The sequence below is a fragment of the Micromonospora sp. WMMD967 genome (assembly GCF_029626165.1).
Classification (GTDB): Bacteria; Actinomycetota; Actinomycetes; order Mycobacteriales; family Micromonosporaceae; genus Micromonospora; species Micromonospora taraxaci.
Genome location: NZ_JARUBK010000001.1, coordinates 1,775,399 through 2,694,688, shown reverse-complemented (window position 1 = coordinate 2,694,688; position 919,290 = coordinate 1,775,399). Strand labels below are relative to the sequence as shown.

The following is a 919,290-nucleotide window of genomic DNA, read 5'->3' as shown; positions in this document are numbered from 1 at the left end:
CGAGCACCGCCCGCCCCCGCAGCAACGCCGCCCGCATCCTCACCATCGTGGGCTTCGTCTTCGCCGTCCTCGCGCTGCTGCTCAACCCGATCATCTTCGGCGTGCTCGGCGTCATCGCGGGCGTCGTCGGCGCGGTGCTCGGCGACAAGCCCCTGGGCTGGTACGCCGCCGCGGCCAGCGTCGTCGCCGCGATCATCAGCCTGGTGATCATCGGTGCCCTGATCAGCAACTGACACAACTTCTTCGACACGGGCCCGCCGGATACCGGCGGGCCCGTCGCGTGTCCAGGGTCGACCGGTGTCAGTCCCCGTCGCCGCGGAGACCGACCAGGACCTCGTCCAGCTCGTCCGGCTTGACCAGCACGTCGCGTGCCTTCGACCCCTCGGACGGCCCGACCACGCCGCGGGTCTCCATCAGGTCCATCAGGCGGCCGGCCTTCGCGAAACCGACCCGCAGCTTGCGCTGGAGCATCGAGGTCGAGCCGAACTGTGAGGTGACCACCAGCTCCACCGCCTGCACCAGCAGGTCGAGGTCGTCGCCGATGTCCTCGTCGATCTTCTTCTTGTTGTCCTGTGCCGGCGCCAGCACGTCCTTGCGGAACTCCGGCTCGCGCTGGTCCTTACAGAACTTCACCACGTCGGTGATCTCGCGCTCGGTGACCCAGGCACCCTGGATGCGGACCGGCTTCGACGCCCCCATCGGCAGGAAGAGCCCGTCACCACGGCCGAGCAGCTTCTCCGCGCCCGGCTGGTCGAGGATGACCCGCGAGTCCGCGAGCGAGGAGGTGGCGAACGCCAACCGGGACGGCACGTTCGCCTTGATCAGACCGGTCACCACGTCGACCGAGGGACGCTGGGTGGCCAGGACCAGGTGGATGCCGGCGGCCCGGGCCAGCTGGGTGATCCGGACGACCGAGTCCTCCACGTCACGGGGGGCCACCATCATCAGGTCGGCCAGCTCGTCCACGATCACCAACAGGTACGGGTACGGGCGCATCTCCCGTTCGCTGCCCGGCGGGGCCTTGATCTCGCCGTTGCGGACCTTCCGGTTGAAGTCGTCGATGTGCCGGACCCCGTTGGCGGCGAGGTCGTCGTAGCGCATGTCCATCTCGCGGACCACCCAGTCCAGCGAGTCGGCTGCCTTCTTCGCGTTGGTCACGATCGGGGTGACCAGGTGCGGGATCCCCTCGTAGCCGGTCATCTCGACCCGCTTCGGGTCGATCAGCAGCAGCCGCACCTCGTCCGGGGTGGCCCGGGTGAGGATCGACACCAGCAGTGTGTTGAGGCAGCTCGACTTGCCCGCGCCGGTGGCGCCGGCGATGAGGATGTGCGGCATCTTGGCGAGGTTGGCCACCACGTAGCCACCCTCGATGTCCTTGCCGAGCGCCACCACCATCGGGTGGTGGTCGCTGGTCGCCGCACGCGAACGCAGCACGTCACCGAGGGCGACGTTCTCCGGGTCGGTGTTCGGGATCTCCACGCCGACCGCGCTCTTGCCCGGGATCGGGCTGAGGATCCGCACGTCCGGCGACTTCACCGCGTACGCGATGTTGCGGGACAGCTGCGTGATGCGTTCGACCTTGACGCCGTGACCCAACTCCACCTCGTAGCGGGTGACGGTCGGGCCCCGGGTGAAGCCGGTGACGGCGGCGTCCACGTCGAACTGGTCGAACACGCCGGTCAGGGCGGCGATCACCTCGTCGTTGGCCTTGCTGCGGGTCTTGGGCGCCGCGCCGCTGCTGAGCATGTTGGCCGGCGGCAGGGTGTAGTCCCCGGCCAGCCCGGTCAACGCGAGCTGCTCGGCGCGGGTCGGCGCGGGCGAGTGCTCCGGCGGCTCGACCGGCGGCTTTCGGCTCGCCGGCACCTTCGCCGGCGACTTGCGCGGCAGCACCATGGTCTCCTGGAGGTCCGCGCCGTCCAGGTCCTCGAAGTCGTCCGGGTCGATCGGCGGGGGCATCCGCTTCGCCGGCCGCCTGCGCGCGGGCCGCGTCGCCTCCTCGTCGGCCTCCTCGGCCGCCTCCGGGGCGGCGACCAGCCCTCCGGCGAGCAGACCCAGCCGCTCCGGGATCTTGTTGATCGGCGTCGCGGTGACCACGAGCAGGCCGAAGAGCAACAGCAGGACCAGCAGAGGTACGGCGACCCAGGCGGTGACCGCGCGTTCCAGCATCCCGCCCACACCAGCGCCGACCAGGCCTCCGGCGTAGTCCCGCTGCACGGTGTCCACCGGGTCCTGACCGATCTGGAGCAGCGCGGCGGTCGACACCAGTAGCGAACCCCACCCGATCAGCCCGCGACCCCGATGCTCCGGGTCGGCCGGCTGACGCATCAGCCGCCACGCGCCGATCATCAGCAGCACCGGCACGACCACCGAGATCGCGCCCAGGAACAGTCGGATCGTGTCGGCCAGTCGTGCGCCCACCGGGCCGGCACCGGAGAACCAGAGCGCCACGGCGGAGAGCAGGGCGAGACCGAACAACAGCAGCCCGGCGCCGTCGCGACGGTGCTCCGGGTCGAGGTCACGGGCCGAGGCGGCCTGTCGACCGGCGGCCCGCACCGCCCAACCCATGCCGTGTGCGAGACCCATCCACAGTGCGCCGACCGCGCGGCCCACGTAGACGGCCGGGCCGGGCCGGGCCGGCGTGGTGCGACGCCGGACCGGCGCCCGGGTCTTCTTGGCCGGTTGACGGGCACGACTGTTGGTGCCACCGCGCGGCGACGCGCCGCGTCGCCGGCTCGCCTGAGAGGTACGGCCCGCCATAGAGTCACGGTAACGGTGTGGCCGGGCAGATCCCCGCTTTTCCGGGTCGTGTCCGCGCGTCGCAACACGGGCCCCACCGCCGGTCGTGATATCCGACTCAGAAGGGATGCCCTCATGGCGTCGCCGGAAATCGCGAGCGATCCGGACGATCCGCTGGCCGGGCACCCCGGTGCGCTGCGTCCACTGAGCGGTGAACTGGTCGCCGCGGTGCTCGCCGCCCGGGGCCGGTCCGTCGGCCTGAGCGTGGACGGCGAACTGGTGGGCCGCTTCGACGACAACCTGATCTGGTTCCTCCTGCTCGGCGACGACGGGGAGCTGCTCCAGGTCCGCACCATGGTCACCACCACGTTCGGGATCGAGCAGGTGCCCGCCCTGTACGCCTTCTGCAACTCGTGGAACCACGACCGGCTCTGGCCCAAGGCGTTCACCCACGTCGACGACGACGGTCGGGCCCGCGTCTACGGCGAGGTGATCACCGACCTGGAACGCGGGGTGACCCCGCACCAGCTCGACCGACTGCTCGACTGTGGCATCACCACCGGCTGCCAGCTCGCCGTGGCGGTCCGCCGACTGCCCGGTGCGGTGCCGTCGTGACCGGGCGGGACGAGTTCACCGGCCACCGCCCCGGCACACCGCCCACCGGTGCGGACGACCGCCCCGCGCCGGGCCGCCTACCGGCGTTGGAGGCCGCGCTCGCCGACGCCCGGGACCTGCCCGACGGTCCACCCCGGCAGGTGGCCCTGGAACGGCTCGCCGAGCGGGCCGACGCCGCCGGGGACGTCCGTTCCGGTGTGGACGCCCGGTTCGCGCTGATCGAGGCGTACCTGCTCGACGGAGAACGGTGGCGCCTGGTCGAGCCGGTCCGACGGTGTCGGGCCGCCGCCGACCACCGGCCCGGGCTGCTCACCGACGTCGAGACCGGGCTGTTGCTGCGCTACCAGCGGTACGCGGTCGAGGCGCTGCTCGGCACGCCCCGGGTCGGGTTGGACCAGACCCGGTCCCTGCTGCACGACCTGGCCCACCGGGTCGGTGTGGACGGTCCGGACACGCCCACCGTCGCGGAGCTGCACTGCCGGATCGCCGACCACCTGGGCGACGAGCCCACCGCCCGCCACTGGTACGAGCGGTGGTCCGGCAAACGGCCCGGTCCGTCCGGCGGCTGCCCGGGCTGCGCCTCCGCCCGACGCGCCGAGCTGCTGACCGGCTGGGGCGAGTGGCGGGCCGCGCTCGACGAGCTACGCGATTCCGACGGTGACCCGGCGGCCTGCACCGACCAACCCGAACGGGACCTGGTCGCCGTTCTGCTACCCGCGCTGCGCGGGGGCGAGCCGGAGCGGGCCGCGGCGGCACACGTGCGGGCGTACCGCCGGCATCGGCGCGAACGTGCCGCGTTCCCCCACCTCGCCGCGCACCTGCGGTTCTGTGCGCTCGGCGGGCACCTGGAACGCGGGCTGACCATCCTGACCGAGCAGCTGCCCCGATTGGACCGGCCCACCGACGACCTCGCCGCGATGGAGTTCGCCGCCGCCGGCGCACTGGTCTGCGCGCTGGCCGAGGAGGCCGGTCTGGGCGGACGGACCGTGCCCCGCCCGGCGTACGGCGAACGACCCGCCACCGAGCCGGACGTGTCCACTCTCGGCGCCCTGCTGGTCGGGGTGGCCGGTGACCTGGCCGGCAGCTTCGACGCCCGCAACGGCACCGGCCACCACTCCGGTCGGATGGCCGCCTGGCTCGCCGAGCGCCCGCTCGCGGCACCGGTCCCGCTGCCCCCCGACGACGAGCCGAGCGGGTACGACGAGCCGGACGCCGGCGGGTCCGCCGAGGAGACCCGGCCCGACGAGCTGATGGCGCTGACCCTCGACATGATCACTGAGGTGCTGGACGAGCGCGGCGACCAGTACCTGGTGGAGTCGGGCGACACCGTGGTCGGCCGCTGGGGTTCCGTGGTGATCCAGTTCCGGCGGGCCGGTGAACGTGGCGAGGTGCTGCACGCCCGGTCCATGGCCGCTCGGCGGCTGCCGGCGACCCGCCGCGCCGAGGCGTACGCCTTCTGCAACGCGTGGAACCACGACCGGCTGCTGCCCAAGGCGTACGCGCACGACCTCGGTGCGGAGTTGGTGCTGGCCGGTGACGTGGCCACCGACCTCACCCACGGGGTCGCTCCGGCGCAGCTCACGGTGCTGGTGGACGCCGCCGTCGCCACCGGCGTCGCCTATGCCGAGGCGGTCGCCGCGCTCCCCTGACGTCTCCGGACGCGCCGACGCCGGCCCACCCGTCGGAGGTGGACCGGCGTCGTCATACGTTGCTCAGACCTCGACCACTGTCGGCACGATCATCGGGCGACGACGGTACGCGTCGTTGACCCACCGGCCCACCGTCCGCCGGACGATCTGCTGAAGCTGGTGCGGGTCGGTGATGCCGTCCGCCGCGGCCCGGTTGAGGGCTTCGGTGACCAGCGGGATCACCGGGTTGAACGCCTCCGGGTCCTCGGAGAAGCCCTTCGCGGAGAGCGTCGGACCGGCGACGACCTTGCCGGTGACGGAGTCGACGACAACTGTGGTGGCGATGAAGCCGCCGTCACCGAGGATCCGCCGTTCGGTGAGCAGTGACTCGCTGACGTCGCCGACGGCGAGGCCGTCGACGTAGACGTACCGGCTCTTCACGTGCCCGACCAGGCTGGCGCGGCCCTCGACGAGGTCGACCACGTCGCCGTCCTCGCAGATCACCACGCGGTCGGCGGCGACCCCGGACTCGATTCCGAGCCGGGCGTGGGCCCGCAGGTGACGCCATTCGCCGTGGACGGGCATCAGGTTGCTCGGTCGGACGACGTTGAGCAGGTAGAGCAGCTCCCCGGCGGGGGCGTGCCCGGAGACGTGCACCTTCGCCACGTCCTTGTGCACGACCACCGCACCGGCCCGGGCCAGCCGGTTGATCACCCGGTAGACCGAGGTCTCGTTGCCGGGCACCAGCGAGGACGCCAGCACGACGGTGTCGCCGGGGGCGATGGTGATGTGCCGGTGGTCGCCGCTGGCCATCCGGCCCAGGGCACTCATCGGCTCACCCTGCGAACCGGTGGACATCAGCACGATCTGGTCCGGAGGCAGGGTGGTCGCCTCCTCGATCCCGATGACCAGGCCGGCCGGGATGTTGAGCAGGCCGAGGTCCCGGGCGATGCCCATGTTGCGGACCATGGACCGGCCGATCAGCGCGACCTTGCGGCCGTGCTCGACGGCGGAGTCGAAGACCTGCTGAACCCGGTGCACGTGCGAGGCGAACGAGGCCACGATGATCCGGCCCTTCGCCTTCGCGAAGATCGAGTCGAGCACCGGCCCGATCTCCCGCTCCGGGGTGACGAAGCCGGGGATCTCCGCGTTGGTGGAGTCGGACAGCAGCAGGTCCACACCCTCCGCACCCAGCCGGGCGAAGCCGGCCAGGTCGGTGATCCGGCCGTCCAACGGAAGCTGGTCCATCTTGAAGTCGCCGGTGTGCAGCACCAGGCCGGCGGGGGTGCGGATGGCCACGGCGAGGGCGTCCGGGATCGAGTGGTTGACGGCGAAGAACTCACACTCGAACGGGCCGAGTCGCTCGCGGCCCCCCTCCCGCACGGTCAGCGTGTACGGCTGGATCCGCCGCTCGGCGAGCTTCGCCTCGACCAGGGCGAGGGTGAACTGGGAGCCGACCAGCGGGATGTCGGGCTTGTGGGCGAGCAGGTAGGGCACCGCGCCGATGTGGTCCTCGTGCCCGTGCGTCAGCACGATCGCCTGGACGTCGGCCAGCCGGTCCAGGATCGGGCCGAAGTCCGGCAGGATCAGGTCCACACCCGGCTGCTCGACGTCGGGGAACAGGACCCCGCAGTCGACGATCAGCAACTTGCCGTCGTACTCGAAGACGGTCATGTTCCGACCGATGGCGCCGAGCCCGCCGAGCGGAATGATCCGCAGGCCGCCTTCCGGCAGTGGCGGGGGTAGCTCCGCCTCGATGTGCGCCTCGGTCACGCGTCCACCTCAATCTGCGACGCCGTCACTCGGCGTCCGTCGTGTCGTTTGGTCATTCGGGCAGCTCCAGGCCCGCTGCCGCGAAGTCCGCGCGCAGCTGGGCGATCTCGTCGTCGGTGGCGTCCACCAGCGGGGGTCGCACCGGGCCGGCCGGCAGGTCCAGCGCTGCCAGGCCCGCCTTCACCAGGATCGTGCCCTGGGTGCGGAAGATGCCGGTGAACAGCGGCAGCAGCCGCCGGTGCAGCGCCAGCGCGGTCGGCATGTCCCCCGCGTCGTACGCATCGATCAGTTGTGCGGTCAGCGCCCCGGTGAAGTGCGTGGAGGTGCCGACCACGCCCACCGAACCGACGGCCAGCGCCGGCAGGGTGAGGGCATCCTCGCCACTGTAGAAGGCGAGGGCGCTCCGGCTGGTCACCCAGCTGGTGGCGGTCAGGTCGCCCTTGGCGTCCTTGACCGCGACGATCCTGCCGTGCTCGGCGAGCCGGACCAGCGTCTCGGTCTCGATCGGCACACCGGAGCGGTGCGGGATGTCGTACAGCATCACCGGCAGGCCGGTGGCGTCGGCGACGGCCGTGAAGTGCCGGACCAACCCCGCCTGCGGCGGCTTGTTGTAGTACGGGGTGACCACCAGCAGGCCGTGCGCACCCGCCTTCTCGGCGGCTGCGGCCAGCTCGATGGTGTGCCGGGTGTCGTTGGTGCCGACGCCCGCGACCACCTTCGCGCGGTCACCGACGGCCTCCACCACGGCCCGGATCAGCTGCTCCTTCTCCGTGTCGGTGGTGGTCGGCGACTCGCCGGTGGTGCCGTTGACCACCAGCGCGTCGTTGCCCTGCTCGTCGACCAGGTAGCTCGCCACTTTGGCGACGCCGTCGAGGTCGAGGGAACCGTCGGGGGTGAACGGGGTCACCATGGCTGTGATCAGCCGGCCGAAGGGGCGGGACGCCGGTCGGGCCGCGGCATCGAGGTGGTCGTGCGTCATACCCTCCAACCTAGCGGACGACCAGCCGGAGCCCGCCGGGGAAGGGCTCAGGACGCCTCGTGCGGGCTGGCCGCCACCTCGGTGCCGTCCGGCAGCGTCGAGATCACGAAGTCGGCGAACACGTTGGGCGCGACACCCTGCAGCTGGCGCAGGCACTCGACGGCCAGCTCACGGATCTCCACGTCGGCGTGCTCGGTGGCCCGCATCGCGACGAAGTGCCGCCACGCCCGGTAGTTGCCGGTGACCACGATCCGCGTCTCGGTGGCGTTGGGCAGCACCGCCCGAGCCGCCTGCCGAGCCTGCTTGCGGCGCAGCGTCGGGTTCGGCTCGTCGGAGAAGCGCTGTTCCAGGCCCTCCAACAACTCGGTGTACGCCCGGACGCTCGCCTCGGCGGCCTCGGTGAACTTCTTGTGCAGCTCCGGGTCGTCGGCGATGACCGCCGGCTCGACCATGGCCGCGTCGCGCTCGGGAACGTACCGCTGCGACAGCTGGGAGTACGAGAAGTGCCGGTGCCGGATCAGCTCGTGGGTGAAGGAACGCGACACCCCGGTGAAGTAGAAGGTGACCGACCCGTGCTCCAGCACCGACAGGTGCCCGACCTCGAGGATGTGCGCCAGGTAGCCGGCGTTCGTGGCGGTGGCCGGGTTCGGCTTCTTCCAGGACTGGTAGCAGGCCCGGCCGGCGAACTCGGCGAGCGCCTGACCACCCTCGGCGTCGGTCGACCACGGCACATCGTCCGGGGCCGCGAACTGGGTCCACGCGATCAACTTGACCTGGGGCTGCACCATCTCCGGCATTCCTGGGACTGTAGTGGCCTGCGGCCTCGTTCCGAATCACCGGGGGCCGTAGGTGTTCAAGATCTCGACCACTTCGCGCGGGCCACGTCGGCCTCTTGGACCTTCCCGCCTGCCTGTAGAGCTGCCCCAAATGTGGGGCAAACATTCCCAGGTCGGAGCTCCGTCAGCGTGCCCCACCTTCCGGGCAGCTCGACACCGGCGACAGCCGCCGTCCTGGACACCCCACACGGCCCTGGCGATGATGGGCCCACAGGTCCGGACCAACCCTCGCCCCACATATGGGGCAGCTCTACAGGGGCGCGGCAAGGTCCTACCTCGCCGTTGAGAACCTGCCCCAGGGTGCCGGCAGACGTCGGACGGCGGCGCGCTCAGACGTAGAGCGAGGTGAACGGCGCCCAGGGCAGGTTGCGCAGCACCGAGAAGGCCAGCCACACGCCCAGGAACCCACCGATGACCTTCGAGCTGATCCGCAGCTCGGGCAGCCGCCAACCGAACGCCTGGTTGCCCGCCCAGGCCACGAAGAGGTACGCCAGGAACGGCAGCGCGAAGACGAACAGGAAGTGGTGCCGGGCGGCGGCCGGCAGGTCGGCGTGCAGCACGTACCAGAGCGCGCGGGTGCCGCCGCAGCCCGGGCAGTCCAGCCCCGTGGTCAACTTGAGCAGACAGGTGGGTGCGGCGTCCGGGGCGGCGTGGGTCGGATTGCTGAGCAACGCGTAGCCCATCCCGATGGCGACACAGCCGACCGCGGCCAGCGGCACGACCCAGCGCGGCGAGCGTTCGTAGAGCCGCAGCACGAACCGGGTGAGCCGGTCCGGCTCGGGTGCCGGGTAGCCACCCGGCGGGGGCGGCGGCCAACCGGCGGGACCCGCCTCGGCCGAAATCGCGTCGGTCGGCACCGCACCGGTCGTCTCGGCCGGCACCGTGTGCACGGCCCCGGGGGCGGGCTGCGGCTCGTGGACCGGTCCGGAAGGGCTCGTCACGCGCTCACGGTACACCGGCCACGCCGGCCAGCGCGGCGGTCAGCGGGCCGGCGAGGTCGCCGGCCACCGGCGGGGCCACCGCGTCCAGGCCGAGCCAGCCGGCGAGCCGGTACAACTCGGCGGCGAGCGCCACAGCGGTCTCCCCCGGGTCGACGCCGGGCTCGACCCAGGCGGCCGGCACCAGCAGCACCCCCGCCTTGCGGTCGGCCTTCAGGTCGACCCTTGCGGTGAACCGGTCGCCCTGCAGGAACGGCAGCACGTAGTAGCCGTAGACCCGCTGCGGCGCCGGGACGTAGATCTCGATCCGGTAGGTGAAGTCGAACAGCCGCTCGGTGCGGGCCCGCTCCCAGATCAGCGGGTCGAACGGGCTGACCAGCGTGTTGCCCCGGATCCAACGCGGCAACCGTGCGGACGCGTGCAGCCAGGCCGGTTGACGCCAGCCCGCCACCGTGACCGGCACCAGCTCACCGGACTCGGCCAGCTCCGCGACGGCCTGTCGGGCACCGGCCAGCGGCAGCCGGAAGTAGTCGCGCAACTCCGGCTCGGCGGCCACCCCGAGCGACCGCGCGGCGAGTGCCACCAGCGTGCGGTACGCCTCGGCGTCGGTCGGGGTGGGCGCGGCCAGGACCGCCGTGGGCAGCACCCGCTCGGGCAGGTCGTAGCGGCGGGCGAAGGACGTGGTGCGCTCCGCGGCGACCACCTCGCCGGCCCAGAAGAGAAACTCCAAAGCCCGCTTCACCGCCGACCAGTTCCACCCCCAGTTGCCGGTCTCCCGGGGCGCGTCGTGTTCGATCTCGGCGGCCGTCAACGGCCCCCGGGCGGCCACCTCGTCGCGGACCCAGGCGACCAGCTCCGGTTGCTCCTCGGCGACCCGCCGCATGCCGCCCCAGGATTCGCTGTGCGCGCGGGCCATCCGCCAGCGCAGCATCGGGTGCAACTCCACCGGGACCAGCGACGCCTCGTGGCCCCAGTATTCGAACAACTCGCGCGGGCGGCGGTATGCGGCCTGGTCGAGGAGCGTCGTCGGGTAGGGCCCGAGCCGGCTGTAGAGCGGCAGGTAGTGCGCGCGTTGCAGCACGTTGACCGAGTCCATCTGGATCAGCCCGACCCGGCCCAGCACCCGCCGCAGGTGTCGACGGGTGGGCGCGCCGGTCGGCGCCGGGTCGGCGAAGCCCTGGGCGGCGAGGGCCACGCGGCGGGCCTGGGCGAGGGAGAGTGATTCCGGTGCGGTCATCGTCGGCGACCCTAATTCATTGGTACGACGCCGGTGCGGGAAGCTGGACGTGACGACCAACGGGGCATAGAACGGTGCAATGCTGACCATCCGCCGGGAGGAGCCGGACGACGCCGACGCTGTCGCCCGGGTGCACGTGCACGGCTGGCAGGCGGGCTACGCCGGCTTCATGCCCGACGAGGTGCTTCGGCGGCTGAACGTGGCCGCCTGGGCGCAACGCCGACGCGACGTCGGCACCGCCGACCCCGAGCACCCGTTCACCACCCTCCTCGGCGAGGTGGACGGGTTGGTCGTCGGGTTCACCACCTTCGGGCCGTACCGCCGCAACCAGGACCGGGACGACCTGGACCCGACGGTCGGCGAGGTGGTGGCGATCTACGTGGAGCCGGCGTACTGGGGTGACGGGACGGCCGCCGCGCTGCTGTCCGCCGCCCGGGCCGGGCTCACCGAGCGGGGCTGGTCCGGCTATCGGGCGTGGGTGCTGGCGGACAACCGACGAGCCCGCCGGTTCTGCGAGCGCGCCGGCCTGTCACCGGACGGTGAGCGGTCGACCTACCAGGTGCCGCTGGCCGGCGGGGTCCCGCCGGTCGGGCTGGTCGAGCTGCGGTACGCCGGACGCCTCGACGGCTGACCCGTCCGGGGTGAGCCAGCGGCGGATGGGCAGGAAGGCCACCAGCGCCAGGCTGATCCACACGTAGGCGTTGCTGCCCACGAAGCCGTCGACGCCGGTGAAGTCCTTCTCCCAGAACCACACGGTGCGGCTGATCAGCAACGCGTACCCGATGATCGCCGCGATCAGCAGGAACCGCCGTCGGCGGCCGGCCGGCGCGGCCATCGCGTTGTCGACGAGCAGGATCAGCGCGGGCAGCAGCCAGACCAGGTGGTGCACCCAGGTGACGGGACTGACCAGGCACATCACCGCACCGGTCAGCGCCAGACCGGTCGCCTCGTCGCCGACCGCGACGGCGGCCCGGGACCGCCAGGCCCAGAGCGCAAGGGTGCCGAGCACCAGCAGCAGCCAGAGCACCGTGCTCGGGTGCTGCGGGTCGAGTCGGGCGACCACCCCGCGCAGTGACTGGTTGGAGACGAAGGCCAGCTCACCCACCCGACCGGTGTTCCACAGCGCCTCGGTCCAGAACTCCCGGGACGCGTCCGGGAAGAGCGCACCGGCCAGCAGCGACACGCCGGCGGCGGTGCCGGAGGCGGTGAGAGCCGCCCGCCAACGGCCGGTCACCAACAGGTAGACGATGAAGACACCGGGGGTCAGTTTGATCGCGGTCGCGAGCCCGATGCCCACCCCGGCCCACCGGTTGCCGGTCGGCAGCAGCCGCAGCAGGTCCACCGCCACCAGGAAGAGCAGCAGTGTGTTGACCTGGCCGAAGTTGACCGTCTCGCGCATCGGTTCGAACGCGGCGGCAAGGCAGAGCGCCACGGCGAGCGCGAACCACCGGGTCCAGCCGGCGCGGCGGGCGATCGGGTCGACCAGCCACCAGATCAGCACCGTCGTGGTGACCACGCTGGCGAGCACGCTCACCACGATCGCGGCCGTCCACGGCAGGTACGCCATCGGCAGCATGACCAGTGCGGCGAACGGCGGGTAGGTGAAGCCGTACTGGGTGTTCGGTTTGAGGTAGTCGTAGATCTCCCCGCCGTCGTGCACCCACCACGTCAACGCGCCGTAGTAGACCTTCAGGTCGAAGAAGCCGTGTCGGACGGCCGCGACGGCGAGGAACGCGGCGACCGCCGCCGCGAGCACCACCACCCCGACGACCTGCGCGGTCGTCCGTTTGGCACCCTGCGCCACCGTCGCCTCCCTCGCCCTGCGTAGGCTTCCGTCCCATGGCTCTCGGGTACGTCCGCCCGGCGCGTCCCGAGGACGCCGGCGAGATCGCACGCATCCAACTCGCGACCTGGCGGGTCGCGTACCGCCGGATCCTGCCTCGGCACGTGCTCGACAACCTGGACGAGGCGTTCCTCGCCCGGCGGTGGAGCGCTGCGGTGCTGGAACCGCCCTCCGGCGCGCACCGGGTGCTGGTCGCCGTCGAACAGGCCGAGCAATCGTATCTGGTGGGGTTCGCCGCCTCCGGCCCGGCCGACAGCGAGGCCCTGGCCCCGGGTGAGCCGGCCGACTCGCTCGGCCCGGACGTGGCGGCGGTGACCGATCTGCTGGTCGAGCCGCGGTGGGGTCGGCGTGGGCACGGCAGCAGGCTGCTCTCCGCGACCGTCGACCTGTGGCGGGAGGACGGGATGGGTCGGGCGGTGGCCTGGGCGTTCGACGGTGACGAGGCGACCCGGAAGTTCCTCACCAGCACCGGCTGGGAGCCCGACGGTGCGGCTCGCGCGCTGGACGTCGACGACATGCTGGTGCCGCAGGTGCGCCTGCACGTGGCGGTGCCGACCGAGCCACTCGCCGAGGACCGCCCCGGCGAGTGACAGGGCCGGGTCAGCCTTTGTCCGAGCCGTCGTTGGCGTCGCGGACGAAGTACCGCTGGAACACCACGAAGATGATCGCCACCGGGATGGTGGCCAGCAACGCCGCGCCCAGTTTCAGCGGGTACTGGGTGCCCTTGCCGAGCGAGCCGCTGACCAGGTCGGCCAACCCGCGCGGCAGGGTGAACAGGTCCGGGTCCTGCACCGACACGAGGCTGTGCGGGAACTCGTTCCAGGAGCCCTGGAACGACAGGATGGTCAGCGTGATCAGCGCCGGTTTCGCCATCGGCAGCACCACGGACCAGAAGGTCCGGAAGATGCTCGCGCCGTCGATGCGGGCGGCCTCCTCGACGCTCACCGGGATCGACTCGAAGAACTGCTTCATGATGAACACGCCCGCCGCGTCGGCCAGCAACGGCACCACCAGCCCGGCGTAACTGTTGTAGATGCCGAGTTGGTTGAGCACCAGGAACTTCGGGATCAGCAGCACCACGCCGGGCACCGCCATGACCGCGATGACCGCGGCGAACAGCCCGCCGCGACCGGCGAACCGCAACCGGGCGAGCGCGTACCCGGCGAGCGAGTCGAAGAACACCCGCCCGACGGTGACCAGCACCGTCACCAGCAGCGAGTTGCCCAGCCACAGTGGGAAGTTGGTGCCGGCGAAGATCCGTTCGAAGCCGGCGAGGGTGAGCGGGTCCGGGAACGGCGACAGGGGGTTCGCCGCCGCGTCGGGCTCGGTCTTGAGAGCGTTGCCGATCTGGATGACGAACGGGTAGAGGAACACCAGCCCGAAGAAGACGAGCGTCGCGTACCCCAGGAAACGGGTGGCCAGGGTGCGGGCCGCGCGGTGGTCGGGCCGCGCGGGCGCCGCCGGGCGGTCGGTGAGCACGGCCATCTCAGGACCTCTCCGGTACGCGCCGACGCCGCCAGCCCCGTCGCGGCCGGTCGGTGTCCCGCTCGGCCAGCACCCGGCGCTGGATCAGCGTGAGCACGATGATGATCAGGAACAGGACGAAGGAGATCGCCGCCCCGGAGCCGTACTCGAATTCCCGAAAGGCGGTCCGGTACGACAGGTAGGCCGGGGTGAGCGTGGTCTTGGCCGGGTCGCCCTGGCTCATGACGTACACCTGGTCGAAGACCTGCCAGGAGCCGATCATGCCGAGGGTGAGCACCAGGAAGGTGGTGGGCCGGATCAGCGGCAGCGTGACGTGCCGGAACCGCTGCCACCGGGACGCCCCGTCGAGGGTGCTGGCCTCGTCCAACGCGACGGGCACGTTCTGCAACCCGGCCAGGAACATCAGCATGAACGTGCCGGACGTGGTCCAGACGACAAGCGTGATGATCGAGATCATCGCCACGCTGGGGCCGGACAACCAGTCCCACCAGGTCAGCCCGAACGGGCCGCCGTCGGTGAGTGCCGCCGGCGGCGAGTCGACGCCGACTGCGCCGAACAGCAGGTGCAGCACACCCCGGGAGTCGGCGAACCACTCCGGCCCGTCGATCCCGAAGAAGCCGAGCAGCGCGTTCACCGCACCGGAGTTGGCGAAGAGGAACAGGAACACCACGCTGATCGCCACCGAGCTGGTGACCGAGGGGAAGTAGAAGGCGCTGCGGAAGAAGCTCTTGCCCTTCAGCATCCGGTTGTTGACGATCAGGGCCAGCCCGAGCGCGAGCACGGTCTGCGCCGGCACCACGATCGCCACGTAGTAGATGTTGTTGCGGATGCTCGTCATGAAGTCGCGGCGGGCCAGCCCGTCCTCGGTGAACAGACGGGTGTAGTTGTCCGTGCCGACGAACGGGACGTCGCCGGTGAAGGGGCTGCCCTGCCCGTTCCAGTCGGTCAGACTGACCCAGAGCGCCATCAGGATCGGCAGCAGCAGGAACAGCCCCAGGATGACGATCACCGGCGCGACGAAGAGCCAGCCGGCGAGTGTCTCGTTGCTCCGGATGCCGCCTCGGCGTCGGCGCGGCCCCGCGTCGGGCGTGGTCGCCGCGGCGGTCAGTGTCTCGGTTGCCATCGTTCCTCCCTCCCTCTCTCGGGCCGACGTGCGGCAGGGCCCCGGCGTTCGGCCGGGGCCCCGCCCACACCTCAGCTGCCGCCGAGCGCCGCCTTGGCGTTCTTGTCGAAGTTCTGCAGGACGGTCTTCGGGTCGCCGTTGGCCAACCCCTGCAGACCGGTGTCGAGGTCCTTGAGGACGCTGTCCATCTTCGGGGCGTTCACCGGGCCCTGGGCGTACGCGGCGCCGTCGATGAACGGCTTGTCGGCCGGGAAGGCGCTGGTGTACTGCTCGCCCGCGGACTGTCGGGACGGCATGACGCCGAACGCCTTTGCGAAGGCCATCTGCTGCTCGCCGCTGGTCATCGCCTCGACGAACTTGATCGCCTGGTCCTTGTACTTGCTCTTGGCGGCGACACCCCAGCACTGGGTGAAGGACAGGGTGCCCTGCCCCTTGGGGCCGGCCGGCAGCGCCACCACCTTGTACTTCACGTTCGGGAAGTCGTTCTGCAGGGCACCCTTGATCCAGTTGCCCTCGATGGTCATCACGGCCTTGCCCTTGCCGAACGCCTCACCGGACCAGCCGGCGTCGAGCTGCTTCGGGTACTTCGCCAGGCCGGTGGTGAGCATGGTCTTGACGTACTGGAGGGCGGCCAGGTTCTCCGGGGTGTCGGCTGTGGGCTGCTTGCCGTCCTTGCTGGTCAGCCAGCCACCGTTCTGCACCATGAAGGCGCCGATCCGGTCCCGGGTGTCGCCGAGGGCGAGCGGGACCTGCCCCTTCGCCTTGATCTTCTGGGCGACGGTGGTGAGCTGGTCCCAGGTCGTCGGCACGTCGGCGTCGGTCAGCCCGGCCTTGGCCCACAGGTCGGTGTTGATCTGCAGGGCCAGCGTGGAGAAGTCCTTGGGCGCGCAGTAGAGCTTGCCGTCGTACGTGAAGGTGGTGCGCAGACTCTCGTAGAAGTCGCCGGAGTTGCTGATCTTGTCGCCGTACGGTTCCAGGGCGCCGACGCTGGCGTAGTCGGCGAACTGGGCCGCGTCCACGTAGAAGACGTCCGGCGGGGTGCCGCCGGCCAGAGCCTGACCGAGCTGCTGCGTGAGGTCCTGCGCCGGCGTGACAGTCGCGGTGTTGCCCGAGCCGCCGGCCCACTTCGCCGCGGCCTCCTGCACCGCAGTGGTCTCGGCGTCGCCGGACGAGCCGATCAGGATCTGCAGGTTGGCCGGGCCGCTGGACTGGGCGGTGTCGCCGGAGGAGTCGTCGAAGCCGCTGCCGCAGGCCGCGGAGCCGAGGAGCGCGACGGCGGCGAGGCCGGCCACCGCCGCCCGGGTGATGGTTCGAGGTGCCATGGGTTTCTCCTGGTGGGGGGGTGGGACTATGCGGTGTGCCGCAGCGCCAGCGCGGGCTGGAGCAGCACGGGGGTGGGGGTCTGGTGGTCGTCGTCGAGGACCCCGGTGAGCAGGTCCACGCAGCGGGCGGCGGCCTCGCCGAGCGGTTGGCTGACGCTGGTCAGCCCGACCGCGGCGGCGACCGGTGTGTCGTCGAAGCCGATCACCGACACCGGCGGGTCGATGCCGCGGATCGCCTGGAGCGCGCCGAGGGCGAGTGAGTCGCTGGCGCAGACCACCGCTGTCGGTGCCACGGCGTCGAGCAGGTCGCGCATCAGTCGTTCGCCCTCGGCGATGCCGTCCTCGGTCTCCCGATGCAGTCCGGTCGGGTCGACGTCGGCCGCGCGCAGTGTGTCCTGCCAGCCGGCACGCCGGTCGTCACCGACGCCGGAGCCGACCGGCCAGCCGACGAAGGCGATCCGGCGGTGGCCAGCGTCCAGCAGGTGCCGGGTGGCCCGGGCGGTGCCGGCGGCGCCGTCCACGTCCACCCAGGGGTGCGCGTCGAGCGCGTCCCACGGGCGCCCGAAGGTCACGAACGGCACGTTCCGGTCGGCGAGCCAGGCGGTACGCGGGTCGCCGTGCGTGGTGCCGACCAGCACGAAGGCGTCCAGCTCGTACGTGCCGAGCAGGTCGTCGTAGGTGGCGATCTCCCGGTCGTGGTCGGTGGCGGTGTAGAGAAGCACCCGGTAGCCGGCAGCGTCGGCGGTCTCGGTGAGACCGTGCAGGAAGCGGTCGAGCACGGAACCGTTGATGCCGTCGCGGGTCGGTTCGATCCGTGCGGCGATGAGTCGGGACCGACCGGTGCGCATCTGTCGGGCGGCCTGGTTGGCCCGGTAGCCGAGCGCGTTGATCGCGTCCTGGACCCGCTGACGGGTCTCCTGCCGCACGATGTGCGGGCTGTTGAGGACGTTGGACACCGTCTGCCGGCTGACTCGGGCGTGCCGGGCCACCGTCGCTATGGTCACCTTTTCGGCCACTTAATCCCTCTCGCCATCTTGAACGATCCAATCTGGATAAGGCAGGATTAGATCGTTCAAGTTTCTGGAATGTTTCGCACTTTGCACGGCCAGGGTCGCGATGTCAAGACGTCCGCCCCGCACCCCGAGGATCTGGAGCCACACCGTGATCGAACGCCAGCTGCAACCCCTCCTGCACGAATTGGTCGGGGTGGTCCACGCCCCGACCAGCGCGCTGGGGGACGCGACCGGGCAGATCCGCCCGACCGGCGTCCAGGGCGTCTTCCACGCCGACGCCCGGGTGCTCTCGCGGGCCGAGTTGCGCGTCGACGAGCGGGAACTCGAAGGGCTGACCCGTGGCGACGACGGCCCGCACGGCGCACGGTTCGTCGGCCTGGCCCGCTGGCTCGGCGACCCCACGCCCGACCCGACCGTCCGCGTCGAGCGGCTCCGCCGGGCCACCGGCAACGGTCTCACCGAGGAGCTGCGGATCGTCTCCACCGCCACTGTCGGCGTACGGGCCACCGTCACCGTCGACCTCGGCTGCGACCTCGCACCCATCGAGGCCGTCAAATCCGGTGGCACCACGACCGCCTTGGAGGCCAAGACCGGTCAGCCGGGCCTGCTCACCTGGTCGGCAGCCGGGATCACCGTCACCGTCAGCGCACCGGGCGCGGAGGTGCTGGCCACCGCCGAACACGCCACCGCGCCCCGGCTGACCTGGCCGGTCGACCTGCCCCCCGCCGGCGAGACGACGCTGAGCTGGAAGCTGACCGTCGAGGACCCACGCGCCGTCGTCGTCGGCCCGGCCGGCGGCCCCGAGTGGTCCCGGCCCGCTGTGACCGCCGACGACCGCCGCCTGGTCCGCCTGCTGAACCGAAGCCTGGACGACCTGCGCGGCCTACGGCTGGCCGAGCCCGGCGCGCCGACCGACGTGTTTCTCGCCGCCGGGGTGCCCTGGTTCCTCACCCTGTTCGGCCGGGACAGCCTCTGGGCCGCCCGGATGATGCTGCCGCTCGGCACCGACCTCGCCGCCGGCACCCTGCGCGTGCTCGCCCGACGTCAGGGCACCCGGGTCGACCCGGCGACCGGCGAGGCCCCCGGCAAGATCCTGCACGAGCTGCGCCGGCACGAGTTCACGGTGCCCGGCAACGGTCTGCGCCTCCCACCCGCGTACTACGGCACCGTCGACGCCACGATGCTCTGGGTCAACCTGCTGCACGACGCGTGGCGCTGGGGTCTGCCCGCCGAGCAGATCGAGCCGCTGTTGCCGCACCTGGAAGCGGCCCTGGGCTGGCTCGGCGAGCACGCCGACCCGGACGGCGACGGCCTGGTCGAGTACGTCGACACCACCGGGCACGGACTGTCCAACCAGGGCTGGAAGGACTCCGGCGACGCCGTCCGCTTCCACGACGGCACCCTGGCCAGCGCGCCGATCGTACTGGCCGAGGTGCAGGGGTACGCACACGAGGCGGCGGTGAACGGCGCCGCCCTGCTGGACGCCTTCGGCCGACCGGGCGCGGACCGCTGGCGCGAACACGCCGCCGGACTGGTCCGCCGGTTCCGGGACAGCTTCTGGGTCGACGGTCGGTACGGCCCCCAGCCCGCCCTCGCCCTCGACCGGGACAAGCGCCCCGTCGACTCGTTGACGAGCAACATCGGTCACCTGCTCGGCACCGGTCTGCTCGACCGCGAGGAGGAGGCGCAAATCGCCAGGCTGCTCACCACCGACGCCCTCGCCGGAGGATTCGGGCTACGGACCATGGCCACCGACGACACCGGCTTCAGCCCGCTGTCGTACCACTGCGGTTCGATCTGGACGCACGACACCGCGATCGTGCTCGGCGGTCTGGCCCGCGCCGGGCACCGCGAGGCCGCGCTCGGCCTGGCCGAAGGGCTGCTCAGCGCGGCCGAGGCGTTCGACTACCGGCTGCCGGAGTTGTACGGCGGCGACGACCGGTCACTGCTGCACCGCCCGGTGCCGTACCCGGCCGCGTGCCGCCCACAGGCGTGGGCCGCGGCCGGGGCGGTGCTGCTGCTCCAGGCGGCGACCGGCCTCTACCCGGACGTGCCCGGCGGCACGGTCCGGTTGGCCCCGCTGGCCGGGCCCGAACTGGGCGCGTTGCACGTCGACGGCCTGCGCGTCGGCGACGCCTCAGTGGCCGTGACGGTCGACCACACGGGCGACGCCACGGTCACCGGCCTCCCCACCCCACTGACCCCGACCGTCCCCACCCAACGCCGCCCCACCACCCCAGCCCATCCCCGCTAACCCCAACCCGTCCCACCCCGTCGCCTCCCCACCCCGCTCACCCGCCCCCGCCCTCGCCCCCGTCGATCATGGAGTTGTGGTGGGCTTTAACTCCGCAAATGCCCCTTATGGGGAGCACCACAACTCCATGATCGACGCGGGAGAGGATGGGACGGGGGGTGGGGTGGGGTGGGGCCGCGCCGGGTTAGCGGCGGAGCTCGGTGATCAGTTCTTCGTCGTCCACCTGGCCCGTGGGGTGGAAGCCCAGGGAGGTGTAGAGGGTGGCAGCCTGGGTGTTGTCGGGGTGGTAGGAGAGACGGACCGGGGGGTTGCCCTCCCGGGTGGACAGCCAGTCGGCCAAGGTCCGCACCGTTGCCCTGCCCACGCCGCGGTTCTGCTCGGCGGCGTTGATCAGCATGCCACCGATCCAGTGCGAGCCGTCGTCGTCCACACCCCACATGACGTGCCCGACGACGGTCTCGTCGGCGTAGACGGCCAGGGAGTTCCACACCTCGGAACGGGTGCTCAGCAGCAGGTAACGCGCGCCCAGCGCGGCCACGAAGCGGCGTTGGTCGTTGTGCGGGGCGACATCGGCCACCGCCCGCCAGTTGTCGTCGTCGACCGGGCGGAGCGTGATTCGCCGCCCCTGCCGGTCCAGGTGTCCACCATTGATCATCGGCGGATGCTACCCAACAGGCGACCTGAGATCTTGGACAGTTTCCGTCAGCGCGTGACGGAAACTGTCCAAGATCTGCGCCAGCAACGAGGGAGGACCCCGTCCAGGCTCAGTCGAGCAGGGCGTCCAGGCCGACGGTCAGACCGGGACGGTTGCGCACCGCGCGGACGGCCAGCAACACACCGGGCATGAACGACACCCGATCGTACGAGTCGTGCCGAATGGTCAGCGTCTCCCCGGTGCCACCGAAGAGCACCTCCTGGTGGGCGACGAGCCCGGTGGCGCGTACGGCGTGGACGCGTACCCCGTCGATGTCGGCGCCGCGCGCACCCGCAACCTCGTCCTTGGTGGCGTCCGGCACCGGGCCGAGGCCGGCCTCGGCCCGGGCCCGGGCGATCTGCCGGGCGGTGTGCGTGGCGGTGCCACTCGGTGCGTCCAGCTTGCGCGGGTGGTGCTGCTCGATGATCTCGACGGACTCGAAGTGCCGGGCGGCCCGCGCGGCGAACTGCATCATCAGCACCGCGCCGATGCCGAAGTTCGGGGCGATCACCACGCCCACCTCGGGCTTGTCGGCGAGCCAGCCGCGCACCTGCTCCAACCGCTGCTCGGTGAAGCCGGTCGTGCCGACCACCAAGCTGATGCCCTGGTCGATGCACCACTTCAGGTTGTCCATGACGACGTCCGGCGTGGTGAAGTCGACGACCACCTCGGCGGTGGCGACGGCGGCACGGTCGTCACCCTGGTCGATCGACGCCACCAGGGCGAGGTCGTCGGCGGTGTCGACCGCCTTGCAGACCTCGACGCCCATCCGCCCGCGGGCACCAAACACGCCGACCCGTACCAGCCCGGCGGGGGTCTTCTCCTGCTCGTCAGTCACGGGGCACAACCTATCCCAATCGGGACGTGCCCCTCGGGCCGGATCCGGTCGGCTCCACCGCCCGGGACGACCGGGAGCGAAAGGGCTCCGCGCGCACCGCACGCCCGCGCCACGGACGACCAGACCGGAAGAGCTCCGCGCGCACCGCACGCCCGCGCCGCGGACGACCGGACCGAAAGGCGCCCGCGACGACCAGGCCGCACCGCGAGCTCAGACCGCGAAGTCGCCCTCGCCGAAGGGGCCGACGACGGCAAGCGACATCGGTCGGCTGAGCAACTCGGCGGCCAGGACGTTCACGTCCTCCACCGTCACCTCGTCGACCCGCCGGAGCAGCTCGTCGACCGGCATCAGGTCGCCGTAGAGCAGCTCGCCCTTGGCCAGCCGACTCATCCGGGACCCGGTGTCCTCCAGGCCGAGCACGAACGAGCCCTTGCTCATCCCCTTGCCCCGGGCCACCTCGGCCTCGGTCAACCCTTCGGCGGCGACCCGGGCCAGTTCGGCGCGGGTCAGGGCCAGCACCTCGTCCACCTTGCCCGGCGCGCAGCCGGCGTAGACGGCGAACAGGCCGGTGTCGGCGTACTGGCTCGCGTAGGAGTAGACCGAGTACGCCAGGCCGCGCTGTTCACGGATCTCCTGGAACAGGCGGCTGGACATGCCGCCGCCGAGGACGTTGTTGAGCACCCCGAGAGCGAAGCGCCGCTCGTCGAGGCGGTCGATGCCGGGGCAACCGAGGATGACGTGCGCCTGCTCGGTCTCCTTCGGCTCCACGACGGTGGTCGCCGGCCTGGTGCGTACCGCAGGGGTCGCCGGACGGTACGGCGCCGGGGTGGCGGGGTCGCTGTCCAGAGGGGTGCCTCGCACCGCCTGGCGGACCAGCTTGACCACCGTGGCGTGGTCGAGGTTGCCGGCGGCGGCGATGACGATCTGCGGCGCCGTGTAGCGGCCCCGGTAGAAGTTCTGGATCTGCCGTCGGGTCATCGGCGTGACGGTCTCCGCGGTGCCGGAGATCAGCCGGCCCAGCGGGTGGTCGCCGTAGACCGCCTGGACGAAGAGGTCGTGCACCTCGTCACCGGGCTCGTCGTCGTGCATGGCGATCTCTTCGAGGATCACGCCACGTTCGGTCTCGACGTCGGCCGGTTCCAACAGCGAGTCGGCGACCAGGTCGCACATCACGTCGATCGCCAGCGGCAGGTCCTCGTCCAGCACGCGGGCGTAGTAGCAGGTGTATTCCTTCGTGGTGAAGGCGTTGGTCTCACCGCCCACCGCCTCGATCTGCGAGGAGATCTCCAGGGCGTTGCGCTTGTTGGTGCCCTTGAAGAGCAGGTGTTCGAGGAAGTGCGCGGCGCCGGCCTGCGGGCCGGTCTCGTCGCGGGAGCCGACCGCCACCCAGATGCCGAACGAGACGCTGCGCATCGCGGGGATCGCCTCGGTGAGCACGCGCAGGCCGCTGGGCAGCACGGTACGTCGTACCGTGCCGCCCAGCGGGTCGTCGCTGAGCGTCCGGGTCACCGCGCGGGTGGTGCCGCCGGAGCGACCCACCCCGGCGGCCCGAGACGCAGCCACCCCCCGTCGATCCGGCGGAAACGGCGCGCTGAAGGCCCGACTCACGTGTTGCTCCCGGTTCGACGAGGGGTGGGTGTCGCAGGTGCTGCTGGTCAGCTGTGCCGGGTCCGGCGGCGCGGACGCTCGCCGCCCTCGCCACCCTCGCCGCCGCCGCCCTCGCCGCCGCGCTCCGGGCCACGCCCGCCCCGGTCGCCGCCACGCTCGCGGTCACCGCGGTCACGCGGAGCCCGGTCGCCACGGTCACGACCAGCGGGGCGGTCGCCACCGGCAGCCTCACCGGCGGCCGGCGCCTCGGCGCCCTCCGGACGGACCTTGTCCAGGTAGATCTTGCCGCGGGCGTCGATGTCCGCGATCTCGACCTCGACCCGGTCGCCGACGTTGAGGAAGTCCTCGACGCGCTCGACCCGCTTGCCGTCGCCCACCTTGGAGATGTGCAGCAGGCCGTCGCGGCCCGGCAGCAGCGAGATGAACGCACCGAACGCGGCGGTCTTGACCACCGTGCCGAGGAACCGCTCGCCCTGCTTCGGCAGCGTCGGGTTGGCGATCCCGTTGATCCGGTCGACGGCCGCCTGGGCCGACGGGCCGTTGGTGGCACCGACGTAGATCGTGCCGTCGTCCTCGATGGAGATCTCGGCGCCGGTCTCGTCCTGGATCGCGTTGATGGTCTGACCCTTCGGGCCGATCACCATGCCGATCTTGTCCACCGGGATCTTGACGGTGGTGACGCGCGGGGCGTAGTCCGACATCTCGGCCGGAGCCTCGATCGCCGCCTTCATGACACCGAGGATGACCTGCCGGGCCTCGTTCGCCTGCTGCAGCGCGGCGGCCAGCACGTCCGACGGGATGCCGTTGAGCTTGGTGTCGAGCTGGAGAGCGGTGACGAACTCCGGGGTGCCGGCGACCTTGAAGTCCATGTCACCGAACGCGTCCTCGGCACCGAGGATGTCGGTCAGCGTCACGTACTGGGTCTTGCCGTCGACCTCGTCGGAGATGAGACCCATCGCGATGCCGGCGACCGGCGCCTTCAGCGGGACACCCGCGGAGAGCAGGCCCAGCGTCGACGCGCAGACCGAACCCATCGAGGTGGAACCGTTGGAGCCGAGGGCCTCGGACACCTGGCGGATGGCGTACGGGAACTCCTCGCGCGTCGGCAGCACCGGGATCAGCGCGCGCTCGGCGAGAGCGCCGTGGCCGATCTCGCGACGCTTCGGCGAGCCGACCCGGCCGGTCTCACCGGTCGAGTACGGCGGGAAGTTGTAGTTGTGCATGTAGCGCTTGCGGTTCTCCGGGGACAGGGTGTCCACCATCTGCTCCATGCGGAGCATGTTCAGCGTGGTGACGCCCAGGATCTGGGTCTCGCCCCGCTCGAACAGCGCCGAACCGTGCACCCGGGGCAGCACGCCGACCTCGGCGGTCAGCGCCCGGATGTCGCGCGGGCCACGGCCGTCCATGCGGACCTGCTCGCGCAGCACGCGGTTGCGCACCTCGGACTTGGTCAGCGAGCGGAAGGCGGCGGACAGCTCCTTCTCCCGACCCTCGAACCGAGCGCCCAACTCCTCGGCGACCCGGGCCTTGACCCGGTCCAGGGCCTCCTCGCGGTCGGCCTTGCCGGCGATGGTGATCGCCTCGGCCACGTCGCCACGGGCGAACTCGGCGACGGCGTCGTACACGTCGTCCTGGTAGTCCAGGAACACCGGGAACTCGGTGACCGGCTTGGCGGCGACCTCGGCCAGCTCGCTCTGCGCGCGGCACAGCTCACGGATCGCCGGCTTGGCGGCCTCCAGGCCGCTGGCGACGATCTCCTCGGTCGGGGCGGTGGCACCGGCCGAGATCAGGGCGACGGCGTTCGGCGTGGCCTCGGCCTCCACCATCATGATCGCGACGTCGCCGTCCTCGAGGGTGCGGCCGGCCACGACCATGTCGAAGGTGGCCCGGGCCAGCTCCTCCAGGGTCGGGAAGGCGACCCACTGGCCGTCGATGTGGGCGACGCGGGTCGCACCGATCGGGCCGGAGAACGGGAGGCCGGAGAGCTTGGTCGACATCGAGGCGGCGTTGATCGCCACGACGTCGTACGGGTGCTGCGGGTCGAGCGCGAGGACGGTCTCGACGACCTGGACCTCGTTGCGCAGGCCCTTGACGAAGGACGGGCGCAGCGGCCGGTCGATCAGGCGGCAGGTGAGGATCGCGTCCTCGCTGGGCCGACCCTCGCGGCGGAAGAACGAGCCGGGGATGCGGCCCGCGGCGTACATCCGCTCCTCGACGTCGACGGTCAGCGGGAAGAAGTCGAACTGCTCCTTCGGGTGCTTACCGGCGGTCGTGGCGGAGAGAACGACCGTCTCGCCCAGTTGGGCGATGACGGAACCGGCGGCCTGGCGAGCCAGCCGGCCGGTGGAGAAGGTGATCTCACGGGTGCCGAAGGACCCGTTGTCGATCACGGCGGTGCGGGATTCGGTGCCGAGTTTGGTCTCGGTCATGTGCTGTCGTGCTCCTTCGCGTCGTGGGCCCACGACATCGGGGAGCTGCTCAGCCGGCCGGTCTTCGATCGAAGCGCCCGGGGTGGCCGGCATCATGCCGGGGTTCCCGGGGGCCACTACCGGAGACCGGTACGCTGACCGGCTCCCTCTCGGGTGGTCGCGCGGCCCATGGTTCTTCTGGTGGGGACGCGGTACGGGGGAGCGACCGGTCGGTCACTCCCCCGTCACGTCACCGGCGCAGGCCGAGCCGCTCGATGAGCGACCGGTAGCGGGCAATGTCCTTCTTCTGGACGTAGTTGAGCAGCCGACGGCGACGGCCGACCAGCAGCAGCAGCCCACGGCGGCTGTGGTGGTCGTGCTTGTGCACCTTCAGGTGCTCGGTCAGCTCGGCGATCCGCTTGGTGAGGACCGCGACCTGGACCTCCGGCGAACCGGTGTCGCCCTCGGCGGTCGCGTACTCCGCGCGGATGCTGGCCTTGGCTTCCTGGTCGAGCGCCATGTTCTCCCTGTTTCGATGGGTTGATCAAGTAGGTCGTCCGTCGTCCCGATGGACCGGGAACGGACCGGTACCTCGCACCCGCGGCGTCGAGCAGGCACGCGAGGCCCCACGCCGGTCACCCGACGTCCCGGCAAGACTACCAGCACTCGCCGGTAACACCCGGCCAAGGGCCGCCGCCGGGCCCGCCGATCAGGCCAGAGCGTGCCGGGTACGGGTGACGTCCTGCTCCATCTGGGCGATCAGCGGCTCGATCGAGTCGTACCGGACCTGGCCGCGCAGGTGCGCCACGAAGTCCAGGGCCAGGCGCTCGCCGTACAGGTCACCGGAGAAGTCGAGCGCGTACGCCTCGACCCGCCGCTCCCGGCCGGAGAAGGTCGGGTTGGTGCCCACGGACACCGCCGCCATCAGGGCCTCGCGTTGCCCGCGGCGGATCAGTCGGGCCGCGTACACCCCGTCGGCGGGCACCGCCGCGTACCGGTGGCAGAGCAGGTTGGCGGTGGGGAAGCCCAGCTCCCGACCCCGCTGGTCGCCGCGGACCACCACGCCTTCCAGGCGATGGGGGCGGCCCAGCGCGGCGGCGGCCGCGCCCACGTCACCCGCGTCGACGCAGGAGCGGATGTACGTGGAGGAGAAGACGGTGCCGTCCTCGGCGACCAGCGGGCCGCCCTCCACGCCGAAGCCGAAGGTACGGCCCAACTGCTCCAGCAGCGCCACGTCGCCGGCCGCCCGGTGCCCGAAGCGGAAGTTGGCGCCGACCACCACCAACGCCGCGTGCAGGTGCTCGACCAGGACATCGTGCACGAACTGTTCAGCCGGCAGCCGGGAGAACTCCGGCGTAAACGGCACCACGCAGAGCACGTCCACGCCGAGTGCCTCGATCAACTCGGCCTTGCGGGCCGGTTCGGTGAGCACCGCCGGGTGCGAGCCGGGCCGGACCACCTCGGCCGGATGCGGGTCGAAGGTCACCACCACCGACTGCACGCCCAACTCCCGGGCTCGGGCCACGGTGTGCCCGATTGTCGCCTGGTGCCCCTTGTGCACGCCGTCGAAGACCCCGATGGTGACGACCGAGCGTCCCCACCCGCCGGGCGCCGCGTCGTACCCCCGCCACCGCTGCATGCCGTTCCTCCCCTGTCGCCCGGCCTCAGGCCGGGGCGAGCACGATCTCCGCGCGGGCCCGCCCGTCCCGCTCGCTGACGATAGCGATCAGACCGCCGGCGGGTCCGAAGACGGCGTACGGCCCGGTGCGGCCGGTCGGGTCCAGCGGCCCACCGTGGGCGAGCACCCGAGCCTCCTCGGGCGTGGCCTCCCGACGCGCGAAGAAGCGGTCGGCTGCCGCGTCCAGCGGCAGGTTCACCACCTCCGGGGCGCGCTGCTCCAGGTCGTCGAGGGTGGCCGCCTCGGCGACGGTGAAACCCCCCACCGCAGTCCGGCGCAGCGCGGTCAGGTGCCCGCCGACACCGAGCGCGAGGCCCGCGTCCCGGGCGATGGCCCGGATGTACGTGCCGGAGGAGCAGGTGACGTCCACGTCCACGTCCACCAGGTCCGGTTCGGTACGGCGGATCGCCAGCACCTCCAGGCGGGAGATGGTGACCCGCCGCGACGGCAGTTCGACGCTCTCCCCCTCGCGAACCCGCTTGTACGCGCGCTGACCGTTGATCTTGATGGCGCTGACCGCGCTCGGCACCTGGTCGACCTCACCGCGCAGCGGGGCCAACGCCGAGCGGATCGCGTCGTCGGTGAGATGACCGGCCGGCGTGCTGGCGATCACGTCGCCCTCGGCGTCGTCGGTGACGGTGGCCTGGCCGAGCCGGATGGTGCCGGTATAGCTCTTGCCCGCGCCGATCACGTAGGTCAGCAGGCGGGTGGCCCGGCCCACACCGATCACCAGCACACCGGTGGCCATCGGGTCGAGGGTGCCGCCGTGGCCGACGCGTCGGGTCCTGGCCAGCCGGCGGATCCGCGCCACCACGTCGTGCGACGTCATGCCGCCGGGCTTGTCGACCACGATCAGACCATCGGTGCTCACGTCGGCCAAGCCTGCCAGATGACCGCTGTCGGAGAATGCGTGGGCAGGCCCCGCGTGAGCCGGACGACCGGCGGGGGTGCTCAGCGGACCGCGCCGACCACCGCCCAGTTGCCGTTGCGCAGGCGCAGCAGCAGGGCGACCAGCCGGATCACCACGAACAGTGTGAGCCCGGCCCAGATGCCGCCCAGCCCGAGGTCGAGGGCGTACGCCAGCCAGATGGCGGGCAGGAAGCCACCGAGCGCCGCCACGATGGTGAGGTTGCGCAGGTAACGCACGTCTCCCGCGCCGATCAGCACGCCGTCGAGGGCGAACACCACACCGGCCAGCGGCAGCATCACGACGAACCACGGCCACGCGACCATGGCCTGCTCGCGTACCCCCGGGTCGGAGCTGAACCACGTCGGCACCACGCCGGCGCCGGCGGCGACGAACAGCGCGAAGCCGACGCCGCAGATTCCGCCGAGCAGCCCGATCCGGCGGGCGAGCGCCCGCGCGCCCGCGTCGTCGCCGGCACCGAGCGCGGCACCCACCAGCGACTGCGCGGCGATGGCAAGGGCGTCGAGCACCAGCGCGGTGAAGAACCAGAGTTGCAGGGCGATCTGGTGGGCGCCGACGGCGGCGGCGCCGAAGCGGGCGGCGACGGCGGTCGCGGAGAGGAAGCTCGCCTGGAACGCCAGCCCTCGGATCAGCAGGTCCCGGCTGAGCACCAACTGCTGGCGGATCACGTGGGGCCGAGGTCGCAGCGACACCCGTTCGGCGACCAGCGCGGCGGCGAAGAGCGCACCGCAGAGGGTCTGCGCCACGACGTTGGCCACCGCCGAGCCGACCAGGCCCAGCCCGCCGGGGTAGACCAGCAGCGGGCAGAGCAGCGCGGAGAGCAGGTTGGGGCCGAGCACGAAGTACAGCGGGCGGCGGGTGTCCTGCACGCCGCGTAGCCAGCCGTTGCCGGCCGCGGCGAGAAGCAGGCCGGGGGCGCCGAGGGCCGCGATGCGCAGCCAGTGCGCGGCGGCGTCGGCCACGTCGCCACCACCACCGGCGAGGGTACGCGCCAACGCGCCTCCGCCGAACTGCATGCCGATCGCGATCAGCAGACCGACAGCGAACGCCAACCAGGACGACTGGACGCCCTCGGCCACCGCGGCGGCCCGGTCTCCCGCGCCGAAGCGGCGGGCCGCACGCCCGGTGGTGCCGTACGCGACAACGGTGCCGACCCAGGCGGTGAGCGTCATCACCGTGCCGCCGACGGCGAGCGCGGCGAGCGGCACCCGGCCGAGGTGACCGACCACCGCCGTGTCGACAAGCACGTAGAGCGGCTCGGCGGCGAGCACCACGAGGGCCGGCAGGGCGAGGCTGGCGATCCGGCGCGGTGAGACGGATCGGTCGGTGGTGACGGTCTGGCTCATCGCCGCCGATCCTGGCACGACCCTGGTAAGGATCGCAATCCCACCGACTGCTTACCTCGCCGGCAGGCTCCCCCAACGGGTGGCGGCCAGGGTCGTGGCACTCCCCCGTGCGGAACCTGCGGGCAGGCAGTCGGGGTGTCGGCCTCTCTGGTCAGAGGCTTTGGAGCTGATGCCGTAGACGAATCACACCGGCCGGGAAACCCGGAACAGGCCCCGGGCGTGATGCCGCAGACGATTCAGCTCCACAGGCGCACCAGGGAGCGTCCGACCCGCTCCGACCGCACGACCAGCGGGGTCAGCGCCGGCCCGGTCGGGTCACTGGCGGGTGTCCATCGACGTCTGCAGCGCGCGGCGAGCCTGCTCACGGGCGTCGTCGGTGGTGGTCTCGGGCTTGGGCTTGTTCGGCATGGTGGTGGTCCTTCCAGGGAGCGAGCCACCGACACACGGTGGCCCTCGCGGGCGGTCCTGCTGAGCGCCCCACGGCGGTCCGGGGTTACCGGAGCAGCCGCCTGGGCAGCGTGAGCCCGGGTCGGTCCGACCCTGGAGGGAGGCGGCACGAGGTGTGGCACCACCACCCATGACCTGCACCGCCACGCGGCGCCGGCCCTCTCCCAAGTTATCGTTCAGGTCCACATGCTGCTCACGGTTCCCGCCATCTGGACGGTCGGCAACCCGGCTCAACGGGCCAGGAAGTGCCATCCCAGCCACCACCAGAACCCGAACAGACCGATCCGGCCCACCGGCACCAGACCGACCTCGTAGCGCATCACGTACGCGCAGACCTCGCCCAGGGTGGGGATCCGGGAGCCCTCCCGCCGGGCCATCCACTCGACCACGGCGAAGAGCACCAGCGCGGCCAGGAAGCCGCCGATCGCAAGCGCCCGCATCATCGCCGCACCAACCCCCAGAAGGCCGCCAGCCAGGCGAACCAGGCCGCCGAACGGGTCAGCTGATCTTCCAGGAGAGGGTCGGCGAGCCGGGAGAAGGTGGGAAAGTCGTCACCGGCGGCCAGCACGAAGGTCGCACCCTCGAAGACGCCGAAGACCACCACCGGCACCGCCCACCAGACGGCTCCCGCGCCCAGGCGGCGCGGTGCCGGTCGCCGGGGCACGCGGTTGCTCAGACCGAGCCAGATCAGCACCCCGCCGGTGCCGAGGGTGAACAAATTCGCCTCGGTGGAGAAGGAGGCGAACCGACCACCGACCAGCGACAGGCAGACCAGGACGGGAACGGAGACGGCGGGCCGGTCCCAGGCGCGGGGGGCCTCCACGGTGAGGTCGTGCGGCTGCTCCATCCCGCAATTCTTCCCGGTCTCACGGAGCGCGGGAAGACCGACACTCCCCGGAGCTAACCCTGATCTTCGAGATGGCGGATCGATGATGGTGAGCGTCGCGTCAGCTCGTGGGCTGGACCAGCGCCCCGTCCAGTTGGTCACGGATCGACTCGACCACCTGCTCGACGGTGCCCCGGCCGGTGAAACCGGCCGCGAACGTGTGACCACCACCGCCCAGCGCGACCGCGACCCGGCTGACGTCCACAGCGCCCTTGCTGCGCATCGACACCGCCCACTCGCCCGACGTGGTCTGCTTCAACACACAGCCCACGTCCGCCTCGGCGGTGCAGCGCACCGAGTCGATCAACGCCTCCAGCACGTACGGCCGCTGGTCGTGGCGGGCCAGGTCGTCCAGGGTCGCGTAGGTCCAAACGAACCCTCGGCCAGCTGCGGCGGTCGGCTCCAACTGGGCCCGACCGAGCACCTCACCGAAGAGACGGACCGCGCCGAAGGGCCGGGTGTCGAACACCCGCCGCGAGATGTCGCCCGGCGAGATGCCGGTGGCCAGCAACCGGGCGGCCATCTCGTGCACCGCCGGGGTGGTCGCCGCGAACCGGAACGAACCGGTGTCAGTGGTCAGTGCCACGTAGAAGCATTCGGCGATCTCCCGATCGACCACGACCCCGAGCCGGGCCAGCAACCGCTCGGCCACCACCGACGTCGCCGCTGCTCCCGGATCGACAAGGTTGACGGTGCCGAAGCCCGGGTTCGAGGCATGGTGGTCGAGCACCAACGCCGCACCCGCCGACGACAGACGCCCGGCCAACTCGCCGAGGCGCGACTCGCTCGCCGCGTCGAAACAGATCACCAGATCGGGTGCCGGGTCCGCCGTGTCGGGCGGGACCAGCAGCTCCAGCCCGGGCAGCCCGTGCAACGGCTCCGGCACCTCCGGCGGCCCGGGGAAGGTCGCCTGCACCTCGCGTACGCCGAGCTGCCGCAGGCCCAGAGCGAAGCCGAGCATGCTGCCCAGGGCATCGCCGTCCGGGTTGACGTGACAGATCAACAGCACCCGGGCGCCCACCGGGAGATCCCGCAGCAGCGCCTCGGCCGCAGCCCAGTCCGCCTCGGTGGGGACAACCCCGGCGGCCCCGGCCAGCGGGGCGCTGGTGGCGCTGGTCACCGCGTTTCCCCACCCCGCGGGGTCTCCTTGACGTCGGTGGCCTCGTCGGCCTCGTCCGTCTCGTCGTCCTCGTCGTCCACCCGGTAGGGCTGGGCCTCTCCCGCGTACTTCGCCTGGGCGGCGAGCCGCTGCACCTCGGCGTCGGCGTTACGGGCGGCGGCGAGCAGGTCGTCGATGTGCTTGACCTGGTCCTGCACGTCGTCGAGGACGAACGCCAGGGTCGGCGAGTGCCGAAGCCCGAGGGCCTTGCCGACAGTGCTGCGCAGCATCCCCTTGGCGCTCTCCAGGGCGGCGGCGGTGTCCGCCTGGGCCACCGAGTCGCCGAGCACCGTGTAGAAGACCGTCGCGTCGCGCAGGTCCGCGGTGATCCGGGCGTCGGTGATGGTGATCATCCCGAGCCGCGGGTCCTTGATCTGGCTCCGCACCACCGACGCGACCAGCTCACGCACCCGCTCGGCGTGCCGGCGTACCTTGGCCGGATCAGACATCTCGCCACCTCCACGGCGTCCTGCTCCCGGTCGACCCGGCGACCCGCAGGCCGCCGGCCGACCGGCCAACATCTCGAACACTACCTTCGCGGCCGCACCGGTCGCCCGGCACAGCCGGCACCGTGGTCAGTCGTCGTCCACGCCGAACAGCCGGCGTCGAACCGACAACAGCTCGACCTCGGGACGGCCGGCCACCAGGCGCTCACAGGAGTCGAGCACCTCGCGGACGTGCCCTGTCTCGGCGGCCACCACGGCCACCGCAATCTGCGCCCGACCGTGCAGGTCGAGCGCTCCCACCTCGGCGGCCGACACCTCGAAGCGGCGCAGCGCCGCCACGATCGGCCGTACATATGATCTCTTGGCTTTGAGCGACCGGGAGTCGCCCGGCAGCAGCAGGTCGAAGACCGCGGTTCCGGTGAACATCGCCCCGGACGATACCGCCAACCCGCCCCGCATGATCAAGGGGTTTACGCCTTGCGGCGTAAACCCCTTGATCAGCGTGTCACTGCCGGATCAGGCGCGAACCTTCTCCCGCATCTCGAAGGTCTCGATGACGTCGCCGACCTGGACGTTGTTGTAACCACCCAGGGTCAGACCACACTCGAAGCCCTCGCGGACCTCGGTGGCGTCGTCCTTGAACCGCTTCAGTGAGGTGATCGTGAGGTTGTCCGCCACGACCGTCCCGTCCCGAAGCAGCCGAGCCTTCGCGTTGCGCCGGATGATGCCCGACCGGACGATGCAACCGGAGATGTTGCCGATCTTGGACGAGCGGAAGACGTCGCGGATCTCCGCGGTGCCCAGCTCGGCCTCCTCGTACTCCGGCTTGAGCAGGCCCTTGAGCGCTGCCTCGATCTCCTCGATGGCCTGGTAGATGACGGTGTAGTACCGGATCTCCACGCCCTCGCGGTCGGCCATCTCACGGACCTTGTTGGAGGCCCGCACGTTGAAGCCGATGATCGTGACCGGCTCGGACGACGCGCTCGCGAGCATGACGTTGCTCTCGGTGATCGCGCCGACGCCCCGGTCGAGGACCTTGAGCTGGACCTCCTCGGGGATGTCGAGGTTGAACAGCGCGTCCTCCAGGGCCTCCACCGAACCGGAGACATCGCCCTTGAGGATGAGGTTGAGCGAGGTCTTCTCGCCCTCCTTGAGCTGCTCCATGAGCGTCTCGAGGGTGGCCCGACCACGGGAGTTGGCGAATGCCGCCGCCCGCCGCCGCGCCTGCCGCTGCTCGGCGATCTGCCGCACGGTGCGGTCGTCCGCCGCCGCGAGGAAGGTGTCGCCCGCGCCGGGCGGCGCGGTCAGACCCAGAACCATGACCGGACGCGCCGGCCCAGCCTCGGAGAGCTGGTTGCCGTTCTCGTCGAGCATGGCCCGGACCCGGCCGTGCGCCCCACCGGCGACGATCGAGTCGCCCGCCCGCAGGGTGCCCTTCTGCACCAGCACCGTAGCCACCGCACCGCGGCCCTTGTCCAGGTGCGCCTCGATGGCCACACCCTGCGCCGGCCCGTCGATCGGAGCGGTCAGCTCCAGCGACGCGTCGGCGGTCAGCAGGACGGCCTCGAGCAGCTCCTCGATGCCGATGCCCGGCTTGGCCGCCACGTTGACGAACATGGTCTCGCCGCCGTACTCCTCGGCGACCAGGCCGTACTCGGTCAACTGCTGGCGGACCTTGTCCGGGTTGGCATCCGGCTTGTCGACCTTGTTGACCGCGACCACGATCGGCACGTCGGCCGCCTTGGCGTGGTTCAACGCCTCGATGGTCTGCGGCATCACGCCGTCGTCGGCCGCGACGACCAGGATCACGATGTCCGTCACCTGGGCACCACGGGCACGCATGGCGGTGAACGCCTCGTGACCCGGGGTGTCGATGAAGGTCACCGCGCGGTCCACACCCTCGTGCGGAACGTGCACCTGGTACGCACCGATGTGCTGGGTGATGCCACCCGCCTCACCGGCCACGACGTTCGCCTTGCGGATCGCGTCGAGCAGCTTGGTCTTACCGTGGTCGACGTGACCCATGACGGTCACCACCGGCGCACGGCTGACCAGACGCTCCTCGGCCACCTCCGCGTCGAGGTCGATGTTGAACTGCGCGAGCAGCTCGCGGTCCTCGTCCTCCGGGCTGACGATCTGGATGTCGAAGCCCAGGTGCTCACCCAGCAGCTGCAGGGTGTCGTCAGAGCAGGACTGGGTCGCGGTGACCATCTCGCCCAGGTTGAACATCTCCTGGACCAGCGAACCAGGGTTGGCGTTGATCTTGTCCGCGAAGTCGGACAGCGAGGCGCCGCGGGACAGCCGGACGACCTGACCCTGACCCCGGGGAGCACCCGAGCTCATGGTCGGAGCCGACAGGTTGTCGAACTCCTGTCTGCGCTGCTTCTTGGACTTGCGACCGCGCGTCGGCCGACCACCCGGACGCCCGAAGGCACCCGCGGCGCCGCCGCCACGGCCACGACCGCCCGCACCCGGACGACCGCCGCCACCGGCCGGACCACCCGGACGGAAACCGCCACCGGGAGCACCGCCACCGCCACCGGGACCGCCACGGTAGCCACCGCCACCGCCGGCACCCGCGCCGCCACCGGGGCCGCCGCGGTAACCGCCACCGCCACCGGCGCCACCGCCGGGACCGCCACGGAAACCACCGCCACCGCCACCGGGACGACCAGCGCCGCCACCGGGACGACCAGCGCCACCGGGACCGGGACGACCGGCGGCCGGACGCTGACTCGGCATGGACGCCGGGCTGGGCCGCGGCGGCATCGAGTTCGGGCTCGGCCGCGGCGGCATACCCGCCGGGGTGTTGGGCCGGGGACCACCCGCACCAGCGGCCGGGGGCCGCTGCTGCTGGCCGCCCTGGATGCCGAACGGGTTGTTACCGGCGCCGCGCGCCGGCGGGCGACCGCCCGGTCGGGCACCCGGACCCGGAGCAGGCGCGCTCGGGCGAGCTGCCGGCGAACCGGGACGGGGCGGCATCGCGGCCGGACCCGGCCGAGGGCCGGGACGGTTGCCGCCGTCTGCCGGGGGCTCCCGGCGAACGGGGTTCTCCCGCTGCTGCTGGCGGGCGGCCTGCGCGGCCTTGACCGCGGCCTCCTGCTCAGCCTTCAGCGCGGCGGCACGCGCCTCCGCGGCCGCCACCTCGATGTCGTGGGCGCTCGCCGGCTTGGCGACCGGAGCCGCGGGCTGCGGCGCTGCGGGCACCGGACCCTTCGGCTTCGGGCCGGGAACCGGCGCGGCCGGCCGCCGAGGCGGCATCGGCTTGGCCGAGACCCGGGGCGCGCCCGGGGTCGGGGACGTCGTCGGGGTCGGGTTGGAAGCCGGCGTCGACGCGGGCGCCGACGGGGCAGCCGCTGCCGGCGCACCGGCGGACGCGACGAATGCGTTACGCAGCCGCCGGGCGACGGGCGCCTCGACGGTGCTCGACGCGGACTTCACGAACTCGCCCATTTCCTTCAGCTTGGCGAGAACGGTCTTACTCTCGACCCCGAGCTCTTTTGCAAGCTCGTGTACGCGGGCCTTGCCTGCCACTGCACTCCTCACTCCGAGGTCGTGCGGGCAGCACCCGCAGCGACCTCACTCGTGCACTTGAAGCCTGGTCATTTCAGGGACTTCATCGTGTGCTCATGTCGGTCGTCCTACCCTGCTAGCGACCCTCGCCCGGTCGGGCTGACCGGACGTAGTGGTTGGCGCATCGACGTGCTCCGCCAGCACACCGTGGTCGAGGACCTCGGTGATGCGCAGCGCACGCCCGAAGGCGCGGCGCCGCACCGCCAGCGCGAAGCAGGCCGGATCCGGGTGCATGTTCGCTCCCCGACCCGGCAGCCTGCGAAGCGGGTCAGGCCGGAGGCTGTGACCAGCCTCGTCCCTGACCGCGACTATCCGCAGCAATTCGCTGGCCGGCGCACGTTGCCGGCAACCCACACAGGTGCGCTCCGGCTGCGCGCGTCGTACCACTGGAAGAAGTCTACCCCTAGCCGCCGGAGATCGCTCCGCCCGGCTCCCGCACGTGATCAGCTCCCGCACGCGCGGCCGGGGCGCTCTGCTCCGCATCGGAGCGGATGTCGATCCGCCAACCGGTCAGACGGGCCGCGAGTCGGGCATTCTGCCCCTCCCGGCCGATGGCGAGCGAAAGCTGGAAGTCGGGAACTGTCACCCGGGCGGCCCGACCAGCCAGGTCGACCACCTCGACCCGCAGCGCCTTGGCCGGCGACAACGCGTTACCGACGAAGGTGGCGGGGTCGTCCGACCAGTCAATAATGTCGATCTTCTCGCCGTGCAACTCGCTCATCACGGCGCGCACCCGCTGGCCCATCGGCCCGATGCAGGCACCCTTGGCGTTGACGCCGGGGGTCGTGGAGCGCACCGCGATCTTCGTACGGTGACCTGCCTCACGGGCGATCGCGCCGATCTCGACAGTGCCGTCGGCGATCTCCGGGACCTCCAGCGCGAACAACTTCTTGACCAGCGCCGGGTGCGACCGGGACAGGGTGATCTGCGGCCCGCGCATGCCCTTGGCCACGTGCACCACGACGCAGCGGACCCGCTCACCGTGGGCGTACCGCTCGCCGGGCACCTGCTCGGACTGCGGCAGCACGCCCTCCAGCTTGCCCAGGTCGACGCTGACGATGCCCTTCTCGGTACGCGTCTCGTGCGCCTGCACCACGCCGGTGACCAGGTCACCCTCGCGGCCGACGTACTCGCCGAAGTGCACCTCGTCGGTGGCCTCCCGCAGACGCTGGAGGATCACCTGCTTGGCGGTCATGGCGGCGATTCGGCCGAAGTCGTGCGGGGTGTCGTCCCACTCCCGCACCAGGCTGCCGTCGGAGTCCATCTCCTGCGCGTACACCAGGGCTGCGCCGGACTTGCGGTCGATCTCCACCCGGGCGTGCGGCTCGGCACCGTCGGTGTGCCGGTAGGCGGTCAGCAACGCGGTCTCGATCGCCGCGAGAATCGTGTCGAACGGGATCTCCCGCTCGCGCTCGAGTGCGCGCAGCGCCGCGAGGTCGATGTTCACCTCTCCTCGTCCTCCACATCATCTTCGTCGTCGATGTCGTCTGAATCGTCGAACTCGTCTGAATCGTCCGCGTCGTCGAACTCGTCGTCCGGCTCGCCGAGCTCGGCCAGGCGGGTGAACTCGACCTGCACGCGACCCGGGCCCAGCTGGTCGTACGCCCAGGACGTCCGGCCGTCCTCAGTCTCCAGCTGCACGCCCTCGTCGTCGGCCGCGACCACCCGGCCGGTCAGCTGGCGGTCGCCGGCGGCCTGCTCGCCGCGCTGGCCGGGCAGCGCGGTCGCGCCCCGAACGGTGACCTTGACGAGTCGACTCACGTTGCGCCGCCAGTGCCGGGGCAGGGTGAGCGGCCGGTCGACGCCCGGCGAACTGACCTCGAGCTGGTATTCCCCGGCCACGATGTCGCCACCGGTCTCCTCCGCGGCGTCCAGCGCGGCCGAGACCGCCCGGGAGACGTCCGCGACGGCGTCCAGGTCGATCCCGCCGTCGGCGTCCACCATCACCCGCACCACGTGCCGACGACCGGCCCGGGAGACCGACAGGTCCTCCAGGTCGTAGCCGGCGTCGTTGACGACGGGCTCGATCACGGCTCGCAACCGGGCACGTCGCCCGGCGAGGTCACCACCGCGGGGACCCGCGGCAACGCGGGGCCGACCGGTCGGCCTGGTGGCACGGCCACGCTGCGTCATCTCCGCACCCTTTCCCTGGTCGACGGTGGTGGGTCTTCCCGCCATGCCGGCACGCCACCGGAGCGGACACGCCGGTGGCTGCGCAGAGCGTAACGCGCCTGCCCGGCGGCGGGCCGAGCGGCGCACCGACGCCGATGACCCCTGGACCGGCCCCCATGGTGTTGACTTGCCCGGTGGGGATCGGCAGAACGACACAGCGCGACCAGGCATCCGGGCATTCCCGGCGAAAGCTCCTGCGTGGCGGGGCACTGCTGGTGCTCGGCGGTGCCGCCGCACCGCTGACCGGCTGTGATCTTTTCGACCGTGACGACAAGCCGGCACCGCCGCCCGACCCGCTGCGGCCGATGGTGGACGAGGCGCTCGCGCTGGCCGAGGCGTACCGGAGCAGCGCCGCCGCGCACCCCGACCTGGCCGGCCGCCTCGGCCCGATCGGCGAGGCGCACACCGCGCATGCCACCGAGCTGGCCCGGGTGATCGGCGTCGCCCTGCCCTCGGCGGCGGCCACCACCCCCACCACCGCTCCGGCAGCCGACCCGGCCGGCGCGCTCGCCGCACTGCGCGCGCTGGAAAAGACCGCCCAACAGTCAGCATCCACCGCCTGCGCCGCAGCGCCCGCCGAGCGGGCCGCGCTGCTCGGGTCGATCGTCGCCGCCCGCGCCACCCACCAGGAGGCACTGAAGTGAGGCAGCCGTCCGCCGGGGAGGCTCTCGCCTCCGCCCTGTCCGCCGAGTACGCGGCCATCTACGCCTACGGGCGGATCGGTGTCCGGCTCACCGGCGCGGCACGGGAGGCGGCACACCAGGCGGAGGCCGCGCATCGACGTCGGCGCGACACACTGGTGGTGCAGCTCACCACCGCCGGCGGCGTCGTACCGCCGGACCGGGCCGGCTACGCGCTGCCGTTCCCCGTCACCGACCGGGCGAGCGCCCTGCGACTCGCCGCCGAGGTGGAGGAACGCACAGCCGCGCACTGGCGGGCGGCATTGGCGTCGACCACCGGCGCCGACCGGGACCAGGCCCTCGCCGCCCTGGTGGAGTACGCGGTACGCGCCACCCGGTGGCGCAAGACGGCCGGGTCGACCCCGCTGACCGTCCCGTTTCCCGGTCGACCAGCCTGAACGGTCCCCCTTCGGTTGCGGAGCGCATACCAGGTATGCATACTCCGTTGCCATGTCCATCCGTCACGGGTTGCTCGCCCTGCTCGAACGCGGCCAGATGTACGGCTACCAGCTGCGCGCCGCGTTCGAGGAGTCGACCGGCTCGACCTGGCCGCTGAACATCGGGCAGGTCTACACCACGCTGTCCCGGCTGGAACGGGACGGTCTGGTGCGCCCGCTGCCGGAGAGCGAGGCCGGGCAGCGCCCGTACGAGATCACCGATGCCGGCCGGGCGGACCTGGCGTTGTGGTTCGCCACCCCGATCAGCCGCACCGATCGCCCCCGCGACGAGTTGGCCATCAAGCTGGCGTTGGCGCTGACCACACCCGGGGTGGACGTCCGCTCGGTGGTGCAGGCCCAGCGCAGCGCGACGATGCGTGCCCTTCAGGAGCTGACCCGGCTGAAGTACGGCAGCAACCGGCCGGAGGACCTCCCCTGGCGCCTCGTACTGGACTCCATGGTGTTCCAGGCCGAGGCGGAGGTGCGCTGGCTGGACCACTGCGAGAGCAGTCTGGTGCGGCACCAACCCACCGGCCCGGCACCTCCCGTGCCTCGAGTGGGGGACCCCGACGCGCAGGACTCAGCGAGGTGGGCCGGCGAGGAGGCCCGACGGTGAGCGGGTCGGACGACGCGGTCTTGGAGCTCCGCGCCGTCCACCGCACCCACGGCTCCGGACCGGCGGCGGTGCACGCGCTGCGCGGCGTCAGCCTGGCCGTCCGGCCCGGCGAACTGGTCGCCGTGATGGGACCGTCCGGATCCGGCAAGTCCACGCTGTTGGCGCTGGCCGGAGGGCTGGACCGTCCGACCGGCGGCGAGGTCCGGGTCGAGGGGCAACCGCTCGGGGCCCTGGACCGTCGCGGGCTGGCCCAACTGCGTCGACGCCGGATCGGCTACATCTTCCAGCAGCTCAATCTGCTGGGCAGTCTGAGCGCGCTGGAGAACGTGGCCCTCCCGCTGGAGCTCGACGGCACCAGCGGACGCCGCGCCCGCGCGCTGGCCCGGGCCGCGCTCACCGAGGTGGGCCTGCCCGGGTTGGGCGACCGCTTCCCCGACCAGCTCTCCGGCGGGCAGCAGCAGCGGGTGGCCATCGCCCGCGCGCTGGTGGGTGAGCGGCGACTGGTACTCGCCGACGAGCCCACCGGCGCACTGGACTCGCAGACCGGCGAGGCGGTGCTGCACCTGCTACGCCGCCGGATCGACGCGGGCGCCGCCGGGGTGCTGGTCACCCACGAGGCACGACACGCCGGCTGGGCGGACCGGGTGGTGTTCCTCCGCGACGGCGTGCTCGTCGACACGACGGCACCGCTGGGCAGCGTCGAGCAACTGCTGTCCGGTAGCGAGCGGTGACCATCCGCCGTCCGCAGCAGGCCCCGGACCGGGCCGACCCCGTGCCGGCGTCGCCGGTCCAGCCACCCGCCCTCGTCGGCCGGCGACGGATCGCCGAGCTGACCGGCTCCTGGCGGACCGCGCTGCGGATCGCGCGGCGCGAGTCCCGCCGGGCCCGGGGGCGGACCGCCCTGGTCCTCGCGATGATCGCCCTGCCGGTGGCCGTGCTGGCCTTCCTCGCGGCGAGCTACGACATGGCCGAGCTGACCTCGCAGGAACGTGTCGACCGTCGACTCGGCGTCGCCGACGCGGAGTTGCAGTGGGTCGCCAACGGCCCGGTGGGACAGGACGAGTGGGGTGAGGGCTGGAACACGCAGGACGGCAAGCCCCCTCCGAGGGTCACCGCAGCCCAGATGACCGCGCTGCTGGGGCCGGGCAGTCGGGTCACCGAGGTGCGCCCGTACACCCCGCTGACCCTGCGCGGCCCGGACCGCGACGAGAACGTGTCCGGTCGGGTGCTGGACCTCGGCGACCCGTTGGCCAGGGGGCTGGTGCGGTTCCTGGCCGGGCGGGCACCACAGCAGCCCTTTGAGGTCGCGGTCAGCCCGGCGGCACTGCGCCGCCTGGACCTGCGCCTCGGAGACGCCGTCACGGTCGCAGACGGGAGCAGGGCGTACACAGTGGTGGGGGTGGTCGAGTTCCCCGACGACCTCGGTCCGGTCGTGGCGCTGCACCCGGGAGCCGTACCGAAGACCGGTCCCGGGCCGGACAGCGTCTGGTTGGCGGACGTAGCCGGGACCGTCGACGCCGCGCTGGTGTCCCGGCTCAACGACCGGGGCGTGGTGGTCACCGCACGCCACTCGGACGGCGCGGGGGGCGGATCGAACCGGACCCGGTTCGGGTTCATCGGGGCGAGCGACGCCAACGACCTGAGCACCGGCGTCCTGATCGCCGGCCTCGGGCTGCTGGAGGTCGTCCTGCTGGTCGGGCCGGCCTTCGCCGTCGGCGTCCGTCGCCGACGGCGGGATCTGGCGCTGGTCGCGGTGGCCGGTGGGGACGCCGCCCAACTGCGCCGGGTCGTGCTGGCCGACGGTGTGGTGCTGGGCGTGCTGGGCGCCGCCGTCGGTCTGGTCGTCGGCGTCGGCGCGGCGTTCGCCGGCCGCCCGCTGATGGAGGAGTACGTCTTCGGTGTGCGCTTCGGCGGCTACCGCTGCTGGCCGGCCGCCCTGGTGCTGCTTGGTGCGGTAGCGGTGCTGACCGGGGTGCTCGCCGCGCTGGCACCGGCGTGGACGGCCGCCCGGCAGGATGTCAGCGCCGGGCTCGCCGGGCGACGTACCCCACCGGTGGCCCCGGGCCGGTGGCTGGTCGTCGGCCTCGCACTGGTCGTGGGCGGGGCAGGGCTGGCGGCGTACGGGTCCGCCCAAACCTCCCCCGCAGTGATCCTCACCGGTCTGATCCTCGGCGAGCTGGGGCTGGTGTCCTGCACGCCGACGTTGATCACGACGCTCGCCCGTCTCGGCCGGCTGTTGCCGTTGGCGCCCCGGATCGCGTTGCGCGACGCCAGCCGCAACCGAGCCGCCGCGGTGCCGGCCATCTGCGCCGTGATGGCCGCCGTCGCCAGCAGCGTGGCGCTCGGCGGGTACCTGACCAGTGACGGCGTCCGCGACGCACGCGCCTATCAGCCGATGCTGCCGACCGGTCACATGCTGGTCTACCAGAACGGGTCGGGCCAGCAACCCACGCTGGCCCAGGTGGTCGACGCCGCCCAGGATCAGTTGGGGGTCGGGGCCGTGGCCACCGTCCACACGCCGGACTGCGACGCGGCGGGCGCTGTCTACTGCGACATCGCGCCGGTGCTCCCCCCGGGCCGGGAATGCCCCTGGCAGATCGATGACGACCTTCCCGCGTCGCACCGCCAGCAGGCGCGGTCCGACCCACGCTGCGCGGCGGACCCCTCCGAGGGCTACCTGCAACCCGAGGTGGACGACGGCAGCGCGCTACCACTTCTCACCGGCGCGGACCCGACGACGACAGCGGCGGCCTCGGCGGTGCTACGCGCCGGCGGCGTGGTGGTGACCGACCCGCGCTACCTGCACGACAACCTGGTGACGGTACGCGTCAGCCGGGTGGACACCGGGCCGGATCAGCTGACCGCGCTCCGTGATCTGCCCGGGTACGCGCTGCCCCGGGCGGTCGGCTATCCCCGTCTGCTGCTGTCCACCGGCGCGGCCCGACAACTCGGCGTGAACTGGTCCTCGGCCGGCTGGGTGATCGGCACCACGATCCCGCCCGACGAGGAGCAGCAGGCACGGTTCGCCGCCGCCCTGGCGTCGTTCGGGACCTTCGCGCTGAACGTGGAGCAGGGTTCCGCGCCCCGGGACGTCTCACCGCTGCTCCTGCTCATCGCGGCGGCGGCCGGCCTGATCACGGTGGGAGCGGCCGGTATCGCCACGGCGCTCGCCGCCGCCGAGGGACGCGCCGAACTGACCACCCTGGCGGCCGTCGGCGCGGCACCGGCGTTGCGCCGGTCGCTGGCGATCTGCCAGGCCGGGGTCATCGCCGGGCTCGGTTCGGTGCTCGGCATCGTGGCCGGGCTGGGCACCGCGGCGATCGTGCTGTTCTCGGTCAACCGGCAGTACGCCAGCGCCTGGCCGGTACCCGATCCGTACCCGATCCTGGTGCCGTGGCCCACCCTCGGGGTGCTCGTGCTGGTGCCGGTGGTGACGATGCTCGGGGCCGGTCTGTTCACCCGCGCCCGGCTGCCGATCGAGCGGCGACTGGACTGACTGTTGGCACCCCGCCCGCCGGTCGGCGATCGGGGCGCGTGCGGGGGTGCCGCGCGGGCCGGGCAACCGGCAGACTGATCCGCGTGTCAGTGCTGGGAAATCTCACCCGCCGAGTTGGTCACCACCGGTGGTTCGGCGCCACCGCGCGTCTGCTGGTTCCCGCCGACCGGATGATCGGTCGGCTCACCCGGGGCCGGGTGGTCGCGCTCGGCCTGATGCCGTCCCTGGTGATCACCACGACCGGCCGCCGTTCCGGCAAGCCCCGCAGCAACCCGCTGCTGTACGTGCGAGACGACGACGCCTACGTGGTGATCGGCTCCAACTGGGGGCAGACGCACCACCCCGGCTGGGCGATGAACGTGCTCGCCGACCCCGCCGCCACGGTGGACGTGAAGGGTCGGCGGATCCCGGTGCGCGCCGACCTGGCGTCCGGCGCCGAGCGGGACCGGCTGTGGCAGTTGCTGGTCACCGAGTGGCCCGCGTACCACACGTACGTGCAGCGGGCCGGCGGCCGGGAGATCCACATCTTCCGGCTGGTGCCGACCGGGCGCGGCGCGCCCGCCGACCCACCGCCCGCTGGCTAAACTGCGACGGCAGCCCAGTAGCGGAAGGTGACCCCGTGAGCGCGAGCGGCGGGCAGACCGGTGTCGATCGGGGTCTCGACGATGGACGCTGGGCGGTCGCGGAGCGGGTCGCCGAGGCGGTCCGGCGGCGTTTCCCGGCCGACGTGCTCGCGGTAGCCGTCCACGGGCCCCTGGCGCACGGCGACGACGACGGCGGTGGGGACCGCGAGGCGGGGATGTTGGTGGTCACCTACCGGTCCGGTGCCGGCCCACCGCCGGCGACCCGTCGGGTGGACGGGGTGCTCGTCGATCTGACCGTGGCCGGTGCGGAGGACTACCTGGCGCAGGCCCGGGTGATCTCGGCGTTGTGGCCGCTGACCGCCGACCGGTACGTCACCACGCAGGCGTTGCACGACCCGACGGGTTGGTTGCGAACGCTGCGCGACGAGCATCTGGGCCGGTTGGCCCGGGCTCGACCGGCGGAGTTCAGCACCGCGGCCCGGCAGGCCTGGTACCGGGGCAGCGCGGCGCACGCCCGGGCGGCCCGGCTCGCCGAGTGGTACGAGACCGACCAGGCCCTGTTGATGCTCGGTGAGGCCCGGCTGGCGGCGGCCACGGTGACGGGTCTGCTGAGCCGCACCTACTTCCGGGACCCGGGGGACGCGGTTCGGCGCACCGGGTTGGCCGGCGCGGACATGACCGAGGTGGGTGCGGTGCTGGCCCGGCAGGCCGAGGAGTTGGCCGCCCGTGGTCGTGCGGTCGACGGGACGATCGACGACCTGCTCACGGGTTGACCGGCGTCACAGCCCGCCGCTCACCCCGATCAGCGTGCCGATGAGATAGGTCGCGCCGGCCGCGGCGGCACCGAGCAGCAGTTGGCGGAGGCCGCCGGTCCACCACGGCCGGTTGGTGAAGCGGGCCACCACCGCGCCGGCGGCGAACAGGCCGAGCCCGCCGACCGCGAGTGCCAACCACAGCTCGGTCGCGCCGACCAGGTAGGGCAGCAGCGGGATCAGGGCACCCAGCGAGAAGAACAGGAACGACGACGTCGCCGCCGCCCACGGGCTGGGCTGGTCGTCGGGGTCGACGCCCAACTCCTCGCGGACGTGCACCCGCAGGGCTTCCTCCGGGTCGCGGCGTACCGCTTCGGCGACCTGGGTGGCGAGGTCCCGGGGTAGGCCGCGGGCCACCCAGGCGTCGGCGAGTTCGCGGGCCTCCGCCTCGGGATGGCGTTCCAGCTCCCGACGTTCCTTGGCCACCTCGGCGGCCACCTGCTCGTTGGCGGACCGGACGCTCGTGTACTCACCGAGGCCCATGGAGATCGCCCCGGCGACCAGGCCGGCGGTGCCGGTGAGCACGATGCTGTGCGACGACACCCCGCCGCCGCCGACGCCGGCGATCAGGGCGATGTTGGTGACCAGGCCGTCCATCGCGCCGAAGACGGCCGGACGCAGCCAGCCGCCGGAGACGTCGGCGTGGTGCGCCTCGCGCAGAGCTGCTGGGGCGTCGGTCACGGTGCCTGCCCTTCGATCGCGACTGCGGGACTCCGCTTCGCTGCGTTCCTCGCGCTCACGGTGTTTGCCATTCGATCGCGACTGCGGGACTCCGCTTCGCTGCGTTCCTCGCGCTCACGGCAGGGTGAGGATCTCGTGGCCATCGTCGGTCACCACGATGGTGTGCTCGAACTGGGCCGTCCACTTCCGGTCCTTGGTGACGACGGTCCACCCGTCGTCCCACATGTCGTACTGGTAGGTGCCGAGAGTGATCATCGGCTCGATGGTGAACGTCATCCCCGGTTCCATGATGTCGGTGGGACGCGGGCTGTCGTAGTGCGGCACGTAGAGCCCGCTGTGGAAGGCCTCGCCGATGCCGTGGCCGGTGAAGTCGCGAACCACCCCGTAGCCGAACCGCTTGGCGTACGACTCGATGACCCGGCCCACCACGTTGATCTGCCGGCCCGGGGCGACCGCGCGGATGCCGCGCATCATCGCCTCGTGGGTGCGCTCGACCAGCAGTCGGGCTTCCTCGCTGACCTCACCGACGCAGAAGGTCGCGTCGGTGTCACCGTGCACCCCACCGATGTACGCGGTCACGTCGACGTTGATGATGTCGCCGTCCTGGATGACCGTGGAGTCCGGGATGCCGTGGCAGATGACCTCGTTGATGCTGGTGCAGCACGACTTCGGGAAGCCCTTGTAGCCCAGCGTCGACGGGTAGGCGCCGTGGTCGCAGAGGAACTCGTGCACCACCTTGTCGATCTCGTCGGTGGTCACGCCGGGCTTGCAGTGCTCGCCGGCGAGTTGGGTCGCCTGGGCGGCGAGCCGGCTGGCCACCCGCATCTTCTCGATGGTCTCCGCCGTCTGCACGTGCGAGCCACGCCACTCCTGCGGACGCTTCTTGCCCACGTACTCCGGTCGGGCGATCTGGGCCGGCACCGGTCGCAGCGGGGAGAGCGTGCCGGGTGTCAGCGGAGGGCGGACGGTCATGCCGCAAGCCTATCGCCGGCAGCGCTGGTGACCCGCGCCACGGCTGCCGTGAGGTGGTTGTTGCCCTGCAAGTGTCGCTGTGCCATGGTGTCTGCGTGGATCAAGGGGGAGCACCACCTGTCTTCTCCGCCAGCGCGGAGATCGACGGTGACCACCTCCGCGTGGTGGTGGCCGGTGAGGTCGACATGGCGACCGCGGACACGATGCTCCAGACCGCGCTGCGCGAGCCCGCCGAGCGGATCACCCTCGACCTGCGCACTGTCACCTTCTTCGACTCGGCCGCCATCCACGCCCTGGTCCGGCTCGCCCAGCAGTTCCCGGGCACGCTCACCGTCCTGCCGTCCCGGCAGGTCCGTCGGGTGTTGGACATCTCCGGCCTGGGCGAGCAGAGCTGGCTCAGCCCGACCTGAACGGTCGTGCCGGGCGCGTGGTCAGTCCCGTAGCTGCCGGCGCAGCGTCACCTCGGTGCCCTCGTCGGTGCGCCGCACCGACAGGTCACCCAACGCCCTGATCAGCGCCAGACCACGCCCCCGGAACCCGGAACCGGTCGACTCACGCCACTGCCCGCTGTCCCGCACGGTCGCCGTCACCGTCCGGTTCTCGATCGCCACCTCCACGCTGATCGTGGCCTCGGCGGGGTGGACCGGGTGTTCGATGGCGTTCGCGGCGGCCTCGGAGACCGCGACGGTCAGGTCGAACACGTCGGTCTCGCCGACCTCGTGTGCGATCAGGAAATCCTCCAGACGCTTACGCAGCACGCTCAGCCGGGTCGGGTCCGCCGGCAGCCGCAACGCGAAGCGGTTCAGCTCCGCCGCCTGCAGGGCGAGGACGGCCACGTCGTCACGGCGGGGCCGCCCGTCGACCCGCTCGACCACGGCGTCGATCAGGTCGGTCACGTGCTCGCTGGGGGTGGCGGCGTCCAGGCACAGCTGGCCCAGCGCGCCGTCGATGTCGAGCTGCCGATCCTCGATCAGCCCGTCGGTGTAGAGCAACAGCCGACTGCCCGGCGTCAACTCGCCCTCGACCGCCTCGTACGTGGCGTCGGGGACGGCGCCGACCGGCGGGCCGAGCGCGCGCACGTGCAGGAACGCCACGTCGCCTCCTCTGATCAGCAGTGGGGACGGGTGACCGGCACTGGCGTACCGCAGGCGGCTGGTACGCGGGTCGAACAACAAACAGACCACCGTCGCGAAGGAACGGCGCTCGGTGGACCCGACCAGCCGGTTGAGCCGGGTCAGCGCCTCACCCGGCCCGTAGCCCTCCAGCAGGTACGCCCGCAGCGCGTTGCGCAGTTGCCCCATCGCGGCGGCGGCCTGGACGCCCTTACCGACCACGTCGCCGATGACCAGCACCAGGTCGCCGTTGTCGAGGGCGATGGCGTCGTACCAGTCACCGCCGACCTCGACGTCGGCGGTGCCGGGCAGGTAACGGCTGGCCAGCACCGCCCCGGGCAGCTGCGGCAGCGCTCGCGGCAGCAGGCTGTGTTGCAGGGTGGTGGCGATGCGGTGTTCGGCCTCGTAGAGCTGGGCGTTCTCCAACCGCGCCCCGACCAGCCGGGCCAGCTGGGTCAGCGCGGCGTCGGCCTGCGCGTCGTCGCCGTCGGGCCGCCAGACCCGCAGCTCACCAAGCACGTCGCCGGCGGTGCCGGTCAGCTCGGTGGCGAAGGACGGGTCCGTGGCGGTGGTGCCACCGCCGTCCGCCTCGGCGCGGGCCCCGGCCGCGGTGACCACCACTCGGGTGGCCTCGGCGAGGCTGAGCGCGTGCCGGGCGGCGACCTGGAGCACGTCCCCGGTGGACCGGGCGGTGTTGACCGCCACCGCCGCGTCGGCCAGCGCCCGGAGCCGTCGGATGATCTGCCCACGGAGCTGGCCCAGCTCGACGTTGGCCCGGACCCGGGCGATCAACTCCTGGCTGGCGAAAGGCTTGGTGAGGTAGTCGTCCGCGCCGGCGGAGAGACCGGCGACGGCCTCCGCGGCGCCGGCCCGGGCGGAGAGCAGCACGATCGGAACATGCCGGGTACGCGGATCCGCGCGCAGCGCGCTCACCAGCCCGAACCCGTCGAGTCGGGGCATCATCACGTCACTGAGCACCAGGTCGAACCCACCGTCGCGAGCCAGTGACAGCGCGGCCAGCCCGTCGTTCGCGGTGACCACCTCCCAGGTCGGGGAGAGCAGCCGCGTGACGTGCTCGCGCAGGTCCGCGTTGTCGTCGACGACCAGGATCCGGCCGGCCGGGGTGCCGTCGGTCGGGCGGCTGTCGTAATCGGGTGCCGGGCCGGTGCCGCTCCACAACGCGGTCTCCGCCACGTAGAGGCGGGCCTGCTCGGGCTCCGCCGTGGGCAGGTGACCGAACGTGACGACCCGGTCCGCCGGCAGGTGGTCCGCACCGATCGGGATGGCGACCGTGAAGGTGCTGCCCTCGTCGACCCGACTGGTCAGCCCCACCTCGCCGCCGTGCATCTCGACCAGCTCCCGGACCAGCGCCAGGCCGATCCCGGTGCCCTCGTGGGTGCGCGCACGCGCCCCGGGCACCCGGTGGAAGCGCTCGAAGACGTGCGGAATCTCGTCCGGCACGATGCCGATGCCGGTGTCGCTCACCTCCAGCCGGGCCGCGCCGTCCACCGCCCGGACCTGCACCCGGATCTCGCCGTCGAAGGTGAACTTGACAGCGTTGGACACCAGGTTGAGGACGATCTTCTCCCACATGTCGCGGTCGACGAAGACCGGCGCCGGCAGTGGCGGGCAATCCACCACCAGCCGCAATCCGGCCCGGTCGGTGGCCGACCGAAAGGTGCTGGCCAGCCGGGCCGTGTAGCCGGCGAGGTCGGTGGGCTGGTAGCGGGCGGCGAGCCGCCCGGATTCCAGTCGGGAGAAGTCCAGCACCGTGTTGACCAACTTGAGCAGGCGCAACGCGTTGCGGTGCATGGTGGTGAGCCGCTCGGTCCCGGAGGCGGGTAGCGCCGGGTCGGCCAGCATGTCCTCCAGTGGGCCGAGCACCAGGGTCAACGGGGTACGGAACTCGTGGCTGACGTTGGCGAAGAAGTTGGTCTTCGCGCGGTCCAGTGCGGCCAACTCGGCGGCCCGGGCCCGCTCCTGCTCGTACGCCCGCTGCGTGCCGACCGCACGGGAGATCTGCGCGGCGACCAGGTCGAGGAAGTTCCGGTAGTCGTCGCCGAGCGGTAGCTGACGGCCCACGCCGACGATCAGCGCGCCCACGGTCTCGTTGGTGGCCGTGAGCGGCAGAACGAGGGCCTGGTCGGCGGCGGCGACCGGCGGCGAATCGACCAGGTCGGCCACCTCGACAGTGGCGGGCGTGCCATCGGCGGTCACCCGGGCCAGCACCTGCGCGACGGCGTCGAGCGGCGGCGGGACGCTACCCGTGGAACCGGCCAGGGCGAGCTGACCACTGTCGTCGGTCAGGTAGAGCAGGGCGAACGGCACGTCCGCCCGGTGCCGGCCGAGCACCTCGGCCGCGGTTCGACCGAGTTCGGCGGCGCTGCCGATGTCGTTCAGCTCGGCGCCCAGTTCGGCCAGTGCCCGCAGCCGACGCTCGCCGAGCACCCGTCCGGTGGTCTCGCTGACGATGCAGTAGACGCCACCGACCGCACCGTCGGCGCTGCGGATCGGGTCGTACGAGACGTTGAAGTAGGTCTGCTCGACGAAGCCGTGCCGGTCCAGCAGGAAGGGGTGGTCCTCGCCCCGGTAGGAGCGGCCTGTGGTCCGGACACCGTCGAGCAGCGGGCCGAGCACCGGCCAGGTCTCCGCCCAGTACGAGCGGGCCGGCTGGCCGATGGCGTGCGGGTGCTTGGCACCGATGGTCGGCCGGTACGCGTCGTTGTAGAAGGCGCGCTGGTCGTCGCCCCAGAACATGACGATCGGCGCGCTGGAGGCGAGCATCATGCCGACCGCGTTGGACAGCGCGACAGGCCACTGACCGGGTGTGCCCAGCGGGCCGGAGGACCAGTCGAAGTTCGCCAGACGCTCGCCCAACTCACCACCCGCCGCGAACGCCGCTGCCAGCATCGGGGAGGTGTCACCGCCGGACGCGGCAGGATGCCGTTCGTCCGCTCCCCCCTGGGCCGAGCTCATGCAGCCTCCCGCTCCGGCCGTACCCCTCGACCGTTGATCTTCTCCCGCCGTGCTCGGACTTGTACCCCAGCGGACCAGCAACGTAACGCATCACGACAGGTGGACGCTGTTGACGTTCACGCGAGACGTCGGACATTGGACAGCCCGGGTACGCGGCGGCGTGCGACAGCGGTGGTCGAAGCGCCCCGACCAGTCAGAAGACCGGCAGCCCGTCGATGCTTGCCGCGTTCTTGGTGGCCCGGTAGGCCACCAGATCCTCGGCCGTACGACGGGAGTGTGACGTGAGCAACAAATCACGCTCGGTGCGGAAGTCCATCAGAGGGACGGCGTAGCCACAGGAGTCGCTGACCCGCTCCACCTCCACGATGATCACCGCCCGGACGGCGTGCACGTCCGGAGGCGCCGGAAACTCGGCGAGCCGGTCGGCGAAGGTCTCCTCGGTCACGGCGACGCTGGTGCCCCGGCCGTGCAACCGGACGATCTTCGGCGGCCCGTCGAAGGCACAGAACATCAGCGTGATCCGGCCGTTGTCCCGCAGGTGGGCGATGGTCTCCGCCCCGCTGCCGTGATAGTCGAGGTACGCCACCCGGTGCGGCCCGAGGATGACGAAGGTGCCCCGCATGCCCTTCGGCGAGACGTTGACGTGCCCCTCCGCGCCGGACGGCGCGGTGGCCACGAAGAAGACCGGCTGAGCCGTGATGAAGTCACCCAGTCGACCGTCGATCTCCGGATAGACCTTGCCCATCCGTCGATCCTCCCACCGGTGACGCCAACGCACGGGGGCGACGAGCGTCACACGCGCTGTCGACCGGCCGCCCGGCGGCCCGCACCAGCGCGGTGATCGGTCGCGGGTCCGGATCGTTCTCCGGATGCCACTGCACACCGAGCACGAACGGCAGGGCCGGATCCTCCACCGCCTCCACCACACCGTCCTCCGCCCAACCGGTGACCGACAGCCGGCCCGGGTCGGCGACCGCCTGGTGGTGGTAGGAGTTGACCCGGTCCACCCCGGCCAGCACCGTCGCCGCCAGACTTCCCGGCGCGAACCGCACCGGGTGGCTGCCGTAGACACCGGGCGCCGGACGGTGCGCGTCATGACCGACCACGTCGGGCAGGTGCTGGTGCAGGGTTCCGCCGTATGCCACGGCGAGCAACTGCATGCCCCGGCACACGCCCAGCACCGGCAGGCCGGCGGCGAGCGCGGCGGCCAACAGTGTCAACTCGCCGGCGTCCCGATCCGGCCGGTCCTCGGTACGCGGGTCGGGCCGCTGCCCGTACCGCCCCGGACCGACGTCGGCGCCACCGGCCAGCAGCAGCCCGTCCAGAACCGCCACCACGTCACCGTCCACGTCGTCCGGCGGCAGGACCACGGCCCGGCCGCCGGCGGCCGTCACCGCCCGCGCGTACGCCTCCGGCACCAGCACCGCCGGTACGTCCCGCCACACCGCCCAGCCAGCCGGCTCGACGTACGCGCTGATCCCGATCACCGGCCTCCGCGGCGAACTCACGCTCATAGAGGCGTGACGTAGGCGCCGGTGATGCCTCCGTCGACCACGAACTGCGCGGCGGTCATGAACGAGGCGTCGTCGCTGGCCAGGAACGCCACCGCGGCGGCGATCTCCTCCGGTTGCCCGAACCGGCCCATCGGCACGTGCACGAGGCGGCGGGCGGCCCGCTCCGGGTCGGCGGCGAACAACTCCAACAGCAGTGGGGTGGCCACCGGGCCGGGACAGAGCGCGTTGACCCGGATGCCCTCGCGGGCGAACTGCACACCCAACTCCCGGGTCATCGCCAGCACCCCGCCCTTGCTCGCGGTGTACGCGATCTGCGACGTCGCCGCGCCCATCAGCGCCACGAAGGAGGCGGTGTTGATGATCGAGCCTTTGCCCTGGCGACGCATGTGCGGGATCGCGTACTTGCAGCACAGGTAGACGCTCGTCGTGTTGACCCGCAGCACCCGCTCCCACGCGTCGAGGCCGGTGTCGAGGATGGAGTCGTCGTCGGGCGGGGAGATACCGGCGTTGTTGAACGCGATGTCCACCCGGCCGTGCCGGTCGGCCACCCCGTCGAACAGGTCGCGTACCGCCGACTCGTCGGCCACGTCGGTGTGGACGAACTCGCCACCGCACTCCTCGGCGGCCTTCGCGCCGGCCGTCGTGTCGATGTCGACGCACACCACCCGGGCTCCCTCGGCGGCGAACCGCCGGACGGTGGCCAACCCGATACCGCTGCCCGCGCCGGTGACCACTGCCACCCGGTCCTGCAATCGACCCTGCACCCGCATCACTCCTCTGTCGCGATGAACACGTTCTTGACGTCGGTGAACGAGTGCAGCGCGTCCGGGCCCAGCTCACGGCCGAGCCCGGAACGCTTCATCCCACCGAACGGGGTCCAGTAGCGCACCGAGGAGTGCGAGTTGACGCTGAGGTTGCCCGCCTCGACGGCGCGGGCCAGGCGCAGCGCCCGACCCACGTCCCGGGTCCAGATGGAGCCGGACAGGCCGTACTCGGTGTCGTTGGCGAGCCGGACCGCGTCGGCCTCGTCGTCGAACGGCAGCACCGAGACCACCGGCCCGAAGATCTCCTCCCGCCAGTGCCGGTCGGCAGGTGAGTCGGCCAACAGCACGGTGGGCGCGTGCCAGAACCCGGGGCCGTCGGGGCAGGACCCGGTGAACGCGACGGTCGCGTCGGTCAGGTAACCGGCGACCCGGTCCCGCTGGGTCGCGGAGATCAGCGGGCCCATCTCGGCGGTGTCCCGGGACGGGTCCTCGACCCGCACCGCGCGTACCGCTGGTTCGAGGAGCGCCAGGAACCGGTCGTACACCGGCCGTTGGACGAGGATCCGCGACCGTGCGCAGCAGTCCTGGCCGGCGTTGTCGAAGACCGCGCCCGGCGCGGTCGCCGCGGCGCGTTCCAGGTCCGCGTCGGCGAACACGATGTTCGCGCTCTTGCCGCCCAACTCCAGGGTGAGCCGCTTCACCTGGGCGGCGCACCCGGCCATGATCCGGGTGCCGACCTCGGTGGAGCCGGTGAAGCAGATCTTGCGGACCGCCGGGTGGCTGACGAAGCGCTCCCCCACCACCGCCCCCTCGCCCGGTACGACGGTGAACACGTCGTCGGGCAGGCCGGCCTCGCGGGCCAACTCGGCCAGCCGCAGAGCGGTGAGCGGGGTCAGCTCGGCGGGTTTGAGCACCACTGTGTTGCCGGCGGCGAGGGCCGGCACGAATCCCCAGGCGGCGATCGGCATCGGGAAGTTCCACGGCACGATCACGCCGACCACGCCCAGCGGTTCGTGGAAGGTGACGTCCAGTCCTCCCGGCACCGGGATCTGCCGCCCGGTCAACCGCTCGGGCGCCCCGGCGTAGTAGTCCAGGACGTCCCGCACGTTGCCGGCCTCCCATCGGGCGTTGCCGATGGTGTGCCCGGAGTTGCGGACCTCCAGCGCGGCCAACTCGTCCAGATGCGCGTCGACGACGGAGGCGAACCGCCGCAGCAACCGGGCCCGATCCCCCGGCCCGACCTTCCGCCACCCCTCGAATGCGGCAGCCGCCCGCGCAACAGCCGCGTCCACCTCCCCCACCGAGGCACCGGAGACCTCCCGAATCCCCACCCCGGAAGAGGGGTCAACCACAAGCGTCACCACCCCCACCCCGCCCCTGCCTCGTCGATCACCCGCGGGTCACAGGCGTTCGAAGCCACGGGTCAGCTCCCAGTCCGTCACCGCGGCGTCGAAGGCGGCCAGCTCGACCCGCGCCTGGTTGGCGTAGTGGGCCACCACCTCCTCGCCGAAGGCTTCGCGGGCTACCTCCGAGCTTTCCCAGAGGGCCAGGGCGTCGCGCAGCGTGCCGGGCACCCGCTCGGCCTCCGGGTCGTCGTACGCGTTGCCGGTGCACTCGTCGCCCAGTTCCAACTCCTGCTCGATGCCGTGCAGCGCGCCGGCGACCAGCCCGGCGATCGCCAGGTACGGGTTGACGTCGGCCCCGGGCACCCGGTTCTCCACGCGCATCCCCTGCCCGTGGCCGACCACCCGCAGCGCGCACGTGCGGTTGTCCACCCCCCACCGCAGCGCCGTCGGGGCGAACGACCCCGGCTGGTAACGCTTGTAGGAGTTGATGTTCGGGGCGAAGAGCAGGCTGAATTCCCGCATGGTGGCCAACAGCCCGGCGAGCACCCGCTGCCCGGTCGGCGACAGGTGGGCGGGCCCGTCGCCGAGCATCGCCGAACGACCACTGCTGTCCCGCAGCGAGAAGTGGATGTGGCAGGAGTTGCCCTCCCGCTCGTTCGGCTTGGCCATGAAGGTGATCGCCATGCCCTCCTGGGCGGCGATCTCCTTGGCGCCGTTCTTGTAGATGACGTGGTGGTCGGCGCAGGCCACCGCCTCGTCGTAGCGGAACGCGATCTCGTGCTGGCCGAGGTTGCACTCACCCTTGGCGCTCTCCGGCGTCAGCCCGGCGGCGGCCATCTCGGTGCGGATCCGGCGCAGCAGCGGCTCCACCCGGGCGGTGCCGAGCAGCGAGTAGTCGACGTTGTACTGATTCGCCGGGGTGAGGTCCCGGTAGCCCCGCCGCCAGGCGTCCTCGTACGAGTCGCGGAACAGCACGAACTCCAGCTCGGTGCCGGCGTACGCGGTCAGCCCGTGCTCGGCCAGCCGGTCCAGCTGGCGGCGCAGGATCTGCCGGGGCGAGGCGACCACGTCACCGGAGCCGTCGAGCCAGGTCAGGTCGGCCAGCAGCATCGCGGAGCCGGGCTGCCAGGGGACCCGGCGCAGCGTGCCGAAGTCCGGCACCATCGCGAAGTCGCCGTAGCCGCGCTCCCAGCTCGACATCGCGTACCCGTCGACGGTGTTCATGTCGACGTCCACGGCGAGCAGGTAGTTGCACCCCTCGCTGCCGTTCTCGGCCACCTGGTCGAGGAAGAACGGCGCGTGGAACCGCTTGCCCTGCAACCGGCCCTGCATGTCGACCAGGGCCAACACCACGGTGTCTATCTCGCCGGCGTCGACGGCGACCCGCAACTCTTCCAGCGTCAATGGCGTTCTGCTCATCAGCGGGCCTCCATCACCAAGGTCTACTGGCAATCCGGATCACCGTCAATGCCCCCGCAGTGGTCGGCGGCAAACCAGGCGAGGAGTTGGCATGCGTCTTCGAGCAGTCCTGACCGTCGTCACCGCCGTCATCGCGCTCGTGAGCACGGTGAGCGCGGAGGCGGGCGTACAGCCGGCACCGGCGCCCGTGATCGCGTCTCAGGCCGGCGGTTTCGACTTCGCCGACCCGGACGTCGTCGCGACCGGGCTGGATGTTCCGTGGGGGTTGGACTTCCTTCCCGACGGCAGCGCCCTCGTCGGCCAGCGCGACCGGGGCACCGTGGTGCGGATACGACCGGGTCGGTCGCCCGTACCGGTCGCCCGGATCCCCGGCGTGGTCGCCGGCGGCGAGGGAGGGCTGCTCGGCCTGGCCGTCTCGCCCCGCTACCGACAGGACCGCTGGGTGTACGTCTGCTTCACCACCGCCTCCGACATCCGCATCACGCGGTTCCGCCTGAGCGCCCCGCAGCACCAGCAGGTGATCCTCAGCGGCCTTCAGCGGGCGTCGGTGCACAACGGCGGCCGGATCGCCTTCGGCCCGGACGGGCTGCTCTACGCCGGCATCGGTGACGCCGGCATGCCCGCCAACGCGCAGAACCTGGCCAGCCGCAACGGCAAGATCCTGCGGATCCGGCCGAACGGCGGCATCCCGGCGGACAACCCGTTCCCCGGCTCGCCGGTCTTCAGCTACGGCCACCGCAATGTGCAGGGATTGGCCTGGGATCCGCACGGTCGCCTGTTCGCCTCCGAGTTTGGCCAGGCCACCTGGGACGAGGTCAACGTCATCGTGCGGGGCGGCAACTACGGTTGGCCGGTCGTGGAGGGTCCGAGCGTCGACAGTCGGTTTCGCGCCCCGGTCGTCGTCTGGCCTCCGGCGCAGGCGTCGCCGAGTGGCGTCGCCTTCGCGGGCGGCACGCTGTTCGTCGCCGCTCTGCGGGGCACCCGGTTGTGGACGGTGCCGGTGAGCGCCGCCGGGCAGGTCGGCACCCCGGTCGCCGAACTGGTGGGCGTCCACGGCCGCCTGCGTACCGTCGTCGCGGCACCGGACGGCTCGCTGTGGGTGACCACCAGCAACCGCGACGACAACGGCACGCCGATGCCGCTGGACGATCGCGTCCTGCGCTTCACGACCGGCGAGCGGCAACCGCCGCCCGCCGGTCGTGCCGGCACGGCCCGGTAGTGACCGGGTGCGCGGCCGGGGTCACTCCGACCCGTCGACCACCGCCGGCTGAGATCTGGTGGCAGGTTCCTCGACGGTACGCACCGGACCGGTGAACCACGTACGCGCCGACGCGTACCACCAGACGGCGACCACCAACAACACCCCGCCGACGGCGAGCGGCGCGTAGTTCACCGCCGACCAGGTGAACCCGTCGTTGCCGGGCACCCCGGCGGGCACGATCGGAAGCACGAAGTAGACAGCGATGACCACGATCTCGATCACCGCGATCCAGCCGAGCAGCTTGTACTTGCGCCCCAGCGTCCAGGGGCCGGGGACGAACCGGTCGCCCATCCGCAGCCGCAGGGCGATCGGGATGAGGAAGGACAGGTAGAGCCCGAGCACCGCGACCGAGACCACCGCGTAGAACGCGACCGGAATGCCCGCCGAACTCTCGTAGAGCGCCGGCAGGGTCAGCACCAGACCGGCCACTGTGGCGCCGATGATGGCGTTGACCGGGGTGCCGTTGCGGTCGACAGTTGACCAGAGCCGCCAACCGGGCACCGCACGGTCCCGGCTGAACGCGTAGGCCATCCGGCTCATCGAGGTCACGCAACTCATGCCGCAGAAGAACTGGCCGATGGTCGAGATGATGATGACGATCTTGAAGAAGACCGGGGTCAGCGCGGATTCGAAGATCGCGCCGGAGAAGCCGCCCGCGGCATTGACCGCCTCCACGTCGGTGGCCGCGAAGAGGAACGCCAGCAGCAGGATCCAACCGCCGACCGCCGAATAGAAGATCGACTGCCAGAGCCCGCGCGCGGCGGCCTGCGAAGCGCCACGGGTCTCCTCGGAGACGTGCGCGCAGGCGTCGAAACCGGTGATCGTGTACTGGGTCAGCAGGAAGCCCAGCGGCAGCACGTAGAACCAGAACGTCAACCCGCCGACGTCCCCGTCACCGAAGCCGGAGTTGTTGAAGCGCTCGGTGAACACGAACTGGAAGCTCTGGTGGTTGTCCGGGACGAAGACCAGGATGGCCACCACGACGGCCGCGCCGGCCACGTGCCACCAGACCGAGACGTTCTGGAGTACGTCGATGATCCGGTGCCCGAAGATGTTGATCAGACCGTGCAGCACCAGGATGATCACGAACAGGATGAACGCCTGACGCAGCGTCCCGGCCCAACCGTCGAAGAGCGCCGACAGGGTGAGGTTGAGGAACGTCGCGCAGCCGTAGTCCACCGAGGCGGTGACCGCCACCAGGCCGATCAGGTTCAACCAACCGGTGAACCAGCCGTGCACCGGGCGACCCATGGTGGCCGCCCACCAGTAGATCCCGCCCGCCGTCGGGTACGCCGACACCAGCTCCGCCATGCAGAAGCCGATGATGAGGATGAACAGCGAGATCAGCGGCCAGCCCCAGGAGATGGCGACCGGCCCGCCGTTGTTCCACGCCTGGCCGAAGGTGGTGAAGCAGCCGGCCAGGATGGAGATGATCGAGAACGAGATGGCGAAGTTGGAGAAGCCGCTCCACTTGCGGCGCAACTCCTGTTTGTAGCCGAGTTCGGCGAGCCGTCGGGCATCGTCGTCCATCGGTTGCTCGGCGGTCGGCACGGGGGTCGTTGCCACTGCACACCTCCCTGAGGTGGTTCCGCGTGCGAGTGGGCAAAGTGTGATCCCGGCCGATCAAGACGGTCAATACATGGTCGGTGGGAATGTCACCGCCATCGGGCTAAATGCGTTGCCGTCCAGCCACCCCGACGCGCATCCTTGACCCCGTGACCAGGCCCGATCAGGGCCGACCCCGGGCACTCGGACCGCCCGGACCCCGGAGGCGCGGGGCACACCTCTCTCTCACGTACGGCGTCCCGCCGTACCCGAAAAGTGCCCCGCGCCCTCCCCTCTTTCCGGCGTGATCAAGAGGTTTGCGTCAGATTTCGGCTCCTGCCTGACGCAAACCTCTTGATCAACACGGTGAAGGGGGGTCAGGTCAGGAGGAGACCGGCCACCCAGACGGCGGCGATGATCACGCCGGCCAGGAACTCCACGAGCATCGAGAGGCCGGCGGCCTTGAGCGCCTGCACCGTGGACGGCCAGGCGAGGCGGTTGCTGCCCAGTCGGAGGCGTTCCGCCGCCCACACCCCGCCGACGAAGCCGAGCACCAACCCGACAACCGGCACCACGAAGAACCCGATGATGCCGAGCACCCCGCCGGCGAGCAACGTGGACGTCGGCACACCGGCGTGTTTCAGGTTCCGACCGGGCCACACGTACTTGATCACGACGCCACCGGCGGCGACCACCGTGGCGGCGGCGAACACCGCCCAACCAGCCATGCCCGCGCCACCGAAGATCGCCCAGACCAGCACGCCACCCCAACACAACGGCAGCGCCGGCAGACCGGGCACCACCACACCGGCCAACCCGGCCAGGATGGCCAACCCGGCCACCACGGTCACCGCCGTCTGCGAGTCGGTCAGGTCCACGCAGCCACCTTGCCCTGCCGCCGGTCAGCCCGCAACGTTCACCCGCCACGCTCGCTCACACCAGCACTCCGCTCCGCTCCGTGCCGCTGCTTCACGCCACGCTGCTGCACCACCGGTTCAACCGCGACGCTCGCTCACACCACCACATCGCCACGCAGCCGGGCGGTGATCGCACCCGCCGGGGCCGGGGCGCCGAAGAACCGGCCCTGCCCGGTGTCGCAGCGCAGCGCCCGCAACCGTTCCGCCTGCTCCCCGGTCTCGACCGCCTCGGCGGTCACCCACAACTCCAACGCGTGCGCCAACCGGACCAGCGCGTCGACGATCCGTTCGTCGCGGTGGTCGGCAGCACTGTCGGCGCGGATGCCCTCGACGAACGGCCCGGCGAGCTTCAGGCAGTGGATCGGCAGCCGCCGCAGGTACGCGAGGTTGGAGTACCCGGTGCCGAAGTCGTCGACGGCCAGCCGGACACCCAGCGCGGCGAGCCGGTACAGGCTGCGCAACGGCTCGTCGGCGCTGCCCATCACCGCGCTCTCGGTCAGTTCCAGTTGGAGCAGGTCCGCGGGCAGCCCACTGGTGTGCAGGGCGTCCGCCACGGTCTCCACGATCGTCGGGTCGTCGGCCTGCCGCGCGGCCAGGTTGACGCTGACCACCAGCCGGGCGTCGGGGAACTCCCGCCACCACCGCTCGGCGTCGTGACAGGCCTGCCGGAGCACCCACTCCCCGAGTCGGACGATCAGGCCGGTCTCCTCGGCCAGGCCGATGAACCGGTCCGGTCCGATCAGGCCCAGCTCCGGGTGCTCCCACCGGACCAGCGCCTCCACCGCGAGCATGCTGCCCTCCAGCAGCGACACGATCGGTTGGTAGTGCAGGACGAACTCGCCCCGGTCCAGCGCGGCGGGCAGCCCGGCGACAAGCGCCGACCGGGCGATGTCCCGGGCGCTGCGCTCCGGGTCGTAGACCGCCCACTGGCCCCGGCCCGCCGCCTTCGCCCAGTAGAGCGTGGTGTCCGCGGCCTTCATCAGCTCCGACGGGCTGGTCTCCTCCGCCGGGCACTGCACGATGCCCACGCTGGCGGAGACGGCCAACTGGTGGTCGCCGACGTGCACCGGGGCCGCGACGGCCGCCAGCGCCGCCTCCGCGACGGCCACCGCGTCGTCGACGTCGTCCCCTCCGTCGACGAGGATCACGAACTCGTCGCCACCCATCCGGGCGACGAGATGGCCGTGGTCGGCCACGCACGCGTTCAGCCGCCGGCCGATCATCACCAGCAACTGGTCACCGAGGTCGTGGCCGAGGCTGTCGTTGATCGCCTTGAAGCCGTCCAGGTCGAGGAAGCACACCCCGACCCGCTGCCCGGTGCCCGCGCCGTCGAGGACCCGACCCAGCGTCTCGAAGAACAACGTCCGGTTGGGCAACCCGGTCAGTGGGTCGTGCAGCGCCTGGAAGCGCAGCCGCTGCTGGAGTTCGTACCGCTGGGTGATGTCCTCGATCATCGCCACGGTGTAGCGGGGCCGACCGTCGTCGTGGCGGATCAGCGAGACGGCCAGGTCGGTCCAGACCATGCTGCCGTCCTTACGGTGGTAACGCTTCTCCACCCGGGCGGACTCATGCTTGCCCTCGACCAGCTCCTGGTACAGCTCCCACATGCCGACGGCGTCGTCGGCGTGGAACAACGCCGCCACGTTGGTCTCGCACAGCTCCTCGATCGAGTAGCCGAGCATGTCGGCGAACGCCTGGTTGACATCGACGATCCGACCGTCGACGTCGGCGATGCCGATCCCGATCGCGGCACCGGTGAAGACGGCCCGAAACCGCGCCTCGCTGTCGCGCAGCGCCTGCTCGACCTCGTCACGGGCCTGCCAGGCCGAACGGGCGATCCGCTCCTGCTGGCTGAACGTGCGGTCGCGGAGCGCCCGGGCGAATCCGGCGGCCAGCCCGCCCTGCAACGCCGCCATCCGGTCGGCGAGGTCCGCCGGCCGGTCGCTGGCCACCAGCACCCGGTGCGGGAAGTCCGCACCGAGGGCGTGCACCGTCCAGTCCAGGGCCTGCGGCTCGGTCAGGTGCGCCTCCACCAGTGCCGCGCCGACCTCTTCGGCGGGACGGGCGGTGAACGGCTCCGCCCGTACCGCCTGCGCCAGCCGGATCGTGTGCACCAGCAGCAGCCGCTCGGTCTCGGCCGCGCTGAGCGGCACGAAACCGAGGCGGCGTACCGCACGGGCCCAGTTGGCGGCGTACCCCTGGGCGTCGGCCCGGCCGGTATCGATCCCGGCGGGATCCGGGACGGCGGCCATGGGATCAGCCGGCGGGCTGGTCGTACCGGGCGACGCCGCCGAAGGCGCCGAACCGCTCCGGATGCTCGTCCACGTCGGACGGTGAGTCGGGACGCCAGAGCGGCATGTGCACCACGCCCGGCTCCAGGACGGTCCAGTCGCCGAAGAAGCCGGTCACCTGGGCACGGGAGCGCAGGGTGATCTCGGTGTCCGTTCGGGCGGAGAGTCGCTGGGCGTCCAGCATCTCCTGTGGCTGGTCCTCGAACGTGGAGTGCGAGAGGACCAGGAAGCTGCCCGGTGCGGCGGCGGCCCGCAGGGCGGTCAGGATCTCCTCGGGCCCGTCGCCGTCGGGGATGAAGTGCACCACCCCGGCCAGCAGGATCCCCATCGGTCGACTGAAGTCGATCAACCCGAGCCGCCGGGTCTCGGCGAGGATGCGCTCCGGCTCGCGCAGGTCGGCGTGGATGACCCCGGTCAGCTCGTTGCCCGCGAGCAACTCCCGGCTGTGGGCGACCGCGACCGGGTCGATGTCGACGTACACCACCCGGGCCTTGGGGTTGACCCCCTGGGCCACCTCGTGCACGTTGCCGACGGTGGGAATTCCGGAGCCGATGTCGAGGAACTGGTCGATGCCGGCGTCGAGCAGCACCCGGACGGCCCGGCGCAGGAACTCACGGCCGGACCGCATGGTGGCGGCGAGGTTGGGGGTCATGCTCGCGATCTGTTCGGCCAACTGCCGGTCGATCTCGAAGTTGTGCGCCCCGCCAAGGAAGTAGTCGTACACCCGGGCCGCACTCGGCCTGGTCAGATCGATCTCGGTCGGCAGTCCGTCGGGCATCGGTGTGCTCCCCAGTTCGTCGCCGCGGCGCGGGACACCACCGGCGTCGACGGACGTGCGCGACCACCGGCGGACCCGCGGGTCGTGTGGTGTGGACCACTCTAGGCGGCTGACTCCAGCAACAGCGAGATGCCTTGACCGACGCCGATGCACATGGTGGCCAGAGCCCTGCGACCGCCGCGACGACGCAACTCCAGGGCGGCGGTCAGCGCCAGACGCGCGCCGCTGGCACCGAGCGGGTGCCCCAGTGCGATCGCGCCGCCGTTCGGGTTGACGTGTTCGGCGTCCACGGGCAGCCCCAGCTCCCGCAGCACCGCCACGGACTGCGCGGCGAACGCCTCGTTCAGCTCCACCACGTCCACCGCGCCCAGCTCGACGCCGACCCGGTCGAGCAGCTTGCGGGTCGCCGGCACCGGGCCGATGCCCATGATGCGGGGCGGTACGCCGGCCGCCGCCGCGCCGCTGACCCGGGCCAGCGGCGTCAGGCCGTACCGTCGCACCGCCGCCTCGCTGGCGACCAGCAGGGCGACAGCTCCGTCGTTGACACCCGACGAGTTGCCGGCGGTCACCGTGCCGCCGTCGCGGAACGGGGTCGGCAGCGTCGCGAGCTTGTCCAGCGAGGTCTCGCGGGGGTGCTCGTCGACATCGACCAGCCGGGTCTCCCGACGGCCGGCGGGGACCGACACCGCCACGATCTCCTCGGCGAACCGGCCGTCGGCCTGCGCCTTGGCGGCGCGCTGCTGCGAGCGGTACGCGAAGGCGTCCTGCTCGGCCCGGCTGACGCCGTACTCGGCGGCAACGTTCTCCGCCGTCTCCGGCATCGAGTCGACGCCCCACCCGTCGCGCATGAGCGGGTTCACGAACCGCCAGCCCAGTGTGGTGTCATACACCTCCGCCGACCGGGAGTACGCCGACGTCGCCTTCGGCATGACGAACGGCGCACGGCTCATGCTCTCCACCCCGCCGGCGATCACCAGCTCGGCGTCGCCGGCGACGATGGACCGGGCGGCGGTGGCGAGGGCGTCCAGGCCGGAGCCGCAGAGCCGGTTGACGGTGCTGCCCGGCACCTCCTCGGGCAGGCCGGCCAGCAGCGCCGCCATCCGGGCGACGTTGCGGTTGTCCTCTCCGGCCTGGTTGGCGCAGCCGAGCACGACGTCGTCCACCCGGGCCCAGTCCACCGAGGGGTGCCGGGCGACCAGTTCGCGGATCACGTGCGCGGCCAGGTCGTCGGGGCGGACGCCGGCCAGCGCGCCGGCGTACCGGCCGATCGGGGTACGAACACCGGCCACCAGGTATGCCACTGTCATCGCGTGTCCTTCGGGGGTGCAGACGGCGGGGGTGGGGGCACGCCCACCGGGTCGCGGGGGCTACCGGCCGCCAGGATATCCGCGCCGCCAGCGGATAGGTTGACGGCATGGCCCGGGCCCAGTTCAGCGCAGAGACCAGCGGCGGCGGCGCGTTCGTGCGTCAACCCAACCGGTTCACCGGGCGGGTCACCGCCGACTCGACATCGCCGCCGGGCGGCGGCCCGGACGAGCAGGACCGCTGGCCGCTGGAGGCCGGCCGGTACCGGTTGATCTGGTGTCGGGCCTGCCCGTGGGCGCACCGGGCGAGAATCGTGCGTGGCCTGCTCGGGCTGGACGACGCGATCTCGCTGGGCACCGTCGACCCGATCCGGGACGAGCGGGGTTGGGCGTTCGCCCTGGACCCGGACGGCTTCGACCCGGTCCTCGGCGTGAGCTTCCTGTCCGAGGCGTACCTGGCCACCGACCCGGACTACACCGGCCGGGTGACGGTGCCGGCGCTGGTGGACACTCTGACCGGCCGGGTGGTCACCAACGACTATCCGCAGCTCACCCTCGACTTCTCCACGGAGTGGCGGTCGCTGCACGCGCCAAACGCACCGGACCTGTACCCGGTCGAGATGCGTCCCGAGATGGACGCGCTGATGGCCGAGATCCACACCGACGTCAACAACGGCGTCTACCGGTGCGGGTTCGCCACCTCCCAGGAGGCGTACGACGAGGCGTTCCGGGCTCTCTTCGCCCGACTGGACGTCCTCTCCGAACGCCTCGCCGGGCAGCGTTACCTGATGGGCGACGCGATCACCGAGGCCGACGTGCGGCTGTTCACCACGCTGGTCCGCTTCGACGCCGCGTACCACGGGCACTTCAAGTGCAACCGCAGCAAGCTGACCGAGATGCCGGTGCTGTGGGCGTACGCCCGGGACCTGTTCCAGACCCCGGGCTTCGGCGAGACGGTCGACTTCGATCACATCAAGCGGCACTACTACGCCACCCATCGGGAGATCAACCCGACCGGGATCGTGCCGCTCGGGCCGGACGAGTCCGGCTGGGGCACGCCGCACGGGCGTGGTTGAGCCGGGTCGACCCGGCACCACGACCGCGGCGAAGGTCCGTGCCGACGTCGCCCGCCGGGTCGCCGGGTCCGCCGCCGCAGGGTGCGCGGTGGCCGGTGCGGCGGCGGTGGCGGTCGCCGTGGTCGCCGGGCCCGGTCCCGGGTTCACCGGGTACGTCAGCGAGGCGGGCATCGCCGGCAGCGCGCACGCCCTGACGTACCGGATCGGGATCCTCGCTCTTGCCGCCGCGCTGCTGCTGATCGGTGCGGCGCTGCCCCCCGGGGTCTGGGCGGCGCCGGCGCTGCTCGCCACCGGCGCGGTCTTCACCGCCGTGTCCGGGGCGGTGACCTGCTCCGCCGGCTGCCCGTTGCCGCCGTTCGAGCGTGCGACGGTGGCGGATCTGGTGCACGGCGGCGCGAGCATCGCGGCGACCGCGGCGGTGGTCTTCGCCATGGTCACGCTCGCGGTGTCCGGGCCGGCGGGCCCGGCGGTACGCCGACTGGCCGGCCCGGCCGCCGCGCTGGCCCTGCCGCTCTGCGCCGCGGTGGGGCTGGCGATGCTCGTCCTCGGTCGGGGCACGTTCGTGGGTGTGCTGGAGCGGCTGATCCTCGGACTCGCCGTGTTGTGGGGTGTGGCCACCGCCACCGCACTGGCCCTGGCAGCGGAAAGTTCAACCGCTGTAAGGAGCCTCACGCCGACCACTCCTTCCGACGGGCGGAAATCGGCGTAGCGTCGGCGAACGATGACCAATGTCTGGGGCCTCACTGTCCGCCTGTATGTCGATCTCCGACTACAGGCCAGTGGCATCTGTCCGGGCTAGCCGCGCTTTCACGCCTGCCCTGAATCAGACCGGACAAATGGATAGAACATGCCCTTCAGCCTGCGCAAGATTCCCTTCTCGGTGCAGATCCTGCTCGGCCTCGTGCTCGGCGTCGCGCTGGGCTTCCTGGCCCGCACCAACGACCTGAGCTGGCTGACCAGCACCCTGCACACCGTCGGCAGTCTCTTCGTCCAGCTCCTCAAGCTGGCCGTGCCGCCGTTGGTCTTCACCGCCATCGTGGTCAGCGTGGTCAGCCTGCGCGGTGTCGCCAACGCCGCCCGGCTCGCCCTCAAGACGCTGATGTGGTTCGGCATCACCGCCCTGATCGCGGTGAGCATCGGCATCGGGCTCGGCCTGCTCACCAACCCCGGCCGGGGCGTGAGCCTCGACCTGGGTGGCGCTGCCGCACCGAAGAAGACCGGCTCGTGGACCGACTTCCTCACCGGCATCGTGCCCACCAACCCGATCGGCGCGTTCGTCGAGGGCAACGTCCTCCAGATCGTCTTCCTCGCCGTCGTCGTCGGCGCCGCCGCCCTGCTGGTCGGCGAAGCCGCCGAGCCGTTCGTCGCGTTGAACCGCTCCCTGCTGGAGATCGTCCAGAAGGCGCTCTGGTGGGTCATCCGCCTCGCCCCGATCGGCACCCTCGGCCTGATCGGCAACGCCGTCGCCTCGTACGGCTGGGACCTGCTGGCCCCCCTCGCCAAGTTCACCACCGCCGTCTACGTCGGCTGCGCCATCGTGCTGTTCGTGGTCTACCCGCTGGTGCTGATCCTCGCCGGCCGGCTCAACCCGCTGCGCTTCTTCGCCGGCGCCTGGCCGGCCATCGAGCTGGCGTTCGTGTCCCGTTCCTCGGTCGGCACCATGCCGGTGACCCAGCGTTCCGTCGAGCGGCTCGGCGTGCCCCGCGAGTACGCCTCGTTCGCGGTGCCGTTCGGCGCGACCACGAAGATGGACGGTTGCGCCGCCATCTACCCGGCGCTCGCCGCGATCTTCGTGGCCCAGGTGTTCGGCGTGCAACTCGGCCTGACCGACTACCTGCTGATCGCCTTCGTCTCGGTGGTCGGCTCGGCAGCCACCGCCGGCCTGACCGGCGCGATCGTGATGCTGACCCTGACCCTCAGCACGCTGGGCCTGCCGCTCGCCGGCGCCGGCCTGCTGCTGGCCATCGATCCGATCCTGGACATGATCCGCACCGCCACCAACGTGGCCGGGCAGGCTCTGGTGCCGACCGTCGTCGCCGCCCGCGAGGGCACCCTCGACCGGGCAGCGTACGAGTCCGCCGGTCGACGCGACCTGACCGAGCCGGAGCCGGCCGCGGAGACCCGGCCCGACCTGACCCCTGTTCCTGCCTGACCACGTCACCCGGTACGGCGACGGGCCCCTCTCCCCGGGGGCCCGTCGCCTTTGCCGTTTCGAGAGGATGTCCCCCATGAGCTCCCTGTTCACCCCCCTGGCCCTGCGCGGCGTCACACTGCCCAACCGGATCGCCATGGCCCCGATGTGCCAGTACTCGTCCGGCCCCGACGGTCTGCCCACCGACTGGCACCTCACCCACCTCGGCAGTCGCGCGGTCGGCGGCGCCGGCCTGGTGATGACCGAGGCGACGGCCGTACTCCCCGAGGGCCGGATCAGCCCTCAGGACACCGGGCTGTGGTCCGGGGCCCACGTCGACGCCTGGCGACCGGTGACCGCGTTCGTCGCCGCCCACGGCGCGGTGCCGGCCGTGCAGCTCGCGCACGCCGGGTTCAAGGCCTCCACGTACCGGCCGTGGGCACCGGAACGCGGCGGAGTGCCGGACGCCGAGGGCGGATGGACGCCCGTCGCGCCCGGCCCCGAGGCGTTCACCGCCGGCTACCGGACGCCGACCAGCCTCGACGAGGCCGGCATCGCCGGTGTGGTCGAGGCGTTCGCGACCGCCGCCGAGCGGTCGCTGGACGCCGGCTTCACCGCCGTGGAGATCCACGCCGCGCACGGCTACCTGCTCAACGAGTTCCTGTCGCCGCTGACCAACCACCGCACCGACTCGTACGGCGGCGACCGGACCGCCCGCATGCGGCTCACCCTTGAGGTGGCCCGCGCGGTACGCGCCGCGGTCGGTGAGGACGTGCCGGTGCTGACCCGGATCTCCGCCACCGACTGGGTCGAGGGCGGCTGGACGATCGAGGACAGCGTGGTGCTGGCCGGCGAGTTGGCCAGCGTCGGCGTCGACCTGGTCGACGCGTCGTCCGGGGGCGTCAGCGTCGAGCAGCGCATCCCCCTCGGTCCCGGCTACCAGGTGCCGCTGGCCGCCCAGATCCGCCGCGAGGCCGGCGTGCCGACCGGCGCGGTGGGCCTGATCGTCGAGCCCGAGCACGCCGAGCAGATCGTCGCCGGCGGCGAAGCCGACCTGGTGCTGCTCGGGCGGGAGCTGCTGCGCGACCCGTACTGGCCGCGCCGGGCCGCCGCGAAGCTCGGCGTCACGTACAGCGGGCCTGACCAGTACGCCCGCGCCTACTGACACCTGACGTGGTCGGGCGGCTGCCGTACCCCGGCAACCGCCCGACCGTCAGCCGGCCAGGTGCGACCAGTCGCCCTCCAGCTCCTGCCAGGTGCCCTGGGCGGCGACCGCGCCGCCGAGCAGCACCACCACGTGGTCGGCCCGGACCAGCGCCGCCCGCTTCGCGGTCGAGCCGACCACTGTCACCCCGTGATCGCGCAACGCCTGCCACAGCGCCAGCTCCGTGGTGACGTCCAGCGCCGACGACACGTCGTCCGCGACCAACAGTTCGGTACGCGGTGCCAGCGCGCGGGCCAACGCCAACCGCTGCAACTGCCCCCCGGAGAGCCGGGTGCCCTTGTGCCCGATGAGCAGACCGAGCCCACCGCCGGCTGCGACCAGGTCATGGTCGAGCTGGGCGGTGCTGACCGCGCCGGCCGCGTCGACCTGGTGCCCGAGCGCGATGTTCTCGGCGACCGTGCCGGAGAGCACCCGGGGCAACTGGCCGACGTAGCCGACCTGGTTGGGGCGCAGGAACAACTCCGGCTCGGTGACCGGGTCACCGTTCCAGGCCAACTCACCGGTGTGGTGGACGATCCCGGCCAGCGCCCGCAGCAACGAGGACTTGCCCGACCCGACCGGCCCGACCACCAGCACCAACTGCCCCCGCTGCACGGTCAGGTCGACGTTCCGGACGGCCACCGTACCGTCGGAGTGCACCACCCCGAAGTCGCGCAGCTCCAGGCGGCGCAGCGGATGCCGGGGTGGCGGCGTCGGCGCCGGCGCCGTCCCGGCGGCCAGGTCGACTGCCGGAACCCCCGCGGAGTACGCGCTCACTCCGGTCATCGCCGCCGTGCGCCGGGTCCAGACCCGCGCCGACGGCAGCTGCGAGATCAACGACGCGGTGGTCCAGGCGAACCAGCGGGCCGCGCCCAGCGTGGAGACGGCCACCAGCACCGCCCCGGCGGAGAGTCCACCGCCCAGGTAGAGCGCCCACGCGCCGATCGGCAACAGTCCGCTGGCCATCGAGGGCGTGGAACGAGCCCACACCTGCACCGAGATCTCCCGCCGCTGCCGATCGCTGCGCACCACGTCCAGGCTGGCCAAATGGCGGAGCACCGCCGTGGTCGCACCGGCGAGCTTCACCGTTCGCGCTGCGGACAGCGCGGAGACCAGCGCCGTGGCGAAGGCCGCCCGCGCCGCCACAGTGGCCCGGGCGGCACGTTCGAGCTTCGGCCCGAACAGCGTCGCCGCCAGCCCGGAGACGACCATCGTGCCGAGGAAGAACAGCCCCGGCACGACACTGCCGGTGACCGCGGTCATGGCGACGACCAGGACCAGCGCGACCGCCTGGTCCAGCACGTTGTCGGCGAGCTGAACCACCCGCTCGGTGTCGCCGCCCTGCGCCACGACCTCCGCCGGGGTGTGCGAGCTGACCCGGCGCGGCCCGGTCTGACCGTGCACCAGGCGCAGACCGATCCGCAGCATCTGCCGCACCCACCAGCCCGGGAACCAGACGTGGGTGTAGTACGGCAGCGGCATGGTGACCAGCAACCCGGCCACGATCCCGAACGCCGGCAGGTACGGGCTGCCGGTGCCGTCGACCAGATCGGCCCAGAGCCAGGGCAGCACCGGCCCGTCGAGCCCCAGCAGGCTGAGCCCGAGGAACAGCCCGATCGCGGCCATCCCGTACCGGGGGTCGTTGAGGCAGAGCCGGAAGATCTCCCGCAACGTCCGGGCCGGCGGCACGGGCGGCAGTGGCGGCGGGTCGGCGCGGGTCACCCCGGACGTCGCGGGTGTCGGCTCGGCCAGCTCAGCCCGCGTGGTCGTGGGCTCGATCCACTTGTCCGGCGCGGTGCTGTCCGGCTCGGTCTTGCCCGGCACGGTGCTGCCCGGCACGGTCTTGCCCGGCACGGTGCTGCCCGGCACGGTCTTGCCCGGCACGGTGCTGCCCGGCACGGTCTTGCCCGGCACGGTGCTGCCCGGCACGGTCTTGCCCGGCACGGCCCGCACGGTCGGGTTGTCCGGCTCGATCCACGCGCTCGTCGGGTCGGCCGGCCACTCACGGGCCGGATCGGGACCGACCAGCAGGTCGGTGCCGCCGCCGGGGCGGCCGGCCGTTGCCGCCGTCGCGTAGGCGGCAGCGTGACTGGTGGCCAGCAGTTCGGCGAAGCGCGTCGACGTCTCCAACGGGCCGGCCTCCACCACCGCACCGTCGGCCAGCACCACCACCTCGTCGCAGCGGCGCACCGAGGAGAGCCGGTGCGCGATGACGATCCCGATCCGGTCGCGCAGCAGCCGCTCGGTGGCCCGCTGCACCCGCGCCTCGGTCACCGGGTCGAGGCGTGCGGTGGCCTCGTCGAGGATCACCACATGGGGGTCACGGACCAGGATGCGGGCGAACGCCACCAGCTGCTCCTGACCGGCGGAGAGCACGTGCCCGCCCTCCCCCAGCCGCGTCGCCAAACCGTCCGGCAGCTCGGCGATCCAGCCCGCCAAGCCCAACTCGTCGAGCGCCCGGGCTGCGGCGTCGAGCAGGTCCCTGTCGAAGAGCGCGACGTTCTCGGCGAGCGTGCCGGCGAGGATCTCCGTACGCTGCGGCACGAGCGCCACCCAGCGGCGCAGTTGCTCGACGTCGAGGTCACCCAGGTCGGTGTCGCCGAGGAAGACCGTTCCCGGTGGCACGTCGACAGCTCTGGTGAGCACCTTCGCCAGTGTCGACTTACCCGAACCGGTCCGCCCGATCAGCGCGTACGAGCGACCGCGCGCGAAGGTCAGGCTGAGCCCGCGCAACGCCGCCCCCCGACCGCCCTCCTGGTACGTGAACGTCAGGTCCTCGATGCGCAGGTCACCCTCGGTCGGGCTGGCGCCGCCGACGGGTTCCTGCCGAGCCCGCTGGAGCAACTGCACCCGGGCCCATGCGCCGAGAGCCTCCTGGATTTCCGGCACCATCCGACTGACATGCTCCGCGGTGGCCCCGAAGGCCAACGCCAACAGCCAGATGGCGGTGAGGCGTGCGGCGTCGACCCGGCCGGTGGCCAGCGCCCACGCCCCGCCGAGCACCACCACGCCGATGCCGGCCCGGATCGTCGCGGTGGCGGCCGACGCCACCTTGGCGGACAGCACCCAGACCAGGCGACCCCGGGACAGCACGGCCGCGGCCCGCCGTGCGTACAGCCGCAGCACGTACGGCCGGGCCAGACTGGTCCGGACGTCGTCCTGGCCGTGCACCGCCTCCTCCATGACCGCCGCCAGGTCGGACCACGCCTCCTCCTCGGCCATCCGGGCCGGGCCGATCCGGGCCGTGGGCCGGCGCAGGCTGACGGCGAGCACCACCGTGAGCAGCAGCATCGCCACCCCGGCCGGCCACCACACGACCAGCGCCACGACCATCGACAACAGACCGACGCAGAGGCCTTGGGCGAGCCGCGTGCCCTGGTTACGGATCGCCGACGCCACCTGGTAGACGTCCCCGTCGATCCGGTCGAGCAACTCGCCCACCGGGGTGGTCTCCAAGGTCGGCAGGTCCTGCCCGAGTGCGACCCGGCAGAGCCGGCGACGCACGTCGGCGGACCAGTCCGCGGTCAGGCCGGCCATCAGCAGGCTCACCGCGAGGTCGCTGAGGACCACGGCGACCAGCGCCGCAGCCAACACGGCGAAGAAACCGGCCGATCGGTGCACCAGCACCGCGCCGGCCAACGCCGAGGCGCCGGCCTGACCGGCGGCGCCGAGCACGATCAGGATGGCCACCATCGTCATGCGACGTGTCGAGGTGCCCCACAGATCTCGGAGCAGGCGCATGGAAAGTCCTCCGGACGTGGGGTGGCGGAGACTTCAGCCTGCCGGCGTCGACACGTCGTCTCAACCGATTTTTCGGTCTCTGAGCAGGTCATCGACGGTCTCCCTCATCCGACGCGCCGCGCCCCTGGCACCTCCATGACGCCATCCGGCGATGCCGCCCAGAGGGCCGGCGCGCTCGCCGCTTCTCAGGGACCATCCCCGCAGCGCCGACCGAACCCCCGACCCTCGCTGCCGCAAGACCCCGCCAAAACCCCGATTGCGCAACGCCACCCGACGCACGACCCCGAGGGCGCGAAACCGCCCAAACCCCGCATGGCGCAGCACCACCCGAACGGCGCTGCCGCAACGCCACCCGAAGCACGACCCCCTGAAAGCGCAAGGGCGCCCAAACCCCCGCCTGCGCGGTCGGGCTGGCCCAGGCGGCCCTGGCACCCGGTCTGCGTGTCTACGGCCAGGACACCCCGCGTGAGGGCGCAACACAGCCCAAACCTCCCGAATGGGGATGATCGACTCCGTTTCGGTGCAGTCGCGGTATCAGACCGCCAGGGATACCGCGACATCGGCGAAGTCGAGTGGATCATGCGCGGGCTGGGGTGTTCTGCCCGCCAGCCTGGGTGGTCTGGCACCTGAGGTCGGCGTCTGACGTGTGTTTTGTTCCGTGTGGGTGGTATTGGCGTGTGGTCGGGGGCACGTGTCGGCCGGAATCATGGCCGGGTCGGGGTCGTTACACACCCTGACGATCGCAGGACCACGCCCCTGCCGGGCGCGATGGTCCGCCCCGGGAATGACCCCCGACCCCGGGTCGTTACACCTGGACCCCGCCCGACCGGCACCCTGCTTCACCGGGTGTCAGCGGATGGGCCGACCCCGGGAATGACCTGGGCCTCCGGGTCGTTGTACACGGACCCTGGCCCGACCGGCACCCCGCTCCACCGGGTGCCAACGGATGGGCCGACCCCGGGAATGACCCCGGCCCCCGGGTCGTTACACACGGACCCGGCGCCGCGAGCCTCCGCTCGCAGGCCGCCGACCCCGGTGCGACACGCCCCCCGGCCTGTCGGTCACCGAATCCCCCTCAAGACTTTCCCCCTTATTGCAGCGCCGGACGAGGTGCTCACACCCGCGCGATCTGGGCGGGTGTCTTTACCCCCGAAGGAGCTTCCCCCATGAACACGATCATGCGTAAGAGTGTGCTGTCTGTTGCTGGTCTGGCGTTCGCCGGTGGTGTGTTCGCCGGTCCGATCGCCGCCCACGCCGCTACTGCGACCGTGGACGCCAAGCCCGTTGCCGCCGCGGTGCAGACGGCGCCGAAGCCGCAGGGCGAGCAGTCGCACATCACCCTCAACGACGAGCAGACCGGCAACGTGAAGGCGATCATCGCCGCCACGAAGAAGGCCGGCCTGCCCGAGCGCGCCGCGGTGATCTCGATCGCGACGAGCCTGCAGGAGTCGAAGCTGGAGAACCTCGGCCACCTCGGCGACGCCAACGACCACGACTCGCTGGGCCTGTTCCAGCAGCGGCCGTCCTCGGGTTGGGGCACGCCGGAGCAGATCACCGACCCGGCCTACTCGACCACCGCGTTCCTCAAGGGCCTCAAGCAGGTCGACGGGTGGCAGGACATGCCGCTGACCGAGGCCGCGCAGACCGTGCAGGTCTCCGCCTACCCCGACGCGTACGCCCAGTGGGAGCAGCAGGCCACCGACCTCGTCACCCAGCACTGGAACAGCTGACCCACACCGAAACCATCCGACCGCTGGCCGGCACCCACACCCGGGTGCCGGCCAGCGGCATATCCACCACCGAACACCGCCAACACGCAAAGGCGGTGGCACCGGCACCAGCGAGCACCGCCACCACCACGCACCGCCAACGCCGCGCACCGCCAACGCCGAGCACCGCCACCGCGGCGCGAAGGCGGTGGCGGTGGCGGTGGCGGCACATCAACTCCGAGATCTTGGACAGTTTCCGTTCTCGCCGAACGGAAACTGTCCAAGATCTATGGGCATGCACGCGACCTGAACGTCGGGAGAGCCAACAGGGGGGCAACTAGACCCACGAACAGCCACCTGAACGGCGAGCCGACCTACCGCCACGGGCACAACTAGCCGGCAACCGCCACCGATACAGCGAGCCGGCGACCGACACGACGAGCCGCCCCACCGCCACGGGCACGACTCGGGCGTGTGTCAAAGCCCCTGGCCGGCCTGCGGCGGGCCCAGACGACGGCCGGCGGCGTTGGAGATGGGCTCGGATACAACACCGGTATCCGAGCCCATCTCCGCCTTGCCGGACCGCCGCCTGGACTCCACCTCGGCTCGACCGAGGACTTTGACACACGCCCTAGCGGGCAACCACCACGAGCACGGCGAACCGGCGACCGACACAACGAGCCGCCCCACCGCCACGGGCCAGCTCGACCCGCAGCGCCTACCAACACCAAGGACGGCCAGGCACCCAACGGGTCAGAACAGGACCGTCGCGAGGGTGCCGATCGGTTGGAAGCCGCAGCGTTCGTAGACCCGGCGGGCTGGGAGGTTGAAGTCGTTGACGTACAAACTGACAGTGGGGGCGACCCGCAGCAGCGCGTCGCGGACCACTGCTGCCATGGCGGCGGTGGCGATACCGCGGCCCCGCCACTCGGGTGCCACCCAGACGCCCTGGACCTGCGCGGTCCGCTTGGTCACCACGGCCAGCTCGGCCTTGAAGACGACAGTGCCGTCGACGAAGCGGGCGTACGCGCGACCGGAGCGGACCAGGTCGTTGACCCGCCTGCGGTAGCTGCGTCCGCCGTCTTCGGCCAGCGGGGATACGCCGACCTCCTCGGTGTACATGGCTACCGCCGCCGGGAAGAGTCGGTCGACCTCGCCGGGGCGGACCTGGCGTACCTCCGGGTCGGCGGGTACGGATGGCAGGGTGTCGGCGGCCAGCAGTGGCTGGTTGGGGCGGACGTCTCGCGCTGGCCCCCATGCGTCGGAGAGTCGGTCCCAGAGTCCGAGCACGGCGTCAGCCCGCCCGACGATGGAGGAGCACAGCCGTTCCTCGCCGGCGAGCAGGTCGGCGAATGCTGCCACCGCGGCGTCGCTCGCCAGCACCGGCGTCAGGTTGCCGCCGAGCCAGCACAGCGATTCCAGGTTGCGGCGTGCGCCGTACCCCAGAATTCTGCCTTCGGCCCGCCACCACGAGAGGCCGCGCGCGGCGATGCGCTCGGCGACCTGCGCGCCCGCGAACGGGTCATGGTCGAGTAGTCGCTCGACCGCGCGGCGCTCCGATTCCCCCAGTTGCCGTACCGGCACCGTCAGCACGACTACCAGCCTGCCAGATCGACCCCCTGCTCCGCCGGTCGAGTGACAAGGCCGGCACCGGCTCGGCCGGCTCGCTGGTGGGACGGGTCCGCTCGGCCCACCGGACGACGGGTGGTACGAGGGCTCCGAGCAGGAGGAACAGCGCACCGAGCACCAGCCAGCCTGGTACGCCCCAACCGAGGGCGAGGGTGGTCACCACGACGGGGGCGAGCATCTTGCCCAGTTCGTAGCCCATGCCGTAGGCCCCCTGGTACTGCCCCTGGGCGTTCGTCGGCGCGAGCCCGAAGGAGATCGCCCAGCCGGCGGCGGAGTGCCACAGTTCCCCGATCACGTGGGCGAGCGACCCGACGCCGAGCAGGCCCACCGCGCCGGCGGTGGGGAGCGCGCCGCTGGCGGCGAAGAGTACGCAGGCCAGGGCGATGGCGACGCCGGCTCGGCGGGCGGCGCGGGCGGCTGCGGGCACTGTGGCGGCGGCGCCCGCGGCGCGTACCTGGAGGAGGACCACGAGCGCGGTGTTGACCAACGTCAACGCGGAGATCATCCAGATGGGTGCCTTGGTGTGCCCGGCGATCCACAGCGGCAGGGCGATGGTGAGCAGGCTGAAGTGCATGGACATCAGTCCGTCGACAAGGGTGAAGGCCAGGAACGGGCGGTCCCGTAGGGCGATCAGTCGGGGGCCGTGCGTCGGGGCGGCGACCGGGGCGATGCGGGGCAGTCGGAGGAAGACCAGTGCGGCGGCGAGGGACGCCGCTGCGGTGGTCAGGATCAGTGCGACGTACCCGGTCCGGGTGTCGGCGGCGATGGCGAAGCCGCCGAGGACCGCTCCGACGGAGATTCCGACGTTGGTGGTGGCGCGCAGGTAGGCGCGGGTGCGGACCCGCTGGTCGGCCGGGATCGCTCCGGCGATCAACGCGCCCCGGGCGCCGCGTTCGACCGCGTCGGCGAGTGCGGTGGCGGCACCCACCAGTACGAAGGCGGGGAAGGACCGGACGGCGATCAGGCCGACGGTGAGGGTGCCGGCGACGAACAGCGCGCCGACCTGTACGCCGCGCGGGCCGACGCGGTCGGCCAGGTAGCCACTCGGCGCGCTGGCCAGGACCCCGACGAGCGCCGAGATGGTCAACCCGATGCCGACCTGGGTCGCCGACAGGCCTACCGATCGGGTGAGGAAGAGGGCGCTCGCGACGAGCCAGAGGCCACGCCCGACGGTCTTGACCAGGGTTCCGAGGGTGAGGATCCGGGCCGGGCCGGGTGGGGGAAGCAGGCGCATGGTCGGACGCTAGCAAGACGTACGTACGGTTTGCAAGACCGAGGGTTGTCGACGATGCATTGCCGATATATCGTTGATGCATCAGCGACAGTACGAAGAGAGGGAGAACCTGATGAGGTTCCATCGACACAACCACCCCCTGCACGAGGCGCGGATGCGAGGCTTCGGCTTCCCGCCGGTGCCGCCCGGCCACGGGCAGGAACACGGACACGGCGGCCCCTGGGGCGGCCGAGGTCGCGGCAGAGGTCGAGGTCGACGCCCCAACGTCCGGGCCGCTGTGCTGGCTCTGCTCACCGAGCGGCCGATGCACGGCTACGAGATGATCCAGGAAATCGACTCCCGCACCGGCGGTGCGTGGCGGCCGAGCCCCGGGTCGATCTACCCCACCCTCCAGCTACTGGAGGACGAGGGCGTGATCGTCGCCAGCACGGAGGAGTCCGGCGGCGGGCGCAAACGGTTCACGGTCACCGAGGCCGGGCAGGCGGAGGCCGCCGAGGCCGCGCAGACCCCGGCCTGGGCGGACGTCGCCCAGACCACGGTGACCAGTTGGCACGACATCCGCGACTCCGGCGCGCAGGCGATGAACGCCCTGCGCCAGGTCATGATGAACGGCACCGACGACCAACGCGAGCGGGCCGCGCAGGTGCTCGACGAGACGCGCCGCAAGCTGTACGCGATCCTCGCCGAATCCGAGTGACCCGCACGCCCGAACGCCGACACCGACCCGCACGTCACCGTCGACCCGAACGCCGACACCGACCCGAATCGACGCCGACCCGCACGTCACCGTCCACCCGCACGCCAACGCCGGCCCCGAACGTCAACGCCCGCACGGCCAGCGCGACAAACGCCGACGCCCGCACGACGCGGGCCGGCACGCGCGACCCGCGCCGCGCACGGCAGCAGGACCGCATCGGGTACGACGACAGCGGCCGTTCCCCGCACGGGGAACGGCCGCTTTTCCAGGTGGAGAATCAGTGCACGGTGACCGTCGGGCCGGTGACCAGCCCGCGCAGCTCCTCGGGAAGCTCGGCGCCCATCTCGTCGGCGATCCGCAGCGCCTCCTCGATCAGCGTCTCCACGATCTGCGCCTCGGGCACCGTCTTGACGACCTGCCCCTTGACGAAGATCTGGCCCTTGCCGTTGCCGGAGGCGACACCGAGGTCGGCCTCGCGGGCCTCGCCGGGACCGTTGACGACGCAGCCCATGACGGCGACCCGCAGCGGCACCGGCAGCCCTTCCAGGCCGGCGGTGACCTCTTCGGCGAGCTTGTAGACGTCGACCTGGGCCCGCCCGCAGGACGGGCAGGAGACGATTTCCAGGCCCCGCTCGCGCAGACCGAGGGATTCCAGGATCTGGTTGCCGACCTTGATCTCCTCGACCGGCGGCGCGGACAGTGACACCCGGATGGTGTCGCCGATCCCCTCGGCCAACAGCGCACCGAAGGCGACCGCCGACTTGATGGTGCCCTGGAACGCCGGCCCGGCCTCGGTGACGCCGAGGTGCAGCGGGTAGTCACACTGCTCGGCGAGCTGCCGGTACGCGCGGATCATCACGACCGGGTCGTTGTGCTTGACCGAGATCTTGATGTCCCGGAAGCCGTGCTCCTCGAACAGCGAGCACTCCCACAGCGCCGACTCGACGAGCGCCTCGGCGGTGGCCTTGCCGTACTTGGACAGCAGCCGCTTGTCCAGCGAACCGGCGTTGACGCCGATCCGGATCGGCACCCCCGCGTCCCCGGCGGCGCGGGCGATCTCCTTGACCTTGTCGTCGAACTGGCGGATGTTGCCCGGGTTCACCCGGACCGCGGCGCAGCCGGCGTCGATCGCGGCGAAGACGTACTTGGGCTGGAAGTGGATGTCGGCGATCACCGGGATCTGCGACTTCTTGGCGATCGCGGGCAGCGCCTCGACGTCGTCCTGGGACGGCACGGCCACCCGGACGATCTGGCAGCCGGACGCGGTCAGCTCAGCGATCTGCTGGAGGGTCGCGTTGACGTCGGAGGTGAGGGTCGTGGTCATCGACTGCACGGACACCGGCGCACCGCCACCGACCGGGACCGAACCGACCATGATCTGGCGGCTGGCCCGACGGGGAGCGAGCGGCGGAGGCGGCACGGCTGGCATACCGAGACTGATAGCTGTCACTTCAGGCACTCACCTTGAGAAGAGCGTGATCGGGTTGACGACGTCAGCGGCGATGGTCAGCAGCGTGAACGCGCCACCGATAAGGATCACCGCGTACGTGAAGGGCATCAGTTTGAGGTAGTCCACCCGGCCGGGGTCTGCGCGGCCGACCTTGCTGTAGATCCAGGAGCGGGCGCGTTCGAACCAGGCGATGGCGATGTGGCCGCCGTCCACCGGGAGCAGCGGCAGCAGGTTGAACACGCCGATGAAGAAGTTCAGCGACACGAAGAGCATGAAGAAGACCAGCCAGGCGTTGTTCTCCACCGCTTCGCCGCCGAGTCGGCTGGCGCCGACGACGCTGATCGGGGTGTCCACGTCGCGCTCGCCGCCGGTGAGGGCGGTCCACAGGGCGGGGACCTTCTGCGGGAGACGCTGCAACGCCTGGGCGGTGCCGACGGCCAACTGGCCGGTGAAGTCGGCGGTGGCGCCGAAGGCGCCGACCGGGCCGTACGTCACGCGGGTGGGGGTGCTGGGGACGAGCCCGACGCCGAGGGCGGCCACTGGCGCGACGGTGCCGCTCGGGTCGTCCAGCGGCGGACGCTGGGTCTGCGCGAGCACGGTGCTGGTGGTGGCCGGCTGCCCGTCGCGGACGTACGCGATCTGCGTGGTGTCGCCGGGCTTGAGCCCTCGCAGTGTGGTGAGCAGGTCGCCGTAGGAGTTGACCGGCGTGCCGTTGATCGCTGTGATCCGGTCGCCGTTCTTCAGCTGCGCCTGGGCGGCCGGGCTGGCGGCGTCGCCAGGGGCGCACGCGCGCAGCGAGTTCTCCGCCACCACGCAGTCACTGAGCCGGATGACGGCCGGCTCCTGGCGGGCCTGCGCGTCGGTGGTCGGGAAGTCCGGGTTGGGCAGGCCGGCGGAGACAGCCAGGATCCAGATCGTGACCAGGGCCAACGCGAAGTGCGTGATCGACCCGGCGGCCATGACGATCGTCCGCTTCCAGACCGGGTAGCGCCACATCACCCGCGACTCGTCGCCCGGCTCGACATCGTCGTCCTGCGGGGTCATCCCGACGATCTTGCAGAAGCCACCGAGGGGGATGCCCTTGAGCCCGTACTCGGTCTCACCCCGCTGGAACGACCAGATCGTGGGGCCGAAGCCGACGAAGTACTTCGTGACCTTCATCCCGAACGCCTTGGCGGTGAGCAGGTGCCCCGCCTCGTGCAGGCTCACCGAGATGAGAATGGCCAGGGCGAAGAGGACCACCCCGAGCAGGTACGACATCAAGCTCCTTCCACCGAACCCGCGATGATCTCCTGCGCGTGCGCGCGTGCCCACGACTCGGCAGCGAGCACGTCCTCGACGGTACCTGGTTCGCCGAAGTCCGGAGCCTCCTCCAACACGCGTTCGAGGGTGTCGACGATGCCGAGGAACGGCAGCCGTCCCGCCGCGAACGCCTCGACGCACTCCTCGTTCGCCGCGTTGTAGATCGCCGGGCGGCTGCGCCCGGCCTCTCCGGCGGCCTTGGCCAGCGCGACAGCCGGGAACGCCTCGTCGTCGAGCGGCGCGAACTCCCAGGTGTGCGAGGTCGTCCAGTCGACAGCGGCGGCAGCGCCGGGGACCCGGTCGGGCCAGCCCAGCGCGACAGCGATCGGCAGCCGCATGTCCGGTGGGCTGGCCTGGGCGATGGTCGAGCCGTCGACGAACTCGACCATGGAGTGGATCACCGACGTCGGGTGCACCATCACCGTGATGTCGGCGTAGGGCACGTCGAACAACTCGTGCGCCTCGATCACCTCGAGCGCCTTGTTGACCATGGTGGCCGAGTTGATCGTGATGACCTTCCCCATGTTCCAGGTGGGGTGCGCGAGCGCCTGCTCGGGTGTGACCTGCGTCAACTCCTCGCGGCTCCGGCCCCGGAACGGGCCACCGCTGGCGGTGACGATCAACCGTCGTACCTCCGGGCGCGACCCGGACCGCAGGCACTGCGCCAACGCCGTGTGCTCCGAGTCGACCGGCACGATCTGCCCCGGCCGCGTCATCGCGGCCCGGACCAGCGGGCCGCCGGCCACGAGCGACTCCTTGTTGGCAAGCGCGAGGGTACGACCAGCCTTCAGCGCGGCCAGCGTAGGAGCGAGGCCCAGCGAGCCGACCACCCCGTTGAGCACGATGTCGCACGGCCACTGGGCCAGCTCGGCCATGGCGTCCGGGCCGGCCACGATCTTGGGAAGCTTGAAGTCACCGGTGGCCCACCCGCGCCGGCTCGCCTCGGCGTAGAACGCGAGCTGGAGATCCTGCGCGGCGGACGCCCTCGCCACCCCGACCGCGTCGACGCCCAGTTCGAGGGCCTGCGCGGCGAGCAGCTCGACGTTGCCACCGCCCGCGCCCACGGCGACCACCCGGAACCGGTCCGGGTTACGCCGGACGATGTCGATGGCCTGCGTACCGATCGAACCTGTGGACCCGAGCAGAACAAGATCGCGGGGTGAAGTCACAGGGCCATTCTTCCCCACGGCCGCTGCAAGCCCGCTGGGAGCCTCAGCCCACCCCGCTGCCGGCTGCCGGCTGCCGGCTGCCGGCTGCCGGCTGCCGGCTGCCGGGCGATGATCGACTCGGGTGCAAGGAAGTCGCGGCATCTCAAGCACCCGGCACCCCGACTTCCAGGAAACCGTGTCGATCAAGCCTCTTCGTCGGCCGACTCGGGCCCCGGCCCGGTCGGTGCCGCCTCCTCGCCGAGCAGATCGCCCGGATCGATGGAGAACTCGAACGGCTCTCGCATGACGAAGCGCGTTCCGGCAGCCGCAGCGGCCACCGGCCGGTACTCCCCCTCGATCAACTCGTACAGCGCGAGGGTGGGCACCCGGTTGCGCAGGTCGACGCGGAGGAAGAAGGGCACGCCGACCGCGGCGTACTCGCGCGGCCGGTCGATGATGTCCTTGCGTCGGTTGCCCGGAGAGACGATCTCGCCCAGCAGCACCGCGTGCCCGATGTCCATCGTCGTCCGGCCGCCGCCCGGCGCGTCGAGGATGACGATGTCGGGGATGAAGAGATCTTCACCAGAGACGACGTTCGTCTCCAGATAGAGCCACATTTTCGCGCGACGCGCCGCCTGCTTGAGGTGGTACGCGAGGTCCAACTCCGCGTCCTGATGGTCGTACCCGGCATGTGGTGTCACGATCACGCTTCCGCTCAGGACCTCAACCTTGGGGCCGTTGGTCTCCGGCAACAGGTCGAGGGCGAGCTGCGCGGTCCACGGCTCGTCGTGCCACCGCAGCACGTCGAACGACAGCTCGGTGTGCTGCGGCGCCGGCTCCGGCGCGAATGCGGCCTGGGCCATCCGGGCTCACCCCCTCAGCGGACCATCCTGCTCAGGTCAGCCTAGTCACCGCAGCCCGCGATGCGCGGGATCGCACACCCAGTCCGTCATCGAGATCTACACATCCCGAGGCCCTTGGCACCGGCGATGATGTCGGAGGTGCAGCGGCCCACTCGGCCTGTTGTTGCGCTACGGCTGCCTCAGCTTCGAACGTCAGCCGCACTGGTCCTGATCGATGAGCCGGGGTGGTGGTACGACCCCGTCGCCGTAGTTCGTGGCCAGGGTTGCGGCCCACACGTCCGGAACGGTCTGGCCACGGAAGGCCAGCGGCAGGTACGACTGCAGCGCGCCGAGTGCGTCCAGCATCGGCGCGAACTGCTCCTGCCATTCACGGCGAGCGGCCACGGTGGGGAACCCCCGGAAGACCGCTACTTCGGGATCCCGCTCACCCCAGCATCCCCACCTACGCGAAGGTCCAGTCACCGCAATGACGTTCGCCGAGATCGCGATCGAACCGAAGATGTCCCTGGCGGCCTCGTGCCCGATGAGCGCCCAGTAATCGTCCTCGCTGGCGTCGACGGACAACGACAGGGCCGGATACGACTGGTACTCCGACAGGTAGTACGTATCGCAATCCGGTTCAAGGACCAGCAGCTCGACGTGCTCGTCGCCATGCAGGCGCGCCATCGCGGAGAGGGCCGGCCACAGCTCCGGGGCGAGGACAGCGTCGAACTCGCAGAAGAGTGACTCACCCTCGATCTCCCGGAAGACCTGGGCAGGCAATCTGGCTGACAGATCGAAGGTCGCTCCGCAGCCGGAGTGGATGTTCAGGTAGGTGTGGCGATCAATCACGACAGGCCCCTCCCCGGAGATACCCCGGGCATGCTGCCCTACGGGCACCGAGAAGCACGAGTGGTTTGTGTAGATCGGGCGGCAGCGAGTGGCCTGCCTTGATCGACACCACATCGCCGACCTGGCGGTATCCCCCGCTCCCCGACACCCCCACCTCGCCGACCTTGTGTCGATCAAGGGTCTCGTAGCGTGCCGGTCCGCTAGTCACAAGGGTTCGTCGCCCCTAGACCCCATCGGTAGAACGTCACGCGCAACGTCGTCGACCAGGACGGGGTGGCGCACGACGGCCAGCCGGACCGCTGCGCCGACGCAGAGGACGGCCAGCAGGGACAGCAGCACCAGAGCTGGGTTGACCCAGGCGGGCACCAGGTCGTGGGTGGCGTTGCATCGGTCGTGGAGAGGGAACCATTGCGACGACTCACGCCAGTGGGCTGCGCGGTAGGCGCTGTCGTAGCTGACGCCGGCCTGTCGACAGGACTCCTCCGAGTTCATGGAGGAACCAGCGAACGCGCCGACGAACCAGGTGACGGCGGTGGCGACGATCGAGAGCCCGGCCGTCGCGACGAACCAGCCCGGAGTCTTCCAGCGGCCGGTGAGCAGAGGTCGGCCCCAGAACCAGAGCACGAACAGAGCGGGTACGACGAGACAGAGCGCGGTCATCGTGTGGGCTGGCTGACCACCGTGAACGTGACGAAGGCGGTCCAGGCCGAGGGGGTGAAGGTCAGCACCGGCCCCTGCCGGTCCTTGCTGTCGCGTACGCCGACCGTCTCGGCGAAGCCCGCCACCTCGACGCAGTCGCCCTCTCCGCCGGACCGGGTCGACGTGCGCCAGACTCCGTCACGCTCCATCGGTCATCTCCTTCGCTATGGCCGCGATCAGCTCACGGGACTCGTCGGCGCTGAGCGCTCGCTCACTGAGCGAGCGCCACGCGTCGTCGTAGATCTCGATTTCGTGGGTCTTGTCAAGGTAGACCGCGCCGCACGGCCCGTCCATGTAGATGGTGGTCGGCTCCGGCTGGCGCACCTCGGACGGGAAGTCGAGCATGGTGAAGGTGCCGGCCTGCGCCCAGCGCACCAGCCCCGCGTCGAACGGCAGCACCCGGATGCCGATGGTGGGCTGCCGCGACGACACCACAAGTGACTCCAGTTGCCGGACCATGGCCGACCGGTCGCGCAGCGGGCGGCGCAGCACCGCCTCGTTCAGGATGACGTCGAGGCGCGGGGCGCGGGGCACCGCCCGAGCCAGCAGCCGTTGACGGCGAAGCCGCACGTCGACCTTCGCCTGGCGATCCGCCTCGGCCATCTGCGGGTGGTCGGTGGCGATCACCTCGGTCATGTACTCGACCGTCTGCAACAGCCCGGGAACGAGGTCCGCCTCGTACTTGCGGATGCGGGTTGCGGCGGCTTCCAGGCCGACGTACAGCTTGAACCAGTCCTTGATCGCCTCGCCGTAGCTGTGCCACCACCCGTGCGCCTTGGTCTCCCTGGCCAGCGCCCGCATCGTCTCGATCGTCTCCGGCGACGCGTTGTAGACCCGGCACATGGCCGCCACGTCGTTCGGGTGCATGGGGACCTGGCCGGTTTCGTAGCGCCAGATTCGCGGTGCCGACCATTCCAATTCCTTGGCCGCCGCCGTGACCGTCACATAGGCATTTTCGCGAAGCTCTCTCAGATATCTGCCGAGCTGCCTCCGTGGGACTGTGCTGCCGGAGTCGTCCACGTCATCTCCCTGACTGTCGTCGTGTAAGACACCTCGCCCCTTGGTCTGGATTCTGCCGCGAAAGATTGCGTTCGGCCAGCAGTCAAAACGACCATCGTGGACAGCCGGACAACAGATCGGGCCGGTCACCGCCGAGAGCGTTATACCTCAGAGTCATATTTATGACTCTGAGGTATAACGCTCGTCGGGAGGTCGCCGCCCGGACGGGAGAACCATGGGCTCTGTCGACGATCTACCGCTGCCGCCCCACGTCACCATGGAGGACGTCGTGGTGGCGCTGAGGACGGTCACCGTGCACACCCCCGAGCAGTCCGACGGTGCGCGCTGCCGCAAGGACGAGGCAGCACACCCGTGCCGGCTGCACCGCTGGGGCCGTCGCGTCCTGGAGCAGCGCGGCCTGACCGATGAGCAGGTGCGGACGTTGATCGCTGGAGGAACGGTGGCGTTGCCGTGAGCCAGTCACCGGGGGCGGGGCGCACCCGACAACCGACGGCCGCGATGAGCCAGCCACCGAGGTCGGGGAGCGCCCGACAGCGGAGGCCGCGATGACCGCGCCGAGGTGGATCATCCACCTGCCGACCACGCTGACCAGCCTCGACAAGGTGACCGCGCTGGCCGTGGCGCTTCGCGACTCGCTCGGTCACCTGACCGTCGTCGACTTCGGTGAGATCACGCTCAGCGAGGAGGACGCGCAGTTCCTGCGTACCCGAGTGTTCTGTGACGCCCGGCTCGACGGCGCCGGTCGTTGCCGGCGGCGCGATGCCCACGACGGACCCTGCGCTGCGGCGATCGACTCGGCTTCATGAAAGTCGGGGTGTCCGCAGTCCGCGGACACCCCGACTTCAGTGAAACGGTGATGATCAAGCGGCGGACTAGCCGCCGTTGATGACGAACTGCGAGCCCGGCTGGACGACGATGTTGCCGTCGGCCGAGTTGGTGATTGTCACGTTCGTCAGGTTGGCGTTGCCGCGCGCGCCGCTCATCGCGAGGATGCCGGCGCCGTTGTTGGACTTGTCGATCCGCACGTTGGTGATGGCGACGTTCGGCATGTTGCCGCCGCCGTTCTTGAACTGAATGCCGTCGAACGTGGAGTCGATGATGTCGGTGTCGCGGATGGTCACCCCGACGATGTCCCGGGTGGACGGGAATAGGGTGATGGCACCGAACTCCTGGTCCTCGTTCCAGAATGCGCCACCGGTGCGGTAGAGCCCGTTGTTGGCAATCAGCGTCGTGCCGGAGAACGGCAGCGGGTCGTGGTCGGTCGCCAGCATGATGCCCGGGTAGTTGGCGGTGTCGTAGATCAGGTTGTTCTCGATCGAGTTGTCGTAGCCGCCGTAGATGGCGATGCCGTTCGCCCGCCAGGGCAACTGGATGGTGTTGTTGACGAAGTGGTTGTCGTGGGCGATGTCGACGTTGCGGTCCTTGACGTACGGGTTGGCCCAGACGGCGAGCGCGTCGTCACCGGTGGTGCGGAACGACGAGTTGAACACCCGCGAGTTGCGCGTGCCGTTGCTGAAGTTGATGCCGTCGGCGTACGTGTTGCGGATCCGCATGCCGCTGAACTCCAGCCCGTCGGCCGGCCCCCACAGGTCGGGGATGTTGTCGTAGTCGCGGCCGACCCAGACACCCACGTTGGCGTGCTCGATCCACACGTTGCTGATCTTCGTGCCGGTGCCGAAGCGACCGTTCAGACCCACGCCACCCTCGGCGTTGCCGTCACCACCACGAATCCGGCCGGAGCCGAAGATGGCGATGTCGGAGATCTGGGTGTTCTTGTCGATGTCGAAGCCGAAGTTGCCCTCGTGCGGGTGGTTGATGCCGCCCACCACGTTCTGCGGTTCGGTCAGCGTGTACAGCTGTGAGTGCCACATGCCGGCGCCCCGGATCGTGACGTTGCTGATGCCGACCTGGTTGTGCGTACCCCGGTTCAGCGGGTCGTCGGTCAGGATCTTCTGCTCCTGCCGCCACTGGCCGGCGGGGATCCAGACGCAGCCGATGACACCGTTCTGGTCGTCGGTCACCGCCCGCTGGATGGCTGCGGTGTCGTCGAGCCCGTCGTTCGGAATCGCACCGTACGACGTGATCGAGGTGCAGCCGGCCGGCTGGCTCGCCGGGCCTGCCACCTGCTCCAGGTCGATCATGTCGATGACGTAGAACGAGGCGGTGTCACCCGAGTCGCGCTGCAACTTGAAGCGGGTGCCCGCCGGGTACGACTGCGCCAGCAGCGCGTTCGACTCGTCGAAGAGCCGCCGCGCGTCGGCCTGCGGGGTGTTCGTCAGCGCCTCCGGCCCGTCGGTGTTGCCGTAGAGCCAGCTGTGCTTGGACGACAGGGTCAGCTTCCGGGTGAAGACGTCGTTGACGTAGAGGCTGATGGTCGCCTCGATGCCACCGCCACCTGGCGCGTCCGGGATGGAGTTGCGCACCACGATGGCGTTGGCCTGGTTGGCCGAGGTGAACTCGACGAACTGACCGGTGCTGTTGAGCCGCACCGACTTGCGGCCCGAGGACTCGCTCGCGAAGTTGGTGTGGCCGAAGGTCCGCAGCGCGTCGGTCTCCAGCAGCGTGCCCGAGTAGCGACCGGCCTCCGCCTCGTAGGAGACGTACGGGACGGCCGCGCCCCGACCCACCACGATGGACTGGCTGAACGCGTTGTTGGTCTCGTTGGTCTCGGCGACCACGTTGGTGGCGTCAGCGGTGGCGGTGAGGGTGGCACCGCCGCTGGTGGCGGTCCAACTGCCGCTGACGGCCACGGTGACGGTCGCGCCGGCCGCGATCGAGGCGGTGTTGGTGTTGAGCGTGGTGCTGCCCGCCACCAACCGGGTGACAGTTGTCGCGCCGGTCGCTGTGGTGCCCCGGTTGCGGACCGCCACGGTGAAGGTGACGGACGCCCCGACCGCCGGGTTCGGCGGGTTCGAGGCGATGCTGAGCACCTGGAGGTCCGGGCCCGGCGCCTGCGTCACCACAAGTGGCGACGCCGCGGTGAAGCTGTTGTTGCCGTTGTTCTGCTCGACGATCGTGTTCGTCGGGTCGACCACCGCCGAGACGGCGTAACTGCCCATCGGCCGCGTACCGGCGTTGAACGACACGGTGGTCGAGGCGCCCGCGGCGAGTGCGCCCACCGGGGCGCTGCCGACGACCGCGCCGGCCAGGCTGAAGTTGACGGTGGTGGCCCCCGCGGCGGCGGATCCGATGTTCTGCACGACCGCCGACAGGGTTACCGCGCTGGCCTCACTGGGCGACGACGGTGACCAGGTCACCGAGCTGACCACCAGGTCCGGGTTGGGTGCCGGCGTACCGCACACCTCAAGCTCCGCGACCTGCCCGGACGGCGCGCCGGTGTTGCCGGTGAACCGCAACTGCACGTCCGCCGTGGTCGCGCTGACCGGGATGGTCACCACGTTGGCGCCCTGCACGAACTGGTAGGCCGCCGCCGACACCAGACTGGTGTACGACGACGACGCCTGGTCGCGACCGAGGACCTGGATGGTCTGGGTACGGGTGCCCCAGGACGAATCGGGGTTGAGCTTGACGGTGACGGCGGAGATCGAGTGGTTAGCGCCCAGCGCCACCGTCAGGTTCTGCGGGTAGCTGGCCGCGCCCTCCCAGTAGGTGCCGAGCTGCCCGTCGTTCGCCTTGTCCGGGGTGAAGCTGAAGGTGGAGCCGCTCGCGGTCATGCTCTTGCCCTGCGCCACGTTGGTGCAGGCCGGCGGATTGCTGCCGGTCCGGGTGACGGTGTTGCTGGTGCCGGACAGGTTGCCCGCGCCGTCGCGGGCGCGAACGTAGTACGACACGGTGGCCGTGGCCGGCTGGGTGTCCTGGTACGTGAGGACGGTGCCCACTGTCGCGATCAGGTTGCCGCCCCGGTAGACGTTGTAGCCGGCCAGGCCACTGCCACCGGAGTCGGTGGAGGCACCCCAGTTCAGCGTGATCGTGCTGCCCGACGTGCTCTGCGACAGCGTCCCCGGGACGCTCGGCGCGGTGGTGTCCGGGGTGGTGCCGCCGCTGCCGTACACCTCCAGCTCGGAGAGCTGCCCCGCCGGCCAGCCACTGTTCGCGGTGACGGTGATCCGCACGTAGCGGGTGGAGGTCGAACTGAAGTTGATCGTGACTGTGCTGGCGCTCGCCGGGTTGAAGGTGTACGTCTGCGACCCGACCAGATCGGTGAAGGACGTACCGTTCGTGCTGCCCCGCACGCTCAAGGTCTGCGTCCGGGTCGCCCAGCCGTTGGTCGGCAGCTTCAGCACGACCTGGTTGACGCTCTGCGCTGCGCCGAGGTCGACCTGTATCCACTGCGGGAACGCGTTGTTGACGCTCTCCCAGTAGCTGCCGGCGTCGCCGTCGACGACCTTCGACGAGTCGTAGACGTCGGCGTGGCCGCTCTCCTGGGTGGGACGGCCCTGGGCGAGGTTGGTGGCGGCCGGGGCGAAGCCACTGCTCGGCGCTGCCGCCGTGTCGGCGGGGCGGGCGGCGCCGGCTGGGTTCGCGACAGCTGTCGCTCCCGCAGTGGCGATCAGCGTGGCCGCGGCTGTCGCCGCGACCATTCTGAACAGATTCGTTCGTCTCATGACTGTCCTGTCGTCGGGGGACGGTTGCCGCGGGCGGGGGTGACCACGGGTGGGGGTGAGCGGCGGTGCGTCGCCGGCCGGTGAGGTGGGCCGGCGCCGAGGGGGTACCGAGCATCAACGGGCCTCCCCAGGAGGCCCGTTGAATCTTCCGCGTACATGCACAGAACCGTGCATGCCTTTGTCGAAATCTTGCGTTACTTTGACCAAAGGTTACTGACGTGCTACGGGAGCGTCAACACTTCGACCGCTGTAACTATTGACGGAGTTGCCCACTCTCGACTGTCGACAACGCGAAGGAAGGTGCCACCTCCGACGACTGGAGGCGACACCTTCCCCGAACCTGCACGGATCTTGCGTTAGGCCGTAGCGGAACGATCACGCATCTGGCGCCCGCAACACGAACGTCTCCAACAGCTCGCCTCCGTACCAGTCGGTGCGCTGGCCCACGTGCGCCATCCCGAGTCGCCGGCAGACCGCCATCGACGCCTCGTTGCCCGGCGACACCAGGGCGTGGACCTCCGGACCGCCCGCGGCGAACTCCCGAGCCAAGACCGCGGAGGCCGCCTCGGTGGCGTACCCGTGACCCCACGAGTCCGGGTGCAGGTGCCAACCCGTCTCGATCTGCTCGGTGAGCACCGCCTCGTCGATGCCCGGCAGCGGCTTGAGCAGCACCGTGCCCGCCACCTGGCCGGTCTCGCGTACCTCGATCGCCCACGTGCCGTACCGGCCGTCGTCGGCCGCGTGCCGGTCCCGCCAGATCTGCAGCCGCTCGGCCGCCTGGGCCGGGTCGGTCATCGGCAGGCCGGGCGACACGGCCAGCCAGCGGGTGATGTCCGGACGGGAGTAGATGTCGTAGATCCGGGCCAGGTCCGCCGGATCATCGGTCCAATCGCGCAGGATGAGGCGTTCGGTCGTGACAACAGTCATGACCGGCGATCTTAAGGAGTGAGGGCCCGGACGGCGGGGAAGGAGACGGCGATGGGCAACGGATGGCAGCGGGCGAAGCGGATCACCAGCGCCGCGTTCCGCCCGGTGCGCGGGCGGGACCTGTCGCTGCACGCCGCCGCGATCACCTTCTACGGGGCGATCGCCGTGGTGCCGGTCGCCCTCCTGGCGATCTGGCTCACCTCGCTGATGGCCGGGGCCGATCGGGTACGCCGACTCACCTCGCACGCCGTGGAGGCGCTGCCCACCGCCATCGGCGCGCCCCGGGCGGTGGACGCTCTGGTCAACGCCGGAGTGGAGCTGACCCCGCTGCTGGCGCTGGCCTCACTGCTGCCCGCGTCGCTCTACGGCGAGGGTCTGCGCCGGGCCTTCGTGTCGGTCGCCGCGCCCCGTACCGACGAGCACCTGGTCGGCTGGCGGGGCCGGCTGCTGCTGCTGCCGCTGCTCGCGCCGGCCCCCGCGCTGCTGCTGTCGATCCTGCTGGCGCTCCCGCTCACCACCGGCCTCGTACGCCAGGGGGGTTGGCTCGGTGTCCTCGGCGTGGTGCTGTCGTTCCTGGCGGTCTGGCTGGTGCTAACGCCGGTGCTGATGTGGGTGTTCCGGGTGGTCGGGCCGGCCTCACCGGACTGGCTCTCCACGCTCGCGATCGGGTCGTTCACGGCGGCCAACCTCTCCGGCTTCCTGCACGGCTTCGTACTCTTCGCCTCGCTCCCCCTGGACCTGGGGGTGCCGTTCGGTGGCTTCGACGAGATCGGCGCGGGAGTCGCTGTGCTCCTCTGGCTGTACCTGTTCCATGTGATCGTCCTGGCCGGCTACTCCGCCACCCTGGCCCTCTCCCGCTGGCGCACCAACCGCACCGCCCGCACCCCCCAGTCGGGTTGATCAAGAGGTTTGCGTCAGTTTCGCGCCGTCTGCTGACGCAAACCTCTTGATCACCGGGGCGGGGTGGGGGGTGGGGGTGGGGCGGGGTCAGCGGCGGAAGGGGCCGTGGATCTCGTAGGTGATGCCGTTGGCGCCGGCCGACGCACCGGAGGTGCCGCGCTGGGACGAGAAGTACAGGCGGGAGCCGTCCGGCGAGAACGCCGGGCCGGTGATCTCCGACGACGACTGCCCAACGATCCTGAGGAAAGGCGTGACAACGGCGTCCGGACTGATCAAAACGATTTCCATGTTGCCGCCGTCCTCGGCGACGTAGAGGTCACCGGAGGCGGTGCCCGTGATGTTGTCCACCCCGGTCAGCGGTGCCGCGCCCGCCGGCACCAGCGAGTCGTCGTACGCCAGGTCGAGACGCTGGCCGACCGCGTCGTACGCCCAGACCCGGTTGTCGCCCTTCGTGGTGAACCAGCAGGTACCCCTGTCGTACCAGCAACCCTCGCCACCGTCGAAGTGCTTCGCCGCGCCCACCTGGAGCCGAGTGGGGATCGGGAAGCCGTCCCGGTCCGGCACGTCCCGCCAGGTGACCGGCCCGGCGACCTGGTCGGCCGGCGCGCAGAGCACCTGCACCCGACCGGTACGCAGGTCACCCCAGGTGTCCGGCACGAAGCGGTAGAAGCAGCCGTCCTCCTCGTCCTCGGTCAGGTAGACCACCCGGCGGTCCGGGTCGCACGCTGCGGCCTCGTGGGTGAACCGGCCCATCCGGGTCCGCTCCTCGGCCGACCGGCTGCCGTCCGGCCACGTCTCGAAGACCCGACCGAGGGGCACCTCCTCGCACGACAGCCAGGTGCCCCACGGGGTCGCCCCACCGGCGCAGTTGACGTTCGTGCCGCCGAGGATCCGGTACGCCGAGACGACCGAGCCATCGGCGGCGAAGCGGACCGCCGACGCGCCCCCGACGAACGGCACCTCGGAGTTCGACACGTAGATCCAGCCGTCGCCGGCGGGAAAACAGGCGCCGCCGTCCGGAGCCCAGTGCCAGAGGTACGAGGTGCCGGCGACCCGTTGACCGGACCGGGCGACCACCCGGCTGGTGAAACCGGCCGGCAACTGGATGCCGTTGACGTCGGCCGCCAGCAGGTCCCCGTACGGGCCGGGGCCGGGCTGGGCGGGGGCGGCCAGGGCGGCGCCGGCCCAGAGGCTGCCGGAGAAGGCGGCCGCGCCGGCGACGGCGGAGCGCAGGACGGTACGACGGTCCATCGGTGAACCTCCCGGAGTGGTCGATGCCCCATCGACGGTAGGACCGCAGCGGCATCGATCACAGCCGCTGCCCGGTGAACGAGGGGTGACGGCTGGGCGGGCGTTGGGCTGCCCGGGGCCGGCGGAGCGGACTAGGCTGCCCCGGCATGAGCAGTGAGATTCCGGCCCGCGCCGACGTCGTGATCGTCGGTGCCGGGCACAACGGCCTGGTCTCCGCAGTCCTGCTGGCCCGCGCCGGACTGGACGTCCTGGTGCTGGAGGCCGCTGACGTGCTCGGCGGCGCGACCCGCACCGAGAACCCGTTCCCGAAGGTGCCGGGGCTGCGCCACTCCACCGGCTCGTACCTGCTCGGGCTGATGCCCCCGGAACTGCTCACCACCCTCGACGTGCGGATCCCGGTGCTGCGCCGCGACCCGCACTACTTCCTGCCCACGCCGGGCGGCATCGGCTCGCCGTACCTGCTGTTCGGCAGTGACACCGCCGCGACCCGGGCCCAGCTCACCGAGTTCTTCTCCCCCGCCGACGTGGCCGCCGACGACGCCATGCAGGCCGAGCTGGCGGCGCTGCGGGAGGACCTCGCCCCGGCCTGGCTGGCCGAGCCGCTGAGCGCCCAGGAGACCGCCGAGCGGCACGTCCGACCGGCCCTGCGGCAGGTCTTCGTCGACCTCGTCCAGGGTTCGGTAGCCGACTACCTGGCCCGGTTCGAGTTCCGCTCCGAGCTGCTGGTCAGCATGTACGCGGTCACCGACGGGCTGTCCGGCCTCAACGCCGGCCCGGACGACCCCGGCACCGGCCACAACTTCCTCGTGCACAACATGTGCCGACTTCCCGGCTCGGGCGGCACCTGGATGATCGCCGAGGGCGGGATGGGCACCGTCTCGCGGACGTTCGCCGAGGCCGCCCGCGCCGCAGGGGCGACCATCCTGACCGGTACGCCGGTGAGCGCGGTGACGGTGGACGGCGGCGCGGCCAGCGGTGTCGTACTGGCCGACGGCCGACAGGTCGCCGCCCCTGTGGTGCTCGGCGCGTGCGACCCGTACCGGCTGATGGACCTGCTGCCCGACGGCGCGCTCCCGGCGCCACTCGGCGAACGGATGGCGGCGGTCCGCCGCCCCGGCACCACCCTCAAGCTCAACCTGGCGCTCACCGGACTGCCCCGGTTCTCCTGCCTGCCGGCCGGCACGCCGAGCCCGTTCGGCTCGACCATCCACCTGCTCCCCGGCTCCGCCTCGCTGGTCGGCGGGGAGGCCACCTCACCGATGACCGCGCTGCGGGCGATGTGGGCGGACGTGCAGGCCGGACGACTGCCGGCCGAGCCGACCATCGAGTGGTACCTGCACACCACCGTCGACCCGTCGCTCTCCGACGCCGCCGGGCACCACTCGTCGGCGCTGTTCGTCCAGTCGGTCCCCTACCAGCTGGCCGGCACGACCTGGGACGCGGAACTGCCCGGCTACGTCGACCGGCTGGTCGATATCGTCGAGCGGTACGCCCCGGGCACCGGTGCCCTGATCGCCGACGCCGTGCCCCTGCCCCCGCCCGGCATCGAGGAGCACTTCGGCATCACCGGTGGGCACATCCACCACGTCGACAACACTGTCTCGTTCACCGACCGGATGCCCTACGCCACCGGGATCGACGGCGTGTACGCGGGCAGCGCGGGCTGCCACCCGGCCGGCAGCGTCATCGGCGCCGCCGGCCACAACGCCGCCCGCCGGATCCTCGCGGACCTAGGGCCTGTTTCATAAGAACTGGCCGGCCTGCGGCGGGCCCGGACGACGCCCGGCGGCGTTGCGGTTTCGTCCGGATACAACACCGGTATCCGGACGAAACCGCGCCTTGCCGGATCGCCGCCCGGACTCCGCCTCGGCTCGACCGCCCTTATGAAACAGGCCCTAGGGCATTGAGGCCTCTTCGGTCCGGTACGCGTACGGCCGTAGGTCACCGGGGCCACCGATGAGGTAGAAGGCGACCAACAGGAGGTACGCGCAGAGGCTCAGGATCGGGTTGACGAAGACGGTGGCGAACGCGACCAGGTAGAGCAGGGGCTTCAGCCGGACCCGCCGGGCGATCGCCCGCGCCAGCCGGGGATCCAGGTCGGCGTGCAGCAGCCCGGCGCGGCGGGCCCACCACCAGCTCAGGTTGACGAAGATCGCCTCACCGAGCACGGTGCCGAGGTAGAGGGCGGCGGTCAGCCGCTGCTCGGTGGCGCTGCCCCGCAGATTGTCCGACAACAGGTCGGCGGTGAACGGGATGGTGGCGATGAAGAGCAGCACGAGCAGGTTGAGCACCAACAGCATCTGGTCGACCCGGACCACGTACCGCCAGATGTTGTGGTGGGCGATCCAGACCTGACCGGCGATCCCGAAGGTGATCACGTACGCCAGGTAGGACGGCCAGGCGTCGGCGAGGGCCTCGGGGAGCTCCCTCCCGCCCACCCGGGCCGGGCCGGTCTGGAGCAGCTCGACGGCCATCACCGTCAGGACGACCCCGAAGACCCCGTCGCTGAACGTCTCCACCCGCGCCGCGTCCCGGGCCATCTCCCGGCCGCGCCCGTACCGGTACGAACCCTGTCGCGCGTCCGCGCCCGCCACGCCGCCCCACTCTCAATGGTGTCCGGTAGCTACCGGACTGCGGCTTTCACCGCCCTCCACTGCATCGTGGCGTATCGGGGGGTCGGGCGGACGCGGATCGGCTGGGCGCCACCTCAGGCGCCCGGCTGGCAGGTCAGCTGAGCGCCTCCCCGGCCGGGGCCGGGGTCTCCGCGTCCACCCGGTGGGCGCGCACCTTGTGGCCGACGCTGGTCAGGCAGCGGCCGGACGGCAGGTCGAAGCGCCAACCATGCAGCTGGCAGGTGAGCTGGTCACCCTCGACGATGCCGAAGCGGGTCAGGTCGGCCTTCAGGTGCGGGCAGCGCCGCTGCACCACCCAGTCGCCCAGCGTGATGTCCTCGGCGTCGGTGGTGCGCTCGTGCTCGTCGTACCAGCCCTCGGCGTACTGGAGACGCTCCTCCGAAAGGCACTTGAAGAACGCGTAGACGAACTCGTTGTACTGACCGATCCGCGCCGCCGAGAACCGGCAGGACAGGAAGAGAGAGTTGACCCAGTCCACCTCGTCGATGAAGAGCAGGTGCTCGATCAACGACCGCTCGGTCCGGAACCGGTAGCGGACCTTCTCGTCGGCGTATGGCCGGACCTCCTTGCCGGGGAAGTCCACCACGATCGACTCGACGCTCTCGCCGTCGTACCCGACCAGGTCGAAACGGACCGGACCACCCACGCCCTTGGCCAGGTAGATCGACTCGTCGAGCAGCGGCTCGATCCGACGCTTCATCTCGCCGAGCACGTCCACCTCGGGGTGCCGCCAGGACGCCTTCTCCGCCTCGATGACCGGGCGCTTACGCTCGCGCATCTCCTCCAGGTGGGCGACCTTGTTCGCGAAGAACTCCTCCACCGGCACCGGGTGGGTGGTGCTCGCGCCCTCGGTGGTGACCTCGGCGACGCTGCCCGGCAGCAGCACGATCCCGTTGGTGCCGCCGACCTTCGCGTACTCGCTGAGGAAGACCGACTGGTCGGGGAAGATGTTGCCCTCGTCGCCGTGGATGTCGTTGAACTGCCACAGCTCGTCGTCGAGGAAGCAGGGCGGGCCGGCGATCGGGAAGACGTGGTCGGCCTTCAGGTCGTCGATGTAGCGCCACGTCCGGTCGAACTGCCGGTCACGCTTCTGCTTGCCGAACGCGGTCTTCGCCGCCTGCGGCAGCTCGTAGACCATCGGGTACCAGATCGCGCCGGAGAACTGGAGCAGGTGCGCGTGCACGTGCCCCAGCTCGGCGAAGACGCTCAGGTCGGTCGGACGGGCGTCGTTCTGGTTGAGCAGCCGCACCCCGTCGTACTCGACCCAGAGCGACGAGTCGCCGATCGGACCGTCGGTCGGGCTGGTCAACGCCTGGATCATGATCTTCAGGCCGCCGGGCAGCTCCACGACCTGCTCGTTGGGCGCCTTCAGGAACTTGGTGAAGCCCAGCGCCCGGAACTCGTCCTCCATCTCCGAGGTGGGGAACTCGGGCAGCAGGACGGTGGCGTCCTTCGAGACGAAGTCCCGTAGGTGCTTCGCGTCGAAGTGGTCCCGGTGCAGGTGGGAGACGTACAGGTAGTCGACCTGGCCCAGGCTCTCCCAGTCGAGCAGGGAATTGTCCGGGAAGGGGAACCACGAGGCGAAGTACGCCGGATTGACCCACGGGTCGCACAGGATGCTGCCCGCGGCCGTGTCGATCCGCATGCTGGCGTGCCCGGTTCCGGTCACTCGCACCGCACAGTCCCCCTCAAACAGACAATCAGGTGTACGCCAAACGCTACCGGAGTGAGTCTGACCGTCGCCCCGCGACGCCGGTAGTGCCGTCCGGCCCTGGCAGACAGAGCCTGATGGCCAGGAAACCCCCACCTCGCCGCCCCGAGCGGGAGGCGTGCCAGACTAACCAAAGATCCGATCGCGAGGGAAGGACCGACAGTGGCAGGAAGCGAGCCGGTAACGTCGCCAGACCAGCACAAGCCCGGGCACCGCAAAGCCGGGCAGATCGGCGCGGTGCTGTCGGCGCTGGCGCTGCTGGCGATGATCTGCGGCAACCACGAGGGCAGGGTCGAGGACCTCTGGCTGATCGGCCTGGCCGCACTGCTGCTGATCATCGTGATCGGCGACATCGTGCTGCGCCGCAGCGGTCTGCGCTCCTGACCCGACCGTCCGCCGGACGACCGGCCGACGTACGCCGAGGGCCCGCCCCCACCCGGGGACGGGCCCTCGTCCGTACGCGTCGGGTCAGCGCCCGAAGAGAATGTCCTGCACGTCCTTGAGCGCGGCGTCCACCTCGGCCTCGAAGTAGCCGCCCGGAACCAGCCCGAACCGCAGCGTGTCGAGGTCCTTCGGGTCGACCGGCATCGGATTGCGGCGCTGCATCCCACCCAGCAGGGTTTCGAAGAACCGGTCCACCTGGTCGGGGTCGTACCCGCTGCCGAACCGACGGACCTGGAAGCTACGGCGGATCTGGTCGACCCGGTACAGGTCGCTGCCGGGAGGACCGGCCATCGGCGGACCGACCATCGGGGGGCCGCCCATCGGAGGGCCGGCGACAGCGGGCGGACCGGCCATCGGCGGGCCACCCATGCCCTGCTGGGGCAGCTGAGGCGGACCAGCCGGGCCCCGGCGCATGTCACGCAGGTCCCGCTCCGGCATCCGGATCTCGGCGGTCATGTCGGTGCGGCCGTGGCGACCGGCCTCGAAGCCGTCGAAACGCGGCTCGTCCGGCGGGCCGTACCCCCCGGGGGCGCGCTGGTCGTCCTGGCCGTAACCACCCGGGGCGCGCTGGTCGTCCTGGCCGTAACCACCCGGCGCGCGCTGGTCGTCCTGGCCGTAGCCGGACGGGCCGGCGGGGAGACCGCGTGGCGGAGCGCCGTGGCCACCCATCGGACCGGGCCCCATCGGACCGCCAGGGCCCATCGGACCACCGGGGCCCATCGGGCCGGGACCGGCCGGGCCACGCTGGGCGTCGTAACCGCCGCGAGGGCCGTCGTACCCACCCGCGAAGGCGCCGGTCGGCTCGTCGTAGCGGCCGTAACGGTCGGCGGGCGGGCCAGCCTGCGCGGGCATCGGACGCGGCGGCATCGGCGGAGCCATGCCCCGCTCGTCGCGCATCGGCGGCCCCATCCGGTCCGGTGGGCCCAACCGGTCAGCCATCCGGGGGTCGCCACCGCGCCCGCTGTTGCGCTCCTCCAACTCGGCCAGCTGCCGCTCCACCCGGTCCAGGTGAAGGTCGACCTGCCACTCGTCGTAGCCGTTGAAGCGGACCCGGAAGACGACGTCGTGGACCTCCTGGGAGGCCACCGGCGCACCGACCTGTCGGCCGTCGAGCGTCGCCTCGACCCGGTCGAGGAAGGCATCCACCTCGTCGACCTTGTATCCCCGGCGGAGCGCCTTGCGCCGGAAACGCTGACCCTGACTCGCCACTATGTCTCCTGGTCTCGTTCGCCACGCCCGGTCACGCCGGTGCCTCTCCGGCGCGGTCGGTGTTGGTGTCGTTGTCCTCGGCGGCGGCGAGCTGGCCACACGCGCCGTCGATCTCGCGACCTCGGGTGTCCCGTACGGTGGTGGACACCCCGGCGTCGCGCAACCGCCGGACGAACTCCCGCTCGACCGGCTTCGGGCTCGCGTCCCAGCGACTGCCCGGCGTCGGATTGAGCGGAATGAGGTTCACGTGGGTCAATTTGCCGGCCAGCAGCCGTCCGAGGAGGTCGGCCCGCCAGGGCTGGTCGTTCACGTCCTTGATCATCGCGTACTCGATCGACACGCGACGGCCCGTCCGGGCGGCGTAGTCCCACGCTGCGTCCAGCACCTCGGCTACCTTCCAGCGCTGGTTTACCGGCACGAGTTCGTCGCGCAGATCATCATCGGGCGCGTGCAACGACAGCGCAAGGGTCACAGAGAGGTCTTCGCTGGCCAGTCGGCGGATGGCCGGAACCAGGCCGACCGTGGAAACGGTGATGTGCCGCTGGGACAGGCCGAGCCCTTCCGGAGCAGGGCTGACCAGGCGACGGATCGCCGCGATGACCCGGTTGTAGTTGGCCAGCGGCTCGCCCATGCCCATGAAGACGACACGCGACAGCCGCGGCGGTGACCCGGCGACCACGCCGGAGGCGGCCACCCCGGCCATGTACACCGCCTGGTCGACGATCTCCGCCGTGGACAGGTTGCGGGTCAACCCGGCCTGGCCGGTGGCGCAGAACGGGCACGCCATGCCACAACCCGCCTGGCTGGAGATGCAGACGGTGACCCGGTCCGGGTAACCCATCAGCACGCTCTCCACCAGCGCACCGTCGTGCAGCCGCCAGAGCGCCTTGCGGGTCGCGCCGTCGTCACAGGCGAGCTCGCGCACCGGGGTGAGCAGCCTGGGCATCAACTGCTCGGACAGCCGCTCCCGGGTCGCCGCCGGCAGGTCGGTCATGGCCTGCGGGTCGCGGACCAGCCGCCCGAAGTAGTGGTTCGACACCTGCTTCGCGCGGAACGCAGGCTCACCCAACTCGGTGACCAGCGCCTGGCGACCGGCCAGGTCCAGATCGGCGAGGTGCTTCGGCGGCATGGAGGCCCGGCGCGCGGCGGGGGCATCCGAGATGGCGGGGATCAACGGCAGGCTCGTCATGGCTGGTCCAGTGTGTCACGCCGTCGGCGGCAGGTGCCGATCCGGAGGTGCCGAACGGGCCGCGACCCCCGCAGCCGGATGACCGGAACGCCGTGATCCATGCCTCAGTTCACCACCGGCACCAGGACGGCCAGCAACAGGTAGGCGGTCGGCACCGCGAAGAGGATCGAGTCCAGTCGGTCCATCAGACCACCGTGGCCGGGCAGCAGGTTGCTCATGTCCTTGACGCCGAGATCCCGCTTGATCATCGACTCGGCCAGGTCACCGAGGACCGCCGCGCAGGACACCGCCACCCCGAACAGCGCACCCCACCAGGGAGCCACCTCGAACATCAGCCACAGCAGCAACGCGCTGCCCAGGGCCGCCGCGGTGACCGAGCCGGCGAAGCCCTCCCAGGACTTCTTCGGGCTGATCGACGGGGCCATCGGGTGCTTGCCGAACGAGACGCCGGCCGCGTACCCGCCGGTGTCGGAGAGGACCACCGCGACCAGGGTGGCCAGGATCCGCATCCAACCGTCGTCGGGAGCCGCCGCCAGCAACGCCGCGAAACCGGCGAGGAACGGCACGTAGACGGCGATCAGGGTGGCCGCCGTGAGGTCCCGCTGGAAACCGGTCGGACCGTCACCGAGCCGCCAGATCATCGTGCCCAGCACGGTGACGAGCAGCCCCAGGCTGAGCGCGTCCGGGCCGGCGAACCAGGCCAGGCCGACGGTCAGCACCCCGCCGGCGATCAACGGCACCAAGGGTGGATGGGCGCCGCTGCGTCGGACCGCGCGGGCCATCTCCCAGATGCCCACGGCGACGGCACCGGCGATCACCGGCAGGAACGCCAACGGGTAGAACACCAGCGGCACCACGATCAACGCGCCGAGCCCCAGCCCGACCCCGATCGCCGCCGGAAGATTACGGCCGGCCCGTCCGTTGCCGACCTGCTGCGTGGGCGGTCGATCGAGGCTGGCCCGACGCCGACCCTTCGTCCGTCGACCGGCCGGCGGCTCCGGCTCGTCCACCGGCTCCGGGTCCGGCAACAGCTCGGCACCGATCGGCGCGAGCTGCGCGGTCGGGTACGTGTCGTCGTCGAAGCGGACCGGAGCGTCGAACGGCTCGGGCTCGTCGTACCGGGCGGGCTCGTCGTACCGGGCGGGCTCGTCGTACCGGGCGGGCTCGTCGTACCGCTCCGGGCGGGTGGGGGCGCCGTCCGGGCCGACGGGCGCACGATCACCGGGCCAGCCGGAGCGGCCCCTGTCGTCGTACCGGTCGGGTTGGTTTCGGTCGTCGTCGCGCCGGTCCCGGTCGTCGAAGCGATCGCGCCGGTCACGGTCGTCGAAACGGTCCCGGTCGTCCGGGCGGACCGCACGGCCGCGCTCGTCGTACGGGCCCGTCGGATGTGGCTCGGCGTACGGCCGGGTGGGCGGGTCGGCGTACAGCTCGGGGCCGGCGGTCGGACCGCGGCTCCACTGGCCGGCGTCCAACTCCTGGTCGGGCCAGGGCAGCGCCACCGGGCGCTCCGGGCGGTCCCAGCCGCGAGGCTCGCTGCCGTAGGGGTCGGGGCGGGACATCACGCACCGCGACGGGGCGCGAGAACCACCACATGACGCACGACCACAAGCATCCCCTACACGCGCGATGTTCTCCGGTTGACCGCCTCGACGGTCGGTCGACTCCCCTGGTTCACCACCCGGTGGCCGGGAATCCTGCCGAGCCTACTGCACTCGCCGGATCGGCACGGCGGACGAGGCACGCCGACGGACCCCGCCCTGGTCGGCGGACCGCGGGACGGCGGCGCCCACCCAGCCGGTACGGCATCGCCAACGGAATCCGCAGCCGGACGCCCTCGGCGTACGACACGAGGCCCGCTCCCACGTCGGGAACGGGCCTCGGAACAGCACACCCGCCAGCGGGCGGACCGTCACACCTCGAGCAGCTCGGTTTCCTTGTGCTTCACGAGGTCGTCGACGCTGGCGACGTAGCGCTGGGTCAGGTCGTCGAGTTCCTTCTCGGCGCGGCGGCCCTCGTCCTCGCCGGCCTCACCGTCCTTGACGATGCGGTCCAGCTCCTCCTTGCCACGGCGGCGGACGTTACGGATCGCCACCTTGGCCTCCTCGCCCTTGTGCCGAGCCACCTTGATCATGTCGCGGCGGCGTTCCTCGGTCATCTGGGGAAGCAGGATGCGTAGCTGGCTGCCCTCGTTGTTCGGGTTCACCCCGAGGTCCGAGTCGCGGATCGCCTTCTCCATGGCGTTGATCTGCGAGTTGTCGTACGGCTTGATGATCGCCATCCGCGGCTCGGGGATCGCGATGGACGCCATCTGGGTCAACGGCGTGGGAGTGCCGTAGTAGTCGATGATGACCTTGGAGAACATGGCGGGGTTGGCGCGACCGGTGCGGATGGCGCCGAACTCCTCCTTGGCGTGCTCCACCGCACGCTCCATCTTTTCCTCGGCCTCGAGGAGGGTGTCGTCGATCACCGGTCTCCTCGCCTCCTTCTGTGCTCGTCGTGGGCTCTGCTGAAAGTCGTCAGACCGCCGCCGCCGCGATCGGCGGGGCTCAGGCGGTGATCAGGGTGCCGATCTTGTCGCCACCCACCGCGCGGATGATGGTGTCGTCACCCTGCGCGCCGAAGACCAACATCGGCAGGCCGTTCTCCATGCAGAGGCTGAACGCCGCCGCGTCGGCCACCCGCAGGTTGCGGCGCAGCACCTCGGAGAAGGTGATCGAGTCGAGCTTGCTGGCGGTGGGGTCGATCCGGGGGTCGGCGGTGTAGACGCCGTCCACGCCGTTCTTGCTCATCAGCACCACATCGGCCCGAATCTCCAGAGCCCGCTGGGCGGCCACCGTGTCGGTGGAGAAGTACGGCATGCCGGCGCCGGCGCCGAAGATGACCACGCGGCCCTTCTCCAGGTGCCGGATCGCCCGCAACGGGATGTACGGCTCGGCGACCTGGGCCATCGTGATGGCGCTCTGCACCCGGGTCTCGATGCCCTCCTTCTCCAGGAAGTCCTGGAGCGCGAGGCAGTTCATCACGGTGCCGAGCATGCCCATGTAGTCGGCGCGGGCCCGGTCCATCCCGCGCTTCTGCAACTCCGCGCCGCGGAAGAAGTTGCCGCCGCCGACCACCACGGAGACCTGCACACCGCGGCGGACCACTGTGGCGATCTGCCGGGCGATGGCTTGGACGACGTCCGGGTCGACGCCGATCGCGCCACCACCGAAGACCTCACCGGAAAGCTTCAGCACCACCCGGCGGGCCCGCCCCGGCGGCGGTGCCGTCGGATCGTCCAGCTCCAGCGTCCGGTCACTCACAACCTGCGTCATCCGCCCCGCCCTTCACCACGCGCACGCCCCGTGCGGCGCGTACCGCGAACCTGCCGCTGCCGACCCTATGTGACGAGGAGGCCGCGGTGCCTGTCACGTACACCGGCGGCCTCCTCGTCGACGTCTCCTGCCCACGGACGCCCAGGGCGCCCGGTGACGGCTCAGGCCTGGCCGACCTCGAACCGCACGAAGCGGGTGACCTCGATGCCGGCCTCGGCCAGCACCTGCTTCACCGACTTCTTGTTGTCAGCGACGGACGACTGCTCGATCAGGACGTAGTCCTTGAAGAACGAGTTCACCCGACCCTCGACGATCTTCGGCAGGGCCGCCTCGGGCTTGTTCTCCTCGCGGGCGGTCTGCTCGGCGATGCGCCGCTCGGACTCGACGATCTCGGCCGGAACCTCGTCCCGGGTGAGGTACTTCGGTCGCATCGCGGCGATCTGCATGGCCACACCACGGGCGTCGGCGTCGCCGGCCTCGTCGGTCTTACCGGTGTACGACACCAGCACGCCGACGGCCGGCGGCAGGTCCTGGGCCTTGCGGTGCAGGTAGACGGCGGTGGTGCCCTCGACCTTGGCGAACCGGTTGAGGACCAGCTTCTCGCCGATCTTGGCCGACTGCTCCTGGATCAGGTCGGCGACAACCTTGCCGTCGAGCTCGCTGGCGAGCAGCTCCTCGGCGGTGTTCACGCCGGAGCGCTCACCGTGCTCGACCAACTGCTGGGCCAGCGCGATGAACGACTCGGTCTTGGCGACGAAGTCGGTCTCGCAGTTGAGCTCCAACAGGGCCTTGCCGGAGTGGGCGACCAAGCCGTTGGCGGCCGTACGACCGGCCCGCTTGCCGACGTCCTTGGCGCCCTTGACGCGCAGGATCTCGACGGCCTTGTCGAAGTCGCCCTCGGCCTCGGTCAGCGCCTTCTTGCTGTCCATCATGCCGGCGCCGGTGAGGTCGCGGAGCTTCTTGACGTCCGCGGCGGTGATTTGGGACATGGCTCTCTCTTCGGTGTTGAGACGGCGTGTGGATGGTCAGAGGTGCCGGTTACCCGGATCCGGGCGGATCGTGCCCGGCGTACCGCCGCTGCCCGCCGTTCGCGAAAACGGACGGCGGGGCAGCGACGGTGCGATCACTCCGCGGTAGCGGCCGCCGGCTGCTCGGTGGCGGCCTGCGCCGGCTGCTCCGGGGTGGCGGGCTGCTCGGCGGCAGCGGCGGTCGACTCGTCAGCCTTCTTCGGCTCGAGCAGCTCGCGCTCCCACTCGGTCAGCGGCTCGTCGCTGGCGACACCCTCGGGCTTCTCGTCGTTGCCCCGGCGACGGCCGGAACGCGCGATCAGACCATCCGCGACGGCGGCGGCGACGACCTTGGTCAGCAGCTCGGCCGAGCGGATCGCGTCGTCGTTGCCCGGGATCGGGAAGTCGACCTCGTCCGGGTCGCAGTTGGTGTCCAGCACCGCGATCACCGGGATGCCCAGCTTGCGGGCCTCGTCGACGGCGATGTGCTCCTTCTTGGTGTCGACGATCCAGACCGCGGCGGGAAGCTTTTGCATGTCCCGCAGACCACCGAGGGTGCGGGTCAGCTTGATCTTCTCGCGGGAGAGCTGCAGGGTCTCCTTCTTGGTGTAACCGGCGGCGGTGCCGCTGAGGTCACCCAGACCCTCCAGCTCCTTCATCCGCTGGAGCCGCTTGTACACCGTCTGGAAGTTGGTCAGCATGCCACCGAGCCAGCGGTGGTTGACGTACGGCTGGCCGACCCGGGTCGCCTGCTCGGCGATCGCTTCCTGGGCCTGCTTCTTGGTGCCGACGAACAGGATGCTGCCGCCCTCGGCGACGGTTCCACGCACGAACTCGTACGCCTTCTCGATGTAGTCGAGGGTCTGGCGCAGGTCGATGATGTAGATGCCGTTGCGCTCGGTCATGATGAAGCGCTTCATCTTCGGGTTCCAGCGCCGGGTCTGGTGCCCGAAGTGGACACCGCTCTCCAGCAGCTGGCGCATGGTCACGACGGCCATGGTTGGGGTACTCCTCTAGATCCCTGGTTGTCACGCCCGGCCGGTGGCCGGGCGTCCTGGCGCCTGGTCGCCGGCCCATGGTGGGCCCGATCAGGATCGGGACCAGGGAGGCCGTCGCTCCACGACGATTCGTGAAGAGGGCACGCGAGGTCGACCGCACGAGGCGGTCGCCAGTTGGCCAGTGTACGCCCCTCACCCGTTCAGCCGCCCCGGGGTGCGCCGCTCCGCCACCGCGTACCTCGCCGACGCGCCCCATGATCGACTCCACATCGGCGAGGTGGGGCCATCCCCCGGCCCTGACACCCCCACATCGCCGACCTGGTGTCGATCACGCCCGCGGCGAGCGCGGCGGATCAGCCGGCGGCGAGCGCGGCGGATCAGCCGGCGGCGAGCGCGGCGGCGATGAAGAGCACCAGACCGACGGTCAGGTAGGCCGTCGGTGGGCGCAACCAGCCACGACCCGTGTCGGAAAGCGCCAGACCTCCGGTTCGGAGCCCGTAGAGCCCGATCGCGAAGATCGGCAGCCCGGCGACCAGGGCGATGCCCACCACGACGTTCCCGGCGTCCACCGGATCGCCGGTGACGCCCGCGAGCAGCACCCGCAGCGCGGGCACCTCGAAGATCAACACCAACAGGGCGAAGAGTACGGCCAACACCGGCCGACGGGTCCGGTAGACGCCGTCGGCGGCCGGCGGATACACCGACGGCTCGGTTGTGGGCAGGTCGGGACGGGGGCCGATCCCCGGCATCGGACCGGTCGGCATCTCCAGCGGATGCGGAGTCTCGCCACCGCCACGGGTGGGCTCGATGATCGGGTAACCGCCGAGCGGGGCGGGACGAGCCTGGTCGGCGACAGCGCCGGCCGGGGTCTCGCCGGCCGGCGTCGACGAACGGCCGGCCTGCTCGCGGCCGACGGTCAGTGGTGCGTCAGTCGCGGCCGACTCCCGGGCGGCCCGACGACCAGGCAACTCCCCCGAGGTCTCCGAAGGATCCCGGACGGTGAGCGGCGCGCCCGCCCCGGTCGGCTCCGGGGCCGCCCAACGACCGGGCAGTTCCCCGGAGATCTCCGAAGGATCGCGGTCGGCACGCCGTGACCGGGTCGCCCGGTATCCGTCGACTTCCGGCCGAACGTCCCCCAACGGGTCGACCGCGCCGAACCGTCCCGAGTCGGGCTCACCAGCCCCGAACCGACCGGACTGGGCATCGACAGCGCCGAAGCGACCCGGGTTCGACTCCGGCGAACTGCCGAACCGGCCGGTGTCCACGGCGCTCAGCCGACCCGAATCCGACTCCGCCGCACCACCGAACCGGCCCGCGTCCACGGCGCCGAAGCGGCCGGAGTCCGGCTCGCGGCGCCGGCCGACGCCGGTGTCCTCGACGGAGTGGCTCTCGTCGGGGCCACGCTGCTCGGGGACGTCGCTGTCCCGGTACCGCGGTTCGCCCGCGCCGCGCCACTCCGACTCGCCGTAACCGCGACCCCGCTCATCGGCGTACCAGCGCGGCGGCTCCTGATCTTCCGGAAAACTCCGTCGTCCGTCCACGTCAGGCACCGTATGCGACCGGCCACGCCCGCGCCATTTCGGCCCGACCCACGCTGTCGACAGCACGGCGGTCAGCGGCAGCCAGCACGGCAGCCAGCACGGCAGCCAGCGCGAGCGGACGGAAGCCGGCGGAGACGCGCCGGGCCACCCTCGCGCCCACCACCAGCGTTGATCAAGTGATGAAAAGTAGGTCCACAGCCGTCCTGGGACCTACTTTCCATCACCTGATCATGGTGCGGCCGACAGCGGTGAATTCGGGAGGTCGCCCCTCGGGCCTGTTTCATAAGAACTGGCCGCCCTTATGAAACAGGCCCTAGCACGGCGCGAGCTTGATCGTCCGGTTGTCCACAGGTCACTGGTTGTCCACAGATCCGCTGTTGGCGAGGTCGCGGCGCGCGCACTTCGGCGGGCACCGTGCCTCCATGACGAAGCGGAACCAGGCGGTCGGCGCGTACGGGGAGCGGTGCGCCGTCCGACACCTCACTGAGGCAGGGCTGCGGCCGATCGCCCGCAACTGGCGCTGCCCGGCCGGAGAGATCGACATCATCGCCTGGGACGGGCCGGTGCTCGCCTTCTGCGAGGTGAAGACCCGCCGGGGCGACGCCTTCGGCACCCCCGCCGAGGCTGTCGTGCCGGCCAAGGCCCGCCGCTTGCGAGGGTTGGCCGCGCGCTGGCTGACCGAGACCGGCACGACCGCCGAGGAGGTGCGGTTCGACGTGCTGTCGGTGCGGCTCCCCGAGGCCGGCCCGGCGCGGGTGGACCACCTCAAGGGCGCGTTCTGAGATGCGTACTCCGAAGGCGGCGTCATGAGCTACGCGAAGGTGCTCTGTGTGGGTCTGGTCGGGGTGACCGGCCACCTGGTCGAGGTGGAGGCCGACCTGGCCGCCGGGCTGCCGGCGGTGGTGATCTCCGGCCTACCGGACACCGCCCTGCACGAGGCCCGCGACCGCGTCCGCGCCGCCGTGGTCAACTCCGGTCAGCGTTGGCCCAACCGGCGCATCACCCTCAACCTGCTGCCCGCCGCTCTGCCGAAGTTCGGCTCGGCCTTCGACCTGGCCATCGCCGCAGCTCTGTTGGGTGGCTCGGGTGAGCTGCCGCTGCTCCCCCTGGAGGGTGTGGTGGTCCTCGGCGAGTTGGGGCTCGACGGCACGGTCCGACCGGTACGCGGCGTGCTCCCGATGGTCGCCGCCGCGGCCCAGGCCGGCGTCGAGCGGGTGATCGTCCCGATCGGCAACGCCGCCGAGGCCGCGGTCATCCCCGGGGTACGCGTGCGAGCGGTCGACCATCTGCACCGGCTGGTCGCCTTCGTCCGCGACGGCACCCCGCTGATCGAGCCACCGGCGGCCACGCCGACACCCGTCGTCGGTGGGCCGGATCTCGCCGACGTCGCCGGGCAGCAGGTCGGCCGGCGCGCGTTGGAGGTGGCCGCCGCCGGTGGGCACCACATCGCCCTGCTCGGCCCTCCGGGTGCCGGCAAGACGATGCTCGCCGAACGGTTGCCGTCGCTCCTGCCCGAGTTGGACGACGAAGCGGCGCTGGAGGTGACGGCTCTGCACTCGGTGGCAGGGCTGCTGCCGCCGGGCGGCCGGTTGCTGCGCCGCCCGCCGTTCCAGGCGCCGCACCACACGGCGACCGTGCCGTCGCTGGTCGGCGGTGGCTCGGGGCTGGCGAGGCCCGGCGCGGTGTCGTTGGCCCACCGTGGGGTCCTGTTCCTGGATGAGGCGCCCGAGTTCAGCAAGGGCGCGTTGGAGGCGCTGCGCCAACCCCTGGAGCACGGTCGCATCCAACTGAGCCGCAGCGGGGGCGGCATGGTGTACCCGGCCCGGACCCAGTTGGTGTTGGCTGCCAACCCTTGTCCCTGCGCGAAACCGGCCGGCGACTCGCACTGCGAGTGCACCGCGCTGGTCCGCCGCCGCTACCTGGGCCGACTGTCCGGGCCGCTGCTCGACCGGATCGACGTGCAGGTGCGGCTGATGCCCGTGCGGGCGGCGGAGTTGATGGCACCCGACGGCGATGTCGAGCCGTCGGCGACGGTCGCCGCGCGGGTAGCGGCGGCCCGGCAGGCGGCAGCTACCCGCTGGGCCGGCCTCGGCCGAAGACTCAACGCCGAGGTGGACGGCCCGCACCTGCGTCGACCGCCTTGGCGGCTACCCGCCCGGGTCACCGCCGAACTGCGTGGTCGGCTCGACTCCGGCTCGCTGTCGGCGCGCGGCTTCGACCGCGTGATCCGGATGGCCTGGACCATCACCGACCTGGACGGCCGAGATCGACCGGACCGGGACGACGTGCGGGAAGCGATCCAACTCCGGACGGGAGAAGCGATGTGAGCGCCGACGAAGAGCGCAGGTTGGCCCGGGTCGCGCTGACCTGGCTGGCCGAGCCGGGCACCCGCGTGGTGTACCGCCTGGTGCAACGGCTCGGCCCGGTGGCGACCCTGGATCTGCTGCTGGACGGGGGCAGTCCGGACGGCTGGCTGCACAGCACGGTGGCGGCCCGGTTGGCGGGCGGTGACGCCCGGGCGGTGGCGGCCGAGGCGTTGGAGCGCGCGGACCGGCTCGGTGCCCGACTGGTCACGCCGGACGACGAGGAGTGGCCGGCGCGGGTTGCCGACCTGGCCACGCTGCGCCTGCCGGACGTCACCCGCCGGGTGGACGGTGAGACCGCGCCACCGCTCTGTTTCTGGGTACGCGGAGGTTGGCCGCTGGGCGAGGCCCTGGATCGTTCGGTGGCTGTGGTCGGTGCGCGGGCGTCCACCGGTTACGGGCAGCACGTCGCCACTGAACTGGGGTACGGGCTGGCCGAACGGGACTGGACAGTCGTGTCGGGTGGCGCCTTCGGCATCGACGCCGCCGCTCACCGGGGTGCCCTGAACGCGGGCGGTCTGACCGTTGCGGTGCTCGCCTGTGGACTGGACCGGCCGTACCCGATGGGCAACGCCGCTCTCTTCGACCGGATCGCCGACACCGGGCTACTGGTCAGTGAGTGGCCGCCCGGCGCCGAGCCGCTACGGCCCCGGTTCCTGATCCGCAACCGGGTGATCGCCGCAGGCACCCTGGGCACCGTCCTGGTGGAGGCGTCGGCGCGCAGTGGCGCGACCCAGACCGCGCGACGAGCCGTCTACACCAACCGGATGGCGATGGTGGTGCCCGGGCCGGTGACCTCGGCGATGTCCGTCGGCGCGCACGAGTTCCTCCGCGACAACCCCAAGACCCGCCTGGTCACCGGCGTCGCCCACGTGCTCGAGGAGGTGGGCCGGATCGGCGCGGACCTGGCGCCGCCGGCGCGGGGCCCGCAGCGGGCCGCCGACTCACTCGACGACGACGCGCGTTCACTGCTGGAGGCGCTGCCCCGTCGCGGTGCCCGCGGTGTGGACGCCCTCGCGACCCGGGCCGGCCTCGACGTCCGCACCGCGATGCGCAAGCTGTCCCTGTTGGAGGAACTGTCCATGGTGGTCCGTCGCGACGACGGCTACGCGCTCGTGGCACCGGTCGCGTCCAGACGCGGCAGCACGACAGTCACGGCAGGGTGAGTGCTGGGGCATCCCGACAGTCGGTGTTACCGGTACGGTGCGCAGTCATGGGTGCAATCAAGCCGTGGCACGTCTCCATCCTGTGCCTTCTCGTCACGACCGCCGTAGTCGTCGTGGGCCTCCTGGTGTTCCTGGCCAAGAGGAACAACCGCCGATAGCCGAGGTCCGAGAATCGGCGTCACCGTGACCGGTGAGGCGCAGCCATCGGTCGTAGGCTGACGGGTGTGCCAGCAGCCAGTGAGGGCGCCGGGGTCGACAGGCCGGCCGACGGATCCGCGCGTCCGCGATGAGCCGCGGTGACCGGAGCACCCGGGCCATGCACCAGGCACTGCCGCCAGCCCTGCGCGAAGCGGTCGACAACTTCGCCGAGCACCTGTCCCGGGTGCGGAACCGGTCGACGCACACCGTCCGCGCGTACGTCACCGATCTGGTCTCGCTGTTCGACCATGCCGTGCGGATGGGCTGCGTCGACCTGGCCGAGCTGGACCTGTCGGTGCTGCGTAGTTGGCTGGCGCGGCAACGCACCACCGGCGCGGCGCGTACGTCGTTGGCGCGGCGGGCCGCGTCGGCGCGAGCGTTCAGCGCCTGGGCGCACCGGGCCGGGTTGCTTCCCTCCGACGTCGGTGCGGCGCTGGCCAGCCCTCGTGCGCACCGGGAGTTGCCCGGTGTGCTCCGCGCCGACCAGGCCGCCGCTCTGGTCGACGGCCCGACCCGGCGGGTAACGCCCACCGACCCGCCACCCACTGACCTGCCGGACACGCACCGGGCACCCACGCATCACCCAGGCACAGGCCCGGCGGCCGGGCCGACGCCGGGCGAAGCCGCGGTGCCGCTGCGCGACCGGGTGCTGCTGGAGCTGCTCTACGCCACCGGCGTACGGGTCAGTGAGGCCTGCGGGCTGGACGTCGCTGACGTCGACCACGGCCGACGGGTGATCCGGGTGTTCGGCAAGGGCGGACGGGAGCGCTCGGTGCCCTACGGGGTGCCCGCGCAGCGGGCGTTGGACGATTGGTTGCGTCAGGGCCGGCCGGCGATGGTGGGCGCCCACTCCGGGGACGCGCTGCTGCTGGGTGCCCGGGGTGGTCGGCTCAATCCGACGACCGCCCGTCAGATCGTCGGAGCGTACGCCGAGGCCGCCGGCCTGCCCCGGACGAGCCCGCACGGCCTCCGGCACTCGGCGGCCACCCACCTGCTGGAGGGTGGTGCGGACCTGCGCGCCGTGCAGGAGTTGCTGGGCCACTCGTCACTGGCCAGCACGCAGATCTACACGCACGTCTCGGTGGAGCGGCTGCGAGCCGCCTACCGCCAGGCCCATCCCCGCGCCTGATCAAGGGGCGGAGGGCGGGGATCCCCGGCGGTTACGATCATCGGGTGAGCGTCCCGCAGCCCCCTGAGCCGATCCCGGGCGCACGCCTGCTCTTCTCCCTGGACCCGGCGGTCAGTCACCTCAACCACGGCTCGTTCGGCGCGGTCCCGATCGGCGTGCAGCGAGCCCAGCAGCGGCTGCGCGACGAGATGGAGGCCAACCCGCTGCGCTTCTTCACCCAGGGGTTGGTCGACCGGATCGCGCACACCCGCCGGCACCTCGCCGGTTTCCTGGGTGCCGACCCGGACGGCAGCGCCCTGGTGGGCAACACCACGACCGGCGTCGCCGTTGTGCTCCAGTCGATGGGCCTGCGACCGGGCGACGAGATCCTCAGCACCGACCACGGGTACGGGGCGGTGAGCCTGGCCATCCACCGTGAGTGCCGCCGTACCGGGGCGGTCAGCCGGGTCCTGCCGATTCCGCTGGCGGCCACCGACGAGCAGCTCGTGCAGATCGTCCGCGACGGACTGCGCCCCGGTCGGACCCGGCTGCTCGTCGTCGACCAGCTCACCTCGGCCACCGCCAAGCTCTTCCCGACCGCCGCGATCGTCGGGGTGGCCCGGGAACACGACGTGCCGGTGCTGGTGGACGCCGCACATGCCCCGGGGATGCTGCCCACCACGGTGGCCAGCATCGGTGCCGACTTCTGGGTGGGCAACCTGCACAAATGGGCGTACGCCCCGCGAGGGACCGCCCTGCTGGCGGTGGCACCGCCGTGGCGGGACCGGATCGAGCCGCTGGTGGTCTCCTGGGAGCAGGAGTCGGGCTTCCCGGCCCGGCTCGAGTGGCAGGCGACCCTCGACTACACGCCCTGGCTGGCCGCCCCGGCAGGTCTGTTCACGATGCGCAGTCTCGGTGTGGACCGGGTGCGGGCGCACAACGCGGCGCTCGCCGCGTACGGCCAGCGGGTGGTGGGGGACGCCCTGGGGGTGCCGCCCGCCGACCTGCCCGACCCCGGCGGACCGGGGGTGTCGCTGCGTCTCATCCCGCTGCCGGACGGGACGGGCACCACGATCGACGCCGCACGGGCGTTGCAGGCGCGGATCGGCGAGCGGCTCGCCGCCGAGGTGGCGGTGATGAGCTGGAACAGCCGGGGGTGGCTGCGGCTCACCGGTCAGGTCTACAACACCGCCGACGAGTACGAACGGCTGGCCATACGGTTGCCGCCGCTGCTCGCCCAGCGCTGACCGCACCCACCGGCCCAAGGCCGACCGACCGAACGAACGACACCGGCAGAAGGCCCGGCGACCGCACGCACCGGCCAAGGCCCGCCTACCGAACGACACCGGCGGAGGGCCCGCCGGCCGGCAGCAGTCGCACCGGCCCGAGGCCGAGCAGGGCGAGCGGGTCGAGGTATTCCTCGCCCCGGCGCAGGCCCCAGTGCAGGCAGGCGTCCGCCGGGCAACCCGGATGGCCGGGCAGCAGTTCGCCCAGCGGCGCGCCGGTGGCGACCGCCTGACCGGGGCGTACCCCGGGTTGCAGGGGCTCGTGGGTGGTTCGCAGCCCGCCGGCATGCCCCACGGTGACCACCGGTCGGCCGGCCACCAGACCGGCGAAGAGCACGGTGCCCGGCCCGGCACTGCGGACCACAGCTCCGGGCGGGGCGGCCAGGTCGACGCCCCGGTGGCCGGGCAGCCACGGCCGGGGTGGCGGGTCGAAGCGGCGCACCAGTCGCGGTGGCCCGTCGAGCGGCCAGCGGAAGCGCTCCGACCCGACGCCCGCCACGGCGGCGACAGGCACCGGCACGGTCGGCGTCGGTGGCTGGCCGGGCACCGCCGCGACGAGCACCGCCAGACCGCAGAGCTGCACGGTCAGCGCGAGGGGCACGGCGGCGCAGAGCAGCACGGTACGGCGGATCGAGCGGATCCATGGCTGTCGCATGACGGCAGCCTCCGGCCACGGTCGGGTGGTACGCCAGCCCGGCCGGTGAACCTGTGGACAACCGACGGCGCTGTGGACGACCACCCGACGCCCTCGATGATCTGCTATGCGCGACACCTAGCGGCCCAGGTCACCACCACTGTTCATTGGATCCGGTCTCGTAGTCGTACTCCTCGACGTGCTCCCACTCCCTGCCGGTCGCCTTCTGGTAGGCGTTGGAGGGAACGTCGAGGATGGAGTCCGCGTGGGCGGCCTCGACGGTGGTGAAACGCGCGAACGCCGCCGGATCGGCCAGCACGGCGTCGAACGCCGTCGGACCCGCCACCACCACCGCGCAGCGCGCGTACAGGAAGCCGTCGTCGGACAGGTGGTCCGCGCCCGGCGGGACAGCCTGAGCGAGCGCCCGACGGTCCAGTTGGTAGAGCTTCCACGCGAGCGTCTCGGCGAAGCCGACGATCCGTTCCACCGGCTCTTCCGACAGTACGGCGGTCAACCGCTCGTACGGCCGGTCGTCCTGGATCTCGGGCCGACCGCCGAGCAGCGCGACGAACCGCCAGAAGTCCTCATCAGTGAGCATCACAGCCCCCGATGATCGCGCGGCCGAACGGATCCAACAACGGTATCCGTCGGACGACACCGCGCCCTGCCGGGATCGCCGCCCGGACTCCGCCTCGGCTCGACCGCCCTCGTGAAACAGGCCCTAAGCTGGGCCGCGTACGGCGGGGTGCCGCCGTCTGTACCGGGGAGGCCCGCATGACCACTCTCGACGACCGGACGACGTCCCGCGCGGACGGCGCCGAAGGTTCCGGCCCGACGGTGGCGGACGTGAGCGACCCGTCCCGGCTCGCGGCGCCGGACGAGGCGATCAGCGCCGAGGAGTTGCAGCTCGCCGCGCGTAACCACGGCATCCCGTTGGAGGCGTTGCGCTACGACGTCACCCCGGCCGGGCTGCACTACCTGCTGATCCACTACGACATCCCGGAGGTCGACGCGGCGACGCACGCGCTGACCGTCGGCGGCGCGGTGGACCGGCCGCTGACGGTCAGCCTCGCGGACCTGCGTGAGCGGCCACGGGTCACCCGGCAGGTGACCCTGGAGTGCGCCGGCAACGGCCGGGCCCTGTTGCATCCCCGACCGGTCAGCCAGCCGTGGCTGGTCGAGGCGGTCGGCAACGCCGAGTGGACCGGCACTCCCCTCGCTCCGCTGCTGCGGGAGGCGGGGCTCGGGCCGGACGCGGTGGACGTGGTCTTCACCGGCGCCGATCACGGCGTCGAGCGCGGGGTGGAGCAGGACTACCAGCGGGCGCTGCCGGTCGCCGACGCGCTGCGCGAGGAGGTGCTGCTGGCGTACGAGATGAACGGCGCTCCCCTGCTGCCGCAGCACGGCGCGCCGCTGCGGCTGATCGTGCCGGGCTGGTACGGCATGGCACACGTGAAGTGGCTGCACTCGATCGACGTGCGGACCGAACCGTTCGAGGGGTACCAGAACGCGGTGGCCTACCGGGTACGCCAGGACGCCGACGACCCGGGCGTGCCGGTCACCCGGATCGAGCCGCGTGCGCTGGTCCGCCCGCCCGGCTTCCCGGACTTCATGTCCCGCCGCCGTGTGCTGCGCCCCGGGCGTTGCACCGTCGACGGTCGGGCCTGGTCCGGGCACGCCCCGGTGGTGTCGGTGGAGGTGACGACCGACGGTGGGGAGAGCTGGGCGCCGGCCGAGCTGGACCCGCCGGCCTCCGGGGACTTCGCCTGGCGGCGCTGGCGGTACGAGTGGAGCGCCACCCCGGGCCACTACGTGCTGGGTGCCCGGGCGACCGACGCGTCCGGGCGGACCCAGCCGGTCGAGCAGCCGTGGAACCGTGGCGGTTTCGCCAACAACCTGGTGCAGCGGGTAGAGGTCGTGGTGCCGGCCGAGTGATCGGCGGCAGGTGCTACGCCACGGGTGGGGGGCCCGTGGTGTGGCGGGGTGCGGTCAGCCGCCGAAGCCGGAGTCGGCGGGCAGCGAGATGTCGGGCTTCTCCAGCTCCTCGACGTTGACGTCCTTGAAGGTCATCACCCGGACGTTCTTCACGAAGCGGGCGGGACGGTACATGTCCCACACCCAGGCGTCGTGCATCTCGACCTCGAAGTAGACCTCGCCGTCGGAGTTGCGCACGTGCAGGTCGACCTGGTTGGCCAGGTAGAACCGGCGTTCCGTCTCCACCACGTACGAGAATTGGCGGACGATGTCGCGGTACTCCCGGTAGAGCTGCAGCTCCATCTCGGTCTCGTACTTCTCGAGATCTTCCGCGCTCATCGCACTCCGCCTTCCATGGCCACATCTTCCCCCACCGGCGCCGGAGGCCGAGGCTGCTCGCCCAACGCCACGCCGACGGTACCCCCTGACGCCCAGGAGCGCTCCATCGGCTCTTCCGAGGCGTGGCCGCCGGGCCGTCGGGCACGCGGCGGCCGACCGTCGCGGCCGGAGACCGCCGCGACATTGACGTACGAGAACCGGTGCTCCCGGCACGGCCCGTGCTCCCGCAGCGCCGCCGAGTGCTCCGGGGTGATGTAACCCTTGTGTTCGGCGAAGCCGTACGCCGGGAACACCCCGTCCAGCTCCACCATGATCCGGTCCCGGGTGACCTTCGCGAGCACGCTGGCCGCCGCCACGCACGCGGCCACCCGGTCACCCTTCCACACCGCCAGCCCGGGCACGCCCAGGCCGTCCACGCCGAAGCCGTCGGTCAGCACGTACTCCGGGCGTGTGGTGAGCGAGGCGAGCGCCCGGCGCATCGCCGCCAGATTGCACACGTGCAGCCCCCGGGCGTCGACCTCGTCGGCGGGGATGACCACCACTGCGTACGCGAGGGCACGGTCCACGACCTCCGCGTACACCCGTTCCCGGCTGGCCGGGGTGAGCAGCTTCGAGTCGGCCAGCCCCTCGATCTCGCCGCGCCGCCCCTCGGGCAACACCGCGGCGGCCGCGACCAGCGGACCGGCACACGCTCCCCGGCCCGCCTCGTCAGCGCCGGCGACGTGCCGAAACCCGCGCCGCTGCAGTGCCCGTTCCAGGGCGTAGAGGCCGGCCTCCCGGCGCACGACGGTGCGCGGCGGGGTCAGCACGGAGCCTCGCCCGGACCCGCGGCGGTCGACCGGCCCAGCCTGGTCAGCAGGGCAGGCAACTCGGGCGGGTAGAACCGCTCACCGCTGGCCACCAACTCGTCGGGGAGCCACCAGCGGTGGTCGGCGATGCTGCGCTGCTCGATGTCGTTGAAGCCGGTGGTGTCGACCTGCCAGGACTGCACCCGAAGGAGGAAGAAGTCCTGCTCCTGGCGGTACCAGTTGCCGTCGAAGGTGAACTCGGTCGTGTCGGAGAAGACCGCCTCCCCCAACGCCGTCGGGTCGAGCCGCAGCCCGGTCTCCTCGGCCAACTCCCGTGCCGCGCCGGCCGCCGGGGCCTCCGCCGGATCGAGCCCACCACCGGGGGTGAACCAGTATCGATGCCCTGGTCGGGCCGGGTCGAAGCCCTCGAACAGCAGGACCCGACCGGCCGCGTCGACGAGCAGCACGCGGGCCGCGCGTCGAGGGGTGTAGACACGGCTGCTGCTGTTCGCGACTGCGGAGCTCGCACGCTCACTCCTCGCGCTCACGTTCACCGCACCAGCCTGCCAGACCGACGGCGGATCGCCCACGCCCCGGTGGTCTACGGCTTGGGAATGCCGTCGAACGAGTCGGGCACGGTGAGCCAGGTGGCCCGGTTGACCGGCCAGAAGACGGTGAACGCCCGCCCGACCACGTCGTCCTCGGGGATCGTGGCCTCGGTGATGTTCTGCCCGGACTGCTGCCAGTGCTCCAGCGAGTCACCGGAGGCCGAGCGGTGGTCACCCATCACCCACAGCCGCCCCTCCGGCACGGTGATGTCGAACTCCTGGTCGGCGGGCTTGTCGCGCACCCCGTCCAGGGAGAAGATGTACGGCTCGTCCAGCGACTTGCCGTTGATCATCAGCCGTTCCTGCGGGTCGCAGCAGACCACGTGGTCACCCGGGACGCCGATCACCCGCTTGATGAAGTCCTCACCGTCGGGGTTGCCGCTCCACGTGGTGGGTGCCTTGAACACGATCACCTCACCGCGGTGCGGCGACCGGAAGTCGTAGACCAGCTTGTTGACCAACACCCGGTCATCGATCTTGAGTGTGTTCTCCATGGACGGAGAGGGGATGAAGAAGGTCTGCAGCACGAAGGCGCGGACCAGAACCGCGACCAGGATCGCCACACCCAGCAGGATCGGCAGCTCCTTCCAGAAGGAGCTGCGGGGCTTGTCGGTCTGCTCGTCAATCACGCCAAGGAGCCTACGTTGCCGAGCTGGACGTCACCGTCCGGAACGCGCGGGAACCACGCAGCGCGGCTACCAACGCCGGGACCATCAGCACCACGTCGCCCTGCGGGGTCGGCCGCACCGGTGGTGCTCCGGGGGAGGCCGTGACCGGCCCGGACACGTCGTCGAACGTCGACGGCACCGACAACGAGGTCCACCGTGACGAGGGCCAGACCACCATGAAGGCCCGACCGACGACGTTGTCGATCGGCACCGGGCCCTGGCAACGGGCGTCCTGGGAGACCTCGCGGTGGTCACCCATCACGAAGAGCTGACCCGGCGGTACGACGACCTCGTCGAAGCGCCGGGAACGGCACTCCTGCGGGTTGGGCGGAAGGTCCAGCGGGGAGTCCCGCAGCACGTACGGCTCGTTGAGGGGCGTGCCGTTGACCGTCACCCGCCCCTGGCTGTCGCAGCAGGCGACCCGGTCGCCGGGAAGGCCGATCACCCGCTTGATGAAGTCCTTCTCACCGGGGCGGCTCACGCCGACGAGGTCGCCCACGGTGCGGGCGAGCCGACCCGCGACGCCCGGCTTCGGCTGCTCGTCGACCTGCGGCGCCCAACGGTCGGTGCCCCGGAAGACCACCACCTCACCGCGTACCGGGTCACGGACGTCGTAGACGACCTTGTTGACCAGCACCCGGTCCCCGACGAGGAGGGTGTCCTCCATCGAGCCGGAAGGGATGAAGAACGCCTGGAGCAGGAAGGTGCGGATCAGCACGGCGAGGCAGAACGCGACCACCAGCAGCAGCGGAAGCTCCTGCCAGAGGGGCATCTGCCGGCGGGTACGGCGAGCCCGCCGGCGCCACGGATCGACGGTGCCGTCCTCGTCAAGCGTCTGCACCACGCCACTCCCCGGTCCACAGAAGCACTACCGCCCGGGAGCCTCGACGAGGCTCCACGGGCGGTAGTGAACGGCTGTCCGCCGCGTGGGCGGACCCGCCGCTTCGCTGCGCCCGTACGACCAGGGTAGTGCGGTCTGGTCGGTACGGCATACGCGCAGCTCAGGCGGCGTGGCGAGCGGGAAGTCAGCTGGGCTGCTTCTCCCGCTTCTCCTTGATCTTGGCCTTCTTGCCGCGCAGCTCGCGCAGGTAGTAGAGCTTGGCGCGGCGCACGGCACCACGGGTCACGACCTCGATCCGGTCGATGCCCGGGCCGTTGAGCGGGTAGGTCCGCTCGACACCGACACCGAAGCTGACCTTGCGGACCGAGAAGGTCTCGCGCAGACCGTCACCCTGGCGACGGATCACGACGCCCTGGAAGATCTGGACACGGGACCGGTTGCCCTCGACGACGCGGGCGTGCACCTTGACGGTGTCACCGGCCCGGAAGTCGGGAAGGTCGGTGCGCTTCGACTGGGCGTCAAGGGCGTCCAGGATGTTCATCGCTGCGTCCTCGTAAGGCTCACGGCGCACCGTCACTCGGTGCGCGGGTGGGTGATTCTGATCCCCGGGTGGTGGTCGGCGGGCCGACCCCGGTCGAGGATCCTCGCAGCCGCCCGCGGGCGCGGACGGATACGGCAACCTCCCTACTTTGCCACATCCCCCGGCGGCACCTGAAATCCGGCCTGGTCCAGGGCCGCGATGTCCCGTTTGTCGAGCCGATCGGCGGGCAGTGCGGCCAGCAGGTCGGGGCGGCGGGCGGCGGTGCGCAGCAGGCCCTCCTCGCGTCGCCAACGGGCGATCCTGCCGTGGTCTCCGGAGCGGAGCACCTCCGGCACGTCGTGCCCGCGCCAGCTCGGCGGCTTGGTGTAGATCGGCGCCTCCAGCAACCCGTGCGCGTGCGACTCCTCGTCGAGCGAACCCGCGTTGCCCAGCACCCCCGGCAGCAACCGGGTGACCGCCTCCACCATCACCAGCACCGCGACCTCGCCGCCGAAGAGCACGTAGTCACCGAGCGAGACCTCGGTCACCGGCATCCGGGTGGCCGCGTGCTCCAGGACGCGCTGGTCGATGCCCTCGTACCGGCCGCAGGCGAAGAGCAGATGCGACTCGGCGGCCAACTCGTACGCCATGGCCTGGGTGAACGGGACACCGGCCGGCGACGGCACCAGCAACCGGGGCGGCGGTGCCTCGGCCGGCGCCAGGGCGTCCAACGCCGCACCCCACGGTTCCGGACGCATCACCATCCCCGGCCCGCCGCCGTAGGGGGTGTCGTCGACGGTGCGGTGCACGTCGTGGGTCCAGGTCCGCAGGTCGTGCACGGCGAGTTGGAGTACGCCGTTGGCCCGCGCCCTCCCGATCAACGACAGATCCAGCGGGGCGAAGTACTCCGGGAAGATCGACACGACGTCGACGCGCATGCGGGGTGGTCCTAAAGGTCGAGCAGGCCGGCCGGCGGGTCGACGATGACACGTCCACCGGCCAGGTCGACCTCGGGGACGATCGCCCGCACGAACGGAATCAACGCGGTACGCCCCTCGGGGCGCCGCAGCACCAGCAGGTCCGAGGAGGGGGCGTGGTCGATCCGGGCGACCTCGCCCAGACGCTCACCGGCCGGGGTGACCACGGCCAGACCCACCAACTGGTGGTCGTGGAACTCCTCCGGATCGTCCGGCGGGTCCACGTCGGCGCTGTCCACCACGAGCAGGGTGCCGCGCAGCGCCTCGGCGGTGTTGCGGTCCAGAATGCCGTCGAACGCGACGAGCATGCGGCCCTGATGGAAACGGGCTTCCTCGATGGTCAGCTCCGCCGGAACCCGGAACGGCACGCCCGGCTCATCGCTGGCTGGCGGGGGCGTCGCCCCCGGCTCAGTGCGCAGCACTGAGCCGGGGGCGAACCGTGCTTCGGGCTCGTCGGTCCGCACTTCCACGGTGACCTCACCGCGGACACCGTGCGGCTTGCCGATCCTGCCGACGACGAGCTGCATCAGTACGAGTCGACGATGTCGACGCGCACGCCGCGCCCGCCGATGGAGCCGATCACCTGACGCAGCGCCTTGGCGGTCCGGCCGGACCGCCCGATCACCGTGCCGAGGTCCTCGGGGTGCACGCGGACTTCGAGCCGCTTGCCCCGACGGGAATCGACCATCCGCACCCGGACGTCGTCCGGGTGGTCGACGATGCCCTTGACCAGGTGCTCCAACGCCGGACGCAGAGGCATGTCAGGCCTGCTCACCGGCGTCGGCAGCGGCAGCCGGGGCCTCGGCCGGAGCCTCGGTCTTCGGCGCCTCGGCCGGAGCCTCGGCAGCCTTGGCGGCCTTCTTGGCCGGCTTGGCCGGGGTCTCCGGGGCGAGCCCGGCGGCGGCCTTCGCCTCAGCCTCGTACGCGGCCTTACGGTCGGCCCGCTCGGCGGCGACCTTCAGCGGCGGCGGGGCCGGCAGGCCCTTGTACTTCTGCCAGTCACCGGTCAGCTCCAGCAGCCGCTGCACCGCCTCGCTCGGCTGAGCGCCGACGGACAGCCAGTACTGGACCCGCTCCGACTTGACCTCGATGATCGAAGGGTCTTCCTTCGGCTGGTACACCCCGACAAACTCGATCGCCCGACCGTCACGCTTGGTGCGCGAGTCGGCGATGACGATGCGGTACTGCGGGTTGCGGATCTTGCCCATCCGCAGGAGCCGGATCTTTACGGCCACAGTTGTTTCGCTCCTGTTGCGATCTCACCGGCCCGTACGGGCGGTGTGCATGGGTGAGCGCCGACGGCACAGTGGGGTTGGGCCGGAGACTACTCGGTGGACTGGCGACGCGCCCGGGTTAGAGGGCGCCGGACGCGCGCCGGATACCAGCGACCCATTCTGCCAGATCCGATGCCGATCTCCCGCATCGGACCCGGACACCGTGTCACCGGTGACCGGAGACACCCCTCAGCGCACCGGCGGACGGTCCCATCCGGGCGGCAGTTCGTCCGGTACGTCCCAGTCTGCCGGTGGGGTGAAGTCGCACCAGGTGCCGTCGAACGGGAACTCACCGGCCTCGGCGAGGGCGATCACCCGCTCCCCCTCGGCCCGGACCGCCTTCTCGTCGGTCACCCAGTAGTCGTCGCCGAAGGCGAGCCGCTCGACGAACTCGTCCTCGTCCTTCCACTCCCAGCTCAGGTCCGGGCGCACCACCACGTCGAGGTCCTGGTCCACCACGTCGACGCCGGCCACCGGGCCGTCGTCCCAGCGGACACCGTGCTCCTCCAGGTTGACGTACCAGTGGGCGAACCGACCCTGGGCGTCGCGGAACCACCAGACGGAGTGCGCAGCGCCAGCCGGCAGGAACTTCAGCAGCGGCGGGCCGTTCCAGCGACCGTGCGCCAACCGGTACGACGACGAGACCCACTGGGCAAAGGGCATCGCCCGCATGCCCAGGCCCGCCTCGGTCACCTCGTGGGCCACCGGCGAGTCCCGGGCGATCCACACCAGCAGACCCCGCTCGTCGTCGCTGACCACGCGGCCCGGCCGGACCCATCCGATCCGACCGTGCCGCACGTTCCGGTGCATGATCAACCGACCCGGCGCGAAGTGGTCCACCGGCCCGCCCGACGGCACCTCAGTAGGCGCGGGCGAGGATGGCGACCAGGTCGGGCTCGTCCTCGGAGTCCGGCACCGAGCCGTCGGCGCGCACCAGGCAGCGCACCGTGACGCCCTGGCCGTTCGCCTCGGCCTCGCCGGCCACACCGACCGCTGACCACGGCACCCGGGCCCAGCCCGTCGCGGCGGCCTCGATCGCCTCGGCCAGGGTCGCGACCTCCACCGTGCGCGACTCGCGGTTGGCCAGCGCCTGGTCGTGCAGCACCTGCTGGTCGGTCTCCAGCGCCGCCAGCACCGCGGCGACGACGTCGGCCACCGGCGTCGGGGACTTCGACCCGTCGGTGCGGCGCACCACCGTCGCGTTGCCCACGGCCAGGTCGCGGGGGCCGACCTCGACGCGTACCGGATAGCCACGCAGCTCGGCGTCGACGGCCCGGCGGCCGAACGCGGTGTCGGTCCGGTCGTCCAGCGCGACCCGGACACCGGCGTCACGCAGGCCGTCGTGCAGCTTGGCCGCCGCCTCCGCGACGCCCTCACCATCCTTGACGATCATGATGTACGCCTGAATCGGCGCCAGCTTCGGCGGCACGCGCAGACCGTTGTCGTCGCCGTGCGCCATGATCAGACCACCGAGCATCCGGGTGGACGTGCCCCAGGAGGTGGTCCAGGCGTGCTCCCGCCCGCCCTCCTTGGAGGAGTAGGTGATGTCGAACGCCTTCGCGAAGTTCTGCCCCAACTCGTGGCTGGTGCCCAGCTGGAGCGCCTTGGCGTCGCCCATCATGCCTTCGCAGGTGTACGTGGCCGTCGCGCCGGCGAACCGCTCGCGGGCCGTCTTCAGGCCCACCACCACCGGAATGCCGATCACGTTGACCATCAGGTCCTCGTACGCCTCGTGCAGGATCCGCCGCGCGTACGCCCGGGCGTCCTCGCGGGTGGCGTGCGCGGTGTGCCCCTCCTGCCAGAGGAACTCGCTGGTACGCAGGAAGATGCGCGGACGAAGCTCCCACCGGACCACGTTCGCCCACTGGTTGAGCAGCAGCGGCAGGTCCCGGTACGAGTCGATCCACTTGGCCATGAACTCGCCGATGACCGTCTCGCTGGTCGGGCGCACCACCACCGGCTCGGCCAGGGGCTTGCCGCCACCGTGGGTGACCACCGCCAGCTCCGGCGAGAAGCCCTCGACGTGCTCGGCCTCACGCTTGAGGTAGTTCTCCGGGATGAAGAGCGGGAAGTACGCGTTCTCCGCACCCGCCGCCTTGATCCGGGCGTCCATCTCGGCCTGCATACGCTCCCAGATGGCGTAGCCGGCCGGTCGGATGACCATGGTGCCGCGGACCGGGCCGTTGTCGGCCAGCTTTGCCTTGGCGATCAGGTCCTGGTACCAGCGGGGAAAATCCTCCGCACGGGGAGTGAGCACGCGTGCCATGACCGCACATCCTATGCGCCGCTCGTCGGGGCAGTGCGGTCGGGCGCGGCATCGTTAGCATCTGCCGTCATGACCCCCCTCGATCCACACCCCGGCGCGGCCTTCAACCCGACGCCCGACCCCGTCGAGCTGGCACACCTCGCGAGCCGATGGGTGCGCTGGGTGGCCCGGCACCGGCAACCCGCCAATCCGATCGGCGACGGGTCCGGCCGGCACGCCGGGCACCACCAACCCACCGACGTGTGGTTCCTCGCGGGTACGTTCGGTGGCTCTGCGCGACGTCAATGCGTGGTTCCCGCCGGACGGCCGCTGTTCTTCCCGACGTTCTGCTACTGGCAGGTCGGTCGCACCGACGAACCGGCGGAGGCCATGGACAACGCGACCGGTCACGCCCAGTTCGACGGGGTGGCCGTCGCCCTACGCGAAGCCGGTTCGGCCCAGTCGTTCCCGGTCAGCGGCTTCTTCAACAACGTCGTCACCGTGTGGCCGTGGCCCAGGCCGGTCTCCTGCTGGGGTCTGTGGGCACTGGTGCCGCCGCCCGCCCCCGGTCAGCACGAACTGAGCTTCGGTGGTAGCGACGGTGGGCGGTTCTGGGTCGAGGCGCAGTACCAGATCGACGTACGCTGAACCGCCTACACTTCGACCACCATGATTGGACAGAGCGGCACCACCCCGGTGCGGGACAGCATCGTCGACGCCGCCCGGGCCCTGACCGTGGCGACCGGCTGGGACGGCGTCCGGATGGGTGCCGTCGCGAGTGCCGCCGGGGTGAGCCGCCAAACCGTCTACAACGAGTTCGGCAGCAAGGCCGGGCTGGCCGAGGCGCTGGCCCGGCGAGAAGTGGACACCTTCGTCGGCGACGTCCGTGCCGCCCTGCTCGCGCACGGCGCCGACGTCCGTGCCGGCGCGTACGCGGCGATCGCACACACGCTCACCACAGCGGCGGAGAACCCCCTGGTCAAGGCCATCCTGAGCAGCGCCCGAGGCGGCTCGGACGAGCTGCTTCCGTACCTCACCACGCGGGCCGAGGTGGTGCTCACCGAGGCATCCGGCGCGCTGATCGACTGGGCCGGCGACCACCTGCCCGGAGCGGACCAGGCCGCGTTGGCCTTCGCCGCCGACACGACCGTCCGGCTCGTGGTGAGCCACATCGTGCTCCCCCGCGCCCCGATCGACCAGACCGCGACAACCCTCGCCGACCTGGCCGTACACCTCTTCAGCGCCGCCGTCCGCCCACCCCACTGACCCGTCGCGCCCCGCGCCCCGCGCCCAAGATCCGCGCAACATCGGGGAAAGTGCTGGCTCGCCGCACGCTGAGGCAGCAACTTCACCGAAGTTGCGCGGATCTTGGGCGCGGCGCAGGGCACGAGGCACGCGGTGCACAGCACCCCGCGCGGGGGGGCGCGTGAGGTCAGCGGACGACGTGGCCGCGGAGGATCGTGCGGGACGGGGCGCGGACGACGCGCAGGTCGAGGCGGGGGTCCTCGGGGTAGACGGTCAGGTCGGCGAGGCCGCCCTCCACCAGGCCGGGAAAGCCGAGCCACTCCCGGGCGCCCCAGGAGGCGGCAGCGAGCACGTCGATCGGGGCCATGCCCGCCCGTTCGTGCAGCAGCAGCATCTCCTCGGCGGCCAGCCCGTGGTCGATGCCACCGCCGGCGTCGGTGCCCACGTAGATCGGTACACCCGCCTCGTGCGCGGCACGCACCACCTCGGGGAAGCCGTCGCGCAGCGCGAGCATGTGCTCGGCGTACCCAGGGAACTTGCCGCGCGCCTGTTCGGCGATGCCTCCGAAGGTGGCGATATTGATCATTGTGGGGACGAGCGCGGTGCCCTGCCGGGCCATCTCGTCGATCAGGTCGAGGCTGAGCCCGGTTCCGTGCTCCACCGAGTCCACTCCGGCCCGCACCATGATCTCGACGGCGGACTCGGAGAAGGTGTGCACCGCGGCGCGTACCCCGGCGTCGTGGGCCGCCCGCACGGCGGCGGTGAGGGTGTCCGCGTCCCAGGCCGGGGCCAGGTCACCCACACCACGGTCGATCCAGTCGCCGACCAGCTTCACCCACCCGTTGCCGGCCCTCGCCTGGGCGGCCACCGTCGCGGCGACCTCGGTGGCGTCGACCTCCACGCCGATGTCGCGCAGGTAGCGCTTCGGCGGGGCGACGTGCCGGCCCGCGCGGGCCAGTCGCGGCAGGTCCGGCTCGTCGTCAAGCTCGGGGTACGGGTACGGCGAGCCGGCGTCGCGGATCGCCAGTACGCCGGCGTCCCGGTCGAGGCGGGCCAGCTCGCGGGCCTGGTCGAGTGAGGTGATCGGGGCGCCGCCTCGGGCGATGCCGATGTGGCAGTGCGCGTCGACCAGCCCCGGCAACACGAAGCCGCCGTCGACGACGGTCTCCGCGTCGGGCACCGGGGTGAAGGTCACCCGGTCGCCGACCATCCAGAGGTCCCGGACCTCGTCGTCGGGGAGCAGTACGCCACGCACATGAAGGGCCATGCGCACAGTCCTACCCGATCACTCCTCGTCGGGGGCGAGCAGGTCGTTCTTGCGGGCGGTCAGAGCCGGCAGGTCGACGGAGACCTTCCACGGCCGCTCGGTGACGAACAGGTCCTCGGTGTGCGCGACCTGCTCGTACTCGCGGTTCGACCCGAGGGCGTACTCGGTGAGCGTGACGCGTTCCTGCGACGGGTCCACCACCCAGTAGGACCGGATCCCGGCGTGTGCGTAGACCTTCGCCTTGTCGTACATGTCGCGGAAGCTGGAGGTCGGGGAGACGACCTCGACGGCGAGCAGAGCGTCCTCGACCGGTACGGGCGACCGGTTGGCGTGCGTGCGGCGGATGACCACCACGTCGGGGCGCGGCTCGTTGCGCCGGTCGACCCGCATCGACAGGTCGATGCTGACCAGGTATTCCGGCGGACAGTTGACGCGAAGCGTGAGCAGCAGCTCGACGCAGAACTCTTGGTGCACGGCAGTCGGCGACGGCACGATCAACCTTCCGTTGATCAGTTCGTACGGAAGGTCCTTCGGTAGGTCACCGAGGTCGTCGACCGTCCACTCGTGCCGTTCGGGCAGGATCGGGGCCGCGGTCATGACATCTCCTTCCAGGGGGCGACATCACCCTAAGCGCCGGATCAGTCGCCCGCCGTCACCGACACGCGTCAGCGCGGGCCCTTGTCGCCGCCCTTGCCGAGCTTGTTGAAGTCGATCTTCGGCAGCTTGAAGCCGGGCGGGAGGCCCTGGCCGCCGGCGAGGTCGTTCGGATCCATCCCCGGCGGGAGCTGCGGCATGCCACCCGGGAAGCCGCCCGGCATCCCGGCGCCGGCGCCCGTGCGCGGGCGACCGCCGCCCTTGGTGCCCTTGCGCTTGTTCTTCGGAGACTTGGTCGCCTTGCGCCGGCCACCGCCGGGCAGACCCATCATGCCGCCCATCTGCTTCATCATCTTCTGCGCGTCGGCGAAGCGGTTGAGCAGCTGGTTGACGTCCATCACGGTGACGCCGGAGCCGTTGGCGATGCGCGCCCGGCGGGAGCCGTTGATGATCTTCGGGTTGGTCCGCTCGCCCGGGGTCATCGACCGGATGATCGCGGTGACCCGGTCGAAGTGGCTGTCGTCCAGCTCGGAGAGCTGGTCCTTCATCTGCCCCATGCCGGGCATCATGGCCAGCACGTTGGCGATCGGGCCCATCCGTCGCACCGCGATGAGCTGGTCGAGGAAGTCGTCCAGGGTGAACTGCTCGCCGCCCATGAGCTTGGCGGTCATCTTCTCCTTCTGATCCGAGTCGAAGGCCTGTTCGGCCTGCTCGATCAGAGTGAGGACGTCGCCCATGCCGAGGATGCGGCTGGCCATCCGGTCGGGGTGGAAGACGTCGAAGTCCTCCAACTTCTCGCCGGTGGAGGCGAACAGGATCGGCTGCCCGGTGACCTCGCGCACCGACAGCGCGGCACCACCACGGGCGTCGCCGTCGAGCTTGGAGAGGACCACACCGGTGATGCCCACGCCGTCGCGGAACGCCTCGGCGGTGCGGACGGCGTCCTGACCCACCATCGCGTCGATGACGAAGATGACCTCGTCCGGCGAGACGGCGTCGCGGATGTCGGCGGCCTGCTGCATCATCTCGGCGTCGATGCCGAGGCGGCCGGCGGTGTCGACGATGACGATGTCGCGGGCGGCGCGCTTGGCGTGCTCGATCGACGCGCGCGCCACCTGCACCGGGTCACCGGTGCCGTTGCCGGGCTCCGGGGCGTACACCTCGACACCGGCCCGACCACCGAGCACCTGGAGCTGCCCGACGGCGTTGGGGCGCTGGAGGTCGGCGGCGACCAGCAGCGGCTGATGCCCCTGGCCCTTGAGCCAACGGGCCAGCTTGCCGGCCAGGGTGGTCTTACCCGAACCCTGGAGGCCGGCCAGCATGATCACCGTCGGCGGCTGCTTGGCGAACTGGAGCCGCCGGCCCTCGCCGCCGAGCACGTTGATCAGCTCTTCGTTGACGATCTTGATGATCTGCTGGGCCGGGTTCAGCGCCTGGGAGACCTCCGCGCTGCGAGCCCGCTCCTTCACGGCCGCGATGAAGCCCTTGACCACCGGCAGCGCGACATCCGCCTCCAGCAGCGCGAGGCGGATCTCGCGCGCGGTGGCGTCGATGTCGGCGTCGGTGAGCCGCCCCTTGCCGCGGAGCTTGGTGAAGATCCCGGACAGGCGGTCACTCAAGGTGTCAAACACGCGAACATCCCGTTTGTCAGTGTTCCGGCGGGCACAACGCGGCCGGCACTGCGGAGTCCGGCCCCCGCTAGGGTAACCGCCCGCCCGCAAGGCCGCTGGCGGCCCGGGGCTCACCCCGAAACCAACCCCGACTGGTACGCGAAGACGACGAGCTGGGCCCGGTCCCGGGCTCCCAGCTTGCCCATCGCGCGGCTGACGTGGGTCCGCGCTGTCGCCGGGCTGACCACCAACCGGACGGCGATCTCCTCATTGTTCAGGCCCTCACCGACGAGGCCGACGACCTGGCGCTCCCGGTCGGTGAGCGCGTCCAGCCGGGGGTGCGGGCGAAGCACCCGGGACGGCCGGGTGGCGAACTCCCGCACCACCCGGCGGGTCACCGACGGCGACAGCAGCGCCTCCCCCTCGGCGACCAGCCGGATCGCGCGCAGCAGATCGGCCGGACGGGTGTCCTTGGTGAGGAACCCGCTCGCGCCGTGCCGCAACGCGTCGAAGACGTACTCGTCCAGCTCGAAGGTGGTGAGCACCACCACCCGGGTGCCGGCCAGGTCGGGATCGGCGACGATCCGCCGGGTCGCCTCGATGCCGTCGATGCCGGGCATCCGAATGTCCATCAGCACCACGTCCGGCCGTTCCCGGCGGGCCAGCTCGACAGCCCGCAGCCCGTCGGCGGCCTCACCGGCGAGCGCCAGGTCGTCCTCGCTCTCCACCAGCGCGCGCAGACCGAGCCGGACCAGATCCTGGTCGTCGGCGACCAGCACCCGGATCACCTGGTCGACTCCGCGGGCAGCCGGGCGTACACCCGGAACCCGCCGCCGGAGCGCGGCCCGGTGTCCAACCGCCCGCCCAGCGCCTCGACCCGCTCCCGCATCCCGGCCAGACCGTGCCCGTCCCCACCGTCCGACACCGCGGTCCCGGTGCCCGTACCCCGGTCGGTCACCTCGACTGTCACCTCGTCGGCGCGGTAGTCGACGGTCACCTCGGCGCTGGTCACCCCCGCGTGCCGCAGCACGTTGGTCAATGCCTCCTGCACCACCCGGTACGCGGTCAGGTCCACCAGTGCGCTCAACTCCCGAGGCTCGCCGGTCACCCGCGTCTCGACGGCGAGCCCGGCACCGGCGAGCCGGTCGCGCAGCGCCGGGAGCCGGGCCAGGCCGGGCACCGGCCCGCGCTCGGCACCCTGCCGTACGGCGCCGAGGGTGACCCGGAGCTCGTCTAGTGCCTCCCGGCTGGTCCGACTGATCGCCGTCAACGCGGTCTCCGCCTGTTCCGGCCGTTTCGGCAACAGGTGCAGGGCGATCTCCGCCTGCATGCTGATCGCGGCCAACCCGTGCCCCACCACGTCATGCACCTCCTGCGCGATGCGCAGCCGCTCCTCGTCGGCCTGCCGCCGAGCCTGCTCGGCACGGGTGCGGGCCTCCTCTGCGCGGGTACGCGCTGCCGACTCACGGCTGACCCGCACCACCACGCCCACCGCGAACGGTACGACCACCCAGGCCGACGCGGGCAGCACTCCCGCCCAGCCCGGCGCCGGACCTCGGGTGACGAAGACGTGCGGCACCAACAGGGCGAACGCGCCGCCCGCCGCGAGCACCGCCGACCGCACCGGCAGTCGCGCCGCCACCGTGTACACCGCGAGCAGGAACGCGAGCAGGATCGGTCCGTACGGGTAGCCGAGCACCAGGTACGTCGAGGTGGCCACGGTGACCGCGGCGAGGGTGGCCACCGGGGCGCGCCGCCGGGCCGTCAGGGCGAGCGCGGCGACCGCGATCAGCACCCGGCAGAGCGAGTCCACCGGCCTGGACCCGGGCTGGTTGTCTCCGGCCAGCCCGGTGGCGAGCAGCCCGAACGCGAGCAGCACCAGGGCCGGCACCGCATCCGGCCATCCCCACCGCCCACCTGGTCGCATGGCCGTCATTCTGCCCGCGCCGGAGGCACCCGTCGTGCGTCCAGCGGCGGCACCGTCGCTACGTCCGCCGACGTATCGGCCGCCACCAGCGGGGCCCGCCGCTTCTCCGCGCGCCGGGTCACGGCGGCGAGCCCGGCGGCGGACACTCCGATGAGCGATATGACTCTCAGGTATGAATATGACTCCGAGGTATATCGCCCATCGAGGTAGCCAGCTCGCACGGGCGACCGCGCCCTCGTCCAGCGGGCGGCCGTGCCGTCGTCAGACGCGCGGCCGGTCGCCGCCGGAACCGCCCGGTGCGCGGCCCGCGCGGCCGGCGACGGCAACGACCGCGGTCAGACGGCGGCGAGGACCGCGGCCTCCAGGCGGGCCCGGGTGGCATCGTCCGGCCAGCCGCCGACCAGGTAGAACGCGTCGACCACGTCGGCGCCGAGAGTGGAGATCCGGGCCGCGCGGACCAGTGCGCCCGCCTCGTCGAGCGCACACGTCACCCGGTAGAGCAGCCCGGCGGCGTCGGCGGCGCGCAACTCGAGCAGCACCGCGTCGGTGGCCGCCTCGCGGTGCCAGACGACCCGGGGAGCAGCCCCGCTGCCCCGGGCGGCGAGCGCCCGGCCGCGCAGCCGCTGGGTCACCGACACGTCGCCGGCGACGGCCCGACGCAGGTCCGCGCGGAGCGGGACCGGGTCCGGCGGAAGGCCGTAGCGGGGTTGCACCCGACACTCGACCAGGGCCCGGCCGTCCACCACCGAGGCGTCCGCGGAGATCACTTCCAACCGGTGCAGGGCCAGGCAGCCCGCCACCGTGGCGAGCAGGCCCCGCCGGTCGGCCGCGGCGACCGACACCTGGTCGCCGGTCAGGTGGACGACCGGCAGCGGCCCGGCCAGCAGCGCCGGGTCCGGGGTGGGCGGCTCCGGGAGTACGCCGGTGTCCAGCGCGGTGCGGACCCGGGCGACCAGTTCGGCGACGAGCCGACCCTTCCAGTCCGACCAGGCTGCCGGCCCGGTCGCCGCCGCGTCGGCGCGGACCAGCGCGTGCAGCAGGTCGAGGGTGCTGGTGTCCCCCACCGCCTCGGCCACCGAGGCGATGGTGACCGGGTCGGCCAGATCCCGGCGGGTGGCCACGTCGGGCAGCAGCAGGTGCAACCGGACCAGCATGCCGATCAGCTCGACCTCGGCGGGAGGCAGACCGATCCGGGTCGCCACCGCCTGGGCCAGTGGCACACCGACGGTGCTGTGGTCACCGGTGAGTCCCTTGCCGATGTCGTGCAGGAGCGCGCCGAGGAGCAGCAGGTCAGGGCGCTCCACGTCACGGGCGTGCCGGCTGGCCTCGTGGGCGGTCTGCACGAGGTGCCGGTCGAGGGTGTAGCGGTGCACCGGGTTGTGCTGCGGCAGGCTGCGCAACCGGGTCCACTCGGGCAGCCAGTTGTCGATCAGCCCGTACCTGTCGCAGGTCTCCCAGGCGGGCACCAGACCGGGACCCGCACCGAGGAGGGTGGTCAGGGCGGCCCGGGCATCAGCCGGCCAGGGCGCGGGCAGCGGGGGGCAGTACGCCGCCAGCCACTCACAGGTGGCTCGGGCGATCGGCAGGCGGGTCGTGGCAGCCGCGGCGGCCACCCGCAGGGAGAGGCTCGGGTCGGGCCGTGCCCCGATCGCCGTCCGGGCCAGCACCAGCTCACCGTCGTGCTCCACCACGTCGCGGGCCACCGGGCGGCGAACGGGGCGCGCACCACCGTTGCGGGAGCGCCCAGAGCGCAACCGGTCGGCGGCGCGGAACGCGTCGTCCAACGCGTGGCTGATCGTGCGGGCGTCACCGGCGACCCGGCGCAGCAGCGCGTCACCGTCTTCCACCACGGCGCCAGGCTGCCGCGCGGCGTCAGACACACCGGGCTGGAGTTGTCGCAGCCCGAGCAGGCGTGCCACTCCGTCGCGTTCCTGGGCGACCAGCCGGTCGACCCGGCGGCCGACCTGCTGGTGCAGGGCGTCGCGGGTGTCCAGCAGGCGCAGGTGGGCCGCGCGCACCGCGGGGCGCAACGCGTCGGTGATGCCGGCGGCGGAGATCGCCCGCAGCAGCCCCACGTCGCGCAGACCGCCGGCGGCCTCCTTGAGGTCACCCTCCAACAGGAAGGCCAACTCGCCGTGGGCCTGCCAGCGGGCCTCGGTCACCTCCCGCAGGCCCGGCAGGTGCCGGACGGCGGTGCGCCGCCAGTGATCGGCGGCGGTGCGGATCAGCGAGTCGGCCAGCGCCTGGTCGCCCACCACCAGGCGGGCGTCGAGCAGCCCGAGGGCGACCTTGACGTCGTCCTGGGCCACGGACAGCGCCTCGGAGACGGTACGCACCGAGTGGTCGAGCCGCAGGCCCGCGTCCCAGATCGGGTACCAGACGGAGGCGGCCACCTCGTCGATGCCGGGCACCCCGGCGTGCAGCAGGACGAGGTCGAGGTCGCCGTAGGGGGCACACTGTCGCCGACCCAACCCACCGACGGCGAGCAGCGCCACCCCGTCCCGCTCCGGGAGCAGGCCGCGCAGGAACACGTCGTACGCCGCCGCCCGGGAGAGTCGAGCAGCCTCTCCGATCCCCCCGGTAACGCCGACGACCTCGTTGACCAAGAGGTTCGCGTCACCATCGGCGGCGTGCCCTGACGCGTTCTTCCTGATCAACGAGGTCATGTCGTCGTCAGAGCGCGTCTAGGCCGCGCTCGCCGGTACGCACCCGGACGACCTCCTCGACACCGGTGACCCAGACCTTGCCGTCACCGATCTTGCCCGTACGGGCTGCCCCGACGATGGCGTCCACCACCTTGTCGACGTCGATCTCGTCGGTGAGCACCTCGACCCGGATCTTGGGCAGGAACTCGACCGTGTACTCGGCACCCCGGTAGACCTCGGTGTGCCCCTTCTGCCGCCCGTACCCCTGAACCTCGCTGACGGTCAGCCCGGCCACCCCGAGGGCGTGCAGGGCCTCCTTCACCGCGTCCAGTTGGTACGGCTTGATGACCGCGGTCACCAGCTTCATGTCCAACCCCTCCATCCCAGGAACGTTAACCGGCGACCTTTTCGCTGACCGGCTCGGCGGGCTCCGCCTCCGGCTTGGCACCACTCGTCGAACCGCCACCGGTGGTTCCGATGCCGGCCATCGCGAACGCGCCGCCCGTGCCGCCACCGGCCGGGGACAGGTCGTAGCTGCTCTCGGCGTGCTCGCCGATGTCGATGCCCTCGACCTCGGCCTCGGCCTTGACCCGGAAGCCGATCGTCTTCTCGATGACGAAGGCGAGCACCCAGGCGATGCCGAACGACCAGACGGTGACGATCAGGCCGGCGAGCGCCTGCCGCCCGAGCTGGGTCACGCCGCCGCCGTAGATGAGCCCGTCGGAGGCGCCCACCACGTCGCTGATGGCGGCGTTGACCGAGTTGGTGGCGAACAGGCCGAGCCAGAGCGACCCGATCCAGCCACCGACGAAGTGCACGCCGACGACGTCGAGCGAGTCGTCGTAGCCGAGCTTGTACTTGAGGCTGATGGCCAGCGCGCAGACGGCACCGGCGACGATGCCGAGCAGGACGGCGGCCCACGGCGCGATGAAACCACAGGCCGGGGTGATGGCGACCAGGCCGGCGACGGCGCCGGACGAGGCACCGACCATCGTCGGCTTACGGTCCTTGATCCACTCGACGGCGATCCAGCCGAGCACCGCGGCGGCCGTGGCGAGCTGGGTGTTAATGAAGGCGAGGCCGGCGACCGAGTCGACGGTCAGCTCGGAGCCGGCGTTGAACCCGAACCAGCCGAACCACAGCAGACCCGCACCGAGCGCGACCAGCGGAATGTTGTGCGGCTTCATGCCCTCGCGCGGCCAACCGAGCCGCTTGCCGAGCACCAGCGCCACGGCCAGGGCCGCCGCACCGGCGTTGATGTGCACCGCGGTGCCACCGGCGAAGTCCAGCGCGTGGATGTCGCCGCCGATGATGCCGCCGCCCCACACCCAGTGGGCGACCGGGAAGTAGACCAGGGTGGCCCAGCCGAAGGCGAACAGCAGCCAGCCGGCGAACTTGGCCCGGTCGGCGATGGCGCCGCTGATCAGTGCCACGGTGATGACCGCGAAGACCATCTGGAAGGCCATGAACACGTAGAGCGGGACCCCGATGCCGCTGGGGTTCTCCGCGGTGGCACCCCACAGGTCGGTCTCGGCGAGGAAGGTCTTGGTGCCGAGGTACGCGCCCGGGTCGCCCCAGAAGCCGTTCACGTCGGTCCCGAAGGCGACGCTGAATCCGTAGAACCACCACAGAATCGAGATGAGCCCGATGGCGGAGAAGCTCATCATCATCATGTTGAGTACGCCCTTGGCCCGGTTGAGGCCGCCGTAGAACAGCGCCAGTCCGGGGGTCATGAGCAGCACGAGCGCGGTCGAAACCAGCAGCCACGTGGTATTGGCGCCGTCGATCGTCGGTGCTTCAGGCACGCTGGCCTCCTAAAGGGTGAAGTCCTCCTTCGCGGCTTTCCGGGGCAGCGTCGCCCGTAGGCCGGTTGCGCGGAAGCTTTGTTGCCGGCTGTTTCACCCAGGGTCCCGCGCGGGTTTCCGGTTCGTGACAGGTTGTTTCGTACGTGTCACGAAGTCCGCACACTCAGCGGCATGGACGGTGGTGGATCGCCCGGACGGTGGACGTCGATGGCCGACCGGCCCGACCCATCGACCGGATCGCCCGACGGGACCGCCCGAGCATCGACCGGTCGCCCCTCAGCGGAGGGCGTTCTCCAGCGCGTGCCGCTCGTAGTCGAGCAGCCGGAGATCGCGCATCGGTCGGCGCAGGTGGCCCTTGTGCACGATCCGGACGAACGCCGGCTCACCGGCGGCGGCCATCCGGCGGATGCCCTCGACGTGGTCCACGATCCGCTTGCGGATTGTCCGGATCAGCCGGTGCCGGTCCCGGGGGATCAGCCCGTACGCGTCGGCGAAGAGTCGGAGCCGGCGGGGCCGGTCCGGGTGCTTCCAGCCCAGCGTGATCGAGTCCCGGTCCGCGAAGATCGGCACCCAGGTCCAGGCCGCGTACGCCACGTCGTAGATCCGTGCGCCGGGCGAGGCGAGGTCGAAGTCGATCAGCCCGAGGGTGCCGTCCGGCCGCCAGATCACGTTGTGCGGCGCGGCGTCGTGGTGGCAGATCACCTCGGTGTCCGGTGGCGGGGGGCCGAACGAGCGCCAGACCGCGTTCGGTGGCGGGGTGAAGCCGTACTGCGCGTCGTGGAACATCCGCAGCATCGTGGCGACGGTGACCAGCGCCTCGTCGGTCACCCAGTGCGGGGCGAGCGGGTACTCTCCGCACTCCCCCTCCAGGTACGACAGCACCTCACGGTTGCGCTCGTCCATGCCGAGCGCTCGCGGGGCGCCGGTGAAGCCCACGTACTCCAGGTGCCGCAGCAGGGCGTGCACCGACGGTGTCCACGGCCCGGCGTTGCGGCGGACCGTGTCACCGACGCGTACGACGGTGCTCACGTTGCCGCCGTGCAGCGGGATCTCCTGCGAAGTCACGTACGGTCTCCCGAGGCGCTGCGAAGGGTGGCCGGGTTCGCGCCAGCCCGCGTATGCGCGGTTGTCACTGGACACCCGAGACTACGCGTCCCGTCCGGCGGCCTCGGTCCCCAGCAACGCGTCCACGAACTGCGCCGGGTCGAACGGGGCCAGATCGTCCTTGCCCTCGCCGAGGCCGACCAGCTTCACGGGGATGCCGAGTTTGCGCTGCACCGCGATCACGATGCCGCCCTTCGCGGTGCCGTCGAGCTTGGTCAGCACCACACCTGTCACGTTGACCACCTCGGTGAAGACCCGGGCCTGCTCCAGGCCGTTCTGGCCCGTGGTGGCGTCCAGGATGAGCAGCGTCTCGTCGATGGGGCCCTGCTTCTCCACCACACGCTTGACCTTGCCCAGCTCGTCCATCAGGCCGACCTTGTTCTGCAGTCGGCCGGCGGTGTCGATGAGCACGGTGTCCACGCCGGTGTCGATGCCGCGCTTGACCGCGTCGAAGGCGACACTGGCCGGGTCTGCGGCCTCGGGCCCCCGCACCGTCTCCGCTCCGACGCGCGAGCCCCAGGTCTCCAACTGGTCGGCGGCGGCGGCCCGGAAGGTGTCCGCGGCGCCGAGCAGCACGCTGCGACCGTCGGCGACGAGCACCCGGGCGATCTTGCCGCAGGTGGTGGTCTTGCCGGCGCCGTTGACGCCGACGACCAGGACCACCGCCGGCACACCGTCCTTCGGAGCGGTCCGCAACGACCGGTCCATGCTCGGGTCGAGGGCGTTGACCAACTCGGCGGCGAGCAGTGCCCGCAGCTCGGAGGCCGAGCGGGTGCCGAGCACACGGGTGCGCTCGCGGAGGCGGTCGACGATGTCGCGGGTGGCGTCGACGCCGACGTCGGCGGTGATCAGGCTGTCCTCGATCTCCTCCCAGACGTCCTCGTCGAGGTGGTCGCGGGCGAGCAGGCCGAGCAGGCCCTTGCCGAAGACGTTCTGCGAGCGGGACAGCCGCGAGCGGAGCCGGACCAGCCGCCCGGCGGTCGGCTCGGGCACCTCGACGGGCGCCTCGACGACCGGCGGCGGCTCGACCAGGACGCCGGTGGACAGATCGGACTCCGGTGCCTCGACCGGCGGGCCGGCGAGATCCTCCTCTGCCCTGGTGTCGACCTCCGTGCGCGGCAACGGGGGCTCGGGTCGCCGCCGCAGTCGCGGGACGACCAGCCCGACTGTGCCGGCGATCAGCACACCGAGCAGGACCAGAGCGAGGACGAGATATTCGGCCATGCCGGAATCCTGTCAGATGCGGGCGGCCGCGTCCCAGCCACCGCACCCCGAGCGGTGCCCGTGGTCTCCGCCACCGCCCCCCGAGCGGTGCCCGGGGTCTCCGTCACCGCGCCCCGAGCGATGTCCGGGGTCTCCGTCACCGCGTCCCGAGCGATGCCTGGGGTCTCAGCCACCGCATCCGGCCGGTGCTGGAAACCGGCGGTAGGCTCGGCCGCATGCCCGCCGCACACCTCCTCATCGGCCCACTCCTGCGGCGAGTGGTGGACACCCGAGCGACCATCTGGGTGGAGACCGCCGCGCCCGCCGTGGTCACCGTCCGCACCGCGGGCGGCGCCACCGGCAGCGCGCCCACCTTCTCGGCGTACGACCACCACTACGCGCTCGTGGTGGTGGAGGGGCTCACCCCGGACAGCGAGACCACCTACGAGGTGCTGGTCGACGACGAGCTGGTCTGGCCGGTGTCGAGCAGCGGCTTCCCGCCGAGCGTGATCCGCACCCGGGCCGCCGACGACCGCGACCAGCCGGTCAGCCTGATCTTCGGCTCGTGCCGGGAGACCACCCAGCACGCCACCACCCGTAAGTTGCCGCCGGACGCGCTGGACGCGTACGCCCGAAGGCGGATGGCCGACCCGGAGTCGAACCCGCTGCCGGATCTGCTGGTGCTGCTCGGCGACCAGGTCTACGCCGACGTCACCTCGCCCACGGTGCGCCGGTTGCTGCGTCGGCGGCGTCGGCGTCCGAAGGGCGCCCCGGCCGACCAGGTGGTGAGCTTCGACGAGTACACCAAGCTCTATCTGGAGTCCTGGCGTGACCCGGAGATCCGTTGGCTGCTCTCCACGGTGCCGAGCGTGATGATCTTCGACGATCACGAGATCATCGACGACTGGAACACCTCGGCGGCCTGGCGGGCGGACGTCCGCGAGCAGCCGTGGTGGCAGGAGCGGATCGGCAGCGGGCTGGCCTCGTACTGGGTCTACCAGCACCTGGGCAACCTCTCCCCCGACGAGATCACCGCCGACCCGGTCTTCGCGAAGGTGATCGCCGCCGAGGACGCGACGGGCGTGCTGCGCGAGTTCGGGCACCGGGTCGACCAGGAGTCGGACGTGGCGCACGACACGGAGCGCTGGCGCGCGGTGCAGTACCAGTGGAGTTACGCACTGGACCTGGGGCGTACCCGCCTGGTCATGCTCGACAACCGGTGCAGTCGGGTGCTCGACCCGGGCAGCCGGGCGATGCTGCCACCGGGCGAGTGGTCCTGGTTCCTGGACCAGGCGCACGGGGTCTACGACCACCTCGTGGTCGGCGCCTCGCTGCCCTGGCTGCTGCCGCAGGGCATCCACCACATCGAGGCGTGGAACGAGAAGCTGGCGGAGTCGCGTCGCCCGTGGGTGGCGCGCGGGGCGGAGAAGCTGCGTCGCGCACTGGACCTGGAGCACTGGGCGGCGTTCCGGCGGTCCTTCGAGGGGCTCGCGGAGACCTTCGCCAGGATCGGCACCGGCACTCCGAGGGAGTCCGGCGCGCGGATCGGCGCCGGTCCGGCGTACGCCCCACCTGCGTCGATCAGTGTGCTCTCCGGGGACGTGCACCACTCGTACGTGGCCCGGGCCCGGTTCGGCGACCCGGCGGTGGTCACGCCTGTGCACCAACTCACCTGTTCACCGATCCACAACCAGGTGCCGGCCGGTATCCGTCCGCTGATGAAGATGGGGTGGTCGGCTGGTCCGGCCGGTGCCACCCGGGCGCTCGCGCGTTCCGCCGGTGTGCGCCGACCGAGCGTGCGGTGGCGCAAGCTGGCGGGGCCGTACTTCGGCAACGCGGTCGCGACCCTGACGCATCGGGGGCGTGGGGCGGACGTGGTCATCGAGGGCACCACGAAGGACGGGCACCTACGCACCGTGATGCGGCGTCGGCTGTCGGCCGCCTCGCCACCGACCTCGCCGTAGTCTCTACGGCGTGGAAGAGCACCTGCCGGAACCGATCAGGGCGGTCGAGCACGAGTTGACCGCCCTCCTGCGTCGTGGGCGGGCGGTCTCCTGGGAGATCGCCCGCGAGGTGCACCCGAACCTGGAGCCGAACACCTACGGGCTGCTGCTCTGGCTGCGTCGCAGCGGTTCGATCCGGTTGACCGAGTTGGCGGCGCGCCTCGGTGTGGGCAAGGGGACGTTGAGCCGACAGATCAACGCCCTGGAGGTCCTCGGCCTGGTCCACCGCGATCCGGATCCGAGTGATCGTCGGGCCGCGCAGATCAGCCTCACCGAGGAGGGGCAGCATCGGTTCGACGTCGCCAGGGCTGCCCGGCTGGGCGAGTTCGTGCGTGCGCTGGACGGCTGGCCGGAGCGGGACATCGAGGAGCTCGCCCGGCTGCTCGGTCGGCTCAACGATTCCTGGTCCTGAACCCGGGGTGACGGGGAATACGCCACCTGCTCCCCCGGTTGTTGCCTGAGGCAACCAAGCATACGGTTGCCCCAGGCAACTCTCAGGCGGCCCGCATGTCAGCCCGCCGCCGTTCCACATCGACTCCACTCGGAGGCACCAACGATGAGCCAGGCGACAGCGCCCACCAAGGCGACCGCCGTCGACATGACCCATCGGCAGATCCTGGAGGCACTCTCCGGCCTGCTGCTGGGCCTGTTCGTCGCGATTCTCTCTTCCACGGTCATCTCGAACGCGCTGCCGCGGATCATCACCGAACTGCACGGCGGCCAGTCCGCGTACACCTGGGTGGTCACCTCAGCCCTGCTCGCGACCACCGCAACCACCCCAATCTGGGGCAAACTGGCCGACCTGACCAGTAAGAAGACACTCGTTCAGCTCGCCCTGGGCATCTATGTGCTGGGCTCGGTCCTGGCCGGCCTCGCCCAGGGCACCGGCGAACTGATCGCCTGCCGCGTGCTTCAGGGCATCGGCGCCGGCGGGCTCACCGCACTGGCCCAGGTGATCATGGCCACGATGATCGCGCCTCGCGAGCGGGGCCGCTACAGCGGCTACCTCGGGGCCGTGATGGCCGTCGGCACCATCGGCGGCCCGCTGATCGGCGGCGTGATCGTGGACACCTCCTGGCTCGGCTGGCGCTGGTGCTTCTACGTCGGGGTGCCGTTCGCCATCGTGGCGCTGATCGTGCTGCAGAAGACCCTGAACCTGCCCGTGGTCAAGCGGAAGGCCCAGATCGACTGGTGGGGCGCCACGCTGATCACCGCGGCCGTGTCGCTGCTGCTGATCTGGGTCTCGCTCGCCGGTGACCAGTTCGCCTGGGCGTCCTGGCAGACCGCCGCCATGGTCCTCGGCGCGCTGGTTCTCGGCGCCCTGGCGATCCGGGTCGAGACCCGGGCCGCCGAGCCGATGATCCCGCCGCGCCTGTTCCGCAACCGCACCATCACCCTCGCCGTCGTCGCCAGCATCGCGGTCGGCGTGGGGATGTTCGGCGCGTCGATCTTCCTGGGCCAGTACTTCCAGATCAGCCGCGGTCAGAGCCCGACCATGTCCGGCCTGATGACCCTGCCGATGATCCTCGGCCTGCTGGTCGCCTCCACCGTGATCGGACGGGTCATCACGAAGACCGGCCGCTGGAAGCGGTACCTGGTGATCGGCTCGGCGCTGCTCACCGTCGGCTTCGCGCTGATGGGCACGCTGCGCGCGGACACCAGCTTCGCCCTGCTCAGCGTCTACATGGCAGTCATCGGTGTCGGCCTGGGCATGACCATGCAGAACCTGGTCCTCGCCGTCCAGAACACCGTCGGCCCGCACGAGCTCGGCGCCGCCAGCTCGGTGGTCGCGTTCTTCCGCAGCCTCGGTGGCGCGATCGGTGTCTCCGCCCTCGGCGCGGTCCTCGCCCACAAGGTCAAGGACTACACCGCCGACGGCCTGGCCCAGCTCGGTATCCCCGCGTCCAGCTCCGGCTCCGGCGGCGCCCTGCCCGACGTGCACACCCTGCCCGCTCCGCTGCGGGCGGTCGTGGAGAGCGCGTACGGCCACGGTGCCGGCGACATCTTCCTGACCGCCGCGCCCTTCGCGCTGATCGCGTTGATCGCTGTGGCCTTCATCAAGGAGGTGCCGCTGCGGCAGCACAACGGCGACCCGGTTTCGGCGGAGGTCGAGCGGGAATCGACAATCGCTGCCGGCGCCGGCGCGGTCGTTGTCCGTACCGGTGAGCAGAGGTGAGGTAGAGCCATGAGCGTGGGAGCACCGGACCGCGAGGAGTACGGCCCCCGGACCCGACCGCTGCCCTTCGAACGGGGCACGGACGGCCCTCGGGTGATCATGGTGGGCGTCGACGGCACCCGCACCTCCGAGCGGGCCGGCTCCTACGCCGCAGGCCTGGCCCGCCGGCAGGGCGCCTCCCTGGTCGTGGTCTTCGTCAGCTCGGCGAGCGGCCTGACCGCCCTGGTGCCCGGGATGGACGCCGGCGCGGTCCAGCGCACCCACGACGAGCTGGCCGACGAGCTGCGCCGCGAGTGCCGGCGCGGGGCCGAGCAGTGGGGCATCCCGGTGACCTTCGTCTGCCGGCGCGGCGACGCGTACGGGGAGTTGTGCGCCGCGGCCGACGAGTTCCAGGCCGACATGCTGCTGGTGGGCGCGTCCGAGCAGGCCGGTCACCGGCTGGTCGGCTCGGTCGCCACCCGCCTGGTGCGGGCCGGTCGCTGGCCCGTCGTCGTGGTGCCCTGATAACCCGTCGCGGGATGTCGGGCGTGCCGGGCAGGATGCGCGTCATGACGTGGACCGCACCGGAGATCACCCGGACCCCCGAACCGTACGTCGGCGACGAGCGCACCATGCTCGACGGCTGGCTCGACTACCACCGCCAGACCCTGCTGCTCAAGTGCTCCGGGTTGACCGAGGAGCAGTTGCGGACGCCGAGCGTGCAACCCTCCGGGCTGACCCTGCTCGGCTTGGTCCGACACCTGGCCGAGGTGGAGGCCTGGTGGTTCCGGGAGAACTTCGCCGCCCAGCCTGTCGACTACCCGTACTTCACCCCGGAGACGCCGGACGCCGACCACGACGTCAGCGAGGCCGACGCCGAGGCGGACTTCGCCGTCTTCCACCGGGAGGTGGCACTGGCCCGCGAGGCCGCCGCCGGTCACTCGCTCGACGAGACGTTCACCGAGGTCGGCCCGAAGAAGCGCACCTTCAACCTGCGCTGGGTGTACGTGCACATGATCGAGGAGTACGCCCGGCACAACGGCCACGCCGACCTGATCCGGGAACGCATCGACGGCGTCACCGGCGAGTGACCGGCGCTCAGTAGTCCAGGGCCGCCCGCAGGTAGCGCAGGTCGGCGTGACCGCCCCAGCGGTGCGCCGACAGCCCGGCGGCGCGGGCGCCCCGGACGGCCCAGTCCTCGTCGTCGACGAAGAGGACGCGGGCCGGCGCGGTAGCCAGCGCCACGCAGGCGCCCTGGAAGTACTCCGGGGCGGGCTTGTGCACACCGAGCGTCGACGAGTTGACCACCACGTCGAACTCACCGACCAGGCCGAGGTCCGCCAGGTCGGCGTCGAGCAGGTCGGTGGCGTTGGTGGCGAGGCCGACGGTGATGCCGGCGGCGCGCACCTCCCGGACGAAGTCGAGCACCTCGGTGTCCACCTCGCCCCGGTAGCGCTGCCACTGCTCCACCGCCGCCCGGGCACGGTCCGGGCCGCCGGCCGGCTCGGCCAGCGCATCGGCCACGCTGTCCACCCACTGGGCGTGACTGACCTGGCCGGTGAGCACCGGCCGGAGCCGGCCCCACTGCATGGCGATCTCGAGGAGAACCCCGTCGGCGAGGCCGTACTCCCGCTCCACTCCGGCGGCCACCGCCGGGTCGAACCGGCGCAGGACGCCATCCAGATCCAGCAGGAGCGCCGTCGCGCGTTCCCGAGCCACTACCCGTTCTCCTCGCCGCGGCCCTGCCGCTCGTCGTCCTCGTCGGCCCTGTTGAGCCGTTGGCTGATCACCTGGGTGACACCGCTGCGCATGGTGACCCCGTAGAGCGCGTCGGCGATCTCCATCGTCCGCTTCTGGTGGGTGATGACGATCAGCTGACTCTTCTCCCGCAACTGTGCCATCAACGTGATCAACCGGCCCAGGTTCACGTCGTCCAGGGCCGCCTCCACCTCGTCCATGATGTAGAACGGGCTGGGCCGGGCACGGAAGATCGCCACCAACATGGCCACCGCGGTCAGCGACCGCTCGCCACCGGAGAGCAGCGACAGCCGTTTGATCTTCTTGCCCGGTGGTCGGGCCTCCACCTCGACGCCGGTGGTGAGCAGGTCGTCGGGCTCGGTGAGGATCAGCCGGCCCTCGCCGCCGGGGAAGAGCACGTTGAACACCTGCTCGAACTCCCGGGCGGTGTCCTCGAACGCGCTGGCGAAGACCTCCAGGATCCGCTCGTCCACGTCCTTCACCACGGTGAGCAGGTCCCGGCGGGTGGCCTTGAGGTCCTCCAACTGCTCGGAGAGGAACTTGAAACGCTCCTCCAGCGCGGCGAACTCCTCCAGCGCGAGCGGATTGACCTTGCCGAGCAGGGTCAGCTCCCGTTCCGCCTTGGCGGCCCGCTTCTCCTGCACCGGCCGCTCGTAGCGGACCGGCTCGGGCACCGGCAGGCCGTCACGTTCGGCAGTGGCGATGTCGACAGGGGTCGGCGGGACCGGCTGCGTCGGGCCGTACTCGGCGACGAGCGTCTCGACGTCCAGCCCGAAGTCCTCGGCGGCCTTCGCCTCCAACTGCTCGATGCGCAGCCGTTGCTCCGCGCGGGCGACCTCGTCGCGGTGGACCTGGCTGGTCAACCGTTCCAGCTCCGCGCCGAGCCGCTTGGCCGCGCCGCGTACCTCCTGGAGCTCCGCCTCGCGGGCGGCGCGCTCCCGGGCGACCTCGTCGCGGTGGTCCTCGGCCGTCGCGATCGAGGTGGTGAGCCGGGTCAGCGCCTCCCGGGCGCCGCCGGCGACGGCCCGGGCGATGCCGGCGCCCCGGGTGCGCGCGGCCCGCCGGGCCGCGGCGCGTTCGCGGGCGGCCCGCTCGGCGGTGGCCTGCCGCGCGAGGGAGTCGGCCCGGCCGGCGATCGAGGAGACCCGCTCCTCTGCGGTACGCACCGCGAGCCGGACCTCCATCTCGTTCTGCCGGGCCTGCGGCACCATGGCCGCGAGTTGATCCCGTTCCTCGGTGGAGGGCTCCGCGTCGACAGGGGTCTCCTCGGCCAGCCGCAGCCGCTCCTCCAGCTCGTCGAGCGCGGTGAGGTCCCGTTGCCGGGCGGCCTCGGCCCGGGACCGGGACTCGCCGAGCCGGTCGGTCTCCGCCTTCGCCGAGCGGGCCGCGGCGCCCAGCTCGGCCAGCCGGCGGGCGGCGGCGTTGCGGTGGCTCTCCGCCTCCCTCTTCTCGGCGGCGGCGTGTTGCACGGCCTCCTTGGCGGCGGCCACCTCGGCACGGGCCTCGACGAGCTGGTCCCGCAGCTCCGCGCCGGCGCGTTCGGCGGTCAGTCGGTTGGCGCGAGCCTCCTCGACGGCCGCCTGCACCTCGATGAAGCTGGGCGCCTTGGCCGACCCGCCCGCCGCCGCGTACGCCCCGACCACATCGCCGTCGGGGGTGACCGCCCGCAGCTCGGGGTTGCTGGCGACCAGGTCGGCGGCGGCGGCGAGGTCGTCGACGAGCGCCACGTCCCGCAGGGCCCGGTGCACCGCCGGACGCAGTTCCGCGCTGCACTCCACCAGATCGGGGGCCCACCGGGCCTCGTCCGGCAGCTTCGGGCGCAGCGCGTCGGCGGAGCCGGTCATGCCCGGGCCCGCCGGGCTGCCGACGAGCAGGCCGGCCCGGCCGGCGTCGGAGATCTTGAGCAGGCGCATGGCCTCGACGGCCTCGTCCACCCCGCTGACGGCGACGGCGTCGGCGAGACCGCCGAGCGCGGCGGCCAGCGCGGCCTCGTGGCCCGGCGCGACGGTGAGCAGTCCGGCGAGGCTGCCGAGCAGGCCGGGTACGTCGTCCGCGCGGGAGAGCAACGCCCCCGCGCCGTCCTTGCGCCGCAGCCCCAGCGCCAGCGCCTCCTCACGGGCCTTCCAGGTCGCGGCGTCCTTCTCGGCCGCCCGCTCCGAGTCGGCCAGCGATCGTACGGTCGCCTGTGCCTGTTCCTGCGCGGCGACCGCCTCGGCGTGCCGGGCGTCCAGGTCCGCGTTGTCCCGGTCGGCCTCGGTGGACTGTGCGGCCACCGCGTCCAGCTCGGCCTGTGCCTGCTCGGCGCGGCCCAGCGCGTCGGCGTGCGCGACCGCGAGTCGTTCGATCTCCTCGCTGGAGCTGGTGGTGCGGGCGCGGGCCGAGTTGACCTGACCGGTCAGCTTGGCCATCCCCTCCCGCCGGTCGGCGATGGCCTTGGCGGCGGCGACTAGTTCCCGTTCGGCGGCGGCGAGCTGCCGTTCCAGCTCCTGCCGGTATTCGACGGCCTCGGCCAGCCGGATCTGGTCGTCGGTGAGCGCCGCGCGCAGCTCCTCCTCCTGCTCGCGGACCCGCTCCGCCTCCGCCTCCAGCTGGTCCGGGTCGCGGCCGGGCCGCTCGTCGTCGCCGGTGGCGCTGAGGTGCCGCAGCCGTTCCCGGGCCAGCTGTTCGATCGAGCGGAAGCGTTCCTGCAGGGCCGACAGCTTGTACCAGGTGTCCTGTGCGGCGGCGAGCAACGGCGCGTCCTCGGCCAGTGCGGCCTCCAGCTCACCGAGCCGGCCCTGCACCTCGACGTGCTCGCCCTCGATCTGTTCGCGCCGCTCCCGCAGCGCGGTCTCGTCGGCGATCTCCCGGTCCAGTGTGGTGCGCAGGGTGGCCAGGTCGTCGGCGAGCAGGCGGAGTCGGGCGTCGCGCAGGTTGGCCTGGATGGCCGCGGCGCGGCGGGCCACCTCGGCCTGCCGGCCCAGTGGCTTGAGCTGGCGGCGCAGCTCGGCGGTGAGGTCGGTGAGGCGGTTGAGGTTGGTTTGCATCGCGTCGAGCTTGCGCAGGGCCTTTTCCTTGCGCTTGCGGTGCTTGAGGACGCCGGCCGCCTCCTCGATGAACGCCCGGCGGTCCTCCGGCTTGGCGTGCAGCATGCCGTCGAGTCGGCCCTGCCCGACGATGATGTGCATCTCCCGGCCGATGCCGGAGTCGGACAGCAGCTCCTGGATGTCGAGCAACCGGCAGGAGTTGCCGTTGATCTCGTACTCGCTCTCACCCGAGCGGAACATCCGGCGGGTGATGGAGACCTCGGTGTACTCGATCGGCAGCGCGCCGTCGGTGTTGTCGATGGTGAGGGTGACCTCGGCGCGACCCAGCGGCGCCCGACCGGCGGTGCCGGCGAAGATGACGTCCTCCATCTTGCCGCCGCGCAGCGCCTTGGCGCCCTGCTCGCCGAGGACCCAGGCGATGGCGTCGACGACGTTGGACTTGCCGGAGCCGTTCGGGCCCACCACACAGGTGATCCCGGGCTCCAGCTTCAACGTCGTCGCGGAGGCGAAGGACTTGAACCCCTTCACCGTCAGACTCTTGAGATACACCTTCTCGATCCTCGTCCGGTGGCCGCCCCGGCTCTGGGGACCTGGGTGAACTCGCAGACTAACCCGGTGGTGGAAGCGGGCCGGCACGCGACCCGCCCCGGCTCGGCCACATCAAGGGCGTGAGGCGCGCACGCACTGTTGTTCCGGCGGTCGCGATAATGGCGAGAGCAGTTCATGATCGGCTTATCCGCCGGTGCGTTATTCGGATGCGGCGGGGATGGTTCCCGCCGCATCCGATCGCAAGATCACAAATCGTCGACCCCGAAAAGAACCGGACAGTGTTGCGCGCCGGCACAGGACGTGTCGGCGCGCTTTTCTGCGATGGTGCGATTCAGTTTTGTCGACCTGGAGATCAGGTCAGCGCCGGCTCGGCCAGACGGAGCAGATCGTCCGCCTCCGCCGCAGCCGCCGCGAGCCGATCATTGTCGGCACGCAGACGCGTGATCTCGAACTCCAGTGCCTGCACCCTGGCACGCAGCCGGGTGACCTCGTCGAGCAGACGCCGATCGGGCGCTGCACCTACGTGGCCGTAGAGGGCCTTCGCCATGCTGACTCCTTGATATGCGCTGCCGGAAAGGCCGGCCAACGCGCGCCCATTTGTACGCGGCTGTCATTCCAGGCTGTATCTGGGCATGACCGGGCGCGACTGGCGACACCTATATATTGAGCCGCAAACCCCTCCTTCGTCAAGTTCTCGCAGGCCGTAGATCATCTCTACGTCGACCTGTCCACTTGTCGGGGGGCTGCCTTCACGGCACGGACACGCTCTGTCCGGACACCTTTACTGTACGCCCGGATTCCCGGAAGTCCGCCCCCTGTCGTCCTACTTCCCCTTAACTCTTCCTTAGCCACGTTGCCGCAGGTCGCGGGCGCGCCGTAGCGTCACCCCGGCCCGCAACCGACCTCTGGAGGCATAGGCGTGTACGGCTGGACCGACCCGATGGACCCGAACGGCGCACCCCGGCGCGCTGAACGGCCGACCGACGAGCCGGCCTGGCTGCACGACCGCCCGGAGCCCCGCTCGGCCTACCTCTTCGGTGACGACACCGACCAGCCCGGCGACGAGTGGCACCCGCAGCAGCCCGCCGACGACTGGCAGGCGGGCCGGTCGACGCCCGCCGCCCCGGCCGACGCCCCCACCGCCGCCTGGCCGGCCCACCGCCCGGGCGGCGACAGCGGCCACTGGGGCGGCAGCCACCCGGTCGAGGACACCACCGGCGGGTGGCACACCGACAGTGACCCCGCGACCACCGGCGAATGGCGTACCCGGGACGGGGCGACCGGCCGTTCCGGCGAGGGACGGCACCGCTCCCCGCGCCGCTGGCGCAAGCCGATGATGATCGGCGGTGCCGCTGCCGCGGCCACCCTCGTGGTGACCTTCGGCGTCGGCGCGCTCGCGATGCCCGGCGGTGGCGACGGGGCCGACCAGCCGACCGCCGTCGACGACACCTTCGCCGCGTCGCAGGCCCCGACCGAACCGCCGGTCCTCGACACCCTGGCCGCGCCCTCCCCGTCCACCGCGCCCAGCTCGGCGCAGCCGAGCCCCTCGCCGACCAAGGTCGTCAAGCCGACCCCCGCGGCGTCGCGGACCACCGCCGCGTCGCGCCGCGCCCGCAGCACCGCGCCGAGCACGACCAACGGTTCGGGTGCCAGCGGCACCGTCAGCTCGCAGGCCCGCGAGGTGGTGGACCTGGTCAACGCCGAGCGGGCCAAGGCCGGCTGCAAGGCGCTGACCATCAACGACAAGCTGATGACCGCCGCGCAGAAGCACAGCCAGGACCAGGCCGACCACCAGAACATGTCGCACACGGGCAGCGACGGCAGCAACGCCGGCGTCCGGCTGGACCGGGTCGGCTATGCCTGGCGCACGTACGGCGAGAACGTGGCCTGGAACCAGAAGACCCCGACCTCGGTCATGGACGCCTGGATGAACAGCTCCGGACACAAGGCCAACATCCTGAACTGCGCGTTCACCGAGATCGGCGTCGGCATCGCCAACAGCAACGGGCCGTACTGGACGCAGGTCTTCGCCGCACCGCGCTGACCGCGCGTCGTCCGCGCCCCCGCGCTCGTTTGACCCGATGAGGTACGTCGGGCCGAGCGTGGGGCCGGCGTACCGGTGAGGGCGGCGACGGGCCGCCCCGGCCCCGGGAGCTGCCGATGCGGATCCGGCCACGGCTACGGCGACGCGCCGCCGCACGCCCACTGCACCGCGTCGCGTCGGCCGGCGTCGCGCTGCTCCTGGCCGTACCGGCGTACGGGTGCCGTCCGGCGCTGACCCCGCCCGGCGCGCCCACCGCCTGGCCCACCGGGCAGTCCCGTCACTGGCAGTGGCAGTGGCAGCTCAGCGGGCCGCTCGACCCGACGGTGCAGGCGGACGTCTTCCTGCTCGACCCGGTGGCCACCACCGCCGCAGAGACCGCCGAGCTGCGCTCCCGGGACCGCCGGTTGATCTGCCAGGTGTACGTCGGGTCGGTCCGCTCCACCGACCCGGACGCCAGCCGGTTCCCGCACGTCGTCCAGGGCTCGACCGGGCCCCGGCCGGACAGCCGGTGGCTGGACGTGCGGGGCTGGGACGCGCTCGAACCGGTGCTGGCCGACCGGTTCCGGCTGTGCCGGGGCAAGGGGTTCGGCGCGGTCGCGCTCGCCGACGCCGACGGGTACGCGTTCCGCACCGGCTTCCCGCTCGACTTCGACGACCAACTGCTGTTCAACCGCCGGCTGGCCGAGCTGGCCCGCTCGCTGAGCCTCTCCCCCGGGCTGGTCAACGACGTGCCGCAGCTCGCCGCGCTGGCCCCGGATTTCGACTTCGTGGTCAACGAGGAGTGCGTCCGGCTGGCCCAGTGCGCCAAGCTGCTGCCGTTCGCCGACGCCGGCAAGCCGGTCTTCCACGTGGAGTACGCCGGCTCGACCGACGACTTCTGTGTGACCACCGTCGGATACGGCTTCGCGTCCATCCGGAAGGACCGCGCGTTGGACGCGTCCCGGGAAGCCTGCCCGCTGCCCTGAGCCGGTGTCGGGCCGGGTCGCTCGGTCGCGACCCGGCCCGACGCTCTCGACGTCAGGGCACCGGCACCAGCTCCGGGGTGGGCGCCGGCGGGTCGGCCGGCGTGGCGGCCGGGCGAGGGCGCAGGAAGCGCGGGGCCCACCAGTTGGCGTCGCCCAACATGGTCATCAGGGCCGGCAACACCACCCCCCGGATGATCGTGGCGTCCAGCAGGATCGCCGCCGCGAGGCCGATGCCGAGCTGCTTCATGTCGATCGTGCTCAGCGTGGCGAAGATCGAGAACACGCCGACCATCACGATCGCCGCGCTGGTCACCACCCCGGCGGACGAGGTGATCCCGTACGACACGGCATCGCGGTTGGGCATGCCGGCCCGTACCCCCTCGCGGATCCGGCTGACCACGAAGACGTGGTAGTCCATCGAGAGGCCGAAGAGCACCACGAAGAGGAACAGCGGCAACCAGGACACGATGGCGCCCATGGACGTGAAGCCAAGCAACCCCTCGGCCCACTCCCCCTGGAAGACCAGCACCAGCAGCCCGTACGCGGCGCCGGCGGAGAGCAGGTTCAACGCGATGGAGCTCGCCGCGACCACCACCGACCGGAAGGTGAACACCATGACCAGGAAGGTCAGCACCAGCACGAAGCCCATGACCAACGGCAACTTGTCCCGCACGTGGGCCGCGTAGTCCTCGCTGTCGGCGACACTGCCGCCGACCGCGTACTCGATGCCGGGGATGCCCCGCAATCCGGCCGGGACCAGGTCCTCGCGCAGCTTCTCCAACGACTGCACCGACCGGTCGTCCCGGCTGGCGTACGGGGTGGCGACGTCCAGCACCGACACCCGCCGGTCGGCCGACACCTCGATCTTCGGGCCGTCCGCCTCGACCGGGGCGAACAGCGGATCGCCGGCCGCCCGGGTGGACAGGTCGGTGAGGGCGGCGCGTACCCGGTCGGCCTGGTCGGCCGGCGCCCGCACCGCGACCACGTGGTTGGTGCCGGTGCTCGGGAACGCGGCGGTGAGCCTGTCGTACGCCTGCATCGCCGGCGTGGTGCGGGGCAGGTCCTCCATGCCGGGGAACTTCAGCTTCATGCCGAGCGCGGGTGCGGCCAACGCGAGCAGCAGTCCGACCGAGACGACCAGCGTCACCACCGGCGCGCGCAGCGCCGGGCGGAGCACAGCGGGCCAGAGCCGGGGCGCGCGGGGCTGACCGTGCCGGCCGGTGCGCGGCGCGGTCAGCCGCCAGAGCAGCGGCACCCGAGGCCGGTCGACCCAGCGGCCGAGCCGGGCCAGCAGGGCGGGCAGCACTGTCAGCGAGCCCGTCACCGCGACGGCGACCACCAGGATCGAGCCGACCGCGAGGGACGAGAAGACCACGTCGCCGGCGAGCAGCAGCCCGGCCATCGAGATCATCACCGCGAGGCCGGAGACCACCACCGCGTGACCGGACGTCTCCGCCGCGATCTCCACGGCGTCGAGGCCGGAGCGGCCCTTGGCGCGTTCCTCCCGCTCGCGACGGATGTAGAACAACGAGTAGTCGACCCCGACCGCCATACCGATCAGCAGGATCACCGGGGCCGTGGTGTCGGTCGCCGGCACCAGGTGCGAGGCGAGGGTGGACAGACCCATCGCGGCGGCGACCGACGAGAGCGCCAGGAGCACCGGCACGCTGGCCGCGATCAGCGCCCCGAACGCGATGATCAGGATCGCCAGGGTGACCGGCAGGCTGAGCAGCTCGGCACGCTCGAAGTCCTTGCCCAGGGTGTCGTCGAGGGCCTGGCCGATCGACGGTCCACCGACCTGTTCCACCCGCACCTGCGGATGTGCGGCCTGCACGGCGGCGGTCGCGTCGCGCAACGGCTGCACCCGCTCCGAGGCCGTCTCCGGGTCACCGGACATGGTGATCGGCACCAGTAACGCCGAGCCGTCCCGAGCGGTGACCGGCTGGCCCACCGCGGCCACCCCGACGACGGTACGCAGCCGGGCCGCCGCGTCGTCGGCCGCTGCCGTCGCCGTCGCCCGGTCCAGCGCACCGCCCCGAGAGGTGATCAGGACGTTGTCCACGGCCGGGTCGTCGAAGTTGGCGGCGTCCACGATCAGGCCGGCCCGTCCCGCCTCCCCGATGGCCTGGTCACCGCTCGTGGCCTCGTTGAGACCAGCGGCGTTGCCGCCGACGAAGCACACCGCGACGAACACCGCCCACAGCGCGATCGCCCGCCACGGGTGCTCGGCGCTCCACCGCGCCAGCCGCACCGTCACCGGTCTTTTCCGCATCTCGAATCCCCCTGTCACGTCCGCCCCCCAGTCAACGGAGCTGACGTTAGGAGCGTGACGAGGCGGTCACATCGGGGATCGGCCCCGGCCCGCCCCGGAAACCCGGGGCTGGTCGGCGGGGGTCGGCGCGGCGGGCATCAGCCACGAATCGGACGTACACCGGGGTCCAGCCCGGAGCGACAGGCCGCGACCCGCCGACGCCGTCCCGGAGTCGACTCCGGGTCATCCCCGAAGGGAACCCCGGGGACGCGGTTGGCAGCGCGGGCAACTGTACGAGGACCGGTTCATGAACGCCTCGCGGCGAATCGGCGCGCCGCACCGACGGCACGGCTCGCCCTCGCGGCCGTACGCGTTCAGCGCCCGGTCGAAGTAACCGCTCTCGCCGTTGACGTTGACGTAGAGGGCGTCGAAGCTGGTGCCGCCCTGACTGATCGCCTCGCCGAGCACGTCACGGACGTGGCCGAGCAGGCGCTGCGCCGCCGGGGCGGTCAACACGTCGGTCGGTCGGCCGCCGTGCAGCCGGGCACGCCAGAGCGCCTCGTCGGCGTAGATGTTGCCCACCCCGGAGATCAGGGTCTGGTCGAGGAGCGCCCGCTTCACCTCGGTGTGTCGGCGGCGCAGCCCGGCGACGAAATCCGCGTCGGAGAACTCCGGGTCGATCGGGTCACGGGCGATGTGCGCGATCTCGTCGGGCAGTTCGGCGCCGCCCTCGCTCACCGAGAGGCCGCCGAACGTGCGTTGGTCGACGAAACGCAGCTCCGGCCCGTCGTCGGCGAACCGGAACCGGACCCGCAGATGGGTCTCGTCGGTGGTGCCGGTCGGCTGGAGCAGCATCTGGCCGGACATGCCGAGGTGACCGATGATCGCGTCGCCGCTGTCCAGTGGCAGCCACAGGTACTTGCCCCGGCGGCGGGCGTCGAGCACCGTCCGACCGGCGAGCACGTCGGCGAAGTGCACGTCACCGGGCACGTGCCGACGGACCGCACGTGGGTGACGGACCTCGACCGAGACGATCCGGCGGCCGACCACCCACTGGGCCAGCCCCTGCCGGACGGTCTCGACCTCGGGCAGTTCAGGCACGCCGTGACCCCGTCTCGTGGCCGTCGGCGCCCCCGGCCGGCAGGGCCTGCGCCAGGTGGTCGGCCTGCTCGGCCTCGGCCGCCCGCTCGGCGCTTTCCAGAAGCCCGCCCCGGCCGTTCCGACTGGCCTCGCCGCTCTGGCCGGCCTCGCCGTTCTGGCCGCCACCGCTCGTCTGGCTGTCGTCGCCAGTCTGGCCGTTCTGCTCGGCGAGCGTCCGCCAGGCGGCCTCGGCGGCGCGCTGCTCGGCCTCCTTCTTGCTGCGCCCCTCGGCGCCGCCGTACCGGTTGCCGGCCACCACCACCCACGCGGTGAACGTCTTCAGATGGTCCGGGCCGGTGCCCTCGATCCGGTACTCCGGAACGCCGAGCCCGAGCGCCGCCGTCAACTCCTGCAGGCTGGTCTTCCAGTCCAGGGCGGCACCCCGACCAGCCGACTCGGCCATCAACGGGTCGAAGAGTCGGTGGATGACGATGCCCGTGGTGTCCAGGCCGTACTGGAGGTAGATCGCGCCCAGCAGCGCCTCCAGCGTGTCGGCGAGGATGCTCGCCTTGTCCCGACCGCCGGTGGTCTCCTCACCCTTGCCGAGCAGCAGGTACGCGCCGAGGCCGTCCGGGCCCAGACCACGGGCCACGTCGGCGAGCGCCCTCATGTTGACCACGCTGGCGCGCAGCTTCGCCAGCTGCCCCTCGGGCAGGTCCGGGTGGTTGTGGAACAACGCTGTGGTGATCACCACGCCGAGCACCGAGTCGCCGAGGAACTCCAGCCGCTCGTTGGTGGGCAGCCCACCGTTCTCGTACGCGTACGAGCGGTGGGTCAGCGCCCGCTGAAGCAGCTCGGGTTCGAGACTCACGCCGAAGGCGGCTTCCAGGTGACCGACGGATACCCGCCGCCTCTTGTCGTTGCTCATGATGTGCGTACCTCGGTGTCGGTGGAACGGTTGGCGCGGTCCGTCGCGGCGTCGCCGTCGAGCAACGCGGAGACCAGATCGGTGGCGCGCCGTCGCCACAGGTGAGCGGCGAGGGCGATGCCGGAGGCGACGTCGCCGGCGCGGGCGGAACCGTGGCAGACGACCACCGTCCCCGCCACGCCCAGCAGGGCGGCAGCGCGGGGAGCGCCACCTTCGGCGGGAGGGCCGCCGGCCATGGCGTACGCGCCCTCGATGGCCTTGAGCAGCACGTTACCGGTGAACCCGTCGGTGACGACCACATCGGCGCGCGCGCCGAGGGTCACGTCGTACCCCTCGACCAGGCCGACGTAGCGCGCCCCGGCGGGGAGTTGTTCGGCGGCGAGCAGCGGGTCGGTGGCCCGGCGGACCCGGTCGCCCTTGCCGGCCTCGGTGCCGACCGACAGCAGCCCGACCCGGGGCGCGGAGATCGAGTGGGCCACCGCGGCGTACGCGGCGCCGAGGACGGCGTGGCGGGCGAGGGTGGCCGGGCGGGGTTCCAGGGAGCCACCGACGTCGAGCAGGACCACCGGCCCGGCCACGGCGGGCAGGGTGGCGACCAGGGCGGGTTGGCGGATCTCCGGCCAACGGCCGAGGCCGAGAACGGCGGCGGTGACGGTGGCGCCGGTGGCGCCGGCGGACACCAGCGCATCGGCGGTGCCGTCGCGCACGGCGGTGACCGCGGCGCGGACGGTGCTCTCCTTGCGGGCCGCACTGGGGTGGTCGGCCATGCCGACGACGTCGCGCACGGGCCGCACCGCGACCCGGACGCGCTGCGCCGGATCGAGCTCAGCGATCAACTCGTCGGCGACCTCGGTCGGACCGACGAGGAGCAGGTGCAGGTCAGGGTCGGCACGCATGGCCCGCAGAGCGCCGTCAACCACGACGGCGGGAGCGTCGTCCCCGCCGAGGAGGTCAACGGCGATCCGCGCGGTGCCCGGCTCCACGGGAACGCCGGCCGGAGTCGGCCGGGCATCGGGAGCCGGGGCACCGGGCGAATGCCAGGATGCGCGCGCCGCCCGACCTGGGGTCGGGGGCGTCACTGGGCGTCCAGGTCAGACCTCGAGAACCTGGCGGCCGTTGTAGGTGCCGCAGACGGAGCAGGCGGCGTGCGGCAGCTTCGGGGACTTGCACTGCGGGCACGCAACGGTCGCGACCACCGTCGCCTTCCAGTTCGCCCGGCGGGACCGGGTGTTGCTGCGCGACATCTTGCGCTTCGGGACGGCCACGGTTCTTACTCCTCTGTAACGGTCAGTTGCGACAGGCCCGCCCAACGCGGGTCGATCTGCTGGTGACTGTGGTCGGCCGGCAGATCGTCCCAGTGCGCCCCGCATTCGGGGCACAGTCCTGGGCAGTCCTCCCGGCAGAGCGGGTTGGTCGGCAGCGTGAGCACCAACGCGTCCCGCAGCGCCGGCTCCAGGTCGATCAGATCGCCCTGCATCCGGCCCACCTCGTCCTCGTCGGTCGTGGCGTCCGTGGTGCTGTCCTCGTACGCGTACAGCTCCTGGATCGTCACGCCCATCGAGTCGTTGATCTCGCGCAGGCAACGGCCGCACTCGCCCTTGACGGGACCGGTGATGGTCCCGGAGACGAGCACGCCCTCGGACACGGACTGCAACCTCAGATCGAGGTCGAGATCCGCACCCTCCGGCACGCCGATCAACTCCACACCGAGGTCCGCCGGTGCCGGCACGACCCGCTTGACCTCACGCAACGCGCCAGGGCGGCGCGGCAGGTCCCTCGTGTCGAGGACCAGCGGCGACCTGGGGTTGAGTGTCGATGGCGAGTGCTTGGGCATAGTTAGACTCCGGCCGGTGAGAGGCCGACAAAAAAGGTTACCTGGACGACCGCCGGACCGTCGAACCGGGGGCGACGCCTTCGGCGAGAATGTCGGCTGGTGAGGTGCCGCTCAGAAGGGTAGCGGGCGTTCCGCCTCGTCCCCAGCGAACGTGCCGATCTCCCGCAGGGCGTGCATCTTGTCCCGGCCGCGCTCTATCGAGGCCAGCGCCCGGGTGAGGAACTGTTCGAAGTTGGCCAGCGCGGTGTCGACGTAGTCGTCGACCTCCTCACGCAGGCGCTGCGCCTCGGCTCGGGCCTCCGCGATGATCCGGGCACCCTCGTGCTCGGCCGACACGGTGATCTCGTTCACCGAAACCAGGCGGGCGTGTTCTGCCTCACCCTCGCTGATGATCCGGTCCGCCTCACGCTTGCCGGCCTCCATGATCTTGTCCCGCTCCTCGAGGAGCGCGGCGGCGCGACGCAGGTCGGCGGGGAGGTCCGCACGTATCTCGTCGAGGGCCGCGATCGTCTCACCCCGGTCGACCATGCAGTTGTTGCGCGACATCGGGACGGAGCGGGCCTGCTCCACCATGGCGATCAGTTCGTCGATGCGATCGAGCGGGTCCACCGGTACCTCACTCCTGTCGTTCTTCGGCCGACCTCCATGATGCGGGCTACGGCCGTTCCCCGCGCCACCAATCATGGCGTGCCCGCCCCACCCGCGCCCCATCCGCCCCAACCCGGCGCGTCGCGACATCGTCACCCGGCGCCCACCGTGCCCGCACTCTTGCCTCGATTTCTGGCAAAAGGGGCGCTGCGTGGCGGAGGGCGGATCAGCTACGGGGGCCGAGACGGGCCTGGAGAGCCTTACGGACCGGGTCGGGAACATGCGCGGAGATGTCGCCACCCCACTTGGCCACGTCCTTGACCAAGCTCGACGAGAGGAACGAGTAGAGCGGGTTGGTCGGCATGAAGAGCGTCTCGACACCCGCCAGCCCGATGTTCATCTGGGCCATCTGCAACTCGTAGTCGAAGTCGCTGACCGCGCGCAGACCCTTGATCAGCACGCTTGCCTGCTGGGCCCGGCAGAAGTCGACCAGCAGCCCGCGGAACGACTCGACCCGCACGTTCCCGTACGACGAGGTGACCTCGCGGAGCATGTCGATCCGCTCCTCGACGGTGAAGAGACCACTCTTCGACTGGTTCACCAGCACACCGACGATCACCTCGTCGAAGAGCCGACTGGCCCGCCCGATGATGTCGAGGTGTCCGTTGGTGACCGGATCGAACGAACCGGGGCACACCGCACGTCTCATGATCGGCGACCGTACCAAAGTGTGGTCTCGCCGTAACGGCGACTGCGGTCCGAGGTGATGCCGTCCACCCAGTCGAACTGCCTGGTGCGACTGGACCGCTCCACCACCACCAGCGCGTCGGGCGCCAGCCACCCGCCGCCGACCAGCGCCGCCAACAGAGCGGTGATCTCCTCGTCCGGCACCGCGTAGGGAGGGTCGGCGAAGACCACGTCGTACGGGCCGCCGTCCGGGCCGGCGGCCAGCGCCGTCGCCACCTTGCCGGCGACCAGGCGGGCTGCCGGGCCGACCCCGAGGGTCGCGACGTTCTCCCGGATCACTCGGGCCGCGCGGGGGTCGGACTCGACCAGCAGTACGTGCCGAGCACCGCGGGAGAGCGCCTCCAGCCCGACCGCGCCGGAGCCGGCGTACAGGTCGGCGAAGCGGGCGCCGTCGAGGTCGACCTCGGCTTCGACGGCGCTGAACAGTGCCTCCCGAACCCGGTCGGACGTGGGTCGGGTGCCGGCACCGGGAGGCGCGGCGATCCGCCGGCCACCGAGCGCGCCGGCCACGATCCGGGTCATGGTCTCCACCTGCTCATGCCCGCGACGCTACGCGACTCTTCGGACCTGCCGGCCGACACGGTCGGTACCGCCACGAAGATCACGTGATCACTTCTCGTATACCAATGATCTCAAGTTCATAACATCCGTCTTAGTAAATCCTCAACGCTGTCTCATGTGAGGCGATCTCGCTAGGGTCTGCCGGGTGCCGGCGGCAACCCACCGGCCCACGGCTCGGGAGGGCGCCTCTCCGATCGGACGTGCAGCGACCGTCCACAGTCACTCCCGTGCCACACCCCTGACGCTTCAGCACTCCAGGAGTACCCGTGATCCGTCCCAAGCTGTCGCTACAGCGACCGCTGGCCATCCTGGGAGCCGCCCTCATCGGCCTCACCGGGGCAGTCGCGGTGGCCGGCCCGGCCAGCGCGCACCACACCACGATCACCGCCGTAGCCGACTGTGACCGGCTCACCGGTGAGCGAGTGATCACCTGGAAGGTGGAGAACAGCGAGCGCGACAAGGCTGTCACCCTCAAGAAGGTGACCGCGGACCCGTCGACCGAGGTCACCGTGCCGGTCGAGGGTGCCAAGGCCGTCCCGCTGGAGGGTTCCGTCATCCGCAAGGGCGGCAGCGTGCTGGCCGTCCAGCGCGTGCCGGGCGACACCAAGAGCGCCAAGCTCACCGTGTTCGGCAAGTGGAAGAAGAACGGGCAGGAAGCCACCAACGACGGCAGCATCAACCTGGCCGCCGACAGCTCCTGCGCGCCGGCCCCGAAGTGCGTCGACGCCGACAAGGCCAAGTACAGCCACACGTTCGACGGCCCGAAGGGCACCGCCACCGTCAAACTCGACGGTGACCTGCCGCTCTGCGGCGAGGGCAAGCAGTGGTTCACGCTGGTGTCGTACTTCGCGCCCCGGCCGCAGTTCGCCACCCCGCAGTACGTCTACGGCACGCCGGACAGCAACTGGATCGGCGGCACCCAGACCGAGATCACCCTGAACGTCGAGATCCCGGACTGCCACACGCAGGTCGACCTGATCTGGGGCGCCAAGGACGAGGTCATCGACGAGCTGGTCGAGGGTGGCAAGCGCTACGACAACAAGAAGCTCGGCTCCCCGGGTGCTCCGGGCAACCGCTCGAAGGGCCCGCAGGGCTGGTACAACGGCGGCAACAAGAGCTGCACCACCCCGGCCTCGACCTTCGCGTCCAACTGCGACGGTTCGGTCGCCGTGTCGCTGAGCAACGACGGCAAGATCAGCAAGTACGCCGTCGAGTTCGAGGTCAAGGGCGAGAACGGCTTCACCAAGAAGGTCTCCGTCCCGGCTGGCAAGGCCGACACCAGCGTTGTCGTGCCCGCCGCTGACGCCGGCAAGATCGAGGTGCTGGTCGACGGCAAGGTGGTCGAGAACGGCACGTACGCGTGGGAGCGCCCCGAGGACTGCCCGCTGCCGGTCGTCACCACCAAGGCCGACTGCAAGGACTTCGCCCTCACCGTGACCAACCCCGAGGGTGGTCTTCCGGTCAAGGCGACGTTCACCTACGGCGACAAGAACGAGACCCGCACGGTCGCCGCCGGCAAGTCGGAGACGGTGACCTTCAAGGCCAGCAAGGCCGAGTCGGCTCTCGTCGCGCTGCCTGACCTCGACCTGGAGATGGAAGCGGTCTACACGCCGGAGGGCAACTGCGGTGGCGGTGGCGCCGGCGGCGAGGAGCCGGGCCTCCCGGTCACCGGTGCGGCGGCGGGCGGCATCGCCGCCGGCGCGATCGCGCTGCTGATCGCTGGCGCGGTGCTCTTCGTCATCGCTCGGCGTCGTCGGGTGACCTTCACCGCCTGACCTGGCCAACCCCGCGGGCGCGTCGACCATTGGTCGGCGCGCCCGCGGCGTTCCAGCGTCCGGTGTGGATCCACTGCCGCGAGGCTTTCCGTGAGGAGATGACCACCAGCGGTTCAGCAAGATCACAAAATGATTACATTGCCCGGTGGCAATGATCTGAGCTCCCCTCATTCATGCCCCCTCAGTACAGTCACCCTCTGTTTCCGCCTCGCGCGGGAGCAGACTCCCGCTGCGCGACGTCGAGTCGGCAGGCGACCCCAGGTCACCCAGCCCTCCGGCCTCCCGCACGTGATCCGTACCCCCTCACCAGGAGCCTGCGTGAACCCTCCCAAGACTCCGCTCCGGCGCATCGCGGCCATCGCCGCCGGCGCGCTGATCGGCCTCACCGGTGTAGCGACCGTCGCCTCCCCGGCGCTCGCGCACCACACCACCATCTCCGGGACCGCCTGCAAGACGGACACCAAGGGCGTGTACCGCGTCGAGTGGACCGTGGTGAACAGCGAGCGCGACCTCGCCGGCACGATCACCAAGGTGTGGACCCCGTCCGGCACCGCCGTCGTCGGCATCCCGGCGGGCCGCGACCTGCCGAAGCCCTCCGAGGGCAAGGTGTTCGGCGTGCAGTACACCACCAAGGGCGCCGCGCTCGAGCTGAAGATCACCGCCGAGTGGACGCGCAACGGCAAGCTGCACACCAACACCGCCAGCGGCACCGCTCGGATCGTCAAGAACTGCGCCCCCACGCCGCCGACCGCCACCCCCACGCCGACGAAGCCGACGCCGCCGGTGACGCCGAGCGCGACCCCCTCCAGCCCGGCGCCGACGACCCCGGCTCCGACCACCCCGGTCCCGACCACCCCGGTCCCGACCAGCCCGGTGCCGACCCCGCAGCCGAGCGAGCCGACCGGCCCGCTGGTGCCGGAGGAGCCGAACGCCCCGGTGTTCGAGATCGTCTTCGACTGCAAGGCGCTGGTCATCACCGCCGACAACCCGGCGGACGGTGTCACCGAGACCGTCGTGCTGACCTCTGAGAAGAACGTGGTCAAGAAGCTCGAGCTGGTCCCGGGCAAGAAGACCGAGGTCTCCTTCGAGGCGTACGAGGGGCTGACCGTCACCCCGAGCGTCGACGGTGAGGAGGCCGACCCGGCCGACGCCGTCAAGTGGGTCCAGCCGGCCGACTGCGCCCCGGGCCAGGGTGGCGGCAAGGACGAGCCGGCCCTGCCGCTGACCGGCGCCGCGACCGGCGGCATCATCGCCGGTGCCGCCGTGCTGCTCGCCGCTGGTGCGGGCCTGTTCGTGATGGCGCGTCGTCGTCGGGTGCGCTTCACCGCCTGACACAACCCGCGCTGACAACTGAGGGCGCGTCGACCATCCGGTCGACGCGCCCTCAGCCATGTGCGGTGTGTGCTCGGATCGAGGTCACCGAAGGCGGGCCGGTCTCAGCCCTTCTCCAGGTACTCCGCGCGGTCCTCGTCCACCAGCGCGGCCACCGAGGCGGCCAGCGCCGGGTTGCGGGTCAGCTCGGGGTCGGCCTCGATCAGGGTGATCGCCTCGGCGCGGGCGTCGCGGATGAGATCCGTGTCCCGTCGCAGCGACAGCAGCCGCAGGTGTGAACGGTGACCGGACTGGGTGGCGCCCAGCACGTCACCCTCGCGGCGCTGCTCCAGATCCAGCTCGGCGAGCTTGAAACCGTCGCTCGTGGACGCCACCGCATCCAGCCGCTCCCGTGCCGAGGAGCCCTCGGCCGCCTCGCTGACCAGCAGACAGAGCCCGGCGGCGGCACCCCGCCCGACCCGGCCCCGCAACTGATGCAGCTGGGAGACACCGAAACGGTCGGCGTCGAGGACGATCATCACGGTCGCGTTCGGCACGTCCACGCCGACCTCGATCACCGTGGTCGCCACCAGCACGTCCAGGTCGCCGGTCGCGAAGGAGCGCATCACCGCGTCCTTCTCGTCGGCCGGCAGGCGACCGTGCAGCACCCCGATCCGCAGCCCGTGCAGCGGCCCCTCGGCCAGCAGCGGGGCCACCTCGGTCACCGCCAGCGGCGGCCGGCGGCCGTTGTCGTCCTCGGGTGGCGGCTCCTCGTCGGACACCGGCCCGTCCCCGATCCGGGGACAGACCACGTACGCCTGGTGGCCGGCGTTCACCTCCTCGCGCAGCCGACGCCAGGCCCGGTCCAGGTACGCCGGCTTCTCGGCGGCCGGCACGACGTGCGAGGCGATCGGCGACCGCCCGCGGGGCAGCTGGGAGAGGGTGGAGACCTCCAGGTCGCCGTAGACGGTCATCGCCACCGTGCGCGGGATCGGGGTGGCCGTCATCACCAGCACGTGCGGCGGCTGGTCGGCCTTGGCCCGCAGGGCGTCGCGCTGCTCCACGCCGAAGCGGTGCTGCTCGTCGACGACCACCAGGCCGAGATCGGCGAAGTCGACCCCCTCGTACAGCAGGGCGTGGGTGCCGAGCACGATGCCGGCGGCACCGCTGGCGACCTCGCCGAGCGCCCGCCGTCGCGCCGCCGCGCCCAACGAACCGGTGACCAGCTCGACCCGGGTGGCGTGCTCGGCCGAGCCCAGCTCACCGGCCCTGCCGAGCGGCCCCAGCAGGTCGAGCATGCCGCGGTGGTGCTGGGCCGCCAGCACCTCGGTGGGCGCCAGCAGCGCGGCCTGGCCGCCCGCGTCGACCACCTGGAGCATCGCCCGCAACGCCACTACCGTCTTGCCCGAGCCCACCTCGCCCTGCAACAAGCGGTGCATCGGGTGGGGTGCGGCCAGATCCTCGGCGATCTCCACGCCCACGTCGCGCTGGCCTTCGGTCAGCTCGTACGGCAGACGGGCGTCGAAGGCCTCCAGCAGCCCACCCGGGCGGGCCGGGCGGGGTCGGGCCGGCCAGTCGGCTGCCCGGTGCTTGCGCTGCACCAGTGTCAGCTGGACGGCGAACGCCTCGTCCCACTTGAGCCGCCGCCGTGCCCGGTGCAGCGCCTCCTTGCTGGACGGCCGGTGGATCTCCTTCAGTGCGGTGCCCAGCCCGACCAGCTTGCGGCTGGCGCGCACGTCGGCGGGCAGCGGGTCGTCCGGCGGGGTGAACGTGTCCAGCACGACCCGTACGCACCGCGCGATCACCCAGGTCGGCAGGGCCGCGGCGGCCGGGTAGACGGGGATCAGCGCGCCGGCGAACTCCTCGATCTCGTCGCTGACCGCCGCCTCGCCTTCCCCACCCTCGCCGAGCAGCACGTACTCCGGGCCGTTGAGCTGTCGCTTGCCCCTGAACTCGGTGACCTTGCCGGCGAACAGCCCCCACCGCCCGGGACGCAGCTCGCGCTCCCGCCACGCCTGGTTGCCGAAGAACGTCAACGTCAGCACCCCGCCGGAGCCGTCGCCGACAGTCACCTCCAGCAGGTTGCCCCGCCGCTGCCGCATCGGACGCACCGCGGTGCGCTGCACCTGGGCCAGCACTGTGACCTGCTCGCCGACGTCCAGCGAACGAATGTCGGTGTGCTCGCCGCGCTCGTCGTAGCGGCGCGGGAAGTGGTAGACCAGGTCACCCGCCGTGTGCAGGTCGAGGTGCGCGGCCAGCGCCTTGGCTGTCTTGTCCCCGACCAGCTTCTTCAACGGAGTGTCCACGGTGGCTGGTTCGCTCATTCGATCCCTACCAGGAGCGGATAAAACGGCTGGCCGCCCGGGTACGCGTGCACCTCGACGAACGGCCAGCGACTCTCGACGTGGGCGCGGACGGCGTCGGTGAGCCCGGCCGGCGCGTCCAGCCCGGCCAGCAGGGTGACCATCTCGCCACCGCCGCCGAGCATCCGGTCGACCACCGCGGCGCAGGTGTCGGTGAGGTCGGTGCCGATCAGGTGCACCTCCCCCTCGACCAGCGCCAGCACGTCCCCGGGCCGGCACGGGCCGGCCACTGTCAGCGCCTCCCGGCTGGCATGGCAGACCTCGGCGTAACGGCACGCGCCGGCCGCCTCGGCCATCGCGATCACGTCGTCCTCGAAGCGGCGGTCGCCGTCGCGGACCGCGAGGGCGGCGAGCGCCTGCACCGGCGAGCGGGTCGGCACCACGCTCACCCTGATGCCGTGCCGGCGGGCCTCGCGTGCCGCCGCGCTGGCCACAGCCTCCGTGTTGGCGTCGTTGGGCAGCACCACCACCCGGGCCGCGCCGGTGCTGCGGACGGCGTCCAGCAACTCACCCGTGGACGGGTTGCCCGGCACCACCGTCGCGCCCTCCGCGGCGAACAGCTCCGCGATGCCGCCCCCGGTGGCGACCACCACCGCGGCCCGACCGGTCGCCACCGGCCCGGGGAGCGGCTCCGACTGGTCGGCGAAACGGGTCACCGAGATCCGGTACGGGCGACCCGCGGCGACCCCCGCCTCGACCGCCGCGCCCACGTCGTTGACGTGCACGTGCACGTTCCAGGTGCCCTCCGGCTCCCGCCCGTCGCCGACGACGACCAGGGAGTCACCCAACGCGTCCAACGCCCGGCGCAACCCGTCGACCGCCTCCGCCCGGGCGTCGAGCAGGAACTGCACCTCGTACGCGTACTCCTCGGAACCGGTCTCCCGGGCGGCGGTGGCCGCCGGACGGGCGGAGCGCGGCGTCGGCGCGGGGTGGGTTGCGGTCTCGCCGGTGAGCACCGCGACCAGGGCGTCGAGCAGCACACAGAGCCCTCGGCCGCCGGCGTCCACGACACCCGCGCGGGCCAGGGCCGGCAGTTGCTCCGGTGTCCGGGCGAGCGCCTCGGTCGCGGCTCGGGCCGCCGCGCGGGCCACCGCCGGCAGATCGTCGGTGTCCGCCTGGTCGGCTGCCGTGGCGGCCGCCGCGACCACGGTGAGCAGAGTGCCCTCGACCGGCCGGGCGACAGCTGTGTACGCGGCCGCGGTGCCGGAGCGCAGCGCGGCGGCCAGCTCCCGGCCCCGCACCACCGGTGCCACGGCGACCTCGTCGGCGAACCCCCGCAGGATCTGCGAGAGGATCACGCCGGAGTTGCCCCGCGCGCCGAGCAGCGCGCCCTGCGCCATCAACCGCAGCGCGTGCCCGTGTGCGGTCGGCCCGCTGTGGGGCAGAGTGTCCAGGTCCATCGCCAGTGCCTGCTGGGCCGAGGTGAGGGTGAGCACCAGGTTGGTGCCGGTGTCGCCGTCGGGCACCGGATAGACGTTGAGCTGGTCGATCTCGCCCTGGTGGCGCTTGAGCGCGGCCAACCCGCTCGCGCACCAGCGGCGGACCGTGGCGGCGTCGAGGGTGTCCAGCACGGGCAGAAGCCTACTGGCGCGCACCGACACGCGCCGGAGTCGTCCGGCGTGTCCCCCGCGTCCCGGTCCGGCGGTCACCGCAACGCGGCCCGGGCCCTCCGGTAACCTTGCCGCCGGGCCGGCCCACTCTCGGGCGGACGGGCCCGCGACCAGGTGAGAGCCGGAGCACAACCGAGCGCCGGACCGGGCCGGTTGGCCGGGTCGGCGAGTCATCGGGTAACCTGACCAGGTTGCCCGGGCAGCACCTGCCGGCGACCCCGTGAACGTATCAATCCCAGGAGTATCCCGTGGCTAGCGTGTGCGACGTCTGTGGCAAGGGACCGGGCTTCGGCCACAACGTGTCCCACTCGCACCGGCGGACCAACCGCCGCTGGAACCCGAACATCCAGTCGGTGCGTACCCCGGCCGGTGGCGGCAACACCAAGAAGTTGAAGGTCTGCACCTCGTGCATCAAGGCCGGCAAGGTCACCCGCGCCTGACGCGGTAGCACCCACTTTCTCGTACGGCTCAGCCGGCGGACCCTGAGGTCCGCCGGCTGAGTCGTGTGGTGGGGGCCGCTCGCGGTCAAAGGGTGCGGCCGAAGGAGACGCAGCCCTCCGCGTCCTTGTAGAAGCCGAAGTTCGGGATCCGCTCGTATCCGGCGGAGCTGTACATGGCGATCGCCTCGGGCTGCTTGTCCCCGCACTCCAGGACCACCCGCTTGCGGCCCTGCTCACGCGCCGAGCGCTCGACGGCGGCCAGGACCGTGCGGGCCACGCCCCGGCCCCGCGCCGCCGGCGCCGTGTACATCCGCTTCAGCTCCGCGGTGTCCGCACCGTGGCTGCGCCAGCCACCGCAGCCGACCGGCTCACCCGCCAGGTAGGCGACCAGGAACGCGCCGTCCGGCGGCTCGAACTCGGTGGCGTCCACCGGGGTCTCGTCGCCGGAGCCGCCGTAGCGGGCACCGAGGTCGGCCAGTGCGGCTTTGATCAACTGCTGCGCCACCGGTGCGTCGAACCGCACCACCCGGATCTCGATCTCACTCACGGTATCCAGGGTACGGCGGGCGTCGGACCCTAACGGAAGTGGTCCCAGCCGGTCGGGCCGTCGTAGGGCGCCCCGTCGACCGTCACACCGGCACCGTGCGTGACCACGCCGATCGGCCGCCACTCAGGCGGCAACGCCACCGCCGGGGGAAAGGTCGCGGCCAGCGCGTGGTCCTCGCCACCGGCCAGGATCCAGGTGTACGGGTCGACGCCGAGCGCCTGCGCGGCGTCGGCCATCTGCCGGAGCACCTCGAAGGCGTCCCGGCGTACGTCGATGGCCACCCCGCTCGCCGTCGCCACGTGCCCGAGGTCGGCGAGCAGCCCGTCCGACACGTCGATCATCGAGGTGGCGCCGAGTTTGGCGGCCTGCGGACCGGCCGGGTAGGGCACCTGCGGCCGCCGGTACGCCTCGACCAGCACCCGGGGCGTGCGGAAACCCCGGGTGAGCACGGTCAGCCCGGCTGCCGCGTACCCGGTGCGCCCGGCCAGGGCGAGCACGTCCCCGGGACGGGCGCCCGACCGCAGCACCGGCGGACGCCCCTCCAGGTCGCCGAGGGCGGTGACCGCGACGGTCAGCGTGGGGCTGGAGGACATGTCCCCGCCGACGACGCTCGCGCCGACCGACGACGCCTCCGCGGACAGCCCGTCGGCCAACCCTTCCGCCCAGCCGGTCTCCAGGTCCGCCGGCATGCACAGGGCGACCAGCAGGGCCGTCGGCGTCGCGCCCATCGCCGCGATGTCCGCCAGGTTGGCCGCCGCCGCCTTGTGCCCCACGTCGAGGGCCGAGCACCAGTCCCGCCGGAAGTGTCGCCCGTCCACGAGCACGTCGGTGGAGGCCGCGACCCGGCCGTCCGGCGCGGTCACCACCGCCGCGTCGTCACCTGGCCCGAGCAGTGTCGTCGGCCCGTACGACAGTCGAGCGGTGATCTTCCCGATCAGCCCGAACTCCCCGATCCCGGACACGCTGACGCCACCATCGGCGTTCCGCCCGTGCCGCCCGGCCCCGCCCTGCTCGCTCACCGCTGCTCCTTGACCACCGATAGGGATCAGACCTGGTCCGTAAGGTAGTTTCACCCTTCGGGCCGCTCCCGGGCGGCGACGGACGGAGGTCGAGTCGTGGTACAGGCGTACATCCTCATCCAGACCGAGGTCGGCCGCGCACGTGACGTGGCGGGTCTCATCGCGGACATCCCCGGCGTCGTACGGGTCGACGCCGTGACCGGGCCGTACGACGTGGTCGTCCTCACCGAGGCGAACACCGTCGACGAGCTCGGCAAACTCATCGTCAGCAAGGTGCAGATGGTGCCCGGCATCACCCGCACCCTCACGTGTTCGGTGGTGCGGCTGTAAGTGGACGAGATGACGACCTCCTCCTCCGCTCTGGACGACGACGGCAAGCGCGAGACGGCCGACGGCACGCGCGAGACGGCTGACGGCACGCGCGAGACGGCTGACGGCACGGGTGGGCCGGCTGACGGTAACCGCGAACCGGTCGACCCGGCCGCCGCCGCGCCGGCCGGTCGGGACCGGACCATCCGCGGCGCCGCCCTGCTGGCCACGGTGATCGCGCTGCCCATCACGTTGCTGGTGGCCGTGCTGGCCTTCACCAAACTCGCCCCGGACACCCCGGCCGCCGCGCCGAGCCCGTCCGCCAGCAGCGCCCGGGTGCAGTCCACCACTCCGGTGCAGATGGCCGCCCCGGCGCTGGCCGCCCGCCCGGCCACCGTCTGCCGGGCTCTGCTCTCCCAGCTTCCGGCGAGCATCCGCGATCTGGCCCAGCGGCCGGTGACCGCCGGCCCCGAGCAGAACGCCGCCTACGGCGACCCGGCGCTCACGGTGGCCTGCGGCGGCGCCGAGCCGACGTTCCCCGACACCGACGAGGTCTGGACGGTCAACCGGGTCTGCTGGCACCTGGCCGAGCAGGCCGACGCGGCAGTGCTCAGCACCGTCGACCGGGAAACACTGATCACCGTGCGGGTCCCACGCTCGTACGAGCAGCCGTTGCAGTGGGTGCCGACCATCTCCAGCACGATCGTGGCGACGGTGCCGTCCGGCGGCGCCATCCCGTCCGGCTGCCAGCGCTGACGCTGAGCGGGCCCCGCACCGGCTGACGTACGCGGGCGGGGCCGGCCGGCTCAGTGCAGGCCGATGCCGCGCCGCTGGGCGGTACGGATCAGTCGGTTGACCAGCTTCGGGTATTCCAGGCCGGAAGCCGCCCACATCCGCGGGAACATCGACGTCGGGGTGAACCCGGGCATCGTGTTGATCTCGTTGAGGTAGACGTCCAGCTCGGGCGTGACGAAGAAGTCCGCCCGGGCCAGGCCGGCGCAGTCCAGCGCGGTGAACGCGCGGACGGCGTACTCCTGCACCTGACGGGTCACCCGCTCCGGCAGGTTGGCCGGGATGTCGTACTCGCACGAGTCGTCGAGGTACTTCGCCTCGAAGTCGTAGAAGTCGTGGTCGGTGACGACCCGCACCTCGGCCAGCACGGACGCCTCCGGCGCGCCGCCGGCCTCGCCCTCCAGGACCCCGCACTCGATCTCGCGGCCGATGATCGCGGCCTCGATGATGACCTTCGGGTCGAACTTCCGGGCGGCGGCGACCGCGTCGTCCAGTTGCGCCCAGTCGCTGACCTTGCTGACACCGAAGGACGAGCCGGCCCGGGACGGCTTGACGAAGACCGGCAGGCCGAGCCGCTCCTTGTCCTGCTCGCTGAGGGTCATCCCGTTGCGCAGCACCGCGTACGTGCCGACCGGGATGCCCTCGACGGCACACAGCTTCTTGGTGAACTCCTTGTCCATCGCGGCGGCCGAGGCGAACACGTTCGCCCCGACGTAGGGGATGCCGGCCATCTCCAGCATTCCCTGGATGGTGCCGTCCTCGCCGTACGCGCCGTGCAGCACCGGGAAGACCACGTCCACGTCGGCCAGCACCCGCGGACCCTCGGTGGGGTCGAGCACCATCAGCCCGTTGCCGGTGGGGTCGGCGCGCAGCACGATGTCGTCGCCGGATTCGGCGGTGATCTCCGGCAGCTGGCGGGCGTTGATCGCGAGCTGGGCGGGATCTCCGTCGGTCAGCACCCACTGGCCGGCCCGGGTGATGCCGACGGGCACCACCTCGAACTCGTCCGGGTCGAGCGCGCCGAACACGCTGCCGGCGCTGACGCAGGAGATGCCGTGCTCCGGGCTGCGGCCGCCGAACACGATCGCCACGCGGGTCTTGCCTGGGGTGGTCACTCCGGTCACCTCTTCGTACGCGACTGCGGCTGGTCGTGCTCGCCGGTGGCGCTCACCCGGTTGACCTTACTGTGCGTGGCGGCAGAGCGAGGCGATACCCGGCGAGCCGCAGCACGACACGGCAATCGGTCAACAAGAGATATACGGTGCGTGACGGGACAGTGGCTGTCTCGTAGGCCGCTGACCTGGGCCTATTCAGTCCCGGGAGTGCCGCCGACCGACGGCTATCACCTTGACCCGCTGTCGGCCGGCCCGCACCATGCCCAACGCCATGAACGCTCCGGCGATCCGGTCGGCGGCCTCCCGACTGTTGGCGCCGACCACCTGACGACGCCGCTCCGGCGCGACCCGCTCGTTGCGCTCGATGCCTTCGACCGGGCGTACGTCGGTGAGCACCACGAGGAAGCGGGTCATCGAAAGCCGCCCGCGTCGCACACGGCGGGGGGCTGCGGGCAGGTTCCCACGTCGTCTCCTTCCGGCGGGCCGGGATGGAGGGGCGGCACGCGACGATCGGGTACGGGGGAGAAACCCGATCGCCGCGCGCCCCATCCCCTCCGGTCGCTCACCACCACCGTCGCCACGACAACCGGCGGTGAGGACGCGATAACAGATTGACACGTGTACAGCCGTGAATGCAACTCTCATCGGCGTTCTCTCATGCAGACGTTCCCGCAAATGTGTGCGACCATCGATGTATGGCCCCCAAGACCGCCCGCGCCCGCCGGCTCGGCATCGCCCTGCGCCAACACCGGGAAGCCGCCGGGCTGACGCTGGAGACCGCGGCGGATGAGATCAACAGCACCCGCAGCACCCTCTCCCGGTACGAGAACGCCCAGACCCTGATCACCCCGGCCACCGTGCGCGCCCTGCTCACGTCGTACGGGGTGAGTGCCGAGGAGGTGGCCGCAGCGGTGCTACTCGCCAAAGACGCCCGCAAGCCGGGATGGTGGGTGTCGTACTCGTACCTGCTGGATCCACGCACGATCGACTTCATCGCGTTGGAGGCCGAGGCGACCGCCATCGCCAACTTCGAGCCCTCGGTGGTGCCCGGCCTGCTGCAGACCGCCGACTACGTCCGTGGCGTGATGCGCGGCGGGCCGCACACCCTCGGCGACGACCTGGTCGAACAGCGGGTCAAGATCCGGCTCGACCGGCAACAGCGCCTCACCGGCGAGAACCCGCCCATCTTCGACGCGATCATCGATGAGGGCGCGCTGCTACGCCCCGTCGGCGACCAGTCGGTGATGGACGGGCAACTGCGACACCTGGTCAAGATGGCCGAGCTGCCGAACATCAGCGTCCAGGTGATCCCCCTGTCGGCCGGTTACCACCGGGGCACGCGGGGCTCACTGCACATCCTCGAGTTCGCCGACCCGGAGGATCCGATCATCGCCTCGGTGGAGACCGTGGCAGGTCAGATGATCCTCGACCGGGCCGGCGAGACGCGTACCTGCACCAAGATCATGGAGCATCTCCGAAGCGTGGCGCTCAGCCCGGCGGACAGCCGCGAGATGCTCCTGTCAGCCCTGAAGGGACGGTAGGACCGATGACACCGACAATCACAGCGGCCTTGGCCGCGGCGGCGTGGCGCAAGAGCAGCCGCAGCGGCGACGAGGGCGCCTGCGTCGAGGTTGCCGCGCTGCCACGGCTGGTGGCCGTCCGCGACTCCAAGGACCCGGCCGGCCCGGCCCTGCTGTTCGCAACGGCCGCGTGGGCGGCCTTCGCCCAGGCGCCACCGCGCCCCTGACCAGACCCCCACACACCACTCACCGAACCGGACAACCCACCTGCCGACCGCCCGCCGCGCCGCCTGTCAGGCGCGGCGGGCCGGGTCGGGACGCGACGTACCCAGACGCGGCCCGGGACCACGCCCCCGGGCCAATGGCACCAACGACAAGGCAGGCTGCTGGCGCGGCAGATGCGGGCAGGCTCAGGCCACCAGCGGGCGAGGCTCCGGGGCCGCGCGCAGCCTCTCCAGAGCGGCGATCGCCACACCCCGGGCACCGGCCATGTCCCGGTCCGGCACCAGCGCGAAGGTGGCCACGGCCGCCTGCTCCTCGCGCAGCACCGTGTGCTCGCGGACCGTCGCCAGGAACCAGTCACGGAACTCCGGTGCCGCCTCGACCACCCCACCACCGACGAAGTACGCGTGCGGGTCGGTGAAGTTCGCCGCCACCGTGAACAGCCGCCCCAGCGCCATCGCCTGCTGGGTGAACAGATCCCGCGCGAGGGCGTCGCCCCGTTCGCCGTACCCGCGCACCAGCTTCGCCGCCCGAGCCACCGGTTCGGCGGCGAGCGGATGGTCCGGGTACCGGGTCAGCCAGTACGGCAGCAGGTTGCGCTCGATGCCGGTCAGCGAGGCGACGCTCTCGACGTCACCGGTGAAGCCGCAGGCACAGGTGGGCTCCGGCTGGCCCGGGCCGAGCAGCCCGGTCAGCGGGACGTGCACGTGACCGAGCTCCCCGGCCATGCCGGCCGCACCGGCGATCACCCGGCCACTCTCCACCACGCCGCCACCAAGGCCGGTGCCGACGATCGCGGAGACCGACGACCGGGTCATCGCCTCGGCACCGAAGTGCACGTGGTGGGCGTAGAGCGCCGCCGCGTTGCCGTCGTTGTGGTAGATCACCGGCAGGCCGAGCCGTCGTTCCAGCGCTCCGCGCACGTCGAAGCCCCGCCAGGCCGGCTGGGAGAAGTTGGTGGAACCCCGGGACGAGATGACCCCGTCGGCGCTGGCCGGGCCGGGAGTGTCCAACCCGACCGCCTGGACCAGCTCGCGCGGCACCCCGGTCTGCGCCAGGGCCCCGTCCAGCGCCCGGGCCAGCGCCTCGATCGCCGCGTCCGGGCCGGCCTGCACCTCGCTGGGGATCTCCAGCAGCCCGTCGACCAGGAACCGGCCGTCCACCGTCAGCACTGTGGCGTTGTTGCTCGTGCCGCCGTTGTCCAACCCGACGACCACCGGCACCCCTGCGCTGCCCACCGAAACCGCCTCCCGCCGTCATGAGTGTGAGCCGAGGCTAGTGCCAAGCTCTCTCCCCCGCCACGCCCGGCCACCGAGCCCAGCCCTTCCCCGTCGATCATGGAGTTCTGGTGGGGGACAAACACCGTGCTGTGGTGCCAACTGGACACCAGAACTCCATGATCGACCGGTTCGACCCGGGCCGGGGGTCAGGTGGGGTTTTGGGCTACCACTGCTGTGGCGTCCAGGTCTTCGTCGTGGCGCACTCCGGGGATCAGGCCGGCGGCGCTGAACGCGGCGCAGAGCGCGTCCACCTGGGTGGTGCCGGCCTCGACCACCAGGTGCCCTCCCGGGGTCAACCATTCGGCGGCGTCCACGCCCACCCGGCGCAGCACGGAGAGACCGTCCGGCCCACCGTCGAGCGCCACCGGGGCCTCGTGCAGCCGCGCCTCGGGAGGCATCAGCGCCACCGCCCCGGTCGGCACGTACGGGGCGTTGCAGACGACGAGGTCCAGCCGACCCCGCCACCGCGGCGGCAGCGGCGCGAAGAGGTCGCCCTCGTACACCTCGACGTTCAGCCCGCCCACGTTGCGCCGCGCACACGCCACCGCCGCCGGGTCGATGTCGGCGGCGGCCAGCCAGCGTGGCGTGAGTCGGTGTGCCAGCGCGACGGTGGTGGCCCCGGACCCGCAGCAGAGGTCCACGACGGCCGGGGCCGGGACGGTGACCTCGGCCGCCACCTGGACCAGCAGGGCGGTCCGGGCACGTGGCACGAAGACGCCGGCGTCGACGGCGATCCGGAGGCCGGCGAACTCGGCCCACCCGAGCAGATACTCCAGCGGTTCACCGGCCACCCGACGGTCGGTCAGGTCGACCAACGTGGCCGGGGAGTCGGCCGCGGCCAGTAACAACTCGGCCTCGTCCTCGGCGTAGACGCAACCGGCGGCGCGCAGCCGGCCCACGAGAGCGGCCCGGTCGGTCGGGGACGGTGGTGGCACCGGCGGCCTCAGACCGGCCCGGCCACGTCCAGGGCGGCGGCGATGTCGGCCACCAGGTCCGCGGTGTCCTCGGCCCCACAGGAGAGCCGGACGAAGCCCGGCGCGGTGTCGTCGCCCCACTGCTCCCGGCGGTCCGCCGTGGTGTGCAGGCCACCGAAGGAGGTCGCCGCCGCCACCAGCCGGGCGGCCTCGATGAACCGGCCCACCCGTTCGGCGCTGCCCAGGTCGAACGAGAGCACCCCCGGTATCCGGCGCATCTGGGTCGAGGCCACCGGGTAGGCCGGGTCGTCCGGCCGCCCCGGCCAGCGCAGGCCCGTCACATCCGAACGGTTGGCGAGCAGGTCGACGACGGCTGCGGCGTTCGCGCTCTGCCGGGCCAGCCGAAGGTCGAGGGTGGCCAACGACCGGTGCGCCAGCCAGGCGTCGAACGCCCCCGGAACCGAACCGGTGGTCGTCCGCCAGGTCGTCACCGCGGTGATCAGCTCTTCGGACCTGCTGACCAGGTAACCCAGCAGCAGGTCGGAGTGGCCGGTGAGCGCCTTCGTGCCGGAGGCGACCACCAGGTCGGCGCCGAGGTCGAGTGGCCGCTGCCCGAGCGGGGTGGCCGTGGTGTTGTCCACCGCGAGCAGCGCGCCGGCGGCGTGCGCCCTCTCGGCCAGGGCGGCCACGTCGACCACGTCCAGGCCCGGGTTGGCCGGCGTCTCCACCAGCACCAGCCGGACCCCCTCGAACGACGGGTACGGCCCGACGGTCGGCACGAAGAGCACCCGGACGCCGATCGCCTCCAGCACGTCGGTGGCGAACGCCCGGACCGGGAAGTAGCCGTCGGTGGGCAGCACCACGGTGTCCCCGGGGCGCAGCACTGTCAGCAGCAGGCCGGTGATGGCCGCCTGACCGGTGGCGAAGACGCGACACTCACCGCCCTCCAACTCGCCCACGGCGGCCTCCAGCAACCGCCGGGTCGGGTTGTCCGGGCGACCGTAGCCGTTCGGCGACGCGCCAGGGCCCTGGAACGGGTCGAGGTGGTACGGCGCGGCGAAGACCGGCCCCGGCAGGAACGGGTCGCCCGGTTTCGCCTCCGGCAGGCCGGCGCGTACGCAGCGGGTGCCGTCTCCCAGCTCGCTCATCGGATCCTCACTCGTACGACTCGGGCTTGGCGGTGCGGCTCATCAGGGTCTCCACGGCGAGGCGCGGGTCCATCCCCTCGTGGCAGATCCGCTCGACGTGCTCGGTGATCGGCATCTCCACGCCGTGCGCGCGGGCCAGGTCACGGATCGCCAGGCAGCTCTTCACGCCCTCGGCGGTCTGCCGGGTGGCGGTCTGGGCCTGCTCCAGCGTCTCGCCCCGGCCCAGGTGCTCCCCGAAGGTCCGGTTGCGGGCCAACGGGGAGGAGCAGGAGGCGACCAGGTCACCCATGCCCGCCAGGCCGGCGAAGGTGATCGGGTCCGCGCCGAGCGCCACGCCCAGTCGGGCCGTCTCGGCCAGCCCTCGGGTCATCAGCATGGCCCGGGTGTTGTCGCCGAAACCCATCGCCGTGGCGATGCCGTACGACAGGGCGATCACGTTCTTGACCGCACCGCCCAGCTCACAGCCGATCACGTCGTCGTTGGTGTACGGGCGCAGGTACGGCGTCCGGATCGACGCCTGCACGAGCGCCGTACGGTGACCGTTCGTTCCGGCGACCACTGTCGCGGCGGGCTGCTCGGCGGCGATCTCCGGGGCCAGGTTCGGACCGGACACCACGACGACCCGGTCGGCGGCGACGCCGGCGGTCTCCACGATGACCTCGCTCATCCGCTTGGTGGTGCCCAGCTCGATGCCCTTCATCAGAGACACCAGGGTGGAGTCCGGGTGCAGGTGCCCGGCCCACTCGGCGAGGTTGCCCCGCAGGGTCTGCGACGGCACCGCGAGGACCACCAGCTCGGCGCCGGTGATCGCCTCGGCGGCGTCGGCGGTGGCGGTGACCCGGGCCGGCAGCAGCAGGTCCGGCAGGTACTCCGGGTTGCGGCGCTCGGCCCGGATGCTCTCGGCGACCGGCGCACGACGGGCCCACACGGTCACGTCCCGGCCCGCGTCGGCCAGGATCTTGGCGAAGGCGGTGCCCCAGGAACCGGCGCCGAGCACCGCGACGTGCCCGCTGCCTCGCTCGCTCATGCCGCTTCGCCCTGCTGCTCACGGCCGGCGGAGGACCGGGCCGGTCGCTCCCACAGCGGCGGCGGTGTGCCGCCACGGATCTCGGCGAGCATGTCCCGCAGCCGCAACATGATGGTGTCCGTCATCTCTTCGAGGGTGGCCCGGGTCGGTGGGGAGTCCGCCCACCGGCTCAGGTCGATCGGTTCCCCGGCGACGACGGTCACCGGGATCCGGGGGCGCAGGCTCACCCGGCTGGTCCGTGGGTCGAAGATCCGCTCCGGCCCCCACATCACCACCGGCACGACGGGCGCGCCGGTGGCCAGGGCGAGCCGGGCCGCGCCGGTCTTGGCCTTCATCGGCCACAGCTCCGGCTGCCGGGTGGTGGTGCCCTCCGGGTAGATCACCACGGCACCGCCCCTGTCGAGCGCGCCGACCAACGCGTCCAGCGACCGGACCGCGTCGACGCTGCCCCGCTCGACCGGGATCTGCAGGCACCGGTGCAGGATCCAGCCGACCACCGGCACCCGGAACACGCTGGCCTTGCCCAGGTACTGCGGCCAGCGCCCGGAGTCGTAGATGAAGTGCGCGGAGACCAGCGGATCGGCGTGCGAGAGGTGGTTCGCCACAATGATCACGCCACCGTCGCCGCCGAGGTGTTCCTGGCCACTCCAGGTCCGGCGGGTCCACACGGTCATCACGGGCTTGACCAGCCCCACGGCGAACCGTTGCCAGAATCCCAGCCTTCGCCGTGCCACTGTGCCTCCTCGTCGCGCCCCAACCCCGCCGCGAAACCCCGCCCGCGACACCCGCAGCGGAAATCATGCCTGCTCGCCCCCGGTACGGCCAGCGAGGGTCCCGTCGTCCGGCTGGCAGGATTGCGGACGTGAGTCAGCCGAGGTGGGCCGTGGTGGTGCCGGTGAAGCATCTGGGCGCGGCCAAGAGCCGGCTGCGGGGCGCGCTGTCCGGCGTACCCCACGAGGATCTGGCGCTGGCCCTGGCGGCCGACACCCTCCGGGCGGTGCTGGCCTGCCCGGCGGTCGCCGAGGCCCTGGTGGTCACCGACGACGCCCGGGTGACGGCGGCGGCGCGGGCGGCGGGCGCGCGGGTACTGCCCGACGGGCCGGACGCCGGCCTGAACGCGGCGTTCCGGCATGGCGCCGCCGGGGCCACCGCCGGGTGGGTGGCCGGGCTCACCGCGGACCTGCCGGCGCTGCGCCCGGCCGAGCTGGCCGGCGCGCTGCTCGCGGCGCAGAACGGTCGACCGGGGGTACGCCGTTTCGTGCCGGACGCGCCCGGCAGCGGCACGGTCCTGCTCACCGCCCCTCCCGGAGTTCCGCTGGCCCCCCGTTTCGGGGTGGGCTCGGCGGTCGCGCACGCGGCAAGCGGGGCGCTGCCCCTGACCGGGGACTGGCCCAGCCTGCGCCGGGACGTGGACACTCCCACGGACCTGGCCACCGCCATCAGGCTCGGGCTGGGGCCGCACACCGCGGCACTCGTCGCCGCCGGTCATCCCGCACGCTCCGCGGGCTGAGCCGCCCGGCCCGCACCGCGGGCTGAGCCGCCCGGCCCGCACCGCGGGCTGACCCGGCGGGTGTACGGTGCCAGCATGCAGGGCACGGTGGCCAGCTACGACGCGGCGACGCGCAGCGGTGTCCTGCTGCTCGACGACGGCACCGAGATGCGCTTCCCCGCGCGGGCCTTCGACGCCTCCGGGCTGCGGCTTCTCCGGCTCGGCCAGCGGGTGCACATCGACACGGATACCGACGGCACGGTCGTCCGGGTGACATTGCCGACGATGATCTGAACCGTCGAGCCCAAGTTCATTTTGCGTTCACCGTAATCGGGTGATTATGAGCGGGTGAGCACCCCTCGCGAGAACCCGGCCCGCCAGCCCTCCTCCGATCTCCGCAACGGTTCCCGCGCGCGCGGCACCGACGGCCGCTTCCGCCCGTCCCGCGCCGAACGGGCGGGCGCCGCCCGCGCCGACACCCTCGCCGACGACCCCGGGGCCGCCTCCTCCGGGCTGGACGAGGTCATCGAACCCGCGCCGACCAGCGACGAGGTGGACTCCCCCGCCGTCGCCGGCGCCCACCAGGTCCTGCCGGACGACCTCCCGACCGCCGCCGCGGCGCAGGACGACGAACCGCCCGCGCCGCTGCCCGAGGACCGGTTCCTCAACCGGGAACTCTCCTGGCTCGACTTCAACGCCCGGGTGCTCACCCTGGCCGAGGACCAGAGCACCCCACTGCTGGAAAGGGCCAAGTTCCTGGCGATCTTCGCCAGCAACCTGGACGAGTTCTTCATGGTGCGGATCGCCGGGCTGAAGCGGCGGCTCTCCGCCGGCCTGCCGGTGCGCGGCGGGGACCGGCTGCCCCTGCGTACCCAGTTGGAGCTGATCGCGGAGCGCACGGCAGCGCTGGTCGCCCGGCACGCCGCCTGCTTCGTGGACGACGTGCTGCCGAAGCTGGCGGCCGAGGACATCCGCATCCTGCGCTGGGGCGAACTGGGGGACCCGGAGCGGGAGCGGCTACGGACCTACTTCCGGGAGCACATCTTCCCGGTGCTGACCCCACTCGCGGTGGACCCCGCGCACCCGTTCCCGTACATCTCGGGGCGGTCGCTGAACCTGGCGGTGGCGGTTCGTGACCCCGACGGCGGCTCCGAGCTGTTCGCCCGGGTGAAGGTGCCCAACAACGTCCCCCGTTTCGTCCGGGTGGACCGGGACCAGCCGGGCGTACGGATGTTGCCGGTGGAGGACCTGATCTCGGTGCACCTGGGGCAGCTGTTCAGTGGCATGCAGGTGGTCGAGTGCCACCTGTTCCGGGTCACCCGTAACGCCGAGGTGGAGGTCGACGAGGACCGCGACGAGGACCTGTTGCAGGCCCTGGAACGGGAACTGGCCCGGCGGCGGTTCGGCCCGCCGGTCCGGCTGGAGGTGGCCGCCTCCATCTCCGACCACATGTTGGAGCTTCTCGTCCGCGAGCTGGACATGGACGACCAGGACGTGCTGCGGGTGCCCGGGTTGCTGGACCTGTCCGCGCTGTGGCAGGTCTACGGCGAGGCCGACCGGCCGGACCTCAAGGACCCGCCGTTCGTGCCGGCCACCCACCCCCGGCTCGCCGAGGGCGAGGTGCCGCGCAGCGTCTTCGCCACCCTGCGCGACGGGGACATCCTGGTGCACCACCCGTACCACTCGTTCGCGACGAGCGTGCAGCGCTTCATCGAGCAGGCCGCCGCCGACCCGAACGTGCTGGCCATCAAGCAGACCCTCTACCGCACCAGCGGCGACTCCCCGATCGTCGACGCGCTTGTCGACGCGGCCGCCGCCGGCAAGCAGGTGGTGGTGCTGGTGGAGGTGAAGGCCCGCTTCGACGAGGTGGCCAACATCGGCTGGGCGCGCACGTTGGAACGGGCCGGCTGTCACGTGGTGTACGGCCTGGTCGGCCTCAAGACGCACTGCAAGACCGCGCTGGTGGTGCGCCAGGAGGGCAACCAGATCCGCCGCTACTGCCACATCGGCACGGGCAACTACCACCCGAAGACCGCCCGCCTGTACGAGGACTTCGGGATGCTCACCGCCGACCCGGAGATCGGCGCGGACCTCACCGACCTGTTCAACGTGCTCACCGGCTACAGCCGGCAGACCGCGTACCGACGGTTGCTGGTCGCTCCGCAGGGCATCCGTACCGGCCTCATCGAGCGCATCGAGCGGGAGATCTCGCATGTCCGCCTGGGCATGCCCGGTCTGGTCCAGTTCAAGGTCAATTCGCTGGTCGACGAGGGGGTGACCGACGCGCTGTACCGCGCCTCCCAGGCTGGCGTCCACGTCGACCTGCTCATCCGGGGAATGTGCACGCTGCGGCCCGGGGTGCCCGGGCTGTCGGAGAACATCCGCGTGCGCTCGATCCTCGGCCGATTCCTGGAGCACTCCCGGGTCTTCCGGTTCGGCAACAACGGCGAGGCCGAGTTCTGGATGGGGTCGGCGGACCTGATGCACCGCAACCTCGACCGTCGGGTGGAGGCACTGGTGCAGGTCAGCGATCCGATCGCCCGCGCCGAACTGGACCAGGTGCTGACCGCCGCCATGAGCCCCGACGTGGACGCGTTCGAGCTGTCCAGCGACGGTAGCTGGACCCGGCACACCGGCGCCGACGACAACACCCGCGAGCATCTACAGGAAGTGTTGTTGCGCCGCGTCGGTGGCACGGCCGGCTGACCGATCACCGCATAGGCTGGGTTGATGGTCGAGGAGGAGCAGAAGTACGAGGTGGACGACGCCTACGTGCTGCCGGACCTGGCCGCCACGGCACCGTCCGGGGGCCGCGTTCGGGCGCTGCCACCGGTGACGCTCGTCGCCCGCTACCTCGACACCGTCGACCTCAGGCTGGCCCGCGCCGGTGCCTCGCTACGCCACCGCCGGGGCGACGAGCTGCCCTGGACGGTGAAACTGCCGACCGGCACACCAGGCGTCCGGCACGAGGTCTCCCGCCCGGGGCCGAAGGGGCAGCCGCCGCCGGAGCTGGTGGAGCTGGTCACCGTCCTGCACCGGGGGGCATCGCTGGCCCCGGTGACGGTGGTCCGGACGGTCCGGCACGCGTACGAGGTGTGCGACAAGGCGGGCACGGTTCTCGCCGAGGTGGTGGACGACCGGGTGACGGTGCTGGACGACTCCGGCGCCACCACCGACACGTTCCGCGAGCTGGAGGTCGAGCGCAAGGACGGCGACCGGGCGCTGCTCGACCGGATCGGCTCCGTGCTGCGCGAGGCCGGCGCCCAGGGTGGGTCGTTCACGCCGAAGCACGTACGGGCGCTGGGCGAGGCGGCACAGGCCGATCCGGACCTGGTCGCGCCGGACGGGCTGCCCGTCGAGCCGACAGCGGGTGACGTGGTGACCGAGGCGCTCCGTAAGGAGATCCGCCGGCTGCTGGCGCACGACCCGCTGGTCCGACTACGCGCCCCGGGCGCCGGCGGCGACACCGGTGTGCACCAGATGCGGGTGGCCTGCCGACGCCTCCGCAGTGACCTGCGCACCTTCAAGGCCCTGGTCCGCACGACCTGGTCCCGGCCACTGCGCACCGAGTTGCGGTGGCTGGCCGGTGTCCTCGGCGCGGCCCGCGACGCCGAGGTGTTGCGCGCCCGGCTGCGCACCACCGCCGAGGCGGATCCGCTCAGCCCGCTCGACGGGGACGCGGTGGACCGGCTGGACGAGGTGCTCGCCGCACGGCAGCGATCGGCGCTGGCCGCCATCGACGAGGCGTTGCGCAGCCCCCGCTACCTGGCCCTGGTGGACTCCCTGGTGCTGGCCTCCGCCTCGCCCCGGCTCACCCGCCGGGCAACCGCGCCGGCGGCGGAGGCGCTGCCCGCGTTGGTTGCCCGCCCCTGGGCTCGGCTCACCGGCCCGGACGGCGTCGACGGGCTCGACGCCCGGTCGCCGGACGACAGGTGGCACGCCGTTCGCAAGGAGGCCAAGCAGGCCCGGTACGCGGTCAACGCGGTGGCACCGACGGTCGGCAAGGGCGCGCGCCGGCTGGCCCGTGCCCTGGCCGGGGTGCAGGACGTGCTCGGCGAGCACCAGGACGCGGCGGTCGCGGCGGACACCTGGCTGGAGATCGCCGCCGAGCTGCCGGACGACCACGAGCTGGCCGTCACCGCCGGTCGGCTCGCCGAGCGGGAACGCGCCTCCGTACACCGGATGCGGTCGTCCTTCCCGGCGGCCTGGCACCGGGCCACCCGGCGGCGGCGCACGAGTTGGCTGCCGTGACCGGCATCCGCGCGGCGGGTGGGGTGGCCTGGCGGCCGACCGCCGACGGCGTCCGCGTCTGCGTGGTGCACCGCCCCCGCTACGGCGACTGGACGCTGCCGAAGGGCAAGCTGGAGCCGGGCGAGCACGCCCTGGCGGCGGCCGTCCGCGAGGTGGCCGAGGAGGCCGACGTGCGGGGTGTGCCGCAGGTCCGGCTGCCGTCGGTGCGGTACCGCAGCGAGGGGCAGCCCAAGCTGGTCGACTACTGGTCGATGCTCGCTGTCGCGAGCGGGGGTTTCCAACCGGGCACCGAGGTGGACGACATCCGCTGGCTCGCCGTGGACGACGCGATCCGCCTGGTCAGCTACCCCCACGACGCCGAGGTGCTGGCGGCGTTCGCCGCGCTGCCGCCGGTGACCGCCACCGTCGCGCTGGTCCGGCACGCGCACGCCGGTAAGCGGGCCACCTGGTCCGGCCCGGACGTCGGGCGCCCCCTGGACGCCGAGGGATGGGCCCAGGCGACCGCGCTGGGCGGGCTGGTGGCCCTGATCCGGCCGTCCCGGTTGGTGTCGGCGTCACCGCGACGGTGTGTACAGACCCTGGACCCGGCCGCCGCGCTGCTCGACCTGCCGATCGAGGTCTGCGGCGACCTCGACGAGCCTCAGCCCGGCCAGCAGAGCGACGAGCAGATCCTGGCCACCGCCGCCCGGCTGCTGGAGTTGGCCACCGCCGGCGGCCAGGCCGCGGTGTGCAGCCAGGGCAAGGTGCTGCCGGGTGCCCTGGAGCAGCTGACCGGCCGCGCCGACGAGGACTTCAGCACGCCCAAGGGCGGCGGATGGCTGCTCGCCTTCACCGCCGACCGTCTGTTGGCCGCCGACCGCTTGTAGAGCCCCTCAGCGGGGCGGGAGGGCCACTGTCACCGCGACCGGCAGGTGGTCGCTGGCGGTGCTGCGGGGCGCGACCGGGTCGCCGGGGGTCAGACCGGGCGAGACGAAGATGTGGTCGATCTGTTCGCGGGGGTCGTCGGCGGGGCTGGTCGCCAACGGTCGGGCGGCAGCCAACGCGTCGACCAGACCAGCGGCCGTGAACTCCCCGAACGCCTCGTCCCCCGGCTCGGTGTTCAGGTCGCCCGCCACCACCAGCGGTCGACCGGCGGCGTACCGGACGGCGAAGTCGGCGACCGCGCGGGCCTGGACCACCGGGCCCTGCCCGGGCGGCGGTTGCAGGTGGGTACTGACCACCGCGACACGGACCCCGTCGCTCAGGTCCAGCGTCACGCCGAGGGCCTGCGCCCCGGTGGGCGCACCGACGGCGGGCAGCGGGATGCTCCGCGCGTCGTCCATCGGCCAACGGCTGAGCACGGCGTCACCCCACACGGGGTCAGCGGCCGGCCCGAAGACGTACGGCATGCCGAGCCGGTCGGCCACCACGTCGAGGGTGTCGTGCCCGCCGTTGAGCAGCCAGGCGCGGTCCACCTCGCTGAGCAGCACCACGTCGGGGCGTTGCCGCTCCACCACCTCGGTGAGCCCGGTCAGGTCGAACCGACCGTCCAACCCGAAGCCCATCCGGATGTTGTACGCCACCACGGTGAGCCGCTCCGGTGGGCCGTCCCGGTTGCTGGCCACCGGAACCTCGTCGGCGACCACCGGTGCCAGCAGCGCCAGCGCGGTGACCGCAGCGGCAGCCCGTAGCGGCGGAAACGGCCCTGGGAGCCACTGGACGACGGGTTGGGCGGTGAACGCCACGACCGCGACCAGACCGGCCACCACGACGGGCACCGCCGCGTTGGGGTACCCGAGGTCGTAGGCGGAGTAGTACCCGACCGCCCCCAGCGCGAAGACCAACATGCCGACGGCCACCGCGTACCCCCGGCGGGCCGCCGTCGCGTCAGCGCCGTCCCTCGCGGTCACCCTGCCCGTCGGCCCGGTCTCCGCCGTCTCGTCCGGGCGGTCGGCGTCGTCGGTCAGCGCGAGGCAGGCACCGAGACCGACGGCGGCCAGCAGGACGGCCGGGACGAGCAAATCGCCCCGGTCGCTGGCGAACAGCAGCGCGCCCACCAGCAACGCCACCGGCCCGTACGCGCGGCCCCACCCCCGGGGTGGCCGGGTCGACGCGGTGAACAGGAATGCGGCGACCGCCACCGGCACCGGCGCCAGGCCGCACAACGGCGAGCCCGCCACACCGTCGCCGGCGAACAGATACGACATCCCGGTCCGGGCCAGCGCCGGGGAGAGTGCCACCATTCCGGCCAGCAGCAGCGCCGGACCGGCCAACAGCCAGGCCCGCGCGCCACCTGCACCGACCCGCCCGCCACCGTCGTCAACACCGCCGCCGGCCCGCGCTGCCCGCTGTGCCGTGCCGAGCAGGAACAGCAGCACCGCGACGGAGCTGACCAACCACGCCACCCAGGTGTCCCACCAGACCACGTCGACGGTGTCCCACACCGCGTGCAGGGCCGCGTTGACCGCGAAACCCAACGCCAGCCCCGGAACCGGACGGTCGGTGTCGGCGGCGACGCCGACCAGCCAGACCAGCCCGGCGAGCAGACCGGCGGTGGCCAACCAGAGTTGCGTACGCCCACCCGGCGCGGCGGTGAGTGCGAGCCGGGCGACGGCGAGGGCAACGGCGGCGACCACCACGACCGGCCGGGCACCGACCCGGCGGACCACCGCGGGCGCGCCCAACGCGAGCACGAACCAGCCGAGAGCGAACGCGCCCATCAACTCGGCCGGGGTGGACGCCGCCTGGCCGAAGATGGTGATGATGCCGGGCAACCAGACCCGCAGCACGTCGATGAGGAGGACGACGCCCAGCGCGAGCGTCCCGGTGGTGAGCTGGCGGTAGCGCACCGGCGCCCCACTTCCCGTCGACGGGCCGGCGGAGGGGGCCGGCACGGCGATTCTGCGCGAGGGGACCGGACGGGTCAACGGTCCGCGTACGCTGAAAGGGCGCCCACCAACGGGTGGACGCCCTTTCGTAGTGGGTCGGTCAGCGCTTGCTGGCCGCCTTCTTGGCCGGAGCCTTCTTCGCCGGCGCCTTCTTTGCCGCCGTGCTCTTGCTCGCCGCCGCCGTGGTCTTCTTCGCCGCGGTCGACTTGGTCGCCGCGGTGGTCTTCTTCGCCGCGGTCGTCTTCTTGCTGGCGGCCGTCTTGGTCGCCGTGGTGCTCTTGCTCGCCTTGGCCGGGGCGGTCTTCTTGTTGGCGACCGTCTTGGTCGCCGTGGCGGTCTTGCTCGCCTTGGCCGGGGCGGTCTTCTTGCTGGCAGCCGTCTTGGCCGCGGTCGCCTTGGTGCCCGCCGCCTTCGTGCCGGTCGCCTTGGCTCCCGCCGCCTTGGTGCCGGCCGCCTTGGCCGTGGCGGTGCTCGTGGTGGCCTTCTTCGTCGCCACCGTGGCCTTCGGCACCTTGCCGCTGGCCACCATCTCCTTGAACCCGGCGCCGGGGCGGAAGGTCGGGACTGACGTCTTCTTGACCTTCACCGCCTCGCCGGTACGCGGGTTGCGCGCTGTTCGCGCACCACGCACACGCTTTTCGAATGCTCCGAATCCGGTGATCGCCACCTTCTCGCCCTTGGTGACCGCCGCCTGGACCTCGGTGAGGACCGCGTCGAGCGCGGCCGTCGCCATCTTCCGGTCCCCCAGGCGAACGGCGAGCGCCTCGATGAGCTCGGCCTTGTTCACGACTTCCTCCCGATTGTGCAACTGACTCGACGCGAGCCATTCTGCGCGCACGTTATGCCCTGTGCTGCCTAGACACAAACATTCGGTAGAAAAAAGCCCTTGTGTCGCAACGGATTCACCCCCACCGGTTGGACCGATGGGGGTGAAATTCGCTGTGTGAGCGGCCGTACGGCTATGCCACGGAGGGCAGGAACGGCAGTCGGCGCGCCTCGTACGAGTCGATGTCAGCGGCGTGCCGGAGGGTTAGTCCAATGTCATCGAGACCCTCCAGCAAGCGCCACCGGCTGAAGTCGTCCAGCGGGAACGACCAGCTGGCCTCCCCCGCCCGGAGCTGCCGGGCGGTCAGGTCGACGGTCACCGGAGTGGTCGGATCCGACTCGACCAGATCCCACAACTCTTCGACGGCTTTCAATTCCAACTCGACCGGCAACAGGCCCTCCTTGAGGGCGTTGCCCCGGAAGATGTCGCCGAAGCGGGGCGCCACCACCGCGCGGAAGCCCCAGTCCCGCAGTGCCCACACGGCGTGTTCCCGGGAGGAGCCGGTGCCGAACTCCGGGCCGGTGATGAGGATCGACGCCCCGGAATAGCGTTGATCGTTGAGCACGAATGCCGGGTCTTCCCGCCAGGCGCTGAACAGCCCGTCGGCGAAGCCCGTCCGGGTCACCCGCTTGAGGTACACCGCGGGGATGATCTGGTCGGTATCCACGTTGGACCGGCGCAGCGGCACGGCGGTGCCGGTGTGGGTGGTGAACTTGTCCATCTCCTGGAGTCCCTTCTACAGGTCGGCGGGGGCGGCCAGCCGGCCGGCCACGGCGGTGGCGGCGGCGACCGGCGGGGAAACCAGATGGGTACGCCCACCCCGGCCCTGACGGCCCTCGAAGTTGCGGTTCGAGGTGGAGGCGGAACGCTCGCCCGGCTTCAGCGTGTCCGGGTTCATCCCCAGACACATGGAGCAGCCGGCGAACCGCCACTCCGCCCCGGCGTCGGCGAAGACCTTGTCCAGACCCTCGGCCTCGGCGGCCTCCCGCACGGCGGCGGAACCCGGCACCACGAGCATCCGCACACCGTCGGCGACCCGGTGACCACGGAGCACGTCGGCGGCGGCCCGCAGGTCCTCCAGACGACCGTTGGTGCAGGAGCCGACGAACACCACGTCGATCGGCAGCTCCCGCAGCGGGGTGCCGGGACGCAGGTCCATGTACTCCAGGGCGCGGCGCGCGGCGGCACGCTCCGAGTCGGTGACGAACTCCTCCGGGTCCGGCACCGGCGCGCTCAGCGGCGCACCCTGCCCCGGGTTGGTGCCCCAGGTCACGAACGGGGTGACCCGACTGGCGTCCAGGGTCACCTCGGCGTCGAAGCGCGCGCCCTCGTCGGTGGGCAGCGTCCGCCACCACGCCAGCGCCGCGTCCCAGTCCGCGCCCTGGGGCGCGTTCGGGCGACCCTTGAGGTACGCGAAGGTCGTCTCGTCCGGCGCGATCATGCCGGCCTTGGCGCCCCACTCGATGGACATGTTGGCGATGGTCATCCGCCCCTCCATGGAGAGGGCCCGGATCGCCTCGCCGCGGTACTCGACGATGTGCCCACGCCCCCCACCGGTGCCGACCTGGGTGATCAGCGCGAGCACCAGGTCCTTGGCGGTGACGCCGGGAGCGAGGCGGCCGGTGACGTTCACGGCCATCGTCTTCGGCCGGCTCTGCGGCAGCGTCTGGGTGGCCAGCACGTGCTCCACCTCGCTGGTGCCGATGCCGAAGGCGAGCGCGCCGAACGCGCCGTGGGTGGCGGTGTGCGAGTCGCCGCACACGATCGTCATGCCCGGCTGGGTGACACCGAGCTGCGGGCCGATCACGTGCACGATGCCCTGGTTGTCATCACCGAGCGGGTGCAGCCGCACCCCGAACTCGGCGCAGTTACGGCGCAGCGTCTCGATCTGCGTACGCGACGTGGGGTCCGCGATGGTGAGCAGGTCACCACGGCGGAGGCGGAACGCCGGGTCGGCGTACCCGGTCGGGGTGTTGTGGTCCTCGGTCGCGAGGGTCAGGTCGGTACGACGCACCCGGCGCCCGGCGAGCCGCAGCCCGTCGAACGCCTGCGGGCTGGTCACCTCGTGCAGCAGGTGCAGGTCGATGAAGAGCAGGTCCGGCTCACCAGCGGCGGACCGTACGACGTGCGCGTCCCAGACCTTCTCGGCCAGGGTCCTCGGCTCAGGAGTGACTCCCACCATCTGGACATCCTAAATTCTGGGAGGTAAGTTTCGGCTTGTGGGACACAGTATGAGCGGTGTCGGCGTTCTCGACAAGGCGGTGGTCATCCTGGCCGCCTGTGTCGACGGCGCCAGCCTGGCCGAACTCGTTGAACGCACCAAGCTGCCCCGAGCCACCGCACACCGGCTGGCGCAGGCTCTGGAGATCCACCGGATGCTGGTCCGGGACACCCAGGGCCGATGGCGGCCCGGCCCCCGGCTGGGCGAGCTGGCCAACGCGGCGCCGGACGTCCTGCTGACCGCCGCCGAGCCGCTGCTCGCCGCGCTGCGCGACGCCACCGGCGAGAGCGCACAGCTCTACCTGCGCCGCGCGGACGAGCGGATCTGCGTGGCGGCGGCAGAGCGGGCCAGCGGCCTGCGGGACACGGTTCCGGTCGGCTCGGTTCTACCGATGACGGCCGGCTCCGCCGCCCAGATCCTGCTCGCCTGGGAGCCGCCGGAAGCGGTGATGCCGTTGCTGCCGCGCAGCAAGTTCACCGGCCGGACCCTCGCCGAGGTACGCCGCCGTGGCTGGGCGCAGAGCGTCGCCGAACGGGAGGCCGGTGTGGCGAGCGTCTCCGCCCCGATCCGCGACCGCACCGGCCGCGTGATCGCCTCGGTCAGCATCTCCGGCCCGATCGAGCGCCTGGGCCGCCGCCCCGGCGAACGCCACGCCATGGCCGTCGTCCGAGCAGGCCAACGCCTGTCCGGCCTCTAGTCCCGCACCCGCCGCACACCGCACGCCGCACACCGCCCGCCGCACACCGCCCGCCGCACACCGCCCGCCGCCCGCCGCCCGCCGCCCGCCGCCCGCCGCCCGCCGCCCGCCGCACCAAGATCCGCGCAACTTCCCCGATGTTGCTGCCTCCGACGCGCGGGAAGCAGCAACTTCCCCGATGTTGCTGCCTCCGACGCGCGCAAGGCCGCACCATCCCCGATGGTGCGGCCCTCAGCGGTGGGACCTCCGCCGCCTCCGGTGATCAAGAGGTTTGCGTCAGCGCTTACGGCGTGTCGTGACGCAAACCTCTTGATCACCGGGAGCCAGGGGCCGGGGGCGGGGCGCCGGGGGCGGGGGCGGGGCGCCGGGGGCGGGGGCGGGGCGCCGGGGGCGGGGCGGGCCGGGGGCGGGGGCCAAAAGGCCGGGCGCCACGGGAACGGGAAAGGCTCGCCTCGCGACAGCGAGACGAGCCTTTTCGTTGTAGCCCCGACCGGATTCGAACCGGCGCTACCGCCTTGAGAGGGCGGCGTCCTGGGCCGCTAGACGACGGGGCCAGAACTTCTTCCGTTCACCACCCTCGCGGGCGGTGCGGCAGTAGTCTAGCGGCACCGCCCGCGAGGGTGAGCACGGGGTGGGTGCCACCTCGGCGCGCCCTCAGCAGACACGAAACAGCCCGCCTCACCAGGTGAGACGGGCTGTGCACAATGTAGCCCCGACCGGATTCGAACCGGCGCTACCGCCTTGAGAGGGCGGCGTCCTGGGCCGCTAGACGACGGGGCCAGAACAACTTTCGCTCCCCCACCCTACGCGGGCGGAGGAGCTGCACTCCACCGGAGGCGACTCCACCCCCGGAGGAGCGGAGTCGAACTCCGTCAGAATCCAGCGTCTGAAATTCTTACGAATTCCAGCAGCGCTGGGGTACCAGGACTCGAACCTAGACTAACTGAACCAGAATCAGTCGGGCTGCCAATTACCCCATACCCCATTGGCCCCTTGCGGCGCCGGGAGTGAACTTTACCCTCCCGGTGCCGGCAGGCCAAATCCGATCCCCCCGAACCACCCGTGAGCTGCGGAAACAGGGGCATCAGACGAATCAGGCGACGGGAACCACCGGGTTGGTGAGCTCGCCGATGCCCTCGATCCGCACGCTGACCGTATCCCCCTCGACGAGCGGGCTAACCCCGGCCGGAGTGCCGGTGAGAACGACATCGCCGGGCAGCAGGGTCATCACGTGCGAGATGTACGACACCAGGCCCGGTACGTCGAAGACCATGTCCTTCGTCCGGCCGAGCTGGCGTACCTCCATCTCCTCCGGGTTGCGACCCACCTCACAGCGGATCTCCAGGTCGGAGACGTCCAGACCGGTGGTGATCCACGGACCGATCGGGCAGAACGAGTCGAAGCCCTTGGCCCGGGTCCACTGCCCGTCCGAGCGCTGGAGGTCCCGCGCGGTGACGTCGTTGGCGCAGGTGTAGCCGAAGATCGCACGTTCGGCGGCGGCCCGGTCGGCGCGGCGCGCGCCCGGCGCCCCGATGACGACGGCGAGTTCCGCCTCGTGCTCGACCTGCTTGGAGAAGATCGGCAGTCGGATGGCGTCCCGGGGGCCGATCACCGAGGTGGACGGCTTGAGGAAGAGCAGCGGCTCCTTGGGCACGTCGTTGCCGAGCTCGGCGGCGTGGTCGGCATAGTTGCGGCCGACGCAGACGACCTTGCTGGGCAGGATCGGCGAGAGCAGCCGAACGTCGGAGAGGGCCCAACGGGCCCCACTGAAGGTCAGATTGCCGAACGGGTGGCCCTCGATCTCGGCGATGGTCAGGCCCTGCGGCCCGGCCTCCGGTTCGCCTTCGACGGCACCGAACGACATTCCCTTGGCATGGGCGAAACGAGCGATACGCACCCCGCCAATCTAGCCCCGCCCGCACCCCGACCGACCAGGACCGGCCGCCGGGTGTGCTCAACCCGTCACCGCGCGGCACCCTATCGGAGCAGGAGGTGAGCGGGGCGGTCTTCCGGACTTCGTACCCGCACGGAGGCGACTCGCCCCTACCGTCGGCTCCGGAGGTTCGTTCGTATGCCTGCATCGACACGACACCACAGAGCCCTCGCAGTGTTCGTACACTGCCTCGGCATCCTCGCCGCCGTGCCGGCCCTGCCGGCGGCGGCACCGGAGGCGGCGGCCACGCCACGACCACCGGCCGCCACGCCACAACCGACGGCTGCGGCGCCGCGTTCGACGGCCGCGCCCCCGGCCGGCCCCGCGACGCCACGACCGAGCGTGGCGGCGTCCACGACGGGGACACCCGGGCCGGCCGTCACCCGACCGCCGGTGGCGATGGTCGCGCGGGTGACCGAGCCCACCCCGCCGTCGGCGCCGCCGGCGATGGCACCACCGTCGCGGGCACCGGCGTCGGCGCCGCCGCAACAGGTCACCGTCGCGGTCGCGCCGGAGAACAGCCCGGCACCGAGGTACCGGATCCAGGTCCGCAACGTGGGCAACGCGCCCGTGGAGACCACTGTGCGCCAGGAACTGCCGCCCGGCTCGTCGCCGACAGCGATCAGCGGCGGCGGCCGGTCCACCCGGGCCGGCGGTTCCGCCACCGAGGTGACCTGGCGGTTGAGGCTGCCGGCGCACAGCTCCACCACGCTGGGAACGGCACTCGCCGCGACCGCGCCCGGCCAACCACTGACCGCCCCGGCGTGTGCGTTCACCAGCGACGGCACCCGGCCGTACGACTGCGCCACGGCCACCTGGAAGGCGGCTGCGGCACCGGCGGCCGAGGTCACCGAGGCGCCGCCCTGGCGGCGGTACCCGGTGCTGCTCGCCGGGTTGGCGGTGCTCCTGCTGATCAGCGCGGCAGTGGTGTGGGTGTGGCGACGTCGGCGTGGGCGTCGGGTGACGGCCGCCGCGCTGGCCGACGGCGGTGGGCCGGGCGCTGGACGGGGGACGATCTACCCGCGGCCGGCGACTCCGAAGCCGACGCGGCGTCGGCGTACCCCACCGGTCTGGTTGTTGGTGGGCGCCGCCGTCGCGGTGCTGGCGGGCGTCGTCGGCACCGCCGGGTGGACGGCGACCCGGCAGGTCTCGCAGATCGACACGCAGAAGCAGCCGACCAGCGGCGCGTGGATGGGCACCGGGGTCGCCGGGCCGGTGGGCGTGCCGCTGCGGGAGTCGGCGTTCGAGTTCACCGTGTACCGGATGGCGTGTGGCGCGCCCGGCTCCGCCGGGGGGACCGACGGCGGTGCGGCACCGGCCAACGGCCGACGCTGCCAGGCCACCGTGGGCGTGCGCAACGTCACCGGCGACCACCAGCCCTGGCACGGTCAGCTGCAACGGGCGTACCTGCCCGGCGGGCGTTGGGTGAGCACCGACGAGCCGGCCACCAGGGCGGCCAACCTGGGTCGGGACGTCTTCGCCGACCCGATGGCGGCGGGTACCCGGATGGTGCTCCCGCTGGTCTTCACCGTCGACGGCCGGGACCCGCCCCAGCAGTTGGAGTTGCGCAGCGGAGTGTTCTCCGCCGGGGTTCGGGTGCAGATGCCCTGACCGGGCGCGCGGGCGGCGGTCGTACCCTGGGATGCGTGACCGCCGTCCTCGCCCCCGCCGTGCTCGACGCGGCGGAGTGGCAGGCCCGTCGGCGGGCCCACGAGGAGCGGATGGACGTCTGGCTGGCGCCGCACCTGGCCCGCCGCCGGCGCGGCGAGCGGCATCCGGTGGCCGACTTCCTGTTCACCTACTACTCGCACCGCCCGGCCCAGCTCCGTCGCTGGCATCCGGGGGCCGGGGTCGAGCTGCACGGCGCCGATCCGGCCGAGTTCGGCCGGGACTACCGCGCCACCGCCGCCGGGGTCACCCTCGACACCGATGGGGTACGCGCACGGCGCGGCGAGTCGATCGCCTGGATCCGCTCCCTGCTGGCGGCCACCAGCGGGCGGGCGCCACACCTGGGCTGCTTCGGGATGCACGAGTGGGCGATGGTCTACCGGCAGACCCAGGCGGAGCTGCGGCACAACGCCTGGCCACTGCGACTGAGCCCGGAGCGGACCGCCGCTGTCGTCGAGGAGCGGGGCGTGCGGTGCAGCCACTTCGACGCCTTCCGGTTCTTCACGGCGCCGGCCCGACCGCTGAACCTGCTCACCCCGACCCGGGAGACGCAGCACGCCCTCGAACAGCCGGGGTGCCTGCACGCCAACATGGACCTGTACAAGTGGGCGTACAAGCTGTCCCCGCTGGTCGGTTCGGAGCTGGTGGCCGACGCGTTCGAGCTGGCCACGGAGATCCGCACACTGGACATGCGGGCCAGCCCGTACGACCTGGCGGCACTCGGCTACCCGCCGGTGCGGGTGGAGACGCCGGAGGGTCGGGCGGAGTACGCGGCGGCACAACGCGCCTTCGCGGACCGGGGCGCTGTGCTGCGCGCCCGGCTGCTCGCCGCCGTCCCGGCCGACTAGCGCGCCACTTGTCCGGTTGCCCGTCGACCAGCGCGGCTGCCGCCCTCGATCGCGTCGACCCGAGCCTGGAACGTGCGCTCCGTGGGCGGCGCAGGGGTCAGTCGCTGTCGGCGCGGCGGTCGCGCTTGCGCTGGGACTGGCGTTTCTTCTCGGCCAGCCGGCGTTCCTTGGCCCCACGGGACGGACGGGTCGCCCGACGGGCCGGCGGTGGGGGCGCGGCGGCCTCCCGCAGCAGGGCGGTCATCCGTTCCCGGGCCGCCTCCCGGTTGGCCAGTTGGGCCCGGTGCTCGCTGGCGGCGATGGTCAACACCCCGTCGACCAGTCGGTTGGCCAGGCGCGCCAACGCCCGCGACCGCAGCGACTCGGGCACGGCCGGCGAGTTGGCCAGGTCGTAGCTCAGCTCGACCCGGGAGTCCGCGGTGTTGACTCCCTGCCCTCCCGGCCCCGAGGAACGGGAGAAGCGCTCCCGCAGTTCCCCGGCGGGGACGACCCACCGGTCGGTCACCCGCAGTCCGTCGTCCACGCCCTGAGGCTATACGGCGAGGCCGGGCACCCGTCCCCAAGATCCGCACAACATCGGGGATGGTGGTGCCTCCCGCCTGGCGGACGCAGCACCATCGGGGACGTTGTGCGGATCGTGGCCGGCACGGCGCGCCGCGGATCGTGGCTGGCGCGGGACGCCTGCCTAGCGGCGCGGAGGTTCACTCTGCGTCGGTGACTGGCCGGGTGCCGGCCCGGCGGTTTCCTCGTCCGAGCCGACGGCCGCGTACGCCACCGCGCCGAAGAGGAGCAGGGCGATCACCCCGGCCTTGACGGCGACACCACGGATCAGCAACCAGGCGCCTCGACGGGCGCCCGGCACCGATTTCTTGACGGTCTGGTAATCGTTCCACCCGCGTCGTGCCCGGGCGTACGCCGACCCCACTGCACATCCGATGAACAGGCCCACCAGCAGGAGGACCGCGAGAAGAGGACGCTCCACCTCCGCCAGTATCCATACCGACCGTAATATTTCCATGGCCCGATGCTGTCCGGCCGGATATCTGACACTGGAGGCCGTCCGGGCAGCTCAGCCGCCCTTGCCGATGATCGTGTCGGCGGTCTGCTGCACCTGGTCGATCGGGATGGCGAACCCGATGCCGATCGACCCGTTGCCGTCGATGGTGGCGATGGCGGTGTTCACCCCGACCACTTCACCGCGGGCGTTGACGAGGGGCCCACCGGAGTTGCCGGGGTTGATGGACGCGTCGGTCTGCACGGCGGTGTGCCGGTTGTTGCCCAGTCGCACCTGACGGTCCAGGGCGCTGACGATGCCCGCGGTGACCGTACCGGCGAGACCGAGCGGCGAACCCACCGCGAGGACCGGCTCGCCGACCCGGGTCGCACCCGGTTTGGCCAGGGGCAACGGGGTCAGACCGGCCGATGCCGGGACCTTCAACACCGCCAGGTCGCTGCGGGGCTCCCGTCCGACCACCTCGGCGGCGAAGCGGCGGCCGTCGGGCAGCTCCACAGTCACCGGCCCGCCACCGCCCTTGGCCAGGATGTGGTCGTTGGTGATCAGGTGCTGCTGGTCGTCGACGGCGAATCCGGAGCCGGTGGCGGAACCGCCGTTGACGGATCCAGCGCTCGCGGAACCGGCCGTCGTACCGCCGGCCAACACCGACACCACCCCGGGTACGGTCCGTTCGGCCGCCGTGACCAGTTCGGCCGGCACCGGGGCGGCGGACGCGGCGGAGGCACCGGGATCCCCGTACTGTCCGGCGACCACGCCACCGGCGACGGCACCCGACACCGTGGAGATCGCCACCACGGCCAGCGCGGCGAGCAGCCGTCGGGATCGCCGCCCGCCCGGTTCCCGCTCGGGCGGCTCCCACCAGCCGCGCCCGTCCGGGCCGAGTTCCGGTGAGATGAACCAGGGGCCGCGCGCTTCGCCCAGTCCGGTCTGCACTGCCATGCGTACTCCTCACGGTCGACGTCGGTGGTGCGGCGATCAGGGCAGTCGGGAGAACCAGCGCATCGAGCCGGCGGCGGCACCCATGGCGAACACCAGTCCGAGGCCGATGAACCGGGCCGAGACGTCCTGCCGTTCGGTGCGGTAGCCGACCGAGCTGCCGATGTCGTCGTACACGGCGCGTAGCTCGTCGGAGGTGCTGGCCTCGTGGAACATGCCGCCGGTCTCCTCGGCGACCGCCTTGAGGGTCTGCCCGTCGACCGGCACCTGGATGGGGCGTCCGCCGCGGTCCACGAACCCGGACGGTGTGCCGAACGAGATGGCGTGCACCGGCACCTCCGCCGTCACCGCCTCCGCGGCCGCCTCCATCGGATCCATTCCGGAGGTGTTGGCGCCGTCGGAGAGCAGGATGATCCGTGCCGGTGGCGGTTCCTTCGCGGCTTCGCTGTCCAGGCTCTTGACCGCACCGAGGGACGTGTTGATCGCCTCGCCGATCGCGGTGCCCTGCACACCTGTGATGCCCTCGGCGAGCCGCCCGATCCCCTCGTCGAGGGCATCCCGGTCGGTGCTCGGCGGCACCAGCACCGCCGCGCTGCCCGCGAACGCGACAAGGCCCACGTTGAACTCGTCGGGCAGGCCCTCCACGAAGCGCCGGGCCGCCTGTTTGGCGGCGGCCAACCGGTCCGGGTCCACGTCGGTGGCGAGCATCGAGGTGGAGACGTCCACCGCCACCATCACCGTGGCGCGTTCCCGCGGCACCCGGACCTCCGCGCTGGGTCGGGCGAACCCGACCACGAGCAGCGCCAGCATGGCCAGGAAGAGCCCGGCCGGTACGTGTCGACGCCAGGCGGGTCGCTCCGGCGCCACCCGGTCCAGCAACCGCAGGTTGGTGAAACGGACGGCGTACCGGCTCCGTCGCCGCTGCACCACCAGGTACGCGACGACCAGGGCGAGCACACCGAGCAGCAGCCAGAGCCGCAGCGGCGACTCCCAGATCACGAGGCACCTCCCCGTCGTTGGCCGGCCGGCGCGGCGGCGAGCCGACGCTGGGCGTGCACGTGCCGGACGATGTCCGCGCTCCAGTCACCGTCGGTGCGCAGCGGCAGGTGCGTCGCCCCACTGCGACGCAACGCCTTCTGGACCTGCTCGCGCTGCGCGGCGGCGGCCTGGGCGTACCGCTCACGCAGCCGACGATCCGATGTGGACACCTCTCGGCGGCGGCCGGTCTCCGGGTCGACGAGCGTGATCAGGCCGACGTCCGGTAACTCCAGCTCACGTGGGTCGGTCACCTCGATCGCCAGCACCTGGTGCCGGGCGGCCAACCGGCGCAGCGTCCGCTCCCAGGGCGCCTGCTGGTCGGGGTCGTCGGGCAGCCCGTCGAGGAAGTCGGAGACCACCACGACCAGGCCGCGCCGGTTGGCGATCCGGTGCAGGGCGTCGAGTCCGTCGGCCAGGTCCGGCAGTCCCACCGCCAGCTCGCGCCCCGCCCGGTCGGCGGGTGCGGTGGCACGCGGGGCGGCGAGCAGCGTGCGGAGCAGAGCAAGCAGATGGGTACGTCCGCTGCGGGCCGGGAAGCGGCGTACCCCGTCGGCACGCAGCACCTGGGCTCCGAGGCGGTTGCCGACGCCCGCGGTCAGGAAACCGACCGCCGCGACGGCGGCCACCGCGAGCTCCCGCTTGTCCAACTCGGCGGTGCCGAACTCCATGCTGGCGCTGCCGTCGACGAGCAGCCAGGTGGTGAGTTCACGGTCGGCGTCGACCTGCCGGACGTGTGGCACGGTCGTCCGTGCGGTCACCGCCCAGTCCATCCGGCGTACCTCGTCCTCGCCCGGCCGGTACTCACGGCTGCCGGCGGGTTCGCTGCCGGGGCCGGGCAGGAGGCCCCGGTACTGGCCGTGCAGCAGACCGTTCAGTCGGCGGGTGACGGTCAGTTCCAGGCGACGCAACCGCTGGTCGGGGGCCAGCTCGGCCAGGCCGGGGTCGGCCTGCGCGACGTGCGCTCGTCTCATGCCGCCGCCAGGTCCGGCGCCTGCTGTGGCTGCCCGTGGGCCAGCCGAGGTGGTGGCACCGCCTCGATCAGCCGGCGCACCACGCTCTCGGCCGACACTCCGTCGGCGACCGCGTCGAAGGAGAGCACCAGCCGGTGGGCGAGGACGTCGACGGCGAGTTCCCGGATGTCCTCGGGCAGCACGTACTCCCGTCCGCGCAGCAGGGCCTGCGCTCGGGCGGCCGCGACCAGGCCCAGGGTGGCCCGAGGGCTGGCCCCGTACGCCAGCAGCGGGGCGATCTCCGGTAGCCCGAACCGGCCCGGGTCGCGGGTGGCGAGGATCAGCCGTACCACGTACTCGGCCAGGGCGTGGTGGACGAAGACCCTCTCCGCGTGGGCCTGGAGGTCCCGCAGCCGTTCGGCGTCGAGCACCTGGCGCGGGGTCGGCCGGTCGGTGCTCATCCGGTAGAGGATGGCGAGTTCGTCGGCGTCGCTCGGGTAGTCGACCACCACCTTCATCAGGAACCGGTCGCGCTGTGCCTCCGGGAGCTGGTACACCCCCTCGGACTCGATCGGGTTCTGGGTGGCCAGGACCAGGAACGGCGCCGGGACGGGCCAACTTCGTCCGCCGATCGAGACCTGCCGTTCGGCCATCGCCTCCAGCAGTGCCGACTGGACCTTTGCCGGGGCGCGGTTGATCTCGTCGGCCAGTACCAGGTTGGCCATGATCGGGCCCAGCTCGATGTCGAAGGTCTCCTTGGAGGCCCGGTAGATCCGGGTGCCGACGATGTCGGAGGGGACCAGGTCCGGAGTGAACTGGATCCGCGAGAAGGTGCCACCAACCACTGTGGCGAGGGTCTGCGCGGCCAGTGTCTTGGCCACGCCGGGGACCCCCTCCAGGAGGCAGTGCCCGTTGGCGACCAGTGCGGTGAGCAGGCGTTCGACGAGGCGATCCTGCCCGACGATCACGCGTTTGACCTCGAAGAGGGTCTGTTCCAGCTCGACGCCGGTCGGCTCGGGTTCGACCGCGCTGGGCATGCTGGCCAGGGTGTCCGAGATGTCCGTCACGGTGCTTGCTTCCCGGGCAGGTGCCCGGCAAACGTCGGATTGTGCGGCCCGGGAGGGCCCGGGGTGACCCGAACGGGGATGAACTGCGCGGAAGGGTGACGACCGGCGCGAGCCGGGCGAGAACGCCCGATCGACTCGGCTTCACGACGGGGACGCCCCTGAGCGGGACACCCCGGAGTCCGGGACGCCGAGTCGACCAGAACCAGCCCGGCCCCCACGCACGAGGCGTGGGGGCCGGATGCCGGTTCGGTTCGTCAGGGAGTGTGGGTGAGGAGAGTGAAGCCCAGGTCAGCCGGGGTGCCGGCCGAGTTGCGGGTCTGGATGAAGACCCCGTTGGGCGTGCCCAGCCGCGGGGCGACCGAGATCTCGCCGGCCGGCGGGATGCAGCAGGAGTCGGAGCGCGAAATGGTGGCCAGGAACGCGCCGGCCGAGACGTTGTAGCCGAACTGCACCTCGTACTGACCGGCGCCGTACTTGATCACGGTTCCGGTGCCGCGCGCCTTGGTGCCGTTGGAGTTGACGACGGTGTACCAGTTGGCGGCTGCCAACGTAGTGACCCCACCCGCCGCCAGCGCGGCCTTCGCCGACCGTGCGGACTCGGCCGTGACCGGCGGCTGGTTGCTTGTGCCGCGCGCCGCCGGCTGGACGGCCTCCTGCGGCGCCTTCGCCGACGGTTGGGCGACAGCGATGCCCCCACCAGCCAGGCTGAGCGCCAGGACAGCGAATGTGACCGCTGCCGCCTTACGTCGGAAGAATGAGCTCATGACAGGTCCCCCTTGTGTGACCGGGTGAATTCGGCCGACCCGCGGGGCGGGACGGATGACTGCCCACTAATAGGCGAGGCGACGGCGGCAGGGCGAAGGAAAGCTTTTCACCTACCCTCGATGAGGTCTAATCCTCACCAATTTTTACCCCCTCTGAGCTGGTATTACTACTCAGAGTTGCGTCGTTTGAGCCAGATGGAACGTAGCACCGAAAAAAGCCGGGAGTCAATAGTTGATCTCACTTTGTCAAGCTGTCAATCAGCCGTCAGGAAATTGTGAAAAGTGAGCGCTGCGCCATTCACAAAATAGCGCTCACGGCGTCGCCGCTATGATCACCACCATGATCGTGGACGCTGAGCCCGTACCCGCACCGATGTCGGGGCGGCACCGCGGCGCTCCGCTCGGCACGGTGCTCTGCTGGCTGGTCGTCGTTCCGCCCGCCCTCTGGGCCGCCCTCCGGCTGATCGGCCTGGACCGCGGGCCGCTGGTGCAGGCGCTCGCCTTCACGCCGTACGTCGCGGGCTTCAGCGTGCTCGCCCTGGGCCTCGCGCTCGCCCTGCGGCGCTGGTGGCCGGCGGCTCTCGCGGCCCTGGCGGCGGTGGCACTACTCGGCGTCGTCACGCCACGGGCGCTGGCCTCGCCGCAGCCGGAGGCGGGTGGGCCGACAGTGCGGCTGCTCACCGCCAACCTGCTCGCCGGCGCCGGTGACGCGCGGACACTCGTCGAGCTGGTCCGACGGCACGAGGTGGACGTGCTCACCGTGCAGGAGTTCACACCGCAGGCGCAGGCGTCTCTGGATCAGCTCGGCCTCGACCGGCTGCTACCGCATCGGCAGCTCAACGCGGAGATCGGCACACCCGGCTCGGGGCTCTACTCGCGGTGGCCGCTGACCGACGTCGGACTCCGGCACAACCGCAACGGCTGGGGCTTCACCCAGGCGTACGGCACGGTTGCCGTCCCCGGCGCACCCCCGGTACGTGTCGAGTCGGCCCACCCGTCGGCGCCGTACGCGGTGGACCAGGTCGGCGCGTGGCGTGCCGACCTGAAGGCTCAACCACCGGCAACCCCGGACGGCGGCCTGCAGATTCTCGCCGGTGACTTCAACGCCACCCTCGACCACGGCCCGCTGCGGGCCCTACTGAGCACCGGTTACGTCGACGCCGCCGACGCCACCGGGGAGGGCCTGACCGGCACGTGGGGCCCGTACGACGGCGACCTCATCCCACCGGTCGCCATCGACCACGTGCTCGTCGACAGGCGCATAGCGGTCCGCGCCGTGAAGGTGCTCACCCTGCCCGGCAGCGACCACCGCCCCGTCCTGACCACCCTCACCCTCCCCCACCCCTAACCCACCCCACGCCCCTCTTGCTCTCGCCCCGCCCCTCTTGCTCTCGTCGATCAAGGAGTTGTGGTGGGTGCCTTGCAGGTATAAGACCCTTTTGTGCACCACCACAACTCCATGATCGACGGAACGAGGAGGGCGGGGAGCGAGGGGGCAGGGAGCGAGGGGGGTGGGGTTGGGTTAGACGGAAGTGGGGGCTAGGCCGTAGGTGAGGGCGTCCACCAGGGCGTGCCAGCTGGCCTCGACCACGTTCGGGTGCACACCCACTGTGGTCCAGTCCCGGCCGGCGCCGTTGGCGGTCTCCAGCAGCACCCGGGTCACCGCGCCGGTGCCGTGGCTGCCCTCCAGGATGCGCACCTTGTAGTCGGCCAGCTCGAAGTCGCGCAGCTGGGGGTAGTGCCGGGCCAACCCCACCCGCAGCGCCTCGTCGAGGGCGTTGACCGGGCCGTTGCCCTCGGCGGTGGCGATCACCCGCTCACCGCGTACCCGGATCTTGACGGTCGCCTCGGAGACCACCGCGCCGTCCTCGCGGTGCTCGACCAGCACCCGGTACGACTCCAGTGTGAACGGTCGGGCCGGGCCGCCCTCCGGCAACTCGGAGCGGACCAGCAGCTCGAAGGAGGCGTCCGCGGCCTCGAAGGACCAACCACCCGCCTCCAACTCCTTGACCCGCTTGGTGACCCGGGTCAGCGCCTCCGGGCTGCCGGCCAGGTCCAGGCCGAGCTCACGACTCTTGAGCTCGACGCTGGCCCGGCCGGCCATCTCGGTGATCAGGATCCGCATGTCGTTGCCCACCACCGACGGGTCGACGTGGTTGTAGAGCAACGGGTCGACCTTGATCGCGCTCGCGTGCAGCCCCGCCTTGTGGGCGAAGGCGGCAGCCCCGACGTATGCCTGGTGGGTGTCGGGGGCGATGTTGGCGATCTCGGCGATGGCGTGCGAGACCCGCACCATCTGCGCCAGGCAGCCGTCCGGTAGGACGGGCATACCCAGCTTGAGTTGGAGGTTGGCGACGACCGCGAAGATGTCGGCGTTGCCGGGGCGTTCGCCGTACCCGTTGGCGGTGCCCTGGACGTGGCGGACGCCCGCCTCCACTGCGGCGATCGTGTTGGCGACCGCGCAGGAGGTGTCGTTCTGGGCGTGCATGCCGAGCAGCCCGGCGTCGATGCCCAGCCGGTCGGTCAGGTCGGCGATCACGGCGGTCACCTGGGACGGCAGCATGCCGCCGTTGGTGTCGCAGAGCACCATCCGCTCGGCGCCCGCGGCGAGCGCGGTCTGCACCACCGCCGCGCCGTACGCGGGGTCGTGCCGGTAACCGTCGAAGAAGTGTTCACCGTCGACGAAGACCCGCCGGCCCTCGCGGACCAGGTGGCTGACGGTGTCGTGGATCATCGCGAGGTTCTCCGCGCCGGTGGTGCGCAGCGCGCGCTCGACGTGCCGGGTGTCGGCCTTGGCGACCAGCGCCACCGCCGGGGTCTGCGCGTCGAGCAGGGCCTGCACCTGGGGGTCGTCGGTGACGGCGACGCCTGCCTTGCGGGTGGCGCCGAACGCGACGAGCACGGCGTGCCGCAGATCCAGCTCGGTACGCGCCCGGCGGAAGAACTCGGTGTCCTTCGGCACCGCGCCCGGCCAGCCGCCCTCGATGAAGCCGACACCGAACTCGTCGAGCAGCCGGGCCACCGCCAGCTTGTCGACCACCGAGTAGGTGAGCCCCTCGCGCTGGGCGCCGTCGCGCAACGTCGTGTCGTAGACCTGGAACGTCATCAGGATCCTTTCTCGGAGCAACAAAAAGACCCCCCGCGGATGCGGGAGGTCTGCGCGCTCGGCGGAGGGGGGCCGGCGCGCTAGGTCGCAATAATCAGGTGGGTGCTGGTCACGACCGCAACTCTGCCACCCCGCCCCGGATTTGGGAGGAACAATCCACATGGCGGGATGATTACTGAGCGTTCGTTCAGTGCGAACGGTCGCTCGTGATCGGCTTCACAAGCCACCAGGCCGCTCACCGGCGTGAACAGCGGTGGGGAAGCATCGGTAACGGATCCGATGATGGCCACCGAGCCATCGGCAAGGAGGACCTGTGCTCACCGTCAGTAACCGCTTACCTGAGCACAGCCTCACCGCCTGGGTATCGCTGGACGTCACCAACGCGTCCACGACGATCAACCACGCGTCCCACGAGGGCAAGTGGCGTGTGGTCTCCGTTGGGTCGGTCGACGTCACAGTCGTCGGCCCGACGGAGATCACCGGAGTCTGACCGTGGGCCTGGACGCGATCAGGGCGGCCCTCCCCGAGTACGCCCGGGACATCGCGCTCAACCTGGACGCCACCATCGGCACCTCGCTGTTGACCCCGGCCCAGGCCTGGGGTGCCGCAATGGCGTGCGCGGTCACGGCCCGGAACCCGGTGGTGCTGCGGGAGGTCGCGGCCGACGCGCTCGGGCACCTCGGGCCGGAGGGTGTCGAGGCAGCCAAGGCCGCCGCCGCGATCATGGCGATGACCAACGTCTACTACCGGGCCACGCACCTCATCGGTGACGAGGGGTACGCCTCGATGCCGGCCCGGCTGCGGATGCGGGTCGTCGCCCGACCCGGCGTGGACAAGGGCGACTTCAAGCTGTGGTGCCTCGCCGTGTCGGCCATCGCCGGCTGCGGGGTGTGCCTGGAGTTGCACGAGAAGTCGCTGCGCGACCGGGGCTTCACCGGAGAACAGGTGCACGAGGCACTGCGGATCTCCGCCGTGGTGCACGCCGCGGCGGTCACCCTGGACGCCGAGGCCGCCCTGGCCTGAAAAGCCGCACGCTTCGCCCGAGCATCGCGGCCCTGCGCCTGAGCACCGCCACGCTCCCGCCGTTTCCATCCCCCGACAGCCGGGTAGCTCCCGTGGGGGAACGCACCCACCGACGCCGCGACGATCGGCGACAGTCAGGAGTGAACGGCATGGACAGGATCGATCCGCACGCCACCCACGCCGGGCCGGACCCGCTGCACGGCGGCGACCAGGGCGCGGTGCCCGGCGGTGCGCCCGCCGGCACCTTCGACCCCTGGCGCTACCGGGATCACGCCGGGGTGGCCGACGCCGACCTGGTCGGCTACAAGGTCGAGGCCACCGACGGCGGAGTCGGCAAGATCGATAGCGCCAGCCACGAGGTGGACGGCAGCTACCTGGTCGTGGACACCGGGCCGTGGATCTTCGGCAAGAAGGTGATGCTGCCGGCCGGCACCGTCAACCAGGTCGACCACGACCAGCGCACCGTCTCCGTCGACCGCACCCGGGACCAGATCAAGGCCGCCCCGGAGTACGACGAGACCAGCCACAGCGACCCGAGCTACCGGGATCGGCTGGGTGGCTACTACGACGAGACGTACGGCGCCCTTCCGCCGGGCACGGCACGCTGACGGCTCGACTCGACGGCCGGTGGGGCACTGACCCACCGGCCGTTACCGTGTGAGCGTGGACGCCATCGACGACAGCCGCCAGATCTCCCTCCCGGCCACCTTCAACTTCCGCGACGTCGGTGGCTACCTCGGCCACGGCGACCGGTCCGTACGCCGGGGCCGCCTCTACCGCTCCGACTCGCTGCACCGCCTCACCGAACAAGACCGCGACGCGTTCGCCGCGATCGGCGTCCGCACCGTGATCGACCTGCGCCGCCCCAGCGAGGTGGAGCGCGACGGCCGGGTGCCGGCCTACCAGGGGCTGACCTACCGGCACATCCACCCGGAGCACGACGACTGGTCGGGTACGCCGCACGAGGAGGGCGCCAGCCTCGCCCGGTACCTCGCCGACCGCTACGCCGCCCTGGCCCAGACCGGCACCGCCGGGCTGGCCGAGGCGGTCGGGCTGATCGCCGACTCCGCCAACGCCCCGGTCGTGGTGCACTGCGTCGCGGGCAAGGACCGCACCGGCATCGTCTGCGCGTTGACCCTCGCCGTGCTCGGCGTCGACGACGCGGACATCACCGCCGACTACGCGCTCAGCACCGAGGCGTCGGCCCGGTACAGCGCCTGGCTGGCCACCGTCACCCCGGGCGGGGTGGACGTGCCGGCGCCGTTCCTGGCCTCCCCCGCCGAGGCGATGCAGATCTTCCTGGACGAGCTGCGGGCCGGGCACGGGTCGATCGAGGCGTACCTGCGCCACGCCGGGGTGACCGACGAGCAGCTCGCCGCCCTCCGCGACCACCTGCTCGACGAGGCCTAGACCCAGCGAGGTTGGCCCGTCCCGCTCGGACGGGCCAACCTCGCAACGAGCGTCAGAGGACCCGGTGCACCCAACCGTGCGCGTCGGCGGTCTTGCCGCGCTGGATGTCGACCAACTGCTGGCGCAGCGACATCGTGACCCGGCCGGGCTCGCCGCCACCGATCAGGAACTCGCCGTCCGGGAAGCGGACCCCACCGATCGGGGTGACCACCGCGGCGGTGCCGCAGGCGAACACCTCCCGCAGGTGCCCGCTGGCCGCGTCGGCCTGCCAGTCGGCGAAGCTGACCGGCCGCTCCTCGACCTGGTGACCGGCCGTCGCCGCCAACGTCATGATCGCGTCGCGGGTGATGCCGGGCAGGATCGTGCCGGTCAGCGGCGGGGTGACCACCGTGTTGTCGTCGTAGACGAAGAAGACGTTCATGCCGCCCAACTCGTCGACGAACCGGCGCTCCACGGCGTCCAGGAAGACGACCTGGTCGCAGCCGGCTTCGATGGCCTCCGCCTGGGCCGCCAGCGACGCCGCGTAGTTGCCACCGCACTTGGCAGCGCCGGTGCCACCGGGGGCGGCCCGGGTGTAGTCCGGGGAGACCCAGACGGTCACCGGCTTGACCCCACCGCTGAAGTACGACCCGGCCGGTGAGGCGATCACCAGGTAGAGGTATTCGTTGGCCGGGCGGACGCCGAGGAACACCTCGCTGGCGAACATGAACGGTCGCAGGTAGAGGCTGGCGTCCTCGTCGGTGGGGATCCAGTCCTGGTCGATCTCGATCAGCTTGTGCAGCGAGTCGATGAACACCTCGGGCGGCAGCTCCGGCATCGCCATCCGCTGCGCCGACGCGACGAACCGGGAGGCGTTGGCGTCCGGCCGGAACATCGTCACGCCGCCGTCGGCCGTCCGGTACGCCTTCAGACCTTCGAAGATCTCCTGCGCGTAGTGCAGGACGGCGCTCGCCGGGTCCATCGGGATCGGCCCCCGCGCCTCGACCCGGGCGTCGTACCAACCCTTGCCCTCGGCGTAGCGGATGGTGACCATGTGATCGGTGTGGACGCGGCCGAACCCGGGGTTGGCCAGCAGGGCGGCCCGGTCGGCGGCGGATACCGGCGCGGGATTCGGACGGATCTCGAAGTCGAGCTTGTCACCACCGCTCATCGCGCTGACCTCCCTGCGGGACAACGGCATGCGGGACCGCACACCGAGTTGGCTGTGCCAGAAACTTACCCCGAACGGTCGTTCAGCGGGTAGCGCCGTCCGGCCGGGACGGCGTGCCCGGGCAGGCCGACGCCGGGGTGGTCAGGCTACGGCGTGGGCGGCGAGCCGGTCGCCGACCTCTTCGGTCCGCAGCACCGTACCCGGGGTGCGGGTGGCCAGCTCGGCGGCGACCGCCGCGTTGACGCGGGCAGCGGCCTCGGCGTGCCCGAGCTGCTCCAGGAGCAGAGCGGCGGAGAGCACCGCCGCGACCGGGTCGGCGACGCCCTGACCGGCGATGTCCGGCGCCGAGCCGTGTACCGGCTCGAACATCGAGGGGTACGCCCCCTCGGGGTTGATGCAGCCGCTCGCGGCCAGCCCGATCCCGCCGGTGACGGCGGCGGCGATGTCGGTGAGGATGTCGCCGAAGAGGTTGTCGGTGACCACCACGTCGTAGCGCTGCGGCTGGGTGACCAGGAACATCGCGGCAGCGTCGACGTGCTGGTATTCGGTGGCGACGTCCGGGTGCTCGGCGGCGACCGCGTCGAAGGCACGCGCCCAGAGCGACCCGGCGTGGGTGAGCACGTTGGTCTTGTGCACCAGGGTGACCTTGCGCCGCTCCCGGCGGCCGGCGCGGGCGAACGCGTCGCGGATCACCCGCTCCACGCCGTGCCGGGTGTTCAGGCTCTCCTCGGTGGCGACCTCGGCGGGGGTGTCCCGGTGCAGCGAGCCACCGGCCCCGGCGTAGAGACCCTCGGTGCCCTCACGCACCACCACCAGGTCGACCTCGCCCGGCTTCACGCTGCCCAGCGGGCCGGCGACCCCGGGCCACAGCCGGGACGGGCGCAGGTTGACGTACTGGTCGAAGGCGAAGCGGAGCTTGAGCAGCAGACCTCGCTCCAGCACACCCGGCGGAACCGTGGGGTCACCGACCGCGCCGAGCAGGATCGCGTCGTGCCCGGCCAACTCGGCCAGCACGGAGTCGGGCAACACCTCTCCGGTACGGTGCCAGCGGGCCGCGCCGAGGTCGTACTCGGTGGCCTGAACGCCGGGCAACACCGCGTCGAGGACCTTACGGGCCTGCGCGACCACCTCGGGCCCGATGCCATCCCCGGCCACCACAGCGATCCGCGCCACGACCGCACTCCTCTGCTCAACGGTTCCGTACCGGGCAACGGTACGTCGCCGTCCCGCCTCCCGGTACACGCCTTCCAGCATTCGGGATGCTCCGATGCACAGCACCCTCTCAGCTGAGATTCATGAGGCGATCATCTCCGCTGCCTACCGTGGTGGTCAGTGGGTCACGGGGGCCTGCTGACCACCGGGGTCGCGGCGACGCGACACCAAGCGCGAGGGGACGAATGCGATGCGCGTCGACGAGCAGCCACGGACCCGCTGGCCGGACCCGTCCGCGTTCCGCAGCCGCCGGCCCGACCTTCGACTCGGCAGCCGCCGGCAGCGGATCGACTCGGCCGCCGCCACCGACGGCCGGATCGCCGTGCAGCACACCGTCCGCACCGCGACCGCCGAATACACCCTCATCCTCAACGCCCCCGCCTGGCTCGGCCGCCAGGGCGTCGGTGAGGCACTACGGGACAGCGTGGCGGAGCTTCGCGCCATCGACCTCACCTACGGCCCCAACCGTCCGGAGAGCCTGGTCTCCCGCCTGCGTCGAGGCGAGATCAGCCCCGACTCGTACCCACCTCTCGCCGATCTGGTGGACCGCTGCACGGCCATGCGCGCCGCCACCGACGGGTGGTTCGACGCCTGGGCGGTGCCCGGCGGCTTCGACCCGGGCGGCCTGCTCGGCGGCTGGGCTGTCGAGCGCGCCGCCGAGAGGCTGCGCGCCGCAGGCGTCCACGACTACGCCGTACTCGCCGGCGCGGACCTCGTCGTCCGGGGGCACGCGCCGCACGGTGGGCCCTGGCGGGTCGCCGTGCACCACCCGACCGCCCCCGAGCGCGCGCCGCTGGTGTTGGAGATGACCGCCGGCGCGGTCGGCACCTCCGGGGTGACGGGGCGGCAGGGACATGTGGTGGATCCGCACACGGGAGAGCCGGCCGACCATCTCGTCGCCGCCACCGTCGTGGGCCCCGACCTGGCGATCGCCGACGCCTACGCCACAGCGCTGTACGCGGCCGGGCCCACCGGCCTGGCCTGGTTCCGTGGCGACTCCGACTATCGCGCGCTCTTCGCACACCGACGCTGAAGAGGCACACCGAAACGCAACAGCAGGTCGTTGCAGCGAGCCCGTCTCCCCGCGGTGCTCCGGCCCGATTCGCACCTCGGCCGCCCACAACCGGTGAACCGGTGATGGTTCCGCTGCCGGCGAACCCCGTCGCCGGCGCTGGTCGGCCGGTCGGGCCTTGCGATCGGCCCCCACGATCTCGGCAACGACCGTGGGGGCCGGTCAGCGACGAGTGCGCGTGGCTCGCACAATCGAGGGGTGCGGACCGGTCGGGCCGGACGTCGACCGCGCCACCCGAAGACGGGCCGGCGCCTCGACTCGGCCAGTGACCGCAGCACGTACGCTAGCGAATCGACGCAACTCGACGCAAGAGTCTCCACACCGGACCGTCGTGACCGGAGCCTGCGGAATTCGGCGGTTGGGCTGGCGGCGAGGCAGTTTCGACATGGTGAACGCCGGATGGCACGCTGTCCGCCGTGAGTTTCGATCTGAGTGTGTGGGCCCTGGAGGACGGGGCGACGCCCGAGGACGTACGGACAGCGGTCGACGGTTGCCGTCAGGGGCGACACGTGGACCGTTACCCGGACCCGAGGGTGGTCAGCTTCTACCGGGCCATCACCGCCTCCTATCCGGACCGCCATCCCGGCCCGAACAGCCCGTGGGCGGTGGCGCCACTGCACGCCGCGCACGACCACGTCGAGCTGAACCTGCACCCGACCTGCGCGGACCAGGTGCTGCTGGACATCGAGCGGCTGGCCGGCGAGCACGGGCTCATGCTGTTCGACCCGCAGGACGGCTCGGTCTACCCGCCCCCGGCCCGGATGCCCGGCTGACCCGGGTCACCTCACCCCGGACACGACAAGGGGCCCAGCGGATCGCCGGGCCCCCATGGTGCTGTGTCGTCGACTACTCGTCGCGCAGGTCGGCGGCGCTGGCCGCCGTGGCACCGATCGAGTCGGCGGCGGAGGTGAGCAGCTCCGCGCCGAGCGCCTGGTCGACGGTGAGCGTCATCAGCGTCTCGCCACCCGCCTCGCGACGCGCCACCTGCATGGCCGCGATGTTGATGCCCGACTCGCCGAGCAGCGTGCCGACGGTGCCGACGACGCCGGGGCGGTCCGCGTAGCGCAGGAAGAGCAGGATGCCCTCCGCGCCGATCTCCACGTCGAAGCCGTCCACCTCGGTCAGCTTGAGGACGTCCCGAGCGCCGGAGTGGGTGACCGTGCCGGAGACGCTGACCGTACGACCATCCGGCAGCGCGCCACGCACCGTGACCAGGGTGGACTGGTCGGCCGTCTCGGCCAGGGTCGCCAGGGTGACCTCGACACCGCGCTCCGCCGCCAGGTGCGGGGCGTTGACGTAGGTGACCTGCTCCTCGACGACCGAGCTGAACAGGCCCTTGGTCGCGGCGAGCTTGAGCACCGACACGTCGTGGCTGACGATCTCGCCGCGCACCTCGACGGTGACGCTGGCGGCGATCCCACCGGCGACAGCGGTGAACGCCCGACCCAGCTTCTCGGCCAGCGGCAGCAGCGGCCGGACGTCTTCGGCGACCACGCCACCGGCCTGCACGTTCACCGCGTCCGGGACGAACTCGCCCTGCAACGCCAGCTTGACGCTCTTGGCCACGGCGAGACCGGCCTTGTCCTGCGCCTCGTGGGTGGAGGCGCCCAGGTGCGGGGTGGCCACCACGTTGTCGAAGGCGAACAGCGGCGAGGAGGTGCACGGCTCCTTGCTGTACACGTCGACGCCGGCGCCGGCGACCCGGCCCTCGGCGATCGCGTCGGCGAGCGCCTGCTCGTCGACGAGCCCGCCACGGGCGGCGTTGACGATGCGGACGCCGGGCTTGACGATCGCCAGCTCCTTCTCACCGATCAGCCCCACCGTCTCCGGCGTCTTCGGCAGGTGGATGGAGATGAAGTCGCTCTCCCGCAGCAGCTCCTCCAACCCGACCAGGCGTACGCCGAGCTGCGCCGCACGGGCCGGCTGGATGTACGGGTCGTACGCGATCAGCCGGGTGCCGAAGGCGGCGATGCGCTGCGCGAAGAGCACCCCGATGCGACCGAGCCCGACCACGCCGACGGTCTTGCCCTGGACCTCGACGCCCGTGTACTTCGACCGCTTCCACTCCCCCGCCTTCAGGGCGGAGCTGGCGCTCGCGGTGTTGCGGGCGACGGCGAGCAGCAGTGCGACGGCCTGCTCGGCGGCGGAGACGATGTTGGAGGTGGGCGCGTTGACGACCATGACGCCCCGGGCGGTGGCTGCCGGCACCTCGACGTTGTCCAGTCCGACGCCGGCCCGGGCGACCACCTTGAGTCGCGGCGCGGCGGCGACCGCCTCGGCGTCGATCTGGGTCGCGCTGCGCACGATGACGGCGTCGGCCTCGGAGAGCGCCGAGAGCAGGGCCGGTCGGTCGGTGCCGTCGACGTGACGGACGTCGAAGTCGTGGGCGAGCACCTCGATGGCGGCGGGGGCGAGTTCTTCGGCGATCAGTACGACAGGATTCATCGGTCCTCGTAGAGGTCGTGTTTGCGATCGGCCCGGGCGGCGGGGCGCCGCACTGCGCCCTGCGCTGATCCGTGCCGTGGCCGTCAGGTGCCGGCTGCTGCACCTACAGGCGATCGTAGGGGCCGCGCTGCCCGGCATGTTCCGGTCTGCGGGGTGAGGGCCCTCACACGCCCGGTCGAGCGACGGACATCAGCGGTTCACCTGACCGAAACGGTTGCGTCGGCCCGCTACAAACGGATCCAGGAGCCCCGCCGAAGGAGGCCGCCGTGCCGCTCGCCGTACGCGTTGTGCTGCTGCGGCAGCTCAGCCGCGTCGATCTCGCGCGGTTCGGGCCGAAGCTGGCTGAGGCGTTGGTCACCCGATCCCAGCAGGTGAGGATCCGACGCAGCTTCGTGCGCCGGCGGACGGCCGCCGCCGACGAGGCGGTCGCGCTCTACCGGCGGCTGGTCCACGACCGGCCGGGCCGGCACCAGGTGGGGCTGGCCCGGGCGCTCGTCGCGCAGGCGTCGGTCCCCGACGACCGGGCCATGACATCCGCGCTCGCACAGGGCCGGGAGGCGATCGGGTACGTCGAGGACACCACCGACCGGGACGGCCTGGCCGTCCTGGCCGCCGCGCAGCTGATGATGGCGATGCACCTCCAGGCCGAGGCTCCCGACGACGCCCTGACACTCGCCGAGCGGGCTCACCGGACGCTCTCACTGTGCACGCCGTTGACCACCCGGGAGCGGGTGGACCTGGCCCGGTCCCGGACCGTTGTCGGCTACTGCCGGGCGACGCTGGGCGAACCGGCCGAGGCCCTCGCCGCCCGGGAGGAGGCGGTCGAGATTTTCCGGCGGCTTCCCCTCTGGGCACGGCTGAAGTACATGCCCGCCCGGCTCGAGGCGATAAGCGGGCTAGCGGACTCCCTCGCCTCCCATCGTCGGTGGGCCGAAGCGCTGACGCTGGCCACGGGTGCCCGCGAGGACCTGACCTTCATGAGCCGATTGGAGCCACTGCGGTTCCGGCCGACGCTCGGCAATCTGTTGTTCGTGATTGCCAGGTCCCACCTGGGGCTTCGCGAACAGGATGCGGCCGTGGCGGCGGCCGAGGAGGCCGTCGGACACTACCGCTGGCTGGCCGAGCACGACCCCGTTCGGTATCAGCCCCGGCTGGTCATCGCGCTACGCACGCTTGCCGGCGCTCTCAACGCTCTCGGGCTGCATGAGAAGGCCGCCTGGGCAGCCGGTGAGGCCGAGACGATCGAGAGCCGCTGAAACAGGGCCGGCGGCCGGCGACCCGCGCTGGGGAGAGCGCGTGATCGCCGGCCGCCGGTGCACCGGTGCGGGTCGAACCTGTCAGGCGGTCTCGGTGATCGGGCGGTCGACCCAGCTCATCATGCCGCGCAGCTTCTTGCCGGTCTCCTCGATCGGGTGCGCCGCACCCTCGGCCTGCCACTTCTTGAAGTTGGGCCGGCCAGCCTCGTCCTCGGCGACCCACTCGCGGGCGAACTCGCCGGACTGGATCTCGCCGAGGATCTTGCGCATCTCGTCCTTGACCCGGGAGTCGATGATGCGCGAGCCACGGGACAGGTCGCCGTACTCGGCGGTGTCGGAGATGCTGTAACGCATCTTCGCGATGCCGCCCTCGTACATGAGGTCGACGATCAGCTTCAGCTCGTGCAGGCACTCGAAGTACGCGACCTCCGGGGCGTAGCCCGCCTCGGTGAGCACCTCGAAACCGGTCTGCACCAGTGCCGAGGCACCGCCGCAGAGCACCGCCTGCTCGCCGAAGAGGTCGGTCTCGGTCTCCTCGGTGAAGGTGGTCTTGATCGCGCCGGCACGGGTGCCGCCGATCCCCTTGGCGTACGCGAGGGCGAGCGCGAACGCGTTGCCGCTGGCGTCCTGCTCGACGGCGACGAGGCAGGGCACGCCCTTGCCGTCGGCGTACTGGCGGCGGACCAGGTGACCCGGGCCCTTCGGCGCGACCATCGCCACGTCCACCTCGGCCGGCGGCTTGATCAGGCCGTACCGGATGTTGAAGCCGTGGCCGAAGAAGAGCGCCTTGCCCGCTGCGAGGTTCGGCTCGATCGACTCGGTGTAGAGCTTGCGCTGGGCGGTGTCCGGCGCGAGCACCATGATCACGTCGGCCTCGGCGGCGGCCTGCGCCGGCGTGAGCACCCGCAGGCCCTGCTCCTCGGCCTTGGGACGGCTCTTCGAGCCCTCCGGCAGACCGATCACCACGTCGACGCCCGAGTCGCGCAGCGACAGCGCGTGGGCGTGACCCTGGCTGCCGTAGCCGATCACCGCGACCTTCCGAGCCTGGATCAGGCCGAGGTCGGCGTTGTCGTCGTAGTACACCTCAACGCTCATGAGAACTTCCCTTTCGTACGACGGCCGGGGCGGCCCGTCGTGGTTTCTGTGGTTGGGTCCGGGAGGCCCGCCGGGGCCGACCGGTGGCGGTCAGGCGGCCCGTAGCGCGGGACCCGCGGTGATCGAGCGCGAGCCGCGTCCGATCGCCACCAGCCCGGACTGGACCATCTCCTTGATGCCGAAGGCCTCGAGGTCGCGGAGCAGCGCATCGAGTTTGTCGGGGGTGCCGGTGGCCTCGATGGTGAGCGTGTCCGGTGCGACGTCGACCACCCGGGCGCGGAACAGGTTGACGGTCTCCAGCACCTGGGATCTCGCGGCGCGGTCGGCGCGGACCTTCACCAGCAGCAGCTCCCGGGCAACCGACACCTGAGGATCCAGCTCGACGATCTTCAGCACGTTGACCAGCTTGTTCAGCTGCTTGGTGACCTGCTCCAACGGGGACGACTCGGCGTTGACCACGATGGTGATCCGAGAGACGTCCGGGTTCTCGGTCTCGCCGACGGCGAGGCTGTCGATGTTGAACCCACGGCGGGAGAACAGGCCGGAGACGCGGGCGAGCACGCCGGGCTTGTTCTCCACGAGCACGGACAGCGTGTGCATGGTCATTGCGTCTCCTTCTTCATGCCCTCACGGCCCTCGCTGCGCTCGGTGCATTCGTTCATGACTAGATGTCGTCCTCGTCGAAGACCGGGCGGACGCCGCGGGCGAACATGATCTCGTCATTGCTGGTGCCGGCGGCGACCATCGGCCAGACCATCGCGTCCTTGCCGACCACGAAGTCGATCACCACCGGGGCGTCGTTGATCTCCATGGCGGCGGCGATGGTCTTGTCGACGTCGGCCGCGTTCTCGCACCGCAGGCCGACGCAGCCCAACGCCTCGGCGAGTTTCACGAAGTCGGGAATGCGGTGCTTGTGCGTGCCCAGCTCGGTGTTGGAGTAGCGCTCGTTGTAGAAGAGCGTCTGCCACTGCCGGACCATGCCGAGGTTGCCGTTGTTGATCACCGCGATCTTGACCGGGATGCCCTCCAGGGCGCAGGTGGCCAACTCCTGGTTGGTCATCTGGAAGCAGCCGTCACCGTCCACCGCCCAGACCACGGTGTCCGGCTTGCCGACCTTCGCGCCCATCGCCGCCGGCACCGCGTAGCCCATCGTGCCGAGACCACCGGAGTTCAACCAGGTGTGCGGCTTCTCGTAGGAGATGAACTGGGAGGCCCACATCTGGTGCTGGCCCACCCCGGCCACGAAGATCGTGTCAGGGCCGGCGATCTCACCCAGGCGCTTGATCACGTACTGCGGGGAGAGCGTGCCGTCGGACGGCTCGTCGTAGCCCAGCGGGTAGCGGTCGCGCAGGTCGTCCAGTTGCGTCCACCAGTCGCCCAGATCGGTGGTGCGCCCCGCCGACCGCTCGACCGTCACCGCGGCGATCAGCTCGTCGATGACGTGCTTGGCGTCACCGACGATCGGCACGTCCACGTGCCGGTTCTTGCCGATCTCCGCCGGGTCGATGTCCGCGTGCACCACAGTCGCGTCCGGGGCGAACGAGTCCAGCTTGCCGGTGACCCGGTCGTCGAACCGCGCGCCCAGCGCCACGATCAGGTCAGACTTCTGCAGGCCGTAGACCGCGGCGACAGTGCCGTGCATGCCGGGCATCCCCAGGTGCTGCCGGTGCGAGTCGGGGAACGCGCCCAGCGCCATCAGCGTGGTGACCACCGGGATGCCGGTCAACTCGGCCAGCCGGCGCAGCCCGTCGGTGGCGCCGGCCTTGAGCACCCCGCCACCGACGTAGAGCACCGGTCGACGGGCACCGGCCATCAGCCGCGCTGCCTCGCGGATCTGCTTGCCGTGCGGGTGCAGGGTGGGCCGGTAGCCGGGGAGGTCCAGGGTGGGCGGCCAGGCGAAGGTGGTCGGCGCCTGGAGCACGTCCTTGGGGATGTCCACCAGCACCGGGCCGGGGCGCCCGCTGCTGGCCAGGTGGAACGCCTCGGCCAGCACCCGCGGGATCTCCTCGGCGGTCTGGACGAGGAAGTTGTGCTTGGTGATCGGCAGGGTGATGCCCTGGATGTCCGCCTCCTGGAAGGCGTCGGTGCCGATCGACGGGCGGGCCACCTGCCCGGTGATCGCGACCATCGCCACCGAGTCCATGTACGCGTCGGCGATCGGGGTGACCAGGTTCGTCGCGCCCGGGCCGGAGGTGGCGATGCAGACGCCGACCTTGCCGGTGGCCTGCGCGTACCCCGTCGCCGCATGCCCGGCGCCCTGCTCGTGGCGCACCAGGATGTGCCGGACCGTGGAGTCGTAGAGCGGGTCGTACGCCGGCAGGATCGCGCCGCCCGGGATGCCGAAGACGACGTCGACGCCGAGCGCCTCGAGGGACCGCACGAGCGAGCCGGCCCCGGAGACCTGGGAGGGGGCGGAGGGCCGTACCGCCGGAACGGCCGGGGTCGCCGCGCTGCGGGCGGCGGCCGGGTCGACGTCGACGGTCGGGTCGGCGGCCGCGCGGGCCCGGCGGGCGGTGTGGGCGAGGGTCTCGGGCGTGGGTCTCGTCATGACGGTTCTGGCCTTCGGCTGGAGTGGCTGGTGGCTAGTCAAGCGTTGCGACACGGGCGGGGCCCGCCTCGCCAGGTTCCGATGGCAATAAAAACGGCCCTCGTGCAGATGCACGGGGCCAGCGCACTCTCATCAGGGAGAGTGCGCTCAGGTAAGTACTCGCAGCGACCGGTACGACGACATGGGGCTAAGCCTGACGCATCTCACGCGATGAGTCAACTGATCCCACATGTTGGTTAACGGACGTCGGCGCGTCGGCCGGCGACGCGCCATCGGCAGCCGGGCTGAGCTGCGCCGACCCACCCGGATTCCGACGTGGCGCGGGCACCTGGGCAGGCCGCGCACCCGGTGAGGTCGCCGCCTCCAGCATCGCCTCCAGATGCTCGGCCGGCACCCCCCAGCCGAACAGCGCGCCCTGGCCGAACCGGCAGCCGGCGGCCACCACGGCGGCCAACTCGGTCGGCGTGGTGACTCCCTCCGCGATCACCTCCAGCCCCAACTGGTGACCCAGCCGCATGACGATGTCGACCATCGGCGCGAACGCCGGACCGTCCTGGTCGACCGGGCGGACCGGCTCGTGCTCGGCGACCAGACTGTGGTCGATCTTCAGGATGTCGATCGGGAGGCGACGCAACTGACCCAGCGACGAGTAGCCGGCCCCGAAGTCGTCCAGCGCGATCCGGACACCCGTCAACCGCAGCGCGGTCAGCCGCCGGATCAGCTCGTCCAGGTCGGTGGCGACCGCGTGCTCGGTGACCTCCAGCACCAGCCGCTGCGGCGGCACGTGGTGGGCGCGCAGCGCCTCGGCGACCTGGACCACGTACTCCGGGGCGTGCAACTCACGCGGGGACACGTTGACCGACACCCAGACGTCGTGCCCGTCCGCCAACCACCGGGAGAGCTGGTAGCAGGCCTGGTGAAGCACCCAGGCACCCAGCGGGGCGATCATCCCGCACTCCTCGGCGAGCGGGATGAACTCGTCCGGACGGACATTGCCCAGCTCGGGATGGTGCCAGCGGAGGAGCGCCTCCGCGCCGACCGGACGCACCGACGGCAGTGACGCCACCGGCTGGAAGACCAGACTCAGCTCGTCGCGGTCGACGGCACCGCGCAGCTCGTGCTCCACCGTCGTGCGCCGCCGCAACAGCTGGTCGTACGCGGCGTCGTAGCGCTCGATGCGGTTCTTGCCACGCTGCTTCGCGTAGCGCAGGGCCAGGTCGGCGTGGCGCAGCAGCAACTCCACGTCCGGTTCGCCGGCCCAACCGGCCACCCCGATGCTGACCGACAGGAAGACCGGCCCCTCCGGCTCGTCGTACGGCCGGTTGAGCACGCCGAGCAACCGCTCGGCGACCCGGTCCGCCTCGGCCGGCCGGCCCTGCATGAGTACGGCGAACTCGTCGCCGCCCAGCCGGGCCGCCACGTCGCCGGGGCGCAGGTTGCCACGCAGCCGCCGGCCCACCTCGGCCAGCACCGCGTCGCCCACGTCGTGGCCACGCATGTCGTTGACGTTCTTGAAGCCGTCCAGGTCGAGACCGAGCAGGACGCGGGGAGTGCCCGCCGCGGCACTGTCGTGCAGAGCGCGGAGCAGGCCGCGCCGGTTGGCCAACGACGTCAACGGGTCGGTGTGCGCCAGCTCACGGAAGTGCGCCTCCCGCTCGGCCAGGCGGTCCGCGTACCCCCGGACGTCGCGGAGGGTGAGGTACTGGCGTGCCACCAGGGCGAAGCCCTCCACGCTGCCGGCCACGATGCCCGCCGCGGTGAACCGGCCGTCCTGGGCGAGGTGGTACATCGCCGAGCCGGCCATCGCCAGCATCGGGGCGACGGCGTACTCGCCGTCGCGGCCGATCAGGTCCAGATCGACCTGCCCCGGCCGGTCGGCCCGGTACACCGCGAAGGCGACGGTCGCCAGGCCGGCGGCGAGCACCGCCGCGCCGGCCAGCGCCATCGTCGGCCCGGCCTGGCAGAGCCCGGCACTGAGGCCCAGCCCGCCGCAGGTCACCGCCGTGATGCCGGCACTGAGCGCGGCGAGTCGCCGACGCGGGCTCGCGGCGCGGAAGACCACGATCACGGCGAGGCCGGCGGCGAGCGCCGCGCTCACCGTGGTGACGAGTATCGCCGGGCAGGCCATCGGGGTGGCGGCGCCGAGCAGCCGGGTGGGCTCGGAGAAGAGCACCCAGCCGACGAACCACAGCGCGGCGGCCATGACCAACCCGTCCAGGGCGAGCCGGGCCGTTCCCGTCGCGGTCGCGGCCACCCCCGGCAGCCGCAGCAGACCGGCGGCGAAGAGCAGGCCGCTCACCGCCGTGCCGATCGCCACCACCGTCGCCCAGCCCGTGCGCTGCCCCTGCTCGTGGGCCCAGTGCTCGTTCGCGGTGAGCGCGGCGAGGACCCCGAGCAGCAGGCTGACCAGCGCTCCCCCGGCAGCGGCGGCGAGCAGCACGTGTGCCGGCCGGCGCGACCCGGTGCGCCGCCCGGCGACCACCGTCAGCAGCCCGGCGGCCGCAGCGGCGACGAGCCCACTGAGCACCGCGACAGCGACCATGCCCGGGGGGAAATGCACGCCCCCAAGAGTGCCGGATGCGCGCACGCCGTGGGGGGCTGGGTGTGCATCTGTTGGGACACAGGGCCTACCGGGGAGGTTCGACGCGGCGGCGGTGTCATGCTGGTATGCATGCCTGAGCTGCGATCGAGGACGTCCACACACGGTCGGACGATGGCCGGCGCCCGGGCCCTCTGGCGGGCCACCGGGATGACCGACGACGATTTCGGCAAGCCGATCGTCGCCATCGCCAACAGTTTCACCCAGTTCGTGCCTGGTCACGTACACCTCAAGGACATGGGTGGCCTGGTCGCCGACGCGGTCGCCGAGGCCGGCGGAGTGGGTCGGGAGTTCAACACCATCGCTGTCGACGACGGCATCGCGATGGGTCACGGCGGCATGCTCTACTCGCTGCCCAGCCGTGAGTTGATCGCCGACGCGGTGGAGTACATGGTCAACGCGCACTGCGCGGACGCCCTGGTCTGCATCTCCAACTGCGACAAGATCACCCCGGGGATGCTGCTGGCCGCGCTGCGGCTCAACATCCCGACCGTCTTCGTCTCCGGCGGCCCGATGGAGGCCGGCAAGACGATGGCGATCGAGGGCGTGGTGCACAGCAAGATCGACCTGATCGACGCGATGATCGCCTCGTCGAACGAGACGGTCACCGACGAGCAGCTCGGCGAGATCGAACGCTCCGCCTGCCCGACCTGCGGCTCGTGCTCCGGCATGTTCACCGCCAACTCGATGAACTGCCTCACCGAGGCGATCGGGCTGGCGCTGCCCGGCAACGGCTCGACGTTGGCCACCCATGCCGCGCGAAAGTCGCTCTTCGTCGAGGCCGGCCGCACCGTCGTGGACATCGCCAAGCGGTGGTACGACGGCAACGACGAATCGGTGCTGCCGCGCGTGGTCGCCTCCAAGGCCGCCTTCGAGAACGCGGTCGCCCTGGACGTGGCGATGGGCGGCTCCACCAACACGGTGCTGCACCTGCTCGCCGCCGCCCGGGAGGCGGAGATGGACTTCGGAGTCGCCGACATCGACGCGATCTCCCGGCGGGTGCCGTGCCTGGCCAAGGTCGCGCCCAACTCCCCGAACTACCACATGGAGGACGTGCACCGGGCCGGCGGCATCCCCGCGATCCTCGGCGAACTGGACCGGGCCGGGCAGCTCAACCGGGACGTCCACGCCGTGCACTCCCCCTCGCTGGCGCAGTGGCTGACCGACTGGGACGTCCGCGGCGGCTCCCCGAAGCCGGAGGCGGTCGAGCTGTTCCACGCCGCGCCGGGTGGCGTGCGTACCGTCGAACCGTTCTCCACCACCAACCGGTGGTCGTCGCTGGACACCGACGCGGCCGGTGGCTGCATCCGGGACCGCGAACACGCCTACTCCGCCGACGGCGGGCTGGCCATCCTGCACGGCAACCTGGCACCGGCCGGCAGCGTGGTGAAGACCGCCGGCGTGCCGGACGACTGCCTGACCTTCCGCGGCCCGGCGAAGGTGTACGAGTCGCAGGACGACGCGGTGACGGCGATCCTCGCCAAGGAGGTCGTCGCCGGGGACGTCGTGGTGATCCGGTACGAGGGCCCCAAGGGCGGCCCCGGCATGCAGGAGATGCTCTACCCCACCTCGTTCCTCAAGGGACGCGGGCTGGGCCGCTCCTGTGCGCTGCTCACCGACGGCCGTTTCTCCGGCGGCACCTCCGGCCTGTCCATCGGGCACGTCTCCCCCGAGGCCGCCTCGGGAGGGCTGATCGCCCTGGTCCACGACGGCGACGAGATCGTCATCGACATCCCGAGCCGGTCGATCTCCCTCAACGTGCCGGAGGACGAGCTGGAGGCCCGACGCGTGGCGGAGGAGAAGCGCGACAAGCCGTACACCCCGACCGACCGGCAGCGCCCGGTTTCGGCGGCGCTGCGCGCGTACGCCTCGATGGCCACCTCGGCCAGCGACGGCGCCTACCGCCGCGTCCCGGAGTGACAGTCGCCCGCTGATGTCGGGGTGTCCCACTGGCTCGGACACCCCGACATCGACGAAACGCGGTCCCCGGATGTCGGTGGTGTGGGCTAGCGTGTCGTCGATCAATTCGGGGGAAGCCCGGATTCCTGCGGGGAAGAGGCGTGTACGTGGCATTTGGCAAGAAGTCCGTGGCGGTGGCGGTCTCGGCGCTCACCGCGCTCGCTGTCTCCGCGTGCGGCACGACGTCCGGCAAGTCCGACGGGTCCGACGCCGCCAAGCAGCCCAGCGTTCTGGAGCTGATGGCCAGCGACCTGAAGGGGTCGCTGCAGAAGACCGCCGAGGCCACCACCAAGAGTGACTCGGTGACCGTGAGCATGACGGGCACGGCCGGCGGCGAGAAGGTCGACATGCGCGGCGTCATCGACCTCGGCGACCCGGTCAAGGCCGAGATGACGGTGCAGGACCCGAAGGGCGAGCCGACCGTCGTCCGGATGGTCGGCACGGCCGTCTACGTCGAGATCCCCGCGGCGGACCGCGCGGAGATGGACGGCAAGCGCTGGATGAAGATGGACCTGGGTGCCGCCGGTGAGCAGGCCGGGATGAACTTCGGCAAGCAGTTCGAGGACATCGACCCGACCAAGCAGGTCAAGACGCTGCTCTCCACCGAGGGCACGAAGGTGGTCGGGCAGGAGACGGTGAACGGGGCGGCCACCGTCCACTACACCGTCACCGTCCCGATGGCGACCTACCTTCAGCAGATGGACGCGAAGCTGCGGGCGGGCGTCGAGCAGCAGATGACCAAGATGGGCGTCAAGGAGATCACCACGGACCTGTGGGTCGACGAGGAGTACCGGCCCCGCCGGGCGGCCATGAAGATGGGCCCGTTGGGCGATCTGCTGATGGACTACACCGACTACGGCAAGGCGGTGACGGTTGAGGCGCCGCCGACGGCGGAGACCCTCGACTTCGCCGAGATGCTCAAGGGTCTGCAGGGTCTGACCACTGGCTGACCAGTAATAACGGACTGCCCGGCCGGCGCGGAGACGCGCCCGGCCGGGCAGTGCCGTTTCCGGGAGCGAGCGGACAGCCTAAATCCCCGAAACCGAGTCCAACACTGGGTAGATCTACGCCTATCGCTCCATAGCGCACTGACCCGGGTCGAACATCGGATCCTCGATCGCCTTCAGTAGCGGTCGGGATGCCACGTGCTCCGGCCTGACGTGCCGTCCGAGCACCACAACCGCCACCGACGACGCGCCAGCGCTCTTCAACGCGTACGCCAGCGACTGCGCCCGCGAACCGGTCGTCCAAGTGTCGTCGAGTACCAGCGGCCGAACGCTGACGCTCTCGACCGGAAGCTGGACCGTGAACCAGTCGCGCTGGAACGTCCGTGTCTCAGATCCGTGGCGGGGATTGGACAGCGCCGCGAGCCACGGCAGTCCAAGACGGTCGCCGATCAGATCCTGCAGGGGGTGCGGATGGGCCTGGCCCCGGGTGCTCGGCACGACCACCACGTGGGTCGGAGTACCGCCCATCCGATCAGCGACGCAGTCGAGGTGCCGCTGCAGGAACAGCAGCAGCAGTGCGAGCAGATTCCACCTAGCCTGGGCCGACCCCGGCTTGGACTTGTACAAGCGCAGGTGGTGGTGATGTTGACCGGTACGCGGCGAGTAAGCGATGGGAACGACCACGTCGGCGAGCAGGCCACCAGACGCCGTCTGGTGTTCCTGACAGGGATAGCAGTAGTCGAACCCGGGAGTGCGGACACCGCGACACGTCGGGCAGATCCAGGGGAGGGCGGGCAGGGGATTTCGAAGGAAGTTCCGCTGGGTCTCGACGTACTCCCGGACCCTGGCCCACGGGTCAGAGGCTGGCGAAGTCAGGAAAGCCCTCCAACTCGGCCGCAGCCGGTGAACGGTCGAGAATGGCGTCGACCGCCTCCACCAGGTCCATGGTCCCGTGCGCGACGTGGACGCCGGGCCGCGCGGCGAAGGCGCGTGCCCAGTCGTGCCGCATCACCTGACTGGTGAGCACCACGGGCCGACCGTGCTGAAGAGCTAGCCGCGCCTGAATCCGGGCTCCACTGCGTTCGCCGGCTTCGATGACCACGGTGGCCGCGGCGTAGCCGCTCATCACCGCGTTTCGCATTGGGAAGCTCTGCTTTGTCGGGGCGGCATCGGGCCAGAACTGGCTGAGCACCAATCCGACCTTTGCGATGTGCTCCTGGAGCGCGCGGTTGACCGTCGGGTAGTGGTGACGAATCCCGGTCCCGATGACCGCGACGGTGCGTCCCCCTGCCGCGAGTGCCGCCAGGTGGGCTGCGGTGTCGATCCCTTTCGCCAGACCGCTGACGACCGTCACACCACGGCGGGCAAGTGATTCTGATACCGAGCTGGCGATCTCGACGCCTCGATCGCTCGCCTCGCGGCTGCCGACCACTGCGATGGCCCGAGCGTCGGGGCGCGACTCACCTCGGGCGAAGAGCACTGGTGGCATCTCGCGGATGTCACGCAGCTGGGCGGGGTAGTCGTCGTCGAAGAAGGCTCGCACTGTAATGCCTTCAGCCCGCCAGCCGGCGAGTTCGCCGGCCGCGGTCTCGATCAGCGAGTCGACGGAGCGGGTGTCGGGAAAGAGCGTGTCGGTCTGCCCGACGACCCGGCGCAGGACTGCCAGCGCGGTGCCGACCTCCTGAATGTCGTGCACGGCATCAGACCAGCCGAGGTCCGGCTGCCGCAGCAGCGCAATCAGCGCCGCCCGCTCCACCGTCACCCGGTCCATGCCCCTGATCGTAGAGGCAACTCCCGGCCGCCCGGCCCACCGGCCACGCGGAGCCGGCAGAGAAGCCCGGCGGACATCACTTCGCCCCACACGATCGAACATATGTTCCCTCAGCCCTCAGGTCAACCGAAGATCGCGCAGGTCGAGGGCTTGGGCGAGGAGGCGTACGCCGTCGTCGTCGTGTCGATGCACGGCGCAGCCGGCGCGGGTGAAGCGCACGGTGACCACCTGCCCGGCGTGCCGGGAGGCGAGCCGCAGGAGGTCCGGCTCGGGGTTGGCGACGAGATCGCGCGGCCCCGACCACGGCACCGGGATCGATGTCGCCGGGTCGGTCGGGGCGGCGCTGGCGACGGCGTCGGTCAGGCACTCCTGGCACCAGGCGAGCGCGGCGGCCAGGCTCGGCCGGTAGGGCAGATCGTCAGGGCGGACGGGCGCGTCACGCGGCTTCATCTTGACCGACCAGCTCAGGCCGTCGGCGAGCAGCGGGGCGTCGGTGTCGCACACGCCCACCACGAGGGCCAAATCGAGGCCGAGGGTGAGCCGCAGCAGCTCGGGCAGCGGTGGCGCGGCGGGAGGTGCCGCCACCACGATCAGCCGACCGGCGGCCGTGCCATGACTGGCGTCGCGCACGTACTCCGCAACCGGGTCAGTTCCGGCCCACGGCAGCGTGACGTACCCGTCGCGCAGTTCCTTGCCGATCTGCTGCCCGCCGTCGGCGTCGGCCAGGTCGTCGGGCCGCGCGCCGAGCACGGCCGCCCAGGAGCCGAGTCGGTAGCGGGCCGGAAGCTGCACGACGGGTTTGCCGCCGGGTTGGGTGGCGACCAGCGGGGCGACATCCGGCGTACCGGCCTCCCAGGCGAGGTGCACCACCCGGTGCCGCAGGTCGCTGACGGTGACCGACACGGTCTGGTGGAGGCGGTGGGTGTCCCCGCAGGTGACGCAGCGCAGCGCGGACGGGCGCAGGCCGGCGCCACAGCAGTGCGGGCAGTCGGGGTCGGCGGGGCGATCACCGAGTCGGCAGTCGCAGAGGCGCAGCCGGCCGGGTGGCCGGCAGTCCGGGCAGGGCAGCCAGTCCACGGGGTCACCCAGCCACTGCGGATCGGGTGGCTCGTAACCACGGGTCACCGGCACCCGCACCCGGCGCACCACCTGGCCGGTGGGCTGCTCCGTGAAGGTCTCCACCGGTGCGCCGGCGCGCAGCGTCGTGTGCCACCACCGGCCGTCGCGCCAGAGTGCCTGCGCGCCGGGTAGCTCGTCCCCGCCGGCCGGGTCGACGCAGTCGGCGAGTACACGGCGTTCGAGCTGGTCGACGTCCACGGCCGGGTCGGCGGGTGGACGCGGCGAGTCGGGGCGCAGCAGTCGGGCGGCGGCGGCCAGGCCGCGCTCGGCAAGGCCGGTGAGCGCGTCGGCCATGTCGGTGCTGGTCAGCGCTTCCGGGAGGTCTCGACACCAGCCGGGCAAGCCGGGGGGCATAGGGCTGCCGGGCACCTCGTACCGGATGGCCCAGCCGAACCCTGAGCCCTGCCGGCGGGCCTCGACGACCAGGTCGAGCAGCAACAGGTCGGCCACGGTGCAGAGCCGAACCAGCCGAGCGGCCGGGTCGACAGCGGGAACGGCGGTGGATCGGCCCAGCACCAACCGCCAGGCTGCGTGGTCGGCCCGCAGGATGGCCTGCGCCTCCAGCTCGTGTCGTCGCGTCGCGGGCAGGTCGGGTCGCCACTCATTGGTCAGCCACAGCGACGGCGCGTCGGCTTCGGCCACGACCGCGCCGACAGTGGCGGCCAGTTCGCGTACCCGGTAAGCAAGGTCGACCACCCAACGGCCCGCCGGGTCGCGGTGGGGGTGCAGGCCGCCGGGCACCACCTGATGGGACGCGACAGCGCCGGTGTCCAGGTTGGCGACGGAGACCACGAGCTGCGCCCGCCGCCGGCCGCGCCGGCCGCAGCGGTAACAGGGGTACGCGACGCGGCCCGTGCCGCGGCACTGCTCGCAGCTTCGGTACGCCTCCCGGCGCGGCCCGAGCACGTCGGTGTCGGCATCGGCGAGAAACCGGTCGCCGTAGCCGGTGCACCGGCACGGGTCCAGGGTGAAGGTCAGCCCGTCGCAGTCGGGGCAGGTCACGACGGGTGCGGCGGTCACCGACACCGCCGGGAGGCGCAGTCACCGTCGTGCTCGACCCGCCGCACGCACCGCCGGCCGCCGTCGAGCGGCAGGTCGCAGAACACCCGATGGCGTACGCCCTGCGCGTCCTCGGCGGACACCGTGGTTTCCCCAGCGTCCACCTCGGACAGGAAGCTCAACGAGCGGGCCAAGGTGCCGGCGAAGTGCCGGGCGGCCGGCAGATCGGCGGCGGTGAACGGCAGGTGCGCCACCCAGCGGGCGCTCACCGGCGGGCCGCCAGATCCTCGCGGGCCCGCCGGGACTGCCAGCACTTCAACGCGTCCTTGATCCGCTCGGTCTCCCTCCGGCTGCTGCCCAACGCCGCGTACACCTCGGCCAGATCATCGGCGACGCGGTCGAGGAACTCGGCCACCTCCACGGCGTCCACCCCACGGCGGCCACGTCGGGTGAAGCTGCGGTCGCGGACCTGCCAGGGCTTCAGGGGTACGTAGTTGGCCGCCCGGTAGAACGCCGGCCGGGGTGGCTCGGCCCGGAGTTGACGGAGAAACGCGCGCACGAAGCAGCACCACCCTTCCTCGCAATTGTTCGACGTCCATTGGCGTGGGAATTGCGCGTCCATCGCCGTTGTCGGGACCATCTTGTAAGGTCAGAGACACCATTGCAATGAATGTCCAATCACACTGTTCCGGTATTTGTGCGCAACATTTCCCTGTTGCACAACGGCTGTCGGGATGTTGCAAAACTCAACAGGAAGGAGAGCCGGGTGGCCGATGACATGGGCTCGACGGTGCCCCGACGCCAGCTCGGCAGGGCGCTACGTGACCTGCGCACCGAGGCCGGCGCGACCCTCGACGCAGTCGCCGAAGCGCTGGAGTGCAGCCGCCAGAAGGTGTGGCGGATTGAGAGCGGGCTCGGCTCGGTGCGCGGCGTCGACGTCCGAGCGATGTGCGAGCTGTACGGCGCGACGGGCGAGCTGACCCGGGCGCTGACCTCACTGGCTGGCGAGACGAAAGCGAAGGGGTGGTGGCACGCGTACGGCGATGCCGTCCCCGAATGGTTCGAGCTGTACGTCGGCCTCGAATCCGCAGCGTCCAGGCTCCGCTTCTACAAGAACAGTCTCGTGCCCGGCATCCTCCAGAGCCGCGACTACGCCCGGGGCATCTACCACATCGACCAGCCCGACATGAACGACGACGACCGGGAGCGCGCGGTCGAGCTTCGCCTGCAACGGCAGTCCCTGCTGACTCGCCGCCTGCCCCGGGCTCCGCAGGTGCAGGTGGTGCTCTGCGAGTCGGTGCTCCTCCGGCCGGTAGGCGACGCGGAGACGATGGCCAGGCAACTCCATCACCTACTGGTGATGACCCGGCTGCCGAACGTGTCGATTCGCGTGTTACCGCTAATCGCAGGGCCGCACCACGGCACCGTTGCGGGCGAATTCGTCCTCCTTGACTTTCCGCTCGGGAACCGAACCACCCCTGAGCCTCCGTTGGTCTACAGCGAGGCGATCACCGGTGCCCTCTACCTCGACCGTCCTCACGAGTTCGCGACCTACGAGAAGGTCTGGTCGAACCTGCTGTCACTCACCCTCGATGAGGGACAATCGTTCCAACTGATCAACAAGATCATCGGGGAGGTTCACCATGGTTGACCTGACGGGCGCGTCCTGGCGCAAGAGCACCCGCAGCGCAGGCAATGGGGGCGAGTGCGTCGAGGTTGCAAGCAACCTGCCCGGCATCGTCGCCGTGCGCGACAGCAAGGACCCACACGGTCCGGCCCTCACCTTTACTCCCGCCGCCTGGGCCACCTTCGTCCAAGCGACCGACACCATCCGCTGAGGCTTCGGTGGGTGCCCCGGGAGTCACCCGGACACCCACCCGCCTTCGGGGCTGCGCTACGTGGCGGGGTTCGCTAACGTGCGGCAGTGACCATCGGCAATGTTAAGGTGACGATCCGGAAGGGCGATCAAGCGCTCGACAAAGCTCGGATGAGCATCGAGAAGGCCAACGCCAAGCTCGCCGACGCGACCGCTTTGGCAATCGCAGCCCTGCACGACAGCGAACGCGGCGAGGCGAGGCAGTCCCGGAAGGCCCTCCGTGAGGCTGCCGACGAGGTCGAGTTGGTGCTTCGCCGAATCAAGGCTGCAAAGGACCATGCTGCCGCCTACCTCGCCATCATCGGATGAGCGAAAGCATCGGCGAAGTTGTCGCCCAGCTGAGAAGCGCCATCGACACCCTCCACAGCGCTGCCGTTGTCGCGCGACGCGCTCAGGCTGACGCGGAACAGGCCAATACGCACTACACCCATGCAGCACAGGGCAGCACGCATCCCGAAATCACCGGCGCTGTGACCGAGAGCAAGACCGCTGGCGAGAAGGCCGGCAAACTCGCCCGCCTGATCAGCGAGGCGGCCGACAGCGTAGGCGCCTACTCCAATGCAGTCGCTCCTGGCTCTGCTCCGACCACGCAACCGTCCGACTCAGCCACACCGTCCGGCGAGGATCTGCTCGCCGAGACCGTCGAGCGCGATTCCGCACGAAGGAACGTCGCCTCCTTCCTGAGTACGATGACCAGGAAGGTCGAGGACGTCCAGGAGAACACCCAAAAGTCGGTGGCGGCGGCCAGGGAAGCGTTCACGATCATTCGGGGTCCGCAGGGCCCACCAGGGGCTCAACAAGCCGGCACAACAACCCCGACGGTCGGCCCTACGGTAGGGCAGCGTCTCCTCAACGAAGCACCGGATGCGGCGGGTCACCTCGTCGTGGTGGGGTTGGTGGCGAGCATCGCCGTCCACCGCTCCGTTCAATCAATCCGCAAGGGAATAGCGAGGTTACGAGATCGTGAGCGTACGGACCGAGTTCAGCGACCTGATTCGCGCGATGGCACGGCGTGACTGGGGCACCGTGGACCAACTCCTGGACGGGTTGGAGGCCTCCGGATGGCGCGGCGGGAACCAGGTAATCGGCGCAGCGTTCGCCATCGCGGTCAACGACCGCTTCGGCACCGCCCACTCCCCCACCGACGTCGCTCGCTTCGTCGCCGACACGCGCACCCAGTTTCCGGGCGCGGAGTCGCTGCCCACCCTGGAGATGGAAGGGCTTGTCCGCGCGGCCCTCGGTGAGGTCGAACTGATCGACAATCTCAGCCCGGAGACCGCCCTTCAGATGCAGATCGTGTTCCTCGGCAAGCTGCTGCAAGACCGCGACCCCAACGAGGCGCAGTTGGAGGAGTTCATCGCCGACGTGGAGCAGACGGCTGCCGAGTACATGTAATCGGCAGGGCTGCAAGCCACCTTTATCTCCGATAGTGTCCGTCCGACCACGCAAACGTGAACTCGTTAGCGCGATCATCAGACGGAGGGCGGCATGGCCAGCATTGATGAAGTCAAGGCGGCGTTGATGCAGGCCGCCGAGCAGGGCAACTCCACGATCAGCCAGATCCGGGCCGCCGCCGAGAACACTGAGCAGATGTTGACGCGGCTACGGGCAATCTCCGCCGGCACCGGGCACCCGACGATCGCCGAAGCCATCGCCCGGGGCGAGCAGAGCAAGCAGCGTCTCGCCGAGGCCATGGCCCTCGTGCAGGGCAGTTCGGAGGCGGCACGCCGCTACATCAGCGTCCTCGGCTGAAGCGCATACCCCCTGCGCGAAGGCGTCAGTAGTACTCGCGGATGTAGCCGAGGGCACGGTCGTACACGTCGTTGTCGCGGATCTTGAATTTGGTCCAGAGCGTCTTGCGGAGGGACTGCTGGACCAGGCGGTCCCCCTCGCGGGTGTCCTGCCAACCGGTGAACCGCACCGCACGAACGACCTCGTCAACCTCGTCGACGATCTTCTCGGCGATGATCGGGGTTCCGTTGCCCTTGAGTGACTGGAACAGCTCCGTCAGCGCCGCTCTGCCTTGGTCTTCGCGGGGCACCTCGGCGGCGGCCTTCTCCGCGGCCACGGTGTCCCGGGCGAGGGCGAACAGCTCCTTGAGGAAGTCCAGGCTCGCCTGCTGGGAGTGGGCGTACTTCTCCCGCAGGGCAGTGAGCCGCTTGCCGAGTTCGATGAAGACAGGATTACCGATGTGCCTCCCGATACGGGCGGTAATCCACTTTTCGACCTCGATCGGGTCGACGTCCTTCCGCCGGCCTGACATGAGGTCTTCGATAACCTGGGCGTCCAGGACGATCATGTCAAGGTCGCTGCGCGGCACCTCGACGGTGACGTGTTCGTTGATGAGTTCCAACGTCTTGGCACCGAGGGCATGCCACACCAGCCGACCGGCGATGTCTGACGGCCGCACCGACTCGTACACATCGGTGAGCCACCGGTAGTCGGCCGCATGAGTCGAGAGAATCGGGTCCGGGCTGAAGGTCTCCCAAAGTTGAGCGACAACGCTGAAGGCCTCGCCGAAGTGGTCACGGGCCTCGTCGCTGCTGATCGCGGTCTGCGCGGCAATGAGCCCCTCATAGCCGCCCACGGTCCGGTCGACGCCGGGAAAGAAGGCCAGCGCGCCCTCGATGGCCGGGCGGAGTTGGTTCCGCAGCACGTCGATGTTGCTGATGACTTGCTGGACGCTCTTTTCGTCGAAGGCGAACGCCTTGGCGACATCGTCGAAGATGCCCAGGTAGTCGACGATCAGGCCGTGCGTCTTGGTGGGCGGGTAGACGCGGTTGGTTCGCGTGATCGCCTGGAGCAGGTTGTGCTCCTTGAGCGGCTTGTCGAGGTACTGCGCATACAGGATCGGGGCGTCAAAGCCGGTGAGCAGCTTGGCCGTCACAATGATGATCTTCAAAGGGTCGGCGGGGTCGTTGAAGCGGGTGGTGATCCGCTCCAGCTCGTCCCGGCCGGGGGTGTATTCCTTCCACTCCTTCGAATCACCGGCGCTCATCACGATGGTCGACGCGTCCGGTCCGAGGATCTTGTCGAGTTCCGCCTTGTATGCGACACAGGTCGCCTTGTCGTAGACGACCACCTGCGCCTTGAGCCCTTGCGGCTCGACCTTGGTGCGGAAGTGTTCGGCGATGTCCGCGGCAATCCTGCGGACACGCTCGTCGGCCTTGATCAGCACCTCCAGAGAGGCGGCCCGCTTCGAGAGCGTGGTCTTGTCGGCCTCGGTGAGTCGGTGCTGCTCGGCCAACTCGGCGAAGGCGGCATCGATCGCAGCGGCGTCGAGGTGGATCTCCGACAGGCGCGGCTCGAAGTGCAACGGCAGCGTCGCCCCATCCCGAATCGAATCCTGGAACGAGTACCGCGAGAGATAGCCACCTTCATCCGCAGTGGATCCGAACCACATGAAGGTGTTGCGGTCTCGCCTGTTGATGGGCGTACCTGTCAGGCCGAAGATGAAGGCGTTCGGCAGAGCCTCCCGCATCTTGCGCCCGTAGTCACCCTCCTGAGACCGGTGGGCCTCGTCAACCATGACGATGACATTGTCGCGGTCGTCCAGTACCCCGGGCGCCTCGCCGAACTTGTGGACTGTGGTGATGATGACCTTCCGAGCGCCCGCTTTGAGGAGAACTTGAAGCTCCTTGCGGCTGTCGGTCGAGACGAGATTCGGCACATCTGAGGCGTTGAAGGTGCCGGTAATCTGGGTGTCCAGATCGATCCGGTCCACCACGATGATCACCGTGGGGTTCGCCAGACCGGCCGTCGCGCGCAACTTCTGCGCAGTGAACACCATGAGCAGCGACTTGCCCGAACCCTGAAAGTGCCAGATCAGGCCCTGCTTGATCTCGCCGTGCAAGGCCCGGTCGACGATGAGGTTCGTCGCCTGGAACTGCTGGAAGCGCGCGATGATCTTGATTTTCCGGTGCTTCTTGTCGGTGGCGAACACAGTGAAGAACCGCAGGAAGTCCAGTACCGCCGCCGGTGACAGCACGCCTTCGACGGCCTCGCGCACCACCGCGAGGCCGGTCCGCGCCGGGACGTCTTCGTCGGTCTCCTCCCGCCACGGGCCCCACAGGTCGACCGGCATACCGACCGAGCCGTACCGGAAGTCCTTGCCTTCGGTGGCGAAGTTGAAGACGTTGGGCACGAAGAACGCCGGGACGTTGACCTCGTAGTCCTCATTGATCTGAGCGGCCGCGTCGATCCAGGAGAATGCGGGACGGACCGGCGACTTCGCCTCGCCGACGACCAGCGGGAAACCGTTGCACCAGAGCACCAGGTCGAAGCGTCGCTCGACCTGGCCTACCCGATACGTCACCTCCGTGGAGACCATCCACTGGTTGGCGCTCGGCTCGGGGTTGTCGAAGTCGATGAGCCGGATGGTGACGTGCTCTCCGGCCGGGCCGAACGGCATCGACTTCTGCCCGGTCAGCCACGCTGCGAACTGCTCGTTTGCCACCACCGGGTTCGGCGTACGCCGAGCGGGCAAGATGAGCGCCCGCAGGTGATAGATCACCTCGTCGGCGAGCCGTGGGTCGGCCTCGATTGCCGGGTTCAGCCGGATCAGGGCCGCCTTGACCAGCCCCTCCAGCAGCACCTCATCCTCCCGGCGCGGCAGCTCTTTGCCGGGCGCGAACTGAATGTGAGGCGACGAAACGAGGTCCCGCACGAAATCCCGGACCGTGTTGGCCTCATTGAAAATCATCGTCAGCCTCCAAAAATCTCTGCGGAAAGACTGCTATTCAGAGCTCGAACCTCGGCCAGCAAGCTGTCCAGCGATGCCACCCCCCTGCCGAATCCCGAGAGCTTCGCAAGCAACCGTTCCTGCCTGTCAATCGACACGATCGGAAAGCTAAGTCTTGCAAGGGACTTTCTATTAATCTTCACCATGCTCGTCGCGCTGCCCGCTGCGGTACGTCGCATATGCGCACGGCCATGCGAACTCGAAAGAACCGCTTCAGCGAATTTGGGTCTAACGTCGTTAATTAGTCGGAGCCGCATCATGGTGTCCGGGAAGGAGACGTCTTCTCGCCGCTCGTCGAAGATCCCAGCTCGTCCCACGGCCTCCACAGTATTCGCTCTTGAGACCAGAAGATCGCCGGCAGTCAGAGTGGCGGATCGCGACTCTGGGCTATCCGGGACGTTCTTCAGCTGACCCCTTCGATAGCCGTCGGGCCCCAAGGCCGCCAAGGACAACACGTAACGCCCTGTCACGTTGTCCACCGGCGAGGCGGACCATCCACTTTCAGGCGAAGCAGCCCAAGTAGCTTCGAATGGAGCGACCCTCTCCGCAAGCAGCCCATCAATCGCCGTTGAAAGCCAACGCTTTCGCGCGACCTGCACGGCCTCCTGCTGAAACGCCACCGACAATCGGTGGCGTTCGATAGCCGAGAGGAGATCGGCCAGGCGCTCCTGCTCATCAGGTGGTGGCAGCTCAAGCTCATAGCGCTGCATCGGCCCCCACAGCAACCGGGGGTTCATAGAACCAGTCGCTTGAGAAATTGCGAAATCGACAAACGGCTCTGACGAAAGCAAGAATGGCAGGAACTCCTGGAGCAACCCGTTCTCGGGAATAGCATCCAGGACATAGGTTTTGTCAGCCACAACGCCAGAGAAGTCGGGCACCCCGACCTTTCGCAGGTAAGGCCGAGCCGACACAAAAAGCACCTGTCCCGGCTTGAAGGCGTACCGGAAGGTGGAACCCATCTGACCGTCGCCGACCTGACCCCAGCGCTCGATCGTCACGCCTTCAGTGTCGACGTGGCCTCCAGCGACGTAGCGCTCCACACCACTACTCACCGGGTCGAGCTGCGTCCGCGAGCGACGGATCACGTCACCCAGCCGCACCCGCTTCCAGCTGCTCTTGTCGAGGTTGAGACTCACTGGCTCACCTCCTGACGCAGGAGCGCCAACACATCATCGACGGCAGTGTCGGCGGCTGCTGCGGCATCGCGCCAGGTAGCGACCTTGGCCCCGACTTGGTCGCTCGTGGTCGCTCCCCGTCCACCGCGCGGCGGTTTGACGTATAGCGGAATGGCAAGGTTGTAGCCGTTGTCAGCAATCTGCTCGATGCTTGCGACCGCCGCGAAGCCTTCTTCGTCCTCGAATCCTTGGTACCAATCGAGGATTCGCTGCTGGTGCCGGTCGCTCAAAAAGGACTGCGCCTGCAAGCGGGTGAACTCGCGCACAGCGTTGATGAACAGGACCCGACCACGACGCTCAGCGGACTTGCGGGATCGCAGGACGAGCACGACCGCCTCCATCCCCGAGTTGTAGAACAGGCCCGGCGCCAAGCCGATGACCGCCTCGACGAGATCCGAGCGAACCATCGCCTGACGGACCGCGGCCTCAGATACCCGGGTCAGGATGCCGTGTGGCAGCAGAATCGCCGCCCTGCCCGATCCAGGATCGAGGCTCTTGGCGATGTGTTGCAGGAACGCATAGTCGGCGGCGTTTTGCGGCGGAACTCCCCACATGTTGCGACCGTACGGATCATTGGTGAACGCGCTTCGGTTCCACGCCTTGATCGAGTACGGCGGGTTGGCGAGCACCACGTCAAACGTGCGCAGCCGGGCACCGTCGAGGAATGCCGGCTTGGTAAGCGTGTCGCCGTGCGCAATATCTCCGTCGGCGACGCCGTGCAGGAACAGGTTCATCCGGGCGATGGCTGACGTCCCATAGTTCAGTTCCTGCCCGTAGAGTTGGAGGTTCCGCCACTCCTTGCCCTGTCTGCGCAACTCGGCGGCGGTGGAGATAAGCATGCCGCCGGTGCCGCAGGTCGGGTCGTAGATCGACTCCCCCGGTTCGGGCTTGAGCATCATCGTCATCAGGTGGACGAGGGTGCGGTTGGTGTAGAACTCCTGGGCAGTGTGACCCGAGTCGTCGGCGAACTTCTTGATCAGGTACTCGTACCCCTGACCGAGTTCGTCCTCGGGCAAGTTCGCCACCGAGAGCGTCTTGGCCGAGAAGTGCTCGATGAGTTCCTTGAGGGTCCGGTCGGGCAACAGATTCTTGTTGCCCCAGTCGCCGTCACCGAACACCCCCGTCAACGTGTCCGGGTTGGCCGACTCGATCGCCCGCATGGCGGCGAGGATCACCGCACCGACATTGCTGCCGGCCTCGCGGACATCCTGCCAATGAGCGCCGTCGGGGATGGCGAAGCGGTGATTCTCCGGCAGGTCGGCCAGCTCGTCTTCACCGTAGACGGCCAATGCTGCGGCGTGTTCCTCGTCGTACACGTCAGAGAGACGCTTGAGGAAGACCAGCGGGAAGATGTACTGCTTGTAGTCCCCGGCATCGATGAGGCCGCGTAGCACGACGGCTGCGCCCCACAGGTAGGACTCCAGTTCGCGCTGTGTGATGCGGGCGTTCACGCCGTCACCTCGCTCGGGCTGAGGCCCCACTTGGCCAGTTCTGCATCCAACGCGGCGCGAGTCTCGCGGGCTGCGGCGTGGGCCGCTTCGAGGTCGGTCAGGGCCTGCTCCAGCGTCCGGTGTTCGCCGTCGTCGGCAGGTGCGACGTACAGCGGGATGTTGAGGTTGAAGATGTTGTCTTTGATGTCGTCGAGTGTGGCGACCGCCGCCAGACCGGGCGCGTCTTCAAACGCCTGGACGGTGCTAAGCAGGGTGTCCGCGTGCTCGGGTTCCAGACTGTTCTGGTTACGGCCGCGCTTGAACAGCGTCTCGCCGTTGACGAACAGCACTCTGCCCTTACGGGCGTCCGCCTTGTGCCGGCGCAGGATCAGCACGCACGCGGCCAGGCCCGTGCCGTAGAAGAGGTTCGGGGCGAGGCCGATCACGGCTTCGACCAGGTCAGCCTTCAGCACGAACTCGCGGATGCGCCCTTCAGCGCCCTGACGGAACAGCGCACCCTGCGGGAGCACGACAGCGACTCGGCCCGTGCCGGGTGCCGCAGAGGTGATCATGTGCTGGACCCAGGCCCAGTCTGCGTACCCCTTGGGCGGCACGCCTCCGAGCCGGTTACGTCCCCACTGGTCGGTGCCCCACGCCACCTCGCCCCAGTTCTTGAGCGAGAACGGCGGGTTCGCGATTACGCAATCGAACTGAGTGAGGCGCGGGCCGTCGAAGAACGTCGGCGTGCGCAGGGTGTCCTCATGCGCGATGTCGAAGTCCTCGACGCCGTGCAGCAGCAGGTTCATCTTGGCGAGGCCGGAGGTGGCGAGCACCTTCTCCTGGCCGTAGAGCTTGCCCCAGAGGGTTTGCGGTCGGCCGCCCTGGCGCTTCACATGCTCAATGACCTCAATGAGCATGCCGCCCGTGCCGCAGGCCGGGTCGTAGACCGTCTCGCCCTCCTGCGGGTCGAGGATGTCGACGAGCAGTCGCACCACCGACCTGGGGGTGTAGTACTCGCCGGCCTTCCTGTTGGACTGGTCCGCGAACCGCTTGATGAGGTACTCGTATGCCTGCCCGAACACATCTGGCGGGACGGCCGCGTTGCTCAGCGTCCTGGTCGAGAAGTGCTCGACGAGGTCGCGCAGCCTGGCGTCGGGCAGCTTGTCCTTGTTCGTCCAGGCGGCGCTGCCGAAGATTCCGTACAGCACGTCCGGGTTTACCTTCTCTATTGCCCGGAAGGCGGTCACCAGAGCCTGGCCGACATTCTCGGTGCGAGCGCGTACGTCTTCCCAGAGACTGCCGGTGGGGATGCCGAAACGGTGGTTCTCGGCGAACGACGCGTACTCGTGGTCGCCGCCTGACTCCGCCAGCGCGCGCTGGTATTCCTCGGTATAGACGTCGCTGATCCGCTTGAAGAACATCAACGGGAAGATGTAAGCCTTGAAGTCCGCCTGGTCGATGCTCCCGCGCAGCAGATCCGCTGCCCTGGCGAGATACTGCTGCAACTCCGGCAGGGTGAGCGGGATGGGAAGCGTGTCATGGGTGGCGGCGGACGCCCGTGCATAACGATCAGTCATGCGCCGGTCCGGTCATAGGTCATGCTTGGTGCTGTCTCCTCGTGCTCGGCGGCCAGGTATCCGTACCGCATCACCGTAGTCGCCACTTGCCGCACCACGGATTCCCGGCATCAGGCGATTTCGGTCTGGCGTAGGGCGTCGGCGCGCCACCACCTGATCCCACAGAACGAGCGGCAGCAGTCAGCTACCGGACAGAACCATCCACCAGGGGCCGAACCGGTGATGGCGGTGTCTGCGTCAGACAGCCCGGCTCAAACCCGGCGGGTGCCCCCGACAACCGACAGGCCAACTCCTTGGGTCGTGCGTACCGCCGTCGATCAGCCACCAGGGCAGGTCCGAGTTTGATGCCCTCTGGCAAGGCCAGCAGGTCCGACGGTTGACCGCCACCGAGAGAGATGTCCCCTGGCGAGCCCGGCGTCTCAGGCCGTTCCGCGTGGTTTGCTCGCAGGGAACGGCCGTAAGGCCCGGAAACCAGAGGGCACAGCTATGTTGTTGAGTTTTCGCTTCGCCAACCACCGGTCGTTCCGCGACGAGCAACAACTCAACCTCACGCCAGCCTACCGCAGTGACGAACACGAGCAGGCGGTCCGGGTGGTCGGCGTCTTCGGTGCCAACGCCTCCGGTAAGTCCAACTGCCTGGACGCTCTGGGGTTCATGCGCCGCAAACCCGTCAACCGCGGTGTGGCGGTTGGCACTGACGCTACGCGGGTAGCAGCCCTGCTTGATCAACACGAGTTCGCCGACGTGGCGGTGTCCGGGCGGCGCGGATACCGCTACATCGGCGAAATGGCGTCGATCATGGATGCGCGGACACCACGTGGTCGATGACCAGGTGGGCGGCGCCGGTGATGCCGACGTCCTGACTGGTGACGACGCGCTCGATGAGCAGGGTCTGGGTGGCCAGCGGTAGGCACCGCTCGTAGAGGGTGGCCCGCATGCTGGCCAGCAGTGGTTCGCAGTCGGCGAGTCGACCGCCGATGGCGACCACCTGCGGGTTGAAGAAGTTGACCACGACGGCCAGGATCTCGCCGATGGCCCGTCCCGCCTGCCGGGCGAGCGCCGTGGCGTGCCGGTCGCCGTCGTCGATCAGGCGGAGCACGCCGGTCAGGTCGGAGACCGGTACGCCCTGCTCGCGTAGCGCGGTGACCAGGGCGGCGCCGCTGGCCACCGCCTCGAGGCAGCCGGCGTTGCCGCAGCTGCACAGCGGCGCGGGATCCGCCACCACCCGGCAGTGGCTGATGTCCCCGGCGGATCCCTGGGCGCCCCGGTGCAACTGTCCACTGGAGATCACCCCGGAGCCGATTCCGGTGCCGGCCTTGATGTAGACGGCGTGGTCCATCTCGGCGTGTGCCGTGCGGTGCGCGCCGAGCGCCATCAGGTTGGCGTCGTTGTCCACGATGACCGGCACGTCGACGCGGTCGGCGCAGAAGGCCGCGACGTCGAAACCGTTCCAGCCGGGCATCCGCGACGGGCTGACGATCCGTCCGGTGGAGTGCTGCACCGGACCGGGTATGCCGATGCCGATTCCCCGCAGCGCGCCCGCCGCCGCACCGCCAGAGGCCGGCGACCCGCCGGAAACCGCGCCGCCGGTCACCGTCGCCCCGCCGCCGGAGGCCAACGACGCACCGGAAGCACCGCCGGAAGCCGCCGCCCCGCCGGAAGCTACTGACGCAGCACCGCCGGCCAGAGCGGTGACCTCGGCCAGCAGCGTGCCGAGCACGGTTTCCGGGCCGTCCTCGATGCGGACCGGCAGGGTGCGGCCCTGGACCACCCGCCCGGACAGGTCCAGTGTGCCGATGCGCGCGTGGTGGGCGCCGAGGTCGATGGCACCGACCACGGCACCGCCGGTGGGTACGGCGAGTTGGCGCGGTCGCCGTCCGCCCCGGGACTGCCCGGCGCCGGTCTCCTCCAGCAACCCCTGGTTGATCAACGCCTCGACCCGCTGAGAGACCGTCGAGGGCGAGAGCCCGGAGAGCCGGGACAGGTCGGCGCGACTGACGGCGGCTCCGGTGGCCACCCACCGCAGCAGCTCCCGGGGACCACCCCGGAGGGCTTCGCGCGGCGCGTCGTCAATCGTCACGTCAGGTTCTTAGCATCCGCAGTTTGTTCAAGCAACCGGTTGACTTAGTTTGTTGGCTACCTTTAGATGGCGCTGTTGGTTCGATATGAAGCTTACTTAGTTCGAATGTCGAAGAAAGTAGGGCCGTCTGGTGGCACCGGAGACGACGGGCACGGACCGACCCATGGTGTCGGTACGCGGCCTGCACAAGTGGTTCGGCCCGCTGCACGTGCTCAAGGACATCGACCTCACGGTGGCCGCCGGTGAGGTGGTCGTCGTGGTGGGGCCGTCCGGCTCCGGCAAGTCGACACTGTGCCGCTGCCTGAACCGGTTGGAGACGGCCGGGCAGGGCAGCATCGAGATCGACGGTGAGCCGCTGCCGGCCGAAGGGCGGGCGCTGGCCCGGCTCCGCGCCGACGTCGGCATGGTCTTCCAGTCCTTCAACCTCTTCGGGCACAAGACGGTGCTGGACAACGTCACCCTCGGCCCCACCCGGGTCCGCAGGATCGCCCGACCCGAGGCGCGTCAGCAGGCGATGGCCCTGCTGGAACGTGTCGGAATCGCCGACAAGGCGAACCACCACCCGGCCCAACTCTCCGGTGGACAGCAGCAACGGGCGGCGATCGCCCGGGCACTGGCCATGCAACCGAAGGTGCTGCTCTTCGACGAGCCGACCTCGGCGCTCGACCCGGAGATGGTCAACGAGGTGCTCGACGTGATGGTCTCCCTCGCCAGCGAGGGGATGACCATGATCGTGGTCACCCACGAGATGGGCTTCGCCCGCCGCGCCGCCGACCGGGTCGTCTTCATGGACGACGGCCGCATCGTCGAATCCGGCGCCCCCGACGAATTCTTCGCAGCTCCGCGCACCGAGCGGGCCCGCGACTTCCTTTCCAAGATCCTCCAGCACTAGCCCCCAACGGGAGGGTGTCATGTCAATCCTCAAGATGAGCTTCACCGGGCGGCGCTCGCTCGCCCTCACCGCCACCGCCGTGGCGGTGGCCCTCGCCGCCACCGGCTGCGGCGGGGACAGCGGCAGCAGCGCACCGAAGCTGCCGGGCAACCCCGGCCTCGGTGGCGACGGCGTGGTCGCCCAGTCGGTGTACGACGCCGCGCCGGTCGCCACCGACGCGGACATCCCGGCCGGCTCGACCATGGACGCGATCCGCAAGCGCGGCTACCTGAACATCGGTGGGTCCCTGGACGCGCCACTGCTCGCCCAGCAGAACCCGGTGAGCGGCACCATCGAGGGCTTCGACGCCGACATGGCGAAGCTCCTGGCGAAGTACATCATCGGCAAGCCCGAGGTGAAGACCACGACCATCGGCACCCAGACCCGGGAGGCCATGCTCCAGGCCAAGTCGGTCGACGCGGTCTTCCAGACCTACACGATCACCCCGCAGCGGGCCACCCAGGTCGCGTTCGCCGGGCCGTACCTCACCTCCGGCCTCGCGGTCGGGGTCCGCAAGGACGACACCTCGATCAAGAGCGTCAAGGACCTCGCCGGCAAGACCGTCATCGTCGGGGCGAACACCCCCGCGGTCACCGCGCTGCCGTCGGCCGCTCCCGGCTCGAAGCAGATCGCCTTCGGCACCGACCCGCAGGCGTTGCAGGCGCTGCTGCAGAAGCGCGGCGACGCGTACGTGCAGGACTTCACGCTGCTCGCCTCGGGCGCCAAGGCCAACCCGGGGATGAAGGTGGTCGGCGAGCCGTTCACCACCGAGGCGTACGGCATCGGCCTCAACCGGGAGGACGCGCAGTTCAAGGAGTTCGTCAACAACTGGCTGAAGAAGATCCAGGCCGACGGAACCTGGGCGAAGGTCTGGGAAGGCACCCTCGGCTCGGTGGTGGAGGGCGGCGCGCCCACCCCGCCCGCCCTCGGCTCCGCCGACGGATCCTGAGAATCCTCCCGTACCGATGGACGCCCTCACCGCCCACCTGAGCGAGCTCGGCCACGGCCTGGTCACGACTGTCGAACTGACAGTCGTGACCACCGTCGGCGCGATGCTGCTGGGCATCGTCGTCGCCACCCTGCGGATCGCACCCGTCCCGCTGTTGCGCGCCATCGGCACGGCGTACGTCGAGGTGTTCCAGAACCTGCCGCTGTTGGCTCTGCTGGTGCTCTTCGTCTTCGCCCTGCCGACCATCGGCATCACGTTCCCGCTGTTCACGTCCGCCGCGATCGTCATCGCCGTGTACGAGGGGGCGTACCTGGCCGAGGCGATCCGCGCCGGGATCAACACGGTCGGCGTCGGCCAGGCCGAGGCGGCCCGCGCCATCGGGTTGACCTTCGGGCAGTCCCTGCGGCACGTGATCCTGCCGCAGGGACTGCGGGCGGTCATCCAGCCGATCGGCAACATCTGCATCGCGCTGCTGATGAACACCTCGCTGGCCGCCGCCGTCGGCGTGGTCGAGCTGACCCAGGCGGCCAACAACGTGAACCTGGTCGAGGCCCAACCGATCGCCGTCTTCACCGGCGCGGGCCTCGCCTACATGCTGCTTGCGCTGATCATCGGTCAGGTCACCGGCCTGCTCGAAAGAAGGCTGGCGATCGTCCGATGAACAAGACGCAACAGATCCTCTTCGACGAGCCCGGGCCGCGCGCCCAACGGCGGATCAGGATCGCCACAGTGGTGGGCGCCGTCCTCCTGGTCGGCGCCGCAGTGGCAGCGGTCCACCAGTTCGCCAGTCACGGCGAGTTGACCGCCGCCCGGTGGGAGCCGTTCACCACCTGGCCGATCTGGCGATACCTGCTCAACGGCCTCTGGGCCACCGTCCGGGCCGCCGCCGCGACCGCCGTGCTCAGCGCCGTACTCGGACTGCTGCTGGCGCTCGGACGCCTCTCCACGCACCGACCGCTGCGCTGGCTGGCCGGCGCGTACGTGGAGATCTTCCGGACCGTTCCCACCCTGCTGCTGATCTACGTGACGCTCTTCGCCCTGCCGCAGTACGGGATGAACTTCCCGCTCTTCTGGAAGCTCGTGGTGCCGCTGGTGGTGTCCAACTCGGCGGCGTTCGCCGAGATCTTCCGGTCCGGCATCCTGGCCCTGGACCGGGGGCAGACCGAGGCCGGCCTCGCCGTCGGGCTACGCCGCGGACAGGTGATGGCGCTGGTGGTCCTGCCCCAGGCGCTGCTCCAACTCACCCCGTCCCTGGTCAGCCAACTGGTCGGGCTGCTCAAGGACACCTCGCTCGGCTTCGTGGTCAGCTACACCGAACTGCTCTACAGCGGGCAGGTGCTCTCGTCGTACACCCATCTGTTGATCCAGACGTTCCTGGTGGTGGCGCTGATCTACCTCGTGGTCAACGCCTCGCTGTCGAAGTTCGCCCGCGTACTCCAGGCGCGGAACGGCCGCTTCGGCGGCCGGCGTGGAGGACGCAACGTCGACCTGCCCCCACCGCTCATCGAAGGGACCACCCCCCGGTGACCATCTTCCGTTACGCCGAACTGGCTCGGGTCGTCCGCAACGGCTTCGTCGAGAGCCGGCACTACGGCAGCGTCGTGGTGCTCGCACCGGACGGCGCTGTCGTCCTCGCCGCCGGCGTACCCGACGAGCCGGTGCTTCCCCGGTCCACCCTCAAGCCGGTGCAGGCCCTGGCCTGCCGGGTCGCGGCGGGTGACGAGCTGACCGGCCCGGCGCTGGCGCTCGCGGCCGGCAGCCACACCGGCGACGACCGGCACGTCGAGGTGGTCCGGGCGATGCTGGCCGGCGCCGGCCTGACCGAAGACGCCCTCGGCTGCCCGGTCGACTGGCCGGAGGACGAGTCGACCCGGGAGCGGCTGATCCGCGTCGGCGGGCAGCGCGACCGGATCCGGATGAACTGCTCCGGCAAGCACGCAGCGATGCTCGTCGCCAGCGCCGCCCGGTCCTGGAGCACCCACGACTACCTCGACCCGGAGCACCCGTTGCAGCGGGAGACCGCCGCCGCCGTCGCCCGGCTGGCCGGAACGCCTGTCGCGCACCACGCCGTCGACGGTTGCGGCGCACCCCTGTTCGGCCTGCCGCTGACCGGCCTGGCCCGCACGTTCCAGGCGTTGGTCACCGCACCCGACGGCAGCGACGAGGCGCTGGTCGCGCAGGCCATGCGCCAATACCCGGAGTACGTGGGCGGCTGGCACGGGCACCCGAACACCGACCTGATGCGGGCGCTGCCCGGCGTCCTGGCCAAGGGTGGGGCCGAGGGCGTGCTCGGGGTGGCCGCCCCGGACGGTCACGCCGTCGCGGTCAAGGTGGTCGACGGTTCACCCCGGGCCACCACCGCCATCGCGCTCGCCGCACTCGACGCCGTCGGCGTACCGGTGGGCGGAGCCGACGCGCTGCGCCAGGTGCCGGTGCTCGGCGGCGGCGAACCGGTCGGCGCCGTCACGGCCGTCATCGATTGGACCGCGGCACCGTCTCGCACCGAAGCGGCCTCGTCTCGCACACAGGCGGCCTCCTCTCCCACTCAGGCGGCGTCGTCCCGCACTCAAGCGGCGTCGTCTCGCACGCAGGCGGCCTCCTCTCGCACCGAAAAGGAAGAGTCATGAGCACATTCGAGATCTGCATCGACAGCGTCGAGGGGGCGGTCGCCGCCGAGGAGGCCGGCGCCGACCGGGTGGAGCTGTGCTCCGCGCTCTTCGACGGTGGACTGACCCCCAGCCTGGGCACCATCGAGACGACACTGCGCGCCGTCACCCGGATCCGGGTGCACGTGATCGTCCGGCCCCGCGCCGGTGACTTCATCTACTCGCCGTTCGAGATCGAGGCCATGGAGCGGGACGTACGGGCGGCTGTCGCAGCCGGCGCGCACGGCATCGTGATCGGTGCGCTGACCGCCGAGGGCGACGTCGACGTGCCGACCACCCGCCGGTTGATCGCCGCCGCCGGTGACGCCAGCATCACCTTCCACCGCGCGTTCGACATGACCCGCGACCCGCACGCGGCGCTGGAGCAGCTGATCGAGCTGGGCGTGCACCGGGTGCTCACCTCGGGTCAGGAGGTCAGCGTGCTGGAAGGTGCCCCGCTCATCGCCGAGTTGGTACGCCGTGCCGCCGGCCGGATCGTCGTCATGCCCGGTGGTGGCATCACCCCGCGCAACATCACCCGGATCGTCGAGGCGACGGGCGCCGACGAGTACCACTTCGCGGCCCTGGTCAGCTCGGACAGCCCGGCCGTGCACCGCAACCCGGCGCCGCTGATGGGCGGCAGCCTCAACCGGCCCGAGTACGAGCGCTCCGGCACCTCCGGTGCCCTGGTCGGCCAGGTGCTCGCCGCCGCCCGCGCCTGACCCCGCCCCGAGCGTCGCCGAGCGGTGGGCGTGCCCGAGGCTCCTCGTCCCCGGTCACGCCAACCGCCGGGAGGCGCACAGCGTCCACCCGCTAGATCAACACGAGGTCGGCGAAGTCGCGGTATCCCGAACGCGTGGATACCGCGATTTCGGCGAAATGGTGATGATCAAGGCCGCCAGCGCGGTCGCCGTGCCGCGCGGACGGCTCAGGCGTTGCGGATGTCGTTGACGCAGCGCAGCACCGGCCGGGCGGGCAGCGCAGCGGTGTCCAACGGACCAGAAGCCCCGACCGTGAACGTCGTCGACTCTCCCGGCAGCAGGGTGACCAGGGCTCGGTCCACAGTGGCCGACGGGTCCAGCCGGTCCGGGAACAGCGTCAGGTCGCGGAGCACGGTGCGGGCCGTGACGTGGACCCGCTGCCCTCCGTCGAACGGCTCGACAGTCGCGTCCCACTCCGCCGCCGGCCAGTCCACGTCCCGGTCCTCGGCGAAGAACCACAGGGCGCGTTCGGCGGTGTCGCCGGCCTCCGCGACCAGCAACTCGCGGCGGCCGTCGTCCGGCCGGACCAGGTCCGCCGGCAGCGCCAACACCACGGCGGAGTACGCCGGGACATCGAGATCGAACGAGTTCTTCGCCCGGGCCTCACCGCTGACCGTCACCCGGGTCACCGACGACGACGCCCGCCAGGGCGTGCCACTGTCGTTGACCGCCACCAGGGCGAGGCCACCGTCGCGCGGTTGCACGGTGAGGAGCCGGTCGGCGTACGCGTGGCGCAGCGCGTACCACAGGGGTTTGCGTCGGCCGTCGCCGTCAACGGCCGACCAGGAGGTCACCGGCCAGCAGTCGTTGAGCTGCCACACGATGGTGCCGGCGCAGACGTCCCGGTGGGAGCGGAAGTGCTCCACCCCGAGCTGGATCGCGCGGGCCTGGTTGAGCTGCGTCAGGTAGTGCCAGTCGTCGAAGTCCGCCGGGGCGGGCAGGTGCGCGTCCAGGCCGCGTTGGAGCTTGGCGTCACCGTCGGCCGCCTTCTGGTGGTGTGCCATACCGGGTGAGTCGTGGGCGAGGGGTTCGTCGCTCAGCGCCCGGCGCAGCGTCGCGTACGCGGATGGGGCCTGGTAGCCGAACTCGGCGACGAAGCGCGGCACGTACTCCCGGTACTTGGTGTAGTCGTCGGTGTTCCACACGTCCCAGATGTGGGTGGTGCCGTGCGCCGGGTCGTTGGGGTGGATGGTCTCGGTGCCCGACCAGGGGCTACCCGGCCAGTACGGGCGGGTCGGGTCCAGGTCGCCGACGATCCGGGGAAGCACGTCGAGGTAGTAGCCGCGCCCCCAGGTGCGCCCGGCGAGAGGCCGTTGCCAGTCCCAGTCGTGCCAGCCCCAGATGTTCTCGTTGTTGCCGGTCCAGAGCACCAGCGACGGGTACGGCGTCAGCCTGGTCACCTGCTCGGCTGCCTCGGCGGCGACCTCGGTGCCGAAGGGTTCCTCCTCCGGGTACGCGGCACAGGCGAAGAGGAAGTCCTGCTGGACGAGCAGTCCACGCTCGTCGGCGAGGTCGTAGAAGTCCGCCGACTCGTACCGGCCGCCGCCCCAGACCCGCAGCAGGTTGACGTTGGCCCCGGCCGCCTGGTCGAACCGTTCGGCCAACCGGTCGCGGGTGACCCGGTTGGGGAACGCGTCGTCGGGGATCCAGTTGACCCCTCGGACGAAGACCGGGACGTCGTTGACCGACAGGGCGAACGGGGTGCCGTGCTCGTCGGGCGTGGTGTCCAGCCGCACCGAGCGGAACCCGATCCGGTGCGACCAGGTGTCCACTGTGTCGCCGTCCGGCCCGTGCAGTGTCACATCGATCGGGTGGCGCGCCTGGTCGCCGTACCCCCGGGGCCACCAGAGCGCGGGTTCGCGGACGGTGAGGGTCAGCACGGCCGTGCGGTGGCCGGCGGGGACGACCACGTCGGCGCTGACGCCGGCGACGGCGGCCCGGACGGTCAGGGGGACGTCCGCGGCCCGCTCGACCTCGACGTGCACCCCGACCCGACCGTCACGGCCGTCCATGGTGACCAGTGGGCGGACGCTGGCCAGCCTTGCGGTGGACCAGGCGTGCAGGCCGATCTCCTGCCAGATGCCGGCGGTGACCAGGGTGGGCCCCCAGTCCCAGCCGAAGTTGCAGGCCATCTTGCGGATGAAGTGGAACGGCTCCGGGTAGGCGTTGGGCCGGTCGCCGAGCCGCTCCTGCTGCCCCTCGGCGTAGCGGTACGCGGAGTCGAACCTGACGACCAGGTCGTTGTCGCCGTCGCGCAGCAGCGATCGGACGTCGAACCGGTAGCCCCGGTGCATGTTCGCGGTGCGGCCCACCTCGACCCCGTTGACGGTGATGGTGGCGACGGTGTCCAGGCCGGCGCAGACCAGGTCGACCCGGTCGTGGTCGCCGGGTGGCGGCCGGAAGGCCGTCTGGTACGTCCAGTCGGTGCGCCCGATCCAGGCCAGCGCCAACTCGTTGTCGTCGAGGTAGGGGTCGGGGATCAGCCCGGCGTCGAGCAGGTCGGTGTGCACGCAGCCGGGTACTGTCGCCGGCACGGCCCGTCCGGCGATCTCGGCCGGCACCTCCGCTCCGTGGGCCGCGCGCAGCGTCCAACCGTCGTAGAGTGCCTGTCGGCTCACGACTTCACCGCACCTTCTGCATCGAAAGACGTTTACTGAACCGGATAAGCTGAGAAACCGTACGGTCCGGAATTGGGGCTGTCAACGGCCGGAAAGCGAAGGAGCACACCGGTGAAGCGGCCGACAATCGCCGACGTCGCCCGACGCGCCGGGGTGTCCAAGGGGGCGGTGTCGTACGCGCTCAACGGCCAGCCCGGCGTCTCCGAAGCCACCCGGCAGCGGATCCTGACCATCGCCACGGAGATCGGGTTCAGCCCCAGCAGCGCCGCCCGCGCCCTCTCCGCCGCCACCGCCGGGGCGGTCGGTCTGGCCCTGTGCCGACCAGCGCGGACACTCGGGGTTGAGCCGTTCTTCATGGCGCTGATCAGCGGCGTCGAGGCCGAACTCTCCGCCCGCTCGTACGCGCTGACCCTCCAGGTGGTCACCGACCACGACGCCGAGATCGCGGTCTACCGACGCTGGTGGGGCGAACGTCGGGTGGACGGGGTGCTCGTCTGCGACCTGCGGAGCCACGACCGCCGCATCCCCGCGCTGGAGCACCTGCAACTGCCGGCGGTGGTGATCGGCGGCCCCGGCGGCACGGGTGCGCTGGCCAGCATCTGGTCCGACGACGCCGCCGCGCTGACCGAGGCGGTGGAGTACCTCGTCGCGCTCGGGCACCGGCGGATCGCCCGGGTCGGCGGCCTGCCCGACCTGCGGCACACCGAGATCCGCACGGAGGCCTTCACGGCGGTCTGCCGGCGACTCGGCCTGGCCGACGCCGTCACCGTCTCGTCCGACTACACCGGCGAGGAGGGCGGCCGGGCCACCCGCCGGTTGCTCAGCTCCGCCCAGCGGCCGACGGCGGTCATCTACGACAACGACGTGATGGCCGTCGCCGGGCTCTCCGTGGCCCAGGAGATGGGGCTCACCGTGCCCACCGATCTGTCCATCGTGGCCTGGGACGACTCGCCGCTGTGCCGCCTGGTGCACCCACCGCTGACCGCGCTGGGCCGGGACATCGCCGCGTACGGGGCGCACGCGGCACGCCACCTTCTCGCCGTCGTCGGCGGAGAGCCGGCCGGCCGGGTGGAGGACGAGACGCCCCACCTCACGCCGCGCGGCAGCACCGCACCACCCCGGGAGAGATGAACCGGTTCAGCGAGACGCTGAGGGGAACTCCTCGAAATACGCCTCGACCCGCTCGGCCGTCGCCGGTCGGGCCAGTGCGAACCCCTGCCCGAAACGGCAGCCACCCCGGCGGGCCCCCTCCACCTGGGTCGGCGACTCCAACTCCTCCGCGACGATCTCCACGCCCAGCCGCTCGCCGACGTTGACCACCACGTCGATCAACGGCGGCTGCCCGTCCGACCGCGCGCCCACCAACTCCGGGCCCACCTTCAACAGGTCGATCGGCAACCGGCGAAGCTGCGCCAACGAGGCGTGTTCGGCCCGGAAGTCGTCCAACGCGGTGCGTACGCCCAGGGACCGCAGCCCGGCGAGCCGGGCCACCACGGTCGACAGGTCGGCGGCGACCCGCGGCTCGCTCACCTCCACCACGAGCCGCTCCGGCGGCACCCCGTACGCGGCCAGCACGGCCGCCGCCCGCTGCACGAAGTCGGGGGTGGTCAGCTCCCGGGTCGTCACGTTCACCGCCATCCACAGCTCCCGGACGCCCACCGACCAGTTGGACAACTGCCGGCAGGCCCGGTCCAGAACCCACCATTCCAGCTCGCCGACCAGGTCCAGGTCCTCCGCGACCGGCAGCAGCTCGGCCGGGAGCACCGTGCCGAGCACCGGGCTCCGCCACCGCAGCAGAGCCTCCGCCCCCACCGGCTGCCCGTCGGCCAGGTCGAGCACCGGCTGGTAGACGAGGTCCAACTCGCCCCGCGCCACCGCACCGGGCAGCTCGCGTTCCAGGTCGAGCCGGCGGACCAGCTGCTCCTCCAGGAACGCGTCGTACCACTCGACCCGGTCCCGGCCCAACTGCACCGCCCGGCGGCGGGCCAGCTCGGCCTGACGGAGCACGTCCGCCGGCCCGGCCCCGCGCACCTCGGCCAGCCCGATGCTCGTCTGCACGCGCAGCATGCCGGCGGGCAGCGAATAGGGCGGGCTGAGCGCGCTCAGCAGGCGGTTGCCCAGCGCGTACGCCAGCACCGGACCGGCGGCCGTGACCACCGCGAAGCCGGTGCCCGTGCACCCGGTGACCAGGTCCTCGGGGGCGATGACCGCGCGGGCGCGATGCACCGCCTCGGCCAGCACGTCCTCCCGGGCCGTCGGGCCGATCGAGTCGGTGCCGTGCAGGTCCACCAGCAGCAGCGCCCCGGTCGGCACCGGCACGTCACCGATCGCGGCCAGAGCGTCCAGCAGGGCCGCCCGGTCACCCGGGCCACCGCCTCCGGCCGGGACGGGCCGCCGATCGAGCGTCGACCAGGGCGCACCGGGCTGCCAGGCCGCGCCGACACCGCTCGCGGTGGACGGGTCGTCGGCCCGCGCGGGCGGCGGCTCCGACCTGCCCAGCCAGCGCGATTGCTCCGCGCGGTGCCGGACCCCACGACCCGCACGGCGGCGGTGCGCGGCCCGCCGTTCGGTGGTGGCCGCCTCGCCCGCCCGCAGCAACTCGCGCACCATCAGGGGCGGCACCGCCGCCAGGGCCAGCACCACGCTCGTCCGGTCCAGAGCGCGGCCGGCCGCCAGGTTCAGGCCGGCCGCCAGCAGCAGCATCGCCGCCGGGAGCACCGCCCGCGGCCAGGCCGCGGCCACCGGCCGCGCCGGCTCCCCCGCACCGGCGTCCACAGCGACCTCCGCACCGACCGCGACGAGCAGCATCCCGAACACCAACGGGGGTACGGCCAGCAGGGCCGCCCGGCCCGCCGACGCGGACGGCAGCGCGGCCAGCAGCACCAACCCGCCCAGAGTGAGCAGGGCACCACCCCGACAGACCGCCGCGCCCGAGTGTCGCCGTGGCCCCGAGAACGCGTCCAGCGCGGCCATGCCCAGCCCGCCGACCGCCAACGCGGTGACCAGCCGAGCCGGCTCGGACACGCCGTCGTGCGGCAGCAGCAGCCACCCGGTGAGGGTCAGGGCGACTGCCGGGGCGCCCGACTCGACCAGCCGGCGCAGCCGGACCCCGGGCGACGGACACGTCCGGCCGGGCAGGCGACGGAGACCGCACACCGAGAGGGCCGCCACGACCAGCGACCCGACCAGCACGGCGAAGCTCAGCCCGAGGGCAGTCAGGGGCAGCACGACGGCGGTGAGACCGGCGGTCACCACCGCCGCGTCGAGCAGCACGTTCGCCGCACGCGGCGATGGTCCGGCGGAGTGTCGGCCGGCCAGCCGGGAGAGTCGTACGCCGGCGACCGTGGCACCGGCACCGACAGCCAGCGCGATCACCACCGGGCCCGGAACCAGGCCGAAGGCACCGACGAGGAGGAGCAGCGTCACCGCCGTGGACGTGGCGGCCTCCGGCGCCGCCCGACGGGGGACGAGAACGCGGAACGGGTACGCGAGAAGCACAGCGGTCGCCTTCGTGAGGGGGCACGGGGGCGGTACGACGGTGCGGGGCATCGGACGTTGCGGGTCCGGTGCTCAACAAGTGGCAACGATCGGCGGCCCGATCGGTTACGTGCCGGTCACCTGGAGGAGACAATGACCTGTGTCACTGTACGGCGTACCGCACCCTGCTGGTACCGCCCGGCGCGAGCCGGACCGGCCGGGGGTGGGATCATCGGAGGGTGAGTAAGCCCGACACGGTCCGCTTCCGGCACAACCAAGCCATCCTGGTCGCCGCGATCATCGCCTTCATCGGTGCCCTGCCGCTGGCCAGCGCCCGGTCCTACCTTCTGCCGGTGCTGCTCCTGCCGCTCGCCGTCGCGGTCTGGGCCTGGCGGGCCGGCACCGACGCCGACGCCGACGGACTGCGCGTACGGGCGTTGGCCGGGCAGCGCCGGATCGCCTGGGACCAGGTCGTCGAGCTGGTGACCGACGAGCGCGGGCGGGCGGTCGCCCGGCTCGACGACGGCCAGCAGGTCATCCTGCCGGCGGTACGCGGCGTGGACCTGCCCCGGCTGGTGTCCGCCACCGGCCAGGCGCTGCCGCACACCACCGCCGAGACGCCCGGTCAGTAACCGTCGACCACCGTGTTGATCAGCTGCTGCCCGGCGGCGAAACGACGCACCTGGTCACCGACCAGTCGGTAGGCGCGCGGCAGCAGACCTCGCACCGACCCGGCCACGTGCGGGGTGAGCAACACGTTGGGCATCGCCCAGAGCGGCGAGTCGGCGGGTAGCGGCTCCGGGTCGGTGACGTCCAACGCGGCGGCGATCCGACCGGTGGACAGCTCGGCGACGAGCGCCTCGGTGTGGGCCACCGGCCCCCGGGCGGCGTTGACCAGCAGGGCCCCGTCCGGCATCGCGGCGAGGAAGTCCTTGTCGATGAGGCCACGGGTCTGGTCCGTGAGCGGCACGATCACCACCACCACGTCGGCGTCGGGCAGCAGCCGGGGCAGCTCCTCCACGCCGTACACCCCCTGCTCCGGGCGGGCGGTCCGCGCGACGAGCGTGAAACTCACTTCGAACGGTGCGAGCCGGTCCCGCACCGCGGTGCCGATCGACCCGGCCCCGACGATGAGCACCCGCTTGCCGGTCAGCTCGTCGGTGGGGGTGTTCCCGTCGTACGCCCAGCGTCGCTCGGCCTGCGCCCGGACGAACGCCGGGAACGCCCGCAACTGGGCGAGGATCGCCGTGACGACCCACTCGGCGGTGGACGGGTCGTGCACTCCCCTGGCGTCACAGAGCGTGACACCCGGCGGCGTCCGGCCGGCCCAGGCGTCCGCTCCGGCGGAGAGCAGCTGCACCACCGCCACATCGGGCAGCTCCCGCAGCAACGCCGTCCCGTCCGAGCCGCCCAGGAAGGGTGGCACCCAGACGCGGACGTCGGCGGGGTCGGACGGCATCCGGTCGGCGTGCTCGAACACCTCCACCGTCACGTCCGGGGGCAGCTCGCCCATGAGGTTCAGGCCGGCCTGGTGCGGGATCCATACCTTCACGTCCGCCGACGATAGTCCCCGACGCGGCGGCCCGTGTGGGCGCGGCGGGGATCGGGTAACCGTGGGCTGGCGCGGGCCGTCGGAGCGAGCGAGACTCGGCACAGCGATGTCGGATCCGGGCCGGGAAGAGGTATAACGAAGGATCGGAGGGCCGTCGTCCTCCGCCCCGGCAGACAGGTGCTCGATGACCGACGGCTCCCCCGCCAACGCCCGGCGTTCGAGCGTGCCACCTCCGGCGCTCGGCGACGCGGCGCGACTGCGTGCGCTCCACGACACCGGGCTGGACGCCGTCCCGGACGAGGCGTTCGACAGGTTCGCCCGGCTGGTCAGCGACCTGCTGGACGTACCGGTGGCGCTGGTTTCCCTGGTCTCCGCCGACCGGCAGTTCTTCCCGGGTGCGGTCGGGTTGCCGGAGCCCTGGTCGCAGCGCCGGCAGACCCCGCTGAGCCACTCGTTCTGCCAGCACGTCGTGGACATCGAGGTGCCGATGGTGCTGCCGGACGCCCGGCTCTACCCGCGGGTTCGGGACAATCTGGCCATCGACGACCTCGGTGTGGTCGCGTACGCCGGGATGCCGCTCACCGACCTCTCCGGCCGGGTGCTCGGCTCGCTGTGCGCCATCGACAACAAGCCCCGCGCGTGGACGAGCGCCCAACTGCGGACGTTGGCCGACCTGGCCGCCGCGTGCTCGTCGGAGCTGCGGCTGCGGATCGCCCTCGACGGCGCGCGGGAGGCACAGCGGCGGGTCGTGCAGGCGCACGAACGGTTGGAGCTGGTGGCGGGGGTGAGCGAGACGCTCGCCGACACACTCGACGTGGGCACCGCGTTGCGCCGGCTCGCCGCCAGCATGGTGCCGCCGCTGGCCGACTGGTGCCTGCTCACCCTGGTCGGGCCGACGGGCCAGCCCCGCGAGGTGGTCTCGGTGCACCACGACCCGGCCCGCAGCGCCGACGTCGAACGCTTCGGTGAGCTGCTGCGCACCGGGCTGAGCCCGGCGTCGATCGTCCGGTCGGTCCTCCGGACCGGCCAGCCCCAACTCGGCAGCGCGGCGTCCCTGGCCGACGTGGCGAGGGGCACCACCGACCCGGAGATGGTGTCGATCGCCGCTCGTCTCGGCATCGCCTCCTACCTGAGCGTGCCGGTACGGGGCGTCGGCGGCACCGTGCTCGGAGCGATCACCCTCGTCAACAGCGCGGAGCGTCAGCAGTTCGACGACCGGGACCTGCTCACCGCGGTCGAGATCGGCCGCCGTGCCGGCCAGGCCGTCGGCAACAGCTCGATGTACGGCGAGCAGCGGCACGTCGCCGAGGTCCTGCAACACAGCATGCTGCCCCAACTGCCGAACGTGCCGCAGTTGGAGCTGGCGGCCCGCTACCAGCCGGCCGCCGACCAGGTGGAGGTGGGCGGGGACTGGTACGACGCCTTCGTCCAGCCCGACGGCGATGTGATCGCCACCATCGGTGACGTGGCGGGGCACGACATCGAGGCGGCGGCGGCGATGGGCCAGCTGCGCAACCTGGTGCGGGGCAACGCCTTCGGCCGACCCGACGGCGTGGGCACGCTGATGAGTGACCTGGACGCCGCGATCCGCGGCCTGCGGCTGCCGATCGCGGCCACCGCGACACTGGTCCGGATCTGCCCGCAGGTCGCCGGCGTCCACGAGGTGACCTGGTCCAACGCCGGGCACCCACCGGCCGTGGTGGTCCGCTCCGGCGGGGCGGTGGAGGTCCTTGAGGCGGCGCCGGAGCCGCTGCTCGGTCTGGCCCGGTCGTCGCGGCGGACCAGCAGGCCGACCAGCCTGGCCGCCGGCGACACCCTGTTGCTCTACACCGACGGGCTCATCGAACGTCGGGACCGGTCCATCGACGAAGGGCTGGCCGAGTTGGTGGGCCGGCTGACCGGCAGCGACACGCTGCCCCTCGACGAGGTGTGCGACCTGCTGCTCACCTCGGTCCACGGCCGTGATGACGACACCGCGCTGTTGGCCGTACGGGCACGGTGAGTGGTCCACCGGCGACCTTCGACCCGGTCACCGGCACCCGTCGGATCGTGACGGGCCCGACCGGGCGGTCCGGCGGGCTACCCTGGGCCGGGTGAGAGCCCGTCCCCCGTACCCTCGCGTCCGTCGCCTCCGGGTGGCCCTCGCGGCGTCCTGCGCCGCGCTGCTGCTCACCTCGGGTTGCAGCTTCGGCGAGCCGGAGCCCGACCCGGCCGGCGAGCCACCCAACCTGCCGACGCCGTCCGCGTCGGCGAGCCCCGGCGGCGCCGCCCGGCAGGCGGTGACGACAGTCCTGGCCAAGGGTCTGCGGGTGCCGTGGGGCATCGCCTTCCTGCCCGACGGTGGCGCGCTGGTCACCGAACGGGACAACGGTCGGATCCTCCAGGTCGGCCCGGAGTCCGGGCCGGACGGGCTGCGGGTCCGGCCGGCACAGACGATTCCCGACGTGGCGGCGGCCGGCGAGGGCGGTCTTCTGGGCATCGCCGTCTCCCCGAACTACGCCCAGGACCGGTCGGTCTTCGTCTACTACACCTCCGCGCGGGACAACCGGGTCGCCCGGCTGGAACTCGGCGGTCAGCCCACCCCGATCCTGACCGGCATTCCCAAGGCCAACGTGCACAACGGCGGCGGGTTGGGCTTCGGCCCCGACGGGCAGCTCTACGTCAGCACGGGCGACGCGGGCGAACGACCCCTCTCGCAGGACGTGAAGAGCCTCGGCGGCAAGATCCTCCGGATCACTCCGGACGGCAAACCCTCCGCCGGCAACCCGTACCCCGGATCCCCGGTCTGGTCCCTGGGCCACCGCAACGTCCAGGGCTTCACCTGGGACGCGGCCAAGCGGATGTACGCCGTCGAGTTCGGCCAGAACACGTGGGACGAGATCAACCAGATCACCAAGGGCGGCAACTACGGTTGGCCGGAGGTCGAGGGGCGGGCCGGCGACAAGCGTTTCACCGATCCGATCACGCAGTGGGCGACCTCGGACGCGTCCTGCTCGGGTCTGGCCGCCGCCGACCAGATGCTGGTCGCCGGTTGCCTGCGGGGCAAGCGCCTCTGGGTGATGGAGTTGACCGACACGGGTACGCTGCTCGGCCAGCCCACCGATCTGCTCACCAACCGGTACGGCCGACTGCGCGCGGTCGCCGCCGCACCGGACGGGTCGCTCTGGGTGGGCACCTCCAACCACGACGGGCGGGGTGACCCGGCCGGCGACGACGACCGACTCCTGCGGGTGGTCTTCGCCGGCGGTGACGGCGGACGCAGCTGACGTTCGTCACCATCCGTTGAGGTTTGCCAAGATCTTCCGACGGGCAGGTCAGACTTTCAGCATGGACGGGCAACGCGACGAGCAGCACGACGACGCCGACGACCGGGACACCCCGGCTGCCGGCGGCGATCTGCCGCGCCCGAACGGCCGGTGGGCAGCGCTGGCCGGGCCGCTGCGGCGCATCGGGCTGATCGGCGCCGTCCTCGCCATCGCCCTGGTCGGGGCGTCCCTCGGGGTGCTGGCCGGCGGTCGGGTGGACACCGACATCGGCCCGTTCCGCGCCAACCTCAGCATCTCCCCCGCCCGGGACGGCGGCACCACCGTCGACATCCCGCCGCTCGGGGCGCTGCTGCTCGACAGCCATGACGGGCCGACCCACCTCACCGTGCGGCTCGGCGCACTCGACCAGGGCCGCACCGAAGCGCTGCTCGACGACCCCGCCAGCATCAGCCGGGCGAGCCAGAGCGCCGTGGAGGACGTCCGCTCCGGCATCATGCGGCTCGGCCTGCGGACTCTCGGCGCGTCGGTGCTCGTCACCCTGATCCTGGCCGGGTTGATCTTCCGGAACTCCCGCCGGACGGCCTGGGCGGGTGGGCTGGCGCTGCTGTTCACCGCCGGCAGCCTCGGCACGGCGGCGGCCACCCTGCGCCCCCAGGCGATCGAGGAACCGCGCTACGAGGGGCTGCTGGTCAACGCTCCCGCCATCGTCGGTGACGCCCGTCGGATCGCCAACGACTACACCAAGTACGCCGAGCAGTTGCAACGCCTCGTCGGCAACGTCAGCCAGCTCTACACCACGGTCTCGGCGCTACCGGTGTACGAGCCGGCCCCGGGCACCACCCGGGTCCTGCACGTCTCCGACATGCACCTCAACCCGACCGGTTGGCAGCTGATCCGCACCGTCGTGGAGCAGTTCGGCATCGACGTGGTGATCGACACCGGGGACATCACCGACTGGGGCAGCGAACCGGAGGCGTCCTTCGTCGGCTCGATCAGCCTGCTGAAGAAGCCGTACGTGTTCATCCGGGGCAACCACGACTCCGACAAGACCGCCGCCGCGGTGGCCCGGCAGTCGAACGCCATCGTGTTGGACAACTCCACGACGACAGTCGCCGGCCTGACCATCGCCGGCATCGGCGACCCGCGCTTCACCCCGGACAAGAACACCTCCCCGGCGGGTAGCGGGCTGACCCCGCAGGTGGCCGACCAGGTGGTCGGCGCCGGCATCGACCTCGCCGCGACCGTCCGCGCCGCACCGCGACCGGTCAACATCGCGCTCGTGCACGACCCGGCATCGGCCGGCCCGCTCTCCGGCACCTGCCCGCTGGTGCTGGCCGGGCACACCCACGCCCGGCAGGTGTCCAAGCTGCCGCAGGCACCGGGGCAGCAGCCCACCACGCTGATGGTGGAGGGCTCGACCGGCGGTGCCGGGCTGCGCGGCCTGGAGGGCGAGAAGCCCACCCCGCTGTCGATGAGCGTGCTCTACTTCGACCAGCAGAAGATGCTCCAGGCGTACGACACCATCACCGTCGGCGGCACCGGGCAGGCCCAGGTCAACCTGGAACGACGCCTGGTGGAGAACCCGACCGCCGGTGCCCCCGCCACGACCACGCCCACTCCGACCGGCGGAGTGCCGGCCACACCAACGCCCACGCCGACCGGCTGAGCCGAGTCGAGGCGACGCCGAAGGGGTGACTGCCGCCCCTCGAATGCGACGGACAGTACAAAGACCGGAACCCCTTCACCACTCCCTTGCCCCCTTTGCTCTGCCGCCCAATCTGCACCAGTCACTGTCGGTGCACGTGGCCACGTTCACGCCGACATTGAGTCGGTCTGTTCGCGCTGGTCAACCTGGTGGCGCATCGGTGGCTGCAGAGCAAAGGAGGAATTGGGGCGGTGTTGTTGACGGCCCCCCATCACACTGAGTTGCGAACACGCTCTTCCGGGGCAGCCTCACTCAGAGTGACAGGGCTCCTCGCCGGGGTCAGCGCAGGGCGATGGCGGCCAGTGCCGCGTTGACGATGCTGCCGGGCAGCAGGTCGTGCAACTCGTACAGCTCCGCGACGGTGCCGGACTGGCCGAACTCGTCCACCCCGAGCGGCACCGCCGGCGCGCCGACCGCCGACCCGAGCCAGGCCATCGCGTGCGACGCCGCGTCGTGCACTGTCACCACCGGCACCCGGTCGGCGAACGCGGACCGCAGCGCGCCCGGCACACTCGGCACCGTGGCCGTCCGCACACCCTGTCGCAGGGTGCGCTGCCAGGCCCGGTAGAGCCGGTCCAGCGACGTCACGTCCACCACGTGCGCGGCGACGCCCTCGTCGGCCAGTTCCGCCGCGGCGGCCAGCACCTCGGGCAGCACCGCGCCGGAGGCGGCCAGTTGCACCACCGGGGCGTCGACCAGGTGCGGGTACGCCTGGTGCGCGTCGACCAGCCGGTACGCCCCGGCGACCACCTGCCGACGCAGGACCGCGTCGCCGAGCCGGGCCCGGGCCGCCTCGAACGGCGCCTGGTCCAGCGGGCGGGTGCTCAACCGGAAGTAGTACGCCCCGTCCTCGGTCGGCGCGGCCGTCGCCGCCGGACTCGCACCACCGGCGATCTGCCCGAGCGCGTCGCAGAGCAACCAGTCGAGGCTGCCCGCGTACGCCGGTTCGAGGAAGGTCACCCCGGGCAGCTCCAGGCCGACCGACGCGGTGATGGTGGACTGGTGGGCACCACCCTCGGGGGCCAGGGTGATGCCGGACGGGGTGCCGGCCACCACGAACCGGGAGCCGGAGTACGTGCCGTACAGGAACGCGTCGAGGCCCCGCAGCACGAACGGGTCGTAGACCGTCCCCACCGGCAGCAGCGGCTGCCCGGACAGGTCCCAGGAGAGGCCGAGCTGGCCCAGCAACAGGAACAGGTTCATCTCCGAGATGCCCAGTTCGATGTGCTGCCCGGTGGGGCTCTCGGTCCAGCGCAGCATCCGGTCCTCGGTCCAGGAACGCTGCTCGGTGGGGGCGAACACCCCGGTCTTGTTGATGAACCCGGCGAGGTTGGTGGAGGTCGCCACGTCCGGCGCGGTGGTGACCAGGTAGCGGCCCACCTCCCGGTCCCGGGCCAGGTCCACCAGCACCCGACCGAAGACCTCCTGCGTGGAGATCGGCTTGTTGGCGCGTACTCCCGTGCTCTCCGGGACGGTGACCCCCAACGCCCGCTCGCGGGGCGCGCGGGACAGCGCCTCCCGGCGGGCGCCGGCCCGGATGCCGGCCTGTGACGCCGGGTCGAGGCGGTCCCACTCGGTCTCGGCGGTGAGGCCCTGCGCGGCCCGCAGCGTCGCGACCTGCTCGGTGCTGAGCAGCGCCGAATGGTTGCGCGGGTTGCCGGCGATGGGCAGACCCCAACCCTTGACGGTGTACGCGAAGACGACGCTGGGCCGGTCGGTGACCGCGTCGCACTGGGCGTACGCGTCGAGCATCGCCTGGAGGTCGTGCCCGCCCAGGTCGGTGACGAGCGGGCCGAGGTCCTCGTCGGTGATGTCGGCGATCAGCTCGGCGATCCCGGCCGGAGCCCCGTCCAGGAACTGCTTGCGCAGGGCCGGGCCGGCCAACCCGAACAGCGACTGGTACTGCTCGTTGGGCATCGCGTCGATCCAGTCGCGCAGCGCCTCGCCACCCGGCCGGGCGTACGCCTCGGCGAGCTTACGGCCGTACTTGACCTCCACGACGTGCCATCCGGCCGCCTCGAACTGGCCGCGCCACTGGTTGATCCGGATGCCCGGCACCACCCGGTCTAGCGACTGGCGGTTGAAGTCGACGAGCCACATGACGTTGCCCAGCCCGGTGGTGGCCGGGTCGGCGACCGCCTCCCAGATGTTGCCCTCGTCCAGCTCGGCGTCGCCGATCAGCGCCACGAACCGGGAGTGCGGGCGGGCCCCGAAGTGCGCGTCGACGTACCGCCGGGTGGCGGCGGCGAAGAGCGGCGCCGCCGCGCCCAGGCCCACCGAGCCGGTGGAGAAGTCGACATCGTCCGGGTCCTTGGTGCGCGACGGGTACGACTGGAGGCCGCCCCGGGCCCGCAGCCGCGGCAGGTAGGACCGGTCCAGGTTGCCGAGCAGGTACTGGATGGCGTGGAACACCGGGGAGGCGTGCGGCTTCACGGCGACCCGGTCCTCGGCGTCCAGGTGCGCGAACCAGAGCGCCGTCATCGCCGTGACCAGGGAGGCGCTGGACGCCTGGTGGCCGCCGACCTTCACACCGTCACCGGTGGCCCGGTCGTGGTTGGCGGCGTCCACGATCCGGGTGGCGAGCCAGAGCACCCGCCGCTGGATCTCGTCGAGGACATCGAGGTCGTGCTGGGTCACGGTGGCTCCATCCAGGCGTCGCCGTTGACGCCCTCGCGAGGGGTGCGGGGTGGCCGCGTGGTCGGCAGGGGATGACGGAGTTGGCCGCCGCCGGATCGCGGCGGCGGCCAACTCCGGGTGGGTCTCAGCCCTGGACGCCGAGGCGCTCCAGGATCAGCGTGCGGACGGCGGCGGCGTCGGCCTGACCCCGGGTGGTCTTCATGACCGCGCCGACCAGCGCGCCGGCCGCCGCGACCTTGCCGCTGCGGATCTTGTCGGCGATGCCCGGGTTCGCGGCGATCGCCTCGTCCACGGCGGCGGTCAGCGCGCCGGTGTCCGACACGACCTCCAGGCCCCGGCTGGTCATGATCTCGGTGGGCGAGCCCTCACCGTCGACCACACCCTCCAGCACCGTACGGGCCATCTTGTCGTTCAGCTTGCCGGCGTCGACCAGCCCCTGGAGCTCGGCCACCTGGGCGGGGGTGGCACCGATCTGGGCCAGCTCCACACCGCTCTCGTTGGCCCGGCGGGACAGCTCACCCAGCCACCACTTGCGGGCCGCCGCAGGGGTGGTGCCGGCGGCCACGGTGGCCTCGATCAGCTCGACCGCGCCGGCGTTCAGCACCGACTGCATGTCCAGGTCGGAGAGGCCCCACTGCTCCTGGAGCCGACGCCGGTGCACCCGGGGCAGCTCCGGCAGGGCGGCCTTCAGCTCGGCGACCCAGGCCGGGTCCGGGGCGATCGGCACCAGGTCCGGCTCCGGGAAGTACCGGTAGTCGGTGGCCGTCTCCTTCGAGCGACCCGGGGTGGTGTCACCGGTGTCCTCGTGGAAGTGGCGCGTCTCCTGCGTGATCCGGCCACCCGCGTCGAGCACCGACGCCTGGCGCAGCATCTCCGAGCGGACCGCCCGCTCCACCGACCGCAACGAGTTGACGTTCTTCGTCTCGGTACGGGTGCCCCACTCCGCGCCCGGCAGGTTGAGCGAGGTGTTCACGTCACACCGCAGCGAACCCTCCTCCATCCGCACGTCCGAGACGCCGAGGGTGCGGATCACGTCGCGCAGCTCGGCGACGTACGCACGGGCCACCTCGGGGGCGAGCGCACCGGTGCCGGTGATCGGCTTGGTCACGATCTCGACCAGCGGGATGCCGGCCCGGTTGTAGTCGACCAGCGACTCCGTCGCGCCGTGGATGCGGCCGGTGGCACCGCCGACGTGCAGCGTCTTGCCGGTGTCCTCCTCTAGGTGCACCCGCTCGATCTCGATCCGCACCGTCTCGCCGCCCACCTCGACGTCCAGGTAACCGTCGACGCAGATCGGCTCGTCGTACTGGCTGATCTGGAAGTTCTTCGGCATGTCCGGGTAGAAGTAGTTCTTCCGGGCGAACCGGCACCACTCGGCGATCGAGCAGTTCAACGCCAGACCGATCCGGATGATCGCCTCGATCGCCGCCTTGTTGGCCACCGGCAACGAACCGGGCAGGCCCAGGCACACCGGGCAGACCCGGGTGTTCGGTTCGCCACCGAAGTCGGTCGGGCAACCGCACCACATCTTGGTGTTCGTGCCCAGCTCGACGTGGGTCTCCAGGCCGATCACCGGTTCGAAGCGCGCGACGACCTCGTCGTACGCGGGCAGTGTCGTGGTCATGAGACGCTCCAGGCGCGATCCGGACAGAACCTGTCCAGCCTAATGGGGTTGCCGCTCCCAGCTTCGCGCGGGTTTCGACAACACACAGCTGTCGTCGCCGGGTGTGTCCGCGACAACACCCGGGTACCTGTCGACCATGACGAATACGGGGAATGATCGATCCGCCAACCGGGCCCGGCCGGGCCGACGGTACAACACCAGGCAGGTGCTCCTGGCGGTGCTGGCCGCGTGGGTGGTGGCGGCCGTGCTCACAGTGGTCGGCTGGTCCGTCGCCGGCGGCGAACGACAACCGGACGACCTGTGGCTGCTGGTGGTCCTGCTTGCCATCCCGGGCCTGATCGGCCTGAGCGTCGCGTGGGGGATCGGGGCGGCGGCCTCGCGCCGCAACCGGGAGGAGGCGTGACACCGAGGCGGCAGCCGGGCGGCCGCCGACCACAGCGGAGTGCGGTGCTGGTAGCCGCAGGTCTGGTGGTGGGGCTCCCGGCGTTGACGTTGGCGCTGTTCGTCCTGGACGGGCGCGAGACCACGCCGCGCGGCGTCCTCACGATCTTCCTGCTCACTCTCCTCTTCGCGGCGCTCGGCGCGGGGATGGCTCTCCTGGCCAGTCATCGGCTACCCGATCCGAAGGCCGCCCGGACCGCCGATCGGACGGTCCGCCAGGCGCTACGCGCCGGACACGCCGACGACCCGCGCATCGACTCCCTCGCGCGCCGGGAGGCCGAACACCGGATCCGTGGTCGCTGGGTGCTCTGGCTCCTCGGTGCCGGCGTGCTGATCGAGGCGCTGCTGCTCGTCGGCGCGTCCCGCCCCTCGACCCGGCTGGTCGCCGTGGTGCTCGGCGTCCTCTGGACCGTGCAGGGCTACCTGCGCTGGCGTGACCTGCGCGAGGCCCGCCGCTATCTCGCCAGCCACCACGACGCCCTCGCGCCTCCCGGCGCAGACGAACGACCGGCCCCGACGGACGGATCCGTCGAGGCCGGTCGCGACGGTGCTGTCGGAGCCGGTCGCGATGGTGCTGTCGAGGCCGGTCGCGACGGTGCTACAGCGTCGGAGGGGTGAACGTGCCGATGGCGGACTCCAGGGCGGCGGCGACCCGGTACATCCGGTCGTCGGCCATCGTCGGGGCCATCACCTGCAGACCGACCGGCAACCCCTCGGAGAGCCCGCAGGGCACCGAGATGCCCGGCCCGCCGTACAGGTTGGTCGGGATCGTGTACAGGTCGGCCAGGTACATCTGGTACGGGTCGGCCGTCCGCGCGCCCATCGGGAACGCCACCGACGGGGTGGTCGGCGAGATGAGCGCGTCGACCTGCTCGAACGCGGCGGTGAAGTCCCGGGTGATGAGCGTCCGGACCTTCTGCGCCTGCCCGTAGTACGCGTCGTAGTAACCCGACGACAGCGCGTACGTGCCGATCATGATGCGGCGCTTGACCTCCGGGCCGAAGCCGGCCTCCCGGGTCAGCGACATGACCTCCTCCAGCGACCGGTTGCCGTCGTCGCCGACCCGCAGGCCGAACCGGACGCCGTCGAACCGGGCCAGGTTGGAGGAGCACTCGCTCGGGGCGATCAGGTAGTAAGCCGGCAGCGCGTACGCGAACGTCGGGCAGGACACCTCGACGATCTCCGCGCCCATCTTCGCGAGCGCGTCCACGGACTCGCGGAACGCGGTCATCACACCCGGCTCGGCGCCCTCACCGACGAACTCGCTGACGATGCCGAGCCGAACACCGGTCAGGTCACCGGTCGCGCCGAGCTTCGCCGCCGCCACCACGTCCGGCACCGGCTGCGGGATCGAGGTGGAGTCCCGGGGGTCGTGCCCGCCGATCACCTGGTGCAGCAGGGCCGCGTCGAGCACGTTCCGGGCGCACGGGCCGGGAGTGTCCAGCGACGAGGAGAAGGCGACCAGCCCGTAGCGGGAGGTGCCGCCGTAGGTGGGCTTCGCCCCCACGGTGCCGGTCACCGCGCCGGGCTGGCGGATCGAGCCGCCGGTGTCCGAGCCGATGGCCAGCGGAGCCTCGTACGCGGCCAGCGCGGCGGCGCTGCCACCACCCGAGCCGCCCGGGATCCGGGTCAGGTCCCACGGGTTGTGCGTCGGGCCGTACGCCGAGTATTCGGTGGAGGACCCCATGGCGAACTCGTCCATGTTGGTCTTGCCGAGCATCACCGTGCCGGCGTCACGCAGACGCTGCACGATCGTCGCGTCGTACGGCGGGCGCCAACCCTCCAGGATCTTCGACCCCACCGTGGTCGGGACGCCCCGGGTGGCGAGCACGTCCTTCACCGCGACCGGCACACCCGCGAGCGGGCCCAACTCCTCACCGGCTGCCCGGCGCTCGTCCACCGCGCGGGCCGCGGCGAGCGCGCCGTCGGAGTCGACGTGCAGGAAGGCGTGCACCCGGTCGTCGACGGCGGCGATCCGGTCCAGGTGGGCCCGGGTCACCTCGACGGCGGAGGTCTCGCCCCCGGCGACCAGGGACGCGATCTCCGACGCCGTCATCTTGATCAAATCGCTCATGCCGTCACTCCGCTTCGCTCCGCGACGCCATGAGGCACCACGGCGCTGCACCGATGATTCGCTCGCTGCCGCTCGCTCATGCCGTCACTCCGCTTCGCTCCGCGACGCCATGAGGCACCACGGCGCTGCACCGATGATTCGCTCGCTGCCGCTCGCTCATGAGGCCACGTCCTCGCTCAGGATCCGCGGTACGCGGAACCGCTGGTCCTCGGCGTCGGGTGCGCCCGAGAGCGCCTCCTCCGGGGTCAGGCACGGCGTGACGACGTCCTCGCGGAAGACGTTGGTCAGCGGCACCGAGTGCGAGGTCGGCGGGATGTCCGCAGCGGCGACCTCGCCGACCTGGGCGACTGCCTGAAGGATCACGTCGAGCTGGCCGGCGAACGTGTCCAGCTCCTCCTCGGTGACGGCGAGCCGCGACAGGCGCGCCAGGTGCGCGACCTCCTCGCGGGAGATGGCGGCCATCCGTGCCCCCTTCTGATGTCCTGCTGGTCGGCGGTGTGCCTGCCGCGCGGCGGGTGGAGCGTGACGCGCGGTGACCGGAGCGAGTCTATTGTTCCGCTCCGGTGCCGCGTCCCCGACTCCCCCTCCCGGCAGCCGGGTCAGCGGGTAGGCCGGCGACCGGTGTCCGACTGCGGGGGGCCGCTCGGGCGCACCGGCCGGTACCGGGCCAGCCAGGTGACCAGTTCCTCGGCCGGCATGGGCCGGGCGTAGAACCAGCCCTGCGCGGCGTCGCACCCGGCGGCGTGCAGCATCCGCCAGGTCCGCTCGTCCTCGACGCCCTCGGCCACCACCCGCAGCCCCAACGCGCCGGCCAGCTCGATCATCGACCGGACGATCGCCGCGTCGTCGGCGTCGTCGGCCATACCGAGTACGAACGACCTGTCCACCTTCACCTCGGACAGCGGCAACCGGCGCAGGTGCTGCAGGGAGGAGTAGCCGGTGCCGAAGTCGTCCAGCGCGATGGCCACGCCGATCCGGTGCAGGTGGGAGATGGTGGCCAGCACCCGGCGCGGGTCGGCCATCAGGGCACCTTCGGTGATTTCCACCTGCAACCGCTCGGGCGGCACCTGGTAGCGGGCCAGTCGGTCGGCGATCTGGTCGGCGATCTCGCCGGTGTGCAGGTCCCGCACGCTCACGTTCAGCGCCGTGCGCAGGCCGATGCCGGCCGCCGACCACTTGGCGAGCTGCTCCACCACGTCGTCGACGACCCGACGGGTGAGGAGACGCATTACCGCGCTCTGCTCGGCGACCCGGATGAGCTCCTCCGGGTCGACCATGCCCCGCCGGGGGTGCCGCCACCGCAGCAGGGCCTCGACGCCGACCACCTCACCGGTGGCGATGGCGATCTGCGGCTGGTAGTACATCGTGATTTCCCCGGCGTCGTCGGGCGCGTCCCCGTCCACGTGCGCCCACCCGGTCGATCCGGGCGCCTGCCCCGACGTGCCCGGCCCGGTGTCCCGCCGAGGCCAGGAACCACCGTTGCCCCTTGCGGGCGGCACGCCCGCGTTCGACGCCCGGCGGCCGTTGCCCGCTCCCGCACGTCGCTCCCGGGCCGAACCCGAGCGGGTGCCGGCGACCGAGGCACGGGAGCTTCGGCCCCGGATCGGGTCGGCACCGGTGGCGATCCGGTTGATCAGCTCGTCGGTGTGCACCAGCTCGGCGTCGTCGCGCCGACGACGCCCCCACCAACGGGGTCCGGTCGGCGACGCGGTGGCGACCGCCGATGCCGGCTCCGCGAGTGGTGCGGGCTCGGCCGGGGACCCGAGGGGCAGCGTCGCCCCGTCACCGCCGCGCACCTCGGCCTTCGTGCCCAGGGGTACGTCGACCTGCTCGACGCCGCTCGACACGACGTCCCGGCCGTTCCCGTCGACCTGATCGGTCAGCGCGTCGCCGTAACCGTGCACCGCCGGCCCGGCGGCGAACGGCTCGGTGGCCCGCCCCTCCCCTGCGGCGTCGAACGGCTCGGTGGCCCGCCCCTCCCGCTCGGCGGCGAACGGCTCGTCCGTCGACGGGCTGGATTCCAGCACCCGGCGCAGGTCGGCGAGGAGGCCGAGTCGCTCGGCGGAGTTGTGGTCGGACTCGGGGGCGTATACGGCCACCGTGTCGTTGCGGTGCTTGGCGTCGTACATTGCCACGTCGGCGTGGCGCATCAACGTGGCGAAGTCCTCGCCGTGTTCGGGGAAGAGCGCGATCCCGATCGAACCGCCGACGTCCAACGGCAGCCCGTCGAGTGGCACCGGCTCGGCCAGCGCCTGGACCACCCGGTCGGCCAACTCCCGTGCCTGACCGACGTCGGTCAGCCCGGTCATCACGATGGCGAACTCGTCGCCGCCGAGACGGGCGATCATCTGCGGCCGGGGCTGCACGTCGGCGAGCCGGGCGCTGACCTCGACCAGGAGCCGGTCACCCACCGCGTGACCGAGGGCGTCGTTGACGTTCTTGAAGCGGTCCAGGTCGATCAGGAGCAGGGCCAGTTGACCGTCGGGCTCGCCACGGGCGGTCCGCTCGGCGTGCAGGTGCACCTGCTCGGCCACCTCGGCCAGCAGCGCCTTGCGGTTGGGAAGCCCGGTCAGCGGGTCGGCGGCGGCGAGGTGCTGCTGCTCGACGGTCAGCCGGGCCATCCGGTAGACCGCGAACAGCGGCACGAGCACCAGCGGGATCAACGCCGCGCTGACCCGGGCCGCGGCGACCAGCACCGGGGCGAGCAGCAACAGCGACCCTGTGGAGAGCAACTCGAAGCCGAGGCCCTGGCGCAGCGTCGGCCACCACCGGTCGCCGAAACGCAACCGCACCGCCCAACTGACCAGCCCGTAGTTGACGACGAACCACGCCAGCGTGGCACCGCCGACAGCGGCCACGTCGGTCCAGTGCAGACGACCGCCGGAGAAGATGGTGCCCGAGCCGAGCTGGATCACCCCGTACGCGGCGGCGAGGGCGCACGCGTACTGCCCGACGTTGAACGCGGTCCGCCAGGCCGCGTGTCGCATCCGCCAGCCGGAGACGATCACCCCGACCGCCTGAACCGCCACGGCGGGCCCGAGGCCCCAGCCGAGCAGGATCGCGAAGGTGAAGCAGGTGGACGGGAACACCGCCGAGGTCTGCCGACGCCCCGGCGGGACGAAGGGCCGGGCGTCGCAGACCACAGCGAGCACGGCCATCGTCCAGAACGCCACCGGCAGCCCGGAGACCTCGCCGGGAAGCTTCGCCAGCGGCACGGCGGCGGTCAGCGCGGCGACCACCAGGATGCCGACGACGAAGGTGGCGAACGGCGTCGCCCGCCCCGGGGGGAGCGAGTTGCGTGGATCGGCGGCCTCCACCACACCTCCCGACGACCGTCGGCGTGCCGCTGCGGTACGCCGTGACCCAATGAAACGCCCTCAGCCCCCGGTTTCCCGGTATGACAGTCACGAATCGGTCGTAGTCGTAATTAAGTTGGTATACGCCGCCAGTCGTCTCCGCAACCGTGCCGCCGGAATTACTCGCCGAGCTGGGCGACCTCCCGTGCGGCGTCCGGACCCGCGTCCAGCAGCAGCCGGAACCCGTCCTCGTCCAGCACCGGCACCTTGAGGCTCGCCGCCTTGTCGGCCTTGGACCCGGGGTTGTCCCCCACGACCACGAAACTCGTCTTCTTGGAGACCGAGCCGCTGAGCTTGCCGCCCCGGCTCTGCACGGCCTCGGCGGCCTGGTCCCGGGAGAAGCCGGCCAGCGTGCCGGTCACCACCACAGTCAGACCCTCCAACGGTCGGGGGCCCTCGTCGACCGCCTCCTCCGCCATCCGTACGCCCGCCTCGGCCCACTTGCGGACGACCTCCCGGTGCCAGTCCACGGCGAACCACTCGCGGATGCTGGCCGCGATGGTCGGCCCGACCCCGTCGACGGAGGACAGCTCATCCTCGCTGGCCGCGTCGATGGCCTCCATCGAGCGGAAGTGCCGGGCGAGCGCCTGCGCGGCGGTGGGGCCGACGTGGCGGATGGAGAGCGCCACCAACACCCGCCACAGGTCACGCTCCCGGGCGACCGCCAGATTGTCCAACAACTTGACCGCGTTGCTGCCCAGCGTGCCGTCCTTGTTGACGAAGAACGGGGACCGGGACAACTGCTCGGCGTCGAGCTGGAAGAGGTCGCCCTCGTCGGCGATGACGTCCGCGTCCAACAGGGCCGCCGCACCCTTGTAGCCGAGAACCTCGATGTCGAACGCGCCGCGACCGGCGAGGTGGAACACCCGCTCCCGCAGCTGGGCCGGGCAGCTGCGGGTGTTGGGGCAGCGGATGTCGATGTCGCCCTCCTTGGCCGGCGCGAGCGGAGTGCCGCACGCCGGGCAGGTGGTCGGCATGACGAACGGCCGGGCGTCGGCGGGTCGCAGGTCGACGACCGGGCCGAGCACCTCGGGGATCACGTCACCGGCCTTGCGCAGCACCACCGTGTCGCCGATGAACACGCCCTTGCGTTCGACCTCGCGGGCGTTGTGCAGGGTGGCCAGCGCGACCGTCGAGCCGGCGACCCGCACCGGTTCGAGCACGGCGAACGGGGTGACCCGCCCGGTGCGCCCCACGTTGACGTCGATGTCGAGCAGCTTGGTGGTGACCTCCTCCGGCGGGTACTTGAAGGCGATCGCCCATCGCGGCGCACGGCTGGTCGAACCCAGCCGGCCCTGGATGGACACCGGGTCGACCTTGACCACGACCCCGTCGATCTCGTGCTCGACGTCGTGCCGGTGCTCGGCGTAGTAGGCGATGTATTCCGCCACGCCGGCCAGATCCCTGACGACCCGCCACCGGTCGCTGGTCGGCAGCCCCCACGCCTTCAGCGCCGCGTACGACTCGGACTGGGCGGTGGGCTGGAACCCCCGACGGGCGCCGATGCCGTGCACCACCAGGCGCAGCGGTCGGGAGGCGGTGATCCGTGGGTCCTTCTGCCGAAGGCTGCCCGCGGCGGCGTTGCGGGGGTTGGCGAACGGCGCCTTGCCCTGCTCCACCAGGCCCGCGTTGAGGTCGGCGAACGCGGCGACCGGGAAGTAGATCTCGCCCCGGACCTCCACCAGCTCGGGTATGTCCGGGAAGTCGGCCGACGCGGTGAGCTGGCCGGGCACGTCGCGGATGCTGCGCACGTTGGCGGTGACGTCCTCGCCGGTGCGGCCGTCACCCCGGGTGGCCGCACGGACCAGCCGACCCTTCTCGTAGGTCAGGTTGATCGCCAGCCCGTCGACCTTCAACTCGCACAGGTAGGGCACCGCGCCACCGGCGTCCCGCTCGACCCGCTCGGCCCACGCCGCCAACTCCTCGTCGGCGAACGCGTTGTCGAGCGACAGCATCCGCTCGGCGTGGGTGACCGGGGTGAAGTCGGTGGAGAACGTGCCGCCCACCCGTTGGGTCGGCGAGTCGGGCGTCCGCAGCGCCGGGAACTCCGCCTCCAGTGCCTCCAGCTCGCGCAGCTGCTTGTCGAACTCGGCGTCGGTGATGGTCGGCGAATCCAACACGTAGTAGCGGTATTGGTGCTCGGTCAGCTCCTGGCTGAGCGTGGCGTGCCGCTCCCGGGCCTGCGGCGTGGGCTCCGCCCCGGCCGCCGCCTCCTGAGCCGGGCTGACCTGCTGACCGATCTGCTCCTCGGACACACCGCCACCTTCGGACACGCCTGCGACCTCCCTGATCACGCTACTCCGGCACGGTATCGGGCCGGTGGGACAATCCGGCGTCCGCCCGCGCCGGAAGCGACGCCGCCCTCACCCGCTTTCCGTGCTGGCCCGGTGATCGACTCCATATCGGCGACGTGGCGCCTTCCCACCGCCCCGACACCCCCACATCGCCGACCCGGAGTCGATCACCGGGCCCGGACTGGTCCGGCGGGCGCCGCGGACTGTGGGGACGCCGGGGCGTCGTCGACGGGCAGCACCACCGGCGGCACGCCGGGGCGTCGTCGGCGGGTGGCACCGACGACGGCACGCCGGGCGTCGTCGGCGGGCGGCACCGCCGGCGGCGTGCGAGGATCGCCGGACGGCGCGACCCTCGGGGTCGCCGAGAGGCGGAGGTACGGATGCCCGAGGCGCTGCTCTGGGCGGTGGCCATCCTGCTGGCGGTTGCCGCCGGTTGGGCGTGGAACAGTTGGCGGCACCGAGTGTCGACCCGCCCTCCGGGCACCCGCCCGGACCGCGCTGCCCCGGACCGCTCCGCCCCGGACCGCGCCGGCGGTCGGCGTCCGGCTCCGCCGCGACCGCGCAGCACCGACCGGCCGGCCAAGCCCCGCCCGCGCGACTCCGACCGACACGACGCCCCGGAACCCGGCGAGATCTGGTGGGCCGACGTGCCGTACGCCGACGGCACCGGATCGAAGGTGCGCCCCTGCCTGGTGCTTCGTGCCGACTCCTGGGGCGCCGACGTCCTGAAGATCACCAGCCAGGACAAGAGCGACCGGGACGACCACGTGCGGATCCCCACCCGGGACTGGGAACCCGGCGCGGAGCACGACAGCTACCTCAGCCTGACCGAGCCGATCCGCCTCAGCTCGGCCGCCTTTGCCGACCACGCCGGCCGCTGCGACGCCGACCTGTGGAAGAAGGTCCGCAGCCTGCGGCACCTGCCCACCGCCTGACCACCCCGTCACGCCAGCCCTGACCCTGGGGCCTGATCCACTCGGGTTCCTGAGAAACGCGCCATCACCGGCCCCGCGATGCCCCGACTTCCGGAAACCCGAGTCGATCACAGGCGCCGGCCGGGGCAGGCGGACCGGCACGCGACCCAGCCGGGCAAGGCGGTCACGGACAAGGGTTTCGTCGCCGACGTGCTGCACCCGAAACGCCGGTCAGACCCCGGCACGCGGCGGGTCAGTCCCAGCTCGCGCCGAGGGTGGCGAGCTGGTCGGCGTACTCGATGCGGTCCGCCCATTCGGTCGGCCAGGCGGCCATGCCGAGCGCCGCGCCCACGAACGCGCCGGCCAGGGCGGCGATCGAGTCGGAGTCACCGGCGGTGGTCGCGCCCCGGGCCAGGGCGGTGACCGGGTCGTCGGCGTGCCGCACGGCGCAGAGCAGCGCGGTGGCCAGTGCCTCCTCGGCGACCCAGCCCTCTCCGGTGGCCCGGCACGGGTCACCGCCGTCGTCCGGCCGCCCGAGCGCGTCGACCAGTCGGCCCAGCGCCACCAGGCACTCGTCCCAGCCCTGGGCGATGAACTCCTCCGGAGAACGCGAACCGGGGCGCTGCCACAGGTCACCCAGCCACTGCTCCCGGTAGACCAGGCGCTGGGACCGCGCCCGCTCGATGAGCAGCGCGGGCAGCTCGGGCAGCGTGGCACCCGCGCGGAGCGCGAAGACCGCGTACGCGGTCAGCTCGCTGGCGGCCAGCCCTGTCGGATGACCGTGGGTGAGCCCGGCCTGCAACTGGGCGAGCCCGGCGAGGGTGTCCAGGTCGACGTCGAGCAGGCCGACCGGGGTGACCCGCATGTTGGCCCCGCAGCCCTTCGACCCGGCCACTGTCGCTTCCTGCCAGCGCAGCCCACGGCTCAGCTCGGCGCAGGCGCTAAGGCAGGTCATGCCCGGGGCGCGGTTGTTGTCCGGGCTGATCGCCCAGGCCAGGAAGCGTTGCCGCAGCAGTGGCTCCACCGCCTCCGGCGTGAACGACGGCGCTTCGCGCAGCGCCCAGGCAACCGCTAGTGCCATCTGTGTGTCGTCGGTGACCAGGGCTGGCTCGCCGGACAGCTCGCGGGGGCCTGCCGGACCGTAGCGGTGCTCGATCTCGGCGACGGTCAGGAACTCGGTCGGCTTGCCCAGCGCGTCACCGTAGGCGAGGCCGTAGAGCGAACCGGAGGCGCGCAGCGCGGGAGTGTGGATCACGGCGGCCATCATGCCCGGCCGCCGCAACCCACGCCGAGGTCAGTCCCAGCAGAGACAGAACGGGTGGCCGGCCGGATCGGCGTACACCCGGAAACCTTCGCCCTCGCCCGGCAGTCGCCGGGCACCGAGCGCGAGCGCCGCCTTCTCCGCGGTCTCGATGTCGTCCACCGTCACATCCAGGTGGAACTGCTGAGGGCGCTCCGGGTCCGGCCAGGACGGTGGTCGCAGGTTGAGCGCCTGCTGGAAGGCGAGACGCGGCTGGTGACCGGGCGGGCCGCCCAGCACCACCCAGTCGTCGTCCATCTCACCCTCGGCGAGAGGCACGCCGAGCAGCTCGGCGTAGAACGCCGCCAGCGCCCGTGGATCCGGGCAGTCGATCACCACTGAACGCAGCTGTCCAATCATGACCGTCATCCTGCCCAGCGGGTACGACAGGAAACCTCAGACCTCGGCGAGCCTCCGGCCGGCGTCCCGGCAGGCCGCGAGCACCGCCCGCGCGTACTCCGGCGTGGCACCGGCGAGACCGCAGGCGGGAGTGACCACCACCTGCTGGGCGAGCTGCCGGCGGGGAAAGCCGAGGCGGTCCCAGAGCTGGCGTACCCGATCGGCGATCTGCGCGGAGGTCGGAGCGCGACCGGCCGACGGCGGCCGGGTCGGCGCGGCGCCGGCCAGCAACCCGAGGTTGGCGTCGATCGCCTCGCCCAGCGGGTCCAGGTCGGTGACGAGGTCCAGGTCGAGGGCGACCGCGACGGCACCGGTGGAGCGGATCAGCTCCAGCGGTACGTCCGGGGCGCAGCAGTGCACGAGCGCCGGCACGCCGACCGACTCGACGACAGTGCGCAGCAGCGCGGCGGCGTCCACCGACTCGACCGCCCGGTACGCGCCGAACCCGCTCTCGGTCGGCACCCGTCCGGCCAGCACGGCCGGCAGCGACGGTTCGTCCACCTGGAGCAGCACCGACGCCCGGGGCAGCCGCCGGGCCACCGCCGCGACGTGCGCGCGCAGCCCTTCGGCGAGGGAACCGGTCAGATCGCGGACCGCGCCGGCGTCGCGCAACAGACGGCCGCCGATCGGCAGCTCCAGGGAGGCGGCAAGCGTGAGCGGCCCGGCGGCCTGCACCTTGATCGGCCCGGCGTACTCCTCGGCCTGCTCGGCGAGCTGGTCCAGGTCGCGTTCCATCAGGTCGAGGGCCCGGCGCAGGTCGCGGCCCGGGCGCGGGGCGACCCGCCATCGGCCGGCGTACACCTCGACGGGCAGGTCGACCAGCAGGCCGGCGGAGCGGCCGATCAGGTCCGCGCCGGGGCCACGGGCCGGTAGCTCGGGCAGGTGGGGCAGGTCGGGAAGCTCACCGAGGACCACCCTCTGGGCCTCGCCGATGTCGGTGCCGGGCAACGAGCCGATCCCGGTTGCCGAGCCCGCCGGCCAGGGCCACGCCTGATCTGTCACGGCCGAAAGGCTATCCCGCTGGCACCCGGGCCGTGCGGTCAGCCGGTGATGGTCGCCGAGCCGAGGACCACGTCACCGGCCGGGTCCGGCCGGTACGCGACGAGGGCCTGACCGGCGGCGACGCCGCGTACGGGCTGGCGCAGCTCGGCGTGCAGCAGGTCACCGTCGAGGGCGACAGTGGCGGGCACCACGCTGCCGTGCGCGCGCAACTGCACCTCGCACTCCACCGGGGAGTCCGGAAGCGCGCCGCCGGTCCAGACCGGACGAACGGCACGGACCTCGGACACCTCCAACGCCTCGGCCGGGCCGACGGTCACCGTGTTGGTCTTCGGGGTGATGGAGAGCACGTAGCGCGGCCGGCCGTCCGGGGCGGGCCGGTCCAGGTGCAGCCCGCGACGCTGCCCCACCGTGTACGCGTACGCGCCGGTGTGGCTGCCGACCACGGCGCCGGTGCTCGCGTCCACGACGTCGCCGGGCGCCTCGCCGAGCCGGCCGGCCAGGAAGCCACGGGTGTCGCCGTCGGCGATGAAGCAGATGTCGTGCGAGTCGGGCTTGTCGGCGACCGCCAGGCCACGCTCGGCGGCTTCCGCTCGGACCTGCTCCTTGGTCGAGTCGCCCAGCGGGAAGATCGACCGGTCCAGCTGCTCACGGGTGAGCACGGCCAGCACGTACGACTGGTCCTTGGCCACGTCGACACTGCGCCGCAGCAGCCCGTCGGGGCCGAGCCGGGCGTGGTGCCCGGTCACCACCGCGTCGAAGCCCAGCGCCACCGCCCGGTCCAGCACCGCCGCAAACTTGATCTTCTCGTTGCAGCGCAGGCACGGATTCGGCGTGCGGCCGGCCGCGTACTCGGCGACGAAGTCGTCCACCACGTCCTCGTGGAAGCGGTCGGCCATGTCCCACACGTAGAAGGGGATGCCGATCACGTCGGCGGCCCGGCGGGCATCGCGGGAATCCTCCAGGGTGCAGCAGCCGCGCGCACCGGTCCGGTAGGTCTGTGGGTTGCGGGCCAGCGCCAGGTGCACACCAGTCACGTCGTGCCCGGCCGCCACCGCCCGCGCCGCCGCCACGGCCGAGTCAACCCCGCCCGACATCGCCGCCAGAACCCTCACCGGCCCACTCCCTTCCCCGTTCCCGGAACAACCCTATCCACCAGCCGCCCCACCCCGTCGATCATGGAGTTGTGGTGCCCGGAGACGACGAGAAGGCACCTTTTGTCACCCACCACAACTCCATGATCGACGCGTCGCGGGGTGGGGCCCGGCGCGGGGGTCCGGGGGTTAGCGGGGGGTGCGGAGGGCGGCCGCTCGGCGGGCCCGTTCGACAGCTGCCGGGAGGGCCGCCACGACGGCGTCGACGTCGGCCTGGGTGCTCGTGTGGCCCAGGGAGAACCGTAGGGAGGAACGGGCGCGGTCGTCGTCGGCACCCATCGCCAGGAGTACGTGCGACGGCTGGGCCACACCCGCTGAGCAGGCCGAACCCGTCGAGCAGGCGATCCCCTGCGCGTCGAGCAGCAGGAGCAGCGCGTCGCCCTCGGAGCCCGGGAAGGAGAAGTGGGCGTTGCCGGGGAGCCGGTCGCCGGGGTCGCCGTTGTAGATCACCTCGGGCACCGCCCGGCGTACCCGCTCGATCAGGTCGTCGCGGAGTGCGGCCACCCGGGCCGCGTACTCCTGCTGGCCCTTCACCGCGGCCTCGACGGCGACCGCGAAGGCGACGATGCCCGCGGTGTCCAGGGTGCCGGAGCGGATGTCACGTTCCTGGCCGCCACCGTGCAGCAGCGGCGTGGCCGCCACGTCCCGGGCCAGCAGCAGCGCGCCCACCCCGGCCGGGCCGCCCAGCTTGTGCCCGGTGACGGTCAGCGCGGCGACCCCGCTGGCGGCGAAGTCGACGGGCACCTGACCGACCGCCTGAATGGCGTCGGTGTGGAACGGCACACCGTGTTCGGCGGCGACGGCGGCCAGCTCGGCGACCGGCTGGACGGTGCCCACCTCGTTGTTCGCCCACATCGCGGTGACGACTGCCACCCGGTCGGCGTGCGCCGACAACTCGGCGCGCAGGTCCTCCGGGTCGAGCCGACCGACGGCGTCCACCGGGAGCAGACCGACCTCGGCGCCCTCGTGCCGCGCCAACCAGTCGACCGCATCCAGCACGGCGTGGTGCTCGACCGCGCTGGAGACCACCCGGCGGCGGTCGGCGCCGGCATCCCGGCGGGCCCAGAAGATGCCCTTGACCGCGAGGTTGTCACTTTCGGTGCCACCGCCGGTGAAGATCACCTCGGAGGGCCGTGCGCCCAGCACGGCGGCCACCCGTTCGCGCGACTCTTCGACCCGGCGGCGGGCACGGCGGCCCGACGCGTGCAGGGAGGACGCGTTGCCGACCTCGCGGGCGGTAGCGACGTACGCCTCCAGTGCCTCGTCGAGCATCGGAGTCGTCGCCGCGTGATCCAGGTAAGCCATCACCGTTCAGCGTACGGCCGACACGTCTGCGGCCGGATGCCGGAGGGGCTTCACGCCACGTGCCGGGGTGGGACTCCCCACCCCGGCACATGGCGTGACCTCGTCAGGCGGGTACCGCGGTCACGACGATGTTGTCCCGGTATTTGCGAGCCTTGGCGTCGAACGGCCCACCGCACGTGATCAGCGTCAGCCGCGGCTTCCCGTCCCGGGCGAAGTACCGGTCCAGCGGAATCCTGGTCTTGTCGTACTCCTCCCGGGCCACGACCCGGTACTGCCGCGCCTCGCCGTCACTGCCGGTCGCGGTCACCGTGTCGCCCTGGTCCAGCTCCCGCAGCCGGAAGAACGCGCCCTTTCCCTGCTTGGCGCTGTCCACGTGACCGGCGATGACCACCGATCCGGCCTCCGCCTCCAGGCCGGGACCGTGGCGGTACCAGCCGATCTGGTCGACGCTCGGCGGCACCTCGAACTCCTCGGTCCGCTCGTTGATACCGACCGCGTTGACGGTGGCGGTGACGCCGATCTCCGGGATCACGAGCCGTACCGGCCTGACGATCTCCGCGTCGGCGGGCAGCTCACCGGCGGTGACCGGGACCGACGGGCCGCTGGCGACGGTCGGTGGGGTGCTGGCGAGGGCCGTCGCCTCGTCCGCGCCCACGTTCCCGGCCGGCTGCGAGCCGCACGCCACCAGGGTGGCGACGGTGAGCGCGGCAACGCCGGCGGCCACTGCCGCCAGCGCGCCGCGGTTGCGCACCGTCACTTGCGACCGGTCCGCGCGGTCGCCATCCGCACCCCGCCACCGAGCAGCAGGAGTACGCCGGCACCGGTGAGCACGTACCACCAGGTGTTCACGCCCGTGCCGGCCTGACCACCGTCACCGCTCGGCACGCCGCCGGGAGCGGAGTGCAGGCCGGTGATGGTCTGCGCCACGACGTCGAGCGTCTTGCCCTCGGCGGAGCCGATCGCGTAGACGATCGTCGCGGTGCCCTCCTTGAGGTTGAGGTCGGCCGGGCCGATGGCCACGGTGTCGGTGCCGGCCAGCACCACGTCCGCCTTCACGCTGCCCGCGTCGACGTCGCCCTTGGCCTCGTTCGGGTTGGTGAGGCCCTCGAAGACCGGGGTTCCACCGGCGCGTACGTCGACCGCCGGGGCGGCGGCGGTGTGCCGGACGATGAGCCGGGCCTTGCCGGCGGCGACCTTCGAGACGTCGTTCACGAACGGCGTGATCTTCGGCTGGCCAGCGGCGTCGAGGTGCGCCGCGATGCTGATGTTGGCCCCGCCGGGCACCGCCGCGTCGTCGGCCTTGAGGATCGCGCTGCCGATCGGCTCGCCGGGCTTGGTGAGGGCGATGTCGTAGTCGCCCTCCTCCAGGTTCAGTGGGCCGGCGACGTCACCGGGCTTGAAGTTCTCCAGCGTCTTCTTGCCGTTGACGTAGACGTCGACCGGCGTGTCCGGGATGCCGTGCACGACGGAGACCTTCGACGTGGCGGCGTACGCGGGGGTGGCGGTGAACGCGCCGACTCCGGCGAACGTCAACGCGGCGACCGCGCCACCCGCGGCGACCCGACGGAAGTACGAGAGCTGCATGTCTGCCTCCTGGTGATAACTGCTGATTCGTCAGGCCTGGCTTGCAGAACGGGTTACGCCGGCTCCTCGACGGGCGGATGCGCCGGAGAGGCACTTTTCTTTTTCGGTCCCGCCTGCATCCGATCGACGCCCCTGGGACGAAGAGCTGGTGAGATGACTTCGACCGGGAGAGTGGGGCAGGGACTGTGGCAGCTACAGTCGGGCATGCCCCATCGAAGGCGAGCCGCCCGATGACGGCGCCCCTACAGGAACCGGACCCCCCGGTGGACGACCTCGGCCTCCGCTTCCGCGCGGGTGACGAGGTGGCCCTCCGCGAGGCGTACGACAGGTACGGTCGCGCCGTGCACCACCTGGCCAGCTCCATGCTGGCCAACCGCAGCGACGCCGAGGACGTCACCCAGGCGACGTTCGTCGCCGCCTGGCTGGGTCGTGACACCTTCGACCCGGCCAAGGGATCGCTGGTCGGGTGGCTGCTCGGCATCGGCCGACGCAAGGTGATCGACCGGATGCGCGCCTCGGCCCGGGAGACCCGGGTGGTGGAGACGGTCCGGCAACTGCCCGAGCCGACGTCCACCGACCCGGACCCGGACCGGGTGGTGGACCGGCTGGTCATCGCCGACGAGCTGGCCCGTCTGCCGGACGACCAACGACGCATGCTGGAGTTGGCCTTCTACGACGACCTGACACACCAGCAGATAGCCACGGTGACCGGAGTGCCGCTGGGCACCGTGAAGAGCCACATCCGGCGCGGCATGGCGAGCTTGAAACGCAGATGGGAGGTGGACGGTGCAGCACCTGGACCACGACCGGCTGGTCTTTCTGGCGCTCGGTGAGAGCGAGGCGGACAACGGGGAGAGCACCCACCTCGGCACCTGCGCGCACTGCCGCGCGGAGCTGGCGACCCTGGAACGGGTTGCGGGGCTCGGCACCGAGACGCAGGGCCTGACCGACCTGCCCGACCCCCCGGAGCACGTCTGGCAGGGCATCATCGCCCAGGTCAGGGCGGCGGAAGCCGGGCCGTCGCCGACGGCACCCGGTCGGCAGCAGGTGCCCACGCAGACCGACAGCAGCATGGCCGAGAGGGCCGACGAGGCGCACACCGGGTCGACGGTCACCAGGTTGGATCCGACGCGTCGGTCCCGCCGGGGCTCCGGCTGGTCCCGTTGGGCGGCCACCGCCGTGACGGCGGCAGCCGCCGCGGCGGTCGGTGTGGTGGGCACCGTCTCCGTGCTACGGCCGGACGACCCGTCGACCACTCCGCCGCAGGTGGTGGTGGCGAGCGCGCCGCTGGCGGCGTACGGATCGACACCGCCGACGGCCACCGGCGACGCCCGTGTTCTCCAGGACGGCCAACTGCATCTGCATGTGGCGAATCTCCCGCGCGTCCCCGGGTACTACGAGGTCTGGCTCATCAATCCGACGACGATGGAGATGTTCTCGGTGGGCACCCTGGGAAGCGGTTCGGATGCCCTGCTGCCGCTGCCCCCGAACGTCGACCTGACGAGTTACTCGGTGGTCGACGTCTCCGCCGAGCAGTACGACAACAACACCCGCCACTCCGGCGACAGCCTGTTGAGGGGCACCCTGACGGGCTGATCGGTGGGCCGGTTCAGCTCCCCGGCCCGCCGATCAGCTCCCTACTACGGAAGTGGCCGCCCGTCGCGACGGGCGGCCACTTTCGGTAGTGACCGGGTCACTTGCGCTTGCGGATCTCCTCGGCGGCCTGCGGGACGATCTTGAACAGGTCACCCACCACGCCGAAGTCGGCCAGCTCGAAGATCGGCGCCTCGCCGTCCTTGTTGACCGCGACGATGGTCTTCGAGGTCTGCATGCCGGCCCGGTGCTGGATGGCACCGGAGATGCCCAGCGCGACGTAGAGCTGCGGGGAGACCGTCTTGCCGGTCTGGCCCACCTGGAACTGGTGCGGGTAGAAACCGGAGTCGACGGCCGCGCGGGACGCGCCCACGGCACCGCCGAGCAGGTCGGCCAGCTCCTCGACCAGCTTGAAGTTGTCGGCGTTGCCGACACCGCGACCGCCGGAGACGACCACGCCGGCCTCGGTCAGCTCGGGACGGGAGCCCTTCTGCTCGGCGACCCGCTCGACGACCTTCGCCAGCTTGTCGGTGTCGGTGACCGACACGGTGAGCTGCTCGATCGTCGGAGTGGCCGCCGCCGGGGCGGGGTTGACCGAGTTGGGTCGCACGGTGACCAGCGGCAGGCCCTTGGTGACCTTGGCCTTGACGATGGTGGAGCCGGCGAAGGCGACCTGCGTCGCGGTGCCGTCGGCGTCCAGGCCGACCACGTCGGTCAGGATGCCGTTGTCCAGCTTGACGGCGAGGCGGGCGGCGATCTCCTTGCCCTCCTGGGCGGAGGCCAGCAGCACCGCCGCCGGCTGCACCCGCTGGACCAGCTCGGCCAGCACCGTGGCCTTGGGGGCCACCAGGTAGCCGTCGATCTCGTCACCCTCGGCGGCGTAGATCTTCTCCGCGCCGTACTCGCCCAGCTTGCCGCTCAGCGCCTCGGCGGCGCCGGCGCCACCGAGCACCACGGCGCTCGGGGTGCCCAGCTCGCGGGCAAGGGTGAGCATCTCCAGGGTGACCTTCTTGACGCCGAATTCCTTGGTGGCTTCGACGACGACGAGAACCTCAGACATGTCCAGACCCGCTCTCACACGAACTTCTCGGTGGCGAGGAACTCGACCAGCTTGACGCCGCCCTCGCCCTCATCGGTGATCTTGGCTCCGCCGGAACGCGGCGGGCGCTTGGTGTGCTCGACCACGGCACTCGTGGCACCGTCGAAGCCCACCTCGGCGGGCGCGACACCGAGGTCGGCCAACGCGAGCGTCTGCACCGGCTTCTTCTTCGCGGCCATGATGCCCTTGAAGGAGGGGTAGCGCGGCTCGTTGATCGTGTCCCAGACGGAGACCACGGCCGGGGTGGAGGCGGTGACGACCTCGTACCCCTCCTCGGTCTGCCGCTCGACGGTCAGCGTCGCGCCGTCGACGGTGAGCTTACGGGCGCCGGTGAGCGCCGCGACGCCCAGCCGCTCGGCGATCATGTGCGGCATGACCTGGACCCGACCGTCGGTGGACTCGGCACCGCAGATCACCAGGTCGGCGTTGAGCTGACCGAGCGCGGCGGCGAGCACCTTGGAGGTGGCGACGGCACAGGAGCCGTGCAGGGCGTCGTCCAGCACGTGCACGGCCTTGTCCGGGCCCATGGAGAGCGCCTTGCGGATCGACTCGGTCGCCCGGTCCGGACCCATGGTCAGGATGGTGACCTCGCCGCCGTGCGCCTCCTTGATCTTCAGCGCCTCCTCGATGGCGTACTCGTCCATCTCGTTGATCACGTTGTTCGCCGAACCGCGGTCGACGGTGTTGTCGTCACTGCGCAGGTTGCGGTCCGCGCCCGAATCAGGCACCTGCTTGACGAGTACGACGATATTCATCGCGCTTCGACGACCCTCCTGTGTGGTGTTGCGATTCGCTCGCCCGGTATGGGGCGCAGCGTCGCGCGTCGGTCGACGCCAGGTCAACCGCGGGCTGCTGTGCGGTTTCCCACGAGGCAATGTTACCTGCCAGTAGGTTGCGCCCCCGAGGCACACAGAGTGACACAGCTCACCGACGTCAGGACGATCAGGCCGGCTCGGCCAACGCAACCCGGATCTGGTCGATGGCCGCCGCCTCGGCCGGTGCGACCCCGTCGTGCGCCCGGGCCACCCGGTCCGCCGCGGCCAGCACCACCGAGCGGTACGCCTCCACGTCCGGCGGTGACTTCTCGCGCAGGATCAGCACGGCCTGACGCAACGCCGGCAGCACCACCGACTCGATCTCCAACTGGGAGTCCCGGGGAAGCCTCGGCAACGGGCCGGTGGTCAGCGCCTCCTTGATCGCCCCGCTGGCGTCGGCGAGCGCGCCGGACGCGGCGATGCTCTCCCGGATCACCCCCAGCACCCCCGGGTCGGCGTTGGAGACCAGGAAGACAGCACCGAAGGCACCGGTCTTGATGGTCAGGCGCTCCTCGTCCGTCAACCGCTGCTCCATGATCACGGAGTGTAGACGTACGGGGTGGTGGTGGTGACGGGGACGAGACCGAGTCGCTGGAGGATCGGCCGGCTGTCCTCGGAACAGTCGACCTGCATGAGCGTCCGACCCCGCTGCTCGGCCAGCCGCGCCCGGTAGTTGACCAACCCCCGGTAGATGCCCTTACGCCGCCACTGCGGCAGCGTCGAGCCACCCCACAGCGTGGCGAAGCCGGTGTTCGCCGGGAACCGCACCCAGCCGGCGCTCACCACCGTCTCGCCCGCCTCGGCCACCACCACTGTGATCGAGTTCGGGTCGGCGTCGATCTCCTTGGCCAGACCCGTCACGAGGTGCGAACGGTCCGCCTGCCAGACCTCCTCCTCCATGGCGGCGATCCGCTCCAGGTCCTCCCGGGCGGTCACCTCACGCAGGCGTACCCCCTCGGGAACGACAGGCAGCGCGGCGGCCAGCGGGGCGACCGGCCCGACCACGACGGTCTCGCGGTCCTCCGGGACGAAGCCGGCGGCGCGTAGCCGGTCCGCCAGGTCGGCCAGTTCGTCGTGCTCGTTGAGCTTCCACTCGACCGACTGGCCACGCTCACGGAAAAACTGCACCTGCCGGGCGATCAGCTCGTCCAGCGCGTCACCGGTCAGCCCACCCAGGTCGCGGTACGTGAGGAACCCGCCGGCGTCGAGCCCGAGGATCCGGACCAGCGGCCCGTCCCGCTCCACCGTCACCCCGGCCGGGACCGGATCGGGGATCTCCGGGCGGAGTTGGTTGTCGTAGGCGTCGCGCAGCGTCTTTACGTCGAGATCAGTCACCGGCCCAGGCTAAGCGGCCGGGGAAGTGGATATTCTCCCACTGTGTGGGAGGCGATCAGGCGGTGGTTCGACCCGGCGGAGCTGCGCTCGGTCGGTGAAACTCCGGACTACCGGTTTTCCCTGGCCAACGAGCGAACCTTCCTCGCCTGGCTGCGAACCGGGCTGGCGCTGGTCGGCGGCGGGTTGGCCGCCGCACAGTTCCTGCCACCCCTGCCGATGAGCCACCTGCGGGAGGTGATCGCGGTGACACTGCTGCTGCTCGGCGGGGTGGTCGCGATCCGCGCCGTGGACCACTGGGCGCGCACCGAGCGGGCCATCCGGCTCGGTGAGGAGCTGCCCGCGTCGCGGTTTCCCGCCATCCTCGCCATCGCCGTCGGCGCCGGGGCGGTGCTGCTGGTCGTCGCCGTCCTGATCCGGGCCGTCGGCGGCCGGTGAGCACCGGACGCGACCCCGGGCTGCAACCGGAGCGGACCCGGCTGGCCTGGCGGCGCACCCTGCTCACGGCGACGGTGGTGACCGCGCTCGCCGTGCGGCTGGCGTCGACCGGAGACCCGGTCGGGGCGCTGATCGCCGGCGTCACAGTGGTGGTGTGGGGCGCCCTGCTGATGCTCTGCTGGCCCCGGGCCACCGGCACCGGCCCGGCCCGCACCGGCGGCCGGACGTTACCCCTGGTCGCGTTCGGCACCGTGGGCCTCGCACTACTGGGAGTGCTGCTGGCGCTCCGCGGACTGTGGTGACGGGAAACGGTGAGCCATGATGGGTGCATGGCCCGGCTTGGCGTACTCCTCTTCCTGGTGCAGATCGTCCTCGCGGTCTGCGCGCTGATCAGCTGTCTCTCCGCCGAGGAGGGCCAGATCCGTGCCCTGCCCCGGATCGCCTGGGTGCTGATCATTTTGTTCTTCCCGCTGATCGGCTCGATCGCCTGGTTCCTCGCCGGCCGGGAGGCCGGCTCCGGTGCCCGCAAGGGCTGGCTGGGCGGCACCGGCTCACCCGAGCGGCAGCGCCCCCGCACGGTCGCCCCCGACGACGACCCGGAGTTCCTGCGTTCGGTTCAGGAGCGTGCCAAGGACCAGGACGAGGAACTCTTCCGCCGCTGGGAGGAGGACCTGCGCCGCCGCGAGGACGACCTGCGCCGTCGCGACGGTGACCCGCCCCGCGAGGGTGACCGGCCGGAGGTGTGAGCGCACCGCCGTCGCCCCCGCAGGGAGCGACGGCGGGTGCGACTCAGGCCAGGTTCGACGACCGGGGGTACGCGTCGGTCGGGTCGGTGAGCACGTTGACCAGGTACGGCACTCCGGCGTCGAACGCCCGCTGCAGGGCCGGCCCGAGGTCCGCCGCCTTGGCGACCGTCTCCCCCGCACCGCCGAGCGCGCTGACCACGGTGTCGTAGCGCAGCTCCGGCTGAAGGTCGGCGGCCACGTCGTAGCCGTACATCGCGCGCATCGGGTGCTTCTCCAACCCCCAGATGCCGTTGTTGCCGACGACGATCACCACCGGCAGCTTCTGGCGGACCAGCGACTCGACGTCCATCAGCGAGAAGCCGGCCGCGCCGTCGCCCATCAACACGCAGATCTGCCGGTCGGGGTGACTGACCCGGGCGCCCATCGCGTAACCCATGCCGGTGCCCAGGCAGCCGTACGGGCCCGGGTCCAGCCAGGTGCCGGGCTGCGACGGCTCCAGGTACCGCCCGGCGTACGACACGAAGTCGCCACCGTCGCCGATGGTGATCGCGTCCGGGGCCAGCACCCGACGCAGCTCACCGTAGATCCGCGCCGGACGGATCGGGTCGGTCTCGGCGGCCATCTCGGCGGCGTCGCGTGCCTTCGCCGCGTCCTCGGCGACGCGCAGGTCGGCGATCCAGTCGGCGTGGTCGGTCCGGTCACCGGCGTGGTCGGCCAGCGCGGAGAGGATCAGGCGCAGGTCTCCGGCGGGAGCCGCGGCCGGCTGCACGTGCGTCGCCCGCTGGCTGGGCGCGTCGACGATGTGCACCACCTTGGCGTCGCCGAAGTCACCGAAGCTGAGGCGGAAGTCCAGCGGGGTGCCCACCACCACGACCACGTCGGCGCCGGAGAGCGCGGCCCGGCGGGCCTTGGCGAAGGCGAGCGGGTGCTCCGGCGGGAGCGAGCCGCGGCCCATGCCGTTGGTGAAGACCGGGACCTGCAACGCCTCCGCCGCCTCGCGCAGCGCGGCGACCGCGTCGCCCGCGTACACGTCGGAGCCGGCGATGATGACCGGTCGCTGCGCCCCGGCGATGAGCAGGGCGGCGCGGCCGACCTCCTCCGGGTCCGGTGCGATCGGGTCGACGGCGGTCGCGGCGGGCAGGTCCGCCTCGGCGACCGAGAAGACCGTCTCGAGCGGGAAGTCGAGGAAGGCAGGGCCGCGGTGCGGCGTGAGCGCGGCGTTGAGCGCCGCACCCACAGCGCGTGGGATGTCGTCGGTGCTGAACACCGTCTCGGCGTGCTTGGTGACCGGGGCGACCAGCGGGAGGTGGTCCATCTCCTGGAGGCTGCCGGAACCCCAGCGGAACGCGGGCGCGCGGCCACCGAGCACCAGCACCGGTGAGGCGTTGAAGAACGCGCTGGTCATGCCGGAGATGCCGTTGGTGACACCCGGCCCGGCGGTGAGCACGGCGAGGCCGGGACGACGCTGGAGCTTGGCCACCGCCTCGGCGGCGAAGACCGCGGACTGCTCGTGCCGGACGTCGTAGATCGGGAAGTCGGTCTTGTACGCCGCGTCGTAGAGCGGGAAGACGTGCCCTCCGGAGAGGGTGAACATCTCCCGTACGCTGTGCGCGCGTAGGGCCGCGAGCGCCAACTCGCCGCCGTGACCCTCGATCCGCTCCGTCATTCGCCGCTCCCCTTCGTTCCTCTTGACCGAGGCCCCACGCTACTGGCCGGTAGGAACAATGTGAACCGTTCTCGGCTAAGCCGTGTCAGCGGCCGGTGAAGTCCGGCTTGCGCTTCTCCACGAAGGCCGACATGCCCTCCCGCCGGTCGTCGGTGGCGAACAGCGCCGCGAAGAGCTGACTCTCCCAGGCCAGACCGGAGTTCAGGTCCATGTCCAGGCCGCCGTCGACCGCCAGCTTCGCCGCGCGCAACGCCTGCACCGGACCCGTCAGGTACGGCTTCACGTAGGCGACAGCGGCCTCGTAGACCTCGGCGGCCGGTACCACGCGGTCGGCCAGGCCGATCCGCAGCGCCTCCTCGGCGTCGACCATCCGGCCCGTCATGATCAGATCCTTGGCGCGGGCCGGGCCGACCAGGCGGGCCAGCCGCTGGGTGCCGCCGGCACCCGGGATGATGCCGAGCTTGATCTCCGGCTGGCCGAGCTTGGCGTCGTCGGCCACGATCCGCCAGTCACAGGCCAGCGCCAACTCGCAGCCGCCACCGAGCGCGTACCCGGTGATAGCGGCCACCACCGGCTTGGGGATCCGTGCGATCGCGCCGAGGGCGCTGGACAGGTTCGCGGCCCGGTCCGCCATGTCGACATAGGACATGTCGGCCATCTGCTTGATGTCCGCGCCGGCGGCGAAGACCTTCTCCCCGCCGTACACGATGACGGCGCGAACCTCGGGGTCGGCGGTGGCCGCCGTCGCGGCGGCGCGCAACTCCTCCTGGACCTGGGTGTTGAGCGCGTTCATCGGCGGCCGCTCCAGCCGGATCGTGCCGATGCCGTCAGTGGTCTCCAGCCGAACGAACTCGCCCACGCTGCCCTCACTTCCTCGTCGAAGTCGCGTGCCAACCTTACGACCCGGCTCGTTTGGGTAAGTAGTGTGGTGTCAGCCCCGTGGGCGGGAGTCCAGCCATGACGACGTACTACGACGACAGGTCGGTGCAGGTCACCTCCACCACCCTTCGGGTCGATGGCCGCACCTACGCGCTGTCCGACATCAGCATGATCTGGCACCGCCGGGGCACCCGATCCTGGCGCGTCCTCGCTGGGCGGGGCGCGATCGGCGCGGCGCTCGCCGGCCCGCTGGTCGCGGCGGTGCTCGGCATCGGCGTGGCCGTGTGGCTGCACCGCTCCCCCACCGTGACGATCGCGATCGTCGGCGCGTCGGTGCTTGTCGGCCTGGCCGTCGGGCCCGTCGCCGACTTCCTCTTCGAACACCTGGACCGCTCGTACGCCCGGGGCAGCCGCCAACTGGAGATCTGGGCCCGATGGCGCGGTCAGCCAGTGCGGTTGCTGCGCACCGGCGACGCGCTGCGCTTCGGGCAGATCTACCGGGCGGTGCAGCGCGCGGTCGAGCACAGCCAACCGGCCCGCCCCGTCACCCGCCGCTAGCCGGCACGCCGGCGATTCGGGGGTCGCCGAGGCCCTGGCGACCGGGGCCGACCCGGGCGAAGGTTGCCTTCCGGTGGTTAGGCTTAGTGATGACCCTCTATTACCGGGACGACGCGGTGCAGGTGACATCCGAGTCGATCCGGGCGGGCGGTCACGTGATCGCCCTGTCCGACGTGACGTTCGTGTGGCATGCGCGCGGGCAGAAGACCCTCGCCGTACGCGGCCGTGTGCTGGGTCGCGGTGTCCTGGTCCTGCTGCTCTCGCTGCCGCCGCTGGTCGCCGTGGTCTGCGTGCTGTCACTGGCCTGGTCGGCACAGGACCGGGGCAACTGGAAGCTGGCTCTGATCATCCTCGCCGCCTGCGCGGTGGGGGCCCTGGTGTCGCTGCCGTTCCTGGAGATCCCCCTCGGTTGGCTGGACCGCTCCTACGAGCGCGGCAGCCATGTGCACGAGTTGTGGGTGCAGCACCACGGTCGGGAGGATCTGCTGCTGCGCACCCCGGACGCGCTACGGTTCGGGCAAATCTACCGGGCCGTGCAGCGCGCCGTCGAACAGCAGGGGGACCATCGATGACCAACCGCCGTGGCGAGGCCGCCGCGCTGGCCGCGCTGCTCGCGGCGGCCGGCGTCACCCATCTGGTACGCCCCGGCGTCTACGACCCGATCGTGCCGCGTGCGTTGCCCGGACCGCCGCGGTTCTGGACGTACGCCAGCGGGGTGGCGGAGCTTGCGGTGGCGGCGGCGGTCGCGAACCCGGCCACCCGACGAGCCGGAGGTCGGGCTGCCGCCGCGCTCTTCGTCGCCGTGCTGCCCGCCAACGTGAAGATGGCGGTGGACTGGCGGCACCGGCGTCCGACAAAGCGGGCGATCGCGTACGGCCGGGTCCCGATGCAGGCGCCGCTGATCTGGTGGGCCCTGCGGGTGTCCCGCGCCGACGGAGCCGGTCGACGGTCGCGCTGACCAGCTCCGTCGGGCGGTTGTGGTGCGGCCGACGCACACTTGACCCCATGGCGATTCCCCTCCCCACCCCGACCGCCGTGGTCGGCCTGACCCGCTCCGCTCTCGACCAGGCGCTCGGCTCGGCCGCCTCGTTCGCCGCCGTGCCCACCCGCGCGTTCGCGGTGCTGGACGGGGTGGAGGCGCTGCTGGCGCGGATCAACGGCGTGGTCGACCGGATCGAGACGACCCTGGACCGGACCGACCAGGTGCTGACCGACGCCGAGGCAGCCGTCCGCGAGGTGGCCGTGATCAGCGCCGCCGCGACCACCGCCATCGACACCGCCACCGAGGTGGCCACTGCCGCCGCCGTGGTGGTCGCCGACGCCGATCGCGTCGCCCGGACCGCCGCCACGGTGGTCGCCAACGCCGAGGGGGTGGCCGGCCGGGCCTCCGTCACCGTGGGCACCGCGGCGGAGGCCGCCGCCACCGCGGCCGAACTGCTGGCGGCGTACGAGCCGGCGCTGCGGCGTGCCGCGCCGATGACCGAGCGGTTCGTCGAGCAGCTCAGCCACGAGGAGATCACCGCCGCGATCCACCTGATCGACGAGCTGCCCAAGCTCAAGCAACACCTGACGGCGGACATCCTGCCGATCCTGGCCACCCTCGACCGGGTCGGGCCCGACCTGCACGACCTGCTCGACGTGACCCGTGACCTCAAGCTCGCCGTGGCCGGCATCCCCGGGCTGGGCATGCTGCGCCGACGCGGCGAGAAGCTCAGCGACGACGCCGTCTGAGCCGTCGCCGGGTCAGCAGTCGCAGGTGATGCTCGACCGGGGCGCCGTCAGGTCGTCGACCGGGCGACGGGTCAACCCGCCCGCCGTCACCACCGGCAGCCCTTCCCGCACCCAGTACTCGAACCCACCGAGCATCTCCTTGACCCGGTAACCGAGGCGGGCGAACTCCAGCGCCGCCCGGGTCGCGCCGTTGCAGCCCGGCCCCCAGCAGTAGGTCACCACCGCCGAGCCGGCCGGGACGACCTCCGCCGCGCGGGTCGCGATCTCGGCGGTGGGCAGGTGCACCGCACCGGGGAGATGTCCCTGCGTCCAGGCCGCCGCACCCCTGGTGTCGACCACCACCAGAGCGGGGGTACGGGCCGACAGGTCGGCGTGCACGTCACTCACGTCGGTCTCGACGCTGAGCCGGGCGGAGAAGTGGGCGGCGGCGGTGGCCGGGTCGGCCGCCGGAACGGCGAAGGTGAAGGTCATGCACCGATCCTCGCCAGTACGCCGGGCCGGGACGAGTGGCGGATAGGACGTCCTGCGCTAACATCCCGCCATGCCGCTCGGGTCCACGTCCACCGACCCGCTCCTGCTCCGGGCGCCCCGACGGGCGTCAGCCGCGCACCGCGTCGCCGTGCTCGCGTACCCGGGGATGTCGGTGTTCGAGACGGGCATCGTCACCGAGGTGTTCGGGCTGCCCCGGCCCGAGTTCGACGTCGAGTGGTACGACCTGGTGGTCTGCGCGGAGCAACCGGGACCGGTGCCGGTGGTCGGCGGCGCCAGCCTGCACACCCCGTACGGCCTGGCCGACCTGGCGGGTGCGCGGACGGTGATCGTGCCCGGTGTCCCGGACGTGACCGGTGACCCGTCACCGGAGCTGGTGACCGCGCTACGCCGGGCACATCGACGTGGGGCGCGGATCATGTCGATCTGCTCGGGCGCGTTCGCGCTGGCCGGCGCCGGGTTGCTGGACGGCCGGCGGGCCACCACCCACTGGCGGTACGCCGAACTGCTGGCGCGGCGGTACCCGCGGATCGAGGTGGACCCGGACGTGCTCTATCTCGACGACGGTGACCTGCTCACCAGCGCCGGGAGCGCCGCCGGGCTGGACCTCTGCGTCCACGTGGTCCGGCGTGACCACGGCGCGGCGGTCGCCAACGCGGTCGCCCGGCGACTGGTGATCCCGCCGCACCGCGACGGCGGGCAGGCCCAGTTCGTCGAGGCGCCGGTGCCCGCCGACCCGGACGACGACCGGATCGCCGCCAGCATCGACTGGGCACTCGCCCGTCTCGCCGAGCCGTTGACAGTGGCCCAGCTCGCCGGGAACGCGCACATGTCGCCCCGCACCTATCTGCGGCACTTCGCCCGGGCCACCGGGACCAGCCCGATCCGTTGGCTGATCGACCAGCGGATCCGGGCCAGCCTGCCCCTGTTGGAGGAGACGGAGGCCCCGGTCGAGCGGGTCGCCCGGTCGGTGGGCTTCGACACGCCGGTCACGTACCGGCACCACTTCGGCCGGATCATGCTGACCTCACCGTCGGCGTACCGCAGGGCCTTCCGCGTCGGCGCGGACCGGCCGGCGTAGCGCGGACTGGTTCAGGCCGGCGCGTACAGCTCGTCGATCTCGGCGCGCTGCGGAAGCGCGACCGAGGCACCGAGCTTGCGTACGCAGGCAGCGCCGGCAGCCGACGCCCAGCGCACCGCGTCGACCAGGTCGCGTCCCTCGCCCCAGCCGACGGCCAGCGCGGCGGTGAACGCGTCGCCCGCGGCGGTGGAGTCGACCACGTCGACGGGGATCGCCGGCACGTGCACCTCGGTGCCGTCCCGGTCGACGTACCAGGCACCCTCACCACCGAGAGTGAGAACGGCCCTGGGGGTCAGGTCGAGCAGTGCCCGGGGCTCTTCCCGACCTCGACCGGCGAGCGTGCGTGCCTCGCCCTCGTTGACGACCAGCAGGTCCACCGATGCGAGCAGCTCGGGTGGCAGGTCGCGGGCCGGGGCGGCGTTGAGGATGACCCGGGTGCCGGCGGCGCGGGCGGCCACCGCGGCGGCCGTCACCGTCGACACCGGGATCTCCAGTTGGGCGACAAGGACGTCCGCCGCGCACACCGTGGCCAGCTCGTCCTCGGTGAGGCCGACCAGCGCGTCGTTGGCCCCGGGGGTGACCAGGATGGCGTTCTCGCCCTGGGCGTTCACCATCACCAACGCCACGCCGGAGGTGCCGTAGACCACCCGCAGTTGGCTGGTGTCCACCCCGGCCGCCGTGATGCGGGCCTTGAGGGTGACGCCGAAGGCGTCCGAGCCGATGGCGCCGAGGAAGGAGCAGGACGCGCCGGCCCGAGCCGCGGCGACGGCCTGGTTGGCTCCCTTACCGCCGGGCACCATCATGAAGTCGGTGCCGAGCATGGTCTCGCCCAGTCTCGGCAACGCGGGCGCCATCGCGACCAGGTCCATGTTGGCGCTGCCCACCACGGCGACCCGGGTCTGAGGCACTGTCGTCTCCGCCCTGACCCGTCGCTCAGGCGGCCCGAGCGGTGTAGCGGTCGCCGGAGCGCTCCACCACCAGCGGCAGGCCGAAGGTCTTGGAGAGGTTGTCCCCGGTGAGGGTGTCGGCGAGCAGGCCCTGGGCGACCACGCCGCCCTCGCGCAGCAGCAGCGCGTGGGTGAACCCCGGCGGGATCTCCTCGACGTGGTGGGTGACCAGCACCATCGCCGGGGCGTCCGGGTCGTACGCCAGCTCGGCCAGTCGGGCGACCAGGTCCTCCCGGCCACCCAGGTCGAGCCCGGCGGCGGGCTCGTCGAGCAGCAGCAGCTCCGGGTCGGTCATCAGGGCACGGGCGATCTGCACCCGCTTGCGCTCCCCCTCGGAGAGGGTGCCGTAGCGGCGTTCGGCGAGCCCGCCCACACCGAGCTGGCTGAGCAGTGCCCGGGCTCGCGCCTCGTCGCCTCGGTCGTAGTTCTCCCGCCAGCGGCCGACCACCGACCAGGCGGCGGTCACCACCACGTCGCTGACCCGCTCGTCGGCGGGCAGTCGCTCGGCGACCGCGGCGGTGGTGAGCCCGATGCGGGTACGCAGCTCGTTGACGTCGGTGCGGCCGATCCGTTCGCCGAGCACGTGCGCGACACCCGTGGTGGGGTGCAGTCGGCCGGCGGCCAGGTTGAGAAGTGTCGTCTTGCCGGCCCCGTTGGAGCCGAGCACCACCCACCGCTCGTCCAGCTCGACCCGCCAGGTCAGGTCCTGTAGGAGGGCGGTGCCGGAGCGGCGTACGCCCACGCCGTCGAGGCTGACCACCAGATCCGGGTCGACGGGGGCGGCGGCAGGCGCGGCGCCGGCGGCGCCGGGGATCAGGTCACCAGTCACCGCTCCATCCAACCACGCAGCGACGCGGCGCCCCCCACGGGCGGCGCCCCGGCCATAGGGTGAAGCGCCGTGTCATTGATCACCAAACCTGAAGGACCGTCCATGCCCCGTCGAGGTACGGAGCCGCGCGGATGAGCGCGGTCATCGAGATCGAGGGTCTGCGCAAGACCTTCCACAGCATGCGCAACGGTCGACGGGTGGCGGTGGACGGGTTCGACCTGCTGGTCGAGGAGGGCCAGGTCCACGGCTTCCTGGGCCCGAACGGTTCCGGCAAGACCACCACCCTGCGCGCCCTGCTCGGGCTGGTACGCGCCGACAGCGGACGGATGACGGTGCTGGGTGCGCCGTCGCCGGAGTCGCTGCCCCGGGTGGCGGGGCAGGTCGGCGCCATCGTGGAGAGTCCGCAGTTCTTCGGCAACTTCACCGGCTACCGCACCCTGCGGTTGTTGGCGCGTGCCGGCGGGGTGCCGGTCTCGCGGGTGGACGAGGCGCTGGACCTGGTGGGCCTACGCGACCGGGGCGACGAGCGGGTGAAGGGCTACTCGTTGGGCATGAAGCAGCGCCTCGCGGTGGCGTCCGCGCTGCTGAAGGACCCACGGTTGCTCATCCTGGACGAGCCGGCGAACGGGCTGGACCCGGCGGGCATCCGGGAGATGCGGGACCTGATGCGGTCACTGGCGGCGGCCGGGGTGACAGTGCTGGTGTCCAGTCACATCCTTGGTGAGATCCAGCTGATCTGCGACCACGTCACGATCATTTCGCACGGGCGTCGGGTGGCGGCCGGTCGGGTGGACGAGGTGCTGGCGGGTTACGACAGGCACGAGTTCCTGGTGCGGGTGGCCGAGGCCGAACGCGCTGTCGAGCTGCTGCACGCGGCCGGGCTGACGGCGGCCGTCGACGGCGAGGCGCTGGTGGTGAGTGGGGTGAGTGACCCGACGGTGGTCAGCCGGACGCTCGGCGAGCAGGGTCTGTGGGTGGGCGAGCTGACCCCGCTCCGGCCGGATCTGGAGAGCGTCTTCCTGGAGTTGACGGGCGCGTACGAGCATCCGTCGGTGCCCCGGCAGGTCGACGACGCGGCGCTGTCGTACGCCGATCGGGGCGATGCTGTGATCAATCTCGATCGGGGAGTGGACGCGTGAACCTGGTCCGTGCCGAGGTGGAGCGGCTGTCGGCCCGTCGCTTCGTGCAGCTCATGGTCGTCCTGCTGGCGTTTGCCTTCGCTGTCACGGCGGCGACCACCCTCGCGGGTTCCCACAAGCCGAGCGCGGACGAGATGACCTCGGCGCGGGCTCAGGCCGCCGAGGCGCGGCAGGGGCTGGAGCTGGCTCACCAGCAGTGCCTGGCGCGACAGAACGGCACGCTTCCGCAGAGCGACATGGACCAGTACTTCCCCAAGGACTGCTCGGAGATCGACCCGATCCGGCAGGATCGGCTGCCGATCGCCGCGGACTTCCTGCCGGGGGTGTTCAGCTTCGCCAACCAGGCGTTGCCGTTGCTCTACTTCCTCATCGCGTTCCTGGTGCTGTTCGGGTTCCTGGTCGGCGCCTCCTACATCGGCGCCGACCTGAACTCGGGTGGCGTGGTGAACCTGCTGCTGTGGCGACCACGCCGGTTGACGGTGCTGGCGACCAAGTTGGGCACCCTGCTCGGGGTGGTGCTGGTTCTGGCCCTGCTCGCGTCGGTGGCCTACCTCGCCACGTTCTGGGTGATCGGGCAGACCGCCGGGCTACCCGGCCGGCTGAGCGGTGAGTTCTGGCGTTCGCTCGGCGCGGTGCACCTCCGTGGCGTGGTGCTGGTGCTGCTGGCCTCCGCGATGGGCTTCGCCATCGCGACACTGGGTCGGCACACGTCGGCGGCGCTGGGGGCGGCGGCGGCGTACCTGGTGGTGTGGGAGTTGGGTGGCCGCCTGGTCTTGGAGATCATCGACGCCCGACGGCCGGACCGGTTCATGCTCTCCAGCCACATCCAGGCCTGGCTCACCGCCAAGGCGGATTTCTGGGACACCTGCCCGGGTAGCTCGGGCACGGCCTACTGCGACGGCTCCTACGTCCTGACCTGGGGACCGGCCCTGGTGGTGCTGCTCCTGCTCACCGGCGGACTGACCGCGGCGGCGTTCGCCGTGTTCCGTCGCCGCGACCTGATCTGAGCCGGGGCCCGTCGGGCCGGCCCTCAGGGGTCGGCCCGACGGTCCGGCAAGGGCTTGCAACCCGCAGGCTCGCGGTGAAATATTCCTTCACATGACCGCCGCAGCGGGCTCAGCCGACGGTGGAGCCGAACACCTCGTCGCGCACGGCGTCCAGCGCGGTGCGCAGCGCGCCGTGCAGGATCGGCTCCTCGGTCAGCCCGGTCGGCACCACCCGCGGTCGGACCAGGGTGATCGCCGCCACCTCCTGCTGCACCCGGTCGGCGAGCGCCGTGCCACCGGCCCGACCCACCTCTCCGGCGAGGACCACCAGCGGCGGGTCGAGCACCACACAGGTGCTGGCCACGCCGATCGCGAGCCGGCGGGCCAACTCGTCGAGCATCGGGCCGCCGTCGGCGCCGGCAGCGACGGCCGCGAGGACCGCCTCGGCGGCGTCGGTGTCCGGGTAGCCGTGCTCACCGGCCACCGCCCGCACCGAGTCCGCGCCGACAAGCTGCTGGAAGGCCGGCTTGGCACGCCGGGAGACATCACGCGGGATGGGCGCGCCGGGCACCGGCAGGTAGCCGATCTCGCCGGCCGCTCCACTGCTGCCGTGATGCAGCCGCCCGCCCAGCATGATCGCCAGCCCGACACCGGCGCCCACCCAGACCAGCACGAAATCCGCCAGACCCTGTGCGGCGCCGGACTGCGCCTCGGCCACCGCGGCAAGGTTGACGTCGTTCTCGAAGACGACCGGGGTGTGCAGGTCCTCCCGCAACGCGGCCAGCAGACCGCTGTGCCAGCGCGGCAGGTTGAAGGCGAAGGTGATGTCGCCCGTGCCCGGGTCGACCAGACCCGGAGTGCCGAGCACGATCCGCCGTACGCTGCTCAGCTGCGCCTGGGCGCTGCTCGCTGCCTGCACCACGGCGTTGTGCACCACGCCCACCGGATCGTCGGTGTCCCGGGTCGACTGCTCCACCCGACCGATGACCGCACCGGTGATGTCGGCGCAGGCGGCCACCACCCGGTCCGGCCCGACGTCGACCCCGACCACGTGCGCGCTGCTCGGACGAACCGCGTAGAGCTGGGCGTTCGGCCCCCGCCCGCCGGCCTGCTCGCCGACCCGCGTGACGAGGCCGCGCTCCTCCAGCCGCTCGACGAGTTGCGAGGCGGTGACCTTCGACAGCCCGGTCAGCTCGCCGAGTCGGGCCCTGGTCAGCGGGCCGCGTTCGAGGAGCAGTTCCAGCGCGGCACGGTCGTTGAGCGCCCGCAACAGGCGGGGGGTGCCGGGTAGCCGGGTCGCACTCATGACACGTCCTCTAGTTTTAGTAAACTTTGCTAACTGTAAACCGACCTGCGAACGGGTAGCCGTAGCGTAACGGTCACCCGACGGTGGGACGCTCGGCCGACCCGGCAGGGCCAAGACCACCACCGGTACGAGGTTTCGTACCCGCTGGGCACCGAAGGGGGAGATCACGTGGGGCTGGATCCAGGACTGCGCCGGCTGGCGCTGGGCACGTTGCTGGCCGCGTACCCGGGACCCGTACCGCCGGACTGGGCGGTCGATCTGCTGGCCGACGGGCTGGCCGGGCACACCCTGTTCGGCACCAACGTGCACGACCCCGCACAGCTGGCGGCGAGCACCGCCGCGCTGCGCGCGGGACGGCCGGACGTGCTGATCGCCATCGACGAGGAGGGCGGCGACGTGACCCGGCTGGCACACGCCACCGGCAGCCCGTACCCCGGCAACGCCGCCCTCGGCGCGATCGGCGACGTGGCGCTCACCCGCCGGGTCTACCAGTCGATCGGCGCCGAACTGGCCGCGCTCGGCATCACCGTCAATCTCGCCCCGACGGTGGACGTCAACACCGCCGACGACAACCCGGTGATCGGCACCCGGTCCTTCGGCGCGGATCCGGTGCGGGTCGCCGCCCACTCGGCGGCCGCCGTGACCGGCCTGCAGGCTGCCGGTGTGGCCGCCTGCGCCAAACACTTCCCCGGGCACGGCGCCACCGTGACCGACTCCCACCACGAGCTGCCCACCGTGGACGCCCCACTGAGCCTGCTGCGCCAGCGGGACCTGCCGCCGTTCGCCGCGGTCGTCGCCGCCGGGGCACGGGCCGTGATGACCGCGCACATCCGGGTTCCGGCGCTGACCGGCAGCGACCCGGCCACCTTCAGCCGGGCCGTCCTGGTCGACCTGCTCCGCGCCGAGTACGGCTTCACCGGCGTCGTCATCACCGACGCCCTGGAGATGAAGGGCGCGGCGGTGGCCGCCGGCGGGGTGGGTCCGGCCGCCGTTCGGGCCCTGGCTGCCGGTGCCGACCTGCTCTGCATCGGCGCCACTGTCGACGCCGAGCTGGTCGAGCTGGTGGCCGCCGAGATCGTCGACGCGCTCAGCGACGGCCGCCTGGCGACCGTACGGGTCGAGGAGGCCGCCGGCCGGACCGCCGAACTCGCCGCCTGGACCCGGGCCGCCGTCGGGTCGCCGACCACCGACGACACCGATCTGGGGTACGCGGCAGCCCGCCGCGCCGTCCGGGTCGACGGCGTCCTCACCGGCCTGGACCAGCCGCTTGTGGTGCACCTGCACACCGAGTCGACGATTGCGGAGGGACGCGTCCCGTGGGGCCTCGGCCCACACCTCGACGGGGTGCAGGAGCTCCGGGTGATCGCCACCGAGGCCGACCCGTCGAGCCTGCGTGCGCTGGCCGGTGACCGACCCATCGTGCTGGTCGGGCGGCACCTGCACCGGCTGCCCGGCGGCCCGGAACTGATCAACGGACTGGCCGCCCAGCATGCCGTGACGGTGGTGGAGATGGGTTGGCCGGCACAGTGGCGGCCAACCGGCGTACGCGCCTTCGTCACCACCTACGGTGCGAGCCACGCCAACGGGCGAGCGGCGGCCGAGGCGCTGGGTCTGACCCGATAGCTTGACCCGACAGCGGAACACCCACCCCGGCATGACACGCTACGTCACCGTTGGTAGGGACGGCTTGAACAGCTCAGCCGCAGGTCAAGTCCGCTTTTCGACACTCCGAACCGACACCCCAAACCTTGCTCCACGGCTGTTCGATACGTAGCGTGATCGACATGTTCCGGTTCGCGCATGGCGTGGCCGGCGCACCGGAACCGGGACCTGGGGGGAGGTTGCGGACCGTGGATCCGGCCCGGGATCCACGGTCCGCGCCCATTACCGGCCCGCTGGCCGGTCAGCGCGGATAAACCCCGTAGGCCCGCCAGCCCTGATCCGGAAAACCGGCGGCTTCGGCCACCCGAGCCGAGGCGTGGTTGTCCCGCTCGTGCAGATACGTCGGCACCGCCCCCTCGTCGAGGACCCGCCGTGCCGCCTGTGCCACGAGTCGACGGGCGAGGCCACGCCCCTGGGCGGCCGGCACCGTGCCGACGGCCAACTCGTGCCCGTACGCGTCGTGCCGCTTGATGCCGGCACCCGCCAGGTAGGCGCCGTCCGGGTCGCGGACCACCAGCACCGGCTGGTCGAAGAGCCGCAACCAGGGCGGCAGCCCGGGAGCCGTCGGATCGGTCCACTCCCCCACGTCGGGGAGCGGGGCGGGAGCCACGCTCCACCGGAAGAAGCCGTCGTGCACGCACCAGTCCGGCATTCCGACGGCCTCCGGCAGCGCGGCGAGCAGCCGGTCCGGTGTACGCCGGATCAGCGAACGGATCGCCGCCACCCGCTCCGGTGCGACGGAGAGGACACCACTCTGCCCGGTGTCCACGGCGAGGGCGGGCCGCAGTCGACCGTCCCAGGCCGGTTGGGCCCGTCGACGCGAGGCGACCACGTGCAACCCCGGCCCGGCCGGCCACTGGCCGAGCCAGGTGGCCAGGTGCAGTTGGAGCCGCCGGTCGAGCATGCAAACCTCCCCCCGTCCCCGACCCGTCGTGGATCACCGTACGCCGGAGGGTGCGGCCGGGCGGACGAACCGTGCGGGCCCGTCCAGACAGCGGGTGGGCGGAACCAGGCAAACAAATCGACCGTCATATCTATTTCCATACCTGGTCACCTTTCTTTGGGACGGTGAACGCATGCCGATGCAGCCGAACGACAACTACCAACAGGACCCCGAGCGACTCTGGCAGGCGGCGGAGACCGCCGGCGGCATCCCGCCCCAGCCCCGCTACCGCCACCCCCGAGCGGTGGGGGCCGGGGACCTGTCGTGGTGCGGGCTGGACAAGATGTCCGCCGGCAGCTCCAACCGGCATCGCCTGAACCGCCATTGACGCACCAAAGTAGGACCACTGTTGGTGCCATGCCACAGCACGATCTGGTGTATGTTTCGCCCCATGACTCGCATCACCGTGGACGTGAACGACGAGTGGTTGGATGCCGCCCGGGAGGTTCTTGGCACTGACACCAAGGTGGCCACCATCAATGCCGCCCTGCACGCGTTCGCCATTCGTCGGCAGGCTCGCGAGATCGTCGCCGCCTTCGATCAGGTGGAGATGGACTTCACCGGATCCATCGACGCCTGGCGCCACGGCGGTGGCCGCGACCTGGGCTCACTCGCCGAACAGGCACGCGACACCGAGGCAGCTTGATGGCGGGGCAGATCTACCTTGCCGACACCTCGGTCTACGTCCTACAGGGTCGCCACCCGTCGGTTCGGCGGCGCTTCGAGACACTGCTGGCCGAGGGACGGCTGGCCGCCTGCCAGATGACCAGCCTCGAATATCTCAACAACGCACCCCATCCGAAGGGTTACGAAATCCTCTGGCAGGCACTGCGGGGGCACCGCTGGATGGATGTGTCGACAGCAGCGATGGACCGAGCCCTGGCGGTCCACCGCGTCCTCGCGGCTGACAGTCAGCACCGTCACTTCCGGCTACCCGATCTGATCATCGCAGCGACCGCAGAACAGCATGGCGCCACAGTGCTGCACTACGACGCCGACTACGACCGGATCAGCGCCGTGACCGGTCAGCCCACCGAGTGGGTCGCACCGAAGGGCAGCCTCTGAGCCTCTCAAGCGGGCGACACACCGGGGAGGTCCAGCGGCGGCTTTCGCACACCTGTCGGGTAATTTCTTGTGGTCCGGCATCCCGGCCTACGACAGGAGAAGCTCCGCGCATGGGCAAGAAGACGATCCACGTCTCCGACTTCACCGGCACGGTTCTGCAGCAGGACGACGAGGTGGTCCGCGTCGTGGTGCTGGAGCACCCGGACCTGGTCGCCGGGCCCGTGCAGTTGGACGCCACGCCGACCGAGGTGGAGAACATCGACGACGCCGCCCTGGACGTGGCGGTGGTCGAGATCCACGACCGGCACGGCGGCGGCGAGCCCCGCCGGGTGGTGTTGACCGCCAGCGAGTTCGACGCGATGGCCACCGACGTGCCGATGGCTCAACTGCTGAAGACGGCCGAGCGGGTCCGGCCGCCCAAGGCCCGCAAGAGCGCCGAGAAGATCGACTACGGCACGCTGGAACACGCCGGCAAGCCGCACCGTGGTCGGGTCACCGAGGAGGAGGCCCGACTGGTACGCGAGCAGCTCGACGAGGTCAACAAGCGCCTCGCCGACGCGGGCGTGCGCCAGATCGACCCGGCCGACCCGGAGCACGCCCTGCGCTACGGCTTTCCCGACGTCTCCTGACCCAACGGCGTCAGCAGGCCTTCTTCGCCTTGTCGCGGAAGGCGGTCTCGGTGACCGCCTTCCGCTGCGTCTGGCCCTCGTGCACGAGGACGCGATCCGGCCCGAGCCCGGTCACCTCGGCCAGCGTGAAGTGGACGGGGACGGCGTTGTGCCGGCCCCCGTAGGCGGCGACCGAGTATTCGGTGCCGGGTTCGAAAGCGGTGAGCGTCTGCTCGTCGGGCGTCCAACCCGCAGGCAGTTCGAAGAAGGTCACGTTCGTCACCTCGCCGCCACCGTTGCGGTCGATGGTCCAGCTCTGAGCCGGCGTGACGTCGACGGTGTAGACGCTGATCCGGTCTGCCGTGAACTCGGCACACTCCGCCATGACCAGAGCCGGTCGCCCGTCGACCACGCGCAGGGCGAGCACCGGCTTCTCCGCCGGGGAGCAGGCGGTCAGCCCCGCCAGCGCCGCCACCGTCATGAGGATTCCGGCCACTCGGACATCTGCTCGGGCCATCAGATCTCCACCATCGACACAGCGTTGCCATGCATGTCGGCCACATCCTCGCGACGACGGGAATCGAAACCCCGGCCGCCAGTATCCACCGTGCACGGATGGGCCACTGTCCCACCGATTGCCCATGCGGTCGGACGACCGCACCGTCCCGGAGTGGCATCGCCACTCGCGGGACGGCTCGAAACGGAATCGCGGTTACCTAACCCGCCTCACCACTCTTCGACGCGGCGCTGACCGCGGCGGCGAGGGCGGTGGCGAGGTCGGCCTCCACCGCCGCCTTCTCCAGGCCGAGGCTGGTGAGCACCCCGGCACCGTCCTCCTGCTCCAGCAGGGCGAGCAGGATGTGCTCGGTGCCGATGTAGTTGTGCCCGAGGCGCAGCGCCTCCCGGAAGGTCAGCTCCAACGCCTTCTTGCCCCGCGCGTCGTACGGGATCAGGTCCGGCACCTGCTCGACGCGGGGCGGGAGGGCGGCGGCGACCGTCTCCCGCAATGCCTCGGGTGTGACGCCCAGGTCAGCCATCACCCGGGCGGCGAGCGCCTCCGGCTCCGCCAGCAGGCCCAGCACCAGGTGCTCGGGCCCGATCTCGGCGTTCCCGCTGGCGCGGGCCTCCTCCTGGGAGGCCATCACCACGTTGCGGGCCCGGGGGGTGAACCGGCCGAAGCCGGCGTTCGGGTCGAGTGCGGCGGCGTCGGTGGAGGCCTTCGGCACGAAGCGCTTCTGGGCGGCCTGCTTGCTGACGCCCATGCTGCGGCCGATGTCGGTCCAGGAGGCACCCGAGCGGCGGGCCTGGTCGACGAAGTGGCCGATCAGGTGATCGGCGACCTCACCGAGGTGGTCGGCAGCGATGACCGCATCGGTGAGCTGGTCCAGGGCGTCGGTGTGCGCGGTCTTGATCGCCTGGATCAGGTCATCGAGCTTGACCGTGTTGCTCATCCGGATAGGTTCTGTCATGCGTCAACCATAGGTTGACGCCAGCTCTTTCGTCAACCCGAAGTTGACGCGGAAGACGTGTTCAGTCGACGAACTCCGGCAGTCGTCGGGCGACGACCGCCGGCGACGGCATCCGGGCGATCTCCTCGGCGACCTCCCGGGCCGCCTCGCGCTGCGTGGCGTGTCGCGACAGCAGGCGGCGGGCCTGCTCGGCGACGGCGTTGGCGTCCACCTCGCCGGGGAGGAGCCGCAGGGCGAGACCGGCGGCACTGAGCACCTCGGCATTGGCGAACTGGTCAGCACCCTGCGGCAACATCAACTGCGGCACGCCGACCGCGAGCGCGCCGAGAGTGGTGCCGCTGCCGCCGTGGTGCACCACCGCGTCGACGAGCGGCAACAGGTCCGCCTGCGACACCCACTGACGCACGATGACGTGGTCGGGGATCTCGCCGAGCTGCTCCGTGGGCACCCGACCCGCCGCGACCACCACCTGCGCGTCCAGCATCGCCAGACCGGCGATGACGGTACGGAGCAGTTCGGATGTGCCGAACGCGGTGCCGAGGGTCAGGTAGATCAACGGTCGAGACGCCCGGTGGCTCACTCGTTCGGGCAACGGGGTCGGTGTGGAGAAGGCGACCGGACGCAGCTCGATCCGACGTTGCGTGGCGAGGAACGTCTCGTCCTGGAGGGAGGGTGGCCAGATGTCGACGTGCGGACGACCGACGACCTCGGTGTTCCTGGTGGGGAGTTCGAGGCCGACGCCCTCCGGGATCATCCGGCCGAACCCGTGCCACAGGCTCGGAATGCCGGCCCGGCGAGCGGCGACGCCGGCTCCCGGCGACCCCCACCCATGCACCACCAGGTCCGGGCGCAGTCGCGCCAACTCCGGTTCGAGGTCCTCCGCGTACACCTCGTAGAACGCGTCGGCGGGACGGAACGGCCGTAGACCGTTCGCGGCGAGCGGCTCGTGTACCGCCTCACCGGCGGCGAAGTGCACCTCGTGACCGGCGTCCCGAGCGGCGACCGCCAGCGGGATCAGCGGATAGGTGTGACCGACTGACGCAAGACTGGCGAACAGCACACGCATGACGCCGGACCCTAGCGGCAGCACCGTCGCCCCGGCCCGGCGCCGGCCCGTATACGGTGGGCGGCGTCGAGCACGGTCACCGGTGGGAGGGTGCGGTCATGCGTCTCCACGTGGGGTGCGCGATGTGGAGTCACCGGTCGTGGCCGGGCTACCGGCTGCCGCCCGCGGAACGACTGGCGCACTACGCCAGCTGGTGCGACGCCGTGGAAGGCAACACGACGTTCTACGCGACCCCGACCCGGGACACCGTGACGTCGTGGGCCGCGCAGACCGATCCGACGTTCCGGTTCGTCCCCAAGCTTCCGAAGGTCGTCACGCACGAACGTCGACTCACCGACGTCGACGAACCACTGCGCGCCTTCCTGGACGCGATCGAGCCGCTCGGTCCGCGTACCCATGCTCTCTGGATCCAGTTGCCCGGCTCGTTCACGCCCGCCGACGTACCGACCCTGGACCGCTTCCTGACCCGACTCCCCCGATCCCACCGGTACGCGGTGGAGGTCCGCCATCCGGCGTTCTTCACCGACGACCGCGCGATTCGGCTGCTGGAGGCGACCCTCACCGCCGCGTCGGCCGAGTGGATCCCCTTCGACACGACCGCCTTCTTCGCGAGCCGGCCGACCAGCGACGCGGAGCGCGACGCCTGGACCAAGAAACCACGCGTGCCGCTCCGGTCGACGGCGCTGACCCATCAGCCGATCGTCCGCTACCTCGGCCGCGACGATTCGGCGCGCACCGTCGAGGGGTGGCAGCGCTGGGTCGACGTGATCGCCACGTGGCTCCGGGAGGGTCGCTCACCGACGATGTTCGTCCACACCCCGGACAACGCCGACGCGCCCGCGCTCGCCCGCCAGTTCCACAACGAGGTACGCGCCCAGGTGCCCACGCTCGAACCGCTGCCCGAGCCGATCCCGGTCGAACCCCTGACGCTGTTCTGAGCTGAACGGGTCAGCCCTGCTCGTCGAGCAGACGGTCGAGGTGGTTCGCGGTGCTGATCAGCGACAGGTGACTGAACGCCTGCGGGAAGTTGCCGATCTGCTCACCGGTCGGCGCGATCTCCTCGGAGTAGAGGCCCAGCGGGTTGCTGTAGGTGAGCATCTTCTCGAAGGTCAGTCGGGCGTCGTCGAGCCGACCGGCCTGAGCGAGGGCCTGCACGTACCAGAAGGTGCACATGCTGAAGGTGCCCTCGGTGCCGGCCAGACCGTCCGGCGAGGCGTTCGGGTCGTAGCGGTAGACCAGGCTGTCGGAGACCAGTTCGGCGTCCATCGCCCGCAATGTCGACTCCCACATCGGGTCCAACGGCGAGATGAAGCCGATCCCGGGCATGGCGAGAAGCGAGGCGTCCAGGATGTCGGTGCGGTAGTGCTGCACGAAGGCTTGCCGATCCGAGTGGAAGCCCCGAGTCATGATCTGCTCGTAGATGGCGTTGCGCTCGGTCGTCCAACGGGTGGTGTCACCGGGGCGCCCACGGCGTTGGGCGAGGCGGATGGCGCGGTCCAGCGCCACCCAGGACATCACCCGCCCGTACGTGAAGTCCTGCCGCCCTGACCGGGTCTCCCAGATGCCGTCCTCGGGTTGGTCCCAGTGTTCGCAGAGCCAGTCCATCAGTTCTGTCGTTTTCCGCCAACCCTCGTACGGCGCGATGAGGCCATTGCGGTCGGCGAGTTCCAGGGAGTTGAGCGCCTCGCCGTGGATGTCGAGTTGTAGCTGGCCCGACGCGGCGTTGCCGATGCGCACCGGCGCCGAACCCCGGTACCCCTCCAGGTGGTCCAGCACCTCCTCGGGCAGGTGCGGTGAGCCGTCGATCCGGTACATGATCTGTAGGGGCAGGTCGGGATCTCGGGCCTCCCGGATGCGTGCGTCCAGCCAGAACAGGTATTTCTGAGCTTCGTCGGTGAAGCCGATACTCAGCAGTGCGTGTACCGAGAAGGACGCGTCCCTGATCCAGGTGTAGCGGTAGTCCCAGTTCCGCTGCCCGCCGACCTGCTCCGGCAGCCCGGTGGTGGGCGCGGCGACCAGAGCGCCGGTCGGGGCGTACGTCATCAGTTTGAGCGTCATAGCGGACCGCTCGACCATCTCCCTCCAACGACCGGTGTAGCGGGAGCGGCCGACCCACCGTCGCCAGTAGTCGCGGGTCTCGGCGAGCAGTTCGCATGCCTCGTCGGTGTCGAGCGGTCGGGGCGCGTGTGGCCGGGCCGTCTCCAGGACGACCCCGCCGATGTCTCCCGCGTGCAGCGTGAAACTGGCCGACACGCCCTGCTCGTCGCGGTGGATGTCCGCCTCGCCGATCAGCCGTCGCCCATCTTTGAAGGGGGTGAGGGTGAGGTTCAGCGTCGCGCTCCGGAACACGTCTCCCCCGGGGTGCACCTCGAGCTCGAACGGGTCGCGTCCGTAGTTGAATCGGGGCTGGCAGTCGAAGCGGAACGGCATACTGCCGCGGATCATGCGAACCAGCCGGACCAACCGGTGCCGGTTGGTGGCGCGTTCACCGGTGACGGGCATGAAGTCCAACAATTCACCCACACCGTCAGCACTGTGGAAACGAGTGATGAGGATCGGCGTACCGGGCAGGTAGAGCTGCTTGCTCGTGTAGTCGATGCCGTCGGGCGCGAGTTGGAAGTAGCCACCCTTTCGGCGGTCCAGCAGCGCTCCGAAGACGCTCGGTGAATCGAAGCGGGGCGCGCAGAACCAGTCGACGATGCCGTCCTTGCTGATCAGCGCCGCCGTCTGCAGGTCACCGATGAGGCCATGGTCTTCGACCGCCGGGTAGCTCTCCACACTGTCCCCCGCCATCCGTCGTGGCAACGGCGGCGACTACCCGCAAAGAGGCCGTGGCACACGCCATTCCGGGGCCGGCACGGGGGGTTTCGGCCCCATTCCGCAGCCACCGGTGGTGCGACATCTTCGGACCCGACGCCCATTGCGGAAGGGATCCGTCCGCGATCGCCGATAACGTCTCCGTCAACCACAGCGACGAGAGGATCGCGGATGAGCCTGCGAGGATTTGCCACACTCAACATCTGGGCGGACGACGTGGAGGCGGCCACCGCCTGGTACGCGGACCTCCTCGGCGTCGAGGCGTACTTCACGCGCCCCGGGCCGGACGGGCGCCTGGCGTACGCCGAGTTCCGCGTCGGCGACTACCAGGCTGAACTGGGCATCATCGACCGCCGGTTCGCGCCGGCCGGGGCGTCCGCGACCGGGCCCGGCGGTGTGGTCATGCACTGGCACGTCGACGACCTGGAGGCCACCGTCGACCGCCTGCTGGCGCTGGGCGCCGCGGAGTACCAGCCGATCACCCCGCACGGCGACGGGGGGTTCGTGACCGCGTCGGTCGTCGACCCGTTCGGCAACGTGCTGGGCGTCATGCGGAACCCGCACTACCTCGACATCCTCGCCGCGCCCAAGGCGACCTGAGGCAGGCGACGTGAGTTGGGTCATTCCCATTCGTCCGGATCCGACGTCCGTCGCACCAACGTTGCCGCCTCGTCGGCGTCGAGCCCGCTGGCGATGAGCAGGTCGTTCGCCGCGGTACGGAACTCGCCGGCGGCGATCATTCCCGAATAGCCCAACCGGTGGACGTGCGGGCCGGTGGGATCGAGCGCGGCCTCCCCCTCCGCCTTCCTGACCAACTCGACGGCCGTCAAAATCTGCTGGCGCGCCTCCTGTGGATCATCCCGCGTGCGGATCGTGCATCTGAGGGTCTGCACACTGACTGCCAGCAGGTCGAGCGCCTCGGAAAACTCCTCGGGTATCGGCTCGTCGTCCCGGAGCGCCTTGGTGAGCCGCCTCGCGATGGACCGACAGCTGTGCAGGCTGCGTCCCATGTGGCGGACGGCTTCGGTGTAGAAGGCCAGCGATGGGCGTTCACGCCAGCGAAGTGGCGCGAGCCGGACCACCTCCTGGGCGGCGTCGAGCCCGTCGTTCAACCTGTTCAACCGAGGACTGACCTCCCGCAGCGCGCCCAGACTCCGCTCGGCGGCCCCAAGATCGCGGAGGCGGGCCGCCGCAGCCAGGTCGTGGAGGGCCGCGATGGTCGGGTCGATGACGGGTTCGGCCAGCCGCCGCACCGTCCGCTGCGGGTGGATGGGCACCAGCAGCAGGCCGACCGCCAGCCCGATCAACCCGCCGACCGCGGCGTCGACGAACCGGGGAATGGACAGGTCACGTACGGGTGGTTCCAGGGTGGCGACGAGGACCGCCGTGGCGCCGGCCTGGGTCAGCAGGGAACCACCGCCCTTGAGCAGCACAGCGGCGATGATCGCCAGCACGACGACCACACCCGTCTGCCAGGGCCCGATGCCGAACAAGGGCATGAGCGTGTCACCGACGGCGAGCCCGAGGACCACCCCGACCAGCAGCTCGATGGTGCGCCGCAGGCGTGACCCCATCGAGGCCGCCACGATGCCCACCGCGGTGGTGGGCGCGAAGACCGGGCTGGGATTCCCCAGGAACTGGTACACCACGAACCAGGCGAGTGACGCCGCGACGCCAGCCTGCACGGCGAGCAGCCCGTAGAGGCGTATCCGCCAGACGCGGGAGCGCACTGCGTACCGCGCGCGCACACGCAGGCCGGCCAACGCCCGGCCGGTCAGGGTCGGATCGGTGTCGGCTGCCGCCTCCTGTTCTGCGGGCATCGCGCCGTCTACCCGGCGGTACCCGTTCTATCCGGTGAGCGACAGGGAATCGTGTCGGCTCGCCTCAGTGGGCCGGATTCGGGGTGTGCGGTAGTTTGCCGAGTTGACGCCAGTTCGTCTCCGCCACCTCGACGTCGTAGTGCGCGGCGGCGGCGAGGATGTTCTGGAAGGCCTGGTCACGCTCCTTGTCGGTGACGCCCTGCACCTGGTCGAACCGGGCGATGGCGTTCCGGACGTGGCCGGCGTCGGTCATCGGTTCCTTACGCTTGGCCGGGAACGCGAAAACGCTCTCCGGCAGCTCGCGCTTGTCCTTGTCCGTCAGGCCGCCGTGCTTCTCGTGGGGCTTCCAGGTCGACGTCATCTCTCACCAGTACCCGCGACCGGCGCGACAGCACCTCCCCGGACGAGTTTTCCGCCTGCGCCCACAAGATCCATACCATGCGCCTGACCCGCGCGCGGCCGAAGCCCTTACCGCGTCGGTCCTTTGTGGAATGCGAGCATGGCCGCCATGGATATCTACGAGGACGCCCGTACGGTGTCACGTTCGGATCTGGCCGCCTGGTTGCGTCAGCTGGCGAGCCAGCTGGAGTCCGATGGGCGGATCTTCTACGGCGCGGCGGGCTCCGTCTCCGTGGCGGACACCGTGCGCTGCGAGCTGGAGATCGAACAGGAGAGCGAGACGGAGCTGTCCGTCGAGATCGAGTTCTCCTGGACCGTGCCGGCGTCCCGGCAGGCAGTGGACGAGATCGAGGAGTCGCCGAGCGGGGACCAGCAGGACGAGGCCACCCCGGAGGCGTGACCCCGGAGCGACGCCACGTCGCACGGCGGCCATCGACCCGGTGGCCGCCGCCAGTCACCCCAACGGGCCAAGAGGAACGATGACGAGCGCACCACCCGGTCGGACACACCGCCTGGCCGACACGTGCCAGGAGCTGGTGACCGCGCCCTGGTTCAGCCTGGCCAGCTTCGTCGTGATCACCATCAACGCGGTGGCACTGGGCCTGGAGACGTACGGCCGGGCCGGGGCATTGCTGCACACCATCGAGTACGCGTGCCTGGCGTACTTCACGGTCGAGCTGTTGGCGCGGTTCCTGGCGCACCTGCGCCGCCCCGGCGACTTCTTCCGGGACGGGTGGAACGTATTCGACCTGCTCATCATCGCGGCACCACTGATGCCGGGCGTACGCGAGAACGTCACGCTGCTGAGACTGCTGCGCCTGGCCCGCATCGTCCGCGCGTTCCGCCTCTTCCCGAGCCTGCGCGTGATCCTCGTCGGGATCCGGCGCAGTCTTCCCGGGCTCGGCAGCTTCCTCCTGGTCACGGTTCTCGTGCTGTACGGGTACGCGATGCTCGGCTGGATGTTGTTCGGCGTGGCGATTCCCGAGCGGTACGGCACTGTGGGGCAGGCGATGCTCACGCTGTTCCTGCTGCTGTCGTTGGACGGCATCACCGACACCCTCCAGGCTGGCCGGGAGGTCACGCAGTGGGCGGTGCTGTACTACGTCTCGTACATGGTCGCCGCCTGTTACCTGCTGACGAACCTCCTGGTCGGGGTGGTCCTGAACGCCCTGGACGAGGCCCATCAGGAAGAGCGCGCCGCGGCGTTGCGCGCGCTCCGGCCAGAGGGCGGCGAGGGGCACGGCGAGCCGTCCGTGCACGAGCAGTTGGCGCAGCTGCGCACGATCATCACCGATCTGGAGCACCGGCTGCCGAAGGACGCGGACACGCCGCGCGATGCGCCGTCGTCCACTGTGGACGGCGCTCGCGGCTGATGATCTAATTCAGCCGCTAGATCCGCTTCCGGGTGGGATGTCCCACCTGCTGCTCGTAGGAGATCGCATGAGCGTCACCGCCGATTTCAGCAAGCTCGTCGTCAAGGCCTACCAGGACAAGACCCTGGCCGAGCTGGTCGACTCCCCCGTGAGCGCCCTCACCGGCGTCAGCGCCGGAGACGCCAAGCTGCTCAAGGAGGCGTTCAACATCACCACCGTGGGCGACCTCGGTCGTAGCCCGTACTTCCGCACCGCGCAGGCGCTGGTCGCCCTGAGCGCCGCCAAGTAACGACGCCGGGTGGGCACCGATCGACGGACTTCGCGGTCGGTGCCCCACCTCCGCGAGGCGGAACGACCAACATCCTTTAAAGAAGCGTTAAGAAGCTGTCGGGCGTGATCGGGAAGCGCCTACCATACGGCGGCCGTGGCCGTCCGGGTCAGCGCCGTCGTCTGCTCGTTGGGAGTGACCCGTGTCGTACGCCTCGTTGCCCGAACCGGACGCGAGCCAACCGCCGTCCCGTCACCGCCCGCCGAGTTGGTTCGCCCGCAACAGGTTGGGCATGGCCGCGGGCGCGGCCGTCGCGCTGGTCATCGCTGCCGCCGGCGTGTACGTGGGCAGTGGCGACGTGACGCCCGAGCCGTCGAACGCGGCCAACGCCCTCGAATACCCGTCGTCGTCGGCCGGGCAGGCAGAGTCACCCGGGGCGGCGGCGTCGACCTCCGCGACACCGGCTGTCTCCGCAACCCCGTCGGCGTCCACGACACCGTCGACAGCGGCCACCCCGAAGGTCCCCACTACCGGCTGGATTCCCGTCGACCGGGCCGCCTGGAAGGCCCAGTCCGACGCGTACCAGGCATTGAAGGTCGACCCCGTCCCGGCCGGCGTGGGCAACCTCCCGGAGTTCCGGGCGGACTGCCAGTACAGCCACCGCCTGCCGGACGACCCGATCGTCGCCCCCGGCCTTCCGGGCGCCTCCCACATGCACTCCTTCGTCGGGAACAAGGCCGTCGACGCCGACACCGTCGCCGGGGACCTGACGAAGTTCACCGCCACCTCCTGCAAGCCGGTCCAGGACCACTCCGCCTACTGGGTGCCCACGCTCTACGACAACGCGACCGGCAAGCCGGTGGAGACCAGTGGTTTCCGGGTCTACTACCGGTCGCTGGCGAAGAACTCGACGGGTCAGATGCCCATGCCCAACGGCCTGCGCATGATCTCCGGTGACGCCAAGAAGAAGAAGCCCACGCCGCGCGGCGCGACCGGCCAGTTCTACTGCGCCTTCTACGGCCCCGGGGACCTCGACGGCATCGCGCGCAGCACCAACGGCAACTGGCCCATCTGCGGCGGGGACGCGACCCTGCACTTCATGATGCAGTTCCCCGACTGCTGGGACGGCAAGCACCTGGACAGCCCCAACCACAAGGACCATGTGGCGTACGGCAGCGGCAACGGCTGCCCGAGCAGCCACCCGGTGCGGATCCCGGCGATCACGTTCGACATCCAGTACCCGGCTAAGGGCACCCCGGCGGGCTACTACCTCTCCTCCGACAAGGAGGGGAAGAGCGCCTCGTCGATGCACGGGGACGCGTTCGTGATGTGGGACGTCGACACCATGAACAAGCGCACCAAGAACTGCGTGGCGCAGCGCCGGACCTGCGACAACTACGGCTACCAGAAATAGCCGGGGCCAGGCCCGTGTCGGCCTGGCCCCGGGGTTTCGGGTGGGTCAGCTACGCAGCGTCCACTGCTGGTTCGGGCCACCGTTGCAGGACCAAAGGATGATCTTCGTGCCGTTGGCGGTGGCGGCGCCGTTGGCGTCGAGGCAGAGCCCCGACTGGACGTTCGTGACGGTGCCGTTGGTGTTGACGTTCCACTGCTGGTTGGTGCCGCCGTGGCAGTCCCAGATGATGACCTGGGTGCCGTTGGCAGTGCCGTTGCCGGAGGCGTCCAGGCACTTGTTGCCGTACACCGTCAGTTGCCTGCTGCTGGTGTGGGTCCACCGCTGGTTGGTGCCGCTGCCGCAGTCGTAGAGCTGCGTCTGGGTGCCGTTGGTGGTCGACGAGTTGGGCACCTCGACGCAGCGGCCGGACTGGCCGCCCACGAGCTGCCCCTGCCCCGTACCGCTGCCGCCGCCCTGCTGCTGGCGGACGATCCACGTCGACTCCGCCGACCGGTTGCCCTGGGCGTCGACGACGTAGAGCCGGTACTCACCCTGGGTCGCCGGCACGGCGATGGTGGTGGCGTTGCCGGCCGCCCTGGTCATCGTCGCCCCGGCGGTGAAGGTGGTCGTGCCGGACGGAGCCAGCCAGACCGACCTGGTGGCGTCGCCGGTGCTCCGGATCGGGATCGACGCCGTGGCGCTGGTGACGAACGTGCTGGCCGGCAGCACGTAGTTCGGCGAGGAGAAGGTGCTCGCCGGAACGATGTCCCGGTAGGCGTCCTCGAGGCCGGAGTTCGCCGCGATGCTGTAGGCCGCCGCCGGCCAGACATAGTCGGAGGAGACGAGGATGTCCGCGACGGTGCTGTTCGGCAGGTTCTTGTTCGAGACCTTGTTGATCGGGCCGTAGATCTGCGTGATGCTCAGGTCGTGCTTCCGCCCGAAGTCGTCGGAATTGATCATCCAGGTGACGTTCTTGTCGATGCTCAGCACGTTGTCCCGGAAGGTGATGAACGCCGACCCCTCGTCCGGGTGCAGGCCGTACTTGTGTCCGGAGGGGACGCCCTGCAGATAGTTGTTGGTGATCGTCGTCCCCGGCTGGCTGCCCAGCGTGTAGATGGGCGCCGTGTCACTGAGACGCTGCACCGTGTCGATGATGTGGTTGTGGCTGATGGTGTTGTTCCGCGCCGTCGTGGTGGGTCGGTTCGGCTGGATCGAGCCCGATGACCCGTCGAAGTTCCACCATCCCCACCCCATGGTGATGCCCGACCACGGTGCCTTCTCGATCCGGTTGCGCTGGATCGTCAGGGTGTCGACGAAGTACGCCGAGATGGGGCTGTGCCCGTTGAACAGAACGGCGCTGTCGTAGAGGTAGTTGTTCTTGATGTCGATGTTCTTCGGCAGCCCCTCGACCTGCGGAAGGTACTTCTCCCGGTTGGTCGACGTGCCGTCGCCGATGTAGACGTGCTGGGGATGGCCGACGTTGATGGCCGACCCGGCGATGTCGTTGGTGGCGTTGCCGATCAACTGGGTGCCCTGCACGTCGTTGACCATGCTGATACCGTCGGCGCCGGTGTGCTCGATCCGGTTGCGTTGCAACAGGAGGCCGTCGGCGTTCTGGATCTGGATGATGCCGGGGCTGACGTCCACGTTGCGGTAGTGGTAGACGTGGAAGTTGCCCTTGGCGTACGCCTGTGCGCCGAGGTTGCCCTGCTGCGCCTGCTTGTACGACGAACCGGCGACGTTGAACAGGTTCCAGTCCGAGTGCCGCACCGTCAGACCGGAGAACGTGATGTTGCGGACGTGGCTGGTCGTCGAGGTGCCGGCGACCCGCAGCACGGTGGTCACGTTGTTCGGCGCGTAGACCGTCGCGGTGGACATGTTGTCGGCGCTGGCCTTGTAGTAGTAGACCGTCTTCGCGCCCTTGTCGTAGTAGAACTCACCGGGCGCGTCCAGGAACTCGTACGCGTTCATGAGCTTGTGGGTGCCGCCCACCTGCGCGTTGCCATTGAAGGCACCCTGGGCGATGGCCGCGCCCGGCTGCTGGAACAGGGCCACCCGGCTCCCGCCGTCGGTGGTCACCTGACGGACGCCCACGATGGCGGTGGTCCAGGTCGTGCCCGTCTCGATCTCGATGTCGTCCTGGTTGCGCGCGATGGCCGGGAAGTCGTTCGTGTTGTAGCGGGCGCCGTCGCACTGCGACCCCGACTCCCAGGCCCACGCGGCCTGGCCGGCCGTGATGTTGTAGGTCCCGTAGCACCCGCCCGAGCTGACCGTCTTCGTGGCCATGACAGCGCGCTTGTCGTTGACGTAGAGCGCCCGCAGCTTGTTGGCGCGGTCCAGCGGCGCCTTCCAGATGTTGCCGCTGTGCTGGGTCCAACCGGTCACCTGGACGCCGCCGTCGAGGATCGGCTTCTCGTTGGCGTACGCGCCGTAGATGACCCGGTAACCGTTGGTGCCGGAATCGCTCTGGCCGAACTCGACGGTGCTGCTGATCGGATAACTTCCACCGCGCAGGAACACGTTGATGTCGCCGGTCATGTTCGTATTCACCGTACGGACGACGTCCCGCGCGCGTTGCAGGGTCCGGAACGGGGACTGGAGGGTTCCCGCGTTCGCGTCGTTGCCGTCGGGGGCGACGTAGTAGGTGGCCTGCACCGCGGCAGCGGCCGGTGTTTGGTCGCTCAGCACGGCCGGCAGCGTGGCGGCAACGAGGGCCGCCACGGCCAGCAACGACGTTCGAGCGGTGGACACGTTTGACCTCACGTACGTTCCTCTCACTTGCCGTCGACAGGGGCCCCGTGCGTATCGAGCGACGAGTACGGAAACAGCGACACCATTAAGGACCGGTGGGGCTTGTCACCCGACCGCACTCTCTTGTTAATCGCTACGAAATCTTCCCGAAGCGTAGGTCACACGTGTGATGAATGCAACCATGAATCGCAGTACATCTATGCGCTAATGCCAGCTTTTCGGGCGCATCACCCTTCATCGCTTGACACCGCTGATTGATCATCAGATGAATCCACACCCACAGGTCGGGGGTCGGGGCGTGACATCCGCCCCGACCCCCGAACCCTCCGGTCACCTGATCGAGAAGTCCGCCAGTCGCAGCGCGGAGTCGAACACCAGGTACACGTCGTGGTTGCCGGCCGCCCGGGCCAACTGGGCGCTGGTGCTCACGTACCGGTAGTCGTCGCCGGTGCTGTGCACCGTGGCCGTACCCAGCAGCCGTCCGGTCGGCGAGCCCAGCCGGACCTGGATCACACCGGCACCGGCGCCGGCCTTGGCGACCGTCGCGGTGAAGGTGCGCGCGTCGGGGCGCAGGGCGGAACCCGCGAAGGAGATCCACTGACCGGCCTCGGTGGCGCCGACGGCCGTACCCCTGGCCTTCGTCTCGTCGACCAGCCGGACCCCCGCGTACCTGTCGAAGTTCTCCGCCCGGGTCGGCCGGGACAGGTCACGCGCCGGGATCGTCTCCCCGCGCACACGCACCGCGGCCCGGGCCCGGATGTCTCCGGCGGACGCTCCGACCATCAGGTCGTAGGTGGAAGACTCGACCACCCACCGACTACGGGTGACGTCCCAGTGCGCCAGGTCGGCGGCGGGCACCCGCAGCGTCACGGTCCGGGTCTGCCCGGGCCTGAGCTCCACCCGCTCGAACGCCTTGAGCTGCCGGATCGGGGTCCTGTCCCGGGAGGTGCGCTGATGGGTGTAGAGCTGCACCACCTCGGAGCCCGCCCGAGCGCCGGCGTTCGTCACGTCCACGCTGACCCGCACGGTGCCGTCGGCCGCGACCGACCCGGCACCGACGCGGGCCGAGCCGTACCGGAAGCGGGTGTACGACAGTCCGTGGCCGAACGGGTAGAGCGGCTTCGCGTTGCTGTAGAGGTACGTCTGCCCGGACGAGATGATGTCGTATTCCAGCAGGTCCGGTGGCAGTTGCCGGTCGGAGCGATACCAGGTCTGGGTGAGCCGGCCGGACGGGTTGCGGTCGCCGAAGAGGACGTCGGCGATGGCGTGCCCGGTCTCGGCGCCCGCGTGGGTGGTCCACACCACGGCGGGCACGTGCTCCTGCTCCCAGTTGATGCTGACCGGGTAGCTGGTCTGGAGCACCAGCACCGTCCGCGGGTTGGCAGTGGTCACGGCCTTGACCAGCGCCTCCTGACCGGCGCTCAGAGCCGTGGAGGACCTGTCGTGCGCCTCGCGCCCGTTGATGAACGGGTTGCTGCCGACCACCAGCACGGCGGTGTCGGCCGCCCGCGCCGCCGCCACCGCCCGGTCGATGCCACTGCTGACCAGCTCACGGCTGAAGTGGGTCGCGGCGTCGGGCGTGGACGCGCCGAGCTTCAGCGCGCCGTCGTCGCCGACCGTCACGTACCTCTCGGCGGCGAACCAGCTCTCCTTCGTCTCGTAGCCGACGTAACGCAGCACCACGGTGCCGTCGGCCTGCGGCTCCAGCTTGAACTGCTGCTGCACGTACCAGCCGTTCGGCTGCTCGTCGCGGGTGACGAACGGCCCCCAGTTGTAGCCGAGGTAGCGGCCGTTGGCGGCGTTGCGCAACGTCACCACGTCCTGGCCCCAGTCGACCACGTCGAACTGGGCGGCGAGCGACGCCGTCTCGCCGGTGGCGGCGACCGGGTCGGCGTCGGTGGTGCCGGTGGCCGTGACGTACCGGCCGGTCGCCGGGTCCTTCAACGCGATCCGGTCCGCACCGTCGAGCCCGTCGACGCTGGACGCGGCGCCCAGCCGTTCACGGATGCCGTCGAGCGCCGTCACCTGGTACGGCAGGTCCCCGCCGTACCAGTCGGAGTAGAGGGTGTCGGCCAGCGGACCGAGCACGGCGACCTTGCGGGTCCGGGCCGGGTCCAGCGGCAGCGCCTGCCGGGAGTTCTTCAGCAGCACCATGGCCTCACCGGCGGCCTGCCGGGCGAGGCGCTGGTGTTGCGGACTGTTGATGACGTCCGGGGTGATGCCCCCGTACCGGCCGCCGCCCGGGTCGAACTCGCCCAGTCGGAACCGGATGTTCAGGATGTCCCGGATCCGGGCGTCGATGTCCCGTTCGGTGATCAGACCGCTCGCCAACGCCTGCCTGACGGCGGTGACTGTCGGCTGGGCGTTGGTGTCGTCGGTGATGAAGCTGCTGAGGCCGGCCTTGATGATCGCCGCGTTGGCCTCCGCCTGGGTGCTGTAGTACTTCTGGGAGTTGACCAGGTTGTTCGGCGCCCAGGCGTCCGTGACGTGCATGAGGGACTGGTCGGTCCAGCCGCGTACCACGGTGTCCAGGTCCGGGTCGACGGTCGCGGGACGTCCGTTGACCAGGTTGTACGCGGCCATCATCCCGGTCGCCGCGTCGGCGGCGATGGCCGGCTTGAAGGCGGCGCGATCGTACTCGTTGAGCACCCGCGGTGGCACGTTGGACGAGGTGACGTCCCGCCGGACCTCGTTGTTGTAGGCCAGGTAGTGCTTCAGGGTCGGGGCGCTCTTCAGGTGGTCCGGATCGCCGCCGGTCATGCCCGAGCCGTACGCGGTGGAGATCGCGCCGGTGAGCATCGGATCCTCCGAGTAGCCCTCCTCGTTGCGGCCCCACCGGGGGTCGCGCAGCAGGTTGACCACCGGCGCCCAGAGGTTGAGCCCCCACACCCGGGGGTTCTGCGCGTGGTAGCCGCGCGCCTCGTCGCCGACAGCGGAACCCACCCGCTGGACCAGGTCGGTGTTCCAGGTGCTCGCCATGCCCACCGGCTGCGGGAAGACCGTGCCGCGGGCCTTCACCACCGCGCCGTTGTTGTCGATGTCGGTCGACCAGGCGACCCCGTGCAGGGCCTCGGTGCCGGTCTTGAACAGGCCGATGCCCAGTCGGGGTACGGCCGGCTGGTACTGGTGCAGCCAGGAGATCTTCTCGTCCAGTGTGAGCCGGCCGAGCAGGTCGTCGACCCGGGCGCCCACCGGTAGGTGGGGATCTCGGAACGGGTAGCTCGGTTCGGCGAGCGCGGTGCCGGGAACGGCGGGTAGGGCCAGCAGGGCGAGCGCGAGCGCGGTGATTCCGCGCCGAAGGCGCCACTTCCGCATGCGGTTCTCCTCATGTCGTACGACAGGCGCGATTCAGCGCCAAGACCGGCTTGGCCAGGCTCGACACCCGGCTGACGGGCCTGAACGACGAATCATCGAAGCGCTTCGACGACCCCACCGCGGCACCACGGTCAGGAAGGTGCGCGATTCGCGCAACTATAGGTGGGCATATATTGATGAACAAGGCCGGCCCGGCCGGCGGGGGCGCGTGTGCCTCGGCGACGAGCAGCCGACGACCCGAGCCGGGCGAAGGATCCTGAGGTAGCGTCGGCGTCAGGTTGACCGGTCCGCGCGGCGATGATCGGAGACGACATGGACGACGGCCTGCGATCGATCGCCCTTGCGAGCACGTGCGCGGCCTTCGTCGCCACGCCCGTACTCGGAGCGCTGGTCGGCGACGGGGAGCAGACCGCCCGCTACGACACTGTCATCACGCCGCCGGACTACGCCTTCGCCGTCTGGGCGCCGATCTTCGCCGGATGCGTCGCGTCGACCGTCGGTCAGTGCCTGCCGCAGGGTCGACGCCACCCGGTGAGCCGCCGGGTGGGTTGGCCGTTGGCCGGCGCCTACGCGGTGAACGTCGCCTGGTCGGCTGCCGCGCAGAGCGATCGTTTCGCGTACACCCCGTACCTGCTGCCGGTCGCCGCCGGCCTCGCCGCCACCGCTCACCTTCGCCTTCAGCGCACCCCCGCCACGACCAGGTGGACCGCGCTCACACCACTGAGCACGGGCCTCCTGCTGGGATGGACGGCCCTGGCGAGCACCGTCAACATCGCCGCGGCCACGGTCGCCTCCGGCACGCAGCCAAACGCACCGCGCACGGTCACCGCGTCCACCGTCGGGCTCCTCGCCACCTCCGCCGTGGCAGCCGCCGCGGTCGCGCGAAGCCGGCAGGGGCGGCTGCCGCTCGCGTTGGCCTCCGGGTGGGGGCTGCTGACGACGGCCCTGTCCACGAACCGACCTCGCCGCGTCCGACTCGCCGCCGCAGCCGGCGCCGCCATGGTCGCCACAGCCGCGGCAGCCACCCAACTCCGCTAGCCCGAGCCACCTCGCCGCACGCCGCACCTTCAAGATCCGCGCAACATCAGGGATGTTGCCGCCTCCCGCCTCTCGCAGGCAGCAACATCGGGGAAGTTGCTCGGATCTTGGGCGCGGGGCGCGCGGCGCAAGGCGCGGGGCGCGCGGCGCGGGGCGCACGGGTAGACCGAGACGAATGCCCACATCTACAATCTTCGTTGTTAACGCTCACACTCGTCCCAGTGCTGAGGCAGGAGAGATCTATGCGAACGAGGGCAAGATGGCTCGCGACACTCGCCGCGCTCGGCGTCGTGGTCGCCGGTGCGCTGACCCCGACCGGTCCGGCCAGCGCGGAGTCGAACGGCGGGGTACGGGTGATGCCGCTCGGCGACTCCATCACCGAGGGAACCCAGGTGCCCGGCGGATACCGCATCGGGCTCTGGCAGCGACTGGTCGGCGGCCGGTACACGGTGGACTTCGTCGGGTCGCAGTTCAACGGGCCGGCCAGCCTGGGTGACCACGACCACCAGGGGCATCCAGGCTGGCGCATCGACCAGATCGACGCGAACATCGTCAACTGGCTCAACACCCAACGGCCGCAGACCGTCCTGCTGCACATCGGCACCAACGACATCCTGCAGAACTACAACGTGAGCAGCGCGCCGAACCGGCTCTCCACGCTGATCGACCGCATCACCACCACCGCGCCCACCGCCGAGGTGTTCGTGGCGCAGCTCATCCCGATCTCCAACAGCAGCCAGGGAGCCGCTGTCCGCACCTTCAACGCGGCGATCCCGGGCATCGTGCAGAGCAAGGTGAACGCCGGCAAGCGGGTGCACCTGGTCGACATGCACAGCGCCCTCACCACCTCCGACCTGATCGACGGCGTACACCCCACGGCCGGTGGCTACGACAAGATGGCCGCCCGCTGGTACAGCGCCCTGCAGTCGGTGCCCGGCAGCATCGGCAACCCGGGCAGCGGCGGCGGGCAGACCACCGCCATCGTGGGCACCCGGTCCGGCAGGTGCGTCGACGTCCCCGGGGCGGCCACCACCAACGGCCTCCAGCTGCAATTGTGGGACTGTCACGGCGGCACCAACCAGCAGTGGACCTACACGAGCGCCAAGACCCTGACGGTGTACGGCAACAAGTGCCTCGACGCCGCCGGCTACGGCACCTCCCCGGGGACCCTGGTCACCATCTACGACTGCCACGGCGGCACCAACCAGCAGTGGAACGTCAACGCGAACGGCACCATCACCGGAGTGCAGTCCGGCCTCTGCCTTGACCCCGTGAACCAGGGCACCGCCAACGGCACCAAGCTCGTCCTCTGGACCTGCACCGGTCAGACCAACCAGCAGTGGACCCGCCGATAGCCGACGGTTGAATCACGGTCGCCCTGGCGCCGCAACGACATCGGCAACCTCGACGCAGGGCGAGCACGCCGGTAGCGTCACAGATCGTCACTCCGGAGGATCTGAGGTGTGGGGTAGTTGTGGCTTCTGACCTGGCATCCGGGCTGCGCTTCGCCGCACAGCCGGTCGTCAGCGTCTTCGTCCCCGGCACTCCCGCCGTGTCGCCGAACTTCGTGTTCGGCGACACGGCACCGGCCGAGGTGCAGACGTACTCGCTCGAACAGGACGAACCACCGGGCTCCTTCCCGTACGCCCGGGTCACCGAGTTCGACCTGGTCTTCGACGTACTGCCAGCCGACCTTGGCCACTACCTCGGAGACTGTCTGAAAGCCGCCTGTTCGGCGGGCGGAAGTGTGGTGTGGATGGCCTTCGAGGGGTCCTTCCACTTCGACCACATCCTGACTGAGGCGATCGCGTCGCAGGTCTACGGCATCTGCGCACCGGGTGAGGATCCGGTCGTCGTGCCTGACCTGGAATCCCTCAAGACGCCGCATTGGCGGTCGGTGGTGGCGTCGTACCGGAGCCGGCTCTAGATCGGGTACCCGTCCCCGGGTCGGCACCTGGGCAGATCAGCGCGGTTTCAGCGCCCTTTCAGGCTGCTCAATACGTTCGCGGCATGACAATCAACCGTTCCACGCGTACGAGGCGCGGGACCGCCGTGGTGGTGATGATCGCCGTCACCGCGGCAAGCGCGCTGTTCGGCGAACCCGCGTCGGCCGATCCTGTCCCCGTTCCCATCCCACAGGCAGCGCTCACCGACCGTGCCTTCGGCCAGGTTGCCGAGATCCACATCCAGGGCGCCGACCGGATCAAGGCCGTCGTGCTGACAGCCGAATTCGTCCAGTGGCACCGGCTGCACCCGAACGCCACCACCGAACAGGCGCAGACCCACCTGACGGCGCGCAAGCAGACGCTCGACAACTCGCTGACCGCCTACGACCACCTGGTACCCGAGCAGGACCTGCTGCTCAGGTCCGTCGACATCCTGCTCGGCACCCCCGGCGGCGACACCCGGACCTCGCCCGAGATCACCGGCCTGGTCGGGGCAGTGATCGGCAAGACGGTCGAACCGTGGGACACCCGCGAGGAACTCGCCTCCGGCGCGCTGCGTACCGCCCAGTGGTTGCGCGGTCGTGACGACGCCCTCGCCGCCGTGTGGTCCGCGGTCCGCCAGGCGGCGGCCGCCGACGCGCCGGTCGCCAGCGCGTGGAACGCCGTCCTCGGTGCGCCCTTCGGGGTCGACGTGACACACACCTACGAGCAGCTCACGCAGGATCCCGGGCTGGCCCACGTGAACCTCGCGGCGATCCTCGCCCTCCAGGGCGACTCGGCGGCGTACGTCGCGGCGGCCAAGCAGAAGCTCGCCTCCCTGCACGCGCAGCTGCTCGGCCTGAGCGTGGAGATCCGTCTCGAGATCGGTGCCAACAACACCAAGTGCCCACCGGAGGGGCCACCCAGCGCCGAGTGCACCGCGGCGGCCAAGAAGGCCGCCGAGGACCGCGACAAGGCACGGCAGCAGACGATCTCCGACGTCAAGGCCGGGCTGGGCATGGTGTCCACCCTCATCGGGTTCGCCGACCCCGACGCCGGCAAGAAGGCCAAGGTGATCGGCGAGGCGGTCCTCACCACGATCAGCGCCATCTCGACGTACGCGGCGGCGATCACCGGGCGCGGTCTGGCGGGCTCGGTCTTCAACACCGCGACGTTGGCGATGACCGGCAACATCTTCGGTGCCGTGATGTCGATCGTCGGGCTCTTCGGCGGCGGCGCGCCGTCGCTGGACGCGCAAATCCTCGCCCAGGTCAAGGCACTGCGCGACGAGGTCCGCGCCCTCGGCGACGAGATGCGGGCCAGCTTCGCGCGGGTCGAGGCGCAGATCAACACGGTGTACGCGAACATGATGGCCCAGTTCGACAAGCTGAACGCGGCCATCGCCGGCAACACCGCGCAGCTCACCCTCGTCCAGCAGCAGGTCGCCCAGCTCGGCCTGCGACTGGAGGACATCGCCGCCACCGTCCTGGCCGCGATCGGCGACGCCACCCTGCACGACGCCCGCGCCGACATCAACAAGTACATCGGCTACCAGGAGAACTTCGGCCAACCGATCCCCACGTACAACGAGTTCGTCGGCCCGGAGAACGAGTTCCACCTGACCGCCACGCAGCTGGCCGGCGGTGCCGCCTTCGTGGTGCCGAAGACCGACGCGGACAACCCGGCACTCGACCCGACGACAGTCCTGAACAGCTTCGGCGAGGCCCGGTCGATCAACTACCTGGCTCGGTTGGCCAGCGGGCGCGACCCGTCGATGCTCGAACCGGCGACCCCGGTCGGCAACCCGACGGTCTGGAACCTCGGCGCGCAGGCGTACTCCATGCTGATGCTCCAGAACCCGACGTACGCCGCCCAGGTCAGCGCCAGCCGCGCGGCGCAGATCGAGGCGGAGGGCACCCGCATCGCCGACCTCGCGGCCAGCTTCGGCCGACCGGTCGACGGCGACGCCAACAGCCTGATCACCGGGCTGATCGACGAGTACGTCGGCGCCACCAACGAGTTGTCGGCCGCGCTGAGGACGTTCCGGACCAACGAGGTCCAGGTCCGCTGGGAGCCTGACGCCAACGGCGTGCAGGTCAAGACGCCGAAGAACTACGACCTGTTCTGGGACACGGACAAGCAGCTCACCCCGGCACCGGCGAGAACCGACGAGGCGACAGTGCCGTCGTGCGACGGCACCCGGCAGATCGACCGACCCAGCAACGTCCGCTACGACCTGATGTCGAACGTCGTACGGACGCTCCAGTACGCGTACACGCCACGGCACGACGAGCCGCCGGCCGGCGTACGGGAGTTGCCCGAGGTGGGCCACTGCTACACGCCGAGCTGGGTCTACACCCGCTCGACGGGCTACGGCACCGGGGTCATCCGGCACTACGGCAAGCTGCGGTTGCAGATCCACAGCCGGTTCCGGCTGAACTCGACGCTGCCCTGGCAGAACTCGCGGACGGCCGACTTCACCTGGCCCGACGAGCAGGTCTACCAGGTCGACTGCGAGTTCTTCAACTGTGACAGCGAGACCAGCCCGGAACAGGCGCTGACCCAAAAGTGGCCGTCCGGGCGGTACACCTTCGCGAGCGCGGCGACGGCCGTACCCAACACGGCGCTGGACACCTCGCTGACGCCGATACTGCGCGGTTTCCTCCAGGCTCGGCAGAAGTCGATGTACGACCGAATCCGGGACCTGAGCACCCAGGTCAGCGGGCCGGTGCCCGCCGCGCTGAAGAAGATGAACACGGCGGCGCGGCTGCTCCAGGCGTACACCAGGTTGGGTCTGCCCAACGCCCTCGACTCGGACGACGTGCTGTCGGCGAACCTGTTCGGGCAGTACCAGATCCCGGTGAACATGCCGACCGACGCCAAGATCGGCAATGCGTATGCGAAGGCCAGCGGGAACTACACGCTCTGCGGCCCCGCACCGTGCTCGCCGGACCCGAGCCGCCCGCTGCGCGACCAGGTCAGCCTCAAGCTGCCCTGCGAGCCCGCCGTCGACTCGTCGAACCTGCCCGGGGACCCACTCGGCGACTGCCTGGTCACCAGCGCGCGGTCGCGTGCGACGGCGCTGGCCCAGCGGTACGAGGTCTGGGCGGACCAGATGACCGCCGGTCTGCACCGCGAGCGGGTGCCGTGGCTGAACGACACCCTCACCGGGCTGCGCATCACCACGCGACTGACCCACGCCAACTGAGACGGGGCGGTGCCGGTGCCTTCGAGCGCCGGCACCGCGCCGAGAACCGTCAGTCGGAGCGGAAACTGGCGAGGACCAGTCGTTGCAGGGGCTCTGTCGCACTCCACTGGCTGTCCTGGGTGATCCAGGACAGGCTGTAGGCACGGGTCCTGCTCTCGTTCACCAGTAGCCGGCGGGCGTGCAGCCTCGCACCGACGGCCTGGTCACAGGTGTACTCCCACTCCGCAGCGCCACCCGGGCGAATGACCGGCCCGATGCTGATCCTCTGGTAACCCGGAAGCGTGCCGGCCTTCAGCGCGCCGCGCTCCGCGGCCTCCCACCGAGTCGACGGTATGGAGGAAACCGTGACGGCGGGGTCGACAGCGATGGCCCGCACCTCGACAGGGTCCCGGAAGCAGACCGTTCCGCCCTCGGTGTGCCGAATCCATCCCTCGGGCACCGCCAGGAGGAAGCCAGCCGGGTCCTGGTGCCACGCCCACCCGTCCGGCAACGCGTACGGCGGTGGCGCGCTGGGCTCCTGTAAGGGCCCAGCATCGCTGGCGGCGGCATCGTCCAGGCAGAGATGGGCGGGCGGCGCCGACTCGGTCGACTCCACCGCTCCGGCCGCCGCACCGCCCGGTTCGGCCACCGACGCGTCGTCGGGGCCGCCCAAGCCGCCGATCACGGCGCCGGCTGCCGTGACGACGACGACCCCGACCGCCAGCAAACCCAACACTGCACCAGCGAACGCCCAGGCGGTCGTCCGGTCACGGGTCGTTGGAGCACCTACGGGAATGACAGCGGTGTCGACCCCGTCCTGCGGGATCGGAGCCACCGGGGAGGCGGCGTCCCGCGTCGGACGACGCAGGGTGGCGCGCACGCTTTGCCAGCGACGCGATCGGGGCATCGGCACGGGCTCGATCGGTACGGTCGCCGCGGCCACCTGCTCCAGCAGGCCGCGGGCCTCCCGCCCGGACAGGCGCTGACGGGGATTGCGCAGCAGGAGACCAGTGATCGCGGGTTCCAGCGGCAGGGCGCTCATCCGGTGCGGCGCCTCGGTGGCCAGAGCGGCGAGCGTGGCCAGGGTCGAGGACCGGGCCCACGGTGGGCGGCCCTCCGCGGCCAGATAGAGAGTCGCGCCAAGAGCCCACAGGTCGGAGGCCGGGGTGGACCTGCCATCGCGCGCACGCTCCGGAGCGACGTACTGGATCCTCGACAGACTCGCCGCGCTGACGGTCGCCGGGCTGTGGCTGTCGAAGATCGACAGACCGAACCCGCCGAGCATGACCCTCCCGTCGTCGACGAGCAGCACGTTCTGCGGACAGAGCTCCCGATGCACCACACCCATCCCGTGTGCGGCACCCAGTGCGGCGAGCAGGTGCAGCCCGACCCGCGCCACCTCGGTCGGCGCCAGCGGGCCGTCGGCGGCAACCACCTCCGACAGGGACCGGGAGGGCACGTGCTCCATGACGAGCCACAGGTACCCGTCGGCGCTCAGCACGTCCCACATCCCCACGACGCCCGGATGGTCCAGCCCGGCCAGCCCACGAACCTCGGCGAGCGTCCGCTCGTGCAACCGGGACCGTTCGGCGTCGCTCGCCCACCCCGGCACCGCGATCTGCTTGAGCGCGACGTCCCGGCCGAGCACCTCGTCGCGAGCCAGCCAGACGCGTCCCGGGGTGGCCGTGTCGTCGACAGGCAGGAGCCTGCGGTACCGGCCGGCGAGCAGCTCGTCATCCATGTGAGTGATTCGGAGCGGTAGGTCGCACGGATGGGTGGGTGACGAGATGAGGTCAGCAACCGGGGCCGGCCCACGCTCAACTCAGCTCGACCGTACCCACGATTCGTGTGGGGGCGACGGAGCCGCCCGCAGGCTCGTTGGACACCCCGAAGGTGCCCGCCTGGGCGACCGGCCCGATGACCACTGTGGACGCCCTGACCCCCTCGGGGAGTTGCCCCACCGAGCGGGCCGGCTCGGCGCCACGGATGAGCCACAGCTCGTAGATCCGCCCAGGGCCGGGTTCGGGCAGATCACGCAGCAGCACCACCCCACGGTCGCGGTCGCGGGACACCACGACTGTCGCGGCACCGCCGGGCTGCAACGACCGCTCGAACACCCGGGCATCCGGGGCGTCCAGAACGGCGGCGATCTGCCGGGCCTGGTCGCTGCTGGCCCGCTCGTCGCTGACCCGATCGTTGCTCACGGTCCAGGTGACCGCGCTCGCGCCGGCAGCCACGACGACGGCTGCGGCGGCGGCCACGGTGAGCTGTCGCCATCTGCTCGCCAGCCGTCTGCCGCCGGCACCTGTGGCGGTGACGCGCAACTGCGGTGTCCTGGCCACCTGGGCCAGGGTGCGCTCCCGCAACCCGGGCGGGGTCGCCTCGACAGCCGTCTCGTCGGCGAGCCGTGCGGCCGTCTCCCGCAGCTCGGTGACCTCGACACGACACGGCTCGCACTCGGCCAGGTGCCGCTCGAACGCAGCCCGCTCCAGGTCGTCGACCGCGTCGAGGGCGTACGCGCCGGCGAGGGTGTGGATGTCGGCGCTCATGCCCGTCCCTCCATCTCGATACCCAGACAGTCGCGCATCCGGATCAGTCCGTCGCGCATTCGCGTCTTCACCGTCGGCAGCGGCGCCTTCAGCTTCTCGGCGACCTCACGGTAGGTATGGCCGCCGTAGTAGGCCAACGTCACCGCCTCCCGCTGCACCGGCGTCAACCGGCCCAGGCACCGGCGGACCTGTTCCCGCTCCAACCGGGCGGTGACGTCCTCGACCACCTCGTCGTAGGGGACGTGCGACTCGGTCGCGGCGACCTGCCGGTCCCGGTTGGTGTGGGCCTGCTCGGCGCGCACCCGGTCCACCGCCCGGCGGTGCGCCATGGTGAGGATCCACGCCGAGGCGGAGCCGCGACCGGGATCGAAACGGCCAGCGGTGCGCCACACCTCGACCATCACCTCCTGCGTCACCTCCTCCGCCTGCGCCGGATCGCGGACGACCCGGCGGGCCAACCCGAGGACCCTGCCCGACACGGCGTCGTACAGCGCCGCGAACGCCGCCTCGTCACCCCGCGCCACCTGTGGCAACAGCTCGTCGGCGGTCGGTGGGGTCGCGGTGTCCGGCGGCACCGACCGCAACCGCCTCGGCTGTTCCGGGTCGCCGCTCATTCTCGGCATGTCCTCTCCTGTGCTGGCGACGGTGGGAGCACCGCCGACGTCTGCTCGGCTTCAGGCGGGATGAGCGTGAGCGAGGCGCGCGTAGACGATCACATTGTCGCGGTAGTGCTGGGTGGCGTCGTCGAATTCGCCGCCGCAGGTGACCAGTCGCAGCGCTGCGTGGTCGGTGGCCCCGTACACCTCGTCGGTGGGGAAGCGGTCCTTGGGATACTGCTCGACCTTGGTCACTGTGAACATGGCGATGCCTCCGTCCTGACGGTCGACGGTGATCCCGGCACCGACGGGCAGCTTGCCCAGGTCGAAGAACGTCCCACGGCGTCCCTTCCAGTTGACGTGCCCGGCCAGCACGGCCGGGCCGAGCGCTCCGGGCGTCGGTGCCCTGGTGAACCAGCCAACGTCGGTGGCGCTGTCCGGGACTTGCATCGCACCGTCCGCCCGCAGGCCGAGGGCGACGATCGCCGCAGTGGCCTTCAACGACGGGATCGACACCCGCGTCGGTGGCGAGCTGGCCATCAGCGGGCCCGAGGTCAACTCGCCCGGCCTGGTCGCCGGGTCAGGCGACATATTCGCGGCCGGTGCCGCAACGGAAGCTTCGGGTCGTGGTGGGTCGCCACCCTGGTCGGCGACGGCGAAGCCGATCGTCACGGCCGCCGTCACTGTGAGAATGCCGGCCACCGCCAGGAGCGCGAGACGCCCCCGACGGTGGCCGGCCGGCACATGTGCATCGCCGGTGTCTGTCACGGACACTCCCGGCTCAGCGCTCGCCGACGAGCCGGCGGCGTGCGACGACCGCACCGGCAGCGCCGAGCAGGGCGAGGCCCCCCACGGACCACATCACCATCGGCGATCCACCGGAGGTGCTGCCGTCACCGGTGGCGACACCACCAGCGGGTACGGAGCCAGCGGCCGCGCCACTGACCATGCCGCACGTCGCGGGGTCGGTGGCCTCGGCAGGGATCCCGTTGACACCGATGGACTTGGCGAACGTCGACTCCCCGAGTGCTTCCATGTCGTACTTGCCGTTCTTGTTGGCATCGATGCCGTGCTGCACAACGTGCAGGTCCTTCAGGTGCTCGATGGTGCCGGCGGGCAGCTCGGCGGCCGGGATGGTGCGCTCGTAGCTGAGGTTGCCCTTCGCGTCGGCCTTCGGCATCCGGTCCACGGCAAGTCCGCTCGCCTTCGTCGTGTCGCCGGTGGTGGTCAACGAGATGAAGATGTCGCCGTACATCTTGAGGCCCTCCTCCGTGCTCACGTAGCCGTTGCCGTTGGCGTCGGCGGACTTGTCCGGGCAGTGGAAGTCCATGCCGTTGGCCGCGCCGTGCACATGCTGCGCGTGCGGCGAGTTCGGCGTCATGCCCTTCGACCGGATCATGACCTTCAGGTCACCGCCGCTCGTCGCCGTCAACGTCGCGGTTCCCGTCGCGCCGGTTTCGTTGAGGTCCTGCAACTGGACCTGCACGCTCTCGTCGGCGTGCGCGACGCCCGGAAACGCGAGGATCAGCGCGGCCGCGGGCACGGCGAGCAGGGCTCGGGTCAGTCTCACAACAAATCTCCGTCTCCGCCGGTACGGCGAGTTGATGCTCAGGTGCGGTCAGGAGGTATTCGTCGCGTGCCGCGCGCCGGATTGGTGCCCGACCGGATTCTTTACCCCGCCCCGCCGGCGGTCAGAAGATCGGCAGCTCGGCGGTAGGCCGGCGACACAGTTGCGGTGCCGCCGCCCCATCCGCCCGTCGCACGTCGAGCGCATAGGGTGGATTGCGGACCCTCGCGCTGGGAGGCTGGTATGGATCTGCTGTTGTCGGCTCGACCGGGCCGCGGTTGCACAGTGGTCGAGGCGCGCGGTGAGCTCGACATGGCCACCGCCCCGCAGCTGCGCGACAACCTGCAGCAGCTCATCGATTCCGGCGACCGGCAGGTGGTGGTCGACATGGCCGGGGTGCGGTTCATCGACTCGAGCGCGTTGGGCACGCTGGTGGTGATGTTCAAGTCGCTGGGCGAGGTCGACGGGCGGCTGAGCCTGGCCGCGGTGCAGCCCGGGGTACGCCGCGTCCTGAGCATCACGTCGGTGGACCGGGTCATCGACATCTACGACGACGTACACACGGCAGAAACCGACATTTCCACCTCCGGTGGCGTCCCCCGGGGGCAGTAGTCACTCGGGTAGGGCCACGCTGGCCCGCTCGAGGTCGGCACCCGCGCTGCTTTGCCGGTCCGCCCCGTGCCCGCCGTACCAATCGATGATCAAGAGGGTCGCGTCGTCGGCGAGAGTCGGACCACCCACCTCCAGCACCGCGTCGCCCAACGCCCGCACGGCCTCACGGGGGTGCAGGTCGCTGATCGCGCCCAACACGGCGGGCAGGTCCAGGTCGGCGGCGTTGCGTTCCAACATGCCGTCGGTGACCACGACCAGGCGATCACCGGGTTGCAGGGTGATCTCCTCGTGGAGGAACTCGACCTCACTGAACATCCCCAGCGGAAAATTACCCGGCAGCCGCAGCGGCTGGGTCTCCCCGCGGCGCACCAGCAGTGGCGGTACGTGGCCGGCGTTGAGCATCGCGCACACCCCGGTGCGCAGGTCGAGGCGGCCGAGGACCGCCGTGACGTAACTGCCCCGCACGCCGGCGTGCTCGGCCACCGCGGCGTTCGCGGCATCAGCCTGTTCGACCAGGTCAGCGCCACGTCGGCGGGTGTTGCGGAGGCTTCCCACACCCAGAGTGGCCGTCAGGGCGCTCGCCACGCCGTGGCCCATCGCGTCGGTGACGCTGAAGTGCAGCACATCACGCGCCAGGCTGTAGTCGAACGTGTCCCCGCCGATGCTGGCAGCCGGCTCCAGCCAACCGGACAACGTGAACGCACTGGCCTCACACGTGAACGCGCCCGGCAGCAGCCGGCGCTGGATCTCCGCGGAGAGCGTGAACGGGGTCGTTCGTTGGCCCCACTCGAACAGGTCGGTGTGTCGCCGGTTCGCGATCACCACGAACGCCAACGCGTGCGCCGTGCGCGTGATCTCCCCCAAACCCTGCGCGGTCGGCTCTTCCGGTAACACCATCTCCAACAGGCCGATAGCCTCACCACGCTCCGTCACCGGCGCCAACACCACCCAGCCGGCAGAGCCCGCAACGACCTGCACCCTCTGCGTACGCAGCGCCTGCTCGGCCACGCTGCCGTCGAACGGCAGCACGGTGGCAACCTCCTCACCGTGCTGGCGGCTCCCGCCCGCGTCGTCGATCGGCACATGCGCCAACCGAACCAGCGCCCGGCCACCGAAATCTGCGATCAGGAACGAGACGGCCGACGCGCCGAGCGCCACGCCGACCTCTCGGGTGACCGCCTCGACCGCCTCAACCGGCGAGGCCGCCTCGGCCGCGTCCAACATGCCGGCGAGGGCTCGACCTTGACTGCTCTGCACCCGCAGATTCTACGAACACCCTGCCGACCGGGCAGTGACGGCAGTCAGGACGATGTCGTCCGGACCGCCCGCCGGATTCCCTGGTGCACCAGCACGCCGACGGCGGTGTTCACCACGGCGAGCGCCGACGCGCCGAGCAGCGCCGGCCCGACGCCCATCGAGCCGTCGGCGACCAGCAGGATCGGCCAGCCCAGCGCGGCGGCTATCAGCGACGGCCGCCACCAGCGCCCGAACAGCAGGCCGAACAGGATGAGGGTCGGGATCACGGGAGCAGCTCCCTTCGTCGCTGCTCGCAGCCTACGCGCGCAAGTCAGCACGAACAGCCCCGTTCCAGGCGCCCCGGACCGTCGCCGGCCAGCCCCGATCGCCCGGGGCAAGCGTTGGGAACGGCACCGGTAGCCGGCTGAGCCGCTCTACGGGGACGGGACGTTCGGTGGCAGGTCGTCGTCGCGTCCGGTCTGAGGTAGCCCGGCGGCAGCCGCGATTTCCTCGACGGCCTCGTTCAGCCCTGTCGTCTCGGGTAGGACGAGTTCGTCGGGCCAGCCCAGGACGTCATGGGCGGCGTACCAGCCGCTCATCTGCTCGGCGCTGAACTCACTGACCTGTGGGCGCGTGAGGTGCCGGCGCAGAGTCTCGGCCAGGGACACATCGAGATAGCAGAACAGCGACCGGCCGCGGTGGTCGTCCCGCAGGGCGGTCAGCATGCTGCGGTAGCGGCTGGTGTGCAGGATGCCCTCCAGCACGACGTGATAGCCGTGGTCCAACGCGAACCGAACCGTCTGACCGATCAACGCTGGTGCCGCGCCGCCGGGCTTGTCCCGCTCGCGCAGCAGGATGCGGCGCAGGTAGTCCTGCTCGACCAGGGCGCAGCCCCGGCCGTGCCGGCGCCGCAGCTCGCGGGCGATGCTGCTCTTGCCCGAGCCGGAGTTGCCCCGGATGCAGACGAGGATCGTGTCCGGGCTGCCGGTGGGTTCAGCGACCACGATGCCTCCTCGAACTTACCCTTGTTGACCCAGGTAGGGCGGTTGTGGAACTTAGCTGCGTCGATCGACGCTACCGGCCGCTCTGGTTCGACGCCGAGGCGGGCGAGTTGCTCGGGTGCGGCATTCACGATGGGTGCACGACCAGGGCGTGTCGGCTCGGAACGCCGGAACCGACTGGCCATCCGTTACGCGAGACGTACACCGTCATGCCTCCACCCCCACCAGGAACGATGAGCGGCGGGCTCGCCGGGGGAATGGCGAGCCCGCCGCCGTATCACGGCGGCTGGAAGTAGGCCGCCGGTCACCCACCCACGCAGCCCTCATGGCGGTACGCAAGCGGGGAGAACACCGAGACAGTTCGTTCCAGGGCGAGCCCAGCCAGCGGCCCAAGCCGTGGTGTGGTGCGCTGCCCATCGATCCCTCCATCTGCAGCTCCCTGTTAGTCCTTCCCGACATCGGCATCGACAGGCGGCGGTGAGCTGGGGTGAACTGAACGTAGGGGCGGTGCGTACGGAGGACCGGGAAAATCCGTACCGGGTCCGGCGGCCTTCAGCGGGCAGGGTGATGGTGTGCGCCCACTGCGCAGCTGTTGTCGGTATACGGGAGCCTGCACCTCGTCTGCGCGCTGGCCGCCGCTCGTGACGACGACCGCGCCACGGCCGACACCCACATCGCCGAGGCCGAGGCCGCCGCTCAGCGGCTCGGTGTCGATGGCAACCACGTGTGGACCGCGTTCGGGCCGACCAACGTGTCGATCCACAAGACGACCGTGGCGATGGAACTCGGCGACGTGCAACGCGCCATCGCTATCGGTGCCCCACTCGACACCAGCACCGTGCCCGTCGAACGGCAGGTTCGGCACGCCATCGAAACCGCCCGAGCCCGTGCCCGGTGGAACCGCATCGACGACGCGCTCGCAGCGCTTCTGGACGCCGAGGTCATGGGCCCCGACCAGGTGCGCTACCACCAGCTCTCCCGCGACCTTGTCCGCGACATCCTCGCCCGCCCGCGGCGGCCTCGACTGGCCGTCGAACTCAGCGACCGGATGGGCGTCCGGTCGGGCGAACCGCGCTGGTAGCCGGGCTCAAATTAGCCGGCCCGTGTAGCCAGCCGTGACCAGGCGCTCGAAAGCGGTCCGCACCTCGTCCGGAATCTCCTGCGGGATCGCGAACCCCCGCTCCGCGTACACCTCGATCCGCTGCGTGTCGCCTACCAGCATGTCCACTACCCGCCGCGGATCGCCGATGCTGGCCACGTAGTCGTCCAGTTCCAGTGGGTTCGACGCACAGACCACATCGACCTCCGGCCATATCAGCCTGCACGTCGCATAAGCCCGGCGCTGCTGGTAGGGCCGCGACATGATCAGCACCGACTTCACCGGGATCTGGTGTTCGGTCAGAAGCGCACGGGAGAACTCCAGGTTCTCGGCGGTGTTCGTGGCACGCGGCTCCACGAGAATGGCCTGCGCCGGCACACCTTGCTCAATCGCGTACTCGCGATAGTGCACCGCCTCGCCTTGGGGGAACCGCTCGATCGTTGTCGGCGCGTTCGCTCCGGTGAAACGATCCATGGAAACAGCCCTGCTTGAAACAGCCGCGCTGCGATCACCGCAACGCCGAGGTCATGGCTCCCCAACCCGATGCCCACGTCGCAAGGGCGCAACTCGTGGCGCATGTCGTGGTATCGCCACAGCGTCTCCACGTCAGCCCGGATCTCGTCTGGAACCACGTGAGTCGGCACCGCGGCCTGCGGATCCATCAGCGCCCGCCAGATAGGGCAAGCGCTGGAGTTCGAGCCACGCCCCGTCTTCTCACGGCGTCAGCGTAGGGCAGGCCGATCCAGGTCAGCTAAAGCTCCTCTGCCACCGGGGGACTTTCAGGCAGGGCCGACATCGGCAAGCCGCTCGTTCCGTCGGCGCCAGCTCGGGAACCTGAACCCACCATCTCGCCGGCCTCGCGGACGACAGTACCGAGCGGGGAGCGAGCCGCGCGATCTGCGGCAGATCCGGATGGTCGCGAGGGCTCTCGGCCCGAGAAGATGGAGGTCATGGGGCATAGCTACCGCGCTGGCGGCGGTCCCTATGCTGCCCCACCGCCCGGTGGGTCACAGGCCGGTTCGCCCGTCGATGCACTCGCGCAGGAGGTCGGCAAGCTCAGGGTGCTGGGAGGTACCGAGCGTCGGCCGAGCTGCTCGGCGTCCAGTCCGTCGCACTTCATCTCTATGGTCAGACGGTAGTTGCCGAGGTACTCCCGGTAGGTCGCCTTCTCGCCGGCGGGCTGACCGAAGGTCCTGGGGTCGTCCTCGGGTTCGGTCCACAGTTTGCTCACGGCGCCACCCAATCGCGGGCGGACCGCACCAAACAACTGGTTGCGGTGCCCCAACTACGACGGCCGCCAGGAGAAATTCGATCTCCGCTCACTCATCGACACAACCGCGCGGTCGGCGGCAGAAGAGTGCATGTTCGGTAGTGGTGAGCTCCGCTGGCAGGCCTGGTGGGGTGTGGCAAGGTGGCTTGCTGATCGACAACAGCGGAGCTTGGAGTCCCGCTTCGCCATGCGCTTCGGTTCAGGTCTATCGCAGTGCGTCCCGTTGGCGCTCATAGTCGGTGACCGTCGGGACGACGGGGAGCACGAGCAGCAGGACCAGGTACACCACGGCGAGTAGTCCACCGGTGAGCATGGTCAGCAGCAGCACGACGGTTCGTACCCAGTCGACGCGGAACCCGCCGTATGCAGCGATGCCGAGGCAGACGCCGCCGAACCATTTGCCCTCGTTGATCCGGCACCAGAACCGGCCACGCGGCCTCCCCTCGGCGGAAGGCGGCGAGGGGCGTGCTGGGCTCACCGGCCCGAGTTCAGCCAGGATCTCTGCCATCTGGGCACCGGTCAGCGAGTCGTCGCCCGAGCCCGTGAGAGTGCTCAAACGGTCGCCAATCGCGGACTCGAGGTCTCGGGCGATCTCGTCAGCGTCCGGGTCGGATCGCAGCGCGCGTCGCGCATCATCGAGGTACTGCCGCAGGGCGTCGCGTGCTTCGCGGGTGGCTGGAAAGGCCGCGACATGCCCGGTGAGGCGGATGGATACCCGCTCGTCCATGGGTCATCGTCCAATCGTGTTGATCATGCGGGTCAACTCGGTCCAGTACTCGCGGAACGCGGCGAGCTGGCCGCTGCCGGCATCCGTGAGGGAGAAGTACTTCCGGGGCGGCCCTGACGGCGACTCACGCCACTCGTGGTGCACAAGCCCGTCTCGCCGGAGTTTGCTCAGCAGCGGATACAGCGTCCCCTCCTGGGCGGGGAAGCCTGCCTCCTGTAGCGCGGCGAGGATCTCCGCCGCGTACCGCCGCTCGGACTCGACGGCAGCTAGTACGAGTGGTTCGAGCAGGCCGCGCCGCAACGCAACGAGCTTTGGATCGGACTGCATGCCTCTACCTTGGCACAGCAAGGTACCTATCGCAAATGTAGGTCTTGCGCAGGCTCCGGCCCGCAGGCCGACGGCTGGCCACGCCGGGCCCTCACATCCACCGGGGCAGCACCGGCGGCCGCTCAGCATTCAGGTATCCGGGGCATGCGCTGGACTTCCAGTCGATGACCGCTCTTCGGCAGAAGCGGATACCCCATACGGTCGATGCTTGCTCCACCGCCGCACAGAAAAAGCCCCGGCCCGGTGTGAACCACCAGGTCGGGGCCTTGCTCGTTGGTGCGCCGCCAGGGACTCGAACCCCGAACCCGCGGATTAAGAGTCCGCTGCTCTGCCAGTTGAGCTAGCGGCGCTCGCCGGCAACGGGACGAGACGCTAGCACGTCGGGCACACCGCCCCGAACGGGCGGGGTCCGCCTCACTTCAGCGTCAGCGTGACCTGCCCGGTCGCGACCCCGGACGGGTCCACCACCACTGTGTACGTGCCGGAGGTCGGCAGCACCGTCGGACTGATGTCGCCAGCCCCGTTGATCACGCAGCCGCTGGTGATGGGGGTGCCGTCGGGGGCGCGTAGCTCCACCACACCGCACTGGTCGGGTAGGTCCGAGGCGGTCGCGGTCAGGCTCACCGACGTACCGGCGCTGGCGGTGAACCGGTAGGTGGTGACCGCGCCGGGTCGGTCGACGGTCGCGACGACCGGCGGACCGCCGACGGCGATCGTCGCCGCCTGGTCGCGGCTGCTGAGCAGCCGCAGTGTGGCCGCGCCGGTGGTACGTCCGGTCGGGTCGACCACCACTGTGTACGTCCCGTCGGCGGGCAGCAGCGTGCCGTCGATCTCGCCGACGCCGTTGATCACGCAGCCGCTGCTCAGCAGCCGGTCCTCGGCGTCGCGCAGTTCCAACGGCGAGCACTGGTTGGGAAGTGTGCTCGTGGGCACCTCGACGAAGACGCGCTCACCCTGCTGCCCGGTGAACCGGTACCGGGCCCGCGCGCCGGGGTGATCCAGTGTCGCGGTGACGTCGGGGCCGTTCGCTTGCAGCGTGCCGTCGACGTCCCGGGCCACGTACACCCGGACTGCTGCTCGTCCGGTGTCGCCGGGGGCGGCGGCGACCCGCACGGCGTACGTGCCGGTGGTGGTGAGGTCGACGCGGTCGATGTACCCGACGCCGTTGATCGCGCAGCCGCCCCCGATGTACTGGCCGGTCGGGTCGGTGAGCGCGTACGGCGAGCAGCGGTTGGCGATCCCGGGCGCGGTGGCGTCGACGAAGACGGCGTCACCGGCCCGGCCGGGGAACGTCAGTGGCGCTCCCCCGGGGGTCAGGCTGGCCGCCGCGACGGGTACGGCCGTGATCGACGTGGCGGTGGGCGGGGCTACCCGCTCGGTGGTGGCGCCGGCCACCGCGAACTCGGGGCGGCCGCTGACCGCGACGTCGAAGACGCACTCGGCGAGCTGGGCGGGGGCGGTGATGCCGGCCCACCGGCAGATCTGCTCGGCGGTGGCGCGGCGAGCCGGGTCGAGGTCGCCGACGGTGACCTCCCGTTCGGGGAAGGCACGGTCGGTGAACGTGCCGGTGTCCTGCCCGTCGTCGTAGTGCAGCAGCGAGCGGTCGCCGGTGATCCGCCAACTGTCCGCGTACGCGGGGTAGAGCTGCGTGAACGGCACCGGTTGGGTGAGCGCGGTCCCGTTGGAGGGTGCGATGTCGTCGGCCGGGTCGCCGTCGAAGTCGCCGAGCAGGCCGCGGACCTTCCCCGCCCGGGCGTCGGCGAGCTTGACGAGCACCCGGTAGCCGTAGTGGCCGATCTGATCCACCGCCGCCGCGGAGCCGTCCGGCCACGTCACGTCGTACCCGTCGGCGGGTCCGGTGTCGGAGGGGCGGCGGGTGAGGGTGCCGCCGCCGGGCAGGTCGGTGCGTTCCGGCGGCGTGGCCACCGGCGCGCCGTCGACGTGTACCCGGGTGCCGCCGTCGGTGAGCGTGAGCGCCACCCGGTGCGTGCCGACCCGGAACGCGACAGCCGAGTTGACCGAGGCGGTCCGGGTGCCGGCCATCGGCGCCTGCCGGACCTGCACCTCCAGCGGGTCGCCGCCAGTGGCGGTGACCAGCGTGAACTCGCCCACGGCCTGGAAGTCGTAGGCGACCCGGTCGAACGTGACCAGGTGCGGGTCGCCGTTGCTGCCGCCGCAGTTGGCGCCCTCCTCGCAGAGCTTCACCGGGCCCTTCTGCGGGGGCTTCTTCTTCGCCGGTTTCTTGCACTCGTCGAGGTTCTTCGGCAGCGTCTTCCCGTCGTACTCGGTGCGCGGTGGCAGGCCCTTCGCCGCCCGGTACCGGTTCTCGGCGAGTGTCGCCTTCACCTCGGCGGTACGGATTTCGGTGCTGCCACAGTCGCCCTGCGGGACCTTGTTCTGGGAGATGTCGTCGGCGTGGTTCAGCTCGTGGTAGAGCGCGGCGCAGGGGTCGCGGGCCACGCCGTCGCCGTACGGCTCGACGGAGGTCGGGTTCCAGGTGACCGTCGAGGAGCCCTTCCCGTCGGGGCTGTCGGGGGTCTCGAACGCGCCCGAGCCGCCGGTGGTCGGGATGATCCGCACCCGGGGAGACTTCTTGTCCCGCAGCCGTGGGAGCAGGCCTGACGGGTCCCCGCCAGGCGCGGCGAACCCCTTCAGGCAGGTCTCGACAGCGCCCTGGAAGTCGACGCCGCTGACCGGCACGCCACCGTTCGGGTCCACCGCGTAGTCGGCCCGGGCCGGTCGGGGCCCGTCGACGACGAGTGCGCCGACGGCCACCAGCAGCAGCGCCAGCGCGGCGGCGGTCGGCCGGCGGCGTCGCCGCTTCAGGACCACCACCAGCGCGACGGCGAGCACCGCCAGCAGCACCGCTCCGCCGGCGAGCCACAGCCAGCGCTGGCCGGTCCCGCTGCCGCCGTCACCGATGGTGAAGGTGGTCGTCCGCAGCGTGGTCCCGCCCGCGCAGAGGCCGGTCGTGCCGGTCACCGCCAGTGGCAGGTAGCCGGCGGTCACCTCGTACCGGCCGGGCGCGCCGACCGGCCACAACGTGTCCAGGCCACCGCCGTCCGCTGTCGCTGCCACCGAGCGGAGCGTCACCGCGTCGGGGGTGTCACCGCCGTGCAGGCGTACGCCGGCCAGGCTCACAGTGGTGGTCGCACCGGGTTCCACAGTGGCGAGGCCTGCGGTGGCGGCGGCACCGATGCCGTCGTCGTGGAAACTGCGGGCCAGCGTCGGCGTGAGGTCGCGCCCGTCGAGGCGTACCCCGGTCACCTGGACGGTGCCGACGGCGCTGGTCGGCAGCGCGCACGCCGCACCTGTGGTGTTCGTGACGGTGAGGTCGAGGCGGACCTGGTCGCCGGCCCGGTAGTCGGCCTGGCCGGGCCTCAGGGCCAGACCGAGGCCGCCGTCGCCGGGCGCCGCGACGGCGCTCACCGCGCCGGCCGCCAGGGCGGTCAGCAGTACGGGAATTGTGGCCGCGAGTCGCACCGTCCACCTCATGGTGCGGACTGTAGGGGCGCGACGGCCGATCTTCGCCCGCTCTGTCGGGGACCGGTCCCAGCGAGTCTGGGCGCCGACCAGGCTGAACCACGGTCCGGACAAGAAAAAAGCTCTGACCAGGTGGTAACCACCAGTCAGAGCCTTGATCGTTGGTGCGCCGCCAGGGACTCGAACCCCGAACCCGCGGATTAAGAGTCCGCTGCTCTGCCAGTTGAGCTAGCGGCGCTCGTCGGCAACGGAGAGAACATTAGCACCCCTCCAAGCCGGGCTCCAATTCGGTTACCCGGCTCCCCCCTTCGGTCGAGCTTTGCCGACAAAATGCACCAAACTGCCACACCGACTGAAGCCGGGGGCGTGGGTTGCGGCGTCGATGCGGCACGATGTCCGCCAGGTACGCGAGAACAGAGGTGGGCATGGCACGGTTCACGCGAGCCGGAGCGGTGGTGGGCGCTCTGACTCTGGCTGCGTCGCTGGCACTGACCGGGTGTGGTGACGAGCAGAAGAAGCCGGCATTCGTCGGTGGGACGTCGGCGGCCGACCCGGGCGCCGCGCCGGGCTCGTCGGCGAGTCCGGACCCGAACACGCCGAGCACACCGAGCGGGCCGACGCTCACCCTGAGCCCGGCCGACGGCACGAAGAACCGGCCGGTGAGCACGGAGATCAGCGCGAAACTCCCGGACGGCGGGAAGGTGTCCGCGGTCACCCTGACCGCGGACGGTGGGGGCACGGTGGAGGGCAAGCTGCGCACCGACGGTTCCGCCTGGGTGCCGTCCACTCCACTGAAGTGGGGCACCCGCTACACCGCCACGCTGACGGCGAGCGGGGCCGACGGCACGAGCAGTCAGGGCACCAGCAGCTTCACCACGATGGCGAAGCCCAAGTCGACGATCGGCTCCGGCCTGTACCTCTTCGACGACAAGAGCTACGGAGTGGCCATGCCGGTGGTCACCGAGTTCCACCCGGGCATTCCGAAGAAGGACCGGGCGGCGGTGCAGAAGCGGATGTTCGTCCGCACCGACCCGCCGCAGCCGGGGGCGTGGCACTGGGTCGACAACGGCACGCAGGCCTACTACCGGGCCCCGGAGTACTGGAAGCCGGGCACGACCATCAGCGTGCGGATCGCCATCGCGGGGATGCCGCTGAGCAACGGCAAGTACGGGGACATGGACCGCAAGGCCACCGCGAAGATCGGCCGGTCGTTCGAGATGAAGGTCGACAACGCCAACAAGAAGATGACGGTGTACGAGAACGGCGCTGTCGTCCGCACCATCCCGGTGAGCCTGGGCAAGAAGAGCACCCCCTCGTCCAGCGGCACCATGGTCGTGATGGAGAAGAAGGAGGCCACGGTCTTCGACACCCGGGACGACCCGGACCCGGCCAACCGCTACGTCACGGACATCCAGTTCGCCCAACGGCTCACCTGGGGTGGCGAGTACATCCACGCCGCGCCCTGGTCGGAGCACGTGCAGGGACGGCAGAACGTCTCGCACGGCTGTGTGAACGTGTCGATGGTCAACGCCAAGTGGCTGTTCGAGAAGACCCGGATCGGTGACCCGATCACCATCAAGGGCACCGAGCGCAAGATCGCCGCCGGCAACGGCTGGACGGCGTGGAGCCTGAGCTGGTCGGCGTTCATCAAGGGCAGCGCGCTACCCGTACCCAGTGGTGGGGCAGGTCCGGCGATCTGAGTTGCCGTACGTCTATGCGCCGGTCCGGCCGATGGCCGGGCCGGCGCGTACTCTTGCAGTCCCGCGCCCGCGACGGCGCCGCAGCGACCCCTCAGTCCCGGTACGGAGACGAATCCCGCTCACGAAACGCCGGATAGTAGCAAAAATCCGGCACCATGGACGGCGTGTTTCGGTTCACCCTCGGCAACCGGGGCCGGCTCCGGCGCGTCATTAGGAGACGATGGGGCAGCGACCACGACTGTGAGGGAATCATGCGAGCTAGCCAGGATCGGCTGATCAGGGGCGGTGAGCGGCGCCGCGTCCTCGCGGCGGGGCTCCTCGCCGTGGCGCTGGCCTTCACGTCCGCGTGCACCGACGGCGACGGCGGCAAGCCATCCTCGTGGCACGGCGGCGGTGAGGCCCCGGCGCCGAAGGCGGCGGCGACCATCAGCGAGCCGGCTGCCGACGCCAAGGACGTGCCGGCCTCCACCGGCATCACCTTCACCACGAAGGACGCCCAGGAGACCACCGTCGAACTCAAGGACGCGGCCGGCAAGGCGGTCGAGGGCACCCTCGCCGCGGACGGCAAGTCGTGGCTGCCGGCCGGGGCGCTGGAGTACGGCACCGCCTACACGGCGACCGTGACCGCCACCGGCGACGACGGTCGTCCGGCGACCGCGACCAGCACCTTCACCACGATGGCCAAGCCGGGCAACCAGGTACGGGTGACCAGCTTCCTCGGTGACAACCAGGTCGTCGGGGTCGGCATGCCGTTGATCGTGAAGTTCAGCCGGGGCATCCCGGAGGACTACCGGGACGACGTGCAGCGCCGCATGACGGTGACGTCGACGCCCGCGCAGGAGGGCATCTGGCACTGGGTCAGCCCCACCGAGGTCCGGTACCGCCCCAAGGAGTTCTGGAAGACCGACAGCAAGGTCTCCTACCGGGTGCAGGCCGGCGGTCTGCCGATGGGTGACGGTTGGTACGGGCGTGCCGACCTGAACGTGGACATCAAGATCGGCCCGGCGGTGGTCATGACGGTGGACAACAAGACCAAGCGGATGACGGTCACCCGCAACGGCGCTGTGATCAAGACCATTCCGGTCAGCCTCGGCAAGAAGAGCACCCCGTCGTCCAGCGGCACGATGGTCGTGATCGAGAAGCTGCGCAAGACGGTCTTCGACACGTTCGAGGAACTGGGCCCGGAGGAGGGCTACCGCACCAAGATTGACTTCGCGCAGCGCCTCACGTGGGGTGGGGAGTTCATCCACGCGGCACCCTGGTCGGAGGGCCAGCAGGGCACCACGAACGTCTCCCACGGTTGCGTCAACGTGTCCATGGCCAACGGCGACTGGCTGTTCAAGAACACCCAGATCGGTGACCCGATCACGGTCAAGGGCACCGAACGCAAGCTGCAGAACGGCAACGGCTGGACCGACTGGAACATGAGCTGGGACGAGTACGTCAAGGGCAGCGCCCTGCCGTACGAGCCTCCGGCCGACCCGGACACCACCCCGACGACCCCGGACGGCGCGACCCCGTCAGCGACGCCGACCGCCTGAGCCCGACGACGAGAGCTCCCTCTTTGGAGGGGGCTCTCGTCGCATGTCCCCTACCGCGCCCCTACAACGAGTCAGGCCCCCTCCGAAGAGGGGGCCTTCTCGTGGGGTGACTGATGGGAATTGAACCCACGACAACCGGGACCACAACCCGGTGCTCTGCCAACTGAGCTACAGCCACCACGCCGCCGTCGCCCGGTTGATCGCCCCGGGCGGGGTGCGGACCAATAATAGCGGCACCGCAGCCGGGCACGTCCAGCGGGTTCCCCGCTCGACGCGAGCGGGGGTCAGAGCTCGGCGGCGATTGCCTTGGCGGTCTCCACGTCCGGGCCGGGGAGCGGAACGAAGAGCGTCCGCCGGTAGTACTCCAACTCCCGGATGCTCTCCCGGATGTCGGCCAGCGCCCGGTGGGCGAGCCCTTTCTGCGGCTGGCCGAAGTACACCCGCGGATACCAACGACGGCAGAGTTCCTTGATCGACGACACGTCGATCATGCGGTAGTGCAGGTGCGCGTCGAGGCGGGGCATGTCCCGGGCGATGAAGCCCCGGTCGGTGGCGATCGAGTTGCCGCACAGCGGCGCGGTGCGCGGATCCTTCACGAAGCTGGTGACGTACTCCATCACCCGGTCCTCGGCCTCGGCGAGGGTCACCGCCGACCGGCGGACCTCGTCGGTCAGGCCGGACTTGGCATGCATCGTCTGGACGATCTCCGGCATCGCCTCCAATGCCGCCTCGTCGGCGTGGATCACCACGTCGACACCGTCACCCAGCACGTTGAGGTCGGGATCGGTGACCAGTGCCGCAACCTCGATCAGTTTGTCCCTGCCAAGGTCCAACCCGGTCATCTCACAGTCGATCCAGACAAGGAGATCAGCCACCGGCACAGACTACGCGCAGCCCACGCCTCGCGGCTGCGCGCTCTCGGCGGACGGGCCCGCTAGGGTTTCGGGGTGCCAGCAGAACCCGTCGCACCGCCCGCCGTCACGGACGACGATCCCGGCGGCCGTACGGTTCGTCGCCTGGTGGCCGTGGTGGCCCTGCTCGCCGTGCTGCCGGCGCTCTACCTGCCCGGCCTCGTGCACAACTTCTTCGACCTCAAGATCTACATGTCCGCCATGGACTGGTGGCGCGTCGGACACCCGCTCTACGACTACGTCCAACCGGACCGGGTGCAGGGCGAGTTGTACTTCACCTACCCGCCGTTCAGCGCGCTGCTGCTGTGGCCGTTCGGCCTGCTGAGGCTGGGCGCCACCGTGGCGATCTTCACCGTGCTCACAGTGCTGGCCGTGGTGCTCACCACCCGCTGGCTGGTGCTGCCGGTGATCGCCCGGCACGGCCTGCCGCGGACGTTTACGCTGGTCGCCGCCGTGTTGCTGGTGCTGGCCGTGGAGAGCATCCGCGAGACGATCACCTTCGGTCAGATCAACATGCTGCTGGTCGTGCTGATCCTGGCCGATCTGCTGTTCGCCGTGCCGCAGGCGCGACGCTGGGCCGGGGTGGGTGTGGGGCTGGCGACGGCGCTCAAGCTCTTTCCCGGCATCTTCATCGTGTACCTGCTGGCCACCCGGCGGTGGCGGGCCGCGGCGGTGGCGAGCGCGACCGCGGCGGCGGCGACGCTGCTCGCGGCGGCCATCGCCCCGCGCGACTCGTGGCGGTTCTGGACGCACGAGCTGTGGACCACCGAGCGGGTCGGACGCACCGACATCGTCGGCAACCAGTCGCTGTTCGGGCTGCTCAGCAGGTTCACCGCGCCGGAGAAGCCGGACCGGCTGCTCTGGCTGCTGGTGGTCGCCGCGGTCGCGGTCTACGGCCTGTGGCGGGCCACCCGCGCCGCCCGGGCCGGTGACGCGTTGACAGGTCTGACACTGACCGGTCTGGTGGGGGCATTGGCGAGCCCGATCACCTGGACCCACCACATCTACTGGTTCGTGCCGGCGGTGGTGCTGCTCGTCGACGCGGCACTGAGCGCCGACCGGCCGGACGAGGCACGTCGGCGCTGGTGGTCGGCCACACTCGCGCTGGTCACCACCGCCGTGATCGTCTACGGGGTGGTGACGTTCCAGAAATGGGGCGCGGGCGTGATCCGTACTCATGACCCGGCGGACTTTGTCGCGCAGAACACCTACGTACTGCTCAGCCTGCTGCTGCTGGCGGCCCTGCCGATCCGTTCGGGACACGTGGCGGAAAATCGCGCCAAATGGACAAGTCTGTCCACTAGCCACGAGCAGCGCTAATCTGGCCTCATCTACCTCAAGCGTCGCTCGGGTAGCACCGCTCCCCCGGTGAAGGTGGCCCTCCGCGTCGGCAGCGCGGAGGGCCACCCGCCCGTCGGGGCGCAGCACCGAAGGCCCCGAGAACACGCCGGCCCGCCCGGCGGTCCGGGCGGGCCAGCGGATACGGCGGGGTCAGGCCTTGGCGACCGGCTCCCGGCGGGTCCGCGTGAACGCCAGACCGCCCAGCACCAGGCCGGCCAGGCCGGCGACGAGGCCCGCCACGCCGAGGCCGACAGCGAGGCCGTCGCCCTCGTCGTCATCGTCGTCGTCGGGAGCCGCGACGGCGGCAGCGGTCGGCGTGGCCCCCGCACCCTCCGGCGCGGCGGCGGCCAGGGTGAGCACCGGCGCGGGGTTCTCCGGCTCCTCGCCACCCGGCGCCGGGTCGTCGATCCAACGCGAGATGTTGCCGTCCGAGTAGGTCTGCAGGACCTTGAAGACCATCGTGTCGACCTTCGGCAGCGGCCCCATCGAGACGGGGAACTCCTGGAACTGCCCCGGCTTCACCGCCGCGTCACCGGTGGCCGTCCAGGTGATCTTGGAGACCGCCTCGGTGAGCTGGCTGCCGTGCACCTCGATCGGCGGGTCCACCTTGCGCTTCTCGGTGGCCACCGTCCAGCCGGGCACCGGCATCGTCGACACCGAGCCGACCGGGGCGTTCTCCGGCAGCACCACTTCCAGCTTGTTGGTCGAGGCGGTGTCGCTCTCGTTGGGCACCCGGAACGCCACCCGCGCGTAGCCGCCCTGGGTCGCCTCCTTCGGGTTCACGGTGACGTGGGCGGACGCCGGTCCGGCGAAGCCGAGCACAGCGGTGGCGGCGGCGGTGATCGCCAGGGCGGCAGCGGCGGTTGCGGTACGCCGGAATCGGGTCATGGGTTTCGCGGACCTCTCTAACGGATGGGCACGGTGGCGGTCACCGTGGCCTGGTCGATGTCGGTCGTACGGGCGGTGATCTTCAGTTGCCACTCGCCGGCGGCCGGCAGGCTGATGTCGCCGTAGGCGTGGTTGTCCGTCAACGGCAGCAACGGGACGTCGATCGGCTCGATCCCGGCCGAGGGCAGCGCCACTGTCGCCCGCCACTCCTTGACCGGCAGCGGCAGGTTGTCCTTGCTGTACGCGTACAGGTGGATCGAGTTGTTGCCCCGCTCGGCCGGGCTCAGCTCGACCTGCATGGTGTAGAGCGTGCTGGTCAGTGAGGTGCTGAACAGGCCGGCCGAGACGTCGGACGACTCGGCGGAGGCGGTTCGGGCGGGCGGCGTCTGCACCAGCGTCGCGGACAGGCCCAACACCACCGCCGTGACTGCCAACTCCACCCAGACCGCCCGACGGACCGGGACGGGACGCTGCGCCGCGACCCGGCTGCGCACCAACTGCCGGGAGTACGCGGCCACGCCGATCACCACCGCGAACAGCGCGATCTTGGCCAGTAGCAGCTGGCCGTAGGTGGTGCTGACCAGCGCCTGCGGGGTGGCCACCTCGATCAGCGCCTGGACGGTGCCGCCGAGCAGCAGGGCCGAGACGGCGAGCGCCGCCCAGCGGGACCAGATCGGCAGGATCGCGCTCAACTCCCGCTCGTCGGCCTGACGCAGCAGGAACACGGCGAGCATGAGCAGGCCGCCCAGCCAGACCGCCATGCTGCCGAGGTGGACCGCGTCGACCACGACGGAGACGGCCGGTGCCGGGGAGGCCGCCGGGTGCCCGGCCAGCGGCCAGGTCAGCAGGGCGGCGACGCCGAGCACGGCCAGGATGATCGCGTCGGTGCGGCCGGCCGGCCGGGCCAGCATCGGCCGGAGCAGGAAGACGGAGGCCGCCAGCAGACCGAGCCGGACCAGGTGGGCGGCACCGAACGGGCTGCCGAAGACGGTGCCGAACCCCTCGCCGGACACCTCGAAGAGACCGCCGCCGCCCGTGTACGGCACCTGCAACCACAGGTCGGCGAGGGTGGCGACGGTCACCAGGCCGAGGCCGGCCCAGGCCAGCCGGGTCGGTCCGCGCCGGGAGAGCCGCTGCGGCCACAGCGCGGCGAGCACCAGCACCGGCCCGACCAGCAGCACCAGGCCCGCGTAGCCGAGGAACCGGGCCACCTTCACGGCGGTGCTCACCACCGGGTCGGCGCGGCTGTCGTCCCCGCCGGAGTCGGCCGGCGGCGTCGACGGCGCACCCACCGAGTAGGTGAACGCGCCGGACACCGGGTGGCTGTCGGCGGAGATCACCCGGAAGCTGACCAGATAGGTGCCACGGCCGGCATCCGGGGACACCGGGATCGTCACGACGGTGTTGTCGAAGGCCGGCTCACCCCGGTCGGCGCGGGAGCCGTCCGGAGCAATGATCCTGATCTTGCCGGGCACCTTCCGGACCGACTCGCTGAACGTGAGGACGACCTCGGACGGCCCGCTCGGCACTACCGAGGAGGCAGCCGGGCTGCTGCTCTGCAGCACCGCGTGGGCGCTCGCGGAGGTGGCCGGCGCGATCAGCAGAGCGCCGACGGTGACCAGCAGGCCGGCGGCGACAGCCAGCCGGGCGAGCCAGCGGCGGGGGGCGACAGTCATGCCAGCCATGGTCGCCGACAGGTGTGGATCTCGGCGACCCGAGTCGGGCAGAGGGCTCAACTCTGCTCAGCCGCCAGCGCCGCGCGTGAGGGATCGCGTGTCATGAGGAGGTAGTCGGCCCGCGGAGGGGAAAAGTTCCCGACGTGGCGCAGACCATCCACGGGCCGAAGGACCCTGACGCTCAGCCGAGCGGCGCGTATCGTGGTTTGTCGTGATCCCCGTCCCGCGTGACACCGGTTCCGCCGGTCCGGCCGAGCCGGCCGACGACGTCGCCCGGGACCGGTCCACGGAGCCGGTCGGTGTCGCCCGGGACCAGGCCACCGAGTGGGCGCTGACCGCACGCCACGGCGATCCGACCGCCCAGGCCGCGTTCGTCCGGCTGACCCAGGCCGAGGTCTGGCGTTTCGCCGCCGCCCTGATCGACCCGGACAGCGCCGACGACCTGACCCAGGAGACGTACCTGCGCGCGTTCCGGGCGCTGCCCGCGTTCGAGGGCCGATCCAGCGCCCGCACCTGGCTGCTCGGCATCGCCCGTCGAGCCTGCGCCGACCACCTGCGCACGGTGATCCGTCGCCGCCGGCTCGACGAGCGCCTGACGGCGAACGCGTACACCGACCGTCCGCACCCTGACCCGTCCGGGCAGCTCGGCGCCACCGACCTGGTCCGCCGACTCAGCGCCGAGCGACGATCCGCGTTCGTGCTCACCCAACTGCTCGGCCTGTCGTACGCCGAGGCGGCAGCCGTCGAGGGGGTGCCGGTGGGCACCATCCGGTCCCGGGTGGCCCGGGCCCGCGACGAGCTGGTCGAGGCGGTCGGCGACGCCCTGGCCGGCTGATCCCGGAACTTCCGGCGGAGACGGAACGACAAATGAGCGTGACTGCACCTCCCGGCCGTTGGCCTGCGCTCCGGCCCTGGCTCGCCACGGCGGCCCGGCTCGGCCTCGCCGCCGTCTGGCTCGTCGCCGGCGCGTCGAAGGTCGGTGACCTGGCCGCGTCCGGGCGGGCGGTCAACGCGTACCAGGTGATGCCGTACGACGTGGCGACGGTGATCGGCGCGGCCCTGCCCTTCGTCGAACTGGCGCTGGGTGTGCTGCTGCTGGTGGGGCTGGCCACCCGGCTCGTCGCCGGGGTGTCCGCCGCGCTGCTGGTGGTCTTCATCGCGGGGATCGCCTCGGCCTGGGCGCGCGGGCTGGCCATCGACTGCGGCTGCTTCGGCAGCGGCGGGCAGTTGGCCGAGGGACAGGCCCCCAGTTATCTCCCGGAGATCCTCCGGGACCTGGGATTCTTGGCATTGGCCGGATTTCTGCTGATCTGGCCGCGTACGCCGGTGTCGGTGGACGGGTGGTTGGCCGGCGAGCCCGTTGTGGAGGACGAGGATGAGTAGTCGCAAGGGGCAGCGGGACGCCGCCCGGGTGGTCCGCGAGCAGCTCGCCCGCGAGCGGCGTCGTCGGCGCACGATATGGGTCTCCGCCGCCGCCGCCGTCGTCCTGGTCATCGCCGGAGTCGCCGGATGGGCCATCTGGTCCAGCCAGCGCTCGGACACCTTCACCACCCCGCCCGGCGCGAACGCCGACGGCACCGGCATCGTCAACGGCGGCGGCCCGGTCACCGTCGACGTCTACGAGGACTTCCTCTGCCCGGCCTGCAACCAGTTCGAGCAGACCAGCGGCGCGACGCTCACCCAGCTGGCGACCGAGAACAAGGCCAAGGTGGTCTACCACCCGGTGGCGTACCTCAACCGGTTCTCCACCACCGAATACTCCAGCCGCTCCTCGGCCGCCTCCGGCTGCGCGGCGGCCGGCGGCAAGTTCCGGGAGTACGCGTCGGCGCTCTTCGCCAAGCAACCGCCGGAGGGCAGCGCCGGTCTCGACAACGACGAGCTGATCGACATCGGCGTCGGGGTGGGCCTCGACCGGGGCTCGTTCGCCACCTGCGTCAAGGACGGCACGTACCGGACGTGGACCGAGCACGTCACCGACGAGGCCAGCCGCAGCAACGTCACCGGCACGCCGACCATCCTGGTCAACGGCCAGCCGCTCGAAGACCGCAGCCCACAGGGCCTCAGCGCTGCCGTGGCGGCGGCCGGCAAGTGATCCGTACCCTGCTGACCCGCGCCGCGGTGGTCGTCGCCGCGGCCGGCGCGGCCACGGTGCTCACGGCGGCGCCGGCCGCCGCACACGGCGCGGACGCCCCGGACGGCACCGACTACCGGACCACGACCACCGGGGTCACGCCGGCGCGGCCCGGGCTGGAGGTACGCGTCGTCGAGGCGGGCGCCCGACTGGAGCTGACCAACAGCACCGGCCGCGCCGTCGAGGTGATCGGCTACTCCGGCGAGCCGTACCTGCGGGTCGGCCCGGACGGGGTGTTCGAGAACAGCCGCTCCCCCGCCACCTACCTGAACCGCACCCTGGCCGGGGACACCGCGCTGCCGGCGGAGGCCGACCCGGCCGCACCGCCGTCCTGGCGGCGGGTCGCCGACGGGCCCACGGTGCGCTGGCACGACCAACGGGCGCTGTGGCAGGAGTCGGGCCCCCCGGCGGCGGTACGCGCCGCGCCCGACCGCGAACACCGGGTGCGGGACTGGACTGTCCCGCTGCGCGACGGCGCGGACCCGGTGGTCATCGGCGGCACACTCGACTGGGTGCCGCCGCCGGACGCGTACACCTGGTGGACGGTGACCATCGTGGGCCTCCTCGCGGTGGGGGCGCTGGGGCTGGTCGCCGCCGCCTCGAAGGCCGGCGGTCGAGCGCTGTCCGCGCTGGGTGCGCTGCTGGTCGTCGGCGGCACGGTCGCCGTGGTGTACCCGGTGGGACGGGAACTGGACGCCGGCGCCCAGGGTGTCGGCGGGGTGGTGCTCGGGCTGCTGTCCGGGCAGATCTGGTCGCTGCTCACCGGGCTCGGCGCGATCGCCGCCGGGTGGTACGCGTCGGCCCGCCGCACGGCCGCCGACTTCCCGGTGGCGCTGGCCGGGGCCTGCCTGGCGCTCTTCGCCGGCGCGGCGAACGCCGCCGTGTTCGCCCGGTCCATCGCGCCGGTGCCGTGGTCGCCCGAGATCGCCCGCGTCATGGTGGCGACGGTGCTGATCACCGGCGCCGGAGCGACAGCCGCCGGTGTCCTGCGCCTGCACGCCGCCTCGCGGGCCGCCGCCCGTACGCCGCGCGGCGAGGACGCCGAGCGGGAGGCCCGCGAAGCTACGGCCGCGGGGTGAAGCCGTAGGGAAGTTCGAGGCGGTGGCGGGCCAGCAGGGCCGGGTCGGTCAGCAGGTCCAGGGTGGGTGCGTCGGCGACGATCCGTCCGCCGTCGAGGATCACCGACCGTTCGCACAGCTCCGCCGCGTACGGCAGGTCGTGCGTGACCATCAACAGGGTCACCGGCAGGTCGCGCAGGATCTCGGCCAGTTCACGGCGGGCCGCCGGGTCCAGGTTCGAGGACGGCTCGTCGAGCACCAGGATCTCCGGGTGCATGGCGAGCACGGTGGCCACCGCCACCCGGCGGCGCTGCCCGAACGAGAGGTGCTGCGGCGACCGGTCCCGGTGCTCGCCCATCCCCACCGCGGCGAGCGCCTCGTCCACCCGGGCGGTCAACTCCGCCCCGCGCAGGCCCAGGTTGGCCGGGCCGAACGCCACGTCCTCCGCCACGGTGGGCAGGAACAACTGGTCGTCCGGGTCCTGGAAGACGATGCCCACCCGGCGACGCACCTCGGCCAGGGTGGCCCGATCCGGCGTGACGGTCAGCCCGCCGACGCTCACACTGCCCTCGGCCGGGGCGAGGATGCCGTTGAGGTGCAGCACCAGGGTGGTCTTACCGGCGCCGTTGGGCCCGAGCAGCGCCACCCGGTCCCCGCGCGGCACGGTCAGGTCCACCCCGTGCAGGGCGACGTGCCCGTCCGGGTACGCGTACCGGACGCCACGAACGTCCAGCGAGACAGCGGTCTGCACGACACCGATCATGACAGCACGACGGCGGTGGCGGCGATGGAGGCCGCAAGCACCGGCACGGTCGCCGCCACCAACCACTGGCCGACGCTCGCCGCGCCCTCGCCCTGCCACACGACAGGCATCCGCCCGTTGTAACCCCGGGACAGCATCGCCAGATAGACCCGCTCGCCGCGCTCGAACGCGCGCAGGAACAACGCCCCGATCCCGGCGGCGAAGCCGCGCAACTGCCAGATGAAACGCGGGTCGTCACCCCGGGACATCCGGGCCACCCGCATCCGCCGCGCCTCGCCGACCAGCACGTCCAGGTAGCGCAGCATGAACGTGGCGATCTGGGTGAGCACCTGCGGGCAGTGCAGCCGGTCGAGTCCCACGATCAGGTCCCGGGTGGTGGTGGTCGCCGCGAGCAGCAGTGAGGCGAGCACGCCCAGGGTGCCCTTGGCCAGGATGTTCCACGCCCCGTGCAGCCCGTCCTCGGACAGCCGCAGACCCAGCACCTCGACCCGGTCACCGCTGCCGAGGAACGGCAGCGCGATGGCGAACAGCACGAACGGCACCTCGATCAGCGCGCGGCTGAGCAACCACCGCGGCCCGACCCGGGCCAGCGCCGCCACGACCGCCACCAGCACCGCGTACGCGCCGAAGGCCCAGAACGCCTCGCGTGGGGTGGCCACCACGGCGATGGTGAAGACCACCATCGCCGCGATCTTGACCTCGGGCGGGAGCCGGTGCACCGGCGAGCCGGACTCGCGGTACAGCACATGCCCGTGACCGGCACCCATCTCCGCGTACTCCTTCGTTCAGCTGGCCGCGTCGGCGCGGCGTCGGGTGTCGTCGTCGGACGTCGTGGGCTCGCCGCCGGCGGCCGTCGTCCCGTCCGGGTCGGTCGGCGTGCCGCCGTCGACCGTCGTCTCGTCACCGGCGGTCGGCGTGCCGCCCCGGCGACGCAGCAGCCAGAAGCCGCCGGCGCCGACCGCGAAGGTGACCAGCACACCGAGCACCCCGGACAGGCCGGTGGAGACGAAGCTGTTCTCGATACCGCGCACGCCGTAGTCGGCGAGCGGGCTGTCCCCCAGCTCGTGGTCCTTCGCCTGCTGGGCCGGGCAGCTGCCGCCGACGATGGTGTCGTCGGCGTCGACGGTGCAGCCCTTGAGCAGCGAGGAGTCCAACCCGTCCGGGTGGGACGAGGCGTAGTTGCTGACCACACCGGCGAGCAGCAGGGCGACCAGCAGGCCGCCGGCCAGGAAGGCCCAGGAACGGTTCTTCATCGGACACCTCCGGAGACCGGGACGGCGGGGGTGGCGGGGGTACGCAGGGAGCGCAGCGCGTACACCAGGTCGGGTCGCACCTTCGCGACGGTGAGCACCGTGGTCGCGGTGATCAGGCCCTCGCCGATGCCGATGAGCAGGTGGGTTCCGGCCATCGTGCCGGCCAGGCCGGCCAGGTTGCCGCCCAGGTCGGTGGTGCCGCCCAACCAGTACTGCACGACGAAGCCCTGGGAGGCGACCACCACGCTGAGCATCGCGGCGACGAACGCGGTCACCGCCAGACCGGCGCGCGTCCGGGGCAGCACCCGCAGGAGCAGGGCGATCAGCAGGTACGCCGCAGCGGTGCCGAGCAGCGCCATGTTGGTGATGTTCAGGCCGAGCATCGCCACGCCGCCGTCGCCGAAGACCAGTGCCTGCACGACCAGCACCACCGACACGCAGAGCGCGCCGACCCACGGGCCGACGAGCATGGCGGCGAGCGCGCCCCCGAGCAGGTGGCCACTCACGCCGGCCGTGAAGATCGGGAAGTTGAGCATCTGGACGGCGAAGATGAACGCCGCCACGAGGCCGGCCATCGGGGCCAGCCGGTCGTCCAGGTCACGCCGGCCGCGCAGGACGCAGGCGGTCAGCCCGGCCAGTGCGAGCGCAGCGAAGATCGCTGCGACGGGACCGTCGATGATCCCGTTCGAGATGTGCATCGCCAGTGTCTCCACGCGACCTCCCCACGCGTCAGCAAGCCCGAGCGGGCCGGCGTGGGTCAGCCTATTTCCCAGGCCTCGTTGTTGCCATAGTCTGGCAACAACGCGAGGTGATGATCACCTTTACGGCAGGTGACGGACGCGCAGCTCAGGCCCACCGGCGGCGACAGCACGTCCCACCCCGGCGGTATGGTCGGGCCATGACCGCGCCCGACCGCCTCTCCCCCGGCGACCCCGCACCCGAGTTCACCCTCGCCACCGACACCGGCGACCAGCTCTCCCTCGCCGACCTGCGAGGCCGCAAGGTCGTCCTGTACGCCTACCCGGCCGCGATGACCCCCGGCTGCACCAAGCAGGCCTGCGACTTCCGTGACTCACTCGCCTCACTCCAGGCCGCCGGCTACGAGGTCGTCGGCATCTCCCCGGACAAGCCGGAAAAGCTGGCGAAGTTCCGCGAGCGCGACGCGATCACCTTCCCGCTCGTGTCGGACCAGGACCGGTCGGTGCTGACCGCCTACGGCGCGTACGGCGAGAAGCAGTCGTACGGCAAGACCGTCACCGGCGTGATCCGCTCCACGTTCGTGATCGACGCCGACGGCAAGATCGAGCGGGCGCTCTACAACGTCAAGGCCACCGGTCACGTCGCCAAGCTCCGCCGCGACCTCGGCCTGGACTGACTGTGAGCATGGCGGGGTCGGTTCAGCAGTGGTGAGCTGATAGCTGGCAGCGGTGGGCGTGACTCTTGGCCTGACTGGCTTCGTGCCCTTGACCGGACTTGTCCGTCTGCTGCTGCCTGCGCCGGCCCGGCGGGAGACGTTTGGCCTGATCAGGAGCTTGACCGCCAGTTAGCGGCGGCGTGTCTCATCACAGTCCTGCCATCTCCGCACCGGACCGGACCATTGCGTCCCCACGGTGAGGAGAGAACGCATGTCCATGCTGGCAGATCTGGTCGAGGTCGTCATCGGCGTCGACACGCACCGAGATACGCACACCGCCGCGGTGCTCGACACCCGCACCGGTGGTGTCCTGGCCAGGGCCACGGTGAACACCGACCCGGACGGCTATGCCGAGTTGGTGGCTCTGGCCGGACAGCACTCAGGGCTGCGGGCCTGGGCCCTCGAGGGCTCCGGCGGCTACGGCGCCGGCCTGGCCCGGCACCTGGCCGACGCCGGTGAGCTGGTCGTAGAGCTGGACCGGCCGGTGCGACCGGCGCGCCGCGCGGGGGCGAAGTCCGACCCGATCGACGCCGAACGGGCTGCCCGCGACGCACTGGCCCGCACCCGCTTGGCGCAGCCCAAGACGGGATCCGAGCGGGCGGCGTTGCAGGCACGACTCACCGCCCGCCGGGCAGCTGTGGAAGCCAGTTCGGACGCCCAGCGGCAGCTGCACGCGTTGGTGATCACCGCCCCCGAGGTGGTGCGAGCCCGCTTCCGTGGCCAGAGCACCCGCCTCATGCTCACGACCGCCACCCGACTACGCCCCACCACCAGCGCGGATGTCGACGTGTTCACCTGCCTGAGCGTGTTGCGGGACCTCGCCCGCCGCGTCCGCTTCCTCGAAGCCGAAGCCCTTGAGCACGAGAAGGCGATCCGGACGATCGTGCGTTCCTGGCGCCCGGACCTGCTGCAGCTGACCGGCGTCGGACCGATCGTCGCGGCCACCGTACTCACCGCCTGGTCGCACCCTGGACGCTGCCGCAACGACGCCGCGTTCGCCATGCTCGCCGGCGCCGCACCCATCCCCGCTTCATCCGGCAAGACCATCCGCTACCGGCTCAACCGCTCAGGCGACCGCCAACTCAACCGCGCCCTACACACCATCGTCCTGACCCGCCTACAACGCGACGAGACCACCCGCACCTACGCCGAGCGCCGCCGCGCCCAAGGCAGAACCGATCGCGAGATCAAACGCTGCCTCAAACGCTACGTCGCCCGAGACCTCTACCGACGCCTCGAAAACCCTCCCCAGCCACTTGACGCGTCATAGGAGCGTCCCGGGGAGGCAGGGCTCGACACCGTCCGCCCCGGACGCTCTAGACTCAGCGAGTTGGCGGGAGTGGCGTAACGGCAGCCGCGCAGGTCTTAGGAACCTGTATCCGGAAGGATGTGGGGGTTCGAATCCCCTCTCCCGCACAGGTCAACACGCTTCCCGCACCAGCGCGCAATTGTCGGGCGCGTCACTGTCGCAGGTCGCGGGCCTGGTCGTCGGGTCAGGATGGCGGGCGTGAGTTTGCGCTTCGTCCTCGACCCCGACCTGACCCCACGACTGCGCACCGAGATCGTCGACCTCTGGGCGGACGTCAGCAACGCCGGTGGCGCTGTCGGCTTCGTGCCGCCGGTCACGGCGGCTGACGTCCACGTCCTCGCCGATCCGACCTTCGCCGGGATCGCCGACGGGCCGGACCGGCTGCTGGTGGCGTATTCGGGCGACCGACTCGTGGCAATGCTGGTCTTCGGTGACAACCGTTTCCCGCTCAAGGCGCACTGGTGTGTCCTGAAGCGGGTGATGGTCCACCCGGACACCCAGGGCACCGGCTACGGCTCGGCGCTGATGACGGAGGCGGCCCGGTTGGGCCGGCAGTTCGGCCACGAGGCGTTGCACGTCACGGTCCGCGACGGGCTGGGGTTGGACAAGTTCTACGACCGTCTCGGCTACCGGGAGATCGGCCGCCTGCCGGGCGCGTTGCGGGTGGCACCCGGCGACGACCGGGACGAGATCCTGATGTGGCTGGACCTGGCGCCGCAACGGCAGTAGCACCCGAAGCACCGGCGGCCGGGCGTTAGGCCGCTCCGCCCGGCCGGGCCGCGAGTCCCGGCCGCGAGTCCGCGCCGCGTGCCCGGGCCGCGAGTCCGCCACCAAGATCCGCGCAACATCAGGGATGTTGCTGTCTCCCGCCGTTCGGAAGCAGCAACATCAGGGAAGTTGCGCGGATCTTGGCCGCGCGGATCTTGGCCGCGCGGGCGCGGCGCGCGGGTGTGGCGCGCGGGTGTGGCGCGCGGGTGTGGCGCGCGGGTGTGGGTGTGGGTGTGGGGTGACCGGCTCGCGGGCGTCGGGGTTTGGTCAGCCGCACCAGCGGGCGTTGGCCGCAGCGGGCTGGGCGGTCGGCGTGCCGGTGGCTGAAGCGCTCGCCTTCGCCACCTCGACCGGCTGACGGGCCGGTGTCGGCGCGACGGTGGGCCGCTTGCCGGATGGGCGGGGCGACGCGGATGCGCGCGGCGTGGCCGCGACGGCGCCGCGCCCGTACATCCGGACCGTGCTGTTCTGCACCTGACCTGGCGCCATCCGGATGCCGCCGACGGTGACCCGGTTGCCGTACACGTCGCTGACGCGGATGGTGAACGGACCGGGCCCGGCCCCTGAGGTTATCAGCCAGTAGTTGTAGTCCTGCCGGGCGGCCGACCGCCACGCGCCGCTGTCACCCTGCCGGACCTCGACGGACCGCAACGGGTTGCCGTGGTTTCCGACGCGGACGGCGAACCACCACTGCGACGAGCCCTCCTTCATCCGGAAGGTGAGCGGTCCGGGCAGCGGCGGGTTGACCACCGCGCGGTAGGTGACCGGGACGAGTCCCTGGACGGGGTCGGCGATCCGGGCGAACGCCTCGCGGGACAGGTCGAGGTGCCCCGGCGCGCACTCCGGACACTGATCCATGATCAGCACGCGGACGGTGCCCTTCGGGCCGGTCACGTCGAGGAATCCGCCGCAGGCGGCGCCGGCGGCGTATTCGGTCGGGCCGAGGGCCACGTAGAGCCGATTGGCGGGTGCCGCCGGGTTCGAGCAGTTGCCGCCGGCGCCCTTCGAGTCGTAGAAGGTCGCCTTGCCGTTGTGCGTGGCGGTGCCGGTGGGTGGCGCGGCGGCGAGCGCGGGGCCGGCGGCGCAGGCCGGGGCGGACCCGGACCGCAGGGTCAGGGTGAGTCCGAGTGCCGCCGCGACGACTGTGACGCCGGTGGCGACCAGCCAGGGCATCGAGCGGGACGACGACGCCTGCTGCTCCTGGGGAGCGTGGTCCAGGTCGATGTCGATGTCGACCGCGCTGACGTCCGTCACGACGGCGATGCTGCCGGACCTGGGCGCGGAGGGACAAGCCCGCTAAGCCAAAGCTAAGACAGCATCGACGGACGGTGATCGGCGCGTCTCGATAGCGGGTTCGGTCAGGGTGCGATCACGACGGCGTCTCCCACTGCCAGCTGTCCACTGTCGACCGGGACCAGGTTGAGGCCGAAGAGGAGCTTCTGCTTGACGTTGCGGTGTCGTCCGAGTGTGCGCAGCGGCTCCTTGGTGCATACCCCGGTTTCCTGGTCGGTTGTGGTCACCACGCACCTGTCGCACGGCCCGGCGGCACGAAAGCGCAGGTCGCCGATGCGCAGGGCCCGGCCCACCCAGTCGTCCTCGGCCCAGGCCGGAGCCCCGTCCACCACCAGGTTGGGCCGGAACCGGGTCATCGGCACCGGTTCCTCGGCCGCCTCGGTCAGCCAGTCGTTCAGGGCGTCGAGGGAAGCGGTGTTCGTCAGCAGCAGCGGGTAGGCGTCGGCGAAGGTGACCTGGTCTCCGGTGTCGTGTTCGCGGGTCCCGGCGGCCAGGTGGCGGGTCGGTTGGGCCAGCCAGACCAGCCGGACCGGTCGGCCGAGCAGCCCGCCGAGCCAGTCGTCGGCCGCCGGGCCGGCCGCCAGGGCCGGGACCGGGAAGGTACGGCTGCGGAAGGTTCGCACCGGGACCGGTTCGCCGCCGGCCGGTTCGGGCACGTCGAGGTCGGGCTGCCCGTCGGCGTGCAGCGTCAGACCGCCGTCACGCACTGTGGCGCGCAGGCCGACCAGCCTTGTGGTGTTGCGCTGGGTGACGCCGACGCCGTCGGCGTCCACGACCATCCACCGCCGGTCGCCGGCCAGGCCCCACGGCTGCACGAACGCGCCGTCGTGGTCGAGCCGGTGACAACCCTTGACGGGGTACGTGTGGATCGCTGTCAGCCGCACCCGGTCACCATGCCACGCCGATGCCGTCGCCCGGATACCAGTGGTTGGCGGGGCTCTCCCGGTAGGCGAGGAACCGGCGGCCGGTGCGCTCGGCGTGCTCGGCGAGCACGTTGGTGCTGGTGACGTTGTCGGTGAGCAAGAGCGCACCGGGGGCGAGCTTCGGCTCCACGGCGTCGAACTCGCGCTTCTCGTGGGCGCGGCTGTGGTCGCTGTCGTGCAGGAACAGGTCGACCGGGCGGTCCAGTGCGCCGATCGAGGCGATCGAGTCGCCGATCACCAGGTCGACGACCTCGGACCAGGGCTCGCTGGCGGCGAGGTAGCCGGCCTCGGGGTTGATGTCCAGCGAGGTGACCCGACCCGGGTGCCCCTCCTGTGCGTTGCGTAGCAGGGCGGAGGCCAGGACGCAGGTGCCCAACCCCTTGTCGACGCCGGTCTCCACGATGTGCGCGGGGCGGGTGGCCCGGACGATCGCGTACCAGCCGACCCGCCGGGCGTAGTGGACCTTCTTGTCGGCGAGACCGCGGCGGGCCGCGCCGGCGGTGGTCTGTTCGATGTGGTGGCGCAGCGCCTGGTCGGACTCGATCTCGTCAAGCCAGCCCCGGACCTGCTGGACCGGGCGGTCGCAGACCATGCTGACGAACCAGGCCAGGTGGTGACGGCTCAGCTTGGTCAGCTCGTACGTGTAGTTGTGATGCTCCCGGGAGGTGACCAGCCACCGGGCCGAGATGCGCAGCACCTTGGCGTCGTGGCGGGCGACCCGGGCGAGCCGCTTGGGAAACGCGGCGACGGGTGCGAGTGGGGTACGGGCGATGGCTCGGCGCAGCTGCGTAGCGTCCACCGCTGCTTCATACCAGGTTCAGGCGAACGTCCGAGCAAAAAGTTTCTTTGGTCAGGATGTGAAACCGTACGGCCCAGGCGGGGGCACGTGAGCGTAACCCGTAATCAGTAGCATCGCGGCATGCAGTATCGCCAGGAGTACGCGGAACCCGAAACCCAGTTCATCGCGGCGCAGGAGCCATCGGAACCAACCAGGAAGGCGCGCAAGAAGCGCCCCCGTTGGCAGAAGGTCGCCCTGATCACGTTCGTGGTGATCGCGATGCTCGGCGGCATCGGCATGATCGGCGGAGGGTTGTACTTCCGATCCATCAACTCCGGCATCGAACGTGTCGACGCCTTCGACGGCGTACCGGAGGCCGACCGGCCGCAGGTGCACGCCGAGGCCAAGGGCGCGATGAACATCATGATCCTGGGCAGCGACTCCCGCGACCCGGAGAACGAGTCCGGCTCCCGCACCGACACGATCATCCTGGCCCACCTCCCGAAGGACCGCTCCAGCGCACAGCTCATCTCGATCCCCCGGGACAGCTGGGTCAGCGTGCCGAAGTCGTCCACCGGCCGGGGCGGTCGCGACGCGAAGATCAACGCGTCGTTCGCGTGGGGTGGCGTTCCGCTGATGGTGCAGACGGTGGAGAAGTTCACCGGCGTGCGCGTCGACCACGTGACAATCGTCGACTTCGGTGGCTTCAAGGAGATCGTGGACGCGCTGGGCGGCATCAACATCGAGGTGGAGAAGGGCTTCACCACGCTCTACGCGCTGAACGGCAGCCGGACGTTCAACGCCGGCAAGCAGAAGATGGACGGGGCGGCCGCGCTCGACTACGCACGCGAACGTCACGCCTTCGCCGACGGCGACTTCGCCCGGATCCGGCACCAGCAGCAGGTCATCAAGGCGATCCTCGACAAGGCGGCCTCCGGCGGCACCCTGGCCAACCCGGCCAAACTCAACTCGTTCGTCAAGGCCACGGCCGACGCGGTCGCCGTGGACAAGAAGCTCAACCTGCTGGACCTCGCGTCCGAGATGCGCGACCTGCGCAGCGGCAACCTGACGTTCCTCACCTGCCCCGTCAAGGGCACCGGCCAGATGGGCAGCGAGAGCGTGGTCCTGGTCGACAAGGAGAAGGCCGCGAAGGTGTTCGAAGCAGTCCGCAACGACAACGTTCCGGAGATCCTGTCCGCCGCAAAGTAGGAGCGGGAACTGTCTTGCCGGCCATGGTGGCGCGCCTCGGCCGATCGTAGAGTTCGGTCGCCCTTCTGGTCGGGACGCGTGACCGAGGGCTTTCACGGGGAGGTCCACAAGTGTCAGGCCAGCCGGCGACCAGCCATCCGTCCACGCCCCCGTACGGCGGCGGACAACTCGACATGCCGGGTGACGGGGCCCGCCTCTACGGTGGCGGCGCCCCACCCGTTCCGCAGTCCCGGGAGCCAGAGGCCGCGCCCGAGGTGCCCGGCCTCGGCACCACCGCCGTCCTGCCGTACGCCAGGTCCCGCACGTCGTCGCGGACGCGGTGGCTGCGGGCGTGGATGATGGTCGCTCCGGTGGACGTCGTGGCGCTGCTCGTTCCGCTGGCGCTGAGTCAGAGCTACTGGCGCGGGACCATCGCCAACGCCGTGCTGACGGTGTTCCTCTTCGCCGTCGGCGGCCTCTACCGGCCGCGTCGGCACGTGAGCATTCTCGACGAGTTGCCGAGTCTCAGTGGGCGACTGCTGGCCGCCGCCTCGGTGGTGGCCATCATCGCGGCCGAGCGGCACGCCTCGGTGGCGTACGTGGGTGGATTCATGCGGGGCGTCGCGCTGTCGGCGTTGCTGGTGATCCTCGGGCGGGCGGCCAGCAGGGCGTTCACCGTCCTGTCCCGTAAGCGTCGGTGGGCGGAACACAACGCGATCATCGTCGGCGGCGGGCCGATCGGTATCGAACTCGCCCGGCTGCTGCGCCGCTACCCGCAGTACGGTCTGCGGTTCGTGGGTTGTGTCGACGCTCCGTCACGTCAGGACAACGGGGTGCTCCAGTTGAGCGGGACGTTGACCGATCTGGAACACCTGGTCCGGCTGTCGGAGTGCGAAGTCCTGATCATTGCCGACCCGGACTGCCACGAGTTGACCCTGATGGAGACCCTGCTCCAGCCCCGCAGCTCGCGTTGTGACCTCTGGGCCGTGCCCCGGCTCTGGGGTTCGCGCTCGCACAGCGGCTACCCCGACCACATCGGCGCGTTCCCGATCGTCAAGATCGGCGACATCACGTTGTCCGGCCCCCGCTGGGCCATCAAGCGGGCGTCCGACATCCTGTTCGCGGCGATCGCCCTCATCCTGTTGAGCCCGGTGCTGCTGCTCTGCACCATCGCCACGTTCATCGACGGGGGCCGGGGAATCTTCTTCTACCAGGAGCGCATCGGCCGGTACGGCAAGCCGTTCAAGGTCATCAAGTTCCGTTCGATGCGTCCGGTGAACGAGCAGGAGTCCCAGACCAACTGGTCCATCGCGCACGACAACCGGGTCGGTCCGATCGGCCGGTTCATGCGCCGGACGTCGCTGGACGAGCTGCCCCAGCTGTGGAACATCCTGCGCGGTGACATGAGCGTCGTCGGGCCACGGCCGGAGCGGCCGTACTTCGTGGAGAAGTTCTCGGCCGAATACCCGAACTACGCGTCACGTCACCGCGTTCCTGTCGGGCTCACCGGGCTCGCTCAGGTCAGTGGCCTGCGCGGCGACACTCCGATCTCCGACCGGGCCCGGTTCGACAACTACTACATCGAGAACTGGTCGCTGTGGTTGGACGTCAAGGTGGTGCTCCGTACGGTTTCGGAGGTCTTCCGCGCCGGCGGTCGCTGAGCAGACCGAGACAGTCCGGGGGTGGCACCGACGGTTCGTAACCCGTCGGCGCCACCCCCGGCGCTGTCAGATCATGCGGTCGGGGCCGCCTTCAACGGTTCCCACCAGGCGCGGTTGTCGCGGTACCAGGCGACGGTGTCGGCGAGGCCCTGGTCGAGGGTGATGCTGGGGCTGTAGCCGAGTTCCTGGTGGATTTTGGTGATGTCGAGGGAGTAGCGGCGGTCGTGGCCCTTGCGGTCGGTGACGGGGACGACGCGGTCCCAGCCGGCGCCGCAGGCGTCCAGGAGGCGGCCGGTGAGGTCTTTGTTGGTCAGTTCGGTGCCGCCGCCGATGTTGTAGACCTCGCCGGGGCGGCCTTTCTGTTGGACCAGGGCGATGCCGCGGCAGTGGTCGTGGACGTGTAGCCAGTCGCGGATGTTGCCGCCGTCGCCGTAGAGGGGGACGGTGGCGCCGTCGAGGAGGTTGCTGACGAACAGCGGGATGACCTTCTCGGGGTATTGGTAGGGGCCGTAGTTGTTGGAGCAGCGGGTGACGACGACGTCCATGCCGTGGGTGCGGTGGTAGGCCAGGGCGAGCAGGTCGGAGCCGGCCTTGGAGGCGGAGTAGGGGGAGTTCGGGGCCAGGGGCCAGGTTTCGGTCCAGGAGCCCTCGTCGATGGAGCCGTAGACCTCGTCGGTGGAGACGTGCACGAAGCGGCTGGTGTGGTGGCGCAGCGCGGCGTCGAGGAGGGTCTGGGTGCCCAGCACGTTGGTGGTGACGAACGGTGCGGCGCCGGCGATGGAGCGGTCGACGTGTGATTCGGCGGCGAAGTGCACGATCACGTCGTGGTCGGCGACGACCTCGTCGACCACGACCGGGTCGCAGATGTCGCCTTGGACGAACCGCAGCCGCGGGTCGTCGCGGACGGGGTCGAGGTTGGCCAGGTTGCCCGAGTAGGTCAGTTTGTCGAGCACGGTCACGACCGTCGGCTCCAGTGGCGGCACGCCGTCGGCACTGCCGAGGGGCTTGCCCAGCAACAGGCGAACGTATTCCGACCCGATGAATCCGGCTCCGCCGGTGACGAGGATCCTCACGGGTCGGGAAGTCTACGCCGACCGTTCGTCAACGACGGCAGGTGTTTTGGCACCCTCGGATAGGGCCGCCCGGGCGATTGCAGGCGTCATCCTGTTCGGGTAGAAAGTGCCAGCGACGTGTGACTCGTCGTACTGCAACGTGTCGAAAAAACGGGGGCGAGAACAGCGTGTCGCTGGTCAATGCTGCTCGGCCATCGCCGGGTCCAGACACCAATCCACCCCCGAAACCCCGCATCGTGGGGCTGCTGCGGCGGCTCATCGCCCCCGAGCGTCTCTACATGGGCGCGCTCGGCCTGACCGGCCTGGCGGCGGTCCTGTCGGTGGCTCTGCCTCCGGCGGAGCGCGGTGAACTCTCGGCGAACATGGTCAGCGCCACCCTGGGCGCGGCCGTCGGTGGTCTGTCCCTGGACACGTTCCTCCTGTCCCGTCCGGGTGGCTGGGTCTTCTCCCGGGGCCGCCCCTGGGTCCTCGCGATGCTGGCGGCCTCGGTGCTGCTCTCCGTCGTCGCCGCAGCCGTTCTCACTGCGGTGGCCGGGATCGGCAGTTACCTGGTCGGGGTGGGGTCCGCGGCGGGCCTGACGATCTTCAACACGGTCTCGTCGATCGCGCTGCGGCAGAAGAGCTTCATGGCCGTCTACTCGCTGCGCGCGGCGAGCGGGGCGGTCCTGGTCGGTGGTTACGTCGCCCTGTACTTCGCCGGCTACCTCGACGGCGGCCTGTGGAGCATGGTTTGGCTCGTCGTCCAGTGGGTCAGCGCGCTGGCCGTCTGCGGCCTGGTGCTGGGCATGCTGCGCCGGATCGGGCGGGCGCCCCGGGCGGAGGCGACCGCGTTGGACTACCGCGCCGACCTGGCCGCCGTGGGCAACCTCCACCTCGGGATCTTCGCCCAGATGATGACGCTCCGGTTCAACCAGATCCTGGTGGCCCGGTTCGTCGGGGCCGGTCCTCTCGGTGTGTACGCCCTGGCGGTCGCCGCCCTGGAGTTCGCGCAGGCCGGTGCCGTCGTTCGGGCGCAGCGGATCCTGGCCAGCCGGGACGGCACCGACGGGCCCGACCCGACCAGGGCCGTGGTCACCGCGGCTCTGCCGGTCGCCCTGGCCGCGGTCCTCGGGCTCGGCGTGCTGGGTTACCTCCAGCCCGAGTACCGGCACGCCTGGATCCTCGGCCTCGTCCTCCTGCCCGGCTCGCTGGCAACCGCTGCCGGCAAGAGCTGGAGCGCCCTGCTGCTCAAGAGACGGGGTGAGCGGGCGACCACCGTGGTCGCCATGATCACCCTGGCGTTCGCGATTCCCGCCTACTTTGCGATCATCCCGTGGGCGGGTGTGGTCGGGGCCGCCATCGCCTCGACACTCGCCTACGCCGTGCACGCTTTCGCTTCCCGAGCAAGCCTGCGACGAGCGCAGTCGCCGAATCATGGGACGGTATGACATGGATGTCTCGATTGTTGTCCTCGCCTGGGAGGACTTTGAGCGCACCCGCGCCTGTGTCCTGTCGCTGCCGGCGGAGGCAGAGATCGTTGTCGTCGACAACGGCAGCTCCCTGCACATTCAGGAGTCGTTGAGCGAGTTCTGCGCCCAGCAGGGGGTCCGGTACGTCCAGTCCGGCTCGAACCTGGGGTACGCGCGGGGCATGAACCTCGGTGTGCGGCACACCAGCCGGGCAAACGTCATCCTCTCCAACAACGACATCATCGTGCACGCCGATGCCGTGGCCCGACTGCTGACCGCCCTGGAGGACCCGGAGGTGGGCGCTGCCTTCCCGGGGGTCGTGACGCCGGAGGGCGTGTCGCAGACCGAAGGCGGACGGTTCCTGGGCCTGGGTGTCGGTTTCGCCCACGCCACCGGGCTGAGCATGGTGCTGCCGAACCTGCGGATCGTCGCGCCGCCGGAGAAGGCGGACTGGCTGACCGGGCCCTTCGTCGCCATGCGCCGCAGCACCTTCGACGCCATCGGCGGTGTCGACGAGACCTCGTTCTTCTACTCCGAGGACATGCGCCTCTGCTGGGCCGTGCGGCAGCAGGGCCTGCGACTGGCGTACGTGCCGGAGGCCGTGATCATGCACGAGGACGACGCGACCGCGAAGCGGCGTTGGTCCGAGGAGGAGATCTCGGAACGTCGCACCCGGGAGTTCATCCGGGCGAGCCGGACCATGGGCGGGCGGCGTGCCCGCATCGCCACGACGGCGTACGTGGGTGGCGTCCTGCTGCGCGCGGCGGTGGGCGGAAACCCGGTTCGTCGCGCCATCGCACGCGGTGCCGTCGAAGGGCTGCGTCCCTGATGAAGGTGTTGTTCGTCTGCACGACGGGCGGCTCCGGCAGGCGGCAGCTCGGCGGCGCGGAACGCATCCTGACGGAGATCATCCCGGCGCACGCCCGTACCGGCGTCGAGGTCATCGCCGCGACGTCCGACGACGAGGTGGGCTACGCGCTGCGTGAGGCCGGGGTGCCGTGGATCGGGCTCAGCGCGACCAGTCGCGTGGACCTCGCCTACGCGCGGGAGATCCGCCGCCTGGTCGACGAGGTGCAGCCGGACGTGGTCTGCGCCCACCTGCTGTCCGCCGCCATGCACTCGCGGGCGGCGCTGAGCATGGGGCGCCGGCGGATCCCGCTCGTCGTCACCCTGCACAACAGCCTGTGGCAGTACCGGGACACCGCCGGGTCGTTCCAGCAGAAGGCGCTCATCCAGTCCAACATCACGCTGGACCTGGCCATGCGTCGGGCCCGTCCACACGCGACGGTGGCGGTCTCCGAGTTCGAGGCCTCCGAGCTGCGCGACCGTGGCGGCGTCAAGAACATCCACCTGATCCCGAACCCGCTGCCCGTCACCTGGCCCAGCCCGAAGCCCGCGCACACACCGGAGCCGGGTCGCCGGCCGGTGGTCGGCTATCTCGGCCGACTGGAGAAGGAGAAAGGCGTCGACCTCCTGTCCGACACCGCCGGTCTCCTCCCGGAGTTGGACTTCAAGGTCGCCGGCGCCGGCACCGTGTCGATCACCCCTCAGCCGAACCTCGAACTCGTCGGCCGGGTCACGGCTGCGGACTTCCTCCAGGAGATCGACTGCCTCGTGGTGCCGTCCCGGGTCGAGTCGTTCGGGCTCAGCGCCTTGGAGGCGCTGTCCCTCGGCGTACCCGTGGTGCACACCGGGGCCGGCGGCCTCGCCGAGGTCACCCGGCACGCGACGGGGACGCTGGCCTTCCAGGCGGACCTCGCGCCCGCCGCGCTGGCCGGCGCCATTCGGCAGGCCGTCGGTCGCCGCGCGGCCGACGAGGCGCAGCGGGTGGCCGAGTGGTACGCCCAGGAGTACGCCTTCGACAGGTGTGTGGAGCGGTGGCAGAGTTTGTACAGGTCCCTCCTGTGACCCCCACGACCAGCACCGTCACACCCAACCGCTTCCCGGCACTCGTGCCGTGGGTCGTAGCGGTCGTCGCCGTCGTGGCGGTCTTCCTGTGGGACGTCGAGTTCGGTGTCGCGGCAGCATTCCTCGCGATGGCGGCCCTCCTCTTCCGCCATCACATGTGGCTCGCCATCTGCACGGCCGCCTGGGGTTTCGTCTTCCTCGCCGTCCTCACCATTCCCGGGCCGTACGACTCCCCGGCCGGCCCCGCCGCGGTGCCGGTCCTGGGCTTCTACGCCGCCTGCTTCCTCGGTGCCTGGTATCTCGGCCGTCGACTCGCTGCAGCCAGGAGTCGTTCCGAGGAGCCGACGCCGACTGCGGAGACGGTCGAGTCGACGCCGACCGCGAAGACGGTCGTCATGCCGGCCGTGACGACGCGCCCGGCTCAGGGCCGTACCGGTCTCGAATCCGAACGTGCCGAACTGCGTTGGCCCGCCGAGAGCCGACTCCGGGTCTTCGTGCTCTTCCTGCTCCTGCTCGCCGTCATCGGCGCGGCGTTGAAGTTTCGTGGTGACGTACCGCCGCTGTTCGCCGACAACCCGGACGCCGCGCGGGAGGCGGTCAGACTTCGATCCAACCTGATCACCGGGCTGTTCTCGGAGTTCTGGGGGATCGGGCTGGCGGTCTCGTTGCTCCGAGCGCTCACCGGCAAGGCGGAGGGACGGTGGGCGTACGTCGTCTTCGTCGTCATCTTCGCCTTCGGCGCGGCTCTGGGCGCGAGCAAGAACTCCGTTCTGCTGGGTATCGTGCCCCCGCTGGTAGCTGCACTCTCGGTGCGCCGTTCGGCGACCATCAGCCCGAAGAACCGGCTGCGGGTGTCGCTCGTGGTGCTCATGATCGGAGCGGTCGCGGTAGGCGCGGCAGTCTTCCTCGGCGGCCAACGGACGCTCGCCGGCACGGGGCAGTTCGAGGACCAGTTCCGGGCGCAGTACGGCGCCAGCCCGCTCTACGCCAGCGTCGGGTCGCTGGACCTGTCGCTCAGCAGCTCCGTCGAGACGTTCGGGCGGCTGTGGGAAGTGCGCGAGCAGCATCCGCCTACCTGGGGGCGGTACACCATCACCTTCACCGGCTCGGTGGGAGAGCGGCTCTTCGGGCCGGCAGACCTGTACGCCATCACCGCCGGTCTGAGCAAGCCGTTCTACATGAACACCGCGACGTTCGTCGCCATACCCCTACTGGATTACGGGCCGATCGGAGCCGTGATCTTCCTCGGTCTTCTGGGCCTCAGCGTGGGCGTCATCGACCGTCGGCTCGCGTCCGCCTGGAGCCCCGCGCATCACCTGACCCGGGCGTTCGTCATCTACTTCGCGACCTTCGGCGTCTACGAGCTCTATCCGGTGGTCCAACCGTTCTGGCTGGCCCTCGCTCCTGGCCTTGTTGCCCTGTACCTACTTAGCAAACCGATGAGGTGGATCCCGGAGTGGATGAAGCGCTGACAGTCGTCACCGTTCTCTATCGTTCGAACGACATGTTGACCCAGACGCTGCCCACCTGGGTTCGCAGCGCCGAAGGGCTCCCGGTGCGGTTCATCTTCGCGGACAACTGGCCCGAGGACGGCTGCGAGAAGGTCATCGCCGGTTGGCTGGACGACGGGCGGTACGAGTACCTTCCCGACTCGTCGAATCCCGGTTTCGCGGCAGGCTGCAACCGCGCCGTGGCCGCCGCGAAGACGAGCCACGTCCTGCTGCTCAACCCCGACGTGTGGCTGCCCGACGACGCACTCGCACGGGTGTGCGCCGCCATCGCGGAGGACCCTGGCACGCCGATCGCTGTCGGTCTGGCCATGCACGGCGGCGAGTACGTCGGCATCGACGTCAATCCGATCTCGCTCTTCATCGACCGGACATCCACCGTGACGCGGGGACCGCTGGGCCCGTCGGGTGGCGCAGCTGTCTTCCCGACCGAACTGTTCCATCAGTTCGGCGGCTTCTACGAACACCTCTTCGCCTGGGGCGAGGACGCCGATCTGGCCTACCGGCTCTACGCATCAGGCAGGCGGACCCGCGCACTCGACGTCATCCTCCCGCACGCGGGTGGGCACAGCGTCGAAGGTGACAACAAGCTCCAAGGCTTCCGAGCCTTCCTGCTGGCCCGAAACCGGCTCCTGGTCGCGGCCCGGGTATTCACCTGGCCGCTGATGCTCATCGCGATGCCGGTACTAGCCCTGGCGCACCTCGCGCTCGCCGCCCGGCGCATCCGTCAAGGCCTGCTCCGGCCGTTCCTTCGCGGCATCGCGCGAGGACTGATGGAGAGCGCGACCGCCAGGCGGCAATGGAACGGCGAGCGGTTCGGCTTCGCGTCCCTCTACAGCTACCTGACAACTCGGAGAGCATGATGCCAGCACACCAGTGGACTGTCGTAACGGTCACCTACAACTCGGCGGACACGCTCCGCCGGTGCTGGCGAGGGGCCAAGCCCTACGAGTGGATCGTCGTCGACAACGCCTCGTCCGACGACTCGGTCGTCGTGGCCGAGGAGTTGGGTGCCCGGGTCATCCGGCTACCGGAGAACGTGGGTTTCTCCAAGGCCAACAACGTCGGGGTACGCCAGGCCGCGGGTGAATACGTCGTGTTCGCCAATCCCGACCTGGAGATCGACCCGGACGGCATGAGCGTGCTCAAGCAGCACCTCGACACCCACGGCGGCCTGGTGGCTCCTCAGCTGATCGGTACCGACGGGACTCCCCAGCCCAACGGCCGGGGGTTCCCCTACGCCACCGCCAAGCTGGGCAACCGGAAGATCTGGCCCTTGTCCCGGATGCATGCAAATTACCGGGTGATGGCCCAGCCCGGCGAGACGGTCTACGTCGCCTGGGCCATGGGTGCCGCAGTCGCCGCCCGCACCGCCGACTTCCTGGCGATGGGCGGGTGGAACGAGCAGTTCTTCCTCTACTACGAGGACCACGAGCTCGGGCTGCGGGCGTGGCGACAGGGTATGCCTGTCGCCCTGACCGGCGACGTCCGGTGGACGCATCACTGGGCGCGCGCGACGAACTCGTTCCAGTGGTCTCGGGCGCACACGCTGGAACTACAGAGCGCCCGAACCTTCTTCGGCATGTTTCCCGAGTTCCTCGTCGGGCTGCCGCTGGCCTCGCGGCGCAACCGGCAGGCGGCACGCCTGATCGGCTCGTCGGTGCCAACTCAAAGGGTTCCGGGTGAGCCGGTGCCCTCGCCATCCAGCTCCACAGGAGCCAGGTAGCGCAGGCGACCTTCGTTGCTCTCCTTCCTACCAGGCCCGGTGCGGCGTGCGACGGTGTCGCGGCCGTTCGCCGAGGCCTACGACAGGCGCGCGAACAGCTTTGGCGCTCTTCGGCTTGCGTTCGCGCTCGCCGTGGTGTTGTCCCACTCGGCCGCTCTCGGCTTTGGTCGTCCGCTCATGCAGCGCGTCGATCTTGGTGCCGTGGCAGTGGCCGGCTTCTTCACCATCTCCGGTTTTCTGATCGTCCGTTCCGCTAGGCGCAGCTCGGTTCCTCGCTTCCTGTGGCACCGCGCCCTGCGGATCTGGCCCGGCCTGTGGGTATGCCTCCTCTTCACCGCCGTGGTTGTCGCGCCCGTGCTCTTCTTCGAACGGCACGGGACGGTCGCAGGCCTGTGGTGGAGTCCCAACGGGGCCTTCGACTATCTGCGACAGAACTGGTGGGGGGGCCTTCGTCAGTTCGGGATCGCCGACCTGTTGCAGGGCGACACGCCGTACTGGCGGTGGCAGGGTGGGAACACTCTCAACGGGTCATTGTGGACTCTCGCCTACGAGATCTTCTGTTACCTGCTGGTCGCCGTCTTGTCCGTTTTCACCATCCTCCGCCGTCAACTCCGCTGGATTCCACTGCTTGCGTTGCTAGCCATGTTCGGTGTTCTCTGCTGGAACCAGTTCCGTCATGGCAACGCAGAGCCGGGCATCTGGCTGACGGGGGAGATCGGACCGCTGCCGATGCTCGGCACGCTTCGAAAGGATTCTCTACTCTGGTACGGCTTCATGTTCCTCGCCGGCGGGACAGCTGAGCTGTATAGCGACCGCCTACTGATCAACGACCTCTTTGGTGTGCTTGCCGTCCTGGTCTCCGGCGGGCTCGCGGCACACGGGGTGTTCTTCGGCCCGGCGCTGCTCGCCTACGCGTACGCCGTTCTCTGGCTCGCCGTGCGGCTGCCGAAGGCGCTGCACCGGGTCGGAAACAACAACGACTACTCGTACGGGTTGTACATCTACTCCTTCGTCGTACAGCAGGTCATGGCGAAGACCGGGGTGCAGGCGCTCGGCCTGGTCGGCTTCTTCGTTGCCAGCACCCTGGTCAGTGTGGGACTCGCGATGCTCTCCTGGCATCTGGTGGAGCGGCCCGCGCTGCGCCTCAAGGATTGGGCGCCGCGCAGGCTGCGTGAGCAATCCGATGAGATGACGACACCGCAAGGTGGCCGCGCTCCTGCAACCGGCTCGGCGGACAGTGTCACCGCGTCAAGCTCTCAGAATTGTGCGTAGCGCTCGATGGTCCGTACTTCCAGGATGGGAGGCATCGTGGTCGCGCAACTCATGACCAGGAACGTGAGCGATCGTGGCCCGTTGCCGGCTCCGGTGAAGCGTCGTCGACCGACCCGTACGGACTTGGCCGTCGTCGCCGTCCTGCTCGCCGCCATCCCGGTTGTGCACGACGTCCGCACGATGCTCTCCGCGCCGTACTGGCTCGACGAGGCATGGGTGGCGTTGTCCGTACGGTTTCCGCTCGCCGAATTGCCGGTAGCAACGTCGTCGACCCCCATCGGGTGGACCTTCCTCCTCCGGCTGGTCCCGGACCCCGACTACCTGCGGGTGGTGACGCTCGCCTTCCACGGCCTCGGGCTCGTCGGCGCGTACGCCTGGGGTCGCCTGCTGGGGTGGACGACACGCCGGATGGGAACGGTGGCGGGCCTGGTCTGCGCAACCGCCGTTCTGCTCCTGCCGATCCAGCAGATTCGCCACGACCTGAAGCAGTACACGGCCGATGCCGCCGTCACGGTGGGCCTTCTCGCTCTGGTCGCCTGGACCGAGAAGCGGTGGTCGTACCGGCGGCTGGGGGTCGTCGCGGGAGCGGTGGCCGTCGGGATGCTGTTCAGCCACGTGACCGCCATCGTCGCGCCGTGTGTCTTCGGAAGTCTGCTGGTGGTGACCGCGATCCGGCGCCAGTGGTCCCGCTTCCGTGAGGTGGTGGCAGCCGCAGTCGGTGGCGCGGTTGCCGCCGCAGCCGTCTACCTGGCCATCTCCGTTCGAGGTCGTAACGAGGCGATGCAGGAGTTCTGGGCCGACAGCTTCCCGACGCTCGGTGAACTGCCCGACTATCTGTCGCAGAAGATGGAGGATCTGACCCCGTGGATGGGCGCCTCCGGGCTGGTGATCCTCGGCCTGTTCGTCGCCGGGGTGCTGACCCTCGCGAAGCAGGGGCGGCCGGTGTCCGCGACCGCGGTGGTCCTGCTGCCGATCGCGGCGGTGACGTTGGGGGTCGCGAGGGTCTATCCGCTGCTGGACCTGCGTACGTCCCACTTCCTGCTGGTCAGCACGGCGGCGGCGGGCGGCCTCGGGGTAGCCGGCCTCGCCCGACTGGTGGCCGCACTTGTCCACCGCGTGTTGCCAGCGGCGCGGCCCACCATGGTGACAGCGGCCATGACCGCCGTCCTGCTCGCGTCGTTCGCGGTCCACAACGGTCACTGGTACCGGTTCAACGGAAACAATCCCGAGACCTACTACACCGCGATCGCCGTTACTGACATTCGGTTCGCGACGCGCTACGTGGCCGAGCACCGTTCCCGGAACGACGTCGTCGTCATGAGCAACCTTGCCTGGTACGGCTTCGCGTACTACTCCGAACACGACCCGGTCGAGCTGACCACCCCCTACTCAAATGCCGTGGGTTGGTGGGTCGCCATGCCTACGCGGTCAGACGTCGTCGTCGTTCCGGGCCGCGACGCGGCGGCCGTCCGTACTGGCCTCGACGACGCGCTACGGCTGGCAGGACGGCGCGGCGGGGCCCGGATCTGGCTGATCCGCTCCCACGTCACCGACGCGGAACTCGAGGCGTGGCGATCGGTACTCGTCGACTACCACGTGGAAGAGGTCACAGCGGGCGTGGAGCCCGTCGCGCTGATCAGAGAGAAGTGACCGGCCCGGGGCTGCCAGTTCGCGGAACCGGGCCGGCTCGGCCCTGCTCAGCTGCCTCGGCGCCACAGGTCGCGTAGGGCGTCCCAGTTGTTGTCGATCCCGTCACACGGGGTCTCCAGGTAGAACGCGCCGTCGACATCGTCCCGGTCCCACCAGAGTCCACAGATCGTCCGGCCGTCGTCGCCCTTGTACGCGTACTCGATGTAGGTGCCGGGCTTGGCAGTCACGCCACCCGTCGTATGGGTCGCCTCGCGCAGCCCGGGAGCCAGTGCGCCGCCCGCCGCGTTGAGCTGCCGACGGGTGTCGCGTGCGGCGTCCTTCTGCCTCCGTCCCGGGAACTGCGCGAAGTGCAGCCACACCACGCCGTAGGGGCAGTAGACGTGCCGCTCCTCGTTGGTCGACAGTTTCGGTGCGCCCGGATCGTTGTAGACCACACAGCCGCCGATCCGTGGCAGCCAGGGCTCGGCCAACGGTGCGAGCAGGCCATCGAAGAGGGGCCGGTTGATCGACGCCTGCATCGCCTCGTACGGTGCGAGGGTGGCCTCGGTCGAGGGCGGGGCGGTCCCCTCGGCACCGCTGCGACCGACGAAGAAGCCTGCGGTTCCAGCGAGAAGCGCCAGGGCCAGCGCACCGGAGATCAGGATCCAGTTCGGCCGCTTCGGCTTTGGCGCCACCGGTGCGATCCGCCGGCCCTCGGTGGTGGGGAACGGGTCGAATACCGGAGCGGCGTTGCCGGCGTACGCCGGTGACTGCGGGGCGGCCGAGACCGGCCGGGTTGGCGGCGCGGAATACGGCTGCGCGCCGGAGACCGGCTGCGGAGACGCGGAGACGGGCTGCCCGGAGACCGGTGCCGCGTGCATCGCCCAGGGAAGCTGCGGCGGGTGCTCTACCAGCTCGGGCGTACCGGAGACCGGCGTCGGTGGCCCACTGACCTGCTGCGGCACGCCGGACACCGGCGGCGCGGAGGCGGGCGGCGCCGAGGCTGGTGGCGCGGAGACCGGCAGGTCGGGCACCGGCTGGTAGTCCAGGCCGAGGCTCTGGAAGAGCCGCTGCGGGGCGTGCCCCTCGTTGGCCCGGTAGGCCACCCAGGGGTGGGCTGCCGACAGGTCGGCATCCGCGTAGGGGTGACCGCCGGCGGCCTGGGCCAACGCGTTGGCCGCCGCACCGAACGCCGCGCGCCACCGTTCGTCGGCCGCGGCGGCGCCGTCCAACACGGCCACTGTGGCGAACTGGCCTTCCTTGTCGACCGCGGCCCAGGCCTTGCCAACCTGGCACGCACCCAACATATGCGTATACCTGTATGGGCTCTCCGCCTGCATCCCACTCCTCCGCTCAACCGCCGAGCGGATCCTACAGAGCCCACGCCATCCCAGCGGCCCGCCGGTCGGCCGTGCGACAGCTCAGGAGAACAGGGGGTTGCGCCAACCCTTGCCGACTGAAAGTTTTGATGCATAGAGTCGCGGAGTGAATGAAGGAGCGACGGCGGCATCGGTGGATCAGGTGCTCGACCTGTTCGACGGGGTGCGGCTCACACCCACCCAGCGCCGCATCGCGCACTGCCTCGTGCAGCACGCACCCGCCGTGGCGTACCTGTCCGCCGCCGAGGTCGCCGACCTCGCCGGTGTGAGTCAGCCGTCGGTCACCCGGTTCGCCGTCGCACTCGGGCACGACGGGTACCCGGCGCTGCGCCGCCGGCTGCGCGACCTCACCGCCGGCACGACGGGCGGGTCGGCGGACGCCGGCAACGAACTCCAGCAGGCGGTACGCGCGGAGATGGGCAACCTGGACCGGCTGGCCGGTCAGCTCGCCGACCGGGACCGGATCGCCGAGACCGGGCGGCTGCTCGCCGAGAGCCGTCCGCTGCCGGTGCTCGGTCTACGCGCCGCCGCGCCGCTGGCCGCGTACTTCGCCTACTTCGCCGCCAAGGTGCACCCGGACGTACGGGTGCTCGACGACGGCGGCAGTCTGCTCACCGATCGGCTGGAGCAGTCGGCCGAGGCCGGAGCGTCCGCCCTGCTCGCCTTCGTCCTCCCCCGCTATCCCCGGGAGACCCTGGACGCGCTGCGTGACGCGCGCGCCGCCGGGCTGACGGTGGTGGCGATCACCGACTCACCGGTCAGCCCGGCCACCGAGCACGCCCACGTGGTGCTGCCCGCCGCGGTCGGCGCGCAGCTCGTGTTCGACCTGCACACCGCACCGATGACCCTGGCCATGGTGCTGTTGCAGGCGATCTGCGACGCCGCGCCGGCCGACACCCAGCGCCGACTGGAGGCGTTCGAAGCCTCGGCGGCCCGCCGACAGTTGTTCCTCGGATGACCGGAGGAGAGCCAGAGATGACCAAGCCCATCCGTGCCGCACGGGGCAGCCAGCTCACCACCCGCGGGTGGCAGCAGGAGGCCGCCCTGCGGATGTTGATGAACAACCTCGATCCCGAGGTGGCGGAACGCCCCGACGACCTGGTGGTCTACGGCGGCACCGGGAAGGCGGCACGGGACTGGCCGTCGTACCACGCGTTGGTCCGCACGCTCACCGACCTGCGCGAGGACGAGACGATGCTGGTGCAGTCGGGCCGCCCGGTCGGGGTGATGCGCACCCACGAGTGGGCGCCCCGGGTGCTGCTGGCCAACTCCAACCTGGTCGGCGACTGGGCGACCTGGCCGGAGTTCCGCCGCCTGGAGCAGCTCGGCCTGACCATGTACGGGCAGATGACCGCCGGCTCGTGGATCTACATCGGCACGCAGGGCATCCTCCAGGGCACCTACGAGACGTTCGCCGCGGTCGCCGCGAAGAGGTTCGGGGGCACCCTCGCCGGCACGCTGACGTTGACCGCCGGCTGCGGCGGCATGGGCGGCGCGCAGCCCCTCGCGGTCACCATGAACGACGGCGTCTGCCTGATCGTCGACGTGGACCGCACCCGGCTCGACCGCCGGGTGCACGACCGCTACCTGGACGAGGTCGCCGACTCCCTGGACGACGCGGTCGACCGGGTCCTCGCGGCCAAGCGGGACCGTCGGGCCCTGAGCGTCGGCGTCGTCGGTAACGCCGCCGAGGTCTTCCCGGAGCTGCTCCGTCGGGGCGTCGAGATCGACATCGTGACCGACCAGACCAGCGCGCACGACCCGCTGGCGTACCTGCCGGTGGGGGTCGAGCTGGCCGACGCCCGGGACTACGCCGCGGCGAAGCCGGCCGAGTTCACCGACCGGGCCCGTGCGTCGATGGCGACGCACGTCGAGGCGATGGTCGGCTTCCTCGACGCCGGCGCCGAGGTGTTCGACTACGGCAACTCGATCCGGGGCGAGGCGCAGCTGGGCGGCTACCAGCGGGCCTTCGACTTCCCCGGCTTCGTGCCGGCGTACATCCGGCCGTTGTTCTGTGAGGGCAGGGGCCCGTTCCGGTGGGCGGCGCTCTCCGGCGACCCGGCCGACATCGCGGCCACCGACCGGGCCATCCTGGAGCTGTTCCCGGAGAACGAGTCGCTGGCCCGTTGGATCAAGCTGGCCGGTGAGCGGGTCGCCTTCCAGGGCCTGCCGGCCCGGATCTGCTGGCTCGGCCAGGGCGAACGGGACCGGGCGGGCGTGCGGTTCAACGACATGGTCGCCTCCGGTGAACTCTCCGCGCCGGTGGTGATCGGCCGGGACCACCTGGACACCGGCAGCGTCGCCAGCCCGTACCGGGAGACCGAGGGCATGGCCGACGGCTCCGACGCGATCGCCGACTGGCCGCTGCTCAACGCACTGGTCAACACCGCCAGCGGCGCGTCCTGGGTGTCCATCCACCACGGCGGTGGCGTCGGCATCGGCCGGTCGATCCACGCCGGGCAGGTCTGCGTGGCCGACGGCACCGCCCTGGCCGGTCAGAAGATCGAACGGGTGCTCACCAACGACCCGGCCATGGGCGTGATCCGGCACGTCGACGCCGGCTACGACAGCGCCCGCGAGGTCGCCGACCGAACCGGAGTCCGCATCCCGATGGCGGAGATGCCGTGAGCGCGAGCAGTGCAGCGCAGCGGAGCCCCGCAGTCGCGAACAACGGAGGTGCCGTGACCGGCGACCTCGCCGCCCGTTTCCGGGCCCTGTGGGACGAGATCGCGCCGATCGGGCGGGACGCCGACAGCGGCGGCTACCTGCGGTACGCGCTGACCGCGCCGGAACTGGAACTGCGGACCTGGTTCCGCGCTCAGGCCGAGCGTCGCGGCATGCCGGTCACCGAGGACGGCAACGGCAACCTCTTCGCCCACTGGGGTGACCCGGAGGGCGAGGACGCCGTGCTGACCGGCAGCCACTTCGACTCGGTGCCGCACGGCGGGGCGTACGACGGGCCACTCGGCATCGTCAGCGCCTTCCTCGCCGTGGACGAGCTGCGCGCCGCCGGGGTAACCCCGGACCGGCCGCTGGTGCTGGGCGCGTTCGTCGAGGAGGAGGGGGCGCGCTTCGGCGTACCCTGCCTGGGGTCGCGGCTGCTCACCGGGGCGCTGCCGCCCGACCGCGCGGCGGGCCTGCGCGACGCGGCCGGGGTGACCTTCGCCGAGGCGCTCGGCGACCGGCCGGCGGGCGCCCGCCCGGAGGTGCTGGGCCGGTTCAGCGCCTTCGTCGAGTTGCACGTCGAGCAGGGCCGCGCGCTCGTCGACACCGACGCCCCGGTCGCGGTGGCCAGCGCGATCTGGCCGCACGGCCGGTGGCGCTTCGACGTGGTCGGGGAGGGCAACCACGCGGGTACCACGCTGATGGCCGACCGCCGCGACCCGATGCTGACCTACGCGTTCACGGTGCTGGCCGCCAACAAGGAGGCCCGGCTGCGCGGTGCGCACGCCACTGTGGGGCGCGTCGCCGTCGAACCCAACGCCACGAACGCGATCCCGTCGAAGGTGACCGGTTGGCTGGACGCCCGGGCCGCCGACCAGGAGACGCTGGAGGGCCTGGTGGACGCGGTACGCGGCAAGCTCGCCGAACGGGCCCGCCGCGACGGTACGGCGGTGACTGTCACCGAGGAGTCGGCCACCGCGCTGGTCGCCTTCGACGGTGGGCTGGCCAAGCGCCTCGCCACGCTGCTGGACGCGCCGGTGTTGCCCACCGGCGCGGGGCACGACGCCGGGGTGCTCGCCGGGCACCTGCCCACCGCGATGCTCTTCGTACGCAACCCGACCGGGGTGTCGCACTCCCCCGCCGAGTCCGCGACCGACGACGACTGCGCCGCCGGGGTACGAGCGCTGGCCCGGGTGCTGGAGGAGCTGACATGTCGGTGACCACCACCCGCTGGCTGGCGGAGTACGCCTGGCTGCCCGAGCACGCCGAACCCACGCCCGACGTGCTGATCGAGGTCGACGAGGGCCGGATCACCGCGGTGACGCCGCTGCTGGGAGCACACGGACCGGACGCCGGCGTCGACGTGTACGCGGACGCCGTACCACTGCCCGGGCTGACCCTGCCCGGCCTGGCCAACGCGCACTCGCACGCCTTCCACCGGGCGCTGCGCGGGCGTACCCACGGCGGTCGGGGTGACTTCTGGACCTGGCGGGACCAGATGTACGGCGTCGCGGACCGCCTGGACCCGGACACGTACCTGGCCCTGGCCCGCGCGGTGTACGCGGAGATGGCGCTCGCCGGGGTCACGTGCGTGGGCGAGTTCCACTACCTGCACCACCGACCCGATGGCGGCGCGTACGACGACCCGAACGAGATGGGCGCGGCGCTGGTCGAGGCGGCCGCGCACGCCGGGATCCGGCTCACACTGCTGGACACCTGCTACCTGACGTCCACGGTGGACGGTCAGGCCCTCGCCGGCCCGCAGCGGCGCTTCGGCGACGGGGACGCCTCCCGCTGGGCGCAGCGGGCGGGGGCGTTCCAGCCGACGGACGCCCACGTCCGGGTCGGCGCTGCCGTGCACTCGGTGCGGGCGGTCCCTGCCGACCAGCTCTCCACGGTCGCCGAGTGGGCCGGCGAGCGGCAGGCACCGCTGCACGTGCACCTCTCCGAGCAGCCCGCCGAGAACGACGAGTGCCGGGCCGTGCACGGGCGCTCGCCCACCGCGCTGCTCGCCGAGTACGGCGTGCTCGGGCCGAACACCACAGCCGTGCACACCACCCACCCGACCAGCGCCGACCTGACCCTGCTCGGCGACAGTCGGACGGGGGTCTGCCTCTGCCCGACCACCGAGCGGGACCTCGCCGACGGCATCGGCCCGGCCCGGCTGATGGCCGAAGCGGGGATCCGGCTGAGCCTCGGCAGCGACAGTCACGCCGTGATCGACCTGTTCGAGGAGGCCCGGGCGGTGGAGTTGGACGAGCGACTGCGTACCCGTCGACGCGGCCACTTCACACCGGTGGACCTGTTGACGGCGGCCAGTTCCGCCGGGCACGCCGCGCTGGGCTGGGCCGACGCCGGAAGGATCGCCGTCGGCGCGCGCGCCGACCTGGTCACGGTACGGCTGGACAGCGCGCGTACCGCCGGGGTGCCGCCGGTGGGCACGTTCTTCGCCGCCACCGCCGCCGACGTCGAGCAGGTCGTGGTGGACGGTCGACTGGTGGTGGCCGAGGGCCGGCACCTGAGCGTCGACGTGCCGGCCGAGTTGTCGGCGGCCATCGAGGCGGTGACTCCCCGGTGAGCGCGAGGAGTGAGCCGGGTTTGCGAGCCCCGCTGTCGCGAACGAAAGAAGGCTCTGCATGAGCAGTCTGCTCGTCGACAACATCGGTGAGTTGGTCACCAACGGTGCCGGCGAGGGTCCGCTGGGCATCCGCCGCAACGCGGCCGTGCTGGTCGAAGAGGGCCGGGTGGTCTGGGTCGGGCCGTCCGCGTACGCGCCGGCCGCCGACCGGCGGCTCGACGCCGGTGGGGCGGCGGTGCTGCCCGGCTTCGTGGACAGCCACGCCCACCTGGTCTTCGCCGGGGACCGTGCCGCCGAGTTCGCCGCCCGGATGGCCGGTCAGCCCTACACCGGCGGCGGCATCCGGACCACCGTCGGCGCCACCCGGGCCGCCACCGACAACGAGCTACGGGCCACCGTGCGCCGGCTGCGCGGGGAGGCGCTGCGCCAGGGCACCACGACCATGGAGATCAAGAGTGGGTACGGGCTGACCGTCGCCGACGAGGCCCGCTCGCTGCGGATCGCCGCCGAGAGCAGCACCGAGACCACCTTCCTCGGCGCGCACGTGGTGCCGGCCGAGTACGCCGACCGCCCCGACGACTACGTGAGCCTGGTCTGCGGGCCGATGCTCGCCGCCGCCACGCCGTACGCGAAGTGGGTCGACGTGTTCTGCGAGCGGGGCGCCTTCGACGTCGACCACGCCCGCGCCATCCTGGCCTGCGGCCAGGCCGCCGGGCTGGGCGTCCGTATCCACGCCAACCAGCTCGGCCCCGGAGCGGGGGTGCGGCTCGGTGTGGAGCTGGACGCGGCCAGCGTCGACCACTGCACCCACCTCAGCGACGCCGACGTGGACGCGTTGGCCGGCACGGCCCGCAGCGACGGGTCGGGAACCCGGACGGTGGCGACCCTGCTGCCGGGAGCGGAGTTCTCCACCCGATCGCCGTACCCGGATGCCCGCCGGCTGCTCGACGCGGGGGTGACAGTGGCGCTCGCCACCGACTGCAACCCCGGCTCGTCGTACACCTCCTCGATGCCGTTCTGTGTGGCGCTGGCGGTCCGTGAGATGCGGATGACCCCGGCGGAGGCGGTGTGGGCCGCGACCGCCGGGGGCGCGCGGGCGCTGCGCCGCGACGACATCGGCGTCCTCACCCCCGGCGCGCGGGCCGACCTCGTCGTCCTGGACGCGCCGTCGTACCTCCACCTGGCCTACCGGCCCGGTGTCCCCTTGATCCGCCAGGTAATGCGCAACGGAGTAACGCCATGACGACAGTGACCATCCAGCCCACCGGAATCTCCGCCGACGACGTTCTCGCGGTGGCCCGCGGCACCGCCACTGTCGTCCTCGACCCGGCCACCATCGACGCGATGGCGACCAGTCGGGCCATCGTGGACGGCATCGAGTCGTCCGGCCGTCCCGTGTACGGGGTGTCCACCGGGTTCGGGGCGCTGGCCAACACCTTCATCGCGCCGGAGCGGCGGGCCGAGCTGCAACACGCGCTGATCCGTTCGCACGCCGCCGGGGTGGGCGCTCCGATGCCGCGCGAGGTGGTCCGGGCGATGATGCTGCTGCGGGTCCGGTCCCTCGCCCTGGGCCGCTCCGGAGTTCGGCCGCTGGTCGCCGAGGCCCTGGTCGACCTGCTCAACAACGACATCACCCCGTGGGTGCCGGAGCACGGCTCGCTGGGCGCCTCCGGTGACCTGGCGCCGCTGGCGCACTGCGCGCTGGCGCTGCTCGGTGAGGGTTGGGTTCTCGGGCCGGCCGGCGAGCGGCAGGACGCGGCCGACGCGCTGACCGCCGCCGGGCTCAAGCCGATCGAGTTGGCCGCCAAGGAAGGGCTGGCGCTGATCAACGGCACCGACGGCATGCTCGGCATGCTGCTGCTGGCGATCGACGACGCGGCGCATTTGTTCGCCATGGCCGACGTGACGGCCGCACTGGCCATCGAGGCGATGCTCGGCTCCGAGCGGCCGTTCCTGCCCGAGCTGCACGCGATCCGGCCGCACCCCGGTCAGGCCGCCTCGGCGGCGAACATCCACCGGCTGTTGCAGGACTCCCGGGTGATGGACTCGCACCGCGACGACCTGGCGCACGCCGTGCAGGACGCGTACTCGATGCGCTGCGCCCCGCAGGTGGCCGGCGCGGCCCGCGACACCCTGGACTTCGTCCGCACCGTCGCGGCGCGGGAGCTGGTGTCGGTGGTGGACAACCCGGTGGTGCTGCCGGACGGTCGGGTCGAGTCGACGGGCAACTTCCACGGCGCTCCGCTCGGCTTCGCCGCGGACTTCCTCGCCATCGCCGCCGCCGAGGTGGGCGCGATCGCCGAGCGGCGGGTGGACCGGCTGCTCGACGTCACCCGTTCCCGGGAACTGCCGGCGTTCCTCTCCCCCGACGCCGGGGTCAACTCCGGGCTGATGATCGCCCAGTACACGGCGGCGGGGATCGTCGCCGAGAACCGTCGCCTGGCCGCCCCCGCCTCGGTGGACTCCCTGCCCACCAGCGGCATGCAGGAGGACCACGTGTCGATGGGCTGGGCGGCGGCGAAGAAGCTGCGCACGGTCCTGGACAACCTGACCAGCCTGCTCGCGGTGGAACTGCTGGCCGGCGTACGCGGTCTGCAACTGCGCGCGCCGCTGGAGCCGTCGCCGGCCGGCCGTGCCGCCGTCACCGCGCTCGGTCCGGCGGCCGGCGAGCCCGGCCCGGACGTGTTCCTCGCCCCGGTGATGGAGGCGGCCCGCGCGGTCGTCGCCGGAGGTGAGTTGCGCGCCGCCATCGAGCGGGAGGTCGGCCCGCTGGGCTGACCCCGAGCGGGGTCGCTGTCGCCCGCCACGGGTCAGGTGGCGGGCGGCAGGACCTCGCGCCCGTCAGCTGGCGGGCGGCAGCACCTCGCGCCCGTCAGGTGGCGGGCGGCAGGACCTTTGCCACCAGCTTCGCCAGCTCGCGCAGCGCCTTGCCGCGGTGGCTGATCGCGTCCTTCTCCGCCGGGGTCAGCTCGGCGTTGGTCCGGTCCTGCCCGTCGCCCAGGAAGATCGGGTCGTAGCCGAACCCGCCGTCGCCGCGCGGAGCGCGCAGCACCTGCCCGGACTGCCGGCCGTCGACCAGGTGCTCCTTGCCACCGGGCAGCACCAGCGCCACGGTGCAGACGAACGAGGCCGCCCGCTGCTCGTCCGGCACGTCGGCGATCTGGTCCAGCACCAACTGGAGGTTGGCCTGGTCGTCGCCGTGCTTGCCGGACCAGCGGGCGCTGAACACCCCGGGCATCCCGTTGAGCGCGTCCACAGCGATCCCGGAGTCGTCGGCGATGGTGGGCAGACCCGTCTGCCGGCACCCCTCCCGCGCCTTGATCAGGGCGTTCTCACCGAAGGTGAGGCCGGTCTCCGGCAGCTCCGCGTACTGCTCGACGTCGTCCAGGCCGAGCAGGGCGATCCGGTGCGCGCCGAGCGCGCCGTCCAGGATCCGCTGCAGCTCGACGAGCTTCTTGCGGTTGCGGGTGGCGAGCAGGACCTTGTTCATGCTGAATCACCTTTGTTCGCGACTGCGGGGCTCGCAAGCTCACTCCTCGCGCTCACGGGGAGGTGAGTGCCTTCCGCTGGGCTTCGGCCAGTTCGGTGCAACCCGCGACGGCCAGGTCGAGCAGACTGTCGAGCTGGTCCCGGGCGAACACGCCCGCCTCACCGGTGCCCTGCACCTCGACGAAGTCGCCCGCGCCGGTGCACACCACGTTCATGTCGACCTCGGCGGCGACGTCCTCCTCGTAGCAGAGGTCCAGACGGGCCTCACCGGCGATGATCCCGACGCTGACCGCGGCCACCGACCGGTGCATCACCTTCTCCGGCTTGCCGGCCAACGACTTGCGGGCGGCAAGCCAGCCCACGGCGTCGTGCAGGGCGACGTACGCGCCGGTGATCGCGGCGGTGCGGGTGCCACCGTCGGCCTGGAGCACGTCGCAGTCGAGCACGATCGAGTTCTCGCCGAGCGCCTTGAGGTCGATGCTGGCCCGCAGGCTACGGCCGATCAGCCGGGAGATCTCGTGGGTGCGTCCACCGACGCGGCCCTTGACGCTCTCCCGGTCGGAACGGGTGTTGGTGGCCCGGGGCAGCATCGCGTACTCGGCGGTCACCCAGCCGAGCCCGGAGCCCTTGCGCCAGCGGGGCACCCCCTCGGTGACGCTCGCCGTGCAGAGCACCCGGGTGCCGCCGAACTCGACGAGCACCGAGCCCTCCGGATGGGTGCTCCAGCCTCGGGTCAGAGTCACCGGTCGGAGTTGAGAGGGCCCTCGCCCGTCAGGTCGCGCCATGTCTGCACCCTATGCGGTGCGGGGATCCACCTCGCTCGGGGTGCCCACGAGCGCGTCCGCGTCGTGCACGCGGAGGAACCCGGCGACGGCGGCCGGCCACCCGAACTCCTCGGCCCGCGCCCGGGCGGCGAGTCGCCGCTGCGCCTCCGGCCGGTCCGCCAGGCGGGTCACCGCCGCCGCCATCGACTCCCCCGAGCCGTACGCGGCGAGGCCGGCGGCTCCGATCACCTCGGGCAGGGCGCTGGCCGCGTTGACGACGACCGGGGTGCCGCAGGCCAACGCCTCCAGCCCGGCGAGACCGAACGTCTCCACCGGGCCGGGTGCGAGCACGACGTCGGCGCTCGCGAGCAACGCGGCCACGGTGGCGCGGTCCGGCAGGAAGCCGGTGAACGTGACCGGCAGCCCTTCCGCCCGGCGGGCGAGCGCGCCGCGCAGCGGGCCGTCGCCGGCCATCACCAGCACCGCCGGTACGCCGGCCCGACGCAGCTCGGCGAGGGCCTGCACGGCCAACTCGGGCCGCTTCTCCGGGGACAGCCGTGCGCAGTGCACCAGCAGCAGCTCGCCCGGGTCCGCGTACCGTGCGCGCAACAGCTGGTCGGCCCGATCCGGGGAGAAGGTGTCCAGGTCCACCCCGAGCGGCACCAGCTCGACGTTGCCGGCACCGATCCGGTCGAACTCCTCGGCGGCCCACCGGGTCGTGCAGACGATCCGGTCGTACGCCTGGCTGGTCGCCCGGTTGAGCCGGTCGGCGATCGGCCTGCGCAATGTGTGGGGCACCCCCCACTCGCCGAGCAACCCGGTCAGCGACTCGTGCGAGACCATCACCGACGGCACCCCGTGCGCCCGCGCCCACCTGCCCGTCCAGCGCAGCGACGACCGGTCGGAGACCTCCAACCGGTCCGGGGCGAGGTCGGCGAGGAGCCGGGCCAGCCGACGCCGGCCGGCGAGCAACCGGTAACCACCGGTGCCCGGCATCTCCGGGCCGGGCACCGTGATCACCCGCCCCCACGGGTACGACTCGTCGGCGGCACGTCTGCCGGGGATCACCAGCACCGGATCGTGTCCCGCCGCCCGGTAGCCCTCGCCAAGGTGTCGCAGTGCGGTACGCAGACCGCCCGAGCGTGCGGTCACGAAGTTGGCGAGCCGCACGATCCGCAGACCGCCAGCAGCCCCGGTCACGAGGCGGCCGGCAGGCCGACGGTGGCGGCCACGGCGCGTACCGCGTGGTAGTGCCCGATCAGCTCGTCGCCGACGGCCGACCAGCTACGGCGACTGACCGCGACGCGGGCGGCCAGCCCGTGGGCCCGCCGCCGGTCGGCGTCGCCGGCCAGGTCGGCCACCGCCGCGGCGAGCGCGTCGCCGTCGTTCGGCGGCACCAGCGACCCGGTCACGCCCGGGTCGACCAGGTCGACCGGGCCACCGCTGGCCGGGGCCACCACCGGCACCCCGGAGGCCAGCGCCTCCTGGATGGTCTGGCCGAAGGTCTCGTGCGGTCCGGTGTGCACGAACAGGTCCAGGCTGGCGTAGAGCCGGGCCAGGTCCTCACCGTGCTGCACACCCAGGAAGGTCACCCCGGGCAGTTCCCGGGCCAACTGCCGGCGGGCCGGGCCGTCACCGGCCACCACCACCCGCACACCGGGCAGACGCGACGTCGCCGCCAGCAGCTCCACCCGCTTCTCCGGGGCGAGCCGGCCGACGTAGCCGACCAGCAGCTCGCCGTCGGGTGCCAGCCGCTGCCGTAGCGCCGCACACCGTTTGGCCGGGTCGAAACGCGCGGCGTCCACGCCACGACGCCACAGCCAGATCCGCTGTACGCCGTTGGCGATCAGGTCGGCCGCGGCGCGGGTGGACGGGGCGAGGGTGCGCTGCGCCGAGTTGTGGATCTCCCGGATCCGCCGCCAGGCCGCCGCCTCTCCCCAGCTCACCCGGTACGCCCGCGCGTACGCGGCCACGTCGGTCTGGTAGACCGCCACCATCGGCAGCCCGTGTCGGCTGGCCAGGGTGGCCGCCCGTGCGCCGAGGACGAACGGACTGGCCAGGTGGACCACGTCCGGCTCGGCCGACAGCAACGCCCCGGTCAGCCGGGTGGTGGTCGGCACACCCAACCGGAAACCCTGGTAGCGGGGCAGCGGAACGCTGGGGATGCGCACCACCGGGTACGGCAGCCGATCGATGTCCCGTCGACTGGCGCCGGGCGGCGCGGGTGCGATGACGACCGGCTCGTGGCCCCGGTCGAGCAGGTGCTCCGCCGTGCGCACCACTGAGTGCGCTACGCCGTTCACGTCCGGTGGGAACGACTCGGTCACGATGGCGATCCGCATGCCCACACCGTGCGGGTGCCACGGGTGCGGCAGACGACAGTTCGCTGACCGGCCGGCGAACAGTACGGCACAACACCGCTGCCCGGCCCACCCCAACCGGGACGGGGTGGGTCAGACGTCGTAACTGGCGCCGGGACGGACCACGTCGATCGGTCCGGTGTACGCGGAGGCCGCCGACTCCAACGTGTGCGCCTCGCTGCCCCAGGCCGCGACCAGGTGGGTGAGCAGCAGCCGACCCACCACGGCCTTGGTCGCCGTTTCGCCGGCCTCCCGGCCGGTCAGGTGCAGGTCCGGTGGGTTGTCCACCCCGTCGAGGTAGCTGGCCTCGCAGAGGAAGACGTCGGCGTTCTGGGCCAGCCGCAGCAACGCGTCGCAGGGCGCGGTGTCCGACGAGTAACACAACGAGCGGCCGTCGTGCTCCAGCCGCACCCCGTACGTCTCGACCGGGTGGTTGACCCGGTCGACGGTCACGGTGAACGGGCCGATCGGGAAGGTCCCGGGCTCGAGTGCGTAGAACTGGTACACGTCTTCGACGGTGCCGTCGTCGCCGTACGCGGCGCTGAGGCGGTCCGGTGCACCGGACGGCGCGTACACGGGCAGCGCCGGGTAGGGGCCCTCCGGGGCGTACCGGCGGACGACCACGTAGGTCACGGCGTCGAGGATGTGGTCGCAGTGCAGGTGGGTCAGCACTATCGCGTCCGGAGCGTGCAGGCCCGCGTACCGCTGGAGGCTGGACATCGACCCTGAACCGAAGTCGACCAGGAGCCGGAAGCCGTCGGCCTCGACGAGGTACGCCGAACAGGGCGCCTCGGGGCCGGGGAAGCTACCGGCGCAGCCAAGGACGGTCAGTCGCATCGAGTGGTCTCGCTGTCACTGTCAGTAGCATTCATGTCGGCCGTCGCTCCAGCCATGATCTCTACCGACGCGTGCGTCACGCTGCGCAGCCTACGCCCGGGCACCCGGCAGCAAGAATGATCCAACGGAACTTGTCACGAACGTGACACCTGCTCACGGAGCGGCGGGCAACGCACGGGCCGCCGACACACGTCGACGGCCCGTAACGGAAAGCCCCAACCGGTCAGGCCCAGAGCTGCCCCTCCAGGGCGTCCTCGGCGTCGGCGAGCGTGCCGCCGTACGCGCCGGTGGACAGGTACTTCCATCCGCCGTCGCAGACCACGAAGGCCACGTCGGCACGACGGCCGTCGCGGACCGCCTCGTGCGCCACCGCGAGCGCGGCGTGCAGGATGGCACCCGTGGAGAAGCCGGCGAAGATGCCCTCCACCTCCACGAGCTGCCGGGTACGCAGCACCGCGTCCCGGGTGCCGACCGAGAACCGCCGGGAGAGCACCGAGGCGTCGTACAGCTCCGGCACGTACCCCTCGTCGATGTTGCGCAGCCCGTAGACCAGCTCGCCGTACCGGGGCTCGGCGGCCACGACCTGGATGCCGTCGACCTTCTCCCGCAGGTAACGACCGGTGCCCATCAACGTGCCGGTGGTGCCCAGCCCGGCCACGAAGTGCGTGATGCTGGGCAGGTCGTGCAGCAACTCCGGCCCGGTCGTCTCGTAGTGCGCCCGGGCGTTCGCCTCGTTGCCGTACTGGTAGAGCATCACCCAGTCGGGGTGCTCCGCCGCGATCTGCTTGGCCGTGGCGACCGCCTGGTTGGAACCGCCCGCCGCCGGCGAGAAGATGATCTCGGCCCCGTACATCCGGAGCAGTTGGACCCGCTCGGTGGAGACGTTCTCCGGCATGACGCAGACCAACCGGTAGCCGCGCAGCTTGGCCACCATCGCCAACGAGATGCCGGTGTTGCCGCTCGTCGGTTCGAGGATGGTGTCACCCGTCCGCAGCCGGCCGGCCTCCTCCGCCGCCCGCACCATGAACAGCGCCGCGCGGTCCTTGATGCTGCCGGTCGGGTTCCGGTCCTCCAGCTTGGCCCAGAGCCGCACCGGCGGTGCCCCGTCGGGCACCGTCGGGGAGAGCCGGGGCAGGCCGACCAGCGGCGTGCCCCCGCACGCGTCGAGCAGACTGTCGTACCGCGCCATGGCGGCCGACCTCAGCGAACCGCGACGGCGTCGCGCACCGCAGTCGCGGCGGCGCCGTGCGAACTGATCGCCGCTGCCGCCGCGCCGTGCGAGCTGATCGCCGCTGCCGCGGCGAAGCCGAACGCGCCGCCGGCCACGGCCGGCAGGATGGTGACGCTGTCGCCGTCGGAGAGCTTGGCGTCCAGCGCGCCGAGGAAACGGACGTCCTCGTCGTTGACGTAGACGTTGACGAAGCGGTGCAACGTGCCCGCCTCGGTGATCAGCCGGCCGCGCAGACCGCCGTGCCGGGAGTCCAGGTCGTTGAGCAGATCGGCGAGGGTGTCGCCGGTGCCTTCGACGACCTTGGCGCCGCCGGTGTAGCTACGCAGGATGGTGGGGATGCGAACCTCAATGGCCATGATGTCGAGCTCCTCGATCGGGTGTGCCTACGGTGACGGGACGAGACGGGTCGGACGCTGACGGATCAGCGGCCGGAACACTCGTAGTCGACCGTCGCCGGGCTCTGCCCGAACATGTAGGACTGGACGGCATGCGGGTCGACGCCGGCCTCCACGACCTGAACCGGCTCCTCGGTGATCACGCCGTCGACGATCCGGAACGACCGGATCTCCTCCGAGTCGGGCTCACGGGTCGAGACGAGCAGGTAGTGCGCGCCGGGCTCGCCCGCGAAGGAGACATCCGTCCGCGACGGGTACGCCTCGGTGGCGGTGTGCGAGTGGTAGATGACGACGGGCTCCTCGTCCCGGTCGTCCATCTCCCGCCACACCCGCAGATGCTCCATCGAGTCGAACTCGTAGAAGGTCATCGACCGAGCGGCGTTGTCCATCGGGATGTGCCGGGTCGGGGTGTCGCTGCCGACGGGCCCGGCGACGACGCCGCACGCCTCGTCGGGGTGATCCCGGCGCGCGTGGGCGACGATCGCGTCGATGATCGACCGGTCGATGCTCAGCACGAGCACCAGCCTAACGCCTGACGAGCACGGGCCGAAGTGGTGCCGGTCACGCCTAGTCGATCAAGGCGTTGAGCAGCGACTCCTGCAAGTATCCGAGGTACGCGTAGACCGAAAGCTGGAACACCCGGCTGGACGCCGGGTCCTCCGCGACCGCGTCGTCCAACTCCTCGCCCAGATCCGTGCCGTCCTTGATCTCCAGCCGGACACCCATCGCGAGCCGTGCGTCGTTGAGCGCCCGCAGCCACGCCTCGGCCGCCTCGGCGTCCAGCCGGACCTCGCCGCCCGCCTCGTCGGGGAGCGCGGCCAGGATCGCCCCCGCCTGGTCGATCTTCGCGGTCTTCAGGTCGCCCTCGGTGTAGCGGCGGAACTCCGCGGTGCCCGAAGCGTCCTGCGGATAGACCGCCGGAAAGAGCCGACCGACGACCGGGTCGGTGTGGTCGAAACCATCGGTGAGGAGGCCGACCACCTCGGAGGCGACCTTGCGCAACACCCGCGCCTCGTCCACGGCGAAGGTGGCGACGTAACAGCCGGCCTGGCGACGGAACATGCTCACGACTTGTCCACCGTCGCCCACAGCCCGTACGCGTGCAACTGCGACGCGTCGTGCTCCATCCGCTCCCGGGCACCGGTGGACACCACGGCACGGCCCTTGTGGTGCACGTCAAGCATCAGCTGCTCGGCCCTCTCCCGGCTGTAGCCGAAAAGCTTCTGGAAGACCCAGGTCACGTACGTCATCAGATTGACCGGGTCGTCCCACACGATCGTCACCCACTGCCGGTCGGACGCCGGCACCTCGTCAGTGGCCGGCGTCTCGACCGGTGCAACCTGCGGAGCCGCCATGCCCCCCATCGTGCCACCGGTTTCCCGGAACCGAGGAACCGGAACGCCGGCCCGTCGTGGATCGCCCACCCCGGGCACCCCTGAGGCACCCCACCCGCCGTCTGACGCGCGGTGTGACACGAACCCGGACCGAGGTGCCACCGCGCGGTCAGGCGAGCAGGATGCCGTGGTCGACTGCATCGGAGAGCACCGCGCCCAGCGAGAGGCGGATCACCTCGAACCGCCGGGAGATCTCCCGGGACAACCCCAACTCGACCTCCCGCACCGCCCGCTGGGACCAGGCCCGCGCCGCACTGTGGTCGTCGTTGCCGGGGGTACGCCACTGCTGCCAGCACCCGCCGGAGAGCGCCACCGCGACCGGCGGGAGCACCTCGGCGCGGGCCGCCGCCGGGTAGCTGGCGAGGGCGTCGATCGCCTCCGCGCCGGTCAACGTCGCGACCCCGGCCGTGCTGGTGATCAGCAGCACCTTGTCCAACTCGTGGCCGGGCTGGTCGTCGACCAGGCCGTACTGCACAGCGGTGGCGATCCGCCGCCGCACGCCTTCGGTGGGAGGCACGGCGAGCACCTGACCCACGACGTCGGCCATGATGCCGCGCACCGCCTGGTCGCACTGCGCCGTGGCCAACAACGACAACGCCGCCATCTCCCGGTCCAGTAGATCCGGTAGGCCCGCGCAGCCGACCCCGAAAACGATCTCCTGGACCGCCCGCAGGTGGATGTTCGCCAACTCCAGGGCGAGGTGCTGGCGGATCCGCTGGGCGCACGAACGGGTGTGGCGGTCGAGTCGTTCGGACCAGTCGCCCGGGTCGGCGGCAACCGGGATGCGACCCTGCCCGCCCGGCAACACGGGCGGGTCGACACTGGCCCGTTGCAGCCCTTCCCGGGACGACCAACCCACCAGCGCGCGCCGCAGATCGGCGGCGGCGTCGGCGTCACCGACCGGGAACCACCGTGCGCCGGCCAGCGCGGGCACCGCGGCCAGCAACGCCGCGCGATGTGCCGCCACGGTGACCGAGGCCGAGTCGACCTCCGTCGCCGCACCCTCGGCCGGCGGGACGGACGCCCCCGCGCCCTCCGTAGTCGCCGCGCCGTCTGCCGGTGGGGCCCAACCCGCCGCACCAGGGGTAACCGCGAAGACGACCTCCACCGAGGTGGGGGCGACCTCGGTGAGCAGGTTCAGCTCCGCGGCGGTGAACGCCTGGTCGGCGGCGATCACGAAGAGCAGCGCACCGGCCCGGCCCACCGCGTCGACCAGCACCCGGGTGCCGGCCACGCCGAGCGTGGCGGTGTCCGGGCTGTCGATCAGGGTGAAGTGGCGTAGCAGCGGCTCGGGCACGCTCAGCTCGACACGCCGGGGCGGACGGGCCAATGCGGGTCCGGCAGCGTTGCGGTCGGCGCCGTAGGAGTGCGGCTGGCGGTAACCGGGCACGAACGCGGCCCGCGTGGGCACCTTGGCGTTGCGCACCACCAGCCAACTGCCGGTCGGCACGGTGAGCATGACCGGGTCGAGCCCGAGCAGGGTGGCGAGCACGGCACGCCGGTCGGCGCCGGCCGGGCCGACGGCGACCACGCCGAGCGGCTCCTCAGGGGCAGGGCCGGTCACGCCGACCCGAGTGGGCAGCGGGCCGCAGGTGGGCACGTCGGCTGAGCCGGACATGTCGTCCGGCGAGTCGACTGAGGGGAGAGGGCCCTGCCTCATCAGGTGACCTCCCGTAGCAGGTGACCGGCTGCCCGGTCGCGTGGAAGATCCGGTGCGCAACCCGGATGCCCGAACAGTACGTGCGGCCCCGAGACCGGGCGGAACACATCGGATACTCATCGGTAATTGTGCGACTACTCAACTTCGTTCGGTGACGGTACGGGCGCGGACGGATTCCGGTCGATATGCTGCGCGGATGAGTCGGTGGGAGTTCGTCGGCCGGACAGATGAGCTGAACCGCCTGCTGGCGGCGGTGACCGGCGAGGCCGGCCGCGGGCTCTTCTTCAGTGGCAGCGCGGGCATCGGCAAGAGTCGACTGCTGCGCGAGGGCGTCAACGCGTTGCCCACCGACCGGTTCGCGATCTGGTCCATCGCGGCCAGCGCCACCACCGCCGCGTTGCCGTTCGGCGGTCTGGTGCAGGTCCTCCCCGCCGAGCAGCCGCAGGGCCTCTCCCCCGCCGGCATCCTGCGCTGGGCGCTCAACGTGCTGCAACAGCAGGCGGCGGGCCGACGCATCGTCCTCGCCATCGACGACGCCCACCTGCTCGATCCGCCCTCGGCGGCGCTGGTGCACCTGGTCGCCCGCGCGGAGAACGCCACAGTGCTCGGCACCCTGCGCGACGGCGAGCAGATCCCGCTGCCGATCCGCGCACTCTGGACCGACGACCTGGTCGAGCACGTCGAACTGAGCCCGATGCCGCAGGAGGAAACGGCGGGCCTGCTGGCGGCGATCCTGGGTGGCCCGGTGGACTCCGGCTCCGCCGACCGGCTCGGGGAACTGTCCGCGGGCAACCCGCTGCTGCTCCGCGAGTTGGTGCACGCGGCGAGCGGCAGCGCGGAGTTGAAGCGCACCTACGGGATCTGGAAGTGGACCGGGCGACTGGAGTTGGCGCCCAACCTCACCGACCTGATCGACACCCGGGTCGGCAAGCTCACCGACGGCGTCCGTGCGGTCGTCGAGCTCGTGGCGTTCGGCGAACCGCTCGGCCTGCACCTGCTCAAACAGGCCGCCGACCAGGCGGACGTGGAGACCGCCGAGGAACGCGGCCTGATCACCGTGATCCAGCACGACCGGCGGACCGACGTCCGGCTGGCCCACCCGCTCTACGGCGAGGTGATGCGCCGCCGCTGCCCGGTCAGCCGCACCCGCCGCCTCCAGGCGAACCTCGCGGAACTACTCGAACAGGTGGGCAAGCGCCGCCGCGACGACCTGCTGCGCGTGGCGGTCTGGCGACTCGACTCGGGCACCGCCCAGGACCCTTCGCTCCTGGTCGATGCCGCGATCCAGGCGTTCACCCGCTATGACGTGCCGTTGGCCACCCGCCTGGCACGCGCCGCGCTCAACGCCGACGGCGGCTCCGACGCGGCAGAACTGCTGGCCACCATCCTGATGTTCGCCGACCGGCCCGAGGAGGCGATCGAGGTCCTCGACACGGTCACCCCCGAGCCCGGCGACGAGCGACGGCTCTGCCGCTGGCTGACAGTGCGCGGGATGGTCAGCTACTGGGGGTTGAGCCGAGAGTCCACGGTGGAGGAGATCGCGAGCCGCGTCGAGCAACTCAGCGACTCCGCGGACCGGTCCCGGGTGCACGCCTTCGAGGCGATCATGCGTCTGCACGGCATGGACACGGCAACCGCCGTGCGACTCAGCCAACGCGTCCTGGACCGGCCGGCCGCCGGCGTCGCCGCCCGCGAGCTGGCGCGTTCCACCATCGCGTACGTGCAGGCCGCGCAGGGCCAGCTCAACCGCAGCGGTACGGCTATCGCCCAGGTGCACTCCGCGGCGGCAAACTGGCGCACCGACATGCCGTACCTCCAGTTGGCACTGGAGCTGGCCCGGGGCACCAAGCTCATGCTGACCGGCGACCTGGCCGGCATCGACGCGATCGTGGCCGACGAGTTCGCGGACCTCGCCGGTGCCGGTGACTTCCGGCTCGGCACCGGCTACCTCGCCATCCTCCAGGCGTACGCGGCCCGGATGCGTGGGCAGAGCGACGCGGCGATGCGGACGGCCCTGGGTGCGTGCGCGGTGCTGGCCACCAGCCGGGTCTACGCCGGCCTGGCCCAGGCGGAGCGCGCCCAGTCGGCGGCGTTGCGCGGTGACGCCGCGCAGGCGACGGCGGCGATGGCCGAGGCGGACCGCACCCACGCGCCGGGCATGGCGGTGCTCTACCCGTGGCTGGAGCAGGCCCGCGGCGCCGCCCTCGCCGCGTCGGGCGACCTGCCGGGCGCGGTCAAGCACCTCGGCGACCTGGTGGACCGGCTGCGTGCGGACGATTTCGCCGGGCACGAGGTGCACGTCCTGCACGACCTGGTGCGACTGGACCAGGCGAGCATGCCGGTCGGTCCCACCTGCTCCGACGGTGGCCGCCGGACGGTCGCCCAGCGCCTCGCCGAGCTGTCCGAACGGGTCGACGGGGTGCTTCCGCCGCTGCTGGCCCGACACGCCCGCGCCGCGGTGACCGACTCCGCCACCGACCTGCTCGCGGTCGCCGACGACTATGCCGCCCTGGAGTTGACCGTGTACGCGGCCGAAGCCACCTCCCAGGCCGTGCAGCGGTTGCGCCGGCAGCACTCGCCGGCGGCCAACGACGCCCGGGAGCGCCTGGCCGGGCTGCTCGGGCGATGTGACTCGATCCGGACGCCGGCGCTGCGGGCGGGCGCGCCGGTGCTCACCGAGCGGGAGTGGCAGGTGGCCCGTCTCGCCGCGCACGGTGCGCCCAGCCGGGCCATCGCCGAACGGTTGTACCTTTCGGCACGCACCGTGGAAAACCACCTCCAGCGGATCTACACCAAGCTCGGCGTGACCGGCCGCGCCGAGCTGTGGGCCGCGCTGCGCTCGATCCCGGGCCACGAGGGCGGCGACGCGGGCTGAACCTTAGGCTGGGGCGGTGAGCAACCACCGACCCGCGCTGCTGACCGACCACTACGAGCTGACCATGGTCAGCGCGGCACTGAGGGACGGCACCGCCGACCGCCGGTGTGTCTTCGAGGTGTTCAGCCGCCGACTGCCCAGTGGCCGCCGGTACGGCGTGGTCGCCGGCACCGGTCGGCTGGTCGATCTGATCCGCGACTTCCGGTTCGACCCCACCGAGGTCGACTTCCTCCGCCGGACGGGGGTGGTCGACGAGTCGGCCGCCGCGTGGCTCACCGACTACCGCTTCACGGGCGACATCGACGGGTACGCCGAGGGTGAGCTGTTCTTCCCGGGCTCACCGATCCTCACCGTCTCCGGCGGATTCGCCGAGTGCGTGGTGTTGGAGACACTCGTGCTCTCCGTCCTCAACCACGACAGCGCTGTCGCCGCGGCGGCGGCCCGCATGGTGACCGCCGCGCGGGGTCGGACACTCATCGAGATGGGGTCGCGTCGGGCGCACGAGGAGGCCGCGGTGGCTGCGGCGCGTGCCGCGTACCTGGCCGGGTTCCGGTTCACGTCCAACCTCGCCGCCGGTGCGCGCTACGGCATTCCGACGGCGGGCACGGCGGCGCACGCGTTCACCCTGCTGCACGACGACGAGCGGGCGGCGTTCGCCTCGCAGGTCGCCACGCTGGGCAGGGACACCACGCTGCTGGTCGACACGTACGACATCAGTCAGGGCATCCGCAACGCGATCGCGGTGGCCGGGCCGGACCTGCGGGCGGTACGGATCGACTCGGGCGACCTGGCGGTGATCGCCCAGCAGTCCCGCGAGCTGCTCGACTCGCTGGGCGCCACCGAAACGAAGATCATCGTTAGTGGTGACCTCGACGAGTACGCGATCGCCGCGCTGGCCGCCGAACCGGTGGACATGTACGGCGCCGGCACGGCGGTGGTCACCGGCTCCGGGGCGCCGACCGCCGGGCTGGTCTACAAGCTCGTCGAGGTCGAGGGGCGGCCGGTGGTGAAGCGCTCCGAGCACAAGGCCACCATCGGCGGCCGGAAGGTGGCGGTCCGCCGGCACAAGCCGACCGGCACCGCCACCGAGGAGATCATCGTCCCGCAGGGCGTGCCGGACCGGAAGCCGAACGACCGCATGCTCCAGCACTCGTACGTGGTCGGCGGCGAGCCGGTGTCGCTGCCCACCCTCGACCAGTCGCGGGAGCACCTGCGCGAATGCCTGATCTCCATCCCGTGGGAGGGGTTGAAGCTGTCGGCCGGCGACCCCGCCGTGCCGGTCACCGTCGTGCCCGCTGACTGAGCCCTCCCGTCAATCGATCTGGAAAGGGAACCCCGATGGCCAACGCGCTGATCATCGTGGACGTGCAGAACGACTTCTGCGAGGGCGGCTCGTTGGCCGTCGCGGGTGGTGCGGGGGTGGCCGCGGGCATCTCCCGGCTGCTCGCCAACGAGCCGGACCGGTGGACACACGTCGTCGCGACCAAGGACTACCACGTCGACCCGGGCGCTCACTTCGGCGATCCGCCGGACTTCGTGGAGTCCTGGCCCCGGCACTGCGTGGTCGGCACCAGCGGCTCGGAGTTCCACAGCGAGCTCGACACCGCCCGGGTCGAGGCGATCTTCCACAAGGGCGAGCACGCGGCCGCGTACTCCGGGTTCGAGGGGCACGCCGCCGACGGCGAGTGCCTGGCCGACTGGCTGCGCCGGCACGACGTGGACCGGGTCGACGTGGTCGGCATCGCCACCGACCACTGCGTGCGGGCGACCGCGCTGGACGCCGCCCGGGAGGGGTTCGCCACCACCGTGCTGCTGGAGCTGACCGCAGCCGTCGCCCCGGCGACCACCAACGTGGCACTGCGCGCGATGGAGGGCGCCGGGGTGACTCTGCACGGGGATCCTGTGATCACTGCCGCATGAGGGCGTAAATGGTTGGCCATCGGGCCGTCCCCCGTCGAGGATGTCGCCGGAGGTACGGACCCACGTGAACATGAAGCCTTACCGGCAGGCGCTCGCACTGCCCGGCCTGCGGTCGCTGCTGGTGGTGGCCGTCCTGGCCCGCATCCCGCTCACCGCGACCGGGGTGACGCTGACCTTCCACGTGGTGTTCGACCTTGGTCGAGGTTACGGAGCCGCCGGCCTGGTGGGCACGGCCGTCACGGTGGGCGCGGCGATCGGCGGGCCGATCCTCGGCCGACTGGTGGACCGGCGTGGCCTACGCCCGGTGCTGGTGCTCACCGGCATCGCCGAGGCCATCTTCTGGTCGATCGCGCCGTCGCTGTCGTACCCCCTGCTGTTGCCGCTTGCCTTCGTGGCCGGCTCGCTGGCCCTGCCGATCTTCTCCGTGGTCCGTCAGTCGATCGCCGCGCTGGTCCCGGAGGACCAACGCCGTCCGGCGTACGCGTTGGACTCCATGTCGGTGGAGCTGTCGTTCATGATCGGCCCGGCGTTGGCCGTCGCCCTGGTCACCGCGATCTCGGCGCAGACCACCATGTACCTGGTCGGCGGGGGCATCGTCGCCGCCGGGATCGCCCTGTGGGTGGTCAACCCGCCGATCCGGGAGGCCACCGCTGAGCCGAGCGGCCCACCACAGCCGGTACGTCGCCGGGAGTGGCTGACTCCCCGACTGCTCGCCGTACTGGCGCTCAGCGCCGCGGCGACCCTGGTGCTCGGCGGCACGGACGTGGCGGTGGTCGCGGTGCTGCGGGCCAGCGGCGAGGTGGGCTGGACCGGCGCGGTGCTCGCCATCTGGGCAGTCGCCTCGCTGGCCGGCGGGTTCGCCTACGGTGCGGTGCACCGCTCGTTCTCCCCACTGGCGTTGACCGCCGCTCTGGCCCTGTGCACCATCCCGGTCGGGTTGGGTGGTGCGCACTGGTGGCTGCTCAGCCTGGCGCTGATCCCGGCCGGGGCGCTGTGCGCGCCGACCATCGCGGCCGGCTCCGACGCGGTGAGCCGCCTGGTCCCGGCCCAGGTACGCGGTGAGGCGATGGGGCTGCACGGGTCGGCGGTCACCGTGGGCATCGCGATCGGCGCGCCGCTCGCCGGCGCGGTGATCGACGCCAGCTCGCCGGTGTGGGGCTTCGTGGTCACCGGGGCACTCGGCGCGTTGGTCACCCTGGTGGTGCTCCCGATCGAGCTGCGCCGCCGCCGCGCGGCCGCAACCACCCCGCCGCCCGTCGAGGCAGACCTCACCCCCGCCGCCCGCTGACGGCGGCGTCCCCTCGACGGACGAAGGCCACACCCACCGTCGGACCGCCGCACCGACGCATCGCCAACGCGACTGCGACCACCGCCCCGGTGAGATCGCTGCGCTCTGCTGCCACGAAGGCCGGAGGGAGGCATGCGCCCCAACAACGGATATACCTGTGAGTCATATTTATGACTCACAGGTATATCGCGCTCAGAAGCAGCACCGCCCGGACAAAGCAAGGCGGAGATAACGAGCCGAGCCGGGCGAGCCGCAGCGCGCTGGGCTGAGCAGGGACCGGGGGCGAGCCGGCCCGGGTCGCACCGAGCCACGCCGAGGCCAAGGCAACGCCGGAGCCGGGGCGGAGGCCGAGCGGGGATGGGCTGGTGACGGCGACGGGCGCCGCTCCCGGGTGGTCCCGGAGGGCGGCGCCCGTCGTACTGCCGAGTTCGAGCGTCAGTGCCTGTCGATGTCGCTGGCGGTGTCCTCGCGGTAGCTCGCGCCGCCGTCCGACTCGCTGGTGAGCGGCTTGGAGCCACCCTCCGGCGGGCCGGCCAGGCTCTGGCCGCCGGCGGCCAGCTCCGGGAACTTCGCGTCGAACGCCGGCCGCTCCGAGCGGATGCGGGGCATCTTGTCGAAGTTGCGCAGCGGCGGCGGGCTGCTGGTCGCCCACTCCAGCGAGTTGCCGTGACCCCAGGGGTCGTTCACCTCGACCACCGGGCCGGTCTTGTACGACTTCCAGCAGTTGTAGATGAACGGCAGCGTGGAGATACCGGTGATGAACGCGCCGATCGTGGAGATCATGTTCAGCGTGGTGAAGCCGTCACCGGGCAGGTAGTCGGCGTACCGACGGGGCATGCCCTCGTTGCCGAGCCAGTGCTGCACCAGGAACGTGGTGTGGAAGCCGATCATGGTGAGCCAGAAGTGCACCTTGCCCAGCCGCTCGTCGAGCATCCGGCCGAACATCTTCGGGAACCAGAAGTAGATGCCGGCGAACACCGCGAACACGATCGTGCCGAAGAGCACGTAGTGGAAGTGCGCCACCACGAAGTACGAGTCCGACACGTGGAAGTCGATCGGCGGGCTGGCCAGCAGCACACCGGTCAGACCACCGAAGAGGAAGGTGACCAGGAAGCCGACCGCCCAGAGCATGGGCGTCTCGAAGCTGATCTGGCCCCGCCACATGGTGCCGATCCAGTTGAAGAACTTCATACCGGTCGGCACGGCGATCAGGTAGCTCAGGAAGCTGAAGAACGGCAGCAGCACCTGGCCGGTGGCGAACATGTGGTGCGCCCAGACGCTCATCGAGAGCGCGGCGATCGCCACGGTCGCGGCGACCAGACCCTTGTAACCGAAGATCGGCTTACGGGAGAAGACCGGGATGACCTCGCTGATGATGCCGAAGAACGGCAGCGCGACGATGTACACCTCGGGGTGCCCGAAGAACCAGAACAGGTGCTGCCAGAGCATCGGCCCGCCGGTTGCCGGGTCGTACACGTGCGCACCGAGGATGCGGTCCGCGGCCAGCGCGAACAGCGCGGCGGCCAGCAGCGGGAAGACCAGGATCACCAGGAGGCTGGTGACCAGGATGTTCCACGTGAAGATCGGCATCCGGAACATGGTCATGCCGGGCGCGCGCAGGGTCAGCACCGTGGTGATCATGTTCACCGCGCCGAGGATGGTGCCCAGACCGGAGATGGCCAGACCCATGATCCACATGTTGGCGCCGACGCCGGGCGAGTGCTCGACGCTGCTCAGCGGCGCGTACGCGAACCAACCGAAGTCGGCGGCGCCACCCGGGGTGATGAACCCGGCGGTCGCCATCGTGCCGCCGAACAGGTACAGCCAGTAGGCGAAGCTGTTCAGCCGGGGGAAGGAGACGTCGGGTGCGCCGATCTGGATCGGCACGATGTAGTTCGCGAAGGCGAACACGATCGGCGTCGCGAAGAACAGCAACATGATCGTGCCGTGCATCGTGAAGAGCTGGTTGTACTGCTCCGGCGACAGGAACTGCAGCCCGGGTCGGGCCAGCTCAGCCCGCATGATCAGGGCCATCAGGCCACCGATCATGAAGAACACGAACGCGGTGATCATGTACATGATCCCGATCTGCTTCGCGTCCGTGGTTCGCAGCAGCCGCGCGATGGCCGACCCCTTGACCGGCTCCCGGACCGGCCAGGGCCGGGTCACGACCGGCTTGGGTGCGACGGTGGTCACGAGTGGCCTCCGGTTCTCGGTTGTCCCGCTCGGCACACGCTGGTTATCGGCGGGCCGTCATCCGCAAGGAGGATAGTCCCCGGCAGGTCGCAGCGCCGCGTGGGGTGGCGTGACACGATCTACAACGGGGCTACAGCGGGCCGAGCAGCAACCGGTAGTGCTCCCCGAAGATCCGGTCGCCGCGTCCGCGCAGCAGGGGGTCGCGCAGCGCCGGCGGCACGTCCCTGGTCCGGTTGCGGTCCCGGGTCCGGTCCCGCACCCATCGGGTACGCGGGCGGCGACGACTCTCGTACGCGACCAGGGCCGCGTCAACACTGTTGGCGGCGCGCAGCGACTCGGCCAGCACCACCGCGTCCTCCAGGGCCATCGCCGCACCCTGGGAGAGCGTCGGCGCGGTGGCGTGCGCCGCGTCGCCGACCAGCAGCACCCGCCCCCGGTGCCAGCGGCCCAGCTCCACCTCGTCGGTGATCCCGACGTGCACCTCGTCGAGCGCGGCCAGCACCTCGGGCACCGGGCCCCGATAGTCGTCGAAGAGTTCCCGCAGCCGCGCGAGGGGCTCGGCGGGCTCCTCGGTGCCGGCCTCGTCGGCGTACAGGTGCAGTCGCCCGGCACCGATCGGCACCATCAGGAAACCGGAGCGTTGGCCGAGCAGGGCGGTCCACTCGGCGACCGGCGGACCGTCCCGCAGCACCGCCCGGTAGACCACCTGCCCGACCGGCCGGGGCGGCCCTCCGAGAGCGGCCAGCGCCCGCACCGAGGAGCGCGGCCCGTCGGCGCCGATGACCAGGTCGTACTCGGTGGTGGTGCCGTCGGTGAAGGTGACGCCGACCGCGCCGGGCAGCAGTTCCAGGGTGCGGACCTCGGCGCCGTGCCGGACGGCCCCGCCGGCGCCGCTGAGCAGCACCCGGTGCAGGTCGGCCCGGGGCAACGCGCGACACTCCCCGACCCCCGCCCACAGGGCGTCGAGGTCGACCTCGCAGAGGTGCGCGCCGGCGGCGTCGAAGAAGTGCTGCCGGTGGATCACCTGCCCGAGCGGACGGACCGGGTCGTGCAAGTCGAGCCGGTGCAGCGCGCGGGCGGCGTTGCCGGGCAGGTAGAGGCCGGTTTCGGTGGACTCCCCCGGCGGCAGCTTGTCGGTGACGTCCGGCCGGAAGCCCGCCAGGCGCAGCGCCCGGGCCACGGCGAGGCCAGCGATGCCCGCGCCGACGACGAGGATGCGCAGGGGGGAGCCACCCATGGTGGTGTACGCCTCCGGAGGGGGAGCGGAACGCGTTGGAGGCAACACGCTACTCGGAGCGATTGCCCCACACCAGGCCCTAATCGGCCGTCTCGGTGGCTCCCGTCGGCGGTTCGCGGCACTTAGCTGGCCGTCGGGTGACAGCCGTCCGGTGGGGCGTGGCAATCCTCACAATTCGCCAGTTTGACGCATGCAGTTGCGCCCTAGTTTCAAGCATGTAAATGTGTCGTTGAGCGTGGGAGCGCTCCCGCACCACCCCACCACATCCGGCGCCCGGCACGCGCCGAGTCAAGGAGCGTCATGAAACGTCAACTTCGGGCCCTGGCCGCCGCCGGGCTCCTCCTCACCAGCTCACTGGTGGCCGTGGCCCTCGGCGGCACCGCCTCCGCCGACACCCTGATCTGTGAGCAGTACGGTTCGACCACCATCCAGGGCCGCTACGTGGTACAGAACAACCGCTGGGGCACCACCGCCGAGCAGTGCATCAACGTCACCAACAACGGCTTCGAGATCAGGACGCTGAACGGGAGCAGCCCCACCAACGGGGCGCCCACGGCGTACCCCTCGGTGTTCTTCGGTTGTCACTACACCAACTGCTCCCCCGGCACGAACCTGCCGATGCAGGTCAGTCAGATCAGCAGCGCCACCAGCAGCATCTCCTACCGGTACGTCAGCGGCGCCACCTACAACGCGTCGTACGACATCTGGTTGGACCCGTCGCCCAAGCGGGACGGCGTGAACCAGATGGAGATCATGATCTGGCTCAACCGGCAGGGCTCGATCCAGCCCATCGGCTCGGTGGTCGGCACCACCAACCTCGCCGGCCGCACCTGGGAGGTCTGGCGGGGCAGCAACGGCTCCAACAACGTCATCTCCTACGTCGCGCAGTCGGCGATCTCCAGCCTGAACTTCAGCGTGCTGGACTTCATCAACGACACCCGCAACCGTGGCGCGATCACCAACTCCTGGTACCTGACCAGCATCCAGGCCGGCTTCGAGCCGTGGCAGGGCGGCGTCGGCCTCGCCGTGACGTCGTTCTCGGCCAACGTCAACGGCGGTGGCGGCCCCACCAACCCGCCGCCGACCACCCCGCCGCCGAGCGGTGGCGCGAGCTGCGCGGTGAAGTACACGGCAAACTCGTGGAACAACGGCTTCACCGCCGACGTGCTTGTCACCAACACCGGGTCCAGCGCGATCAACGGCTGGACGCTCAACTACAACCTGCCCAGCGGGCAGACCGTCACCAACGCGTGGAACGCCACGGTCAGCCAGAGCGGCTCCGCGGTGACCGCCCGCAACGTCGGTCACAACGGGTCCATTGCACCCGGTGGCACGGCGAGCTTCGGCTACCAGGGGACGCTGAACGGGGCGTACTCGTCGCCGAGCAGCTTCTCGCTCAACGGGGCAACCTGCTCACGTAACTGACCTGCCGTCTGTCGCCGGACAGGGGCGTGACCTTCGCGGTCACGCCCCTGTCCTTTTGCTTGCCCTACCTGGAGGAAACGTCACCGGCGTCCGCGAACTCACGGATGAGCGCCAGCATCCGGTCGATCATCCGCAGCTGCGTGTCCGAGTCGAGGCCGTTCAGGTCGCAGGGCCCCGACAACGCCTCCGGCACCTCCAGGGAGGCGATGACATACGGCCAGGACAGCCCGGTGTGACGGCCGAGGACGCGTTGGCACACCCACCCGTGGAAACCGGCAAACCATAAGGCGTCCAGCCAAGGCCAGTGGGTCAGGTTTCACATTGCCGGGCGATCGAATCCTCAAGAGGCGGGTGTGAGAGCAATCACACACCCGCCTCTTTCCTAATCCATGGATTCGGGTCTAGTTAACGTCGACTGGATAAGAAAAGGTTGCTACCTCTGCGACCAATTCATCCCAATCCCGTTCAGGATTCATGCGATGGACCCTTTGGCGATCAAGCGGATCACCCTGGTAGACAGCAGCAACGTCCGCCAACTCCAACTCTACTTCGAAATACTGAACTGCTGATTCTAAGTAAATCTGCGGCGACCAGTCCACCAGATGCCCCAGGAGCCAGTCGGAGCCGTCGGCGGCACCACCTTCGGTTGGGTATTGAAGATCCCCGAAGCTCCATTCCTTATCTTGATGGGAACGCCAGAGGCAGACCGTCATGAGAGGGGCGTCATCCTTACCCGAGAATGCGGGTTCGTCGACAAACTCCATGAAAGGCGGAGGAATGCCATCGACCAAGCCAGGCCAGAGCGACGCCGGATCCCGCTTCAAGGGGCTCATCTCCGATTCATGATCGAAACCGCGGATGAAAGCGCCCTCCTGAAAGAAAACAACCGAGCACTCGTCACCACTGCCATTACGCATCGACCCAAGCTGCTCCTGCGGGCCCCACTCGACGTCGAAAGAGTACCGCCTGGACTCCCAGTCAGCGGAGAGGATCGCATCCAATGTCGCCAAGGCTACTGATCGCGTATGGACTATCTCTATACCCGGCAACCGCGCCGCCACTTCAGATACACTCATGCATTTCTCCGGTCAGAACGCTGCAGCTCAGCCCAAGTTGATTAGATTTAGGTGCGTTGCGCTCCGTAGGCCCGAACCAGCACCTGTATTAGGAATGCCTGCCAACCGGCCAAGCCAATCCTCCGGAGCCATATCTCCCTTTTCACCGTTGCAGTCCCGGCAAGAGGTGACGATGTTATCACGACCACCCTTACCTCCCCGCTTGACCGGGTTGAAGTGGTCGTAGGCCAGGTCATTGCCCGGAGGCTTGACTCCACGCTTGCTCTGATTAGCAATCTGAATTTCCTGATTGCAGTAGTCGCAGCGAAGTTCACCACCATTGCGCAACAGGTTGTCGTCCACCGCGAACCGCTTCGTCGAATCCGCAAATTCGCAGCCTTTACGGTTTACGTTGTGGACGAGTAGCGAGTCCTCACCGGCAAGCACGTAGTAGGTGTGGATGTCATCGACTGTAAGGTTGAATACAGTCGACTGCTCCGTCCACTGCGTTACGGACACAACGGAAGCGAGAGAATTCGCGGCCGTCCAAAGGGATTGACCGATTCTCAGGTCCTCGGCATCCACCCATTCACGGGACTCCGGCAGCCAGAAAGGATGCCCGGCCGTCGCAACGACGGTTTCGGTCAGGTCCTTGTCAGCACTTTCGCCGCCTGCGTTGATACCAATTCGCACAAGATGCTTTTCCCCTTGCCCAACAATGGTGGCAACGACAGGTTTCGCAGCCGTCTTTCCGGTTTCAGGATCTGTGGCGAGCACCATCTCACCCACCTGTAGATCATTTATCTCTTTTCGAGACCCGTCGGCCATCAAAACCATGGTGCCCAACGCAAAGCTGTTGCACGAAATAACCGTCTTAACCCCGTCAATGAGATCGCCCAAGAGACCCTTTGCCCGACTAGCAAGGTTGGCGAACTTTTTCCACTTCCATGGGGCTCCGTACCTTGCCGCCAGCTTACCCAGCGCGCCACCGATTGCCGCACTGGCCACATTTATAGCAGTGTTCAGACATCCGCCCATGTCGCCCTTGATGAAGCAGTCCAGGGCATCCGTAATACCCAATTCGTCCATCATGATCTTGGCAAGGGCTTTGGCCGCATTGAGAAGCTTCTGCTTCGCTCGCGCGATGCGCGCTTGGCGCTCCTTCTCCGCTGCTGCCGCTGCCGCCGCCCGGCGGTCCTCGTCGCTGGCACGGGGGTTGTTCCAGACGTTCTTGGTCGGCTCGTCCGGGTCGTACGCGCCCGAGCAGCCACCACAACCGTCGTTGTGTCCCTTGACCTCGTGGTAGTTGCCGTACATGTCCTCGTAGTCGGCACCCGGGCCGCAGGCGTCGTCGGAGCACGCCTTGAGACCGTCGGGGTCGGAGTACGAGATCGGGTTGTTGTTGGCGTACGCGTACCCGTGCATCTGCTGCGGGTCGGTGCTGTCGATGATCGGGTCGACGGAGATGAACCGACCGGTGACCGTGTCGTACTCGCGGGCGCCGATGTTCACCAGACCGGTGGTGGAGTCCTGGTTTCCGTTGACGAAACCCTTCTCCGTCGGCCATTGCCCAGGTGTTGGCGGCGTGCCACGGCTCTCACCGAACGGCGTGGTCCGCCGGTGCACGATGCCGCCGTTCTCGTCGACAGTCGCCTGGCCCGTGCCGTGGTGGTCGGAGGCGACGTAGTGCAGTCCGTTGAGCTTGCGGACGATCGTGCCGCCGCCGGGCAGGGGGTAGTAGCGGGTGCCGTCTGTCGCCTTGGTGGTGTGGTCGAGCCGGATCTCCATGCCCGGCAGGTAGAGCGTGGTGGCGTTCGGCTCCTTGCGGAGCATCCGGGAGCCGTCGACGTCGTACAGGAAGCTGGTCTTCTTTCCTGCGGCGTCGGTGACGGACTCGAGGTTGCCCTCGGCGTCCCACTTCAGGGTCTGGTCCTCGCCGACCTTGGTCCGACGTGTCGTGTTGCCGGCGGCGTCGTACCCGTACTCGTGGAGCTTCGACCCCGCAGACGTCGTCTCGGTCATCGAGCGCAGGGTGTGCGGCTGCGGCTGGCCTGCGGCCGGGTAGGTGTAGGCGCGCTCCTTGATCGAGGTGCCGTTGGCGGAGAACTGCGACTCGGTCTTGCGGTTGCCCACCACGTCGTAGGTGTAGGCGTGGTGGTACGGAGCCACACCACCCACACCCGTGCTCGACGGGCCTCCGGCGCACGGGTCGGTGGCGGTGCTCGCCGACGTCCAGGCCCGCTCCATGCGGCGCAGGTAGTCGTAGGTGAAGCACTGCACGTCCCGGGTGCCCGAGGGCGTGTCGGCGATCTGGGTGATGTTGCCAGAAGCGTCGTAGCTGTATTGGGCGTCGATGTCGATGACCGGAGCACCGCTGCGATCCAACCGCTGGTTGGTGAGGCGCTTGGAGCCCTGCTCGTACCCGTAGGTCGACCAGACCTTGTTGTCGCCGAGCTTCGCCTCGGTCTGGATCACCTCACTGGTGGCCGAGTAGTCGACGTCGGTCAGGTACGGCACGGCGCCCTCGGTCGCGGTCAGCCGCTCCATACCGTCGTAGGTGTAGGCGATGCTCTCGATCGGCAAACCGCCACCGCCGGACATGCCCGTCGCTCGTACGGTGCCGTCCTCGTTGAACTCGGTCGCGAAGCTGTAGAACCCCGCGATTTCGTTTCCGGCGTGCGCGGGCACCTGGTAATCGGTCTTGTGCGGCCGGTAGAACACGTCGTAGCCGGTGTAGTACGTGGCGTACTCGGCCCCGTCGATCCATCGGCTCGTCATCGAGAGCGTCCCGAGCCTCTGAATGTCGTACATCCAGCTACTGAGGAGCGTGCCGGTCTCGGCGGTCCCCTTGTAGCTGGCCGTCGTCCGTCCGATCGCGTCGTAGGTGGTGCTGATCGTCTGCTGCACACCGTTTGTGGTGCTGGTGAGCCGGTCCAGTTTGTCGTAGGTCATCGTCGACGTGCCCGCATCCGGGTCGATCGACTTGACCTTCCGACCGAGCTGGTCGTACTCGTGCTTCCAAACATTGCCGGCGGGGTCGGTGACCGTCGCGAGCTGGCCGGAGCGGTTGTAGGTGTAGGCCGTCTTGTCGAACGCCCCCGACGGCTCGGTGCCCTTGTACTGCAGCAGCTGCGTCGTCTGCCCGATCGCGTTGGAGATCGTCGTAGTGGGGGTGCCACCCTGCGGCGGGTCGACCGACACGCGGTCGCCGCCGTACGTGGTGCTGGTGCGCCACTTCTCGTTGCCGGCTACCGCGAAGATCTCCGCCTTGACCCGGTCGGCGCCGTCGTAGACGTAGAGCGTCTGACCGTCGACCTCGCCGTTGCGGGCGGGGAAGATGACGTCGGTCGGGGCACCGGCCGCGTTGTAGGTCGCGTACGTCTTGTCGAGATTGCCGGTCGCCGTGTAGAAGGTGTCCGCGATCATCCGGGTGCCGTTCGGCCCCTCGGTCTGCACCTGACGTGGGCGCAACAGACCGTCGTGCAGCTTGTACTCGACGCTGTACGAGCCGTCGTTCTGCCGCTTCTCGGTCTTCACCGCGACCGGCTTGTCGGTGCGGATCAGGTAGCTGTACTTGATGCTCGGGCTCAGGCCCGTCGCACCGGTACGGTCCGGCATCCACACCTTCGTCAGTCGGCCCAGCGAGTCGTACTCCAACTGGCTGACCTGGTTGTTCGGGTCAGTCTGCTTGACCGGGCTGCCCCAGGCCGTGGCGTACTCGGTGGTGGTGACGTGGCCCAACGGGTTGGTCTCCACCACCTTGGTGGTGAGGCCGTTCGTCTCGGTGTACGCAGTGGTGGTCGTGTTCCCCATCGCGTCGGTCGCCGTGAGCGGCCGACCGTACGAGTCGAAGGTCCCCGACGCAGTGGTGATGTAGGTGGCCGTGGTGCCGTTGTGGCTCGCCAGTCGCTCCGACGCCGTCGGGTTGCCCACCGTGGGCGCCACCCCGAAGGCCTTGCCGTCGTAGAGGGTGCGGGTGTCCGAGATGACCTGGGTCTTCCGGTCCACCGACGAGGTGCCGCACGCCACCGACAACGACTCCGTCCGTGCCACCAGGCTGTACAGGTGGAGGCTGGGGTTGTCCGCGTAGGTGGTGGTGTTGCACGCCTCGTCACCCGTGACATCGACGTCGCCGAGGTTCTCGGTCTTGGTGACCCGACCGAAGTCCGTCTCGAACGACGAGATGTTCTTGGTCTGGCGCCAGCCTCCGGCGGCGAGCGCGACGAAGTTCTGGGTCACCGAGGTGTTGGTGAACCAGGCCTTCTTGGCACCCCAGCTGTGCGACTCGGTGGCGGTGTTGTGCCGCCACGGCGTGGCGATGCTGCGGCTGACCTCGGAGGCGCCGTCGTAGACGGTGCTCTCCAGCTGGTGGCCGGAGAACTCGTCGTAGTCGACGTGCTCGACGCCGGCGGAGTCCTTCACCCGGATGTCGCGGGTGTCGGTGCTGTTCGGCATCTTGTCGCCGTGCATGCCGCGCAGGTAGCGGTACTCGGTCTTGGTGGTCTGGGTCTGACCGTTGCCAACGGTGACGACGACCTTGCCGTAGCCCCGCCACTCACTCCAGGTGAGGTCCTTCGGGTCGGAGATCCCGTCGGGCTCGGACTTCCGCCAGGCGGCGCCGTCCTGGTAGTCGTACCTGGTGACCATGTCCGGCGCGCCGCCGGTCCGGTCGGTCTCGACGACAGCGGCGACCACGTACTTGAAGAACCAGTCCGTGATGGGATCCCCGCTGCCGTACGGGTTCCACTTGACCGGGTAACACCGCTTGGTGCTGTTCCCCTCGGTCGGCAGCGCGGTCTTGCTGCAGTCCGGTTCCGCGTAGTTGACGTCGATCTGGCCGCCGGTGTCCGTCCAGACGGTGGCAAGGCGGGGTCGGACCAGCGGACCGATGTTGTCGTCGTCCCGGTCGACACGGTTGGACAGCTGGAGGTTTCCCAGTTCCACCGACGGCATGGCGATGTCCGTGCCGTACAGACCGGTGTGGGTGATCTTGTGCAGCCAGAGGGTGCGGGAGCCGTCACCGTTGTCGAGGAGTTGGTGGTCGAGCTTCCAGGTGTCGACCGGTTCCCAGCCGCTGCCCTGACGGATCTCGGTGGTGATGTCGGTCAACCGGGCCCGGGTCCAGAACGTGGGGGTGATCTGGTCCAGCTTGCACTTGGTGTCTTTGTTGCAGTTGCGGTCGAAGGGGACGTCCGGCCAGTACGGCGCGGTGGTCGTGTTCAGATCCTGCGGGTCGCAGTCGATGGACCCGCTCGCGAGGCACCGCTCCTTGACGTCGAACCGCACCCGCGCCGGAGCGTTGGTGGTGTAGACCGCGTTGTGCCGCTGCCCGTAGTCGATCCGCTTGAGGTAGCCGCCGCGGTGGTACGGCACACCGTTGGCGTCGGTGTTCTTGCCCCGGGCGTAGTAGTTCGTCTCCGGGGTGTAGAAGTACGAGCTGACGTTGCCGAAGCGGTCCTTGACGTAGTCGAGGCTCCATCGCCACGCCTGGTTGCAGTGCGAGGCGGCGAAGCCGCCCGACGTGCTGTTGCACGGCTCGTTGGCGTCGTCGCCGTAGACCGGCAGCGTCCACGTCGACCCGGTGACCTCCTTGTTGGTGGTCCAGCCCGGAAGCTTGTTCAGGCCGAAGAAGTACTCCGTGCCGTCGGTCGTGGTGACCTTCCAGTGCTCACCGTCGTTGTCGCCGTTGTCGGCGCCGGTGAACCGCTCCACCTTCGAGCCGTCATCGGTGGCGAACTTCCAGGTGCTGCCGCTCTTGACCAGCTCGGTGGACTTGCCGTTGAGCAGAATGGTGGCGTTGTCGTACGCCCAGCACTGGTCGGCGTACTGGTCGTGCCCGTCCTCGGCGCAGGACTTGTAGCGGCGCTCGATGTGCCCCGGCTCGTAGTTGAAGCCCTCACCCAACCAGGAGCCCTGGTTGTTGGTCGTGGCGGTGCGACCGTCGATCGACTGCGAGGAGTACGCGAGGGTGATGCCCGGAGCCCCGCCACCCGGAACCGGTGGCGTCCGCATCGGGTAGCTCCAGGAGAACCCACCGGTGGACGGCGCGACCGACCACTTGGACGACGGGGCAAGCTTCGTCGCCCCGTAGTCGCCCTGCGAGGAGGATTCGGCAGCGGCCAGCGCGAAGGTCGAACCCGTCGCGGCCGCGCTGACCGTGGCGAAGAGCGTGCGGGACTCGCCGTCGTTGACACTTGGCACCGGCTCGGCCGCACAGCCGGCCTTGCCCGGCGTGGTCAACGCACACTCCGGCAGCTTCACCAGCTTCAGCCGCGAACCGAAGTCGCCGCCGAAGGCGCCGGCCAGGCCGCCGTAGTCGACGCCCAGTTGGACGTCGCCGGCACCGTGCTGGCCGTCGGCACGATTCACGCGGACCAGTGGGCCGTCGACCCTGGCCCGCTCGGAGGCAGCACGGTCGAGCACCTCGACGCGTACCTTCCTCGGAACGGAAGCCTGCGGAGCGCCCGCCTTCCGCGCTGAGCTGGCAGCGGCCGACACCGACACTCCGAGGCCACCGGCCTTGCCGGTCGCGGCCGGTGACGAAGCGGTGGTACGCGCGCCAGCCTGCTCCTGAGCGCCGGCTGGCGGAGTGGGCACCGAAATCTCGGTAGCGCCCGCCGCCGGCCAGGTGACAGCCGCCGGAGTGGTCGTGGCGGGAGCCGCGCCCGGGTTGGTCTTACGAGGCTTCACGCCGAGGGGCGCGCGGTTCGGAACGGTCTTGCCGACGTCGGTCGCCGTCGGACGTTTGCGCTCGGCGGCAGCCGAGGCGGGGGCGTTGACGACCTGGATGACGCTTGCGCCCATCACAATGGTCATCGCCCAGGACACTGGCCGCACTACCCGGCGCTGCAACGCACCGGATGTGCCCAGAAGTCGGGAGAACATCCACCCTCCCCAGGGTTGGTTGGACAAAGGCAGGAGGCATCGGGGCCGCCCTTGGTAGGACGGCCCCGACGCTGGTGGTGTCAGAGGTTGGGCTGCTCGAAGGTGAGGCTGACCCGATCGATCTTGACCTTGTCTGCCGTGCCGTTGTAGATGCGGATGTCGTCGATCGCCCCGGACAGGTTCTCCTTCTCGACCCCGGCGTCGAGGGTGCGGCCGAACTGCACGTTGCGGAGTGCGGGCAACGGCTTGTCCAACTGGATTCCCATAGGCTTGCCGTTGAGGTAGAACAGCAGCTCACGGGTATACCCGTTGTAGACCAGCGCGATGTGGTCGCTGTTGGGAGATATTGACGGGGAGTTGTCGAATCGGGCCGGCTGGGTCGTGCCGGCGGCGGCCATCTCCCAACGCCCATCGGTGTTGCCCCGAAGGACCACGACGCTGTTGTTGGTGGCGTCCTGGATGGAGATTGCCGTCATCGGATGACCCTGCGATCCACTGGTGAACCGCACCCGAGCGGCGATGGTGAAACTCCCCGCCGCGTCGACGACCGGGCTGACCGTCTCGGCGTACTCGCCGGCCTTGCCGGTGAACTGCAGGTACCCGTTGCCCATGAAGGATGTGAACGGGTTGGTGGTCCGAATGAGAGTGCTCGGCTTCCCGAGTCGAAGCGCCTCACCGCCGGCATCGTAGTTCGGGCTCAATCCCGAGGTCTCGGTGTTGAACTGCCAGTAGCCCTTCCGGTCCAGCTTGTGCTTCTCCAGACCGGCCGTGTCCTCGCTGACGACCGGGCGGTCGAAAACGGAGACGTCCGCCATCGCGCCCTTCCAGAAGTCGGAGTATCCGCCGCCCTTGTAGGTGTGGCGGCCGAACTGGAGGGCACCACGGGCCTCGACCAGCGAACGCCGGTCCTTGACCACCGGAGCGCCCGTGCCGACCTGCAGCGAGATCTTGTTGTTCGGGCCGTCGAAGACAGCGGTGACGAAGGTCCAGGCTGTGGTGGCAGGACCCGCGTTCACCTTCCACTCGCCCAGGTTGATGACATCGTTCGTGGGCATCCGGAAAAACCAGCTGCCCTGATCGACGCCCAGGCTGAAGCCCGGCTCACCGGTGGCGTCCTGACTGACTGCCACCTGTCTGCGACTGGGATCGTCCACCCGGAACCACCCGGTGACGGAGAAACTCCGGGCGGTGCTCACCACCGAGTTCTGGGTGACGAGATAGGCGTTGGACGTGCCGTCGAAGATGGCGGCGGTGTCCCACTGACCGAGTGACCCTGCGATGTCGAACTTGACGCCGCTACCGATCTTCGCGTCGTGGGAGCCGAGTTGGTCGTTAGCAGCCTTCGCCGAGGCGATGTCCGACAGCGGCCACTGCGCGACCGGCGGGCGCTTGCCCACCCGGAAGGTGCAGGTCGCGATCGTGCTGGACCGTTTCGCCACATCGATCGCCTTGACGAAGAGCTGGCGCGGCCCCTCCTTGTCAGGCGTCCACTTGATCGTCACCGGGCCACCGCTCGTCGTCGGCTTGACCGACACGGTGGCGCTGTCGTTGAAGTTGTACTGGTACTCCACGACGTCCGTGGCCGCCGAGTCGAACGTGAAACTGCCCTGGACGCCGATGGAGCCCCGCCACTGGTCGTCGTCGAGACAGTCGGCGGTGGTGTCTGCCGCATCATCGGGCAGATACTCCGGCGAGTCCACGTCCGGGGCGCTCGGGCTGGTCTTGTCGTAGAAGAACTGGCAAACCTCGCGCGTGCCGTCGGAACTCCAGGGTCCCCAACTCACGCCGTCACTCGCCCGCACTTCCCAGGAGATCGGCACGTTCTGCGCGATGTCGGTCGGGACGTAGTAGCTGAACAGGGAGCCACTGGCTTTCAGCGGGGTGGTGTAGCTGCGGGTCTGCAGACTTCCACCCGCTGGCGTCCAGGTGACCTTGAACTCGGCCTTGACCTGCTCGGTGTGCGCAGACGAGTGGTCCGGGTCACGCAGGACGGCGTTGAGCCGCGGCGGAACGTCCGTGTAGGGCGCGGTCGAGCCGTACACGCAGCCGCCACCGGGCGACATCGTCAACTCGGACTGGTTCGCGATCACCGGCGCACGGTTGTAGCGGACGGAGAGCACACCGTTGTCGCAGAACCGCTTGGTGTGGGTGGAGTCGCTCTCGCTCACCGAACGGAGGCCGAGAGTGACACTGCTCCAACCCTTGCTCACCGCCGTCTGGACCGCCGCCTTGGCTTCCCACTCGGTGTTCTGGTTCGTCGAGGTGCAACTCGACTGCACCTTGGTCGGCGAGTTGTTGGCCAGGTGTGTGGCACCCGACCACCCCGACCCGCCGGGCTGGTTGCCCCAGTTCGTCGTGGACTTGATGCCGGATGGCATGAGATAGAGCGCCGCCGCGCGGGCGGTGGTGTTGTAGACGTGCTGCAGGGTCACCCGGAACTTGGCTTCCAGGATGGTCTTGCCGGCGTACGGCGTGGCCAACTGGTAGAAGATTCGCTTGATCTTGGAGTTGTTGCAGGAGCTGGGGCAGAGTCCGATGCGCTCGTGTCGCTTGGTGTCGAACTTCCAGTACTCCTCGGACGGATACCCGCTGTCGACCATTGCCCAGGCGCTGTTGGTGCTGGCCTGCCACACCGGGTCCACGTACACCGGGTAGGTGGTGGCCGGGCTGGCGAGCATCGCGGCGTCCGGAGTGAGGTTCAGCGTGCCCTGGGTGTAGTCGAGGCCGACCTGTCCGATCTGCGAGTCCTCACCCGGGCCCCGGGCCGAAGCGTCGTTCGGGTCGGTGGGCTCGGCCGCAGCGGTCCTCCGCTGGGCCTCGCCGCCGCCCTCCTGGTTGCCGCTGTCCCACATGGTAGGAGCGTCGGCCTCGAACACCGGGTTGCTGGTCGCGGGGTCGAGCGCGACAACGCCACCTTCCGCGGTCTCCTCGATGTCGAGACCTTCACCCGTCACTCCCAGCCGCAGGTTCTGCAGCTCGGGCAGGTTCGCGGCCTCGGGGGTCTTCAACACCAGGACGTGGGAGAAGCCCTCGACCGTGACGTTGGCGACCAGGTCGACGTCCGGGAAGACCTCCGGGTAGGTGGCCTGGTCGCCGCTGATCGTCGGAGTGGGCAGAGCGTGGGGCCAGGTGAGCGTCATGACCCGGAAGTCGCGCTGGACCACCATGAGGGGCGTGGTGCCTCCGCCGGACAGCCGCATGTCGATCAGCGCCGCGGTCGGCGTGATCGTCCCGTCCGCCTGTGCGACGAGCGTCGCGTCGGCCGGCACCCAGGTGCCACCCCGAAGGACCCGAACCGCCTGGTTGTACTCGTTGGCGATGAGCGTGCCGTCCGGCTGGGCGAAGACGTCCCGGTACTCGCCCCGCTGGGCGAGTACCTCGACGGGCTGGTTGAGGTCCGCCGCCGCGACGAGCGCCTCGGCTTCGGTGTCCCGGACCGGATCGGTCTCGACGGCGGCCACCGGCGCGGTCGGCGGAGCCGGCTCGGGAGCGGCCACGTAGGCGGTGCCGGCCAGCAGGCCGGCGAGGCCCACTGTGAGGCCGAGCGTGAAGAGCCGACCCCGCTTTCTGGTACGACGGATCACCGTCAGGTCCTCCCCCGTTGAGCTGCGCCAATTCATGTTCTTCATCAGTTGACCGCCGCCCCGAACGTGCTCACGTTGGCCGGGAAGCCGTTCACACCGGGCTGCCAGGTCTCGGTGGGCGTTGCCGACCCGCCGGCCAGGCTCGACCAGCTGAAGCCGTAGACGGCATCGGTGCCGTACGGGGTGGCCACCAGGAGCCGCTTCGAGGTCGCACCGAGCGAGGTACCGACGATCTCGCTCGCGCGAGGGGTGCCCGGCAGGCTCGTACCGTTGCGTTCGATCCTGACCGGGGTGGGGATGGTCTGCTCCGCCAGTACGGAGAAGACCCACACCTGACCGGTGTCCATCGGGACGCCCTCGCTCTGGGCAGACTGGGTGCCGCCGTCCCCTGACGCGGTGTAGACGGTCTCCTGACCGGGGACTCCCAGGCCGACGAACATCGTCGAAGCGGTGCTCTCGGCCGCCGGGTTGGTGTTCACCACGACAACCTTTTCGCCCAGGTAGTCGCCGCTGCTCAGGTTCGGCATCCGGCCGTTGTAGGAGAAGGTTTTGATCTCCGTGTAGGTGTTGGTTCCGGTGACATGGAAGACATGTGCCATACCGACGTCCGACACGTTGACGATCGGGCGGGTGCCCAGTTCGTCCTCGCCGGGTACACCAACGACCACCAGGGAGTCGGGGGTGCCCTGCGCCGCGCCGACCGGCCGATACGGCGCGAGGGCGATCGACTTGCCGAAGTTGTCGTTGGCCTCGGATGTGTCCGCGACGGGCCCTGCGTCCTGGTTCAGCTCGGCGGCGAGCGTCGGCAGCCCATTGGTCAGGACGTGGCTGAAGACGTTCACCGCGCCGGCGAACACCTCCGTGCCGATCGCCTCACCCGGCGAACTGACGGCCCAGTGGTACTTGGATGCCGCCACCGCGTACCCGGTGCGGTCGTCGATCTCGGCTGCTCCGGGGATGCCGGCACCCTGGCTGAGCGCCAGGTTCACGGTGCCCCGGATGTAGTGGACGATGCCGGTGACGGGCGTGGCGAGTCCTTCGCCGGGCGCACCGATGACCAGATACGGCTGGCCGCTGGCCGTCTGGCTGCCGGCGACCGCGTGGCCGAACCAGTCGTGTGCTTCGGCGGCGTCCGGCACGTTGGTGACGTCCTGGTGGTAGATCAGGGAGTCCGGCCCTTTGGCCAGCCCTGCCCGTGAGCCCAGCAGGACGAGCACGACCCCGGCGTCCTGCAGGCCGGAGACGTCCTGGAACGGGACACCGACCGCGAGGTCGGTGCATCCGTCGTTGTTGGCGTCGTACGAGGAGATCGAGGTACCGAAGCGGTCACCGGGTTCGGGAGCGCCGGGCACCTTGGCGACACCTTCGTACAGGGTGTCCACGGTGGAGCTACCGCCGTAGCTGACGTGCAACTGCCCGGCACGGGTCTGGCCGTTCACCAGGGCCTCGGGGTCGGCGATCGCGACATCCGCGACACCGTCGCCGTTGAAGTCGCTCTCGGTGCCGCCGACGCAGCCGGTCACCGGCGCGACAGTGGTGTAGACCTGCATCTCGCAGAACGAGGACCAGCTGTCGCTGCCGCTCACGCCGTCGGACGCCTTGACCCGCCAGCGGTAGATGCCGCCGTCGACGAAGGCGCCGGCCGGTACCGTGGCCGCGGCGGTGGCCCCGTTGGCGACGTTGGTGTAGGTGGCTGACCCGATCGGCGTCTCGCCGTTCATCGCCCACCACTCGAACGCGACCGTCATGGCCGTCGCGTCCGCGTCGGAGACGGTGGCCTTGAGCTGCGGCGTCACCGTGTTGACTGTGGGTCGGGCGGAGCCGGTCACGCAGCTGGTGGCCGGCACCGTCGCCCGTGCGGTCACCGTCGGGTACGAGTTGTAGGTGACGCTTGCCTTCGGCACTTCGGAGGTGCCGGAGTAGTTGCGGGAGCGGAACTGCTTGAACGACGTCGAGTCGGTTTCGTCGGTCGCCCGCAGGCCCATGTCCGCGCGGGTGTCGCCCGCGTTGGCCGCGCGCTGGAAGAAGCTGGTGGCGGCGACGCCGACCCAGTTGTCGTCACACGACGGGTCGTAGCCGGCCGAGGCCGTGGTCACCTTTTCCTGGTGGTTCCAGGCGGGTTGGTTGCTCCACACGATGCCGTCGGAGATCGAGCCCGTCGTCCAGAGTTCCCAGGAGCGCCCGGCGCACTGCACCGACCACCAGTTCCACAGCGAGATGGTCGCGGTGTTGATCTGCTTGCCGACCAGCGCGGTGGTGTCCCAGCGGGCGAACGTGCGGGTGATCGGGCCGGTCGGGCCGAGCTTTCCGAGCCGCAGGTCTGGCTCGCCGCCACGGTCGACGCTCTCGTTCGCTTGGACGAAGGTGTCGAACGTGGTGGAGAGCGGGTTGATCTGCGGGTCGATGGTGATCGGGTACTGCCGCTCCGGTGCCTTGAGCCACTTCTGGTCCGGCGTGAGGGTCAGCGCGATGCCACTGCTCGCAGCGGTCTTGGCGACCTTGGTGACGGTGGAGGTGACCGGCACCTTGTTGACGGGCGCGCCCTGGGCGTCGACCCGCGCGTCCCACATCAGCAGGGCCGGGGTCGTTGCGATGACGCGGCCCGTCGCGTCCCTGATGGTGGTGTCCCCGCCCACGCCGCGCTGGGTGTCGGCGACATTGCGGCCGGTCAGCGGCAGCGTCAGCGTCGCGACGCGACTCAGCGCGGACGGGCTCTTGATCACGAACAGGGTTTCGAGGCCATTCCGGCTCGCCCTCACTACGAGGTCGACGTCGGGCAGGGCGTTCACGTAGGTCGCCCGGTCCTCGCGCAGTTGCGGCTCCGGCAGCGCTCCAGCCCAGTTGACCGCCACCCGGTCGTCGCCCTTGCCCACGGCTGCCAGCTCGTGCGTGCCGTCCGGTTGCGGACCGGAGATCGACAGGTCGTGGGGGTGTGCTGCGGGACGGACGCTGCCGTCGGCGTTCCGGTGAAGGGTGAGGTCGATCGGGACCCAGTCGTCGCCACGGCGGACCCGGGTCGGCCCGAGCGACAGCTCCGCCCGGAACTGCCCGTCGGGCAGGGCGAACACCTCGGTGGTCTCGGAGGTGAGGCTCTTGACCTGCACCGGTTTGCCGGTCTTCCGGGCGGTCCGTGAGGACACCGCCTCGTCGGACCTGTTTTCCACGCCACCCGTCACGCCATCGGGCCCGGCGGCGAAATACTCCGCCGGTTCGCCCGATATACCCGCCAATGCGACCGCCGTCAGCACAGCGACACCTGCCGCAAGGCATGCGCGTACGGTGGCAGTCTTTCGACCTGCCACGAAACCCTCCCCCGTGTGTTTTCAGATATCGATCGGGACTGTAGGGAGCAGGCCGCTCTACGCACAAGTAGCGTCACAAACGGTGAGGATGAAGCGGGCAATTGGTATCTTTCGCCGCCGCCGGTCACGCAGCGGAGTTTTCCCTGCTCAGAGCGGATGGGTGGGAAGCGGTCCCCGAACGCCGGGCCAATCACAATGCGCCGGGGATTCGGGCAGCGAAAACGCCCTCTTGCTCAGTGGAAATACACGGCCCACAGTGGAGCCTGCCGAGTTTTTTGCTCGGGGTCGGGTCAACCTGATCGACCGCCGCGTGCTGGGGCGACAACGGCGGCGAGAAGCACCCCGGAAGCGGTCGGATCGTGGACGATCCCGCCCGGCCAATGACATCGCCAATGGTGGATCGCCGGGACGCTCAGACACGCCGAACGGCGAACGCATCAACCCGTTACACCCGCTCCCACCTGGCGGGTTGCTCTCGAACCGCCGCAGTCCGATCCACGAACGACGCGACCAGTGAGCGCCCGAACGCTCATTCCGGAGAGCCGGAAACGGCGTGGCCGCCCAGGCCGAACAGGATCGATCACCGTACGGCCGGGGATTCTCGGACAGCATTTCCTTGTCGTGGCGCACGTTCCTTCCCACGGGTTTCGGAAAGTCGGGGCCTCCCGGTGACTGGGACACCCCGACTTCACCGAATCGAACCGCTCGAGCAGGGCCAGCCGAGGTCAGACGCGGGTGAGGCGTACGGCGTCCGCGATGACCAGACCGCTGGCGTTGCTCCACCGGCTCACCGCCACCCGGTTGGCGTCACCGGCCGGCAGCGCGAACGTGCCGAGGACCCGCCACTGCCCGCCGGTCGCCCGCTGGTCGACGTAGACGGTCCGGTTGCCGGAGCTGGTGGCGACGATGTACGGGGTGGCGCTGTTGTAGCCGCTGTTCGTCGGCCACCAGGCCTCAACCCGGTAGTTGCCGGCCGCCGGCACGTTGAACCGGTACCAGGCCGGATCGCTGGCGGCGACCGGTTCGGCGTACCGGTAGTCGGCGCCGTACCGCTGGCTGGAGTACGTCGAGACACCCCAGCTGGCACTGGCGGTGAACCGGCCGGACGTGGTGTTGTCCACGGTGGACGACCATGCCGTGCCGCTGCCGGCCATCTTCGCCGCGACGTCGGCCCTCATCACGTTGAGGTCGATGAAGGAGGGGTCGATCTTGCCGGTGGTGCTGGTCTCCCGGTGCCCGCGGGCGTAGCTGCTGTCGCGGCCGAGGCGGGTGAGCACTGCGGCGGTGGCGGCGATCGACGCGTTGTACTGCGCGGCAGTCATCTCCTGGTTGACGCCGTTGTAGTCGATCTCCCACCCGATCATCAGGGTGTTGCCGTCCCCGGACGGGATCGGCCCGCTGCCACCGCTGACCCCGGCGTGGTTGCAGCGGCCGGCGGAGATGACGTGGAAGACACCGTTGTAGTCGACGAGCGCCTGACACAGCGGCCCGGGCAGGTCGGAGCGACCGTTGATGCAGATGCCGAGCGCCGGGTGCGGGTTGCTGGCGCTGCTGGTGGAGGCGGTGTGGTGCCAGAGCACACCGATCGGGTCGAAGGAGCCGGGTCGCATCCGGTTGAGCCAGTCGCCCTCGACGACGACCTGGACCCCGGCGCCGCGCAGCACGTCGACGAGCCAGGGAATGGTGGCCATCAGGCGTCCTGGAGCAGGTCGGCGAGGCACTCGGCCTGCGGTGCGGCGTTCGCCGGCCGGGGGCGGGCGACGACTGTCAACGCGGCGGCCACCAGGGCGGGGATGCCGAGCACCCCGCGGCGGCGTAGACGGATGGATGGTGATCGGGTCATGGCGATCCTCCAGCGACGGCGGGCACGAACGGATCGACGATCGTGATGACGGGCACGCTATACCGTCACGATCGTCGATGTCGATACCCTTCATCGCCAGGGCGATGATTGAAGGAAACCGCCGTGTCAGGCGTCGCCGAGCGCGTCGATGTCGCGCATCTCCTCCGCCGTCAGCGAGAAGTGGAAGACGTCGAAGTTGGCGGTGATCCGCTCCGGCGTCACCGACTTCGGGATCGCCACGATCTCGTGGTCGATGTGCCAGCGCAGCACCACCTGCGCCGGGGAGACGTCGTGCGCCGCCGCGATCCTGGTCAGCACCGGGTCGCTGAGGTCACTGGTCTTGAACGGGCTGTACCCCTCCAGCACCACTCCCCGGTCCCGGTGCTCGGCGTGCCGCTGCCTGTCGTACAGCGCCGGACTCCACTCGATCTGGTTGACCGCCGGGTTCTCCTCGGTCGACTGGATCAACTCGTCGATCTGCCCGGTGCTGTAGTTGCTGACGCCGACCGCCCGGGTCAGGTTCTCGTCGCGGGCGGCCAGCAACTCGCGCCACAGCGGGATGCTGTCCGCCGGCGACGACGGCGGCCAGTGGATCAACCAGAGGTCCAGGTGGTCGACGCCGAGCGCCTCCAGGCTGGCCTCCAACGTCGCGCGCTCCTGGCCCACCCGGTTCGGCGGGAGCTTGGTGGTGATGAAGAGGTCGTCCCGGCGCAGCCCGCTCTCCCGCACCGCCCTGCCGACCTCCCGCTCGTTGCCGTACACGGTGGCGGTGTCGATGTGCCGGTAGCCGGTGTCGAGGGCGGCCAGCACCGCGTCGTAGCCGGCCTGGCCGGTGGCCTGCCAGGTGCCGAAGCCGAGCAGGGGCATCCGCACGTCACCGGGGAGCAGGGCGGCGGGCTGGTCGGTGAGGTCCATGAGGTCCGTTCTACCCCGCCGAGCCCTCTGCCGCCGAGTGAACCGGACACTCCGGTGTCCAGCGTGACGGTTCGCCGTGCCGGAGAATGCGGGGTGTGACGGACCGGTTGGAGGAGTACCGGCGACGACGGGACGCGGCCCGGACACCGGAGCCCGTGCCGGAGCGGAGCCCCACGGGCGCCGGCCCGGACGGCGACACGGCCCGCTTCGTCATCCAGCAGCACCACGCCCGCAGCCTGCACTGGGACCTGCGCCTGGAACACGACGGGGTGCTCGCGTCCTGGGCGGTGCCGCGTGGCCTCCCCCGCGACCCGGGCCGCAACCACCTCGCCGTGCACACCGAGGACCACCCGATGGAATATCTGGACTTCGCCGGCGAGATCCCCGCGGGCGAGTACGGCGGCGGCCGGATGCTGATCCACGACCGGGGCACCTACCGGTGCGAGAAATGGCGCGACGACGAGGTGATCGTGACGCTCTCCGGTGACCGCACCGCCGGCCGTTACGTCCTCTTCGCCACCGGTGGCCGGGACTGGATGGTCCGACGCACCGACGCGCCGCCGCCGGGATGGACGCCGATGCCCGACCTGGTCCGCCCGATGCACGCCACGTCGGCCGCCAGGCTCCCCCGCGACAGGGCCGCCTGGGGGTACGAGCTGCGGTGGGACGGGGTCCGGGCGATGGCGTACGTCTCCGGTGGGCGGCTGCGGCTGCTCTCCGAGACCGACGAGGAGATCACCGGCGGGTATCAGTGGCTGCGGGCGATGGCCGAGGCGCTCGCGCCCACCGAGGCGGTGCTCGACGGTGTGCTGGTGCGCATCGACAGCACCGGCCGGGTGCGCCCGGTCCGCCCGTCCACCGGCAGCCGGGTTCCCGCCGGCGCCCAGTACCTGCTGGTCGACCTGCTCTGGCTGGAGGGCGTGAGCAGCGTCGACGTGCCGTACGCGCAACGCCGGGAGCTGCTCGATGGGCTGGCCTTGGCGGGTACGCACTGGCAGACTCCGCCGTGGTTCCCCGGCGCGGGCGACGAGGCCCTGCGCGCCGGGCAGGAGCAAGGCCTGCCGGGCGTGGTCGCCAAGCGGCTGGACTCGGTGTACGAGCCGGGGCTGCGCAGTCGGCACTGGCTGAGCGTCGACGCGGTCTGACGGCGAGGAGCGACGTGTACCTGACCCACCTGGACTGCCCGCGCTGCGGGCGCGAGCACGCCGCCGACCAGTTGCAGAACCTCTGCGAGTGCGGCTCACCGCTGCTGGCCCGCTACGACCTGCCCGCGGTGGCGAAGGCGGTCACCCCGGAACGCTTTCCACTGCGCCCGGCCGACCTGTGGCGCTACCGGGAGCTGCTGCCGGTCGGCGATCCACGGCACGTCACGACGCTCGGCGAGGGCTGGACGCCGCTGCTGCGCGCCCCCGCGTACGGCGCCGGGATCGGCATCACCGACCTGATGGTCAAGGACGAGGGGTTGATCCCGACCGGCTCGTTCAAGGCACGGGGCGCGGCGGTCGGGGTGAGCCGCGCCCGTGAGCTGGGCGTCGAGCGGATCGCCATGCCCACCAACGGCAACGCCGGGTCGGCCTGGGCCACGTACGCCGCGCGGGCCGGGATCGGCGCGACCATCGTCATGCCGCTGGAGGCGCCGGGTATCTGCCGACGCGAGTGCGTGGCCGCCGGCGCGGATCTGCGCCTGGTCGACGGGCTGATCAGCGACGCCGGTCGGCGGGTGGCCGAGCTGATCGCGGAGTCGAACGGAACGATCTTCGACGCCGGCACGCTGCGCGAGCCCTACCGGCTCGAGGGCAAGAAGACGATGGGGTACGAGATCGTCGAGCAGCTCGGCTGGCAGGCCCCCGACGTGATCATCTATCCGACGGGCGGCGGTGTCGGGCTGATCGGCATCCACAAGGCGATGCACGAGCTGCGCGAGCTGGGCTGGGTCGGCGACAAGCTGCCCCGGCTGGTGGCCGTGCAGTCGACCGGCTGCGCGCCGATCGTGCGGGCGTTCGCCGCCGGTGCCGACCGGGCGGAGCCGTGGGAGGACGCGCACACCGTGGCGTTCGGCATCACCGTGCCGGCTCCGCTGGCCGACGAGCTGATCCTGGCGGCGTTGCGGGAGTCGTCCGGCACCGCCGTGGCGGTCGACGACGCGGACCTGCTGACCGACCTTCGGGAGTTCGCCGGCCGGGAGGGGTTGCTGCTCTGCCCGGAGGGCGCGGCCTGTCTGACGGCGGCGCGGCACCTGCGCGCCGGCGGGTGGATCCGGGCCGGCGAACGGGTGGTGGTGCTCAACACCGGCGCGGGACTGAAGTATCCGGACACTGTCGACGTGTCCGGCGTACCCGTGCTGAACTGAGCCGGCGGGTCAGAAACTGTCCGGCTCCGTCAACCGCCAGGCGGCGTTGATCAGCCCGATGTGCGAGAGCGCCTGCGGGGTGTTGCCGAGCTGCATCCCGGTGGTCAGGTCGATCTGCTCGCTGAACAGTCCCACGTCGTTGGAGAACCCGATCACCCGCTCGAACAGGGCCTCGGCCCGCTTCGGCTCCCCCGCCATCACCAGGCACTCCACCAGCCAGAACGAGCACAGCAGGAAGCCGGCGGGGTCGGTCGTCCACCGGCGCAGCAATCCGCTCTCGGTGCCCAGGTCCCGCTCGACCATCTCGATGGTCGAGCGCATCCGCGGGTCGGTGGCCGGCAGGAAGCGCGCCACCGGCATGGCGAGCACCGAGGCGTCCAGCTCCGGGGACCCGAACGCCCCGGTGAACGCCCCGATCCGCTCGTTCCACCCCTCGCGCAGCACGGTGTCCCGGATCTCGTCGCGTACCGCTGCCCAGCGGTGCGGGTCGGCCCGGTCGCCGAGCCGGTCGGCGAGCCCCACCGCCCGGTCCAGCGCCAGCCAGCAGGACACCTTCGACGAGACGTAGTGCCGCTCCTCGTCCCGGGTCTCCCAGATGCCCCGGTCCGGCAGACGCCAGGTCGCGGCCACCTGCTCGGCCAGCCCGAGCACCATCTCCTGCAACTCGCCCTCGAACCTCGCGCCGAGATAGTCGCGCAGCCGCCACACCGCCGACATCACCTCCCCGGGCACGTCGAGCTGCCGCTGCCGCCAGGCGTCGTTCCCGACCCGGACCGGCCGACTGTCGCGGTATCCGCGCAGGTGGTTGCAGTGGTGCTCGGAGATGTCCCGCTCACCCTCCAATCCGAAGAGCACCGGCACGGGTTCGTCGCCGAACCGGCCGATCGAGCGGGCCGCCCAGGCGAACAGCCGCGACGTCTCTTCGGGACAGGCCGCCACCCAGAGCGCACGCATCGTCAACGAGAAGTCGCGCAGCCACGAGTAGCGGTAGTCGTAGTTGCGGTCGCCGCCGACCTGCTCGGGCAACGAACTGGTCAGTGCCGCGGCGACCGCGCCACTGCGGGAGTACGTGAGGCCGGTCAGGACCGTCGCGCTGTGCCGGACGAGTTCGGGGTACCGCCCCTCGTAGATGTGCGTGTCACGGAACGCCTGCCACGCCTGCGTCGTCTCGGCGAGGGCGGCCAGCGGCTCTATCCGTGCCGGCGGGGTGCCGTACGTCTCGCCGAACGCCACGTCCATCCCGATCACCTGACCCGCGGAGATCTCGAACTCGTGGGTGACCCGGTCGACGTCCGCCCGCAGGTCCAGATCGTCGGCGCGCAAGACAAGCACCACCGGGCCCGCGCCGGCCAGCACACCGCCGTCGGGCTGCTCGTGCAGGTACGGAGTGAGCAGGCCGTACTCGGGTCGGGGTGCGAAGTCCAGTGCCATCCGCACCCGCCCGGTCAGCCCGTGCACCACTCGGATCAGTACGGCGGGAGAGTTCTTGCCCAGCTCGTGCGCACGGGCTCCGGCCTCGGCGGCGAGGGCGTCGGTGACCGACACACTGCCCTCCGGCGTGTGATGCACCGTCCGGAGCACCAGGGTGTCCGGCAGGTACGCCCGCTCCGTCCGATGACCCGCTCCGCCGACGCCCACCGGCGCCAGTTTGAAGTGCCCGGCGCCCGCGTCGAGCAGCCGCCCGAACACGGACGCCCCGTCGAACCGGTGCGGGCACCACCAGTCGACCGACCCGTCCTTGCCGACCAGGGCACCGGAACGAGAGTCCGAGAGGAATGCGTAGTCGGAGATCGCCGGCTGCTGCTCCACCCGCCGCGGGTACCCACATCGGGTCGGATCAGGCAGCCGGCGGCCGGGTCACTCGGTGGGTGGCTCGTCCTCGCCCGCCGCCTCCGCCGCGTCGGCCTCCTCCTTGGTCCGGTGCACCGCCTGGTCGGCGTGCTCCGGCGGGCCGTAGACGGTGTACAGCACCAGCGGGTTGGGCCCGGTGTTGACGAAGTTGTGCTTGGTGCCGGACGGCACCACGACCAGGTCACCCGCGGCGACCTTCTTCTTCTCACCGGCGACCTGGGCCTCGCCGACGCCGCTGACGAACGTCAGGATCTGGTCGATGCCCTCGTGGACCTCCTCGCCGATCTCACCACCGGCGGGGATGGTCATGATGACCAGCTGGGTGTGCTCACCCGTCCACAGCACCCGCCGGAAATCCGGGCTCTTCTCGGCGACGGTCGCGATCGTGAAATGCTCCATGCCCCCGCTCATACCCCGTTCGGCGGTGCGCCACGCCGGGACTCGCAGATGGTGGAATTCCCCACGTTCGGCGGGTTTGGATCCGCACGTACCGGGGATCGACAACCCGACCGGCACGAACAGCCGGTCGAGCCAGGTCCCCGCCGGCGTACCGCCGAACGGCTGCGGTGGTGGGAGACGGCCAGAGCGCGGCGACGTTGCGACCACGGTCCAACGGCGCCGCGCGCTCGTTCCCCCACCCCCAGCCCTGTCGATCATGGAGTTGTGGTGGGCAACAAAGCAGCCGCAATGCCACCAAACTGGGCACCACAACTCCATGATCGACGCAGCCGGGGCGGGGGTTGGGCTAGCGGTGCAGCCAGGTGAGCAGGTCGGGCTCGGCCAGCGCTGCTACGCGCTCCTCGTAGCCGGCCTGCGCGGCGGCGTCCAGCATGTTCCGGCCCTGGCCGGAGCCGCCCTGGCGGAAGAAGGCCCGGCGGTCGCGCAGCACACCGAGTGTGTCCGGAGCGAGCCGGTCGGCGCGCTCCCGCATCCGGCCGAAGGTCGCCGCCTCCACCAGCTCCGGCCCCGGACGCGGAAGCTCCCACCGGTCGGCGAGCCGGCGCATCTCACCGCCCAGGTCGGCCAACAGATCGTCGTAGTGCACCAGCTCGACGTTCGGCTCGTGTCGACGCGCCCAGGCGTCGGTCAGGTGCAGCATCACCCCGGGCAGCGAATCCAGCTCGGCGCGCGGGTCGACCTCCTGGTCGATCCAGCTGCGCAGCCACTGCTCCACCGGCACGCGCTTCCGGCCCGGCCCGGACGGGGCCGGCTGGCCGGTCAGCTCGGCGAGGCGCGCCCGGTCCAGGTTGCCCGCCTGGTGGTAGAGGGAGACCGCCATGTCCAGCGGATGCCGGGCCACCACCACGTAGTGCGCCCGGGGGTCGAGAGGCACCCCGTCCAGCGGGGTGTGCGTCTTGACGAACCGCCGGTGCGGCTGCGCGGCCAGCCTGTCGAAGACCGCGTCACGGGGTTCGGCGAGCCAGTCCAGCCAGGGCGACAGCACGTTCAGCGGCGCCGGCAGCTCAGGAGTGCGAAGCACCAGCAGCGCGCAGATCATCTGCATCCAGGTGGTGCCGCTCTTGGACCGGGTGCTGATCACGATGTCGCCGTCGCGGAACCGGAATCCGGCCCACCGGCCGCTGTCCTCGTCGGTGGAACGGTATCGGTGCGCTGGCTCGGGCATCGGAGGAGCGTAGTCGCCGAGACGACAGTCGAGCAGCCGAATTCCGACTCCACGAGCTGTGACATATGCGCATGCCTGGCTAGATTGAAGTATGGTGCCCGCCCCCGGGAGCCGGGCGGCGGAACCGGTGTACCGCCCCATCCTCGCCTGTCGGCGCGGTGAGCTGGATGCCCTCAGCCACCTCGACGACACGGCCACCGCACTTGTCGCCCCGGTCCTGGAGATCGGCACCGTCGACAGGAGCACAGTGGACGTTCTGCGCCGGCTACCAGCCGGGCTCCTGCCGGCCGTGGACGTCAGCGCCCTCCCCGACAGCCGCGCAGCGGAGCTGAGCCGCTGGGGCGTACCCCTGGTGCCGGTCATCGGTCTCACGGAGAGCGACCACCGGCTGGTCGCGCACGGCGCGGCGGCACGGGCGTGCGGCCGGCGGGCGCTGATCCGCCTGCGGACCGGCCAGGACCGGGCCGGGCCGGACGGCAGCACCGCCGCCGCCGAACGGGTCTGGCGGTCCACCGACCTCGTTCCGGAGGAGTGCGACCTGCTGGTGGACGCGGGGGACGTGTGCTGCCCGGCGGATGTGCGGGCGGCCGAACCGCGGGTGCGCCGCCTGCTCGACTGGGCGCGCCGGCACGCCTGGCGCTCGGTGACCGTGGCAGCGGGTGGGATGCCCCCGACGTTGTCCCGGCTGCCCACCGACGAGCCGATCCGGTTGGACCGCTGGGACTGGCAGCTCTGGCAACGGCTGGCCGACACCGGTGTCGACTACGGCGACTACGGCGTCCACCCGGCCGTGCCCGGCAGCGGTGATCCTGGTGACCGGCTGCCGACGGTGCGGTACACCGACGACGGCAGCTGGTGGATCTACCGCTGGGCGCGGCGAGGTGGCCGGGGCGACGAGCGGTTCGCCGACCTGTGCCGCACGCTGGTGTCGGCGCCGCACTGGCCGAGCACCGGCGCGGCGTTCTCCTGGGGTGACCACGAGCTGCTCCGCCGGGCCCGCCGGGGCGCCGGCGCCGGTTCGGCCGCCAACTGGGCGGCCTGGAGCACCTCACACCACCTGGCGTACGTGCTCGCCACGCTGTTGCGCCCGGACGGCGACACCGCGCCGAGGTGGAATCCCCGGCCCGGTCCGCCACAGCGCGGACGCCCGCTGCGGTGAGACGGGTGGTTACTGCTTCTCGGTGAAGCCGAACTGGATGACGCCCTCGTCGTCGACTGTGGCGTCCACCGAGGCGTCACCGAGCAGTTCGGCGGCGTCCTCGTCGAGGAAGATGCGGGCGCCCTGGTTGTCGACCACCCGATCGCCCTGCGCCGGCTCGGGCACCAGCTCCACCGAGAGCGAGCCGGCCTCGGTGTCGGCGGCGATACGCACTCCGCCGCCCTCGGCGACGTCCTGCTGGTTGGCGAGGTCACGGATGACGAGCACGGCGTTGTCGGTCATGGTGAGCATGAGTGGAACTCCTCGTGGAATCTCGGCTCCCGGTCGAAACCCTCGCAGACCGGCTGATCGGTCCGCGGACGAGCGCATCTGGGAGGCGAACAGAAGGGGCGAACGGTCATGGCCGTCGCATCGAATCGGGGCAGCTGAGGGCCCCGCCACCTCCACCGTGCCCGCTGACCGCCGATCCGTCAAATAGAGCCAGGTCAGTCGAGAGCGGGGGCCGGGGCCAGCCGGGCGCGAATCTCGTTGACCGCCGCGCGACCGGCCCGGTTGGCGCCGATCGTGCTGGCCGAGGGGCCGTAACCGACCAGGTGAATCCGCTCGTCGGCGACCACCCGGGTGCCGGCCATCGTGATACCGCCGCCCGGCGCGCGCAGCCCCAGCGGGGCGAGGTGGTCGATGGCGGCGCGGAAACCGGTGCACCAGAGGATCACGTCCGCCGGTACGAACCGTCCGTCCGCCCAGGCCACACCATCGGGTGTGATCCGGTCGAACACGGGTAACCGGTCCAGGACGCCCCGCTCCCGCAGCCGGCGTACCTCCGGCGTGACCGGCAGCCCCGTCACGCCCACCACGCTGCCCGGTGGGCGGCCGTCCCGAACCGCCTCGTCCACCCGGGCCACCGCGGCGCGGCCCAGCTCCGGGCCGAACTCCTCGTCGCGGAACTCCGGCGGTCGACGGGTCACCCAGGTGGTGGCCGCCGCGACCGTGGAGACCTCCCCGAGCAACTGCACGGCGGAGGTGCCCCCACCGACGACCACCACCCGCAGGCCGGCGAACTCGGCCGGTCCCCGGTAGTCGGCGGTGTGCAGGTGCCGGCCCCGGAACGAGGCCCGGCCCGGGTAGTGCGGCCAGAACGGCCTGGTCCAGGTGCCGGTCGCGTTGATCAGAGCCCGGGCGATCCACCGGTCCTGGTCGGTGTGCACGTCAAGCCGCCCGTCCGGCCGGGAGCGCACCGCACGGACCCGCACCGGACGCCGTACCGGCAGGTCGAATGTCCTCTCGTACGCGGCGAAGTAGGCGCGTACCTGCTCGGCCGCCGGACGGTGGGGCTGCACGGGCGGGAGGGGCAGCCCGGGCAGGTCGTGGAAGCCGTGCACCCGGTCGAAGACGAGCGTCGGCCAGCGGTGCTGCCAGGCCCCGCCCGGCCCGTCGTCGCCGTCGAGGATGACGAAGCCGTCGCCGGGCGGGAAGCCGGTCCGGCGCAGGTGGTAGCCGGCACTCAGGCCGGCCTGACCGGCGCCGATCACCACGACGTCCGCTGAGTGGGTGTCCACCTGGTGTGCAACGCCGTGGTCGGCACCGGTGTGCCCGCGTTCGGCCGTCGCCCCGATCACAGATTTTCGGCAATGACCTCCTGACCTGCGCCTACGCTGAGTGGATGAGCGACTTCCGTCGGTATGCGGCCGAGTTCCTCGGCACTCTGCTGCTCGTCTTCTTCGGGGTGGGCAGCGCCGTCGCCGCACGTGTTCAGGGCGGCGTGGTGGTGGTCGCGTTGTCCTTCGGGTTCGTGATGCTCGCTCTCGTCTACACGATCGGCCCGCTGTCCGGCAGTCACGTCAACCCGGCGGTGACACTCGGTGTGCTGCTCTCCGGCAAGATCTCGGTGCTCGGCGCGGTGGCGTACTGGATCGCCCAGTTCGTGGGCGCGACGGTGGCCGCCTTCGTGCTCTGGGCGCTGACCCGCTGGGGCGACGTCGCGGACCAGACCGGGGCACTGGGCACGAACGGTTACGGTGCCCACATCAACCGGGGCGGCGCGGCCGTGCTGGAGGTCGTGCTGACCTTCCTGTTCGTCCTCGTCGTCCTGGTGGTGACCAGTCGGAGCGAGAACCCGGGTACCGCCGGGGTGGCCATCGGGTTGGCCCTCGCCGCGACCCAGCTGGTCGGTCTGACACTGACCGGCGCGGCGGTCAACCCGGCCCGCGCGTTCGGGCCGGCGGTCTTCGAGGGCGGCGTGGCCCTGCGGCAGCTCTGGGTGTTCATCGTCTTCCCGCTGCTCGGTGGGGCGCTCGCCGCCCTGGTCGCACCGTTGGTCATGGGGGCGCAGCGGCACTACTGGGGTGGACACGAGAAGTCGGTGGGACGACCGACGTAGTCCAATTGGCAGTAACTTTCGCGTGGTGCTCTTCTCCGGCGATTATCTTCGTGGCAGCATCAGCGCATGCATCGCCGTCATTTCGTCCGGGCCCTCGCGCTGCTCACCCTGGCCGTCACCGCGACCACCACCGGCGCGTCGGGCGCCACAGCCGAGTCGCCCACCCCCGCGACGACCCGACTGCACGACACCATCGACACGGTCCTCGCCGACGCCCGCCTCGGCGGGGCGCAGGCCTCGGTGGTCGTGGTCGACACCAGCACGGGGCAGACGCTCTACGACCGCAACGGCGACCGCCGGCTCATCCCGGCCTCCAACACGAAGCTGATGACCTCGACCGCGGCCCTCGGGCTGCTCGGGTCGGGCCACCGCTTCACCACCGACGTGCACACCAGCGGCAAACGCCGCGCCGGCCTGCTCACCGGCAACCTCTACCTGCGCGGTGGCGGTGACCCGACGATGCTCGCCGCCGACTACGACGCGCTCGCCGCCCAGGTCGCCGCCGACGGGGTACGGGTGGTCACCGGCAACCTGGTCGCCGACGACACCCGCTACGACCACACCCGCCTCGGCCCCGACTGGACCTGGGACGACGAGCCCTACTACTACGCCGCGCAGGTCTCCGCGCTGACCGTCGCCCCGGACACCGACTACGACGCCGGGACGGTCATCGTGCAGGCCGCACCCGCCCGCCGGGCCGGTGCCCCACCGGTGGTCAGCACCACCCCACCCACCGGATACGTCCGCGTCGACAACCGCGCCGTGACGGTCGCCGAGGGCGAGACCTCGATCTCGATCGAGCGCGAACACGGCGGCAACACAGTGGTGGTGACCGGCCAGATCGCCGTCGGTGACGAGCCCGCCAGCGACTGGGTGACAGTCTGGGAACCCACCGGCTACGCGGCCGACGTGTTCCGGGCGGCGTTGCACAGGCACGGCGTCCGGGTGATCGGTCGCACCGTGCTGGGCCAGGCCACCCCGGAGACGGCCCACCCGGTGGCCCGGCACGACTCGATGAGTCTCGGCGAGCTGATGACACCGTTCCTCAAGCTCTCCAACAACGGGCACGCCGAGGTGTTGACCAAGGAGATCGGCCGGGTGCTGAGCGGTTCGGGCACCTGGACCGCCGGCATGACCGCGATCAGCGAGTACGTCGCCGACACCGGAATGGACACCGGACGACTACGCCAACGCGACGGATCCGGGCTGTCCCGGCGCAACCTGGTCCCGGCGGCGGAGTTCGTGGACCTGCTCAACGCCGTCCGCGCCGAACCGTGGTTCGAGACCTGGTACGCGGCCCTGCCGATCGCCGGGCAACCCGAACGATTCGTCGGCGGCACTCTCCGGAGCCGGATGGCCGGCACCCCCGCGGCCGGCAACGTGCACGCGAAGACCGGCAGCCTGACCGGCGTCTCCGGACTCTCCGGTTACGTCACCAGCGCCGACGGCCGACTGCTGGCGTTCGCCATCCTGCTGAACAACTACCTCACGGCGTCGGTCAAACCGTTGGAGGACCAGATCGCCGTGGCACTGGCCGGTTTTCGCGCGGACGGTGCGAGCACCGCCCGGATGGCACCGCCGGCGGTGCCGGAGACTCCCCGGACCCCGGAGGGCGTCGAATGCTCCTGGGTCAAACCGATCACCTGTTGAGTGGGGGGCCGGGAGGCGCGGGCTGTTGCCTCCCGGCCGGACGCGCGCTCAGGCCGGACGCTTCGGTGGGGGGACCACCGCCGTCGGGTCGCCGCGCTCGATGAGGGCGGCGATCTCGGCAGCCCGCAGCCCGCGCAGTGCCAGCACCCGGGTGCCCCAACGGTGCAGGCGACACGGGTGCGGGCTGGCATCGTTGCGGCAGACCACTCCCCCGGACCACCGCCGGGGGGCGTGCACCACCACCGCCCGTACCGCGAACTGGGTGTCCTCGCCCGTCACGTACGGCGGCAGGGGGATGTCGCGGAGCACCTCCCCGGACGCTTCGGCGGCACCGGACGAAGCGGCGCGACGGACGCGGTGGGCGGTACTACTCATCTCCGCTGCCTCCACACTGGATGGTCGGTTGGGGACAGCAGAAAGCTACGACCTCCTCGACCGTCGGCGACGGACAAACTGTCCCGCTGTGTGGCCGCGCAGCGGTTGGTCGGTCAGCGGACCGCCACCGCCTGGAGGCCGACGTTGCCGCAGTGCGGGGTGAAGACCTTCTCGACCTTCCAGCTCAGCAGCAGTCGGGCGCCCTTCGGCACCGTGAACTTGATGGTGAACTGAGCGCTCTGACTCGTGTACGGGTCTTCCAGCACCACGCTGCTGGTGGGCCCGCCGGTGGACAGTCGAGCCTCCAGGCGCCCCCGGGCCATCCAGATGCCGCCGTAGAGCAGGACCGTGCGCGACTCACCGCTTCCGGCGACGGCGAGGGAGAACCCGTTGCCGGTGCCGCAGGTGTAGACGCCTTCTGAGCTGTCCCGCGCGGACCGCTGCGACGAGCCGTCGGACCACCGGACGTGCTCCTGGTTGCCGTCCCAGGCGACCCGCGTGCCGGTGCCGCCCTCGTCGGCGATCTCCCCGGAACCCGCCCGCTTGCGGACCGTCGAGTTGCCCCCGCGCTGCCCCCAGTGCATCCAGTCCCGGGCACCGACGGCGGTCAGGTTGACCTCGGCGGGCATCTCCCCCCGGGTCACCGACAGCTCCGCCGACTGCGGTGACGCCGGCGGCGGGGCCGACGCGGTCGTCGACGGTGTCGGATCGGGCGAGGGCGGGCGCTGGCGCGGACGCAGGCCGGGCTCCGCCGGCCCCGCGTCACCGGTGCGCCCGTCGGTGGCCGGAAAGCCGGGAGAACGGGCGACGACCCCGGTCACGGCGCCCGAACCACCCGCCTGGTCGCCGTCGGGCGCCGGCTCCGACCGGAAGCTCAGGTACGAGATCAACGCCGCCAGGCAGGCGAGTACGGCGACCCCCTCCACCGCCCAACGCCGACGCCGCCGGGCACGGGCGACCCGGCGCAGCGCGGCGCGGGTCTGCCCGGAGGTGACGGCACCCGAGCGGTGCTTCGCCGATGCGTCCTCGGCACCCGAATCAGTCCGCGTGCGGTCTTCGTCCGCCACCGACCCCTCCAACTCCACCACCCGGCCGCCGCCGACCGCAGCGGATCACACCGTCCACTGTGGGCCGTTTCGCGTTCGTACCGGTGTGGACGACACGCTAGATCCGGACTGCCGGACGTGTCCAGCCCCGCAACCGGACGACGCGCGACGTCGCGCCCACGCGGGCGGGCACTTCGGCAGGCCACGAACGCCGCTCGGGTCAGCCGATCCGAAAACCGAGCAACTGCGCGATAACCACTGCCTGTCCGACGTCGACGATCGCGCCGGCCCGCTCGACGACCGTCGGATCGAGCGCGCTGAGGTCACTGCCCCGCAGGTCGGCGCCACCGAGCCGTACGTTGAGCAGTTGAGCGCCGGACAGGTCGACGCCGGTGACGGTGGCGCCGGTCAGGTTGGCCCGGGTCAGGTCCACCTCACGCATGCGCACCCCGGTCAGCCGGACGCCCCGCAGGTCGGCGCCGGGCAGGGTGACGAAGGACCAGTCACCGCCGTCGACGGTCAACGGGCGCAGGTCGCAGTCGACGAAGGTGCTGCCGACCATCTTGCAGCCGGTGAATTCGGCCTCGAAGAAGTTGCACCGGCGGAAGACGCACCGGGTGAAGGCCGAGTCGACATGCCGGGACGCGTTGAACCGGACGTTGCCGAACGTGCACCCGGTGAAGACCGCTCCCCGACTCACCGCCTCGGTCAGGTCCACGTCGAAGAACTCGCAACTGACGAAGTGCCGGTCGGTCAACTCCTCGCCGTACCAGTCCTCGTTGCGGAAGGTCACGTCCTCGGTCAGCTCCGGCATCCGCCCAGGTTAGTGCGCAGCGGTGACAGCCGAGCCGAGGCGACCCCCTTCCGGCGCCGGCATACCGGCGAGTAGGTTCGGCGACGTGAGTGTGGCGCGGAGCAAGGACCCGGATCAGATCGGCTTCGACCCGGCGCGGTTGGCGCGGATCGACGAGCACTTCGGCCGGTACGTGGACGACGGCCGCCTGGCCGGCTGGCAGGTGGTGGTCACCCGCCGTGGCGAGGTGGCGCACTCCTCGACCTACGGACTGCGGGACCGGGAGTCGGGGGCGCCGGTCGAGGCGGACACGCTCTGGCGGATCTACTCGATGACCAAGCCGGTCACCTCGGTCGCGGCGATGATGCTCTGGGAGGAGGGCCGGTTCGAGCTGACCGACGAGATCAGCCGCTGGCTGCCGGAGTTCGCCGACCTACGGGTCTACTCCAAGGGGTCCGTACTCAAGCCGTACACGGTGCCGGCGACCGAGCCGATCCGCGTCTGGCACCTGCTCACCCACACGGCCGGCCTGACGTACGGCTTCATGCAGACCTCTGTGGTCGACGGCCTGTACCGGGCCGCCGGCTACGACCTGTACCCACCGGCGGACGTCGACCTGGCCGGCGCCTGCGCGGTCTTCGGGCAGCTGCCGCTGCTGTTCCAGCCCGGCTCCGCCTGGGGCTACTCGGTCGCCACCGACGTGCTCGGCCGGCTCGTCGAGGTGATCTCCGGGCAGAGCCTGGACACGTTCTTCGCCGACCGGATCTTCGGCCCGCTGGGCATGACCGACACGCGTTGGTGGGTGGACGGCGACGAGGCCGACAGGTTGGCCGCCCTCTACGTACCGGAGCCGCGCAGCGGGAAGGCCGTCCGTTACGACAGCCTCGGCGCACTGGCGTTCCGCAAGCCCGCCCTGCTGTCCGGTGGCGGCGGTCTGATCTCCAGCGCGGCCGACTACCACCACTTCACCCAGATGCTGCTGCGCGGTGGCGAACTGGACGGCGTCCGGCTTCTCGGGCCCCGCACGGTGCGGTTCATGACCCGCAATCACCTGCCCGGGGGTCAGGACCTGGGCACCCTGTCCGCCGGCGGCTTCGCCGAGACGACACTGGACGGGATCGGCTTCGGTCTCGGCTTCGCGGTCGTCGACGACCCGGTCCCCAGCCGGGTGCCGAGCAGCGTCGGCGAGTACTACTGGGGCGGGGTGGCCAGCACCGCGTTCTGGGTGGACCCGGCCGAGGAGATCACCGCGCTGCTGTTCACCCAGCTGATGCCGTCGAGCACCTATCCGCTGCGCTCCCAGCTGCGCCAGCTGGTCTACGCGGCGCTGACCGACTGAGGTGGGGTCCGCCGGCTGCGGCCGCTTTTCCGAACGCCCCGACCGGGTTCGTCATAACGGCATCTCCGGAGCGAGCCGGCCCTAGCCTGGGCTGGTGAGCACCATCGTCGTGTTTGGCGCGGGCGGCACCGCCGGATCGCGGGTCGTCGCCGAGGCGGCCGACCGGGAGCACCGGGTGATCGCCGCGGTCCGTCGGCCGGAGGCGGCCTCCTACCTGCCGGACGGGGTGCGGACGGTCACCGGCGACGCGACCAGCGAGCGCAGTGTGCGGGAGTTGGCACCGGACGCGGACGCGCTGGTGGTGGCCATCGGCGGCGGTGAGCGCGGGCTCTGGCGTACGGCCGCCGAGACCCTGGTGACCACCCTGCGGTCCATGCCGGCCGCGCCCCGGATCATCCATCTGGGTGGCGGGTCCACCCTGCTCACCCCGCGCGGCACCCGCTTCCTCGACGAGCCGGACTTCCCCGAGCAGTACCGGGACTCGGCGCTGGGCCAGGCCGACGCGCTGGACTACTACCGCAGCTCGGCCGACGGGGTGCGCTGGACCTACGTCTCGCCGCCGCCGTTGGAGTTCCATCCCGGCGAGCGCACCGGGCACTACCGCACGGGCACCGACGAGCCGGTCACCGACGACCAGGGCCGGTCGGTGCTCACCTACGAGGATCTGGCGGTCGCGATCGTCGACGAGATCGAGCAGCCCCGGTACCTCAACACCCGCTTCACCGCGGCCTACTGACCGGCGGGGCGGTCGGCGGTCGGCGGTCGGCGGTCGGCGGTCGGCGGTCGGCGGTCGGCGGTCGGCGGTCGGCGGTCGGCGGTCGGCGGTCGGGCAGACTTACCCCTCAGTCCCCTGTCGAGCTGCTCCAAATATGGGGCAGACGCGGCGAGGCCGGAGAGCACATTTCGCGGGCAACAGCACGGCACCCGTGCTCCGGCACTCGCCGCATCCGCGTCCGCATCCGGGCGGATGGCACCGTCGCCCGCCCCACATCCGGGCGGATGACACCGTCGTCGCGCGCCCCACATCCGGGCGGATGACACCCTCGTCGCCCGCCCCACATCCGGGGCAGCTCGACAGCGCACCTGCCTGGCGAGGGCGGGCGGGCTGAGCGGGGTGCGCGGTCAGTCGGCGAGGCGGGCCGGGAAGCCTCCGGTGGCGATCGGGCCCCACGCGTCGATGGTGACCCGGATCAGCGACTTGCCCTGACGCACCATCGCCGCCCGGTAGTCGTCCCAGTCCGGGTGCTCGCCGGAGATGCTGCGGAAGTAGTCGACCAGCGGCTCCAGCGCCTCGGGCAGGTCGAGCACCTCGGCGGTGCCGTCGATCTGCACCCAGGGGCCGTTCCAGTCGTCGCTGAGCACGCATGCCGACACCCGGGGGTCTCGGCGGATGTTGGTCACCTTGGCCCGCTCGGGGTAGGTCGAGACGACCAGCCGGCCCTGCCCGTCGATGCCGGCGGAGACCGGGGAGGACTGCGGTCGCCCGTCGGCCCGGGTGGTCATCAGTACGACGCGGTGCCGCGTCCGGAGGAAGTCGAGCAGGTCGTCCCGGTCGACCCGGGTGTTCCGTGCGATGCTGCGCGCCATGCGTCGTTCCTACCAGGCGCGCGTACGGGGGCGGCGGCGGGTCAGCGCGGTCGGGCCGTGGAGCGGTGCACCGCCTGGGTGGGCACCCGGGGGCGGCCGGACGGTCGCCAGGCTCGCCCGTTGGCGTAGATCACCCGGAACCCGAGGTACGACGCGAGGGGTGCCCAGTGGGCCGAGCCCATCCGCAGCTCGGCGGCGTTGTGTCGCTGGCCGTTGGCGAGTACGTCGAGGAGGACGGTTTCGAAGGCCGCCGATTCGACCCAGTCGACTTCTCGGGTGAAACCGCAGATCAGAGCGGCTCCGGTGACCTCCAGGAACTCGCGCAGCACGGCGTCGGAGGCCCGCAGGACCGAGCAGCTGCCGAAATAGAGTCGTCGCCCCTCGGCACGCCCGGCCATCAGGTCGGCCACCTCGTTCAACTCCACCGACTGCCAGTCGGTGAGGCAGAGTCGGCTCGGCTCGCCGTGCATGGCGAAGAAGCCCACCCGGTGGTCGGCGTACTGCTTGAGCAGCCAGCGGTCCAGGAAGTAGAACAGCTCGTCGCGGGTGGCCGCGTCTTTGTGGATGAAGCGGATCTTGCCCAGCCGCTCCAGCAGCTCCAGGGTGGGCAGCACGGAGCCCCGCTCGTTGAGGTCGCGGTGCCATTGACCCTCGACACAGAAGACGCCACCGCGTGCCACGTGCACCTCCGCCAGTCCGCAGCCCGGGGCTGACGTTACCGGCCGCCACCGGCGAGGGAACATCACCCTCGGTGTGGCTGATTGCGACGTTCGGTGTGGTTGACCGGAACAGGGCCGAGCGGCATTAATTGGCTGTTTCGCAAATCAGTCGAATTCCCAGTCAATACCCAGGAGCGACGAGTTGTGAGGACGATTCTCGTTAATCGCCTCCAACCGCCCCGATCAGTGTCAGGGTGGAAATCGCGGGACTTCTTGGTCGATGTCCCGTGGCCACCCCAATCGCTCTCCTATCGGGAGGACTTCTGTGCGCGTAAACACCTTGAAGCGTGCTGCCATCGCATTCGCCCTGGCACTGCCCGGGGCAGCGATCGCCGCGGTGGTCGCCGCGCCGGCGGCACATGCGGACGGCTGCTACACGTGGAATCGCACCCTGACCCAGGGACGTTCCGGCGACGACGTCCGCCAGTTGCAGATCCGGGTCGCCGGGTGGGCCGGCAACCGGGACATCGTGGAGAACGACGGCCGCTACGGACCCAAGACCGCCGCCGCGGTCAAACGGTTCCAGCAGGCGTACGGGTTGCGCGCCGACGGCATCGCCGGCCCGCAGACCTACGCCAAGCTGTACCAACTCCAGGACAACGACTGCACACCCGCGCACTTCAGCTACAGCGAGCTGGACAACGGCTGCGGTGGCAGCGGGTGGAGCGGCGGCCCGCTGTCGGCGGCGCAGACCAAGCAGAACGCGTTGCGCACCATGTGGAAGCTGGAGGCGCTGCGCAAGAACCTCGGCGACAAGCCGCTCTACGTGTCCAGTGGTTTCCGCAGTCGGGCCTGCAACAACCAGGTCGGCGGCGCGTCGGACAGCCAACACCTCTACGGCAACGCGGCCGACGTCACGTCACGGACGTCGTCCCTGTGCCAGGTCGCCCGTGCCGCCCGTAACAACGGGTTCAGCGGAATCTACGGGCCGGGCTACCCCGACCACGACGACCACGTGCACGTCGACTCCCGTCGGGAGAACAACAACGACAGCAGCTCGAACACGACGAGCTGGTCGGCGCCGGACTGCGGCATCGGAGCGGCGAACGACTGAGCCACCTGTCGGAGCGACGTCGGCCCGACGCGGAGAGGAAAACTCCGCGTCGGGCCGACGTCGTGTCGGCCCCGGGTCTGCGGGCGGAGGGGTAGCGCGCTCAGCTCGCCCGGGGCCAGCGCGGCGCGGTGACGGGGGCAGTCACCGGCCGGCCGGCAGCGGTGGGTCGTACACCCGGTGGCACGGCCCGTGCGGCCTGCTGCCGCGCCGGCAACCCGCCGGTACGCCCGGCCGGGGCCGGATATCCGGTGGTCGCCGGCCGGCCACCGGCGGTACGCGCGGCCGGAGCCGGATATCCGGTGGTCGCCGGCCGCCCACCGGCGGTACGCGCGGAAGACGGCCCGGTCGCCGTGAACGGGAAGGGTACGTGCACGAACGGGTTGCCGTGCCGGATCAACGCCTCGATCTGTCGTTCGTTGAGCCCGTGTGCCTCCAACACGCGCCGCCCCCAACGATGCAGGCGGCACGGGTAGGAGGCGCCGTCGTTGCGGCACAGCGGCCCCGTGGGCCACTCCTCGGCGGTGTGCACGACCACCGCCCGGACCGCGAGCCGAACATCCTCCGGGGTCAGTGGTGCCGGCATTGGCACCTCACCCAGTACCTGGTCGATGGGATCCGTCGACTGCTCACCAACTCGCACGGCAGGCCTCCCGCAGCTCGGCAGCGGTACGGCGGACTCACCGCACCGACATCCTCGGCCATGGGTACGGGAGACGTCGGACGAAAGTTCAATTCCGGTACCGAATCGGATTCCTTGATGTCGGGGCATCTCGACGGCGGGACACCGCGACTTCTACGAAGCCGAGTCGATCAACCGGCCTGCGTCAGACGAGGCCGGCGTCGTGGACCAGCAGTGCCACCTGGACCCGGTTGTTGAGGTCCAGGCGGGTCAACAGCCGGGAGACGTACGCCTTGACCGTCGCCACACTCATGAACAACTCCCCGGCGATCTCCGCGTTGGTGTGCCCCCGCCCCAACGCGACAGCCACCTGCCGTTCCCGCTCGCTGAGACCGGCGAGCAACCGCACCGCCCGCTCCCGACGCGGGTCGGGTCCGACCGTACCGGGGACGGCCCCGGTCACGTGGGCGATCAGCGTCCGGGTGACAGTCGGGGAGAGCGTCGCCTCACCGGCCGCGACCCGACGTACGGCGTGCACGATCTCCGCCGGCGGGGTGTCCTTGAGCAGGAAGCCGGCCGCCCCCGCCCGCAGCGCCCGCAGCACCTGCTCGTCGGCGTCGAACGTGGTGAGCACCAGCACCTCCGGCGGGTGCGGCTGGGCGCGCAGCGCCTCGGTGGCGGTCAGCCCGTCCACCCGGGGCATCCGGATGTCCATCAGCACCACGTCCGGGGCGTACGCGGCGACGGCCGCGGGCACCTCACCACCATCGGCCGCCTCGCCGACCACTGTCAGGTCCGGCAGGCCGCCGAGGATCATCGACAGCCCGGCCCGGACCAGCGCGTCGTCGTCCACGATCAGCACGCGCACCGACGGCACGACCGACTCCGGCCCCGCCGCACCGGAAGCGCCGACCTCCTCGGAAGGCCGGTCCGCGTCGACCGGGCCAGCCGCACCGGAAGACCCGGTCACGCCCGAAGAGCCGGCCGGGCCGGTCACGCCGGCCACGGCAGCCAGGCCGCCAGCCGGAAGTCACCGGTGTCGTCCCGGCCGTAGGCGAGCCGGCCACCGGCCAGGGTGACCCGTTCACTGATGCCGACCAGGCCGGTGCCCGCACCCGGCAGGGTGCCGCCGGCCGGTGTGCCGACCGGCCACCGGTTGGCGATCGCCACGGTCAGGCCGTCGCCCGGTCCGCCGGCCACGTCCACGGTCACCGCCGCGCCGGCCGCGTGCTTGCGGGCGTTGGTCAACCCCTCCTGCACGATCCGGTACGCGGCCCGGCCCAGCGCCGCCGGCACCTTCTCCGCCTCGGCGACGCTGTCGCTGACGTTGACCCGTACCCCTGCCGACCGCGACTCGGCGACCAGGGCCGGCAGGTCGGCGAGAGTCGGCTGGGGCGGCTCCGGGGCGTCGTCGCCACCGTCCTCGGCCCGGAGCACCCCGATGACCTCGCGCAGGTCCTGAAGGGCGGCGTGGGCGCTGCCCCTGATCACCCCGGCGGCGCGGGCGACCTCGTCGGCCGGCGCGTCCGGGCGGAACTCCAGCGCACCGGCGTGCAGGCTGAGCAGCGAGATCCGGTGGGCCAGCACGTCGTGCATCTCCCGGGCGATCCGGGTGCGTTCGAGGTGGCGGGCCTGGGCGACCCGGAGTTGCTGCTCCGCCTCGGCCCGTTCGGCCCGCTCGCGCAGCGACACGATCAACTGCCGGCGGGCCCGGACGAACATCCCCCAGGCCAGCACGGCCAGGGTGATCACCACGCCCCAGGTCACGGTGAGCCAGTACGACATCGCGGGATCTGGACGGGTCCAACTGAAGACCAGGTTGGTGAGGAACCCGACACCGGTGACCGCGATCGCGACGGCGGTCCGCCGGTGCACCACGACGGTGAAGTAGATGATCAACAGCGGGATGGCGGCGGCCATCGAGAACAGGTTCAGCGGCAGGGTGGCCACTGCCAGCCCGAGGGGCCACCGCCGACGCACCCAGAGCAGCCCGCAGCAGACCAGCCCGAGCACCGTGTCGACGCCGACCATCCAGTCGTGCGGCAGCGGGATCGCCGCCTCCGGGTTGGGCGACAGGGCGTCGAAGGTGGCGAACAGCACCCAGAGCAGCCCGAGCAGGAACGCGAGGCTGTCCACCACCCAGTCCCGGGTGGTGCGGCGCGGCCGGGAACGCACGCGCTCGGCCGGCACCACCAGCTCCCCCGGCAACAGCCAGGGGTGCTCCGGAACGGCCATGCTGGTCACCCGCCCATGCTAGGCAGCATCGGGGGCCGACAACCAGCTACCAAAGTCGAGACCCGCCGGTCGACCAAGGTCGACGCGGCACCGACCGGTGGCCGCAGCGGATGGCCGGGCGGCCCCGGCACGCTCGGCGACATGATCGTCGTAGAGAACCTCACCAAGCGATACGGGCCACACCCGGCCGTGGACGACGTGTCGTTCCGGTGCGAGCCGGGCACCGTCACCGGCTTCCTCGGCCCCAACGGCGCCGGCAAGTCGACCACCATGCGGATGATCTGCGGGCTCACCGCGCCGACGGCCGGCCGCGCCACCGTCTCCGGGCACCCGTACCGGGAGCTGCCCAACCCGGGGCGGGAGGTCGGGGTGCTGCTGGACGCCTCCGCCCAGCATGCCGGGCGGACCGGCCGCGAGGCGTTGACCCTGTCCGCGTACACCATGGGTCTGGGCAAGCGCGAGGTCGCCGCGAAGCTCGACCTGGTCGGGTTGAACGCGGTGGCGGCGAAGCGGCGGGTACGGGCGTACTCGTTGGGCATGCGGCAGCGGCTCGGCCTGGCGCAGGCGATGCTCGGTGACCCCCGGGTGTTGATCCTCGACGAGCCGGCCAACGGCCTGGACCCGGAGGGCATCTTCTGGATGCGCGGACTGCTGCGCGACTTCGCCGACCGGGGCGGCACCGTGCTGCTCTCCTCCCACCTGCTGCGCGAGGTGGAGGCGGTCGCGGACCGGCTGGTGGTGATCGGGGGTGGCCGGATCGTGGCCCAGGGCGACAAGAACGAGCTGCTGGCCGGTGGCGGGACTGTGGTCCGGGCCCGCGACGACGCGGCGCTGCGCCGGGCGCTGGACGCCGCCAACCTGACCGCGGCCGACAGCTCCGACGGCCTGCTCGTGCAGGCCGACGCCGAGGCGGTCGGTCAGGCCGCCGCCGACGCCGGCGTCGCGCTCGCCGAGCTGCGCCCCGCCGGCGGCGGTGGTCTCGAACAGCTCTTCCTCACCCTGACCGCCGGCGAATCCACCAAGGAGGCCGTCCGATGACCACCACCACCGCGCCCGCCAGCACCGTCGTGCCCCAGCACCACGCCCCGGTACGCCGACCGTCGCTGCTCCGGCTCACCGGTGTGGAGCTGCGCAAACTCGTCGACACCCGGGCCGGCCGTTGGCTGCTGATCACCATCGGCCTGGTCGTCGTCGCGATCGTCACCCTCCTGTTGATCTACGCCGAGGACTCCGAACAGACCTTCTTCACCTTCTTCGTCACCTCGCTGCTGCCCGTCAACGTGCTCCTACCGGTGCTGGGCATCCTGTCGATCACCAGTGAGTGGTCCCAGCGCACCGCCCTCACCACGTACGCGCTGGTGCCCCGGCGGGAGCGGGTGGTGGCCGCGAAGCTGATCGCCGTGGTGCTGGCCGCGCTCGCCTCGGTGCTGGTCACAGTTGCCGTCGCCGGCGTCGGGACGCTCGTGGCGTCGGCCACCGGCGGCGCGGGCACCTGGCAGGTCGACGCGACGCTGATCGTGAACGGGGCGATCGTCCAGGTCGCCGGTGTGCTGATGGGTGCCGCCTTCGGCCTGCTGCTGCTCAACCCGCCGTTGGCCATCGTCGGCTACCTGCTGCTGCCGACCCTCTGGTCGGTGCTCGGCGAACTGGTCCGACCCCTGCGCGGCCCGGCCGAATGGCTGGACACCAGCCGGACCATGGAGCCCCTGTTCACCAGCCACGTCACCGGCGGGCAGTGGGGTCGGCTGGCGGTGTCGCTGCTCGTCTGGATGGTCCTTCCGCTGGCCGCCGGCCTGTTCCGGACGCTGCGCCGCGAGGTGTCCTGACCATGGACGTCGCCGGCAACCGTCCCCGCACCGTGGTCAGTGGTGGCCCGCTGGAGCTGGCGGTCCTGTGGGGTGGCTTCCCGCTCCTCGGCGCGGGCGTCGGCTGGCTCCTCGCGGCGGCGACCGGTTGGCTCACCCGGCTGCCCTGGGTGCCGTTCAGCGACCTCATCGAGTGGCTGGACCGGCTGCCCGAGCCGCAGGCCACCGCCGGCACCATCACCGTGGGTGTCGTGGCCGGCCTGGTCGTGGCCGGGATCGGCACCGCCGAACGGCTGATCGTCACCGTCGACCCGGCGCAGGTCCGGCTACGCCGCTCCGACCAGGACCGGACCGTCGCCCGGGTCGACACCCGGGTGGTCTTCCTCGCCGACAAGCACCTGGTGCTGCTCGACGGCGACGGCGCGGAACTGGTCCGGGAACCGACCGACCATTCGGCCAGGCAGCTGGCAGCGGCGTTCCGGGCGCACGGCTGGGGTTGGGCGGACGACGACCCGCACCGGTCGGCGTACCGGCTGTGGGTGCCCGACCTGCCCGGGCTGCCGGCCGGCGCGGACGCGCTGCTGCGTGCCCGGGAGCGGGCGGTCGAGCGGGACCGCCGCGACGACGCCCGCGAGCTGCGCAGGGAGTTGGGCCTGCTCGGGGTGGTGCTGCGCGACGAGGGCAAGCGGCAGTACTGGCGGCTGACCGGGCGGGCGGTGACCGTACGACCGGAGCAGTCGACTTCGGCCGAGCGGGAGCCGAACGGACGGTAGCGTCTGTTCCAGCAGACCCTGGGAGCCGCGCGATGACCGAACAGCAGCCGTACCGGGTAGTGTCCCGCCACCCCGGGTTCGAGCTGCGTCGGTACCCGGCCCACCTGGTGGCCGAGATGCAGGTCCAGGCCCCGTTCACCCGGGCTCTGATCGAGGCGTTCCGACCGCTGGCCGGCTACCTCGGCGGCGCCAATCGGGCTCGACAGCCGGTTGGCGCGGCCGAGCCGACGACGTCAGCGGCCGGCGGGTCGGAGAAGATCGCCATGACCGTTCCGGTGGTTCAGATCGAGGGCGAGCGGCCGGGCGCGTACCTGATCCAGTTCGTTCTGCCGGCGGCCCTCACCGCGGCGACCGCGCCCGAGCCGGTGGACGCCCGGGTGCGCGTCCGCGAGGTCCGGGCACAACTGGCGGCGGCGATGCGTTTCTCCGGGCGGTGGACGGAGCAGACGTTCAGCCAGCGGGCCACCATGCTCGGCCGGTCGGTGACGGCGGCGGGGCTGCAACCCACCGGTGCCGTCCGGTACGCACGCTTCGACCTGCCGTGGAAGCCGTGGTTCCTGCGCCGCAACGAGGTCGTGCTGCCGGTCGCCGAGTAGGCGGCGCTACTTCGCTGCGCCGGGGCGGTGGCCGAGCGCGGGAGGCCACGCCAGCAGGAGCGCCATCCCGAGCCCGGCCAGCAGCCCGGCCAGCGAGATCAGCACGTCGGAGTCGGCGGAGTTGATCGGGCTGTTGCCGGCCAGCTCGGTGAACGTCGCCCCGATCGGCAGGAGCATCATGGCGACGGCGGTGACCAGCAACAGGGCGAACGGGCCCGCCAGTGCCGCGAGCACGGCCAGTGTGTGGTGCCGCCAGACCGGACGGCCACCCGGCCAGTCCCAGGCGAGCACTGTCACACCGGTGAGCAGCACCGTCCACAGGGCGAGCTCCGGCAGGAGCCGCGAGCCCGGCGGGACGGCACGGACCAGCCCGACGCCGACCAGGCACACCACGGTGAGACCCGCCGCCAGCCCGACGCGGGCCCGGGAACGCTCGGGGGCCGCCGCCAGCGCGGCACCCACCGCCAGAACGACGAGCAGCGCCGCGGTGGCCAGGCCGCCCTGATTCAGCTCCGGCTCCCGGTCGGTAGGTGACTCGATACCGGCGGCCACCGCCACCAGCACCCCGGCCACGCAGGCGGCGCCGGTCAGCGCCCTCCGGTCGGCGGCGGAAGGCGTGCCGCGGTCCAGCCACAGCAGAACCGCCGCGAACACTCCGAGCACGGCGCAGCCGCCGACGGCGAGCAGCACTGTCGCCTCCACGCCGACCGGGTCGGCCCGGTCGACAGCCACGTCGGCGGCGATCCAGAGACCACCGAGCACCACCGCCGGGCCGCTCCAGCGCACCTGCCCCCGGCCCGCCACCACCAGCCCGAGTGTCACAGCGACGACGGCCATGAACCGGAGGTCCCGTGCCCAGTAGGTGTTGTTGCCCGGTAGGTGCTCCGACCACGGGCCGAGCGGCTCGGTCAGCGGTTGCCACACTGTCGCGCCGATCGCCCAGAGCACAACAGCGGCGGTGGAGATGAGCAGCCCGACCGGGCGCGCGGATCGCATCCGTGGACGGTAGCGGTCCGAGCGCCCGGTCAGGGGGCACGATCATCCGACGACGTCGGCCGAGGTCCGCGCGGGGCGGACAACGCTGACCGGGGTCCGCGCGGGGCGGTGACGCAGTGACCGCCACGTCGGCAGCACACTGGACAGCACGGCGAGCAGCAGGCACAGCCCCACCACGCCGGCGATCACCGACCAGGGCACCACCAGGTCGACGGACGCGCCGACCTGCTCGGCCAGGCCGGCACGGATGCTGAGCAGGCCGACGAAGGCGACCGCGCCACCGAGCAGCGCGCCGATCAGGACCACCAGGGCGGACTCGGCGGTGACCAGCCAGAGGACCTGCCGACGGGTCGCCCCGGCCAACCGGATCAGCCGCAGGTCCGCGACCCGACCGGCGGCGGCCAGCAGCAACGTGTTGGCCACGGCGACGGCTCCGTAACCGGCCGACACACCGATCAGCAGCAGCGTGAACAGCCAGACGAGACGGTCCTCGGCGGCGTCCGCCTCGGCCGCCCAGGTGTCCACGTCGACGATCCGCGCGCCCACCGGTGGGGCGACCCGGTCCCGCACGTACACGGTGGAGGTCAACGCCGACGGGTCGTGCGCCCGCACCACCGCCCGAGGTACGAGCAGGTCGCCGGGGAGCGAGTTGTCGGTGACGACCGCGACGACGCGCAACGACACCGCCGTCCCGTCGGCGAAGACCAGCTCGTACGGGGCGGACGGCGGCAGGTTCGCCGAGGTGGTGACCACGACTGTGTCGTTCCCGCGCAGGTCGTCCAGGGAGCCGGCGACGACGGTGAGCACCCGGTTCGCGGCGGCGAAACCCGCCGGGTCCACACCGAGCGCGGTCAGTGGCCGGTTCTCCGGCAGCGTCCCGGGGTCGGTGCGGAAGACTGTGGTCGGCAGGAGTGCGGTGCCTCCGGTCGCGGCGACGGCCGCGTCCGACAGACCGGGCGCCCGGTCCGGCACGACGATCCAACCGGCGTTCACGTTGTCCGCCCGACCCGCCGCGTACGCGGCGGTGGTGGTCCGCACCATCCCGGACACCAGCACCGCGAAGGCGACGGTGAGCAGCACCGGCGCGGCGATGGAGGCGGTCCGCCGGGTGGCTGTCAACGCGCCGCCCCGGACCAGCATCCCGATCGCGCCACCGGGCCGCCGCACCGGGAACCGCAGCAGCCGCACCACCGGCCCGACCACCACCGGGGCGAGCACTGTGGCACCGGCCACCAGGGCCATCACCGCGTACAGGGCGTACGACGCCGCCACCCGGGCCTCGTCCGCGGTCGCCGTTCCCACGCTCAGCGCGATCCCCGCCGCGACGAGCAGCGCCCCGGTGGCGATCCGGGCACGTCCGATCGGTCGCTGCTCGATCGCCGCCTCGCGCAACGCCTCCAACGGGCGCACCCGCGCGGCCCGACGGGATGCCGACCAGACCGCCAGCAACGCGATCACCGGCCCGGCCGCGAGCGAGACCGCTACCGGCCAGGGGGCGTAGTGGACCCGGAAGGTCGCCGGCTCGAACCCGACATCGACGAGCAGTCGACCCACCACCGGGGTGAGCGCCGCACCGACCAGCAGGCCGACCAGCCCGGCGCTGACGCCGACGACCAGAGCCTCGGCGTACACCATGCGGCGGACCTGCCGTCCGGTGGCGCCGACGGCGCGCAGCAGGCCCACCTCGCGACGGCGCTGCGCGACGGTGAACGCGAAGGTGGAGGAGACCACGAACACCGTGACGAAGCCGGCGAGGGCCGCCGTGGCGGTGAGCACCTGCATGCCGATCCACCGGATCCGGGCGTCGTCGCGCGGCTCCAACGCGCTGCGCGCGTCGCCGGTCAGCACCCGTCCGTCGCCGCCGACGACGCCGCGAGCCGACGCGGCGACCCGGTCCGGGTCGGCCCCCGGCGCGAGGACCAACCCGATGGCCCGGACGCCGGGCGCGAGCGCGGCGGCGACCTCGTCCGCGACGTGCACGCCGGGCGCGTCCACCAGACCGGTCACGGTGTACGCCTGCGGCCCGGCCGCCGTCAGCAGGGTGACCGGCGCACCGGTACGCAGTCCCAGCGCGCTGTCGACCACCACCTCACCGGGCCTGCCGGGCGGCTCACCCGCGGTGAGGCGCAGACCAGCCAACTGGGCGCTGGACCACCCGTGCCCCTGGTACGCGTCCTCCCGCCGGGTGTCGGCGGCGGAGGGTCGGCCGTCGACGAGCGGTTGGGCGTAGAAGGTCCGGTCCGGTACCGCCGCGACGACACCCGGCAGACCGGCCAACCGGTCGACGAGTCCCGCCGCCGTGGTGGCGGACCACGGTCGGGTCGGCACGAACTGGTCGGCCGACGCACCCGCCTCGGGGCTCTGCACCACGACCGCCGCCCGGGTCAGTCGGTCCGGCACCTGCGGGCGGCCGGAGGCGAGCAGCAGCGTGGCTGCCGCGACCAGCGCGACCCCGATGGCGACAGCCACGAACGCGCTGGTCGACCGCCGGATACTCAGCATGACCGCTCCCGGGGCGTCTCCCGCTCGGCGATCCGCGCGGCGACTGTCGCCGCCGAGATGTCGCCGTCCACCTCGTCGACCACGCGGCCGTCGGCGAGCAGGAGGACCCGATCGGCGTACGCGGCGGCATGGGGATCGTGGGTCACCATCACCACTGTCTGGCCGTGGTCGTCGACGAGCGCCCGCAGCAGCCGGAGCACCTGCCGGGACGCCGCGCTGTCCAACGCCCCGGTCGGCTCGTCGGCGAAGACCACCGCCGGTCGGGTGATCAACGCTCGGGCCACGGCCACGCGCTGCTGCTCACCGCCGGACAACTCACTCGGCCGGTGCCCGGCCCGGTCGGCCAGTCCCACCGCGTCGAGGGCGGCGGTGACGTCCCGAGCCGGTGGGCGGCGGCCAGCCAGCCGCAACGGCAACTCGACGTTCTGCCCGGCGGTCAGCGTGGACACCAGGTTGAACGCCTGGAACACGAACCCGATCCGGTCGCGCCGCAGCCGGGTCACCTCGTCCTCGCCGAGCTGGTCGAGGCGGATGCCGTCGATCGTGACGGTCCCCTCGGTCGGACTGTCCAGCCCCGCCGCGCAGTGCAGCAGTGTGGACTTTCCCGAGCCGGAGGGGCCCATCACCGCCGTGAACGTCCCGCTCGTGAAGCTCGTCGTCACGCCGTCGAGCGCCGTCACCCGCCGGGTTCCGGTGCCGTACACCGCGCGCAGCCCCGTCAGGGTCACCGTGTGTGTGGTCATGGCCGACACAGTGCCGGCTGCGGTGGGTGCCGCGCGTCGTGCCGGCGCGGACAGTTTCCGCCCCTCCCGCGGGTGGAGCCCGAGGTCCGCAACGGCCGGTACGTCGTCCTCGGGGATGACCGCCCGTGGGTGGACGCGGACCGGCCAGCCGGCCGATACGGTCGGACGGGTGCCCCCTTCCCTGCTGACCCGACGGCTACGACCGGTGGACCTGTACGTCGTGGACGTCCTGCTGGCCGTGGCTGTCGGCGGGCTGCTCTGCCCGTACGCGGCGTTGGAGTCACCGCTGCACGGCGGCGTACGCGAGCCGCTGTGGGTGTCGGTGCTCGTCGGGCTGGCCCTCGGGCTGCCGCTGGCCGTACGACGCCGGTGGCCGATGACGGTGGCCGCCGTGATCAGCGCCGTCACCACAGTTGCCCTGGTCACCGGGGTGATCCCGAACTTCGCCGCCGCCGCGCCGGCGCTCGCCATCGGCCTGTCCTTCTACACGGTCGCGGTGTCGACGGCCACCCGCCGCTCGATCCTTTGCGCGGCGGGTTGTCTCGCGCTGGTGAGCGTCGCGCTGGTGCTGACCGCGGGCGACCTGTGGTCGCGTGCGGGTGGGGTCGTCTACGCCGTCGTCATGATCGCGCCGGCCTGGGTGATCGGGTGGCTCCTCCGGGAGCGACGTGCCCTCGCCGCCCGGCAGAGTGCCCATCTGGTCCGTCAGGCCACGGCGGAGGAACGACTACGGGTGGCGCGCGAGCTGCACGACGTGGTCGCCCACACACTGAGTCTCATCGTGGTGAAGGCGTCCGTCGCCAACCACGTCGCCGAGGCGGATCCCCGCGAGGCGGGCGCCGCCCTCCGGGTGATCGAGGAGACCGGCCGTCACGCCCTGGCCGACGTCCGTCGGGTGCTGGGCGTCCTGCGCGAGGACACCTCGTACGCCCCGACACCCGGGCTGGACGAGTTGCCCACGCTGGCGCGGCAGGCGGCGATCGGCGGTGTCGACGTACGGCTCGACGTCCGACGGGAGGCACCGGGCAGCGTGGTCCCCGAGTCGGTGGGCCTGGCGGTGTACCGCATCGTGCAGGAGGCGGTGACCAACGTGGTCAAGCACGCGGCCCCGGCCGCCTGCCGGGCTACGGTGACCGTCACACCCGGTGAGGTACGGGTGGAGGTGACCGACGACGGTCGACGTCCGGTCCTGACCGGCGGGGAGGGGCACGGGTTGATCGGCATGCGGGAACGGGTGGCGTTGCACGGCGGGGAGTTCCGCGCCGGGCCAGGCTCGGACGGCGGCTTCGCGGTGACGGCCAGCCTGCCCTACCGGGTGGCCGCGTGATCCGCGTGCTGATCGCCGACGACCAGGCGTTGCTGCGCGGCAGCTTCCGGCTGCTGGTCGACCTCGCCCCGGACTGCACCACTGTCGGCGAGGCGGGCACCGGTGTCGAGGCCGTCGCGTTGACCGGGCAGCACCGGCCGGACGTGGTGCTGATGGACGTACGGATGCCGGAGATGGACGGCATCGAGGCGACCCGACGGATCTGCGCCGACCCGGCGACCGCCGGCACCCGGGTCATCATCCTGACCACGTTCGACCTGGACGAGTACGTCTACGGCGCGTTGCGCGCAGGCGCCAGCGGCTTCCTGCTCAAGGACACTCCACCGGCGGACCTGCTGACCGGCATCCGGGTGGTCGCCTCCGGTGAGGGGCTGCTCGCGCCGACGGTGACCCGCCGGCTGATCGACGAGTTCGCCAGGCGACCGGAGCCGGCCCGGCCGCTGCCCCGTGACCTTCACGGGGTGACCGAACGGGAGCGGGAGGTGCTCGCGTTGATCGCCCGGGGTCTGTCCAACGCGGAGTTGGCCACGCACCTCAGTCTCAGCCAGGCCACCGTCAAGACCCACGTCGGTCGGCTGCTGACCAAGCTGGGAGTCCGGGACCGCGCGCAACTGGTCATCGTCGCCTACGAGACGGGCCTGGTGGGGCCGGGCGGCCTACGCTGAGCCGGTTGGCCGTCACCCGAGGAGGAGCAATGACCCGGTACGTCGCCCTGTTGCGCGGGGTCAACGTCGGCGGCGCCACCCGGCTGGCGATGGCCGACCTGCGCCGGATCGTCACCGAGCTCGGGCACGAGGACGTGAAGACGTACCTGCAGAGTGGCAACGTGGCCTTCGGCAGCACCGTGCGCGACGCGGAGAAGCTGGCGGCCGGGATCAAGCGTGCGCTGACCGACGAGTTGGCGTTGACGGTGCCGGTGCTGGTGCGCAGCGGCCGGGAGCTGGCGGCGATCGCCGGTGGCAACCCGTACGCCGACCGGGAGGACGACCCGACGAGGCTGTTGGTCGCCTTCCTGGCGACCGCGCCGAAGAAGTCCACAGCGGATGCGCTGACCGTGCCCGGCGGGGAGAACGTGTCGTTCACGGTGACCGGCCGGGAGGTCTTCCTGCACTACGTCGACGGCGGTTACGGGCGGTCGAAGTTCACCAACGCGTACCTGGAGAAGAAGCTCGGCGTGGTGGCGACCACCCGCAACTGGAAGTCGGTGCGGGCTCTGGCCGAGATGGCCGCCGGCTGATCCGGTGGGGGCCGCTGCCCGGCGACCCCCACCGGTGCCGGTCAGAAGTGGTACGCGGTCTCGTACTCGGGCACCAGCACGCGGCTGCGCGGCGAGATCCGGCGGATCGCCGCGATCATGTCGTTCAGCCGGGCACGGTCGGTCTCGGCGACCGGCGGTGGGTTCCGCAGCTCCGTCTCGAAGTTGTCGTAGTGCACCGGCACCACGACCTTCGGGTAGTCCAGCCCTTCCAGCAGGCGGGGCAGGTAGTCCCCGGTCGTGGTGGCGTTCTGCATGGCCACCATCGCCACGTCGGGCGCGAGCCCGGTCAGGTTCCGCTCGGCGACGTCGCTGGCCCCGGTGAAGTAGACCGACGGGCCACCGTCGACCCGCAGCAGGTAGCCGAGCGTGTCGCCCTCCGGCAGGTCCGCGATGGTGGCCGGCTGCGCGGGCTGGCTGACCCGCACCCCGGGGAAGGCCACCGAGTACGACGGGTTGCGGCTGTGCAGCGAGCCGACCACCTCGACGGAGTGGTCGCCGAAGTCCAGCACCTCCCCACCCTTGACGGCGCTGAGCTGCGTCGACGGCAGTTCGTAGGCCAACCCCAGGTGGTACGCGGTCAGCGTGCCGAAGACCCGCGCGCCGGTGCGCTTCGCGATGTACGGCACGTCCATGAAGTGGTCCCAGTGGGTGTGCGTGACGAAGACGGTCATGGCCCGGTCGACGCGCGGGTCGATCACGTCGGTGCGCACCGTCAACGCCTTGGCCGGGTTGAACGCGTTCTTGAACAGGCCGGTGTCGATCCGGCTGAGGAACGGGTCGACGAGGACCGTGCGGTCACCGATGTCGACGCGCCAGCCGGCCGTACCCCACCAGCGGAAGCTGACCGCTCCCTTGCGGCGGGCGGACGGGGTGGGTGTGGCGGCGGGCGGCGCGGCCTGGGCCGGGGTGATCGGGCCGGCGGCGAGCCCGGCGGTGGTGACGAGGGCGGTGGTGGCGGCGGTGTCGCGCAGGAAGCGTCGGCGGTCGAGGCTGGGCATGCGGGTCTACTCCCCGTGGTCGGGCGATTGGTCGGCACGAGCCAACCAGCGCGGCAGGGCTCCGGTCCAAGATCAAAGGCGATCAGCTCCGATACGTCGCCGGATATCGGGCCTGCTCAGTGGTCGTGCGCCAGCGTGCCGACGGGCACGAAATCAGTCGCCGCGCAGCGCCTCCACGGCTGTCCGGGCGGCCTCCCCCATCGCCAGGTCCACGTCGATCCGCCGCGACGCCAACTGGTCGGCGCTGGCGAAGACGGCGATCGCGTACCGGCCGCCGTCGGGGTATTCCGCGACCCCGGCCTCCAGATGCAGCCCGGGCAGGGTGCCGGTCTTCCCGGCGACCCGCACCCCGGACGGGAAGCCGGCGGCCAGCCGCGTCCAGAACAGTTGCCGGGCCATCCAGGTACGGACCATCGCGCAGGCGGCCGCCGGTCCGGCCTCGTCCCGCCAGATCATGGTGAGCAGTCGGGTGATCTCCCGCGCGGTGCTGGAGGTGGTGTGCGCCGGGTCGAACACCCGCATCGCCCGGATCCGGTCCGCCGGCAACGTGGGGAAGATCCGGGCGAAGTCCGCCTCGGTACGCGCGCCCACGTCGGCGAGCATCAGCTCGACCAGCTCCCGGGGACCACCCCGGATGCGGGTACGCGTCATCCCCAACTCGGCGGCGAGCATCGGGAGCAGGTCCGGGCCGACCCGACGCAGCAGCAGGTCGGCGGCCGTGTTGTCACTGACGGACATGGCGAAGTACGCGAGGTCGCGCAGGGACACCTCGGCGTCGTCGACGCAGCCGGCCAGTCCCCATCCGCCGAGCCGGTCGGCGGCGGTGACCAGTACCCGTTCGGTCGGGTCGAGTTGGCCGGCCTCGACCTGCCGGGCGAACTCCAGCACCAGCAGGATCTTGAAGATGGAGGCGATCACCACCTGCTCGTCGGCCCGCACCCCGACCTCCCGGGCAACGCCGGCCGCGTCCAGGTCCTCGGCGTGCAGGTCCACGGCGTCCAGGTCCACGGCGTGCAGGCTGGCGGTCACCCCGGCGGCGGCGAAGATCACCTCGATGCGTTCGTCCACGTCCACGCCAGCACGCTATCCAGCGGCCCGGGGTCGGGGCTGGCGTAGGGTCGGGGCAGTGGATCTGCTCCGGCACCTGCGGCACTTCGTGGTCGTCGCACACGAGTTGCACTTCGGCCGGGCCGCCGACCTGCTCGGGATGGCCCAGCCGCCCCTGAGCCAGTCGATCCAGCGGCTCGAACGGGAGCTGACTGTCGAGTTGTTCGACAGGTCCCGCCGCCAGGTACGCCTCACCACCGCCGGTGAGCTGCTGCTCGGCGAGGCGGAGGAGTTGCTCGCCGGCGAGGGGCGGCTGCGCAACCTGATGGGACAGATTCGCGCCGGTGAGCTGGGCGTACTCCGGGCCGGGGTGCCGCCGGAGACACCCGCTGTGACGCTGCGGGCGCTGCTGGACGGGCTCACCACCCGGGCACCCGGCCTCGACGTGGAGCTGCACGAGCTGACCACCGCCGAGCAGGTACGCATGCTCGCCGAGCGGACCCTGGACGTGGGGCTCGTGCACCACCCGGTCGCGGCGGACGGGCTGCGCTTCGGCGCCCCCGTGGACGTACCCCTGGGGGTGTTGCTGCCGCGGACCTCGCCGCTGGCCCGCGGCCGGGAGGTGGCGCTCGCGTCGCTGGCCGGTCTGGATCTGGTGGCCGCGCCCCGGGCCACCGCGCCCGGCTGGCACGACCACCTGTTGGCGGTGTGCCGACAGCACGGTTGGCGGCCGACCCGGGTACGCCCGGCCCGCAACCCGGAGTTCCTGTTCGGGCTGGTGCTGGCCGGGGGCGGGGTGGCAGTGGAACCGGCGTCGGTGGCGCGCCGCGAGCCGCGGATCGCCTGGCGGCCGATCGTCGACGCACCGGTGGCGAAGCGGACCTCGGCGGTCTGGCCGGACCGGTCGGCGCACCCGGCGGCCCCGATGTTCGGGCAGCTCGCCGCCGACGTGTTGGCCGACGCCGAGCCCGCGCCGCCCCCCGCGTCGGCCGGAACGTCGGCGCCGGCCGCACGCCCCTGGCCGGTGCTCTTCGACACGACCGGGTGAACCATTCCGACGTTGCGCTCGTCACCTCGCGTTGTGCGGTGATTCGACAGGCCACCCGGGTATGGATGACAGGCAACGACGATGACGCGAAGGAGCCGTAGTGGCCAACACCATTCCCGACATCAGCCTGAATGACGGCACCACCATTCCGCAGCTCGGCTTCGGGGTGTTCCAGATCGAGCCGAAGGACACCGCCGCCGCGGTGACCACCGCCCTGGAGACGGGCTACCGGCACATCGACACCGCCGAGATGTACGGCAACGAGGCCGAGGTCGGCGAGGCGGTACGCATGTCCGGCCTCGACCGGAGCGCGGTCTACGTGACCAGCAAGCTGAACAACGCCTTCCACCGCCCCGACGACGCCCGCCGGGCGTTCGACTCGACGCTCGCGGCGCTGAAGATGGACTACATCGACCTGTTCCTCATCCACTGGCCGCTGCCGACCCTGTACGACGGCGACTACGTGTCGACGTGGAAGACGCTGGAGGAGTTCCAGCGCGACGGCCGGGCCCGCTCGATCGGCGTGTCGAACTTCCAGGTCCCCCACCTGGAGCGGCTGGCCGACGAGGCGAACGTCGTGCCGGCGGTGAACCAGATCGAGGCGCACCCGTACTTCACCAACGACGAGGTGCGCGCCTACGGTCGCGCGCACAACATCCTCACCGAGGCCTGGTCGCCCATCGCGCAGGGCAAGGTGCTCGACGACCCGACGGTGGTCGACCTCGCCGAGCAGGTCGGCCGGACCCCGGCGCAGGTGGTGCTCCGCTGGCACGTGCAGCGCGGCGACATCATCTTCCCGAAGTCGACCACCCCGAAGCGGATCGAGGAGAACACCAAGATCTTCGACTTCGAGCTGGACGACGCCGCCATGGAGCGGATCACCGGGTTGAACCAGGGCGAGGCCGGGCGGCAGGGCCCGAACCCGGACACCTTCGCCTACCTGCCCAACTGACCCCGGCCCGCCGTCCGGCGGGTCATGGCCCAACAAGCGTTATACCTCAGAGTCATAACTATGACTCTGAGGTATAACGCTCGCGGCAGTTGCCCCCTCCGGCCACGGAGGGCACGAGCCACGGAGGTCACGGGCCGACGCGCTCCGCGATCCGGTGAAACGCCGCCTGGGTCGGCGAGCCGGGCTCGGGGACATAGACGATCATCCGCTGGTCGGTCTCCTGCACGTGCAGCACCCGGCACTCGAACTCCAACGGCCCCAGCTCGGGGTACGGCACCCGCTTCACGATGGGACGACGTTCGGCCACGTCGTGCTCGGCCCAGAGCTGGGCGAACCGGGGTGAGGTGCCGAGCAGTTCGGTGACCAGCTCACGGATCGCCGGGTCGGCCGGGTAGCGGCCGTACGCGGCCCGCAGGTCCGCGACCGTACCGCGGACGAACCGGAGTATCTCGGCGTCATTCCAGTGGCCGCTGGTCACCGGCTGCCGGAACGTCCAGCGGATCATGTTGCGGTCCGCGTCGGGCACCGTCGAGAGATCCCCGACGAAGTACGTGGCCAGACGGTTCCAGGCCAGCACGTGGTACGCGGCGTCGACGAGGTACGCCGGGGTCTCGGTCATCGCGTCGAGCAGGTGCCGCAGGCCGGACGGCACCTCCCGGCTCGGCCCACGGGTCGGCGGCGGGTTCTCCCCGGCGAGCCGGAACAGATACTCGCGCTCGTCCCGGCTCAACAGCAGCGCCCGGGCCATCGAGGCGAGCACCTGCCGGGACGGGTGCGGCCCCCGGCCCTGCTCCAGCCGGATGTAGTAGTCGATCGACATCCCGGCGAGCTGGGCCACCTCCTGCCGGCGCAGCCCGGGGGTGCGTCGGCGCTCGCCCTCGGGGAGCCCCACCTCGGCGGGACGCAGCCGGGCCCGCCGGGTGCGCAGGAACGCCGCCAGTTCGTCACGCCGCAGGCCGCCGCTCGTCATGCCCCCAGCATGCCCCGGGCGGGGCAGGTCAGGGTGGTACCGCCGGTCCCAGCCTCGGCCCGTCTCTCCTGGCACGTCACCGGCCGGGACAGGCTCGACGCATGACGAACACGATCGCCCTGATCACCGGGGCCAACAAGGGGATCGGCCTGGCCACCGCCCGTCAACTCGGCGGTCTCGGGATGACAGTGTTGGTGGGCGCGCGGGACGCCGAGCGGGGCCGGACAGCGGAGCGGGAGCTGCGCGACGGCGGCGCGGACGCCCGGTTCGTGGCGCTGGACGTGACCGACGTCGAGTCGGTGGCCGCCGCCGCGAAGCTGGTCGAGGCGGAGTACGGCCGGCTCGACGTACTGGTCAACAACGCCGGCATCGTCCTCGCCGACGGCGCGCGAGGGTTGCCCAGCGAGACCACTGTGGCGACGATGCGCCGGCTGTACGAGACCAACGTCTTCGGAGTGGTGACGGTGACGAACGCGCTGCTGCCGCTGCTTCGCCGGGCACCTGGGGCACGGATCGTCAACGTCTCCAGCGAGGTCGGCTCGATCACCGTGATGACCGACCCGGACGGCGCGCTGTTCGAGCTGACCTCGGTGCCGTACCCGTCGTCGAAGGCGGCGCTGAACATGCTCACCGCCATGTACGCCAAGGAGTTGCGGGACACCCCGATCAAGGTCAACGCGGCGAACCCGGGCTACTGCGCCACCGACCTGAACGGCAACAGCGGCTTCCGCTCCGCCGAACAGGGCGCCGAGGTGAGCGTGCACCTGGCGACGCTGCCCGCCGACGGGCCGAGCGGCCTGCTCTGGGGCTTCCAGATGGACGCCGGCGGTGGCTACGGCGTGCTGCCCTGGTGACCTGTCACCAGCCGCCCCGCCGACCTCAGCTCCCGGTCGGCGGGGCGGTCAGGTCGAGCTGCCAGTCGTTGGCCCGCATCATCTGCCCCGGCGGGTATTCGAACCCCGTCTCGCCCAACAGCGTGAACCCGGTCTTGCGGCAGACCGCGTTGGAGGCGGGATTGTCGACCGACGGATAGGCGTGCGCGAAGCGCCGGTCCCGTCGCGCGCGGGCCACGTCGAGGGCCGCGAGCACCGCGACGGTGGCCAGGCCCTTTCCCCGGTACGCGGGCAGCACCGCCCAGCCCAGCTCGTACACCTGTTGCTCGCGCCACTCGCGGGCCCAGTAGCCGACGCTGCCGGCCCGAGCGCCGTCCGGCAGCACCACCGTGAACATGCAACCCTGCCCGCTGTCGGCGAAGTGCACGTACCGGTCGTGCCGGGCGAGCACCTGCTCGTCGGTCTCCGGCCCGCCGGTGTGCTTACGCGTCTCCGGTGAGTTGAGCTGTCGCAGCAGGTCGAGGTCGCGCTCGTGCCACGGTTCGAGGTGTGCCTGCGCCATTCCGATCCCCTGTTCGTCGGCACCAGTCAAGCCGACCCGTGCGACATTCCGCTCCGAAACGCCGCCCGCTAGATCGGATCTAGCGGGCGGCCGGCCGTCACCTCGCGCCTTCAGAGTGGAAGGGGGTGGCGATGACACAGTTGCGGATCGCCGTGATCGTCGGCAGCACCCGGGAAGGGCGGGTCGGAGACCGGGTCGCCGGTTGGTTCGTCGACCAGGCCGCGCGGCACGACGACCTGGCGGTCACTGTCGTTGACCTGACCGACTACGACTTCCCGGCCACCTATCCCGCCGAGCCGACAGCGTCCATCCGGGCGTTCGTCAGCGAGGTGGGCCGGGCGGACGCGTTCGTCGTGGTCACCCCCGAGTACAACCACAGTTTTCCGGCACCCTTGAAGCAGGCGATCGACTACGCGTACGACGAGTGGCAGGCGAAACCGGTCGGCTTCGTGTCGTACGGCTGTCGGTCCACCGGCCTGCACGCCGTCGACCAGTTGCGCACTGTCTTCACCGCGCTGCACGCGATGACGGTGCGCGACGTCGTCGGGATCGACCTGCTCGCCGGAGAGCCGGTTCCGCAGTGCACCGACGAGCTGCGCCGCGACGCGGGCGTCCTGCTCGACCAGCTCCGCTGGTGGGGTCTGGCCCTGCGCGACGGTCGGGCGGCTCGGCCGTACGTCTCCTGAACACGTCCGACGGAAGGTAAGAATCATGAGTAGACGCACCACCGGTCTGGCCATCGAGGCCGAGGGGTTGACTCGTTCGTTCGGGGACACCCGGGCGCTGGCCGGGATCGACCTTCAGGTGCCCGCCGGCACCGTCTACGGTCTGCTCGGGCCGAACGGGGCGGGCAAGACCACGGCGGTCCGGGTCCTCGCGACGTTGCTGCGTCCCGACGGCGGTTCGGCCCGGGTGTTCGGCCATGACGTGGTCACCGAGGCCGACAAGGTGCGCTCCCGGGTCAGCCTCACCGGCCAGTACGCCTCGGTCGACGAGGACCTGACCGGCACGGAGAACCTGGTGCTCCTCGCCCGCCTGCTCGGCCTGCGCAAGCCGGCCGCCCGGGAACGCGCGGCGGCCCTGCTCGCCGCGTTCGGTCTGACCGACGCGAGCGACCGCCAGGTGAAGAAGTACTCGGGTGGGATGCGGCGGCGCATCGACATCGCCGCGAGCATCCTCAACACTCCCGACCTGCTGTTCCTCGACGAGCCGACGACCGGCCTCGACCCGCGCAGCCGCAACCAGGTGTGGGAGATCGTCCGGGCGGTGGTGTCGCACGGCACGACGGTCCTGCTGACCACGCAGTACCTGGACGAGGCCGACCAGCTCGCCGGGCGGATCGCGGTCGTCGACCACGGCCGGGTGATCGCCGAGGGCACCCCGGGCGAGCTGAAGTCGTCGATCGGCTCGGGCACCGTCCAACTGCGACTGCGCGATCCCGGGCAACGCCCCGAGGCGGAGCGGGTGCTCCGGGAGGCGCTCGACGTGCCGGTGCAGCTCGCCGCCGACCCGGTGGCGTTGACGGCCCGCGTCGGTGAGGCCGGCACCGACCTCGACGCCAGCGCCCAGGCCGCCCGGGTGCTGGGCGACCTGGCCCGCGCCGGCATCGTCGTGGACAACTTCTCGCTCGGCCAGCCGAGCCTGGACGAGGTCTTCCTGGCCCTGACCGACCATCCCGCCGTGCCGACCGACGACCGCGACGACGAGCTGGAGGCAGCCCGATGAGCGACACCACCACCACTACCGCCACCGAACGGGCGCCGTCCGTCTACGTCCCGTCCGCCGAGGCGCTGGCGACGGTGCTCGCGCCCGGTGCCCGGCCGCCCCGGCCCAGCGCGTTGGGCGCGTCGCTCACCTTCGGTTGGCGCGCCATGCTGAAGATCAAGCACGTGCCGGAGCAGCTCTTCGACGTGACCGCGTTCCCGATCATCATGGTGCTGATGTTCACGTACCTGTTCGGTGGCGCACTCGCCGGCAGCCCGCGCGAATACCTGCAGTTCTTCCTGCCCGGCATCATGGTGACCAGCGTCGTGATGATCACCATGTACACCGGTATCGGCCTCAACACCGACATCGAGAAGGGCATCTTCGACCGGTTCCGGACGCTGCCCGTCTGGCGTCCGTCCGCCCTGGTCGGCATGATCTTCGGCGACGTGCTGCGCTACGTCCTCGCCGCCCTGGTGATCCTGGGCCTGGGGCTGGTGCTCGGTTTCCGCCCGCACGGCGGTGTGGTCGGCGTCGCCACCGGGATCGGCCTGCTGGTGGTCTTCTCGTTCGCGTTCTCCTGGGTGTGGACGTTCTTCGGGCTGATCCTGCGCAGTGAGAAGTCGGTGATGGGGGTCAGCATGATGGTGCTGTTCCCGCTGACGTTCCTCAGCAACGTCTTCGTCGACCCGAGCACCATGCCCGGGTGGCTCCAGGCGTTCGTGAAGGTCAACCCGGTGACGCAGTTGGTCGCGGCGATCCGCGGGGCGATGAGCGGCGAATCGGACCCGTCGGCCACCATGTGGCTGCTGGTGTGGAGCGCCGGCTTCCTGCTCGTCTTCGGCACCCTGACCATGTACCGGTACAACCGCCGCTGACAGTGATCGAAACGACGGGCGTCGCCACGGCTGTGGGGGCGCCCGTCGTCGTGTCAGAGCCGCCAGCGCAGCGGCTCGGGCGGCAGGTAGCGGCACGTGCTGCCGGTCGAGACGGAGTCGCGCAGGTGGCCGGCGAGGGCGGGGTGCCGCCCGTCGAGCTTGCGCAGGGTGTCCCGGATCCGGGCGGTCACCGTCTTGCGGGCCCGCTCGGCCTCGTCGCCCAGCCGGCGGCTCCGACCGGCCAGCCCCGCAGCCGCACGCAGCTCGTCGAGCAACGCGCCCCGTTCGGCGTCCAGCGCGGCCACCTTCCGGTCGTCGTCGCGCGCGGCGGCCCGGTCGATCTCCTCGTCGAGGCGGGCCAGGTGCCGCCGGTAGCGGGCCTTCGCCTCGTCGTCGAGGACTGGGTCGGCACCCAGCTGCCGGGCCGCCACCAACTCCGGCCCGGCGGCCGGGTCGAGCAACTCCACGGCGGGTACGTCGCGGCCCGGTCGACTGAGCAGCAGATGCAGGTCGTGCAGGCCCTTGGCGTCGGGCAGGTGCACCACGACACTCGCGTACGCGAGTTGCCAGACCGGCCCGTCGCGCCGAAACTCGTACCCCTCGATGGCCGGCGCGACCTGGACCGACGCACCGGCCTGGCCTGCGCTGACAGCCTGGCCTGCGCTGACAGCCTGGCCTGCGCTGACGGCCTGGCCTGCGCTGACGGCTTCGGCCAGCCCGACGGTCTGACCTGCCGTGACGGTGTGCCCGGACTCGGCCACGTCCACCACGGCCCCCGCGCTGCCGGGGAGTTGGTGGAGCACCTGCGTCATACCGAGGGCGGTTGCCTCCGACGCGGTGGTCGCGTGCAGCGCGGCGGCCGCCGCGGCGTCGCCCGGGTGGCCTCGGCCGGCCAGAGCGTTCACCAGCCCGGCGCGGGCGATGAGCGACCAGGGCCGGGAGCCCAGCCGCTCGGCGGAGGCAATGGCGGCAGTGAAGCCGGCGATGGCGTCGTCCCACCGTTCCTGCGCGCAGTCGACCAGCGCCAACCAGTGGTCGACGGGGCCGCTGATGTCACAACCGAAGAGCCCGACCATCCATTCGCCACGGTGTGGAGCGAGCGCGGCTCGCGCCGCGTCGCAGCGCTGCGGGTCGGCGGACGCGGCTGCTACCTGCGCGCGTAACCGCAGCCAGAGCGGCGACACCGGACGCGGGTACCGGATGGCGGCGGCTTCGATGCCGGCGGTCAACCGGGTCGCCGTCTCGCCGTCGCCCCGCTCGGCGGCGGTGATCGCTCGCAGCAACTCCTGGTAGGGGTAGTCGATCGGGGCCAGCCCGTCCAGCAGAGTGTCGGCTTCCGCGAACCGACCCTGGAGCAGCAGCCGGGACCAGCGCAGGTGGTGGCCCATGAAGCCGAACTCGGCGTGGCTCGGGTCGGCGACGTCGATGACGTGGGTGAACCGCGCGTCGGCCTCGGCGAAGTCGCCCCGGAAGGCGGCGATGATCCCGCTGTCGACGGCCGCTGCCATCTTGTGCCGGCTGCGGTCGTCGCCCGGCCGGTCCGCTCCGACGAAGGTCGTGAACTCCTCGTTGAAGCGCGGGTCGCCCAACTCCAGCAGCGCCACCCAGCGCAGCGCGGTGGCCCACAGTTCGGTTTCCCGGTCTCCCGTGCGGCGGGCCACGTCCCGGATCTCGGCGGTCAGTGCGACGCGGGCCGTCGCGGTGCCGAGGCCCCAGGTGGTGTCGTGGCGGGCCCAGAGGCTGAAGGTGAGCGCCTCGTCGTCCTGCCCTCGACGGGCGATGGTCTCGGTGGCGGTGATCAGGTCGGCGACCAGCGTGCCGACGGACGCGTCGGCGGCCGGTTCGCCGATGAGCCGCCGGTACGCCTCGTGGACCAACTCGGCCGCCTCGACCGAGTGGACGGTCTCCACCTGCCGGGCGCGGTTGACGATGAGGGCGACCCGCGCCAGCAGGACCGGATCGTCGAGTGTGCGGGCCAGCACACCCGCCTCGGTGAGCAGGTGGGTGGCCTCCTCCCGGCCGGCGTGATGGTATTGCGCCTCGCCGAACTCGACGAGGATGCGCACCCGCTGCACGGGGTCTTCGACCACCTCCAGCGCCCGACGGAAGTGCACCGCCGCCTCGTCGGCGGCCAGCCGGATGAACGCGTCCCGCCCGGCGGCGACCAGCAACGTGGCCGCCTGGGCCCGGTCGAGCGCGGGGCCGGCCAGGTAGGCGTGGCGGGCCAGGTCGGCGGGGACCAACTGGTCGCTGAGCTCTCGCAGGTGGTCGACCGCCCGGACGACCGCCGCGTGCCGGGCCTGCCGGTCGTCGTCGGACAACCCGTCGTAGAGGGTTTCGCGGACCAGGTCGTGGGCGAAGGCGAACCGGCCGCCGCCCCGGGCGACCATCAGCCGCGCCGTCACCGCCCGGTCGAGCAACCGGTCGACCTGCGCCACCGGGGCCGCCACGCAGGCCGCCAGGACCTGACGGTGGAGTTCGCGACCGAGCACGGCGGCGACGGTGAGCGCCTCGACCACGGCCGGAGGCAGTTGGGCCAGGCGTCGTCGGACCGCCTCCCGTACGCCGGGGGCGATGGTGCCGGCCGCGTCGTCGGCGTGCCACAGTCGCGCGGTCTGCTCGATGAAGAACGGGTTGCCGCCGGTGCGGCGGTGCACCTCGTCGACGAGACCGGCGTCGGGTTGCCGCCCTGCGGTCCGTGCCATCAACGCGGCGACCTCGTCGCGGGAGAGGCCGGTGAGGGTGATGCTGGTGGCCTTCGCGACGAGTGGCATCAGCAGGGGGCGCAGCGGGTGCTCGCCCGACTCGACCTCGGCGTCCCGGTAGGTGCCGATCAGCAGTAACCGTTCGAACCAGGTGTGCTGGGCGGCGAAACTCAGCAGCCGCAGTGAGGCCGGGTCGGCCCAGTGCAGGTCGTCGAGGACCACCATCACCGGTCGGTGCTCGGAGACGGCGACCAGCGCGGCGGTCACCGCGTCGAACAACGCGAACGCCTCGCGGTCGGCGGCGTCGCCGCCGGTGTCGACGCCGGCCCAACTGGCGGCGCGGCCGGCCTGTTCGCCGGTGGTGTCGGCCTCGCCGAGCAGGGCCGCGAGGGCTGGGTCGGCGGTGGGGCGGGCCACCGCCCAGTCGTCGGCGGAGCGCCGCAGGCCGCGAAGCACCTGCACCCACGGCCAGTAACCGGGGGCGCTGTCGGAATCCCAGCAGGCGGCGCCGAGCACCAGCGCGCCACGCTGCCGAGCCTCTCGTGCCGCTGCCGTGACGAGTGTCGTCTTGCCGATGCCCGGCTCACCGGTGACCAGGACGAGGCCGCCGTGGCTGGTGGTCGCCCGGTCCATCTCGGCGCGCAGCAGACCCACGGGGTGGTCCCGCCCGATGATCGCGTCGCCGCGCCGCGCGTCCATGGTTTCCAGACGGTACTGGAACCCTCCGACAAGGCGGGCGGGTTATTCGCGCAGCCGCAGGTAAGGCACCCGGGTCGGGGGTCTTTTGGAGCTGATGCCGTAAACGAATCAGACTGCATTATTACCTAATCGACCTTTTGAGGGTAGGTTAGGGAGCGATGAAGGAAGACATGTACTCGGTCGAGCAGGTCGCCGACCGACTGGGGCTGCATGTGCGCACCGTGCGGGGCTACATCCGCTCCGGCCGGTTGCGGGCGGTGCGGATCGGCAAGCAGTACCGGATCACCGCCGGTGATCTGGACGCGCTCACCGGTCAGACTCCGGCCGCCACCCGCGTGAGCGGGCACGTTGAGGTGTCGAGCATCGTGCAGGTCGACGGCGTTGACCGGGCCGCCGCCGACCGGCTCGGCACGCTCGTGCTCGCCGGCGCCAACACCGGCCACGACCAGGCCCACCCGCTGCGGGTGCAGACCGTGCACGACGAGGAACGTCTTCGCCTGAAGATCATCATCCTGGGTGACCCGGCCGCCACCGCCGAACTGCTGCGCCTGCTCGACGCCGTCCTCAACGCCGACAACGGCCTGCTCGACCGGGAGGGCCCCGATGCCTGACGAGATCCAGGAACGCGCCGGAGTGCCGGTGCTGGTCTGCGACCCGGCCGGCCCTCCGGTGGTCACCGAGCAGGACGCGCTGGACCTGGTCGGCGCGGCGTTCCTCGGCGCCCAGGTGGTGGCCGTGCCCGCCAGCCGACTCGACCCACGCTTCTTCTCGCTCGGCACCCGCTTCGCCGGCGACGTCATGCAGAAGTTCGTCAACTACCGGTTGCGGCTGGCCGTCGTCGGCGACATCTCGGCGCACCTCGCGGAGAGTTCGGCGCTCCGCGCCCTGGTGCACGAGGCCAATCAGGGCGGCCAGATCTGGTTCGTCCCCGACCTCGACGCGCTCGACACCCGGCTACGCGCCGCGCGGTAGCGCCATCTCCACCGCATCCGGCTCGACCCCTCTGACCTGGGCCTGCTCCGCCGCCCACCGCAGGTAGGCCAGCCACTCCTCGGACGACCACCCGCTCCGGCGGGCTACCCCAGCCTCGGCGGGCAGCAGGCCGGCCACCACGCGGTCCAGGATCAACGGCTGCACACCACCAACACCACGCCGGTAGCCGGCGAAGTAGAGCACCTTCGTGAACAGGCCCGGCCCCAACCACGGCAGCCGCGCCTGGTCGGGGTCGAGGAACCGGCGGTACGCCGACCGCAGCTGGCCCTCGTCGGATGCCGACATCTCCTCCAGCGCGTACGCCAGGCGCTTGCCGTCCGGATCGGCGTCGAGCGACCTGGCCGCACGCCACGGGCCGTACCCGATGGGCCCGTAAGCCCAGGCCAGGACGGCGGTCAGCAGTTGCCGTGGACCCACATCGCCGGCCCGGTAGACGTCGGCGACAGCGAAGACGTCCCGCCGCCACATCTCGCCGCTCACCGGGAGCAGGTCGGGCCATGCGTCCGGTGGCAGCCCCGCCCGCCACCGGTCGACGTTCACGTTCACCGGATGCTCCTCGAACCCCGTTGGTGTGCGCATCGTCAGCTCCCTCGTATCGCGCCCTCCATCGGGACGCTATGACCGAGGCCCTTCCCCGACCGCCCGCTGACGGCATATCGCGGTATCAGGCACGGACGTGGCCGCCCCGCGCGGTCGCGGGACGGCCACACGTATCGCGCGCTGCTACGCCGTGGCGCAGATGGCGTACGCCGTGTCGGACCAGTTGCCCGCGAACGCGTCCTCCTCGTACGCGCCGGAGGCGACGGATGTCGGGGCGGTGGCGGGGCCGCCGTTGGGGCGGAAGTCGTCCACGATGCCCTCGCCGGTCACCCCGTTCAGCTCGTAGCCGGCACCCGTCAGCACCTTCCCGACCGGGCAGGTGGCCGTGACGCTGCGGAAGTCGAGGGAGTTGCTGGCCCCCACCGTCGACGCCCGGACCAGGCCGAGGAGCGGGTTGGCGCAGATGGCGTACGCGGTGACCGACCAGTTCAGGGTCGTCGCGTCCGACTCGTACGCGCCCACGGTGACGGCGGTCGGCGAGGCGGCGACGCCACCGTTGGGGCGGAAGTCGTCGACGACACCTTCACCGGTGACGCCGTTCAGTTCGTAGCCCGTACCGGTGAGCACCTTGCCGGCCGGGCAGGTCGCCGTGATGGAGTGGTAGTCGGTCGAGTTGCTCGCGCCGACAGTGGAGACGCGCACCAGGCCGGGCACCGGGTTGGCGCAGATCGCGTACGCCGTGACGGACCAGTTCCCGGCGAACGCCTCCGTCTCGTACGCGCCGACGGTGACCGCTGTCGGGGCGGTGGCCGGGCCACCGTTGGGGCGCAGGTCGTCGACGACGCCTTCGCCGGTGACGCCGTTCAGTTCGTAGCCGGTGCCGGTGAGCACCTTGCCGGCCGGGCAGGTCGCCGTGGCGCTGTGGAAGTCGGCCGAGTCGCTGACGCTGGTCGCGGCGACCCGCACGAGGCCGGGGACCGCGGCGGACGCCGGGCTCGCCGGGGCGACCACCGCCGCGACCACGACGAGACCCAGCACGATGACGACGGCGCGGGCTTGTTTCTGGGTACGCATATGTTTCTCCCGTCTGAGGCCCGATCAGCGGGTGTCGTACCGCCGACATCAAGGCCGTTCGTGATGACGGGCTGACGTTAGGTAGCCGTCTGACCAGGCATTATCCCCAAACTGACTACGTCGAGTAGCGGACCAGGACCGCGAACCCGAGCCCACATATTGACTATTAACTATCAGTTCTGCGGGTACGGCCCTAGCATTCGCCTCATGTCCCCTCGCCGCGCCATCGCCGTCGTAGCCGTCGCCGCGCTGGCGAGCCTGCTCGCCGTCAACGTCGCCCATGCCGACGACGGCCCGGCGATCAGCACCCCCGGCAGCCCGACGGTGGTGGTCAACGAACCTCACCAGCTCACGCTCACCTGGACGCCGTCCGCCTGGGTCGACGGGCAGGGCACCGGGCAGCCCATCAACTACGAGGTGCAGGTGCCGCTGGGCCCCAACACGTACCGCTGGCTCGCCACCACCGAGGACACCACGATCACGTTGACGGACCTGGCGCCCGGCACGACGTACCGCATCGCGGTTGCCGCCCGCGCGCTCGGCGGCTACTCCGACTCCTCGGCCGCCACCACGGTGCGCACGGCCAGCGGTCGTGCGACGGTCAGCTACCTCAACCTCGACTGGTCCCCGACGAACAACCAAATTCAGTACCTCCTGCGGGTCACCAACACGGGCACCGGGCCGCTCGACCTGAGCACCGTGCAGGTGCGCTACCACCTGCGCTTCGAGGGCGGCAACACCTCGCTGGTGCCGAACTGCGACTGGGCGGCGCTGGGTTGCAACCGGATCCGCCAGAGCGTGCAGTTCTTCGTCCCACCGGGCGGGCCGCCGTCCGCGATGTCGACGCCGGCACCGCCGAATCCCCCGCCGGGCACTGCCGTCCCCGGCTGGGTGGAGCTGACCTTCACCGGTGGGACGCTCGCGCCGGGCCAGTCGACAGGGCCGATCCAGCTACGGCACCACCGGCACAGTTGGAGCGCCATCGACGAGCGGGACGACCCGAGTTGGCTCGCCGCCACCGGGCAGTGGACCGAGAACGGGCGGATCACGCTGGACGTCGACGGGGTACGCGAGTTCGGCGACACGAACACCTGACCTCACCCCCGACCGGCGAGTGCGCGCTGGCTCGACGGGTGCTCAGGGGACCGTGTCGGAGTAGACCTCGACGTCGTAGAGCAGTTGCACGTCCCGGCGGCCATTCGTGATGCCGACGAAGATCGGGTCACCGGTTGGGGTGTGGCCCCGACGCCACACCTGGTCGCGAGCGGCTTCCCGCGACTCGTGATGGATCTTGCCTTCTTGATGCAGTTGCAGGACGCGACGGGACGTGCTCCGGTCGCTGTCCAGGTGGACTCGCAGCAGAGGCATGGGCTGCCCTCCTCGCCAACCGTCAAGGCCGACTTTCCGTCGTTCCACTACCTTACCGATGTTAAGTTGCCTGTCCACTGGCTTAGAGTTGGCTCCCATGAGCTCACCGCCCATCTGGCTACGTGCGGAGTCCTCGCGACCACGACGCAAGCAGCCGCTCACCCTCGAACGCATCGTGGACACAGCGGTGACAGTGCTGGACGAGCACAGCGTCGAAGGTCTGACCATGCGCAGCCTCGCCCAACACCTCGACGTGACAGCGACGGCGTTGTACTGGCACGTGCGGACGAAGGACGACGTCCTGGACCTGGCCGTGGACCGGATCTTCGGCGACGTACCGATTCCGGACGTGAGCGACAACTGGCTGGAGGACATCCGCGTCCTCGTCCGAGGCTGGCGCGCCGCCATGCTGGGCCACCCCTGGGCACCGAGGCTGATCGGACGCCCGATGCTCGGACCGAACGTCCTGGCCCGTACCGAGTTCCTGCAATCGGCGCTGGTGCGCGGCGGCTGCTCCGGACTCCAGCTGGCGGTCGCCACGCGAATGCTGGCCAACTACGTCATCGGCGCCGCGCTCACCGAAGCCACGTGGCACCAGACCGCGGACCCCGACGCGAGAGCCGCAGCCCGCGCCCACGTCGCCGCGAACGCCGACGCCTACCCGACTCTCCATACCTCGGGCCACCTCGATGGTGCCCAATGGGACGACGACCTGCTGTTCGAGGAGGGCCTCAACGGCATTCTCCGCACCGCGACGCAGGAATGACGATGCCGCTGGGTTGGCGTGGGCGCACTGCAACTTGTCGAGAGCGATCGCGTCGTAAAGGTCGGTGAAGGTGCGCGCGCCGACGACGAGCGTCACCCGTCGACCGTCCGGTGACGACCCGAGCTGGCTTGCCGCCACCGGGTAGTGGACCGAGAACGGACGGATCACGCTGGACGTCGACGGGGTACGCGAGTTCGGCGATACGAACACCTGACCGCGCGTCGGGTGACCGGTGGGAGCCGCGTCCGTCCGGCCCAGTTTTGATAAGCGGGCACGTTCGCCCTCTGTTGGGCCCCTGGTCAGGGGCGGGCTCTGCGCTCGCCGAGGCCGAGCATCGCCTGGTGGATCTGTGCGGGCTCCAACGGGCCGACCGGGGCGGGGTGCGCGGTTTCGGAACGCAGGCCGTCGAGGAAGAAATGGAGCGCGCGTCTCCAGGCGTCCGGGGCGACGCCGCCGGTCGCGCGGACGATCATCGAGGTGGACCAGAACAGGTACGGCAGATCTTCGGCCGTGAAGTCCGACCGCAGCGAGCCGTTCCGCTGGGCGTTGACGATCAACTGTCGTGCGCTGTCGAGCTGCGCGTCGCACAGTGCGGTCAGCTGCTCGGCGTCGGGGAACCGCCGCGACACCGCGTCGTTGAGCGCCGGGTCGGTGGCCTGCAACTCGCAGAGCTGCTCCACGTACAGCACGAACCCTTCCCACGGGTCGGAGCAGGCGTACGCCCGCCGGATCGCGGTGTCGACCTTCGCGGCGACAAGGTCGGGCATGACGGCGTCGATGAGCGCCTCGCGGCTGCCGAACCGGTTGTACAGGGTGCCCGTGCTGACACCGGCCCGCGCCGCGATGTCTTCGAGCGGAGTGTCGAGGCCACGCTCGTGGAAGAGCTCGGCGGCGGCTGCGGTGAGCCGCTCGATGTTGCGTCGCGCGTCGCTGCGCAGTGGTGGCTTCCGGGCCGCCGCCTCACTCATGGCCGGTGGGCCTCACGAGTTGGTCCGTACACCTGACACCCTCCTCGGACGTGGACACCGTGCCAGCTGGTCAAACTACCCGCTGCCCACCGTGAGGTGTCAGGCGTCGCCGAGGGCCGGCACGATCGCCTCTGCCCGGTCCCGCTTGGTGAGCATGGCCCACATGGTGTCGGCGAGGTCGTCGGGGTGGACTGTCGGGATCTGCGCGACGTCCATGCCGGTGGGCAGCTCGCCGGAGACCATGGCGTCGTAGCCGGCGCTCCCCTTGATCATCGCTGCGACGTGCAGGACACCCGCGTACACGCCCTGGTCGGCGAGTTCGCCGTTGAGGGTCTGCACGTAGTTGCGGGCGGCAGCCATGGCAGGGCCGACACCGCTCATGAACGGCATCGGGTGCACGGCTGAGACGCCCTGGCCGATGAGGATGCCCCCGGCACCGCGATCGAGCATGCCGGGCAGCACCGCGCGGACGATCTCGACCGGGGTCAGCAGGTAGAGGTTCACGTAGTGCTGCACCTTGGCCGCGTCCAGCTGCGTCGCCGGGGTGAAGGGCTCGGTGGTGATCGGGGCGTACTCGACGACGTCGATGGCACGGAACCGGTCCGTGATCTGCCCGATCAGAGCCGGGATCTCCGCGGTACGGGTCAGGTCCGCGATGAAGACGTCGGCCTCGACGCCCTCGGCCCGCAGTCGGGCGGCCAAATCGTCGAGGGGGGCGCGTCGGCGCGCGATGAGCGCGACTCGGTAACCCTCACGGCCGAACCGGTGAGCGATCGAGGAACCCAGGCCGGAGCCTGCTCCGAACACGGCGATGGTCTTGGACATCAGGAACTCCCTAGCAACGGCGTAAGTTGAGGGCTGCCTCAACTAAATCCCACACTAGGCTTAAGTTGAGGGTGTCGCCAACTTGTGTGCGGGCGTTCACAGGACCGGGGACCTCCCTGCCCAGCCGGCCCATCGCCGCGGCAGTCGGATGCGGTCGCCGGGCACTCCGGCGGCGAGCAGCCGCAGCCGCGCGTCGGCGAGCATCGGCGGCGGCCCGCAGACGTAGATGTCATGGCCTGGCTGGTGATGATCGAGGGCGACGGTCAGGGCATCGCCCTGCTCGGCCGGCTCCGCACAGGGGTCAGCCGAGAACGCCGGCACGACGGTCAGCCAGTCGTGGGCGCATTGCAGCTTGTCGAGGGCGATCGCGTCGTACAGATCGGTGAAGGTGCGCGCGCCGACGACCAGCGTCACCCGTCGGCCGGCCCGGTCGGCGGCGACCTGCTCGACCAGGGCGCGCAGTGGGGCCAGGCCGGTGCCACCGGCGACGAGCAGCAGATCGTCGGCGCGCGCCGGGTCGAGACGCAGACCGGCATCGCCGGGTGGGCCGAGCCAGAGTTGCTCGCCGGGGCGTACCCGATGGACCAGGTCGTGGGAGACGGTGCCGCCGGGCACGGCGCGGACGTGCAGCTCGACGGTGCCGTCCGCGCGTGGGGCGTTGGCCGGCGAGAGCCAGCGCCAGTGCCCGGGCAGGCGGGGTGTGCAGACCGGCACGGCCTGACCTGGCTGGAAGGGCAGTCGCCGCCAGGGACGTACCGTCAGGATGGCGATGTCGGGGGACGGCCGGTCGTGGCCGATCACCTGGACGTGCCACCAGGCCCGGCCGTCGCCGGCCTGCCCGGCGGCGCGGCGCACGGCGTCTGTGGCGTGGCGCAGGGCACGCTCGGCGGTGGTGGCGAGCTGCGGCGTCCACGGTGGGTGGGCGTGGCGGGCGATGGTGGCGAGCAGCGCGTCGCCGATGGTGGTGGCGTGCGGGAACAGGCCGAAGTGACGGTACGCGCGGCCGAGCACCGTGAGCAGCGCCGCCCGGTTCGCCGGGTCGTCACCGCCGACCACGAGACGGCCCAGCGCGGTGAAGAACAGCAGCGCGTCCCGGCGCGGAAGCAGGCCCGGCCGGCGGTCTTCGAGTGTGCACCAGAAGTCGCCGGCAGCCCGGTCGTCGATCGACTCCCAGGCGACGGCCAGGCTCACCCGGGCCGGATGGTCATCGATCAGGTTGGGCATGCCGGCTCCAAGTCGTTGAGTCGTGGGCTGGCACCGGGGCGGGCGGGAGGAGCTGTGCCGTTGAGGGCTGGCGCAGTTCCGGGACCGAGCACCCGCCCCGGGCCATGCGTCCATCCTGTTCAAGCAGCTGATACCGCGACATGACTACTCGCTGTACTTACGCGGTACCTCTGCTGCATCGAAGTCGTTAAGCTGCCCGGAGCGGCCACGATGCGATCGGGGGCGATACCTTTGCCTACTGTCCAGGCGTGGACAGGTCGCGAGACCCGTGCGCTACGGCAAGCGCTCCGCATGAGCATTCGCGACTTCGCGGAGGACCTCGGCGTTAGTGAGCGGACCGTCTCCAAATGGGAAGCCGGCCGAGACACAGTGCGGCCTCGGCCGGAAATGCAGGCTGCGCTCGACACCGCGTTGAGCAGAGCCGCAGGTGAGGCGGCAGAGCGCTTCGTCGCGGCCACTAGCAGGACTGATCTCGATGACAACCGCGTCGGCGCTCGCTACCAAGTCCAGTCGCACAAGTTCATACCGGCATACGTAGGTGTGTCGGCGGCTGCGAAGCTCGCTAAGCAGGACGGCTTTCACCCGCGACCACACGAGTGGCTAGAGGTCTCGATCGCTGAAGTGCCTCACCCGGAAGGGACGTGTACAGCTCACGTCTTCGCCTGCGGTGTCGTGGTGCTGCATCTCAGGCAGGAGCTGCACTTCCGCACGTTGGCCGCGCTCGCCGCGTGGCGGTACGCCAGTTACGAGCAGGACTTACCTTGGGCTGCCGATCAAGTTGCGCGGCTACTTTCGCCCGCCCCGTCCTCCGATCACGCCGCGCCCGAATACGTCCTGTCGATGTATGTCCTGCAAGAGCCCGCCTGGACCAGTGCCGAACTGGAGACCGCCCTACGGCTGATGAGCCTGCCGTCTGTACTGGTCGACCGGCGAGCGCACCCCTCGCCCAAACCAGTCAGCGACCACGTCGAACGCCGCTTTCTAGCCCAAGGCTTCGATCAGCCGTCAATTCAGTCCTTCGGCGTGCGCGGACTCTCCGTGGGCTACGCCAGTTGGGCAGGCTTGGCCTACTACGCGCTCGCCCCTCAGCAGGCCCTCGTGATTGACGATCTGGTGTCCTGTGAGGTCGACGTGCAGATGCTCTGGGCCTACTGCCGTCACATTCAGCGTCAGGTCGAGGACGGACGAGACCCGTCAATGCCACCCGAGTTCGGCTGGCGCTTCCTCCGTGCTGCCCACTCCCGGCTGACGACTGCCAGGGCACGCGAGACATCGCAGCACTGCATGATGCGCGAGGTGGCGCTCTCAACAAGCGGCCTTCCGGAACGTCTGATGCAGGCCCAGGCCGCCCTCCACGAGACCGCCGCATTGAGTGGCAGAGTCGACGCATGAGCGAGAAGCGTGCTGCCCTGATCGTCATCGACATGCAGAACGGCTTCATCAACGACCGCAGCCGAGGTGTCATCCCGAAGGTTATCGAGCTGGTCGAACGCTGGGAGGCGACCGGGCGGCCGGTGGTGTTCACCCGCTATCACAACTATCCCGGTAGCCCGTTCGAGCGACTGATCCACTGGTCCTCGGTTCAGCACCCACCCGAGACGGAGATCGTGCCGGAACTGGCGCAGCACGCGGGCCGGGCCCGAGCGGTGATCGACAAGAAGATCTACTCGTACTTCTCCTCTGAGGGTGCTGCGTTGACGGATCAGGAGGGGTGGACAGACCTGGTGTTCTGCGGCGTAGCCACGGAGAGTTGCGTGCTGAAGTCAGCGGTTGACGCCTTCGAACGCGACCTAACGCCATGGCTCGTGACCGACGCGTCCGCCAGTCACGGTGGACAAGCCGCACACGACGCCGGCCTGCTGGTTGCCCGTCGCTTCATCGGTGCCGGGCAGCTCATCAACATCGACGACGTGGGCGTCGAACTCTGAGAGGTACGACGGCTCGGTTCTACATCGCTCGACTGCACGTCGTCGGACTCGGGCAGACTGCGGGCATGAGGGAACGTCCGGTGCTGTATCTGGTCGTCTGTGCCGCAGGTCCGGCGGAACACATCGACGAGCTGGTCGACCTGCTGATCGCTGACGGGTGGCAGGTGTGCATGATCGTCAGCCCGACCGCAGCGCCGTGGCTCGACCGTCAGGCGTTGCAAGACAAGACCGGTTATCTGGTACGCGTGGAGTGGCGAATGCCCGGCGACCCGGAGCCGCATCCACCGGCGGATGTGGTGGTGGCCGCCCCAGTCACGTTCAACACGGTGACGAAATGGGCGTTGGGCATCAACGACACGCTGGCGCTCGGCGTCCTCAACGAATCGATGGGTGCGGGCTTGCCCATCATCGCGTTCCCGCATACCAAGGCCGAGTTGGCGGCACACCCGGCGTACGCGGGTCACCTGGCGGTGCTGCGCGCTGCCGGGGTGGTCGTCGCTGACGGAAAGCCGCTGAACTCGATGAACGGGCCGCAACGTTGGGGCGTGGTCGTCGAGGCGCTGCGGGCGGCGGTCGGCTTGAACGGCAACGATGTCACCGACGTTGGATCCCACGCGCGCCCACCGAACTCGCCCCGCGCGGCTGGCCCCTAACCGCAACCTCGCCCGACGCCCCGAGCATAGGCACGCTTGGAAATTCCCGACAGGGCCTCTCAGCCGCATGGAGATCGATCTACGCCGAAGGCCGGAGGCCAGAGCCGTTCCGGCTTGGGGCAGTCACTCACTCGCCGCTCGGTTATTCGCCGCCGTCCGCGTCAAGTGGCTTCGGCACCTGCCGGTTGAAGCGCGGCTTGAGGGCGACGACGAGGGCTTCCTTCGTAACCTCCGGGTTGTCGGTCTCCTGCCAGCGGGCCTCGCGCCGGCCCAGCCAGTCGGCGATGTCGGCGGCCGACGCTGCGGTGCCCGGGGTGTCGAGGAGCTGTCCGACCTGGTCGTGCAGCACCGACGAGTCGCGGTTGCCGGTCAGGTGCTGCCGTAGGCGATCCCGCAGACCCCGCCTGGTCCGGCCGACGTAGATGACCACGTCGCCGTCAAGGACCACGTGCACCCCGGGGGCGCGGGGAGCGTCGGCGACGGTCTCCATGGTGTACGGCTGGGGAGCCGTGAAGCCGGCCAGTAGGTCGTCGTGCGCGGTGTCGGGCATGCCCGGACGCTACCGGCATGGGCCCTCATCCGTGGCCCCGCACGAGCCGTCGTGGTGGTCGCGGCGTCGGCAGCGGCCGGCCCCGTCGAGCTTGGCGTCACACCAGATTCGGGTACGCAGGAACTGCTGATCCTCCTCGCTGAGGGTGGTCTCGTCGAAGTCGATGGCGGTGACGTGGCCGAGCGAGTCGCGGAGGGCTGCGGCCACGATGATGGCCCCGTCGAGGCTGGTGAGGGTCGTGGGAAGGTGGATGATCCACCGGGGTGAGGTCATCGCTGCCACCGGCTGTTCGGTGAACCTGGGTCTGTGTGGCGGTAGCCGGTGTGGCGGGACTGCCACTGCCGCAGCGCCTGACGGATGCGTTCAGCCTCGGTGTTCGCCGTGGTCAGCTCGCGGTGCAGGCGTTCGAGTTCGTCGGCCATCCGGTTGAGGTAGTCGTACACCTGGACGGGGTCGAGGCCGCGCCAGCGGGTGTCGAAGGAGGCGACGCGGGCGTGGTGCGGGTGCAGGCGTTCTCCGGTTACGTAGATCATGGCTGCGGCGCCTCCTGCTCGGCGATCAGCGCGCGGATCTGGCGGTCGGTGAGGCCGCGTCGGTCGACGACCCGGCGGCCCCAGCGGTGCAGCCGGCAGGGGTGTGGCGCACGGTCGTTGCGGCACCGCGGAACCGTCCGGCCACTGCTCGACGGCGTGCACGGTGACGGCTCTGACGGCGAAGCCGACGTCTTCGGCGATTACGTACGGCGGTAGGGGTAGTTCGCCGAGGGTCTCGTCGATCGAGTCCATGTCCCTCCTTGAACGGTTGTTGCGGCACCGAGGCGGGCGGGGGCGGCCGATACGACCGGGCGTCCGTACCGGCCGGAGTCCAGCACCCACCCCAGGGCTGCCTGGTCCTCCCACCACTGCTACACGGCCCAGGTTCACTGCTCACCTCATGCCTGCGTACATGTAGCGGCTACGGCGAAAGGTTGGTGGGCGTCGGAGCAGCGCACTGGCCAGCGCAGACAAGGGTCATGCGGCGAGCCGAGGCGCGGCCCGCGCGGTCGCGTTCGCGCTGCGGGCGCTGCGATTTCGCGTCTTTTTGCGGCCTGCGGCGTAGTGGGGCGTCCTGATGCGGCCTCCGTCCGCAAGCGATGCCGTCCCGCTACTGGTGTTCACCCAGAACGTGGTTGCCTCGCAACACGTAAGCCGGGCTCAGGTCTTCTTGTCAGAGCGCCTTTGCAGACGCGAAGCGGGTGCCTGATCGGTCACGAAACAATCCACCCGACAGCGCCGACTTTCGAGCCAACCTCCCGGCGCAGTGGACGTCCGGACAAGGTCCATCAGACGATCAGATAGCCATGTCTTCCGCGGTGGTGATCCAGGTGCTAGTAAGGGTTCCGTGAACACCCCACCTTCAGAACCTCCGACGGCAACGTCACGGAAGCGCGTGATCGTGGCTCTCCCCGTCTCGAGCGATCACGCCGACGTATTCGATGGCCTGCCGGTGAGCCGGGGTGCTTCCTCAGATCGAGGTGCCTGATGTCCGAGAACGATCCTCGCATCAGCGGCGCGTGGCTGACCTATCGCAACTTTCTGGAGCACGCACCGCCGCACCAGGTCACGCAGCAGCTCCGCAGCCTTTCCGTCCCCGAGGATCTCATCGCTGATCTCATCAAGCGTCATGAGGTAGAGACAACCAAGATCCTCGAGCTCAAGGAGCCTTTGGGGCTGGGCCGGGAAAACACCACGCCGTGGTATGCAGGCCCGCGGAAGGGTGACCGCAACTGGCCCGCGTTCGAAGCGCACCTGCAAAGAAACCTCAAGGACGCCGTTGGCAAGATCGACGAAGCCTCGGACAAGGTCGTCGCCATGTTGGACCATCCGGCGACCCCTGCGTTCGACTCGCGCGGGCTCGTGGTCGGCCACGTCCAGTCCGGCAAGACCAGCAACTTCACAGCCGTCATCTGCAAGGCCGCAGATCGTGGCTATCGGATGTTCATCGTGCTCTCCGGCGTCCACAACTCCCTCCGACGTCAGACCCAGACCAGACTGATCCGCGATGTAGTCAAACTGAATCCCACGCTCTGGCATCAGATCACAACGCCCGAGCACGATTTCACGCCGCCGCCGAACCCCGCCGCCCTTCTTGCCGCGAAAGATCAGCACCTGCTGCTTGTGGTGAAAAAGAACGCTGTCGTGCTGCGCAAGCTGCGGCGGTGGCTCGCAGGCGCTCGGGCGCATCTGAAGAACTGCCCTGCACTGCTGATCGACGACGAAGCCGATCAGGCGACGATCGCAACCAAGAGCATTAATCCGCTGATCGCCGACGTTCTCCGCCAACTGCCGCGGGTGTGCTACGTGGGTTACACGGCCACCCCGTTCGCGAATCTCCTCGCCGACCCGGGTGGCAGGGAGGACTTCTACCCACGCGACTTTATCCTTAGTTTGCCCAGAAGCGAGGAATACCAGGGTCCGGAGACCTTGTTCGGACGCTCACCGCTCGACGGCGAGAATCCTGCGGATGTACCGGGCGGGCTGGACATGATCCGAGAAATCCCCGACGTCGAGGTCGCCGCATTACGGCCCGCGAGGAAGGCAGACATCGCGACCTTTGAACCGGAGGTGACGCCGTCGTTGCGGAAGGCGGCCCTTTGGTTCTGGCTGACTACCGCCGCACGCCGAGCGCGTTCCGGCAAAGCGGAGCATTCGTCGATGCTTGTCCATGCCCACTCCGACACGAGGGTGCACGACTCGTACAAGCTTCCGCTGGAAGAGCTCAAGCTTGAGACGGGCAAGCAGCTTGCAGCCGACGACCACGAGTTGCTCACGGAATTTCGCACGCTGTGGGAGATCGAGACAGCCCGAGTGCCTGCCGACGAACTCGGCGAGCACCGCGTGACCTACGAAGACGTGGCCGGTCTCCTTCCGCAGGTCATCGCCGACACCAAGATCATCATGGACCACTACCGGAGTACCAACCGGCTCGACTACGAATCCGGTGCGGCGACGGTCATCGCAGTCGGCGGCAACACTCTCTCGCGTGGCCTCACTTTGGAGGGCCTCGTCGTCAGCGTGTTCGTCAGGTCCTCCGACGTATACGACACGCTGCTGCAAATGGGGCGATGGTTCGGCTACCGTCCGGGTTACAAGGATTTGCCGCGCATCTACATGCCCGCAGAGATGCGCCGGTGGTTCACCCACCTGGCGACGGTTGAGGTCGAGATGCGGAGTGAGATCGATCGCCTTCTGGTCGAGCACAAGACACCGCTCGAGATGGCGGTCCGCATCCGTTGCCATCCAAAGATGCGCGTCACGGCGCCGAGCAAACAGAAGGCAGCAGTCCGTGCCGCCGCCGCGTACGGCGGCGCACTGGTGGAGAGTCGGTACTTCCCCGCGGCCAAGGGCGAGGAGACCGAGAAGTGGCACGCCAACAACACCGACGCGATCATGCAACTTCTGCAAGCCAGCGGCACGGACGGCTGGCAGGACGGGTCAGCGCCTCGCGGCAGACGGCTGTGGCGCAACGTGCCCGGTGATCACATCCTTCGATTCGTTCGAACGTACCGCTTCCACGAGAAGTCAACCGACGCCTCGGCTGCCTTGATTGCCGCATACATCGAGAAGCGGATGGATACGGGAGGTTTGACGGCTTGGAACGTGGGTGTCCTCGGCGTTGACCCCGCGCCCAATGCATCGAAAAAAGGCCCGGGTCCTAAGAAGGCGGAACTCCCTGAAGGTGATGTTGTCGGGACCGTGGTGCGTACGCGGTTGACCGCCAATCGCGACGACGACGTTGCCGACATCAAGACGCTGACTGGTTCTCGCGACGAGGGTCTCGATCTCAAGCTCGACAAGGTGACTGCCGTCAATCGGACCATTCTGCAGAACGAGCGCTCCAAGCAACAGCCCGAGAAAGGATTGGTGCTCCTCTACCCGATCGATCCGGAATCGAAGGCGACGAAACAGGACCGCGCGGACCTGAACGTTGTCGGTCCCGCCATCGTGTGGGGAGCGGCACTGGTGTTTCCCAAACCGATCGGCGGGCATGACGTCGAGGTCGAGTATGACTACCTGGCTGCCGACCTGTCACGGGTCTTCCCTGCAGCGACCGACGAGGAGCCGGAGGACGTTTCCGTTCTCGACCAGGACCTGGACACCGAGGTTCCGGTGTCTGCGCCGTGACAGGTTTACGTAACAGCCAAGAGGCAGCGCTCCGACGGACGCTGGAAGGTCTCTGGAGGGACCTCACCGAACGCCAGCCGACCAGCGACGACAGGACGTTGCAGAGTATTGAGCTTGCGCTTCCTACGCCAGCCGGACCGTTGCGGTTGGCGTCGGACTCGTACGGGCTTCCGCACTTGCTGGTGCCAGTGACAAAAGGAACCAAGGATGTCGAGGACAGGCGGAGTTTGGGAGTACACCTCACGACACGGACTTTGCTAACCGACGACGAAGTGGTCCGGTTCCTCGACCTGGAGTGCAGGCGAACGGCCCTCACTGGCGTCTTCACTGGCCTGGTGGCGGACATCTGCATGGTCATCGCCGGGACGGAGTCCGCGCCGGAACAAGCTGTGCCGAAAGCGCTGGAGGCATGGCGTGAACTTCTCGGCGGCCGGCCGCAGTGGACCCCACAGCAGCTCGCCGGCCTTTATGGCGAGCTCCTGGTGTTGGAGCACCTCCTGGCCGTCGATCCAGGAGCGGCTGACACCTGGACCGGCCCGACCGGGGCTGCTCAGGACTTCCGCACCCACCCAAACGCGATCGAGGTAAAGACGACGACATCCGCCCAGGGCCGGCTGATCCGCGTTCATGGACTGGAGCAGCTCGTGCGACCGGCAGCGGGGTCGCTGAGGATCGTCTGGTTTCGATTGGAGGCCGCGGCGCCAGGTGCCGCGGATGACATCCCGTCGATCGTGGAACGTTGCCTTGCAGCAGGTGAACCCCACACGATCCTTTCCCACCTCGATCGACTGGGGCTTCCAGCTCTCTCGTCGTCCGAGATCCGGGCGGCCAGCTTCTCGCTCATTGATCAACGCCTGTTCGAGGTCGACGAGGAGTTCCCAAGCATCACTCCTACCAAATTCTCATCCGGGATGGTTCCGGCAGGCGTCAGCGGCATCGAATACTTTGTTGATCTTGATACCGTACCGTCGCTCGACGGGGACCTGCATCAAGCGGTGAGACACTTTCTGGGGGCACGGTGACGAGGCCCGGCTGGTACGCCCAACCGTTCCGGCCCGACGGCGGCATAACCGCGGAAGGCCTCCGGAACCAGCTAGGGCGGCCGACCCTGTCAGTGTTGACCGTGCTGGTTCGTGAATCGGCCCAGAACAGTTGGGACGCAAAAACGTCCGCCGACGTGTCGTTCAAGCTAGATCTGGTCACCGTATCGCCGGCGCATCGTCAAGCGTGGGTGGAGCTACTTGCGCCATCTGCGCCAAGCGATCCCACAGCCGCCCGGACGCTCCCAGCCATGTTCCGCACATCCACGATCCGGTATCTCGCGGTCTCGGACCGAGGAACCTCTGGACTGGGCGGACCGACACGATCGGACGTTTACGCGGAGCCCAACCAGCGCGGATGGTTGTCGTTCGTGCTGAACAGCGGGGAGCGGCAGGACGTCGACGGTGGCGGCGGCACGTATGGATACGGCAAGGGCGCGTTCTTCCTCGCGTCGCGTGTCGGGACGGTGCTCATCTACACGCGGTTCCGTGAGGGAGATCAGTTGCATTCCCGGCTGATCGGGTCGGCGCTGCTGAGCTCGACGACGGTGAACGGTGTGCCGTACACCGGTCGGCACTGGTGGGGCCTCCCCGGCCCAGACCATTGTGAGCCCCTGTCCGGCCAGGATGCCGACGTCACGGCGCGTCGTCTGGGGCTGCCTGGTTTCGAGAAGAACGAGACCGGCACGACAGTGGTGGTACTCGATCCAGATCTTTCGGACCCCTCGCTGCCCGACGACGACGCCGGCGAAATGTCCACCGAGTCTGCCGGACGTTACCTGGCGGATGTCGCAGCGTGGAACCTGTGGCCCGTGACCCTTGCCGACCGTGCAGTTCGTATGCACGTCTCGGTCTCGGCACACGGCGTGCGTATCCCCGTTCCTTCCGAGCACGACGACGCCGTCCTAGCCAACTTCGCCGCCGCATATCGGATGGCGATGGGCGAGCGCGCCACGGCGCTGTGCTGCATGAGGCCGAAACAGGAGCTGGGTCGGTTCGGCCATCAGGACACGTTCGGCGCGACGGTGACGTCACTGGCCGCGGCCGAGCTGGGCCTTGTCGGTTCGCCTCATCACGTTTGCCTATTGCGACTACCGGATCTGGTCGTGCAGTACCTACCGGGTCCGACCAAAGCTCATCCCGACGTCGGATACGCCGCGGTCTTCAAGGTGAACGACGACCTGGACTCGATTTTCTCGAAGTCGGAGCCACCAACGCACGATGCCTGGGTCGATGTCCAGTTAGCGGGGCGCGACGCAACGTTCATCAGGGTAGCGCGCAAGCGCATGCTGGAAAAGTGCGCGGCCATCGCGGGGCCGAAGACCCACGGCTCACCGGCCGTTGCGGTACCGGTCGGCAGCATTGCACAGCGGCTGGGCTTTCTGCTCTCCGGTGTGGGCGGCACCGGCGCCGCCGAGTCGAACCCGGCGAGCCGTGGTGCGATCTCAGGCGGGACAGGAACTGGCCCTGCGGCTCCTACCGGCAATGGTTCCGGCGTTGTAGCGCCCAAGCACGGACGCGGCACAACCTCAGCGCCTCGGCGTCAATCCAGGCCGATCCTGGTCGGATCTCCCTTCTTCGCCTCGCACGCAGGACGAGCCGTCCTGGTTCAGAAGGTCCGGGTGTCCGGCCCGGCCATGCTCCGAGGCTCCGCTTCTGTCTTTACTGGAGAGGGATCGCTGGAAACCACCAGGCCTGCCGGAGGTGCCGTTCCTGAAGTGTTGGGCTGGCGTCAGGATGGCAACATGACGCTCGGTGAACTCGTGGAAGTCGACGAGGGCACGAAGGAGTGCGAACTGTTGGTGGTGCCTGTGGTGGATGCGGCTGTGGATGTTGCGGTGGAAGCGATGCCGCAGTGAGCGGGCGGGCGTATCCGTATCGCACAGCCAGCAACCATGTGTCGGCGGACCCGTGGGTCCACACGGACGACGGGGTCGCCGCGGCTGATCATCTACCGAGTTGGGACTACGGAACGCTGCTGCACTTCTCTCGGCGCGTCACCGTCGAGATGACCGCGCTCCTAACCGCCTGCGGGTTCGACGGCCCCGTCTCACTCGCCATGAACGTACGGTACTGGCCTTCAACTTCGCTGGTGCGTCGCTCCGCAACACACGTACCGCTGCAATACGACGATCTGTCTCGACAGATCGAGACAATCCTCGAAGTCGAGATCCCCGGCACGGATCTCGCCGGCGCTCTCACGCTGGAGACGACAATCGTGCTGGCCGCAAGCGTTGGAGATGCGCCCCCGTTTGTCGCGCGCAGGCCAGGCAGTGTGCTGTGGCGTGATCAGACCTCGATTCGGCTAGAAGGTAATGCCGGCCTTCTTCCGGTGGCGCCGGTCAGCTTCAAGACCCAGGGCTTGCCGGAGCAAGCCGCCTGGTACGTGAGCGTCGACTCGGCCGAGTGGAGCAGCGCCGCCATGGGCAACCTGCTCGTCCTACTCAATGACGACAACGATCAAGTCAGCGAGGCTGTGCGGAAACCGAAGGACCCGCAGGCGGTGGTCCTCTGGGACGCCCTCACGGTGGACGTGGTGTACGACCTGGTCGGTCGGGCGTTGGAGGACGACGAATTCCCTTCGGAGGAGGAGGTGAAGGACGATTGGGAGGTGACGACTGCGGCTCTGGTACATGGGCTGATCAGGGCGTTCCTGAAGATGCCGAACGAGACGCTCGCGGACGCCACCGACCGTCTTCGGGAGGAACGCCGGCGCGACCCGTCACGGCTGCGCGCCAGCGTGCAGAGCAACTTGCTGTTCCCGGGAGGCAGAACGTCATGAGCACTCTGTACCCGCGGCTACTACCGAGCGAGTCCGAGCGGTTGTTCGCAAGTCTGCACGGTCGACATCCCGAGGAACTCGCACGTCTTGCGGACGTCGCATCGGATCGGGCCGTATATGCCGCCACGGGTGGCACCCGCATCAGCCGCGACGAGTTGCGTCTTCTCGCGACCGACCTGGAGAAGCTCGCCACCGCCAACGGCTTCCCTCACTCGCCGACCACAGCAGGCAGGAACGAGTTCGACCGAATGACCGCACGTCATCTGCACGAGCGGTCCGGCATGCTTGCGGGCGAGGCGTCGCAACGCCAGGTGTGGGCCTTTCTAGCGCTCGTGCTGGTACCCCATCTTTCCGCTTGGCGATTCCCAATGCGAGATGGCGTGTACCTCGCCGATCGATTCAAGGGAACAGACCTCACCAGGCACACGCTCGGGAGGCTGTGGACGCGGGCCCACGTCCTCCATGACCCGTCGTTGCCAGATCCGTACGAGCTGCTGGCCGGGCTAGGAGAGGCCGATCTGGATCATGTCATGGCGCGTCGCCGGTCGGTGGCGGCGACGCCAGCTCTGATTCGCGCCATCGTTCGGGCACACGTCGAGGACAGCCGGAGTGATGACGGAATACCCGCCAGAGCGGTGCATCGTGACTCGTTGCGGCGTCTTCTCCGACTGACGGCCTTCCTCGACCTGGACTGGATGCCCGAGCAAGATCTCTTAGAGCTCGTCCGAGAACAGCGCCGCGAGTCGAGACGCCTGCTCGCTGAAACGGGTCTCAACGCGGCCGACCTAGAGGAACCTGGGTCCTGAATCCGCTGGCTGTTGCTCGACGCGCCCCAGGTACGGTTCGCCTCATGGTGGCCCCACTGCCCGTCCCGAGTTCGTCCGAGGTGTCCAGACGCATGAGCCGCCAGCGACGCCGCGACACCGCGCCGGAGATGTCGATCCGGCAGTTGCTGCATGCTCAGGGCTATCGCTACCGAGTTGCGTGGCCGATACCTGGTCTACGTCGACGGACTATCGACATCGCGTTTACTGCGGCACGAATGGCCATCTTCATCGACGGGTGCTTCTGGCATTCGTGTCCCCAGCACAAGACCAATCCGGCCGCTAACAGCGACTGGTGGTCGAATAAGCTCGAGACGAACCGTTGGCGTGATTCCGAGACCAATGCCCACCTCGAGGCATTGGGTTGGTCCGTCCTTCGGATCTGGGAACACGAGAGTCCCGCTGACGCTGTGGCATGCATCGTGAATCGGCTGAGCGAGCGTCGCGCTGCTCGCCCATACGCAGCCAGCCGGGATGCCTCGAGACCACCGGTTCTCGACTGAATCCCCGGCCAGCCAGCCTCTCAGATCTGTTCGTCCAGCGCGTCCGCCACATGCTGCCCAATGGCCATCGCGAGCTCGACAGGAACGGCGTTTCCTATCTGACGGGCAATCTGGAGCTTGTTGCCACACCACTTGAACTCGTCATCGAACCCTTGCAGTCTCGCGGCTTCATAGTGGGTAAGTGCCCTGTCCTCCGACGGATGCAGGTAACGGCCCTTCTCCGGCTTGAAGAACTCCGTCCGGATGGTCACCGACGGCCGATTCCACCTGAGACGACCCATGACGTCCATAGCGCCGGTCGTGTGTTTTAGCCAACAGGGCGATTTAAGGCGATCGGGAAGATTGAACCGATTGCCACCAGCAGGGATTTCCTTGAACCGCTCCAGAGAAATGCCCTCGTAATGACGCGTGATGTGAAGTGAACGGCTTGTGAACGGCCCAGGCATGGACTTGCCGAAATACGTGACGGAGCCCGGCGGTAATTTCTGCTGATCTCGGGGTACGGCATGCGGCACACCGGCCAGAGCCTCTGCCACGGTCCTCCAGTTCTCTCGATTTAACCTGGAAACCGGGATGTCGATCGGTTTCAGGTCACGGTGAGTACCGATGACGATTGCCCGGCGCCTGACTTGCGACGAACCGAAGGCCGCAGCTACGACGACGTCTTCGCGGAGTTCGTAGTCTCGAAGTGCCCCGCTACCTGCGGCAGCTCTCATCTGCTGGTACTGGTGGCTGCGGAGGAACCTGTCGACGTTCTCAACCACGAACACCATCGGCTTGATCATGGTGAGGGCGCGCCAGTACTCACGCCAAAGCTCATTGCGGGGGTCATCGTCGAGCCGCTTGCCCAGGTTCGAGAACCCCTGACACGGCGGTCCGCCCACAACGACGTCCGCATCCGGAACATGCCCTTCGTCCAGCCACTCCGCGATGCCGCGAGGACGGATGTGCTCCGAGCCAAAGTTCTCGGCGTATGTGGCGGCCGCCGCCGGATCGATCTCGACTGCGCCGACAGGGGTGTATCGCTCGGTCTTTCGCAGGCCTTCCGTGAGTCCCCCACATCCGGCGAAGAGGTCCACGACACGGAAGATCTTCGGCATGGGCTGTACCCTAGCCGGCCCTGCCGGTCCTAGCCAGCGGGGCTGGCCGACACGCGGCCGCCCGTAGTGGTACCTCACCGTCCGGCATCCGCGCCCCCGGCGAGGAGGGCTGCGCCGGAGGGCAGTATCGCCAGCCCCCGCGGCCGGGCAGTATGTGCATGTGGATCACGCACGCTTCGTCCCCATGCTCGAGATCATGCGCTACGCCCAGGGCGCCAGTCGAGTCGAGGTCGAGCTGGACGGCTACCTCAACTATCACTTCATGACGGCCGCCCCTCAAGTGGATGGCACTCCACGGTTGATGCTCGAAGCGGGTATCAACGTGGCAGCAATGGTGGAGGCGCCTGACAGACGGCGCAGGCCGGTAATCAGTTTGCGGTCAAGTCCCTGGAAGGCAGGGCACGTCACCAACCCCTGGCATGACGAGTTCGACCTTGACCACGGCCACGTCCGCTATTACGGAGACCACAAACCGACCACGATCGGCCTTCCGGGTGCAACGGCAGGCAACCGCGCTTTGCTCGATGCATGGGCCCTCCACGCTGCCACCGACCCACACGAACGGCTTCAGGCCCCGCCCTTGATGATCTATCGGGCTATCACGGTCAACAGGGGTGGCCGCACTCTCGTGAAGGGTCACGTCGAGTTTTGCGGTTCGGCAATCATCGAACGGCTCGAACACGTCGTACAACGTGACCCCGAGAGCGGGCGTAGCTTCCCCAATCTCGTGCTTGACCTGGCGGTCATAGATCTTGCGGATACAGGCGACGCCCTTGACATGCGTTGGATCGACGACCGCCGTCACCCGCAGCTCGACGCCGAGCAGGCGGCGCGACATGCTCCGGCAGCTTGGCGGCGCTGGATCAGAGACGGCAGAGCCGCGATCCCTCGTGTGCGCCGCCGCGTCGTGTCCTCCCGTGTGCGGTCGGCGGAAGACCAGCGTCCGGCTGCAGGATCTGCAGAGGCCGACCTGCTTCAGCGTCTCTACACGCACTTCGAGGGACGCAAACATGTTTTCGAGCTATTGGCCGCTCGGGTCACTGCCCAGATCTTGGGCCGCTCCGGTACCCGCTACCACGACGGCTGGCTAACCCGACCGGGCGGCGACGGCGGCGTCGACTTCGTTGGCCGGCTCGACGTCGGCACGGCCGCCAACAACCTTCCCCTGGTGGTCCTCGGCCAAGCGAAATGCGTCGCTCCTTCTTCGTCGATTAGCCCCGACCAAGTTGCACGAGTTGTCGCCCGCCTGCGACGCGGATGGATCGGAGTCTTCGTCACAACGGGAGTGTTCTCCCGGCAAGCTCAAGTCGAAGTTATAGATGATCAATATCCACTTGTTCTCATCGACGGGAAGACCTTAGCCGAGCAGGTACTCCGCATGGCAGCCGCCGACCACAACGGAAACCTCGGTGCGCTCCTCAGCTCGATCATCGGAGACTACGACGTTGCCATCACCTACCGCCGACCAGACGAAATCTTGCTGGGATGATTTGATCAACGGCCACCCTAACTGGGGCCGGAACACCGTACAGCCTTCACAGGCTGTGGCGGCCGACTGTGATCGGCGGCACCGGTGTTCAAGCGAACTGCCTACTGGACGGCTACCTTCTGCTTGTTGTAGTTGCTGCCTTCGCCGTCCGGCGTGTAATTGCTCTCACGTTGCCGGCGATATCGATCGAGAACCAGTTGACGGTGGTGTCGCTGTTCACCGTGATGTTCTGGACGCCCTCGCGCATCCCAGCCAGGGCAGCTTCGGCGAGCTGTACGTCGGCCTGACTGGGCTCCGGTTGATGATCCACCGGCTATGGAACACCCCGACCTAGCTGTTCTCGACCCGACTGGCAGTGCCCCAAGTACTGCCGCTGCGCCCCGACCGAGCACCCTGCCCCTCCTCAGGAAGCCGGACTCATCAATAACCAGGACAGCGTCGGGGTGGCCGAGCTGCTCGGTCAGCCAGGCCCGCACATCGAGCACGACTACCGCGAACTCAAGACCGGCCTCGGCCTCGACCACTTCGAAGGCCGCTCCTGGATCGGCTGGCACCGCCACGTCACCCTCGCCGCAGCCGCTCAACTGTTCCTCACTTAACTCCGGACGGCACACCCAAAAGCAACGGGGCAGACCTGAGCCTCTACGCCATCCTCCGCGAACTGCAATACCTACTCGCGACCTGGCTCGGGTTCTGCCCCCTCTGCCGCCAACTCGCCCCGACCTAACAAAGTACTACTAGACCAATAGCGCCAGCCGCCGTCTTGGGCGCTCATTGCCGCCCGCCCCGTGGATCGATCCGGCCTCAAAGGCACGGCCGGGTCCGACCATGATCGTTCGCATCAATATTCGTCGGAGACGTCCGGCTGTGGAAACCAGCTATCGAGCGAGACACGTCCCAAGTAGGTGTATGCGGCGACGTCCGTGCCGACCGGCGCGAACAGCTCACGGGCCTCGTTGATGTAAATGCTTCCCCCTGCCCTCTTGTACCTGGACCAGCGGCGCACGACGTCGCTGGCTGACGCTAGGTAGTCCGACAGGTACTCGTCCCGCTGCCGTCCAGGCCGGATCTGTCGGCGGCAGTAGATGTCGTCTCCGGACGCCTTCAGGGTGTACTTGACGCCGACACGGGGACCGACCCAACGGTCGCCTGGAGATAGATGGCCGGGAGCGACCGGGGAGATCCTCGTCCCGTCCAGATCGAACTCCAAGAGCCGGTCGTAGCGCCCCCCGTACCAGGTCCCTCCGCCGGCCTTGACGAGCACGTGCCGCCACTCGTTGATGTAGAACACACCAGAAGGGGGCTCCCCATGTTCTCCCTTGACCTCGGCAACCATCTCGACGAGTCGCGAGTGTTGGTCCGTGGTCAGGAGAGCCCGTTCCCGCCTGTCGAATACGTAGACGAGTCGGATATGCCCGTCGGCGGTTACCCGGTATTTGGCGTCGGTCTTAGCCGACGACGGCTCGAGCCAGGGGTATACCCGCCGTTGCTTGGGTACCGTCACTGTCACCTTCAGTTGTAGTTGGGTTTGAATTTGCTGCTAACTGGGCCAGGCGAAACCGCCGGGAACTCGGGCAAGAAAGCGGAGTTGTCCACCGCTCGCGTAGTAGGCGTCGCCAGCTTGGTTGAGGTGGAACTGCAGGCCGCTCTCACCCACTCGGCGCCAAGCACGTAGCAGCCGAACAGCGTTGTCGACCAGTTCAGCCGGACCGTCGGACTGGTCGACCGCAGCCCATTCCCGGCCTCCGGCAACCCGCCGCTCGATGACGCCGCCAGCCTTCTGCCGGACGTGGTAACTCCCGCCCTTCCGGTCGCTCGGACCGAAATATGGAGCCCCGGGTTCGGGCTCGTCGGTCGGAGCAGTCTGAATCTCCGCGTCCGCGGATGCGGTCAGCTCGAACGGTTTGTCGAGCTGACCGACCAGCCAGGCTCGCGTCTCGCCGCCTTCAAAATCAGGCACCACAATCAATCGGTGCCGACTCGAAACACGGAACCTTCCACCGCCGCTCTTGACTAGAGCGACGCGCTGGGCCACATGCTGGGCGTTGGCCACCAACGTGCCGGTCACCGTCGTCACGGTGCCGCGGGAATCAAGGCTCCATTCCAAGACCGGCAGGTCAGGTGTCCACAACACCGGCTCCGGAGGCACTGTGCGGCCGAGGCTCTCCCAAAATTGATCTTCGGTGGGTCGGGGCGTCCTCGGCGGCCCCTGGCGTTCCTCCGGTGCTGCAGCTCCGACCCGCCATAGTCGGTACCGGTTGACGGCCTCCCCGGTCAGGTCGGACCAGTCCTCCTTGGCATAGATGGCCTCGTCGACCGTGTCGTGGACGTAGATGATGTGCATCTCCGCGTGTTTGCTGCCGCCGTCGAAACGCCTTCGCAAGACCCGACCGAGTGCCTGCACCCGCTGTCTGACGCTCGATGACGAAGCGACGGATATGCCGACGTCGGCGTCCGGCACGTCAATGCCCTCGATGAGCGACTTGACGCTGACAAGGACGGGCGTCGAGCCTTGTGCGAAGCGTGCGAGGGCACCCCGTCGTTGCGCCTCGGGCAGTCCGGAGTGCTCCAGACCGATCGGGAATCCAAGGCCGACTTCCGTCAGCCGGCGGTGCAAGTCGACCGCCTCGTCGATGCGCTCGTGAAACAACAGGGCGCGCGGTGTGTCCGCCCGGTCGACCAAGCGGCACAGAACCTCTGCCACAACACGTGCACGCTCGCCCGCTCGGTAGAGCAGGTCTTTCCGCTGCGCCACCATCCCTACATAACTACGGGCCAGCGCCCCCATTTCACCAGGCCGCCCTGACGCCTGCCGCGCCAAGGAACTCGGCACACCCAAGTCGTCGAGCCGGTCCGACAGGTCGTCGATACGCCGTGTTAGCTGTTCGTAGCGGCGGCGCTCCTCCGACGTCAGCTCGACCCCGTGGTGGTGCACGGTGTACTCGGGAAGCCATCCGACTTTCCGGGCGGCACGGAGATCGAAGCGGTAGACCAGGGGGCCGAGCTTCTCACCGAGTATGTGGTCGTCGTACTGGATCGGCAGGCCTTGCTCATCGACGTCGTCGCGCTCCGCGGTGGCGCTGAGGCCGATCCGGAACGGCGCTTTGGTTTCCAGCACGCGCGAGAAACGAGGCGCTCCCGCTCGGTGGCACTCGTCGACGATGAGCATGAGCGGGGATGCGGCAGCTGCTGCCAGCTCGGGTAGCCGCTCGGCGGCCGTATTGAGGACGCTGATCAGAATTCTCTTGGATTGCAGGTCATCCTTGTGCTCGCCGTCGAGCCGGCCGACGTCCCGTGGGTCCAGCGCCGTGTGTCGTAGCACGACGTCGTGCCACTGCCGGGCGAGTGCGAGCGTCGGCACGACGATGGCGACGTGGAGTTGCGGTTCGAGGAGCGCCGCGCGGCGGATGCACTCCACCGCGATCAGGGATTTACCTCCACCTGTGAAGATTTCCAGCGTTCCGCGGTACGCGGGTCCATCGCCGCCGCCGGCCCACGTCTCGACAGCGTCGAGCTGCCAGGGTGCCAGCTCGACTTGTCGGGGGTCCTCCAGTCGTTTCGCCAGTGGGCCCGTCCGATGGCCTTCGCGGGCTGGCTCCTCCGCGGCCCTCATATCTGCGCCACGGAGGCAGCTCGAAGGGCTTCGATTACATCGCTGAAGAATCCTGGTGTCTTGTCGTCACCGACTACCAGGACCCGGTCGAGCAGCACATTCGATCGCTCGCACGACGTCTCTGCGGTGAGGCAGCAGCCGTGGCAGCCGGCGAGGTTCAAGCTGTTCAGCCCCTGCCCTCGGCTTTCTCGGCATACCGGGTCGGCGGAGCACCAAGCCGCTTCCTCGAGTGCGGATAGCAGCGTTTGCGCAAGACGGGGACGTTCGCCCTGCCGGACGAGTCCGCCAAGGGTGCCCTCGGCATCGCCCGCCGCCGTGTAGATCAAAAACCCGGCTTCCGGGTCCGGCCCGACGCCGGCGTAGATGCGCTCGCGCAGAGAGGCCGCCGAGTAGCCGCAGGAGAAGGCCAGACGACGGATCAGCAGGTGTGCGAGCGTGTGAAGGAGAACCGACCTCGGAGAGACTTCCGCGAATCGTGATCCAATGTGGCTGTCGCGGCGGCGTCGCTCGAGGAGTTCCGCGCGGTCGACAACGGCATCGATTTGCTCCCAGGAGGCAAGCTTCTGCTGGTCGAGCGACAGGAAAATGCCCTCTCCGAATGACTCGGTCGCTGGCAGCCAGCGCTCGCGTCCGCGGGGCCCGAGGTCGACGGGAACGACGTCCGCCGCAAGGTCGTACCGGCGGAACCCATGGAGGACGCGGACCTCCCTCAGACGGTGTACCAGCACGACGTCCTGGACCTTCTCGTCGAGCACGCTGTGTACGTCGCTACCCGCGCCCGCCACCAGCTCTGTGGAAGACACGATGAAGTTCGGAGTCCCGATGGCCTCACCGTCAGCGTCGGTGGCCTGCATGAATGCCCGCCACTCATCGTTGAGCAAGCCTGCCCGGGTTTCGCGCAAACCCTCCGCCGAGTCCGTGCCACCGCCACCTCGCGCGACGCGCAATACGAGGTCCTTGGACACCCCCAGATCCTCGGCGATCAATTCGATGAGAACAGTAGCCCGCGGCCCGTCGGGAGCGGTGCGAACGTCGTCGAAGTTGCGGTGCTGCCGGATGTCAGCCTCGAGGTCTCGGGCCGGAGAGGTCGGTTCCGGGATATCCAACGCCGTAGTCGCCTCTGGAAGCGTGACGTTTGTGGCGCCACGTTGGAGGACCTCGAGCCGTTCGTCGCACGAAAAGCTGCCCCGCTGCCACGGCTGCGTTCCTGCGCACCGCACGCCGATTCTCTTTAGGGAGTCCCGGCTCGGCAGCTCGCCGAGGTGCCGAGACGCGTTGCAGGTCATGCAGTGCACGACAAGGCTGGACAGCCCTTCGGATCCGCCGCTCCTCGTTTGGAAGCGCAGCTCTTGCTTGCGGCAGCGCCTCTGGTTCTCAGTCTCGGACTGCGAGTGCGCCCATCGGTCCCAAGGAACGTCCATCGCGTGGCCGCGTTTGGCGCACACCGCGATGAATCGCATGGGCACCATGTGCGCACCGCAGTGCGCGCACTTCGGCGCCTCACCGGTTTCCTCAGCACTACGCATGTAGCGCATACGTCGGCAATCCTGGCAGAAGAGCCAACGCGGAAAGCGCTGGTAGGGAATCCCGGGAGTGTGCTTGGACGGGTAAGACGGGACGCTCGGCGGCGAGCGTAGCTCCTTTACGCCAAGAGCTTGCTCTAGCCGTGGTGACTCCACCTTTGCGCTCTTGTTGTAGGCCCACCCGCTGATGTCAACGCCCATCAGGGATTCGCCGAGGACGTCGAAGACAGCACCCACGCCGAACGGAGACACGACCTGGCTGAGCCTGACCGTCCTCATATTGGACCTGCCCCGCTTCGTCACAGCGACTCCCCCACGGCTACCACCCGGACCTGCCGATCGACCGATCGCATCGAGTGCATCAGTGCCCATCCGTCCCGCTGCTCCCCGAAGTCCTTGAGCAGGGCTGGGCCGGTCTTGGAGTCATATTTCAGCCGCTCGCCCATTTCCTCTGCCCTCTGGCTACGGTGCTCCCAATCGTTGACCAGCTGCTGCACGTCTGCTTCGACCTCTTGCGCTTCTTCAGGGTCGGCCTTGCGGGCAATGACGCAAAGCTTCTCGACAGCTGCCCTCACCAGGGGATCACCGGTCCGGAAGTCGCCGGCGTCCTCGTTTCGGCGCAAGCCTGCGCCATGCCTGACGAGGAGAACGAGCGCCGCCGGAAGCGACCTGCGGCGTGATGCCAAGGACCAGGGGGTCACGCTCGTCGGCTCCACGTAGCGGTAGAGCGCCTGGTGGTACGCGCGGAATGCCTCGTAGTGCGAGCGGTCGCGGGGCTTGCTTGCTCTCAGCAGCGTCACGACGAGTCCGGGCACGTTCGCCCGCCCTACGCGGCTGGTCGCCTGGATGTACTCGGACGTGGTCTTGGGTTGCCCATTCATGAGCATCAGCCCCAGCCGGCTGATGTCGATACCCACCGACAGCATGTTGGTCGTTGCAACGAGGTCGATCGCCTCGGGGTGCTGGACCGGCCGCTCCAGTCGCGCCAGAAGCTTGGGAAGCTGGTTGGCGGGCACGTTGCTCGTGAGCTCGACGACCCCGTCGCGACGCAGGCTACGGGACGGACGGTCTCGGTTGTCCCGGGCGCGGAGCATGCTCTCGACGTCGTCCCGAGCGATGGTCACGGTACGGCCGAGCTCGCGCAGGCTGTTGTGATAAGCCACGACCGTCCAATATGCGTCGAGCGAATCATCTTCTAGGCCGAGGTAGCGCGGTGCTTGCAGCAACGCGACGCAGGTGAGAACAGTCGCGAAGGCCTGTGTGTGCGCCTGCGGCATGAGACCGAGGTAGAGCCTCCCCGGGACGTCGTGATCAGTCTCGGCGAAGAAGCTGTTGTCGGCGGTGAGGCCGCTGGGCGGGAAAAGAGCAACCTTCGAGCCGAAGAGCCCACGCACCTGGTGATCAGCCGCCCGAATCGTTGCGGTGGATGCGACGACCTTGGGGCGTGAACCTTGCCATCCAATCAAGCTCTGAACGGCGGCTTCGTAGAGGGCCACCGTCGTGCCCAGGGGGCCGGACAGCAGGTGCAACTCGTCTTGAATCACCAGGCTGGGCGGGTCGTAGGGGACGTTAGCGAGACCGAACAGCGATCCCGCGTCCGAGACCCAGGGGAGACGTGCCAGCTTGTCCACCGTCGCGACGAGCAGCGTCGGAGGTTCTTGGAACATCTGCTCGTCGACCACACTGACAGGCAAAAGATCGTGGAAAGGGCATTCAGCGTGAGGGCAGAACAGCTCGAAGGTGTGCTTGGTCGTCCGAACGCCGTACGCTCCCGAGTCCTGCTGCTTGGTGCTCGGCAGGATCGGGGTGCCGCACCACGGACAGGACTGGATTTGGAACGGGCTCTCCGGTTCCTGAGCCTTTCTCAGCTCGGTCGTGAGCTGGTGGGCGTCCTCAAAGCTGTTGGGCGTGGTCTCGCCGCCCACCCACAGGCCGATGCTGAACGGTGGTGTGTTTCGAAGTTCCGGCCTCGTCTCACGCAGTTGCTCTAAGGCGCAGATCAGTGTCGCAGCGCGTTGGAACTGCTGGGCGGTCAGCAGGCGCAGGGTGTACCGGGTTAGGACGGCCGTGCCCCCGCCGTGGATCCCCCGATACAGACGGCGCCGGATCATCTCGAATGCGGCGAGGCCGAGGTAGGCCTCCGTCTTGCCGCCACCCGTAGGGAACCAGATTAAGTCGACGGTTTCCCGGTCGTCATGCCCAGTCAGGGCGGTCGAAGCAAGAGCCAGCAGCTGGAATCCGAGTTGGAACGGGTGCCAGGCAGGTTCGGCGGCGGGCAGCTGCCGCACCGGCAGCGGAGCACCACGACTGCCCGGCGACCTCCTCACGTGGCCGCTCTGCAGGATTTGCTCGCGCATCGCGGCGTTCGCCAGCCTGAAGGCAAGCAACGGACGTTGGTCCTTATCGTCGCCCAGCAGCTGGATGCCCTCCCGCATCCGGTGGGCAGCGCGCCGCATCCGTTCCAGCAAGCGCTCGGCGGCTGGCTGGTATCGGTCCTCGAGCCCCTTCGCCTCTGTCTGCTGTTTCCCGATCCACTCTTCGTAGGCGAGGACAAAGTCGTTCAGTTCGGTGCACAGGCGTCTGACCGGCAAGGTCTCGTCGGCCATACGGGCGAGAGTGAGGATCGGGAGGTTTAGACCCTTTGCCCTGACGGCGGGAACAACGGTCGCTGGAAGCATGTCCGTCGACACGGCGGTGGCGGTGCCGTCGGGCCCGGGTTCCCAATTCACCGAACAGCCGTGGCCGACACCGTACGCGCGGCGCGCGCGATACAGCAGACGGAGCTCCTCGTCTTCCTCGTCGGTGCTGAGCTCCTGGCTGCTCGGATAGGGCAGAATGGTGCCTCCCACGGCCTCGCACCGCACGTCGACCTGGAAAAGGCACTGCTCGGTAGCCGGCGGGGAGTCGGCCTCGTCATGCTCCGCCCGGTTCTCCAGTGCCACGGTCACGAGCCACCGTTCACCGACGGGCCTCCACACCGACACGAGTCGGGCCCGATCCTCCAGGACGTTCTGTTTCTTGACCGACGGACCAGCATCGGCCGAGATCTCGACCGGTTCCTGAACCAACCTTCGTCGTCGCCAGCGATCCGTGCCACCTTCGCCACCGTCGGTGACGTCCGGCTCGTAGACCGCTGCTTTGACGGTGAATCGCAGAGTGGCAGCGTTGTGGAGGAACGAGATGGCCGCGGAGGCGGGGTGCCAGGCGTTGGCGAGCTCGACGGGCTCGTCCAGCTCCTCGTCGTGTGACTCGTCGCCCAAGACACTGCCGTCAGGTCGCTCTGCGGACCGGCCGCGGGGGTAGAGGGTGCCCACGAGATAAATCCGGTCGGGCCGCCCTTGAACGACTTCTTCCTCTCCGCTCGCCGGCCCGAGGTATTGCTCTCGGAGGTACTGCACCAGGTCGTCCCGGACTGCGACGGGGTCGTAGGCATGCATCAGTTTGCTCCTCCAGAGGTCGGGCCCTCCGCAATTTGTCGCCAAGCCTGGTCCGACAGCGCGAGCCAGAGGCTGATTCGTGGTCGGGTCATCGCGACGTACAGCCGCGCCCTGGACACGGGGTCGTGGACGTCGTCGACGTCGACGATGCAAACATGTGCGGCTTCCAGCCCCTTGATCTCGGCAGCGGTGACCAGAAGCGCCGCGTTTGCGGTCGTTTCGAAGCCTCCCGCCGCCGCGACGAGTCGCCCGGTCCGGTAGGCCTTGCTGGCCGTAGCCGAACTGTCGGAGACCCTGTCACACATCGTCACGACGACGACCTCAGCCAGGTCGACCTCGTCCTTTCGCAAGCGCTTGAGCTGTGCGTCGAGCACAGCTGCAACGGCTCTCTTGTCCGAACACCGCTTGTATTCCACGGGTGGGCCCTCGCCCGCCCGGGCGACCCCCAGGTCGGCGGCCGTAACCATCTGCGTCTGGTGAACGACGGTCGCCGTGTTCCGGCAGTTGAACGGCAGCTCGACGACCGACGAAAGTGCTGCCAGCTCGTCGAAGCAGACACGGTCGAACGTCCCGTCCACGTTCGCCTGGTTGTTCGGGTCGCAGAAGACGCGCCATCGTCCGCCGGACCAGCCGCCATCGACCAGTTCATCCAGCTCCAGCAACGACTCGACGTTCAGAATGTCCTGCGCCTCGTCGACGACGAGCATATCGACGGTGCCACCGCCGAGTGCGTCGTCGAAGGAAACGCAGATGACGTCCGTGTCGCGGAGCTGTTCCCTGAGCATCCGCGCGAGTGGTTCGGAGCGGCAGGTAAGCATCACACGATAGCCCTGACGGGCCGCGCGCCGGGCCGTCTCGACCGCCAGCAAAGTCTTGCCCGAGCCCGCCCCGCCGATGCACAGGACCCGCCGATTGCGCTCGGCGCCCAACAACAGGTCGTACTGCCGATCGGCCAGCCGGACGTACTCACTCTCGAGGTTGACCATGCTGCTTCGCAGGGTCGGGAGACGGTCGAAGTCGGGACGTAGCACCCTCAGCAGTTCTCGGTACGCTCCCCCGCGGACTGGTCTGCGGGCCCGCAACTTCCAGAAACGGCGTGATTCCTCGAGGGCCTTCTCGACGCCCGAGACGGTCATCGACCGGAAACCCACGTGCTGCTGAGGATCCCACTCGAGATCATCCCCAAGTTCCTGATCCGGTGTGACGACCAGATAACCGAACGCGACGTCCAAGGCGGGGATCCGCTCCTGCAACCGTGCTTCCAGCGCGAACATCGCCGAACGCGCTTGCTCGAACGGCCCTTCGCGTTTCTCTGTTACCTCGCCGTACCGATCCGTCACGGTCCACGTCCCGCCGTGTCGCCCCAGCCGGCCACCCTTGACCTCGATCACTAGGACTGTGTCGTCCCACACGGCTAGGAAGTCCACCTCCGACATCCGCTTGTACTCATGGGCAGGCAGATGCACCGAGTACAGGCACGTCGCCGGCTCCGGCAACTCGGCCTGTGCGAGCAGCTTCGCAAGGCGAAGCTCCGCGGTACTTCCGACGCTACCGAGGCGGTCGAGGTCAGGAATCAGCCTCACCAACGCCGACCCCCTTGCCGCTCCCAAAGGTAGTCGAACTTCTGGTAGGCCAGGCGTTCACCGAACTGGCCGAAGGTGTCTGCGACATTGACGACCAAGCACTCCTCTTTGCCGCCGTTCGCTGGTCCTCGCAAGCCACGTCCGACCATCTGGATGTAGGCGTTCGGGCTGAACGTGGGCCGGGCGATGTATAGAGCCCGGACACTCGGCGCGTCGAATCCCTGAGTGAGCACATTGCAGTTAGTCAAAACTCTGATGTCGCCCGCGCGGAACCCCTCGATGCTACGGCGCCGCTCCTGGGTACGGGTCGCCCCGCTGACGGCTGCCGAGCCAATGCCGCGCACACGAAGCAGCGCGGCGAGGATCTGTGCCGACAACACCGACGCGGTGAAGACCAGGATGGGCCAATCGTCGGGCAATGACCCGATGTCCTCCAGTAACCGTTGTGCGCGAGCCTGATCCTTGCCCAATCGATCCAGCGCACCCTGCGGGAGCTGCCGGGTTCTGAGAGCGTAATCCCGTTCTTGCGCATCGAGCTCTAGGTTCGCGCCGTCGAGAATGCGGTGCTCTACCCGCGAGAGGACGCCCTGAGCTTGTAGTGCGGCATACGGGTCTTCCCCGAGTGCGTCCAACAGACGCCTGTTGAACCGCGCGGCCAGCCGTATGTTGGCTTCTTCGCCGCCTGTGCCTTTGAACGGAGTCGCCGTCAGGCCGAGGAGCGGACGCGTTGTTCTGCGGTGGTCCAGCCCCAGCCATTTCAGCGTCGCGGTGTAGTCCTTCCCCGTTGTCACATGGGCTTCGTCGATCACAACCATGGACGGTTGACTCAGCCAGTCGTAGTCGTCCTTGTCCCGGCAGATCGCGAGCTTAGCGTCGGTCGCGACCACCACCATGACCTCGTCGTCACTGGGGGCCACCTCGTTCCGGTCCCATAGACGGGAAAGTCGAAGCGGCCTGCGGTCGCCGAACTGCCTCCAGACCACGCTCCAGGTTTGGACTGCCTGTTCGCAGAGTTCCTCGCTCTGCGCGATCCACAGCACCGGTCCATTCAGGCCGTCTTCGACGAAGGCATGCACCAAGGCCTGAACCGTGACGCGTGTCTTCCCGGCCCCCGTCGGCAGGAACAGCAGCGCCCGATCGGGATTCTTGATCAGCTGCCGAATCTCCCCAGCCAACTTCTCCTGGTAGGGGTGCAAGGGGTTCAAGTCGGGTGGGCCCGGCACAGTGAGGTCAGCTTCAAGTCGCTGCCCGCGCTCGCCAGCGTACTCGGCGGGAAAGCCAAGTTGTCTGACGAAGCTGATAGCTGGAGCCGAACCTGCCCACTGCGTCGGGACCGGGAACCCCGCTTCCTGCAGTTCGTGGCGGAGTTCGCGCAGGACGTCATACCCATGCACGCGGAGCAGAAGCTCCGCCAGCTGGTAATCGCCTCCGTTGTCCCCGAGGTGCCGGACGGCTTGAAGCAGGCCGGTGGGCAGCTTCGACTCCAGAACGCGCGGATCGACAAGCGTCAAGAGCTTCATTGCGGGATCGCGCTCGACCCGGCACGTCGCCATGCGTGACCTGATCTGCTCGTCCTGCGCGTCGCTGAGGATCCGCGCGATGCTCATTGTCGTGAGGTGTAGATCGAACTCTCCCGCGAGCCTCTCCAGAAGCTCTTCGTCTTCGAGGCTCGCCAGGTAAAATACTGTGTGTCCGTCTTGTGCGACGTCGATAGGCTCGCGATCGATGCCACCCGCGGCCGTTATCTCCCTCGCCAGGCCCTGGCACTCGACGAGTTCAACCCCGTCCAGAACCCCACCGGCGAGGGCGCGCAGGGCCCTGAACCGGTCCAGGAGAACCACCGGCTCCCCGGGCATCTCCGCAACAATCTCAACGCGAAGTTGCGCGGAAGCCTCCCGGCAACCCCATCTGTCGATCAGCAGATCAGCATCCTCGTCCTTTGCTACGGCGACGTACGGCAAGCGACGTCCCGACAACGCACGGAGTTCCTCCTCTGTGCGCGCGAGGAGGACCTCGTCAGGCGCCGCTAGTACCCCTGACGCTTCGGACAGCGCGGGCACCTGCAAGGGCGTCTCTCCGACGAGGCACCGCGCGGCTTCGGTCAGCAACTGACCGAGGCCCCATGGGTCAGCCTCGACAGGCGCGCGTGTGAGGAACTCGCGCCAGACAACTGCGGATACGTCGACGAGCGTCTTTGGCAGCGAAAGCTTGGCCGTCGACTCCCAGTGCACGACCGGAAGTAGAGGCGAATACCCGGCCAGCCCTCTGCCGACGGCTTCCTCCGCCCGGCGGGGTCCCCAGTCGGTGGCGAAAAGACCGTATGTCCTTGCAGCCCAAAGATGGGGCGCTTGTACCTCCCGTACGTTAGGGAAGAGGCGGTGGTTACGGTGCCTCAAGCGTGCGCGTTCCGGCGCGTCCACATTGAGCAGCTCACGCGTCCACGTTTCCTGAGACGCCGGATCATCCGTGTCGGCGAAGCGTCGAAGCATGTGCAGGGGACCGACCGCCTCGTCATCGAAGTGCAGCAGGCCCGGGTCAGGGCGCCCCAGAGGCGGCAAGTCACGCAGATGCTGCTCTCGCACGGTTCGCACGTACTCCATGTACGTCGGGTCATGAAGCGCCGCGCGGGTAACGGTCGGCCGAGCATCCACGCCAACCGCGCGAAGAATAGCCAGATGCAAATCATGAAATTCGGTGTCCAGGGCGAGCGATGCCCTGCGGGGTTCCACAATCGCAGGATCGACGACGTTCCCCAGCACATGCCAGGACCCATCCAGGCAACGAACGCAGAGGCGGCCGCCGAGGGCAACGTGTTCCTCCAGCAGGCGCTGCGCGTCGGCGACAGACACCTCATCGACGAGCCTCCAGAATGCGGTCCATTCGTAGTCGCCCCAGCCTCTCCCTGATTTCTTAAGGAGTTTCCGCAGCTCCAGCGTCGGGTCGACATCGCGGAATCCGAGGTTGCGTAAGGCATCTTCTACGCCCCGGCAGTCTAAGAACGATCCGCGGACCAGGCTGAGACCGGCGGTGGAACTCAGCACGTGGCCTCGCAGGAAGACCTGGTCCGTCTCGTCGAGTCGCCGCAGGCGACCGGAGGTATCCGGTAGGACTCTCGCAGCCTGCATGTCTCGGCGGGTCAGGTCATCCCTGACGGTCGCCAAAATCTGTAGGGCGGATTTGCACTGCTCGTCCGTTCCGTCCGGCACGATCGACTCGAGCCACTCGTCTGCCCCGACCTCCGAGTCTGAGACCTTTATGTCTTCCACTCGAACGAGCGAGCGCAGTCGGGCACGTCGTGTGGCTGTCTGGTAGCAGGACCAATGCGGCACTTGCGCCGGCCTGCCCGGGGCCTCATGCCACGCGCGATGTGTAGGGAGCTCCAGACGCAGATCGAAATGCGGCAAGCGCAGACTGCCCGGGAGTTGCAGCTGCCCGTCCGCGTCCGGCACGCAGCGCGTCCGCGCAGCTATGCGCGGTACCCGCTCGGTCAGGTAACGGTCTGCGTCGTTATGCGCCTCCCGCCCACGTGCAGGGAGGTAGTCGAAGTGCCTGGCCGGATCCTCGGCTGTTGTCAGAGTGGGCAGGCCAGCGACGATCATCTCTGCAGCGACGTCGAGAAGCTCGTTGTTGAAGACTCCAGTGAGAAGGTTGGTGCGGTCGTCATTGACTCGCCACGGCGCGTTGATGATTCCGCGGGCCGATGTCTCATCCGCCAATGGAAAGTAGGCCCAGAACCGCCCGAGTTGCTGCGCGTCCGCCAACGCAACCGCATAAGAGATGCGGACCTCCTCGCGCCGCACAGCCTCGCCGACTTCGCCCAACGCCTCGTCCGATGGACGGTGAGTAAGGTGCCACACCCGCCAGTCGGCTTGCTGCCCGGTTTCGCCTTCCAGACGCAGGTCACCGGATGGCAGTTCCACACATTTGTGCTCGACTTCGAACCTCGATTCGACACCGCCGTCGATCACAAGGTGCAGGGCGGACACGTTAGGCACGAAGAGCAGGAACTCGCGGGGAAAGTCCCGCATCTCCTGTTCGAGGCGAGTGCGGTCGCTCGACAGCGGGAGACGGACCACTGTCTGAGCCCAGGAAGCGAGATCCCGCAGAGTCTCGTCCATCTGCATCTCGTGCTCGATGTCAACGAGCGACGGAAGACGCAGAACAGGGAACCGCGGGGCGTCCGGCGCGATGGCGAGGAGCTCAGCTCGTGACCTCGCTGCATCGAAGTCGAAGCAGATCGACCGACTGAAGACGGCAGGTTTCCGGCTGACGCCGAGGACCGACTTGAAGCCCAGCCCGAACCGGCCGATCTCCTCGCCCCGCTTCGCGCTTAAGAAGGCATGGCAAATGGCCTCGAGCCCCGCCTGCGTGAAAGTTTCGCCTTCGTTCGCGCAGTAGAGCGAGTCGCCTGAGAGACGGAGCTCGACCCGCCCTCGGGCGCCGCTGCGATGCAGGGCGTCTGCAGCGTTCTGGACCAGCTCCAGCAGCTGACGCTGCGCGTACCCACCGGTTCGATAGCTGTCCTCCTGATTGGCGTGCTCAGGGATCAAGAGAGGGTTGGCGCTGTATGCCTTCACGACCCGACGACGATGATCGTCTATCCACTGGGCGAGTCCGGGATCGACCTGTCCCCAATCACGGCTCTCACTCATTGTTCACCCCACCTGAAGGCGTGGCTGACCTCGATGAGTGGGCACGACACGGTAGGTGGCTGTGCGCCGGACCGTGTGCGGCGATGGGTGAACGGTTGCCGGAGACAGAGGTGGGGTTCATCTTTCCGCCTACATAAAGCTCGTTGGTAGAGGGGAGTGAGCACCGACTCGTCGGCATCTCAGCCGTCAAGAAGCGGAGCCGACCGGTCGGCCACGTCGGAACCGAGGACCTTGGCCGCATGGCCGTCGCCCTCTTCGTTTATCTCGATCACGATCAGAGGGTGGCCAATGACGGCTAGCCCCACCGTCGGGCAGATCGAGGGCCCCTGCTGGCCCGGGCGTCGAGCCCACCCTGAGTGCCCGTCGGTTACCCGCGAACGCGGGTCGGCAAGGACCACCGCGTCCACACACTCTGCCTTCACCCCATGCGGCAGCGCCAGCTCAGTAAGCACCGCCACCCCACTTCCACTGACGATTTTCGGACCCTATCGCCCTGAGTCCTGCTAGCGGGACCCCAAGTACTCGGCTGTTCAGCCGGTCCACGCTGGCCTATTTGCGCTGTCAACTACCCCGGCTGTCGATATTGCCCCAAGACAATCAGTCATGGGTGTGACGCGTCCTCGCTGGTCATCGCCGCGTCCGGCTCCCTGCCTCGTGGGCCGAACCACCGCCAGAGAACGTCAACGGCGGCCCGATGTACTTGGAGGTCTGTCCGGTATCCGACAACGCTACGTCGGTGCTGCCAGGCCGGCAGCATCGTTTTGTTGCGCCAGCCGCAGATCGACCGGGCTGCTGGGGCCAGCCGCGACGCCCGGCAATCGCCCTGTTCGACCGCCCCCAACCATCAGCCCTAACCGCTCTCGCTGCGGGGGTCGCACTCCGATAAGAGCGACGGCAGCCCACTCAGTACAGGCTGGCCTTCCATTTACCCGCCGTGCTCGACGTCCGCGAGATCCGCGATCGAACCGTGCACGAGACCAGCGCGCACGGGTGGCCGCCGACCGGTGCTGGCGGCCACGAAGCGCGATGAGCGGCTGGCACGGCTGTGGAAGGAACCGCTGCGCGGAGTTGCGGCAGGTCGCCGAGGTGTTGCGGCATCGCATCCACCGGGTGACGCCGACCGTCTCTCCCGGTGCAGTGCCGTTGCGGGTGCACGCCCGGTACAGCCGCAACGAGGCATGTGCCGCCTTCGGGATGACCAACCCCGGGTCGCTGCGCGAGGGGGTGAAGTGGCTGCCCGACGCCCAAGCCGACCTGTTCTTCGTCACGCTGGTGAAGTCGGAGGCGCACTACTCCCCCACCACCATGTACGCCGACCGGGCCATCACCGACACCCTCTTCCAGTGGGAGCCGCAGAGCACCACCTCGTCGGCGTCAGCGACCGGGCAGCGCTACGCGTCGGGCGGCTCGACAGTGCACCTCTTCGTCCGGGAGACCCGGATTCCCGACCGCGACCTGGGCGCGCCGCCGTACCTGTACGCCGGGCCGATGACGTACCAGGAGCACACCGGCGACCGACCCATGCGCATCCTCTGGAAGCTGCACCACGCGCTGCCCGCCGACATGTACGCCGCAGCTCGGGCCATCGCCGCCTGATATCGGCCGTCCGTCCGCTCGCCCGGCTACCCCTTCGCCACGGCCTCCGGCTCCGGCGGGACGTGCGGCCCGCCGGCTGGTCGCTCGTCGCCGTGGCCCGGCCACCACGCCTTGTGCCCGATCAGCGCGGTCAGCGCTGGCACGAAGAACATCGACATGACGAACGCCGACAGCACGATGCCGATCGCCACCGCGAAGCCCATCTGCTGCAGGAACGAGATCGGAGCGAGCAGCAGCACCGCGAACGTCCCGGCCAGGATCAAGCCTGCTGCCGCGACCGTCGGGCCGGCGTGTTCGACCCCGATGGCGGCGGCCTGGTGCGGCTCGTTGCCCTCCCGCGCCTCCTCGCGTAGTCGGGCGATCATCAGGATGTTGTAGTCAGTCCCGATTGCCACCACGAAGAGGTAGAGGATGATCGGCAGCTGGAAGGTGACGCCGGGCTCGCCCTGCAGCCCTTGGAAGAGGTAGACAGTGGCGCCCAGCGTGGCGGCGAAGTTGAGCAGCACCGCTATCACGAGGTAGATCGGCGCGACCAGACTGCGCAGCAGCAGCGCGAGGATGAGCGCGATCAGGCCGGCCGCGACCGGCAGGATCACCGACAGGTCGCGGTTGTTGGCCGAGTTGATGTCCGCGAAGATCGCGGTGGTCCCGCCGACCAGCGCCCGGGTGCCCGGCGGGGCCGCCGTGTGCACGGCATCGCGCAGGTCGTCGCGGACGAGGTTGATCGCCTTGTTGGAGACCGGGTTCTCGTTGAGCAGCAGGTTGACCCGGGCCACACTCGGGTCGGTGCTGCGCTCCGGGGGCTGCGCCTGGCCCACACCCGGGGCTTTCGCCACGGCCGCCGCGAAGTCGTTGACCTGCTGCTCGTTCAGTGGCGACCCGTTGCTGGTGGTCAGGTAGACCTCGGTAGGGGCGAGCGCACCGGCGGCGAACCCGCGCTGTAGGTCCTGTGCGGCCTTCGCCGACTCGGTGTCCTGCGGGAAGCCGGCGCTGAAGTCGTAGTCGGCCTTGTAGCCGAGCACGCCTGCGGCGAGCGCGACCAGGAGGACACCGGAGGCCGCCGCGACAAGCGCCGGACGGCGCCCGACGGTGTTGCCGAGCCGGTGCCAGATGGTGGCCTTGGGCGCACGCTGCCACGCCTTCGAGGGCCAGAAGACGTACCGGCCGAGCAGGGAGACGACCGCCGGGATGAGGGTGAGCGAGGTGACCAGCATGACGCCGACCGCGATCGCGAGCGCTGGACCGAGGGAGCCGAAGAAGCCCAGCGAGGCGAGGAGCAGCACGAGGAACGCGACGATGACCACTCCGGCGGCCGAGGTGATAACCTCGCCGACCCGCTGGACGGTGACGATCATCGCGGTGCGCTTGTCGTCGCCGGCGCGCAGCCGCTCCCGGTAGCGGAAGAGCAGGAACAGGATGTAGTCGGTGCCGATGCCGAACAGCACGATCAGCAGGATCGTCTGCAGATCCTGGCTGACACTGAGGTCGAATGCCTTGCCGGCGGCGGCGACGAGACCCGTCGTGATGCTCAGGACGACGCCGACGACCACCACGGGCAGCAGCGCCGCGATGGGGCTGCGGAAGATGACGAGGATCAGTCCGATGATGAGGATGATCGTCGCGACGCCGACCACGGCGAAGGCGTTGTTGAAGGTGTCCTCGTTGTCGACGAAGCTCGCCACGTCACCGGCCACGCCCGCGGTCAGCCCACTGTTCGCCAGCTCCGGGCCGATGTCCGCGCGCAGGTCGCGCACGGCGTCGAGCAGTGCCGGGTCGTCGGGGGTGGGTGCGTCGAGCCCGACGTTGATGATCTGCACCGACTTGTCCGGTGCGACCGCGGGCGGGCCGGTCAGGTAGCCGGACGTACGCGGGATGTTCTTGGCCTTGAGCGACTGGGCGAGCTGGCCCACCTTCGCCTCGTCCGCCGACGTGAGTTTCTGCCCGTCGGTGCGCTTGACCACGATGGTTGCCGTCGCGGTGGCCTGCTGCGGGAACGCCTTCTGCCCCAGCTCGGTGGCCTGCACCGACTCGTACGAGCGAGGCAGGAAGCTCTCCTGGTCGGCGGAGGTGATGTCGCTCAGGGACGGTGTGGTGAGGATGATGGCGGCTGCCGCGACCACCCACCCGGCGATCACCCACCACGCTCTGCCCACGACGAATCTGCCCAGCCGCTCGAACATGGTTCCCCCCGTGTGTCCGGCACAACCGACGTCTGGTGGCGAGGCGGCCATGGATACCGATCGCCACCCTGCGCTACCGATGTGCAGCGTACCGTCACGACCTAATCCTTTTCGGACGCGCGGGAGTGTCAGGCGCGTGCTTTTCAGCTGGGGCCGCGACAGGCTCGCCGACGACGTGTACCCCACCGCCCGAACGATCGCCGCCTAAGGATTCACTCGGTGTCCAACAGAAAGGCGCTGACCACAGCGGCGAACTCCGCTTGCGCATCGTGATGCACGACGTGACCAGCTGGCAGCTCGACAAGCGTCGCTCGATCGTCGCGACGGGTGATCATCTCGCGCGCGTGAGCGGCCGTCAGCTCGTCACTGCGCGTTCCGCGGATCAGGAGGGTCGGGCAGGTCACCGACACCCAGTCGTTCCAGTGGTCGCCGTTGAGCGCTTTCTGGGACGCCACCGTGTCATCGATGTCGAACGAGAAGCCCCAGCCGCCCTTCGACTGACGGAAAGAGCACTCCAGATAGGGAGCCGCCGCACCCACTGCCGAGGCCAACGCTTCGCGTGATGGCGCATCGCGAGGGAGTCGGGTGGTGAACGACCAGTCGCAGTTCACGACCGCGCCGATGTCCTCGACGACCAGCGCGGTGACCCGGTCCGGGTGCCGGCTGGCGTACTGGTAGGCGTTCACTCCGCCGAGCGAGTGGCCCAGCACGGCCACCGGGCCGACTCCCAGATGCCTGTGGAAGGCGTCGACGTCGGCGACGTAGTCGTCCCGCTCATAGCTCTCGGCTCGGTCGGATTCACCATGCCCACGCTGATCGAGCGCGATCACCCGCCACCGCGCCGCCAACGCCTCCGCCAGCGGCGCGAAGGCCGACGCTTCGTTGTAGTGCCCGTGCAGAGCCAGGAGTGGAGTGCCCGGCCCGCCAAAGTCGAGGTAGGAAAGCTTCAGACCGCCGACTGTGAAGAACCCCCGCATGCCTCAGCATGCTAGATCAACCACTGTTTCGGATGCGGTCAGGCCGCGTCCGCATCGGAGGTGAACCTGACGTCTAGCCTCCGGTCCAGAGCCCGGGCCAGACGCTCCAGCACCGGCAGCGTCGGCACCGTTCCGCCTGCTTCGAAGCGGGCCACCGCGGACTGAGTCATGCCGGCGGCGCGAGCCAACTGGCTCTGACTCCAGCCATGCCCTTCGCGCAGATGGCGTACCTCCTGCCCAAGCTCGAAGGCGATCCGGGTGGCTTCGTAGGTCTCGGATGCTCCCGGCTCCGCCATCCGGCGCTCACGCAGGTCGTTCCAATCCACGCGATCACTCATCACACGTCCCCTCATAGCATCGATGCTATGGGATCGAGCTGCGGAAGAGGTCAGACGCGTTAGGTTGAGGTCCATGGAGCAGCGGATCAGTCTCGTCACCCTGGGAGTCGCGGACGTAGCCCGCGCGAAGGCGTTCTACGAGCAGCTCGGCTGGCGGGGCCAGGAGGTCGAGGAGACGGTCTTCATCCAGGCCGGCGGCCTGGCCGTCGTCCTCTGGGGCCGCGACAAACTCGCCGACGACGCCGGCATCACTGACCCAGGCACGGACGGCTTCGGTGGGATGACTCTCGCGCAGAACGTCCGATCCCGCGAGGAGGTGGACGAGGTCATCGCCACGGCGACCAAGGCTGGTGCCACGGTGACCAAGCCGGCCCGGGAGACCTTCTATGGCGGCTACGCGGGCTACTTCGCCGACCCGGACGGGCACGTCTGGGAGATCGCGTGGAATCCCGGCTTCGCTCTCGCGGACGACGGCACCCTGACCGTCCCTGACTTCAGCGCAATGGGCTGAGCTGCGTAGGCACGCACACGGATCAGGGCGTCGGAGGCGGGCAGAGCAGCGGGTCCAGCAGCGGCAGTTGCAGCGGATCCAGGCAGACCGCCAGCAGCGAGTTCGGCGACGGCGTCTCGGTGGGGGTCGGAGTCGGGGAGGTCGACGCGACGGGCGGCGTCGGAACGGGTGATGTGGACGGTTCCGTCGTGGGCCCAGGGGTCGGCGCCGAGGTGGGCGACGGAGCAGGGACGGCCGACGGGGTGACTGCCGGCGCTTCGGCCACCGTGACGGCAGGTGACACCGCTCGGGAGACGGCTGCGGCAGTCGACGGCCGGACGGCCGGGGTGTGTGGCGGGCTCCAGACGGCACTGGCGGCCGTACCGACGCGCGAGCGGGGTGCCACCGGCCCGACGGGAGGCAACGCCACAGGGGCGACCCTGGGCACGTCCAGGGCGGCGATCTCGGCCCGCTGCACCGACACCGGTAACTCCACGCCAGACGAGCGAGGGCCGAGTGCGCCCGGGCCGACCGTCGCGAACACCACAGCCGCGATGGCGGCGGCACCGAGCGCCCGCCGGTCGGGGCGTACCGCGGTCAGGGGTGCGTCGTCGGGTTCCGCCAGCACGATAGGCGCGGGCCGGGCCGCCCGGTGTGCGGCCAGCAGCGCGTCGACCTGCGCCAGGACGGCAGTGCGATCCGTGGCGACGGCGAGGGTGAGGTAGAAGCGGAAGTTCACCACGGCGTTGGCGGGGACGAGCAGCCCGGAGAGTCGACTGTGGTCGGGCAGCAGGGTGAACGGGGTGTCGGGGTGGTGGGCGGGGCCGACCAGGTCGGCGTACCGCCACTCGCGCCGGTGCTCACGCCCGCCGAAGGCCACCCGGTGACTGGTCACGACGGCCATGCCGGTGTCGACGGCCCGTAGGCCCGGCGGCAGGGCCTCAGACCAGGCATCGGCGTAGGAGCAAGCGCCGCCCGGGGTGGGTAGGCCGGGGACGTGCCGCGCCTCGGCCTCGACCAGCGTGGCGACGGGGAGGACGCGGAAGACGAGTTCGTCGTCGGCGAGGTCCACCGGAAGGCCGGTGCGGGGCTGCGTACACCCGAGGAAGCCGGCGGCTTCGACGCGGAGCCGGGCCAGGTGGTCGTCGCGGCGCTGCCAGGCGTCGCTGGCGTCGCGGTACGCGCGTTGCCGGCGCTCGTTCTCGCGCTCGGCCCAGGCGATCCGCCAGGGGGCACAGGCCACAGAGGTCACGGTCACATGCGTTACAACCGCTCACGTACGTGACAGGCAACGCGACCGGGATCGATGCATCCCGTTGCGCCCGAAAGGAGAGAATTGCAGGTGATCAGCCGGCGCGGCGGCGGTCGGTCATCGGGTCGCGGACCGGGAACCGTGACGGGCCCTCGGTGGGTACGCCTCGCAGTGCTCGGCCCAGTGTTCGGCGGCGGTGGCGAGGGCGTCCGCGGAGACGGTGAGGATCAGCGGGTAGATGGCGCTGGCGGGGCGGCGCATCCACGGGGGCAGTGACTCGGCGGAGAACTCCACGATGAGTTCCAGCCGCCGGCGGCGGAGCACCCGGGTGCGTAGGGCCAGGTTGGGTTCGGTGAAGCGAACCAGTGCCGGTGGCGCGCTCAGCCCGAGGGCGGCGGTGGCCTGCCCGTGCAGCCAGCCGCCGAGCGCGCGGGCCTCCTCGACCATCAGGCTCGGGTAGTGGTGGGACCAGGTCTGACCGTCGGAGGTGCGGGCGTCCACCTCGATGAGCAGCCAGTCGTGCCAGCCGGGCGTCGCCCCTTCGGGGTCGTCGGGCGGGTCGATGCCGGGCTGGTAGCCGACGGGGCGTATCCGCACCCGGGCACCATCGTCAGACCGGATCTCCACTCGATCATTCTGGCCGACCGAAGAGGATTCCGGAGGACAAACAGGTCATTTAGTGACGGTCCGCCGTACTCCCTGGTGGTCGGCGCAGGCCTTGGGCTGACCGCCGGCCAGGCTGACCGAACCGTCGCGGCACTGCACCAGGTAACCCCGACCGGCCCAGAACTGCGGTACGCAGTCGAACCAGTCGCACACCTCGGCTGCCGGTTTGCGGATCCGCGTACCGCCGCAGAAGTCGTACCCCAGCGGGTTTTCCGGTGCCCCGCAGCGCGGCCCCCGGGGGGTGGTGCTGGGCGACGGGCGTGGCGACTTCGTCGGCTTCGGCGACGAAGGCTTGAGCGCGGGCCCCGGAGTCGCCGGGCGCTTCGGTGGAGGCGTCACGCTTGCCGTGGGCGCGGGGGTGGCGGCGACGGCGACCTCCGCCGGGTCGGACGGGTCCGACTCGATCAGCGCGGCCGGCACCAGCAACGCGATGGCCGCCGCCACGGCGAGGGTCCGCCGGCCGCCGGGCACGAACGACGACAGCCGGGCCTGCCCGGGCGTGGCCGCCGCCGGGCGGAACGGCTTGAGCTGGGCGTGCTCCGCGATCAACTCGTCGAGCTGGGCGAGCACCGCCGCGCGTTGTTCGATCGCGTCGGCGAAGGCCAGGGTCAGTTTGAACCGGAAATCCGCCGCGGCGTCGACGGGCAACAGCAACCCGGAGGTGTGCCGCCGGTCGAGCACCTGGATCAGGGTGACCGGGGCCGCCGGGTCGTGGGCCAGGCCGGTCATCCGGCCGTACGCCCAGTCGCGCCGGCCGCGTCCGCCGAGCAGCACCAGTCGACGGCTGGTGATCACGGCCATGCCGGCGTCGGTGACGCGTACGCCGTCGGGGCGGCGCGGGCGTAGCGGCCCGGCCGGTCGGGCGATCGTGAGGTCCGGCGCGGGAAGGACCGTGGTGTGGCGTACCTCGATCAGTTGCGCGGCGGGCAGCACCCAGAGCACCACCTCGTCGGCGGCCAACTCCAGGGGCAGGCCGGCACCGGCCGCTGCCGAGCCCTGGAAGTCGGCGGCCAGGGCGCGTAGTCGCCGTAACTCGTCGGCACGCCGCCGCCACGCCGCCTCGGCACCGCGGTACGTGCTGACCCGCCGCACGTTCTGCCGGTGCGCCCACCGGTACCGCCATGTGGAACCCGTCGAATCAGTTTTTGCCACGCCGACTCCTTCGCCGCGCAGACCACCAATCTGGGTTGTCACCAGGTCTAACCGGGGCGGCGTGGCGCTCGGACACGCCGAAACGGGCAAACTACCCGATCGGCGGAGCATCCCGCACGATAGGGCGATACTGGTTCCGGCGTTCACGTTTCCCGAGGAGGTGACGGTCGTGCCGCCAGTCACCGCGCCCGGGGTCGTGATCGGGGTCGACATCGGCACCACCAGCACCAAGGCCGTCGCGTACGACACCGACGGAAAACAGCTGGGCAGCCACTCGCTCGGCTACCCGCTGGACAACCCGCAACCCGGCTACGCCGAGCAGGACCCGCGACTCATCCTCGACGCGGTGCTCAGGTCGATCAGCATCGTCGTGGCGGAGCTGGTCCAGCCGGTGGCCGGGCTGTCGTTCAGCTCGGCCATGCACAGCCTGATCGGGCTGGATTCGGACGGCAACCCGCTCACCCCGTCGGTGACCTGGGCCGACTCACGCTCGACGCGGCAGGCCGAGCGGTTGCGGGCGGTGCCGTCCGGGCTGGCCCTGCACCGGCGCACCGGCACGCCCATGCACCCGATGTCGCCGCTGCCCAAGCTGCTCTGGTTCGCCGAGCAGGAGCCGAAACTCTTCGAGAAGGTCACGCACTGGGTGGGCATCAAGGACTGGGTGCTGCTGCGACTCTGCGGCACGCTGGTCACCGACCACTCGATCGCGTCGGCCACCGGCCTGCTGGACATCCACAGGTTGGAGTGGGACAGCGAGGCGCTGAGCATCGCCGGCATCACCGCTGACAAACTCCCCCGACTGGTGGCCACCACCGCCGTGCTGCCCGACCTCACGCCGCAGGCCGCTTCCGAGACCGGCCTGCCGCAGCGCACGCCGGTGGTGGTCGGCGCCGGCGACGGGCCGCTGGCGAACCTTGGTCTGGGCGCGGTGCACCCCGGCATGGTGGCCTGCTCGATCGGCACCAGCGGCGCGATGCGGGTGATGGTCGAACGGCCCGGCGTGGACCCGCTCGGTGGGGTGTTCTGCTACGCGCTGACCGAGCAGCGCTGGGCGGTCGGGGGTGCCATCAACAACGGCGGCATCGTGCTCAAGTGGGCCGGTGCGGCGCTCGCCCCGGATCTGGGCGAGCACTCCGAGGAGGACCTGGTGGCCCTCGCCGCCCGCGCGCCGGCCGGTTCGGGCGGGCTCCTCATGCTGCCGTACCTGCACAGCGAACGGGCACCACACTGGAGCGCCCTGCCGCGCGGGGCGTACGTGGGGCTGACCCACGGGCACCGTCGTGAGCATCTGGTCCGAGCTGCCCTGGAGGGGGTCTGCCAGCAGCTCGCGTTGGTGCTCAGCTCGGTGCGGGCCGCCGGCAACGAGGTCCGGGAGATCCGGGCCGGTGGCGGGTTCGCCCGCAGCGGCCTGTGGCGGCAGATGCTCGCCGACGTGCTCGGCATGCCGGTGAGCTTCCCGGCGGCCCACGAGGGGTCGAGCTTCGGGGCGGCGCTGCTCGGCATGGAGGCGCTCGGGCTGATCCCCAGCATCGACGTCGCCGCCGACCTGGTGCGGATCGAGGAGACAATCCGCCCCGACCCGGCCACCTCCGCCACCTACGCGGGGCTGCTGCCGCTCTTCGCCGAGCTGTACGACGCCCTGGTGCCCGCCTTCACCTCGATCCGCCGGATGGCACCCGGCCTACCCGCCGAACCCGAACCGTCGGACGGAAAGCCGAGGTGACGTCGGGGCAGTGTCACCACTGACACTGATTCCGCTGTGGCATCTTGATTCCGCTGTGGCATCACGCTCACGAGGACATTGCCGCCCGGACGGATGACACCCCGTCCCAGCGACCCCACCTGCCCCCGCCGGTTCATATCGTGCAAACGTGAGAAAAAGCGACAGCTCTGTCCGCGTACCCCTGAAGTGGCTGGCGGCGGCGGTCGCGCTCGCCGTGGTCGCGACGACCGGGCCGGCCACCGCGGACGGCCCGGACCACGGGCCCGTCGCGGACCCGACGCAGCAGACCGAGCCGGGGTACGCGGACAGCGAGGGTCACGAGCCCGGCCTGGACCCGACGCCGGAGCGGGCGCCGACCAGCGAGGTGTCCTGGTTGTCGTTTCCCGGCGGGGTGTTCGCTGTGGACTCGCTCGGGCACACGGTGCGCTACCGCGCCTGCGACGGCGACACCGGCCGGGTCGCCGACCCGAACATGCGGGTCGCCGCGGGTGTGGCCAGCGGCGCGGTGGTGGTCGGGGGCGTCGCCTACCGCTACCGGGTGCCGCTGGTCGGGCGCAGCGAGGGCGCCCTTGAGGTGATCCCCCCGCACCGCCCGCCGGTGGAGCTGACCGGTGTGGTGGTCACCAGCCCGCAGCCGCCCACCGACCCGGTCGCGGGAGCCCGGCTCTTCCCGCTCAGCGGGCAGCTCGCCCGGGTGGTCGCGGACGCGAGCCTCAACCCGGCCGGCGCCACCGTCCGGGACCTGTCCGGTCGGTACGGCGACCAGCAGATCGCCGTCAACGGCTCGCTCCGGCCCAAGGCCGCCAGCGTGATCAAACTGTGGATCCTCGTCGAACTGCTCCGCCGCGTCGACTGTGGACAGGTCTCCCTCGACGACGGGGTGCTGGTCACCCCGGAGGACATCGTGGGCGGCACCGGCCAGTTGCAGTTCGAGACGTTCCCGCAGGTGGTGACCCTGCACCGGCTCGCCCAGTATCTGATCAAGTACAGCGACAACGTCGCCGCGAACGTGCTGATCACCTACCTGGGCGGGTTCGCCCCGGTCAACGCGCTGATCGACTCGATGAACCAGCGGTCCACCATCCTGGCCCGCCGGATGCTCGACAGCGCCGCCGCCCAGCGCGGCGAGGAGAACTACACCAGCCCCGACGACGTGGTGTCCCTGCTCGGCGCGGTCTGGGACGGCGAGATCCTCACCCCCGCCTCCCGGGACCTGATGATCGGATTCATGCGGGAACAGACCCTGAACACCAAGATCCCGGCCGCGTTGCCACCCGGGGTGCCGGTGGCCCACAAGACCGGTGACCTGCCGGACGCCTCCCACGACGTCGGCTACTACCTGATCCCCGGCACCGAAACCGCCGTCGCGTTCCTCACCGCCGGACCGATGGCCAGCGGCGACGAGACAGTCCGCCGGATGGCCCGAACCGTCTACGACTTCCTGGTCACCCCCGTCGACGGGGCGGTCGAGGAATGAACCGGCGTCAGGCGCCCGGAATGTTCGCCGGCGGGTCCTCGCCGACCAGGTCGGCCGCCGGCGGGTCCGCCGACACCGCCAGCCCGAAGTCCGAGTACGTCAGGTCGAGCTGGGCGGTCTGCGACTCCTTGCTGGCCAACTCGATGCGGTAGCGGACCAGTCGCCCCTGCTCGTCGACGGCAGCGGTGAACGGCACCGCCCCGGCCCGGTCACCGAGCACGTTGCCGACCCCTTCGCCCAGCACCGCGCTGCTCTCGCGCAGGTCCAGCGTCCCGGCGTACTCCCGCGTGGCGGTCTGCCGCACCGCGGTCGCCGTGCTGAGCGTGCCGGCCAACCTGGTGTTGTCCAGCCCCTTGTTGGCGGGGGGTGAACCCGGAGCACCGACGTGCCACCAGGTCTTGCCGTCCCACACCGGAACACGCCGGTCCGGGGCGCTGACCCGCACGTAGACGTCCGGCCCGGTCGTGAGCCGTTCGATCTTCACCTCACCGGTGGGCACCTTCAGGGAGGTGGTCTCCAGACCACGCTTCGCCCTCGGGTCCCAGAGCACCACGGTGCCGTCCCCGCCCGTCGTCCCGCCGCTGCTCAATGTCAGCTTGTAGGTCTGCTGGTCGACCTTCCCGGCGGCGGTCTTGAGCACACCGACCGGGTCGGTCGGACCCGCCGACGCCACCGGGCGACCCGCGTCGGGCTCGTCCCCGGTGCCCACAAGGGCCCACACCCCGGCGGCGACGGCCACCGCGAGAATGACACCAGCGGCGATCAGCTTCGGCTTCTGCACTGTCAACTCCCCGGGGGCGGCGCGGTCCGGCCAGACTAGCCGGACCGCCCTCCCGGTCGATCAGGAGCGGCTGATCGCGTTGGCGTGGATCGCCTCGTTCAGGTACGCGGCCAACCCCGGGGCGATGTTCTCGTAGTGCGCGGTGAACCGCTCGTCGGCCATGTACATGTCAGCCAGCCCGGTGTGGATCTCGTACGAGCACTCGTAGAACCAGCGGCTGATGAGCTGCCGGTGCTCCTCGGCCAACTCCATCGCCTCCGGTCCGTCCGCCGGTGCGCCCGAGGCCAGCACCGCGACGATCCGCCGGCCCCAGTCCTCGTTCTCAGCCTTGATCCGCAGCCAGTCTTCCTTGGTGTAGCGCGAGGCCCGCCGGTTCGACTCCCGGTACGCGTCGGTGTCGCCCCAGCGCTGCTCCGCCTCGGCCTCGTGCTCCTCCGGCGTGAAGTCACCGAAGACCTCGAACCGCTCCTCGGGAGTGAGTTGGATGTTCAACTTGCTCGCCTCCATCGCGAACTCGATCGCCGTGACCATCTCCTGCAACCGTTTGATCCGTACCGTCAGCAGTTCGTGCTGCCGGCGCAGGTGCGCGGCCGGGTCGGCCGCCGGGTCGTCGATGATCGCGGTGATCTCCTCAAGCGGGAAACCCAGCTCCCGGTAGTACAGGACGAGTTGCAGCCGTTGCAGGTCCGCGTCGTCGTAGCGGCGGTAACCGGCCGAGGTCCGCCCGCTCGGCGAGAGCAGCCCGACCTCGTCGTAGTGGTGCAACGTCCGAACCGTCACGCCGGCCAGCTTCGCCACCTGACCCACCGTGTACGCCATGGTCCCCCTCCCTTCCGGGAACCAGGCTGCCGCCTGCCGTTACGTCAGGGTCAAGCCCGATTCTGGCCCACCCTCGTGGGGCTGTCCGGCCGCCCGTACAGATAGCCCTGACCGCGCGGGCAGCCGATCGCGGCGACCGCCTCGTGCTGCCGTTCGGTCTCCACCCCCTCGGCGACCACCGCGAGGTCGAACGCGCCGGCCAGGCGGGTCACCATCTCCACCGTGGCGTACGCGCGGTCGTCCGACCCCAGGCGGGCCACGAACGAACGGTCGATCTTCAGCTCGGTGGCTGGGATCCGGTGCAGGTAGCTCAGCGACGAGTAGCCGGTGCCGAAGTCGTCGATCGCGATCTTGATGCCCAACTCGCGGAGCTGGTGCAGCCGTTCCAGCACCGTCTCGGTGCCCTCGATCAACGCCGACTCGGTCAACTCCAGGGTCAACGCCCGCGGGGCCAGCCCGGCGGCGCTCACCGCCGAGGTGACAGTGGCGATCAGATCCGGGCGACGCAGATGCGCCGCGGCGATGTTCACCGCGACGGTCGCCTCCGGCGCACGGCCCCGCCAGGTGGCGGCGGCCCGGCACGCCTCGTGGATCACCCACCTGTCGATCGGCAGGATCAACCCGGTCTCCTCGGCCAACGGCAGGAACTTCGACGGCGGCAGCATCCCCAGGCGAGGATGCCGCCACCGCACCAACGCCTCGGCGCTGCGGACCGCGCCGGTGCCCAGGTCCACGATCGGCTGGAACTCCAGGTGCAGCTGGTCCTCGTCCACCACCCGGCGCAGGTCGGCGATCAGCTCGGCGCGGGACACGGCCGACTCGCGCAGCGCCGGGGTGCACGTGCGGTACGCGGACTTCCCGGCCGCCTTCGCCGCGTACATGGCGATGTCGGCGTCACGCAGCAGGTCGGTGTGGGAGGCGTGCTGCGGACCGAACTCCGCGATGCCGATGCTCGCGGACGGGTGCACCCCGACGTCCTCCTCGTCGTCGGAGGGCCGCAGCGCGTCCAGCAGCCGTTCGGCGAGCCGCTCCGGTGGGACGGGACGGTCGCCGTCGACCAGCACGGCGAACTCGTCGCCGCCCAGCCGGGCGATCGTCCCGTCGCCGTCCACGGCATCCCGCATCCGGGCCGCCAACCCGGTCAACAGGGTGTCCCCGGTGGCGTGCCCGAACCGGTCGTTGACCTGCTTGAACCCGTCCAGGTCGAGCAGCAGCACAGCCACCGGTCGGTCGTCGCGCAGGGCCAGGCGCAGTCGCCTGTTGAACAGCAGCCGGTTGGGCAGCCCGGTGAGCTGGTCGGCGTACGCGAGTCGGCGCAGCCGGGCCACCAGCCGCAGGTTCTCGTTGGCGGCCAACCCCTGCCGCACGGCCAGCGCCGCCAGCAGCACCATCATCGTCACGAAGACCAGCTGCGGGGTCTGCCCGGTGGGCCGCCGGGCCAGCACCACCGCGATGATCGCCCCGCCCACCGGCAGGTACGGCAACGCCCCGCGCCACCACGGCGGCACTGGTGACTCGGCGGTGTCGTCGGTGCCGTCGCAGTCCGGCGGCGGTGGCTTCCGGGTGGCCAGGCCGATCAACAGGTAGCTCAGCGGCCAGCACAGGTCGATCGGGTGACCGGCGGCGTAGTCGGCGCGGGCGACCAGCGACACGTAGACGACGTCGGCGACGACCCGCAGGGTGAGGCTCCCCGCGAGCAGGCTCATCGGCTGCCACATCGGCCGGGCCGGGCCGGACACCGCGACCAGGATGGTGAGCTGCATCAGGTCGAACATCGGGTAGAGCAGCCCCAACGTGCGCGCCGAGTCGGCCAACTCGGCGGCGGCGACCCCGCGGTAGACCAGCACCCAGGCGATCGGCACCAGGGCCAGGGCGACGATGATCCCGTCCAGCAGGGTACGGGCCCGCCCCACCGCCGAGCGGGGCGCCGACGGTGAGCTGAGCAGCGCGGCCGTGCCGGTGAGGATGCCGGCGGTGAAGACCACCCCGACCACCGGCGTGTGCGGCAGGTCGTCGCCGACGAGCCGCTGCACAGTCCAGATCGCCCGGCCCACAGCGGCGAGCGCCATGGTGCCGGCGAGCAGAGCCCAGAACCTGCGCAGCGGCGCCGGATGCCGACGGGCAACCCCGATGCACGCGAGCGTCGCCCAACCGGCGACCACCAACGCGCCGACGTCACTGACCAGCGCGGCCGCGGGCAGGGCGGCGACCAACCAGGCTGCCTCCACGGCCAGAACCGTGCCGGCGACCAGCAGACCGAAACGGCCCGCCCGGAGGCTCGTCGACGCGCGCCGGTCGGCGGGGTCGGGACGCGCGGGCGGTGCCGACGCGGTCGACACCACGACGGCCTGGCTCACGTCCTGTGGTGACACGGCGAACGCTCCGGCTCTCTCTCGTGGTGCACCCTCGACGCTGAGGACCGGTCCCGGCAAACCTCGCAAAGCCTAGTCAGCGGCCGGATGGCCCGCCAGGGCCGAACGGCAGGCCTGTTGATGACCGAAGGTGCGGTAGCCCTCCGGCCACATGCGACGTTCTTCGGTCAGCGGCCGGCGGAGCGGTTCCAGGGTGAGCGGGGCAGTGTGGTGCCGGCCTGAGGGCGGCGTGCCCGACGGCGTTTGCGCCGGCCGGGGGTGCAGGGCGGACGGGCCACAGTGTGCACCGCCACGTCGACCGGGGGCGTCGGTCGACCGATCAGCCAGCAGAGGAAGCGTTCCATCGACGGATCAGCCGACCGGGAGGCGCTGGGCATCGGCCTTGGCGATCTCGTACTCCGCACCGCAGAACGTGCACTGTTGCGCGTACCGGGTGCGGATGGGGATGAGCGGAATGAAGAAGAGCGTGAATTTCGTCGCTCGTCGGGTGATCACCTGCGCGGCGTGGTTGCCGCAGTGTCGGCACACCTGCTGCACGACACCGGACCGGTCGACCTTGGTACGCAGACCAAAGATGAAGAACATCGCCCGCCAGTACCCACTCCATCGCGAAAAGTCACCAGATCCCACCGCTGGATCGTCACAAGATCCGCGCAAGTACGGGGAAACTGCTGCCTCCGCGCGGCTGGAGGCAGCAGTTTCCCCGATGTTGCTCGGATCTTGGGCTCGCGTGACGTGAGCCGAGGGTGGGGCGGCTCAGTTGGTCGGCTGGGGCTCCAGGCCGGGGATCTCCTCGGCGATCCAGATCGGCTGCCAGTTCGGCACCTCGTGGAAGCGGCGCAGCTCGAACAGCCCGGCAACCGAGCCGCTCCAGGCCCCGTACGGCGGGTTGGCCTCGTCGAAGCCGCTCTGCACGAAGGTCAGCGTGGTCCGGCCGTCGGACTCGGCCAGCTCCCAGTTCGTGACGCCGGTCGGCCCCCAGTCGACCGACATCCGCCGGCCGGGCTCCAGGTCGACGATCTTGGCCGCGTAACCGGTCTCGAAGCCGCCCATGGCGTAGCGACCACCGACCCAGGGCTCGATGCCGATCGGGTAGCCGAACCAGGCGCTGGCCTGCTCGGAGTCGGTCAGTGACTCCCACACCTTGTCGGCGGGGGCGGCGATGACCAGCTCACCGCGCAGGTCGGCGGAGGTGAAGTCGGTGCGGGGCAGCAGTGGCTTGCCCTCCACGTGGGCGGCCAGGTTGGCGATGGACAGCGCCCAGTACGTCTGGAGCACGCCCCGGATGCTGGAGCCGCTCATCGCCTCGGCGAAGTCGAAGTGGCTCTGGGTCAGCGTCAGCACTGTGCTGTCGGTGCCCTCGGCGGTCAACTGGAACTCGGTGGTGGTCTCCACCCCGTCGAGCAGCCAGCTGAAGCGCAGCGTGTCGTCGTCGGCGTGCAGCAGCCGCTGGTGCGGGGCGTCACCCTCGGGCGTGTAGCGGCCCCAGAACTCGTACCGCTGGGGCAGCTCGACCTCGGCGTGCTCGGCCAGCCAGAGACGCAGCTCGGCCGGGTTGGTAAGAGCCTTGCGGACGCGCCCGACCGGCGCGGAGAGGCGGGCCTGAACCTTCATCGGCTCACTCATTGTCGTTTCCTTTCGGATAGCAGGCGACGGCCAGCTTGAAGGCATCTCCCTCGCTGCCGCCGTAGCGGGTGAACAGGTCCTGAAGTGCGGTTTGGAGGTCGTGCAGGAACTGCGGGCGGAGCTCGGCCGGCACCCGGATCTCGCCGGAGACGCCGATCGAGGGCAGCTCGGGTGCGGCCCGGTCCAGGGCGGCGACGTCGGCCTGGACCTCCTCCATCAGGTCCAGCAGGTAGCCCAGGCTCAGCTCGTCGCGGGCCCGGCGCAGCCCGATCCGGCCGACGAGCCGTGGGGACAGCCAGTAGGACCGGGCGGCGGCCTGGTAGATGCCCTCGGTGATCCCGCGGACCTTGCGCTCGTTGACCAGCTCGACCAGGCCGGCCGCGACGAGCTGCTTGACGTGGTAGTAGACGCGCTGCGGCGTCTGGTCGAGTCGGGCCGCGACCTCGGTGCAGGTGCGCGGTTCGGCCAGTTGCCGCAGCACCTCGACGCGTTGCGGCTTGAGCAGGACTTCGGCCTGCTCGATCTGCTCCAGGTACAGGACGTCTCTCATGGCAAAATCAGTTTGTACGTACAAAACTTGTTTGTCAATCGCTTCGCGAAAAGCCGCGCCGACGTTCTCGACGCGGCTTCCCGCAGCACTCAGCGGATGGTCAGGGCAACCAGTCGGGTCGCAGCGGGTAGCCGTTCACCCCGTCCGGGCCGTTGTGCGTGGCCAGCACCTGGTGCAGTTGGATGCCGTTGCGCTCGAACGCCATCCGCGACCCGGCCATGTACAACCCCCACACCCGGGCGGTGCCCGCGCCCACCTCGGACACGCAGAAGTCCCAGTGCTCTACCAGGTTGCGACACCAGGCGGCCAGCGTCAGCGCGTAGTGCTGGCGCAGGTTCTCCTCGTGGTGCACCTCGAACCCGGCGTCGTGGATCTCGCTGATCAGCCGGCCCGGGCCGGCCAACTCGCCGTCCGGGAAGACGTACCTGTCGATGAACGCGCCGGAGCGGTGCGGCGCCCGGTTGTCCGCGCGGGTGATGCAGTGGTTGAGCAGACGCCCACCCTGCCGCAGCCGACTGCGCAGCGCCCCGAAGTAGGTCGGGTAGTTGCGCACCCCGATGTGCTCGGTCAACCCGATCGACGAGACGGCGTCGAACTGCTCCGCCGGCGCGTCCCGGTAGTCCATGTGCCGCACCTCGGCCAGCCCGGTCAACCCCTCCCGCTCGATCGCCGCCTGCGCCCACTGCGCCTGCGCCTTCGACAGGGTCACCCCGAGCGCCTTCACGCCGTACTCGCGCGCGGCGTGCCGCACCATGCCGCCCCAGCCGCAGCCCACATCCAGCAGCCGCATCCCCTTCTTCAACGCCAGCTTGCCGGCGACCAGGTCGTACTTCGCCGCCTGGGCCTGCTCCAGCGTGTCGTCCGGGGACCGGTAGACCGCACAGGTGTACGTCATCGACGGACCGAGCACCTTCTCGTAGAAGGCGTTGGAGACGTCGTAGTGGTGCGAGATCGCCGTGCTGTCCCGGACCCGGGAGTGCCGCAGCCCGTTCATCACCCGCTTCCACCGGGGCAGCGCCTCCTGCGGCGGTGCCGGCGGCGGCATCAGCCGCTCCCAGCCCAGCCCACGGACCAGCGCCACCCCGTCGGTCAGCGACGGTGGGCGCAACCGCAGCTCGTCCTTGAGCACCCGCAACGCCTCGTACGGGTCGCCCGGGTGCACCCCCTGCAACGCCAGGTCGCCACTGACGTAGGCCCGGGCCATGCCCAGGTCGCCAGGGGCGGTGAGCAGGTACGACAGGCCACGCTCGGAACGGATCGCCAGGGTGATGCCGGCGTCGGACGGGCCGACGGCGCTGCCGTCGTACCCGGTGATCCGCACCGGCAGTGGTCCCGTGGTGACCGCGCGGACGACATCCGCCACGGTCGGACCCGTGTGCCGGCCCCCCGCCGGCGGGGTGGCGGGAACGCTCGCCGCCCCTTGATCTCTGTCGGTCAGGCTCATGCTCGTGCTACCGCCTTTTCGTACAGTCCCGTCAGCCGGTGGTCCGGGTCGTAGCGGTCTTTCACCGCCCGCCACGTGTCGCCGCCGTACAGGCGGTCGAAGGCGTCCCGGTCGTAGTACGCGTCCGAGTAGAGCGACTTGTGCCCGCCCGACTCCGACACCCTGCGTTCGATCGTGCGGTTGACGTCGCCGTCGGCGGCGCCCGGCGCGATCGGCACGCTCCCCCAGAACCCGATGTTGACGTAGTCCTGCCCCGGCCGGAGTGGATACAGCGGCCAGGACCGCGCCGAACCGGGCCCCGCCGGCTCACGCAGTCGCAACGGACAGAGCCACACCGGGTTCATCCCCACTGTGCTGGCGAACCAGCGCAGGAAGTCCGCCGTCTCGTTCAGCGGGATCTCCACGTCCTGCACGACCCGTTCCCGGGCCGGCTGGCCGCGCAGCCGGTCGATCCGGGCCGCCACCTGGTGTCGGTGTTCGAGTCGCACGAGCCGGTGGTAGAAGTCGCTACGCCGGTAGCGGGCCGGCCAGAGCCGGCGGACGACCGGGTGCTGCGCGCCGAACGCCGCCGAGCACCAGAACCAGTCGGTGTCCCAGCGCCACAGATAGTCGTACGCGGTGAGCACGTCACGGGTGCGCTGGCGCAGCGACCGGTAGTAGATCGCCTGGCCGGTGTAGTCGCTGGGCGGATCGGCGGCGTCGGTGAACGTGGCGAACACCAGGTACGCCTCGCCGGGGCTGAACATCACCCCGTCCATCGCGTCGACCGGCTCGCCGGCCCAGGAGCGGGTCGCGGTCACCTCCGCTATCGCGTCGGTCAGCGCCTCCAGTCGGGTGAACCGGACGTTGCGCAACGCCACGTACCGGCCGACCGGTTGCAGCTCGATGCGCAGCCGGGTGGCGTAGCCGAGGCTGCCCAGCGAGTTGGGGAACGCGGTGAACAGGTCCGCGTGCTCCCCGTCGGGTCGGGCGGTGACGATCTCGCCGGAGCCGGTGAGGATGTCCAACTCGCGTACCGACTCGTGCGGCAGGCCGTTGCGGAACGAGGTCGACTCGATCCCGAGGCCGGTCACCGCGCCGCCCAGCGTGATGGTGCGCAGCTGCGGCACCACCAGCGGCATCAGCCCGTGCGGCAGCGTCGCGTCGACCAGGTCCTCGTACGTGCACATGCCCTGCACGTCGGCGGTGCGGCCGGTCGGGTCGACCGACAGCACCCCGTTCAGGGCACTCACGTCGAGGCCCGGGGTCCGTGGAGCGGACCGGGGGCGGAACAGGTTGGAGGTGCGTTTGGCCAGCCGGACAGGCTCGCCCGTGGGCACCGCGGCGTACGACCGTCGCAGCGTGTCCACCGCTTCATCATGGTCAATGGGGTGATCCACACGCTCAGCGCGCATGTGATCACCTTACGCTCGCGTTTCGAAAACCGTGGGATGTCGACGATGGCAGTTTCCCGTCCGGCAGGGTGCCCGACGGTTACCGTGGCGGGCATGCCATCGCCCGCGATCACCGCCCTGGACGCCGCCGGACTCCCGTATCGGCTGCTCAGCCACGGTGAGGTCCGCAGTCTCGCGGAGGCAGCAGCGGCCCAGGGCGTGGCCGTCTCCGATGTGGTGAAGACCATCGTGGTCCGTCGCGGTGCCGACGATCACCTGTTCGTGCTCACCCCCGGCGACCGGGTCGTCTCCTGGCCCAAGCTGCGCGCGCTGCTCGGGGTGCAGCGGCTCTCCATGCCCGACGCGGCGGGCGCACGGGCCGCCACCGGCTACGAACGCGGCACCATCACCCCGTTCGGCGCGAGCACTGCCTGGCCGGTGATCGCCGACGAGCGGCTGCGCGGCCGGGAGATCAGTCTGGGGGCAGGCGTTCGTGGCCTCGCCGTGGCGGTGGACGCCGACGCCGCGATCGTCGCCCTCGACGCCACCGTCGCCGACGTCACCGACCCGCAGCCCGCCCGCTGAGCGCTGCACGGCCCCGCCGGACTGGCTCCGGCGCGCCGCCGTGGGCGAGGATGGCGCGTATGTCCGCGCCCCAGGAACGCCCCGACCCCGCCGGCACCGTCTACGGCGGGCGACCGGCGCCGCGCCCCGGGCCGCTGTCCGACCCGCTGCTGCGGGTCGCCTTGGCGGTCGGGGTGGTCGGCGCGCTCCTGGGGGTGGTCTTCGCGACCGGGGTGTTCGGCGGGGACGCCGAGCAGCCTGTCCCGGCGGCGGTCGGTACGCCCTCCACCGCGGCGGAGCCGACCGAACCGGCGGCCGAGCCGAGCCCGACCGCACCCGCCGAACCGTCACCCACCACCCCGGCCGGGCCGCCCACCGGGCCGAAGGTGTTCCGGGTCGCCTCCGGGCTCTGCCTCGGGCTCGACGGCGACGGTAAGGAGGCCGAGGCCCAGTTGGCCACGTGCAGTGGCGGCCCGGAACAGCAGTGGGTGGTCAACCCGATCGGCGCGGACGTGGTGACGTTGACCAACGCCGCCCACGGTCAGTGCCTGGACGTCGAGGGCGGCAGTCGGGACGACGGTGCGCAGATCCTGCAGTTCCCCTGCCACGGCGAGGCCAACCAGCAGTGGCGACTCTCCGCGACCGGCACCGGCCCGGTGCTGCTTGTCGCCGTGCACAGCGGCAAGTGCGCGCAGGCCGACGACGACGGCATCGAGGCGGGCGACGAGGTCCGGCAGCGGCAGTGCGACGGCCGACCGGCCCAGCAGTGGACCCTGAGCTGACGGCCCGGTCTCAGCCTCGGAAGCTCCACGCCCTCGGCGCGGTCGCGGCGGCGAGCACGGCCTCCGGCACCGGCCGACCGGGTCGCCGACGCAGCAGCAACGACAGGCCGGCAGCGCCGATCGACAGCGCACCCGCCACGTACCAGGCCATCGCGTAGTCGCCGAGCCGGTCCCGGACCAGCCCCGCGCCGGTCGCGGCGAGCGCCGCGCCGAACTGGTGCGCCGCGAACACCCAACCGAACACGACGGCGCCGGCCCCACCGAAGTACTCCCGACACAACGCCACCGTCGGCGGCACGGTGGCCACCCAGTCCAGGCCGTAGAAGACGATGAACACCAGCATGCTCGGCTCGGCGGTGCCGGAGAACAGGCTCGGCAGCACGAGCAGGGACAGTCCGCGCAGCGCGTAGTACAGGCCGAGCAGCAACCGACTGTCCACCCGGTCGGTGAGCCAGCCCGACGCGATGGTGCCGACGATGTCGAAGAGCCCCACCAGGGCGAGCAGCCCGGCCGCCGTGGTCTGCGGCATGCCGTGGTCGTGCGCGGCCGGCACGAAGTGCGTACCGACGAGGCCGTTGGTCGTCGCCCCGCAGATCGCGAACCCGCCGGCCAGCAGCCAGAACGGCCGGGTCCGGGCCGCGGCCGCCAGCGCGCCGACCGCTCGGGTGGCCGCGCCACCGGTCGCCGGCGGTGCGGCAACGACCTCGGTCGCGCCGTAGGCGGGCAGACCGAGGTCCGCCGGGTGCTCGCGCAGGAACCACACCACCAGGGGTACGACCGCCAGCGCCGCTCCGGCGACGACGAGCGCCGCCGTCCGCCAGCCGTGGTCGCGTACCAGGATGGCGATCAGTGGCAGGAACACCAGCTGCCCGGCGGCCCCGCCGGCGGTCAGCACCCCGGTGACCAGGCCCCTGCGGCGGACGAACCAGCGCCCGGTGACGGTGGCCACGAACGCCAACGCCATCGAACCGGTGCCCAGCCCGACGAGGACCCCCCAGCAGAGCAGGAGCTGCCAGCTGGCGTTCATGAAGACGGTCAAGCCGCTTCCGGCGGCGACCAGCAGCAACGCCACCGACACCACCCGGCGGATGCCGAACCGGTCCATCAGGGCGGCGGCGAACGGCGCGGTCAGCCCGTAGAGCAGCAGGTTGACCGAGACGGCCGCCGAGATCGTGGCCAGTGGCCAGCCGAACTCCTCGTGCAGCGGGTGCAGCAGCACCGACGGGGTGGCGCGGAAGCCGGCCGCGCCGACCAGCGCCACGAAGGCGACGGCGGCGACCAGCCAGGCGGGATGCAGACGGCGGTTCTTGGTCACCGGACCAGTCTGGGCGGGGTTCACCGCGGCGACGAGTGGCCGGAAAGCCATCATGCGCAATAATCGGGCCATGACCGTTCGCCCGCACCGGATCGCCGTACTCGCCCTGGATCAGGTCGTCGGCCTTGACCTCGGCACCCCGTCGCAGGTCTTCAGCACCGCCCGGTCCGCCGACCAGACGCACTTCTACGACGTGCGGGTGTGCACCCCGGGTGGGCGACCGGTCCGCAGCACCGCCGGCTTCCAGGTGGTCCCCGACCATGGCCTGGAGCTGCTCGACACCGCCGACACCGTGATCGTCCCGGGCATCCACGCCGGCAACGCCCTGACCATGGGCACCCTCGAACCGGAGGTGGCCGGGGCGCTGCGCGCCGCGCACGAGCGCGGTGTCCGGATCGTGTCGATCTGCACGGGAGCGTTCGTGCTGGCCGCCGCCGGGCTGCTCGACGGTCGTCGGGCGACCACCCACTGGGCGTACGCCGAGCAGTTCCGTCGCCTGCACCCCCGGGTGGACCTCGACCCGGGGGTGCTCTTCATCGCCGACGGCCCGGTGCTCACCTCGGCCGGGGTCGCCGCCGGGATCGACCTCTGCCTGCACGTCATCCGCCTCGACCACGGCAGCGAGGTGGCCAACCGGGCGGCCCGCCGCTGCGTGATGCCTCCCTGGCGGGACGGCGGTCAGGCGCAGTACATCGAACGGCCGGTGCCGAAGGTCGCCGACACCAGCACCGCGGGCGCGCGGGAGTGGGCGCGGCAGCGGCTGCACGAGCCGATCGCCCTCCGCGACCTGGCCGAACAGGCACGGATGAGCGTGCGCACCTTCACCAGGCGTTTCCGGTCGGAGACCGGCCTGAGCCCCGCGCAGTGGCTGCTGCAACAACGCACCGACCACGCGAGGCTGCTGCTGGAGACGACCGACCTCACCGTCGACCAGGTGGCCCACCGGTCCGGTTTCGGCACCACCGCCGCCCTGCGCCAGCAACTCCACCAACGCATCGGCGTGGCACCGTCGACCTACCGCCGCACCTTCCACCCCCGCCCCGAGCTGATCGACACCTGAGCGAGCGCTGCCGCCACACCACCGGCGCGGCCGTCCCCCGCCTCCACATCCGGCGGCACCACCCCACCGCACGACCGGCCGCGCTGCCCTCGCCGAATGCTGCTGGCATCGACGCGACAGCGGGCATTGCAGCGATGAGCGATATACCTGTGAGTCATATCTATGACTCACAGGTATATCGCTCATCAGACCGAATCCCCGGGGCCGCCCGCTCCGCTTGACGACGGGCCCGACCGGTCGACCCAAAGGCTGAAGCCGAGCACGGGGCGGGCCACCCACCAGCCGAGGCCGAACAGGGCCAGGTCCCTCAGACGCGGAGCATCCGGAGTTGGGCCTGGTGCTTGGGCAGGTGGACCCGGGTGTGCAGGTCCAGGGTGCGGGACCACGGCAGCGACTCGTCCACGACGAGGTCGAAGCCCTCACGGAGGTGCGTCTCGACCGGGGTCTCCGCCGCCAGGCCGAGCTGGTCGACGAGCCCGCACAGGCGGTCACTGGTGGTGTGCAGCAGGGCGGTCAGACCCCGCAGGCCCCCCTGCTCGGCGGCCAGCGCGTCGAGCTGCGGACGGTGGATGTCCTCCTCCAACTCGTAGTAGGCGAACGGCGACCCGGCCAGCAACGCCTCGGTGGCCTGGATCATCAACTCGTCGTTGGCGACCAGATGGGCGACGATCTGCTCAGCGTTGAGCTGCCCCTCCGGTGCCGGACCGAACCCACCGGCATCCACCTCCGCCAACAAGGCCCCGTAGGCCCGCCGCAACCCCCCGCTCTCCGCCATCCCCCCAGTCAACCCGCCCCACGGGGACTTAGCGGCGGGATTGGCGGGAGCGGAGGTAGTCGGAGACCACGTACTCGCCGAGGTCATCGGTGTCCGGCGTGAACATGCGGCCCCGACTGCGGCGCGCCACCGCGTCGACGAAGCGCCGCAGACCCGGGTCGTCGCCGAGCATGAACAGGTTGAGCGTCGCGCCGTACCGACTCAGCCGGTCCACCTCACGGACCGTCGCCTCGATCGTCTCCGGAAGCGGCGGCCAGTGGAACAGGGCCTCCCCGTCGTCCGGGTCCAGGTGCGCGGTGGGCTCCCCGTCGGTGACCACCAGCACCACCGGCTCGGCGTCCGGATGCCGACGCAGGTGGCGTCCTGCCAGCCGCAACGCGTGCTGGAGGTTGGTGCCCTGCTCCATGTCCGGCTCGACGGCGGCCAGCTCCTGCTGGGTGAGCGTCATCGCCTCCCGGCCGAAACCCACGATCTGTAGGGCGTCCTGCGGGAAGCGCGTCTCCATCAGGTGCGCCAGCGCCAACGCCGTCTGCTTCATCGGACCCCAACGACCCTGGGAGATCATCGAGTACGACAGGTCGACGCAGAGCACCACCGCCGCCGAAGCCCGCTTCTCGGTCTCCACCACCTCGAAGTCGTCCACCGCGAGCTGCACCGGGACCGTCGCCCCGCCCCGACTGACCGCCCGGGTCAACGTCCGGACCACGTCCAACGGCTGCTCGTCGCCGTACTCCCAGGGTCTGGACGCGCCGCTGACCTCGCCGGCGGCCCCAGCGGAGCGCAGGTCGTGCTGGCCTCGCGGCCCGGCGGTCAGGTCGTTGAAGACCCGTCGCAGCGCCGTCCCACCGAGCCTGCGCAGCGCCTTCGGGCTCAACGTGAGCCCTTCCGCATCGCGACTCACCCAGCCCTGCCGGCGTAGCTCCCGCTCCAGATCGCGCAACCGGCGGACGTCGTCGGCCGCCTCCCGCCCCAGCGTGCGGGCCACCGCTTCGACGTCCACGTCGTCCAGGGTCGCCCCCGGGTGCTCCTGGTCGAGCTGGTCCAACAGGTCGTCCAGCTCGCCGATCTCACCCAACGCTCCGGCCGCGTCGGCGTAGCCCAGCGGTTGCTCGCCCCGGACCCGCTCGCCACGCCCCCACCGCAGGTCAGGGCGCAGCGCCCGGAGGTTTTCGTCGAGCGCTGACAACTCCCCCGCGAGGCGGTCGCCGAGCGACTGTTGCATCAGACCGGCCAACTCGGCGCGCTGCCGGTCGGACAGCGAGTTCATCAAGCGCTCACCCGCCGCCGAACGGCGGGCCAACACGTCGATCAACTCGTCGACGGTCTCCGGCTTCTCTGGGAAGAAGTCGCCGTGTCGACGCATGAACTCGGCGAACGCGTCGGTGGTGTCCTCCGCGCGACCGTGCCGGGCCAGCAGGTCGTTCAGGTCACCCATCATCTCGGCGAGCCGCTGCTGGGCGGCCGGGTCGGCGGACGCCCGCACGGCGTCGCGCAGCCCGGCGAAGCGCTGACCGAGCACGTCGTCGCGGAGTTGGTCGAGAATCTGCTGGTACGAACGGCGGGCGTCGTCGCTGGCCCACTGGTAGCCGGACAGTTCCTCCACCGCCCGCGCTGTCGAGCGGGGCAGGTTGTCCAGCACCGACTCGGCGAACCGCGCGGCGTCGTCGTCACGGCCCCGAAGCTCGTCCCGCTCGGCGGCGAGAGCCTGGTCGAGCAGGGCCTGGGCCCTGGTCACCGCGCCGTCCAGGTCACCGCGACGCAGCGCCTCCCGGCGCAGCCGCCGAGCCCGCGCCGCCAGGTCGTCCAGCCCACCCCGCCCCTTGGGGCCACGGCGCAGCAGATCACGCAACGCCTCTCGCAGGCTGCCGCCGGCCAGCACCTCGGCGCCGACGGCGTCCACTGCCTCCCGCACGTCGTACGGGGGTGCCAGCGGGTCGGGCCCGCCGGTCCACTGCCCGTACCGGAACCGGTTGCCGGCCACTGTCAGCCCCGGCCGCCGTAGACGGTGCGCCCGGAGTCGGTGACGTCCTTGCCGAGCCGGCGGGTCAGGTGCAGCCCTTCCAGCACGAACTCGACGGCAGCCGCCGCCTCCTCCGGGGTGGGCGCGTCGCCCAAACCGAGCCGGTCGAGGACCTTCGCCAGACCGGGCACCGTGCCGACCTGCCGCAGCAGTTCGGCGGCGCCGACCAGCTCGCCGGTCTCGATCGCCGCCCCGTCTCCGACGAGCGCCGTGAAACCGGACAGGTCCAGCCCGGACAGGTGCGCCCGGAACGTCTCGGCGGTCGCGGTACGCAGCAGGTGCGCGAGGATCTCGATCTCCCGCCCCTCCTCGCCGCTCTCGAACTCCACCTTGCCGCGCAGGGTGCTGGTCACCGACACGGCGTCGCCGACCCGGGCCACCGCCGCCTCGGGGCGATCGTCCTGGTCGCCGACGGCGGCGAGCAGGCCGGAGCGGCGCAGCGCGGCACCGGCGACGGTCTCGGCGGCGGCGATCGCGAACCGGGCGGACACGCCGGAGCGCGGGTCCACCGACGGCGACTCCCGCACCGCCCGAGCGAAGCGGGCCAGGACCTCCAGCACATGCTCCGGCACCTCGGCGACCAGGTCGGCCTCCTGCCGGATCAACGCCAACTCGAGGTCCAGGTCGACCGGGTAGTGGGTGCGGATCTCCGCGCCGAACCGGTCCTTGAGCGGAGTGATGATCCGACCCCGGTTGGTGTAGTCCTCCGGGTTCGCGCTGGCGACCAGGAGCAGGTCCAGCGGAAGCCGCAGCTGGTAGCCGCGGACCTGGATGTCCCGCTCCTCCAGCACGTTGAGCAGGGCCACCTGGATCCGCTCGGCCAGGTCGGGCAGCTCGTTGACGGCGAAGATGCCGCGGTTGGTGCGGGGCACCAACCCGAAGTGGATGGTTTCCGGGTCGCCGAGGGTGCGCCCCTGGGCGATCCGGATCGGGTCGACGTCACCGATCAGGTCGCCGACGCTGGTGTCCGGGGTGGCGAGCTTCTCGCCGTACCGCATCGAGCGGTGCAGCCAGCCGACCGGCTGGTCGTCACCGGCCTCGGCGACCTGGGCGCGCGAGGCCGGCGTGAGCGGGTGCATCGGATGCTCGTTGAGCACCGAGCCGGGGATGACCGGCGTCCACTCGTCGAGGAGCGCGCCGAGCGAGCGGATCAGTCGGGTCTTGCCCTGACCGCGCTCGCCGAGCAGCACCATGTCGTGCCCGGCGAGCAGTGCCCGTTCGACCTCGGGCAGCACGCTGTCGTCGTACCCCACGATGCCGGGGAAACGGGCGTCGCCGGAGCGCATCCGGGCGAGGAGATTGTCGCGGAGTTCCTGCTTGACGGTGCGATATTGGTGACCGGCCGCCCGTAGCGCGCCGAGCGTGCTGGGCAGGTCGGCCGGTGGAACCGGGATTACCTGGTTAGGCGCAGTCACCCGACCCACGCTAGCTCACGTCGGAGTCGACCCACGCCGATACGGAAAGTGATATCCGAGACGCCCTCTGGATACGCCGATCGGTGGGCTGTGGCACGTGGTCTCCGCCCCTATACTCACGGTTAGCTCCGCCGCCACGACCGCCGCACAATGGTCGTGACCGACGGGGTCACGGCCCGGCCATCCGATGGTCAACCTCTCCCGGCGCGGAGGTGCGGTGCTGTACTTCTTCCTCAGTTACGCGAGGGGCGACGAGGACGCACTGGTCCAACGTCTTTACGAGGACCTCAGCGCAGAGGTACGGCTGATCGCGGGTCTACCCCGCGACGAGCGGGTCGGTTTCGTGGATCGGACCATCCTGCTTGGCGAGCGGTGGCCGCAGCGGCTGGTCGAGGCGCTGAGCACGTGCCGGTCGTTCCTCGCTCTGATGACCCCGAGGTATTTCCAGAGTGAGGCCTGCGGTCAGGAATGGCAGATCTTCGCCGACCGCACTGCCCGCTTCGACCAGCAGAACGGCGTGGACAGCTCGCTCCTCAAACCGCTGATGTGGATTCCGGCCCGACCCGGCCGCATCCATCCGGTCGCGTCCCCCCTGCAATATTCCTCCCACAGCCTCGGTGACCTCTATCAGCGGCTGGGGGTGCGGCAGTTGATGCGGCTCCAGCGGCACAGCGACGACTACCGCACGTTCCTCTTCGAGCTGGCCAACCAGATCGTGTCCAGTGTGGAGGAACACCCCCTGCCGGACGTCCAACGTTCCATCGATCTCCGGTCCGTCGTCAGCGCCTTCCACCGCCCCGCCGGCGCCGGGCCACTCACCGCCGACGTCGACCAGTTCGCGCCGATGCTGGTCCACTTCATCGTCGCGGCGTCACACCGGGACGAGATGAGCACGGTACGCCAGCACGTGACCACCTACGGCGACCGCGCCTTGGCCTGGGCACCGTACGGACCGCCGTTCCCCGACCCGGTCGTGGACTACGCGCGTGAGATCGCCGCCGACCACAGCTACCGGTCGACGATCGTGGACCTGACCGAGCTGGCCCGCCGCGCCGAGCAGGCGGCCCGATACAACCAGATCATGGTGCTGATCGTGGACGCCTGGCTCACCCGCCTGCCTGAGCAGCGGCATTCGCTGACCGCCCATGCCGCCGCCGCCCTGCGCGACGGTGGCACCACGGCGGTGCTGATCCCGAGCAGTCGTGACGACACCGAGACCCGAGAGCACTGGCAGTCGCTGTCCCGCGCCTGTCGGGAGATCTTCGACGAGTTGGCCTCGGACGACGAGCTGTACCGATCCAACATCCTCACCCACCGCGCCTTCCAGGAGGAGCTGCCGGAGGTGCTGGAGGTCGCCCGTAACCGGGTGTTCAGCCGAGGAGCGGTGCACCGGCCTCCGGGCCCCGCCACCGACTCCCGACCACCACGCATCGACGGGCCCTGGGGGGCGGAAGGCGACGACACCGCAGCGGAGGACGGCCGTGACGACGAGCGCTGACCCGGGCATCACCGGCGACGGTGTCGAGGGTCGAATCATCACGTTCTACTCGTACAAGGGCGGCACCGGTCGCACCATGGCGCTCGCCAACGTGGCCTGGATCCTGGCGTCCAACGGGTACCGGGTGCTCGCCGTCGACTGGGACCTGGAATCCCCCGGTCTGCACAAGTATTTTCACCCGTTCCTCCTCGACAAGGACCTGCGGACCTCGACCGGGGTCATCGACATGGTCCGCGACTACGCCGAGGCTGTCGTTCGACCGTTGGAGGAGACGGAGGACGAGGACTGGCTGGGCAGCGCGGCCGACGTGCTGCACCACGCCGTCTCGCTGCAATGGGACTTCCTCGCTCCCGCCGCTGCCGTCCTGCCCTCCGCGGGTCCGGTCGCGCGGGGCAGTCTGGACCTCCTGCCGGCCGGCAGACAGGACACGGCGTACACCAAGGCCGTGAGCACGTTCGACTGGCAGGCGTTCTTTGAGAAGTTGGGGGGCAACAGCTTCCTCGACGCATTGGCCGCGAGCATGCGGGAGCACTACGACTACGTGCTGATCGACAGCCGTACCGGTGTCAGCGACGGCGCCGGCATCTGCACCGTGCGACTGCCCGATGCCGTGGTGACGTCGTTCACGCTCAACGACCAGAGCATCGACGGAGCTGCCGGCGTCACCCGTTCCATCATCCGGCAACGCGGCGACCGGCCGGTCCGGATCCTGCCGGTGCCGATGCGGGTCGACAACGCCGAGCAACTCAAGTTGGAGGCGGGGCGTGACCACGCGCGCCGCCGCTTCGCGCCGCTGCTGCCGCGCACCTCACCTGAGGAGAGCGACAGGTACTGGGGCGAGATCGAGATTCCCTACCAGCCCTACTACGCGTACGAGGAGATCCTGGCCGGTTTCGGCGACCGGGCCCACCACGAGGGCACCCTGCTCGCCGCCTACGAGCGGTTGACCAAGGCGATCACCGAGGATGCTGTCGACAGCCTGCCAGCCATGGTGGATCGGCTGCGCCGCCAGTGGTTGGCCAAGTTCGAGCGGCAGCGCATCTCCGGTGCGACACCCGACGTGTTCATCAGCTATGTCTCCCTCGACCGGTCCTGGGCCGAGTGGATCCGCGACGAGCTCCGGTCGGCGGGCCTGCACACGGTGATGCGGGAGGTCGACTTCCCGGCCAGCCCTGATGGCGGGGCGGCGACGGCCGTCGGTTTCAAGGACGCCACCCGGCTGGTGGTGCTGCTGTCCCAGGAATACATGCAGTCCCCGAACGCCGGCGAGCTGTGGTCCCAGGCCACCACCTTCGAGGCGGGCAGCGGCGGCACCTTCCTGGTGCCCGTCCGGCTGGACAATTCCCGCGCGCCGGCGGTGTTCCTGGAGCGGGTCCCGGTGGACCTGGTGGGCGCCACCGAGGAGGAGGCCGCCAGCCGGTTGCTCGAAGCACTGGACCACCCTGCCCGCCCGGTGACCGACCCGGAGGGCGCCGGGCAACGCCGACGCTTCCCGGGCAACGAACCGCCGGTCTGGCGGGTGCCGTTGCCGCGTAACGTCCAGTTCGTCGGCCGCAGCCCGCTCCTGGAGGAGATGCGCGACTGGTTGTCGTCGGCCGAGGCCCGGCACACTCCGCTCGCGCTGCATGGTCTGGGCGGCGTCGGCAAGAGCCAGATCGCACTGGAGTACGCCTACCGCTTCCGCGCCGAGTACGACGTCGTCTGGTGGATCTCCGCACAGCAGCCGAGCGTGATGCGGCTCGCCCTGGCCTCGCTCGCCGACCGGCTGGCCGCCAAGGCGGACACACCACTCGGGGGCAACGTCACCGAGCGGGTCCAGTGGGTGCTGGACGCCCTGCGTCGGGGCGACCCGTACCGGCGGTGGCTGTTGGTGCTGGACAACGCCGACGACCCCGCCGAGCTGCACGACCTCATGCCGCAGGGCCCCGGGCACGTGCTCGTCACCACGCGCAACCACGTCTGGGCGCGGCACGCCCGCAACTTCGAGGTGGGCCCCTTCGACCGGGTGGAGAGCACCACGTTGCTCCGTCGGCGGACCCCCCGCCTGCCCCTGGCCGACGCGGAGATGGTCGCCGCGCGCCTGGGCGACCTGCCGCTCGCCGTGGAACAGGCCGGGGCGTGGCTGGCGACCACCGGCGAGTCGGCCACGCAGTACCTGCGGCGGCTACGCCGCTACCTGCCCGGCATGCTCTCCGACGAGCTGCCCACCGACTATCGGCAGACCGGCGCGGAGCCGTGGCTCGTCTCGCTGGAGAGCCTGCGGGAGCGCAACCCGGCGGCGGCGAAGCTGCTGGAGGTCTGCGCGTTCTTCGCCGCCGAGCCGATCCCGATGTCGCTGCTCTACGACGACAGCTTCGTCAACGTGCTGCTCCCCTACGATCCCTCGGTACGCGATCCTCTGCTCATGGGTCGCGCGTTGCGAGATGTCGGCCGATACTCACTGGCCCGCATCGACAACGTCCGCGGACGCACCCAGGACGGCGGCGACGACGGCAACCAGGCCAGCCTGCGCATGCACCCACTGGTGCAGGAGCTGATCCGGGAGTCTCTGTCCGACGAGGCCAAGGCGGAGAACCGGCGGCACGTGCACGCGATCCTGGCCGCCGCCAACCCGAAGGACCCCGACCAGCCCCGCAACTGGTCGGTCTACGCCGATCTCTGGCCCCACCTGCTGCCGTCGAAGACCCTCAACTCACCGCAGCCGGAGGTTCGGCAACTGCTGCTGGACGTGGCCCGTTACATGTGGACCCGGGTCGACTTCGCCACCTGCTCGGAGCTGGCCGAGAAGGCGATCGAGGCGTGGCGGGCGGAGCACGGCGCGAACGACCCGCCGACCCAGATGATGCGCTTCCACCTCGCCAACGCGCTGCGCCTCGAAGCACAGTACAAGGCCGCGTACGAGATCGATCGGGACGTGTACCAGCGGCTCTCCGACACTCTCGGCGAGAACCACGAGTACACGGTGATCGTGGCCGGCAGTCTCGCCGCGGACCTGCGCGCGCTGGGGTTCTTCGAACGGGCGCGCGAGTTGGACACCCGGACGGAGGAGTTGGCCCGCGAGGTGTTCGGCGAGGAGCACTCGCGGGCGCTGATCGCCGCGCACAACCTGGCCCTGTCGCTGCGTCTGGTCGGTGACCTGCGCGGGGCGTTGCGGCTCAACGAGCGCACGTTGACGCGCCGCCGCGACACCCTCGGGCCGATGCACCCGTTCACCCTCTTCTCCGAGGGGCAGTACGGCAGGGACCTCCGCGACACCGGCGACCTCACCGAGTCCCGACGGGTCCTGGAGGCGGCCGTGCAGGCGGACCGGCAGGTGCTCGGGGAGGAGGACAGCGAGACCCTACGGGTGAGCAAGAGCTACGCGGTGACCCTGCGGAAGCTGGGCGAGTTCGAGCGGGCCCACGCGTTGAGCGCGGACGTGCTGGTCCGTTCCCGCCGCCGGCACGGTCCCGATCATCCGGACGTGCAGGCCGCCGCGATGAATCTGGCCTGTGACGAGTCAGCCCTGGAGGACGACGCGGGCGCGCTCCGCCGGGCGCGCCCGGTGTACCGCTGGTATCGGGACGCGATGGGCGAGGACCATCTGTTCACCCTGGCGTACGGCAACAACCTGGCCATCTTCCTGCGGAAGGCCGGGGACCTGGACGCGGCGTTCGCGTTGTCCGACGAGGTCGTCAACCGGTTCACCGAACAGATCGGCGCCGACCACCCGTACACGCTGGCGGCGAACATCAACCTCGCCAACTGTTGGTACGGGCGCCGGGAGTTCGCGGCGGCCCTCGCCACCGACCAGGACTGCTACGAGCGGGCCCAGCGCATCCTCGGCCCGTCGCACCCGGACACTCTGGCGGTGGCGAACAACCTGGCCACGAGTTTGAGTGTCGCCGGCGACCACCGGGGCGCCCGCGCCCTGCGCGACGCGGTGATGCCTCTCTTCCGCCGTGTCCTGGGTGAGCAGCACCCGAACACCATGGCTCTGGTCGAGGCGAACCGCCTCAACTGCGATCTGGAACCGCCACCGACGTGACCGACGGTTCTCCGTCGGGTTCGATGCCCGGTGCCGCCACGCAGGTCACCGGCGTTAACCAGTGGGACAGCTCCAACGGGTCCTCCGGGTGCCCGTCCGTACGCAGCTGCCGGTATACCGCGCGGCACAGCTCCGGGTCGGCCCCGCCGGTCTTCTGCGCCGCCGTCAACCGCTGCTCGGCGAGGGCCAGTCCGACCCAGGCGGACAGCAGTTCCGGGTCGGCGCACACCTGCCGGCGATAGCTCTCGCGTGCGGCGAGGTCATCCCCGGCGGCGAGGGCGAGGTCCCCGTCGGACGCCGTGGGCAGTGCGTCCACGAGGGGTTCCGCGCCGGTGCGCAGCCGCATGAACCGCTCCGGATCGGTCAACCGCAGCCGGACCAGGTCGAGCCGCGGGCTGAGGCTCAGCCAACGGCCGTCGGCCGGCTCCACCCGCAGCACGACGGTGACGGCGGGGCAGGGCAGTCCGGCCGCGCGGGCGGCGGCGAGCTGGCTCACGACGTGTGGGTCCGGTCGGCGGTTCCGCAGCCGCCAGACCGTCCAGTGGTCCTCGGCGGCCTCCCGGGCGAGTTCGGCAGCTCCCTGATCCACCGGGTCCCGCCAGTCGTCGATGACCCGCCGCAGGCCGGCGACGAATTCGCGGCCGGCGGCGGTCAGGCGGCCGAACGACTCGATGTCCGCGCAGGTGCGGGACACACGGTCGCGCCAACGGGCGAACTCCACCTCGGCCATCCGGGCCGGGCCGCCGGTGAGCAGCGCGCGACGCCCCCGCCAGAACTCGGTAACCGCGATGAACGCGTACACGCCCTGGAGGGCGGCCCCGAGGGGGCGCGGGTCGTCGCGCCAGGGGGCGTAGTAGTACCGACTGTCGTCGCGCTCGTAGAGGGGTTCGACGTCGAGCGTGGCACCGAGTTTGGCGTGCTGGAACTCGTGCAGCAGGCCGAGCGCGAACGCCTGCCCGTCGATCGGACGGGTCATCGAGACCGAACCGAACGCGTCCATGCTGGTGACGTTGACCCCGGCGCTGACCGAGTCGGCCACCAGCGGCACGAGCCAGCCCAGTCCCTCGGCGATCGCCTCGGCGTGCCGGCGGTGGTGGCGTACCAGGATCGGCCACGCGTCGTCGAGCAGCTGTTGCCACTCGGCGACCTCGGCGGGTGTGAGCCGCTCGGCGGCGCAGAGCCGGTGCCGGTCCCGGTACGGGTCGAGGTCGTCGAGGGTGATCCGCAGCGTCAGCCCGTCGGCGGTGCTGCGCAGTCGGTGTAGGCCGGACCAGCCGGCGCTCTCCGCGCCCGGTCCCGGGTCCGACGGCGAAGCCGGTGACACCTCGACCGGCCCGATCAGGAGTCGCGGCCCTTTCCGCGAGATGGTCACCCGCTGCGCGTCCCCGACCCGCGCCAGCCCGAGCGTGGGCAGGTAGACGGCGCCGTGGTGCGGCACGACGCTGATCTCGAAGTCCATTCCGGCCCGGAGGGCCGCCACCGCGGCGAGCGACCCGAGCGCCGTCAACTCGGCTTCGACGGGCGATTCGGGCGCCGACCGCACCACCAACCCGCCGGTCGTACGGCCGGCTGCCGCGTCGGACGCCGGAGCGGACGGTGTCGGCGTGCGCAGTCGCCGGAGCGCGCCGGCCAACCAGGCGCCGGTGTGCGGCAGGGCCAACACCGCCGGCCCCGCCTCGGGTGACCGGCCCGCCGCCGTCGCCCAGAGCCCGAAGTGCCGGCGGGTCTCCGCCGAATCCACAGTGTCGAGCAGGACGCGCAACTGGAGCATGCGTTTGCTCACCTGGCCGTCGCGCAGCAGTCGGATGGTCCGCTGGTCACCGAGGCCGGCCGCGAGCGCCGCCAGGTCCTCGGGGGTGAGCCGGTGGTATCCCGTCACGACCGCCCCCGGGGCATGGCTGCCAGATCCGCTCGGAGGCGTCCCTCGACGTGGGCGATGAGGTGCAGAAGATCGGGACAGTAGACGGACGGGTTGGTGAAGCTTCCCGCCCGGTACCGGTGCGGATAGTTGCCGCCACCGCAGACCCGGTGCACCGGGCACGTACGGCAGGTGGCGGCGAGCGCGTCCACCCCGATCTGGCGGGCGATGACGGCGGGGTGGTGCAGCACGTCGTCGAAGGTGTCGGTGAAGACGGTCAGGTCGGTGTCGACCGCGCCGGGGTAGGTGGAGCGCAACGTGTCGACCTGCTCGTACGCCCCATCGGTGTTGATCACCACGGCGGCCACGGGGCTCAGCCCGAGGGACTCCGTCCGGCTGCGCCCGCCGAACAGCAGGTTGATGAGTTCCTCGAAGAGTCGGACCCGGGTCAGCCGGGGCGAGGTGTCGTACCAGGCGTCGAAGGCTGTCGCCAACCAGGTGCCGTAGGGGCTCGGGTCGGCACCTCGCCGTGGTGGCGGCGCCTCCCAGTTGGCGTGCGGGAGCAGGAAGTCCACCATTGGCGGCCGGTACGACAGCAACGCCTCGTAGGTCTGTCGGGGGTCGGCGGCAAGGTCGACGACGCAGAGCACGCCGGCGTACGCGTCGGGCCGCTCGGCGAGCAGGCGCAGGGCCCGGTCGACCTCGTCGTAGCTGCTGCGGCCCGACGCGTACCGCCGGTGCCTGTCGTTCGCCGTCCGGTCGCCGTCGAGGCTCACGCCGATCCGCACCCGGGCGTCGGCGAGCAGGGTGAGGGCGTGTCGGGTCAGGAGGGTGCCGTTGGTCTGCACGGTGATCTGGGCCTGCGACGGGGCGATCGCCTCCCGGAGTCGGCTCGCCATCCGGACCAGGTTGGGAGCACCGACCAGGAGTGGCTCGCCGCCGTGCAGGACGATCCGTACGGCGGCCTGTCGGTGGGCGTGGACGTGTTCGCGTATCCGCTCGCAGGCCTGGTCGAAGACGTTCGGGGCCATCAGCAGCGGGTCGGCGAGGGCGCTGCGGTCCGCCAGTTCGTACATGTAGCAGTAGTCGCAGGCCAGATTGCACCGGCTGTGGACCTTGAGGATGAACTCCGAGAACGGGACGGGCCGTGGGCGGGTGGACATGCCGCCCTCGGCTACCGTGGCGGCCCCCATCGAGCCGCGCCCGCCACCCGGCATCCTCACATCGCCGAGTTCCACCCGGCGACCGCCTCCTGCGGGCGATCGATCTCGTCGAGAATTCGGCGTAGCGAGTGGGCGAGCACCGACTGGTCCAGCTCCTGGAGGTCGGCGAGGCTCACCTCGCTGAGATCCACGAGGGTGCCCTGAGGTGCGCCATCGGTCGTATCCATCATGATCCGTCCACCCGCGAAAAGGACTCGCGCCCGAGTGAGCAATGAATTGTGCGGAAGCCGCCGGGCCGAGACCCGTCACAACGCCGACCCCGCCGACGAACCGGGTCATCCTAGCGGCCGCACGCTGTTTGCGCGGTGGGTCGGGCGGGTCATCCGGTTCAACGCCACAGTGCGGCCCGCAGACATTGTTCTCGGCCATCCGTCCATGGAGAATCCGGCGTCCGGACGGGAAGGACCATCGATCCGGTAGCTGGCTACGGCGACACGTGTGATCAGCCGCGACCGCAGCGCCGGCAGGTTCCACGCCGGCGCAGGTGGTACGCGTAGGTGGCCGCGCCGAGCGCCACGCCCCAGAGTGGCCAGAGCAGCATCGGCGCCCCGGTGAGGCTGAGCCCGCCGGTGAGTTCCCAGAACTTCGGGTTGCTGAGTAGCCCCAGCGAGGCCGCGGTCACGGAGATGGCGACCACCGTGGCGGGCAGCACGGCCAGCTTCACCGGCACCCGCCGTCCGGCGAGACCGATCATCCAGCGTGGGAACCGCTCGCCCCAGCGCTGCACCAGCCCAAGGGTGAGGATCGCACCGACGGTGGCGAACGCGGCCAGCCCGAACCCGGCCCAGACCAGGCCGGTGTCCTGCATCTCGGTGAGGAACTCGCGGGAGATGCCGAGCGGGATGCCGGCCGCCCAGGCGAACCGGGTCAACGCGTACGTCAGCGGGATGGTCGCGGCGATGCCGGCGGCCCACCGACCCCAGCGGGTGGCGGCGGCCGGGGTGGTCCACCGCCGGCCGGTGTCGGCGCGACCGCAGCCGACGCAGGCCCCGGTGGAACGGCGCTGCCAGGCGAGCACCGCACCGGCCAGCAGCAGCCCGCCGGCCAGCGCCGCGAACCGGGCGAACAGCGCCCAGTTGAACACGTCGGCGTAGTCGACCGGCGGCCAGCCGAACGGCGCCCCGACGATCAGTATCGGCAGGTAGCCGAGGACGATCAGTACTCGGACGTCCGGCACGACCAGGACGAGCGCGAACGCCACCGCCCAGCCGTAGCCGGTGAGCAGCGCCCGCAGCGGGCCGGGCGGGCGCGCCGCCGGGCAGCTCATCGCCAGGGCGGCCACCGCGGCGGTGAGCAGCACGCCGGCGAAGAGCGGGGTGGCCACCTCGGCCGGCACCAGGCGCAGCAGGCTGACGTCGCCGCCGTTGCTGTCGTTCGGGCCGAGCGGGTAGCCGGCGTCGGTGAGCATGCTGACGAGGGCCAGCACGCCCCACAGGCCGAGCCAACCGGCGGCCAGTGGGGCGAGCCGGTCCGGCCAGCGGGAGCCGGCCCGGGACGGGAGGACATCGGTTTTCGTCATGCTCCCAGCGTCGACGGACAGCCGCCGGATTCCCTCCCGGCAAGCGGTGAACCCGCTCCCCCGGGCGAGGGAACCGTCAGCCGGACGGGGTGACGAAGCCGGACTCGTAGGCGGCGATCACCGCCTGGGTGCGGTCGCGGGCGCCCAGCTTGGCCAGCACGTTGCCGACGTGCGTCTTGACCGTCTCCACGCCGACCACCAGGTGCGCGGCGATCTCCGGGTTGGACCGGCCGGTGGTCATCAACCGGAGCACCTCGGCCTCCCGTTCGGTGAGCCGCGCGGCGCGCAGCCGGTCGCCGCCCGCCGGCCCGTACGCGCCGACCAACTGGCGGATCGCGGCCGGGAAGAGCAGCGACTCCCCCGCCGCGACCACCCGGACGGCCTCCACCACCTCGGATGGCCGGGCTCGTTTGAGCAGGAAGCCGGAGGCGCCGGCACGCAGCGCCTCGTAGACGTACTCGTCGTTGGCGAACGTGGTGACGACCAGCACCCGGGGCGGGTCGGCGGAGGTGGCCAGCAGGTGTCGGGTGGCCTGGATGCCGTCGATGCCGGGCATCCGCACGTCCATCAGCACCACGTCGGGCCGGTGCCGGGCCACCAGCGGCGGCACCTCGGCGCCGTCGGCGGCTTCGGCGAGGACACGCAGGTCGGGTTGAGCGTCGATGATGGCCCGCAGCCCGATCCGGATCAGTTCGTCGTCGTCGACGATGAGCACGCCGGTGGTCATCGGGTCTCCTCGTAGGGCAGTCGGGCCCGGATCAGCCACCGGTCGCCGTCCGGTCCCACGGTGATCCGGCCGCCGAGCAGCAGCACCCGCTCCCGCATGCCGTCCAGGCCGCGACCGCCGTGGCCCAGCGGGGTCCGCACGGGTCGGCTCATCGCGTTGACCAGCTCCAACTCCAGTGCCTCCGGGTGCAGGTCCAGCCGCAGCGTCACCGGCCCGTCGCCGTAGCGGGCGGCGTTGGTCAGTCCTTCCTGGACGATGCGGTAACCCTCCCGGGAGACCGCCGCGGGGACCCGCGCCGCGTCGCCGACGCGATGCGCGTGCACCGCCAGCCCGGCAGCGCGGGCGTCGGCGACCAACCGGTCCAGGTCAGCGAGGGTACGCTGCGGCGCCACCACCGGGCGTTCGTTGCCGCTCTCCCGGAGCAGCCCGAGCACGTGGTCCAGCTCGTCCATGGCGGTCCGTCCGGTCTCCTCGATGGCGGTGAGCGCCCGTCGGACGAACTCCGGGTCGGTGTGCAGGACCTCGCGGGCGGCTCCGGCCTGGAGGGTGGCGACGGTCAACGCGTGGCCGATGGAGTCGTGCAGCTCCCGGGCCAGCCGGTTGCGTTCGGCGAGCTGAAGGGCCTCTCTCTCCAGGGCGGCGATCCGCTCCGCCGGGGCCGGCCCGAGCAGCACCGGCGCCATCGAACCGGCGAGCGCGCCGAGCCCGGCGACCGCATAGCCGAGGCCGACCAGCAGGAGCACCCCGCTCACTGTCAGCCAGCCGCTGTCGCGCCCGTCCAGCGGCCCGAACCGTTCGCGGCTGATCAGTTCGGTGCCGACGCCGAACTGCTGGGCGATGAAGGCGAGCGCCATCGGCAGGGCGCTGAACAGCGCGATCATCACCAGTGCGCCGACGACGAGGTGGGTGGCGATCCAGAGTGCGCTGCGCAGCCGGGTCTCCCGGTCGCCGGGGTGCCCGGGCACCGGTTCGGGGAGGTCCACGCCGAGCAGAGCCCGTACGGCGGCGATCTCCAGTGCCCGACTGCCGTCCAGCAGCAACGGCGTCCCGGCGATCAGCGCCGCGATCACCAGCAGGGCGTAGACCAGTGGTCGGGGGATCGCCGAGTCGGCGAACAGCTGCGCGAAGGTCACCGCGAGGACCCCGTACGGCAGTGCCAGCACTCCGCCGAGCAGCAGGAAGACGCCGCGTCGCCAGGTCGTGCCGGCGACCAGCGGGGTCAGCGCCGCTCGGACTGTCACCTCGTCATTCTGCTGCCGGGTGGGCCTGGGCGACTCCCCCGTGCCGGGGAGATCTCAGCGGTGGTCGGCGACGTACTGCTGCGGGTCCTTGTCGCGGAACGGCAGGTTGCGACCATTCTTGTGCTCGCCGTAGAAGGTGAGCCAGCGTTGCCCCAGCTCGGCGCGGAGTTCGAAGCTGGCGTGCCGGCGGAAGTCGGGCAGCGCCTCGTCCTCCTCCTCGGCGAGGTGCTCGCTGTTCTCCCGGCGGGCCGTGCCGACCGCCGCCCACCATTCGTCCGAGCCGACGGGGTGCAGCTTCGCCTCGGCGATGGCGTCCCGGATCTTGTTGTGGTCGCCGATCGCGTCGGCGGTCTCGTCCTCGCCGTCGTCGCCGTGCTTGACCAGGTGCGGGTAGAGGATCGCCTCCTCCGCTTCGGCGTGGATGTCCAGGTGCAGGGCGAGGGCGTCCCAGACGGCGAGCATCTCCTGCTCGTCGCGGGCGTCGTCGAGGCGGGCGAAGCCACGCCGGAAGGCGGCGTGGTCGTCCAGGATCAGTGCGGTGATGTCGTCCACTGTGCTCACTTTCGCGTTGGGCTGGCGATCCGGGCGCGCACCATCGCCGGCATCGCGGCGAGGCCGGTGACGGGGCGGAAGCGTTTCGCGGCCTCGACCAGTGCGGCGTACTCGTCGTCGGCGAGGTCGATGTCCGCGGCGGCGGCGTTGCGTTCCATCTGTTCCACCCCGGACGCCCCGGGAATGGCGAGCACGTTCGGGTGGCGCAGGAGGTAGGCCAGCGCGATCTGACTGGGGGTGGCGTCGTGCGCGTCGGCCACCTGGCGCACTGTGTCGATCAGGACCGCACCGCGTTCCAAATTCTCCGGCAGGAAGTACGGGTTGGCCCGCCGGACCGCGCCGCTCGGCGGGTTCTTCGCGTCGTATCGGCCGGAGAGGAAGCCCTGCGCCAGCGGGCTGTACGCGATGACCACGCGGCCGGCCTCCCGCGCGTACGGCAGCAGGTCCTGCTCGGGCGCGCGGTCCAGCATGCTGTAGCGGACCTGGTTGCTGAGCACCCGGCGGCCCAGTGCCGCCTCGGCGACCTGCCAGCGGCGCAGCCCGTAGTTGCTCACGCCGACCTCGCCGACCAGCCCGACGTCCTGCAGGACGCGCATGCCACGCATGGTGGTGTGGTCGGCGACGAGCGGGTTGGGCGAGTGCACCTGGTAGAGGTCGATGCTGGTGACGCCGAGCCGGGCCGCCGACGCGACAGCCCGTTGCTGCACCACGGCGGCCACCGGCAGCACGGGCAGGATCTTGGACGCGATCACCACCTTCGGCCGGTCGTCGCCGAGGGCCGCGCCGAGGATGCGCTCGCTGCGCCCGAAGCCGTAGATCTCCGCGCTGTCGAAGACCGTCACGCCCAGCTCCACGGCCCGCCGGACGATCTGCGCCGCCTGCTGCTCGAACTCCCGGCCGTAGCCCCATTCGCGGGATCCGAACTGCCAGGTGCCCAGCCCGATCTTGGACAGCGGTTTGGGAGTGTCGAGCGCAATGAAACGCATGGCGTCGAAACTACCCCGATGTCCTGGTTCGCACGCGCTATCCCCGCCAGCACCTGCCGGAGCTAGGCTCATGATCGTGACCTACCTCGCCGCGGATGACCGCTACGACTCCATGACCTACCGGCGCAGCGGGCGTAGTGGCCTGCGTCTGCCCGCCGTGTCCCTCGGCCTCTGGCACAACTTCGGCCCGGACCGCCCGTTCGAACGGCAGCGCGACATCGTCCGACGCGCCTTCGACCTGGGTGTGACCCACTTCGACCTGGCCAACAACTACGGCCCACCGCCCGGCTCGGCCGAGGAGAACTTCGGCCGGATGCTCGCCACCGACCTGAAGGCGTACCGGGACGAGCTGGTCATCTCCAGCAAGGCCGGCTACCTCATGTGGCCCGGCCCGTACGGCGAGTGGGGTTCGCGCAAGAACCTGATCTCGTCGTTGGACCAGTCGCTGGGCCGCATGGGGTTGGACTACGTCGACATCTTCTACTCGCACCGGTTCGACCCGGACACTCCGCTGGAGGAGACGATGGGCGCGCTCGACGCCGTCGTCCGCTCCGGCAAGGCGCTCTACGTCGGCATCTCGAACTACAACTCCGAGCAGACCACACGGGCCGCCGCGATCCTGCGTGACCTGGGTACGCCGCTGCTGATCAACCAGCCGTCGTACTCGATGCTCAACCGTTGGACCGAGTCCGACGGCCTGCTCGACACGCTGGAGCAGGTCGGCGCGGGGTGCATCGCGTACAGCCCGCTGGCCCAGGGTCTGCTGACCGACCGCTACCTGGGTGGCATCCCGGCCGACTCGCGGGTGCGCACCAGCGTCTTCCTCAACGAGAGCGACCTGAGCGACGAGAAGATGGCCACCATCCGGGGCCTCGGAGCGGTCGCCGAGCGGCGCGGCCAGTCGCTCGCGCAGCTCGCGTTGGCCTGGGCGCTGCGTGACCCGCGGATGACCAGCCTGATCATCGGGGCGAGCAGCGTCGAGCAGTTGGAGACGAACATCGCCGCTCTCGACAACCTCGACTTCACCGCCGACGAGTTGGCCGAGATCGAGCAGCACCTGGGCTGAGCACCGCCAGGTTCCGGGCGGCTCGGATCACCAGATCCGACGCCGCCCGGCCCGGTGGTTACGGACCTCGCACCGGCTCCCCGCGGGCACGGCGGCACCGCGACGTCGCCGGCTCGCACCGAACAGCAGCAACAGGACCAGCACGACTGCTGCGCCGGCCAGCACCGGCCATCGGCTGCCGAGATCGGTCACCGACGCCACCGGCACGCCCGGGTCGGCCGCCGCCGCCACCGCCGAGCCGCTGGCCGCCGGCTCACTCACGGCGGTACGCGGCGCGCTCTTCGTGGCGGCCTTGGACGGGGTGGCCTTCGACGGGGTGGCGGTGGCCTTGACGCCCCGGAACACCACGTCGGAGCAGGAGTAGTAGGTGTCCGGGGTGCTGGAGTTCTGCCAGATCGTGTAGATCAGGTGCCGGCCCGTACGACCCGCCGGCAGTCGACCCGCCAGCTGGTACGCCCCGGCCCGCACCGGCGGGTCGGTCAGCGTCAGAAACGGGCGTGCCTCCAGGTCCGACCAGGTCAGCGGGGCCTTGGGGTCGTAGTCGGGTGTGGTGACGTAGAGCCGGAAGGTGCCCCGGTGCTCGATGGTGGTCCGGTACCGGAAGGTGAACCTGGCGCCGCTGGTCACCTCGGTGCTGGGCCAGTCGGTGCGGGGCAGGTCCAGCCCTCGGTACGCGGACAGCCCACCGCTGCACAACTCACCGTCCGGGATCCGTTCCCGGTCCCGCCCGTTGATGGCGGCGACGCGCACGTTGTCCCATTCGCGCACCGCCGCGCCCGCCTTCACGGCCGCCCGGCAGGCGCTGGTGGTCGCGTACCGGCCCTCGGGTCCGCAGGCCGCCGCCCGGCTGACCGGGTCGATGGGGGCGCCGTGGGCGGCGGCGGGCGCGGGTGCCAGGGGCACAGTCGCGGCGACGACGAGCACCACTGCGAAGAGCCGGCGTACGGGCATGGGGGCGACCTCCGCCCACTGGTACGGCCGGCGCGGGGCAAAGGTTCGACGGCTCCGGTCACCGTTTCCCGTCGACGGACCTCGCGGCGCGATCGGCGAGGTAGGCCAGGTAGAGCAGGTAGGGCACGACGAGCAGGGCGAGCACCAGCACTGCCACGATCACCGGCGGATCACCGAAGGCGGCCCCGAGCAGAAGCGGCAGCGGCGACACGGCCGCCAGCAGGATGCCGGTGCGGCGCAGGGGGCGGGCGACCCGTTGGTGCGCCGCGTGCCAGTGCTCCGCCGAGCGCATCGTCGCGGGTGTCCGTACACCGGGGCTGCGGTTTCTGTTCACCGTCGGTCGCAGCGCGGCCCGGGCGGTGAACGCCACGAGCCAACCCAGGAACGCGTAGACCACAGTCACAAAGGCCCCGGGCCACACTCTGGCACCTCCCCACGCATCGTCAACCATCAGCGTAGGGGGCGGGAATCCCCGGGGTGGGCGTGGCGTTTCGATACTCGGAACCGCTTGCACCGAGGAGGCAGAGATGAAGGTACGTAGCTCGTTGCGTGCGCTGAAGCAGAAGCCGGGTTCGGTGGTGGTCCGCCGTCGCGGCCGGACGGTCGTGGTGAACCGCGCCAACCCGCAGTGGAAGAGCCGCCAGGGCTGACCCCGGCCCGCATCGGACATACAGTCGACAACCGCCCTGACCGGGTCTTCCGGTCAGGGCGGTTCGCATGTCGCCCGGACGTCACGGCTCGGCACGGAGCTGCGCGAGTCGCCTCTTGTCCGGTTTGCCGCTCGGCGCGAGCGGAACCCGGTCGATGACGGTGACGGTTCGGGGCACCGCGAGGTCGTTCACCTGTGCGGCCACGAGCGTGCGCAACACATCCGGATCGGGCGTCCTCCCGGCCACCGGCACCACGAAGGCGTGCACGGCCTCGCCGGTCATCTCGTCCGGGCACCCGACGACGTACGCCTCGCCGACCGCGGCGTCGGCGGCGAGCGCCCGCTCCACCGGTCCGGCATGGACCAGCTGAGCGTTGACGATGATCACGTCCCGGGCACGTCCGAGCAGCCGCAGGTATCCGTTCGCGTCGAGCTCGCCCAGGTCACGGGTACGCACCCACCCGTCCACGAACACCTCGGCCGACTCGTCCGGGTCCTGCCAGTACGAGGACGCCTGCGTGGGTGTGCGGACGTAGATCTCGCCGTCGCGGATGGAGACGTCCACTGCCGGACGGCCGACAGTGGCGAGCGTGGCGGGGTTGGTCAGCATCTCGGCGGGGGTCACCATGGCGATCATCGACGTCTCGGTCTGCCCGTATCCGTGGAAGATCACCGGGCCCAGCACGTCGAGGGCCTCCGCGAGTCGGCCCGGCGCGAGTGGCGACCCGGAGACCATCAGAGCCCCCAGGTGACGCAGGTCCACCCTGTTGGCGCGCTGGTCCCGGATCAGCTGGTGCAGCTTGCCGACGGTGATCACGCTCGCCGTGGCCTGATGTTCGACCAGGGCATCCGGGAAGACCGGCCGGGGCGCCACGACGAGGGTGCCGCCCGCCGCGAGGGCGAGGACGCCGTACTCCAGCATCACCTGACTGGCCAGCGAGCCGAAGACCAGGTAGCGCCGCATCCGGGTGGCCAGTTCGACGATGGCCGGGGGCCACCGCTCCGGGTACGGAACCCAGGCCCCAGACATGGCCGCATAGGTCTGGACCACGCCCTTCGGCGTTCCCGTGCTGCCACTGGTCCAGGTGATCCGCGCGGGATCGTCGGCCCGTCCCGCCGCGACGAGTGGCAGCCCGTCGTCGGGATGCTCGGCGAGCGAGGCCAGCTGGGCCGAGTCGACGATGAGGGAGCCGGACAGTTGCGCCGGGCTCAGGTCGGCACGCCACCCGGACACCCGCGCCCCGACGGCGAAAACGGCCATGGTGGCGGCGAAGGCGGCGGCGGTGACCGGCAGATCGAGCGTGACACCGACTCCGGGCCCCGCGCCGGACGAGCGCAGCCCGGCCGCGATGCGCCGGATGAGACCCGCCATCTCCGAGGCGGTCGTGACGACCGGCCCGTCCTCGAAGACCGGCCGGTCCCCGCCCGTTGCCAGGAGGTCGAGGATGGGCTGCGGCCAGACGTCAGCGGGCATCGGCTCAGCGGGCATCGGCGAGGACGCCCTTGACGAAGACCTCGAGGGGCTGCCGGTGCACTGTCGGCAGGTTCCAGGTGTTCTCCAGGTTCTCCGCGAGGTGGTGCTCGGCGACGACCTGCCCGCCGCGCAGCACCCGCACCACGGGGTGGAGATAGCTGGCGTCGTGCGCGGCGTTCGCGTCGTTCTCGGCCGGGCGCGGCACCGTGATGTCGAACGGGTCGACCTGGTCGTGGTCGGGGCCGTACTCAAGGGTGACCAGGAACGCGAACACGTCCGGCAGCGCCTCCCGCAGGTAGGCGACCGGCACCTCCTCGCGGTAGCAGGCGGCGTCGCCCTCGACGGTGATGACGTCGCCGAGCACCGCGAACTGCTGCCACAGCGCCGAGGTCACGTTGATCCGGGCGAGTATCGAGTCGGCGATCGCCTCCGGCGTCAGGGCGATCTGCCGGGATGGCCAGGGCTGCCCGTGGTGCCGCTCGCGCAGGATGTGGTGCAGGGCGCGGGTGGCGTAGCGGAAGCCGTGGATGAAGCCGTTTGTGGATTTCTTGAAGTCACGCTGCTGGCTGAGGGTGCCGGCGAAGTAGAGACCGCTGACGTTCACCGACTCGAAGGCCGGCGTCTGCGCCGGGAACCGATCGTTGATGACCAGCTCCGGCCGCGCGGACTCGGCGAAGATGGACGCGTCGAAGCGGAATCCGGTGCAGAGGATGATCCGGTCGTACTCGAGCTCGCGCAGATTCTCGACCGTCCGGGCGTACCGGAAGAGCACCCGGAACCCGCCGCCCTCCCGCCGGCTGATCTGCTCCACAGTGCCGTCCAGGACGGCGTTCTGCGACTTCAGCTGATAGGTGTCCAGGAAGTTGTTGTTCACGGCGCGCAGGTGCCCGACGTAATGGGACTGCCAGGCCAGCTTGATGGAGTGCGGCCCGGCGACGTGAATCGTCGCGGCGGTCTCGACGAGCGCGTCCGCGGTCTCGAAGGCCGAATTGCCCTTACCGATGATCAGCACGCGTTGGTTGACGAAGTCGGCGGGGTCGACGCTCACCGTGTCGTAACGCTCGGCCAGGTCCGCGCCCTCGATCGGCGGCACGTAGAGCTGGGAGACGCCGGTGGCGACGACGAGTCTCCGTGCCGTCCACTCGTCGTCGCCGGCCCGCACCGTGAACACGTCACCGGTCTTCGACACGGAGGTCACCGGGGTGTCGTAACTGACGCGCAGGCCCCGCGCGAAGTCGGCGAGATAACGCACCAGATCGTCCGCGGCCGGAAAGTAGCGCGTGCTGTAGTTCTTGAAGAGCAACGCCGGATCGTCGGTCAACAGCGAGTTCCAGTCCGACCGTAAATTGAACTCCGGGTCCTCCGATCCGGTCCATACCTTGTTGATCGAAATCAGCTGGCGATGCCGGGGATAGGTCTCGAAGAATGTGCCCGGCCGCGGGCCGCTCTCCAGCACCAGGTAGTCGTGACCGTCGCGTTCGAGCAGGGCCGCGAGCTGCAGACCTGCCGGCCCGGCTCCGATGATCAGGCAATCGTGCGTCATACGGCGCAATTTACTGAGGCGATTTCAGAACGCTCTGAGAAGCTGTCTCTAGCATCCGCTTCCATGACGATTGAGGTGGATCTGGCAGCACCGCTGCGCCCCGCCGACCTGCGCGCCGCAGCGGTACCGGTCACTGTCGTGATCGGCGACAAGGTGCGCGACCGGGTGGCGACCGGCCGCACATTCCTCGGGAAGGCACTCGGCGACGACCGGGCGATCTACGGTGCCACCACCGGGTTCGGCGCGCTCGTCGGGTACACGGGCCGAGCCGACCAGCGCGACCAGGCCGACAACACCCTCGCCCACCTCGGGGCGGGGCAGGGCCCGGATCTCGCACCGGATGTCGTGCGCGCGACGCTGCTGGTCCGCGCCTGGTCCCTGGCCCGGGGCGCGTCCGGGGTCTCGCCGCACGTGATCGACGCGCTCGCGGCCATGCTCGGCACGACGTTCACACCGGCCATGCCCCGGCTCGGCTCGGTGGGGGCCAGCGGCGACCTGATCCCGCTCGGTGCCGCCGCTCAGGCGCTGCGCGGTCGCGGGCACGCCTACGTGGACGGTGTGCGGATGCCCGCCGGCGAGGCCCTGGCGAAGGCCGGCCTGGAGCCGCTGCCGCTCGACGGCAGGGACGCGCTGGCGCTGGTGAACGGCACCTCGCTCACCACTGCGGCGCTGGCCCTCGCCCTGGGCCGGGTCCGCACCTCGCACCGCGTGGTGCAGACGCTGAGCTGCCTGCTCGCCGACCTGCTCGGCTGCGATCCGCAGTTCCTCGATCCGGCCCTCCTCGCGGCGTACGCCCACCCGGGCACCATCGCGGTGGGCGCCGCGATGCGAACGACAGCCGCCGGGCTGGAGAGGTCCGGCACCAGACCGTTGCAGGAGCCGTACAGCATCCGCTGCGCGCCACAGTTGCTCGGCGCGGCCGAGGACGCCCTGCGCTACGTCGACGGTGTCGTGACGGCGGACCTCGGCGGGGTGAGCGACAACCCGCTGTTCTTCCCGGCCGACGACAAGGTCGTGCACGGCGGCAACTTCTTCGGCCAACCCGCTGCGTTCGCCGCCGACGTCCTGTCCATGGTGATCGCCCAGGTCGGCAACCTCGCCGAGCGCCAACTCGACCTGCTCGTGGACCCGGGGCGCAACGGCGGACTGCCACCGATGCTCGCGGCGGGTCCGGGTCAGCAACACGGGTTGCAGGGCGTGCAGCTCGCGTCGACGGCGCTCATCGCCGAGATCAGGCGGGACTCCGTGCCCGCGAGCCTGCAGAGCCTCCCCACCAACCTGCACAACCAGGACGTCATCCCGCTCGGCACGCAAGCCGCTTTCCGCGCCCTGGACCAGGCGGAACTGCTGCGCCTGATCACCGGTTCGCTCGGGCTCGGGCTGCGCCAGGCGGTGCACGTGGGGGCGCGCCGGCCCACGGCGGCGGGCTGTGACCGGATCCTTCGAGCCTTGGAGGAGATACCCGCGATCGACCCGGACCGGCCGCTCGACGGAGACGTACGAAGGGCGGTCGCGATTCTGGAAGAGCTTGAAATCTCTCTGATTTCCGGCTCGTACGGTGAGCGCCGTGACGCTTGATTACCTGATCATCGGGGCCGGTCCGGCCGGTCTTCAGCTCGCCGCCCTGCTCGAGGCCGACGGCACGCGCGACTATCTGGTGCTGGAGGGCGCCGACGGGCCGGGGGCGTTCTTCGCCACCTATCCGCGGCACCGCCAACTCATCTCGATCAACAAACCGCACACGGGCACCGACGACCCCGAGCTGAATCTGCGGCTCGACTGGAACTCACTGCTCACCGACGATCCAGCGCTGCTGTTCACGCAGTACACCGAGCGGTACTTCCCCGACGCCGACGTGATGGTGCGATACCTCGCCGACTTCGCGGCGAAGACGGGCGTCACTGTCAGTTACGGCACCCGGGTGACCCGCGTGTCCAAGCACGACGACGTGTTCACGGTCGAGGCCGGCGACCAGCGCTGGGAGGCCCGCGCGGTGATCGTCGCCACCGGCGTCTCGAAGACCTACTCGCCGGACATCGCGGGATTCGAGCTGGCCGAGGGGTACGACGTGATGAGCGTCGATCCGCGTGACTATCTCGACCAGAAGGTGCTGATCATCGGCAAGGGCAACTCCGCCTTCGAGACCGCCGAGAACCTCATGGAGACCACGACCCTGATCCACGTGGCAGGGCCCAGCTCGGTGCGGATGGCGTGGCGCACCCATTACGTCGGGCACCTGCGCGCGGTCAACAACAACTTCCTCGACACCTACCAGCTCAAGTCGGCAAACGCGATCCTCGACGGCACGATCAAGAGCATCGAGCGCGACGGTACGGGCTACAAGGTCGCGTTCAGCTTCTCCAGGGCCAACGAGGTCGTGAAGGAACTGCACTACGACCGGGTGTTGGCGTGCACGGGATTCCGTTTCGACGACTCGATCTTCGACGCCTCGGCGCGGCCACAGCTCACCATCAAGGACCGCTTCCCGGCACAGACCGAGGAATGGGAGTCGGTGAACGTGCCCGGGCTGTTCTTCGCCGGGACGATCTCACAGGTACGCGACTTCAAGAAGTCCACCAGCGGTTTCGTGCACGGCTTCCGCTACGCGGTGCGCGCGTTGCACAGGATCCTCTCCCGTCGGTACGACGCCACGGACTGGCCGTCCAGCAGGCTCGCCGCCGATCCGGCGGCCATGACCGCGGCGGTCATCGAGCGGGTCAACCGCACCTCCGCGCTGTGGCAGCAGTTCGGGTTCCTCGCCGACGTGCTCACCGTTGCCGGAGGAGAGGCCCGCTACCACGAGGAGGTGCCGGTGGACTACTTCGTGTCGACCGGCCTACGCACCGCCGAACACGACCACGACCGGGCATTCGTGATCACCCTGGAGTACGGCCCCGACCACGACCAGGTAGACCCGTTCGACATCACCGTGTCCCGTGTGGCCCAGGACGTCGTGGGGCAGGCGCACGACGCGGCGTACCTGCACCCGGTCGTCCGTTACCACAGCGCGGGCCGGCTGATCAGCACCCACCACCTCGCCGAGAACCTGGAGAACCGGTGGGACCGGCCCGAGGTCCACGTGCGGCCGCTACAGGAGTTCCTGGGGCGCTGCCTCTCCGGCGTCGAGGGCTGAGATGGACCCGGTCCACCAGGACTTCTTCGAGGGCGGCGCCGGGCGGGAACGCACCATGGCCGCCAACGAGCGGGCCTTCGAGCGGCGGTGGATCGTGCCACGGGTGCTGCGGGCGACCGGTGATCGGGACCTGCGGACCACTGTGGCCGGCACGTCGCTCGCCGCCCCGGTCCTGGTCGCACCGACGGCCTTTCATCGACTCGCGCACCCCGACGGCGAGACGGCCACCGCCCGGGGGGCCGCGGCGGCCGGCACCGCGATGGTGGTGAGCATGGCCGCCACCCAGCCGGTCGAGCAGATCGCGGCGGCGGGCGGGACGCTGTGGTTCCAGCTGTACCCGCAACCCGACCTCGACTTCACCGAGTACGTGGTCAAGCGCGCCGAGTCGGCGGGTTGCCGGGCGCTCGTGGTGACCGTCGACTCCCCGGTGTTCGGACGGCGCGAGCGTGACCTGCGCAACGGCTTCACGGACCTGCCGCCCGGTTACGCCTGCGAGAACATGCGCGACGCGACGGGCCGGGTGCGCCCGATCGCGATGGACGCGACGGCGGGATGGGACCGGATCGCGTGGCTGCGCGGCGTCACGGGGCTGCCGATCCTGCTCAAGGGCATCCTGCATCCCGCGGATGCCCGCCTCGCGGTGGAGCACGGTGCCGCCGGTGTGGTCGTGTCCAATCACGGCGGACGTCAGCTCGACGGGGCGATTCCCACGCTCGACGCGCTACCCGCGGTCGTGGCGGCAGTGGACGGGCAGATCCCGGTACTGCTCGACGGGGGTGTGCGCCGCGGCACCGACGTGGTGATCGCGCTTGCTCTCGGGGCGCGGGCGGTGCTGGTGGGGCGTCCGGTGGTGCGCGGGCTCGCGGCGGGCGGGGCGGTGGGCGTACGGGAAGCGCTCGAACGACTGACCACGGAGCTGGACCAGGCCCTCGCCCTGGCCGGAGCGCGGCGACCGGCCGATCTGACGCCCGACCAGGTGGTGACCCGGTGAAGGCGGTGGTCGACCTCCGCGAGTGGATCTTCGAGAGGGTGAACGGGACCGAGGGCATTCCGGTTCCCGGGCCGATGGTGGGGCCGGAGGACTTCGAGCGGGTCTACGGCGATCCGGCCGCCGACGGGCGCAGCCGCGGGGCCGGGCTGTCGGACCTGTTCTGGTACTGGCTCGCCCCCGGTCCGCAGATGCATCAGGAGCACCTGGAGCCCGGCGAGTCGTACCGGACGGTAGCGCGGACGACACGTCAGGTGCTGGCCGTCCCACACGCGCGCTCCGACGAACTCGCGACGGCCGCGACCCGCCGGATCCTCGACACACTCCCGACCCGCCGGACCAGTCACGTGCGGCTACGGGACCTGATGATGCCGATCTGGGCCGAGGTCTCGTACGAGCTGGTGTTCGGCGGATCCTGCCCGCGCGACGTGCGGGAGCTCATCGTGGCGAACGCGGACGACGTGGTCACCGCGCTGAAGGGGATGAGTCTGCGGCACATGTCCCGACGGGACCGCCTGACGCGCTACCTGCTGGACCGGATCGACGCGGGGACCTGCCCGATCGTGCTGCCACCGCCCTTCACCGCCCTGGAGACCGCCTGGTACCTCCAGGGCGCGTTCTTCAACACGGCCGTGGTGCAGATGTCGGAGGCCATGACGCACATCCTGCTGTGCGCACGGTCCGTCGAGGACACGTCGGACGGCTCTCTCGACCGGGTCATCGACGAGACGCTCCGGGTGTACCCGTTGTTCGGTATCGCGCACCGGATCACCTCCGGGCCCATTTCCGTGGGCGATCACGTCCTCCCCACCGGATCGGTGCTGCTCTTCAACTACCTGGCCTACCAGCGCACCGGCCCCGCGGCCGACGACGAGTTCAACCCGGACCGCTGGCTGTCGCTGCGTCGGCAGGACGCGCATTTCATCCCGTACGGCGTCACCGCCAACCGGGCCTGTCCGGCGCGCGGCGCAGCCCCCGTCCAACTACGGGCGGCGACACGGGAGGTGCTGCGGCGGTTCTCGGTCAGCTCGTCGGTGGCACACACCCGCTCGCTGCCGAGTCGCGGTCCCGCGTACCTCACGCCGCGTGGACTCGCCGGTCCCGGCCGCAACCGGCTCGCCCTCATGCGGCAGCGCGACCGGGTCTTCGACGTGGGGCGGTCGGTCAAGCAGCTCGTCTGCGGCACCTGGATGGTCGTCGACGCCCGGCGACAGAAGTTGTGCACCCGATTCTTCGAGGAGGCAGGCGCGTGACCCCCACCGAACTCGCCCCGCGGTTCTTCATCGCGGTCGCGGTCATTCTGCTCTTCTGCAAGCTGGTCTCCTGGCTTCTCGGCAGGGTGGGTCAGCCGCCCGTGGTGAGCGAGATGCTCGCCGGGGTGCTGCTCGGCCCGTCACTGCTGGGCCTGCTGTGGCCGGGCGCGCAGGCCGCGCTGTTCCCCGCGCCACTGCTGCCGATCCTGTACGTGGTCGGCCAGGTCGGTCTGGTGCTGTTCATGTTCCAGGCCGGGTACGCCTTCACCTCGCACCGGGTGACCGGGCTGGCGGGCACGGCGGGAGCGGTGTCGTTGGCGGGTGTCACGGTTCCGCTGGTGCTGGGAGTCCTACTGGTCGCGGGCATGGCGGGCTTCGTCCCGATCCGCGCGGACGGCGTCTCGCTGGGGGTGTCCGCGGCGTTCGTCGGTGTGGCGCTCGCCATCACGGCCTTTCCCATGCTCGCCCGGATCATCACCGAGCGCGGTCTCGCCGGCACCCGCTTCGGGTTGCTCGCCCTGGCCAGCGGCGCGATCGACGACATGGTCGCGTGGATCATGCTGGCCGTGGTGCTGGCGTTCGCCTCGGGCGCGGTCGGCCCGGCCTTCGTCACCGCGGGTGGGGCGGTGCTGTTCGCGGTGGTGCTGTGGCTGGGCGGGCGGCGGGTGACCGGTTACGTCATGGGGCTCCCGGGCGACCGGGCGCGGCTGCTGGGCACCGTGGCGCTGCTCTTCCTCGTCGCCTGGTACACCGACGAGATCGGCCTCTACGCGGTCTTCGGCGCCTTCGCGGTCGGCGTGGTGATGCCGCACTCGGCCCAGACCGACAAGGTGGTGGACACGTTGACGCCGATCGCCGCGACGGTGTTCCTGCCGCTGTTCTTCACCTACTCCGGGCTGCGTACCGAGTTCGCGTTGCTGGGCAACCCGGCCGTGCTCGGCTTCGCCGCCGCGTGCGTGGCGGTGGCGATCATCGGGAAGTTCGGCGCCTGCTGGGGTACGGCCCGGCTGATGGGCGAGCCGAACAGTGTCGCGTTGCGTGTCGGCGCCCTCATGAACGCCCGGGGCCTGATGCAGTTGATCGCGTTGAACGTGGGGCTGGAGGCGGGCATCGTCAACCCGTCGCTCTTCACCGTGCTGGTGCTCGTCGCGCTCGTCACGACCCTCATGACGACGCCGCTGCTCAGTTGGATCGAGCGGCGCGAGGCACGCGCTCCCGCTCCTACACCGTCGCTCGTTCCCGCCGGAACCCCGTAGATTTATTGTTTGAGGAGACAAGTTTCACAACACATAGAGTGTTATCTATGTCACCATCCTTGTATGACTCGACTCCTGCTCGTCGAGGACGACTCGGAGCTACGCGGGATGGTGGCTGAGGCCCTGACCGACGAGGGATACGTCGTCGACCAGGCCCCCGACGGCCAGCGCGGCCTCCACCTGGGGCTCACCCGGCCGTACGACGTGATGGTGATCGACCGGCTGCTCCCCGCCCTCGACGGGCTGGACCTGGTCGTCCGGCTGCGCTCCCGGGCGGTGGTCGCCCGGGCGCTGCTGCTGACCGCGCTCGGTACCGTCCAGGACCGGATCGCCGGCCTCGACGCGGGCGCCGACGACTACCTGACGAAGCCCTTCGACCTGGACGAGCTGAGCGCCCGTATCCGGGCACTCTGCCGCCGGACCTCCGAGTCGACCGAGGTGCTGCGGCTCGGGTCCGGCCAGCTCGACCTCTCCGTACGCGACGTCGTCCTGCCCGACGGCACCCGGGTCGCCCTGTCCGCACGCGAGTTCGAGCTGCTGCGGGTGCTCGCGGCCCGACCGCACACCGTCCACTCCCGAACTGAGCTGCGCAGCCGGGTCTTCGACGAGGCGGCTGCGGCGTCCCTGGTCGACACGTACGTCTACTACCTGCGGCGCAAGCTCGGTCGCTCGGTGATCCGGACCGTGCACGGCCTCGGCTACCGGCTGGGGACGCTGTGAGCTTCGAGGACACCATGCTGCGCCGGGCCCGGGTGCGGGTCAGCATGCTCGTCGGGCTCACCGTCACGGCGCTGCTCGCCCTGGGTGCCGCCATCTCCTACGTCGCGCTGCTGCACAGTCAGCACGAACAGATCGAACGGGAGCTCACCTACGGCGCGGTCCACGGCACCATCGACGGCCCGCCGGGCTGCAACTGGATCATCCTGTACGACGGCGGCACCATCGACTCGGGCCGCAACCCGCCACCCCCCGGTTTCCCAATGCGATCCGCCATCGACGCGGTGGCCCTCGACCGGCAGGCTCGCAGCGACCGGGTCGACCGCAACGGCACCACCTACTACGTCCGCACCCAGCCGCGCGGCACCGGCGTGGTGCAAGCGGTGTTCGACGCCCGCTTCCAGCTCTCCGACCGGCGTCACCTGCTCGCCGCCTTCCTCCTCGCCGCGATGGTCGGCCTCGCGGCGGCGGTACTCACGGGCATCGTCGTGGGCCGCCGAGCGGTGGCACCGCTCGCCGAGGCGCTCAGCCGGCAACGCCGCTTCGTCGCCGACGCCAGCCACGAGCTACGCACTCCCATCGCCCACGTCCACACCCGCGCCCAGATCCTGGCCCGCCGCGCGGGCACCGACCGCGCCGACTACGACCGCCTGATCGAGACCACCCGACGCCTCGGCGAGATCGTCGACGAACTGCTGCTCTCCGCCCGCCTCGCCGCCACCCCGGCCGAACAGCAACCCTCCGAACCCGTCAACCTGGCCCGCCTCGCTGCCGAGGCCGTCGACTGCGAGGCCGACCGCGCCGCCGAGCAGGGCGTCCAGGTGCACCTGACCGTCCCGGACACTCCGGTCCTGGTCCCCGGTGTCGCCTCGGCCCTGCGCCGCGTGGTCGGCGAACTGCTCGCCAACGCCCTCACCCACACCCCGTCCGGCGGCCGCATCGACGTCACATTGCGCACCTCCCGCCGCGACGCGGACCTGGTGGTCACGGACAGCGGAGCCGGCTTCGACCCCGCCGACGCGACACGCCTCTTCGACCGCTTCCACCGCGGCGCCGGGGCCAAGGACCGGCGCTTCGGTCTGGGCCTGGCCCTCCTGCGCGAGGTGGTGACCAGCCACGGCGGGACGATCTCCACCGACAGTCGACCGGGCGCCGGGGCGACCTTCACCGTCCGCCTACCGACGATTCCGTCCCGGGTATCCGCAGCGGCTGGCCCCCGCGCGGCGACGTCCCGACCCTGACGAGGGCTGTGGGCGCGGTCGGCGGTGACCGTCAGTCACCTCCGGGAGGGCGGATGCGGCAATGAGCGATATGACTCCTGGTCATATTTATGACTGGCAGTCATATCGCTCACCAGCACATCGACCAGGCAGCCCTGGTCGAAAAAAATCAGCGGCCCAGGCGGATGATCTCCGACTAAGCCGCTGACCTGCGGTGCAACAAGGTGGAGCCGAGGGGACTCGAACCCCTGACCCCCACACTGCCAGTGTGGTGCGCTACCAGCTGCGCCACGGCCCCTTGCTGTCGTCCCGGTCGCCCGGGCACTGGGAAACTATACACAGACCGGCCGGCATGGTCATCTCGCGGGGGTCCCCCGCCGTGCCGGGTCAGTTGAGCGCCACGTCCGGGGGGAAGTGGGCGACGGCGGCCATCATCCCGCCCTGCCGGCGCAGCACCATCGGCCACAGGTCGTCGGGTCGGTCGACGAAGGCGTCGCCCGGAAGCGCGTCCAGCACGAACCAGGAACCGTCGGCGATCTCCTGCTCCAACTGGCCCCCGCCCCAGCCCGAGTAGCCGGCGAAGACCCGGATGCCGCCGATGCCCTCCCGCAGCCGCTCCGGGTCGACCGAGAGGTCGATCGTGCCGACCGCTCCGGAGACCTGGTGGAAACCCTTGAGTCGACGCATCGGGTGTCGCATGCGGGCGAGACAGATGGCCGAGTCGGGCTGCACCGGGCCACCCTCGAACAGCACCGCCGGATGGCGGGCCAGGTCACTCCAGTCGCCGAGCACGTCGGCCACCGGCACCTCAGTGGCGCGGTTCAGCACCACGCCGAGCGCACCGCCCGGCTCGTGGGCGACCAGCAGCACCACCGTACGGTCGAAGTTCGGGTCCTTGAGCGCCGGAGTCGCGACCAGCAGTCGCCCGGTCATCGACTCCATCGCTCGTCCGCCGATCGCCTGGCCCTCTCCCTGCATCCCACACACCCATCAACCGTGAGCCCGCGCCGGGGATCGGTCATCTGCCGGATCCGACCGGTGCGCCGGGATCGGCCGCGCTGTCAACGCCATGCCTGGCACCATAGCCTGCGTCCCCGGTGCTGGCTAAGGTCTGACCGGCAGGTGATCGGACAGTTGAGACGGAGATTCGACAGCTCCGACGACGAACTTCCTGGTGATCGATGCTCTTGGCCACTGTCGGTGCAGAAACGCCCGAAAGGTCCGTCACATCCCGATAGATTCGGCTGATCGGGAGGGTGACAGTGGTCGTCTGTGCCCGCGACACGGAGGCGGGTGGCGATGGCAACGGTCCGGGATGCGACATACGACGTGCTTCGCACCCTCGGCATGACCACGGTCTTCGGCAACCCCGGCTCCACCGAGGAGCCGTTCCTCAGCGACTTCCCCGCCGACTTCCACTACGTCCACGCGCTGCACGAGGCGACCGCTGTGGCGATGGCCGACGGGTACGCCCAGGCCAACGGCACCCCGGCCCACGTCAACCTGCACACCGGCCCGGGCACCGGCAACGGCATGGGCAACCTGGTCACCGCCTGGCACAACAAGACCCCCCTGATCGTCAGCGCCGGCCAGCAGACCCGGGAGATGCTTCTGCTCGAACCCCGGCTGGCCAACCGGCGGCCCACCGAGCTTCCCCAGCCGTACGTCAAGTGGGCCTACGAGCCGGCCCGGGCGCAGGACATCCCCGCTGCGTTCCTGCGGGCGTACGCGACGGCGGTGCAACCACCCGCCGGGCCGGTCTACCTCTCGCTACCGATGGACGACTGGGCCCAGCCGGCCGACCCACCGCCCGCGCCCCGTTCGGTGGCCACCCGGTTCGCACCGGACCCGGACCGGTTGGACGACTTCGCCCGGGTCCTCGCCGACAGCCGCAACCCCGTGCTGGTGTTCGGACCCGGGGTGGACCGTTCCGGGAGCTGGTCGACAGCCGTCGCGCTGGCCGAGCGGTTGGCCGCACCGGTCTGGTCGGCTCCCGCCACCGAGCGGGCCGTGTTCCCCGAGGACCACAGCCACTTTCGCGGCGTGTTGCCGTACGCCATCGGCCCGCTGGCCGAGGCCCTACGTGGGCACGACACCGTGCTGGTCGTCGGCGCTCCGGTGTTCCGCTACTACCCGTACGTGCCGGGCGGGCACCTGCCCGACGGGGCCCGGCTGCTACACGTCACGGACGACCCGGACGAGGCCGCCCGCGCCCCGGTCGGGGACAGCCTCCTCGGCGACCCGGGGTTGACCCTGGCCGCGTTGACCGAACGGGTGCCCTTGGCCGACCGGCCACCGCCCACGCCCCGGCAAGCGCCGGCAGCGCCCGAGATCACCGTTCCGCTGAGCGCCGACGCCCTGTTCGCCGCGCTGGCGGCGCACTGGCCGGCGGACGGCGTACTGGTCCAGGAGTCACCCTCCAACCTGTCCGCGCTGCGCCGCCAGCTGAAGGTCAACCGCCCGGCGTCGTACTTCACGATGGCCAGCGGTGGCCTCGGCTACGGCCTGCCGGCCGCGATCGGCGTGGCCCTCGCCGAACGGGACGCCGGGCGTCAGCGACCGGTGGTCGCGGTGATCGGCGACGGCTCGTTCCACTACTCGGTGCAGGCGTTGTGGACCGCCGCGCGCCTCGCGCTGCCGGTGGTGGTCGTCGTCCCGGTCAACCAGCAGTACGCGATCCTCAAGGCGTTCGCCGAGCTGAAGGACACTCCCGGGGTGCCCGGCCTGGATCTCCCGGGGTTGGACATCGTGGCGATCGCGGCCGGCTACGGCTGCGCGACAGAGGTGGTGGAGACCCCCGAGCAGCTCGGTGTCGCGCTCACCACCGGGCTGCGCGCCGACCGACCCGCGGTGCTGCCCGTGCCGATCAGCACCGACGTGCCCAGCATCCTCTGAGCCCGGCCGCTCAGCGCGGCTGCGCCCGGTCGCTCAGCGCGGCTGCGCCCGGGTCGCTCAGCGCGGCGCCATCGACAGTGGAGCGCCGGTGGACACGTCGAGCACCGGCCGAGCGCCCAGCGGCGTCGCGAGGGTGACGGTGACCGGCTCCACCTTCAACACGTCGATGCACTCGCCGGCGGCTCGGGTGACGCGTCCACCAACCACCACGACGTCCGGCCGTTCCCACACCAACGGGGTGATCCCGGTGTCGCAGGCACCGACGCCGAGCCGCACTGTCACGCGGGCGCCGTCGACCGCCGCGAGATTCTGGGCGGCCACCAGCCCGGCCGGCAGCGGCCCGGCCGGCGCGGAGGGCTCGGGCACCCGGCCCACCGCCGTGGGCGCGACGGCGAGCTGGGCGACCGGGGCGGCCAGCTCCTCGACGTCGAACAGCCAGGCCGGGACCTGCGCCTCACCCCGGCTCGTGCGGACCGGCACGGCGCCGAGGGTGACCCCGGTGACGGTGAGCGACAGGCAGGCGGTCTGCGTCGAGCTGGTGGCCCAACCGTCCGGGCCGGGCTCGACGGTGGGGCCGCCGGGGGAGGGCAGGCCCGGTCGCTTCGGTCGCCCCGGGCACGGCATCGGGTCACCCTGGTCGAGCTGGCGGTACGCCTCGGCGGCGCTGACCAACGGCAGCGTCAGCCGACCGTCCGGGAACCGGATCTCGCCGCCGACCCTGGTGGGGTACATCGGAACCTGCGTCCGGTACCAGCCGGCCCGGAACGCCGCCTCGGTGTCGGGGGTGAAGCGCGGGTCACCGGTGAGCACCGTCGGCCCCTCCAGCGGCACGTACCCCGTGCGCCACGCCGTTCCGGGCTGCCACGCCTCGGCGACCTGGGCCGCCCTCTGGTCGAAGGCCTCCCCGGGTTGCGTCGGGTCGCCCGACGGGCCGGCATCGGTCGCGGCACAGCCCGCCACCAGAAGCAACGGGAGTACGAGCAGCAGGGCCGGTCGACGCATGAACGGTTCGACGCGGCCACCGACGACCCGGTTCCCCGGCAGGGGTTCAGGTTTCGCCACCCAGATCCGTCTGGTACGCCTCCCAGAGCAGGTCGGAGCCGCGTCGTCGATGCCGGGCCAGCTTCCGCAGCAGGTGCCCGGCTCGATGCCGTAGCTCGTCCGGCGACACGTCGGTCTGCTCGGCGATCCGCTGGACAGCGAGGAGCGCGGCCACGATCGCCGCGTGCTCCCGGGTCAGCAACCGCACCCCGTGCTCCAGCCGCGGCGACTGGGTGAGCAGTTCCCGGTAGAGGCCCGCGGGCCCCTCGGTGGCCCGGACGTGCTCGGCGAAGCCCTGCCGCACCGGACGCAGCCGCAGCAGGACCTCCTCCCGCCAACGCGGCTCGGTCGTGGCGACGGCGACGGCCCGACCGAACGCGTGCACGTCTCCGGCGAGCCCGGCCGGGCGCGGTTCACCGGGTAGTCCGATGGGATGGGGATCGACGGGATGCGCGGCACGCGGACGGGCGACGAGTGACGGCTGCTGGACCGGACCGGTGACCATTGGCACCTCCCGCGCGAAAGCTGCTATCCCATACCGCGATGGTGAGGCTGACCGGAGGGCTCTGTCCAGGGTCGCCCAGTGGCTCATCTGCCCCGTTCACCACAACAGCCCCATCCGCACCAGGGGCCACCGGTCCCGAGGCGGAGGCGGCCTAGCGAGGGTGCGTCGCCAGGCGGTTCAGGTGGTCGGCGACGGCGTGTGCGGCGTCGTCGCGCCCGTCGGCCGGTCGGCCGGTCGTGATCGCGTCCGCCAACGCGCGCAGCTCGGACGGGGGCAGGCTGTCCAGACCCATACCGCGCAGCGGGATGACGACCCGCGGCGCGCCCGACCGGTCGACGGCGACCACGGTGGAGCGCAGCCGCTGCCCGACCATCGGGGCATCGTCCCCGCGATGCGACACCCCGTCGGCGTCGATCCGGGCGGTGGCGAGGTCGACGGAACGGGTACGGAACGCGCCCCGGACCCGTACCCGGCTGCCGTCCAGCCACGCGGCGGTGCGGAGCACCCGCAGCACGAGGTAGACGCCGAGCAGGACGAACGGCAGGCCGCACAGCCCGACCACCGGGACGGAGCCGGACTGGTCCGCGCCGCCGGCGGAGTCCCTCAACGCGGGCGGCAGCATTCCCGGCGGCAGGTCGCGGGCCTCCTCGTAGGAGGCGAACGCGTCCCCCGGGCCGGTCAGCCGACGCAGCAGTCCGCCGGCGAGCAGGGGCAGCGCCACGAATGCCACGCCGAGGGTCGCGAGGAAGACGCCGGACAGCACCGCCACGGTGCGCTGGGCGGGTGACGCGCCTACCGACAGGCGCAGCTCCTGGTGGGTCACAGCAGGCAGCGTAAGACCTCGACACGACGAAGCGCCCCGGCCGGTGGGCCGGGGCGCTTCGATCGAGGTGGTGGAGGTGCCGGGAATCGAACCCGGGTCCTTCGCCGGTTTGTCAGGGCTTCTCCGAGCGCAGCTCGCTGTGCCTCTACTCGGCCCCACCGCTCACGCGAGCAAGTTGGTGTGACGGGCCCAGTCGCTGATTGATCTCGCCGCACGGACCCCGCGACCGGGTCCGATTGGCCAGCCTTCTAGCTGATGCCGGCTACTGGGACGAAGGCGTTCCCAGGCCGACAGACTTAGCTACTCGCCTCAGGCGGCGAGAGCGAAGTCAGCGCGAGTGTTATCGGCGCTTATAAGTTTCCGACGATCGATTCTCGAGACGACGTCGGCTTCCTCGGCTCGCTTCCCCTGTCGCTGCGTACGAAGTCGAAACCAGTCACCCCCTCGACAGGCCACCGATGTGGCGGCACTGACAAGACTAACGCCTGCCGCAACAGCTTTCATCCCGAGCCCCGGGCCGGCGCGCCGACCCGGACAAACAGGATGAATCAGTCGTCCATGCCCTTGCCCCGGCGACCGGACACCCGGGCGATCTCCCGGTCCGCGTCCCGCTTGGCGAGGTCCTGACGCTTGTCGTACGCCTTCTTGCCCTTGGCCAGGGCGATCTCGACCTTTGCCCAGCCGTCGGAGAAGTAGACCTGCAACGGGACGATCGTCAGACCACCCTCGCGGGTCTTGCCGACGAGCTTGTCGATCTCAACCCGGTTGAGCAGCAGCTTGCGCGTACGCCGGGGCTCGTGGTTGGTCCAGGTGCCCTGGGTGTACTCCGGGATGTGCATGGCGTGCAGGTACAACTCGCCGTCGCGCTCCTGGGCGAAGGCGTCGACAAGCGACGCGCGACCAGCCCGCAGCGACTTGACCTCGGTGCCGGTCAGCGCCATGCCCGCCTCGTAGGTGTCGAGGATGGCGTAGTCGTGGCGCGCCTTCTTGTTGGAGGCGACCACCTTGCGCCCCTTTTCCCGTGGCATCGGTGCCACCCCCTCTCCGACGTCCGTGGCCGGGCTCACCCCGGCCGGACAACCGATCATGCTACCCGAATGAGGCTTATTCGGGCTCTGGCCGTCGGGCAGCTCGTGCCATCGTGAGGACCGCCCGAATAAGCCTCAATCACAAGGACCCTCCCGCGCCATATATTTCCGGCTGCGGGAGGGTCCTCGGGAGACGACGGGGCGACCCGTACGGTGCCTAGACCCGCAGGTAGAAGCGCAGGGTGATCCAGGCGGTGCCCGCGCTGACCAGACCACCGACGCCGGCCATCAGCGGGAAGATGAACAGGATGTCGCCCCAGGTGATCGGCGAGAGCAGACCCTGCAACGCGCTCAACGAGCCGTCGAAGAGCAGATACTTCGCCGCGATCAGAGCGACCAGGCCGAGCAGCGAGCCGATCAGGCCGGCCACCACGGCCTCCAGCACGAACGGCGCCTGGATGAACCAGTTGGACGCACCGACCAGCTTCATGACCGCGACCTCACGCCGCTTGCTGTACGCGGCCACCTGAATGGTGTTCGCGACGAGCAGCAGGGCGGCGATCGCCATCACGATGGCGGCGGCCAGGGCGATGTTCTGGATCGACGTGAGGATGTTGAAGATCTTGTCGAGCAGCTTGCTCTGGTCGACGATCTCGTCGACGCCCCCGGTCTCCTTGTACTGGTCGTAGATGTTCTTGTACTGCTCCGGGTTGTTCAACGTGATCCGGAAGGACTCCGGCAGCTGGTCCGGCTTGACCGCGTTCACCAGGTCCGGAGCGTCCTGATACATCGTCTTGAAGCGCTCGTACGCCTGGGCCTTGTCGACGTAGATGACCTCCTTCACCAGGGGGTCACCGTCGAGCTTGGTCCGCAGATCGGTGCGCTCCTGCTCGCTCACCTCCTGGTTCAGGAAGATCGCGACCTGGATGTTCTTGAAGTAGAGGTCCTTCATGTCGTCGACCTGGCGGTACATGAGACCGCTGGCGCCGAGCATGGTCAGCGAGACCGCCATCGTGATGATCATCGCGATGGACATGGTCACGTTGCGCCACAGTCCGACCAGTACCTCGGACAGGACGTATTTCACGCGCATCGGGATTTCCTCCGGGTCTCCGGCATGAGGTGTTCGTCGTCAGGCTGGGCAAGGGTGGAGCGTCGGCTCACCCGTAGACGCCGCGGGCCTGGTCACGCACGATGCGACCGCTCTCGATCTCGACGACGCGGCGGCGCATCTGGTTCACGATGTTGGAGTCGTGGGTGACCATCACGACGGTCGTGCCGGTGCGGTTGATCCGGTCCAGCAGACGCATGATCTCGATTGAGGTGTCCGGGTCCAGGTTTCCGGTGGGCTCGTCCGCCAGCAGGATCAGCGGACGGTTCACGAACGCCCGGGCGACCGCGACCCGCTGCTGCTCACCACCGGAGAGCTCATGCGGGTAACGGTGCTCCTTGCCACCGAGCCCGACCAGCTCCAGAACCTCCGGCACGACCCGGCGGGCGACCGCCTTCGTCTTGCCGATCACCTCGAGGGCGAACGCCACGTTCTCGTAGGCGGTGCGGTTCGGCAGCAGCCGGAAGTCCTGGAAGACACAGCCGATCGAGCGCCGGAAGTGGGGTCGCTTCCAGGAACGCATCGACGTGACGTCCTTGCCGTTGACGACGACGCGCCCCTTGTTGGGGGCCACCTCGTGCAGCAGCATCTTGATGATCGTGGACTTGCCGGAGCCGGATGGACCGATGAAGAAGACGAACTCGCCCTTCTCGATCGAGACGGACACGTTGTCGAGCGAAGGCCGGGACGCCTTCGGGTACGTCTTCGTCACTTGCTCAAGCTGAATCACGGGTGGTGAGTCTACGCGGTGTAACAACTGAGCCAAGCCCCACGCCCCGCCGATCCGTCGCGAGTCGTCGAATCGGGCTCCCACCTGGAGATCGATGACGCGCTGCGCCTACGCGCGGTTACGCACCGTCGTCGGCGAGTTGCCGCTGCTTGCGCCAACGGATGCCCGCCTCGATGAAACCGTCCAACTCACCGTCGAAGACGGCGCTCGGATTGCCGGTCTCCTGCTCGGTTCGGAGATCCTTCACCATCTGATACGGGTGCAGGACGTAGGAGCGCATCTGGTCACCCCAGGAGCCGGCGGCGTTCTCCTTGAGACCTTCGAGCTTGGCCTGCTCCTCCTGGCGCTTGCGCTCCAGCAGGCGGGCCTGCAACACCCGCAGCGCGGAGGCCTTGTTCTGCAGCTGCGACTTCTCGTTCTGGCAGGTCACCACGATCCCGGTCGGGATGTGGGTCAGCCGGACCGCTGAGTCGGTGGTGTTGACGCTCTGCCCACCGGGGCCGGAGGAACGGTAGACGTCGACGCGTACCTCGTTCTCCGGGATGTCGATGTGGTCGGTCTGCTCGGTGACCGGCAGGACCTCGACGCCGGCGAAGCTGGTCTGCCGGCGGCCCTGGTTGTCGAACGGACTGATCCGGACCAGGCGGTGGGTGCCCGACTCGACACTGAGCGTGCCGAACGCGTACGGCACCTTCACCGCGAAGGTGGCCGACTTCAGGCCCGCCTCCTCGGCGTACGAGGTCTCGTAGACCTCGGTCGGGTAACCGTGCCGCTCCGCCCAGCGCAGGTACATCCGCAGCAGCATCTCGGCGAAGTCCGCGGCGTCCACGCCACCGGCACCGGCCCGGATGGCGACCAGCGCCTCCCGGGAGTCGTACTCGCCGGAGAGCAGGGTGCGGACCTCCATCTCCTGGATGGCCTTGGTCAACCCGGTGATCTCCGACTCGACCTCGGTCAGCACGCCCGGGTCGGACTCGGCCTCGGCGAGCTCCAGCAGCACCTGGGCGTCGTCGAGGCTGGAGCGGAGGGTGCCCAGCTTGCTGATCTCGCCGTTGACGTACGACAGCTGCGAGGTCACCTGCTGAGCCTTGGCCTGGTCGTCCCAGAGATCAGGGGCGGAGGCCTCCTGCTCGAGGCGGGCCTTGTCCTCGTGGAGCCGGTCGATGTTGAGGACGGCCTCGATGTTTCGCAGGGTCGCGTCGAGTTCCTTGAGCTGTTCGGCGTAATCGGCAGCGGTCACGACAGACAAGCGTACTGCGCGGACGAGGAGTGAGCTTGCGAGCCCCGCAGTTCCGCGCCAAATCGGCCCTGCGCCCAGGCTGCCGGAGCAGCTCGTTTGCTGTCGGCGAATCTGCCGGACGTCACCCGACGGGGGCGGACTTCAGCCAGGACAGGGCGGCCTTGTGGTAAGCGACGGCGAACTCCAGCGCGCTGGCGTCGTACGTCTCCCCGTCCCGTTTGGCGTTCTTGACCTGTTCCCGGACCTGGGCGAGGGCCTCGGTGTGGTATTCGTTGGCCGAGGCGTACAGGCCCTTCAACTGGCTCGCCGAGTGCAGGTTGCCGAAGGCCATCCGCAGCGCGATCGGGTTGCGGATGGTGTCCCGCCCCGGGTTCTCCGCGAGCCAGCGGGAGAACGTCCGTTTCCCACTGGCAGTCAGTGCGTACGGCTGGCTCATCCGCGGCCCCGGCTTACCGAGACGCACGTAACCCCGCTCGGCCAGCACCGGCAACTCGCGGTAGACCTGACTGCGGGTCATCGACCAGTACGGCGCCAGACGGCGCTCAGCGGCGGCCATCAACTGACCGCCTGTCATCGGGCCCTCGTGGAGGAGGCCGAGCAGGGCCGCCGCCGTAGGGTTGACTCCGGATTCCGCCATGCCCACTACGCTGCCACTTTGCGCACCCGGCGTCCAGGATTTGCCAGTTTGCCACCCAACAGGACTTCCTAAGTGCACTGTCGGCGGCAGACTGTCCGTTGAGGACTATCGATGGGTTGCGGCAGGACGTCCGACCGCCGGCAGCGCCACGCGCCGCCGGCGGTCGTCGTCGGTCAGCCCATGTGGGGGTACGTGTGGTCCGTCGGCGGCACGAAGGTCTCCTTGATCGTCCGCGGCGACAGCCAACGGACCAGGTTCAGCCAGGAGCCCGCCTTGTCGTTGGTGCCACTGGCCCGGGCACCGCCGAAGGGCTGCTGCCCGACCACCGCGCCGGTCGGCTTGTCGTTGATGTAGAAGTTGCCGGCCGCGTACCGCATGCGCTCGGCGACCGCGTCGACCACCCGGCGGTCGTTGGCGAACACCGAGCCGGTCAACGCGTACGGGGCGATCGACTCGGCCTGCGCGACAACGTCGTCGAAGCGGGCGTCGTCGAACACGTGCACGCCCAGGATCGGCCCGAAGTACTCGGTGGTGAAGGTCTCGTGGGCGGCGTCGGAGCACTCGAACAGTGTCGGCCGGACGAAGTAGCCGACCGAGTCGTCCGCCGTGCCACCGGCCAGCACCCGGCAGGAGTCGTCACCGTTGATCAGCTCCAGCGCCGCGGTGTGCCGGGCGAACGCCTTGTCGTCGATCACCGCGCCGCCGAAGTTGCCGAAGTCGGCCACGTCGCCGTAGGTCAACGAGTCGGTGGTGGCGGCCAGCCGGTCACGCAGCCCACCCTCCCAGATCGACCGTGGCACGTACGCCCGCGAGGCCGCCGAGCACTTCTGACCCTGGTACTCGTACGCGCCGCGGATCAGCGCGGTGTGCAGGGCGTCCACGTCCGCGCTGGTGTGCGCGACCACGAAGTCCTTGCCGCCGGTCTCGCCGACCAGGCGCGGGTAGCCCCGGTAACGGGCGATGTTGTCGCCGACGGTCCGCCACAACTGCTGGAAGACCTTGGTGGAACCGGTGAAGTGGATGCCGGCCAGATCCGGGTCGGCAAGCACGACGTCGGAGACCTCCTCGCCCCGGCCGGTGACCATGTTGATCACGCCGGGCGGCAGGCCGGCGGCCTCGAACAACCGCATCGTGAAGTGCGCGGCGAACTGCTGGGTCGGGCCCGGCTTCCAGATCACCGTGTTGCCCAGCAACGCGGGCGCCGACGGCAGGTTGCCGGCGATGGCCGTGAAGTTGAACGGGGTGACCGCGTAGACGAAGCCCTCCAGCGGGCGGTGGTCGAAACGGTTCCAGACACCCGGGGCGGACGCCGGCTGCTCCTCGAGCAGGCGGCGGGCGAAGTGCACGTTGAACCGGAGGAAGTCGATGAACTCACACGCCGAGTCGATCTCCGCCTGGATCGCGGTCTTCGACTGGCCCAGCATCGTGGCGGCGTTGAGGGTGTCGCGCCAGGGGCCGGCGAGCAGCTCGGCGGCGCGCAGGAAGATCGCGGCGCGCTCCTCGAAGGGCAGCGCCCGCCACATCGGGGCAGCTGCCTTGGCTGCCTTGATCGCGGCGCTGGCGTCGTCGTGGGTCGCGTGACCCGTCACGCCCAGCACGTGCGCGTGCTTGTGCGGCTGCACCACGTCGATCGAGTCACCGCCAGCCATCCGCTGCTCACCACCGATGGTCATCGGCAGGTCGATGCGCTCGGCGGCAAGCTCGGTCAGCCGCCGCTGGAGCCGGTCCCGGTCGGGGCTGCCCGGCTCGTAGTTGCGAACCGGCTCGTTGCGCGGCTCGGGAACGGAGAACACGGCATCCATCAAGGCTCCTGGCGATCTCGACAGCAGTGGCGAAACCGGACCCGCAGGCACCGACCGGACGGTCGGACACCGGACGCCACCCGGGGGGGCCGAGCAGCGGCGGGACCTCCCGTGATTCTCCCATGGAGAGCTGCGCGCCCCACCTCCGCCACCGTCTTCGGCCAAGGACCGGCGTACCCCTTCTCCCCTTACCGATCGGGCTCGATCCGGCGCCGCGACCGCTGGGCCGGCCGCCCGCCCGACGCGTACCCCCTTCCGGCCCTCCCGGGGCGGCGGGCGACCCAGCGGGCCCGCGTACCCTGAATGGTCGGTGACCTGCCGCCTCGAAGGGGAGACGATGACCAAGCAGCCCGGCCGCGTCGCGGCCGCGGAGTCGGACGACCCGGCTGCCGACGCCGCCAGCCCCCGCAGCGGGCCGCCGCCCGCACCCGGCGCCGCGGTCCTCGCGCTGCTGGCGCTCGCGTGGCTGACCGCCATGCTCTGGTCCACGCGGGAGGCCATCGCCTCGGCGGCGGCCGGCGTCACCGCGATCAGCCTCTCCGCCTTCGCCCTGCCCGGCGTGATCTCGGCCGCGCTGGTGGCCGGGGCGGCCGTCGCGCTGGCGGCGGCCAACCTGCTGTCCCGCCGGTACGGCGACTGGGCCACCCTGCGCTTCACCGGTGCGATCGGCGGCGGCATGCTCGTCGGTCTCGGCGCCGCGCTGGCGATCAACCTCACCTACTTCGACACCTCGACCACCAACGTGATCGCCGGCACCACGGCGGCCGCCGCGATCATCGGCGGTGCCGTGGCCGCTGCGCGAACCGCCCCGGCGGTCGGCGCGGTGGTGGCCGCCGCGCTGGGCACGCTCCTCTTCGTGGTCGCGTTCAGCCAGGCCCGGGACCCGCTGTTCGACCTCTTCGGGGCCGGCGACAGCCAACAGTCGGTGGTCGACGCGGCCAAGTGGGTGTCCCGCACCGAGTCGCTCGTCGCCGGACTGCTTGCCGGACTGCTCGCCTACGCCTACCTGACCTGGTCGCGACGTCGCACCCTCCGCCACGACCCCGAGGCTCCGGCACTGCGCTGGCCGGCGTACCTGCTCGCCGGCGCCGGACCAGGGCTGTTCCTGCTGCTCGCCGAGGTGATCATCCGGGTCGGTGGCCGATCGCTGCTCGACCTGGCCAGCGCGCTCAGCGAGGCGGACGCCGTGGCGCAGACGTCGCTGGGCACCTCCCGGGTGGACAACGGCATCTGGGTGTTGTTCGTCGGGGCCCTGACCGCGCTCATCGCGTTCGGCCGCACGCTCGGCCCCTCGCACAACGACGACGAACCGGCCGACAACCCGCAGTCCGTCACGGACCCGGTCACCACCGAGGAGACGGACCCGGCCGAGGCGTTCGACAGGCTCGACACGGACCCGGCCAAGGCCGACCCGGCCCGCTGACGTCGGTCGGCGTCCGGCTCGCCGCGGTCGGGTGGCACTTGCCGGCGCCCTGTCGTTGGGTCCGGCTTCGCCGGTCGTAGTCCTGGCGCACCGTTCGCGGCGTCCGGCTTGCCGCAGGTGGGTCGTACCTCGCGGCGGTCTTCTGCTCAGCTTGCCGCGCGCAGCAGCTGGTCCAGCTCCGTCACGTCGTACCACTCCAGCTCGTGGTCCTCAGCGCCGTCGACGGCGAACTGGGCGTCGGGGTCGCCAGCTGCCGCCTCGGCCACCACGTCAGCCGCCGCGCTGACGTCCTCGACCGCGTCCGCGCCATCCACGTGGATGGCCGCGATGGCACCGACCGGCACGGGGTCAGCCAACGTCACCATGCTGGAACCCAGCTCACCGTCGCCCCGCCCGACCGCGCCCGCCGGCAGGTCCACCGAGACGACCACACGGCGACGGGGAGCGTCCGGGTCGGCCCGGAGCAGGTGCAGCGCGTCCTGGGCGGCCCGGGTGAACGCGACGTACTCCAACTCCTCCTCGTCACCCTCGGCGTACCACTCACGCAGCGCCGGGGTCACGGCATGAGCCTCGTCGGCGGCCAGGCCCTCGGCGCGCAACCGGGCCAGCATCGGTACGGTCGCCGGCACGTACACCCGGACAAGTTCGTCGGTCACCGGTCGTCTCCCCGCTTCGTCCACCGCCGGCGGCCGCCGGCACGGGCGCAGATCATGCCGCACGCCGTGACCGTCATACACCCCGCCTCCGGCCGGTGGAAGTTTCCGGCCGGTGTGTCCTCGCCCGGTCCGACCTACCGCCGGGAGGCGGGTGCTGGGCGGCAAGAGCTGTCGGTGGCAAACTGAGCCAAACGTCATCAACACCGGGAGTTCCTGTGGAGCCGAGGTTCCTGCTGCTCTCCGACGTCGCCGCCGAGCTGAACGTGTCGGACTCGCAGGTCTACCACATGGTGCGCAGCGGCGAACTGCCCGCGATCAAGATCGGCGGACGCGGACAGTGGCGCGTCGAACGCGCGCGACTGGAGGACTACATAGCGCGCAAATACCATGAGACAGCAGAATGGGTGCAGAGCAATCCATTGATCGACCGCGACCCGGAGTAGCTGCCCACCGGCCGTGTCGGGGCGAACACCCTTCGGGCCGGTCCCAGCCTTTTGCCCTGCTCGCCTCGCCTGCTCGTCCCGACGCACCCCTGGCCATCCTCGGCCGGCAGGCTCCCCGATCTCTTCAGCTCGAGGCGCTTCCCGTCCTCCTCGCCTCGGCGCGCTCCCCGTCCTCCTCGGCTCGACGTCCCCCCTGCTGCCCCAGCGTGGGCGAGTCGGTCGAATACGGCATTCTGCGCCTAACTCACGAGCGCCACTCCCCCGAGGGCGCCGCAACCGGTTGATCCACTCCATGTCGGCGACGTGGGGGTATCAGGTCGCAGCGACACCCCCACTTCGGCGAAGTGGAGTGGATCATGCTTTGCCCCAGCCCAACTCATTCCTCGGGCATTGACCGGGGCCGCATCGTCGTCGAAAATTGGCCTTGTCGGAGGCAAACGAAAGCAAACGCAAGATCAAGGGGGCATGATGAGCGAGGCGCGACCCGGCCCCTCCCGACCACCCGTGCGGCTGCGCCCCGTCCCACCTGTCGACCCCCCGTACGTCGACGAGACCGACGGGTCGTACTGGCCGGTGCCCACCCACGGCCAGCTCGCCCTCGACCTGTTCGCCTCGACACGGCGGGACCCGGTCCGACCTCCCGAACGCCGGGCCGCCCTCCGACCGGTGCCCACTCGGCCCACCGCTCACCCGGTCGCCTCGCTACCGGGAGCGACCGCCCCGGAGTCCGCCCGAGCCGCGCACCGTTTCGTCGGCACCTGCCTGGAAGTGATCAACGGCTACCGGTCACCGGCACAGGTGCGCGCGTTGCTCGACCCACCCCGAGCGACTGACCTGCTGGCCGAACTGGCCCGCGCATCCGCGCGAACCGGCGCACCTCGCCGCCGGGCATCCCGACCGGCGGTCCGACTACTACGCCTCCGTGTCTGCGAGCCTCGGGACACGGCCGTGGAGGCGGCTGCCGTCCTCACCGGCGCGGCCGGTCGCAGTTGGGCGATGGCGCTCCGTCTGGAACACCGTCGGGGCCGCTGGCTCTGCACCGCCCTGCACGTCCTCTGACAAACGCGCCCGAGCCGAGGCCGGCCGTTGCGAGGCACGGCCGGGGACCAGGCACGGCCGGGGACCAGGCACGGCCGGGGACTAGGCACGGCGAGGCCAGAGTGAGACCAGGCCAGGACCGCCAGATCGCCCCACTCCAGGTCGAGCCGTGCCGGCCGGGCTTGATCGACTCGGGTTCTTGGAAGTCGGGCCATCAACCTGCCGACGACACTCCGGCTTTCTGCAAACCGAGTCGATCACCAGGAGCGCGAGCCGCGAACGGCGAACGCAGAGGGCGGGCCGCAGGCGACGGACGACGAGCCCGGGCAATGGACGGCGAGCCGCAGGCGGCGGGCGGCGGGCGGCGGGCGGCGGGCGGCGGGCGGCGGGCGGCGGGCGGCGGGCGGCAGACGGTAGACGGAATCGGCCCGAGAAGGGCCGTTGACGACGAACGGGTCCCGGCCTGGTGGCCGGGACCCGTTCGTCAGGTGCTGTTGGTCAGTTGCCGCCGTTGGGGGCACCGTGGCAGCGCTTGTACTTGCGGCCCGACCCACACGGGCACGGCGCGTTGCGGGACGGGCCGTTGCTCGCCTCCGCCTGGTTCGGCGCCGGGCGACGGGAGCCGGCCGTCGGGAGCGCCGGGCCACGAAGTCCGGACGCGGGTCGCTGCGGCGCGGACGGGGCGGTCTGCCCCGGTGCCGCCGGAGCGTTCGGGGACGGTCGGCCCACGCCGAGCGCCGGAGCCTGCTGCTCGGCCTGCTCGACGGCGACGGCGCCAGGGCTGGCCTCACCGTCGATGGTGGGGGCGGAGTATTGCAGGCCCTGCCGCCGCGGCGCCTGGTTGAGGCCCTTGGCACGAATCTCCACCGGCTTGTCGAGCAGGGTGACCTCGTCGGCCCCCTCCTCCGGCTCCGGTTCGGTCACCTGGACGTCGATGTTGTAGAGGAAGCCGACAGTCTCTTCCTTGATGCCGTCCATCATGGTGGCGAACATGTCGAAGCCCTCGCGCTGGTATTCCACCACCGGGTCGCGCTGGGCGTACGCCCGGAGGTTGATGCCCTCCTGGAGGTAGTCCATCTCGTAGAGGTGCTCGCGCCACTTCCGGTCGATGACCTGGAGCAGCACCATCCGCTCGAGCTGACGCACACCCTCGGGGCCGAGCTGCTCCTCGCGCCGGTCGTAGGCGGCGTTCGCGTCCTCCTTGAGGCGGGCGACCAGGAAGTCGGCGTCCATGCCGGACCGCGAACCGCCGGCCTCCTCCTCCAGCTCCTCGATCGTCACGCCGACCGGGTAGAGCTGCTTCAGGCTGGACCAGAGCTGTTCGAGGTCCCAGTCTTCGCCGTAGCCCTCGGAGGTGGCGCCCCGCACGTACGCCTCGACGGTGTCGTCGATCATGTTGCGGACCTGGTCGGAGAGGTCTTCGCCGTTGAGCACCCGGAGTCGCTCGGCGTAGACGACCTGGCGCTGCTTGTTGAGCACCTCGTCGTACTTGAGGACGTTCTTGCGGATCTCGGCGTTCTGGCCCTCGATCTGGGCCTGGGCGCTCTTGATCTGCCGGGTGACCATCTTCGACTCGATGGGCACGTCCTCCGGGATGTTGAAGCGCTCCATCACGGCCTCGACCGCACCGGCCCGGAAGCGTCGCATCAGCTCGTCCTGGAGGGACAGGTAGAACCGGGACTCGCCCGGGTCGCCCTGCCGGCCGGCACGACCGCGCAGCTGGTTGTCGATCCGGCGGGACTCGTGCCGCTCGGTGCCCAGCACGTACAGACCGCCGGCGGCGGAGACCTCTTCCGCCTCGGCGTCGCAGGCCTGCTTCCAGGTGGGAAGGACCTCCTCCATCGCCTTGGCGTACTCTTCCTCGTTTTCCAGCGGGTCGAGGCCGCGCTGGCGCAGCTCGCTCGCGGCGAGGAACTCGGCGTTGCCGCCGAGGAGGATGTCGGTGCCACGGCCAGCCATGTTGGTGGCGACGGTGACGGCGCCCTTACGCCCGGCCTGGGCGACGATCTCGGCTTCCCGGGCGTGGAACTTGGCGTTCAGCACGTTGTGCGGGATGCCGCGTCGGCGCAGCAACTGGGAGAGGATCTCGGAGTTTTCCACCGAGACGGTGCCGACCAGCACCGGCTGACCCATCTGGTGCCGCTCGGCGATGTCCTCGATGACGGCGTTGAACTTGGCCTTCTCCGTCTTGTAGATGACGTCGGGCCGGTCCTCGCGGACCATCGGGCGGTGCGTCGGGATGGTCACGACGCCGACCTTGTAGACCTTGTTGAACTCGCTCGCCTCGGTCTGCGCCGTACCGGTCATGCCGGACAGCTTCGTGTAGAGGCGGAAGTAGTTCTGGAGGGTGATGGTGGCCAGGGTCTGGTTCTCCTGCTTGATCTCCACCCCCTCCTTGGCCTCGATCGCCTGGTGCATGCCCTCGTTGTAGCGACGGCCGTGCAGGATGCGGCCGGTGAACTCGTCGACGATCAGGACCTCACCGTCGCTGACGATGTAGTCCTTGTCGCGCTTGTAGAGCTCCTTGGCCTTGATGGCGTTGTTGAGGTAGCCGACCAGCGGGGTGTTGACCGACTCGTAGAGGTTGTCGATGCCGAGCCGGTCCTCGACCTTGGCGACACCGCGCTCGGTCACCGCGATGGTGCGCTTGGAGTGGTCGACCTCGTAGTCACCCTCGCCGTCGGTGCCGGGCTGGAGCCGGGCCACCACGCCGGCGAACTCGCCGTACCAGCGCGCGGAGTGCTCGGCCGGACCCGAGATGATCAGCGGCGTGCGCGCCTCGTCGATGAGGATGGAGTCGACCTCGTCGACCACCGCGAAGTTGTGGCCGCGCTGGACCAGCTCGTCCTTCGACCAGGCCATGTTGTCGCGCAGGTAGTCGAAGCCGAACTCGTTGTTGGTGCCGTAGGTGATGTCGCACTCGTAGGCGGCCTTGTGCTCGCTGGCCGGGCGGTTGGGCAGGACCACGCCGACGGTCAGCCCGAGGAACTCGTGCACCCGACCCATCCACGCCGCGTCACGCTGGGCGAGGTAGTCGTTGACCGTGATCACGTGGACGCCCTTGCCGGAGAGCGCGTTGAGGTAGACGGCCATGACCGAGGTCAGCGTCTTGCCCTCACCGGTCTTCATCTCGGCGATGTTGCCGAAGTGCAGCGCCGCGCCGCCCATGACCTGGACGTCGTACGGGCGCTGGCCGAGCACTCTGGCGGCCGCCTCGCGGGCCACCGCGAACGCCTCCGGCAGCAGGTCGTCGAGGGTCTCGCCCTCGTCGAGCCGCTCTCGGAACTGTTCGGTCATGCCGGCCAGTTCCTCGTCGGTGAGGTTGACGTAGTCGTCCTCGATCGAGCTGACGGCATTGGCGATCGCCTTGAGGCGGCGCACCATGCGGCCCTCGCCCGCGTTAAGGACCTTTTCCAGAATCGACACGGATCAACGCTCCCCTAGACAGTCTCGAACCATCGTAGGCGCTCCATCGGCCCGATGGTCACTGGTGGCGGTGCTCGACCCCGCCGAACCCGACAAAACTCGCGCCCTGCACACGCCTCAAACGTTATCCGGTTACGCCGTCGGCGAACGCTGCGGCAGGATGCACGGGTGGAGCCCGTGGAGATCATCGAGGACGGCGTGCTGCTGCGACCCTGGCGGGAGGCGGACGCCGAGGCCGTGCACCGAGCCTGCCAGGACCCGGACATTCAGCGCTGGACGACAGTGCCGCGCCCGTATCGGCCGGAACACGCGCTCGGTTTCGTCACCGAGGTGAGCGGACGAGCCTGGGCGGAGGGCAGCGGCGCTCCGTTCGCGGTCTGCGACCCGGCGACCGGCGACCTGCTCGGCTCCTGCGGTCTGATCTCCATCGACCCGGCCGGCACCGGTGAGATCGGCTACTGGACCGCCCCGTGGGCGCGGGGCCGGGGGGTGATGGTCCGGGCCACCCGGGCGGTGGCCCGCTGGTCCTTCGACAGCCTGGGGCTGCGCCGGTTGATCTGGCAGGCCGAGGTGGGCAACCACGCCTCCCGGCTGGTCGCGCTGCGGGCCGGCTTCCGGGTCGACGGGCGGCTGCGGCTGGCCCACTCGCCGCTGCAGGGCGCCGCGGACGGCTGGATCGGCTCTCTGCTGCCCGGTGAGGTGCCCGCGCCCGGGTCGACCGGGCCGGCCGGTCCGGGCACCCTGGCCGCCCGGCGGGCCGCCGTCTTCGGCCGCCCGCAGCCTGTCCTGTTCGCCACCGCCACCGCCGCCGCAGACGCAGACGCAGCCGGCGAGCTGCGGCTTCGGCCCATGGAGGAGCAGGACCTGGACGCCGTGGTACATACCTGCCAGGACCCGGAGAGCATCCGCTGGACCACGGTGCCGGACCCGTACGACCGCGCCGACGCGCAGGGTTACCTGGCCTACGGTCGGGACGCCTGGGCTCGGGGGGACGCCGCCTGTTTCGTGTTCGCCGACCCCGACGACCGGTATGTCGGCACTATCGACCTTCGACTCTCCTCCGGTGACCCGCTGCTGGCGGACGTGGGGTTCATGACCGCCCCCGAGGCCCGTGGCCGGGGATACCTGCCGGCCGCGCTCGTCGCCCTCAGCGCCTGGGGGTTCAGCACGTTGGGCCTGGCCCGCATCGAGTGGCGGGCGAACGTCGGCAACACCTCCTCCCGCCGGGCGGCGGAGAAGGCGGGCTTCACCGTCGAGGGGACCGCCCGGGCCGGGGTGCAGCACCGGGGCGAGCGCGTCGACGTGTGGGTGGGCGCGCTGCTCGCCAAGGACCTGACGTGAGCTTCGAGCAGGTCGTGGAGGCGCACGGGGTGCGGTTGCGGCCGTTCCGCGACGAGGACGTCCCCGATGTGGTCGACGGCTTGGCCGACCCGGTCAGCCAACGGTTCATGACCGGCCTGCCGTCGCCGTACACCGAGGTCGACGCCCGGTGGTGGATCGACGAGGGCGCCCCGGCGGCCTGGACCGGCGGCGGCGCGGCGTATGCCGTCGCGGACCCGGCCACGGACCGCCTGCTCGGCACCGTGGGCCTGTCCAACCCCGTGCCCGCGCGGGGGCAGGCCGAGATCGGCTACTGGCTGCGGCCGGCAGCGCGCGGACGAGGCGTGGCCACGGCGGCGACCCGGGCGCTCGCCGAGCACGCGTTCGCCTCCGGGACGGCTCGGCTGGAGCTGCTCACCGCCGTGGAGAACGGCCCGAGCCAGCGGGTCGCGCTGGCCGCCGGTTTCCGCTACGAGGGTTCGCGCCGGTCCGCCGGTAGCGCCCGCGACGGGGGTCGGCACGATCTGCTGGCCTGGGTACGCCTCGCCGGCGATCCTCCCGGCCCGGTCGCCCGGCTGCTGCCCGACCTGCCCGACGGGGTGCTCACCGATCAGGTGGTGGCGCTGCGGCGACTCGCGCCGGGCGACGCGGAGCTGATGTACCGGCTGCACAGTCGACAGGAGGTGGTGGCGAACCAGGCGCCGCCCGTGCCGCCGACGCGGGAGGCGATCGAGCGGCGCTGCCGTCTCGCGGAGAGCGGATGGCTGACCGGCGAGATCGCCCGGTTGCTGATCACCGACGTGTCCAGCGGGGAGCCGGTGGGCAGTTGCGGGCTGTCGTACACCGATGTGGCCGGCGGCGAGGCGTCGGTGGGCTACGCCCTGTTGCCCGACTGGCGCGGCCGGGGGTACGCGACGCGGGCCGTCCGGCTGCTCGCGGCCTGGGCGTTCGGCGTGGTCGGCGTCGCTCGGCTGAGCGCCGGTACGGTGCCGGACAACATCGCGTCGCACCGGGTGCTGGAGCGGGTCGGGTTCCATGGTGAGGGCCTGCAGCGTGGCCGCCTGCCGGGCCTCGACGGCACCCGTCTGGACGATCTGACGTTCGCGCTGCTGCCCGGCGATCTGCGCTGAGACCGGATCAGGGAGTTGTGGCGGGACTCGACCCGCCACAACTCCCTGATCGAGACGGTCAGGGGGCGGTCAGGTGGCGAGGGAGATGATGCCGTAGTCGTAGGCGTGTCGCCGGTAGACGACGCTGGGGCGGCCGGACTCCTTGTCCTGGAACAGGTAGAAGTCGTGCCCGACCAGTTCCATCTCGAACAGCGCGTCGTCGATCGTCATCGGCTCCGCCGGGTGCACCTTCTCCCGGGCGATGTGCCACGGCTGCTGGTCGTCGTACTCCTCCTCGACCCGCTCCGCGACGGCGGTGCCGGCGCGGGCACCGTCGGCCGGCGCGCTCAGGGCGGGGGCCACCAGGTCCGCGACGGGCAGGCCCGCGGTGGCCTCGGCGACGGAGATCGGCGCGTGCCGGCCCCGGTGTACGCGGCGACGGTCGGCCGCGCGACGCAGCCGGGTGTCGAGCTTGGCGATGGCCGCGTCGAGCGCGCTGTAGAAGTCGTTCGTGCAGGCCTCGGCCCGAATGACCGGGCCCCGGGAAACGCAGGTGATCTCCACCCGCTGGCAGTGGTCGGCCTGGCGCGGATTGCGCTCGTGAAACAGCTCGACATCGACACGAATAAGCTTGTGGTCGTAGCGTTCGATCTTTGCGAGTTTCTCGGCTACGTGCACCCGGTAATGGTCCGGCACTTCGACGTTTCGGCCCTTGACCACGATGTCCACGTGACCTCCCTTGTTCGGACGGTCTTCGATCCGGTTAGCCCGGTCGCGCGCCGTGGGGAGACCCGCTGGCGTCGACCGGTTGGTACGGCTACGCCTCCTCTCACCGCCAGGGGCGGGTGGAAGGACCTCCTACCCCCGACAGCGAAACGCTAACTCCTGTTTGCTCGACAGTCACCCCATGTTGCCGAGACAGCCCAGGATTTTTCGCAGCTCGTACACCAATGGGTGAAACGGAAACACGATCGGTTACGAGTGGTGTCTTTTCTCGGTCGCCGCGAGCACCGCGGCCACACTCGGTGCCCACCCGGTGGCGGTCAGCACCCGGGCCGCGGCGGCCAGGGTGACGCCGGTGGTGACGATGTCGTCGAGCAACACCACGACCGGCGCCCCGCTCGCGGGTCGGCCCCGGTCCGGTGTTGTGGAGCGCGGCCGGAACGCCGCTTCGGCCGCCGCCGCCCGACCGGTGCTGTCCAGGGTGACCGAGTCGGGTCGGGGCAGCGCGCGCAGTGGGCGGTGCACCCGCACCGCCCAGCCGCTCCGGGTGAGACGGGCAGCGCAGTGCCGGGCCAGCCGGTCCAGGTGGTCCCCGTACCGGGACCGGGCCGCTGCCGCCGTGTCCGGGACCGGGACCAACGCCAGCGGCCTGGCCTCGCCGACCGCCGCCGCGACGACCTCCGCCAGCAGCGCGCCGAGAGGGCGGGCCAGCCCGTGCCGGCCGTGTTCCTTGTACGCCAGCAGCGCCTCGCGCAGCGGGCCGGCGTACGGGCCGAGCGCGACACAGGGCGGCAGGCCCGGTGGGGCGGGTGTGGGCCGGACCGACAGTGGCCGCAGCGCCTCCAGCGCGGTGACGCAGGCCGGGCAGACCCCGTGCCGCAGGCCGGGCCACCGCTCCCGACAGCCCGCGCAGGTGGTGGGCAGAACCAGGTCGGCGAGGTCCGCCCAGAGCCCGCTCACCGTGTCAGTAGAGGAAGAACGGGGCCGACGGGTTGCTCGGGCGGACTCCGGTCGGCACCGGGGCGATGTCCCGCACGCGCTCGGGTTCGATCCGCTCGAACGGGCTGCTCCGGTAAGCCACCCCGTTCGCCTCGTACATGTAGGCCCCGCTGGGTGCCCGCACGGTCCGGTTCGTCGGGTACGCCGTCAGGTGGTTGACCTTGGCTCCCACGTCGGTCCGCAGCGGTGTCTCCAGGGCGCCGTCGACGCTGATCTCGTAGATCGCCTGCTGGCCCGCCGACCCAGCCACCACCAGCCGGTCCTCCCGGCCCCAGTCGACAGCCGTGAGGCCGGTGAGCGAGGTAGCCACCTGCCGGGGCGGCCCGATCGAGACACCGCCGCCGTCGAGGTTGACCGCGGCGACGTAGAGCCGCCCGCCCGCGATCAGCGCGACGCGCTGGCCGTCCAGCGCGGCGGCCACCGCTGTGACGTTGCCGGAGGGCAGGTTGAGCGGCACCTGGTACATGCGGGCCGCCTCGTCGAACCGGTAGAGCTGCCCGTCGGCCACCACCAGGCCGCGACCGGCCCGGGTGTCGGCGGTACGCAGCCAGACCGGGCGGCTCATCGAGGTGTGCTCCGTGTCGCTGCGGCTGACGCCGGTGACCGGCGCGGCGCCCGAGCCGACCGACAGACGGTACCGGCCGTCGCTGCTGCCGGCGGTGATCATCGCGGCGAGGATCCGCCGGTCCTTGGCCACGGCGAGGTCGGCGGAGACGATGTTGCGGTTCACCTCGGGCGCCAGCGGCACCGTCCCGCTGAGTTCGCCCTGGAAGTCGAGCGGGTGGATGGCGCCCTCGTACACGCCGAACCGCTGCGGGCTGTCGGCGTTCGGGTAGAGCTGCTGGGCGGTTCGTCGCTCGTCCAGGTCCTGCACGGGCTGCGGGTTGTTGCGGATCTTCAGCTCCAGCTCGCCGGGCAGGTCACCGAGCGACCAGGCGAGTTGGGTGATCAGCTGGTCGATCCCGTTCCGGTCGTCACCGGACATGTCGAGGTTGACCTCCCACCGGCTGTCCGCGCCGGTGGCGTTGTTGATCAGCTCGGTGCGGTCGGGCAGCCCGACGACACCCGGACGCAACCAGTCGGAGGGCCCTCCGACCAGCCACTTCACCACCTCGTTGACCCGGCGCTCGCTGGGCACCGCCAGCGGCCGGTAGCGCTGGTCCGGCACCAGGCGGCTGCGGTCGGAACTCCAGAAGTAGATCGACTCGTCCTGGTAGTACTGCTTGAGGGCGACGTCGCTGAGCAGCAGCACGTTCGGCGGGTCGACGACGTAGAGGCCGGCACGCTCGTCGTTGGCACCGCCGTCGAGCGCCGCGCTCCGAAGCCGGAACTCGTACTCCGTCTCGGTCGCGACGGGCGGGGCGAGGACGCCGTTGGCCCGCAGCACACCGATCTGCTGCACGGTGATCTTGACGGTGGTGGTGGAGTCGCTGTTCAGCGTGTAGACCGCCTCGCCCAGCCGGACCACGTTCAGCGCGACCTCGCTGCCCTTCTTGTCCTGCAGGCGGGACTTCGACTCCGGGGCGACGAACGCCTTGACCCGCTCGTAGGCCCGGTCCGGCTCACCCGCGGCGGCGGACAGGAAGTTGCGGACGAACATCTCGTTGTCGCTGCCGCTGGACGTCCGCTTCGGCGGCTCGCCGCTGCGCAGGTCGACGACGCCAGCCCCGGTCGCGGCACCGCCCTTGCCGTCCACCCGCACGTCGGAGCCGGCCGGGATGCCACAGCCGGCGCCCAGCAGCACCACCACTCCGAGTGTTCCGAGCAGGGACTGTCGTTTCACGAGCGCACCTCCGCCCGCTGCTCGTCACCGGTCTGAGTCGGGCCGCCGGCCGACTCTCCACCCGGGCCGCCCGCCGACGTTCCGCCGCTGCCCGGGCCGATGGCCAGGGCACCACCGGTGCCGGGGCCGATGGCCAGCGGGCCACCGTCGCGGGGGCCGCCGAAGGGCAGCGCGGCGTCGGCCGGCACCAGTCGCAGCGGCGAGGTGGTCAGCCGGTCACCGGCGCGGGCCGGCAGGGTGAGCCGGAACTGCGCGCCCTGCCCGGGAGCACCCCACGCCTCCAGCCAGCCGCCGTGCAGCCGGGCGTCCTCCAGGCTGATCGACAGGCCCAGCCCGGTGCCACCGGTCTGCCGGGCCCGGGACGGGTCCGCCCGCCAGAACCGGTTGAACACCAACTTCTCCTCGCCCACCTTGAGCCCCACCCCACGGTCGCGGACGGTGATCGCCACGGCGGTCTCGTCGACGCCGAGGGTGATCAGCACCGGACGGGCCTCGCCGTGCTCGACCGCGTTGCCGACCAGGTTGCGCAGGACCCGTTCGACCCGGCGCGGGTCGACCTCGGCGATCACCGGGGCGCTCGGCAGGTCGAGTTCGATCGGGACGCCCACCCGCTCGGCCAGACCAGCCAGCCGGTCGACCACCCGGTGCACCACCGGCACCAGGTCGGTCGGCTCGGAATCCAGCATGGCGAAGCCCGCGTCGAACCGACTGATCTCCAACAGGTCGGTGAGCAACTCCTCGAACCGGTCCAACTCGGCCTGGAGCAGCTCCGCGCTGCGGGCCACCGCCGGGTCGAACTCGTCGCGCTCGGCGAAGATCAGGTCAGCGGCCATCCGGACGGTGGTCAGCGGCGTACGCAGCTCGTGCGACACGTCGGAGGTGAAGCGGCGCTGCAACCGGGACATCTCCTCCAGGCGCAGGATCTGCCGTTGCAGGTTGGTGGCCATCTGGTTGAACGAGGCGGCCAGCAGGGCGAGGTCGTCCTCGCCGTTGACCACCATGCGCTGGTCGAGCAGGCCGGCGGAGAGCCGCTGGGCGGTCCGCGCGGCGACCCGGACCGGGTTGACCACCAGGCGGGTGACCAGCGCCGCGAGCAGCCCGAGAAGGATCACCAGGGCGACCCCGGTGGCCACCACTGTGGCCCGGGCGTCGGCGGCGGTGACGTCCTGCCGCGTCAACGGCACCAGGTAGTAGATCTCGATCTGGCCGAAGCGGGTGGGCACCGGTGAGCCGTACACCAGATATTTGGTCGTCTCGCCGGTGAGCCGCCCGGTGCGGATCTGGCTGGCCACCTTGCCGTCGGCGATCGCGGCGCGCAGCTCCGGGCTGATCAACGGTCGGACGTTCGCGGCGGGCGCGGTGCGCGTCTGGATCTGGTCGGGGTAGCCGTTGGCCGTGATCGCCACCACCACCCCGCTGGTCTGCTGCGGGTCGCCACCGGCGAGGTAGTTGACAGTGTCGTCGATGGTCTCCTGGAGCTGCGCCTCCTGCGGCTGGCCGTAGAGCGAGACCTGCTTGGTGGCGTAGCTGGCGCCGCTGGTCACCCGTTGCCGGACGTCGCTGCGGGCGTTGTCCAGCAGGATGGTGGTGATCTTGTCGGCGATCAGGAACGCGAAACCGCCGACCAGCAGACTGGACGCGACGAGCGTGATGGTGACGACCCGGACCTGAAGCGAGCGGCGCCAGGTCTGGTGCACCCGGGCCACCAACCGGGCGACCCGGCCGCTCACCGCACGCCAGACCTCCCCGCCGGCGCTGGGCCGGCGGGCGGCCGTGCTCGGGGAGGGTGTGGGCGGCGAGGTCGACACAGTGCGACCAGGCTATCCGGTCCCCGCCTTGTAGCCCACGCCCCGCACGGTGAGGATGATTTCCGGGCGCTCCGGGTCCGGTTCGATCTTGGCCCGCAGCCGTTGCACGTGAACGTTGACCAGCCGGGTGTCGGCAGCGTGCCGGTAACCCCAGACCTGCTCCAGCAGCACCTCACGGGTGAAGACCTGCCGGGGCTTGCGGGCGAGCGCGACCAGCAGGTCGAACTCCAGCGGCGTGAGCTTCACCTCCTCGTCGTTGCGACTGACGGTGTGCGCCGGCACGTCGATGGAGATCTGGTTGTCGGGCGGCCCGATGGTCAACATCTCGGGGGCCACGTCCTCGCCCCGGCGCAGGCGGGCCCGCATTCGGGCGACCAGCTCCTTGGGCTTGAACGGCTTGACCACGTAGTCGTCGGCACCGGACTCCAGGCCGAGCACGACGTCCACGGTGTCGCTCTTGGCGGTGAGCATGACGATCGGCACGCCGGATTCACCCCGGATCGACCGGGCAACGTCGATACCGCTCATTCCGGGCAACATAAGGTCAAGCAGCACGATATCGGGACGACTGTCACGAAATGCGGCCAACGCCCGCTCGCCGTCCGCCACGAACGAGGGCAGGAAACCCTCACTACGCAGCACGATGCCGAGCATCTCGGCGAGCGCGGGGTCGTCGTCGACCACCAGTACGCGGGCTCTCATGGGATTAATATTGCATCCTCATTCAGTTCGGTGGGACCGGCGTCTGCCTGCCTGTCACATGATCCCCCTTCGACGCCACCCGGCGCCACCGCAGCCCCGGCCGTTTCCGCTGTCGCCAACCGGACGGCGGTCAGCCGAAGAGTGCCCGCCCCCAGTGGTCCCCGCCGTCACGTACCCCGGGAGGGCACGCGAACACACCGCTGGAGACGTGCCGCAGATATTCGTTCATCACGTCGTGCCGCGCCAACTGGGTCTGGATCGGCACGAACTGGCGACGCGGATCGCGCTGGTAGGCGATGAAGAACAGACCCGCGTCGAGCCGTCCGAGGCCGTCGGAACCGTCGACGAAGTTGTAGCCGCGACGAAGCAACTGGGCGCCACCGTTGCGGCTCGGATGGGCCAACGTGACGTGGGCGTGCTCGGCGATCACCGGCTTGCCGTCCGCGCCGCGCGCGGCGAAGTCCGGCTCGTCGAACTCGTCGGTCCGCCCGAGCGGAGCACCGCTGCCCTTGCTCCGCCCGACGATCTCCTCCTGCTCGGCCAGCGGGGTACGGTCCCAGGTCTCCACCAGCATCCGGATCTTGCGGGTGACCAGGTACGAGCCCCCGGCCATCCAGTCCGGCCCGTCGCCCGGCTGCACCCACAACTGGTCGCGTAGCAGGTCGGTGTCCTCGGCCTTGAGGTTCGCCGTCCCGTCCTTGAAGCCGAACAGGTTGCGCGCGGTGGCCTGCTCCCGGGAGGTCGACGAGGTACGGCCGAAGCCGAGCTGCGACCAGCGGACGCTGACCACTCCCATGCCGAGTCGGGCCAGGTTACGGATCGCGTGCACGGCCACCTGCGGGTCGTTGGCGCAGGCCTGCACGCAGAGGTCGCCCCCGGAGAGCTGTGGCTGCAACGCGTCGCCCGGGAACTTCGGCAGCTCGGCGAGGGCGGCGGGCCGCCGGTCGGCGATCCCGAAGCGGTCCCGACCGTCGGCGTCGCGGAACAGCGTCGGGCCGAAGCCGATGGTCAGGGTGAGCTGCGAGGGGGGAAGACCGAGCGCCTCACCGGTGTCGTCCGGTGGGGCCTCCGGCATCCCCCCGACCGCGCCGAGAATCCCGGCGTCCTGGCCCGCCGTCATCCGGGCGGCGGCGGCCGTCCACTCTTCGAGCAGCTCGACCAGCCGGGCCCGGTCCTTGGTGATCACGTCGAAGGCGACGAAGTGCAGCCGGTCCTGCGCCGGGGTGACGATGCCGGCCTGGTGCTCGCCGTGGAACGGCACCGCCCCGGCCGGGTGGTCGCTCGCCGCGGCCGGGCCGTGGGAGTCGTTGACCATCGCCCCCACGCCGACCGCCGCACCGGCGACCCCGGCCACCCCGGCGCCGGCGAGCGTGATCGCCCGCCGCCGGGTCAACCCTCTCCCGCTCATCTGTCCCCCTGAGATCCGGTCACTTCGCGACGGCCGCGGCGACCTTGCTGATCGGCTCGGCGAGCGCGTTGATCCCGTCGGAGAGCTCCTTGAGCTCGGGCTTGCTCAACGCGGTGTGCAGCTTCCACCCGTCGCCGTCGCGGTGCTTGCCGAGCAGCGCCTCCACGTTGGCGAACTCGGTGTCGAGCTGCGTGACCAGCTCCGGCGCACGCTGTTGCAACGCGGGCCGGAGGGCGGACACGGCGGCCTTCGAACCCTCCAGGTTGGCGGCGAAGTCCCACAGGTCGGTGTGCGAGTAGCGGTCCTCCTCACCGGTGATCTTGCCGCTGGCCACCTCGTCGAGCAGTTCCTTGGCACCGTTGGCGAGCTGGAGCGGGGAGAGCTTCTCGGCGTTGGCCCTGGCCACGATCTCCTTCACGTCGACGAGCAGCCGGTCGGCGATCGGGCCGTCCTTGCTGATGTCGCCGGACTGCCAGAGGTCCTTCTCGATGCGGTGGAAGCCGGTGAACTCCATCCCCTCCTCGATGACCTCCTCGCGGCCATCGATCTTGGGGTCGAGGTCGCCGAAGATCTCGGCCACCGGCTCGATCCGCTCCCAGTAGGTGCGGGCGACCGGGTAGAGCGCCTTGGACTTCGCGACGTCACCGGCCTTCACCGCGCCGACGAACTCCTCGGTCTTGGCGAGAAGCGCTGTGGTCTGGCTCTTCACGTAGCGCTGGTAGTTGGCGCTGGCGTCATTCAACGCTGCGTCGGCGGTGAGCGGCTGGGCGGACCCGCTGACCTTGAGCGCTCCCCGGATGCCCTTGCCGCTCATCCCCGGCTTGCAGGCCGTCTGGTACGTGCCGGCCGGCAGCTCGACGTGCAGCTCACGGCTGAGCCCGGGGGCGATGTTCTCGACCTCGCCCATCACCCGGTCGCCGTCGGCGTACACGTAGAACTCGGTCACCTTCGCGCCCGAATTGGTGATTTTGAAGGTGGCGGTGCCGGCGCCCAGGTCGGTCGTGCCGACCTCACAGGCGGTGTCGCTGGCCTTGACCACGATCGCACTGCCGGCCGCGGCCGGGTCACCCTTGTCGGAGTCGGAACAGGCGGCCAGACCGGCCGTTGCCAGCACGCCGGCGGCGGCCAGCGCGAAGAACTGGGTGGTACGCATCTGAGCTGTCTCTCCTCGTGGGTCAGGCCCGCGGCGACGTGGACGCCGCCTCGGCCTCAGCCTCGGCCTCGGTGCCGGTGTCGGCCCCGCGCTCGGTGACGGTGGGGGTGGCGGCGGGTGCCGGCTTGCGCCGGGCCGGTCGCAGGAAGAGCAGGAGGACCGGTACGGCGTACGCGACCCAGGCGATCGTCTCCAGCACGGTGGGGGCGGGAGTCACGTTGAACATGCCGGCGAGCAGGTGGGCGTACCAGGTGGTCGGGTCGAGCACGCCGGTGATGTCGAAGGCCAGGTCGTTCAGGCCGGGCAGGACGCCGGCCTCCTGGAAGTCGTGGACGCCGTACTTGAGGATGCCGGCGGCGACCAGGATCAGCAGGGCCCCGGTCCAGGTGAAGAACGTGCTGAGGTTGATGCGTACGGCGCTGGCGTAGAGCAGCACGCCGAGGACCACGGCGGTGACGACGCCGCCGATCAACGCGAGCAGCGGGCCACTGTCGCCGACAGCTCCCTGGGCGGCCGAGTAGAAGATCAGCGCCGTCTCCAGCCCTTCGCGGACTACCGCGAGGAAGGCCATGCCGGCGACTGCCAGGGACCCGACGGCCAGCGCGTCGGTGAGCTTGCCCCGCAGTTCGCCCGCGATGGTCCGGGCGGCCCGGCGCATCCAGAAGATCATCCAGGTGACGAAGACCACGGCGGCGACGGAGGTGATCGCCTCGAACAGCTCCCGGTCCTCGGAACGGGCCAGCAGCGAGGTCGACGTGTACTCGATCAGCCAGCCGAAGAGCACCGAGAGCGCCACGGCCAGGCCGACGCCCGCCCAGACCTGGGGCAACCGGTCCCGGCGCTGCGACTTCACCAGGAAGGCGACGAGGATGCTGACCACCAGGGTGGCTTCCAGGCCTTCCCGCAGGCCGATCAGGTAGGTGGCGAACATCCGGGCTCCGAGTGATTAGGCACGCCTCAACTAACTTAGGGCAGGCATACCTTCCTCTCGCGCGAGGCTCGCGTCAAGTCGTTCACGACAAGCTCACTCACCCCGTGACCAGCCTGTTCGCCCCGCGCGAGGCAGATCGCCCTCAGTCGGCTGTGGGAGGATCCCGCCGTGAAGGGATTCCTGCCGTGGCTGACGGTGCTGGCCGTGGTGCTGCTGCTCAGCGCGCTGCGCATGCGGGCGCTCGCCACCATCGTGTCGGTCGGGTGGCTGGTCTGGTGCGTCTGGACGTGGTTCCGCCCCACCCGACGCGACCCCCGCTCCGGCTGAACGGTCGGCGGATACGACGAACCGGGCCGGCTGCGAACAGCCGACCCGGTCCGGAAAACCGTCGATCAGTAGCGGTAGTGATCCGGCTTGAACGGACCCTCCTGGGAAACGCCCAGGTAGGCCGCCTGCTCCTTGGTCAGCGTGCTCAGCTTGGCGCCGAGCGCGCCCAGGTGCAGCCGGGCCACCTTCTCGTCCAGGTGCTTGGGCAGCACGTACACGCCGATCGGGTAGTCCTCGGTCTTCGTGAACAGCTCGATCTGGGCGATCGTCTGGTTGGCGAACGAGTTCGACATCACGAAGCTCGGGTGGCCGGTCGCGTTGCCCAGGTTCAGCAGACGCCCCTCGGAGAGCACGATGACGGCGTGACCGTCGGCGAAGCGCCACAGGTCGACCTGCGGCTTGATGTTGATCCGCTCCACGTCGGAACGCTTGGCCAGACCGGCCATGTCGATCTCGTTGTCGAAGTGGCCGATGTTGCCGACGATGGCCTGGTGCTTCATCCGGGCCATGTGCTCGTTGGTGATGACGTCGAAGCAGCCGGTCGCGGTGATGAAGATGTCCGCCTGCTCGACGACGTCGTCCAGGGTGGCGACCTGGTAACCGTCCATCGCGGCCTGCAACGCGCAGATCGGGTCGACCTCGGTCACCACGACCCGGGCGCCCTGACCGCGCAGCGACTCGGCGCAACCCTTGCCCACGTCGCCGTAGCCCATGACCACTGCCATCTTGCCGCCGATCAGGACGTCGGTGGCGCGGTTGATGCCGTCGATCAGCGAGTGCCGGCAGCCGTACTTGTTGTCGAACTTGCTCTTGGTCACCGAGTCGTTGACGTTGATGGCCGGGAAGAGCAGGGTGCCCGCCCGGTGCATCTCGTAGAGCCGGTGCACGCCCGTGGTGGTCTCCTCGGTCACGCCCTTGATGCCGGCGGAGATCCGGGTCCACCGCTGGCCGTCCTCGGCGAGCGAGCGGTGCAGCAGCCCGAGGATGACGGCGTACTCCTCGGAGTCGGCTGACTCGACCGGCGGGACCGCCCCGGCCTTCTCGAACTCGGCGCCCTTGTGCACCAGCAGGGTGGCGTCACCGCCGTCGTCGAGGATCATGTTCGGGCCCTGCCCGTCCGGCCAGGCGAGCACCTGCTCGGTGCACCACCAGTACTCCGGGAGGGTCTCGCCCTTCCACGCGTACACCGGGACGCCGGCCGGAGCCTCGGGCGTGCCGTCCGGGCCGACGACGATCGCCGCGGCGGCGTGGTCCTGGGTGGAGAAGATGTTGCACGACGCCCAGCGCACCTGCGCGCCGAGCGCGACGAGCGTCTCGATCAGGACGGCGGTCTGGATGGTCATGTGCAGCGAGCCGGTGATCCGCGCGCCGGCGAGCGGCTGCGCCTCGGCGAACTCTCGGCGAATCGCCATCAGGCCGGGCATCTCGTGCTCGGCGAGCTGGATCTCCTTGCGCCCGAACTCCGCGAGCGACAGATCCGCCACCTTGAAGTCGCCGTCGGCGAGCGTGCTCGGCCGGGCCTCGGACGGCGTACCGCTGGCGGCCGCCGGGAGGGTGCTGGTCATGAAAGCTCCTGTCGAACGATGTCTGCGCCGACCCTCCACCTTACGCGCGTTGGCGACGGGCATCCGGGGGACCGGTCGCGGACAGCGCACGGGGCGGTCGGTGGTGGACAGACCAAGCCGCCCACGTCCCGCCCGCCCCGTGCATCCCCCCGGTTTGGTTCCCCCGCACGTTCTCGGACCGTCGTCGCGATAACGCTGCGTACTCATAGAGTCACACTCGGGCAGGGCGGCGTCAAGCTATTCCGGAAAAGTCGGACTTGTGTCGGGGCCCTGCGTCGTCAGCTCAGCCCCGACGTCGCCACGTACGCCTCCCCGACGCCGCTGATCCGCAGCGGCTCGCCGGCCGCCGTGCCGATCGCCGCTTGGCCGGACACGAGCGTCACCGCCCCGGCACCGTCGTCCACCGTGACCGAACCACCACCGCAGAGCACCACCCGAGGACCGGGCAGCGGCAGCGTGACAGTGGGCACAGCCGCGTCGACGCGTACGTGGTGCAGCGCGAAGTCGTCCACCGGCACGGGCCACCAGGCCACACCCGGGCCCACCGGCTGCGCGGCGCGCACCGGATCGACGAGCACCTCGAAGCGCAGCACCCGCAGCAACTCGTCGACGTCCACCCGCTTCGGGGTCAGACCACCGCGCAACACGTTGTCGCTGGCCGCCATGATCTCCACACCACAGCCACTCAGGTAGGCGTGCAGGTTGCCGGCCGGCATCCAGATCCCCTCCCCCGGCACCAGACGCAGGTGGTGCAACAACAGCGCCACCAGCGCGCCCGGGTCCGCCGGGTACGCCTTGGCCAACCGGTGGACCAGCTCCGCGTCCGGGCCGTCGGCCGGCGAGGCCAGCACGGAACCCAACAACGCTGCGCGCTCGGCGACCGGCCAGCCGAGCAGCGTCCGCACCGCCGTCCGCAGCCCCGCCGGCCCGGTACGCAACGCGGCGACCACCGGCGTCAACTCCGGTACGCCGAACGCGGCGAGCGCTTCGGCCGACTCAGTCGGGTCCCGGAAACCGCACAGCGCCTCGAACGGGGTGAGCGCGACCAGCAACTCCGGCTTGTGGTGCGGGTCGGAGTAGTTGCGTTCCCCCTCGGGGCGCCCCTCCTCCGCCGCATAACCGGCCCGGGCCTGTTCGGCGTCCGGGTGTGCCTGGAGGCTCAACGGCGCGTCGGCCGCGAGGACCTTGAGCAGGAACGGCAACCGGCTGCCGAACCGCTCGGAAACCCGCTGGCCGAGCCACTGCCCCGGCTCGTCCCGCACCAGGTCACAGAGGCTCACCTGCAGGCCGGCACGGGCCACGCGGGCCGGGGCGCCCGGGTGGGCGCCCAACCACAGCTCGGCCTCCGGCCCCTCACTGGGTACCGGCCGCCCCTGAAGGAGCGCGATGGCGGAACGGGAACCCCAGGCGTAGTCGCGGATCGGTCCGTACAGCGGCTCCACGGGTCAGCCTCCGGCCCGCCCGGCCGCCTCGCCGGACGCACCGTCGACCTGCGGCACTGCGGTGTCGGCGGCAGCGCCGGTGCCGGCGTTGGCCGCCGCGACGCTGTAGACGTCCGGCTCCAGGTAGATCACCCGGGCGATCGGCACCGCCGCGCGGATGCGCGCCTCGACGGCGTTGATGCCGCGCGCCAGGTCGTGGGCGCTCTCCCACTCCGGCACGGCGATCTTGGCAGCCACCAGCAGCTCTTCCGGACCCAGGTAGAGCGTCTTCATGTGGATGATCCGCTCCACCTCCGGACCGTCGGTGACGGCCCGCTCGATGGCGGCCAACTCAGGCGCCTCAGCACCCTCGCCGAGCAGCAGGCTCTTCGTCTCGATGGCCAGCACGACGGCGATGACGACCAGCAGGATGCCGATCATCGCGGTGCCGGCGGCGTCCCACTCGCCGTTGCCGGTGATCAGCGTCATGGTGACGCCGAAGAGCGCGAACACCAGACCGATGAGCGCGCCGAAGTCCTCCAGGAGCACCACCGGCAGCTCCGGCGCCTTGGCCCGGCGGATGAACCGCACCCAGGACTGGTTGCCCCGGATGTGGTTGGACTCCTTGATGGCGGTCCGGAACGAGAACGACTCCATGGCGATCGCCACCACGAGCACCACCACCGGCAGCCAGTGCCAGGACTCGATGCCGTGCGGGTCGTGCCACTTGTGGTACGCCTCGTACAGGGCGAACAGGCCACCGATGCTGAACAGCACGATGGACACGATGAACGCGTAGATGTAGCGCTCCCGGCCGTACCCGAACGGGTGCTCCGGGGTGGCTGCCCGCTTCGCCCGCTTCCCGCCGAGCAGCAGCAGACCCTGGTTGCCGGAGTCGGCGACCGAGTGGACCGCCTCGGCCAACATCGACGAAGAGCCGGAGAGCAGGAACGCGATGAACTTGGTGACGGCGATGCCGACGTTGGCCAGGAGGGCGGCGACGATCGCCTTCGTCCCACCGTTGGCGCTCATGCCGCCGCTCCGCTTCGCCGCACGAAGCCGACCGGTCCGCGCATGACGCGCCGCCCCCGAGGTCCGTTCACTGGTTCGACAGCTCCTTCATTTCGGTGATGGCCGGAACGGCCATCGGGTCCAACCCGTGCGCCAGAGCGAGGTAGATCGAGGCGAAGTCCGGGACCGCGACCAGCGAGGCCAACCGCTCCAGCGCGGAGCCACCCTCGGCGGTCACCACGTCGCACCGCACACCGCGACGCTCGGCGAGGGTCTGCACCGCGTCCGCGCGGCGCTCCTCGACGGCGAAGGGTTCGTCGGTGTCGTCCTCGGCGTTGAGCCCGCCGTCACGCAGCAGCACCAACCGCAGCCGGGTGCCGTCGCCGTCGTCGTCGGTCGGGTCGGCGAAGATGTCGCGCTCCCCCTCGGCCAGGCCGCCGAAGACACCGTCGAGCAGCCCGACCCGACCCCGACCGGCCTCACCCAGCGCCCCGGTGACCACCGGGTAGCGGGCGTTGGCGGACAGGGTGTCGCCGAACCGCCGGGCGGCCACCGTCGCCAGCGGGGACGAACCCCACACGATCGGAATCGACCCGGCCAGCCCCAGGGCCAGCGACTTGGCCGGGTTGACGAACGACTCCGCGGCGGACCGACAGCGGTCGGCGTCCGCGTCCAGTCGGGCCGCGGTCTCCGCCAGGTCCGCCTCGTTGACCTTCACGAGCCCGAGGGAACGGGCGGCGAGCAGAACCGGCACGGTGAGCGCCCAGAGGCTGGCTCGCGCCGGCGCACGCCGGGGCACCGGGATGAACGGTGCCCGGGCCTGCTCGGCGATCGACTGCAACTGCGAGTCGGGGGCGCCCACGGCGACCAGTCGGGCACCGCGCCGGTGCGCGGCCTCCGCCGCACCGAGCGCCTCCGGGCTACGGCCCGACGCGCTCACCGCGATCACCACGTCGGCCGCGCCCACCCAGCCGGGCACGCCCGCGCTGCGGTGCGCGATGACCGGGACCGGGCAGCGAGGTCCGGCGACAGTGGCCAGCACATCACCGGTACGCCCCGCCGTGCCGATGCCGGCGATGACGACGGCTCGGGGCCGCCCGTCGTCGGCGAGCACCGACAGGTTCGCCTCGGCGGCCAGCGCGGCGCTCTCGCGCACCTGCGCGCCGGCCGACGCCGTGTGCCGGAGCATGCCGCCCGGGTCGTGCTCGGCCAGCGCCTCCGGATTGTCGAGCAGGGCCTCGTCGGCGTCGCGACGTCCGCTGACCCCGGCCGTACCGTCGATCATGAGGGCTGCCCTCCAGGGCCGCCGCGCGCCTCGTCGAGCAGCAGCACCGGCACGTCGTCACGGACCTCGAAGATCCGGCCGCACTCCGTGCAGGTCAACGTCTGCGCCTCGGCATCGTAGGTGAGCGGGGCGTGGTGCGTGTCCGGACAGGCGAGAATCTCGAGCAACTGCGGATCCAGGGCCATGGCACGGCTCCTTCCACGTGTGCGGCTTCACCGACGGCGGTGCCGACCGGCGCAGGCGATCTTATCGGCGAACGCGGTCGAGCACGTCGTCCCGGAGCGAGACCATCCGATCACGGGAGGGCGCCTCGACGTTGAGCCGAAGCAGCGGCTCGGTGTTGGACGCACGCAGGTTGAACCAGGCGCCGTCGGGGAAACGCAGGGTCAGCCCGTCCATCTCGTCGGCCACCGCGTCGGGGTACGCGGCCCGCACCTCGGCCACCGCCGCTGCCTGGTCGGTCACCGTCGAGTTGATCTCGCCGGAGGCGATGTAGCGCTCGTACTCTCCGGCCAACACGGACAGCGGCAGCGACTGCTCGCCCAACGCCGCCAGGGTGTGCATCGCCGCGAGCATGCCGGTGTCGGCGAACCAGAAGTCGCGGAAGTAGTAGTGCGCGGAGTGCTCGCCGCCGAAGACGGCGTTCGTGCGGGCCATCTCCGCCTTGATGAAGGAGTGCCCGACCCGGGCGACCACCGGCTGCCCACCGTGCTCACGGATGATCTCCGCGACCGCGCTGGAGGTGATCAGGCCGTGGATCACCGTGGAACCTGGGTGCTTGGCCAGCTCACGCGCGGCGACCAACGCGGTGATCGCCGACGGTGAGACCGGCTCGCCCCGCTCGTCCACCACGAAGCACCGGTCGGCGTCGCCGTCAAAGGCCAACCCGATGTCGGCGCCGTGCTCGACAACCGCGCGCTGGAGGTCGACCAGGTTCGCCGGGTCCAACGGGTTGGCCTCGTGGTTGGGGAAGCTGCCGTCCAACTCGAAGTAGAGCGGCACGATCTCCAGCGGCAGCGGCGACAGGGCGGCGTCACCCAACACGGTCGGGACGGTGAAGCCACCCATCCCGTTACCGGCGTCGACGACCACCTTCAACGGCCGGATGCCCGAGAGGTCCACCAGCTTGCGCAGGTAGCCGGCGTAGTCGGGGAGCAGGTCACGCCGCTCGGCCGGCCGGGTCGGCTCACCGGCCGGTCGCGCTTCGCCGGAGTCCAGAAGGGCCTGGGCCCGGTCCCGGATCTCCGCCAGACCGCTCTCCTGGCCGATTGGACGGGCACCGGAACGGCACATCTTGATGCCGTTGTACTGCGCGGGGTTGTGGCTGGCCGTGAACATCGCACCGGGCAGGTCGAGCGAGCCGGAGGCGAAGTAGAGCAGGTCCGTGGAGGCGAGCCCGATCTCGATCACCGAGCGCCCCTCGGCGCGTACGCCGGCGGCGAACGCGGCGGCCAGCCCGGGTGAGGTGGCCCGCATGTCGTACCCGACGACAACCGCGTCGCCCGGCTCGTCGGTGGAGTTGAGCAGCTGGGTGAACGCCGCCCCGAGCGCCTCAGCGGCTCGTTCGTCCCACTGGTCCGGTACCGTCCCTCGAACGTCGTACGCCTTCACGATCTGGGACAGATCAGACACGTGTTCCACTCCTTGGCCGCAAACTGGACACCGATCCTGAGCCTAACGGAGGCACCGGTTCGTGCCTCGCTCAGTCGGGGAGCCGAGGAATGAAGACCGTGTGGCCGCCCTCGTCGGCGGGCGGCTTCCCGGTTTGCGGCGCGCCAGGCATCGGCTGCGTCGCCTCCGGCACGGCACCGGCACCGGCCGACGGTGCACCGTAGACCCCACCGGTGGCGGGTCGCGGCGACGGCACCGCCCCCCAACCCGGGGCTGGAGGCTGCTGGCCGTACACCTGACCTGGGCGACCGGGCGCGGCCGGGAGCCCACCACCGGCCCGGTAGGTGGTGCCCCCGGGGTTGCCCGGCAGCGCGTCCGGCGACTCGTCCGACGGCTTGCGGTCCTGCCGGGAGCGACGCAACAGCAGCACGACGAGCAGCAGACCGACAGCCACCATCACGATGCCGAAGAACATCACCGGTGACCCTCCGCCGGACGACTGCGCGGCAGCCGGCTTGGTGTCGGGCGCGCTGGACACCAGGGCTGCCGGGTTCACCGCCTCGTCGACCGTCGCGACCTCGCTGGGAGTCGGGGTGGGCGATGCCGTCTTCGACGGCGTCGGCGACGGGGTCACCCGCGCACCGGTCACCCGGGCCGCGTCGCTGTGGCTACCCAACGTCTGCCCCTCGGCGCTGAGGCCGACGCCGGTCACGACGAGCCGACCCCCGGGGGCGCCCGCGGCGATCGCCACCCGGTACCGCACCGTGATCCCCTTGCCCTTGCACAGCCTCGGCTTCGCGGGCGACGTCTGCGCTGTCTGCACCGTCCCACTGGCGCCCGACACGCCCACCGGAAGCCAGCGCCCGTCCGCGGCGACCTCGACGGTCACCTGGTCCGGCTGAAGACCTTCGAGACGCAGACCCAACGCGGTACGCAGCAGAACGCACCCGTCGGTGCGCTTGCGTACCGCGACGTTCACCCCCTGCGGGGAACCACCGGCGGCGAAGCTGCTGGCCGCACCGACCCGGACCACGTCGCTGTCGGCGGACGCCGGCGACGCGCCGAGCAGCACCAGGCCGCCCACCAGAGCGCAGACCGCCGCGAGTCGCGTCGTGCGTCGACGCACCGTCATGATCACCTCGCCGTTCTCCCCGGGTGGGGTCCGCGGGACAGGCTACTACCGGCCCATCAGGGCCACCGGTCATAGAGCGGCCCGGATGTGCGCGGCGTTACGGTTTACGACCCTGTTTGCGACCCGGCCCGTGGACCTGCGGAGAGGGTCGGCATCGCCGCGGTTCGCCGCAGGTGGAGGGCGCCCGGGCAGGGTCAGTCGACCTGTCGGGCCTGGGCCTCGGCGAGGGCGTCGCGGCTGAGGCGGTCGGCGGTGCGGGTGGTCTCCGGCAGCCGGTAGCGCGGGGTCAACCCGAGCACCTGCGCGGTCGCGTTCTCCAAGCTCATTCGATGCCCGACGCTGACGAAGACCGGCTTCACGCCGTCCTGGGTCCGCAGCACCCGGCCGACGACGTCGCCGCCGTCGCGGAGCGGCGACCAGGCACCCCGCCGGTCGGCCGGCGGGTCCCACGTCCCGACCAGTGGCGTCTTCCCCACCCCGATCGCGGGCAGCCCGGTGACCACCCCGAGGTGACAGGCGAGACCGAACCGACGCGGATGGGCCAGCCCGTGCCCGTCGCAGACCAACAGGTCCGGCACCACGGTCAGACGGTCCAGCGCGGCGAGCAGCGCGGGCAACTCACGGAACGCGAACAACCCCGGCACATAGTCGAACGCGGGCCGTCCCACGCTGACCGCGGAATCAACCACCTCCAACGTCCGGGCGTCCAGCACCGTCACGGCCGCCGCCAGAAGGTCACCACCCTGGGAGTACGCGACATCCAGGCCGGCCACCGTCGCAGGTGCGCTCGGCCCCGGCCCGACCAGGTCGACCAGCGGCCGCAACTCCTCCTGTACGGCCACCGCCTCCGCCACACTGCCCGGCCCCGCCGGCTGGGTGCCGATGCCCGGCCGCGCGCTGCTGTGCCGCCCTGGGCTGATGTCCGGCCCCGCGGCCGCCGGCGGGCGTGATCCACTCGACTTCACGGAAGTGGGGCTATCCCCGAGCGCTGGATGCCCCATGTTCCGGGAAACGGAGTCGATCACGGCCGGTACGGGCCGTCCGCGGCGACGCTGGTGGCACTGCCGTCCGTCGCACCCTGCGCCGGGTCATCACGCTGGTCGCCCTGGGCGGGAGACCCTCCCGGGGCAGCCTCGACGGAGGACTTTCGACCTCTCAACAGGTCGAGGCCGACCGCGAAGGCAAGGCTGAAGGCGACGCCGAACGCCACCCCACCCTTCGCGCCGAACACGGGGATGCCGATCGCCAAACCGATCGCTATGCCAACCGGCCACGCCCAGAGAGTGGACCAGGTGCTCTTCGAGCCGGATCTCACCATGCGTCGATCTTATTCGGACAGACCAACGTCCACGCCCACCCTGCCCGCTGACCGCGCCACCGGAGACCGCCGATCAGGTCAGGCCCAACTCGTTGCGGGCCGCCTCGATTCACCGGCCGACCCCGTGGGCACCACTGCCGGCCGCGAGCCCCGGCCGCCTCGTCAAGTAACTCACGGGCGGCTTCCCGATCCCCGTCGCCAGATACGCCAGGATGTCCGGGGCCTCGCCCAAGCCTTCAGCGTGGACCGAGTCCCGATCAACAGTCGTAGTGAAGATCGCCGTGCGTCGGCCTCAACGGTCAGCTCCGGCACCGCTTTCGAAGATGGCGCGTAGCTCGCCTTCGGCGGGCAACTTCTCGCCGCCGGTGACCGTCTCGGTCACAGCTTCAGCCTCGGCGCGGCTCACGTTCCTGTAGCGATCAAAATTCCGGTAGTCGTCGAGGAAGCGAACAACGAGACCAGGGTCATAAGCCCAGGCGCGAGCGCGATGATCCCAGAGAACGGCTTGTCCGTGCCCCGCGTCCATGACGAAGAGACCCGCCGGCTCTCCTTGCTCATCAGTCCGGTAGATCACGTAGTAGCTCAACAATCTCCCGCTCCAACTCTTCGGCGACGTGCGGTGCTACCGGGAAGTCACGAGACCCTAGCCCAAACTCCCGCACAACCTGCGTAAAGCTTGTCCCGTGCCGACTCAGCCAGCCGCGATACTCACGCCAAGCGTCAGGGTTCTGGCTGATCCATTTCGCGAAAGTGGCGTCCTTCGGGCGGAGACGGAGGTCCAGCCCGGCCGGCAGAACATCCGGCAGGCCACGCTCGCGGTTCGCGACAAGCATCCGCAGAAACGCATGGATCCGCCGATCCGGGCTGTGCGACGGCCGTCGTACGACCTCATACTCTTCGTGGGTTGCCAACCACGCCTCTCGTGATGCCGGGGTGTGCAGCTGCAACTCGATCAGCATCCCGTCGGGCGACCGGAGGGTGCAGTTCAAGCCATAGAAGCGGTTCCCCGGCCGCCAAAAGTTCTTACATGTTGAACTTGGCACTGAGAAACCAGCCTCTACCAGCCCAGCCAGGACCAGTTCAACAGCTTCGGTGTAGTGCTCACCCGACGGCATCTCGAAACAGAATCTCAGGGCGTCGTTGACTTCGGACGCGAACTCGATCACATCGATCTCGGCGAGGCGGGCTTCGTCGAGATACTTCCGTGCCAGAGATTTCAGCCCTTTGACACGAGACCTTCGACCCCGTAGTCGGATCGATTCACCGAGGCCGAGCGTGTCAGCCACACTTCGCCCGACCCGGGCCAGGGCATCCTCGACCTGATCAGCGGCTCCGCGGGCCCGCTCGCGAAGCTCGGTAAGCGCAGCCAACTCCGCGGCCGTGAGCAGATTGAGGTCGGTCGGTTCCTGGTCCGAGTGGCCCGACGTCGCCGCACTGTCACCCACACCCGTTGAGCCAGGGCCGTCCAGGAGGAGGTACATCCGATTGACGTACGGGTCGCCGTAGCCTCCGTTGTCACGCGTCGGCGGGTGGTCCGGGAGGTCCGGCCGCTCGCTGAACCGGCCCCGGGGCAGCCCGCCGAGCGGCATCGGTCGGCCGTCGCCGCCCAGCACCAGCGCGTCGATGCCGACCACGTCGGGGTACAACGGCCGGTCCCGGACCAGCCCGGTCTGCGGGTCTACGTAGAGGACCGTGCCGTTCTGGTTGAGCGCCACCCAGGCGTGCGAACCGCCGTGCGCCCACTCGGTGACCAGGAACGCGTAGCTGCCGTGGCCGCCGAGGAGCAGTTGGTCCCGCAGGTTGCGGTACCCGCGGTCGCCCGCCTGCCGTGCCTGCTCGGCGTACGTGCGCTGGCCGGCCGGGGCGAGGAGTTGCTGGAAGCGCCCTCCGGTGATGTCCTCGACGCGGCCTGGGCCGCCGGCCTCGCCGCGGATGGGTCGACGGATGTCACCGTCCAGGTAGCCGTCGAAGGTGCGGGGAGCGGACACCCGGGGCCGCCCGTGGACCCAGGTCTCGAACAATGACAGCGTGCAGTCCAGGCAGTTGATGCCCCGGGTGGCGTCGGCGGCGGGACCTCCGTCGTTGAGGAGCCGGAACCAACCGCCCCGGCGGGGGTCGGCGGTGCGGGTGATGGTGCCGTCCGGCTCGCGGGGCATCTGCCGTTCCACGTCGACCTGGTGCAGGGCGAGCGGCGGGCGAAGCCCTCCCGGCTGCCCGTACGGCCGGGAGTCGTCGATCGGTGGAGGATTGCCGTCACCGGTGAGCCGGGACGGGCCGGAAGTCTCCACAGCGCCGAGCGCGAGCGCGCCCACGTCCCGGTTGGCGTGTTCGAAGGTGGCGGCGTCGATGTCCACGACCGGCGGTGCCGTGGTGCCGGCCAGCACCGCGTCTGCCAGGTCACGCCATTGGGCGTACGCGCGTGCTTCGTCGTTCGCGGCCCGCTGCCAGCCGTCGGCCCACTGCCGGTGACCTGCCTGGTGCAACTGTCGGGCGTAGGTGGCGTACTCGATTGCCCTGCGATCGTGCTCCGCGGCCCGGGCACGCAGTCGGGTTGCCTCCGCCCGGCGGCGGTTGCGTTCGTAGCCGGTCCGCTGCGACTCGTAGTGGCCCTGGTACCGCCGCCGCTCGGCGGCTTCGGCCTCGGCGGCCCACTGCGCGGCGTAGAAGTCGTCGGTATCGGTTGCCGACACGACCGGGTCGCCGAAGACCAGGTCGACGGGGATCGACGCCCTGCCCCGGGCCGGATGCTCGGGTGCCGGGACCGGTGTGCGCACGGGTGGTGTGGTTGCGCGGGACGGTACGGCGGAACGGCCCGGAGTCGTCCCGACCAGCGGGGCAGCGGTGGCACCCGGCAGCATCGCGCCGGGGGCGGCGGTCGGTGTGGACGCGCCGGTCGACGGAGACCAGGCGACCGGTCCGGCGGTGTGCGGTGGGCTCGTGGGCTGGCCCGGCGGGACACCGGTCGCCGGCTGACCAACCGGCTCGACGGTGCCTACCACGGGAGCGGCCACCGATGACAGCCTCGAATCACCGGTCACCGACGACAGCCTCGGATCGGTCGCCACCGACGAGAGCATCGGATCAGTGGCCACCGGTGGCAGCGTCGGATCGGTTGCCACCTGCGGCAGTTTCGAGCCGGAGTCCATCGAGGACGGCGACGACTCGGCCGGCACCTGCGACGACCGGCTGGCGTCCACCGACGACAACGCCGGATCAGAGGCCGCCGACGACGGCTCCGGATCAGCAACCACGGCCGACAGCACCGAGTCAGCAGCCACCGCGGGCAGCGCCGGATCAGCAGCCACCGCCGGCAGCGCCGGATCAGCAGCCACCGCCGACAGTGTCGGATCAGCAGCCACCGCCGACAGTGTCTGACCGGCCGATACCGGTTGTGTGACGGCCGCGTCCGCAAGGGAAGGTGCGCGCAGCGGACCGTCGACGCGATCTACGCCGGAACTGGCATCCTCCGTCGGTGACGTCGAGACGTGCACGTCGGCGACAGCCGAGGGGTCGGCGCGTAGCGGGGCCACATCGTTCGTCGGTGTGGCCTGCACCGGAACGACCGGAGACATTCCAGCCGCACTCGCCCCGGAGGAAGGGGAGGACCCGAGCGCCGCCACCGACGGCAGTGACGGGCCGACGATTGAGGCCCCGGCGAGGGCGTTGGTCTGTGCGTCGAGCCGGGCGCGTAGCGCGTGGTCGGTCTGGCCGGTAACCGAGCCGGTGGCCCCGGACGCGGCGGCGCGTGCGACGTCCTCCACCGAGGTCAGACCCTGGCCGGTGGCCAGGCTGGCAGCGCTGTCGGCGAGCACCTCGCCGGTCATCTCCCGCCCCAGGTGTTCACCGACTCGGGCCGCTCGCCCCGTCGCGTGCCGGCCGAGCCCGGCGAGCGGCGCGACCGCCCCGCCGGCGAGCCCGCCGACCGCCGACGCGCCGAGGTCGGTCAGGTCCAGGCCGTGCGCCCGCCCGGTGGAGTTTTGGTACGCCTGCGTGGCCAGCGTGACGCCGCTCTCCTCTGCGGCCTCTTCCAGCCCTTCGCGGGCGGCCCGCTTGGCGAGCCCTCGCACCCCGTCCCGGGTGACCTCCTTGGCGGCTCGCTCGCCGGCCTCCCGGAGCCCGTGTTTGAGGGACTTGCTGGCCAGTTGACCCATCAGCCGCTTGATGATCTGTTGGACCAGCAGCCGCGTCGCGCCGATCGCCGCGCCGGCGGCCGGGGTGGCGGCGCCGGCGGTCAGCACCGCCGCTACCGCCACCGAGAGCAGCTCGATGACCAGGATGCCCAGTTCGATCCAGACTTCGAGCTTGGCGCCCTCGATGTCGCACCCGCATTCCTCGACCAGTCGGCCGAGGTCGGCGGCGACCGCGAGCAGCACGGGCAGCGGGGCGTCGGGGTTCTCGGCGATGCCTCGCCAGGCAGCCTCGAATGCGGCGTCGACGGCCCCGACGCCGCCGTAGCCGTTGCGCACCTCGACGGCGGCCGCCGCGGCGTCGGTCTGCGGGCCGGCGAGCACCGACGCGACGTCGTACCACCGGTCGGCGACGTCCCAGACGGCCCGCTCGTCGCCTTCCGGCCACTGCACACCGACCACCCAGTCGAGGGCCTCGTAGATCCAGCCTGGAACGTCCCAGAGTGCGAGGTCCAGTGGGTGCGGAATCGGGCTGGGCAGCACGCTCATCGGGTGTCCCGGGCCGTCAGGGCTGGTCGGTGAGCCGGCCGAAGCGGGCGGCGTTGGCCCCGTCGGTCTGCACGCTCGCGTCGACCGCGCGCACCACGTCGCCACCCAGTTCGGTGAGCCGGTGCCCGACACCCGCCCAGGCCCGCATGACGGTCTGCTCGATCTCGCGGTAGTTGCGCTCGAACGCGGCGCCGATGTCGTCGCGGCCCCACGGTCTCGCACCACTGGCGGTCTCGATCGCACCACCCTCGGCCGCTCGGCGGGCCGTCACCGCCTCACCGGCGAGCCTCAGGTCGGCGCCACCCCGACGCGCCCGGGACGGATCGAGCCAGAGCTGACCGTCGGTCATTCCTTCACCTCACGCCTGCCGAGCACCGCGTCGGCTCGACCGAGGAGAGCCGCGTAGTCGCCGGTGCGGAGGAAGTCCACCGAGCCGGAGCCGGCCGGCATGCTCTCGGCGACGAGGTCGCGGGTGGCCTCGACCGCGGCGGTCGCGGCGGCCCGGACCGTTTCGGTGATTTTTCGGCCGAGTGCCCCCGCGTCGCGCTCGCGGTAGACGGTCGACGCCAGCTCCACCTGGACCAACTCGCCGCGGGCGCCCACTGTCGCGGTGACCTGACCGTCGGCCGACCGTCGGGTCACCCGAAGCTCGGCGAGCCGTGTCTGCAGGTTGTCCAAACCGGACCTGAGCTGCTGGTATTGCCCGTACACGTCGTCGAATCGGGCTCGTAGCTCGCGGTTGGTGTGCCGGTCCACCTGTTCGCTCACCGCCGCTCCTCCCGTCACCGTCGGTAGAACCGCACCATACCGGCTGCCATCGATCCGTGTAGTCCGGTAGTTTCAGAGCGTGATCGACCGCCAGCAGGCCGAACAGCTCGCCGCCACCTGGGCCCGCCGCGACTCGCGGCGCCTGGGCCACGAGTGCACAGCGATGGTGGACGAGTTCGACCTCGGCTACGTCGTCACGTCGGTCGTGGCCACCGAGGTGCGGACGGTCCCCGGGGACCTGCCGACGACGGTGATCGACAAGCAGACCGGCACGGTGACCACCTGGCCGCGGGTGCCGAGCGACGTGGTGGCGGAGTTGTACCGGCGCAGCCAGCCGTCCGGCCCGACCGCTCCCCGCACCGTCGATCCGTCGAGCCTGCTGGTCCGGCAGATCCACCGAGTGGCCACCCCGAACACGGCCGCGCACCTGACCATCGACGGGCGGATCTGGACGGCGGAGGGCGCGAAGGGCGACGTCCCGCTGAATCATCACCCGCTGGTCCGCAGCTATTTGGACGAGCTGCCTCCGGGCGATCTGGTCCGGGGCGGGGAGGCTCACGCCGAGCTGATCGTCGTCTCCGACGTGCTGCACGAGTACGACCACCGCCGGGCCGCCGAAGGCATCGCGCCGATGGGCCGGGCCGAGGCGGCGGCGCTGTTGGAGGGCGCCCGGTTCGAGATCTTCCGCATCCGGGAGCCCGGCGATCCGGCTGGTGGCCCCGCCGAACTGCCCTGCGAATCGTGCATCACCTTCCTGATCAGGGCCAACGTCCTGCCGGAGTCGGCCCGGGCGTACACCGAGACCTGGCGTGCTCCGGCGGCGACCGATCCCGACCCTGGTCGCTTCCCGGCGGAGGTCGCCAACGCGCTGGTCGCGGCCGGCTGGCGACCGCACATCGGGGACCAGATCATGGCCGCCGCAGCCGTGCGGGACGTGACAGCGGTGTCGGGGGCGACCCACCAGCACACTGTCTTTCCGGCGGCAGTGGAGGCGCTGACCGCGTTTCCCAGCCTGGTCGGTGCCCGGCGCGGCCGGGGCGAACAGGTGTGGATCTCACGGTTCGACATCCGGCCACACATGATCGCGCACACCGCCGACACGCTCGCGGACTTCGGCGCGGTGCTCGGCGTACGCCTCTTCCCGATCGGCACCGAGCAGCAGGACAGCATCCTGGCCGTCGACGAGCGGGGGCGGGTCTTCGCGCTCGACCAGGCCGGCGAGTGGTTCCTCGGCGACACCATCGACGCCGCACTGACCACTCTGCTGCTCGGGCGTGCCCCGGCTCGCGTCCGCGACGACGGCACCTGGCAGGCGGACTAGGGCGGGGCCCGGTGCACGGGGCCCCGCCTCCGAGATCAGCGAAGCACCTCGACCGTGTTGCGCCGCACCAGGTTCTTGCCCGGCTCGCGGATCTGCTCCATCGCGGCCGAGTTGAGCAGCACGCAACTGCCCGACGGGCCGGTCACCGTCACGGTGGTCGCCCGGTTGTTGTCCAGGTTGGTCACCCGCAGCCGGGTACCCACCGGGAACTGTCCGCTGGTGGCCCCCGGTCCGGCGGCCTCCTCGAAGAAGGTGATCGCACCCGAGCACGCCGACCGGGGTGCCGGGCCGGACGCGGCGGGCGATGCGGCACCGGGGCGTACCGTTCCGGGCGCCGGCGCGGCGGCCGGCGGCGCGGCACCGTCGAGGCGCTCCACCACGTTGCGGCGGATGACGTTCTTCCCGGGCTCCCGGACCAGCTCCATGGCGGCGGCGTTGAGCAGCACGCAACTGCCCGACGGGCCTGTCACCGTCACCGTGGCCGCCCGGTTGTTGTCCAGGTTCGTCACCCGCAGCCGGGTACCCACCGGGAAGCGGTCGCTGGTCGCCGCAGGCGCCCCGCCCTCCGCGGAGAAGGTGACCGAGCCGGAGCAGACGGACGACCGTGTCGGGGAGGTGTCGGCGAACCCCAGGTTGGTACCGACCGCCACACCCGCTGCGGCGAGCACCGCCACGCTCGCCGCCAGCACGTGCTTGCGCTGCACCCTCATCGCCGTCACTCCCGTCCTCGGTGTTTCCGTCACCGCCTGGTACGGACGGGGCGGGCCTACCGTTCAGCCGGCACGGGAATCGATCTGGCCACGGTCAGGTCCACCGGCCCGTACCGGGTGCGTGGCGCCCCGGTGATCAGCGCCCAGTAACGGTCCCCGTACGACCAGTGCCACCACTCGGTCGGGTAGTTCACCATCCCGGCGCCGCCGAGGGCGTCCACCATGATCTGGCGGTTTCGGCGGGCGGTCGCGCTGATGGTGGGCGCGTCGGTGAAGCAGGCGTCGGCGCTGTCCTCCGGGGTGGCGTCGATGGCCGTGCCCAGGTCCAGTTCCACGCCGTCGTCGGTGCACAGTGTCAGGTCGACGGCCCCGCCCGTGCTGTGCGGGGCCACCTCGACCGGTGAGACGAACTTGGTGGTCTCGTGGTGCAGCCGCTCCGGGGACCAGTCCGGGTGCCGGCGACGCAGTTCGTCGCGGTAACCGGTGAAGATCCTCAGCTGCGACCGGTACGGCCGGTAACCCTCGACCACCAGCAGACGCAGCCCGGCGGGCAGGGCACGCTGCGCGGCCAGCAGTCGGTCCACGACATCGGCGCGCAGCCGGGCGTACGCCCCGGCGGGGTCGGCTGCGCGGCCGTCCAGGCGCAACTCGGGCAGCGCCCGTAGGTCGAGCAGCGGGTCGCCGTCGTCGGAGCTGGGTACGGCGGCCACCCGGGGATCGGAGAGCAGGATCATCGGACGCTCCCCGCCGTCGTGACGGGCCGCCCGGCGTGCCGTACGCGGGCCAGCTCGACGAGTCGGTCCACCACCTCCCGGTACCCGACACCGACAGCGGCCCACACCTTCGGATACATCGAGTGCGCGGTGAAACCAGGCATGGTGTTCAGTTCGTTGACGTACACCGAACCGGTCGTCTCGTCGTAGAAGAAGTCGACACGGGCCAGACCCCATCCACCGATCGCGGCGAACGCGCGCAGTGACAGGTCACGGATCCACTCGGTCACGTCGTCCGGCAGGACGGCGGGAACGATCATCGGGTCGGCGTCGCCGAAGTACTTCTGCTGGTAGTCGAACCAGCCCCCGGCGACCCGCACCTCACCGACCGCCGACGCTTCGGGACGCGCGCCGCCGAGCACCGCGCACTCCAGCTCACGACCGGTGACTCCCTGCTCGACGATGACGAGCTGGTCGTGGCGGAGCGCCTCCTCCACGGCGGCGGCCAGGTCGTCGCCCTCGTCGACCCGGGTGATGCCGATCGAGGAACCCATGTTGGCCGGTTTGACGAAGAGTGGCCGGCACAGCCCGGCGACCAGGTCCTCCGGGTCGTCGGCGGCCTGGTAGGTGTGCGAGTCGAAGGCGACGTACGGGGTGACCGGGATGCCCTCGGCGCGCAGCGCCCGCTTCATCGCCACCTTGTTCATGCCCACCGCGGAGGCGAGGATGCCGCACCCGACGTACGGAACGTTCAGCGACTCCAACAGCCCCTGCACCACACCGTCCTCGCCGAACGGCCCGTGCAGCACCGGAAAGACCACGTCCAGCTCGGCGTGCACGGCACCGGGTGCGTTGCCGGCGGCCACCTGCACGACTCCCGGGCACGGACCACTCCGGAGCTCGACGGCCGGGCCGGTCACCACCAGTTTGTCGTCGATGGCCCGTTCCCCGGCCGGCCGGTCGCGCAACTCGGCCAGCACCGAGTCGGGCATCAAACGGAACCCGCCGCTACTGGTGACGCCGATGGCGACAGTGCGGTAACCGCTGCCGGCGAGCGCCCGGGCCACCCCGAGCGCGGACGCGCAGGACACGTCGTGCTCGGCCGACGGACCACCGAACAGGATGCCGATCCGAATGGGCGCGCTCACGCCGCCACCCCTTCCGCCGCCGTCACGGCGATGGGCCGCTGGACCACCAACCGCGCCAGGAGCGACGCCTCGACGTTCCCGCCGGTCAGCACCACGCCGACCGTCCGTCGCCGGCCGAAACCCACGCCGGCGTCGCCGGAGAGCCGGAGCGCACCGGCCAGGCCGGCCGCACCGGACGGCTCGGCGAGCACCCTGAACTCCATCAGGATCAGCCGGAACGCCGCGCTGATCTCGTCGTCGTCGACAGAGACGACCCCGCGCAGCGCGTCGCGCACGATGGCGAACGGCAGCTCGCCCACGCAGGACGGCCGCAGCCCGTCCGCGATGGTGGGCGCCGGCGCGACCGGGACGCGTACACCGGCCGCCAGGCTGCGGGCGAGCGAGTCACAACCCACGGGCTCCACGCCGTACACCTCGATGCCCCTGCCGGCCGCGGCCAGGCACGCGCCGGCCACCCCACCACCACCACCGACGGGTACGACGAGCGCGTCGAGCGGTGTGCCCGCGCACTCGGCTTCCTCGATCAGTTCCAGGCTGGCCGTGCCCTGCCCGGCGATGACGTCCGGGTGGTCGTACGCGTCGACGACGGGGTGACCGCTCTCGTCGCTGAGCCCGTTGGCCGCCGCCACCCGTTCCTCGACGTCGGTGCCGGCGAGCACCACACGTGCCCCCGCCGCACGGGCCCGGTCGACCTTCGTCGGTGCCGCGTCGACCGGCAGCACCACTGTCGCCGCGAGCCCGTGCTCCCGGGCCGCCAACGCCACAGCTATCGCGTGGTTGCCGGTGCTCTGTGCGATCACACCGGTGTGGCCGGCCGCGGCGAGCCGGCCGACGGCCCGCAGCGCGCCCCGCATCTTGTACGAGCCGCCGTTCTGGAGGTTCTCCGCCTTCAGCAGGATTCGCGCCCCGGCCAGATCGTCGATCACCGAGGACCGCAGCACGGGAGTGCGGACCACCCGACCGGCCAGCCAGGAGGCGGCCTCCTCGACATCGACCCGGACCTGGCCAACGGTGCGTGACATCGTTTCTCCTTTCGGGCACGCCGCAGGTGGGGTCCAGCGGTACGCGGACCCCGGCGGTGTGGTGGAAGCGTTAGTGCGGGTTGGGTAGTCGGACGTCGACTCTCAGGCCGCCGTGCTCGGCGGGCCGGGCCGCGATGATGCCGTCGTGCGCCTGGGTGATCGAGCGGGCGATGGCCAGGCCCAGGCCGGCGCCCCCGCCCTGCGAGGTGCGGTCCCGGGCCAGCCGGCGGAACGGCTCGAAGAGACCGGCCACCGCTTCGGCCGGCACGGGCTGACCGGTGTTGACCACGGACAGCGCGGGTTCGCCGCTCACCGTGACGGTGAGCGAGCCGCCGCGCCGGTTGTACTTGATCCCGTTCTCCACCAGGTTGGTGACCAGGCGCTCCAGCAGCACCCGTTCGCCGACGACGACCCGGGGCGCGAGGTAGGTGTCGATGGTGACGTCGGCCTCTCGGGCACGGTCCTGGTAACCGGCGAGCACCGCCTCGACGATCGTGTCGAGCCGCTGCGGTATCCGCGACCGCAGGCCCTGGTCGCTCTCGCTGAGCGCGAGCAGACCTTCGATCAGCCGCTCGTTGCGCTCGTTGGTCTCCAGCAGCTGGCTGGTCAGCAACTCCAACTGCTCGCCGCTGAGCGCTTGGGCCATGCCGACCTCGATGAGCGTCCGCTGCACGGCGAGGGGCGTACGCAACTCGTGCGACGCGTTGGCGGCGAACCGCCGCTGCCCGTCGTACCCGGCGGAGATGCGTTCCATCATCGCGTCGATCGCCCGGGACAGCTGGGCCAGCTCGTCGTGCCCCCGCGGTCGGATCCGGTGACCGAGGTTCTGCGGGCCGAGATGCTCGATGGGGCCGGTCAGGTCACGGACGGGACGCAGGCACCACACCGCGCCGAGCCAGACCCCCACGAGCGCGGCCACCGTCACGAGCAGGACGGCCACCAGCGGCAGCACGAACGCTCCCGGGCGCACGTCCGCGCAGACCGTGTACAGCCCGGGTATCGGCAGATCGCAGAACTGCTGCCCCCAGGTCCAGGTCATCCCCGTCAGCAACTTGCCCGCTGTCGGTAGCGCAGGCCCGGCCAGCAGGGCCAGCAGACCCACGAGCAACACCCGACGTCGGGGCGTCCAGGTCACGCCGCCCCACCGATGCGGTAGCCGGCCTTCGGAACCGTGTGGATGATCGCCGGGTCGCCGAGCTTCTTGCGCAGAGTCATGACGGTGACCCGTACCGCGTTGGTGAACGGGTCGGCGAACTCGTCCCAGGCCTGTTCCAGCAACTCTTCGGCGCTGACGACCTGGCCGTCCGCGCGCAGCAGCACGTGCAGCACCGCGAACTCCTTCGGGCTGAGCGCGAGCGGGCGGCCGTCCCGGGCGGCCGTGTGCCGACCCACATCGAGCACCAGGCCCTCCTGGGCGAGCACCGGCGGCAGCGCCGGCGTGGACCGGCGGCCGAGGGCCTGTACCCGGGCGACCAGTTCGGCGAAGGCGAACGGCTTGGTGAGGTAGTCGTCCGCCCCGAGGCCGAGACCCTCCACGCGGTCCCGGATGCCGGCCGCCGCGGTCAGCAGCAGCACCCGCGTGCCGACCTGGGCGTCGGTGATGCTGCGGCACACCTCGTCACCGGTGTGCCCGGGCATGTCCCGGTCCAGCACCGCGACGTCGTACCGGTTCACCCCGATCCGCTCCAACGCACCGTCACCGTCGTAGCAGACGTCCACGGCCATCGACAGGCGGCGCAGCCCTTGGGCCACCGTGTCCGCCAACAACCGCTCGTCGTCCGCCACCAGCACCCGCACGTCGTCCGCTCCCCCGAGTTCCGCTTACCCGGCATACCGTTGCAGGCCCGGGTTAAGGGTTCTGTAAGCACCCGCCGACAGCCATCGTCCACGGCATTGCCCCAGGGACAAGTCATCGTGACCTGCGGGGCCGTCGGATTCGTGCCCGTACCGGGCCGCCTGTGCCGGTAGTCCCGAACGACCGGGCGGTTGATGATCGGGAGTGAGCTGCGTCACCGAGAATCGCGGGGCGTGCAGCCTGATGAGCGATATACCTCTGGGTCATATTTATGACTCAGAGGTATACCGCCTCCTGTCATGGCCTCCCGCTGGGAGGTGACGCCGCGTGAGAACGGACCGCCAGGCAACCCAGTCTCGGGCCGCCACACGGGTCAGTCGCAGCCGTAGCCGTCCTTGTCGTTGTCGAGGCGGTAGATGTCCTTGCCGATGACCTTGACAGGACCACGAACGTAACCGGGCCCGTCGCCGGTGCCGGGAAGACAGTCGACGTCGCTGGCGATCGGGACACAGCCGCTGTAGTTCGGGTCGCAGTTCGACGACTGCGGCTTCTTGGTGCCGACGGCGACGACCTGGGTCACCGGCTGCTTCGTCACCGTGGACTTGACCAGCTTCTTGGACGTCCGCACCCCGTTCGTGGTGGTCACTTCGTACGTCAGGGTTCGTACCCCGTTGACGCCCTTGGTCCGCACGACCCGCTTGCCCTCGGCCAGGGACGCGTCCTTGACGGTCTTCTCGGCGTACCGGACGGTGGCCTGCTCCGTCTCGGTCGTCACCTTCACGACCGGCACCGTCGCGGCAGCCGACGGGGTCGGCGAGGCCGTTGCCGGGGGCGCGACGGCGTCCGGAGCGGCAGTCGGCGTCGCGACCGGCTCGGTGACCCGGGCGGGAGACTCCTCGGTCGGGTCGGCGGGCGCCGCCACGATGGGCTGCTGCGCCTGCTCGGCGGCCGTGCCGGTCTTGGTCGGCTCCGGCTCGCCGGCCAGCGCGCCGATGATGGCGGTGCCGGTGCAGCAGAGCAGCAGGATCGACAGGGTCACCGAGCCGAGGATCACGGCGGTTCGGCGGGCAGGGCTGGCCCGACGGAACCAGTTCGGGCGGGGCGCCTGACCGAACGGCAACGGGTACGGCGGACCCGGGTTCTGTGGTGGTTGCATCGTCACGGCGATGAGTGTCGTCGCAAACACCGTCCGCAATATCATCCGTCGCGCTCGTCACCTGCGCCGTTCGCTTCGCACCGATGATCCGTGGGCGCTTTCCCGGACGACGAGACGTCACCTGCGGCAACCCTCCAGGCCGGTCGGCCAGGGCCGATCGTGCGGCCGCATGTGCCAACAAGCTTCGCAAATCGGCGCCCGCCGCGCCCTCACACGCTCGACAGTCGACGGACAGCCGGGATGGTGTCGAGATGCCGTCAGCAGGGGGTCAGGGCGACGTCGGCGTCCGAGCGACCCGCGACGCCCGCGGGCCGCGCAGCGACGTGAGCCCCACCAGCAGCAGCGCGATCGCGAACATCGCGGTGCCGATGACGTTGACCTGTGGTGGGATGCCCCGCTGGGCAGCGCCCCACACGTACATCGGGAAGGTGACCGTGGTGCCCGCGTTGAAGTTCGTGACGATGAAGTCGTCGAAGCTCAGCGAAAAGGCCAACAGCGCGGCGGCCACGATGCCGGGCAGCACCAGCGGCAGGGTGATCCGCCGGAAGGTCTGCCACTCGCTGGCGTAGAGGTCCATCGCCGCCTCCTCCAGCCGCCGGTCCATCCCGGCCAGCCGCGCCTTCACGGTGACCACCACGAACGACACGCAGAACACGACGTGCGAGATCACGACGGTCCAGAAGCCCTGTGGCACTCCGGCGGACACGAACAGCGCCAGGAGCGACGTGCCCATCACCAACTCCGGGGTGGCCAACGACAGGAAGACCAGCACGTTGACCCCGGCCCGACCTCGGAAGCGGTGGCGGACCAGCGCGAACGCCATCAGAGTACCGAGCACCGTGGCGACGACAGTGGCGAGGAACCCGATCTGCACGCTGCGGACCACCGCGTCGCACATCTCCGAGGTGGCACACGGCCGACGCCAGTTGTCCACAGTGAACTCGTCGAAGTCGTAGGACAGCCGGTTCGACGGGCGGTTGAACGAGAGCGCCGCGACCACCAGGTTCGGCAGCGCCAGGTAACCGAGCACCAGCAGCGCCACGATCAGCACCCAACGGTCAGCCAGCCACCGTGCGATCCTCACCGCACCTCCTCCCGGCCTACCCTGCGGAGATATCCGACAACCACGGCGAGGATCGCCGCCATCAGGAGGACCGACAGTGCGGCGCCCTGCGGATAGTCCAGCCGGACCAGGAACGCCGAGTCGACGACGTTGCCGATCATGTACTCGTTCGGGGTGCCGAGCAGCTCCGCATTGATGTAGTCGCCGCTGGCCGGAATGAAGAACAACAGCGTCCCGGCGACCAGACCGGGCATGGACAGCGGCAGCGTCACCCGACGGAACGCCTGCGCCGGGCTCGCGTACAGGTCGCCGGCCGCCTCCAGCATTCGGGGATCCAACCGCTCCAGGCTCGCGTACAGCGGCAGCACCAAAAACGGCAGAAAGGTGTACGTCAGCCCGAGCACCACCGCGAACGGGGTCGCCAGCAGCCGTCCGTCCGGTGCGAGCAGGTGCGCGTCACGCAGCAGGCCGACGAGCGTCCCGTTGTCCGACAGGATCGTCTTCCAGGCCAGCGTGCGGACCAGGAAGCTGGTGAACATCGGTGCGACCACGCACACCAGCAGCAGGTTCCTCCACCGGCCGGCCTTCACCGCTATCGCGTACGCCAGCGGGTAGCCCAGTAGCAACGCCAGCACCAGGGCCAACCCGGCGTAACCGAATGAGCGGAGGAACTGCGGCCAGTAGGCCTGCACCACGTCCGAGTAGTTGCCGAAAGCCCAGGTCATCGCGTACCCGGTGGTGAGCGAGCCGTTGGGGTCGTAGAGGCTGGCCGCCGCGAGCTGCGCCAGCGGCACAGCGAAGAACACCAGCAGCCAGGCCACGCCGGGCAGCAACAGGAGGTACGGCAGGAGTCGCCGCCGCGTCAGCCGGGTCACGACGACGCGGGCAGCAGGAACGCGTGCCGTGGATCCCAGTGCGCCACCGCCGCCCCGCCGACCGCCACCCGCGTCGACGTTCCGCTGTTCGCCACGAACACCGACAGCTCGGCGCCCCAGCCGGTACGCAACAGGTACTGCGTGCTGACCCCCACGTAGGAGGCGTCCGTGACCACCCCGGCGACGTGCTGATGCCCCACGGGCACCTGGGCGGCGGAGCCGACCAGTTGCAGTTTCTCCGGGCGTACCCCCAGCTGGACCGGCCCGTGGTCGGCCCGTGAGCGGCCGACGGGCACCGAGAAGCGCGCGCCGTGCGCCGTCACCGCGACGTCGCCGCCGCTGACGCCGGTGGCCTCGCCGGCGAGCAGGTTGGACTGGCCCAGGAAGTTCGCGACGAACGCGGTGGCGGGGAACTCGTAGAGGTCGGCGGGTGCGCCGAGCTGCTCGATCCGGCCGGCGTTCATCACCGCGACCGTGTCCGCCATGGTCATGGCCTCCTCCTGGTCGTGGGTGACGTGCACGAAGGTGATGCCGACCTCGGTCTGGATGCGCTTCAGCTCGATCTGCATCTGCCGCCGCAGCTTGAGGTCGAGCGCGCCCAGCGGCTCGTCCAGGAGCAGCACCTGCGGCCGGTTGACGAGCGCACGGACCAGCGCGACCCGTTGCTGCTGACCGCCGGACAGCTCGGCGGGACGGCGGCTGCCGTAACCGTCGAGCTGCACCAGCGACAGCATCCGGTTGACCTCGACATCCACCGGGCGGATGCCGCGCCGACGCAGCCCGAAGGCCACGTTCTCGAAGACGTCGAGGTGCGGGAAGAGCGCGTAGCTCTGGAAGACGGTGTTGACCGGTCGCTGGTGCGGCCGTAGCCGGCCGATGTCCCGGTCGCCGAGCAGCACCCGGCCGCTGGTCGGCTCCTCCAGACCGGCGATCATCCGGAGGGTGGTGGTCTTGCCGCAGCCGGAGGGGCCGAGCAGCGCGAAGAAGGAGCCCTGGGCAATCGTCAGGTCGAGGGCGTCGGCAACGGTACGGGTACCGAACCGCTTGGTCAGGTCGGCCAGGCGCAGGTCGCCAGCCGGTGTCTCCCGCGCCATCCTCGTCACGCTCCGATGACCTGCTGGAACTTGCCCTCGTACTCCTTCTCCTGCTTCTCGTCCAGGGTCATGAACACGGTGGACCTCGACAGCAGCGCCTCGTCGGGGAAGATCAGCGGGTTGGCCGCCAACTCGGGGTCGATCTTCTCCATCTCGGCCTGGGCGCCCCGGACCGGACAGATGTAGTTGACGTACGCGGCGAGCTTCGCGGCCACCGCCGGCTCGTAGTAGTAGTTGATCAGCTGCTCGGCGTTCGACTTGTGGGTGGCCCTGTTGGGCACCAACATGTCGTCGCTGTAGAGCATCACGCCGGAGTCGGGCGCGACGAACCTGACCTTCTCGTCCGCGCTTGCGAGCTGGATGACGTCGCCGGACCAGCCGATACACGCGGCGATGTCACCCTTGGCCAGCTCGGGCGCGTAGTCGTTGCCGGTGAACCTGCGGATCTGCCCGGACTCGACGGCCTTCCTGAGCTTGTTCAACGCGTCGTCGAACTGGGCGGGCGTGAAGTTCGCCGGGTCGTGCCCGTTCGAGGAGAGCAGCAGACCCATGGTGTCGCGCATCTCGCTGAGCGCCGTCACCCGGCCCTTGAGGTCGGGGCGGGTGAGCAGCTCGTCGACGGTCCGCAGTTCCCTGGTGACGTTGCCGTTGTACGCCAACCCGGCGAGGCCGGACTGCCACGGGATCGAGATCCGGTTCTCGGTGTCGAAGGAGCGGTCGAGCAACGACGGCAGCAGGTTGGCCCGCACGTTCGGGATCCTCGCCGGGTCGAGCTTCTGGACCCAGCCGAGCCGGGCCATCCGGGCCGCCATCCAGTCGCTCAGCACGATGATGTCCCGGTCGATGCTCTGACAGGCGGCGAGCTGGTTCCGTACCTTGCCGAAGAACTCGTTGTTGTCGTTGATGTCCTCGGTGTAGGTGACCTCGATGCCGGTCTTCGCGACGAACTCGTCCAGGCTCGGCCGCTTCGATTCGTCGGTCTCGTCCACGTCCAGGTACTGCGGCCAGTTGGAGAAGGCGAGCTTCTTCTCGGTGCCGGACAGGTCCTCGCTGACGCAACCGGCCTCGGTCTGCTGGGCGCCCTTGGTGCCGCAGCCGGCGAGGCTGCCGCCCGTGGTGAGCAGGGCGACCGTGCCCAGAGTGCCGGTGAGTAGTCCACGCCGGGAGAGGGGCCGGAGGGGCGCGCGCATCAGTTTTCCTCAGGGTCGGTGCCGTGGACGCCTGACACGATGACAAACCCGCAGCGCCAGAAGAGCATCGGGGCCAGCGCATCACCGCCCGTGCAGCCGCCCATCACGCTCAGCGTGGTCCACGCGACGTCGGAAGGCGCGGTCCACGCGACGTCGGAAGGCGCGGTCCACGCGACGTCGGAAGGCGCGGTCCACGCGACGTCGGGAAGGCTTGATCCACTCGCCTTTCGGGAAACCGGGCCATCTTCGCGCCGTGACACCGCGCTTTCCAAACCCGAGTGGATCAGCGGCCGGGGGCCAGCGGCCGGGGGTCAGCGGCCGGGGGTCAGCGGCCGGGCCGACGGACATCTCTGACGAAGGACGACCAGGCGGCCGGCGCGAAGGCCAGGGTGCCGCCGTCGCGGTCCTTGCTGTCGCGCACCAGCACCCGACCGGGCAGGTTGTCGGCCACCTCGACGCAGGCACCGCCGTTGTTGCTGCTGCGGGTAGCGGTGCGCCAGCGGGCGTCGGTCATGTCCATGTCGTGGCCACTTCCCTGATCAGCTCGATCGAACGGCGTTGGGGTAGCGCCTCACCTGTGACGCTCTCCCACCTGTGTCCCAGGCTAGCGACGTCGACGGGATCGGTCACGATCTGACCGCGGAGCTGGTTGTCGAGATACGCCAATTCCGTCCCGTCGGGCAGGCGGCCCAGCACGAAGGGGCCGGCCAGGCCGGTGTGCCACGGACTGTCGGCAGGGATGACCCGGACCTGAACGTGCTCCCACTCGGCTGCCGCCGCCAGGTGGGCCAACTGCCCGGACATCACGGCGGGGTCGCCGACCAGGCGGCGCAGCACCACCTCGTCGATCACCGTCACGAGTTGCGGCGGGGCATCGCGGCCGAGGACCGCCTGCCGTTCGAGACGACTAGCGACGATCAGATCCACCTCGGACGGTGGGACCAGCCCACCCGTGCTGAGCACCGCGCGGGCGTACCCCTCGGTTTGCAGCAGGCCTGGCACCAGCAGCGGCTCGTACCACCGAATGCCGATGGCGTCCTGTTCAAGCTCGGCCCACGGTCGGAACCACGGCAGGTCACGGCGACGGAACGGCTCCGGCCAGAGGTCGGCCGCGTCCCGGCACAGGATCTTGGCCACCGCGAGCCGGGTACGCGGATGCGGGATGTGCCCCACGGCAAGCCACCGCGCGGTCGTCTTGGGGTGGACGCGAACCTTCTCCGCCAGCGATTCGACAGTCTCCCCCGCCTCTGCCATCGCCACCCGCAACGCCTCGTTCGCCACTGGAGCCTCCCGCCCGCCAGGCGCACACCGTGACTTGGCTCGATGCACGTTGCGGCGGATGGTAATCACGCTGCGTGGCGATGTCTGCGGTCTACCGGCGTGTGGCGGTCAGACATGTCGGCGCACTCTCAGAACGCTCACTGAACGCCCCGAAGGTGCCCCACCAACGTCCCCGACCAGGCCCCGCCGCCGCCCGCGGCGACCGACCCGCACTCACATCGCCGCCACCCGTGGCGCGACCGGTCCACTCCACCTGACCGCCAGCCGTCGCAGCCGATCCACTCGACCTCCCCGCCGCCCGTGGCGGCTGATCCACTCCGCGTCGCCGATAAGGCGGTATCAACCGTCCCTGACACCGCCACATCGCCGATCAGGTGTGGATCATCCGCCTAACCCCACCCCGCCCCGCCCTCACCCCGCCCACGCCTGTTGATCAAGAGGTTTGCGTCAACCACCGGCGCGTTCTTGACGCAAACCTCTTGATCAACACCGAAGGGGGCGCGCAGCTCGAAGGAGGGCGCGGCCGAAGGGGGGCGGGCGCAGCCGGAGAGGCGTGGGCGGCCCGAAGGGGCGCGGTTAGTGGTTGGGGGGGATTACGCGGAGGTGGCCTCGGCGGCCGGTGGAGTGGGACTGGTCGGAGTGCGACCGGTCGTGGGGCTCCTCCGGCGGGCGGGGGGCCGGGCGGGCGGCTTCGCGGACCGCTTCGGCGAGTGCGACCAGGTCGTCCGTGGTGGGCGGCGGCGGTTCGAACTCGCCCTCGTGCCGGACCACGTCCCAGCCCCGCGGGGCGGTCAGGCTGCGGGCGTGCGGCTCACACAGGTCGTACGTGTGCGGCTCGGCGAACGCCGCCAGCGGCCCCACCACTGCTGTCGACTCGTTGTAGACATAGGTCAATGTGGCGACCGCTTGCCGGGGGCAGCCGTTACGGGAGCAGCGCCGTGGTGACCTCACGGCGGCAGGGTATCTCCATTACCGGGTCCGGCGCATCGCTTCGCGTTGCGACACGCCCGTCATGGTGATCACAGTTGACCGTTGCGGGCGCGCCGCGCCACGGGAGCGGCGCTGCCGCTGACCAGCCCGACGTGGGCGCTACCCTTTGCCTCATGACGAGTCCGGAACACCGCCGCCCCGGCTCCGGCCGGCGTGCGCACCGCGACCGGCACGGGCGCGGCCTGCGCGGGCGGTTGGTGCCGGCCACCGTGCCGCTGGCGCGGACCAAGGCCGAGGTCTTCGACGACCTGGTCCTGGACACGGTGGAGACGCTGGAGCGTCGGTTCGCCAAGGAGTTGGCCGGTGTCGAGTTCGCGGTCGAGGACGTCCCACCGGATCTGAACGTCTACGACTCCGACGTCCTGGAGGACGGCGAGGTCCCGTTGGCCCGACTGCTGCCCGGTCGCCCGGGCCGGCAGGAGGTGCCGCCGAGGATTGTGCTGTACCGGCGGCCGCTGGAGTTCCGGGCGATGGACCGTGAGGACCTCGCCGATCTCGTCCACGACGTGATCATCGAGCAGGTGGCGAACCTCCTCGGGGTGGACCCCGAAGAGCTGGCCTGAGCAGTCCGGCCGTGCGCCACGCCGAGCGCACCAAGCCACGCTGAGCGACCTGGCCGCGCGCCGCGCTGAGCGACCCCCCGCGGGCCGGACCCTGCTCCGTTAGAGCTGCCATCCGGTGTGCTGTCGGGCGGCCCCCACCGCCCCGACCTCGCACCGCTCAGGCGGCCCGCCGCTTCAACTTGCGCCGCTCCCGCTCGGAGAGCCCACCCCAGATGCCGAACCGCTCGTCGTGACCCAGAGCGTATTCAAGGCACTCGGTCTTGACCTCGCAGCGCCCACAGATCCTCTTCGCCTCACGGGTGGAACCGCCCTTCTCGGGGAAGAACGCCTCGGGGTCGGTCTGCGAGCACAGTGCTCGCTCCTGCCACTCCGGCGCGTTTCCGAGCAGGTCGGCCACCTCAAGCTGGCCGTCCATCAAATGCCTCCTTGTCGCGCACCGGCGTCATCGCCGCTGCAACCCCCCACGCGAAAGGCGTGCTTGTCCGTCCGGTCCCGTTTTGTTGCGTTCCGTGCGAACAACCCCATTCAAATTACACGTGTGTAATACGTGCGCCGTCAAGCCAAACTTGATAATGGAGTCGCCCTCCCGACACCCCCGGCCGGCCGTCCAGGCCGTCCAGCCTCGCAACCTGCCCTATCGATTCAGACCCCGGCCGAGTAACGCCCTCTCCGGCGAGTCGCTCGACTTTTCTGCCGTGGCGCTCCCCCGACGGGCCGTCCCCCGGGACAGCACGAGACACCTCCATCGCCAAGCTGATCTTGGTGGGGGACAGGTTAACGCGGCGCGGCACAGACTGCCCGTCGAGCAGTGGACAGCACGTACGCCCCGTCCACAATGTGGACGGGGCGCGACGTGCGAATCGGTGTCGAGACGTCAGCTGGCGACCCCGAAACCGCTGCTGGGCCAGACAAACTCGGCTATCCCTCCACCATGGACGGAAACCGTCCCGGCAGAGGTCTTCTCGTCCCACCAGACGGTATAAAATCCTGCTGGCAGGTCGGGATAGACCGCACTGTGGAACGAGCCGTCCCGCACCCGGCGCTCACGCACCGCCGAGTGGACCCGCCCGCCCTCCTCCCGACTGATCTCAATCTCCCGACCGTGCAGATCCGGACTGGTGTAGACGATCAACGCACCGGTGTCGCCGCCCAGATCGAGGACGACACTCCCGGTCTCCGACGGCCCGTACGCGTGATCATGCATCCGCTTCTCCCCCGCGCCGATCAGGACCCCGCCGGCGGGTTGTTGAACCCGTCGTACGGCGTACCCAGGTAGGGGAAGTTCCCGAGGAACGGCGCCGTCACATCCGCGGCGCTCAGCCCCGGGGTTACCGCGGCAGCCGCCGCGTCCGGACGGAACGTCTTGTCCACCAGCGGGACGGTCAGCCCGGCGATCGCCCGCAACGCGATGCTCACCACGTCGTCACCGACCCGCCGCCCGTTCGGGAACCCGGCCAGGTCCCCACCGAGCACGCCGAACCGGTCCGGCCGCCTGGTCGGCGGGATCGCGGTGTTCAGCCGCAGCATGTCCGCCTGCACGTCGCCGGTCGCGTTGGTGAAGCCGTCGATCAGCCCGGCCGGTACGCCCGTGAGCAGGATCGCCACCAGATCGGCGCGGGCCTTCTTGGCCTTGGTGAGCTTGTCCAGGTTCGGGAAGACGTCCGGATAGAGCGCCGGCAGCAACGCGGCCAGCTCCGGCTGCTCGACGAACTGCGCGAACCGCTTGTCCTCCGACGGTGGCAGCGAGTTCCACTGGTCCTTCTTGGACATCGGCACGATGACCTCGTTGAACAGTGGATTACCCAACCGGGACACCTGCGTGAACGGGCCGGTGGCGGTGTCCGCCGCACCCCGGTCGCCGAGCACCCGCACCTGCCGGCGGGACGCCGACGTCCACACCCCGATCACCGACGCCCGGTCACCTGCGCCGTACCGGTTGGCGCGCCGACGCACCCGGTCCAGCGGCACCTGGACGGCGATGCTGTGCACGTTCATCCGGTCGGTGGCGTTGACCGGTTCGCCCTCGGCCTTGAAGATCTTCTTGCCGGCGACGTGCAGCTGCTGGAACGGCCGCAGCGTACCCAGGTCGAAGATCGCCCCCAGGTCGACGAAGAACCCGTCCGCGCGCTGACCGGCGAAGACCCGTTCCCCGGTGGACAGCGAGTAGGTGGCCTGTCGCACCAGCTCGGCGTACTTCGGGGTGGACAGCGGGCCGACGTTGCATGGCGGGCACTGCAACTTGTGTGCCAGCCGGTGCTCCCGGCCGTCGGCCACCCGGGTCAGGCTGTAGAACTGCCGCCGGTTCCAGGTCTCGCTGTCCAGCGAATCGATCGGACCGGTGTTGTAGAGAAAGCTGTTCGGATTGGTGATCTCGGTGGTGAACTCGAACCGGTAGGTGACATCCGGGCGGCCGTCACCGTCGTTGTCGATATGGATCTCGTAGCGCACGTCGTCGCCGAACTCGAAGAAGTTCGGACCCCCGGAGGGAAGCTGCAACGGCACGTAGTTGGCGATCAACGTGACCGTGTCGCGCTTGTCGGGGCTGACGAACGCGTACAGGTCGGAGCTGTCGGCGACCGGATCCTTGGCTATCTCCGGGGCCTCGCGGTGGGAAGACATGGCGAACCAACCTCACTGAGCGGGAACAGGGTGGCAGGGCGGGATGTCGGGTCAGCGCCGGGCGGCGCGCCGCAGTCGATCCGCCAGGCCGCGGTCGCGTACCTCGATCCGGGTCTCACCGACGAAGACGTCCATCGTTCCGGAGCTCGCGTCCCGCAGATGCACGACGATCGGCTCGTCGGCCCGCCCGGCCGCGCCGGGGGCGTTCTGCGCGGCCGACAGGCCCGGCACGGTGAGCGCGGCGGCCCCGAGGGTGGCGCTGGCCGCGGCGGTCAACGTCTGCCGACGGGTCAGTCGCGGCCACTGTCGCTTCCGCTGATCACTGGTCATGGGCAACCTTTCCGGCGGAGGCGCGAACGCGCCCGCGAGGACGGACGGGTCCGGTGCCGTCCAGCGACGCCGGGCCCCGAAGGGACACCGGCGGCGGTCCTCGCCGCGACCGCCGCCGGCATCGCGTGGTACGGCCGGAGGCGGGGAAAGGTTCGACGTCAGGATCTGGCGTGACCGTACGCGGTCGTACGCTTACGCGCCGGACGCCCGGCTGCTGTCGCGATGGCCCGCAACTGCTCCTCGGTACGCGCCGAACCGTTACCGGAGCCGGCCATCCGGGAGATCGTCTCCTCCATCAGCGTGCCGCCCAGGTCGTTGCAGCCACCCTGGAGCATCGCCACGGTGCCCTCGTCTCCCAACTTCACCCAGGAACACTGGATGTTGTCGATCCGGCCGTGCAACAGCAGCCGGGACATCGCGTGCACCACCCGGTTCTCCCGCCAGGTCGGCCCGGGTCGGGCGATCCCGGCCAGGTAGATCGGGGCGTTGGTGTGCACGAACGGCAGCGCCACGAACTCGGTGAACCCGCCGGTACGGTCCTGCACCCCGGCCAGCACCCGGAAGTGCGCCAGCCACTGCCCGGGATGGTCGACGTGGCCGTACATCATCGTGGAGCTGGACCGGATGCCCAGCTCGTGGGCCGTGCTGACCACGTCGACCCAGGCGGCGGCCGGGAGTTTGCCCTTGGTCAACACCCAGCGCACGTCGTCGTCGAGGATCTCGGCGGCGGTGCCCGGGATGGTGTCCAGCCCGGCCTCCCGCAGCTGGGTCAGCCACTCGCGGACCGGCACGCCGGCCTTCGCGGCGGCAGTGACGATCTCCATGGGCGAGAACGCGTGCACGTGCATCTCGGGCACCCGAGCCTTGATCGCGCGCACGATGTCGGCGTACCCGGTGACCGGCATCTTCGGGTCGATCCCGCCCTGGAGGCACACCTCGCTGGCGCCGGCCGCCCACGCCTCCTCGGCCCGGTCGGCGACCTGGTCGACGGAGAGCCGGTACGCGTCGGCGTCCCGTTCACGTTGCGCGAAGGCACAGAACCGGCAACCCACGTAGCAGACGTTGCTGAAGTTGATGTTGCGGTTGACCACGTAGGTCACGTCGTCGCCGACCACGTCCCGACGCACGTCGTCGGCCAGACGGCACAACTCGTCGAGCGCCCGCCCGTCCGCGCCGAACAACGCCAACGCCGCGTCGGTGTGCCGGGGGTCGAGCAGCGCCGCCGGGTCGTCGGCGGCGAGCCGCAGCCCGGCCACCAGGTCACGGTCCGCGCCGCTCCCCGCCGGCGTCGGGGGTACGCCCGCGCGACGCGCGACCGCCTCGGGGGCAACCTTGCCGGCCACCTCGGCCCAGTCCCCGTAGACGCTGTCGAAGTCACCCCGCCGGTCGTCGGTCCGACCGGTGGTGTCGATGGTGGCGTGCAGGTCGACCCGCCCGCCGAACGTCTCCTCCGGCTCCTGCCAGGGGTGACCCACCGGGCGGGCCTCCTCGACCGCGAGCCCGGTCTGCGGGTCGGCCAGCGCCATGACGTGCGGCAGCAGCCTCGGGTCCAGCCACGGGTCACCCGCGCGCACGTACTCCGGGTAGATCGTCAGGCGCTCCCGCAGCGTGAACCCGGCCAGCGCGGTGTGCTTCGCCAACTCCTCGATCTGCGGCCACGGGCGCTCCGGGTTGACATGGTCCGGGGTGAGCGGGGAGACGCCACCCCAGTCGTCGATGCCCGCGCGCAGCAGCAGGTCGTACTCGCCGACGATGAGGTTCGGCGGGGCCTGGATCCGGGCCTTCGGGCCGAGCAGCAACCGGGCCACCGCCACCGTGGCGGCCAGGTCGTGCAGCTCCGCGTCGGGCATGCCGCGCATCGCCGTGTCCGGCTTGGCGCGGAAGTTCTGCACGATCACCTCCTGGAGGTGCCCGTACTCCCGCTGGGCGCGGCGGATCGCGAAGAGCGCGTCCACCCGCTCCGCCGGGGTCTCCCCGATGCCGATCAGGATGCCCGTGGTGAACGGCACCCCCACCCGGCCGGCGTCGTCCAGCACCCGCAACCGGACCGCCGGCTCCTTGTCCGGTGAACCGAAGTGCGGCCCACCCGGCTCGGACCACAGCCGCGTCGCCGTCGTCTCCAACATCATGCCCATGCTCGGCGCGACCGGCTTCAGCCGTTGCAGCTCCGACCAGGACAACACCCCCGGATTGAGGTGCGGCAACAACCCGGTCTCCTCCAACACCGCGACCGCGCAGGCACGCAAGTAGTCCAGTGTGGAGTCGTAGCCGCGCTCGTCCAACCACGTCCGCGCCGCCGGCCACCGCTCCTCCGGCCGGTCACCCAGGGTGAACAGAGCCTCCTTGCAGCCCTGCGCGGCACCCTCCCGGGCGATGGCCAGCACCTCGTCGCGGTCCAGGAACGGCGCGGGCAGCCGGTGCGGCACCGTCGCGAACGTGCAGTAGTGGCAGCGGTCCCGGCAGAGCCGGGTCAGCGGGATAAAGACCTTCTTCGAGTACGTGACCACGCCCGGCCGCCCGGCGTCGCGTAGCCCGGCGTCCCGGATCCCCCCGGCCACCCGGAGCAGCTCGTCGAGCGCGTCACCGCGGGCGGACAGCAGCGCGGTCGCCTCGTCGACATCCAACGCCCGCCCGGTGGCGGCCCGGCCCAGGGCCCGCCGCACGCTCGCGTCGCTCGGGCCGGAGCGGTGGCTCGGGCCGGAGTCGCTCGGCCCGGCGTCGCGGCTCGGGCCAGAGTCGCTCGGCCCGGCGTCGCCGCTCGGGCCAGAGTCGCCGCTCGGGCCAGAGTCGCCGCTCGGCCCGGAGTGGATGCGATCAACCATTCGCTCAGCCTATGCGCAGCGCGAGCCCGTTCGACCGACCAGTGCCCGCACCGTGAGAAACGGCCCACCTCGCCTCCCGCCTGGCTCGGCACCAGCGGGGGCGACAGTGCCCGGTCATCCCGCTGCGCCAGCACGTCGGCGATCCACCGGCGTGGTGACAGTGCGCGCTGATCTCGCCGCGCCGGGTGCCGGTGATCCGCCAACCTGGTGATCAGGTGATGAAAAGTAGGTGCCAGAGCGGCTGTGGACCTACTTTTCGTCACCTGATCATGGAGGCCGATTCAGCGGGGCTGGTCGGGGTGCTCTCCAGGCTTGATGTGCTGGGTGCGGTCGTCGTCCGAGTCGGCGGGACGGGTGATCGCCTGGGTCGGGTCTGCGGGGGCCGAGTCGGCGGGGTGCGCGATGGCCTGCGTCCGGTCGGCGGCGGCCGAGTCGGCGGGCTGACGCGGGATGGCCTGCGTGGGATCCGCCGACGGTGGCTGCCCGAACGGCGGCGCGGCAGGAGACGGCGGCGCGGGGTTGACCGGCGGCGCGGACTGCGGGAACGGCGGCGCCGACTGGGGAGCAGCCTGGAACGGCGGCGCGGACTGCGGGTGCGGCGGTGCCGACTGGGGCGCCTGGAACGGCGGCGACGGCTGACCGAACTGGCCCGGGTACTGCGACGGCGGGTAGCCACCCGGCTGCCCGGCGGAGGGCCACCCACCCTGCGGCTGGCCACCAGGCTGCCCCGGCGCCGGCCAACCACCCTGCTGCTGCGGCCAACCAGGATGCGGCTGACCCGGCTGCGGCTGACCGTAGACGCCGGGCTGCGGCTTGGGACGCGGCACGTAGTAGTGGGCACGCCAGACCGTGTAGACCACCCACGCGGCGACCGCGAAGACGACCATCCAGGCGAACCGGGTGAGCACCCCGAGGAGCGCGTCGAGGATCTCGGCCTGGGCCAGGCGTCCGACCGTCCAGATCAGCATGGTCAACGTGCCGAAGAAGGCGCTGACCGCGTACTCGACGAGGGCCACCTGCGTGATCAGCTTCGCCTTCGGCAGCACCGGCGAGATGTGCGTGGCCAGCAGCACGGCCAGCAGCGGCAGAGCCACCGCCTCCACCCCGACGAACGAGTAGAACGCGCTGCCCGCCCGGTCGGTGAAGGAGCTGTAGTCGTTCGGGGCGATCAGGCGGAGCAGGCCCACGAAGAGGAACACGGCGTTGGCGCCGAGCAGCGCGAGCGCAGCGAGTTCGCGTAGTGGCTTGGTCAGCTGACGGGCCTGCTTCGCGTCGGTCGACGCGGGCTCGGCGGGGCTGGTCACGAGCTCCCCCTCGGGGCAGGAACGAACAGGGCGCACGTGAGCCTAGTCTCTAGAGCCACTGGCCGACCGGAGGCGTCACGTGAGCGAGGATGGTCGACATGCGCATCGTGGTTCTGGCCGGCGGCATTGGTGGCGCCCGGTTCCTGCTCGGCGTCCGGGCGTACGCCCGGGACGTCGGCGCGGAGGTGACCGCCGTGGTCAACGTCGGCGACGACCTGTGGCTGCACGGGTTGAAGATCTGCCCTGACCTGGACAGCGTCATGTACACGCTCGGCGGCGGCGCCGACCCGGAACGGGGCTGGGGTCGGGTCGGCGAGAGTTGGACGGTCAAGGACGAGCTGGCCGCGTACGGGGCGCAGCCGACCTGGTTCGGCCTCGGCGACAAGGACATCGCGACACACCTGGTGCGTTCCACCATGCTCAACGGCGGTTACCCGTTGAGCGCGGTCACCGAGGCGCTGTCCACCCGCTGGGAGCCGGGGGTACGCCTGTTGCCGGCCACCGACGACCGGCTCGAAACCCACGCTGTCGTCGAGGACGAGCAGGGGCAGCGGGCGATCCACTTCCAGGAGTGGTGGGTCCGGTACCGGGCTGACATCCCGACGCGGCGCTTCGTGTTCGTCGGCGCGGAGACGGCGAAGCCGGCACCCGGGGTGCTGGAGGCGATCGGCTCGGCCGATCTGGTGCTCGTCGCGCCGAGCAACCCCGTGGTGAGCGTGGCGCCGGTGCTGGCCGTACCGGGGCTGCGCGAGGCGGTCGTGGACGGCCCGGCGCCGGTGGTGGGTGTCTCGCCGATCATCGGCGGCGCTCCGGTGCGCGGGATGGCCGACCGGTGCCTCGACGTGCTCGGCGTCGAGTGCAGCGCCGCCGGGGTGGGCCGCCTGTACGGAGGCCGGCCGGACGGCGGCCTGCTGGACGGGTGGCTGGTGGCCGAGGAGGACGCCGGCACGCTGGTGCCCGATGTGACGGTCCGCGCGGTGCCGCTGCGGATGACCGACGAGGCGGCGACGGCGGCAATGGTCCGCGCCGCGGTGGAGTTGACGTGAGGCTGGAAATCCTGCCGGTGCTCGGCATCGGCCACGTGACCGAGGGTGACGATTTGCCGGCGATGATCGCGACGGCGGCACCGTGGCTTCGGGACGGCGACGTGCTGGTGGTGACCAGCAAGATCGTTTCGAAGGCGGAGGGGCGGCTGGTCGACGTCCCGGCGGACGGGCCGGAGAGGCTGGCCGCACGCGACGAGGTGCTGGCCGGTGAGACCGCACGGGTGGTCGCCAGTCGCGGGCTGACCCGGATCGTGCAGACCTACCACGGCTTCGTGATGGCCTCGGCCGGCATCGACGCGTCGAACGTGGACAAGACCCAGCTGGTGCTGCTGCCGGTCGACCCGGACGCCTCGGCGCGGGCGTTGCGCGAGGCGCTGCGGGAGCGCTACGAGCTGGATGTCGCGGTGATCATCAGCGACACCATGGGGCGACCCTGGCGCAACGGGCTCACCGATGTGGCGCTCGGCGTGGCCGGGATGCCCGCCATCCGTGACCACCGGGGCGAGATCGACCCGTACGGCAACGAGCTGCAGTTGACCCAGATGGCCGTGGTGGACGAGCTGGCGGGCGCCGGTGAGCTGATCAAGGGGAAGTGCGACCAGGTTCCGGTCGCTGTGGTGCGGGGCTACCTGTCCGACACCGACCCGGAGGACACCGCCGGTGCGCGGGCGCTGGTCCGCGACGCCGCACAGGACCTCTTCTCGCTCGGCACCGCCGAGGCCCGGGCCGCCGGGCTCGCCGACGCCGCCACCCTGAGCGACGCGCTCGGCTCGACGCCCGCGGACCTGGACGCGGTGCGACGGGCGATCGACGCGATCGCCGATGTCGTCGCCCCCGGCACGGTCTTCACGCTGGTCGACGAGGCGGAGGTACGCGCCGGACTGGTCGCCGAGATGCCGGGATGGCCAGAGGGAGCGGCTCTGCTGCTGGGCTCGGCCCCGACGCCGGTCGAGCCGATCGGTCTGGTCCGCTTCGGCGCGGACCTGCACCGGCTGCGCGTCGCCCTGGCCGCCGAGGGTGTCGAGTCCACTCTGTTGCCGCCACCGCCGGGCAGCCCGGCGAGCGCCGCGCTGGCTCTGTGAGAGCCGGCCGGGTCAGCACGGTGGGCGCCGCGCTCGCCCTGTGAGAGCCGGCCGGGTCAGGCGTCCAGCATGGCCCGGCCGAGCGGCGTCAACGTGTGCAGCACGCTGTTGCGTTCCCGGTGGCTGACCAGCAGGCCGGCATTGCGCAGGACCGTGGCGTGCTGGCTCGCCGCGGCGGGAGAGATGTTGAGCTGGCGGGCTACCTCGCCGGTGGTGCAGCCCTCGTCGCTGGCCTGCAACACCGCCGCGCGGGTGCGGCCCAGCAGCGCGGCGAGTGAGTCGCGGGTAGCGCTGGAAGAGGCTGCCCCGATGCCGTCGACCGGTGCCAGCCCGCCCAGCCGGTCGACCGGGTAGACCAGCACCGGCGGCAACGCCGGGTCGAGTAGCGCGACAGGGGTGCTCGCGCAGAAGAACGACGGCACCAGCAGCAGCCCTCGACCGTCCAGGTGCATCTCCCGGCTGTGCGGGTAGTCCCGGACCTCGAGCACCCCGCCCTCCCAGCGCATGGCCGGCCGGAGGCTGGTGAGCAGGCCCTCGACACCGCCGTCGAGCAACGCTCGGGCCCGGCGGGCCCGGTCCGCCGCCACCGCGGCCTGGATCCGGTTCCAGTACGGGCTGATCGCCAACGACCGGTACTGCTCCATCGACTCGGCGAGGTGATGCAGCACCGCCACCTCGCCTCGGGCCAGCGCGGCGGCCGAGGAGGGCAGCTGGTTCTCGGCGGCCAGCACGCTCAGGTCCCGATGCAGGAGCGAGGTGGGGGTTCGGCGGAGCGCGTCCAGCCCGGACTCGAAACCGTCGACGCTGGCGTACGGGGTGAGGAAGTCGGGGAAGTAGCCGCGTGGCGGGTTGAGCGCGAACAGCAACCGGAGCTGTTCGGAGGCGACGTCTTGACGCAGCCCCCGGGACACGGTGCGACGCCAGTGTGCCGTCAACGGATCGCGGTTTCGGCCCTGGAGCACGTGCAGGCTGAGGACCAGCTCCCAGATCGGGTCCGCAGCCGGTGCCACCCGGGTCCGGAGGATGTCCTCCCCAGAAAAATGGATCTTCAGCATGGTGCGCTCCCGTGTCGCCGGCAGGGGGGGTGCCGGTTGACCGTTCGACTCTACCTGGACGGCACTAATCTCCATCTTTAAGCCTGAGCTGAAAAACCTCGACGTCCCGGGGGCCGGTTCGGCATGCTTCCAGTGCTCGAACACAGGGCGCCGGCGTGTCCTCGACATCCCGGCCCCAGGGCACCGGGACCGGGGAGGCCCCGGTGATCGGGCGGCACCACGAGGGTCTGCGGCCCTTGCTCCGCAGAGGTGCCGCCCGGTCACCCCACCCACGCATCCTCCCGCCCGACTCAGCCGACCCAGAGCGCGACCCGGTGGTCCTCGTCCGTGACGTAGAACGGCCGCCCGTCCAGCTCGGCCACCCCCTCGACGTGGTGGAACGGCGCCAAATCCGCCACCAGTTCCCCGCCGAGACGGCACGCGTCGTCCGACCTACCGTTCGGGAGTCGGAAACGCACGTGTCGGGAGGTGACATCACCCCCGCCGGGGTGGTCGTCCAGCAGCACTGATCCCTTGCCCAGCGCGTCGATCGAGCCGATCACGGCCGCGTACCCGCCGTCCGCCGTCGGGCTGATCGCCCGAAAGCCGGTCAGCTCTCCGGGCGGGGTGACCCCGGTCAACACGTACGTGCCCACCGCCCGTGGCCACGCCGGCTCGGCCGTGAACATGCCCGGCACGTCGGCCACCTCGACCAGGATCGGCTCACCGGCCTCGGTGACCGGGAAACGCAGCCCGAGCAGCACCGTCCCACCCGGGGTGAAGGCCGCAGCCTCCACGTTCAACGGCAGGTCATCCGGGGTGAGGCGACTCACCCAGCTCTTCTCCCGGGCGGTGCCCCTGGCCAGGGTTTCCACGATGAACCGGGCCCGCACCCCTTCCCCCGGGGGCAACAGGACCAGCGGCGACCCGGCGAGGGCGTCGTTCACTGCCCGGTGCAGCCGGAACGAGTTGCGCACCACGTGCACCGCAAGCGCCCCGGCCGCCGCCTCGTCCTCCCGGAACCGGGCCACGAAGGCACGTCGGGGGCGCAGCGGGCCACCTTTCGAGCCGAAGTGGGAGCCGAAGACGTACACCCAGCCGTCGTGGTGGGCGAGCGCCTCACCGTCCTCGGTCCGCCCGTTCTCCGCACCGGCGTCCGCCAGCACGTGCCGGGCCGTCCACTGGCCGTCGTCCAGTTCCAGCAGCAACGCGAGGCAGCGCTCCACCGGCCCCTCGTCCAGCACGGTCCAGAAGCCCCGCCGAGCGCCGTACGCGCGAAGCAGGGCCACCGACCGCACCGGCAGCAGGTCGCTGGCCTCGTTGCCGGCCACCACGAATTCGACGAGTCGCAGGGTCACCGAGCCAGCCTACGGAGCACACGCTCGTACAGTGACGGGGTGCCTGACACCGCGATCCCCGGACCGACCGCTCACCCGACCGATGCCGCGACGTTCACGGCGCTGCACGCCGACGCCACCGCGTTGCTCGCCGACTGGCAGCCCACCAGCCCGGACGCGGCGCGCGCACGGGACCGCACCCTCCGCCTGCTCGACGCCGGCCCGATCGCGATGAGTAGGCAGCACCGCCCCGGGCACATCACCGCCAGCGCGCTGGTCCTCGACGCCACCGGCTCGCGCGTGCTGCTCTGCCTGCACGGCAAGTTCGGGCGGTGGGTGCAACTCGGCGGGCACTGCGAGCCGGTCGACCAGACTCTGGTGGCCGCGGCGCTCCGCGAGGCCACCGAGGAGTCCGGGATCGCCGACCTGCGCATCGACCCGGTGCCGATCGACGTGGACGTGCACCCGGTGCAGTGCCAGGGTGGCTCCCTGCACCACGACGTCCGGTTCGCCGTGCTCGCCCCGCCCGGGGCGGTGGAGCAGGTCAGCGACGAGGCCGAGGATCTGGGCTGGTTCCCGCCGGACAACCTGCCCGAGCCGCTGGCCGGCGGGACCGTGCAACTGGTCGCGCCGGCCCTCGCCGCCCTCAGACGTAGCCCTCTTCGCCTCGCTCCTTGAGCTCGTCGACCAGGGCCTTGACGTCCTGCGCCCGGTCGCGGGGGCAGACCAGCACCGCGTCCGGGGTGTCCACCACGATCAGGTCCTGCAACCCGAGGACCGCCACCAATCGCCCCGACTGCGGCACGACGACCAGGTTGCTGCTGTCCCGCAGCAGCACACCGGGCTTCGCGTCGGTGCCGAGCACCACGTTGCCCGCGTCGTCGGCCGGCAGCACGTCGCCCAGGGTGTGGAAGTCGCCGACGTCGTTCCAACCGAAGTCGCCCGGCACCGTCGCCACCCGACCCGCGGTGGCCGCGCCCTCCATCACCGCGTAGTCCACCGAGATCTTCGGCAGGGTCGGCCAGATCGCGCCGAGAACCTCGTCCTGCTCCGGGGTGCCCCAGGCGGCGGCGATCGCGACGACGCCCGCGTGCAACGCCGGCTGCTGACGGGCCAACTCGGCGAGGAAGACGTCCACCCGCCACACGAACATGCTCGCGTTCCACAGGTGACGGCCCGAACGGACGTACGCCTCGGCGACCTCGGCGCCCGGCTTCTCCTTGAACTCGGCCACCTGCCGCCACGGCGAGCCGTCGGTCTCCTCGCCGGTCTCAAGGTAGCCGTAGCCGGTCTCCGGCCGGGTCGGGGTGATCCCGACGGTCATCAGCATGCCCTGCTCGGCCCCGCGGACCGCCTCCTGGACCGTACGGACCCAGCTGTCCGGGTCGCGGATCAGATGGTCGGCCGCGAAGCTGCCCATCACCGCCTTCGGGTCGCGTACCGCGATCACCGCCGCCGCCAACGCGATCGCCGCGCAGGAATCCCGAGGGGACGGCTCGACCAGGATGTTCTCCTCGGGCAGACCGGTCAGCTGCCGGGCCACCGCCGCGACGTGCGCGGCACCGGTGACCACAAGGGTGCGGTCCGGTGTGGTCAGCGGCGCGAGCCGTTCCACGGTCGCCTGCAGCAGCGAGGCGCTGGTGCCGGTCAGCGGATGGAGAAACTTGGGGTGGCCGGCACGAGACAACGGCCACAACCTTGTGCCGCTGCCACCTGCAGGAATGACCGCATAAAGCATCCGCACATCATGCCCGACGAGCCTGCCCGGAGTGGCACGGGTCACCACTTGGGTCGGAGACTCAGGATCGCGCCCTGCTCCAGGCGGCGATGTGCACCTCGGCGCTGGTCGCCCAGGTGAACTCCTTCGCCCGGTCGAAGCCCGCCTTCGCCAGCGACAACCGTCGTTGCTCGTCGTCGAGGAGGGCGGCCAGGTCGGTGCCGATCTGCTCCGGGTCCTCCGAGGTGTACGCGACAGCGTCGCCACCCACCTCGGGCAGCGACAGCCGGGGAGTGGTCAGCACCGGGGCGGCACACGCCATCGCCTCCAGAATCGGCAGGCCGAACCCCTCGCCGTAGGACGGATAGGCGGCGACCAGGGCGCCACCGAGGAAGCCCGGAAGGTCGCCGTAGCGCAGGTAGCCGGGGCGCAGCAGGCGCAGGTGCGACGGAACCTCGGCGACGGCCCGGTCGATGTCGTCGTCGTGCCCCTGCCCGCCGGCGATCACCAGGGCCGGCGGGTCGGACCGCTCGGCCACCGCGCGCGCCCAACCACGAATCAGGTTGGGTACGTTCTTCCGCGGCTCCTTGGCCCCGAGGAACGCGACGTAGCTGCTGTTGCCGAGCCCCAGCCGAGCGCGGACGCGGGCCTTCTCCTCCTCGGTGGGAGCGTGGAAGGCAGCCTGGTCGACGCCGTGGTAGGCCACGTCGATCCGGGTCGGGTCGGCGTCGAGCAGGCGGATCAGCTCGTCCCGGGTGGCCTTGCTGGGCACGATCACCCGGTCGGCGCGGCGCAGCGAGGTCTTGATGGCGCTGCGGAAGAACGTGCGGCGGGACTTGTCGTAGTGCTCCGGCTCGGTGAAGAACGTCGCGTCGTGCACGGTGACGGTGACCGGGCAGCCGGCCCGCAGCGGGCAGGTGTAGAACGGCGAGTGCAGCACCTCCGCACCGACCTGCTGGGCGAGCAGCGGCAGGCCGGTCTGCTCCCAGGCGAGCCGGGCCGGGCGGTGGGCCACGGCGGCCGGGGCGGGGATGATCTCCGCGCCGGGCAGCATGCGGGTGTAACGCTCCAGGTCGGTGCGGAGGCTGACCACCGCCAGCTCCACCCCCGACCCGCACACCTTGCCGAGGGCACCGAGCAGACCGTCGACGTAGCGACCGACACCACCACGGTCGGCGGGGACACTCGTGGCGTCGATGAGCACGCGGGGCGGGCGACCGGCGGTCACGGGGCGACTCCTTGCACTGGCGGGTCTGTGGGGAAAAACACTCCGGGGGCCAAGCCTACGCCCGAGCGCGGGGGCGGCGCTGACTGCGACCCGACGGTACGCCGACTTGTCATCGCCATCGAGTACGGCCGGCAGGGGCGTATCGTTCGCGCCGATGGCCGACAATATTGCCCGGGTCTTCGCCGATGCGATCGCGACCGACCCGACCAGACCGTTGCTCACCTGGTACGACGATGCCAGCGGGGACCGCACCGAACTGTCCGGCGCCACCCTGGCGAACTGGGTGGCGAAGACCGCCAATCTTCTTGTCGACGAGGTCGGCCTCGCCCCGGGCACCCCGGCCGGCGTGTTGCTGCCGCCGCACTGGCAGGCCGCGGCGGTGCTGCTGGGTTGCTGGTCGGCCAAGTTGAACGTCGTCGACACGCCGGGAGACGTGGACGTGCTCTTCGCCGCCGTCGACCAGTTCGACGAGGCGCAGTCCTGGGCGGCCGACGAGCGGTACGCCCTCGGGTTGGCCCCGCTCGCCGCCCCACTACGGCAGGTGCCGCCCGGGTTCGCCGACTACGTGGTGGAGGTACGCCGGCACGGCGACCACTTCACGCCGCAGCCCGGTCCGGGCCCCGCCGACGAGCGTCTGCTGACCCGGGCTGAGGCCCGCGCCGACGAACTGGGCATCGAGCGTGGGGCGCGTGTCCTGGTCGACGCCACCCGCTACCCGGACCCGGTGGACTGGCTCCTGGCCCCGCTGACCCGCGCCGCCACAGTGGTCCTCTGCGCCAACCAGGATCCAGCCCGCCTGGACGCCCGAGTAACCACGGAAAAAGTCACCCACCCCCTCCCGTAACCCCACCCCCACACCCCCACCCCTCAGCCCCAGCCCCAGCCCCGTCGATCATGGAGTTGTGGTGGGGATTTCTTGTGGACATGCCCTTTTTGTGGAGCACCACAACTCCATGATCGACCGGCGTGAGGGCCGCGAGGGGTGGGGCGGGAGGCCCGGCGGGGCGGGAGGCCCGGCGGAACGGACGGGTCGGCGCGGCTGGCTCGGGGTCAGGCCGACGGGGCTTGCGCCATGATCCACTCCACATCGGCGATCTGGCGGTATCCCGCGCCTTGGGCTCAAGTGGTTGTTGCAACGGGGTGGATTCTCGTCAGGATGAGGGGTCATGCCGGGGCAGAGGTTGTCGTGCGCGGAGCGGGCGCAGATTGAGGTGTTGTTCGGTCAGGGACTGAACTGTCCGCAGATCGCGGTGGTGATTGGGCGGGATCGTTCGACGGTGTGGCGGGAGTTGTCGCGTAATCACTGTGGCACTGGGGGTCGGGTGCCGTCGGGGCGGCGGCATCCGCATGGTGCGGCTCCGGGGTATGTGGCGGGGGTGGGTTACCCGAAGGGGTGGGGTGGGGTGTATCGGTGGAAGTACTGTCACCGCAACGCTCAGGGCAAGGCCGACGGGCGGGCGCGGCGTCCTCGTGAGGGGAAGTTGCGTCCGAGGTGGGGGCGGGCGTGGCCGTCGTTGTGGCAGACGGTCAAGGATCGCCTGAGCCAGCGGCACTCGCCGCAGCAGATCGCCCGGTCGTTGCGGCGGGAGTTTCCTGACAGGCCGGAGATGTGGGTGTCACACGAGACGATCTACCAGGCGATCTACTTTCAGGCTCGGGGTGGGATGCGCCAAGAACTCGCCCGGCAGGTCGCGTTGCGCTCGGGGCGTTCTGGTCGCCGGCCGCAGTCGCGTCAGGCCAGCGCGGCCCGAGGCCGGCCGTGGGTGCGGGACTTCCACATCTCGACTCGCCCGGCGGAGGTCGCCGACCGGGCCGTGCCGGGGCACTGGGAAGGCGACCTGGTCATCGGCGCCCGAGGCTCCAGCGCGATCATCACCCTGGTCGAACGGGCCACCCGATACGTAATGCTCGGCGCTCTGCCCGAATCGCGGGTCAGTGAACAGGTCATCGACACCCTCACCGCCCTGATGCGCCGCCTACCCGCCGAGCTACGCAAAACCCTGACCTGGGACCAGGGCATCGAAATGATCTACCACCCCATCTTCACCCTGGCCACCGACTGCAAGGTCTACTTCTGCGACCCCCACAGCCCATGGCAACGCGGCAGCAACGAGAACACCAACGGTCTCCTGCGCCAGTACTTCCCCCGCTCCAGCACCGACTTCCGCACCTGGACCCAAGACGACCTCGACGCCGTCGCCCGCGAACTCAACGGACGACCACGCCAAACCCTCGACTGGCAGAATCCCGCCGAGGTACTCCACCAACACCTGGTTGCAACCGCCACCTGAAACCGCCCGCCCCGGATACCCCAAGGTCGCCGATGTGGAGTGGATCACGTACGAGCACGCCCTGACGCCCGTGCAGGGCGACGTTCGCGCCGAGCGTCAGGCACGGCGAGCGACCCCGACGGGCAGCCGGCCCGACGGCGAGCGACCCCAACGGGCAGCCGGCCCGACGGCGAACGGCCCCGACAAGCAGCCGGCCCGACGGCGAACGGCCCGACGGCGAACGGCCCGACGGCGAGCGGCCCGACGGCGAGCGACCCCGACCGGTAGCCGGCCCGACGGCGAGCGACCCCGACCGGTAGCCGCCCTAGGCGGAGGTCCTCGACTGGGCGAAGGTGGCGAACGCGGTCAGGGACTCCGGGTTGGCCAGCGCGCCCTTGGCCGCGGCCTGGTCGACCGGCGTGCCGGTGAGGATCTTCTTGACCGGCACCTCCAGCTTCTTCGCCGACAGGGTGCGGGGCACCGCACGCACCTGGTGGATCTCGTCGGGCACGTGTCGGGGCGAGAGGGCGGTGCGCAGTTCGCGACAGATCGTCGCGCGCATCGCGTCGTCAAGGGTCAGACCCTCGGCGAGCACCACGAAGAGCAGCAGCTCGCCAGCACCACCCTCGTCGTCCTCCAAATGCACGACGACGGAGTCGAGCACCTCGTCCAGCCCTTCGACCACCGAGTAGAACTCGGCGGTGCCCAGCCGCACCCCACCACGGTTGAGGGTGGCGTCGGAGCGTCCGGTGATCACGCAGCCGCCGCGCTCGTTGATGGTGATCCAGTCGCCGTGCCGCCACACCCCGGGGTAGACGTCGAAGTACGCCTCGGCGTAGCGGACGCCGTCAGCGTCGTTCCAGAAGCCCACCGGCATGCTCGGCATCGGCTCGGTGATCACCAACTCGCCCAGTTCACCGATGACCGGGGTGCCGTCGGCGGAGCGGGCCTCCACCTTCGCGCCCAGGGCACGGCAGGCGATCTCCCCGGCGTACACCGGCAGCAGCGGCACCCCACCGACGAAGCCGGTGCACACGTCGGTGCCACCGGAGAGCGACTGGAGCTGGAGATGGTCGCCGACGGTGTCGTACACCCAGTGGAAGCCCTCGGCGGGCAGCGGCGCACCCGTGGAACCCACCCCGCGCAGCGCGGACAGGTCGGCGATCTCCCGGGGGACCAGCCCGGCCTTGCGGCAGGCCAGCAGGAAGGGGGCGGAGGTGCCGAAGTACGTGGTGCCGGTCTCCGCCGCCAGCCGCCACAGCCCACCGAGGTCGGGCTCAGCTGGCCGGTCGGGCTCCGCCCGAACCCCGGGGTTGCCGTCGAAGAGCACGATGGTCGCGCCCACCGCCGGGCCGGAGACCAGGAAGTTCCACATCATCCAGCCGGTGGTGGTGAACCAGAAGAAGCGGTCCGCCGGGCCCAGGTCGTGGTGCAGGGCGAGCATCTTCAGGTGTTCCAGCAGGATGCCGCCGTGGCCGTGCACGATCGGCTTGGGCAGCCCGGTGGTGCCCGAGGAGTAGAGAACGTACAGCGGGTGGTCGAACGGCACCGGCGTGAACGTCGACGGCTCGTCGGTCGGCGCGGCCAGCTCGGCCCAACCCAGCGTGCCGTCCGGCGGCGTGGCCTGCGGGTCGAGGTAGGGGATGCTGACGGTGTGCCGCAGCGACGGCAGGGCGGCCCGGATCGCCGCCACCTCGGCGCGCCGGTCCACCGGCTTGTCGCCGTAGCGGTAGCCGTCCACGGCGACCAGCACGGTCGGCTCGATCTGCTGCCACCGGTCGGTGACGCTGCGGGTGCCGAACTCGGGCGCGCAGGACGAGAAGACCGCGCCCAGACTGGCGGTGGCCAGCAGGAGGACGTACGTCTCCGGGATGTTGGGGGCGTACGCCGCCACCCGGTCACCGGCGGTGACGCCGAGCCGGCGCAGCCCTGCCGACACCCGGCGTACCTGCTCACGCAACTCCCCGGCGGTCAGCGTGACCGGCGGTCGGGTCTGCCCGTGTGCGATCACCACCGGGTCGTCGTCGACCCGCCCCGGCATCCGCAGCACGTTCTCCGCGTAGTTGAGCGTGGCCCCGGGGAACCAGCGGGCCCCGGGCATCCCCCGCTCGGCCAGGGTGGCGGTCGGCGGGGTGTGCGCGATCACCTCGAAGTGGTCCCAGATGGAGCGCCAGAACGCGTCCAGATCGGTGGTGGACCAACGCCACAGCGCGTCGTAGTCGGCGAAGTCCAGCCCCCGGTGCTCCCGCAGCCAGCGCAGGTAGCCGCCGATCCGGGACCGCTCGCGTACGTCCGCCGGCGGCGCCCACAGCATGTCACCCACTGGTCCACCCTCCCCTGGCCCGGCACGACGTTGTGAATGGGCCGTGGCGCCATCTTGCCCTACCTCGAAGCGCCATTCTGCGCACCGGGTACGCCGACCGATGCGTGCCCGTCCCACACTCCACCCCGCCGACCTGTGTGGGTCAGCCCGCGCGGTGGGCCTGGATGGCGCGGCGGCGGGCTAGGCGGTGCGCCCGGCGGATCTCCGCCTCCTTGTACCGGCGCTCGTCCTCCGCGGTCTCCGGCAGCACCGGGCGGACCGCCCGCGGCGCCCCGCCGACGTCCACGCCGACGAAGACCAGGTACGCGGTGGCCACCCGGACCGCCGCGTCCTCGGCCGAGTCCCACCGTTCGGCGACGACCCGCACGCCGACCTCCATCGAGGTCTGGCCGGTCCAGTTGACCTGCGCGTGCGCGTGCACCAGGTCACCGACCCGGACCGCCTCGGAGAAGACGATCTCGTCGATCGCGGCGGTCACCGCCGTGCCTCCGCTGTGCCGGGCCGCTGCGGCACCCGCCACGTCATCGACGAACTTCATCAGGACCCCGCCGTGCACGGTGCCGTAGAGGTTCACGTCCACGGCAGTCATGATCTTGCTCAGCGTGACGCGCGAGTACGACGTCGGCTTGCCGACCGGTGCGGCGGAGAGGTGCTCAGTCATGTCGAAAACGGTACGGTGCGCGGATGCGACATCTCTGGAGCTTCCTCGCCGGGCTGGTGGTGGCGCCCATCACCTGGGTGCTGGTCACACTGGGGCAGGACGGGTCGAGCCGGACGGTCGACCGCTGGGTGGAGATCGGCACGTTCAACACCGCCAACCTGATCGAGCCGGCCGTGTACCTCGCTGTCGGTGGTGTCCTGTTGGGCCTGCTCGGCACGCTGCGTTTCTCACCGCTGGGCCCGCTGGTGGCCGGGTTGCTGCTGGTCACCCCGTACATCGGGATGTTCGTGGCGCCCTTCACGGTGCGGGACGCGATCCCGCACGAGTGGAAGGTGTTCGGCGATCCGCTGCCGCTGCGACTGCCGGTGGAGAACGGCACACTCTTCCTGGTCGGTCTGCTGCTGCTGATGGCGACCTTCAGCATGCAGCGGTGGCGGCAGTGGCCCAACCCGGCGACCGAGCCGGCCGCGACTCCGGCCCCCGTGCCGGACGGAGGCCCCCGCAACGACGACTTCACCCTCACCGACTGGCCGCCGGCCACGCCGGCGGATCGGGACACCGCGCCCCTCACTCTGGGTTACCCGGCTGATTCGACGCCGACCGAGCCGCTGCCGCGGCGGGTCGGTGGCGAGTCGCCCTGGTCCGCTCCGCCGCGCGGTCAACCGCGCCCGGAGGACACCACCGAGATCCGCTGAATCGTCGGGCGGGCCGGTCACCCGGCCCGCCCGCTGTCTCGTACCGAGAACCCGGCCCTAGTGCACCGCGACCGCGAGGTCCGGGTCGACGGTGCCGAGGCTGGCACGGGGGACGACGACGAGCATGACCACCAGGGCGGCGGCCATACCGCCCGCGATGACGATCGCCATCGGCACGCTTCCGGTGCCGAACAGACCGGCCAGCGGCGCGGACAACGCGCCGATGCCGAACTGTACGGCGCCGAGCAGCGCCGCGGCGGTGCCCGCCGCCTCGCTGTGCCGGCTCATGGCCAACGCCGGGGCGTTCGGTAGGGCCAGCCCGGCGGCGGCCAGCACGAGCCACAGCGCGGCGAGCAGGGTGCCCAGACCACCGAAGCCGGTCGCCGCGAACAGGACCAGCAGCAACCCGGCCGCCGTGCCGGCGATCAGGGCGCTGACCAGGATCTGCTGCGGGGTGTAGCGGCGCAGCAGCCGAACGTTGAACTGGGTGGCCGCGATCAGGCCCACCGCACCGGCCCCGAAGGCCAGGCCGAACTCCTGCTCGTCGAGGCCGTACTCCTGCTGGAGGACGAAGGACGACCCGGAGACGTACGCGAACAGGGCTGCCATCGCCAGCCCGGCGACCAGCACCAGGCCGACGAACGCCCGGTCGTTGAACAGCCCCCGGTAGTCGCGCACTGTGGCAGCCACCCCTCCGTGCCGCCGACGCGTCACCGGAAGGGTCTCCTGGAGCCGGAGCGCGGCAACGACGATCAGCAGCGCGCCGAGCACCGCCAGCGCCGCGAAGACGCCCCGCCACTCGGTCCAGCGCAGCAGGCCGCTGCCCAGCGTCGGCGCGAGGATCGGCGCGAGACCCATGACGAGCATCAACCGCGAGAAGATCCGGGCGAAGGACGCCCCGCTGAACAGGTCGCGGACGACGGCCGTGGCGACCACTGTGGCGGCCGCGACGCCGAGCCCCTGGAGCACCCGCAGTGTGCCGAGCACCGCGATGGTGGGCGCGAAGACGCACAGCACGGAGGCGACGATGTGCGCGGCCAGCCCGGCCAGCAGCGGAATCCGCCGTCCGACCACATCGGAGAGCGGGCCGATCAGCAGCTGACCCAGGGCGAGACCGACGAGCGTGCCGGTCAGCGTCAGCTGCACAGCGGTCTCGGTGGTCTGGAGACCTGCCGTGATGGCGGGGAGTGCGGGGAGGTACATGTCGATGGTCAGCGGCCCGATCGCGATCAACGCGCCCAGCACGAGGACGAGTTGCACCCGCTGACGGTTGGTCATCAGATCGCCGGGCAGGACGCCCTCGGTGATCGTCGGCTCTGCCGTGAGGGTGCCCGCTCCGGTCTCTTCCACGGACTGCTTCATCATCTCGATCTCTCTGCGGAAGCGGGTGTCGTCACACGTGGTGCGGGGCGTCCCCGCACCCGCGGGAGCAGCGGGCATGGTGACGGACATGACGAGCAGGGGTCGTGGTGGAGGTGAACGCCCGGAAGGCGTACGGCGTTCCCAGTGTGTGGGGTGTCACGCCCCGACGGTTCGACGCCGACGGATGCCGGGTGTGACGGCGGTCACGGCAGAACGAGAACCGAAGCGGGGGTACGCGTCGTCTTGCCTTTCGTGAGACGAAGTCTGGACGGGCTCGACGAGGGCGAACTGCTCCGCCGGGTCGCTCGGGGCGACCGACGCGCGTTCGACGCGCTGTACCGGCGTACCGCCCCCTGGTTGACCGCACGCCTGCGTCGGCGCTGCGCCGACGAGGACGTGGTGGCCGAGGTGTTGCAGGAGACGTACCTGGCGGTGTGGCGGTCGGCCGGCAGTCAGGCGCAGTCGTCCTCCGCGTCCGGCAGCGCCGTCGGCTGGCTGTGGACGATCGCCGCTCACCGGCTGGTCGACGCGTTCCGCCACCGGGCTCGACGCGAGCGGATCCCGACGGTGCAGACCTTCGAGACGGTCGCCCCGGCCGCCGAGGAGGAGGCGCTGGCCGGCGGGTTGGACGCCAACCTCGAAAAGGCCCTGCACGCGCTGCCCCCGGAGCTACGACAGGTGCTCCGCGCGATGGTCCTCGACGGGCTGACCGCCCGGGAGACGTCGCTGCTGCTCGGCATGCCGGAGGGAACCGTGAAGACCCGGGCGCGACGGGCCCGAATCGCACTCCGGGAGGCGCTGTCATGACCACTCACCCCGCACCCGCGCTCATCTCCCACTACGCCTCGGGCGGCGTGGGCGTCGACGACGCGACCATCTGGGCGGTGGAGGCGCACCTGGAGACCTGCGCCGACTGCCGGGCGCTGCTGACGGCTGCTGTCGACCCCGGCACGCGTGACCTGCTCGACCGGGTGGCCGACACCGTCGCCGCCGGGATCGCCAACGGTCCGGGGCCGGTACGACGACGGCGGCTACGGCGTACCGGGGTGGCCGCCCGGATCCTGCCGTGGCTCGCCACCGCCGCCGGGCTGATGCTGGCCGCGGTCCTGTTCGAGAAGACCTTCGCCACCCTGCCGTCACTGGTGCTGCTTGTCGCACCGGTCGCACCGCTGCTGCCGGTGGCCGCCGTCTGGAGCCGGCGCGTCGACCCGGCCTGGGAGTTGGCGGCCACCACACCCCGTACCGGCCTGCCGCTCCTCATGCGCCGCACGTTGGGGGTGCTGCTCACGGTCCTGCCGGTGCTGGCGGTGGCCGGCTGGGGCACCGGGCACTCCCCCGGTCTCTGGTTGCTGCCGGCCCTGGGCTTCACCGCCGGGGCGTTGGCGCTCGGCACCGTGGTCGGGATCGACCGGGCCGCACTCACGTTGGCGCTCACCTGGTCCGTGGGTGTGGTGGCCCCGAGCCTGGTCGGCGGGCGCCTCCCGGCCGTCCTCGCGGGCAGCAGCCTGACCGGTTGGGCGCTCATCACGGTGCTGTTGCTGGCCGTGGTCCTCGTCCAGGCCCGATGGCGGTCGCAGCTACCCACCAGCACGTTCCGATGACGAGATACGGAGACATGATGATGCGTACGGTCAGCGTGGCGGAGACCGCGCCGTCCACCTACCCGTGGTCCGTGCACGCCGAGACGTTGCAGGTGAAGGCCGGCCGGCACCTGGCGGTCAACGGTCTGGACCTGGCGTTGGGCATCGGCGTACACGGGCTGCTCGGCCCCAACGGCGCCGGTAAGACGACGTTGATGCGGGCCCTGGCCACAGTGGTGAAGCCGTCCGCCGGTCGACTCACACTGCTCGGCGAGGACGTCACCGCCGGCGCGGACCTGCGCCGGGTACGACGTGGCCTGGGCTACCTGCCGCAGCACTTCGGCTTCTACCCGCGTTTCACGGTCCGGGAGTTCGTCGAGTACCTGGCCTGGCTCAAGGAGATGCCGAAATCGGTCATCCCAGGTGCGGTGCAACGGGCCATCGAACGGGTGGGTCTGGCCGACCGCGCCGACTCCCGGATGAAGACGCTGTCCGGCGGGATGCTGCGCCGCGCCGGCATCGCCCAGGCGATCGTCAACGACCCGGCGGTGCTGTTGCTCGATGAGCCGACGGTCGGTCTGGACCCGGAGCAACGCCTGGACTTCCGTGAGCTGCTGCGGGAGATCGGCCTGGACAGCTGCGTACTCGTCTCCACCCACCTCGTCGAGGACGTCGCCGTGGCCTGCACCGACGTGGTGCTGGTGAGCGAGGGCCGGCTGGTGTGGCAGGGCAGCACCGGTGAGCTGGCCGAGCAGGGCGGCGCCGACGACGCCGGCGACAGCGCCACCGAACGCGGCTACTCGTCGGTGCTGCGGGCCTACCGTGGGCGGGTGTCGGCGTGACCGGACGAATTATGCGCATCGAACTACGCCGCTCGGCGGCGGTGGCGATCGCCCTGCTGATGCTGGTGACCGGCACGGTGCTGCTGCTCACCGCCACCCAGTTCTTCGCCGGGCGCTGGATGCAACTGGCCGTCACCACCCGGACGATGCTGATGGTGCTGCTGCCACTCGCGCTGGCCGGCGGGGCGTTGCTGGGCCGCCGCGACGCCCGTTGCCGGGTCGACGAGTTGTTCGCCAGCACCGTCCGGCCACGGTGGCAACGCGTCGGCCCGACCGCCGGCGCTCTCGCGATCTCGGTGGTGACCGCGTACCTCCTGGTGTTCCTCATCGCGGCCGGGTGGGTGGTGCGGACGTCGGCGTACTTCCCGGTCGCCGCGATCGTCGTGACAGCGGTCGGCGTCCCGGCGTTGGTCGCCGCGGCCTGGCTGGGCATGGCGGCTGGCCGGGCCGTGCCCCGGTTGATCACCGCACCCGTTCTCGCCGTGGCTGGTTTCGTCCTGGTGGGGTTGGTACCGGACCTGGTCATGATGGTTGACACCGCCTCGACTCTGACCAGGTCCCGGCCGGAACCGTCGGCGGTGCTGCTCATCCCGGTCTTCAGCGGCGGCGTGGACGACTTCCAGACGGTCGTCAACCGGGTCAGCCTGCTCCAGATGGTGTGGCTGGTGTCCCTCGCCGCCACCGGGCTACTGCTCCTGGGCGCGGTCCGGCGTCGGGCCATCGCGCTGGCAGTGCTCCCCGCAGTGCTCGGCGCCGCCGTCACCGTGCCGCTGCTGCCCGTGGGCGGAACGCGCGGCGCGGTCGCCGCCGACCCGGTCGCCGTCGAGCTGGTCTGCGACAACGACGGCCCGCAGGTCTGCGTGACCCGCGCACACGCCGGGGTGCTGCCCGACGTCGTCGGCCCGGCCCGGGAGGCCCTGGCCGTGATGGCGGCGAAGCTACCCAATGCCCCGGTCCGGGCGGTGGAGACCCGACAGGTCGCCTACTGGGCGCAACTCTCACCCGACCTGTCACCGCCCCGGCACCCCGCCGACACTGTCGTCTTCGAAGCCCCGACGATCACCAGCTCCGGAGGCGCCGACCTGTCCGACGACTACTTCCGGCCGTTCCTGCTCCGGGCCGCCTGGCAGCAGGAGTGCGGCGAAGGGTCGGAGCGGGACGACGAGCCCCTCGCCCGGATAGTCGCCGCCGCCTGGTTGACCGACCAGCCACCGACACTGGAGTCCTGGTGGGATCGCGCGGACGCCGAGCGGGCACAACGTGCCTACCAGGCGCTGGTGAGCCTGCCGCAGGCCGAACAGCGGCAACGGATGGCGGCGGCACGGGAGGCAGCGCTGGACTGCCGCTACGACGCCCTGCTGGCGCTCCTGCCCGAGGACAAGCCGTGAGATGGCTCCAGCTGTACCTGCGCTCCCGTGGGGTGCCCCTCGCCCTGGGTGTCGCGACCGCCGTGATCGTGCTGGCGTGGGTGATGTCGTCGACCTGGACGACCTCGACGACGATCAACGCCCGTACGGCCAGCCTCACCATCATGCTGGCGGTGGTCGCGTTCGGGGCCACCCTCAACGGCGCCGACGACGCCCTCGACCACACCGGGTCGGTCAACTGGCCGTTACGCCGTGCCGGGCACCTGCTCCTCGCCGCCGCCGTGATCACCGCCCTGCTGTCGCTCAGCGCACTCACCGACGTGCGGTACGAGCCGCTCGCCCTCGTGCTGCGCAACACCGCCGGCCTGCTCGGGCTGACCGCGCTCGGCACCGCCCTGTTCGGCGCCGCGCTGTCCTGGATCGCCCCGCTCACCTGGACCCTCATCGCGGTCCTGCCGTTCCTGGGGCCGAGCAGTGACGTGCGGGTCCAGGTCGCCAGCTGGTTGACCCAGCCCGCCGGCACCACGGCTGCCACCGCCTGCGCCACCGTGCTGGCCGTGGCCGGTCTGCTGGCGTACGCGCTGCGTGGCGGCCCGCTCCGACCCGCCAGCGAGACGGCCCCGGACCGGTGACGTACCACCGTACGTAGCGGCCGCCCGCGCCCCGTGCTCGCCCAAGATCCGCGCAAGAGCAGGGATGTTGCTGCCTCCAGCGTTGCCGAGGCAGCACCATCCGGGAAGTTGCGCGGATCTTGGGGCGGGGCGGGACACCTGGGCGCGGGGTGCGCCCTAGACGACGCCGGCCAGCAACTGCCGGGCCATGACGATGCGCTGCACCTGGTTGGTGCCCTCGTAGATCTGGGTGATCTTGGCGTCCCGCATCATCCGCTCGACCGGGTAGTCCCGGGTGTAGCCGTAGCCACCGAGCAACTGCACCGCGTCCGTGGTGATCTCCATGGCGGCGTCCGAGGCGAAACACTTGGCCGCCGCGCCGAAGTAGGTCAGGTCCGCGTCGCCCCGCTCGGACTTGCCGGCGGCCGCGTACGTGAGCTGCCGGGCCGCCTCCAGCTTCATGCCCATGTCGGCGAGCATGAACTGGATGCCCTGGAACTCGGCGACCGCCTTGCCGAACTGCCGGCGCTCCGTCACGTACCCCTTGGCGTAGTCGAGCGCGCCCTGCGCGATCCCGACGGCCTGCGCGGCGATGGTGACGCGGGTGTGGTCCAGGGTCTTCATCGCGGTGGCGAAGCCGGTGCCCTCCGCGCCGATCATCCGGTCGGCGGGGATCCGCACGTTGTCGAGGTAGACCTCGCGGGTCGGCGAGCCCTTGATGCCGAGCTTCTTCTCCGGCGCGCCGAAGCTCACCCCGGCGTCGGACTTCTCGACCACGAAGGCCGAGATGCCCCGGGACCGCGCGGACGGGTCGGTGACGGCGAAGACGGTGTAGAACTCCGACACGCCGGCGTTGGTGATCCAGCGCTTCACGCCGTTGAGCACCCAGTGATCCCCGTCACGCACCGCCCGGGTGGTCATCGACGCCGCGTCGCTACCCGCCTCCGGCTCGGAGAGGCAGTACGAGAACATGGCCTCACCCGCCGCGACCGGCGTCAGATAGCGGCGCTTGATCTCCTCGGAACCGGACAACAGCAACGGCATCGTGCCAAGTTTGTTCACCGCCGGGATCAGCGAGGAGGACGCGCAGGCTCGGGCGACCTCCTCGATCACGATCGCGGTGGCCAGCGCGTCCGCGCCCGCCCCGCCGTACTCCTCGGGGATGTGGGGGGCGTGGAAGTCGGCCGCCCGCAGCGCGTCGTAGGACGCCTTGGGAAACTCCCCGGTCTCGTCGGCCTCGGCGGCGTGCGGGGCCACCTTCGCCGCGCAGACCTCCCGGACCGCGTCCCGGATCGCCTGGTGCTCATCGGGCAACCGGTAGACGTCGAACGACTCCCCTGCGGCCATGTCGGCCCCTCCCCTTCACCGCTATCATGCGCAGTCTGTGACGACTCCGGACCGCTGACCGAGCAGACTGAAGACTAGCGACTGCAGTTCAGGAGATGTTACCGGCGCGTAGGCATGGGCATGAGGGTGCACCCACGCCGCTGGGCAATGATGGAGGGCAGACAGTGAGCCACCCTCCGGTGCCCCGCCCAGGCGCCGCAGCGGAATGCGACGCGACGACGCGCCGCCAGTGCGAGCGGAGAAGACAGGCGTGACGATCCCCTACCCCACCATCCAGCCGACCCCCGCCATCGCCGCGGTGACACCGCCCTCGGGCGCGCCTCGGCCGCGGGTGACGTTCCTGGGGACCGGCTACCTCGGTGCGACGTACGCCATCTGCTACGCCGAGCTGGGCTACGACGTGCTCGGGTTCGACGTCGACGCGGACAAGATCGCGATGCTGAACGCCGGTCAGGTGCCGATCCACGAGCCCGGCCTGGACGAGCTGCTCCGGCGCAACCTCGCCGCCGGACGCCTGCGGTTCAGCACCGACATCGCCGAGACCGCCGACTTCGGTGACGTGCACTTCATCTGCGTCGGCACCCCCCAGCGGGCCGACGGGATGGGCGCCGACCTGTCGTACGTCGAGGCGTCGGTCACCAGCCTCGCGCAGCACCTGACCCGCAAGGCCCTGATCGTCGGCAAGTCCACCGTGCCGGTCGGCACGGCCGAGTGGGTGGAGCAGCTCGTCGGCAAGCACACCCCCGACGACCTCGGCGTCGAGGTGGCGTGGAGCCCCGAGTTCCTCCAGGAGGGCTTCGCCGTCGACGACGTCCTGCGCCCCAACCGGATCGTCGTGGGCGTGAAGAGCGAGTGGGCCAACGGCATGCTCTACGCCGCGCACAAGGGCGTGTTCGACCTGGCCGCCACCGAGGACCGCGAGGTGCCCCTGGTGGTCACCGACTTCGCCACCGCCGAGCTGGTCAAGGTCGCCGCGAACGCCTTCCTGGCCACCAAGATCTCCTTCATCAACGCCATGGCCGAGGTCTGCGAGGCCTCCGGCGGCGACGTCACCCAACTGGCCCGCGCGATCGGCTACGACCCGCGCATCGGCAACCGGTTCCTCCAGGCCGGCCTCGGCTTCGGCGGCGCCTGCCTGCCGAAGGACATCCGGGCGTTCCAGGCCCGGGCCCAGGAGTTGGGCGCCGGCGAGGCGCTGCGTTTCCTGCACGAGGTCGACCTGATCAACCTGCGCCGTCGTACCCGGGTGCTGAACCTCGCCGCGGATCTGCTCGGCCGCCGCTCCGGGCCGGCCGGGCCGGACTTCTCCGGCACCCGGATCGCCGTGCTCGGCGCCACCTTCAAGCCCAACACCGACGACGTCCGCGACGCGCCGGCGCTCGCCGTCGCCGCGCTGCTGCACAAGGCCGGCGCCGACGTGCACGTGTACGACCCGCAGGGCGCCGACAACGCCCGCCGCGCGGTCCCCGAGCTGACCTACGAGAACGGCATCAACGAGGCGGTCACCGGCGCCGACCTGGTCTGCGTCCTCACCGAGTGGGCCGACTTCCGCAACGCCGACCCGGTCGCCCTCGGCGAACTGGTCAACGGGCGCAAGGTGGTCGACGGCCGCAACTGCCTGGATTCGGCACTGTGGACCCAGGCCGGCTGGGAGTACCGGGGCATGGGTCGCCCCTGACCGAACGCGCTTCGACCGGCCGGCCACCGAGCATCTCGGGGGCCGGCCGGTGGCGTTGTTTGCCCCGGACCCGCCGACAAGAGTCGAAATCCGCGCCAGCTTTGGGCATGCTGCGACAGTGGGAGTCCACAGTGCGGGTGGAGGGGTGTCGTGGCGACCTTTCAATGCTCCTCGTGCGGCCGGGAGATCAAGCCGGCCGTCCGATGCCCGCACTGTGGGGCCGACCAGCCACAGTGGGTCGAACACCTGGCGGACATCGAGCGTTCCATAGCGGAGATGAAGGCGCGCGACGCCGCCATCGCCCGTGAGCAACGGCAGATCGCCGCCAAGATGCAGGCCGCGCTCTTCCAGCGGGACATCCTCGCCCACGCCGGCGAGGAGCGGGTCAAGCAGGCCACCCGACCCCGTCGGGTGCTGCGCCGCCGCCCCGGCCGGCGGCCACCGACCGCCACCACCGGCGCGCCTCCCCGGGTGCCCCGCCAGAACACCCCGCCGACTCCGGACGACCCGCCACCGCCGCCCCGATGGCTCGACGCGGACGACCCGGAGCACCCGCCGGAGGCCTCGTCGCGCGAGGTGCAGAACATCCCCCTCGGGCTGGGTGCGCTGCTGCTCGGCGTGGCCGCTGTGGTCTTCGCCGCCGTGGCGACCAGCTCGATGGACGCCGTGGCCCGGCTCGGCATCCTGCTCCTGGCGACCGTGCTGATGCTGCTCGCACCGCCGGTGCTGGCCCGGCGCGGGCTCACCTCGACCGCCGAGACCATCGCCGCGGTCGGCCTCCTCCTCGTGCCACTCGCCGGTAACGCCCTCTGGGCGGTGGACCGGATCGGCACCGGCGGCGTCTCCGCCACCGTCTTCAGCGGGGTGATCTTCGCGGTCACCGCGGGCGTCGCATTCGGGTACGCCGGCTGGACGGGCCTACGCGCGCCCCGCTTCGCCACAGTGCTCGCCGCACAGCCGGTGCTGCCGTTGCTCGCGTACGACCGGATCACCGGCCCGGGCGGCTGGGCGCTGGTGCTGGCCCTGGTCGCCCTCGTCGACCTCTGGCTGGCCCGCTCCGGCGTGGTCATGGAACGCCCCGTCCGGCAGGACGTGCCACTGCCGGACGCCGCGTCGCCGCCCCGGCAACGCAACGCCGAGAGCCGGCCGGAGGGCGACCCGGAGGAGGCCGCCGAGCTGATCGACGCCGATGCGGGCTCCGCCGAGCCTCGGCCCGCCCGCCCGGTGCCCGGGCTTCGTGAGCTGACCTGGTTGCTGCACGCGGTGGCGGTCGCCGTCGCCCTGGCGTACGCGGTCACCGCCCTGCTGCGGGCACAGACCGTGCCGACGGCCACCGGCGCCGGGATGGTGCTGCTGCTGGCCGCCACGGTCGGGCTGGCGGGCGCGCTGGTGCTGCGTCGACCGCCGTTGCCCGACGTCGCGGCCGGCATCGTCACCCTGGCCGTGATCGGTGCGCTCAGCCGAATCGTCTCGGTGGCGCTGCCCGGCCGGGCGCTGCTGCTGATCGCGCTGGTCATCACGGTGACCGGGCTGGCGGTCCGCGCGGTCCCCGAGGCCGCCCGCCGTGGGCCGCAGATCGCCTCGGCGGTGGCGTTGACGGTCAGCGGCCTGGTCGTCGCCGGTGGCGCACTACGCGCCGGGGTCGCGCCGGTCCGGGCGGCGCTGCCCGCCTGGGGTGCCGACCTCGACCGTTACCCGTCCGAACTCGCGGCGGCGGTCGGCCCGACCACCTGGCAGCTCGCGGGTGCCGCGTTCCTGCTCACCATCGCCGCGGTGCTGGCGCTGCCTCCGGAGATCCGCCGCGAGTTCGCGGTCGCCGGCGCGGCCCTGACCGCGCTCGCCGTCCCGGCCTCGTTGGGTCTCGGGTGGGCGGCGGCCCCCTGGCCGATGGTGGTCACCTCGATCGGCATCGGTGTCATCGGGCTCTCCGCCCGCACCGACCGCGCCGCGGTGGCACACTCCGTCGGCGCGGCGGTGGTGGGCCTCTTCGGTGCCGGTGCCAGTCTCAGCCGCCCCACCCTCACCGCCGCCGTCCTGCTCACCCTGTTCGTGGCCGGCACCCTGCTCGCGTTGGCACCCCGGATCCGGATCGCCTCGGCGGCCTCCGACACGGTCACCGCCTGGGCCGCCGGTGGTGCCGCGTTCGCGTTGCCCGGAGCGGTGGCCGCGTTCGTGACCGCCACCATGCCGGTCGACCCGACTCCCACCCCGGCAAGTCTCCGGGAGGTGACCGTCCCGGTCCTGGCGGCCAGCTTCCTGGCCGTCTGCGTGACTCTCGGCTACGCCGCCATCGTGCAGGTCTCCCAGCGCCGCATCCCCGCGCCGCTGTCGGTCGGCACCGGGCTGGGCGCGCTGCTCGTCACCGCCGCCGCGTTCGGCGCGCCCGGCGCCACCGTCGCCGACGCCTGGGTCGGTGCGCTTCTGCTGGTCGCGGCGGTGCTGCTCTTCCTGGCCCCCTCCATCGACGCCGGCCGTCGCGCCGACCTCACCCTCGACGGTTCCGACCTGGCCGCCGCCGCGGTCACCACCGCGCTGGTCGCCACACTGGTGCGGATCGGAGCGGTGCTCGCACCGGGCGGGCAGTTGGCGGTGGCCGCCGCCCTCGTCCTGGTCGTCGCGGTCGGCGCGCGCAGCATGCCGGAGGAGTGGCGACGTGGGCCGATCCTCGGCCTCGCCGTCGGCGGCCTCCTCATCGGCGTACTCGCCGGCTGGTCGGCGGTGCGCGGCGGGGTCGGCGTACTCGCCACCCCCGGCCCCATCTGGAGGGGTGACCTGAGCGGCTGGCCCGCCGCTCCCGTCGGCGGCTCGACCTGGCAGGCGCCCGTCGCGTTGGCGCTGTTGGCCCTCGCCGCCGGCATCCTGCTCCCGCCGCCCTGGCGCTGGGACGCGTCCGGCGTGGCGGCGGTGCTCGCCACGATCGGCGCACCCGCCGCGTTCGACCTGGCCTGGTGGTCGCCGGTCCTGGTCGGCGGCATGGTCGCCACAGTGTTCGGGATCGCCGCGGTCGCCACCGAGGAGGCCCGCGCGGGGCTGTCCCGGGCCACGGTGGCCGGAGTGGTCGCGTTGCACGCCGCCGGAGCCGGCCTGGTCCGGCCGTGGACCACAGCGCTGGCCCTGGGCAGCATCGCGCTCATCGGCGTGGTGGTGGCCACGTTGGCACGCGTCCTGGCCGGCCCGCAGGTGACCGACATCGACACCGAGGGGATGCCACCGCACCTGGCACAGATCGGTGGTGCGGCCCTCGGCGCGGCGCTGCTGGCCCTTCCCGGTGCGGTGGCGGCGCTGGCCGCCGAGTTCGAACACTCGGCGCAGGTGGTGCTGACCGCGGCGCTGGCCGCGTCCAGCCTCGGCCTGGCCGCCGTGGCGGCGGTCCGCCGGCAGGTGCCGCAATACCTGCCCTGGGTCAGCGCCGCCGTGGTCGGCGGGGCCACCATCAGTGCCCTCGCCGCGATCCCCACCGGCCTCGCCGCAGGTGTCTACGCGGCCGCCGCGGCACTGCTCGGCGTGCTGGCCGAGCTGATCCGAGCGGCCACCGTGCCGCCCACCGGCGCCGCCCAACCGGTCCGGCGTTGGGCGGTACGCCTCGACGGGGCCCTACGCCGGCTGCCGGACGACCCGGAACGACGGCGGTGGCGTTTCAACCCGGCAGCCGGCGCGCTGGCCGCTGCGGCCCTCCCGACCGCCCTGGCCCTCGCCTCGATCGCTCCCGCGCTGGTCGCCGCGCTGGTCGAGCCGCACCGCACACTGAGCCGAATCTGGGACGGCCCGCCGCCGGAGCTGCTCACCCCGCCCCCGGACGTGGTCGACCCCACCCACGTGCTGACCGCGCTGCTGCTCACCGCGACCGCCGCGCTCGCGGCCACCGGCTTCAGCGGTGGACGACGCTCCCGAGCCGTGCCGGTGGTGCTCCCCGGTGCCGCCGTCACGCTGTTGATCACGCCTATCGCGTTGGGCAGCGGCTGGCCGGCGAGCACTCTCGCCGCGCTCTCCGTCTTCACCATCGCGATGCTCGGCCTCGCGTTGACCCCACCGCCGCCGCTGGCCGAACGGGCCCGCTCGCTGCGGCTGGCCCGGGTCCTGGTGTTCGTCATCGGGTTGGCCGCCGGCGGCGCCGGGCTCGCCGGGAGCCTCGCCGCCCGGGAACTGACCCTGTTCACCCTGGGCGGTGCGGTCGGCGTGGGCGTGGTGGCGGCCCTGTTCGGCACCACCCAGCGGGCCCGCATCCTCGGTTGGCTCTTCGCGTCGCTGATGGCGCAACTCTTCGTGCTCACCGCCGGCCTGGTCGCCGGGCTGGCCCCGGTCTGGTCCGCGTTCGGGGTGCTCGCGGTCGGTGCGGTCCTCCAGGTGTTCGCCGCGGTCCTGCCCCGGCTGCGGCAACCCGAGGCGCAGCGGGAAGCCTCCACGGTGCAGTGGAGCGGCTACGCCGCCGCGCTCATCGCCCTGGCCCTCGCCTTCGACTCGCCCCGACACATCGCCGCCCTGCTGGCCGCCTGGGGCGCGGTGCTCGGCGTGGCAGCGACCCGGCCCGGTCGCCGGCCGGTGGAACGCCGGATCCTGTTCTGGGCGGTGGTGGTCTGCGAGATCACCGCCTGGTGGATCCTGATGCGGGTCGCCGACGTCGCGCTGCCCGAGGCATACACGTTGCCGTTCGCCGCACTGGCCCTGCTCGTCGGAGTCCTCGAACTGCGTCATCGACCCGATCTGAGCAGCTGGGTGGCGTACGGGCCGGCGCTGGTCACCGCCTTCGTCCCGACCCTGGCCATCGTGCTGGCCACCGAGTCCAGCACCCTGCGGCAGATGCTGTTGCTGCTCGGCGCGGTCGCGGTGCTGATCTTCGGCTCGTCCACCCGGCAGCAGGCCCCGGTGATCGTCGGCGCGACGGTCACCGCGATCACCGCGATCCACGCGCTGGTGAGCCTCGGCCCGTGGCTGGCGCTCATCCCGGTCGGCATCCTGCTGCTCGTGCTCGGGGCGAGCAACGAACGCCGCCGCCGCGCCCAGGAACGCCTACAGACGGCGCTGCGCGGCATGAGATGAGATGAGACCGGAGGGTCACGGCGGGGTGGGTGACGACGCAGGCTGAGCGGGCGCGGTTCGCGGGCCGGCCGCGGTGGAGGCGACGGGTTAGCGGAGGGTTTTTTGGAGGGCTGCTTCCTTGGTGGCTACCAGCTCCTCCAACTCCCGCTGGTAGGTCGCCATCCTGGTGCGCAACCCCTCGTCGGAGGCGCCGAGGATCCGTACGGCGAGCAGGCCGGCGTTGCGCGCGTTGCCGATCGACACGGTGGCGACCGGAACCCCGGCCGGCATCTGCACGATGGACAGCAGCGAGTCCATGCCGTCGAGGTGCTTCAGCGGCACCGGTACGCCGATCACCGGCAGTGGCGTCACCGAGGCCACCATGCCCGGCAGCGCGGCGGCACCGCCCGCCCCGGCGATGATCACCTTGACGCCACGGTCGGCGGCGTCGCGGCCGTACTCGATCATCGCGACCGGCGTCCGGTGCGCCGAGACCACCCGCACCTCGTACGACACGCCGAAGTCGTCAAGCACCTCGGCGGCGGCCCGCATGGTCGGCCAGTCCGAGTCACTGCCCATGATCAACCCGACGGTGCTCACCGCGGCCCTCTCCTCGTTCCCGTTCACTCGTGGCCCTCGCGCAACCAGCGTGCGGCGCGTGCCGCCCGGGCCCGGAGGTCTTCCAGGTCATCGCCGAGCACCGTGACGTGCCCGATCTTCCGGCCCGGTCGCACCTGCTTGCCGTAGAGGTGCACCTTTGCGCCCGGCTCGGCGGCGAAAAGGTGGTGCAACCGCTCGTCGATCGACATCCCGCCGGGCTCACCGCCGAGCACGTTCGCCGACACCACCACCGGCGCGGTCAGCGCCGTGTCGCCCATCGGGTAATCCAGAACCGCCCGCACGTGCTGCTCGAACTGGGAGGTCCGGGCACCCTCAATGGTCCAGTGCCCGGAGTTGTGCGGGCGCATCGCCAGCTCGTTGACCACGATGGCGGGACGACCGGCGTCGTCACGGACCTCGAACAGCTCCACGGCCAGCAGACCGATCACACCGAGCGCGGTGGCCAGGTCGATGGCGAGCTGCTGCGCGGAGACCGCCAGCTCCTCGTCCAGGTCAGGCGCCGGGGCCAGCACCTCCACGTTGATGCCGTCGCGCTGCACGGTCTCGACCACCGGGTACGCGGCCACCTGACCGAACGGCGACCGGGCCACCTGCACTGCCAACTCCCGACGCAGCGGCACCCGCTCCTCGACGATCAGCCGGGTGCCACCCGCCAGCAGGGTCTCTGCCAGCTCGGTGGCCTGGGCGGCGTCGTCGACCATCCAGACGCCCCGGCCGTCGTACCCGCCGCGCGCGGCCTTGAGCACCACGGGCCAACCGACCTGCTCGCCGAAACCGACCAGGTCGGCGGGCTCAGCCACCGGCCGCCACGCCGGGTTGGGAGCACCCAGCTCGGTGAGGCGTTCCCGCATCACCTGCTTGTCCTGGGCGTGCAGCAGCGCGTCCGCCGGCGGGTAGAGGGTCACCCCTTCGGCCGCCAGCGTGCGGATGTGCTCGGAGGGCACATGCTCGTGGTCGAAGGTGACGACGTCGCAGCCCTTGGCGAAGGTACGCAGGGCGGCCAGGTCGGTGTGATCGCCGTACTGGACGTCGGCGGCGACCAGCGCCGCGCCGTCGTCAGGGGCGGTCGCGAGCACACGCAGTGACTGGCCGAGGGCGATCGCGGCCTGGTGGGTCATCCGGGCCAACTGGCCGCCACCCACCATGCCGACAACAGGCAGTCCGGTACGGGAATCCATAGCGCGGCCAGCCTATCCGGGCCCTCGGCACGCCTCCCCGGAGGGCTGGGCGACCCTGCGGCGGGCGCCCCGGCCGGACACCGGCATGGCGCACCGACGACTACCGGGTGCTACCCAGCTCGGCGACCAACCCCTCGACGGAGGTGACCGGCCGTTGACAGACGAAACCCCGGCAGACGTACGCGGCGGACCGGCCGTCGACCAGCGGACGGTCGGCGAGCAGCGGCACACCGGCCTGGTCCGGGCGGCCGGCGACCACCACCGCCCCGGGCGGGGCGTACCGACGGGCAGCGGCCACCAGGGGGTCGCCCGTCGGGTCCTCGGTGACGACGGCGATCTCGTACGGCCCGGAGAGCAACGCCTCGCCGGTCATGGCCGCGTACCCGGTGAACCGGGGGTGCCGCCCGACGATCGGCGCGACGGTGGCGAGCGCCGCCTCGGCGGCCTCCCGGTAGCGGGTCTCCCCGGTCAGGGCCGAGTACGCGACGAGCCCGGCGATCAACGCCGACCGGCCGGAGGGGGTGGCGTTGTCGGTCGGGTCGGCGGGTCGGGCGACCAGCCGCTCGGCGTCGTCGGCGGTGTCGTAGAAGGCGCCACCGGGTGCGGCGAAGCGCGCCAGCGCGGTGTCCAGCAGCTCGCCGGCCAGCGTCAGCCAGCGCCCCTCGCCGGTGAGCTGGTGCAGCGCGCAGAAGGCCTCGGCCACACTGCCGTAGTCCTCCAGGACACCGGCCGGCTCGCCGACGGTGCCGTCCCGGGAGACCCGGCGCAGCCGGCCGTCCACCAGGTGCACGGTGGCCAGGTGCTCGGCGGCCTGACGCATCGCCCCGTCGGCGACGATGGTCACGCCGTCCATCAGGTTGGCGTCCTCGTCCTGCGGAGACGCGTACAGGGCGGCGACCTGCTGGAACTCGGCGATGGCGGTGATCGCCAGCCCGTTCCAGGCGGCCACCACCTTGTCGTCGCGGGCCGGCTGCGGGCGCGTGTCCCGGGCCGCGAGCAGCCGTCCCACCACCTGCTGCCAGCGGGCGCGGACCTCGGGCCCGGCGTCGTCCACGTCCCGGGCGAGCCGCAGCACGCTCATGCCTTTCTCGAAGGTTCCCTCGTCGGTCACCGCGAACAGATCGGCGGCCCACCTACCGTCCTCCTCGCCCAACGCCTCCACGAGCTGCGCGGGCGTCCAGGCGTAGGTCAGGCCCTCGACGCCCTCGGTGTCGGCGTCCAGCGCGGACGCGAAGCCCTCGCCCGGCCGGTGCAGCTCGTCGGCGAGGAACCGGGCGGTGTCCCGGGCGACACGGCGGGCCAGCGGGTCACCGGTGAGCCGCCACAGCTGCGTGTAGAGACGGAGCAGGAGCGCGTTGTCGTAGAGCATCTTCTCGAAGTGCGGCACCGTCCAGTGCGCGTCCACCGAGTAGCGGGCGAAGCCGCCGGCGAGCTGGTCGTAGATGCCACCCCGGGCCATCGCCTCGGCGGTGTGCCGGGTGATCTCCAGGCTCTCTGGGTCACCGGTGCGCTGGTGGTGGCGCAGCAGGAAGAGCAGGTTCATGTGCGGCGGGAACTTCGGGGCACCGCCGAAGCCGCCGTTCGTCGCGTCGTACTCCTTGGCCAGTTGGCCGGCCGCGGCGTCGAGCAGCGGCGCGTCCAGCGGGGCGGTGGGGCCGCCCACGGCCTGCGCGCCGCCGATCGCCTTGACCACGGCGGCGCCCTGGCGCACCACGGCCTCACGCTGCTCCCGCCAGGCGGTGGTGACCGACTGGAGCAACTGGACGAAGTTGGCCTTCGGGAAGTAGGTGCCGCAGAAGAACGGGGTGCCGTCCGGGGTGGCGAAGACGGTCATCGGCCAGCCGCCCTGGCCGGTCATCGCCTGGGTCGCGGTCATGTAGATCGCGTCGACGTCCGGGCGCTCCTCGCGATCCACCTTGATCGACACGAAGTTGTCGTTCAGCAAGGCCCCGACCTGCTCGTTCTCGAACGACTCGTGGGCCATCACGTGACACCAGTGGCAGGCCGCGTAACCCACCGAGATGAGTACGGGGACGTCGCGCCGTTTCGCCTCGGCGAACGCCTCATCGGACCACTGCCACCAGTCGACCGGGTTGTCGGCGTGCTGGAGGAGGTACGGACTTGTGGCGTCGGCGAGTCGGTTCACCCGACGACCATAACCACCCCCGCTCGGGCGTGCCCGGCGGTCAGGAGGCGCCGTCGGCGCGGAGGCGGAACACGTTCGACTCCGCCGAGTCGCGCAGCGACCCCAGCACCGCGCCGATCTTGTCCGCCGGCATGGGCTTGAAGAAGTGGTAGCCCTGCGCGGAGGTGCAGCCCAGCTCGGCCAGGGCCATCCGCTGCTCGGCGGTCTCCACCCCCTCGGCGACCACGCGCAGCCCCAACTCGTGGGCGAGACCCACCGTCGTGCGGACGATCGCCGCCGCCTCCGGCGAATCCGCCATCCTGATCACGAACGAGCGGTCCACCTTCAACTCGTCCACGGCGATCCGGGTGAGGAAGGTCAGCGACGAGAAACCGGTGCCGAAGTCGTCCACAGCGAGTTGCACACCCATCGACCGGAGAGTGGCCAGCACCTCGTCGATGACCTCCAACTCGCTCATCACCACCGTCTCGGTGATCTCCAGGACGAGCCGGTGCGGTGGCACCTGGTGTCGGCGCAGCGCGTCGGCGATCTCCGAGGGCAGCCGGCGGTCCAGCAGGCTGCGTGCCGACAGGTTGACCGAGATCGGGACGTCCAACCCCTCCCGGGCCCAGCCGGCGGCCACACCGAGCGCCTTGTCCAGCACGTAGCGGGTGAAGGTGCCGAGCTGCTCGCTGTTCTCCACCGGCCGGATGAAGTCGGCCGGGTTCAGCCACCCACGCCGGGGATGCTGCCAGCGGATCAGCGCCTCCACGCCGGTCGGCGCACCAGTGGTCAGGTCGACCGCCGGTTGCAACGCCAGCACCAGCTGGTCGTCGACAGTCAACGCCTCGCGAAGCTCGGCCAGCAGGGCGAGCTGGTCGGTGCTGGCCGCGTCGCGGCTGCCGTCGTACGCGGCGACGTTGCCGCCGCCCTCCTTGGCCTGGTACATCGCGATGTCGGCCCGGCGCAGCAGCTCGGTCAGGTCGGCGGTGCCGGCGTCGGCCACCACCACACCGACGGAAACCTCGATCGACATCCGGACGCCGGCGACCTCGGTCGGCGCGGCCAGCCGTTCGGCGATCTCCCGGGCCTGGCGCAACGCGTGGGCCATCGGGGCGGCCCGGTCGCCGAGCACCGGCACCGCGGTGAGGAGCAGGGCGAACTCGTCACCGCCGAGGCGGCCGAGCAGGTCGCCGGGGCGAACCAGCGTGTCGAGCCGGTTCGCGGTCAGCCGCAGCAACTGGTCGCCCGCCGCATGACCGAGGGTGTCGTTGACTTCCTTGAACTGGTTGATGTCCAGCAGCAACAACGCCACCGGGTGATCGTGCGCGAGCTGCCGTAGCGACTGGTCGCCCTTGCCGAGCATCGCCGCCCGGTTGACCAACCCGGTGAGCGGATCGTGCACCGCCTCGTACGACGACCGGGCGGTCACCAACCGCAGCTCCCGGTGAGTCGCGGCGTCGTGCAGGGCGGCAGCGAGCGCGTCGCCGAACGCGGCCACGGCGTCGCGTTCCCGGGCGGCGGGCGGGGCGGAGCGGGGAAACCGCACCCGCAGTCGACCGACCGGGGCGGCGCCGACCGACAGTTCGCGGATCAGCTCGTGCTCGTCCGGCTCCGTCTCCTCCGGTGGGTCCGTCTCACGGTCGGCCGTCTGACCGCTGGCGTCGCCCCGGTACCGGTGCCACCGGCCGTCGGCCCGGGCCACGTCGACGTCCACCAGTTCGGCGTTGAACAGCGTCAGCGCACCGGTGACCGCCGCGCTCGCCACCCCCCGCTCGTCGAGCTGGTTGAGGGCGGCGGTGGCCTCGGCGAAGGCCCTCCAGGTGCGGCGCTCCAGATCGGAGCGCAACCGGTAACGGTAGGTCTGCTGGAGCAGCCAGAGCAGCGGCGGCAGCAACAGCAACCAGCGCGGGTCGAGCTCCAGCAGAGCGATCACCACGAGGCCGACCGCCACGTTGCCGACGAACATCAGCAGCTTGCCGCGCAACGCGGCGAGCAGCGGCGGCCCGATCGGCAGGCCGTGCCGCAGGCCCAGGGTCACCCCTCCGAGCCAGGCGGTCACCAGCAGATAGGTCACCGACCCGGCGAGCACAGCCAGCGCCAGCATCGGGGTGGGCGGGGAGAGCAGTGGCCGCCCGAGCGCCGTGGTCACGGAGACGGCCAGCGCTGACGCGGCGGTCAGCGACGCGGCGATCCGGACGATCTCCAGGACCGGGCGGCGGTCGTTGTGCAGGGAGAGCACCGTCCAGGCCAGCCCGGTGCCCAGCAGTGTGGCGGACGGGAGCCAGCCGGCCGGGGTCAGATAGAGGCAGACGATCAGCGCCGCCTCACCCCAGGTGATGCTGACCATGCCGGCGGCCGAACGGAACCGGAGCCGGGCCAGCTGGGCGAGGCCGAGGACGGCGACCGCGATGCCGAAGCGGGCCGGACCGCCGAGCGGGTCGTCGGCCGGTAGCCGGGCCGGGAGGCTCAACCCCACCGTGGCGGCGACGACGGCGGTCAGCGTGACGGCGGCGGTGAGCACGAGTAACCGGCCCGGGGTGCCCCGCACCCCGAGCCGGTCGAACGAGTCGTTGGCTGGACCGGAGGTCATCGACCTCCCCCGTCAGCCGACCGACCGAGGTTGCGGCGGGCGGCCGGTGCTGTGCTGGTCATCGGCGCCCCCTCCCGCACACGGCTCGGAGACTTTTGGTCCCCCGGCGGAAGGCTAAGCCAAACCGGGTGGTCGCAACAGGGGGCGACCACCCGGTTCAGCGTGATTCATGGGGCGACTATCCGTTCCGGTGCTGCTGGTGCCCGTTGGGAGCGGGCGTGGATGAATCACGCCCCCCGGTCCCGTCTGTCGGATCGACGACTGACGCATCGGCCCTGGTCGGGTCGGTCGACCCCGTCTGCCGCGGGAACTGGTCCGGCAGGCGACGCAACCGAGAGTTCATGTTGCGGATCAGCAGGATGGTCGCGGTGGCCAGCAGCAGGATGAGGAACAGGCCCATCGGGCCGGCCAGACCACCCGTGCGGGTGTCCCCGAAGTTGTTCTCCGCGAGCACCTGGGCAGCGGTCAGCATGGCGTTCCTCCGATGTGCGGTTGGTAACCAGGGTAGACCCGGCCGGAATCAGCGTGCGTGCGCCGTCTCCCGCACCCCGGCGAAGAGATCGGACTCGGGCAGCGGGCTGTCGACCATCGAGCGGGCCAGCTCGTAGTCCTCGGTCGGCCAGGCACGCTTCTGGAGCTCCATCGGCACGTGGAACCAGAAGCCGTCCGGGTCGACCTGGGTGGCGTGGGCGCGCAGCGCGTCGTCGCGGACCGGGAAGTATTCGGCGCACTCGACCCGGGTGGTGATCCGGGGACCCTTGTCGGGCCGGTCCTCCCACCGCTTGAGCCACTCCTCGTACGGCGACTCCAAGCCCGCGGCCAGCATGCCCTCGTGCAGGGCCATGATCTTGCCCTTGGAGAACCCGATGTCGTAGTAGAGCTTCAACGGCTGCCAGGGGGCGCCCAGCTCCGGGTAGCGCTCCGGGTCGCCGGCGGCCTCGAAGGCAGCCACGCTCACCTTGTGGCACATGATGTGGTCGGGGTGCGGGTAGCCGCCCTCTTCGTCGTACGTGGTGACCACGTGCGGACGGAACTCGCGCATCAACCGCACCAGGGGCCCGGCGGCCACCTCGACGTCCTGCAGGGCGAAACAACCCTCGGGCAGCGGCGGCAGCGGGTCACCCTCGGGCAGGCCGGAGTCGACGAAGCCGAGCCAGGCCTGGTCGATGCCGAGGATCGCCCGCGCGGCGTCCATCTCGGCACGCCGGATGTCGGCGATGTTGGCCCACACGTCGGGTCGGTCGAGCTTGGGGTTGAGCACGCTCCCGCGCTCGCCGCCCGTGCACGTCACGACCAGGACGTCCACCCCCTGTGCGACATATTTCGCCGTCGTCGCCGCGCCCTTGCTCGACTCGTCGTCCGGGTGCGCGTGCACGGCCATGAGACGCAGTTGCTCTGCCAACTTCGGCGCTCCTCGTCTGTGCCGGACGGTGGACCCGACCGGGCTCGACCGGCTGACCTGCCGGGATCTTCCTCACCGCACCCTTGTCGCCGGTCAGCAGCCCGTGCATGACCTGCCATTCCTGCCGCTGGACCGGGTGGGAGGATGGGACTCTGCCATTCTTGCCGATGCCGCCGACAACAACGCCAGGAGATACCCGCCGGTGACCGAGACGCACGCCACAATTTCATCAGGCGCGCCGGTTTTTCCGGCCGGGCGCTACGGCCGTCGCCGGGCACCGGGCGGACGGCGGCGACGCACACTGCTGGCCGCACTGGTGCTGCTGGCGCTCGTGGGGACGCTGACCGTGATCTCCGTACGGCTCTACCGCCAGTACGGCGACCCGGTCTACGACGCCCAGGTGATCACTTATACCGACATCACCGACAACCAGGTGCTTGTCGACTTCCGGGTGACGGTGCCGTCGGGTGGATCGGCGGTCTGCGTCCTACGTGCGCGGGACCGCGCGGGTGCCGAGGTGGCCCGGGAAGAGGTCACGGTGACCGCCCAGCCGGGCGACCGGCACGTGACGACCCGACACCGCCTCGCCACCACCGCACGGCCGTTCATCGGCGAGGTCCTGCGCTGCCGTCCCCCGGCCTGAACTGCGGAAACAACCCTTTCCGCAGCGGCAGCGGCCCCTCTACGCGCCGTGTCGGATCCAGGCACCGGCGGTGATGGCCGGCACGCTGTGTCGTACCGCACTGGTAACTTGGTAGTTCACCTGTCAGCCAGCCACGCACAACTGAGGAGAACGCCTGTGTCCACTGGCAACGAGGCGCCCGCCACCTGGCTGTCGCAGGACGCGTACGACCGCCTCCAGGCCGAGCTCGACGAGCACATCGCCAACCGTCCGGCCATCGCCGCCGAGATCAACGCGCGGCGCGAGGAGGGCGACCTGCGGGAAAACGGTGGCTACCACGCCGCCCGCGAGGAGCAGGGCAAGGCCGAAGGTCGCATCCGCTACCTGACGGAGCTGCTGCGCACCGCCAAGGTCGGCGAGGCGCCGACGGCGGACGCGGTCTCCCCCGGCATGGTCGTGACGATCTACTTCGACGACGACACCGACGACACCGAGACCTTCCTGCTCGGCTCGCGGGAGATCGCCGCCACCACCGACCTGACCGTCTACAGCCCCGAGTCGGCGCTGGGCAAGGCGATCCTGGGCGGCCGGGCCGGGCAGACCTGCACCTACACGGCACCGAGTGGCGCCGACATCAAGGTGACAGTGGTCAGCTTCGAGCCGTTCTCCGGCTGACGTCGCCGGCCGATCCTCAAACGCGCACTTCCCGAGCGTGACACCCACAGGTGTCACGCCTCGGCCGCGAAGACCACCTGGTAGCCGCTGGCCCGCAACGCGCTGATCAGCGTGTCCGAGTGCTCCACGCCACGGGTCTCGACCGACAACGCCACCTCCACCTCACCGAGGCCGAGGTGGGGGTTGGCCCGCTGGTGCTCCACGTCCACGACGTTGGCCCGGTGCTCGGCGATCTGGCTGAGCAACGACGCGAGCTGCCCCGGCCGGTCCGAACAGCGCACCGTCACCCGCAGGTAGCGACCCGCGGCGGCCAGCCCGTGCTCGATCACCCGCATCATCAGCAACGGGTCGATGTTGCCACCGGAGAGCACCGCGACCGTCGGCGTCTCCACCTCGACGACGCCCGCGAGCAGCGCGGCGACACCGACCGCCCCGGCCGGCTCGACAACCTGCTTGCCGCGTTCCAGCAACATCAACAGGGCGCGGGAGATGTCCTCCTCGGACACCGTGACCACCTCGTCGACCAGTTTGCGCACGTGGTTGAAGGTGATCTCCCCCGGCCGGCCGACAGCGATGCCGTCGGCGATGGTGGCGAAGGTGGGCAGCCGGACCGGCTCGCCGGCCACCAGTGAGGGCGGGAACGCCGCCGCACCGGCCGCCTGGACGCCGATGATCCGCACCTCCGGCCGCAACGCCTTCGCGGCCACCGCCATGCCGGAGATCAGACCGCCGCCGCCGACCCCGGTGATGATCGTCTTCACGTCCGGGCACTGTTCGAGGATCTCCAGCGCGACGGTCCCCTGGCCGGCGATCACGTCCGGATGGTCGAAGGGGTGGATCAGCACCGCGCCGGTCCGCTCGGCGTACGTGTGGGCGGCGACCAACGACTCGTCGACGGTGTTGCCTGCCAACTCGACCTGCGCGCCGTACCCCTTGGTGGCCGCCACCTTCGGCAGCGGCGCGTTGATCGGCATGAAGACGGTGGCGTGCGTGCCGACCAGGCCGGCGGCGAGGGCCACGCCCTGTGCGTGGTTTCCGGCGCTCGCCGCGACCACGCCGCGCTCCCGCTCCGCCGCCGACAGGCGGGAGATCCGCACGTACGCGCCCCGCACCTTGTACGAGCCGGCACGCTGCACGTTCTCGCACTTCAGCCAGGTCGGCCCGCCCAGCGCCGCGCTCAGCGGACGCGAGGGTTCCAGCGGGGTGGTCCGGGTGACGCCAGCGAGCAACTCCCGTGCGGCGCGCACGTCGTCGAGACCGACCAGTTCCGTCATGCCCCGATCGTGCCACCCGCCCTCGGAGCCCTCGGCGGCGACACCGGCCCGATCACCACGACATCGGCGATGTGGCGGTATACATCCCACCTCGATACAGCAACATCCGCGATCTCGAGTCGATCATCAGGCGGGGCGGCCGATCATGCGACGGCCGGCGACCCCGTTCCGATCCGGGGGTAGCCGGGAGCGTGACGCGCCCAGGGGGCGGCCATCTCGAACTGGCCGGCGACACCGAGCAGCAGCAACTCCGAGCCGGGCGGACCGACCAGTTGCACAGCGACCGGCAGACCATCCGGGCGCCGACCCACTGGTACGACCACCGCCGGCAGGCCGGCGACGTTCCACGGTGCGGCGTACGGGGCGTACCGGATGTTGGCCGTCATGTTCGCCCGCCACGACCGCTCGGACCAGCGCGCGGCCTCCGGCGGCGCGGTGGCCAACGCCGGGGTGAGGAGCAGGTCGACGGAGTGGTCGCCGAAGAAGTCGACCGACCGTTGCCGCCACGCCGCCCGGTCGGCCTCCCGCACGTAACCGCGGCGCTGCGCCCACTCGCCCAGCGCGACGTGCCGCCGGGTACGGCGTTGCAGGCCACGCCGGTCCAGCCCGGACGCCCGGACGTCGGTGGCGGCCGCGGCGAACCACGTGGCGATGCCCTGCAGGCCGAGGGCGGTGGGGTACACCGGATCGGCCGGCACCGTGTCGTGCCCGGCGGCGGCGAGGAGCCGGCCGGCGGCGGCCACCGCGTCGCGGTTGGGTTCGTCGGGTGTGACACCCCGCACCGGGGATCGCAACGAGACGCCCACCCGCAGCCGCTGCGGCGGGACCAGCTTCTCGGGACGGCGACCGGCGAGGACCGAGAAGCCGACCGCCGCGTCGGCCACGGTGCTGGTCAGCATGCCGTGTTCGGTGAGGCCGAACCAGTCGTCCGCACCGAGCTGGCAGGGCACCACGCCCCGACCAGGCTTGAGCCCGACCAGGCCGCAGCAGGCCGCGGGGATCCGGATCGAGCCGAGACCGTCGTTACCGTGCGCGATCGGCACCAGCCCCGCGGCCACCGCGGCGGCTGCGCCGCCGGAGGAGCCACCGGGGGTACGCGTGCTGTCCCACGGATTGCGGGTCACCGCGCTGTCGTCGTCGGTGAGCGCCCACAGCCCCAGCTCCGGCATCCGGGTCACACCCAGGATCACCGCGCCCGCGCCGCGCAGCCGACGCACCACCTCGTGGTCGGCCTCCGCGACGTCGGTGCGGGCGGCCGTCGACCCGTTCCAGGTGGGCAGACCGGCGACCGGGGTGTTCTCCTTCACCGCCACCGGAACCCCCGCCAGCGGCAGGTTGGCGAGGTCCTCCTGCTCGTCGACCTTCTCCGCCTCGGTGATCGCCTCGCCGCCGCGAACGGCCCGGAACGCGGCCAGCTCACGGTCGGCTCGGGAGATGTACTCGAGGTGATCGGCGACGACCTGGGTGGCCGAGACGTCACCCCGGCGTACGCCCCGGGCGATCTGCTTGGCGGTCGCCCCGACCCAGGTCGCCATGATGTCCTGCACGGCCATCCTCCCCAGCGGTCAGCCCAGTGCCTGCTCCAGATCGGCGAGCAGGTCGTCGACCGTCTCGATGCCGACAGACAGTCGCACGAGATCGCCGGGAACTTCAAGCGGCGAGCCGGCAGCACTTGCGTGTGTCATGCGGCCGGGGTGCTCGATCAGGGACTCCACGCCGCCCAGCGACTCGGCGAGCACGAAGAGCTTGGTGCGGTTGCAGATCTCGACCGCGTGGTCCTCACCGCCGGAGGCGCGGAACGAGATCATGCCGCCGAACCGGCGCATCTGCTTCGCGGCCACCTCGTGACCGGGGTGCGAGGGCAGCCCGGGGTAGATCACCTGGGCCACCTTGGCGTGCCCGTCGAGGTACGCGGCAAGCCGCTCGGCGTTGTCGCAGTGCCGGTCCATGCGTACCCCGAGGGTCTTGATGCCGCGCAGCGTGAGCCAGGCGTCGAAGGGGCCGTTGATCGCGCCCATCGCGTTCTGGTGGTAGCGCAGTTCCTCGCCGAGCCCGGCGTCGGCGACGACGAGCGCCCCACCGACCACGTCGGAGTGCCCGCCGATGTACTTGGTGGTGGAGTGCACCACGACGTCCGCGCCGTGCGCGATCGGCTGTTGCAGGTACGGCGAGGCGAAGGTGTTGTCCACGACGAGCAGCGCGCCCGCGTCGTGTGCCACGGCGGCCAGGGCGGCGATGTCGGCGATGCCGAGCAACGGGTTGGTCGGCGTCTCCAGCCAGACGATCTTCGTGCGGCCGGGCTGGACGGCGGCCCGGATCGCGTCCGGGTCGGAGACCTTAGCCGGGGTGAACTCCAGGCCCCAGCGCTGGGCGACACGGGCGAAGAGCCGGTAGGTGCCGCCGTACGCGTCGTCGGGGATCACGACGTGGTCGCCGGGCTGGCACACGGCCCGCAGCAGGGTGTCCTCCGCGGCCAGGCCACTGGCGAAGGCCAGCCCCACCGGCCCACCCTCCAGCGCCGCCAGGCACTCCTGGAGCGCGTCACGGGTCGGGTTGCCCGAGCGGCTGTACTCGTAGCCGAGCCGGGGCGCGCCGACGGCGTCCTGCGCGTACGTGCTGGTCTGGTAGATCGGTGGGATCACCGCACCGGTGCGGGCCTCAGGGTCCTGGCCGGCGTGGATGGCGAGCGTCTCGAAGCCGTGGTTCATGGTGTGAGGCTAGTGCCCCGTCCCGAGGGCTGGAACGGAACCCGCGCTCCCGGGCGGGGCCGGACCGTCTGGCCCGGCCCCGCGCTCGGGAAGGCGGTCAGGCGGCCGGGACGGGCAGGACGTGCAGGGTCGCCGGACGTGCCCCGGTCCAGTCCGAGGTGACCGCGTAGACCCGGGCTCCGTTCGGGGACCAGGCCAGCCCTCCGGCGCTGAGCTCGTCGCCCAACTCGTAGCGGGCCAGTTCGGTGCCGTCGACGCTGAACAGGAAGACGTCCGGGTCGTACGCGGCATCGGCGCCGGCGGCGATCTGGGTGCCGGTACGCGACACCTCGACGGCACGCGGATAGGGACCGGTGGCGTACGTCGCGGTGGGGCTGGTGATGTCGGCGAACGGGAACGCCTGCACCAGCGGCGGGGAGCCGGCAGCCGTGTACAGGGTGGCGCCGGTCGGGTCCAGGGCGATGTCACGCAGGTTGCTGCCGACGGCCGAGAACTGATTGGTCCGCAGCAGGGTCAGTGCTCCGGCGGTGCTGATGCCGTAGGCGTACACCGACGCCGGACTCAGCGACGCCTGCCCGGCGAGCAGCACCGACCGGTTCTGACTGGCGGCCGCCAGCAGTGGCGCGTTGTAGAAGTCCTCGTCCGCGACCCCGGTGCTGAGCCGGGCCGGCTGACGGCCCAGGTCGATCCGGCCGATGTTGCCACCCCACTGGTCGCATCCGTAGCCGAACCACAGGTAGCGCCCGGTGAGCGCCAGCGACGACGGGCACTCGCCCTCGCCGGTGTCGTAGCGGGCCGACTCGACGAGCGAACCGGTGTCGAAGGCGGCGATGGCGTTGGCTGTCGGCAGCGCCACGTAGAGGGTCCGCCGGTCGGCGCTGAGCAGCAGGTCGGTGGGGCCGGGAAGGTCGGACAGGGTGCCGACGATCACGCCGGCCGCGCTGGTCACGACGACGTCGGTGGCGAAACGGCCGCCGCTGACGAAGACCCGGTCACCGGCCGACACCACGTCCGCCACAGTGCTCAGCGGCAGCGGCAGCGGGGTCGCGGTCGGCGCGGCGGCGGCCAGGGCCTGCCCCGGGACCCCGCCGGTGAGCAGACCGGCGGTCAACGCCGCCGCGGCCAGACTGATGCTTCTTCTGAGGTGCAAGGTTCGTCCTTTCGGAGCTTCGCCACAGCACGTCCCCCCGTGCTGATCGATTCACGTAGATGGGTACCACAGTCGGGCCGCACGTAGGGGGCAGCGTGTCCCGCGAGGTAGCGGCATAGCCTGTGCCGATGAGCGGTTGCGTGTTCTGCGGGATCGTGGCGGGTGAGGTCCCGGCGTTCCGGGTGGCCGACACAACGGACGGGGTGGCGTTCCTGGACACCCGACCGGTGTTCAAGGGGCACGTGCTGGTGGTCCCCCGGGTGCACCTGGTGGCCCTGACCGATCTGCCGTCCGACCTGCTGCCGGGCTACTTCGCGCTGGTCCAACGCCTGGCGCTGGCCGTGGAGTCCGGTCTGGGGGCTGGCGGGACGTTCGTGGCGATGAACAACAAGGTGTCGCAGTCCGTCCCACACCTGCACACCCACGTGGTGCCACGGACCAGGGGCGACGGGCTGCGCGGATTCTTCTGGCCGCGTACCCGCTACGAGGACGACACCGAGGCCCAGACCTACGCGGGGCGGGTCGCCGCCGCGCTCTGAGGCGCGGCCTGACTCACACTCGCGCGGGTAAGGAAGGTGGACCCACCGGTGTTGCACGCTGCGAGAGGTACGAGAGGAGATCCCCACGTGTTTTTGCGCCGTATGAACGCCGAGATGGTTTCGCCCGACCAGGCCCTTCCGGGCCGTCCGATCGCCATGCCGGTCGCTGACCGCCACGAGGTGCTGGGCACCCCGTTGAAGGGCCCGTTCCCGGAGGGCCTCCAGGTTGCGGTCTTCGGTATGGGCTGTTTCTGGGGCGCCGAGCGGCTGTTCTGGACGCTGCCCGGTGTCTACACGACCTCCGCCGGCTACGCGGGTGGCATCACCAAGAACCCGACGTACGAGGAGACGTGTTCCGGCCGCACCGGGCACGCCGAGGTCGTCCAGGTGGTGTACGACCCCAGCAAGATCAATTATGAGGACCTGCTGAAGGTCTTCTGGGAGAACCACGACCCGACCCAGGGCATGCGCCAGGGCAACGACGTGGGCACCCAGTACCGGTCGGCGATCTACACGACCACCGACGAGCAGCGGGCCATCGCGGAGTCGTCCCGGGACGCGTTCCAGCCGATCGTGACGCGGGCCGGCAAGGGTGAGATCACCACCGAGATCGCCCCGCTCGGCAGCTACTACTTCGCCGAGGACTACCACCAGCAGTACCTCGCCCCGACCAAGAACCCGAACGGGTACTGCAACCACGGCCCGAACGGGCTGAGCTGCCCGGTCGGTGTGGCGCGCGTCGGCGGCTGACCACCATTGCGTCACCTGGCAAGGCCACTGGGTTTCGCACCCGGTGGCCTTGTTCTCGTTTCGGTGGCGGTGGTCGTCAGCGTCGTGCGTCTGGACCGGTCTCGTACGCGCAGGGAGACGAGCATCTACCACCGGTCGCGTCTTCCACGATGAGCGCCGAGGCGTCCGCGTCAAGCTAGTAGCGCTGCCCCGGCTGGACAAGCACGGGCCGCCGCAAAACCAGCGGCGCACCGCCGCCCGGGCTCACCTCGGAAATGATCGTCAGCCGCTCTGCGCGCGTCTCGCCTGCCATCGGGCAACGATAGTCCGGGCAGCGTTCTCTACGTCTCAGCGACGTACACGCCCGACCCCCGAACGCCGACCACGATCCCCCGCGCTTTCAACCCCTCGACGGCGCGCGCCACAGTGCGCCGGGCCGAGCCATATTCATCGGCCAGCGCGTCGTACGTCGGGAGGCGCTGCCCGCGCGGAAACTCGCCAGCGCCGATGCGACGCAGCAGATCAGCTTCGATCTCATGCGCGGTGTGGGGTATCGGCACGCACACAGGCTGCGCCTACCCACAGCAGAGACTACTTACACCCATTGCCCTACTGGCACTACTGGCACTACTGTCGAATCTGCGCGGTGGGTAGTGGATCTGGGATCGGTGCCTGTCGCTGCACCAAGGGGCGTCCGCCGGTCTCGCCGATCATGTGGGCGCCCCTCATATGGCAAGGAGTAGCGATGTTCAGTGCGCGGGCAGAGGGCAATCAGCCGGTGCGGGTGCCCATTGAGCTAGAGGTGTCGACATGGAGCGTCGTCGTCACCGGCCGAGTTACGTGCGGCAAATGCTGGCGGGCGCTACGGATAGACACAGCCACCACACCCGGCGAGATTGCCGAAGTCGTCGGTGACCACCAGGAACGCTGCGCGCGGACGTCGCTACGCCCGGCACCCTAGCTTGGACCGGGGCCGCCTGCGCTGACTCGTCCTCGGCCAGGCCTAGCACCGGTAGCGCCGCCTGATCGCCGCCGTGAGCGCTTCGCTGAGCTGGCCAGTCATTCCCGTTCGGCCCTGTGATCGAAATCCGTTGCCGAGGGCGGCGAGAACTCGATAGCGTGGCCGTACACGTGAAAGGAGGTGGTCCAGACTTGTATAGCAATCGGACTCGTGAGGTGGCTGTCAGCTAGCCGCTGTCCTCGACAGTGATCGGTCCGCCAACAGGCGGGCACCAGCACCATCGTCGAGACCGTGTGGCAGCGGTGCGGCGAATTCCAGACAGCCACCCGACCCCCGGGGTGCCGGCCAAGTCCAGCCGGCCCGTGCGCGAGCGCGGAGCGCCCCGGGGGTCGCTCCATCTCCGGAGGCCCGCCGATGTCGATGCGCGAACTGGTGGTGCTGGGGACGGCCAGCCAGGCACCGACGCGGCGACGCAACCACAACGGGTACGTGCTGCGCTGGGACGACGAGGTGATCCTCTTCGACCCGGGTGAGGGCAGCCAGCGTCAACTCCTGCACACCACGGTCACCGCCAGCGACCTCACCCGCATCTGCGTCACCCACTTCCACGGCGACCACTGCCTCGGCCTGCCCGGCACCATCCAGCGCCTCTCCCTGGACCGGGTGCCGCACCCGGTCGCTGTGCACTTTCCCGCCGGGGGCGCCGAATACTTCGCCCGGCTGCGGCACGCGACCTCCTTCTACGAGACCGCCGAACTGCGGGTCGAACCGATCGAGGCGGACGGGCAACGGATCGCCCTGTCGTGCGGCACGCTGGAGGCACGCCGGCTACGACACCCCATCGAGACGTACGGCTACCGGCTGGTCGAGCCGGACGGCCACCGGATGCTGCCGGAGAAGCTGGCCGCGTACGGCATCGCCGGGCCGGCCGTCGGTGAGCTGATCCGCGTCGGCCACCTGGACCTCGACGGGCGTCGCGTCACGCGCGACGAGGTCAGCGAACCCCGGCACGGGCAGCGCTTCGCGTTCGTGATGGACACCGGCCTCTGCGACGGGGTGTACGCGCTCGCCGAGCACGCCGACCTGCTGGTCATCGAGTCGACCTTCCTGGAGTCGGAGGCCGCGCTCGCCGCCGAGGTCGGCCACCTCACCGCGGCGCAGGCTGCCCGGGTGGCGACCGAGTCCGGGGTACGCCGGCTCGTGCTCACCCACTTCTCCCAGCGCTACCCCGACCCGCGCCGGTTCCACGACGAGGCACGCGAGCACTTCGACGGTGACCTGATCATCGCGGAGGATCTGACCACGGTGCAGCTCCCACCCCGCCGGGTAGCCTCGGCCGGGTGACCGTCACGCTCCGCTCCGCGACCGGCGACGACCTGATGGCGGTGGGTGCCCTGCACCAGCGCTCCCGGGTCGCCGCGTACTCCGCCTTCCTCCCGGTCGAAGCCCTGGCCGACCCGACACCGGAGGCGATGGGGCGGTACTGGGTCGAACGGTGGGGCTGGGAACGGGACACCCACCGGATGACGGTGGCCGAGCGGGCCGGGGTGCTGGCCGGGTTCAGCCACCTGGGCCCGGACGACGAGGACGACCCCGCCACCGGGCTGCTCAACGCGATCCACCTCGACCCGCGCGAGCAGGGCCGGGGCGTCGGTCGCGCGCTGATGGTGGACGCCCTGGACGCCATGCGGGCCAGAGGTTGGCGTCGCGCGGTGCTCTGGGTGCTCCGGGACAACACCCACGCCCGCTCCTTCTACGAGCGCGGCGGCTGGACGTCCACGGGCATCGAGCGCGAGGAACACATCGGCACGGCCCTCACCCCGCAGGTCCGCTACACCCGTCCCCTCTGAACTGCCCGACCCGGCAGCGGGCCGACGTAGGGTGCCCGGTCCTCACCAGCGGGCGGGCACAGCAGTGGCGGAGACAGGGCTTGTTTCCGGGTCGATGTGCTGTTGAGCGATATACCTCAGAGTCATAAGTATGACTCTGAGGTATATCGCTCATTGCTGCATCCGCCCCCGGCGAACGTGACCGACGGTCACCGCCGGCCACGGCTGTGACCACAGCCGTGGCCAGGGCCGGAACGTACTCGTCTAGTGGGCTCCCAGGTGGGCCAGGAGGTCCTGGCGGGTCAGGACACCCTTGGGCTTGCCGTCGACCAGGACGAGGGCCGCGTCGGACTTCTCCAGCAGCCCGACCGCCTCGCTCACCGGCTGACCACCACCGATCATCGGCAGCGGGTCGCCCATGTGCCGCTCGATCGTGTCGTGCAGGTGGGCCTGGCCGGTGAAGAGAGCGTCGAGCAGGTCCCGCTCGGCGATCGAGCCGGCGACCTCGCCGGTCACCACCGGCGGCTCGGCCTTCAGCACCGGCAGCTGCGAGACGCCGTACTCGCGCATGTAGTCGATCGCGTCGCGAACCGTCTCGGTCGGGTGCACGTGCACCAGCTCGGGCAGCCCGCCCGGCTTGCTGGCCAGAGCGTCGGCCACCGTCGGCTCCGCGCCCGAGTTGTCGAGGAAGCCGTACCGGGCCATCCACGAGTCGTTGAAGATCTTCGACAGGTAACCCCGGCCGCCGTCCGGCAGCAGCACCACCACCACGTCATCCGGGCCGGCCTTGCGGGCGACCTCCAGCGCGGCGACCACTGCCATCCCGCAGGAGCCGCCGACCAGCAGCCCCTCCTCGCGGGCCAGCCGCCGGGTCATCTCGAAGGACGCCTTGTCGGAGACCTCGACGATCTCGTCCGCGACACCCCGGTCGTACGTCTCCGGCCAGAAGTCCTCGCCGACGCCCTCCACCAGGTACGGACGGCCGGTGCCGCCGGAGTAGACCGAACCCTCCGGGTCCGCCCCGATGATGCGGACCCGACCCTCGGACGCCTCCTTGAGGTACCGCCCGATGCCGGAGATCGTGCCGCCGGTGCCGACGCCCGCCACGAAGTGGGTGAGACCACCCTCGGTCTGCTTCCACAGCTCCGGGCCGGTGGTCTCGTAGTGCGAGCGCGGGTTGGCCGGGTTGCTGTACTGGTTGGGCTTCCAGGCGCCGGGGATCTCCCGGGTCAGCCGGTCGGACACGTTGTAGTACGAGCGCGGGTCCTCCGGGGCGACAGCGGTCGGGCAGACCACCACCTCGGCGCCGTACGCCCGGAGCACGTCCTGCTTGTCCTGGCTGACCTTGTCCGGGCAGACGAAGACGCACCGGTAGCCCTTGAGCTGGGCCACCAGGGCCAGCCCGACACCGGTGTTGCCGCTGGTCGGCTCGACGATGGTGCCGCCGGGCTTGAGCAGGCCGGCGGCCTCGGCGTCCTCCACCATCCGCAGCGCGATCCGGTCCTTCACCGAGCCGCCCGGGTTGACGTACTCCACCTTGGCAAGCACGGTGGCCTGGATGCCCTCGGTGACGTTACGCAGACGTACCAGCGGGGTGTTGCCGATCATGTCGACGACGTTGTCGTAGTACTGCACGGTGTGCCCTTCGTTGCGGCGCCGGCGACGGCGGCCGGGCAGACGTTTACTCGCGCCCAGCGTACGTGCCGTCAGGGCACGAGCCCCCCGGGGATGACGGAGCTGCGGCGGCCTTCCCACTCCAGGAAGCGGTCGGTCTCGGCGAGCACGCTGCCGGCCAACCAGGTGATCATGACCGCGTCGTCGGCGAGCCCGAAGATGGCCAGCGGGATCTCCGGGAGCAGGTCGATCGGCGAGACGATGTACGCCGTGGCCGCTGTCATCAGGGCCAGCCGGAGGCCGCCGTCGTACTCCCCCTTGGTGGTGGCCCGGATCATCCGGGGCAGCGCGGCCAGGCGGGTGCCCAACGACGGCCCACCCCGGGCCCCGGACGCCAGTGCCCGCGCCAGTGCCGCGAACGCCGCGCTCCGCTTCAGTGTCTTCCCCATCGTCGTGCTCCTCTCCGCCGGATCAGCGTGGCGGGTCCGCGCAAGTCGGCCGGCCTCTCCTGGACAGATACCCCGTCGCGTCGGTTTCCAGGCACCCGGCTGCCGTCACGACGACAGCGGCGTGTCGGCCCGGCGCGATAATGTCGCGGTATGGGGGTGGCTGATTCCGTCGTACCCACTGGTGCGAGATGGCGACAGGCCCGGCGGGTGGCCCGCCTGGTGGCCATCGGCACGGGTGCCACAGCGGCGGCCGCGGTGGCTACCGGCGGGGTGCTGCTCGGCCAGGCTCGGCAGGCTCGACGCACCATCCCGATGGCCGAGGCGCCGCCCCCGCGCTGCGACGGCATGTACGGCGCGAAGTTCCCCGGCCCCGCGCTCACCATGGTCGTGCTCGGTGACTCGTCGGCGGCCGGCTACGGGGTGCACCGCCGCCGGGAGACACCCGGGGCACTGCTCGCCACCGGTCTGTCCCGTCGCCTGCAACGGCCGGTGCGGCTGCACCGCTTCGCGGTGGTCGGTGCCATCTCGGCGGCGCTCCGTCACCAGGTGGAGGCGGCGCTGGAGTGCCGACCCGACATCGCGGTGATCCTCATCGGCGGCAACGACATCACCAACCGCACGCCGCGCGGGCTGGCGGTGCGATACCTGGTCGAGGCGGTGCACACCCTCCGCGACGCCGGCTGCGAGGTGGTCGTCGGCACCTGCCCCGACCTGGGCGCGATCCGTCCGATCCAACCGCCGTTGCGATGGTTGGCGCACCGGTGGAGCCGGCAGCTCGCCGCCGCCCAGACGGTAGCCGTGGTCGAGGCGGGCGGTTGGACGGTCTCCCTCGGTGACCTGCTCGGCCCCCGGTTCACCGCCGAGCCGACCCGGATGTTCGCCTGGGACCGATTCCATCCCTCCGCCGAGGGTTACGCGATGGCCGCCGCCGCCCTCCTGCCGACGATGCTGTCCGCGCTCGGCGCTGCGCAGGAAAGACGGGTTACGCCGACCCGGGGCGAGGGCGTACGGTCGCTGCCTGAGGCCGCGCAGGAGGCGGCCCGGCACGCCGGCACGGAGGTCAGCGCCACCCGGGTCCGGGGCCGCGACCGAGGGCCGGCGGGCAGGTGGGCGCAGCTGCGTCGCCGCGCGTTCTTCGGTGTGGGCGCGGCGCCGCAGCACGGGTCCGCCTCGGACACCTCGACAGTGGAGGGACTGGCATGAACGAGCGCACAGTGCGGGGCGTGACCGCCGGCGTCGCCGGCCGGGTGGGCCGGGCGGCGGCGTTCTCGCTGCTCGCCGGCACCGTGGGGGGCGCTGCCGTCCTGGCCGGTGAGGCGTTCGTCGCCCGACACCGTCGGTACGCCCAGCCGGAGCTGGGGCTGGCCCTGCGGGCCACGATCGGCCGGGCCGAGGCTCCGCCGCTGCGGCTGGTGCTGCTCGGTGACTCGTCGGCCCTGGGCGTCGGCGTCGACCGTCTCGAGGACACCATCGGCGGGCAGTTGGCACACCTGCTCGCGGAGGGCCCGACCGGCCGGCGGGTGCACCTGTCCAGCGTCGGTGTCTCCGGTTCCCGCTCGACCGACCTGGCCACCCAAGTGGCCCGGTCCCTGCTCGGTGAGCGGCCGGACGTGGCGCTGATCCTGATCGGCGCCAACGACGCCACCGGGCTGCGCCGGCCCTCCGACGCGGCGGCCTACCTCGGAGCGGCGGTGCACCGGCTGCGGGAGGCGCGGGTCGAGGTGGTCGTCGGCACCTGCCCCGATCTCGGCGCGGTGCGTGCCATCGCCCCTCCGCTGCGCCAGGTGGTCGGCTGGTCCGGCCGGCGGATGGCCCGCGCGCAGACCACTGCCGTGCTCGACGCCGGCGGCTCGGTGGTCGACCTGGCCACCGAGACCGGGCCGGTGTTCCGGGCCGACGCGGGGACGCTCTGCCACGACGGCTTCCACCCCTCCGCCGACGGCTACCGGGTCTGGGCGCACGCGCTGCTGCCCGCCGTCGCCGCCGCCGCGACGGTCGCCACCCGGCGCTAGACCGGCCCGGCGGGGGTGACATTTCCCGCCGCGCCTGCGCCTTCCGCGCCAAGTTACCGGCGGGTTAACGTTGGTTCATGCCGATTGAGTCGTCCCGCGACGCCGTCATCGTCGCCACCGCCCGCTCCCCCATCGGCCGGGCGCACAAGGGGTCCCTGCGCGACGTCCGCTCCGACGACCTCGCCGCGACCATCGTCCAGGCGGCCCTGGACAAGATCCCCGCGCTCGACCCGACCACCATCGACGACCTCTACCTCGGGTGTGGCCTGCCCGGCGGCGAGCAGGGCTTCAACATGGCCCGGGTGGTGTCGACGCTGCTCGGTCTGGACACCGTGCCCGGTGCCACGCTGACCCGCTACTGCGCCTCGTCGTTGCAGACGACCCGGATGGCGATGCACGCGATCCGGGCCGGTGAGGGCGACGTGTTCGTCTCCGCCGGCGTGGAAATGGTGTCCAGCTACGCCCGGGGCAGCTCCGACGGGCTGCCCTCCGAGGCCCAGGCCCTGGTCGGCGGCGGCTGGGAGAACCCCCGCTTCGGTGCGGCCGGCGAGCGCTCCAAGCAGCGCGCGCAGGGCGGCGCGGAGGTGTGGACCGACCCACGCGAGACGGGCGACCTGCCCGACATCTACCTGACCATGGGGCAGACCGCGGAAAACCTGGCCCAGGTGTACGACGTCACCCGCGCCGACATGGACGAGTTCGGCGTACGCAGCCAGAACCTCGCGGAGAAGGCCATCGCCGACGGTTTCTGGGCCCGGGAGATCACCCCGGTCACCACGCCGGACGGCACAGTGGTGAGCACGGACGACGGTCCCCGTGCCGGCGTCACCCTCGACGCGGTCTCCGGACTCAAGCCGGTGTTCCGCCCGGACGGCCGCATCACCGCCGGCAACTGCTGCCCGCTCAACGACGGCGCGGCCGCCGTGGTGGTGATGAGCGCCCAGCGGGCCGAGGAACTCGGGCTCACCCCGCTGGCCCGGATCGTCTCCACCGGTGTGACCGCCCTGTCGCCGGAGATCATGGGTCTCGGGCCGGTGGAGGCGTCCCGCCAGGCGCTACGCCGCGCCGGGATGACCATCGACGACGTCGACCTCGTCGAGATCAACGAGGCGTTCGCCGCGCAGGTCATCCCCTCCTACCGCCAGTTGGGCATCCCCGAGGAGAAGCTGAACGTCATGGGCGGTGCGATCGCCGTCGGCCACCCGTTCGGGATGACCGGTGCCCGGATCACCGGCACCCTGCTGAACGCCCTGGAGTGGCACGACAAGACCATCGGTCTGGAGACGATGTGCGTGGGCGGTGGCCAGGGCATGGCCATGGTGCTCGAACGCCTGAGCTGAACCGCCGCTGGCCGCACCCGCCGATCACGGAGGAAGCCTCAGAGCGCGTTGCGGGTCGCCGTCACTTCGGCGGCGGCCCGCGCCAGCACCTCGTCGTCGGCACCGGCGGCCACCAGGTCCGCCACCACCACCCGCACCTGGTCGGGTAGGGCCAGGTCGTTGTCGAGCCGGGGCACCGTCCGGCGCGGCTCCCCCTCGGCGTCAGCGGCCAGGTTGGCGATCTCCTGCACCAGCCGGTGCACCAGGTCGGCGCGGGACACGTTGCCGGCGGTCGCAGCCGCCGCCCAGCGCGGCTGCTGCCAGTGCACGACCTGTCGCACCAGCAACGTCACGGCCTTGTCCAATTCCGCTGCGCTCATCGCCGCCGAGTCTACGGCCGACCGACGCCACGGCGGAGATCGACTCGGGCTCCGGGGAATCGGGGCATCACTGCGGCTCGGACACGCCGACTTTACGGAACCGAGTCGGTCATGCGGGTCAGCGGCGCAGGTAGCTGAGCAGCCGCAGCAGCTGCCAGTAGAGGAAGACCAACCCGGTGAGCAGGCCGAACGCGCTCAGCCACGCGAACCGGCGGGGTCGCCCGTCCCGCACCGAACGCTCGACGAGATCGAAGTCGAGGATGAAGCTGAACGCCCCGGCGATGATGGCGACCACCGAGAAGACGTACGGCAACCAGCCGACCTCGCCACTGACGCTGTAGACCGCCAGCCCTGGCCGTCCGGAGATCAGGTACGACACCAGGTTGACCACACTGAGCACGGCGATGCCGAGCAGCGTGCCGATCACCAGACGCGCCAACCGGGGCGTCGCCCGGATCACCCGGGCCCGGTAGAGCGCCGCCATGCCGAGGAAGACGCCGAAGGTGCCGGCCACCGCCTGCACCACGATGCCGGGATAGACCTGCTCGAAGGCGCGGCTCGCCACCCCCAGCAGCAGACCCTGGAGCACGGCGTAGCCGACGATCGGCACCGGGTTGGTGATCGCGCGCAACGAGATGACCAGGACCAACGCGATCGAGGCGAGCGCGCTGCCGGCCAGCGCGGCACCCAGCCACGCCGCGTCCGGGATCACCGCCCAGGACACCGCCGCCGACGCTCCGGTAACGAGGAGCAACCCGACGGTACGCACCACCACGTCGTCGACGCTCATCGGCTCGACGTCGCGGGAGCCGAGCACCCGGGCCTCCACCCGGCCGGCCTCGTCCAACCGGTTGAGTACCGGGTTGTTGCTGCGCACCGCCGCCTCCTTCACCCGCGTACCCCTTGCAGTCACTCTGCCCCGGGCGGACCGGCGGCGGCGGGGAAACGGCGCGGACGACGACGGCGCCCGCCCCCACCGGAGCGGGGACGGGCGCCGTTCGGCAGGGCGGACGAGGTCAGTCGTCGCCCTGGAAGTAGCTCAGCAGGCGCAGGATCTCGATGTAGAGCCAGACCAGGCTGACCAGGATGCCGAACGCGGCCACCCAGGAGTAGCGCTGCGGCAGGCCCATCCGGACGCCGTCCTCGATCTCCTTGAAGCTGAGCACGAAGCTCAGCGAGGCGACGACGATGCAGACCAGGCTGAAGCCGATCGCCAGCGGGCTGCCGTCGCGCAGACCGGTGTTAACGCCGAAGAGCGCCAGCACCAGGTTGATCATCATGACGGCGAAGAGACCGACCATCACCGCGATCATGCCCTTGACGAACGCCGGGGTGGCCCGGATGACCTTCGCCTTGTAGAGCATCGCCATCAGGAAGAAGATGCCGAAGCTGGCTGCGGCGGCCTGGAGCACGATGCCGTCGTACGCCGTCTCGAACGCCTTGCTGACCATGCCGACGAAGACACCCTCGACGACCGCGTACGCGATGACGAGGGCCGGGTTGGCCATCCGGGAGAACGAGATGATCAAGCCCAGGACCAGGCCGACCACCGCCGCGCCGATCCATGCGGTACCGACCAGCGCGTCGGGCACGAGCACCCAGGCGGCCGCAGCGGTGATGCCGAGGATGCCGAGGAGGGCGACCGTCTTGACGACCACGTCGTCGACGGTCATCGGCGCCACGGTGGGGGGCGCGGCCGGGTAACCGGCCTGGGACGGGTACTGCTGGGGAATGCCGGGCTGTCCGTACGGCCCGGCCGGGGCGTACCCGGCGGAGCGCTCCCGCTCGGCCGCTTGGCCGAGCCGGGCGAGCACCGGGTTCGAGGTCTTCACTGTCTGGCCTCCCTCAGGGGGTCGTTTGCACGTGAACGTGCCCTCCAAGAGTAAACGGCGCAGCCAAGTCCTGGTGATCACGTATGAGAATGCGTCTGAGTGACAGGTGCCCGGGGCGGGGGTCGAACCCGCACGCCTTTCGGCAGCCGCTTTTAAGGCGGCCGTGTCTGCCTTTCCACCACCCGGGCGGGTGGCACCGGCGCTCCGACACGCACAGTGCAGTGTCACCGTAGCCGGTCTCCGGCGACCCGGCGTACCCCGACGGGTCGGCCACATTAGGGTCGATGTCGTGAGCAGCGCAGCCCCCACGGCCCCCGACGCGGCCCCTGAGCAGGCCCTCCGCCTCGCCGATCAGGTCAACCGCCGGCCTCGGACCACCCGGCTGCTGGCCGCCGTCAGCCGACACCGGGGCGATGTGCTCGTCGCTCTGCTCTGGGCCGTGCTGGCCGGCTGGCTCACCCACGGGCTGTGGCCCGACCCCGCCGGCCGCATCCTGTCGCTCAACCCGGAGGACCAGGCCCTCTACGAGTGGTTCCTCGCTGTCGACGCCCGCGCGCTGCTCGGCGACTTCGACCTGCTCAGCGACCGGCTCAACGCACCCGACGGCGTCAACCTGATGGCCAACACCACGGTGATCGCGCTCGGCATCGCCTTCGCGCCGGTCACCCTGCTGCTGGGCGCTCCGGTCACCTTCGCGCTGCTCGCCGCCGCGAACCTCGCCGGCACCGCTCTCGCGTGGTACCTGCTGTTCCACCGGACCCTCCGGGCCCGCCGGCTCGCCGCCGTGCTCGGCGGGGCTCTGTGCGGGTTCGGCCCGGGGATGGTCTCGCAGACCAACAGCCACCTGCACATGACCGCCCAGTGGCTGGTACCGGTGATCGTGTGGCTAGTGGTCCGGCTGCTGCGGGCGTCCGACCCGGGGCCGACACCCGACGGTCCGCGTCGCGACCTGACCGCCGGCCCGGACCGCCGACGGATGATCACCTCCGCTGTCGGGCTGGCCGCCGCTGTCACCGCGCAGGTCTTCGTCGGCGAGGAGGTGCTCTTCCTCGCCGCCATCACCCTGCTGGTGATGGCGATCAGCTACGCCGTGGCGGACCGGGACCTGGCCCGGCGGGCACTACCGGGCTTCGCCGGCGGGCTGGCCATCGCCGCCGGGCTGGCCCTGCTGGTGCTCGGCTACCCGCTGTGGTTCCAGTTCGCCGGCCCGCAGGGAGTCGCCGACGGGATGTTCACGCCGGCCTACTTCTCCGCCGACCTGAGCAGCTGGTGGACCCTCTCCCCACTGTCGGTCGCCGGCAGCGACGAGTCGGCCCGGCTGACCACCGGACCGGCCGAGTACAACACCTTCCTGGGTTGGCCCCTGCTGCTGGTCGCCGCCGCCAGCGCGATGTGGGTCGGGCGACGTCGACTGGTCTTCGCCTGCGTCGTGGCGGGCCTGGTGATGGGTGCGCTCTCCCTCGGCCCGGAAGTGGTGCTCGGCGGCACGAAGACAGCGATTCCCGGCCCGTACGCGCTGATCAGCGGGCTGCCGGTGGTGGACGGCGCGCTGCCGATGCGGTTCGCGCTGGCAGTGCTGCCGATCATCGCGACACTGCTGGTGCTGGCGGTCGACCGGGCTCTGCGCAGCGCCGGTCGGGCACGACGGCTGGTGCCCCTGGCCGTCGGCGCGGCGCTGCTGCCGATCTTCCCGACCCCGCTGCCGACCGCCGACCGACCCGCCGTGCCGGAATTCGTCACCGGCGGACACTGGCGGCAGTGCGTACGCCCCGGCGGGGTGCTGGTCCCGGTGCCACTACCCACGCCCAAGGAGCCCTGGCCGATGCGCTGGGCCACCGCCGCCGACGCCGCCTTCGGTATGCCGGAGGGGTTCTTCATCGGGCCGTACGGACGGGGCGGCAGCGCCGCGATGGGCACCTTCAAGCAGCCCACCTCCGCTCTGCTGGCCGACGTCGCCCGACGCGGCGACCAACCGGCCATCGGCGACGAGCAGCGCCGTCAGGCCGCCCGGGACGTCGAGTTCTGGGGTGCCTCCTGCGTGGCCTTGGCCGACGACGCCCCGCACGCGGACAGCCTGCGGGCGACCCTGGAACAGCTCTACGGCCCGGCCACCCGAATCGCCGACGCCTGGGTCTGGCGGGTCTGACGGTCTGCCCAGGCATGCGGAAAGGGCCCCTTCCGACGGAAGGGGCCCTTTCGCGAGCTGCTGATCAGACGCGCGGGGCGCCGACCGGCTGGGACGCCTCGGAGAACTCCTCGCGCGGGTCGTGCAGCTGCCCCAGGGCGACCACCTCACGCTTGAGGACGAACGCCAACGTCCAGTCCACCACCACGCGGACCTTGCGGTTGAACGACGGGATCCGGCTCATGTGGTACGTCCGGTGCATGACCCAGGCCGGCCAGCCGGTCATCTTGATCCCGTACACCTGGGCGACGCCCTTGTGCAGGCCGAGGCTCGCGACGCTGCCGACGTGCTTGTGCTTGTAGTCCACCGGCTCGCGGCCCCGGATCACGGCGGCGATGTTGTCGGCCATCCGGGCGGCCTGGCGCACCGCGTGCTGCGCGCTCGGCGAGCAGAAGTTGCCCGGCTCCTTCGTCAGGTCCGGCACCGCGGCGCAGTCACCGGCGCTCCACGCGCCCTCGACCACCCGATCGCCGTCGACCACCTGGAGCGTGGGCAGGCAGGTGATCCGCCGACGGTCGTCACGCGGGAAGTCCGTCGAATCCAGCATCGGCGAGGGCTTCACGCCGGCCGTCCACACGATCGTGTCGGACCGGAAGCTGTCACCGTCGGAGAGCTTCACCACGCCGTCGACGCAGGACTCGAGCCGGGTGTCCAGCCGGATGTCCATGTTCCGCTTCATCAACTGCTGGACGGTGTAGGCGCCCATGTCCCGGTCGACCTCGGGCAGCACCCGCTGGGTGGCCTCGACCAGCACCCAACGAACCTCGTCCTGCTTCAACTCCGGGTAGTAGCGCAGGGCGTCGCGAGCCATGTCCTCCATCTCGGCGAGCGCCTCGATGCCGGCGTACCCACCGCCGACGAAGGTGAAGGTCAGCGCTGCGCGACGGACGTCCGCATCGGGCGTGGCAGCGGCCACGTCGAGCCGGTCCAGCACGTGGTTGCGCAGGTAGATCGCCTCGCCGATGGTCTTGAACCCGATGCCCTGCTCGTGCAGGCCGGGGATCGGCAGGGTGCGGGACACCGAGCCCGGAGCCACGATCACGTGGTCGTAGGTGATCTCCCGGGCCGGGCCGCTGATCGGCTGCACGGTCGCCACCTTGCGGTCGTGCTCGATCCGCGTGACGGTGCCGGCCACCATCTTGCAGCGCTTCAACTCCCGCCGCAGGGGCACCACGGAGTGCCGCGGGGAGATGTTGCCCGCCGCCGCCTCGGGCAGGAACGGCTGATAGGTCATGTGCGGCTGGGGATCCACCACCATGACCTCAGCCTCACGGGAGCTGAGCTTCTTCGACAGGCGCAGGGCCGCGTACAGACCGACGTGCCCGGCACCAACCACAAGGATCCGCTTCGGATTCACGTTGTCTATCTTTCCCCGGCCGGCTCAGGTAATCCCGCTCGCGCCCCCCATCTGTGACGGAGCACAACCCCTGTGACCTGCGTAACCCTCCCGTAGCAGCGGTCACCGCCGCCGCAGGAGCCAGCCCAGCAACGCTGCCGTGCCCACGGCGAGCAGCAGACCCAGCACCGTCACCCACTGATAACCGGTCTCCCCACCCAAGCCCCCGGCCTGCAACAACAGCACCCCCAGCACGGCGGTGCCCAGCAGGACCGCCGCCGAGCGCAGCAGCCACCGAGTGATCAGTTCGGGGTCCACCACCGCGTCGTACGGGAGCAGCGCGGCCAGCGCGCACAGGGTGTGCCCCAGATAGAGCAGGGCGGCGAGGGCGAGCAGCCGCCAGAGGGCAACAGGGCGGCCGTACCCGTCGGTGGCGAGCAACCAGCCGCCGACGGTGACCAACGCCGTGAAGGTCGCCCAGACCCGACGCGGGCCGAAGGCGGGCAACAACGCGGCAACCGTCAGGAACAGGATCGGTCGCCCGGCAAGCACCTCCGAGGGAAAGGCGAGGGCGAACCCGGCAAGCACGACGACGAAGATCGCACACCGCACCAGGAGCGGAGCGACGCTGATCCGGGTGACAGCGTGCTGGACCGCCCGGACCCGCCCGGACACGGCGTCGATCATCTGCGCCTCCGCTCGTTAGCGACTGCGGGGCTCGCAAGCTCACTCCTCGCGCTCACCGAGCCCGCCCTTCGTTCGCGACTGCGGGGCTCGCAAGCTCACTCCTCGCGCTCACCGAGCCCGCCCTTCGTTCGCGACTGCGGGGCTCGCAAGCTCACTCCTCGCGCTCACCGGCCACCCACCCTTGGGGCCGTCGCCAACCTCGCCACATCCCGCAGCACCAGGTCCAGGCTGCCGGCGCCCGCCCAGCGCACCACCGGTACGCCGTGCTCCCGGAGCTGCCCGATCATGACCTCACGATCCAACCGCCACAGCCGGTACGCCACCTCGGCCCACCCCCGGTCCTTCGGTGACGCCAGGTCGGTCGGCAACGTGTCGACAGCCACCACGAACCGGCCGGCGCGGGCCAACCGGGCGAGCATCTGCGCGGAGCGTTCGTCCAGCAGCGGAGTGAGGACCACCACCAGCGCGTCCGACGACAGCAGTTGCGGGCCGAAAACCTGGTCGTACGGCTCGTGCGAGGACGACGTGACGCGGATGTCGAGCAGCCACTCCAGGACCGTCAGGTACTGCCGTCGTCCGGCCGCCGGACGGAGCCGGCGGGCTGCCGGCCCGTACTCCAGCAGCGAGACGCGGTCACCGCGGTGCAGGTAGTGCTCGGCGATCGCGGCGGTGGCCCGGACGGTGGTGTCCAGCACCGAGGCGGCACCGTTCACCCCGCCGGAACGACCCGCCTCGGCGAGCACGTCGAGCAGCACCACCACCTCGGCGTCCCGGTCGGAGAGGGTGGAGGCCACGTGCAGTTGGCGGGCACGCAGCGAGACCCGCCAGTCGATCCGGCGCAACCGGTCCCCGGGGGCGAAGACCCGCACGCCGGCCAGTTCGCCGCCCTCACCGGGCCGCCGCGAATGGTGCGCCCCGACCAGACCGGCGGCCCGGGGCATCGCCTCCACCGCCTCGAACGGCTCGGTACGCGGGTACACCCGCACGCGAACCGGCTCGACGATCACCGCGCGGGAAACCAGCAGGCCCCCTGCCGTGGCGACCCGAGCGCCGGCCGGGCCGACCGGATGTCGGCCCCAACGCAGGGCACGCCCGGCCAACTCCAGGTCGACAGCCGATCCGACGGGCACCGAAGTCACGAACGGCCGGTCGGCCACGGAACGACCCGCGCCGCTGACCGCCGGACCCTCCCCACCGGTCGGCGGCACGTCGGCGACGGCCTCGTCCCGGGCGAAGCCGGCCCGGAAGATCCGCAGCCACGGCGAGACCCGGGTACGCAGCACCACCAGGTCGTAGTCGACGGTGTCCGGGTTGCCGACGCTGACGGCCGCCGTCGCGGCACCGCCCTCGACCAGTGGCCCGTCGTCACCCGTGGTGATCCACACCTGCGGCAGCGCCGTCGGCCGTCGACGCAGCGCGTACGCGGTGCCCAGCGCGAACGGGGCGGCCAGCACGATCAGGTCGACCCGCCCCAGCAGCACCCCCGCCACGAGCAGCAGACCGGCGAGCAGCACCGCCCGACCGAGCGCCGGGGTGGGCGCCCAGCCGGCGGCCGGTTCCGGCTCGGTGGATCTCGACTCGGTCGGTGCGGTCATCAGCGCTGGGGCCCGCCAGCGGCGTAGCTGGGCAGCGCGCCACTCGCCGGGGCCGGGGTGCCCTCCAGCACCTCGCCGACCACGAACGCCGGGTCGACCCGACGCAACCACATCTCCGGGCGCAGGGTGATCCGGTGGGCCAGCGCGGGCGCGGCCACCTCCTTGACGTCCTCCGGCACCACGTAGTCCCGTCCGGCGAAGACGGCACGCACCCGAGCCAGCAGCAGCAGCGCCAACGAACCGCGCGGTGACGCGCCGACCAGCACCGACGGGTGCTCCCGCGTGGCCGCAGTGAGGGCCACGATGTACCGGCCGACGGAGTCCTCCACCACCACGTCCTCCAGAGCGGCCTGCATGGCCCGCAGCGTGGCCGCGTCGACCACCGCCTTGATGTCCGCCTCCTCGCGGCGACGACCCATCCGACGGCGGAGCACCTCCCACTCCTCTTCGTGGTGCGGGTAGCCGAACGAGACCCGCAGCAGGAAACGGTCCAGTTGCGCCTCGGGCAGCGGGTAGGTGCCCTCGTACTCGATCGGGTTGGCGGTGGCCAGCACGTGGAACGGCTCGTCCAGCTTGTAGGTCACACCCTCCACCGAGACCTGCTTCTCCTGCATCGCCTCCAGCAGCGCGGACTGGGTCTTCGGCGGAGTCCGGTTGATCTCGTCGGCGAGGAGCAGGTTGGTGAACACCGGGCCGGCCCGGAAGGCGAAGTCGCCGTTGCGCTGGTCGTACAGGAACGAACCGGTGACGTCCGCGGGGAGCAGGTCGGGGGTGAACTGCAACCGGCGGAAGTCCAACCCGAGCGCCTGCGCGAACGAGCGCGCGGTGAGCGTCTTACCCAACCCGGGAAGGTCTTCCAGCAGGACGTGCCCACCCGCGAGGATGCCGGCGAGGACCAGTTCCAACGCGTCCCGCTTGCCGACCACGACGGTGCCGACCGCATCCAGGACGGCCCGGGCGAGGTGGCCGACCTCGGCGGGGGCGATGCTCCGGTCCACGTCCTTCATCAGATTTTCTCCAGTTCGGCGACGATCACCGCGAGGTCGCGCGGCGACGGGGTGCGGCGAGGCGGGGTATCCAGGAACGTCCACAGTCGGTCACCCAGCAGGGCACGGGCACGGGCCGGATCCGACTCCCGGGTGACGCCGTGCTTCAGGCGCATCCGCTCGTCGGCCAGCTCACCGATCCGGGGCAGAACCGTCCCGGTGAACCGTTCGGGTCGGGTCGCGGACCAGTCCAGGGGCCACTCCCACCGGTTGATCGCGCTCCGCAGCGCATCCCGGGCACCCCAGTTGTAGCTGCCGTCCTCCTCGCCCGGCGCGGACCGGGGACCGGCCGGCGGCGGGGGTGGCGGCGCGAGCAGGGCGGTGACCCGGCGGACCGCCAGGACGGCGAGCACCCCTGCGATCAGTACCGGCAGTGAGATCTGCAGACCCACCGCGCGGAGACCGACGAGCAGCACCGCGACCAGCGCGGCGGCCCCCGCGAGCGCGCGCAGCACGGGACCCAGCCGGGAGCGGCGCTCCGGCGGACCGGACGGCGTCGCCTCCTCCTCGAACGCGAGCAGGTCGTCGATGCTGGTGCTGCTCATGCCGTCGTCACCGCCGTGGTGAGCTCGCCGCGCAGCCGGCGCAGCGCGGCGCGGGCCTGGTCGCGGGTGCGTTCGTCGACCGGACGGGTGGCATACCGGGCCTCCCGGTAGACGTGCGCGAACTCGGCCAGCACGTCGGCACTGACGATCGCCGGCACACCGGCCGCCGGGTCTCCGCGCAGCAGCCGGCTGACCAGGTCGGTGGGGGTGTCCCCGGTGAGCCGTGGCACGCCGGCCGCCGCGGCGGCCTCCTCCAGGCGCACCCAGCAGGCGATCACCGCCACCCGTGGGTCGGTGTCCCGGTCGTCCAACTCCACCAGGCCGGCGTCGAGGGCGGCGACCACCTCGCGGGCGGTGCCCTCGGCGGTACGCCGGGCCCGCTGCGCCGGCAACGTCCGGGTGGTACGGCGCAACGCGCCCCGGATCAGGACCCAGGTCAGGTAGCCGAGGGCGGCCAGGATGGCGAGCCCCAGCAGGACCATCGCCACAGTGCCGATCCACTGCGGTATGTGCGCCTGGGTGGCCTCGCCGGCCTCGCGTGGCTCCACCGGGATGGACGGGGACGGCTCGACCGTCGGGTACTCGGGCACCCAGGGGACGTTCTCCGCCGCCGGTGGGATCCGACTGGTCCCGAGCGACGAGTGGGCGGACGCCAGCGCGGCACCGGCCAGCAGCGCGGCGACCGCGCCGACCGGCCACCACCTGCGAAGCAGTCCCAACGCCGGGCGCAACGCACCGGACTCGGCAGCCGGTGACGGCGCGGGTGGGCGTGTTCCGTCTGTCATCGCCACCGCCCCACGCGTTCTCAGTCCACCCCGGCCAGCTGTTTAGCCTGGTCGAAGACGTCGTCCAGCATCTTTGGCGTCAACCGCCCGGTGAAGGTGTTCTGCTGGCTGACGTGGTAGCTGCCCAGCAGGTCCGGAGCGGCTGTGCCGGACCAGTGTGCCCCATGACCGAACACCGGTCGCGGGCTGGGCGGTCGCAGCCCGTACACCTGACGCAGCACCGGCCACCACGCAGCCCAGGCGAATGCGCCGAGCGCGACCACGACGCGCAGCGTGGGCCGGATCAGCGAGACCTCACGGTGCAGCCAGGGTGCGCAGGTGTCCCGCTCCTGCGGGGTCGGCTTGTTGTCCGGCGGCGCACATCGGACGGCCGAGAAGATCCGGATGTCGCGCAGGGTGAGCCCGTCGTCGGCGGCGACGCTCGTCGGTTGGTTGGCCAGCCCCGCCCGGTGCAGCGCGGCGAACAGTACGTCACCGGACCGGTCGCCGGTGAAGATCCGACCGGTGCGGTTGCCGCCGTGCGCCGCGGGTGCCAGCCCGAGGATCGCGATCCGCGCGTCGGCGGGGCCGAAGCCGGGCACCGGCCGACCCCAGTACTCCTGGTCGCGGAAGGCGGCCCGGCGGGTGCGGGCCACCTCCTCCCGCCACTCGACCAGACGGGGGCAGGCAAAACAGTCGCTGACACCCGCGTCGAGGTCGGCCAGGTCGGCCGCCCGCGCTGCGCGGGCGACCACCTGTTCCGGGGTACGCGACTCAGCCAAGCTTGGCCCGGAAGAGTTCCAGGGTGCGGGCGAAGGCCGTGGAGGCGGCGCGCTGGTCGAACGCCTCCGGCCGGTCGTCGTTGAAGAAAGCGTGCGAGGTGCCCGGGTAGTCGTAGAGGTGGCAGTCGCCGCCGGCCTCCTCGATGGCCCGGCGGGCGGTCTGCACGCCCTCGGCGGCCGAGGTGCCGTCCTCTTCGGAGCAGTGGATGACAGCGGCCTTGCCGGCGTAGTCGGCCCAGTCGGGACGCATCGAATCCCACGGCAGCACGGGGTAGAAGCCGGCGGTGGCGACGATCCGCTCGGAGATGGTGGCCGACCAGAGGGCGAGGCTGCCACCGGCGCAGAAGCCCACGGCACCGACCTTACCGGTGACCTCCGGCCGTCCGGCGAGATAGTCGGCCGCGCCGGCGATGTCCTTCGCCGCCTCGTCCATCCGCATCGCCATCAGGAGGCGCTGCGCCTCGTCGGGTTCGCTGGTCGTCTCGCCGTGGTAGAAGTCCGGCGCGAGGGCGACGAAACCGGCCTCGGCGAACCGGTCCGCCACCGACCGGATGTGCGGCACGAGGCCCCACCACTCCTGGATCACGATGACGGCAGGGCTGGCCATTCCGCTGGCGGGTATCGCGAGATACCCCTCGCTCGTGCCCCCGTTGCTGCGGTAGCTCACCATTTCGCCCATGGGCCGTCCTCCTAGCGGTCAGTCATCGTTGGCTGGTCGCCCAGTGGTCCTACGTGCCGGTAGCCTGCCACGCCGCGCGGCCCTCGGGAAGACGCCGGAACAGTGGCATTCACCTCCTGTTCGCTAGCCGGTGACCGCGGGTACGCCAACGGCGGCGGGATCCCTCCCGCCGCCGTCGATGGTGGTCTTCCTCGCTGGTCAGGCCTTCTTGGTCAGGCAGAGCACGTAGCCGGTCTTGCCCGGCTCGATGCTGGAGAAGACGTACCCCTCCTCGCCCTCCTTGAAGAACTGGTCGCAGGCGGTGCCGGCCTGGGCCTGGGCCTGGCTCTGGTCGTTCACCCGACCGACCACCGTGTACGCGGCGTCGGTGGAGGTGCAGGACACGACCTTGGCGCCGTCGACCTCCTCCTGCTCCGTACCGGTGACCTCGGGCAGCTCGGCGATGCAGTCGCCGACCTTGGCGTCAGCCGTCTCGTCCTTGTTGAAGTAGTTGCCGATCGCCGAGGCGATGCCGAACTTCAGACCGGCGATGACGACGACCGCGAGGATCGCGCCGATGATGCCCAGCGCCTTCTTGCCACCGGACTTCTCCGCCTCCGGCTTGGCCGCGTCCGGCGCAGGGGTGTTCGGCGCAGGGGTGTTCGGCGCGGCCGCGTCGGGCGCGGGAGTGGTCGGCGCGGCCGCATCCGGCGCGGGAGTGGTCGGCGCGGCCGCGTCGGGCGCGGGGGTGTTCGGCGCGGCCGCATCGGGCGCGGGGGTGTTCGGCGCGGCCGCATCGGGCGCGGGGGTAGTCGGCGCGGCCGCATCCGGCTCGGCTCCGGCCGGCTTGGCCGTCTCCGGCTCGGCCGGCGTCGGCTGCGGCGTCTCGACGGCCGGCTGGGGTGCTGCGGCGTCGGGCGCGGAGGGGGGTGCGACCTGCTCTGGCACTGTGGTTCCTTCCGAGGGGTTGATGAGCAGACGACACCGTAACGATCATTGATTTCCGGTGCCGTCCCGCTCGCCTCGTCCGTTCAGCTATTTCCCAGCTTCATCAGCATGATCCAGTTCACACCGTTACTCAGCTCGTCGCGGTCGGTGTCGGTGTGCCACTCGGCGTCCCGGTGGAGCCCACCGAGGGCTCGCCGGAGGCCGTCTCGCTCGGCTGCGGCGCACCGGGCGTACCCGCGTTGGCGCTCGGGTCCGTCGTGGTGCCGCCGCCAGGAGTGGCGGTCGGCGTCGTCGCCGGCGCGGCCGGTGGCGTGAGCGGCACTGTCGCACCCGGGGCACGAGGCCCGAAGGGCGCCTGCTCCGGGCAGTACGGGTACGGCCGCAGCAGCGGGTTGCCGTACTCGTCGATCTGGCTCCCGCAGTCCGGATAGCCCAGGCGGATCGGGTTGCCGTTCTGGTCGAAGAGTCGCGCATCCTCCACCAGACGACCCTCACGGTCGTAAACGTAGACGTCCCGGATCTGGCTGTACTGGCTGTCGACCGAGGTCTGGTCGTAGTAGTAGTCGCGGTCGAGGCGGTCCTCCACGTGGCCGAGTGCCGCGAGGGCGAACACCACCAGGACGAACGTGCCGCCATGCAGCGCCCATCGTGGCCAGCCGGCCAACCGGGCGGATCGGCGACCGATCCAGATGGAGGCGAGCACGAATGCGACGAGCATGACCATGCCGGCGAGCAGTTCTCCGCCGAACCGGGGCAGCAGCCCGTAGCTTCCGTTGGTGCTCATCATCGTCACCAGCATCGCCGCCAGGTAGCCGCGCAGCACCCACCAGGCGGGTCGCAGCAATCGGAGGAACTCGCTCGCCGTCTCGTACCCGAGCGCTGGGCCGAGTCGGACGTCGATCGCGCGCAGCCGGGTGCGGACCCGGACCATGGCGGTGGCGACCCGCTGGTCGAGGTTGCGTCCACTGACGCTGGCGGCGCCGGCAGCGGCGCGCAGTTCGGCGGCGTACGTCTCGGGCTCGCCCAGCCGCTCGACGAGCGTGCCCCCGGACTCGGCGGCAACCTCGGTGAGGTGGTCGGCGAGGTCCTCGGTCAGCTCGTCGCGCTGAGTGGGCGGCAGGTCGGCCAGAGCGGCCCGGACCCGCGCCACGTAGTCGGTGATCTCCTGCTCCGTGACGGTCATGCCGCCAGCCCCCGATCGTCGAGCAGAGTGTCCATTGTGGTGGCGAACGAGCGCCAGAGCTTGCCGGAGCGGGTCAACTGGTCACGCCCCGCGGCGTTGAGTGAGTAGTACTTACGGTGCGGCCCGGATTCGCTCGGCACGACATAGGTGGTGAGCAGGCCGGCGGCGAAGAGGCGACGAAGCGTCCCGTAGACCGAGGCGTCACCGACCTCCTCCAGGCCAGCCTCGCGCAACCGGCGCAGGATGTCGTACCCGTAGCCGTCCTCCTCCCGGAGCACGGCCAGGACGGCCAGGTCCAGCACGCCCTTCAGTAACTGTGTGGTGTCCACGCATTGGAGACTAGTGTGCAATGCGAAGTAGCGTCAACGATCTCGCCCCAACACGCCGACCTGAGCGCAGCGAGCGGAAAACGCGACACGGAGCGGACGGCCAAGCGGAGCGGCGCGCGGCGGGCGGCGGGCGGCGCGGCGCAAGGCGGGCGGCGCGGCGCGAACAGCCGAGCCCGGACGGCGCGGCGCGACGGCCGACCACGAAGCACAAGGACCTCGGCGCGGGCTGCCGAGCGCCGAGCGGACGCTCCTTGATCGTGCTCGATCAAGGATGTAGTGGCCTCGGCGCCGCAGGTTCACCACTACTTCCATGATCGAGCGAGATCTTGGGGCGTGCGGCGAGATCAACGACAAAGATCCGCACAACATCGGGGATGTTGCTGTCTCCCGCGCGCCGCAGGCAGCAACATCAGGGAAGTTGCGCGAATCTTGGCGCGGCGCGGGTTCGGCGCGCGGGTTCGGCGCGCGGGTTCGGCGCGCGGGCGCGACCGGCGAGATCGACTCGGGTTCGGCGATGTTGGGGTGTCGTGGTGACGGGGATACCCCGACTTCGGCGAAGGCGAGTCGATCAAGCGGCTAGCGGGTGGCTAGCGGGCGACAAGTGGCTAGCGGGCGACAAGCGGCTAGCGGGTGGCTGGTTGGAGGCTCCAGGCGATGCCGTCGAGAATGTCGTGCTCCGAGGCGACCACCGAGGGCATCCCGGCCCGCTCCATGATCACGCGAAGCACCAGCGCGCCCGCGCCGATCACGTCGGCCCGGCCCGGGTGCATCACCGGGGTCGCCAACCGCTGGGCACGGGTCTGACCCAGCAGGTCCGCCGTCACCTGGGCGACCGCCTCGTACGACACGCGGGCGTGGTGGATGCGCTCCGGGTCGTACTCCTGAAGGCCCTGTGCGATGGCGACCACTGTGGTGACGGACCCGGCGAGGCCGACCAGTGTGGCCGCCTCCCGGCCGGGCACCGCGGCGAGCGCCCGGTCCACGGCGGCCGCGATGTCGGCCTGCGCGGCGGCGACCTGCTCGGACGTCGGAGGGTCATCGGGCAGGTGCCGTTCGGTCATCCGGACACAGCCGATGTCCACCGAGATCGCCGCGCGCACCCCGGCCTCCCGGTCGCCGACCACGAACTCGGTGGAACCGCCGCCGATGTCCACCACCAGGAAGGGCGCCTTCGCGTCGGCCGGCAGCCCGCGCACCGCACCGGTGAACGACAGCCGGGCCTCCTCGTCGCCGGTGACCACCTCGGGCGCGACGCCGAGGGTGCGCTGCACCATCTCGGTGAAGTCGGCCGCGTTGGCGGCGTCCCGGGAAGCGGAGGTGGCACACATGCGGACCCGCTCCGCGCCCAGCTTCTCGATGTCGGCGGCGTACGACGCCAGCGCCACCCGGGTCCGCTCGATCGCCTCCGGGGCCAGCCGACCGGTGCGGTCCACACCCTCACCGAGCCGGACGATCTCCATCCGTCGGGTCAGGTCGACGAGCGGCGCCGGCGGGCCGGCCGAGTCGTCGGGCAGGTCGGCGACCAACAGTCGGATCGAGTTGGTCCCGCAGTCGATGGCCGCCACACGCGTCGTCACGGCAGCAACCTTACGGCAGGCCGGACGACCATCCGGCGGGTCGGCACGGCGGCGGACACGTCGCGGGCGGGTCGTCCGACAGGCCCCGCAGCAGATTCGCGCCGAGCGTCGTCAGGTGATGCCGGACGGCCCCACCCTCCCGCTCGCTGACCACCAGACCGGTCGCCCGCAGCGCGCTGGCGTGCTCCGAGGCCGAGGAGAGGCTGATGCCGACCGCCCGCGACAGCACAGTGGTGGTCAACCCACCCTCGGTCGCGAGTCGGCGCAGGACCAGCGCCCGGGTGACGCCGAGCAGCCGGCCGAGGGCGTCGCCGTCGGCGGTGGCCGGACGCGCGGGCATCGCCGACGGGTAGACGAGCAGGATGGGGCGACCCGGCTCGACCAGGACCCGTGGTCGGGGCCCGGCCAGCGGGGAGGGCAGCAGGAGCAGCCCGTGACCGGTGCCGGGCAGGTCCCCGTCCCACCACGTCCGTATCTCCAGCACCGGCTCCCGCCAGCTGATCGCCGGATGCAGGTCCGCGAAGAGGCCGGCCAGGCCGTGTCGTGCCAGCCGCCGGCTGGCACAGGTCACCTGCTGGCGGTACGCGGAAACCAGCTCGGACCAGTGCGGCGCGAGGACGGCGTCGAACCAGGTGCGGACGGCCCCGCCGAACAGGTCCAGCACCTCCGGGTCGGCCGCCGCGAACCGTCGCCGCAGCGGGGTCGTCGCCACGTCCCCGTACGCGGCGACGACCTCCTCGCGTACCCGCCGTGCCGGGGTGGCCTGGATCGCCTCCAAGCCGGCGGTGAGCGACTCCACACCGTCGAAGGGCGTGACGAAATCCGGCAGACGCCCCCGTGCCGGCAGCAGGTGTCGCAGGATCGCGGTCGCCGCCTGGGCGGTCCCGGTGCTCTCGACGGCTGCCGCTCGCTCGGCCAGGGCCGGCGCCATCGTCGCGACCGTCGGGTCGCGCAACCACTGCCCGGCCAGCAGCGCGGTGCCGACGGGGTGCAGCCGGTCGCCGAAGCGCACCCGGCAAAGATCCGCCGACCCGAGATGGAGGCGAAGCATGGGAGACAGCCTGCCCTGCTTCGCCCAGGACCGAAAGGGTTGTTTCCCGAGTCGGCCACCTCCAGGGTGGACGGCGGGGTCGACGGGGGATGGCCGACGTGCGGCCGACGGTGGCAGTGTTGACGGGGCTCTGCCTCACCGTCATGGCTGCAGCTTGTGCTGAGCGGGGGCAACCCTCGTCGGCCCCGACCTCCGCAGCGTCCGCGTCGAGCTGACGACGCCTACTACAGGCGCAGCAGCATCCGGGTGTTGCCCAGCGTGTTCGGCTTGACCCGCTCCAGGTCCAGGAATTCCGCGACACCCTCGTCGTACGAGCGCAGCAGCTGCTCGTACACGGGTTGCGGCACCGGTGCGCCGTCGATCTCCCGGAAGCCGAACGCGCCGAAGAACTGCGTCTCGAAGGTGAGCACGAAGATCCGCGCCACGCCCAGCTCCCGGGCCGCGTCGATCAGCTCGCTCACCAGTCGGTGCCCGATCCGCTGACCGCGACACGACGGGTCCACCGCGACCGTGCGGATCTCGGCCAGGTCCTCCCACATCACGTGAAGCGCGCCGCAGCCCACCACGACGTCGTCCTCGGCGCGGACGGCGACCCGGAACTCCTGTACCTGCTCGTAGAGGGTGACGGTGGCCTTGCTCAGCAGCCGCCGGTCGTTGGTGTAGGTGTCCACCAGACGCCGGATGCCCCGGACGTCCCCGGTGCGGGCCCGCCGGACCGTGATCTGATCCGCAGTCTGCGCGCTCACTCGTCCGCCGGCACGTCCACGCACGGGCCGGCCGCCCACCAGGGCTCGACCAGCTCCAACGTCTCGTCGCCGAACGGGTTGACCCCGGGGCCGGCGCCCAGCGCGTGCCCCAGGTGCACGTGCAGGCACTTCACCCGGCCCGGCATGCCGCCGGCCGAGATTCCGGCGATCTCCGGAACCTCGCCGATCGCCTCCCGGCGGGTGAGGTAGTCCTCGTGCGCGGCACGGTAGTGGGCGGCCAGCTCGGGGTCGGTCGTCAGCCGGTCCGCCATCTCCTTCATCAGCCCCGCCGACTCCAGCCGGCTGCACGCCGCAGTCGCCCGGGGGCAGGTCAGGTAGTAGAGCGTGGGGAACGGCGTGCCGTCGGCCAGGCGCGGGGTCGTCTCCACCACGTCCGGCAGGCCGCACGGGCACCGGTGGGCGACCGCCCGGGTGCCCCGGGGCGTGCGGCCGAGCTGCGCGGCCACCGCGGCCAGGTCGGCCTCGGTCGCCGGCTCCCGCTGCGGCAGGGGTACGGAGTCCGCCGCCGGCTCCGACGGTGGTACGACAGTCACGGTGCCCATCTCTCCTGGTGCGCTGATCGGTGGTTCACTTGCCCGGCTGCTCGCTGTCGGCCGCCTGCACGCTCGACCAGAGCGTGTCGTACCAGGTGGTCGGCCCGGCTGGTGGCGTTGCACCGGCCGACTTCCCGGCGTCCCGGGCCGCGCCCTCCGGGTCGTACAGCACCACCATCATCTTCTCGCCCGGCTCGCCCATGAAGAACCGCTCCCGAGCCTGCGTCTTGATGTACGCCGGGTCTTTCCAGTTGGCCGCCTCGGCGGTGAGCTTGGCGATCTCCGCCTCCTGCGCCGCCTGGGCCGCCTCCATCCGCTCGATGTCGGCCTGCTGGTCCAGGTAGACCCGGACCGGGTACGTGTAGGCGAGCGCGAGCGCGATCAGGACCGCGAACAGCACTGTGGCCCGGCCGGTGAAGCGACGGGGGTGGGGTGCGACGAGCCGCTTGACGGACCCGCCGGCGGCGGTACGCCGAGCGGCGGCCGGACGATTCGCCGAGCGCACACCCTCGGCGCCCCGGGCCGCGCCCGGTGCCCGACCAGCGGCGGTACGGGGTTCGGCGCGTACGCCGGCCTCCCGCACCGATCCCCGCGTGGAGCGGCCTCCGCCCGGCCGACCGGACTGACCCGGCCGACGGGCGGGACGCTGACCACCCGGTGTGCGGCGCTGCTGCATCGTCACACCCCTCCCCCGAGGCTTCGTGCGTTACAGGGTTTGTCGGGAAGCCCCGCGGCGGGGCTTCCCGGCAGCGTCTCAGGCCGAACGGTAGCGCGGGAACGCGCCGGCGCCCGCGTAGCGCGCCGCGTCGGCCAGCTCCTCCTCGATCCGGAGCAGCTGGTTGTACTTGGCGACGCGGTCCGAGCGGGCCGGCGCGCCGGTCTTGATCTGGCCACAACCGGTGGCGACCGCCAGGTCGGCGATGGTGGTGTCCTCGGTCTCGCCGGAGCGGTGGCTCATCATGCACTTGAAGCCGGCCCGGTGGGCCAGGTCCACCGCGTCCAGGGTCTCGGTCAGCGAGCCGATCTGGTTGACCTTGACCAGGACCGCGTTCGCGGACTTCTCCGCGATGCCGCGGGCGATGCGCTGCGGGTTGGTGACGAACAGGTCGTCACCGACGATCTGCACCCGGTCGCCGATCGAGGCGGTCAGCGTCTGCCAGCCGCTCCAGTCGTCCTCGGCCAGCGGGTCCTCGATCGACACGATCGGGTACTCGTCGGCCAGCTTGGTGTAGTAGGTGCTCATGTCCTCGGCGGACTTCGCGGCACCCTCGAAGGTGTAGGTGCCGTTGTCGAAGAACTCGGTGGCCGCCACGTCGAGCGCGAACACGATGTCGGTGCCGAGCCGGTAGCCGGCCTTCTCGACCGCCTCGGCGATCAGGTCCAGGGCCGCCGCGTTCGTCGGCAGGTTCGGCGCGAAGCCGCCCTCGTCACCGAGGCCCGTCGACAGGCCCTTCTTCTTGAGCACCGACTTCAGCGCGTGGTAGACCTCCGCGCCCGAGCGCAGCGCCTCCCGGAAGGTGGGCGCGCCGATCGGCGCGATCATGAATTCCTGGATGTCGACGTTCGAGTCGGCGTGCGCGCCACCGTTGAGGATGTTCATCATCGGCACGGGCAGGAGGTGCGCGTTCGGGCCGCCCAGGTAGCGGAAGAGGCTCAGCTCGGCGCTGCCGGCAGCGGCCTTCGCCACCGCCAGGGAGACCCCCAGGATGGCGTTCGCGCCCAGCTCCGACTTGCTGTCGGTGCCGTCGATGTCGAGCATCTTCTGGTCGATGAGCCGCTGCTCGCTGGCCTCGTACCCGATGATCTGGTCGACGATCTTGTCTTCGACGTTGGAGACCGCCTTCTCCACGCCCTTGCCCTGGTAGCGGTCGGCGTCACCGTCGCGCAGCTCGATCGCCTCGAACGCGCCGGTGGAGGCGCCGGAGGGCACCGCGGCGCGAGCCACCGTGCCGTCGTCCAGGCCGACCTCGACCTCGACAGTGGGGTTGCCCCGCGAGTCGAGAATCTCCCGGGCGACGATTCCCTCGATGGTTGCCACTGAGTCGCTCCTCGTTGTTGTAATCCGGTCCGTGGGTGGGCCGCGACGGTGCGGCTGAGGCAGGTGTTGAACGCAGCGTATCGGGCCACGGGAAACGGCACGGCGTCGCCCGCGCACCCGAGTCGCCCCGCACTGACGGACATTCCCGGATTTCCGGGCGTCAACCGGCAACGGGTTTGCGCTGCGCGGACCAGATCCACCAGGCTGGTCGGCATGCCCGCCGCCTCGACCACCCTCCGCATGCTCGCCGTGTCGGTCATCGCGTCGCTCACGGTCACTGGCTGTCAGACATTCGAGGACGCCGGAGTCGCCATGGGTCGCTCGGAACTCGTCAACGACCTCGCCGCCCGACTCGACCGGGCGTTGGAGTTGACGTACTCGGCCGACTACCAGCTGCCCGGCGGCCAGAGCGCCGCGATCGTGCAGGCGCAGGACCCGGCCCGCTCCGCGTACACCTATCCGGGCGGACGGCTCACCGTCACACCGGAGGCGATCACCCGGTGCACGACCACCGGCGCCCGGCCGGAGTGCACCCTCGCCACCCCGCCCACCCCGGGCAGCAAGCCCACCGTGACGCTCTTCGGCGAAGCCAACCAGCAGGGGCTTGTCACACCGCCGGTGGTGGTCGGGCTGCTGACCACCGCCGCACTCGACCCGCAGGCGGTCATCAAGCAGAGCGACACCACGATCGCCGGACACCACGCCGCGTGTGTGGACGTGGAGAGTTCCTCCGGTGACTTCACCGCCTGCGTGACCACCGAGGGTGTGCTCGGCAGCTTCACCGGACCGGTCGACGGCAAGCCGATGGAGTTGGCGCTGAGCCGCTACTCCGCGACCGTGGACAACGACGCGTTCGACCCGCCGGCCGGCGCCGGGGTCGTCGACAGCCGCCCGGGAGGGTCGTGACCGACTCGGCCGCCGCTGCCGGGCCCTACGCACCCGCGTCCGCGGCACGACCCGCCGGTTTCCAGCCCGGGGCCGAGCGGGGGCGGCTACCCGCCTCCGGCGACTTGGCCCTACCGGTGACCGGCGCGAAGCTGCTGACCGGCGCCGACGGCCGACCACTCCGCGTCGCCGACCTGCCCGCCGACACCGACTGGGTGCCGCTGGGCACCCTCGACGGGGTGCCCACCTGGGCCACCGATCTCACCACCGCCGGCACCCTCCCCGGCCGGGCACGCGGCTGGGCGTCCCTCGCCGCCGAGGTGCCGGAGCCGCACGCCGCGCTCGCCAGCCGGGCGTTGGCGGTGATCACCTGGCGGCGTACCCACAGGTGGTGTGGCGCCTGCCGCGCCGAGCTGACCGACAAGCCGGGCGAGACCGCGCGGCGGTGCCCCGGCTGCGGCCTGTACGTCCCGATGCAGCTCTCCGCCGCCGTACTGGTGGCGATCACCCGCCCCGGCCCGGCCGGTCACGCAGACGAGCTGCTGCTGGTCCGGCACGCCACCGGACCGACCGGGCTGTGGGCACTCGTGGCCGGCTTCGTGGAGGCCGGCGAAACGCTGGAGGCGGCGGCGCACCGGGAGGTCGGCGAGGAGGTCGGGCTGTCCGTCGACCGCCTGGCGTACTTCGGCAGCCAGCCGTGGGCGATCTCCGGCCCCGGCGTGCTGCTCGCCGGCTTCACCGCCCGTGCCGCCGACCCGCACGCCGAACCGGTGGTCGACGGCCGGGAGCTGACCGACGCTCAGTGGTTCGGCGTGGATGCGCTGCCGGCGGAACTGCCGCCCGCGTACTCCATCTCGCGCTGGCTGATCGACGCGACAGTGACCGCCGCGCGGCGCTGAACCGCGCGGGCTCGGCGTCTTCTCAGACGCCGAGCAGGGTACGCAGGTGGCGCGGGGGCGGGCAGTCGTGGGACAGCATGGCGTCGTGCCAGTCGCGCACCGACACCCCGTCCGGGCGGGCGGCGGCGATCTCGGCGACCTCGCTGTAGCCGACGAAGTAGGTGGAGAGCTGGGTGGAGGTGAGCAACGAGCGACGCCACTTGCCGGCCGCCTCGCCGTCCTCCTGGAAGCCACGCCCGGTCATCAACGCCATCGCCTCCGCCTCGGGCAGGTCCTCGGCGTGCACCAACTGGTCGAGCAGCGCGTTGATGGTCATCCGGAGCTGCATCTTGAGCTGCTGCAACCGCACCGGCAGGCCACCGAAGCCGAGGCCCGTCATCAACTCCTCCGCGTACACCGCCCAGCCCTCGATGAACGGGCCGGACTCGGCCAGCGCACGGACCCGGGTGCCGCCGACGTAGCGGCGCGCGTGGGCGAGCTGGAGGAAGTGCCCCGGCATCGCCTCGTGCACGGTCAGGTTGCGGATCATGTGGTCGTTGTACTCGCGGTAGAACGACTCGACCCGCTGCGCCGGCCAGCCCGCCGGGGTGGGCGCGATGCAGTAGAAGGTCGGCACCGCCGCGGTCTCCAGCGGGCCGGGTGCGTCGCAGTAGGCCACCGCGACACCCCTGGCGAACTCCGGCATCTCCTGGATCACACACCTGTCGTCGACCAGGGTGACCAGGTCGTGGGCGCGGACGAAATCGGTCGCCTCGTCCAGTGTCACAGCGGCCAGCTCGACGATCGTCGCGTCGTTCGGGTGCTCGGCGGCGAGCAGGTCCAGCGCCCTGCGTACGGCGGCGTCGTCGGCCGGGCCACCGACCAGCTCGACGGCCGCCTCGCGGATCTCCGCGGTGACCCGGTCCAGGTTGGCCCAGGCACGGCGCTGGATCTCGGCGGCGCCCAACTCGGTGTCGAGGGTGTGCCACAGCCGCGCCTCCCAGCGGCGGCGGCCCAGCCGGGGGTCACGTCCGGGGCCCGCGTCGGCGGCCAGGCCGGCGCGCAGCCACGCGACGAACTCCTCGATCGCGGCGATCGCCGCGGTGGCCGCCGGCTCGACCCGGTCGAGGGCGCTCCGCGCCTGGGCGAGCAGGGCCGGCAGCTCGTCGCGGATCAAGGCGGCCGTGCCGGCGAACTGCCCGACCGCCGTCTCCGCGTGGATCCGCGGCATGTCGCGCAGCGTCGAGCGGGCGGTGGCGAGGGCGTCCGGTACGGCGGCGAGCCGACCGGCCAGTTGGGTCAGTCGCACCTCCGCCGGGGCGTACGCGCGAGTCAGCAACGGGTGCAGGAGCGATCCGGGGTTGTGCCACAGCGGGTTCCACTCGTGCGACCGGATCTCGGTCAGCTCGAACAGCTCCCGGTCCACGAAGGAGGTCAGCAGCGCGTGGTCGACCTGTTCGTCGACGTCGAGCGAATCCGGGTCCAGCTCGGACAGCGCGTTGGCCGCGTCGGAGAGCATCGCCCGGTCGGCCGCGAGCCCGTCAGGGGACAGATCAGGAAGCCGGTCGTCGAACCGGTGGTCTCCGGCGGCGGTGGCTACCCCCGGCCGCGACTCCAGCAACGCCTCGACAACCCGCTCGGCCAGCACCCCAAAGGCTTCCACCCGGCCCACCCTACCGATCACCCCCGACGACGCCGCCGGTTCCGCAGGCTCCCGTCGATGCCCCTCCCACGCCCGTCGATCATGAGGTTGTCGTCGTCCGCCCCGGGGTGTCGTGGCAACAACCTCATTGTCGAAGCGGGTCCCCGGGTGGGGGTTCGACGGCGACTTCGGCAGTGCGGAGGGCTTCGGCGTAGGCGAGGGTCGTGCGCCGCAGGGCCGCTTCCGGGTTGATGCCCGCCTCGCGGGCAGCCGCCACCGTTGCCAGGAGGCTCGCGCCCAGCCTCGCTTCGGCGTCCACCTGGGTGTCGGCCAGTGGCGGCGGAACACTCATGCCCGCCCGCGCGGCACGCGCCAGGATCTGCGTGGCCAGGGCCAGGGCGGGCTGGCTCAACGCGATGCCGTCCAGCACCGACTTCCGGGCCTTCTCCGCGCGCTTGATCCGCTCCCAGTTCTCGGTGATCTCCTCCAGCGTGCCCGCCTCGGCACCGGCGAACACGTGCGGATTGCGCCGGATCATCTTGTCGACCAGGCCACCGGCCACGTCGTCGATGCTCCACCGCTCACCCTCGGGCAACTCCTCGGCGAGCCGCGCGTGCAACACCACCTGCAGGAGAACGTCGCCCAACTCCTCCCGGAGCGCGTCGGTGTCGTCGGCGTCGATCGCGTCGTACGCCTCGTAGCTCTCCTCCAGCAGGTAACCGGCGAGGCTGCGGTGCGTCTGCGCACGCTTCCACGGGTCACCACCCGGCGAGGCCAACCGGTCCAGCACCGCCACCGCGTCGAGCAGACGGGCGCCCGGCGGGTCCCACGAGCCGTACATCAGCTCCATCTCGGCCAACCCCGGCTCCCGGGCCAGCCGCAGGCCCAACTCCCGGGCAAGGGCCTCGTCGCCGGCCGGGCCGGCCAACCAGACCGCAGTGCCGTGCTCCGCGACGGTGTCCAGCAGCCGTTGCGTCGCCGGGCCGTCCACCACGGCGACCTCGGCACCCGCCTGGCGCACCGCCGTGACCAACTCGCTCTCCGCGCCGGTCAGCACCGGATGCCGGCGTACGACGTCCCAGGCCGCCGCCGTCAGCAGACCGGCCGGTAGCCGGGGCGACGTGACCAGCAGGACGATCCGTGCCGTCATGGTCAGTTGGCCGTGCCCTCGTCGTCGGGGGTGGCGGCCTCGTCGACCGACTCCGGGGTGGTGACGTCGGTGACCATGTCGGAGCCCGGCTCACCCAGCGGCACGCTCACCGCGGGGATGTCACCGGGGAAGCTGAGCACCGGGAACTCCAGCGGGCGGTACCGGGGGCTGACCGTCACGTCGTAGCGCTCGACCGCCTCGACCAGCGACCGTCGGGTGGCCAGCGCACCACGCAACTGGTCGCCGTCGAGCTGGCTGGCGGCCTCCTGGTCGCTCGTGCCGGCCGGGATCTGGCCCGCCTCGCGGCCGACCGCGATCAGGGTCTTCATCTCCTGCTCGGTCGGCGCGACCGACTCGGACGGCACCCCGGACAGGCAGGTGTAGAGGGCGGACACCTGCTGCACGTACTCCGTGTCAGCCGTCAGCTGGAGCGCCTGGGCGACCTGGTCGGACGCCACCTGGCCACGCGGCTGGTAGTTCTTCTCGGCGGAGACCTGCTTGCACACCTCGCTCAGCACCAGCACGCTGGCCACGTCGGCCGGGCCGGTCGGCTTCGGCGCCGCCTGGCCGGGTTGACTCGCGGCGGGCGACTCCGGGTTCTTGTCGCGCAGGTCCTTCAGCACGGCGGCAACCCGCTCGTCGGTGATGCGGTGGTCACCGATGTAGGCGGCGATGCCGGGCTCGGCACGACATCCGGAGAGGGCGATGAGACCGACCGCCACGCTGGTGACGGCGACAAGACGGCGAGCACGCATGACGGTCACTCTCTCACGGCGGGGCACGCCGCTGTGACGCCCCCCACCACACGCGCTGCTCAGGCCGACGCCCCCCACTGCCACGTCCCGGGGCGCCGGCCGATGCCCGGCTCAGGCCGACGCCCCCGCCGCCACGTCCCGGGGCGCCGGCCGATGCCCGGCTCAGGCCGACGCCCCCGCCGCCACTGCGGGGGCACCGAGCACATCGGAGAGCAACTGCGCGCACCACTGCAACAGCGCCTGGTCGCGCAACGGCTCGCCGCCGATCCGGCGGGTGGTCGGTCGGGGCACGCTGACCTGGTCGGTGGCCTGCTTGTAAACGGCATCCGGGTGGTAGCGCTTGAGCCGCAACTGCTTCGAATCAGGCAGCGGCAGCGGACCGAACCGGACGTGCTTGCCCTGCATGGACACGTCGGTCAGGCCGTAGCGGCGGGCCAGCAGGCGGAACCGGGCCACCTCCACCAGGTTCTGCACCGGTGCCGGTGGCTCGCCGTACCGGTCGGTCATCTCGGCGATCACCTCGCCCAGCCGCTCCTCGTCGCGCGCCTCGGCGAGCTTGCGGTACATCTCCAGGCGCAGCCGCTCCACGCTGACGTAGTCGTGCGGCAGGTGCGCGTCGACCGGCAGATCGATCTTGACATCGACATCGTCCTCCGGACGTTCGCCCTTGAACGCGGAGACCGCCTCGCCGACCATCCGCACGTACAGGTCGAAGCCGACACCCTCGATGTGCCCGGACTGCTCACCGCCGAGCAGGTTGCCGGCGCCCCGGATCTCCAGGTCCTTCATCGCCACGTACATGCCGGCACCCAGCTCGGTGTGCTGCGCGATCGTCGCCAGCCGCTCGTGGGCGTGCTCGGTGAGCGGCTTCTCCGGCGGGTACAGGAAGTAGGCGTACGCCCGCTCCCGGCCCCGGCCGACCCGGCCCCGGATCTGGTGCAGCTGGGCCAGACCGAGCAGGTCGGCCCGCTCCACGATCAGCGTGTTGGCGTTCGGGATGTCGATGCCCGACTCGACGATCGTGGTGCAGACCAGGACGTCGAACTCCTTCTCCCAGAAGCCGACCATCACCTTCTCCAGGGCTTCCTCGCTCATCTGGCCGTGCGCCACAGCGACCCGCGCCTCGGGCACCAGCTCCCGCAGCCGCCGCGCCGCCCGGTCGATCGACTCGACCCGGTTGTGCAGGTAGAAGACCTGCCCGTCGCGCAGCAACTCGCGGTGGATGGACGCCGCCACCTGCCGGTCGTCCTGCGCGCCGACGAAGGTGAGCACCGGGTGCCGCTCCTCCGGCGGGGTGGCGATCGTGGACATCTCCCGGATGCCGGTGATCGCCATCTCCAGGGTGCGCGGGATCGGGGTGGCCGACATGCTCAGCACGTCGACGGACGCGCGCAGCGTCTTCAGGTGCTCCTTGTGCTCGACACCGAAGCGCTGCTCCTCGTCGACGATCACCAGCCCCAACTGCTTGAAGCGGGTCGCCGTCTGCAACAGCCGATGCGTACCGATGACGATGTCGACGGTGCCGTCGCCGACCATCTCCAGCGTCCGCTCGGTCTCCTTCGCCGTCTGGAACCGGGACAGCTGCCGGATCTGCACCGGGAACTGGCTCATCCGCTCGGCGAACGTGTTGTAGTGCTGCTGCACCAGCAGCGTGGTCGGCACCAGCACCGCCACCTGCTTACCGTCCTGCACGGCCTTGAACGCCGCCCGTACCGCGATCTCGGTCTTGCCGTAGCCGACGTCACCACAGATCAGCCGGTCCATCGGGACGGTCTGCTCCATGTCGCGCTTGACCTCGTCGATCGCGGCGAGCTGGTCCGGCGTCTCCTGCCAGGGGAAGGCATCCTCCAACTCGCGCTGCCACGGGGTGTCCGGACCGAACGAGTGGCCCTTGGACGCCTTACGCGCCGCGTACAGCTGGATGAGCTGCGCGGCGATCTCCCGGACCGCCTTGCGGGCTCGAGCCTTGGACTTCTGCCAGTCCGAGCCACCCATCTTGTGCAGCGTCGGCTGCTCGCCGCCCACGTAACGGGAGAGCTGGTCGAGCTGGTCGGTCGGCACGAAGAGGCGGTCGCCGGGCTGCCCACGCTTGCTGGCCGCGTACTCGATCACCAGGTATTCGCGGCTGGCGCCGTTGACGGTGCGCTGCACCAGCTCGACGTAGCGGCCGATGCCGTGCTGCTCGTGCACCACATGGTCGCCGGCCTTCAGCTCCAGCGGGTCGATGGTGTTGCGCCGCCGGCTCGGCATCTTGCGCATGTCCCGGGTCGACGTGCCCCGACCACCTGTCACGTCGTTGCCGGTCAACAGCACGAAACGGGACGCCTCGTCGACGAAACCACTGCCCAACGCGCCGCAGGTGACCACCAGTTCGCCGGGGACCGGCGCGGTCGGCACCTCCTCGGTCAACCGGGCGCCCAGCCCGGCGTCGCGCAGCACCTCCACCGCCCGTTGGGCGGGGCCGTGCCCCTCGAAGACCAGCGCGATCGACCAGCCCTCACCGGCCCAGCGCTTCAGATCGTCGACCACCCGGCTGGTCTCGCCGTGGTACAGCGGGGCCGGCTGAGCGCCGAGGGTCACCGCGATGGCGTCGTCCGGGGTGACGGCGGCCTCCTCGGGCGCGTCCTCCCACGGTTGCCGCGTCTCGGCGGTCTCCCCCTCGACCAATCCGAACGGGGACAGCGTCCACCACGGCTGGCCGAGCTTGCCGGCGGCCGCGCGTACCTCGCCGAGGGTGCGGAAGGCGGCAGCGCCGACGTCCACCGGCGCCTGGCCGCCGACCGCGGCGGCGGCCCAGCTGGCCTGGAGAAACTCCTCAGAGGTACGCACCAGGTCGTGCGCCCTCGTGCGGATCCGCTCCGGATCGCACAGCAGCACGTGGGTGCCGGACGGCATGGCGTCCAGCAGCAACTCCAGCGAGTCGGGGCCGACCAGCACCGGCGCCAGCGACTCCATCCCCTCCACCGGGATGCCCTCGGCCAGCTTGTCGAGGATCTCGGCCAGCTCGGGGTGCTGCTCGGCGAGCGCGGCGGCTCGCTCACGGACCGCTGGGGTGAGCAGCAGCTCCCGGCAGGGCGGCGCCCACAGCAGCGGAACCTGCTCGATGGTCCGCTGGTCGGCCACGGCGAAGGTGCGGATCTCCTCCACCTCGTCGCCCCAGAACTCGACCCGCGACGGGTGCTCGTCGGTGGGCGGGAAGACGTCCAGGATCCCGCCGCGCACGGCGAACTCGCCCCGCTTGGTGACCAGGTCGACCCGCGCGTACGCCATGTCGATCAGCCGGCGGGCGACCTCTTCGAGGTCCGCCTCCGCACCGGCGGCGAGCTGCACCGGCTCCAGATCGCCGAGCCCCTTGAGCTGCGGCTGGAGCAACGAACGGACCGGGGCCACGACCACTCGCAGCGGCCCCGTGCCGCCGTGCGCGTCGGTGGCCTCCGGGTGCGCCAACCGGCGCAGCACGGCCAGCCGTCGACCCACAGTGTCCGAGCGTGGGGACAGCCGCTCGTGCGGCAGCGTTTCCCAGGAGGGAAAGACGACCACCTGATCAGCGGGCAGCAACCCGCCCAGGGCGGCGACCAGGTCGTCGGCCTCCCGGGTGGTGGCGGTCACCGCCAGCACGGGCCGCCCGGCGCCCTCGTTGTCAGCGGCGACCGCCGCGACGGCGAACGGACGCAGCGCCGCCGGGGCGGTGATGTCGAGGCCGTCGACCTGGGCGGCACCGGAGCGCGCCAGGTCACGCGCCCGGGCCAGCCCGGGGTCGGCCAGGGCGGCGGTGAACAGACCGGTGAGCAAGGGAATCCTTCCAGGGGAGTCGACGCACACGACGGTGGCCCCGCGTCCAGCCGGACGGGGGGTGCACGACAGCAAGCCTATCTCCGTCGACCGACAGACACCCGCTTCCGCGCAGGTCCCCGCGCCCCGCGCCCCGCGCCCCGCGCCCCGCGCCCCGCGCCCCGCGCCCCGCGCCCCGCGCCCCGCGCCCCGCGCCCCGCGCCCCGCGCCCCGCGCCCCGCGCCCCGCGCCCCGCGCCCCGCGCCCCGCGCCCCGCGCCCAAGATCCTCACAACATCGGCGATATTGCTGCCTCCCACGCGCGCGAAACACCAACATCCCCGATGTTGCGCGGATCTTGACCTTCCCAGGGGACCGGGGCGAGGTTTGGGGCGACCTACCGCCGCCAAGGTCACGCTCGAACAAGGATGTAGGGGCCTCACCGACCCGCCGACACCACTACATCCTTGATTTTGCGCGATCTTGGAGAGTGGAGACCTCCGGCACAGACGGCGCCGATCCCACACACGTTGTTCGCCGCACGATCCGCACAACATCAGGGAAAGTGGTGGGTCACGGCGCCCCGAGGCAGCCTGTTCCCTGATGTTGCGCGGATCTTCACCGCGCGGGCGCCGCGCGAGCACCGCGCCGGCACCGCGCCGGCACCGCGCCGGCACCGCGCCGGCACCGCGCGAGCACCGCGCCGGCACCGCGCGGGAGCGGCCACCCGGTCTGCCGTGGGCGTCCTGCGGATCTTGACCGTCACCGGCCGACGTGGTCGGGTTTGTGGATGGGTGAGCAGTGGCGGGCGCAGTTCGACGCGGAGGTGAGTTTCGCCAACGGCGGCGGGCTGCGTACCGAGGGGTTTCGGCTGGACATTCCGGGTCAGGACATCAGCGATGAGGACCTGGCGGCGTTGTTCGTCCGCCACCTCGGGCTGCTGATGGTCGCCGAGGTGCAAATCAGCGCGAAGACGATCATCGAGGAGCCGCACAAGGGCGGCCGGGGCGTGGCCGCCGAGCCCCGTGCTGGCCGTCGGCTCGTCGAGTTGAGCCATGTGATCAGGGACGGCATGTCCACGCTGCCCGACTGGCCGGCACCCCGGATCACCGACTGGCTGACCCGCGAGGCGTCCCGGGAGCGGTACGCCCCGGGCGTGGAGTTCCACGTCTCCCGAATCGACATGATCGCCAACACCGGTACGTATCTCGACGCGCCGGCACACCGCTGGGCGGACGGGCCGGACCTGAGCGGCGTCCCGCTGGACCGCCTCGCCGACCTGCCCGGCGTGGTGGTCCGGGTGCCGGCCGGCGTCCGGGTGGTGGACCGGCTGATGCTCGCCCCGTACGAGGTGAGTGGTCGGGCGGTGCTGCTGCACACCGGGTGGGATGTGCACTTCGGCACCGAGCAGTACGCCGCGCCGGAGGCGCCGTACCTGACGGGGGACGCCGCTCAGGCGTTGGTTGACGCGGGTGCGGCACTGGTCGGCATCGACTCGATCAACATCGACGACATGAGCCCGGCGGCTGGAGGTCTACGTCCCGCGCACAGCGCTCTGCTCGCCGCCGACATCCCGATCGTGGAACACCTGACCGGCCTGGACGCGCTGCCGCCGACCGGCTTCCGGTTCACCGCGGCCCCACCGATGGTGGCCGGTATGGGCACCTTCCCGGTCCGCGCCTTCGCAGTCGTCAATCCCTGACGCGGTACGCCTGGAGCCCGCGCGTCAGTAGCGCACCGAGATCAGTAGCGCACCGAGATTCTGCGTGCGACGGCGTCCACCTGGATCTCCCCGCCGTACGGGATGATCAACTGTGGGTCGGTGTGACCAAGGTCGACGTCGAAGACCACCACCGCCTCCGGGTTGTACGGCGTGAGCGCCCGCATGATCGCTTCCCGCTGGGCCTCGCCCCACGCTTGCCGTTCCGGCGCGGACAGCGGCTTGTCGAAGTCCCACGCCTTGGGGCGCCCGACGACGACGGCTCCGAAGGCGGCGAGCAGGCCCCGCTCCCCCATGTTCCGCACGATCCGGAACACCTCCTGCGCACTCGGCATCTCCTGGGAGGTCTCGAAGAGCAGCACGGAGCCGGCCAGTTCGTCGGCGGTCGGTACCCGGTCGGCAGCCATCAGCCAGTGCAGGATCTCCAGGCAGCCGCCCCAGGTGCGCCCCCGCACCACCCGCTGCGGCCCCTGCCAGCGCCAGCCCTCGCCGGGCAGCATCTCCGGCTCGTACGCCAGCGTCTCGGGCTCGGTCCACGGGTTGGGCCGGTCACCCCAGGTGGGAGCGGGCGTCAACTCGTACCAGTCGGTGGTGAACAGCGCGGCGCGTAGCGAGTCGAACGTCAACGGGTGCGGCGCGCCCGGCCGGCCGAGGTGCACCAGCACCGACCCACCGTGGTAGGCGACGATGCCCAGCCGGTACAGGTGGTTGAGCACGTTCGTGTTGTCCGAGTACCCGAAGTAGGGCTTGGGGTTGGCCCGGAGCACGTCGTCGTCGAGGTGCGGGGTGACCGTGATCAGGTCGTCGCCGCCGACAGTGGCGAGCACCGCGGTGATGCTCGGGTCGGCGAACGCGGCGGTCAGGTCGCGGGCCCGGTCGCGCGGGTCCGCGCCCATGATCCGCGTGGTCGGGTACTCCACCGGCTCCAGGCCGAACTCCTCGCGTAGCCGGCGCAGCCCCAACTCGTACACGTGGGGGAAGAGGCCCGGCAGCCCGGCGGAGGGTGAGACGACAGCGACCCGGTCGCCCGGCTGCGGTTTGGGTGGATAGATCGGCGTCCCCATGATCGAAGGCTAACCGTCCGGCCAACCGGTTTCCGTCCTGCCGCTCGCGGATCGGACATTAGGCTCTCGATGTGGATGAAGCACCGCAAAGACGCGACCGTGACTGGGCGCCGCGCAGCATCGGGCTGCTCATCGGCACGCTCGCGCTGGCCACCGCGTTCATCGCGGCCTACGTCGGTGCACTGCACCAGCCCACACCGCGCGACCTGCCGACCGGCGTCGTCACCAGCGACCAACGCGCGCGGGCCACGCTCGACGCCGTCCGCGACCAGACCACCATCCTCAAACCCATCGAGTACGACGACACGGCCGCCGCCGAGCACGGCCTGCTCAGCCGTGCCGTGTACGCGGTGCTCAGCACCGGCCCGGACAACGGCCTGCTCCTCACTGTCGCGAGCGCCTCCGGGCCCTCCGCCACCAGTGCGATCAAGGAGGTCCTCAGCACCGCCGCCACCCGCTCCGGCACCCCGTTGCAGATCGTCGACCGAGTGCCGGTCACTCCGGACGACCCGCGCGGCGTGGTGCCGTTCTACCTCAACGTCGGGTACGTGCTCGGTGGTTACCTCGCCTCGACAGTGCTCGGGATCTCCGCCGGCACGACCCCACGGTCGGCGCGGCGGGCGGGACTACGCATCGCCGCCCTGGCGGTCTACAGCGTGCTGCTCGGCATCGCGGGCGCGGTCGTGGTCGGGCCGGTCCTGAACATCTGGCAGCACGACGTGCCGACGATCGCCGCCATCGGCGCGCTGGCCGTCTTCGCCGCCGCGATGTTCGCCAGCGCCATCCAGGGGTGGCTCGGTGTCGCCGGCACCGCGCTGGTCATCCTGCTGCTGGTGGTGCTCGGCAACCCCGGGTCCGGCGGCATCTACGCGCCGGAGTTCCTGCCCGGGGTGCTGCGTGGCATGCATCGGTGGAACATCCCCGGGCTCGCCAACGACCTCACGAAGGCCGCTGTCTACTTCGACTGGCGGTCCGCCGGCTGGCCCGCGATCGCTCTCGCGCTCTGGGCGGTGGCCGGCATCGTCGGGTTGGTCACCGCGAGCCTCGTACGCGGTCGCCGGACCACCGCCGCCACCTCCGAACGGCAGGCTCCGACCCCTCAATGAGCGGCTGGACCGCCGCCGCCACCCCGGAACGGCACGCTCCGGCCCCTCAATGAGCGACCACGGTGGCTGAGATCACGCCGGAAACGCCGACCCGGAGCCAGTGGATCACCCGGGGGCCCTCCGCACATCCGGTGCACGCGGATACCATCCAGTAAGTCGGACAGCGCTGTCCTTCGTCACCACGTAAGGGAGCGCATCGTGACCGATCAGCACGACCACGACGGCCCGGACGCCGCACTGCGGGCCGACATCCGTCGACTCGGCACCCTGCTCGGGCAGACGCTGGCCCGCCAGGAGGGTCGTCCGCTGCTCGACCTCGTCGAGGAGATCCGCGCCCAGGTCCGCACCGACGCCCCGGCGGCCGCACAGCGCCTCGGCGGGCTCGACGTGACCACCGGCACCAAGCTGGCCCGCGCCTTCTCCACCTACTTCCACCTGGCCAACATCACCGAGCAGGTGCACCGTGCGCGGGACCTGCGCCGACGCCGCGCGGTGCAGGGCGGGTGGTTGGACCAGGCCGCCAAGATGATCGCCGAGCGTGGGGTTCCGGCCGACGAGATCGCCGACGCGGCACGCCGGTTGGCGGTCCGTCCGGTCTTCACCGCGCACCCGACCGAGGCGGCCCGCCGCTCGATCCTGTCCAAGCTTCGGGCGATCGCCGACGAGTTGGACACCGAGACGGCCAACGCGATCCTCTACGGCGCCAGCGACGAGGGCCCCGCCAACCGCCGACTGGCCGAGTTGCTGGACCTGATGTGGCAGACCGACGAGCTGCGGCTCGACCGGCCGGACCCGACCGACGAGGCGCGCAACGCCATCTACTACCTGCGCGACCTGTACGCCGAGGCCGCCCCTCAGGTGCTCGACGACCTGGCCGACACGCTGCGTACCCTCGGCGTGGAGACCTCGCCGACGGCCCGGCCGCTGAGCTTCGGCACCTGGATCGGCGGCGACCGCGACGGTAACCCGTTCGTCACCCCGTCGGTCACCCGCGAGGTGCTGACCATCCAGCACGAGCACGGCATCGCCGCGACCGAGAAGGCGATGGACCACCTCATCAACGAGGTCTCGGTTTCCCGCCGGCTGCGCGGGGTGTCCCTGGACCTGTCCGCCAGCCTCGCCGCCGACCTGGACGCGCTGCCCGAGGTGGCGACACGGTTCCGTCGGGTCAACGCGGAGGAGCCGTACCGGCTCAAGGCGCGCTGCGTGAAGGCGAAGCTCGCCAACACCCGGCAACGGCTACGCCAGGGCACCGCGCACGTCCCCGGCCGGGACTACCGCGGCTCCGCCGAGCTGATCGCCGACCTCGACCTGCTGCGCGCCTCGCTGGCCCGCAACTCCGGGCAGCTCACCGCCGTCGGCCGGCTGGCCTCCACCATCCGTACGGTCTCCGCGTTCGGTCTGCACCTGGCCACCATGGATGTCCGGGAGCACGCCGAGGCGCACCACGCGGTGCTCGCCCAGCTCTACGAGGCGGTCGGCGAGGTCTCCGACTACCCGGCGCTGACCCGGCTGGAGCGCACCAAGCTGCTCGCCGACGAGCTGACCGGCCGCCGGCCGCTGTCCACCGTCGACACGTCGCTGACGGAGCCGGCCCGCAAAACGTTCGACGTGTTCGGGACGATCCGGGAGGCACAGGACCGGTTCGGCGGCGAGGTGATCGAGTCGTACATCATCTCGATGACCCTGGGTGTCGACGACGTCCTGGCCGCCGTGGTGCTGGCCCGCGAGGCCGGCCTGGTGGACGTGCACAGCGGGCGGGCCCGGGTCGGGTTCGTGCCGCTGCTGGAGACCCCGGCCGAGTTGAACGCCGGCGGTGAGCTCCTCGACGAGCTGCTGTCGTTGCCCGCGTACCGGGCGCTGGTGACGGCCCGGGGCGACGTGCAGGAGGTGATGCTGGGCTACTCCGACTCGAACAAGGAGGCCGGGATCACCACCAGCCAGTGGTCGATCCACCGGGCCCAGCGGGCGCTGCGTGACGTGGCCGCCCGGCACGGGGTGCACCTGCGGCTGTTCCACGGCCGGGGCGGCACGGTCGGGCGCGGCGGCGGGCCGACGCACGAGGCGATCCTGGCCCAGCCGTACGGCACGATGGACGGCGCGATCAAGGTGACCGAGCAGGGCGAGGTGATCTCCGACAAGTACACCCTGCCGTCCCTGGCCCGGGAGAACCTGGAACTCACCCTCGCCGCGGTGCTCCAGGCGACCCTGCTGCACACCGCGCCCCGGCAGCCCGCCGAGATGTTGGAACGCTGGGACGCGACGATGGACGTGGTCTCCGAGTCCGCGTTCCGCTCCTACCGGTCCCTCGTCGAGGAGCCGGACCTGCCCGCGTACTTCTGGGCGTCGACCCCCACCGAGTTGCTCGGCGCGTTGAACATCGGGTCCCGGCCGGCGAAGCGCCCGAACACCGGCGCTGGCCTGTCCGGTCTGCGGGCGATCCCGTGGGTGTTCGGCTGGACGCAGACCCGACAGATCGTGCCGGGTTGGTTCGGTGTCGGCTCCGGGCTGGCCGCCGCGCGCGAGGCCGGTCTGGCCGACGTGCTGGCGGAGATGCACCGCAACTGGCACTTCTTCCGCACGTTCCTGTCGAACGTCGAGATGATGGTGACCAAGACCGACCTGAACATCGCCCGTCGGTACGTGGAGACGCTGGTTCCGAAGAAGCTGCACCCGATCTTCGAGCAGATCGAGCAGGAGTACGAGCTGACCAAGCGGGAGTTGCTGGCGGTCACCGCCTCACCCGCCCTGCTGGACAACTCGCCGGTCCTCCAGCGCACCCTTGCCGTCCGCGACACCTACCTGGAGCCGTTGCACCACCTCCAGGTGGCGCTGCTGCGGCAGTACCGGGAGTCCGGTGCCGCCGGACGGGCGGTGGCCACCGCGCCGGGCGGTCGGCGAGCACCGAGCGACGGCACCGCCCTGGAGCGTGCGCTGCTCACCACGGTCAACGGCATCGCCGCCGGAATGCGCAACACCGGCTGACCCCCCGCCCGGCCAGGCCGGGCCCGGCCGTGCCCCGACCGGGCCGGTCGATCATGGAGTTGTGGTGCCCCACAAACGCCGCCTACAGGGGCGAATCGGCCACCACAACTCCATGATCGACGGGCTGGGCGGGGTCAGAAATCGCCGCCACCGAAATCGCCACCGCCGAAATCGCCGCCACCGAAATCGCCGCCGAAGTCACCACCGGCGTAGTCGCCGCCACCGAAGTCACCGCCCTGGTCGCCGCCACCGAAGTCACCGCCCTGGTCGCCGCCCTGGTCGAAGCCGTCGCCGAAGCCCTCCTGGTAGCCGGCGTCGTAGCCGTAACCGGGGTCGGCGAAGGCCGGCGAGAACAGCGCGTCGGCGATCAGGATGCCGCCGAGCACGCCGGCGCCGGCGCCCAGCGCCGTCTTCCACCACGGCGTCGAATACCACCCGGCCGGCACCGGCCGGCCCTGATAACGCCCGCCGGGGTAGTAGTAGGGCGTTTCCCGGCCGGGTTGCGGGCCGGCCCGGAAGGTCTGCCCCTGCACGTCGACCTCGCGCTCCTTGGTCAGCTGGCCCACGCCGCGGGCGGCGGCCAACGCCGGAACCTCGGGGCCCGGGTCGATGCCCAACGCGGTACGCGCCGCCCGGATGTAGGCCAGTCCCTCCAGCGCGGTCTCGCGAGCCAGCCCGAACTGGTGCGGCGTACGCGCCTGCTCCAACTGTGAGCCGGCCGCGTTGTACCGCTCACCGGCGTCGGCCAGTGCCTGGCGTACGGCCGGGTCGTCACCGTGCAGGTTGATCAACTGACCGCCGAGGCGCTCGTACCACCGTTGCGCGTCGGCGCGGGCGTCTCCGAGCGCGGTGCGTCGACGAGCGTTGGCCCTCGTGCTGGCGAGCACGCCGGCACCCACCACGCCGATGAAGATGACCGCGAGGCACAGGACAGCTTCCATGCACTCGAACGTACCCCCGGGTGTCACGTCGTATCCGTCTGGCAAGCTCCGGTGATGGACGTCTCCACCCTGCTCCTGGTGATCGTGTGCCTCGGTGCCGGCGGGGCGGTGGGCTGGCTCGCGGCGCGTTCCCGGTCGGCGGCCGACATCGCGCGCCTCGACGCCACCCTGGCCGCCACCCGTGAGGGCGAGGGCCGGCTGGAGCAGTCCATGCGGGCGCTCAGCTACGAGGCCACCGCGCAGTCCCAGGAGGCGGTGGCCCGGGCCGTCGCCCCGTTGCACGACACCCTGCGCCGCTACGAGCAGCGGGTGGCCGAGCTGGAGCACGACCGGGTCGACGCGTACGCCGAGCTGCGCGAGCAGGTCCGCTCGATGAGCACCGTCTCCGGTGAGTTGCGCACCGAGACCAAGCAGTTGGTGGCGGCGCTGCGGGCACCGCAGGTCCGGGGCCGTTGGGGTGAGCACCAGCTGCGCCGGATCGTCGAGGCGGCCGGGATGCTGGAGCACTGCGACTTCGCCGAGCAGGTCACCGCCGCCACCGACCAGCAGGTCGTCCGACCGGACCTGGTGGTCCGGCTGCACGGCGGCCGATCCGTGGTGGTGGACGCCAAGGCGCCGTTCGACGCGTACCTGACGGCCATGGAGTCGCGCGACGAGCGCGGCCGGGACACCCACCTCGACGCGCACGCCCGGCACCTGCGGGGGCACGTCGACGCCCTGGCCGCGAAGTCGTACTGGTCGGCGTTCGACAGCTCACCCGAGTTCGTGGTGCTGTTCGTCCCCGCCGACCCGTTCCTCGACGTCGCGCTCCAGCGTGACCCGACGCTGCTGGAGCACGCCTTCACCCGCAACGTGGTGCTGGCGACGCCGGCCACGCTCGTCGCCCTGCTCCGCACCGTGGCCTATTCGTGGCGGCAGGAGGCGCTGGCCCGCAACGCCGTCGCGGTGCACACTCTCGCCCGCGAGCTGTACGGGCGGCTCTCCACCCTGGGCGACCACGTGGGCAAACTCGGGTCGTCGCTGGCCGGTGCCGTGACCGCGTACAACCGGGCGGTGGGTTCGTTGGAGGCGCGGGTGCTGGTCAGCGCCCGCAAGCTCGCCGAGTTGGGCGTCTCGGACGATGAGTTGGCGACGCCCGCGCAGGTCGAGTTGGCGCCCCGGCAGCCGCAGGCGCCCGAGCTGGTGGACCCGGCCGACGACGAGGTCCCGACCAGCCGGCAAACCATGTGACAGTGCGTATCCATGCATGTCACGAAGTGGTCACAAGGGACTGACCAGTAGTGACAGTGCTCATCGATACACCGAAAGATTTGCTCACCCATGCGCCCTTGTCCCTGAGGGCCCTGTTCTCTGGAGGAAAGAGAACGTGAGCAAACCCCGAGATCTGCGTCGGCGTACCTCCGCCGCGCTCTTCGCGTCGGTCCTGGCGGCTGGCGCCGTGACCGTCGTGGGTGGTGCCGCCACCGCGGCCGCCGCCCCCGTCACCACACCGGACGCTTCCCCGGCCACCGCCGCCGAGACGCTGGGCGCTCACGACGCCAAACTGCTCGGCGAGGCCAGAGCCAAGAAGGCCCCGACCGTCACCCTGATCGTCTCCACCGAGAAGGGCGAGGCGGCGGACGTCGCCGACAGCCTCACCAAGCTCGGCGGCACCGTCAGCCAGCGGCAGGACAAGGTCGGCTTCGTGCTGGCCAAGGTCCCGACCGACAAGGCCCTCGCGGCGGCGCGGTTGCCTGGTGTCTCGGCCGTCGACCTGGACGAGGTCATCCAACTGCCCGACCCGGCCGCGGAGAAGACCCCCACCGGCACCGCCGGCGCACGGCAGGCCGCTGTCGCGGCGCCGGGCGAGGCCACCAGGGCGGACAACCCGTACATGCCGACCAACGAGACGGGCGCCGTCAGGTTCACCGACGCCCACCCGGAGTGGGACGGCCGGGGCGTGACGATCGGCATCATGGACTCCGGTGTCGACCTGGCCCATCCGGCGTTGCAGCAGACCACCACCGGCGAGCGCAAGATCGTCGACTGGGTGACCGCGACCGACCCGCTGGAGGACCCGACGTGGCGGCGGATGCAGGCCGAGGTCACCGGCCCGTCGTTCACCATCGCGGGCGGCACCTGGACGGCACCTGCCGGCACGTACCGGTTCAACCTGTTCAGCGAGTCGGTCACGGCCGCCAGCGACGCCCGGGGTGACGTCAACCGCGACGGCGACACCACCGACACCTGGGGTGTGCTCTACGACCCGGCCACCAACAACATCTGGGTCGACGCCAACCAGAACCGCAACTTCACCGACGACCCCATGATGCGGCCGTACAAGGAGAAGTACGACATCGGCTACTTCGGCACCGACAACCCGGCTACAGCGGTCGCCGAGCGGCAGCCCTTCGTCGTCGAGTTCCGCAAGAACGTGAACACCGCGCCGATCGGCCTTCCGGGCCTCTGGGACTACGTCAACATCGGCATCGTCGAGAGCACCCACGGCACCCACGTCGCCGGCATCACCGCCGCCAACGACATGTTCGGCAACGACGTCTTCGACGGCGCGGCCCCGGGTGCCAAGCTGGTCTCCGCCCGCGCCTGCTCGTGGGGCGGCGGCTGTACCGCGGCGGCCCTCACCACCGGCATGATCGACCTGGTGGCCAACCGTGGGGTCGACATCGTCAACATGTCGATCGGCGGCCTTCCGGGCCTGAACGACGGCAACAACGCCCGGACGAACCTCTACAACGAACTGATCGAGACGTACGGCGTGCAGCTGGTGATTTCGGCCGGCAACTCCGGTCCGGGTCTCAACACCGTCGGCGATCCGTCCGTCGCCAGCAACGTGATCAGCGTCGCCGCCAGCATCAGCAAGGACACCTGGCTGGCCAACTACGGCTCGGTGGTGCGGAAGAAGAACGCCCTGTTCAACTTCTCCTCCCGTGGCCCGCGCGAGGACGGCGGGTTCAAGCCGAACATCGCCGCCCCCGGCTCGGCCATCTCCACCGCGCCGACCTGGCAGCTCGGGGCACCGGTTGCCGAGGCCGGCTACGCGCTGCCCCCGGGCTACGCGATGCTGAACGGCACCTCCATGGCGTCCCCGCAGACCGCCGGTGCCGGCGCGCTGCTGTTGTCGGCCGCCAAGGCCACCGACCGGGGCGTCAGCCCGGCCGCGCTGCGGCGCGCGCTGTTCACCTCGGCCAAGCCGATCGCTGACGTGCCGACGTACGCGCAGGGCTACGGCATGGTCAACGTGCCGGGCGCCTGGCAGCTCCTCCGTCAGGGCGTCGAGACCCGGTCGTACGTCTCCGACGCGGCGGTCTGCAGCCCGCTGGCCGACCAGCTGACCATCTGGAACGGCGTGAAGTTCGTGCCGAACCCGGGTCGGGGCACCGGCGTCTACAACCGTTGTGCCGCCTCCGACGGCGGTCACAAGGTCGGGCAGGGCAAGACCTACCCGGTCAAGATCACCCGTACCAGCGGCCCGGCCGGCACCATCAAACACGACGTCACGTTGCAGGGCGACGACGGCACGTTCAAGGCACCGAAGACCGTCGCGCTGCCGCTCAACAAGGCCGTCACCGTCAACGTGACCGCCAAGCCGACCGCAGAGGGCGCCCACGGCGCGATCATGCGGATCGACGACCCGGCCACGAACGTCGTCGACTTCGAGGTCTCCACAGTGGTGGTGGCCTCGAACGACGTGAAGAAGCCGACCTTCGCGTACGCCAACGAGGGCTCCGTCGACCGCAACGGCTTCACGTCGTACTTCGTGACGGTGCCGGAGGGCGCCAAGGCGCTTCAGGTGAACCTGTCCGGCATCGCCACCGATTCCCAGACCCGGTTCATCGCCATCAACCCGCTGGGCGTGCCGGTGGAGGCCACCACCAGCACCGTCTGCTACACCAACTTCTCCGACGTCAACGTCTGCAAGCCGCAGGAGCGGGACTACCAGAACCCGCTGCCCGGGGTCTGGGAGATCGAGGTGGAGTCGCGGCGGACCTCCCCGGCGCTGAACAACCCGTTCAAGCTCCAGGTGCGGGTGCAGGGCCTGGCGGTCGAGCCGGCGCTGGTCGAGCTGCCCAGCGTCGAGGCCGGTGAGCCGACCAACGTGAGCTGGGACGTGACGAACGTCTTCGGTCCGGTCTCGGTCAGCGGCCGTAGCGGCGCGTTGACCGGTGTGCGCACCGAGCGTCCGACCATCACCGAGGGCGGCCCCAACCAGGAGTGGACCGTCGAGATCCCGGCGGGCACGTCGACGTTCACCGCCCGGATCGGCAACCCCGCCAACGCGGGCGCCGACCTGGACCTGTTCGTCTACCGGGGTGACGTCGAGGTCGGCCGGGCCGCCGACGGCGACTCGGAGGAGGCGGTCACGCTGACCAACCCGCCCGCGGGCACCTACCGCGTGGTGGTGGAGCCGTACGGGGTCGACGGGCCGGGCACCAGCACCGCCTACGACTACTACGACGCGTTCGCGTCCGCGTCGCTGGGCACGATCACCGCCCCGGCGACCGCGGTGCCGCTGATGCACGGCGAGTCGACCACCATCACCGGCACGGTGACGGCGGTGGCCGTTCCGGCCGACGGGCGGCAGCTCTCCGGTGAGCTGGCGATCGTCACCACCGAGGGCGCGGTCGTCGGCCGCGGCACCGTTTCCATCGGCGCCGTGAACTGATCACTCCGTAACACCGGACAGGAGCCCGTCCCCGGATCCGGGGGCGGGCTCCTGTCCGTCAGAGCGAGGGGTTGCTGGTCGTTGCGCCGGCCGGCCCCGACGACGTCAGGACCGGTGGGCGGCCGACACGACGAACGGGGTGCCCTGCTGGCAGGTGGTCATCATGCCGGGCTCGACCCGACCGGTGACCTCGACCCGCGCGCCGGGCGTCAGCACGTCACGGGGACCGCCGAGCAGCAGGTAACCGTCGAGCAGTACGCAGCCGGGCTCCACGCCGCCCTGCACGGTGCCGCTCAGGGTGGTCGCGCCGACTCCCGGGGGTGTGCTGGGCCCGCCCGGCTTCGGGGCCCGTGGAGTCTTCGAGCCGGCGGGCGGAGTGGGATCGACAGTCGACGGCGAGGCGGTCGGGTCGGGCGTGGGCGGGCTGCTCACCGGCTGCGCTCCCGTCGGGGTCGGAGTGGGTGTGCCGCCTCCGGCGTCCTGGCTGCCGCAGGCGCTCAGCGCCACGCAGACGGCCAGCGCGGAGACGGCGAGCCGAAGAGTCCTCATGCCGGATTCGACGTACGCCGGGTCGGGTTCGTTCCCGCGTTCAGCCGCGAGCCGCGGCGGCCTTCATGTCCCGCTTCAGCTCCTGCGGAAGCGAGAACGTGAGCCGCTCGTTGGCGGTGGTGATCTCCTCGACGTCCCCGAAGCCCCGGGCGGCGAGGTGGGCCAGCACGTCCTGGACCAGGTCGTCCGGGACGCTCGCGCCCGAGGTCAGGCCGACCGTGGTGGCGCCCTCCAGCCAGGCGTCGTCGATCTCGTGGGCGAAGTCGACCAGGTGACCGGCACGGGCGCCCGCGTCCAGGGCGACCTCGACCAGGCGAACCGAGTTGGAGGAGTTGGTCGAGCCGACGACGATCACCACGTCGCAGTCGGCGGCGATCTCCTTGACCACGTGCTGCCGGTTGGAGGTGGCGTAGCAGATGTCGTCGCTGGGCGGGGACTGCAGCAGCGGCAGCCGCTGCTTGAGTCGGGCCACCGTCTCCAGCGTCTCGTCGACCGAGAGCGTGGTCTGGGAGAGCCAGACCACCTTCTCCGGATCACGGACGGTGACCTTGTCGGCGCCGTCCGGACCGTCCACCAGCTGGATGTGGGCGGGGGCCTCACCGGCGGTGCCGATGACCTCCTCGTGCCCCTCGTGACCGATGAGCAGGATGTCGTAGTCCTCGGCGGCGAACCGCTTCGCCTCGTGGTGCACCTTGGTGACCAGCGGGCAGGTCGCGTCGATCGCCTTCAGTGAACGGGCCTTGGCCTGCTCGTAGACCTCGGGAGCGACGCCGTGCGCGGAGAAGATGACTGTGGAACCCTCCGGCACCTCCTCGTTCTCCTCCACGAAGATGGCGCCCTGGGCCTCCAGGGTCTGCACGACGTGCTTGTTGTGCACGATCTGCTTGCGCACGTAGATCGGGGCACCGTAGAGCTTGAGCGCCTCCTCGACGGTCTGCACCGCGCGGTCGACGCCAGCGCAGTAACCGCGGGGCTTCGCCAGGAGCACGCGCTTGCCGGTCCGGGGGGTCGCCTCAGCCTCAGTCACCCGCCCATCCTACGTGCCGTCCCACTACCCGCCACCGGGCCGCGGCCCGCCACCCGGAGCCGGTGATCAAGATGTTTGCGTCAAAAACGCGCCCGAAGCTGACGCAAACCTCTTGATCACCGGGAGGGTCCGTAGGGTGGGCGGGTGACTGAGGGTGGACGGGTGGGCGGCGGGGCCAGCAGTGCCGAGGAGCCGTGGCCGGTGCGGGTGGTCAGCCAGAAGGTGGGGGCGTGGATCGCCAAGCTGGGCTGGGTATGGGTGGACGGGCAGGTCGCGCAGATCAGCCGTCGCCCCGGAGCCAGCACCGTGTTCCTCACCCTGCGTGACCCGTCGGCGGATCTGAGTCTGACCGTCACCACCAATCGGGACGTACTGGACGCCGGGGCGCCGGAGCTGCGTGAGGGTGCCCGCGTCGTGCTGCACGCCAAGCCGGAGTTCTACGCCGCCCGGGGCACACTGAGCCTGCGGGCCGACGAGATCCGCCAGGTGGGGCTCGGGGAGCTGCTGGCCCGGCTGGAGAAGCTCAAGAAGCTGCTCGCCGCCGAAGGGCTCTTCGACAGGGCTCGCAAGCGCCGACTGCCGTTCCTGCCCGGTCGGATCGGGCTCATCACCGGTCGCGCGTCGGCGGCCGAGCGCGACGTGCTGACCAACGCCCGGCGGCGTTGGCCCGCCGTGGAGTTCCGCACCGTCAACGTCGCCGTGCAGGGCCCGTCCGCGGTGCCCCAGATCGTGGACGCGCTCAAGGTGCTGGACGCCGACCCGACCATCGACGTGATCATCATCGCCCGGGGCGGTGGCGGCATCGAGGATCTGCTGCCGTTCTCCGACGAGGCGCTCTGCCGCGCGGTGTTCGGCTGCCGTACGCCGGTGGTCAGCGCGATCGGCCACGAAACCGACGCGCCGCTGATCGACTACGTCGCCGACGTCCGCGCCTCCACCCCGACCGACGCGGCCAAGCGGGTCGTCCCCGATCTCACCGAGGAGGTACGCCTCATCGGCCAGGCCCGGCACCGCCTCGAACGGGCGGTCCGCAACCTGGTGGACCGGGAGACGCACCGGCTCGACGGGCTGCGGTCCCGGCCGGTGCTGGCCCGACCGCAGGTCATGGTGGACCAACGGGCGACCGAGCTGACCGCCTTGCGTCAGCGGGCCGGCCGATGCCTGGAACACCGACTCTCCGCCGCCGACGACGACCTGCGGCACACGGTGGCGCGGCTGCGCGCGCTCTCCCCCGCCGCCACCCTCGACCGGGGGTACGCGATCGTGCAGCGCGCCGACGGCCACGTGGTCCGCGCGGCGGTGGAGGTCGGCAAGGGCGACCCTCTGCGGGTACGGCTGGCCGACGGCGAACTGGCCGCGACGGTGGACGGCTGAGCGCCCACCAGGTGGCAACGGGCGAGCGCCGCGAGCCGGTGGCAACGGCCGAGCGCCGCGAGCCGGTGCCGACGGCCAAGCGCCGACCCAGTCGGACGGGCGAGCGGGAACGCGACGGAACGACCGAGCAGTGACCCGACGGAGCAAGCGCGCGGCAGCGCGATGGAACCGGCTGTGGCGACACGGTGGCCCGGGGAGCGGTGTGTTGAGATGGATGCGATGACTGACGACACGAAGGCCGGGCCGGATGAGCGGCTCAGTTACGAGCAGGCCCGCGCCGAGCTGGCCTCGGTGGTGGAGCGGCTGGAGGCCGGTGGCACCTCGCTGGAGGAGTCCCTGGCGCTCTGGGAGCGTGGCGAGGCGCTGGCGGTGATCTGTCAACGCTGGCTGGACGGCGCGCGGGCACGGATCGACGCCGCCCGGCAGGAGCAGAATTCCTGACCGCCGGCTGGCGCTGGCTGCTTCGCCAAGATCCGCGCAACATCCGGGATGGTGGTGTCTCCCGCTGGTGGGAGGCAGCACTATCAGGGACGTTGCGCGGATCTTGGCCTTGGCGACCAGCGACCGGACGGGGCGGCCGGAGCCGCCCCATCCGCGTACGTCAGTTGAACAGCTTGTACAGCTCGGCCGGGGCCTCGACGACCTGGTCCGCCGGCGGCTTCTGCGCGGCGGTGGCGGCGCCGTAGTCGGAGTACGTCATCTTGATCTCCTGGGCGGCGGTCTGCCCGGCGGCCGGCAACTGCAGCACGAGCTCGCTGAGCCGACCCTGCGGGTCCACCTTCGCGGTGAACGGCACCGTCTTCGCCTGGGTGCCGAGCGCGGCGATCGTCGCGGCGTTCAGGGAACCGGCCTCGGCGGCCTTGGTGACGTCGATGGTGCCGGCGTACGCGCCGGTGCCGGTGCTGCGTACCTCGGTGATGCCCTGGGTCAGCACCGCGCTGCCCGCCGGGTCGACCTTGTCGAAGTCGAAGCCGAGGTTGCGGTTGCCCTTGATCCGGGCCTGGTCCAGGTGCTGGTACTTGCCGAGGTTGAGCTGCTTGATCTCGGGCAGGCTGTTGGCGCTCGCGCCGCTCAGCTCCAGCTTGACCCAGCTGTCCGGCTTGAAGTGGATCACGTCGAGCTTCATCGCCAGGTCGGACGAGGGGCCGCCGATGGCGATCTTCATCGCCGCGCTCTGGCTCGGCTGGTGCACCTGCCCCTCGACTGTCGAACCGACACCGGTGAGGGCGAAGCGGAAGTTGCCGGTGCTGATCTCCTTGGTGGAGTCGAGCAGTGCCTGCTTGGCGTCACCCGCGACCGGGGCTCCGGTCGGGCTCGCCGTGCCGGACGCCGTCACCGTCGGGGTCGCGGTCGAGCCGGCGGTGCCGGTGCCACCGCTGGCGCAGGCGGCCAGGGCGGGCGTGATCAATGCGGCGGCCACCAGGCCGGCGCCGAGTCGTCGGACAGTCATACGTGTCTCCCAAGAGGGTCACCCGACGACCTGGGCGGCGCCGGAAACCGGGCGACGCAGCAGCACCGTCGGCTGCGCCGCGCGACCCGGGCCGAGCAACGCGCCCGGGTCACCCTCTCTTTGTTCCCGCTTGACGCGTCGGACAATCACCCTTCTGTCCGGTTGCCCATTTTCGCTGCCCACCAGGGGCGGTCAGCGCAGCGAGCCCGCCAACTCGCGCAGTTCGTTGTCCCGGGCATCGCCGACGACGATCACCGTACGGTTCGGCTCCAGCAGCACCAGCGCCTGCTGGTTGTCCCGGGCCGTGTAGCGCTGCCAGTTGCGCCCGGCCAGCTCGGTGGGCCCCTGCGGCTGGGCCCGGTCGGTCAACTCGGCGGGGAGCAGTCGCTCCGCCGGCACGTTGCTCTGCAGGAGCTGGACTCCCCGCCCCTCCGGGGTTAGGTAGCCGAGCCGCAGGTTCGCGCCGCCCTCGACGGTCTGGTAGCGGGCGCTGACCGTCGACCAGTCGGAGCCGAGCCCCTCCGGTTGGCTCACCGGAAACACGTTCGCCGACCGGGCCTGTTCGATGGCCGGGGCCGGATCGACTGTGGTGGGCTGGTCACCACCGAGAAAGCCCCGGTAGAACGCCAGCAGCAGCGCGATCGGGACGAGCAGCACAAGCAGCGAGATCGCCATGTCCTTCGGCGAGCGCTCGGACTTGCCGGACGTCATCCGCGGCGGCGGCGTCGGATCGGTCGCGGCAGGCTCACCACCGGGGTCGGCGGGGACGTCGACCGGCGGCTGACCGTCGGGCGGCGTGCTGTCGGCGGGGGCGCGGTCGGCTGGCTGTGCGGGTTCCACCCCTCCATCTTCGCAGCAGCCCGACCGGCGGTATCCGGGCCATCACCGCCCCGCGCCGACGCCGGGTCGGCCATCGTGTGAGGATCAGCGACAAAGCCGACAGCGGGGACCGCCCCGCTACCGGTCGTCCCCGCACCGTCGCGAGGAGGAGCAACCGTCATGACGAACACCAGGACGCGGATCCCACAGGATCTCGACCGAAACCTCGCCCTCGACCTGGTACGGGTCACCGAGGCAGCGGCGATGGCCGCCGGCCGGTGGGTGGGTCGGGGCGACAAGGAGGGCGGCGACGGCGCCGCCGTCGATGCGATGCGCAAGCTGATCAACTCGATCCAGATGCGCGGCGTGGTGGTGATCGGCGAGGGCGAAAAGGACAACGCCCCGATGCTCTTCAACGGCGAGCACGTCGGCGACGGCACCGGCCCGGAGGTGGACGTCGCGGTCGACCCGGTCGACGGCACCACCCTGATGAGCAAGGGCATGCCGAACGCGGTGGCGGTGCTCGCCGTCTCCGAGCGGGGCGCAATGTTCGACCCCAGCGCCGTGTTCTACATGGAGAAGCTCGCCGTCGGTCCGGCGTACGCCGACGTGATCGACATCAACGCCGGCGTGGCCGAGAACGTGCGCCGGATCGCCAAGGTCAAGGGCACCGACGTCTCCGAGGTGACGGTCTGCGTGCTGGACCGCAGCCGCCACGACGACCTGGTCGCGCAGATCCGCCGAACGGGGGCGGGCATCCGGTTCATCTCCGACGGCGACATCGCCGGCACCATCGCCGCCGCCCGGGGCGAGTCGGACGTCGACGTGCTGATGGGCATCGGCGGCACCCCGGAGGGCATCATCTCCGCCTGCGCGCTGAAGTGCATGGGTGGCGCGATGCAGGCCAAGCTCTGGCCGCGCGACGAGCAGGAGCGGGAGAAGGCGATCGCCGCCGGGCACGACCTGGACCGGGTGCTCAGCACCGACGACCTGGTCACCGGTGACAACTGCTTCTTCGTGGCGACCGGAGTCACCTCCGGGGATCTGCTGCGCGGGGTGCGCTACCGGGCGGGTGGCGCGTACACCCAGTCGATCGTGATGCGCTCGAAGAGCGGCACCATCCGGGTGATCGACTCGTACCACCGGCTGGAGAAGTTGGCGCTCTACTCCGCGGTCGACTTCGACGGCCGCCCGTTGGCCGAGCAGGAGTGACGAACGCCGACACGGCGGCCCCGCAGGTCCTGTCGGCCACCCGCCGGATCACCGGTGTCGCGCTGGCATCGATCTCCGGGGTCGCGGTGGCGGTGCAGTCACGCATCAACGGCGAGCTGGGGGTACGCCTCGCCGACGGTTTCGCCGCCGCTGTGGTGTCCTTCGGCGTGGGCCTGGTGGTGCTCCTGGTGCTGGTGCCCGCCACTCCCGGCGGGCGGCGCGGCCTGGTCGCGTTGCGGCGTGCGCTCGCGAGCGGTGCGTTGCGGCCCTGGCAGTGCCTCGGCGGGATGTGCGGGGCGTTCCTGGTGGCCACCCAGGGCCTCACCATCGGTTCGCTGGGCGTGGCCGTCTTCACGGTGGCGGTGGTGGCCGGTCAGACCGGCAGCAGCCTCGCCGTGGACCGGGCGGGGATCGGGCCGACCGGCCGGCAGCCGGTCACCCGACAGCGGCTGGCCGGTGCGGTGCTCACCGTGCTGGCGGTCCTCCTGGCGGTCGGTGACCGGCTCGAAGACCCCGGCATGCTGGCGCTCGCCCTGCTGCCCCTGCTCGCCGGGGTGGCCATCGCCTGGCAGCAGGCGGTCAACGGACAGGTCCGGGCGGCGGCCGACAGCGCGTTGACCGCCACCCTGGTCAACTTCAGCGTCGGCACTGTCACCCTGCTCGTGGCGTTCGCGATCGACACCGCCGTACGCGGCTGGCCCACCGGGCACCTGCCCACCGAGCCGTGGCTCTACCTGGGCGGCCCGATCGGCATCGTGTTCATCGCGATCGCCGCCGCGATCGTGCGGTTCACCGGGGTGCTGCTGCTCGGCCTGGCCACCATCGCCGGGCAGATCGTGGGCGCGGTGCTGCTGGACGTGCTGCTGCCCACCGCGGCCTCGCACCCCGGCCTGAACACCCTGCTCGGGGCGGCTCTGACAATGGTGGCCGTGTTGGTCGCCGCGTTGGGGCCACCCGCCCGCCGCTGACCACCGACCGTCGGGGTCGGGGTCAGGGCGGCGGCACCCGCTGGTGCGGTTGGGCCGGGTACGGCGGGTAGGGCGGAGTGGGTAGGTAGTACGGCCTGTTCCGTCGGCCGCGCGGCAGGGTCCGGTCGACCAGCCCGGAGGTCCGGACGGCCAACAGCAGGCCCGGCACGGTGGCCAGCAGGGCCAACGACACCGCCCAGCGGGTCTGCGGCGGGTTGCCGTACAACCAGCTGATCAGCGGCACTCCGGTCAGGAGCACGGTGAGCACGAGGCCACCCAGCATCCAGCCAACCCAGCGTGCCGTCGCGCCCGCGTACCAGGCGCGGACGGCAAGGACGATGGCCGGCAGGATGCCCAGCGGCAGGAGGGCGAACAACACGAACGGCCCCGCGAGGAAGTCGTCGGACCGCTGCCAGAGAGCCGTCAACACGAGCCCCGCGAGCACCATCGGCAGGCTGCCGACGATCCCCCACGACTTTTCGCCGACGGCGCGGCGGATGGCCAGAGCACTGGCGACCAGGGTGACCGCCGCTCCGAGAGTCAACGCGAGCAGGACGGCGAGCAGCAGATCCATCTGCCGGTTGCCGGGGCTGCTGCCGTCCAGGCTGGGCGGATCCTCCCAGTGGATGGCGGGTCTGCCCTCCTCGAAGAGGAAGCCGTCTCGCTGCCATTCCCCGTTCGGCAGGCTGCGGAGGAACCCGTCCCGACCGTTGGCGACCAGCACCTCGTGGCCGCCACCGAGACGGGGATAGACGGTCAGCTCACGGGAGGCGAAGTGGCGACCGATGTCACCCGGGTTCGGTGACTGGCGGCCCAGCGCCTCGCGCTGCCCGTCCGGCACCTCCCAGGCCACCCGCCAGGTGACACCGGCGTCGTCGCTCCGCTCCACCCGCAGGTGCCCGGTGACCACCCGGTAGCAGCGGCGGGGTTGGTCGGGGGCGCAGGCCTGCCGACGCGGCGAGTCCTGATTGTTCAGCCGCTGCTTCTCGTCCTGGGTGGCTGCCCGCCAGGTCGCCGCGCCGCTGTCGCTGACCGCCCACTCTCCGTCCAGTGGACTGGTCGGCCAGTCCGACATGCTGTAGCCGCTGCCGACCGAGATCGCGGGCTTTCCGTCGAGCGTCGTGGCGCCCACGGCGTAGGGGTAGTAGACGGCGCTGGTGGCGGCCACGGCCAGCACCGCCGGCGGCAGCACCACGAGCATTCGGGCCAACCGCGCGGCCCGCTGCCGCACCGGCCGCTCGCGGGCCCGCGTCCAACTCCACCAGGCCAGTCCGAGGGCCGGCACTGTGAGCAGGTCGGTCCAGTCGGCCCGGACCAGCGACGGCCCGGCCAGCACCGTCCAGGCAGAGGAGGCCAGTTCGGCCGCGTACCCGCTGGATTTGACGACCGCGAACCCGGCGCCCACCGCGACCAGGCCGACCACCGCGGCGATCCGGGCCGGCAGCCGCGGCACCAGGAGGGTCAGCAGCACCGCGACCAGCGGCGGAGCGAGCACCAGCCCGGCGACGTCGCTCAGCTTGCCGGTCAGCAGCCCGGGAAAGGCAGGCTTCAACACGTGGTCGTTGACGACCAGCAGGACCAGGGCGAGCAGCGTGGTGGGGTGGCAGAGCCAGGACAGTGTCGTCGGTGCGCCGTCGTGCCGTGCCGCGAGACCGGTCATCCCCTCAGGGTCCGGTGAGCGCGTCTCGGTCCGGCTACGGACCGGTCTGCTTCCGGTACCGACGGTCAACCGGCGTCGGAGGAGTGCCCGGGGAAGAGGTGTGCGCTCGGGTCGATCGCCACGGCCGCGTTGTTGACGGCTGTCGCTGCCTCGCCGAAGCCGGTCGCGATCAGCCGGACCTTGCCCGGGTATTCGGTGATGTCACCCGCCGCGAAGACCCTCGGCAGGTTCGTCGCCATCGCGCTGTCCACCAGGATGTGCCGGCGGTCCAGGTGCAGCCCCCACTCGGCGAGAGGGCCCAGGTCGGCGGTGAAGCCGAGGGCCGCGACCACGACGTCCACCGGCAGGGTCTCGACCGCGCCGCCGCGCACCGTCACCTCGGCGCCGGTCAGCGTGCCGTCCCCGAGCAGCCGGCTGATCTCGGCGTTGACCACCACCCGCACCGGCAGCGACAGCACGCGGGCCACCGTCGAGGCGTGGGCCCGGAACTTCTCCCGCCGGTGCACCAGGGTCACCGAACGGGCCAACGGTTGCAGCGCCAGCGCCCAGTCGAAGGCCGAGTCGCCGCCACCGACGATCAGCACGTCCCGGTCGGCCAACGCGGCGGGATCGGTGACGAAGTAGACGATGCCCGTGCCGGGAGCGCCGTCGGCGCACGGCAGCGGCCGAGGGCTGAAGCTGCCGAGCCCGCCGGTGATCACGACCGCTCCGCACTGAAGCTGCTCGCCGCCCGCCAGGCCGAGCACCGGACGACCATCGGAGTACGCCAGTTTCTCCGCTCGGGTGCCGAGCAGGTACTGCGGACTGAACGGAGCTGCCTGGGCGACCAGGTTGGCCACCAGGTCGCGGCCCTTGACGGCGGGGAAACCGGCCACGTCGAGGATCAGCTTCTCCGGGTACATCGCGGTGACCTGACCGCCTGGCTCCGGCAGCGCGTCGATCACCGCCACCGACAGACCCCGGAACCCGGCGTAGTACGCGGCGAAGAGACCGGCCGGACCGGCCCCGATCACGGCGACATCGACCTCACGCATGGCGTACCGTCGCTTTCCGCTTACGGATCAACGCTTGCTGATCTCGACCGTAGGCGGACGGCGGCGGTCGGGCAAGGACGTCCCAGAGGCGCGCCGAGGAATCGGTCAGGGCAGGCTGAGCGTGGAGCCGGAGTAGTCCGGACCCTCGACGGTCGGCCGCCGTCGCCGGAACAGGATCGCCGCGACGACACCGCCGAGCAGCCCGAACAGGTGGCCCTGCCAGGAGATCCGCTCGTCGGTGGGGAGGATGCCGACCAGTTGCCAGCCGTAGAGCAGGCCGACCAGGAGGACGACGGCGAAGTTCCACCAGCTCCGTTCGACGATGCCCCGGGTGAGCAGGATGCCGAGGTAGCCGAAGATGACGCCGCTCGCGCCGACCACCACCGAGTTGGGCGAGCCGGTGAACCAGACGCCGAGACCGCTCACCAGGATGATGACGAGCGTCGACCACAGGAACCGGCGGGCTCCGGCGGCCAGGACGAACGTGCCCAGCAGGATCAGCGGGATGCTGTTGCTGTAGAGGTGGTCGAAGCCGTGGTGCAGGAACGGTGAGAAGAAGACACCGTCCAGCCCTTCGATGCGTTGCGGGATGATGCCGGCCGTGGCGTCCAGGCCGAACGCGAGGCCCTGGTCGGCGGCCTCGATGAGGAAGAGGAACGGGACCACCGCGCACATGGCGACGAAGGCCCGGCCGAGCGAGGCGTAGAACGACTCGGTGCCGAACCGGTAGGGGTCGTCACTTGACGGGTGCAGGGTCACGCTACAACTGCTATCAGCAAAAGCGGGCGACCGCCACTCGCGTCCCGTTCGAGCAGACCGGTGTACGGGCGACGGCGGGGCGGTGGCTTCCCACCCGCCCCGCCGTCGAACCGTCAGTAGCTGCCGTTGTTCTGGAAGTAGGTCCAGGCGCCGCAGGGCGTCTTGTACCTGCCCTTGATGTAGCTCAGCCCCCACTTGATCTGGGTGGCCGGGCTGGTCTGCCAGTCGGCGCCGAAGGCGCTCATCTTGTTGCCCGGGTACGCCTGCGGGATGCCGTACGCGCCGGAGGAGGAGTTGCGGGCCTTGTGGTTCCAGCCGCTCTCCTTGTTCCAGAGCTTCTCCAGGCAGGGGAACTCGGCGATGCCGAAGCCGCTGTCGATCATCAGCGCGCAGCCGATCTTCCGGTTGCCGCTGTACTCCTCGCAGGACGCGGGGATGGGCCCGTCGTACGGCTTCGCGGGTGCGTTGGCCGCGTCGCGCTCGCGCTTGCGGGACGCCGCGGCCGCCTCGGCCCGGCGGGCCCGCTCGGCGGCCTCCTTGGCGGCCTGTGCCGCGCGCAGCTTGGCCTGGTATTCGGCGGCCCGCTGCTGGGCGAACTTGACCTGGTTCGTGGCCTGCCGCTCGCGCTGGTACGCCAGATCGGCCCGGTCGACCTCGTGGCTGACCTGCTCGGCCAGGCCCTGTTGCTGGGTTTCCCGGTTTTCGCCCAGGTAGAAGCCACCGGCTACGCCCACGGAGAGCAGCGCCACGGCGGCCGTACGGGCACCCAACCGGCTCCACAGCCGACTCACGAAGTGGTCCCTTCGTCGGGGGCAAGGACGCGGCCCGATGCCGACCGCAGGTGGGCCGTCAACCGTGCCACGAGCGCCCCGACCGGTTGCCGGCCGCTCCGACGCACCGACCGCCGCCGATGTCGTTCCGCTCGGGACGAACGATCATCAGCGATGCTCGTGGTGCGTGGACGCTCGTGGGACACGATTGCGCACAGTGAGGCCGTTGGGAAACCAACCGACCTGTTTGTGATCTGCGCCACGTCTAAAATATAGACAAAAGCCCCCAGAAAGTCATCAGATCGGGATGTCCTCCAGGAGATCGGTCACCATTGCCGCGATCGGCGACCGCTCCGAACGGCTGAGCGTGACGTGCGCGAAGAGGGGGTGCCCCTTGAGCGCCTCGATGACGGCGGTGACCCCGTCGTGCCGGCCGACCCGCAGGTTGTCCCGCTGGGCCACGTCATGGGTGAGCACCACCCGGGAGCCCTGCCCGATCCGGGACAGCACCGTCAACAGCACCCCACGCTCCAGCGACTGGGCCTCGTCCACGATCACGTACGCGTCGTGCAGGCTGCGCCCCCGGATGTGGGTCAGCGGCAGCACCTCGAGGATGCCCCGAGAGGTGACCTCCTCCAGCACGTTCTCGTGCACCACCGCGCCGAGCGTGTCGAAGACCGCCTGCGCCCAGGGCGACATCTTCTCCGACTCCGAACCCGGCAGGTAGCCCAGCTCCTGACCGCCGACGGCGTACAGCGGGCGGAACACGATCACCTTCTTGTGCCGGCGACGCTCCATCACCGCCTCCAGCCCGGCGCAGAGCGCCAGCGCCGACTTGCCGGTGCCGGCCCGGCCGCCCAGCGAGACGATCCCGATCGACTCGTCGAGCAGCAGGTCGAGAGCGATCCGCTGCTCGGCGGAACGGCCGTGCAGACCGAACGCCTCCCGGTCGCCCCGAACCAGACGCACCGACTTGTCCGGCAGCACCCGGCCGAGCGCCGAACCGCGCCCCGAGTGCAGCACCAGACCGGTGTGACAGGGCAACCCGGACGCCTCGTCGAGGTCGAGCGTCTCCCCACCGTACAACTGGCCGATCTGCTCGTCGCTCAACTCCATCTCGGACATGCCGGTCCAGGTGGGGTCGCTGGCCTGGCCGTGGCGGTACTCGTCGGCGCGCAGACCGACCGAGGCCGCCTTGACCCGCAGCGGCATGTCCTTGCTGACCAGGGTGACCTCCCGCCCCTCGGCGGCGAGGTTGAGCGCGACGGAGAGGATCCGGGCGTCGTTGCTCTCGTTGCGGAAGCCGGGCGGCAGCACGCCGTCGTCGGTGTGGTTCAGCTCCACCCGCAGGGTGCCGCCCGCGTCGTTGGCGGGCACCGGCGTGTCCAGCCGACCGTGCCGGACGCGCAGGTCGTCGAGCATTCGCAGCGACTGCCGGGCGAACCAGCCCAGCTCGGGATGGTGCCGCTTGCCCTCCAGTTCGGTGATGACCACCAGTGGCAGCACCACCTCGTGCTCCGCGAACCGGTGGAACGCCGCCGGGTCGGAGAGCAGCACGGACGTGTCCAGGACAAAGGCCTGGCCGGCTGGTCGCGGCTCCTTGGGGTCGGCCGGCGCGGCGGCCGCCGTACGGCGGCTCCTGGTGGCGCGGCGGGTCGTGGCAGTCGCGGCCGGGGTCTGGTCGGCACCGGCGGTGGTACGGCGAGTCGTCACAGGCCTGCTCCGACGGATGGGCACCCGCCACCCGTGTTCCGCCTCCTCCGGTGCCCGGGGACACGGGGTCGGATGCGGAACCCCGTGCGCGAGGTCGCAGATCCGGGCGGACCGGCTGGCTCGGGAGAACCCCGTGCCATGCCTAGACGCTAGCCCCGCCGGACCCTCTCGGCTAGAGGTCGGACGTGGATCTCCCAAGACGGGTGTGTGAACCCCCCTTCACCGCGGTGCCTGCCAGCCCGAAGACACTGCGGCGGAACCGGCCGGGATGCATGCCCCCTGCGCGCACCCCGGCCGGTGGGGCCACCGTCACCGGTCTGACGTGACCCCGACGGTGCGTGTCCGCCGCGGACGACGCACCGCGTTCGTGGCGTCGGTCGGCGGGACGGCACCCGCCGGGCCGACCTCAACCGGTACGTCGGACGAGCGTGCCGGTCGGGTGCCGCCCGGTGATCGGGGCGGCCGGCGCGGCGAACGACGAGCCGGTGTACGTGGTGCCGGGCCGGGGAGCGACGGCGCCCGCCGAACGGGCCACGCTCGCCGGCGGGACCGACAGGGCCGAGGCGATTGCCGCCTGGGCGTCCCGACGACGTCTGTTCCAGGCACCCCGGTCGCCGTCGAAGTAGCCCTGCCGGTAGCCGAAGCGGTAGCCGATGCGATAACTGAGCTGGCCGTGCAGGCGGCCGGCGGCGTAGCTGGTGGCACCGAGCACCAGGACGAGGAAGACCGCGAGGAACGGGCTCATCGGGCAGCTCCGACCCCGCTCGGACGGCGGGTCATCGCTCCTCCGGCTCGATCGTGGTGGGATCCGCGACGAGCAGCCGGTCCAGGTCGTCGGTGCTGACCTCCTCGACCAACTCGACGCTGATCCGGCAGCCGTCGAGCACGACCTCGGCCACCGAGGAGCGGCGGATCTCACCGCCGGCGTCGTAGACCCGGACGCTCAGCTCAGGGCAGCCGAGATGGGTACGCCAGGCGTTCCACTCGGCGCGATCGCCGACGCTCAGCGACAGGTAACGGCAGCCTCGGGCGAGGTAGAGGCGCCAGGGGGCGGTCAGCCCCGCGGCCACCCCCTCGGCGATCAGCCCGAAGGCCTGGGCGCGGGTGGCGAGCTCGGTCACCACACCCCCTCGGCACCGGGGGCGTGACGCATGTGAGCACCAATCGTCTCATGCACGTGACACACCGTAGATTGTCCCATGGGCGTGACAGTATCAGCTTTTCGTCCCCTTACGTTGACCACTACGGGCATCTATTCTGCCCGCGTGACACCCCTCGACAGTGACATCGAATCGTTTACCGGAAATCCGAAGATCCCGTCACGTCCGCGTGACAGTAGCGAGCCGGGGCGGGCACTCGCCTCCGGCTGGCCGTACGGTCACGGGGTGACCGAGACGGCCAATGCGCGGAAGATCGCGTTCGCCACCTTCGTGCGGCGCGCCCTGGACGAGGCACGGGCGACCCGGGCCTGGAGCGGCACCGAGGTGTCCCGGCGCACCGGCGTGTCCCGACAGACCATCAACCGGTGGGTCCGGGGCGACTGGGCCAGCGACCCGGAGGCAGAGCGGGTCGTCGCCTTCTGCGAGGGCCTGGGGTTGAATCCGGCCGCCGCCTTCGCCGCACTCGGCTGGGACCGCGCCGCGACGGGTCATCGCACCGGTCAGCCCGCCCCTCCGATGGACCCCGACGTCGAGGCGTTGCTGCGCCGACTCGTCGATCCGAACGTGTCGGACGCGGAGAAGTTCCACATCCGCGAAACCATTAGATACCTCGCATACCGCCCAACGTTGCCGGTCGATGTCCGAAAAAGAGGCAATCAGGCCGGGTAGTTCCTCAGATAGCGAAAGAACGCCTGGTCAGGTTCATTCGTTTACCTCCGGGGCAGGAACGGGCACGCTAGCGTCCCTATTCGTACTGCTTGGGCTCGTCATCGGCGGGGGGACGGGACAAGGCCGAACCTAGCCCTGCGGGACAGAAGGAGGGGTCTGTCCATGACCCTGAAATGGTTGGCAGTCGTGGTCGCGACAGTGTCGATGACACTGTGGGCGACCGGCAACGCGGTGACTCTCGCAGTCGACGGCGGGCAACTTCCGCTGGTCGTCAATCTCTTCGTGCTCATCGCCGCCGGCACCGCGGTCGTCCTGGCCGTCGTCGCTGAGCTGCACGAGCGCCTGAACGATCGGATCACCGCCCTCACCGAGTTCCTGGTGGCACGGCTCAACGAGATCGAGAACCACACCGGTGATCGCAACACCGGGTTCGTGGAGGGCTACCTGTTGAGTCACGGCCAGGAGGCGGCGGTGGTGCCGTTCGGCCGGCGCGGACGGGGAGCCGCCGAACGCTGATCGCGTACCGCCGAACGGGTCCGCTCGGCCAGGAATGAGCCCCGATCGCCGGGGTACGCTGACGCGCGTGCCGCCGTTGAATCTGGGCAATCAGCAGCCGAGGACCCCGTTGAACGCCGACCAGGTCTGGCGGACAACCGCCGGCCGGGCCGCCGGGACCGTGCTCTTCTTCGACTTCGACGGCACGCTCGCGCCCGTCGACGACGATCCGACAGCGGTTCGCCCGGCACCCAAGGCGCTGGCCGCGATCGAGGCGTTGGCCCCGGTCGTGCAGCGGGTCGCGATCGTGTCCGCCCGACCCGTCGAGTTCCTCCGGGATCAGCTCGGCGGGCTCGCCGGCGTGGACCTCTACGGCCTGTACGGGCTGGAGCACAGCCACTCCGGTGGGGAGACGGTCACCGAGCCGGCCGCGCTGCCCTGGGTGCCGACCATGGAGGAGCTGGCCGACCAGGCCCGGGCGGAGCTGCCCCCCGGCACCCTCGTCGAATACAAGCGGCTCTCCGTCGCGTTGCACTGGCGCACCGCCCCGCAGCTCGGTTCCACCGTGCAGCAGTGGGGCGAGGCGCAGGCCGACCGGCTGGGGTTGCGGGTGCAGGCCGGGCGGATGGTGCTGGAGCTCAAGCCGCCTGTCGACCGGGACAAGGGCATGGTCATCGGCGAGGCGATCAAGGGTGCCACCGGCGCCTGGTATTTCGGCGACGACGTCTCCGACATCAAGGCCTTCGCCGCGCTGCGCGCCCGCGCCGCCGCCGACCCGGACTTCCTCGGCGTCTGTGTGGCGGTGGCCAACCCGGAGACCGGTCAGGAGGTGGCCAACGCCGCCGACCTGACGATCGAGTCGCCGGCGGCCCTGGGCGACTTCCTCACCCGGGCACTGACCCACCTGCCCTGACCCCACCGGCCTGGTGGGTGACCCCGCCAGGCCGGTGGTGACGGTCTCGTCGTCGCGGCCCGCTCAGGCGCCGTAGCGGCGTTGCCTGGTGGCATACGAGCGCAGCGCCCGCAGAAAGTCGATGTGCCGGAAATCCGGCCAGTTGAGTTCGCAGAAGTAGAACTCCGAGTGCGCGGACTGCCAGAGCATGAAGCCGGACAGTCGCTGCTCACCGCTGGTGCGGATGACCAGGTCGGGGTCGGGCTGGCCACGGGTGTAGAGGTGCTCGGAGATGTGCTCGACGTCCAGCACCTCGGCCAGCTCCTCCAGCGTGCCGCCGGAGGCGGCATGCTCCAGCAGCAGCGAGCGGACCGCGTCGGTGATCTCCCGGCGACCGCCGTACCCCACCGCGATGTTGACCTCCGCGCCGCCGCTGCGCTCGCGGGTGCGCTCCTCGGCGCCCTTGAGCGCCGCCGCGGTCTGCGCCGGCAGCAGGTCGAGCGCCCCGACGATGCGCAGCCGCCAGGGGTTGCCCTCCTCCGCCAGCTCCACCACCAGGTCCTCAATGATCTTGAGGAGCGGGTCCAGCTCACTGGCCGGACGGCGGAGGTTGTCGGTGGCCAGCAGATAGAGGGTGACGTGCCCGACGCCGGCCTGGTCGCACCAGCCGAGAACGTGCTTGATCTTCGCCGCGCCAACCCGGTGCCCGTCGTTGGGGTCGACGAAGCCCATTTCCCTCGCCCATCGGCGGTTGCCGTCGCACATCACCCCGACGTGGCGGGGCACCGGCTTACCGGCGAGCTTCGCCGTGAGCCGGCGCTCGTACACGGAGTAGATAAGGTTCCGCAGCGTCATCACCTTGCAGCGTAGCGACCCTCCTCCCACATCACTGCCTCGGAGCCCCACCTCGCCCGGCCAGACCGATGCCGATCAGCGCCAGTGTGCGCGCATTGAGACGCCCGTCACCCAGACCCAGCTCGACCACGTCGTAGAACACCCGGTCGTCCCGACGGGCCGCCCGGACCGCCCCGTCCACCACCCGCCGTCGCCGCGCCAGCCAGGCGGCGAACGAGCTGTGCCGCAGGTGGGTGCCGAGGCGGCGACGCAGTCCGTGGGCGTAGTGGGCGGCGGCCTCCTCGGGTGCCCGGGCCGCCGCCGCGCCGGCAAGCGCACCGGAGAGCAGCGCGTAGAAGATGCCCTCCCCGGTGAACGGATTGATCAACGACAGGGCGTCTCCGGCCAGCAGCGTGCGACCTCGACCCGGAGCCGGCCGATGGGTGGACAGGGGCAGATGGTGGGCCCGCAACGCGGTCACCGTCGCCAGGTCGGTGCCGGGCAGCAGCGCGGTCAGCCGGTCCAGCAGGTAGGACCGGCTCAGCGGCTCACCGCGCAGCACCTCCCCGTACCCGACGTTGGCCCGTCCGTCACCGATGGGAAACGACCAGGCGTACGCCGGCCAGCGCGCCTGCGAGGTGACGATGAGCTGCTCGGACGGGCCGGGCAGAGCCGGGGCGTACCCCCGGATGGCCAGCGCGAGGTGCCGGTCGGGATTCTGTGGGTGCCCCAGGGCGCGCCGCACCACCGACCCGGCGCCGTCCGCGCCCACCACCACCCGTCCGGACAGCTCCCCGTCGAGCACCACCCGATCGGCGCGCGGCTCGACCCGACGCACGGTGTGCCGGCGCAGCTCGGCGCCGGCCGCCACGGCAGCCGCCACGAGACGCGCGTCGAAGACCTCGCGCGGCACCGTGTACGCGGGTCGCGGCAGCGCCCGGGCCACGGCACCGCCGCCCGGGGCGATCATGCGTAACGCGGGCAGCGGGGCGTAACCCGCCACCGCCTCGCTCACCCCCAGCTCGGCGAGCACGTCCACCGAGTGCGCGGCGATCCCGTCGCCGCAGGCCTTGTCCCGGGGGAAGTCGGCCCGGTCCAGCAGCAGCACGCTCGCACCCGCTCGGCGAGCGGTCAGCGCGGCGGCGGCCCCCGCCGGTCCGGCTCCCACCACCACCACGTCGAACTCGTCGCTCACCGCGCCTCCCTCCAGTCCGACCCGGCGCTGCCGCTGCCGACGCAGTCGGCCCTGCGATCGGCCGGACCGACAATCTCCGCAGCCGCTCCGACGCCGACCGCTGTGACCGACGCCACCCGCCATCCTGCCCCCTGTGCGCCCCTGACGACCGCTCCCGCACCGGCCCGCCAGGTCTCACCCGCCCCCTTTGCTCTGCACCCGCGGAGGCGACGGTTACCGTCCGCGACCGGTGCATATAGGGATGCAGAGCAAAGGAGGGCAGCGGAGGGGGAATGAGCAGGGTTGGGGCGTGGTCGGCCGACGGGTCGGCATCCAGCGGCGTCGGCGCGAAAGCGCCGTGGTCACTGTTGACGTTCGGGTCGGCCGCTGTCGGGGGCGCGGGCGGCCCGGCGCAGGCCGTAGAAGGCCAGCGCCGCGGCGGCGACCAGCGGGCCGCCGTCGCGGACCAGGCCGTCCACGCCCAGCAGCCACCAGCACAGCGGCAGGTCCACCGCGAGTACGGCGACCGTGACACCGACCAGCAGGCCACGGGCCCAGTCCTTGCCCCGCATCAGGAACGCGGTGCAGAACAGCACGGCGTAGCTGGCGGCGATGCCCGCCCCGAACCAGAACAGCACTGCCGGTACCGCGCTCAGCCGCCCGTCCAGGATGGACCCTCCGGCCACCAGGGCTGGCACCAGCATCAACGGGCTGTAGGTGAACGCCGCCACGCGGCTGGTCAACAGCCAGGCGCTGGCCTGAGGTCGGCGCGGAGGGGTCTCCCGCCAGGAGATGCCGGCCCGGTCGATGACGAGCCGGGGCCGGTGCCGGACCAGGTGCCCGGCCAGCGCCGACGAGCGGTAGAGCAGCCAGACCACAGCGGCGCAGAGCGCGGTGAGCGCGGCGAAGCCGAGTAGGCCGGGCAGCGGCGGCACTCCCTGCCGGGGCACGATGAGGCGACCGACGGCGAAGATCGTGGTGACCGCGAGGATCAACCCGAACGGGCGGGCCACCGTGCGGCCCCGCCGGACGTGCCCGATCAGCAACAGGAAGCCGAACGAGCGCAGCATCGCCCAGCCGGTGCGTACGGCCAGCCCGAAGCCCTGCTCCGGGGCGTACCACCAGTTGAGCAGCTCGACCACGACGGTCGCCGCCGCCGTCGTCGCGAGCAGGATGGTGAGGACCCGGACGGCGGACGGCCGCCGGACCTGGGTCTCGGCGGCCGTCCTCATGGGATCCGATGATGCCCGCAGCGGGCGGTCTTCACACCTAGCGCTGCGGCTGGACGGCATCCAGGCGCGCCCGCAGCGCGTCCAGCTCGGCCCAGAGCACGCCGGGCAGCTTGTCGCCGAACTTCTCGAACCACTCGGTGATCATCGGCAGCTCGTCGCGCCACTCGTCCGGGTCGACCTTCAGAGCGATCCGGACGTCCTCCGGGGTCATGTCCAGACCCTCGACGTCCAGCGAGTCCGGCGCGGGGACCATGCCCACCGGGGTCTCGACCGCGTCGGCCGAGCCCTCGATCCGCTCGACGATCCACTTGAGCACCCGGGAGTTCTCCCCGAAGCCCGGCCAGAGGAACGAGCCGTCCGGGTCCTTACGGAACCAGTTGACGTAGTAGATCTTCGGCAGCTTCGCCGCGTCGCCGTCGGCGCCCTTGCCCATCTCGATCCAGTGCCGGAAGTAGTCCCCGGCGTGGTAGCCGATGAACGGCAGCATCGCCATCGGGTCACGGCGGACCACGCCGACCGCGCCGGAGGCGGCCGCGGTGGTCTCCGAGGAGAGCGTGGCACCCATGTAGACGCCGTGCACCCAGTCGCGGGCCTCGGTCACCAGCGGGACGGTGTCCTTGCGGCGACCACCGAAGAGGATGGCGTCGATCGGCACGCCGTTCGGGTCGAAGTACTCGTCGGCGAGGATCGGGCACTGGGTGATCGGGGTGCAGAACCGGCTGTTCGCGTGGGAGGAGAGGCTGTCGCTCTCCGGCGTCCAGTCGTTGCCCTTCCAGTCGATCAGGTGCGCCGGCGGCTCGCCCATGCCCTCCCACCAGACGTCGCCGTCGTCGGTGAGGCCGACGTTGGTGAAGACCGAGTTGCCCCGGTCCAGGGTGCGCATGGCGTTGGCGTTGGTCTTCCAGTCGGTGCCGGGCGCGACACCGAAGAGGCCGTACTCCGGGTTGACCGCGTACAGGCGACCATCCGGGCCGAACCGCATCCAGGCGATGTCGTCACCGATGGTCTCGACCTTCCACCCCGGAATGGTCGGCTCGACCATGGCCAGGTTGGTCTTGCCGCAGGCGGAGGGGAACGCGCCGGCGATGTGGTAGACCCGACCCTCCGGCGAGGTGATCTTGAGGATCAGCATGTGCTCGGCGAGCCAGCCCTCGTCCCGGCCCATCACGCTGGCGATCCGCAGGGAGTAGCACTTCTTGCCGAGCAGCGAGTTGCCGCCGTACCCCGATCCGTACGACCAGATCTCCCGGGTCTCCGGGAAGTGCGAGATGTACTTGGTCTCGTTGCACGGCCACGCGACGTCCTGCTGACCGGGGGCGAGCGGCGCGCCGATCGAGTGCAGAGCGTGCACGAAGTCGGCGTCGTCACCCATCGCCTCGAGGACACGGGTGCCCATCCGCGTCATGATGCGCATCGAGGCGACCACGTACGCGCTGTCGGTGATCTCGACACCGAACATCGGAGACTCGGCCTCGACCGGACCCATCACGAACGGAATGACGTACATGGTGCGACCGCGCATCGAGCCCCGGTAGAGGTCCGTCATCGTCCGCTTCATCTCGGCCGGCGCCATCCAGTTGTTGGTGGGGCCGGCGTCCGCCTCGTCGACGGAGCAGATGTAGGTGCGTTCCTCGACCCGGGCGACATCCGTCGGGTCGGTGCGCGCGTAGAACGAGTTGGGCTTCTTCTCCGGGTTGAGCCGGACCAGCGTGCCGGCCTCGACCAGCTCATCGGTGAGCCGGCGCCACTCCTCGTCGGACCCGTCCACCCAGACGACACGGTCGGGGGTGGTCAGTTCCGCGACCTCACGGACCCAGGCGAGCAGTTTCGGGTGGGACGTCGGGGCCTGATCGATACCCCGCACAACAGCCGGAGCAACCATGACACATCTCCTTGTGGTCGACGCTGACCGATCTATGGGATGCACGAGACTCAGCGGCGCGATGCGTCGCCTTCGTGGAAACCTGGGATTGGCCTCAGCGTAAACCGGACAGCCTTCCGAGTCAGTGGGACTGGTTGTGAAGAACTGCACAAGCTATGGCTACGCTGCCGCATCACGAGCTAATACCCGCTTTCCCGAGCAGTTTCACGCAAATCTTGTTGTGCACCCCCGGCGGACTCTTGTTGCGGTCGGGCCGTGGACATGCCCCGCCGACCGGTGCGTGGATTCCCGTTCCGGGCCGCGACAGTCCTCCCAATTGGTTACGCTGCGTTCAACCGTTCCGCACACGGCGCTGGGCCCCCGCGTGCGACCACACCCGCTCGCCCGTTGCTACCCCGCTGACCGGGCCACAGCCGGTAGGCTCGCCCCGTGGCCGCCACGATGACCGGGGAGCAACCGGGTCCCCGGCAGACCCGACCGGGTCTGGTCGGCAGACTGCTGGACCGTTTCGGTCACCTCGTCCGCGAGATGAGCAAGTTCGCCACCGTGGGCGGCGTCGCCTTCCTCATCGACTTCGCGCTCTTCAACTACCTGACGATCAGTCGCGGCATGGAAGAGCTGACGGCGAAGACGATCTCCACGGTGATCGCGGCCTCCGTCGCCTTCCTGGGCAACCGGTTCTGGACGTGGCGCCACCGTCAGCGCAACAACCCGGCGCGGGAGTACGCGCTGTTCTTTCTCTTCAACGCGGTCGGCCTCGGCATAGCGGTCGCCTGCCTCGCGATCAGTCGGTACGGCCTCGGCAGCGTCTGGCCGGCCGTGTTCGAGACGCGCCTGGCCGACAACGTGGCCAGCTACATCGTCGGCACCGGGCTCGGCACGCTGTTCCGATTCTGGTCCTACCGGCGGTTCGTCTTCGTCGAAGCGGGAACCCGGACCGTTCCGCAGGTCATGCCCGACCGTGACCACGGGGCGTGACCTGCCGCCCATCCTGTTCGGCCGGCGATCGCCGGCCGCCACGACTGCCCTAAGGTGTTTCGCATGCGTCTTGTCCGTCTGCTGCCTGAGCGCTGGCAGAAGTTCATCCACGAGGCGCTCAAGTTCGGCATCGTCGGCGGCATCAACACCGTCATCAATTACGCGGTGTTCAATGCCCTTGCACTGACCGTTTTCGTCAACGGTCAGTTGAAGGCAACAGTGATCGCGACCATCGTCGCCACGATCACGTCGTACCTCATGAATCGGCACTGGACGTACCGGGATCGTCCGAAATCGGCGCTTCAGCGCGAGTACGTCCTTTTCTTCCTATTCAATGGCGCTGGCCTACTCATCGAACTCGGTGCGGTGGCCGCGGCCAAGTACGGCCTCGGCATACACGGCCTGCTGGCACTGAACGTGGCCAAGACCGTCGGCGTCCTGCTCGCCACGCTGTTCCGGTTCTGGTCCTACCGGACCTTCGTCTTCCAGCCGGTCAGCGCTGTCGAGGACGACAAGAAGTCGGACTCCACCTGGCACGGCCTCCCCCGCGACGAGTGGGACACCATGGCCGAGATGGACCCGGTAGCCGAGCTCGCCGAGTCCGTCTCCGAGCTGGAGGAGGCGGAGTCCGCCCGCCGTGGCGACCCACCGCCCGGCGCTCCCCCGCAGGGAAGGTCCGCACGGCTGAGCGTGAGCCCCGCCGCCGACCTGGACGCGGAACTCGCCGCAGAGCTGCACGTCGGCACCCGCCGCTCGCCCCGCCGGTGACGCCACCCGCCGCGCGCTCCGGCACCGGGCAACCCGCCGAGCTGTACTTCGAGGATCTCGTCCCCGGGCTCACCGTCGATCTCGGCGTGGTCACCGTGGACGGCGACGAGATGGTCGCCTTCGCCCGTCGATTCGACCCGCAGTGGTACCACGTCGACCCCGAGCTGGCCGGGGCGAGCCGGCACGGCGGCCTGATCGCGAGCGGCTTCTACACGGTCAGCCTGTTCATGCGTGCCTACGTCGACCATCTGCTGTCCCGGGCGGCTGCGGATGCCTCTCCCGGCCTGGAGGAGCTGCGCTGGCTCGCTCCCGTACGCGCCGGCGACCGGCTCGCCGTCCGGGTCGACGTGATGGGCGCCCGACCGTCCACCGCCCGGCCAGGGCTCGGCACCGTCAGCCTCACCGGCACCATGCTCCGCCTCGGCCCGGACGACCGGCCCGAGCAGGAGGTGCTGCGCACCCGGTTCCGTGGCTGGTTCGCCGCGCGACCGACCGAGGGCGACCCTCCCACCGCCGACCTGCCCGAAGCCGGCACATCCACCGCCGACCTGCCCGACGAGGGTCCGACCGCGACCGAGGTGCCCGCCGACCCGACGTCGGCGACCAGCGCGGACGGGCCGTCGAGCGCCCCGCCCACTGTGGAACCACACGACTGACCCGCCCCGACTTCGGCCAGGGCGGGTCTCGGTAGTTCCGGCCGATCAGGTGGTGGTGTCGCGCAGCGGCTTACCCTCGCGCATGTCGGCCAGGATGTCGCGCATCTCCCCGTCGCCCAGCGAGTGCTTGTCGTGCTGCGCCTCGACCAACTCGTAGAGGGTCGTCTGCACCCGGCTGACCCCCGGCACGTCGGCCAGCACCGACTGGCCGCGCTCGCCGGCCGACTCGATGGTGAGCGTGCCGCAGCCCAGCAGACGCTCGAAGAAGTGCTGGTTCATCGAGTGGTCGTTGATCCGGGTGAGCGGGAGGTCCCGCCGGTCCCGGGAGAAAACCCCCTGCTGCAACAGCACACGCTCGTTGGTGAACAGGTAGTGGGTGGTACGCCAGACCAGGAACGGCCACAGACCGAGCCACAGCACCGCTACCAGGGCGATCACGCCGATCACGGCCAGCGCGATCGAACCGCCGCTGCTCTCGGGCAGCAGGAGCACGCCGACCACCACCGCGGCGATCGCCAGCACCAGCACCACGATCGGCCGGATCAGCGCCTTCCAGTGCGGATGTAGGTGCAGCACGACATGCTCGTCCTTGGTGAGCACGTCTTCGGGAAACGCCACGGGAACCTCCAACGCCATCTTCTCGACGCGCAGACGGTAAACCCCCCAGAGCCCACCACAACATCCGCCACGCGGCCCCACCCCACTCTTCACGATCTTGAAAGGTGGGTGCCCGTCGCGCGTTCGACGCCGGTCGTGAGATCAGCGCAGGTGGAGGACGTCACCCGCGGCCAGGGTGCGGGTGGTCGTGGCGGTGGCGACCTGGAGTTGACCGTCCCGGTCCACCCCGGTCGCGCTGCCGGTCAACACCTCACCGTCGGGAAGCAGGACCCGCACTTCACGACCGACCGTCGAGCACGCTGCCAGGTACGCCTCCCGCAGGCCGCTGGCCACCGCGTCGCCGCCCGCCGAGCGCCACCTGTCGTACCACTCGGCCACCGAGCGCAGCAGCGCTCGCAGCAGCGGGTCCCGGTCGGTGGCCGCCGCGCCGGCCAACTGCAGCGACGTGGCCGGCAGCCCGGTCGGGTTCACCGGCAGCTCGTCCGCGCGCAGCGTCACGTTGAGCCCGATGCCGAGCACGATGGCCGCCGGTTCCTCCGGTGCGCGGCCGGGCACCACCTCGGCCAACACGCCCGCGCACTTCGCGTCGTCGATCAGCAGGTCGTTGGGCCACTTCAGGGAGGCCTCCAGCTCGGCCAACCGGGCCACCGCCTCCACCAGCGCCACGCCGGCCAGCAACGGCAGCCACCCGTACCCCGTGGATGGCACCGGTAGCCAACCGCGGTCCGGCACGGCCTCCCCGGGCCGCAGCAGCACGCTGGTGGTGATGCCGGCCCTCGCCGGCGACTGCCAGACCCGACCGCGTCGGCCACGCCCGGCGGTCTGCTGCTCGGCGACCACGACCAGGCCCTCGGGCTCGCCGACCCGCGCGGCCTCGGCCACGTCGGCGTTGGTGGACCCGGTCTCGGTGCGCAGCTCCAGGCGGGCCCACGGCCCGTTCGGCGCGACCAACGCGCGGCGCAGCCGGGCCGCCGACAGCGGCGGGCGATCCAGATTGGTGTACGGGGAGCCCGACATCCCGTCAGCCTACGGCGGTGGTCCCGTCGGCACTGAGGCGTACTGCACAGCGGCACCCACCTGAACCATCGTTATATTCCCTGGGTGACTACCGAGACCGGGACCAACATCCACAGCACCGCGGGCAAGCTGGCGGACCTGGAGCGCCGGGTCGACGAGGCGGTGCACGCCGGGTCGGCCCGCGCTGTCGAAAAGCAGCACGCGCGCGGCAAGAGGACCGCCCGCGAGCGGATCGAGATGCTGCTCGACGAGGGCTCCTTCGTCGAACTGGACGAGCTGGCCCGGCACCGGTCCACGGCCTTCGGGCTGGAGAAGAACCGCCCGTACGGCGACGGTGTGGTCACCGGCTACGGCACGGTGGACGGCCGGCAGGTGTGCGTCTTCGCACAGGACTTCACGGTCTTCGGTGGCTCACTCGGCGAGGTCTTCGGCGAGAAGATCGTCAAGGTGATGGACCTGGCCATGAAGATCGGTTGCCCGGTCGTCGGCATCAACGACTCCGGCGGCGCACGCATCCAGGAGGGCGTGGTCTCGCTCGGCCTCTACGGGGAGATCTTCTTCCGCAACGTACGGGCCTCCGGTGTCATCCCGCAGATCTCGTTGGTGATGGGGCCCTGCGCCGGTGGCGCGGTCTACTCCCCCGCGGTCACCGACTTCACGGTGATGGTCGACCAGACCTCGCACATGTTCATCACCGGCCCGGACGTCATCAAGACGGTGACCGGCGAGGACGTCGGCATGGAGGAGCTGGGCGGAGCCCGTACGCACAACTCCCGCAGCGGCAACGCGCACTACCTCGCCAGCGACGAGGACGACGCTGTCGACTACGTGAAGGCGCTGCTGTCGTACCTGCCGTCGAACAACCTCGACGAGCCGGTGGTGGTCGAGGCGCCGGCTGATCTTGAGGTCACCGACGAGGACCGCGAGCTGGACACCCTGATCCCGGACTCCGCCAACCAGCCGTACGACATCCGCACGGTGATCGAGCACGTCCTCGACGACGGGGACTTCCTCGAGGTCCAACCGCTCTACGCGCAGAACATCGTGGTCGGCTACGGCCGGGTCGAGGGACGGCCGGTGGGCGTGGTCGCCAACCAGCCGATGCACTTCGCCGGCACCCTGGACATCGCCGCCTCGGAGAAGGCCGCCCGGTTCGTCCGCACCTGCGACGCGTTCAACATCCCGGTGCTGACCTTCGTGGACGTGCCCGGCTTCCTCCCTGGCACCGGGCAGGAGTGGGACGGCATCATCCGCCGTGGCGCCAAGCTCATCTACGCGTACGCCGAGGCGACGGTCCCCAAGGTCACCGTGATCACCCGCAAGGCCTACGGCGGGGCGTACGACGTGATGGGTTCCAAGCACCTCGGCGCGGACCTCAACTTCGCGTGGCCCACCGCCCAGATCGCCGTGATGGGCGCGCAGGGAGCGGTCAACATCCTCTACCGCTCCGAGCTGGCCGGCGCGGACGACCCGGCCGCGGTCCGGGCCGAGAAGATCGCCGAGTACGAGGACACCCTGGCCAACCCGTACGTGGCCGCCGAACGCGGGTACGTCGACGCGGTGATCCCGCCGCACGAGACGCGGACCCAGATCGTGCGGGCGCTGCGCGTCCTGCGCACCAAGCGGGAGACCCTGCCCCCGAAGAAGCACGGCAACATCCCGCTGTGACGCGGGTCCGGTTTTCTCGATCCGCGCAACGTCAGGCGGAGAGTCGCCTCGCACTGTCCGGAGGGAACACTTCTCCTGACGTGGCGCGATGCTCCTGGTTCGCAGACAACCGCGACCGCGTCGTCCTCAACAGTTCGGGGGTGGGGCGTTGGCGTTCGCGCACAGGCGCGCCACGGCCGCGAGGGCTAATTGTTGGAGTTCCGCCTCGGTGCCGTCGCGACCGAGGCTGAGCACCGAGACGAGATCGCCGACCTGCACCACCGCAGTGTTGGTCGGGCGCGTCTCGTCGTTGAGCGTCGCGCCGGTGTTCAGGTCCCGGGCTTGGGAAACCGTGTGGGTCAGCAGGACGCCGCCTTGCCCCCCAGAGTCCAGCGGCCGGACCTGCCACCGGTGCACCGCCTCCGCCGTACCGGTCTGCCCCTTCCGCTCGTACGGCCCGCGGCTGCGCCACTCTTCGCACGGGTCCACCAGACCCTGGAGGGTCACGAGGGCCAACGTCGCCTCGTCCTGTGTTGCCATCCGGTAGACGTCCTGCATCACGAGGACGTCGGCGTTGCCGGGCTCGGTTCCGGCGGGACGCGCCCGAAGCAGGGTCTGTGAGCGGGACACGCGGGAGAACCGCCACCCCTCCGGCAGCCCCAGGTTGGCCCGGCACTGTTCGAGCATCGGGTCGACCCGGACCGGCTCCCCTATGCCCGCCTGGCTGAGCTGCACCTCGATCGGGCGCGTCAGGTCGGCCGGTTGGAGCAGGGCGTCGGTGGTGATCTCGTGCCGGGTCGGCGAGGCGGACGCGACCGGCAGGGCCGGCGACGGGGAGTTCCGCGGAGCCGCGACTGCCACGCCGGCAACCCCGGCGAGGGCCAGTACGGCGGTGGCCGCCACGATCCTGCGCTGGCTGCGGCGGCGGGCCTGGGCACGGATCTCCTCCGGACCGGGCCAGCGCACGTCCTGAAGGTCCCGCTGGACCTGTTCGACGAACGTCAGGTCGTCACGCATCGGTGGCCTCCTCCAGGTCAGAGACGGCGAGCAGCCCGGCGAGCGCGGCACGCCCCCGGGAGAGTCGGGCCTTGACGGTGCCCACCGGGGCTTCGGTCTCCCGGGCCACCTCGGCGACCGGCATACCCATCAGGTAGTAGAGGGCGATGGCGACGCGTTGCTCCTCGGGCAGCCGACGCAGGGCGGCGACCACCTCGACGGTGTCGGTGCCCGGACCGGGGACGGTCTCGGTGGCGCCGTGCCGCAGGTACGCGCGGGCCCGGCTGCGCAGGCTGCGCCACCTGCTGACGGCAATCCGGCTGGCCACCACCCGCACCCACGCCTCCGGGTCGTCGTAGCCGCTGACCGTGGACCAGCGCTGCCACGCCCGGATGTACGCCTCCTGCACGGCGTCCTGCGCCTCGCCCCGGTCGCCGGTGAGCACGTAGACGAACCCGAGCAGCCGTTGCCGGCTCCCCCGGTAGAACTCGTCGAACCCGTCGACGTCCGGCACCCGCTACCTCCCCGTGTCGGTCGCAGGGAACACGCACGGGACAGGGCCGTCGGTTGCCCCGATCAGGCGATCAACTTCTCCAGCTCGGCGAGCGGGAACGCGCCGGCCACGATCCGCTCCCGGACCGCCCGGCGTACCGCCCGCTGGACGGCGACATTGGCCGGCGTCGGTACGCCGTGCAGCCGGCCGAGCAGCGCGACCTCCCCGTTGAGGTGGTCGACCTCGGTCGAGCCGGTGCCCCGGGCCAGGCTCTGCCAGGTCGAGCCACCGGAACGCGCCTCGCCGTCGACCGGGCGCTGCCCGACCAGGTCACCGCGCTCGGCCTTCTCCTCCTCCGGTGTGGTGTGCGCGATCCCGGCGGCGGCGAACGCGGCGACGCCTTCGGCGCGTACCCGCTCGGCCAACTCGTCCGGGATGTCCCCGCCGAGCAACGCCTGCAGACCGTTGCCGAGATTGCTGAGCAGCTTGCCGTACTTCCAGCGCATGACGTCCGCGCGCACCGGGGCGACGAAGCCGGCGGCGTCCAGGTCGGCGGCGATCGCCCGGTCGGTGTCGTCGGCGCCGCTGGGGTAGCGACCGATGTGGAGCATCCCCGGATGTGGGTAGCCGTTGGCCACCACCATGCCCGGGTCCAGGTGGGTGGCGGGCAGCCAGACGCAGACCGGGTGCACGTCGGCGAAGAGGCGCAGCGCGGCCCGCTCGTTTGCCACCCCGTTCTGGGCGGTCACCAACGGCAGCCGCTCACCGGCCGTACCACCGCCAGCCACCGGCGCGTCCACCCAAACGGCCAGCGCGCCGGCGGTGTCCTGCGACTTGACGGTGAGGACCAGCACGGTGTCCGCGGGCAGCGGCTCGTCGCCGGGCCCGTCCGTCGCGGCGAGCCGGGCGGTGACCCCGCCGTCGGGCTGCCGCAGCGTCAGACCCCGTTCCCGGATCACGTCGAGGTGCGCCCCACGGGCCACCAGCGTCACATCCCGGCCGGCCTCGGCCAACCGCACGCCGATCGTTCCCCCGACCGCACCCGCCCCGATGATCACGTATCGCATGCCCTCATTCTGCCCGCCGCCCCCTCACGCCCGCCCTCACGCGCCATCCCGCCGCCCTCCCACCACCCTCCCGTCGCCCTGCGCGCCGCCGATCATGGAGTTGTGGTGTCCGGGCCGGTATTTTTCGCGGCTTTTGTCACCCACCACAACTCCATGATCGACCGTGGGGCGGGCGGGGGTGGGGTGGGGTGGGGTGGGGTCAGATTGTCAGGCCGGCGTTGGTGAGGATCGGGCCGGCCAGCAGGAGCGCGCCGGCGACCAGGGCGGCCAGGTTGATCAGGGCGAAGACCGTTACCCAGAAGATCGCCGGGAACGGGGTCAGCCCGGCGAGCTGATCGGCGTCGGAGGCGGGCATCCGGCCTCGCGAGCGCAGCCGTTGCAGCTCCACCACCGGCCGCACCCCACCGAGCAACAGGAACCACACCCCGGTGTACGCGAACGCGGCCTGGACCTGCGGCGACGCGTACCAGGAGACGACGAACACCAGCGCACCGGTGACCAGCAGTGACACCACGCCGAAGACGTTGCGGATCATGACGAGCATGGCCAGCAGCAGCGCCACCGCCACCCAGAGCAGGAGGGTGATCCGGTTGCCGCCGAGCAGCCACGCACCGGCCAGGCCGACCAACGGCGGGGCGACGTACCCGGCGAGCAGGGTGAGGATCATTCCCGGTCCGGTGGGACGACCGGCGGAGAGCGTCAGCCCGGACGTGTCCGAGTGCAGTCGGATCCCGCGCAGCTTACGGCCGGTGAGCAGGGCGACCAGGGCGTGCCCACCCTCGTGCGCGATGGTGATGGCGTTCCGGGCGATCCGCCAGGGCAGACGCGTGGACACCACCACCAGCGCGACGGCCGCGGTGATCAGCACCAGCGGCGCGGGCGGGTCCGGCTGCGCGCCGAACAGCGTGTCCCACAGGTCGCCCAGCCCGTCGATCGACATCATGGGGCGCGAGCCTACCGGCGGTGTTCCGTGTCGCTCCGGAGGCACCGGCTCGTATCCTGTGAGACTGATCGGGTGGCGACTGAAGCGGGAGGTGAGCGCCGATGAGTGCGGAACCCCTGGGACATCACGTCGGGCTCTGGACCGAGGCCGACTACTTCGCCCTGGCTGAAACCCCGGACCGGATCGAGCTGCTCGACGGGAGCCTGATCGTGAGCCCTGCCCCGAGCAAGCGGCACCAGTTGGTGTCGTGGGAACTCGTCTACAGTCTGCGCCGAGCGGTGACGTCACAGCCCCTCCTTGTCTTCGAGGCGGTCAACGTTCGGCTCGGGCCGGACCGGATCGTCATTCCCGACGTGGTTGTCGCGGACACCGACGACGAGGGCACGGCGGTGGAGGCCGCCGAGGTGGTGCTGGTCTGCGAGATCGTCTCGCCGGGCAACGCCGCGGCCGACCGGCTCGTCAAGATGCAGCTCTACGCCATCGCGCGAATCCCCTGGTACCTGCTTGTCGAGCAGGACGGGGACGGGCACTCGTTGCGGTTGTACCGGCTCGACGGTGAGCACTACGTCGAGGACCAGGTCGCCAAGGCCGGCGAGACGTTGACAGTCGTCGAGCCGTTCCGTTGGCAGCTCGACCCGGCTGCGCTGCGCTGAACCGCCCTTCCGTGGGCAGCGGACCTTCATGAACCATCGATGAAGCTTTCTTCAGCCACACTTGCGATCTTGGGCACTAACCTCCAAAGATGGTTGTCGATAGAGCGATCCTCTTGGAGGCACTCATGGCCCGTACCCCGTCATCGCTGCGCCGCGCGCTCGCGGCCGGCCTCACCGTCCTCGCCACCGCGGCGGCGGCCCTGGTCGCGACCGCCGGACCGGCGGCCGCGGCCACCACAGCCGGCGTCGACGTGTCCCGTTACCAGGGCACCATCAACTGGACCAGCGTCCGCAACGCGGGCGTCGAGTTCGCCTTCATCAAGGCGACCGAGGGCACCAGTTACAAGGACCCGAACTTCAACGCGAACTACGTCAACGCGTACAACGCCGGGGTGATCCGCGGGGCGTACCACTTCGCCCGGCCGAACATCTCCGCCGGCTCCACCCAGGCCAACTACCTGGCCTCCAACGGTGGCGCCTGGTCGGCGGACAGCCGCACCCTGCCGGCGGCACTCGACATCGAGGGCAACCCGTACAGCGGCGGCTACTGCTACGGCCTCAGCACGACAGGCATGCGCAACTGGATCCAGGACTTCCTGAACACCTACCGCTCCCGCACCGGCCGGTACGCGGTCATCTACACCACCACGAGCTGGTGGAACCAGTGCACCGGCAGCTGGACCGGCCCGTGGGCGAACCACCCGCTCTGGCTGGCCCGCTGGGCGAGCACGCCGGGCGCCCTGCCGGCCGGGGCGTCGGTGTGGAGCTTCTGGCAGTACACCAGCACCGGCGCTGTCTCCGGGATCAGCGGCAACGTGGACCGCAACTACTGGAACGGCGACCGGAGTCGCCTGATCGCCCTGGCGAACAACACCTGACAGTGCCGTTGGCGGCAGCGGGATCGACGGTCACCTCACGGTCGACAATCGGTCCGGCTGCCGCCACCACAGTCGGTTCAGGTCAGGCTCGACGCCGGCTCAGGGCCGGCACCACAGCTTCCTCGCGGGCCAGAGCGCCCCTGCGGGACAACCGCCAGGCAGTCACTCCCGAGCCGGCAACGATCACGACACTGAGCAGTGCGATGAGCACCGGAACCCCCACGGCGACCAGCAGCAGGATCGCGTCGCCGAGCGCGACGAGCATCCACAGTGCCATCCGAGGCCGGGTGTCCCTCCGTCGGTAACCCATGTCGTGCCTCCCTCCGTCGTCGAAGGTCAATTACCCAGGACGACGGAAGGTCATGCGAATGAGTTTCAGTCCTGACGGTCGGGCACAAAACCCTTGGCGATCCGGTCGAAGTTCGGCAGGTTGGCCTGCCAGTCCTTCTCGGCGATCTCCCACCGCAGGGCGTACCCCCGGTTGCTGGCCGTCACGAACCCCCGGTTGCGGACGTGGATCCGCTGCCCGCCCCGGGTCTCCAGCCACTCCCAGTCGCCGCAGGTCTTCCAGAAGTCGCACGACTTGATGCCGAGGTTCTGGTAGTTGCTGACGAGCCGCTTGCGGTTCGGCTCCTGCTCCTGCCAGTCCGCTACCGCGTCCTTCTTCGGGCTGGCGGTCCACTGCACAAGCAGCTTTCCCGGACCGTTGGACTGGTTGAAGACGACAGTGTTGCTGTTGACCTGGCTACGCACCCAGCCGTCGGGGATCGGCAGGGCGAAACCGGTCGGGTCCTTGTGCAGCTTCCAGCCTGCCGGTAGCGCGTTCGGGTCCGCCGAGGGCGTCGCCGAGGCCGACGGAGTGGGCGCACCCGTCGTCGGCGGCGGTGGCGCGGCAGCGGACGTCGGGGCAGCCCCCGAGGTCGCGGCGGCCCCTGTCGGGTTGGCCTGCGGAGTCTTGTCGTCGTCCTTGGTGAGCATCGGCACGATCACCACGAGGCCGATCAGCAGCAGCGCGACCAGGGCACCGACCAGCACGTTGCGGCGAGTGTTGTTCGGCTTCATGCCGTCCGACAACGGCACCGCCGCACGACCGGAGGGACCCACCGGAGGCATCAGCGCCGTCGGCGTCGACGGCTTGCGCTGCACCGGTGCCACCGGCGGACCGTCGACGACGGTCGGCTCGTCGTCGTCGGTGGTCGTCGTATCGTCGCCGGTCGTGGCGCTCGTCGCCGTGACCATCGCGGTCGGGTCGGCGTCGGCCGGGGCCGGTCGGTCGATCGTGGCGGTCGGCTCCGCCGCCGCCGGGTCGGCGTCCACACCGGACGACACCACGGCCGTCGGTGTGGCGTCGGCCGTCGGTGTGGCGTCGGCCGCCGGCGTGGCGGCCTCGGCCGGTGCCGCGTCGGCGGTCGGGGTCACGGCGGCGACAGACGCAGCGGCGGCGGCCGGCGGCGGCGACACCGGCCGGTCGACACTCTCAGCCGGTCGCGGCGCCGGCACCAACGGCGGGCGCGGCTCACGCGGACCGTTCGGCCCCGGCCGGCGTACGCCATCGAGCAGCGAAATCCCGCGCGACCGCTTGCCGCCGGCGCGGCGCAGCAACCGCTCCGCCACCTCGGCGGTGATCCGCTCGTTCGGGTCCTTGCGCAGCAGCCCGTTGAGCACTGCCTTGAGCGGGCCGGCGTTCTTCGGCGGCGGGATCGGCTCGGTGGCCAACGCGGCCAGGGTGCCGATCGCCGACGGCCGGGCGTACGGCGACTTGCCCTCGACCGCCGCGTACAGCGTCGCGCCCAGCGACCACAGGTCGGCCTCCGGCCCGGCGGTGCCGTCGCGGGCGCGCTCCGGGGAGATGTACGCGGGTGAACCGAGCACCATGCCGGTGCGGGTCACGTTCGGGTCGCCCGGGATCGTGGCGAGGCCGAAATCGGTCAACACCACCCGGCCGTCCTCGCCGAGCAACACGTTGCCCGGCTTGACGTCCCGGTGCATGACGCCGGCCTTGTGCGCGGCGCTGAGCGCACCCAGCACACCGAGGCCGATCTCCACGGTGCGGGCCACCGACACCGGGCCGTCCTCGGCGAGCGTGTCCTGCAACGACTTCGACGCCACGTACTCCATGACGATCCACGGATCGCCGTCGGTGCGCAGCACGTCGAAGATGCGGACGACGTTGGCGTGGTTGAGCCGGGCGATGGCCCGGGCCTCCCGCAACGAGCGTTCCCGCATCTCGCGGCGTTCCTCGTCGGTGAGACCGGGCGGCGGCACCAACTCCTTGATGGCGACGTCCCGGTGCAGCACCTCGTCGCGCGCCTTCCACACCCGGCCCATGCCGCCCTGGCCGAGCGGCGACAGGAGCCGGTATCGGTCAGCGACAAGTTGGGGAAGCGCGTTCGACATCGCTGAGACGGTACCCGGAGCCGCCGACGCTCACACCGCCGGCACGCCACTGTCCGCTTCCCGCAACTTCGCGCCGCGTACCCTGGCGGCATGTCTGCCGAAGAGCCGCTGATCCGGGTCGTCCGCGGTGTCCCCACCGCCGAGGAGTTGGCCGCTCTCGTCGGGGCGCTCGTCGTCCGCTCCCGCCCGGCCGTGGCCCCCGCCCCGAAGACCGCCTCCGCCTGGGCGCGCAGCGGGCGCCCCGCCGGCCCTGGCGGGTGGCGGGCCGCCGGCCTGCCCCGCTGACCCGACCCCTCCAGGTGGGGGCTGCCAGGGGCACGCGGAGCCGTTACCCTCACTCAGGGAAGCGGTGCCGTTACACGTAGGGAGGATCCGTGATCCCTGAGGAGGGCCGGCCAGCGCCCTGGTTGCGCGGATACGGCGGCATCGAGGCCGACATCAGCCAGCTCCGCGACTTCGCCGACCGGCTCGCCGCGGAAGTCGAAAGCAACTACGCGCCCCACCTGCCGTACATCGCCGAAGACATGTCCGCGCAACTGCCCAACCCGTGCGACGCCTTCGTCGAGCTGGTCACGTTCCTGCACGCGCACCACGAGACGCAGCAGGCCACCGCCGACATGGTGTACGCCGTCCGAGGCGCCACCGGCCACCTCGCCGCCGCCGCCGATCGAGTCGCCACCCACTACGCCGACAGCGACGCCTTCACCGCCGCCCGAGTGGTCGACGTCCGACGTGCCCTCGCCGACCCGAGCAGCCTGCTACCCGGCGGGCCGACGCCGATGCTGACCGACCCCACCAGGCCCGACACCGAAGGGCCGGTGGTCCTGCCGTGATCGAACGAGGCACCGGCCGCACCTCCGGCCTCACCGACTGGCAGCTGATGGACGTCAACAGCATGTGGGCCTGCCTACAGGACCACGACACCGCCAACCACTGGAAACAGGTCGCCGGCTGGCGCAAGGTCTGCGACCTCGCACAAACCCACCTCGGCCGTCTCCACGAATACCGGCGCGGGCTCGCCGCCGCCTGGCCACCAGAAACCAGCGCCGCCTCCAGCACGTACCTCGCCGAACTCGACGAACTCATCGACAAGGTCCAGCGCACCCACGACGCCGCCGCCGCGAACTACACCGCGCTGTCCGCCGCCACCCAGGCCATCAGCACCACCCGCGCCGCGCTCCGCAAAATCCACGAGGTGTACGCGGCCAAGCTCCAACAGAAGCAGGCGTACGACTCGATGGCCGCCGACCCGAAAGCGGTGATGGGCAACCGGGTGACGACGCCGCCGGTCGCGGATGGGGAACTGGAACAGCTGAACGTGCAGGCCAGGAGCATGATGTTCGGCCTCAGCGGCGAACTCCAACACGCCCAAGCAACACTCCAAAAACCACCCCCACCCCCACCCCGAGTAGGTCACCAGCCGAACGACCCTGACGTTTATGCCAGCACCGCACAGACCCCGGTAATCCCGCCTATCGTTCCAGTACCTATTAGGTCAGCCTCAGCAACGACGGAGGCCCGGAACGTAGCGTCGTCGCAGCCTATGCGTGCGCAGGTGCCCAACGGAGTGGGGCCAGTGCTGGGTGGAACGGGTTCCACTTTAGTGCCCGGCACGACGAATCCAAACTTCTCAGGATCAGGATTACCTCCGGCAGGACCGATAGCTGCCACTTCTTCCGGCGTGCCAGCCGGGGCTCCAATCGGACCTGTCGGCGGTTTGCCGCCACGGCAGTCCGCGAGTGCCAGGCCACCAGCCGGTACCGAAAATCCTGCGCAGCGCCAAACACCACCGGCATCCATTCGCCCCATGGCACCAGGAGGCCTTATCGGGGGCACACCAGGCATGGGCCTCAGCCAACCTGGCCCAACTCAGAGTTCACCCCGCCGGGTCAACCCAATCGGCGGTGTAATCGGTGGCGGCGGGGCAGGCACAGCGCCGAGCGGCGGGGCGGGTTCTCGGCCTGGATCGGGACGTGGCCTTTCATCGACGCAAGGCATGGCCCCGATGGGCGGAGCGCCCGGGTCGGCGTTTCCCCCGGGCTTTCAGTCGACTTCGGTCCGCCCGAGCGACCAACGGAAGGACAGCATCAAACCCTCCCGTTGGGATCCCGACCATCCATGGGAAACCGATGCGGGAGTAGCGCCGGTGGTCCGCCCGCCCGACGACGGTGGGCCGATTGATCCCGGCCCCGCCATCGGCCTTAATAGATGATTAATGCCAGAGCCAAGGCCACTATCGGCCTGCTGTTATTGCAGACTCTAAGCACTGGGCTTGCTCCAGAAGTTCCATCGATTATTAGTCAGACCGCAGCGACACCTGAGGCAGCCGAAAGAATTCGTAAAGATCAGTGGCACCTCGAGTTCTTGAAGGCCCTCCAAGCGCATGCAATCAGCCAAGGCGATGGGGTCATCGTTGCCGTTCCCGACACCGGCGTCGACCCTCACCCTGACCTGAAAAATAACTTGTTGACGGGAACCGATACGATCGCTGGCGGCTCCGGCGACGGCAAGAAAGACTCGAACAGCCACGGCACAAGTATGGCGGGATTGATCGCGGCCCACGGTCAAGCTGGCAACCTAGGAGCCCTCGGAATTGCGCCGCAGTCCAAAATAATCCCTATACTGGCGTCCACCTCGCAGAATCTTGGGGAAGCCGACGATCTCGCTGAGGCCATTGAATACGCCATTTCAACTCGGGCCCAAATTATAAGCATCTCCTCTGGAGGAGCATCAACGCCGCGTCTCGTACAGGCAGTGAACGCTGCCATAGCCGCAAATATTGTTATTGTCGCAGCAGCAGGAAACACTCCCCACGAACCCGTTTCCTACCCAGCCAGCGAAGAGGGCGTGATCGCGGTTGGTGGTGTCGATCGCGCTGGACAACACGCTGCCACCTCGGTCACCGGGCCGGAAATCGACGTGGTCGCTCCTGCGGTGGACATCTACAGCACTAGCTACGGCGGAAAGTACTCGAAGGGCACCGGTACATCGAGTGCGACGGCGATTGTGGCCGGGGCGGCGGCTTTGATTCGCTCCAAGTACCCGTACCTGCCCGCGCGCGAGGTCGCGCATCGGCTCACGGCCACCGCCATCGACAAGGGCCCGCCTGGGCGTGACGACGAGTACGGCTATGGCGTGATCGATCTCGTGGCGGCGCTGACGGCAGACGTACCGCCGCTGGGTTTTGAATCGGTGAGCGCTCCCGCCGACGCCGACCCTTCGACGGCGGCCGGCGAACGGCAGGGTGATGGCGACACCGGCGCTACGGCACGTGGCCTGGCCACCCTGGGTGTGATTCTGGCTGCCGGGGTCGGATGGGCGGTGGTGGCACGGCGCCGTCGCCGTGGTGATGATCCGCCGCCCAGGATCAGCCGCTGAGAGCGCGAGCGAGTTTGATCGTCTCGGGTTTCGCGAAACCGGGGTGTCTGGCGGCATCGGATACCGCGTTTTCCGGGCAGGGCGAGCGTCGCCGAGGGGTAGGCCGGGCTGATCGACTCCATATCGCCGATGTGGCGGTGTCGGTCGGGGGTGGATGGGCCGTTATCGGCGATGTGGAGTGGATCAAGATGGAAGGGGATCAAGGGGAGAGTGGATCAAGGGGATGTGGGTTATGCGTGGGCTGGATCTAGCGTGGCGGACGCCGTGACTGGGTTGCCGGTAACGTCAGGTTCGTGTCTGACTCTCTCCCGCTCCGCCTTGTGCTCGCATCGGCGAGCCCTGCCCGTCGCAAGCTCCTGCAGGCCGCCGGCATTGAGCCGGATGTGCTGGTCAGCGGGGTGGACGAATCCCTGGTGATGGCCGACCGGGCCGAGGAGTTGTGCCTGGAGTTGGCGCGACTCAAGGCACAGGCGGTGCTGACCCGGTTGAGCCCGGCCGCTGATCAGCGGACGCTGGTGGTCGGCTGCGACTCGGTGCTGGCCTTCGACGGGGAGATTCTCGGTAAGCCGGCGGACCCGGCGGACGCGACCCGGCGGTGGCAGCGAATGCGGGGGCGCAGCGGGGTTCTGCACAGTGGGCACTGCCTGATCGACGTCGTTGCCGGGCGGCGCGCGGAGGCGGTGGCCTCGACGACTGTCCACTTCGCGGACATCAGTGACGACGAGATCGCCACGTACGTAGCCAGTGGCGAGCCGCTGGCCGTGGCCGGCGCGTTCACGATCGACGGGCTGGGCGGGCCGTTCGTGGAGCGGATAGAGGGTGACCCGGGCACGGTGGTCGGGTTGTCGATGCCGCTGCTGCGCCGCCTTCTCGCCGAGCTTGACCTGCGGATCACCGACCTGTGGACGAAGGTCGCGCCGGGCGGCCAGACCGTCGAGCCACTCGGTAACGTCCGGTCATGACCACCAAGTCGATCCCGCTCACCGACGAGTTGCACGCCTACCTTGTCGCGCACGGCTCCCCGCCGGACGAGATCATCCGGGACCTGGCCGAGGAGACCCGGTCGGTGTTGCCCGAGCACGCCACGATGCAGGTGGCGCCGGAGCAGGCGGCCTTCCTGACCTTCCTCACCCGGCTTCTCAGCGCGCGGCAGGCTGTCGAGGTCGGCACGTTCACCGGGCTCTCGTCGCTGGCGATCGCCCGTGGTCTGCCCGAGGGTGGGCAGTTGACCTGCTTCGACATCTCCGAGGAGTTCACCGGCATCGCCCGGCGCTACTGGGATCGGGCCGGCGTGCAGGACCGGATCGACCTGCGGATCGGCCCGGCCGGGGACCGGCTACGGGAGCTGCCGCAGGAGCGCTATCTCGATTTCGCGTTCATCGACGCGGACAAGACGGGCTACCCGATCTACTGGGCGGAGTTGGTGCCCCGGATGCGTCCGGGTGGGGTGATCGCGGTCGACAACGTGCTGCGCGGCGGCAGGGTCATCGCGCCGAGGGACGTCAGCGACCGGGCGATCGCCGCGTTCAACGACGAGGTGCTCGCCGACGTGCGGGTGGACCCGGTGATGTTGCCGATCGCCGACGGTCTCACCCTCGCCCGGGTGCGCTGAGCAGCTGATCCACTCGGGTTCCTGGAAGTCGCGGCATCCCACGCGCCAGGACACCCCGACTTCCAGAAACCGAGTCGATCAAGCCCGGCCACGGCCACGGCCAGGCCACGGCCAGACCACGGCCGCGGCCACGGCGTCAGCGGACGCTGCGGGCGAACTGTCGTGCTGCCCAGACGACGCCCAGCACGGCGAGCACCGCGGTGATGCTCAGGCCCTGCCAGACCTTGTCGCTGCCCAGGTCGCCGGCGAACAGCGCACGGGTGCCGTCGACCGCCCAGGAGAACGGGTTCCAGTCGGCGATGCCCTGCAACCAGCCCGGGGCGAACGTCAGTGGCAGCAGGATGCCGGACAGCAGCAGCACGGGCTGCGCCACGGTGTTCATCAGCGGGGCCAGCGCGTCCTCGCTCTTGACCTTGAGCGCCACGCCGTAGGAGACGGCCGAGGTCATGAGGGCGATAAGGGCGAGCATCAGGTACGCCAGCAGGAGGTCACCGAGGAACACCCGCAGGTCGAACAGGAGCGCCAGCAGGGTGATGATGACGGCCTGCACGAGGAGCGACACCACGTCGCGCAGTGAGCGGCCGAGCAGCAGGGCCAGCCGGCTGATCGGGGTGACCCGCGAGCGTTCGATGACCCCGGCTCGCAGTTCGGCGATGAGGCCGAACCCCTGGAAGAGGCCGCCGAAGATGGCCAGCAGCACCAGCAGACCGGGTACGAAGATCTTGTAGGCGGCCGCCTGGGTGGGTGCGTTCAGGGCCGGCTTGAGGAGCGGGGCGAAGAGCAGCAGGTACATCACCGGCTGGAACACGCCGACGAAGACCCAGACCGGGTTGCGCAGCAGCAGTTGGGTCTGCCGCTGGAAGATCAGCCACGTGTCACGGGCGAATTTCATGAGTGGTCTCCGAGTGGTCAGGACTCGCGCAGCGAGCGATGAACGAACGGTCAGGACTCGCGCAGCGAGCGGCCGGTCTTGGTGAGGAAGACGTCGTCCAGGCTGGGCCGGTGCAGCTCGATCGAGCGCAGCTCCAGGCCGGCGTGGTCGAGTCGGCGCAGCACCTGCGGGATGGCGGTGGCGCCCTCGTCGACGTAGAGGCGCAGGCCGCCCTCGTCGACGGTCTCCAGCTTGTTGACGAACAGCTCGCCGTCGAGGGCCTTGGCGGCCTGCGGCGTGGCGGCCAGGTCGAGGCCGACCAGCACCACGTCACCGGAGATCTCCCGCTTCAGCTCGGCGGGGGTGCCCTCGGCCACGACCTCGCCGTTGTCCATGATCGCGATCCGGTCGCAGAGCGCGTCTGCTTCGTCCAGGTAGTGCGTGGTGATGAAGACGGTCATGCCGTCGCTGCGCAGTCGGCGGATCTCGTCCCACATGTGGGCGCGGCTCTGCGGGTCGAGGCCGGTGGTCGGCTCGTCCAGGAAGACGATCTTCGGCTCGTGGATGATGCCGAGCGCGATCTCGACCCGTCGGCGTTGACCGCCGGAGTAGGTCTTGCACTTGCGGTCGGCGTACTCGGTGAGTTGGAAGGCGTCCAGCGCGCGGACGGCGCGGCGCTGCGCGTCGGCCTTGCCGATGCCGTACATGCGGGCGTGCAGCACCAGCTCCTCGCGCGCGGTGGACTCGTCCCAGGTGCTGCCGCCCTGTGGGACGTAGCCGATGCGGCGGCGCACCTCGGCCGGGTCCTTGCGGAGGTCGGCGCCGGCGATGGTGGCTTCGCCGCCGTCCGGCTCGATCAGCGTGGCGAGCATCCGCAGCGTGGTGGTCTTGCCGGCGCCGTTCGGGCCGAGGAAGCCGAAGATCTCGCCCTCGGCGACCTCGAGGTTGACACCCCGCACGGCGTCCACGGTCTTCGTCTCTCGACCCGCGCGGGAGCGGAACGACTTCCGCAGCCCCCTGGTCTCGATCATCTCTGCTCCTGATCGTTCGGGCCGGCCGAGCCGACCATCGAGTAGGGCCGGTCGAGCCGGCCGCCGATTGGGACGACGCCGGACGGCGCACTCCCCCGCTGTGCCGTCAGCAGGCTAACGCGATATAACGTTTCTAGTCAACATTGATTATTTCGCGTCGGGCGCGGGCCGCTCCTCACCGTCCCGCCACCCCGGCCAACCATCCGCGTTCTCCAGCTCAGCAGGCAGGTACGACACACCTGACTCGACACGTTCCGCGATTCGCTCGCACCACCCGACCTCCGCCTCCGCCCGGACGGACCACAGCTCGACCATCCAACTGACATGTACCGGCTTGGCGTTGCGGACCCAGTCCGACTCGAGCGAGGCACGCATCGAGGCGACGTTGGCGCGGAGCAGGTTGGCGCGGTTGCGCAGGGCCGCCGCCGCCTCCGAACGGGGCATCGCCGGCAGGAAGGAGAACGCCGCCGTGAACGGGTCGGGCGGCTCGCTGAGGTTCCACCAGAGGTTGCGCAGCAACGTCTCGAACTCGTCCTCCCCCTTGGCGGTCACCTCGTAGGTGGTCCGGGCCGGACGAGCACCGACCTGCTCGGTCGCGACGGCGTTGAGCAGCCCTTCCTCGGTGAGTTTGCGCAGCGCGTGGTAGATCGATCCGGGCTGCACGTTGGCCCACTTGTCGGCGCTCCAGCTCAGCAGCTCACGGCGTACGTCGTAGCCGTGCACGGGCTGCATCCACCGCACCAGACCGAGGATCATCATTCGAGTCGCAGACACCCAACAAGCGTAATAGCCAAGTTTGACTAAGTGGGGGTGGCGCAGTGCCGCATCCCACACTGAGCGATCGTTAGGGCCGCCAGGGTGGCCGATACACTCCCCGTCAGTAACCTGCCCGGGAGGAGCCACGAAGGTGCGCAAGGTACTCATCGCCAACCGCGGCGAGATCGCCGTCCGGGTGATCCGTGCGTGCCGCGACGCCGGCCTGGACAGCGTCGCCGTCTACGCGGACTCCGACCGCGACGCCCTGCACGCCACCCTCGCGGACGAGGCGTACGCGCTCGGTGGCGACAGCGCGACCGAGACGTACCTGCGCATCGACAAGCTGCTCGACGTCGCCGCCCGGGCCGGCGCCGACGCCGTACACCCGGGTTATGGCTTTCTCTCCGAGAACGCCGACTTCGCCCAGGCGGTCATCGACGCCGGGCTGACCTGGATCGGTCCCACCCCGCAGGCGATCCGCGACCTTGGTGACAAGGTCACCGCCCGGCACATCGCCCAGCGGGCCGGCGCCCCGCTCGTCCCCGGCACCCCGGACCCGGTGGCCAGCCCGGACGAGGTGATCGCGTTCGCCGTCGACCACGGCCTGCCGGTGGCCATCAAGGCGGCCTTCGGCGGCGGCGGTCGCGGCCTCAAGGTCGCCCGCACGATGGAGGAGATCCCCCAGCTCTTCGAGTCGGCCACCCGGGAGGCGGTCGCGGCGTTCGGCCGGGGCGAGTGCTTCGTCGAGCGCTACCTGGACCAGCCCCGCCACGTCGAGGCGCAGGTCCTCGCCGACCAGCACGGCAACGTGATCGTGGTGGGCACCCGGGACTGCTCGTTGCAACGCCGGCACCAGAAGCTCGTCGAGGAGGCCCCCGCGCCGTTCCTCACCGACGCCCAGCGGGCGCAGATCCACGACAGCGCCAAGGCGATCTGCCGCGAGGCCGGCTACCACGGCGCCGGCACCGTCGAATACCTGGTCGGCAGGGACGGCACGATCTCCTTCCTGGAGGTCAACACGCGACTCCAGGTCGAGCACCCGGTCACCGAGGAGACCGCCGGCATCGACCTGGTCCGCGAGCAGTTCCGGATCGCCGACGGCGAGAAGCTGCGCATCACCGAGGACCCGACGCCGCGCGGGCACGCCATCGAGTTCCGGATCAACGGCGAGGACCCGGGCCGCAACTTCCTGCCCGCCCCGGGCACTGTCACCGCGCTGCGGCTCCCGAGCGGCCCGGGTGTGCGGGTGGACACCGGCATCTCGGCCGGCGACGTGATCGGCGGCAACTTCGACTCGCTGCTCGCCAAGGTGATCATCGTCGGTGAGACACGGACCGAAGCCCTGGAACGCGCCCGCCGCGCGCTGGACGAGATGGTCCTCGACGGCATGGCCACCGCCCTGCCGTTCCACCGGCTGGTAGTGCGCGACGAGGCGTTCACCGCCGAACCGTTCAGCGTGCACACCCGGTGGATCGAGACCGAGTTCCACAACACGGTGCCGCCCTTCACCGCCGCCGCCGGCGCCGCCGAGGCGCCGGCCGAGCGCGACACCGTCGTGGTCGAGGTCGGCGGCAAGCGCCTCGAGGTCAGCCTCCCCGCCGGCTTCGGCGGGAGTACGACCACCGCGGCACCCGCCTCCCGTAAGCCGACTCGGCGCGGTGGCGGTGCGAAGGCCGGCGCCCCGGTCGGTGGAGACGCGCTCACCTCGCCGATGCAGGGCACCATCGTCAAGATCGCTGTTGCCGACGGCGACACCGTGGCCGAGGGCGACCTGGTGGTGGTGCTGGAGGCGATGAAGATGGAGCAGCCGTTGCACGCCCACAAGGCGGGCACTGTCAGCGGGCTCGCCGCCGAGGTCGGTGCCGTGATCACCGCCGGTGCCGCGATCTGCACCATCGCCTGACGGTCGGAGGGCCTTCCCGTCCGCTTTGTCGGACGGAGCGTCGTACGGCAGGGGTGGTTTGCGGCACCGACGTGGGCGATGGCGACCGGAGGCGGGAATGATGGCCGGGTGCGGTTCCTACACGGCGCGGTTCCCGCGCACGACCTGACCTATACCGACGTCTTCATGGCGCCGGCCCGCTCCGACCTGGGCTCCCGGCTCGACGTCGACCTCTCCACCAGCGACGGCACCGGCACCACCATCCCGCTGGTGGTGTCGAACATGACAGCTGTCGCCGGCCGGCGGATGGCGGAGACGGTGGCCCGCCGGGGCGCGATCACGGTGATCCCGCAGGACATCCCGATCGAGGTGGTGGCGAATGTCGTCGCCTGGGTCAAGCAGCGGCACCTGGTCTACGACACGCCGATCACCCTGGGGCCGACCGAGACCGTCGGCGACGCCATCCACCTGCTGCCCAAGCGCTCGCACGGTGCGGTGATCGTGGTCGACGACGACGGCCGGCCGATGGGCGTGGTCACCGAGGCGGACACCACCGGTGTGGACCGGTTCGCTCAGCTGCGTCACGTGATGTCGACGGAGCTGCACACGGTCCCGGCGGACGCGGACCCGCGGACCGGGTTCGAGAGGCTCTCGGCGGGACGTCGCCGGCTCGCCCCGGTGGTGGACGCCAACGGTCGACTGGTCGGGGTGCTGACCCGCCAGGGAGCGTTGCGGGCGACCCTCTACACACCGGCCGTGGACGACGGTGGTCGACTGCGTATCGCGGCGGCCGTCGGGATCAACGGTGACGTGACCGGCAAGGCCAGGGCACTGCTGGAGGCGGGGGTGGACACCCTGGTCGTGGACACCGCGCACGGCCACCAGGCGCGGATGATCTCCGCCCTCCAGGCGGTCCGCAAGCTGGACCCGGGAGTGCCCGTGGCGGCCGGCAACGTGGTCACCGCCGAGGGGGTACGCGACCTGGTCGAGGCCGGGGCCGACATCATCAAGGTCGGCGTCGGACCAGGCGCGATGTGCACCACCCGGATGATGACCGGCGTGGGCCGACCGCAGTTCTCCGCCGTCCTCGACTGCGCGGCGGCCGCCCGCGAACTGGGCCGGCACGTGTGGGCCGACGGCGGGGTGCGGCACCCACGCGACGTGGCGCTCGCGCTGGCCGCCGGAGCGTCCAACGTGATGATCGGCTCCTGGTTCGCCGGCACCTACGAGTCCCCCGGTGACCTCTACACGGACGCGGACGGTCGGCGGTACAAGGAGAGCTTCGGGATGGCGTCGGCTCGGGCGGTCAGCGCCCGTACCGCGGACGACAGCCCGTACGACCGGGCCCGCAAGGCGGTGTTCGAGGAGGGCATCTCCTCGGCCCGGATGTACCTGGACCCGGCCCGCCCCGGCGTGGAGGACCTGATCGACGAGATCATCGCCGGGGTGCGCAGCGCGTTCACGTACGCCGGCGCACGGGATCTGACCCAGTTCCACGACCGCGCCCTGGTCGGCGTCCAGAGTGCCGCCGGCTTCACCGAAGGAATGCCCCTCCCCACCAGCTGGTAGCCCCCACCCGGGTCGATCATGGAGTTGTGGTGCCCTACAGAACGGGCATCGACGGGTGAACCGCCCACCACAACTCCATGATCGACGCTGGGAGGGGGTTACGGGGTCAGGCGGCGGAGGACTTCGCGGGCGGCGTCGCTCGGGTTGTTTCCCACCCGGTCGGGCAGGGCTCCGGCCAGCCAGAGGGTGGCGAAACCGTGGGCGATCGACCAGGCGGCGAGCGCGTCCCGGTCGGTGTCGGCGGGCGCGCCACCGTTGGGCAGGGCGGCCACCTCGGAGCGGAGTGCGGCACCCGCGCGCTCCCGGGCGGCGGTCAGCTCGGCGTCGTCCGTCCGGTGCAGCTCGGGCCGGAACATCACCTCGAAGTACGCGCGGCGCCGGACGGCGAAGTCCACGTACGCGACGCCGGCCTCGAGCAGGTCGTCACCGGCCCGGACCAGCGCCTGCGCCAACAGGTCGAAGCCCTGCGCGGCGAGCGCGGTGAGCAGGCCCGCCTTGTCTCCGAAGTGGTGCGCGGGCGCGGCGTGCGAGACGCCGGCTCGGCGGGCCAGGTCGCGCAGGCTCAACGCGGTAGGCCCGACCTCCTCGATGGCCTCGAGCGCGGCGGCGAGCAGTGCACGGCGGAGGTCCCCGTGGTGGTACGCACGCGTGTCGGTCACGTCAGGATCGTATCTTGCCATTGACAAGATGCCACCTCGACTCGCAATCTTGTCACCGACAAGTTTTCGAGGAGGATTTCGATGGCACCCCTGATCGCTCTGCTCGTCGGCAGCGCCCTGGCCCGCCTCGCCGGTCTGGCCGGCCTCTCCGCGCTGGACGGATGGCACCCGGCTCTGCGCGTCGGGCTGGCCCTGATGTTCACGCTGACCGCCGTCGCGCACTTCGGCGGCCGGCGGCGCGCCGACCTGATCGCGATGGTCCCGCCCCGACTGCCCCGACCGGACCTGCTGGTCACCGCCACCGGAGTGCTGGAACTGGTCGGCGCGATCGGCCTGCTGGTGCCGGCGACCGCCCGCGTCGTGGCGGCCGGACTCGCCCTGCTGATGCTCGCGATGTTCCCGGCCAACGTCTCGGCCGCACGCCGAAGGCTGACCCTCGCCGGGCGCCCGGTCACCCCGCTCGCGCAGCGCACCGCGCTGCAACTGGTCTTCGTCGCGGCGGCCGTCGCTATTTCGTTTGGCCCCTGACTATCAGGGGGCTAACCTACTGTCGTGGAACTCGTGACCCTCCAGGACGTGCCTCTCGGCCGACTGCTGGTGGTGGCCGGGCACCTGGTCGGGCAGCGGTGGAACCGCTACCTCGCCGAGGAGCACGGCCTCACCCAGGCCGGCATGATCACCCTGATGACGCTCGCCCGACACGGCGAGCTGCCCCACCGGCAGGTCGCCGAGAAGGGCTTCGTCCGCCCGGCGACCCTCACCGGCATCGTGGACACGCTCGAACGCGACGGTCTGGTCGAGCGGCAGCGCGACGACAGCGACCGGCGCAGCATCCGACTCGCCCTCACGCCCGCCGGGCGGGAGCGGGCCGCTGCGCTCAGCGCGTTGATGCACTCCGGACGCCCGCTCACCTCGGTCGACGCCGACCCGGAGAAGGCCGCCGTGATCCGCGAGTTCCTGCTGGAGGTCATCGGCAGCGGGGACGACCCGCGGATGACCGGACGCCTCACCGAACCGAAGGATCCGGCGTGCTGATCCGACTGCTGCGCAACCAACTGCGCACCTACCAACGACCACTGCTGGCGGTGGTGCTGCTCCAGTTCGTGGGCACCATGGCCTCGCTCTACCTACCGAGCCTCAACGCGGACATCATCGACCAGGGCGTCGCCCGGGGCGACACCGACTACATCGTCCGCACCGGCGGTTGGATGTTGCTGGTCAGCCTGGTCCAGATCGTCTGTTCGATCGCCGCCGTCTATCTCGGCGCACGCGTCGCGATGGGCTTCGGCCGGGACGTCCGCGCCGAACTGTTCGGGCACGTCAACCGGTTCTCCGCCCGTGAGGTGGCCCGGTTCGGGGCACCCTCGTTGATCACCCGCAACACCAACGACGTCCAGCAGGTGCAGATGCTCGTGCTGATGAGCTGCACGATGCTGGTCGCGGCACCCATCATGAGCGTCGGCGGGGTCTTCATGGCGCTGCGCGAGGACATCGGCCTGTCCTGGTTGATGCTGGTCAGCGTGCCCGTGCTGGCCATCGCACTCGGCGCGATCATCCGCCGGATGGTGCCGGGCTTCCGGCTGATGCAGACCCGCATCGACACCGTCAACCGGGTGTTGCGTGAGCAGATCACCGGCATCCGGGTGGTCCGTGCCTTCGTCCGCGAGCCGTACGAGACGGACCGCTTCGCCGTCGCCAACGCCGACCTGACCGCGACCGCGCTACGTACCGGCCGGTTGCTGGCGCTGATCTTCCCGGTGGTCATGCTGGTGTTGAACGTGTCCAGCGTGGCGGTGCTCTGGTTCGGCGCGCAGCGGGTGGACGCCGACGCGATCGAGATCGGCGCGCTGACGGCCTTCCTGGCGTACCTCATGCAGATCCTGATGGCGGTCATGATGGCCACCTTCATGCTGATGATGGTGCCCCGGGCGGCGGTCTGCGCCGAACGCATCGTCGAGGTGCTGGACACCGACTCCTCGGTGGTTCCGGCCGCCGCGCCGGTCACCGACCTGTCCACCCGGGCGGAGCTGGAGCTGCGCGGGGTGCGTTTCCAGTACCCGGGAGCGGTCGAGCCGGTGCTGCGCGACATCTCCTTCCGGGCCACCCCGGGCACCACCACGGCGATCATCGGCAGCACCGGCGCCGGCAAGACGACACTGCTGTCACTGATCCCCCGCCTGGTCGACGTCACCGCGGGCGCGGTGCTCGTCGACGGTGTCGACGTGCGGGAGCTGGCACCCGACGAACTGTGGCGACGCATCGGCCTGGTGCCGCAGCGGCCGTACCTGTTCACCGGGACGATCGCGAGCAACCTGCGCTACGGCAACCCGGACGCCACCGACGAGGAGCTGTGGGCGGCCCTGGAGATCGCCCAGGCCCGGGACTTCGTGGCGCAGATGCCCGGCGGGCTGGACGCCCCGATCGCGCAGGGCGGCACCACAGTCTCCGGCGGGCAGCGGCAACGCCTCGCCATCGCCCGCGCCCTGGTCCGGCAACCGGAGATCTACCTGTTCGACGACTCGTTCTCCGCGCTCGACCTCGGCACCGACGCGCGGCTGAGGGCGGCGTTGCGGCCGATCACCGCGCAGTCCGCGGTGGTGATCGTGGCCCAGCGGGTCTCCACGATCGTCGACGCCGACCAGATCATCGTGCTCGAGAACGGAGGGGTCGTCGGAGTGGGACGACACGCGGAGTTGTTGGAGACCTGCCCGACGTACGCCGAGATCGTCGCCTCGCAGCAGACGACGGAGGTGACGGCATGAGCGAGCACGACGAGCCGCGCACCGCGGCCGTACCCAGTCAGAAGCCGGCCGGCGACGGGCGGACACCTGGCGCCGCCGCGCCGCGACCCGGCGGCGACGCGCCGACGCCGAAGCGGCTGCCTCCCGGTCGCCCGGGTGGCGGCCCGGGGTGGATGAGCGCCGGGATGCCCGCCGAGAAGTCGATGAACTTCGGGCCGTCGGCCCGGCGGTTGCTCGGCCGGCTGCGCCCGCACCGCCTGCACCTGGCGGCGATCATCACTCTCGCCGTGGTGAGCGTCGGGTTCAGCGTGGCCGGGCCGAAGATCCTCGGCCACGCCACCGACATCATCTTCAGCGGCGTGATCGGCCGGCGACTGGAGCCGGGCACCACCGCCGAGCAGGCGATCGCCGCAGCCCGGGCCGGCGGCAACGAAAGCTTCGCCGACATGCTGGCCCGGATGGACGTGGTGCCCGGGATGGGCATCGACTTCGACGCCCTGGGCCGGGTGCTGCTGTTGGCGCTCGGCCTCTACCTGGCGGCGAGCCTGCTGTCGTGGTGGCAGGGCTGGCTGCTCAACGGGGTGGTCCAGCGCACCGTGCTGCGCCTGCGCGCCGAGGTGGAGGAGAAGCTCAACCGGCTGCCGTTGCCCTACTTCGACAGGCAGCCCCGGGGCGAACTGCTCAGCCGCGTCACCAACGACATCGACAACATCTCCACCAGCCTCCAGCAAACCCTCAGTCAGCTCCTCACCTCCCTGCTGACGGTGGTCGGCGTGCTGGGTGTGATGTTCTGGATCTCGCCGCTGCTGGCCCTGGTGGCGCTGGTCGCGGTGCCGCTGTCGGTGCTGGTCACCCAGCGCATCGCCAAGCGCTCGCAGAAGCAGTTCGTCGCACAGTGGACGCACACCGGTGAGTTGAACGGTCAGATCGAGGAGGCCTACACCGGTCACGAGCTGGTGAAGGTCTTCGGTCGGCAGCGCGAGGTGGAGGCCGCGTTCCACGCGAAGAACGAGGAACTGTTCCGGGCCAGCTTCGGCGCGCAGTTCATCTCCGGGATCATCATGCCGTCGATGATGTTCATCGGGAACCTGAGCTACGTCGCGATCGCCGTGGTCGGTGGCCTGCGGGTCGCCTCCGGCACGATGAGCCTCGGTGACGTGCAGGCGTTCATCCAGTACTCCCGCCAGTTCACCCAGCCGCTCACCCAACTCGCGTCGATGGCCAACCTGCTCCAGTCCGGTGTGGCGTCCGCCGAGCGGGTCTTCGCGGTGCTCGACGCCGACGAGCAGACCCCCGACCCGGTCGAGCCGGCCCGGGTCACCGACCCGCACGGCCGGGTCGAGTTCGAGCACGTCTCGTTCCGGTACGAGCCGGACAAGCCGTTGATCGACGACCTGTCGCTGGTCGCCGAGCCGGGGCACACGGTGGCGATCGTCGGCCCGACCGGTGCCGGGAAGACCACACTGGTCAACCTGGTCATGCGGTTCTACGAGCTGGACGCCGGCCGGATCACCCTCGACGGGGTGGACATCACCACGATGCGCCGTGACGACCTGCGCGGACGGATCGGCATGGTGCTCCAGGACACCTGGCTCTTCGGCGGCACCATCCGCGACAACATCGGCTACGGACGGCCCGACGCGACCGAGGAGGAGATCGTCGCGGCGGCGCGGGCCACCTTCGTGGACCGGTTCGTGCGCAGCCTGCCCGACGGCTACGACACGGTCATCGACGAGGAGGGCAGCAACGTCAGCGCCGGCGAGAAGCAGCTCATCACCATCGCCCGGGCGTTCCTCGCCGAACCGTCGCTGCTCATCCTCGACGAGGCCACCAGCTCGGTGGACACCCGCACCGAGGTGCTGCTCCAACGGGCGATGGCCGCGCTGCGCTCCGACCGGACCAGCTTCGTCATCGCGCACCGGCTCTCCACCATCCGCGACGCCGACCTGATCCTGATGATGGAGGACGGCCGGATCGTCGAGCAGGGCACCCACGAGCAGTTGCTCGCCGCCCACGGCGCGTACCACCGGCTCTACCGTTCGCAGTTCACCGGGGCGGTGGTCGACGAGGAGCCGGCCACCGCCGCCCAACCGGCGTCGGTCTGACGTGTCAGTCCGGGGGGAGCAGATCCGCCGAGCGGGCCGCGACCTGCCCGCCGATCAGGGCGAGCGCGTCAGCGGCCGGCATCGGGGCCAGGGACCGACCACCGCGCAGGCGCAGCGCGAGGCGTCCGCCGGCCACCTCCCGGGGCCCCAACACGCCGAGGTACGGGACGCGGCGGCGGGCCGCGTCCCGGATCCGGGCGCCCAGCGACCCGGCGACGTCGACAGCGACCCGCAGGCCGGCGTCGACGGCCTGCCGGGCCAGGTCGGCCGCCGCGTCGACCTGCCCGTCGTCGACCGGCAGCAGGACCAGTTGGACGGGTGCGTACCAGGCCGGGAACGCGCCCTCGTGCACCTCGATCAGGTACGCGAACAACCGCTCCATGCTGCCGACCAGACTCCGGTGCACCATGACCGGTCGACGCCGACTGCCGTCGGAGTCGGTGTACGACAGGTCGAACCGCTCGGGTTTGTCGAAGTCGAGTTGGATGGTGGAGATGGTCGACTCCCGACCGGCCGCGTCGACGATCTGAATGTCGATCTTCGGCCCGTAGAACGCTGCCTCGCCGGGCGCCTCGACGTACTCCATCCCACTCAGCGCGGCGCGGAGCAGGTCCTCCGCACGGGCCCACTGCGCGTCGTCACCGACGTACTTCTCGCCCGGCCCGCGCAGCGACAGCCGGAACCCGGCCGGGCGTACGCCCAGCGCGGCGTGCGCCTCCCGAATCAGCCCGAGGATCTCGGCGACCTCCGCACCAACCTGCTCGGGCGCGCAGAAGGTGTGCGCGTCGTTAAGGGAGATGGCGCGTACCCGGGACAGCCCACCGAGCACCCCGGAACGCTCCGAGCGGTACATCCCACCCAGCTCCGCGACCCGCAGCGGCAACTCCCGGTAGGAGCGTCCCCGGGCCCGGAACACCAGCGCGTGATGAGGGCAGAGCGCCGGCCGGAGCACGAACTCGTCGTCGGCGCTCAGCCGCATCGGCGGGAACATGTCGTCGGCGAAATAGCCGAGATGGCCGGAGAGTTCGAAGAGTTCACGTTTGCCCAGCGGGGGCGAGTAGACGTGCTGGTGGCCGGAGCGACGCTCCAGCTCCCGGACGTACTCCTCGACGGCGTGCCGGGCGGCCGCGCCGGCGGGCAGCCAGATCGGCAGGCCGGCGCCGGCCAACGGATCGGAGACGAAGAGGTCCAGCTCACGGCCGAGCCTACGGTGGTCGATCATGTCGGGCTCCTGGATCGGGTACGACCCGGAGGCGACCAGGACACCGAACGCCGCGCGGCCCTCGGGGGCGGATCGCCCCGGGGCCTGGTCGACGGTGGTTACGTCAGAGCGGCGCGCCGGGGACACCCGGCGTCGTGGTCACCACTACCGCACTGCGCATGTGAGGACGCTATCCGTCGAACCATCGAGGACGCACCTGGATTACGACTGTCAGGACGCGGACGGGGGCGGGCCGCCGGCGCGGGACCCGCCGGCGGCCCTGGCGGCCCGAATTCGTCAGGAACGGGGGACCCGACGGGCGTGGCCGCGCGGACAACGGTACGCCGACGATCGCCGATCCGCCGACCGCTCCGGCGGGGGTGGAACAGCCACCGAAACCGTCACCCGGAACCGGTTCGCCTCGTTGGACCCCGGGTGGCCTGGCCGTGTCGACCGTCACGACGGGCCGGGGTTGTCCACCGTGACGCCGGACACGCCGTCAGGCTCAAGACACCCAATCGGCCGCATCCGGCGAGGTGGCAGGCGTGCCCGAACTACTGACCAATGTTGCTTCGCCGACCTGGGCGTACCTGGTGCTGGTCGCCCTGCTGATCGCGGACGCCTTCGTCCCGGTGATTCCCACCCAGATCGTCATGATCACCAGCGGCGCGCTCACCGTCTACGGCGGGCTCAGCCTGCCGGTCACCATCGCCGTCGGCGCGCTCGGCGTGTTCGTCGGCGACCTGGCCTGCTACCTGCTCGGACGGAGCGCACCGGATCGGCGGCCACCCCGGCACGCCGAGCTGAGCCGGGCCCGGCGGGTCGCCAGCCGCGTCACCCAGGGGCTCCGACAACCCGGACCGATGGTCATCCTGCTGTGCCGGTTCGTGCCCGGTGGGCGCATGGCGGCCTGCTTCTCGGCCGGCCGCAGCCGCTACCCGTACCGGCTGTTCATGCTGTACGAGGCGGTCGCCGCGCTGGGTTGGGCCACGTACGGCGCGCTGGTGGGGCATCTCGGCGGCACCGCCCTCACCGAATCGGCGTGGCGCCTGGCCATCATCGCCACCGCCGCGGCGGTCGGCTTCGCCGCGGCCGGATGGGCGATGACACTGGTCAGCGCCCGCCACGCCCGCGCCGCAGCCGCCGCGAACATCCCGATCGACTGAGTGTCGCCCAGCGTTCCGGGCCGCAGAACTCGGAGATCTTGGACAGTTTCCGTCAGCTGTTGACGGAAACTGTCCAAGATTGCCGCGACGGACGTACCTCTAGGGGTCGTTTCGGGGGGTCAACTCGGTGGGCGTCCCGGATTCGGCTCGGGTGCCTCCGGCGACAGGCTGAGGCATGCCTGGAACCCGGAACACCGGCGTGCTTGCCCTCGGTGGGATCGCCGTGGCGGCGCTGCGCACCGTGATCGGCCACCTGGAAGTCAACGACGACCTCAACCCGTGGGCGCTGACCGTCAGCGACTTCGCGGTCTCCGACCGGGGCGGGGTCATCGACGTCGCCATGGTGGTGCTCGCGCTCGCCACAGTGTCGCTGCTGTACGGGCTACGCCGCACCGGCCCGGCACAGCCCGGTCACGCGGTCGAGTGGCTGCTCGGCGCGTGGGTGTCCGGGCTGCTGCTGGCCGCGCTGGTGCCGACGAACGAGCCGGGCACCGCCATGACCACGGCGGCGTACGTGCACCGGTACGCCTCGGTGGTCGCCTTCCTCGCCCTGCCGGCGGCCGGTTGGCTGCTGGCACGTCGACCCGACCTGGCCCCCGCCGCCCGGACGCTACGCGCCCTCGTCGTGCTGAGCCTGGCCCTGGCGGTGGCGATGATCTGGTCCGCCTACCCCGGTGACCGCCTGCTGATCGGCCTGGCCGAACGCCTCCTCATCCTCACCGAGGTAGCGGTGCTGGCGACAGTCGCCCTAACGCAGACTCGGGCCGCCGACCCGCCCGCCGGGGCCCGCCCCGCCGCCCGCCCCGTCCACGTCGATCATGGAGTTGTGGTGCCCCGCAAAAGGGGTGTGACAGTGTGAACCGCCCACCACAAGTCCATGATCGACAACGATTACTCCAGCTCGTGGAGCATGAGCTGACGGGCAGCCTCGGTGATCGAACCGGACAGGCTCGGGTAGATGGTGATGGTCTGGGCCAGCTCGTTGACCGTCAGATTGTTCTCCACCGCCATGGTGATCGGCAGGATCAGCTCACTGGCCTTCGGGGCGACCACCACACCGCCGATCACCTGACCGCTGGCCGGCCGGCAGAAGAGCTTCACGAAGCCGTCCGCGAGGTCGTCCATCTTCGCCCGGGCGTTGCCGGACAGCGGCAACATCACCTGCCGGGCCGGCACCTTGCCCGCGTCCACCTCGTCCTGCGAGACACCCACGGTGGCCAGCTCCGGATCGGTGAAGACGTTCGCCGCGACGGTACGCAGACGCAGCGGACGGACCGCCTCGCCGAGGGCGTGCCACATGGCGATCCGGCCCTGCATGGCGGCGACACTGGCCAGCAGCAGCACCCCCGTGCAGTCACCGGCAGCGTAGATGCCGGGCACGTTGGTCCGGGACGCCCGGTCGACGGTGATGTAGCCGCCCCGGCCCAGCTCCACCCCGTACTCGGCCAGACCCAGGTCGGCGGTGTTCGGGATAGAGCCGACGGTGATCAACGCGTGTGAGCCGGTCACCTTCCGGCCGTCGGACAGCTCCACCTCGACGCCGTCGGCGGTACGCCGGACCGCGTCGGCCCGGGAGTTGTTGAGGATCTCCATGCCCCGGTTGCGGAACACCCGCTCGATGGCCGACGCGGCGTCGGCATCCTCGTGCGGCATCACCCGGTCCCGGCTGGAGACCAGGGTGACCTGGACCCCCATCGCCAGGTACGCGCTGGCGAACTCCGCACCAGTCACACCCGAGCCGACCACGATCAGGTGCTCGGGCAGCTCAGGCAGGTCGTACACCTGACGCCAGGTCAGGATGCGCTCACCGTCCGGTACGGCGGTGGGCAGCTGGCGGGGTGTCGAACCGGTCGCGACCAGCACGGTCGAGGCGTCGATGGAGTATTCCTCCCCACCGTCGGCGGGAGTGACGACGACCCGGTGGGTGTGCCCGAGGGAGTCCTCCCCGAGCCGGGCGGTGCCGGCCACGAAGGTGACACCCGCCTTCAGCAGCTTGGCGTGGATGTCAGCGGACTGCGCCAGGGCCAATCGCTTGACCCGCTCGTGCACCGCCCGCGCGTCGACGGTGACCGCCTCCAGGCCGTCCGAGTGCACCCCGAACTCCTCGGTGTCCCGGTAACCGGTGACCACCCCCGAGCTGGCGATGAAGGTCTTCGACGGCACGCAGTCGGAGAGCACGCAGGCCCCACCGGCGCCGTCCGCCTCCACCACCGTGACATCGGCGTCCAGTTGAGCGGCCACCAGGGCCGCCTCGTACCCGGCCGGCCCTCCGCCGATGATCACGATCCGGCTCACAGCGTTCGCCCTTCGTCCATGCTCACAGTGACTTTCTTCTCCTGGGCGCATTCGACACGCACAGTCGTATTCTCCCCCACCCGTCCGCCGGGCTATCGTCATCGCCGTGCGTCATCACGCCGCCTACGGCTCAAATCTCGACCCCGCCCGGATGCGCGCCTACTGTCCGCATTCGCCGATGGTGGGCACCGGCTGGCTGGAAGGCTGGCGGCTGACCTTCGCCGGTGCGGACGTGATCGGCTGGGAGGGTGCGGTCAGCACCCTGGTCGAGTCTCCCGGTGACCGGGTCTTCGTGGCGCTCTACGACATCCACCCGTACGACGCCGAGCAGCTCGACGAGTTGGAGGGCGTCGCCGCCGGCACGTACCGCAAGCTGCACGTCCGGGTCTCCACCCTCGACGGCGACGTGACGGCGTGGATCTACGTCTTCAACGGGTACGAGGGCGGCCTGCCGACGTCGTGGTACCTGTCCGAGATCGCGAACGCCGCCGAGAAGGCGGGCGCCCCGGACGACTACGTCACCGAGCTGCGGTCCCGCCCCACCGGCACCGCGTCGGCGTAGCAGCGCGTATCGCACGCCACCAGTCTGCTACCGGTGCCGAGCGGATCGCCGGTCGGGCCCGACCGGGGTCGTCAATCACACACCGGCGGCCGGTACCGAACGCTCGTACATGTCGGTCCACAGGACCTCCCGCAGGCCCACCGACTCGTACAGCGACAGCGGCGCGGTCGGGTTGCTGAGGTCGACGCCGAGACCGGCCGACTGCCGACCCTTCTCGGCGTAGCGCGCGAAGGCGCGGCGCAGCAGCGCCGCACCCACACCCCTCCGGCGGTACGCGGACCGCACCGACAGACTCTTCACCCAGCCCTGCTGCTGGTCGAGCGCCTGGTCCGAGGACTGCAACACGCCGGCCGGCACCCCGTCCACCTCGGCGACGAACCACTCGTCCCAGGCGGTCAGGTCGCCGATCCGAGCCCGCCACCGGTCGTACGACACCGGCTCGTGGTCCGGGGTGTCGGCGAAGGCGGCGTCGTAGATCCGGTGGAACTCCCGCAGGTCGGCCTCGTCGTCGGGGCGTACCTGTCGCACCGTCACACCGGGCGGCGGCGCGGGCTCGTCCGGCAGGTCGGTCAGCGGGCGGCTCATCCGGACGTACCGCTTGGCGACTGTGAACCCGGCCTCGATCAGGTCCCGCTCCCAGGCGCGTTCCGGCGCGAAGACCGCGCAGCGGACGGTGAGCGCCGGCAGCCCTCGCTCGGCGGCACGCTCGGCGACCCGGTCCAGTTGTCGGGCCAGCAGCGGCGCCCGGACGGTGGCAGCGCGGGCCGGGTCGACGTAGATCTCCACGAACTCCCGGCCGACGCCGGTCGGGTTGTCGACCGTCGCCCAGCCGACCACGGCACCGTCCGGGTCGACCGCCAGCCAGGAGTCCCGGGTCGGGTCGAAGTGGGGGGCTGTCAACGACGCCGCGACGTCCTCCGCGTCGAAGTCGGGATGGCCGACGGCGAAGGTGTCGGCGGCGTGCACCACGGCGAGGATCGCGGGCACGTCGGCGAGGGTGGGCCTGCGCGTTGTCCAACCAGCGGGAAGGGTCACGGCAGAGCATCCTGACAGCGCACCGCCGTCGGCGCCCCTCATTTTTCCGCTCAGTCGGGCCGCTCGCGCTGGGCGAGCAGGGTGGCCCGGGTGCGGTGCAGCAGCTCCACCAACTCGGTGCAGTCGGCGGGCCCGAGGGCGGTGAACGCCGGCGCGGCCAGCCTGTTGGTCACGGCCTCGGCCCAGAGTCGCCGGCGGACCAACGGCCCGATCGGCGGGTACGGCGGCGGCCAGCCGCAGGCCACCGCCCCGGCCTCCCCCTCCGGCCCGGACAGCACCGCCTCCAGCGCGGTCATCCCGGCGGCCCGCACGGCCAACAGGTAGGCACCGGTGAAGTGCTCGCGGAGCAACCGCAGCCCGGCGGCGGTCCGGGCACCCGGGCTGAGATCCGGCAGCGGCATGGCCCGCCAGGCGGCGAAGAGCGGCATTCCGCTGGCGTCCGCGGCTACCACCGCACGTTGGACGAGCGCGGCCAGGCGCTCGGTGTCGGGCAGGGCGCCGAGCTGCTGAGCCCCCCATCGACAGCATTCGGCGAGACTCGCGGCGGCCACCTCGATCGGCGGGACGACCCGGCCTGCGGCGTCCCAACCGTCGGCGACGGCGTCCGGGGCGAGGAAGCCGAGGGCGGCGGCGGCCGTCTCGGCGCGCACATCACCCAGGGCACCGGCTCGGCCGCCGATGTAGAACGCCCAGCCGGAGATGCCGAGCAACCGGGCCCGGCGCAGCGTCGTCGGGTCCCGGCTGAACGCGTCGCCCAGGTCGAGCACGACGGGTTTGCTGGCTGCGGCGGCCTGTTCCGGTGTCATCCGAGCGCCGCCCACCGGGATCGCCTGCGGGGCCGGGGCGTCCTCGAAGAACCCGACCCGTCACCCACGACGAATCCCCGACCCGGGGTCACCCGCCGTGGACGCTCCACGTACTCGTCGTCGTCCATCGATGGTCAGTCTGCCGCGCCGTCGCCCGCGTCCGCATCCCCCTCTTCGGCCACCAACGCCTCGATCGCCGCCTCCACCTCACCCGCACGCCGGCGAGCCGAGGTGACAGCTCGCTCGGCGGCGCGCCGAGCGAGTTTGGCCCGGCTGAGATCCTGCTCGGCGACGGCCCGCCGCCGCTCCAGCTCGGCCAGCTCGGCCTCGATTCCGTCGAGTACGGCAGCACCGTCCCGCTCCTGCGCGGTGGCTTCGGTCAGCTCGGCCTCGACGCGTTCCTGGTCGGCCTGGGCACGCCCCAGTTCCCGGTCCAGGGCGCGGCGCTGCCGAGCCCGCTCGGCGCGGGCCGCCCGCTGCGCAGCCCGCTCGGCCTGCTCGGCGCGCTCGGCTGCCCGGTCCGCGCGGGATGTCGTCCGGTCGGTGCGGGAGGTCGTCCGGTCCGCTCGGGAGGCTGCCTCGGGGCGTTCCCGCTGGGTACCGGGGCGGCGGGCCGGACGCTCCTCCTCCTTCTCCTCGTCGCCGGTGACCAGCCGCAGTTGTGGCCGGGGCACCTCCCCGAACCCGGCGTAACTGGCCGCCCGGAGCAGACGGCCTGCCCGTACCTGCTCGGCGACCTCGGCGTCGGAGAACGCCGCATTGAGGGTCGCCTCCACCTCGGCCAGTGGCAGCCGGCCCGCCGGCGGCGCTTCCGGCTCCGCCGCGGCGAGCTTGCGGACCTCGACGACCAGTGCGCCGACCACCGCCCGGCGCTGCGCGGACAGCTCCCGCAGCCGGGGTCCGCGCAGCTCCCGCTGGGCGGTGCGGAGCGCGTCCGCGAGTTGCACCAGGTCGGCCACCAACTCGGGGCGCCTGATGGCGAGCAGGTTCACCAGCCAGGCGGCCACCGTCGGACGACGGAGCCGGGCCAACTGTCGGGCGGTGGTCGCGTCCCCGGCACGGCGGGCCTCGGCCACGGCGGCGTCCCGGGCGGCCACGAACCGGTCCGGTGGGGTGCGGTAGAGCTGCTGCACCAGCTCCGTCGAGGGGCCGGGCATCGGGTCAGACGTCCACCCGGCTGCCGGGCTCCAGACGCTGGTAGTCGGTGCCGGACATGGCCGCGTACTGCCGGTCGAGCACCCCCAGCCCGTTGTCGTTGAGCAGGGCGTCGTGCAGGGCGTACGCGCGGCGCGGCGCGACCGCCCGGATGAAGTCGACTACCTCGGAGAACTTCGACCAGGGGGCGTGGATCGGGGCGAAGAGCGTGTCGACGGGAGTCTCGTCGGGCACCACCAGGGAGTCCCCCGGGTGGTAGACGACGTCGTTGATCAGGTAGCCGAGGTTGTCGATCACCGGGATGTCCGGGTGGATCACCGCGTGCCGCCCGCCGTACGCGCGCACGGCGACCCCGGCGGCGGTGAACGACTGGCCGGCGGTGACCGGGTGCAGGGCCTCGGCCGCGTCACCCAGGGTCTCGGCGAGCGAGGCGGGACCGTGGATCGGTAACGGCCGCCGGTCGAGCTGGAGGCGGAGCGCCGCCAGGTCGAGGTGATCCGGGTGTTCGTGGGTGATCAGCACCGCGTCCGCACCGTCCAGTGCCACCGTCGGGTCGCTGAACACCCCGGGATCGACGACGAGCACTCCGCCGTCGTGCTCCACACGAAGGCAGGAGTGGGCGTACTTGGTGAGCCGCATCGTGACTCCTCGATTATCGAATCGTGACGTCCTCAGCGCAGTCTGCCGGAACCAGCCGACGCGTGCGCCGCGTCCGAGCTATCGCCACACCGGACGACGATGATGGGAGCGGGGATGGATGGACGGACGGTACGACGCAGCGGCACAGCGCTGGCGGTAGCAGCACTGGCGGCGGCGCTGGTATTGACGGGTTGCAGTGCCGGCGACAGCGGGGCGCAGGACACCGCCGGCTCGGCCGCCGAGCCACCGGCGGCGGCGAACGGCGGCGAGGCGGCCAGGGACGCCGCCAAGGGCGGGACGCAGGAGGCGGCCGGTGCCGGCGCACCGGACCTGCGGGTCGACCAGCGGGCGATCATCTACACGGGAACGATGCGCGTGCAGGTGGACGATGTGGACGCGAAGGCCCGTGAGGTCGTCGCCGTGGCCACCCGGGCCGGTGGCTTCGTCGGCGGCGACCAGCGCCGCAGCGCCGACGAGGACGCGGTGGCGGAGTTGCAGTTGCGGGTGCCGGCACCGAAGTTCTCCGCCGTGGTGGAGGAGATCTCGGAGCTCGGCCAGCAGCAGAGCAGGGAGATCAACACTCAGGACGTCACCGAGGAGACCGTCGACCTGGACGCCCGGATCACGAGTCAGCGAGCCCGGGTGGACAGTGCCCGGCGTCTACTGTCCCGTGCCAGTTCGATCACCGACCTGGTGACGTTGGAGAACGAGCTGGGCCGCCGGGAGGCCGACCTGGCGTCGCTGGAGGCGAAGAAGCGTCGGCTGGCCGACCTGACGGCCCTCTCCACGATCACCGTGTCGCTGGCCGGGCCTGCGGCGAAGAAGGCCACCGACGACAAGGACGAGACCGGTTTCCTGGTCGGGCTCCGGGGCGGCTGGAAGGCGTTCGTCGCCTCGTTGACAGTGATGCTCACCGTGCTGGGGGCGCTGCTTCCCTGGCTGGTGGCGTTCGGCGTGCCGGTGGCGGTGCTGCTCCTGGTGCTGCGTCGGCGGAAGAAGACGGCAGGCCCGGCCGCACCGGTCAGCGCGCCGCCGCCAGTGCCCGCAGCGCGGTCTGCACCATGACGCGTACGCCGGCCGGGATGGCCCGCTCGTCCACGTCGAAGCTGGCGCGGTGCAGGTCGACGTTGGGACCGGAGCGACCCACACCGAGCCGGGCGAGGGCACCGGGGACGTACTCCAGATACCAGGAGAAGTCCTCGCCGCCCATGCTCTGCGGCGTCTCGGCGATCCCTTCCGGGCCGAGCGCCGCCGCGGTGGCGGCGGTCAGCACCTGGATGGCCCGGGAGTCGTTGCACACCGGCGGCCGGCCGCGCAGGTATTCCAGGTCGACGGTGGCGCCGGTCGGCGCGATCACGTCCCGGACCACCTGAGCGACGATCTTGGGAGCCTGCTCCCAGGTGTCGCGGTCCATCACGCGCAGGGTGCCGGAGGCGCTCGCCTCGGACGGGATGACGTTGTACCGGGTGCCGGCCGAGGCGTGGCCGAAGACCAGCAGCAAACCACTGTTGGCCGGCACCCGGCGGCTGACCAGGGCGGGCACCTCGGTGATCAACCGGCCGAGCGCGTCGACCAGGTCGACGGTCAGGTGCGGCCGGGCGGTGTGGCCGCCCGGGCCGGACAGCCGGACGGTGACGTTGTCGGCAGCCGCGGTGATCGGGCCGACCCGCAGGCCGACCTGGCCCACCGGCAGGTTCGGGTCGCAGTGCAGCGCGAAGATCTGCACCACGTCGTCCAGGCCGCCGGCCTCGATGACCTCCAGCGACCCGCAGGGCAGGATCTCCTCGGCCGGCTGGAAGATGAGCCGGACCCGCCCGTCCAGCTCGCCGAGGTCGGCGAGCTGGGCCAGCAACATGCCGACGCCCAGCAGGATCGAGGTGTGCACGTCGTGGCCACAGGCGTGGCACACGCCCTCCACGGTCGACCGGTAGGACACGTCCTTGGGGTCGTCGAGCGGCAGGGCGTCGATGTCGGCGCGCAGCGCGACGACCGGGCCGTCCGGCCTGCCGTTGACGTCGCAGATCACACCGTTGCCCTTGGGCAGCAGACGCGGGTTCAGCCCGGCCAGCGACAGCTCCCTGGCGATCAGCGCGGCCGTCTCGAACTCGTTGCCGGACAGCTCGGGGTGCGAGTGGAGGTGACGGCGCGTAGCGATCAACCCCGGTACGCGGAGCGCGAGGAGGTGGTCCAAGTCGCGGGGCAGGGGCTGGGACCCGGGCGGCGTCTCCAGCCAGGACGACGCCAGCTGGCCCTCAGTGGGCAGCGTCAACGCACTCGTCACGTCGAATTCTCGATCACTAGAGATGGATGGATCATCGGGGACAGCAGACAGCCTAGACCTCCGGCGGTGACGCTGCGCAACCTCGTTACGGTAATGATCAGACCGCGTAGCGTCACGTATGCCCTGCTGAGGGCGCTCGGAGATGTGCGGGACAGCAGGTAGATCGTGCTCGAACGCCGCCATCCGCCCCTCACCTCCTACAACGCGTAACCGGTCGTGGCAGTCACGAAACCGGCGCAACTCAGGGGACCCCTGTTGCAAATTGTCGCATTAGTCGGGGTGGTGAACTGACACTCCGACAATTAGCCGACCACACTCCGCAACGAGCCGGATAAGGACGCTCACACGCAGGCATCCACCACGGGCGCACACGGTGTGCGTTCGCGCTCAACCGAGGGGGTACCCGCTGAGCGTGACGGACACACCGCGCCCAGCGGTCAGGGGTAGGTCAGAAGCGGTCGGTCGGCCGGTACAGCCCCCACGCCTCACGCAACGTCCCACAGACCTCGCCCACGGTCGCCCGCGCGCGCAGCGCCGCCTTCATCGGGTACAGCACGTTGTCCGCGCCGTCCGCGGCGGCCCGCAGCTCGGCCAACGCCCGCGTCACCGCGTCGGCGTCCCGCTCGGCGCGCAGCCGCGCCAGCCGTTCGGCCTGGACCGCCTCGATCGCCGGATCGACCCGCAGCGGCTCGTACGGCTCCTCCTCGTCCACGGTGAACCGGTTGAGGCCGACCACCACCCGCTCACCCGAGTCGATCTCCTGGGCGATCCGGTACGCGGACTGCTCGATCTCCCGCTTCTGGAAACCGGCCTCGATCGCGTCCACCGCGGAACCGTGGTCGGCCACCCGCTCCATCAACTCGACGGCGGCGGCCTCGATCTCGGCGGTCATCGCCTCCACCACGTACGAACCGGCGAACGGGTCGACGGTGGCGGTGAGGTCCGTCTCGTACGCCAGCACCTGCTGGGTACGCAGCGCGAGCCGGGCCGCCTTCTCGGTGGGCAGCGCGATGGCCTCGTCGAAGCTGTTGGTGTGCAGCGACTGGGTCCCGCCGAGCACCGCACCCAACCCCTGCACCGCCACCCGGACCAGGTTCACCTCCGGCTGCTGCGCGGTGAGCTGCACGCCCGCGGTCTGGGTGTGGAAGCGCAGCATCATCGACTTCGGGTCCTTGGCGCCGAAGTCGTCGCGCATCAGCCGGGCCCAGATCTTCCGGGCGGCGCGGAACTTCGCCACCTCCTCCAGCAGCGTGGTGCGGGCCACGAAGAAGAACGACAGCCGGGGGGCGAAGTCGTCCACGGCGAGCCCGGCGGCCAGCGCCGCACGCACGTACTCCACGCCGTTGGCCAGGGTGAACGCGATCTCCTGCGCGGGAGTCGCGCCGGCCTCGGCCATGTGGTAGCCGGAGATGGAGATGGTGTTCCACTTCGGCACCTCGGCGCGGCAGTACGCGAAGGTGTCGGCCACCAGCCGCAGCGACGGCTTCGGCGGGAAGATGTACGTCCCCCGGGCGATGTACTCCTTGAGGATGTCGTTCTGGATAGTGCCGTTGAGCGCCGAGCCGGGCACCCCGTTCTCCTCGGCGACGAGCTGGTAGAGCAGCAGCAGCACCGAACCGGGCGCGTTGATCGTCATCGAGGTGGAGACCTTGTCCAGCGGGATGTCGGCGAAGAGCAGCCGCATGTCCTCGATGGAGTCGATGGCGACACCCACCTTGCCGACCTCGCCGTGCGCGATCGGCTCGTCGGAGTCGTAGCCCATCTGGGTCGGCAGGTCGAAGGCGACCGAGAGGCCCATCGTGCCGGCCCGCAACAGTTGGTGGTACCGCGCGTTGGACTCGGTGGCGGTGCCGAAGCCGGCATACTGGCGCATGGTCCACGGACGGGAGGTGTACATCGTGGGGTAGACCCCCCGGGTGTACGGGAACTCGCCGGGGCCGCCCAGCCGGGAGCCCAGGTCCTCCGGAAGGTCGGCCTCCGTGTAGACGCCGTTGATCGGGAAACCGGACTCGCTTGACCGCCGTTCACTCATCCCCGGATGGTAGGACGCCTGGCCACGCCGTCGCGTGAGGGATACCGCACAGTGCGTCCCGACCGGTCGACACGAGGTGAACGACAAGGCACGTTCTGTCGACTTCGATAAACGTCCGTCGCGTCGGCTTTCGCATCGGGCGTCGGAACCAGCAAGATAGGGGGGTTGTGTCCCAGCCCCCCTCGATTTCCCCCGGTGGCTTTTCTGTGACTCAGATCCCGACGTGGAGCGGCGGACCAGTCAGTCCCGCCAACGGACGAGCGGCGCCCGGCACCACCATTGGTGGCCGGTACTCGCTGCGGTCCTCGGTGGGCAACGGCGGCATGGGCACGGTGTGGCGCGCCACAGACACGCTGCTGCGCCGTGACGTGGCGGTCAAGGAGGTCGTCCTACCTCCCGGGCTGGCCCCCAGCGACCGCGACGCCATGTACGAACGCACCCTGCGCGAGGCCCGCGCCGCCGCCGCGATCCAGCACCCCGCGGTCGTTCAGGTGTACGACGTGGTCACCGAGGCTGGCCGGCCGTGGATTGTGATGGAACTGCTGGACGCCCGCAGCCTCGCCGACATGGTGATCGAGGACGGGCCGGTCGCGCCCCGTGCCGTCGCCAAGATCGGCATCGCGCTGCTCGGCGCGTTGGAGGTCGCGCACGCGATCGGTGTGCTGCACCGTGACGTGAAGCCCGCCAACGTGCTGATCTGCACCGACGGGCGCTGCGTGCTGACCGACTTCGGTGTCGCCCGGATGCCCACCGACGTGCAGCTCACCACGCCCGGCATGGTGCTCGGCTCACCGCACTTCATCTCGCCCGAGCGAGCCATGGGCCAGGAGTTCGGGCCACCGAGCGATCTCTTCTCGCTGGGTGTGACGCTCTACACCGCGGTCGAGGGGCGGCCCCCGTTCGACAAGGGCGACCCGATCGAGACCATGCACGCCGTGGTCGAGGACCCACCCGCGCCGCCGCAGCGCAGTGGGCCGCTGACCCGCGTGCTGATGGGCCTGCTGGAGAAGGACCCGGCCCGGCGACTGGACGTGCACACCTCCCGGGCCATGCTGCGCGAGCTGCTCGCCGGCCCGCTGGGCAGCACCGCCACTGCCGTGCACTCGGTCACCGACCCGTACGCCGTGGTGCCGGTCCAGCAGCGCCCGGTGCCGGTCCTGCCGCCTCCTGCGCCGGAGCCGAAGCCGGACAGCCAGATCGGCGGCCCGGCGATGTTGGCCCCCGGTGAGTCGTTGACCGACCGGCTGGCGGCGCTGAACCGGGGCGAACGCCCGGCGCCCGCCGGCACGGCCGACGCCACCGGGCTCGACGAGACCAGCGCCGACGCGTTGGCCGGCCCGCTGCACACACCCACCGGGGCGATGCCCCCACCCGGCCGAGCGACCGCCGGCCGCGCCTACGGCGGCAACGCGGACGCCACCCAGCGGGTGGACGCCGGCGCGCACCCGGACGCCACCCAGCGGGTCACCTACGGCACCCCGGCCGACGCCACCCAGCAGGTCGGCTACGGCGGCGCGCCCGAGGCCACCCAGCGCATCGGCGGCACCTACGGCGGCGGTAACCAGTGGTCGGTGCCGGGCACCGGCCAGCCCTGGGCCACCCCACAGGCCTCGAGCGGCGGCGCTTCGGGCGGCGGCGCCCTGGACAAGGTCCGCGCCGCAGGTGGTCAGCTCGTCAGCACGGTCAAGGGCTGGCCGCGCAAGGTGCAGCTCGCCGCGGCCGGTGGCCTGGTCGTGGTGCTACTGATCACCGCCGTGGCGCTCTCCAGCGGCGACGACGCCCCGCCGACCACCCCGGCGGCGCAGCCCACCCCGTCCGCGCCGGCGGCGCCCACTGTCGAGATGCAGGAACACGCCGCCCGGGGCATCCAGGTCATGGTGCCGAAGGGCTGGAAGAAGGCCACCGGCGGTTCCTACACCGACTACATCGACCCGGAGGACAGCGGCCGCAAGGTGCGCATCATCACCGAGAAGTGGTCCACCGACTCCACCCGCTGGGCGGAGACCGCCGAGAACGGCCTCAAGACCAGAAGCACCTCCTGCGTCAAGCCGTACCAGCAGGTCAGCTCCACGGAGACCGAGCTGGCCAGCAAGCCGGCCGCCGAATTCGAATACACGTGCGGCGAGGGCGACACCATGCGGCACGGTGTCTGGCGTGGTGTGGCGGAGGGCGGCAAGGCGTACTCCTTCTACCTCACCGCCACCGACGCCAAGTTCGCGGAGAGCAAGCCGATCTTCGACGAGATGGTGCGGACGTTCCAGCTCACCGGGGACGGCTGAGCCGGAGGGAACCCGCAGCGGTGATCCGCCGCCGTGCTATCAAGGGGCATGGCGGCGGACAGCACTGACATCGACGACATTCGCGAGCAAGCCCGGCGCTGGCTGGCGGACGACCCCGACCCGGCCAGTCGGGACGAGCTGACGGCCGTGCTCGACGGCCTACCGGCGAGCGCGCCGGAGCTGGCCGACCGGTTCGCCGGCCCGCTGACCTTCGGCACCGCGGGCCTCCGTGGCCCGCTGCGGGCCGGCCCGAACGGCATGAACCTCGCCGTGGTCACCCAGGCCGCCGCCGGCCTGGTCGGTTGGCTCGCCGCCCAGGGCGGCACCGGCCCCCTGGTGATCGGGTACGACGCTCGGCACGGCTCCAAGCAGTTTGCCGAGCGCACCGCCCAGGTGGCCACCGGTGCTGGCCGGCCGGCGCTGCTGCTCCCCCGCCCGCTGCCCACCCCGGTGCTGGCGTACGCGGTGCGCCAGCTCGGCGGAGTCGCCGGTGTCATGGTCACGGCCAGCCACAACCCGCCGCAGGACAACGGCTACAAGGTCTACCTCGGCGCGGAGCTGGGCGGTGAACTGGGCGCGGGCGCACAGATCGTGCCGCCCGCCGACGCCGGCATCGAGGCGGCCATCCGTTCGGTCGGCCCGCTGACCCAGGTGCCACTGGGCCCACCCGGGCAGGTGCTCGGTGACGACCTGGTCGCCTCGTACGTCGAGCGGGCCACCGCCGTCATCGACCCGGACGGGCCACGGGACCTGTCGGTGGCGTACACCCCTCTGCACGGGGTGGGCGCGGCGGTGCTCACCGCCGCCTTCGCCCGTGCCGGTTTCCCGGTGCCCGGCGTGGTCCCCGACCAGGCCGAACCGGATCCGGCGTTTCCCACCGTGTCGTTCCCCAACCCGGAGGAGCCGGGGGCGGTGGACCGGCTCGTCGCGCTGGCCGACGCCACCGGCGCCGACCTGGCCATCGCCAACGACCCGGACGCCGACCGGTGCGCTGTGGTGGTCCGCGAAGAACGGCAGGGCTGGCGGATGCTGCGCGGCGACGAGGTGGGTGTGCTGCTCGCCGACCACCTGATGCGCCGGGGGGTGACCGGGCTCTACGCGACCACCATCGTGTCGTCGTCGTTGCTGCGGGCGATGTGCGCCGCCCGGGGCCTGCCGTACGACGAAACGCTGACCGGCTTCAAGTGGATCGTGCGGGCCGGCGGCGGGAGCGCACCCCTGGTCTTCGGCTACGAGGAGGCGCTCGGCTACTGCGTCGCGCCGGGGCACGTGCGGGACAAGGACGGCATCACGGCCGCGCTGACAGTGGCCGAGCTGGCCGCCGGCCTCAAGGCGCAGGGCCGCACCCTGACCGACCGGCTCGACGAGTTGGCCGCCGAGTTCGGCGTGCACCACACCGACCAGCTCTCCGTCCGGGTGGACGACCTGCGGGTGATCACCGACGCAATGGCCCGGATCCGCGCGGCCACTCCGACGTCCCTGCTCGGGCAGCCGGTGGACAGCGTCCGGGACCTGCTGCCGGAGTCGGACGTGGTGATCCTGCGCACCGCGTCGGCCCGGGTGGTGATCCGCCCCTCCGGGACCGAGCCGAAGCTCAAGGCGTACCTCGAGGTGGTGGAACCGGTTGCCGACGGAGATGTCGCCGCCGCCCGGAGCCGAGCCGGCGCGGCGGTCGCGCGGCTGCGCGCGGAGGTCGGTGCCGCCCTCGGCATCTGACCTCGCGGACCCCCGCCCACCCGCCACGCCCCCTTTGCTCTGCACCCACGGACGCACCGCGCTTGTTCTGCACCCACGGACGCGCCAGCGCTCGCTCTGCACCCACGGACGCACCGCGCTTGCTCTGCACCCACGGACGCGCCAGCGCTCGCTCTGCACCCACGGACGCACCGCGCTTGCTCTGCACCCACGGACGCGCCAAACGGCGGCCTGCCCGGGGGTGGTGCATCCACGGGTGCAGAGCAAAGGACGGCCAGGAGGGTGTGGGTTGGCCGACGGTCAGACAGTCCGCGCCGCGAAGCGCCGCGCCGCGCCGCGCCGACCGCTCCGGCCCGGGCGGCGACGGGTCCGACGGTCAGGCGCGCTTGCCCAGCGCCGCGTCGACGGCTCCGGCCAGGGCGGCGACGACCAAGCCGACCGACGGGCGGACCACCGAGTCGTCGCTGCTCACCTGACCGGAGAAGCCCGCGCCGGTGGCGATCTCCTCCAGGCGTCGGCGAGCGGTGGCGACCTCCTCGCCACTCACGCCCAGCGCGGTCTCCATCCGGAGCACCACGACCAGGGTGGCCAGTGCGGCCGTCCGCTCGTCCGGGGCCGCCGCGCCGGTCAGGGCCTCGGTCAACCGCTGGCGGGTCTCCGCCTCGACGGAGGCGTCGACCACCGGATAACGGTGCACGTGGATGAAGCCCAGCTCGGTCTCGTCCACGTCGCGGACGACACCCTGGGCGCACAGATCACCGAGGATCTTGTCGCGCAGGCCGTGGCGCAGGCGCTGCACCCACGAGGCCGGGGTGTGCGGGGTGTCGGCCGCGATCCGGCCCAGCACCTCGTCGGCGACCGGCTCGCCGGTGGGCGTCGGGTCGACCACGGTCAACGACCCGTCGGCGTACGCGATCCGGCCGGCGATGGCCAGCTCGACCAGCACCGCGGCGGCCATGCCGAGGTCCAGGCTGATCCGCGGCATGGTCGCCTTGCCGGTCGAGTCGTCGTAGGCGAGGAGCAGCAACTCCTCGGCGAGCGCAACACCAGTCATGGCCGCAGACGGTAGCGGGTCCGCGCACCACCGCGCGCGGACCCGCCGGACCCGGCACCGACCGGGTGGAGCCCTCAGAACCGGGGCATGCCGCCGAACTGACGGTCCCCGGCGTCCCCGAGCCCGGGGACGATGAACATGCTGTCGTTGAGCCCCTCGTCGATCGAGGCCGTGACCAGGCGGATCGGCAGACCGGAGCGTTCCAGCCGCTCGATGCCGACCGGGGCGGCGAGCACGCAGAGCACAGTGATGTCGGTGCAGCCACGGTCGGCCAGCAACCGGCAGGAGTGCTCCAGCGAGCCACCGGTGGCCAGCATCGGGTCCAGCACCAGCACCGGCAGCCCGGCCAGGTCCCGGGGCAACGACTCCATGTACGCGCGCGGTTCGTAGGTCTCCTCGTCGCGGGCCAGACCGACGAAGCCCATCGACGACTCGGGGAGCAGGCCGAGTGCGGCGTCCGCCATGCCGAGACCGGCCCGCAGCACCGGGACCAGCAGCGGCGGATTGGCCAGCCGGGTGCCCTCGGTGCCGGTGACCGGCGTCTGCACCGGGTACCGCTCGACGGGGAAGGAGCGCGCCGCCTCGTACACCAGCATGGTGGTCAGTTCGTGCAGCGCGGCCCGGAACGTCGAGGAATCGGTGCGCGCGTCCCGCATGGCAGTCAACCTGGACTGGGCCAGCGGGTGGTCAATGACGTGTACATCCACGATCGCTCAACCTACCGCTCCGTAGCGCGCGGTGGTGCGGGTGCGGTAGGACCAGCGACGCCGCTCACGTCACACGGGCCCGCCGGCCGATCGTGAGCAAGATCACTCGCCGTTCCGGTGCGTAGACTTCGGGGCATGACGGCGACAACGACGTCGGCCCGGTCGGAGCTCTCCGAGCTGGGACGATCCGAGACCGCTCTGCGGACCTTCCTCCACGGCCTGCCCGGCGTGGACCAGGTCGGCGCGGAGCAGCGGGCGGCACAGCTCGGCACCCGATCCATCAAGACCACCGCCAAGGCCCAGGCGATCGACCTGGCGATCCGGATGGTCGACCTGACCACCCTGGAAGGGGCGGACACCCCGGGCAAGGTGCGCGCGCTGGCCGCGAAGGCGCTGCGCCCGGACCCGGCCGACCCGTCCTGCCCGCACGTCGGCGCGGTCTGCGTCTACCCGGCGATGGTCCCGTACGTCGCCGAGGTGCTGCGCGGCAGCAACGTGCACCTGGCCAGCGTCGCCACGGCGTTCCCGTCGGGCCAGGCACCGTTGGAGATCAAGCTCGCCGACACCCGGGCCGCCGTCGCGGCCGGCGCCGACGAGATCGACATGGTGATCAACCGGGGTGCCTTCCTCGCCGGGCGGTACAAGGAGGTCTACGACGAGATCGTCGCGGTCAAGGAAGCCTGCGGCCCTGCTGATGGCGGTCGCCAAGGGCGCCCGGCAGCCCACCTCAAGGTGATCCTGGAGACCGGCGAACTGGCCACGTACGACAACGTCCGGCGGGCCTCCTGGCTGGCCATGCTGGCCGGTGGTGACTTCATCAAGACCTCCACCGGCAAGGTCCCGGTCGCGGCGACCCTGCCGGTGACCCTGGTGATGCTGGAGGCGGTCCGCGACTTCCGTGCGGCGACCGGGCGGCAGGTGGGCGTGAAGCCCGCCGGTGGCATCAAGACCACCAAGGACGCCATCAAGTACCTGGTGATGGTCAACGAGACCGTCGGCCCGGACTGGCTCGACCCGGACTGGTTCCGCTTCGGCGCGTCCAGCCTGCTCAACGACCTGCTGATGCAGCGCACCAAGCTGACGACCGGCACCTACTCCGGTCCCGACTACTTCACCCTGGACTGATAGCCGATGTTCGAATACGCCCCCGCCCCCGAGTCCCGCTCGGTGGTGGACCTCAAACCCTCGTACGGGCTGTTCATCGACGGCGCGTTCGTCGACCCGACCGACGGCGGCAGCTTCAAGTCGATCAACCCGGCCTCGGAGGAGGTGCTGGCCGAGGTAGCCGAGGCCGGCGCGCCGGACGTGGAGCGCGCGGTGCGTGCCGCCCGCAAGGCGTACGACAAGGTGTGGGGTCCGATGCCGGGCCGGGACCGGGCGAAGTACCTGTACCGGATCGCCCGCCTCATCCAGGAGCGCTCCCGCGAGCTGGCCGTCCTGGAGTCCCTGGACAACGGCAAGCCGATCCGGGAATCCCGGGACGTCGACCTGCCATTGGTCGCCGCGCACTTCTTCTACTACGCCGGGTGGGCCGACAAGCTGGGCCACGCCGGTTTCGGCCCGAACCCGCAGCCGATCGGCGTTGCCGCGCAGGTCATCCCGTGGAACTTCCCGCTGCTCATGCTCGCGTGGAAGATCGCCCCGGCGCTCGCCGCGGGCAACACAGTGGTGTTGAAGCCCGCCGAGACCACCCCGCTGACCGCGCTGCTCTTCGCCGAGATCTGCCAGCAGGCCGACCTGCCGGCCGGCGTGGTCAACATCCTCACCGGCGCCGGCGACACCGGCCGCTCCCTGGTCGAGCACCCCGGTGTCGACAAGGTGGCCTTCACCGGCTCCACCGACGTCGGTCGGGCCATCGCCCGATCCGTCGCCGGCACCCGCAAGAAGCTCACCCTGGAGTTGGGCGGCAAGGCCGCCAACATCGTCTTCGACGACGCACCCATCGACCAGGCCGTCGAGGGCATCGTCAACGGCATCTTCTTCAACCAGGGGCACGTCTGCTGCGCCGGCTCCCGCCTGCTGGTCCAGGAGAACGTGGCCGACCGGGTGCTGGAGTCGCTGAAGCGACGGATGGCCCACCTGCGTGTCGGCGACCCGCTGGACAAGAACACCGACGTCGGCGCGATCAACTCCGCCGCCCAGTTGGAGCGGATCCGCGAGCTGTCCGACGCCGGCTCCGCCGAGGGCGCCGAGCGCTGGTCGCCGCCGTGCGACCTGCCCGACCGCGGCTTCTGGTTCGCGCCCACCATCTTCACCGGCGTCACCCAGGCCCACCGTATCGCCCGCGAGGAGATCTTCGGCCCGGTGTTGTCGGTGCTCACGTTCCGCACGCCGGCCGAGGCCGTGGAGAAGGCCAACAACACGCCGTACGGGCTGTCGGCGGGCATCTGGACCGACAAGGGCTCCCGGATCCTGTGGACGGCCGACCGGCTGCGCGCCGGGGTCGTCTGGGCCAACACGTTCAACAAGTTCGACCCCACCTCGCCGTTCGGTGGCTACAAGGAGTCGGGTTACGGTCGCGAGGGCGGCCGGCACGGGCTGGAGGGCTACCTCAATGTCTGAGCGGGTCGCGGTACGCAAGACGTACAAGCTCTTCATCGGCGGGAAGTTCCCGCGCAGCGAGTCGGGACGGTCGTATCTCGTGCAGTCCTCGAATGTGTCACTGGCCTCCCGCAAGGACGCCCGGGACGCGGTGGTCGCCGCCCGCGCCGCCGTGAAGGGCTGGGCCGGCGCGACCGCGTACAACAGGGGTCAGATCCTCTACCGTGTCGCCGAGATGCTGGAGGGCCGCCGCGAGCAGTTCGTCGCCCTGGGCATCCCCGGCGACGAGGTGGACGCGGCGGTGGACCGCTGGGTCTGGTACGCCGGCTGGGCCGACAAGCTCGCCCAGGTGTACGGCGGCGCCAACCCGGTCGCCGGCCCGTACTTCAACATCTCCGCGCCCGAGCCGACCGGCGTGGTCGCGGTGGTCGCCCCGGAGCGCCCGGCGCTGCTCGGCCTGGTCAGCGTGATCGCCCCGGCGATCGTGACCGGCAACACTGTGGTCGTGGCCGCCTCCCCGACCGAACCGTTGGCCGCGGTGACGCTGGCCGAGGTGCTGGCCACCTCCGACCTGCCCGGTGGGGTGGTCAACATCCTCACCGGCGCGATCACCGAGACCACGCCGGCGTTGGCCGCGCACATGGACGTCAACGCGCTCGACCTGACCGGGGTGACCGACGTTTCGCTCGCCACCGAGTTGGAGGTCAAGGCGGCGGAGAACCTCAAGCGGGTGCTCCGGCCGGCGCCGGCCGACCACGACTGGTCCGGCGACCCGGGCCTGGCACCGATGACCGCGCTCCTGGAGACCAAGACGGTGTGGCACCCCAAGGGGGTGTGATCTGTCGGCTCGGCCTCTTGGTTTTCCGGGGGGAGCCCGCCCACTCCGGGCGGTCAGGCTTGATCCCTGCGTGGGCGGGCTCCCCCCGGAAAACCTGACGTGGGCCGGGTTCGTCGGGGTGGGTCAGCTCACGGGTCTTGCGTCGGGTCGGGTTGCCGGTCAACGGGGTTCCCGCGCTGATCTGCGCAACTTTGGGGATGTTGCTGCTTCCAGAGCTTCTGTGGCAGCAACATCCCTGTTTTTGTGCGGATCTTGGGGTGCTCCTGGGCGGGGGTGAGCTGGGGGTCTACTACCGGGGGTAGGATTGGTGCGTGACTCGGCTGGGCGATCTTGAGCGTGCGGTGATGGACGTGTTGTGGGACGTGGTCCCCGGCACGTCGGATGGGGTGACCGTGCGCGAGGTGGCCGACGCGCTCGACGGCCGCGAGTTGGCGTACACGACGGTGATGACAGTGCTCGACCGCCTCGCCGGCAAGGGCATGGTGCAGCGGGAGCGCGAGGGCCGGGCCTGGCGGTACCGGCCGGCGGCCAGCCGTGAGGCGCACATCGCCCAGCTCATGCTCGACGCCCTCGACCTGGGAGGCAGCCGGGACGCCGCGCTCGTGCGGTTCGCCCGCTCGGTGACCGGCACCGAGGCCGAGGTCCTGCGGGCAGCGCTGGGGAGCGAAGCCGGCCTGACCGGGCCGGGTTCCGCCGACGACGGCCCCGGGCTGACCGACCGCGTGGACGGGCCGGCGGGCCGACGGCCCGCCGGCGAGGCAGCGGAGCGGTAGGGCGCACGCCGTGGCCTACGCCGTGCACTTCGCCGCGACCATCCTGGCCTGCTATCTGACGGCCCAGGTGCTGGCCCGCTCCACCTGGACGTGGCGCAGCCCCCGGGTGGCGATCGTCTGCTGGCAGGCCGTCGGGTTGGCGCTGGGGCTCTCGGCGATGGGCCTGCCCATGGCGCTCGGGCTGAGCGGGTACGGCCGGCCGACCGGGAGCGCACTGCTCGCACTGGCCGACGACCTGGTCCACGGCACGCTGCCCGTCGGGCTGGGCACCTTCCACCTCGCTGGCGTGGGCGTCGGTTTCGGCATCGGCGCGGTCCTGGTCACCACTACCGTGCGCAGCATCCACGGCACCGTCCGCGCCCAGCGCCGGCATCGGGACCTGCTCTCGCTGGTGGCCCGTGACGACCCGGCCGCACCCGGCGCGCTCGTGCTGGACCATCCGAGTGCTGCCGCGTACTGCCTACCCGGCGTGAAGCCGCAGGTCGTCATCAGTGCCGGCACGCTGAGTCTGCTGGACCGCGCGGAGTTGGCCGCCGTACTGAGCCACGAGCGCGCGCACGCCCACGAGCGGCACGATCTGGTGCTGTTGCCGTTCACCGCGCTGTGCCGGGCGTTGCCCTGGTTCGGCTGGGTCCGCGACGCCCACGAGCGGGTCGCCCTGCTGGTCGAGATGCGCGCCGACGACAAGGCCCGTGAGCTGCACGCGGATGCGCCGCTGGCGGGAGCACTACGGCGGTTCGCCGCGGCCGGTCACCGGGTCACCCCGGCCGGTGCGCTGGGTGTGGGCGACCGGGATCTCGACGTACGGGTGCAGCGGCTGCTGGTGAGCGACCGCCCGCCGCGGGTGCTCGGCGCCACCGCGCTGGCGGTGGCCAGCACGCTGGTCGCCCTCCCGATCACCCTGTTCCTGTCCTGAACTGACCCGAGCGGCCTCGCGCGGGGTCGCCGTGGCCTGAGCCCGGCGCGCTGCCCCTGCGCAGCAACGCCGGGACCCCACGTCGCCCGCCTGGCGATCCCACGATCGCGCTGGATCCAGGAACGAGCGGCATCCCACGGCGGACGAGGCCACTCCACCCAGGATCGAGCGCGATCTCCCCGCCCCACAACTACTACGTCATGTCGTAGACTTGTCTACGACATGACGTAGTAGACAGACATGTAGCGAAGCTACGTGTAGGGTGGCTACGACAAGGGAGCCAACACTACGGAGAGCCGGCCATGGACACCCTGCTCCTCGCCCGCCTGCAGTTCGCCACCACCACCTCGATCCACTTCCTCTTCGTGGTCGTCACGCTCGGGCTGGTCACCCTGCTGGTCGCGATGCAGACCGCCTGGGTGATCACCGGCAATCCGAAGTGGGAGCGGCTGACCCGGTACTGGGGCCAGCTCTACGTGATCAACTACGTGCTCGGCATCGCCACCGGCATCGTGATGGAGTTCCAGTTCGGGTTGAACTGGAGCGGCCTGTCGCGCTACGTCGGCAACGTCTTCGGGGCGCCACTCGCGATCGAGACACTCGTGGCGTTCTTCCTCGAATCCACGTTCCTCGGGATGTGGATCTTCGGCTGGCACCGGCTCGGCAAAGGCGTCCACCTCGCGCTGCTCTGGGGCGTGGCGATCACCGCGTACGCCTCGGCTTTCTGGATCATGGTGGCCAACTCGTGGTTGCAGAACCCGGTCGGCTACGAGGTACGCGACGGCATCGCCCACCTCACCGACTTCGGCGCGCTGCTCACCAATCCCAGCCTCGGCATGGCGTTCGGGCACGTGGTCTCGGCCGCGTTGCTGGTCGGCGGGATGCTGATGGCGGCGGTCAGCGCCTGGCACCTGATCCGGCGTACTCCCGACTTCGCGCTCTTCCGCACCTCGCTGCGGGTCGGCCTGGTCACCGCGGCGTTCGCGATCACCATGGTGCAGGGCTTCGGCTTCGCCCAGTTCGGCCCGGTCGGTGCGGTGCAGCCCACCAAGTTCGGCCAGGGCCCGGAGGGCCAGGCGTTGATCGCCGAGTGGACCACCCGGTTCGGCCCCGGCGACTACACGCCGCCGGTGCTGGCCAACGTAGGGCTGGGCTTCATGATCCTGATCGGCTTCACCCTCGGCTGCGTGTGGTTCCTGCTTCCCCTGCTCTTCCGCGACTGGGTCATCCGGTTGCGCTTCCCGCTCTGGCTGATCCTGCTCGCCCTGCCACTGCCGTTCGTCGCGGTGATCCTCGGCTGGATCGCCCGGGAGGTGGGCCGCCAGCCCTGGGTGGCGTACGGGCTGCTCCCCACCGAGCAGGCCGTCTCACCGGTCGGCGCGCCCGTGATGCTCACCTCGCTGATCGGCTTCAGCCTGCTGCTCGGCACCCTCGCCGTCACCAACTGGGTGCTGCTCGCCCGGCACGCGGCCCGGGGCGCCGCCGACCCGGCGCTCGGCCGCCCGCCCTCGCCCCCGAACGAGTCGGCCCACCCCGAACCCGCCCTCGTCTGAGCACCTGAGGAGACATCGTGGACCTCGCCTGGTACGCCCTGCTCGGCCTCTTCTTCGCTGGCTACCTGGTGCTCGCCGGTTACGACTACGGCGTCGGGTTGTTGCTCGCCCGAGGCGGCGACGCGGCGCGGCGGCGGGAGGCGCTCACCGCCCTCGGCCCGTTCTTCCTCGGCAACGAGGTCTGGCTGGTGGCAGCCGTGGGCATTCTCTTCGGCGCGTTCCCGATGCTGGAGGGCGAGTTGCTCTCCGGCTGTTATCCGGCCGTCGTCGGTGCCCTGGTCGGCGTCATCCTGGTCACCGTCGGTGTGCAACTGCGCAGCCGACCCGACGACGAACGGATCCGCGCGCGCTGGGACCGCGTCGTGATGGCCGGCAGCGCACTCGCCGCACTGGGCTGGGGTGTGGTGCTCGCCGCGCTGTTGCAGGGCGTTCCCCGACAGGCCGACGGGCACGTCGCCGGGGTGTCGCACCTGGTCACCCCGTTCGCCGCAGCCGTCGGGCTGGCCATGGTCGCGCTGGTCGCGGTGCACGGCGCGACGTTCCTCGCCCTACGCCTGCCGGTCGAGGCCGCCGCCGTGGTCGGCCGCACGGCCCGCCGCCTCGTGCCGGTGGCGCTCACCGCTGTCGCCCTGGCCACCGCCGTGGGCCTGCTCTCCGCCCGGGTACGTGACGCGATCCAGCGGCCGGCGGTGGCCGTACTCCTGCCGGTGCTGCTCGTGGCGGCGCTGCTGGCGGCCCACGCGGCGCTGGCGCGGCGGCGGCCGGGGTGGGCTCTGGCCGCCACCGGCGCGGCCCTGGCGCTGCCGGTGGTGCTGGTCGGCGCCGCTCTGTGGCCCTACGTGCTGGTGTCCACGACCGACCCTGGCGCCTCACTGAGCGTCGCCGACGCGGCCGCGAGCGCACCGACGCTACGGCTGCTCGGCTGGGTGGCGCTGCCGCTACTTCCGGCCCTACTAGGCTTCCAGGCGATGTGCTGGTGGGTTTTCCGAGGACGGACCGACGGTAGGGCACCGGTGTACTGGTGAAACGCCGTCCGTTCGACCCGCGTCTGCTGCGCCGGGTCCCTGCGGCCCGGCGCGACCTTGCCGTGCTCGCGCTCCTGGGTGTGCTCGCCGCCGGGTTGATCGTGGCGCAGGCCACCGCCCTCGCGGCGGTGCTGGCCGGCGCCTTCGACGGCCGGCTCGACCGGCCGGCGTTGAGCGCCTTCGTGATCGCGGTCGCCGCCCGCTCTGCGCTGGTCTGGGCCCAGGGCACGGTCTCGGCGCGGGTCGCCGCCACGGTCAAGGCCACCCTGCGGGCCGACCTGCTCGGCGCGGTCGGCCGACACGGGCCGGGCTGGGTGGCCGGGCAGCGGGCCGGTCAGGTCGCCACCCTGGCCGGGCGCGGTCTGGACGCGTTGGACGCGTACTTCACCGGATATCTGCCACAGCTCGTGCTCAGCGTCACGGTCCCCGTGGCGGTGCTGGCCCGGGTCGTCTTCGCCGACTGGAGCTCGGCGGTGATCATCGCGCTGACCCTGCCGCTGATCCCGGTCTTCGGCGCGCTGCTGGGCTGGCAGGCACAGGCCGCCACCGAACGGCAGTGGCGGCGGCTCTCGTTGCTCGGCGGGCACTTCCTGGACATGGTCGCCGGGCTGCCCACACTGCGGGCGTTCGGGCGGGCCCGGGCTCAGACCGGCGTGGTACGCCGGATGGCCGACGGCCACCGGGTCGCCACCATGAAGACGCTGCGCATCGCGTTCCTCTCCGCGTTGGTGCTGGAACTGGTCGCCACCCTCTCGGTGGCACTGGTCGCCGTGCCGGTCGGCATCCGGCTGCTCGGCGGCGGGCTGGCCCTGCAGACCGCGCTGCTGGTGCTGCTGCTCACCCCGGAGGCGTACCTGCCGCTGCGCGCCGCCGGCAGCCGCTTCCACGCCAGCATGGAGGGCCTCGCCGCGCTGGACGAGGCGCTGACCGTCTCGGCCGCGCCCGTCGCGCCCCGGGCCGCCGAGGGCGCAACAGTGCCGGACGCCGGGCGCGAGATCCGGTTCGAGAACGTGACGGTGGCGTACGAGCGGACCACAGCGCTGCACGACGTCACACTGACCATCCGGGCCGGCGAACGGATCGCCGTCATCGGCCCCAGCGGTGCCGGCAAGAGCACGCTGCTCGGCCTGCTGCTCGGCTTCGTGACCCCGACCAGCGGCCGGGTCACCGTGGACGGGGTCGACCTCGCCACCGCCGACCCGGACGCGTGGCGCCGGCAGCTCGCCTGGGTGCCGCAGCGGGCGCACCTGTTCGCCGCCTCGCTGGCCGACAACATCCGGCTCGGCGCACCGGACACCCCGCCCGACGCACTCGCCACCGCGGTGCGCGACGCCGCCCTGGACGACGTCGTGGCCGGCCTACCGGACGGCCTGGACACTCTGCTCGGCGAACGCGGCCACGGGCTGTCCAGCGGGCAGCGGCAACGGGTGGCGCTGGCCCGGGCGTTCCTGCGGGACGCCCCGGTGGTGCTGCTCGACGAACCCACCGCCCGCCTGGACACGGCGGCCGAGGCGGTGGTGCTCGACGCCACCCGCCGTCTGGTCGCCGGACGGACCGCGCTGCTGGTGGCACACCGGCCGGCACTGCTCGCCGACGCCGACCGGATCCTGCGCATCGAGGACGGTCGGGTCACCGAGTTGACGCCCGAACCGACCGGAAGGGCCGCCCGATGACCGGGGAACACCCGCCGGCGGTGGCCGACGCGACACCGGCCGGGCGGGCCGCCGCCGAGCGGGCCGTGCTGCGGCTGGCCCGCCCCTACCTCGGTCGCCTGGTCGGCGCCGGGCTGCTCGCCGCCGCCACCGAGTTCGCCGGTCTCGCCCTGATGGCCACCGCCACGTGGCTGTTGATGAGCGCCGCCGGCCAGCCCCCACTGGACCGGCTCACCGTGGCGATCGTCGCGGTACGGGCGCTGGCGATCGGCCGTGGCGTGTTCCGCTACACCGAACGGCTCGCCGGGCACGACGCGGTGCTCCGCATGATCACCGATGTCCGGGCCCGGGTCTTCGCCACCCTCGCGGCCCGCCGCGACGCCGCGCACCGCTCGGGGGACGTGCTGAGTCGGCTGGTCTCCGACGTCGAGGCCGTCCAGGACCTGCTGCTGCGAGTGCTGGTCCCCGGTTCGGCAGCGGCAGTGGTCGGTGTCCTGGCGGTGGCTGGGGCGGCGCTGATCTCACCGCCCGCCGCCGGGGCGCTCGCCGTCGGGGTGCTGGTGGCCGGTGTGGCGCTGCCCGCACTGGCCACCGCTGTCACCCGCCGCAGCGCCGCCCAGGTGGCGCCTCTGCGTGGCGCACTCGCCACCGACGCGATCGACCTCACCCACGGCGCTGCCGACCTGGCCGCGTTCGGAGCGACCGACGTCGCGTTGCGCGCCGCCGAGCAGCGCGCCGACCACCTGGCCCGGTTGGAACGACGGCTGGCCGCCACCGGGTTCGCGGTGGACGCGGCCGGCGTGCTGACCGCCGGGCTGACCGCTGCGGCCGTGGTGCTGGCCGCGCTGGCCGCCGACGTGTCGGGGGTGCTGGTGGGTGTCCTGGCCGTCGGCGCGCTGGCCGCCGTCGAGGTGACGCTCGCCCTGGTCTCGGCGGCGCGGCAGTGGACGCAGTTGCGGCCCGGCCTGGCCCGGGTGGCGGTCCTGCTGGATGCCGACACGCCGACTCCCCCGCCCACCGACGCGACGGCCGACCTGGCCGGCCCGCACGAGCTGCGCTTCGTCGACGTGACGGTGCGGTACCGGGTCGGCGCGGCACCCGCCCTGGACGATGTCAGCCTGGACCTGCCCGCGGGGCGGAGGATCGCCGTGGTCGGCCCGAGCGGCGCTGGCAAGAGCACCCTGGCGGCTGTGCTGACCGGCACCGTCCGGCCCGTGTCCGGCCGCGTCACAGTCGACGGTCACGACCTCTCGGCGTACGCCGAGGAGGCACTGCCCCGGGCGGTCGGCGGCCTGCTCGCCGAGGCGTACGTCTTTCACGCCACGGTTCGGGAAAACCTGCTGCTCGGGCGGGCCGGGGCGAGCGAGGACGAGCTGACGGCGGCCACCGCGGCGGCTGGGCTGCTGGACTGGGTACTCGCGCAGCCGGCGGGCTGGGACACGCTGGTCGGCGAGGAGGGCGGGCAGCTCTCCGGTGGCCAGCGGCAGCGCCTGGCGCTCGCCCGGGCCCTGCTCGCCGCGCCACCGGTGCTGGTCCTCGACGAACCCACCGAAGGCCTGGATCCGGCGGCGGCGGACGCGGTGCTGGCGTCCGCTCTCGCCGCCACGCCCGCCGGGCACTCGGTGCTGCTGATCACCCATCGGCTCAGCGGGCTTGCCGAGCTGGACGAGATCGTCGTCCTCGACGCCGGTCGGGTGATCCAGCGCGGTCGGCACGCCGACCTGGTCGCCGTGCCGGGCTGGTACCGGGACCAGTGGATGCTCCAGGCCGCCGCCGAACGGGGTTACCTGGCGCTCGCGCCCTGACCGGGCTCGGGGACGGACCAGGGTTTCTCCCCGACGTCGGTCGTCGGGATTCCGTGGCACTGTGGTGCCATGCCGCAGCGTGAGGACGTGTTGGTCGACGAGCACCTGCGGGAGTTCGCCGCCCGGTTGCAGGGGCCGGCGCGGCTCAAGTCCGACCTGTTGACCGAGGCCCGGCACGGGTTGCTGGACGCCGTGGAGGCGTACCGCGAAAGTGGGCTGCCGCCCACCGAGGCGCAGCGCCGGGCCGTGGTCGAGTTCGGCTCACCGGCGCAGCTCCTTCCCGCCTGGCAGGCGGAGCTGGCGGTGGGCGCGCTGCGCGGGCTGTCCCTACGGATGCTGGCGGTAGCCGGGGTGGGGATGGCCGCCGGCGATCTGACCTGGCGTGGGGCGAGCTGGACCGACGGCCCACGCCCTCCGGCGGGCTACCTGCTGCTCTCCAACTCGGTCGACTGGATCTGGGTGGGTGCGCTGCTGCTCGCGGTGGCCGGTCTGCTGGTGGTCGCGGCCAGCGCCCGTGCGCCACGGCCGGGCCTGGCCCGGTTGCAGCGCGCGGTGGGCGCCGGCCTGACCGGGATCCTGGCGCTGTCCATCCTCGCCGGGTGCGCCCTCTTCGGCTGGTCGGTCAACCTCTGGGACGCCGCGCTGCACTGGCCCCCGATGATCATCGGTGCGGTGCTGGTCGGCGGTGCCTACTTCTCGCTGACCCGCGCGGTGCGCGGTTGGCTGCTGGCTGTCGCCCGCTGAGCCGACGCCCGCCCGCTGCGGGTCAGGCCGGGGTGGTGGGTGGACTGCCCGGGTCCAGGAACCGGCCGACGGTCAGCTGGAAGTCGTGCCAGCCGGCGCGCTCCCCGGCCAGCGCCCGCCGGCCGGAGTCGGTGAGCTCGTACGTCCGCCGCTCCCGGCCGTTGACGGTGCTCCAGGTGCTCGCCACGTGCCCGGCGCGCTCCAGCCGCCGCAACGCCGGGTAGATGGTGCCGGTGGGCAGATCGAGGCTGCCGTCACTGCGCTCGCGTAGGGCCTCGATGATGGCGTAGCCGTGCAGCGCGCCCTGTTCGAGAACGGCGAGCAGCAGAGCGTCGAGGTGGCCGTGCAACGCCTGGGCCTTCATGCGTAGCTACGCTACTTGTCGAACGGTCGGTTCGCCAGCGCCCGCCGCCAGCAGGCCGAATTGGTGCGCCGAGCGGCCACCGGGGTGCGGGCACCGGTCACCCAGGTCCGCCGACTAGGGTATGTGCCCAGAGTCACTCGTCGGTCGGAGACCCCGGCGGGTGGGCAACCCGAAGCACACGGAGGTCAGCGTGGCCCGCCAGTCGCCCCAACGGCCCGACGCCGACGAGCCCGAGCTCGACGACACCACCGGCGCGGCCCAGCCAGACGAGATCGAGGAGATCGACCGCCCAGCGGGCCCGATCGACCGTGCGCTCTGGGACGAGCTGCGCATCGATCCCGTGGAGATCGCCCTCCCCGCCGGCACCGGCTTCACGCTGCGGGCGTACCGGCCGGCCAGCTCGCTGACCCCGACCGACGTGACCGAGCGCGACCTGGACGACCCGTTCCTCGCCCGCCGTCAGGTGGTCGAGGAGGAAGAGGACGACGAGACCGTCGTCATCCTCGACGAGGAACTGGCCGAGGAGTTCGCCGACAGCGACGAGGACGAGTCGACGCGCCGCCGCAGCGACGGTGCCGCTGACACCGAGACCGCCGCCGAGGACACCACCGATGAGGCGGACGACGAGGAGGTGCCGGTCTTCCTCAGCAACAAGGGCAAGCTGCTGCTGTTCAAGACCCCCGAGTCGTTGGTCAGTTTCATCCGGTCCGGTGCTCCCAACGATCTGTCCCAACTGGACAGCTGGAATGAATTGGCCGAACGGGTGGAGCCGGCAGATATCGTGCCGCTCGACGAGGACACCTACGAGCTCGACCTCGTCGTGGAGAACCTGCGCGGCGGCCACGACACCTGGGATTCGACCCTGCTGATCGAGGCCGGCGAGGTCGCTCGTGACCTTTCGTACGCATTGCGGCTGCCTGCGGTGCTCGACATGCTCTCCGCCGGCTCCAGTCTCGACGACCTCGACGAGGCGCTGCGGGCCACCGCCAACGGCGGCATCGGCGCTTTCATGGGTCGGCGACGGCTGAAGAAGATCGGTGCGCAGACCGCGAGTTTGGGTTGGCGCACCATTGTCGGCAAGATCTCTGCGGTGGTGGACTGGCGCGACTGACCCGTACCGGGGAGCATCAGTTGCTGGCAGAGGAAAGACCTGTCCCGGGAGGAGGACGACGCCGTGGCGCTCGTGCGCGTTTACTGCGGTCTGGCCTCGGCGGATCCGGCTGACCGACCGGCCTCCGCCGGCTCGACGCTGACGTCCGCTGTGGTCGACGACGCAGGCCGTCTGCTGCATGTCAGCGAGATCAGCGACGACGCCGCTGGCTACGCCCAGCTCGTCGCGCTGCTCGTGGAGCGGTCGGGCGGGCCGAGCGGAGCGGCCATCGCCGCCGACAGCGACGACCACACGGTCATCTCACTGTTGAGCGCGGCGGGTCGACCTCTGGCGATCGCCGACGACGACTCGGTGGACGACTTCGCCGAGCGGTTCGCCGACGACGACTCCCTTGAGGAGATGCAGTCACCTCCGGCCGAACGACGGGCCGTCGGCCTCGCCCGCGCGTTGCAGGCCGGCGCGCTGTCGGCGGTCACCCTCCCGGCACCCCGGGATCTGGCCGGCTACAAGCAGGTGCTCTCCGCGCACGCGGCGCTGGCCAGTGGTCGACACTCGGCCGCCGTGGCGCTGCGCGAGGTCCTCCGTGAGCTCTACCCGGCGGCCCTGCGGGCGTACCCGGACCCGGCCGAGCCGGTCTCGTTGGCGGTGCTCGACGCGCTGCCCGAGCCGGGCATGCTCGGCGGCACCGTGGCCCGCGGTCGCGAGGTGTCGGTCGCGGCCGATGCCATCGCCGCGCATCTGGCCGCCGACGGGGTCGCCGACGCCGACGAGATCAACGAGGCGGTCACCGCCCTGCGGGTCGCCATCTCCGAGACGCCCCGGCGCGCCGCGGTCAACCGGGCACTCACCTCGGCGGTGGCCGAGACGGTCCGGCAGGCCGTCGCCTCCGTACGGGCCTGCGACGCGGGTTGTGAGGCACTGGTCAGTGCCCTCGGTTCACGGGTCACCGCGCCTGCCCAGGCGCCTGGCCGCCGCGCCGCAGCCCGCCGTGGCGAGCCGGTCGGCGAACTGACCGGGATGACCGCCACCGGTGCGGGGCTGCGCTCGGTCCGCCCCACCCCGCCCGCCGAGCCCGCACCGGCCGTCGGGCGTCGCAGCCGCCCCGAGCCGATCCCCGGCAACGCACCGGTGGCGTCGCCCCGCCCACTCGGGCCGCCTCCGACGGCGCCGGCTCCGGTCACGCCGCCGCCAGTCGCGCCCGCACCGATGGCACCGGCCGCGATGGCCAAGCCCCCGGCGTCCACGCTTCCGCACCGCGGCACCGAGCCGGCGCCCAGCCGGATCGACGGTCCGACGAACCGACCGGTCTCCTCGCCACCACCCCCGCCGCCGGGGATCACCCCGATCGCCCCCGCGCAGCGTGGCACGGTGCCTCCGGCCGAGGCCGGCGAGCCGTTCCGGCCGACGCTGACCACCGCCGCCATCAACAGCGCGCGGGCCGAACGGCAGCGTACTGTCATCCCGCCCCGCCCGAAGACCAACGGCGAACGGTCGAGCCACCTGCAACGCCCGGTCGACGAGCCGCCCACGGGTGGGTTCAGCGCCACCGACCTCAGCATTCCGGTGCCGACCCCGAGGCCCGGTCAGGACACCGCGCCCCCGGGGTCCCGGGCCAACTGGCCGCTGGTCAACAACCCGGAGGACCCGGCCGACAGTTCGCCGAACAACCCGGTGGCCTACCCGTACGGCGGTGGGCGCGGTATCGACGCCCCCACCGATCCGGGTCGGGCCGACGGTCGGGTCACGCCGCCCTGGTTGGCCGACGACCTGCCCCAGGAGCCGCCCATGCTGCGGCTGGTGGAGCCACCACCGCTGGCCGACCGGGCGCTCCGGGAAGGGCTCAACCCGCCCACGGAGCCGCACCTGGAGACGCCGCCGCTACGGCTGGTCGACCGGGAGCAGGCTGCTCGGGGTGGACGCGCGGCTGCTCGCGCCGACCGTGCCGCCGAGCACCGGCCGCTGCCCTCGATGGAGCACCGGCCGCCACCCATGGAGCACCGGCCGCCGCCGGTCGAGCACCGGCCACCGCCGGTCGCCGACGAAGGCGACGGCGACCTGCTGATCTTCGCGCAGGCCAAGTCGGCCTGGTTCGTCGGTCAGGCCGAGGAGTCCGATCTGGACTGGTCGACCACTGCCGACACCGGCTGGCAGGCCGCGGAGCAGGCCGCCCGTCCCGCCGTGGGCGCCGAGACCAACGCCGGGCTGCCGAAGCGTGTGCCTCAGGCCAATCTGGTCCCGGGTTCGCCGCTGCGTGAGGAGCGTCCGTTGCGGATAGTGCGTGATGCGGCAAGCCTCGCGGAGAACACCACCGGCTACTTCCGTGGCTGGCGTCGCGGCCAGGAGATCGGCGGTTTCGCGGTGGGTGGTCGGCCCGGTCGTGAGGCGGCCGGCGGCTGGGACTTCAGCCGCGACCACGGGGACCGTGACGACGACCGGGAGTACGAGTACCGCTCCGCCGGTTACCAGTCCTGACCCTCTCTACACACGACAGCGCCCCCGGTCAGTCGACCGGGGGCGCTGTCGCTTGTGTGGTGGGGGGCAAGGGAGGCCAGGACGCGACGACGCCGCCCCCTGAGGAGCCCGGAGAGCTGTCGGCCACAGGGTGCCGGCGGTCGAAGCTCCAAGGCTCTCTGGAAGCGGCGTGGGGCGCGCAGAGTGCCGCGCCCGGTGGGGGCCGGAGCCACCACCGGGCGTGCTGCGTCCCGATCAGGCCGGGGCGACGGCGCGCGTACGGCGCATGGTGAGCACGTACTCGACCAGCGAGATCAGCACGTGCTTCGTCGACTCCCGGTTACGGGCGTCACAGGCCACCACCGGAACGTCGCTGGAGATCGCCAAGGCGTCCCGAACGTCCTGCGGGTCGTGGTACTGCATCCCGTCGAAGCAGTTGATCGCCACCAGGTACGGGAGGCGTCGGTGCTCGAAGAAGTCGATCGCCGCGAAGCAGTCGGCCAGCCGGCGAGTATCCACCAGCACGACCGCGCCGATCGCGCCCCGAACCAGTTCGTCCCACATGAACCAGAATCGGGTCTGACCCGGCGTACCGAAGAGGTACAGGATCAGGTCACGGTCGATCGAGATCCGGCCGAAGTCCATGGCCACCGTGGTCGTCGACTTGCCCGGCACCTGCCGGGTGTCGTCGACGCCCACGCCAGCCGAGGTCATGATGGCCTCGGTGGTCAGCGGCGTGATCTCCGAGACCGAGCCGACCAGCGTCGTCTTACCGACGCCGAATCCACCGGCGATAACGATCTTCGCCGACGTCACGCGGCCGCCCGGGTTCGGCGGGCGGTGCGACATGTCAGAGCCTGCGAAGTCCACTCAGCACCCTCTCCAGCAGTTCAGTGCCCACCGCGTCGTCGGAGTCGTCCAGGATGGTCGGCTCGTGGACCGCGACCAGGCCGTCCGTCGCCATGTCGGCGATGAGCACCCGGGCCACACCGAGCGGGAGCTGCATCCGCGCCGCGATCTCCGCGAGCGACTGCACGCGTCCGTCACACAGCGCGGCGATGTACTGGTGTTCGCGGCCCTGGCCGCCGTTGCCATTGGCAGCGGCCCGACCGCGCACCGTCGTCTCGACGAGCGCCTCAAGCGCGATGTCGAGCCGGGGACGGGTGCGACCACGGGTCACGGCGTATGGACGGACCAACGCTCCGGTCGGTTCGTCACGATCGGCCATCTCGCCGCTCACCTCCTTCGCACCCGTTACCGGCTCCCACCGGTGAAACCCGTCGTTGTTGTCGTTGCAGTTGTGCCGACCTCATCGATCGGCGAGGCGTCAACCCAGCATTCCCGCAGCCGCACGCGGCTGCGGGGTCAGAGCGTCACCGACCCGGTCGACCAGCAGCGCCATCTCGTAGCCGACCTGGCCCACGTCGGAGCTGCGAGCAGCCAGCACGGCGAAGGACGAGCCATCCGAGATGGACATCAGGAACAGGAAGCCATTGTCCATCTCCACGACGGTCTGCAACACCGCGCCTCCCTCGAAGCAGCGGGCTGCCCCCTGGGTCAAGCTGACCAGACCCGACGAGATCGCGGCGAGCTGATCGGCCCGGTCGCGCGGCAGGTCCCGTGACGACGCCAGGAGGAGGCCGTCGGCCGAGACGGCGACCGCATGCGCGACACCGGGCACCCGGTCGGCGAAGTTGGCCAAGAGCCAACCAAGATCCTGAGTAGTTGTCATCCTTCTTGCTCCTTCTGCCCGCTCCCGGCCACCGGGCCTGAGCCAGACTGCGAGGATTGCCCACCCGAAGTCGCCTCCGGGTTGGTCGGGTTGTCCGAGGTGCTACGCCCTCGCTGCACGCCCCGGTGATAGGCGGAGAGCAGGCCACGGACCGCCTCCGGGGAGCGCCGCTGGACCGAGGTGGTGGGCTTCTCCACGGCACCCGGCACCAGCTGCGCCATCGGCTTGCGCTTCGGCAGACCGGTCGTGGTGGTCTCGCTCACCGGCACCGTGTCAGCCGCCGCCGAGGCAGCACGCCAGCCGTCGTCGGCCGCGGTCTGCCAGCCGTTGGTCTGCGGCTGGGGCCGGCGGTTCGGCAGGCTTTCGGCGACGCTGGGGCGACCGCCCTCGTTCGCTGTGGAGCCGTTGCCCCGCAGCCCTCCGGCCGTCGGAGTGTCTGCCATCGGTGTGTTACCTGTCGTCCCGGGTGGTGTCTTGTGGACTGCCTGACCGGTGGCCTCGACGGTGGCGAACTGCTGGGTCGCGTTGTCGCCGTTCGTCGCCGGCTTGGCGCCGGCGGCGCCCTCCTCCGAACCCGGGCGGCGGGTACGGAACCAGGCCGACTCGAGCTCCCGGAAGATCGGCAGCTCCATCGTCTCGTCCGCGTACCGCTGGCGGTTCTGGGCCTGCGGTTGCTGCGGAGCCGGCCGACTCTGCTGCGGAGCCGGAGCCGGAGCCGGCGGCTGGGCCGGAGCCGGCGGCTGGGCGGCTGCGGCGGACGGCTGTTCGCCGGGTCGCGGCACGCGCGGCAGCTCGGTGGTCATGTCCAGGGCGGCGGCGAGCCGCTCGGGCACCGGCGGGGTGGCCGCGTCCCGGTCCCCGTTCGGGACCGGCGGCCAGGCCGGCGGCGCCGGAGCACCGGCAGCCGGCGCGGGCGGGGCCGATCGGGGCGTGAACCCGCTGAACGACTGACCGGAGGCCGGCGGCGCCGAGTACGGCTGACCCGAGTACGGCTGACCCGAGTACGGCTGACCGGACGCCGGCGACGCGGACACGGGCGAGGCGGACACCGGCGGACCGGCGTACGGCTGGCCCGAGGCCGGGGCTGCGGACACCGGCTGACCGGTGTACGGAGCTCCCGAGTAGGGCTGGCCGGAGTAGGGCTGACCGGAGGCCGGCGAGGCGGAGACCGGCGCGCCGGAGTAGGGCTGCGCGGAAACCGGGGGCGCCGAGTACGGCTGCGTCTCAGGGCTGCTCGGCAACTGCCGAGGAATGGACGGCTGCTGGCCGGTGCTCGGCCCGTCGTCCCCGCCACGACGCTGCGGCAGCGGGTCGATGCCCTGGCCGTTGGCGGGCCGCGGGGTGAACCCATCGCCACCGTTGACGCCGTTCGCGCCGGCGGCACCGGTCAGATCGGACCAGGCCGGCATCGAGCGGTAGCCGCCGGCGTTGGCCGGGGTGCCGGATCCGTTGCGCGAAGCGGGCTCGAACGGACGACCACCGAGGGTGACCTGGTTGCCTGACTCGCTCGGACGGGGGCCGTTGCCCAACGCCGGCAGCGCGCCGAAGGCCGGGGCGGGCCCGTTCTGCTGGGGGCCGCCGGCCGCCGGGAGAGCCGGGGGCTGCTGCACCCGACCGGAGAGCGCCCGGGGCACCAGCACCGAGGTGGGCAGTGTGACGTCCGCGACGGTGCCACGGTCGGAGCCGGGGCGCAGCTCGACCCGGACGCCGTGCCGGGAGGCCAGCCGGGCGACCACGACCAGGCCCATCATCCGGGACACGGCCACGTCCACCTGCGGCGGCGTCGCGAGCCGCTCGTTGAGGTCGTGCAGCTGGTCGGCGCTGATGCCGATGCCGCGGTCCTCGACGTAGAGCGAGGCGCGGTCGCCGACCCGGCGGGCCTCGACCATCACCTGCGAGTCGGGCGGAGAGAACGCGGTGGCGTTGTCGAAAAGCTCGGCGACGAGGTGCACCAGGTCGTTGACCGCGTGCGCGGCGACCTCGATGTCACGGTCGATGACGCCGAACTCGATCCGGGTGTAGTGCTCGACCTCGGACTGCGCGGCGCGCAGCACGTCGATGAGCGCGGCCGGCTCCCGCTGCACGCGGGTGGAGTCGGCACCGGCGAGCACCAGCAGGTTCTCGTCGTTGCGGCGCATTCGGGTGGCCAGGTGGTCGAGCTGGAACAGCTCGGCCAGGCGGTCCGGGTCTTCCTCGCCGCGCTCCAGCCGGTCGAGGTGCCCGATGAGGCGGTCGACCAGGATCTGTGAACGGCGGGCCAGGTTGACGAACATGGTCGCGACGGAGGCACGCAGTGCCGCCTGCTCGGCGGCCGTGCGGACGGCCTCCAGGTGGACGGCGTTGAACGCCTCGGTCACCTGGCCGAACTCGTCACGGCTGCGGACCGGCAGGGGCTCGGCGATCTGGTTCGCCAACTGCACCGGGGTGAGCTGCCCGACGACCTGCGGGTCACGCAGTCGGGCAACCGCCTGCGGTAGGCCGTACTGGGCGACGGAGAGGGCACCCTGCCGCAGCTCGCGGAGCGAACGGGCCATGGACCGGGCGACCAGGTAGGCGAAGAGGATGGCCAGCAGCAGCATGCTGAGCAGCAGGCCGGTCTCCAGGAAGACCTGGCGCTGGACGTCCGAGCGGAGGGCGTCGGCTTCCTTGACGACTTCGCTGTCGAGCTGCGTCTCGACGGTGCGGATCAGCTTCGCGTTGGCCGTCATGGCGGCTTCCCACTGGTCCGGCCCGAACGGCGCGCCACGCATGTCGCCGGTGGTGTTGCCGTCGATCCAGCCGGTGTAGTTCTGTGCCTGCCGACGGTCGCCGCCGGCGACGGTCTGGTCGTGGAACTTCGCGTCGTCCGGGGTGGCGACGGCCTTGAAGCTCTGCAGCGCCTGCTGCTGGCCGGTGCCACTGGCGATGTAGTCGGTGCGCAGCGCCGGCGTCAGGCGCTTTCCGCCCTTGACACCCAGCGCGCGGTGCACCACGACCCGGCGTACGGCGAGGAACTCCTTCTCCCGGGCGACCGCCGCGGCGGCGCGCATCCGGTCGCTCAGGTCGTTGTCGCCGGCGAGCTGCGTGGCCGAGTCACGGATGGCGAGCAGGTCGCTGATCAGACCCTCGTACGCCTGCACGGTCTCGGTGAGCGCGAGCTTGCCGTTGAAGACCTGGCTGCGGATGCCGGAGAGGTCCTGAAGGTTCTGGTCGATGCCGTCGAGCAGACCGTCCAGGCTGCTCGGCAGGTCCTCGATGTCGGCCCGCTGCTGCCGGTAGGGGATCGCGTCCTGGTCCACCCGGGAGTTCACCCGGTTGTAGGCCTCCTGGTACTGGGCCGTCGGCTGCGTCCCGTCCGCGCCCAGCAGCAGCACGGCGGCGGTGCGCTCGTCCTGCAGGCTGTCGACCAGGTCACCTGAATAGCTCGACAGATTCGCCAGGTCGCCGGCCCGGTTGGCATTGTTGAGCGTCTCCACGTGGTCGACCAGACCACTGGTGCCCACCACGACCGTGGCGATGGTCGGCACGATCATGATTAGACCGAGCTTGGACCAGATCGGCATGTCCCCGAGCCGGCTGGCCGGCTGGCGCAGCCGCGACAGGAGGGAGCCCGCCATCTTTGGCCGTTTGCTCACAACACCGCCCTCGCGATTACAGCTTCAACGCGTTGCCCAGGGCAACGCCCAGCGACCGACCCGGCGGGTCGGACCCCCGAGATTCCATCACGCCGGTCGGCAAGAAGAAAGCCCAGGTTGTCCCCGACCGAAGGTGTGATGAGATGTTGATGCGATTTGATAGCAGTCCGTCTGGCCGGAGTAACTGAAGGTAATGGAACATCCGCACCGCGTTGTCCTGCTCGCTGGCCCTTCGGGCTCCGGAAAGTCGTACATAGCGCAGCAAACCGGGTTACCGGTGCTGTGTTTGGACGACTTCTACAAAGACGGCGATGACCCTACGTTGCCGCGACGAAACGGCCAGGTGGATTGGGAATCCCCGCAGTCCTGGGACGCCTCGACAGCGGTGGAAATCATTGCCCAACTCGCCCGTGAAGGCCGAGCCGATGTGCCGGTTTATGCGATCGGTGCGGACCGACGGGTAGCCACCCGGCCATTCCATGTCGACGGATCGCCACTTTTCGTGGCCGAAGGGATCTTCGCCGCCGAGATCGTCGAGGAGTGCCGTCGCCGTGGGCTGCTGGCCGGGGCGTACGCGCTGCGTCGTCCGCGCGGGGCGACCTTCCTCCGCCGGCTGGCCCGTGACCTGTCCGAGCAGCGCAAGGCTCCCCGGGTGCTGGTCCGGCGGGGCGTGGCGCTGCTCCGGGCCGAGCCCGCCGTCCTGGCGCGGCAGACCGGGTTGGGCGCGGAGGCGGCCCGCGCCCGCGAGGTGCTGCGCCGGGTGGCCGGTCTGCTCGCCGGCCACCCGCACGGCTGAGGCGGTCAGGCCAGCAGCTTGGCGTACGCCGGCTTGATCACCTCATCGATGATCCGGAGCCGCTCGTCGAACGGGATGAAGGCGCTCTTCATCGCGTTGATGGTGAACCACTGCAACTCCTTCCAGCCGTAGCCGAAGGTGTCCACCAGCAGCGACATCTCCCGCGACATGGAGGTGCCGCTCATCAGCCGGTTGTCGGTGTTGACCGTCACGCGGAAGCGCAGGTCCCGCAGCAGGCCGATCGGGTGGTCCGCGATCGAGGACACCGCACCGGTCTGCACGTTCGAGGAGGGGCACAGCTCCAGGGGGATCCGCTTGTCCCGGACGTACGCGGCCAGCCGACCGAGCGCGCCGTCGGGGGCGATGTCGTCGACGATCCGTACCCCGTGGCCGAGCCGGTCCGCTCCGCACCACTGGATCGCCTGCCAGATCGACGGCAGCCCGAACGCCTCGCCGGCGTGGATGGTGAAGTGGAAGTTCTCCCGTTGCAGGTATTCGAAGGCGTCCAGGTGCCGGGTGGGCGGGAAGCCCGCCTCGGCGCCGGCGATGTCGAAGCCGACCACCCCGGCGTCCCGGTGCCGTACGGCCAGCTCGGCGATCTCCTGGGATCGGGCGGCGTGCCGCATTGCCGTGAGCAGGGTGCCCACCCGGATGCTCAGGCCCGCCTCGACGGCCTGGGCGGTGCCCTCCGCGAACCCGGCCAGCACCGCCTCGACCACCTCGTCCAGGCTGAGGTCCTGCTCCAGGTGCTGCTCCGGGGCGAAGCGCACCTCGGCGTAGACCACCCCGTCGGCCGCCAGGTCGAGGGCACACTCGCGGGCGACCCGCCGCAGCGCCGGCGCGGTCTGCATGACCGCGACGGTGTGCGCGAACGTCTCGAGGTAGCGCTCCAGGGAACCGGAGTCGGCCGCCTCCGCGAACCAGCGTCCCAGTGCCTCGGAATCGGTGGCGGGCAGCTCGTGGCCCACCTCGGCGGCCAGGTCGACGATTGTCGCCGGCCGCAGCCCGCCGTCGAGGTGGTCGTGCAGCAGTGCCTTCGGGACCTTGACGATGTCCTCGTACCGGATTGTTGCGACCATGCTCAGACCCTAGTCAGCCAGCCCCCGGCCATCCGAGCAGGCCGCTCATCCGGGCCAGCCGTAGACGCGTTCGACGCTGAGCCGGATGACCAGCCGACCGTCGGCGACCATGGCGGCCCGGTACTCCGCCCAGTCGGGGTGCTCGCCGCGGATGCGCCGGTAGACCTCGACCAGTTCCTGAACGGTGTCGTCGTCCTCGGTGGCGGCGGGTGGGGTGAGGGTGGCGGTGGCGTCGGCGACCGCGTACGCGCCACCGTCGCTGGTCGTCACGTGGAAGCTCGCCCGGGGGTCCCGGCGCAGGTTGCGGGCCTTGGCGCGGTCGCCGACGGTCGAGCATCGGATGAGCCCCGGCTCGGCCAGGTAGTCGAGGTTCGACAGTTGGGGTCGGCCGTCGCGGCGCAGGGTGACCAGCACCCCGCGCCCGCGTTCGCCGAAGAGCTGCCAGAGGTCATTCGTTGACATGTCATCGACCGTAGGGGGTGAATCGATGACATGTCAACGATCCAGGTAGGCTGGCGGCATGGACGCGCCACGGTGGTTGGACGAGCGGGAGGACCGCGCCTGGCGGGGCTACCGCCGGATGCGTCGCCTGCTCGACCTGGAGCTGGCCCGGGACCTGACGCAGGACAGCGGTCTCTCCGAGCCCGACTACGACGTGCTCTCCGACCTCTCGGAGTCACCGGAGGGACGTCTGCGCCTCCGCGACCTGGCCGACCGGATGCTCTGGTCCCGCAGCCGGCTCTCCCACCACCTCACCCGGATGCAGCAACGCGGCCTGGTGACCCGGGAGGAGTGCCCGGACGACGCCCGTGGCTCGATAGTCGTGCTCACCCCGGCCGGCCGGGAGGCCATCGAGGCCGCGGCACCCGGCCACCTGGCCGCCGTCCGCCGGAACCTCATCGACCTGCTCACCCCCGCCGAGATCGAGGCACTCGGCGCGCTCACCCACCGGGTGGTGGACCACCTGGCTGGTCGGCAGCCCCGCCCACGGCACGAGCCGGCGGCCTGACGTGGATCCCCGGATCCTGCACCGGATGCGCTGCCCGGTCTGCGGCGAACCGCTGAGCGAGACGACCGCCGGCACCGCCCGAGCCTTACGCTGCCCGCGCCGGCACAGCTTCGACATCGCCCGCCAGGGTTACGTCAACCTGCTCGCCGGTCGCGCCCCGCACGTCGGGGACACCGCCGAGATGATCGCGGCCCGGGAGGACTTCCAGGCCGCCGGTCACTACGACGTCATCTCCGCCGCGCTCGCCACCGCCGCCACGGAGGCCGTCGGCCGTCTCGACGCGTCGCGCCCCCCGGGCTCTGCACCCACCGGGGCACCGGTCTCCGACCAGGGGTGTCGCCTGGAGGTAAGCAGAGCAAAGGACCCAACAGCGGGGGTACGATCCGAGCCCTCGACGCCCGACGTCGGCGCGTACCCCCTGGTGGTGGATGCCGGCGCCGGCACCGGCCGGTACCTCGGCGCGGTGCTGGCGGCGCTGCCGGACGCCGTGGGTCTGGCCCTGGACGTGTCCAAGCCGGCGCTGCGTCGCGCCGCCCGCGCGCATCCCCGGGCCGCCGCCGCCCTCGCCGACACCTGGCAGCGGCTGCCGCTGGCCGACGCCTCGACGGCCGTGCTGCTGAACGTCTTCGCTCCGCGCAACGGCCCGGAGTTCCACCGGGTGCTCGATCCGGCCGGCACCCTGCTCGTGGTCACGCCGGACGCCGACCACCTCGCCGAACTGGTGAACGCGCTCGACCTGCTCCGGGTGGACCCGGAGAAGGCGGACCGGGTGACCAGCAGCCTGGGCGGGCACTTCACGCCGGTCAGCTCCACTGTGCACCGGGCGGAGCTGGCCCTGACCCGCACCGAGGCCGCCAGCCTGGTCGGGATGGGCCCGAGCGCGTGGCACACCGATCAGGTCTCCCGCACCGAGCGACTGGCCGCGCTGCCCGAGCCCGTCCGGGTGACGGTAGCGGTGCGGGTGGCCGCGTACCGACCCCGCTGACCTCAGGTGGAGAGGTCGACCTCTTCCCAACCCGGGGGCTCGTCGTGGTACGGCCCGCGCAGGATCACCGCCCACTCCAGTGCCCAGCGGCGCTGCCCGATCGCGTTCGCGTCGACCAGGCCCGGTGCCCTGCGGCCGTCGCGCTCGGTCTCCAGGTAGGCCCAGTCCAGGCAGTAGTGCAGGTCGAGCAGAGCCGCCGCGTCGGCCGGGTGCTGCGGCGCGGTGAGGATCCGGGAGCGCCAGTGCGGGAAGGTCTCCCCACCGGCGATGTGCGGCAGCTGCTCGACCAGCCGTTCGTCGACGGCCAACGTCGGGTCGAGCTGCTTGCTCAACCCGAGCACCCAGGCCAGCGCGAAGAGCGCGTCGTGGTGCAGCACGAACGAACGGTGGTCGCCCTTGCCACCCATCACGAACTGCCACTCCGGCGGGGTCACCATCTCCACCAGGTGTGAGCCGAGCAGCCAGCTCATCGCCGCCTGCGGGGGCATCCCGAAGCACCGGGCCAGGATCAGGTGCAGGACGGCGATCCGCGCCTCGATCTCCCCCGTCGGGCGCAGGTCGATCTCGTCACCCGGCTCCCACACCAGCGGGAACTGGGCCGGCGGCAGAGGCAGGCCGAGCCGGGACAGCTCTTCCAGGCTCGCCTCGCGCACCTCACGTGGGTCGGGGGCAGCAACGGTCACGGCGGGTCTTCCTGTCTGCTCGCGCCGGCGCAGGGCCGGTGATCCCCCCTTGGCCTGCGACAATAGCGCTCCCAGGTGCTCGGCACCATGCCCACCCCGACCCCTGTTCGGTCAGCCGATGCGCTCGATGACCAGCGGCGTCGACGCCGGAGCGGTCGACGAGACACGCACCGCCGTGGCGGCCTCCGCCAACGCCGCCGGGATCCGCGTCGCGTCTTCGGCACGCAGCTCGTAGAGGGCGTCACCGGCCCGCACCGGGTCACCCGGCCGCTTGTGCAACACCACACCGGCCGGCACGCTGACCGGGTCCTCCTTGCGGGCCCGACCCGCGCCGAGCCGCCACGCCGCAACCCCCATGGCGTACGCGTCGACGGCGGCGACGTACCCGTCCTGCTCGGCGCGGACCACCTCGACCTCGGCGGCCTCGGGCATTGGCGCGTCCGGGTCGCCGCCCTGCGCCCGGATCATCGCCCGCCAGGAGTCCATCGCGCGACCGTCGCGCAACGCCGCCTCCGGGTCGGCGTCCGGCAGGCCTGCGGCGTCGAGCATCTCCCGGGCCAGCGCGAGTGTCAGCTCCACCACGTCGGCCGGCCCACCACCGGCCAGCACCTCGACCGACTCGGTCACCTCGACGGCGTTGCCGATCGCCAGGCCGAGCGGGGTGGACATGTCGGTGAGCAGGGCAACCGTGCGGACGCCGTGCGCGCCGCCCAGCTCGACCATGGTGCGCGCCAGCTCACGGGCCTGGTCGACGGACTTCATGAAGGCGCCCGAACCGACCTTGACGTCGAGGACCAGCGCGCCGGTGCCCTCGGCGATCTTCTTGCTCATGATCGAGCTGGCGATCAGTGGGATCGCCTCCACGGTGCCGGTCACGTCGCGCAGCGCGTACAGCTTGCGGTCCGCCGGGGCGAGCCCGGCGCCCGCCGCGCAGATCACCGCGCCGACCTTGTCCAGTTGTTCGATGAACTCGTCGTTGCTGACCGTGGCCCGCCAGCCCGGGATGGACTCCAACTTGTCCAACGTGCCGCCGGTGTGCCCGAGACCCCGGCCGCTCAACTGGGGCACCGCCGCGCCGCAGGCCGCCACCAACGGGGTGAGCGGCAGCGTGATCTTGTCGCCGACGCCGCCGGTGGAGTGCTTGTCGACTGTCGGCCGGCGTACCGCCGAGAGGTCCAGCCGCTCACCGCTGGCGATCATCGCGGCGGTCCACCGGGCGATCTCCGGACCGGTCATGCCGTTGAGCAGGATCGCCATCGCCAGCGCGGACATCTGCTCGTCCGCGACAGCCCCCCGGGTGTACGCGTCGACCACCCAGTCGATCTGCGCGTCCGACAGCACCCCGCCGTCCCGCTTGGCCCGAATGACGTCAACAGCAGCAAACCCACTCATCAAAGATCTTTCCTAGTCTGTTGCAGATCCCGATCCACGGCCCGTGACCACGTCAGGGCCGGGGCCGACCGTGCCAAACCGCAACCACAGCTCAACCCCAGCGAACAGGGATCTCCGCAGGCGGCTCCCCCTCGCCGGCCCAGAAGATGGTGCCGGTCTCGTCGACCACCACGACCCGGGGTGTGCGTGCCATCCCCCAGGTGATCGCCTCGGCCGGGTCGTCCCAGCTCGGCGCCTCTTCCAGCACCCCGGTCTCGGCGCCCGCGTCGTCGCCGGCCGAGCGTTCCCAGTACGCCGTCCAGACCTGCTGGCCGGCGGACATGTCCGCGTGCACGAAGACGGTGCCGCGCCCGCGCCACGCGGCAAGCCGCTCGGGGACCACCGGCACCGGAGTCTCCCCGGTGACGGCTTCCAGGTCCTCGACGCCGAAGGCGTGCGGCAGCAGCTCGGCCATCCGCAGCGGGTCGCCCTTGGTCTCGATCAGGCACTCCGGGCCGCCGTGTTCCCAGAGCAGCTGCCGGCAGCGACCGCACGGCATCAACGGCTCGCCGGTGGCGTCGACGCAGGACAGCGCGACGAGTCGACCGCCACCGGTGGCGTGCAGGCTGGAGACCACTCCGCACTCGGCGCAGAGCGTCACCCCGTAGGCGGCGTTCTCCACGTTGCAACCCACCACCACACGGCCGTCGTCGACCAGCGCGGCGGCGCCCACCGGGAACGTCGAGTACGGCGCGTACGCGTGCCGCATGGCGTCGGTCGCGGCGGCGCGCAACCGCGCCCAGTCAATGTCGCTCATGCCGCCATTCTGCCCAGGTAGCCCAGGTCAGGAGCGAGCAGGGCTCCCGCCCCGACACCTGCCGCTCCCGTCGCGCCCCGCTGCCGCCCCGCTCCCGCTCCGCCCCGCTCGGCTCACCGCTCCCGCTCGGCTCACCGCTCCCGCCCCCGCTCGGCTCACCGCTCCCACTTTCGTGATCAAGTGATGAAAAGTAGGCGTGAGACGTCCCTGAGACCTACTTTTCATCACTTGACCATGGAACGTGTGGGAAGGGCTGGACGGCGTACGGAGCGTGCCCGGCGGAAAGGCCCGCCGGGCACAACGAGCGGGTCAGCCCTTGATGTACGGCTTGCCGTCGGCGGCCGGTGCGCGGACCCGACCGACCAGCCCGGCGACGGCCAGGATGGTCGCCAGGTAGGGCAGCATGGCCAGGAACTGGCTGGGGATCGAGCTGCTGATCGCACCCAGGTAGGTGGCGAGCTGGTCGGCGAAGCCGAAGAAGAGCGCGGCGAGCAGCGCGCCGGTCGGGTTCCACCGACCGAAGATCAGCGCGGCCAGCGCGATGAAGCCCTTACCGCCGATCATGTTCTTGGTGAACGAGTAGAGCGCCAGCGTGTACGACGCGCCGCCGATACCGGCGACCACGCCGGCCAGCAACACGTTGCGGTAGCGCACCCGCAGCACCTTGACGCCGAGCGTGTCGGCGGCGATCGGGTGCTCGCCGACCGAGCGGGTACGCAGACCCCACCGGGTACGGAAGAGCCCGATGTGGATCACCAGCACGAGCAGCAGCCCGAGGTAGAGGAAGATGTTGCCGCGGAACAGCGCCGGCCCGAGCACCGGAATGTCCTTCAACAGCGGGATCTCCCAGTTGCTGAAGCGGGGCGCGCTGTTGTATTTCGCCGCGTCGGTCTGCATCAGCCGCTCGTAGAGGAAGCCGGTGACGCCGACCGCCAGCAGGTTCAGCACGATGCCCATGACGACCTGGTCGACCAGGTAGCGGATGGCGAAGACAGCCAGCAGCAGCGAGATGAACGCGCCGCCGATGGCAGCGGCGACCAGGCCCACCCAGACGCTGCCGGAGATGCTGCCGAACAACGCACCGCTGAAGGCACCCATCAGCAGTTGGCCCTCGATGGCCACGTTGACCACGCCGGAACGTTCGCAGAGCACCCCGGCGAGCGCACCGAAGATCAACGGCAGGGCCAGGATGAACGTGCCCCGGATGATGTTGACCAGCGGCATGAAGTTCTGTCCGGCCGGCGCGGCGGACACCTGCCAGCAGAGGAACGAGAGCACGAAGGCGACGAGCCCGACGCCGAGCACCGGGAGGAACCACCGCTTCGGCACACCGGCGAGCAGCGCCGCGCCGGCGGCGATCGTGATGATCCCGAACAGGATCGCCCCGATGGTGCCGTTGATCTCCAGTGCGGCACCGGCCGCGTCGTCGCTGAGCGTGAACCGGGCCTGCTGGTCGGTGGCGAGCGCACCGAAGAGCACCGCCGCCAGCAGACCGAGCCCCAGCAGCGTGAGGCCGACCTTGCGGCTACGGGTCCAGAAGCCCTCGTCGACCGGAGCGACGGCGATGTCGGGGACAGCCATGGTGGACATGAGTTACCAGCCCTTCGCCAGGCTCGTCTGCAACCGGGCGGCACGTGCGGCCCGGAGCTGGAAGATCGCCTTCACCAGGGCCGGCGCGGCGATGAAGATGACGATCAGCGCCTGGAGCACCGTCACCAGCTCCAGTGAGATCCCGGAGTACGACTGCATCCGGTTGCCACCGGCCTGCAACGCCCCGAACAGCAGCGCGGCCAGCAGGACCCCCCAGGGCTTCACCCGTCCGAGTAGCGCCACCAGGATGCCGTCGAAGCCGATCTGCGCGACCACCAGCGGGGTCAACGCGCTGGCGGTGGAGCCGAGCACCATGTTCGAGCCGCCGAGACCGGCCAGGATGCCGGCGAAGACCATGATCAGGATGTACGTCCGCGTGACGCTGATGCCGGCGGTGCGTGCGGCGTCGGGGTTGGCGCCGACCGCCCGCAGCTCGAAGCCGAGGGTCGAGCGGTTCAGCAGCCAGGCGACCGCCCAGGTGGCCAGCACGGCGAGCAGGATGCCGGCGTGCACCCGCAGGTTGTCGCCGAGCAGTCGGGGCAGCTGGGCGGAGGTGTCGACCGCCTTGCTGATCGCGTCGGTACGGGTCGGGTCCTGCACGCCGTTCTGCACGATCAGCCAGGTGAGGAAGTACGTGGCGACGTAGTTGAGCATGATCGTGTTGATCACCTCGTGCGCGCCGGCGCGGGCCTTGAGGATGCCGGGGATGAACCCCCAGATCGCTCCGCCCAGCGCGCCGGCCAGCACCGCCACCAGCAGGTGCAGGCCGGGCGGCAGCGGCAGCAGGAAGCCGGCCAGCGCCGCCATGATCACGCCGATCGTGGCCTGACCCTGCGCGCCGATGTTGAACAGGCCGCCCCGGAAGGCCAGCGCCACCGACAGACCGGTGAAGACCAGCGGCGCGGCATAGGTGAGCGTCTCCGAGATCGGCGCGAGCACGGGCTGCCACCCGTTGGTGCCGTTCAACCAGCCGGTGAACGCCTCGGGGTCGAAGACCGAGCCCTTGAACAGGTTCGCGTACGCCTCGCTGACCAACGTCCAGCTGGAGGTGATCGCGTCCGACGGGCGCGAGGTGATGTACGAGTACGTGGACAGCACCGCCGGATCAGAGATGATCATCAGCACCGCGCCGACCACGATCGCCAGCACCAGCGACAGCAACGTCACAGTGAAGGTGTTGGCCGCCCAGAGGTTGTCCAGGAACAAACGGCCCAGGCTCGGCTTCGGCTCCGGACCCTGCTCCGGCTTCGCGGCGGAGCGGTCCGGCTGCGTCGCCACCTCGGCCCGTTCGGTGTTGCCGAGCGCGTTGTGCGCGGCCTGCGCCTCGCTCGCCGGCTCCTTGTCCGGGGAGCCCGACTGCGGGTTGGAAGGGTTGGTCATGCCTTGTCCTCGCTCGCGGAGCCTGCGTCGCTCGCCGGGTGCCCGTCTGCCGCGTCGGGCTCGCTGTCGGCGGCCGATGCGTCGGGCTCGTCGGCGGCGGGTGCCGCGACGGCCTCGTGTGCGGCGTCCGGGCTGATGCCGGCCATCAACAGGCCGATCTCCTCGCGCGGAGTGTCCGGACCGACGATGCCGATGATCCGACCGCGGTACATCACAGCGATCCGGTCGGCCAGACCGATGACCTCGTCGAGTTCGCTGGAGACCACCATGACGGCGGTGCCGATGTCCCGCTCGTGGATGATCTGGCTGTGGATGAACTCGATCGACCCGACGTCGACGCCACGGGTCGGCTGGGCGGCGATGAAGAGCTTCAGTGGCCGGGACAGCTCCCGGGCCACGATCACCTTCTGCTGGTTGCCGCCGGAGAGGGTGCCCACCGCCGCGTCGGCCGATGAGGTGCGGACGTCGAACTGCTCGATCCGCTCCTTCGCGGAGGCCGCGATCGCGTCTGGCTTGAGCGCGAGCCCGGCACCGAACGGCGGACGGTCGTAGATGTCCAGCACCAGGTTCTCCGCGACGCTGAACTCCTTGACCAGGCCGTCCACGCTGCGGTCCTCGGGCACGTAACCGACGCCCGCCCGGAGCACCTTCTTGGGCTTCCAACCGTCGATCCGGTCGCCGGCCAGGCTGACCGTGCCGGCGAGCACCGGCCGCAGACCCATGATCGCCTCGATCAGCTCGGTCTGGCCGTTGCCCTGCACGCCGGCGACGCCGAGCACCTCACCCGCGCGCACTGTCAGGTCCACCCCGTCGACCGCGCGGATCTGCCGGTCGTCGTCGACGACCAGGCCGGCCACCTCCAACACCGGCTCGCCCGGGGTGGCCGTGGCCTTGTCCACGGTGAGCCGGACGTTGCGCCCGACCATCAGCGCGGCCAACTCGTCGCGGCTGGCCTCCGGTGAGGCGGTGCCGACGGTCTTGCCGCGTCGGATCACCGTGATCCGGTCGGCGATGGCCTTGACCTCGCCGAGCTTGTGGGTGATGAAGACGATCGACTTGCCGGCCGCCTTGAGCGACCGCATGACCGTCAGCAGTTCCTCGGTCTCCTGAGGGGTCAGCACCGCGGTCGGCTCGTCCAGGATGAGCAGGTCGACGTCGCGGGTGAGCGCCTTGACGATCTCGACTCGCTGCTGGATGCCGACCGGCAGGTCCTCGATCACCGCATCCGGGTCGACCCGCAGGTTGTAGCGCTCGGACACCTCGGCGACCTCGCGCCGGGCGCGCCGCCGGTCCAGGAAACCGGCGATGCCGCCCCGGGTCTGCTCGGCGCCGAGCATGATGTTCTCGGCGACGGTGAAGACCGGCACCAGCATGAAGTGCTGGTGCACCATGCCGATCCCGGCGCCGATCGCGTCGGACGGGCCCTTCAGCTTCAGCGGCTTGCCGTCGACCAGGATCTCGCCCTCGTCGGGCTGGTAGAGCCCGTAGAGCACGTTCATCAGGGTCGACTTGCCCGCGCCGTTCTCGCCGAGCAGGGCGTGAATCTCTCCAGGCTCCACCGTCAGGTCGATGTGGTCGTTGGCGACCAGATCACCGAACCGCTTGGTGATGCCGCGCAGTTCGAGTCTCAGCGCAACCTCCTGGAGTGCGAGCGATGGTGCAGCCTAGCTGCCGTCAACCCGGCCGGAACGGCCCGGCCGACGTGGTGCGCGATCGGCCGCTCCGACCCCACGGTCACCCGCAGGGCCGAAGCGGCCGATCGGTCGTACCTGTCCCCGCCGACCCCCACCGATGATCTCACCGGAGGGGCCGGCCGGTTGTCACTTGGTCGGCTGGGCCTTCGAGGTGACGGTGATGGTGCCGGCGGCGATGTCCGCCTTGATCTTGTCGACCTCGGCCTTCAGCTCGGCCGGAACCTTGCTGTCGAAGTCGTGGTACGGAGCGATCGAGACACCGTTGTTGGCCAGCGTGCCGACGAAGCCCGGCTTGGCCGGCAGCTTGTCGCCGGCGGCGGCCTTGACCACAGCCTCCTTGACGGCCTCCGGGATGTTCTTGACCACCGTGGTGATGATCGCGGAGCAGTCCGGGGTGCTCTCGCAGCCGTCGACGTCCACCCAGATGGTGTTGTACTTGCCGCCCGAGGCCTTGGCCGCGGCGGTGGTGCCGAGGCCGGAGCCGCCGGCGACCGGCATGATGATGTCCGCGCCCTGGGCGACCAGCGCGTCGGAGACCTTCTTGCCCTCGTCCTGCTTGGCGAAGTCGTTGGTGAAGGAGCCCTTCTGGGTCTCCTTGTTCCAGCCCAGCGCCTGGACGTTCTTCTTCTTGGTGGTGTTGTAGTACGCCACCCCGTCGACGAAGCCGTCCATGAAGATGGTGACCGGCGGGATCGGCAGCGCGCCGTAGGTGGCCACCTTGCCGGACTTACTCATCCCGGCGGCCAGGTAACCGGCCTGGAACGCGGCCTGGGCGGTGTCGAACTGCATCGGGTAGACGTTGGCGTCACCCGGGTTCGCGTCGACGATGCCGAACTCCTGGTTCGGGTTCGCCTTGGCGATCTTCGAGGTGGCGTTGGCCATCAGGCCACCGACCGCGAGGATGAAGTTGCACTTCTGGTTGACGTACTGCGTCAGGTTCGGCTCGTAGTCGGCCTCGGCCTTCGACGCGACGAACTTGATGTCGATGTTGTCGTTGGCGGCCTTGGCCTCCTGCAGACCCTTCCAGGCTGAGGCGTTGAACGACTTGTCGTCGATGCCGCCGACGTCGGTCACCATGCAGGCGCTGAACTTCTTGGCGCCACTGCCGGCGTTGTTGTCATCCTCGGGGGCCTCGCCACAAGCGGCGGCGGTGAGCGCGAGCCCACCCACCGCGATAATCGAGGCGATCCGCATCCCACGCACCGAGCGCAAGACGTCTCCTTCCCATTGCTCACCGCGCCTTGTGCGGTGGCAGCCCATCAGCCGGCCTGCGGGTGTGCCGCCGGCTGTCCCACGTTACGGACGGGAGCGTACGCCCGCGCCCACCCACCGGCCGACAATCGTGCACGACTGTTGAGCGCCTGTTACCCGGGTGTAACCCTTGCGTGGGGCACGTCACTCTTCGTGCTGGTAAGCAAGCGCCTGGGCGTCCGCAACGTCCGTTTTTCGGGGGGCGGCCCCCTCCCCGGACGTTACCGCCAAAAGACCGCGACCGCCGCGTTGACCAGGGTCAGGCCGACGATTGCCAGGAAGTGGCCGCGGTTCACCGCGTCCCGCTTCCGGGAGAAGAAGACCATGACGAAGATCAGCAGAGCGATGACCAGCTTCGTCACAAGTTTCGCCGGCGCCGGTTCGTCTCCGTCGCGGAGCGGGGCGGAGAGTCCGAGCCCGGTCAACAGCTGGATCGCCGCCCCCCAGAGCATGGCCTGGTTGATCCGGATCGGACCGCTGACGTACTGGGCGATCGAGCCGCCGAGCAGCAGAGCGAAGCCGATCAGATGGACATAGAGGAGGATTAGTCGAAGTGCTTCCACGCCGCTCATCCTCTCCTATGAACGACGGTTTGTAGTAGTGGGGTCGACCGGTCGGCGCGTCGACGACTCATCCCTTGACCGCGCCGGAGGTGAGGCCGGAGACGATGAAGCGCTGGAGGAACTGGAACACCAGCACGGTGGGGATCGCGGTGAGCAGGGTGCCGGCGGCGAAGATCCCGAAATTGGTGTTCCGCTCGCCGCCCTGCAACATGCCGCGCATGCCGACCGCGAGGGTCTTGGCGTCGGTGTCGGTGAGGAAGACACTCGCCATCAGGAACTCGTTGATGGTGTTGATGAAGGCGAGCAGCCCGGTGACCGCGAGGATCGGCGCCACCAACGGCAGCATGATCCGGAAGAAGACCTGGGCGTGCGAGGCGCCATCCATGGTGGCCGACTCGTCCAACTCCCGGGGCAGGGTGTCGAAGAAGCCCTTCATCAGCCAGGTGTTCACGCCCAGCGCGCCACCCATGTAGAGCAGCATCAAGCCCCACGAGGTGTTGAAACCGATGGCCGGCCACAGATCGGTGATCGTGCCGAAGATCAGGAAGATCGCCACGATCGCCAGGAACTGCGGGAACATCTGGATCAACAGCAGCGACAGCAGCCCCACCCGTCGCCCCTGAAACCGCATCCGGGAGAAGGCGTACGCCGCGAGCGCGGAGAGGAAGACCGAGGCGAACGACGCGCCTCCTGCGATGAGCAGCGAGTTCAGGAACCAGTTGGCGAATTCGGTGCGCGCGAACAGATCCCCGAAGTTCTCGAACGACACCCCGCCGGTCGGCACCAACTCGGTGGAGGACAGGGTGCCGAGCGGATTGAGCGCCGCCGAGACGACGAACACGAGCGGAAAGAGACTGAACAGTACGCCGAGCAGGCCGACCAGGTGCCGCCAGCCGACCTGGGCGAACCAGCGGTTCCTCCGTCTCCCCATGATGTGGTTGACCGCCGCCGTGCGGTCCGCGCCGGTGAGCGTGGTCACGAGTACACCTCTTCCTGCTGGCGGGTCCGCCGGAAGCTGACCGCCGAGACCACCGCGACGATGGTGAAGATGAACAGTGAGATCGCCGCGGCGAAGCCGAACTGCGCGGCCTGCCCGCCGAACGCCAGCCGGTACGTGTAGGTGATCAGCAGGTCGGTGGCACCGTTGCTGGGGTTGTCCGCCGGGAACGGCGCCCCCTCGGTGGTCAGGTAGATCGCATTGAAGTTGTTGAAGTTGAACGCGAACGACGAGATCAGCAGGGGCGAGAGCGCGACCAGCAGCAGCGGCAGGGTGACCGCCCGGAACGACTGCCAGGGCGACGCCCCGTCGACCGAGGTGGCCTCGGTCAACTCCCGTGGGATGGCCTGTAGCGCGCCGGTGGCCACCAGGAACATGTACGGGTAGCCGAGCCAGAGCTGCACCAGGATCACCGCGGCGCGGGCCGACCAGTCCTGCCCGAACCAGTCGACCCCGAGCCCGAACAGGTTGTTGATCAGCCCGAAGTCGGTGTTGAACATGTCCCGCCAGACCAGCAGCATCGCGAAGGACGGCATGGCGTACGGCAGGATCAGCAACATCCGGTAGAGGTTCGTGCCCCGCATCCGGGGCGAGTGCAGCGCCAGCGCGATCAGCATGCCGAGGATGAACGTGCCGCCGGTGGAGCCGATCGCGAAGGCGAAGTTCCAGACCAGCGTGGCGAGGAACGGCCCGGCGATCCGCTCGTCGGTGAGCACCCGGGTGAAGTTGGACAACCCGACGTTCACCTTCCAGCCCTGGGCCAGCCGCTCACCGTCGGCGGAGACGAACGCGCCGACGTCGCCGTCCGCGGTCCACGTCTGGCCGGTGTCGCTGTCCTTCACACAGTCGCAGCCCGCGTCGTACGCTCGGACGGCCTTGCCCTCGTACGCCCGGGACAGGCCGGACGAGCGCAGCGCGCCGCCGGCGGTCGGCACCACCAGGTCGGTGACGTCCTTGCTGCGGGCGCTGGCCTGGCCGACGTTGAGCACGGTGTAGCCGTCGGCCGCGGTGACCTTCCCGCCGAGGGCGACGGTGGCCGCGCCGGGATCGAGTGGGCGCAGACCCCGAGCGTCTCCGACGGAGACCGCACCGGTCTGCGGGTCGGTGATCAGGAAGACCAGGGCACCGGTGGCCGGGTCGCCAGTGGTGGCGACCGTCATCGGGTACTGGGTGGAACCCGGGACCTGCTTCACCGAGGAGCTCTGGATCGCGACGATCGCGTCGTCCTTGCTGCCCCGGTGCCCGTCGCCGAAGTTGGTGAAGGCCGTGCTCGCGGTGTAGAGCACCGGCACGATCTGGAAGGCGATCAGGAAGAGCGTGCCCGGGACGAGGTACTTCGCCGGGACGTGCCGACGGCCCAGGTAGAGATAGAACAGCGTGGCAGTGGTCAGCACCAGCACGGCCAGACCGACCCACTGCTCAGCCTCCACCAGCGGGAAGGCCGCCCAGATCGCGGTCCCGGCCACCAGGCCGAGCAGGATCACCTTCGCCGCGAGGCCGGTTACGGTGATCGGCGCGTGGTTCCGCGCGGTACGGGACGTGCGCGGGGACCCGGTGCGGACGGGCCCCCGGCCCGGGGCCTGCTGGGCAGACCCCGGGCCGGACAGCGGTGTGCTCATTACTTGATCGAGCCGGCGATCGTCTTGCCGGCCGCGGTGACCGTGCTGGTCGGGTCGGCGCCGCCGATGACAGCGGCCTCGGCCTTGCCGAACGGGTCCCAGATCGCGGCCATGGCCGGGATGGCCGGGAGCACCTGACCGTTCTTGCCGGCCTCGATGAACTTGGCCAGGTCCGGATCGTTGCCCTTGACCTGGTCCAGCGCGGCGGTCAGCGCCGGCGGGCGCGGGTCGGCCTGGTAGAGCGCCACGGCCAGTTCCGGCTTGGCGACGTAGTTGACGACGAACTCCTGGGCGAGGGCCTTGTTCTTACCCTTCGCGGCCACGTAGAAGGACTGCACGCCCACGAACGGCGCGGCCGCCTTGCCACCGGCGAAGCCGGGAACGGCGGAGACGTCGTACGTGATGCCGGCCTTCTTCACATCGGCGGTCGCCCACGGCCCGGAGACCAGGAAGGCGCACTTCTTGCCGGTGAAGGTGGCGGTCGAGTTGGTGTCGGCGATCGAGCGCTTCAAGACGCCCTCGCCCTTCTCGCCGAGCGCGGCGATCTTCTTGAACGCTTCGATCGACTCCGGCTTACCCACACCCAGGTCCTTCGGGTCGTAGTCGCCGTTCGCGGTGGTGCCGAAGAGGTAACCGCCGGCCGAGGCGTACAGCGGGTAGATGTGGTACGCGTCGCCCTTCTGGCCGACCTGCAGGCACAGCGTCTCGGTGACCTTCTTCTGCGCCTTGAGCTGCTTGCCGGTGGCGACCAGCTCCTCGATCGTCGCGGGCGCATCGGGGGCCAGCTCGGTGTTGCGGATCAGCGCCAGGTTCTCCTGCGCGTACGGCACGCCGTAGAGCTGGCCGTTGAAGGTGACGGCCTTGATGGCGGTCTCGTTGAAGGCGGCCTTCTGCTCGTCGGGCAGCTGTACCGGCTCGATGGCACCGTTCTGGACCAGGTTGCCGATCCAGTCGTGTGCGCCGATCACCACGTCCGGGCCGCCGCCCTGGCTCGACACGGTCACGAAGTTGTTCTGGAGGTCCTCGTTCGGGACGGCCTGCACCTCGACGGTGACGCCGTTCTCCTGTCCGAACTTCTCGGCGAACGGCTTGAGGGCGGCGGTCCGCTTGTCGTCGGCCCAGATCACCAGATTGCCGCCGGCGGCCTTGGGGGTTTCCTTCGTGGCCGGCTCGTCGCTGTCACCACCGCAGCCGGAGGCGGCAAGCGCCAAGCCGAGAACGGCAACCACACCCGCGGTACGGATGCGCATCGGTACTCCTGTCGTCATGGCGGGTTCGCCGGGGGAAGGGCGACCCGCCAGTGGAACCGCTGGAATTTCTTACTGATCAGCGCAGAGACCCTGCGCTGCTGCTCTCGCATGTTGCGGGCACGTTAGCAAGAGGTTGCAGGTTTTGGAAGAGCTTGCAAAGGTCGCCGCAAGAACTTGCCCGTGGGCTAAAGTGCCGCCATGCGCGCTCGACTGTCCGACATCGCCCAACAGGCCGAAGTCAGCGAGGCCACGGTGTCGCGGGTGCTCAACGATCGCCCCGGCGTTGCCCCGGAGACCCGACAGGCCGTCCTCACCGCCCTCGACGTTCTCGGCTACGAGCGCCCGGCACGGCTGCGCAAGCGCAGCGCCGGGCTGGTCGGTCTGGTCGTGCCGGAGCTGGACAACCCGATCTTCCCCGCATTCGCACAGGTCATCGAATCGACCCTGGCGCAGAGTGGGTTCACCCCTGTGCTCTGCACCCAGACCGCCGGCGGCGTCACTGAGGACGAGTACGTGGAGATGCTGCTGGACCGGCAGGTCTCCGGGATCGTGTTCGTCTCCGGTCTGCACGCCGACACCGCCGCCAGCCACGACCGCTACCGGGCGCTGATTGCTCGGCCACTGCCGGTTGTGATGATCAACGGGTACGTGCCGGGCATTGGCGCGCCCTTCGTGTCCTGCGACGACCGGGAGGCCGCCGAGTTGGCCGTGGCCCACCTCGTCGCACTCGGGCATCGCAGGATCGGCCTGATCACCGGCCCGGACCGGTTCGTGCCGGTGCAGCGCAAGGTAGCCGGATGGCGTGCGGCGATGACCCGGCTGGCCGGCGTCGCCGAGGTCGATCTCGGCCCGCTCGCCGAGCTGACGCTGTTCGGTGTGGAGGGTGGCAAGGCGGCGGCCGGGCGCCTGCTCGACCGCGGCGTCACCGGCCTGGTCTGCGGCTCCGACCTGATGGCTCTCGGTGCGATCCGGGCTGCCCGGCAGCGTGGCCTCAGGGTTCCCGAAGACCTCTCCGTCGTCGGCTACGACGACTCGCCGCTGATCGCCTTCACCGATCCGCCACTGACCACCGTGCGGCAGCCGGTCACCGCGATGGCGGTGGCCGCCGTCCGAGCCCTCGTGGACGAGATCAACGGCCACGCCGCCCCCCACTCGGAGTACCTGTTCCGTCCGGAGCTGGTGGTGCGCGGTTCCACGGCGGTCGCGCCCGCTGGCGCGCACGTCGGTGCGGGCACCTCGAATCCGCACCGGCCCGGCACGTCGGCGTTGGTCATTCCCGCCTGAGCGGCGCTATCGCCAGCATTCCTTGCGCAAGATCTGCTTGACTCTTGCAGTGCCGTGCGGGCATATTGCTCAAGCACCCAGCGGGTAACCGACCGCACCGCAGCGTGTGCCCATTCACCGCCGGCTCGAGACACACGGGAACGCCACCGATGACCGTCAGCACCACCGCCCCGCCCCGCACTGACGACGACTGGTGGCGCTCCGCGGTCGTCTACCAGGTCTACGTGCGCAGCTTCGCCGACAGCAACGGCGACGGCATCGGTGACCTGCAGGGCATCCGGCAGCGCCTGCCGTACCTGCACGACCTCGGAGTGGACGCCCTCTGGCTGACCCCCTTCTACACCTCGCCGATGATCGACGGCGGCTACGACGTCGCCGACTACCGCGACGTCGACCCGATGTTCGGCGCCCTCGCCGACTTCGACGCGATGATCGGCGACGCGCACGCCCTCGGGCTGCGGATCATCATCGATCTGGTGCCCAACCACACCTCCAGCGCACACCGATGGTTCACCGCCGCCCTCGCCGCCGGCCCCGGTTCACCGGAACGGACCCGCTACCTCTTCGCCGAAGGCCGGGGCGAGCACGGCGAGCTGCCCCCGAACGACTGGGAGAGCATCTTCGGCGGCCCTGCCTGGACCCGGGTCGCGGACGGTGAGTGGTACCTGCACCTGTTCGACCCGGCCCAGCCGGACCTGAACTGGCGTCACCCGGAGGTCCGCGCCGAGTTCGAGGACGTACTGCGGTTCTGGCTGGACCGGGGCGTGGACGGTTTCCGCGTCGACGTGGCCCACGGCATGATCAAGGCCGAGGGGTTGCCGGACGTCGGTTTCAGCACCATGACCACCGGCCAGCGTCAGGTCGAACTGCTCGGAAAGGGCCGCCTGCCCTACTTCGACCAGGACGAGGTACACGAGATCTACCGCGCCTGGCGGCCCATCCTGGACAGCTACCCGGGCGGTCGGATGGCGGTCGCCGAGGCGTGGGCCGAGACCCCGCAACGCCTGGCCCGCTACATCGGCCCGGACGAGCTGCACCAGGCGTTCAGCTTCGACTTCCTCGACGCCACCTGGTCGGCCGACTCGTTCCGCAAGGTGATCGACACCGCCATGTCCGAGTCGGCAGTGGTCGGTGCACCCACCACGTGGGTGCTGTCCAACCACGACAAGCAGCGGCACGTCACCCGCTACGGCGACGGCGCCCAAGGGTTGCGCCGAGCACGCGGGGCCAGCCTCCTGATGCTCGCCCTGCCCGGCTGCGCCTACCTCTACCAGGGCGAGGAACTGGGCCTGCCCGAGGTCCTCGACCTGCCCGACGAGATGCGCCAGGACCCCGCGTTCCTGCGTACCGGCGAGAGCCGCGACGGGTGTCGCGTGCCGATCCCGTGGAGCGGTGAACTGGCCCCGTACGGCTTCGGACCGGCCGGCAGCGAGCTGAGCTGGCTTCCGGCCCCGGCGACCTGGCAGGCCATCTCCGTCACCGCGCAGACCGGCGTGCCGGGCTCGACGCTGGAGCTGTACCGCGCCGCGCTGCGCATCCGGCGTGCACATCCCGCGCTGGCTGGCGACACATCAGGTGTGACCTGGCTTCAGAGCGACCCGGACGTGCTGGCCTTCTCCCGCACGGCCGGTGAAACCGTACTGACCTGCATCGTCAACCTCAGCGGCGCGCCGGTCCCGATCGACGGATACGGCGAGCCGATCGTCGCCAGCGAGTCGCTCGCCGAGCAGGGTGCCGGTCTTCTGCTGCCCGTCGACGCGGCAGCCTGGTTGGAACGACGCTGAGCGGGTAACTCGTTCTCGACCTGGTCGTCCGTCGTGCCCCGCGCCGACGGGCGACTGGGCTACCGGCCCCTTGTGGTGGGGGGCGAGGTGGTACCGGCGCCACGCGGATTCGACTCCGCGTGGCGCCGGTGTCCGTCCACGCCCGTCCGGGCCGTCACTTCGCGGTGAGCAGGGCGGCGATCCGGGTGAATCCGGCGCGCACCTCGGCCTCGTTCGGCGGTTCGGCGGGCTCGCCGTGCCCCGCCTCGTCGGCGGCGGCGTCCAACTCCTCGTCGATCACGTCCTCGAAGTCACCGTAGAGGTCAGCCCCCTCCACCTGACGGGCCTCGTCCTCCGCGGCGACCTGCGCGGCGGCGATCTCACTGCGGATCTCGTCTGCCGACAGCGCCGGCAGCAGCGGCTCCACCACTGCCATCAACTGCTCCTCGGCGACCACCGCCTCGGCCAACGCCAGCGCGTGCGGCCGCTCGTACGGCCCGCAGACCACCGGCTCCCACTCGTCTAGGTCACCGAGTGGACCGAAGGTGATGATCCACGGCAGGCCGAGGAGCGGTGAGTCCCCCGGCAGGTCCAGTGTCATGAGTGCGCCCACCGGCTCATCATGGTCCGCGAACACGGTTCACGATGCCTTTCGGCGCAGTTACCGCCCGTCCGGCGGCCTATCCGTGGTCGGTCAGCCAGGGCGGGCGGCGTCCAGGGCCGCACGGACCAGAGCGAGCGCGGTGGCCGGCGCCACGCCGAGCCGAGCCGCCTCGGCCGCGTACCCGGCGGCAGCCCGCTGCAACCTGTCGACGGCGTCGTCCCGGCCGGGCGCGACGAAGGTGCCGTTGCGCCCACGGGTCTCCAGCAGCCCCGCGGCCTCCAACTCCCGGTACGCCCGGGCGACAGTGTTCGCGGCCAGTCGCAGGTCGGCGGCGAGTTGCCGGACGGTGGGGAGTCGACTGCCCACCGGCAACCGGCCGTCACCGATCAGCTCGGCGAGCTGCCCGCGTACCTGCTCGTACGGGGGCACCGACGAGTCCGGGTCGACCGAGATCAGCACCTCTGCACCTTCCGTCATCAGCCCGCACCGCCCGGCGTACCCGGATCGGTGTCCTCGTCCACGTCCCTCGGCGGGGCGGCGGCCTCCGCCAGGTCCACCACCCGCCCACTCGATGAGGTCGCGAGGAGCGCCGCGCCGAACAGCACCAACTGGTTGAGCAGGTAGAGGTAGAGCAGCAGACCGACGGCGCCGGCAACCACGGTGTACGCCGGATTGCGTTCGGTGCGCACCACGTAGTACCGCCCGACCGTGTTCAGCAACGTGATGCCGACCGCCACCAGCAACACCACCGGACGCAACCGGGACCTGCTCATCCGCAGCCGGGGCACCGCGACGAGCAACGCGGTGGCGAGCACCGCGTTGACCAGCACGCTGAGCACGGCGCTGATCGTGGTGAGGCCGACCGAACCGGTGCTGCGCAGCAGGAACCGCAGCAGCGACTCCAGCGCGTCCACCGCCGCGACCGATACGCCGAGCAGCACGAAGACGCCGATCATCACGCCCAGGTCGACCAGCCGTCGGATCACCAGGTTGCCCGGCTGTTGGTTGAGCTGGTACATCAACCGCTGCGAGGACCGGATCGCCTCCACCCACCCGATGCCGGTGAAGACCAGGATGACCAGACCGACCACACCGACGGTGTTGCTGGAGTTGGCGATCTGCTGGGCGTCCAGGAACGGCAGGTTGTCCTTGAGGAAGTCGGCGGCCGCCGCGCTGACCTCGTCGTTGTCCTCCAGGATCGCGCCGAAGACGGAGTACGCGACGAGGGCGAGAGCGAACACCGCGAAGAAGCCGTAGTAGGCGATCGCCGCCGCCAGCCTCCCGGCCAGCACCTCGGCGTACAGCGCGCCGGCCCGCCACACGTGGTCGAAGAGCCCCGACCGGTGGCGCGCGGCGCTCACCCAGCGGTCGATGCCCGCCTCGATCCGGCCGATCACGTTCACGCGATCATCCTCGCCGATCTCCCACTGCTGTGGTGGCAACCGGCTCCTGATGCTCGCCGGCCGGCGCGTCGCCGACGGGGGTCAGTCGCCGAGGCGGAAATCCCGACGCGGCTGCCACCGGGCCTGCCCGCTGTGCGAGAACAGGGTGAACGCGTCGACCTCGAACATCGCGGAGAAGTCGGCCAGATCCTCGTACACCTTGTCCAGAGCCTCCGGCGCCACGTCCTGTGCCACGGTGACGTGCGGATGGTACGGGAAGCGCGCCTCGCGATGAAGGCCCGGCGCCGCGGCGATGGCGGCGGCCAGCAACTCGCACTCGCTGATGCCGGCGGCCACCGCGACGAACACCACCTGGGTGACCGGGCGGAACGTGCCGGTGCCCCGCAGGTGCAGTGTGAACGGCAGGTGCGCGGCGGCGACGGCGGCCAGGTGCTGCTCGACCGCGGGTAGGTTGGCCGTCTGGATCTCGGTGGGCCCCAGCAGCGTCACGTGCGCGGGAACGGCGAGCGGGTCGCCGGCCTCAACCCGCCGACGGGTGAGCCGACCACCCCACGGCTCGGGAATGTCCACCGCGATGCCGATCTGGGTGGTGTCACCGGTCGGCGAAACCCCGCCACTGCGATCCACGCTTCGCGCCGCCCCTCCGGCCACCAACCCGCCCACCTGTCCGTGGAGCTACTCGCCGCGGACGGGCGCGAAGAATCCGACCCGCTCGTACGCCGACCGCAGGGTCGTCGCGGCCACCGCGCGGGCCTTCTCCGCACCGCCGGCGAGCAGTTTGTCCAACTGCGCCGGGTCGTCGAGGTAGGTGCGGGTGCGCTCCTGGATCGGCCGGACGAAGTCCGTGACGACCTCGGCCAGCTCCTTCTTCAGGTCGCCGTAGCCGCGGCCGGCGAACGCGGCCACCAGCTCGTCGATGCCGCGCCCGCTGAGCGCCGAGTGGATGGTGAGCAGGTTGGACACACCGGGCTTGGTCTCGGTGTCGAAGACGATCTCCCGACCGGTGTCGGTGACCGCCGACCGGATCTTCTTCGCGGAGCGGGCCGGGTCGTCCAGGAGGTCGATGATGCCGGCCGGTGAGGACGACGACTTGGACATCTTCGCCGTCGGGTCCTGAAGATCGGTGATCTTCGCAGTGTCCTTGACGATGTGCGGCGCGGGCACCGTGAACGTCGGGCCGAACGTCGCGTTGAACCGCTGGGCCAGGTCACGGGAGAGTTCCAGGTGCTGGCGCTGGTCCTCGCCGACCGGCACCGCGTTGGCCTGGTAGAGCAGGATGTCGGCGGCCTGCAGGATCGGGTAGGTGAACAGCCCGACACTCGACCGCTCGTTGCCGTGCTTCTGCGACTTGTCCTTGAACTGGGTCATCCGACTGGCCTCGCCGAAGCCGGTGATGCAGCCGAGCACCCAGGCCAGCTGCGGGTGCTCGGGCACCTGCGACTGCACGAACAGGGTGCTGCGTTCCGGGTCGAGCCCGACCGCGAAGAGCTGGGCGGCGGCCACCCGGCTGCGTTGACGCAGCAGCGCCGGGTCGTGCCCCGCGGTGATGGCGTGCAGGTCCACGACGCAGTAGAAGGCGTCGTGGGTCTCCTGGAGAGCCACCCAGTGCCGGACCGCGCCCAGATAGTTGCCGAGGTGGAACGAGTCGGCCGTCGGCTGGATGCCGGAGAAGACGCGGGGGCGGGCGGGAACGTCGGACATGGCGACAATTCTGTCAGCAAGCGACCGGGTCCGTCATGACGGGCCGGCGGGTCGGCTGCGCCCCGCCGGTGTCGGGCTGCTGACCTCGGGCGCTTCGCCCGCGTCGACCCACCGCGTCGGTCCGACCACAGATCGGCGCTGCTGCCCCGCCATCGACTCCCGCACCTGTCCGGGGCCGACTCCCCGAACGGACTCGCGGCGCTGCTCGGCGTTGTCCTCGCGGCGCTGCTCCGACGGTCGGACGGCGGACACCGCGAGCCGGGCAATCCGGCGGCCGTCCAGTGCGAGCACCCGGAGCAGCCAGCCGCCCGGCGGTCCGGCCGGGTCGGGCTCGGCGACCTCGTCCGGTTCAGCGGGCACCGGCACCTCGTCGCCGACCACCGGCAACCGACCCAGCACGGCCATCACGAACCCCCCGACCGTCTCGTAGGGGCCGGCGGGCAGCGCCACTCCGGTCCGTTCGGCGAAGTCGGCGAGGTTGAGGCGGCCGTCCACCACGGTGGGCAGACCGGCGCGTACGGGGTCCGGAGCGGCGTCGTACTCGTCGTGGATCTCGCCGATCAACTCCTCGATGAGGTCCTCGAGGGTGACGATCCCGGCGGTGCCTCCGTACTCGTCGACCACCACGGCGAGGTGCTGGCCCTCCCGGCGCATCTCGGTCAGCGCGGGTAGCACCCGCTTGCTGCCGGGGAGCCGCTTCACCTCGCGGGCCAACTCACCGACGGTGACGCAGTTGTCGGCGTCCGGCCGCAGCAGCACGTCACGGAGGTGCACGAAGCCGACCACGTCGTCGTGGGTGCCGTCGGTGACCGGGTAACGGGTGTGCGTCTCGGCGCGGACCAGCCGGGCGGCCTCGGCGATGGTCAACCGCGCCGGGAGGAAGACCACCTCCGTGCGCGGCATCATCACCTCGCGGATCAGGCTGGCGCCGGCCACGAGGACCTCGTCGATGATTCGCCGTTCGTCCGGGTCGAGCACCGTGTTCGCCGCGACCAGGTCCCGCAGGTCGGCCTCGGAGATGCGCTCGCGGCCTGCCGCCGGGCCCGCCCCGAGCAGATCGGTGACGAGGCGGGTGGCACCATCGGCGGCGCGGACCAGTACGCGGGCGACGGCTCGGGCGAGCGGACCGGGATCGCGGCGGGGCGGCACCCGCACGCGTCGCCGAAGCCCGGTACGGGCCGCTTCCCGCATGACAGAGATGGTAGACACCGTTCGCTCGTCGCACCGGAGATCGCACGGACAGGGCCGTGAATGTTCGGCTCTGTTTAATCGTGAGAGATTATGGTGAGATAGGGATGCTGGCGGTGTCGGCGACGATGTCGACCACCGCCTTAGGGTGATCACCGAAGGGCCACGTCCCGGGCGGGCCAGGCAGGGAGGCAACGACGTGAAACTGCTCGTCACCGGGGGCGCCGGCTTCATCGGCAGCGTGGTGACCCGGATGCTGCTCGACGCGGGCCACCAGGTGGTCGTTCTGGACGACCTCCGCACCGGGCACCGGGAGGCGCTCGCCCCGGACGCGACCCACGTCGAGGCGCCCATCCACGAGGCCGCCCGCATCGTCACCGCGGACGCCGGCTTCGACGGGGTGCTGCACTTCGCCGCCCTGATCGCCGCCGGCGAGTCGATGGTCAAGCCGGAGCTGTACTGGCAGAACAACACGGTCGGCACGCTCGCCCTGATCGACGCGGTCCGCGCCGCCAGGGTGCCGCGGATGGTCTTCTCCTCCACCGCCGCCGTCTACGGCAACCCCACCGAGCTGCCCATCCCCGAGACGGCGGTCAAGGCACCCACCAACACGTACGGCGCCACCAAACTCGCCGCCGACATGGCGCTCACCTCCGAGGCCGTCGCGCACGGGCTCGCCGCCGTCTCGCTGCGCTACTTCAACGTCGCCGGCGCGCACCTCGACGGTGAGGTCTCGCTGGGTGAACGCCACGACCCGGAGACGCACCTGATCCCGATCGCGCTGGAGGTCGCCGCCGGTCGGCGGGAGAAACTCCAGCTCTTCGGCGACGACTACCCGACCGTCGACGGCACCTGCGTCCGCGACTACATCCACGTCGCCGACCTCGCCCGGGCGCACCTGCTGGCGTTGGACGCCGCGACCGCTGGCCAGCACCGCATCTACAACCTCGGCAACGGCAACGGCTTCAGCAACCGCCAGGTCGTCGACGTGGTCCGCGAGGTCACCGGGCGACCCGTGCCGGTCGAGGTGGCGCCACGCCGCGAGGGCGACCCCGCCGAGTTGGTCGCCTCCTCCGCGCTGGCCCACGACGAGCTGGGCTGGACGCCGCAGAAGCCGACCCTGCACGACATGGTCGGCGACGCCTGGGCCTTCTACGGCAAGCACATCCTGGGGCAGTCATGACCAGCCCGAACGGCGACGTCGTCGCACGGGCCGCCGAGGGTTTCACCAACCAGTACGGCGGCGAGGCGGCCGGCCGCTGGGCGGCTCCCGGCCGGGTGAACCTGATCGGGGAGCACACCGACTACAACGAGGGGTTCGTGCTGCCCTTCGCCCTGCCGCTGCGGACGGTGGTCGCCGCCGACCGGCAGGACGGCGAACAGTGGACGGTCTGGTCCGAGCTCTCCGACGAGACCATCACCTTCGGCGCGGACGACGTCGCCGAGCCAGGACGGGTGACCGGCTGGGGCGCGTACGTCGCCGGGGTGGTCTGGGCGCTCCGCGAGGCGGGCCACCAGGTGCCGGGCGCCCGGCTGGCGATCGCCTCCGACGTTCCACTGGGCTCCGGGCTCTCCTCGTCGGCCGCACTGGAGTCGGCAGTGCTGGCCGCCCTGCTCGACCTCGGTGGGCTGGAGCTGGCCCCGGAGCGGCAGCCCCGGCTGGCACAGCGGGCGGAGAACGTCTACGTCGGTGCGCCGACCGGCATCATGGACCAGTCCGCGGTGATCCGCTGCCGCGCCGGGCACGCCCTCTTCCTGGACTGCCGCGACGAGTCGGTCGAGCACATCCCGTTCGACCTGGACGCCGCCGGGCTGGCGGTTCTGGTCGTCGACAGCCGAGCGCCGCACCGGCACGCGGACGGCGAATACGCTGCCCGCCGCCGCTCCTGCGAGGCCGGGGCGAGCGCCCTCGGCGTCGCCGCGCTGCGGGACGTCGGCGTCGACCAGCTCGACGCCGCGCTGGCACAGCTCGACGACGACGAGACCAGGCGACGGGTCCGGCACGTGGTGACCGAGGACCAGCGTGTGCTGGACACTGTGGCGCTGCTCCGCGCCGCCCGGGTCCGTGACATCGGCCCGCTGCTCACGGCCTCGCACGTCTCGATGCGCGACGACTTCGAGATCACCGTGCCGGAGATCGACACCGCGGTCGAGGCGGCGTTGGCGGCCGGCGCGTTGGGCGCACGGATGACCGGCGGCGGTTTCGGAGGCTGTGTCCTCGCCCTGGTCGAGGTGGACCGCGCCGACGAGGTCGCCGCCGCCGTCCGGGCCGCGTACGCCGAACGAGGCTTCACCACCCCCGGCACCGTGACCGTCCTACCCTCCCCCGGCGCCACCCGCCTCCCCTGACCCTGACCCTGACCCTGACCTGCCGCAGGTGATCAAGAGGTTTGCGTCAGAATTCCGGCTCGAATTGACGCAAACCTCTTGATCACGGGGCGGGCCGGGGCCGGGCGGGAGCCTTGAACCGGGCGGGGGTGGGGGTTAGCCGGCTTCGACGATCATGGCGGCGCCCACCGTGCGGTTGGTGGTCTCGTCGATGATGACGAAACCACCGGTGGTGCGGTTGCGCCGGTATTCGTCGGCCAGCAGCGGCACCGTCGTCCGCAGCCGCACCCGACCGATCTCGTTGAGTCGCAGCTCGTCGGCCGACTCGTCGCGGTGCAGCGAGTTGATGTCCAACCGGTAGTGCAGCCCACGCACGATCGCCCGCGCCGAGCGGGTGGTGTGCTTGATCGCGTACCGACCGCCGACCCGCAGCGGGGCCGTCTCGTCCATCCAGCAGACCATCGCCTCGATGTCCTGGGCGACCGCCGGTGCGTTGTTCGGCCGGCAGATCAGGTCACCCCGGGAGATGTCGATCTCGTCGGCCAGTCGTACCGTCACCGACATCGGCGGGAACGCCTCCGCGACCGGACCGTCGGCGGTCTCCACGGCGGCGATCCGGCTGGTGAAGCCGGACGGCAGCACCATCACCTCGTCACCCGGCTTGAGCACGCCGGAGGCGACCTGGCCGGCGTAGCCGCGGTAGTCGGTCACGGTTGTCGACTGCGGACGGATCACGTACTGCACCGGGAACCGGACGTCGACCAGGTTGCGGTCGCTGGCGATGTGCACCCGCTCCAGGTGGTGCAGCAGCGACGGGCCCTCGTACCACGGCATGTTCTCCGACCGGGCGACGATGTTGTCACCGCGCAGCGCGGAGATCGGCACCACGGTCAGGTCGGGTACGTCGAGTTTCGCGGCGAACGCGGTGAACTCGTCGGCGATCTGCTCGTAGACCTCCTGCGACCAGTCCACCAGGTCCATCTTGTTGACACAGAGGACCAGGTGCGGCACCCGCAGCAGGGAGCACAGGAACGCGTGCCGGCGGGACTGCTCGACCAGGCCCTTGCGCGCGTCCACCAGGATCAACGCCAGGTCGGCGGTGGACGCCCCGGTGACCATGTTCCGGGTGTACTGGATGTGCCCGGGGGTGTCGGCGATGATGAACTTGCGCCGTGGGGTGGCGAAGTAGCGGTACGCCACGTCGATGGTGATGCCCTGCTCCCGTTCGGCACGCAGGCCGTCGGTGAGCAGCGCCAGGTTTGTGTATTCGTCACCGCGGGCGGCGCTGACCGCCTCCACCGCCGCCAACTGGTCGGTGAAGAGCGACTTGGTGTCGTAGAGCAGCCGACCGATCAGGGTCGACTTGCCGTCGTCCACGCTGCCGGCGGTGGCGAACCGCAGCAGGTCCATCGCCCGGGCCTCCGGCCCGGCCCCGGTGGCAGCCCGGTCCTCCGCATTCGCCATGGTCTCGGTGGTCATCAGAAGTAGCCCTCCCGCTTGCGGTCCTCCATGGCGGCCTCGCTGACCCGGTCGTCACCACGGGTGGCGCCGCGCTCGGTGATCCGGGTGGCCGCCACCTCCTCGATGACCTTCTCCACGGTGTCCGCGTCAGAACGGACGGCGGCGGTGCAGGAGGCGTCGCCGACGGTGCGGTAGCGCACCTGCTCCTTGAACCGCTCCTCGCCCGCCCGCGGACGGAAGAACTCGTTGACCGCGTACAGCATGCCGTCCCGCTCGATCACCTCACGCTCGTGCGCATAGTAGATCGAGGGCAGCGGGATGCGTTCCCTGGCGATGTAGTGCCAGACGTCCAGCTCGGTCCAGTTGGACAGCGGGAAGACCCGGATCGACTCGCCGGGGTGGTGCCGGCCGTTGTACAGCGACCACAGTTCCGGCCGCTGGTTCTTCGGGTCCCACTGGCCGAACTCATCACGGAAGCTGAAGACCCGCTCCTTCGCGCGGGCCTTCTCCTCGTCCCGGCGAGCCCCACCGAAGAGCGCGTCGAAGCGGTGCTTCTCCACGGCGTCCAACAGCACCGGCGTCTGGATCCGGTTGCGCATGCCGTCGCCGGACTCCCGGACCATCCCGCTCGCCAGGGCTTCCGGCACGCTCGCGATCACGAGCTGCAACCCCAACTCGGCGACTCGCTGGTCGCGGTATTCCAGAACCTCGGGGAAGTTGTGCCCGGTGTCGACGTGCATGACCGGGAAGGGGATGTTGGCCGGGGCGAAGGCCTTCTGCGCCAGCCGCAGCATGACGATCGAGTCCTTGCCGCCGGAGAAGAGCAGCACCGGGCGTTCCATCTCGGCGACCACCTCGCGCATCACGAAGATGCTCTCCGCCTCGAGGGCGTCCAGGTGGGAGACCCGGTACGCCGCCGGGGTGGTCATGACACCGACTCGATTCGCTCGCTCATCCGATTTCCAGACCTTTCCGGTCGGACATGTCAAGAAAGTGCGCTCAGGCTACCCGGAATGTCTCTGCAGCGCTGCAAGCAACCGGGTGGCGAGATCCTTGCGGCAGACCAGGAGGTCCGGCAGGCGCGGATCCGCCTCGTTGTATCTCAGCGCAGATCCGTCGATCCGGGAAGCGTGTAGTCCGGTGGCCGTCGCCACAGCGACCGGGGCGGCAGAGTCCCACTCGTACTGCCCACCGGCGTGGATGTACGCGTCGACCTCGCCGGTGACCACGGCAGCGATCTTCGCTCCGGCCGAACCCATCGGCACCAGGTGCGCCCCGACGTCCTCGGCCAGGTCGGTGAGGAAGACGGGCGGCCGGCTCCGGCTCGCCGCCAGGCGGATCTTCCGCTCGCCGGCCGTCGCCGCCTCCACGGTCATCGGCGGGTACGCCGGCGGGTAGTCGGTCCCCAGCACCCGGTGCTGCGCCGGCAGGCCGACCGCCCCGGCGACCAGCCCGTGCGGGCTCGGCGCGTTACGCGCCCAGAGCGCCACGTGCACCGCCCAGTCCGAGCGGCCCTCCTCGGAGAACTCCCGGGTGCCGTCCAACGGATCGATGATCCACACCCGGTCGGCGGTCAACCGCGACACCGCCCCGGTGTTCACCTCGGCCGCCCAGGCCAACCGCGAGCCCTCGTCCTCCTCGGAGAGCACGGCGTCGCCCGGTCGCCACTTCGCCAGCTCCGTGCGAATCAGGTCGTGCGACACCTTGTCCCCGGCCGACTTCAGCGCGCCGGAGTCCGCGAAACCCATCTCCGTGCGCAGGTCGAGCAACGCCTGCCCGGCCCGGGACGCCAGCCATCGGGCGAACGCGCCATCGATCATCGGAGGACTGCTCATCTGCCCGCTCCCGTCGCCTCGCCGCGACCCGTGCCCGCACAGGCCGATCCGCCGCGACCCGCGTCGCCGGTCGCGGCCCGCCGAAAGGCGCAGACTACCGGCCCACCGTTTCCGATCCGGTACGCCTCGCCCGGCCAGACCCGGTCAAGAGGCCCCGAGTCGGGCCTTTCGACCCGGTCTCAACTGCCGTGGTACAGGTTCTGTGTGGGCTCCACGCCCTTGACGATCACCGACTCCACCACGTCGGCGGCCCGGTCCACCAGGAAATCCAGCTCCTTACGCTCGGCCGCGCCGAAATCCGACAGCACGTAATCCGCCGGATCCTGCCGCCCCGGCGGTCGGCCGACGCCGAATCGCACCCGCGCGTAGTCCTTCGTGCCCAACGACTTCGACATCGACCGCAGGCCGTTGTGCCCACCCTCGCCGCCGCCGAACTTCACCCGCACCTGGCCGTACGAGATGTCCAGCTCGTCGTGCACCGCGATCACCTGCGCCGCCGGCACCTTGTAGAACTGCGCCAGGGCCGCCACCGGCCCACCGGACAGGTTCATGTACGTCAGTGGCTTCACCAGCACCAGCTTTGGTCCACCGAACCCCAGCCGCGCCTCGGCCACCTCGGCCACCGCCCGCTTGTGCCGCCCGAACCGGGCGCCGACCCGGCCGGCCAGCAGGTCGGCCACCATGAAGCCGACGTTGTGCCGGTTCCCGGCGTACTCCCGACCGGGGTTGCCCAGGCCGACCACCAGCCACGGCCCCGCCTCGTCCGTCACGACCTGTCCCTCCCGACGCCCATCCACCGTCTCCCGATACGCCGACAGGCGCCCCCGACCATCCGGGGACGCCTGTCGCAGAGTACGAACCGATCAGGCTTCGGTGCGCGCCTCGGAGTTCTCGTCGCCCTCGGCGGCCGGGGCGTCCGCGTCCTCGGAGCCCTCGGTGGTCTCGCCGACCTCGGCCTCGGCCTCGTCGGTGGCAACCTCGACCTCGGGCAGCGTCGCCTCGAGCTGCTCGGCGGTGGGGGCGGCGGTCACCGACGCGACGGTGAGGTCGGAGTCGGCGGCCAGCTCGACGCCGGACGGCAGCTCGACGTCACCGGCGGTCACCAGGGTGCCCGCCTCCAGGCCCTCGATCGAGGCCTCGAGGTGGTCCGGAACCTTGGTGGCGTCGGCGGTCACCGAGAGGGTGTCGTGGTCGTGCACGATCAGGGTGTCCCGCGCGGCCTCGCCGGTCAGCTGGACCGGAACCTCGACGGTGACCTTCTCGCCCCGGCGCACCAGGAGCAGGTCGACGTGCTCGAAGGTGTCCCGGATCGGGTCGCGCTGGATCGCCTTCGGCAGCGCCAGCACCTGGGTGCCGTCGGTGATGTCGATCGCGAAGAGCTGGTTGGCACCACCCTTGCGGATCGCGGCGGCGAACTCCCGCGACGGCAGCGCGATGTGCTTGGGCTTCTCGCCGTGGCCGTACAGCACGGCGGGCACCTTGCCGGCCCGGCGGGTACGACGGGCACCACCCTTGCCGAACTCGGTGCGGGGCTCGGCGCTGATCTTTACCTCGGACACGGGGAAACTCCTGATGCTTTTCGCTGCGGCGGCTTGTCGTCTGGCGGTGCTGGGGCGAGGGGCTCGCTGGGGCTCATGCGTCTTGAACGACTGCCCGGAGCACCGCGTCGATGACGGTGCCTCCGTGCGGCGCTTTTCAGCGGCCCGCCGGGCACCCTCGCCGTGGCAACCGCACCAGTCTACCCGAGCTGTTTCCAGGGTTTGCGGCAGTCCCCGTTCACGGCTCCAGACCGGCGCGTCGGTGGTGCTCCCACCAACGCGCCGGCCCCGTTTCCACCAGTTTGACAGCCCCGCCCCCACCGGCATGCCAAGTGGCGGAAACGGGGCTGGACGGTCAGCTCAGGCCACCGAAGAGGGTGGTCACCGAACCGTCGTCGAAGACCTCCCGGATCGCCCGCGCCAGCAGCGGCGCGATCGACAGCACCGTCAGCTTGTCCAACTGCTTCTCCGGCGGGAGCGGCAACGTGTTGGTCACCACGATCTCGCTGATCGAGCTGTTCTTCAGCCGCTCGGTGGCCGGGTCGGACAGCAGAGCGTGGGTGGACGCGACAACGATCTCCGCCGCGCCCTGCTCCTTGAGGATGTCGGCGGCCTTGGCGATCGTGCCACCGGTGTCGATCATGTCGTCGACGATCAGGCAGACCCGACCCTCCACCTCGCCGACCACCCGGTTGGCCACGACCTGGTTCGGCTTCATCGGGTCCCGGGTCTTGTGGATGAACGCCAGCGGGCAACCGCCCAGCCGGTCGGTCCACCGCTCGGCCACCCGCACCCGGCCCGAGTCGGGCGCCACCACTGTCATCGGCCGCCCGGCGTACTTGTGCTCCACGTACTCGGCCAGGATGTCCATGGCGAAGAGGTGGTCCACCGGGCCGTCGAAGAAGCCCTGGATCTGCGCGGTGTGCAGGTCGACGGTGAGGATGCGGTTCGCGCCCGCGGTCTTCAACAGGTCCGCCACCAGGCGTGCCGAGATCGGCTCCCGGCCCCGGTGCTTCTTGTCCTGACGCGCGTACGGGTAGAACGGCAGCACCACGGTGATCCGCTTCGCCGACCCCCGCTTCAGCGCGTCCACCATGATCAGGGTCTCCATGACCCAGGTGTTCACTCCGTGCGTGACGGACTGCACCACGAAGGCGTCCGAACCACGCACCGAGTCCTTGAACCGTACGAAGATCTCGCCGTTGGCGAACTCGTACGCGTCGGCCGGGGTCGGCGCGACGCCGAGCACCTCGCCGATCTCCTTGGCCAACTCCGGAAAGCCACGTCCGGAAAAGAGCATCAGGCTTTTGCGGTTTTCGGCGACGATGCTGCCCATGGGCCCGTCTGCTCCCGTTTTGTCGGCGGTACCCGGCCCGGTGGTGGTGGGTCGGGGACTATTCGGTTGCAGTATCTCCCGGGCCGGACGCGCCGCCCACCGTCTCGGTCACGCCGTGGATTGCCTCACTGTCGCTTGCGGTGCCGGGTGCTGCCGACGCACCCTTCGCGTCGCCGACTCGCTGCGCACCCTTCGCCTCGCCGACTCGCTGCGCACCCTTCGCCTCGCCGACTCGCTGCGCACCCTTCGCCTCGCCGGCCCGCTGCGCCGCCTCGGCCGCTGCCGTGCCGGCGCGGCGCTTCACCACCCAACCCTCGATGTTGCGCTGGCGGGCCCGGGCGACGCCCATCGCACCCGCCGGCACATCGTCGACGATGACCGAGCCGGCCGCGGTGTACGCGCCGTCGCCCACCTCGACCGGTGCCACGAACATGTTGTCCGCCCCCGTGCGGGCGTGGCTGCCGATGACGGTGTGGTGCTTGTTCACCCCGTCGTAGTTCACGAAGACCGACGCCGCGCCGATGTTGGTGTGCTCACCAATCGTCGCGTCACCCACGTACGTCAGGTGCGGCACCTTGGAGCCCGCGCCGATCTGCGTGTTCTTCACCTCGACGAACGTGCCGACCTTCGCCTTCTCGGCGAGCCGTGCGGCCGGCCGCAGGTACGCGTAGGGCCCGACGGTGGCGCCGGCTCCCACCTCGGCGCCGACGGCGTGGCTTCTGACCACCGACGCGGCGGGGCCGACGACAGTGTCGACGAGCGTGACGTCCGGCCCGACCAGCGCGCCCGCGCCGACCACCGTGGCCCCGCGCAGCTGGGTGTTCTGGTCGACCACGGCGTCGCGGTCCAGGGCAACCGTCACGTCGATCCAGGTGGTCGCCGGGTCGAGCAGGGTCACCCCGGTGCGCATCCACGCCTCGTTGATCCGGTCGCGCAGCAGCCGGCGCAGCGTCGCCAGCTCCACCCGGTCGTTGCAGCCCAACGTCTCGACGTGGTCGACGGCCACGTGCACCGCGACCGGCTCGCCGGCCGCGCGGAGCAGGCCGAAGACGTCGGTGAGGTACTCCTCGCCCTGGTCGTTGTCGGTGGACAGCTTGCCCAGCGCATCGCGCAGTCGCACCGCGTCGAACGCGTAGATGCCGGCGTTGATCTCCCGGATCGCCCGCTGCGTCGCGTCGGCGTCCCGCTCCTCGACGATCTGCTCCAGGCGGCCGTCGGCGTCGCGGACGATCCGGCCGAGGCCGGTCGGGTCGGGCACCTCGGCGGCGAGCACGGTGGCCGCCGCTGCGGCCTCCTCGTGCGCGGTCACCAGCGCGCCCACCGTCTCGGGTCGCAGCAGCGGCACGTCCCCGTTGATCACCACGACGGTGCCGGCTCCGTCCGGGACGGCGTCCAGCGCGATGCGTACGGCGTGGCCGGTGCCGAGCTGCTCGGCCTGGAGCACGGGCGTGGCGTCCGGTGCGACCTCGGAGAGGTGCCCCCGGACCTGGTCGGCGCCGTGTCCGACGACGACGACGGTGCGCTCCGCGGCGAGCGGCGCGGCGGCGCTCAGCACGTGACCGAGCAGCGTCCGGCCGAGCAGGGGGTGCAGCACCTTGGGCAGTGTCGACTTCATCCGCTTGCCCTCACCGGCGGCGAGTACGACGACGGTACGAAGGTGGGGCTGGGGCACGACGTGGCTCCCGTCGGGACGGCGGACACTCTCGCGGCCATGCTAGCTGCGGGGTCTGTCGCGTCTTCCTCTTACCCCCACCGGACCCTAAAACGGGCGCAGATGGACAGCTCGGCCGCCAGGGTTCGAACCTGAAATACGGGTACCAAAGACCCGGGTGTTGCCAGTTACACCACGGCCGATCAACGATGCGAGCACATCGCATCCGGGGGGACGAGCACCCCGCCGGCTACACCTTAGCGTCCCGAGCGTCGGACGCCATCGCTCATTCCGCCCCGCTCCGCCGAACCCGCTTCCCGGCCAGCCGCCGGCGCCCCCTGTTCCGCACTCCCGGCACCTGCGGCGACACCGCGGCCTACCACCGCTCGCAGTGCCTTGACCTGCTGGTACTTGCGGATATCCGAGGGTCGTTCGAAACTTCCCCGTGCGATCTACGGTGCCGTAAGTTACGGTGACGTAGGCGTAACTTAGTGATCGTCACCATCCCCCTGCGAGGTCCCATGTCCACTGCCCTGCTCGATCCCAACACCGCCGCGCCCGGCCCCAAACCCCTCACCGACGGCAGCCAGTCCCCCGGCATCCTGGCCGCCCTGTGGGCCTTCGTAGTGATCCCCTTCGTCGCCCTGCTGGTCGCCGTGCCGGTCGCCTGGGGCGGCTGGCTCGGCTGGACCGACGTCATCATCGGTCTGGTCTGGTACGTCGTCTCCGGGCTCGGCATCACCGTCGGCTTCCACCGCTACTTCACGCACGGGTCGTTCAAGGCCAAGCGTTGGCTGCGGGTGACGCTGGCGGTCGCGGGTTCGCTGGCGGTGCAGGGCGAAATCATCCAGTGGGTCGCCGACCACCGCCGACACCACGCGTTCTCCGACCTGGAGGGCGACCCGCACTCGCCGTGGCGCTTCGGCACCAGCTTCTGGGCGTTGACCCGCGGCCTGTTCCACGCGCACGTGGGCTGGCTGTTCCGCCGCGAGCTGTCCAACCGCGAGCGTTTCGCACCGGACCTCATCGCCGACCGCGACATCAGCCGGGTCGACCGTCTCTTCCCCGCGCTGGTGGCCGTCTCCCTGCTCGGCCCGGCGCTGATCGGCGGCCTGGTGACATGGTCCTGGCAGGGCGCCCTGACCGCGTTCTTCTGGGCCGGGCTGGTCCGGATCGGCCTGCTGCACCACGTCACCTGGGCGATCAACTCGGTCTGCCACGTCTACGGTGAGCGACCCTTCGCGATGCGCCAGGGCGACCGCGCGTCGAACTTCTGGCCCCTGGCGATCCTGTCGTTCGGCGAGAGCTGGCACAACCTGCACCACGCCGACCCGACCAGCGCCCGCCACGGCGTCCTGCGCGGCCAGGTGGACATCTCCGCCCGGGTGATCTGGCTCTTCGAGAAGGTCGGCGCGGCGACCCAGGTGCGCTGGCCGAAGCCGGAACGCCTCGCCGCGAAGCTGGTGAAGCCGGTCGCACCCCGGTAAAACCGGGCGGTGCGCCGGAGGGCCGCCTGGCAGGATGGCCCAGATGACCGAGCCACGCGGGGGGACCGGACGGCTCGGCCGACGGGGAGCCGGGCTCGATCCGGATACGGTCGGACGGCGCGGCGGGGTCGGACCGCCCGACAGTGAGGCGACGACGTGAACGGGCACAGCGGAGGCACCATCCCACGGCAGGGCGTCACCGAGCGCCAGCGAGGCGGCGACATGCCCGAGGTCAGTGACGGTGACGGTGTCGGCAGCCGGCGGGCGGTCCCGCCGGCCCCGCCCAAGGCCAAACCCACCTCCCGGGTGCGCATGTCGGCGGCCCAGCGACGGGAGCAGTTGATCGCGACCGGCCGGCAACTGTTCGCCGAGCGTGGCTTCGACGCCACCTCGATCGAGGAGGTCGCCGCTCGCGCCAAGGTCTCCAAGCCGGTGGTATACGAGCACTTCGGCGGCAAGGAAGGGCTGTACGCGGTGGTGGTGGACCGGGAGGTCCGCGCCCTCCTGGACCGGATCACCACGGCGTTGACCGCCGGGCATCCCCGGGAGCTGTTGGAACAGGCCGCGCTGGCCCTGCTGGGCTACATCGAGGAGGAGACCAGCGGCTTCCGGGTCCTGGTCCGCGAGTCGCCGCTGATGTCCGGCACGGCCAACTTCAGCAGCGTGATGAACGACGTGGCGCACCAGGTCGAGCACATCCTGGGCGCCGAGTTCAAGAGCCGCGGGTACGACCCCAAGCTCGCCGAGCTCTACTCGCAGGCGCTGGTCGGCATGGTGGCCCTCACCGGGCGCTGGTGGCTGGAGGTCCGCAAGCCGCGCAAGGAGACGGTGGCGGCGCACCTCGTCAACCTGGCCTGGAACGGGCTGTCGCACCTGGAGGCGAAGCCGACCCTGATCACCGCGCGCCGCCGTTGAGCCGGCCGACCACGCACCGCCCGCTGCGCCCGTTCAGCGGCGGTGCGCGTCGGCGACCGGGTGTTTACGGCGCTCCAGCTCCGCCTCCGCGTGCTCGGCCGGGCCGACCTTGTCGTACAGGCCGGTGCCGAACAGGATCAGGCCGAACAGCATCGACACCACGACCGTCGACATCGAGAAGTTGAGGAAGTTCGCGTCGGTCTGCAGCACGGACATCATCAGGATGCTGGTCACCAGGAACACCACACCCGCGGTCAGATTCATGTAGTGACCGAGGTTGCTGCGCCGCGACGCCCCGATGATCAGGACGATTCCGAAGACCACCGAGGCGAGCGAGAAGGCCAGGTTGGTCCGCAGCCCGAGGGCCCAGGTGCTGCTCCGGGCGAAGAGCGGGTCACCGATCGTCTCGGCGACGCCCCAGACGCCGAAGACCAGGATGTAGACGCCGACCAGACCGGAGAGGACCCGGTACAGCGGCCGTGCCGGATGGTTGACCGGAAAATGCGGCATACCCGAGACCCCCTGAATGACCGTTTCAGGGGAATTGTCGCCCAAGGCCAAGCCGACTGTCCGAAGAACCACAATGCCGAAAGGGTCCGCCGAAGGCTGGACCAGGTCAGGTTTTCGCCGGAGCCCGAGCTGCGCAGGGATCAAGCCTGACCGCCCGGAGCAGTTCGGACTCCGGCGAAAACCCCAACAGCGACCGAAGAAAAACCTCAGAGTACGAGGCGAGCCTTCTGGAACGCCTCCGCCTCCTCGTCCGTGCCGACCTTGCCGTACATGCCGACCATGAGCAGCACCAGGGACGCCGTCAGCACCACGACAACGGTGGTGATGCTGAAGTTGAAGATGTTGGCGTCGGTGCGGATGAAGGCGAGACCACCCAGGCCGATCACCATCAGGGCGTACGCCAGCCACTGGTTGATCGCCACGTCGATGTTGCGGCCGAGCACGGTGCCGACCAGCACGACGATCCCGAGCAGCACGCTGAGCAGCGAGAAGCCGAGGTTGGTGCCCTGACCGAGGACCCGGGTGTCGTCCTGGGCGAGGATCTCGTTGCCGGTGCTGGCGATGATGCCGAGCACACCGAAGACGACCAGGTACAGACCGGTCAGCCCGCCGATCGCCCGGTAGATCGGCCGCGCGGGGTGGTTGACGGGGGTGTGTGCCATGTCTGTGTCTCCAACGCCGTGGGGTAGGTGTCGCCGACGATTGTCTCGCATGTGGTGGTGTGACGCCGCACACGGGGCCCGGGCCGGCGCGGCCGGAACGTTCAGCTCTCCGGCAGGTCCTCGGCGAGGGTCATCCAGCTCTCCTCGATCCGCTCCCGTTCGGCGCGCAGATCCTTGAGCTGGGCGTCCAACTCGGCGACCCGGGCGTAGTCGGTGGCGTCCGCCGCCAGCTGATCGAGCAGCGTGGTCTCGCGCTGGTCGAGCTTGCCGAGCTGCCGTTCCAGCCGGGTCAGCTCCTTGCGGGCCTGGCGGACCTCGGCGGCGGACATGCCGGCTCCCGACGAGGCGGCGGGCGCGGAGGTCGAGGAGACGCCCACCCGAGGTGAGCCGGCCCGCTCGGCGGTCCGCGCGAGGTACTCGTCCACACCGCCCGGCAGGTGCACCAGCCGACCGTCGCCGAACATGCCGTACGCCGTGTCGGTGACCCGCTCGATCAGGTAACGGTCGTGGCTGGCCACGATGATCGTGCCGGGCCACGAGTCGAGCAGATCCTCCAACGCGGCGAGGGTGTCGGTGTCCAGGTCGTTGGTGGGCTCGTCGAAGAGCAGGACGTTGGGCTCCCCGGCCAGCAGCCGCAGCATCTGCAACCGGCGGCGTTCCCCACCGGAGAGGTCGCTGACCGGCGTCCAGAGGCGGCGGTCGTCGAAGCCGAACACCTCGGCGAGCTGGGACGCGGAGACCTCCCGGTCGCCGAGCTGGACCCGGCGGGCGACCTCCTCGACGGCTTCGAGCACACGCAGGTGCCCGGGCAACTCGGTCAGCTCCTGGGACAGGAACGCGGGCCGGACGGTGGAACCGGTGCCGAGACAGCCACCGTCGGGGCGGGTGATGCCGGCGAGCATCCGCAGCAACGTGGTCTTGCCGGCGCCGTTGGCCCCGAGGATGGCGATCCGGTCACCGGGGCCGACCAGCCAGGTGGTGTCGCGCAGGATCTCCTTGGGGCCGGCGTGCAGCTCCACGTTCTCCAGCTCGTACACCTGCTTGCCGAGCCGGGAGACGGCCATGCGTTGCAGGGACATGGTGTCCCGCGCCGGCGGCACGTCGGCGATCAACGCGTTCGCGGCGTCGATACGGAACTGGGGCTTGGAGGTACGGGCCGGCGGACCACGGCGCAGCCAGGCGATCTCCTTGCGGAGCAGGTTCTGCCGGCGGGCCTCCGTGGCGGCGGCGACGCGCTCGCGCTCGGCGCGGGCCAGGGTCCAGGCGGCGAAGCCGCCCTCGTAGGCCCGAACGGTCTGGTCCGCGACCTCCCAGGTGGTGGTGCAGACGGCGTCGAGGAACCACCGGTCGTGGGTGACCACCACGAGCGCGCCCCTGCGGCCGACCAGGTGGCGGGCCAGCCAGTCGACACCGCCGACGTCGAGGTGGTTGGTGGGCTCGTCGAGGATGAGCAGGTCGGAGTCGCGGACGAGCAGCGCGGCGAGCGCCACCCGGCGTCGTTCGCCACCGGACATCGGGCCGACCGGCTGGTCGAGGCCCAGGTGCGGCATGCCGAGACCGTCGAGGATGGCACGCACACCGGCGTCACCGGCCCACTCGTGCTCGGCGCCCATGCCCTCGTCGAGCCAGGCGGTGCCGAGCACCACGTCCCGGACGGTGGCGTCGGGGGCCAGCGCGAGCTGCTGCGGCAGCCACAGCACCCGCAGGTCGCGACGGTGGGTCACCCGGCCGTCGTCGGGGCCCTCCTGCTTGGTGAGCAGGCGCAGCAGGGTGGACTTGCCGGCACCGTTGAGGCCGACCACGCCGATCCGGTCGGCGTCGTCCAGGCCGAGCGAGACGTCCGTGAGCAGCCGCCCTGCCGCGCCGTACCCCTTGGACACCCGGTCCAGATTGACGATGTTCGCCACGATCCACCCTTCATGATCAAGGCGTCCCGGTGCCGGCGGGCACCTGGACGCCTGCGTCAAGGGTACGCGGACGCCACTGGCGACCGCGCCGCGCGCCCGTGGGACCGGTGGGACGTACCGTCAGCCGACGCGGGCGCCGGCGACCGGACCGTGGGCGACCCGCGCCTCCCGGCACACGTCGGCGGCGTTCAGCTCGGCGGCGATCCGCTCCGCGTCGGCGGCGTCGGCGGCGAGGAACACGCAGGTCGGGCCGGAGCCGGAGACGATGCCGGTGAGCGCGCCGGCCTCCTCGCCGGCCTTGAGGGTGTCGGCCAGCGCCGGGAGCATGGCCAGCGCGGCGTCCTGGAGGTCGTTGCCGAGCGTGCGGGCGAGCACCCGGGGGTCGCGTTGACGCAGCGCCCCCAGCAGGGCGTCGGTGGGGCCCAGCGGGGCACCGGCGGCACCGGAGTCGCGCAGCCGGTCCAACTCGCGGTAGGCGGCGGGAGTGGAGAGGCCCACGTCGGCGATCGCCACCACCCAGTGCCAGGTGGTCGGACGCGCCAGCACCGGGCTGATCGCCTCACCCCGGCCGGTGCCCAACGCGGTGCCCCCGTAGATCAGGAACGGCACGTCGGAGCCGAGGTCGGCGGCGATCCCGGCCAGCTCGTCACGGGACAGCCCGGTGCCCCACAGCGCGTCGCAGGCCACCAGCGCGGCCGCCGCGTCGGCGCTGCCACCGGCCAGCCCGCCGGCCAGCGGGATCTGCTTACGCAGGTGCAGCCGGGCGTGCGGCGGCACGCCCGCGTACCCGGCGAGGGCGTGCGCCGCGCGGATCACCAGGTTGGAGTCGTCCAGGGCCAGCTCGCCGGTGCCCTCGCCCTCCATCGTCAGGGCGAGGGTGTCGCCCCGACGGGCCGTCAGCTCGTCGTAGATCGAGATGGCGTGGTAGACGGTGTTCAGCTCGTGGTAGCCGTCCCGGCGCAGCGGGCCCACCCCGAGGTGCAGATTGACCTTCGCGGGCACCCGGACCTTCACCGGCCCGATGGCCCCGCGTCGCTCGTCCTCGTCGTCCGGACGCCAGGCCTCGGTCACGGGGTGACATCCCGCAAGCGCAGGCGGATGTCGAACGGCTTGGCCACGATCAGCTCCTCGGCGGAGTCGGCAATCAGCTCGTACCGGCCGTCAATCAGGTCGTACGCGTACACATGCACCGGATTCTGTTCGATCCGCCAGTAGTGCGGAATCCCGGCATCGGCGTAGTCGGCCGGCTTCTCGAGCCGGTCCCGCCGTCGGGTGCCGGGCGAGACGACCTCGACAGCCAGCACGACCTGCTCAGCATCGAAGTAGTGGCTCGTGCCAACGAGTGGGCGGCGCAGCAGCACCACATCCGGCTCAAGGGTGTTGCGGTGGTTGATCGCCACTCCGACGGCGGTAGCTGGCGACAGATCCAGCGGGGCGTGCTGTCGCAGCCACATCCAGAGCAGGCTGCTGATGTTCTGGTGGTCATAGGTGGGGGAAGGGACCACGACGAGGACTCCGTCACGTAGCTCGACGCGGGGGGCGTCGTCGGGCAGGGCCAGCACGTCCTCGATGGTGTGGTTGGCCAGTCGCTGCCGGACGGGATCCGGACCCCATATCCCCTGGGCGGCGGGCTCGATCGGCTGCGCGGTCACTCGTACACCTCCTCGGCGGGCACGGCGTCAGCCTACTTCGCGGCCGGCGTACCGGCCGGAGCCGACGCGGCGATGGCGGCGAACTGCTCGACGGTCAGGGACTCGCCACGGGCACCGGGGTCGACGCCGGCCGCGGTGAGCGCGGCGGCGGCCCGGTCCGCGCTACCGGCCCAGCCGGCCAGCGCGGCGCGCAGCGTCTTGCGCCGCTGCGCGAACGCCGCGTCGACAACGGCGAACACCCTTTCCCGGGGTACGTCGGAGCGGGGCGGTTCGTGGCAGGTGAAGGCGACCAGGCCGGAGTCGACGTTGGGCACCGGCCAGAACACGTTCGGGGGCACCCGTCCGGCGCTCTTGGCGTGGGCGTACCAGGCGAGTTTGACCGACGGGATCCCGTACACCTTGGAGCCGGGACCGGCGACCAGCCGGTCCGCGACCTCCTTCTGCACCATGACCAGGCCGTGCCGCAGGGTGGGCAGCACGGCGAGCAGGTGCAGCACCACCGGCACCGCCACGTTGTAGGGCAGGTTCGCCACCAGCGCGGTCGGCGGCGGATCGGCCAACTCGGCGGCGGCGACGCGCAGGGCGTCCGCGCGGTGCACGGTGAGCCGGTCGGCGTCCGCCGGGGCGTACCGCGCGGCGGTCTCCGGCAGCGCCCCGGCCAGCACGGGATCGATCTCCACGGCGTGCACGTGCCCGGCGATCGGCAGCAGCCCCACTGTCAGCGAACCGAGCCCCGGGCCGACCTCCAGCGCCACGTCGTCCGGGGTCAGGCCGGCGGCGGTGACGATCCGGCGCACGGTATTCGGGTCGTGTACGAAGTTCTGGCCCAGCTTCTTGGTGGGCGCGACGCCCAGCCGGGCGGCGAGCTCCCGGATCTCCGCCGGGCCGAGGAGACCGGTCATGCCGGGAAGCGTAGCGACGGGGTCGGGGTCGACCGTCGGGCCGGGCTCACCACGGGCCGAAGACCCGGTCGCCGGTGGCGGAGATGGCCGCGCACAGCTCGTCCAGGTCGGTGCCGGTGGTCTGGGCGAGCGCCCGGACGGTGAGCGGGATCAGGTACGAGGCGTTCGGCCGGCCACGGTGCGGCGTCGGGGTGAGGTACGGGGCGTCGGTCTCCACCAGGATCTGGTCGACGGGGGTGAGCGCGGCGGCCTCCCGCAGCGCTGTGGCGCTGCCGAAGGTGACGGTGCCGGCGAAGCTGAGCAGGTAACCGCGGCGGACACACTCGCTGGCGAAGTCGGCGTCACCGGAGAAGCAGTGCAGCACCACCCGGTCCGGCGCGCCCTCGTCGTCGAGGATCCGCAGCACGTCCGCGTGGGCGTCCCGGTCGTGGATGACCAACGCCTTGCCGTACCGCTTGGCGATCGCGATGTGCGCCCGGAAGCTCTCCTCCTGCGCGGCGCGCCCCTCGTCGCCGGTCCGGAAGAAGTCCATTCCGGTCTCGCCGATCCCCCGGACCCGCTCGCGGGCGGCCAACGACTCGATCTGCCGCAGCGCCTCGTCGAGGTCGGTCAGCCGGGGTGCCTCGTTGGGGTGCAGCGCCACGGTGGCCAGCACCGCCTGGTACCGCTCGGCGGTGTCCGCGCCCCACCGGGACGAGTCGACGTCCACGCCCACCTGGACCAGCCGGTCCACACCGACCTTGGTGGCCAACTCGATGGCCACCCCGACCGGGTCGTCGGACGTCCCGCCACCGGGCACACCGGCCTCGCTGACCGTGATGTCCAGGTGGGTGTGGCTGTCCAGTACCGCGCGGGGCAGCGGCTCGGGGGCGGGCGGAAACTCTCCGGCCCGCCGGGCGGCGCGCTCTCGGCGCGATTCAGTGGGCTCGCTCATCAGCGACAGCATCACACACCGGGCCTGTCCATCTGCCCGCCACCCGACGTTCACCTCGACTACGCCGCGCGACTCTACCGTCGCCGGGGAGCGAGCGAACCGGGTCGCAGGGCATCTCGTCGAGGGAGAGGGAGACGGCGGCATGAGCGTCATCCCCCAGACCGGCGGGAGCGCCGGCGAACGTACCGGGTTGCATGTGGCGTTCGGCGGCGGCGTGTACCCGGCCGAGGAGATCGCCCGGGGCGCCGCGTACGAGCTGTTCAGCGCCGACGAGGTGACCGGCTTCGAGTGGGCGCCACGGCCGGGCAGCGCGCTGCCGTGGCGGCGGTTCGTGCACGTCAGCGAGGTGACGACGGTGCACGGGGGCACCGAGCCGGCCGACGAGCCGGAGCTGCCGCTGATGATGCCCGCGCACCGCGAGCGGGGTTGGGCGTACCTGCACCAACTCAGCCAGCAGCCGTCCGCGGCGGGTGACCCGGTGCTGGCGGCAGCGCGCGCGTCGGCGGCGGTCCGGCGGGGCACCCGGATGGTGAAGGTGCTCTCCGCCCAGCAGCTCGCCGGCTACGTGCGGGGCTGGCTGCCGCACGGCTTCTGCTACCGCGAGTACGACGTGGCGCACCTGCGTACGCCGGCGACGACGACGGTGCTGCGCAGCGACGGTGACGTCGGCCGGGAGGGGCCGGATGTGACGTACGCGCTGCGGTGGCGGGCGTCCGACCCGGGCGACTACGACGTTCCGGTGGGCGAGGCGCACCGTGGCCTGACCGCGCTGCCGTCCCGGGACCGGCTCGGCGCCCCGGTGCTGGGCACGGGCTTCGTGCCGAGCAACGGTCAGCTCATCCCGGAGTTCATCACCCGGGACTTCGCCGACCTGCCGATGCCGGCGAACGCGGCCCTGATCGCGTACCCGCCGGAGGGGGTGGAGGTGGTGCTCTACACCTACCAGGCCGAGCAGCGCGGATGGCTGCGGATGGTGGGCCCGCAGTGGCGACACCTGCTGGCGGGGGTGCCGGGCCTGTCGCCGGACCAGGAGTACGTGCCGAACGGGGACGCGCCGCGCTCCACCCAGCTGGTCGGTCTCTACGGCGACACCGAGTACGAGGCGGTGGCCGACCTGCCCGGCGGGTTCCGGGTGCTGGCGATGACCCGGGCGGCCCGTTACCCGGTGGAGGCGGTGGCCCGCCGACTCCGGTTCGCCCAGTGGCGGGGTGTGCCCTGCCTGGTGCTGCGCGAGGAAGCCGGTTGGTTGCGGGTGCGTCTGCGCTTCCCGAACCCGGAGGCGGTGGTGGCGACCGGTGCGCAGTGCCACGAACGAGGCGTCTACGAGGCGTGGGCGCTGGGCACCGAGGTGACCGACGACCAGGTGATGGACACCCGGTACGCGATGTGACGGCGCGCGGCGGCAGGACGCCTGCCGCCGCGCGTCACACTGTCAGCCGGCCAGTCGGGCCAGTTCCTCGTCGACGATCGACGGGTCGAGCTTGCGGAACACCGGCTTCGGCGCCGCCAGCGGCCGACCCGCCTCGATCGCCACCGACTCCCAGCGCGCGCCGACGGTGTAGTCACCGGTGAGCACCGGGTACGCCGGGCCGCCGTCCAGGTCGTCGACCTGCTCGATGACGGGCATCGGCGCGTGCACGCCGGTGCCGCCGAGCAGTTCGTGCACCTGCTGCGCGGAGTGCGGCAGGAACGGGGTGAGCAGCGTGTTGGCGTCGCTGATCACCTGGAGGGCGACGTGCAGGATGGTGCCCATCCGGGGCTTGTCCGCCTCGTCCTTGAGCTTCCACGGTGCCTGCTCGGACAGGTACTTGTTGGCCTCGGCGACCACCTTCATGGCCTCGCCGATGGCCTGCTTCTGCCGGTGCCGGCCGATCAGGTCGCCGACCGTGGCGAACCCGGCCCGGGCCACCGCGAGCAGCGTCTCGTCGGCCTCGGTGAGCCCGGCCGGGTCGACCGGCGGGATCGCGCCGAAGTTCTTCGCCGCCATGGAGACCGACCGGTTGACCAGGTTGCCCCAGCCGGCGACCAGCTCGTCGTTGTTGCGGCGGAGGAACTCGGCCCACGTGAAGTCGGTGTCGTTGCTCTCCGGGCCGGCGGCGGCGATGAAGTACCGCAGGGCGTCGGCGTCGTACCGCTCCAGGAAGTCGCGGACGTAGATGACCACCTTGCGGGAGGAGGAGAACTTGCGACCCTCCATGGTCAGGTATTCGCTGGAGACGACCTCGGTGGGCAGGTTGAGCCGACCCAGCTCGCCCGGCTCACCGTCGCGGGAGCCCTCACCGGAGTAGCCGGAGAGCAGCGCCGGCCAGATCACCGAGTGGAAGACGATGTTGTCCTTGCCCATGAAGTAGTAGGACCGGGCGTCCTTACCATCTCCGTCGGCGGACCAGTACTTCCGCCACGCCTCGGGGTCGCCGGAGCGGCGGGCCCACTCGATCGAGGCGGACAGGTAGCCGATCACCGCGTCGAACCAGACGTAGATCCGCTTGTCCGACCGGTCCCGCCAGCCGTCCAGCGGGATCGGCACACCCCATTCCAGGTCACGGGTGATCGCCCGGGGCTGGAGGTCGTCGAGCAGGTTGCGGGAGAACCGCAGCACGTTGGGCCGCCACCCCTCGCGGGTGTCCAGCCACTGCCGCAGCACCTCGGCCAGGGCGGGCAGGTCGAGGAAGAAGTGCTCGGTCTCGACGAACTTCGGGGCTTCCCCGTTGATCCGCGACTTCGGGTTGATCAGGTCGATCGGGTCGAGCTGGTTGCCGCAGTTGTCGCACTGGTCGCCCCGGGCGCTGTCGTAACCGCAGATCGGGCAGGTGCCCTCGATGTAACGGTCGGGCAGGGTGCGCCCGGTGGACGGGGAGATGGCGCCCATGGTGGTCTTCGGCACGATGTAGCCGTTGCGGTACATCCCCTCGAACAACTCCTGCACCACGGCGTAGTGGTTGCGGGTGGTGGTGCGGGTGAACAGGTCGTAGGAGAGGCCGAGACCGTGCAGGTCCTCGACGATCACCCTGTTGTACCTGTCGGCCAGTTCGCGCGGGGTGACCCCGTCGGCGTCGGCCTGCACCTGGATCGGGGTGCCGTGCTCGTCGGTGCCGGAGACCATGAGCACGTCGTGGCCGGCCATCCGCATGTACCGGGCGAAGACGTCGGAGGGAACGCCGAAACCGGAGACGTGGCCGATGTGGCGGGGGCCGTTGGCGTACGGCCAGGCCACTGCCGCGAGAACGTGACTCATGAGCAGCAAGCCTAGTGACCCGTCCGGGGCGCCCGCGAACCAATGGGGGGTGCCGCGCCAGCGGACCGGGCCGACCACCTCCACCATTGGTCCGATTTGTCGCCGACACGCGGTCGAGCTGCGCGTTCCGCCCCCCGCAGGGGTGTGCAATGAACGTCGTGACTGGCAGACGAGCGGCACGGGACCACGAGGACCGGCCCACCGGGCCGGCGGTCGACGACGACCCCGGTTCCGATCCGGCTCCGCCCCGGAGTGCCGGCGTCGCCCCCCAGCCCCGGCTGGTGTCCGGCCCCGGCACCGGGGCGCGACAGGGTCCCAGCCCGCGACCGAGTCCGACCACGCGGGCCGGGGCCGACCCGCCTGAGGAGCAGCAGATCAGGCCCGCGGAGCTTGCCGCCACGCCGGCCCGACCCACGCCGGCCGCCCCGACACCCACCCCGGCCCGGCCGACCCCTGCCGCGCCCGCGCCGAGCCCGGCCCGGCCGGGCCCTCCGGGCCCGACCGCCGGCTCGACGGTCGCCGCCGCGGAGACCGTCGAGGTGGAGCCGACCACCGGCGCGCCGGTGGACGCGGTACCGCGTCGGGTGCCCGTCCGGCAGCAGAGCCGCCGGCACCGGGGCCGGCGGGCCGACGGTGACGCCCCGGACGGTGACGACGCCTTCTGGGCACCGATCGAGGAGGTGCACTGGGACGGCACCCCGGTCCGCGAGGATCCGGCGCCGGACCGGGACCTGGACTTCCGCCCGATGCGGCGCCGACCGCCGAGCCGGACGGCCCCGCCGCCCGATCCGCTGCCCGGCCTCGCCGCGCTGGTGGCGCTGAGCCTGGTCGCGGCCTTCTTCGCCTGGGTCAGTGCCGGCCCGTTCTGGCTCGCGGTCGGGCACGCCCGGGTGGGCACCGTGGTGCTCGACGGCTGCACCGGCGACGGGCTCACCCAACGGTGCCGGGGGACGTTCACGGCACAGGACGGACGGTTCATCGCGCACGGTGTACGGGTTACCGGCGTGCCCGCCGTCGCGAACGCGGGCGGCACGCGGCTGTCGGCGCGGATGACCGGCCCGGACGCCACCACCGCGTACGCGGACACCGGCGTGGGCCGGCACCTGCGCTGGCTGCCGGGTCTGCTGGTGGTGCTGGGCTGCACCGCAGGCATCGTCCGGTGGACCGGGTCGGCCCGGTTGCCGGGCCGTCGGAGCCGCCGTTGGGCCGTCACCGCCGCCGTCGCCGGCCCCGTGCTGATCACCGTCGGCTTCCTGGTCGCCGCCTGGTAGGCGAGGCCGCCAGGATCCGCGTGCGGCTCAGCTGTGCACGATCGTGTAGACGTCCCGGCGGCGCAGCGCGTACTCGGTGGCGACATCGGTGATCGCGTCCCGCCGTGAGCGGCCGGCGGCCTCCCGCTCGGCGACCGCCGCGCGCAGGGTGTCGTCGGCCGGGCGTTCCGGGGCGGTCGCCGGCGCTCCGGCCACCACCAGCGTGATCTCTCCGCGCGGGTTCGCCTCGGCGGCCCACCGGGCCAGCTCGCCGAGCGGACGGCGGAGCACCTCCTCGTAGGTCTTGGTCAGCTCGCGGCAGAGCGCGGCGGGCCGGTCCGGGCCGAACGTGTCGGCGAGGTCGGTGAGAGCCGCGCCGATCCGGTGCGGGGCCTCGAAGAAGACGAGGGTGCGTTCCTCGGCGGCGAGCGCGCGCAGCCGGGACCGGCGGGCGCCGGGGGCGCGGGGCAGGAAGCCCTCGAAGCAGAACCGGTCACACGGCAGCCCGGAGACGGCCAACGCGGTGGTGACCGCGCTCGGCCCCGGGGCGACGGTGACCGGCGCCCCGACGTCCAACGCGGCGCGGACCAGCCGGTAGCCGGGGTCGGAGACGCTCGGCATCCCCCCGTCGGTGACCAGCGCCACCACGTACCCGCCGAGGATGACCTCGACCAGCTCGGGGGTGCGTCGTTCCTCGTTGCCCTCGAAGTACGAGACGATGCGACCGCCGACGGTGATGTCGAGGTCGCGGGCCAGCCGGGTGAGTCGGCGGGTGTCCTCGGCCGCGACCACGTCGGCGCTGGTCAGCACCTCCCGGAAGCGGGTCGAGGCGTCGGCGGGGTTGCCGAGGGGGGCACCGAGCAGGACCAGGCGCCCAGTCTCGGACATTTCACCCACAGATTCGTCTCCTTCATCGACAGTGAATACCGGTATCAGGGACGACGGGCGCCACCGGACACCTTGGCAGCCTACGATCGCCGGGTGACGAGTGCGTCGACAGCGCAGAGCCCGAGCGCCGAGCCTGCCAAGATGGTCGAGGTGACGGGCGAGCCCAGCCCCAACCAGGAGCCGACGGCACCGAGTGCCGATGGCGGCGGCGTGTCCGCCGTGGTCAGGCGGAGGTTCGCCACCGTCGACACCAAACTGGACCGGTTCTCCTGGCTGGCCACGGCGGTGGTGGTGGCCATCGCGGCGATCCTGCGGTTCGTCGGGCTGTCCAGCCCGAAGGGCAAGATCTTCGACGAGACGTACTACGCCAAGGACGGCTACGGGTTGATCACCCGCGCCGTCGAGTGGAACTACAAGGACAACGTCCCGTCGTACGTGGTGCACCCACCGCTGGGCAAGTGGTTGATCGGCCTCGGCGAGTGGGCCTTCGGCTACCAGGACGCCGAGTCGAAGGTCTCCGTGCCCGGCCACCTGATCACCACCGCGCCGGAGTTCGGCTGGCGGTTCTCGGCGGCCGTGATCGGCACGCTGTCGGTGCTGCTGCTGGTCCGCATCGGTCGACGGATGTTCCACTCGACGGTGCTCGGCTGCGCGGCCGGCCTGCTGCTCGCCCTGGACGGCTTCCACCTGGTGCTGTCCCGCGCGGCGCTGCTCGACATCTTCCTGCTCTTCTTCGTGCTGGCGGCGTTCGGCGCGTTGGTGCTCGACCGGGACGCCCGCCGTCGCCGCTGGGCGCGGGCCCTCGACGACGGGCTCGACCCGAGCCAGCCGGGCCGCGCCGGCCGACCGGCGACCGGTTGGCGCACCTGGCCGTGGTGGCGGCTGGCCGCCGGGGTGTTGCTCGGCTGCGCCTGCGCGGTGAAGTGGAGCGCCCTGTACTTCGTCCCGGCCTTCGCGCTGCTGGTGCTCCTCTGGGAGGTCGGCGTCCGCCGTTCGGCCGGGGTCCGCCGGCCCTGGCGGGACACAGTGCTCGACGAGCTGCCCTGGGTGGTGCTCGCCGGTGTGCTCATGGTGGGCACCTACCTCCTCACCTGGACGGGCTGGCTGGTCACCGACGACGGCTACTACCGGCTGGCGACGTCCACGCAGTACGCGACCGACAAGCTGAGTGATCGCCCGGTGATCGGCCCGCTGATCAACCTCTACGAATACCATCGCGCGGCCTACGGGTTCCACGCCCAACTCGACGACGCGCACAAATACCAGTCCTGGCCGTGGCAGTGGCTGCTACTCGGTCGTCCGGTGGCGTTCCACTACGCCAGCAACGGCACCTGTGGCGCGCCGACCTGTGCCTCCGAGATCCTGCTGCTCGGCACTCCGCTGCTCTGGTGGTCGTTCCTGCCCGCCCTGGTGGCGCTGGCCTGGCTGGGCCTGGCCCGTCGGGACTGGCGGGCCGGCGCGATCCTGCTGACCGTGGCGGCCGGGCTGCTGCCGTGGTTCTGGCTCGCTCTCGACGGCCGGACGATGTTCTCGTTCTACGCCGCGCCGGTGGTGCCGTTCCTGGTGCTCGCCGTGGTGTACGTGTTGGGCGCGCTGATCGCTCCCGACGGCGGCGACGTGGGCGAGGTGGTGCCGCTGGTGCCCGGCGATCCGAGTTACGAACGTCGACTGGTGGGCAGCATCGCGGCCGGGGCGTACGTATTACTGGTCGGGCTCTGCTTCGCGTACTTCTATCCGATCTTCGTCGGCACTGTGATTCCGTACTCGGACTGGCTGTCCCGGATGTGGCTCGACGGTCGGTGGATATAGGCGCCGACAGGCTACGCGCCGCACAGCGCGACGAGAAGGGCCCGCACGCCGAAGCGTGCGGGCCTTTCTGACAAAGACGCGCGCCCCGATCGCCTGCCACGGGGGAAGCGGGCGATTGGGGCGCGCATGAAGAGCTTAACCACCGCGCACCACCGGCACAACGGGTCGACTTGGGTCAGATTTCCGACGGACGATGACCGGACCGACACCTACCCTTCGCCAGTTGACCGAGGGTGACCTGACGTGGACCCAGAGCGCCGAATCGCCCGGTCAGGGGCGGTCGCCGACCCGGCCGGCGGCGCCGGATCTCGATCTTCGGCACCCAGACGATCATCCAAAGTGGATCTCACTACACTGCGGGCCGTGATCAACTTCAGACGATCGACGGCTGTCCTTCTCGGACTGCTGGCGACCACCGCGTTGGCCGGGCCCGCCCCGGCGTGGGCCGACGAGGAGCCGGCACCCGAACCACCCCGGGTCGAGCTGGTGCTGGACGTCAGCGGCTCGATGCGCGCCGCCGACATCGACGGACGCAGCCGGATCTCCGTCGCGCAACAGGCCTTCAACGACGTGGTGGACGCGCTGCCGGAGGAGACCCAGCTCGGCATCCGCGTGCTCGGCGCGACCTACCGCGGCAAGGACAAGAAGGTCGGCTGCCAGGACACCCAGCAGATCGTCCCGGTCGGCCCGGTGGACCGCACCGCGGCCAAGGCTGCGGTGGCGACACTACGGCCGACCGGGTTCACACCCGTCGGCCTCGCGCTGCGCTCCGCCGCACAGGACCTGGGCAGCGGGGCCACCACCCGACGAATCGTGCTGATCACCGACGGCGAGGACACCTGCGCCCCACCGGACCCGTGCGAGGTGGCCCGGGAGTTGGCCGCCCAGGGCACCAGCCTGGTCGTCGACACCCTCGGCCTGGCCCCCGACGAGAAGGTCCGTCGGCAGTTGCTCTGCATCGCCAGCGCGACCGGCGGCACCTACACCGCCGCGCAGAGCGCCGAGGAACTGACGGGCCGGATCAAACAGCTCGTCGAGCGGGCCGGCGACACGCACACCCGCGCCCCGACGGTGGTCGGCGGCGCGAACGCCTGCGACTCGGCCCCACTGCTCGCCCCCGGCGTCTACGCCGACCGGGAGGCGTTCTCCGAACACCGCTACTACCGGGTGCCGGTACGCCCCGGGCAGGAGCTGCGGGCGTCGGTGAGCATCGCGCTGGACCGACCCGTGAACCGGGACTACGGGGTGCTGCTGCGGGCCACCGCGGCGGACGGTCGGGAACTGGTCCGGGGCGCGGACGCCGGCAGCGGACGCGCCGACGTGCTCTCCGCCGGGCTGCGCTGGTCGGCCACCGCCGACGACGAGGACGCCGCGGAGACCGCGGAGAGTTCCGCTCCGGTCGTCGAACCCACCACCGTCTGCCTGGTGGTGAGCAACTCGTTCGCCCCTCGCCCCGGCACCGCGGCCACCCCGGGCATGCCGGTGGAGCTGACCATCGACGTGGTCGCCGCCGCGCCCGCTCCGGACGGACCGGACCTCGGTCGGGGCTGGGTGCTGCTCGCCCTGCTCACCGTCGCCGGGCTGATCACCGGCCTGGTCGTCGGACTGCTCACCCGCTGGTGGGTCGCCACCTGGAGGGAGAACTGATGCGTACCGCACTGTTCCGGTCACTGGCGGCGCTCGTCGCCGTCGGCGGGGCCGCCCTGGTCCCCGCCGCCGCCGTCGCCGCTCCGACCCCCTCGCCGGGCGCCACACCGGTGAACCGGGCCGGCACGTCGTTCCTCACCGCGACCCCGATCTCCGCCGGGCAGCCGGTGCGGGTGGACGCCTCGATCGGCGACCACCTCTACTGGGCGTTCTCGGCGACGGCCGGCCAGGTGCACGAGATCACCGCCACCGTCACCTTCCCGAAGGAACGCAGCGGCGCCTCCACCTGGACGGTCGACGTCTTCGACGGGCTGCGCCGCCGTCAGGCGTGCACCGCCGGGGCGCAGACCCCGACAGTGGACGCCAAGGCGTCCAGCGTGACGCTGGGCTGCACGTTGCGCGAGGTGCGACCGTGGGCGGAGCCCTGGTCGGCGGACCCGCTGCCCGGCTCGTACGTCATCCGACTCTCCGTGACCGACCTGCCGGAACCGGATCTCGGAGCACCTGTCGACGTGGACCTGCTGGTCGGCGAAGTCGCCGACCGGGGCGCGTCGGCCGACGACGGCGAGTTGGCCGCACCCCTGGTGCCGAACACCAAGGCGGGCACCGTGCTCAACGCCGTACCCGTGGCGGAGCCGGAGGCCGACGACGCCGACTCGCTCACGGACTGGTTGCCGGACCTCGGGTCGCGCTGGGTCTGGACCGGCGTCGGCGGCGTGCTCGCCGCGGTGGCCGGCGTGTTCGGCTTCGCGGTGACCCGGCGGCCCCGGCGTCGCTGAACCGGCCGGCCCCCCTGGTGGCCCCGCCCGCAGCGGGGCCACCAGGGGTTCAGGCGCGTCGGGAACGGCGTGGCAACCAGCCGATGAACCGGTCCTGGAGCGACATCACCGGCGCGGTTCGCAGATCCTCAGCGGCGGCGGCGAGACAGGAACCCAGGTAGACGCTGAGCATCGCCCGGTCACCCCCGTACTCCGCCAGTAGCCGGCTGCGCTTCGTCGCGCACGGCCACTCGTCACCGCAGGAGCCGCAGCTCCAGCAGGGGGTCTTCGGGGCATGATCGTCGACCCGCACCCCCGACCGTTCCGCACCATCGGTCATCGCACGTCCTTCCAGATGTCCACGGGGCTGGGCGACTACCGTGCCCGGCGCGTTGTTGATGGTGGTCCCCCCGGAGCCATCAGAGAGGGCGCTGCACGTCCCTCCGGTGTTACATCTTTGCGGTACCTTCTCCGGTCGTGGGAGTCGGAAATTTGACGCTTGACCGCATGCTCCACTACTACCAATCAGTAGGCCGACACCATGCGTGACATTTTTCCCTCGACCGTCGCCGTCGCCGTCGCCGGGCCGGACGACTGGCTCGGCGAGCTCCTCCCCGCCGAGCAGGCATGCCTCGGTGAACGGGCCGTGGAGACCCGTCGGCGGGACTTTGCCGCCGGCCGGTCCTGCGCCCGCCGGGCCATGACCGATCTCGGCCTGCCACCGGCCGCCGTGCCGGCCGCCGCCGACCGCTCGCCCATCTGGCCCGCCGGGGTGGTCGGCGCCATCACCCACACCACCGGCTACTGCGCCGCGGCGACCGCGCTCACCACCGACGTCCGGTCCGTCGGATTGGACGCCGAGCAACACCAGGAGATCAACCCGGGGGTACGCAGAATGGTGCTGCTGCCCGAGGAGGAGGCCCTCTGCGCGGGGCTGCCCGGCGGCACGTCCTGGCCGGTCGTCGTGTTCAGCGCGAAGGAGACCGTCTACAAGGTCTGGTATCCGGTCGTCGGAACGTGGTTGGGTTTCCTCGACGCCCAGCTCGACATCGACCCGGACGCCGGTACGTTCACCGCCCGCATCGCACCGGCCCGGCTGAACCAGGCGACGGTCGAGGATCCACCGGCCACCATCGCCGGCCGGTTCGCGGTCGCCGACGGGCTGGTCCGCACCTCGGCGGTGCTGCCGCTGCGCTGATCTTCCCGCGTCCACCATGGCCGATAACGATCGGCTGACGACCGTCCAGGTTGTCCGGCCCGACGGGACTCGGGCCCTGGGACGGGTTCGGCGCAACGACCGGGCGATTCACCACGCACGGTAGCGTCGGCAAGTTCCCCGAACCACACGTACCGAGGCGTCAAGGAGCACGGTGACCCACCCCCAGCCCTCCGCCGGGCCGCAGGACCTCCACCAGCCGAACCAGGAATCGCCGACGCAGCCGTCCTCGACGACACCGCCGCAGCCGGCCGGGGGCCCGGCGGTCCCGCAGACACCGCTGCCGCCCAGCCCGTGGTCGGCAGCGGGGAGCGCGTCGCAGCCGCCGTTCTCGGGTCCCGCGTACCCGGCGACCGGCGGAGGTCACCCGGTGGTCGGTGGCTCCGGCTATCCCCTCGCCGTCCCACCGCCGATGCCGGCGCAGGGGTCGAAGAAGACGGTAGTGGTCGTCGCGGTCAGCGCGGCGGTACTCACCCTGCTCGCCTGCGCCGGCGGCATCGTGGCCGTCGTCATCGGCGCCAATCGGGCCGCCACCAGCGTGACCGATGCGGGCCCCGCCCCCGGGGTCAGCCGAGGGGTGGCCCAGCCGCCGGCGAAGACGCCCTCGTCGGCGCCTCCGGCCGACGGCACCCGCAACATGTCGCCCGGCGACACCCTGGTCGTCGACGGCGACGAGGGCACCATCGAGATCACCGTCACGAAGTTCAGCACCGCCACCAAGCCCTGCAAGGCCTACGGTCTCAAGCCCGACGAGGGCATGTACGTGATCGCCGACGTGACGCTCACCGTGACGAAGGGCACCGCCTCGGCGAACCCTCTCTTCTTCAACTGGGTCGCCGCCGACGGCAGCCAGGCCAACGCGATCGCCGGGGCCTTTTCCGGCTGCGGCAAGCCGATGCCGTCCGCCGAGGAGCTGACCGCCGGCACCAGGCGCACCGGCAGCGTGGTCTTCGACGTCCACGACACCTCGGGAGTGCTGGAGTACCAGCCGATGTTCGAGACCGCGGGCTCCTGGAAGCCGTGATCCGTTGACGCGGTGTGGGGCCGACCCAGACGGGCCGGCCCCACACCGTTGCGCCTGTCGGAGTGTCAGCAGCCCGTCCAGCGAACCGGGCTCACCCGGTCGGCGAGAACGTTGCGGAACCCGACGATGGTCCCCGTGTCGGAGATGGACCGCGCACCGACGGCCACCCCCTCGCCGCCGCCGGGCAGGACCCGGGAGGTGGACCCCCGGCCGACGCGGTCACCACCGACCACGACCCCCTTGGCGTTGACGTCCGCCAGTGCGGGAATCTCCTGGTCGAGCAGAGTGTGCGAGCCGTTGCGGAGGTCCCACCGAACCTTCGCGCTGTTGCCGTCGAGCCAGGCCAGGCCGATCGCCCAGCGGCCCGCCGCCGCGCTGGCCGTGCTCCATTCGGCACCGGGGAACGTGAGCGCGTCGATCCGGCCGTTCGGCCGGCGGACCCAGCTGTTCCAGTCTCCGAAGGGCCCGGCGCTACCGACGATGGTCCCGTTGTCGGTGATCCCGCTCGCCAGGGCGTTGGCCGGGGCCTTGAGCACCTCGACAGTGCCCGGACGGGCGGCCGGCCACCGCAGGGCGACGGACTCCCCGGGCACGATGTCCGAGCCGTAGCCGACGATGTCGCCCGCGTCGTTGATGGCGCTGACGAAGATGCCGCTGGACGGCAGCACCGGCAGCTGCTCGATCCTGCCGTCGCGGTAGACCCACGGCTGCCCGATGCCGGTGCCCGGCGCCGAACCGTTGCCGATCACCACACCGTCGGCGTTGACGTCGACCGGGTCGGCCATTCCCGGCACCTCGACCTCGGTGACCTGCTGCCCGTCCCAGAACAACAGCAGGTACTGGTTGTCGACCTCGCCGACCCGCAGAGCCGTGCCGGCGACGTAACGACCCGTCGGGTCGATGACGTTCGCGTCGGCGCGGTAGGTGCCGGTCGGGTACGGCAGCGTACTGATCTTGCAGGTACGCGCCGCCGCAGCGCCGGGCGCGGCGCTCGCCGGGCCGCAGACAGCCATCCCGAGAGAGGTGACCAGCAGGGCGGTGGCGGCGGCGCCGGCGATCATCCTGCGTCGAGTGCTTCGAATCATCAGTGCTCCCCGTGTCGGCCCGGGTGCTCCGGGCGTCGGTCGATACGGGAACCACCGGCGAGCCGACCTCGCGGTTGCGGTGTGTCGGGGCAGGAACAGAGGCGAGACTACAGCGCCCAGGCCTCGGCGGTGGTGGTGACCGCCCGGCCGGTGCGGACGGACTCTCCGATGGCAAGGCTGATCAGGTGGTCCTGGCAGGCCTCGGCGAGCGGATACGGTGCCGGGCCCTCCTGTCGCGCCCAGGCACCGGTCCGGACGAGGAGATCGGCGACCGCGATGTCGTCGTCGGACATTCCACTGCCGACGAACGGGTTGCGATAGACCACGTCGCCGTCGAAGCTGATGTGCTTCAGGTCGAGCCCCTCCAGGTTGAGGTCGAGGCCGGTCTGCCGACGCACCAGCGACGACTCGACGGGCGTGGTCGGGTCGACCAGCCGGACGACCCGGTCGTCCACCAGCTCACCGCGCGACCCCCGCACCACCAGCCGGCGTCCGCGCAGCGGATTCCACCACTGGTTGTCGGTGAAGTCGTACAGACCCATCCGCCCACCGAAGTCGACGGTCGCCAGCGTGGTGGAGAGCTGCCGCGGAGTGTCGTCACCACTCCAGCCGGCCGGTGACAACGGGTCGGCCAGCGGCGCGGTGAAGGCACGCGCACTGACCTCGGCGGCATCGAACCCGACCCCGAGCAGGCCACGGATCAGCGAGACCGCGTGGTAGAGGTGCGTCGAGGAGATCTGCACCGAGGTCGGCTCGCCGAGAACCCCGGCGCGGACCAGCGCCAGACGGGCCGCGTGCCCGGGCATCAGCAGATACTGCTCGGCGACCTGCACCAGACCACTGCCGCCGACGTCGGCCCAGAGCGCGCGCAACCCCGCCAGGTCCGGCGCGGGCGGCGTCTCGGCGAGCACGGGTACGCCGGCAGCGACCAGCTCCCGGGTCACGTCGGGGGTCACCGGCCACGGCACCGACACGATGACGACGTCCGGTCGCTCGTGGGCGAGCAGCTCGGCCGTGGTGCGAAAGGTCGGCACGTCCCAGGCGGCAGCGACCTCGGCACCACGTGATTCGGTACGCGTCACCACCCCGGTCGCCCGCAGCCGCTGCGGCAGGAGTCGTGCCAGACGGAGGAAGAACTCACCCCGCCAGCCACTGCCGACGAGGCCGAACCGGGTCTGCGCGGTGGAATCCATGTGCGCTCCTCACGTCGAGACCCGGATGCTAGCCCCTCCGGGGGCGATGCTCCTCGCCACGGTTGCGGCGCTCCTCGCTACGGTTGCGGCCGTGACCGCCGATCCGCTCCGCGCACGGTGATCGCCGGCAGCCGTACCGGTTCCCAAGATGATCGACACTGACTAGCCTCGATCCCGTGCAGATTGGCGTGAACGTACCCAACTTCGCCCCCGGCACCGATCCCCAGGTGCTTCGGCAGTGGGCCCAGACAGTCGAGGGTCTCGGCTTCGACCTGCTGATGGTCTCCGACCACATCGCGGTGACCCCGGACGTGGCCGAGCAGTATCCAGCACCGTTCTACGAGCCGTTCACCACGCTGTCCTGGTTGGCAGGGGTGACCCACCGGGTCCGGCTCGGCACGACAGTGCTCATCGTCCCCTACCGGCATCCGCTGCTCACCGCCCGGATGGCGGCGAACCTCAACCGCCTCAGCGGGGGCCGGCTCGTCCTCGGCGTCGGCGTCGGCTGGGCCCGGCAGGAGTTCGAGGCGCTTGGAATTCCGTACCAACGGCGCGGCGCCCTCACCGACGAGTACCTACAAGCCATGCGCGACGCCTGGCGCAACACCGACGACTACGACACGGAACCCATCCCTCTCTGGGTCGGCGGCAACAGCGACGCCGGCATGCGTCGCGCCGTACGACTGGGAGACGCCTGGCATCCGCTACGACTCACGCCCGACAAGTTGACGGACGCGGCCGGACGCCTCGACGTCGTCGCCGCCGACCTGGGCCTTCCCAAGCCCGCGTTGATGCCGCGCATCGCCCTTCAGGAGACCCGCGAACCGGTCACCGACCCGGGCCGGCTCGCCGGCGTCGGCACCATCGAGCAGATCACCGCCGACCTCGACCGGATCCGCCTGCTCGGCGCGGAGACGGTGGTGCTCGACCCCTTCAACGACGACCTGAGCGAGATCCGCCAGCCCGAACGTGCCTGGCGAACTCTCGCGGCCGTGGCCGCGTACGCGAAGAACCAGGAGGACCGATGACGCCCGACGACGAACGACTTCTCCGCCGTGCCGTGCAGATCGCCGGCGAGGCCGGCGCATCCGGCGAACGGCCGTTCGGCTCGTTGCTCGCCGCCGCCGACGGCACCGTTCTGATCGAGGACCACAACACCGTGGTCTCCGACTCGGACATCACCGCCCACCCGGAACTGAAGCTGGCCCGGTGGGCCGCCCGGGAACTCGCCCCGGACGTGGCCGCCGGCACGACCATGTACACCAGCTGCCAGCCCTGCCCGATGTGCGCGACCGCGATCGACCGCTCCGGCCTCGGCCGGGTCGTGTACGCCCTGTCCTCCGAGCAGTTCGAGGAGGTCAAGCCGGCCACCCCGGCACTGCCTCCGGTGCGTTACGAAGGGCCGGCGCTGTTCGACGAGGCACGCCGCCCGATCGACGACCACTACTGATCGACCAAGGCGGCACGCTCCACTTTGGACGATTTGTCGCTCCGGCCAATCAAGCGTCCATACGTGCACTAATTGACCGACAGCAATCATCGGGCAGCCGCCCGCGCTGTCTCGTTTCTCAGAGAGCAACGGGGATGCAAGGATCCTTACGTAAGGCGCGCTCGCAGCCGCTTTGTCGATCGTCGGTGTGGCGGGTGGGTTGGCCCTGGCGGCACCCGCGCACGCGCAGATCGTCGAGTCCGGTTCGGTCTCCTTCAGCGACGATCCCGGCGACTACATCACCGGCGGTGACTCCTACTCGTACTCCACCGACGGCGGCGACCAACTCACGACGAACGGCTCGGTCGACAACAGCCGCGTGTCGGTCAGCATCAGCGGCTACAACGGCGACTGGTGGTCCGTGAACTTCGACGCGCCCGGCAGCGCGGCGCTGGCTCCGGGCACCTACGAGGCAGCGACCCGTTACCCGTTCAACGGGGCCGGCCCCGGCCTCGACCTGTCCGGCAACGGGCGCGGCTGCAACGAGCTCACCGGCACCTTCACGGTCATCAACGCGGTGTTCGGCCCCAACGGCTACGCGCAGACCTTCGACGCCACCTTCGAGCAGCACTGTGAAAGCGGGACGGCAGCCGCCCGCGGCGAGGTGCACATCGCCAACCCGCCGCCGCCCCAGCAGCTGGAGCTCGAACTCGCCGTGGCGACCGATGGCATCGCCCACCGGGTGAACGGCAACGCGGTCCTGCACGGCACGGTGACCTGCAACGTGCCCGCCTCCGTGACGATGGACGGCATGGTCACCCAGGTCGTCAAGAAGGTGATCGTTCGCGGCAGCTTCTCCACCGACGTCACCTGCACCCCCGGCAGCCCGACCCCCTGGACGGCCCAAGCCGTCCCGGGCGGCACCACCCGGTTCGCCAAGGGCCTGGCCGAGGCCGTCACCGAGGCCAGCGGCTACGACACGGAGTACGACGAGTACGTCAGGGTGAGCGACACCACGATGGTGAAGCTCACCCGATCCTGACCCGTCGACGCCTGGCGGCCGGCACAGCCCGGCCGCCAGGCGCACGGTCGCCGGATACCGCGGCGGCGGCCCTCTGAGTCGCCATCCGGTCCGTTCGCGCGATGGGCGGTTTCTGATCTACGGTCCACTTCCATGGTGGTGAGCGGTACGCAGGTCAGTCTGCTGGGCCCGGTCGGGCTGACCGTGGCGGGACGGCCGGTCGAGTTGACCGGCAGGCAGCAGGCGTTGCTCGGCGTACTGATCCTGGAGGCCAATCACGTCGTGTCCGTACAACGGATCACCGACCGGATTTGGGGAGATGATCCGCCCGTCTCCGCCGCCGCCAGGGTGCGAGCCCTGGTGGCGGAGCTTCGTCGGGCCTGTGGGCCGCAGGGTGCGACGTTGGTCGAGACCAGAAGCCCGGGTTACCTGTTGCGGGTGGGTGACGGGGAGTTGGACGCGGCGTTGTTCGTCGAACGGGTGGAGTCGGCGCGCCGGGCGGCGTTCGAGGGTCGTCCGGCGGAGGCCGTCGCCGACTACGACGCGGCGTTGACCCTGTGGCGGGGTGCGCCGCTGGCCGGACTACGAGGGCCGCATGTCGAGGCCGAGGCGGTACGGCTCACGGAACACCGGACGGCGGCCCTGGAGGGACGCGCCGAGGCCATGCTGGCACTGGGTCGGCTGCACGAGGCCGTGGCCGAGCTGACCCGGCTGGTCGCGGAGGACCCGCTACGGGAGAGATCCCAACGGCTGCTGATGCTCGCACTGCATTCGGGTGGCCGGGCGGCCGAGGCGTTGAAGGTGTACCGCGACTTCCGCACCCGCCTGATTGCGGAGCTCGGGTTGGAGCCCAGCGAGGAGTTGCGGAGTCTGCACCAACGCGTACTGGCGGGCACGTTGGAGCCGGCCGGTCCGTTCCCGCCGGAATCGGCGCGGATTCCTCGGCAGTTGCCCGCCGACATCGGACGGTTCGTCGGCCGGGAGGCGGAGCTGAAGCAGCTCGACTGGTTGGCCTCGGGGGCGGAGCGGATCGTGCTGGTGGTCGGTCCCGCCGGCATGGGGAAGACCGCCCTGGCGGTGCGCTGGGCCCACCGGGCCGCCGACGACTTCCCCGACGGCCAACTGTTCCTCGGCATGCGCGGCTTCGACCCGGGGCAGCGGATGTCCCCCAACGAGGCACTGCCGCTGCTGCTCCAGGCCCTCGGGCAGGCCCCCCGGGACATCCCGGCGGACCTTCAGGCCCAGGTGGCGCTCTACCGGTCACTGCTCGCGGACCGACGCGTCCTGTTGGTGCTCGACAACGTCGCGACCGCGGACCAGGTCCGGCCGATCCTGCCCGGCGGTGCCGGCTGCCTGGTCGTGGTGACCAGCCGGGACCGTCTCGGCGGCCTGGTGGCGCGAGAGGGAGCGAGCCGGCTCGTCGTGGCGGCGCTCGAGCCGCAGGAGGCGCAGGCAGTGCTCGCACACGGGGCCGGTACCGAACGACTGCGGGCGGAGCCGGAGGCCGCGGCGCGGCTGGCGGCGCAGTGTGGCCACATGCCGTTGGCCCTCTCGATCGCCGGGGCGCGACTGGCCGAGCAGCGCTGCCACACGGTCGGCGACTACGTCGCGGAGCTGGCCGACCGGGGCAGGCTGGGTCGGCTCCGGGTCGACGGCGACGAACACACGGCGGTGCGCTCCACACTGGACCTCTCCTACCAGGCGTTGCCCGCGCCGGCCCGCCGGATGTTCCGGCTGATGTCGCTGGCTCGGAGCGGCGGTCTGGCCAGCGCCTCGGCGGCGGCGCTGGCCGGGGTGGACTGCGGCGAGGCGGAGGAGTTGTTGGACAGCGTCGCCCGGGTGCACCTGGTGACCGAGGTCGGCGTCAACCGGTTCGCCGCCCACGACCTGCTGCTCGAGTACGCCGCGGAGCGGGTTGCCGAGGAGGACTCCCCGACCGAGCGGCGACAGGCCGTACGGCGACTGATGGCGTACTACCTCTACTCGGCTGTGGAAACGGCACGAGCGGGCGGCTTCTATCTGATCTCGTCCCCGCCGGACACGGTCCCGCCCCACGTCACGCCGGAGTCCTTCCGGGACAGGTCCCACGCGCTGGCCTGGCTCGACGAGACGTGGGAGGAGATCACTGCCGCGGTACACCTCTCGGCCGACCTCGACTCCAGGCCGATGGCCTGCCTGTTGGTGATCGCCCTTCAGGACTATCTCCACCACTTCCGGCCCCTGGCCGAGTCGGTGCGGATGGCGACCATCGGGTTGGCGGCGGCCCAACGCGCCGGCGACCTGGGCGGCCAGGCCGCGATGAGACTGTCGCTCGGCCACGCCAACTGGCGGATGACGAGGCTGGTCGCGGGCCGGGCGGAGTACGAACGGGCCCTGGCGCTCGCCCGGCGGGCCAACTGGCGGCGCGGCGAGGCGGACGCGCTGCGCGGCATCGGCGTCACCCTGAAGCAGCTGGGCAGGCCACGGCAGGCTCTGGCCCGGTATCGCCGGTCGATCCGGATCGACAATTCGTTGGACAACGCACGCGGTGAGTCGTCGGGGCTGAACAACCTCGCCTCGGCCCATCTCGCCCTCGGCCGACTCGGCCCGGCCCAGCGATGCCTCACCGCCTCCCTTCCGTTGGCCGAACGGATCGGAGACCTGAACATGCAGTCGATCGTCCTGGTGAACCTCGGGCTCGTCCGGCAGGAACGGGGACACCTGGCGGCGGCGTTGCACTGGCTGGAGCGCTCCCTGGCGGTCGCCCGGGGCGCCGGTCTGCCCTACGGCGAGGCGATCAGCTTCGAGGCTGTCGGTCGGGTGCACAACGACGCGGGCCGCTGGTCGCTGGCGGCCGACGCACACCGCGCGGCGCTACGCGGCGCCTGCCAGGCGGAGAACCTCAACTGCCAGGTCGATGCGCTGATCGGACTTGCGGAGTCGGCGACGGGAGAGGGCCGGATCGAGGCCGCGCTGGGGCGGCTGGCGGCGGCCGTCACCATCACCGACCGCACCGGCCACCACGCCGGCCGGGTCGAGTCGCTGGTCGGGCTGGCCCGGGTGACTCTGGCCGGCGGTCAGCCGGGCCAGGCGCGCGAACACGCGACCGAGGCGCTCGGCCTCGCCGCTCAGGGCAGCCCGTTGGTGTTGGGCAAGGCGTACGCGACCCTGGGGGCCACTCTCGTGGCACTGGGCGAGGGACCCGCGGCCGTCGCCGCGTGCCGACACGCCCTGCGGGTCTTCCGGCGGACCGGGCAGTCGCTCGGGTACGCCAACGCGCTGGTCCCGCTCGGGCGGGCGTACCGACTCACCGGTGCCGAGCGGGCCTCCCGCTCGGTGTGGGTCCGGGCGCACCGACACTTCGTCGAACTCGACATTCCACGTCAGGCGGAGACCGCCGCGCTGCTCGGCTGACACGAGAATCGGGCGTCCTGTCGAGGACTGCCGACGGCGCCATGCGCGATCGGAGCGGAGATCATGCGGCCGGGTGCGACGTTGTGGCCTGGCATGTTCGCATCTCGTCGCGAGGAGCAGAGGTGGAGTTCCAGCTGTTGGGCGCGGTGGCAATTGTCAGCGGGGGCAGGCAGGTCCGTCCGTCCTCTGGTCGGGTCCGGAGCCTGCTCGCCTCCGTGGCCTGGCAGCCGCGCGAGTTCGTGCCCGACGAGCGGCTGATCTCGCGGATCTGGGGCGAGGAGATGCCCGTCGACCCGAGAGACGCGCTCTACACCTGCGCCAAGCGGCTGCGGCGTACCCTCGCGGAGGCCGCTGGAGCCGAGCGCGAACTGGTGCGGTTGCGGGGCGGCTACCTGCTGGACGTGGATCCCGAGCGGATCGACCTGCACCGGTTCCGACAGCTGGTCCGGCAGGCGCGGCTGGCCGTCGACGACAACGCCGCCGCCTGCCTCTACGACCGCGCCCTGCGGTTGCCCGCCGGGGCGCCCCTGGCCGACGTGGACTCCCCGTGGGCGGACGGGGCACGCGCGGCACTGTGTCGGGAGCAATTGTCGGCCCGGACGGCCGCAGCTGCCGCCTGGCTGGCGGCGGGGCGGCACGCGGAACTGGTGCCGGACCTGGTACATCTGGCCGAGGAGCATCCGCTGGACGAGGCGATCACGGGATTGCTGATGGAGGCGCTGCACCGGTGCGGTCACCAGGCCGAGGCGCTGGAACGCTATGCCGGCATCCGTGCCCGACTCGTGGAGCAGCTCGGCGACGAGCCGGGACCGGCCCTGCGGCAGACGCACCAGCGACTGCTCCGGCGCAACCCGGGGTTCTCCCGAGCCGCGCCCTGACCCGCCGCTTTGTAGCACTTCGTCGCGGTATCCGAGGGAGCCGTCGTTCGGAAACCGCCCGGCCGGGCAGACTGGGCCATCGGCTGCGGCCCGGCCAGCTAGGCCATCGGTTGCGGCCACGGGTTCAGTTTCGCCGGGGGCAGGACACGATAGCCCATCCGAGCCGGTGCCTCGTACAGCCTCGGATGTGCGGTGAACTGGATCAGGTGCTCGACGCTCATCGGCTGGAGGTCGGGGACGACGACGTTCACCGCGGTGAGCCCGACGTCGGCCAGTTCCCGGGTGGTGCGGTCGACGACGACCGGCCGCATCCCGGCCCCGGCGAGCCGGCCGACGACCTCGGTCAGCGCCTCGGACGGGTCGGCGGGCAGGGACGGCCGAGCCGTGGACGTGCGGCGATCCGCACCGTCCAGGAGGAAGTCGAACGCGTGGGCGTGTTCCGTCCGGCCCATGTAACGGGTGGTGTCTCCCACGGCCCGCAGCCGCGCCCGCGTCACCGGCTCCGCCGTCGGATCCACGAAGTGGATGAACTGCGGGACGCCCAGCGCCTCCAGGAGTGCCTTGTGCGCGGCCCCGGTCAGATCCCGGGCGGAGCTGGCGCCGACCACCCGGTGCGCCCGCGGGTCGTACTCGGCGGCGACCACGCAGTAGACCGTCGGCACGCCCAGGTCGGAGGTGGCGTCGAAGAGGTGGACCTCCTTGAACCGCTCACGGCACCACCCGACCAGTCGGCGCAGCCGTTCGTCAAGGCAGTCGGGATCCACCGGCGGTAGAGCGAGCCGCTGGAGCCAGACGACAGCGTTGGCGTCCCGCTCGACGACCTCGAAAAGCCCCCGGACGACGGCTTCCACCGCGTCGGTGTGGACCGCGAAGCCCGTCGACATCCGACAGCTGAAGTGCTCCGCCGTCACGGTCTCGGTGAGTCCGTAACAGGCCAGCACGGCCGGTACCCACACCGGCTCGCCGGTGACCAGGTCGAGCCCGGACGTCCAGCGGATCGCCGCCTGGGGATCGAAGGGGACGATCGGGCAGTCCGGATGCGCGTACTCGGCTTCCGCGCACCGCGGGTACCGCTCCGGTTCCAGGCACTCGTCGCCCAGTTCCTCGGCGGTCGCCCAGATCCGTTCCTCGGCGAGGACGTCGCGACCCGCGTACCGTTCGGCGACCTCGGCGATGGCGACGAACCGCGCGAGACCCGGATCGTCCCACGCCTGGCCGGAGCCGACGAGATTCTCCTGGTGACCGAGCCGGCGGACCGGACCGGGTGCACCCGCCTCCGACTTCCAGTAGCAGAAGTCGGCGGGCAGGCCCGGGGTGGCCAGCGCTCCGACCCGGGAGACCAGCCCGTAGGGCGAGACCAGGCCGTCGAGCGATGTCAGGTCCCTCGGTCGATCCCGGTGACGCACGTCCAGTCCCCTCTCCGGCCCCGCCCACTCGCGTTCGTCGGGCCCACAGCCTGGCAGTGCCTCCGGTCCGCGACCGGTCGCCGGACGACCGGTCGCCGACCGCCCGGCGACGGACGGTACCGACAGGGTGGTCCACGCCCGATTTCACCGGAAGGAGAACGAGATGGCGGCTGAAGACAGCACCACGGACCTCGACCTCGACGTCGAGGACTACGAGGAGTACGGCACGTTCGGCGAGGTGCCGATGTGCGGCGTGACGCAGAGCTCGAACGTCCAGTGCAACTACCCGATGTGCGCCTGAGCCACCGGCGCGGGTAGTTCGACGGAGTACGACCGCCCGCCCGTCGTGCCGCGAGCACGGCGGGCGGGCCCGGGGAGGCATGGTGAATCCGGAGTCTCTCGACGAGTTGGTGTCCCCCTACGGCGTGGTGTCGGCCGTCTCCGACGCACGTCCGTCACGGATCTGCGACCGGCTCTACTCGTGCGGGGCCGAGGTGGGCACGCCGGGTCCGGCGAACACCCGTCGCCGTACCGGTCGGCTGGGCGGTGGTGGGCGGAGCTGGGCCGACCCGCGACTGGCCCGGTTCGTCGCCATCGCCGAGGGTGCCGAGCGGTACGCGATGGCGCTGCCCCCGCACCGCCGGGAGATTCTGCGGGCGACCGCCGACGAGCTGGCCGGTGAGTGTCTCGAACCCTTCCGCTATCCGCGCTGCTCGGCACGGGAACTGGCCACCCCCGGCTGCCCGGTCCGCCCGTTCGACCCGGCCGCGCCGATCAGGTGGGTCACCGGACTCGACCTGTGCAGTGCCGCGCCGGTCCGGGTACCGGCGGTGATGGCCTGCCGGGACCTGGCCCCGGTCGACGACGCGGAACGCTTCGTACACCGGCTCTCCACCGGCCACGCGGTGCACACCGATCCGGTGGAGGCGGTCGTCCGCGGCGCTCTGGAGGTGATCGAACGGGACGCCGTCGCCATCCTCTGGCTGCAACGGCTGTCCCTGGCCACAGTTGCGCCGGGCGAGTTGGCCGAGTCGACGCGCCACCTCGTCGACTGCTGCCGGCGCCGTTTCGTCGACGTACGCCTGCTCGACGCGACGACCGACCTCGGTGTCCCGACCGTCTACTGCCTGTTGAGCGCCGTGCACGACCCGCGACTGCGGAACTGGACGGCGGCGAGCACCGGTCGGACCCTGTCGGGAGCGGCGGCCAAGGCTCTGGAGGAGGCGGTCGCCCTGACCGGACTGCTGAGCGAGGGCACCAGCCCGCCGGGCGGTCCCGTGGGGTCCGCGGCGGTGCACGACGGTGCCCGGTTCATGGGGGCACCGGAGCGGGCGGATGCATTCGACTTCCTGCTGACCGATGCCGTCGCGCCGCCGTCACCCCGACTCCCGGAACTGCCGGCCGATCCGGACCTGGCCCTCGCGGCGCTGGTCGAGCGGCTGGCCGCCGCCGGAGCCCGGCCCGTCGTGGTCGACCGGACCACGCGGGAACTGGCTGACGTGGGGCTGACCGCGGTGCACGTCGTCATTCCCGACCTCCAGCCGCTGAGCCTCCACCCGCTGGCCCAGTTCACCGCACATCCACGGCTGTCCGAGGCACCTGCCCGGATGGGTTACCGGGTGCTGCCCGAAGAGGAGCTGAATCCATGGCCACAGCCGTTCGCCTAACCACCCCCGCCGCGATCGTCCCGGATCAGACGGCCCTGCTCGGCATCGGTCCGTTCGGCCGCCGGGTCACCGGGCTACTGGCCCGGATGACGTACGGCACGCAGGTCCCGCCCGACGACGCCCCGGAGACCGCGTTCGCCGGTACGCCGAGCGCGCTGGTGGTGGCCCTGTGGCGCCCGTCGCCCGCGTTGTGCGACCGGATCGACGAACGCTCCCACGCGACCGGTGTCCCCTGGCTGCCGGTCGTGCTGGAGCCCTCGCACCTGCGGATCGGACCGCTGGTGGTGCCGGGAGCCGGGCCGTGTCACGGCTGCTTCGAGGAACGCCGGGCCCAACACGATCCGCACTGGCCGGGGTCCGCAGCCCTGTACGCCGCCTACGACCGGAACCCGGCCTGCGGGCCGGCCGGTTTCCTGCCGCAGCACGCGCGGACCGCGGCCGGGTTGGCTCTCCGCGTCCTGGGCCGCCCCGACGTGACGGCCGGTCGGGTGATCTCCGTACCGCTGCGCGGGGTCTCCGTCCGGCAGGACCCGGTGCTCGCCTGCCACGGCTGCCCCCGCTGCGGCCGGCCGTTGCCCGAACGCGATCTGCGCACCCTGCTGCGCCTCAAGAAGAGGGAGGACGCCGGTGTCCGATGACGTCCGGGTACGGCTGTGCCGTGGTCTCGCGGTGGTGCCGACCGAGGAGTCCCTCGTCGTGCAGGGCTCGGGGCCGCGCCACGTGTTCCGGGGTCGAGCCGCCAGCACGCTGCTGCCGCGACTTCTTCCCCTCCTCGACGGCTCCCGGGACCGGCAGGAGATCGCCGCCGAACTGGGCCTGCCGCCGGAGCGCCTGGACCGACCACTGGCCCTGCTCGACCAGCGTGGACTGCTGGAATCCGCCGCGCCACCCCGCCGGGGTGGGGCCCCCGAGCACGTCGTCGACTACCACTCACGCAGCCTGGACGGCAACGGCGGCCATCCTGGCGCCGGTGCCCTGCTCGACGCGCTCGCGGTGGTCGCCGTGCACGTCGTCGGGCCGGCCGAGGTGACCAGGGCGGTCGCCGCGGACCTGCGCGAGTGCGGCGTGGGCGAGGTCACCTGCGGGCCACTCACCGAAACCGGTGTCGAGGCCCTCTCCGGAGCCGAGCGGTCCCTGGTGGTGGTGGTCGAGGAGAGCCGGGACCCGTCGGCGGTCGAGCGGGCGGCCGGACTGTGTGCGCCGCACGCCGTGCCCGTGCTCCGGGTTGCCGCCGATCGCACCCACCTCGAGATCGGGCCGTGCTTCGTCCCCGGTCTCACCGCCTGCCCCGGATGCCTGCGCCGTGGCCGGGCCGAGGCGGGCTGGCCGGGTGCGGCGACCTCCGATGCCACGGCCGGGAAGACGGCCGGGCTCGCTGATGCCACGGCCGGGGAGACGCTCGCCGGGCTGGCCACGGCCGAGGTGCTGGGCATCGTCTCCGGTGCGTCCCTGCGGGCTCCGACGACGTTGACCAGGATCGACCTCGACGCCTGGGACACCGGCCAGCACGTCGTCGTGCCGTACCCGGACTGCCCGTGCGACGACGCCGGTGGCGACGGGCCGGAGCCGGACCTGGTGGACGTCGGATTCTGGATGACCGAGCGGGTGGTACCCGCCGCCCTGCGGGCCGGGCCCCCGTCGAGGGCCGTCCGGCGGAAGTGGCGGGAGTTGGCGGACGAGCGTCCGGCCCACCACGCCCACCCCCGGCGCGGGCTGCCGGCGGAACGGTTGCCGCTGCCGGGGACGTTCGGCGACGGCGTACGCCGGGCCGCACCCGGAAGCCTGCACCAGGCGCTAGTCGCCGACCTGCTCGCCCGGGTGGCGGGCCGACGGCGGGGCGAGGCCGACAACCCGTCGCAGCGCTGGGTGCCGTCCGGAGGGCAGCTTGGGTCGGTGGAACTCCACCTCGTCACCGAGACCGGCGTCGCCGACCTACCCGGAACGATCTTCCGCTACGACGACCTGGACCACGCGCTGATCGCCCTGCGCGCCGACGCCGTGCCGCTGGCCGACGCGCTGGCCGGCACCGACCTTCCCGCCGACCGTCTCGACGCCGCACTGGTGTTCACCGCCGCGCACGACCGGGTGGCGGGAAAGTACCAGGACTTCGCGTACCGGCTCACCCACCTGGACGCGGGCTGCGCCGTCACCCAGCTCGCCGCCGTCGCCACCGCGCACGGGCTCCGCACGGAGTTCGCGACCCGCTGGGACGAGAGCCTGGCCGAGCTGCTCGACCTGCAACCGACCGGCCGGTACGTGACCGTGGTAGCCGGCCTACACCGAGGTGAGACATGCCACTGATCCCCATGGACGTACCGGCCGAGGCGCTGGCGAACCTGGTACGCCATCGCGCCCCGTTCCCCCGCGCCATCGAAAGGTACGCGCCGGACGACGGGGCGGCCGAGCCCGTGACCGACGGCGTACCACTTGCGGCGGTCCTCGAAGGCCGTAGGTCGGTGCGGGAGTTCACAGAGACGCCGGTGACCGAGGCGACGTTGCGCGCGGTGCTGCACCGGGCGACCCGGGCTCAGCGTGACCAGTGGCCGATCGACCGGCACCCGGACCCGGGCCTGCGGCTGTTGCTGGCGGTCCGCCGCGCCGACGGCCCGGGTCGGGGCCTGTTCACGCCGGCTCCCGCCGGCAACCTTCTTCCGCTCGGCGTTCCGGACTGGCTCGACGATCTGGCGGACGTCTACGCCGACGCGCCGGTGTTCGCACTCGTCTGCGGCTCACCGGCGGGGACGGGGCGGGAGGCCGCCGGAGGCCTGCTGGTCCGGATCGGCGCGCTCGGCTACGCCATCTGGCTGGCCGCGCGCACCCACGGTCTGGAGTGCGCGGTGTTCGGCGCCGGCCACTACCTGGTGCGGCGGGAGGCGGCCGGGCTCCGGCCGGGGGCGCGGCATCTGTTCACCGTCGCGCTCGGACACCCAGCCCCCGCGGTCGGCTGACGAGATGGCACCGCCGACCGCCCATCGGTCCACCGCCGATCCTTCCACCGCCGATCCGTCCGACGGTCGGTCCACCGACGAGGCCCGGCTGTCCGGGCGGGCGCAGGTGGAGGTCACGACCTGGCTCGTGCTGCGCCGCGTGGCCGTGCGCTACCGGCCCTACCGCTGGCACACAGTCGGCTCGGCGCTGCTGGTCCTGATCACGGTCGGGATGAGCACCACGGCGCCGCTGCTGCTCCAGCGGATCATCGACGACGCCCTGCCCCGGCACGACACCACACTGCTCGCGGTGCTGTGCGGCCTGATGATGGCCCTCGGTCTGGTCGGCAGCCTCCTCGGCGTAGCCGAGACCGCGCTTACCAACTGGACCGGCCAGCGCGTCGCGGCACGTCTGCGCGTCGACGTCTACGACCGCGCCAGAGCGCAGCCGCTGCGGTTCTACAGCGAGCAGGGCCAGGCACAGATCCAGGCCCGCCTGGTCAGCGACATCGACGGCATCGACCGCTTCCTCACCAGTACGGTCCACCAGGCGCTGTCTGCGCTCACCTCACTGGTCGCGGTCGGGATCGCCATGATCATCCTGAGTTGGCCGCTGGCCCTCGTCTCACTGGCCCTGACCGCGCTGCTCAGCCTCTTCAACAACCGCTTCGCCCGGCGGCGGCGCCTGCTGTTCCGGCAGCGACAGCGGCTGCTGACAACAGTTCTGCGGTACGTCTCGGAGGACCTGTCCCTTTCCGGGGTGCTACTCGGCCGCACCCTGCGTCGCACCCGGACCCAACGCGACCGCTTCGTGGAGGTCGCCGAGGACATCCGGGACGTGACGTTCCGGCAGCGCATCGCGGGCATGTCGGCGTACACGGTCATCGGGGTCTCGTTCGCCTGTGTGCCACCGCTGATCTTCTGGGCCTACGGCACGTTCACCCCGACGGTGTCGGTCGGCGCCGTGGTGGTCCTGGTCATGCTTCAGACCAGACTGTCCCAGCCGATCCAGAGCCTGTTGCGGCTCAGCGGCGGTGTCCAGGCGTCCGTCGTGATGTTCGAGCGGGTCTTGGAGTACCTCGACATGGACGCCCCGGAGCGGGATGTCGCGCCGGCCCGCCGCACACCGGCCGGGCCGGCGGAGGTGCGGCTGCGCGCTGTCTCCTGCCGCTACCCGGGGTCACCGACCCCCGCCCTCGCCGGAGTGGACCTGGACTTCCCCGCCGGTTCGGTGACCGTCGTCACCGGCCACACCGGTTCGGGCAAGAGCACCCTGGGACTCGTCCTGGCCGGCCTGCTCTCCCCGGGCACCGGCACCGTCTGCGTCGACGGTGGCTCCGCGCTCCCCCGTGCGGCGGCCACCCTGATCCCGCAGCACACCGCGCTGTTGCACGGCACGATCCGGGACAACCTGCTGTTCGCCCGGGACGGCGTCACCCAGGCCGAGCTGGACCGGGTACTCGACACGGTCCGGTTGGGTTCGCTGATCACCGGGTCGCGGCACGGCTGGGACACCTCGATCGGCGAGAACGGGCTACAACTCTCCGGCGGGGAGCGGCAGCGCCTGGGCATCGCACGGACCCTGCTGGCCGACTGCCGGATGCTCGTCGTCGACGAGGCGACCAGCGCTCTCGACCAGCACACCGCCGACCGCGTCACCGAGGCGCTGCGGGAGCACTGCCGGGACAAGACCCTGGTCCTCATCGCCCACCGCCTGCCCCGGATGGAACCACAGGACCGGGTGATCGTGCTGGACCGGGGACGGGTCGCCGAGCATGGCACGCACGCGCTGCTCAGCCGGGCCGGCGGCGCCTACGCCAGCCTGCTCGCGGCACAACCGGTGGCGCGGCCGGCCCGCCGTGAACCACCCCACCCCGAGCCGCACCACCCCGAACCGCCCCGTCATGCACCGGAACTGCCGTTGCGGACGACCTGAGCGAGCCGTACCGACCACGAGGAGACGTCATGTTCAGTACCACCATCTCCGCCCCGCCTGACCTGGGCGTCGGGCTCGGCTACCGCGAGGAGCTGCACGACGGGATCCTCGCCCACCCGGCCGCGATCGACTGGCTGGAGATCGTCACGGACCGCTACCTGGTGGATCCGGCGCAGAACAAGCTGCTGCGCGCTCTCCGGGACCGCTTCGTCGTGGTCACCCACGGCCTGGAGATGTCGATCGGCTCGGACTCCGCGGTGGATCCGGAGTACCTGGACGCCGTCGCGGCGGTGGCGGACGCCGTCGACGCACCCTGGGTCAGCGACCACCTCTGCTTCACCCGGGAGGACGGCGTCGAGCTGCACAACCTGACGCCGGTGCTCCGCACGGAAGAGAAGGTCAGGACGATAGCCGCGAACGCGCAGCGGGTGCAGGACCGGCTGGGGCGGCCGTTCCTGTTGGAGAACATCACCTACTACCTCGACCTGCCGGGCGGCATGACGGAGGCCGAGTTCATCACCGCCGTCCTCGACCGCTGCGACTGCGGCCTACTGCTCGACCTGAACAACGTCGTGGTCAACGCGACCAACCACGGGTTCGACCCCTACGACTTCCTCGACGCACTGCCGCTCGACCGTGTCGTCCAGGTGCACCTGGCGGGCAACCTGGGCCAGGGTGGCGTACCACTCGTCGACGGCCACGACGCCCCGGTGGGAGACGACGTGTTCGCCCTGCTCGAACACCTGGAGAGCCGCCAGCACGTCCGGGCCACCATGATCGAGCGGGACGGCCACTTCCCCGACGACTTCACCGAACTTGTCGACGAGCTGGACCGGGTCCGTGCCACCCTCACGGCGGGCAGCGTCTCCCGCGGTGCCCGATGAGCACGGAGGACACCCTTCCCGCTGGCGGGCAGGCGCTGCTGGCCAGGCTCCTGATCGACGGGTCGCTCGCCGAGGAACTGCACGCCGACCCCGACAGGTTCGCCCGGCGACACGGCACCGACCCCGAGCTGGCCCGGCGACTGGCCGCCGTGCCACTGCCCGGCCTCCGGCTCACCGCCTCGATCACCAGCCTCAAACGCAAGGCGAGGTTCACCGCCGCCTTCCCCGGCAGCGCCGCCCTGCTCCGCGACACCGCCGAGGAGGAGACCCTGCTGCGCCCCGTACTGGGACGTCGGTCGTTGAGCCGGCCCGAGGACAGCCTGGCGGTCGGGAGCGAGCTCGCCGCAGCCGTCGCCACGCTGCCCGGCACCGCCCGGATCCGGCTGCTCCGCGAGATCGTGGCGTTCGAAACCCTCTGGTACGAGGCACGGGTCGGCACCGGCGGGGTGGAACCGCCGGCCGGCCCGCCCGCGCTGCGGCCGGGCGTCCTGCTCGCGACGTTCGATCGCCCGATAGCGGAGATCCAACGGATCGTCGTCGCCGGACGGGCGGCCGGTAGCCTGCCGAGCGGCACCACCCACTACCTGCTGCACGCCACGAGCCGTTCCGGCCTGGTGCGGACGTACCGGCTGCCGTCGAGGCTGGCGGACCTGCTCGCCGCCTGCGACGGCGTTCGGACGACCCGTGCGGTCGCGCACCGGGCCGGACTGGACATCGAAGCCACCGAACGCGGCCTACACGGCATGGTCGCCAAGGGCTTCCTGGGCGGACTGGACGTCAGCGGCGCCGGAGATGGGCTGGCCAGATAAGACGAAGCTACCCGGGGCTTCCTCGGGCGCCTTTGCCGACAACGGGTGACGACCGAGCGATCCTGACTCAGGGCAACGCCCCTCGTGTACCTGGCCCAGAAGACCGCGATCGCGGAGAGCGGCCGCGCCGAGGCGTTTTCGGGGGATGAACTCATAGACAGAATTAAGGCCCTGACCGACACTCTCCCTGGTCAGGGCCTTGGGAAGTGGAGCTGAGGGGATTTGAACCCCTGACCCCCTCGATGCGAACGAGGTGCGCTACCAGTCTGCGCCACAGCCCCCCACCGGCGAACCGGCTTCGGTCCCACCCGGCTTACACCGGGCGGGCCGGCAGCAAGGCTAACAGGTCCCCCGCCCCCACCGCGAATCCGCCCCCGGTGCGGCGTCGCACCCGCCCAGAGATCCACTCCAGATCGCCGATCTGGGGGTGTTCGGCCGAGTTGATACCGCCACATCGCCGAGCTGGAGTGGATGAACGCTCGTCTGGTCGGCGCTTCGCCCCGGAGATCTACTCGGGTTGCTGCAAACCGGGGCATCCAGGACGCTCCGACACCCCAACTTCCAGGAACCCGAGTCGATCAGCGCCGCCGACGCCCGGCAGCGCCGCCGACGCCCGGCAGCGCCGCCGGGGGCGCGGCCCGTCAGGCGCCTCGGCCGGCCTCGTAGGGGCGGCCGCGTAGCCCACCCGAACGCCGGTAGGAGACCGACCCGCCGTTGACCGCCGCCGGCAGGTCGCCGGGCCGGTCCAGGCCCATCGCGGCGCGGCGTACCCCCTCGCGTTGGGCGGCGAGGCGGCGCTGCGCCTCACGGCGGGCCGCTGCCCGGCGGGCCTGCTCCCGGCGCACCTCGGCCTGCCGGTCGGCGAGCCAGGCGGCTTCCCGGGCCCGGGCGCGGCGACGGCGGCGGCCGGCCAGGGCCCGGCGGCGGAGGTGGACGACGTACACGGCCAGCAGCAGGAAGGTGACCCCGAAGCTGACCCAGAAGCCGGGGCTGACGAACACCACGCCGATCAGCTCGACGACGTTGAGGAGCAGCAGGGCGGCGAGCACCCGACGCCGCCGGTACACGGCGGGGGTGTGCTGCCGTTGGGGCGGCGGGCGGCGGCGCGACTTCTTCGGCGCGGGTGGCACGGCGCGTAGCCGGCCGCTGCGGCGGGCGGCGGGCGGCGCGGAGACCGGCGCGGCCAGCGTTCCCGTAGTCGCGTCTTCACTGAGGGTGACAACCAGTGAGCGCGGCGGGTGGACGGGTCGCCGTCCCGGCACAGTGCGGCGCCGCCGACGGCGCTGGAGCACCCGCGCCGTCGACTGCGCCCGCTCCGCCACCAACCGCTCGGTGGCGTCGTACCGGCGAACCAGCGCCGGGGCCAGGGCGAGCAGGCCGGCGGCGGCGAGGACGGCGAGGAGCACCGAGGTCGGCACCCTCACCCCTCCCGTCACCGAATTCGAAGCAACCGCTCTCCGACCGCAGGATCTTCCACAGATCCCGCCTGCGTACGTGGATCGTCCGGTCGGGGAGCGCTTGCCGCAGCTTGCAGTTACTTGAGGTTACGGCGCGTCGACCGGGTTGCCACCGCGCCGCGCCGATCCCGTCCGTGGGACGCGTGGTCATAGGTCGGAAATTCCGGCCCGCCTCCGGAATCCCGGCGAGGCCCTACCGGGCGTCGGCGCGTACCCGGTGCCATCGGGCCAGCAGGCCACCCTCGGCGGCGATCTCCTCGCTCGTCATCGCGTATCCGATGTGGTCCCGCCAAGCGCCGTCGATGTGCATGTAGCGCACGTGGTACGACTCCTCACGGAAACCCAATTTCTCGACCACCCGCCGCGACGGCCGGTTCTCCGGCCGGATGTTGACCTCCACGCGGTGCAGCCCGCCCGGGCCGAACGCGTGGTCCACGGCGAGGGCGAGCGCCGTGGGGATCACTCCTCGCCCGGCGACCCGAGCGTCCACCCAGTACCCGACGTAGCCGGAGCAGAGGGCCCGCCGCACGATGCTGCCCACGTTGATGTGACCGACCAACCGGTCCCGGTCGGCCTCGCGCAGACAGACAGCGAACGGCATGCCCTCGCCCTCGCGGGCCGAACGCCGCTGGTCACGGTGCACCCAACGGAACGCGGCCGGCGAGTTCATGTCGTCCCAGGCACCGGGCAACGACGACTCCCAGGGTGCCAGCCAGGCCCGGTTGGCCCGCCGGATCTCCGACCACGCCGTGGCGTCGGTGCGCCGGTACGGCCGCAGCAACACCGGGCCGTCCGCCAACTCCACCGGCCAGCCCGGTGCCCGCGGGGGTCCGAAGAGACTCACCGACACAGTCTCCCGCGCGGGACCGTGTCGCGCGCAAGTGGACCCACCGCGACAACCCGACCCACCGCGACGACCCGACGGCCGCACGACTCCCGAGTGGAACCCCTGCGGCTCGATCGGGAGACCGTCACCGGCGACGGTCCAGCAGCAGGACGTCCACTGTGGATCCGGCGGCGGCCGTGGTGACCCGCTCGCCGAGCACCAGCAGCCCGTTCGCCTCGGCCAGCCCGGAGAGGGTGAACGGCCCACCGCGCAGCGGCTGGACGGTGTATCCGCCGCCCCGACGCTCGGCGACGTGCGCCGGCCGGAACTCGCGCAGCCCTGCCGGCGACGACACGGTCTCCAGGAGGTGTGCCCGCACACTGGGTCGGAACACCGGCTCGGCGCCGGCGAGCAGTTGGATGGCGGGGCGGGCCAGCACCTCGAAGCCGATCAACGCGGCGCCGGGGTCGCCGGGCAGGCAGACCACCGGCACCTCCTCGGCGCCGACAGTGCCGAACCCGAGCGCGGTGCCGGGATAGAGCGCCACGTCGGTGAAGGTGACCGGCCCGGCCCGGCCGCCCTCGCGGCGGGACAGGATCCGGCGCACCATGTCGCCGGGGCCGGTGCCGGTGCCACCGGTGGTGATGATCAGGTCGGCGCGCAGGGTCTGGTCCTCCAGCAGCCCGCGCAGCCCCTCCGGGTCGTCGTCGCAGATCCCCACCCGGTACGCCAGGGCGCCCACCTCTGCCGCGGCGGCGGTCAACGCGTGGGAGTTCGCGTCCACCACCTGCCCCGGCTGACTCCCCCGACCCACGTCGACGAGTTCGTCACCGGTGGCCACGATGACCACCCGAGGGCTGGGTCGGACGACCACGTGCCCGATGCCGGTGGCGGCGAAGACCGCGACCAGCGCCGGGGAGACGTACGTGCCGGCGCGGGCGAGCAGGGTGCCGGCGGGCAGTTCCTCACCGGCGCGGCGGACCCCGTACCCCCGCTTGGGGGTGCGGAAGATCTCCACGGCGGCCATGCCCTGGTCGGTCCACTCCACCGGGACGACCACGTCCGCGGCGACCGGCAGCGGCGCCCCGGCGGCCACCGAGAAGCACGAACCCGGGGTGAGCCGGACCGGCCGCCAGCTCGCGGCGCCCAGATCGCCCACCACGTTGAGCCGGATCGTCCGCCCACCGGGCTTGCCGGAGGGGGCCGGGACGTAGCTCGGGCCCCGACCCCCTCCGGAGATGTCCTCCCAGCGGGCCGCGTAACCGTCCACGGCCGCCTGGTCGAAGGCCGGGAAGGCGTGCGGCGCGACGACGTCCTCGGCGAGGACGTTGCCGTGCGCCTGGGTGAGGTCGAGGTCGAGTGGCGGCAGCGCGCGTAACCTGCGCAGCACGCTGCCCAGGTAGTCGGCGAGCGGCGTCAACTCGTTCGCGGCCGCCTCGGCGTCGGCCGTCGCGGTCATGTACCAGATCCGCCTGCCGCGTCGGCCTTGACGAAGTCGGCCAGCCAGGATCGGAACTCGCCACCCAGGTCGTCGCGCTCGGCGGCGATCTGCACCACCGTCTGGAGGTAGCCCAGCGGCATGCCGGTGTCGTAGCGGGTGCCGCGGTAGACGATCGCGTGCACCGGGGTGCCCTCGGTGCGCAGCAGCTCCATCGCGTCGGTCAGCTGGATCTCGCCGCCGCTGCCCGGCTTGGTCCGCCGGATCGCGTCGAAGATCTTGCCGGGCAGCACGTAGCGGCCGAGCACCGCGAGGTTGCTCGGCGCGTCCTCCGGCTGCGGCTTCTCCACCATCCCGGTCACCTTGACGACCTCGCCGATGTCGGTCAGCTCGGACTCGGCGGGTTCGACGGAGGCGATCCCGTACCGCTTGGTCTCGGCCGGGTCGACCTCGAAGAAGGCGAGCACCACGCCGCCCGTGCGGGCCTGCAGCTCCAGCATCGCCGGCAGCAGGGGCTCCGACGGCTTGACGAACTCGTCGCCGAGCAGCACCGCGAAGGGCTGGTCACCGACGTGCGACTCGGCGTACCCGACGGCGTGGCCGAGCCCGAGCTGCTCGGGCTGCCGCACGGTGTAGATCTCGGCCAACTCGCTGGGCCCACGCACGGCAGCCAGCCGCTCGGCGTCGCCCTTCTCCTCCAGCCTGGCCTCCAGGTCGGGGCGACGGTCGAAATGGTCCACCATCGACGTCTTACCCCGACCGGTGATCAGCAACACATCGCCGATGCCGGCCTGGGTGGCCTCCTCGACGATGTACTGCAGAACCGGCCGATCCACCACCGGCAGCAGCTCCTTGGGCACCGCCTTCGTGGCCGGCAGGAACCGGGTGGCCAGTCCGGCGGCCGGGATGACGGCCTTGACCGCCAGGGGACGGCCGGTTGCGGCGGCCGTCGATGAGGGGTTCGCTGAGTGCTCCGACATGCCGCGAGACTATCGGCCACGGCTCTGCCGCGGCGGGTGTGGCCCAGAAGACGCGCCGCCACCCGACCCCGGCCGCGCGGCGTCCGGGCCGGCTCCCGCGCTGTCCGGTGGGTCGGCGGGCGGCTCCGGCCGGGCGTGCGTCGGGCCCGCGGGCGACGATTCGGGTACGCACACCGCCGACTCCGACCGGGCGGAGCCGCCCGGCTCCCGGTTGACCTGCACGTGCTGGCCGGCACGCGGCAGCCCGTCGGACGGGGTCACCGCACCGGCGAGCACCGGTCGCTCCCGGGTCGCCACGTCCGGGCGTACCTCGGCCACCCGGTACGTGTCGCGGCCGGCCGCCTTCGCGGCGTAGAGCGCGTCGTCGGCGGCCTCCAGCACCTCGCGTCCGGTGCTGCCGTTGTCCGGATAGACGGCGATGCCCACCGACACGGTCACCAGGACCGGTCCGGCGTCCGCCTCGACGGCGATCGGGGTCTCGCGCACCACGGCGCCGAGTCGTTCGGCCACGATCGCCGCGCCCCGCGCATCGGTCTCCGGCAGCAGCAGTACGAACTCTTCGCCACCCTGTCGGAAGGCCAGGTCGACCTCGCGGATCTCGCCGCGTACCCGCCTGGCGAACTCGGCCAGCACGGTGTCCCCCGCCGCGTGCCCGTACGTGTCGTTGACGTCCTTGAACCGGTCGAGGTCGAGCGCGAGGATGCTCAGCATCCGCCCGAACCGGCTGGCCCGTTCCACCTCCCGGCGGATCGACTCGCGCAGGTAGCGGTAGTTCCACAACCCGGTGAGCGGGTCGGTGAGCGAGAGCCGCTGCGCCTCCTCGTGCACCCGGACGTTGTCCACGGCCACCGCGGCGTGACCGGCGAAGGTGCGCAGGGTGACCAGGTCGTCGTCGTCGAACTCGTCGGCGCCCAGCCGGTCGTAGAGGGCCAGCACCCCGAGTGCCGCCGCCGCCGCGTTGGTGTCGTCGGTCGGCGTCGAGGACGCGGAGGGAGCCGCAGCGCCGCCGCCCGGGGCGGCGAACGGGACTGCGACATAGGTACGGCAGCGCGGCTCACCCGGCGGAGCCTCAGCCGGCTCCACCCTCCCCCGCTGTGGTTCGCCGGTGGCGGCGACAGCCCCGACCACGCCGACGCCCACCGGCACCCGAAGCGTCGACGGCCCGTCCGGGTCGTCCTCGGGCCACCGTCCGTCCAGCCCTTCGGTGCACTGTGCGACGAGCACCCCGCCCGCCTCCACCAGCAACACGGCGCCGGCGCGCGCGCCGGTGGCCCCGATGGCGCTGTGCAGGATCACCCGCAGGATGCGTTGCAGGTCGTGCGTGCTGGCCAGGGTGTCACCGAGCACCCCGAGGTGCCCGCGGAGCTGGTCCCGGTTGCTGGTCAACGCCGCGACGTAGGAGCCGGTCTCCCGGGTCATCCGGTTGAAGGCGGCGGCCAGCCGGCCCAGCTCGTCGCGGCTGCGCACCGGCACCCGGGCGGTCAGGTCGCCCTGGGCCACCCGGTCGACCGCGCCGGCCAACTCGACGAGCGGCCGGGTGGTGACCCGGGCCAACCGCCAGGCGCTCAGGACGGCGAGGAGCGCGGCCAGGACGACCACACCCGCAAGCGTGGCGTGCAGCCCGGGCGGCTGCTCGCTGGGAACGGAGAGCACCAGGGGCAGTGGCTGCGCGTCGGACGGCCCGATCCTCCGCACGTACCGGCCGTCGTTGGTTTCGGTGACCCGCTCGCCGTCGACGGTGCTGGCGGCGGCCAGCACCGCGTCGCGTACCTCGCGGGACTCGGTCGTGTGGGTGACCCGCGCGGCGCTCGCGCCACTGTCGAGCAGGGTGACCGCCACTCCGGTCACCGCCGCCAGCCGGGCCACGAAGGCCGGGTCGACCAGGTGCGCGGCGCTCACCGTGCCCAGCAGGGTTCCGGAGCGGTCGCGGAGGTCGACCTGGGCGGCCAGCGCACGGACCGGGCTGACCGAACCATCGGTCTCGCCGTTGGCCGGGCCTGTGGTCTCGCCGTTGGCCGGGCCTGTGGTCCCGCCGTTGGCCGGGCCGGAGCAGTCCCGCCAGGGGGCCGGCGGAGCGCCGGGCGACACGTAGCTGACCTTGCCGGTCACGTCGGTGATCAGTACAGCGGCGGCCAGGCCACGGCCGACCAGTTGGGCCGCCGCGACGGCCGGATCGGCGGTGAGGGCCACCGCGTCGGCGGTGGCCCGCAACTGCTGGCAGAGCGCGTCGACGGAGGTACGCACGGCGGACGCCGCCACCGCCAGCCGCTCGGTGGAGCGGCTACGGTCCACGGCCGCGACCGTCGAGGCGACGAAGAGCGTGCCGAGCAGGACCGGCCCGAGCACCACCACGAGGAAGGCTGCCGTCAACCGCCCGCGTAGCGTCACTCGGTCCCCCCGGAAGTTCCGCCTCCGTTGCTTGCGATGCTGACACAGAGCAACCGTGGGAGAGGCGTTGCGTCAGGAGTGTTGCGTGCCGGAATTTTCTGATGAAGCGGAAGTGACGCGTGTGGCGAAGCGGGACGCCCGCGTGGAACTACTCGCCCGCCGCCGGTCGCTGCCCGAATCCACCCGGGCCGCCGCCGCCGCGCGCGTGCAGGCTGAGCTGGTCACACTGGTACGCCGACTGCGCCCACGCAGGATGACGGCGTACGTGCCGATCGGCTCCGAACCGGGCGGCGCCGACCTGCCGGAGGTGCTGCGGGCGGCGTTGCCGGCCGACGCCGAGTTGCTGCTGCCGGTGCTCCTCGCCGACCTCGATCTGGACTGGGCGGCGTTTACCGGGCCGGCGGACGTGATCGCCGCCGGTCGGGGCATCCGTGAGCCGACGGGCGCCCGCCTCGGGGTGGACGCCGTTGCGGACGCGGAGCTGGTGGTCGTACCGGCCCTCGCGGTCGACCACCACGGTCGGCGGCTCGGGCGGGGCGGCGGCTCCTACGACCGGGCCCTCGCCCGGGTGCCCCAGGCGACGCTGACAGTGGTGCCCCTGCACGACGGCGAGCTGGTCGACGCGCTTCCGGCGGAGCCGCACGACCGGCTTGTCCGCGCGGTCGTCACCCCCGCCGACGGGGTGCGTACGCTTGACGGCGGCCCGGGTGCGGCGCACGGTGTCGCGCCCCACACGTCCGCTGGACGAACCCGGGGCGAATGACGCACCATTGGCACTCGAATACGTCGAGTGCCAACTGGCCGAGCCCAGATCCGGAGGAGAACGTGCCCACGTACCAGTACGCCTGCACCACGTGCGGTCACCAGCTCGAGGCGGTGCAGTCCTTCTCTGACGAGCCGCTGACCGAGTGCCCGGCGTGTCAGGGGCGGCTGCGCAAGGTCTTCAACTCGGTCGGAATCGTCTTCAAGGGGTCGGGCTTCTACCGCACCGACTCGCGGGCGTCCGGCTCCGAGACGACGGCCGGCGGCACGGCCAGCAAGCCGGCGAAGTCCGAGTCGTCTTCCGGAGACAAGTCCGGGTCTTCCTCGTCATCGTCGTCCGGTTCCTCGTCCGGGTCGTCCTCGTCCTCCGGGTCGTCGGCGGGCGGATCGTCCTCCGGAGGGTCGTCCTCGGGTGGGTCCAGCGGCGGCAAGGCCCCGGCGGCCAGCTCCGCCTCCTGACGTCCGCGGGCACCCAGGGGATCGATTCCCTGCGGGCGTAGCACACCCGGCCCGACCGACGGGCGTTGTCCACAGGCCGGCGGGTTATCCACAGGTGCCTGCCGGCGGTCGGCGAACCACGGCTGGAACGGCCTAGCCTGCCGCCGAGGGTGTCGCTGCGACATCCTCGGACGGGAGGCGGCAGAGGCGATGGCTGACCCAGACTCCGTGCGGGCGCTGCATCCTCTACGCCGGCTCACGATGCCCGGCGGGCGCACCCTGCTCCGGGCCGTGCTGGTCACCGCGCTGCTCGGCCTCGCCGCCGCCGTCCTGCACGCCCCGCCCAGTTGCCCGCCCGGTGCCTCGTCCTCCCCTGGTTCGGCAGGGTCGGACGACGCCGCCGGCCAGGTCGACGGAGGCGGCTCACCCGGTCCCGACGCACCCGAGACCGGCGGGCCACCGTCGGCCGGCCCTACCGGAGAAGGCAGCACCGCCGCCGACGACGGCTCGGTCAGACCGCTGCCGCTGCCCAGCGGCGCTGTCGGGGTGCCGATCCGGCTGGCCGAGCCGGCCGCGCTGGTGGTGGCCCGTCCCGGCACCCGGGTCGACCTGCTCGCCGCGCCACCCGACCGGGCGGGGGCCGAAGCTGCGCTGCTCGCACCGGCAGCTCTGGTCCTGGGCGTCCTGGGCGGCGACACCACCGACGGGTCCACCGCGCTCTACCTGGCCCTTCGCCCGGACCAGGCGCAACGCGCCGTCGGGCTCCCCGAAGGCACCCGCTTCGCCGTCGTCGTCCGCGGCTGATCAGCCGCCGCCTCGCGGCGGGAGTCAGTCCCAGTGCGGGGGGCGTTCGGCGAGCAGCCAGTCGTCGTTGCCGCCGGACTGCTCACCCCAACCACGGTCGGTGTCGTCGGAGGTCTGCTCGGGCAGCACCACGAAATCTTCGCTCAGGTCGACGGCCCGGTCATCGTCGCCGCGTACGCCCTGCTCGCCGGGGTCCTCGGTGCTCACGACCGGCAAGACTAGCGCAACCCGGCCCCTCCACCGCGCCGACGCGGGCGGGTCCCGAGGTCGCGTCGGGACGGTTCCGGGAGACTCCGCCGACAGTGCCGCGCCGGCAAGAGGCGACCGAGCCGCCGCCCGCGTTGGTAGCGTCGGACGGCGTGACGACCCCCAGCGGTGGCAGCACCCCGGACGACTACTGGCGACGGCCCGGCGCCGACGCGGCGGCGAACGAGCCTCCCACCGCGCCCACGGCCCCAGCCGCGAGCGGGTACGCGGGCCCACCGCCGAGCGTGCCGCCGCCGACGGGCTGGCGTCCACCCGTACACCTGCAACCGGCGCCACCTCGGCGGCTGCCGCCGCAGGACATGGCCGGCCTGGACGCGGCCGAGCAGCGCTCGCAGCGGGTCACCTACGGTTTCGGCGCGGCGGCGGGAGTGGTGCTGGTGTTCCTGGTCTGTCTGCTCTGCTCACGGGTCATCTTCTGACGTTCGGGCGAGCGGGTCAGAGGGTGGTGCCCCAGACCGCCTCGGCGCCGCTGTGGCCGGTCAGGTAGACGTAGACGAGCGCGGCGATGGACAGCGCCACCGTCGCCACCGCCAGCACCGGGGTCACCAGCCCCGGCAGTTGCGGCACCCGGGGGTGCCCGCTGGTCGCCACCAGCAGCAGGATGGCGACGATCCCGAGCGGCACCACGATGCGGAACAGGATGTCGCCGTAGCGGGAGTGCTCGAAGATCTGGTCGAGGATCTGCCCCTGGAAGCCCCGGGCGACCAGCGCGTCGGTGAACACCTCACCCGACTTGACGGCCACGAAGGCGGTCACCGGTGCGACCACGGCGAGGAGACCCACGGCCCAGTCCAGCCGGTGTCGCCACCGGGGCAGACCCACGTACGCGATGGCCAGCACCGCCAGCAGCGGCACGAACACGACGACCGCGTGGACCACCAGGACGTGTACCGGTAGGCCCAGGATCTCCTCGAACATCGAACCCTCCAGGTGGATCACGGTCGGGGGTGGTCAGCGTACGTTCCGCCGGTCGCCCCCAGGCTTCCGACCGGACACACGCGTAACTCAACGATCGGGTTCACCGTCTCGGGCCCGATCCCGATCTTCCCGGGGCTGTGTCGGTGGCCACCCGCACCCGGCGACGGTTGTCGATGCTGGTCGCGCGTGCTGTCATTGGCCAGTGTCCGGTGCCGAGGAGCTGCTGCGATCGAAGGGTCTGCGTGTCACGCGGCCCCGCCTCGCGGTGCTCGACGTGCTCGGCGGTGGTGGCCACCTGGAGGTCGACGAGATCGCCCGGCAGGTCCGTGAACGCCTCGACTCGGTCTCCACGCAGGCGGTCTACGACGTGCTGGGCGCGCTGTCCCGGGCCGGACTGTCCCGCCGGATCGAACCGGCCGGTGGTCCCGCCCGTTACGAGGCACGGGTCGGCGACAACCACCACCACGTGGTCTGCCGGGGCTGCGGCGAGATCGCCGACATCGACTGCGCGGTGGGCAGTGCGCCGTGCCTGGAGCCGAACGTGACGCACGGCTTCGAGGTGGACGAGGCGGAGGTGACCTTCTGGGGTCTCTGCCCGGGCTGCCGGGCTCGCCGTTCTGCCGACGTCTGATCCGACGGCAGCGCCGGACGTGTCCGGCGAGGCCCGGCAGACCGTGGCACTCTTGGGCGGTGGACTCCGATGACCTCGGCCTCTTCGGTCCGGGTTCGGTCACGTGGAAGGTGCACGAGGAGCCGATCCTGATCGTCGCCGGCCTGCGCTCGCTCTACCTCCAGGCGTTGCATCCCCGCGCGATGGCCGGGGTCGCGCAGAACAGCAACTACCGCACCGACGCCTGGGGCCGTCTGGTCCGCACCGCCACCTACGTGGCGACCACCGTCTACGGGACCACCGCCGAGGCGGAGGCGGCCGGCGCGCGGCTGCGCCGACTGCACGACCGGCTGCGGGCCACCGACCCGGTGACCGGGGAGTCGTTCCGGATCGACGAACCGGACCTGCTGCGCTGGGTGCACGTCACCGAGGTCGAGTCGTTCCTCAGCACGGCCCGTCGGGCCGGGCTGCCGCTGACCGACGACGAGGTGGACGGCTACTACACGGAGCAACGCCGGTCCGCCGCTCTGGTCGGCCTGGACCCGGCCACCGTGCCCGGCACCGCGAACGAGGTCGCGGAGTACTACCGGGCCGTACGGCCGGAGCTGCGGATGACCCGTGAGGCTGCCGAGACGGCGGTCTTCCTGACCGCTCCGCCGGTGCCGTGGAAGCTCAGCCTGCCGGCCCGGTTGGGCCTCACCCTCGGCCCGCCGCGTTGGGCGTACCTGGGGATCGCCGGCACCGCGTTCGGACTGCTGCCGGCGTGGGCGCGCCGGATGTACGGCGGGCTCGGTCTGCCCACCACGTCACTGTCGGCGGATCTGACGGTGCGGGCCCTGCGGCTCGGGTTCGCCGCCGTGCCCCGTCGTTACCTGGAGGGGCCGTTGATACAGGCCGCCAAGGAGCGGGCCGCGCGCCACGCCGCCACCTCGCTGGCCGGCTGACCCGACTGCCCGCGCGACAGGTCAGCCGTCGGCGTGCCGGTCCACGGCTGCCCACGGTTCCTTGCCCGGCACCTGCGCCCCCGTCGGGCAGTGCCGGCGGAAGTCGCACCAGCCACAGCGCGGGCTGGGCGCCACCGGGAACGCCTCGTCCGCGTCGGCCCCGTCGGCGACCGCCCGTTCGGCGGCCATGATGTCGCGGGCGGTCTCCTCCGCACGGGTCAACTGCCGGGCCAGCGACTCGACGGTGTGGTCGTGGCCGGCGACCGTGCCGGTGGGCAGGTGGTGCAGCTCCACTCGGCGGCACGGTCGGCGGAACACCCGCTCGGCCGCGTACGCGTAGAGCGCCAACGCCTGCGAACCTCGCGCGTCGTCGGCGTCCAACCCGCTGCGACCGGTCTTGTAGTCGACGATCACCAGCTCCGGCCCCTCCGGACCGGGCCGCGAGTCGATCCGGTCGGCCCGGCCGTTGAACGCCAGCACGGCGGTCTTGACCGCCACCACCCGTTCCACGCCGAGCGGGTCGGCGTCGGCCTCCAGCGTCTCGACGTACGCCTCGAGCCAGCCCAACGCCCGCCGGTAGGCGGATCGCTCCTGCTCGTCGTCGCGGTAGCCCTCGCGGACCCAGGTGCCCTTGAGGAGGGTGGCCAACGCCTCGGGGCGACGCCGGTCGGCGGGCAGTGCGTACCAGTTCTTCAGGGCGGTGTGCACGCTGGCGCCGAGCGAGTTGTGCGCCCACGGCGGACCCTTGGGCGGTGCCGGCCGGTCGACGTACGAGTAGCGGTAGCGGCGCGGGCAGTCGGCGAACGTGCCGAGTTTGCTCGGTGTGCAGACGAACAGACGCTCCGGCATGCCCTCGAAGCCGAGTTGCTCGGCACCGCCGTCGCGTTGTCGGGGGGCCCGGCCGCCGGCCGCCGGCCGTCCCGCTGATGAGGATCGTCGCACCCTGCGATCCTGCCATCCACCTCCGACAGCGTGGGTGTGCCGGTCAGGTCATGTTCACGTAGTGCGTGACGAAGGCGAACACGGCGTCGGCGATGAGCTGCACGGCGATCGCGGCCAGCAGCAGACCGGCGATCCTGGTCAGCACCTCGATGCCGCCGGGCCGCAGGATCTTCACGATGCCGCCGGAGAAGCGCAGGACGATCCAGACGGCGACCATCACGGCGAGGATCGCCACGGCGATGGCGGTGTAGTCGCCCAGGCCGTCGGCCTGCTGGACGAAGAGCATCGTGGCCACGATGGCCCCCGGGCCGGCCAGCAGCGGGGTGCCCAGCGGCACCAGGGCGATGTTCGAGGTGGCGTCCGCGCTGGGACCGTCGGTCTTGCCGGTGAGCAACTCCAGGGCGACGAGGACGAGCAACAGCCCACCGGCCGCCTGCAACGCCGGCAGGTCCACGTGCAGGTAGTCCAGCAGGGTCTGACCCGCCACCGCGAAGATCACGATCACGCCCAACGCCAACGCGACGGCCTGCCAGGCTGCCCGGTTGCGGTCGCGGGCGGGTAGCGGACCGGTCAACGCCAGGAAGATCGGCATCATGCCCGGGGGGTCAGTGATCACCAGCAGGGTCACGAAAACCTCGCCGAACAGCTTCAGATCCACGTGATCAACCTAGCCGCGCCGAATCACGCCGAAACGCGGATCAGCCCGAAGCGACCTCGGTCACCCCTTCGGCGACGATCCGCTCGTACGCCTCGACGCCCGTGGTGAACGCACCGAGCTGCACGGTCTTGTGCGTGCCGTGGAAATCCGAGGAGCCGGTGACGAGCAGGCCCAGGTCGGCGGCGAGCCCTCGGACGTGGGCACGCTCGGCGGGGCTGTGGTCCTCGTGGTCGGCCTCGAGCCCGGCCAGCCCGGCGGCGGCCAGCTCGGTGATCAGCTCGTCGGGCACCACGCGGCCACGGCGGGTGGCCCGGGGATGGGCGAAGACCGGCACCCCGCCGGCCGATCGCACCAGCCGGACCGCCTGGAACACGTCGATGTCGTCCTTGGGTAACCGGTATCGTTCGCCCAGCCAGTCCGAGCCGAACGCCTCCCGGGTGCTGCCGACCAGGCCGGCCCGGATCAGCGCCTGTGCGATGTGCGGCCGGCCCACGGTCCCTCCGTCCGCACCGGCGAGGATCTCCGGCCAGCTCACGTCGATGCCGTCGGCGCGCAATAGCGCGACGATCCGTTCGCCGCGATCTTCCCGGGCGGCCCGCACCCGGGCCAGCTCGGCCACCAGTTCGGGGTGGTCCGGGTCGAACAGGTACGCCAGCAGGTGCAGCGGCACCGCGGGTTCGGTGCCGGACCAGCGACAGGAGAGCTCCGCACCTCGGATCAGGCGCAGCCCGGGCGGCAACGCGTCGACGGCCGCCGCCCAGCCGGCGGTGGTGTCGTGGTCAGTGATCGCCAACACGTCCAGCCCTGCCGTTCCGGCGGCCCGGACCAGCTCGACCGGGGTAAAGGTGCCGTCGCTGGCCGTCGAGTGGGTGTGCAGGTCGATCCGCGGGGCACCGGTACGCGAGGTCACCTCATGACGCTACCGAGGAGGCACCGAGTCTGACTCGCGGAGGTCGTTCCGACCGGGTGGATCAGAAGCTGCGGACCAGGACGGGCCGATCCCCGGCTGGCACGTCGGGCACCGGCTCGGGGGCCGCCGGTTTCCCGGCCCGTACCCGGCCGACGTCGACCCGGACCAGGTCACCACCGCCGTCGAGGTACACGGCCTGGGTGTCGTTGCTCCAGACGATCGCGCCGGACATCGGCGGCCCGGCCGGAACGGCGGTCGGCGCGGGCCCGAGTCGTCGCAGGTCGATCAGGAGCGCCTGGCTGGCCTTGCCCACCCGTCCGTTCACCAGCAGCCACCGCCCGTCGGTGGAGACCCCGCCCACGCCGTCCTGGGTGAGGTCCGCAGCACAGCCGGACTCGACGGGCTGCAGGTGACGCGTCGGATCGAGGACGGCCAGGCAGGTGCCGCCCGGGTCCGTCGCGACGGTCTGGCCGACCAGCCGCCCGTCGGGCAGTTCTCCGTAGACGTTGAGGGTCTTCCGGTCGACAGTTGCGGGCAACTGCCCGGCGCCCGGCCGCCAGAGGGTGTGACCGGCACTCGCGGGGTCGAGCCGGACCAGCACGCTGTCACCGACGAACCGGATGGGTTGCGCGGCTGCCGGCACCGGGGTGCGCGCCGCGCCGATGAGCTGGGTGCCGACCACCCCCGCCACGAACAGGTCACCGCCGTCGCGCCAGGCGACCTGTCGGCTGTCCGGTGCCAGGACGATCGAGCCCGCACCGGCGAGCAGCACCTGCACCAGGCCGTCGTCCTGCACGACCCAGAGGGTGCGGCCTGCGGTGGTCGGCGTGCTGACCACCAACCAGCCGCCCCCACCGGGCAGGAGTTGGGCATTTTCGGCCGGCCCGATGTCGCGCAGCACCAGCCGCTGCCCGTCGGGGTTGACCAGCGTCTCGCTCACGAGCAGGGAGGCGGACGGCCGGGACGAGGATTCGGCACCGGGAACGCTGGCCGTGGGGACCGGCCGGTTGGACTGGTGCGGATCACCGATCACCACGATCGGCGTAGCGTCCCGCCCGGTCCCCGCACCGAGTTGGACCATGCCGGCGCCCAGCAGCACGGTGACGGCTGCCGCGAGCGCGAGCCCGACCCCGGCCCGCCGCCGCCGGATCCGGTTCGCACGTCGAATCGCCTGGCCGGCGGGGTCGGCGCGCAGCGGCCGGGCAAGGGTCACCTGGTGCGAGAGGCTCTCCCGCACCGCACCTTCCAGCTCGTCAGGCCGCACCTCGTATGAACGCTTCGACCCGGCCGTCAGGTTGTCGGGCCGGCCTGGCAATCCACTCACTGCTGCTCCCCGGAGCCCGTGCCGACGGGCACGGCCGCCGGGGCGGTGGGCAACACGACCTGCGGGACGGCCGGGCGGGGTGCGGCCGGGCGGGCTGTCTGCCGGGGTCGCGGCGGTGCGGCGGCGCCGGTGGCCGGGAGCTGCCCGTTCGGGGCGCCCGAGGCGGTCGGGCGGACGACACCGGCTGCGGCCGACCGACCGGCAGCATTGGCTGCGGCGGGAAGCTGCGCCGCGTCGGCTCCCATGCGCCGGCGCAGCGTGGCCAGGGCTCGGGACGTCTGGCTCTTCACCGTCCCCGGTGAGATGTCCAGCATCGCGGCGGTCTGCGCCTCCGACATGTCCTCGTAGTAGCGCAGCACCAGCACCGCCCGTTGCCGGTTGGGCAACTGCCTCAGATGCCGCCAGAGCAGGTCACGGTCGAGCTGCTGCTCGATCTCGTCGACGCCGGCCCGTTCCGGCAGCACCTCGGTCGGGCGCTCACCATGCCAGCGCCGCCGCCACCAGCTCGTGGATGTGTTGACCATCACACGCCGGGCGTACGGTTCGACGGCCTCGATCCCGCCGAGCCGCTTCCACGCGAGGTACGTCTTCGTCAGCGCTGTCTGGAGCAGATCCTCGGCCGTGGCCCAGTCGCCGGTGAGCAGATAAGCGGTGCGCAGGAGCGCGGCGGAGCGTGCCGCGACGAACTCGCGGAACTGCTCCTCCAGGAAGTCCCTGCTCGTCACCGCCCACCTCCACACCCCGGTCGTCCTGGCAGAGTGCCACGTCAGAGGCGTTCCGGTCCATGACGAAAGGTGCGCACTTACTCCGATGTTCGGTCGAAAAGCTTCATGCCCCGTCGTCGGCCTTGGCTTCGTCGGCCTCCTTGCCGAGCCGCGCCTCGACCGCCTGCGGCTCGTACATCTCCTCGACGACACGCAGGTAGAGCTCGTTGGGGTTGGGCAGATTCTTGATCTCGCGGAGGGCCTGCTCCTGGCCGGCGGACTCCAACACGAAGGTGCCGTAGTTGAGCGCTCGCCCGGTCGGGGTCTGTTCGTACTTCATGTCCGTGACCCGGACCAGCGGCATCATGGCCACCTTGCGGGTGACGATGCCGTTGACCACCATGACCCGCTTGTTGGTCAGGATGAAACGGTCATACCACCAGTCCGCGACCTTCCACGCCACCCAGCCCATCACGGCGAACCAGAGCAGCACGGCGATGGTGGTCAACGCGCCGACGTCCTGCCCGGCGAGGAAGCCGGAGAGGTAGCCGAGCACGAAGGTCGCCGCGATGCCGATCAACAGCGGGTTGGTGAGGTGGATCCAGTGCCGCTTCCACTCACCCCGGTAGCGCTCGGTGGGGAAGAGGTAGCGAGCCACCAGCGAGCTGGGCTCGTCCTCCAGAGGCAGCACCCGGCGAGGAGTCGAGCCGGTCGCGTCGGCACGCAACCCGGCCAGCTCGTCCTCGGAGATCTGGGGCGGCTGGTAGCCGGCCTCCGGATCACGGATCCACCCACGACCGGAACGCCCCTGGCCGGCATAGCCGGGCCCGTCGCCGTAGCCGACGTCGTCCGAAAGGGACGGACCGTCGGACAGGCCGGGCCCGGCACCGTAGCCCGGGCCGTCATCGGGCCCGATCCGCGGGATCGGCTCGGTGTCGCGCTCGCGGCGCTCCCGGTCAGGGTCGTCCGGGTCGAAGGGTGGACCGGAGGGGCTACCCATCGGCGGCTAGGCGACGAGACTGGTGAAGAAGTCGCCGAACCCCTGCGCAATATCCATGATCCCGCCGCCGAGCGACTTGAACACGTCAGCCGCTGAGTTTGGCCGGTAGGCGACGAAGAAGATCAAGAATGCGATTCCGGCCCAGGTGAGGACCTTCTTGACCATGGCGGGCCATCCTCTCGCGCGGCGCCGGGTCCCATTACCGCAGCGGCACCCAGAGTATCAGTGTGGTGTCGTACAGTGAATATCTGCGTCCGTTCTCCGTCAAACCGGCAGACTTGTCAAGGTCTCCCGGGTAAGTACGGGGACGGTGCGCCGTACACGAGCTCGGGCGGAGTCCACTCGGTCAGGTCGTGTAGCACGACGTCTTCCGCGAGCAGGTGACCCGCACTCGCCGGCCAGGCTATCGCATGGAGCCACATTCCCCGAGCTTCGCCCGCGTACGCGCTTCGATCCGTCGGAGAATTCACCAACCACAGTGGAGTGGGGTGCCCGGCGACCCTGATCCTGGCCTGGCCGACGTGGTCGGGATGACCGGGCCCCGGGTCGGTCAACGCATCGACCAGCTCCGGACCCGGGTCCGGCCCGGCCAGTCCGGCAAGCCGGGTGCCCAGGCCGACGCCCGGCTCCTCGGCCACGAAGACCAGGTCCGCCGGACCACCGCCGAGGGGCGCCGGGCCCGCGCAGGCCACGGCTGTCGCGCGCACTCCCGTCCGGTCGTCCCCCGCGTACGCCACGCCGGTGAGCGTCCAGCCGGTCGGCAGCGGCCACGGGCACCAGAGCGGCGTCACCGGCGGATCCGCGGTCGCGGTGATCCGCTCCACCACGCTCGCCACGATGTCCGCTCCGATGTGCTCGGGCACGTGCAGCGGCGGCACCGGGCCGCAACGCACGCATCTCGAGTCGGTGTGCATCAGATCCGGCGCCCGAACCGGGCCCCCGCATCTCGGACAACTCACCGCGACACTCACATCCCCACCGTCACCCCGTACCGTCGGCACGTCAAGCGGGAACGTCCAATTCGGCGTCCGGGCGCGGATCAGTCCGGCGGCGGGCCGGCGTGGGCGCGGATCCAGGCGTGCATCGCGATACCGCTGGCCACACCCGCGTTGATCGACCTCGTCGAGCCGTACTGGGCGATGGAGTAGAGCTGAGCGCACGCCGCCCGCGCCGGCCCGGAGAGCCCGGGGCCCTCCTGACCGAACAGCAGTACGCAGTTCCGGGGAAGGGTGCCGGTCTCCAGCGGACGCGCCCCGGGCAGGTTGTCGATGCCGAACACCGGCAGCCGACGCTCGTCCGCCCAGGCCACGAACTCCTCGATCGTCTCGTGATGTCGCACGTGCTGGTACCGGTCGGTGACCATCGCGCCGCGCCGGTTCCACCGTCGCCGTCCGACGATGTGCACCTCGGCGGCGTTGAACGCGTTGGCGTTGCGGACCACGGTGCCGATGTTGAAGTCGTGCTGCCAGTTCTCGATGGCGACGTGGAAACCGTGCCGGTGCCGGTCCAGGTCCGCGACGATCGCCTCGTGCCGCCAGTAGCGGTAGCGGTCGACGACGTTGCGCCGGTCTCCCTCGGCCAGCAACTGCCTGTCGTAACGCGGGTCGTCCGGCAGGTCCCCCGGCCAGGGACCCACACCCACCTCGAGCTGGTCTTCGGTCACGGTCATCAGAGGGTACGGGCCACGGCGGCACCCGCTGCGGCGGCCTGCCGGGTCACCGCAGTCCGAGGGCGGCGCCGAGCCGGTCCAGGAAGCGCCGGTCCGCCGGGGTGGCCAGGTGGTCCACCCGACGTTCGCCGGGGCTGGGCACCGCACGGCACACCCGGGCCGCGACCGACTGCACCCACTGGCGGTACGCGGCCGAGTCGGCGGGGTCGGCACGTCGACGCAGAACCCGGTTCGCCGCCCGGCAGGCGGCCAACAGGTCCACCAGATCGGTGAGCTGCTCGGTGGGTTGTGGAGTGCCGTCGTGCCGGGCGTAGATCGCGGCGACCACCGCACGGACGAGATCACTGTCGAAGGCTCGGCCCGCGGCCACGGCGTCCAGACCGGCGAGACCGGCCATGACCCCCCGCTCGGCGCGCCCAGGGCCGGAGGCGGTGGCAGCCACGAGAACCCGGCCGGGCAGACCGGTGAGCAGGTCCCACTCGGCGGCGGAGTAGGCAGACGTGGTCGACGGTGCGGCTCGACGGCCGGCAGAGGGCGGCTCTCCGGCGACGGAGTGGCTCATCGGAACCTCCGGCGTCAGCATATGCCCCGCGCACGGGAGCGGGGCCTCTTCCGCGGCAAACGCGCTGCGGGAAGGGCCCCGGAGTCCGCGGCGGTCAGCCCGCCGTACCGCTCACCGCGGCTCGGGGAAGCTGGGCCGTTCCGGATCCACCCCGTCGGGCACGGCGCTCGCCGCGTACTCCCGTTTGGGGACCATGACCTTGCGCCGGAAGACGCAGACCATGGTGCCGTCCTGGTTGTAGCCACGGGTCTCCACCGAGACCACGCCCCGGTCGGGCTTGGAGCCGGACTCACGCTTGTCGAGCACAGTGGTCTCGCCGTAGATGGTGTCGCCGTGGAAGGTCGGCGCGACGTGCCGCAGCGACTCGACCTCCAGGTTGGCGATGGCCTTCCCACTCACGTCGGGCACCGACATGCCGAGCAGTAGCGAGTAGATGTAGTTGCCGACCACCACGTTGCGCTTGAACTGGCTGGCCGTCTCGGCGTAGTGCGCGTCCATGTGCAGCGGGTGGTGGTTCATGGTGAGCAGGCAGAAGAGGTGGTCGTCGTACTCGGTGACGGTCTTGCCCGGCCAGTGCCGGTAGACCGCGCCGACCTCGAACTCCTCGTAGTAGCGGCCGAACTGCATCCTGGTCCCCTTCGACGGGCGGCGATGGAGTTCGGCACAGCATGCCTTACCGAAGGTTAAGGCGACTGGCGGGGCGCGTCGGCGGTGGAAAAGTCACACCGGCCAGTGGAACCCGGGGGGAGACGCAATGAGCGGCGGGGCCCTCCCCGGCACCCGCCGCCCACGCTCTGATGCCGAGAAGTCTGCCCTACGACAGCGTAGGTTCGACAGAGATCGGCGTCACATTTATCTTTTTGTAACACTACTCTCGGTGACGATTCAGAGGTTGATCAGCGATCTCCGCAGGCCGGATACCTCCTTGTCACGGCCCAAGTTACCGATTCGTACAGCTCAATCGGGTGGATCTCCCTGGAAACGCTCCCATCACCGCAGGTCACGCAAGTGCGTCGTGCATTTGCGTTCCGCAGGACGGTGGGATACAGACGCGGGTCGATGGTCCCCGGCCCCCTGGCAGGACCTGGCACGTTTCGTGACCCACCCCCCGGGAATTCGATACGGTCAGCCCGGGTTCTACGGGTCGTAGACAAACCGCGGTGATCGGAGAGTGCAATGGCAACCGTTGAGCTGACCTCGGCGAACTTCGACGAGGTGACCGGCAACGACGGCATCGTCCTGGTCGACTTCTGGGCCGACTGGTGTGGTCCGTGTAAGCGGTTCGCCCCGGTCTACGAGCGCTCCTCGGAGAAGCACCAGAACATCGTGTTCGGCAAGGTCGACACCGAGGCCCAGCAGGAGTTGGGCGCCAAGTTCGACATCCGGTCGATCCCCACGATCATGGCCATCCGCGACGGCGTCATCGTCTTCGCCCAGCCGGGCGCCCTCCCCGAGTCGGCGCTGGAGAACCTGATCGAGCAGGTCGAGGCCCTGGACATGGACGACGTCCGTAAGCAGCTGGCCGAGCACAACCACTGAGTCGTCGTACGACACGAAAGGCCGGGCCCGGTGCGGGCCCGGCCTTCGTCGTACTCGCGGAAGCATTTGCATGATCACCTACCCGGGCAGGCCGAACTGACCGTCGGTGGGACCCGGCACGGCCGGTACATCCCGTATCGTCACGACCCGATGGAGACCCTGACCACCCGCGGGCGCGTGACCCGGCTCGGCGCGACCGCACTCGGCCTCGCCCTGCTACTGGTCGGCACCTTCTGGGGCAGCGACGACGACTTCCCGTTCGGCCCGTTCCGGATGTACTCCACCTCCAACCCGCCGAACGCGCCCGCCCCCGACACCCGCGTCGAGGGAGTGAACAGCGCCGGCACGGTGATCGACCTCGACCAGGACGCGACCGGCATCCGTCGCGCCGAGATCGAGGGTCAACAGGCCCGGTACGCCGCCGACCCGACGCTGCTCACCGAGGTCGCCGACGCGTACGCCGAACGCCACCCGGACGCCCCCGCGCTGGTCGAGGTCCGCATCGTCATCCGCTGGCACGGCATCCGCGCCGGCCGGCCGACCGGGCAGCACACCGACCAGACAGTCGTCAGCTGGCAGGCGACCCGATGACCCGCTGGCTGACCGAGGCCGTCCCCCGGGGCCGGGTGGCCGCGTTCCGGACCCTGATCTACCTCTTCGTCGCCGCCGACCTGGTGATCTTCACTCCCTGGGTGCGCACCAGGGTCAGCGTGCCCGGCGACCTCTACCAGCCGTTGCTGATCGGTCGTCTGATCCCGCTCCCGACGCCGACCGAGACGCTGGTGACGGTGATCTTCTGGGCGTTGCTGGCGCTCGCCCTCCTCGCCGCGACCGGACGAGCCCCCCGTCTGCTCGGCTGGGCGGTCTGCGCGCTCTACCTGGAGTGGATGATCATCGCGATGAGCTACGGAAAGGTCGACCACGACCGGTTCGGGCTGCTCGTCGCGCTGGCCGTGCTCCCCACCGCCGGCCGGGCCCGGCACGGCGACACCACCCGCACCGAGGCCGGCGGCTGGGCTCTGCGAGTCACCCAGATCGCGGTGATCTGCACGTACTTCCTGGCCGCCTTCGCCAAGCTGCGCTTCGGCGGCCTGGACTGGCTCACCGGCTCGGTGCTGGCCCGCGCGATCATCCGGCGCGGCACCGACCTGGCCGACCTCATCGCCCAGGTGCCGTACCTGCTGATCGTCGCCCAGTTCGGCATCGTGGCGTTCGAGCTGCTCAGCCCGGTGGTCTTCTTCCTGCCACCCCGTTGGCGACTCGCCATGGTCGGCTTCTTCTACTCGTTCCACGCGGTCACCATCGCGACCATCACGATCTCGTTCGCGCCGCACCTGGCCGCGATGACCAGCTTCCTGCCGCTGGAACGGGTCCGCCCGGTGGTCTGGGCCCGCCGGCTCGTCGGCCGCGACGCCCTCCGTCGCGATGCTTCCGGGCCGTCCGGCGACGGGTCGGCCGTGGAACCGGCCTCACCGGACGCCGATCCGACACCGGAGCCACTCGGGGATCAGGCCTCGGTGGTGGGGCGTCCAGCCGGGCCGTAGAGCCGTTCGCGGGCCTCCTGCGGTAACGAACAGGCAGCCGTGCCACCGGGCAGGCGGTGCCGGTTGCGGGCCACCCAGCGGTACACCGGCCAGGCCGCGACGCGTACCGGCGGGAACCGCAGACCCGCACCGGCCATCCGCCAGACCGGGCCGCTGCCGGCCAGCAGCTGCGCGATGGCATCCGGGCCGGCGGCGCGTACGCCGTCCGCACCGACCCACTGCACGGCCTCCTCGCACTGGGCCACCGTGAGGCCGAGCGCGTCCAGGTCGGCGAACTGCCAGGGCACCACCCGTGCGCCGGTCGGAATGCGGCGGGCAATGAAATCCGCGCACTGCGTGCAGAACGCGCAGTCCCCGTCGTAGACGAAGGTCGACGTCTCCATGCGTCCATCCTCCCCTCACCAACCACCCGGACGCCCACCGGTGTACGGCGGGTCACTTGCGCCGTGCTCGTACACGTGTTCGAATAATGCCCATGCGCTGGGACAACCTCACCGCTCCCCCGGCTGAGGGAGACCCCGAGCGGGCAGCGCCAGCGACGCCACCCCTGCCGCTGGCGCTGCCCGGCGCCGTCGCCCGCACCTTCGACACCCCCGAGTTCGCCGGGATGACCTTCTACGAGGTGCAGGCCAAGTCCATCCTCAACCGGGTGCCCGGGCAGTCGCGCGTGCCCTTCGAATGGACCATCAACCCGTACCGTGGATGCACTCATGCATGCCGATATTGTTTCGCGAGAAATACTCACACTTACCTCGACCTCGATGCCGGTGCGGACTTCGACCGGAAGGTGATCGTCAAGGTCAACGCCGGTGAGCTGGTGCGGCGGGAGCTTGCCGCGCCGAAGTGGCGCGGCGCGCACGTGGCGATGGGCACCAACGTCGACTGCTACCAGCGGGCCGAGGGTCGCTACCGGTTGATGCCGCAGATCATCGCGGCCCTACGGGACTTCGCCAACCCGTTCTCGATCCTGACCAAGGGCACGCTGATCCTGCGCGACCTGCCCCTGCTGCGCCAAGCCGCCGAGGTCACCAGCGTGGGCATCTCGTTCTCGGTGGGGTTCGTCGACGAACAATCGCTGCGGCCGGGGCGACCAGCGTGACCGCGCTGCCTCTGCACCTGCGCCCCGGCGCACGGGAGTGGTACGCGCCCTGGCTCGCCCGGGAGCACCCACACCTGGTGCCCCGCTACCGCGAGCTGTACCGGGCTGGCGCGTACGCCCCGCAGGCCTACCAGCGGGAGGTGACCGCACGGGTGCGGATCGCTGCCCGCCGGCACGGGATGCACCGCGGCGAACGAGGCGACAACCGCAACCTGCCCGAACCACCGCCACCTTCGGCAGCCGAGCAACTGACCCTGCTTTAGACAAGTACGTCTCTGACCGAGCCGGGGCTGCGGGCGCGGCGACGGGTGCTGCACGCCACCAGCTTCAGCTGGTCGGCCATGTCGATGTGCTGTTGAGCGATATACCTCAGAGGTATAAATATGACTCTGAGGTATATCGCTCGCTCCGCATCCGACACCCGGCGGAGTAACCGACGGTCACCGACGGCCGCTGGCTGCGTGTACAGCCTCAGCCGGGGTCCCCGGACTTACTCGTCTAGGTCGACGCCGAAGACCGAGGTCGACCTGAGGCGGGGCCCGGGCGGCCAAGAGCTTTGACACACGGCCCAGTCGGGCTCGGAGCTACAGTCGGCGGGTGCGTACCGCTCAGCAGATCCTCGCCGACTCCGCCGTGATCGCCGTCGTGGGTGCGTCCCGCGACCCGTTGAAGGCCGCGCACTCCGTGCCGTTGCAGATGCAGCGCTACGGCTGGCGCATCATCCCGGTCAACCCCACTGTCGACGAACTGTTCGGGGAGCGGGCGTACCCGACGCTTGCCGACATCCCGCACCCGGTCGACCTGGTGGACGTGTTCCGGCCGGCGGCCGACGCCGTGCAGGTGGTTCGGGACGCGGCGGCGATCGGCGCCCCGGCGGTCTGGCTGCAACTGGGCATCGTCTCCGCCGAGGCGCGGCGGATCGCCGAGGAGGCGGGCATGGAGTACGTCGAGGACCGGTGCCTCATCGTCGAACGCGCCGCCGGCGACCTGACCCGCCTCCCCTGACCAAGCCCCGGCCCTACCCCGGCCCGACCCCGGCCCGACTCCACCTGGTCGATCATGGGGTTGCGGTGCCCGATCTGTGGCGATTAGCCGCCTTTGTCACCCACCACAACTCCATGATCGACGAGGCAGGGGGCAGGGGGGCGAGGGTTAGAGCTTGTATTCCTTTAGGAGACCGCGGGAGATGATGGTCTTCTGGATCTCCGAGGTGCCCTCACCGATGAGCAGGAACGGGGCCTCCCGCATCAGCCGCTCGATCTCGTACTCTTTGGAGTAGCCGTAGCCGCCGTGGATGCGGAACGCCTCCTGGACGACCTCGGCGCAGTATTCCGAGGCGAGCAGCTTGGCCATCCCGGCCTCGACGTCGTTGCGCTGGCCGGCGTCCTTGAGGCGAGCGGCGTTGACCATGAGGGCGTGCGCTGCCTCGATCTTCGTGCCCATCTCGGCGAGCTTGAAGGCGATGGCCTGGTGCTTGGCGAGCGGCTGGCCGAAGGTCTTGCGCTGCTGGGCGTAACCGACCGCCAACTCGAAGGCGCGGATGGAGATGCCGCAGGCGCGGGCGGCCACGTTGACCCGGCCCACCTCGATGCCGTCCATCATCTGGTAGAAGCCGCGCCCCACCTGGTCGGCGCCGCCGAGGATCGCGGAGTCGGGCACCGCCACCCCGTCGAGGACCATCTCGGTGGTCTCGACGCCCTTGTAACCCATCTTTTCGATCTTGCCGGGGATGGTGAGGCCGGGGGCGGTCTCGCCGAAGCCCGGCTCCTTCTCCAGCAGGAAGGTGCTCATGTTGCCGTACACCGAGTCGGCGCCGGTGTCGCTCTTGACCAGGGTGGCCACCACCGAGGAGTACGCCCCGTTGGTCAGCCACATCTTCTGTCCGTTGAGCACGTAGTGCTCACCGTCGCGGACGGCCCGGGACTTGATGGCGGAGACGTCGGAGCCGGTCTCCGGTTCGGACATCGAGAACGCGCCGCGGACCTCGCCGGTGGCCATCTTCGGCAGCAGGCGGGCCTTCTGCTCGGCGGAGCCGTGCTGGGAGATCAGGTACGCCACGATGAAGTGGGTGTTGACGATGCCGGAGATCGACATCCAGCCTCGGGACAGTTGCTCCACCACCAGCGCGTAGGTGAGCAACGATTCGCCCAGACCGCCGTACTCCTCGTCGATGGTGAGGCCGAACAGCCCCATCTCGCGCATGCCGTCGAGGATGTCGGTGGGGTACTCGTCGGCGTGCTCCAGCCGCTGCGCGTGCGGGATGATCTCCTTGTCGGCGAAGTCCCGAACGGTCTCCAGGATCGACTGTTGCACATCGGTCAGGCCGGGCGTCTGGGCGAGTCGGGCCATCTCAGCCTCCGGGGATCCGCGCACTACTCATGGGTAACTGAACGCCGGGTAAGTATCGACCTCGGGGACCGACGAGGCCAAGGTGACCAGTCCACACAACCGCTGTGAAAAGGTTCACCGCTACGGGTAGCGTCCGGCAAGAGGGACTTTTCCGGCACCGGCAGGAGGAGTGCAGCAGTGAGCTACCCGCCGCCGTCGGGACCACCAGGGGACGAGCCGCCACCGTCGCCCTACGAGCCACCACGGGACCAGTCGCCGTACGCGCCGCCACCACCCGGCCAGCCGCCGTCGGACCAGCCGGCGTTCGAGCTACCGGCGGAACGCTCACCGTACGGGCCACCGGCGGACGACCCCTCGCCGTACGCGCACCAGGGACCGCAGCAGTCGCCGCACTGGAGCCAGCAGCCGCCGTACCCTCCGCAGGGACCCTACGGTCAGTACGGCCCGCCACCTGGCGGCCCGGGCCGGGGCACCAACATCCTCGCGATCCTGTCGCTGGTGTTCGCGTTCGTGTTCCCGCCGGCCGGCGCCGTCCTCGGCCACGTGGCCAAGCGGCAGATCCGCACCAGCGGTGAGGACGGCGACCAGCTCGCCACCTGGGGCCTGATCCTCGGTTACGTCTTCACCGGGCTCACGGTCCTGGCCTGCTGCGGCTGGTTGGCGCTCGTCGTGTTGAGCAACAACGGTGACGGCGGAAGTTACTGACCGCCGGGCCACCGAGGTCAGCGGAACCGGGCCTCGCGGACGCTGTTGCCGCCGTCCACCACCAGCATCTGACCCGTGATGTACGAGGCAGCCGGCGAGCAGAGGAAGCTGATCGCCGCGGCGACCTCGTCCGGGGTGCCCGGTCGACCCACCGGAGTGCCCAACCCCTGCTTGATCTCGGCCATCGTGGACGCGGCAGTGTAGATCGTGCCGGGCGCGACGGCGTTCACCGTCACCCCGTCGGCGATCATCTCCATGGCCAACGCCCGGGTCAACCCGACGACCCCTGCCTTCGCCGCCGCGTACGCGGCCTCGGTGGGCAGGGCGTTGACCGGGCCGGCCGTGGCCGCGAGGTTGACGATCCGACCCCAGCCCCGTTCGGCCATGCCCCCGATGAACGCGCGGCTGCACAGGAACGCTGTGGACAGGTTGCGGTCGATCTCGCCCCGCCACTCGTCGTAGGTCAGCTGGGCGACCGGCCGCAGCACGCCCTGGCTGGCACGGCTGGCCAGGCCCGCGTTGTTGACCAGCACCTCGACGTCGCCCAACTGCTCGGCGACCGCGTCGGCGAGCGCACCGACCTCGGACTCGTCGGTCAGGTCCGCGACGAAACCGGTCACCCCCAGCTCACCGGCCCGCTCGTGGATGCGCCGGGTGGTGGAGACGATGGCCACGCGGGCGCCCAGGTCGGCGAGACGGCGGGCGGTGGCGTACCCGATGCCGTCCGGACTGCCCGCCCCGGTCACCAGGGCGACGCGGCCGTCGAGCCGCATGGTCACCGGATCCCCGAGTGCGACCGGCTCTTCGGAACCGGAACTGCCCGTCGGCGCTGCCGCACGGGCACGCCGGGCGACGCCTGGGCGGCTAACGTCCCGTCGGGGTCGGCTGCCGGAACGGTCCGCGGCGCGCGCGTCGAATGCCATGCCAGGGATCCTGCCCGCTGGGACCTGCCCGAGCAACGCGGCACCCGGTAGCGGGGGCGTCGGGTTTGGGCGGTGCTGGCTACCCTGATGCCGCACCCGACCTGACGGAGAGTTCGTATGACAAATCCCCCGCCGCCCGGCGGCTGGAGCGACCCCACGTGGTCGGCTCAGCCGTCGAGCCCCGCACCGGACCCGACAGTGGTGGCCGGTCAGCCGGTACCCACCCAGCCCGGCCCCGCCAACCCGTACGCGCCGGGTGACCCGTACGCGCCCGTGGATCCGTACACGCCGGGCGACCCGTACGCGGGTGCGAAGACGCCGCCGGGGCAGCCGGTGACGGCGTACGGGCCACCGCCCGGCTACCCGCCGCAGCACCCCGGATACGGCTACCCGCCCCAGCCGAAGACCAACGGGCTGGCCATCGCCTCGCTGGTGCTGGCCCTGGTAGGCGTCACCACCTGCGGCGTCACCGCGCCGATCGGGGCGATCCTCGGTCACGTGGCGCAGAAGCAGATCCGGGTCAGCGGCGAGGGCGGTGAGGGGATGGCGAAGGCCGGCATCATCGTCGGCTGGATCATCACCGCGCTGATGGTGCTGGGCATCGCCTTCTACGTCGCCGCGATCATCTTCGCGATCACGACCGGCGACAGCGGCAGCAGCAGCTACTGAGAGCGGCGGCCGGGTCGGCGTACCACCCGGGCCGGGTCGACGGCCGGTGGCTGTCGACCCGGCCCGGTACGCGTCACTCCGCCGGTGGGGTGAACGACGAGGTACGGCTCATGCCGGCGGCCCGACCCTTCGCGGAGATGACAAGGGCCATCTTGCGGGACGCCTCGTCGATCATCTCGTCGCCGAGCATCACCGCGCCCAGCTTGCCACCGGCCTCGGAGGTGTAGTGCTCGTACGCGTCGAGGATCAGCTCGGCGTGGTCGTAGTCGGCCTGCGCCGGCTGGTACACCTCGTTGGCGGCGTCGATCTGGCCCGGGTGCAGCACCCACTTGCCGTCGAAGCCCAGCGCCGCGGAACGCTTGGCCACCTCGCGGAACGCGTCGACGTCCCGGATCTGCAGGAACGGGCCGTCGATGGCCTGCTTGTCGTGCATCCGCGCGGCCATCAGGATCCGCATCAGGATGTAGTGGTACGGGTCGCCCGGGTAGTCCGGGATCAGGCCGCCGACCACCAGCGACTTCATGTTGATCGACGCCATGAAGTCGGCCGGGCCGAAGATGATCGTCTCCACGCGCGGCGAGGCGGCGGCGATCGCGTCCACGTTGACCAGTCCGGCGGCGTTCTCGATCTGCGCCTCGATGCCGATCCGACCGACCTCGAGGCCGATCGTCTTCTCGATCTGGGTGAGCGTCAGGTCCAGCCACTGCACCTGGGCGGCGTTCTGCACCTTGGGCAGCATGACGCAGTCCAGGTTCGCGCCGGCCCCCTCGACGACCTCGATGACGTCCCGGTAGGTCCACGGGGTGGTCAGGTCGTTGACCCGGACCACCCGGGTCTTGCCGGCCCAGTCACCCTCGTTGAGGGCGGCCACGATGTTCTTGCGCGCGTCCGGCTTGGCCAGCGGGGCGACGGCGTCCTCCAGGTCGAGGAAGACCTGGTCGGCCGGGAGACCCTGGGCCTTGCCCAGCATCTTGACGCTGGAACCCGGGACGGCGAGGCAGGACCTGCGGGGGCGACCGACAACGGCCATGGATGCGCTCCTTCCAGCGTCCGGCGGGCATGCCGACGCCACCTGACGACAGATCCGAGACCTTAACGATCCCAAAGGGCGTTGTGACGCCACGGTAACCTCGCGCCATGACCGGGGTGAATGGACCTGTGGAAGATCTCACTGGGCGTCGGCTGGTGGTGGTGACCGGGGCCAGCTCCGGCATCGGGTTGGCAGCCGCCGTGGGGCTGGCCTGCCGGGGTGACCAGGTGGTGCTGGTCGGACGGGACCCGGCGCGACTCCAGGCCGCAGCGGAACGGGTACGCGAGAACTCCGGTGAGCGTCCGGAGTTGTTCCGGGCCGACTTCGCGATCCTCGACGACGTACGCCGGCTCGCCGAGCAGCTACGGGCGACGTACGACCGGATCGACGTGCTCGCCAACAACGCCGGGGCGATCGCGTTGCAACCGCTCACCACCGTCGACGGCTTCGAGATGTCCATCCAGGCCAACCACCTGGCTCCGTTCCTGCTGACCAATCTGCTTGCCGACCGGGTCAAGCGGGTCGTGGTTACCGCCTCCGGCGCGCACCGGTTCGGCGCATTGGACCCGGACGACCTGAACGCGCCACTGCGCGGCTACCGGCCGACGAGCGCGTACGGCACCAGCAAACAGGCGAACGTCCTGTTCACCGTCGAGGCGGCCCGGCGCTGGCCGAGCATGTCCGTGTACAGCTTCCACCCCGGGGTGGTGCGTACCCGGTTCGGCAACGACAGCAGGTTGGTGGCCATCGGGATGCGGTTCATGCCATTCCGCAGCCCGGAGAAGGGCGCCGAAACCCTGGTGTGGTTGGCCAACCAGGATCGCTCCCGACTGGTCGACGGGGGTTACTACGTCGACCGTCGGCCGCGTCGGCCGTACCGGAAGGCCACGAACCCGCACCTCGCGGCCCGGCTCTGGGAGGCCAGCGCCAAGGCGGTGGGCATCGATGACTAGCGACGCCGGGCTGACACTCGTCGCGATCGTCGAGTTCGCCGCCGGTGCCGAGACGGCCGGACAGCGTTACGAGGACGCCGTGCTGGCCCTGCTCGAACGACACGGCGGCCACCTCGACCGGCGGTTACACGGCACCGACAGCCGGACCGAGGTGCACGTGATCCGGTTCGACTCCCGGGCCGGGTACGAGTCGTTCCTCGCCGACCCGGACCGGGCGGCCCTACGGAGCGCGCTCGGTGCGGCCGCCCCGACCACCCGGGTCATCGAGGTACACGAGCCCGTCGCCGGTCACGCCGACGTCGCAGCCCCGACAGCACCGGCACCGCGACCAGGACCACCAGGATGAAACCCACAGCGAGCGCCCAGAACGGCGGCGGCCCGTAGTGGGGGCGGCCGGACTCGCGTACCGCCCCGCTGATCGCGAGGTCGGCGGCGACCGACAGGTCGGTGATCCCCTCCGGGGTCCGGAAGAGCACGTCCGGGGCTGTCGCGCCCCGACGGAGCACCACGAGTTCCACGGCCTCCGTGCCGACCTCGTGATACGGCCCCCACGCGATGTCGTGCTCCTCCGGGAGGTCCTGCGCCTCCGGCCCCGGCACGCCGACCAACGCGACAGCCTCGTCCACCGAGCGCCAACCGAGCAGTTGCACGAACGAGCGGGAACGCACCGGTGGGAACGCCGTGCCGGCCAACGGGGTGCCGTCGGCAGTGGACCGCAGGTCCAGTGTCCAGGTGCGCCGGTAGGACGGCACCGGGCAGTCGGTGCAGGTGGACCGGCCCAGCACCGCCACCGACCGGCCGTCCGGCAGCCAGGAGCCGGCCCCGGCGAGCCGCCCGCCGACCAGCGGCAACTTCCGGTACGGCTCGGCGAGCCGATCCGCGCCCGCGTCACCCACCCGGGTCAGCCAGACCTCGTCGCGGACCTGGAGGGCGAGGTCACCGCCGTCCGGCGACAGCGCGGCCGTGCGCCCCGGCGGGATCCAGGCGGTGTCGACAGGCACCCGCAGCACGTCCGTCCCGCGATCCCGGTCGTAGACGCCGACGTACGGGGTGGAGTAGGTGTTCGGGGACGTGAACGTGGTGTCCGGGTCGGCGTAGACCAGGCGTTTCCCGTTCGGTGCGAAGGCGAGCGGGTAGCCGTCCGGGCGGTCCGGGGTGCTCTTCCCGGACGTCAGGTCGACCAGGGAGTCGCCCACCCACACGTACCGGCCGTCCGGGGAGAGCAACGCCTCGAAACCCGCGACGGCCGGATCGCCGTCCAGCACCCGGTAGCGGTCGTCGTCCGCCGCCACCACACCCATCCGCGTCTCGAACCAGTTGGTGCGCACGGCGGGACCACCGAAGAGCATCGCCGCCACCCCAGGTGCCGAGTGACCCACCGAGGCGGTCCGCAGCGGCGGATCGACCAGCTTGGTCGGTAGGCCGGGGGCGTCGTGACGCGGGCCGGCGGGCAGGGGCAGGGCCACCGGGTGCAGCGCGTACCCGGTGCCGAGGAGGAGGACCAGGACGGCGAGCGCGCCGGCGACGGCGGCCCGGCGACGACGGTGCCGGGTCCGCGCCGCGTCGAAGAGCCCGTCCGGTACGCGCGCGGGTGGCACGTCGGCGGCGAGACGGCGCAGCGCCTCGGAGAGTCGGGCGGTCATCGGGAGGTCACCTCCTGCGGGCTCTGGCCGACGAGTTCGGCCAACTCGGGGGCGAGCACCCGCAGCCGGCGAAGGGCGTGCCGGGTCTGGCTCTTCACAGTGCCGACCCGGCAGCCGAGCAGCGCTGCCGTCTCCGTCTCGGTGCGGTCCTCGTAGTAGCGCAACACGAGGACCGCGCGCTGCCGCGCGGTCAGCCGGGCCAACGCCGCCGACAGCACCAGCCGCAGATCGGTGTCGTCACCGGGTCCGGCGCGTTCCGGCAGCGCCCCGTCCAGCCGCTCGGGCGGGCGGGCCCGCCGCCAGCGCCACCAACTGGCCGCCTGCGTGCACAGCACCCGACGCAGGTAGGCGCGCGGGTCGGCGATCCGCTCCCACCGCACCGCGACCCGCGCCAGCGCCACCTGGACCAGATCCTCGGCATGGTGCCGGTCACCGGTCAACAGGTACGCGAGCCGGGTCAGCCCGGCGGTCTCGGCCCGGACGAAGTCGGCGAAGCCGTCCCGGGTGCGGTCCTCAGTCGTCAACGGATCGCCCTCCTCACCGGGATAGACGCGCGGCGGGTCCGTCACGGAGGGAATCACCGCCCAGATTCCTCGTGTCGTGCGATCAGTCGTCGAGCGGGGTCGGGTCGGTGGGCAGAGCGGTGGGCGCGGCTGCACGGCGACCGGCGCGGGCACCGCCCAACACCACCACCGCCACACCGGCCAGCAGCAACGCCATCCCCAGCAGCGCGTACGGGCGGGGAACCTGACCCAGCCAGGCCCACCCGAGCAGTGCCGCACCGGGCGCCTCCAGCAGGATCAGCACGCTCACAGTGGTCGCCGGGATCTTCTGCAGGGCGTAGTTGAACATCGAGTGCCCGAGCAGTTGAGCGCCGACCACCAGGGCCAGGATGGCCAGCCAGGTGCGTCCGTCGAACCCGGTCAGCCGTACGCCCCCGACCAGGCACATGGCCAGCAGGATCAGCGCGCAGATCCCGTAGCAGATAGTGGTGTACGTGGTGGTGCTGATGCTGGTCCGGGCCCGTTCGCCGAAGGCGGTGTAGACGGCGGCGAACATGGCGCCGGCCAGCGCCAGCACGTCGCCGAGGACGGCCCGGCCGGAGACCCCCACGTCCACGCCGGTGGCGACCGCCGCCCCGCCGACCGCCACGGCGATGCCGATCCACACGATCCGGGGCAGCCGACGCCCCTGGGCGCGGGCGATCAGCCCTTGCCAGACCGGCTGGGTGGCCACCAGCGCGGTGGACGTGGCGACGGTGGTGAGCTGGGCGCTCGGCACCCAGGTGGCGAAGTGACCGGCCAGCGCGACACCGGACAGGACGCAGAACAGCCCCTCCCGCCGACCCACGCCGGTAGCGAGCCGGCGGAACTCGGCACGGCGTCGGGCCAGCGAGAACGGGCCCAGCACGGCGACCGCGAGCAGGTTACGCCAGAACGCGATGGCCAGCGCGGGCGCGGCGGCGTACGCGATCAGCGGCGCGGACGACGACACCGCGACCACGGCCAGGCCGACCGCGCCGGTGGTCAGCGGATCCAGTGACGGCCGGTGTGAAGGTGGGGGCACGGGACGTAATCCTCACACGTATGACGGACAGCACGGAGGGTCATCACTCCGTTACGATCACGCGCGTCCGCGCCGGCGACCCTCGACCGCCCGGAGGCGCTCCCCCATGCCCACCTACCAGGCGGTGCTGTTCGACTTCTTCGGCACCCTGACCCGCTCGGTGCAGCGCGGTGTCGCGCACGCCAGCACAGCCGAGCTGCTCGGCTGTCACACCGACACGTTGACCGAGGTGTTGGACCGTACCTACTACGAACGGGCCACCGGCCTGCTCGGCAACGCCGAGGCGACCCTTCGCTGGGTGTGCGCCCAGGCCGGCGTACACCCCAGCGACCATGCGGTGCGGGCGGCCGTGGCGTCCCGACACCGGGCGGTCCGCGCGGACACCTGGCTACGGGCCGACGCCGTGCCGGTGCTCGCGGCCCTACGCCAGCGTGGCCTGCGCACCGGTGTGATCAGCGACTGTACGCACGAACTGCCGGCCTTCATGCCACAGCTCGCCATCGCCCCCCTGCTCGACGTGCGGGTCTTCTCGGTGCAGGTCGGACGGTGCAAACCGGATCCGGCGCTCTACCTGACCGCCTGCCAGCGACTCGGGCTCACGCCCGGCGACTGCCTGTACGTCGGCGACGGCGGCAGCCAGGAGTTGACCGGCGCAGAGAGGGCCGGGATGACGGCCGTCCGGCTCGCCGCCCCGGACCTGGCCACGCACATGGTGTTCAACGCCGACCTGGACTGGCGCGGGCCGACGCTCGCCACCCTGGGCGAGGTGCTGGCCCTCGTCGACAGCGACGCCGAGGTGGTGGGGGTCGGCGGCCGGGCGGCATGACGAGTTGATCAGCGACGACGAACCCGGTGCAGGCGGAACGGCTTGCGCGTGGCCCGGACCGCCGGGGTGGCCCGAGGTGGCTCGGCCTGCGCGTCGGCCGGCAGCTCCGTGCCGGCCAGCGGTGTCCCCGCCGGGGCGAGCCGGTTCACCGCGCACCCCTCGGCAGCCCAGCGGGCCACCAGGTCGGCGATCGGACCGGCCGCGTTGAGGCGCTTCGCCGCCACCAGCGGCGCGATGGTGTCCCACTCCTCGGTGCCCGGCCGCACCCGGCTCACCCTCGCCGGCCAGGTGACGATCCGACCACCGTGATCGCCACGCAGGGAGACCTGCGCCTCGGTCGCGTCGGCCAGGCCCGGCGCCGCCTGCTCGCCCGGCCCGCTGACCACCAGGAGCGCGCCCTCGAGAGGGGCGCACCAGAGCGCGAGCGCCGGCCCGCCCGACACGCTCACCCAGGCCACCGCGGCCTTCTTCATCGCCTCGTCGACCAGCGGCGTCGAGCCCTGCGTGTCGTCAGTCACCCTCGCATCCTCCCGCATCGGCGTCCGGGCTCAACCGACGAACGGCGGGACGGCGATCTCACCCCGGGCCACCGGCATGACCTGACCGGCGACCGTCGCGCCGACCGCCACGCCGTTCGCCGCGGTGACAGTGCAGGCCAGGGCCGACGGGCGGTTCATCTCGACACCCTGACGGACCGCGTAACGGGACAGCCCCTCGCCCGGCAGCAGGCCCGTCGCCACCAGCCAGACACCCAGGCCGAGCGCCGCCGAGCCGGTCGCCGGGTCCTCCGGAATGCCGATGCCGGGCACGAAGACCCGGGCGTGCGCGGTTTGCGTCGCCCCGTCCCAGGAGAAGACGCTGACGTGCGAAACCCCGTACCGCTGCGCCGCGGCCGCGTTCACAGTGGCGCGGGCCACCGACTCCGGGCGCACCGGCAGGTACGGGAACTCCAAGCCACAGCCGGCGACGCGTGGCGCCGGGCCGACGTGGTCGTCAGCGGTCAGCCCGGCGATCTCCAGCAGCGGCTCCGGATCCAGCTCCGGCCCGAGGGTCGGTGTGCCACCGGTCAGCGTCGCCCCGGAGGCGGTCACCTCGATCGGCAGCACCCCGGCGTGGCACTCCTGGGTGACAGACCCCACACCGAACATGCCCCGCCGGCTCGCGGTGACCGCCGCGCCGACACTCGGGTGTCCGGCGAAGGGCAACTCCTCCACCGGAGTGAAGATCCGTGCCCGGTAGGTGACGCCGACCTGGGTCGGAGGCAGCACGAACACCGTCTCGGAGAGATTGAACTCCAACGCCAGTGCCTGCATCTGCTCGGTGGCCAGCCCTTCCGCGCCGAACACCACGGCCAGCGGGTTGCCGGCGAAGGGGCGGTCGGTGAAGACGTCCACGATCTCGTAGGCCAAGGTCGACATGTTGATAAACACTAGGCGCTTAGGCTGGTGCCCGTGAGCACGCCGGCCCGGATCTACATCGCCCGTCTCGCCGGAGTCGCCGTCTTCGATCCGAACGGTGACCAGGTGGGCCGGGTGCGTGACGCCGTGGCGCGGCTCCGGGCGACGAAACGTCCGCCGGAGGTGGTGGGCCTGGTCGCCGAGATGCCGATGCGTCGTCGGATCTTCCTGTCCATCAACCGGATCACCTCCATCGACGCGGACGCCGTCGTGCTCGGCTCCGGCACCCTCAACCTCCGCCGGTTCGAGAAGCGCCCGAACGAGCTGCTGGTGCTCCAGGAACTACTGGACCGGCGGGTGCAACTCGACCCCGGCGGCCAGCCCGGCGCGGTGGTGGACGTCGCCATGGAGTGCTCCCGGGGCGGCGAGTGGTCACTGACCCGGGTCGCCGTCCGGGAGCACACCGGTCGACTCACCCGCCGCGGTCACCTGCACCAGGTCGAGTGGGACCGGGTGCGCGGGCTCAGCGGCATCGCCGACAACCGGGGTACGGCCAACCTGCTCGCCGTCCTGGAGGACATGCGCCCCGCCGACCTGGCCAACGCCCTGCAGGACCTGCCCGACGCGCGGCGCAACGAGGTAGCGGCGGCGCTGGACGACGAGCGGCTGGCCGACGTGCTCAGCGAGCTACCGGAGCACGACCAGGTGGAGATCCTCGCCGCCCTGGGCCGGGAACGGGCCGCCGACGTCCTCGAGGAGATGGATCCGGACGACGCCGCGGACCTGCTCAACGAACTGCCCCCACCGGAACAGGACGTCCTGCTCGACCTGATGGAGCCCGACGAGGCCGACCCGGTGCGTCAGCTGCTGAAGTACACGCCGGGCACGGCGGGCAGCGTGATGACCTCGGAGCCGGTCATCCTGCCGCCGGACGCCACCGTCGCCGAGGCGCTGGCCCGGATCCGGGAGCCGCAGCTCTCCCCCGCCGTCGCCGCGCAGGTCTTCGTGACCCGGGCACCGCAGAACACACCGACCGGCCGCTACCTGGGCATGGTGCACTTCCAGGCGCTGCTGCGCGAACCACCCGCCGACCTGCTCGGCAAGGTGGTGGTCAACGACATCGATCCGCTGCGCCCCACCACACCGCTGCCGGAGATCACCCGCCGGATGGCCACCTACGACCTGGTCGCCATGCCGGTGATCGACCGGAACAACCGGCTGGTCGGCGCCGTGACGGTCGACGACGTACTGGACCACTCGCTACCCCGGGACTGGCGGGACCGGGACGCCCTGCCCGCCCCGGGGTCCACCGACGCCGTATTGGATGGCGTGGATGGCTGAGCAGCGACGGACCGAACGGCTGGACCAACCCCGCGAGCCCCGGGGCATCAAACTGCCCCGCTTCGACGCCGAGGCGTTCGGCAGGTGGTCGGAGGGCATCGCACGGGGCATGGGGACCGCGAACTTCATCGTCGTCATGACGGTGGTGATCACGGTCTGGTTCCTCTGGAACACGTTGGCCCCGGCGGACCTGCGCTTCGACCCGTACACCTTCACGTTCCTGACCCTGGTGCTGTCGTTGCAGGCCAGCTACGCCGCGCCGCTGATCCTGCTGGCCCAGAACCGGCAGGCCGACCGCGACCGGTTGGCGGCGGAGGAGGACCGGCGGCGAGCCACCGCGCAGAAGGCGGACACCGAATACCTGGCTCGGGAGATCGCCGCGCTGCGGATCGCGTTGGGCGAGGTGGCGACCCGCGACTTCCTCCGTTCCGAGCTGGCCCGGCTGGCCGAGGAGCTGGACGAGGTGGGGCAGCGCCGGCAGCGGCTGGAGCGGCGTCAACAGGAGCGGCGCGGGCAGCGACCGACCGACGGGGTCAGCCTGGACGAACCCCGCGACGACCTGGACGGTGACTTCGCCCGCGACACCCGTCCGGACGGCACCGGGCCGCGCCGGTCGGAGGGCTGACCGGTGGGCCATCGATTGGCTCACACCACACCGGGCAGCGGCGGCAGGGGATGCCCCGCGACGTAGCATTGCGGGCATGTCAGCACCCGTGAGCACCGTCGAGGACGCGATCCAGGCCGCCCTGGCCACCGTCAACGACCCGGAGATCCGCCGGCCCATCACCGAGCTGGGCATGGTCCGCTCCGCCACGATCGCTGCCAGCGGCGTCGTACGCGTCGAGCTGCTGCTCACCGTCGCCGGGTGCCCGCTCAAGGACAAGCTGCGTACGGACATCACCGCCGCCGTCGCCGCGGTGCCCGGCGTCACCGGGGTGGAGATCGACTTCGGGGTGATGACCCCGGAGCAGCGGCAGTCGTTGCAGTCCCAGCTGCGCGGCGGCGGTGCCACCGAGGAGCCGGTCATCCCATTCGCCCAGCCCGGCTCGCGTACCCGGGTGTACGCGGTGGCCAGCGGCAAGGGTGGCGTCGGCAAGTCCAGCGTGACCGTCAACCTGGCGGCGGCGCTCGCCGCGCGCGGGCTCTCCGTCGGGGTGGTCGACGCCGACATCTACGGCCACTCGGTGCCCCGCATGCTCGGCGCGGACGGCCGTCCCACCCGCGTGGAAGACATGATCATGCCGCCGCAGTCGCACGGCGTGAAGGTCATCTCGATCGGCATGTTCACCGCCGGCAACGCCGCAGTGGTGTGGCGTGGCCCGATGCTGCACCGGGCGTTGCAGCAGTTCCTGGCCGACGTCTACTGGGGTGACCTGGACGTGCTCCTGCTGGACCTGCCCCCGGGCACGGGTGACGTGGCCATCTCGCTGGCCCAGTTGCTGCCCAACTCGGAGATCCTGGTCGTCACCACCCCGCAGGCCGCCGCCGCCGAGGTGGCGGAGCGGGCCGGCGCGATCGCCCTGCAGACCCACCAGCGCGTGGTCGGCGTCATCGAGAACATGTCCTGGCTGGAACTGCCGGACGGCTCCCGGATGGAGATCTTCGGCGCCGGCGGTGGCACGGCCGTCGCGGAGTCGCTGAGCCGGACCATCGGCGCCCAGGTGCCGCTGCTCGGGCAGATCCCGCTGGACACCCGGGTCCGCGAAGCCGGCGACGCGGGCAACCCGATCGTGCTGGCCGAGCCGGAGTCCCCGGCCGCGACGGCACTCGGCACGATCGCCGACCGGCTCGCGGTACGCCGTGAGTCGCTGCTCGGCAAGCCGCTCGGCCTGAAGCCCGCCGGCCGCTGACCTCCGGCACAGCCCGTCGGCCACCGGTCGACGGGCTGAGCCGTCTTTGTGCGCGGCCTCACCGCGGCCGTCCTTGTGCGTGGCCAGCGGGCTGAGCCGTCGTTGCGCGCGGCCTCACCGCGGCCCCTCCTTGTGCGTGGCCAGCGGGCTGAGCCGTCGTTGCGCGCGGCCTCACCGCGGCCCCTCCTTGTGCGTGGCCAGCGGGCTGAGCCGTCGTTGCGCGCGGCCTCACCGCGGCCCTCCTTGTGCGTGGCCAGCGGGCTGAGCCGTCGTTGCGCGCGGCCGCGGGCTGAGCCGTCGTTGCGCGCGGCCCCCTTGGCCGTCGCCGGGCCATGGCGTGGCCAGGCGCGGCGGGGTGGCGGGCCGCCGGGGTGGCAGGCCGCCGGGGTGGCAGGCCGCCGGGTGATCGGCTCGGCTTTCAGAATTTTGGGGCAACCCGCTCCTTTTGACACGCCGACTTACCGGTCGCGGAGTCAACCCGGAGCAATCTTGGACAGTTTCCGTTCGCCGATGACGGTAACTGTCCAAGATTGCTCCCTGGAGCCGAGTTGATCACGGCGGGAGAGGCCGAAGGGCACCGTAAGCCGCGTCGGGTGGCACGGCGAGAACGGCACGGCAAGGCGGGGCAGCCCGGCAACATCGGGCAGCTTGCCAACATCGGGCAGCTTGGCAACACGGGGCAGCCCGGCAACACGGCGCAGCAGGAGAGGACGGCGCGGCGCGGCAAGGCCGCGCGGGGTGGCTGCCAGGTCTGCGTGGACCTGTCGTGGTCCCTGACGGGAAGGACGACGTGGCAGGAGGCCGGGCGGTACGGCGGGTCGGTCAGGTGGCGTCGTCGTAGCTGGCGCGGGGGGCCGGCGCCGAGGGGCTGCTGGTGGCCGTGCTGGACCGGGAACCGCCCGAGCGCAGGTCCGCGGCGTTGGCCACGTCCTTCAGGTCGTCGTGCACGGTGCTGACGTCGGCGCGGAGGTTGTCGTAGACGCCCTGCAACGGCTTGCGGATCGCCGCCTCGTCCTCCTCGCTGAGGAGGTGCTTGCGGATGAACGCCTTGGGGTGCAGATCCTCCAGCTGGATGTCGGTGCCCAGCTCGCGACTCAGGTCGCCGGTGGCGTTGCGGGCCATGTTGCGCAGGTTGCGCACCAACCGCAGGCCGTCGGTGATGACCGCGGGCAGCCGGTCGCCGAAGATCAGCAGCGCCAGGAGCAGCAGCGCTCCGATCTCCCACCAGTTCAGGTTGTCGAGCATCCCGTTGGCCCCCTCTCGGCGTCAGCAGCAAGACTACGCACGCCGGGCGACCTTCGGGCAAGGGGTGAGCCGCTGTTCACTTCGCGTCCGCGGCGAGTCTCACCGACGTGTTCTGCCGGGCTGAGCCTCGCCGGAACTCGACGGTTACCACCGAGCCCGGCGCGTACTTGCGCACCAGGGCGGTCAGGTCGGTCGGCTCGGTCATCGGCCGTCCATTGATCTTGAGGATCACGTCGCCGACCTTCAATCCGGCGCCGTCCGCCGGGCCGGAGGGTTCCACCTCCGCCAGGCGTAGGCCGCCCCCGGCGACTCCGCTCGGGCCGTCCACCCGGGCGCCGATCACCGTACGCCGGGCCTTGCCGGTGCCGATGATGTCCTGGGTCACCCGCTTGGCCTGGTTGATCGGAATGGCGAAGGCGAGGCCGATGTTGCCCGCCTCCTGCCCCTCGGCGACCAGCGACTTGATGGTGGAGTTCACGCCGACCACCCGCCCGGCGCCGTCGACCAACGGGCCGCCGGAGTTGCCGTGGTTGACAGCGGCGTCGGTCTGGATGGCCGCGTAGTAGCGCACCGGCCCGCCCGGCTCACCCGCCTGCATCGTCCGGTCCAGGGCACTGACGATGCCGGCGGTGACCGTGTTGGCCAGCGACAACGGGGAACCCATGGCGAGCACCGGGTCACCGACGGCCAACGCGTCCGAGTCCCCGAATTCCACAGCACGCAGCCCGGGACGACTCACCTTGATCACGGCGATGTCGGATTCCGGGTCCTGCCCGACGATGGTCGCCGGCGCGCTGCTGCCGTCGTTGAAGACCACCGAGGCCTTGCCGGTGCCGCCGGCCACCACATGGTCGTTGGTGATCACATGGCCGTCGGCGGTGGCGATGAAGCCGGAGCCCTCGCTGGTCCCGCCGAGACTGCTGACCCGGACGGTGACCACGCTGGGCAGGACACGTTCGGCGACACCGGCCAGCGACTCCGGTTTGCGCTGAGCCAGCGCCGGCGGTTCTACCGGCGCACCGCCCAGGACCGCACCACCCGCACCGCCGCGAACCGCGAACGCGTAACCCAGCGCGCCACCGAGGGTGCCGGCCAGGAGGGCGGTGATCACGGGAATGAGCAGCAGGTGACGCAGCGTCGGTCGGCCTGGCGCGTCCGGGTCGGTGACCGCCTCGGGTTCGATGCCGGCCGCGACCGCCCCGGGCACCACCACCGCGGTCGGCGCGGCCGGGTCCCGCCACGGATCGGCGAGCGCGTCCGACCACCAGGGCGACACCCCGGCCGGGCCAGGCACCCCGCCCGCTGTCGGTGCCGGCCAACCCGGCGCCGACCCGGCGCCGGGCACACCCGCCACCGGCGGATAACCCGGTGCCGGCCAACTCGGCGCCGACCCGGCGTCAGGCACACCGGCCGTCGGCTGATAACCCGGTGCCGGCCAACCCGGCGACGGCGCACCGGCCGCCGGCGGATGCCCCGGCGCCGGCCCGGCCGACGGCACGGTGGACGCGTTGCCCGCCTCCGGCGTGGTCGGCGGCCCGGCCGGAGAGTTCCCCGCCCCGGGCGGTCGCGCCGGAGTCTCACCGCCCCGGCGCCAGTCCCAGCCGTCGGTCACGTCGGTGCCTCCCAGTCCGTCCCCGGATCCCGCGCCGCGTCGCCCGGCCACGGGCCGGTGCGGTCGCGGCTGACGGGATACCGCCTCCAGGATTGCACGGATGTACGCGGTGGAGTCACCGGTTGCCCCGGCGATCGCGACAGGCGGAGGCGCGGCTGCGCTCCACGACGGTCGCCTCTACGCTCACAGTGCCAACCCGCCCCCGCACCACGCACCGCCCCCGGAGGTGCCCCATCGCCACGGTCGCCGGTTCCGGCAGTTCGACGGCCCAGGCTCAGCAGTTCGCCGAGTCGTACGTCACCGAGGATCTCGTCATGCGCACCGCCCGCAGCCTGGCCCGGGAGGTGGGCCTCGACGCGGTCACCCCCGGTGCGGGTGCGGCACTGCGGCTGCTGGCCG

At 71.1% G+C, this 919,290-nt stretch carries 829 protein-coding genes, 11 tRNA genes, 1 other RNA gene and 7 pseudogenes (2 of these 848 only partly in view); 333 read left to right on the top strand and 515 right to left on the bottom strand.

Translation table 11 applies throughout. The features are described from left to right. Positions 1-233, top strand: the 3' portion of a protein-coding gene (locus O7631_RS12655) for a hypothetical protein (RefSeq protein ID WP_269680551.1). It extends 13 nt beyond the left edge of the window; only the last 233 of its 246 coding nucleotides appear in the window; its start codon lies beyond the left edge, outside the window; its stop codon occupies positions 231-233. A gap of 67 nt (positions 234-300) precedes the next feature. Here the strand turns inward: O7631_RS12655 and O7631_RS12650 are convergent, their stop codons facing one another. Continuing rightward, a complete protein-coding gene (locus tag O7631_RS12650; protein ID WP_278144403.1) occupies positions 301-2,757 on the bottom strand; it encodes a DNA translocase FtsK in 2,457 nt (818 codons plus the stop codon). Positions 2,758-2,871: 114 nt separating this feature from the next. Between O7631_RS12650 and O7631_RS12645 the strand changes: the two genes are divergently transcribed. Both O7631_RS12645 and O7631_RS12640 read left to right on the top strand, forming a co-directional pair. After that, positions 2,872-3,351 carry a YbjN domain-containing protein gene (locus O7631_RS12645; protein ID WP_269680553.1) on the top strand — a complete coding sequence of 160 codons (480 nt, stop codon included), beginning with the start codon at positions 2,872-2,874 and terminating at the stop codon, positions 3,349-3,351. An 86-nt stretch (positions 3,352-3,437) separates the two neighbouring features. Further along, positions 3,438-5,000, top strand: a complete 1,563-nt coding sequence (locus O7631_RS12640; protein ID WP_278147920.1) for a YbjN domain-containing protein — start codon at positions 3,438-3,440, stop codon at positions 4,998-5,000. A 63-nt stretch (positions 5,001-5,063) separates the two neighbouring features. Here the strand turns inward: O7631_RS12640 and O7631_RS12635 are convergent, their stop codons facing one another. The 5 genes from O7631_RS12635 to O7631_RS12615 all read right to left on the bottom strand — a co-directional run bounded on the left by O7631_RS12635 (position 5,064) and on the right by O7631_RS12615 (position 10,742). Continuing rightward, the gene (locus O7631_RS12635) at positions 5,064-6,752 is read right to left on the bottom strand and encodes a ribonuclease J (RefSeq protein WP_269680555.1); all 1,689 of its coding nucleotides are present in this window, start codon (positions 6,750-6,752) and stop codon (positions 5,064-5,066) included. 52 nt (positions 6,753-6,804) lie between these two features. Continuing rightward, positions 6,805-7,731: a 4-hydroxy-tetrahydrodipicolinate synthase gene (dapA, locus tag O7631_RS12630; RefSeq protein ID WP_278144402.1), complete on the bottom strand. Its 927-nt coding sequence runs from the start codon at positions 7,729-7,731 to the stop codon at positions 6,805-6,807. A 47-nt stretch (positions 7,732-7,778) separates the two neighbouring features. Beyond that, positions 7,779-8,519 (bottom strand): FAD-dependent thymidylate synthase, encoded by a 741-nt coding sequence (gene thyX, locus O7631_RS12625; protein WP_145785820.1) that lies wholly within the window; start codon positions 8,517-8,519, stop codon positions 7,779-7,781. 377 nt (positions 8,520-8,896) lie between these two features. Further along, a complete protein-coding gene (locus O7631_RS12620; protein WP_278147919.1) occupies positions 8,897-9,409 on the bottom strand; it encodes a DUF2752 domain-containing protein in 513 nt (170 codons plus the stop codon). 103 nt (positions 9,410-9,512) lie between these two features. Then, the gene (locus O7631_RS12615) at positions 9,513-10,742 is read right to left on the bottom strand and encodes a crosslink repair DNA glycosylase YcaQ family protein (RefSeq protein WP_278144401.1); all 1,230 of its coding nucleotides are present in this window, start codon (positions 10,740-10,742) and stop codon (positions 9,513-9,515) included. 79 nt (positions 10,743-10,821) lie between these two features. Between O7631_RS12615 and O7631_RS12610 the strand changes: the two genes are divergently transcribed. Further along, on the top strand, positions 10,822-11,373 hold the full coding sequence (locus O7631_RS12610) for a GNAT family N-acetyltransferase (RefSeq protein WP_278144400.1): 552 nt from the start codon (positions 10,822-10,824) through the stop codon (positions 11,371-11,373). Here the strand turns inward: O7631_RS12610 and O7631_RS12605 are convergent. Continuing rightward, positions 11,272-12,546: a glycosyltransferase family 87 protein gene (locus O7631_RS12605; RefSeq protein ID WP_278144399.1), complete on the bottom strand. Its 1,275-nt coding sequence runs from the start codon at positions 12,544-12,546 to the stop codon at positions 11,272-11,274. The two genes, O7631_RS12610 and O7631_RS12605, sit on opposite strands and share 102 nt — an antisense overlap. Positions 12,547-12,581: 35 nt before the next feature. Between O7631_RS12605 and O7631_RS12600 the strand changes: the two genes are divergently transcribed. Next, positions 12,582-13,175 carry a GNAT family N-acetyltransferase gene (locus O7631_RS12600; protein ID WP_278144398.1) on the top strand — a complete coding sequence of 198 codons (594 nt, stop codon included), beginning with the start codon at positions 12,582-12,584 and terminating at the stop codon, positions 13,173-13,175. 10 nt (positions 13,176-13,185) lie between these two features. Here the strand turns inward: O7631_RS12600 and O7631_RS12595 are convergent, their stop codons facing one another. The 4 genes from O7631_RS12595 to O7631_RS12580 all read right to left on the bottom strand — a co-directional run bounded on the left by O7631_RS12595 (position 13,186) and on the right by O7631_RS12580 (position 17,519). Further along, positions 13,186-14,070: a carbohydrate ABC transporter permease gene (locus O7631_RS12595; RefSeq protein ID WP_278144397.1), complete on the bottom strand. Its 885-nt coding sequence runs from the start codon at positions 14,068-14,070 to the stop codon at positions 13,186-13,188. Position 14,071: 1 nt separating this feature from the next. Then, entirely contained in the window at positions 14,072-15,193 is a 1,122-nt protein-coding gene (locus O7631_RS12590) for a sugar ABC transporter permease (protein ID WP_278144396.1), read from the bottom strand. A 71-nt stretch (positions 15,194-15,264) separates the two neighbouring features. Continuing rightward, entirely contained in the window at positions 15,265-16,515 is a 1,251-nt protein-coding gene (locus O7631_RS12585; RefSeq protein ID WP_278144395.1) for an extracellular solute-binding protein, read from the bottom strand. 26 nt (positions 16,516-16,541) lie between these two features. Continuing rightward, the gene (locus tag O7631_RS12580) at positions 16,542-17,519 is read right to left on the bottom strand and encodes a LacI family DNA-binding transcriptional regulator (protein WP_278144394.1); all 978 of its coding nucleotides are present in this window, start codon (positions 17,517-17,519) and stop codon (positions 16,542-16,544) included. A gap of 157 nt (positions 17,520-17,676) precedes the next feature. Between O7631_RS12580 and O7631_RS12575 the strand changes: the two genes are divergently transcribed. After that, complete coding sequence (locus tag O7631_RS12575) at positions 17,677-19,782, top strand: glycogen debranching N-terminal domain-containing protein (protein ID WP_278144393.1); 2,106 nt, start codon at positions 17,677-17,679, stop codon at positions 19,780-19,782. Between the two features lie 184 nt (positions 19,783-19,966). Here O7631_RS12575 and O7631_RS12570 read toward each other — a convergent pair whose 3' ends face one another. The 17 genes from O7631_RS12570 to rimP all read right to left on the bottom strand — a co-directional run bounded on the left by O7631_RS12570 (position 19,967) and on the right by rimP (position 37,926). After that, complete coding sequence (locus O7631_RS12570) at positions 19,967-20,437, bottom strand: GNAT family N-acetyltransferase (RefSeq protein ID WP_278144392.1); 471 nt, start codon at positions 20,435-20,437, stop codon at positions 19,967-19,969. A 109-nt stretch (positions 20,438-20,546) separates the two neighbouring features. Continuing rightward, positions 20,547-21,314 (bottom strand): 4-hydroxy-tetrahydrodipicolinate reductase, encoded by a 768-nt coding sequence (dapB, locus tag O7631_RS12565; protein WP_278144391.1) that lies wholly within the window; start codon positions 21,312-21,314, stop codon positions 20,547-20,549. Positions 21,315-21,524: 210 nt separating this feature from the next. Further along, positions 21,525-22,922, bottom strand: coding sequence for a pitrilysin family protein (locus O7631_RS12560; RefSeq protein ID WP_278144390.1), 1,398 nt, complete (start codon positions 22,920-22,922; stop codon positions 21,525-21,527). A 47-nt stretch (positions 22,923-22,969) separates the two neighbouring features. Further along, positions 22,970-25,351: a polyribonucleotide nucleotidyltransferase gene (locus O7631_RS12555; RefSeq protein WP_278144389.1), complete on the bottom strand. Its 2,382-nt coding sequence runs from the start codon at positions 25,349-25,351 to the stop codon at positions 22,970-22,972. Positions 25,352-25,580: 229 nt separating this feature from the next. Then, positions 25,581-25,850 (bottom strand): 30S ribosomal protein S15, encoded by a 270-nt coding sequence (gene rpsO / locus O7631_RS12550; RefSeq protein WP_030337594.1) that lies wholly within the window; start codon positions 25,848-25,850, stop codon positions 25,581-25,583. Between the two features lie 189 nt (positions 25,851-26,039). Next, entirely contained in the window at positions 26,040-26,969 is a 930-nt protein-coding gene (locus tag O7631_RS12545) for a bifunctional riboflavin kinase/FAD synthetase (RefSeq protein WP_278144388.1), read from the bottom strand. A gap of 25 nt (positions 26,970-26,994) precedes the next feature. Beyond that, a complete protein-coding gene (truB, locus tag O7631_RS12540; protein ID WP_278147918.1) occupies positions 26,995-27,897 on the bottom strand; it encodes a tRNA pseudouridine(55) synthase TruB in 903 nt (300 codons plus the stop codon). Between the two features lie 62 nt (positions 27,898-27,959). Beyond that, complete coding sequence (locus tag O7631_RS12535) at positions 27,960-29,282, bottom strand: MATE family efflux transporter (protein ID WP_278144387.1); 1,323 nt, start codon at positions 29,280-29,282, stop codon at positions 27,960-27,962. Between the two features lie 677 nt (positions 29,283-29,959). After that, positions 29,960-30,169, bottom strand: coding sequence for a DUF6186 family protein (locus tag O7631_RS12530; protein WP_208745211.1), 210 nt, complete (start codon positions 30,167-30,169; stop codon positions 29,960-29,962). Next, positions 30,169-30,576: a hypothetical protein gene (locus O7631_RS12525; protein WP_269680575.1), complete on the bottom strand. Its 408-nt coding sequence runs from the start codon at positions 30,574-30,576 to the stop codon at positions 30,169-30,171. The genes O7631_RS12530 and O7631_RS12525 overlap by 1 nt, the downstream gene beginning before the upstream one ends. A 100-nt stretch (positions 30,577-30,676) precedes the next feature. Further along, positions 30,677-31,735, bottom strand: a complete 1,059-nt coding sequence (locus O7631_RS12520; RefSeq protein ID WP_278144386.1) for a bifunctional oligoribonuclease/PAP phosphatase NrnA — start codon at positions 31,733-31,735, stop codon at positions 30,677-30,679. Continuing rightward, complete coding sequence (gene rbfA, locus O7631_RS12515; protein ID WP_278144385.1) at positions 31,732-32,223, bottom strand: 30S ribosome-binding factor RbfA; 492 nt, start codon at positions 32,221-32,223, stop codon at positions 31,732-31,734. The genes O7631_RS12520 and rbfA overlap by 4 nt, the downstream gene beginning before the upstream one ends. A 126-nt stretch (positions 32,224-32,349) precedes the next feature. Continuing rightward, positions 32,350-32,646, bottom strand: a complete 297-nt coding sequence (locus tag O7631_RS12510) for a DUF503 domain-containing protein (RefSeq protein WP_278144384.1) — start codon at positions 32,644-32,646, stop codon at positions 32,350-32,352. A gap of 90 nt (positions 32,647-32,736) precedes the next feature. After that, the gene (gene infB, locus O7631_RS12505; protein WP_278144383.1) at positions 32,737-35,754 is read right to left on the bottom strand and encodes a translation initiation factor IF-2; all 3,018 of its coding nucleotides are present in this window, start codon (positions 35,752-35,754) and stop codon (positions 32,737-32,739) included. A gap of 93 nt (positions 35,755-35,847) precedes the next feature. Further along, the gene (locus O7631_RS12500) at positions 35,848-36,180 is read right to left on the bottom strand and encodes a YlxR family protein (RefSeq protein ID WP_238645889.1); all 333 of its coding nucleotides are present in this window, start codon (positions 36,178-36,180) and stop codon (positions 35,848-35,850) included. A 16-nt stretch (positions 36,181-36,196) separates the two neighbouring features. After that, entirely contained in the window at positions 36,197-37,240 is a 1,044-nt protein-coding gene (gene nusA / locus O7631_RS12495) for a transcription termination factor NusA (RefSeq protein WP_145785012.1), read from the bottom strand. Further along, the gene (rimP, locus tag O7631_RS12490) at positions 37,237-37,926 is read right to left on the bottom strand and encodes a ribosome maturation factor RimP (RefSeq protein WP_278147917.1); all 690 of its coding nucleotides are present in this window, start codon (positions 37,924-37,926) and stop codon (positions 37,237-37,239) included. Before rimP ends, nusA begins: the two co-directional genes overlap by 4 nt. 155 nt (positions 37,927-38,081) lie before the next feature. On the opposite strand from rimP, the gene O7631_RS12485 reads away from it, so the two are divergent. From O7631_RS12485 to O7631_RS12455, 7 genes are all read left to right on the top strand, one after another. Continuing rightward, positions 38,082-38,609 (top strand): hypothetical protein, encoded by a 528-nt coding sequence (locus O7631_RS12485; protein ID WP_278144382.1) that lies wholly within the window; start codon positions 38,082-38,084, stop codon positions 38,607-38,609. Continuing rightward, a complete protein-coding gene (locus O7631_RS12480; protein WP_278144381.1) occupies positions 38,606-39,043 on the top strand; it encodes a ferritin-like domain-containing protein in 438 nt (145 codons plus the stop codon). The genes O7631_RS12485 and O7631_RS12480 overlap by 4 nt, the downstream gene beginning before the upstream one ends. 52 nt (positions 39,044-39,095) lie before the next feature. Then, positions 39,096-39,698: a PadR family transcriptional regulator gene (locus tag O7631_RS12475; protein WP_269680582.1), complete on the top strand. Its 603-nt coding sequence runs from the start codon at positions 39,096-39,098 to the stop codon at positions 39,696-39,698. Continuing rightward, positions 39,695-40,429 carry an ABC transporter ATP-binding protein gene (locus tag O7631_RS12470; protein WP_278144380.1) on the top strand — a complete coding sequence of 245 codons (735 nt, stop codon included), beginning with the start codon at positions 39,695-39,697 and terminating at the stop codon, positions 40,427-40,429. The genes O7631_RS12475 and O7631_RS12470 overlap by 4 nt, the downstream gene beginning before the upstream one ends. Beyond that, positions 40,426-43,194: an FtsX-like permease family protein gene (locus O7631_RS12465; RefSeq protein ID WP_278144379.1), complete on the top strand. Its 2,769-nt coding sequence runs from the start codon at positions 40,426-40,428 to the stop codon at positions 43,192-43,194. Before O7631_RS12470 ends, O7631_RS12465 begins: the two co-directional genes overlap by 4 nt. 83 nt (positions 43,195-43,277) lie before the next feature. After that, a complete protein-coding gene (locus O7631_RS12460) occupies positions 43,278-43,778 on the top strand; it encodes a nitroreductase/quinone reductase family protein (protein WP_278144378.1) in 501 nt (166 codons plus the stop codon). Positions 43,779-43,813: 35 nt separating this feature from the next. Then, on the top strand, positions 43,814-44,551 hold the full coding sequence (locus tag O7631_RS12455; protein WP_269680585.1) for a nucleotidyltransferase domain-containing protein: 738 nt from the start codon (positions 43,814-43,816) through the stop codon (positions 44,549-44,551). 6 nt (positions 44,552-44,557) lie between these two features. Here O7631_RS12455 and O7631_RS12450 read toward each other — a convergent pair whose 3' ends face one another. Both O7631_RS12450 and map read right to left on the bottom strand, forming a co-directional pair. Further along, a complete protein-coding gene (locus tag O7631_RS12450) occupies positions 44,558-45,271 on the bottom strand; it encodes a VIT1/CCC1 transporter family protein (protein WP_278144377.1) in 714 nt (237 codons plus the stop codon). A gap of 114 nt (positions 45,272-45,385) precedes the next feature. Beyond that, positions 45,386-46,243, bottom strand: a complete 858-nt coding sequence (gene map, locus O7631_RS12445) for a type I methionyl aminopeptidase (RefSeq protein WP_278144376.1) — start codon at positions 46,241-46,243, stop codon at positions 45,386-45,388. 95 nt (positions 46,244-46,338) lie between these two features. Between map and O7631_RS12440 the strand changes: the two genes are divergently transcribed. Continuing rightward, on the top strand, positions 46,339-46,653 hold the full coding sequence (locus tag O7631_RS12440) for an STAS domain-containing protein (RefSeq protein ID WP_278144375.1): 315 nt from the start codon (positions 46,339-46,341) through the stop codon (positions 46,651-46,653). A 21-nt stretch (positions 46,654-46,674) separates the two neighbouring features. Here O7631_RS12440 and O7631_RS12435 read toward each other — a convergent pair whose 3' ends face one another. The 6 genes from O7631_RS12435 to O7631_RS12410 form a co-directional block, all read right to left on the bottom strand. Beyond that, positions 46,675-50,331 carry a SpoIIE family protein phosphatase gene (locus O7631_RS12435; protein ID WP_278144374.1) on the bottom strand — a complete coding sequence of 1,219 codons (3,657 nt, stop codon included), beginning with the start codon at positions 50,329-50,331 and terminating at the stop codon, positions 46,675-46,677. A 193-nt stretch (positions 50,332-50,524) separates the two neighbouring features. Then, the gene (locus O7631_RS12430) at positions 50,525-51,076 is read right to left on the bottom strand and encodes a pyridoxamine 5'-phosphate oxidase family protein (protein ID WP_278144373.1); all 552 of its coding nucleotides are present in this window, start codon (positions 51,074-51,076) and stop codon (positions 50,525-50,527) included. Continuing rightward, entirely contained in the window at positions 51,036-51,845 is an 810-nt protein-coding gene (locus O7631_RS12425) for a gamma-glutamyl-gamma-aminobutyrate hydrolase family protein (RefSeq protein WP_278144372.1), read from the bottom strand. Before O7631_RS12425 ends, O7631_RS12430 begins: the two co-directional genes overlap by 41 nt. Next, on the bottom strand, positions 51,842-52,609 hold the full coding sequence (locus tag O7631_RS12420) for a 3-oxoacyl-ACP reductase (protein WP_347403503.1): 768 nt from the start codon (positions 52,607-52,609) through the stop codon (positions 51,842-51,844). The genes O7631_RS12425 and O7631_RS12420 overlap by 4 nt, the downstream gene beginning before the upstream one ends. Positions 52,610-52,614: 5 nt before the next feature. After that, positions 52,615-53,970: an aldehyde dehydrogenase family protein gene (locus O7631_RS12415; RefSeq protein WP_278144370.1), complete on the bottom strand. Its 1,356-nt coding sequence runs from the start codon at positions 53,968-53,970 to the stop codon at positions 52,615-52,617. Positions 53,971-54,009: 39 nt separating this feature from the next. Then, entirely contained in the window at positions 54,010-55,374 is a 1,365-nt protein-coding gene (locus O7631_RS12410; protein WP_278144369.1) for a glutamine synthetase family protein, read from the bottom strand. A 91-nt stretch (positions 55,375-55,465) separates the two neighbouring features. On the opposite strand from O7631_RS12410, the gene O7631_RS12405 reads away from it, so the two are divergent. Further along, complete coding sequence (locus tag O7631_RS12405; protein ID WP_278144368.1) at positions 55,466-56,593, top strand: PQQ-dependent sugar dehydrogenase; 1,128 nt, start codon at positions 55,466-55,468, stop codon at positions 56,591-56,593. A gap of 21 nt (positions 56,594-56,614) precedes the next feature. Here O7631_RS12405 and O7631_RS12400 read toward each other — a convergent pair whose 3' ends face one another. The 5 genes from O7631_RS12400 to pcaF all read right to left on the bottom strand — a co-directional run bounded on the left by O7631_RS12400 (position 56,615) and on the right by pcaF (position 63,473). Then, complete coding sequence (locus tag O7631_RS12400; protein ID WP_278144367.1) at positions 56,615-58,201, bottom strand: amino acid permease; 1,587 nt, start codon at positions 58,199-58,201, stop codon at positions 56,615-56,617. A gap of 356 nt (positions 58,202-58,557) precedes the next feature. Then, positions 58,558-59,058 carry a DUF456 domain-containing protein gene (locus tag O7631_RS12395; RefSeq protein WP_278144366.1) on the bottom strand — a complete coding sequence of 167 codons (501 nt, stop codon included), beginning with the start codon at positions 59,056-59,058 and terminating at the stop codon, positions 58,558-58,560. Positions 59,059-59,192: 134 nt separating this feature from the next. Further along, positions 59,193-61,349 (bottom strand): EAL domain-containing protein, encoded by a 2,157-nt coding sequence (locus O7631_RS12390; RefSeq protein WP_278144365.1) that lies wholly within the window; start codon positions 61,347-61,349, stop codon positions 59,193-59,195. Positions 61,350-61,353: 4 nt separating this feature from the next. Beyond that, entirely contained in the window at positions 61,354-62,166 is an 813-nt protein-coding gene (locus O7631_RS12385) for an SAM-dependent methyltransferase (RefSeq protein ID WP_278144364.1), read from the bottom strand. Between the two features lie 101 nt (positions 62,167-62,267). Beyond that, positions 62,268-63,473, bottom strand: coding sequence for a 3-oxoadipyl-CoA thiolase (pcaF, locus tag O7631_RS12380; RefSeq protein ID WP_278144363.1), 1,206 nt, complete (start codon positions 63,471-63,473; stop codon positions 62,268-62,270). 107 nt (positions 63,474-63,580) lie between these two features. Here pcaF and O7631_RS12375 point away from each other — a divergent pair, with 107 nt between their 5' ends. The 4 genes from O7631_RS12375 (at position 63,581) to O7631_RS12360 (ending at position 67,842) form a co-directional block, all read left to right on the top strand. Continuing rightward, the gene (locus O7631_RS12375; RefSeq protein ID WP_278144362.1) at positions 63,581-64,546 is read left to right on the top strand and encodes a glutathione S-transferase C-terminal domain-containing protein; all 966 of its coding nucleotides are present in this window, start codon (positions 63,581-63,583) and stop codon (positions 64,544-64,546) included. Then, a complete protein-coding gene (locus tag O7631_RS12370; protein ID WP_278144361.1) occupies positions 64,539-65,255 on the top strand; it encodes a DUF998 domain-containing protein in 717 nt (238 codons plus the stop codon). Before O7631_RS12375 ends, O7631_RS12370 begins: the two co-directional genes overlap by 8 nt. A 150-nt stretch (positions 65,256-65,405) precedes the next feature. Further along, positions 65,406-66,698: a dicarboxylate/amino acid:cation symporter gene (locus tag O7631_RS12365; RefSeq protein ID WP_278147916.1), complete on the top strand. Its 1,293-nt coding sequence runs from the start codon at positions 65,406-65,408 to the stop codon at positions 66,696-66,698. Between the two features lie 76 nt (positions 66,699-66,774). Then, entirely contained in the window at positions 66,775-67,842 is a 1,068-nt protein-coding gene (locus O7631_RS12360; RefSeq protein ID WP_278144360.1) for an NADH:flavin oxidoreductase/NADH oxidase, read from the top strand. Positions 67,843-67,890: 48 nt separating this feature from the next. Here O7631_RS12360 and O7631_RS12355 read toward each other — a convergent pair whose 3' ends face one another. Beyond that, on the bottom strand, positions 67,891-71,622 hold the full coding sequence (locus O7631_RS12355) for an ABC transporter ATP-binding protein (protein ID WP_278144359.1): 3,732 nt from the start codon (positions 71,620-71,622) through the stop codon (positions 67,891-67,893). 1,166 nt (positions 71,623-72,788) lie between these two features. Between O7631_RS12355 and O7631_RS12350 the strand changes: the two genes are divergently transcribed. Continuing rightward, entirely contained in the window at positions 72,789-73,352 is a 564-nt protein-coding gene (locus O7631_RS12350) for a hypothetical protein (protein WP_278144358.1), read from the top strand. Positions 73,353-74,084: 732 nt separating this feature from the next. Here the strand turns inward: O7631_RS12350 and O7631_RS12345 are convergent. Continuing rightward, positions 74,085-74,924: a DUF4081 domain-containing GNAT family N-acetyltransferase gene (locus O7631_RS12345; protein WP_269680605.1), complete on the bottom strand. Its 840-nt coding sequence runs from the start codon at positions 74,922-74,924 to the stop codon at positions 74,085-74,087. Beyond that, complete coding sequence (locus tag O7631_RS12340; protein WP_278144357.1) at positions 74,854-76,194, bottom strand: MFS transporter; 1,341 nt, start codon at positions 76,192-76,194, stop codon at positions 74,854-74,856. Before O7631_RS12340 ends, O7631_RS12345 begins: the two co-directional genes overlap by 71 nt. A 112-nt stretch (positions 76,195-76,306) precedes the next feature. Here O7631_RS12340 and O7631_RS12335 point away from each other — a divergent pair, with 112 nt between their 5' ends. Beyond that, a complete protein-coding gene (locus tag O7631_RS12335; protein ID WP_278144356.1) occupies positions 76,307-76,891 on the top strand; it encodes a PadR family transcriptional regulator in 585 nt (194 codons plus the stop codon). Between the two features lie 277 nt (positions 76,892-77,168). On the opposite strand, the gene ispG is transcribed toward O7631_RS12335, so the two are convergent. The 8 genes from ispG to O7631_RS12295 form a co-directional block, all read right to left on the bottom strand. After that, positions 77,169-78,341 (bottom strand): flavodoxin-dependent (E)-4-hydroxy-3-methylbut-2-enyl-diphosphate synthase, encoded by a 1,173-nt coding sequence (ispG, locus tag O7631_RS12330; RefSeq protein WP_130408231.1) that lies wholly within the window; start codon positions 78,339-78,341, stop codon positions 77,169-77,171. A gap of 9 nt (positions 78,342-78,350) precedes the next feature. Then, a complete protein-coding gene (locus O7631_RS12325; RefSeq protein ID WP_278144355.1) occupies positions 78,351-79,601 on the bottom strand; it encodes a site-2 protease family protein in 1,251 nt (416 codons plus the stop codon). Further along, complete coding sequence (gene dxr / locus O7631_RS12320; protein ID WP_278144354.1) at positions 79,601-80,812, bottom strand: 1-deoxy-D-xylulose-5-phosphate reductoisomerase; 1,212 nt, start codon at positions 80,810-80,812, stop codon at positions 79,601-79,603. Before dxr ends, O7631_RS12325 begins: the two co-directional genes overlap by 1 nt. Before the next feature lie 182 nt (positions 80,813-80,994). Then, complete coding sequence (locus O7631_RS12315; protein WP_278144353.1) at positions 80,995-81,654, bottom strand: Uma2 family endonuclease; 660 nt, start codon at positions 81,652-81,654, stop codon at positions 80,995-80,997. A 192-nt stretch (positions 81,655-81,846) separates the two neighbouring features. Then, positions 81,847-82,485, bottom strand: coding sequence for a hypothetical protein (locus O7631_RS12310; RefSeq protein WP_278144352.1), 639 nt, complete (start codon positions 82,483-82,485; stop codon positions 81,847-81,849). Positions 82,486-82,689: 204 nt separating this feature from the next. Then, positions 82,690-83,145, bottom strand: coding sequence for a hypothetical protein (locus tag O7631_RS12305; protein WP_278144351.1), 456 nt, complete (start codon positions 83,143-83,145; stop codon positions 82,690-82,692). After that, on the bottom strand, positions 83,142-83,333 hold the full coding sequence (locus O7631_RS12300) for a DUF397 domain-containing protein (RefSeq protein ID WP_278144350.1): 192 nt from the start codon (positions 83,331-83,333) through the stop codon (positions 83,142-83,144). Before O7631_RS12300 ends, O7631_RS12305 begins: the two co-directional genes overlap by 4 nt. Then, positions 83,323-84,204: a helix-turn-helix transcriptional regulator gene (locus tag O7631_RS12295; RefSeq protein WP_278147915.1), complete on the bottom strand. Its 882-nt coding sequence runs from the start codon at positions 84,202-84,204 to the stop codon at positions 83,323-83,325. Before O7631_RS12295 ends, O7631_RS12300 begins: the two co-directional genes overlap by 11 nt. 214 nt (positions 84,205-84,418) lie before the next feature. Here O7631_RS12295 and O7631_RS12290 point away from each other — a divergent pair, with 214 nt between their 5' ends. Next, complete coding sequence (locus tag O7631_RS12290; RefSeq protein ID WP_278144349.1) at positions 84,419-84,658, top strand: hypothetical protein; 240 nt, start codon at positions 84,419-84,421, stop codon at positions 84,656-84,658. A 91-nt stretch (positions 84,659-84,749) separates the two neighbouring features. Beyond that, complete coding sequence (locus O7631_RS12285; RefSeq protein WP_278144348.1) at positions 84,750-85,010, top strand: hypothetical protein; 261 nt, start codon at positions 84,750-84,752, stop codon at positions 85,008-85,010. Between the two features lie 66 nt (positions 85,011-85,076). Here O7631_RS12285 and O7631_RS12280 read toward each other — a convergent pair whose 3' ends face one another. Both O7631_RS12280 and O7631_RS12275 read right to left on the bottom strand, forming a co-directional pair. Next, entirely contained in the window at positions 85,077-88,745 is a 3,669-nt protein-coding gene (locus O7631_RS12280; protein WP_278144347.1) for a CARDB domain-containing protein, read from the bottom strand. 399 nt (positions 88,746-89,144) lie between these two features. Next, entirely contained in the window at positions 89,145-89,696 is a 552-nt protein-coding gene (locus O7631_RS12275; protein WP_278144346.1) for a GNAT family N-acetyltransferase, read from the bottom strand. A 51-nt stretch (positions 89,697-89,747) separates the two neighbouring features. Here O7631_RS12275 and O7631_RS12270 point away from each other — a divergent pair, with 51 nt between their 5' ends. Further along, positions 89,748-90,596: a YhjD/YihY/BrkB family envelope integrity protein gene (locus O7631_RS12270; protein WP_278144345.1), complete on the top strand. Its 849-nt coding sequence runs from the start codon at positions 89,748-89,750 to the stop codon at positions 90,594-90,596. A gap of 87 nt (positions 90,597-90,683) precedes the next feature. On the opposite strand, the gene O7631_RS12265 is transcribed toward O7631_RS12270, so the two are convergent. Continuing rightward, positions 90,684-91,847, bottom strand: a complete 1,164-nt coding sequence (locus O7631_RS12265; protein ID WP_278144344.1) for an alkaline phosphatase PhoX — start codon at positions 91,845-91,847, stop codon at positions 90,684-90,686. 146 nt (positions 91,848-91,993) lie between these two features. On the opposite strand from O7631_RS12265, the gene O7631_RS12260 reads away from it, so the two are divergent. Next, positions 91,994-93,595: an NAD(P)/FAD-dependent oxidoreductase gene (locus tag O7631_RS12260; protein ID WP_278144343.1), complete on the top strand. Its 1,602-nt coding sequence runs from the start codon at positions 91,994-91,996 to the stop codon at positions 93,593-93,595. Positions 93,596-93,742: 147 nt separating this feature from the next. Here the strand turns inward: O7631_RS12260 and O7631_RS12255 are convergent, their stop codons facing one another. Beyond that, positions 93,743-94,387: a TMEM175 family protein gene (locus O7631_RS12255; RefSeq protein WP_278147914.1), complete on the bottom strand. Its 645-nt coding sequence runs from the start codon at positions 94,385-94,387 to the stop codon at positions 93,743-93,745. Between the two features lie 187 nt (positions 94,388-94,574). Beyond that, a complete protein-coding gene (locus O7631_RS12250) occupies positions 94,575-96,155 on the bottom strand; it encodes a Rieske 2Fe-2S domain-containing protein (protein ID WP_278144342.1) in 1,581 nt (526 codons plus the stop codon). A 198-nt stretch (positions 96,156-96,353) separates the two neighbouring features. On the opposite strand from O7631_RS12250, the gene O7631_RS12245 reads away from it, so the two are divergent. After that, positions 96,354-96,575: a DUF2631 domain-containing protein gene (locus O7631_RS12245; protein WP_088991027.1), complete on the top strand. Its 222-nt coding sequence runs from the start codon at positions 96,354-96,356 to the stop codon at positions 96,573-96,575. A gap of 84 nt (positions 96,576-96,659) precedes the next feature. On the opposite strand, the gene O7631_RS12240 is transcribed toward O7631_RS12245, so the two are convergent. From O7631_RS12240 to O7631_RS12205, 8 genes and pseudogenes are all read right to left on the bottom strand, one after another. Beyond that, on the bottom strand, positions 96,660-97,844 hold the full coding sequence (locus tag O7631_RS12240) for a DivIVA domain-containing protein (RefSeq protein ID WP_278144341.1): 1,185 nt from the start codon (positions 97,842-97,844) through the stop codon (positions 96,660-96,662). A 31-nt stretch (positions 97,845-97,875) separates the two neighbouring features. Beyond that, entirely contained in the window at positions 97,876-99,033 is a 1,158-nt protein-coding gene (rlmN, locus tag O7631_RS12235) for a 23S rRNA (adenine(2503)-C(2))-methyltransferase RlmN (protein WP_278144340.1), read from the bottom strand. Between the two features lie 104 nt (positions 99,034-99,137). Next, a complete protein-coding gene (locus O7631_RS12230) occupies positions 99,138-100,592 on the bottom strand; it encodes a phosphatidate cytidylyltransferase (protein ID WP_278144339.1) in 1,455 nt (484 codons plus the stop codon). 350 nt (positions 100,593-100,942) lie between these two features. After that, on the bottom strand, positions 100,943-101,500 hold the full coding sequence (frr, locus tag O7631_RS12225) for a ribosome recycling factor (RefSeq protein ID WP_088991032.1): 558 nt from the start codon (positions 101,498-101,500) through the stop codon (positions 100,943-100,945). Between the two features lie 79 nt (positions 101,501-101,579). Next, entirely contained in the window at positions 101,580-102,347 is a 768-nt protein-coding gene (gene pyrH, locus O7631_RS12220; RefSeq protein ID WP_030335195.1) for a UMP kinase, read from the bottom strand. A 161-nt stretch (positions 102,348-102,508) separates the two neighbouring features. Next, positions 102,509-103,336 carry a translation elongation factor Ts gene (tsf, locus tag O7631_RS12215; protein ID WP_145785067.1) on the bottom strand — a complete coding sequence of 276 codons (828 nt, stop codon included), beginning with the start codon at positions 103,334-103,336 and terminating at the stop codon, positions 102,509-102,511. Between the two features lie 134 nt (positions 103,337-103,470). After that, on the bottom strand, positions 103,471-104,352 hold the full coding sequence (gene rpsB / locus O7631_RS12210; protein WP_278144338.1) for a 30S ribosomal protein S2: 882 nt from the start codon (positions 104,350-104,352) through the stop codon (positions 103,471-103,473). A gap of 377 nt (positions 104,353-104,729) precedes the next feature. Continuing rightward, a pseudogene (locus O7631_RS12205) lies at positions 104,730-105,930 on the bottom strand (hypothetical protein). A gap of 385 nt (positions 105,931-106,315) precedes the next feature. On the opposite strand from O7631_RS12205, the gene O7631_RS12200 reads away from it, so the two are divergent. The 5 genes from O7631_RS12200 (at position 106,316) to O7631_RS12180 (ending at position 111,975) form a co-directional block, all read left to right on the top strand. After that, positions 106,316-106,675, top strand: a complete 360-nt coding sequence (locus tag O7631_RS12200; RefSeq protein ID WP_145785070.1) for a YraN family protein — start codon at positions 106,316-106,318, stop codon at positions 106,673-106,675. Positions 106,676-106,699: 24 nt separating this feature from the next. Continuing rightward, complete coding sequence (locus O7631_RS12195; RefSeq protein ID WP_278144336.1) at positions 106,700-108,220, top strand: YifB family Mg chelatase-like AAA ATPase; 1,521 nt, start codon at positions 106,700-106,702, stop codon at positions 108,218-108,220. After that, the gene (locus O7631_RS12190; protein WP_278144335.1) at positions 108,217-109,422 is read left to right on the top strand and encodes a DNA-processing protein DprA; all 1,206 of its coding nucleotides are present in this window, start codon (positions 108,217-108,219) and stop codon (positions 109,420-109,422) included. The genes O7631_RS12195 and O7631_RS12190 overlap by 4 nt, the downstream gene beginning before the upstream one ends. Positions 109,423-109,708: 286 nt before the next feature. Beyond that, positions 109,709-110,749, top strand: a complete 1,041-nt coding sequence (locus O7631_RS12185) for a tyrosine recombinase XerC (protein ID WP_278144334.1) — start codon at positions 109,709-109,711, stop codon at positions 110,747-110,749. Between the two features lie 44 nt (positions 110,750-110,793). After that, on the top strand, positions 110,794-111,975 hold the full coding sequence (locus O7631_RS12180) for an aminotransferase class V-fold PLP-dependent enzyme (protein ID WP_278144333.1): 1,182 nt from the start codon (positions 110,794-110,796) through the stop codon (positions 111,973-111,975). Positions 111,976-112,060: 85 nt separating this feature from the next. Here the strand turns inward: O7631_RS12180 and O7631_RS12175 are convergent, their stop codons facing one another. Continuing rightward, on the bottom strand, positions 112,061-112,669 hold the full coding sequence (locus tag O7631_RS12175; RefSeq protein ID WP_278144332.1) for a M23 family metallopeptidase: 609 nt from the start codon (positions 112,667-112,669) through the stop codon (positions 112,061-112,063). A gap of 130 nt (positions 112,670-112,799) precedes the next feature. Then, positions 112,800-113,246: a DUF4240 domain-containing protein gene (locus tag O7631_RS12170; protein WP_278144331.1), complete on the bottom strand. Its 447-nt coding sequence runs from the start codon at positions 113,244-113,246 to the stop codon at positions 112,800-112,802. 176 nt (positions 113,247-113,422) lie between these two features. On the opposite strand from O7631_RS12170, the gene O7631_RS12165 reads away from it, so the two are divergent. Then, positions 113,423-114,583, top strand: a complete 1,161-nt coding sequence (locus O7631_RS12165; RefSeq protein WP_278144330.1) for a sulfite oxidase — start codon at positions 113,423-113,425, stop codon at positions 114,581-114,583. Positions 114,584-114,637: 54 nt separating this feature from the next. Here the strand turns inward: O7631_RS12165 and O7631_RS12160 are convergent, their stop codons facing one another. From O7631_RS12160 to proS, 12 genes are all read right to left on the bottom strand, one after another. Further along, positions 114,638-114,961: a DUF2469 domain-containing protein gene (locus O7631_RS12160; protein ID WP_007075222.1), complete on the bottom strand. Its 324-nt coding sequence runs from the start codon at positions 114,959-114,961 to the stop codon at positions 114,638-114,640. Beyond that, entirely contained in the window at positions 114,958-115,770 is an 813-nt protein-coding gene (locus tag O7631_RS12155) for a ribonuclease HII (RefSeq protein WP_269680640.1), read from the bottom strand. Before O7631_RS12155 ends, O7631_RS12160 begins: the two co-directional genes overlap by 4 nt. Beyond that, complete coding sequence (locus O7631_RS12150; protein WP_278144329.1) at positions 115,764-116,303, bottom strand: NUDIX domain-containing protein; 540 nt, start codon at positions 116,301-116,303, stop codon at positions 115,764-115,766. Before O7631_RS12150 ends, O7631_RS12155 begins: the two co-directional genes overlap by 7 nt. A gap of 47 nt (positions 116,304-116,350) precedes the next feature. Beyond that, positions 116,351-116,986, bottom strand: a complete 636-nt coding sequence (lepB, locus tag O7631_RS12145) for a signal peptidase I (protein WP_145785079.1) — start codon at positions 116,984-116,986, stop codon at positions 116,351-116,353. A 10-nt stretch (positions 116,987-116,996) separates the two neighbouring features. Then, positions 116,997-117,869: a signal peptidase I gene (gene lepB / locus O7631_RS12140; protein WP_278144328.1), complete on the bottom strand. Its 873-nt coding sequence runs from the start codon at positions 117,867-117,869 to the stop codon at positions 116,997-116,999. 181 nt (positions 117,870-118,050) lie between these two features. After that, on the bottom strand, positions 118,051-118,407 hold the full coding sequence (rplS, locus tag O7631_RS12135) for a 50S ribosomal protein L19 (RefSeq protein ID WP_088991045.1): 357 nt from the start codon (positions 118,405-118,407) through the stop codon (positions 118,051-118,053). Between the two features lie 143 nt (positions 118,408-118,550). Beyond that, positions 118,551-119,324: a tRNA (guanosine(37)-N1)-methyltransferase TrmD gene (gene trmD, locus O7631_RS12130; protein ID WP_278144327.1), complete on the bottom strand. Its 774-nt coding sequence runs from the start codon at positions 119,322-119,324 to the stop codon at positions 118,551-118,553. An 11-nt stretch (positions 119,325-119,335) separates the two neighbouring features. Then, on the bottom strand, positions 119,336-119,890 hold the full coding sequence (gene rimM / locus O7631_RS12125) for a ribosome maturation factor RimM (RefSeq protein ID WP_278144326.1): 555 nt from the start codon (positions 119,888-119,890) through the stop codon (positions 119,336-119,338). Beyond that, entirely contained in the window at positions 119,890-120,150 is a 261-nt protein-coding gene (locus O7631_RS12120) for an RNA-binding protein (protein ID WP_172862164.1), read from the bottom strand. Before O7631_RS12120 ends, rimM begins: the two co-directional genes overlap by 1 nt. Then, the gene (gene rpsP, locus O7631_RS12115; protein WP_278144325.1) at positions 120,125-120,598 is read right to left on the bottom strand and encodes a 30S ribosomal protein S16; all 474 of its coding nucleotides are present in this window, start codon (positions 120,596-120,598) and stop codon (positions 120,125-120,127) included. The genes O7631_RS12120 and rpsP overlap by 26 nt, the downstream gene beginning before the upstream one ends. A 228-nt stretch (positions 120,599-120,826) precedes the next feature. Further along, entirely contained in the window at positions 120,827-121,447 is a 621-nt protein-coding gene (locus O7631_RS12110; protein WP_278147913.1) for a DUF402 domain-containing protein, read from the bottom strand. Positions 121,448-121,496: 49 nt separating this feature from the next. Then, a complete protein-coding gene (gene proS / locus O7631_RS12105; protein ID WP_278144324.1) occupies positions 121,497-122,903 on the bottom strand; it encodes a proline--tRNA ligase in 1,407 nt (468 codons plus the stop codon). Positions 122,904-122,972: 69 nt separating this feature from the next. Between proS and O7631_RS12100 the strand changes: the two genes are divergently transcribed. Together O7631_RS12100 and O7631_RS12095 are read left to right on the top strand one after the other, a co-directional pair. Beyond that, positions 122,973-123,530 carry a hypothetical protein gene (locus tag O7631_RS12100; protein ID WP_278144323.1) on the top strand — a complete coding sequence of 186 codons (558 nt, stop codon included), beginning with the start codon at positions 122,973-122,975 and terminating at the stop codon, positions 123,528-123,530. Between the two features lie 21 nt (positions 123,531-123,551). Further along, a complete protein-coding gene (locus tag O7631_RS12095; RefSeq protein ID WP_278144322.1) occupies positions 123,552-124,148 on the top strand; it encodes a TetR family transcriptional regulator in 597 nt (198 codons plus the stop codon). A gap of 166 nt (positions 124,149-124,314) precedes the next feature. On the opposite strand, the gene O7631_RS12090 is transcribed toward O7631_RS12095, so the two are convergent. The 10 genes from O7631_RS12090 to ftsY form a co-directional block, all read right to left on the bottom strand. Next, complete coding sequence (locus O7631_RS12090) at positions 124,315-125,394, bottom strand: amidohydrolase family protein (RefSeq protein ID WP_278144321.1); 1,080 nt, start codon at positions 125,392-125,394, stop codon at positions 124,315-124,317. Positions 125,395-125,412: 18 nt separating this feature from the next. Then, a complete protein-coding gene (locus O7631_RS12085) occupies positions 125,413-125,991 on the bottom strand; it encodes a Uma2 family endonuclease (protein WP_278144320.1) in 579 nt (192 codons plus the stop codon). A 68-nt stretch (positions 125,992-126,059) separates the two neighbouring features. Then, positions 126,060-127,619 (bottom strand): signal recognition particle protein, encoded by a 1,560-nt coding sequence (ffh, locus tag O7631_RS12080; protein WP_269680652.1) that lies wholly within the window; start codon positions 127,617-127,619, stop codon positions 126,060-126,062. A gap of 110 nt (positions 127,620-127,729) precedes the next feature. Further along, entirely contained in the window at positions 127,730-128,386 is a 657-nt protein-coding gene (locus O7631_RS12075; protein WP_278144319.1) for a response regulator transcription factor, read from the bottom strand. Further along, positions 128,383-129,525, bottom strand: a complete 1,143-nt coding sequence (locus tag O7631_RS12070; RefSeq protein WP_278144318.1) for a sensor histidine kinase — start codon at positions 129,523-129,525, stop codon at positions 128,383-128,385. Before O7631_RS12070 ends, O7631_RS12075 begins: the two co-directional genes overlap by 4 nt. Positions 129,526-129,860: 335 nt before the next feature. Continuing rightward, a complete protein-coding gene (locus tag O7631_RS12065) occupies positions 129,861-132,191 on the bottom strand; it encodes a [protein-PII] uridylyltransferase (protein WP_278144317.1) in 2,331 nt (776 codons plus the stop codon). A gap of 7 nt (positions 132,192-132,198) precedes the next feature. After that, on the bottom strand, positions 132,199-132,537 hold the full coding sequence (locus O7631_RS12060; RefSeq protein WP_172862163.1) for a P-II family nitrogen regulator: 339 nt from the start codon (positions 132,535-132,537) through the stop codon (positions 132,199-132,201). Between the two features lie 25 nt (positions 132,538-132,562). Then, positions 132,563-133,975, bottom strand: a complete 1,413-nt coding sequence (locus O7631_RS12055; RefSeq protein WP_278144316.1) for an ammonium transporter — start codon at positions 133,973-133,975, stop codon at positions 132,563-132,565. Positions 133,976-134,251: 276 nt separating this feature from the next. Beyond that, the gene (locus O7631_RS12050) at positions 134,252-135,115 is read right to left on the bottom strand and encodes an aminoglycoside phosphotransferase family protein (protein ID WP_278144315.1); all 864 of its coding nucleotides are present in this window, start codon (positions 135,113-135,115) and stop codon (positions 134,252-134,254) included. Positions 135,116-135,121: 6 nt separating this feature from the next. Further along, positions 135,122-136,303, bottom strand: coding sequence for a signal recognition particle-docking protein FtsY (gene ftsY, locus O7631_RS12045; RefSeq protein ID WP_088991059.1), 1,182 nt, complete (start codon positions 136,301-136,303; stop codon positions 135,122-135,124). A gap of 215 nt (positions 136,304-136,518) precedes the next feature. On the opposite strand from ftsY, the gene O7631_RS12040 reads away from it, so the two are divergent. The 5 genes from O7631_RS12040 to O7631_RS12020 all read left to right on the top strand — a co-directional run bounded on the left by O7631_RS12040 (position 136,519) and on the right by O7631_RS12020 (position 141,531). After that, positions 136,519-138,246, top strand: coding sequence for an alkaline phosphatase D family protein (locus tag O7631_RS12040; protein WP_278144314.1), 1,728 nt, complete (start codon positions 136,519-136,521; stop codon positions 138,244-138,246). A gap of 10 nt (positions 138,247-138,256) precedes the next feature. After that, positions 138,257-138,697 carry a MarR family transcriptional regulator gene (locus tag O7631_RS12035; protein ID WP_278144313.1) on the top strand — a complete coding sequence of 147 codons (441 nt, stop codon included), beginning with the start codon at positions 138,257-138,259 and terminating at the stop codon, positions 138,695-138,697. Between the two features lie 144 nt (positions 138,698-138,841). After that, positions 138,842-140,461, top strand: a complete 1,620-nt coding sequence (locus O7631_RS12030; protein ID WP_278144312.1) for an MDR family MFS transporter — start codon at positions 138,842-138,844, stop codon at positions 140,459-140,461. A gap of 9 nt (positions 140,462-140,470) precedes the next feature. Beyond that, complete coding sequence (locus O7631_RS12025) at positions 140,471-140,965, top strand: universal stress protein (RefSeq protein ID WP_269680660.1); 495 nt, start codon at positions 140,471-140,473, stop codon at positions 140,963-140,965. A 44-nt stretch (positions 140,966-141,009) separates the two neighbouring features. Next, positions 141,010-141,531 (top strand): DinB family protein, encoded by a 522-nt coding sequence (locus tag O7631_RS12020; protein ID WP_269680661.1) that lies wholly within the window; start codon positions 141,010-141,012, stop codon positions 141,529-141,531. Positions 141,532-141,538: 7 nt separating this feature from the next. Here the strand turns inward: O7631_RS12020 and O7631_RS12015 are convergent, their stop codons facing one another. The 3 genes from O7631_RS12015 to O7631_RS12005 form a co-directional block, all read right to left on the bottom strand. Continuing rightward, positions 141,539-142,159: an HAD-IA family hydrolase gene (locus O7631_RS12015; RefSeq protein WP_269680662.1), complete on the bottom strand. Its 621-nt coding sequence runs from the start codon at positions 142,157-142,159 to the stop codon at positions 141,539-141,541. Beyond that, positions 142,159-145,773 carry a chromosome segregation protein SMC gene (gene smc, locus O7631_RS12010; protein WP_278144311.1) on the bottom strand — a complete coding sequence of 1,205 codons (3,615 nt, stop codon included), beginning with the start codon at positions 145,771-145,773 and terminating at the stop codon, positions 142,159-142,161. The genes O7631_RS12015 and smc overlap by 1 nt, the downstream gene beginning before the upstream one ends. Positions 145,774-146,125: 352 nt before the next feature. Beyond that, the gene (locus tag O7631_RS12005) at positions 146,126-146,320 is read right to left on the bottom strand and encodes a hypothetical protein (RefSeq protein WP_007456482.1); all 195 of its coding nucleotides are present in this window, start codon (positions 146,318-146,320) and stop codon (positions 146,126-146,128) included. 372 nt (positions 146,321-146,692) lie between these two features. Between O7631_RS12005 and O7631_RS12000 the strand changes: the two genes are divergently transcribed. After that, positions 146,693-147,817, top strand: coding sequence for a CAP domain-containing protein (locus tag O7631_RS12000; RefSeq protein ID WP_278144310.1), 1,125 nt, complete (start codon positions 146,693-146,695; stop codon positions 147,815-147,817). A gap of 116 nt (positions 147,818-147,933) precedes the next feature. Further along, complete coding sequence (locus O7631_RS11995) at positions 147,934-148,782, top strand: endo alpha-1,4 polygalactosaminidase (RefSeq protein ID WP_278144309.1); 849 nt, start codon at positions 147,934-147,936, stop codon at positions 148,780-148,782. Between the two features lie 52 nt (positions 148,783-148,834). On the opposite strand, the gene O7631_RS11990 is transcribed toward O7631_RS11995, so the two are convergent. The 9 genes from O7631_RS11990 to rsmD form a co-directional block, all read right to left on the bottom strand. Continuing rightward, entirely contained in the window at positions 148,835-151,054 is a 2,220-nt protein-coding gene (locus O7631_RS11990; RefSeq protein WP_278144308.1) for an MMPL family transporter, read from the bottom strand. A 222-nt stretch (positions 151,055-151,276) separates the two neighbouring features. Further along, a complete protein-coding gene (mutM, locus tag O7631_RS11985; RefSeq protein WP_278144307.1) occupies positions 151,277-152,134 on the bottom strand; it encodes a bifunctional DNA-formamidopyrimidine glycosylase/DNA-(apurinic or apyrimidinic site) lyase in 858 nt (285 codons plus the stop codon). Next, positions 152,127-153,041, bottom strand: coding sequence for a ribonuclease III (rnc, locus tag O7631_RS11980; protein WP_278144306.1), 915 nt, complete (start codon positions 153,039-153,041; stop codon positions 152,127-152,129). The genes mutM and rnc overlap by 8 nt, the downstream gene beginning before the upstream one ends. Then, positions 153,038-154,024 (bottom strand): phosphate acyltransferase PlsX, encoded by a 987-nt coding sequence (locus O7631_RS11975; protein WP_278144305.1) that lies wholly within the window; start codon positions 154,022-154,024, stop codon positions 153,038-153,040. Before O7631_RS11975 ends, rnc begins: the two co-directional genes overlap by 4 nt. 108 nt (positions 154,025-154,132) lie before the next feature. Then, entirely contained in the window at positions 154,133-154,306 is a 174-nt protein-coding gene (gene rpmF / locus O7631_RS11970; RefSeq protein ID WP_030335284.1) for a 50S ribosomal protein L32, read from the bottom strand. 5 nt (positions 154,307-154,311) lie between these two features. After that, the gene (locus O7631_RS11965; RefSeq protein ID WP_088991069.1) at positions 154,312-154,875 is read right to left on the bottom strand and encodes a YceD family protein; all 564 of its coding nucleotides are present in this window, start codon (positions 154,873-154,875) and stop codon (positions 154,312-154,314) included. 111 nt (positions 154,876-154,986) lie between these two features. After that, the gene (locus tag O7631_RS11960; protein ID WP_088991070.1) at positions 154,987-155,484 is read right to left on the bottom strand and encodes a hypothetical protein; all 498 of its coding nucleotides are present in this window, start codon (positions 155,482-155,484) and stop codon (positions 154,987-154,989) included. Positions 155,485-155,689: 205 nt separating this feature from the next. After that, positions 155,690-156,172 (bottom strand): pantetheine-phosphate adenylyltransferase, encoded by a 483-nt coding sequence (coaD, locus tag O7631_RS11955; RefSeq protein ID WP_088991071.1) that lies wholly within the window; start codon positions 156,170-156,172, stop codon positions 155,690-155,692. After that, entirely contained in the window at positions 156,169-156,732 is a 564-nt protein-coding gene (gene rsmD / locus O7631_RS11950) for a 16S rRNA (guanine(966)-N(2))-methyltransferase RsmD (protein WP_278144304.1), read from the bottom strand. Before rsmD ends, coaD begins: the two co-directional genes overlap by 4 nt. A gap of 305 nt (positions 156,733-157,037) precedes the next feature. Between rsmD and O7631_RS11945 the strand changes: the two genes are divergently transcribed. Both O7631_RS11945 and O7631_RS11940 read left to right on the top strand, forming a co-directional pair. Further along, complete coding sequence (locus O7631_RS11945) at positions 157,038-158,546, top strand: cell wall anchor protein (protein WP_278144303.1); 1,509 nt, start codon at positions 157,038-157,040, stop codon at positions 158,544-158,546. Positions 158,547-158,864: 318 nt separating this feature from the next. Next, entirely contained in the window at positions 158,865-159,878 is a 1,014-nt protein-coding gene (locus O7631_RS11940) for an LPXTG cell wall anchor domain-containing protein (protein ID WP_278144302.1), read from the top strand. A 104-nt stretch (positions 159,879-159,982) separates the two neighbouring features. Here O7631_RS11940 and recG read toward each other — a convergent pair whose 3' ends face one another. Together recG and O7631_RS11930 are read right to left on the bottom strand one after the other, a co-directional pair. Next, positions 159,983-162,181 (bottom strand): ATP-dependent DNA helicase RecG, encoded by a 2,199-nt coding sequence (gene recG / locus O7631_RS11935; protein ID WP_278144301.1) that lies wholly within the window; start codon positions 162,179-162,181, stop codon positions 159,983-159,985. Next, entirely contained in the window at positions 162,178-163,791 is a 1,614-nt protein-coding gene (locus tag O7631_RS11930) for a DAK2 domain-containing protein (protein ID WP_278144300.1), read from the bottom strand. Before O7631_RS11930 ends, recG begins: the two co-directional genes overlap by 4 nt. A gap of 287 nt (positions 163,792-164,078) precedes the next feature. On the opposite strand from O7631_RS11930, the gene rpmB reads away from it, so the two are divergent. Beyond that, the gene (gene rpmB / locus O7631_RS11925) at positions 164,079-164,270 is read left to right on the top strand and encodes a 50S ribosomal protein L28 (protein ID WP_011905179.1); all 192 of its coding nucleotides are present in this window, start codon (positions 164,079-164,081) and stop codon (positions 164,268-164,270) included. 85 nt (positions 164,271-164,355) lie between these two features. On the opposite strand, the gene O7631_RS11920 is transcribed toward rpmB, so the two are convergent. Then, positions 164,356-164,817, bottom strand: a complete 462-nt coding sequence (locus O7631_RS11920; RefSeq protein ID WP_278144299.1) for a GNAT family N-acetyltransferase — start codon at positions 164,815-164,817, stop codon at positions 164,356-164,358. Positions 164,818-164,846: 29 nt separating this feature from the next. Further along, a complete protein-coding gene (locus O7631_RS11915) occupies positions 164,847-165,779 on the bottom strand; it encodes a thiamine-phosphate kinase (protein WP_278147912.1) in 933 nt (310 codons plus the stop codon). A 153-nt stretch (positions 165,780-165,932) separates the two neighbouring features. On the opposite strand from O7631_RS11915, the gene O7631_RS11910 reads away from it, so the two are divergent. Beyond that, positions 165,933-166,166, top strand: a complete 234-nt coding sequence (locus tag O7631_RS11910; RefSeq protein ID WP_030487446.1) for an Lrp/AsnC ligand binding domain-containing protein — start codon at positions 165,933-165,935, stop codon at positions 166,164-166,166. After that, positions 166,167-166,901, top strand: coding sequence for a DUF3515 family protein (locus O7631_RS11905; protein ID WP_278144298.1), 735 nt, complete (start codon positions 166,167-166,169; stop codon positions 166,899-166,901). It abuts the gene before it with no gap. 50 nt (positions 166,902-166,951) lie between these two features. Here the strand turns inward: O7631_RS11905 and O7631_RS11900 are convergent, their stop codons facing one another. Together O7631_RS11900 and O7631_RS11895 are read right to left on the bottom strand one after the other, a co-directional pair. Then, complete coding sequence (locus O7631_RS11900) at positions 166,952-168,052, bottom strand: D-alanine--D-alanine ligase family protein (RefSeq protein WP_269680675.1); 1,101 nt, start codon at positions 168,050-168,052, stop codon at positions 166,952-166,954. A gap of 195 nt (positions 168,053-168,247) precedes the next feature. Beyond that, positions 168,248-168,466, bottom strand: coding sequence for a hypothetical protein (locus O7631_RS11895; RefSeq protein ID WP_088991877.1), 219 nt, complete (start codon positions 168,464-168,466; stop codon positions 168,248-168,250). 281 nt (positions 168,467-168,747) lie between these two features. Between O7631_RS11895 and O7631_RS11890 the strand changes: the two genes are divergently transcribed. Then, positions 168,748-169,593 carry a helix-turn-helix transcriptional regulator gene (locus O7631_RS11890; RefSeq protein ID WP_278144297.1) on the top strand — a complete coding sequence of 282 codons (846 nt, stop codon included), beginning with the start codon at positions 168,748-168,750 and terminating at the stop codon, positions 169,591-169,593. 5 nt (positions 169,594-169,598) lie between these two features. Further along, positions 169,599-169,799, top strand: coding sequence for a DUF397 domain-containing protein (locus O7631_RS11885; RefSeq protein ID WP_145785116.1), 201 nt, complete (start codon positions 169,599-169,601; stop codon positions 169,797-169,799). A 183-nt stretch (positions 169,800-169,982) separates the two neighbouring features. On the opposite strand, the gene O7631_RS11880 is transcribed toward O7631_RS11885, so the two are convergent. The 5 genes from O7631_RS11880 to O7631_RS11860 all read right to left on the bottom strand — a co-directional run bounded on the left by O7631_RS11880 (position 169,983) and on the right by O7631_RS11860 (position 174,897). Beyond that, positions 169,983-171,032 carry an ROK family protein gene (locus O7631_RS11880; protein ID WP_145785117.1) on the bottom strand — a complete coding sequence of 350 codons (1,050 nt, stop codon included), beginning with the start codon at positions 171,030-171,032 and terminating at the stop codon, positions 169,983-169,985. A 188-nt stretch (positions 171,033-171,220) separates the two neighbouring features. Next, positions 171,221-172,009, bottom strand: a complete 789-nt coding sequence (locus O7631_RS11875) for a putative protein N(5)-glutamine methyltransferase (RefSeq protein ID WP_278144296.1) — start codon at positions 172,007-172,009, stop codon at positions 171,221-171,223. A gap of 8 nt (positions 172,010-172,017) precedes the next feature. After that, positions 172,018-173,136 carry a cystathionine gamma-lyase gene (locus O7631_RS11870; RefSeq protein ID WP_278144295.1) on the bottom strand — a complete coding sequence of 373 codons (1,119 nt, stop codon included), beginning with the start codon at positions 173,134-173,136 and terminating at the stop codon, positions 172,018-172,020. Positions 173,137-173,143: 7 nt separating this feature from the next. Beyond that, positions 173,144-174,163, bottom strand: a complete 1,020-nt coding sequence (locus tag O7631_RS11865) for an NAD(P)H-dependent glycerol-3-phosphate dehydrogenase (RefSeq protein WP_278144294.1) — start codon at positions 174,161-174,163, stop codon at positions 173,144-173,146. Continuing rightward, positions 174,160-174,897 (bottom strand): lysophospholipid acyltransferase family protein, encoded by a 738-nt coding sequence (locus tag O7631_RS11860; protein WP_278144293.1) that lies wholly within the window; start codon positions 174,895-174,897, stop codon positions 174,160-174,162. The genes O7631_RS11865 and O7631_RS11860 overlap by 4 nt, the downstream gene beginning before the upstream one ends. A gap of 128 nt (positions 174,898-175,025) precedes the next feature. Here O7631_RS11860 and cofC point away from each other — a divergent pair, with 128 nt between their 5' ends. The 5 genes from cofC (at position 175,026) to O7631_RS11835 (ending at position 180,769) form a co-directional block, all read left to right on the top strand. Beyond that, positions 175,026-175,673 carry a 2-phospho-L-lactate guanylyltransferase gene (gene cofC / locus O7631_RS11855; protein WP_278144292.1) on the top strand — a complete coding sequence of 216 codons (648 nt, stop codon included), beginning with the start codon at positions 175,026-175,028 and terminating at the stop codon, positions 175,671-175,673. Positions 175,674-175,748: 75 nt separating this feature from the next. Further along, positions 175,749-175,946, top strand: coding sequence for a cold-shock protein (locus O7631_RS11850; RefSeq protein ID WP_278144291.1), 198 nt, complete (start codon positions 175,749-175,751; stop codon positions 175,944-175,946). A gap of 54 nt (positions 175,947-176,000) precedes the next feature. Next, the gene (locus O7631_RS11845; RefSeq protein ID WP_278144290.1) at positions 176,001-178,358 is read left to right on the top strand and encodes an RNA degradosome polyphosphate kinase; all 2,358 of its coding nucleotides are present in this window, start codon (positions 176,001-176,003) and stop codon (positions 178,356-178,358) included. 24 nt (positions 178,359-178,382) lie between these two features. Next, positions 178,383-179,903, top strand: coding sequence for a CYTH and CHAD domain-containing protein (locus O7631_RS11840; RefSeq protein WP_278144289.1), 1,521 nt, complete (start codon positions 178,383-178,385; stop codon positions 179,901-179,903). Next, entirely contained in the window at positions 179,891-180,769 is an 879-nt protein-coding gene (locus O7631_RS11835) for an NUDIX hydrolase (protein ID WP_278144288.1), read from the top strand. The genes O7631_RS11840 and O7631_RS11835 overlap by 13 nt, the downstream gene beginning before the upstream one ends. A gap of 6 nt (positions 180,770-180,775) precedes the next feature. On the opposite strand, the gene O7631_RS11830 is transcribed toward O7631_RS11835, so the two are convergent. From O7631_RS11830 to leuC, 4 genes are all read right to left on the bottom strand, one after another. After that, a complete protein-coding gene (locus tag O7631_RS11830) occupies positions 180,776-182,776 on the bottom strand; it encodes an endonuclease/exonuclease/phosphatase family protein (protein WP_278144287.1) in 2,001 nt (666 codons plus the stop codon). Between the two features lie 94 nt (positions 182,777-182,870). Further along, positions 182,871-183,557, bottom strand: a complete 687-nt coding sequence (locus O7631_RS11825; RefSeq protein WP_347403502.1) for an HU family DNA-binding protein — start codon at positions 183,555-183,557, stop codon at positions 182,871-182,873. A 172-nt stretch (positions 183,558-183,729) separates the two neighbouring features. Continuing rightward, positions 183,730-184,317 carry a 3-isopropylmalate dehydratase small subunit gene (leuD, locus tag O7631_RS11820; RefSeq protein ID WP_269680690.1) on the bottom strand — a complete coding sequence of 196 codons (588 nt, stop codon included), beginning with the start codon at positions 184,315-184,317 and terminating at the stop codon, positions 183,730-183,732. A gap of 15 nt (positions 184,318-184,332) precedes the next feature. After that, a complete protein-coding gene (gene leuC / locus O7631_RS11815) occupies positions 184,333-185,778 on the bottom strand; it encodes a 3-isopropylmalate dehydratase large subunit (RefSeq protein ID WP_269680691.1) in 1,446 nt (481 codons plus the stop codon). 49 nt (positions 185,779-185,827) lie between these two features. On the opposite strand from leuC, the gene O7631_RS11810 reads away from it, so the two are divergent. After that, positions 185,828-186,514: an IclR family transcriptional regulator gene (locus O7631_RS11810; protein WP_007456408.1), complete on the top strand. Its 687-nt coding sequence runs from the start codon at positions 185,828-185,830 to the stop codon at positions 186,512-186,514. A gap of 481 nt (positions 186,515-186,995) precedes the next feature. Here O7631_RS11810 and O7631_RS11805 read toward each other — a convergent pair. From O7631_RS11805 to O7631_RS11790, 4 genes are all read right to left on the bottom strand, one after another. Next, a tRNA-Glu gene (locus O7631_RS11805) sits at positions 186,996-187,068 on the bottom strand. 153 nt (positions 187,069-187,221) lie between these two features. Then, positions 187,222-187,294, bottom strand: a tRNA-Glu gene (locus tag O7631_RS11800). A gap of 133 nt (positions 187,295-187,427) precedes the next feature. Further along, positions 187,428-187,499 (bottom strand) — tRNA-Gln (locus O7631_RS11795). A 108-nt stretch (positions 187,500-187,607) separates the two neighbouring features. Then, a complete protein-coding gene (locus tag O7631_RS11790; protein ID WP_278144285.1) occupies positions 187,608-188,411 on the bottom strand; it encodes a fumarylacetoacetate hydrolase family protein in 804 nt (267 codons plus the stop codon). Positions 188,412-188,585: 174 nt separating this feature from the next. Between O7631_RS11790 and O7631_RS11785 the strand changes: the two genes are divergently transcribed. Both O7631_RS11785 and O7631_RS11780 read left to right on the top strand, forming a co-directional pair. Further along, positions 188,586-190,058: a hypothetical protein gene (locus tag O7631_RS11785; protein WP_278144284.1), complete on the top strand. Its 1,473-nt coding sequence runs from the start codon at positions 188,586-188,588 to the stop codon at positions 190,056-190,058. A gap of 35 nt (positions 190,059-190,093) precedes the next feature. Further along, positions 190,094-190,963, top strand: coding sequence for a 3-methyladenine DNA glycosylase (locus O7631_RS11780; RefSeq protein WP_278144283.1), 870 nt, complete (start codon positions 190,094-190,096; stop codon positions 190,961-190,963). 97 nt (positions 190,964-191,060) lie between these two features. On the opposite strand, the gene arfB is transcribed toward O7631_RS11780, so the two are convergent. From arfB to O7631_RS11745, 7 genes are all read right to left on the bottom strand, one after another. After that, entirely contained in the window at positions 191,061-191,486 is a 426-nt protein-coding gene (gene arfB / locus O7631_RS11775; RefSeq protein ID WP_145785134.1) for an alternative ribosome rescue aminoacyl-tRNA hydrolase ArfB, read from the bottom strand. Positions 191,487-191,648: 162 nt separating this feature from the next. Then, on the bottom strand, positions 191,649-191,945 hold the full coding sequence (locus O7631_RS11770; RefSeq protein ID WP_278144282.1) for a hypothetical protein: 297 nt from the start codon (positions 191,943-191,945) through the stop codon (positions 191,649-191,651). 87 nt (positions 191,946-192,032) lie between these two features. Next, on the bottom strand, positions 192,033-192,917 hold the full coding sequence (locus O7631_RS11765) for a trypsin-like peptidase domain-containing protein (protein WP_278144281.1): 885 nt from the start codon (positions 192,915-192,917) through the stop codon (positions 192,033-192,035). Between the two features lie 36 nt (positions 192,918-192,953). Further along, positions 192,954-193,913, bottom strand: coding sequence for a VWA domain-containing protein (locus O7631_RS11760; RefSeq protein WP_088991097.1), 960 nt, complete (start codon positions 193,911-193,913; stop codon positions 192,954-192,956). Then, positions 193,910-194,923: a DUF58 domain-containing protein gene (locus O7631_RS11755; protein WP_278144280.1), complete on the bottom strand. Its 1,014-nt coding sequence runs from the start codon at positions 194,921-194,923 to the stop codon at positions 193,910-193,912. Before O7631_RS11755 ends, O7631_RS11760 begins: the two co-directional genes overlap by 4 nt. Beyond that, a complete protein-coding gene (locus tag O7631_RS11750) occupies positions 194,920-195,969 on the bottom strand; it encodes a MoxR family ATPase (RefSeq protein ID WP_278144279.1) in 1,050 nt (349 codons plus the stop codon). The genes O7631_RS11755 and O7631_RS11750 overlap by 4 nt, the downstream gene beginning before the upstream one ends. Before the next feature lie 254 nt (positions 195,970-196,223). Next, the gene (locus tag O7631_RS11745; RefSeq protein WP_278144278.1) at positions 196,224-196,733 is read right to left on the bottom strand and encodes a hypothetical protein; all 510 of its coding nucleotides are present in this window, start codon (positions 196,731-196,733) and stop codon (positions 196,224-196,226) included. A gap of 373 nt (positions 196,734-197,106) precedes the next feature. Here O7631_RS11745 and O7631_RS11740 point away from each other — a divergent pair, with 373 nt between their 5' ends. After that, complete coding sequence (locus O7631_RS11740; RefSeq protein WP_278147911.1) at positions 197,107-198,081, top strand: endonuclease/exonuclease/phosphatase family protein; 975 nt, start codon at positions 197,107-197,109, stop codon at positions 198,079-198,081. Between the two features lie 174 nt (positions 198,082-198,255). Here the strand turns inward: O7631_RS11740 and cimA are convergent, their stop codons facing one another. Then, positions 198,256-199,839 (bottom strand): citramalate synthase, encoded by a 1,584-nt coding sequence (gene cimA, locus O7631_RS11735; RefSeq protein ID WP_278144277.1) that lies wholly within the window; start codon positions 199,837-199,839, stop codon positions 198,256-198,258. Positions 199,840-200,152: 313 nt separating this feature from the next. On the opposite strand from cimA, the gene O7631_RS11730 reads away from it, so the two are divergent. The 4 genes from O7631_RS11730 to O7631_RS11715 all read left to right on the top strand — a co-directional run bounded on the left by O7631_RS11730 (position 200,153) and on the right by O7631_RS11715 (position 202,272). Next, complete coding sequence (locus tag O7631_RS11730) at positions 200,153-200,329, top strand: hypothetical protein (protein WP_278144276.1); 177 nt, start codon at positions 200,153-200,155, stop codon at positions 200,327-200,329. Between the two features lie 2 nt (positions 200,330-200,331). Continuing rightward, positions 200,332-200,862: a carboxymuconolactone decarboxylase family protein gene (locus tag O7631_RS11725; protein ID WP_278144275.1), complete on the top strand. Its 531-nt coding sequence runs from the start codon at positions 200,332-200,334 to the stop codon at positions 200,860-200,862. Positions 200,863-201,011: 149 nt separating this feature from the next. Further along, positions 201,012-201,470: a PRC-barrel domain containing protein gene (locus O7631_RS11720; RefSeq protein ID WP_145785144.1), complete on the top strand. Its 459-nt coding sequence runs from the start codon at positions 201,012-201,014 to the stop codon at positions 201,468-201,470. 55 nt (positions 201,471-201,525) lie between these two features. After that, the gene (locus O7631_RS11715) at positions 201,526-202,272 is read left to right on the top strand and encodes a tyrosine-protein phosphatase (protein ID WP_278144274.1); all 747 of its coding nucleotides are present in this window, start codon (positions 201,526-201,528) and stop codon (positions 202,270-202,272) included. A gap of 52 nt (positions 202,273-202,324) precedes the next feature. Here the strand turns inward: O7631_RS11715 and O7631_RS11710 are convergent, their stop codons facing one another. After that, on the bottom strand, positions 202,325-203,422 hold the full coding sequence (locus O7631_RS11710; protein WP_278144273.1) for a branched-chain amino acid aminotransferase: 1,098 nt from the start codon (positions 203,420-203,422) through the stop codon (positions 202,325-202,327). 141 nt (positions 203,423-203,563) lie between these two features. Continuing rightward, entirely contained in the window at positions 203,564-204,595 is a 1,032-nt protein-coding gene (locus tag O7631_RS11705; protein WP_278144272.1) for a 3-isopropylmalate dehydrogenase, read from the bottom strand. A 229-nt stretch (positions 204,596-204,824) separates the two neighbouring features. Between O7631_RS11705 and O7631_RS11700 the strand changes: the two genes are divergently transcribed. Continuing rightward, positions 204,825-205,667 (top strand): FAD:protein FMN transferase, encoded by an 843-nt coding sequence (locus O7631_RS11700; protein WP_278144271.1) that lies wholly within the window; start codon positions 204,825-204,827, stop codon positions 205,665-205,667. A gap of 455 nt (positions 205,668-206,122) precedes the next feature. Beyond that, complete coding sequence (locus tag O7631_RS11695) at positions 206,123-206,479, top strand: hypothetical protein (protein WP_088991107.1); 357 nt, start codon at positions 206,123-206,125, stop codon at positions 206,477-206,479. A gap of 73 nt (positions 206,480-206,552) precedes the next feature. On the opposite strand, the gene serA is transcribed toward O7631_RS11695, so the two are convergent. Continuing rightward, positions 206,553-208,151, bottom strand: a complete 1,599-nt coding sequence (gene serA / locus O7631_RS11690; protein ID WP_278144270.1) for a phosphoglycerate dehydrogenase — start codon at positions 208,149-208,151, stop codon at positions 206,553-206,555. Positions 208,152-208,417: 266 nt separating this feature from the next. Between serA and O7631_RS11685 the strand changes: the two genes are divergently transcribed. Further along, positions 208,418-209,407: a hypothetical protein gene (locus O7631_RS11685; protein WP_278144269.1), complete on the top strand. Its 990-nt coding sequence runs from the start codon at positions 208,418-208,420 to the stop codon at positions 209,405-209,407. Positions 209,408-209,488: 81 nt separating this feature from the next. On the opposite strand, the gene ilvC is transcribed toward O7631_RS11685, so the two are convergent. The 4 genes from ilvC to O7631_RS11665 all read right to left on the bottom strand — a co-directional run bounded on the left by ilvC (position 209,489) and on the right by O7631_RS11665 (position 215,610). Next, positions 209,489-210,502 (bottom strand): ketol-acid reductoisomerase, encoded by a 1,014-nt coding sequence (ilvC, locus tag O7631_RS11680; protein WP_278144268.1) that lies wholly within the window; start codon positions 210,500-210,502, stop codon positions 209,489-209,491. A gap of 90 nt (positions 210,503-210,592) precedes the next feature. Then, entirely contained in the window at positions 210,593-211,108 is a 516-nt protein-coding gene (ilvN, locus tag O7631_RS11675; RefSeq protein WP_088991111.1) for an acetolactate synthase small subunit, read from the bottom strand. Positions 211,109-211,166: 58 nt separating this feature from the next. Then, positions 211,167-213,050: an acetolactate synthase large subunit gene (locus O7631_RS11670; protein ID WP_278144267.1), complete on the bottom strand. Its 1,884-nt coding sequence runs from the start codon at positions 213,048-213,050 to the stop codon at positions 211,167-211,169. 187 nt (positions 213,051-213,237) lie between these two features. Next, entirely contained in the window at positions 213,238-215,610 is a 2,373-nt protein-coding gene (locus O7631_RS11665; RefSeq protein WP_278144266.1) for a bifunctional diguanylate cyclase/phosphodiesterase, read from the bottom strand. Between the two features lie 111 nt (positions 215,611-215,721). On the opposite strand from O7631_RS11665, the gene ilvD reads away from it, so the two are divergent. Both ilvD and O7631_RS11655 read left to right on the top strand, forming a co-directional pair. Then, positions 215,722-217,569, top strand: coding sequence for a dihydroxy-acid dehydratase (gene ilvD, locus O7631_RS11660; protein ID WP_278144265.1), 1,848 nt, complete (start codon positions 215,722-215,724; stop codon positions 217,567-217,569). A gap of 140 nt (positions 217,570-217,709) precedes the next feature. Next, entirely contained in the window at positions 217,710-218,558 is an 849-nt protein-coding gene (locus O7631_RS11655; RefSeq protein WP_278144264.1) for a hypothetical protein, read from the top strand. Between the two features lie 120 nt (positions 218,559-218,678). On the opposite strand, the gene O7631_RS11650 is transcribed toward O7631_RS11655, so the two are convergent. The 5 genes from O7631_RS11650 to O7631_RS11630 all read right to left on the bottom strand — a co-directional run bounded on the left by O7631_RS11650 (position 218,679) and on the right by O7631_RS11630 (position 223,003). Further along, a complete protein-coding gene (locus O7631_RS11650; RefSeq protein ID WP_278144263.1) occupies positions 218,679-219,239 on the bottom strand; it encodes a phosphoribosyltransferase in 561 nt (186 codons plus the stop codon). Between the two features lie 172 nt (positions 219,240-219,411). Then, positions 219,412-220,326, bottom strand: coding sequence for a DNA-processing protein DprA (locus tag O7631_RS11645; protein ID WP_278144262.1), 915 nt, complete (start codon positions 220,324-220,326; stop codon positions 219,412-219,414). A 117-nt stretch (positions 220,327-220,443) separates the two neighbouring features. After that, positions 220,444-222,465 carry a hypothetical protein gene (locus O7631_RS11640; protein ID WP_278144261.1) on the bottom strand — a complete coding sequence of 674 codons (2,022 nt, stop codon included), beginning with the start codon at positions 222,463-222,465 and terminating at the stop codon, positions 220,444-220,446. Beyond that, positions 222,462-222,713, bottom strand: coding sequence for a hypothetical protein (locus tag O7631_RS11635; protein WP_278144260.1), 252 nt, complete (start codon positions 222,711-222,713; stop codon positions 222,462-222,464). The genes O7631_RS11640 and O7631_RS11635 overlap by 4 nt, the downstream gene beginning before the upstream one ends. Next, positions 222,710-223,003: a DivIVA domain-containing protein gene (locus O7631_RS11630; RefSeq protein ID WP_278144259.1), complete on the bottom strand. Its 294-nt coding sequence runs from the start codon at positions 223,001-223,003 to the stop codon at positions 222,710-222,712. Before O7631_RS11630 ends, O7631_RS11635 begins: the two co-directional genes overlap by 4 nt. Positions 223,004-223,210: 207 nt before the next feature. Between O7631_RS11630 and O7631_RS11625 the strand changes: the two genes are divergently transcribed. From O7631_RS11625 to O7631_RS11600, 6 genes are all read left to right on the top strand, one after another. Beyond that, positions 223,211-224,095, top strand: a complete 885-nt coding sequence (locus tag O7631_RS11625) for a helix-turn-helix transcriptional regulator (protein WP_278144258.1) — start codon at positions 223,211-223,213, stop codon at positions 224,093-224,095. Then, a complete protein-coding gene (locus tag O7631_RS11620; protein ID WP_278144257.1) occupies positions 224,088-224,282 on the top strand; it encodes a DUF397 domain-containing protein in 195 nt (64 codons plus the stop codon). Before O7631_RS11625 ends, O7631_RS11620 begins: the two co-directional genes overlap by 8 nt. Positions 224,283-224,368: 86 nt before the next feature. After that, complete coding sequence (locus O7631_RS11615) at positions 224,369-224,629, top strand: hypothetical protein (protein ID WP_278144256.1); 261 nt, start codon at positions 224,369-224,371, stop codon at positions 224,627-224,629. Continuing rightward, entirely contained in the window at positions 224,626-225,336 is a 711-nt protein-coding gene (locus tag O7631_RS11610) for a hypothetical protein (RefSeq protein WP_278144255.1), read from the top strand. The genes O7631_RS11615 and O7631_RS11610 overlap by 4 nt, the downstream gene beginning before the upstream one ends. Further along, positions 225,284-225,715: a hypothetical protein gene (locus tag O7631_RS11605; RefSeq protein ID WP_278144254.1), complete on the top strand. Its 432-nt coding sequence runs from the start codon at positions 225,284-225,286 to the stop codon at positions 225,713-225,715. The genes O7631_RS11610 and O7631_RS11605 overlap by 53 nt, the downstream gene beginning before the upstream one ends. 93 nt (positions 225,716-225,808) lie before the next feature. After that, positions 225,809-226,072, top strand: coding sequence for a hypothetical protein (locus tag O7631_RS11600; RefSeq protein WP_278144253.1), 264 nt, complete (start codon positions 225,809-225,811; stop codon positions 226,070-226,072). A 25-nt stretch (positions 226,073-226,097) separates the two neighbouring features. On the opposite strand, the gene O7631_RS11595 is transcribed toward O7631_RS11600, so the two are convergent. Genes O7631_RS11595 through O7631_RS11580 form a run of 4 tightly spaced genes read right to left on the bottom strand, consistent with a single transcriptional unit; the run spans position 226,098 to position 233,246 of the window. Continuing rightward, positions 226,098-229,022: a type I restriction endonuclease subunit R gene (locus O7631_RS11595; RefSeq protein WP_278144252.1), complete on the bottom strand. Its 2,925-nt coding sequence runs from the start codon at positions 229,020-229,022 to the stop codon at positions 226,098-226,100. Between the two features lie 2 nt (positions 229,023-229,024). Continuing rightward, positions 229,025-230,200 (bottom strand): restriction endonuclease subunit S, encoded by a 1,176-nt coding sequence (locus tag O7631_RS11590; RefSeq protein WP_278144251.1) that lies wholly within the window; start codon positions 230,198-230,200, stop codon positions 229,025-229,027. Further along, positions 230,197-231,690 carry a class I SAM-dependent DNA methyltransferase gene (locus O7631_RS11585; protein WP_278144250.1) on the bottom strand — a complete coding sequence of 498 codons (1,494 nt, stop codon included), beginning with the start codon at positions 231,688-231,690 and terminating at the stop codon, positions 230,197-230,199. Before O7631_RS11585 ends, O7631_RS11590 begins: the two co-directional genes overlap by 4 nt. After that, positions 231,687-233,246, bottom strand: a complete 1,560-nt coding sequence (locus O7631_RS11580; protein WP_278144249.1) for a class I SAM-dependent DNA methyltransferase — start codon at positions 233,244-233,246, stop codon at positions 231,687-231,689. The genes O7631_RS11585 and O7631_RS11580 overlap by 4 nt, the downstream gene beginning before the upstream one ends. Before the next feature lie 486 nt (positions 233,247-233,732). Between O7631_RS11580 and O7631_RS11575 the strand changes: the two genes are divergently transcribed. After that, positions 233,733-234,074, top strand: a complete 342-nt coding sequence (locus O7631_RS11575; RefSeq protein ID WP_278144248.1) for a hypothetical protein — start codon at positions 233,733-233,735, stop codon at positions 234,072-234,074. On the opposite strand, the gene O7631_RS11570 is transcribed toward O7631_RS11575, so the two are convergent. Continuing rightward, positions 234,043-235,326 (bottom strand): ROK family transcriptional regulator, encoded by a 1,284-nt coding sequence (locus O7631_RS11570; RefSeq protein WP_278144247.1) that lies wholly within the window; start codon positions 235,324-235,326, stop codon positions 234,043-234,045. The two genes, O7631_RS11575 and O7631_RS11570, sit on opposite strands and share 32 nt — an antisense overlap. A 163-nt stretch (positions 235,327-235,489) precedes the next feature. Between O7631_RS11570 and O7631_RS11565 the strand changes: the two genes are divergently transcribed. The 6 genes from O7631_RS11565 to O7631_RS11540 are packed head-to-tail and all read left to right on the top strand — an operon-like array spanning position 235,490 to position 240,573. Beyond that, positions 235,490-236,218, top strand: coding sequence for an amino acid ABC transporter ATP-binding protein (locus O7631_RS11565; protein ID WP_145785835.1), 729 nt, complete (start codon positions 235,490-235,492; stop codon positions 236,216-236,218). A gap of 19 nt (positions 236,219-236,237) precedes the next feature. After that, the gene (locus O7631_RS11560) at positions 236,238-237,206 is read left to right on the top strand and encodes a glutamate ABC transporter substrate-binding protein (protein ID WP_197699273.1); all 969 of its coding nucleotides are present in this window, start codon (positions 236,238-236,240) and stop codon (positions 237,204-237,206) included. A 16-nt stretch (positions 237,207-237,222) separates the two neighbouring features. Then, a complete protein-coding gene (locus O7631_RS11555) occupies positions 237,223-237,867 on the top strand; it encodes an amino acid ABC transporter permease (protein ID WP_278144246.1) in 645 nt (214 codons plus the stop codon). Then, on the top strand, positions 237,864-238,733 hold the full coding sequence (locus O7631_RS11550) for an amino acid ABC transporter permease (protein ID WP_278144245.1): 870 nt from the start codon (positions 237,864-237,866) through the stop codon (positions 238,731-238,733). Before O7631_RS11555 ends, O7631_RS11550 begins: the two co-directional genes overlap by 4 nt. Continuing rightward, positions 238,730-239,833: an asparaginase gene (locus tag O7631_RS11545; RefSeq protein WP_278144244.1), complete on the top strand. Its 1,104-nt coding sequence runs from the start codon at positions 238,730-238,732 to the stop codon at positions 239,831-239,833. The genes O7631_RS11550 and O7631_RS11545 overlap by 4 nt, the downstream gene beginning before the upstream one ends. Further along, a complete protein-coding gene (locus O7631_RS11540) occupies positions 239,830-240,573 on the top strand; it encodes a copper homeostasis protein CutC (RefSeq protein WP_278144243.1) in 744 nt (247 codons plus the stop codon). The genes O7631_RS11545 and O7631_RS11540 overlap by 4 nt, the downstream gene beginning before the upstream one ends. 206 nt (positions 240,574-240,779) lie before the next feature. Here the strand turns inward: O7631_RS11540 and O7631_RS11535 are convergent, their stop codons facing one another. Continuing rightward, a complete protein-coding gene (locus O7631_RS11535) occupies positions 240,780-243,230 on the bottom strand; it encodes a glycoside hydrolase family 2 protein (RefSeq protein WP_278144242.1) in 2,451 nt (816 codons plus the stop codon). 111 nt (positions 243,231-243,341) lie between these two features. Here O7631_RS11535 and O7631_RS11530 point away from each other — a divergent pair, with 111 nt between their 5' ends. Beyond that, positions 243,342-244,361 carry a LacI family DNA-binding transcriptional regulator gene (locus O7631_RS11530; RefSeq protein ID WP_278144241.1) on the top strand — a complete coding sequence of 340 codons (1,020 nt, stop codon included), beginning with the start codon at positions 243,342-243,344 and terminating at the stop codon, positions 244,359-244,361. 6 nt (positions 244,362-244,367) lie between these two features. Here O7631_RS11530 and O7631_RS11525 read toward each other — a convergent pair whose 3' ends face one another. After that, positions 244,368-246,728: a GGDEF domain-containing phosphodiesterase gene (locus tag O7631_RS11525; RefSeq protein ID WP_278144240.1), complete on the bottom strand. Its 2,361-nt coding sequence runs from the start codon at positions 246,726-246,728 to the stop codon at positions 244,368-244,370. A gap of 218 nt (positions 246,729-246,946) precedes the next feature. On the opposite strand from O7631_RS11525, the gene O7631_RS11520 reads away from it, so the two are divergent. Further along, the gene (locus O7631_RS11520) at positions 246,947-247,339 is read left to right on the top strand and encodes a PH domain-containing protein (protein ID WP_278144239.1); all 393 of its coding nucleotides are present in this window, start codon (positions 246,947-246,949) and stop codon (positions 247,337-247,339) included. On the opposite strand, the gene O7631_RS11515 is transcribed toward O7631_RS11520, so the two are convergent. Further along, positions 247,333-248,259, bottom strand: coding sequence for a 2-hydroxyacid dehydrogenase (locus O7631_RS11515; RefSeq protein ID WP_278144238.1), 927 nt, complete (start codon positions 248,257-248,259; stop codon positions 247,333-247,335). The two genes, O7631_RS11520 and O7631_RS11515, sit on opposite strands and share 7 nt — an antisense overlap. A gap of 184 nt (positions 248,260-248,443) precedes the next feature. Here O7631_RS11515 and O7631_RS11510 point away from each other — a divergent pair, with 184 nt between their 5' ends. The 3 genes from O7631_RS11510 to O7631_RS11500 all read left to right on the top strand — a co-directional run bounded on the left by O7631_RS11510 (position 248,444) and on the right by O7631_RS11500 (position 253,191). After that, complete coding sequence (locus O7631_RS11510) at positions 248,444-250,261, top strand: SpoIIE family protein phosphatase (RefSeq protein WP_278144237.1); 1,818 nt, start codon at positions 248,444-248,446, stop codon at positions 250,259-250,261. A gap of 91 nt (positions 250,262-250,352) precedes the next feature. Next, positions 250,353-251,525: a PQQ-dependent sugar dehydrogenase gene (locus O7631_RS11505; protein ID WP_278144236.1), complete on the top strand. Its 1,173-nt coding sequence runs from the start codon at positions 250,353-250,355 to the stop codon at positions 251,523-251,525. Positions 251,526-251,586: 61 nt separating this feature from the next. Continuing rightward, positions 251,587-253,191: a metallophosphoesterase gene (locus O7631_RS11500; RefSeq protein ID WP_278144235.1), complete on the top strand. Its 1,605-nt coding sequence runs from the start codon at positions 251,587-251,589 to the stop codon at positions 253,189-253,191. A gap of 318 nt (positions 253,192-253,509) precedes the next feature. Here O7631_RS11500 and O7631_RS11495 read toward each other — a convergent pair whose 3' ends face one another. Then, a complete protein-coding gene (locus O7631_RS11495) occupies positions 253,510-255,867 on the bottom strand; it encodes a pyruvate dehydrogenase (protein ID WP_278144234.1) in 2,358 nt (785 codons plus the stop codon). 124 nt (positions 255,868-255,991) lie between these two features. Next, positions 255,992-257,491 (bottom strand): Asp-tRNA(Asn)/Glu-tRNA(Gln) amidotransferase subunit GatB, encoded by a 1,500-nt coding sequence (gatB, locus tag O7631_RS11490; RefSeq protein ID WP_269680727.1) that lies wholly within the window; start codon positions 257,489-257,491, stop codon positions 255,992-255,994. Between the two features lie 136 nt (positions 257,492-257,627). Here gatB and O7631_RS11485 point away from each other — a divergent pair, with 136 nt between their 5' ends. After that, a complete protein-coding gene (locus O7631_RS11485) occupies positions 257,628-257,894 on the top strand; it encodes a hypothetical protein (protein WP_278144233.1) in 267 nt (88 codons plus the stop codon). A 44-nt stretch (positions 257,895-257,938) separates the two neighbouring features. Beyond that, positions 257,939-258,550, top strand: coding sequence for a hypothetical protein (locus tag O7631_RS11480; RefSeq protein ID WP_278144232.1), 612 nt, complete (start codon positions 257,939-257,941; stop codon positions 258,548-258,550). Here the strand turns inward: O7631_RS11480 and gatA are convergent. The 4 genes from gatA to ligA all read right to left on the bottom strand — a co-directional run bounded on the left by gatA (position 258,531) and on the right by ligA (position 265,617). Further along, the gene (gene gatA, locus O7631_RS11475; protein ID WP_278144231.1) at positions 258,531-260,006 is read right to left on the bottom strand and encodes an Asp-tRNA(Asn)/Glu-tRNA(Gln) amidotransferase subunit GatA; all 1,476 of its coding nucleotides are present in this window, start codon (positions 260,004-260,006) and stop codon (positions 258,531-258,533) included. The genes O7631_RS11480 and gatA overlap by 20 nt on opposite strands. 156 nt (positions 260,007-260,162) lie before the next feature. Further along, positions 260,163-260,468: an Asp-tRNA(Asn)/Glu-tRNA(Gln) amidotransferase subunit GatC gene (gatC, locus tag O7631_RS11470; RefSeq protein ID WP_145785167.1), complete on the bottom strand. Its 306-nt coding sequence runs from the start codon at positions 260,466-260,468 to the stop codon at positions 260,163-260,165. A gap of 137 nt (positions 260,469-260,605) precedes the next feature. Further along, on the bottom strand, positions 260,606-263,323 hold the full coding sequence (locus tag O7631_RS11465; RefSeq protein ID WP_278144230.1) for a bifunctional diguanylate cyclase/phosphodiesterase: 2,718 nt from the start codon (positions 263,321-263,323) through the stop codon (positions 260,606-260,608). A gap of 158 nt (positions 263,324-263,481) precedes the next feature. Next, complete coding sequence (gene ligA / locus O7631_RS11460; RefSeq protein WP_278144229.1) at positions 263,482-265,617, bottom strand: NAD-dependent DNA ligase LigA; 2,136 nt, start codon at positions 265,615-265,617, stop codon at positions 263,482-263,484. Positions 265,618-266,036: 419 nt separating this feature from the next. Between ligA and O7631_RS11455 the strand changes: the two genes are divergently transcribed. Next, positions 266,037-266,591, top strand: a complete 555-nt coding sequence (locus tag O7631_RS11455) for a type II toxin-antitoxin system PemK/MazF family toxin (RefSeq protein WP_278144228.1) — start codon at positions 266,037-266,039, stop codon at positions 266,589-266,591. A gap of 232 nt (positions 266,592-266,823) precedes the next feature. Here O7631_RS11455 and O7631_RS11450 read toward each other — a convergent pair whose 3' ends face one another. From O7631_RS11450 to O7631_RS11420, 7 genes are all read right to left on the bottom strand, one after another. Further along, positions 266,824-267,837: an ADP-ribosylglycohydrolase family protein gene (locus O7631_RS11450; RefSeq protein WP_278144227.1), complete on the bottom strand. Its 1,014-nt coding sequence runs from the start codon at positions 267,835-267,837 to the stop codon at positions 266,824-266,826. Between the two features lie 27 nt (positions 267,838-267,864). Further along, the gene (locus O7631_RS11445) at positions 267,865-268,230 is read right to left on the bottom strand and encodes a VOC family protein (RefSeq protein WP_278144226.1); all 366 of its coding nucleotides are present in this window, start codon (positions 268,228-268,230) and stop codon (positions 267,865-267,867) included. Between the two features lie 36 nt (positions 268,231-268,266). Then, entirely contained in the window at positions 268,267-269,271 is a 1,005-nt protein-coding gene (locus O7631_RS11440; protein ID WP_278144225.1) for a methionine synthase, read from the bottom strand. Positions 269,272-269,309: 38 nt separating this feature from the next. After that, a complete protein-coding gene (mnmA, locus tag O7631_RS11435) occupies positions 269,310-270,383 on the bottom strand; it encodes a tRNA 2-thiouridine(34) synthase MnmA (RefSeq protein ID WP_278144224.1) in 1,074 nt (357 codons plus the stop codon). A gap of 168 nt (positions 270,384-270,551) precedes the next feature. Beyond that, positions 270,552-271,727, bottom strand: coding sequence for a cysteine desulfurase family protein (locus O7631_RS11430; protein ID WP_278144223.1), 1,176 nt, complete (start codon positions 271,725-271,727; stop codon positions 270,552-270,554). A 103-nt stretch (positions 271,728-271,830) separates the two neighbouring features. Next, positions 271,831-272,484 carry a class F sortase gene (locus tag O7631_RS11425; RefSeq protein ID WP_278144222.1) on the bottom strand — a complete coding sequence of 218 codons (654 nt, stop codon included), beginning with the start codon at positions 272,482-272,484 and terminating at the stop codon, positions 271,831-271,833. Beyond that, complete coding sequence (locus O7631_RS11420; RefSeq protein ID WP_278144221.1) at positions 272,481-273,311, bottom strand: DUF4397 domain-containing protein; 831 nt, start codon at positions 273,309-273,311, stop codon at positions 272,481-272,483. The genes O7631_RS11425 and O7631_RS11420 overlap by 4 nt, the downstream gene beginning before the upstream one ends. Before the next feature lie 230 nt (positions 273,312-273,541). Between O7631_RS11420 and O7631_RS11415 the strand changes: the two genes are divergently transcribed. After that, positions 273,542-274,144 carry a sigma-70 family RNA polymerase sigma factor gene (locus O7631_RS11415; protein ID WP_278144220.1) on the top strand — a complete coding sequence of 201 codons (603 nt, stop codon included), beginning with the start codon at positions 273,542-273,544 and terminating at the stop codon, positions 274,142-274,144. Then, positions 274,098-274,907, top strand: coding sequence for an anti-sigma factor (locus tag O7631_RS11410; RefSeq protein ID WP_278144219.1), 810 nt, complete (start codon positions 274,098-274,100; stop codon positions 274,905-274,907). The genes O7631_RS11415 and O7631_RS11410 overlap by 47 nt, the downstream gene beginning before the upstream one ends. A 97-nt stretch (positions 274,908-275,004) precedes the next feature. Here O7631_RS11410 and O7631_RS11405 read toward each other — a convergent pair whose 3' ends face one another. The 4 genes from O7631_RS11405 to O7631_RS11390 all read right to left on the bottom strand — a co-directional run bounded on the left by O7631_RS11405 (position 275,005) and on the right by O7631_RS11390 (position 278,153). Then, positions 275,005-275,964 carry an electron transfer flavoprotein subunit alpha/FixB family protein gene (locus O7631_RS11405; protein ID WP_278144218.1) on the bottom strand — a complete coding sequence of 320 codons (960 nt, stop codon included), beginning with the start codon at positions 275,962-275,964 and terminating at the stop codon, positions 275,005-275,007. Between the two features lie 14 nt (positions 275,965-275,978). Then, positions 275,979-276,758: an electron transfer flavoprotein subunit beta/FixA family protein gene (locus O7631_RS11400; protein WP_088991159.1), complete on the bottom strand. Its 780-nt coding sequence runs from the start codon at positions 276,756-276,758 to the stop codon at positions 275,979-275,981. 187 nt (positions 276,759-276,945) lie between these two features. After that, complete coding sequence (locus O7631_RS11395; protein WP_208745092.1) at positions 276,946-277,359, bottom strand: hypothetical protein; 414 nt, start codon at positions 277,357-277,359, stop codon at positions 276,946-276,948. Next, positions 277,356-278,153, bottom strand: a complete 798-nt coding sequence (locus O7631_RS11390) for a GNAT family N-acetyltransferase (protein WP_278144217.1) — start codon at positions 278,151-278,153, stop codon at positions 277,356-277,358. The genes O7631_RS11395 and O7631_RS11390 overlap by 4 nt, the downstream gene beginning before the upstream one ends. Before the next feature lie 42 nt (positions 278,154-278,195). Here O7631_RS11390 and O7631_RS11385 point away from each other — a divergent pair, with 42 nt between their 5' ends. Genes O7631_RS11385 through O7631_RS11375 form a run of 3 tightly spaced genes read left to right on the top strand, consistent with a single transcriptional unit; the run spans position 278,196 to position 279,334 of the window. Then, entirely contained in the window at positions 278,196-278,588 is a 393-nt protein-coding gene (locus O7631_RS11385; protein ID WP_088991161.1) for a DUF202 domain-containing protein, read from the top strand. Further along, entirely contained in the window at positions 278,585-278,890 is a 306-nt protein-coding gene (locus tag O7631_RS11380) for a DUF202 domain-containing protein (RefSeq protein ID WP_278144216.1), read from the top strand. Before O7631_RS11385 ends, O7631_RS11380 begins: the two co-directional genes overlap by 4 nt. A gap of 27 nt (positions 278,891-278,917) precedes the next feature. Then, complete coding sequence (locus tag O7631_RS11375) at positions 278,918-279,334, top strand: PLD nuclease N-terminal domain-containing protein (protein WP_278144215.1); 417 nt, start codon at positions 278,918-278,920, stop codon at positions 279,332-279,334. 43 nt (positions 279,335-279,377) lie between these two features. On the opposite strand, the gene O7631_RS11370 is transcribed toward O7631_RS11375, so the two are convergent. Then, positions 279,378-281,000 carry an acetolactate synthase gene (locus O7631_RS11370; RefSeq protein ID WP_278144214.1) on the bottom strand — a complete coding sequence of 541 codons (1,623 nt, stop codon included), beginning with the start codon at positions 280,998-281,000 and terminating at the stop codon, positions 279,378-279,380. A gap of 85 nt (positions 281,001-281,085) precedes the next feature. Beyond that, complete coding sequence (locus O7631_RS11365) at positions 281,086-281,859, bottom strand: enoyl-CoA hydratase-related protein (RefSeq protein WP_278144213.1); 774 nt, start codon at positions 281,857-281,859, stop codon at positions 281,086-281,088. Positions 281,860-281,957: 98 nt separating this feature from the next. Here O7631_RS11365 and O7631_RS11360 point away from each other — a divergent pair, with 98 nt between their 5' ends. From O7631_RS11360 to O7631_RS11345, 4 genes are all read left to right on the top strand, one after another. Further along, a complete protein-coding gene (locus O7631_RS11360; RefSeq protein WP_278144212.1) occupies positions 281,958-282,437 on the top strand; it encodes a DUF6232 family protein in 480 nt (159 codons plus the stop codon). A gap of 89 nt (positions 282,438-282,526) precedes the next feature. After that, positions 282,527-283,009: a DUF6232 family protein gene (locus tag O7631_RS11355; protein ID WP_278144211.1), complete on the top strand. Its 483-nt coding sequence runs from the start codon at positions 282,527-282,529 to the stop codon at positions 283,007-283,009. Next, positions 283,006-283,395, top strand: coding sequence for a hypothetical protein (locus O7631_RS11350; protein ID WP_278144210.1), 390 nt, complete (start codon positions 283,006-283,008; stop codon positions 283,393-283,395). Before O7631_RS11355 ends, O7631_RS11350 begins: the two co-directional genes overlap by 4 nt. A gap of 47 nt (positions 283,396-283,442) precedes the next feature. Continuing rightward, entirely contained in the window at positions 283,443-284,168 is a 726-nt protein-coding gene (locus tag O7631_RS11345) for a hypothetical protein (protein ID WP_278144209.1), read from the top strand. Positions 284,169-284,180: 12 nt separating this feature from the next. On the opposite strand, the gene O7631_RS11340 is transcribed toward O7631_RS11345, so the two are convergent. Then, on the bottom strand, positions 284,181-284,639 hold the full coding sequence (locus O7631_RS11340) for a rhodanese-like domain-containing protein (protein WP_278144208.1): 459 nt from the start codon (positions 284,637-284,639) through the stop codon (positions 284,181-284,183). 70 nt (positions 284,640-284,709) lie between these two features. On the opposite strand from O7631_RS11340, the gene ftrA reads away from it, so the two are divergent. Beyond that, positions 284,710-285,738, top strand: coding sequence for a transcriptional regulator FtrA (ftrA, locus tag O7631_RS11335; protein ID WP_278144207.1), 1,029 nt, complete (start codon positions 284,710-284,712; stop codon positions 285,736-285,738). A gap of 11 nt (positions 285,739-285,749) precedes the next feature. Here the strand turns inward: ftrA and O7631_RS11330 are convergent, their stop codons facing one another. After that, on the bottom strand, positions 285,750-286,646 hold the full coding sequence (locus tag O7631_RS11330; RefSeq protein WP_278144206.1) for a ribokinase: 897 nt from the start codon (positions 286,644-286,646) through the stop codon (positions 285,750-285,752). A gap of 25 nt (positions 286,647-286,671) precedes the next feature. After that, positions 286,672-287,514, bottom strand: coding sequence for an ABC transporter ATP-binding protein (locus O7631_RS11325; protein WP_269680758.1), 843 nt, complete (start codon positions 287,512-287,514; stop codon positions 286,672-286,674). Between the two features lie 131 nt (positions 287,515-287,645). Between O7631_RS11325 and O7631_RS11320 the strand changes: the two genes are divergently transcribed. Beyond that, positions 287,646-288,653, top strand: coding sequence for an ATP-binding cassette domain-containing protein (locus O7631_RS11320; protein WP_278144205.1), 1,008 nt, complete (start codon positions 287,646-287,648; stop codon positions 288,651-288,653). Then, positions 288,650-289,660 carry an ABC transporter permease subunit gene (locus O7631_RS11315; protein WP_278144204.1) on the top strand — a complete coding sequence of 337 codons (1,011 nt, stop codon included), beginning with the start codon at positions 288,650-288,652 and terminating at the stop codon, positions 289,658-289,660. The genes O7631_RS11320 and O7631_RS11315 overlap by 4 nt, the downstream gene beginning before the upstream one ends. Before the next feature lie 109 nt (positions 289,661-289,769). Here O7631_RS11315 and O7631_RS11310 read toward each other — a convergent pair whose 3' ends face one another. Then, positions 289,770-290,945: an ROK family transcriptional regulator gene (locus tag O7631_RS11310; protein ID WP_278144203.1), complete on the bottom strand. Its 1,176-nt coding sequence runs from the start codon at positions 290,943-290,945 to the stop codon at positions 289,770-289,772. 168 nt (positions 290,946-291,113) lie between these two features. Here O7631_RS11310 and O7631_RS11305 point away from each other — a divergent pair, with 168 nt between their 5' ends. Continuing rightward, complete coding sequence (locus O7631_RS11305) at positions 291,114-292,568, top strand: glycoside hydrolase family 3 N-terminal domain-containing protein (protein ID WP_278144202.1); 1,455 nt, start codon at positions 291,114-291,116, stop codon at positions 292,566-292,568. 280 nt (positions 292,569-292,848) lie between these two features. Here O7631_RS11305 and O7631_RS11300 read toward each other — a convergent pair whose 3' ends face one another. Then, the gene (locus O7631_RS11300; RefSeq protein WP_278144201.1) at positions 292,849-293,511 is read right to left on the bottom strand and encodes a GNAT family N-acetyltransferase; all 663 of its coding nucleotides are present in this window, start codon (positions 293,509-293,511) and stop codon (positions 292,849-292,851) included. Between the two features lie 172 nt (positions 293,512-293,683). Between O7631_RS11300 and O7631_RS11295 the strand changes: the two genes are divergently transcribed. From O7631_RS11295 to O7631_RS11280, 4 genes are all read left to right on the top strand, one after another. Then, entirely contained in the window at positions 293,684-293,878 is a 195-nt protein-coding gene (locus O7631_RS11295; RefSeq protein WP_278144200.1) for a DNA repair protein, read from the top strand. 63 nt (positions 293,879-293,941) lie between these two features. Further along, positions 293,942-294,196: a type II toxin-antitoxin system VapB family antitoxin gene (locus O7631_RS11290; RefSeq protein WP_278144199.1), complete on the top strand. Its 255-nt coding sequence runs from the start codon at positions 293,942-293,944 to the stop codon at positions 294,194-294,196. Next, a complete protein-coding gene (locus O7631_RS11285; protein ID WP_278144198.1) occupies positions 294,196-294,615 on the top strand; it encodes a PIN domain nuclease in 420 nt (139 codons plus the stop codon). Before O7631_RS11290 ends, O7631_RS11285 begins: the two co-directional genes overlap by 1 nt. Before the next feature lie 110 nt (positions 294,616-294,725). After that, positions 294,726-295,244 (top strand): hypothetical protein, encoded by a 519-nt coding sequence (locus O7631_RS11280; RefSeq protein WP_278137778.1) that lies wholly within the window; start codon positions 294,726-294,728, stop codon positions 295,242-295,244. 10 nt (positions 295,245-295,254) lie between these two features. Here the strand turns inward: O7631_RS11280 and O7631_RS11275 are convergent, their stop codons facing one another. From O7631_RS11275 to O7631_RS11265, 3 genes are all read right to left on the bottom strand, one after another. Next, positions 295,255-295,740, bottom strand: a complete 486-nt coding sequence (locus O7631_RS11275; RefSeq protein WP_278144197.1) for a hypothetical protein — start codon at positions 295,738-295,740, stop codon at positions 295,255-295,257. Between the two features lie 199 nt (positions 295,741-295,939). Next, complete coding sequence (locus tag O7631_RS11270) at positions 295,940-296,692, bottom strand: Clp protease N-terminal domain-containing protein (RefSeq protein ID WP_278144196.1); 753 nt, start codon at positions 296,690-296,692, stop codon at positions 295,940-295,942. 61 nt (positions 296,693-296,753) lie between these two features. Then, a complete protein-coding gene (locus O7631_RS11265; RefSeq protein WP_278144195.1) occupies positions 296,754-297,758 on the bottom strand; it encodes a glycosyltransferase in 1,005 nt (334 codons plus the stop codon). 122 nt (positions 297,759-297,880) lie between these two features. Here O7631_RS11265 and O7631_RS11260 point away from each other — a divergent pair, with 122 nt between their 5' ends. Beyond that, on the top strand, positions 297,881-298,696 hold the full coding sequence (locus O7631_RS11260; RefSeq protein ID WP_278147910.1) for a DUF72 domain-containing protein: 816 nt from the start codon (positions 297,881-297,883) through the stop codon (positions 298,694-298,696). A 10-nt stretch (positions 298,697-298,706) separates the two neighbouring features. Here O7631_RS11260 and O7631_RS11255 read toward each other — a convergent pair whose 3' ends face one another. Beyond that, a complete protein-coding gene (locus tag O7631_RS11255) occupies positions 298,707-300,536 on the bottom strand; it encodes a glycoside hydrolase family 15 protein (protein WP_278147909.1) in 1,830 nt (609 codons plus the stop codon). A 210-nt stretch (positions 300,537-300,746) separates the two neighbouring features. Between O7631_RS11255 and O7631_RS11250 the strand changes: the two genes are divergently transcribed. After that, on the top strand, positions 300,747-301,175 hold the full coding sequence (locus O7631_RS11250) for a VOC family protein (protein ID WP_278144194.1): 429 nt from the start codon (positions 300,747-300,749) through the stop codon (positions 301,173-301,175). A gap of 20 nt (positions 301,176-301,195) precedes the next feature. On the opposite strand, the gene O7631_RS11245 is transcribed toward O7631_RS11250, so the two are convergent. Continuing rightward, positions 301,196-302,395, bottom strand: coding sequence for an FUSC family protein (locus tag O7631_RS11245; protein WP_278144193.1), 1,200 nt, complete (start codon positions 302,393-302,395; stop codon positions 301,196-301,198). A 64-nt stretch (positions 302,396-302,459) separates the two neighbouring features. Beyond that, a complete protein-coding gene (locus O7631_RS11240) occupies positions 302,460-302,756 on the bottom strand; it encodes a DUF6582 domain-containing protein (protein ID WP_278144192.1) in 297 nt (98 codons plus the stop codon). A 138-nt stretch (positions 302,757-302,894) separates the two neighbouring features. Between O7631_RS11240 and O7631_RS11235 the strand changes: the two genes are divergently transcribed. The 4 genes from O7631_RS11235 (at position 302,895) to O7631_RS11220 (ending at position 305,849) form a co-directional block, all read left to right on the top strand. After that, a complete protein-coding gene (locus O7631_RS11235) occupies positions 302,895-303,194 on the top strand; it encodes an amphi-Trp domain-containing protein (protein ID WP_278144191.1) in 300 nt (99 codons plus the stop codon). Positions 303,195-303,273: 79 nt separating this feature from the next. Further along, complete coding sequence (locus O7631_RS11230; protein WP_278144190.1) at positions 303,274-304,167, top strand: ion transporter; 894 nt, start codon at positions 303,274-303,276, stop codon at positions 304,165-304,167. Positions 304,168-304,234: 67 nt separating this feature from the next. Then, positions 304,235-304,456 (top strand): hypothetical protein, encoded by a 222-nt coding sequence (locus tag O7631_RS11225; RefSeq protein ID WP_145785213.1) that lies wholly within the window; start codon positions 304,235-304,237, stop codon positions 304,454-304,456. Between the two features lie 181 nt (positions 304,457-304,637). Next, entirely contained in the window at positions 304,638-305,849 is a 1,212-nt protein-coding gene (locus O7631_RS11220; RefSeq protein WP_278144189.1) for a DUF1996 domain-containing protein, read from the top strand. A 45-nt stretch (positions 305,850-305,894) separates the two neighbouring features. Here O7631_RS11220 and O7631_RS11215 read toward each other — a convergent pair whose 3' ends face one another. Together O7631_RS11215 and O7631_RS11210 are read right to left on the bottom strand one after the other, a co-directional pair. Continuing rightward, positions 305,895-308,591 carry a ricin-type beta-trefoil lectin domain protein gene (locus O7631_RS11215; RefSeq protein ID WP_278144188.1) on the bottom strand — a complete coding sequence of 899 codons (2,697 nt, stop codon included), beginning with the start codon at positions 308,589-308,591 and terminating at the stop codon, positions 305,895-305,897. Between the two features lie 318 nt (positions 308,592-308,909). Next, positions 308,910-311,894, bottom strand: coding sequence for a glycoside hydrolase family 3 protein (locus tag O7631_RS11210; protein WP_278144187.1), 2,985 nt, complete (start codon positions 311,892-311,894; stop codon positions 308,910-308,912). A gap of 312 nt (positions 311,895-312,206) precedes the next feature. Between O7631_RS11210 and O7631_RS11205 the strand changes: the two genes are divergently transcribed. The 4 genes from O7631_RS11205 (at position 312,207) to O7631_RS11190 (ending at position 318,065) form a co-directional block, all read left to right on the top strand. After that, the gene (locus tag O7631_RS11205; RefSeq protein WP_278144186.1) at positions 312,207-312,932 is read left to right on the top strand and encodes a hypothetical protein; all 726 of its coding nucleotides are present in this window, start codon (positions 312,207-312,209) and stop codon (positions 312,930-312,932) included. A gap of 242 nt (positions 312,933-313,174) precedes the next feature. Continuing rightward, a complete protein-coding gene (locus tag O7631_RS11200; RefSeq protein ID WP_278144185.1) occupies positions 313,175-314,287 on the top strand; it encodes a ricin-type beta-trefoil lectin domain protein in 1,113 nt (370 codons plus the stop codon). A 119-nt stretch (positions 314,288-314,406) separates the two neighbouring features. After that, a complete protein-coding gene (locus tag O7631_RS11195) occupies positions 314,407-314,859 on the top strand; it encodes a hypothetical protein (RefSeq protein WP_278144184.1) in 453 nt (150 codons plus the stop codon). Positions 314,860-314,942: 83 nt separating this feature from the next. After that, the gene (locus O7631_RS11190) at positions 314,943-318,065 is read left to right on the top strand and encodes a hypothetical protein (protein ID WP_278144183.1); all 3,123 of its coding nucleotides are present in this window, start codon (positions 314,943-314,945) and stop codon (positions 318,063-318,065) included. Between the two features lie 49 nt (positions 318,066-318,114). On the opposite strand, the gene O7631_RS11185 is transcribed toward O7631_RS11190, so the two are convergent. The 5 genes from O7631_RS11185 to O7631_RS11165 form a co-directional block, all read right to left on the bottom strand. Then, positions 318,115-319,785, bottom strand: a complete 1,671-nt coding sequence (locus tag O7631_RS11185; RefSeq protein ID WP_278144182.1) for a serine/threonine-protein kinase — start codon at positions 319,783-319,785, stop codon at positions 318,115-318,117. A 76-nt stretch (positions 319,786-319,861) separates the two neighbouring features. Then, the gene (locus O7631_RS11180) at positions 319,862-320,593 is read right to left on the bottom strand and encodes an anti-sigma factor (RefSeq protein WP_278144181.1); all 732 of its coding nucleotides are present in this window, start codon (positions 320,591-320,593) and stop codon (positions 319,862-319,864) included. After that, complete coding sequence (locus O7631_RS11175) at positions 320,590-321,216, bottom strand: sigma-70 family RNA polymerase sigma factor (protein WP_278144180.1); 627 nt, start codon at positions 321,214-321,216, stop codon at positions 320,590-320,592. The genes O7631_RS11180 and O7631_RS11175 overlap by 4 nt, the downstream gene beginning before the upstream one ends. 51 nt (positions 321,217-321,267) lie before the next feature. Beyond that, positions 321,268-321,957: a class F sortase gene (locus O7631_RS11170; protein WP_278144179.1), complete on the bottom strand. Its 690-nt coding sequence runs from the start codon at positions 321,955-321,957 to the stop codon at positions 321,268-321,270. Between the two features lie 13 nt (positions 321,958-321,970). Then, entirely contained in the window at positions 321,971-322,759 is a 789-nt protein-coding gene (locus tag O7631_RS11165; RefSeq protein ID WP_278144178.1) for a hypothetical protein, read from the bottom strand. Between the two features lie 240 nt (positions 322,760-322,999). Here O7631_RS11165 and O7631_RS11160 point away from each other — a divergent pair, with 240 nt between their 5' ends. Then, complete coding sequence (locus tag O7631_RS11160; RefSeq protein WP_278144177.1) at positions 323,000-323,368, top strand: STAS domain-containing protein; 369 nt, start codon at positions 323,000-323,002, stop codon at positions 323,366-323,368. Here the strand turns inward: O7631_RS11160 and O7631_RS11155 are convergent, their stop codons facing one another. From O7631_RS11155 to O7631_RS11145, 3 genes are all read right to left on the bottom strand, one after another. Beyond that, positions 323,369-324,625, bottom strand: coding sequence for a PP2C family protein-serine/threonine phosphatase (locus O7631_RS11155; RefSeq protein ID WP_278144176.1), 1,257 nt, complete (start codon positions 324,623-324,625; stop codon positions 323,369-323,371). A 44-nt stretch (positions 324,626-324,669) separates the two neighbouring features. Further along, positions 324,670-324,891, bottom strand: coding sequence for a hypothetical protein (locus O7631_RS11150; RefSeq protein WP_278144175.1), 222 nt, complete (start codon positions 324,889-324,891; stop codon positions 324,670-324,672). A 147-nt stretch (positions 324,892-325,038) separates the two neighbouring features. Then, positions 325,039-325,608, bottom strand: coding sequence for a kinase (locus O7631_RS11145; RefSeq protein ID WP_278144174.1), 570 nt, complete (start codon positions 325,606-325,608; stop codon positions 325,039-325,041). A 589-nt stretch (positions 325,609-326,197) separates the two neighbouring features. Between O7631_RS11145 and O7631_RS11140 the strand changes: the two genes are divergently transcribed. Continuing rightward, complete coding sequence (locus O7631_RS11140) at positions 326,198-326,686, top strand: hypothetical protein (RefSeq protein ID WP_278144173.1); 489 nt, start codon at positions 326,198-326,200, stop codon at positions 326,684-326,686. A 6-nt stretch (positions 326,687-326,692) separates the two neighbouring features. On the opposite strand, the pseudogene O7631_RS11135 reads toward O7631_RS11140, so the two are convergent. From O7631_RS11135 to O7631_RS11105, 6 genes and pseudogenes are all read right to left on the bottom strand, one after another. Beyond that, a pseudogene (locus O7631_RS11135) lies at positions 326,693-327,366 on the bottom strand (YdcF family protein). A gap of 813 nt (positions 327,367-328,179) precedes the next feature. Further along, positions 328,180-328,701, bottom strand: a complete 522-nt coding sequence (locus O7631_RS11125) for a PspC domain-containing protein (protein WP_278144171.1) — start codon at positions 328,699-328,701, stop codon at positions 328,180-328,182. 3 nt (positions 328,702-328,704) lie between these two features. Further along, positions 328,705-329,028 carry a PadR family transcriptional regulator gene (locus O7631_RS11120; protein ID WP_278144170.1) on the bottom strand — a complete coding sequence of 108 codons (324 nt, stop codon included), beginning with the start codon at positions 329,026-329,028 and terminating at the stop codon, positions 328,705-328,707. Positions 329,029-329,302: 274 nt separating this feature from the next. Continuing rightward, a tRNA-Lys gene (locus tag O7631_RS11115) sits at positions 329,303-329,378 on the bottom strand. Positions 329,379-329,442: 64 nt separating this feature from the next. Beyond that, on the bottom strand, positions 329,443-332,523 hold the full coding sequence (locus O7631_RS11110; RefSeq protein WP_278144169.1) for a VWD domain-containing protein: 3,081 nt from the start codon (positions 332,521-332,523) through the stop codon (positions 329,443-329,445). A 150-nt stretch (positions 332,524-332,673) separates the two neighbouring features. Further along, positions 332,674-332,749: transfer RNA gene (locus O7631_RS11105), tRNA-Lys, on the bottom strand. 187 nt (positions 332,750-332,936) lie between these two features. Here O7631_RS11105 and O7631_RS11100 point away from each other — a divergent pair. Next, on the top strand, positions 332,937-334,211 hold the full coding sequence (locus tag O7631_RS11100) for an Ig-like domain-containing protein (protein WP_278144168.1): 1,275 nt from the start codon (positions 332,937-332,939) through the stop codon (positions 334,209-334,211). A 251-nt stretch (positions 334,212-334,462) separates the two neighbouring features. Further along, positions 334,463-335,752, top strand: a complete 1,290-nt coding sequence (locus tag O7631_RS11095; RefSeq protein WP_278144167.1) for an Ig-like domain-containing protein — start codon at positions 334,463-334,465, stop codon at positions 335,750-335,752. Positions 335,753-335,854: 102 nt separating this feature from the next. On the opposite strand, the gene O7631_RS11090 is transcribed toward O7631_RS11095, so the two are convergent. Together O7631_RS11090 and orn are read right to left on the bottom strand one after the other, a co-directional pair. After that, positions 335,855-335,930 (bottom strand) — tRNA-His (locus tag O7631_RS11090). A gap of 106 nt (positions 335,931-336,036) precedes the next feature. Then, a complete protein-coding gene (gene orn / locus O7631_RS11085) occupies positions 336,037-336,633 on the bottom strand; it encodes an oligoribonuclease (protein WP_278144166.1) in 597 nt (198 codons plus the stop codon). Between the two features lie 66 nt (positions 336,634-336,699). On the opposite strand from orn, the gene O7631_RS11080 reads away from it, so the two are divergent. Next, on the top strand, positions 336,700-337,983 hold the full coding sequence (locus O7631_RS11080; protein ID WP_278144165.1) for a glycosyltransferase 87 family protein: 1,284 nt from the start codon (positions 336,700-336,702) through the stop codon (positions 337,981-337,983). A gap of 171 nt (positions 337,984-338,154) precedes the next feature. Here the strand turns inward: O7631_RS11080 and O7631_RS11075 are convergent, their stop codons facing one another. Together O7631_RS11075 and O7631_RS11070 are read right to left on the bottom strand one after the other, a co-directional pair. Further along, positions 338,155-338,892 (bottom strand): YcnI family protein, encoded by a 738-nt coding sequence (locus O7631_RS11075; RefSeq protein ID WP_278144164.1) that lies wholly within the window; start codon positions 338,890-338,892, stop codon positions 338,155-338,157. Positions 338,893-338,909: 17 nt separating this feature from the next. Beyond that, the gene (locus O7631_RS11070; protein ID WP_278144163.1) at positions 338,910-340,577 is read right to left on the bottom strand and encodes a copper resistance protein CopC; all 1,668 of its coding nucleotides are present in this window, start codon (positions 340,575-340,577) and stop codon (positions 338,910-338,912) included. A 322-nt stretch (positions 340,578-340,899) separates the two neighbouring features. On the opposite strand from O7631_RS11070, the gene O7631_RS11065 reads away from it, so the two are divergent. Genes O7631_RS11065 through O7631_RS11050 form a run of 4 tightly spaced genes read left to right on the top strand, consistent with a single transcriptional unit; the run spans position 340,900 to position 343,778 of the window. Then, on the top strand, positions 340,900-341,403 hold the full coding sequence (locus tag O7631_RS11065; RefSeq protein WP_278147908.1) for a sigma-70 family RNA polymerase sigma factor: 504 nt from the start codon (positions 340,900-340,902) through the stop codon (positions 341,401-341,403). A 32-nt stretch (positions 341,404-341,435) separates the two neighbouring features. After that, entirely contained in the window at positions 341,436-341,951 is a 516-nt protein-coding gene (locus O7631_RS11060; protein WP_278144162.1) for a MauE/DoxX family redox-associated membrane protein, read from the top strand. Next, a complete protein-coding gene (locus O7631_RS11055) occupies positions 341,944-342,660 on the top strand; it encodes a thioredoxin domain-containing protein (protein WP_278144161.1) in 717 nt (238 codons plus the stop codon). Before O7631_RS11060 ends, O7631_RS11055 begins: the two co-directional genes overlap by 8 nt. Beyond that, on the top strand, positions 342,657-343,778 hold the full coding sequence (locus tag O7631_RS11050; protein ID WP_278144160.1) for a hypothetical protein: 1,122 nt from the start codon (positions 342,657-342,659) through the stop codon (positions 343,776-343,778). Before O7631_RS11055 ends, O7631_RS11050 begins: the two co-directional genes overlap by 4 nt. Here the strand turns inward: O7631_RS11050 and O7631_RS11045 are convergent. From O7631_RS11045 to O7631_RS11030, 4 genes are read right to left on the bottom strand one after another with little or no spacing between them, the layout of a single operon-like run. Continuing rightward, positions 343,762-344,520 carry an ABC transporter ATP-binding protein gene (locus O7631_RS11045; RefSeq protein WP_088986081.1) on the bottom strand — a complete coding sequence of 253 codons (759 nt, stop codon included), beginning with the start codon at positions 344,518-344,520 and terminating at the stop codon, positions 343,762-343,764. The two genes, O7631_RS11050 and O7631_RS11045, sit on opposite strands and share 17 nt — an antisense overlap. Beyond that, positions 344,517-345,287, bottom strand: a complete 771-nt coding sequence (gene cbiQ, locus O7631_RS11040; protein ID WP_269680865.1) for a cobalt ECF transporter T component CbiQ — start codon at positions 345,285-345,287, stop codon at positions 344,517-344,519. Before cbiQ ends, O7631_RS11045 begins: the two co-directional genes overlap by 4 nt. Before the next feature lie 18 nt (positions 345,288-345,305). Beyond that, positions 345,306-345,773, bottom strand: a complete 468-nt coding sequence (locus tag O7631_RS11035) for a PDGLE domain-containing protein (protein ID WP_278144159.1) — start codon at positions 345,771-345,773, stop codon at positions 345,306-345,308. Further along, positions 345,770-346,486, bottom strand: coding sequence for an energy-coupling factor ABC transporter permease (locus O7631_RS11030; RefSeq protein WP_278144158.1), 717 nt, complete (start codon positions 346,484-346,486; stop codon positions 345,770-345,772). The genes O7631_RS11035 and O7631_RS11030 overlap by 4 nt, the downstream gene beginning before the upstream one ends. A 185-nt stretch (positions 346,487-346,671) precedes the next feature. Between O7631_RS11030 and bcp the strand changes: the two genes are divergently transcribed. From bcp to O7631_RS11010, 4 genes are all read left to right on the top strand, one after another. Beyond that, positions 346,672-347,148, top strand: coding sequence for a thioredoxin-dependent thiol peroxidase (gene bcp / locus O7631_RS11025; protein ID WP_269680868.1), 477 nt, complete (start codon positions 346,672-346,674; stop codon positions 347,146-347,148). 250 nt (positions 347,149-347,398) lie between these two features. Then, positions 347,399-348,457, top strand: a complete 1,059-nt coding sequence (locus O7631_RS11020; RefSeq protein ID WP_278144157.1) for an IS110 family transposase — start codon at positions 347,399-347,401, stop codon at positions 348,455-348,457. Between the two features lie 63 nt (positions 348,458-348,520). After that, positions 348,521-348,603 (top strand) — tRNA-Leu (locus O7631_RS11015). Between the two features lie 91 nt (positions 348,604-348,694). Beyond that, positions 348,695-349,225, top strand: coding sequence for a GNAT family N-acetyltransferase (locus O7631_RS11010; RefSeq protein ID WP_278144156.1), 531 nt, complete (start codon positions 348,695-348,697; stop codon positions 349,223-349,225). A 306-nt stretch (positions 349,226-349,531) separates the two neighbouring features. On the opposite strand, the gene O7631_RS11005 is transcribed toward O7631_RS11010, so the two are convergent. From O7631_RS11005 to O7631_RS10995, 3 genes are all read right to left on the bottom strand, one after another. Further along, complete coding sequence (locus tag O7631_RS11005) at positions 349,532-350,518, bottom strand: expansin EXLX1 family cellulose-binding protein (RefSeq protein WP_278144155.1); 987 nt, start codon at positions 350,516-350,518, stop codon at positions 349,532-349,534. A 104-nt stretch (positions 350,519-350,622) separates the two neighbouring features. Continuing rightward, a complete protein-coding gene (locus tag O7631_RS11000; RefSeq protein ID WP_278144154.1) occupies positions 350,623-351,441 on the bottom strand; it encodes an MOSC N-terminal beta barrel domain-containing protein in 819 nt (272 codons plus the stop codon). A gap of 4 nt (positions 351,442-351,445) precedes the next feature. Further along, positions 351,446-352,279, bottom strand: coding sequence for a class I SAM-dependent methyltransferase (locus O7631_RS10995; RefSeq protein ID WP_278144153.1), 834 nt, complete (start codon positions 352,277-352,279; stop codon positions 351,446-351,448). 258 nt (positions 352,280-352,537) lie between these two features. On the opposite strand from O7631_RS10995, the gene O7631_RS10990 reads away from it, so the two are divergent. Then, the gene (locus O7631_RS10990; protein ID WP_278147907.1) at positions 352,538-353,467 is read left to right on the top strand and encodes an LCP family protein; all 930 of its coding nucleotides are present in this window, start codon (positions 352,538-352,540) and stop codon (positions 353,465-353,467) included. Between the two features lie 335 nt (positions 353,468-353,802). After that, positions 353,803-355,107 carry a sugar transferase gene (locus O7631_RS10985; protein WP_278147906.1) on the top strand — a complete coding sequence of 435 codons (1,305 nt, stop codon included), beginning with the start codon at positions 353,803-353,805 and terminating at the stop codon, positions 355,105-355,107. A 71-nt stretch (positions 355,108-355,178) separates the two neighbouring features. On the opposite strand, the gene rfbB is transcribed toward O7631_RS10985, so the two are convergent. Then, on the bottom strand, positions 355,179-356,180 hold the full coding sequence (gene rfbB / locus O7631_RS10980) for a dTDP-glucose 4,6-dehydratase (RefSeq protein ID WP_278144152.1): 1,002 nt from the start codon (positions 356,178-356,180) through the stop codon (positions 355,179-355,181). A 236-nt stretch (positions 356,181-356,416) separates the two neighbouring features. On the opposite strand from rfbB, the gene O7631_RS10975 reads away from it, so the two are divergent. From O7631_RS10975 to O7631_RS10940, 8 genes are read left to right on the top strand one after another with little or no spacing between them, the layout of a single operon-like run. Beyond that, entirely contained in the window at positions 356,417-357,607 is a 1,191-nt protein-coding gene (locus O7631_RS10975) for a hypothetical protein (protein ID WP_278144151.1), read from the top strand. Between the two features lies 1 nt (position 357,608). After that, complete coding sequence (locus O7631_RS10970; RefSeq protein WP_278144150.1) at positions 357,609-358,457, top strand: glycosyltransferase family 2 protein; 849 nt, start codon at positions 357,609-357,611, stop codon at positions 358,455-358,457. Further along, entirely contained in the window at positions 358,457-359,536 is a 1,080-nt protein-coding gene (locus O7631_RS10965; protein WP_278144149.1) for a glycosyltransferase family 4 protein, read from the top strand. Before O7631_RS10970 ends, O7631_RS10965 begins: the two co-directional genes overlap by 1 nt. After that, complete coding sequence (locus O7631_RS10960; RefSeq protein WP_278144148.1) at positions 359,533-361,008, top strand: O-antigen polymerase; 1,476 nt, start codon at positions 359,533-359,535, stop codon at positions 361,006-361,008. The genes O7631_RS10965 and O7631_RS10960 overlap by 4 nt, the downstream gene beginning before the upstream one ends. Next, positions 360,981-361,907 (top strand): glycosyltransferase, encoded by a 927-nt coding sequence (locus tag O7631_RS10955; protein WP_347403501.1) that lies wholly within the window; start codon positions 360,981-360,983, stop codon positions 361,905-361,907. The genes O7631_RS10960 and O7631_RS10955 overlap by 28 nt, the downstream gene beginning before the upstream one ends. Then, positions 361,907-362,770: a glycosyltransferase family 2 protein gene (locus O7631_RS10950; protein ID WP_278144146.1), complete on the top strand. Its 864-nt coding sequence runs from the start codon at positions 361,907-361,909 to the stop codon at positions 362,768-362,770. The genes O7631_RS10955 and O7631_RS10950 overlap by 1 nt, the downstream gene beginning before the upstream one ends. A 54-nt stretch (positions 362,771-362,824) precedes the next feature. Continuing rightward, positions 362,825-364,042, top strand: a complete 1,218-nt coding sequence (locus tag O7631_RS10945) for an acyltransferase (protein WP_278144145.1) — start codon at positions 362,825-362,827, stop codon at positions 364,040-364,042. A 36-nt stretch (positions 364,043-364,078) separates the two neighbouring features. Next, the gene (locus O7631_RS10940; protein ID WP_278144144.1) at positions 364,079-365,692 is read left to right on the top strand and encodes a hypothetical protein; all 1,614 of its coding nucleotides are present in this window, start codon (positions 364,079-364,081) and stop codon (positions 365,690-365,692) included. A gap of 47 nt (positions 365,693-365,739) precedes the next feature. On the opposite strand, the gene O7631_RS10935 is transcribed toward O7631_RS10940, so the two are convergent. After that, on the bottom strand, positions 365,740-366,978 hold the full coding sequence (locus O7631_RS10935) for a hypothetical protein (protein WP_278144143.1): 1,239 nt from the start codon (positions 366,976-366,978) through the stop codon (positions 365,740-365,742). Between the two features lie 178 nt (positions 366,979-367,156). Between O7631_RS10935 and O7631_RS10930 the strand changes: the two genes are divergently transcribed. The 6 genes from O7631_RS10930 to hutH are packed head-to-tail and all read left to right on the top strand — an operon-like array spanning position 367,157 to position 375,070. Then, the gene (locus O7631_RS10930) at positions 367,157-368,008 is read left to right on the top strand and encodes a MurR/RpiR family transcriptional regulator (RefSeq protein WP_278144142.1); all 852 of its coding nucleotides are present in this window, start codon (positions 367,157-367,159) and stop codon (positions 368,006-368,008) included. A 17-nt stretch (positions 368,009-368,025) separates the two neighbouring features. Next, positions 368,026-369,678 (top strand): urocanate hydratase, encoded by a 1,653-nt coding sequence (gene hutU / locus O7631_RS10925; RefSeq protein ID WP_278144141.1) that lies wholly within the window; start codon positions 368,026-368,028, stop codon positions 369,676-369,678. A 53-nt stretch (positions 369,679-369,731) separates the two neighbouring features. Then, positions 369,732-370,934 carry an allantoate amidohydrolase gene (locus O7631_RS10920; protein WP_278144140.1) on the top strand — a complete coding sequence of 401 codons (1,203 nt, stop codon included), beginning with the start codon at positions 369,732-369,734 and terminating at the stop codon, positions 370,932-370,934. Continuing rightward, on the top strand, positions 370,925-372,292 hold the full coding sequence (locus tag O7631_RS10915) for a formimidoylglutamate deiminase (RefSeq protein ID WP_278144139.1): 1,368 nt from the start codon (positions 370,925-370,927) through the stop codon (positions 372,290-372,292). The genes O7631_RS10920 and O7631_RS10915 overlap by 10 nt, the downstream gene beginning before the upstream one ends. A gap of 58 nt (positions 372,293-372,350) precedes the next feature. Next, positions 372,351-373,535, top strand: a complete 1,185-nt coding sequence (gene hutI / locus O7631_RS10910) for an imidazolonepropionase (protein WP_278144138.1) — start codon at positions 372,351-372,353, stop codon at positions 373,533-373,535. Then, positions 373,532-375,070, top strand: coding sequence for a histidine ammonia-lyase (gene hutH, locus O7631_RS10905; protein WP_145785264.1), 1,539 nt, complete (start codon positions 373,532-373,534; stop codon positions 375,068-375,070). The genes hutI and hutH overlap by 4 nt, the downstream gene beginning before the upstream one ends. A gap of 94 nt (positions 375,071-375,164) precedes the next feature. On the opposite strand, the gene rdgB is transcribed toward hutH, so the two are convergent. From rdgB to O7631_RS10850, 11 genes are all read right to left on the bottom strand, one after another. Next, positions 375,165-375,782, bottom strand: coding sequence for an RdgB/HAM1 family non-canonical purine NTP pyrophosphatase (gene rdgB, locus O7631_RS10900; RefSeq protein ID WP_278144137.1), 618 nt, complete (start codon positions 375,780-375,782; stop codon positions 375,165-375,167). 52 nt (positions 375,783-375,834) lie between these two features. Continuing rightward, positions 375,835-376,566, bottom strand: coding sequence for a ribonuclease PH (rph, locus tag O7631_RS10895; RefSeq protein WP_278144136.1), 732 nt, complete (start codon positions 376,564-376,566; stop codon positions 375,835-375,837). Positions 376,567-376,575: 9 nt separating this feature from the next. Continuing rightward, positions 376,576-377,745 (bottom strand): glycosyltransferase, encoded by a 1,170-nt coding sequence (locus O7631_RS10890; RefSeq protein WP_278144135.1) that lies wholly within the window; start codon positions 377,743-377,745, stop codon positions 376,576-376,578. Further along, positions 377,742-378,887 carry a glycosyltransferase family 1 protein gene (locus O7631_RS10885; RefSeq protein ID WP_278144134.1) on the bottom strand — a complete coding sequence of 382 codons (1,146 nt, stop codon included), beginning with the start codon at positions 378,885-378,887 and terminating at the stop codon, positions 377,742-377,744. The genes O7631_RS10890 and O7631_RS10885 overlap by 4 nt, the downstream gene beginning before the upstream one ends. Positions 378,888-378,998: 111 nt before the next feature. Then, entirely contained in the window at positions 378,999-379,742 is a 744-nt protein-coding gene (locus tag O7631_RS10880) for an MBL fold metallo-hydrolase (protein WP_278144133.1), read from the bottom strand. Between the two features lie 223 nt (positions 379,743-379,965). Beyond that, the gene (locus tag O7631_RS10875; protein WP_278144132.1) at positions 379,966-380,931 is read right to left on the bottom strand and encodes a cysteine synthase; all 966 of its coding nucleotides are present in this window, start codon (positions 380,929-380,931) and stop codon (positions 379,966-379,968) included. An 11-nt stretch (positions 380,932-380,942) separates the two neighbouring features. Continuing rightward, positions 380,943-381,329, bottom strand: a complete 387-nt coding sequence (locus tag O7631_RS10870) for a MoaD family protein (protein WP_278144131.1) — start codon at positions 381,327-381,329, stop codon at positions 380,943-380,945. A gap of 65 nt (positions 381,330-381,394) precedes the next feature. After that, a complete protein-coding gene (locus tag O7631_RS10865; protein WP_145785271.1) occupies positions 381,395-381,883 on the bottom strand; it encodes a M67 family metallopeptidase in 489 nt (162 codons plus the stop codon). Positions 381,884-381,935: 52 nt separating this feature from the next. Further along, positions 381,936-382,430 carry a DUF2017 domain-containing protein gene (locus O7631_RS10860; protein ID WP_197699390.1) on the bottom strand — a complete coding sequence of 165 codons (495 nt, stop codon included), beginning with the start codon at positions 382,428-382,430 and terminating at the stop codon, positions 381,936-381,938. 2 nt (positions 382,431-382,432) lie between these two features. Next, on the bottom strand, positions 382,433-382,723 hold the full coding sequence (gene clpS / locus O7631_RS10855; protein ID WP_030487198.1) for an ATP-dependent Clp protease adapter ClpS: 291 nt from the start codon (positions 382,721-382,723) through the stop codon (positions 382,433-382,435). Positions 382,724-382,871: 148 nt separating this feature from the next. Then, positions 382,872-384,422, bottom strand: coding sequence for a hypothetical protein (locus tag O7631_RS10850; RefSeq protein ID WP_278144130.1), 1,551 nt, complete (start codon positions 384,420-384,422; stop codon positions 382,872-382,874). A 196-nt stretch (positions 384,423-384,618) separates the two neighbouring features. Here O7631_RS10850 and O7631_RS10845 point away from each other — a divergent pair, with 196 nt between their 5' ends. From O7631_RS10845 to O7631_RS10830, 4 genes are read left to right on the top strand one after another with little or no spacing between them, the layout of a single operon-like run. Further along, positions 384,619-387,297, top strand: coding sequence for a LuxR family transcriptional regulator (locus O7631_RS10845; protein WP_278144129.1), 2,679 nt, complete (start codon positions 384,619-384,621; stop codon positions 387,295-387,297). A 16-nt stretch (positions 387,298-387,313) separates the two neighbouring features. Further along, positions 387,314-388,600, top strand: a complete 1,287-nt coding sequence (locus O7631_RS10840; protein WP_145785274.1) for a nicotinate phosphoribosyltransferase — start codon at positions 387,314-387,316, stop codon at positions 388,598-388,600. Positions 388,601-388,635: 35 nt separating this feature from the next. Further along, the gene (locus tag O7631_RS10835; RefSeq protein WP_278144128.1) at positions 388,636-389,217 is read left to right on the top strand and encodes an isochorismatase family protein; all 582 of its coding nucleotides are present in this window, start codon (positions 388,636-388,638) and stop codon (positions 389,215-389,217) included. Positions 389,218-389,257: 40 nt separating this feature from the next. Continuing rightward, entirely contained in the window at positions 389,258-390,505 is a 1,248-nt protein-coding gene (locus O7631_RS10830) for an MFS transporter (protein ID WP_278144127.1), read from the top strand. A gap of 435 nt (positions 390,506-390,940) precedes the next feature. Here the strand turns inward: O7631_RS10830 and ctaD are convergent, their stop codons facing one another. After that, positions 390,941-392,701: a cytochrome c oxidase subunit I gene (gene ctaD, locus O7631_RS10825; RefSeq protein WP_269680901.1), complete on the bottom strand. Its 1,761-nt coding sequence runs from the start codon at positions 392,699-392,701 to the stop codon at positions 390,941-390,943. A 130-nt stretch (positions 392,702-392,831) separates the two neighbouring features. Next, positions 392,832-393,938, bottom strand: coding sequence for an FAD-dependent monooxygenase (locus O7631_RS10820; RefSeq protein WP_278144126.1), 1,107 nt, complete (start codon positions 393,936-393,938; stop codon positions 392,832-392,834). Between the two features lie 300 nt (positions 393,939-394,238). Here O7631_RS10820 and O7631_RS10815 point away from each other — a divergent pair, with 300 nt between their 5' ends. Then, complete coding sequence (locus O7631_RS10815; RefSeq protein ID WP_278144125.1) at positions 394,239-395,363, top strand: cellulose binding domain-containing protein; 1,125 nt, start codon at positions 394,239-394,241, stop codon at positions 395,361-395,363. Between the two features lie 64 nt (positions 395,364-395,427). Here the strand turns inward: O7631_RS10815 and O7631_RS10810 are convergent, their stop codons facing one another. The 8 genes from O7631_RS10810 to O7631_RS10775 all read right to left on the bottom strand — a co-directional run bounded on the left by O7631_RS10810 (position 395,428) and on the right by O7631_RS10775 (position 412,947). Then, a complete protein-coding gene (locus tag O7631_RS10810) occupies positions 395,428-395,622 on the bottom strand; it encodes a hypothetical protein (protein ID WP_278144124.1) in 195 nt (64 codons plus the stop codon). Between the two features lie 142 nt (positions 395,623-395,764). Further along, entirely contained in the window at positions 395,765-396,439 is a 675-nt protein-coding gene (locus O7631_RS10805) for a hypothetical protein (RefSeq protein ID WP_278144123.1), read from the bottom strand. 27 nt (positions 396,440-396,466) lie between these two features. After that, positions 396,467-403,303 (bottom strand): polymorphic toxin-type HINT domain-containing protein, encoded by a 6,837-nt coding sequence (locus O7631_RS10800; protein WP_278144122.1) that lies wholly within the window; start codon positions 403,301-403,303, stop codon positions 396,467-396,469. Positions 403,304-403,383: 80 nt separating this feature from the next. After that, positions 403,384-406,887: a LamG-like jellyroll fold domain-containing protein gene (locus tag O7631_RS10795; protein ID WP_278144121.1), complete on the bottom strand. Its 3,504-nt coding sequence runs from the start codon at positions 406,885-406,887 to the stop codon at positions 403,384-403,386. A 44-nt stretch (positions 406,888-406,931) separates the two neighbouring features. Further along, positions 406,932-410,189: a hypothetical protein gene (locus O7631_RS10790; RefSeq protein WP_278144120.1), complete on the bottom strand. Its 3,258-nt coding sequence runs from the start codon at positions 410,187-410,189 to the stop codon at positions 406,932-406,934. A gap of 725 nt (positions 410,190-410,914) precedes the next feature. Continuing rightward, positions 410,915-411,880 carry an N-acetylmuramoyl-L-alanine amidase gene (locus O7631_RS10785; RefSeq protein ID WP_278144119.1) on the bottom strand — a complete coding sequence of 322 codons (966 nt, stop codon included), beginning with the start codon at positions 411,878-411,880 and terminating at the stop codon, positions 410,915-410,917. Then, positions 411,880-412,032, bottom strand: a complete 153-nt coding sequence (locus O7631_RS10780) for a hypothetical protein (RefSeq protein ID WP_278144118.1) — start codon at positions 412,030-412,032, stop codon at positions 411,880-411,882. The genes O7631_RS10785 and O7631_RS10780 overlap by 1 nt, the downstream gene beginning before the upstream one ends. A gap of 126 nt (positions 412,033-412,158) precedes the next feature. Further along, entirely contained in the window at positions 412,159-412,947 is a 789-nt protein-coding gene (locus O7631_RS10775; RefSeq protein ID WP_278144117.1) for an aldo/keto reductase, read from the bottom strand. Positions 412,948-413,042: 95 nt separating this feature from the next. Between O7631_RS10775 and O7631_RS10770 the strand changes: the two genes are divergently transcribed. Both O7631_RS10770 and O7631_RS10765 read left to right on the top strand, forming a co-directional pair. Beyond that, complete coding sequence (locus O7631_RS10770; RefSeq protein WP_278144116.1) at positions 413,043-414,092, top strand: DNA polymerase ligase N-terminal domain-containing protein; 1,050 nt, start codon at positions 413,043-413,045, stop codon at positions 414,090-414,092. Positions 414,093-414,106: 14 nt separating this feature from the next. Next, positions 414,107-415,297, top strand: coding sequence for a threonine synthase (locus tag O7631_RS10765; RefSeq protein ID WP_278144115.1), 1,191 nt, complete (start codon positions 414,107-414,109; stop codon positions 415,295-415,297). 9 nt (positions 415,298-415,306) lie between these two features. Here the strand turns inward: O7631_RS10765 and O7631_RS10760 are convergent, their stop codons facing one another. The 3 genes from O7631_RS10760 to O7631_RS10750 all read right to left on the bottom strand — a co-directional run bounded on the left by O7631_RS10760 (position 415,307) and on the right by O7631_RS10750 (position 418,772). Beyond that, complete coding sequence (locus O7631_RS10760; protein ID WP_278144114.1) at positions 415,307-417,106, bottom strand: glycoside hydrolase family 15 protein; 1,800 nt, start codon at positions 417,104-417,106, stop codon at positions 415,307-415,309. 48 nt (positions 417,107-417,154) lie between these two features. Continuing rightward, positions 417,155-417,547, bottom strand: a complete 393-nt coding sequence (locus O7631_RS10755) for a cupin domain-containing protein (protein ID WP_145785287.1) — start codon at positions 417,545-417,547, stop codon at positions 417,155-417,157. A gap of 346 nt (positions 417,548-417,893) precedes the next feature. Then, positions 417,894-418,772 (bottom strand): sulfotransferase domain-containing protein, encoded by an 879-nt coding sequence (locus tag O7631_RS10750; RefSeq protein ID WP_278144113.1) that lies wholly within the window; start codon positions 418,770-418,772, stop codon positions 417,894-417,896. Between the two features lie 91 nt (positions 418,773-418,863). Between O7631_RS10750 and O7631_RS10745 the strand changes: the two genes are divergently transcribed. Beyond that, complete coding sequence (locus tag O7631_RS10745; RefSeq protein ID WP_278144112.1) at positions 418,864-419,931, top strand: hypothetical protein; 1,068 nt, start codon at positions 418,864-418,866, stop codon at positions 419,929-419,931. A gap of 9 nt (positions 419,932-419,940) precedes the next feature. Here O7631_RS10745 and O7631_RS10740 read toward each other — a convergent pair whose 3' ends face one another. Continuing rightward, complete coding sequence (locus O7631_RS10740) at positions 419,941-420,222, bottom strand: adhesin (protein ID WP_269680914.1); 282 nt, start codon at positions 420,220-420,222, stop codon at positions 419,941-419,943. Positions 420,223-420,416: 194 nt separating this feature from the next. Further along, the gene (locus tag O7631_RS10735) at positions 420,417-421,550 is read right to left on the bottom strand and encodes an NAD(P)-binding domain-containing protein (RefSeq protein WP_278144111.1); all 1,134 of its coding nucleotides are present in this window, start codon (positions 421,548-421,550) and stop codon (positions 420,417-420,419) included. A gap of 44 nt (positions 421,551-421,594) precedes the next feature. Between O7631_RS10735 and O7631_RS10730 the strand changes: the two genes are divergently transcribed. Further along, complete coding sequence (locus tag O7631_RS10730) at positions 421,595-422,311, top strand: aquaporin (protein WP_278144110.1); 717 nt, start codon at positions 421,595-421,597, stop codon at positions 422,309-422,311. 66 nt (positions 422,312-422,377) lie between these two features. Next, on the top strand, positions 422,378-423,961 hold the full coding sequence (gene dacB / locus O7631_RS10725; RefSeq protein ID WP_278144109.1) for a D-alanyl-D-alanine carboxypeptidase/D-alanyl-D-alanine-endopeptidase: 1,584 nt from the start codon (positions 422,378-422,380) through the stop codon (positions 423,959-423,961). 48 nt (positions 423,962-424,009) lie between these two features. Here dacB and O7631_RS10720 read toward each other — a convergent pair whose 3' ends face one another. The 3 genes from O7631_RS10720 to O7631_RS10710 all read right to left on the bottom strand — a co-directional run bounded on the left by O7631_RS10720 (position 424,010) and on the right by O7631_RS10710 (position 426,196). Beyond that, on the bottom strand, positions 424,010-424,336 hold the full coding sequence (locus O7631_RS10720) for a hypothetical protein (protein ID WP_278144108.1): 327 nt from the start codon (positions 424,334-424,336) through the stop codon (positions 424,010-424,012). A 113-nt stretch (positions 424,337-424,449) separates the two neighbouring features. Then, on the bottom strand, positions 424,450-425,403 hold the full coding sequence (locus O7631_RS10715) for a hypothetical protein (protein WP_278144107.1): 954 nt from the start codon (positions 425,401-425,403) through the stop codon (positions 424,450-424,452). A 199-nt stretch (positions 425,404-425,602) separates the two neighbouring features. Then, positions 425,603-426,196, bottom strand: coding sequence for a pentapeptide repeat-containing protein (locus O7631_RS10710; protein ID WP_278144106.1), 594 nt, complete (start codon positions 426,194-426,196; stop codon positions 425,603-425,605). 85 nt (positions 426,197-426,281) lie between these two features. Between O7631_RS10710 and O7631_RS10705 the strand changes: the two genes are divergently transcribed. Beyond that, the gene (locus tag O7631_RS10705; RefSeq protein ID WP_278144105.1) at positions 426,282-427,514 is read left to right on the top strand and encodes a serine hydrolase domain-containing protein; all 1,233 of its coding nucleotides are present in this window, start codon (positions 426,282-426,284) and stop codon (positions 427,512-427,514) included. Positions 427,515-427,608: 94 nt separating this feature from the next. Then, complete coding sequence (locus O7631_RS10700; RefSeq protein ID WP_278144104.1) at positions 427,609-428,250, top strand: NAD(P)H-binding protein; 642 nt, start codon at positions 427,609-427,611, stop codon at positions 428,248-428,250. A gap of 386 nt (positions 428,251-428,636) precedes the next feature. On the opposite strand, the gene O7631_RS10695 is transcribed toward O7631_RS10700, so the two are convergent. Together O7631_RS10695 and O7631_RS10690 are read right to left on the bottom strand one after the other, a co-directional pair. After that, positions 428,637-429,101 carry a PPOX class F420-dependent oxidoreductase gene (locus O7631_RS10695; RefSeq protein ID WP_269680922.1) on the bottom strand — a complete coding sequence of 155 codons (465 nt, stop codon included), beginning with the start codon at positions 429,099-429,101 and terminating at the stop codon, positions 428,637-428,639. 41 nt (positions 429,102-429,142) lie between these two features. Then, entirely contained in the window at positions 429,143-429,781 is a 639-nt protein-coding gene (locus tag O7631_RS10690; protein ID WP_238645255.1) for a hypothetical protein, read from the bottom strand. A 304-nt stretch (positions 429,782-430,085) separates the two neighbouring features. On the opposite strand from O7631_RS10690, the gene O7631_RS10685 reads away from it, so the two are divergent. Next, positions 430,086-430,874 (top strand): D-Ala-D-Ala carboxypeptidase family metallohydrolase, encoded by a 789-nt coding sequence (locus O7631_RS10685; RefSeq protein ID WP_278144103.1) that lies wholly within the window; start codon positions 430,086-430,088, stop codon positions 430,872-430,874. A 100-nt stretch (positions 430,875-430,974) separates the two neighbouring features. On the opposite strand, the gene O7631_RS10680 is transcribed toward O7631_RS10685, so the two are convergent. The 3 genes from O7631_RS10680 to O7631_RS10670 form a co-directional block, all read right to left on the bottom strand. Then, positions 430,975-431,514 carry a hypothetical protein gene (locus O7631_RS10680; protein WP_278144102.1) on the bottom strand — a complete coding sequence of 180 codons (540 nt, stop codon included), beginning with the start codon at positions 431,512-431,514 and terminating at the stop codon, positions 430,975-430,977. Between the two features lie 184 nt (positions 431,515-431,698). After that, on the bottom strand, positions 431,699-432,508 hold the full coding sequence (locus O7631_RS10675) for a response regulator transcription factor (protein ID WP_278147905.1): 810 nt from the start codon (positions 432,506-432,508) through the stop codon (positions 431,699-431,701). Then, a complete protein-coding gene (locus O7631_RS10670) occupies positions 432,487-433,737 on the bottom strand; it encodes a histidine kinase (protein ID WP_278144101.1) in 1,251 nt (416 codons plus the stop codon). Before O7631_RS10670 ends, O7631_RS10675 begins: the two co-directional genes overlap by 22 nt. A gap of 132 nt (positions 433,738-433,869) precedes the next feature. On the opposite strand from O7631_RS10670, the gene O7631_RS10665 reads away from it, so the two are divergent. Genes O7631_RS10665 through O7631_RS10650 form a run of 4 tightly spaced genes read left to right on the top strand, consistent with a single transcriptional unit; the run spans position 433,870 to position 436,902 of the window. Beyond that, a complete protein-coding gene (locus O7631_RS10665; protein ID WP_278144100.1) occupies positions 433,870-434,766 on the top strand; it encodes an ATP-binding cassette domain-containing protein in 897 nt (298 codons plus the stop codon). Continuing rightward, positions 434,763-435,554 (top strand): ABC transporter permease, encoded by a 792-nt coding sequence (locus O7631_RS10660; RefSeq protein ID WP_278144099.1) that lies wholly within the window; start codon positions 434,763-434,765, stop codon positions 435,552-435,554. The genes O7631_RS10665 and O7631_RS10660 overlap by 4 nt, the downstream gene beginning before the upstream one ends. Positions 435,555-435,556: 2 nt before the next feature. Then, positions 435,557-436,306 (top strand): hypothetical protein, encoded by a 750-nt coding sequence (locus O7631_RS10655; protein WP_278144098.1) that lies wholly within the window; start codon positions 435,557-435,559, stop codon positions 436,304-436,306. A 32-nt stretch (positions 436,307-436,338) separates the two neighbouring features. Further along, positions 436,339-436,902, top strand: coding sequence for a heme-binding protein (locus tag O7631_RS10650; RefSeq protein ID WP_278144097.1), 564 nt, complete (start codon positions 436,339-436,341; stop codon positions 436,900-436,902). Positions 436,903-436,908: 6 nt separating this feature from the next. On the opposite strand, the gene O7631_RS10645 is transcribed toward O7631_RS10650, so the two are convergent. From O7631_RS10645 to O7631_RS10635, 3 genes are read right to left on the bottom strand one after another with little or no spacing between them, the layout of a single operon-like run. Further along, positions 436,909-437,898 (bottom strand): hypothetical protein, encoded by a 990-nt coding sequence (locus tag O7631_RS10645; protein WP_278144096.1) that lies wholly within the window; start codon positions 437,896-437,898, stop codon positions 436,909-436,911. Between the two features lie 42 nt (positions 437,899-437,940). Continuing rightward, positions 437,941-440,400 carry an FtsX-like permease family protein gene (locus tag O7631_RS10640; protein ID WP_278144095.1) on the bottom strand — a complete coding sequence of 820 codons (2,460 nt, stop codon included), beginning with the start codon at positions 440,398-440,400 and terminating at the stop codon, positions 437,941-437,943. After that, the gene (locus O7631_RS10635) at positions 440,394-441,143 is read right to left on the bottom strand and encodes an ABC transporter ATP-binding protein (RefSeq protein WP_278144094.1); all 750 of its coding nucleotides are present in this window, start codon (positions 441,141-441,143) and stop codon (positions 440,394-440,396) included. The genes O7631_RS10640 and O7631_RS10635 overlap by 7 nt, the downstream gene beginning before the upstream one ends. 169 nt (positions 441,144-441,312) lie before the next feature. Between O7631_RS10635 and O7631_RS10630 the strand changes: the two genes are divergently transcribed. From O7631_RS10630 to O7631_RS10620, 3 genes are read left to right on the top strand one after another with little or no spacing between them, the layout of a single operon-like run. Then, entirely contained in the window at positions 441,313-442,470 is a 1,158-nt protein-coding gene (locus O7631_RS10630; RefSeq protein ID WP_278144093.1) for a sensor histidine kinase, read from the top strand. Beyond that, the gene (locus tag O7631_RS10625; RefSeq protein ID WP_278144092.1) at positions 442,467-443,135 is read left to right on the top strand and encodes a response regulator transcription factor; all 669 of its coding nucleotides are present in this window, start codon (positions 442,467-442,469) and stop codon (positions 443,133-443,135) included. Before O7631_RS10630 ends, O7631_RS10625 begins: the two co-directional genes overlap by 4 nt. A 29-nt stretch (positions 443,136-443,164) precedes the next feature. After that, a complete protein-coding gene (locus O7631_RS10620; protein WP_278144091.1) occupies positions 443,165-443,707 on the top strand; it encodes a DUF1697 domain-containing protein in 543 nt (180 codons plus the stop codon). Positions 443,708-443,748: 41 nt separating this feature from the next. Here O7631_RS10620 and O7631_RS10615 read toward each other — a convergent pair whose 3' ends face one another. Continuing rightward, positions 443,749-444,726, bottom strand: coding sequence for an MBL fold metallo-hydrolase (locus O7631_RS10615; protein WP_278144090.1), 978 nt, complete (start codon positions 444,724-444,726; stop codon positions 443,749-443,751). A 153-nt stretch (positions 444,727-444,879) separates the two neighbouring features. Then, positions 444,880-445,800 (bottom strand): serine hydrolase, encoded by a 921-nt coding sequence (locus O7631_RS10610; protein WP_278144089.1) that lies wholly within the window; start codon positions 445,798-445,800, stop codon positions 444,880-444,882. Between the two features lie 52 nt (positions 445,801-445,852). Here O7631_RS10610 and O7631_RS10605 point away from each other — a divergent pair, with 52 nt between their 5' ends. Continuing rightward, positions 445,853-446,821 carry a LysR family transcriptional regulator gene (locus O7631_RS10605; RefSeq protein WP_278144088.1) on the top strand — a complete coding sequence of 323 codons (969 nt, stop codon included), beginning with the start codon at positions 445,853-445,855 and terminating at the stop codon, positions 446,819-446,821. Positions 446,822-446,921: 100 nt separating this feature from the next. Next, the gene (locus O7631_RS10600) at positions 446,922-447,773 is read left to right on the top strand and encodes an aldo/keto reductase (RefSeq protein ID WP_278144087.1); all 852 of its coding nucleotides are present in this window, start codon (positions 446,922-446,924) and stop codon (positions 447,771-447,773) included. Positions 447,774-447,900: 127 nt separating this feature from the next. Here the strand turns inward: O7631_RS10600 and O7631_RS10595 are convergent, their stop codons facing one another. Next, complete coding sequence (locus tag O7631_RS10595; protein WP_278144086.1) at positions 447,901-448,743, bottom strand: helix-turn-helix transcriptional regulator; 843 nt, start codon at positions 448,741-448,743, stop codon at positions 447,901-447,903. Between the two features lie 101 nt (positions 448,744-448,844). Here O7631_RS10595 and O7631_RS10590 point away from each other — a divergent pair, with 101 nt between their 5' ends. Beyond that, entirely contained in the window at positions 448,845-449,597 is a 753-nt protein-coding gene (locus O7631_RS10590) for an SDR family oxidoreductase (protein WP_278144085.1), read from the top strand. Between the two features lie 25 nt (positions 449,598-449,622). Here the strand turns inward: O7631_RS10590 and O7631_RS10585 are convergent, their stop codons facing one another. Beyond that, positions 449,623-450,138, bottom strand: coding sequence for a GNAT family N-acetyltransferase (locus O7631_RS10585; RefSeq protein WP_278144084.1), 516 nt, complete (start codon positions 450,136-450,138; stop codon positions 449,623-449,625). Between the two features lie 131 nt (positions 450,139-450,269). On the opposite strand from O7631_RS10585, the gene O7631_RS10580 reads away from it, so the two are divergent. From O7631_RS10580 to O7631_RS10570, 3 genes are read left to right on the top strand one after another with little or no spacing between them, the layout of a single operon-like run. Next, positions 450,270-450,824: an NAD(P)H-dependent oxidoreductase gene (locus O7631_RS10580; protein WP_278144083.1), complete on the top strand. Its 555-nt coding sequence runs from the start codon at positions 450,270-450,272 to the stop codon at positions 450,822-450,824. Between the two features lie 25 nt (positions 450,825-450,849). Beyond that, complete coding sequence (locus O7631_RS10575; RefSeq protein ID WP_278144082.1) at positions 450,850-451,863, top strand: ATP-binding cassette domain-containing protein; 1,014 nt, start codon at positions 450,850-450,852, stop codon at positions 451,861-451,863. Next, entirely contained in the window at positions 451,860-452,720 is an 861-nt protein-coding gene (locus O7631_RS10570; protein WP_278144081.1) for an ABC transporter permease, read from the top strand. Before O7631_RS10575 ends, O7631_RS10570 begins: the two co-directional genes overlap by 4 nt. A 53-nt stretch (positions 452,721-452,773) precedes the next feature. Here O7631_RS10570 and O7631_RS10565 read toward each other — a convergent pair whose 3' ends face one another. Next, complete coding sequence (locus O7631_RS10565) at positions 452,774-456,124, bottom strand: AAA family ATPase (protein ID WP_278144080.1); 3,351 nt, start codon at positions 456,122-456,124, stop codon at positions 452,774-452,776. A gap of 158 nt (positions 456,125-456,282) precedes the next feature. Here O7631_RS10565 and O7631_RS10560 point away from each other — a divergent pair, with 158 nt between their 5' ends. Beyond that, complete coding sequence (locus O7631_RS10560; RefSeq protein ID WP_278144079.1) at positions 456,283-456,735, top strand: helix-turn-helix domain-containing protein; 453 nt, start codon at positions 456,283-456,285, stop codon at positions 456,733-456,735. Beyond that, positions 456,728-457,096, top strand: coding sequence for a DUF4180 domain-containing protein (locus O7631_RS10555; protein WP_278144078.1), 369 nt, complete (start codon positions 456,728-456,730; stop codon positions 457,094-457,096). Before O7631_RS10560 ends, O7631_RS10555 begins: the two co-directional genes overlap by 8 nt. On the opposite strand, the gene O7631_RS10550 is transcribed toward O7631_RS10555, so the two are convergent. After that, positions 457,079-457,696 carry a hypothetical protein gene (locus O7631_RS10550; RefSeq protein WP_278144077.1) on the bottom strand — a complete coding sequence of 206 codons (618 nt, stop codon included), beginning with the start codon at positions 457,694-457,696 and terminating at the stop codon, positions 457,079-457,081. The genes O7631_RS10555 and O7631_RS10550 overlap by 18 nt on opposite strands. A gap of 144 nt (positions 457,697-457,840) precedes the next feature. Further along, positions 457,841-458,731, bottom strand: a complete 891-nt coding sequence (locus O7631_RS10545) for a hypothetical protein (RefSeq protein ID WP_278144076.1) — start codon at positions 458,729-458,731, stop codon at positions 457,841-457,843. Positions 458,732-458,938: 207 nt separating this feature from the next. On the opposite strand from O7631_RS10545, the gene O7631_RS10540 reads away from it, so the two are divergent. Beyond that, complete coding sequence (locus tag O7631_RS10540; RefSeq protein WP_278144075.1) at positions 458,939-459,826, top strand: fibronectin type III domain-containing protein; 888 nt, start codon at positions 458,939-458,941, stop codon at positions 459,824-459,826. Between the two features lie 42 nt (positions 459,827-459,868). Here O7631_RS10540 and O7631_RS10535 read toward each other — a convergent pair whose 3' ends face one another. Beyond that, positions 459,869-460,099, bottom strand: a complete 231-nt coding sequence (locus O7631_RS10535) for a hypothetical protein (RefSeq protein ID WP_278144074.1) — start codon at positions 460,097-460,099, stop codon at positions 459,869-459,871. A gap of 97 nt (positions 460,100-460,196) precedes the next feature. Between O7631_RS10535 and O7631_RS10530 the strand changes: the two genes are divergently transcribed. After that, positions 460,197-460,865: a TetR/AcrR family transcriptional regulator C-terminal domain-containing protein gene (locus O7631_RS10530; protein ID WP_278144073.1), complete on the top strand. Its 669-nt coding sequence runs from the start codon at positions 460,197-460,199 to the stop codon at positions 460,863-460,865. A gap of 299 nt (positions 460,866-461,164) precedes the next feature. Here the strand turns inward: O7631_RS10530 and O7631_RS10525 are convergent, their stop codons facing one another. The 3 genes from O7631_RS10525 to O7631_RS10515 all read right to left on the bottom strand — a co-directional run bounded on the left by O7631_RS10525 (position 461,165) and on the right by O7631_RS10515 (position 463,882). Next, a complete protein-coding gene (locus O7631_RS10525; RefSeq protein WP_278144072.1) occupies positions 461,165-461,833 on the bottom strand; it encodes a TetR/AcrR family transcriptional regulator in 669 nt (222 codons plus the stop codon). 99 nt (positions 461,834-461,932) lie between these two features. Then, positions 461,933-462,658, bottom strand: a complete 726-nt coding sequence (locus tag O7631_RS10520; protein ID WP_278144071.1) for an SDR family NAD(P)-dependent oxidoreductase — start codon at positions 462,656-462,658, stop codon at positions 461,933-461,935. 96 nt (positions 462,659-462,754) lie between these two features. Continuing rightward, positions 462,755-463,882 (bottom strand): FAD-binding oxidoreductase, encoded by a 1,128-nt coding sequence (locus tag O7631_RS10515; RefSeq protein WP_278144070.1) that lies wholly within the window; start codon positions 463,880-463,882, stop codon positions 462,755-462,757. Between the two features lie 210 nt (positions 463,883-464,092). Here O7631_RS10515 and O7631_RS10510 point away from each other — a divergent pair, with 210 nt between their 5' ends. The 3 genes from O7631_RS10510 to O7631_RS10500 all read left to right on the top strand — a co-directional run bounded on the left by O7631_RS10510 (position 464,093) and on the right by O7631_RS10500 (position 466,463). Beyond that, on the top strand, positions 464,093-465,274 hold the full coding sequence (locus O7631_RS10510) for a helix-turn-helix transcriptional regulator (protein ID WP_278144069.1): 1,182 nt from the start codon (positions 464,093-464,095) through the stop codon (positions 465,272-465,274). After that, the gene (locus tag O7631_RS10505; protein WP_278144068.1) at positions 465,271-465,810 is read left to right on the top strand and encodes an isochorismatase family cysteine hydrolase; all 540 of its coding nucleotides are present in this window, start codon (positions 465,271-465,273) and stop codon (positions 465,808-465,810) included. The genes O7631_RS10510 and O7631_RS10505 overlap by 4 nt, the downstream gene beginning before the upstream one ends. Positions 465,811-465,875: 65 nt before the next feature. Continuing rightward, on the top strand, positions 465,876-466,463 hold the full coding sequence (locus O7631_RS10500; protein ID WP_278144067.1) for a flavoprotein: 588 nt from the start codon (positions 465,876-465,878) through the stop codon (positions 466,461-466,463). Between the two features lie 142 nt (positions 466,464-466,605). Here O7631_RS10500 and O7631_RS10495 read toward each other — a convergent pair whose 3' ends face one another. Genes O7631_RS10495 through O7631_RS10485 form a run of 3 tightly spaced genes read right to left on the bottom strand, consistent with a single transcriptional unit; the run spans position 466,606 to position 467,546 of the window. Beyond that, the gene (locus O7631_RS10495; protein ID WP_278144066.1) at positions 466,606-467,013 is read right to left on the bottom strand and encodes a hypothetical protein; all 408 of its coding nucleotides are present in this window, start codon (positions 467,011-467,013) and stop codon (positions 466,606-466,608) included. A gap of 9 nt (positions 467,014-467,022) precedes the next feature. Then, a complete protein-coding gene (locus tag O7631_RS10490) occupies positions 467,023-467,286 on the bottom strand; it encodes a hypothetical protein (RefSeq protein WP_278144065.1) in 264 nt (87 codons plus the stop codon). Beyond that, entirely contained in the window at positions 467,283-467,546 is a 264-nt protein-coding gene (locus tag O7631_RS10485) for a DivIVA domain-containing protein (RefSeq protein WP_278144064.1), read from the bottom strand. Before O7631_RS10485 ends, O7631_RS10490 begins: the two co-directional genes overlap by 4 nt. A gap of 987 nt (positions 467,547-468,533) precedes the next feature. Here O7631_RS10485 and O7631_RS10480 point away from each other — a divergent pair. From O7631_RS10480 to O7631_RS10455, 6 genes are all read left to right on the top strand, one after another. Further along, positions 468,534-471,176: a Z1 domain-containing protein gene (locus O7631_RS10480; protein ID WP_278144063.1), complete on the top strand. Its 2,643-nt coding sequence runs from the start codon at positions 468,534-468,536 to the stop codon at positions 471,174-471,176. Continuing rightward, complete coding sequence (locus tag O7631_RS10475; RefSeq protein WP_278144062.1) at positions 471,173-472,198, top strand: PD-(D/E)XK motif protein; 1,026 nt, start codon at positions 471,173-471,175, stop codon at positions 472,196-472,198. Before O7631_RS10480 ends, O7631_RS10475 begins: the two co-directional genes overlap by 4 nt. A gap of 95 nt (positions 472,199-472,293) precedes the next feature. After that, positions 472,294-474,075, top strand: coding sequence for a hypothetical protein (locus O7631_RS10470; RefSeq protein ID WP_278144061.1), 1,782 nt, complete (start codon positions 472,294-472,296; stop codon positions 474,073-474,075). Continuing rightward, positions 474,072-474,998 carry a hypothetical protein gene (locus tag O7631_RS10465; RefSeq protein ID WP_278144060.1) on the top strand — a complete coding sequence of 309 codons (927 nt, stop codon included), beginning with the start codon at positions 474,072-474,074 and terminating at the stop codon, positions 474,996-474,998. Before O7631_RS10470 ends, O7631_RS10465 begins: the two co-directional genes overlap by 4 nt. After that, positions 474,995-475,804 (top strand): DUF6339 family protein, encoded by an 810-nt coding sequence (locus O7631_RS10460; protein WP_278144059.1) that lies wholly within the window; start codon positions 474,995-474,997, stop codon positions 475,802-475,804. The genes O7631_RS10465 and O7631_RS10460 overlap by 4 nt, the downstream gene beginning before the upstream one ends. A 44-nt stretch (positions 475,805-475,848) precedes the next feature. Beyond that, entirely contained in the window at positions 475,849-476,325 is a 477-nt protein-coding gene (locus O7631_RS10455; RefSeq protein ID WP_278144058.1) for a very short patch repair endonuclease, read from the top strand. A 20-nt stretch (positions 476,326-476,345) separates the two neighbouring features. Here the strand turns inward: O7631_RS10455 and O7631_RS10450 are convergent, their stop codons facing one another. Then, entirely contained in the window at positions 476,346-477,425 is a 1,080-nt protein-coding gene (locus O7631_RS10450; RefSeq protein ID WP_278144057.1) for a DNA cytosine methyltransferase, read from the bottom strand. A gap of 184 nt (positions 477,426-477,609) precedes the next feature. Here O7631_RS10450 and O7631_RS10445 point away from each other — a divergent pair, with 184 nt between their 5' ends. The 3 genes from O7631_RS10445 to O7631_RS10435 all read left to right on the top strand — a co-directional run bounded on the left by O7631_RS10445 (position 477,610) and on the right by O7631_RS10435 (position 479,513). After that, entirely contained in the window at positions 477,610-478,914 is a 1,305-nt protein-coding gene (locus O7631_RS10445; RefSeq protein ID WP_278144056.1) for a restriction endonuclease, read from the top strand. A gap of 68 nt (positions 478,915-478,982) precedes the next feature. Continuing rightward, on the top strand, positions 478,983-479,201 hold the full coding sequence (locus O7631_RS10440) for a hypothetical protein (protein ID WP_278144055.1): 219 nt from the start codon (positions 478,983-478,985) through the stop codon (positions 479,199-479,201). 156 nt (positions 479,202-479,357) lie between these two features. Further along, the gene (locus O7631_RS10435) at positions 479,358-479,513 is read left to right on the top strand and encodes a hypothetical protein (RefSeq protein ID WP_278148099.1); all 156 of its coding nucleotides are present in this window, start codon (positions 479,358-479,360) and stop codon (positions 479,511-479,513) included. 242 nt (positions 479,514-479,755) lie between these two features. Here the strand turns inward: O7631_RS10435 and O7631_RS10430 are convergent, their stop codons facing one another. From O7631_RS10430 to O7631_RS10405, 6 genes are read right to left on the bottom strand one after another with little or no spacing between them, the layout of a single operon-like run. Beyond that, complete coding sequence (locus O7631_RS10430; protein ID WP_278144054.1) at positions 479,756-480,418, bottom strand: hypothetical protein; 663 nt, start codon at positions 480,416-480,418, stop codon at positions 479,756-479,758. A gap of 36 nt (positions 480,419-480,454) precedes the next feature. After that, a complete protein-coding gene (locus O7631_RS10425; protein WP_278144053.1) occupies positions 480,455-482,527 on the bottom strand; it encodes a DEAD/DEAH box helicase in 2,073 nt (690 codons plus the stop codon). After that, entirely contained in the window at positions 482,524-484,329 is a 1,806-nt protein-coding gene (locus tag O7631_RS10420; RefSeq protein WP_278147904.1) for a DUF1998 domain-containing protein, read from the bottom strand. The genes O7631_RS10425 and O7631_RS10420 overlap by 4 nt, the downstream gene beginning before the upstream one ends. A gap of 20 nt (positions 484,330-484,349) precedes the next feature. Beyond that, a complete protein-coding gene (locus tag O7631_RS10415; protein ID WP_278144052.1) occupies positions 484,350-487,487 on the bottom strand; it encodes a helicase-related protein in 3,138 nt (1,045 codons plus the stop codon). After that, positions 487,487-489,070, bottom strand: coding sequence for an NERD domain-containing protein (locus O7631_RS10410; RefSeq protein WP_278144051.1), 1,584 nt, complete (start codon positions 489,068-489,070; stop codon positions 487,487-487,489). Before O7631_RS10410 ends, O7631_RS10415 begins: the two co-directional genes overlap by 1 nt. Continuing rightward, positions 489,067-493,722, bottom strand: a complete 4,656-nt coding sequence (locus O7631_RS10405) for a DEAD/DEAH box helicase family protein (protein ID WP_278144050.1) — start codon at positions 493,720-493,722, stop codon at positions 489,067-489,069. The genes O7631_RS10410 and O7631_RS10405 overlap by 4 nt, the downstream gene beginning before the upstream one ends. 1,016 nt (positions 493,723-494,738) lie before the next feature. On the opposite strand from O7631_RS10405, the pseudogene O7631_RS10400 reads away from it, so the two are divergent. After that, positions 494,739-495,318, top strand: a pseudogene (locus O7631_RS10400) (DUF3427 domain-containing protein); the annotation flags it as partial. 26 nt (positions 495,319-495,344) lie between these two features. Here the strand turns inward: O7631_RS10400 and O7631_RS10395 are convergent. The 3 genes from O7631_RS10395 to O7631_RS10385 form a co-directional block, all read right to left on the bottom strand. Then, positions 495,345-497,498 carry an MMPL family transporter gene (locus O7631_RS10395; RefSeq protein WP_278144049.1) on the bottom strand — a complete coding sequence of 718 codons (2,154 nt, stop codon included), beginning with the start codon at positions 497,496-497,498 and terminating at the stop codon, positions 495,345-495,347. A 212-nt stretch (positions 497,499-497,710) separates the two neighbouring features. Beyond that, the gene (locus O7631_RS10390; protein WP_278144048.1) at positions 497,711-498,475 is read right to left on the bottom strand and encodes an alpha/beta hydrolase; all 765 of its coding nucleotides are present in this window, start codon (positions 498,473-498,475) and stop codon (positions 497,711-497,713) included. A 38-nt stretch (positions 498,476-498,513) separates the two neighbouring features. Further along, the gene (locus O7631_RS10385; protein ID WP_278144047.1) at positions 498,514-498,813 is read right to left on the bottom strand and encodes a helix-turn-helix transcriptional regulator; all 300 of its coding nucleotides are present in this window, start codon (positions 498,811-498,813) and stop codon (positions 498,514-498,516) included. A gap of 73 nt (positions 498,814-498,886) precedes the next feature. On the opposite strand from O7631_RS10385, the gene O7631_RS10380 reads away from it, so the two are divergent. Further along, positions 498,887-499,324 (top strand): VOC family protein, encoded by a 438-nt coding sequence (locus tag O7631_RS10380; RefSeq protein WP_278144046.1) that lies wholly within the window; start codon positions 498,887-498,889, stop codon positions 499,322-499,324. Between the two features lie 22 nt (positions 499,325-499,346). On the opposite strand, the gene O7631_RS10375 is transcribed toward O7631_RS10380, so the two are convergent. From O7631_RS10375 to O7631_RS10365, 3 genes are all read right to left on the bottom strand, one after another. Continuing rightward, positions 499,347-500,555, bottom strand: a complete 1,209-nt coding sequence (locus O7631_RS10375; RefSeq protein ID WP_278144045.1) for a hypothetical protein — start codon at positions 500,553-500,555, stop codon at positions 499,347-499,349. A 117-nt stretch (positions 500,556-500,672) separates the two neighbouring features. Beyond that, positions 500,673-501,182 (bottom strand): hypothetical protein, encoded by a 510-nt coding sequence (locus O7631_RS10370; RefSeq protein WP_278144044.1) that lies wholly within the window; start codon positions 501,180-501,182, stop codon positions 500,673-500,675. A 45-nt stretch (positions 501,183-501,227) separates the two neighbouring features. Next, positions 501,228-502,373: a hypothetical protein gene (locus O7631_RS10365; protein WP_278144043.1), complete on the bottom strand. Its 1,146-nt coding sequence runs from the start codon at positions 502,371-502,373 to the stop codon at positions 501,228-501,230. Between the two features lie 169 nt (positions 502,374-502,542). Between O7631_RS10365 and O7631_RS10360 the strand changes: the two genes are divergently transcribed. Together O7631_RS10360 and O7631_RS10355 are read left to right on the top strand one after the other, a co-directional pair. Then, positions 502,543-504,096, top strand: a complete 1,554-nt coding sequence (locus tag O7631_RS10360) for a gluconokinase (RefSeq protein ID WP_278144042.1) — start codon at positions 502,543-502,545, stop codon at positions 504,094-504,096. 148 nt (positions 504,097-504,244) lie between these two features. After that, on the top strand, positions 504,245-505,573 hold the full coding sequence (locus O7631_RS10355) for a serine hydrolase (protein WP_278144041.1): 1,329 nt from the start codon (positions 504,245-504,247) through the stop codon (positions 505,571-505,573). A 7-nt stretch (positions 505,574-505,580) separates the two neighbouring features. Here O7631_RS10355 and O7631_RS10350 read toward each other — a convergent pair whose 3' ends face one another. The 9 genes from O7631_RS10350 to O7631_RS10310 all read right to left on the bottom strand — a co-directional run bounded on the left by O7631_RS10350 (position 505,581) and on the right by O7631_RS10310 (position 514,559). Beyond that, on the bottom strand, positions 505,581-506,354 hold the full coding sequence (locus tag O7631_RS10350; RefSeq protein WP_278144040.1) for a hypothetical protein: 774 nt from the start codon (positions 506,352-506,354) through the stop codon (positions 505,581-505,583). Positions 506,355-506,414: 60 nt separating this feature from the next. Then, the gene (locus O7631_RS10345; RefSeq protein ID WP_278144039.1) at positions 506,415-507,173 is read right to left on the bottom strand and encodes a MerR family transcriptional regulator; all 759 of its coding nucleotides are present in this window, start codon (positions 507,171-507,173) and stop codon (positions 506,415-506,417) included. Positions 507,174-507,223: 50 nt separating this feature from the next. Continuing rightward, the gene (locus O7631_RS10340) at positions 507,224-509,545 is read right to left on the bottom strand and encodes a bifunctional diguanylate cyclase/phosphodiesterase (protein WP_278144038.1); all 2,322 of its coding nucleotides are present in this window, start codon (positions 509,543-509,545) and stop codon (positions 507,224-507,226) included. A 167-nt stretch (positions 509,546-509,712) separates the two neighbouring features. Continuing rightward, the gene (locus O7631_RS10335; protein ID WP_278144037.1) at positions 509,713-509,889 is read right to left on the bottom strand and encodes a hypothetical protein; all 177 of its coding nucleotides are present in this window, start codon (positions 509,887-509,889) and stop codon (positions 509,713-509,715) included. Positions 509,890-509,896: 7 nt separating this feature from the next. Continuing rightward, positions 509,897-510,130: a zinc-ribbon domain-containing protein gene (locus O7631_RS10330; protein WP_145785856.1), complete on the bottom strand. Its 234-nt coding sequence runs from the start codon at positions 510,128-510,130 to the stop codon at positions 509,897-509,899. Positions 510,131-510,301: 171 nt separating this feature from the next. Continuing rightward, positions 510,302-511,171, bottom strand: coding sequence for an SRPBCC family protein (locus O7631_RS10325; protein ID WP_278144036.1), 870 nt, complete (start codon positions 511,169-511,171; stop codon positions 510,302-510,304). Then, complete coding sequence (locus O7631_RS10320; protein WP_269680981.1) at positions 511,164-511,721, bottom strand: helix-turn-helix domain-containing protein; 558 nt, start codon at positions 511,719-511,721, stop codon at positions 511,164-511,166. The genes O7631_RS10325 and O7631_RS10320 overlap by 8 nt, the downstream gene beginning before the upstream one ends. Before the next feature lie 100 nt (positions 511,722-511,821). Next, complete coding sequence (locus tag O7631_RS10315) at positions 511,822-513,165, bottom strand: class I SAM-dependent methyltransferase (protein ID WP_278144035.1); 1,344 nt, start codon at positions 513,163-513,165, stop codon at positions 511,822-511,824. After that, positions 513,162-514,559 carry an FAD-binding oxidoreductase gene (locus O7631_RS10310; protein ID WP_278144034.1) on the bottom strand — a complete coding sequence of 466 codons (1,398 nt, stop codon included), beginning with the start codon at positions 514,557-514,559 and terminating at the stop codon, positions 513,162-513,164. The genes O7631_RS10315 and O7631_RS10310 overlap by 4 nt, the downstream gene beginning before the upstream one ends. 93 nt (positions 514,560-514,652) lie before the next feature. Between O7631_RS10310 and O7631_RS10305 the strand changes: the two genes are divergently transcribed. Both O7631_RS10305 and O7631_RS10300 read left to right on the top strand, forming a co-directional pair. After that, on the top strand, positions 514,653-515,123 hold the full coding sequence (locus tag O7631_RS10305; RefSeq protein WP_278144033.1) for a YbaK/EbsC family protein: 471 nt from the start codon (positions 514,653-514,655) through the stop codon (positions 515,121-515,123). Positions 515,124-515,182: 59 nt separating this feature from the next. After that, on the top strand, positions 515,183-515,884 hold the full coding sequence (locus O7631_RS10300) for an RICIN domain-containing protein (RefSeq protein ID WP_278144032.1): 702 nt from the start codon (positions 515,183-515,185) through the stop codon (positions 515,882-515,884). A 10-nt stretch (positions 515,885-515,894) separates the two neighbouring features. Here the strand turns inward: O7631_RS10300 and O7631_RS10295 are convergent, their stop codons facing one another. Next, positions 515,895-517,199, bottom strand: coding sequence for an MFS transporter (locus O7631_RS10295; protein ID WP_278144031.1), 1,305 nt, complete (start codon positions 517,197-517,199; stop codon positions 515,895-515,897). A gap of 52 nt (positions 517,200-517,251) precedes the next feature. On the opposite strand from O7631_RS10295, the gene O7631_RS10290 reads away from it, so the two are divergent. Continuing rightward, positions 517,252-518,259 carry a helix-turn-helix domain-containing protein gene (locus O7631_RS10290; RefSeq protein ID WP_278144030.1) on the top strand — a complete coding sequence of 336 codons (1,008 nt, stop codon included), beginning with the start codon at positions 517,252-517,254 and terminating at the stop codon, positions 518,257-518,259. A 307-nt stretch (positions 518,260-518,566) separates the two neighbouring features. On the opposite strand, the gene O7631_RS10285 is transcribed toward O7631_RS10290, so the two are convergent. Genes O7631_RS10285 through O7631_RS10275 form a run of 3 tightly spaced genes read right to left on the bottom strand, consistent with a single transcriptional unit; the run spans position 518,567 to position 522,478 of the window. Beyond that, positions 518,567-519,034 (bottom strand): hypothetical protein, encoded by a 468-nt coding sequence (locus O7631_RS10285; protein ID WP_278144029.1) that lies wholly within the window; start codon positions 519,032-519,034, stop codon positions 518,567-518,569. A gap of 28 nt (positions 519,035-519,062) precedes the next feature. Next, positions 519,063-521,015 (bottom strand): VWA domain-containing protein, encoded by a 1,953-nt coding sequence (locus O7631_RS10280; protein WP_278144028.1) that lies wholly within the window; start codon positions 521,013-521,015, stop codon positions 519,063-519,065. Positions 521,016-521,017: 2 nt separating this feature from the next. Continuing rightward, positions 521,018-522,478 (bottom strand): sigma 54-interacting transcriptional regulator, encoded by a 1,461-nt coding sequence (locus O7631_RS10275; protein ID WP_278144027.1) that lies wholly within the window; start codon positions 522,476-522,478, stop codon positions 521,018-521,020. Positions 522,479-522,686: 208 nt separating this feature from the next. Here O7631_RS10275 and O7631_RS10270 point away from each other — a divergent pair, with 208 nt between their 5' ends. Together O7631_RS10270 and fxsT are read left to right on the top strand one after the other, a co-directional pair. After that, positions 522,687-523,967, top strand: coding sequence for a TIR-like protein FxsC (locus O7631_RS10270; RefSeq protein ID WP_278144026.1), 1,281 nt, complete (start codon positions 522,687-522,689; stop codon positions 523,965-523,967). Beyond that, positions 523,951-527,994 carry an FxSxx-COOH system tetratricopeptide repeat protein gene (gene fxsT, locus O7631_RS10265; protein WP_278144025.1) on the top strand — a complete coding sequence of 1,348 codons (4,044 nt, stop codon included), beginning with the start codon at positions 523,951-523,953 and terminating at the stop codon, positions 527,992-527,994. The genes O7631_RS10270 and fxsT overlap by 17 nt, the downstream gene beginning before the upstream one ends. On the opposite strand, the gene O7631_RS10260 is transcribed toward fxsT, so the two are convergent. The 8 genes from O7631_RS10260 to O7631_RS10225 form a co-directional block, all read right to left on the bottom strand. Continuing rightward, the gene (locus O7631_RS10260) at positions 527,963-529,873 is read right to left on the bottom strand and encodes an HEXXH motif domain-containing protein (protein ID WP_278144024.1); all 1,911 of its coding nucleotides are present in this window, start codon (positions 529,871-529,873) and stop codon (positions 527,963-527,965) included. The two genes, fxsT and O7631_RS10260, sit on opposite strands and share 32 nt — an antisense overlap. Next, a complete protein-coding gene (locus O7631_RS10255) occupies positions 529,870-531,015 on the bottom strand; it encodes an FxsB family cyclophane-forming radical SAM/SPASM peptide maturase (RefSeq protein WP_278144023.1) in 1,146 nt (381 codons plus the stop codon). The genes O7631_RS10260 and O7631_RS10255 overlap by 4 nt, the downstream gene beginning before the upstream one ends. 56 nt (positions 531,016-531,071) lie before the next feature. Further along, positions 531,072-531,242, bottom strand: a complete 171-nt coding sequence (fxsA, locus tag O7631_RS10250) for an FxSxx-COOH cyclophane-containing RiPP peptide (RefSeq protein ID WP_269680995.1) — start codon at positions 531,240-531,242, stop codon at positions 531,072-531,074. 275 nt (positions 531,243-531,517) lie between these two features. Continuing rightward, positions 531,518-532,594 (bottom strand): hypothetical protein, encoded by a 1,077-nt coding sequence (locus tag O7631_RS10245; RefSeq protein ID WP_278144022.1) that lies wholly within the window; start codon positions 532,592-532,594, stop codon positions 531,518-531,520. Positions 532,595-532,670: 76 nt separating this feature from the next. Then, the gene (locus tag O7631_RS10240; RefSeq protein WP_278144021.1) at positions 532,671-533,321 is read right to left on the bottom strand and encodes a response regulator transcription factor; all 651 of its coding nucleotides are present in this window, start codon (positions 533,319-533,321) and stop codon (positions 532,671-532,673) included. After that, complete coding sequence (locus O7631_RS10235) at positions 533,318-534,562, bottom strand: histidine kinase (protein WP_278144020.1); 1,245 nt, start codon at positions 534,560-534,562, stop codon at positions 533,318-533,320. Before O7631_RS10235 ends, O7631_RS10240 begins: the two co-directional genes overlap by 4 nt. Positions 534,563-534,616: 54 nt before the next feature. Then, complete coding sequence (locus O7631_RS10230; protein ID WP_167524992.1) at positions 534,617-535,114, bottom strand: hemerythrin domain-containing protein; 498 nt, start codon at positions 535,112-535,114, stop codon at positions 534,617-534,619. Between the two features lie 5 nt (positions 535,115-535,119). Further along, the gene (locus O7631_RS10225; protein WP_278144019.1) at positions 535,120-536,100 is read right to left on the bottom strand and encodes an aldo/keto reductase; all 981 of its coding nucleotides are present in this window, start codon (positions 536,098-536,100) and stop codon (positions 535,120-535,122) included. Between the two features lie 70 nt (positions 536,101-536,170). Between O7631_RS10225 and mgrA the strand changes: the two genes are divergently transcribed. Next, on the top strand, positions 536,171-537,166 hold the full coding sequence (gene mgrA / locus O7631_RS10220) for an L-glyceraldehyde 3-phosphate reductase (RefSeq protein WP_278144018.1): 996 nt from the start codon (positions 536,171-536,173) through the stop codon (positions 537,164-537,166). Between the two features lie 27 nt (positions 537,167-537,193). Here the strand turns inward: mgrA and O7631_RS10215 are convergent, their stop codons facing one another. Both O7631_RS10215 and O7631_RS10210 read right to left on the bottom strand, forming a co-directional pair. Next, positions 537,194-538,117 (bottom strand): lytic polysaccharide monooxygenase, encoded by a 924-nt coding sequence (locus tag O7631_RS10215; protein ID WP_278144017.1) that lies wholly within the window; start codon positions 538,115-538,117, stop codon positions 537,194-537,196. Between the two features lie 58 nt (positions 538,118-538,175). Beyond that, positions 538,176-538,520, bottom strand: coding sequence for an SdpI family protein (locus O7631_RS10210; RefSeq protein WP_278144016.1), 345 nt, complete (start codon positions 538,518-538,520; stop codon positions 538,176-538,178). 124 nt (positions 538,521-538,644) lie between these two features. On the opposite strand from O7631_RS10210, the gene O7631_RS10205 reads away from it, so the two are divergent. After that, complete coding sequence (locus tag O7631_RS10205) at positions 538,645-538,767, top strand: 50S ribosomal protein L36 (RefSeq protein ID WP_030331473.1); 123 nt, start codon at positions 538,645-538,647, stop codon at positions 538,765-538,767. Between the two features lie 81 nt (positions 538,768-538,848). On the opposite strand, the gene O7631_RS10200 is transcribed toward O7631_RS10205, so the two are convergent. After that, positions 538,849-540,240: a fatty acid--CoA ligase family protein gene (locus tag O7631_RS10200; RefSeq protein ID WP_278144015.1), complete on the bottom strand. Its 1,392-nt coding sequence runs from the start codon at positions 540,238-540,240 to the stop codon at positions 538,849-538,851. A 4-nt stretch (positions 540,241-540,244) separates the two neighbouring features. Then, positions 540,245-541,783, bottom strand: coding sequence for an NAD(P)-binding domain-containing protein (locus O7631_RS10195; RefSeq protein WP_278144014.1), 1,539 nt, complete (start codon positions 541,781-541,783; stop codon positions 540,245-540,247). 63 nt (positions 541,784-541,846) lie between these two features. Here O7631_RS10195 and O7631_RS10190 point away from each other — a divergent pair, with 63 nt between their 5' ends. The 7 genes from O7631_RS10190 to O7631_RS10160 all read left to right on the top strand — a co-directional run bounded on the left by O7631_RS10190 (position 541,847) and on the right by O7631_RS10160 (position 550,371). Further along, positions 541,847-543,361, top strand: coding sequence for an aromatic amino acid ammonia-lyase (locus O7631_RS10190; RefSeq protein ID WP_278144013.1), 1,515 nt, complete (start codon positions 541,847-541,849; stop codon positions 543,359-543,361). Continuing rightward, on the top strand, positions 543,351-544,916 hold the full coding sequence (locus O7631_RS10185; protein ID WP_278144012.1) for an NAD(P)-binding domain-containing protein: 1,566 nt from the start codon (positions 543,351-543,353) through the stop codon (positions 544,914-544,916). Before O7631_RS10190 ends, O7631_RS10185 begins: the two co-directional genes overlap by 11 nt. 1 nt (position 544,917) lies before the next feature. Beyond that, positions 544,918-545,907: an alpha-hydroxy acid oxidase gene (locus O7631_RS10180; protein ID WP_278144011.1), complete on the top strand. Its 990-nt coding sequence runs from the start codon at positions 544,918-544,920 to the stop codon at positions 545,905-545,907. Next, positions 545,904-547,157: a cytochrome P450 gene (locus tag O7631_RS10175; protein WP_278144010.1), complete on the top strand. Its 1,254-nt coding sequence runs from the start codon at positions 545,904-545,906 to the stop codon at positions 547,155-547,157. The genes O7631_RS10180 and O7631_RS10175 overlap by 4 nt, the downstream gene beginning before the upstream one ends. Continuing rightward, positions 547,154-548,413 (top strand): cation:proton antiporter, encoded by a 1,260-nt coding sequence (locus tag O7631_RS10170; RefSeq protein ID WP_278144009.1) that lies wholly within the window; start codon positions 547,154-547,156, stop codon positions 548,411-548,413. Before O7631_RS10175 ends, O7631_RS10170 begins: the two co-directional genes overlap by 4 nt. 63 nt (positions 548,414-548,476) lie before the next feature. Continuing rightward, positions 548,477-549,133, top strand: coding sequence for a response regulator transcription factor (locus O7631_RS10165; protein WP_278144008.1), 657 nt, complete (start codon positions 548,477-548,479; stop codon positions 549,131-549,133). Then, positions 549,130-550,371 carry a HAMP domain-containing sensor histidine kinase gene (locus tag O7631_RS10160; RefSeq protein WP_278144007.1) on the top strand — a complete coding sequence of 414 codons (1,242 nt, stop codon included), beginning with the start codon at positions 549,130-549,132 and terminating at the stop codon, positions 550,369-550,371. Before O7631_RS10165 ends, O7631_RS10160 begins: the two co-directional genes overlap by 4 nt. Positions 550,372-550,575: 204 nt before the next feature. On the opposite strand, the gene O7631_RS10155 is transcribed toward O7631_RS10160, so the two are convergent. Both O7631_RS10155 and O7631_RS10150 read right to left on the bottom strand, forming a co-directional pair. Then, positions 550,576-550,648: transfer RNA gene (locus O7631_RS10155), tRNA-Ala, on the bottom strand. Between the two features lie 89 nt (positions 550,649-550,737). Then, the gene (locus O7631_RS10150; protein WP_088986211.1) at positions 550,738-551,328 is read right to left on the bottom strand and encodes a YqgE/AlgH family protein; all 591 of its coding nucleotides are present in this window, start codon (positions 551,326-551,328) and stop codon (positions 550,738-550,740) included. A 321-nt stretch (positions 551,329-551,649) separates the two neighbouring features. On the opposite strand from O7631_RS10150, the gene mdlC reads away from it, so the two are divergent. Continuing rightward, complete coding sequence (gene mdlC, locus O7631_RS10145; protein WP_278144006.1) at positions 551,650-553,245, top strand: benzoylformate decarboxylase; 1,596 nt, start codon at positions 551,650-551,652, stop codon at positions 553,243-553,245. A 57-nt stretch (positions 553,246-553,302) separates the two neighbouring features. On the opposite strand, the gene O7631_RS10140 is transcribed toward mdlC, so the two are convergent. The 10 genes from O7631_RS10140 to pruA all read right to left on the bottom strand — a co-directional run bounded on the left by O7631_RS10140 (position 553,303) and on the right by pruA (position 562,162). Next, positions 553,303-554,247, bottom strand: a complete 945-nt coding sequence (locus tag O7631_RS10140) for a hypothetical protein (RefSeq protein ID WP_278147903.1) — start codon at positions 554,245-554,247, stop codon at positions 553,303-553,305. Positions 554,248-554,293: 46 nt separating this feature from the next. Beyond that, positions 554,294-554,791, bottom strand: coding sequence for a hypothetical protein (locus tag O7631_RS10135; RefSeq protein WP_278144005.1), 498 nt, complete (start codon positions 554,789-554,791; stop codon positions 554,294-554,296). Between the two features lie 151 nt (positions 554,792-554,942). Beyond that, positions 554,943-555,614, bottom strand: coding sequence for a hypothetical protein (locus tag O7631_RS10130; RefSeq protein WP_278144004.1), 672 nt, complete (start codon positions 555,612-555,614; stop codon positions 554,943-554,945). 68 nt (positions 555,615-555,682) lie between these two features. Beyond that, positions 555,683-556,058: a transfer-messenger RNA gene (gene ssrA / locus O7631_RS10125) on the bottom strand. A 104-nt stretch (positions 556,059-556,162) separates the two neighbouring features. Continuing rightward, a complete protein-coding gene (gene smpB / locus O7631_RS10120; protein WP_278144003.1) occupies positions 556,163-556,642 on the bottom strand; it encodes an SsrA-binding protein SmpB in 480 nt (159 codons plus the stop codon). Between the two features lie 217 nt (positions 556,643-556,859). Further along, positions 556,860-557,735: a permease-like cell division protein FtsX gene (ftsX, locus tag O7631_RS10115; RefSeq protein ID WP_088986216.1), complete on the bottom strand. Its 876-nt coding sequence runs from the start codon at positions 557,733-557,735 to the stop codon at positions 556,860-556,862. 67 nt (positions 557,736-557,802) lie between these two features. Next, on the bottom strand, positions 557,803-558,483 hold the full coding sequence (gene ftsE, locus O7631_RS10110) for a cell division ATP-binding protein FtsE (protein ID WP_030331491.1): 681 nt from the start codon (positions 558,481-558,483) through the stop codon (positions 557,803-557,805). Between the two features lie 118 nt (positions 558,484-558,601). Next, positions 558,602-559,723: a peptide chain release factor 2 gene (gene prfB / locus O7631_RS10105; protein WP_269681015.1), complete on the bottom strand. Its 1,122-nt coding sequence runs from the start codon at positions 559,721-559,723 to the stop codon at positions 558,602-558,604. Between the two features lie 121 nt (positions 559,724-559,844). After that, positions 559,845-560,360, bottom strand: coding sequence for a PadR family transcriptional regulator (locus O7631_RS10100; protein WP_269681016.1), 516 nt, complete (start codon positions 560,358-560,360; stop codon positions 559,845-559,847). A 173-nt stretch (positions 560,361-560,533) separates the two neighbouring features. Then, a complete protein-coding gene (gene pruA, locus O7631_RS10095; RefSeq protein WP_278144002.1) occupies positions 560,534-562,162 on the bottom strand; it encodes an L-glutamate gamma-semialdehyde dehydrogenase in 1,629 nt (542 codons plus the stop codon). A gap of 337 nt (positions 562,163-562,499) precedes the next feature. Between pruA and O7631_RS10090 the strand changes: the two genes are divergently transcribed. Next, complete coding sequence (locus O7631_RS10090) at positions 562,500-563,585, top strand: hypothetical protein (protein ID WP_278144001.1); 1,086 nt, start codon at positions 562,500-562,502, stop codon at positions 563,583-563,585. Positions 563,586-563,731: 146 nt separating this feature from the next. On the opposite strand, the gene O7631_RS10085 is transcribed toward O7631_RS10090, so the two are convergent. Then, positions 563,732-564,241 (bottom strand): hypothetical protein, encoded by a 510-nt coding sequence (locus tag O7631_RS10085; protein ID WP_278144000.1) that lies wholly within the window; start codon positions 564,239-564,241, stop codon positions 563,732-563,734. A gap of 215 nt (positions 564,242-564,456) precedes the next feature. Between O7631_RS10085 and O7631_RS10080 the strand changes: the two genes are divergently transcribed. Next, positions 564,457-564,684 (top strand): helix-turn-helix domain-containing protein, encoded by a 228-nt coding sequence (locus tag O7631_RS10080; RefSeq protein ID WP_088986222.1) that lies wholly within the window; start codon positions 564,457-564,459, stop codon positions 564,682-564,684. Positions 564,685-565,149: 465 nt separating this feature from the next. Next, the gene (locus tag O7631_RS10075; protein ID WP_278143999.1) at positions 565,150-565,743 is read left to right on the top strand and encodes an Rv3235 family protein; all 594 of its coding nucleotides are present in this window, start codon (positions 565,150-565,152) and stop codon (positions 565,741-565,743) included. A gap of 477 nt (positions 565,744-566,220) precedes the next feature. Here O7631_RS10075 and secA read toward each other — a convergent pair whose 3' ends face one another. Next, positions 566,221-569,148, bottom strand: coding sequence for a preprotein translocase subunit SecA (secA, locus tag O7631_RS10070; protein WP_278143998.1), 2,928 nt, complete (start codon positions 569,146-569,148; stop codon positions 566,221-566,223). 168 nt (positions 569,149-569,316) lie between these two features. Here secA and O7631_RS10065 point away from each other — a divergent pair, with 168 nt between their 5' ends. Both O7631_RS10065 and O7631_RS10060 read left to right on the top strand, forming a co-directional pair. Beyond that, positions 569,317-570,489 carry a GNAT family N-acetyltransferase gene (locus O7631_RS10065; RefSeq protein WP_278143997.1) on the top strand — a complete coding sequence of 391 codons (1,173 nt, stop codon included), beginning with the start codon at positions 569,317-569,319 and terminating at the stop codon, positions 570,487-570,489. Then, positions 570,486-571,598, top strand: a complete 1,113-nt coding sequence (locus O7631_RS10060; RefSeq protein ID WP_278143996.1) for a GNAT family N-acetyltransferase — start codon at positions 570,486-570,488, stop codon at positions 571,596-571,598. Before O7631_RS10065 ends, O7631_RS10060 begins: the two co-directional genes overlap by 4 nt. Before the next feature lie 69 nt (positions 571,599-571,667). Here O7631_RS10060 and raiA read toward each other — a convergent pair whose 3' ends face one another. The 8 genes from raiA to efeU form a co-directional block, all read right to left on the bottom strand. Then, positions 571,668-572,306, bottom strand: coding sequence for a ribosome-associated translation inhibitor RaiA (gene raiA, locus O7631_RS10055; RefSeq protein WP_145786423.1), 639 nt, complete (start codon positions 572,304-572,306; stop codon positions 571,668-571,670). 246 nt (positions 572,307-572,552) lie between these two features. After that, a complete protein-coding gene (locus O7631_RS10050; protein ID WP_278143995.1) occupies positions 572,553-573,260 on the bottom strand; it encodes a ComF family protein in 708 nt (235 codons plus the stop codon). Positions 573,261-573,264: 4 nt separating this feature from the next. Further along, complete coding sequence (locus tag O7631_RS10045) at positions 573,265-575,082, bottom strand: LpqB family beta-propeller domain-containing protein (RefSeq protein WP_278143994.1); 1,818 nt, start codon at positions 575,080-575,082, stop codon at positions 573,265-573,267. Then, entirely contained in the window at positions 575,079-576,890 is a 1,812-nt protein-coding gene (mtrB, locus tag O7631_RS10040) for an MtrAB system histidine kinase MtrB (RefSeq protein ID WP_278143993.1), read from the bottom strand. The genes O7631_RS10045 and mtrB overlap by 4 nt, the downstream gene beginning before the upstream one ends. 12 nt (positions 576,891-576,902) lie before the next feature. Then, on the bottom strand, positions 576,903-577,592 hold the full coding sequence (gene mtrA, locus O7631_RS10035; protein WP_088986230.1) for an MtrAB system response regulator MtrA: 690 nt from the start codon (positions 577,590-577,592) through the stop codon (positions 576,903-576,905). 130 nt (positions 577,593-577,722) lie between these two features. Continuing rightward, positions 577,723-579,000, bottom strand: coding sequence for an iron uptake transporter deferrochelatase/peroxidase subunit (efeB, locus tag O7631_RS10030; RefSeq protein ID WP_278143992.1), 1,278 nt, complete (start codon positions 578,998-579,000; stop codon positions 577,723-577,725). Positions 579,001-579,019: 19 nt separating this feature from the next. Then, a complete protein-coding gene (gene efeO / locus O7631_RS10025) occupies positions 579,020-580,153 on the bottom strand; it encodes an iron uptake system protein EfeO (RefSeq protein ID WP_278143991.1) in 1,134 nt (377 codons plus the stop codon). A gap of 22 nt (positions 580,154-580,175) precedes the next feature. After that, positions 580,176-581,084: an iron uptake transporter permease EfeU gene (gene efeU, locus O7631_RS10020; protein WP_278143990.1), complete on the bottom strand. Its 909-nt coding sequence runs from the start codon at positions 581,082-581,084 to the stop codon at positions 580,176-580,178. Positions 581,085-581,252: 168 nt separating this feature from the next. On the opposite strand from efeU, the gene O7631_RS10015 reads away from it, so the two are divergent. Continuing rightward, positions 581,253-581,411 (top strand): hypothetical protein, encoded by a 159-nt coding sequence (locus O7631_RS10015; protein WP_167524990.1) that lies wholly within the window; start codon positions 581,253-581,255, stop codon positions 581,409-581,411. A gap of 65 nt (positions 581,412-581,476) precedes the next feature. On the opposite strand, the gene ahcY is transcribed toward O7631_RS10015, so the two are convergent. The 13 genes from ahcY to O7631_RS09950 form a co-directional block, all read right to left on the bottom strand. Further along, positions 581,477-582,976 carry an adenosylhomocysteinase gene (gene ahcY, locus O7631_RS10010; RefSeq protein ID WP_278143989.1) on the bottom strand — a complete coding sequence of 500 codons (1,500 nt, stop codon included), beginning with the start codon at positions 582,974-582,976 and terminating at the stop codon, positions 581,477-581,479. Between the two features lie 278 nt (positions 582,977-583,254). After that, positions 583,255-584,418: a mannose-6-phosphate isomerase, class I gene (gene manA, locus O7631_RS10005; protein WP_278143988.1), complete on the bottom strand. Its 1,164-nt coding sequence runs from the start codon at positions 584,416-584,418 to the stop codon at positions 583,255-583,257. A 3-nt stretch (positions 584,419-584,421) separates the two neighbouring features. After that, the gene (locus tag O7631_RS10000) at positions 584,422-585,429 is read right to left on the bottom strand and encodes a cation diffusion facilitator family transporter (protein WP_278143987.1); all 1,008 of its coding nucleotides are present in this window, start codon (positions 585,427-585,429) and stop codon (positions 584,422-584,424) included. Between the two features lie 67 nt (positions 585,430-585,496). Next, positions 585,497-586,693: an SIS domain-containing protein gene (locus O7631_RS09995; RefSeq protein ID WP_269681033.1), complete on the bottom strand. Its 1,197-nt coding sequence runs from the start codon at positions 586,691-586,693 to the stop codon at positions 585,497-585,499. After that, positions 586,690-586,878 carry a Trm112 family protein gene (locus O7631_RS09990; protein WP_088986235.1) on the bottom strand — a complete coding sequence of 63 codons (189 nt, stop codon included), beginning with the start codon at positions 586,876-586,878 and terminating at the stop codon, positions 586,690-586,692. Before O7631_RS09990 ends, O7631_RS09995 begins: the two co-directional genes overlap by 4 nt. A gap of 61 nt (positions 586,879-586,939) precedes the next feature. Next, positions 586,940-588,325, bottom strand: a complete 1,386-nt coding sequence (locus O7631_RS09985; protein WP_278143986.1) for a phosphomannomutase/phosphoglucomutase — start codon at positions 588,323-588,325, stop codon at positions 586,940-586,942. Positions 588,326-588,395: 70 nt separating this feature from the next. Further along, on the bottom strand, positions 588,396-589,436 hold the full coding sequence (locus O7631_RS09980; RefSeq protein WP_278143985.1) for a hypothetical protein: 1,041 nt from the start codon (positions 589,434-589,436) through the stop codon (positions 588,396-588,398). Between the two features lie 194 nt (positions 589,437-589,630). Continuing rightward, a complete protein-coding gene (gene nfi, locus O7631_RS09975; protein WP_278147902.1) occupies positions 589,631-590,320 on the bottom strand; it encodes a deoxyribonuclease V in 690 nt (229 codons plus the stop codon). A 137-nt stretch (positions 590,321-590,457) separates the two neighbouring features. After that, on the bottom strand, positions 590,458-590,754 hold the full coding sequence (locus O7631_RS09970) for a hypothetical protein (RefSeq protein WP_278143984.1): 297 nt from the start codon (positions 590,752-590,754) through the stop codon (positions 590,458-590,460). Between the two features lie 292 nt (positions 590,755-591,046). After that, positions 591,047-591,340, bottom strand: coding sequence for a hypothetical protein (locus O7631_RS09965; protein ID WP_278143983.1), 294 nt, complete (start codon positions 591,338-591,340; stop codon positions 591,047-591,049). Further along, complete coding sequence (locus O7631_RS09960) at positions 591,312-595,430, bottom strand: toxin glutamine deamidase domain-containing protein (RefSeq protein ID WP_278143982.1); 4,119 nt, start codon at positions 595,428-595,430, stop codon at positions 591,312-591,314. Before O7631_RS09960 ends, O7631_RS09965 begins: the two co-directional genes overlap by 29 nt. A gap of 16 nt (positions 595,431-595,446) precedes the next feature. Then, complete coding sequence (locus O7631_RS09955) at positions 595,447-595,779, bottom strand: hypothetical protein (protein WP_278143981.1); 333 nt, start codon at positions 595,777-595,779, stop codon at positions 595,447-595,449. After that, positions 595,776-596,198 carry a YbaB/EbfC family nucleoid-associated protein gene (locus O7631_RS09950; protein ID WP_278143980.1) on the bottom strand — a complete coding sequence of 141 codons (423 nt, stop codon included), beginning with the start codon at positions 596,196-596,198 and terminating at the stop codon, positions 595,776-595,778. The genes O7631_RS09955 and O7631_RS09950 overlap by 4 nt, the downstream gene beginning before the upstream one ends. Before the next feature lie 79 nt (positions 596,199-596,277). On the opposite strand from O7631_RS09950, the gene O7631_RS09945 reads away from it, so the two are divergent. Next, a complete protein-coding gene (locus O7631_RS09945; protein ID WP_278143979.1) occupies positions 596,278-597,519 on the top strand; it encodes an SUKH-3 domain-containing protein in 1,242 nt (413 codons plus the stop codon). A gap of 35 nt (positions 597,520-597,554) precedes the next feature. On the opposite strand, the gene O7631_RS09940 is transcribed toward O7631_RS09945, so the two are convergent. From O7631_RS09940 to O7631_RS09870, 15 genes are all read right to left on the bottom strand, one after another. Beyond that, on the bottom strand, positions 597,555-598,229 hold the full coding sequence (locus O7631_RS09940; protein WP_278143978.1) for a hypothetical protein: 675 nt from the start codon (positions 598,227-598,229) through the stop codon (positions 597,555-597,557). Positions 598,230-598,285: 56 nt separating this feature from the next. Then, positions 598,286-598,963, bottom strand: coding sequence for a M15 family metallopeptidase (locus tag O7631_RS09935; RefSeq protein WP_278143977.1), 678 nt, complete (start codon positions 598,961-598,963; stop codon positions 598,286-598,288). Then, positions 598,960-600,090, bottom strand: a complete 1,131-nt coding sequence (locus O7631_RS09930; RefSeq protein WP_278143976.1) for a D-alanine--D-alanine ligase family protein — start codon at positions 600,088-600,090, stop codon at positions 598,960-598,962. The genes O7631_RS09935 and O7631_RS09930 overlap by 4 nt, the downstream gene beginning before the upstream one ends. Then, positions 600,087-601,112, bottom strand: coding sequence for a pyridoxal-phosphate dependent enzyme (locus tag O7631_RS09925; protein ID WP_278143975.1), 1,026 nt, complete (start codon positions 601,110-601,112; stop codon positions 600,087-600,089). Before O7631_RS09925 ends, O7631_RS09930 begins: the two co-directional genes overlap by 4 nt. A 70-nt stretch (positions 601,113-601,182) precedes the next feature. Beyond that, a complete protein-coding gene (locus O7631_RS09920) occupies positions 601,183-602,247 on the bottom strand; it encodes a HAMP domain-containing sensor histidine kinase (RefSeq protein ID WP_278143974.1) in 1,065 nt (354 codons plus the stop codon). Beyond that, entirely contained in the window at positions 602,244-602,909 is a 666-nt protein-coding gene (locus tag O7631_RS09915) for a response regulator transcription factor (RefSeq protein ID WP_278143973.1), read from the bottom strand. The genes O7631_RS09920 and O7631_RS09915 overlap by 4 nt, the downstream gene beginning before the upstream one ends. Before the next feature lie 371 nt (positions 602,910-603,280). Continuing rightward, positions 603,281-604,063, bottom strand: coding sequence for a G5 domain-containing protein (locus O7631_RS09910; protein ID WP_278147901.1), 783 nt, complete (start codon positions 604,061-604,063; stop codon positions 603,281-603,283). A gap of 268 nt (positions 604,064-604,331) precedes the next feature. Next, positions 604,332-605,147: an ABC transporter permease gene (locus O7631_RS09905; protein WP_278143972.1), complete on the bottom strand. Its 816-nt coding sequence runs from the start codon at positions 605,145-605,147 to the stop codon at positions 604,332-604,334. After that, a complete protein-coding gene (locus O7631_RS09900; protein ID WP_278143971.1) occupies positions 605,144-606,001 on the bottom strand; it encodes an ABC transporter permease in 858 nt (285 codons plus the stop codon). Before O7631_RS09900 ends, O7631_RS09905 begins: the two co-directional genes overlap by 4 nt. Beyond that, on the bottom strand, positions 605,998-607,095 hold the full coding sequence (locus O7631_RS09895) for an ABC transporter ATP-binding protein (RefSeq protein ID WP_278143970.1): 1,098 nt from the start codon (positions 607,093-607,095) through the stop codon (positions 605,998-606,000). The genes O7631_RS09900 and O7631_RS09895 overlap by 4 nt, the downstream gene beginning before the upstream one ends. Before the next feature lie 5 nt (positions 607,096-607,100). After that, positions 607,101-608,285, bottom strand: coding sequence for a spermidine/putrescine ABC transporter substrate-binding protein (locus O7631_RS09890; RefSeq protein ID WP_278143969.1), 1,185 nt, complete (start codon positions 608,283-608,285; stop codon positions 607,101-607,103). After that, positions 608,285-608,545, bottom strand: coding sequence for a hypothetical protein (locus tag O7631_RS09885; RefSeq protein ID WP_278143968.1), 261 nt, complete (start codon positions 608,543-608,545; stop codon positions 608,285-608,287). Before O7631_RS09885 ends, O7631_RS09890 begins: the two co-directional genes overlap by 1 nt. Positions 608,546-608,610: 65 nt before the next feature. Continuing rightward, positions 608,611-608,805: a DUF397 domain-containing protein gene (locus O7631_RS09880; RefSeq protein WP_278143967.1), complete on the bottom strand. Its 195-nt coding sequence runs from the start codon at positions 608,803-608,805 to the stop codon at positions 608,611-608,613. Further along, on the bottom strand, positions 608,796-609,539 hold the full coding sequence (locus O7631_RS09875; protein WP_278147900.1) for a DUF5753 domain-containing protein: 744 nt from the start codon (positions 609,537-609,539) through the stop codon (positions 608,796-608,798). Before O7631_RS09875 ends, O7631_RS09880 begins: the two co-directional genes overlap by 10 nt. Positions 609,540-610,142: 603 nt before the next feature. Further along, positions 610,143-610,517, bottom strand: coding sequence for a DUF3499 domain-containing protein (locus O7631_RS09870; protein ID WP_088986253.1), 375 nt, complete (start codon positions 610,515-610,517; stop codon positions 610,143-610,145). Positions 610,518-610,669: 152 nt separating this feature from the next. On the opposite strand from O7631_RS09870, the gene O7631_RS09865 reads away from it, so the two are divergent. Beyond that, complete coding sequence (locus O7631_RS09865) at positions 610,670-611,119, top strand: metallopeptidase family protein (RefSeq protein ID WP_145786394.1); 450 nt, start codon at positions 610,670-610,672, stop codon at positions 611,117-611,119. 157 nt (positions 611,120-611,276) lie between these two features. Here the strand turns inward: O7631_RS09865 and O7631_RS09860 are convergent, their stop codons facing one another. The 6 genes from O7631_RS09860 to O7631_RS09835 form a co-directional block, all read right to left on the bottom strand. Continuing rightward, positions 611,277-611,534, bottom strand: a complete 258-nt coding sequence (locus O7631_RS09860; RefSeq protein ID WP_088986255.1) for a WhiB family transcriptional regulator — start codon at positions 611,532-611,534, stop codon at positions 611,277-611,279. A gap of 459 nt (positions 611,535-611,993) precedes the next feature. Then, positions 611,994-612,323, bottom strand: a complete 330-nt coding sequence (locus O7631_RS09855) for a phospholipase (RefSeq protein ID WP_278143966.1) — start codon at positions 612,321-612,323, stop codon at positions 611,994-611,996. 20 nt (positions 612,324-612,343) lie between these two features. Beyond that, positions 612,344-613,738, bottom strand: a complete 1,395-nt coding sequence (locus O7631_RS09850; RefSeq protein WP_278143965.1) for a DUF4331 domain-containing protein — start codon at positions 613,736-613,738, stop codon at positions 612,344-612,346. A gap of 51 nt (positions 613,739-613,789) precedes the next feature. Further along, on the bottom strand, positions 613,790-614,068 hold the full coding sequence (locus tag O7631_RS09845; RefSeq protein WP_088986258.1) for a hypothetical protein: 279 nt from the start codon (positions 614,066-614,068) through the stop codon (positions 613,790-613,792). Between the two features lie 158 nt (positions 614,069-614,226). Continuing rightward, a complete protein-coding gene (locus O7631_RS09840; protein ID WP_278143964.1) occupies positions 614,227-616,890 on the bottom strand; it encodes a bifunctional FO biosynthesis protein CofGH in 2,664 nt (887 codons plus the stop codon). 281 nt (positions 616,891-617,171) lie between these two features. Next, positions 617,172-618,194 carry a hypothetical protein gene (locus tag O7631_RS09835; RefSeq protein WP_278143963.1) on the bottom strand — a complete coding sequence of 341 codons (1,023 nt, stop codon included), beginning with the start codon at positions 618,192-618,194 and terminating at the stop codon, positions 617,172-617,174. Positions 618,195-618,292: 98 nt separating this feature from the next. On the opposite strand from O7631_RS09835, the gene cofD reads away from it, so the two are divergent. Next, positions 618,293-619,240, top strand: coding sequence for a 2-phospho-L-lactate transferase (cofD, locus tag O7631_RS09830; protein WP_278143962.1), 948 nt, complete (start codon positions 618,293-618,295; stop codon positions 619,238-619,240). Continuing rightward, positions 619,237-620,322 carry a coenzyme F420-0:L-glutamate ligase gene (locus O7631_RS09825; protein ID WP_278143961.1) on the top strand — a complete coding sequence of 362 codons (1,086 nt, stop codon included), beginning with the start codon at positions 619,237-619,239 and terminating at the stop codon, positions 620,320-620,322. Before cofD ends, O7631_RS09825 begins: the two co-directional genes overlap by 4 nt. 56 nt (positions 620,323-620,378) lie before the next feature. On the opposite strand, the gene O7631_RS09820 is transcribed toward O7631_RS09825, so the two are convergent. Both O7631_RS09820 and O7631_RS09815 read right to left on the bottom strand, forming a co-directional pair. Then, the gene (locus O7631_RS09820; RefSeq protein ID WP_278143960.1) at positions 620,379-621,377 is read right to left on the bottom strand and encodes a winged helix-turn-helix domain-containing protein; all 999 of its coding nucleotides are present in this window, start codon (positions 621,375-621,377) and stop codon (positions 620,379-620,381) included. Between the two features lie 290 nt (positions 621,378-621,667). Next, the gene (locus O7631_RS09815) at positions 621,668-622,714 is read right to left on the bottom strand and encodes a hypothetical protein (protein ID WP_278143959.1); all 1,047 of its coding nucleotides are present in this window, start codon (positions 622,712-622,714) and stop codon (positions 621,668-621,670) included. 39 nt (positions 622,715-622,753) lie between these two features. Here O7631_RS09815 and O7631_RS09810 point away from each other — a divergent pair, with 39 nt between their 5' ends. Further along, entirely contained in the window at positions 622,754-623,371 is a 618-nt protein-coding gene (locus O7631_RS09810; RefSeq protein WP_278143958.1) for an NUDIX domain-containing protein, read from the top strand. Here O7631_RS09810 and O7631_RS09805 read toward each other — a convergent pair. Together O7631_RS09805 and O7631_RS09800 are read right to left on the bottom strand one after the other, a co-directional pair. Further along, positions 623,340-624,431: a sugar phosphate nucleotidyltransferase gene (locus O7631_RS09805; protein WP_278143957.1), complete on the bottom strand. Its 1,092-nt coding sequence runs from the start codon at positions 624,429-624,431 to the stop codon at positions 623,340-623,342. The genes O7631_RS09810 and O7631_RS09805 overlap by 32 nt on opposite strands. A 61-nt stretch (positions 624,432-624,492) precedes the next feature. Beyond that, a complete protein-coding gene (locus tag O7631_RS09800) occupies positions 624,493-625,638 on the bottom strand; it encodes a glycosyltransferase family 1 protein (RefSeq protein ID WP_269681065.1) in 1,146 nt (381 codons plus the stop codon). Between the two features lie 154 nt (positions 625,639-625,792). Between O7631_RS09800 and O7631_RS09795 the strand changes: the two genes are divergently transcribed. Both O7631_RS09795 and O7631_RS09790 read left to right on the top strand, forming a co-directional pair. After that, on the top strand, positions 625,793-626,482 hold the full coding sequence (locus O7631_RS09795; RefSeq protein WP_278143956.1) for a TIGR03089 family protein: 690 nt from the start codon (positions 625,793-625,795) through the stop codon (positions 626,480-626,482). 322 nt (positions 626,483-626,804) lie between these two features. Then, positions 626,805-627,929 (top strand): IS30 family transposase, encoded by a 1,125-nt coding sequence (locus tag O7631_RS09790; RefSeq protein WP_278143955.1) that lies wholly within the window; start codon positions 626,805-626,807, stop codon positions 627,927-627,929. A gap of 304 nt (positions 627,930-628,233) precedes the next feature. Here O7631_RS09790 and O7631_RS09785 read toward each other — a convergent pair whose 3' ends face one another. Continuing rightward, complete coding sequence (locus O7631_RS09785) at positions 628,234-630,231, bottom strand: acetoacetate--CoA ligase (RefSeq protein ID WP_278143954.1); 1,998 nt, start codon at positions 630,229-630,231, stop codon at positions 628,234-628,236. Between the two features lie 142 nt (positions 630,232-630,373). Beyond that, positions 630,374-630,892, bottom strand: coding sequence for a hotdog domain-containing protein (locus tag O7631_RS09780; RefSeq protein ID WP_145786381.1), 519 nt, complete (start codon positions 630,890-630,892; stop codon positions 630,374-630,376). 23 nt (positions 630,893-630,915) lie between these two features. On the opposite strand from O7631_RS09780, the gene O7631_RS09775 reads away from it, so the two are divergent. Then, on the top strand, positions 630,916-631,587 hold the full coding sequence (locus O7631_RS09775) for a hypothetical protein (protein ID WP_278143953.1): 672 nt from the start codon (positions 630,916-630,918) through the stop codon (positions 631,585-631,587). Positions 631,588-631,644: 57 nt separating this feature from the next. Here the strand turns inward: O7631_RS09775 and O7631_RS09770 are convergent, their stop codons facing one another. Then, positions 631,645-632,865, bottom strand: a complete 1,221-nt coding sequence (locus O7631_RS09770) for a multidrug effflux MFS transporter (RefSeq protein WP_278147899.1) — start codon at positions 632,863-632,865, stop codon at positions 631,645-631,647. A gap of 336 nt (positions 632,866-633,201) precedes the next feature. On the opposite strand from O7631_RS09770, the gene O7631_RS09765 reads away from it, so the two are divergent. From O7631_RS09765 to O7631_RS09745, 5 genes are read left to right on the top strand one after another with little or no spacing between them, the layout of a single operon-like run. Continuing rightward, positions 633,202-633,756: an RNA polymerase sigma factor gene (locus O7631_RS09765; protein ID WP_269681070.1), complete on the top strand. Its 555-nt coding sequence runs from the start codon at positions 633,202-633,204 to the stop codon at positions 633,754-633,756. After that, the gene (locus O7631_RS09760; protein ID WP_278143952.1) at positions 633,753-634,550 is read left to right on the top strand and encodes a zf-HC2 domain-containing protein; all 798 of its coding nucleotides are present in this window, start codon (positions 633,753-633,755) and stop codon (positions 634,548-634,550) included. Before O7631_RS09765 ends, O7631_RS09760 begins: the two co-directional genes overlap by 4 nt. Positions 634,551-634,570: 20 nt before the next feature. Next, positions 634,571-635,371: an ABC transporter ATP-binding protein gene (locus O7631_RS09755; RefSeq protein WP_278147898.1), complete on the top strand. Its 801-nt coding sequence runs from the start codon at positions 634,571-634,573 to the stop codon at positions 635,369-635,371. Further along, positions 635,368-636,759: a hypothetical protein gene (locus tag O7631_RS09750; RefSeq protein ID WP_278143951.1), complete on the top strand. Its 1,392-nt coding sequence runs from the start codon at positions 635,368-635,370 to the stop codon at positions 636,757-636,759. Before O7631_RS09755 ends, O7631_RS09750 begins: the two co-directional genes overlap by 4 nt. Next, positions 636,756-637,370: a hypothetical protein gene (locus tag O7631_RS09745; RefSeq protein WP_278143950.1), complete on the top strand. Its 615-nt coding sequence runs from the start codon at positions 636,756-636,758 to the stop codon at positions 637,368-637,370. The genes O7631_RS09750 and O7631_RS09745 overlap by 4 nt, the downstream gene beginning before the upstream one ends. 156 nt (positions 637,371-637,526) lie before the next feature. On the opposite strand, the gene O7631_RS09740 is transcribed toward O7631_RS09745, so the two are convergent. Further along, entirely contained in the window at positions 637,527-638,696 is a 1,170-nt protein-coding gene (locus O7631_RS09740) for an acyl-CoA dehydrogenase family protein (protein ID WP_278143949.1), read from the bottom strand. A 250-nt stretch (positions 638,697-638,946) separates the two neighbouring features. Between O7631_RS09740 and O7631_RS09735 the strand changes: the two genes are divergently transcribed. Together O7631_RS09735 and O7631_RS09730 are read left to right on the top strand one after the other, a co-directional pair. After that, positions 638,947-640,374 (top strand): UDP-glucose/GDP-mannose dehydrogenase family protein, encoded by a 1,428-nt coding sequence (locus tag O7631_RS09735; protein WP_278143948.1) that lies wholly within the window; start codon positions 638,947-638,949, stop codon positions 640,372-640,374. Between the two features lie 150 nt (positions 640,375-640,524). Next, a complete protein-coding gene (locus tag O7631_RS09730; protein ID WP_278143947.1) occupies positions 640,525-645,411 on the top strand; it encodes a permease in 4,887 nt (1,628 codons plus the stop codon). Positions 645,412-645,498: 87 nt separating this feature from the next. On the opposite strand, the gene purE is transcribed toward O7631_RS09730, so the two are convergent. From purE to mca, 6 genes are all read right to left on the bottom strand, one after another. After that, positions 645,499-645,990, bottom strand: a complete 492-nt coding sequence (gene purE, locus O7631_RS09725) for a 5-(carboxyamino)imidazole ribonucleotide mutase (RefSeq protein WP_278143946.1) — start codon at positions 645,988-645,990, stop codon at positions 645,499-645,501. A 23-nt stretch (positions 645,991-646,013) separates the two neighbouring features. Continuing rightward, the gene (locus O7631_RS09720) at positions 646,014-647,189 is read right to left on the bottom strand and encodes a 5-(carboxyamino)imidazole ribonucleotide synthase (protein ID WP_278143945.1); all 1,176 of its coding nucleotides are present in this window, start codon (positions 647,187-647,189) and stop codon (positions 646,014-646,016) included. A 100-nt stretch (positions 647,190-647,289) separates the two neighbouring features. Next, on the bottom strand, positions 647,290-649,335 hold the full coding sequence (locus O7631_RS09715) for a thioredoxin domain-containing protein (protein WP_278143944.1): 2,046 nt from the start codon (positions 649,333-649,335) through the stop codon (positions 647,290-647,292). Positions 649,336-649,375: 40 nt separating this feature from the next. Next, complete coding sequence (locus tag O7631_RS09710; RefSeq protein ID WP_278143943.1) at positions 649,376-651,907, bottom strand: bifunctional diguanylate cyclase/phosphodiesterase; 2,532 nt, start codon at positions 651,905-651,907, stop codon at positions 649,376-649,378. A gap of 178 nt (positions 651,908-652,085) precedes the next feature. After that, positions 652,086-652,379 (bottom strand): hypothetical protein, encoded by a 294-nt coding sequence (locus O7631_RS09705; protein WP_278143942.1) that lies wholly within the window; start codon positions 652,377-652,379, stop codon positions 652,086-652,088. Positions 652,380-652,427: 48 nt separating this feature from the next. Next, positions 652,428-653,309 (bottom strand): mycothiol conjugate amidase Mca, encoded by an 882-nt coding sequence (mca, locus tag O7631_RS09700; RefSeq protein ID WP_278143941.1) that lies wholly within the window; start codon positions 653,307-653,309, stop codon positions 652,428-652,430. A gap of 202 nt (positions 653,310-653,511) precedes the next feature. Here mca and O7631_RS09695 point away from each other — a divergent pair, with 202 nt between their 5' ends. Together O7631_RS09695 and greA are read left to right on the top strand one after the other, a co-directional pair. Next, positions 653,512-653,952: a DUF4307 domain-containing protein gene (locus O7631_RS09695; RefSeq protein ID WP_278143940.1), complete on the top strand. Its 441-nt coding sequence runs from the start codon at positions 653,512-653,514 to the stop codon at positions 653,950-653,952. 156 nt (positions 653,953-654,108) lie between these two features. Further along, positions 654,109-654,606: a transcription elongation factor GreA gene (gene greA / locus O7631_RS09690; RefSeq protein ID WP_088986285.1), complete on the top strand. Its 498-nt coding sequence runs from the start codon at positions 654,109-654,111 to the stop codon at positions 654,604-654,606. Positions 654,607-654,659: 53 nt separating this feature from the next. On the opposite strand, the gene ilvA is transcribed toward greA, so the two are convergent. The 4 genes from ilvA to O7631_RS09670 all read right to left on the bottom strand — a co-directional run bounded on the left by ilvA (position 654,660) and on the right by O7631_RS09670 (position 659,738). After that, entirely contained in the window at positions 654,660-655,880 is a 1,221-nt protein-coding gene (ilvA, locus tag O7631_RS09685; protein WP_269681083.1) for a threonine ammonia-lyase, read from the bottom strand. A 143-nt stretch (positions 655,881-656,023) separates the two neighbouring features. Then, positions 656,024-657,433, bottom strand: coding sequence for an amidase family protein (locus O7631_RS09680; RefSeq protein WP_269681084.1), 1,410 nt, complete (start codon positions 657,431-657,433; stop codon positions 656,024-656,026). 12 nt (positions 657,434-657,445) lie between these two features. Then, complete coding sequence (locus tag O7631_RS09675; protein ID WP_145786365.1) at positions 657,446-658,588, bottom strand: cystathionine gamma-synthase; 1,143 nt, start codon at positions 658,586-658,588, stop codon at positions 657,446-657,448. 97 nt (positions 658,589-658,685) lie between these two features. Further along, positions 658,686-659,738: a hypothetical protein gene (locus O7631_RS09670; RefSeq protein WP_278143939.1), complete on the bottom strand. Its 1,053-nt coding sequence runs from the start codon at positions 659,736-659,738 to the stop codon at positions 658,686-658,688. A gap of 128 nt (positions 659,739-659,866) precedes the next feature. On the opposite strand from O7631_RS09670, the gene O7631_RS09665 reads away from it, so the two are divergent. Continuing rightward, positions 659,867-660,277 carry an HIT family protein gene (locus O7631_RS09665; protein ID WP_278143938.1) on the top strand — a complete coding sequence of 137 codons (411 nt, stop codon included), beginning with the start codon at positions 659,867-659,869 and terminating at the stop codon, positions 660,275-660,277. An 87-nt stretch (positions 660,278-660,364) separates the two neighbouring features. Next, the gene (gene msrA / locus O7631_RS09660) at positions 660,365-661,027 is read left to right on the top strand and encodes a peptide-methionine (S)-S-oxide reductase MsrA (RefSeq protein ID WP_278143937.1); all 663 of its coding nucleotides are present in this window, start codon (positions 660,365-660,367) and stop codon (positions 661,025-661,027) included. Positions 661,028-661,347: 320 nt separating this feature from the next. Here the strand turns inward: msrA and O7631_RS09655 are convergent, their stop codons facing one another. After that, positions 661,348-661,566: a GntR family transcriptional regulator gene (locus O7631_RS09655; RefSeq protein ID WP_244236286.1), complete on the bottom strand. Its 219-nt coding sequence runs from the start codon at positions 661,564-661,566 to the stop codon at positions 661,348-661,350. 815 nt (positions 661,567-662,381) lie between these two features. Here O7631_RS09655 and O7631_RS09650 point away from each other — a divergent pair. Both O7631_RS09650 and O7631_RS09645 read left to right on the top strand, forming a co-directional pair. Beyond that, positions 662,382-663,311 carry a ribonuclease Z gene (locus O7631_RS09650; protein WP_278143936.1) on the top strand — a complete coding sequence of 310 codons (930 nt, stop codon included), beginning with the start codon at positions 662,382-662,384 and terminating at the stop codon, positions 663,309-663,311. Next, complete coding sequence (locus O7631_RS09645) at positions 663,308-663,817, top strand: GNAT family N-acetyltransferase (RefSeq protein WP_278143935.1); 510 nt, start codon at positions 663,308-663,310, stop codon at positions 663,815-663,817. Before O7631_RS09650 ends, O7631_RS09645 begins: the two co-directional genes overlap by 4 nt. Positions 663,818-664,060: 243 nt before the next feature. On the opposite strand, the gene O7631_RS09640 is transcribed toward O7631_RS09645, so the two are convergent. Further along, positions 664,061-665,431 carry a cystathionine beta-synthase gene (locus O7631_RS09640; protein WP_278143934.1) on the bottom strand — a complete coding sequence of 457 codons (1,371 nt, stop codon included), beginning with the start codon at positions 665,429-665,431 and terminating at the stop codon, positions 664,061-664,063. Positions 665,432-665,502: 71 nt separating this feature from the next. Then, the gene (locus O7631_RS09635) at positions 665,503-665,859 is read right to left on the bottom strand and encodes a YkvA family protein (RefSeq protein ID WP_269681092.1); all 357 of its coding nucleotides are present in this window, start codon (positions 665,857-665,859) and stop codon (positions 665,503-665,505) included. A 150-nt stretch (positions 665,860-666,009) separates the two neighbouring features. Between O7631_RS09635 and O7631_RS09630 the strand changes: the two genes are divergently transcribed. The 3 genes from O7631_RS09630 (at position 666,010) to O7631_RS09620 (ending at position 669,211) form a co-directional block, all read left to right on the top strand. Beyond that, entirely contained in the window at positions 666,010-667,062 is a 1,053-nt protein-coding gene (locus O7631_RS09630; protein WP_278143933.1) for an SGNH/GDSL hydrolase family protein, read from the top strand. Beyond that, the gene (locus O7631_RS09625; RefSeq protein WP_278143932.1) at positions 667,059-667,871 is read left to right on the top strand and encodes an SGNH/GDSL hydrolase family protein; all 813 of its coding nucleotides are present in this window, start codon (positions 667,059-667,061) and stop codon (positions 667,869-667,871) included. Before O7631_RS09630 ends, O7631_RS09625 begins: the two co-directional genes overlap by 4 nt. Positions 667,872-667,948: 77 nt before the next feature. Then, positions 667,949-669,211: an acetyl-CoA C-acetyltransferase gene (locus tag O7631_RS09620; protein ID WP_278143931.1), complete on the top strand. Its 1,263-nt coding sequence runs from the start codon at positions 667,949-667,951 to the stop codon at positions 669,209-669,211. A 38-nt stretch (positions 669,212-669,249) separates the two neighbouring features. Here O7631_RS09620 and O7631_RS09615 read toward each other — a convergent pair whose 3' ends face one another. The 4 genes from O7631_RS09615 to O7631_RS09600 all read right to left on the bottom strand — a co-directional run bounded on the left by O7631_RS09615 (position 669,250) and on the right by O7631_RS09600 (position 671,590). Next, the gene (locus O7631_RS09615) at positions 669,250-669,570 is read right to left on the bottom strand and encodes a hypothetical protein (RefSeq protein ID WP_269681096.1); all 321 of its coding nucleotides are present in this window, start codon (positions 669,568-669,570) and stop codon (positions 669,250-669,252) included. A gap of 118 nt (positions 669,571-669,688) precedes the next feature. Continuing rightward, positions 669,689-670,447 carry a Bax inhibitor-1/YccA family protein gene (locus O7631_RS09610; protein ID WP_278143930.1) on the bottom strand — a complete coding sequence of 253 codons (759 nt, stop codon included), beginning with the start codon at positions 670,445-670,447 and terminating at the stop codon, positions 669,689-669,691. Between the two features lie 139 nt (positions 670,448-670,586). Continuing rightward, positions 670,587-671,402 (bottom strand): Bax inhibitor-1/YccA family protein, encoded by an 816-nt coding sequence (locus tag O7631_RS09605; RefSeq protein WP_269681098.1) that lies wholly within the window; start codon positions 671,400-671,402, stop codon positions 670,587-670,589. Positions 671,403-671,509: 107 nt separating this feature from the next. Next, positions 671,510-671,590, bottom strand: a tRNA-Leu gene (locus O7631_RS09600). A gap of 101 nt (positions 671,591-671,691) precedes the next feature. Between O7631_RS09600 and O7631_RS09595 the strand changes: the two genes are divergently transcribed. Continuing rightward, positions 671,692-673,548 (top strand): hypothetical protein, encoded by a 1,857-nt coding sequence (locus O7631_RS09595; RefSeq protein WP_278143929.1) that lies wholly within the window; start codon positions 671,692-671,694, stop codon positions 673,546-673,548. Positions 673,549-673,612: 64 nt separating this feature from the next. Here O7631_RS09595 and O7631_RS09590 read toward each other — a convergent pair whose 3' ends face one another. From O7631_RS09590 to eno, 17 genes are all read right to left on the bottom strand, one after another. After that, the gene (locus tag O7631_RS09590; RefSeq protein WP_088986303.1) at positions 673,613-674,944 is read right to left on the bottom strand and encodes an NAD(P)/FAD-dependent oxidoreductase; all 1,332 of its coding nucleotides are present in this window, start codon (positions 674,942-674,944) and stop codon (positions 673,613-673,615) included. 102 nt (positions 674,945-675,046) lie between these two features. Then, positions 675,047-675,610 (bottom strand): hypothetical protein, encoded by a 564-nt coding sequence (locus O7631_RS09585; RefSeq protein ID WP_278143928.1) that lies wholly within the window; start codon positions 675,608-675,610, stop codon positions 675,047-675,049. Positions 675,611-675,774: 164 nt separating this feature from the next. Then, positions 675,775-677,205 carry a DUF58 domain-containing protein gene (locus O7631_RS09580; RefSeq protein ID WP_278143927.1) on the bottom strand — a complete coding sequence of 477 codons (1,431 nt, stop codon included), beginning with the start codon at positions 677,203-677,205 and terminating at the stop codon, positions 675,775-675,777. Continuing rightward, complete coding sequence (locus tag O7631_RS09575) at positions 677,205-678,212, bottom strand: MoxR family ATPase (RefSeq protein WP_088986306.1); 1,008 nt, start codon at positions 678,210-678,212, stop codon at positions 677,205-677,207. Before O7631_RS09575 ends, O7631_RS09580 begins: the two co-directional genes overlap by 1 nt. Continuing rightward, positions 678,212-678,796: a hypothetical protein gene (locus tag O7631_RS09570; RefSeq protein WP_278143926.1), complete on the bottom strand. Its 585-nt coding sequence runs from the start codon at positions 678,794-678,796 to the stop codon at positions 678,212-678,214. Before O7631_RS09570 ends, O7631_RS09575 begins: the two co-directional genes overlap by 1 nt. Further along, entirely contained in the window at positions 678,793-679,581 is a 789-nt protein-coding gene (locus tag O7631_RS09565; protein WP_278143925.1) for a DUF4129 domain-containing protein, read from the bottom strand. Before O7631_RS09565 ends, O7631_RS09570 begins: the two co-directional genes overlap by 4 nt. A gap of 20 nt (positions 679,582-679,601) precedes the next feature. Beyond that, entirely contained in the window at positions 679,602-680,315 is a 714-nt protein-coding gene (locus O7631_RS09560) for a uracil-DNA glycosylase (protein ID WP_278143924.1), read from the bottom strand. A 19-nt stretch (positions 680,316-680,334) separates the two neighbouring features. After that, the gene (locus tag O7631_RS09555) at positions 680,335-681,021 is read right to left on the bottom strand and encodes a dienelactone hydrolase family protein (RefSeq protein ID WP_278143923.1); all 687 of its coding nucleotides are present in this window, start codon (positions 681,019-681,021) and stop codon (positions 680,335-680,337) included. A 198-nt stretch (positions 681,022-681,219) separates the two neighbouring features. Then, on the bottom strand, positions 681,220-681,948 hold the full coding sequence (locus O7631_RS09550) for a hypothetical protein (RefSeq protein ID WP_278143922.1): 729 nt from the start codon (positions 681,946-681,948) through the stop codon (positions 681,220-681,222). A 130-nt stretch (positions 681,949-682,078) separates the two neighbouring features. Then, the gene (locus O7631_RS09545) at positions 682,079-683,131 is read right to left on the bottom strand and encodes a hypothetical protein (protein ID WP_278143921.1); all 1,053 of its coding nucleotides are present in this window, start codon (positions 683,129-683,131) and stop codon (positions 682,079-682,081) included. Then, positions 683,128-683,460: a PadR family transcriptional regulator gene (locus tag O7631_RS09540; protein WP_088986312.1), complete on the bottom strand. Its 333-nt coding sequence runs from the start codon at positions 683,458-683,460 to the stop codon at positions 683,128-683,130. The genes O7631_RS09545 and O7631_RS09540 overlap by 4 nt, the downstream gene beginning before the upstream one ends. 623 nt (positions 683,461-684,083) lie before the next feature. Continuing rightward, positions 684,084-685,025, bottom strand: a complete 942-nt coding sequence (locus O7631_RS09535; protein WP_278147897.1) for a Ppx/GppA phosphatase family protein — start codon at positions 685,023-685,025, stop codon at positions 684,084-684,086. Positions 685,026-685,047: 22 nt separating this feature from the next. Continuing rightward, positions 685,048-686,088: a helix-turn-helix transcriptional regulator gene (locus O7631_RS09530; RefSeq protein ID WP_278143920.1), complete on the bottom strand. Its 1,041-nt coding sequence runs from the start codon at positions 686,086-686,088 to the stop codon at positions 685,048-685,050. Between the two features lie 224 nt (positions 686,089-686,312). Next, on the bottom strand, positions 686,313-686,834 hold the full coding sequence (locus O7631_RS09525) for an amino-acid N-acetyltransferase (protein ID WP_278143919.1): 522 nt from the start codon (positions 686,832-686,834) through the stop codon (positions 686,313-686,315). After that, positions 686,831-687,388 (bottom strand): DUF501 domain-containing protein, encoded by a 558-nt coding sequence (locus tag O7631_RS09520; RefSeq protein WP_278143918.1) that lies wholly within the window; start codon positions 687,386-687,388, stop codon positions 686,831-686,833. The genes O7631_RS09525 and O7631_RS09520 overlap by 4 nt, the downstream gene beginning before the upstream one ends. A 34-nt stretch (positions 687,389-687,422) precedes the next feature. Beyond that, the gene (locus O7631_RS09515) at positions 687,423-688,064 is read right to left on the bottom strand and encodes a septum formation initiator family protein (RefSeq protein ID WP_278147896.1); all 642 of its coding nucleotides are present in this window, start codon (positions 688,062-688,064) and stop codon (positions 687,423-687,425) included. Positions 688,065-688,142: 78 nt separating this feature from the next. Further along, positions 688,143-689,426: a phosphopyruvate hydratase gene (gene eno / locus O7631_RS09510; RefSeq protein WP_269681111.1), complete on the bottom strand. Its 1,284-nt coding sequence runs from the start codon at positions 689,424-689,426 to the stop codon at positions 688,143-688,145. Between the two features lie 213 nt (positions 689,427-689,639). On the opposite strand from eno, the gene O7631_RS09505 reads away from it, so the two are divergent. Continuing rightward, entirely contained in the window at positions 689,640-690,332 is a 693-nt protein-coding gene (locus O7631_RS09505) for a hypothetical protein (RefSeq protein WP_278143917.1), read from the top strand. Then, positions 690,329-691,210, top strand: a complete 882-nt coding sequence (nudC, locus tag O7631_RS09500; protein ID WP_278143916.1) for an NAD(+) diphosphatase — start codon at positions 690,329-690,331, stop codon at positions 691,208-691,210. The genes O7631_RS09505 and nudC overlap by 4 nt, the downstream gene beginning before the upstream one ends. A 22-nt stretch (positions 691,211-691,232) precedes the next feature. Here the strand turns inward: nudC and O7631_RS09495 are convergent, their stop codons facing one another. The 4 genes from O7631_RS09495 to mfd form a co-directional block, all read right to left on the bottom strand. Next, on the bottom strand, positions 691,233-692,852 hold the full coding sequence (locus O7631_RS09495) for a DUF885 domain-containing protein (RefSeq protein ID WP_278143915.1): 1,620 nt from the start codon (positions 692,850-692,852) through the stop codon (positions 691,233-691,235). 124 nt (positions 692,853-692,976) lie between these two features. Then, the gene (locus O7631_RS09490; protein WP_278143914.1) at positions 692,977-693,981 is read right to left on the bottom strand and encodes a nucleoside triphosphate pyrophosphohydrolase; all 1,005 of its coding nucleotides are present in this window, start codon (positions 693,979-693,981) and stop codon (positions 692,977-692,979) included. Between the two features lie 2 nt (positions 693,982-693,983). Then, the gene (locus O7631_RS09485) at positions 693,984-694,736 is read right to left on the bottom strand and encodes a hypothetical protein (protein WP_278143913.1); all 753 of its coding nucleotides are present in this window, start codon (positions 694,734-694,736) and stop codon (positions 693,984-693,986) included. 162 nt (positions 694,737-694,898) lie between these two features. Continuing rightward, positions 694,899-698,528 carry a transcription-repair coupling factor gene (mfd, locus tag O7631_RS09480; RefSeq protein WP_278143912.1) on the bottom strand — a complete coding sequence of 1,210 codons (3,630 nt, stop codon included), beginning with the start codon at positions 698,526-698,528 and terminating at the stop codon, positions 694,899-694,901. 768 nt (positions 698,529-699,296) lie between these two features. Here mfd and O7631_RS09475 point away from each other — a divergent pair. After that, a complete protein-coding gene (locus tag O7631_RS09475) occupies positions 699,297-700,208 on the top strand; it encodes a cyclase family protein (protein ID WP_278143911.1) in 912 nt (303 codons plus the stop codon). A 41-nt stretch (positions 700,209-700,249) separates the two neighbouring features. Here O7631_RS09475 and O7631_RS09470 read toward each other — a convergent pair whose 3' ends face one another. After that, entirely contained in the window at positions 700,250-701,290 is a 1,041-nt protein-coding gene (locus O7631_RS09470) for a S66 peptidase family protein (protein ID WP_278143910.1), read from the bottom strand. Positions 701,291-701,361: 71 nt separating this feature from the next. Here O7631_RS09470 and O7631_RS09465 point away from each other — a divergent pair, with 71 nt between their 5' ends. Then, on the top strand, positions 701,362-702,396 hold the full coding sequence (locus tag O7631_RS09465) for a hypothetical protein (RefSeq protein ID WP_278143909.1): 1,035 nt from the start codon (positions 701,362-701,364) through the stop codon (positions 702,394-702,396). Between the two features lie 198 nt (positions 702,397-702,594). Then, a complete protein-coding gene (gene ppc, locus O7631_RS09460; protein ID WP_278143908.1) occupies positions 702,595-705,381 on the top strand; it encodes a phosphoenolpyruvate carboxylase in 2,787 nt (928 codons plus the stop codon). A 134-nt stretch (positions 705,382-705,515) separates the two neighbouring features. On the opposite strand, the gene O7631_RS09455 is transcribed toward ppc, so the two are convergent. Continuing rightward, positions 705,516-706,322 (bottom strand): hypothetical protein, encoded by an 807-nt coding sequence (locus O7631_RS09455; RefSeq protein WP_278143907.1) that lies wholly within the window; start codon positions 706,320-706,322, stop codon positions 705,516-705,518. A gap of 54 nt (positions 706,323-706,376) precedes the next feature. Here O7631_RS09455 and O7631_RS09450 point away from each other — a divergent pair, with 54 nt between their 5' ends. Further along, positions 706,377-707,552 (top strand): DNA recombination protein RmuC, encoded by a 1,176-nt coding sequence (locus tag O7631_RS09450; protein WP_278143906.1) that lies wholly within the window; start codon positions 706,377-706,379, stop codon positions 707,550-707,552. Between the two features lie 136 nt (positions 707,553-707,688). After that, a complete protein-coding gene (locus O7631_RS09445) occupies positions 707,689-710,985 on the top strand; it encodes a S8 family serine peptidase (protein WP_278143905.1) in 3,297 nt (1,098 codons plus the stop codon). A 105-nt stretch (positions 710,986-711,090) separates the two neighbouring features. Here the strand turns inward: O7631_RS09445 and O7631_RS09440 are convergent, their stop codons facing one another. Both O7631_RS09440 and O7631_RS09435 read right to left on the bottom strand, forming a co-directional pair. Beyond that, positions 711,091-711,534, bottom strand: coding sequence for a hypothetical protein (locus O7631_RS09440; protein ID WP_278143904.1), 444 nt, complete (start codon positions 711,532-711,534; stop codon positions 711,091-711,093). 40 nt (positions 711,535-711,574) lie between these two features. Next, positions 711,575-712,561, bottom strand: coding sequence for a 4-hydroxy-3-methylbut-2-enyl diphosphate reductase (locus O7631_RS09435; protein ID WP_278143903.1), 987 nt, complete (start codon positions 712,559-712,561; stop codon positions 711,575-711,577). Positions 712,562-712,705: 144 nt separating this feature from the next. Between O7631_RS09435 and xseA the strand changes: the two genes are divergently transcribed. Both xseA and O7631_RS09425 read left to right on the top strand, forming a co-directional pair. Then, the gene (xseA, locus tag O7631_RS09430) at positions 712,706-713,935 is read left to right on the top strand and encodes an exodeoxyribonuclease VII large subunit (protein ID WP_278143902.1); all 1,230 of its coding nucleotides are present in this window, start codon (positions 712,706-712,708) and stop codon (positions 713,933-713,935) included. 219 nt (positions 713,936-714,154) lie between these two features. Beyond that, positions 714,155-714,376 (top strand): exodeoxyribonuclease VII small subunit, encoded by a 222-nt coding sequence (locus tag O7631_RS09425; protein WP_269681128.1) that lies wholly within the window; start codon positions 714,155-714,157, stop codon positions 714,374-714,376. 160 nt (positions 714,377-714,536) lie between these two features. Here O7631_RS09425 and O7631_RS09420 read toward each other — a convergent pair whose 3' ends face one another. From O7631_RS09420 to O7631_RS09410, 3 genes are read right to left on the bottom strand one after another with little or no spacing between them, the layout of a single operon-like run. Next, positions 714,537-715,385, bottom strand: a complete 849-nt coding sequence (locus tag O7631_RS09420; protein WP_278143901.1) for a hypothetical protein — start codon at positions 715,383-715,385, stop codon at positions 714,537-714,539. A gap of 18 nt (positions 715,386-715,403) precedes the next feature. Next, complete coding sequence (locus O7631_RS09415; RefSeq protein ID WP_278143900.1) at positions 715,404-715,535, bottom strand: hypothetical protein; 132 nt, start codon at positions 715,533-715,535, stop codon at positions 715,404-715,406. 42 nt (positions 715,536-715,577) lie between these two features. Further along, positions 715,578-716,225 carry a DUF4245 domain-containing protein gene (locus tag O7631_RS09410; RefSeq protein ID WP_278143899.1) on the bottom strand — a complete coding sequence of 216 codons (648 nt, stop codon included), beginning with the start codon at positions 716,223-716,225 and terminating at the stop codon, positions 715,578-715,580. Positions 716,226-716,384: 159 nt separating this feature from the next. Here O7631_RS09410 and glpX point away from each other — a divergent pair, with 159 nt between their 5' ends. Then, the gene (gene glpX / locus O7631_RS09405) at positions 716,385-717,416 is read left to right on the top strand and encodes a class II fructose-bisphosphatase (RefSeq protein ID WP_278143898.1); all 1,032 of its coding nucleotides are present in this window, start codon (positions 716,385-716,387) and stop codon (positions 717,414-717,416) included. Positions 717,417-717,445: 29 nt separating this feature from the next. Next, complete coding sequence (locus tag O7631_RS09400; protein ID WP_278147895.1) at positions 717,446-718,384, top strand: DMT family transporter; 939 nt, start codon at positions 717,446-717,448, stop codon at positions 718,382-718,384. Between the two features lie 22 nt (positions 718,385-718,406). On the opposite strand, the gene O7631_RS09395 is transcribed toward O7631_RS09400, so the two are convergent. The 7 genes from O7631_RS09395 to O7631_RS09365 form a co-directional block, all read right to left on the bottom strand. Further along, positions 718,407-720,044, bottom strand: coding sequence for a hypothetical protein (locus O7631_RS09395; protein WP_278143897.1), 1,638 nt, complete (start codon positions 720,042-720,044; stop codon positions 718,407-718,409). A gap of 65 nt (positions 720,045-720,109) precedes the next feature. Beyond that, positions 720,110-721,078: an NAD(P)/FAD-dependent oxidoreductase gene (locus tag O7631_RS09390; RefSeq protein ID WP_278143896.1), complete on the bottom strand. Its 969-nt coding sequence runs from the start codon at positions 721,076-721,078 to the stop codon at positions 720,110-720,112. Positions 721,079-721,183: 105 nt separating this feature from the next. Then, positions 721,184-721,837, bottom strand: a complete 654-nt coding sequence (locus tag O7631_RS09385) for a rhomboid family intramembrane serine protease (RefSeq protein WP_269681135.1) — start codon at positions 721,835-721,837, stop codon at positions 721,184-721,186. A gap of 113 nt (positions 721,838-721,950) precedes the next feature. Then, on the bottom strand, positions 721,951-722,628 hold the full coding sequence (locus O7631_RS09380; RefSeq protein ID WP_278143895.1) for a lytic transglycosylase domain-containing protein: 678 nt from the start codon (positions 722,626-722,628) through the stop codon (positions 721,951-721,953). Between the two features lie 276 nt (positions 722,629-722,904). Continuing rightward, positions 722,905-724,320: a PhoH family protein gene (locus O7631_RS09375; RefSeq protein WP_278143894.1), complete on the bottom strand. Its 1,416-nt coding sequence runs from the start codon at positions 724,318-724,320 to the stop codon at positions 722,905-722,907. Positions 724,321-724,726: 406 nt separating this feature from the next. Continuing rightward, positions 724,727-725,065 carry a hypothetical protein gene (locus O7631_RS09370; protein WP_278143893.1) on the bottom strand — a complete coding sequence of 113 codons (339 nt, stop codon included), beginning with the start codon at positions 725,063-725,065 and terminating at the stop codon, positions 724,727-724,729. A gap of 31 nt (positions 725,066-725,096) precedes the next feature. After that, a complete protein-coding gene (locus O7631_RS09365) occupies positions 725,097-725,441 on the bottom strand; it encodes a hypothetical protein (protein ID WP_030328857.1) in 345 nt (114 codons plus the stop codon). A 264-nt stretch (positions 725,442-725,705) separates the two neighbouring features. On the opposite strand from O7631_RS09365, the gene O7631_RS09360 reads away from it, so the two are divergent. The 3 genes from O7631_RS09360 (at position 725,706) to otsB (ending at position 727,557) form a co-directional block, all read left to right on the top strand. After that, on the top strand, positions 725,706-726,149 hold the full coding sequence (locus O7631_RS09360) for an XRE family transcriptional regulator (RefSeq protein WP_145786310.1): 444 nt from the start codon (positions 725,706-725,708) through the stop codon (positions 726,147-726,149). 162 nt (positions 726,150-726,311) lie between these two features. Beyond that, positions 726,312-726,665, top strand: coding sequence for a hypothetical protein (locus tag O7631_RS09355; protein ID WP_278143892.1), 354 nt, complete (start codon positions 726,312-726,314; stop codon positions 726,663-726,665). Positions 726,666-726,732: 67 nt separating this feature from the next. Continuing rightward, positions 726,733-727,557 carry a trehalose-phosphatase gene (otsB, locus tag O7631_RS09350; protein WP_278143891.1) on the top strand — a complete coding sequence of 275 codons (825 nt, stop codon included), beginning with the start codon at positions 726,733-726,735 and terminating at the stop codon, positions 727,555-727,557. A gap of 63 nt (positions 727,558-727,620) precedes the next feature. On the opposite strand, the gene O7631_RS09345 is transcribed toward otsB, so the two are convergent. The 4 genes from O7631_RS09345 to O7631_RS09330 form a co-directional block, all read right to left on the bottom strand. After that, on the bottom strand, positions 727,621-728,391 hold the full coding sequence (locus O7631_RS09345; protein ID WP_088986344.1) for an isoprenyl transferase: 771 nt from the start codon (positions 728,389-728,391) through the stop codon (positions 727,621-727,623). Positions 728,392-728,422: 31 nt separating this feature from the next. Then, the gene (locus tag O7631_RS09340) at positions 728,423-729,565 is read right to left on the bottom strand and encodes a geranylgeranyl reductase family protein (RefSeq protein ID WP_278143890.1); all 1,143 of its coding nucleotides are present in this window, start codon (positions 729,563-729,565) and stop codon (positions 728,423-728,425) included. Positions 729,566-729,906: 341 nt separating this feature from the next. After that, a complete protein-coding gene (locus O7631_RS09335; protein WP_278143889.1) occupies positions 729,907-730,776 on the bottom strand; it encodes a hypothetical protein in 870 nt (289 codons plus the stop codon). A 37-nt stretch (positions 730,777-730,813) separates the two neighbouring features. Further along, entirely contained in the window at positions 730,814-732,658 is a 1,845-nt protein-coding gene (locus O7631_RS09330; protein ID WP_278143888.1) for a phosphoenolpyruvate carboxykinase (GTP), read from the bottom strand. A gap of 144 nt (positions 732,659-732,802) precedes the next feature. Between O7631_RS09330 and O7631_RS09325 the strand changes: the two are divergent. The 3 genes and pseudogenes from O7631_RS09325 to O7631_RS09315 all read left to right on the top strand — a co-directional run. After that, positions 732,803-733,636, top strand: a pseudogene (locus O7631_RS09325) (GtrA family protein); the annotation flags it as partial. A gap of 63 nt (positions 733,637-733,699) precedes the next feature. Beyond that, the gene (locus O7631_RS09320) at positions 733,700-734,404 is read left to right on the top strand and encodes a GtrA family protein (RefSeq protein WP_278143887.1); all 705 of its coding nucleotides are present in this window, start codon (positions 733,700-733,702) and stop codon (positions 734,402-734,404) included. Further along, positions 734,401-735,060 carry a MaoC/PaaZ C-terminal domain-containing protein gene (locus tag O7631_RS09315; RefSeq protein WP_278143886.1) on the top strand — a complete coding sequence of 220 codons (660 nt, stop codon included), beginning with the start codon at positions 734,401-734,403 and terminating at the stop codon, positions 735,058-735,060. The genes O7631_RS09320 and O7631_RS09315 overlap by 4 nt, the downstream gene beginning before the upstream one ends. Positions 735,061-735,105: 45 nt before the next feature. Here O7631_RS09315 and O7631_RS09310 read toward each other — a convergent pair whose 3' ends face one another. Then, positions 735,106-735,678: a PH domain-containing protein gene (locus O7631_RS09310; RefSeq protein WP_278143885.1), complete on the bottom strand. Its 573-nt coding sequence runs from the start codon at positions 735,676-735,678 to the stop codon at positions 735,106-735,108. Between the two features lie 141 nt (positions 735,679-735,819). Further along, on the bottom strand, positions 735,820-736,695 hold the full coding sequence (locus O7631_RS09305) for a biotin--[acetyl-CoA-carboxylase] ligase (protein ID WP_278143884.1): 876 nt from the start codon (positions 736,693-736,695) through the stop codon (positions 735,820-735,822). A gap of 84 nt (positions 736,696-736,779) precedes the next feature. On the opposite strand from O7631_RS09305, the gene O7631_RS09300 reads away from it, so the two are divergent. Beyond that, positions 736,780-738,363 (top strand): acyl-CoA carboxylase subunit beta, encoded by a 1,584-nt coding sequence (locus tag O7631_RS09300; protein WP_278143883.1) that lies wholly within the window; start codon positions 736,780-736,782, stop codon positions 738,361-738,363. A gap of 126 nt (positions 738,364-738,489) precedes the next feature. Here O7631_RS09300 and O7631_RS09295 read toward each other — a convergent pair whose 3' ends face one another. From O7631_RS09295 to O7631_RS09280, 4 genes are all read right to left on the bottom strand, one after another. After that, on the bottom strand, positions 738,490-739,359 hold the full coding sequence (locus tag O7631_RS09295) for a hypothetical protein (RefSeq protein ID WP_278143882.1): 870 nt from the start codon (positions 739,357-739,359) through the stop codon (positions 738,490-738,492). Continuing rightward, the gene (locus O7631_RS09290; protein ID WP_145786299.1) at positions 739,352-739,852 is read right to left on the bottom strand and encodes a SigE family RNA polymerase sigma factor; all 501 of its coding nucleotides are present in this window, start codon (positions 739,850-739,852) and stop codon (positions 739,352-739,354) included. Before O7631_RS09290 ends, O7631_RS09295 begins: the two co-directional genes overlap by 8 nt. A 62-nt stretch (positions 739,853-739,914) precedes the next feature. Then, complete coding sequence (locus O7631_RS09285; protein ID WP_278143881.1) at positions 739,915-740,898, bottom strand: 2-dehydropantoate 2-reductase N-terminal domain-containing protein; 984 nt, start codon at positions 740,896-740,898, stop codon at positions 739,915-739,917. A gap of 199 nt (positions 740,899-741,097) precedes the next feature. Next, positions 741,098-741,841 (bottom strand): M50 family metallopeptidase, encoded by a 744-nt coding sequence (locus O7631_RS09280; protein ID WP_278143880.1) that lies wholly within the window; start codon positions 741,839-741,841, stop codon positions 741,098-741,100. 101 nt (positions 741,842-741,942) lie between these two features. Here O7631_RS09280 and O7631_RS09275 point away from each other — a divergent pair, with 101 nt between their 5' ends. Then, the gene (locus O7631_RS09275; protein WP_278143879.1) at positions 741,943-742,494 is read left to right on the top strand and encodes a Uma2 family endonuclease; all 552 of its coding nucleotides are present in this window, start codon (positions 741,943-741,945) and stop codon (positions 742,492-742,494) included. Between the two features lie 125 nt (positions 742,495-742,619). Then, positions 742,620-743,372, top strand: coding sequence for a GH25 family lysozyme (locus O7631_RS09270; protein WP_278147894.1), 753 nt, complete (start codon positions 742,620-742,622; stop codon positions 743,370-743,372). 82 nt (positions 743,373-743,454) lie between these two features. Here the strand turns inward: O7631_RS09270 and O7631_RS09265 are convergent, their stop codons facing one another. Both O7631_RS09265 and O7631_RS09260 read right to left on the bottom strand, forming a co-directional pair. Next, positions 743,455-743,682 (bottom strand): hypothetical protein, encoded by a 228-nt coding sequence (locus O7631_RS09265; RefSeq protein ID WP_278143878.1) that lies wholly within the window; start codon positions 743,680-743,682, stop codon positions 743,455-743,457. 65 nt (positions 743,683-743,747) lie between these two features. Further along, positions 743,748-745,769: a serine/threonine-protein kinase gene (locus O7631_RS09260; protein ID WP_278143877.1), complete on the bottom strand. Its 2,022-nt coding sequence runs from the start codon at positions 745,767-745,769 to the stop codon at positions 743,748-743,750. A gap of 90 nt (positions 745,770-745,859) precedes the next feature. Between O7631_RS09260 and O7631_RS09255 the strand changes: the two genes are divergently transcribed. Together O7631_RS09255 and O7631_RS09250 are read left to right on the top strand one after the other, a co-directional pair. Further along, complete coding sequence (locus tag O7631_RS09255; protein WP_278143876.1) at positions 745,860-746,054, top strand: acyl-CoA carboxylase subunit epsilon; 195 nt, start codon at positions 745,860-745,862, stop codon at positions 746,052-746,054. Positions 746,055-746,143: 89 nt separating this feature from the next. Further along, entirely contained in the window at positions 746,144-746,602 is a 459-nt protein-coding gene (locus O7631_RS09250; protein ID WP_278143875.1) for a hypothetical protein, read from the top strand. A gap of 74 nt (positions 746,603-746,676) precedes the next feature. Here the strand turns inward: O7631_RS09250 and O7631_RS33270 are convergent, their stop codons facing one another. After that, entirely contained in the window at positions 746,677-747,141 is a 465-nt protein-coding gene (locus O7631_RS33270) for a hypothetical protein (protein WP_347403500.1), read from the bottom strand. Between the two features lie 836 nt (positions 747,142-747,977). On the opposite strand from O7631_RS33270, the gene O7631_RS09240 reads away from it, so the two are divergent. The 3 genes from O7631_RS09240 (at position 747,978) to O7631_RS09230 (ending at position 750,759) form a co-directional block, all read left to right on the top strand. Further along, on the top strand, positions 747,978-749,147 hold the full coding sequence (locus O7631_RS09240) for a S8 family serine peptidase (protein ID WP_278143874.1): 1,170 nt from the start codon (positions 747,978-747,980) through the stop codon (positions 749,145-749,147). 293 nt (positions 749,148-749,440) lie between these two features. Continuing rightward, positions 749,441-750,109 (top strand): Maf family protein, encoded by a 669-nt coding sequence (locus O7631_RS09235; RefSeq protein ID WP_269681157.1) that lies wholly within the window; start codon positions 749,441-749,443, stop codon positions 750,107-750,109. Beyond that, positions 750,106-750,759 (top strand): O-methyltransferase, encoded by a 654-nt coding sequence (locus O7631_RS09230; protein ID WP_278143873.1) that lies wholly within the window; start codon positions 750,106-750,108, stop codon positions 750,757-750,759. The genes O7631_RS09235 and O7631_RS09230 overlap by 4 nt, the downstream gene beginning before the upstream one ends. A 136-nt stretch (positions 750,760-750,895) precedes the next feature. On the opposite strand, the gene O7631_RS09225 is transcribed toward O7631_RS09230, so the two are convergent. From O7631_RS09225 to O7631_RS09215, 3 genes are all read right to left on the bottom strand, one after another. After that, a complete protein-coding gene (locus O7631_RS09225; protein WP_088986366.1) occupies positions 750,896-751,651 on the bottom strand; it encodes an ABC transporter permease in 756 nt (251 codons plus the stop codon). A gap of 50 nt (positions 751,652-751,701) precedes the next feature. Beyond that, on the bottom strand, positions 751,702-752,661 hold the full coding sequence (locus tag O7631_RS09220; protein WP_278143872.1) for an ATP-binding cassette domain-containing protein: 960 nt from the start codon (positions 752,659-752,661) through the stop codon (positions 751,702-751,704). A 147-nt stretch (positions 752,662-752,808) separates the two neighbouring features. Then, complete coding sequence (locus tag O7631_RS09215) at positions 752,809-753,420, bottom strand: PadR family transcriptional regulator (protein WP_278147892.1); 612 nt, start codon at positions 753,418-753,420, stop codon at positions 752,809-752,811. A 148-nt stretch (positions 753,421-753,568) separates the two neighbouring features. Here O7631_RS09215 and O7631_RS09210 point away from each other — a divergent pair, with 148 nt between their 5' ends. Next, the gene (locus O7631_RS09210; protein ID WP_278143871.1) at positions 753,569-755,320 is read left to right on the top strand and encodes a biotin carboxylase N-terminal domain-containing protein; all 1,752 of its coding nucleotides are present in this window, start codon (positions 753,569-753,571) and stop codon (positions 755,318-755,320) included. Between the two features lie 108 nt (positions 755,321-755,428). Further along, on the top strand, positions 755,429-756,868 hold the full coding sequence (locus O7631_RS09205; RefSeq protein ID WP_278143870.1) for a GuaB1 family IMP dehydrogenase-related protein: 1,440 nt from the start codon (positions 755,429-755,431) through the stop codon (positions 756,866-756,868). Positions 756,869-756,966: 98 nt separating this feature from the next. Here the strand turns inward: O7631_RS09205 and O7631_RS09200 are convergent, their stop codons facing one another. After that, entirely contained in the window at positions 756,967-757,527 is a 561-nt protein-coding gene (locus O7631_RS09200; protein WP_278143869.1) for a TetR/AcrR family transcriptional regulator, read from the bottom strand. Between the two features lie 81 nt (positions 757,528-757,608). On the opposite strand from O7631_RS09200, the gene O7631_RS09195 reads away from it, so the two are divergent. The 4 genes from O7631_RS09195 to O7631_RS09180 all read left to right on the top strand — a co-directional run bounded on the left by O7631_RS09195 (position 757,609) and on the right by O7631_RS09180 (position 762,373). Further along, positions 757,609-758,055, top strand: a complete 447-nt coding sequence (locus tag O7631_RS09195; protein ID WP_278143868.1) for a DoxX family membrane protein — start codon at positions 757,609-757,611, stop codon at positions 758,053-758,055. A gap of 24 nt (positions 758,056-758,079) precedes the next feature. Next, entirely contained in the window at positions 758,080-758,562 is a 483-nt protein-coding gene (locus tag O7631_RS09190; protein WP_278143867.1) for a MarR family transcriptional regulator, read from the top strand. Further along, complete coding sequence (locus O7631_RS09185) at positions 758,556-760,289, top strand: ABC transporter ATP-binding protein (protein WP_269681164.1); 1,734 nt, start codon at positions 758,556-758,558, stop codon at positions 760,287-760,289. The genes O7631_RS09190 and O7631_RS09185 overlap by 7 nt, the downstream gene beginning before the upstream one ends. A 164-nt stretch (positions 760,290-760,453) precedes the next feature. Then, positions 760,454-762,373 (top strand): ABC transporter ATP-binding protein, encoded by a 1,920-nt coding sequence (locus O7631_RS09180; protein ID WP_278147891.1) that lies wholly within the window; start codon positions 760,454-760,456, stop codon positions 762,371-762,373. A 4-nt stretch (positions 762,374-762,377) separates the two neighbouring features. Here the strand turns inward: O7631_RS09180 and thrS are convergent, their stop codons facing one another. Further along, on the bottom strand, positions 762,378-763,595 hold the full coding sequence (thrS, locus tag O7631_RS09175) for a threonine--tRNA ligase (RefSeq protein WP_278143866.1): 1,218 nt from the start codon (positions 763,593-763,595) through the stop codon (positions 762,378-762,380). Positions 763,596-764,119: 524 nt separating this feature from the next. On the opposite strand from thrS, the gene O7631_RS09170 reads away from it, so the two are divergent. Next, positions 764,120-764,740, top strand: a complete 621-nt coding sequence (locus O7631_RS09170; RefSeq protein WP_278143865.1) for a DedA family protein — start codon at positions 764,120-764,122, stop codon at positions 764,738-764,740. A gap of 175 nt (positions 764,741-764,915) precedes the next feature. Next, a complete protein-coding gene (locus O7631_RS09165) occupies positions 764,916-765,599 on the top strand; it encodes a DUF998 domain-containing protein (protein WP_278143864.1) in 684 nt (227 codons plus the stop codon). A gap of 32 nt (positions 765,600-765,631) precedes the next feature. Here the strand turns inward: O7631_RS09165 and O7631_RS09160 are convergent, their stop codons facing one another. Beyond that, positions 765,632-767,035 carry an NAD(P)H-quinone dehydrogenase gene (locus O7631_RS09160; RefSeq protein WP_278143863.1) on the bottom strand — a complete coding sequence of 468 codons (1,404 nt, stop codon included), beginning with the start codon at positions 767,033-767,035 and terminating at the stop codon, positions 765,632-765,634. Positions 767,036-767,141: 106 nt separating this feature from the next. Between O7631_RS09160 and O7631_RS09155 the strand changes: the two genes are divergently transcribed. Further along, positions 767,142-767,597 (top strand): gamma-glutamylcyclotransferase, encoded by a 456-nt coding sequence (locus O7631_RS09155; RefSeq protein ID WP_088986378.1) that lies wholly within the window; start codon positions 767,142-767,144, stop codon positions 767,595-767,597. 75 nt (positions 767,598-767,672) lie between these two features. On the opposite strand, the gene O7631_RS09150 is transcribed toward O7631_RS09155, so the two are convergent. The 4 genes from O7631_RS09150 to O7631_RS09135 form a co-directional block, all read right to left on the bottom strand. Further along, entirely contained in the window at positions 767,673-768,632 is a 960-nt protein-coding gene (locus O7631_RS09150; protein ID WP_278143862.1) for a GNAT family N-acetyltransferase, read from the bottom strand. Positions 768,633-768,682: 50 nt separating this feature from the next. Next, entirely contained in the window at positions 768,683-769,438 is a 756-nt protein-coding gene (locus tag O7631_RS09145; protein WP_269681170.1) for a hypothetical protein, read from the bottom strand. Positions 769,439-769,572: 134 nt separating this feature from the next. Continuing rightward, the gene (locus tag O7631_RS09140) at positions 769,573-770,595 is read right to left on the bottom strand and encodes a hypothetical protein (protein WP_278143861.1); all 1,023 of its coding nucleotides are present in this window, start codon (positions 770,593-770,595) and stop codon (positions 769,573-769,575) included. 4 nt (positions 770,596-770,599) lie between these two features. Beyond that, the gene (locus O7631_RS09135; protein ID WP_278143860.1) at positions 770,600-771,232 is read right to left on the bottom strand and encodes an MBL fold metallo-hydrolase; all 633 of its coding nucleotides are present in this window, start codon (positions 771,230-771,232) and stop codon (positions 770,600-770,602) included. A 114-nt stretch (positions 771,233-771,346) separates the two neighbouring features. Between O7631_RS09135 and O7631_RS09130 the strand changes: the two genes are divergently transcribed. Then, positions 771,347-772,297, top strand: a complete 951-nt coding sequence (locus tag O7631_RS09130) for a DUF4349 domain-containing protein (protein WP_278143859.1) — start codon at positions 771,347-771,349, stop codon at positions 772,295-772,297. Here the strand turns inward: O7631_RS09130 and O7631_RS09125 are convergent. Beyond that, complete coding sequence (locus O7631_RS09125; protein ID WP_145786271.1) at positions 772,254-773,513, bottom strand: amidohydrolase; 1,260 nt, start codon at positions 773,511-773,513, stop codon at positions 772,254-772,256. The two genes, O7631_RS09130 and O7631_RS09125, sit on opposite strands and share 44 nt — an antisense overlap. A gap of 448 nt (positions 773,514-773,961) precedes the next feature. Further along, the gene (locus O7631_RS09120) at positions 773,962-775,545 is read right to left on the bottom strand and encodes a methylmalonyl-CoA mutase family protein (protein ID WP_278143858.1); all 1,584 of its coding nucleotides are present in this window, start codon (positions 775,543-775,545) and stop codon (positions 773,962-773,964) included. A gap of 206 nt (positions 775,546-775,751) precedes the next feature. Between O7631_RS09120 and O7631_RS09115 the strand changes: the two genes are divergently transcribed. Both O7631_RS09115 and O7631_RS09110 read left to right on the top strand, forming a co-directional pair. Beyond that, positions 775,752-777,824: a serine/threonine-protein kinase gene (locus O7631_RS09115; RefSeq protein WP_278143857.1), complete on the top strand. Its 2,073-nt coding sequence runs from the start codon at positions 775,752-775,754 to the stop codon at positions 777,822-777,824. 48 nt (positions 777,825-777,872) lie between these two features. Beyond that, a complete protein-coding gene (locus tag O7631_RS09110; RefSeq protein WP_278143856.1) occupies positions 777,873-779,540 on the top strand; it encodes a phospho-sugar mutase in 1,668 nt (555 codons plus the stop codon). A gap of 355 nt (positions 779,541-779,895) precedes the next feature. Here the strand turns inward: O7631_RS09110 and O7631_RS09105 are convergent, their stop codons facing one another. Next, entirely contained in the window at positions 779,896-780,573 is a 678-nt protein-coding gene (locus O7631_RS09105) for a GPP34 family phosphoprotein (RefSeq protein ID WP_145786267.1), read from the bottom strand. 74 nt (positions 780,574-780,647) lie between these two features. Further along, positions 780,648-781,280 carry a uracil phosphoribosyltransferase gene (gene upp / locus O7631_RS09100; protein WP_145786266.1) on the bottom strand — a complete coding sequence of 211 codons (633 nt, stop codon included), beginning with the start codon at positions 781,278-781,280 and terminating at the stop codon, positions 780,648-780,650. 135 nt (positions 781,281-781,415) lie between these two features. Between upp and deoC the strand changes: the two genes are divergently transcribed. The 10 genes from deoC to O7631_RS09050 all read left to right on the top strand — a co-directional run bounded on the left by deoC (position 781,416) and on the right by O7631_RS09050 (position 793,127). After that, positions 781,416-782,405 (top strand): deoxyribose-phosphate aldolase, encoded by a 990-nt coding sequence (deoC, locus tag O7631_RS09095; RefSeq protein WP_278143855.1) that lies wholly within the window; start codon positions 781,416-781,418, stop codon positions 782,403-782,405. Between the two features lie 6 nt (positions 782,406-782,411). Next, entirely contained in the window at positions 782,412-783,842 is a 1,431-nt protein-coding gene (locus O7631_RS09090; protein WP_278143854.1) for an aldehyde dehydrogenase family protein, read from the top strand. Continuing rightward, the gene (locus O7631_RS09085) at positions 783,835-784,659 is read left to right on the top strand and encodes an aldehyde dehydrogenase family protein (protein ID WP_278143853.1); all 825 of its coding nucleotides are present in this window, start codon (positions 783,835-783,837) and stop codon (positions 784,657-784,659) included. Before O7631_RS09090 ends, O7631_RS09085 begins: the two co-directional genes overlap by 8 nt. A gap of 311 nt (positions 784,660-784,970) precedes the next feature. After that, a complete protein-coding gene (locus tag O7631_RS09080; RefSeq protein ID WP_278143852.1) occupies positions 784,971-785,432 on the top strand; it encodes a BlaI/MecI/CopY family transcriptional regulator in 462 nt (153 codons plus the stop codon). 10 nt (positions 785,433-785,442) lie between these two features. Continuing rightward, positions 785,443-786,348, top strand: coding sequence for a M56 family metallopeptidase (locus O7631_RS09075; RefSeq protein ID WP_278143851.1), 906 nt, complete (start codon positions 785,443-785,445; stop codon positions 786,346-786,348). 302 nt (positions 786,349-786,650) lie between these two features. Further along, a complete protein-coding gene (locus tag O7631_RS09070; protein WP_278143850.1) occupies positions 786,651-787,901 on the top strand; it encodes a cytochrome ubiquinol oxidase subunit I in 1,251 nt (416 codons plus the stop codon). A gap of 17 nt (positions 787,902-787,918) precedes the next feature. After that, a complete protein-coding gene (locus O7631_RS09065) occupies positions 787,919-788,926 on the top strand; it encodes a cytochrome d ubiquinol oxidase subunit II (protein WP_278143849.1) in 1,008 nt (335 codons plus the stop codon). Beyond that, positions 788,923-790,599 (top strand): thiol reductant ABC exporter subunit CydD, encoded by a 1,677-nt coding sequence (cydD, locus tag O7631_RS09060; protein ID WP_278143848.1) that lies wholly within the window; start codon positions 788,923-788,925, stop codon positions 790,597-790,599. Before O7631_RS09065 ends, cydD begins: the two co-directional genes overlap by 4 nt. Further along, positions 790,596-792,383, top strand: coding sequence for a thiol reductant ABC exporter subunit CydC (gene cydC, locus O7631_RS09055; protein ID WP_347403499.1), 1,788 nt, complete (start codon positions 790,596-790,598; stop codon positions 792,381-792,383). Before cydD ends, cydC begins: the two co-directional genes overlap by 4 nt. Positions 792,384-792,452: 69 nt before the next feature. Further along, the gene (locus O7631_RS09050) at positions 792,453-793,127 is read left to right on the top strand and encodes a permease prefix domain 1-containing protein (protein WP_278143847.1); all 675 of its coding nucleotides are present in this window, start codon (positions 792,453-792,455) and stop codon (positions 793,125-793,127) included. A gap of 22 nt (positions 793,128-793,149) precedes the next feature. Here the strand turns inward: O7631_RS09050 and O7631_RS09045 are convergent, their stop codons facing one another. After that, positions 793,150-793,491: a helix-turn-helix transcriptional regulator gene (locus O7631_RS09045; protein ID WP_145786255.1), complete on the bottom strand. Its 342-nt coding sequence runs from the start codon at positions 793,489-793,491 to the stop codon at positions 793,150-793,152. Between the two features lie 160 nt (positions 793,492-793,651). Between O7631_RS09045 and O7631_RS09040 the strand changes: the two genes are divergently transcribed. Both O7631_RS09040 and O7631_RS09035 read left to right on the top strand, forming a co-directional pair. Then, entirely contained in the window at positions 793,652-794,602 is a 951-nt protein-coding gene (locus O7631_RS09040; protein WP_278143846.1) for a DNA primase, read from the top strand. Positions 794,603-794,641: 39 nt separating this feature from the next. Further along, positions 794,642-797,074, top strand: coding sequence for a transposase (locus O7631_RS09035; RefSeq protein ID WP_278147890.1), 2,433 nt, complete (start codon positions 794,642-794,644; stop codon positions 797,072-797,074). Positions 797,075-797,308: 234 nt separating this feature from the next. On the opposite strand, the gene O7631_RS09030 is transcribed toward O7631_RS09035, so the two are convergent. The 4 genes from O7631_RS09030 to O7631_RS09015 form a co-directional block, all read right to left on the bottom strand. Beyond that, entirely contained in the window at positions 797,309-797,902 is a 594-nt protein-coding gene (locus O7631_RS09030; protein ID WP_088986404.1) for an ATP/GTP-binding protein, read from the bottom strand. A 1-nt stretch (position 797,903) separates the two neighbouring features. Further along, positions 797,904-798,281: a DUF742 domain-containing protein gene (locus O7631_RS09025; RefSeq protein ID WP_030329021.1), complete on the bottom strand. Its 378-nt coding sequence runs from the start codon at positions 798,279-798,281 to the stop codon at positions 797,904-797,906. Between the two features lie 99 nt (positions 798,282-798,380). Continuing rightward, the gene (locus O7631_RS09020) at positions 798,381-798,785 is read right to left on the bottom strand and encodes a roadblock/LC7 domain-containing protein (protein WP_030329023.1); all 405 of its coding nucleotides are present in this window, start codon (positions 798,783-798,785) and stop codon (positions 798,381-798,383) included. Continuing rightward, a complete protein-coding gene (locus tag O7631_RS09015) occupies positions 798,782-802,399 on the bottom strand; it encodes a nitrate- and nitrite sensing domain-containing protein (RefSeq protein WP_278143845.1) in 3,618 nt (1,205 codons plus the stop codon). Before O7631_RS09015 ends, O7631_RS09020 begins: the two co-directional genes overlap by 4 nt. Positions 802,400-802,901: 502 nt before the next feature. Between O7631_RS09015 and O7631_RS09010 the strand changes: the two genes are divergently transcribed. Next, positions 802,902-803,195, top strand: coding sequence for a hypothetical protein (locus O7631_RS09010; RefSeq protein ID WP_278143844.1), 294 nt, complete (start codon positions 802,902-802,904; stop codon positions 803,193-803,195). 5 nt (positions 803,196-803,200) lie between these two features. Here the strand turns inward: O7631_RS09010 and O7631_RS09005 are convergent, their stop codons facing one another. After that, entirely contained in the window at positions 803,201-804,274 is a 1,074-nt protein-coding gene (locus tag O7631_RS09005) for an adenosine deaminase (protein ID WP_278143843.1), read from the bottom strand. 45 nt (positions 804,275-804,319) lie between these two features. After that, positions 804,320-804,736 (bottom strand): PPOX class F420-dependent oxidoreductase, encoded by a 417-nt coding sequence (locus tag O7631_RS09000; RefSeq protein ID WP_278143842.1) that lies wholly within the window; start codon positions 804,734-804,736, stop codon positions 804,320-804,322. Between the two features lie 58 nt (positions 804,737-804,794). Between O7631_RS09000 and O7631_RS08995 the strand changes: the two genes are divergently transcribed. After that, complete coding sequence (locus tag O7631_RS08995; protein ID WP_278143841.1) at positions 804,795-805,283, top strand: MarR family transcriptional regulator; 489 nt, start codon at positions 804,795-804,797, stop codon at positions 805,281-805,283. Position 805,284: 1 nt separating this feature from the next. Further along, positions 805,285-806,268, top strand: coding sequence for a putative RNA methyltransferase (locus tag O7631_RS08990; protein WP_278143840.1), 984 nt, complete (start codon positions 805,285-805,287; stop codon positions 806,266-806,268). A gap of 2 nt (positions 806,269-806,270) precedes the next feature. On the opposite strand, the gene O7631_RS08985 is transcribed toward O7631_RS08990, so the two are convergent. The 11 genes from O7631_RS08985 to O7631_RS08935 form a co-directional block, all read right to left on the bottom strand. Then, complete coding sequence (locus O7631_RS08985) at positions 806,271-806,951, bottom strand: DUF4272 domain-containing protein (RefSeq protein WP_278143839.1); 681 nt, start codon at positions 806,949-806,951, stop codon at positions 806,271-806,273. Positions 806,952-807,062: 111 nt separating this feature from the next. Then, on the bottom strand, positions 807,063-808,343 hold the full coding sequence (locus O7631_RS08980; protein WP_278143838.1) for a thymidine phosphorylase: 1,281 nt from the start codon (positions 808,341-808,343) through the stop codon (positions 807,063-807,065). A gap of 91 nt (positions 808,344-808,434) precedes the next feature. Next, positions 808,435-809,139 (bottom strand): cytidine deaminase, encoded by a 705-nt coding sequence (locus O7631_RS08975; RefSeq protein WP_278143837.1) that lies wholly within the window; start codon positions 809,137-809,139, stop codon positions 808,435-808,437. Positions 809,140-809,448: 309 nt separating this feature from the next. Beyond that, on the bottom strand, positions 809,449-810,729 hold the full coding sequence (locus tag O7631_RS08970) for an ABC transporter permease (protein WP_278143836.1): 1,281 nt from the start codon (positions 810,727-810,729) through the stop codon (positions 809,449-809,451). Positions 810,730-810,732: 3 nt separating this feature from the next. Beyond that, positions 810,733-812,109 carry an ABC transporter permease gene (locus O7631_RS08965; RefSeq protein ID WP_278143835.1) on the bottom strand — a complete coding sequence of 459 codons (1,377 nt, stop codon included), beginning with the start codon at positions 812,107-812,109 and terminating at the stop codon, positions 810,733-810,735. Then, on the bottom strand, positions 812,106-813,680 hold the full coding sequence (locus tag O7631_RS08960) for an ABC transporter ATP-binding protein (protein ID WP_347403539.1): 1,575 nt from the start codon (positions 813,678-813,680) through the stop codon (positions 812,106-812,108). The genes O7631_RS08965 and O7631_RS08960 overlap by 4 nt, the downstream gene beginning before the upstream one ends. 249 nt (positions 813,681-813,929) lie before the next feature. Beyond that, positions 813,930-814,997: a BMP family ABC transporter substrate-binding protein gene (locus O7631_RS08955; RefSeq protein ID WP_278147888.1), complete on the bottom strand. Its 1,068-nt coding sequence runs from the start codon at positions 814,995-814,997 to the stop codon at positions 813,930-813,932. Positions 814,998-815,275: 278 nt separating this feature from the next. Then, positions 815,276-815,617, bottom strand: coding sequence for a hypothetical protein (locus tag O7631_RS08950; protein WP_145786243.1), 342 nt, complete (start codon positions 815,615-815,617; stop codon positions 815,276-815,278). A 67-nt stretch (positions 815,618-815,684) separates the two neighbouring features. Next, on the bottom strand, positions 815,685-816,548 hold the full coding sequence (locus O7631_RS08945) for a sugar ABC transporter permease (protein WP_278147887.1): 864 nt from the start codon (positions 816,546-816,548) through the stop codon (positions 815,685-815,687). A 44-nt stretch (positions 816,549-816,592) separates the two neighbouring features. Beyond that, positions 816,593-818,233: an ABC transporter permease subunit gene (locus tag O7631_RS08940; protein ID WP_278143834.1), complete on the bottom strand. Its 1,641-nt coding sequence runs from the start codon at positions 818,231-818,233 to the stop codon at positions 816,593-816,595. Further along, entirely contained in the window at positions 818,233-819,483 is a 1,251-nt protein-coding gene (locus O7631_RS08935) for a maltose ABC transporter substrate-binding protein (RefSeq protein WP_278143833.1), read from the bottom strand. Before O7631_RS08935 ends, O7631_RS08940 begins: the two co-directional genes overlap by 1 nt. Before the next feature lie 198 nt (positions 819,484-819,681). Here O7631_RS08935 and O7631_RS08930 point away from each other — a divergent pair, with 198 nt between their 5' ends. After that, on the top strand, positions 819,682-820,767 hold the full coding sequence (locus O7631_RS08930) for a LacI family DNA-binding transcriptional regulator (RefSeq protein WP_278143832.1): 1,086 nt from the start codon (positions 819,682-819,684) through the stop codon (positions 820,765-820,767). Between the two features lie 149 nt (positions 820,768-820,916). After that, positions 820,917-822,551 (top strand): glycoside hydrolase family 13 protein, encoded by a 1,635-nt coding sequence (locus O7631_RS08925; protein ID WP_278143831.1) that lies wholly within the window; start codon positions 820,917-820,919, stop codon positions 822,549-822,551. 154 nt (positions 822,552-822,705) lie between these two features. Here the strand turns inward: O7631_RS08925 and O7631_RS08920 are convergent, their stop codons facing one another. From O7631_RS08920 to O7631_RS08895, 6 genes and pseudogenes are all read right to left on the bottom strand, one after another. Further along, positions 822,706-823,143 (bottom strand): hypothetical protein, encoded by a 438-nt coding sequence (locus O7631_RS08920; RefSeq protein ID WP_269681201.1) that lies wholly within the window; start codon positions 823,141-823,143, stop codon positions 822,706-822,708. An 81-nt stretch (positions 823,144-823,224) separates the two neighbouring features. Beyond that, positions 823,225-823,611 carry a GntR family transcriptional regulator gene (locus O7631_RS08915; protein ID WP_088986419.1) on the bottom strand — a complete coding sequence of 129 codons (387 nt, stop codon included), beginning with the start codon at positions 823,609-823,611 and terminating at the stop codon, positions 823,225-823,227. Then, entirely contained in the window at positions 823,611-824,537 is a 927-nt protein-coding gene (locus O7631_RS08910) for a YhjD/YihY/BrkB family envelope integrity protein (protein WP_088986420.1), read from the bottom strand. The genes O7631_RS08915 and O7631_RS08910 overlap by 1 nt, the downstream gene beginning before the upstream one ends. 81 nt (positions 824,538-824,618) lie before the next feature. Then, the gene (locus tag O7631_RS08905) at positions 824,619-825,188 is read right to left on the bottom strand and encodes a 2'-5' RNA ligase family protein (RefSeq protein WP_278143830.1); all 570 of its coding nucleotides are present in this window, start codon (positions 825,186-825,188) and stop codon (positions 824,619-824,621) included. Between the two features lie 24 nt (positions 825,189-825,212). Next, the gene (trpS, locus tag O7631_RS08900; RefSeq protein ID WP_088986421.1) at positions 825,213-826,238 is read right to left on the bottom strand and encodes a tryptophan--tRNA ligase; all 1,026 of its coding nucleotides are present in this window, start codon (positions 826,236-826,238) and stop codon (positions 825,213-825,215) included. A 216-nt stretch (positions 826,239-826,454) separates the two neighbouring features. After that, a pseudogene (locus tag O7631_RS08895) lies at positions 826,455-827,429 on the bottom strand (hemolysin family protein); the annotation flags it as partial. 196 nt (positions 827,430-827,625) lie between these two features. Here O7631_RS08895 and galE point away from each other — a divergent pair. Both galE and galK read left to right on the top strand, forming a co-directional pair. Further along, positions 827,626-828,609 (top strand): UDP-glucose 4-epimerase GalE, encoded by a 984-nt coding sequence (gene galE / locus O7631_RS08890; RefSeq protein ID WP_278143829.1) that lies wholly within the window; start codon positions 827,626-827,628, stop codon positions 828,607-828,609. Next, a complete protein-coding gene (galK, locus tag O7631_RS08885; RefSeq protein ID WP_278143828.1) occupies positions 828,606-829,775 on the top strand; it encodes a galactokinase in 1,170 nt (389 codons plus the stop codon). The genes galE and galK overlap by 4 nt, the downstream gene beginning before the upstream one ends. Before the next feature lie 135 nt (positions 829,776-829,910). On the opposite strand, the gene O7631_RS08880 is transcribed toward galK, so the two are convergent. From O7631_RS08880 to O7631_RS08845, 8 genes are all read right to left on the bottom strand, one after another. Further along, positions 829,911-831,233 carry a GTP-binding protein gene (locus O7631_RS08880; protein WP_278143827.1) on the bottom strand — a complete coding sequence of 441 codons (1,323 nt, stop codon included), beginning with the start codon at positions 831,231-831,233 and terminating at the stop codon, positions 829,911-829,913. Next, positions 831,233-832,144, bottom strand: coding sequence for a sulfate adenylyltransferase subunit CysD (cysD, locus tag O7631_RS08875; RefSeq protein WP_269681206.1), 912 nt, complete (start codon positions 832,142-832,144; stop codon positions 831,233-831,235). The genes O7631_RS08880 and cysD overlap by 1 nt, the downstream gene beginning before the upstream one ends. 75 nt (positions 832,145-832,219) lie before the next feature. After that, positions 832,220-833,050 (bottom strand): inositol monophosphatase family protein, encoded by an 831-nt coding sequence (locus O7631_RS08870; RefSeq protein ID WP_088986426.1) that lies wholly within the window; start codon positions 833,048-833,050, stop codon positions 832,220-832,222. Positions 833,051-833,229: 179 nt separating this feature from the next. After that, positions 833,230-833,820, bottom strand: coding sequence for an aminoacyl-tRNA hydrolase (gene pth / locus O7631_RS08865; RefSeq protein WP_278143826.1), 591 nt, complete (start codon positions 833,818-833,820; stop codon positions 833,230-833,232). 93 nt (positions 833,821-833,913) lie between these two features. After that, positions 833,914-834,609, bottom strand: a complete 696-nt coding sequence (locus O7631_RS08860) for a 50S ribosomal protein L25/general stress protein Ctc (RefSeq protein ID WP_278143825.1) — start codon at positions 834,607-834,609, stop codon at positions 833,914-833,916. Between the two features lie 334 nt (positions 834,610-834,943). Continuing rightward, on the bottom strand, positions 834,944-835,924 hold the full coding sequence (locus O7631_RS08855) for a ribose-phosphate diphosphokinase (protein ID WP_278143824.1): 981 nt from the start codon (positions 835,922-835,924) through the stop codon (positions 834,944-834,946). A 58-nt stretch (positions 835,925-835,982) separates the two neighbouring features. After that, on the bottom strand, positions 835,983-837,596 hold the full coding sequence (gene glmU / locus O7631_RS08850; protein ID WP_347403498.1) for a bifunctional UDP-N-acetylglucosamine diphosphorylase/glucosamine-1-phosphate N-acetyltransferase GlmU: 1,614 nt from the start codon (positions 837,594-837,596) through the stop codon (positions 835,983-835,985). Positions 837,597-837,706: 110 nt separating this feature from the next. Further along, positions 837,707-837,778, bottom strand: a tRNA-Gln gene (locus O7631_RS08845). 318 nt (positions 837,779-838,096) lie between these two features. Here O7631_RS08845 and O7631_RS08840 point away from each other — a divergent pair. Then, complete coding sequence (locus O7631_RS08840) at positions 838,097-839,062, top strand: acyl-CoA desaturase (RefSeq protein ID WP_278143823.1); 966 nt, start codon at positions 838,097-838,099, stop codon at positions 839,060-839,062. 222 nt (positions 839,063-839,284) lie between these two features. Then, positions 839,285-839,977: a TetR/AcrR family transcriptional regulator gene (locus O7631_RS08835; protein WP_278147885.1), complete on the top strand. Its 693-nt coding sequence runs from the start codon at positions 839,285-839,287 to the stop codon at positions 839,975-839,977. 33 nt (positions 839,978-840,010) lie between these two features. On the opposite strand, the gene O7631_RS08830 is transcribed toward O7631_RS08835, so the two are convergent. The 7 genes from O7631_RS08830 to O7631_RS08800 form a co-directional block, all read right to left on the bottom strand. Then, positions 840,011-840,487, bottom strand: coding sequence for a DUF4383 domain-containing protein (locus O7631_RS08830; protein WP_269681210.1), 477 nt, complete (start codon positions 840,485-840,487; stop codon positions 840,011-840,013). A 206-nt stretch (positions 840,488-840,693) separates the two neighbouring features. Next, positions 840,694-841,149 carry a DUF4383 domain-containing protein gene (locus O7631_RS08825; protein ID WP_278143822.1) on the bottom strand — a complete coding sequence of 152 codons (456 nt, stop codon included), beginning with the start codon at positions 841,147-841,149 and terminating at the stop codon, positions 840,694-840,696. Between the two features lie 101 nt (positions 841,150-841,250). Then, positions 841,251-843,056, bottom strand: coding sequence for an ABC-F family ATP-binding cassette domain-containing protein (locus tag O7631_RS08820; RefSeq protein ID WP_278143821.1), 1,806 nt, complete (start codon positions 843,054-843,056; stop codon positions 841,251-841,253). A 120-nt stretch (positions 843,057-843,176) separates the two neighbouring features. Beyond that, on the bottom strand, positions 843,177-844,127 hold the full coding sequence (locus tag O7631_RS08815) for a 4-(cytidine 5'-diphospho)-2-C-methyl-D-erythritol kinase (RefSeq protein ID WP_278143820.1): 951 nt from the start codon (positions 844,125-844,127) through the stop codon (positions 843,177-843,179). Further along, complete coding sequence (locus O7631_RS08810) at positions 844,124-844,708, bottom strand: Uma2 family endonuclease (RefSeq protein ID WP_278143819.1); 585 nt, start codon at positions 844,706-844,708, stop codon at positions 844,124-844,126. Before O7631_RS08810 ends, O7631_RS08815 begins: the two co-directional genes overlap by 4 nt. 32 nt (positions 844,709-844,740) lie before the next feature. Further along, positions 844,741-845,610: a 16S rRNA (adenine(1518)-N(6)/adenine(1519)-N(6))-dimethyltransferase RsmA gene (rsmA, locus tag O7631_RS08805; RefSeq protein WP_278143818.1), complete on the bottom strand. Its 870-nt coding sequence runs from the start codon at positions 845,608-845,610 to the stop codon at positions 844,741-844,743. A 46-nt stretch (positions 845,611-845,656) separates the two neighbouring features. Next, entirely contained in the window at positions 845,657-846,556 is a 900-nt protein-coding gene (locus O7631_RS08800) for a TatD family hydrolase (RefSeq protein ID WP_278143817.1), read from the bottom strand. Positions 846,557-846,686: 130 nt separating this feature from the next. Here O7631_RS08800 and O7631_RS08795 point away from each other — a divergent pair, with 130 nt between their 5' ends. After that, a complete protein-coding gene (locus tag O7631_RS08795) occupies positions 846,687-847,934 on the top strand; it encodes a hypothetical protein (RefSeq protein ID WP_278143816.1) in 1,248 nt (415 codons plus the stop codon). Positions 847,935-847,976: 42 nt separating this feature from the next. Here O7631_RS08795 and metG read toward each other — a convergent pair whose 3' ends face one another. Further along, on the bottom strand, positions 847,977-849,779 hold the full coding sequence (gene metG / locus O7631_RS08790) for a methionine--tRNA ligase (protein ID WP_278143815.1): 1,803 nt from the start codon (positions 849,777-849,779) through the stop codon (positions 847,977-847,979). Between the two features lie 158 nt (positions 849,780-849,937). Here metG and O7631_RS08785 point away from each other — a divergent pair, with 158 nt between their 5' ends. Further along, positions 849,938-851,050: a hypothetical protein gene (locus O7631_RS08785; RefSeq protein ID WP_278143814.1), complete on the top strand. Its 1,113-nt coding sequence runs from the start codon at positions 849,938-849,940 to the stop codon at positions 851,048-851,050. Positions 851,051-851,077: 27 nt separating this feature from the next. On the opposite strand, the gene rsmI is transcribed toward O7631_RS08785, so the two are convergent. After that, positions 851,078-851,926 (bottom strand): 16S rRNA (cytidine(1402)-2'-O)-methyltransferase, encoded by an 849-nt coding sequence (rsmI, locus tag O7631_RS08780; protein ID WP_278143813.1) that lies wholly within the window; start codon positions 851,924-851,926, stop codon positions 851,078-851,080. Positions 851,927-852,058: 132 nt separating this feature from the next. Between rsmI and O7631_RS08775 the strand changes: the two genes are divergently transcribed. The 3 genes from O7631_RS08775 to O7631_RS08765 all read left to right on the top strand — a co-directional run bounded on the left by O7631_RS08775 (position 852,059) and on the right by O7631_RS08765 (position 856,152). Next, on the top strand, positions 852,059-853,726 hold the full coding sequence (locus O7631_RS08775) for a phospholipid carrier-dependent glycosyltransferase (RefSeq protein WP_278147884.1): 1,668 nt from the start codon (positions 852,059-852,061) through the stop codon (positions 853,724-853,726). 363 nt (positions 853,727-854,089) lie between these two features. Next, positions 854,090-855,373 carry a VWA domain-containing protein gene (locus O7631_RS08770; RefSeq protein WP_278143812.1) on the top strand — a complete coding sequence of 428 codons (1,284 nt, stop codon included), beginning with the start codon at positions 854,090-854,092 and terminating at the stop codon, positions 855,371-855,373. Then, positions 855,373-856,152, top strand: coding sequence for a peptidase (locus O7631_RS08765; RefSeq protein WP_278143811.1), 780 nt, complete (start codon positions 855,373-855,375; stop codon positions 856,150-856,152). The genes O7631_RS08770 and O7631_RS08765 overlap by 1 nt, the downstream gene beginning before the upstream one ends. 49 nt (positions 856,153-856,201) lie before the next feature. Here O7631_RS08765 and O7631_RS08760 read toward each other — a convergent pair whose 3' ends face one another. Further along, positions 856,202-856,471: a hypothetical protein gene (locus O7631_RS08760; protein WP_278143810.1), complete on the bottom strand. Its 270-nt coding sequence runs from the start codon at positions 856,469-856,471 to the stop codon at positions 856,202-856,204. A gap of 201 nt (positions 856,472-856,672) precedes the next feature. On the opposite strand from O7631_RS08760, the gene O7631_RS08755 reads away from it, so the two are divergent. Together O7631_RS08755 and O7631_RS08750 are read left to right on the top strand one after the other, a co-directional pair. Further along, positions 856,673-857,329: a 4'-phosphopantetheinyl transferase superfamily protein gene (locus O7631_RS08755; RefSeq protein WP_278143809.1), complete on the top strand. Its 657-nt coding sequence runs from the start codon at positions 856,673-856,675 to the stop codon at positions 857,327-857,329. A gap of 172 nt (positions 857,330-857,501) precedes the next feature. After that, positions 857,502-858,371 (top strand): hypothetical protein, encoded by an 870-nt coding sequence (locus tag O7631_RS08750; RefSeq protein WP_278143808.1) that lies wholly within the window; start codon positions 857,502-857,504, stop codon positions 858,369-858,371. A gap of 65 nt (positions 858,372-858,436) precedes the next feature. Here O7631_RS08750 and O7631_RS08745 read toward each other — a convergent pair whose 3' ends face one another. Both O7631_RS08745 and O7631_RS08740 read right to left on the bottom strand, forming a co-directional pair. Beyond that, entirely contained in the window at positions 858,437-859,456 is a 1,020-nt protein-coding gene (locus tag O7631_RS08745; RefSeq protein WP_278143807.1) for a hypothetical protein, read from the bottom strand. Between the two features lie 107 nt (positions 859,457-859,563). Further along, positions 859,564-860,649 (bottom strand): Gfo/Idh/MocA family oxidoreductase, encoded by a 1,086-nt coding sequence (locus tag O7631_RS08740; protein WP_278143806.1) that lies wholly within the window; start codon positions 860,647-860,649, stop codon positions 859,564-859,566. 176 nt (positions 860,650-860,825) lie between these two features. Here O7631_RS08740 and O7631_RS08735 point away from each other — a divergent pair, with 176 nt between their 5' ends. The 5 genes from O7631_RS08735 (at position 860,826) to O7631_RS08715 (ending at position 867,370) form a co-directional block, all read left to right on the top strand. Then, on the top strand, positions 860,826-861,677 hold the full coding sequence (locus O7631_RS08735; protein WP_278143805.1) for an LLM class flavin-dependent oxidoreductase: 852 nt from the start codon (positions 860,826-860,828) through the stop codon (positions 861,675-861,677). Then, the gene (locus O7631_RS08730) at positions 861,674-862,099 is read left to right on the top strand and encodes a nucleoside deaminase (RefSeq protein ID WP_278143804.1); all 426 of its coding nucleotides are present in this window, start codon (positions 861,674-861,676) and stop codon (positions 862,097-862,099) included. The genes O7631_RS08735 and O7631_RS08730 overlap by 4 nt, the downstream gene beginning before the upstream one ends. Positions 862,100-862,271: 172 nt before the next feature. After that, positions 862,272-863,120 carry a hypothetical protein gene (locus O7631_RS08725; RefSeq protein ID WP_278143803.1) on the top strand — a complete coding sequence of 283 codons (849 nt, stop codon included), beginning with the start codon at positions 862,272-862,274 and terminating at the stop codon, positions 863,118-863,120. Positions 863,121-863,252: 132 nt separating this feature from the next. Continuing rightward, positions 863,253-866,492, top strand: coding sequence for a BTAD domain-containing putative transcriptional regulator (locus O7631_RS08720; RefSeq protein WP_278143802.1), 3,240 nt, complete (start codon positions 863,253-863,255; stop codon positions 866,490-866,492). A gap of 122 nt (positions 866,493-866,614) precedes the next feature. Continuing rightward, positions 866,615-867,370 (top strand): AfsR/SARP family transcriptional regulator, encoded by a 756-nt coding sequence (locus O7631_RS08715; RefSeq protein ID WP_278143801.1) that lies wholly within the window; start codon positions 866,615-866,617, stop codon positions 867,368-867,370. Positions 867,371-867,468: 98 nt separating this feature from the next. Here the strand turns inward: O7631_RS08715 and O7631_RS08710 are convergent, their stop codons facing one another. Then, a complete protein-coding gene (locus O7631_RS08710) occupies positions 867,469-868,776 on the bottom strand; it encodes a YcaO-like family protein (protein ID WP_278143800.1) in 1,308 nt (435 codons plus the stop codon). A 163-nt stretch (positions 868,777-868,939) separates the two neighbouring features. Here O7631_RS08710 and O7631_RS08705 point away from each other — a divergent pair, with 163 nt between their 5' ends. From O7631_RS08705 to O7631_RS08670, 8 genes are all read left to right on the top strand, one after another. Beyond that, entirely contained in the window at positions 868,940-869,077 is a 138-nt protein-coding gene (locus O7631_RS08705; protein WP_157742405.1) for a hypothetical protein, read from the top strand. 82 nt (positions 869,078-869,159) lie between these two features. Next, on the top strand, positions 869,160-870,443 hold the full coding sequence (locus O7631_RS08700) for a YcaO-like family protein (RefSeq protein WP_278143799.1): 1,284 nt from the start codon (positions 869,160-869,162) through the stop codon (positions 870,441-870,443). Next, positions 870,422-871,081 carry a TOMM precursor leader peptide-binding protein gene (locus O7631_RS08695; RefSeq protein WP_278143798.1) on the top strand — a complete coding sequence of 220 codons (660 nt, stop codon included), beginning with the start codon at positions 870,422-870,424 and terminating at the stop codon, positions 871,079-871,081. The genes O7631_RS08700 and O7631_RS08695 overlap by 22 nt, the downstream gene beginning before the upstream one ends. Then, entirely contained in the window at positions 871,071-872,744 is a 1,674-nt protein-coding gene (locus tag O7631_RS08690; RefSeq protein ID WP_278143797.1) for a TOMM precursor leader peptide-binding protein, read from the top strand. Before O7631_RS08695 ends, O7631_RS08690 begins: the two co-directional genes overlap by 11 nt. Continuing rightward, positions 872,735-873,391 (top strand): hypothetical protein, encoded by a 657-nt coding sequence (locus O7631_RS08685; protein WP_278143796.1) that lies wholly within the window; start codon positions 872,735-872,737, stop codon positions 873,389-873,391. Before O7631_RS08690 ends, O7631_RS08685 begins: the two co-directional genes overlap by 10 nt. 4 nt (positions 873,392-873,395) lie before the next feature. After that, positions 873,396-875,306, top strand: coding sequence for an ABC transporter ATP-binding protein (locus O7631_RS08680; RefSeq protein WP_278143795.1), 1,911 nt, complete (start codon positions 873,396-873,398; stop codon positions 875,304-875,306). Positions 875,307-875,335: 29 nt separating this feature from the next. Further along, entirely contained in the window at positions 875,336-876,190 is an 855-nt protein-coding gene (locus O7631_RS08675; protein WP_278143794.1) for a DUF692 domain-containing protein, read from the top strand. Beyond that, a complete protein-coding gene (locus O7631_RS08670) occupies positions 876,187-876,999 on the top strand; it encodes a hypothetical protein (protein WP_278143793.1) in 813 nt (270 codons plus the stop codon). Before O7631_RS08675 ends, O7631_RS08670 begins: the two co-directional genes overlap by 4 nt. 207 nt (positions 877,000-877,206) lie before the next feature. Here O7631_RS08670 and O7631_RS08665 read toward each other — a convergent pair. The 6 genes from O7631_RS08665 to O7631_RS08640 form a co-directional block, all read right to left on the bottom strand. Further along, a tRNA-Ala gene (locus O7631_RS08665) sits at positions 877,207-877,280 on the bottom strand. Positions 877,281-877,640: 360 nt separating this feature from the next. After that, complete coding sequence (locus O7631_RS08660; protein WP_278143792.1) at positions 877,641-878,423, bottom strand: hypothetical protein; 783 nt, start codon at positions 878,421-878,423, stop codon at positions 877,641-877,643. Positions 878,424-878,649: 226 nt separating this feature from the next. Beyond that, entirely contained in the window at positions 878,650-879,300 is a 651-nt protein-coding gene (locus tag O7631_RS08655; protein ID WP_278143791.1) for a GNAT family protein, read from the bottom strand. Between the two features lie 127 nt (positions 879,301-879,427). Beyond that, positions 879,428-880,741: a gephyrin-like molybdotransferase Glp gene (gene glp, locus O7631_RS08650; RefSeq protein ID WP_269681231.1), complete on the bottom strand. Its 1,314-nt coding sequence runs from the start codon at positions 880,739-880,741 to the stop codon at positions 879,428-879,430. Further along, positions 880,738-881,700 (bottom strand): UTP--glucose-1-phosphate uridylyltransferase, encoded by a 963-nt coding sequence (locus tag O7631_RS08645; RefSeq protein WP_269681232.1) that lies wholly within the window; start codon positions 881,698-881,700, stop codon positions 880,738-880,740. The genes glp and O7631_RS08645 overlap by 4 nt, the downstream gene beginning before the upstream one ends. A gap of 9 nt (positions 881,701-881,709) precedes the next feature. Beyond that, complete coding sequence (locus O7631_RS08640; protein ID WP_278143790.1) at positions 881,710-884,088, bottom strand: diguanylate cyclase; 2,379 nt, start codon at positions 884,086-884,088, stop codon at positions 881,710-881,712. Between the two features lie 85 nt (positions 884,089-884,173). Here O7631_RS08640 and O7631_RS08635 point away from each other — a divergent pair, with 85 nt between their 5' ends. Beyond that, positions 884,174-884,851, top strand: coding sequence for a 5-formyltetrahydrofolate cyclo-ligase (locus O7631_RS08635; protein ID WP_278143789.1), 678 nt, complete (start codon positions 884,174-884,176; stop codon positions 884,849-884,851). Next, positions 884,848-885,021, top strand: a pseudogene (locus O7631_RS08630) (FmdB family zinc ribbon protein); the annotation flags it as partial. The gene O7631_RS08635 and the pseudogene O7631_RS08630, both read left to right, overlap by 4 nt. A gap of 47 nt (positions 885,022-885,068) precedes the next feature. On the opposite strand, the gene O7631_RS08625 reads toward O7631_RS08630, so the two are convergent. Beyond that, positions 885,069-885,473, bottom strand: a complete 405-nt coding sequence (locus O7631_RS08625; RefSeq protein WP_278148098.1) for a hypothetical protein — start codon at positions 885,471-885,473, stop codon at positions 885,069-885,071. A 25-nt stretch (positions 885,474-885,498) separates the two neighbouring features. On the opposite strand from O7631_RS08625, the gene O7631_RS08620 reads away from it, so the two are divergent. Further along, the gene (locus O7631_RS08620) at positions 885,499-886,092 is read left to right on the top strand and encodes a flagellar biosynthesis protein FlgA (RefSeq protein WP_278143788.1); all 594 of its coding nucleotides are present in this window, start codon (positions 885,499-885,501) and stop codon (positions 886,090-886,092) included. A gap of 24 nt (positions 886,093-886,116) precedes the next feature. On the opposite strand, the gene O7631_RS08615 is transcribed toward O7631_RS08620, so the two are convergent. Further along, positions 886,117-886,299, bottom strand: coding sequence for a hypothetical protein (locus tag O7631_RS08615; protein ID WP_278143787.1), 183 nt, complete (start codon positions 886,297-886,299; stop codon positions 886,117-886,119). Positions 886,300-886,451: 152 nt separating this feature from the next. Between O7631_RS08615 and O7631_RS08610 the strand changes: the two genes are divergently transcribed. Further along, on the top strand, positions 886,452-886,778 hold the full coding sequence (locus tag O7631_RS08610; RefSeq protein WP_278143786.1) for a hypothetical protein: 327 nt from the start codon (positions 886,452-886,454) through the stop codon (positions 886,776-886,778). A 16-nt stretch (positions 886,779-886,794) separates the two neighbouring features. Here the strand turns inward: O7631_RS08610 and O7631_RS08605 are convergent, their stop codons facing one another. Next, on the bottom strand, positions 886,795-887,277 hold the full coding sequence (locus O7631_RS08605; protein WP_278147883.1) for a DUF2231 domain-containing protein: 483 nt from the start codon (positions 887,275-887,277) through the stop codon (positions 886,795-886,797). A 202-nt stretch (positions 887,278-887,479) separates the two neighbouring features. Here O7631_RS08605 and O7631_RS08600 point away from each other — a divergent pair, with 202 nt between their 5' ends. Together O7631_RS08600 and O7631_RS08595 are read left to right on the top strand one after the other, a co-directional pair. Next, positions 887,480-887,908 (top strand): Fur family transcriptional regulator, encoded by a 429-nt coding sequence (locus tag O7631_RS08600; protein WP_269681239.1) that lies wholly within the window; start codon positions 887,480-887,482, stop codon positions 887,906-887,908. A 59-nt stretch (positions 887,909-887,967) separates the two neighbouring features. Next, positions 887,968-888,831: an oxygenase MpaB family protein gene (locus tag O7631_RS08595; RefSeq protein ID WP_269681240.1), complete on the top strand. Its 864-nt coding sequence runs from the start codon at positions 887,968-887,970 to the stop codon at positions 888,829-888,831. A 21-nt stretch (positions 888,832-888,852) separates the two neighbouring features. Here O7631_RS08595 and O7631_RS08590 read toward each other — a convergent pair whose 3' ends face one another. From O7631_RS08590 to O7631_RS08540, 11 genes are all read right to left on the bottom strand, one after another. Beyond that, positions 888,853-889,680, bottom strand: coding sequence for a PD-(D/E)XK nuclease family protein (locus O7631_RS08590; RefSeq protein WP_278147882.1), 828 nt, complete (start codon positions 889,678-889,680; stop codon positions 888,853-888,855). Positions 889,681-889,816: 136 nt separating this feature from the next. Beyond that, positions 889,817-890,431 (bottom strand): MarC family protein, encoded by a 615-nt coding sequence (locus O7631_RS08585; RefSeq protein WP_088986470.1) that lies wholly within the window; start codon positions 890,429-890,431, stop codon positions 889,817-889,819. A 40-nt stretch (positions 890,432-890,471) separates the two neighbouring features. Further along, positions 890,472-891,341 carry a PHP domain-containing protein gene (locus O7631_RS08580; RefSeq protein ID WP_278143785.1) on the bottom strand — a complete coding sequence of 290 codons (870 nt, stop codon included), beginning with the start codon at positions 891,339-891,341 and terminating at the stop codon, positions 890,472-890,474. A gap of 61 nt (positions 891,342-891,402) precedes the next feature. After that, complete coding sequence (locus O7631_RS08575) at positions 891,403-892,605, bottom strand: hypothetical protein (RefSeq protein ID WP_278143784.1); 1,203 nt, start codon at positions 892,603-892,605, stop codon at positions 891,403-891,405. A gap of 56 nt (positions 892,606-892,661) precedes the next feature. Beyond that, the gene (locus tag O7631_RS08570; RefSeq protein ID WP_278143783.1) at positions 892,662-893,390 is read right to left on the bottom strand and encodes a SigE family RNA polymerase sigma factor; all 729 of its coding nucleotides are present in this window, start codon (positions 893,388-893,390) and stop codon (positions 892,662-892,664) included. 103 nt (positions 893,391-893,493) lie between these two features. After that, the gene (locus O7631_RS08565; RefSeq protein WP_269681244.1) at positions 893,494-894,369 is read right to left on the bottom strand and encodes a PH domain-containing protein; all 876 of its coding nucleotides are present in this window, start codon (positions 894,367-894,369) and stop codon (positions 893,494-893,496) included. Positions 894,370-894,375: 6 nt separating this feature from the next. After that, a complete protein-coding gene (locus O7631_RS08560) occupies positions 894,376-894,534 on the bottom strand; it encodes a hypothetical protein (RefSeq protein ID WP_007455302.1) in 159 nt (52 codons plus the stop codon). A gap of 116 nt (positions 894,535-894,650) precedes the next feature. Beyond that, positions 894,651-895,328 carry a DUF6758 family protein gene (locus O7631_RS08555; RefSeq protein WP_347403497.1) on the bottom strand — a complete coding sequence of 226 codons (678 nt, stop codon included), beginning with the start codon at positions 895,326-895,328 and terminating at the stop codon, positions 894,651-894,653. 80 nt (positions 895,329-895,408) lie between these two features. Next, positions 895,409-896,032: an RNA methyltransferase gene (locus O7631_RS08550; RefSeq protein ID WP_278147881.1), complete on the bottom strand. Its 624-nt coding sequence runs from the start codon at positions 896,030-896,032 to the stop codon at positions 895,409-895,411. Positions 896,033-896,084: 52 nt separating this feature from the next. Then, the gene (locus O7631_RS08545; protein WP_278143781.1) at positions 896,085-896,621 is read right to left on the bottom strand and encodes a hypothetical protein; all 537 of its coding nucleotides are present in this window, start codon (positions 896,619-896,621) and stop codon (positions 896,085-896,087) included. A 90-nt stretch (positions 896,622-896,711) separates the two neighbouring features. Next, entirely contained in the window at positions 896,712-897,227 is a 516-nt protein-coding gene (locus O7631_RS08540; protein ID WP_145786186.1) for a MaoC family dehydratase, read from the bottom strand. Between the two features lie 549 nt (positions 897,228-897,776). Between O7631_RS08540 and trxA the strand changes: the two genes are divergently transcribed. The 3 genes from trxA to O7631_RS08525 all read left to right on the top strand — a co-directional run bounded on the left by trxA (position 897,777) and on the right by O7631_RS08525 (position 899,683). Then, complete coding sequence (gene trxA / locus O7631_RS08535; RefSeq protein ID WP_030329190.1) at positions 897,777-898,139, top strand: thioredoxin; 363 nt, start codon at positions 897,777-897,779, stop codon at positions 898,137-898,139. Positions 898,140-898,289: 150 nt separating this feature from the next. Beyond that, positions 898,290-898,730, top strand: coding sequence for a hypothetical protein (locus O7631_RS08530; protein WP_278143780.1), 441 nt, complete (start codon positions 898,290-898,292; stop codon positions 898,728-898,730). Continuing rightward, positions 898,727-899,683, top strand: a complete 957-nt coding sequence (locus O7631_RS08525) for an HTTM domain-containing protein (RefSeq protein ID WP_278143779.1) — start codon at positions 898,727-898,729, stop codon at positions 899,681-899,683. The genes O7631_RS08530 and O7631_RS08525 overlap by 4 nt, the downstream gene beginning before the upstream one ends. Here O7631_RS08525 and O7631_RS08520 read toward each other — a convergent pair. Then, positions 899,647-900,066 (bottom strand): DUF393 domain-containing protein, encoded by a 420-nt coding sequence (locus O7631_RS08520; RefSeq protein ID WP_278143778.1) that lies wholly within the window; start codon positions 900,064-900,066, stop codon positions 899,647-899,649. The genes O7631_RS08525 and O7631_RS08520 overlap by 37 nt on opposite strands. A 92-nt stretch (positions 900,067-900,158) precedes the next feature. On the opposite strand from O7631_RS08520, the pseudogene O7631_RS08515 reads away from it, so the two are divergent. Further along, positions 900,159-901,045, top strand: a pseudogene (locus O7631_RS08515) (radical SAM protein). 334 nt (positions 901,046-901,379) lie between these two features. Further along, positions 901,380-901,787 (top strand): CoA-binding protein, encoded by a 408-nt coding sequence (locus O7631_RS08510; protein WP_278143777.1) that lies wholly within the window; start codon positions 901,380-901,382, stop codon positions 901,785-901,787. A 147-nt stretch (positions 901,788-901,934) separates the two neighbouring features. Here the strand turns inward: O7631_RS08510 and O7631_RS08505 are convergent, their stop codons facing one another. After that, the gene (locus O7631_RS08505; protein WP_278147880.1) at positions 901,935-903,131 is read right to left on the bottom strand and encodes an acyl-CoA dehydrogenase family protein; all 1,197 of its coding nucleotides are present in this window, start codon (positions 903,129-903,131) and stop codon (positions 901,935-901,937) included. 177 nt (positions 903,132-903,308) lie between these two features. Here O7631_RS08505 and O7631_RS08500 point away from each other — a divergent pair, with 177 nt between their 5' ends. Next, positions 903,309-903,836 (top strand): DUF4190 domain-containing protein, encoded by a 528-nt coding sequence (locus O7631_RS08500; protein ID WP_278143776.1) that lies wholly within the window; start codon positions 903,309-903,311, stop codon positions 903,834-903,836. A 17-nt stretch (positions 903,837-903,853) separates the two neighbouring features. Here O7631_RS08500 and O7631_RS08495 read toward each other — a convergent pair whose 3' ends face one another. Next, positions 903,854-904,759, bottom strand: a complete 906-nt coding sequence (locus O7631_RS08495) for an SDR family NAD(P)-dependent oxidoreductase (RefSeq protein ID WP_278143775.1) — start codon at positions 904,757-904,759, stop codon at positions 903,854-903,856. A gap of 117 nt (positions 904,760-904,876) precedes the next feature. Here O7631_RS08495 and O7631_RS08490 point away from each other — a divergent pair, with 117 nt between their 5' ends. Then, entirely contained in the window at positions 904,877-905,428 is a 552-nt protein-coding gene (locus O7631_RS08490; RefSeq protein ID WP_278143774.1) for a DUF4190 domain-containing protein, read from the top strand. A gap of 73 nt (positions 905,429-905,501) precedes the next feature. On the opposite strand, the gene O7631_RS08485 is transcribed toward O7631_RS08490, so the two are convergent. After that, entirely contained in the window at positions 905,502-906,458 is a 957-nt protein-coding gene (locus O7631_RS08485; protein WP_278143773.1) for a CoA ester lyase, read from the bottom strand. Between the two features lie 128 nt (positions 906,459-906,586). Between O7631_RS08485 and O7631_RS08480 the strand changes: the two genes are divergently transcribed. Together O7631_RS08480 and O7631_RS08475 are read left to right on the top strand one after the other, a co-directional pair. Then, entirely contained in the window at positions 906,587-907,411 is an 825-nt protein-coding gene (locus O7631_RS08480) for an SDR family NAD(P)-dependent oxidoreductase (RefSeq protein ID WP_278147879.1), read from the top strand. Further along, on the top strand, positions 907,404-907,757 hold the full coding sequence (locus O7631_RS08475) for a hypothetical protein (protein ID WP_278143772.1): 354 nt from the start codon (positions 907,404-907,406) through the stop codon (positions 907,755-907,757). Before O7631_RS08480 ends, O7631_RS08475 begins: the two co-directional genes overlap by 8 nt. On the opposite strand, the gene O7631_RS08470 is transcribed toward O7631_RS08475, so the two are convergent. From O7631_RS08470 to O7631_RS08460, 3 genes are all read right to left on the bottom strand, one after another. Beyond that, complete coding sequence (locus O7631_RS08470) at positions 907,672-909,054, bottom strand: hypothetical protein (RefSeq protein ID WP_278143771.1); 1,383 nt, start codon at positions 909,052-909,054, stop codon at positions 907,672-907,674. The genes O7631_RS08475 and O7631_RS08470 overlap by 86 nt on opposite strands. After that, entirely contained in the window at positions 909,051-909,578 is a 528-nt protein-coding gene (locus tag O7631_RS08465) for a SigE family RNA polymerase sigma factor (protein ID WP_269681257.1), read from the bottom strand. The genes O7631_RS08470 and O7631_RS08465 overlap by 4 nt, the downstream gene beginning before the upstream one ends. Before the next feature lie 82 nt (positions 909,579-909,660). Further along, positions 909,661-910,620 (bottom strand): DMT family transporter, encoded by a 960-nt coding sequence (locus tag O7631_RS08460; protein WP_278143770.1) that lies wholly within the window; start codon positions 910,618-910,620, stop codon positions 909,661-909,663. Between the two features lie 106 nt (positions 910,621-910,726). On the opposite strand from O7631_RS08460, the gene O7631_RS08455 reads away from it, so the two are divergent. Beyond that, positions 910,727-911,446, top strand: coding sequence for an HAD family hydrolase (locus O7631_RS08455; protein WP_278143769.1), 720 nt, complete (start codon positions 910,727-910,729; stop codon positions 911,444-911,446). Positions 911,447-911,454: 8 nt separating this feature from the next. On the opposite strand, the gene O7631_RS08450 is transcribed toward O7631_RS08455, so the two are convergent. Then, a complete protein-coding gene (locus tag O7631_RS08450; RefSeq protein ID WP_278143767.1) occupies positions 911,455-911,982 on the bottom strand; it encodes a hypothetical protein in 528 nt (175 codons plus the stop codon). 12 nt (positions 911,983-911,994) lie between these two features. Then, the gene (locus O7631_RS08445; protein ID WP_278143766.1) at positions 911,995-912,864 is read right to left on the bottom strand and encodes a PhzF family phenazine biosynthesis protein; all 870 of its coding nucleotides are present in this window, start codon (positions 912,862-912,864) and stop codon (positions 911,995-911,997) included. 33 nt (positions 912,865-912,897) lie between these two features. Between O7631_RS08445 and O7631_RS08440 the strand changes: the two genes are divergently transcribed. The 3 genes from O7631_RS08440 (at position 912,898) to O7631_RS08430 (ending at position 916,034) form a co-directional block, all read left to right on the top strand. Beyond that, positions 912,898-914,184, top strand: a complete 1,287-nt coding sequence (locus O7631_RS08440) for a CBS domain-containing protein (protein WP_278143765.1) — start codon at positions 912,898-912,900, stop codon at positions 914,182-914,184. Then, positions 914,177-914,809: a DUF1003 domain-containing protein gene (locus tag O7631_RS08435; protein ID WP_278143764.1), complete on the top strand. Its 633-nt coding sequence runs from the start codon at positions 914,177-914,179 to the stop codon at positions 914,807-914,809. The genes O7631_RS08440 and O7631_RS08435 overlap by 8 nt, the downstream gene beginning before the upstream one ends. A 76-nt stretch (positions 914,810-914,885) precedes the next feature. Beyond that, a complete protein-coding gene (locus O7631_RS08430) occupies positions 914,886-916,034 on the top strand; it encodes an Mrp/NBP35 family ATP-binding protein (RefSeq protein ID WP_278143763.1) in 1,149 nt (382 codons plus the stop codon). 822 nt (positions 916,035-916,856) lie between these two features. On the opposite strand, the gene O7631_RS08425 is transcribed toward O7631_RS08430, so the two are convergent. Beyond that, positions 916,857-917,279, bottom strand: a complete 423-nt coding sequence (locus tag O7631_RS08425) for a preprotein translocase subunit TatB (RefSeq protein WP_088986499.1) — start codon at positions 917,277-917,279, stop codon at positions 916,857-916,859. 76 nt (positions 917,280-917,355) lie between these two features. Next, positions 917,356-918,624, bottom strand: a complete 1,269-nt coding sequence (locus O7631_RS08420) for a trypsin-like peptidase domain-containing protein (protein WP_278147878.1) — start codon at positions 918,622-918,624, stop codon at positions 917,356-917,358. Positions 918,625-919,124: 500 nt separating this feature from the next. Here O7631_RS08420 and O7631_RS08415 point away from each other — a divergent pair, with 500 nt between their 5' ends. Beyond that, a protein-coding gene (locus tag O7631_RS08415; protein ID WP_269683692.1) for an O-methyltransferase crosses the window boundary here: on the top strand, positions 919,125-919,290 show its beginning. It continues 485 nt past the right edge of the window; the window shows 166 of its 651 coding nt (coding positions 1-166); it begins with the start codon at positions 919,125-919,127; its stop codon lies beyond the right edge, outside the window.

What these genes read in the sequence shown, in the direction of transcription:
- serA (WP_278144270.1), bottom strand. Translation starts at nt 208,151, where the DNA reads ATGAATCCTGTCGTACTGATCGCCGAAGAACTCGCCCCCGCCGCCATC.
- O7631_RS10875 (WP_278144132.1), bottom strand. Translation starts at nt 380,931, where the DNA reads ATGGCGCGGTACGACAGTCTGCTCGACGCGTGCGGGGGCACGCCGCTG.
- O7631_RS08455 (WP_278143769.1), top strand. Translation starts at nt 910,727, where the DNA reads ATGCCCACCTACCAGGCGGTGCTGTTCGACTTCTTCGGCACCCTGACC.
- O7631_RS09275 (WP_278143879.1), top strand. Translation starts at nt 741,943, where the DNA reads ATGAGTGCGGAACCCCTGGGACATCACGTCGGGCTCTGGACCGAGGCC.
- glpX (WP_278143898.1), top strand. Translation starts at nt 716,385, where the DNA reads ATGACGAACACCAGGACGCGGATCCCACAGGATCTCGACCGAAACCTC.
- O7631_RS11320 (WP_278144205.1), top strand. Translation starts at nt 287,646, where the DNA reads ATGAGCGCGGTCATCGAGATCGAGGGTCTGCGCAAGACCTTCCACAGC.
- O7631_RS12360 (WP_278144360.1), top strand. Translation starts at nt 66,775, where the DNA reads ATGAGCTCCCTGTTCACCCCCCTGGCCCTGCGCGGCGTCACACTGCCC.
- O7631_RS10140 (WP_278147903.1), bottom strand. Translation starts at nt 554,247, where the DNA reads ATGCGTCGACCGGCCCTGCTGCTCGTACTCCCGTTGCTTCTGGTGGCG.
- O7631_RS08445 (WP_278143766.1), bottom strand. Translation starts at nt 912,864, where the DNA reads ATGTCGACCTTGGCCTACGAGATCGTGGACGTCTTCACCGACCGCCCC.
- proS (WP_278144324.1), bottom strand. Translation starts at nt 122,903, where the DNA reads ATGGCACGCGTGCTCACTCCCCGTGCGGAGGATTTTCCCCGCTGGTAC.
- O7631_RS12060 (WP_172862163.1), bottom strand. Translation starts at nt 132,537, where the DNA reads ATGAAGCTGGTGACCGCGGTCATCAAGCCGTACCAACTGGACGCGGTG.
- O7631_RS12260 (WP_278144343.1), top strand. Translation starts at nt 91,994, where the DNA reads ATGAGCAGTGAGATTCCGGCCCGCGCCGACGTCGTGATCGTCGGTGCC.
- O7631_RS10560 (WP_278144079.1), top strand. Translation starts at nt 456,283, where the DNA reads ATGAAGGAAGACATGTACTCGGTCGAGCAGGTCGCCGACCGACTGGGG.
- O7631_RS08685 (WP_278143796.1), top strand. Translation starts at nt 872,735, where the DNA reads ATGCCACTGATCCCCATGGACGTACCGGCCGAGGCGCTGGCGAACCTG.
- O7631_RS09440 (WP_278143904.1), bottom strand. Translation starts at nt 711,534, where the DNA reads ATGAGGACTCTTCGGCTCGCCGTCTCCGCGCTGGCCGTCTGCGTGGCG.
- O7631_RS11340 (WP_278144208.1), bottom strand. Translation starts at nt 284,639, where the DNA reads ATGACCTTCACCTTCGCCGTTCCGGCGGCCGACCCGGCCACCGCCGCC.
- O7631_RS12570 (WP_278144392.1), bottom strand. Translation starts at nt 20,437, where the DNA reads ATGATCAATGGTGGACACCTGGACCGGCAGGGGCGGCGAATCACGCTC.
- O7631_RS09475 (WP_278143911.1), top strand. Translation starts at nt 699,297, where the DNA reads ATGGGTGAGCAGTGGCGGGCGCAGTTCGACGCGGAGGTGAGTTTCGCC.
- O7631_RS11840 (WP_278144289.1), top strand. Translation starts at nt 178,383, where the DNA reads ATGGTCGAGGAGGAGCAGAAGTACGAGGTGGACGACGCCTACGTGCTG.
- O7631_RS09225 (WP_088986366.1), bottom strand. Translation starts at nt 751,651, where the DNA reads ATGAAATTCGCCCGTGACACGTGGCTGATCTTCCAGCGGCAGACCCAA.
- ftrA (WP_278144207.1), top strand. Translation starts at nt 284,710, where the DNA reads ATGCCGCTCGGGTCCACGTCCACCGACCCGCTCCTGCTCCGGGCGCCC.
- O7631_RS10835 (WP_278144128.1), top strand. Translation starts at nt 388,636, where the DNA reads ATGGCCAACGCGCTGATCATCGTGGACGTGCAGAACGACTTCTGCGAG.
- O7631_RS10580 (WP_278144083.1), top strand. Translation starts at nt 450,270, where the DNA reads ATGACACAGTTGCGGATCGCCGTGATCGTCGGCAGCACCCGGGAAGGG.
- O7631_RS09265 (WP_278143878.1), bottom strand. Translation starts at nt 743,682, where the DNA reads ATGGGTTACCGACGGAGGGACACCCGGCCTCGGATGGCACTGTGGATG.
- O7631_RS09840 (WP_278143964.1), bottom strand. Translation starts at nt 616,890, where the DNA reads ATGGTTGATCGCATCCACTCCGGGCCGAGCGGCGACTCTGGCCCGAGC.
- O7631_RS11740 (WP_278147911.1), top strand. Translation starts at nt 197,107, where the DNA reads ATGTCGGGGCGGCACCGCGGCGCTCCGCTCGGCACGGTGCTCTGCTGG.
- O7631_RS08720 (WP_278143802.1), top strand. Translation starts at nt 863,253, where the DNA reads ATGGTGGTGAGCGGTACGCAGGTCAGTCTGCTGGGCCCGGTCGGGCTG.
- O7631_RS11755 (WP_278144280.1), bottom strand. Translation starts at nt 194,923, where the DNA reads ATGAGACGAGCGCACGTCGCGCAGGCCGACCCCGGCCTGGCCGAGCTG.
- O7631_RS09090 (WP_278143854.1), top strand. Translation starts at nt 782,412, where the DNA reads ATGTTCGAATACGCCCCCGCCCCCGAGTCCCGCTCGGTGGTGGACCTC.
- O7631_RS09140 (WP_278143861.1), bottom strand. Translation starts at nt 770,595, where the DNA reads ATGCCCGGCCCCTCGACGGAGCTGGTGCAGCAGCTCTACCGCACCCCA.
- O7631_RS10965 (WP_278144149.1), top strand. Translation starts at nt 358,457, where the DNA reads ATGAAGGTGTTGTTCGTCTGCACGACGGGCGGCTCCGGCAGGCGGCAG.
- O7631_RS08475 (WP_278143772.1), top strand. Translation starts at nt 907,404, where the DNA reads ATGACTAGCGACGCCGGGCTGACACTCGTCGCGATCGTCGAGTTCGCC.
- ilvC (WP_278144268.1), bottom strand. Translation starts at nt 210,502, where the DNA reads ATGAGCGTTGAGGTGTACTACGACGACAACGCCGACCTCGGCCTGATC.
- O7631_RS09110 (WP_278143856.1), top strand. Translation starts at nt 777,873, where the DNA reads ATGGCGGCGGACAGCACTGACATCGACGACATTCGCGAGCAAGCCCGG.
- O7631_RS09630 (WP_278143933.1), top strand. Translation starts at nt 666,010, where the DNA reads ATGGGGGTGGCTGATTCCGTCGTACCCACTGGTGCGAGATGGCGACAG.
- O7631_RS09805 (WP_278143957.1), bottom strand. Translation starts at nt 624,431, where the DNA reads ATGCTTTATGCGGTCATTCCTGCAGGTGGCAGCGGCACAAGGTTGTGG.
- O7631_RS11310 (WP_278144203.1), bottom strand. Translation starts at nt 290,945, where the DNA reads ATGAGTGCGACCCGGCTACCCGGCACCCCCCGCCTGTTGCGGGCGCTC.
- fxsA (WP_269680995.1), bottom strand. Translation starts at nt 531,242, where the DNA reads ATGGATACGACCGATGGCGCACCTCAGGGCACCCTCGTGGATCTCAGC.
- O7631_RS11190 (WP_278144183.1), top strand. Translation starts at nt 314,943, where the DNA reads ATGACAATCAACCGTTCCACGCGTACGAGGCGCGGGACCGCCGTGGTG.
- O7631_RS11300 (WP_278144201.1), bottom strand. Translation starts at nt 293,511, where the DNA reads ATGCTCGACCGGCGGCTCCAACTGCACCTGGCCACCTGGCTCGGCCAG.
- O7631_RS09220 (WP_278143872.1), bottom strand. Translation starts at nt 752,661, where the DNA reads ATGATCGAGACCAGGGGGCTGCGGAAGTCGTTCCGCTCCCGCGCGGGT.
- O7631_RS12270 (WP_278144345.1), top strand. Translation starts at nt 89,748, where the DNA reads ATGGGCAACGGATGGCAGCGGGCGAAGCGGATCACCAGCGCCGCGTTC.
- tsf (WP_145785067.1), bottom strand. Translation starts at nt 103,336, where the DNA reads ATGTCCCAAATCACCGCCGCGGACGTCAAGAAGCTCCGCGACCTCACC.
- O7631_RS08940 (WP_278143834.1), bottom strand. Translation starts at nt 818,233, where the DNA reads ATGAGCACACCGCTGTCCGGCCCGGGGTCTGCCCAGCAGGCCCCGGGC.
- O7631_RS11070 (WP_278144163.1), bottom strand. Translation starts at nt 340,577, where the DNA reads ATGGCTGGCATGACTGTCGCCCCCCGCCGCTGGCTCGCCCGGCTGGCT.
- O7631_RS10495 (WP_278144066.1), bottom strand. Translation starts at nt 467,013, where the DNA reads ATGCCCGACACCGCGCACGACGACCTACTGGCCGGCTTCACGGCTCCC.
- O7631_RS12255 (WP_278147914.1), bottom strand. Translation starts at nt 94,387, where the DNA reads ATGGCCCGGGACGCGGCGCGGGTGGAGACGTTCAGCGACGGGGTCTTC.
- O7631_RS10195 (WP_278144014.1), bottom strand. Translation starts at nt 541,783, where the DNA reads ATGACGCACGATTGCCTGATCATCGGAGCCGGGCCGGCAGGTCTGCAG.
- O7631_RS09795 (WP_278143956.1), top strand. Translation starts at nt 625,793, where the DNA reads ATGGCCGACAATATTGCCCGGGTCTTCGCCGATGCGATCGCGACCGAC.
- O7631_RS11250 (WP_278144194.1), top strand. Translation starts at nt 300,747, where the DNA reads ATGAGCCTGCGAGGATTTGCCACACTCAACATCTGGGCGGACGACGTG.
- O7631_RS10730 (WP_278144110.1), top strand. Translation starts at nt 421,595, where the DNA reads ATGAGCGACTTCCGTCGGTATGCGGCCGAGTTCCTCGGCACTCTGCTG.
- O7631_RS12355 (WP_278144359.1), bottom strand. Translation starts at nt 71,622, where the DNA reads ATGCGCCTGCTCCGAGATCTGTGGGGCACCTCGACACGTCGCATGACG.
- O7631_RS10595 (WP_278144086.1), bottom strand. Translation starts at nt 448,743, where the DNA reads ATGACGAGCGGCGGCCTGCGGCGTGACGAACTGGCGGCGTTCCTGCGC.
- O7631_RS08880 (WP_278143827.1), bottom strand. Translation starts at nt 831,233, where the DNA reads ATGACCACCGAGACCATGGCGAATGCGGAGGACCGGGCTGCCACCGGG.
- mdlC (WP_278144006.1), top strand. Translation starts at nt 551,650, where the DNA reads ATGGCAACGGTCCGGGATGCGACATACGACGTGCTTCGCACCCTCGGC.
- O7631_RS08830 (WP_269681210.1), bottom strand. Translation starts at nt 840,487, where the DNA reads ATGCCGCATTTTCCGGTCAACCATCCGGCACGGCCGCTGTACCGGGTC.
- efeU (WP_278143990.1), bottom strand. Translation starts at nt 581,084, where the DNA reads ATGTTCGCCACCTACCTGATCGGCCTGCGGGAAGGCCTGGAAGCCACC.
- O7631_RS10395 (WP_278144049.1), bottom strand. Translation starts at nt 497,498, where the DNA reads ATGTTCGAGCGGCTGGGCAGATTCGTCGTGGGCAGAGCGTGGTGGGTG.
- hutU (WP_278144141.1), top strand. Translation starts at nt 368,026, where the DNA reads ATGACCAAGCCCATCCGTGCCGCACGGGGCAGCCAGCTCACCACCCGC.
- O7631_RS08930 (WP_278143832.1), top strand. Translation starts at nt 819,682, where the DNA reads ATGCGCGCTCGACTGTCCGACATCGCCCAACAGGCCGAAGTCAGCGAG.
- deoC (WP_278143855.1), top strand. Translation starts at nt 781,416, where the DNA reads ATGACGGCGACAACGACGTCGGCCCGGTCGGAGCTCTCCGAGCTGGGA.
- O7631_RS09880 (WP_278143967.1), bottom strand. Translation starts at nt 608,805, where the DNA reads ATGGACATGACCGACGCCCGCTGGCGCACCGCTACCCGCAGCAGCAAC.
- O7631_RS09455 (WP_278143907.1), bottom strand. Translation starts at nt 706,322, where the DNA reads ATGGAAGCTGTCCTGTGCCTCGCGGTCATCTTCATCGGCGTGGTGGGT.
- O7631_RS10660 (WP_278144099.1), top strand. Translation starts at nt 434,763, where the DNA reads ATGACCACCACCACCGCGCCCGCCAGCACCGTCGTGCCCCAGCACCAC.
- O7631_RS08675 (WP_278143794.1), top strand. Translation starts at nt 875,336, where the DNA reads ATGTTCAGTACCACCATCTCCGCCCCGCCTGACCTGGGCGTCGGGCTC.
- O7631_RS12600 (WP_278144398.1), top strand. Translation starts at nt 12,582, where the DNA reads ATGGCTCTCGGGTACGTCCGCCCGGCGCGTCCCGAGGACGCCGGCGAG.
- O7631_RS12475 (WP_269680582.1), top strand. Translation starts at nt 39,096, where the DNA reads ATGTCCATCCGTCACGGGTTGCTCGCCCTGCTCGAACGCGGCCAGATG.
- O7631_RS09710 (WP_278143943.1), bottom strand. Translation starts at nt 651,907, where the DNA reads ATGACCTCCGGTCCAGCCAACGACTCGTTCGACCGGCTCGGGGTGCGG.
- O7631_RS10310 (WP_278144034.1), bottom strand. Translation starts at nt 514,559, where the DNA reads ATGCGCGCTGAGCGTGTGGATCACCCCATTGACCATGATGAAGCGGTG.
- O7631_RS10515 (WP_278144070.1), bottom strand. Translation starts at nt 463,882, where the DNA reads ATGCCCAACCTGATCGATGACCATCCGGCCCGGGTGAGCCTGGCCGTC.
- rpsO (WP_030337594.1), bottom strand. Translation starts at nt 25,850, where the DNA reads ATGGCGCTCGACCAGGAAGCCAAGGCCAGCATCCGCGCGGAGTACGCG.
- O7631_RS08945 (WP_278147887.1), bottom strand. Translation starts at nt 816,548, where the DNA reads ATGGGGAGACGGAGGAACCGCTGGTTCGCCCAGGTCGGCTGGCGGCAC.
- O7631_RS10445 (WP_278144056.1), top strand. Translation starts at nt 477,610, where the DNA reads ATGCTCGAGATCATGCGCTACGCCCAGGGCGCCAGTCGAGTCGAGGTC.
- O7631_RS10620 (WP_278144091.1), top strand. Translation starts at nt 443,165, where the DNA reads ATGACCCGGTACGTCGCCCTGTTGCGCGGGGTCAACGTCGGCGGCGCC.
- O7631_RS09305 (WP_278143884.1), bottom strand. Translation starts at nt 736,695, where the DNA reads ATGTCGGGCTCCCCGTACACCAATCTGGATCGCCCGCCGCTGTCGGCG.
- O7631_RS11420 (WP_278144221.1), bottom strand. Translation starts at nt 273,311, where the DNA reads ATGCAGCTCTCGTACTTCCGTCGGGTCGCCGCGGGTGGCGCGGTCGCC.
- O7631_RS12175 (WP_278144332.1), bottom strand. Translation starts at nt 112,669, where the DNA reads ATGCGACAGCCATGGATCCGCTCGATCCGCCGTACCGTGCTGCTCTGC.
- O7631_RS11990 (WP_278144308.1), bottom strand. Translation starts at nt 151,054, where the DNA reads ATGCGGAAAAGACCGGTGACGGTGCGGCTGGCGCGGTGGAGCGCCGAG.
- O7631_RS10550 (WP_278144077.1), bottom strand. Translation starts at nt 457,696, where the DNA reads ATGCGCACACCAACGGGGTTCGAGGAGCATCCGGTGAACGTGAACGTC.
- O7631_RS09855 (WP_278143966.1), bottom strand. Translation starts at nt 612,323, where the DNA reads ATGCATGATCACGCGTACGGGCCGTCGGAGACCGGGAGTGTCGTCCTC.
- rpsB (WP_278144338.1), bottom strand. Translation starts at nt 104,352, where the DNA reads ATGGCCGTCGTGACCATGCGCCAGCTGCTGGAGAGCGGTGTCCACTTC.
- O7631_RS09085 (WP_278143853.1), top strand. Translation starts at nt 783,835, where the DNA reads ATGTCTGAGCGGGTCGCGGTACGCAAGACGTACAAGCTCTTCATCGGC.
- O7631_RS11895 (WP_088991877.1), bottom strand. Translation starts at nt 168,466, where the DNA reads ATGACCCGCTTCCTCGTGGTGCTCACCGACGTACGCCCGGTCGAAGGC.
- O7631_RS10775 (WP_278144117.1), bottom strand. Translation starts at nt 412,947, where the DNA reads ATGGACCTCACCGACCAGCCCGCCGCCCTGCTCCCCGGTGACGTGCGG.
- O7631_RS11580 (WP_278144249.1), bottom strand. Translation starts at nt 233,246, where the DNA reads ATGACTGATCGTTATGCACGGGCGTCCGCCGCCACCCATGACACGCTT.
- O7631_RS08825 (WP_278143822.1), bottom strand. Translation starts at nt 841,149, where the DNA reads ATGGCACACACCCCCGTCAACCACCCCGCGCGGCCGATCTACCGGGCG.
- O7631_RS11345 (WP_278144209.1), top strand. Translation starts at nt 283,443, where the DNA reads ATGGCGATTCCCCTCCCCACCCCGACCGCCGTGGTCGGCCTGACCCGC.
- O7631_RS12230 (WP_278144339.1), bottom strand. Translation starts at nt 100,592, where the DNA reads ATGTCCCGCCCCGACCCCTACGGCAGCGAGCCTCGCGGCTGGGACCGC.
- O7631_RS09025 (WP_030329021.1), bottom strand. Translation starts at nt 798,281, where the DNA reads ATGGCCGATCGTGACGAACCGACCGGAGCGTTGGTCCGTCCATACGCC.
- O7631_RS10880 (WP_278144133.1), bottom strand. Translation starts at nt 379,742, where the DNA reads ATGCGACTGACCGTCCTTGGCTGCGCCGGTAGCTTCCCCGGCCCCGAG.
- O7631_RS09990 (WP_088986235.1), bottom strand. Translation starts at nt 586,878, where the DNA reads ATGGCCCTGGATCCGCAGTTGCTCGAGATTCTCGCCTGTCCGGACACG.
- O7631_RS09130 (WP_278143859.1), top strand. Translation starts at nt 771,347, where the DNA reads ATGGATGGACGGACGGTACGACGCAGCGGCACAGCGCTGGCGGTAGCA.
- O7631_RS09280 (WP_278143880.1), bottom strand. Translation starts at nt 741,841, where the DNA reads ATGATGTCGATCGACGGGCTGGGCGACCTGTGGGACACGCTGTTCGGC.
- rsmD (WP_278144304.1), bottom strand. Translation starts at nt 156,732, where the DNA reads ATGACCCGGATCGTGGCCGGCGCGCTCGGTGGCCGGCGGATCGCCGCG.
- ilvN (WP_088991111.1), bottom strand. Translation starts at nt 211,108, where the DNA reads ATGACCATGCACACGCTGTCCGTGCTCGTGGAGAACAAGCCCGGCGTG.
- O7631_RS08565 (WP_269681244.1), bottom strand. Translation starts at nt 894,369, where the DNA reads ATGGGTAGCCCCTCCGGTCCACCCTTCGACCCGGACGACCCTGACCGG.
- O7631_RS10315 (WP_278144035.1), bottom strand. Translation starts at nt 513,165, where the DNA reads ATGAGCCTGACCGACAGAGATCAAGGGGCGGCGAGCGTTCCCGCCACC.
- cbiQ (WP_269680865.1), bottom strand. Translation starts at nt 345,287, where the DNA reads ATGGGTGCCGGTCACGGGCATGTGCTGTACCGCGAGTCCGGCTCGCCG.
- O7631_RS12325 (WP_278144355.1), bottom strand. Translation starts at nt 79,601, where the DNA reads ATGTCGTACCTGCTCGGGGTGGTCCTCTTCGCCCTGGCCATTCTCATC.
- O7631_RS12485 (WP_278144382.1), top strand. Translation starts at nt 38,082, where the DNA reads ATGGTGTTGACTTGCCCGGTGGGGATCGGCAGAACGACACAGCGCGAC.
- O7631_RS11745 (WP_278144278.1), bottom strand. Translation starts at nt 196,733, where the DNA reads ATGAGCTCATTCTTCCGACGTAAGGCGGCAGCGGTCACATTCGCTGTC.
- O7631_RS11175 (WP_278144180.1), bottom strand. Translation starts at nt 321,216, where the DNA reads ATGCCGAGAATGAGCGGCGACCCGGAACAGCCGAGGCGGTTGCGGTCG.
- O7631_RS10970 (WP_278144150.1), top strand. Translation starts at nt 357,609, where the DNA reads ATGGATGTCTCGATTGTTGTCCTCGCCTGGGAGGACTTTGAGCGCACC.
- O7631_RS11885 (WP_145785116.1), top strand. Translation starts at nt 169,599, where the DNA reads ATGACACCGACAATCACAGCGGCCTTGGCCGCGGCGGCGTGGCGCAAG.
- O7631_RS09820 (WP_278143960.1), bottom strand. Translation starts at nt 621,377, where the DNA reads ATGCTGAAGATCCATTTTTCTGGGGAGGACATCCTCCGGACCCGGGTG.
- O7631_RS12390 (WP_278144365.1), bottom strand. Translation starts at nt 61,349, where the DNA reads ATGGCCGCCGTCCCGGATCCCGCCGGGATCGATACCGGCCGGGCCGAC.
- O7631_RS09005 (WP_278143843.1), bottom strand. Translation starts at nt 804,274, where the DNA reads ATGGTCGCAACAATCCGGTACGAGGACATCGTCAAGGTCCCGAAGGCA.
- O7631_RS09650 (WP_278143936.1), top strand. Translation starts at nt 662,382, where the DNA reads ATGTCGATGCGCGAACTGGTGGTGCTGGGGACGGCCAGCCAGGCACCG.
- O7631_RS08435 (WP_278143764.1), top strand. Translation starts at nt 914,177, where the DNA reads ATGGCTGAGCAGCGACGGACCGAACGGCTGGACCAACCCCGCGAGCCC.
- O7631_RS10575 (WP_278144082.1), top strand. Translation starts at nt 450,850, where the DNA reads ATGAGTAGACGCACCACCGGTCTGGCCATCGAGGCCGAGGGGTTGACT.
- trxA (WP_030329190.1), top strand. Translation starts at nt 897,777, where the DNA reads ATGGCAACCGTTGAGCTGACCTCGGCGAACTTCGACGAGGTGACCGGC.
- O7631_RS08680 (WP_278143795.1), top strand. Translation starts at nt 873,396, where the DNA reads ATGGCACCGCCGACCGCCCATCGGTCCACCGCCGATCCTTCCACCGCC.
- O7631_RS11415 (WP_278144220.1), top strand. Translation starts at nt 273,542, where the DNA reads ATGACGGCGCCCCTACAGGAACCGGACCCCCCGGTGGACGACCTCGGC.
- recG (WP_278144301.1), bottom strand. Translation starts at nt 162,181, where the DNA reads ATGAGCGAACCAGCCACCGTGGACACTCCGTTGAAGAAGCTGGTCGGG.
- glp (WP_269681231.1), bottom strand. Translation starts at nt 880,741, where the DNA reads ATGACCGCGACGGCCGACGCCGAGGCGGCCGCGAACGAGTTGACGCCG.
- ilvA (WP_269681083.1), bottom strand. Translation starts at nt 655,880, where the DNA reads ATGACGGAACTGGTCGGTCTCGACGACGTGCGCGCCGCACGGGAGTTG.
- O7631_RS10710 (WP_278144106.1), bottom strand. Translation starts at nt 426,196, where the DNA reads ATGCCGGAGCTGACCGAGGACGTGACCTTCCGCAACGAGGACTGGTAC.
- O7631_RS11430 (WP_278144223.1), bottom strand. Translation starts at nt 271,727, where the DNA reads ATGGCTTACCTGGATCACGCGGCGACGACTCCGATGCTCGACGAGGCA.
- O7631_RS11560 (WP_197699273.1), top strand. Translation starts at nt 236,238, where the DNA reads ATGTCAATCCTCAAGATGAGCTTCACCGGGCGGCGCTCGCTCGCCCTC.
- O7631_RS10240 (WP_278144021.1), bottom strand. Translation starts at nt 533,321, where the DNA reads ATGACCACCGGCGTGCTCATCGTCGACGACGACGAACTGATCCGGATC.
- O7631_RS10545 (WP_278144076.1), bottom strand. Translation starts at nt 458,731, where the DNA reads ATGCGTACCCAGAAACAAGCCCGCGCCGTCGTCATCGTGCTGGGTCTC.
- O7631_RS10805 (WP_278144123.1), bottom strand. Translation starts at nt 396,439, where the DNA reads ATGAGTGTATCTGAAGTGGCGGCGCGGTTGCCGGGTATAGAGATAGTC.
- O7631_RS10480 (WP_278144063.1), top strand. Translation starts at nt 468,534, where the DNA reads ATGTCCGAGAACGATCCTCGCATCAGCGGCGCGTGGCTGACCTATCGC.
- O7631_RS12645 (WP_269680553.1), top strand. Translation starts at nt 2,872, where the DNA reads ATGGCGTCGCCGGAAATCGCGAGCGATCCGGACGATCCGCTGGCCGGG.
- O7631_RS09995 (WP_269681033.1), bottom strand. Translation starts at nt 586,693, where the DNA reads ATGATCGACGGTACGGCCGGGGTCAGCGGACGTCGCGACGCCGACGAG.
- O7631_RS09070 (WP_278143850.1), top strand. Translation starts at nt 786,651, where the DNA reads ATGGACACCCTGCTCCTCGCCCGCCTGCAGTTCGCCACCACCACCTCG.
- O7631_RS10530 (WP_278144073.1), top strand. Translation starts at nt 460,197, where the DNA reads ATGAGCTCACCGCCCATCTGGCTACGTGCGGAGTCCTCGCGACCACGA.
- O7631_RS12545 (WP_278144388.1), bottom strand. Translation starts at nt 26,969, where the DNA reads ATGCAGCGGTGGCGGGGGTACGACGCGGCGCCCGGCGGGTGGGGACGC.
- pyrH (WP_030335195.1), bottom strand. Translation starts at nt 102,347, where the DNA reads ATGACGCAGGTTGTGAGTGACCGGACGCTGGAGCTGGACGATCCGACG.
- O7631_RS10655 (WP_278144098.1), top strand. Translation starts at nt 435,557, where the DNA reads ATGGACGTCGCCGGCAACCGTCCCCGCACCGTGGTCAGTGGTGGCCCG.
- O7631_RS09940 (WP_278143978.1), bottom strand. Translation starts at nt 598,229, where the DNA reads ATGAGGGTGCAGCGCAAGCACGTGCTGGCGGCGAGCGTGGCGGTGCTC.
- O7631_RS12405 (WP_278144368.1), top strand. Translation starts at nt 55,466, where the DNA reads ATGCGTCTTCGAGCAGTCCTGACCGTCGTCACCGCCGTCATCGCGCTC.
- O7631_RS09790 (WP_278143955.1), top strand. Translation starts at nt 626,805, where the DNA reads ATGCCGGGGCAGAGGTTGTCGTGCGCGGAGCGGGCGCAGATTGAGGTG.
- O7631_RS10885 (WP_278144134.1), bottom strand. Translation starts at nt 378,887, where the DNA reads ATGCGGATCGCCATCGTGACCGAGTCGTTCCCACCGGACGTGAACGGC.
- pcaF (WP_278144363.1), bottom strand. Translation starts at nt 63,473, where the DNA reads ATGACAGTGGCATACCTGGTGGCCGGTGTTCGTACCCCGATCGGCCGG.
- thrS (WP_278143866.1), bottom strand. Translation starts at nt 763,595, where the DNA reads ATGATCGACCACCGTAGGCTCGGCCGTGAGCTGGACCTCTTCGTCTCC.
- O7631_RS10650 (WP_278144097.1), top strand. Translation starts at nt 436,339, where the DNA reads ATGACCGAACAGCAGCCGTACCGGGTAGTGTCCCGCCACCCCGGGTTC.
- O7631_RS11205 (WP_278144186.1), top strand. Translation starts at nt 312,207, where the DNA reads ATGGACGACGGCCTGCGATCGATCGCCCTTGCGAGCACGTGCGCGGCC.
- O7631_RS11600 (WP_278144253.1), top strand. Translation starts at nt 225,809, where the DNA reads ATGGCCAGCATTGATGAAGTCAAGGCGGCGTTGATGCAGGCCGCCGAG.
- O7631_RS08605 (WP_278147883.1), bottom strand. Translation starts at nt 887,277, where the DNA reads ATGTTCGAGGAGATCCTGGGCCTACCGGTACACGTCCTGGTGGTCCAC.
- O7631_RS10870 (WP_278144131.1), bottom strand. Translation starts at nt 381,329, where the DNA reads ATGGCCATTGAGGTTCGCATCCCCACCATCCTGCGTAGCTACACCGGC.
- O7631_RS09270 (WP_278147894.1), top strand. Translation starts at nt 742,620, where the DNA reads ATGGCCCGTACCCCGTCATCGCTGCGCCGCGCGCTCGCGGCCGGCCTC.
- O7631_RS09000 (WP_278143842.1), bottom strand. Translation starts at nt 804,736, where the DNA reads ATGTCAACGAATGACCTCTGGCAGCTCTTCGGCGAACGCGGGCGCGGG.
- O7631_RS12195 (WP_278144336.1), top strand. Translation starts at nt 106,700, where the DNA reads ATGAGCTACGCGAAGGTGCTCTGTGTGGGTCTGGTCGGGGTGACCGGC.
- O7631_RS09865 (WP_145786394.1), top strand. Translation starts at nt 610,670, where the DNA reads ATGACGAGTCCGGAACACCGCCGCCCCGGCTCCGGCCGGCGTGCGCAC.
- smpB (WP_278144003.1), bottom strand. Translation starts at nt 556,642, where the DNA reads ATGCCACGGGAAAAGGGGCGCAAGGTGGTCGCCTCCAACAAGAAGGCG.
- trmD (WP_278144327.1), bottom strand. Translation starts at nt 119,324, where the DNA reads ATGCGCGTCGACGTCGTGTCGATCTTCCCGGAGTACTTCGCCCCGCTG.
- O7631_RS12350 (WP_278144358.1), top strand. Translation starts at nt 72,789, where the DNA reads ATGAACACGATCATGCGTAAGAGTGTGCTGTCTGTTGCTGGTCTGGCG.
- O7631_RS11720 (WP_145785144.1), top strand. Translation starts at nt 201,012, where the DNA reads ATGGACAGGATCGATCCGCACGCCACCCACGCCGGGCCGGACCCGCTG.
- O7631_RS12020 (WP_269680661.1), top strand. Translation starts at nt 141,010, where the DNA reads ATGACGTGGACCGCACCGGAGATCACCCGGACCCCCGAACCGTACGTC.
- O7631_RS10500 (WP_278144067.1), top strand. Translation starts at nt 465,876, where the DNA reads ATGAGGGAACGTCCGGTGCTGTATCTGGTCGTCTGTGCCGCAGGTCCG.
- O7631_RS11270 (WP_278144196.1), bottom strand. Translation starts at nt 296,692, where the DNA reads ATGACAGAACCTATCCGGATGAGCAACACGGTCAAGCTCGATGACCTG.
- O7631_RS09370 (WP_278143893.1), bottom strand. Translation starts at nt 725,065, where the DNA reads ATGAGCCCGTTCCTCGCGGTCTTCCTCGTCCTGGTGCTCGGTGCCACC.
- O7631_RS09775 (WP_278143953.1), top strand. Translation starts at nt 630,916, where the DNA reads ATGCGACATCTCTGGAGCTTCCTCGCCGGGCTGGTGGTGGCGCCCATC.
- O7631_RS09255 (WP_278143876.1), top strand. Translation starts at nt 745,860, where the DNA reads ATGTCTGCCGAAGAGCCGCTGATCCGGGTCGTCCGCGGTGTCCCCACC.
- thyX (WP_145785820.1), bottom strand. Translation starts at nt 8,519, where the DNA reads ATGGTGCAGCCCCAGGTCAAGTTGATCGCGTGGACCCAGTTCGCGGCC.
- O7631_RS09295 (WP_278143882.1), bottom strand. Translation starts at nt 739,359, where the DNA reads ATGCGTGACGACCTGACGTTCGTCGAACAGGTCCAGCGGGACCTTCAG.
- O7631_RS09355 (WP_278143892.1), top strand. Translation starts at nt 726,312, where the DNA reads ATGACCCTGAAATGGTTGGCAGTCGTGGTCGCGACAGTGTCGATGACA.
- O7631_RS08545 (WP_278143781.1), bottom strand. Translation starts at nt 896,621, where the DNA reads ATGCTGACGCCGGAGGTTCCGATGAGCCACTCCGTCGCCGGAGAGCCG.
- O7631_RS09335 (WP_278143889.1), bottom strand. Translation starts at nt 730,776, where the DNA reads ATGAGGACGGCCGCCGAGACCCAGGTCCGGCGGCCGTCCGCCGTCCGG.
- O7631_RS12040 (WP_278144314.1), top strand. Translation starts at nt 136,519, where the DNA reads ATGCCCGCCGCACACCTCCTCATCGGCCCACTCCTGCGGCGAGTGGTG.
- O7631_RS09555 (WP_278143923.1), bottom strand. Translation starts at nt 681,021, where the DNA reads ATGGGCGAAATGGTGAGCTACCGCAGCAACGGGGGCACGAGCGAGGGG.
- O7631_RS09565 (WP_278143925.1), bottom strand. Translation starts at nt 679,581, where the DNA reads ATGACAGACGGAACACGCCCACCCGCGCCGTCACCGGCTGCCGAGTCC.
- O7631_RS10485 (WP_278144064.1), bottom strand. Translation starts at nt 467,546, where the DNA reads ATGATCTACGTAACCGGAGAACGCCTGCACCCGCACCACGCCCGCGTC.
- O7631_RS08425 (WP_088986499.1), bottom strand. Translation starts at nt 917,279, where the DNA reads ATGCTCGACAACCTGAACTGGTGGGAGATCGGAGCGCTGCTGCTCCTG.
- O7631_RS12555 (WP_278144389.1), bottom strand. Translation starts at nt 25,351, where the DNA reads ATGACCGAGACCAAACTCGGCACCGAATCCCGCACCGCCGTGATCGAC.
- O7631_RS12435 (WP_278144374.1), bottom strand. Translation starts at nt 50,331, where the DNA reads ATGAGCTCGGCCCAGGGGGGAGCGGACGAACGGCATCCTGCCGCGTCC.
- O7631_RS10985 (WP_278147906.1), top strand. Translation starts at nt 353,803, where the DNA reads ATGATGGTCGCTCCGGTGGACGTCGTGGCGCTGCTCGTTCCGCTGGCG.
- O7631_RS09860 (WP_088986255.1), bottom strand. Translation starts at nt 611,534, where the DNA reads ATGGACGGCCAGCTTGAGGTGGCCGACCTGCTCGGAAACGCGCCGGAG.
- O7631_RS12410 (WP_278144369.1), bottom strand. Translation starts at nt 55,374, where the DNA reads ATGAGCAGAACGCCATTGACGCTGGAAGAGTTGCGGGTCGCCGTCGAC.
- O7631_RS12385 (WP_278144364.1), bottom strand. Translation starts at nt 62,166, where the DNA reads ATGCCCGACGGACTGCCGACCGAGATCGATCTGACCAGGCCGAGTGCG.
- O7631_RS11670 (WP_278144267.1), bottom strand. Translation starts at nt 213,050, where the DNA reads ATGACGAGACCCACGCCCGAGACCCTCGCCCACACCGCCCGCCGGGCC.
- O7631_RS08800 (WP_278143817.1), bottom strand. Translation starts at nt 846,556, where the DNA reads ATGCTGTCGCTGATGAGCGAGCCCACTGAATCGCGCCGAGAGCGCGCC.
- O7631_RS08980 (WP_278143838.1), bottom strand. Translation starts at nt 808,343, where the DNA reads ATGAGTGGGTTTGCTGCTGTTGACGTCATTCGGGCCAAGCGGGACGGC.
- O7631_RS12280 (WP_278144347.1), bottom strand. Translation starts at nt 88,745, where the DNA reads ATGGTCGCGGCGACAGCCGCGGCCACGCTGATCGCCACTGCGGGAGCG.
- cofD (WP_278143962.1), top strand. Translation starts at nt 618,293, where the DNA reads ATGCGCATCGTGGTTCTGGCCGGCGGCATTGGTGGCGCCCGGTTCCTG.
- O7631_RS10565 (WP_278144080.1), bottom strand. Translation starts at nt 456,124, where the DNA reads ATGGACGCGCGGCGCGGCGACGCGATCATCGGGCGGGACCACCCCGTG.
- O7631_RS09780 (WP_145786381.1), bottom strand. Translation starts at nt 630,892, where the DNA reads ATGACTGAGCACCTCTCCGCCGCACCGGTCGGCAAGCCGACGTCGTAC.
- trpS (WP_088986421.1), bottom strand. Translation starts at nt 826,238, where the DNA reads ATGTCCGACGTTCCCGCCCGCCCCCGCGTCTTCTCCGGCATCCAGCCG.
- O7631_RS11765 (WP_278144281.1), bottom strand. Translation starts at nt 192,917, where the DNA reads ATGGCAGTGCAGACCGGACTGGGCGAAGCGCGCGGCCCCTGGTTCATC.
- O7631_RS09165 (WP_278143864.1), top strand. Translation starts at nt 764,916, where the DNA reads ATGCCTGGAACCCGGAACACCGGCGTGCTTGCCCTCGGTGGGATCGCC.
- O7631_RS09120 (WP_278143858.1), bottom strand. Translation starts at nt 775,545, where the DNA reads ATGAGTGAACGGCGGTCAAGCGAGTCCGGTTTCCCGATCAACGGCGTC.
- O7631_RS11075 (WP_278144164.1), bottom strand. Translation starts at nt 338,892, where the DNA reads ATGACCCGATTCCGGCGTACCGCAACCGCCGCTGCCGCCCTGGCGATC.
- O7631_RS11965 (WP_088991069.1), bottom strand. Translation starts at nt 154,875, where the DNA reads ATGCCCAAGCACTCGCCATCGACACTCAACCCCAGGTCGCCGCTGGTC.
- O7631_RS10135 (WP_278144005.1), bottom strand. Translation starts at nt 554,791, where the DNA reads ATGGTCACCGGTCCGGTCCAGCAGCCGTCACTCGTCGCCCGTCCGCGT.
- O7631_RS09895 (WP_278143970.1), bottom strand. Translation starts at nt 607,095, where the DNA reads ATGGCGCGGGAGACACCGGCTGGCGACCTGCGCCTGGCCGACCTGACC.
- O7631_RS12100 (WP_278144323.1), top strand. Translation starts at nt 122,973, where the DNA reads ATGACCCCCCTCGATCCACACCCCGGCGCGGCCTTCAACCCGACGCCC.
- O7631_RS11540 (WP_278144243.1), top strand. Translation starts at nt 239,830, where the DNA reads ATGAGCACATTCGAGATCTGCATCGACAGCGTCGAGGGGGCGGTCGCC.
- O7631_RS10405 (WP_278144050.1), bottom strand. Translation starts at nt 493,722, where the DNA reads ATGAGTGAGAGCCGTGATTGGGGACAGGTCGATCCCGGACTCGCCCAG.
- O7631_RS09890 (WP_278143969.1), bottom strand. Translation starts at nt 608,285, where the DNA reads ATGCGCGCGCCCCTCCGGCCCCTCTCCCGGCGTGGACTACTCACCGGC.
- O7631_RS11500 (WP_278144235.1), top strand. Translation starts at nt 251,587, where the DNA reads ATGGACGGGCAACGCGACGAGCAGCACGACGACGCCGACGACCGGGAC.
- O7631_RS10285 (WP_278144029.1), bottom strand. Translation starts at nt 519,034, where the DNA reads ATGGCGGAGAGCGGGGGGTTGCGGCGGGCCTACGGGGCCTTGTTGGCG.
- O7631_RS09980 (WP_278143985.1), bottom strand. Translation starts at nt 589,436, where the DNA reads ATGACGGTGCGTCGACGCACGACGCGACTCGCGGCGGTCTGCGCTCTG.
- rnc (WP_278144306.1), bottom strand. Translation starts at nt 153,041, where the DNA reads ATGAGCAACGACAAGAGGCGGCGGGTATCCGTCGGTCACCTGGAAGCC.
- O7631_RS09760 (WP_278143952.1), top strand. Translation starts at nt 633,753, where the DNA reads ATGACCACTCACCCCGCACCCGCGCTCATCTCCCACTACGCCTCGGGC.
- O7631_RS11055 (WP_278144161.1), top strand. Translation starts at nt 341,944, where the DNA reads ATGAGTAGTCGCAAGGGGCAGCGGGACGCCGCCCGGGTGGTCCGCGAG.
- O7631_RS12160 (WP_007075222.1), bottom strand. Translation starts at nt 114,961, where the DNA reads ATGAGCGCGGAAGATCTCGAGAAGTACGAGACCGAGATGGAGCTGCAG.
- O7631_RS10525 (WP_278144072.1), bottom strand. Translation starts at nt 461,833, where the DNA reads ATGAGTGAGGCGGCGGCCCGGAAGCCACCACTGCGCAGCGACGCGCGA.
- O7631_RS12070 (WP_278144318.1), bottom strand. Translation starts at nt 129,525, where the DNA reads ATGCGACCAGGTGGGCGGTGGGGATGGCCGGATGCGGTGCCGGCCCTG.
- O7631_RS10320 (WP_269680981.1), bottom strand. Translation starts at nt 511,721, where the DNA reads ATGAGAGACGTCCTGTACCTGGAGCAGATCGAGCAGGCCGAAGTCCTG.
- O7631_RS12590 (WP_278144396.1), bottom strand. Translation starts at nt 15,193, where the DNA reads ATGGCAACCGAGACACTGACCGCCGCGGCGACCACGCCCGACGCGGGG.
- O7631_RS10200 (WP_278144015.1), bottom strand. Translation starts at nt 540,240, where the DNA reads ATGCCCGCTGACGTCTGGCCGCAGCCCATCCTCGACCTCCTGGCAACG.
- O7631_RS08495 (WP_278143775.1), bottom strand. Translation starts at nt 904,759, where the DNA reads ATGGCATTCGACGCGCGCGCCGCGGACCGTTCCGGCAGCCGACCCCGA.
- O7631_RS10695 (WP_269680922.1), bottom strand. Translation starts at nt 429,101, where the DNA reads ATGGCGCGCAGCATCGCACGGAACACCCGGGTCGACCGGGACGACCTG.
- efeO (WP_278143991.1), bottom strand. Translation starts at nt 580,153, where the DNA reads ATGCGTACCACCCAGTTCTTCGCGCTGGCCGCCGCCGGCGTGCTGGCA.
- O7631_RS10460 (WP_278144059.1), top strand. Translation starts at nt 474,995, where the DNA reads ATGAGCACTCTGTACCCGCGGCTACTACCGAGCGAGTCCGAGCGGTTG.
- O7631_RS10180 (WP_278144011.1), top strand. Translation starts at nt 544,918, where the DNA reads ATGGACCCGGTCCACCAGGACTTCTTCGAGGGCGGCGCCGGGCGGGAA.
- O7631_RS11240 (WP_278144192.1), bottom strand. Translation starts at nt 302,756, where the DNA reads ATGACGTCGACCTGGAAGCCCCACGAGAAGCACGGCGGCCTGACGGAC.
- O7631_RS09050 (WP_278143847.1), top strand. Translation starts at nt 792,453, where the DNA reads ATGCCGCAGCGTGAGGACGTGTTGGTCGACGAGCACCTGCGGGAGTTC.
- O7631_RS10535 (WP_278144074.1), bottom strand. Translation starts at nt 460,099, where the DNA reads ATGCCTCTGCTGCGAGTCCACCTGGACAGCGACCGGAGCACGTCCCGT.
- O7631_RS12525 (WP_269680575.1), bottom strand. Translation starts at nt 30,576, where the DNA reads ATGGAGCAGCCGCACGACCTCACCGTGGAGGCCCCCCGCGCCTGGGAC.
- rlmN (WP_278144340.1), bottom strand. Translation starts at nt 99,033, where the DNA reads ATGACGAGCCTGCCGTTGATCCCCGCCATCTCGGATGCCCCCGCCGCG.
- O7631_RS12170 (WP_278144331.1), bottom strand. Translation starts at nt 113,246, where the DNA reads ATGCTCACTGATGAGGACTTCTGGCGGTTCGTCGCGCTGCTCGGCGGT.
- O7631_RS09105 (WP_145786267.1), bottom strand. Translation starts at nt 780,573, where the DNA reads ATGACTGGTGTTGCGCTCGCCGAGGAGTTGCTGCTCCTCGCCTACGAC.
- O7631_RS09505 (WP_278143917.1), top strand. Translation starts at nt 689,640, where the DNA reads ATGCCCGCCGCCTCGACCACCCTCCGCATGCTCGCCGTGTCGGTCATC.
- bcp (WP_269680868.1), top strand. Translation starts at nt 346,672, where the DNA reads ATGACCGCGCCCGACCGCCTCTCCCCCGGCGACCCCGCACCCGAGTTC.
- O7631_RS11870 (WP_278144295.1), bottom strand. Translation starts at nt 173,136, where the DNA reads ATGAGCGAGCTGGGAGACGGCACCCGCTGCGTACGCGCCGGCCTGCCG.
- O7631_RS09925 (WP_278143975.1), bottom strand. Translation starts at nt 601,112, where the DNA reads ATGTCACGCACCGTTGGCCAGGTCCGGGTCGATGTCGAGGAGGCCGCC.
- O7631_RS09850 (WP_278143965.1), bottom strand. Translation starts at nt 613,738, where the DNA reads ATGTCTTCCCACCGCGAGGCCCCGGAGATAGCCAAGGATCCGGTCGCC.
- ftsX (WP_088986216.1), bottom strand. Translation starts at nt 557,735, where the DNA reads ATGCGCGTGAAATACGTCCTGTCCGAGGTACTGGTCGGACTGTGGCGC.
- O7631_RS09705 (WP_278143942.1), bottom strand. Translation starts at nt 652,379, where the DNA reads ATGCTGACCGCTGCCCAGGTGCTCGCGGAGAACAACTTCGGGGACACC.
- O7631_RS11550 (WP_278144245.1), top strand. Translation starts at nt 237,864, where the DNA reads ATGAACAAGACGCAACAGATCCTCTTCGACGAGCCCGGGCCGCGCGCC.
- O7631_RS11235 (WP_278144191.1), top strand. Translation starts at nt 302,895, where the DNA reads ATGGCCGCCATGGATATCTACGAGGACGCCCGTACGGTGTCACGTTCG.
- O7631_RS11620 (WP_278144257.1), top strand. Translation starts at nt 224,088, where the DNA reads ATGGTTGACCTGACGGGCGCGTCCTGGCGCAAGAGCACCCGCAGCGCA.
- rplS (WP_088991045.1), bottom strand. Translation starts at nt 118,407, where the DNA reads ATGAACATCCTGGACGCCCTTGACGCCCAGTCGAAGCGCACCGACCTT.
- O7631_RS11260 (WP_278147910.1), top strand. Translation starts at nt 297,881, where the DNA reads ATGTGGAGTCACCGGTCGTGGCCGGGCTACCGGCTGCCGCCCGCGGAA.
- O7631_RS08975 (WP_278143837.1), bottom strand. Translation starts at nt 809,139, where the DNA reads ATGAGCGACATTGACTGGGCGCGGTTGCGCGCCGCCGCGACCGACGCC.
- O7631_RS10330 (WP_145785856.1), bottom strand. Translation starts at nt 510,130, where the DNA reads ATGTTCTTCATCTTTGGTCTGCGTACCAAGGTCGACCGGTCCGGTGTC.
- leuC (WP_269680691.1), bottom strand. Translation starts at nt 185,778, where the DNA reads ATGGTGGGAGTCACTCCTGAGCCGAGGACCCTGGCCGAGAAGGTCTGG.
- O7631_RS09680 (WP_269681084.1), bottom strand. Translation starts at nt 657,433, where the DNA reads ATGGCCGTGCAGGACATCATGGCGACCTGGGTCGGGGCGACCGCCAAG.
- O7631_RS09045 (WP_145786255.1), bottom strand. Translation starts at nt 793,491, where the DNA reads ATGAAGGCCCAGGCGTTGCACGGCCACCTCGACGCTCTGCTGCTCGCC.
- O7631_RS09450 (WP_278143906.1), top strand. Translation starts at nt 706,377, where the DNA reads ATGGACGTCTCCACCCTGCTCCTGGTGATCGTGTGCCTCGGTGCCGGC.
- O7631_RS11095 (WP_278144167.1), top strand. Translation starts at nt 334,463, where the DNA reads ATGCGAGCTAGCCAGGATCGGCTGATCAGGGGCGGTGAGCGGCGCCGC.
- O7631_RS08645 (WP_269681232.1), bottom strand. Translation starts at nt 881,700, where the DNA reads ATGTCGGAGCACTCAGCGAACCCCTCATCGACGGCCGCCGCAACCGGC.
- rdgB (WP_278144137.1), bottom strand. Translation starts at nt 375,782, where the DNA reads ATGAACAAGGTCCTGCTCGCCACCCGCAACCGCAAGAAGCTCGTCGAG.
- rph (WP_278144136.1), bottom strand. Translation starts at nt 376,566, where the DNA reads ATGGCGCGACCTGACGGGCGAGGGCCCTCTCAACTCCGACCGGTGACT.
- O7631_RS09845 (WP_088986258.1), bottom strand. Translation starts at nt 614,068, where the DNA reads ATGACCAGTGATCAGCGGAAGCGACAGTGGCCGCGACTGACCCGTCGG.
- O7631_RS08835 (WP_278147885.1), top strand. Translation starts at nt 839,285, where the DNA reads ATGCCCGAGGTCAGTGACGGTGACGGTGTCGGCAGCCGGCGGGCGGTC.
- O7631_RS10215 (WP_278144017.1), bottom strand. Translation starts at nt 538,117, where the DNA reads ATGCCCGTACGCCGGCTCTTCGCAGTGGTGCTCGTCGTCGCCGCGACT.
- O7631_RS12335 (WP_278144356.1), top strand. Translation starts at nt 76,307, where the DNA reads ATGAGGTTCCATCGACACAACCACCCCCTGCACGAGGCGCGGATGCGA.
- O7631_RS09425 (WP_269681128.1), top strand. Translation starts at nt 714,155, where the DNA reads ATGACTGACGACACGAAGGCCGGGCCGGATGAGCGGCTCAGTTACGAG.
- O7631_RS10800 (WP_278144122.1), bottom strand. Translation starts at nt 403,303, where the DNA reads ATGTTCTCCCGACTTCTGGGCACATCCGGTGCGTTGCAGCGCCGGGTA.
- O7631_RS08695 (WP_278143798.1), top strand. Translation starts at nt 870,422, where the DNA reads ATGGCCACAGCCGTTCGCCTAACCACCCCCGCCGCGATCGTCCCGGAT.
- O7631_RS11060 (WP_278144162.1), top strand. Translation starts at nt 341,436, where the DNA reads ATGAGCGTGACTGCACCTCCCGGCCGTTGGCCTGCGCTCCGGCCCTGG.
- O7631_RS12305 (WP_278144351.1), bottom strand. Translation starts at nt 83,145, where the DNA reads ATGACCGCGCTCTGTCTCGTCGTACCCGCTCTGTTCGTGCTCTGGTTC.
- O7631_RS09395 (WP_278143897.1), bottom strand. Translation starts at nt 720,044, where the DNA reads ATGACCGGTCTCGCGGCACGGCACGACGGCGCACCGACGACACTGTCC.
- cydC (WP_347403499.1), top strand. Translation starts at nt 790,596, where the DNA reads ATGACCGGGGAACACCCGCCGGCGGTGGCCGACGCGACACCGGCCGGG.
- O7631_RS12300 (WP_278144350.1), bottom strand. Translation starts at nt 83,333, where the DNA reads ATGGAGCGTGACGGAGTCTGGCGCACGTCGACCCGGTCCGGCGGAGAG.
- O7631_RS09955 (WP_278143981.1), bottom strand. Translation starts at nt 595,779, where the DNA reads ATGACCGACGGTCAGCTCTGGCTCGATCCGTCCCGGGCGCGTCGGGGT.
- gatC (WP_145785167.1), bottom strand. Translation starts at nt 260,468, where the DNA reads ATGGCCGCCATCTCCCGCGAGGAGGTCGCGCACCTGGCGCGCCTGTCG.
- O7631_RS09575 (WP_088986306.1), bottom strand. Translation starts at nt 678,212, where the DNA reads ATGAAGGACGTGGACCGGAGCATCGCCCCCGCCGAGGTCGGCCACCTC.
- O7631_RS08795 (WP_278143816.1), top strand. Translation starts at nt 846,687, where the DNA reads ATGAGCGTCATCCCCCAGACCGGCGGGAGCGCCGGCGAACGTACCGGG.
- O7631_RS10990 (WP_278147907.1), top strand. Translation starts at nt 352,538, where the DNA reads ATGCTCGGCGGCATCGGCATGATCGGCGGAGGGTTGTACTTCCGATCC.
- O7631_RS09675 (WP_145786365.1), bottom strand. Translation starts at nt 658,588, where the DNA reads ATGAACCACGGCTTCGAGACGCTCGCCATCCACGCCGGCCAGGACCCT.
- O7631_RS08520 (WP_278143778.1), bottom strand. Translation starts at nt 900,066, where the DNA reads ATGGAGACGTCGACCTTCGTCTACGACGGGGACTGCGCGTTCTGCACG.
- O7631_RS10190 (WP_278144013.1), top strand. Translation starts at nt 541,847, where the DNA reads ATGACGATTGAGGTGGATCTGGCAGCACCGCTGCGCCCCGCCGACCTG.
- O7631_RS11355 (WP_278144211.1), top strand. Translation starts at nt 282,527, where the DNA reads ATGACCCTCTATTACCGGGACGACGCGGTGCAGGTGACATCCGAGTCG.
- O7631_RS11020 (WP_278144157.1), top strand. Translation starts at nt 347,399, where the DNA reads ATGTCCATGCTGGCAGATCTGGTCGAGGTCGTCATCGGCGTCGACACG.
- O7631_RS10635 (WP_278144094.1), bottom strand. Translation starts at nt 441,143, where the DNA reads ATGACCACACACACGGTGACCCTGACGGGGCTGCGCGCGGTGTACGGC.
- O7631_RS10645 (WP_278144096.1), bottom strand. Translation starts at nt 437,898, where the DNA reads ATGCGATCCGCGCGCCCGGTCGGGCTGCTCATCTCCACCGCCGCTGTT.
- O7631_RS09030 (WP_088986404.1), bottom strand. Translation starts at nt 797,902, where the DNA reads ATGTCGCACCGCCCGCCGAACCCGGGCGGCCGCGTGACGTCGGCGAAG.
- clpS (WP_030487198.1), bottom strand. Translation starts at nt 382,723, where the DNA reads ATGGCGGCTCCGCAGGTTGCACCGGTCGAGACGCCGGCCACTGACGAG.
- O7631_RS10665 (WP_278144100.1), top strand. Translation starts at nt 433,870, where the DNA reads ATGATCGTCGTAGAGAACCTCACCAAGCGATACGGGCCACACCCGGCC.
- O7631_RS10745 (WP_278144112.1), top strand. Translation starts at nt 418,864, where the DNA reads ATGGTGCCCGCCCCCGGGAGCCGGGCGGCGGAACCGGTGTACCGCCCC.
- O7631_RS10860 (WP_197699390.1), bottom strand. Translation starts at nt 382,430, where the DNA reads ATGTTCCGTCGCCAGGCCGGCTGTTACGTCGCCACCTTCGCCGTGGAC.
- dacB (WP_278144109.1), top strand. Translation starts at nt 422,378, where the DNA reads ATGCATCGCCGTCATTTCGTCCGGGCCCTCGCGCTGCTCACCCTGGCC.
- O7631_RS10780 (WP_278144118.1), bottom strand. Translation starts at nt 412,032, where the DNA reads ATGACCCGATCACCATCCATCCGTCTACGCCGCCGCGGGGTGCTCGGC.
- ftsY (WP_088991059.1), bottom strand. Translation starts at nt 136,303, where the DNA reads ATGGCCGAATATCTCGTCCTCGCTCTGGTCCTGCTCGGTGTGCTGATC.
- O7631_RS12200 (WP_145785070.1), top strand. Translation starts at nt 106,316, where the DNA reads ATGACGAAGCGGAACCAGGCGGTCGGCGCGTACGGGGAGCGGTGCGCC.
- O7631_RS08765 (WP_278143811.1), top strand. Translation starts at nt 855,373, where the DNA reads ATGCGTACCGCACTGTTCCGGTCACTGGCGGCGCTCGTCGCCGTCGGC.
- O7631_RS09195 (WP_278143868.1), top strand. Translation starts at nt 757,609, where the DNA reads ATGGCACCCCTGATCGCTCTGCTCGTCGGCAGCGCCCTGGCCCGCCTC.
- O7631_RS11200 (WP_278144185.1), top strand. Translation starts at nt 313,175, where the DNA reads ATGCGAACGAGGGCAAGATGGCTCGCGACACTCGCCGCGCTCGGCGTC.
- O7631_RS08935 (WP_278143833.1), bottom strand. Translation starts at nt 819,483, where the DNA reads ATGCGCATCCGTACCGCGGGTGTGGTTGCCGTTCTCGGCTTGGCGCTT.
- O7631_RS10165 (WP_278144008.1), top strand. Translation starts at nt 548,477, where the DNA reads ATGACTCGACTCCTGCTCGTCGAGGACGACTCGGAGCTACGCGGGATG.
- O7631_RS10570 (WP_278144081.1), top strand. Translation starts at nt 451,860, where the DNA reads ATGAGCGACACCACCACCACTACCGCCACCGAACGGGCGCCGTCCGTC.
- O7631_RS08740 (WP_278143806.1), bottom strand. Translation starts at nt 860,649, where the DNA reads ATGGATTCCACCGCGCAGACCCGGTTCGGCCTCGTCGGCAGTGGCTGG.
- O7631_RS10305 (WP_278144033.1), top strand. Translation starts at nt 514,653, where the DNA reads ATGCCATCGCCCGCGATCACCGCCCTGGACGCCGCCGGACTCCCGTAT.
- O7631_RS11245 (WP_278144193.1), bottom strand. Translation starts at nt 302,395, where the DNA reads ATGCCCGCAGAACAGGAGGCGGCAGCCGACACCGATCCGACCCTGACC.
- cimA (WP_278144277.1), bottom strand. Translation starts at nt 199,839, where the DNA reads ATGACGTTCCAGGTCTACGACACGACGTTGCGCGACGGCGCCCAGCGC.
- mtrA (WP_088986230.1), bottom strand. Translation starts at nt 577,592, where the DNA reads ATGAGAGCCCGCGTACTGGTGGTCGACGACGACCCCGCGCTCGCCGAG.
- O7631_RS10935 (WP_278144143.1), bottom strand. Translation starts at nt 366,978, where the DNA reads ATGTTGGGTGCGTGCCAGGTTGGCAAGGCCTGGGCCGCGGTCGACAAG.
- O7631_RS10540 (WP_278144075.1), top strand. Translation starts at nt 458,939, where the DNA reads ATGTCCCCTCGCCGCGCCATCGCCGTCGTAGCCGTCGCCGCGCTGGCG.
- O7631_RS08955 (WP_278147888.1), bottom strand. Translation starts at nt 814,997, where the DNA reads ATGCGGATCGCCTCGATTATCGCGGTGGGTGGGCTCGCGCTCACCGCC.
- O7631_RS12595 (WP_278144397.1), bottom strand. Translation starts at nt 14,070, where the DNA reads ATGGCCGTGCTCACCGACCGCCCGGCGGCGCCCGCGCGGCCCGACCAC.
- O7631_RS10205 (WP_030331473.1), top strand. Translation starts at nt 538,645, where the DNA reads ATGAAGGTACGTAGCTCGTTGCGTGCGCTGAAGCAGAAGCCGGGTTCG.
- O7631_RS09420 (WP_278143901.1), bottom strand. Translation starts at nt 715,385, where the DNA reads ATGACTGTCCGACGACTCGGCGCCGGCCTGGTGGCCGCCGCATTGATC.
- coaD (WP_088991071.1), bottom strand. Translation starts at nt 156,172, where the DNA reads ATGAGACGTGCGGTGTGCCCCGGTTCGTTCGATCCGGTCACCAACGGA.
- O7631_RS09770 (WP_278147899.1), bottom strand. Translation starts at nt 632,865, where the DNA reads ATGACCAACCGTCAGCGGGTGCAACTCGTCCTCGTGCTGGGCGCGTTG.
- O7631_RS09545 (WP_278143921.1), bottom strand. Translation starts at nt 683,131, where the DNA reads ATGACCGTCACGGAGCAGGAGATCACCGACTACGTGGCGCGGGTCCGG.
- O7631_RS11405 (WP_278144218.1), bottom strand. Translation starts at nt 275,964, where the DNA reads ATGTCTGAGGTTCTCGTCGTCGTCGAAGCCACCAAGGAATTCGGCGTC.
- O7631_RS12290 (WP_278144349.1), top strand. Translation starts at nt 84,419, where the DNA reads ATGGGCTCTGTCGACGATCTACCGCTGCCGCCCCACGTCACCATGGAG.
- O7631_RS09635 (WP_269681092.1), bottom strand. Translation starts at nt 665,859, where the DNA reads ATGGGGAAGACACTGAAGCGGAGCGCGGCGTTCGCGGCACTGGCGCGG.
- O7631_RS11890 (WP_278144297.1), top strand. Translation starts at nt 168,748, where the DNA reads ATGGCCCCCAAGACCGCCCGCGCCCGCCGGCTCGGCATCGCCCTGCGC.
- O7631_RS09020 (WP_030329023.1), bottom strand. Translation starts at nt 798,785, where the DNA reads ATGACAACTACTCAGGATCTTGGTTGGCTCTTGGCCAACTTCGCCGAC.
- O7631_RS10290 (WP_278144030.1), top strand. Translation starts at nt 517,252, where the DNA reads ATGCGCAATAATCGGGCCATGACCGTTCGCCCGCACCGGATCGCCGTA.
- O7631_RS10505 (WP_278144068.1), top strand. Translation starts at nt 465,271, where the DNA reads ATGAGCGAGAAGCGTGCTGCCCTGATCGTCATCGACATGCAGAACGGC.
- O7631_RS12005 (WP_007456482.1), bottom strand. Translation starts at nt 146,320, where the DNA reads ATGGCGAAGGCCCTCTACGGCCACGTAGGTGCAGCGCCCGATCGGCGT.
- O7631_RS11285 (WP_278144198.1), top strand. Translation starts at nt 294,196, where the DNA reads ATGGCGGGGCAGATCTACCTTGCCGACACCTCGGTCTACGTCCTACAG.
- O7631_RS12095 (WP_278144322.1), top strand. Translation starts at nt 123,552, where the DNA reads ATGATTGGACAGAGCGGCACCACCCCGGTGCGGGACAGCATCGTCGAC.
- O7631_RS11785 (WP_278144284.1), top strand. Translation starts at nt 188,586, where the DNA reads ATGCCTGCATCGACACGACACCACAGAGCCCTCGCAGTGTTCGTACAC.
- O7631_RS11100 (WP_278144168.1), top strand. Translation starts at nt 332,937, where the DNA reads ATGGCACGGTTCACGCGAGCCGGAGCGGTGGTGGGCGCTCTGACTCTG.
- O7631_RS11350 (WP_278144210.1), top strand. Translation starts at nt 283,006, where the DNA reads ATGACCAACCGCCGTGGCGAGGCCGCCGCGCTGGCCGCGCTGCTCGCG.
- O7631_RS11295 (WP_278144200.1), top strand. Translation starts at nt 293,684, where the DNA reads ATGCCGATGCAGCCGAACGACAACTACCAACAGGACCCCGAGCGACTC.
- O7631_RS08485 (WP_278143773.1), bottom strand. Translation starts at nt 906,458, where the DNA reads ATGGCCGTTGTCGGTCGCCCCCGCAGGTCCTGCCTCGCCGTCCCGGGT.
- O7631_RS09490 (WP_278143914.1), bottom strand. Translation starts at nt 693,981, where the DNA reads ATGACGGCACGGATCGTCCTGCTGGTCACGTCGCCCCGGCTACCGGCC.
- O7631_RS11370 (WP_278144214.1), bottom strand. Translation starts at nt 281,000, where the DNA reads ATGACGGAGCGGATCGAGGGTCACGGCGGCGAGTTGGCGCTCGCGGCC.
- O7631_RS11865 (WP_278144294.1), bottom strand. Translation starts at nt 174,163, where the DNA reads ATGAGCGAGCGAGGCAGCGGGCACGTCGCGGTGCTCGGCGCCGGTTCC.
- O7631_RS12585 (WP_278144395.1), bottom strand. Translation starts at nt 16,515, where the DNA reads ATGGCACCTCGAACCATCACCCGGGCGGCGGTGGCCGGCCTCGCCGCC.
- O7631_RS11160 (WP_278144177.1), top strand. Translation starts at nt 323,000, where the DNA reads ATGGATCTGCTGTTGTCGGCTCGACCGGGCCGCGGTTGCACAGTGGTC.
- O7631_RS10820 (WP_278144126.1), bottom strand. Translation starts at nt 393,938, where the DNA reads ATGGGTGGCTCCCCCCTGCGCATCCTCGTCGTCGGCGCGGGCATCGCT.
- O7631_RS11445 (WP_278144226.1), bottom strand. Translation starts at nt 268,230, where the DNA reads ATGATTGGACAGCTGCGTTCAGTGGTGATCGACTGCCCGGATCCACGG.
- O7631_RS10325 (WP_278144036.1), bottom strand. Translation starts at nt 511,171, where the DNA reads ATGAGTGAGCCGATGAAGGTTCAGGCCCGCCTCTCCGCGCCGGTCGGG.
- O7631_RS10345 (WP_278144039.1), bottom strand. Translation starts at nt 507,173, where the DNA reads ATGGCGTACACGGTGGGTCAGGTGGCGAAGCTGGCCGGCGTGACGGTT.
- O7631_RS08760 (WP_278143810.1), bottom strand. Translation starts at nt 856,471, where the DNA reads ATGACCGATGGTGCGGAACGGTCGGGGGTGCGGGTCGACGATCATGCC.
- O7631_RS10915 (WP_278144139.1), top strand. Translation starts at nt 370,925, where the DNA reads ATGTCGGTGACCACCACCCGCTGGCTGGCGGAGTACGCCTGGCTGCCC.
- O7631_RS11995 (WP_278144309.1), top strand. Translation starts at nt 147,934, where the DNA reads ATGCGGATCCGGCCACGGCTACGGCGACGCGCCGCCGCACGCCCACTG.
- O7631_RS09570 (WP_278143926.1), bottom strand. Translation starts at nt 678,796, where the DNA reads ATGAGCAGCACCAGCATCGACGACCTGCTCGCGTTCGAGGAGGAGGCG.
- O7631_RS11450 (WP_278144227.1), bottom strand. Translation starts at nt 267,837, where the DNA reads ATGATGGCCGCCGTGATCCACACTCCCGCGCTGCGCGCCTCCGGTTCG.
- O7631_RS08915 (WP_088986419.1), bottom strand. Translation starts at nt 823,611, where the DNA reads ATGACGGAAGGTGCAGAGGTGCTGATCTCGGTCGACCCGGACTCGTCG.
- O7631_RS11035 (WP_278144159.1), bottom strand. Translation starts at nt 345,773, where the DNA reads ATGAAGAACCGTTCCTGGGCCTTCCTGGCCGGCGGCCTGCTGGTCGCC.
- O7631_RS09665 (WP_278143938.1), top strand. Translation starts at nt 659,867, where the DNA reads ATGAGCGGTTGCGTGTTCTGCGGGATCGTGGCGGGTGAGGTCCCGGCG.
- O7631_RS10830 (WP_278144127.1), top strand. Translation starts at nt 389,258, where the DNA reads ATGTCGCCGGAGGTACGGACCCACGTGAACATGAAGCCTTACCGGCAG.
- O7631_RS10755 (WP_145785287.1), bottom strand. Translation starts at nt 417,547, where the DNA reads ATGGAGCATTTCACGATCGCGACCGTCGCCGAGAAGAGCCCGGATTTC.
- O7631_RS08870 (WP_088986426.1), bottom strand. Translation starts at nt 833,050, where the DNA reads ATGAGCAGTCCTCCGATGATCGATGGCGCGTTCGCCCGATGGCTGGCG.
- O7631_RS10450 (WP_278144057.1), bottom strand. Translation starts at nt 477,425, where the DNA reads ATGCCGAAGATCTTCCGTGTCGTGGACCTCTTCGCCGGATGTGGGGGA.
- O7631_RS11400 (WP_088991159.1), bottom strand. Translation starts at nt 276,758, where the DNA reads ATGAATATCGTCGTACTCGTCAAGCAGGTGCCTGATTCGGGCGCGGAC.
- O7631_RS08775 (WP_278147884.1), top strand. Translation starts at nt 852,059, where the DNA reads ATGGTCGAGGTGACGGGCGAGCCCAGCCCCAACCAGGAGCCGACGGCA.
- O7631_RS10785 (WP_278144119.1), bottom strand. Translation starts at nt 411,880, where the DNA reads ATGGCCACCATTCCCTGGCTCGTCGACGTGCTGCGCGGCGCCGGGGTC.
- galK (WP_278143828.1), top strand. Translation starts at nt 828,606, where the DNA reads ATGACCAGCCCGAACGGCGACGTCGTCGCACGGGCCGCCGAGGGTTTC.
- O7631_RS09215 (WP_278147892.1), bottom strand. Translation starts at nt 753,420, where the DNA reads ATGATGATCCTCGGTCTGGTGCGGTGGATGCAGCCCGTGCACGGCTAC.
- O7631_RS11045 (WP_088986081.1), bottom strand. Translation starts at nt 344,520, where the DNA reads ATGATCGGTGTCGTGCAGACCGCTGTCTCGCTGGACGTTCGTGGCGTC.
- O7631_RS09935 (WP_278143977.1), bottom strand. Translation starts at nt 598,963, where the DNA reads ATGATCCTGCTCTCCGATCCCCGGGTGGCCGCCGTACCCAGCTCCGAC.
- O7631_RS08745 (WP_278143807.1), bottom strand. Translation starts at nt 859,456, where the DNA reads ATGATTCGAAGCACTCGACGCAGGATGATCGCCGGCGCCGCCGCCACC.
- O7631_RS10335 (WP_278144037.1), bottom strand. Translation starts at nt 509,889, where the DNA reads ATGGAACGCTTCCTCTGCTGGCTGATCGGTCGACCGACGCCCCCGGTC.
- O7631_RS10590 (WP_278144085.1), top strand. Translation starts at nt 448,845, where the DNA reads ATGACGAACACGATCGCCCTGATCACCGGGGCCAACAAGGGGATCGGC.
- O7631_RS10510 (WP_278144069.1), top strand. Translation starts at nt 464,093, where the DNA reads ATGCGATCGGGGGCGATACCTTTGCCTACTGTCCAGGCGTGGACAGGT.
- O7631_RS11185 (WP_278144182.1), bottom strand. Translation starts at nt 319,785, where the DNA reads ATGGATGACGAGCTGCTCGCCGGCCGGTACCGCAGGCTCCTGCCTGTC.
- O7631_RS10555 (WP_278144078.1), top strand. Translation starts at nt 456,728, where the DNA reads ATGCCTGACGAGATCCAGGAACGCGCCGGAGTGCCGGTGCTGGTCTGC.
- O7631_RS10150 (WP_088986211.1), bottom strand. Translation starts at nt 551,328, where the DNA reads ATGCAGGGAGAGGGCCAGGCGATCGGCGGACGAGCGATGGAGTCGATG.
- O7631_RS11110 (WP_278144169.1), bottom strand. Translation starts at nt 332,523, where the DNA reads ATGAGGTGGACGGTGCGACTCGCGGCCACAATTCCCGTACTGCTGACC.
- O7631_RS09960 (WP_278143982.1), bottom strand. Translation starts at nt 595,430, where the DNA reads ATGAGCGTGCTGCCCAGCCCGATTCCGCACCCACTGGACCTCGCACTC.
- O7631_RS11810 (WP_007456408.1), top strand. Translation starts at nt 185,828, where the DNA reads ATGAGCGGTGTCGGCGTTCTCGACAAGGCGGTGGTCATCCTGGCCGCC.
- O7631_RS09145 (WP_269681170.1), bottom strand. Translation starts at nt 769,438, where the DNA reads ATGACACCGGAACAGGCCGCCGCAGCCAGCAAACCCGTCGTGCTCGAC.
- gatB (WP_269680727.1), bottom strand. Translation starts at nt 257,491, where the DNA reads ATGACCACGACACTGCCCGCGTACGACGAGGTCGTCGCGCGCTTCGAA.
- O7631_RS09240 (WP_278143874.1), top strand. Translation starts at nt 747,978, where the DNA reads ATGATTAATGCCAGAGCCAAGGCCACTATCGGCCTGCTGTTATTGCAG.
- O7631_RS08590 (WP_278147882.1), bottom strand. Translation starts at nt 889,680, where the DNA reads ATGCCGGAGCGTCTGTTCGTCTGCACACCGAGCAAACTCGGCACGTTC.
- O7631_RS08970 (WP_278143836.1), bottom strand. Translation starts at nt 810,729, where the DNA reads ATGTCCACCATGGCTGTCCCCGACATCGCCGTCGCTCCGGTCGACGAG.
- O7631_RS10740 (WP_269680914.1), bottom strand. Translation starts at nt 420,222, where the DNA reads ATGCTCACCATGACCGACAACGCCGTGCTCGTCATCCGTGACCTCGCC.
- O7631_RS08755 (WP_278143809.1), top strand. Translation starts at nt 856,673, where the DNA reads ATGCGTGACATTTTTCCCTCGACCGTCGCCGTCGCCGTCGCCGGGCCG.
- O7631_RS08705 (WP_157742405.1), top strand. Translation starts at nt 868,940, where the DNA reads ATGGCGGCTGAAGACAGCACCACGGACCTCGACCTCGACGTCGAGGAC.
- O7631_RS09585 (WP_278143928.1), bottom strand. Translation starts at nt 675,610, where the DNA reads ATGATCGACGCCGTGTCCGGGCGGGTCCGGGCGGTCCAGCACGCTGTC.
- rimP (WP_278147917.1), bottom strand. Translation starts at nt 37,926, where the DNA reads ATGACGCAGCGTGGCCGTGCCACCAGGCCGACCGGTCGGCCCCGCGTT.
- O7631_RS12185 (WP_278144334.1), top strand. Translation starts at nt 109,709, where the DNA reads ATGAGCCGCGGTGACCGGAGCACCCGGGCCATGCACCAGGCACTGCCG.
- O7631_RS11575 (WP_278144248.1), top strand. Translation starts at nt 233,733, where the DNA reads ATGTTGTTGAGTTTTCGCTTCGCCAACCACCGGTCGTTCCGCGACGAG.
- mgrA (WP_278144018.1), top strand. Translation starts at nt 536,171, where the DNA reads ATGATCGTGACCTACCTCGCCGCGGATGACCGCTACGACTCCATGACC.
- O7631_RS11510 (WP_278144237.1), top strand. Translation starts at nt 248,444, where the DNA reads ATGACCGACGGCTCCCCCGCCAACGCCCGGCGTTCGAGCGTGCCACCT.
- O7631_RS08490 (WP_278143774.1), top strand. Translation starts at nt 904,877, where the DNA reads ATGACAAATCCCCCGCCGCCCGGCGGCTGGAGCGACCCCACGTGGTCG.
- O7631_RS09755 (WP_278147898.1), top strand. Translation starts at nt 634,571, where the DNA reads ATGCGTACGGTCAGCGTGGCGGAGACCGCGCCGTCCACCTACCCGTGG.
- O7631_RS12530 (WP_208745211.1), bottom strand. Translation starts at nt 30,169, where the DNA reads ATGCGGGCGCTTGCGATCGGCGGCTTCCTGGCCGCGCTGGTGCTCTTC.
- O7631_RS09615 (WP_269681096.1), bottom strand. Translation starts at nt 669,570, where the DNA reads ATGAGCGCAGCGGAATTGGACAAGGCCGTGACGTTGCTGGTGCGACAG.
- O7631_RS12615 (WP_278144401.1), bottom strand. Translation starts at nt 10,742, where the DNA reads ATGACCGCACCGGAATCACTCTCCCTCGCCCAGGCCCGCCGCGTGGCC.
- O7631_RS09530 (WP_278143920.1), bottom strand. Translation starts at nt 686,088, where the DNA reads ATGCTTCGCCTCCATCTCGGGTCGGCGGATCTTTGCCGGGTGCGCTTC.
- O7631_RS08840 (WP_278143823.1), top strand. Translation starts at nt 838,097, where the DNA reads ATGTCCACTGCCCTGCTCGATCCCAACACCGCCGCGCCCGGCCCCAAA.
- O7631_RS11455 (WP_278144228.1), top strand. Translation starts at nt 266,037, where the DNA reads ATGCCCGAGGCGCTGCTCTGGGCGGTGGCCATCCTGCTGGCGGTTGCC.
- rimM (WP_278144326.1), bottom strand. Translation starts at nt 119,890, where the DNA reads ATGCAGCTCGTCGTCGGCAGGATCGGCAAGCCGCACGGTGTCCGCGGT.
- O7631_RS10720 (WP_278144108.1), bottom strand. Translation starts at nt 424,336, where the DNA reads ATGAGTAGTACCGCCCACCGCGTCCGTCGCGCCGCTTCGTCCGGTGCC.
- O7631_RS11210 (WP_278144187.1), bottom strand. Translation starts at nt 311,894, where the DNA reads ATGCGGAAGTGGCGCCTTCGGCGCGGAATCACCGCGCTCGCGCTCGCC.
- O7631_RS09330 (WP_278143888.1), bottom strand. Translation starts at nt 732,658, where the DNA reads ATGGTTGCTCCGGCTGTTGTGCGGGGTATCGATCAGGCCCCGACGTCC.
- O7631_RS12065 (WP_278144317.1), bottom strand. Translation starts at nt 132,191, where the DNA reads ATGACCTCGTTGATCAGGAAGAACGCGTCAGGGCACGCCGCCGATGGT.
- O7631_RS09180 (WP_278147891.1), top strand. Translation starts at nt 760,454, where the DNA reads ATGCCCGCCGAGAAGTCGATGAACTTCGGGCCGTCGGCCCGGCGGTTG.
- ahcY (WP_278143989.1), bottom strand. Translation starts at nt 582,976, where the DNA reads ATGACCAGCACCCTCCCGGCGGCCGCCAGCGGTACGCCGTCCGAGGCC.
- O7631_RS12375 (WP_278144362.1), top strand. Translation starts at nt 63,581, where the DNA reads ATGGCCCGGGCCCAGTTCAGCGCAGAGACCAGCGGCGGCGGCGCGTTC.
- O7631_RS12425 (WP_278144372.1), bottom strand. Translation starts at nt 51,845, where the DNA reads ATGAGCGTGAGTTCGCCGCGGAGGCCGGTGATCGGGATCAGCGCGTAC.
- O7631_RS12340 (WP_278144357.1), bottom strand. Translation starts at nt 76,194, where the DNA reads ATGCGCCTGCTTCCCCCACCCGGCCCGGCCCGGATCCTCACCCTCGGA.
- O7631_RS11265 (WP_278144195.1), bottom strand. Translation starts at nt 297,758, where the DNA reads ATGCGTGTGCTGTTCGCCAGTCTTGCGTCAGTCGGTCACACCTATCCG.
- O7631_RS11610 (WP_278144255.1), top strand. Translation starts at nt 224,626, where the DNA reads ATGAGCGAAAGCATCGGCGAAGTTGTCGCCCAGCTGAGAAGCGCCATC.
- O7631_RS12285 (WP_278144348.1), top strand. Translation starts at nt 84,750, where the DNA reads ATGACCGCGCCGAGGTGGATCATCCACCTGCCGACCACGCTGACCAGC.
- gatA (WP_278144231.1), bottom strand. Translation starts at nt 260,006, where the DNA reads ATGAGCGATTTGATCAAGATGACGGCGTCGGAGATCGCGTCCCTGGTC.
- O7631_RS10380 (WP_278144046.1), top strand. Translation starts at nt 498,887, where the DNA reads ATGGAGCAGCGGATCAGTCTCGTCACCCTGGGAGTCGCGGACGTAGCC.
- O7631_RS10390 (WP_278144048.1), bottom strand. Translation starts at nt 498,475, where the DNA reads ATGCGGGGGTTCTTCACAGTCGGCGGTCTGAAGCTTTCCTACCTCGAC.
- O7631_RS12430 (WP_278144373.1), bottom strand. Translation starts at nt 51,076, where the DNA reads ATGGGCAAGGTCTATCCGGAGATCGACGGTCGACTGGGTGACTTCATC.
- O7631_RS10455 (WP_278144058.1), top strand. Translation starts at nt 475,849, where the DNA reads ATGGTGGCCCCACTGCCCGTCCCGAGTTCGTCCGAGGTGTCCAGACGC.
- O7631_RS12510 (WP_278144384.1), bottom strand. Translation starts at nt 32,646, where the DNA reads ATGTTCACCGGAACCGCGGTCTTCGACCTGCTGCTGCCGGGCGACTCC.
- O7631_RS11230 (WP_278144190.1), top strand. Translation starts at nt 303,274, where the DNA reads ATGACGAGCGCACCACCCGGTCGGACACACCGCCTGGCCGACACGTGC.
- O7631_RS12275 (WP_278144346.1), bottom strand. Translation starts at nt 89,696, where the DNA reads ATGACTGTTGTCACGACCGAACGCCTCATCCTGCGCGATTGGACCGAT.
- O7631_RS09285 (WP_278143881.1), bottom strand. Translation starts at nt 740,898, where the DNA reads ATGCGATACGTGATCATCGGGGCGGGTGCGGTCGGGGGAACGATCGGC.
- O7631_RS09970 (WP_278143984.1), bottom strand. Translation starts at nt 590,754, where the DNA reads ATGGTGAGATCCGGCTCGAAGAGCACCTGGTCCACTCTCTGGGCGTGG.
- O7631_RS10640 (WP_278144095.1), bottom strand. Translation starts at nt 440,400, where the DNA reads ATGCTGAGTATCCGGCGGTCGACCAGCGCGTTCGTGGCTGTCGCCATC.
- O7631_RS11125 (WP_278144171.1), bottom strand. Translation starts at nt 328,701, where the DNA reads ATGGACGAGCGGGTATCCATCCGCCTCACCGGGCATGTCGCGGCCTTT.
- rsmA (WP_278143818.1), bottom strand. Translation starts at nt 845,610, where the DNA reads ATGACCGGTCTCCTCGGCCCGGCGGAGATCCGGGAGCTCGCCGCCCGG.
- O7631_RS08855 (WP_278143824.1), bottom strand. Translation starts at nt 835,924, where the DNA reads ATGGGCAGCATCGTCGCCGAAAACCGCAAAAGCCTGATGCTCTTTTCC.
- O7631_RS08530 (WP_278143780.1), top strand. Translation starts at nt 898,290, where the DNA reads ATGGAGACCCTGACCACCCGCGGGCGCGTGACCCGGCTCGGCGCGACC.
- O7631_RS11700 (WP_278144271.1), top strand. Translation starts at nt 204,825, where the DNA reads ATGCGCGTCGACGAGCAGCCACGGACCCGCTGGCCGGACCCGTCCGCG.
- O7631_RS09910 (WP_278147901.1), bottom strand. Translation starts at nt 604,063, where the DNA reads ATGCAACCACCACAGAACCCGGGTCCGCCGTACCCGTTGCCGTTCGGT.
- pruA (WP_278144002.1), bottom strand. Translation starts at nt 562,162, where the DNA reads ATGGATGCCGTGTTCTCCGTTCCCGAGCCGCGCAACGAGCCGGTTCGC.
- O7631_RS12025 (WP_269680660.1), top strand. Translation starts at nt 140,471, where the DNA reads ATGAGCGTGGGAGCACCGGACCGCGAGGAGTACGGCCCCCGGACCCGA.
- O7631_RS11645 (WP_278144262.1), bottom strand. Translation starts at nt 220,326, where the DNA reads ATGGACCGGGTGACGGTGGAGCGGGCGGCGCTGATTGCGCTGCTGCGG.
- O7631_RS09485 (WP_278143913.1), bottom strand. Translation starts at nt 694,736, where the DNA reads ATGCGTGCTCGCCGTCTTGTCGCCGTCACCAGCGTGGCGGTCGGTCTC.
- O7631_RS12110 (WP_278147913.1), bottom strand. Translation starts at nt 121,447, where the DNA reads ATGCACCGGAACGTGCGGCACGGTCGGATCGGATGGGTCCGGCCGGGC.
- hutI (WP_278144138.1), top strand. Translation starts at nt 372,351, where the DNA reads ATGAGCAGTCTGCTCGTCGACAACATCGGTGAGTTGGTCACCAACGGT.
- O7631_RS12315 (WP_278144353.1), bottom strand. Translation starts at nt 81,654, where the DNA reads ATGGCCCAGGCCGCATTCGCGCCGGAGCCGGCGCCGCAGCACACCGAG.
- rbfA (WP_278144385.1), bottom strand. Translation starts at nt 32,223, where the DNA reads ATGTCTGATCCGGCCAAGGTACGCCGGCACGCCGAGCGGGTGCGTGAG.
- O7631_RS09720 (WP_278143945.1), bottom strand. Translation starts at nt 647,189, where the DNA reads ATGGATTCCCGTACCGGACTGCCTGTTGTCGGCATGGTGGGTGGCGGC.
- O7631_RS10075 (WP_278143999.1), top strand. Translation starts at nt 565,150, where the DNA reads ATGATGAGCGAGGCGCGACCCGGCCCCTCCCGACCACCCGTGCGGCTG.
- O7631_RS12535 (WP_278144387.1), bottom strand. Translation starts at nt 29,282, where the DNA reads ATGAGCCAGACCGTCACCACCGACCGATCCGTCTCACCGCGCCGGATC.
- O7631_RS10850 (WP_278144130.1), bottom strand. Translation starts at nt 384,422, where the DNA reads ATGAGGCAGGGCCCTCTCCCCTCAGTCGACTCGCCGGACGACATGTCC.
- ilvD (WP_278144265.1), top strand. Translation starts at nt 215,722, where the DNA reads ATGCCTGAGCTGCGATCGAGGACGTCCACACACGGTCGGACGATGGCC.
- O7631_RS11280 (WP_278137778.1), top strand. Translation starts at nt 294,726, where the DNA reads ATGGGCAAGAAGACGATCCACGTCTCCGACTTCACCGGCACGGTTCTG.
- efeB (WP_278143992.1), bottom strand. Translation starts at nt 579,000, where the DNA reads ATGAGCGGGAGAGGGTTGACCCGGCGGCGGGCGATCACGCTCGCCGGC.
- O7631_RS11565 (WP_145785835.1), top strand. Translation starts at nt 235,490, where the DNA reads ATGGTGTCGGTACGCGGCCTGCACAAGTGGTTCGGCCCGCTGCACGTG.
- O7631_RS12610 (WP_278144400.1), top strand. Translation starts at nt 10,822, where the DNA reads ATGCTGACCATCCGCCGGGAGGAGCCGGACGACGCCGACGCTGTCGCC.
- O7631_RS10255 (WP_278144023.1), bottom strand. Translation starts at nt 531,015, where the DNA reads ATGTCCACCCGCCCACGGCCCGTCCCGTTCTCGGAGTTCATCCTCAAG.
- O7631_RS10520 (WP_278144071.1), bottom strand. Translation starts at nt 462,658, where the DNA reads ATGTCCAAGACCATCGCCGTGTTCGGAGCAGGCTCCGGCCTGGGTTCC.
- O7631_RS08670 (WP_278143793.1), top strand. Translation starts at nt 876,187, where the DNA reads ATGAGCACGGAGGACACCCTTCCCGCTGGCGGGCAGGCGCTGCTGGCC.
- O7631_RS09320 (WP_278143887.1), top strand. Translation starts at nt 733,700, where the DNA reads ATGCGTCTTGTCCGTCTGCTGCCTGAGCGCTGGCAGAAGTTCATCCAC.
- O7631_RS10415 (WP_278144052.1), bottom strand. Translation starts at nt 487,487, where the DNA reads ATGCATGCCTACGACCCCGTCGCAGTCCGGGACGACCTGGTGCAGTAC.
- O7631_RS12165 (WP_278144330.1), top strand. Translation starts at nt 113,423, where the DNA reads ATGACCACTCTCGACGACCGGACGACGTCCCGCGCGGACGGCGCCGAA.
- O7631_RS10090 (WP_278144001.1), top strand. Translation starts at nt 562,500, where the DNA reads ATGACCAAGCAGCCCGGCCGCGTCGCGGCCGCGGAGTCGGACGACCCG.
- O7631_RS10815 (WP_278144125.1), top strand. Translation starts at nt 394,239, where the DNA reads ATGAAACGTCAACTTCGGGCCCTGGCCGCCGCCGGGCTCCTCCTCACC.
- O7631_RS10300 (WP_278144032.1), top strand. Translation starts at nt 515,183, where the DNA reads ATGTCCGCGCCCCAGGAACGCCCCGACCCCGCCGGCACCGTCTACGGC.
- O7631_RS10490 (WP_278144065.1), bottom strand. Translation starts at nt 467,286, where the DNA reads ATGACCTCACCCCGGTGGATCATCCACCTTCCCACGACCCTCACCAGC.
- O7631_RS08470 (WP_278143771.1), bottom strand. Translation starts at nt 909,054, where the DNA reads ATGACCGCCCGACTCTCCGAGGCGCTGCGCCGTCTCGCCGCCGACGTG.
- leuD (WP_269680690.1), bottom strand. Translation starts at nt 184,317, where the DNA reads ATGGACAAGTTCACCACCCACACCGGCACCGCCGTGCCGCTGCGCCGG.
- O7631_RS11225 (WP_145785213.1), top strand. Translation starts at nt 304,235, where the DNA reads ATGAGCGTCACCGCCGATTTCAGCAAGCTCGTCGTCAAGGCCTACCAG.
- O7631_RS08620 (WP_278143788.1), top strand. Translation starts at nt 885,499, where the DNA reads ATGGCTGACCCAGACTCCGTGCGGGCGCTGCATCCTCTACGCCGGCTC.
- O7631_RS08540 (WP_145786186.1), bottom strand. Translation starts at nt 897,227, where the DNA reads ATGCAGTTCGGCCGCTACTACGAGGAGTTCGAGGTCGGCGCGGTCTAC.
- O7631_RS10950 (WP_278144146.1), top strand. Translation starts at nt 361,907, where the DNA reads ATGCCAGCACACCAGTGGACTGTCGTAACGGTCACCTACAACTCGGCG.
- O7631_RS09875 (WP_278147900.1), bottom strand. Translation starts at nt 609,539, where the DNA reads ATGGCAGAGGCGGGGGAGACTGTCGAATCGCTGGCGGAGAAGGTTCGC.
- O7631_RS11850 (WP_278144291.1), top strand. Translation starts at nt 175,749, where the DNA reads ATGCAGGGCACGGTGGCCAGCTACGACGCGGCGACGCGCAGCGGTGTC.
- O7631_RS08505 (WP_278147880.1), bottom strand. Translation starts at nt 903,131, where the DNA reads ATGGCCCGACTCGCCCAGACGCCCGGCCTGACCGATGTGCAACAGTCG.
- O7631_RS10000 (WP_278143987.1), bottom strand. Translation starts at nt 585,429, where the DNA reads ATGAGCGCCAACGGTGGGACGAAGGCGATCGTCGCCGCCCTCCTGGCC.
- O7631_RS12090 (WP_278144321.1), bottom strand. Translation starts at nt 125,394, where the DNA reads ATGGCCCTTCATGTGCGTGGCGTACTGCTCCCCGACGACGAGGTCCGG.
- O7631_RS08450 (WP_278143767.1), bottom strand. Translation starts at nt 911,982, where the DNA reads ATGCGGGAGGATGCGAGGGTGACTGACGACACGCAGGGCTCGACGCCG.
- O7631_RS11180 (WP_278144181.1), bottom strand. Translation starts at nt 320,593, where the DNA reads ATGAGCGCCGACATCCACACCCTCGCCGGCGCGTACGCCCTCGACGCG.
- O7631_RS12085 (WP_278144320.1), bottom strand. Translation starts at nt 125,991, where the DNA reads ATGACCGCGGCCCCGATCCTGCCCGAACGGCACGAGTGGACGGTCGAC.
- O7631_RS11555 (WP_278144246.1), top strand. Translation starts at nt 237,223, where the DNA reads ATGGACGCCCTCACCGCCCACCTGAGCGAGCTCGGCCACGGCCTGGTC.
- O7631_RS09470 (WP_278143910.1), bottom strand. Translation starts at nt 701,290, where the DNA reads ATGGGGACGCCGATCTATCCACCCAAACCGCAGCCGGGCGACCGGGTC.
- O7631_RS10585 (WP_278144084.1), bottom strand. Translation starts at nt 450,138, where the DNA reads ATGGCGCAGGCACACCTCGAACCGTGGCACGAGCGCGACCTCGACCTG.
- O7631_RS09390 (WP_278143896.1), bottom strand. Translation starts at nt 721,078, where the DNA reads ATGCGTGAGGTCGATGTCGCCGTGATCGGGGCCGGTCCGGCCGGTCTC.
- O7631_RS08560 (WP_007455302.1), bottom strand. Translation starts at nt 894,534, where the DNA reads ATGGTCAAGAAGGTCCTCACCTGGGCCGGAATCGCATTCTTGATCTTC.
- O7631_RS09740 (WP_278143949.1), bottom strand. Translation starts at nt 638,696, where the DNA reads ATGGCCGCAGGGGAGTCGTTCGACGTCTACCGGTTGCCCGATGAGCAC.
- O7631_RS09230 (WP_278143873.1), top strand. Translation starts at nt 750,106, where the DNA reads ATGACCACCAAGTCGATCCCGCTCACCGACGAGTTGCACGCCTACCTT.
- O7631_RS09135 (WP_278143860.1), bottom strand. Translation starts at nt 771,232, where the DNA reads ATGCGGCTCACCAAGTACGCCCACTCCTGCCTTCGTGTGGAGCACGAC.
- O7631_RS09260 (WP_278143877.1), bottom strand. Translation starts at nt 745,769, where the DNA reads ATGTCGAACGCGCTTCCCCAACTTGTCGCTGACCGATACCGGCTCCTG.
- O7631_RS11710 (WP_278144273.1), bottom strand. Translation starts at nt 203,422, where the DNA reads ATGAGCGGTGGTGACAAGCTCGACTTCGAGATCCGTCCGAATCCCGCG.
- O7631_RS11595 (WP_278144252.1), bottom strand. Translation starts at nt 229,022, where the DNA reads ATGATTTTCAATGAGGCCAACACGGTCCGGGATTTCGTGCGGGACCTC.
- O7631_RS11360 (WP_278144212.1), top strand. Translation starts at nt 281,958, where the DNA reads ATGACGACGTACTACGACGACAGGTCGGTGCAGGTCACCTCCACCACC.
- O7631_RS12265 (WP_278144344.1), bottom strand. Translation starts at nt 91,847, where the DNA reads ATGGACCGTCGTACCGTCCTGCGCTCCGCCGTCGCCGGCGCGGCCGCC.
- O7631_RS08925 (WP_278143831.1), top strand. Translation starts at nt 820,917, where the DNA reads ATGACCGTCAGCACCACCGCCCCGCCCCGCACTGACGACGACTGGTGG.
- O7631_RS08995 (WP_278143841.1), top strand. Translation starts at nt 804,795, where the DNA reads ATGGACGCGCCACGGTGGTTGGACGAGCGGGAGGACCGCGCCTGGCGG.
- O7631_RS10615 (WP_278144090.1), bottom strand. Translation starts at nt 444,726, where the DNA reads ATGCCCAGCCTCGACCGCCGACGCTTCCTGCGCGACACCGCCGCCACC.
- O7631_RS12030 (WP_278144312.1), top strand. Translation starts at nt 138,842, where the DNA reads ATGAGCCAGGCGACAGCGCCCACCAAGGCGACCGCCGTCGACATGACC.
- O7631_RS10100 (WP_269681016.1), bottom strand. Translation starts at nt 560,360, where the DNA reads ATGGCGGAATCCGGAGTCAACCCTACGGCGGCGGCCCTGCTCGGCCTC.
- O7631_RS08625 (WP_278148098.1), bottom strand. Translation starts at nt 885,473, where the DNA reads ATGTCGCAGCGACACCCTCGGCGGCAGGCTAGGCCGTTCCAGCCGTGG.
- O7631_RS10420 (WP_278147904.1), bottom strand. Translation starts at nt 484,329, where the DNA reads ATGAGGACGGTCAGGCTCAGCCAGGTCGTGTCTCCGTTCGGCGTGGGT.
- O7631_RS10385 (WP_278144047.1), bottom strand. Translation starts at nt 498,813, where the DNA reads ATGAGTGATCGCGTGGATTGGAACGACCTGCGTGAGCGCCGGATGGCG.
- O7631_RS09580 (WP_278143927.1), bottom strand. Translation starts at nt 677,205, where the DNA reads ATGACCGCACCGACCGAGTCGAGATCCACCGAGCCGGAACCGGCCGCC.
- O7631_RS08430 (WP_278143763.1), top strand. Translation starts at nt 914,886, where the DNA reads ATGTCAGCACCCGTGAGCACCGTCGAGGACGCGATCCAGGCCGCCCTG.
- O7631_RS09620 (WP_278143931.1), top strand. Translation starts at nt 667,949, where the DNA reads ATGCCGATTGAGTCGTCCCGCGACGCCGTCATCGTCGCCACCGCCCGC.
- O7631_RS09345 (WP_088986344.1), bottom strand. Translation starts at nt 728,391, where the DNA reads ATGACGCTGCGGAACCTTATCTACTCCGTGTACGAGCGCCGGCTCACG.
- O7631_RS11275 (WP_278144197.1), bottom strand. Translation starts at nt 295,740, where the DNA reads ATGGCCCGAGCAGATGTCCGAGTGGCCGGAATCCTCATGACGGTGGCG.
- O7631_RS09515 (WP_278147896.1), bottom strand. Translation starts at nt 688,064, where the DNA reads ATGCAGCAGCGCCGCACACCGGGTGGTCAGCGTCCCGCCCGTCGGCCG.
- O7631_RS10245 (WP_278144022.1), bottom strand. Translation starts at nt 532,594, where the DNA reads ATGACGAAAACCGATGTCCTCCCGTCCCGGGCCGGCTCCCGCTGGCCG.
- hutH (WP_145785264.1), top strand. Translation starts at nt 373,532, where the DNA reads ATGACGACAGTGACCATCCAGCCCACCGGAATCTCCGCCGACGACGTT.
- metG (WP_278143815.1), bottom strand. Translation starts at nt 849,779, where the DNA reads ATGAGTCACGTTCTCGCGGCAGTGGCCTGGCCGTACGCCAACGGCCCC.
- O7631_RS08965 (WP_278143835.1), bottom strand. Translation starts at nt 812,109, where the DNA reads ATGACCAACCCTTCCAACCCGCAGTCGGGCTCCCCGGACAAGGAGCCG.
- O7631_RS09625 (WP_278143932.1), top strand. Translation starts at nt 667,059, where the DNA reads ATGAACGAGCGCACAGTGCGGGGCGTGACCGCCGGCGTCGCCGGCCGG.
- dapA (WP_278144402.1), bottom strand. Translation starts at nt 7,731, where the DNA reads ATGACGCACGACCACCTCGATGCCGCGGCCCGACCGGCGTCCCGCCCC.
- O7631_RS08730 (WP_278143804.1), top strand. Translation starts at nt 861,674, where the DNA reads ATGACGCCCGACGACGAACGACTTCTCCGCCGTGCCGTGCAGATCGCC.
- O7631_RS11375 (WP_278144215.1), top strand. Translation starts at nt 278,918, where the DNA reads ATGGCCCGGCTTGGCGTACTCCTCTTCCTGGTGCAGATCGTCCTCGCG.
- O7631_RS10750 (WP_278144113.1), bottom strand. Translation starts at nt 418,772, where the DNA reads ATGCCCGAGCCAGCGCACCGATACCGTTCCACCGACGAGGACAGCGGC.
- map (WP_278144376.1), bottom strand. Translation starts at nt 46,243, where the DNA reads ATGACCGTCCGCCCTCCGCTGACACCCGGCACGCTCTCCCCGCTGCGA.
- cysD (WP_269681206.1), bottom strand. Translation starts at nt 832,144, where the DNA reads ATGACCACCCCGGCGGCGTACCGGGTCTCCCACCTGGACGCCCTCGAG.
- O7631_RS12650 (WP_278144403.1), bottom strand. Translation starts at nt 2,757, where the DNA reads ATGGCGGGCCGTACCTCTCAGGCGAGCCGGCGACGCGGCGCGTCGCCG.
- O7631_RS10225 (WP_278144019.1), bottom strand. Translation starts at nt 536,100, where the DNA reads ATGCGTTTCATTGCGCTCGACACTCCCAAACCGCTGTCCAAGATCGGG.
- O7631_RS10845 (WP_278144129.1), top strand. Translation starts at nt 384,619, where the DNA reads ATGAGTCGGTGGGAGTTCGTCGGCCGGACAGATGAGCTGAACCGCCTG.
- O7631_RS08525 (WP_278143779.1), top strand. Translation starts at nt 898,727, where the DNA reads ATGACCCGCTGGCTGACCGAGGCCGTCCCCCGGGGCCGGGTGGCCGCG.
- O7631_RS11485 (WP_278144233.1), top strand. Translation starts at nt 257,628, where the DNA reads ATGACGAATACGGGGAATGATCGATCCGCCAACCGGGCCCGGCCGGGC.
- O7631_RS11290 (WP_278144199.1), top strand. Translation starts at nt 293,942, where the DNA reads ATGACTCGCATCACCGTGGACGTGAACGACGAGTGGTTGGATGCCGCC.
- O7631_RS11120 (WP_278144170.1), bottom strand. Translation starts at nt 329,028, where the DNA reads ATGCAGTCCGATCCAAAGCTCGTTGCGTTGCGGCGCGGCCTGCTCGAA.
- O7631_RS10425 (WP_278144053.1), bottom strand. Translation starts at nt 482,527, where the DNA reads ATGAGGGCCGCGGAGGAGCCAGCCCGCGAAGGCCATCGGACGGGCCCA.